Source organism: Tardiphaga sp. 215_C5_N2_1 (genome assembly GCF_052076055.1).
Taxonomy (GTDB): Bacteria; Pseudomonadota; Alphaproteobacteria; order Rhizobiales; family Xanthobacteraceae; genus Tardiphaga; species Tardiphaga robiniae.
Genome location: NZ_CP197240.1, coordinates 5240444 through 6156443, shown reverse-complemented (window position 1 = coordinate 6156443; position 916000 = coordinate 5240444). Strand labels below are relative to the sequence as shown.

The following is a 916000-nucleotide window of genomic DNA, read 5'->3' as shown; positions in this document are numbered from 1 at the left end:
CATTCTCGAGCACGACGCGATCGCCAAATCGCAGATGCAGATCCTTGGCTTCAAACAGTGGCATGGCTCACCTCGCCTGCGATTGCGGAGCGGCGGCAGGGCGCGGAACGATTTTGTCTCGTCCGTTCATGACGCCGGCAAACATGCCGGCGATCCCCTCCGGCTTGAAAAGCACCAAGACAACAAACGACAGGCCGAACCATAGCATCCATCCGGTGGTGAATGATCCGATGACGTCGCGTGCAAGGAAGAAGGCCACGGCACCAATGACGGGCCCCCAGAACGAGACAAGCCCGCCGCCCACCAATGTCATCATGACGACGTAGCCGGAATAGTGCAGACTCATCACGTCCGGGAAGGCGGACGTCTGTGCCATCGCGAACAATCCGCCCGCGAGTCCCGATAAGGTCGTGGATACAACCAGGACCGCCGCCTTGTAGCGCCAGACGTCGTAGCCGACGAAACGAGCACGTGTTTCGTTCTGCTTTATGGCCTTCACCACCCGCCCAAACGGGGAATGCACGAGCCGCCACAGCAGGAACGAGACGACAGCAAAGACTGCAAGCACGAAGTAGTACAGCGCGATGTTGCTGCCAAGGTTGAACGTGGTGATGCCAAGCGAGGCGGGTAGCCTCTCAATCTTGAGCAAGCCATCTTCGCCGCCGGTTATCCGGTGCGCCTTGATCGCGATGAACCAGAAGATCTGCCCGAAAGCGATGGTCATCAACGCATAATAGATGCCTCGCCTGTGCGAGATGAAGAGCGCCACAAAAGCGCCCGCTATTGCGGCCGTAAATGCAGCAACCGCAAGACAGACCCACAGGTTCGACGCGATGTTTGATTGCGCCAGACCGAATGCGTAGGCACCGATCCCGAAAAATGCGCCATGCCCGAACGACGGCAATCCCGCATGGCCCAGAACCAGATTGTAGGCCAGCGCATAGAGCGCAAAGATCAGGATCTCGACCCCGAGATATTGATAGAGGCCGACCCGCTCGATCCAGAACGGAACGGTTGCAAACAGGATCCATGTAACGAGCATCGCAGGCGTGAAGCTGGGAACCGTACGGGCTGCTGCCATATCAAGCCTCCAACACGCTTTTCTTGCCGAACAGGCCCCGTGCGCGGAACGTCACGACGACAATTAACAACAGATACATGGACAGCATCGACCATTCGGAGGCATAGGCACCGGACAGCCCGACCACCATGCCGACCAGGAGCCCGCCCAACGCCGCCCCCCAGAAGCTCCCGACACCACCGAGCACGATGATGAGAAATGCCGGGACAACGGCATCGACTCCCATATGCGGCCGGATTCCCCAAAGCGGCGCCATGATCACACCGGCGAACGCCGCGAGCATCGTGCCAAGGACGAACACCCAAACCCGCAATCGCGTCAGATCGATGCCGAGCGCCTGGACGATTTCGCTGTCATGGGCGCCTGCCTTGACCATCGCACCGAAACGCGTGCGTTCGACGATGAACCAGACGGCTCCCATGGCCACGATCGCCATGCCGGCAGCCCAGAAGCGATAGGTCGACCAGATCAGATCGAGCATGATAAAGCCGCCGGACATGTCACGCGGTACCGGCATCATGTAGTCGCGCGTGCCCCAAACCACGCGGATCAACTCCTCCAGCACCATGGCAACACCAAAGGTGAGCAGAAGCCCATACAGCGGATCGCGCCCATAGGTGCGGCGCATCAATCGTTCAAGCACAAGGCCAAAGGGCGCAACCAGGATCGGGGCTACGACAACTGCTGTGGCAAACCGCAAGCCAAGCGGCACACCGGCCCACGCGATCAGGACATCCGGCGGCAACGGCAGTTTCGCCCCACAAATAGCGTAGGCAAAGTACGCCCCGAGCGCGAACAACGAGCCATGGGCAAGGTTGATCTGCTCCATCAATCCGAGGATCAGCATGAAGCCAAGCGCAATCAGGGAGAAAAGCAAGCCGAGCGCTATACCGTTCAGCAAATGCGGAAGGAGATTGAGAGGCGACATAAGCGTTCATCTATTCCAATGAGCGAGCACGAGCGCCCGGAGAATGTTCCGGACGCCCAGGCGTGAGCTTTATGTGTCGAAGACTGGAACGTCGGCGAGCGCCTTCATCTTGCATTTTTCCAGTGAAGCATCGTCCACCGCTGTTTCGGGCTTGGTCCAGCTGATGACCTCGTACAGATCCGTCTTGTCGACGGGTTTTGTGTTGCGCCGGGCAAGATAGATCGTCTGCTGCACTTGATGCGTCACAGGATCGATATACGCATCGAAATGCTGCATGCGGTCGGCAGCGAGCATCCTGTGCCCTTCCAACTGCTTGATCACAGCATGATTGCTGGTCGTACCGGCGCGCTCGATCGCGCGCAGCAATTCGCGTGTCGCGATGTAGCCGTTGTAGGAGACATTCCCCGGCACCGGAATGGGCGACTGAGGATAGGTCGTTTGCCAGCGCTTGACGAATTCAGCAACGCCGGGGAGCGGCAAAAGATGATACCAATTGGTGCCGAAGACGCCGAACAGCGTATCTTCCGCGCCCCAGATATCGGGCCAGTCCTGCTGATTGTTCACCCAGGCTGTTTTCTCTTCCAGCTTCAGCGCACTGATCTGCTGACGTAGCGCCTTCATGTCGTCGCCGCCAACCGCCATCGCGACCACATCAGGCTTGGCCTGCTGCACCTTGAGGAGATAGGAGGTGAAGTCCCGGGTGTTCTGCGGGATCAGCAGATTGTCGATGATCTGTCCGCCGGCTTTCTCGACCTCGGCTTTGGTCGCGGCCGATGTCGTGTGCCCCCACACATAGTCGTTGGTCAGCAACAACCACTTCTTGCCTATCTTCTGAACCGCGTTCTGGACGGCGGCCTTGGAAAAATTGGTGCCGTTCCCATCCCAGACAAATTTGATGCGCGAGCAGTTCTCACCTGCCTCACTCGGTGCCGACGAGTTGGTGTTGAAATAGACGGTGCCGTATTTATTCGCGACTTGCGTGATGGCATTGGCGACGCCCGAATGCACGGCGCCGATCAGAAAGCCGCACTGCTCCTGCGTAATGAAACGCTCCGCGATGCGTGTACCTGTCGCCGCATTGGTTTCGGTGTCGGCCGTCGTCCATTCAATCTTGCGACCGAGCACGCCGCCTTTTGCGTTGAATTCATCAATTGCGAGGCGAATGCCACGCATATCGTCCTGCCCGCTATTGCCGTATTGGCCGCTGGCATCACAGGTGAGCCCCAACTTGATTGGCTTCTTTTCTCCCTGCGCCAGAACACGTGTGTGTTGCCATGGACCGAAAAATGTCGCTGTGGCAGACAGCAAGCCGCCCTTCACGAGGGCACGCCGGGACAGCCCGGACGTATCGCTACGTCGCTTCATTGTTTCCTCCTGGAATCGGCGGCTCTTTTATTGATGTCCGCGCATTGTATGGATTTAGAATAAACATTCCACGAAGTATGTAAAGTAGAATATACAAGTCAGAGAAATCGATGACCGCAAATACGAGCCAACCGCATGCCCACTAAAGCCAGAGCCCCCCAGCACGGCACTTATGAAAACCTCCGTCATGAGATCGCACGCCAACATCCGGATTTTTCAGATCGCCTCCGGGTGATCGCTGAGTTTGCACTTGAGCATCCCACCGAGATGGCGCTCGGGACCGTCGCGGAAGTCGCACAGCGTGCGAAGGTTCAGCCGTCCGCCATTGTGAGATTTGCGCGTGCACTGGGCTATGGCGGCTTCACGGAATTGCAACAGGTGTTCCGTTCAAGGCTCGTCGCCAGCGTGCCACCGAGCTACAAGGAGCGCATCACCGGGCTGCGACGCGACGGCCGCTTTCAGGATGCGAACAATCCTCAGGCGGTTCTGACCCGCTTCGCGTCAGAAGGCATGGTCTCGCTCGAAAGCCTGCAGGACCGCGTAAGGCAGGCAGATCTTGCGCGCGCGATCGAACTGCTTGGCGCCGCAGAGACGATCTACGTCCTGGGCCTTGGCGGCTCTTTCCCGGTCGCAGCTCATCTGACCTATGTTTTGCGCAAACTCGGGCGCCGCGTTGTTATCCTTGATGGACTTGGCAGCGCGCTTGGCGACCAGGCCGCTTCGGCGACGCCCGCCGATGCGCTCGTTGCCATCAGCTTCAGGGTCTACAATCCCGACACAGCGCGACTGTTTCCGGAACTCGTAGCCCGCCGCCTGCCCGTCATCTCGATCACGGACAGCTTGCTCAGCCCCATTGTCGAGGGTGCCAGCGTCGTCTTCGAAATTCCGGATATGCCGGAAGCCGCACTTCGTACGATGGTCGCCCCCATGTGTCTCGCCCAGACACTTGCCGTCGGTCTCACGCTTACACTCGACTGAAGATAACTCTCATTTAACTGACAGGATGAAGTCATGTCCGCTCGTATGCTGGAAGGCCAGGTCGCACTTATCACAGGTGCAGGTCGCGGGCTTGGCCGCGCCTTTGCCGAACGGCTCGCAGCCCTCGGTTGCCATATCGCTATTCACGGCATGCGCGAGCACGGCCCTGCCGAATTTGGTGGTACCGAAACGCTTACGGATGTCGCTCGATCGATAGCCGACAAACACAGCGTCCGCACTTTCAAGGTTCTCGGCGATCTTACGATATCGGAAGACATCGAGCGGGTCGTTCAAGTCACCGAGACCAATCTCGGCCCCATCGACATCCTCGTGCATAATGCCGGCGGTGACATCGCGGCTGCAGGCGGAAAGCCAAACCCAAATGATGTCGTAAATATCAAGGCCGAAGATGTGCGGGCCGTCATCGACCGTAATCTTCTTAGCACAATCTTCGTCTGCCAGCAGGTGGCGCGAGGCATGATGGACCGACGCCGGGGGCGTATTATCAACATCGGCTCAGTTGCAGCATTCAAAGGACGCACAAATGCATCGATCTACGCAACGGCGAAAGCCGGCGCGATGCATTTTACCCGGTGTCTCGCCGACCAGATGCGAATCTATGATGTCACCGTCAACACGATCGCCCCAGGCGACACACGCACGGAGCGGTTTATGGCAACACGTACCGTCGATCCGGCGCGGCTGATCCAGGAAGGGTCGCTCGACCGGATTGCCACCATAGACGAGGTTGCGCGCGTCATTGAGTTATTTGCCGGACCTATGGGAGCGTTCGTATCGGGGCAGGTCATTCGCGTCGACGGCGGCGGCCAGCTCTGGCCGGCATGAGCCTCAAACTCTCAGCTAGGTGACCATCGGGAATGCAGGAACCGCAATCAGTTCGGTATTAGTTGCAAGCCGCTGCGCAACTTCGCCACGAAACCTGCGGCACCTTTTTCACAGGAGTCCGCTTTGCGCCAGGAGCGGACATAGACCTTGCAAGCGAATAAGTGACATCCCTTTGTCTCGCAAGCCGACGGATCGGCGGATGTGACCGCACCTATTGCGGCGAACAATGCGTGCCGCCCTATCTTCTCGGTGACACGCCAGGCCCAGCGTTATCGTGGGTGGCGCAGCGCGCAGATCCGCCGCGTCCTGCAGGCGATCAGCGCCCGCAGCAGTCAATGGAAGTGGGTGGCCCCGTTGATATCGAAAATCGCACCGGAGGCGTAACCACTGCCAGCGCCGCATAAGAACACCGCGGTGGCGGCGATCTCTTCCGGCTTGGCCATGCGCTTCAACGGATAGAGCGATGTGTCATAGCCTTTGCCCTCGGTCATCGCGGTCTCTACCGGCCCCGGCGCAATGCCGTTCACGAGGACGTTGCGCGGTGCGGCCTTACTCGCCAGCCAGCGCACGAAGGAATGGATGCCGCCTTTGGCAAAGGCATAATGCGGCCCGGTGCGCAGACCGCCCATCCACCCGGCCACCGATCCGCACAGCACGATGCGGCCTTCGCCGGCCTCCATCATGCCGGGCAGGAAGGCGCGGGTCAGATTGATCGGCCCCTTCACATTGGCGCGAATGACGCGATCAAGCGACTCTTCCCAGTCCTCGGCCATCCAGTCGTCATGCGGTGCGATCGCCGCCGTATCGATCAGTCCATAGACCGGTCCAGTCTGCCTCGCGAGCGCCGTCACGTCGGGCCGCGAGCCGGTGTCGAGGCCGTAAATTTCAGAGCGGTCCGCAACCTCGGCACCGACGCGTTCGCGGATACGATCCTTGCCTGCGATATCGACCAGCACAAGCGTCGCGCCTTGCTGTGCGCATAGCTTCGCCGTAGCGCTGCCGATGCCGCCGGCCGCGCCCGCGATCACAATGCGCTGTCCGGTGAGATCGAATGGGGATTTTTCAGAAGACGTCATGACGATAATTCCCGCTTGTGTTACCACACCTCTGTAAACCCACGCAGAGTACGGTGTTCAATTCGGTTGACGTGACGACGGTCAGCGCGCCGGCGGCACGCCGCCATAGGTCGTCAGATGCGAACTCGCGAGCCACCCAGCATCAATCGGAAGATTGATCCCGGTAACCGCCGACGCGTCGTCGGACAGCAGAAACGCGACGCCGCGTCCGATTTCTTCCGGATCGACCATGCGTCCCAGCGCGGAGCCTTCGATCAGCAGTTTCGGATCTCGCGTCCCACGTTCGATGTTGGCGAGCACCGGTGGGGTTCCCACATAGCCCGGCGACACCGCATTGACCCGCACACCCGAACGGCCCCAATCGGCCGCGAGGCACGCCGCCATATGAACCGCCGCAGCCTTCGAGGGCGCATAGGCGTGTAACGGCGCTGTGCGCGATGCCGTGACCGAGCCGGTGATCACGATGCCGCCGCGTCCGCGCTTGGTCATGCGCTTGCCGGCCGCGAGGCAGGACACGTAAACGCCGCGCAAATTGGCGGCGATTACCCTGTCGAATTCGGCGAGCGGCAGGTTCTCTGCACGGCCGCCGGACTGGATCACGCCGGCATTGGCGAACAGCGCCTCGATCGGCCCCAGCCGCGCCTCGATATCCGCGAAAGCCGTTTCGGTCGCGTGTTCATCAGTCACGTCGAACGGCACGGAGTCCGCGCCGATCTTCGCTGCAGATTCCTGATTGGCCTTCGCATTGATATCCGAAATGACGACGCGCCATCCGCGCTCGATCAAGATACCGGCTGTGGCTAGGCCGATTCCGCTTGCTCCGCCCGTCACCACGGCGATGCGGCCGCGCCCCTCGTCTCGTTTCATCCTGCACTCCCGTTGTCCGTTTCTTGTTGCACGCAGCAAAGCTGCGCGTTTGACGATGGCGACGGCGCTAGACCGCAAGATAGCGTTGCTTGATGTCCTCGTTGTGCCTGAGTTCATCTATGGTCGCGCGATACACGATCTGTCCCTTGTCGATCACCGTGGCATGGGTCGCGATACCCAGGCAGAAATGCATGTTCTGTTCGGCCAGCAGAATGGTGACGCCCATGCCGCGCAGCGTCTTGATAAGTTCGCCGATGGCCTGGACGATGATCGGCGCGAGGCCCTCACTGGGCTCGTCGAGCAACAACACATCGGGATTGCCCATCAGCGTGCGGGCGATGGTCAGCATCTGCTGCTCGCCACCCGACAGCCGGCCGGCCAGGCGGTCCTTCATCGAGGCGAGGATCGGAAACACCTCATAGATGCGCTCGCGATTCCAGTGATGGTCGCCGCGCGGCCCCTTCTTGGCGGCGACGATGAGATTGTCATCGACCGTATGGTCGGGGAACACCTGCCGGTTCTCCGGAACATAGCCGATCCCCGCGCGCGCGATCCTGTAGGACGGTCGACCGGCCAGCCCTTGACCTGCAAGAGCAACCTTGCCGCGGCGTGGCGGCGCGAGGCCGGCGATCATCTTGAACGTCGTCGACTTGCCGGCGCCGTTACGGCCGAGCAGCGCCATGGTTTGCCCCTGCTCGACCGCGAGATCGACGCCGAACAGGATCTGGCTGGCACCGTAATAGACGTCTGCCGCTTCGACATGGAGGAACGGGTCGGTCATCATGCCTCTCCCACTGCTGCGGAGAGATGGTGATCGGCACCGAGATAGGCGTCGATGACATCCTGATTGCGCCGGATCTCGTTGGCCGTGCCCTGCGCGAGCACGGCGCCGTATTTCAGCACATGGATTTTCTGGGCGATCTTGAAGACGATATCCATGTCATGCTCGATGAACAGCACCGTCATCTTCTTGACCTGCCACAGATGCTGCACCTTGCCGATCATGCGCCAGCGCTCGTCCGGCCCCATGCCCGCGGTCGGCTCGTCGAGCAGCAGCACCTTTGGCTCCATGGCGAGCGCAAGGCCGATATCGAGCAGCTTCTGGTCGCCATGGGAAAGATTGCGCGAGAGCGTCCCCGCCTTGTCCGCGAGCCCGAGCAGTTCGATGATCTCTTCCGTCCGCGCCTTGGCTTCCGCGACAGGAAACCGCCGCAGAAAGGTCCATGACTTGCGCAAATGAGAGATCACCGTCGCCATGATCGCCTCGGTGACGGTCAGGCTGGGGAAGATCTCGGCGACCTGGAACGCCCGCGTCATGCCGAGCCGCACGACCTCGAGGCTCGATTTACCAACGATATCCTGACCGTCGAAAATGACCTTCCCCGAATTCGGCCGGAACGCGCCCGAGATCAGGTTGAAGAAGGTGGTCTTGCCTGCGCCATTCGGTCCGATGATCGCCGTGAGCGAGCCGTCGGGAAAATCGATCGAGACATTGCGCGTGGCGTGAACACCGCCGAAGCGTTTGTCGAGGTTCTGCACCGAGAGCATCAGGCAATCCTCTCCTTGGCGAAGGCGGCATCCTTGGCGGAAGCGTCCTGGGCAGGAGCCACCCTGGCCTCTTTGCGTCGCTGCAGAAATTCGACGATGTAATCGGCGATGCCCTGCCGCAGACCGAGCACGATGGCCAGAATGACGATGCCCAGCACCAGGCCGTGATATTCTGTGTAGATGGATACGAAATGCTCGAGCAGGCGCAGCAGGATGGCGCCGATGATCGGCCCGACGAACAGTTGCGAGCCGCCGAGCATGATCATGAAGATGGCCTCGCCCGAGGTCGTCCAGAAGCCGAATTCCGGATAGGCGCCGGAGACGAACAGCGACAGCAGGATGCCGGCAACGCTGGCCATCGCACCGGCCAGGATGAACACGCCGAGCTTCATGCGAACGATATCGACGCCGAGGTAATTGGCCCGGTTCGGATTGTCGCGGATCAAGCGCAGCGTGTAGCCGAACGGCGACTGCCAGACCTGACGCATGATCAGGATACAGACGACGAAGACGCAAGCCGAGAAGATATAAAGCGACACACCGCTGCTGAGATCGATGCCGAAGAACGGGGGCCGCGGAATGCCGCCGCGCAAGCCCTGATCCCCGCCGGTCAAGCTGACCCATGTCAGGATGATCGAGTGGATGAACATCTGGAAGGCCAGCGTGATGAAGGAGAAATAGATTTCCTTGAGCCGCACGCAGATCGCACCGATCACCAGCGCAAGCACCGCAGTGCCGAGCACCGTGACGAGAATTGCAACGGGGATCGACACGCGGCCGGACTGCATCAGCAGACCGAACATATAGGCGCCGGACACGAAGAAGGCCGCATGCCCGAACGAGACCAGCCCCGTGAGCCCCACGAGGAGATTCAGCGACATCGCCAGCAGGCCATAGGCCATCACATAGATGAGGAAGTCGCGCAGCGATGGCTTGGTGAAGATGAACGGTACGACAATCAAAACGATCAGCACGGCAGCCGCAAAGAACAGATCGCGCAGGAACCCCGCTTTCATCATCGCGCGATCTCCCGGCCGAGCAGACCGCTGGGCTTGACGATCAGAACGACGGCCATCATGCCGAACATGATCCCGTCAACGAAGAGCGGGAAGCCGATCGCTCCGAAGGCCCGCGTGAAGCCGATGAGCAACGCTGCGATCAGCGCGCCGACAATCGATCCCATCCCGCCGATCACGGTGACGATGAAGCTTTCGATCAGGATCGATAGACCCATACCCGGCGTCAATGTGCGTGTCGGCGCCGCGAGGGAGCCGGCGATACCCGCCAACATGCTGCCGACGCCAAACACGGCCGCGTAGAGCAGCGTCGTGTTGATCCCGAGTGCGCCGACCATCTGCGGATTGATGGCGAGGGCGCGGATGATCTTGCCGATCCGGGTCTTCTCGATTGCGAGCCAGAGCATCGCGCCGATCGACAGGCTCGCGACGATCATGAAGACGTAATAGGCCGGAACGAAGCCGCCGGCGAATTCAAGCGGCGGAAGCGCGAACACGTCGGGCATGCCCATCATCTTGTATTCCGGGCCGGCAATGATCTTCACCAGATCGTCGAAGATCAGGATGATGGCGTAGCAAACCAGCAACTGCATCAGGATGTCCTTGCCATACACCTTGCTGATGATAAACCGCTCAAAGATGACCCCGATCAGGCCTGCCCCGAGCGCGCCGGCCAGGAATGCCAGTAAAAAGCTCGATGTCGCCTGATAGGTGAAGAAGGCGATATAGGCGCCAGCCATATAGAACGCGCCATGGGCGAAATTGATGACGCCGAGCACGCCGAAGATCAGCGACAGGCCGGACGCCACCATGAACAGCAGCATGCCGATGATGAGCGCCGTCGATATCTGCGTCACGGCGCAGGCTGACGATGACAGGCAGGAGGCAAGGGCTTCGAGGTTCACAGCGCAGTCCTTTGATGGTCTGACCTTCGATGGTCTGAACGAGCCTGTTCCGGCCGACGCGAACGGCAGGCCGGATGTGCGACGGAGCGGCCGAGCCCGTCGCCATGCGACGGGCCACGTCATCTAGCGACGATGCCCGCAGACAGCTCAGGCGTAACCCTTTTCCTTCTTCCACTCCTTCTCGAGCTCGACGATCTTCGACCATTCCGTATCGACGTAATCGACCACCCAGGGTGACTTGCTGACCGTCTTGCCCCATGCGACGGGGTAATTGATGATCGTATGATCGCTGTCACGCATGGTGATGCCGGCACCGCCAAACGGCTTCTTCACCGTCATGCCGGAGATTTCCTTCGCCAGCGCAGAACTGTCGGTATTGCCGTTCGTGCGACGCAGCGCCTCGATAATGAATTGCGACGCCGCGTAGTTCTGCCACGCCCAGTTGGTCGGCTCGTGCGGCGCCACCTTGACATAGGCATCGCAGAAGGCGGTGTTCTCGGGTGAACTCGGAAATCCGTTGTTATACCGATAGGCCGTGTTGAGTCCCTGCGGCAGGTTCTTGATGGCCGTCAGGATCGGCGGATCGCCAAGACCACCGGAGAAATAGGCGGTGTTCTGGAACAGGCGATACAGGTTCGACTGCTCGATAAACGCGACGAGATCGCCGCCCCACAGCGCCGAATAGACCGCCTGCGGCTTCACCTGCATCAGCTTGGTGATGCTCTCGGTGTAATCGGGCGCAAACAGTTTCGGCCAGAGCTGATCGACCACTTCGATCGACGGCTCGAACACCTTGGCGTATTGCAGAAATTCCGCGGTGTTGTCGCGGCCATAGGCGTAATCGGGCGAACAGGTCGCCCACTTCTTGAGCCCCTTCTCCTTGGCAATCTTCGCTGCGTAGCTACCACCTGCGACGGCATCATGGATGCCCTGTCGGGCGCATCTGAACACATTCTTGCTGAACTGCTTGGGGTCTGCCGTCAGCGACGAGGTTTCGCTGCAGGTATGGAGGCAAAGGATGCCGAGATCGCGCACGACCTCATGCACCGCGAAGCTGCCTGACGACGCCTCGCCATCGACGATGATATCGCAACCGTCATTATTGATGAGATCGCGCGTGACCTTGGCGGCTTCGTCGGGACGCCCCTTGGAGTCGCGGTCGACCACTTCGAATTTGCGGCCATTGATGCCGCCGGCTTCGTTTATCTGATTGAAAGCGAGCTGGACTGCAAACCGACTGGACGTGCCGAGGATTGCAACGCGTCCCGACAGGATCGTCGGCAGGCCGATCTTGATGACTTTCGCCTGTGCACCGGCGATATGCGGCGCGCCGAATGCGGCAAGGCCTGCCATGGCGCCAGCGCCCTTGAGGACGCGTCGGCGTGAAATGCCCTTGGTCGTCTTGGTCATTGAACCCTCCCTGATTTTGATGTCCGGCTTTGCCGGTACAGATTTTATTATTTCCAGATCAGCGTCGTCTTGGTGGCTTACTCTCCTCACTCGGTCCTTTGGTCGATCAGCGCAATACGAAGATCGTGCAGCAGGAACGGCGCGCTGTCCAACGGACTTTCCGAATGCCTCGCGTAAATTCGCCGCAGCGAGGTCGGGGACCAATGCTGCGGCGCCGACTCCTCTTGCCCGCGGCTTTCGCTCCGTCGGCCGCGGCATGGGCAGTTAGCTCAGCGCGAAGCCGCGATAACCGCTTTGCGCAACGTCGTCACAGATCGAGGTGTAGCGCGCCAATCCACCGGCGTAGGGCATGAAGACACGCGGCTTGCCCGGTACATTGGCGCCAAGATACCAGGACGAACTTGCCATGGGCAGCAGCGTCGCATCCGCGGCTTCGTTGACATGCGCGACCCACTTTTCGGTCGAGTCGGTATTGGCCTCGATCCGCTTTTGGCCGTTCGCGCGCATGTCGCGGATGCAATTGGTGATCCAGTCTACATGCTGCTCGATGGCAATCGGCATATTGCACAACACCGACGGGCTGCCAGGACCGGTGATGGTGAACAGATTCGGGAATTTCGGCGACTGCAGGCCAAGGTAAGTGCGCGGGCCGGCCGCCCAGGCATCCTTCAGCTTGATACCCTGGCTGCCGCTGATGTTTAGATTGACGAGTGGTCCCGTCAGTGCGTCGAAGCCTGTCGCGAACACGATGATGTCGAGCGCGTAGTCCTGCTTCGTCGTGCGGATGCCGTTCGCCGTCACCTCGACGATCGGTTCTGCCTTGAGATCCACCAGCAGCACATTGTCCCGATTGAACGTTTCGAAATAGCCGCTGTCGATCGGCGGACGCTTGGTCGCGAATCCATGATCGCGTGGCGTCAACATCTCTGCGACCACCGGATTCCTGACGACGGTCTTAATCTTGTCGCGGAGGAAGTCTGAGGCCGTGAGGTTTGCCTCGACGTTCTGCAGGACATCGGAAAACGATGCACGGAAGCGCAATCCGCCGCGCTCCCACGCCTTTTCATAGATCTCCTCCCGCTCCGCATCGGACACCGACAGCGCGGAACGCGTCGAGATCGTGAACGGATGTCCGTTGGTACCGGCGCGTGCCAGCCGCCAGATCTCGTCGTAATTGTCCCTTGTATGCTTGATGTCGTCCGCCGTCACCGGGCCGTTACGCGCCGGAATGCTGTAATTTGCCGTACGCTGGAAAACCGTGAGATGTTTTGCCTGCTCGGCAATAACAGGTGCGGTCTGAATCCCGGTCGATCCGGTTCCGATCTGGCCCACACGCTTGCCGCTGAAATCGACGCCCTCATGCGGCCACAGGCCGGTATGGTACCATTGGCCCTTGAAGCTATCGAGGCCCTTGATATCAGGCACATTGGCTGTCGAGAGACACCCCACTGCCGTAATCAGGAATGGCGCGGAGAAGAACTGTCCGTTCTTCGTCTGCACCGTCCAGAGATTGGCATCGTCATCGAACGCGGCCGAGGTGACCTCGGTGTTCAGCCGGATATCGCGCTTGAGATCGAGCTTGTCGGCAACGAAATTCAGGTATTTCCGGATTTCAGGATGTTCGGGATAGCGCTCGCTCCAGCTCCACTCCTGCTCGATCTCCTTGTTAAAGGAGTAGCAATAGTAATAGCTCTCGGAATCGCAGCGCGCGCCCGGATAGCGGTTCCAGAACCAGGTCCCGCCGATGCCATCGCCCTTTTCAAGCACAACGACGTCGAGGCCGAGTTCGTCCCGTAATTTGTGCAACTGGTAGAGGCCTGAAAATCCGGCGCCGATAATGATCGCGTCACAGGCATGGCTCGATTGTTCGTTCACTGCAAAAGCAGTGCTCTCCTTGCTCGCCAACGGTCGTCTCCCCGTTCGTTTATGAGCGGCTTCGCATGGCCGCGCTATTGCCTCGAAGGCTAGAGATTTGCCGGATGGCTTTCCATACTCTATCGTTCAAACCTGATGTGAATTTCCGTCACAAGAGAAAAACGTGAACCGCTACACAGAGATGCAGGTTTTCGTCAGGGCCGCGGAAGACGGCAGCTTCTCTGCAGCGGCCCGGAACCTTGCCATCACGCCGTCCGCAGTCAGCAAGCTGATTGCGCGGATGGAAGAACGGTTGGGCGCGCTGTTATTCCGCCGTGCGCACCGCAACATCGTCATGACTCCGGAGGGAGAGGTCTTCTATCGGGCGGCGCTTGCAGCCATCGAAGCCGTCGAGGCCGCTGACGCGACGATCTTCAGCGGCAAGCTCGGTCGCGAAACCCTGCGCATTCGCTCGATGCCGATCTTCGGACAGGTCATCCTCGCCAAGAAGCTCCCGGAGTTCTGCCGGCAGCATCCCGACCTTCAGGTTGAACTTCAGCTGCGGATCGATCCCGGGCCGCTACTTGACGAGGGAACCGACGTTGCGATTCATGTTGGGCACCTCAATGACTCCTCGCTCGTGGCCACGCGATTTACGAGCACGCGATGGATCATTTGTGCGTCGCCGAGCTATCTGGCCGAGTACGGCACGCCGTCACATCCCAACGAGTTAGCGGACCACGCCTGTCTCAATTTTCATTCGTCCATTGCCGCCAGCACATGGACCGTTCGCGGTGCCGATGGCTTGTCCACACCGCTCGCCGTCAAGAGCCGTGTACGCTCGAACCAGGCTTCGATCCTTATCGAGTTCGCGCGCGCTGGCCTCGGCATCGTGCGATTGGTCGAAGTCCAAATCGCCGACGATCTCGCCCAAGGCCGCTTGGTCGAGCTCTTTCCGGAACATCAGTGCCCAGAGGAACATCCCATCTATGCGGTGTATCAGAGCCGCCGACTGGTAAGTAACCGTGTCAGGGTCTTCTTAGACTTCCTCAAGACGAAACTACCCGATCCGCCGCCTTGGCGGTATTGGCGGGACCAATAGACGTCCGCTTTGCGCCAGAAGCGGCCGCCAAGTGTATGTAATTCTCCGATTGACGAGATATAAGCGGGCCGTGAGTTCTTTCGGTGTCTGTCCCCCGTTACGAATGCCTCCGGAAGACGGAACCGCTATTTTGGTCAGATCGTCTCGGCGTGGCAGCCGCTATCTGTGCAACGTTACTACAAAAAGACTCTTTAAAAGCAGGTGCCGCCAAACCGCTCGCGGCCCTTGATCTGGGCGGCAGCCTGCGCATCGTTCGGCAAGGGCGGCGTGATCGTCAGCCAGAAGCGGACGAACAGGGTCAGCGTTTCCGCGGTAACCCCAAGATCGCGTTCGAGACGTTGGACTTGGCTCGACAGCCGGTCGAGACGGCGCGCGAACGCCGCCTCGCGCCGATCCTCCCCATCCGGAGACAGAAACGAGGTGACCGCCGCTTCCACGATCGCCGATCGGGAAAGCTTCTTGCGGTCGGCAAGATCGGCGATCTGCTTCAGAAGGTCCGGCGGGAAATACACATTCATCCGGTCCCGCATGGTCTCACAACTCCATACCGTCATTCGGGTCGAGCGAGACCTGGCGAGCGATGCCACGCATCTGCTGGTGCAGGATGCGAGCCTGACGGGCTGCATCGTCCGACTCGTCGTCGAGCACAGCGGCGAACTCTTCCGCAGGCCTCGGATCAGTCGCCTCCTTGGCAATGGCGACATGGTCGGGAAGCTCGGGTTCGCGACGCAAGCCGCTATTGGCGGCATCCTGTTCCGCCTTCTGAATCTCACCAAGCAACACGGCGTCCGGTGCCTGCGGCGTTAGAGCTGACCACCCATCCGTCCGTGACGACCGGCCAGACTTCGCCGGATCTGGCGGCGTCAGCACCCGTTCGGTGAAACGGTGATCCTCGTAATAGCGAGCTTTCTTCGCCCGGATCGGGGGCGTGCCGGCAACCATGACGATCTCGTCAGTGGGCGGGAGCTGCATCACCTCGCCCGGCGTGAGCAGCGGCCTTGCCGTCTCCTGCCGCGAGACCATGAGGTGACCAAGCCACGGATTCAGCCTGTGACCAGCATAGTTCTTCATGGCGCGCATCTCGGTTGCTGTCCTCAGCGCATCGGAGACACGCTTCGCCGTGCGCTCGTCGTTGGTGGCAAAGCTGACGCGGACATGGCAGTTGTCGAGGATCGCGTTGTTGGGCCCGTAGGCTTTCTCGATCTGGTTCAGCGACTGCGCGATCAGGAAGCTTTTGATGTCGTAACCTGCCATGAAGGCCAGCGCGGATTCTAAGAAGTCGAGCCGGCCGAGCGCGAGCCGGGTGCCGAGATCGACTTCCATTTGCCGGGCGAGATCGCGCGTGAAAGCTTTGAGATCGGTCATCTCAGCGGCGTCCTCGGGCGAGACGATGAAACGGAAATGATGCCGGTCGTCCTTGCAGCGATCTGCAAAGGCCGCGTCGTCAGTGCGGTCATGACCGGCATCGAACATCACCGCCTTCTCGCTGTTACGGGTGACGCCGTCGCGCTTCAGATAGGACAGATGAGCGGTCAGCGGCGCGGAACGAAACGAACGGCCCTGATGGCGGACGACGCGCGCCTTCACCACCACGCGCCGCGCCGGGCTAAACAGGCGGTTGCGGCCAAAACTGATCCGGCCGCGCCCGAAGGTCGAGCGCCCGTAGCTTGAGGAGCGCTTCCCCGCAGCCGCAAGACTGGAGGTGGGACCGGACTTCTTCGCCGCGCGCAGCACCTGGTTGATGAAGCTCTTGGGCTTTGCCGCTCGCGTGCCGCGGATGCGGCCAGGCCGGATGCGTAAATCGCTGTCGCCTACGCTCACAGCAATCGCTCCACGGGCAAGGAATGGGGAGCAGTGCCGAAAACACTTTTGAATTCATTAGCGAAAGCATCAGGCGCGGCACGCGCCCCGACCGACCGGCACGGCCGAACCCAAGCCATTCCAATGGCTTGCGGTTCGGCCGGCGAGCCGCTTTTATCTCGCCGTCCCGCTGTCGTGCCTCCCCACTGCTCTCGCCTTCCCAGCCATTCTATCCCGGAGCACGCCATGGCACGCCAGACTGCACATCCTGTCATTGCAGGTCTCCCGCGCTGGATCGAGCAACAAACAAGCTGCGCGCTTGCGGCACGAGCGCAGAGATATTGCGCGTCGGATCGCTCGGCGGAACGCGGTCCGATCGCCGTTCAGCCGACACACGATCGACAGCGGTTGCGCGTTCGGATTGCCCGATGAACAGTGGCGCCTCGGTCCATGACTTCGCGTGAACGACTGCGACGGAGAGCGGACTGGCGAGTTCGGCGCCACCGAACAGGGGAGCAAGCGTTGCCGCATAAGCGCGGGTCTCGGCCGGCAATGGACGGCCCGCGAGATACTGTTCGTAGCGGCCTGGTCCCGCGTTATACGCCGCAAGGAAACCGGGCGAGCCATAGCGGTCGTGTAGTTCGTGGAGATACGCTGCGCCTGCCAGAATGTTGTCGCGCGGATCGTATGGATTGTCGCCAATGCGATGACGTATGCGCAGGTCTGCCCAGGTCTCGGGCATAATCTGCATCAACCCCATCGCGCCTTTTGGCGATCTTGCCCGCGCGTCACCGGCACTTTCGACGGTCATCACGGCGCGTATCCAATGCACCGGTACGGCGTAGCGGCGTGAGGCCTCTTCGATCAGGTTCGCAAACGAGCCGACAGACCGTGCGCTCGCCGAATGCTTGGCTGATGCGCTGCCAGTTTGTGCGGCATTCAGCGGCACAATCGCAAACGACAACGCCATCACGGCGGTACAAGCTACCGTCCCCAAACGGCTTGCGGCCGCCCTGGACCGCCGCTGCGCGCGCCGGCGTTGCGAATTCTGGTCGGGACGGAGGAATGGTGCAGCGTTTGGTCGAACAGAGGAATGGCAGATCGAGCAAGGAAGATACGCACGCTCACTTCTCCCCAGTCCACACCGGGAGTGCACGGCCGATGACGGCAGATGCCGCGATCGGCCCGAAATACCGACCGTCCAGCGAGTCCTTGGACTGCCGGTTCATGAGAAAGAGTTCGTCCTCGCCGACAACACGACAGCCGTGCCAGACCGGCAGCGGTCGGCCGTGGCTGTCTCGCTCGCGCACCTCACCCATGTCGATCTTATCGATCGAGATAGTGTGCCCGCTTCTGCAAACCGTTTGCCCCGGGAGTGCCAGCACGCGCTTCAGCATGGGAATGCCGACCGGCAGATAGCCGTTCAGGTCAAGAAAGGTCGCCAGCGGCTCAGGCGGCTTGATGGCGACGAGTTCGGTGACAAACAGTCTGTCTGCAGGCTGCAAGCGATAGAGGCCAAGCGGCACACTTTCGGAAGCATTCCACACATAGAGGGGAACCGGCTCCGCGACGACCGGGGCAACGAGAACGGTGATCCCAACAAACATGACTGCGAGCACCGAGAACCGGCCATTCATGGTGCGATCCTCTGCCGGTGAAGCCAGGCCTGGTGACGCGATTTAGTGTAGGTCCGTGGAGCTTCGTTGACGGACAAGCGGTTATGGACGTGATGCCAATAATCAGGTGCAGCGTTCGCAGGATCGATGCTGAGCGCTTCGATCGCATCGATCAGTTGCAGCACCCGCTCGACCTTGGGCCAGCCCGACAGCCGCAACAGAATCTCGCCGCCGGGTTTCACATAGGGCACCGTGGTGCAACGCTGACCGGCCGCGACTGCCCGCAAGATGTCGATCCGCGAGATGACCGTGCCAAAGTCATTTGAGGTCCAGCGGACGAACGCGAAGATGCTGCCGGGTGTGAACGACACAACGCGCCGACGGCGATCTAGGATCGGCTCCGAACAGTGCCCCCACAGATGCCAGGTCCATCAGACAATTAGGATGCCGATCGCCCCCTACGATTCACAGTTGCTCGTCAACTTCGCGGCAAAAGGGGGCGATTCGTCCTATTTGTACGCCACAACTACACAGCAGCCATACCAGCGCTTTATATTTCTTTCTTGCTGGAGAAGCCTACGATCTTATTGTCTGAGACCGATGGTGGTTCGGGGCGGAGGCATGGGCGGCAAGAACGAAAAGACTCGGATCGAGGCATTTGCGTCGCCAGGTAGGGGGAAAATGCCGCGTGCCACGAAGCGCCCTCGCAAGAAACGTGGCATGCCGCCGCCAGCGACGTTCGATATCGATACGCTGCCGGGCAGCTCGAATTTGACGGCATTGGAAGCGGCCGCGGTCATCCGGCGCACGCCCGGAGCGCTGGAGCAGTGGCGGCGCGATCGGAACCATCCCCTGAAATGGCGCCATGTCGATGGTCGCCCGCTCTATCGGGTCGATGCGGTGCGCGACTATCTAGCCAGATGCGATAAAGCCACTAAAACGCCTCCGCCGCATAATGCTCGCGAAGACGACCGAGCAGCTCAGCCTTGATGGGGTCAAGTGGATTCGTCCGTTGCAGGCGCACGACCCCTCCGACCCGTTGCGCACCGACCAACTGCGCGATGTAGTCATGAGCAGCTTCGAACGCCATCTTGCGGATGATCCACTGTTCGTCGTGATTGTAGACCTGATCGATTCCGCGCGGCTTTTGCCCGACACATAACCGCTGGATTTCGTTGTCGTAGCCGCACCGTGACATAACGGTGCGCAAGCTGCGCCTCAAATCGTGCATGGTGAACCTGGCGACACCCGCTTCCTTAACCAAACGGTTCACCATCTTGGTGAAGCCCGACAACTGGCCGCCGGTCTTTGGTGACGGGAAGACGTAGTCGGACGTTGCGCGCTGGAAATGCTTCGCAGCTGTAAGCACCTCGTCAACGAGATGAGTGCGCGGCACGTCGTGATGCAGGCCCATCTTGGTCCACGCCGCATCGAAGGTGATGCGGTCATCCATGATGTGCTTTCGCCACTCAATGATGGTTGGCTCGCTGCGGCGCGGACCGCCGAGCAGGCACATGCGTGCTAATTGTCCAAAAGCCCCGAGCTTGCCGGATGCGTGCCAGACCTTGATGATCTCCTCATCCATCAGCGCGCGGCCCTTCGTTCGGCGCCCGACCCTCTGCGCACGGGTCTCTTTCGGCGCGCGATAGCCGGCAAGCACGTTGTGCTCGACGTAACCTTCGCCGACACACCACTCGAGGAATGTGTGGGTGTGCTTGCGCAAGTCCCTGGCTGCACCGCGCTTACCGGTCTTGGCGGTCTTGTCCACTGCCGCCATGATTTGCCGGCGCGTCAATTCGCCGATGGCGAGATCGAAATGATCCTTGAGACCGCGCCGCAGCGCCGACATCGCAGGCCTCCAGTTCACGACTTGGCGTCCGGTCAGGGATGTCTGATAAGGGCCGTCTTCACTGATCAAGGCCACCAGCGTAGTGCGCTGCATCTCGGCCAGTTGCCGGCGCTTGGCTTCTCGTTTGGCGTCGTTCGGATCGACCCCTGTGACCACCTCACTAGCGGCGATGGTGGCGGCCTTCCGAGCCGCCCGCTCATTGAACCTTGGCCAGGCCCCGAGGGTCTTGCGCTGAGTGCCTCTCACTCCCGGCTTGGTGAACAGGTAAACCCAGGTCCGGCCGCCCGTCGCGCGCATGCGCAGCGCCAGACCGGGCAGCTTGTCGTCGTGGAGGTAATGCTGCGCCTTGCCCGGTGGCATTGTCGTGTCGCGGATGACCGTGTCGGTCAGTGTCAAATAGTTGATCGGCTCTCCCACGGTCCCTGCCCTTTTGTCTTGTGCTCACGCGGGAATGATCGGACCGGCAAGAACCGGGTCTCAGACCTTCCCTCGACTGTGTGCCCCAAGGGAAAATTCGCGGGGGGCACAACAGGGGCACACAAGATGTGCTATGGCCCACCATGGTCAACTATGGTCACACACTACAAAAACACCATAATTAACAGGCCGTTATGCAAATTTACTATGGTTAGGGCTGGCTGGCTATGGTCTACATATTGCGGTTCACACGGGAGAGGTCCAAGGTTCGATCCCTTGTGCGCCCACCATGTCTTCGTCGAATTCAATGACTTAACGGTCCAATTCCCTTGCGGGGTGCCCCAGAAGAGCGGGGGCACAGTGCGGCACATCGGTACGACACGGTTGCCAAAAATGACTCGGCCACCGCGCCCACCCAACTGCCGCTTTCGGGCTCAGGCAAGTCGGTGTTGTGGTCAGACTGCATTCCGACATGAATTAGCGAATGGTCAGCGTGAAGGGCGCCCGCCCTTGCCGTGCGCGTCGCGTTGCAGCCTCATGCTAAAATATCCGCGTGGATTCGCGATGCGGCCTTTCACCCTGTCCCTATGAACACTTAAGCAGACCAGCTCATGGACCCGCTCGACAGCCCCAATTCCAGGCCAGCGCTGGCAGCGCAGTCATCGCCGCAAGGAATTGCGGCTGATCTTGTTGCAGTGCTGGTAGCCGTTACCTCGGGTGAGCCTCGTGTTCTAACGATCCAGGATCAGCGCGCCCTGCCCTCCGGGCCTTTCGAACTCGCCCATCGTTCGCTGCAATCGGGGCTCCGTGCCTGGGTCGAACGGCAGACACGGTTGCCGCTCGGTTATGTCGAGCAGCTCTACACTTTTGCCGATCGTGATCGCGCTGGCGCCACCGGGCAGCATGTCATCTCGATCAGCTATCTTGGCCTAACACGAGAACAACCGGCATTCGGCGAACACGAGGCCAGGTGGCGCGGCTGGTATGATTACTTCCCCTGGGAGGATCATCGTGACGGCCCGCCGCCGCTGATGGAGAAAGCTCTGCAGCCAGGGCTCAAAGCCTGGGCTTCTGCAGCTTCCGATCGGGCAGCACAGCGCGCGCGTCGGCACCGCGCCGCAATGCTCTTCGGTTTCGAGGAGCACGGCTGGAACGAGGAACTGGTTCTGCAGCGGTACGAACTACTATATGAGGCGAAACTGATCCCCGAGGCGACGCGCGGAAACACCTCGACATCCGCGTCCACCCGTGCGGCTTCGCCGAACACGCCGGGTCACCCGATGATCCTGGACCATCGCCGGATTCTGGCCACTGGAATCGCAAGACTCAGGGCCAAGATCAAATACCATCCTGTCGTATTTGAATTGATGCCGGACACATTCACGCTGCTGCAATTGCAACGCTGTGTTGAGGCGCTGGCGGGACGGCAAGTGCACAAGCCGAATTTCCGCCGCCTGATCGAGCAGCAGGAACTCGTTGAGGAAACTGGCGAAACGAGCCAGGACACCGGCGGACGTCCGGCAAAACTCTTCCGCTTTCGCCGCGCCGTCCTTGCGGAACGCGCCATCGCCGGAACCAAACTTCCCGTCTCGGGGGCTTGACAAGGCTTATACTCGATTACAGTATAACATATGCTCAATGAGAGTATATGATATGCTGTCCATACCCGACCTGCGTCCTTCGGAACATCTCTACGCGAAAGTGCGCCACGCGATCCCCGCGATCGAATGGTCGATGCTGTCAGAAGACATCGACGCGATCATCGCGTTGAAGAAAAGCCGCAACGCGGTCATCCTTGCCCACAACTATCAGACACCGGACATCTTCCACTGCGTCGCGGACATTGTCGGCGACAGTCTCGCTTTGGCGCGTGAAGCGATGCACGTGGAAGCAGACGTCATCGTTCTCGCCGGTGTTCACTTCATGGCCGAGACGGCCAAATTACTCAATCCGTCGAAGACCGTGCTGATTCCGGATCGCGGCGCCGGCTGCTCGCTCGCCGACTCCATTACGCCCGAGGACGTGAGGCTGCTGCGGCAAAATTATCCCGGCGTGCCGATCGTGACTTATGTGAACACTTCAGCTGCGGTGAAAGCCGAGTCGGATATCTGCTGCACCTCGGGCAATGCCAAGGCGGTGATCGAGTCGCTTGGCGTTGAACGCGTGATCATGCTGCCGGACGAATATCTGGCCAGGAACATCGCTGCCGAGAGCAATGTCAAGGTGATTACCTGGACCGGTCATTGCGAGGTGCACGAGCGCTTCAGCGCCGACGAGGTGCGGCAATTGCGCGAGAACCACCCGGGCGTCGTCGTACTGGCGCACCCGGAATGCCCGCCGGACGTGCTGGCGGAGGCCGATTTCTCCGGCTCCACGGCCGCCATGTCGTCCTACGTCGTAAGCAAACGACCACCGCGGGTCGTGCTTCTGACGGAATGCTCGATGAGCGACAATGTCGCCATCCAGTACCCGGACCTCGAATTCATTCGTCCGTGCAATCTTTGTCCACACATGAAGACGATCACGCTCGGCAACATCCGTCACGCGTTGGAGACGATGCAGCACGAGGTCACGATCGACGACAGTGTCGCAGCGCGCGCACGCCTCGCGGTCGAACGAATGCTGGCCGTCACATGACAGCATTACACGATACGGACGGCGCTCCCGTCATTATCGGCGGCGGCATCGCCGGCCTCATGACCGCCCTGGCGCTGGCGCCGCGGCCAGTATTGCTTCTGACCGGCGCGCCGCTGGGCTCGGAATCGTCGAGCGCACTCGCGCAAGGCGGTATCGCTGCCAGTATCGGGGCGGATGATAGTGCTTCGCTGCATCTGGCGGACACACTCGCCGCCGGTGATGGCTTGTGCGACGAAACCATCGCGGCCTCAATCCTCGCCGCAGCGCCCGCCGCGATCGAACAGTTGGCGCGGCTCGGCGTCATTTTCGATCGGGATGCCTGCGGCAAGATCGGCCTCGGCCTCGAGGCCGCGCATTCGCGCCGCCGGATCGTCCATGCCGGGGGTGACGCAACAGGCCGGGACGTTATGCGAGCCCTGGTCCGCAAGGTCCGCAAGACGCCTTCAATCACGGTGATCGAGGGAGCCACGGCACAGCGCCTGGTCGTCGAAGACAATGCAGTGGTGGGTCTTCTCGGCCATACCGGTCGAGGACCCGTGCTCTTTGCCACCGATCGTGTCGTCATCGCGACCGGTGGCATCGGAGGTCTGTTTCTGCATGGGACGAATCCGGCTGGATCCTTTGGCCAGGGCCTCGCGCTCGCAGCACGCGCCGGCGCCGTCATGGCCGATCTTGAATTTATCCAATTCCATCCGACGGCGCTCGACAGCAAGTCCTCTCCACTGAAGCTCATCAGTGAGGCCGTACGCGGAGAAGGCGCGATCCTGGTCGATGGAAATGGCGATCGCTTCATGGCCGGTGTCCCGGGCGCCGAGCTTGCGTCCCGCGATATCGTGGCACGTGCCGTCTGGCGGCACATGGCGGCGGGGCATCGGGTTTTTCTCGACGCAAGGGGCGTGAAGGGACTCGACTTTGCGCGGCGGTTCCCGGCCATCACGGCACTTTGTCGCGATGCAGGAATCGATCCGGTTACGCAGCCAATCCCAGTCCGTCCCGCTGCGCACTACCACATGGGCGGCATACTCGTCGACCGGACCGGGCGGACCTCCGTCGACGGTCTGTGGGCCTGCGGCGAAGCTGCCTGCACTGGCCTGCACGGCGCAAACCGGCTTGCCAGTAATTCACTCCTTGAGGCGGCCGTGTGTGGCGGCTGGGTTGCCGAGAATATTGCCGCAACGACCTCCATCCGGCGGCGGCAGCCACTGTTGCCCGGTGGAGTAACAGGCAGCGATCCAAGTTCGGTGCGCCCTATTCTGTCGCGTGCCGCAGGCGTGTTGCGCGATGGCGAAGGCCTGCGTGCCGCCGCCCGCGCGCTCTATCCCCTCGCGATCTCGCAGCAAGCTGCGAGCGATCCCGCAATTGTCGGCCTGATGATCGTGATCGCTGCCTTGCGCCGCCAAGAAAGCCGCGGCGCGCATGCACGCACCGACTTCCCGAAACACACGAGTCTGGCACAGCGTTCGACGCTGCGCCTTGATGACGCGCTTCAAGCCGCGCGAGACGACATCCCGGAACTCGTCGCCTAACCCAAAGGATCGCCATGACGCCCTCACCGCTCCCCCATGTCATGATCGAGCCATTGGTTCGCATGGCGTTGCTTGAAGATCTCGGACGAGCCGGCGATCTCACGACCGATGCGATCGTGCCAGCCGGCCGACGCGCCACGACACTTCTTGTTGCGCGCCAGCCCGGCGTGGTGGCCGGGCTCGACCTCGCTCGACTGGCCTTTCAACTGATCGATCCCGCGATCGAGATGCATATCGAGCGCAACGACGGCGCAGTCCTGGCGCCCGGCGACGTGATCGCCACGATCACCGGCCCCGCGCGAGGTATTTTGACCGCTGAACGGGTCGCATTGAATTTCCTGTGCCGCCTGAGCGGAATCGCGACGGCGACTGCCTCTGTGGTTGCAGCGGTCCGAGACTACCAGACGAAAATTGTCTGCACGCGCAAGACAACGCCAGGGCTGCGCGCCATCGAAAAATATGCGATCCGCGTTGGCGGTGGCAGCAATCACCGGTTCGGCCTCGACGATGCCGTGCTCATCAAGGACAATCACGTCGCCATTGCCGGCAGCGTAACCGAGGCGCTGAAGCGGGCGAAAACCGGTGTCGGGCATCTGGTCAAGATCGAACTCGAAGTCGACACGCTCGATCAGCTGCGCGAGGCGCTCGATCACGGTGTAGACGCGGTACTCCTTGACAATATGGATCCACCCACGCTCACGGAAGCCGTCGCGATGGTCGCAGGTCGGGCGGTAACCGAAGCCTCCGGCCGCATCACGCCCGCTACAGCGCCACACATCGCTGCGACCGGCGTCGATCTGATCTCGATCGGATGGCTCACCCATAGCGTCGGCGTTCTCGACATCGGGCTCGATTTTAAACCGGACGATTTGAAGATGTGAGTCAGGTTGATGTTGTTGCGGTCGAACTCAACATCAGCAGAAAGCCTCAGCAACTATCCCGATTGCAACTTTTTACCAGTAGCTTCGTCGATCCCGCGTCGCGCGGTCTTCGTCCTCTAGCCCGCTTCTCTCGGGAGATCGAAAGCATCAGATCTTTTCACTGCTCGGCGCAAAAATGCACATCCGATCGGTAAAGCACCGTCACGTTCTAACTTCGCGTGGCGACGTTCTTCAACGCCTGAGTATCGAGAAGGACAAGTGTACGATTCTTGACCAGAACCCAGCCGCGATCGGCCCAAGCGGATATGATTTTATTTGCGCGCTCCCGCGAAATGCCCACCATCTCGCTAACACTCTGTTGCGTCATATTCACCACAAGGGGTCCATCCATTTGCACATTCGGCTCCGCAAACTTTATGACGATATGGGCAAGACGAGCCTCGAGACCGTGAAGGATCACCTCTTCCAGATGCTCGCTCGTCCATCTCAGGCGCGCGCATAACAAGTCAATGAACTTTGCAGCCAAAGCCGGCTCGGCTCTAACCAGGGGGATCAGATCGCGCCGCGCAATTCCCCAGATTTCACAATCGCTGTTCGCGATTGCATCGGTTGTTCGGTCGAGGCCATCCAAAACAGCAATCTCGCCAAATGTCTGACCGGCACCGATCAGATTTAATACCGCGCTCTTACCGTCAGGAGAGGATGCACACATCCTCACCGAGCCTTCCACAACTCCAAACAGGCACGTCCCAGGGTCTCCGCGTCGAAAAATGTAGTCTCCCCGTTCGAAGGTCTGGAAAGACGCGCGATGAAACAGCTGGGCAACCGTCTCGGGCGCGAGGTCGCTGAAGATCGCGTTCATGCGCATTGCTGCCTGACGGCTCGCTGAGCTCGCTGCCTTCGCTTTCGACACCGCGATGTTCCCTGTGCTCCGCACCGGTCCCAAATCAAGGTCTGTTTGGACGTCCGCACCGATCCAGCCGGCCAGCCCCGATCCGCACAGCCAATGGTGAGCCGGGACCTGGCGCCTTTGTGTCTCCTGTTTTCGCGATGCGCTGTACGTCCGGACGATCGCAAGCAAGCTGCGAAATCATCAACTCCGAGATCAACCGTGTCACCTGCGGAGCCGCGACACTTGTCCCATTCATCGTCACAACGGAACCGCTGCGTGTACCGGCGGCAAGCAGATTCCTGTGCACTGGCGACTCGTCTCCAACTGCCGACACATCGGGGCTTCGGATGGGGGACGTGCCACCTGATGTCGCGCGCCCTCCGGCCCCCGAATACTCACTGACGGCCTTGTCGCTACGAAGATATGCACCCACGACGATCGCGTGCGTTCCTGTTGCCAATGCGTTGATCGTACTTTCTCGCCGGACCGGGCTGGAGCCCTTGTCATCTTGCTCCGGTCGTCCGGCAAGATCGAAGCGCACGTAATTCTCGTCTTCAAGCCGAGATTGTCGCCCTGACAACGGATAGCCAAATGGCGTGTCGCCGCGCTGAACCCAAACATCGACTGTCGTGGCTGCCCCTTTGTTTTTGAGTTCGATCAGCCATGTCCCGGACGGCGCAGTCAGCGAGGGCATTGCGAGATCAGCCGTGGGCGCCATAGCAAGGAATATCTGCGATCGCTCCCCGACTGCAGTGTAGTATTTCGCGAAAAACCGGAGCTGGCCTGATATGCGCCACTGCCAGTTCTGGTTAGCCCCAATCCAAGGACTGCGCTGGTTGGTCGGAGTGGTAATCCTTATGGCGATTTCGGGCTGGGACTTCTCTGTTGCCTGTTTGGGCAGCCACAGCTCCATAAAGCTGTTGGCCTTATCGTCGGGCTGCACGCGCCACCGCAAGCGCTTGGGCGATTGGCCAGGGCTTGATGCCTGAGACAGTTCGACCAAGGCATGACATCGCGCCAGATAGTGATTTCCGGCTGGCAGAACGACCCTGAGCGGTGCGGTGCGTGACGCTATCAACTGATCGATCGCAGCTTCCAGCTGTGACGTACCATCGTGCGGGCCGGCAATGGTCCCATAACTCAAATTGATGACCACAGGGATCGGCCCCGTTCCTTCGGCGGCCGAGATCTGATCCGCACGACTGAGCACATAGGAGATGGCGGCGTAAACATTCGGAGTCAGGAATGCGCCCGACGTCTCTTCTGTCACCCACTTCGGCAATTGAACGCCGATGATATAGGGAAGGCTGGGATCTTCGGGAGCCGCATGTTTCGGATCGAGCCCGCAAGCAATGTCCATGACGTGCGTACCGTGCTTGGCGCGGCGAGCAGCCAGCTTCTGACCGGCCAACCGATAGAACTCATCCTCATCCAGCAATCCCGTATGCGTGCAGGACGCCAGAATTTGATTGATCTCGTTCTCCTGCAGCTCGCGCCCCCAGCCGAAGCCGGCCGGCATGCCTGTATTTGTGTGATCGTCCTGGTTCCACAAATACTTCACCCGCGATCGGCCATCCTGAAAGCGGAATCTCTCATGGGCGAACGCCAATCCGTCATCGATGATCGCGACAATTGCCCGCCGCGACGGACTCGTGGCGAGCAACTGCTGCTCGATCGGTTCAGTCTTCTCGAACAGATTCGTCGTCGGCGTTCCAAGCTCGATTCGATTGATCGAGGACAGCAGGGGCGCAAACTGTTTGGCGTCGCCGCGCGATACCTTGCCGGAAACAAATGCGGAAAGAGCCTCGCGTCTCGCAATCGCCATACAGCATGTTAGATCGGCACCTCTCAGCGACGGTGGCGCCTCCTGATAGACCGCGGGAATTCGAAGGAACTGATCTAGCCCCGAGCGCACAACGGAACGGGCAAGGGCTTCTGCTGGTCCATCAAGCTCCAGCAAGACCCAGAACCACTCACCCGGGAGATAAGCGAACTCCGTCAGCACCGCCCATTCGAGATAAGGTGAAACCCGCTTCCGTTGTTCTGCCATAACGCACACCTCGCGAATGCGATCGCCCTACCGCCATTTCCCAGCAGCTACTTCACCTCTGCAAGCGCCGCGTCCCACAGCCACTTCATAATCGGTGATACAGCTGGCGGCGTGGAGGCGAGAAAATCGACATAGGGCGGATCAATCAGGGGGCTCAGCTTTTCCTGTCCGTTTGCTGGATTATAGAAATCATGGAAATTGAAGTCCTGAGTAGCTCCGTATCGCCCGCCGTCAAAACGCCAAGCGTTGAACCTCGGCCCACCTTTCGCCCGCAGAATAAAATAGCGGGCAAGTGACAGTCCAAGCACCTGACCGGCCGCAGTGTCGACCGGGAAATGGACACCCGCCACTGTGCGGTTGACCGCGATGCGCGCCGCCTGTCGCATCAACTGCTCACCTAGTCTCGGTTCGCGCCCGTACAGCTCCCACAGGATGCGCGCAATCATGTGATTTTCGGTTGAATGACCGCTCGGAAATGTACCGTGGCCCGGTGTCAGAATGATTGGTTGAACCTGAGACGACAGCTCATACGGCCGCCAGCACGCCAGAGCATGCTTGATGCGCATTTCCACCGCGGTCGCAAACCGAAGCGCAGCATCGAGCAGCTCGATCGTCTTCTTGGTGCGATCCGGATGCAAGTTCACGACCGAACTCCAGAACGCATATTGAGGGCCGAGCTGGGTCACGATTTCCGAAACACGATCCTCGCGAAGATCGGCGTATTGATCCAGAAAATCCAGCTGGCCTTTGAAAGTGTCGACCGGCGGGCGAATCAAAGTCGCAATTCGGTTCGATTTCGCTTTGGGGGACGGATCAGTCGCTGTGGTTTGAACGTGGAACTGCCAGACCGTGACCGACTTCTCGCTCGGTGTCCGGGAGACGTTCTTGCCCTGATGCTTGTAGCTGAATTTCTCTGAGTGGCTTGTAAAATGGAGGTGCGACAGCAGTTCGAAGTCTATGACCGCCGCCCGCACCCACGGCTCCCAGAGCGCGAGGTTCTTCTTGTCGTCCAGCGCACGTGGCGACCGATTGACGGTCTGACCGAGCCAGCTTCCGACGATACCGTCGCGGTGCTTGACGAGTGCATCGGCAACCAGCGGCGATCCATAACTGCCGTAGGGCCCAGCTCCAGCACCGCCTGCACCTCCGGCACCGCCCGCTCCCCCAGCACCACCGGCGCCGCCTGCGCCGCCCGCACCTCCTGCGCCGCCTTCAGGACCCATCGTGCACATGTTTTTGCTCCCGTTCTGCTAATTCGGTACGCCAGCTCCCTGCAATGCGCTCGACCAAATGCGGCCAGTTTCATATCCCCCACTAGGGTGACGCTCGCGATATTTCGCGACGGTCAAGCCCGGCTCAAGTTTCATCAATTCGGTCACCGTCTTGCGTGCCTCTTGATGAAGGCCGAGTTGCCATTGCGCGATGGCCAGCGCGCGAAACGTGGATGTATGCGTGCGATTTGCGCGCAACGAACGGTTGGCAAGATCGATGGCACGCTTGTATTGCCCGGCGGAGAGAGCAGCCGTTGCGGCCAGGGAATCGTAGAAGTATCTGTGAGGATCCAGCGGCGACAGTTTCAGCGCGTGCTCGGTGTGCTCGACTGCCGACTTTCCTGCATCCTTGAAGGCGAGAAGCGTTCCCTTTAGCAGCCACGCCATCGCATCGTTGGGATTGACGCGCAGCGCGAGGTCATACTGCTCCTGCGCGACGTCAAATTGTTTCAGCAGATTGGTATGAGCAAAGCCCATAACCACCAGCGCGAGGGAACAGCGCGGATCGGCACTCAGCGCTCGCCGCCCGCAATCGAGCGCCAGTTGCGTATCCGCACTCCAGTCATCGGTCCATCCCTGCTGGACCCGCAATATGTGCCACTTGGCCATCCATGCCCATGGTACGGCCTGGCGGGGCATACGCTCGGTCAGGACCTGGAGCATCTGACGCGACCTGTCAAAATCCTGCACCGAAAGGCGATGCATGAGCGCGATCGCCCCCATCAACAACGTGTAGCTCTCGACGGTCGGGAGTGATTGCGACTGCGCGCGTTCAAGCTCGCGCGCCATGATCGCCAAGCTGACCGCCGTCACAATACCCGCGACAGCACCGTCCTTTCCGCTGATCAAAGCTGTCGCGCTACAAACAAACGAATCAGACCAAACGATCGTCAGATTCGACGAAGATGCCAGTTCGAGGTTCACCCGCAACTTACTTCCGGCCTTGCGGTAAGAGCCCGACAGAACGTAGTTCGCCGTCAAATAGCTACTGATCTCCTCGACCGAACTATCCCGCCCGCGAAAGACAGACGTCGACAGGCGCGAGATGACGTTCAGCTCCGATGAACGCGAAAGCGCGGATATGACTTCGTCGGCGAGCACTTCGCCAATGACCCGATGTTCCGGACCATCATCCAGCCCGGCAAAAGGCACGACCGCGACAGTGGCGCGCAACTTCGGCATTGATACAGCACCTGGCTCGATCACGGGTCGCGGCCCTGGTGGGCCGACACGATACGCTCGAACGGGTTCATGCACATGTTTAAGGTAACAAGCTCCCAAATCCTCGACGTCGGCATCCAATACAGGCACGAGTTGGTCGCGAACATCGGCCGATACAACAATTTCCCCCGGCCCCGCTAAACCTGTGAGTCGGGCTGCAAGGTTAACGTCAGCCCCGTAAACATCGTGCTCGTCGGCAAGAAGATGACCGACGTGAGCTCCTTCACGGACGAGGATATACTGATCTTGCGGAACGCCTTCATTGATAACCGCACACGCATTCTGGACTGCAAAGGCAGCTTTCACCGCGAGGGGAGATTGAGGGAATTCCATCAGGAGCCCATCCCCAAGGCTCTTTACAAGCCGCCCCTCGAACCGCGGCAGGATATCTTCATCTATCATTTTAACGAGTTTACGCCATCGCTGTACGGTGCTGGCCTCGTTCTCTTCCATCAATCGCACGGACTCGACCACGTCCACGAAGAGCAGTGTGCGCACCACCCATTCCGGATTCTCGAATGCGAGTGAAGCGCTTGATCTAGCCATCAGCCTCGCTGGTCACTGTTCTGATCCGCACTCTTGTGCACTAATGCGCACAAACTCGGTATCACGGGCGGATCACACTCAATTTTTCCCGCCAAGAACTTGTTAGCTAGACTTGAACAACGGCGATTTCAGGACGCCGCTCCTGACGACTAGATTGCAACCACGTCGCCACGCGACTCGACTTTGATACGCCAGCCGTTGTCATCGATACCTGCCGCCGGACCGAATGGTACTATCCCGATCATAGACCAGGAGTTCTTCAGCCGACAACTGCGACCTACGCGTAGCGACGGCTCCTCCGCCCCTGACGACGGATGTACATCGTTAAAGCCTGAAACGATTTGCTTCATGATGGCGGGGACTGCGGCGGTTTGCCCAACCACGATCGCACACATGAGGACGGCGCAAATCACTCCGGCCCCGATCATCAAGCGATGGTATAATCGACGATAGGACTGCTCCAGTTTATCTTCCGATGCACTCATGATTGCCTCCAGATAAGGCACATAGCCTTACTGCGTCCCGCTGGAGGTGGATGTGACGAGCGTCACATCCCGGGATGATTCTGTCTGATTGCCGACGCTCTTTGTCCCGGCCTGGCCGCCCCTTGAACCAAAGATAGCGTATCAGGCTACGCGCGGCTTCGAGGAAGCGCAGCGAATTCTTGGTCGTAGCTGGCGTAGGATTCCTTGAGCGTCGCCAGATTGAGCAGCATCGTCGCGACCTGCGCGTTCGAGCTATGGAAGACTTCGGTGCGCACCCACAGACTCTCGGTGCGTTTGCTGCCGGACATCGCGACGACCTTTCGGTCTATGCGGTAGTCTTCTCCAACAAACAACGGACCTCGTAACAACCGGATTTCCTGATCGGCGAACAAGCCGACTGCCGGCCCCTTGACCGGCAGACGATCCTTCTTGCTGCCGTGCTGAAATAACACACTGAGCATTTCCATCGGAATGATCGCGCGTCCCCATGGCGAGTTGCCAGCGCTCTCTGGCGCGTAATAGGGCGACGGCTCAGTGATGACCTTAAGCTTCTGTTCAAGCGAGAATGGATAGAGCTCGCCCATGTTCTGATCGAAATCCATCCGGACAATCTGCGGTGCTGTGGTCATGCCGAGCTTGATGTCGCGCAAGATTACGGCATCACTCAGCGGCTTCAGCTCAGTGAGTCGGATATCCAGGGCGGAGGCCGGCGCGTCACTGCCGATCGATGCACTGCCGCGCAACACTTCGGTGCCATCACGCTTCACCATCCTGATCGTGCAATAATGCCCGCCATCGATCGGCTTTTCGACAATGGCCTGTACCTCCTCGCCCTCAAAGGCGGCAGCACGATAATGCGCCGAGATGCAGCCCGTCTCGAACCAGTCCTTGCCCCACAGTCGTTCGCAGAGCGGTGCAAACTGGCTGAAATGGGTCGGGCCCTCGATGGTCCCGCCCTTGAAGCCGAGCTTCTGCGCGGTGGCATCGTCGTGGATGGATGCGTGAGAGTCGTAAGTCTGCGCATGGAGCATCTGTCGGGGCTGTCGCCACGGGCCGATCAGTGCATTTCCGGCGTCCTCAATCACCGTATCGAATGCTTTTGATATCATTGGAAACTCCTCCGGGAATGTGAGCCGTCGGTTCGTTGTGGCTACCAGGTATCGACACAGGGGCGCTTGCGACCCTCGCGTTGCGGCGGCTTCGGCACCGAACGCAGGCCGGCCATCACCCAGCGGCGCGTCTCGGCGGGGTCGATGACATTGTCGATCTCGAACACCGAGGCGATCGAGGTCGCCTTCCCGTTGGCATAGAGTTCGGCGACCTTGTTCTTGTAATAGGTCTCGCGCTCCACCGGATCGGCGATTGCCTCCATTTCCTTGCGGAAGCCGAGCCGGACGTAGCCTTCCAGCCCCATGCCGCCGAATTCGCCGGTCGGCCACGCCGCGGTGAAGAACGAGGCATGAAAACCGCCGCCGATCATCGACTGGGCACCGAGCCCATAGCCCTTGCGCAGCACGATGCCGAACAACGGCACTGTGATGCTCGCGCCGGTGACAAACATACGCGCGACATGGCGCACGATCGCGGTCTTCTCCGCCTCCGGCCCAACCATGAAGCCCGGCGTATCGCAGAGTGACACGATCGGAATGTCGAATGCATCGCAGAGCTGCAAGAAGCGCGCGGCCTTGTCGCCGGCCGCGGCGTCGATGGCGCCGCCGAGATGTTTCGGATTGTTGGCAATCAGGCCGAATGGCTTGCCTTCGATACGAATGAACGCAGTGATCATGCCGACGCCGAAATCGCGCCGGATTTCGAGCACGGAATCCTCATCAGCGATCAGATCGATCACCACGCGGATGTCATAGACGCGCAACCGGTTCTCCGGAATCGCACGCCGCAGCAGGCGCTGGTCAGGCGCACGCCATTCGGTGACGGCGCCTTGGAAGTAGGACAGATATTTCTGCGCGGCCCGTGTCGCTTCCTCTTCGTCCTCGACGAGAATATCGATGACGCCGTTCGGTGACTGGAAAGAGACGGGTCCGACTTCGGCCGGATGATAGACGCCGAGACCCCCGCCTTCGATCATCGCAGGACCCCCCATGCCGATCGAGGCGTTCTTCGTGGCGATGATAACGTCACAACAACCGAGCATCGCAGCATTGCCCGCGAAGCAATAGCCAGACACCACGCCGACCACCGGGACGAGACCCGAAAGTTTCGCGAATTGCACGAAAGACGGCCCGTCGAGACCCGTCATGCCGAGCCGATCGGTATCGCCGGGACGACCACCGCCGCCTTCGGCATAGAACACCAGCGGCATTTTCCACTGCTCGACCAGCGACAGCATGCGGTCGATCTTCTTGTGATTCATATGGCCCTGGGTACCCGCCAGCACGGTGTAATCATAGGAAATCACCATGCAGCGAGCCTCATGCTCGCCGAATTTGGCGGCATTGACCGTGGCCGGACCGGCGACCAGACCATCGGCCGGCGTGTTCTTGATGAGATCATCGACCGCGCGGCGGCGCCGCTGGCCGGCGATGGCGAGGCTGCCATATTCCATGAACGAGCCGTCATCGACCAGTTGCGCAATATTCTCGCGCGCGGTGCGCTGATTGGTCTTGCGCCGGCGCTCGACCGAAGAGGGCCGGTTTTCATCGAGCGTGATCCCCTGGCGAGCGATCAGTTCGGCAAGGTCGGGACGAATGTGGTCGAGATCGATATCGGCTTCTTGCGTGGCGAGGTCGCCGGCCACGTCCTGCGGTTCGATGTAAAGTATGGGCTCGCCCTGCATCAACGTGACGCCATCGGATGCCGCGATCCGGGTGACGCGACCGCCCTGCTCCGCAGTCACCAGATGCTCCATCTTCATGGATTCGATGATGGCGAGTTGCTGGCCGGGCCTGACAACATCGCCTTCGGCCACCGGAATGGACACGACCGTGCCCTGCAGCGGCGCCGCGACCGGGATCGATCCTTCCGGCGCGGGCTGTACGACGCCGGCGGAGGTCCGTGCATCACCGATTGATCCGCTGGCGGCGAATAGCGGCTTGCCCGCTGTCAGTGTGGCAGCGACCAGATCGGAGACGTTGCGATCGATGAAGCTGGTGTTGATCCGATTGGCCTGGAAATCGGCGTTGGCCAGGATCGCCTGCATCAACGGGATATTGGTGGCGACGCCCTCGATGCGGAATTCGCGTAACGCCCGCGTGCCCTTGGCGATGGCGTCGGCCCATTTCGACGACGGCGTGTGGACGATCACCTTGGCCAGCAACGAGTCGAAGGCCGCACTGGTCTTGTAACCGGCATAACCGAACGTATCGACACGCACGCCCGGGCCTGACGGTGGCTCGAAAATCGCGAGCGTGCCGCCGGTCGGCTTGGTGGCGCCGGTGGCATCCATGGTCTCCATATTGATGCGGAGCTGCATGGCGAAGCCGCGCGGACTCGGCACCGAGGCCTGATCGAGACCGAGCGACGCCAGCGTGGCGCCACCGGCAACGGCGAGCTGCGACCGCACCAGATCGACCGACAGCACTTCCTCGGTCACGGTGTGTTCGACTTGCAGCCGCGGATTGGCCTCGATGAAGGCGAAGGCGCCATCGCCCTCGCCAGCCTCGCCATCGACCAGGAATTCGAACGTGCCGAGGCTGTCATACTTCGCCTCCGCCGCAAGATTTTTGGCAGCTTCAACGATGCGGCTGCGCAATTTATGTGACAGCGACGGACTCGGCGCAACTTCGACCAGCTTCTGATTGCGGCGCTGGATGGTGCATTCACGCTCCCAGAGCTGACTGATATCGCCGTGCCGATCACCGATGATTTGCACTTCGATATGACGGGCATTGCGAATGAGACGCTCGACATAGACGCCGTCGCTGCCGAAGGCCGCCTTGGCTTCGGACTGGCAACGCGCATAGGCGTCGTCGAGATCCTCCGCGCGCTCGACAACGCGCATGCCGCGGCCGCCGCCGCCAGCCATCGCCTTGATCATCACGGCGGCATTGCTACCCAGCGATGTGAAAAACGCTTTCACCTCATCAAGCGTCGAGGGGCCCGTGGTGCCCGCGATGATCGGCACACCACAGCGCTTGGCGAGTTGCTTGGCCGCGACCTTGTCGCCGAACAGCTGCAATGCCGCGGGTGACGGGCCGACAAAGGTAATGCCCTCTTCGGCGCAGCGGCGGGCCAGATCGGCGTTCTCGCTGAGAAAGCCGTAGCCCGGATGCAGCGCGTCACAGCCGGTGGCTTTCGCGGCACCAATCACACCTTCGATATCGAGATAAGCACGCGCACCACGGCCGGGGATTTCCGTGGACTCGTCAGCGATCCGTACATGCAGCGACAGCGCGTCATCGGCCGGATACATCGCGACGGTGGCAAGGCCGGCGTCCGCCGCGGCGCGTGCGATACGAATGGCGATCTCGCCACGATTGGCAATCAGCAACTTGCGAAAGGGCATTAAAACTCTCCGTGAACAACAGACGCGATCCGGGGTGGCATCATCCACACCCGGGGCCATGTAACGTTTCGATTTACTGCGGCGCGTTGGCGTCGAGTTCCTGCTTCTTCACCTTGCCGGTGGCCGTCATCGGCAGCGCGTCGATGATGCGGATCTCAGGCACCTTGTAGACGGCCATTCGTTCGGCACACCACGCCTGCAGTTCTGCTGGCGTGATGGTGCCCCTCTCTTCGGGCTTGAGCTGGATGAAGGCAACGGGCATCTGTCCCTTGCTGGCATCTTCGCGACCGACCACGCCCGATCCGAGAACCTTCGGATGCTGACCGAGCAGCGCCTCGATCTCCGGCGGGAATACGCTCATGCCCTTGACTTTCAGCATCTCTTTGCGACGACCGAGGAAATGCAGGAAGCCGTCGGTATCGATGGTGCCGATATCACCCGTCCGCAGCCAGCCATCGATCAACGACTCCGCTGTTGCTTCCGGCTTATTCCAGTAGCTCTTTAGCAGCGATGGTGTCCGCACGCGGATCTCGCCCTCGCCACCGAGCGGCACGAGTTCACCTGTCTCGAAATCGGTGATCTTGAACTCGGCGCCGGGCACCGGGAGCCCAACGAAGATCGGCTGCGACAGAAGGTCGAAATCATCGTCCTGGAATCCTGCCGTGAGGGTGTTGGACGTATGCGTTTCCGTCATCCCCCACGAAGCCTCCGTAAGGATCGTTCCGGTGAGATCCTTCCAGCGTTTGCGATAGGCCGGATTGAGCTTCTTCACGAAGGACACGACGCGCACCTGATTGAGCGACGACAGGTCGAATTCCTTGAAGCGCGGATGGTCCATCAGTTCGACAGCGCCATCGACCGGCATCGCAGTGACATTGACCTTGTAGCGAGCGATGGCCGACAGTGCCCCGATCGCATCCCAGCGGGCCAGCAGGACAAGCGTTGCGCCCGTAAACATCGGAAAGATCAGGCCGAAATTCTCGCCGGCAATCCAGAACTCCGGGAAGAACGACAGAAAGACGCTGTCTTCATTGGCGACGACGGAGATGCCGTGATTGGCGGCGGCCGTATAGACCATATCGCGCTGGGTGTGCACGCAGCCTTTGGGCATGCCGGTGGTGCCACCGGTGTAATTCAGCGCAGCGATATCATCGAGCCCGGCGGGCGGCAGCGGCTTTGGCGCGGGCAGCGCAGCCAGCGCCGGTAACAGATCGGTCGCACCGGATATGGCAATGCGCGGCGCACTGATCGAGTCTGGAACGGGAATGGTCGGCTTGGCCGGAAGCACATCCGCAAAACTGGTAACGATCACTTCGCGCAGCTTGGACTCGCTCCGCACCTGGTCGACCACAGGCGCCAATTGATCCAGCACCACGATGACCTCGGCGTCGGTATCATTCAACTCGTAGGACAATTCGAACGCGCGTGACAGCGGGCTCACTGGCACATGAATGGCGCCGAGCTTGAGGATGCCGAAGAACACGATATGGAATTGCGGGCAGTTCGGCAGGAACACCGCGACACGGTCGCCCTTGCGGACGCCCTTCTCCATCAGCAACGCTGCGAAGCGATCACTCTGCGCGTCGAGTTCGGCATAGGTGGTGACGTGACCGTAAAAGATCACCGCAGGCTTTTCAGGATTACGCTTGGCCCACGCGCGCAAATATTCGGTGAGCGCCACCTCGCCATGCAGATATTGCGGCTTGTCCGGCGTGCCCTTCGGCCAGGCCTTAGCCCACAGCTCGTGCAGCATGGCGAGATATTCAGTTTCTTCAGCGCTTGCGGCCATCACCGTCTTCCTTGTTCTTGGTCTTGGTCAGTTGCGTTTCATGGTCGGGTCGAGCGCGACGCGCAGCGATTCACCCAATGTGTTGAAGGCCAGTGCGGTGAACAGGATGGCGAGGCCGGGCGGATACATCTGCTCGGGCGCGATTTCCATGTTCTGATAGGCGCGCGCCAGCATCGAACCCCAGCTCGGATCTGGCGGCTGGATGCCGAGACCGAGGAAGCTGAGACTGGCTTCAGCAAGCAATGCCGCTGCGAGCAGTAGCGTTACCTGAACGATCACGGGCTGGATCGCATTCGGCAGCACGTGGCGCCACAGGATACGCGGCGTTGATCCGCCGAAGCAACGCGCGGCATCGACATAAAGCTCATTGCGCACCACCAGCGTGCGCGCACGGACGAGGCGCGCAAGCTGCGGCGAAAACACGATGCCAACCGATATCATGCCGTTCGTGAGGCCGATGCCGAGTGCACCTGTCACGGCGATCGCCAGCACGATGGCCGGGAACGACAGGAAGCTGTCGATGACGCGGCTGATCACCGTATCGACCCAGCCGCCAAGATAGCCGGCGAGAATGCCGACCGGCACGCCGATCAGAACGGCGATCGTGACCGCAAGGAAGCTCGCATAGAGCGACGCCATACCGCCATAGATCAGGCGGCTGAGCGTATCGCGACCGAGATCGTCAGCGCCCAGCCAATGTTGAGTCGACATGGTCGCCAACGCCGCGTCGAGATCCTGTGCGGCCGGCGCGTATGGCGAGATCCACGGGCCGAGGACCGAGATCGTGAACAGCGCGACGAGGAAAGTCAGGCTGAAAGCGCCGCGTAGATCACTGACGAACCAGCGTACAAAACCCGAGAAACGTCCCGGCCGGCGCTCGGGCGCCATCACAGCATCCGTCATGATGAAATCCTCGGATCGAGGACGCTGTACAGAATGTCTGTGAGCAGATTGAGCGTGACGACAATCAGGACCATGGTGAACACCACGCCCTGCACCACGGGGAAATCGCGGTTCATCGCGCCGTTGACGATCAACCCGCCCATGCCGGGAATCGCGAACACGGCCTCGACCACGACGGTCGCCGCGAGCAGGCGGTTCGCGAGCAGGCTGACGACGGTGAGCAGGTTGACGCTGACATTCTTCAAGCCGTGACGCCACAGGATCGACGATGGCGGCAACCCCTTGGCGTGCAGCGTGCGAACCTGTTGCGACGACAGTATCTCGACGAGTGACGACCGCAATTGCCGCGCCACCTCGGCAATGCCTCCGGACGCGAGCGCTACCGCCGGCAGGATGGCATGACTGAGCGACGCCCACGGATCTTTCATGAGCGATACCGCACCCGTGGCCGGCAGCCAATTGAGCTGCAGCGAGAAGAACGCCACCAGCAGCATGCCGAGCCAGAAATTCGGCACGGCGACACCGAGTGAGGCAATCGCCATGACGAAGCCGTCGATCCACGAGCCGGGCTTGGTTGCCGCGGCAATGCCCAGGGGGATGCCGACCAACATCGCCATGAACAGCGCGAGTGCGACGATCAGCAGCGTATGCGGCAGGCAGCGCTGGATCGAGGTCAGCACCGCTTCGTTGGAAATCAGCGAGCTGGAGAGATCGCCATGCGCCGCCTTCCAGAGCCATGAGCCATATTGCAGCAGGAACGGCTGGTTCAGGCCATAGAGCTCGCGGATTTCGGCGATCCGCTGCTCCGACGCATTGTCGCCAGCAAGCGTCACCGCAACATCGCCCGGCACCAGTTTGAGCAGGCCGAACACGATGAAGGTCGACAGCACCACCACCGGGATTGCCTGCAGCAGGCGACGACCGATGATGCGGAGACGTCCGGAATTCAACATGCGCAATTCACACCAGTTAGGGACGCCGCGATGATCGCGGCGCCGGTTGCTGTGTCGGACGGATTAGCCGAGCGAGATGTTTTCGAATTTCGGCTTGCCGAGCAGATTGGGCTTGAAGCCCTTCACCTTGGCGGACAGCGCATCGAGTTCAAACTGGAATGCGAGCGGTGCCGACAGGGCGTTCTCCACCGTGAATTTCTGGATCTTGGCGAACACATCGGCGCGCTTGGCGAGATCTTCGCTGACACGGCTCTCCTGGATCAACTTCGACAACTCCGGCTCACCGCTGCGGCCCGCATTGTAATAAGCGCCTTTGTCGAAGCTCAGCCCGTAGGTCATGCTCGGATCCGGACGCCCGGTCCATGCCGAGACAAGAAGGTCGAACTTTTTCTCGGTGGCAAAGAACTGCGCGCTGATTTCGGCGATGGTGCCGCGGGTGAATTTCAGGCGGATACCAGCCTTGCCGAGCTGATCCTGGATCACCTCGCCACGCCGCACGGAATCCTGATCCATATAGCCGCCTATGGTCAGTTCAAGACCATCCTTGTAGCCGGCCTCGGCGAGCAGCTGCTTCGCTTTCTCCGTGTTGTTGGGATACATCCCCGCGACGTCCTTGTTGAACGCCCAGTGCGAGCTCGGCAGCGTCATGCGCGCCGGTTCGCCAAGGCCGTTGAGCGCCGCCTTGACGAAAGCATCGCGGTCGAGCGCGAAGTTGATCGCCTGACGGACCTTGACGTTGTCGAGCGGTGCGCGGCCGTAATTGAAGTAGACCTGAATACAATACAACGTCGGCGAGCTGACAGTTTCCAGATTCTTGGCGCGCTCGATCACCGGCTTCAATCGCGCCGGCAGCTGGAACGCCATATCGTTCTGGCCGGCGACGACCGAACGCAAAGCGGTAGCATTTTCCGGGATGATGTTGAATTCGATGCCGTCCAGATAAGGTCGGCCCTGACGCCAGTACTGATCATGGCGGGTGACGACGATGATCTCGTTGTCGTTCCAGCGTACGAATTTCCACGGCCCGGCGCCGACCGGCTTGCGATCGGTCTCATTGCCGAGCGCCTTGATATTGGTCGGCGACACCATCATGCCGGCGCGATCCGACAGGATCGCCGGCAGCGCGGTGTCGGGATTCTTCAGCTTCAGCGTCACCTGCAGCGGACCGGTGACCTCGACCGCATCCACACTGGATAGATCGGGCTTGACGTTGGAGCGCTGGTCGGTGCGGTTGCGCTCGAGGTTGAATTTGACGGCCTCGGCATCCATCGGTGTGCCATCGTGGAATTTGATGCCGGCGCTGATGTCGAGCACCATGGTCTTCGGATCGGGGAACGCCCATTTCGCCATGCCCGGCTTCGGCTTCAGCGTCTCGTAGTCCCACTCCACCAGCGTGTCATACATGGTCCACAGAATGCTGTGGTCGGAGCCGGCGCCGCCGGTGGCCGGATCGAGCGACGACGGATTGGCCGGCGCGGCGACCTTCAGCACGCCGCCTTTCTTGGCCTCCTGCGCCCAGGCTGGCAGGCCCAGCGCGCCCGTGGCGGCGGCGCCACCCATCAGCGCGAGAATGTCACGACGGCGTAGCGTCCGCTTGCTGAGGTCGATGGTGGTCATTCGAAAATCCTCCCGATGATTATGATGCGCGTTGCGCTTTTTGATTGTCTGGCGGTGGACCGTCCGCCGTGGCGAAATGACAGGCCACGCGGTGTCCCGGCTTGACGTCGCGCCAGGCTGGCACTTCTTCGGCGCAACGCGGTTGCACCGACGGGCAGCGCGTGCGGAAGCGGCAACCCGATGGCGGCGCCACCGGGCTCGGAATTTCACCTTCGAGAATGATGCGGCGGTCGACCCGCAAATGCGACGGCAACGGCACCGGCTCGGCCGACAGCAGCGCACGCGTATAGGGATGCAGTGGCCGCTCGACCACGTCCTCGGTCGGACCGAGCTCCATCAGCTTGCCGAGATAGGTGACGGCGATGCGATCGGAGATGTGCGAGACCACCGAGATGTCATGGGTGATGAACACATAGGTCAGGCCGAATTCGCGCTGCAGATCGGCAAACAGATTGAGCACATCGCCGCGGATAGAGACGTCGAGCGCCGCCACCACCTCGTCGCAGACGATGACCTTGGGTCGCAGCGTCAGCACGCGCGCAATGTTAACGCGCTGTTTCTGGCCGCCGGACAGCTGATGCGGATAGCGATCGGCGGCTTCGGCGGCGAGGCCTACGCGCTCCAGCACCTCGATGCCACGGCGGTGGCGCGAGGCATGATCGCCCTCGCCCATGATCTCCAGCGGCTCTACCACGCTGTCGATGGTCGTCATGCGCGGATTAAGCGCGGCATTCGGATCCTGGAAGATGATCTGGTAATCGCGGCGGTGCTTACGGAATGCGCTGGTGCTGAGGGCAGCCGGATCGGTGCCGTCATGCAGGATCTGGCCATGACTCGGCGGCAGCAGCGACACCAGCGCACGGCCGAGTGTGGTCTTGCCCGAGCCGGACTCACCGATAATGCCGAAGGTCTCGCCAGCGCGAACCTCGAAATCCATGCCGTCGATCGCCTTGACGGTGTCGCGGCCATCGCGGGTCGGAAACAGGATCCGCAAGTCACGCACTGCGAGAATCCCGCTGAGAATGCCGCTGTCCCGATTGTGGTCCCGCATGCCTGACATCAATTCACCGCCCCCGGCAGCACGAGTTCGGGAGCACGCCAGCAGCGCGCGGCACGGCCATTCCCGCTCTCGACCATCGGCTGTTTCTGCTCGCAGCCGGCAACGGCGTGGCTGCAGCGCGCGCGGAAGCGGCAGCCGGCGGGCATTGCATTGGGCGATGGTACGCGGCCGGGAATCGAGGCCAGCACGCCGCGGCGCGGGCTGAGGCTAGGCAGCGAGCGCAGCAGTCCGGATGTATAGGGATGACGCGGCCGCGTCAGCACATCGTCCACCGGGGCATCCTCGACGACCTCACCGGCATACATGGTGATCATGCGGGTGCAGGTTTCGGCGACGACGCCGAGATCATGGGTAATGAAGATCAATGCCGTGCCGGTGCGCTCGCTCAACGAACGCAAGAGATCGGTGATCTGCGCCTGCACCGTGACATCGAGCGCCGTGGTCGGCTCGTCGGCGACCAGCAGCTTCGGCTTGCAGATCAACGCCATCGCGATCATCACGCGCTGGCGCATACCGCCCGAGAGTTGATGCGGATATTCGTCGCAGCGGCGTTCCGGCGCGGGGATACCGACTTCACGCAACGCAGCGATGGCGCGCTCGCGCCCCTCCGCGCGACTGACCGGAAAATGGATGCGATAGGCTTCGCTGATCTGGTCGCCGACCGTGAAGACAGGATCAAGCGCGCTCATAGGCTCCTGGAAGATCATCGCGATCTCGCGCCCGCGCACGGCGCGCATGCGTCGCGGCGACAGAGTGGCTAGATTAATCCCGTTGAACAGAATATCGCCTTCGATTCGCGCCGATTGCGGCGGCAACAGTCGCAGCAGCGAGAGTCCGGTAACGGTCTTGCCGCATCCGCTCTCTCCGACCAGACCGACGCGCTCGCCCGGCGCGATGGTGAAATTTACGTTCCGGGTGATCGGCAATGCGCCGCGCGCCGTCGTGAATGACAGCGAGAGATCGCGCACTTCGAGTAAAGGCGGCTGCGGCGAAACGCCCGCGTCGGGCATTCCAGCAACGCGCGTTGCCGTGGGAGCGGAGATGTCGATCGCACCTGTCATCGCGCTTCGCCAGCAGGAACACGGCCAGTGACGCCGCGCATCATCCACTGCTGCAGGGTTTTCCGGTGCTGCACTTGCACATACGGATGAAAGCCGCAGACCCGTGTCTGTTGGGGTGTTGTCAGTCGGACATGCGCCGACGCGAACAGAGCCGCCATGTTCACCTCCCTTGCCATCCCTGTTCTGCAGATCCTGCATCGGGACGTTCCATCGCGGTCCGGCTTGTGCCGGTATGTATTGAAGCGACAGTAACCCAATGAAAGGTCATCGACTGTCAATTGTCAACAATTGACTTCTGCAGTAGACAGGACCGTATGACGCGGCAAGCGTGCATCGACAGGAGGCGGCCATGGCAGCGACACTTCGCAGGCCATTCAATGATAACCAGCACGACGTCGAACGGAGATTTGCGCCGCGTACGATCCCCGATCAGGTTGCGGAGGAACTCGGTGCCGAAATCGTCTCCGGCCGTCGCAAAGCGGGCGAGCGTCTTGTCGAACTCGACCTCGCGCGCGATTTCGGCGTCAGCCGTGGCCCAATCCGTGAAGCGATCCGCATTCTCGAGCGCCGGCGCCTGGTCGACATCTTTCCGCGGCGCGGCGCCTATATCAGACCGCTGTCACTCAAATCGGTGGCTGACCTGTTTAATGTCCGCACCGCACTGTCGATGCTGGCGGTGCGCACCATGGCGACCACGCCGGTCGAAAGCTTCATCGACACACTGGCGCGCCGCTGCGACGAGTTGAGAGTCGCAGTCGAGGTCGATGATCCAATGGCTTTCGCACACACCACGACGCGCGCGGTAAAGACCATTGCGCGCGGCTCGGGCAACGAACTGCTCGTCGAACTGCTCACCGACCTTGCCAATCAAACCGTATGGGAAACCATATGGAAGACGCCGCTGGACTATCAGACCCGCGACATCCGCCGACTCAGCGCCGACCTAATGGCGTCGACATTGAAGGCGATCCGGCAGCGCAAGCCAAACGCTGCTGTCACACATCTCGGTCAGCTTCTGGAAAGTGATCGCGACCGCGCCTTGTCCACCCTATCGCGCATTCGCGGAGAGACATTCGACCTGAGTGCGCTAACACATAGCGATGGGCACGATATTATGCCGGCTGAGATTGCGCCTGCTCCGCGCGGATGAAATTCGACGGGTCGGCAGGCTCAGACGGCAGCTACCGCAATTCATCAGCGAAAACGTAACAGGCGATCGGAGAAGGACTGGTGCTCGCCATCAAGCTGAAGGCGCCGCTTTCGCCGGAGATCGTCGCCGCGGCCGGGTATTTGTGATATCACGAGAGACCGAAGCCGACGCAGATCGAAGAGCTGCGCAAGGAGCTCCGTACTGTCGTCGAGGTGTTCGGCAAGATGCAGTCCGCCCTGCGTCGCAGGCAACTGGGTGACGATCGGATCGCTGCCGACTGCACAACTGGAAACGATAAGCCGACAATGATGAAGGCCGCCTGACAGCCCAATCCACTGCTCTTGCTGCTCCACTGAACCCGAGCCGCGCTATCTGCGACTAATCGGTATGCCACATGCCCTGACACGCGCCTGGACGAGATTGATGGACTGGATCGAGAATGCCGTCCACTTCGTGGACTGGCTGACGGACGACCCATCCCCGACCAACAAATTTCTGGAAGAGCCGCCAATTAAGGAACGAGCCACACCGGACAAACGCTCGACACGCTAGCGCGACGTCACACGGATTTCAGTTGACCGAGACCGATCGCCGGCCACGGGAGCCGCGCCAGCTTGCTGGCGCATAGGGCAGCGCCGTGTATGCCGATGAGCGCCTCACCGGTGCGGCGCCACGCGACACGCGGTTCTTCGGCGCAAACATCCATCCGATCAGGCCAAGCGTTGTTTTGCACGCCGTCGCGGGCGTCGACGCTGCAATCGATGTCGACTTCAATCCAAATTGTCTGGGCATTCAAACCTCCATCCCGGAATTCCGATTACGCCAAAAGGGCGCTCCGAATCCCAGCCGAGATTGAATTTATACACCGCGAATCTTGTGGCGCACTTGCGCTGCATCAAGTCACCAATCAGTGCAGAACGGCGTGCGCCATCTGCTCATCGAACGGCCGTGCGGCCATCTGCGCACGCAGCTCGGCCAGTTCGGTCTCGAGTTGCTGATTGACGAGAATGAGTGCTGCCACGGTACCGCGGGTGTCGCCGTGGCAGGCGGCGATGAGATCGTCGACTTCCGCGTCTAACTTGGTCATTGAAAAAATCTCCTGCCGCGCTTTCGGTTGCCTTCAATAATCGGCTGAGCGTTGCATCAATATTAAACGATACCGGAGTCGTTGGCGTCATCGCCAACGTGCATGAATACCGGTTAAGAGCGCCTTTCCGGGCTCAAAGAATCCACAAGCGACTTTCTGCAATCGGTTTAAGCGACCCGTTTCAATCACCGCGCTGCAACCGCGCGTTGATCGCAAAATCACCTGTTTCTGATTAGTCATAGTCCGCCGAACCGGCTACCGCCGTCAGGCCGATCACGATGCAAATTCAAGGACATGCCAATGATGAACGATGGTCGCCCGTTCGGGCTTTATATCAATGGCCGGTTTCAGCCAGCCTCGACCGGCCGTACCATCAAGATCGAGAACCCGAAGGACTGCAGCCATCTGGCCGATGTCGCCGAGGGGGACGAAAAGGATATCGATCTGGCCATCGACGCCGCCGAACGCGCCGGCAAAATCTGGGCGGCGACACCGGGCGCGGTCCGCGGCGACATCATGCACCGGGCCGGCGAACTTCTGGCCAAAAAGCTCCCCGAACTGGTGACCATCGAGGTCGACCAGATCGGCCGCGCCCGCCGCGAAATGACTGCCCAGCTAGGCCGGCTGCCGGAATGGTTTCGCTATTTCGGCGCTCTGGCGCGCACTCATGAGGACACCGTGCCGCCGTTCGGCGGCAACTTCCTGAATTATACCCGCCGGGTCCCGCTCGGCGTCGTCGGCCATGTGACGCCATGGAATCATCCGCTCCTGATCCTCACCAAGAAGATCGCGCCGTCGATGGCGGCCGGCAATACGATGGTGGTGAAGCCGAGCGAATTGGCGCCGATCACACCTCTGCTGCTCGGCGATATCTTCAAGGAAGCCGGCGTGCCCGACGGCGTCTACAATGTCGTCCCCGGCTACGGTGCCACCGCCGGCAAGGCGCTCACCTCAAGCAAGCGCATCAAGAAGATCGACCTCACCGGCGGCACCGAGACCGGCAAGATGGTGGCTTCACTGGCCGGTGCCAACCTCACCAAGGTGGCGGCCGAGCTTGGCGGCAAGGCTGCGGTCATCCTGTTCGATGATACACCCATCGAGCGCGGCGTCGCGGCGGCCCTGTTCGCCTCGTTCATCGCAACCGGTCAGACCTGCGTGCAAGGTGCTCGGCTGTTGGTGCAACGCTCCGTACATGACGTCGTGGTCGCCGAACTGGTGAAGCGCACTAACGCGATCCGGATCGGCGATCCGCAGGACATGGCGACGCAGATGGGCCCGCTGGTCTCGGCCAAACAACGTGAACTCACCGAGCGCTACGTCAAGATCGGTCTGGAAGAAGGCGCGACGCTTGCCGCCGGCGGCAAGCGGCCGGACGGCAAGGCCTTCGAGAACGGCTATTATCATCAGCCGACGATCTTCACGAACGTGACCGGCAGCATGCGCATTGCGCAGGAAGAGATCTTCGGGCCAGTCGTCGTCGTGATCCCGTTCGACACCGAAGAGGAAGCCATCGCGCTGTCCAACGGCACCGAGTTCGGCCTGGCCACCTCGATCTGGACCCGCGACGTCACCCGCGCCCATCGCGTTGCGCATCGGCTGGAGAGTGGCATCGTCTGGATCAACGACCACCACCGCATCGATCCCTGCTCGCCCTGGGGCGGCTTCAAGATGAGCGGTATCGGCCGCGAGAACGGCATTGTCGCCTATGAGGAATACACCCAGATCCAGAACGTGATCGTCAATCTCTCGGACGAGCCGTTCGACTGGTATGCGGACGATGGTCAGGAGAAGCGGTACAGCTGAGACGAACGTCGTTTCATTAGACAGGCAACGCGCCCCTCCACTCGGTCGCCATACGCGGGCTTGACCCGCGTATCCATCCTCGCCCAACGCTCGAACATGCGGCCTGAAGTTGGATTGCCGGGTCAAGCCCGGCAATGACGTGAGGAGGGGTGCGAGCGCATCACCATCGATTCTAGCTTTCTAAAGCCAACACTAACCGAACCCCGCCACGGCATGCGGCACATACGGTGCTTCGAGCGATGCAATCTCCTCACTCGTCAGCTTCAACGACAGCGCCGCCACCGCATCGGTCAGATGCGCCGGCTTCGATGCACCGATGATCGGTGACGTGATGCCTTTTTTCTGCAGCAGCCAGGCCATCGCGACCTGCGCCTGCGGAACGCCGCGCGCCTTGGCGACGGCAGCGACGTGCTCGACGATCTTGCGATCGGAATCCTCGGACTGCACATAGAGCGTCTTGCCGAATTCATCGGTCTGCTGGCGCTCGCTGGTCTGGTCCCAGGCGCGTGTCAGACGTCCCCGCGCCAGCGGGCTCCACGGCATCACGGCGATCTTCTGGTCGGCGCAGAGCGGCAGCATCTCGCGCTCTTCCTCGCGGTTCAGTAGATTGACGTGGTTCTGCATGCTGACGAATTCGGTCCAGCCGTTCAGCCGCGACGTATACAGCGCCTTGGAGAACTGCCATGCATACATGCTGGATGCACCGATATAGCGGACCTTGCCGGCTTTCACTACATCATGGAGTGCTTCCAGCGTCTCCTCGATGGGCGTGTTCTTGTCGAGACGATGGATCTGATAGAGATCGATATAATCGGTGCCGAGCCGGCGCAGGCTGTGATCGACCTCGGTCATGATCGCCTTACGCGACAGGCCCATGCCGTTCGGGCCCTTGCGCATGCGGTTATAGACCTTGGTCGCGAGCACCACGTCGTCGCGCCTTGCAAAATCCCTCAGCGCACGGCCGACGATTTCTTCCGAGGTGCCATCCGAATAGACATTCGCCGTGTCGAAGAAATTGATACCGAGCTCAATAGCCTGCTTGATCAGCGGCCGGCTCTTGTCCTCGTCCAGCGTCCATGCATGCGCGCCGCGATTGGAGACGCCATAGGTCATGCACCCCAGACACAGACGTGAGACACCCAGGCCGGTATTTCCAAATTTGACGTAGTCCACGGCGTTTCTCCCTTGTCGTTCTATTTGGTTTTCTATTTGCGTTTGACGAAGTCCGCAAAGGCGTCGGCATAATCGGGGTGCCAGCGCGACAGCGCCGGTCTGTTCTCGACGACGTCGCCGATGGCCCACAACATGCGGCGCGCGTCGAGCGCGCGCGGCACATCGTTGTCTGGGCAGAGAATGTAGAAGTCGCTGGCTTCGAGCCGTTGCATCATGAAGTCCACGGTCTGCTCGGCTGTCCACGCTGCATCCGGCTTCTCGCTGCGCCCGCCAGCTGCGAGCGGCGTGAAGACAAAGCCGGGGATCAGCAGATGTGCGGAGACCTGACATCCCTCGGTGTTGCGCAGCTCGTGCGCCAGCGCTTCGGTATAGGCTTTCACGCCGGCCTTGGAGACATTGTAGGCGGGATTGCCGGGCGGCGTTGTGATGCCCTGCTTGGAGCCCGTATTGATGATCAGGCCCGGCCGCTTGCGCGCGATCATGTCCACAGCGAAGGCCTGACAACCATTGACGATGCCCCACAGATTGACGCCAAGCAGCCGCTCCCAATTCTCGCGTGGGCCGAGCGCCGAGGTCGGCACCTGAATGCCGGCATTGTTCATCAGCACATCGCAGCCGCCGAAACGGGCCTGCACATCGGCCGCGAGTCTGGTCATCACGCCGACGTCACTGACATCGACAGCGGCGGTCATGACATCGTCACGCCCACCGCGCGCCACACCGGCGATCTTGCCAGCCGCCTCAGCCAAACGATCCTCGCCAAGATCCACGATGCAGATGCGCATTCCCAGTCGCGCAAAGGCCGTCGCTACGGCCAAGCCGATGCCTGACGCACCGCCAGTAATGACGGCAACAGAGCCTGCGGACAGAGCGGGATGGGACATGATGTTCTCCAGAACTGGGAGGTTTGCGCAAATGCGTATAGCATCAACGCGCGCCTTGGCATCTCACAACAGCGCTAACGCATGGACCGGCGTCCGTTCGCGCATGGCTATGAATTCTTCCCGTGAAACACCTCGTTCACGGTCTTGATCGCGCCGGTATCGGACGCGGCATAGCCCGGCAGCTTCACCAATGCGTCACGGAACTCGGCGCCGCGCAGCACCGCGAGAATGTGCTGCATCGAGGCTTGATCGAGCAGCGTCTCGCGGCACACGAAATAGTAGTCCTCGGTCAGCAGCCGGACGAAATCCAGCCCAAATTGCCGCGCCGCAGCCTCGACGCCGAAGGCGACGTCGGCCATGTCACTGGCAACATAAGCGGCGACTGCCGCATGAGTGAACTCCACCTGCTGATAACCATTGATCTGCTCGGGATCGATCTTGTGTTGACGAAGCAGCTGATCGAACAGCAACCCCGTGCCGGAATCCTGATCGCGATTGACGAAGCGGATCGCGGGATTGATCAGCGCTTCCATCGATGTGATGCGCAGCGGATTGCCGGGCTTCACCATGAGGCCCATTTCGCGGGTCGCGAAACCGACGACGCGATGGACGCGGTTGTCGACCCACTCCTTGCAGGCATTGACGCTGCGCTTGCGCAGTTCGCCGCGCGGCAGATGGACGCCGGCGAGATCGCAGGTGTTATGCGCCAGCGACACCAGTGAGGTCTGGTTGCTGACATAGCGCAGATCGATACCCGTGCCCGCCGTGGTGTTCAGCATCTCGCGCAGTTTCGACACGGCAAAACCGTGACTGGCATGAACGCGGATGACCGCAGGATGGTTGGGCAGCAGCTCCTTGAGTTCGGTCGCCAGTTCCTGCGCCAGATTGTCGAGCTGCGGTCCGAGCCGCGCTTCCAGCCGTTCGCCGGCCCAGACCAGTTTCTCGCCAAATGCCGTCAGCTTGGTGCCCTTGCCCTTGCTGCGCTCGACCACCGGCACGCCGAAGAAGGCCGACCAGTCATTCACCAGGCTCCACGCATGGCGGTAGGACAGCTGGTTGCGGCTGGCCGCGAGCGTCAGCTTGCCGGTTTCGTTGATGTCCTTGAGAAAGCCGAGCATCACCGATGTCGGCTGGCGCGAACCCGGCTTGCGGAATCGCCAGATGGTTTCGATATCGATGCGCATCGTGCTTCCTATCGCCCTGCCACCTATGTTCGCGATTGCATATGTGCCGCCGCGCCGTGACTCACGTTCTCATATTTACTGTCGATGCCCCTCCTGATCCGATCGTCGAAACATCGAGAGGTATACACTATGCCAGCGATCTCACATGCTGATCTTGCCATTTCTGCATCGTCGAAACTGACGCGCAAACGTCTCCTCATCGACGGCCAGCAGGTCGAGCCGTTGTCCGGCCGATATTTCGATGTCCTCAATCCCGCGACGGGCGAGATCATCGCCGTTGTCGCCGAAGCCGACAGCGGCGATATCGACCGTGCCGTCCGCGCGGCGCGCAGGGCGCTTGAGGGTCCGTGGGGCCGCATGCGCGCGGCCGATCGCGGCCTCGTGCTGCAGCGTTTCGCACAACTGCTGGAAGATCACGCGCAGGAACTGATCGCGCTGGAAAGTCTCGACACCGGCAAGCCGCTCGCCGCCGTGCAGCGCCAGGACCTGCCTGCCGCCATCGACACGCTGCGCTACTATGCGGGCTGGGCCGACAAGATCAACGGACAGGTGATCCCGGCGCGCCATGACGCGCTGACCTATACGGTGCGCGAACCGATCGGCGTCGTCGGCGCCATCGTGCCGTGGAATTTCCCGCTGATGATCGGAATGTGGAAGATCGCGCCGGCGCTGGCCTGTGGCTGCACCGTCGTGCTGAAGCCTGCGGAGATCACGCCGCTGTCGGCGCTGCGGATCGGTGAACTCGCGCTGGAAGCCGGTCTGCCGCCCGGCACGCTGAATATCGTGCCCGGATTTGGCAAGACCGCCGGCCGCGCCATGGTCGATCACCCCGACATCGACAAGATCACCTTCACGGGATCGCCCACTGTCGGCCGCGAAATCCTCGCCGGCGCTGCCGGCAATCTGAAGCGCGTCACGCTCGAACTCGGGGGCAAATCGGCCAATGTGATCTTCGACGACGCCGATCTGGATTCCGCCACCAAGGCCGCCGCTTCCGGCATCTTCTTCAATTCCGGCCAGGTCTGCTCGGCCGGTTCGCGCATTCTCGCGCATGCATCCGTCTATGACGAGGTCGTGGAGCGCATGACGGCCCGTGCCAAGGCAATCCGCGTCGGCGATCCCACGCAGTCCGGCACGACGATGGGACCGATCGTCTCCGAATTGCAGATGAAGCGTGTGTTGGAATATGTCGATATCGGCACCAAGGAAGGCGCCACCGTGACGACCGGCGGCACGCGCATCGGTGATCATGGCTATTTCGTCGCCCCCACAGTGTTCGCCAATGTCGAACACGAAATGCGCGTCTCCCAGGAGGAGATATTCGGTCCCGTCGTCAGCATCATCAGGTTCTTCGACGAGGCCGATGCCATCAGCAAGGCCAATGGCACGAAATACAGCCTCGCCGCCGGTGTCTGGAGCTCGGACATCGGCCGCGTGCAGCGCTTCGCCAAACAGGTGAAAGCCGGCACGGTCTGGATCAACACCTATGGCTATACGGATGTTCGACTCCCCTGGGGCGGCTCGCGCGATTCCGGCTTCGGCCGCGAACATGGCGATGCGGCGCTGGAGAACTTTACCGAGCCCAAGGCCGTCTGGATGAATCTCAACGTCTGAGGCAACCAGCGGCGTGGTGCGTCGCGCAATTGGTTGTTGATCGTTATATTCTTATGGATATAACGATTGCCGGTCAATTGCGCGTGAGCTTTCCTTCATGAACCGTCACCGGCGTTCTGCCGTCGCCCTGCGTCATGTCGCTTTCGAGGACCTGGGCCTGCTGTCGTCGGTACTGGATCGTGAGGGATGGGACGTCTCGTTCTGCGATGCCGCCATTGATGACGTCTCCCACCGCTCCATCGAAGATGCCGACCTCCTGATTGTGCTGGGCGGCCCCATCGGCGTCTATGAGGCCGACGCCTACCCGTTCCTGACACGTGAGATCGCGCTGCTGGAACGCCGTCTCGCGCAGGGACGCCCGACGCTCGGCATCTGCCTTGGCGCATAATTGATGGCCCGCGCACTCGGCGCCCGCGTTTATGCCGGCGGCATCAAGGAGATCGGCTGGGGCCAGGTGTCCCCGACCAAGCAGGGCACGGCCTCATGCCTCGCGCCGCTGGCAGAGGATGGCGCCAGCGTTCTGCATTGGCATGGCGACACGTTCGATCTGCCGGAGGGTGCCATCCGTCTGGCCTCGAACGATGCCTATGACAATCAGGCCTTTGCCTATGGTCGCCATGCATTGGCGCTGCAGTTCCATCTCGAAGCCGATCCACGGCAGCTCGAGGAATGGTATGTCGGTCACGCGGTCGAACTGGCCGCCGCCGGCATTTCCATCGCGCAACTGCGTTCAAGCACCGCTGCCGTCGCCAACCGACTGCCAGCCCAGGCCGATCGCATTTTTACGCGCTGGATCCACGAGATCAGTTGAACGATTCCAAGCATCAATTCACGATCGTGAATTGGTCGCGAAGACCTCCCATGCAAGTCGTTTCGGGTTCCCCGCCTTTACCCGTTTCGCGAAAACGATATATTCCGCGCACTACAACGGCACTTCAAACAAACGTCCGGGAGGATCACATTATGGGCTTGATGCAGCCAATCTCTGCCACCGCGCACCCCTACGCGAACGGCTCCTACAAGCAGATGCTGATCGACGGCAAATGGCAGGACGCCCAATCCGGCAAGAAGTTCGAAACGCATAATCCAGCCACCGGCGAACTGCTTGCCACCGTCGCCGAAGGCGATGCTGGGGATATCGACCTTGCGGTCGCCGCCGCCCGCCGCGCCTTCGAAGGCCCATGGAGCAAGGCCAAGCCCTACGAGCGCCAGGCGCTGCTGCTGAAATTCGCCGAGCTTGTCGAGAAGCATTTCGATGAACTCGCGATGCTCGATACACTCGATATGGGCGCGCCTGTCATGCGCACTTTCGCTGGCAAGCAGCGCATCCTCGGCATGCTGCGCTTCTATGCCGGCCAGGCCACGCTGATCTACGGCGAGACCATCGAAAACTCACTGCCGGGCGAAATCTTCTCCTACACGCTGAAGGAGCCCGTCGGCGTCGTCGGCGCGATCATTCCGTGGAACTCGCCGCTGTCAGCCAGTATCTGGAAGATCGGCCCTGCCATCGCCACCGGCTGCACCATCGTGCTGAAGCCGGCTGAAGAAGCCCCACTGACCTCGCTACGCCTCGGTGAGCTGGCCTTGGAAGCAGGCTTCCCGGCTGGCGTCATCAACGTCGTGCCGGGCTATGGCGAAACCGCCGGCGCCGCGCTGGCCTCGCATATGGACGTCAACAAGGTCGCTTTCACCGGTTCCCACTTCACCGGCCAGTCGATCATCCGCGCCTCGGCCGGCAACCTCAAGCGCGTGTCGCTCGAGCTCGGCGGCAAGTCGCCGAACATCGTGTTCTCCGACGCCGACCTCGATGCCGCCGTTCCAGGCGCCGCGATGGCGGTGTTCGCCAATTCCGGCCAGATCTGCAGCGCCGGCACCCGCCTGTTCGTCGAAAAGAGGATCTATGACGAATTCGTCGGCCGCGTCGCCGAATTCGCCAAGAAGCTGAAGGTCGGCAACGGTGCCAATCCCGACACCCAGCTCGGGCCATTGGTCTCCAAGGAACAGCTCGATCGCGTCACCGGCTATCTCACCACCGGAAGCGGCGAAGGCGCCAAGGCGCTGTCCGGCGGTGGCCGCCTGACGGATGGCGAACTGTCGAAGGGCTTCTTCGTGCAGCCGACCGTGTTCGCCAACGTCCAGGACAGCATGAAGATCGCGCAGGAAGAGATATTCGGACCGGTGATCTCCGCGATCTCGTTCACCGACATGGACGAACTGGTGCAGCGCGCCAACAACACGACCTTCGGTCTCGGCAGTGGCGTCTGGACCAGGGATGTCAGCAAGGCGCATCGCCTCGCGAAGTCCCTGCAGGCCGGCTCGGTCTGGATCAATTGCTATCAGGCGATGGATCCTGCCGTGCCGTTCGGCGGCTACAAGATGAGCGGCTATGGCCGCGAGTCCGGCGTCCATCACATCGACGAATATCTCAACATCAAGGCGGTCTGGATCAACACCTGATCGCCGCTGTCATCGAAAAGAAAAGGCGCCGAGCAACGAGCCCGGCGCCTTTTTTTTTGCGCCGTCATCGCACGGAGTCCTTGCGACGACCATTGGCGATTAAGCGACCGGCGCGGCACCGTATCGATCGCGCAGCTTGCGCTTGAAGATCTTGCCGGTCGACTCGCGCGGCAGCGCATCATGAAAATGGATTGTCTTCGGCACTTTGAAGTTCGCCAACCGCTGCTTGAGATAGGCTTGGATCTCGGACGAGGAGAGCTGCGCATTATCTTCGAGTTCGACGCAGCCCACCAGCCGTTCGCCGAACTCGTCATCAGGCACACCGAACACCGCGCAATCACGCACGCCGTCCATGCCGATCAACGCGTTTTCGATCTCGGCGGGATAAATGTTCACACCGCCAGAGATGACCATGTCGCGCTTGCGATCACACATGAAGAGATAGCCGTCCTCGTCGAGATAGCCGACGTCTCCGACGCTGATCAGGCCCTCACGACCGGCTTCCGCCCGCGCGTCCGGGCGGCCCTGATAGTCGAAATCCGGCACCGAGGTCTGCCGCATAAAGATTTCACCGGGCACATTGACCGGACATTCCTTGCCGTCCACATCGAAAATCTTGACCACGCCCCCCTCGATGGTGCGACCGACAGTGCCCGGCTTCCTCAGCGCCTCCTCCGACGAATGCCAGATCGGCACCCCGGTTTCGGTGGAGCCGAGATATTCGTTGATCACCGGTCCCCACCACGCAATCATCGCCTGCTTCACATGGATCGGGCACGGCGCTGCGCCATGGATGATGAAGCGTAGCGACGACAGGTCGTAGCGCGACTTCACCTCGTCCGGCAGACGCAGCAGCCGCACGAACATAGTCGGCACCATATGCATGTTGGTGATGCGGTGCTTCTCGGTGAGCTGCAGCAGATCCTCGGGATCGAAACGCGGTTCGAGCACGATCGTGCTGCCATGACGGAATGCCATCAGCCCATAGGAACTCGGCGCCGAGTGATACATCGGCCCGTTCATCAGGATGATCTGATCCTCGTTTGGTTTCAGCCCATAGGCGATGCCGCCGACGCGCTCGGATGCCGCTGCCTGTTCGGGCGTCATCGGCGCACGCGTCACGCCCTTGGGACGGCCCGTGGTGCCCGACGTGTAGAACATGGTCAGCGCGCGCTTCGGCGCGTTCTCCACCGGCGCATGCAACTCGCGCCAGGCATCGAAGTCCGTGGCGCCTGCAGGCACCTCGGTCGCAGCTTCGGCAACGCCATAGGCGACTGCGATCTCCGGCGGCGTGCGGACGATCAAGATTGGAAATCCCGCGGGCAAATTATCTTTGATCTGCGGCAAAAGATCAGCGTGGCAGACCAGCAGTTTCGCACCGCTGTCGGCGAGGATGTAGCTGACCTCCTCACCTTTAAGATGCCAGTTGATCGGGACCACACGCGCGCCGAGCGCACCTGCGCCGAACGCAGTCTCGAATAGCGCGAAATCGTTGCGCAGCATCATGCCGACCGGCGCATCGGCGCCTGCGCCGAGGCTCTTGAACCCGGTCGCCACCTTGGCGATGCGCTGCATGATGTCCGGATAGCTGATCGCCCGGTCGCCGCTGATAATCATTGTCCGCCCTTATATTGTTTTTGAATCGATCGAAGCCATCGCTGGCTTCGATCCTTGTTCTGTCGATGTGATGGTACAGATGCTCACTGGTCGTCGAGCAATTCGCCAAAGCCTTCCCAATTCTTGCCGTTGAAACGGCGCAGCCGCAGTTGCTGGAACGAAAGATAGTCATCCTTGTCGGTATTGACCGTGACACCCGACAGCAACAGCGGCAGCTTGACGTTCTTCATCGACATCGCCTGCCGCAGGATATTCTCCCGGCTGACGTCATCGCCGCACGCCTTCAGGATATGCGTGATGAGATGCGCATTCAGGAAGCCGGTCGCATAATTGGTGTTGCGCGGATCGGCTGACGGCAGACTCTCTTTCATGAAAGCGAAATAGGCCTTCACGTCCTCATCGTTAGCCCATGACGCGTCGTTGATGTCTTTCTGATAACTCGACGTGATCAGGCCGGTGGCGTTGTCCAGACCTGCCGGCTCCAGAAAGGTGATCGACGAAGCGGACGTGGGGACGAACATCAGGTCCGGCTTCCAGCCGATTTCCGCAACGCCCTTGATCATCTGCGACGAGAATTTGCCGACCACCGCGCCAAACAGCACATTCGCGCCGGACGATTTGAGCGCCGCAAGCTGCGACGAGATCGTCGGCGCACTGGTCTCATAGGTCGCTTCGGATACGATCATACTGGCGGCCTTGTCGCCCAGCGCGCGTTTAAAGCCAGCCACATAGTCTTTGCCGAGATCGTCGTTCTGCGCGAGAATGGCGATCCTGGCATCCGGCTTGGTCTTCAACACGTGCTTGGCGTAGACAACGCCTTCCGATTCATAGGCGGCCATGCCCGGCATGGTCCACGGAAAACCTTTCGGATCCGCCCATTTGGTCGCGCCTGATAGCACGAACAGCTGCGGGATTTTCTTGCTGTTCAAATAGCGATGCACCGCGTTGTTGGTCGCGGTGCCGAGCGTCCCGAACATCATCAGGACTTCGTCCTGCTCGACCAGCTTGCGGGTTTGCTCCACGGTCTTCGGCGGCGAATAGGCGTCATCGAGACTGATGAACTTGATCTTGCGCCCGTTGATGCCGCCTTCGGCGTTGAGCTTGGCAAAATAGGCTTCCTGCGCGCGGCCGATCACGCCGAAGCCCGAGAGCGGACCGCTATAGGGAAGCGTCTGCCCGATCTTGATCTCTTCCTTGCTGTTGGCCGCAGCTTGCGTCGGCGCATTCACGCAGACGGCAAAAGCGAACAGCCCAAGCGTCCTCAGCATGACTGAGGTCATGATTGTCTTCTCCCCGTTATATTTTTATCGGGCCGCGCTTATGCGCGTGCCCGTCTCGCAAAGTCAGAGGTCGCTTCCGCATATTCGCGCTTCAGGCGATCCACGAGTTCTGCCACCGGGGGAGCATCAACGATCTGGCCGATACCCTGGCCGCAACCCCAGATGTCCTTCCAGGCCTTGACCTTCATGTTACCGCCGGAGCCGAAGTTCATCTTGGTCTTGTCAGCCACCGGAAGATTGTCGGGATCGAGGCCGGCGGCTGCGATGGACGGGCCGAGATAGTTGCCGTGAATGCCGGTGAACAGGTTGGTGTAGACCGTGTCATGCGCGGCGAATTCGGTCAGCGCCTTCTTGTAGGCCGGGTCGGCATTAGCTTCTTCGGTCGCAATGAAGCGCGTGCCCATATAAGCGAGGTCTGCGCCGAGCGCGAGCGCCGACGCAATCCCGTAGCCGTCGGAGATTGCACCAGATACCAGCACAGTCCCCTTGAACCACTGCTTCACTTCGCGCACCAGCGCGAAGGGTGACAACGTACCGGCATGACCACCGGCACCGGCGCAGACCAGGATCAAACCATCGACCCCCTGCTCGACCGCCTTGCGCGCATGCTTGACGTTGATGACGTCGTGAAACACGACGCCGCCATAGGAATGCGCGGCCTCGACGATCTCCGAGGGCGGGCGCAACGAGGTGATGATGATCGGAACCTTGTGCTTCACACAGGTTTCCATGTCCTTCATCAACCGGTCGTTGGACGCGTGGCAGATCTGGTTCACCGCATAGGGCGCGACCTTCTTGCCGGGATTCTTCGCTTTGTATTCGCCGAGCTCATCCCCGATGCGCGTCAGCCACTGATCGAGCACTTCCACCGGCCGCGCATTCAGCGCTGGAAACGAACCGACGATACCGGCCTTGCATTGCGCAATGACGAGTTCAGGACCGGAGACGATGAACAGCGGGGAACCGAGCACAGGCAGCTCGAGGGTGCCATCGAGAGCTTTGGGGAGCGACATAAGCGTTTCCTTATATTTTTATAATCGAACTATAGGGGTTGACCGCCCGTGCGTGTTGTTCGAATTTGAACAATAAGCCTTCCGGATTTGATCACATGGACTGGGATCTCTGTCGCACCTTCAATGCCGTGGTCGACGCCGGAAGCTATCTCGGCGCGTCCAGGCAGTTGCGCACCAGCCACCCGACCGTGAGCCGCGAGGTCGCGGCGCTGGAGAAGCAACTTGGCACCAAGCTGTTCGTGCGCTCCGACGAAGGGCTGGTGCTGACTGCCCGCGGGCGGCGCTTTCATGAGAGCACCAAAGCGATGGCCGAGGCCGCGCTGAAAGCAGAAGCTGCCGCCGGCGCGTCGGGCCAGAGCGCACGCGGCGTGGTCAAGGTGTCGATCGGACCGACGCTGGCGAATTTCTGGCTGATGCCGCATATCGGCGCTTTCATCCGCCAGCATCCGCATGTCGAGATCCAGCTGGTGACGCATCCCTTCCCGGTCAGCGTACGCAAGCGCGAAGCCGACATCGTGCTGCGGCTGTATCAGACCGGCGACGAAAATCTCACCGGACGGAAAATCGCCAAGCTCGGCGTTGGCTTCTACGCCTCGCGCGATTACGCAGCGCGATGCCCGCTGCCCGAACAGCGGGCCGCTTGGAAGGACCACACTGTCATCGGCTTCGCCGACAAATCGTCGAATTCCGAACTCGGACGCTGGAGCGACCACATCACCAGGGACGCCACCGTCGCCATCCGCTGCTCGTCGCAAGCGGATATGCTTGCAGCCGTCCGCGCAGGAATTGGCATCTGCGTGCTGTCATGCATCGTCGGCGACGCCCATGCGGATCTGATCCGCGTGGCACCGCAGAAGCTGGCCAGCCTCTCAGACATCTGGCTGCTGGCCCATCCGGACCTCATCGATCAACCGTCGGTGCGCGCCGTGCTGGAATTCATCACGGCCTGCGCGCGCGACGACCGCGCGCTGTTACGCGGCCGATGATGTCGCGCCCTTGCCGGGAAATGGCGCCGCACGGCTGACATAGCGTCCCTCGCCTTTTCCGCCGACTAGCTTGCCGCCACGCGTCACGAATTTCCCGCGCAGCATCGTTGCCACCGGCCAGCCCGTAATCTCCAAACCTTCATAAGGCGTGTAATCGGCGCCGTGATGCAGGTTCGCCTGGGTGAGCGTTGCTTGGCGCTTCGAATCCCACAGCGCGATATCGGCATCGTAGCCGATGGCGATGGAGCCCTTGCCGGTGAGGCCATAGGTCTTCGCATGATTGGTCGAGGTCAGTGCCACAAACTGGTTGAGCGTGATGCGGCCCTTGCTGACACCTTCCGAGAACAGGATCGGAAGGCGCGTCTCGACACCGGGAATGCCGTTCGGAATCCAGCGGAAGCTGGTACGCGCGTTGGGTGGTTGCTTGCCCTGCACGTCGTCATAGCGAAACGGGCAATGATCCGACGAGAACAGGGAGAATACGCCCTGCTGCAAACCTTCCCAGCATGCCTGCTGGCTGGCGAGATCGCGCGGTGGCGGCGAGCAGACATATTTCGCGCCCTCCATACCCAGATCCTTCAGATCCTCTTCGGTCAGCACGAGATATTGCGGGCAGGTCTCGCCATGGATCGTCAACCCGCGCATCTGAGCGCGGCGGATCTCTTCCATGGACTCCCGATTGGAGACATGAACCACCACCATCGACACATCGACCAGTTCCGCCAGCGAGATAGCCCGGTGCGTGGCCTCGCGCTCAACGACGATAGGCCGCGACTTGGCGTGAAAATACGGGCCGACATTGCCGTCGCGTTCGAGCTTGTCGACCAGAAAGCGGATGGCGTCGTAATTCTCCGCATGAACCTGAACCAGTGCACCGGATTCACGCGCCACGGCCAGTACCTGCAGGATCTGCAGATCGCTCAGTGCAAGGTCTTCATAGGTCATGAAGACCTTGAGCGAGGTGTATCCATCGGCGATCAAGGCTGGCAGCTCCTGCCCGAGTACCGCTTCACTGGGATCGGCGATGATCAGGTGGAAGGAATGATCGATATGGCAATTCTGATCGGCAAGCGTGTGATAATTCTTCAACGCCTCGCGGATCGGTTGGCCCTTCGCCTGCAGACAGTAAGGCATCACGAAAGTGTTGCCGCCGAAGGCTGCGGCGCGCGTGGCGCTTTCGAAATCGTCGGCCATCACGATGCCGGGGCCGGATGGTTGCGCAATATGAACGTGGCTGTCGATACCGCCGGGCAGCACCAGCAGACCGGTTGCATCGACCGTCTCGTTCGCGTCGGTCAGCGCTTCGCCGATGGCAACGATGCGGCCGTTCCTGATACCGACATCGGCTTTGTAGGTTTCGCTCGCGGTTGCAATGGTGCCATGACGAATGACGGTATCGAAAGCGGTCATGAGCAAAACCTCATCAATTCAGCAACGCAGGTTGCATACAGACAAATACTAGACTTGCTGAAACAGCGATCCCCATTGGGTGACGCGTTTGGTATCGACGCCAGCCATCTTCAGGCATTTCCAGACCACCGTGGCAATGGTGTCATAGACCGGAATGCCCGTCTCCCTTTCCAGTTTCGCCGCGGATGGTGCAACTCTCAAATTGGTGCAGATGATCGTGATAGCGTCTGGCTTTTCCTTGGCCACGTCCCGCGTCATATCCTCAAGTTGCACAACGGGCACTTCGGAGAACGAGAAATTATCCTGCAGGCCGAGATGGCGTTCACCCTGGCACGCAAAGCCCAGCTTTTCATAATTCTCCAGAATCCTGGCCTGAACATCGTCCAGATATGGCGTCACGTACCCCAGACGCTTCACCTTTTGATGTTCAAGAATCTCATTGAGAGCCAACATCGACGTCGTCGCAGGAATCCCGGTTGCTGCGGTGATCTGCTCACACAGGCGGACATCCGCCTCAAAGCCGAGCCAGCCAGAGGATGTTCCATTCCAGCCGATGACATCGACCTTCGCATGAGCCAGCAATTCTGCGGCCCGCAGGATTTCCGAATTATCGAATTGGGCGAGCGCCTTGTTCGACAGCGCGATCTCCGTGACCTTGAAACGCGAGAAATGCGCCGAGACTTCGGGCAATTCGCCAAGCATGGCAGTCGTGATCGGCTCCAGCGCCGTGTTCGACGAAGGCGTCAGCATTCCGAGAAGGACACGTTTGGTCATGGTTGATCCAGAGTTTCGAGGGATGGTTTCGTCCGTTCAGATCGAAGCAGATCGAGAACGTGACGTTTGATTTCGTTGAACTGCGGGCTGGTGATGTCGCGTGGCCGCGGCAGGTCCAACGGGATGATTTCGCGTATACGCCCCGGGCGGGCACTCATCACGGCAACATGCGTGCCCAGCGTCAGTGCTTCGTCGATACCGTGCGTCACGAAAACGATCGTGCCCTGGTGTTCCTGCCAGATCCGGACGAGTTCATTCTGCATATCCATCCGGGTCTGCTCATCGAGCGCGCCGAACGGCTCATCCATCAGGATGACCTGCGGATTCATCAGCAATGCACGGGCGATGCCGACGCGCTGATTCATGCCGCCTGACAGTTCGGACGGATAATGATTTTCAAATCCCGTGAGCCCGACCATGTCGATATAGCGCTGTGCTGTTTCGCGGCGCACGGCCTTCTGGCCACCGCGCAGCAGCAGGTGGAAGCCGACATTCTCCCAGACCGGGAGCCACGGCATCAGGTTGGCCTGCTGAAACACCACGCCGCGCTCCGAACCGGGCGCCGTGATCAATTGACCATCGACGGTGACGGTGCCGGATGACGGCTTCTCGAAGCCTGCGATCATATTGAGAAGCGTGGACTTGCCGCATCCGCTGGGGCCGAGCAGACAGAGAAACTGATTCTTCTCCACCTTGATATTTATGTGGTCGAGAGCCGTGACATCGGCCTTGCGTTTCGCGTCCTTGAAGATTTTGGAGACACCGGAGATTTCGATCGTCGCCATGACCTAGCTCTCCCCGCTCTGGATCGTCGTGTTGCGCTGCCAGTGCAGCACGCGCGCCATCACGAGACGGATGCCGAAGTCGCTGAGAAAACCGAGCAGACCGATGCTGGCCATCGCAGCCAGCACAAGGTCGTAGCGCAGGAAATAATAGGAATCCCACAGCACATAGCCGAGACCGCTTTTCACAGCGACCATCTCCGCCGTCACCGTCAGCATCCAGGCCGAGCCGATGCCGATCCGCAGACCGGCAAAGATGCTGGGCAGCGCGGCCGGCAGCACGATGAAGCGCAGCAGTTGGCGATTGCCGCCGCCGACCATCGCGCCGGCGCGGATCAGATTGCGATCGCAGGTCTTCACGCCGTGAATCGTATTGAGCAGGATCGGAAAAAACGCACCGAGGAACACCAGGAAAATCGCCGGCTTGTTGGCGATGCCGAACCAGATGATGGCAAGCGGAATCCACGACACCGGCGGGATCGGCCGCAGCGTCTGCAGCGTCGGCTCGATGATCACCTCGACAGTGCGGGACCATCCGATGGCGACTCCGATCGACACGGCCAGCGCCGTGGCGATGGCGAAACCCGCAAGAACGCGCGACAGGCTGGCGAGCATGTCGAACAGCCAGTTGCCGCTATAGGTCTGGGTATTGCCATCGGTGCCGAACACCCAATCCGCCCAGGCCCACGCCACGGTCGACGGGGCCGGCAGCAGTGCTGCTGGCAGCGCACCCGATCGGGAAAACGCTTCCCAGCCGGCGAGGATCAGGACCGGCACGATATACCGATCCAGTCGTCTGAACATTGCGAGAGCCCGGAGCATGACCAGGCTCAGTAGCCGAGTTCGGATTTCGGCTTGCCCGTGGCGGCCTCCAGGAAGCGGTAGTCCATGTTCTTCTCGACAGCCGCCGAAACGTCGGAATTGATGTATTTCAGGTCGCGCATCATCGCCGCGATGGCGAGCGCCGATGCGCGGTACATCTTCGGATCCGGATCGAGGTTTTCGACAGCGCCTGTGGCGATGGCCTTGTCGAGGCCGGTGATCTTGGAGATCACTTCGATTAGGGCACCCTTGTCCGCCGCGACGAATTCATCGACTTTCACAACCGCACGCACGGTCTCTTCGAGCTGCTTCGGTTTGTCCTTGACGACATCCGACCGCGTCAGAATCAGGTTGGTGAGCTTTCCCGCAGCCTGATCGTAGGGAAGGCCGAACATCTTGGCGGCCTTGGCCTGAAGGATCTGGGTGGCGAAGGGCTCCACGGTGCAGATCAGCTCGATTTCACCGCGACGCAGCGCCTGAAGGTGATCGGAGGGATTGGGAATGTTGACGAACTGCACATCCTTGTTGATGTCGATGCCCTGCTTGGCGAAGGCGCCGCGCATATGAATGTCCTGCGCGTTACCGCGGGACGCCGCGACGCGGAATGGCTTTCCCGCTGTCTTGTAGTCAGCGATGACTTTCTTGAGCGAAGCCCAGTCATTAGGAACGATCGACAGATCATTACCGACCAACATTGCCGAACCGCCATTGACCTGCCCGGAAATGGCGACCACGTCGAAACCCTTGTCGAGCGCGATCGCATAATGAAGATAGGTCACCTGGGCGACGTCGATATTCTTCGAGACAAGCGCAGTCAGCGCATCCGTGCCTGTGTTAAATCCAACCGCATCGATCTGAACGCCCTTGGCATATTGCGGGGTGAGTGACATCGGTGTGCAATGCGCACATTTCGCATAGCCGAGCTTGATCACCGACTCGGACTGGGCCATCGCGGCCGGGGCGATCGATGCCAAACAAAGCGCAATCAGAATGCCGAGCAGATTTTTCTTCATCGTCGCAATCTCCGGAGCGGGTGGCGGTGAATTCACGATACGTCCACCACCCAGCAAGCCTCATGCCAATCCGGATACGATATACAATCGTAAAATTATATAGTAATATCAATTACTATGAATTATTATCATCTCGATTTCGATGCTGCATTTTTGGGCGAAGGATGTCGTTTGGAGGCAACCTCGCCACCCGAGAAACTGAACCATGAGTGAGATTGCCCCACGCGCGAAGCTTCGGACGCGCTTCAAGCCGACACGGCTGAAGCTCTCCTCGGATCATTCAAAACGGCCGCTGGACCGTATGTCGCTGCACGATCAACTCGTCGCGAAGGTGCGCGAAATGATTGTCGATGGCGAACTCCAGGCCGGAGCCCCTTTGCCAGAAAAGATGTTGTGCGAAACGTTCGGCGTATCGCGCACACCGTTGCGCGAAGCATTCAAGATACTGGCCTCCGAAGGGCTGATCGAACTGCGCCCTCACCGCACCCCTGTCGTCACCCCGGTCGACAGGGAAGAAATCGCAAACAGCTTTGCGATCATGGTCGCACTGGACGGCGTTGCCGGCGCCGAGGCCGCAATGCGCGCGACGGATGAAGATATTGCCCGGCTCAGTGCGATGCACGACCAGCTTGTTACCCTTCATCGCGAAGCATCGCGCCCGGCCTATTTCAGGCTGAACCAGGACATCCATATCGAGATTACCAGGCTCGCCAAAAATCCCGTGCTCCTCAATATCTGGACGACGTTGAACGCGAATATCTATCGGGCACGCGCCACCGCCAATTATGATGCGGCACGGTGGACGGAATCCGTAAAGGAACACGAGGCTTTCATGGCTCTGCTTCGCGCGCGCGATGCGCAAGGATTTGCAGCCTCCCTCAGCGCGCATACGCGCAAGACGGGCGATGCCGTTCTTGCGACATTGAAGATTGCGACCGATGCGAAGACCTAGCAGACCTCTATCACGACGAATAAAGCCTGGGCCCGTATCGCTGCACACCGCATAATCGCCACACGCCTGCAAAACGTGCTTGGGGCATCGAGCGCGATGGTCCAAACAGGGACGAAGGACCGCCTCGCGGTTCACAGGTTGATCGATGAAGATTCTCATTTTTGGCGGCACCGGCTTTGTCGGGCTGAATATCGCGGAAGCCCTGTTGAAGCGCGGCCATGTGGTGACCCTGTTCGACCGTTCGGGCCTGCCACCGGCGGCGCAGCTTGCCTTCGCTGACTATGGCGATAGGCTTTCGGTGATCATCGGCGATGTGCTCGACCGGACATTGATCGACAGTGTCGTCACCACCGGCTTCGATGCCATTGTTCTCGGCGCTGCGATCACGGCAAGCACAGAGCGCGATGCCGCTGATCCGGAAAGCATCCTGCAAGTCAACCTGATGGCGCAAACGCCGATCCTCGCGGCAGCACACCGCCATGGCGTCAAACGCGTGATCAATCTGTCGTCCGCCGGCGCCTACGGCGCCTCGGCGTTCAAATATCCCCTGCTCGATGAAGAGCTGCCCTGCGATCCCGTCTCGCTCTACGCCATCACCAAATTCGCATCCGAGAAGGTCGCATCGCGTCTTGCCGCGCTCTGGCAGACCGATTTCATCAGCGTGCGGCTCAGCGCCGTGTTTGGACCATGGGAGCGCGCAACAGGCGTACGGGATACGCTCAGCCCGCTGATGCAGATTTTCGCGGCGCACGCGAAGCAGAGCGCCGCCATTCTGGTCCGTTCCGGCGTGCGGGACTGGATCTATGCGCCTGATGTCGCCGATGCCATGACTTTGCTGATCGAAGCGCCGAAGACGCAGCATCGCCTCTACAACATCTCAACCGCCACCCGGTGGTCAGCGCTGGAATGGGGTCAACAATTGGCGGAATCCAATCCGGGCTTTGTTTGCCGCCTGGCCAGCACCGGCGAAACCCCAACCATCGATCTGCACAGTGACAGCGACAGGGCACCGCTATCGGTCGCGCGATTGGAGCAGGAATTCGGATGGCGCGCCAAATTCGGCTGCGCCGACTCAGCCGCGGATCTGATCGACTGGTCGGCGCGGCACAGCATAGGATGATGACATGAGACTTCAGGGGCGTACGGCAATCATCACCGGCGGAGGCTCTGGCATCGGCCAGGCCAGTGCCAGGCTGTTCGCACAGGAAGGCGCGTTTGTCGCACTGGTCGATCGCGACGAGGCGGCGTTGAAAGAAACACTGGCGATGCTGCCTAATGCAAACGAGGCATCGATGCATGTCGGCGATGTCGGCGACGGCGATTTTGCGCAGACCGTGGTCGGGGAGATCGTCGCGCGACGCGGTCAGCTTGACGTGTTGATGACCTCGGCCGGGTTCTCCTGCGGCGGCACCGTGGTGACCACAGCGCCAGAAGATTGGGACGCCGTGTTTCGCACCAATGTCGGCGGCACCTGGCTGTGGGCGCGTGCGGCCGTCCCGCAAATGCAGAAGCAAGGTAAGGGCTCGATCATTACGCTGGCTTCGCAGCTCGCGATCGCCGGCGGCAAGGGCAACAGCGCCTATATCGCGGCGAAAGGCGCGATCATCAGCCTGACGCGCACCATGGCCGTGGATTTCGCGACTGATGGCATTCGCGTCAATGCCATCGCGCCGGGCGCTATCGACACGCCGCTGCTGCGCCGCAGTTTCGCGCGCCATGCGGACCCCGAACCCGTGCGCGATGCCTCGCGCAATCGTCACGCCATGAAGCGTTTCGGTCTGGCCGAGGAAGTCGCGCAGACCGCGCTGCATCTGGCGAGCGATGCATCCTCGTTCACGACCGGCACGGTCATGCCGGTCGATGGCGGATGGCTCGCAGCATGAGCGACGCTCTCGCAGCGCTGGAAGCGCAGGTCCGCGACGATCTCCACAAGATTGCCCACCCGAACATGCCGTGGCTGCAGCCGAAATCCGCGCCGGACGGCACAGCCGCGCTGGACGTGCTGATCGTCGGCGCCGGACAGGGCGGCGTCACAGCGGCCTTTGGCCTGCTACGATCGCAGGTCACCAATATACTCGTTGTCGACAAAAGCGCCGAAGGCCGCGAAGGCCCCTGGCTCACCTACGCCCGCATGCCGACGCTGCGTAGCCCCAAACACTTCACCGGTCCTGATCTGGATATCCCCGCTCTCACCTATCAGTCATGGCACGAAGCCATGTTCGGGAAGGATCACTGGCAGGCGCTCGATCGCATCCCGCGCGGACACTGGGCGGACTATCTGCTGTGGTTCAGGCGCATTACCGGCGTGCCCGTACGCAATGGCTGCGAGGTCCTGGACATTGGGCCTGCCGCGAACGGCTTGCTTGCAGCAACCGTACAGAGCGCCGGCGGCATCGAAACTGTCCATGCGCGCAAGGTGCTGCTGGCGACAGGACAGGAAGGCATGGGCGACTGGATGATTCCGGAGCAACTCCAGCACCTGCCATCGTCGCTTTGCGTGAATGCATCCGCGGATATCGATTTCGATGCTCTGAGCGGCAAGACCGTCGCCGTGATCGGCGCCGGCGCATCCGCCTTCGACAATGCGGCAACCGCGCTCGAAGCCGGCGCTGAGGTGCACCTGTTGTGCCGCCGCGCGGAAATCCAGATCGTCCAGCCCTATCACTGGCTGACCTTCCGCGGGTTGCTGCGGCACTTCAGCGAGCTCGACGATGCCTGGCGCTGGCGCTTCATGCGCCGGCTGATGGATTTGCGCGAAGGCTTCCCACAGCCGACCTGGGATCGCTGTGCACGGCATGCCGGCTTCCATCTGCACGAAAACGCGCCCGTTCAGTCGGCACAAAAAATAGGCAACCAAGTTGCGCTGCAGACACCACAGGGTACCTTCACCGCAGACTTCGTGATCTGCGGCACCGGCATCGACATGGATTTCTCGACTCGCCAAGAATTGCAGAGTTGCGCCGGCAATATCGCGATCTGGTCTGATCGCTACCAGCCGCCGGATACCGAGATCAGCCCACGCCTCGGTCGTTTCCCCTATCTCGCGGACGATTACGCGCTGATGGAACGCGTTCCCGGCACCACGCCGTGGATCGCCGACATCCATCTTTTCGCAATTGCGTCCACCATGAGCTTCGGCCCGTCGGGGTCATCGATCAATGCGATGACCACCGCGATCCCGAAACTGGTGCATGGTCTGACGCGCGGCTTGTTCCGCGCGGATATCGAGCGATACTGGACCGCGTTCGAGGCCTACGACGTTCCACAAGTGACCATTGCAAGGGCGACGGAAGCTGCGGCAAAAAGCTAAATGACCAAATTATCCCGACGGGGAAAGTTCTCCGCTTGGCACCTATCGACCATCGTTTGGCGCGTTCCTTGCTTCAGTGGATGCGTCGCTCGACAGCCTCGGCACTGACGAGTCCGTTCAGAGTTTCCGTCGAATTCAGAGGATAGGGTTATGGGACTGATCTATTCCAAGCAGATGCTCGGCGCCGCCGCAGCGCTGGCATTTTTCACCGCTGCCGTTCCTGCCAAGGCGCAGACCCGCGCCGAGACGCTGCGTTACGTGACCGGCGCCGCCGTCAACACGCTCGATCCCAATATTCCCGGCTCGACCCGCGAAGCCTTCGCTGTCAGCCTCTCGACCTATGATCGTCTGGTGTCGTTCGGCCGCAAGCAACTGAATGGCAAATGGGTGTTCGATCTGGACACCATCCGCGGCGAACTCGCAGAGTCCTACACGGTCAGCCCGGATGGCCTGAAAATCACCTTCAAGCTGCGCAGCGATGCGAAATTCCAGGACGGTTCGCCGGTCACGGCCGAAGACGTGAAGTGGTCGCTCGACCGCGCCGTCACCGCCAAGATCCTTGGCAAGGCGCAGCTGCTGACCGGTTCGCTCACCGATGCCAGCCAGTTCAAGGTGATCGATCCCACGACATTCGAAGTAACACTGCCGCAGCCGGACAAACTGGCGCTGCCAAACCTCGCCACGGTCTATCCGATCATCATCAACTCGAAACTCGCCAAGGCCCACGCCACCGAGGAAGATCCGTGGGCACAAGCTTGGCTGAAGGAAAACACCGCCGGGTCCGGCGCCTATATCGTCGAGACCTTCAAGCCCGGCGAGCAGGTCATCCTCAAGCGCAACGACGCCTGGAATCGTGCCGCCGGCGACAAGCAGGCCTTCTTCAAGCGCCTGATCATCCAGTCGGTGCCGGAGCCGGCAACGCGCGCCAATCTGGTTGAAAAGGGGGACGCTGATATCGTCATCGACCTGCAGGCCAGCGACGCGCAGGCGTTAGAGGCCAAGGGCAAGCTGCAGGTGATCTCGACGCCACAATATAACGCCATTACCTTCATCTCGATGAACAACCAGATGGCGCCCTTCGACAAGCCGGACGTGCGCCGTGCCGTGGCCTATGCGCTACCTTATGACGATATGTTCAAGGCGGCACTCTTCAGCCGCGGTGATTTGCTGGCCGGCGCGACCTGGGCCGATGGCAAGCCGCCGAGCGGTGCATTTCCGATCAAGCAGCCGATCAAGCTCGACCTCGAAAAGGCCAAGGCCTATCTGAAGGCCGCAGGCTATCCGGACGGTTTCTCGACCACGTTCAGCTTCAATGTCGGCCAGTCGGCGACGGCTGAGCCGATGGCTGCGCTGCTGAAGGAATCGCTCGCCAAGATCGGCATCAAGGTCGATATCCAGAAGCTGCCGGACGCACAGATGTCGACGCAGATCACCGAGAAGAAGCTGCCCTTCTTCACCGAAGGCATCGTTGCCTGGCTGCCGTCGACCGACTACTTCTACCGCAACTTCTACACTGGCAACCAGCGCTGGAACTACAGCTCTATCGACAATGCCGAGCTGACCGCGGTCGCGCAAAAGGCTCGTTTCGAGGCTGACAAGGCCAAGTACGAAGCCGACGGCAAGGTGCTGAACGCGATGAACTTCGACCTGATGCCCCAGATTCCGTTGTGGCAGCCGAGCCAGGACGCGGTGATGGCCTCGAACCTGACGGGCTACACCTATCAGTTCCATCGCCAGGTCGATTACCGCGACCTCAGCCGGAAGTGATCATCCGAGCACCATGCGAGCGAATCCCGAAGCGCCCCTCAGCGGCGCTTCGGATCTACGCAGCTTGCGAACTTAACTTCAGCGAGCTGCCCATGACTACGAGTAACCGATCATGACGACTCTCGGCGCAACGGCCATCCGTGCAGCGCGACGCTTCGCATCCTCCTTGCCTGCGTTGTTCGGCGTGCTGATCTTCACCTTCCTGTTGATGCGCGTATTGCCGGGTGATCCCGCCGTGTTCTTTGCCTCGGGACCCAACTCCGGCAAGGAAGAGATCGAGACCATCCGCAAACAGATGGGTCTCGACAAGCCCGTGCCACAGCAACTGTTCCTTTATCTGTATGACGTCGGCCGCGGCAATCTTGGCCGTTCGCTGATGACAGGCCAGAACGTCACAAAGGACTTGCGTGAGCGCCTGCCGGCCTCCCTCGAACTCACCTTCTCGGCACTTCTGATCGCACTTGTTCTCGCAATCCCGCTGGGTGTCCTTGCAGCGCTGAAACCAGGATCGCTGGTCGATCATGGCGTGAGGCTCTTCTGCGCGCTCGGGGTCTGTGTCCCGACCTTCGTGTCGGGCCTGCTGCTGATCTATATATTCTATTATCTGTTCGGCGTGTCGCCCGATCCGACCGGGCGCGTCGATATCTTCACGACCCTGCCGCCAGCACATACCGGCTTCCTGTTGATCGACTTTGCGCTCGCCGGCGACTTCGATGGCTGGTGGGCCGCGTTCAAGCAATTGATCCTGCCGGCCTGCACCATGGCGCTGTTTGTGATCGCCCCGTTGGCGCGTATCACCCGCGCCTCGATGCTGGCCTCGCTCGGCAGCGACTTCGTTCGCACTGCGCGTTCTGTCGGGCTGTCATGGTGGCGCATCATCGTCACCTATGCGCTGCGTAATGCGATCCTGCCTGTCATCACCATTGCCGGCATCGTGTTCTCGACCATGCTCGGCGCCAATGTGCTGGTGGAGAAAGTGTTTTCCTGGCCAGGCGTCGCCTCCTACGCGCTCGACGCGCTGCTGTCGTCGGACTATGCCCCGGTGCAAGGCTTCGTGCTGCTGATGGCTTCGGTCTTCGTTATCGTCAATCTCGTCGTCGATGTGCTCTATGGCATCGCCGACCCCAGGATTTCCATCGGATGAGCAGCGCAACACTTCAACACGCCGCCTTCATCCTGCGCGGCAATCCCATTACCGGCATCGCCGCCATCGGCGCCGCGCTGCTGATCTTTGTCGGCATCTTCGGTCCGTGGATCGTACCCTATGATCCCATCGCATCGAACGTTCAGAATGCGCTGATGCCGCCGAGTGCTGCGCATTGGGCCGGCACCGACCAGCTTGGCCGCGATGTGTTCAGCCGCATCATCGTCGCCGCACAGCTCGACCTCGCCATCGCCGTCTCTGCGGTTGGCATCTCCTTTGCGCTGGGCGCTGTCATCGGCGCCCTCTGCGGCTATTCGGGCGGCAAGCTGGATCGCGCTGTTGGCCGCTTCGTCGACGTGCTGATGGCATTCCCGCTATTCGTGCTGGCCATGGCCATGGTCGCTGCCCTCGGCAATCGCGTCGAGAACATCGTGATCGCCACCGCAATCATCAACCTGCCGTTCTATATCCGCTTTGCACGCGCAGAAGTGAACGTGCGCCGCAACCTCGGCTGGGTCGAGGCCGCTCGCGCTTGCGGCGACAGCCATGTCTCGGTGGTGCTGCGCTTTCTGTTGCCCAATGTGCTGCCTGCGATGGTAGTGCAGATGTCGCTCAATCTCGGCTGGGCCATCATCAATGCTGCCGGCCTCTCGTTTATCGGGCTCGGCGTCAAGCCGCCGACGCCTGAATGGGGCATTATGGTCGCTGAAGGCGCGCGTTTCATCTCCACCGGCAAATGGTGGCTGGTCGCGTTTCCCGGCCTGGCGCTGATGCTCGCCGTGCTTTGCTTCAATCTGCTCGGCGACGGGCTGCGTGATATTCTTGATCCGAGACAGCGAACGTGATGACGACACCAAAACCGCTGCTCGATATCGAGAATCTTCAGGTCACCTTTTCAACGCGCCGCGGCCCGGTTGAGGCCGTGCGCGGAATTTCGTTGTCGCTTGCCGAGGGCGAAACGCTGGGGATCGTCGGTGAGAGCGGCTCCGGAAAATCCGTCACGGGTTTTGCGATGACGCGCCTGCTGGATACATCGGGTAAAATTTCCGGCGGCCGCATCAGTTTCCGTGATCGCGACATCACCAAGATGACCAGCGCCAGCCTGCGCGAGATGCACGGCTCGGCGATGGCCATGATCTTCCAGAATCCGCGCGGCGCGCTGAACCCGATCCGCGCCATCGGCCAGCAGATCGCCGATGCCATTCTGGCGCATCGCAAGATCTCCGCCTCCGAGGCACGCGCGCAATCCCTCGAATTGCTGCGGGCGGTGAAAATCCGCGATCCAGAGAAGCGGATGAACGCGTATCCGCACGAGCTCTCTGGCGGCATGTGCCAGCGCGTCATGATCGCCATGGCGATCTCCAGCAATCCGGCGCTGCTGATCGCCGACGAGCCGACCACCGGCCTCGATGTCACCACGCAAAAGGTGGTGATGGATCTCCTCGCCAGCATCGCCGCCGAGCGGGGCATGGCGACGATCCTCATCACCCACGATCTCGGCCTCGCCGCCCGCTATTGCCGCCGCGTCGTGGTGATGGAACAGGGCAGGCTGGTCGAGGAAGCCGACGCCTTGACGCTGTTCCGGTCGCCGCAGCATCCCTACACCAAGCGGCTCGTCGCAGCGTCGCCAACCGCGACCTCGCGGGTCGAGGATCTCGTGACCGACGACGAGAAGTTACTGGTACCGGCCGTGCCCCTCGCTCCGCCGCCAAAGCCGGCGCATGGCACGCCGCCGCTGCTGGAAGTTCTCGATCTCGTCAAACGTTTCGACGACGGCACTGTCGGTGTCGCAAATTTCTCGATGGCCATCGCGCCCGGCGAAAGCGTCGGCCTGGTCGGCGAGTCCGGCTCCGGCAAGAGCACGACCTCGCGCATGATCTGCCGCCTGCTCGATCAGAGCGAAGGCACCATCAATTTCAAAGGCCAGTCGATCAGCCATATTCCCGCGCGAGACTTCCACCGGGCGCCGCAGCGCCGCGAGATCCAGATCGTCTTCCAGGACCCGAACGACAGCCTTAATCCGCGCTTCAACGCCTTCGACTGTATCGCGCATCCGCTGATCCGCCTGCTCGGCATGCGCAATGGAGCGGCGTTGCGCCAGCGCGTCGGCGAATGCGCTCACCGCGTCGGCCTCCCCGCCAATCTGCTGGAACGGTTTCCGCACCAGCTATCGGGCGGCCAGAAAGCCCGCATCGGCATCGCGCGCGCGATTGCCTGCCGGCCGAAGCTTCTGGTGCTGGACGAGCCGACGGCCGCGCTCGACGTCTCCGTTCAGGCGGTGGTGTTGCAGCTCCTTGACCGTCTGCGCCGCGAAGACAATCTCGCCTTCCTGTTCGTCAGCCACGATCTCAACGTCGTGCGCATGATGTGTCAGCGGACCATCGTGCTGCGCAACGGCGCCATCGTCGAAGAAGGCGAGAGTCATCAGCTGTTCGACAGCCCGAAAACCTCCTATACCCGCGAGCTCGTCGATGCAGTTCCGCATATCGAGATGATCGCCGCGGAAAAAATGGCCGCCGGCGCCTAGCCGCGGGTGGCCAGCGGCGAAAGGCCCCAACTGTCGGCCTTGTCCGGTTCCATTGGCGTAACCATACCGACTATAGTGTGAGTTGTACCGGCGCCGGATACCTTGCATCCGCGCCTTATCTCGCAGAACATAAGACCAAGCGTCCCCAATGACGCAATAAAATCGGGAGGATTCCGTGCGGATCAAAGCCGTTCACGTTGCCTTGCTTGCCGTCATGGCGAGCTGTTCTGCGATCACGACCGGCGCGCACGCCCAGTGGCCGCAGAAACAAGTCACCTTCATCGTTCCCTTCGCCGCCGGTGGTGGCACCGATGCCTTTGCGCGGCCGCTGGCGGCGCAGCTCGACACCCAGCTCGGCAAGCGCGTCATCATCGAAAACCGCGCCGGTGCCGGGGGCACGGTTGGCGCTTCGGCGGCTGCCAAGGCGGCGCCTGACGGCTACACCTTCTTCATGGGCGCCGCGCATCACGCGATCGCCCCGTCGCTCTATCCCACCCTCGATTATGACATCGAGAAAGACTTCATCCCGGTGGCGCTGATCGCACGACCACCGCAGGTTATCGTGGTCAATCCAGACAAGGTCGCCGCCAAGACACTGGGTGAATTCATCGCCTATGCGAAGGCCAACCCGGACAAGCTCTCCTATGGATCGGCCGGCGCCGGCACGACGCATCACCTGGCCGGCGAGCTGTTCAAGATCCTGACCCAGACCAAGATCCAGCACGTGCCCTATCGCGGCGCCGGACCGGCCATGCAGGACCTGATCGCCGGTCACGTGCCCGTCGTGTTCGACGGTCTCGGCTCGTCCGCCGCGCCAATCCGCGCGGGGCAACTCCGCGCGCTGGCGATTGCCGCTCCGAAGCGCGTGGCAGCCTTCCCCGATCTGCCGACCGCGGCGGAAGCCGGTTTGCCGAATTATGAAGTCGCCACCTGGTACGGGCTGTTCGCCCCCAAGGGCACGCCGCCCGACGTGGTCGAGCGCATGGCGAAGGAATTGAAAGCTGCATTGCAGGTGCCGGCGATCAAGGAAGCGTGGGAACGCAACGGCTCCGATGTGCCCGATGTGGCCGGTGCCGACTTCGGCAAGATGGTGTCGGCCGAGGTGGCGCGCTGGCGCAAGGTCGTGACCGAGGCCAACGTCAAGCTGGATTGACCTGGTAGAATTACGAAGCCCGCCAGACGCAGAGTCTGGCGGGCTTAATTTTATACGGAAACGACTTCCGCCTGCCTGGCACCCGGACCGGCGAACATCGCGCGGCCGGGAATCGCATCCAGCAGCGCACGCGTATAAGCGTCGCTCGGATTCTGGAAGATCTTCTGCGTTTCGCCCTGCTCGACGATCTCGCCGCGCCGCATCACCACGATGCGGTCGGCGATTTCGGCGGCGACACGCAAGTCATGGGTGATGAAGATCATGGCCAGATTCATCTCCTCGCGCAGTTCGGCGAGGAGCTGCAGCACCTGCGCCTGCACCGACACGTCGAGCGCCGAGACGGCCTCGTCCGCCACCAGCACCGAGGGCTTCAGGGCCAGCGCACGCGCGATACAGATGCGCTGCCGCTGACCGCCGGAGAATTCGTGCGGATAGCGGTTGGCTGCGCTCTCCTGTAGGCCAACGCGGGCCAACAGGCGCTTGGCATCGGCCATGGCTTCCTTGGAGGGCGTGCCATAGGCAATCGGGCCGCCGGCAATCGCGTCGCCGACCTTCTGCCGCGGATCGAGAGCCGCGAAGGGATCCTGGAACACGATCTGAATCTTGCGGCGCATCTGGCGCAATTTCTCCCCGCGCTGTGATAGCAGATCCTTGCCATCGAAATGCACCGAGCCGGTATCAGGCTCGATCAGCCGCATGATCAACCGACCCAGCGTGGACTTGCCCGAACCGGACTCGCCGACGATGGCCACGGTCTCGCGCGCCTTCAGACCGAGCGAGATATTCTGTACTGCATCGGTCCGGCGCGGCGGCAGGAACATGCCCTGCTTGGTGATGAAGGTCTTGTTCAGCCCGACCGCATCGAGCAACGGCTCACCGGTGATCTTGCGATCGGCTTTGGTCAGCGAGCGCGCGCCGGGGACGGCGGCGATCAGGCTCTTGGTGTAATCGTCCTTCGGATTACGCAGGACCTCGTCGACGGTGCCCTGCTCAACGACACGGCCGTTGCGCATGACCACGACGCGATCAGCGACATCGGCAACAACGCCAAAATCGTGGGTGATCAGCAGCACGCCCATGCCGCGCTCCGACTGCAGCTTCTTCACCAGCGCCAGAATCTGCTTCTGCGTGGTCACGTCGAGCGCGGTGGTCGGCTCGTCGGCCAGCAGCAGCGCCGGATTGTTGGCCATCGCCATCGCGATCATGATGCGCTGGCGCTGGCCACCCGAGAGCTGGAACGGAAAGCTGCGCGCGAGCGCCACCGGATCCGGCAAACCGACGTCGCGGATCAGTTCCTGCACGCGCGCATCCACCGCCTCCTTGGACGGCGTCGGCTTGGTGTGTGTGATGATCGATTCCGCAATCTGCTGGCCGACACGGGCCAGCGGATTGAGCGCGCTGAGTGGCTCCTGGAAAATCATCGAGATCGCGCCGCCGCGCAGCTTGCGCATTGTCGGCTCATCGGCCTTGGCGATGTCGTTACCATTGAAGCTGATGCTGCCCTGCGCAACGCCCGTTCGGTCGGGCAGCAGTCGCAGGATCGCATGCGCGGTCATCGACTTGCCGGAGCCGGACTCGCCGACCAGACAGACGATTTCGTTGCGGTTGACGGTGAGCGATACGTCTTCGATGGCAAAAGGACGATCTGCGCCCGGCGGCAGGCTGATAGAGACGTTCTCGATGGCAAGCAGTGTTTTGTCGGTCATGGATACTATCGCTTGCGTGAGATACGGGGGTTCAGCGTGTCATTGAGACCTTCACCCACGAGATTGATGGCGAGCACCGTGAGCAGGATGGCTAGACCGGGAAACACGCTCATCCACCACGCCTGCCGGATCACGGTGCGCGCAGCGCCGATCATGAAGCCCCACGACATCAGATTGGGATCGCCGAGACCCATGAAGCTCAACGCGCTCTCGATCAGGATGGCGCTGGCGACCGCAAGCGATCCGGTGACGATAATCGGCGAGATCGCGTTCGGCAGGATGCGGCGCAGCACCACGGTCAGCGGACGCTGGCCCTGGCAGACCGCAGCCTGAACGAATTCACGCCCACGCAGCCGCATGAACTCGGCGCGCGTCAGGCGTGCCAGCGGCGGCCAGCTGACGATGCCGATGGCAAAGATGATGTTGGAGATCTTCGGTCCGATGGTCGCGACCAGCAAAATCGCAAGAATGAAGCCCGGGATGGTCTGGAACAGCTCGGTGATGCGCATCATCACCTCATCGACCTTGCCGCCGAAATAGCCGGCGATGGCGCCGATGGTGACGCCGATAACCAGGGAGGTCAGTGTCGAAATGACGCCGATGATCAGCGAGATGCGCGCACCATGCGCGATGCCGGCAGCGACGTCACGGCCGAGCATATCGGAGCCGAGCCAGAGCCCTTCGCTGAACGGCGGCTGGAACGGCGCGCCGACCATATCCCAGGGGTCGTCGGGGAACAGCCACGGAGCCGTCACCGCGAGGAGGACCACCGCGAGGAGGACGATCAGACCAATCATCCCGGTGGGATGGCGGAGAAACGATTTGAGCGTAGACATCATATAATCCCGTTCACGATGCCGCACGCACGGAGACGCGTGGATCGATCACCCGGTAGATCGCATCGGTGAGAAGATTGAGCGCAATCACGATCACCGACATCACTAGGAACACGCCCAGCAACACCGGATAATCGCGCTGCAACAGCGCGTCATAGATGAGACGGCCGAGACCCGGCCAGGCGAACACGGTCTCGATCACCACCGCACCGCCAACCAGCGCACCGGCCTGCATACCCGCGACAGTCACGATGGGCAGCATCGCATTGCGCAGGATATGGCGAATGATGATGCGGCCCTGCTTCAGCCCCTTGGCCTTCGCGGTCTTGATAAAGTCCTGATGGGTGACGTCCAGCACCGACGAGCGCATCAGACGTGTATAGATCGCGAGATACACCGCTGCGAGCGACACCGCCGGCAGGATCAGATGCATCCCGATATCGCCCATGCGCTGCAGTGTCGTCATCGGCACGCCGATGGTGACATAGCCGAAGGCCGGCAGCCAATCGAGTTGCACCGAAAACAGCAAAACCAGCATCAGTCCAAGCCAGAACACCGGCGTTGCATAAAGCAGCAGCGACACGATCGTCAGCAACGTATCTGACCACTTGCCAGCACGAACACCGGCCAGCGTGCCCAGAATGATACCCGACAGCAGTGCGAGAGTGAAAGCCGTCGCCGTCAGCAGCAGTGTTGCCGGCAGACGCTCGAGAATGAGCGACGCCACGGTCCGTTGCTGGCGATAGGAATAGCCGAGGTCGAGCGTCACGACGCGCTTCAGATAGGTGGCGAGCTGAATCGGATAGGGCTTGTCGAGCCCATATTCAGCGCGCAGCTGCTCCAGAAGCTTTTCATCCGATGCGCCGCTCTGGCCGGCGATGACCTGCGCGGGATCGCCAGGTGCGGCATGAACGAGAATGAAGTTGAAGGTCGCAATGACCAGAACGACCGCGACGAATTTGACAATCCATCCCGCGAGCGCGAGGGCGACCGCGAAAACGCGACCGCCTTTTGCATCGACCGACACCGCCGTCATCCGAAGCTCACGTCGCTGAACGATTCATGCACGCCGATCGCTGTTGTAGTCACGTTCTTGAGGCGCTTGTCGATGAACGTCGGATAAGCCTGCTCGAACATCCAGACCACCGGCACATCCTCGACCAGGATCTTCTGAACCTGGCTGTACAGTTCCTGACGCTTGGCCTCGGAGGTCGAGGTTGCAGCCTCTTCGAACAGACGGTCGACTTCCGGATTGGAATAGCCTGCCGTGTTCGAGAATAGGATGCCCTTCTTGATATTCGACGAGATGTAGGTGCGCGACACGCCGAGCGCGGGATCGCCGAACTGATAGACCAGATTGCCGGTCATCTCGTAGTCCCAGTTGCTGAACTTCTCCGCCCAGCCACCGACGTCGGTGTTCTCGATCTGCACATCGATGCCGACGCGGCCGAGCGACTGGCGAATGAACTCGGCCGCGCGCTGATAGATTTCACCATAAGGCGGGGTGAGATACTTGATAGTAACGCGTTTGCCGCCGGCACCCGGCTTAAGCCCCATCTCGTCGAGCAGCGCCTTCGCCTTGTCCAACGAGTAGTCGTAACGCTTGACGTCCTTCTCGTAGAACCTGGTCGCTGATGACACCGGACCGGTCGCAACCTTGGGCAGACCAAAGTAAACGCGCTGTGCCATCGATTTCAGATCGAGCGCATAGGCAATGGCCTGACGGAAACGCTTGTCGTCCATCGGCTTGATGCGGTTGTTGAGTTCGAGCCACTGATGCGGAGCGAAATATTCATAACCCTTCGTGGTCATCTCGAAATTCGGCAACTTCGACAGCCGCGCTACATCGAACATTTCGATGTCGTTCCACTGCGTCAGCTGAATCTTGCCCTGCTCCAGCGCAACGGCGCGCGATGCCGAGTCGGGAATGATGCGGTAGATGATTTCGTCGAGATACGGCTGATCCTTGCGGTAGTAGCCTTCGTGCTTGACGAGATGAACATGCGAGCCCTTCACCCATTCCTTGAGCTTGAACGGGCCCGAACCGATCGCCTGCGCGTTGGCCGGATTCTTGCGATATTCTGTGCCGGCATAGATATGCTTCGGCACGATCGGACCCGTCGTGCAGTCGAGCGCGGTCAGGAACGGGGCAAAGGTCGACTTCAGCTTGAACACCACGGTGAGCGGATCCGGCGCATCGGCCTTTTCGATGCGCGAGTAAATACCGCGCGCACGTGCATGGGTCTCCGGCAGCAGCTTGGTCATCGAGAAGATGACGTCGTCAGCCGTCAGCGGCTTGCCGTCATGAAAGGTAATGCCGGGGAACAGTTTGAATGTATAAGTCAGGCCGTCCGGCGACACTTCCCACGACTGTGCGAGACCCGGCATCGGCTTGAGGTCAGGGCTGTAGCGCAGCAGGCTCTCATAAATCTTGCCGCCCAGTGTCAGCGTCGGCTGCTGCTGGTTAAGTGCAGTGACGAGAATCGGAGGCTCTGGCTGAATGATCGTGTTCAACGTGCCGCCCTTGGTCTGACCAGCGGCACGAGTGATGCCGAGGGGGATACCCGAGAGCGCAACCGCACTCACGCCCATCAGCTTTGCGAATTCACGTCTATTCATAACCTAGTCCTTTAACAGTGCATCTAACAGTGGCTGCAGCCAGACGCTTGCACATCTGGCTGCAGCCGAGTCATCAAGTGACTTTGAGTGACCCTATCTTCAACCGAGCGTCACGGCTCCAAAAGTCTCGTGCACACCGATGCCGGTGGTGATGACGTTCTTCAACCGCTTGTCGATGAAGTTGGGGAAGTCTTGCTCGACCATCCATGCGATCGGGACTTCTTCTACGACAATTTTCTGCACGGCCGTGTAGAGTTCCTGACGTTTTGCGTCAGAGGTCGCCACGGCGGCTTCCTCGAATAGCCGGTCTACTTCCGGATTGGAATAGCCCGCGATATTTGAGAACAGAATACCCTTACGGATATTCGCCGTGATGTAACTGCGCGACACGCCCAGCGCCGGATCGCCGAACTGGTAAAGCAGATTACAGGTCATCTCGTAATTCCAGTTGCTGGTCCGCTCGGCCCAGCCGGCGAGATCGAGATTTTCCAGTTGCAGATCGATGCCGACACGACCGAGCGATTGCTTGAAGAATTCGGCCGAGCGCTGCCAGATTTCGCCATAGGGCGGAACCAGGAATTTGATGCTGACGCGTTTGCCGTCAGCGCCGGGCTTCAGGCCCATCTCGTCGAGCAGAGCTTTCGCCTTGTCCAGCGAGTAGTCGTACTGCTTGACATCTTTTTCGTAGAACCGGGTCTTCGACGAAACGGGTCCGGTCGCCACCTTCCCGAGATTGAAGAACACGCGTTGCAGCAGCGCTTTGCGATCGACCGCAAACATGACCGCCTGGCGGAAGCGCTTGTCGTCCATCGGCTTGACGCGAAGATTGAACTCCAGCCAGAAATGCGGCGCGAAGAACTCGTAGCCCTTGGTGGTCATTTCGACATTGGGCAGCTTCGAGAGACGCGCAACGTCGAACAGTTCGACGTCGGTCCACTGCGTCAATTGGACCTTGCCCTGTTCCAGCGCGACGGCACGCGATGCGCCGTCCGGAATCACGCGATAGATGATCTCGTCGAGGTGCGGCTCGCCCTTGCGGTAATAGCCCTCGTGTTTGACGAGATGGACGTGGGAGCCCTTGACCCATTCCTTGAGCTTGAACGGGCCCGAGCCGATCGCCTGCGCGTTGGCAGAGTTCTTGCGGAAATCGGTGCCGTCGTAGACATGTTTCGGCACGATCGGCGCGGTCGTGCAATCGAATGAATTCAGGAACGGCGCGAACGGCGCTTTCAGCGTGAACACGACCGTGAGCGGATCGGGCGCTTCGGCCTTGTCGATGCGCAGGAAGGTGCCGCGCGCACGCGCGTGAGTTTCGACGAGAACCTTGGTCACCGAAAACACCACGTCTTCCGAGGTCAGCGGCTTACCGTCATGGAAGGTGATGCCCGGAAACAGCTTGAACGTATAGACGAGGCCATCGGACGACACGGTCCAGGATTCAGCGAGACCGGGCAGCGGTTTGAGATCGGAGCCGTAGCGCAGCAAGCTCTCATAGATCTTGCCGCCCAGCGTCAGCGTCGGCTGCTGCTGGTTGAGCGCGGTCACGAGGATCGGTGGCTCGGGCTGGATGATCGTGTTGAGCGTGCCGCCCTTGGTCTGACCGACGGCGCGGGTGACGCCGAGAGGAATTCCCGAAAGCGCAGTCGCACTCAAACCCAATAGCTTCGCGAATTCACGTCTGTTCATCTTAATTCCTTTGTAGCAAAGATATTTGAAACCTTCAACGTCATCCGAAGCTCACCGCCCCGAACGTCTCGTGCACCCCGATCGCCGTCGACAACACGTTCTTCAGCCGCTTGTCGATGAAGTTCGGATAGTCCTGCTCGAACGTCCAGACCACTGGAACGTCCTCAACGAGAATTCTCTGGACCTGGCTATAGAGCTCCTGCCGCTTGTCATCGGATGTTGCCACGGCTGCTTCTTCGAACAGGCGATCAACTTCCGGATTGGAATAGCCGGCAGTGTTCGAGAACAGGATGCCCTTCTTGATATTCGATGTGATGTAGGTGCGCGCGACGCCGAGCGCGGGATCGCCGAACTGGTAGACCAGGTTGCCGGTCATATCGTAATCCCAATCGGCGAACTTTTGCGCCCAGCCGGCGATATCGGTGGTCTGCAATTGCAGATCGATGCCGACGCGCCCGAGTGACTGGCGCAGGAATTCGGCGGCCCGCGTATTGGCCTCGCTGACCGGCGAGATCAGATAGCGCAGCGTGACGCGCTTGCCATCCGGACCCGGCTTCAGCCCCATCTCGTCGAGCAGCGCTTTCGCCTTATCGACAGAGTAGTCATAGGTCTTGACGTTCTTGTCGTAGAACCGTGTCTTCGACGAGATCGGGCCGGTCGCCAGCTTGCCGAGCCCGAAATAGATTCGCTGCAGCATCGCCTTACGGTCGATCGCATGCATCACGGCCTGACGAAAACGCTTGTCGTCCATCGGCTTGATGCGATTATTGAGTTCGATCCATTGATGCGGCGCAAAGAACTCGTAGCCCTTGGTGGACACCTCGTAATTCGGCAGTTTCGACAGCCGCGGCACCTCGAAGAATTCGATATCGCCCCACTGCGTCAGCTGCACCTTGCCCTGCTCGACCGCCACGGTACGCGACGCACCATCGGGGATCGCGCGGTAGATGATTTCGTCGAGATAGGGCTCGCCCGGCCGATGATAACCTTCGTGCCGGACAAAATGAATGTGCGATCCCTTGACCCATTCCTTGAGCTTGAACGGACCGCAGCCGATCGCCTGCGCATTAGCCGGGTTCTTGCGGTAGTCGGTCCCCTCATAGATGTGCTTCGGCAGGATCGGCGCCGTGGTGCAATCCAGCGACGTCAGGAACGGCGCGAAGGGCGACTTCAGCGTGAAGATCACCGTCAGTGGATCGGGCGCTTCCGCCTTTGCGATACGCGCAAATGTCACGCGACCGCGCGCATGGGTTTCCATCAGCACCTTGGTCATGGTGAAAATCACGTCTTCCGACGTCAGCGGCTTGCCGTCGTGAAACGTGATGTTCGGGAACAGCTTGAATGTGTAGGTCAGCCCGTCCGGCGAAACCTCCCAGGATTTGGCGAGGCCGGGAATCGGCTTGAGATCGAAATCGTAACGCAGCAGGCTCTCATAGAGTTTGCCGCCGACGGTGAGGGTCGGCTGTTGCTGATTGATCGCCGTGACCAGGATCGGCGGTTCGGGCTGGATGATCGTATTGAGCGTACCGCCTCTGGTCTGCCCCGTGGCGCGGGTGATGCCGAGCGGGATGCCCGACAGCGCCGTAGCGCTCAGGCCCAGCAATTTCGCAAACTCACGTCGATTCATTCAGCTCTCCCGATGGACACAGAGGGTTGAACGTCAGGGTTGCACTGACGCGCAAGGATGAGCTTGCAAAATTCAAGCCGCCGCCGTCGCCGGGCCGATCATCATCGCGATCGGGCCGGCGTTGTCCGAGAACCGAACATGTTCCGTGAATGAGCAGGCATTCAGTATCCCAGTGCCGGATCGACGCGGTTGAGTAGAATCTCTCCAGTCTTGAGACGGCGGATATTCTCGGCGATCTGGTCGGCAATGACGCGTGGCTTGGCCAATCCGGCCATGTGCGGCGTCACCAGAATACCCGGCTCCGTCCAGAGAGGATTGTCAGGCCGCAACGGCTCCTTGTCGAACACGTCGAGAACCGCGCCGCGCAGATGGCCCGAACGCAACGATGCGACGAGATCGGGGACATTCAGATGCTCGCCGCGGCTGCAGAGAATAAGTGCCGCCCCTTTCGGCAGGCGGGCGAAACGGTCAGCATTCAGAATTCCCACCGTGCTCTGCGTTAGCGGCAGCAGACAGACCAGGATGTCGGTCTGCACCAGGAAATCGTCGAGCGCGGCGTCGCCGGCGAAGACGTCCACACCCTCGACCTGTTTTGCGGAGCGCGACCAGCCGGAGACCTCGTAGCCAACCGATTTCAGCAGCGTGGCAGCCTGGATTCCGAGGGTGCCGAGACCGAGGATGCCGACGCGCTTGTCAGCGGCCGCGACCTGATCGTAGCGATGCCAGTGCCCATTGCGGGCATTGGTGGAGACGCGATCAAATTCGCGATGAAAATACAGCGTGCCCCACAGCACATATTCGGCCATCGCTCTACCCAGCAGCGGATCCACGATCCGGCAGAGCGGCAGGTCCGGCAGTGCCGTGTCGGACAACACATTGTCCACACCGGCGGCGATGGAATGGATCAGCCGCAAATTCGGCATAGTCGCCATCACGCCCGCGGGTGGTTTCCAGCAGACCACAACCTCCCCATCGAGCGCCCCCTCTTCCGGCCAAGTGGTCACGAGCGCGCCGGGAACCACCCGCTTCAGATGGTCCTCCAGAAAGCCCATGGTGTTGGACAGGGTTGTCATGAGAGTAATGCGGGTCATCGAATTCCTGCGTTTGTTTCTGCCCGAGCCTTTTCCGTTCCGATTGAATCGGAACGGGGCTCAGGATTGTTGTTTTACGCGTTTTCTTAATGCGAACCGGTACCCACTTCGCTGGAAAACGCGCTAGTGGCATGAAGCCTGCTTTGAGAATGGCAACGTCCGGAACGATGCGCCCAAAACCTCTATCCTAGGGTACGATGTCGGCGCATCATCTCCGTCTTCACAGGGTCAGGATTTGTCGCGTATGGGCCATATCTCTTCAATTTCGTGCAACACGCCGCGCCAGCGCGTCGCGCCGCCGGCCATGGTGAGTTTTTCCGGCTTCGAGGCCAGCGGCCGCCGCGCCGATGCACTCCAGGCCGCACAACGCCCGGTGGTTGCGATGGCTGCCGAATTCTCCTCGGGCGGCGTCGGAGTCCGGCACAGCCACCGCCGCGCGCAATTTCTCCACGGCCTGACCGGGGTCATGACCGTGATCACCGAGACCGGCAGCTGGACCGTATCGCCGCAGCATGCGCTGTGGATCCCGCCCGGCGTCGTCCATCAAAGCCGCTGCTGGGGCACCGTGCAGCTCCGTACGCTTTACGTCGAACCCGACGCGACGGTCGGCCTGCCGACCTCGTGCCAGCTGATGGAAGTGTCGTCGCTGGTACGCGCGCTGCTCAACGAGGCCGTCACCTTCCCGACCGAATACGATATGGACGGCCGCGAAGGCCAGATCATGAATTTGATGCTCGCTGAAATCGGCCGCATGCCGGCCGTGCCGCTGCGCGCGCCGATGCCGCAGGACCGCCGCCTCGCGCGTATCTGTGAAGCGATCCTGCGCGAGCCCGGCAACAATCAGGATCTGGAATCCTGGTCGCAGATCGGCGGCCTCGGCCGACGGACGCTGACGCGGCTGTTTCGCCGCGAGACCGGCATGAGCTTCGCCGAATGGCGCCAGCAGGTGCGATTGATGGAAGCATTGTCGCGCCTGACCATGCGCGAGCCGGTGACCAATGTGGCGCTCGATCTCGGCTATGATAGTCCAAGTGCCTTCAGCGCTATGTTCCGTCGCTCGATGGGAATTTCACCACGCGACTATCTGCGCTGGAGCGAACAGACGGAGGACTTGGCAACGTGACCGACGCGCACCAGCTTAGGACTCGACCGCTGGCCGCGCTTCCATCGAAGCACGCAATCGGCGAATACCGGCTTCGATCTCGCGGATGTCGTCGTCGAGCTGCCCGAGCAGCACCCCGAAATTGAAGTCCATTCTGTTGCGGACGGACGCCGCCAGCGTTTCGCGATGCACCTTGAGATCTTGCAACGCACTTAGCTGGTTCGTATCGACATAGGCGGCAACCACAAGCTCAATCGCGCTTTTCACCGCAACGCTTTCTTCTCGGCTTCATCGATTTGGGCCTTCAACCGCGCTTTGGTCGCTCGAACACCGGGGAACGGTGCTCCCAGTCGGCGCGCCTGGATCTGTACGGAACTCTGCGGTCGTTTCATGATCACCGCGGCTCTGGCCAGCGATACTTTACGCGCGATAAGCCCTTTCAAAATTTCAATCTGTTCCTCGTCCCAACGATTTTTTGCCATCTGATCTTATGAGTGCGCTGAAATAACTTGTCTGTACGGTAGCTGTCCCTTTGCAACGCGATGTTCACAACTATTGTTCCCGATGCGCCCAGGTTGCAGAACACAATCCCTGCCGGAGAAAGCGCTGCGTGGAATTGCGCCGAAAAATCGGAACGTGTTTCAATTGATATCGTTTCGCCAGCAGGGAACAGTACTGAAAAGGCTCCGGAGTGATCCGGAGCCTTTCTCTATTTGGCAGGCACCCCGCTTGGTAGCGGGGTATTTGGCAGCTGCGGTGATACCCGCCGCTTACATCACGACTTCGATCAGCTTCGGACCTTTCGCAGCGATCGCGTTGGCGAGCGCCTTGTTGAAGTCGTCGACGTTGGACACCGAAACGCCGGGGACGCCCATGCCCTTGGCGAGCGACACCCAGTCGAGCGTCGGACGGTCGAGGTTGAGCATATCGAGGGCGCGCTGGCCCGGCTCGCCGGCATCGACGCCGGCGAATTCACCGAGCAGGATTTGATACTTGCGGTTGGCGAACACGATAGTGGTGATGTCGAGCTCTTCGCGGGCCTGGGTCCACAGCGACTGCAGCGTGTACATCGCGCTGCCGTCACCAACCATGCAGATCACCTTGCGGTCCGGGCAGGCCACGGCGGCGCCGGTGGCGACCGGGGTCGAGAAGCCGATCGAGCCGCCCATGTTCTGCAGCCAGTCATGCGGCGCAGCCGCTGCGGTCGGCGGGAAGAATCCGCGACCGGTGGTCAACGACTCATCGACCATGATGGCGTTTTCCGGGATCGCATAGGCAATCGCCTGCGCAATCGTGGTGTGGTTCAGCGCGCCGGTCGGCTTCACCAGTTCGGCGAGCTTCTGCGGCTTCACATCCGACGGCTTGGCGCCGAGCGCGCCGGCCAGTGCTTCGAGCGCAGCGATCGAGTTCTCGCCGCCGGCGGTGATGCGATGCACTTCGCAGCCTTCCGGCTTCAGCATGCTCGGCTTGTTCGGATAAGCGAAGAAGGCCACGGGATCGTTGGCTTCCACCAACACGATGTTCTTGAAATCCTTCAGCAGCGGAAGTGCGGCTTCGATCACATAGGGAATGCGGTCGATGGAGAACCGGCCGCGGCCGCGCGCCATGCGCGGATTGTAGGTCTGGCCCATCACCTTGCAGCCGGTCTTGCCGGCGATCTGCTCGGCCAGCGCCAGGCCCTTCTCGGTCAGCCCCTGGCCGGTCATCAGCAGCAGCGTCGAGGCGCCACCGTCCTTCATGATCCTGGCGGCGGTCTCGACGGCCTGCGCCGAATAGCCGGCGCTCTGCTTCTCGGCCGGCACCGGCGCCACACCGTCAGCCGCGCCCCATGCGGTGTCAGCGGGCAGGATCAGCGTCGCGATCTGGCGATCCTTGGCGGCGGCAATTGCTGCGGCGCCGTCCTTGGCCACCGACTTGGAATCCGGCGAGGTGTGCACCCACTGCGACATCGGACGGGCGAGGCCCTCGATGTCCGAGGTCAGCGGCGCGTTGTATTCGATGTGATAGACGGCATGCTGGCCGACGATGTTGACGATGCCCGAATTGGCCTTCTTGGCATTGTGCAGGTTGGCGAGGCCATTGGCGAGGCCGGGGCCGAGATGCAGCAGCGTCGAGGCCGGGGTGCCCTTCATGCGGAAGTAGCCATCGGCCGCGCCGGTGACGACGCCTTCGAACAGGCCGAGCACGCAGCGCATGCCTTCGACGCGGTCGAGCGCCGCAACGAAATGCATTTCCGACGTTCCCGGATTGGCAAAGCAGACATCCACATTGCCCGCCACCAATGTCCGCACCAGGCTTTCCGCACCGTTCATCGTCTCACTCCGTTTGATTCAGGGTCGTATCTCGGTTTCTTGATCTCGGGGGCTGATGAACCATTGTTCGGAGGGCCCGTCAAAGGGTCGGAACGCAAGGCTTCGTTGTGAGGGCCGCGGGGCGGGCTGAACGCCGGTTATTATCGCTCCATCCGGGCTGTCCTCACACGGCCGTGGGTTGCGGATCGGGGCGATTTATGGCCTGTCTTGGGCCTCAATTTTTTCTGGCGAGGACCATGATGAAGCGCCTTTTTGCTCTCTTTTTTGCCGCAGCCGCGTTCACCACAATTGCGTTTCCTGCCGATGCACGCGTTCGCAACCAGCCGCCGGCGCAGGACTTCGAGGTCGACGACGGCCCGTCGCTCTCCAACTTCTTCTCCAATTTCGGCAATGGCGGCGGCAACAGCTCCGGCCCGATCCAGCGCCAGACCGTCGGCTTCCACAGCAATTACGCCCCTGGGACCATCGTCGTGAACACCGCCGAGCGCCGGCTCTATCTGGTGCAGCCGGGCGGCCAGGCGCTGCGCTATGGCATCGGCGTCGGCCGCGATGGCTTCCGCTGGGGCGGCGTCCACCGCGTCACCGCCAAGAAGGAATGGCCGAGCTGGACCCCGCCGGCCCAGATGCTCGCCCGCCGGCCCGACCTGCCCCGCCACATGCCCGGCGGCATCGACAACCCGCTCGGCGCCCGCGCCATGTATCTCGGCTCGACGCTGTACCGCATCCACGGCTCGAACGAGCCGGAGACCATCGGGCAGGCCGTGTCCTCGGGATGCTTCCGCATGACCAATGACGATGTCACCGATCTCTATAACCGCGTCTCGGTCGGCGCGACGGTCATCGTCAAGAACTGAGCTTGACCTGAGAACGAAGGCTTCCTGCGGGAAGCCTTCGAATAGTCCGCGGGGGCGGCACTGAACGCTTGCGCAAATACGCGCATTGCGAGAACTTGAGTAATAATGCCCGCCCCGACACCAGATCGATTCATCGTCCGGACGATTGCCGCGCTGCTGGCGCTAGCGTCTTTGACCGCCTTTGTGCCGCAGCCGTCTTATGCCGGCGCGAGCGAGCCGCCCGCCGTTACGGCGCGCCAGCGCACCGAGAAGAAAACCTTTACCGACAGCGAGATCATCGACGGTTTTTTCAAGACCGCCTTTGGCGCCGAATATCACCTCGCCGGCCGCGTCGACCGCATTCGCAAATATGAGCTTCCGGTGCGGGTCTTCGCCGAAGGCCGTGCTGACCGCAAGGCTCAAATCGCCAAGGTTGTGACCGACATCGCGCGCCGGGTGCAGCATCTCAACATCGCTATGGCGGACAACCGCGACGACGCCAATGTGCTGGTGAAGCTGGTGCGCGACCGCGATCTCTATCGCACCATCTCGACCTTCTATGGCACCGACCGGGCCAACGAGATCCGCGACTCCCTGGACCCGCAATGCCTGTCCGGCTTCCGCAAGAACGAGGCCTTCGAGATCGAACGCTCCGACGTGATCCTCACCGTAGACAATGGCGACTTCGTCTTTCTCGATTGCGCCTATGAGGAATTGCTGCAGTCGCTGGGCCCGATCAACGATACCAGTACGGTGCCGTGGACGATGTTCAACGACAACGTCCAGATGGGCTTCTTCGACGTCTACGACCAGTACATCCTCAACATCCTCTACGATCCCCGCATCAAGGCCGGCATGACCGTGCAGGAGGTCAAGGACGTGCTGCCGCAGGTGCTCACTGACGTGCGTATCTGGGTGAGCAAGGTGAACGAGCTGCAGGATTAGCGGCGTTTCTCTTATCCCTCCCCCCGCGCGAAGCGAAGCTTTGCCAGGCGGGGGATTCCACGAACGCCTGCGCGTCCCAGCTTCTTCGAATGTCAAACAGCCACTGCTCTGCAGACATGCGTCATCACCCCTGTTATTTGCGGCGCGGGGGCGCCGTCGTTGCTTGCATTCCCGCCCCCTGTGAGAGGGCGTGCGGAACGCCGGGTGCCCGTTGCACCCTTGGGCCTGATGCGATGCGGTCTTCCGCAATTTAGAATGCATCAGGACTTTCGGAGGCGCCGAGCGAGTGCCCGACGTTCCGCCTGCGGTGTTTTTTCGGTTGCTTGCACATCTGCCATGGCGAACGGTCCCATCACCAAAATTAATGTCCCAGGGCGGAGGGACAGGGTAGCCGCAAAGCACTTGGCCGAACGCGTTTTGACTTGGTCGTCCGTCACACTGTCCAGGGGTCTTTCCATCCGAAGGCCAAACGTCTCCTTGCCAGTGGCAGTGCTGGCGCAGATCCGTCCTGCCCGAAGACAGACGTCCCCCATGAACCGCGTGACGCCGCATCTCCGGCGTCCACCGCATCCCACCCCGCGAACGTGACGATCGCGATCGCCCCTCTCGGTGGGGCAGGACGGAGGGGAATATAAGCCTGATGGGGATGCTGTCAATGAGAGATAGGAAAAAATGTTTGGGTGCTGTCTTGCCGCCCCACACTGTCATTCCGGGGCGCGGGAGCACCTTTGCGCACGCGAACCCGGAATCCCAGCATGTTCAGCGCAAAACAGTCCGAGATTCCGGGTTCGTGCTCTGCCGGCTTCGCCGGCGACGCACGCCCCGGAATGACGAGTGAGGTCGCCTCGTCCTCTCACCCCCGCGGCTTTGGCGTGAACGGTCCCTTCGGCGCGTTGCCGATCAGCGACACGACGATCAGCGCTGCCATCGCGAACCAGAAAGTGAGCCAGAAGCCGTCGATATAGGCCAGGGTATTGGCCTCGCGCTGCACGAGGCTTGCGAGGGTGCCGATGCCGCGGGCTTGGGCAAGGCCCTCGCCATGGCTGGCGAAGCGGCCGGTGAGTTTGGCAAGAATGCCGACGACATCGGCATCGCCGCTGGCGACATGCTGGCCGAGCAGATTCGAATGGATCTGCTCGCGCACGCGCAGCCAAGTCCCCATCAGCGCGATGCCGATCTCGGCACCGCCGAGTCGGAAGACCTGGATATAGGCCGCAAAGGCGGTGGCGCGCGACGGATCGGAATTCGACAGTGCGATGATCACGATGGGCAGCAGCGTGAAGCTCTGCCCAAGCGACTGCAACATCACCATCGGGATGAAATCGCCAAGCGCCCATTCATGGGTGAGCTGCGTGCCCAGGAGAGCGGCGGCGGCGAATGCCGCAAGGCCAATGATCAGCGTCAGCTTCACGTCGTAGTAGCGAATGAGCCAGATCGACAGCGGCACCAGCACGATCATCGGCACGACGGCATAGAGCAGAAACAACATGCCGGACTGCTCCGGCCGCAACAGCGCGATGTTGGTGAGAAAATTCGGCGCCAACGATGAATTGGACAGGCTGGTCATGGTGTAGAGAATGATCGTCAGCAGCGCGAGACCGATATTGCGCGACAGCAGCACCTCGGCATGCGCCCATGGCCGTTTGACCACCGACTCATTGATGAAGAAGCCGACGGTCAGGACCGTGCCGCCGCCAAGCAGCGCCACCACCGTACCCGAACCCAGCCAGTCCAGCCGGTTGCCCTGATCGAGCCCGGCATAGATCATGGCCATGCCGGTGCCGAGCAAGAGCATGCCGCCCCAATCGGCCTCACACAGCACGAAGCGATTGATCGGCTCGCGCGGTGTGCCGAGCCAGACGAACAGCGCGAGCAGCGGCGCGATGATGACATCCTGCCAGAACATCCATTGCCAGCCGATGTGGCTGACATAGAAGCCGACCAGTGCAGTGCCCGAATTGAGCGAGAAGCCGACGCGAATGGAATAGATCGCAATGGCCGGTAGCCACCACTTCATCGGCAGATTGCGAAAGATGATCAGCAGCGTTGCCGGCACGAAGGTGCCAAGCAGCATGCCGTGCACGATGTTCAGCACCAGCAGCAGATTGTAGTCGCGCACCAGCGGGATCACCAGCGAGATCGCCGCATAGACCAGAGCGGGAATGCCGAGCACGCGGCGGAGCCCGAACACGGTGGCCATCCAGGCCACCGCAGGCGCGATGAAGATCTGCGACGCTGTTCCGGCGGTGGAGAGCCACGCGCCTTCATCGAAACTCAGCCCCAACGCCCCGCGCAGATCGGCGAGGCCGATGGAGAAGATACGCGTATCGAAATTGGCGAGGAATGCGCCGAGCAGCACCGCGCCGACCGCAAAGATCGGATGGTGCGAAACGCCCCCGGTCGAGACCGGGCCGCTTTCGATGACCTTACTTTCCGCCATTGCCGGCCGCCGGCGCGTCGGTGTTGATGCTCGCGGTTACCGACATGCCCGGCAGCAACCGGTCGAGCAGCGGCTGTCCCTTGTCGAGCGTGATGCGGACCGGCACGCGCTGCACGACCTTGGTGAAATTGCCGGTGGCGTTATCCGGCGGCAGCAAGGCGAATTGCGATCCCGATGCCGGCGAAACGCGCTCGACGCGGCCACGCAGCGTCTCCGCCGAGAACGTGTCGACCACGATATCGACGGGCTGGCCCGGCTTCACGCGCGTGAGCTGCGTTTCCTTGAAATTGGCGATGACATAGACGTCGGGCAGCGGCACGATGCTGATCAGGCTGGAGCCGATATTCACATAATCGCCCGGCTGCACCTGACGCTCGCTGACCACGCCATCGAAGGGCGCCACGATCTTTGTATAACCGAGGCGTAGTCTGGCGGCATCGAGGGTAGCCTTGGCGCCGAGCAGATCGGCGGCGCGCTGCTTGCGCGTGCCAGCGAGAACTTCGAGCTGATGTTTTTGCGCAGCGATCACCGCGCCACTCGCCTTTACATCGGCCTGTGCCTTGGCATAGGCGGCGGTTGCCTGTTCGAAGCGCTGCCGCGTGCCGGCTTCGGTCTGCGTCAGCGACGCCTGACGTTCCCGCTCCTGCTGCGCCTGCACTTCCATCGCCTGCGCAGACACACGCTGCGCCTCGGCCTGCGCGATGGTGGCGTATTGCAGCTCGACCTGGTTGGCGAGATTGTCCAGCGCCGCCTGCGCACCGGCGACGCCGGCTTCGGCTTGCGCTACCTGCGCCTCGTAATCCGCGGGATCGATCTGGATCAGCAGATCGCCGGCTTTGACGTGCTGGAAGTCGTTCACCGGCACGGCTTTCACGGCACCGGCCACGCGGCTCGACAGCCGCGTTGTCTGCGCGCGGATATAGGCATCGTTGGTGGTTTGCACCGCGCGGTTGCCCATCCAGATGTCCCAGCGGGTGGTGGCCAGAACGATGAAGACAACCGCGGCAGCAACGGCTAGCAGCGGAATCGCAAGACGACGCCACGCCTGCTGTGCTGGCGTCAACGCCGCAGGCTGTGCGGGCGGTTGCGCAGCCGGTTGTGCCGGTGTCGGCGCAACAGGTTGTGACGGCGCCGGTTGCGGCGTTGGGGATGCATCAAGCTGGGACATGTCTTCCTCGCAGCGACTGAGTGACATTATGTCTCATGTCGTCGCACCCGATTCAATCGCCCGATATCGGCAATCCATACCGGTGCCGCAGCATTCGGGTTCGATTCGTACCAAAGACCGCAGATTTTATATCTTTTTGCGGCGTGCCGGTTTGTCGCCGCCCTGAGATGGCGCCGGAGTATCCGGACCGCGCGGCTGCAGATAGCGTTGCAGCGCAATGGCGCGCTCGCTGGATTCGACGAGTCGCTCGACGCTCCCCAGCAATTGATGAAATTCGTCCGCGTTGAGACAATCGAACTGCACGTCGTTGACCTGACGCTGCGTCGGATTGAGGCTTGCGAGCAGCGCATCGCCGGCCTGCGTCACCATGAGACGCAGGCGCCTGCGATCGGCGGGATCGACGAGCTTGTCGAGCAATCCCATCTGCTGCAGCTTGTTGGACACCGTGGTGACGAAAGCGCCGCTGAGATGCAGATGCGCCGCGAGTTCGCGCACGCTGACATCGCCTTCAGCGGCCAGATATTTGACCGAGATCAGCACAGTGTATTCGATCCCCGCCAGGCCGATCGCGGCGGCATGCCCCTCACGCACGGTCTCGTGACGCGCGAGGAACGCCAGCAATGTGTGCACGAGTTGCCGGAATGCATGATCGGAGCCATCGACCAGCAGCGCCTTGCGCGACGTGGTCAGCGCCGGAGCCGGAAGTTTTGCCTTGAGCGCGGTTTTGGCTCCCGTCTTCACTGCGGGCTTGGCCGCGGCCTTTTCGGATTTACGCAGCGCCGGCGTCTTGGAGAGCGGCGCAACCTTGGAACGAGACATACCGCTTCCCAGTGAACGATCCGCTACAGGATTGGCTGGCGCCCTCTGCTTCGTCAAGCGATTCTGCATACCTTCTTAACGAAGCTATTGATCAAATGCATTTACTGGGTCAGGATCGGCGCCACATCGGACGGGAGAACATCATGAAACTCGATATCAGGCGCCTGCTCTGCTTCACCGACCACAAGGAGGTCGAGGCCGGCCACCGGCACGAGCAGCCGCTGCGCCGCGTCGCCGCCGTGGCCATCGTCGCCAATCCCTATGCCGGACGCTATGTCGAAGACCTCTCCGAGGCAATTGCCGCCAGTGTCGAGGTCGGCGCCGTGCTGGCCAAGCTCGCTGTCGAGGCGATGGGATCGTACAAGGTGGAAAGCTACGGCAAGGGCGGCGTCGTTGGCCTCGGCGGCGAACTCGAACATGCCAATGCGATGCTGACCACGACTTTCGCGACGCCGCTGCGCGAGGCCGTCGGCGGCGCTGAAGCGTGGATCCCCTCCTTCACCAAGCTCGCCGCCCCCGGCTGCCTGATTGACGTTCCCCTGGCGCACAAGGACGCGCTCTATGTCCGCTCGCATTACGACGGCGTCTCGGTGACGCTGCCACCCGATGCGCCGGCCGCCGATGAAGTCGCGCTGATCGTCTGTCTCGCCAATCGTGGGCGGCTCAATGCGCGGGTCGGCGGGTTGAATGCGAGGGATATCGGCGGCAAGGACGGCTTGCGCTAGGCTGCGGCTTGTGCGGCCTTGGACGGCCTTGAGATTGCGGAGACGGGTATGAAAACGGCCATCGTCAATATCGGCACCATCGTCACCGGTGATCTCAAGGCGCCGTTCGCCGACGGCGACGGCATCCTGATGCAGGATGGCCGCATCAGCGCGATCGGCACGCTGTCATCGGACCAGGTCTCATCGGCCGATGTGGTGATCGACGCCGCCGGCACCACGGCGATCCCCGGCCTGATCGACAGCCACGTCCACATCACCTTCGGCGATTACACGCCAAGGCAGCGCGTGGTCGGTTATCTCGAAAGCTACGTGCATGGCGGCACGACGACGTCGATCACGGCGTCCGAGGTGCACACGCCGGGCCGCCCGAAGGATCCGGCCGGGGTGAAGGCGCTGGCGCTGGCGGCGCGAGCCTGTTTCCTCGACTATCGCCCCGGCGGCATGCGCGTGCATGCCGGCTCGATCATCCTTGAGCCGGGACTGACAGAGGCCGATCTGGAAGAACTGGTCAAAGCGGGTCTGTGGCTCGCCAAGGCCGGCTTCGGCGCATTCGAGACACCGTTCGACTATGCGCCCTTGATGCTCGCCGCACGCAAGCTCGGCATGGTCACCACCATGCATACCGGCGGCTCATCGATCCCCGGCTCATCGGGCATCTGGGCCGAACATGTACTGAAGTCCAATCCAAGCGTCTCGTTCCACGTCAATGGCGGACCGGTGGCGATGCCGGAAGCCGGCTTTGCACGTCTCGTCAATGAAAGCGACATCGCGCTGCAGCTCTGCACCGCCGGCAATCTTCGCACCGCGCTGCTGACGGCGAAGCTGCTCGACGAGGCCGGGCAGCCGGAGCGACTGCTGATCGCGACGGACACGCCGACCGGCAGCGGGATCATGCCGCTCGGCATGTTCTACACCATCAGCCATCTCGCCAGCCTGGGCGGCATGCCGCCCGAACAGGCGATCGCCGCGGCGACGGGGAACAATGCGACGGTCTATCGGCTCAACAGTGGGTTCCTAAAGACAGGCAACGATGCCGACGTGGTGCTGATCGACGCCTGCGCCGGCGGCTCTCAGAACGATGCGCTGTCGGGCCTGCGCAATGGCGACGTGCCCGCGGTCAGCGCCGTGATCACTGACGGCGTGCCGCGCTTCGTCGGCCGCAGCCGCAATACGCCGGCGGGTATGCGGAATGTGCGCGTGGCGGAGACGAGATTGCCGCGGGATTTCTCGGGCGCGGCGGCGCATTAGCCGTATACGCAGGTACGCTGCACACGAGCAACCGCACACACCGATGTCATACGCGGGCTTGACCCGCGTATCCAACTTGCACCCAAGCTTAGAAAGATGGATGGCCGGGTCAAGCCCGGCCATAACGTGGGGAGAGAGAAGCGCGTCGCTGTCGCGCGCCGTTTAAGTCGCACCAAACTCCGGCAAATCATACTTCGCCGTCATCTTCTCGGCCATGCCGCCCGCGCGCTCCCAGTCATAGGTGCGGTAGCTGTGGCCGCGGGTGACGAACTGCGCGCCGGCATAGAACATCTCATATTGCAGATGGCGCGAGGCGAATTCGGAGCCAACGGCGTCCCAGGTCAGCTTCAGCAGCTTGACGCGATCCTGGCCCGACATCGCGGGCGAGATCTGGGTCAGCCCGATAATGTCCGCGATTTCCGGATTGCTGAAATCATCCACCGACGACGGCAGCATCAAGAGCGCACCGCCGGCGAGTTCGCGGATGGCGCTGATGATCTGCGGATACATCTCCTGCGACTGCACCTGTGCGGCGTAAAGCAGATGCTTGTTGGGGAGGAAATAATCGCCGCGCATCGCGCCGCCGGCTTCCATGCCGAGCACCATGCCCTCGATCAGCGCGGCCTGCGAGGCCAGCTTGCCGAGGACATCCACCACCGGCGGGAAGTTGATGGTGCCGATGGTCTTGGCGATGCCGCGCGCGAGGCCGACCAGGAAGCGGAGCTTCACCGACAGGCGGATCTGCGCCTGATAGTTCTGATAGACATGGGCCGGTGTGTCATGGAGCTGGGCGCGGCACATATCGGTGTTGCGGAGCAGGAACACGCGCTCCCATGGCACTTTCACGTCGTCGAAGAACACCAGCGCGTCGTTCTCGTCATAGCGATAGGCCAGCGGATTGTCGTATTCGCTCAAGGCATGCGCCTCGAAACTCTTGCGCGACAGCATCTTGAGGCCCTTGGTCCCCATCGGCAGCGCGCAGGAGAAGGCCAGATGTTCCTCGCCCGGCCGCAGCGGCTGGCCGGAGCCGACGAAGATCTCGTTGGCCATGATGGCTGACGTAGCGAACAATTTGGCGCCGCGGATGGTGATGCCCGACGCATCCTCGTCGACAATGCGCGCGACCATGTCCTGCGCATTCTTGCCCTGATCGCCGAACGCCTTGGAGCGATCGCCCTGCACGTTGTTGATCACATAGGTCAGGAACAGGTCGCTCTTGCGGGCGTAGTCATACCAGTCACGGAACGCCTGCGCGCGCTTCGGGTCGTAATTGTCGAACACCTCGATGCCCATCATCATGCCGGACATGGACGAGGCCACGTGATCGGGCGAGCGGCCGAGGAAACCGCCGGACAGTTCGGCCCATTCCACCAGCGCCTTGCGGCGCTCGACCAATTCCGCGTAGCTGGTCGGCAGTTGCCAGGCGCGATTGACTCGGCGGCCACCACCGACATCGAAGGTCATGCGTTCGATATTAGCGGGGTCGGCCTGATAGTCATACAGCGCGCCGGCCGAGGCGACCGCATGGCGATAGGCCGGATGGGTCGAGACGTCATCGACCTTCTTGCCGTCGAGATAGACCGCACGGCCGTCGCGCACAGCGGCGACATGCTGGGCGCCAGTCTTGACGCCGGCAACTGCCGCCCCGGATCCAAATGCCTTGTTCATCACTTTTCTCCGTCAGCTACTGCCGGCCGCGTGCCGGTCATCTTCATTAATAGCTATCATCCGAAGCTATTTTAAATCCGTTGTCAAGCGGACCTGTGGCATTCGCACACTTGCATCATTCGTCGTGATTGCAATTACCGCACGAAGCCGCCAAGCTCGGGCAAGTTTTGATACATGGGATCATCACGTGGCCAAATCCGCAGCGCGCTCCACTTCGATCGGCAAATCAGTTGGCAAGGAGATCAGCAAGAAGCCTGCCACAGGCCGGCCGGCGTCCCGCGCCGCATTGACGGTCTCCCGTCCGGAGCTGCTGGTGGACGGCTCGGACGCCCAGTTCCGCCGCCTCGTCCATAGCCTGTTCGGCTTTCTGGTCCGCCACCAGACCTTGCGCGAAGGCCACGCCGCCGTCATCGGCCTCGCCGGCATCGAATACACGACCCTCATTTCGATCCGGCATCTGTCGGCGCAAGGCGACGTCCATGTGCGCGCCGTCGCCGACCACCTGCATCTGAGCGGCGCCTTCGTCACCACCGTGACCAACAAGCTCGAAACCAAAGGGCTGATCACCAAGACCTCGCACACCGGCGACCGCCGCCGCATCAGCCTCGTGGTGACGCCGCATGGCGCCGAATTGTTGGAGCGGCTCGCGCCGACTCAAGCGCAGGTGAACGACGTGCAGTTCGGTTGCCTCGGCACCCGGGAATTCCACCAGTTGCTGGACATGGTGCAGCGACTCGTCGATTCCAGCGACCGCGCCATTGCGTTGCAGCGTTATCTGGCCGACACCAATGTGAAGCAGCTCTCGCCCGAAGCGCAATCGATCGCCGTTGCCAAGCGCGGCAAGCCGCGCAAGGGCTGAATCTGGCCTGCAATCTGACCCGCGTCAGGACCGGCGGTTGCACCCGGCCAAGGCCCCGGGGATAGCCACTGCCCGCGCCGCCATTGCTGCGACAAAACGGCACCGGGGGAGCGTAGCCCCTTCCCGCCCAACGGCGACGCGGGAATCAGCCGCGACGCGCCCGCAACACCAAACACCCGTGAAACAGGCAATTGCGCGCATTCCCGCCAGCTTCGAATTGCTGCATTTCCGGGCCGCACTGCCGCATAAATTAGCTTCTTAAGAGAACTATTTTATAAAGATACTCAGAATGACGATTGTCAAAGCCTGAAATTTATTGGACGATCCAACCAACGCTGTCATTCCGCTGTCACAGCTGGCGATGGCACATGGCGTGCATAGAAATCTTTATCTGGATTATGCTGCGGATCACTGCAGCAAAAGCATCAGCAGAAGAGGACGATCGTCGATGTCACGGATCCAATCGAATTTGCCGCGCGTATTGGGCACAGTTGCCGCCGTCACGCTCTCCGCCATGGTTGGCGGCCAGGCATGGGCGCAGGAAATCGCCATCGGCGCGGTGGTGCCGAGCTCGGGTCCGTTCGCCGAGTGGGGCCGCAGCAACACCGTCACGCTGAAGATGCTGGAACAGCAGACCAACGATGCCGGCGGCATCAATGGCGCGAAGCTGAAGATCACCATTCTCGACGACGCCGCGAAGCCGGCGCAGGCCGCAAGCTCGCTGCGCAAGCTGGCCGGCGACGAGAAGGTTCTCGCCGTGGCCGGTCCGCTCACCTCGAGCGCCGCCGAAGTGACCTTCCCCGTCGCCAATGAAATGAAGGTGGTCTCCACCTCGCAGGCCTCCTCGAAGCCGGGCGTGGCGAAGCTCAACCGTCCGTGGGCGTTCCGTAACACCATCGACGAAGGCGTGCTCGCCAAGACCACCGTGCCTTTCTACAAGAAGGCCTTCAACATCAAGACCGTCGCCGTGATCTTCGACGCCAAGGACGCCACGGCATCCACCGTCGGCAAGGTGATCATGCCGGCCGTGCTGAAGGCCAATGACATCACCGTCGCCAACGAGAACGATCTGCTGTCGTTCAACACCGGTGACCTCGACGTGTCCGCACAGGTCACCAAGCTGAAGGCCCTGAATCCCGACGGCGTCGTTGTCAGCGCCGATTACAGCCAGGCCATCACCGTGCTGCGCGAGATGAAGCGCCAGGGTCTGATCAAGCCGGTCGTCGGCGCCACTCAGTTGATCTCGTCGGCGATTCTCAAGGCTGCGCCGGAAATCCCGGTGATCGCGCCCGCGACCTTCTACGCCACCATGACAGGCCCGGCACCCGAGAAGTTCACGGCAACCCTGACGCCGCTGCTGCGCAAGGAATCGGGCCTGCCGAAGGACATCGAGCCCTCGATGTATGACGCCAACATCTACGAGATCGTCTCGATGTATATCGACGCGATCAAGAAGACTGGCGTCACCGGCAAGCCGGCCGATCTCGAAGCCGACCGCACCAAGATCCGCGATCATCTCGCCAAGCTCGAAGGCTTCGCCGGTCTCGGCGGCCCGATCGGCTTCAATGACGACGGCGACGCGATCAAGGCCTTCTACGTGCTGCAGGGCCAGAACGGCGCCTGGGACACCAAGGTCAAGGGCTGCAGCTCTGCGCCCGGCCACCCGGCCTGCTGATCTTCCGCACCATCCACGCCGCTGCGGCCGGGAAGTCCTCCCGGCCGCAGTCATGATGACGACCACCTGATTTAACGATTGCGATTCCCATGCTGATACAGCAACTCGTCAACGGCCTGACGCTCGGAGCGGTCTATACGCTGCTGGCGCTGTCGTTCTCGCTCGTGATGGGCATTCTCGGCATTCTCAACCTCGCGATTGCCGAACTGTTCATGATCGGCGGCTATCTCGGCTTCACGCTGATCACCGCAGGCTTCCCGCTTCCGGTCGCCGTGCTCGGCGGCATGCTCGGTGCAGCCGCGATCGCCATTGCCATCGAGAAGATCGGCTACCAGCCGCTGCGCGACGCGCCGCTGGTGACGCCGATGCTGTCGACGCTGGGTTTCTCGATCATCCTGCAGAATGTCGCCACCAATATCTGGGGCTCGGATCCAGCCCAGCTCCCCGACGAGTATTTCGGCAAGCAATATGCGTTCGGCCCGGTCAATATCGGCGAGATGCAACTGATCGTGCTCGTCGCCACCGTCGTGCTGGTCGCGCTGGTTGCCTATATCGTGCAGAAGACCCCGATAGGCCGCGCGCTGCGCGCCGTCGCCGAGAACCGCGAAGTCGCACGAATCCTGGGCGTCTCCGCTGACCGCCTGACCATGCTGGCCTTCATCCTGTCGGGCTCGCTCGCCGGCGTCGCCGGCGTGCTGATCGCGCTGCATTACGGCACCATCACGCCCTATCTCGGCGTCGAGATCGGCCTCAAGGCCATCGCCGTGATGGTGATCGGCGGCACCCGCCAGATCTGGGGCGCGCTGGTCGCGGGTCCCTTGATCGGCATCGCCGAAGTGCTGACCGTCGCTTACGGCGGCTCGCAGGTCCGCGACTTCGTCGTCTACGGCTTCATGATTTTGATTTTGTTGCTGCGTCCGCAGGGCCTGCTCGGCGGCGCGCGGTCAGATCAGGGGCAGCGCGTCTGATGTCGACCTATTATGCAAGCCTGCTAGCCGAGTCCGGCATTCTCCTGCTCGGCGCACTCAGCGTCTATATTATCCTCGCCACCGGCCAGCTCTCGCTCGGCAATGGCGCCTTCATGGGAATCGGCGCGTATCTGTCATCGTATCTCACCGTCGCGCTGAACGCGCCGCTGACGCTGGCCCTGGTGATCTCGGCGATCGCCGCCGGCATCATCGGCGCCATCGTCGCCTTCCCCGCGCTGCGGCTGAAAGGCATCTATCTCGCCATGGCCACCGTCGGCTTTGGCGAAATGGTGCGCAGCTTCTTCCTCAATTTCGACGCCATGGGCGGCTCCGGCGGTTATCGCGGCATGCAGCACATCTCGGTCGGCTATGTCTGGCTGTGGGCCGGCGGCATCCTGATCGCCGTGATGCTGCTGGAGCGCTCGCGCGTCTGGCTGGAAATGCAGGCGGTGCATGACGACGAGACCGCCGCGGGGCTGATCGGCCTCAACACCACCGTGACCAAGATCGGCGCCTTCGGCGTCGGCGCGGCCGTGGCCGCCATCTCGGGCGGATTGTTCGCGCATCACAATGTCTATATCGAGCCGGCCAATTTCGGCTTCGATCGCTCGATCGAATTCGTGCTGGCCGTGATCCTCGGCGGCTCCACCGTCGGACCGGGCTCGCTGGTCGGCTCATTGCTGCTGGTGTTCCTGCCTGAATTCCTGCGCCCGATCGCCGACTGGCGGCTCGCCGCCTTCGGCACGCTGCTGATCGTCGTGCTGCTGGTACGGCGTCAGGGCATTCTCGATCGTTCGCTGATCCGAACGCTCACCTTCCGGAGGGCTGCGGCATGAGCAATGCGCTGCTTCAACTCACCGGCGTCACCAAGACGTTCGGCGGCATCCATGCGCTGTCCGGCATGGTCTGCGAAGTGCCGGAAGGCAAGATCGTCGGCGTGATCGGCCCGAACGGCGCCGGCAAGACGACGCTGTTCAACACGATCACCGGCGCCTATCGCGCCGATGCCGGCGAAGTGAAACTCAAGGGCGTCGATGTCACGCAGTGGCCGTCCTATCGCATCGTGCGCGAGGGCATCGCGCGCACGTTCCAGAACATCCGTCTGTTCGGCAGCATGACGGTCTGGGAACATCTGCTGGTGGCGCAGCCGCATAGCGAAAGCGCGTGGCGGCGTCTGCTGCCGATCGCCTGGGCCAATCCGGCGGCGCAGGAACGCGCCGAGGAAGTGATGGCGTTCTTCGGCCTCACCGAACTGCGCGACCGCCCGGCGAAATCCCTGCCCTACGGCATCCAGCGCAAGGTGGAGATGGCGCGCGCCGTCACCGCCAGGCCGAAGCTGCTGCTGCTGGATGAGCCCGTCGCCGGCATGAACCATGACGAGGCCGAGGAGATCCGCGCGCTGATGATCCGTCTGCGCGACACCGGCCTCACCATTCTCCTGATCGAACACGACATGAATTTCGTGATGCGGCTCTGCGACTACCTTTATGTGCTCGATTTCGGCGTGCTGATCGCCGAAGGCAAGCCCGAGGAAGTCCGCGCCAATCCCGTCGTCCTCGACGCCTATCTCGGAAAGGACTCGTGATGCTCACCATCCGGGGCTTGCAGGTCCGCTACGGCGCCATCACCGCCGTGCGCGGCGTCGATCTCGACATCAAGCAGGGCGAGATCGTCGCGCTGCTCGGCGCCAATGGCGCCGGCAAGAGCACCATCGCGCGGTCCATTGCAGGGCTTCTGCCATTCCAGGGCGACATCACCTATCAGGGCGAGAAGCTCGTGCCGAATGCCGCCGAGAAGAACCTCCGCCGCGGCATCGCGCTGGTGCCGGAAGGCCGCGGCATTCTCGCGCGCATGACGGTCTATGAAAACCTGCTGATGGGCATCTACACCCGCTCCGACAAATCCGAAGCAATGGCCGACGTCGGCAAGATGCTGGAGCGCTTCCCGATTCTCGGCAAGCGCCGTGACGGTCTTGCAAGCCTGCTCTCGGGCGGCGAACAGCAGATGCTGGCCATCGGACGTGCACTGCTGTCGAAGCCGAAGCTGCTGCTGCTGGATGAACCGTCGCTCGGCCTCGCGCCTCTGATGACGGCGAGCCTGTTCAGCATGATCGCGCAATTCCGCGACGAGGGCCTGACGGTGTTGCTGGTGGAGCAGAAGGCACGCCAGACGCTGAAGATCGTGGACCGGGCGTATCTGCTGGAGACCGGGCGTGTGGTGACCTCAGGCACGGCGCAGGCGTTGATCAATGATCCGACGGTGTCGGATGCGTTTCTGGGTGGGACGCACTAACGCAGTACTTGTCTTAGCCACACTCTGTCATTCCGGGGCGCGGCCGACTCTTGTCGGACGCGAACCCGGAATCCCGAGATAGTTGAAACGCCCGGGAGCTAAACACTCCGGGATTTCGGGTTCGGCGCGTCGCCTGCGGCGCCGAGCCGCCCCGGAATGACGAGTGTTTGGCAGCACGCGTGGCTACGCGCCATACCGCGCCAGCACCGGCCAGGTCTCCACGCCATTATTATGCCCGACCACCTGATACGCCGCGTGCAAATTCACCGTCGGGTCGCAATGTGTCGTCAGCAGCAACACGCGACTGCCGAGCTTCGGCGCCTCCACACCCGCCGGCATGGTGATCATGCCGTGCTCGTCGCCGCCGAAGCGATAGGTCGAGCCTTCCGGCACACCTAACATCAGTGACGGCACCGGGCCGTTGAAGGCCATCGCCTTGACGCCGGCATCGACGGTGAATTCGCCGGCGCGATTGACCGACGTGACCGTCGCGAGAATGAACAGACTCGGATCGTAAGGCAGCGCACCGCCCTCGTGCTCCAACTTGCCGTAGTCGGAATCCATGAACACGTAGGAACCAACCTGCAGCTCCGTATAGGTGCCCGTGGCATCATAGGCGCAGGCGCCCGTGCCACTTCCGGTGACGATCTCCGCCTTGATGCCAGCTTCCGTCAGCACGTGCTGATGCTCGTCGAGCATGGCGCGCACGCGCGCAGCACCTGCCCTGCGCTCCTGCGAGTCAATCATGTGCTGCACATGACCCGCAAAACCCTGGATGCCACCGAATGTCATACTCGGCGTGGCTTCGATCAGGTGCGCGAGCACGAGTGTCGATGCTGTGTCAACGACACCGGTGCGGCGCTGGCCGACATCGATATCGATCAGCACCTGCAGCGGACGGCTGCCCGCATCGAGCAGTTCATGCAGCACGTGAATCTGGTCGGCGTGATCGACGACGATGCTGATATCGGATTGGTCGGCGACAGCGGCCAGACGCGCGAGCTTCGGTCGGTCGGCCACCGGCGTGGTCAGCAACAGCCCTGTGATGCCAGCCTGCGCAAAGGCCTCGATCTCGGCGACTGTCGCGCAGGAGATACCCACAGCTCCGGCTTCGATCTGCAGCTGCGCGATGCGCGTCGACTTATGAGTCTTGGCATGCGGGCGCAGCGCAACGCCATGCGCTTTGGCGAACTCGGCCATCCCCTGGATGTTGCGTTGAAGCGCTGATGCATCCAGCACCAGCGCAGGCGTCTGGATATCCGCAAAAGCCGGCAGATTGGGATCGAGCGTGTTTGGCATCACAGCAGCTTCGCGCCAAAATTCTTCGCCGGGTCCATCTCGGCAGCGAGCCTGCCCGATGGCGCCGCGGCCTTGCCGCCCTCGCGCAGCATCAGGCGTCCCTCGCCCGGCTTGCTGGTGAAGGTGTCGCCATCGACCAGCACGCGGCCGCGCAACAACACCTTCTCGGGCCAGCCGGTGACGGTGCGGCCGGAGAACGGCGAGAAGCCGGTGAGATCGTGCATCATCTCGTCCGTCAGCGTCACCTTGCGGACGGGATCCCAGATCGCAATGTCGGCATCGTTGCCGATGGCGATGGAGCCCTTCTTCGGCAGATTGTAGATCTGCGCCGGTGCAGTCGATGTGAGCTCGACGAATTTCGACAGGCCGAGGCGCCCCTTCGACACCATGGCGTCGAACAGCAGCGGCAGGCGTACTTCGAGGCCCGGCAGACCGTTGGCGACCTGCTTGAAGGTTGGATTCGGGCCGGCGCGGAGCTTGCCGGTCTCGTCATAGCGATAGGGCGCGTGATCCGACGAGATCAGTTGCAGATCGCCGAGGGCCAGCGCGTGCCACAGCGCCTCCTGATCGTCCGTGGTGCGCGCCGGCGGGCTGCACATCCACTTCGCGCCTTCGGCGCCGGGCTTGTCCATGTCCTCGGCGGTCAAGAACAGATATTGCGGGCAGGTCTCGGCGAAAATCTTGACGCCGCGGCCGCGCGCCTCGCGGATCACCGCGGCGCCCTCGCGGGTCGAGACGTGGAAGATCATCACTGGCTGGTCGAGCAATTCGCTGAACGCGATCAGCCGCGTGAAGGCTTCGGATTCCGAGACGCGCGCATGGCTGACGGCGTGATATTGCGGCGCGGTGTAGCCCTTGTCGATCAGGCGCTTCACCATCCAGGCGATGACGCCGTGGTTCTCCGCGTGAACGCAGACCAGCGCCCTGGCTTCGCGCGCTGCGGCGAGAATATCCAGCAACTTCTCGTCGTCGACCTTGAGTCGGTCATAGGTCATGAAGATCTTGATCGAGGAATGGCCTTCCCTGACCAGCGCCGGAATATCCTCGGCGATGACCTTGTCGGTGACGTCGGAGACGATGATGTGGAAGGCGTAGTCGATCATTGCGCCTTTCTTTGCGAGCACCGTGTAGTCGGTTACGACCTCCTGCACATCCATGCCGACATGTTGGGCGGCGAAGGAAATCACGCTGGTGGTGCCGCCGAACGCCGCCGAGCGCGTCGCGCTCTCGAAGGTGTCGGCATTCATGATGCCCGCAGCGGAGAGCTGTTCGATATGGGCATGGGCATCGACGCCGCCCGGCAGAACCAGCTTGCCTGTTGCATCGATTTCCGTCTTGCCGGCTGCAAGCCCACTGCCCAATGCCACGATGGTCTCGCCGGTAATACCGACATCAGCGGCAAATACATCGCTCGATGTGGCGACGGTGCCACCGCGGATTACGAGGTCGTAGACGGGATCGGACAAGGGCAGAACTCCAGGGATGAGATCGGATATGCGAACATTTTACAGGCTTTGAGGACGCGCACTTTCCGGTAATACTGCTGTCCTGACAAGGAGCCGAATATGCAGCCCCGCAAGAAGATTCTGGTGGTCAATCCGAACAGCAACCCGCAGGTGACGCGCAACCTCGCGGAGGCGTTGCAACCGGTGATGTTCGAGGCCGGGCCCGAGATCGAATGCGTCACGCTGGCGGAAGGACCATTGGGCGTGCAGACGCAGGCCGATCTCGAAAGCGTCACGATACCGCTGAGCCGGCTGGTGGCCGCCGACAACTCGGCCGATGCCTTCGTCATCGCCTGCTATTCGGATCCCGGCCTGCATGTGTGCCGTGAGGCAACGCAGCGCCCGGTCTTCGGCATCGCCGAATCCGGTGTGCTGACGGCCCTGTCGCGCGGCGACCGCTTCGGCGTCATCGCTGTGGCACAGAGCTCGATCGGTCGGCACATGCGTTATCTCCGCCAGATGTGCCTGATGGATCGCTTTGCCGGCGAACGTCCGCTCAACATGACCGTGGCGGAAGCGGCCTCCGGCGACGACACGCTGGCGCGCATGATCAAGGTCGGCCGCCAGTTGAAGGACGACGACGGCGCCAACGCCGTGGTCATGGGCTGCGCGGGCATGTCGCGTCATCGCAGCGCGCTCGAGGATGCGCTGGGCATTCCGGTGATCGATCCGACCCAGGCCGCGGTGAGCATGGCCATTGGCACGGTGATGTTTCAGTAGCGGATTTCACTCCGGCGGGAATGCGCTCCCTCGCCCCGCACTGCGCGGGGAGAGGGTCGGGGTGAGGGGCGAGGCACGAACTCAGCCTTAACTCTACAGCAAGCGAACTGCTCGACGATCGACACGAGAATCCGACATTAACGCGACTGCGGTGAACCGCCCCTCACCCGCCGCGAAGACGCGGCGACCTCTCCCCGCCTAGCGAAGCTTCGCTTCGCCCGGGAGCGGGGAGAGGTTAGGTCAGTGCTTCTCGTCGATTTAAGAGCGTCGCCTTACTCCGGCGGCAGAACCACGCCCGTCTGGCTGGTGATCCGGCCATAGTGCTCGACGCGGCGGTGACGCTTGAAGTCGAAGATGGTGTCCTTGCCGAACTTGGTGTCGTCGAGATCGACGGTGCAGACCAGCAGCTCATCGCCTTCAGTTTTGGCTTCGGCGAGAATGACGCCGTTGGGATCGACGATCAGTGAGCCGCCGATCAGGGGATGACCGTCTTCATCGCCGGCCTTGGCGACGGCGACCACGAAGGTCGAGTTCTGATAGGCGCCGGCCTGCACCGACAGGCGGTTGTGGAACAGGCGCTGCTCCGGGCCCTCGACTGACTTCTGCGAATTCACCGACGGCGTGTTGTAGCCGAGCACGATCATCTCGACGCCCTGCAGGCCCATCACGCGGTAGGATTCCGGCCAGCGGCGATCGTTGCACACCATCATGCCGAAGATGCCGCCCAGCGCGCGGAACACGGGGAAGCCGAGATCGCCCGGCTCGAAATAGCGCTTCTCCAGATGCTGGAAGGCGCGCTCGGTATCGAACTCGACATGGCCGGGCAGATGCACCTTGCGATATTTTCCGACGATCTTGCCGGTCTTGTCGGTGAGGATCTGGGTGTTGAAGTGATGGCCGTCGGGGGTCAGTTCGGCGTAACCGATCGACAGCGCGATACCGGCCTTGGCGGCGGCATCGAACAGCGGCTGCGTCGCAGCGTTCGGCATTTCCGACTCGAACCAGGTGTCGACCTCCTTCTGGTCGGTCATGTACCAGCGCGGGAAAAATGTCGTCAGCGCCAGTTCCGGGTAGACGACGAGGTCGGCGCCCTTCCCTTTGGCTTCGTCCAGCAGCGCCAGCATGCGCTTGACCACGGCCTCGCGGCTTTCGGCTTTCTGAATTGGGCCCAGTTGGGCAGCGGCGACGGTAAGCTTACGCATAAAATTATCCGGGTTCGGGTTGCGTGCGGTTTGTACCAGAACCGAAAGCAATGATCGAGCCAACACGAGGCCCTTCCGGCCCGCTGGGACCGGGCGGCCCAGACAGGCCTGATCCGGGCCTTCGCCCCCTGCCTCATTTGGTCCGGAACACAACACGATTGATCCGGTTGTGCTGACACCTGATGACCTCGTCCAAACATTGGAAAAATCATGAAACGCCGCACCATTATTGCCGCGAGCCTGTTGCTCGTGTCCTCCGCCCTCGCCCCAGCCGTTTACGCGCAGTCCGTCGGCGAAAAGACGGGAGTCAATTCCGTTCTCGGTGTCAGCCCGAGCACCCCTGATTTCGTCAAGCAGGTCGCGATCAGCGACATGTTCGAGATCCAGTCCAACACGCTGGCGGAAAGCAAGGGAAATGCCGCCGAGAAATCCTTTGCAGCCATGATGGTGAAAGATCACACCAAGACCAGCACCGAGCTGAAGGCGATGGTCAGCAGCGGCAAGGTTAAGGCCGAACTTCCGGCAGCGCTCGACAGCGCGCATCAGAGTAAGCTCGACAAGTTGAAGGAACAAAGCGGCGCTGACTTCAGCAAGAACTTCAATTCGGTCCAGGTCGACGCCCACAAGGACGCGGTTGATCTGTTCGAGCGCTACGCCAAAAGCGGCGACAATGCCGAATTGAAGGACTGGGCCGAAAAGACGCTGCCGGCGCTGAAGCATCACCTCGAAATGGCGCAGAACCTCGGCAAGTAGCGCCTGCCCAACGCCGAACTCCCTGAGGCCCGCGAACGCAATCGCGGGCCCTTCTCCCGGTAACTTCTGCGAGACATCCCATGGCCAAATCATCGATGCCCAAAAGCGGCACCACCAATGCAACGATTCACGATCAGACGCTCATTCGCGGTGAAGGCGGCGAACTCCATCAGATCGCCGGACCAGATGACGCGTTGCTGACGACGGCCCAAGGCGGCCCGGTTTTCGACGATCAAAATTCGCTCAAGGCCGGATCGCGCGGACCGACATTACTCGAGGATTTTCACTTTCGTGAAAAGATCTTCCATTTCGATCACGAACGGATTCCCGAACGCGTGGTCCATGCACGCGGTTACGCGGCGCATGGCTTCTTCGAAAATTACGGTTCACTGGCCAAGCATACCCGCGCAGATTTGTTTCAGCGCGCAGGCGAGCGAACCCCCGCCTTCGTTCGATTCTCGACGGTCGCGGGCAGCAAGGGCTCGTTCGACCTCGCACGCGACGTGCGCGGCTTTGCCGTCAAAATCTATACCCAAGAGGGCAACTGGGACCTGGTCGGCAACAACATCCCGGTGTTCTTCATCCAGGATGCAATCAAGTTTCCCGATCTGGTCCATGCCGTGAAGGAAGAGCCCGACAGCGCCTTCCCTCAGGCGCAGTCGGCGCATGACAACTTCTGGGATTTCATTTCGCTGACGCCCGAGAGCATGCACATGGTCATGTGGCAGATGTCGGACCGAACGATTCCCCGCTCTTTCCGCTTCATGGAGGGGTTCGGCGTCCATACGTTCCGCTTCGTAAACGCCAAGGACGAATCGACCTTCGTCAAATTCCACTGGAAGCCGAAGCTCGGTCTGCAATCGGTGCTGTGGAACGAGGCCGTCAAGATCAACGGCGCCGATCCGGATTTTCATCGCCGCGACTTGTGGAGCGCTATCCAGTCCGGCGACTATCCCGAATGGGAGCTGCGGGTGCAGCTGTTCAACAACGAGTTTGCTGACAAATTCGATTTCGACGTGCTCGACCCCACCAAGATCATCCCCGAAGAACTCGTGCCCCCGATCGCTATCGGCCGTCTGGTGCTGGACCGCATGCCGGACAATTTCTTTGCTGAGACCGAGCAGGTCGCGTTCATGACGCAGAATGTTCCGCCCGGCATCGACTTCACCAATGACCCGCTGCTGCAAGGCCGCAACTTCTCCTATCTGGATACACAGCTGAAGCGACTCGGCAGTCCGAACTTCACCCATATCCCGATCAATGCTCCGAAATGTCCGTTCGGACATTTCCAGCAGGACGGGCACATGGCCATGCGCAACCCGGTCGGTCGCGTCAACTACCAGCCAAATTCGTTCGGCGTAGGCCCGCGCGAGTCAACCGCCAAAGGCTTCAAGACATTTGCTGACATAGAGCAAGGCGCGAAGCGTCGGCTGCGCGCGGAGAGCTTTGCGGATCACTACAGCCAGGCACGGCAGTTCTTCATCAGCCAGACCAGGGGCGAGCAACACCATATTGCCGCAGCGCTGACTTTCGAATTGAGCAAAGTGAAGACACCGGTGATCCGCGAGCGCATGGTCGCGCATCTCCTGAACATCGATGAAGGACTGGCCAACAGGGTCGGCACCATGCTGGGTCTTCCGACGATGCCGAAGCCTGCTGACGCGGCGATGCCCACGCGGCAGGATCTGGCGGAGTCGCCAGCGCTCAGTATTGTCGCAAATGGCCCGCAGCGTTTCGAGGGCCGCAAGCTCGGCATCCTCGTCACCGACGGGGTCGATGCCAAGCTGCTTGCCTCCCTGCAAGGCGCGGTGACGGAGGCCGGCGCAACATACGAGATCATTGCGCCAAAGGTGAACGGGGTTGAAGCCAGCGATGGCAGCCTGGTCGCCGCCGACCAGATGATCGATGGTGGCCCGTCCGTTCTCTATGACGCAGTGGCCGTGCTCCCGGCGGAAGCCGGAATCGACGACCTCTTGCAGGAATCAACCGCCCGCGACTTCGTCACCGACGCCTTTGCCCACTGCAAGTTTATCGGACATTCCGAGGCCGCCGAGCGGTTGTTCGCCAAGGTGGGAATCGCGGACGACCTCGATGAAGGCGTCGTTGCGCTGGGCAGCGCCGACGACGTGGCGGGCTTCATGGACAAGCTGGCCAAGCTGCGGCTCTGGAGCCGCGAACCGAGCGTCAAGATGCGCTGAAGCGTGCAGTTGCCCGCCCTGTGTGCGGGCCGGCATAACTTTTGAGCAAAGCTTTCAGATCGAAGCAATGGCGCGGCATTTTATGCTGCGCCATTGCCATGTCTTGCAAGAATTCTCTGAGCCGCCGCAGCATTAGGGAATGACTTGGCCGCCGGTTATGCCCTAGGTTGCGCGGGCTATGCGCTGGTTCCATCGTGCGCAGGCACGACGCAGGAGACTTCGACACCATGACCCGCCTGGAAATGACCCGCCGCACGGCGCTGCTGACATCCGCCGCCATTGCCGCCAATGTCGCGAACCCGCTGCGCGCCTTCGCGCAGGAAACGCCCCGCAAGGGCGGCGTGTTCAATGTCCATTACGGTGCAGAACAGCGTCAGCTCAACCCCAGCATTCAGGCCTCCACCGGCGTCTACATCATCGGCGGCAAGATCCAGGAAGCACTGGTCGATCTCGACGCCAATGGCCAGCCGGTCGGCGTGCTCGCGGAGAGCTGGGAATCCACGCCGGACGGCAAGACCATCACCTTCAAGTTGCGCAAGGGCGTGACCTGGCACGACGGCAAGCCGTTCACCTCGGCCGACGTCCAATTCACCGCCATGAACATGTGGAAGAAGATCCTCAATTATGGATCGACCCTGCAGCTGTTCCTCACCGCGGTGGAAACGCCCGACGCGCAGACCGCGATCTTCAAATATGAGCGCCCTATGCCGCTCGGCCTGCTCCTGCGCGCACTGCCGGACCTCGGCTATATCTCCGCCAAGCACCTCTATGAGGGCAGCAGCGACATCCGCCAGAACCCGACCAACCTTGCCCCGGTCGGCACCGGCCCGTTCAAATTCGTCAAATACGAGCGTGGCCAATACATCATCGCCGAGCGCAACGAGAACTACTGGCGCCCGAATGCGCCCTATCTCGACCGTATCGTCTGGAAGGTCGTCACCGATCGCGCCGCGGCCGCCGCCCAGATGGAAGCCGGCGACATCCAGTACAGCCCGTTCACGGGTCTCACGATTTCCGACACGGCGCGACTGAGCAAGGACAAGCGTTTCATCGTCTCCACCAAGGGCAATGAAGGCAACGCGCGCACCAACACCATCGAGTTCAACTTCCGCCGCAAGGAACTCGCGGACATCCGCGTTCGCCGCGCCATTGCGCATGCGATCAACGTGCCGTTCTTCATCGAGAACTTCCTCGGTGACTTCGCCAAGCTCGGCACCGGCCCGATCCCCTCGGTCTCCACCGACTTCTATCCGGGTCCGGACACGCCGCAATATGCCTATGACAAGAAGAAGGCGATCGCGCTGCTCGACGAGGCCGGCTTCAAGCCCGGCGCCGGCGGCACCCGCTTCTCGCTGCGCCTGCTGCCCGCGCCATGGGGCGAGGACATCTCGCTATGGGCGACCTTCATTCAGCAGTCGCTCGGCGAAGTCGGCATTCCCGTCGAGATCGTCCGCAACGATGGCGGCGGCTTCCTGAAGCAGGTCTATGACGATCACGCCTTCGACCTCTCAACCGGCTGGCACCAGTATCGCAACGATCCCGCCGTCTCGACCACGGTCTGGTATCGCTCCGGCCAGCCGAAGGGCGCGCCCTGGACCAACCAGTGGGACTGGAAGAACGAGGCGATAGACAAGGTGATCGACGACGCGGCCACCGAGATCGATCCGGTCAAGCGCAAGGCGCTCTATACGACCTTCGTCAAGGAAGCCAACACCGAACTGCCGGTGTGGATGCCGATCGAACAGATCTTCGTCACGGTGATCACGGCCAAGGCGCGTAACCATTCCAACACGCCGCGCTGGGGATCGTCGAGCTGGCACGATCTTTGGCTTTCCGCCTGAGCCAAACTTCGCCACAATAGCCAGATGCGCATCCTGAGCCTTGCGGGGCGGCGGCTCGCCGCCTCGATACCCACACTATTCCTGATCCTGATCGGCGTGTTCCTGCTGCTGCAATTCGCACCGGGAGACACCGTCGATGCCATGATGGCACAGATGGGCGGCGGCGATGCCGCAACCGCCCGCGAGCTCCGCAAATTCTACGGGCTCGATCTCTCGATCCCGATGCAGCTCGGCAACTATCTGTGGCGACTGATCCGCCTCGATCTCGGTTTCTCCTCGATCTATGGCAAACCGGTCGCGACCGTGATCCTCGAACGCCTGCCGCCGACGATCCTCTTGATGACCGCGTCGCTGTCCTTCGCGTTTTTCTTCGGGCTGCTGCTCGGCGTCATCGCCGCACGCGGCGTCAACAAATGGCCGGATACCCTGATATCCACGCTCGGCCTCGTCTTCTATGCCACGCCATCGTTCTGGTTCGGGTTGATGGCCATCGTGGTGTTCTCGATCTATCTGCAATGGCTGCCGGCCGGCGGCTTCGAGGATATCGGCGCCGTACAGACCGGATTTGGCCGCACCGTCGACATCGCGCTGCATCTGATCCTGCCGACACTGACGCTGGGCCTGATCTTCCTCGCCATTTATCTGCGCATCATGCGCGCCTCGATGCTGGAAGTGCTCAATCTCGATTTCGTGCGCACCGCGCGCGCCAAGGGCCTCGACGAAACCCGCGTGGTGGCAAAACACGTGCTACGCAACGCCCTGCTGCCGATGGTGACGCTGATCGGCCTGCAGGCCGGCACCATGCTCGGCGGCTCGGTCGTGGTGGAGAGCGTGTTCTCTTTGCCCGGTCTGGGGCGCTTGGCCTACGAATCCGTCGTGCAGCGCGATCTCAACACGCTGCTCGGCATCGTCTTCGTCTCGGCGCTTTTGGTCATCCTCGTCAACTTCCTCGTCGACCTTCTCTATGCGCGGCTCGATCCGCGTATCCAGGCGGAGGGCTGACGATGGACGCCGTAAAACGCTATTTCCGCAGCCCGGCCGCCGTGGTCGGCCTGCTGTTGCTGCTGGTGGTCATCGTGATGGCGATCACCGCGAGCTGGATCTATCCGCGCGATCCGCTGGCGCTGGCTGGTCGGCCGCTGATCTGGCCGTTCTCCAATCCGCGCTTCCTATTGGGCACCGATAATTCCGGCCGCGATATCGCCGCGCAGATTTTCTACGGCGCGCGCATCTCGCTGCTGATCGGCGGCGTCGCGACTGTGATTGCCGTGGTCATCGGCGTGCTGATCGGCGCCTTTGCCGGCTATTATGGCGGCTGGGTCGATACCGTCTTGATGCGCATCACGGAGGCGTTCCAGACCCTGCCGAACTTCGTGCTGCTCTTGGTGCTGGTCGCCGTGTTCGGCTCGACCATCACCACCGTCACCATCGCAGTCGGCATCGTCTCATGGCCGGCACCGGCGCGATTGACGCGCGCGGAATTCATGTCGCTGCGCAGCCGTGAATTCGTCCAGGCCGGACGCACGCTCGGTATGAAGGACATTCAGCTCATTCTGGGCGAGATCCTGCCCAATGCGCTGCCGCCGGTCATCGTCTATGCCAGCGTGGTGATGGCGCTGTCGATCCTGCTGGAAAGCGCCCTCGCCTTCCTGCGTCTGTCCGATCCCAATGTCGCATCGTGGGGCAATCTCATTGGTCTCGGCCGCGACGTGCTGCGCGTGCAGTGGTATGTCTCGGCGATCCCCGGCATCGCCATTCTGCTCACCGTGCTCGCGGTGTCGCTGGTCGGCCAGGGCCTCAATGACGCGCTCAATCCGAGACTGAAAAGCCGATGAGCGCCGTGGACAATCCGATCCTCACCATCGACGGGCTCAGCGTGAAGCTGCCGAAAGGCGCCGACCGCTCGCACGCGCTGGGCGGCGTCTCGATGGCGATTGCCGCCAATGAGATCGTCTGCGTGGTCGGCGAGTCCGGCTCCGGCAAGTCTGTCATGGCCAACGCCATCATGCGGCTGCTGCCCGGCGAAGTCGCCATCGATGGCGGCCGCGTGCTGTTCGAGGGCAAGGATCTCGCCAGCGCGTCGAATACCGAGATGCGCAAGGTGCGCGGCGCCGGCATCGCAATGATCTTCCAGGAGCCGATGACGGCGCTCAATCCGCTGCGCACCATCGGCGACCAGATCGGCGAGATGTTCGAGATCCATACCGAGCTCTCCAAGACCGAGATCAAGGCGCGCGTGCTGGGGCTGCTGCAGGACGTGCACATTCCCGATCCCGTACAGGCCGCACGTGCCTATCCGCACGAACTCTCCGGCGGCCAGCGCCAGCGCGCGATGATCGCCATGGCGCTCGCGCTCGATCCGCGTCTCCTGATCGCCGACGAGCCGACCACCGCACTCGACGTCACCACACAGGCGCAGATCCTCAAGCTGATCAAGGAATTGCAGACCCGCAGGAATACGGCGGTGCTGTTCATCACCCACGATTTCGGCGTGGTCGCCGAAATCGCCGACCGCGTGGTGGTAATGCAGCATGGCAACGTGGTTGAACAAGGTGCCGTGAAGGATGTGCTGACCAATCCGCAGCATCCCTATACGCAGCAGCTGATCGCCGCGGTGCCACCATTGACGGCGCCGCCGCCGCGCGCACTGTCCGACGACATCATCCTGACGCTCGACAACGTGTCGAAGACCTATCGCAATGGCGGCTTTCTCGGACGCGGCGTGCGTGTGACCCATGCGGTGAAGTCTGTGTCGTTGAAACTGCCGCGCGGTGCGACGCTCGGCATTGTCGGCGAGTCAGGTTCGGGCAAATCGACGCTGGCCCGCTGCATCATCAGGCTGATCGATCCCGATGGCGGCGCGATCGTGCTGGAAGGCAAGGACTGGGCGAAGCTCACGCGCGACGAGGTGCGCCGCGAGACCAAGCACATCCAGATGGTGTTTCAGGACCCGTTCGCCTCGCTGAACCCGCGCCGCAAGGCCGGCGACCTCGTGGCGCAAGGCCCGATCGTGCACGGTACGCCGCGTGCGCAGGCAGTGGCACAGGCGAAGGAGCTGTTCCGACTGGTCGGCCTCGATCCCTCGGCCATCGATCGCTTCCCGCACGAATTCTCCGGCGGCCAACGCCAGCGCATCGGCCTCGCACGTGCGCTCGCGCTGAAGCCCGACGTGCTGGTGGCCGACGAGGCTGTCTCGGCGCTCGACGTCTCGGTGCAGGCGCAGGTGCTGAAGATGCTGCACGAACTGCGCGAGCGGCTTGGGCTCTCGATCGTCTTCATCACGCACGACCTGCGCGTCGCCGCGCAGATCTGCGATCTCGTCGCTGTGATGAAAGACGGCGAAGTCGTCGAACATGGATTGGCCGGCGAGGTGTTCGGCAATCCGCAGCATGCCTATACGCAGGCGCTGCTGGCTTCGATCCCCGGCGGCGATTTTGCGCGCAGCAGGAAGCCGGTGGTGGTGTAGCTCCATCCCTCATGGTGAGGAGCGCGCACTTGCGCGCGTCTCGAACCATGAGATGGCTAGGTTCCGAGCTCGCGCCCATCCTTCGAGACGCCGCTGCGCGGCTCCTCAGGATGAGGGCTGAGTGTGTGGCGTACGCTAAGCCATTTCTTTCGCGTCCCTGCGGCGATAGACCAGCAGCATGAACGGCGCGAGCAGACGCATCAGTCCGTGCGCTGCGATTGGCACCGGCTCGGAGAATGGCAGCGCCAATTCGCTCTCCGGCACGCCGCGCACCACCTTCGAGAATTCATCGCCGAGCGCCACCGACAGTGCGACGCCGCGGCCGTTGCAGCCGGTCCAGCCATAGGCATTCGGCCCGAGCTTGTGCATGCGCGGCAGGAAGTCGGTGGTCATGCCGACATAGCCGTTCCAGACATAGTCGAACTGGACATCGCCGATCTGTGGCCACAGCCGCTTCAGACGTTCCGCGACCATAACTTTCAGCCGCTCCGTCTTGTCGCCGAGCCCAACGACATTGCCGCCGGTGACGAGGCGATTGCGCGCGTCGTAGCGCGCGAAATAGAGCTCACCATGCGTGTCGGACATCGACTGCCGACCGGGGATGATGGTCTTGCGCGCCTCGTCCGACAGCGGCTGCGTCGCCATCTGCCATGACAGCACCGGCATGACTTCACTGGCGATGCCTGGTGAGAGCTGCTTGGAGAATTCGCCGGTATAGGCATTGGTGGCGACGACCAGGCTGCGCGCGCGAACCTCGCCGTTCTTCGTTCTGACGATCCAGCGATCACCCTTGCGCTCGTAATTCTCCACCGGCGAACGCGCATAGATGCGACCGCCCTGCTCCAGCACCACACGCGCAAGGCCGCGCGCCAGCGCCAGCGGATTGATATGGCCGCCGGTCTTGTTCCAGAAGCCGCCGAACCACGCGTCGGAGCCGAGCAGCCCGCGCATCTGCTCGCGTGACAGCAGCTCCACCGGCGCGCCGTGTTTCGACCACTGCCGCACGCGGCGCTCGGCGATCTTGATGCGGCCGGGCGAATGCACCGGCTGAATCCAGCCGTTTTGTTCGGCCTCGGCCTGGATCTGATAGCGGCGCGTGAGATCGAACAGGATCGAGGCGCTGTCGCGGATCAGACCGACGAGACGCTCGCCGGCGGCGCCGTAGCGCTTGATGATGTCTTCGGGATCGGGCCGCGACAGCGTCGGGATCACCTGGCCGTTATTGCGCCCCGACGCGCCCCAGCCCGGCTCCATCGCTTCGACGACAGCGACATCGACACCGGCTTCACGCAGATGCAGCGCCGTGGACAATCCGGTAAAGCCGCCGCCGATGACGACCACATCGGCTTCCACAAGGCCTTTCAGCTCGGGCAAGTCCGGCCCCGGAGGCGTGACGCCGGCCCACAGCGACTTCGGCCAGGGCACAGTTGCGGTATCCATCATCACGCCTTTCTGCAGCATCAATCATGCATTGCGCCGCGCAAACCGAACATAACCGTTCTCTTGCGGCACCCCTGCATTCTGCATAGTTTACGCACCTGATCCATTGCAAGGTAATGAGCACGTGACGCTGAAAAACATCGTTGGAATCGACCACGCCGTGGTCGTCGTCAAGGACCTCGACGCCGCCGCCGCGAACTGGAAGAGCCTCGGCTTTACGGTGTCGCCGCGTGGCACCCACAGCGCCAAGATGGGCTCCGGCAATTACACCATGATGCTCGGCCCGGACTATGTGGAGCTGCTCGGCGTGCTCAACGAGACCGAGCACAATGCGCCGACGCGGGCGTTCCTCGCCAAGCGCGGCGACGGCATCGAGCGCATCGCCTTCACCACCACCGACGCCGCCGTGGGCGCCGAGGAAATCCGCGCACGCGGCTACACGCCGATCGGCCCGACCGATTTCGAACGTCCGGTGACGATGCCGGACGGCAGCCTGAGCGCGGCGAAATTTGCCACCTATCAGTGGCCCTATGAAGAAGCGCCCGGTGGCCTCCGCATCTTCGCCTGCCAGCACAAGACCCGCGAGACGGTCTGGATTCCCGAGCTGCAGGTGCATGCCAACACGGCCAAGCGCCTGAAGAAGGTGTTCATCGTCACGCCGGAGCCGGAGAAGGACGCGCAGCATATGGCGAAGCTGATCGACGGCGCTGCGCGCAGCGAAGCCGATGGCACTGTCGTCGTGCCGTCAGGCGGCGACCGCGCGGACTTTGTATTCGTCACCAAGGACGTGCTTGCGAAGCACTTCCCCGGCACATCGCTGGCCGGCATTCCCGAGCGTGGCGGCATTTCGCTGGTGTTCGGCGTGGCTGATATTGCAGCGGCCGAGAAGGCCGTTGGATCAGCTGGCAGCCGCAGCGATGTCGGCGTCGTCGTGCCGCCGAGCAAGGGCAACGGTGTGTTGCTGGCGTTTGTGAAGGATTGAGAGGGCGCTGCCCCCTCCTCGTCATCCCCGGGCTTGACCCGGGGATCCATCTTTTTGAAGATGACGGGTGCGAAAGATGGATGGCCGGGTCAAGCCCGGCCATGACAGCGCAAAGCACGAGCGCCGTTGCTCATCGTTACTATCGCAACGATTAGGCCCGCACAGGCGCCTCACCCAAATCCCAGAACAACCCCGCCATGATGTTCAGCGCCTCCTCCGTCACCGGCAAGAGAATGTGTTCATCCGGCGCGTGCTGCGAGCAGCCGGGATAGGAATGCGGCACCCACACGGTGGGCAGGCCGAGAATATCCGTGAACACGTCATTCGGCAGCGAGCCGCCGAAATTCGGCAGCAGCGCCGGCGCGCTACCCGTGCTCTTGCGAACAGACTCGACGGCCCAGCCAACCCAGGGATTGTCGATATCGGTGCGTGAGGCCGAAAAATATTGCGACTGGCTCACCTTGATGTCGGCAAAACCGTTTGCGGCAAGGTGTTTCTCGATTGCCGGTACGACATTCTCGATGTCGGTGCCGACGACGAAGCGAAGCTGCAGCACCGCGCCGGCCTTGCCGGGAATGGCATTGGCGGGATTGTTGATATTGCCCGCATTGATCGCCAGTACTTCCAGCGTATTCCAGGCATAGAGCCGTTCCGCCGGCGACAATCCGTCTTCGCCCCAATTCTCCGACAGAGCCGGTTCATCAGCCGACGGCGCGACGATCACGTCAGCCAGAGCCGCACGGACCTGATTGGAAATGCGCGGCGGCTTCAGTGCGTCCAGCAGGATGCGGCCGTTCCTGTCGACCAGCGTCGCTATTGCCGAAGCGAGGATCGTCGCGGGATTGGCGAGCAGCCCGCCCCAGTTGCCGGAATGGTGCGCGCCGTCGCGCAGCTCGATATCGAGATGAATGCGGCGGCCGCCGCGACAGCCGAGAAAGATCGTCGGGCGCTCGGCCGACAGCCGCGGGCCGTCGGAGGCGAGAAACAGATCGGCCTTCAACGCATCGCGATGGGCTTCGCAGACTTTGGGAAGATCGGGGGAGCCGATTTCTTCGCCCATCTCGATGATGAACTTGGCATTGAAGCCGAGTTTGCCGCCGCGCGCTTCATGCACCGCGCGAAGAGCGGCGATGTTGATGGCATGCTGGCCCTTGTTGTCGGCGGTGCCGCGGCCATAGACGCGCTCGCCAACACTCGTGCAGCGCCACGGATCGAGCCCGTCGCGCCATTCGCCTTCCATGCCGGGGACCACATCGCCATGGCCATACATCAGCACGGTCGGCAGATCGTCGCTCTCATGATAGGTCGCGAGCAGATGGGGCCCGCGCCCCGATGGCGACGGGATGATGTCAGTCGTAAAGCCGAGCGCCGTGAAAGTCGGCGTCAGTTCCTGCTCGAGATAGGCGCGCAGATCGTCGGCGCGCTTGTCGCTCTGGCTCTCGGTCTTGTAGCCCACCATGCGATCGAGCGTGGCGAGGAAATCCCCCGACGTGAACTGCGCGTTGACCCGCGCGATGGCATCAATCCGTGTCATCTCAGAGCGATGCCATCACGGCTTCGGCCTCGGTCAGCAGCCGGTCGGCATTTGCCTCGGTGAAGACCAGCGGCGGACGAACCTTCAGCACATTGGCATGAGGGCCCGTCGCCGAGATCAGCACGCGGCGCGCGCGCAGGCCATTGACCACGGCAGATGCCGCGGCGGCATCCGACTCCTTGGTGCTGCGATCCTTTACGAGTTCGACGCCGACATAGAGGCCGGAGCCACGGACGTCACCGATCTGCTCGTATTTCTTCGCCAGTGCATGGAAGCCGTTGCGCAGGACCTTGCCGACCCGGAGCGAATTCTCGACCAGCTTCTCGTCGCGAATGACATTCAGCACCGCCTGCGCGGCCGCCATCGCCACCGTATTGCCACCGAATGTGTTGAAGTAGCGGTTGTCGCGGCCGAATTTCTCCACGATCTCCGGCAGCATCACGGCGGCAGCAACGGGGTAGCCATTGCCCATCGGCTTGCCCATGGTGATGATATCAGGCGTGATGCCGTGGCGCTGATAGCCCCAGAGCTTTTCACCGCTGCGGCCGAAGCCGGACTGCACTTCATCGGCGATGAAGACGCCGCCCGCCTTGTGCACGACATCGAGCACCGGCTTCAGCACGTCGGTCGGGTGCGAGAAGATGCCATCGGACGAGAACATGGAGTCCGCGATGAAGGCGGCGACACCGACGCCGCGGCGTTGCAGGTCAACGATCTGCTCGGACACCTTCTCGGCCATCCACGCGCCGATCTTTTCCGGCGCGATGCGATAGGAATCCGGTGCGGGCACGCGACGCACATAGGTGCCAAGCGGCGAATACGGCCCGAGCGACGGCGAGAAGCCCGCAGTCAGCTCCGAATTGCCGTGATAGGCTTCTTCGGTGATGATGATGCCCTGATTGCCGGTGTGATGCTTGGCCATGCGGACGGCGAGATCATTGGCTTCCGAGCCGGTGCAGGTGAACATCACATGCCGCTTCGGCCCGTCGAACGTGCCGAGCAGATCCTCGGCATAGTCGAGAATGCCCTTCTGGATATAGCGCGTATGGGTGCAGATGGTCTGCGCCTGCTGCGTGATCGCATCGACCACGCGCGGATGGCAGTGGCCGACCGACACCACATTGTTATAGGCGTCGAGATATTCGTTGCCCTCTGAATCATAGAGCAGCACGCCCTTGGCGCGCGCGACCTCGACGGGGTTGCTGTAGAACAACCGATAGGCCGGGCCGAGCAGATCGCTGCGTCGCGCGACGAGCTTGCGGCTCTCTTCGGTGAGGCCGGTTGCCGTGGCGGGGTCGAAGCCGTTGACCATCTTGCCGCGCGGGGCGCTGGTGACTGCGGTCATGTTGTTGTTTCCTCTGGAAGCAGGGTCGGATGTGGCAAAGATTATCTGGCGAAGTCCATCAACTGATCGGAGATCTCGTCCATCGAGCGGGCGATGAACCAGTCCATCTGCACCCAGGTCTGCTCATTGTTGCGCAGGACATAGGCGGCGACGGACGGCACCCGGTTGGCCATAGCCGTGGACAGCAGCAGGCGCGTCGCCAGACGCGAGAAGATCAGATGCGGAATGAGGCTCAGTTCTTCCGCCGTCAGATCGGCGATGGACAGATAGCCTTTGAGCAGATCGCGGCCATCGGCAAAGACATCGCCGTCCATCGCGACGGGCAACTGATTGAGCATCGCTGTCGAGGCGTCGATGGCAATCGCGGTGCGGACCGTGTCGCCGAAATCGATGATGCCGCTGACGAAACCCGGCAGCGACGCATCGACGACAATGTTGGAGCGGGTGAAATCATTGTGCAGCACCTGCATGCGGCACTGTTTGAGCCGGGTTTCGATGGCGGCAAAACGCTCGAGCGCCGCCTCGACCTTGCGGCGCTGGTCGGCATCGGTGATTTCCGCCAGCAGGTCGCGCAGCGTGAGCAGGTTCTTGACGTCCCATGCGACGACCCGGGAGTCTGACGGATGGCTGAAATCCGCCAGTGCGAGACGGAGTCGCGCCAGCAATTTGCCGATCTCGGCCCGTCCCGACTCCGTGGACGGCACCTCACTCAGGGGCTGGCCTTCGAGATAGGACATCATCCGCACCTGCCGGTTCTGGCCGGCACGATCCACATAATTGAAATGCCGTTCACCCTTGTCGTTGGGGATGACACGCGGCACCGGCAGATCGGGCGCACGCGCCGCGACGTGATCGAGCACCTGCACCTGCAGATCAATCTCGGGGATATCCTCGATGGGGTTCGCAACCTTCAGGATAAAGCGCGGCCCGCTTGCCGGCGCGATCCGGAAGGTGTCGTCCTTCTCGGTTGCAAAGCGCGTCGGACGGCCTTCGATGCCAAAACGCTCGCGGGCGAGATCGACGGCCTCATCATCCGTCATGTTTATATACGATGCCGCGAGTCCGCCCTGCATTGCACCCGGACGCGCGGAAGGCTCAAATGTCACCTGAACTGATCCATCTCGATTCGGAATCCGGCACGTCGCGGCCGGTACGCGCGACCATAGCAACGCTGTTCCCGCTTGTCAGGGTGTCCGCGCGAATGCGGGCATTTTCGACGAACTAAGCCCGCATTTTCTGCCTTTGCTGCCCATTTGGGCACGGATTTCGCAGAAGCCACGTCGCATACGCGCCGCATCCATCCATGCGACACCATCTACGCTATGGCGCTGGCCGGCCGGCGATGCAGCAGGCAACGACGTAAGCGCCGTTGCGGTGGCCTTGGCTATTTGCCCTTGACGACACCTGGCCGCACATCGCTGATCGGCACACAGCTCTTCTTGCGACGCTGGTTGTTCGGCGCACCTTGCACCTTCAGCACCTTGCCCGCCGAACACGAACCGTTGTCGACGAACACGGTCGCATACGGATCCATCATCAAAGGTTCGAAGGAGAGAAATTTTTGCGCGAAACACGGCTGGGCGACGGCCGTCAGGAACAGTCCAAGTAAAATAGTACGCACGACGATTATCTCACATAGATGACAAGACCGCCGATGATCACCAGGGCCGCGATAGCAAGAACATGGGCGCATGCGATCGAAACCGCCTCGACGGCGGAACCGACCTTCTGCCTGAGCTTCGACTCCTTGAATCGGAGCATAGGCATGCGAGACGCCACTTGCGCCTTGAAACGAGAGTCAGTCAATGAGCAGTCCCCAAATGCCGGCGCAAGATGTGTCCCACTCTGCCGACGAGCAAAGACTTGCGGTCAAATGAGGCGACAGTGAGTCAGGGTAACAGCCGACAATGATCACCGGGATTCGTCGGTCAGTTGGATTCCATGATCCATGCCCTGCCCGCTTGCGCGACGGACGGCGCAACATCGCGGCCGCAGAACTCCGCAGCGCGCTCGAATTGTTCCTGAATTTCCGATGTTACCACCCCATTTGCGGCATCGAGTTCCCGCAGCGAGATGGTCGATGTGAAGGTTCCGGCAAAACAGCTGCAGAACTTTTTGGAATCGCTCGAAGGTTTATTCGGCCGCTTGCGAAAGTGATTCGAACAGCTTGTTTCCAGATTGTTCGCCATCTGATCGATTTCGTTCGCATAGATCGGGGACGCGATCACGGCGGCAAGTGCCAGTATAAATGTAGTTTGTCTCATAGTGCGATCATAACCTCGGTACTCCAGCAACGCATCGTCACTCTGTCGTCATCCTCATGTTCCATGGGAGAAAGCTCGTGCTCACGCGCCTGTGTTCGGTATTCCGACATTCGGGGTTGAATTGTTGCAATTGTGACGGTTGAACAAATGAGCCGCATTGGCGATGTTCGCGGATGGGGCGGATGCCGAAAGTGATTGTGATTCTGCGATCTGCGGTCTGAGCGCCGCATTATTCGCTTATTCAATGGGTTCTCTGCTACGCGACGATCTCGGCATTTCCAGCAGACATGTCAGGTCGATAACGCTACACTGTCCGGGATTGATTGCGCTGTTGCTTGCGCTCGAATTCCTGAGCACCAACTGGACCACGCCGTTGCAGGATAGCGGCATGCCCCATAGGGACGCCTTCATGGACAAGATCGCTCCGCATAAAGTCACGAAGGCCGATATCGTCTTCTCCGTCGGCCGCGGCCTCGTGATGGCCGCAGCCATCATCGGCGCCACATATTTCCTTGGAAGCTGGTATCTCGGCGGCAGCGACCTGGAATCGATCTACCAGACTGAAAGCTATAACGACGCCTCCACGACGCCGCGAAGCGAACATGCGACTGCGCCCGGCACAACGGAGGAAGCGACGCAGTAAAACACTGCGCGCCTCCTCGCATCTGCGCAGATGCGCTGGCTAGTAAGCCACTGCTTGCGGCCGCCCGACGCCGCTATAGAGAAATCCGTTCCGCGTCACTTCATCCGGCGAATAGATGTTGCGGAGATCGATGATCACCGGACAGGCCATGATCGCCGCCATCTCCTTCAGATCGAGCGCGCGGAACTGCTCCCATTCGGTGACGATGACCATGGCGTGACACCCGCGGGCGCATTCATAGGGCCCCTCGCAAAAGGTGACATTCTCGAACACCTTCTTCGCCTGCTCCATGCCCACGGGATCATAGACCCGCACCTCGGCGCCCATATCCTGCAGCGCCGTGATCAACGGGATCGACGGCGCGTCGCGCATGTCGTCGGTATTCGGCTTGAAGGTCACACCGAGAATGGCGATGGACTTGCCGCGCAGATTGCCGCCGAAGGCATGCGCCACCTTGCGTGCCATGGCGCGCTTGCGCTGGTCGTTGACGGCAACCACGGTCTCGACGATGCGCAGCGGCGCTTCGTAATCCTGGCCCGTCTTGATCAGTGCCAGCGTGTCCTTCGGAAAACACGAGCCGCCATAGCCCGGTCCGGCGTGCAGGAACTTCAGGCCGATCCGGTTGTCGAGGCCGATGCCCCGCGCGACTTCCTGCACATTGGCGCCCACCTTCTCGGCGAGATCGGCGATCTCGTTGATGAAGGCGACTTTCGTGGCCAGGAATGAATTGGCGGCGTATTTGGTCAGTTCGGCCGTGCGGCGATCCGTATACATGATCGGCGACGAGTTAAGATGCAGCGGCCGGTAGACTTCGGCCATCACGTCCTTGGCACGCTGGTCGCTGGAACCGATGACGATACGGTCGGGATGTTTGAAGTCTCTGATAGCCGCGCCTTCGCGCAGGAACTCCGGATTCGAGACCACGGCGAATTCCGCCTCCGGGTTCTCCTCGCGAATGATGCGCTCGACCTCGTCGCCGGAACCGACCGGCACCGTCGACTTGTTGACCACCACGGTGAACTTCTTGATGGCCTTCGCGATCTCGCGCGCCGCTGCATAGACATAGGACAGGTCCGCATGACCGTCACCACGCCGCGATGGCGTGCCGACGGCGATGAACACCACCTCGGCCGCACCGACAGCAGATGTGACATCGGTAACGAATTTGAGACGTCCCTGCTTGGCATTGCTCGCGACCAGCGCATCGAGACCAGGCTCATGGATCGGAATCTCACCGTTGTTCAGCGCATCGATCTTTCCCTGATCCGTATCGACGCAGGTGACGTGATGGCCGAAGTCCGAAAAGCACGCCCCCGACACGAGCCCCACATAGCCAGCGCCAATCATGGCAATTCGCATTGCATGTCCTGTCTTGTAAACAGTCCGCGGTCAGAACGACCCGGACATCCCCCGAGAATTCCGCATGCGCCTCAGCTGTTGAGGATCAACTCGCCGTCGAGATGCTGCGGAAAGAAAAAGAAGTTGTTGACGTAAGCTTGCCCGGGTTTACGGCCACCATTGGGCAACAGCGCATCGGCGTCCTGCATTTCCCCGGCGTTGAAATGATCGATGGAGATCACCTCGTCGTCCTGGAGGAAGAAGCCGCGATAGGATTTGTCGCGAAAGAAATCGAACACCGAGCGCGTCGCCTCGGCACGGTGGCGATCCTCAGCCTCGACAAGGAAGACCGGCTGGCACCGGTCGATCAGGCCGACGGCTCCGTGCAAGACGCTCAACTCGTGCCCCTCGACGTCTACCTTCACGAAGGACACGTCCTCGCGCACGACACCATCGAGACGCGCCAATGGAACATGCGTCGTGATCAGTTGCTTCACCGACGGCTCATATTGTTGTTCGAGCGATGCCCGCCCGTAAACAAGGCCATCCTCGCCTTGCGGTGTGTAAAGCTCGGCATCGCCTTCATGATCCGAGAGAGCCACTTCATGGATGCGGACATTGGACGCGGAGGTGCGCCGAAGCAGATCGGCCATCTCATGCGACGGCTCGAATGCATGGACCTGACCGGACAGCCGCGCCAGTTGCTGGGTGTAGAGACCGCAATTGGCGCCGACATCCACCGTGACAGCCCCCTGCGGCACGATCTTGTCGAGATAGGCCAGTTCACGCTCCGCCGATTTGGGACGCTTCAGGAAGCGCCAGCGCAAATACATCGACGGGAAAGCGTCTTTCAGGAGCTGCTTGGTCCGTTGCGTCGCCGTCATGGCTGTCACCCTTCGTTCGAGGCTGGTTTCAAGGCAAAACAATTCCAGGCGCCGGACGGAGGTCCGCCAGCGCAATGTCTGCAATGTGTGGTGTGATCGATGCCGCCGCTCAATCGGTCGGGGGCATCAGAAGGCATTACCGGAGAGGAATTCGCGCCGGACGGTTTGCACAATGATCATGATGTCCATACGCATCGACCATTTCTCGATATATTCGAGGTCGTAATCGATGCGCGAGATCGCCCGTGGCGCCTCCACGGTGCTGCCCCGGCAGCCGCTCACCTGGGCCAGACCGGTGATGCCGGGCCGTGCGCTGTGACGCGTAAAGTAATACGGCACGAGATCTTCATAGAGCACGTTGGCGGCCAGCATGCCCGGTACATGGGGCCGCGGCCCAACCAGAGACATATCGCCCTTGAGCACGTTGATAAGCTGCGGAATTTCGTCGAGGCTGGTCTTGCGCAGCAGCTTGCCGATCCGCGTCACCCGGGCGTCGCCTTCGACCGTCTGCTGAATGCCGCGCTTGTCGCCGGCATCGGTGCGCATCGAGCGGAATTTGTAGATCTTGAAGAAGCGGTTGCGGTAGCCGTAGCGATACTGGGTGAAGAACACCGGTCCCGGCGAGGTCGCCTTGATAATGATTGCGATGGTGATCAGCAGCGGCGCGAGAAACAGCAGGGCTGAGCCCGCGGCCGCAATGTCGAACAATCGCTTGGCAATCGATTCCGACGGCTCGCACCGGGCAACCTGGTTCGTCCGGCGGCTGCGATAGGCGCTGTTGCGATAGGACCCGTGGCCGGCAAACTCGACCGGCCGCACTGAAATGAACTGCCGCTCCTTCCAGAGCGGCGTCACCTTGTTGCGATCAAAACCAACTGAAACTGTAGAGGCCATGCTCTCGCTCCCTGCTGGAACTTTGGTGCGCGATAATCGAACAGAAACATGCCTATGTGGCAGGCATGCGAATTCAGAACCCTTCCCTTCGACGAACATTCGCAATTGCGAAACCATCTTCGTCGATCAGCAAGAACCTTCATCACTGAAGATTTCTTAACTGTGCGAACGAATTAGGGCGGCAAAACGGTATTGGCGTGTAACATTACGCAGTCGCAATATTGATATAATTGTGCGGCGCGCAAAATTCGTTGTGCACGGAAGCGCTTAGATCGTTTTGTCCGTCTATTGCGCTGCATCACGCTCACAGCAGCCATGCAAAATAATTACACGACGCAGATCGATGAATTGCATCGCGTCGCTTCGAGATCGGGTGCATGATCTTCGCAATTAACAAATAGCCACCAAGCGGCAATCGATTCGAGCTTGATTTTTCACTCGATACTAAAGCGCGCCCTTTATGTTGCGCACTGAGACTGCTCACTCCGCCAGATATTTCGGCATCGCCATGGTCGCTCGACGAACACCTCAGATGACTACAGGGGACATTTCATTTCCCCCGCGCGCGATTGCCGTGGATAAGGCCGCGATCTCCAGCCCTGTGGACAGTTCTGCCAGCGATGTGCACAACGCATCCGGCCGCAAACTGCGAAACAGACTTCTTCTTATCAATGCGGCCGTCTGGGTCGCTGTGATCGTCGCCGTTCGCATCATTTTCTTCTGAGCTCATCGCTATCCCCAAAGCTTTATGAGTCCCAAGGCGTTGCGCGGCCGATTGAATTTGACCGCGACGGTTCCCTGATCGTAGCTTGCGCGCAATGCCGCGCTCCCTCTCCAGGTCAGATTCGAACAAGGCGGCACTGCCGCCCGATACGCGCATCTATGCCATCGGTGATATTCACGGACGCGCCGACCTGCTGCAGGAAACCATCGCGCGCATCGATGAGGACATCCGACGTCGCCCGATCACCTATGCGGCGGAAGTCTATATCGGCGATTACATCGATCGTGGCGCGGATTCGAAAGGTGTGATCGATTTGCTGGCAGTCCGCATGGTGCACAACCATGCAATCTGCCTACGCGGCAATCACGAAGCCATCATGGAAGACTTCCTGGAGGATGCCAGCGTGCTTGAGCACTGGCGCCAACTGGGCGGACTTCAGACTCTCGCGTCCTATGGCGTTTCTCCATCGCGCACGGCAACGGCGCGCGATGTACAGAACGCCTTTCGCGCCGCATTCCCTCCGGCGCACGACGCTTTCTTGCGTTGCCTGCGGAACAATATCAGATGCGGCGACTTTTTGTTCGTTCACGCGGGCATTCGTCCCAATGTACCGCTGTCATCTCAAGATCCACATGATCTGATGTGGATCAGGGACGAGTTTTTGGATTCCAAGCGCGATCATGGCGTCTATGTGGTGCACGGACACACACCGGTTCCCCATGCAGATATTAGAGATAACCGTGTGAATATTGACACAGGTGCGTGGCGCAGCGGCATCCTCACGTGCATTGCCATCGAAGGCACAGAGATTCTGGTTCTCTAAGAAGACATTAGTACGCAATCTGCGCACTCTCTGAGTACGCCACATTCTTTCGCCGTTTTTTGCCGGACACTCTCGCGCAATTGTCGTCTGCATCAATTGTCATCGAATTGATGCAGATGATCACATTGATGTTGTGTTGGGGGTCTACCATGTTGCGAACGAACCGATGCGCCGGCATTTTGATAGTACCGGTGCTTTCATTTTTCCTTGCTGGCGTCGCTCCGTCGATCTCGCTCGCACAGGACCAGCGGGTTTCTGCGGCTTCGCCGTCAGGCACCTATCTTCTTGGACCAACTGACAGGATTCGTCTGAAGGTCTATGGCGAAGCTGATATCACCGGTGAATATGAAGTCGACAGCAACGGATTTGTATCGATTCCCCTTGCGGGCCACGTGAAGGCCGCTGGACTGACCACACGGCAATTAGAGAAGGGCATCTCCTCCGCGTTGGCCAAGGGAATCGTGCGAGACCCACGCGTGAATGTGGAAATCGCGCTGTATCGCCCCTTCTATATCCTCGGCGAAGTGAAGAAGAGCGGCGAATACCCTTATCGCATGGGCCTGACCGTGATGGACGCCGTCGCAACTGCCGGTGGATTCACCTATCGCGCCAATGAGAACAAAGTGTATTTGCGGCGATCGGGCTCAACGGTCGAAGAGACCTATGCGCTCGATTCGCCAGTCCTGGTATTTCCCGGCGACAATGTGCGTGTCCCAGAACGATACTTCTGAACTCATCATTTTTGATTTTGTCTGATGTGTAGTGACCGATGCGCGCCTTCATGTCGCGCGTCGCCATAGTCTCGACTTTTTGCGGTGCGTATTCTTGTGCAGTGCGACGAACTTTACTTCGTACTTCGCATTGTGGGCAGCAAAGAGAAGGGCGTTTCATCAGACGAGTGTTGAGTGCGCTAGTGGGGGCGCGACATTCATCACGGGCTTGCTGAGTTTGTAAGCGCCGGGATGAATTTCTAAGCGGCAATCAAGTCTCGACGACAATTCGATAGCGGAGGAATGCATGTCCTTCGCAAGGGATGAGTGATGAAATGTACGTTTGTATCAGCAGGATCGGATGCGATCGGCGAAGGACCGGAGGGGCTGCGGCCGATTCCCGTCACGCGCCGCGCTCTCCGTATCGCGCCATGGCCGGTCACGGCGATTCTGCTTGGTATTGCATCACCCGCCAATGCTCAGGCGATCCCGGCAACCAGCGACGAACTCGCGCCGCCCTGGAATGCGCAACGGATTTTCGAACCGTCCGCGCTGCCCGATCTGGTCGACCGGGATAACCGCGAAGCAGTAGCGCCAGAGGACATGCCAGTAAAAAAGCGACAGCAACCTGGTTATGAACCCGTCGGCATCCGCCAGGGATCCTGGATGTTCAATCCGTCGCTGATGACGGGCGCGCTCTATGACAGCAATGTGTTTGCCTCGAACACCCAGAAGCGCGGTGACGTCGCGGCAGTGATCGAACCCAGCCTGCGTGCGCACACGCTGTGGGAACGACACGGCATCGACATCAAGCTCAATTCACGAACCACGGCCTATAATGAAAACTCGAGCCTCGACCAGACCGATGTGAGCCTGAAGGGCGCCGGCTGGATCGATATCGCCAACGATATGGTCGTGCTGGGCAGTTTCCAGATCGCGCATCTCAATGAGGGTGTGGGTTCGCTGAGTTCGCCTTCCAATGCCGTGACACCGACGCCTTATAATCTGATGTCCGGCGACCTGACCGTCCGCAAGGAATTCAACCGGCTGGCGACATCGATTGGCGCACGCGTCGACTCGTACGATTACGGCACGGCGCGCGCGCAGGATGGCAGTCTGATCGACCAGAGCAGCCGCGACGGCCAGATCTATGCGCTTCACGGCCGTGTCGATTATGCGTTCTCGCCTGTGCTCGGCTGGTTCGGCGGCGTCGAAGGCAACCAGCGCAACATCCGCGGCGTGCCCGGCCAGACGCTGGACTCCACCGGCTATCGCGCATTGTCCGGCTTGACCGTCGGTTTCGGCAATCTGCTCCGCGGCGAGTTCGGCGGCGGCTATGTCGAACAGCGCTTCGACAATCCTCTGATCGGCACCGTCGACGGACCGTCCTATCGCGCCAAGCTCACATGGAGCCCGACGCGATTGATGGACATCCACGTCAAGGCCGAACAACTGGTCACGCAGACATCCGATACCAGCTCGACCGGCGTGCTGGCCAATGCGGTGCAGGTCGGCGTCGACTACGAACTGCGTCGCAACGTCATCCTGTCGCTGGCGGGCGCCTATGAGATCGATCGCTTCTTCGGCCAGGCCCGCAAGGACCGCGTGACCACGACCAATGCCAGCGTGAAGTATTTGATGAACCGCTTCAGCGCGATCTCGGCCTATCACCGCTACACATCGCGCGACAGCGATATACCCACCTTCAGTTACGACAAACACCAGGTAGGGCTCAATGTTACAGCGCAATTTTGATCAGCCTTATCCGGCGGCACCGGAACCGGTTCCGACCGCCGTTGCCGGTTGGCAGGCGCCGACCGTCGATCTCCGGGAAATGGCGCGCATCCTGCGCCGGCGCTGGCGAGCGGTCGTGCTGCCCGCCGCCGTGCTCGGTGGTATCGCCCTCGCTTATGTGGCGACGGCGACCACACTCTATACTGCGAACTCCACCGTACTGGTCGATCCCCGGCGCGCCAATGTGGTCGAAACCAATCAATCGGTGCTGACCAATTTCGGCACGGACGATGCGACCATCGAAAGCCAGACGCTGCTGATCCAGTCGCTGACCATTCTGCAGCGTGTGGTCGACAAGTTGAAGCTGACGCAGGATCTCGAGTTCATGCCAAAGCCCGGCCTGCTCGATCCGATCCGCAATCTGTTCCGCAGCAGCAGCCCGGTCGATGGTGTGAGCCCCGAAGACGCCGCGCGTGCATACTCTATATATCTGCTCCAGCGCCGCATGAAGGTGACACGACAAGGCACGACATTCCTGGTCGATATCGCCGTCAGCTCGGAATCGCCGCAGAAAGCCGCGACCATCGCCAATGCGGTGGCTGACGCCTATTTCGAGGAACAGGTCCGCGCCAAATTCGACGCGACGCGCATCGCAGCCAAATGGCTCGGCGGCCAGATCGATGCGCTGAAGAACCGCGTCGTCACCTCCGAACAGGCCGTCGCGGACTATCGTTCCGCCAATAACCTCGCGGTCTCGCAGGGCGTGACGGTCAACGACCAGCAGATCACCGATCTCAACAGCAAGCTGATTGCTGCCCGGGTGCAGACCGCCGAGGCGCGTGCCAAGTTCGATCAGGTGCAACAATTGGCGAAAACCGGCGGCGATGCCGGCGGGCTCAATGCCGCCGTCTCCTCGGAGATGGTGACCAAGCTGCGCGCGCAATATGCCGATATCGCCAAGAACGAAGCCGACCTGACCAGCAAATATGGTCCGCGGCATCCGCAGGTCGCCAATGTGCGGGCACAGCTCAAGGACACGCAGCGGCTGATCAACGAGGAAATCGGGCGCATCGTGCAGGGCACGGCGCATGATTATGACGTTGCGAAATCGCGCGAGGCGTCGCTGCAGGACAGTTTCGACAAGCTGCAGGGCGTCTCCAGCACGTCCGGTCAGGCCGTGGTCCGGCTGCATGAGCTGCAGCGCGAGGCCGAGGCCAACCGCACGCTCTATGAGTCATATCTGGCGCGCTCGAAGGAGACGACGGCGCAGGAAAGCCTGGAGATGCCGGACTCCCGCATCGTCAGCTTTGCCAGCATCCCGCTCAAGCCTTCCGCGCCGAAGACGATGCTTATTCTAGGCTTTGCGATCCTGCTCGGCCTCGGCGGCGGCACGGTGCTGGCATTCCTGACCGACTATCTCGACGGGCGGATCAAGACGTTGGAACAGGCCGAAGAGATATCGGGCGTTCCCGCGCTGGCCGCTCTACCCTCGATCAGCAGTCGCGAACTCGCCGGGCGTGCCAAACGCGGCCGCACCGAACTCGGCAATTACGATCCGCGCACCATGCGGCTGCTGCCGGCTGCATTGCAGCCACCACTGATGCGCTATGCCATCGAGGAGCCCGGCACATTCTTCGCCGAAGCGATTCGCGCGGTGCGTCTGGCGATTCAGCGTGCGCGCAAGATCGACACGGTCAAGGTCGTGCTGGTGACATCGGGCCTCGAAAGCGAAGGCAAGACAACCTTCGCCGGCAATCTCGCACTGTCCTTCGCCACGCTGGGCATCAAGACACTCCTGATCGACGGCGATCTGCGCAATCCCGGTCTGACCCGCGCCGTCAGCCCCAATGCCGATGCCGGCCTCCTGCAGGTGGCGACCGGCGAAGTGTCGCTGGAGCGCGCCATCCTGCTCGATCGCAGCACCGGCCTCTCGATCCTGCCCTCGCCCGCTATCAAGGATGTCGATGCCATCACCGAGTTGATGTTCTCCGAGCAGATCGTCGAAATCCTCGACCGCCTGAAGTCACATTATGAACTGATCATCATCGACTCGCCGCCGCTGATTCCGCTGGTCGACGGCCGCGCGCTGGCCGAACTCGCCGACCGAATTTTGCTGGCCATGGCCTGGAATCAGACACCGCGCGAAGTCGTCGCCCACACGATGGAGCTGCTGGCTCCGGTGCATGATCGCATTCTCGGCACCGTGCTGACCCAGGTCGATCTCAGCAAGATCCGCTTCTACGACTATTATCGCAGCTCGGCCTATCTGAAGCCCTATGGCGTCGCCGCCGCCAGTGCGGGAGCTGCGCGTTGACATTGGCCCGGACCGCGCCGCTCAGGCTGCATCGCAACGGCGCCGTCGCCGCGGCGGGCTCGCGTGCACGCGTTCCGCAACGACGCCAGATCGTCAACACCGCCCAACTCATTAATTTAATGATCGTCAGCGTGCTGCTGGGCGCCATCGTCGCGATTTTCACACTGTCGGGCGGCGTTCTGACTAATCTCAAGATTCACTATCTGACACCCGGCGGCAATTTTCTCGAGAAATTGCATCCCGGCACCTATGCGACATTCATCGCGACGCTTTTGCTGCTGATGCGCGACGGTGACCCGATTGGTGAGATCAACCGTGCCTTCACGGACGCCAAGCTTTTGCTGGTGCATCTGTTCTGCTGGTTTGTCCTGCTGATCCAGATGTTCGTGCTGGAACGCCCGTTCACGGTCATCATCGACACGTTCCTGCTGCCGGTCCTGCTGTGCCTGCTGATTTGGCGGCTCACGCCGGCGCAGCGGCGGCCGCTGGTCTGGGCCATCCATGCGACGCTGCTGCTCAACATCCTGATTGGTTATTACGAATATTTTTCCGGCCATCGCATCATTCCGCTGACACTCGGCAGCGTGCTGGTGGTCGGTGAATGGCGCTCGGCTGCGCTCCTCGGCCATCCGCTGACGGCCTCGGGCATCGTCGGCGCCTATATCATGGCGCTGGTGCTGCGACCGGCCATCTGCCCGCCGATCATGATCCGCGTGCCATTGATCGCCTTCAGTCTGGGCTCGCTGATGGCCTTCGGCGGCCGCACCGCGCTGATGACGGTATTGCTCGTGTTGGCTTGCCTCGGTCTGCTTGAGACCATCCGGCTGATCCGCGGCAAGCGCGTGCCGCTGCTGTTCGCCGTCGGCGCAATCTGCTTTCTTTTTGCGGCGGCAGGCGTCGTGTTTGCTGCGCTCTATCTCGGCATCTTCGACAAGATGCTGCTGCGCTTCTCATCGGATAAAGGCAGCGCCCTGGCTCGCTTTGCGACCTTCGACATGCTCAATCATTTCCAGTGGAGCGAACTGATCCTCGGACCCAATCCGGTTCGCGTGAACGCGCTGCAGTCGCAGCTCGGTTTGAATTATGGCATCGAGAATTTCTGGGTGTCCTGCATCGTGCAATTCGGCCTGATCCACACCATCCTGATCACGCTCGGCCTGACCTGCTTCTTCATCGAACTGCTGCGCCGGTCGGACCGCGCAGCCTTCGCCATCTTGCTGCTGATACTGATGATTGCGGCAAGTTCGGTGAGCTTCTCGTCGAAGAACATCCAGCTCGCGCAGCTCGTTCTACTCATCGCGCTGCTGTTGCCGCGCGAACGCGCGCCGGCCGTGGCGCCACCCCGCCATGTCCATCAACGTCCGCCGATGGCCGCCCCGCATGTCCGCGCCGTCCCCCGGGATCAGGAGTTTGCATGACTATCTATGTCGATCACACCCATCTCGGACGCCATGTGACCGGACTCGAACGGATCACGCTGGAGCTGTTCTCGGAACAGGCGCTGGCGCCGCTCGATGTCGTGCCCATCACCTCGCGCGGCACCGGCCAGATGGTGGCGACACAGACTTTCGGTCTGCCGATGCGCCTGGCGTCTCCCTCGTCGTTCCTGCTCTGCCCCGGTTTTCCGCCAAGCCCGCTGCTGCGGATGTTTTCATCACGCGTGCTGCCCTATATGCACGACGACTTCCTGCTGACGCGACAGGCCGATCTCAATGCCCGCGCGCGACTCTATATGGCGACACCCTTCAAGATCGCGCTCAAAAACTATCCGCGCTTCCTGACCAATTCGCGTGACACCCAGCGCAAGCTGGCCGAACATTGTCGCCCGGACGCCGAGATCACGCTGTATCGCCCGCCGGTGCGCAACGTGTTCAAGCTGGAATCCGCCGAGCGCGCCGAGCGCGAGCCCGAGACGTCGCCGCTGCGCGTCGTGGCCCTCGGCACCGTGGAGCCACGCAAGAACTTCATCGCCGCGGCCAATATCGTACGTGAATTGCGCCAGCACGGTTTTCCCGGCGCCACCCTCGACATCGTTGGCCGCAAGGGCTGGGGCGATGACTGGAAGACACTGGAACGCATGTCATGCGTGACCCTGCATGGCTATCAGTCGTCCGAGAACGTGGCGCGCATTCTCAATGAGGCCGATATTTTCCTGTGCACCTCGCATGATGAAGGTCTGGGCTTGCCACTGCTCGAAGCCCAATATGCCGGCCTGCCGATCGTGGCGCCGAATGCGCCCGTCTTCCATGAAGTTCTGGGCACATCCGGCATCTTCATCGATCCGTCGGACCACGGCACCGCAGCGTCGCAGATCGGCGGGGCCATCGCGGCTTCGCAGTGGCGCAGGCAATATGTTGCGGCAGCGACCGAGAACCTCGCGCGCTGGAACGCGCTGGCAGCGAGCGACCACGACATCGTCATCGACCTGATCGCCGAACTCGCTGGCGGACAGCTGGCCGGCCGTCGTTCGGCGGCGAAGCCCAACGTCGCGCATTAGGACCGTGACGCCGGCACCCATGCCGGATCGGGGCCGCGCTTGGTCCATTCAACAGGGATATGGCTTCTTGCAGGATATCGACACCAGCACACGACATCTGGACGGGCTGCGCATCGTTGCGGCCAGCGCCGTCGTGATCCTGCACTATTCGGATTACATCAAGGAACTGCCAATTGGTCGCTTCATGGTGGACCACACCTGGCACTTCAATCTGTTCGTCGACCTGTTCTTCGTCATCTCCGGCTTCGTCATTGCCAGCCAGTATCTGGCGAAAGTTGGCTCACCCGCCGCGGTCGGCCGCTTCCTGTGGCGGCGCCTCGCGCGGATCTATCCGCTGCATCTGGCAACGCTGGCTTTCTATATCGTGATCGCACTGGCGCTTCATGCCGGCATCGCCAAGACCGACAACCCGGCGCGCTATCCCTTCTCCGATCTTCCGGCGCAGTTCCTGCTGCTGCACGCCATCGATGGCGACCGGTTGACCTTCAATTTTCCGAGCTGGTCGCTGTCGGCTGAGTTCTTCTGCTACGTGCTGTTTCCGCTGATGGTGCTGACGATCGCGCGGAGCAGGACGGTGATTGTGGCCCTCGTTGTGCTGCCGCTGCTGGCCAACAGCATCTATGCCGTTGCCATGGGCACCGAGCCCTGGCCGGACTGGATCAATAGGGGCGGCGCCTTCCGCGCTTTACCTGCCTTCAATCTCGGCATCGCGTGCTGGCTGTTTCGCGACCGGATTGCGCGGCTTCCGGCGATGCCGGGCCTACTGACCACGGCCCTCGTCCTGTTCCTCATCTTCGGCGCGCAGCTTCCGATCATGGCAGCGCTCGCAGTCATCTATCTCATCGCTGCACTCGCCATCCATCACGACCTCTCCAGCCAGACCACCCTGTTCTCGCGCCTTGGCTTTGAGCGCTGGTCGTCGCTGACCTATTCCTCTTACATGCTGCATATTCCAGTCGCGACCGTCGTCCTCACGCTGGCGGCACGCTTCCTTGCCCCCGTCATTCCCGGCGGCAAGCTCGCCCTGGTGCCGCTGGCCATCGCCGTTCTTGCCGCCGCCAGCATTCTGTCCCTGCGCTATTTCGAGACGCCCATGCGGCGCGCTCTCAATGAGGCTTATGATCGCCATTTCAGCACGCGAATTGCCGCGGCGACGGTGCCAAGGCAGACGTGAACTGATGGTCAATGCAACGCAGATAATGTCCGGGACGGCGCGGCCGCTGGCTCAAACGAGGACGGCCAGCCGGGACGTGGCCATCGACAGCATGCGCGGCCTCGCCATTCTGATGGTGATCGGCATCCATTCGCTGCAGCAACCGCTCGATGCATCGTGGAAGACCATGCTCGATGCGGCGTTGCGTCCCTGTGTGCCGATCTTCCTGTTCGCATCCGGCTATCTGACCGCTCTGTCGGGCCGCGTTCCACTCGGCAAGCGCGTCATGGCCGCATTGATCCCCTACGCCATCGCTTTCGCTGCGGCCTATCTCTACATGGCGCTGCAGAACCCGGCGATGGATCACCGCCCAACGACAACGGCTGCCCGCTTCGTGCTCGCTTACGTGTTCGTGTATTATTATGTCTTCGTTTATCTCGGCTGTACGCTCATGCTCTGGCTGACCCTGTGGTTTGCTCATCGTGAGCCGACCCAAGCCAATGAGCGACTGCGCCTCGTCCTGATGCTCGCCCTCGCCTTCGGCCTGATCATCGGCAGCTACGTCGATCCCCTGCTGATCCAGCGCGGACTGTCCGATGGGCTGATCGAGGAAGTGCGCATGCGCGATATCCCATTCTGGTTCAGCTTCGTGGCCCTGGGAATGCTGGTCGCCGGATCGACGGCGCGGCTGGCCCTTCCGCGGATGCGCCTGACACTCACTGCCGCGGCACTGCTGGCCTATGTGATCTATGCGGCAGCGAGACTGCTCAAGATCGGCGACGCCGCCGATTATGATTCGATGGCGTTCTTCGGCTATGCCGCAGCGCTCTGCATCCTGTTGCTCGCACTCGGCATCCGCGCGCCGGTCCTGGCCATGCTCGGGTCCGGCAGCTACTTCATCTATCTCTGGCATATTTTCATTGTCATGGCCTTGCGCGATCATGGCGGACTGCGCCAGTTCGGCCCGGTTGCGGGGACATTTCTGATGTATGCCATCACCGTCGCCTTGAGCCTTGTCGCGTTGCTCGCCGTGCAACGATGGGCGCCGCCGCGCGCGGCCCGCTGGCTCGGAGCCTGACCATGCTACTGAAGCGCACGATCCTTTATCTTCCGGCCCAGATCGTCGGGCCGATGTTCCAGCTGATCGCGATGATCGTGTGGACCCATGTGGTCAACGAGCATACGCTGGGTGTGATCACGCTGATCACGGCAACGCATGAGCTGCTGCAGATCGCGTTCCTCGCCTGGTGGTCGCAATATGCGCTGCGTTTCTTCGGTCGCTATCAGGATGGCGAACAGGCCGAACGCTTCTATCGCACCGAGAATGTCGTCATTCTTGTTTCGCTGGTGCTGCAGAGCGCCGCCGTGATCGGCGTGCTCTATACGGTCATCGCGACTGACACCAACCCGGCGCTGCTCGGAGCGACCGTCGCTTACGTCATCAGCCGCTCGCTCAATCTCTATATCGCCGAACGCGCCCGGGTCCGGCACCAGATCGGCGTCTACTCGATCCAGCAGATCGTCGGACCGTCGATCGGCTTCATTCTTGGCCTGATACTCATCAAGCTGATCGGCCCATCGCCGGAATGGCCGCTGCTGGGCTATGCCGCCGCGCAGCTCTTTGCCGCTTTGGTCGTCCTGCCCCACATCGGCTACAGCCGCCGCCTGTGGCCGATCGATCGCGAGATCATTCGCCATGCGGTGAGCTATGGCATTCCGCTGATCATCGGCGGCGCGCTGGGCTGGGTCGGCCTCAATGCGTCGCGCTTTATCGTCAACGACATGCTCGGCGTCGCCGCCGCTGGTCTTTTTGCCGTCGGTTATGGTCTGGGCCAGCGCGCCGCGGCAGTGGCTGCGATGCTGGTGACGGCCGCGGCGTTCCCGCTGGCGGTCAAGAGCATGGAGCAAGGCGGCAGCAAGGCTGCGATGCGCCAGCTTGCCGACAACAGTGCACTGCTCATCGGCATTCTGGCGCCAAGCATTGCGGGCATCTTCCTGCTACGGGCCGAGATCGTGCACCTGCTGATCGCCACGCCGTTTCAACAGGTGACGCTGGCAATTCTGCCTCTCTCGGCCCTGGCCGGTTCGATCCGCAACATCCGTGCCCATTTCGGCGATCAGGTGTTTCTCCTGCACAGCAAGACACAGCTGATGATCGTGGTCTCCAGCATCGACGCGCTGGTGACGATCGTGGCGAGCTTCATCTGTATCCACTATTGGGGACTCGTCGGTGCGGCCGGCGCGACAGTGCTCTCCGCCATTGCCGCAGCGCTGGTCAGTTTCATCATCGGTTTTTCGAAATTCGGCCTGACCCTGCCCTGGGCGCATCTCGCCCGCATCGTCCTCGCAACCGGGGCCATGGCGGCACTGCTGACGCAACTGCCCGAAGCGCCCAACCATGTCTTACTGGCAGCACATGTCGCCGCAGGCGCGGCGATCTACGTGTTGGTCCTTGCCATCCTTTACGGGCCGACGTTGCTTCGGATGCTGCGCCGGCAACCGCAACTCTCGGAGCTCTAATGTCGTGAAATCGTCACGACCGTTTGGCGGTCTCCAGCGCACGGGCCATTGCGTACCACAGCGGCTTTTTTTGCATGTTCTCATCGAACGGCAGCGGCCGTGGCAGTCGTTCTGCGAGAGGATTCTTCTTTCTCGCGGCGTCCGTATAGAATGAATAGTGATCGGACAGCTGCCACGCGATCACGGCCTTGACCGCCGGGACCTGTAGCACCGTCTCGAGGAATTTCCCGCCGGTCTCCGCGATCATCTTGTCGCGCGTGGCTACATCATCCGGGAACGTGTCGTCGCGGACATCGAATTCGGTGATGTAGATGTCGACCTTGCGTTCGGCGAGCGCGTGGACGAATTCCAGAAACCGCTGGGGATCATGCGGATAGCGCGGCTGCAAGTGGCCCTGCAGGCCGACCACATCGAGCCGGACGCCGGCATGCTGCAATTCATCGACCAGACGCAACAGTCCGGTGCGCACCGCGAGACCAACATCGTCATCGCGTTCCGCCTGTGCCTCATTGAGCACAAGTTTAGTCTTCTTATCCACAGCACCGGCCCGTGCGAAGGCACGCCTGACATAATCAGTGCCAAAGGCATCGTACCACGGGCCAAGGCGATAGCCGCCGGGTGCCTTGTGACCGGGCCAGAACGGCTCATTCACGACGTCCCAAGACTGCAATTGGCCGGCATAGCGCCCGGCGACTTCATCGATATAACTATCGAAGAAGGCCTGTCGCTCGGAATTGCTCATGGACTTGATCCATTGCGGAACCCATTCGTTCCAGATCAGACAATGACCGCGCATGGGAATGCGATTGCTCGCACAAAATTGTAGCAATCGATCGGCGCTCTCGAATCGCTTCGGGCCAGCCATTGGCGCAAGCGTGCCCATTTTCAGAGCGATGTCCGTCGTTATAATTTTCGTCTGTGTTGTGTAAAGCTCACGATATCCGACATCCTTGTCGATCACCGGCCCCGCAGCCGCGCCAAACATCAAACCATTTTTTGCCGCAATTGTACCAAGGCTCTGCATTTGAGTCGCGCCGAGTGCATGTTGCTGCATAGCGACTGTCGCACCGGCGATGACTGCGAGCGACTTTCTCCTTGAACATTCGAACATATCCACTCTCCATCGATTTCAAAATCGTGACTGCTATCTTTTCCATATTGCGCGACAGCATCGCCATCGTTGCGTCGCAATAGTTCGTTTTGATGTCCATGACGTCGGGGAGATGATTTTCGACTCACTTTTCTTTGCTGCATCGGCAGCAAGCAGGTGTGCACTTCGTTCAAGCGTACCTCGGCTACATCGTCATCAGGGGACCGACATGTCGAAGACGCAGGCGCCACACGCCAAAAATCTCACCGTTGACGGAGTCACCGTGAACGTTTCATCGCTCGACGAAGCCGTTTTATCGATCGTAGAAGCGGCCGAACGCGGCGATAACTTCAGTGTATGCACGCTCAATCTCGATCATGTCGTACATCTGCAACAAAAGCCCGATTTTCGCGCGGCCTACCGGCGCGCACGCTTCGTGACTGCGGATGGCTTTCCGATCGTCGTTCTCAGTCATCTGCTTGGCAAACCTATTTCACGAACAACCGGCGCTGATCTTGCTGCTCCCTTGTGCGAAGCTGCAGGCAAGAAAGGGCTTCCCATCTTTCTGTTCGGCTCCGACAGGCCAACGCTGGACAAGACCGCAGCGGAATTGCGCAAACGATATCAGGGCTTGCAGATCGTCGGCACCTTCGCGCCTGGTCGCAACTTCGAGGCCTATTCAGCGGAAGCCGATACAGCGATTGCACAGATCCGCGCATCCGGTGCAAAGCTCTGTTTCCTCGCGCTGGGCGCCCCGCGGCAGGAAGTGTTTGCGTCGCGCTGTATCGATGAGCTGGACGGGACGGGCTGCCTGTGTTTCGGCGCGGCGCTGGACTTCATCGCAGGTACACAAATTCGCGCACCGATGTTCACCCAACGTGCCGGTCTCGAATGGGCCTGGCGCATGTTGCGGGATCCGCGCCGCCTTGCGCCCCGTTACGCACGCTGCGCTGCCGCCGTGCCACGTTTGATCGCCAGTACGCTTCCACAAATCCTGAACGCTCGCATGAGGAAAGCCGCATGACCTCGACACTCACTCTGGGTCTTCGCGCCCGGAACGCCGCGCCGGCCAAGCAACGCTACCAGATCTGCCTCATCCACCCCTTCGATCCGCGCGGCCAAAAGGTGGGTGGGCTAGAGACCTATATCCGCGACTTCATCACCTTCCATCCCACGGACACGGACATCCTGTTCGTTGGCGTGGATTCGATCGGCGACCTCAAGCTCGGCGAAGTGCGACGGCTGACTTTCCGCGGGCGCGACTTCGACTTTCTCCCGATCCTGCACTATTCCGACCAGCAGGCCCGAGAGGCCGCGCGCACCATCCGCTCATCACTCACCGGCCAGTTCTTCATGGCGTTACTGCGCTATTTCGGACCGGTGTCGCGCTTGATCCGCGAGCGCGGCTGCACGGTTGATCTGCGCCGCGTCGAATTTTCCTGGCTGCCGACGCTGCTGCGCCGCCCCTTCATCCAGATGCTGCATGGCGAGGGCGCGCCGAAGCTGCAGATGGATTCGCTCCTCAAGAAGTATTCGTTCGTGCACAATATCGGCGAGCGTTTCGCGGTCACGACCAGCGCAAAATTTCTGTGCGTGAATCCGTTCATCACTGAACGGCTGCAAAAGACCTATCCCGGCCAGAGCGGCAAGATCGATACGCTATGGACCTGGGTCAATACCGACATCTTCAAACCGCAGCCGTTTCCGGCGATGACCGAGCCGTTCCGAATCATCTTCGCGGGACGCCTTGACGAGTTCAAGGATCCGCCGTTGATGTTCAGCACCATCGCCCGCCTGCGCGAGCGGCTGCATGGCCATCTCGAATTCCATTATATCGGGACCAGCGATCCGCATCGCTTTGCCGAATTCGCCGCGATCGAAGACATCACGATCCGGCACGGCTTCAAGGACGCTGTCGGCATGGCCGCAACACTGGCCAATGCCCATGCAGGCATCCTGACGTCGGAGTTCGAGGGCATGCCGCGTTGCGTGCTCGAGACGCTTGCGGTCGGCCGCCCGGTCGTCGCCGTGCACCTGCCGCAACTGGAGTCAGTAATTCATGATGGCGAGAGCGGCTATCTCATTTCCCGCAGCTCATCCCGCGACGAGATGATCGAGAACCTGGCCCAACGTTTCCTCGATACCCGCGATGCGATCGGCACAGGCGAAATCAACCCGGTGCAGGTTGCCAGCGCGATCGATAATTTCACACCAGCAACACAGCTGGCGCGCGTCTTTACCTATCACCAGGACATCCAGAATGCGCGCAACATGACGATGACGCCCTCCGCGGCACACTGAGGTTATTTGTGAATATCCTGTTGTTATCGAGCGAATATGCTCCCGCACGCGGCGGGATAGGCACCTACGCCCACGAGATCGCATTGGCCGCAACGCAGCTCGGCGCACGGGTGACGCTGGTCGCTCCCGATTACGCACAGGATATGTCAGCCGACGATCGCGCCATGCCCTTCGCAATCCACCGCTTCAGCGGCGGATTGCATTCGGCGCGCGATCTGCCCGCCAAGATCATGCTGGCGCGCAGCCGCATTGGTACGGCTCCGTTCGATGTGGTGCATGCCGCCGACTGGCCATTCTTCATTCCGGTCGCACTCGCGCGCGGCCGCACGCCGGCGCGGATGCTGATGACCGTGCATGGTACAGAGATCAATGAGACTCAGACGCCACTGAAGCGGCTGGCGATCCGGTTCAGTGGCGTGTTCGGGCCACGCACCGAGGTCGCTGCCAATAGCAACTTCACACGCGAGCTGTTCCGCAAGAGATTCACGATCGACGAACGCCGCATCCATGCCATTCGCCTTGGCGTCTCCGATTTCTGGTCCGGCCGGCGCAGCGATCGCGCTGCCACGCGCGCGATCTATGATATTGCGCCCGACCGGATCGTCATGGTCACCGTGGCGCGGCTCACGCGGCGCAAGGGACACCACCTCACACTCGCCGCCCTCGCGCAGCTTCCTGACGAATTACGTCAGCGCGTCACCTGGCTGGTCATCGGTCCGCAAGGAGAAGCTGACTATGTCGATGAGCTTCGCGGCATGATCGCTGCGTCGGACTGCGACATCAGGCTACTCGGCGCACTATCGAATGAAGAAATTCGCGACATCTACGGTGCGGCGGACTTCTTTTGTCTGACGGGTGTGCCGGATTCGTCCGGTCGCGTCGAAGGCTTCGGTCTCGTCTATCTTGAGGCCGGTGCCACGGGCCTGCCGAGCGTCGCAAGCAATATCGGAGGTGTGCCCGATGCGGTGCTCGCCGGCCAGTCTGGCCTTCTGGTCGCTCCCCGCGTTGACATGATCACCCATGTGATCCGGCAATTGGCCGAGAACGATGAGCTGCGGGCGCGCCTCGGCGCTGGTGCCGCCGCACATGCGCGAGATCTGTCGTGGGAACGCTGTGCCGCGGAAACCTATGGTTTGAAGCGGCCATCGCGATCGGAGGATGCCTTGCAGACCGGATCGGAGCTGAGGGCATCGGCATGAAACGGCTCGCTGCCATCATCGCACTGCTTGTGCTCACCGCAGGCGCCGCGCAGGCCGACAATTGCAACAAGAGCCGGGAGTATCTGCTCGGCGGCCTTGCAGGCGATCTCACCATGCCGCCACAGGCCTATGAAGGCCTGTTCAAGGTCTGCACCGCGACCGCGACGATGCCGAACGTCAAAGATGCCTACATCCTGAAGGATGGGGCCATCGCGGTGATTCCGAAACAAGACACGGTGGCCGCCACCGCGGCGACGCTGTCGCGATTCTGCGACGCCAACCCCAGAGCCACGCTACGCTTCATCTCCGCCAAGGAGCTCGTGCTAACGAAATCGACATCGGGCATTGTGCAGATGTCGTCAGGTTCCGCAACATCGTGTAAGAAGATCAAAGGTCTCACCTGAGCCAGAGGGAAATGCCGCCATGCTGAAGCGCATCTTTCGCTCCTCGTCCGAGGCATTCCGGACACGCTCCCCGGAACGCGATCGCATCACCGATGAACGGCTGGTTCTTGCCATTGCGGCGACCATCGACTCCGGCCTGCGCAGTGCAGAATACGAGCATGACGGCCTGAAGCGTCGGCTGGAAGACGTCATCTCCATCGCCGCAATTGTCGGCGGTAACGAGATCGAGGACGTCAACAGCCAGTCGGACCCGCGGGCGGAGCTCCTGCAGAAATCGGACGACGAGATTCGCATCGGCGAAGCACGGCTGCGGACACTCGAAAACAATATCGAACATTTCAGATCGCTGAAGCGGGACCTGAGACGGCGTTTCCCGGGCATCAATCTCGATGCCGCCGAGCCGGCGCCGAAATAGCGGTTTTCCACCGATCAAGACCAGCCCATCAAGATTCGACCGACCAGCACGCCATGCGCGGGTCAGTGACGCCACGACACGCTTCACGGTGATCGATGCGTCGTAGCCGAGTTCGATGCGATCGGGCATACTGATCGTGTAAATGCTATCCCTCACCTCGTCGCCGGCCACCACCCGTACCGTGATCGGCCCCGCCTGCCTCAATCCCGCCCCAGGGCTTCGCCCAAGGGGCGACCGGAGTATCTGCTTCCATGACTGACCGCGCCGACGCCATTGCCGCCAGGATCGAGACCTTCATCCGCGCCGAAGTCATCCCCTATGAGAAAGATCCGCGGACAGGTGCTCACGGCCCGAGCGACGAACTGGTGCAGGAACTGCGCGACAAGGCCCGCAAGGCCGGCGTGTTGACCCCGCACATTCTTGCGGATGGGTCGCATCTGACGCAGCGCGAAACGGCAAAGGCCCTGATCAAATCCGGTCTTTCGCCGCTGGGTCCGCTTGCCTGCAACACGATGGCGCCCGATGAGGGCAATATGTATCTCCTCGGCAAGGTCGGTACCGCCGAACAGAAGACGCGTTTTCTCGAACCGCTGGTGTCGGGCAAAGCACGCTCGGCATTCTTCATGACCGAGCCGGCAGGCGAAGGCGGCGCAGGCTCCGATCCGTCGATGATGCAGACCACCTGCAGGCTCGATGGCAATCACTGGGTGATCAACGGGCGGAAGAAGTTCATCACCGGCGCGGAAGGCGCCAAGGTCGGCATAGTCATGGCGAAGTCCGAGGACGGCGCTTGCATGTTCCTTGTCGATCTGCCCGATCCTGCGATCCGCACCCTGCGCGTGCTGGATACGATCGACAACTCGATGCCCGGCGGCCATGCAGAGATCGAGATCGACAACCTGCGTGTGCCTGCAGACCAGATGCTTGGCGCCTCAGGCGACGGTTTCAAATACGCGCAAATCCGCCTTAGCCCCGCGCGCCTGTCGCATTGCATGCGTTGGCTGGGTCTTGCGATCCGCGCCAATGAGATCGCGACTGACTATGCCTGTCGTCGCCATGCATTCGGGAAGGCCCTGATCGATCATGAAGGCGTCGGCTTCATGCTGGCGGAAAACCTGATCGATCTCAAACAATCGGAACTGATGATCGACTGGTGCGCGGACGTGCTCGATACCGGCTCGCTCGGCACGGCCGAAAGCTCGATGGCCAAGGTGGCCGTGTCGGAAGCGCTGATGCGGATAGCCGACCGTTGCGTGCAAGTGATGGGCGGCACCGGCGTTTCCGGCGAAACCATCGTCGAACAGGCCTTCCGCGAGATCCGCGCCTTCCGCATCTATGACGGCCCGACCGAAGTCCACAAATGGTCGCTCGCCAAGAAGATCAAGCGCGACTGGAAGACCGATCAGCCAGGCATACCGGCCGCCTAGACGTCGACCTCGACCTGCAGTACGTCATTGAACCGGTTGAATGCACCGCAGAGCGCAATGCGCCAGGTCAGTTCGACGATCTGCGCGTCGTTGAAATGCGCGCGCAGGCGCTCAAACATGGCGTCGCGGATGCGGTGCCAGTTGCTGGTCACGGCGATCGAATACTCCACCACCAGCCGGTCGACTTCGGTGAGCTCCGGGTGCTTCTCCCAGTCGAGCAGGTTTGCCGCACCTTCCGTCGTGATACCTTCAACCGCGAGCTTCGGCGTGTGCTGCGCAACGCAGAAGTCGCATTGATTGACCAGCGAGACAGCGACAATGGCGAGCTCGAGGTATCGCTTGGGTAGCACGCCTTCGTCGGCAAGCTGGGTGAGAAGGCGCCACATGTGCTCGAACACCGGCAGCCGGTTGGCCATTGCGGCGGCTTGGCCCTCGAACGGGCCATATGTGGTCATGCGATCCCACAAAGCCCTTAGGTGCTCGGGCAGCTGATCTCTTTTTTGCAGGGCAACGCGGGCCATATCGAAACTCCGGTTATCAGAAACGAGAGGATGTCTTGTCCGCGAGCGCAGAGCGCGGCTCGCGGCCAAAACCATCCGGCTTGAAGATCAGCAATACCACCAGCCCCACGCCAACGAGAAACAGGCGAATGGCGGCGAGTTCGGACGCCCCAAGACCAGGAACGAGGTCTATCAGAAACCGGCTGCCTTCCAGAAGGAAGATCAGTGTGAAGGCGCTGGCAACGACGCCGCGGTTGCTGCCGCGCCCGCCCACCACCACGGCCATGAAGGCATAAGCGGTGATGATCGGGCCGAATTGCGTGGGGTCGATGTAACTGTAATAGAATGCGTGCAAGCTGCCTGCGAGACCGAGGATCGCGCCGCCGATGGCAAACACCCGCACGCGGACGGCGAGCACGGACTTGCCGAGCGCTTCCACGACGCCGGGGTCGTCGCGCGTCGCACGCACAAGGCGCCCGAAGGGGGAGCGGGCCAGCGCCTGCAGGACGGTGTAGACGATCAGCACGGCCAGCAACGCCAGAAGCAAAAAGCCTGTATCGCCCCAACCGCGGGGCCACCATGCCTGGAACGGTCGTTCGATCCCCGAAACACCGAGCATGCCGCGGGTCAGCCAGCCTTCGTAGCTGATGACGAGGCGTAGGCATTCAGCAAAACCAAGCGTCACGATAGCGAGATAATCTTCGGACAACCGCACGGAGATGAGCGCGCTGACCGCACTCAACGCTGCCACGCCGAGCATGGCCATCCCCAGAGCGACCAGAGGTGGCAGCCCCTGCACCGTCAGCAAACCGGCGATATAGGCGCCGAGCATGTAGAAGCCGAACAGGCCGAAATTGACCAGACCGCCCATTCCCCATTGCAGATTGAGCGCGAGCCCTGCCAGCGCAGCCATCGCAACAAGCGTCAGAGTGGCGATAAGATAGACCGTCATTTGGTAACCCACCGCGTTCCAAACAGGCCCCAAGGCCGCACGAGCAGAAGCGCGACCATCACAAGGAATGTCACGATCATCCGGTAGTGCACGGGCATCACCAGCGTCGCCAGTTCCTCCGCAATACCGAGTGTCAGCGCGCCGGCGACGGCGGCCATCGGATTGGCAATGCCGCCGAGAATGGCCGCTGTGAACACAGGCAGCAGATAAGTCCAGCCCATCTGCGGCTCGACATTGGCATCCAGCCCGACGAGCACGCCGGACAGCGTTGTCAACATTCCGGCGATCAGCCAGACATAGGCGACGACGCGTGACCGCGAGATGCCGCGCACTGCTGCAAGGTCCGGGTTATCCGCCACGGCGCGCATCATTCTGCCAAGCCGCGTAAAGCGAAAAATGATCCACACCACAGCGAGCGCCGCAATGACCGTAACGAGAATGGTGAGCTGTTCGTGGTTCAGCCGGATATCGCCAAAACGCATCGGTCGCGCCACAGGCACGTTATAGGCCCGCGGCGAATTGCCGGCAAAGAAACGGATCACATTCTCCAGCGCGATGGCGACTCCCATGGAGGCCACCAGCAGCGTCACGCCTCCTCGATTGCGAAGCGGGCGATAGGCAAGCCAGTCGATACCGACAGCGATCACCGCAAAGAGTGCCGCGCCGGCACTAGCCGCAAGCCACAGCGGCATGCCCAGTAGGACATTGCCGATATAGACGAGATAGGCGCCGCAGGAGAGATAGGATCCAACCGCATAATTGGCAAAGCGCAACACGCTGAACGTCAGCGACAGCGCAAGCGCAGGCAATGCCAGCAACAGACCGGCGACAATGCCGTTGACGAGAAGCTGACCCATCACACCCCTCCGAGATAGAGGCGGCGGATATCCGGATCGGCGAGCACTTCGGCAGCGGGCGCGGCGAGGCGTATCCGCCCACCCACCAGAACCACGCCGTGATCCGCAGCGCCGAGGCCGAGGCGCGTGTTCTGCTCGACGATCAGCAGCGTCACTCCCGAGGCAGCCACCCGGCCTATCACCTCGAACAAAATCTCCGCATTGCGCGGTGACAATCCGGCGGAAGGTTCGTCCAGCGCCAAAACAGATGGCTCAGGCATCAGCGCCGCGGCCATCGCCACCATCTGCCGCTGGCCACCGCTGAGATGCCCGGCCGTGCTGCGAAGTTTAACGCGGATTTCCGGAAACAGGTCGAGCACGGCATCGAGGCGCTTCGCGAAAGATGGTGCCGAACGCGATGCCACGAACTCATAGCCGACCTGCAAGTTCTCCAGCACCGTCATGTTGCGGAAGATGTTGGCCTCCTGGGGCACGTAAGCGAGGCCACGCGCCGCGCGTGCAGGCGCACCGAGCGTCGTGACGTTCGCTTCACCGAACAGGACTTGGCCTGAGATCGGACGCAACAGGCCGACGGCCGTCTTCATCAGCGTCGATTTGCCGGAACCATTGGGGCCGACCACGACAAGTGTTTCACCTGCGCGAACCGAGAAGCTCACGCCATGCAGGATCGGGTGGCCGCCATAGCCAGCCACCACGTCGCGCAATTCCAGTCCTGTTGCGGAGGTCGTTATGACTGCGCCCCCAGATAGGCCGACGCGACCTCCGTATTGGCGATGACATCATCAAACCGGCCTTCGGTCAGCACCTGTCCCTCGGCCAGAACATAGACGTGGTCGCACAGCAGACGGACCATGCCCATATTGTGCTCCACCAGACCGAAAGTGGTGCCTTCCGCGCGTAGCGCCTGAACGAATTCCACGATCTCGCCGATCCGTGTCGGGTTCACGCCCGCACTCGGCTCATCCATCAATACGATACGCGGATCGAGCATCAGCGCGCGGCAGATCTCCAGCAACTTCTTCTGCCCGCCCGATAGTGTACCGGCTGGCGCGTCTGCAAGTTTCCAGAGATCGACGCGCTGCAGCAGTGCGCGGGCCTTGTCGATGGCTGCGTCCTCCTCGTCACGTACCGCGCGGCGGGACCAGAGCAGCGACAGGACGTTTTCCCCGCGCATATGAGGCTGCGCGACAAGGACGTTTTCAAGCACTGTGAGACTCGCCAGCTCGCGCGAGAGCTGAAAGGTCCGCGCCAGCCCGCGACGCGCCCGCCATGCCGGGCCATGCTGCGTCACGATCTCGCCGCCGAGCCGCACTTCGCCTGCGACAGGTCGCACCGCGCCGGCGAGCACGCTGAACAGCGTGGACTTGCCGGCCCCGTTGGGACCGATAAGTCCCGTAACGGCGCCCGCAGCGAGCTGCACCGATGCTCCATTCAGCGCCTTGAAGCCGCCTTCGTAGATAACGCTAACGTTGACGGCCTCGAGCATTGGTTCAGCGGATCTCGCCAACCAGCTTGCTGTCGCCTGCCTTGATCAGGAAGTGCCCGAACGTCAGGTCGGTCTGATCGCCATTGGGCGCAAAGCGGAAATCCGACGCTGCCCCCGCATAACGGAACGGCTTGCCTGCACGCAGCGCCTGGAGCGCTTCGGCCGGATCGCCGATCGAGGGGGCGTCGGCATTGACCAGTGCAGGAACTTCCACGCCGAAACGAACGCCGTCAGTGCTCTTGGCCTTCTCGATGGCCAGCGCCGTCAGCACGATCTGGTCGAACACCTGGGCACCGAAGGTCATGATGGTGCCGTCGGGCTTGCCGATTTCCTTCAGATAGCGGCTATAGGCGGCAGATTTGCCAACGGGCACCTGCTGGGTGTGATGCACGCCTTCAGCGACTTCGGCGCCGACATTCTTGACGAACTGACCGTTGCTGCCCGCGGCATTGCCAAACGCATAGATCTTGCTGTCATAGCCCGAGCGGAAAGCTTCCTTGGCGATAGCACTGAGCTCGTTGATATAGGCGGCAACGAACACGGCGTCCGGCTTCTTGCCGAAGATGCGCTCCACCTCGACCCGATAGGACGGCTGGCCAGCGTTGAAGCTGACTTCGTCCAGCACCTTGCCGCCGGCATCCGTGAAGGTCTTGCGGAACGGCTGAATGGTGCTCTGCGTAAAGGGCGTCTGCAGCACGAGGATCGAGGCGGTCTTGATGCCATCCTTGGCCATCGCCTTGCTGAAGGCCTCGCCCCAGCTCTTGCCATTGGTCTGGAAACGCCAGACCAGATTCTTGTTGTCGCCGTCGGTGATTTCATCGGCTGAGCCGTTGACGGTGAGAAGCACGCCCTTCTCGAGCGTAATCGGCTTGACCGCCAGCGCGACGGCACTGCTCCATACGCCTGCGATCGATGCGACCTTGTCCACGTCAATCAGCTTGCGTGCGGCAGCGACACCGGCGGTCGGCTGCGTCTCGTCATCCGCCACGATCAGTTCCAGCGGGCGACCGAGAACCCCACCGGCGTCGTTGATAATTTTCACGGCGGCGCGAGCCGCTTGCTCTTCCTCCTGGCCGTAAGGTCCGCCGATCCCCGTCAACGGAGCGAGCAATCCGATACGAATCGGTGATTGCTGAGCAAGCGACATTGGCGACGAAGCGAGGCTCGCTGCGAGCGCAACCGATGTAGCCAAAAGAGCGCGGCGGGACAGATACGAGGTAAGCACGATGATCTCCAGGATGCGTCACGGGCGAGCCCATGGAACAGATCTCTGCCCATGCCGGCCGTCGAACGCCGCAAGCCGTGAAACAGCCATGACATGCATGTCAATGCTACCCACGAAAGAAGCGCTTTTAGCCTCGTTTACATCGCTATGGAACCTCGCGCGAACCGGGACACAGCCGGGAAAGAGATTTTTATTCTCGCACTCATAAGACGCATGGTGCTTGCGATAACCTGAATGGGTGTATCGATTTCGTGTCTCCAATCCGCCCGGTATCACGGGACATCAGCACAACTTCCGCCATGGAAGGAGCCGCGGGCAGGCCTCGTCAAACAGACAAGCTGGCTCTTCATTCGGTCGCCTATGGAGAGCAAACCGCCTTCTCTCTTCGCAAGGATTTCGAGAAAAACCGTCTCACTTCGATCGTTGCGCCAGTGGGCTTGTTCTGAAGATGGTGCCATCGCATCTGCGCGCTGGACGCATTGCCTGATTTCCTGAAGTGTAGTTGCAACTTCTCCAAAGCGCACACTTATGCCGCATCAGCAGGCACCGAAGAGACATATCATGAAGACAGCAAGATTTCTGTACGTCGGCGCGCTCGCATTGGGCTTTGTCGCGGCGACTATGCAAGGCGTTCGGGCCGAGACGGCCCAACTCCGCATCGCGCAGCAATTCGGCATCGCCTATCTCCCGCTCATCGTCGCCAGCGAACGAGGCTTGATCGAGGACGAAGCCAAGGCACTTGGCATCACGCCGCCGAAGATCGAATGGCTGCGGCTCTCGGGCGCCGCATCGATGAATGAAGCACTGATTTCCGGCGGGCTGGATTTCGCGACCGCTGGCATTACGCCGATGATCCTGACCTGGGACAAGACGCGGACCACAGCCAAGATCATCGGCGTCGCCGCGCTGGGATCGATGGCCAATATCCTGACCACCAACAATCCGAACATCAAGACACTCGCTGACTTCACCGAGAAGGATCGCATCGCGCTGCCGTCAGTCAAGGTCGGCTTCCAGCCGATCGTGCTGCAGATGGCCGCCGACAAGGCGTTCGGCAAATACGACAAGCTCGACGAACTAACCGTCAGCATGCCGCATCCGGACGCAACGGCGCAGATCCTGTCCGGTCGCTCCGAGATCACGGCACACTTCACCTCGCCGCCGTTCTCGCAGCAGCAGCTCGCCAGCGGCAAGGTGCACCAAGTGCTGAACAGCTACGACGTGCTCGGCGGCCCGCATACTTTCAACGTGGTCTATGCCACCACAAAATTCGTCAACGACAATCCGAAGACGATCCAGGCCTTCGTGCGCGGGCTCGACCGCGCCAATGACTGGATCAAGGCCAATCCGAAAGAAGCCACCGCGCTCTACATCAAGGCGGAAAACTCGAAGCTCACGCCGGACTTCGTCGAGAGCATCATTCGCGACAAGAACATCAACTTCACCACAATTCCCGAGGGCGCGCAGAAATTCGCCGACTTCGAAGCCAAGGTCGGCCTCATCAAGCAGGCGCCGGCGTCGTGGCGGGATCTGTTCTGGTCCGGCCTCGGAGAGAAGCCGGGGAGCTGACGTGAACGTCGCACCGCGATCGGCTGACTTCGTCGGTGACGCCGTAACGGCGCCGCTGCTGGCGCTCGACCATGTCAGCATCAGCTATCCCACCCGCGACGGCATCCTCACGGCCGTCGAGGATGTCAGCTTCACGCTTTCGGCCGGCGAGCGGCTGGTGCTGCTCGGCCCATCGGGCTGCGGCAAGTCCACGCTGTTGCGTACGGTGGGCGGTTTCCTGAAGCCGAGCACCGGCGAGATCCGGCTACACGGGCGGCGCATCGATGCGCCCGGCCCTGACCGCATGACGGTGTTTCAGGAATTCGACCAGTTGCTGCCATGGCGCACGGTGCTGGGCAATGTCCGTTACGCGCTGGAGCGCGGCAAGTCGCTGCCGCGCCGGCAGGCGGAGGATGTCGCGCGTCACTGGCTCAGCCGCGTCGGGCTGAAGAATTTCGTCGATGCCTATCCGCATACATTGTCCGGCGGCATGAAGCAGCGCGTCGCCATTGCTCGTGCCTTCGCGCTCGAGCCTGCATTGCTCTTGATGGACGAGCCGTTCGCTGCACTGGATGCGCTGACGCGTCGACAGATGCAGGACGAACTGCTCAAGCTGTGCGAGGAGACCGGGAGCACGGCGCTATTCGTCACCCACGGCATCGACGAAGCGATCCGCGTCGGCACCCGCATCCTCGCACTGACGCCGCATCCCGGTCGGCTGGCCGCGGCATTCGACGTGCCAACCGACACCCGCATCCGCGGCACCGCGCGCTTCGCTGAGCTGGAACGGCAGATCCAGCAGAGCGTTTTCGCCGATCCGGAAACCGAACATGTCTGATATCGCTGCGCCGAAACTGGTGCGCGCGTCCGCTTTGCGGCGCGTGTTCGATGGTACGCCGTGGCGCCGCGCCGTGATCCTCGCGGGCTTTGCGTTGATCTGGGAGCTTTATGCGCGCTGGCTCGACAACGCGCTGCTGCTGCCGACCATGGGCGCGACTTTGTCGGCGCTGTGGGCGGCGATCGTCTCCGGTGAACTGCCGGACCGCACCCTGACGTCGCTGCGCGTCCTGATCACGGGCTATGCGCTGGGCGTCGCCGTCGCCGCGATCCTCACCACCCTCGCCGCGCTGTCACGCTGGGGCAACGAAGCGCTCGGCCTTCTGACCTCGATGTTCAATCCGCTTCCCGCCATCGCGCTGCTGCCGGTTGCGCTGCTGTGGTTCGGCATCGGCACGCCGAGCCTGATCTTCGTCATCGTCCATTCGGTGCTGTGGCCGGTGGCGCTCGCCTGCTATGGCGGCTTTCTCGCCGTGCCACCGACGCTGCGGATGGCTGGCCGCAATCTCGGCCTGTCCGGCGGCCGGTTCGTGGTGGAGATCCTGGTGCCTGCAGCGTTTCCGCAAATCCTGTCGGGCCTACGGATCGGCTGGGCCTTCGCATGGCGAACCTTGATCGCGGCCGAACTGGTATTCGGCGTCAGCGCGCGCTCCGGCGGTCTCGGCTGGTTCATCTACACCAGCCGTGCACAGCTGGAAACGGCCAGCGTGTTCGCGGGACTGCTCACGGTCATCCTGATCGGCCTCATTGTTGAAGGCGTGATCTTCCGGACGCTGACGCGGATTACCGTTCAGCGCTGGGGCCAGGAGCAGGCCTGAGCGAGCAATCTGCGGCGGCAATACCGGAAGCACAACGTTCTCCGGATGGCGGCATTGTGCAGAGCGATCAACCCATGATCATCCTGGTTTTTGGAATTCCCCAGATCGCCTGCTTGGGACTCTAATGCGTCATCAATGATGGTGCCTTTCACGCCCCAATGCAGGACAACGACAATGCATGCCAGACGAATGATCTTGAAAGCCGCCATCGCCATGGGTCTCGGCGTGGCTGTCGTCTCCGCTCCCACGCTGATCGGTTCCGGATCAGCACACGCGCAGGAGAAGACCGTCCGGATTGGCTTCCAAAAATACGGCAAGCTGGTTCTGCTGAAGAGCAAGGGGAGTTTGGAGCCACGCCTGAAGGCACTTGGCTGGAACATCAAGTGGACGGAGTTTTCGGCAGGCCCCGCGCTGCTGGAAGCGATCAATGTCGGTGCGCTCGATTTCGGCAACACCGGCGAGGCGCCGCCGATCTTCGCGCAAGCCGCCGGCGCACCGATCCGCTATGTCGCCTATGAGCCGCCAGCGCCAAAGGGCGAAGCGATCCTGGTGCCGAAAGGCAGTCCGATCAAATCGGTCACCGAGCTGAAGGGCAAGAAGGTCGCGCTCAACAAGGGCTCCAACGTTCACTATCTCCTCGTCAAGGCGCTGGAGAAAGCCAATGTCAAATATTCCGACATCACACCGGTGTTCCTGGCGCCGGCTGACGCGCGCGCGGCGTTCGAGCGCGGAGCCGTTGATGCCTGGGTGATCTGGGATCCGTTCCAGGCAGCCGCTGAAGCCGCGATCGACGCGACGGTTCTCGCCGACGGCACCGATACCGTGTCGAACTACCAGTTCTATCTGTCATCGCAGAAATTCCTGGAATCCGATCCCAAGGTGGTCGATGCGATTCTCGAAGGCCTGCGGGAAGTCGACGACTGGGCCAAGACAGACATCAAGTCGGTGGCCGAACAGCTCAGCCCCTCGGTCGGCCTGCCGGTTCCTGTCCTGGAGGTCGCGCTCAAGCGGCAGGCCTACGGGATCAAGCCGATTGATCGCAAGGTCATCACCGAGCAGCAGCAACTGGCCGATACGTTTCTCGCACTCGGACTGATCCCGAAAGCCATTGCCGTAGCCGACGCCGCCGGGACACCCGCACCATGACCGCTGCCGACGACGCTCTCAAGATTCTCTGGTTCCTGCCAACCAGCGGCGACGGCCACTATCTCGGAACCACGGCCGGTGCGCGCGAGGTCGATTTCGACTATCTGCGGCAGATTGCGCGTGCCGCGGACAAGCTCGGCTATTACGGGGCCCTGCTCCCGACCGGGCGCAATTGCGAAGACTCCTGGGTCATCGCATCGGCCATCGCGCCGTGGACGGAACGATTGCGCTATCTCGTCGCCGTGCGCCCCGGACTGCAGTCGCCCACGGTGGCGGCGCGCATGACTGCCACGCTGGATCGCCTGACCAACGGACGATTGCTCATCAACATTGTGACGGGCGGCGATGCCGTCGAGAACAAGGGCGATGGCGTCTTCCTCGATCACGACGAACGCTATGAAGTCACCCGTGAATTTCTGAATGTTTACGCGCGGGAGCTCGCCGGCGAAGCCGTCACTGTCGCGGGCAAGCACATCACGGTCGAAGACGGTCGTATCCTCTATCCACCGATCCAGACACCTCATCCGCCGTTCTATTTTGGCGGCTCGTCCGATGCCGGCATCGATGTCGCCGTCGATACCGTCGACAAATACCTGACCTGGGGTGAGCCCCCGGCCCAGGTCGCGGAGAAGATCGCACGCGTGCGCGGGATTGCCGAGCAGCGCGGCCGCAAGATTACGTTCGGCATTCGGCTGCATGTCATCGTCCGCCATACCAACGAGGCGGCTTGGAAGGCCGCCGACGAACTGATCGAGCATCTCACCGACGACACGATCGCATCCGCGCAGCAAATTCTCGGGCGAATGGATTCCGTCGGCCAGCAGCGCATGTCGCAATTGCACGGCGGTCGGCGCGACCGGCTCGAGGTCAGCCCGAATCTGTGGGCCGGCGTTGGCCTGGTGCGCGGCGGCGCCGGCACGGCGCTGGTCGGCGATCCCGCCACCGTCGCCGCACGCATCCGCGAATATCAGGACCTCGGCATAGATACCTTCATCTTGTCCGGCTATCCGCATCTCGAAGAGGCCTATCGGTTTGCGGAACTGGTGTTCCCGCTGCTGTCGCTGCAACAAAACAATGTCCGGCAGTTCCGCGCCAATACCGGCCCGTTCGGAGAGCCACTCGCAGATCACCGCCGGGCGACCGCAAAAGTTTGATGCGCCGCCGGTCTTGATCCCAGCGGCGCAATGACGCCGCGGCATCTGGAGGACACCACGTGACCAAGCAGATTCGTCTCAACGCATTCGCCATGAACTGCGTGGCGCACCAGTCGCCCGGCCTGTGGACGCATCCCGACGACCACTCCAGCGACTATAATCGCCTGCCCTACTGGCTCGATCTGGCCAAAACTCTGGAACGCGGTCGTTTCGACGGCCTCTTCCTTGCAGATGTGCTCGGCGTCTACGACGTGTTCGGCGGCAATCCGGACGCGGCATTGCGCAATGCCGCGCAGGTGCCGGTCAACGACCCGCTGCTGCTGGTGTCGGCGATGGCTGCCGTCACCGATAATCTCGGATTCGGCGTGACCTGTACGCTGTCCTACGAGCCGCCCTATCCATTCGCCCGCCGGATGTCGACCCTCGATCACCTCACCGATGGCCGCATCGGCTGGAACATCGTTACCGGCTATCTCGACAGCGCCGCCAAGGGCATGGGCAAGGCCAGCCAGAATGCCCATGACGACCGATACAACGTCGCCGAAGAATATATGGAGATCGTCTACAAGCTGTGGGAAGGCAGCTGGGAAGACGACGCCGTGCAGCGCGACAAGGCGCGCGGTATCTTCACCGAGCCGTCGCGTGTTCACCGCGTCCAGCATTATGGCGAGAACTACACGCTCGACGCCATCCATCTCTCCGAGCCGTCACCGCAACGAACGCCGGTGCTGTATCAGGCCGGAACGTCGCTGCGCGGAAAACTGTTCGCCGCGCAACACGCCGAATGCGTGTTCATGTCCGGTCCGTCCGCGAAGGTGATCGCACCGCGCGTCGCTGCGATCCGCGCGCTTACGGCAGAAACAGGGCGCGACCCGTCGGAAATCCTGATGTTCAGCATGATGACGGTGATCCTCGGCCGCACCGAGGAGGAAGCCGCCGCGAAGCATACGGAGTATCGTCGCTACATCAACCATGAGGGCGCCCTAACCCTGATGTCCGGCTGGACCGGCGTCGATTTCTCGACCTATGACCTCGACCAAAAGGTGGAGCACGTCCACAACGAGGCCGGCCGCACGGCGATGGACAATATCACCCGCGCCGATCCCGATCGCACCTGGACGGTACGCGAAGTCGCCGAGCATGTCGGCATCGGTGGCATCGGGCCAATCGTGGTCGGAACGCCCGAACAGGTAGCTAACGCTATCGAGGACTGGGTCGCGCAGACCGACGTCGATGGCCTGAACCTCGCCTTCGCGATCTCGCCGGGAAGCTTCGAGGACATCGTCGATCTCCTGATTCCTGAACTGACCCGACGCGGCATCTACAAGAGCGCCTACGCGCCCGGCACCCTTCGCGAGAAATTATTCGGTGCCGGTCGCGCACGGCTGCAATCGCCGCATCCAGCCTCCTCGTTCCGCCCCGCGCTGCCATCCGCTATCGCCGCGGAGTAACGACCCGAACGACGCGACGCCGGCCTTCCGCTCGGGCTGGCACCAAAACAGCAGAGGGATCGACGCATGCGGGGCGCTCTGATCATTCCGGGCCTTCACGGATCACCGGACGGCCACTGGCAGACCCTGTTGCAAAGCCATACGCCGTTTGCGCGCCGCGTCGAGCAGGACGACTGGGACGCACCTGTGCTCGATCGCTGGGTGGAGCGACTTCTGTCGAGCGCGGATGCCAATCCCGGCGCGATCGCAGTCGCCCACAGTCTCGGCTGTATCCTCATTGCTCATGCAGCGCTGCGAGTGCCGGACATCAAAATCGGCGGCGCACTTCTGGTCGCACCGGCCGATGTGGAAACGAACACCGACGCATTCCCGCAATTGCGCAACTTTGCACCGATGCCGACGACATCCCTGCCGTTTCCGAGCATTGTCGTTGCCAGCAGCAACGATCCCTTCATGTCGCTGCAGCGGGCGTGCATGCTGGCCGAGAGCTGGGGCTCGGACTTCGTCAATATGGGCGATGCCGGCCACATCAATATCGCGTCGGGCTATGGCGCGTGGCCGGCCGCGCATCACCTGGTCGATGCGCTGGCAGCGAAAGCCGAGACGGCACGGCACCCGCCACGGCCATTCCGAAACCGCACGACCGGCAAACGGGTGCCGGCGCCGTAGAGTATTTCAAGCCGTCTTGTCGTTCCGTTCAAACCGATCGTGCCGTCGAAGGGCCAGCTATCGCCGCATTGGCAGACGAACGCACGAAGGCACTCTCGATCGCGGGGATCGATGACAACAAGGCCCTGGTGTAATCATCGGCCGGGTTGGAAAACACCTGATCGACCGGCCCGGCTTCGACGATCTGCCCGCGGTGAAACACCAGCACGCGATCCGCGATATGCTGGACGACGCCCAGATCGTGCGAGATGAAGAGCAGCGCGGTGCCGAGGCGCGCCTGCAGCTCGCTCAGCAGATCCAGCACCTGCGCCTGGATCGAAACATCCAGCGCCGACACCGGCTCGTCGCACACGATGATGTCCGGCTCCGCTGCCAGTGCACGTGCAATGGAGACTCGCTGCCGCTGGCCGCCCGACAGCGACCGCGGAGTGCGACCGAGATGACCGGCGTTCAGCCCGACCTGCTCGAGCAGCGCGACGATGCGGTCGCGCTTTGCGCGCGCATCGCCGGTCAGGTTTTCGGCAATCACATCAGCGACCCGGTAGCGCGGATCGAAACTGCTGAGGGCATCCTGCGGGATATATTGCAGCCTTGCGCGCAGCGCGCGCCGCTCGGCCTCCGCCACCCCGGACCAGCGCTGCCCGAGCAGGCGCACCTCGCCCTCATCCGGCGCGAGCAATCCGAGCACGACCTTGGCGCAGGTCGACTTGCCAGATCCGGATTCGCCGACGATGCCGACAACCTCGCCGGCCTTCATAGCAAAACTGACCCGATCCAGCGCCGGAAGCGGCGGCTCGCGGCCAGACGTCCGCCGCGATACGTATCGCTTCGATATGCCGTCCACCTGCAGCACCACGGCGTCATCCGATGGCTTGCGGGCCGGAAGCGGCTCGCGGACGATGATAGACCCGTTGGTGCTGCCGCCTTCCGCGCCGGCGACGTCAAACCGGGCGGAGGCGAGCAGATGTCCTTTTGAATCAGCGGATGGGATCGCAGCAAGAAGCTGGCGCGTATAGGGATGGCGCGGACGGCGCAAGACATCCGCCGTAGCTCCGCTGTCCACGATGCGGCCGTCGCGCATCACGATCACCCGATCGGCAATGCCAGCCACAACTGCGAGATCGTGGCTGATCAGCAGCAGTCCGGCGCCTTCCCGCACGCGCTCGGCCAATACGGCCAGTACCAGCGCCTGGACGGTGACATCCAGCGATGTGGTCGGTTCGTCTGCGATGATGAGATCCGGGTCGGCCGCAATGGCCGAGGCGATCAGCGCGCGCTGGCGCAAACCGCCGGAGAGCTGATGCGCATATTGCATAGCCCGGTGTTCGGGATCGGGAATGCCAACCTTGCGCAGCACGTCGGTGACGCGTGCGGCAACTGTGTGTCGCCCACGTAACGTCCGATGCGCGGAGAGCACCTCGCCGACTTCCTGGCCGATGGTGCGTAGCGGATCCAGCGACACCAGCGCGTCCTGCATGACCAGGCCCGTGACCGTGCCGCGCAGCTTGCGCCAGTCGGCTTCACGAAACTGCAACGCATTACGGCCCTTGATCTGGAAACGGTCAGCGTCGATCTCGGCCCCATCGCCGGACAGGTTGAGCAGGCTGCGTGCGGTGATGCTCTTGCCCGATCCGGACTCGCCGACCAAAGCCACGCATTCGCCGCGGCGGATCGTCAGGTCGAAGTTCCGGACGATAGGCACGCCGCCATAGGCGCCGGCAAAACCGATCGAGAGGCCCTCGATATCGATTAGCAGATCATCGGGCTGTGGAACGACCAGATATGGTTTGTCCGTCATGCCAGCCGTCCTTCAAATCGTTTCTGGATGGCATTGCCGACCAGCGTGAAGGCGATCACCGTCAGCGTGATGGCGAGGCCGGGAAATACGCCCGGCCACCACGCCACGCGCAGCACGTCGCGGCTCTCCGCCAGCATCACGCCCCATTCCGGCGTCGGCGGCTGCGGGCCGAGGCCGAGAAAGCTGAGGCCCGACACCGCGAGGATGGTATTGCCGATATAGACCGTCGCGATTACCGGCACCGCGACCAAGACATTCGGCAGCACATGGCGGATGAAGATCTGCCAGCGGCCGAGGCCGCAGACGACCGCATGCGTCACGTAATCGGCATCGCGCACCAATTGCGTTTGGGCACGGATCACCCGGCCGAATTTCGGAATGCCGGCAATTCCCACGGCAATGGCGATGTTGAGCATACCCTGCCCCAGAAACGTGACCACCAGCATCGCCAGCAGCACGCCGGGGAATGACGACAGCACGTCGAACACGCGCGACGTCGCCTCGTCGAGGAAGCGGTTGCGCTGTCCGGCGAGAATGCCAAGCACGATGCCGAAGGCCAGACTGATCGCCATGCCGCCGAGCCCGATCAGGAGCGAATAGCGCGTGCCGTGGATGGTCCGCGCGAACACGTCACGGCCGAGCCGGTCGGTGCCGAACAGATGCTCCCAGCTCGGCGGCTTCAGCCCCAGCGCATAATCGCCGATCAGCGGATCGAACTGGGTGAAGGCGCGCGGGAATGCCGCGGCCAGAAGCAGCACGAACAGGAACGCCAGAGAGATCGCAAGGCCCGGCGACAGCAATCGCGGCGCGATCACGGCCGCCGTCGTCACCGGGTCCGCCGCACCGGGCGGATTGACCTGCGGGTCGAGCGCGACGGACAAGTCCGCGAGCGGACGGGTTTGCACGTTCATTGCGCCCTCAGTCGCGGATCGATCAGCAGATACAGGATGTCGAGCACGGTCGAGGCTGCGACATGGATGAAAGCGGCCAGCAGCACCACGGCCAGCACCACCGGCACGTCATGGGTCAGCACGGCGCCGAGCGTCACGGTGCCGAGACCCGGACGCCCGAAGACTTTCTCCGTGATCACAGCGCCGCCGAGCAGTCCGCCAATCAGCCAGCCACCCAGCGTCACCGCCGGCAGCAGGGCATGCCGGAGCACATGGCGCGCGCGGATCACGAGCTCGCCGACGCCACGCGAACGCACCGTAGTGACGAAGGGCTGATCGAGCGTCTTTTCCATCGCCTCACGCAGCACCTGCGCGAGGAGGCCCGCCGTCGGCAGTGCCAGTGTCAGCGACGGCAGCACAATCGACTGCCAGCCACTGGCCCCGGACACCGGAAACCAGCGCAGCGTGAACGAGAACGCCATCAGCAGCAGAATGCCGAGCCAGAACACCGGCGTCGATGCGAACACCAGTTCCAGAAAGGATGCGATCTGGCGCGAGATGCGACCACGCCCTGCCGTCAGCAACGCGAGCGCGATCGCAATGATGATCGCCAGTATGCCCCCGAGCAGCGCGAGCTGCACCGTCGGCATCAGTTGCGATCCCACGACCTCGGTGACGGGCTGGCGCAGCACGTAGGACGTGCCGAAATCGCCCTGCAGGATGCGCAGAAGAAAATCCAGGTACTGCGCGGGCAGACTGCGATCGAGCCCCCACTCCGCCGCAATCGCCTCGCGCAGCCCTGGATATTCCAGATCGCCCGCCAGGATATCCTGGATGCGCCCCGGCAAAGCGTGCAGCGCGAGGAAGGACGCCGTCACACTTGCCCAGGCCACCACGAGGCTGGTGAGCAATCTGGAAATGATACGAGACCACATGATCTCGTCTACTTCGCCAGCCAGAAGTCATAGGCGCTCGACGGCGAGTCCAGACCCGCCTCGAAGCTCAGCCCGTTGACATTGTTCTTCGCCGCCAGGAACCAGCTCGGAGCGAACATCGGCACGATGAAGGCCTGATCGACGCCGAGCTTCTGGATTTCATCGGTGAGGGCACGCTTCTTCGCCACGTCGGTCGAGCGCAGCGCTTCATCGATCAGACCCGTGATCTGAGGATCCGGATTGGCGATGTTGGAATACAGAAACCCTTTGGAGCCGAGCATGTCCCACAACTCCCGCGCGGGATCCGATGGATTGTCGGTGTTCGGATAGATCGTCCAGTTGCCATTGGCGTTGTTCTTGGCATATTCGCCGGCGGTGATGATGCGCAGGTTGAGATCGAATCCGATATTCTTGCGCAGCGCGGCCTGGATGCCCTGGATCAACACTTCGCGGTTGTCGCGGACGTAAGGCTGCGGATAGCCGACGTCGATCTTCAGGCGTACGCCGTTCTTGGTGCGGAAGCCTTCGGCGTCGCGGCCGGTCCAGCCGGCTTCGTCGAGCAGCTTGTTGGCACCCGCGATATTGTTGCCCCATGCACCGACCAACGCCTTGTTATAGGCCGGGTTGGCCGGGCCGATCATGGACCATGCTCGCGGCACCGTACCGAGATAGACCTGCTTGACCAGCGGCTCGAGATCGAAGCCGTCTCGCAGCGCGCGCCGGACCCGCACGTCATCCGCAGGCGGAATGGTGTAGTTGATGTTGAACGTGAATGACGTGCTGGCGCCGGACGGGCCGGTCAGCAATTTGAACTCGGCCTGATCCGCAAACAGCGCCACATCGGTCGGCTGCACGCCTTCGATCAGATCGACCTGTCCCGACGTCAGCGCGCCGGCCCGCACCGCGGCCTCCGGCAGGAACCGCAGCGTCACGCGATCGAGATAGGCCGGGCCGGTATGCGCGGCGTAACTCGGTCCCCACTTGTAATCCTTGTTGCGGACGAACACCGCCGACTGGCCGCGGCTGTAGCGCTCGAACACGAATGGTCCGCTGCCCGCCAGAAGCGGCCCACCGCCGCACAGGTCGCCCTTGGCGAGGGCCTTTGGCGAGATGATGCCCAGTTTGACGTTGGACGTGGACTCCAGGAACGTCGAATCCGGCTGCGTCAGGATCAATTTGACGACATAGGGCGACACGACTTCGGCCCGGTCGAAATATTGCAGCAGCGCGACTGCATTGGTGGCGTTCTCCGGCTTCTTGACGAAATCGTAATTCGCCTTCACCGCCGCGGCGTCGAATTTCTCGCCGTCGTGGAAGACGACGTCCTCGCGCAGCTTGTACGTATATTCCTTGCCGTCCGGCGAGATCGACCACTCCGTGGCCAGCCATGGCGCAAAGCTGCCATCGGTCTTCTTGCCAACCAGCGAGTCGATATAGTTGCGCGCCACGAAAAATGCAGCCTGCTGCGAGGCGCGATGCGGATCGAAGCAGCTCGGTTCGGTCGCAACGCCCCATGTAATGGCGCCGCCGGAAACCGGCTTGCCTTCCTGCGCCTGCGCAAGCTGTCCGCCCAGCATGACCGACGCGATGACGATCGCAGTGCGTGGCGAAATACTAATCTTCCTCATTGGGGACCGTCCGTTGGTGTTTTTCACTACCAACCGCAGCAGCAACGTCTCGCATTTTCTGAAGTGATCAATGGCATAGAGTTGCCACTTCATCTGAGCGCTGCAACGCGGTAGCAATTTGTAGCGCGATCTAAATCTGCAATCCGCGCAAAGACAATGCACTTCACGCGATCTCACCGTCGCGACATCAAGTTTGAAAGATCATTCGCGATGCGATGCGATCAGTGGGCGAATGTCATACGCGCGAGCCCGAAGACAACTGGATCGCTCTCCGCCTCGCCCATCAGGAATGCTCCATGAGTGAACGCAAACTGCATCTCAACGTGAACCTGCTCCATTCCGGGGTCTATGCATCGGCATGGCGGCTGCCGGACAGCGATCCCGGCGCATTCTACGATGTGCAGCATTATGTGAATGTCGCGAAGATCGCCGAGCGCGGAAAATTCGACGCGATCTTTCTCGCCGACACGCCGGCCATCACCGACCGCATCGACTTGCGGCCATTTCAATCCATGGAGCCGACCATCGTTTTGGCAAGCGTGGCTGCCGCGACCACGCATATCGGCCTGATCGCCACCGCATCCACGACCTATAACGAGCCGTACAATATCGCGCGGCGCTTCGCGACGCTCGACCATGCGAGCGGTGGCCGCGTCGGCTGGAATGCGGTGACCACGGCGGACGCGTCTGCGAGCCGCAATTTCGGCCTCTCGCACGTGCTCGAACATGGCTTGCGCTATGAGCGCGCGAAGGAATTCGCCGAGGTCGTACACGCGCTATGGGACAGTTGGGAAGACGACGCCTTTGTCGGCGACAAGGCGACGGCGCGTTTCGTCGATACGTCGAAGGTCCACGCCATCGATCATCGCGGCACGCATTACACCGTGGCCGGTGCGTTGACCGTGCCGCGCTCGCCGCAGGGACGGCCGATCACCGTGCAGGCCGGCGGTTCAAGCGACGGCCGCGACCTCGCCGCGGCGCAGGCCGATGCGATGTTCACGCTGTCGCAATCGATCGACGACGGCGTTGCCTATGCGCGTGATCTGCGGGCGCGGGCCGTCGCCTATGGCCGCCCGTCGGATTCCATCGTGATCCTGCCGGGCCTCGCGACCATCATCGGCAGCACCGAGGGCGAGGCGCAGCGACGGCAGGACGAGTTGTGGGACCTGGTGCCGATCCAGTACAGCCTGTCGCGACTGGCAGGAACCCTGCATGTCCCGCCTGAGATCCTCGAACTCGACAAGCCATTGCCGGACATTCCACTGCCGGCCAATGCCAACCAGACGATGTTCAAGGGCACCGTCGCTATGGCCCGCAAGGATAATCTCACGGTGCGGCAACTGCTCAAAGCGCTGGGCGGCGGGGTCGGCCATCGCATCATCGTCGGAACGCCCGAGGCGATCGCCGACGATATCGAGGCCTGGTTCAGGGCCGGTGCCGCCGATGGCTTCAACCTGATGCCTGACGTACTCCCGACAGGCCTGGCCGTGTTCGTCGACGAAGTCGTCCCCCTGCTGCAAAAGCGCGGCATCTTCCGCCGCGACTACGAGGGCACCACGCTGCGCGACCACTTCGGATTGGAACGTCCGCCCAGCCGCTATGCCAAGCGTCCCGCAGCGGCCGTCACGGCGTGATATCACCACAAGTGAATACTCCCGTCGCGATCGACGGGAGCAGTCATGGTTGCGCTAACCTGCCCTATGGCGCGTGGAACACCAGCGCCCGCAGCTCGATGCTCTCGCGCGGCGGCGCATCAGCAGGCGCAGTCGGATCCGCAAAGGCCGTATGCGGAGCGAAACGTGCGACGCCGTCTTTGGTCGAATCGTAGCACTTCAGCAGCAATATCTCGTCGGGCGTCATATCCGGTACGTAGTACCAGCGATGCTGCGGATTGAATTTTACCGCATAGGTTTCACCGACCCGGTGCTGATAGACCAGATCCGATCCCACCAGCTCGTCAAAGCGAACGGTGCGCGCATCGACAACCGCCAGCGGTGAATCCTTCAGCGGACCGCGGATCGGACGCCACAGATTGATGATCTGCACGCGCCCCTTGAGCAATTCTTCCGCATCCTCCGGGAGCAGATCGCGGACACGTTGCGGACCCGATTTGTCGGTGTGATCGACATGCACCCGGGCGACTGGCTGGCGCGGGCCTTCGCCGCGGTCATTGACGCCATCGACGCGCTTGCGCACGGTATGATCGAAGATGAAGACGCGGCTCGCGCCGGTGATGTCTTTGAGCAGCTTCTCGGCTTCGGGATAGTAGACGCCCTTGACGTTCTCATCATCGTAGAAGTCGGAGACCGCGCTGTGCTGGTGCGCCACCGCAAAGCCGTGTTCATCGAGCGACCACTGATCGATGCTCGGTCGCGCATCATGGATCGCAACCGCATGCAGCTCCGGTTCCGCAGTGGAGCGCGGCTCGCCGGCCGGAGGATCGAATGTATAGGTACGAGGGCGGCCATTGATCGGTGCCAGGTAGTTCAGATCCGCGGTGACGAACGCACCGGCCGTGATCTTCTCGTTGAGCAGTCCCATGATGGTTCTCCCGATTGATATGGGCTCATCGCACATTTCATGCGGCCCATTTGCTTCAATCTGATCCCAGAGACCCACCGCGCCAATGGGGCGTTTCAAATAAGAACGTCATTTCCCGTTAGCGTGAAAACGGATGATGTGATTTCAGCATCGGTATCGATTGAAGATGTTTGATGTTGTGATCACGATCATCGTGAACAACGTTCGGCGTCGGCGTTCCCACGCAAGCAGGACATCGCTTGCATCCGCAAGCATTTACGCCTCATGACCGACGCTCCGAAAGAAGGATTGGAAGCCGTTCGGCCCAACTTTGGAATTCCCAAGCGCGCTGTGTGGAGCGTTAATGGGCGCCTTCAGGAGTCGAATTGATGCCACATCCGCCACTTCTCGCCGTTGCTATCGCAGGTGCTCTCGCGCTCGCGACGGCCGTCGAGACCTATCACGCTGCCCATCAGCCCAAGCCTGATACGTCCCGGAATACTGCAGCCACAGCGACGCCAGCCCAGCAACTCGATCGTGCCCTGCAGGCGCTCCGCCTCGATACAGTCAGAGACAACGCATCGGCCATGTAGACGGAAGAAGGGACCAAGGCATGTATCTCGGAAAGATGATCGCTTTGGTACTGGGACACGCGACATTCCTCAGCCTTTTCGTGTGGTGGTTTCACTAAACGGAGATCACGCCTTCCGGCAGCACTGCCTCGCGGTGTCAACTCAACCGCGCGAGGCCTTCGGTAAAGCTGCCTCCCTCTCCACCCGCGGAAAGATTTGTTCGGCGAAACGCTGCATCTCGCTCTCCAATGGCTGGAATTGCAGCATGAACAACTCGATGCCGGCGACGTGGAATTCGCGAATGCGCGCGGCGACCGTATCGTAGCTTCCCACTAGACCCGCAGCGGTCCCGCCATTGGTGCCGACCCGCGGTGACTTCTGCATCGTCTGCATCATCACGACCCTGGGATCGGTATTGGCACGCTGAATGGCCTTCATCGGCGCATCCTGCGCGGCCAATGCCAGCAGACGTTGATGCGCTCGCTCGGCTTCTGCGTCCGTCTCACGCGCGATCACGAAGGCAGATAGGCCGAAACGGAGCGGTGCGCCGGCCCGCGGTCGTGCCGCCACATTGGCGATCAGCGCTGCCACATCGGCCAGCGGCTGGCCGTTGATGAACCAGACATCGCCATGCGCTGCCACCAGATCGCGCGCCGGCTCGGACTCGCCGCCGACATAGATCGCAGGCCGCGCGCGGTACAGGTCCTTCGGCCGCAGCGCGTAGTCTCGGATGTCGAAATTTTCGCCGTTGTGCGTCAGCCGTTCCCCGCTCGTCAGCTGCGCAACGATCGAGATCCATTCCTTGCCATAGGCATAGCGATCGTCATGCTCGGCAAAGCCAATACCGGCTTTCTCCAGCTCGGGCTTGTTCCAGGCATTGACCAGATTGAGCGCAAAGCGGCCGCGGCTGATATTCTCGATCTGCAGTGCCATCTTGGCGAGCACGACCGGATGGAAGAGATAGGGCTTGATCGCCGCGATGATCTCGATCCGGCTGGTCAGTGCAGCCAGCGCCGCTGCAGAACTCCAGGTCTCGAGTTGATCGAGATCTTCCTGATGCGGATTGATGGTGTGCTGCGCGATCAGGGTCGAATCGTAGCCCAGTGCCTCGGCCTGCAGGACCAGCGCCTTGTTGCGCTCCCACGACGCATCATACGGCTCTTCGGGATCCTGATGCGCCGCCCGCGGCCCATGCACCGGTGCCCAGACTCCAAATCGAAGAGAATTCGTGCTCATTGTCTGCCTCATATTCACGTCGCTCTCGCTATAAGACGACCCGCGCGCGACAATGCAAGCGCCGCCATGCGCTTATGACATCGGCGGCAAAATAGCGCGGATCGAACGAGAAACTTCTTCTTCGCATGACGCATAGCACCACAAGAAAATTCCATTGCGCTTCGGGCCGATTGAATTTCAAGGCAACACGCAGCTTCATTTTCCAAAAACAAGCACTGCAAAAGATCGTTCACCTCTCAATCGCGTCGCTCGGATATCAAACTGATCTAATATCGCATGGAGAATGGTTTCGCCGAAGAAATCGAAGACGCTGCGCTTTTTGTTGCTCTATCATCTCCGCTGAATTTCAGAACTGCAGCAATGGATGGCAGGGTGAGCAACGTCGACTACGTCATTCAACAGGAGTATCGCGCGCCCGCAACGCCGACACCCGCGCGCAACGCTTCCGCCATTGCCAAACCCGGCCTGAAGCCAAATCTGATCGTCCTGTCCTGGATCGCGCCAGTCGTCCTCATCGTTGTATGGGAAGCGCTGGCGCAGGCCGGTTGGCTGTCGCCGCAAGTGCTTCCTGCACCTTCGAAGGTGCTACGCACGGCGTGGAAGCTGACTTTGTCGGGCTCGCTGCTGAACGATCTCGGCGTCAGCCTGCTGCGTGCGGCCGCGGGCTTTGCAATCGGCGGCAGCATCGGCTTCATCCTCGGCACGCTGGTGGGCTTCTCGCGCATCGCGGAAGCATTGATCGATCGCAGCGTGCAGATGATCCGCGCGATCCCGTTCCTCGCCCTCGTGCCGCTCGTCATCGTCTGGTTCGGCGTCGGCGAAGGACAGAAGATCTTTCTGGTCTCGCTCGGCGTCGCCTTCCCGATCTATATCAACACCACCCTCGGCATTCGCCAGATCGATCCGAAGCTGGTCGAGCTTGGCCGCGTCCAGGGGCTGTCCACGCTGCAATTGATCCGGCGCATCATCCTGCCCGGCGCGCTGCCGTCGATCCTCACCGGTGTCCGCTATTCGCTGGCCACGGCATGGCTGGCGCTTGTGGTGGCCGAGACCGTCGGCGCGCAATCCGGCCTCGGATTCCTCGCCATGGACGCCCGCGAATTCCTGCGCACCGACGTGATCGTGCTGACCATCGTGATCTATGCGCTGATCGGGGTTGCCGCCGACTCCATCGCCCGGCTGCTCGAACGCAAATTGCTCGCCTGGCATCCGAACTACGGCAAGGGCGCACGATCATGAGCCCGACATCCGTGACATCAAGCGAAACCGCCGTCACCGTGAGCGGCCTGACGCGCGCCTATGGCCCGCGAGTGGTGATCGACAGGCTGGATCTCCGCATCGGGCGCGGTGAATTCGTCGCACTTCTCGGTGAGAGCGGCTGCGGCAAGACCACGTTGCTGCGCGCCCTCGCCGGCCTCGACCAGATCCAGGGCGGACATATCGAGGTGCCCGGGCGACCTGCCGTGGTGTTTCAGGAACATCGCCTGCTGCCCTGGGATACGCTCTGGCAGAATGTCTCGCTCGGCCTTCCCGGCGCGGATCCGCGCCAGCGCGCCGCCGCTGCTCTGGTTGAGGTCGGACTCGGCGACCGGCTGGACGACTGGCCCCGTAATCTGTCTGGCGGACAGGCGCAGCGCGTCGCACTCGCCCGCGCGCTGGTGCAGGAACCCCGGCTGCTGTTGCTCGACGAACCCTTCGCAGCACTGGATGCGCTGACGCGGATTCGCATGCATGTGCTGGTCAAGGAGCTTGTGGCCCGCCACCAGCCCGGCGTTCTTCTCGTTACACATGACGTCGATGAAGCAATTGCTTTGGCCGATCGAATTCTGGTGATGCGCAACGGCGCGATCGCGTCCGAGCACCGCGCCCACACTCACGGCGGGCCGGCTGCATCCCGCGATCAACTGCTTCGCGAACTCGGCGTCACCACCAATCTCCAGGTCGCCTGATTCCACCTCACAGGAAGTTTTCTCATGTCAAAACCGTTCTTCACATCGTCACGCCGGGATTTTCTCAGTCTCGCGATGGCTGGTGTCAGCGCCTATGCCGGCATTCATCTCGCCAGCCATGACGACGCCATCGCGCAAAGCACCGGGCGAAAGACCGACAAGGTCCGTCTCACCTGGGGCTATCATGGCCTCACGCTGATCGCGAAGGAGCGCGGCGAGTTCGAGAAGGCACTCGCCCAGCATGACATCAAGGTGGAATGGCTCGGCCCATTCCCGAACCACGCGCCGACCTTGCAGGCAGTGACCGGTGACAGTGCGGATTTTGGCTTTGGCGGTAGCACCACGCCCGCGCTGGCGGCCATCATCGCCGGCTCGCCGCTCGTCTTCACCCAATTCGTGCTCTACGAGCCGCGCACGACGGCGATCATCGCCAAGGATGATTCCGGCATCAACAAGGTCGAGGACCTTGTCGGCAAGTCTGTCGCGGTCAACCGGTCCGGACTTGGCGAGTTTCTGCTCATCGCAGCGCTCGAGAAACACAAGGTCGACCGCTCCAAGGTGAAATTCGTCTACCTCAACCCGCCAGACGCAGCGCCGGCGCTCGCGTCCGGCAAGGTGGATGCCTGGTCGATGTGGTCGCCGGGCGTCGATATCGCGCGGCTGGACTACAAGGCTCACGACGTTTTCCTTGAGGGACGCGACCTGCCGTTCCAGATCGACTTCTCCTCTTACGTGACGTCCCGCAAGTTCGCGAAGGACAATCCGGCCATCGTGCGGGCGCTCAACGCGGCCTATGAGAAGGAAGCACAGTGGGTCAACAAGAACACCACCGACGCCGAGCACCTCATCCAGAAGGTCGCGAAATATGACGACCGGATTCGAGACCAGTTCATCGAGCGCAAACGCAACTACACGCTCATCCCCGTGTCGGACAAGAAATTCGTCGGAGAACTGCAAACCGCAGCGAACTGGCTGACCGAGCGAAAGGTCCTGCCCGAGTCCGTCACCGTCTCGGATCATCTGGCCAGTCTTTAAGTTTTTATCGCCGCTCGATCCCCCCACCGGAATCGCCGAGAAAGAATCCCATGAACAAGCCCACACCGCAGCACTCGTTCGACGTGTCGCAGCCGATCCGGATTGGCTCGTCCGATCTGCAACAGTTGTTTGATCACATCGCGCAGGGCGAGGCAGAACGCGAGCACGACCGTGTTCTGCCTTACGACATCATCGAGCTGATCCGCCGATCGCGGATCGGCGCGCTCCGCATTCCCAAGGCCGACGGCGGCGGCGGTAGTACGGTGCGTGAACTGCTCGCTGCAGTCATCAGGCTGGCGGAGGCCGATGCCAATGTCGCGCATATCCTGCGCAACCACTATAGCGTGGTCGAGCGCCTGCTGGCCTCGCCGCCAAGCGCGCAGAACCGCAAGTGGCGCGACGACGTCGCTGCGGGTGCCATCATCGGCCTCGCCACCACCGAGCTGGGCAGTTCGCAAGTGGGAGACATCGCTCCCGCCACCACCGTCACGCCGGATGGCGATGGCTACCGCCTTAACGGCACCAAATATTACAGCACCGGCACGCTCTACGCGGACTACGTGCTGGTGCGCGTCGCGGACGGCAATGAAGCGCTCGCGACCACGATCATTCCGGTCAAACGCGAGGGTATCGAGCTGGTCGATGACTGGGACGGTTCGGGCCAGCGCCTGACCGGAAGCGGAACCACGCATTTCCGCAACGTCCGGGTCGAAGCGGCCGAGCTCATTTTCGATCAACCCAATATCGGTTATGGGGCCGCCTATCAGAACACGTTCGCGCAACTCTATCTGACGGCCATCAATGCCGGCATCGCCGCAGCCATCCTGCGTGACGCCAGCGACCTGGTCAGGCGGCGCGCGCGCAGTTTCTATTACGCGCCGACGCTTCGCCCGCGCGAGGACCCGATCCTGCAACAGACTATTGGCCAGATCGCAAGCAATGCGTTCGCGGCAGAAGCGACCGTGCTGGCCGCCGCCGACGCGCTTGACGTATCGAGCAAGGCCCCTGATCGGGAAGATACCAAGCCGGCGCTGGATGCCGCCCTCGCATCGTCCAAAGCCAAGATCGTCGTCGACGAACTGGCTATCCGCAGCGGCAGCCTGCTGTTCGATGCCGGCGGCGCATCCGCGACCAAGAAGTCCGACAACCTCGACCGCCACTGGCGCAATGCGCGAACGCTGTCGTCGCACAACCCGGTGACCTACAAGGCGCAGGCGATCGGTGCGTATGAGGTCAACGGCACGCCGCTGCCGGCCAAGGGCTTCTTCTAGGCAATCCGGAACGCTGCGCCGTCGTAGCGAGCGCGATACATTCACTTCATTCCCAACCTGGACACATCATGAAAGCTGCATCTCGATTTCTTATTTTCTCCCTTTCGGTGCTTGCACTGTCGTTACCCGCCCTGCAGGCCAACGCCGCAGACAAGCCGCTCAAGGTCGGCGTTTCGGCAGGGCCCTATGGTGACATTCTTCGCGAGGCCGCGCGGCTTTCCGAGAAAGAGGGATTGAAGGCGGAGATCATCGAGTTCAGCGACTGGAACCAGCCCAATGCAGCGCTGCAGGCAGGCGACATCGACCTCAACAACTTCCAGCACCGCTTCTATCTCGCCAATCAATCGAAGGCGCGCGGTTACAAGCTCTCCGCCCTCGATGAATCGATCCTGGTGCCGGCCGGCGTCTTCTCCAAGAAATACACCAAGGCCTCCGACATTCCCGACGGGGCCAAGATCGCCATCCCCAACGATCCGACCAATGCAGCGCGCGCATTGTTGCTGTTTCAGACCGCTGGACTGCTCAAGTTGAAGACCGATGCTGGCCTCTCGGCGAGCATTCTCGATGTGACTGAAAATCCGAAGAAGCTGCAGATCGTCGAAATCGACGCGGCCCAGTTGCCGCGCTCTCTCGACGACGTGGCAGCCGCCTTTGTGTCATCCAACTACGCCTATCTCGCTGGCCTGGACCTCAACAAGGCGCTTGCGGCCGAGACCAGCGTCGTCGAAGCCAAGCCATATTATACCCTCGTCTTCGCCGCGCGTGACGATCGCAAAGACGATTCGCAGATCAAGAAATTCATCTCGATCTATCGTTCGCAGCCGGTGAAGGATTTCATCCGCACCAAGTTCAACGGCTCGATCCTCGCCGCCTGGTAATCCCAGCGGGAGGGCAGCTCACGTGTTCTTCCTGACGCGATGTGGCATGGCCCGACCACGGGCCGTGCCTGTCGCGACAGCGGCAGCGGGCCGGCTATCCAACCATCATCGCGGGCTGATCTTGCTGCGCACCGATGCCTGCGTCACGAAACTGTTGGGCGGCACGTCTTCGGTCAACCAGACATTGCCGCCGATAGTGGAGCCGCTTCCGACCACGATGCGTCCCAGAATGGTTGCGCCCGCATAGATGATGACATCGTCCTCGATGATCGGGTGGCGCGCATTGCCCTTGATGGCCTTGCCCTCGTGATCGGTCGGGAAGTGTCGGGCTCCAAGCGTTACCGCCTGATAGATTCGGACGCGATCGCCGACGATGGCAGTTTCGCCGATCACGACACCGGTGCCATGGTCGATGAAGATGCTGACGCCAAGACGCGCGCCAGGGTGAATGTCGATTCCCGTTGCGCTATGCGCCAACTCGGCGATCAACCGCGCCACCATCGTTGCCCCGAGATTGTAAAGCAGGTGCGCGACGCGGTGATGGATGATCGCCACCATGCCGGGATAGCCAATCAGGATTTCGGGGAAGCTCGTTGCAGCAGGATCTCCCACGAAGGCGGCCCTGAGATCGCTGACCAGCCTGCCTCGGATCTCCGGCAGCCGGGCGGCGAAGTCGCGCGTCAACGCAACGGCATCCTCGAAATGTCGCTCGGTCGGTGCACCGTCGGAAACGAAAGTCTGCCCGCGGTAGACTTGCTCGAGCAAGCCATCCAGCGCGGCGCCCAGTTTGCCTTCGACAAACGCATCGATGCTTTCGGTGCCAAAATCGGAGCGGCCGTAATGCCGGGGAAACAATGCCTCGGTGAGGCTCTTGAGCACGTCCGCGAGGGCTTCGCGCGACGGCGCCCGTCTGCTCGGCCCACGCTGCCAGATATTGTGGGCAACATCGCGGGACTCGCGCAGCCCGGTAACGATCGTACCCAGGTCCCAGAGTGGCGCCGGACCGTCCCGATCTGTGTCTTGCTTGACGTCCTCGGCAACCCTCGACATCGCGGCTCCCCTGTTGCGATCTCACGCAGCTGCAACTGTGACTCATGAGCCGAGGACAAGGAATTCCAAAAGTGCAGCATTTTCGATACGTCCATGCTTCCTTCTCACGCGCTCACGTCACGTACCCTTCGCTTCCGACACGATCGCGGTCGGGCACTGAACCAGCGTGGCGCAGCTCCCAAGTCTGTGCACGCTGCGTGGCGGAACGATTTCGCGGCGGTCGGATGGCTGCGGCCGTCGCCAAACAGCCGTTCATTCGCCGCCCATGCCTGCGCGCAGCATCGTCGTCATTGCGGTGCCGATAAATTTGGATGGCCATTTCATTGACGAACGAACGCCGACGTCGGATATTCCTCACACAGATTATGCACTTCGGAATGCCTGCAATGACCGCATATGAGACAACAGTAGTGAGCCAGTCGCGCAAGCGCGTGACCTGCCGCTGCGTGTCCGCGGCCACCGGCGCGTGTTGTTGATTCCGGCGTAACGACTCACACCGAACATCCCATCACTCACCGATAGGATCGCTGCCTCGGCGGCGAACAGAACGCGCATGTCCAATGCCTATGTCATCGAAGTCTTCAATCGCACTGCCGGAATCGTCGTCGCCGAAGAGCGCGGATTTCGTTTCTTTTCATCAGAGCCTGCCTTCGACACGCTCGAAGGCGACCATTTCGGATCGGCCCGGGCAGCGGAACGCGCGGCTAAGGCACTCATGGATCAGCGAAGTCACAAGGCTAGCCAATCCCGTATCGCCACGGCCCGCTGAGTTCGAGACTGTCCTCGCCCGACCAGAATGACAATCAGCGTCGAACGAACAAAATTGCCCGGCGCAGACGGCATGGAGAATATTACTCCACGCCGGAACGCCCCGGCGTGCTGATCATCATTATTTATAGCGCGCGCTTGCGTAGACCGGATTTATCGCCTTGTTATCTGCAAATGTTGCGTTGGAGAACGATGATGCGTGAACTATCCGCGGAAGCCCGGTTGCATAACCGTGCGCGCGCGTCGTCGAACCGCACAGCGGTGCGCCTGCACACGGCTGCCGTTTACGGCGCATTTGCGCTAATCGCAGCCATCGTGTTCGGCGCGACATCGGTGCGCCCATTTTGATAACGGCACGGGACGGTGAGTCGCACGCAAAAATGCGATCCCATCGTCAGAGGACATCATGAGCGATCGTTCGGAGTTTCTTTGGTACATCCCGAATGACGTGAAGGCAGGTCACCGCGGCGATGTCGTCGACCCAAACCACAACAGCGTCGAGACGCTTGCCGACCAGGCGCAAGCGCTGGAACGTCATGGGTGGCAAGGCGCGCTGATCGGAACCGGCTGGGGAAGGCCGGACACATTCACCGTCGCGTCAGTGCTGGCGGCCCGAACGACGAGTTTCGAGCCGCTGATAGCCATCCGTCCCGGCTATTGGCAGCCGGCGCATTTTGCATCTGCCGCAGCCACACTGGATCAATTGAGCGGTGGCCGGGTTCGCATCAATATCGTCTCCGGCAAGGACAATCTGGCGGCTTACGGCGATGACGAAGCCGACTCGTCGCAGCGATATGCGCGGACCAAGGAATTCATGCGCATCGTCCGGCGGCTGTGGACCGAAGAAAACGTCACCTATTCCGGCGCACATTTTCGCGTCTCTGACTCAACCGCAGCGCCGCGCATCGTCCAGCGCGGCAGTCGCCGCCATCCGAAGCTGTATTTCGGCGGGGCGTCGGACGCGGCCGAGCATGTCGCCGCAACCGAAGCCGATGTCCAGCTCTTCTGGGGCGAACCGCTTGGCGACGTCAAACAGCGCATCGAACGGCTCAAGAGCTTAAGTCAGCGCCTCGATCGGGATCTCCCGCCCCTGGAGTTTGGTCTCAGGATCACAACGCTTGTCCGGGAGAGCTCGGCCGAGGCCTGGGCTGCGGCGGAAGCCAAGGTTGCCGACATGGCGCGGAAAGCAGGCGCGGGCTGGAACGACCACGGCCCTGCCATCGCAATCGGCCAACGGCGACTGCTCGACCTGCAGGCCCGCGGCGACGTCCTCGACGACAATCTCTATACGGCACCAGGAAAATTCGGCGCAGCCGGCGCTGGCACCACCTGGCTGGTCGGTTCGGCATCTGAAGTGGCCAGCTCGCTGCAGAAATACCGCGATCTCGGCATCAAGTATTTTATCCTGTCCGACACGCCCTATCTGGCGGAGATCGAGCGGCAAGGCAAAATACTCCTGCCTTTGCTTCGAGACTAATTCGGCTTCCGCCGGACCGCTTTCGCTCCGACGAGGTAACTAAGCGGATATCGCTGCCCCGTTCGCGATACTCCGGCGCGCAAATTTAATTGCGGCGGCCTGCCGTAAGTGATTGAATTTTCAGCAACTCGACTCAACTAATGATGGAGATACTTTCGCCAGCGAGGTTACTGCCATGCTTGCCGAGAAGTTTTTTCTGGTGCTCGAGACAATCAGAAGTCACGCCTCCGATGATAAGCCATCCAATGGTAGATCATCTCCAGTCGTGACCGGTCCCGTACCGCAGACCCCGATCAAACCGCCAAGCGAAAAGCAAATTAAGGCCGCCAACTGAGGCAGCGTTTTGCTTTTCACGAATGTGGGCGTTCGCACCATTCGAACAGCCCTGAGTCCCGCTGGTCCCGATCGATCCGGAAATTGCCGTCGTAATTTACCGCGTCATTCCATCGCCATCTTGGGCATGTCTTGCTAGTGTCATAAAACATGATGCGTGCTTCCGATGGAGTTACCATTGAACGCCCAGCAGCCAATCGTGCCCGATTCTGCTGGCGCAGCAATTGCTGTACGACCGGGTGAACAGGCGGAAATCGAACTTAAGCTGCTGGCGCCGCAAGGTATCCTCGAAAAACTGCGCGAGATCCCCGTCATCGTGCAGCATGCGCGCAATCGCGGCGTGGTCCGCCGGTTGGAGACAATTTATTACGACACACCGGAGGGGGCGCTGTTTCAACGCGGCATGTCGCTGCGCGTGCGACGCAGCGGCAAGCATTTCATTCAGACATTGAAGCTTCTGCCCGACATCGGGCGGCCGTTGGCGCGACGACAGTGGGAAACACCGGTTGACGGCATGACTCCCGATCTGGCGCGGCTTCCTGTCGCCGAGATCGGAGATCCGGTGACGACGCTTACGCCCGATGCGCTCGTGCCAACGTTTGCGACAAGAGTTCGCCGACATGCACGGCAGCTCGATCTGCCTGATGCGTCAGTTGAAGTCGCCTTTGACGTGGGGACTATCGAGGCCGGTACGCGTCAAGAAGTCCTGTCCGAGATCGAGCTCGAATTGAAGAGCGGCAACGCCGGTGCGCTGTTTGATCTCGGAACGCAGTTGCTCGATGCCGAGCCGCTGCAGGTCGGCACACGAAGCAAGGCGGAACGCGGCTATGCGCTGGCGTTCGACGTCGTGCAACCGGCGGTAAAAGCCGACCCCGTCAACATCACTGCCGAGCACGCGGTTGACGACGTCATTGCGCTGCTGGCGGGCGCCTGCTGGCATCATCTCCTGCGCAATCACGCGGTGGCAAAGGCGGGATCCGACCCCGAAGGCGTGCACCAGATGCGCATCGCTCTGCGCCGTTTGCGCACGATCTGTGCGCTGTTCCGGCGCGAGATCCCATCGCCCTCGTTCGAGGCGATCAACAGCGAAGCGAGGTGGCTGATGCGACAGCTCGGCCGAACCCGCGATTGGGACGTTTTCGCCGCCACGATCGTTTCTCGCGTGGCGACGACGACACCGGAGGTCGACTTCAGCGGCTTGCGCGAGGCAATCGAGCGACAGCGCAAGTCGAGCTATGGCAGCCTGCAGGCGGTTCTCGACGATCCGCGCTACAGCCGTTTTCTGCTTTCGCTCGGGCACTGGGTCGAGCGCCGCCGCTGGCGCAACGATATCGACAGCGATGCGCTGGCTGTCCTGTCGCAGCCAATGCCGGCGCTCGCCGACAAAATTCTGGCGCGACAGCAGCGGAAGGTGCGCAAGCGTGGCACGCACTTCCGGCAGCTCGACATCGCTGCGCGGCACAGTCTCAGGATCCAGCTCAAGAGGCTGCGCTATGCGGCCGAATTCTTCTTGCCACTTTACGCCGGCCACGCGCCCGCCAAGCGCTACGTGGCTCGGCTCGCCAGGCTCCAGAAGAGTCTGGGACGCGTTTGCGATATCGCAAGTATCCGCGGATTGCTCGGTTCCGTCAGGCAGGACGATCAGGCCGCGCTTCACCTCGCCATCGGCACGGTCACCGGCTGGCAGGCCCGCGACGAGATTGCGGCCGCGAAAACGCTCCGCAAGAAATGGCGGCGCTTCAAGGCGACGCCGGCATTCTGGGGCCGGTAAAGTCGTCGCAGGGTCCCAAATCCGTTTCAGACCAACGAGCGGATGCTCGAGCGCGCACCTCAAATTGTGCGGCAAACGGCGGTCTTCGATCGAAAACAGCCGCAGCAGTCAACGCCACCGCTGCTCGGATTCGTGGTTTTGCTCTGAATTGGCTGAAAAATGACGCGCCGCTCAGGATACAACTGCGAGCTCTTATAACATTGAAATTGCTATATAATTCACCCCGAACCACCATTTCCGCAGGCAGTCGACAAGATGTCAGCACGCATCCCGTGATCCAACGGGACTTGCGTTTACTTTGCACACGCGTATACTTTGCACTGTAAAGTTGAGGTATGAGATGCGCGATCTCGACAAGGCGTTGGCCGACATTTTCGCAATCCGCAGCCAGATTGCCGTCGGTACAGCGTTTCACGGCTATGGGCCGGCAGTTGTCGCCGCCACAGGCGGTTTGGCTTTGGTCACCGCGGCCTGTCAATTCCTGTGGCTTGACGATCCGACCGGCCATCCGCTGATCTTTTTCTTAGGCTGGGCTGCGACCGCGTTTGTGTGCGTTGGAATGATCTGGATCGAGATGCAGGCGCGTTCGCGGCGGCATCATTCGGGTCTCTCCGACGCCATGATTCACCAGGCCGTCGAGCAATTTCTACCGGCCGGCGTTGCAGGTGCTTTACTGGCTGTGATGCTTTGGAAGTTCGCTCCGGAGACGCTGTGGATGCTCCCCGGCCTGTGGCAAGTGCTTGTAAGCTTAGGGGTGTTCGCATCTGTCCGTTCGCTACCGCGCACGGTCGCGTTCGCGGGCGCTTGGTATTTCGTGGCAGGCTTTGCGGTTTTGATGCTGGCAAGCGACAGCCACGCTCTGTCGCCTTGGACGATGGGCCTGCCGTTCGCGATCGGGCAGTTACTTATGGCTGCAGTCCTGCACTTTGCTTCCGGAGATATCGATGTCGAAGACTGAAGCGAACAACGCGCCGTTCTCCTACGACGGCCTCGATCGTGTCATTCATGAAAAGGCAAGGCTCGGGCTGTTGACCTCGCTCATGGCACATCCCAAAGGATTGGCTTTCGCCGATCTCAAGCAACTCTGCGGACTCACCGACGGCAATCTCAGCCGTCATCTACAAGTGCTCCAGGAAGCCGGCCTAGTCGAAGTCACCAAGGGCTACGAGGGCAACCGCCCTCACACCAGCTGTCGCCTTACAAAAATCGGCCGCCGCCGCTTTCTCGACTACCTGACCGTGCTTGAACGGCTGGTTCGTGACGCGGCGAAGGCTGCCGGCAAGCAAGACGCCCCTTTGGTTCGTCTCGGCATCCGCCCTGCATAAATTCCTCCATTTTTTTTAAAAGGAAGCTTTGTAATGCAAAGTAGTCTCTCATCCAAACTTCATATCGGCATCATCATGGACGGCAATGGGCGTTGGGCGACCCGACAGCGTCTGTCCCGCTTGCGTGGGCACGAAGCTGGCGTCGAAGCCATCCGGCGAGTCGTTGAGGCGGCGCCACAGCAAGGTGTCGGGACGCTCACCCTCTATGCGTTCTCAAGCGACAACTGGCGCCGGCCGAAGGCAGAGGTGGTCGCCCTGATGGGGCTGCTGCGAGTCTATTTAAGTAAAGAAGTTGATAGCTTGGTCCGCAACGGCGTCCGTCTCAGCGTGATTGGACGCCGCGATCGCCTTCCCGACGGCCTCAATGAGGCAATAGGGCGCGCCGAAGATGCAACAGTCGGCGGGGGCGTTCTACATTTGCGCGTCGCGATTGACTACTCCGCCCGCGATGCGATTTTGAACGCAGTTGCTCAAGCCGCCGGGCTAGATGATCTCACACGCGCCAACTTCTCGCGTCTCGTCACAGGCGAACCCGAGCTTCGCGACGTAGATCTCATCATCCGGACCAGCGGCGAGAAGCGATTGTCCGACTTCCTGCTTTGGGAGAGCGCTTACGCCGAACTGCATTTCACCGAACGGATGTGGCCGGATTTTGAAGCCGAAGATCTCGCAGAAGCGCTGATGTCGTTCCATCGACGCGAACGCCGGTTTGGCAGCCTGCAACCAGTGGCTCCTGAACCGGCCTTGAGCCTCTAGCGCGCCAGGAGCATCTTTCATGCGCATTCTCTTGATCAACGTGCCACACCCGTCGATCGGCAGCCGGATTCCGGACGACCACTTGCCACCACTGGGCCTGCTCGCGGTTGGCGGGCCATTAATCGACGACGGCCACGACGTCTACTTGATCGATGGCGAGTTCGGTCCGATGTCGACGCAAGCTATCGTCGCTGAAGCACTCGGCTTTTTTCCTGATGCTGTGCTGTTTGGCCATTCTGGTTCGACATCCGGCCACCCAGTCATTTCAGAGGTTGCACATTCCATCGCCGCGGCCCTTCCTCAAGTTCACATCATTTATGGCGGCGTGTTCCCAACATATCATTGGCGAGATATTCTCGCCGAAGAGCCCTACGTGACTGCGATTGTACGTGGCGAAGGTGAAGAGACTGCGCGACGCTTGATAGCAGCACTTCAAAACGACCTACATTTCGCCGAGGTACCGGGTATAGCCTATCGCGACATCAATGGCCCCCACGCAACTCGACAGGCCTCGGTGATCCGTGATCTCGACGCTTACCGAGTCGGCTGGGAACTCATAGACCACGCACGCTACAGTTATTGGGGAGGGCTGCGGGCCGTGGTGGTCCAGTTCTCGCGAGGTTGCCCGCACCTCTGCAACTATTGCGGGCAACGCGGATTCTGGACGCGCTGGCGTTACCGCGATCCCGTCCTGTTCGCAAAGGAACTGGCGCGCCTCTACCGCGAACATGACGTCAAGGTGATCAATTTTGCCGACGAGAATCCGACGGTTTCAAAGAAAGTTTGGCTGGCGTTTTTGGAGGCCCTGATCGCAGAGAACGTTGACCTCATACTGGTCGGATCAACACGGGCTGACGACATCGTTCGCGACGCTGACATCCTCCATCTCTACAAGAGGGCGGGATGGGCGCGCTTTCTGCTGGGGCTGGAGAACACCGACGAAAAAACGCTCGAACTCATACGCAAGGGTGCTGCAACCGCGACCGATCGGGAGGCTATCCGCTTGATGCGCCAGCATGGCATTCTGTCGATGGCCACCTGGGTCGTGGGATTTGAAGAAGAAACCGATCGCGACCACTGGCGCGGGTTGCGTCAGTTATTGTCGTACGATCCCGACCAAATCCAGATGCTCTATGTCACGCCCCATCGCTGGACGCCTTACTTCAAATTTGCTGCCGAACGGCGGGTTATCCAGACCGACCGGCGCCGCTGGGACTACAAGCATCAAGTCCTTGCCACTCGTCACATGCCGCCTTGGCGTGTGCTGCTCTGGTTCAAGTTTACAGAGATGGTCCTTCAGGGCCGCCCAAAGGCCATTTGCCGCGTACTATTCCATCGTGACGCGGGCCTGCGTCAGGCGATGCGCTGGTACACACGGATGGGCCGCCGGGTCTGGCCTTACGAGATTCGCAACTTCCTGCGCGACCGCCGTCTGAAGAAAGGGCCAACAGTAGCCCAGTTCTGGGGGGCTCCCCAAGACACCGAAGAAGAATCCATGTCCGTTACACGACCGGAGCATCGGACCAGCGTTCAAAAGGTCGCCTAAGAAACGTTTGGGTTACGCACTACCGAATCTGATCACCGAGGACGAGATTCACAGTTTTATTCCGAATGGTGACAATTTGGCGCTCCGTAAGGGAATCGAACCCTTATTTTAGCCTTGAGAGGGCCATGTCCTAACCGTTAGACGAACGGAGCGTGCGCGGGAGGGGATAGCCGGGAATGGCGGTGGCTGCAAGATGCTGCCGCCCCCTCGCCCACTTATATGGTTATGGTTCGCAGGCGAACCCTTGGGTTCGTTTTGACGAACCCTTGGGGTTCGCAAGCGAACCTCAGGGCTCGCTGGCGAATTTCAGCGTTCCCGCGGGTTTCAGGCTCTTGGCGTCGAAAGTGCGGATTTCGGTGCTGCCGCCGACGTCCAGCGTCAGCACGATCCGGTCGCCGGCTACCCCCGTGGAGAGGATTTTGGCGCCTTTCGGCAGGGTCGCGGTCGTCGCCGACGTCACAGTGCTTCCATCCGTGCGGAAAAGGCGGTAGCCGATCACAACGAGCAGCGCGCCGACGCCCAAGGCGGTGGTCAGGCCCGCGATCAGCATCATGCGGCGGACGCGCGCGATCATGGCGGCCTGTTCAAGGGTCGGTTCGGGCGCGCTATCGGCGGCGGGCTGGGTCATGCAAACACTCGTCTCTTAATTCACGGCTCTCGAAGCAACACGCTTCTGTCAGGTAAGGCTTTACGGAATGAACGATCAACGGCTGGATGTCACGGTGCAGGGCGACGAAGGCTCGACCCGGCTCGATCGCGTGCTCGCCGTGCGCAGCCCGGCTTTGTCGCGGTCGCGGCTGAAGGCGCTGATCCTCGCCGGCCAGGTGACGATCACCCGGTCTTCGCAAGACCCCACCCCCGTGCGCGACCCCGCTTATCATGTCGCTGCCGGCGATACGATCACAATCGACGTGCCGCCCGCCATCGCGCCGGAGCCCGAAGGCGAGGATATCGCCCTCGATATCGTGTTCGAGGACGAGGACGTCATCGTCATCAACAAGCCCAAGGGGCTCGTTGTGCATCCCGCCGCCGGCCACGAGACGGGCACGCTGGTGAACGCGCTGATCGCCCATTGCGGGGCATCCTTGTCGGGGATCGGCGGCGTCAAGCGGCCGGGCATCGTGCACCGGCTGGACAAGGACACCACCGGATTGATGGTGGTCGCCAAGAACGACGCCGCCCATGCGTCGCTGACGGCGCAATTCGCCGATCACGGCCGCACCAACGAGATGCGGCGCGGCTATATGGCCTTCGCCTGGGGCATTCCGAACCGGCCGCGCGGCACGGTGGAAGCACCGATCGACCGGCATCCCCATGCCCGCGAGAAAATGGCCGTCCGCGAAGGTGGCCGCGATGCCGTCACCCATTGGGAAGTGCTGCAGGAATTCCCCGATCGCCACGGCAAGCCGATCGCCACCCTGCTCGCTTGCCAATTGGAGACCGGGCGGACGCACCAGATCCGCGTGCATCTGGCGCATATCCAGCATCCGCTGATGGGGGATTCGGTCTATGGCTCGCATTTCAAGACCAAGGCGTCGTCGCTGGGCGTAAAGAGCCGCGCCGCGCTGGAAGCGCTCGACCGGCAGGCGCTTCACGCCTATTTGCTGGCTCTGGAGCACCCTCGCACGGGCGAGATTCTGGAGTGGACCAGCGAGCTTCCTCACGATTTGGCGGTTCTGAGAGCCCATATGGCCGTGCCAGAATGACGCAGATGCATATAAAAAAGTAAGCCTTTCCAAACGCTTATATTGGCCCCACGGGAACGTGACAGGGAATTCACTTTCAATACGCTTGTAGTAGGGTGTATGTTGCACCTGCGTCAAATGAGACGCGGAACATCGCAGCCAGGGCGGCTTTAACAAAGCGCTCGCTGCCTGGCCCGCCGCTATCGGGGGTCTGAACCACTGGAGGGCATCATAATGGCCCGTACAGCTACCCTTCCGGTTCTCAATGGAGAATCCGGCCTCTCGCATTACCTCGCCGAGATCCGCAAGTTTCCGATGTTGGAACCTCAGCAGGAATATATGTTTGCCAAGCGTTGGCGCGAGCACGACGATCGCGACGCGGCACATCACCTTGTGACCAGCCATCTGCGACTCGTCGCCAAGATTGCCATGGGCTATCGCGGCTACGGTCTGCCGATCTCCGAAGTTGTCTCGGAAGGCAACGTCGGTTTGATGCAGGCTGTGAAACGCTTTGAGCCGGAGAAAGGCTTCCGCCTGGCCACCTACGCCATGTGGTGGATCAAGGCGTCGATTCAAGAGTACATCCTGCGTTCGTGGTCGCTCGTGAAGATGGGCACCACCGCGAACCAGAAGAAGCTGTTCTTCAACCTGCGTAAGGCGAAGAGCAAGATTTCCGCCCTGGACGAAGGCGATCTTCGCCCCGACCAGGTGAAGCTGATCGCCACGCGTCTCGGCGTGACGGAACAGGACGTGATCGACATGAACCGCCGCCTCGGTGGCGACGCGTCGCTCAACGCGCCGATCCGTGACGACGGCGAAGCCGGCGAATGGCAGGACTGGCTGGTCGATAACTCGCCCAATCAGGAAACCATCATGGCGGAGCACGAGGAATTCGATCATCGCCGTCAGGCGCTGAACGGCGCCATCGGTGTCCTCAACCCGCGCGAACGGCGCATCTTCGAGGCGCGTCGCCTCGCCGATGAACCGATGACGCTGGAAGATCTCGCCTCGGAGTTCGGCGTCTCGCGCGAGCGTGTCCGTCAGATCGAAGTCCGCGCCTTCGAGAAGGTGCAGACCGCGGTCAAGGGCACCATCGCCAAGGCGGAAGCTGCCGCTCTGGAAGCTGCGCACTAATAGGCGCGGTTGATACGACAAATACGAAAGCCGGCGGAAACGCCGGCTTTTTTGTTGGGTGAATGGAAGCTAGAGCATGATCCCGAAAAGTGGATACCGGCTTTCGCCGACGAACGAGATCGTTTGTCGAGAGATCATGCTCCGATAAAGAACATTGTTCCGACGCCCCGTGGCGCACGCGTCCCCGCAAACCAGGTGAGGGACATCGCTTCGATTGGCAGAGGGGATCGATTATCTGATCGGCTTCGCCAGCGCTTCTGTCCGGTCGCGCTCGGTCATGTCGATTACCGTTTCGACGGGTGCCGTCAGTTCATAGACGTAGGACACGTCGGTGAAGTAGCGCTTCGCCGTACCACCTAGCGCTTCCGGCGCCACGCGATCGAGTAGCACCAGACCGAAATCGCTGTCCGGGCGCCGCGTTGCTTCGCTGGTGTTGAACTCTTCCCAGCGGAAATTGAACAGCCCATCCGGCTCGCTGCCCGTAATCTCCCAATGCGCAACAATATGCGGATGCTTGCCGACCAAAGACAGGCCCTCGTCGGAATGCGAGGCCAGTTCAAAGAACAGCAGCGACAGGCTCTGCGCGGCGCGCGCGCTGACAATGATATCCGGACCTTCCAGTGCGATACGGTCGGCATGCGGGATCGCTCGCGCCTCGAACAGGCCCTTGAGCTGCACGCCCTGCCACTGGCTCTCGCTCAGCAGCGACACAACATTCGACATCGCGTGAATACGGCCGATCAGGAGATCGCGCGCGTTGTCCACATCGGAGCCGTGGCGCAGCGTGCGTGTCACGATGGACTGGATCACCGCCAAAATGTTTTTCACGCGATGATTGAGCTCGTCGATGACGGCGGTCAGGCGACGTTCGAAGCCGATGCGTATCTCCACCTCGCGCCGCAGCCGCAGATTGGCGTAGGAGACATAGCCGAACAGCCCGCAAACAATAGCCGTCAGCGCGAGGCCGAACCCGCCGACGATGATCGCGGTGCGCTGCGCGCGCAGCTCGGTATTGACCTTCGGATAATAGCCCAGCGACCAGTCACGCCCGCCGAACGAAACCGTGCGCAGGACTGCCAGCGCAGGACCATTCGCCACCAGCGGGCGCGCCGTTACCCTGCCATCGTCGTCGGCGACGATTTCGCCATCAGCGACGCGCGGATCTTTCAACGCCACCGAGAACAATGACATCTCGTCATTGGCCAGCATCAACGGTCCAAGTTCATAGGAGAACGACACGAAGCCCGCCGGCGCGGGATCGCCTTCGGGCACAACTGGCGTCACCAGTACCAATCCCAGTGGTCCATCGGGCTGCTGCAGCGGCGTGGGGCTGGAGGCGACCGGCTTGCCCTCGTTCACGGCGCGCACCAGCGTTGGACCTGTGACGGGAGAGAAATTCAGGGCGCGACCGGCAAAGCCTTCGGTGACGGAATTGCGCGGCTCCACATCCATCAGCACGTCGAGCGGCTGCCCCAGCGCCCTGGCATCGAGGCGATCGTCGTTGTAGCTGCGGATCGTAGGATTGCGGTAGCCGGCACTGGCCAGCTCCGCGCTGGCGGCCGCGAATTCGTTCGGCTGCAGGCGAGCGATCCAGGCGGCAATCGCGAAATCGGTCTTGAAGGCGTAGATCGAGGCCCGCAGCGGCTGCAGCATATTGGCCTTCATGACCGTCGGCGCACGAAACAGCCCGGCTGCGACGCGCGCCAGCAATTCGCGCTCGGTCAAACGCTCCTGCACCAGGCTGGCATGGATATCCACGGCCCGGCCCAGCGCGATATTCTCGATCGCCAGCTCCTGGTCATGCACGCGATAGGCCGCAAGGCCGGAGAGCAGAGCTCCGACCAGTGCCAGTAATGCGATGATGAAACCAAGCCGGACCACACGGATACTCGGGAAATTAGGACGTTGCTGCCGGGTCAGCGGCTCAGGAGTATGCCAATCATGCCGGAACAATTTGGTTCCAGCCCGATGGAAATTATTTCCGGACCGGACAAATCTTGAAAAACAGGCTTAACGCAATATCACACGACACATTAGCCGACGGGCATCGACCAGCCCGTCGTTATAGCCAACCCAATATGAACGCCTCAAGTCGAAGCCCGCTCGTGAGAACTACGGCAGAGGCCTTATTCACAAGTCTCAGGCGACCGCCTTGGCCTTAAGGCCGCCCTTGCTCTCAATGAATGAGATAATCCGGTCGAGACCTTCCTGCGTCTTCATGTTGGTCATCACGAAGGGCCTGACCCCGCGCATCCGTTTGGCGTCGACGTCCATCTTCTCGAGCGAAGCCCCGACATAGGGCGCCAGATCGATTTTGTTGATCACCAGCAGGTCGGAGCGCGTGATACCCGGCCCCCCCTTGGAGGGGATCTTGTCGCCGGCCGCAACGTCGATGACATAGATGGTGATATCGGCCAGTTCCGGCGAGAAGGTCGCCGCGAGGTTGTCGCCGCCGGACTCGATCAGCACCATGTCGAGATCGGGAAACTTGACGCGCATGTCGGCAACGGCGGCGAGGTTCATCGAGGCGTCCTCGCGGATCGCCGTATGCGGACAGCCGCCAGTTTCGACGCCAGCAATGCGATCCGCCGTCAACGAGCCCGAGCGCACCAGATATTCGGCATCCCACTTCGTGTAGATGTCATTGGTGATCGCCGCGATGTCGTAGCGCTCGCGCATGGTCTTGCACAGCAAATCCATCAGCGCGGTCTTGCCGGAGCCGACGGGACCGCCAATGCCGACGCGGAGCGGACCGTGAAAACTGGACATGTCAGGGGTGCTTTCGGTTGAGGATGAAGCGACGGCCCTCATCCTGAGGAGCGGCGGCTTCGCCGCGTCTCGAAGGATGTGCCAAGCAACTCATGGTTCGAGACGCGCGCCAAGCGGCGCGCTCCTCCAGCCGGAACGCGATTGCGTTCAGGCGACCATGAGGGGTCAGGTGTGTGATTTGAGCTGGAGCCATCATGACCTGAACAGCCGCGTATACTGCGTCTCGTGACGCATGCTGGCGATGTCAGAGCGGAATGTCGCACCGCCGAGATCGTCGAGGGATGCCATCATGGCACGATGGCCGGTGGTCACGACGACAGGCTCCAGCGCTGCAAGTACGCGCTGGCTGTCGGTCTGGCCGAGCGGCACCAGCCGCGCGCCCGCGGAAATCCAGTTCGAGACCACAGCGTGGAAGAAACCATGCATCGTTGCGGAGAGCGGCACACCATGGGCGGCGCTCACAAGTCCGACGGCAACGGGATAGACAATCGGGCTGTCGCATATCGCGATCAGCCGCTCCATACCCTCATGCGACCAGGCATTGCGTGCGATCTCGATGAAGGCCTTGCCTTGCGTGGTGGTCTCCAGCTGACGTTCCCTTGATGGCACGAAGGCGCTGGCGAGTTCGGCAACCTCGCGCAATGCCTTGTCGTCGCCGTCGGACGCCGCGCGGTGCACATGCGCGAGAAACACGCCATCGCAAAACCCTGCGCCATCGGACAGCATCGCCGACAACCAGTCCTGCAGGCTGGCAGCATCGGTGATGTCGCCTGCTTCCACCGCCCATTCGATACCGCTGGAATAGGAAAACGCGCCGACCGGAAAAGCCGGCGACAGCCAGGTCATCAGCCGGTACAGCGCAGCGCCTTCGTCGGCAGACAAGGCGGGAGAGTCGTTCGGCGGGCTGTCGTCCGCCGCTTTATTTGTGGTCATGAGCATGAGAATGACCGTGGTGGTCGTGCTTGCTGTCGTGATCATGATGATGATCGTGACCGCAATGCTCGTCATGGACATGCTGGTCATGGCCATGACCGGCATGACCGTGCGCGTCATGGCTGTGCCCATGGTGGTCGTGCCCATGATCGTCGTGACTGTGTCCATGATCGTGATGAGCATGATCATGATCATGATGTCCATGACCTGCCGGCTCATGCGCAGCGGCATAGGCGCCGCCTTCGGGATCGAACGGTGCTTCGATCTCGATGACCTTGGCGCCAAGACCCTTCACCATCTCCTCGATGACATGATCGCTGCGGATGCGCAGGCCCTTGGCCATGATCTGCGTCGGCAGATGGCGATTGCCGAGATGCCATGCGAGCCGCACCAGATGGCCGGGATCGGTACCACGGATCTCGATCAGTGGCTCCGGCGCTGCGACCACCTCGATCAGGCGGCCGTCTTCCAGCACCAAAGCGTCGCCGCCCCGCAGGGCGACGGCGTTTTCGAGATCGAGCAGGAATTCCAGTCCGCGCGTCCCCGTCATCGCCATGCGGCGACGATGACGATCGTCGAAGTCGAGAACGACGGTGTCTACCGCCGCCTCTTTCCAGTTGTATTGGCCTTTGACCTCAGTCGCGCGGATCATGGAATCTCTCGTTTGGTTTAACGCACCACGACGTCAGCCGGGGTGATGATTTCGATCTTCGGAGGTGCGCTGAAGCATTTCACCGCGACGCGGCCGAAGGTCTTCATATGTTCCTGCGTCCGGTGCGGCACCAGTGCCTCGGCATTCTCCCATTGCTCGACGAACACCATGCGGGTCGGATCAGTAACGCTCTCGTGCAGATCATAGGCGATGTTACCCGCTTCCTTGCGGGTCTCGGCGATACAAGCCTTGGCAGCTTCGATCAGTTCGGCGCGGGCTTCGGGTTTCACGGACAAAGTGGCAACGACGTAGATCAAGGGGAGTCCTCCCGGTTTGTTGTTATGGCTAAGAATGCCGGGACGGACATTAGGGGGGAATGCGAGGGGGAGGAAGGGGGCGCTTTCTTATCCCTCCCCCTTGCGGGGAGGGTGGCCGCGCGTAGCGCGGTCGGGTGGGGGTGCCGCAAACTCCTGAGCGTGCGGAAACACCCCACCCCGGCCTATCGGCCGACCCGCTGCGCAGGAGGGAGGGAGACCGCAACCGTCGAGCTCACCTCAATACATAAAGTACCTCTGCGCCATCGGCAGCACTTCCGCCGGCTCGCAGGTCAAAAGCTCGCCATCCGCCCTCACCTCATAGGTCTCCGAATCCACCTCGATCTTCGGCGTCGCGCCGTTATGGATCATGCTCTTCTTCGAGATCCCGTCGCGGACATTTTCCACCGCATAGAGCGACTTCTGAATGCCAAGCTTCTTGGCGAGACCGCCGGCCACCGCCGCACCCGATGTAAACACCACCGACGACTGGGTCAGCGCACGGCCGAAGGCGCCGAACATCGGCTGATAATGCACGGGCTGCGGCGTGGGAATGGACGCGTTCGGATCGCCCATCGGGGCCGCCACGATCGAGCCGCCCTTGATCACCAGATCCGGCTTCACACCGAAGAACGCCGGCGACCACAGCACCAGATCCGCCATCTTGCCCTTCTCCACCGAGCCAATCAGCTTCGAGACACCATGGGCGATGGCGGGGTTGATCGTGTACTTGGCGATGTAGCGCTTGACGCGGAAATTGTCGTTGTTGCCCTTGTCTTCCTTCAGCGACCCGCGCTGCTTCTTCATCTTGTCGGCGGTCTGCCAGGTCCGGATGATGACTTCGCCGAGCCGGCCCATGGCCTGACTGTCCGAAGACATCATGGAGAGTGCGCCGAGATCGTGCAGGATGTCTTCGGCGGCGATCGTCTCCTTGCGGATGCGGCTTTCGGCAAACGCAAGATCTTCCGCAATGGAGGGATCGAGATGGTGGCACACCATCAGCATGTCCAGATGCTCATCGATGGTGTTGCGCGTGAATGGCCGTGTCGGATTGGTCGATGACGGCAGCACGTTCTTGAGGCCCGCAACCTTGATGATATCGGGCGCATGGCCACCGCCGGCACCTTCGGTATGGAAGGCGTGGATGGTGCGGCCCTTGAAGGCCTTGATGGTGTCCTCGACGAAGCCGGACTCGTTCAGCGTGTCGGAATGCAGCATCACCTGCACGTCGTAGTCGTCGGCGACGCTGAGGCAGTTGTCGATCGCGGCAGGCGTGGTGCCCCAGTCCTCGTGCAGCTTCAGCGCACAGGCACCGGCATTGATCATTTCCACCAGCGGCGCGGGCTTCGAGGCATTACCCTTGCCGGAAATGCCGAGATTGACCGGGAACGCATCGAAAGACTGGATCATCCGCGCGATGTGCCACGGACCGGGCGTACAGGTCGTCGCGAAGGTGCCGTGCGACGGGCCGGTGCCGCCCCCTAACATCGACGTGACACCGGACATCAGCGCGTGTTCGATCTGCTGCGGACAGATGAAATGGATGTGGCTGTCGAAACCGCCGGCGGTGAGGATCTTGCCCTCCCCCGCGATGACGTCGGTGCCGGGACCGACATTGATGGTCACGCCCGGCTGAATATCGGGATTGCCGGCCTTGCCGATGGCGTGGACCATGCCGCCCTTGAGTGCCACGTCGGCTTTCACGATGCCCCAGTGATCGACGATCAGCACGTTGGTGATGACGGTATCGACGGCGCCCTGCGCGCGCGTCGCCTGCGACTGCCCCATGCCGTCGCGGATCACCTTGCCGCCGCCGAACTTCACCTCCTCGCCATAGATGGTGAAGTCCTTCTCCACCTCGATGATCAGATCGGTGTCGGCGAGCCGCACGCGATCGCCGGTGGTCGGGCCGAACATGTCGGCATAGACGGAGCGTTTGATTTTCACGGGCATGAGATCAAGCCTTCCCAACGATGGAAGATGAGGAGAGTGGATTCGAACGCAGCGATGCCGCCGGGGACGCAGACATCCCGATCAGTGCGCAGCCTGCGCCTTCGTTCATTGACGGCGTGACCCGCGACTTCCATAGCTTCGCGCACCCCAACAAGGCGCGCGGCGTCGGGATCTGAAGCGGAGACCGATATCGTGAGATGGAAGAACGTCTATCCATTTGCTGCGGCATGCCTGCTGTTCGCGCTGACGTTCTGGCTATACATGACCCGCGTCATGTGGCTCGGATTTCCGGATGGCTTCATTGCCGAACTGGACGCCGCTGAAGCGATCCTCGTCACCTGGTTCAACTGGTTCAGCATCGCTCTGGGCATCTGGTTCGTGATCCTCGGCATCCGATCGTTCCGTAACGATATCGGACGTTGGTCATTATACAGCTCTCTTCTGTTCGTCTCGGTCGTCGTGATCTCGCTGGCCATCGATCGATATTTCCGCTCGTTCATGATGGACAGCGCCGGCGGCTAGGCGCTCAGAGCTTCCCCATCACATCGCCGCGGAAACCATAGATCGTGCGTTTGCCGGCGAGTTCGACCAGTTGCACATCGCGGCTCTGGCCCGGCTCGAAGCGCACGGCCGTGCCGGCGGCGATGTCGAGGCGCATGCCGCGAGCTTTTTTGCGGTCGAATTTCAGCGCCGGATTGGTCTCGAAGAAATGATAGTGCGAGCCGACCTGGATCGGCCGATCGCCGGAATTTGCCACCGTCAGCGTGACGGTCTTGCGCCCGGCATTGAGCTCAATCTCGCCGTCCTGGATGAAGAGTTCGCCGGGGATCATGTGACCTCTCGATTTTCTCGGTGTCATGGCCGGGCTTGACCGGCCATCCACGCCTTAGAGCGCTGAAGATGGATGCTCGGGTCAAGCCCGGGCATGACGGAGTTTGAACTAGCGGATTGGTTCGTGCACCGTGACGAGCTTCGTCCCGTCGGGGAACGTCGCTTCCACCTGAATGTCATGGATCATCTCGGCGATCCCATCCATGCATTGCGCACGGGTGATGACCTCGGCGCCGGATTTCATCAGCTCGGCAACGGTGCGGCCGTCGCGCGCGCCCTCGACGATGAAATCGGAGATGATGGCGATGGCCTCGGGATGGTTGAGCTTGACGCCGCGCTCGAGCCGGCGTCGCGCCACGATGGCGGCCATCGAGATCAGGAGCTTGTCTTTTTCGCGGGGAGACAGGTTCATTGCAGGTCTCTGAATAAGTTTAGTTGAGCCACATGCGCGGCAGCATCGCGCCTGATCGTCCAAGCACCGCCATCATGTCGGCGCGCAGCTTCGCCGCATCTTGTGCACAGAAGCGGGCCATTGCAAAGCCGTTCCAGCAGGAGATACCGACTTCGCCGCCAGCGCCATCCGTGGCTTCGCGTAGCCGCTCGATGAGCGCCTCGTCGCCGGGCACGATCAGCGCCGTGCCGATGGCCACCGCGCCATTGCCGATTGCCGGTCTGGCCAGTTTCGCGGCGATATCGCCATCCAGCCGCACGTTTTCCGCGAACACCAGCCTGCCACCGCGACGCAGGCGCCAGCGGTCGACGAAAGACCCCGTCTGCATCACCTCGCCCATGGCCGCACGACCGAACACCACGATCTCGCAAAGTAAAAGCGTCGCGCGATCGGCCAGATCGATATCGATGCGCCTGATGGTGCGGGCCTGATCGAACAGGATGGTTTCCTGCGGCAGCCAGGACAGATGCGCGCCGGCCTCGGCCTTTAGCGCGATGTTGATTTCGGCGGCGGGGCCATGGGAGCGATAGATCTTCTCGGCGGCTGCCGTGGTCACTGTCAGGCTGGTGCCCTCGCCGGCCGCAATATCGATATCGAAACGGTCGCCGCCTGCCGCGCCGCCGGCGGTGTTGACGAACATCGCAGACAGGCCGTGATCTTCGGGAGACGGGAAGCGCACGCGCAGCGAGCCGGATTCATGCAACTGGCGGCGGCGGGTCTTGCCCTCCACCAGATGCACGTCGAACGCCACCGCGCCGCGGGCACGATTAGCGGCGAAGATCGCCGATGGCGACAATGTCGTCTTGTCAGCCTGCATGCACTCTCCGGCTTTGAGCCCGCGTTACAGCGCCATCTGGCGGCTGATCTCGGCGGGATCGAGCGTGCTGCGGTCACAGGTGTATTTCACCGCACCGCGATCCATCACGGCGAAGTTGTCGCCGAGTTCGCAGGCAAAGTCGAGATACTGTTCCACGAGGACGATAGCGATATTGCCGAGCGAGCGCAGATAGGAAATGGCGCGGCCGATATCCTTGATGATCGAGGGCTGGATGCCTTCAGTCGGCTCATCCAGTAGCAGGAGCTTCGGTCGCATCACCAGCGCACGGCCGATGGCAAGCTGCTGCTGCTGGCCGCCGGAGAGATCGCCGCCGCGCCGGCCAAGCATCGAGTTCAGCACCGGAAACAGCGAGAACACATCGTCGGGAATGTTGCGGTCGGCGCGCTTCAGCGGCGCATAGCCGGTCTTGAGGTTTTCTTCCACCGTGAGCAGCGGAAATATCTCGCGCCCCTGCGGTACGAAAGAAATGCCGCGCCGCGCCCGCTCGAACGGCTTCAGCGTCGAGATGTCCTGACCGTCGAAGGTGATCGAACCTGACGAGATTGCCTGCTGGCCGACCATGGCGCGCAGCAGTGACGTCTTGCCAACGCCATTGCGGCCGAGAACACAGGTGACCTTACCAGGTTCAGCCGACACTGTGACACCACGCAGCGCCTGAGCGGCACCGTAATAGAGGCTGATATTATCGACCTTCAGCATATGACCTAATCCTTGCGCATGATCTGGTCCGAAAACCGGTTTCCACTTTTCGGGATCATGCGTCAGCGCCCCAAATACACTTCGACCACGCGGTCGTTGGTCGACACCTGATCGATGGTGCCTTCGGCCAGAACGGTGCCTTCGTGCAGACACGTCACCTTGACGCCGAGTTCGCGCACGAAGGTCATGTCGTGCTCGACGACCATCACTGTCTTGTTGTCGCGATTGATCGCCTTCAGCAGTTCGGCCGTCTGGTGCGTTTCGACATCGGTCATGCCTGCGACGGGCTCATCCACCAGCAGCAGCTTCGGATCCTGCGCCAGCAGCATGCCGATTTCGAGCCACTGTTTCTGGCCGTGGGAGAGATTGCCGGCGAGACGGTCGCGCGAGTCCGTAAGGCGAATGGTCTCAAGCACCTTGTCGATGCTCTCGGCTTCGGCACGATTGCTCCGCCAGAACAGCGTGCCGCGCACGCTGTGATCGACATTCAGCGCCAGCAGGAGATTGTCGTAAATCGTCTGGCTCTCGAACACCGTCGGCTTCTGGAATTTGCGGCCGATGCCGAGCTCGGCGATCTTGGTCTCATCCAGCAGCGTCAGGTCGTGAATGCCGTCGAAATAGACGTCGCCCTCGTCCGGCTTGGTCTTGCCAGTGATGATGTCCATCATCGTGGTCTTGCCGGCACCATTGGGGCCGATAATGGCGCGCATCTCGCCGGGCGCGAGCACCATCGACAGATTGTTGATGGCATGGAAGCCGTCGAACGAGACGTGGACGCCGTCGAGATAGAGCTGCGCGGAGGTGATGCGCTTCTGACGGGCCTCGGCTTCGCGCGCCGCGACCACAGGATCGATCACCGCGGGCGCGTGGGAGGCCGGCGTTACGGGGGCTGGCGTTTCAATCACGGTCATCACGCCTTCTCCGCCAGATGGGGTTTGGTGACGCCATCTTCCGCTGCGGCGCTATCGGCATTCGCGCTATTGCTGGCTTTGCGACTTTCCGACCACGCATTGAAGGTGCCGATGATGCCCTTCGGCAGCAACAGCGTCACGAGAATGAACAGCGCACCGAGCATGAACAGCCAGTAGGGAGCAAGGGCGCCAGATGTGAACACCGTCTTGGCGTAGTTGACCACGACTGCGCCGAGCGCCGCACCGACCAGCGTGCCACGGCCACCGACCGCGACCCAGATGACTGCTTCAATCGAGTTCGCCGGGGCGAATTCACCGGGATTGATGATGCCCACCTGCGGCACATAGAGCGCACCCGCAACGCCGGCCATGCAGGCCGACAGCGTGAACACGAACAGCTTGTAGGATTCGACACGGTAGCCCAAGAATCTCGTGCGGGATTCCGCGTCACGTATGGCGATCAGCACCTTGCCGAGCTTCGAGGTCACGATGGCACGGCAGACGAGGAAGCCGATGATCAGCGCCAGACAGCTCAGCGCGAACAGCGCCGCGCGGGTGCCGTCGGCCTGTACGTTGAATCCGAGGATGTCCTTGAAATCGGTGAGGCCGTTATTGCCGCCGAAGCCGAAATCGTTGCGGAAGAACGCCAGCAGCAGCGCATAGGTCATCGCCTGCGTGATGATCGACAGATACACGCCAGACACGCGCGAGCGGAAGGTGAGCCAGCCGAACACGAAAGCCAGGATGCCCGGCGCGATCAGCACCATCGCCGCGGCGAACCAGAACATGTCGAAGCCATACCAGTACCACGGCAGCGCCTTGTAGTTCAGGAATACCATGAAGTCCGGCAGGATCGGGTTGCCATAGACGCCGCGCGAGCCGATCTGGCGCATCAGATACATGCCCATGGCATAGCCGCCGAGCGCGAAGAAGGCGCCGTGACCGAGCGAGAGAATGCCGCAATAGCCCCAGATCAGATCGATAGAGAGCGCGAGAATGGCGTAGCAGACATATTTGCCGAACAGCGCCATCAGATAGGTCGGCACCTGCAGCGGCGAGTCCGCCGGCAGCAAAAGGTTCGACAGCGGAATGAGAATGCCGACCGCGGCGACAATCAGCAGGAAGATCGTGGCGCTGCGGTCCAGCGTTCGGGTGAGGAAATGCGGCGTCATGCTTCGATCGCCCTGCCCTTGAGCGCGAACAGACCGCGCGGCCGTTTCTGAATGAACAGGATGATCAGCACCAGGATGGCAATCTTGCCAAGCACGGCGCCGGCGACCGGCTCCAGGAACTTGTTGGCGATGCCGAGCGAGAACGCACCGACCAGCGTGCCCCACAGATTCCCGACGCCGCCGAACACCACGACCATGAAACTGTCGATAATGTAGCTCTGGCCGAGATTGGGCGAGACGTTGTCGATTTGGGAGAGCGCCACGCCGGCAATGCCCGCAATGCCGGAGCCGAGACCGAAGGTCAGCGCATCCACGCGCGAGGTTGCGATGCCCATGGACGCGGCCATGCGGCGATTCTGGGTGACGGCGCGCATCTCGAGTCCGATCGAGGTGTAGCGCAGCATCGCCAGCAGGATCGCAAACACGGCAAGCGTGAAGCACAGGATCCAGAGCCGGTTGTAGGTGATCGTGAGCTGACCCAGCTCGAATGCGCCGGACATCCATGAGGGATTGCCGACCTCGCGATTGGTCGGGCCAAACATGGTGCGCACCGCCTGCTGCAGCACCAGCGACAGACCCCAGGTCGCCAGCAGCGTTTCCAGCGGACGGCCATAGAGGAAGCGGATAATGGTGCGCTCGATGACGATACCGAGCAGACCAGCGACGATGAAGGCCAGCGGCACGGCCATCAGCAGCGAGTAGTCGAACAGGCCGGGATAGCTGGTGCGGATCACGTCCTGCACCACGAAGGTGACATAGGCACCGATCATCACCATCTCGCCATGCGCCATGTTGATGACGCCCATCACGCCGAAGGTGATGGCGAGGCCAATGGCAGCGAGCAAGAGAACCGAGCCGAGCGACAGGCCGTACCAGGCGTTCTGGCCGATCGACCACAGCGTCTGCCGGCTGTTGATGGCGGTGACAGCGCTGGCCGCGCTGCGCGCGACACCAACGGTCTGATCGGCCGGCAGACTGGTGAGCAGCGCCAGCGCGTCCTGATCGCCGCGCCCCTTGATAATCGCAATGGATTCGATCTTCTCGGCCTCGGTCGCATCTTCCTTGTAGAGCAGGATCGCAGCACGGGCCTCGGTAAAGGCCTGTTTGGCGACCTTGTTGGTTTCTTTCTCCAGCGCGGTCTCGATCACCGGCAGCATCGCGGTCTCGTGGCTTTTGAACACCGACTGCGCCGAGGCGATGCGCTTGGCGGGATCGGGCGACATCAGCGTGAGTCCGCCCAGTGCGGATTCGATGTTGCGACGAAGACGATTATTGAGGCGCACCGCGGCGGCGCTGGCCGGTACTTCAGCGACGGCCTCGCCGGTGGCAGCATCGGTCACCTTACCGTCGGTGCCAGTGAGATAAACCTTCTTGCTGTCGGGATCGGCGGAGAGGCGGCCTTCCTGCAGCGCGGTGATCACAGCGAAAGCCTGCGGATGGCCCGAGGTGGCGATGATGCCCACGGCCTCGTCGCTGTCGGAGAAATCATCATTGGCGAATTTGGCGACGGCATCCTCGAAAGGACCCGCAAAGGCCGGAATAGCGGTCGCGACGATCAGCAGAAATGCAACAGCGATCGCGCGGAAACGATAAAGGAGATCAGTCACTGGAAAACCCCGGCCGAAGAAAAAAGAGAAGGCGACGGATTCACCGCCTTCTCCAGTTTTGGGAGTCTCGTGTCAGAAGAGTCTCGGGAGGATCATCATTGCGGGCGAAAAATGCCCGCAATGATGGAGAACACAGAACCTCAGAGCGAGATCAGGAACCCTGACCGCCGCACTTGTTGGTCTTGGTGTTGAAGTTGCCGCACTTCTTGCCGACCCAGTCGCCGATCAGGTCCTTGGAGCCGTCGAGCTCCTTCGACCATGCATCGCCAGCCACCAGCGCCGGGGTCTTCCAGACCACGTCGAACTGGCCATTGGCCTTGATCTCGCCAATGAACACCGGCTTGGTGATGTGGTGGTTCGGCAGCATCTTCGAGGTACCGCCGGTCAGGTTCTTGGCTTCGATGCCGGGCAGTGCGTCGATAACCTTGTCGGCTTCGATCGACTTGGCCTTCTCGACCGCCTTCACCCACATGTTGAAGCCGATCACGGTGGCTTCCATCGGGTCGTTGGTCACGCGCTTCGGATTCTTGGTGAAGGCCTGCCACTCCTTGATGAACTTCTCGTTCTCAGGATTCTTGATCGACTGGAAGTAGTTCCAGGCCGCGAGATGGCCGAGCAGCGGCTTGGTGTCGATGCCGGCGAGTTCTTCTTCACCCACCGAGAACGCAACCACCGGAATGTCGGTCGCCTTGATGCCCTGGTTGCCGAGCTCCTTGTAGAACGGAACATTGGCGTCACCATTGATGGTCGAGACCACGGCGGTCTTCTTGCCGGCCGAGCCGAACTTCTTGATGTCGGCGACGATCGTCTGCCAGTCACTATGACCAAACGGCGTGTAGTTGATCATGATGTCTTCCTGCTTGACGCCTTTCGACTTCAAGTAGGCTTCGAGAATCTTGTTCGTGGTGCGCGGATAGACGTAGTCGGTGCCGGCCAGCACCCAGCGCTTCACCTTCTCGTCCTTCATCAGGTAGTCGACGGCCGGGATCGCCTGCTGGTTCGGAGCGGCGCCGGTGTAGAACACGTTACGCTCGGACTCTTCGCCCTCGTACTGCACGGGATAGAACAGGATGTTGTTCAGTTCTTTGAACACCGGGAGAACCGACTTGCGCGACACCGAGGTCCAGCAGCCGAACACGACGGCAACCTTGTCCTTGGTGATCAGCTCGCGCGCCTTTTCGGCGAACAGCGGCCAGTTCGATGCCGGATCGACCACCACGGCTTCGAGCTTCTTGCCGTTCACGCCGCCCTTCTTGTTCTGCTGATCGATCATGAACAGCACGGTATCCTTCAGCGTGGTCTCGGAAATCGCCATGGTGCCCGACAGCGAGTGCAGAACGCCGACCTTGATGGTGTCGTCTGCGGCTTTGGCCGGCGAAAATGCCGACAGGCCCAGAGCCAGACCCGTTGCCGCGGCCATCAGGCTGCGACGCGAGATCGGCTTGGCTATTGCGTGAGTCAAATTGGTAATCATGTGCGGTCTCTCCCTGACGCAGACGAAATCAATGCAGAACGGCCCCACGGCCGGCGCGTTAAGGAGATCGCAAGAAGTGTGCCAGCCCCCGAACACACGTTAAGTGATTGGGATTACTCGCATGTTTTCGATTTTTAGAAAACGCTGAGGCTTTTTTGTTTATTTCTTGTGCAGAAAAATTGATCATGCACACGGCAAACAGCTTAAATAATCGCCAAAAACTGCCTCATGTCTAAATTTCATGCAGCGGTATTTTGTCGCTGGTTTTAACCCTCACGCCGATTGACCTTGAATCCGCCGCCTTGCTGTTCCATATCAATCGAACGACCTAGAGAATCATCAGGTCCTTGCGAGCCGCGTGTTCTGATCCCGTCTTTACTCTGATCTCCTCAGGGCAGTTCGACGGTTTCTGGCTTGCCCCTTCAGCTAACCAGAACTGACGCCCCAAACACGCGGGTGTCCCAGACACACTCGCGCGCTCCCTGGCCCCATGGTCTTTGAATCATGGCCGGGCGCCTGCTTTCACTTTGGAAAGATTAATCTTTTGACCACCTTTCAGGAATTCGGCCTCGCCGATCCCATCACCCGTGCGCTTAAAGAAGAAAACTACACAACCCCGACCCCGATCCAGGCCCAGACCATCCCGATTGCCATCACCGGCAAGGACGTGATCGGTATCGCCCAGACCGGCACCGGCAAGACCGCTTCCTTCGCGCTTCCCATCCTCCACCGTCTGCTCGAGAACCGTATCAAGCCCCAGCCCAAGACATGCCGCGTGCTAGTGCTGAGCCCGACCCGCGAACTCTCCGGCCAGATCCTCGACAGCTTCAATGCCTATGGGCGCCATATGCACCTCGCATCGGCGCTGGCCATTGGCGGCGTGCCGATGGGCCGTCAGGTCCGTTCGCTGATGCAGGGCGTCGACGTCCTCGTCGCCACCCCGGGCCGTCTGCTCGATCTCGTGCAGAGCAACGGCCTGAAGCTCAACATGGTTGAGTTCCTGGTGCTCGACGAAGCCGACCGCATGCTCGATATGGGCTTCATCAACGACATCCGCAAAGTCGTCGCCAAGCTCCCGATCAAGCGCCAGACGCTGTTCTTCTCGGCCACCATGCCGAAGGACATCGCCGATCTTGCCGAGGCAATGCTCAAGGATCCGGCCCGCGTTGCGGTGACCCCGGTCGCCTCCACCGTGGAGCGCATCAGCCAGCGGATCATGCTGGTCGATCACTCCGCCAAGCCGACGATCCTCGCCCAGATCCTCAAGACCGAGACGGTTGACCGCGCCCTTGTGTTCACCCGCACCAAGCACGGCGCCGACAAGGTCGTGAAGGGGCTCGAGCGCGCCGGCATCGCCGCCGCCGCGATCCACGGCAACAAGTCGCAGAACCACCGCGAGCGCACGCTGGCCCAGTTCCGCACCGGCGAAATCCGCACCTTGGTGGCCACCGACATCGCTGCCCGCGGCATCGACGTCGACGGCATCACCCATGTGGTGAACTTCGACCTGCCGAATATCCCGGAAACCTATGTCCACCGAATCGGCCGTACGGCCCGTGCCGGACGCGAAGGCATCGCAATCTCGCTTTGCGCGGGCGAGGAAATGGCGTATCTGCGCGATATTGAAAAGCTGATCCGCATTTCGCTTCCGAAGGAAGACCGCCGCACCCCAGGCCGCAACGACGTGGGGCCGTCGCCTTCCCAGAACCGTGGCGGTCAGCGCAACGGTCGCTCCGCCCCGCACGCACCACGCAGCAATGACGGAGCGCCCGGCAAGAACGCGCGCAATCGTCGTCGTCCGCATGGCGGTAACGGCGGCGCATCGCAACCGAACCGGGATCATGGTCGGAACGAGAATGCGAGACACGAGAATGCACGGCATGAGCCGATCTCACGTCCGGCCAACCAGGCTGGAACTGCGACTAAAGAAGGGATGCAGGGCGTTGCCTTCCTGCACCGCGAAAGCCGACCGAATACAACCCCGAACCGCACCCAGCGGCCACGCTAACAGCCGATCGATCTGGAGCTAACAATGGCCAAAGAAGAGCTGATCCAGTTCGAAGGACTGGTGACCGAAATCCTCCCCGATGCACGCTATCGCGTGCAATTGGACGCAGGACACGAAATCGTCGCCTACACCGCCGGCAAGATGAAGAAGAACCGCATCAAGACGCTGGCCGGCGATCGCGTGACCATCGAGATGTCGCCCTACGATCTCGAAAAGGGTCGTCTGATTTTCCGCCACAAGGACGAGCGTCCCGGCGGTCCTCCGCGTGGCGCACCGCCGCGCGGTCAGTTCCGTCGCCGCTAAGCGCATCCAGGGTTTAAACTGTCGACAGTTTAAAATCGCAACGACAACCCATCCGCGTATCGGATCACTCGCGATGCGCGGATGGGTAAGCGTTCCTGACCGTTCGTGCGCAATCAAAAAATCGTGCGCGTCAGGATTGTTTTGAGGGGACGCTTCCCCTAATATGAGTTAATCGATTTTCGGCCGGACGACATTATCTATCCCCCGGTGCAGCCGGTCTAGACTGACGACCCTTCCAAAAATTCGATGTCACCAGCCCACATCTGTTGCGTGGGCTACACTATATCTTTGAGAAGGGACTACCCCCATGAGCATGGGAACAGTGAAGTGGTTTAACGCGACCAAGGGCTTCGGCTTCATTCAGCCGGACGATGGTGGCAACGACGTGTTCGTTCACATCTCCGCCGTTGAGCGTGCCGGTCTCGGCACCCTGCGTGAAGGCCAGAAGATCAGCTACGAAATCGTTGCTGACCGTCGTTCCGGCAAGTCGTCGGCCGACAATCTCCGCGCCGCAGGCTAAACGATCATTCGCAAGCTTGATGCTTGCGCATTGATCGACTGAATACGAAAAGGCCGCGCTCTTGAGCGCGGCCTTTTTGCTGAAGCATGATCCGGGAAAGTGGACCGACGATCGTTCGCTGCAACTACAAATGCGCAGCGCATGATCGCAAGTTACGGCGTGCAGCTCGTCACCATTACGACGCAGGAGGTTTGACGCGGCCGCGTGTACATCGCATCGGACAGCGTGAGCCCGCCCTTCGGCACGACCCAGCCGATCGTCGGCACGTATGTATAGTTGGCCTCGCCGAGGATCAGATACTGGTTCGCCACATAGTTCCCGTTGGCGTCCTTGACGATCAGATTGGTGGGAACCGATACGACCGTGCCCACGTCCTTCTTTTGGTCGCCGCGACTCCACACAACTTTGGCGGTCTTGCTCGATGGATCGATATAGACTTGGCTGATGGTCGCCTTGAGCTGCGTCTTGTCATAAGGCGTCAGCATCGCATCGGCGATGATGAAGAAGTTCGAGACATCGGTTTCCGCCAGCGTCGTGTAGCGTGACGCCAGGTCGGCGATGCCCTGTGAGATCTGACTGACCTTGCGATCGACGGCAAAACCGTTGGAAACATCCAGCATGCCGAAGAACATCAGGAACATCAGCGGGAGGATCATCGCGAACTCGACCGCGGATACGCCTCTTGTATCGTCTCGCAACAGCAAGGCCCGTCGCCAGGCTGCCAGTGCTACCATCCGCACGCGCATTGTCCCGACCCCTGCCATCACTGCGGCCCGGTAGCCGATGTCGCGGCCAGCAGGCGCTTGCTGCTCGTGGTTCCGCGACCGATATTGGCGATGTTGTAGCCTAGCCCCGTGACGAACAGAGGCCATTGATAAAACCCGCGGGTCACGACGGTCTGATTGGTGTTCGTCGGCGGCTGCCAGGTAAGCGTGGTGCCGGCATAATTTCCGCTGCTGTCGATCGGATCCGCAATGGTGATCGCCGTGCCCGGATTGTAGGAACGCACATCGGTGCCAATCTTGGTGCAATCCATCAGTACGGAAGCACGCGCGCAGATGACGGCGTTGAAGTCTGCCTGGCTCGGTGCCTGGCTCGTATAGAAAAGTCGGGAGCCATCCTGTACGGCGGTCTCCAACACCTGCCCCGCCAGAAACACCATGCCGGTTTCCATGATGGCAAAAATCAGCGCGAAGAAGACCGGCGCGATCATCGCGAATTCGACCGCGGCCGAACCGCTGCTGTTATGGCCGAAGCGGCGCAGGCGCCCGGCGAGCGTCGCGATCGAGATCAGCGGTAGCAACATCTGCAAGTGCCTCGGTGATAGGAAATAGCTACCACCGAGATGTATCGGAAACAGATTGTTGAAGTGTTTCGCCGGATCGAGACAAGATGGCTCGATGGGTTAACCCGCTGTTGACCATGTCTCCGCCGAACGACACCGCATGGGATGCGGCATCATTTGCGCGTTTACGAGATCACAGGTCAGTTGTTGAGCCTGGCGGCATTTCCTGCCGTTATGGCCTGAGTACTGAGAGTCCCGGCCTGCCCGATCGCGGATCTGAAGAAGGTCTCACCGTCACCCAGTCTCACGCGTTGCTGACATTCTGGCGTACAAGTGTAAGTCTCGCGATTGACGCCACGATAGACGGTGACGAGTTTGTCGGTCGGACCTTCGACCTGAACCAGCCTATCCATCAGGACAGCACCCGTACGATCCATTGCGATCACATTGGTGGCGCCATAGCCCTTGCCGGTCACCACGACCATGCCGCCGGGCTGCAGCGTCACATCTGCAATCAGGGGGTTGCCGACCACGATGGTGGCGATCTTCTCAGGAAATTTGACGAGCTTAGCCTGATCGACGCTGACCGCGATCATATCGTCTGCAGGGGCCGCAAGACCGCCCGCCGGCAACAGCATGGTCCCTGCCACCAGGGTACGGGCCACAAACACCGCACGCATCCGCGCGCGCTTCGACTGAAACGACATCCTGTACTCCGGGACGATACAAGCCGACAAAAGCAGATACGCAGCGGTGCCGGCGCCCGACATGGCAAATGTGCCGTTAATTGATGAAGGAACTGGAAACGGCAGTGGCGGGGTGATCTCCTCGTCATTCTCAGGCACACCAGTTGGCGCCTGAGGGCGGTACAGACCGCTAAGCGGGTCGGACTGAGCCCGAAGTGTTCAGCGCAAAACAGGTCGGGATTCCGGGCTCGATCCCATCGCCTGCGGCGCCGGCCGCGCCCCGGAATGACGGGTGTGGGGCGGGCGCAAAAGCGCCAAAACATTTTTTCCTACTTCCCGTTGACAAGATACCTATGAGGTTATATTCCCCTTCGTCCTGCCCCACCGAGAGGGGCGATCGCGATCGTCACGTTCGCGGGGTGGGATGCGGTGGACGCCGGAGATGCGGCGTCACGCGGTTCATGGGGGAACGTCTGTCTTCGGGCAGGACGGATCTGCGCCAGCACTGCCACTGGCAAGGAGACGGCCGACCTTGGGATGGAAAGAATCCTGGACAGTGTGACGGACGACCAAATCGAAACGTGTCCGGCCTATTCGCTTGAGGCTCCCTTCCCATCGCCTTGGGACTTTAATTCGCGATCGGAGCGTTCGTCGAGGCAAAGTGCAAGCAACCGAAAAAACACCGCAGGCGGAACGTCGGGCAATCGCTCGGCGCCTCCGAAAGTCCTGATGCACTCTAGATTGCGGAAGACCGCATCGCATCAGGCCCAAGGGTGCAACGGGCACCCGGCGTTCCGCACGCCCTCTCACAAGGGGCGGGAATGCAAGCGACAACGGCGCCCCCGCGCCGCAAACAATGGGGGCGATGTCGTATGTCTGAAGAGCCGTGGCTGTTTGACAGTTGAATCAGCGATGACGCACAGGCGCCAGAGGTATCCTTCCCCCAAGCGCGGCTACGCCGCGCTTGGGGGAAGGATAAGATAGAGCGCGCTACTGCTTGAACGGATAGGCCAGTTGGCCGGTGAATTCGGTCGGCAACGGCTCGCCGTCGACACCGTAATTGTCCGGCAGTTCACCCTTCGGCATGCGGAAGGTCCCGAACATGATGTCCCAGATCGGAAACGTGCCGGCGAAATTGGTGTTGCCGCCGCGCTCCTGCGAGGTGTGGTGCCAGCGGTGAAACACCGGCGTCGCCAGCACATATTTGAACGGCCCGAGGGTCCAGTTCAGATTGGCGTGCACGAAAGCCGAGTGGAAGGTCGTGAACGGTCCGACCCACAGCATGATGTTCGGCGAGATACCCGCCATCAATAGCAGCACGTCGACCGCGACGGTGCCGAGAAACAGGTTGACCGGATGAAAACGTGCGGCGGAGATCCAGTCCACCTCTTCCGACGAGTGATGGATCGCGTGGTATTTCCAGAAGCCGCCGCCGTGATACATCCGGTGCAGCCAGTACAGCATGAAGTCGGACACCACGAGGAAGAAGACCGCCTGTACCCAGAGCGGCATCTGCGCCAGCGGCCCGTGGCCATTGTCGTAGAAGGCGATCAGTTCATCGGCATCGTGAATATTGAAGACGACGGCAGCGCCGACCACGAGGAGTCCGATTCGCACGACGCGGGTGATCAACGGCACGAAGAACCAGTAGACCACGTCGGTAACGATCTCCGTCTTGCGCCACCAGTGCTTGCCGGGATTGCAGGCCCAGAAATGCGTCAGCACCGTAAAGACCACGGCCAGAGCCAGTGTGATCGGGACCACCTTCATGATGGTCTCACCGAACATATTCAGGATATCGAAGGGGAGTGTCGTCATCGCGGCCTCGCGGTATTCGAAGGCCAAGAGTTACCGCGGTATGCTTAAGGAGCAATGAAGCGAAAAGGACACGCATGGTGTCATCAAACCCAAGTCATTCTAAAATCGTCTTAAGTAGGTATTTACCGTGCAAAAGAAGAGACAAATGCGACCGACTTTCATCAATCGAATTAACCGCACTGCAATTCCCCACTCCTAGTGTTCCCTCATGGTCACGGTGCTGAGAACGCCGGGGAGACCAGGCATCACGATCGACAGCCACGTGCACATATGGAGTTTTGTATTATGAAGAACCTCGTTTCGCGTTTCATGAAGGATGAGTCCGGCGCCACCGCTATCGAATACGGCCTGATTGCTGCCGGTATCTCGCTGGCCATCATCGCAGTCGTTAACGGCCTCGGCTCGAACCTGAACGGCAAGTTCACCTCGATCAACACCTCGCTCAAGTAAGCGACAGTTACGAGTGCATCAAAGGCTCCGGTGTCCGGAGCCTTTTTTGTTTCGGAATGCTGCTGAGCCGCCGTCGTCAAAAGTGTAATGCGTATGAGACACCCCGACATTCCCCGCTCCGTCCTGCAGGGACTTCAGATCTCGCTCCGCGACCCCGCCGGCCTGGTCTGCGCCGCATTGATCCTCGCGCTGGCCGCCGTCGCGATTCGGATCGCCAGCGTTTGGTAAATTCTTTCTTGTTGTCCGATTGTTCATTTCTGCTGGCTAGGTTTTCCGTCGTCACCGCTACGGGCCTTTGAAGCCATGATTCTCGATTTGATGCGCCTTCTGCTGTTCCCGGGCCTGATGGCCTATGCGGCGATCAGCGACCTTTTCACGATGACCATTTCGAACCGCATCTCGCTGCTGCTGGTGGCGGGCTTCGCCGTATTGGCGATCTTCGGCGGAATGGGTATTCAGGATGCGCTGCCGCATCTCGGCGCAGGGGCATTGGTGCTGGTGGCCGCTTTCACCTGTTTCGCGTTCGGCTGGATCGGTGGCGGCGATGCCAAGCTCGCCGCAGCTGCAGGGCTGTGGTTCGGCTTCGACCATCTCCTGAACTACCTCGTTTACGCCTCGCTGTTCGGCGGCGCGCTCACGTTGCTGCTGCTCCAGTTCCGGCAGTGGCCGCTGCCCTATGCGCTCGGCGGCCAGGCCTGGCTGATGCGTCTGCATCACAAGGAAACCGGCATCCCTTACGGTATTGCCCTCGCCCTCGGCGCGCTGCTCGTTTACCCCGACACCGGATGGGTGAAGACGATCAACCTGGCGCGTTTCGCGCTTCACTAAAATCGGAACTTTCTATTAACGCGATTTAGATACCGCTCATTAACCATGCTTTGACGAATAACTGGTCAACTCCCGTTACAGCGGCGGCAGCGTCGCGGCGTAATGTGGAAAGTGAAGCGTATGAATACCGCACGCATTGTGGTCCTCGCCATTGCACTCGGCGCTGGCAGTGTGGCGCTATATCTTGCGAGCACATCGGACGCACCGCCGCCCCCTCAGGTCGCCGAAGCCCCGACAACTGACGTTCTCGTTGCCAAGGCCGATATCGCGCTCGGTCAGGCGCTCGGTCCCGATGATGTCCAGTGGCAGTCCTGGCCCGCATCAGCGGCGAGCACTAACGTCATCAGCCGTAACAGCCGCCCGGACGCGGCGACGCAAATCGCCGGCTCCATCGCGCGTTCGGCCTTCATTGCCGGCGAACCGATCCGTGAGCCGAAACTGGTGCGCGCCAATGGCGCTGGCTTCATGGCCGCCGTTCTGCCGACCGGCATGCGTGCCGTTTCCACCGAAATTTCGCCGGAAACCGGCGCCGGCGGCTTCATTCTGCCGAACGACCGCGTCGATGTGATCCTGTCGAAGCGCGAACGCGGCGGTGATCGCGGCGGCATGGAGGTCATAAGCTCCGAGATCATCCTGAACAATATCCGCGTTCTCGCCATCGATCAGGCGCCCAAGGAAAAGGACGGGCAGAATTCAGTCGTCGGCAAGACCGCAACGCTCGAATTGAAGCCCGAACAGGCCGAGTTGCTCGCCCGCGCGCGGCAGAGCGGCACGATCTCGCTGGCGTTGCGGGCTCTGGTCGACGCCAACGCGCCTGCGCCGGTTGAAGATCCCAATGGCGGCAAGCGCGACAGCATTAACATCGTGCGTTACGGCATCCCGTCGACCGCGACCGTGACGAAGTGATCGAGAGGACGCAGGCGATGAAGCGCATCACAACAGGCGGATCGATGCGGGCTCTTGCAGCCCGCGCGCTGTCGCTCACCGCCATCACGGTGCTCACGATCAATCCGGTATTGGCGCCAGTTTTCGCGGCCGACTCCGCGTCCATGCAAGCCGGCAGCGCCGGCGCCTTGAACGCGAAATTCCTGCCGCTCGGCATCGGCAAGTCGATCGTCATCGACCTGCCGCGCGACATCAAGGATGTGCTGGTCGCCGACCCCAAGATCGCCAACGCCGTCGTGCGTTCGGCACAGCGCGCCTACATCATCGGCGCGACCGTAGGCCAGACCAACATCGTATTCTTCGACGTCAACGGCCAGCAGATCGCCGCCTATGATATCGCCGTCACGCGCGACCTGAACGGTATTCGGGCCGCGCTCAAGCAGACCATGCCCAATACGGATATTCGCATCGAAGGTCTCGGCGATGGCGTGATGCTGTCGGGTACGGCATCGAGCCAGGTCGAAGCGCAGCAGGCCGCGGACCTCGCGGCGCGCCTCGTCGGCGGCATGGACAAGGTCGTGAACAGCATCTCGGTGCGCGGGCGTGATCAGGTCATGCTCAAGGTCACCGTCGCGGAAGTCCAGCGCAACATCGTCAAGCAGCTCGGCGTCGATCTGTCGGCATCGATGAGCTACGGCACGTCCGTCGTCAACTTCAACAATAGCAACCCGTTCACGGCGCGCGGCAGCAGCCTGGTCGGCGATAATGCACTCAAAGCATCCTTCGGATCGACGCCATCCGTCACGGCGACGCTGAAGGCGATGGAAAACGCCGGCGTCATCCGGACGCTTGCCGAGCCCACGCTGACCGCGATCTCCGGCGAGACCGCCAATTTCCTTGCGGGTGGTGAATTCCCGGTCCCCGGCGGCAATACCTGCGACCCCACGACGCGGATCTGTACGACGCAGATCACCTTCAAGAAATTCGGCATTTCGCTGGGCTTCACGCCGGTGGTTCTGAGTGAAGGTCGTATCAGCCTGCGTGTCGGCACCGAAGTCTCCGAGCTATCGCAGGAAAATTCCGTCACGATCAGCGGAACGTCGATCCCGGCGATCAAGGTCAACCGTGCGGACACCACGCTCGAGATTCCGTCCGGCGGTTCGATGGTAATGGCCGGCCTTATCAAGCAGCAGACCAAAGCGGCCATCAGCGGCCTGCCGGGCATGTCGCAATTGCCTGTGCTGGGCACGCTGTTCCGCAGCCGGGATTACGTCAACAACAACACCGAGCTGATGGTCCTGGTCACGCCCTATGTGGTCCGCGCCGTCGCGCAGAAGGATCTCTCGCGTCCGGATGACGGCTTCGTGGATGCATCCGATCCGCAGGCCGATCTGCTCGGCAACGTCAACCGCATCTATGGCGCACCGCACCGCACCGAGCCGACCCAACCGACGCGCAGCTATCGTGGTGTTTTCGGCTTCATCACGGATTGAGACGGGGCAAGTATCCGATGACCATGATCAATCACACAGCGATACACTCTTCGCGCACACGGACCGCCACTGGCGCGCTGCTGTTCCTGGCGCTTGCGCTCGGCGGCTGCAAGACCGTTGCGCAGGACACCACGTCGAGCATACCGGACGATTACCGGCTGCGGCATCCCATCGTTGTCGAAGAACGGGCCAAGACCACCGAGGTCTTCGTCGGCAGCCAGCGCGGCGGCCTGTCGGCCACACAGCGCGCGGATATCGTATCGCTCGGTCAGGACTGGTTGCGCGAAGGCACCGGCGTCATCACTGCGGAGGTGCCGGTCAATACACCGAATGCACGCGCCGCCAGAGAGTCTTATCGTGAGGTTCATTCGCTCCTGATGGCGATCGGCGTGCCCCAGAACGGCGTCCTGATGCGCAGCTATCAGCCGAGCGATCCGCGTATGTTGCCGACCATCCGCGTCAGCTACCCGCTGATCGCGGCTTCGGCTGGTCCGTGCGGCACCTGGCCCGACGACCTTGCGTCGTCGATCAAGAACAAGGGCTATCTCGCGAACAAGCCATATTACAATCTCGGCTGCGCCCAGCAACGCAATCTCGCCGCCATGGTCGCCAATCCTTCGGACCTGGTTCAGCCGCGCGCCGAAACCCCTGTCTATGCCGGCCGACGTACCGTCGTGCTGGAGAAGTATCGCAAGGGTGAGAGCACTGCGACGACCTATCCCGAAGACAAGACCAGAATCAGCAATGTGGGCCAATGATTAGCTACGCGCAGAAAACCGCAGACGAGCAGCCCTCCGCCGCAACACCCGCGGCAGAGGAGCATATTGCGCCGGCACCGCGGGTGTCGGTGCAGGCGTTCTGCGAGACCGTGGAAACCGCTGCCGCTGTGCAGGCCGCCGCCGAGGACAGGCGCCTGGGCAAGGCTCACATCAAGATCCAGATGGGCGGCATGCCTGCGGCCATCGAGGCCTATCGGTCGGCACCGACGCCGAACGTCATTGTTCTCGAGACCGAACCGCGCGGCGACATTCTCGCCGGCCTGGATCAACTGGCGACAGTTTGCGATTCCGGTACCCGCGTGGTGGTGATCGGCAAGGTCAACGATGTCACGCTCTACCGCGAGCTCGTTCGTCGCGGCGTCAGCGACTACGTGATCGCGCCTGTTGCGACGATCGACGTCGTTCGTTCGATCTGCGGATTGTTCTCGGCGCCGGAAGCCAAGGCGGTCGGCCGTATCATTGCCGTAGTCGGCGCCAAGGGCGGCGTCGGCGCGTCCACCATCGCTCACAACGTCGCCTGGGCGATCGCGCGCGATCTGGCACTGGACTCCGTTGTGGCCGATCTCGATCTCGCCTTTGGAACTGCCGGGCTGGACTACAACCAGGACCCGCCGCAAGGCATCGCCGACGCGGTGTTCTCGCCGGATCGTGTCGATACCGCCTTCATCGACCGACTGTTGTCGAAGTGCACCGACCATCTCAGTCTGCTGGCTGCCCCTGCCACACTGGACCGCGTCTACGACTTTGGCGCCGAGGCCTTCGACTCGATCTTTGACACGCTGCGGTCGACAATGCCCTGTATCGTGCTCGACGTGCCGCATCAATGGTCGGGCTGGACCAAGCGGGCCCTGATCGGTGCGGATGACATCCTGATCGTTGCAGCACCGGATCTCGCCAACCTGCGCAATACCAAGAACATGTACGATCTGATCAAGGCCTCACGCCCCAATGATCGCGCACCGCTGTACTGCCTCAATCAGGTCGGCGTGCCAAAGCGGCCCGAAATCAGCGCCAGCGAATTCGCCAAGGCCATCGAGACACCGCCGATCGTCACGATCCCGTTCGATCCACAGATGTTCGGCTCGGCCGCCAACAATGGTCAGATGATTGCCGAGATTGCGGCCGGCCATCGCACCACCGAACTCTTTCTGCAAATTGCGCAGCGGCTGACGGGCCGCGGCGAGGCCAAGAAGCCACGAGGATCCTTCCTGGGTCCGTTCCTGGAGAAATTGCGGTCGAAGTAATTCACCGCATGGAGTGTTGTCGTGTTTGGTAAGCGTAGCGGAACAGATACCGATGTCCGGGCCGTCAAGCCCGCCAGCGCGCCGGAGCCCTCTCCCGGCGCGATGGCTGCGTCTGCGCCACCAGCTGTGTCATCGCCGCCGCTGTCACCCGCGCGCGCCGCACCTGCCCCCGTCATCGCAGAGCGCCGCTCCGAAAATTACTATCAGGTCAAAGCGACGATTTTCGGCGCCCTGATCGAGGCGATCGACCTCGCGCAGCTCGCCAAGCTCGACGGCGAATCCGCGCGCGAGGAAATCCGCGACATCGTCAACGAGATCATCGCGATCAAGAACATCGTGATGTCCATTGCCGAGCAAGAAGAACTGCTCGACGACATCTGTAACGACGTGCTCGGTTACGGGCCGCTCGAGCCGCTTCTGGCTCGCGACGACATCGCCGACATCATGGTCAATGGCGCCGGCACAGTGTTCATCGAAGTCGCCGGCAAGATCCAGAAGACCGGCATCCGTTTCCGCGACAATCAGCAGCTGCTGAATATCTGCCAGCGCATCGTCAGCCAGGTCGGCCGCCGCGTCGACGAATCCTCACCGATCTGCGACGCTCGTCTTGCCGACGGTTCGCGCGTCAACGCCATCGTGCCACCGCTGGCCATCGATGGCCCCGCGCTGACGATTCGTAAATTCAAGAAGGACAAGCTGACGCTCGAGCAACTGGTCAAATTCGGCGCGATCTCGCCGGACGGCGCCCAGATCCTTCAGATCATCGGCCGCTGCCGCGCCAACGTGCTGATCTCCGGCGGTACCGGTTCGGGCAAGACCACGCTGCTGAACTGTCTCACCAACTATATCGACGACGACGAGCGCATCATCACCTGCGAAGACGCCGCTGAACTTCAGCTGCAGCAGCCCCACGTGGTGCGGCTCGAAACCCGGCCGCCGAACATCGAGGGCGAAGGCCAGGTCACGATGCGCGAACTGGTGCGCAACTGTCTGCGTATGCGTCCGGAGCGGATCATCGTCGGCGAAGTCCGCGGACCCGAGGCATTCGACCTGTTACAGGCGATGAATACTGGCCATGACGGCTCGATGGGCACCCTGCACGCCAACAATCCGCGTGAAGCGCTGTCGCGCTGCGAATCCATGATCACCATGGGCGGTTTCTCGCTGCCCTCGCGCACCATTCGCGAAATGATCTGCGCGTCGATCGACGTCATCGTACAGGCCGCCCGTCTGCGCGACGGCTCGCGCCGCATCACGCACATCACCGAGGTGATGGGCATGGAAGGCGACACCATCATTACGCAGGACCTGTTCGTCTACGACATGGTCGGTGAAGACGCCAACGGCAACATCATCGGACGGCACCGCTCGACCGGCATTGGCCGCCCGCGGTTCTGGGATCGTGCCCGCTATTACGGCGAAGAGAAGCGGCTCGCGGCGGCGCTCGATGCTGCCGAAGTCATAGCGCCGAACTGAGGAGCGAATGATGAACATGCAGGCGCTCGCATTGGCATTCATGGCCAGCATCGCTGTCGGCGGTCTGGCCTGGGTTTTTCTCTATCCGCTGTTGTCCGGCGAGAAGAAGGCCGAAACCCGCCGTGCATCGGTCGCGCGGACGGAGCCCGTGGCGCGCCAGGTCGACAGAAACCAGCGGTCCCGGCGCGAGCAGGTCGAAGGATCTCTCAAGGAAGTCGAAGCACGTCTCCAGAAGGAAAAGAAGATCCCGCTCGGAATCCGGATCGCGCAGGCCGGCCTCGACTGGAGCGACCAGAAATTCATGGTGATCTCCGGCATTCTGGGAGGCGGAAGCTTCCTAATGACCATGATGTTTGGCGGCGGTCTGCTCGCGGCCGCCGGTCTCGGATTCGCCGCCGGCTTCGGCCTACCGCGCTGGATCCTCAGCTTTCTCAAGAAGCGGCGCGAGGCGGCCTTCCTCAAAGCGCTTCCAGATGCCGTCGACGTCATCGTTCGCGGTATCAAGGCCGGTCTGCCGCTATTCGACTCGATCAAGGTTGTCGCCGCCGACGCGTCGGAACCCCTACGCAGCGAATTTCTTGCCATCATCGAAACTCAGACCATCGGTATGCCGCTCGGCGAGGCTTGTGCGCGGCTCTATGAGCGCATGCCGCTTCCGGAAGCCAACTTCTTCGGCATCGTCATCGCGATCCAGCAAAAATCGGGCGGCAACCTCTCGGAAGCTCTCGGCAACCTCTCCAAGGTGCTGCGCGACCGCAAGAAGATGGCCGAGAAAATCCAGGCCATGTCGATGGAAGCCAAGGCGTCCGCCGGCATCATCGGCTCGCTGCCGCCGATCGTGATGTTGCTCGTCTATCTCAGCACGCCTGAGTATATTTCGCTGCTGTGGACCCATCCGACAGGCCGCCTGATGCTGGCGGCCTGCGTGGTCTGGATGTCCTGCGGCATCTTCGTCATGAAGCGCATGATCAACTTCGACTTCTGATGGTGCTGACATGGTCGATCTCCTGATAGCAAAGCTCCACGACGTCCGCTTCATGACGATGCTGCTGGCCGCGATCGCGGTTGCGGCAACGGCCTACAGCCTGCTGACGCCGCTATTCGCCGGCGATGGCCTCGCCAAGCGAATGAAAGCGGTCGCCAGCGAACGGGAGCGGCTGCGGCAGCGCGAGCGGGACCGCATGGCGAAAGGCGAGAGAGTGTCGCTGCGCCAGACGCCGAAGCAACTCGTCTCCAAGGTTGTGACCGACTTCAACCTCAGCAAATGGCTGGCGCAGGAAGCCGCGCTCGACAAGCTGGTCATGGCCGGCTATCGCGGCCACGCGCCCTATATCACCTTCCTGTTCTTCCGCGCCGTCACGCCGATCGTGTTCCTCGTCTTCGCGATCCTCTATGTGTTCGTCATCTCGCGCATGGAACAGTCGATGCCCATCAAGATCGGCATGTGCCTCGGTGCCGCCTATCTTGGCCTGCAGGCGCCGATGATCTTTCTCAAGAATGCAATCACCAAACGCCAGCTTTCGATCCGCCGTGCATTTCCGGACGCTCTCGATCTGCTGCTGATCTGTATCGAATCCGGCATGTCCATCGAAGTCGCGTTTCGCCGCGTGTCCATCGAGATCGGAACGCAGTCGGTGGCGCTGGCCGAGGAATTCACACTGACCACGGCCGAACTGTCCTATCTGCAGGATCGCAAGGTTGCATATGAGAACCTCGCAAAGCGTACCGGATTGGAGGGCGTCAAATCAGTCTGTCTGGCGCTAATGCAGTCGGAACGCTACGGCACTCCGCTCGGTCAGAGCCTTCGCGTGATGGCGCAGGAAAACCGCGACATGCGCATGAATGAAGCCGAGAAGAAGGCCGCCGCGCTGCCGCCGAAGCTGACGGTGCCGATGATCCTGTTCTTCCTGCCGGTTCTGTTCGTCGTCATTCTCGGCCCAACGGGCATCAAGGTCGCAGCGATGCAGTGAGGCCGGTGAGCTTGGCCTTGCTCAACGTCATTGCGAAATTTGACCTGCGAGAAATTACGACCGACGCGGTGCGTCGTCGTCCCGGGCGCCCAGGCGGGGCTGACCTTTACTGCTCAGCATCTGCTTGAGATAGGCGACATTCGCCGCTGCTTCGTCTGGCGGCAGGTCAGCCCTCACGATGGATTCCGCTTCACCGAACCGGCCTTGCAGGCCAACCACGAGACCGAGATTCTGGCGAACGCGCGGATCGACATTGCCGCGGCCCTGCGCGCGGCGCAGCGTCGCCTCGGCCTGCGGCAGATCCTTCGAAAGCATGTAGGACAGACCGAGATTGGAGAGCACGGACGGCTCCTCCGGCCTGATCTTCAGCGCGCTGTCGTAGTAACGGCGGGCTTCGTCATGCCTCCCCATCTGGTCAAGGACGGCGCCTTGTGCCGACAGGATACGCCAGTCCGGATTGGCTGGGCTATGTGCGGTGGTCAGCACATCGAAGGCGCGCTGGAAGCTGCCGGCGTCAGCCAGCGCGCGGCCGTAGCCTGCCAGCAGCGGCCTGTTGCCGGGATTCGTCAGCGTCGCTTGTTCGAACACCGAAACGGCCTGGGCCCGTTGGCCGTTGGCCCGGAGCGCCTGGCCGTAACGCAGGGCAGCGTCAGCATCCTTGGGATTGGCGCGATAGCGTTCGCCATAGACTTCGGCCGCACGGGCGGGATCGGCATCGGCTGGTGCTTCCGCCCGAGCGCCAAGGGAACCGGTGATATCGGACATGCCCGCCGTCTTGCAGCCGGCAAGGCCTGCGGCCAGGATCGCGGTTACCGCCGCGGTCGTCAAAAGCCGGGCAAGACAAGGGGGCTGACGCATGACAGGTTGACTCAACAAATGGAGCGAACGGGCGGGCCGGAGGACTTCAGCAATAGAGTGTTAACCCTAATGGCTGGTTAATCGGTGCAGACCGCGCCATATCCTCCCATACCGTCGCTTGACGCCCTTTGTGCTTCGGGTGTCATTGCCGCTCCCCTTCGCGAGATTCCGCATATGCATTCCGCCTTCGAGACCGCTGCCGCCGCATCCGCCATACCGATCACCTTCGCGACCAAGACGACCTGGCCCGAAATCAGCGCGGCACTCCCCGCGCGGGCGAGAGCTTTCGCCGCGGCCAACGGTTTTGCGGCGAAACCCGGCGCTTGGCTGGCGTTGCCGACGGAAGATGGCGCAATCGCCCAGGTCATCTTCGGGCTGGAAGACGACGGCGCGATCTTCCGCGACCTGTTCCGCCCGGGGCAATTGCCCGGCCTGCTGCCACCGGGCACCTACCGTTTCGCCAACGCACCGCACGACACCCGCCTCGCCGTGCTCGCTTTCGCCCTCGGCAGCTATCGTTTCGGCCGTTATCGCAAGAATGATGAGCCCAAGGTGAAGCTGGTGCCGCCTGAGGGCGTCGATCTCGCCGAGATCAGCCGTATCGCCGAGGCCGCAGCACTGGCGCGCGATCTCATCAATACGCCGTCGAACGATATGGGACCGGAAGAACTCGCCGCGGCCGCCAGGGATCTCGCCGGGCGTTTTGGTGCAGACTTCAACTGCATCGTGGGCGACGACCTCGTGCAACAGAATTTTCCGTTGATCCACGCCGTGGGCATGGCCTCGACGCGCGCGCCGCGGCTGATCGATTTCTCCTGGGGTGATCCGTCGCATCCGAAGGTGACGCTGGTCGGCAAGGGCGTCTGCTTCGACACCGGCGGCCTCGACCTCAAGCCATCGAGCGGCATGCTGATCATGAAGAAGGATATGGGCGGCGCCGCCAATGTTCTCGCGCTGGCGCTGATGGTAATGGACGCCAAGCTGAAAGTGCGGCTGCGCGTGCTGATCCCTGCTGTCGAGAACGCCGTGGCCGGCAATGCCTTTCGTCCGCTCGATATTTTCAAATCGCGCAAGGGTCCGACGGTCGAAATCGGAAACACAGACGCCGAAGGTCGCCTGGTGCTGGCCGATGCGCTGGCCTATGCCGACGAGGAGAAACCGGACCTGCTGGTCGATCTGGGCACACTGACCGGCGCTGCACGCGTGGCGCTCGGACCCGATCTGCCGCCCTACTACACCAACGACGAGACGCTGGCACTCGACGTCGCGCGCTGTGCGAAGGAGCAGAACGATCCGCTCTGGCGACTGCCGCTCTGGGCGCCCTACGATGCCTGGCTCGACTCCAAGGTCGCCAATATCAACAACGCACCATCAGGCGGTTTTGCCGGCTCGATCACCTGCGCGCTGTTTCTGCAGCGTTTCGTCGAAGCCGCGAAGAGCTGGCTGCATGTCGATATCTATGGCTGGACGCCATCGGCGAAACCGGCGCGCCCCGAAGGGGGCGAGTGCCAGGCCGCACGCGCAATCTATCAGCTCTTGAGCCAACGCTATGGATAAACGAGATCCCAGGCTCACACCCTCGCGACCAGACGTGGCCGCGCGATATCTTGAAGGTCAGGTCGAGGCCGCGCGCTTCGTCGACGGCGAAGAATTCGAGGTTGCCGATGGCGTCGCCTCCATGCGGCTCCAACCATTCTCCGGCGCAGAAATGAATACGCAGGCCTTGAAGGGCGAGCGCTTCACCATCTACGACCGCAACGACGAAGGCTGGGCCTGGGGCCAACTCAATGGCGACGGCTATGTCGGCTGGCTCTCGGATCTCGCACTCTATCCACCCGGGCCGACGCCAACACACAAAGTGACCGCGCTCCGGACGTTCCTTTTCCCTGGGCCCTCCATCAAGCTGCCGCCGACAGATACGCTGCCGCTCGGCGCGCGCCTGGCCATCGTCAAGATGACCGACGCGTTTGCGATAACCAATGCCGGACATTGCGTACCGCGGCGGCATGTCGCGGAGATCGATGCGTTCGAGACCGATTTCGTTGCGGTCGCCGAGCGCTTCGTCGGCACCCCCTATCTCTGGGGCGGCAAGAGCAGCCTCGGTATCGATTGCTCGGGGCTGGTGCAAATCGCACTAACCGCCGCGGGAACCGGATGCCCCCGCGACAGCGACATGCAGGAGAGCGGCCTCGGCCGCGCCTTGTCAGACGCCAAGATGCGGCATCTGAAGCGCGGCGACCTGATCTTCTGGAAGGGCCACGTCGCCATCGCCCGCGATGCCGACACAATCGTGCATGCCAATGCGCATCACATGGCAACGGCCATTGAGGACACGAAAGGCGCCATTGCGCGGATCAGGGCGGCCGGCAGCAATGTCACGAGCATCAAACGGCTGGACTAGGCACCGCGCGCTCGTAATAGTCCTGCAGTCGGTCACGATGTAGCGCCAACCACTGTAGGGCACTCACCATTAGGCCATTGTGAATTACACCGCTATCCAGCGCCGCGATCGCGTCGTGGATGGAGACCACGAAGGGCCGCGTATCCTCAGTCTCTCCGACGAGGCCGCCCCGAACAGGCACCCTGCTGCTGTCGACGAAGCCGAGAAAGAACGTGATATATTCGTCGGTGCAGCCTGGCGTCGGCAGCACGCTATAGAGTTCAAACAAACGCTGCGGCGTTACGCCGATCTCTTCCGCGCATTCTCGCGCAGCGGCGGCGAGCGGCGTTTCATCGCCATCGATCCGCCCGGCGACGATCTCGACCATCTCGCCACGCCCCGTGGCCAGATGCGCCGGCAAACGGAACTGGTGGATCAGTACGATCTTGCCGCGCTCCAGATCGATGGGAATTACTGCTGCCACCTTGCTCGCACGCAGCACGTCGCGCTGCTGCCGCAACGTCTCATCGTCCGCGCGAATGATCGCGATATCGTAGCGCTCGTAGGTCATGAAGCCGCGTCCGACCACCGTCGGAGCCGAGACAGCGACATCGGCAGCACGGTCCGTAATGGTGGGACGGTGATCGTTGTCTTTCGTCATCGTGTCCTACTGCGCAGCATCTCCGCCCGGTGCCGTTTCGATCCTGAACGCTGCGGCAAACAGCGCGCGGGTGTAATCGCTCTTCGGATTCTTGAACAGATCTGCAGCCGGGCCCTCTTCGACCACCTTGCCGTGCCGCATCACGATGAGGTGGCTCGCTAGTGACGCGACCACGCGCAGATCGTGTGAGATAAACAAATAAGTGAGATCGCGCTTGCGCTGCAGCTCGCGCAGGAGGTCCACCATCTGCGCCTGGAACAACATGTCGAGCGCGCTGGTCGGCTCGTCCAACACAACGAAGCTTGGCTCCAGCACGGCTGCGCGCGCGATGCTGATGCGTTGGCGCTGGCCGCCGGAGAACTCATGCGGATAGCGGAACCGCGTCTTGGGATCGAGCCCGACATCCTGCAGCGCCTTGACGACGCGCGTCTCACGATCCTCCGACGAAAGAGACGGCTGATGCACGCTGAGCCCCTCGGCGACAATATCGCCGACTGACATACGCGGCGACAGCGCCCCGAACGGATCCTGAAACACGATCTGCATGTCGCGCCGGATCGGCCGCATGTCCTTGAATTGCAAACCCTGAATGTCCTTGCTGAGGAACACGATCGGCCCCTGCGAGGAAATCAGCCGCAGCAGCGCGAGCCCTAACGTCGTCTTGCCCGAGCCGGACTCACCGACGACGCCCAGCGTCTCGCCCTGCCGCACTTGCAGGCTGACGCCGTCCACCGCTTTTACATGGCCCACCGTCTTGCGCAGCAAGCCTCGCTTGATCGGGAACCAGACCTTGAGACCGTCCGTCGACATCACCACCGGCGCTTCCGGCCGCGGCGGCGCAGGATCAGGCTTCGGCTCGGCTGCGAGTAGCGCCTTGGTGTAGGCATGCTGCGGCGACGTGAACACCTGCTCCACCGGCCCCTGCTCGACGATCTTGCCATTGTTCATGACGCAGACGGTGTCGGCGATACGACGGACAATGCCGAGATCGTGGGTGATGAAGAGGAGGCTCATGCCGAGCCGCTGACGAATATCGGCCAGCAGAGCGAGGATCTGCGCCTGCACCGTGACGTCCAGCGCCGTGGTTGGCTCATCAGCGATCAACAGATCCGGCTCGTTCGCGAGTGCCATCGCGATCATCACGCGCTGGCGCTGTCCGCCAGACAGCTGATGCGGATAGCTGGCGAGCCGCGTCTCCGGATCGGGAATGCCGACTTGCGTCAGCAATTCCAGCGTTCGTTCGCGCGCCTTGCTGCCGCGAATGCCGTTATGGAGTTGCAGTATCTCGCCGATCTGCGCACCGATGGTGTGCAGCGGATTCAGCGAGGTCATCGGCTCCTGGAAGATGATCGAGATATCGTTGCCGCGGATGCCGCGGATCTCGCGCTCCGACATGCTCAGGAGCTCATGGCCCTTGAAGCGGATATGGCCGGACGGATGTGATGCCGTCGGATAGGGCAACAGTCGCAGGATCGACATGGCGCTAACGGATTTGCCCGAGCCGGACTCGCCCACAAGCGCCACGCACTCGCCCCGTTTTATCTCGAACGACACCCTGTCGACCGCGACCGATGTATTGCCGCCATGGTGGAACGCGACCGAGAGATCGCGCACATCGAGCAGCGGCTGGTTGATGGCATCCATGCTGCGGCCCTACCTGAACGTCTTGCGCGGATCGAAGGCATCGCGCACGCCCTCGCCGATGAAGATCAACAGCGACAGCATGATCGCCACCGCAAAGAAACCGGTGAAGCCGAGCCATGGCGCCTGCACATTGGCCTTGCCCTGCGACAACAGCTCGCCGAGCGACGGCGACCCCGGCGGCAGACCGAAGCCGAGGAAATCCAGCGCGGTCAGTGTCATCACCGAGGACGAGACGATGAACGGCAGGAACGTCATGGTCGCGACCATCGCGTTCGGCAGCAGATGCCGAATCATGATCTTGGCGTTGGATACGCCCAGCGCCCGCGCCGCCATGATATATTCGAAGTTGCGACCGCGGAGGAATTCAGCGCGCACGAGACCGACCAGCGATACCCATGAAAACAGCAGCAGGATGCCGAGCAGCACGAAGAAGCCGGGCACCAGAACCGATGACAGGATCAGCAGCAGATAGAGCGACGGGATCGCACTCCAGATTTCGATGAAACGCTGGAACGCCAAATCGACCCAGCCGCCGAAATAGCCCTGCACACCGCCTGCGGCGATGCCGATGATCGACGAGACAATGGTGAGCGCGAGGCCGAACAGCACCGAGATGCGGAAGCCGTAGATTAGCCGTGCGACGACATCGCGGCCCTGATCGTCAGTGCCGAGCCAGTTATATTCGAGATCGCGGCAGCTCTTGAGACCCTTCTTTTCAACCACCGGCTTGCACTGTTCCTCGGTGAGCATCCATGTCGGTTTAGACGGCGCAGGCGTCGGCAGATCAAGATTATGCGTATCGTAGGAATAGCGGATTAGCGGCCAGAGGATCGTACCGTTCTTCTCGGCAATCAGTTTCTGCAGGAAGGGGTCGCGATAATCGGCGGCCGTCTCGAAATCACCGCCAAAAGTCGTTTCCGAATAGGTGACGAAAGCCGGGAAATACATCTTGCCGTCAAACTTGATGAAGAACGGCCGGTCATTGGCGATCACCTCGGCAAACAGCGAGATGAAGAAGAGGAACAAGAAAATCCAGAACGACCAGTAGCCACGGCGATTGGACTTGAAGTTCTGCCAGCGACGCTGGTTGAGCGGCGAGATGCCGAGCGGGTGACGCGACGGCGGCACGGCTTCGCCGAGCGGCAAATGCGTGGTGCTTTCCACAGGAAGGGGCGCGGTGATGGTCATCAGACTTCTCGCGCCTCAAAGTCGATCCGCGGATCGATCCACATATAGGCCAGATCGGACAAGAGATTCACGACGAGACCAACCAGCGAGAAGATGAACAGCGTGCCGAACACCACGGGATAATCGCGGTTCAGCACGCTCTCGAAGCCGAGCAGGCCGAGGCCATCAAGAGAGAAGATCGTCTCGATCAGCAGCGAACCCGAGAAGAAAGCGTGAATGAACGCACCCGGGAATCCTGCGATGACGATCAGCATCGCGTTACGGAAGATGTGATTGTAGAGCACCTGCCGCTCGTTGCAGCCTTTGGCGCGCGCCGTCATCACATATTGCTTGCGGATCTCGTCGAGGAACGAGTTCTTGGTCAGCAGCGTCATGGTGGCGAAGGCACCGAGCACCATCGAGATCAGCGGCAGCGTCATGTGCCAGAAGTAGTCGATGATCTTCCAGTACCACGGGAACTGGCTCCAGCCGTCCGAGGTCAGACCGCGTAGCGGGAAGATGCTCCAGAACGATCCGCCCGAGAACAAGATTATCAGCAGGATCGCAAACAGGAAGCCGGGAATGGCGAAACCGACAATGATGACGGCCGAGGTCCAGGTATCGAAGCGCGAGCCGTCCTGCACTGCCTTGCGAATGCCGAGCGGAATCGAGATCAGGTAGGTGATCAACATCATCCAGATGCCAAGCGACATGGAGACCGGCAGCTTCTCCTTGATCAGCTGCAGCACTGTCGTGTCACGGAAGTAACTCTTGCCGAAATCGAAGCGGGCGAAGTTCCACAGCATCAGCGCAAAACGTTCCGGCGCCGGCTTGTCGAAGCCGAACTGCTTTTCAAGGCTCTTGACGAAATCCGGATCGAGCCCCTGCGCGCCGCGATATTTCGAGTTCACTACGTCACCCGCAGCACCGGGCTGCGCGCGGTTGCCGAAGTCGCCCCCGGACGAACCGGAAACGCGCGACGCGCCGGTGTCGGCGCCGCTAAGCTGCGCGATCACGCGCTCGACGGGGCCACCGGGCGCGAATTGCACCACCACAAAGGAGACGAACAAAATTCCCAGCAGCGTGGGAAACATCAGCAGCACGCGCCGTGCGATATATGCGCCCATGCTATTTGGCCTGCTCGCTTGAAGGTTTTACGGACGCCCACCACAGATCGGGAGCACCGACGCCGATATATTTCGGCAGATTTGCGGGATGGCCGAACACATCCCAATAGGCCACGCGATGCGAGGCCGCATACCATTGCGGCACCCAGTAGCGGCCGGCGCGGATGACACGATCCAGCGCTCGCGCCGCGAAAACCAGCTTGGGGCGCGTATCGGCGGCGATGACTTCGTTCATCAGGGCATCGACCACAGGATCGGAAATGCCGGCGAGATTGTTCGAGCCCTTGGTCGCTGCCGACTGCATCGAGAAGAACGAACGCAGCGAATCACCGGGAATGGTGGAAAAGCTGAAACGTTCGATGGCTGCATCGAAGTCGAAATCGTCGCGGCGTGCGCGGAATTGCACGGGATCGACAAGGCGCACACTGGCCTCGATACCCAGCGTGCCGAGATTCTTGATATAGGGCATGTGATGCGCCTGGAAAGCAGGCTCATCAAGCAGAAACTCGATCTTGAACGGCTCACCCTGCGCCGTCATGCGCTTGCCGTCCTTCATTGCGCAACCTGCGTCGTTCAGGAGCTGGATGGCCTTGCGCAGCAGCGCACGGTCCTGACCTGATCCATCCGATGTCGGTGGCAGATAGGGCGCTCCGAAAACCTCGGCCGGCACCTTGTCGCGGAATGGCTCCAGCAATGCGATCTCTTCCGGCGACGGCGCACCAGTCGCCATCAGGTCAGAGTTCTGGAACGGCGACACCGTGCGCACATAGGCGCCATACATGATGGTCTTGTTGGTCCATTCGAAATCGAATGCATTGCCCAGCGCCTCGCGCACGCGCGGATCCTTGAACTTGGCGCGGCGTGTGTTGAGGAACCAGCCCTGCGCACCGGACGGTGTGTCGTCGGGCAGCATCTCCTGCTTGACCCGGCCATCCTTCACCGCCGGGAAATCGTAACGCGTGTTCCAGATGCGCGAGGTGAACTCCTCGCGATACAGATAATTGCGACCGGTGAAGCCTTCGAAAGCCACGTCGCGGTCGCGATAGAAATCGAACCGCACCGTATCGAAATTGTAGCTGCCCCGGTTGACCGGAAGGTCTGCGCCCCACCAGTCCTTCACGCGGTCGAATTCGATGTAACGCCCGACCTCGAAGCGCCCGACCTTGTAAGGCCCGCTACCGAGCGGCGTCTCCAGCGACGTCTCATCGAATGCGCGCTTATCGTAATAGGCCTGCGAGAAAATCGGCATGCCTGCAACGAACAACGGCACGTCGCGGCCGCGTTTCTCGGCGAAGGTCACCACCAGCGTCACGTCATCGACAGCCTCGGCCTTCACCATATCACGCATCTGCTGCGTGATGATGGGGTGGCCCTTAGTCTTAAGCGTCGTCAGCGAGAACGCCGCATCGCGCGCGGTGAGCTTGCTGCCATCGTGGAAGCGCGCTTCCGGCCTCAAAGTAAAACTGTAAGTCAGACCATCGGCAGAGATCTGCACGGACTTCGCGACCAGCCCATACATCGCGTCTGGCTCGTCGCCCGCGCGCACCATCAGCGGGGCGAAGGTCATGCCCATGCCCTGCGCGCCGTCGCCTTTCAGAACATAGGCGTTCAGCGAATTGAAGGTCTGGAACGATTGGTTGAATGCACGGCTCGACGGCACCGTCGAGAAGGCGCCGCCCTTCGGCGCCTTGACGTTGACGTAGTCGAAATTCGGAAAATCGGCCGGATATTTCAGATCGCCAAAGGCGGAGATGCCGTGGGCTTCGCTCGGCGCTTGCGCCAAAGCGGGGCTGAAGCGTGACGCCGCGATAGCGCCGATCCCGAGACCCAGCACGTGCCGACGATTGAGCTGCGCCATGCGCGATGTGCTCCTCAAGAGCGCTTGCCGATCTTTGCGGCCTTGTCGGCGTCGTACCACCAGATGGCTGGGAAACCCGACTGCCCGTATTTCGGCGGCTCAGGCGGACGACCGAAGCGATCCCAGCGCGCGGTGCGGACCTTGTTGTAGGTCCATTGCGGCACCACGAAGTTGTTCCACAGCAGCACACGATCCAGCGCCTTGGTCGCAGCGACGAGATCGTTGCGGTCCTTGGTGAAGATCACGCGATCGATCAGCTTGTCGATCGCAGGATTCTTGATGCCCACGATGTTGCGCGAGCCGGCCATATCGGCTGCCTGCGAGCCCCAGAATTCACGCTGCTCGTTACCAGGCGACAGCGACTCCGGCCAGGACGACACGACGATGTCAAAATCCCAGGTCCGCAGCCGGTTCTCATATTGCGTGGCATCGATGGTGCGGACCGACACGCCGATGCCGAGACGTTCCAGCGACGGCTTGAAGAACAGCATCACGCGCTCGAAAGAGGGATCCTCACCGAGCAATTCCAGCTCAAACGGCGCACCGGTCTTGGCATTGACCAGTTTGCGATCACGGACTTCGTAGCCCGCTTCCTTGAACAATTGTAGCGCTTCGCGAAGATTGCTGCGCACATTTTCAGCACTGCCACCGACCGGATTCGTATAGGGCTTGGTGAAAACCTCCGGCGGCACTTCGGCACGCACCGTCTCCAAAATCTCCAGCTCCTTGCCTTCCGGCAGACCTGACGATGCCAGTTCGGTGCCATCGAAATAGCTGGAGATGCGCTTGTACTGGCCGAAGAAGATCTGCTTATTCATCTCCTCGAAGTCGAACGCATAATTCAGCGCGCGGCGAACGCGCGGATCCTTGAACTTGTCGCGGCGGATGTTGAGCCCGAAGCCCTGCATGATGCCCGACGAGCGGTTGAGGAATTCTTCGAGGATAACGCGCTTCTCGGCAACTGCAGGAAAGTCATAGGCCGTCGCCCAGTTCTTGGCGCTGTTCTCGGTGCGCCAATCCACCTGATCGCCCTTGAAGGCTTCGAGCGCGACGGTACCGTCACGGAAATACTCGTAGCGCAACTCATCGAAATTATTGCGACCGACATTCACGTTGAGGTCGCGGCCCCAATAGTCTTTCACGCGCTCCACCGACACCGAACGGCCCGGCACGAACTCCTTGATGCGATAGGCGGCGCTACCGAGCGGCGTCTCAAGCGTGGTGCTGCCGATGTCGCGCTTGGCGCCGGAAGCATTGGTGCCTTCCCACCAATGCTTGGGCAGCACGGTGAGCTGGCCGACGATCTGCGGCAGTTCACGGTTGCCGGGCGCATCGAAGGTGAACTTGATCTCGCGCTCGCCGACCTTCTCGGCCTTCACCACATGGCGGTAATAGGCAGAATATTGCGGGTGATATTTCTTGAAGGACTCCAGCGAGAAGATCACATCCTCCGGGGTCACCGGCTTGCCATCATGCCACTTGGCATTCGCCCGCAACCGATAGGACACCCAGGAGTAATCCTCGGGATGGCTGACGGCTTCCGCGAGCAGGCCATATTCGGTCGAGACCTCGTCCAGCGATCCTGTCGTAAGGGACTCGTAGATCAGTCCGACGGCACCGGCGATGTTGCCCTTCACGCCGGCCACCGCGATGTTGAAATTGTCGAAGGTGCCGATGGCGATCTGGCGGACGGTGCCGCCCTTGGGAGCTTCCGGATTGACGTAGTCGAAGCGCTTGAACTCCGCCGGATACTTGATCTCCCCGAACAGGGACAGCGCGTGGCGCCACTCTGCACCTTTAGCAGGAGACTGGGCACTTGCTGCGTCGATGACGGAGAGGCTGCCGGCACCACCGATGACAGGGGCAAGTGCGGCGAAGGCGCTGGTCTGGAGAAGGCGGCGTCGGGAAATCGTCAATGTGCTGAATCCTGTGAACCGAAGCAGTCTATTAGAACGGTCATATAAGGCGAGGGTTCGACCGATTATGCCGGCTTTTCCGCAGGATACCACCCGTCACGCTGGTTGCATCCTAACGCGTTGCGGCCAAACGTCCCGCTTAAGCTTTGGTAATGCAGATACGAAAACGGCCAGGCTGAGCCTGGCCGTTTAATCGATGATAAATTACCAAGGAACAGCGTTACGACACCGTCCTCATTTCGCTGCAGTGGGCAGCGGCACCGGCTTATCGGCGAGAGTTGCGAGATAGGCGATCACGTCGGCGCGCTCGCTATCCTTTTGAATGCCGGCGAAGCCCATGGCCGTGCCCGGTACGGTGCCCTTCGGATTGGCGATGAACTTGTTCAGCTCCTCGAAGGTCCAGGTGCCGCCCTTGGCCTTCATGCCCGCCGAAAAGTTGAACCCGGCCTTGCCTTCGCCCACCTTCTCATTGACGACGCCGAACAGGTTCGGGCCAACACGGTTCGGACCGCCCTTTTCGAACGTATGGCAGGCGGCGCACTTCTTGGCTGCGGTTGAGCCCTTCTCGACCGAAGCCGTCTGCAGCAGCTTCTCGATCGGTTCGGACGGCGCGGCAGCGGCCTTGGCACCGCCGGCGGCCTCTTCCTTCACGGCGATATCAAAGCCGGGCTTTTCCATATGCTTCGGTGAAAACACAGCCTGGGCGGTGAAATTCGTCACCATCAGAACCAGGCAGGTGCCGAGAATGGCGCCCATAATCTTGTTGAGTTCGAAGGAGTCCATAGTCGAAAAGCCCCACGCCGTTTTAGGTCATTGGAAGGCCGCTCCAACGGCCTCGACACACTCAGGAATCACGTTCCTGCGGCCCTCAGGCCTGCCGTTTTGAGATAACGGTTTGCCCATCCTCTGGCAACCCGTATAAACGCCGCGCCCTTTGATGTGCATCATACTTTTCGGGGGGAAGATCACTGGAATCCAAGCCGATTTTGACATGACAGACACACGCACCCTGGTGCTCATTCCCGCCCGCATGGCGGCCACCCGCCTGCCCGGCAAGCCGCTGCTCGATATTGGCGGGCTGCCGATGATCGTGCATGTGGCGCGACGCGCCAAAGAGGCCGGTCTGGGCCGTGTGGCCATCGCCACCGATACGGCCGACATCGCGGACGCCGTTAAAGCTCACGGTTTCGAGGCGGTCATGACCTCCCCGGACCATCCATCAGGGTCCGACCGGATATTTGAGGCCCTGTGCAAACTGGACCCGGCCGGGCACGTGCAGACCATCGTCAATGTCCAGGGCGACCTGCCCACTATTCCGCCGGGCGACATTAGCGCCGCGGTCCGCCTGCTCGACGACCCCGCGGTCGACATCGCGACCCTGGCGACCGAGATCCACAAGGATGACGAACATACCAATCCGAGCGTGGTGAAGCTGATCGGCTCGCCAGCCGGACCCGACAGGCTGCGTGCGCTGTATTTCACCCGAGCCACGGCGCCCTATGGCGACGGGCCCCGCTACCATCACATCGGGCTTTATGCCTATCGCCGCGCCGCGCTCGAAGGCTTCGTCAAACTCGCGCCGTCGACGCTGGAGCTGCGCGAAAAGCTCGAACAGCTCCGCGCACTGGAAGCCGGCATGCGGATCGACGCCGCCATCGTCGATAGCGTCCCGCTCGGCGTCGATACGCCCGCGGATCTCGAAACCGCCCGCCGGCTACTGGCAAAAACCTGAGTGACTGATACAAGGCCCGCCATGACCATTCCCAAAAATCAGATCATGAAGATCGCATTCCAGGGCGAGCCCGGCGCCAATTCCCATATCGCCATCGTCGAGGCGTTTCCGAATGCCGAGCCCCTGCCCTGCGCCACCTTCGAGGATGCGCTGGCCGCGATCACCTCGGGCGAGGCCGATCTCGGCATGATCCCGATCGAGAACTCGATTGCCGGCCGCGTCGCCGACATCCATCATCTGCTGCCGCAGTCGGGCCTGCATATCGTCGGTGAGTGGTTTCTGCCCATTCACCACCAGATGATGGCGCTGCCCGGTGCGAAGCTCACCGACATCAAGACGGTGGAAAGCCACGTCCACGCGCTCGGCCAGTGCCGCCGCATCATTCGCAAGCTCGGCATCAAGGCCATCGTCGCCGCCGACACCGCCGGCTCGGCCCGCGCGATTGCCGAACGCGGCGACAAGAGCTGCGCCTCGCTGGCCTCACGGCTCGCGGCAGATATCTACGGGCTCGAAATTCTCGCCGAGGACGTCGAGGACGAGGATCACAACACCACGCGTTTCGTCATCCTTTCCAAAGACGCCAAATGGGCGCCGCAGGGCTCCGAACCGCTGGTCACCAGTTTTGTATTCCGCGTCCGCAATCTTCCTGCGGCGCTCTACAAGGCACTCGGCGGCTTCGCCACCAACGGCGTCAACATGACCAAGCTGGAAAGCTACATGGTCGACGGTGAGTTCTTTGCCACGCAGTTCTACGCCGATGTCGACGGCCATCCGGATGACCGCAACCTCGCTTTCGCTCTCGAAGAGCTGAAGTTCTTCTCACGCGAATTCAGGATCGTCGGCGTCTATCCGGCGCATCCTTTTCGCGCGACCTTCGGCGAACCGACCTCGTAACCGGCAAGCTCAGGACGACGCCGGCCGGACGTGATCGGTCAGCGCATGCGTCGCCGCCATGGGCGATCCGGGCAGAAATAGCTGAACCGGACGGATTTCATAGACCGCAGTCGGATTGACGCGGCGCAGATCGCGCGCGGTTGCGACGGCGTCCTCACGGGTCGCACAATCGACGACATAGAAGCCGAGCAACTGCTCCTTGGTCTCGGCAAAAGGACCGTCGATGACCACGCCGGCACCAGGTCCACGCAGGGTGAACGCGCCCTTGGTGCCGCCCAGCCGCGCAGCCGGCCCCATCCGGCCGTCGGCCGTCAGCTTCTCGTGAAGCTCATGAAGATTGGCCATCACTGCAGTGTCTTCGTCGGCCGTCCACGACACGACGACGTCTTCGACGTGATAGGCCAGGATTGCATAGAGCATAGGTTTTACCTCGTGTGGTGACGGCGCCGATCCAAGGACGTGTCGGTAGTCCCGATCCCGACATTGCCTTTCGAAACTTTACGACGCCTCGCAAATTGACGCATCCACCGCAACCAACTCGACGATATTGCCGTCAGGATCGGTGACGTAAATGGAGCGCCAACCGATCCATCGGTGTTCGTAGGTGTTCGGCTTGAAACCCGCCTTCGTCAGGGCATCGAGAGCAGGCTGATAGTCCGATAACGCAATCTCCAGCGCAAGGTGATGCAGAGTGGGTGCCCGCAAATCGGGAGCGGACCATTTCGTGTCGTCACGATTGGACGGCTGATCGGCCCTGAAAAGGCCGATAATCCGGTGATGGCCTTCAAAGCCATCCTCCACCTTGAGAAACACGATCCGATCGTCGAAGGCGCGCAGCAGACTGAGACCAAGGACATCTCGATAGAAACTGACCGCCCGCGGCATATCGCTGACACGCAGAACAACTTCGCCAAGGCCACGCGGTGTTACCAGAGGCGCCATCATCCCCTCCCATTGTCGCGGCGCTCGCTAACCTCGCTGCGCCTAGGCTGCTGCTCTCTGCAATTGAAATACATCCGCCAACAGATCATAGGACCGCTTCCGCGCCTCATGATCATACATCGCGGTAATGACCATCAACTCATCGGCCTGGCATTCGCTGATGAGCGGCTGCAGCTTTTCCAAGACTGTTGACGGACTGCCGACGAACAGCCGTGAACGATTGCGCGCGATCTTCATCTTTTCGCTGTCGCTATAAGGATAGGCCAGCGCCTCTTCGACGCTCGGCAGCGGCGCGTATTCGCCGCGGTCACGACGAAGGCGATTGAGGTCGGCTGACGACGCCAGCCGCTCGGCCTCGGCATCCGTCTCCGCACAAATCACTGCGACAGCGAGAATCGCATGCGGTGCCTGCCGCCAGCTGGAGGACTTGAAGCGCGCGCGGTAATGCACCATCGCGTCGGCGGCGTCGTGGGATGCAAAATGGTGGGCGAAAGCGAAGCCCATGCCGACCTGCGCAGCCAGATCCGAACTGTAGTCGCTGGACCCGAGCAGCCAGAGCGGCGGCAGTGGCACGTCATTCGGCATCGCCACAACGTTGTTATAGGGATGACCTTCCGGGAATTGCCGCGTCTCCCACAGCACCAGCTCGCTCAGTCGCTCAAGGAAATCATCGCCCTCGCGGCCGGCGAGACGGTTGCGCAACGCATAGGCTGTGGCCCCATCAGTGCCCGGCGCACGGCCAAGGCCGAGATCGATCCGGCCGGGAAACAGCGCCTCCAGCATCTTGAAGCGCTCAGCCACCATCAGCGGCGCATGGTTCGGCAGCATCACACCGCCGGAGCCGACCCGGATATGCTGCGTTACCGCCGCGATCTGCCCGATCATGATCTCCGGCGCCGGACTCGCGACCGATGCCAAATTGTGGTGCTCGGCCAGCCAGTAGCGGACATAGCCGAGGCGATCGGCATGTTTGGCCAGATCGATGCTGTTGCGGAGCGCGCCCGCGGGCGGCGTGCCTGACGTGACGACCGAGAGGTCGAGAATGGACAATGGGATCATGGCGCCAAGCTAGTGCCTGCGCTGGAGAGGGCAAAGAGCGTTTTGGGCCACCGACGCCTCCCCCAAACGCCGACGGCAGCAAGGGCCGCCTCTCGTGGGACGAATTCTGATATAAGAATAATTACACGACATCTGCCCACTTACACCTTCATAGATCGAGGTGGCTCGATTGGCTATTTAAAGCCATATTCTGGTAGTTTTGCGGGAAACCTGCGCTGCCCACTTATATTCCAACGAGGGAAATTACGCGAGATATCTGCCCTTAGTTGGGCCAATTCCCACCCTAAAACCGCTCCAGATGGGCTATTTCAGTCACCGACCATAGCCTATCTTTGTGCAGTGCAGCCAAAGCCCCCCGGGCTTGGCGCCAGAGACAACCGGTACCGCTTCATGCGGTGGAGTTCGACGCGATGACCGAGATCAACCCGGCCACCCCCACCAAGCTTCCCAATATCTCCTTCGAGTTCTTCCCGCCGAAGACCGAGGAGATGGACCGCACCCTGTGGGACACCATTGAGCGCCTGGCGCCGCTGAACCCGTCCTTCGTGTCGGTGACCTATGGCGCCGGTGGGTCGACGCGCGAGCGCACCCACGCCACCATCGTCCGTCTGCTCAAGGAGACCGCCCTCACCCCGGCGGCGCATCTGACCTGCGTCGGCGCGCCGAAAAGCGAAATCGACGATGTCGTGACCCGCTATCATGAGGCCGGCGTTCGCCACATCGTGGCCCTGCGCGGCGATCCGACCACAGGCATCGGCACGGAATATATACCGCACCCCGACGGTTACAAGACCTCCGCCGATCTGGTCGCCAGCATCCGCAACCGCTATCCCGATATCGACGTCACCGTCTCCGCCTATCCGGAGAAGCATCCCGAGAGCGCCGACTTCGATGCGGACATCGATACGCTAAAGGCGAAAGTCGATGCCGGCGCGACCCGCGCCATCACCCAGGTGTTCTTCGATAACGACCTGTATTTCCGCTACCTCGACAAGGTCCGCGCCCACGGCATCGATATCCCGGTGCTGCCCGGCATCATGCCGATGCATAATTTCAAGCAGGCGAGAGCTTTCGTCACCCGCGCCGGCACCACGGTGCCATCCTGGCTCGCCGCCAAGTTCGACGGCCTCGATAACGATGCCGAGACACGCAAACTGGTAGCCACCACCGTGGCCGCTGGCCAGGTGCAGAAGCTCGCCAAGCAGGGCGTCTCCGATTTCCATTTCTACACGATGAACCGCGCCGATCTCGTTTTCGCCATTAGTCACCTGTTGGGCTTCCGGCCGAACGGCGCGCAGAAAGCTGCCTGATCTCATGTCCGCACCCGTTTCGCCGAAGCGTACCGAACTGCTTGCCGCCGCTGCCGAGCGCATTCTCGTGCTCGACGGTGCCATGGGCACTATGATCCAGGGTCTGCAATTCGACGAGGCCGCATTCCGCGGTGAGCGCTACAAGAATTTCCACCGCGACCTCCGCGGCAACAACGACCTGTTGATCCTGACGCAGGCCGACGCCATCGAGGACATCCACGCGCAATATCTGCGCGCCGGTGCCGACATCGTCGCCACCAACACCTTCTCCTCGACCTCGATCGCGCAGGCCGATTACGACCTGCAGGACATCGCCTATGAGATGAGCCGCGAAGGCGCGCGTCTCGCCAAGAACGCCGCGATCACCGTCGCTGCCGAGGACGGCAAGCCGCGCTTCGTCGCCGGCGCCATCGGCCCGACCAACCGCACCGCCTCGATCTCGCCGGATGTCGCCAATCCCGGCTATCGCGCGGTGACCTTCGACGATCTGCGCATCGCCTATAGCGAGCAGATCAACGGTTTGCTCGACGGCGGCGCCGACCTCCTGCTGGTTGAAACCATCTTCGACACGCTGAACGCCAAGGCGGCGCTCTATGCCATTGCCGAAATCTGCGAGGCGCGCGGCATCGACGTGCCCGTGATGATCTCCGGAACCATCACCGACAAGTCCGGACGCCTGCTGTCCGGCCAGATGCCCGAAGCGTTCTGGAATTCGGTGAAGCACGCCAGGCCAGCCACCATCGGCTTCAACTGCGCGCTCGGCGCCGAAGACCTGCGCGCGCATATCGCCGATATCGGCCGCGTCGCCGATACCCTCGTCTGCGCCTATCCGAATGCCGGCCTGCCCAACGAATTCGGCCAGTATGACGAGAGCCCGGAATTCATGGCGGGGCTGATCGGCGAGTTCGCTGCCAGCGGCCTCGTCAATGTGGTCGGCGGCTGCTGCGGCACCACGCCGGATCATATCGCGGCCATCGCCAAGGCCGTCGCGCCGCACAAGCCGCGCGTTGTACCGGAGATCGCACCGCTCCTGCGCCTGTCAGGTCTGGAGCCGTTCGAACTGACCTCGGCGATTCCCTTCGTCAATGTCGGCGAGCGCACCAACGTCACCGGCTCGGCTAAATTCCGCAAGCTGATCACCGCCGGCGACTACACCGCCGCGCTGCAAGTGGCGCGCGACCAGGTCGAGAACGGCGCGCAGGTCATCGACGTCAATATGGACGAAGGCCTGCTGGATTCCGAGGCGGCGATGGTCGAGTTCCTCCATCTGGTCGCCTCCGAGCCGGACATCGCCCGCGTGCCGGTGATGGTCGACTCGTCGAAATTCAACGTCATCGAAGCCGGCCTGAAATGCGTTCAGGGCAAGCCGATCGTCAATTCGATCTCGATGAAGGAAGGCGTGGAGAAGTTCATCCATGAGGCCAAGATCGCGCAGCGCCATGGCGCCGCCGTGGTCGTCATGGCCTTCGACGAGGTCGGCCAGGCCGACACGTTCGCGCGCAAGACCGAGATCTGCAAACGCGCCTACGACATTCTGGTCAAAGAGCTGAACTTCCCGCCGGAAGACATCATTTTCGATCCGAACATCTTCGCCATCGCGACGGGCCTCGAAGAGCACAACAATTACGGCGTCGACTTTATCGAAGCGACACGCTGGATCCGCCAGAACCTGCCGCATGCGCATATTTCCGGCGGCGTCTCCAACTTGTCCTTCTCGTTCCGCGGCAACGAGCCGGTACGCGAAGCGATGCATTCGGTGTTCCTGTATCACGCCATCAAGGCGGGCATGGATATGGGCATCGTCAATGCCGGCCAGATGATCGTCTATGACGACATCGATCCCGAACTGCGCCAGGTCTGCGAGGACGTCATCCTCAACCGCGATCCCGGCGCCTCGGAACGGCTGCTCGAACTCGCCGAGAAATTCCGCGGCCAGACCAAGCAGGCCAAGGAACAGGACCTCACCTGGCGCGAATGGCCGGTGGAGAAGCGGCTGAGCCACGCGCTGGTGCACGGCATCACCCAATATATCGACGAGGACACCGAAGCCGCGCGCCTGACCGTGGCGCGCCCGCTGCATGTCATCGAGGGCCCACTGATGGCCGGCATGAATATCGTCGGCGATCTGTTCGGCGACGGCAAGATGTTCCTGCCGCAGGTGGTGAAGTCGGCCCGCGTGATGAAGCAGGCGGTGGCTTACCTGATGCCGTTCATGGAGCAGGAGAAGGCCGACAACCTTGCTGCCGGCATCACCGGCGATGGCCGCAAGAATGCCGGCAAGATCGTGCTCGCGACCGTGAAGGGCGATGTCCACGACATCGGCAAGAACATTGTCGGCATCGTGCTCCAGTGCAACAATTTCGAGGTCATCGATCTCGGCGTCATGGTGCCGGCCTCGAAGATCATCGATACCGCCAAGGCCGAAGGCGCCGACATCATCGGTCTGTCCGGCCTGATCACGCCGTCATTGGACGAGATGACGTTCCTGGCCGGCGAGATGGAACGGCAGGGTCTGAAGATGCCGCTGCTGATCGGCGGCGCGACGACCAGCCGTGTGCATACAGCGGTGAAGATCGATCCGAACTACCGCGCTGGCGCCGTTGTGCATGTCAACGACGCCAGCCGCGCCGTCGGCGTCGCCTCGTCGCTGCTGTCGCCTGAGAAAAGCGTCGCCTATGCGGCCGAGGTGCGCGCCGATTATGCGAAGATCTCCGCGGCGCATTTCCGCGCCCAGCAGGACAAGAAGCGGCTGTCGCTCGTCGCAGCGCGCGCCAACGCGCATGTCGCGGACTTCAGCAAGACGGTGCGCAAGCCGACCTTCCTGGGCATCCGGACTTTCAGCGATTATTCGCTCGAAGAGCTTGCTGCCTATATCGACTGGACGCCGTTCTTCCAGACCTGGGAACTGTCCGGCCGTTTCCCAGGCATCCTTACCGACAGCGTGGTCGGCGAAGTCGCGACGTCGCTCTATGCCGATGCGCAGAAAATGCTCAAGCAGATCGTCGAAGAGAAGTGGTTCACGGCGAAGGCAACCATCGGCTTCTGGCCGGCCAACGCCGTGGGCGACGACATCCGCCTCTATGCCGATGACACCCGCTCAACCGAGATCGCGACGCTCTACACGTTGCGCCAGCAGCTCGAGAAGCGCGAGGGCCGCTTCAACGCAGCGCTCTCCGACTTCATCGCGCCGAAGACCTCGAATGTGCCGGATTATATCGGCGGCTTCGTCGTCACCGCGGGCATCGGTGAGGACATCATCGCCGATCGCTTCAAGAACGCCAATGACGACTACTCGTCGATCCTGTGCAAGGCACTGGCCGACCGTCTCGCCGAAGCCTTTGCAGAACGCATGCATGAGCGCGTGCGCAAGGAGTTCTGGGCCTATGCGCCGGACGAGAACATCTCGACTGACGACCTGATCCTGGAGAAGTATCAGGGCATCCGCCCTGCGCCCGGCTATCCCGCACAGCCCGATCACACCGAGAAGGCGACGATCTTCAAATTGCTCGATGCGGAGAACACTGCGGGCGTAACACTCACCGAAAGCTACGCCATGTGGCCGGGCTCGTCGGTGTCCGGGCTCTATTTTAGCCATCCCGAGAGCTATTATTTCGGCGTCGGCAAGATCGAGCGCGATCAGGTCGAGGAATATGCCGCGCGCAAGAACATGAGCGTGGCCGAGGTGGAACGTTGGCTGGCGCCGGTGCTGAACTACATTCCGGGTGCCGGTGCCGAGCCTGCGCCGGTCGCCGTACCCGCGCCTGCCAATGACGAACTCGCGACCCATCCGCCGGGATGTAACTGCGCGGTGCATTTGATGTATCGCGGCAAGAAGGTCGGCGTGAAGTAGCGCTTTGCAAGTCGCAGAATGTGCTTGTCAAACAGCCAAGCTCTCGCATTCTCGCGGCGCTTGCGCGTCCGAGGTGTGAGCAGTGCCCCCTCGAAACATGAGGGGTGGCGGCGCGCCGTGAGGCGCAAAGGGTGGTTTTATCGCGATCCGCTCCACCGGAACGCCGGCAAGCTGCAACCGCGCAACGCCTCACGGCGCGCCACCGCGGCGATTTCTGTCCCCGGGACCGTTCTTCCAGGCAAAGGCGCAGAGCTCCGCACTCCGCTGATCCCGACGGTTTCCCGCCGTTCACCAATGCCACGTCCAGCCAGCATGAGTGGCAGACCCCCGTAGTGGGGTCGGACGGTGACCCAGGGCCTCCCGAGTGCGCGGGGTACGTCACCCCACACCCGCAGGCGCCGCATCCCTGTCCCACTTCAAGACGCCTCTAGAAGCGCCCCTCGCGAACGGGATAAAAGGCATATAGACCTATATAGGATTTTCGTCAATATGGCGCGAGGGATTATTTTCTCTCTACAACCGCCGCGACGAATTCCGGTCCCGGCAAAGTTATCGTTTCAATCCCGTGGCGACGGAACGATCAGGAAGGCCGCAGCTTGTCGTATGCGCAATATTTGCGTTTGGAGGGTTGAAATGAAACGTACCATGATCGCGACGGCAGCCGCGGCACTCCTGGGTCTGGGCCTGATGCTTCCAGCGAACGCCATGCCGGTCGGTGGGCTTGCACCTGCGAGCACCGCCAGCGACATCATCCAGATTCGTGGCCATGGCGGCGGACATCACGGCATGCACCGCGGCGGGCGTGGACATCATTACGGCTGGGGCCGCGGACGCGGCCATCATTATGGTTGGTCGCGCGGACGGCATCGCGGCTGGCGCTAGAATCTGACATGACCATCATAGGAGCCGCCGCACAGGCGGCTCTTTCTGTTTGGTGAGCAAGCTTTCAATCTTTCCCCGGATCGCTCGCCAATACCCCCTTCACTGCCTGCGCCCAGCCCTTCAGTTTTCGTGTCCGTGTGGCTTCGCTCATGGCCGGCTTGAAGCGGTGTTCGAGCCGCCAGTTGTCGGCGAATTTGGCAGGCTCCGGAAATACGCCGGCCGTGAGACCGGCGAGATAGGCAGCTCCCAGCGCGGTGGTTTCCTGGATCATCGGGCGATCGACAGGGGCATTCAGCAGATCCGCGAGACGCTGCATGGTCCAGTCCGACGCGGTCATGCCGCCATCGACGCGCAGCACCACGGTGGCGGCGGAGACATCCGGCCAGTCGGCGCGCATCGCCGCGTAGAGATCGCGCGTCTGGTAGCAGACGCTTTCCAGTGCGGCATGGGCGAGTTCGGCCGGGCCGGTGTTGCGCGTCAGTCCGAACAGCGCTCCGCGCACATCGGGATTCCAGTAGGGCGCACCGAGCCCGACAAAGGCCGGGACCAGATAGACCGATTGCGAAGAATCGTTCTGATCCGCGAGCGGCCCGCTTTCAGCAGCGCTCTTGATGATCCCCAGACCATCGCGCAGCCACTGCACCGCGGATCCGGCAACGAAAATCGAACCTTCCAGCGCATAGGTGCGCACGCCGTTGAGCTGATAGGCAACCGTGGTGAGCAGCTTGTTCTTCGATTGCACCGGCGTCGTACCAGTGTTGAGCAGGGCAAAGCAGCCGGTGCCGTAAGTGGACTTGATCATGCCGGGCGCGAAACAGGCCTGCCCGATGGTTGCAGCCTGCTGATCGCCGGCAATACCGCCGATCATGATCGTGCCACCAAACAGATCGGTGCTGCCGAAATCCGACGAAGAGTCCTGCACCCTGGGCAGCATCGCCTTGGGCACACGCAGCAGCTTCAGCAGTTCGTCATCCCACTCGCCGGTGTGGATGTTGAAGAGCTGCGTGCGCGAGGCATTGGTGGCGTCGGTGGCATGCACCCTGCCCGCCGTGAGCCGCCACAGCAGATAGCAATCGACGGTGCCGAATAGCAATTCGCCGCGCTCGGCGCGGTCGCGCGCGCCGGGGACATGATCGAGAATCCACGCCACTTTCGTTCCGGAGAAATACGGATCGATGATCAGGCCGGTCTTTTGCGTGATGAACGGCTCATGGCCGTCGGCTTTCATCTGCGCGCAGATCTCCGCGGTGCGGCGGTCCTGCCAGACGATGGCACGGTGCACAGCCTGGCCGGTGACGCGATCCCACACCACCACCGTCTCGCGCTGATTGGTGATGCCGATGGCGGCAATATCCTTCGCGGTAACGCCCGCCTTCGTCATGGCCTCGTGGCAAACGGCCAACGTCGAGGTCCAGATATCCTCGGGCTCATGCTCGACCCAGCCGGAGGCCGGGAAATGCTGCGGGAATTCCTGCTGCGCACTGGCCGCGATCGAGATGTCGGCGCGAAAGATCATCGCGCGCGAGGATGTGGTGCCCTGATCGATGGCCATCACGAAAGACATGACGTTTCTTCCCGAAAGATTGTGGTCGCGTTGTGTTGGGAGGCGCAGGCAACCGGATTAGCGCGGGCGCGTCAAGCGGCAGCGCCGACGGTCAGGTCGCCGAGTCGATCATCATGACCAGAGCGGACGCGACCATCGCCAGCTCGCGCGGCAGCGTCTCGCGGGCCCGTCGCACCATGCCCTCGCCGAGCCGGCCAAAGAAACGCGCCCAGCGCTGCGCGCGCCAATACAGCGAATTCTCCACAGTGACTGAGCGCAGCTTGAACGCCTTGCCGGTGGCCCAGGCGTCGCATTCCAGTTTCAGAGGATCGGCGTAATATTGCGCGATCTTGTCGGCGCCCATGCCATCGGTCGCGAGCCAGTTCGGGATGTGTACGCTGCAAAGCTGCGCGACATCGGTGAACACCTTGTCGGTGCCGGTGCCGCTGCCCGGGCACGGCGAGGCAAAGGCATCGCCCACCAGCACGACACCGGGCTGGACCACGTTGTCGCTCTCGTAGAGATCGATGGGGCGGATCTTGATATCGCCGGATATCTTGTAGTCGCCGATCAGCGCACGCAGCTTCGGCAGGCAAGCATCCAATGCTGCTTCCGGCGTGCGCCGCATCTGGCGAATCCAGGGATCGTCGGTCTCGCGATAGACGAACAGGTTGCCGCGCATGGTCTTGCCAATGGGAAACAGCGTGACATAGGCGGTGCGATGAACCGTGGTTTCCGCGAAATAAGTGAGCGCCGGAAAGGCAAAGCGGTCCCGGCCGACGGGCGCGATATCGAAGCCGACCGAGATCGAATGATTGGCCGAGATGACCGGGCGGCCGATATTGAGTTGATTGCGCAGGCTGACGCTGGCGCCATTGGCGAGAATGACAAGGCGCGCGGAAATCTCCTCGCCACTGGACAGGCCGATGGTCTGGCGATCATCGGATGTGGCGATCGACGTCGCCTTGGCGTGAATGGTCTCGATGGTGGATGGGATCTGGCCACGCACGGTATTGACCAGCGTGTCGTAGAGAAAGCCGTGCTGCTGGCTGGGGCGCTTGTCGATCACGCGGCCGAAACGCGCGATCCAGATCTCGTCGTCATGGGTGGCGGCACCGAGCACCGCATCGACGAGACCCGTCTTGCGCAGCCGCTCGAGCTGGACGCCGCCGCTGATCTTCTCGCAGCGGAGTTCGGGCGGATGGACCTGATGCGGCTCGATCAGGATTGCAGACACACCGGCGCGACCGAGCATCGCCGCAGCCGTCGACCCGGCGAGGCCGCCACCAATGATCGCGATATCCGTCTGCCGCACGGGAACTCTCCAGCTGCGGCTATCCGTGCGCCCGAAGTGTTAAAAAACGGGAAAGGATTGAGGCAGGCGGCAAGTGGCTACCGCCGGAGGTTTGTTTCGCGGGATTTCTTACCCTCCCAGGGGGAGGGTCGGCGATCATCGCGCGCAGCGCGGTGAGAGGCGGGGTGGGGTGAAGCTGCGGGCGACAGCGTCTGTGGCTTCACCCCACCCCGACGAACGCTACGCGTTCATCGACCCTTCCATTCAGGGGAGGGTAAGGACGTCACACCGATGCGGTCGTCACGCCGCCGTCGATGACGATAGTCTGGCCGGTCATGAAGGTGGAGGAATCCGAGCCGAGATAGGCGACGGCACCAGCGATCTCGTGGGGCTCGCCGATCCGGCGCAGCGGCGTGGTCGCGGTGCGGCGCTTGAGATTGGCCTCGTCTTCCCACAGCGCTTTCGCGAAGTCGGTCTTCACCAGACCCGGCGCGATGCAATTGACGCGCACGCCCTTCGGTCCCCATTCGCCGGCGAGGCTGCGACACAGGGAGAAGTCGGCAGCCTTGGAGATGCCGTAGGCGCCAATCACCGTGGAGCCGCGCAGGCCGCCGATGGAGGAGATGATGACGACGGAGCCCTTGCCGCGCTCGGCCATCGCCGGGATCGCCTTGGCACAGAGCCAGATGTTGCTCTTGACGTTGGAGCCCATGATCTTGTCGAAGGCTTCATCGGCGATATCGAGCAGCGGACCGTAATAGGGATTCACTGCGGCGTTGCAGACGAGAATGTCGATCGGGCCGTAGTGTTTCACGGTGCCGTCGATCAAAGCTTCGACCTCGTCGCGGCGCGAGATGTTGCAGGGAATGACATGGGCATCACCGCCACTGGCCTTGATGCCATCGACCACGGCCTGACAGGCATCGGCCTTGCGGCTGGAGACGACGACCTTGGCGCCGAGTTGCGCCAGCAGTTCCGCGGAGGCCTTGCCGATGCCGCGGCTGGAGCCGGTGATGACCGCGACCTTGCCGGTGAGGTCGAAGGGGTTTTTCACGGGCGGCCTCCTTGTTGTTGATTGATTTTAGCGACGGCGCATTCCTTCTCCCCGCATGCGGGGAGAAGGTGGCTCGAATGCGCGTAGCGCGTTCGAGTCGGATGAGGGGGACTCTCCACGAGTTCATGAGCGCGTGGAGAGTCCCCCTCACCCGGATTGCTTCGCAATCCGACCTCTCCCCGCAAGCGGGGAGAGGTTAAGAGCAGAGTTACTCCGTGATCCCGCCCGCCTGCGCGACGCGGCGCAGGTGATAATCGGCATCGCCGAACTGCTGCTCGATCATGGTCAGCCGCTTGAAGTAGTGGCCGATCTTGTACTCCATGGTCACGCCGACGCCGCCATGCAGCTGCACGCCGCCCTGGCCGACGAAGCGCGCGGAGCGGCCGATCTGCACCTTGGCAGCGGCGACCGTCTTGGTGCGTTCGTCGAGATCGGTGAAGCTCGACGCCATCGAGGCCAGGAACGACATGCTGCGCGCGGTCTCCAGCGCGGTGAACATGTCGGCCGCACGGTGCTGCAGCGCCTGGAACGAGCCGATGGCGACGCCGAACTGCTTGCGCTCCTTGATGTATTCGACGGAGATCTTCAATGCTTCTTCCATCGCGCCGACCGCTTCCGCGCACAGTGCGATGCGGGCGTCATCGACGACCTGATTGACGATCGACAAACCATCCTCGGCATTGCCGATCGCAGCATCTGCGCCGACCTCGACATTGTTCAGCTTGATATCGGCGGCGCGGCTGCCGTCCTGCGTCTCATAGCCCTTGATGTCGACGCCCTTGGCATTGGCGGGCACCAGGAATACGCCGACGCCCTTGGCATCGCGCTGGCCACCAGCGGTGCGCGCGGTGACGATCAGCGTATCGGCAGTATCGCCGTGACCGACGACGAACTTCTCGCCGGACAACGTGTAGCCCGAACCGCTCTTCTTGGCCGACGTCTTGATGTCCCCGAGGTCATAGCGTGAATCACGCTCGACCTGTGCGAAAGCCATGGTCTTGGAGCCGTCGATGATCCCGGGCAGATGCGCAGCACGCTGCTCCGCAGAGGCGCGGCGCAGGAAACCGCCGCCGAGCACGACCGTATCAAGATAGGGCTCGACCACGAGATTACGGCCCAGCGCTTCCATCACGATCATGGTCTCGATCGGACCGGCGCCGAAGCCGCCATCGTCCTCGGAGAACGGCAGGCCGAGCAGGCCCTGTTCGGCAAACTTGCCCCAGACGTCGCGGCTCCAGCCACCCTTCTCGGCGCGATACTTCTTGCGCGCCTCGAATTCGTAGGACGATTTCAGCAGGCCGTCGACGCTGTCCTTGAGGAGGCGTTGCTCCTCCGACAAATCAAAATCCATGGTCTTTCTCTCTCGGATCGCGCGTAACGCGCGTGTGAATGTGTTTAAGCTCCCTAACCTCTCCCCGCTTGCGGGGAGAGGTCGAGGGCGAGCGAAGCGGAGCCTTCGGGTGAGGGGGACTATCCGCGGGCCCCGAGCCGGCGGAGGCTCCCCCTCATCCGGTCCGAATGCGCTACGCGCAATCGGACCACCTTCTCCCCGCAAGCGGGGAGAAGGAAGACATCAAAGCCCCAGCACCGCTTTCGCGATGATGTTGCGCTGGATCTCGTTGGAGCCGCCATAGATCGACACCTTGCGGTAGTTGAAATAGGTCGGCGCGATCGGCGAGGCCCAGTCGCCCTCTTCGTTCTGCCCCTCGCCTTCCGGCATGAACGGCAATGCGAACGGGCCAGTGACTTCGAGCAGCAGCTCGGTGAGCGTCTGCTGGATTTCCGAGCCCTTGATCTTGAGGATCGACGAGGCCGGATCCGGCTTACCCTTGCCGTGCTTGCCTTCGGCAGCGACGACGCGCATCTGCGTCAGCTCGAGCGCCTTCAGCTCGATCTCGGTGGCCGCGAGCTTCTGGCGGAACTGCGGATCCTCGATCAGCGGCTTGTCGCCGGACATCACGCTGGACGCCAGCTCCTTGATGCGGCGGATGCGCTCCTTCGACATGCCGACGCGGGCGATGTTGACGCGCTCGTTGCCGAGCAGGAATTTCGCGTAGTCCCAGCCCTTGTTCTCTTCACCAACCAGATTCTCGGCCGGCACCACGACCTCATCGAAGAACACTTCGTTGACTTCGACGCCGCCATCGATGGTCTGGATCGGACGGACGGTGATGCCCTTCGACTTCATGTCGATGAGGATGAAGGAGATGCCCGACTGCTTCTTCGCATCGGGGTCGGTGCGGCAGAGGCAGAAGATCCAGTCGGCGTGTTGCGCGAGCGTGGTCCAGGTTTTCTGGCCGTTGACGATATAGGTATCGCCCTTCTTCTTCGCCGTGGTCTTCAGCGAGGCAAGGTCCGAACCCGAGCCCGGCTCCGAGAAGCCCTGGCACCACCAGTCGTCCATATTCGCAATGCGCGGCAGGAAGTGCTTCTTCTGCTGCTCATTGCCGAAAGTGTAGATCACCGGACCGACCATGTTGACGCCGAACGGCAGCGGCGGCGGCGCGGGGGTCTTCTGTAGCTCTTCGAGGAAGATGTACTGCTTCGCCGCGCTCCAGCCGGTGCCGCCATATTCCTGCGGCCAATGCGGGACGGCCCAGCCCTTCTTGTTGAGCGTGCGCTGCCAGTTCACCAGATCTTCTTTGCTGGTGTGGTGACCTTCCTGCAGCTTCTTGCGCACCGCCGGGTCGAGGCTTTCGCTGAAAAAGGTGCGCACCTCGTCGCGGAATGCTGTTTCTTCTTTGCTGAAGCTCAGATCCATCGGATCCTCCTTGTGAGCAGATTTGTAATTAGTGAACGATTTCGAGCAGGCCGGCGGAGCCCATGCCGCCGCCGACGCACATGGTGACGACGGCATATTTCGCCTTGCGGCGGCGGCCTTCGATCAGCGCGTGACCGGCGAGACGTGCGCCCGACATGCCATAGGGATGGCCGACCGAGATCGCCCCGCCATTGACGTTGAGCTTCTCCGGATCGATGCCGAGCTTGTCGCGGCAATACAGAACCTGCACGGCGAAGGCTTCATTGAGTTCCCAGAGATCGATGTCCTCGATCTTGAGGCCATGACGCTTCAACAGGCGCGGCACGGCGAACACCGGACCGATGCCCATCTCGTCCGGCTCACAACCGGCGGAGACGAAGCCGCGGAAGATGCCGAGCGGCTTGAGGCCCTTCTGCGCGGCGAGCTTGTCGCTCATGATCACGGTGGCGCTGGCGCCGTCCGAGAGCTGCGACGCATTGCCGGCGGTGATGGTGAAGCCGTCGCCGCGCACAGCCTTCAGGCCGGCGAGACCTTCCGCGGTGGTTTCCGGACGCGGACCTTCATCCTTGGACAGCGTGATGTCCTTGAACGAGACTTCGCCGGTCGCCTTGTCGACGACGCCCATCTTGGTCGCGATCGGCGCCAGTTCGTCGTTGAACTTGCCGCCCTGCTGCGCAGCTGCGGTGCGGCGCTGGCTTTCCAGCGAATACTCGTCCTGGCGCTCGCGCGAGATGTTGTAGCGCTTGGCCACCGTCTCGGCGGTGTCGAGCATCGGCATATAGACGTCGCCCTTGATCTTCATCAGTTCGGGATCGACGGTGTGGAACTTGTTGGCGTGCTCGTTCTGCACCAGCGAGATCGACTCGCCGCCGCCCCCAACCGCGATCTCGACGCCGTCGAAGATCACCGAACGCGCAGCCAGTGCAATCGCCTGCAGGCCCGAAGCGCACTGACGATCGATGGTGGTGCCGCCAACCGTGACCGGCAGACCGGCGCGGAGCAGCGCCTTGCGTGCGATGTTGCCGCCGGTCGCACCCTGCTGCAGGGCTGCGCCCATCACCACATCTTCGACTTCCTTGGGATCGATGCCGGCGCGCTTGACGGCATGCTCGATGGCATGGCCGAGCAGCGTCGCGCCTTCGGTGGCGTTCAATGCGCCGCGAAAGGCCTTGCCGATCGGCGTACGGGCGGTGGAAACGATAACGGCTTCGGTCATGGGCGGGGTCCTCCGGAGGCGGTTTGTTGTTGCGAGGTTGTTTCTTGGTTCATGATGGGCGTGGGTTGCAACCCGCGCAAGGCGTGGCGCGAGAGTTTTCCGACCGCGGTGCGCGGCAAATCGTCGACGAAATCCAGGGCTGCCGGCAGTTCATGCTTGCCGAGCTTGCCGGTAAGAAACGCGCGCAGCTCGTCGATGGTGAACGGCGCTGCGCCATTGCGCAGCCTGATAAAGGCCTTGGCCGCCTCGCCGCGATACTGATCGACGACGCCGATCACGATCACTTCCTGCACCGACGGATGTTCGTAGATCGCCTGCTCGATCATCTGCGGGTAGACGTTGAAGCCGCCGGAGATGATCATGTCCTTCTTGCGATCGACCAGATAGAAAAATCCGTCCTGATCCATATAGCCGATATCGCCGGTGAGGAAGCGATCGCCGACGAATGACTCGGCACTCTCCTGCGCGCGGTTCCAGTAGCCTTTGGTGACGTTCGGCCCCTTGATGCGGATTTCGCCGGTTTCGTTGACGCCAAGCACCCTGGTCGGGTCATCAAGCGACACAACGTCAATGTCGATCCCCGGCAGCATCAGGCCGATCGAGCCCGGCTTGTCGAGACCGCCGGGCGGATGGCTGGTACCGGGTGAGCAGGTCTCGGTCATGCCCCAGCCGCTCTTCAGCGACAGGCCCGTTTTACGTTCGAACAGACGCGCCACTTCATCGGGCAGCGGCGCACCGCCGGAGGCCGCCGACACCAACGACGACAGATCGCGCGTCTCAAGCGACGGATCGGCCGCGATGGCGATCCACATGGTGGGCACGCCGGGAAATACGGTGGCCTTCTTCTTCTCGATATCGTCGAGCACGCGGCTGACATCGAAGCGCTGATGCAGCGAAATGGTGTCGCCGAGGCTGATGCGGCTCAGCAGGATCACGGTCAGTGCATAGATATGAAACAGCGGCAGCACGCAGATGACGCGCTCGATCCGATTGCGCCCGGCGCGTGCCGGCGCGCCCCACATATTGTAGATCGACACAGCCGAGGTGAGATTGCCGTGGCTCAGCATCGCGCCCTTGGGCAGGCCGGTGGTGCCGCCGGTATATTGCAACAGCGCCACATCATCCGCTGAAATCTCGGGCCACTGCGCGGGCAACGTGGCACCCGCGGTGAAATTGCGGAAAGTGACGAGGGCCGGGTTCTCCGGCAGCGGCAGCTGCGGATTGTTCACCGCACCCCAGTCGTCGTCTTCACAGACGATCAGCCTGTCGAGCAGGCCTTTGTCGAGAAACTTGAGCGCCATCGGCAGCAACGCCGCAAGGTTGCTGGTGACCAGCACGCGCGCGCCAGAATCCTTGAGCTTGTGCGACAGTGCAATCTCGCCATCGAGAGGCGACAAATGCACGAGGCGTGCACCTGCCTTGAGGCCGCCGAAGAAATGCACCGGATGATCCGGCGTATTGCCGAGGAAGATGCCGATGGAGGAGCCTTTGCCATAGCCGGCGCGCATCAGCGCGGCAGCTATGATATCGACGCGCGCCTGCAGATCATTGAACGAGATCGGCTGATCCCGAAATTCGATGGCGGTGCGGTCACCATGTTTTGCAACGGAGTCGGCAAGCAGGCCCGGCAGCGACCCACGCGCGATCGGCGCGTCCCAGGTGACGCCCGGTGGGTAGTGCTGTTCGCCGGGATGGGTCATGGACGATGGACCTGCAATGATAGTAGCCGCTGCGCGTAATATCCCTCCCCCTTGTGGGGAGGGTCGGCCAAGCGACGTCGATGCGTAGCATCGACGGAAGCGGAGGCCGGGGTGGGGGTGCCACAAGCTCTGAGTGCGGGGCTACCCCCACCCGACCGACCTTCGGTCGGCCACCCTCCCCACAAGGGGGAGGGAAAAGAGCAGTGAGCGCTCCCGGCCATCTCAGCCCTTCGCCAGTGACGCAAACGTCTTGCCTTCATCTGCCAGCTTCTTCAGCAGCGCGGCCGGCTCCAGCGACGGATCGTTGGTCTGCTTGGCATAGAACTGCAGGCGCTCGACGATCTGCTTGAGGCCGACCTGATCGGCATAGAACATCGGGCCGCCGCGATAGATCGGCCAGCCATAGCCATAGAGCCAGATCACATCGATATCGCTCGGACGCGAAGCGACCTTCTCTTCGAGGATGCGGGCACCCTCGTTGATCATCGGATACATCATGCGTTCCAGGATTTCCTGGTCGCTGACGGCGCGACGGGTCAGGCCCAGGCTCCGGCAGGTATCGTCGATGAGCTTCTCGACGTCCGGATCCGGCACCGGCGCACGGGAGCCGGCTTCATACTTGTAATAGCCCTTGCCGGTCTTCTGACCGAAGCGGCCGGCTTCGCAGAGCGCGTCGGCGATCGGCGAGGTGATGCCGCGATCCTTGCGCGAGCGCCAGCCGATATCGAGGCCAGCGAGATCGCCCATGGCGAACGGACCCATCGGCATGCCGAACTTGGTGACGACGGCATCGACCTGCTGCGGCAGCGCGCCTTCGAACAGCAACTTCTCGGACTGCTTGGAGCGGGCCGCGAGCATGCGGTTGCCGACGAAGCCGTCGGAGACGCCGACCACGGCCGGCACCTTGGCGATCTTGCGGGCGACAGCGACAGCGGTGACGAGCGCATCCGGCGCAGTCTTGTCGGCGCGGACGATTTCGCACAGCTTCATGACGTTGGCCGGCGAGAAGAAGTGCATGCCGAGCACGTCCTGCGGACGCTTGGTGACGGCTGCGATCTCGTCGATGTTGAGATAGGACGTGTTGCTGGCGAGGATGGCGCCCGGCTTGGCATAGGCATCCAGCGCGGTGAACACTTCCTTCTTGATCGCCATGGTCTCGAACACGGCCTCGATCACCAGATCGACATCCTTGACGTTTTCGAGGCCAACGACGCCGTTGATCAGCGCCATGCGCTTGGCCGGTGCGTCGGCAGGAATGCCGCCGCGCGCTGCGGTCGCCTCGTAATTCTTCTGCATGATACCGAGACCACGCTTGAGCTGCTCCTCGCCGGTCTCGATCAGCGTGACGGGAATACCGGCATTGGCGAAGGACATCGCAATACCGCCGCCCATGGTGCCGGCGCCGATGATGGCGACGCGTTCGACCGGACGCGGCTTGACGCCTTCCGGCACGTTCTGGACCTTGGCGGCTTCGCGCTCGGAGAAGAACGCATAACGCTGCGCCTTCGACTGGTCGTCAGCGACCAGCTTGAGGAACATCTCGCGCTCCTTCTTGAGCGCCTCGTCGAACGGCACATCGAGCGTCCAGCTCACGGCTTCGGCGCAGGCCAGCGGCGCATTCATGCCGCGGTTTTTCTTGTTGGCGGCTGCGGCGGCGTTGGTGAAGATGGTGCGATCGGCGCGCGCGGCGGCGAGCTTGGAATCGTCGTTGCGCAGCAGGCGCAGGGGACGCTTTTCGGCGATCACCTTGCGCGCGAAGGCTTCTGCGCCCGAGGCCGGACCTTCGACGATCTCTTCGATCAGGCCGTTCTTCAAGGCTTCAGATGCGCTGATCGGATCACCGGTGACGACCATCTTGACGCCGAGTTCGGGACCGACCGCGCGCGGCAGGCGCTGTGTGCCGCCGGCACCCGGCAGCAGGCCGAGCTTCACCTCAGGCAGGCCGAGCTTGGCTTCTTTTGTCGCCACGCGGAAATGACAGCCGAGTGTGAGCTCGAGGCCGCCGCCGAGCGCGGTGCCATGGATCGCGGCGATCACCGGCTTGGAACAATTCTCGATTTCCGCAATGACTTCGCTCAATCCGGGCGACTGCGGCGGCTTGCCGAATTCGGTGATGTCGGCGCCGGCAACGAAGGTACGGCCTGCGCATGCGATGACGATCGCCTTCACGGCAGGATCGGCAGCGGCCGTTTTGACGTTCTCAAAAATGCCGCGGCGAACCGCCGCACTCAGCGCATTTACAGGGGGAGAGTTGATCGTGACGATGGCGACTTCATCATGACGTTCAAGCTTTACGACATCGCTCACGGCATTCTCCTTGGCTACGTTTACCGGTCTAATTTTCTTAGTTTCGCACTGCGAAATTTAATTCCACATCTTGACACGGAGGGTTATTTTGAAGAGCGTCCCTTGTCAACGAGGGCCGTGGTGCAATCGTATGAAACTGACAAAACCAAATTTTGGGAAGCATGAAACGTCCAGCGAAGAATGTGGCGACAGATCGCAATTTCGTCGTCGCATTGGCTCGCGGCCTGGATGTCTTGCGCGCATTTCGCCCCAATGACGGGCTTCTCGGCAATCAGGAGATTGCCGCCCGCACCAAATTGCCGAAGCCAACCATCTCGCGATTGACTTACACACTCACGAAGTTGGGCTACCTTACACCTGTGCCACGCTTCGAGAAGTATCAACTCGCGCCAGCAGCCATGGCCCTGGGGTATGCTGCACTTGCGAACTTAGGCGTTAAGCATCTCTCGGAATCATTTCGCGACGAATTGATGCGGCAGACCGGCGGTGCCTGCGCAGTAGGCGCGCGCGATCGGTTGAGCATGATCTATTTCGGGCAGAGCCGTTCCAGTCTCACTGTCGGCGTTCAACTCGACGTCGGCTCGCGCATTCCCATTGCAACCACGGCGATGGGCCGCGCCTATTTCTGGGCATTGCCACCGGAAGAACGTGCCCAATTATTGCGCGAATTTCGCGAACATTACGGACATCGCTGGTCGAAGATGCGTGATGGACTCGAACGTGCGGGCGAAATGGTCGCACGCCACGGCTTCGTCATCTCGGCTGGCGAGTGGCAGGACGATGTGCACGCTGCCGGTGTTGCAATGACATTGAATGACGGCACCGGTCCTTATGCCTTTAATTGCGGCGCGCCCGCGTTCCGTTTCACGGAAGAGCGCTTGCTCAACGATATTGGACCTCGGCTATTGGCGATGGTAAGAAACATCGAAGCGGCGCTCGGGGGAACAGCTGCACCACAATCCAAAAAACTCGACAGCAAAAAAATCAAATCAGGAGGGAAAGTTGCACGCATTGTTGAAGGGCTCTGACAGCCTTCATCGTCGTGACCTGCGCAAGACTTCGCCGCAGCCGACGATCGGGGGACGCCGCACATGACACAGGCACAACTCGCAGAGCGCGCGCCCGTCGCATCGACGGCGCCGCTGCTTTCGGTTCGCGACGTCAGCGTTGTGTTCGGTGGCATCATCGCGTTGAACGGCGTCTCGTTCGACATGCAGAAGGGTCACATCCTCGGCCTCATCGGACCGAACGGCGCCGGCAAGACCACGCTGTTCAATTGTCTCAGCCGGCTCTACCAGCCGAGCAAGGGCGATATCCTGATGGACGGCCAGACGATCCTGAATCGTCCGGCCCACAAGATTTCCGAGATCGGCATCGGCCGCACCTTCCAGAACGTTGCGCTGTTTCCGAACCTGACCGTGCGTGACAATGTCCGCGTCGGCAAACATGCGCGCACCAACAGCGACATCATCAGCGACTCGCTGAAGCTGCCATGGGTTCGATCAGGAGAAGCTGCGATCAACAAGGACGTCAACGACATCCTTGATTATCTCGATCTGCACAGCGTTGCCGATACGATCGTCAGCGGTCTTCCTTTCGGCACGCAGAAGCGCGTCGAACTCGCGCGCGCGCTCGCCGCCGAACCCAAGATCCTGCTGCTCGACGAGCCCGCAGGCGGTCTCAACCATGAGGAAGTCTACATCCTTGGCGACCTGATCCGCCGCATCCGCGATGATCGCGGCGTGACGGTGCTCCTGGTCGAGCATCACATGGGTCTCGTGATGTCGATCGCCGACCATGTCGTCGCATTGAATTTCGGCAAGAAGCTCGCTGAAGGCACACCCGCTGCCGTCCAGAAAGACCCTGCTGTGATCAAGGCCTATCTGGGAGACAAAGACTCATGACCGCGATGCTTCACGTAAAAGACCTGCGTGCGTATTACGGCCAGGTCCAGGCACTGCATGGCCTCGAATTCGAACTGCAGGAAGGCAGTCTGACCACCCTGCTCGGCGCCAACGGTGCCGGCAAGACCACGACGCTGCGCTCGATCTGCAACATGATCCGCTCCACGGGCTCGATCGAGTTCGAGGGCAAGAAGCTCGACAACAAGTCGACCGAAAGCATCGTGCGGCTGGGCATCGCCCATGTTCCGCAGGGCCGCGGCACCTTCACCACCATGACGGTGGAAGAGAACCTGCAGCTCGGCGCGATCAGCCGCAAGGACACCAAGGCGATCGGTGACGACATCGAGCGCATGTATGCCCACTTCCCGGTGCTCAAGCAGCGCCACACCCAGCAGGCCGGCACGCTGTCCGGCGGTGAACAGCAGATGCTCGCGGTCGCCCGCGCGCTGATGCTGCGTCCTCGCCTGATGCTGCTGGACGAGCCGTCCTTCGGCCTTGCGCCCCTGATCGTGCGGGATCTGTTCAAGATCCTCGGCAAGATCAACCGCGAGGACAAGGTCAGCATCCTTGTCGTCGAACAGAACGCGCAGCTCGCGCTCGAACTCGCCGACAAGGCCTATGTCATCGAAACAGGACGCATCGTGATGTCCGGCACTGCCGACGAGATCGCGAACAACGAAGACGTCCGTAAATCGTATCTGGGATATTGAGGGGGCGGCCATGGAACTCTTTACCAACCAAGTCCTGGCTGGCATCGCCACCGGCGCGATCTACGCCTGTATGGCGCTCGCCGTGGTCATGATCTACCAGGCGATCGACCACCTGAACTTCGCCCAGGGCGAAATGGCGATGTTCTCGACCTTCGTCGCCTGGCAGATGATGCAGTGGGGCATACCCTATTGGGGCGCATTCGCGCTGACGCTGATTTTCTCCTTTGTCGGCGGCATCGTCATCGAGCGGGCTTTGTTCAAGCCGCTCGCCAAGGCGCCGGTGCTGACCCACGTCGCAGGTTTCATCGCGCTGTTCGCCATCATCAACAGCGTCGCGGGCCTGACCTGGGATTTCACCATCAAGCAGTTTCCCTCGCCGTTCGGCTCGTCGCCCTTCCTGGGCAGCCAGCTGATCTCGACGCATCAGGCCGGCATGATCGGCGTGACGATCATCCTGCTCGTCCTGCTGTTCATCTTCTTCCGCTACACCCGCGTGGGCCTTGCGATGCGGGCAGCTGCGTCGATGCCTGAATCGGCGCGGCTGGTCGGCATCAACACGTCATGGATGATTGCACTCGGCTGGGGCATGGCGGCCGCGATCGGTTCGATCGCCGGTATGCTGATCGCTCCCGTCGTGTTCCTCGAGCCCAACATGATGGGCGGCGTGCTGATCTACGGATTTGCCGCGGCCGTCGTGGGCGGGCTCACGAGCCCACTGGGTGCTGTCATTGGCGGGTTCCTTGTCGGCGTCTTCGAGAACCTCGTCGGCACCTATATCCCGGGTGTCGGCAATGAGCTGAAACTGCCCATCGCCCTGGCGCTGATCATCACCGTGCTGGTCGTCAAACCCAATGGCCTGTTCGGCCGTGCCATCGTGAAGCGAGTTTGATCATGAGCACCGTTCAAGACGTCTCCGCCGCTCCCGCGGTCGCTGCCATTCCCAAAAAGGCAATGGCGCTCGGCCCGCTGGCATCGCTGATCATCCTGGCGCTGCTCATCGTCACACCACTGTTCGTGAAGAACTTCATCATCTTCCAGATGACGATGTGGCTGATCTACGCCATCGCGGTTCTCGCGCTGAACATCCTGACCGGCGCCAGCGGCCAGTTCTCGCTCGGCCAGAGCGCGTTCTACGCCCTCGGCGCCTATACGTCAGCAATCCTCATGGAACATGTCGGCGTCAATTACGCACTGACACTCCCTGTCGCCGGCCTCGTCTGCTTCATCGCCGGCTTCCTGTTCGGCCTGCCCGCGCTGCGGCTGTCCGGCATCTATCTCGCGCTGGCGACCTTCGCCCTCGCGGTGGCGATGCCGCAGCTCCTGAAGCTCGGCGTGTTCGAACACTGGACCGGCGGCGTGCAGGGCCTTGTCGTCACCAAGCCTGATGCACCGGAAATCCTGGCCTCGCTGGGTCTGAAAGTGTCGCAGGACATGTGGCTGTACTTCTTCACCCTCGCGGTCACGATCCTGATCTACATCCTCTCGGTCAACCTGCTGAAGTCACGGTCGGGCCGAGCCATGATGGCGATCCGCGACAACGAAATCGCCGCCTCGGCGATGGGCGTGGACGTCTCGCTCTACAAGACGCTGGCTTTCGGTGTCAGCGCAGGGATCACCGGCGTTGCTGGCGGTCTCGGCGCCATCGCCGTGCAGTTCGTGGCGCCGGATGGCTACACCATCCAGCTCGCCATCGCGCTGTTCCTGGGCATGGTCGTCGGCGGCGTTGGCTGGCTGCCGGGCTCGCTGGCCGGCGCGGCCTTCATCGTCTTCGTTCCGAATATTGCGGAACACGTCTCGAAGGGTCTGTCTGGCGCCGTGTTCGGCGTCATCCTGATCATCATCATCTTCCTGCTCCCGAACGGGGCCAGGCAACTCGCCTATTTGGCACAGGGCTTGATAGGCAAACTACGTAAACACTGAGGACCTATGAACTGCAGAAACTTTCTGCGCACCGCCGCGCTCTCGAGCGCGGCGTTTGCGTTTCTCGCCTTCTCAACTTCCGCGAATGCCCAGAAGAAATACGATACCGGGGCGAGCGATACCGAGATCAAGATCGGCAACATCATTCCCTATAGCGGCCCGGCTTCGGCCTACGGCATCATCGGGAAGATGGAAGAAGCCTACTTCAAGATGATCAACGATCAGGGCGGCATCAACGGCCGCAAGATCACCTTCGTCAGCTATGACGATGCCTATAGCCCGGCCAAGGCCGTGGAACAGACCCGCAAGCTGGTCGAATCCGACGAAGTTCTGTTCGTGTTCGGTCCGCTCGGCACGCCGTCGAACACCGCGATCCTGAAATACCTGAACGCCAAGAAGGTGCCGCAGCTGTTCGTCGCCACCGGCGCGACCAAGTTCGGCGAATACAAGACCGCGCCATGGACGATGGGCTGGCAGCCGGCCTATCAGAGCGAAGGCCGCATCTTCGCGCAATACGCGATCACCGAGAAGCCGAACGGCAAGATCGCCGTGTTCTACCAGAACGACGACCTCGGCAAGGACATGCTGAAGGGCCTGAAGGACGGCCTCGGCGAGAAGGCCTCGATGATCGTGGCTGAAGACAGCTATGAAGTGTCCGAGCCGACCATCGACTCGCACATCGTCAAGATGAAGGCATCGGGCGCCGACATCTTCGTCTCGATCTCGACGCCGAAATTCGCGGCGCAGGCGATCAAGAAGGTGGCCGAGATCGGCTGGAAGCCGATGTTCTTCCAGAGCAATGTCGGCTCCTCGGTCGGCGCAGTAATGCGTCCCGCCGGCATCGACAACGCGCAGGGCGTGCTGTCGCTGGCCTATGCCAAGGATGCCATCGATCCGCAGTGGAAGGACGATGAGGGCATGAAGAAGTATCTCGACTTCCTCGCCAAATACGCTCCCTTCGCCAATCCGGCCGAAAGCTCGGCTGCCTATGGCTACGGCCAGGCACAGACCGTGGTTCAGGTCCTCAAGCAGGCCGGCGACGATCTGACCCGCGCCAATATCATGAAGCAGGCCGCCAGCCTGAAGGACTTCGCACCCGACACGCTGCTGCCGGGCGTCAAGATCAACACCTCGGCGACCGACTTCTACCCGATCGAGCAGCTGCGCATGATGCGCTTCACCGGCGAGAAGTGGGACGTGTTCGGCCCGCCGATCGACAGCAAGCTCGGCGGCTAAAACCAACGCCTTTCTCCGCATGGCGAAGCGCCGCTTCGCACTGTGGAGAACGGTCGCTAACCGCCGCATTCTCGAACGGCGGAACATTAAAACTGCTTAATAAAACAGCCCCTTACGACGAAAGTCGTGAGGGGCTTTTTCTTGCTAGTTGCAGTGGAAAAGTATTCAATCCAACGCGCCGCAGCATTCAACAAAAAACAAGAATACGCGCGGCTTCATCAAATGATCAGGGAGATCAGAAATGCCTTCGTTCAGCTCGCGTGCAATGACGTTCACGGTTGCCGCAGCCCTCAGTGCGGCCCTTGGCGGTACTGCCTTCGCCCAGAAAAAATACGACACCGGCGCCAGCGATACCGAGATCAAGATCGGCAACATCATGCCCTATAGCGGGCCCGCATCCGCCTATGGCGTGATCGGCAAGATGGAAGAAGCCTATTTCAAGATGATCAACGATCAGGGCGGCATCAACGGCCGCAAGATCAATTACATTACCTATGACGACGGCTACTCGCCGCCGAAGGCCGTTGAGCAGGCCCGCAAGCTCGTCGAATCCGACGAAGTGCTGTTCATCGCCAGCTCGCTCGGCACGCCATCGAATTCCGCGATTCAGAAATACATGAATGCGAAGAAGGTGCCGCAGCTGTTCGTGGCCACCGGCGCGACCAAGTTCGGCGACTACAAGGACTTCCCCTGGACCATGGGCTGGCAGCCCGCCTATCAGAGCGAGTCCAGGATCTATGCAGCCTATCTGCTGCGGGAAAAGCCCGACGCCAAGATCGCGGTCATGTACCAGAACGACGATTTCGGCAAAGACATGCTGAAGGGTCTGAAGGATGGTCTCGGCGCCAAGGCGGCATCGATGATTGTCGCCGAGGAAAGCTATGAAGTGTCGGAGCCGACCATCGAGTCCCACATCGTCAAGCTGAAGTCGACCAATGCCGACACCTTTGTCAGCTTCACCACGCCGAAATTCGCTGCGCAGGCGATCAAGAAAGTGGCGGAGCTCAGCTGGAAACCAACCTTCATCCAGAGCAATGTCGGCTCTTCGGTCGGCGGCGTGATGAAGCCGGCGGGTTACGAGATCGCCCAGGGCATCCTGTCGGCGAACTACGCCAAGGACGGCGCCGATTCCAGCTGGGACAATGACGAGGGCATGAAGAAATTCTACGCCTTCCTCGCCAAATATGCCCCCACCATGGACAGGAGCGACGGCTCGGTCGTCTATGGCTATGGCCAGGCGCAGACCATCGTTCAGGTGCTCAAGCAGGCCGGTGACAACCTGACCCGCGCGAACATCATGAAGGAAGCAGCCAACCTCAAGGAATTCGCGCCCGACACATTGCTGCCCGGCGTGACCATCTCGACCTCCGCGACCGACTTCTACCCGATCGAGCAGCTGCAGATGCAGCGCTTCAAGGGCGAGAAGTGGGAGCTGTTCGGCCCGATCATCGCGGGCAAGATCGACGGCTGATGTTCTGATCTCTCCCCGCCGGTCGAAGCCAAGCTTCGCCGCGCGGGGAGAGATCGAGATCAGTAATAATCCCGGAACGCATCCGCGAGACTGTCGGGCTGCCAGTCGATCTGGTCCGACGCGATCGGATCGTCCGAGAGCAACGCACTCGCCTGCGTCTTGTAGTCCGGCGCCACGTAATCCGCCTGCGGCAGACCACGGCGCACGATATCCTGATAGTTCAGATAATTGTCGCGATTTCCCACGAAGGTGCACATGCATTTGGCGGGGTCGGCATAGAGATAGCGCGGGCCGTTCGGCGTGGTGTGCACGACGAAGCGATAGGCCGGCAATTTGCTCAAAGCCAGTTTGCCTGCCGCATCGTTGGCGAAGCGCGCCTTGAAGCCTGCGGACTCCATGTCGAATCCGACCTTCTGCAGCACCGGCACGCTCGGCAATTCGCGCGCCACCAGCAGCGTGACATCGAGCAGCGCCAGCACCGCGATGACAGCGAGTGCGATGCCGCGCGGGCGCCAAGCGGAAAACGTCGTCATCGTCACTGCGCGCATGTCGCGAAACCCCGGCTATGAGCGCGCATCGGCGCGCACTATTGCGCGCGACACTAACGGACCCCGCAGGCGGTGTCACGGTAGCGCTGCCGCAGCGCGCGATGCCGGTTAACAAATCCATCACGCCGCCTCGCTGGCGACGAGCGCCTCCAGGACGCGCCAATACATTTCGTCCAGTATCGCTTGCTGCTGCTCTGCATTCAGAACGCGCCGTCGTTGAAACAGAAGACAGATCGGCCGGCTGCCTGTGCAATGGTGTGCACGACGACAGGCCTTGATGACGCAAGTGCGATGGGTGCGCAGGATGTTCGCATTACCGCGCTCGATCTCCTCGATGCAGACGGCGACGATCATGTCCGACAGCCTCTTGGCCGCAAGGTCGCTCTTGTCCCTGGCGCGCTGCGCGAGATGCCAGGCGTCGTGTTGCGAGATGATCATGTGAACTCCCGTTGTGACGATGATGACTGGATATGAGTGACTTGGGTGACGGCCACGCGCCGTCCTTGCCCGCGCCTGTGCGCGTGCGTGGCGGTCCCGGTGGCCTCCCTCAAGAATGAGGGAGATGAAGCGCCGAAAGGCGCGACTTGGGTACAGTGCCGCAGCGTAGTGTCCGGATCGCCGGACCACAGAGGCTGCGGAAACGCCTTTCGACGCTCCATCGTGGCGATTTCTGTCCCCGGGACCGTTCTTCCGGGCAAAGGCGCAGAGCTCCGCAGTCCGCTGATCCCGACGGTTTCCCGCCGTTCACCAATGCCACGTCCAGCCAGCATGAGTGGCAGACCCCCGTAGTGGGGCCGGACGGTGACCCAAGGCCTCCCGAGTGCGTGAGGGAACGTCTCCCTCCCGCCCGCAGGCGCCACATCCCGCCCCGCGCTAACAAGCGTCCCTGGCAACGCCCCTCAAAGTGGGACGGGATGCAATGGAATATAATCTCTTCGAAAACAACGTCAAGGATTATTTTCAGAATTCTTCGGAGGCACCCGCCAGAGAGCCCACCTCCTGAGAGAGCGACGCAGGTGTACAGATGAATGTCGAGGCGTGATAGAAAATGGACCCGCTAACGCAGATCATGACGAAATACCTGGTTCAACATCGGGGCGCCGTTACGCCCGACGATATATGTCGCGGAATATATTCCGCCTGGCCAAGGTTCGGTGGACCGCTTTTTTCCGATGAAGAGAAGCGTCTGGGCCTGATTTTGCGCAACTGCAACTGGACCCTTCTCGGCGATGATCCTGCCGTCGGGATCGCGCAGCGTCAGTGACTGTTCGTCGCCCGTCTTCAAGCCAATTGTCCGAACATAAACGACAAGGGCTTCAGATTTCGTAGTTGGCTTGCGCTGAGAGACAGCGTCAACCTCGATCATATCGTTCGTGACTGCTTCGGTAGCGAATCCGAAGTTCAAGACTGCGCGCGGTGAATAGGCCAGACGAACCCGAGCATCGTCCGTCCATTCACTTTCAGTATGACTGCCGCAAGCGCCAGGCATCAAGCCTGTTCCAAAGGGATCGATGACCTTCCCTTCTCGCCGCACAATAAAGTGTAGATGCGGATACTCAGTTAGCCCCGACATGCCGACGGCACCGAGAACTTGGCCAGCGCGGACTGTATCTCCAGCTCTTACCAAGATGCTGTCTTTGGCCATATGGCAGTACTGGGTTTCGCGATCTCCGGAATGTCTGACAACAACGCCATTGCCGCATTCATTTCCTTTGGCTGCATCGCGCCTGTCGCCTTTCACAGGGCTGTCCGCAAGGCCATCGCGAGTTCGCAGCACCGTGCCCTCGGCGGCTACGACGACGTGAACCGGCTTCTGCTGTCTGCCATGTGACGTTAATCGAAAATCGACGCCGTTATGGCCGTCATAGGTCAATGTCCCGCACATGTAGTCCTTGGCCGAGGGACTATCGTCGATGTCTACGTAATTCTGGATGAAACACGTGCGACCAATGTCGCACGATAACGGTATGATCAAATCTCCAGCAGTCGCCGCGTGCGATATTCCTATAACGAGGGGCAGCGCTAACAATATCCCAATCTGTTGCCGATGCGCCATCTGATCACGTCTGGATGCCCGCGGGAACTCCACGATTTTACATGGATGAAGATGTGGTGATGTAGGGTGCCCCGGGCTGTCGCAACTTGAACGGTGAGAATGTTCGACTATGCAGAACGAAAAATTCCGATTGGCGATTGATTCCAACTTTCAGCATGACGCGTTTGATGTAAGTCCGTACGGTTTCTTCCGTGAAACCAAGTTCCAATCCGATGGCGCGTGGACAGCGCCCGCGGAGAATACAGCGAACAATCCGCGCCTCCACCCAACTCAAGCCAAACGCGAGAGCAATGCGCTGGGCACCGGCCTCCTCATTGAATTGAGGAATGTAGATGAGAGCAAGATTGGGATCGGTATTTCCAGGGATTGAACCGATCACAGCAAACAAAAATCGCTGCTCCTCTTGCGAGATGAGCACGGTCGATCCGACGTTCTTTTGGTTTAGATCCGGAATGATAGCGGCTCGAACAGCGTCCCTGAGCTGGGTGGTGATGAGGGGGGTCGATCCCGAGAGCGTACCACCATCGAGAGTGATGACACCTTCGCCGACAAGTCGCCGAAACCCGCTGTTCATGCTCCGAACGATCAGATTTTCGTCAATGGTCAGGGCGGGTGACTCAATGTCATCCAGCCACATTTGATGAGACTGCAATGTGGTCTTTGTCAGATCAGCGACCGCATCCCATAGGAGCTCGATCGCGCGCCTAGCGATAGCGAATTCTGCATCAGGAATCTGCACCTGCCACCATCCCGCAATAAAGATGGCAGTATCCCCAGAGACCGTACATACACGTCCGATGACCGAGTGGTGCCCGTAGACCGGGCGCGTTCCGATCAGCCGGCGTGCAAACCCGTTTGGCGACGTAGACGACTGATATATGAAATTGCCGTCTCCGTTGAAAGTCTCCGAGATGGATCTCGCCAACGCTTCCGATGCGGGACTGGGCGCGGGTAATCCAACTGAAGTCTGATCGAGTAGATCTCCTTCTGGAGACAAGAACGCGGCGTAGCAGCGTTTGCATTCGAGCAGTCGGGCTAAGGATCGCGCAAACCACAGGTTTTGTGGCGCACTGGAGTTGCGGCTGGGGCGGGGCAATGGATTCGCCGGAGTAGCTCGAAGCCTGAAGGCCAGTGAGCCGATGGTGTCAGAGCGGTCGTTTTCCTGTTGGTATCCTTGCTGCATAGATGCCTCCCAAAGAATTTGTGTGTTCAATATTCCGCCAAGGCGTCAACTCTCCCGGAAGGCACGGTGGACGCGTAGGCGCAGCGGCTGAATTAAGTACTCCGCAAATGTTCTTATGCCTGTTTCAACAAAGACTTCGACCGGAAGGCCGGGCTTCAAAGTCGTGAGATGAGGTTCGACCTCCGGTGATCGCTGCAAATCAATTTCTGCCATGTAGGATGTGACGCCGCTCTTCGTGTCAGTGAACGCATCCGCCGCGACAGCAGTCACCTGGCCTTCCAGCATGGGTCGGCGGCGAATGTTGAGGGCAATGATACGGATACGAGCGTTCTGCCCCGCCATGACTTCCTCGCGATCCTGCGGCCGCAGGGATGCCTCGATGACGAGGCGATCCTCGATGGGCACGATCTCCATGAGTGTCTCTCGAGGCGCTAACACAGTGTTCAATTCCCTGCTGTTCAGGCGAACAACCCGTCCCGACTCCGGTGCGCGTAAATCAGTCCGCGCCAGTTGTTCACGCAATGCGCCAATCCGATGTCTGAGATCGCCGATCGATTCTCGCGTTGCGTGACTCTGTTTTGCGATATCCTGACTTTGGTTGAGACCCAGCTGTTTTCCACGATCGACGAGTTCTGCGATTTTCCCGCGTGTTTCTGCTTGCTGGGTCAGATTGCGCGTGAGTTGGGCCTGCATGTCCGCTTCCGCCCTCTTCAACGCAAGTACGCGTGGCTTTCGTGCGAGCCCTTTTTCCAATAGCGATGCTGTATCTCGTATTTCTTCCTGAAGAAACTGAAGTTGCTCTTGCAGGCTTGTCCTGCTGTTTTCGAGGCCATGGGCCGTTTCCATGAGTTGTCGGGTCTGCCGATCGATCAATTGCCGCTCGCCGGTCAATGCACTTGATCGCGTCGCGAACTCCGTCTCCTGGGTCTGAATTGCCGTCTTTGCTTCGGGGCGAGGAGAATTCCGTAATTCGTCAGGAAATGAAATAGCGGTGGACTGCATTTGTTCAGCGAGTAACCGTGCATCCAGCGAGAGATCAGCAAACAATTTTGTCTCTAATACGCCAAGGCTTCCCTCAACTTGGGTCGTATCGAGTTTTGCAACGATCTGACCGGCCTCGACTTGCTCGTTCTCGCGGACATAAATGGTCTTCAATATCCCACCCTCGAAATGTTGCACCGCCTTCCGCTTGGATTGGACCTTTATGATACCGGGAGCAATGACGGCGCTACGCAGCGGGACGAATGTAGCCCAAAGGCCGAATCCGCCGAATTGAATCGCTAAAAGGAAGGCTCCCCATTTTATGAGTCGTCGGGCATCGGACCTGGGTTTCTCCAGGATTTCGTGGCTGCTCGTTGCACCGAGTAAAAGTTCGTGGACGTGAGTTGTCACAATTCCTGCTCCTAGCCAGATAGCAGTTGCGGGCGGTCGGGCTGACGCGGACCCCGGCGTGAAGGGAGCCCCGCTGTGTTGCTGGGTAGAACTTCCGAAACGGGACCGAAGGCGACCTGCGTGCCGTCGCGGAGCAGCAATACGTGATCCGCAATCGTCAGGAGGCGTGGCCGGTGGGTCACGATCAGGAAGGTTGCGCCCTGCGATCGTGCGCTCAATATCGCAGTGCACAGCGCTGCCTCGCCATCCGGATCGAGATTTGCGTTGGGCTCGTCGAGCAGTATCAGTTTACGGTTGCCGAAGAAGGCTCGTGCCAAGCCAATGCGCTGTCGCTGGCCACCAGAGAGGCGATGACCGTCGCGACCGATCTGCGTTTGATACCCGGCCGGCAGTGCCAGAATCATCTGATGCGCGCCAGCCAGAGTTGCTGCCATGACGATATCTTCGTCGCGCGGACTCTCCTCAAATCCCGAGATCGCTTCAGCAACGGTACCGGCGAGCAATTCGACATCCTGAGGAAGATAGCCGATGTAGCTTCCGAGCTGATCGGGGTGCCAGCTCTCCAGCAACGCGTTGTCGAGCCGGATTTCACCGACGCTGGGCTTCTCCAAGGCGGCCGCCATCCGCAAGAGAGTGGACTTGCCCGCGCCGGTCGGACCAACGACCACGACGATCTCGCTGGGCCTGCATCGGAAGGCAATACCTCTCAGGATCGAACGTCTCGCCTGCGGAATGGTGAAGCCGACACCATTGAGTTCCAGTAAGCCATTTGGGGCAGTGAGGCGGGTCCGATGAGGTTGCTTCAACACCCATGTCGCCGCGGCGCTGACGCGTTTCCATGCCTCCTGCGCCGCGGTCACCCCGCGCCAGGCAGAGATAAGGCTCTCCATCGGTTGCAGGGTTCGGCTGACCATGATCGAGCTCGCGATCAGGCTGCCGGCGAGTACCTCGTTTTGCAGTACAAGCCAGGCACCACATCCGATAGATAGTACTTGCAGGGTAGACCTCACCATGCGTGCCGCCGATGCGATCGCGGCGACCCGTTCGCTGGCGCGAACGACAGGAGATAACGCCTCATCATTGGCGCGCATGAAGGCGCGGATGGCGCCTCCAGTCCAGCCCATGGCCCTGATGAAGTTGCCGTGTCGTACGATGCCATCCATTAGCATCTGACAACGTGCGGCTGCACCGCTCGCTTCATTGACCTCCGCCCAGGCAATACAGCTACTCACATATCCCATGATCGACAGAACGACCGCGCCAGTCAGCGCAATAGCGCCGTAGTAGGGATGGATGAGAAAGAGGATAAGTATGAAGACGGGAAGAAACGGGGCATCGACCAACGTAATGACAGCGCCGCCTGAAAAGAAGTTCCGTAGCTCCCGAACTTTCACCAGATCATGCGTCGAGCCTTCGCGGCGTCGCGCCGGATCGGCAATGGTTGCCTCCAGGATGAGCGGTGCGATGCGCTGTTCGAAGGTGACGGCGAACCGGCTGAGCAATCGAAATCGAATGACGTCGAAGAAGGCGCTGAAGATCAACGCCGCAATTCCGAGGGAGGTCAGGCCGATGAGAGTCTCGATGCTTCCGCTGCTGATGACCCGGTCGAAGACCTCGATGGAGTAGAAGGGTAACACAAGCAGAAGGATGTTGGCCGACACGCTGAAGACGACGACCCACACGAGCGTGGTTCGCCCTGGAACGGCGCTGACAACAGATTCTGCTCGGGCCGAGTGAGCCAGACGCATAGTGACTGCCTAATTGCGCAGAATGCGTAGGGCGGCAACGTGCCGCCCTACGTCGTCAATAATCAGACAACTTCGATAGCGGTGTAACCCGCTGCGTTATTTATGTCCTCGATCGAGGCATAGGGGGTTCCTCCGCCCGTAATGCCATCGAGGGTGATGGTTCCGAAGCCGAAATCCAGCGTGGTATTGGTACCATCGTCGTCGACGACCACCGTTGTCGGGTCATAGCCAGGCGCCGCATCGATGCTGATGGTGTCACCGTCAGCGAAACTAAGATCGGTAACTTCGTCATCACCGAAGTCCGCGCCCGTACCATCGCCAGCGTTGATCGCGTCGGTTCCGGCGCCTCCTGTAAGCACGTCATCACCGATACCGCCGTTCATCGCGTCAGCGCCGTTACCGCCGCTCAGCTCATCGTCGCCCGCCGCGCCGTTGAGCGTATCATTTCCTGCACCGCCGGCCAGCGTATCGTCACCGTCGCCGCCTTCGAGCGCATCCGCTCCATTCCCGCCGGCAAGCGTATCGTCGCCTGCATCGCCGTTTAACGTATCGACGCCGGTGCCACCGGACAGTTCGTCTGCCCCGTCGCCACCATTAGCGACGTCATCGCCAGCGCCGCCTTCGATTGTGTCGTCACCGGCGTCACCTGCCAGCAGGTCGTTACCCGCACCGCCATCCATGACGTCGTCGCCCGCTCCACCATTAAGTGTGTCGTTTCCGGCGTCGCCGTTCATGATATCGTTCCCGCCATCGCCATTGAGGGTGTCGATACCATCGCCTCCGTTCATGGTGTCGTTACCGGCACCGCCATTCAGTGTGTCATCACCGAGACCGCCATTCACCGTATCATCACCCAGGCCGCCACTGGCGGTATCATTGCCGTCGCCGCCTTCCAGCGTGTCATTGCCGAGCCCGCCGGTCAGGGTATCGTCGCCGGCATCACCATTGATGGTATCATCGCCCACCCCGCCAGACAGGACGTCAGCACCACCACCACCATTCAATGTGTCATCGCCAGCAGCGCCTGCGAGTGTATCATCGCCTGCGCCCCCCGAGAGAACGTCATTTCCAGCACCGCCGTCGACGTTGTCATTTCCGTCGCCGCCATCGATCGTATCCGCCCCGGCGTTGCCGGAGAGATCATCATTCCCTGAGCCGCCATTGATCGTATCGTCCCCCGCGTCGCCGCTAGCCGTATCATCTCCAGCGCCACCGTCGATCGTATCAATGCCAGCGCCGCCACTGATCTGGTCGTTTCCGTCTCCTCCGAGAATGGAGTCGTCTCCCGCGTTGCCGTTCAAGGTGTCGTTGTCGACGCCACCATCGATCGAGTCGTTACCGGCTCCACCGTTGATCGTGTCATCACCGCCGAGGCCTGAGAGAGTGTCATTACCCGGGAGCCCATTGATCGTATCCGCAACTGGGGTTCCGTCCAGAATGTCGTCACCTGGTGTACCATTGATCAGTGCCATGATTGCCACTCCATGATGATGTCGCGCTTCTAACGCGACTACGCTTCGCGCTGAACATAGATGCATGATCCTAGCTATCCCCTCGACAACCGGAGATCGCTGACACCGAGCGTGTCGATCGAGCGAATTTTGCGCAATCCCCATGTGGGGACAAAATGCAGCGCGTGATAGGGAAAGCTATTGCGTAAATGTTCGCTCAGGATTCATCTGAAGGACAGCCCTGCTGCCGTAACTCAAGTTCGACAATAATGCTCTGAGGCCATGATTGAGCGCGTCGAGCGTGCAATCTGAAGATGAAGGGCAGAGCAAAACTCTAACTATCCGGTATTCTTACGGATTACAGAGTGCTCTCGCGCGTGGCTCGTGACGACTGCTCCATCTAGCCGAGTGCCTTCGTCTACTTCAGCCATAATCTCGTTAATCGTCTCAATAGGTCTTGCAGAAAGGAAGGATGACGCGAAGCTCATGTGCGTGAAACTGGCTTAACGCCAACAATGTGCAACGCCCGTCCCAAGTATATTATCCTGGAATCGATCTATCCTACGAGTGTCACATGTAATCGGCATCGTGTCGCACATCGACGAGCTGCTCGACCGCAACATCGGTGCCGGGTATCCAATTGGTCGATTTGAAGCCGCTCACGCATGCGGCAATCCCTTGCGACATTAAGATAGCTCACGTCCGCTTCTGGTGCCAAACCGACAATCGGTAACGGACGATGTCGGCCGCTTGCCATGAGCGAGACAAGACCTTTGTGGCGGTCAACTTACTCTGAACTACACTTTCGAGAGATTTTTGCAGCGGCTCCTTTTCGAATCTGCAGCGCTCCTGTCGACAGGTGACATCAATCCAGAGCGACGCAGCCCTAGAAGCCGCATTTCCCGCGGCATCCGGGTCGCTCTGCACGGTTGATCTGAGAGATCAAGCGCGTACTTCGAAGATCATATTGAAGGGTGTCTCAGTCGCGCGGCGGAAGCGCTTGAATCCTGCCTCAGTCGCGACCTGACGCAATTTGCTTTCACCTGCCTGGGCGCCGAGCCCCAAGCCCACCTCCTGAGAGAGCGACGCGGGTGTACAAATGAATGTCGAGGCGTGATAGAAAATGGACCCGATTGGGTTGAGATTATCCTTGAGATTGTCATGAGCAAATGGCTCGACGATCATCCACGATCCGTCTTTGGCCAGTGTTTCCTTGACATGCTTGCCCGCACCAACGGGGTCGCCCATGTCATGCAGGCAATCGAAGAAAGCGACCAGATCGTAGTCTTTTGCCGGAAAATCCTTGGCACTGGCCTGCGCGAATTCAATTCGGTCTCCGACCCCCGCTTCCTGGGCCAGGACCTTCGCGCGATCGATCGAAGGTTTGTGGTAGTCAAACCCGAAGAACCTGGATTTGGGGTACGCCTGCGCCATCACGATGGTCGAGGCGCCGTGGCCGCATCCGACATCGGCCACCTTGGCGCCAGCTTTCAGTTTGGCTTCGACGCCTTCGAGCGTCGGAATCCAGTTCGAAACCAGATTGGCGTTATAGCCCGGCCTGAAGAAGCGTTCGGTGCCCGAGAATAGGCACTTCGAATGCTCATGCCAGCCAACGCCCTTCCCTGTTCGAAATGCTTCGGCGACCTTGGGTTCGTCGAGATAGGTGGACTGCACGACATCGAATGCACCGGCGAAGAAAGCCGGCGACCCTTCCTCGGCGAATGCCATCGCTTGTTCGGCCGAGAGCGAGAACGCGCTCTTTTCAGGGTGGTAATCGATGTAACCAGAGGCGGCCTGACCGGAGAGCCACTCGCGGACATAACGCTCATGCAGGCCGGTCTTCTTGGCAAGCTCCGAAGGCGTGAAGATATCTCCATCCGCCATTGCCTTGTAGAGGCCGAGACGATCGCCGAGCAGTATACTGGCACCGCCGAGTGAAATGCCGAGGTCGTTGACCAGCTTTCCTACGAGTGCGTTCAGCTTTTCAGGATTTGGTTCACGCATTGCAGCATCCTCCACTTTGTGAAGAACAGCCCTCGTTCTAGTTAAGCACGACTGGCGAATTACAAGTGGGCGCCGAGCGCCACGCGATGTCAGATTCAGAATTATGCGGAATTGTCCGCTGCTGGCGCAATACCCGCGTTCCCTCTAGACTTGCTTCTGCGAGTTTTGAAATTGCCGCTCAATTTTCACGAATTTTCGGGGGAAATTATCCTTGGCCGAAGGTGGGATTGCGAATATTCGCGCGGTACTGTTGTCAAAGCCCCGCCCGGTCGGGTGGGATCAACGCCGGCAGCGACTTGATGAAGTCGGGTCGATCTGGCCGGTGGCCGACGATGTCGCGTTGCGGACTGTCGATTGCGGAAATGTCGCGGGGGAATGGTCCTTCTCACCGGGGGCAGATACGACGCGCGTGCTTCTGTATTTTCATGGCGGCGGTTTTTGTTCGGGATCAATCCTCAGTCATCGACGCCTCGTGACAGAGGCAGGGCGGGCTGCTGGCATAAGCACCCTGGCGATTGACTATCGGCTCGCGCCGGAAAACCCGTTTCCCGCCGCTCACGACGACGCGATGAGCGCTTGGCGATATCTGCGCCAGCAGGGCATAGACGCCAGCAATATCGTAGTTGGCGGTGACAGCGCTGGCGGCAATCTCACAATTACCCTCATCAACGCCTTGCGCGGAGCCAATGAAGAGTCGCCGGCATGCGCTTGGCTTATTTCGCCCTGGACCGATCTTTCAATGTCCGGGACGACGCTACAAAGCAAGGATCAGATCGATCCGATCATCCACCGTGGCTACCTCGAGGAACTGGCTGACGCCTTTACTCCGGCATCGCTCGACCGCAGGAGCCCGCTTCTGTCTCCGCTGTTCTCGAACCTCATCGGATTTCCACCAACACTCATTCAGGTCGGGTCAGCCGAAACTTTGCTCGCAGACTCGACGCGTTTCGCGGAGGCTGCCGCAATAGCCAACGTCGCGACGACGTTGGAGGTATGGCCCGACATGATCCATGCATGGCCTCTGTGGAATGGCGGTCTTACAGACGCAAGGTTGGCGCTCAGGTCAGCTGGACAATTCATCAAGCATCAATTGTCTGATCTGGTTCAAATCAGTTCCAAGTCTTCGTGATTCATGATTCTTCACTCTGACATCGGAGGGAGTTCGCCGCATCGCAGGACATCAAGGCGCCATTGCCGCCACGACACTACGGACGGCACTGCGCGCATTCGGAAGGCGGCATCGCAACCTCAGCTCTGATGCGGGCCTTGCATGATTTTCATGGCATCCTTCACGTGGCGCCACTCGTTTGCTTCTTCCACCTGACCTTTTTGCTCGCATGTCAGTGCATTCTGAGCGGCATGAGCGATGGCCACGGCGCCGTGCCGATCAAGCATCTGCCGGGCGATGGTGTGGACTTGAGTTTCGGACATCATTTGCTTTCTCCTGATTTTCACGAGTCAAGGAGAACCGGTCCTGCTGTAACCGAACCGGCCCGGTGTCTCTGAAAACGGTGGAACAGCCAAACTCGTTCCCGGAAAAAACAACCGGCCGCGCGCTGGCATGGGCCGGCCGTCTATCGCGACCGCTTTGCCATGAATTTCAAACTTGAATTGCGATCGGGCAAAGCATTGTGCACCGCAAATCAATCATCCGATGTTAAACATCGGATGATTGCATTCATTCCAAAAACGTGAGATAGGCCACTGAGCAAACAAACGGGGAAAGAACACTCGTGGCACGAAGTCCTACGAAATCGCTGGAGCGGGGAAGCAAGCCAGGCCGCATCAATTCGGTCTTGACCACGCTCGGCTGCGAAATCGCGCAGGATATTATCCCGATTGGCGCGACCCTCCCCCCCGAGCCGGAATTGGAGGCGCGCTTCGGTGTCGGGCGCGGCGTCATCCGGGAAGCGATCAAGACCCTTGCTGCGAAAGGAATGGTCAGCGTGCGTCCGCGTTACGGTACGCACGTCTTGCCGCGCCGCGACTGGAGTTTGCTCGATCGCGATGTGCTGGGATGGCTGGTCGGCGGCGGCGAACCGGACCGCGATCTTCTGATGGCCATTCAGGAAGTCCGCCTGATCATCGAGCCGGCGGCAGCCGCGCTCGCGGCAACGCGGAGCACCAAGCAGGACAGGTTGCGCATCGAAGCCGCGCTGGTCGGCATGGAAACCTCGCACGATCAGAAAAGCGCCATCAAGGCAGACAAGGCATTCCACCTCGCCATTCTGGATGCGACGCATAACCCCGTGTTGCAGGGTTTTCGCGGCGCCATCGATACCATTCTGAGCGCGGTGTTTCTTGTCGCGGTCGGCAGCCCCGGTTGGTTCGAAGACAACCTGCCAAACCACGCGGCCGCGGCGCGCGCGATTGCCGCGGGCGATGCAAAGAAGGCCAAGACCGCCATGGAGCAGGTGCTCGGCTACACGCAATTCAAGCTCTCGAAGCGTCGCGCGCTTGCGACGCCTGAAGGCATAACGCGGGTCTCAACCGCGACGGCGAAAAAAAGAAAGAGGAAGCCCCATGTATCGTGACATGATTGGATCGACGCACGTCCTTGCATCACCGGAAATCGCCGTCGTCGCCATTCCCGAGGACGAGCGCGTCTGGGTGCCGCAGGCGCCGGATGTCTGGTTTCGTCCGCTGATGCTGAACACACGACAGGGGCAGTGGTGCAATCTGCTGCGCGTGCGACGCGCCGGCGTGCTGTCGCGGCATCTGCATCCCAATCCGGTGCATGGCTTCGTGTTGCGCGGCAAGTGGTTCTACCGCGAACACCAGTGGGTGGCGACGGAAGGCTCCTACGTGTTCGAGCCCCCAGGTGAGATCCACACGCTGATCGTCCCAGAGGACGTTCCCGAGATGATCACCTTCTTCAACATCCAGGGATCGATGCTGTATCTCGATGAGAACAACAAGCACGTCGGTTATGAGGACGTCTTCACCAAGATCGATATGTGCCGCGCCCACTACGAGTCCGTCGGCCTTGGCCGTGACTACGTCGATCAGTTCGTGCGCTGATGGCAGACGGTGCCAACATGATCGAGGAGATTCCGTCGGCCGCATGGGCGTCGATCTGGTACGCGGGAAAACGCGTGCTGGTGACAGGCGGAACGTCAGGGATCGGCGCGGGCCTCGCGCGCGGCTTCGTTGAGGCCGGCGCGGAGGTCATCGCGACCGGCGTGAATGCTGCGGAGATCGAGCGGGCACGTTCGGATTCGGTGTTGCGCGAGGCTCAGGCGCATCAGCTCGACGTTCGCGACGACAGCGCGATCAAGTCCCTTGTCGGCTCGCTCGGCGAGCTCGACGTGATCGTCAATTGCGCCGGCGTCATTCGTCGCAGCGAAGAACTCGACCCCGCGGTTTTCCAGTCGGTGGTCGATATCAATCTCAACGGCACCATGCGGATGTGCGCCGCCGCGCGCCCGCTGCTGGCACGCTCCAAGGGTGCGATCGTCAATCTGGCATCCATGCTGTCGTTCTTCGGCGGCGGTCTCGTTCCCGGTTATGCCGCCAGCAAAGGCGGTATTGCACAACTGACGAAATCGCTGGCGATCGCCTATGCGAATGACGGCATTCGCGTCAACGCGATCGCGCCGGGCTGGATCGCCACGCCGCTGACGACCGATCTGCAGGCCAGCCCGGAACGTAGCCAGGTCATTCTGGGGCGCACACCCTTGGGCCGTTGGGGCAAACCATCGGACCTCTTGGGTGGCGTGCTCTATCTGTGTTCGCCGACGGCGTCTTTCGTGACGGGGACGATTCTCGTCATCGACGGCGGATATGCCGTGACGTGACCAGGACGGCGGCGAAGTGCCGCCGTTCGCAGACGAGATTGAGTACTAAACTGCGGAGCCGAGAGCCTCGCGGATAAAAATAAACCGGCCAGAACGCTGGTCAAAGGGAGGTCGCGTGCTCGTTGCGCCCGGTCAAAAAGTGCGGTCACGCGTCGCCTGGCGCGGCATGAACTCGCTGGTGGGCGCAGCCTTGTTCGTGGCGCCCCTGCTGTTGCTTGTCGTCATCTGGGCGATCGTGGTCCCGCTGTTCAATGTCAATCCGCGGATTTTCCCCTCGGTCGGCTCCGTGGCCGAAGCAGCGGTTGCCGCGATCGGCGATGGCTCGCTCATCCGCCATATCGGCGCGAGCATGCTGCGTGTCGGACTGGGCACGTTTCTCGGCGTACTCGTCGCTGTTCCGCTTGGCGTCGCCATGGGCGTGAGCCCTGCGGTCTCGGCGTTCCTGACGCCGCTGTTTCGCTTCTTCTCGGTGCTTGCCGGCATCGCCTGGATACCGATCGCAACGTTGTGGTTCGGCTACGGCTTCGGCGCCATCATCTTCGTGATCTTCAACGCCGTCTTCTTTGTCGTCGCCTACAACACGCTGCTCGGTGTCTCCACCATTCCGATGACGATCCGCAATGCGGCCGCCTCGCTCGGTGCCGGACGATGGGCCTTGCTCACCGAAGTACTGCTCCCGGGTGCGCTCCCCAATATCGTGACAGGCGTGCGCACCGGGCTCGGCTTCGCGTGGCGCGGCCTGATCGCGGCGGAGATGATCGCGACCAATGTCGGACTTGGCTACATGCTGTTCGTCGCCCGTGACTTCTATCGCACCGAAGTGATCGTGCTCGGCATGATCGTCATTGGCGTGCTGTGGCTATTCATCGACCGGTTGCTGCTCGTTCCGCTGGAACGCGCGACGATCGAGCGATGGGGACTGGTGAGGCGCACATGAACATTGCACTGAAATTCTGGAGCGGTTACGTGCGCGCGACGCATCGGTGGCCAATTATCGCGACCATCGTGCCGTTTATTCCCGTGGTGGCGATCTGGAGCATCGTCGCCAATTCAGGCATGTTTCCGCGCGCCTTCTTCCCGGCGCCGGTGGATGTGATGCGGTCGTTCATCTCCCTCACCTACAAGGGAATTCTGCCGGACTATCTGCAGGATAGTCTGATCCGGCTGCTGTTCGGTGCATCCATCGGCGTCGCGCTGGGTATCCCGCTCGGCATCCTGATCGGCTCCAGCCGCCTCGCACATCGCATCTGCTGGCCGGTGCTGCTGTTCTTTCAAGCCATCGGCGATATTGCGTGGCTGCCGATCCTGCTGATCTGGTTCGGCTTCGGCCTCACCACCATGACCTTTGTCATCGTTTACACCGTGCTGTTCCCGATCGTGCTGAGCACCGTGCTCGGCGTGCAGTCGGTACATCGCGATCTTGCCCGTGCGGCGCAGAGCCTCGGCGCGTCGCCGATGCGGGTGCTGTGGGAAGTCACGCTGCCCGGTGCCTTGCCGAATATCATTACCGGCCTGCGCAACGGCCTCGGCTATGGCTGGCGCGCGCTGATCGCGGTGGAGATCATCGTCGGCACCAGCGGCATCGGATTCATGATGTTCGATGCACGTCGTGCCGGCTCAACGGTCGAGATCCTGCTCGGCATGATCGTTCTCGGCACTCTTTGGTACATCGTCGATGCCTGGATCCTTGCGCCAATCGAGCGCGCAACGGGCCAGCGGTGGGGATTGGTTACGTCATGAAAACACTGTCGCTCAAAAATCTTCGCAAGACCTATTTCGATCCCTATGCGGGATCGCAGGTCACCGCCGTTCAGGATGTCTCGCTTGATGTCGAGCAGGGTGAATTCGTCTCCGTCGTTGGTCCCTCCGGCTGCGGCAAAACAACGATCCTGAACATGATCGCGGGCTTCATCCCCTATACGGGCGGTGAAATCCTGATTGACGGCAATCTCGTCAGGGGACCGGGTCCGGATCGCGGCGTGGTTTTCCAGTCGTTCGCCCTCTTCCCGTGGAAGACGGTGCTGGAGAATGTCGGCTTCGGCCCGAAGATGCGGGGCGTGCCAAAGGACGAGCGCGACCGCACTGCGCGGGAATATCTCGCGCTCGCCGGCCTCTCGCATGCCGCGGATCGCTACCCGAACGAACTGTCCGGCGGCATGCAGCAGCGCGTCGGCGTCGTTCGCGCATTGGCCAACAATCCGGCCGTGCTGCTGATGGACGAGCCGTTCGCCAGCGTCGATGCGCAGACCCGCATGACACTGCAGGAGGAGCTGACGCGGATCTGGCAGGAGCGCAAGCCGACCGTCATCTTCATTACACACGATGTTGCCGAAGCCGTGTTTCTTGCAAACCGCGTCGTCGTGTTGTCCAAGGGCCGCGTGCTCGATCAGATCAAGGTCGATCTTCCGCGTCCGCGCGTCTGGGATCAACTGATCGAAGATGAGACGTTCAAGCGTTTATCGGCGCAGGTACTGCAAATGGTGCGGGCCGCATGAGTATCGCGCGAGATGTCATTCGTTCGACCCGCGGGCGTGTGGTGCTCGCTGTCATCGCCGTGTGGGCCGCGTTTCAGGGCTGGCTGAGCATCGAGGCGCCGGGCAAGATTTCCAAGGAGCTCGCCGGCGCGTCCGACAAGGTCAATATCCAGATCGATATGCCGTTTACGCCGGAGCGTTTTCACGTTCTGGCGTTTCAGAAGTATGGGCGGATCGCCGGAGCCGACGATCATTCCATCGGACTAAGGGGTGTGAAACGAACGGACCTCAACGCGGTTGCCCGGCCTTACTGGGTCACGAGCGTGGGGCCAATCAAGGAGGAGGACTGATTTTGAAACGCATATTATGGGCCTTAACTGTCGTGATGCTGGCTTGCGTGCCCGCACAATCGCAGACATTGACGAAACTGAATGTCGGCATGGTCAGCGCCATCGACATGCTGGCGATCCCGGTGGCACTGGAGCGCGGTTACTTCGAGAAGCAGGGTCTCGATGTCACCATCGCACGCCCCTACGCAACCGGCGTTGATGCGCTGAATGCGCTGCAGGCTGGCGAGACCGAGATCCTGCAGGTCGGCGTTCCGATGATCGGCGCCGTGTTGCGCGGCATGGATCTCGTGGCGCTCGGCAATTACAGCGGCAGCGCCACCAAGTCCGGTTCGGATGCGACAATGGCGATCATCGCCCGTGAGGGATCGGGCATCGTCAAGGGCGACCTCAAGAGCCTCAAGGGCAAGAAGATCGCGACCTCCTTCGGCACGATCAACCATCTCTATATCCTGGCACTGCTGGAAAAGGCCGGGCTCAAGCCCGACGACGTCCAGCTGGTCAACACGCCGCCGCCGGATATGACGGTCGCGCTGCTCGCCAAGGGCATCGATGCGTTTTCCGGCTGGGATCCGTGGCCGATCATCGCGCAGAAGGACGTCCCCGGTGCCTTCGAAGTGATCCGCGGCGGTGATGTCATCGCCTATCTCGGCTATGTCGTCTCGCTTCGGTCCTGGGTCGAGAAAAATCCGGAATCGACGGAGAAATTCCTGGCCGCGACCTCACAGGCCGACCAGTGGATGCGCAAAAATCCCAAGGCCGCCGCGCAGATCGGCACCCGCTGGATTCCCGGCCTGAAGCCGGAGATCGCCGAAGCCGCCATGGAATTCAATGTCCAGCAACTTGATCGACGTCTTTCGGCAAATAGCTACAAGGCACTCTGGAGCGCGCAGGATCGGCTTCAGCGGCTGGGCGTTCTGAAGGCGACATTCGACGTCAACAAGAACATCGACGCCAAGCCGATGCTAAACGTCATGAAGAAGCATCCGGAGCTGTTTGCCGATTTGCCGCCCATTCCGGCTGAGGTGGCTATCGGACCGGACTTCACGTTCAAGCCCTGAATAAAGGAGGCGGTCTGCCTAATTGCGGACCGCCTTTTTCTGATCGATGCATCATTCGAAAACACGAGCTGGCAGCGTCGTGCTTTGCGACTGGCTCACATTGACCTGCAACGCCAGCTAAGCCAGTCCCAGGCCGCCATCAACAGCAACAACCTGGCCTGTCATCCATTCCGAAGCGGGACTCGAAAGCCTCACGATCCATTCTGCCAGGTCGTCGGGAACGCCGCGCCGCCCGAGCGGTATACGCGCACGCTCCTGTTCCTTGATTGCCGCAGCCTGTTCCGGGGAGAGCCCCATCATGCCAGTCAGCGCGCCTGATTCCGTAGGCCCTGCCGCCACAGCGTTCACGCGTATGCCGAGTGGTGCAAGCTCCAGCGCCCAGCAGCGCGTCAATTGCTCCAAGGCGGCTTTGCTGGCGGCGTAATGAGACAGTCCAGCCACCGGCTTGTGACCGAAAGTGCTCGAGACATTAACGATCGTGCCCCGTGTTGCCTTTAGGTGAGGAAGAGCAGCAGCGGCGAGGAGACTTGGGCCGAGCACATTGACGGAGAAAATATCCATGATCCGATCGGCTGTCGCGTCTGCCAGCGGAAGGATTGCACCTGCGCCCGCGTTGTTGACCAGGGCATCAACCCTGCCCCAAAGATCGATCGTCTTGGCGATTGTGCGCTTGGCATCTTCGGCGGAGGCTGCATCCGCCACCATACCGGCTATGTTCGCATGCTCGGCAATCGTTTCTTCAATTGGGCCGGAACGGCGGCCGGTCACGAACACCTTGTTGCCTTCCCTGGCGAAGCGCAGCGCCGCCGCCTTCCCTATGCCGGAGCTGCCGCCCGTCACGATCACGACCTTTTCACTCTGCATTTTCAATCTCCTTCTTGCCAAGATGACACGGCTTGGCCCCACGACTCTGCAGTCCATCTGAATCGGCGCTGCTAAAACCAGGGCGCGCTCTCATTAGCGAAGAGGGCGCGCCCCGGTCCTAACCCGGCAAACGATCAGTAGTCCCAGGAGATCGGAACCCAGCGAAACGCGTCGCCATCGATCGCCACGTGGCCGGCGGACGGGAATGGCAGATGGGTCGCGACCAACAATTCGCCTGTTGCCGCCAGCTCCCGCAACAGACGAGTCCGCACGCGCGCCGCTTCTTCGGGGTCGTGCTCGAAACCGTTGTGCCAATCGGGTTGGTCAAACCCGACCGTGAACACGGCGTCGCCGGCGAAGGTCAGCGCGTCACCGCCGGATGCAAGGCGGACAACACTGTGTCCGGGCGTGTGGCCGCCGGTCCGACGCACGATGACTCCCGGCGCCAGTTCGTGCTCGTCCGTGAATGTCCGAAAATGCTTTCCATATTCGGCCATGAACCGTTTGGCGGTTGCCCGCAGCGCGTCCGGGAATCCCGGCGGCATTTGGGTGTGAGAGAAATCGGGCGCTTTCCAGAATTCGACCTCGGCGGCAGCGACGTGGATCCGCAGATCCGAACGCAATTGATCCTTCACCCCTTCGACGAGCAGTCCGCCGATATGGTCCATATGCAAGTGCGTCAGCACGATATCGGTGACGCATGCAAGATCGATCTCGGCAGCGGCCAATCGCTGGATCAGTTGTCCGGCCCGCGGCAAATGCAGGTCCGGGTCCAATCCCAGCCCGGCGTCGACAAGAATGGTCTGCTCGCCACTCTGCACGACGACCACGTTCAGCGGCCAGTCGAAAGCGTCCGGCGGCAGGAACATGTCGCGCATCCAGGCGGCCCGGACGGCGGGGTCTGCGTTATGTCCCAACATGGAGGTTGGGAGTGGCAACACGCCATCGCTGACCACCAGCACGTCGATGTCGCCGATCTTCACCGCATAGCGCGAGGGGACCAGTTCGTTACGCCCCGACTTGACGGGGGCTGATGTCGTATCAAGGTTCATGTGTTTCTCCTTCTGGGTATTTTGCTGAGTGTCTTTCCGAGTGGCTTGAATCGTCTGTGTCATCTGTGGGTCCTCCTGGTTGATCGATGGCGAGAGCTGGCCGCGCTCCGGCTTGGAGCGCGGTCCTTTCTTGTGTGGGGTGGCTAGACTTCGGTCACATGCTCCGGATCGGCCGAGGCGAGAGCGGCGGCACGCTCGGGCTTCGGCGGATAAATCCAGACGGTGTTGATTTCCTGCTTGGTCTTCTTGGCCACGTCGCCAACCATCTCGACCTTGCGATCCCAGCCGCGCGTGAACAGTGCGCCGGCTTCGCCGAGGTCGAGACAGGTGACGTAGCCCTTCTGGTGATATGGCCTGGTCGCCATGCGCAACAATTCGGCGGCGGCATTGTTGCCGGCAAAGGCGCCCATCCGCGTCGCATGCTGGCACGACATCAGCGCGTAGTTGCCGACATCGTCGCTGGCTGCTCTGGCGGCGTCACCGGTGGCAAAGACGCCAGGTACCGAGGGTACGCGTAAATCGCGGTCGACCAGCAGCCGGCCGAAATTGTCGCGCTCGGCGGGGATCTGCGTGGTCAGCGGCGCAGCGCGAATGCCTGCCGCCCAGATCACGGTCTCGGTTTCGATACGTTCGCCGTCGGACAGTGTGATCCCGGATGCATCCAGCGAGGCAACGCCGGCACCGAGCCGGGTCTTCACACCGAGCTTGCGCAGCGCCTCCTCGATGATGGGACGCGGACCCTCGCCCATGTCGGGAGCGATCGCACTGTTTCGTTCGACAATGATGACGCGCGGCTTGGCATCCTTGCCGAGGATCGTGCGAAGCCGCGCCGGGATTTCGGTCGCTGCTTCAATTCCCGTGAAGCCGCCGCCGGCTACAACGATGGTGTCGCGTCCGCTCGACGCCGGCCGATCGGCCAGGCCGTGCAGATGCTTGTCGAGCGCGATCGCATCGTCGAGATTGTCGACGCTGAAACCATGCTCCGCGAGGCCGGGAATATTCGGACGGAACAACCGGCTTCCGGTCGCCACGACCAGCCGATCGTAGGACAGCGACTGTCGCTTATTGTTGGCGGTCGCGACCTGCACGATGCGGGATGCGGTGTCGATCGTCTCGGCGCTGCCTTTGATATAGACGACGTCGACGGCCTTGAGGACATCCAGCAAAGGCGCCGTCAAGGTTTCGGGCTTCGGCTCATAGAGCCGCGGGCGAATGACCAGTGTCGGCTCGGGTGCGACCAGCGCGATCTCGAGCTCTTCGGGCGAAACGCCCTTGATGTCGCGCAGGCGGGCTGCGGACAATGCGGCGTACATGCCGGCGAAACCGGCGCCTATGATGACTATTCGCATGTGATGTTCTCCTTGGGTTTAAGTTGCTCGGCAGTACGCGCGTCACCGCCGCCGCTTCTCACCTGCGGCAAATTTGTTGCGATCAACGATGACGCGAAGACGGGAAACGACGAGGTGAGCCCCTATGGAGGGGTACAGTCCAGCATCGACGCCAGTTGCATGGGACGTTCACATTCGGCGCGGCAGATTCGCGGAACCAGCGGCCGGTCACGATGAAAGATGATCGGCTGTGCGAACGTCAGCGGCCGGTCGTTCAAAGCCTGGATGTCGTCGCTCACGAGGATGGACAACGAAGGGGTGCTGTCTTGCACGGTCTGCGCTGGCTTCTCGGCCTCTTCGCCCGTCGATGTCGTCAGTCGAATGGTCAATGAAAGTCCATATATCAGAGAGCTCGTGACGACTCTCCGTCGCGGTATCATTGCAAGTGGGTCGACGAAGGTCTTCCAGGCCATTGTCTGTCTCCGTCCGTTATTGGCGTGGGCACGGTGATGATCTAGCTGATCGGATCTGCAACTGCCCCAGAGCGATTGACGTACCTGTCGAGAGATTGCGGCTAACGCGTCCGTCGGCGCCAATCGCTTGGACTTTCGCCGGTCAGCTTCCTGAACGCCGCTGCGAAGGCTGTCTGCGAGGCATAGCCAAGCGCCGCTGCCACCGACACGACCGATGCGTCGGTGTCGCGCAGCATGTTCATGGCCTGCTCGAGCCGGTGTTGGCGCAGCCAGGCATGTGGCGAAAGCCCGGTGCTTTCCTTGAAAGCGCGGCAGAAGTGAAAGCGCGACAGGCCGGCATCCGAGGCCAGGGCGGAGAGAGAGACATCCGTATCGCTGTCCGAGCGCAAACGTTCGATGGCACGTAGCAGCGTCTTCGGCGCCAGCCCGCCCATGGTCTGCTGGAACGTGGTTGGCGCGCCGGTGTGCGCAGCCAGGAGGCGCGTCGCCAGAAGATCCGTCACTTGCTGCCTGAACAGGGCATCCAGGGCCGCATTGCCCTCCAGGACGTCCGCCGCACTTATGAGCAACCGCGATGTGATGGGATCGGGATGCGCCGTTCGCTCCAGAAGGTCGCCAGGAGCGGCGATGTCGGCTTCGTGGGCAACGCGCTCGAGTATTCTGTGCGGAAGATAGAGCTGAACGACATCAACAGGTTTCGGAATATCCCATCGGGAGCTTGATCCTTCCGGAATGATGATCACAACACCGGGGCGAAACGTTCCAATCGCAACCGATCTTCCCGACCGCCGCTCCATGCGCTGCATCGAACCGTTGTAAGCCATGATGACGTGATGGGTCATGGGCTCGACGACGTCGTGCAATGGCTCATGTTTCCAATGGGTGATTCCGGCACCGGAGGAATCCAAAGCCATATGAAATGGTGTGGTCCCGAGCACGCGGGACATCTCCGCACCGGCAGAACGCCGCTCGGCATGGGACGGAGTTTCCTGCGGCGCCTCTGATGCGGCTGCCGGGTCATTCGGACGATCGTGACGCTTGGTCATGGACGTGCACCCGCAGCAAGGGTTCGTGTGCGTCCGATGAGACCCGTACCGCCCATGACGATAATCCTCATGACTTTCCTCCGATTGTTCGGGCCATCCGTGGCCTTGCTCCTGAAAGCACTGCCAGAATGCGCGCGGACGGGCCGGAAAGCCTTGTAGGCACCTTGAATTGCCGTTGAGTTTTCCTTGGCTTCTTGTGCAATCGACGCGCGGACGTGCAGTTTTCATTCAAAAATGATTGCCTGGACGCCGATCAGCCCGAGCTCAAGCGAGGCGCCCGAACTCGTCGCTGCTGGACCGAACCCGTTCGATCTGCTGCTCTTTCCGGTCCCGAACAATGACCCGAAGCGGAAACCGAGGATCCAATCATCGCTGATGAACTATTTGATCTGCGACCCCGACCAAGGGACAAATGAGCGTCCGGGGAATGGCGGTCGGGTATCCCGGCTGCTCCGGACAACGTGCGGAGACCACATGCGATGCAGATGCGCTTCTCAACATACCGGTTGTTCGCCTGCATGGCCGTGGTGCTTCTCGCCGGATCGCCGCGCGTGGCTGCCGCAGACGAGTGGGATTCCTGCGTAAAGCTATCAGATGACCTCGCGGTCGCAGGGTGCTCGCGCGCCATCGACTCGCGCCAATACACGGGGCGAAGCCTCGCGCGGGTCTATGCGCGTCGCGGCGGAGCGTACCGGGCACAGGGCGACCTCACCCGCGCCATGGCGGATTACAACGAGTCGATGCGGATCGATCCGACCTATCCGTCTGCCTACAACAGTCGCGGCAACGCTTGGTACCACAGCGGAAAATTCGATCGAGCCATCGCAGACTATAACCAGGCAATCCGGCTCGATCCGAAATATGGCTACGCCTACGCCAACCGCGGCAGCGCCTGGGGCGCCAAGGGCGACTTCGACCGGGCCATCGTGGACTTCGACCAGGCGATCCAACTCGATCCGAAAGATGCTGAAGCCTACTACAACCGCGGCAGCGCCTGGAGGGGCAGGGGTGACCTCGATCGGGCCATCGCGGACTACGATCAGGCGATCCAGCTCGATCCGAAACATGGGGCTGCCTACGTCAACCGCGGCAACGCCTGGGGCGCCAAAGGCGATTTAGACCGGGCCATCGCGAACTTCAACGAGGCGATCCAGCTCGATCCGAAAGATACCAAAGCCTATTACAACCGCGGCATGGCGCGGGAGATGAAACGCAGTCTGCGAGAGGCATTGGCTGACTTCAAGATGCACGCTCAACTCGCTCCGTCCGATCCGGACGGCCAGAAGGCTCTGAAGCGCGTATCGAAAGAATTGAGCGCAATATGACGGGGCGGCGCTGACATGGCTTGATGTCTGGAAGCGGCACATTCCAAGCGTCATGCCTCCGACATCTCCCATTCCCGCACCACCGATGTCCCGCGTCTCGCGATGCCTGATCGACATCGGGCGCATGATCGTCGGCCTGATCGCGGCGATTGTCATCGCGCCTTTGGCCATGGGAATTCTGCTGCAGCTCAGCCTTCGGCCCACCGGTGGACTCGCCGCGCATCTCGGCGCGGTCGTCACGACGGCTTTGCTGACTCTCGTTTTCGGCGTGGCGGGTTCGTTCAAGGCCACCGTTTTCATCGCCCTGCCCGGAATCCTCTTTGCGCGATGGGTCGGGATCATGTCGCCCGCGATGTGCATGATCGGCGGCGCCATCACCGGTGGCGGCTTCTTCGGCATCAGCGCCGCCGTTGGCTCCTCACTGCCGACCGAATGGGGGCTGATCGGCGCAGCGGCGTGCGGCGGAAGCGTTGCCGCGCTCGCTTACTGGTGGCTGGCGGAGCGTCACATCCGGTGACCGTCGCGACACCGCCAATGAGAACAATTGGCCTGTTTTGGGATCGCCCGACATAGCGAAGCCTGTCGCACCGCCCATTGCTCACATCACGCCTGCTTCCGCAGCGATGCATGCCGATCAACGCCCGTCGACATAAGGATGACGCGAGAGGATATCATCGAGTCCGGCGCGGCAGCGATCCGCCCATGCAGGATCAAGCCGGCCCAGCAATGCGAGCTGATGCGCAAAACGCAGGCGCCTGATATCGCCGGCGTTGGAATTGCGGTGCATGAGTTCATAGGTTCCGGCCATCGCCGAGGTGATGGTCTCGAAAGTCCAGTACATCAGCTCATCTAGATCGTCGGTGGTCCGCATGTCGTATCGCTCGCCGCGTTCGACGAACATGTAGTGGAAGTGCCCGTCATGCTCGATTAGCGCACGGCCGGAATCGACATGCCGATACCCCGGCAACAGCTCCTCGGGCGCATGGATGCGTACGGCAAGCACGCGCATGCGGTGATCGACTTGCTCAGGGGGTGTCAAGGCAGCGGCCTCGTGATTGGCCAATGCGGCCGTGGGACGGTGGCGGTAAGTCGGGATAACCGCGCACCAGGTTCACTCAGACAGAGGCACCAGACGGCAGCAGCATGCCTGAACCCGATCTTCGCGCGCGCCGACATATGGGACGAGGTGCCGTAGTCGATGTCCGAGCCAAGTCCCCTTCTGGATTCATCATGCAGGCGCTGGCATCAAAGCCGGAGGAGCGCGGCATTCTGTTTTACGTCATACTGACATTCACCGTCGGCATCGCCATTGCCGCGGTATGGCCGTTTGGCGGCACGCCGGCCGACGTCCTGACCGGCTATGGGATCGTGGTGGTGGCGGTCGGCAGCGGCGTGTTGCTGGTGAAGTGGTTCTTTCACAGCATCAATTGAAGCGGTCTTCGCGGTTCGCAGGCGTTGGCCTTACGCCACGCCCGCGCGATGCACGCACGGGGCAAACGGATCGACCGCCCACGCTTCGCCAGATTTGAGCCACGCTCGGCTGATATCAAGCCAATCCGCCAGCGGCAGCAACCGGAGACCAGAGGGCGTTGCCCAGCCCTGCGACTCCGTCACGAACGGCGCATCGTCATGAGGGCGGCGCACGATCTGAACAACATGCGTGATCCCGCGTGGACGCGGATGGTTCGCGGCCCATGCTCCACCACCCTGTCGCAAGCCGATCGTTGCAAAGCGCGGCAGGCTGTCGAGATCGATCCGATCGCCTTCGAGAATAAACCCGGTGCGGGCCTCGATGACCTCGATCATGCGATCGGACCAGGTCGAAATCCCGGCAATCTCACTAGCGCTGAAGACGTCGCCTCTGGATGCATCATTCATCGCTTGCATCGCACTGGACAGCAGCAGCGCAGCCCAGCCGGAGCAATCGATGACCGGCGGATCCCACGCAAGTCCTTCGGACTTGACGCCGCCTTTATAGCCGACCTGCCCCACATGGCGCTCGACGAGTTGCCACATGACGGGAGCGATCAGACTCGTATGGGGAGGTTCAGCCAGCTCACGCACCAGACGCGCGACATGCGTTTTCAGCTCGCCCAGCGCGACGTCGGGAGGCGCCACGTCGATGTCATGTACGTGCCAATAGGTCACGCGATCTTCCCAACCCGGAAAGCGCGTCACCAGCAAGGTGCGGTGCTCGGCCTCCTTCACGGCCACGATCATATCGGACGCTGCAAGCGCATCATGCGTACAGACCGCCGGCATCCGCGACGCGCCAAGGGGCGCAATGCCATCGATGGTCAGAGCGTCGATGGTCTGCCGCGCCATCGGGCCGACATTGTCCTTGCCCCGCTCGATGGCCAGGGCGTGAGACGCCGCCTCCCAGTCCAGACCGGCACGGCGCGCCAGGTGATTGAAGAGTTCTTCCGCATAGCGGCTGCGATAGTAGTTGCCGGTGCAGAGGAAGAGGACGGTCCTGGCCATGGCCGAGTGTGTTTGGTGGGGCCTGCATTTGTCAATTGCAGCGCCCTCGGGGCCCGCGCAGCGCCGAAGGCCCATGGACCCCGCGGCCATTTTGCTGAATTGTGCCGGCCTCGCCTTGCGCCAACGAATCATTCCTCGGAGGACATCCCCATGTCGCGCTCGCTTTTCCGCACCACCCTCGTCACCGCCCTCGCCTTGATCGGCGCAAGCCTGTCCTCCGCGGCTTTCGCCGATAGCGGCACGATCCGCATCAATGTGCTGAAGGGCGGCTGGTTCATCGGCGCATCGGGCGGTTCGGGCACGCTGACCTTTCGCGGGCGGACCTATCCGCTGTCGATCGGCGGCTTGAGCGCGGGCCTCGTCTTCGGTGCGTCGCAGACCTATCTGTCCGGCCGCGTCAGCCGCATCAACAGCCCGGGCGATGTGGCCGGCGTCTATGGCGCAGGCGGCGCGGGGGCTGCCGTCGGCCGCGGCGTCAGCGCCATCGTGCTCACCAACGAGAAAGGCGCGCTGCTGGAACTCAGCGGCCGCCAGACCGGATTGATGGTTAATGCCGATCTCTCGGGCCTCGCCATCTCGCTGAGGTAAGCGGCGAGCCCATAAGCGGAGCGCTACGGCGCGTTTCAAACATGGCGGGCCGTTCTTTTGCGGGATACCGGACCGTGGCCGGCGACCGCGTGCGCTGGCTGCGCGCCGACGGCAACTGCCGCGCAACGCGGATGCTTGATTCGATGGTGGATATCTCGCGGCGGAAGCCCGATCAGCGGGCGACCGTCCGCCAGTCCGTAATCAGCCCGGTCGCCTGTGGCCCGTTCCGAACGCACATGGGCAGGTCAGCTGGCAATACCTTCGCAATATACGGCGCTCCGCCAACCTGTTACTACGGGGAATGACCATTCCCGCGCCGCGGTCGATCGAGAACGAACCCGACTATCTCAAGGAACTGCTGGCCAAAGCCGGCGTCGACGCGCAGGCGCTCGCCCTCGCGGCGAAGCTGCAGGAAGTGGTGATCGGGGAACTGCATCACCGCGTCAAAAATACGCTCGCCATCGTGTCGGCCATTACATCGCAGAGCCTGCGCACAGCCGGCAGCCTCGAAGAAGCTGCCAAGACCATCGGCGATCGCCTGCAGGCGCTGGCGGTGGCGCAGGATTTGCTGATCCGCGAGACCTGGACCGGTGCGAGCTGCCGTTCGCTGATCGAGAGCGCGGTGCGCGCATTCCAATCCAAGAGCCTCGATCAGTTCACGATCACCGGCGACACCCTCGCCATCTCGTCCGGACCTGCCATGTCGCTGTCAATGGTGATCCACGAGCTTTGCACCAATGCCACCAAATATGGCGCGCTGTCCACGCCGGCCGGCCGGGTCACGATCTCGTGGTCAACGACGCAGGATACGCCGAAGCGCTTCATCCTGCGCTGGATCGAAAGCGGCGGACCGCCGGTGATCGAACCGTCACGGAAGAGTTTCGGCAGCCGTCTGATCGAACAGGCGCTGCCCGGGCAACTGCAGGGCGAAGCACGCCTGCGCTTCGATCCCGATGGCCTCAGTTGCGAGGTCAACATTCCGCTCAGCGTCATGCAGGAACGCTAGGCGCGAGTGCCACGCCGCAAGCCTGCGCAAGAATGACCGAGCGTTAGTTAAACACCACATTCAGAAAGCCGCAGCGTCATCGATCGCGCGAATGTGCACGCGATGTCACGCCGGTTTCACAAATCCTGAAGATTTTTGCACTGCGTTTTATTCGAATGCGCAAGTCGTACTGCGCGTGGCGGGATGTCGCGCAACACCGCGTGAAGGTTCACGCCCGCACTTCAAAACAATGTCACCAGCCGTCATCCACGTTTCATCGCACGGGCCAAGATACGCCCCAATGCGCCAGCATGGTCCGCGCAGCTCGAGACGACGGAGTGTAGCATGACAACCGACCCGACACCGAAGTTCGACGCAAACTATGTGGCCACGCTGCGCCAAGTGCTGGATATCGCTGTGCAGCAGATCGCCGTGCAGCATCGCACCCCGGCGACGAAGGCGATGATGGCGGAGACCATCGTGCGCCAGGCGGCCGGCGGCATCACTGACGCCCATGCGCTCGTGTCGCATGCCGTGACCGCAGGCGCCAACGGCGCGCCGTAACATCGCTGCGCAATCTTTCGCAACGCGAAAAGCGGGAACTGCCATGTATTTGATGGCATGCCGCCACGTCTTCGCCAAACCGGACGGCGAAGTTCCATCGAAGCCGATGGAAAAAGATACCGATGATTATGTCAGAAAATTATTTCAGAGACCGCGCGGACGATTGCAACCGCCTCGCCCGCGAGGAGAGCGATCTAGAAATGCGCGGCATGCTCTGCGATCTCGAACTGGATTATCGCGCCAAGGCGCTCCATGCTGCAGCCCATGGCTGGCGCGACGCGCCGCGGTATTTCGAATTGGCTGAGGCGTGAGGTTAGCTGTCATTTCGGGCGCGAAGCGGCGCCGTCAGGCGACGGTCGCGAACCCGACCGCCAGGGGTTACGCTTTCACGAGCCGCACCTGAGTGCCCCAGGGATCGGCGATCGCAACGCCATCTGCGATCGACTCGCCTGACAGGCCCGCTGCCGCAAGGCGGCGCTTGCGGTCGGCCATCACGGCATCATCGGCAATACGGAGCGAGAACCAGGCCAGCCCGGTCTCCTGCACATTGCGCGGACCGCTGCCCGCGCTCTGCCATGTGTTGATGCCGATGTGGTGATGATAGCGACCTGACGACAGAAAGGCGACACCCGGCCGCCCGAGCCGCGTCGGCTCCATCCCGATCAGCCCCTCATAAAAACTGCGACCGCGCGCGACGTCGCCGACGCGCAGATGCATGTGGCCGATACGCAGCGCCTTCGGCGCGGTGTGATACTGATCGCGAGTCGTGTCCGTCTGCGCCACGATGTTGTCGATGTCGAGCTGGTCGGTCCCCATGGTGACGGTGTCGCCGGTCCATTTCCACGCCGATGGCGGCCGGTCCGAATAGACCTCGATGCCGTTGCCCTCGGGATCGGTGAGATAGGAGGCTTCGCTGACATGATGGTCGGCGAAGCCATCGAACGGCGTGCGCGCCAGCGCGGCATGGACCAGCCAGCGCGCGAAATCGGCACGGCTCGGCATCAGGAACGCGGTGTGAAAAAGCCCGGCGGTGGTCTGCGCTTCCAGTGGCGCATCGGGCCGATGGATCAGATGCAACAGCGCCACGCCATCGACGCCGAGCACGACCTCGGTCTTGTCCGCGCTGATGGTGTCGAACTTCAGCAGGTCTATGTAATAGGTCCGCATCCTGCCGAGGTCGCGGACGCGCAGCGCCGCGGCGCCGATACGCATCGGCGTCTGCTGCGCGAAGGGGAGCGCAGCCGACGCGGCCGCGCCGAGATCGACACCGCCCTCGGCACGCACCGCGCCCATCAGCGCGGTCTGGCTGGCAGCAAAGGCGGCGAGCTTCATCACCTGTCGGCGCGTGGTCATGCGGGGGTCCATGGCGGCAGAAGGGGTTCAAGAGCGGATCATTGTGGATAGCAGGCGACCGCACGGGGTCAAATCACATCGCTGTAGGCCCAATCCACGGGGCCTTTTTAACATAATGTTACGTTCCGACATCGTTTTGGTAGTTGATCGCAGAGGCGAAGTGAGGAGAACTCACCCCAACTCAAAAATAAAACAGACGGGAAACGCCATGTCGACAGCCCCCCACATCATCCGTGATGACAACCGCGCGCGTGCTATCGTGACGGCGATGGCCTTGTTTGCCGCGCTATGCGGCACCACCGCCCCCGCTTCCGCACAGCAGCTCGCCTGCGACGACGGTATCAAGACTGCATTTCATCCGGATGAGGCCACCACCGTGGTGGCCGTGCGGGCGATCAAGAAGGGCGAGGAACTGGTCGCACAGGATTCGCCCCGCCCGATCACCATGGCGGCGGACATGTGCCTTGTGAAGCTTCTGGTCGGGCCAGGCTTCACGGCGGAAAAGGACAAGACTGCGCGCTCCTGGTCCGAGGGCATCGGCATCGAGGTCTGGCTGCCGACACCGGCGAACTGGAATACGCGCATCCGCAATTACGGCGGCGGCGGCTGGGTCGGCGGTGGCCATCGCACTGCCGACAAGATCGGCAGCAAGGTGCCCGCCCTCGTCAACGCCAATATGGGTTATGCCTCGGGCACCACCGATGCAGGACAACCCTGGTATCAGGACGGCTCCTTCACCTTTCTCTCCGACGGCAAAGTCAATGCCGAAGGATTTCGCGACTTCTCGGTCCGCGCCATGGTGGAGCAGGCCGTCAAGACCAGGGCGCTCGTCACGCTGTATTACGGCAAGGCGCCGGCTTACGCTTATTACGATGGCCACTCGCAGGGCGGCCGGCAGGGCATGAAGATCGCCCAGGACTATCCCGAGCTCTATGACGGCTACATGATCGCGCAGCCGGCGCTGAACATCCCGCAATTCGGCACGGCTGCGCTATATCCGCAGATCGTGATGATGACCGAGCTCGGCTTCACAGCGCTCGACAAGCCGAAAGCCACCGCCTTCGCCGCCAAGATCGAGGCAGCGAACAAGCGCGCCCTCGCCGCCTGCGACAAGGCCGGGATCGGCTTCCTGCTCGATCCGTTCGCCTGCGATTACGATCCCGCACGCGATGCCGCAGCTCTCTGCAACGGCGAGGCTGGCGAGGGCGTTACCGGCAATAATGCCGATGCGGCAACCTGTATGAGCCTGAAGGAAGCGATGGCGCTCGACAGGATCTGGTTCGGCGCAACGCCCGATGGCAGCTACGACGCCGCGCAGAGCTCCGACAGCCGCAGCGGCAAGGCGCTCGGAACGAGGCAGGTGTGGTGGGCCTTCACCAGGACCACGGCGATCGGCAGCCAGATCACCGGTACAGCCGCCGGCAGCGTGGCTTTGGCACTGCAGGACGTCCGCTACGCCGCCGATGCCAGCGCCACCAACCCGTCGGACATTCCGTTCAACACCGGCTCGACCACCGAACGCAACAAGTGGCAGGAGCTCAGCTATGCCGACCTGGCCGATACGGTGAACAAGAACCTTGCCCTGCAACCCACCCTGTTCAGCAATCTCGGCACCGACAAAGCGGATCTCGGCAAGTTGCGCGATCTCGGTCGCAAGATCATCGTCTATAGCGGCCTTGTCGACGACGCGATCCCTCCAGCGGGCAACGTCAACTATCACGAGCGCGTCGCCGCACAGATGGGCGGTCATACCGAGGTGCAGAAGTTCATGCGGATGTATCTGCTGCCCGGCTCGGCCCACAGCTCGCAGGGCCGCGCCTATACGGTCAGCGGCCAGAACGACTCCGTGCCGCTGCCGAAACTGCCGGGGAATGCCAACCAGACGCCGACGCGCGAGCAGGATCAGTTCTTCATCGCGCTGACGGACTGGGTCGAGAAAGGTGTGGCTCCCGGCGAGATCACACTGACGTCGCGCGACAGCAAGTTGAGCTATCCGGCTTGCGTCTATCCGTTGCGGACAGTGTGGAATGGTGGAGCAGTGACACAGGCGGCGAGTTTCGGCTGCAAGTAGCTGTCATTCCGGCGGCGCGAGAGCGAAAGCTCTCGCCTCTCGTTCGTCATGGCCGGACTTGATCCGGCCATCCACAAATTGCCGCTCGGCACGCTCCTGCGATTTTAACGATTCTAGTGTGTAGAGGTTCTAACTTGGCAGGTAATGCCATGCGCGATTTGATGTCCTAGAGACCACGCAGGAATCGGGCTCAGTCAGTCCGAACGACATGCGGGGCGTTATCGGTGGGGATCGTCGAAAGAAAAGTCACCAAGGCAATGTGTCTTGGTGCAGCAAGTTCTATTGTCTTGTTGATGGGCCTGTCAGCGCAGGCAAGCGCACAGATGTCAACGCAAGCCACGGGCATGGAGCAGCCTTCAGCGCGCGCCACACAGCTCGATCCCGTCATCGTTCAAGGCAGCGCCGACCGGCGCGCCAAACCCAAGAGCACTGCGCGCAGCAGCGCGTCGCACAGCGCCGCACGGGCGGCGCGCACAGCCACGCGTCAGGGAACAGTCGCGCCGAGCAACGCGCCGGGCGCTCGCGCAACGGAATCCGCATGGGCTCCCGTTCAAGGCTATGTGGCCACGCGAAGCGCCACGGGCACCAAAACGGATACGCCTCTGATCGAGACGCCGCAGTCAATTTCAGTGGTGACGCCGGAGCAGATGCGCGACCAGGGCGCGCGGACCGTCGGTGAGGCGCTGGCCTATACGGCCGGCGTGCAAACCCAGCCCTATGGCTACGATGCCCGCTACGACCAGTTCCTGATCCGCGGATTTGCAGCTAACCAATACGGCAACTACCGCGACGGCCTGCGGCAGGGTAACGGCTCCTTCGCCTATTTCCGCAACGAACCCTACGGTGCCGAGCGTCTCGAAGTGATGCGCGGTCCGTCCTCGGTGCTGTACGGCGCCAATGAAGCCGGCGGCATGGTGAACTATGTCAGCAAGATGCCGCTAGAGAAGCGGCTCAACGAAGCCGGGCTCGATATCGGCAATTTCAATCGCTATCAGGGCCGTTTCGATTTCAGCGGGCCAACGCTCGACAACGACAAGCTGCTCTATCGCTTCACCGGCCTCGTGCGTGACAGCGGCACGCAGATTCCCGGCACCTGGGACGATCGCGTGTTTCTGGCGCCGAGCTTCACCGCGAAGCTGGGCGAAGACACGACGCTCACGGTGCTGGCCGAATACGAGCGCAGCAAGACGTCGATGTGGCCGTATTATTTGCGCAACCCGGCGACGGGCGTGGTGACCAATATTCGTCTCGGCGATCCGTCATTCGATGCGCTCACGCAGTCGCAGGCCTCGGTCGGCTACAGGCTCGAACATCGCTTCAATGAGGCTGTGACGTTCCGGCAGAACGTCCGGCTCGGGCACGTGTCGTTCGAAGGCAACATGGTCGATGCGCTCAGTCTCGCGCCCGACGGCCGCACGTTGAACCGCTACGCGGCAACCTTCAAGGAAAGCCTGAACACCTTCAATATCGACAATCAGGTCCAAGCCAGGTTGGCGACCGGCCCGATCAAGCATACGGTCCTGGCCGGAGTCGATTACTTCCGGCAGGGAACGACCTTTGGCTCCTATGCGGGCGTCGGTCCGTCGCTGGATCTGACAAATCCTGTTTATAGCACTTCGGCGCCGACATTGCCCTTGTCGCTTCTGGGCGCCAACAGCCAGACTCTCGGTCAGCTCGGACTTTACGCGCAGGACCAGATGGCACTGGGCGGCTGGCGGCTGACCATCGGCGGCCGGCAGGACTTTGCCGAGCTCTCGGACCATAACGACCTGTCAGGCGTGACCACCACGAGCGACCCAAGCAAGTTCACAGGCCGCGCAGGATTGCTGTATCTGTTCGACAACGGGCTCGCGCCTTACGTCAACTACGCGACATCATTTCTGCCGCAGAGTGGCACGACGGCACCCGGGCGCGGCGCGACGCCCTTCGCGCCGACGACCGGTGAATCGTTTGAAGCCGGTATCAAGTATCAGCCGCTCGGCTGGAACAGCTACTTCACGGCGACCTGGTTCAACCTGACCAAGGACAACGTCCTGACAACCGATCCGGTCTTCGGTTCGCCGTACTCGGTGCAGACCGGCCAGATCCGCTCACGCGGAACCGAACTGGAGGCGGTGCTGTCTCTGGCAGAGGGACTCAAGGGTGTCGCGTCCTATAGCTATACTGACGCCACTGTGACTCGCAGCAACGGGGCCGATCTCGGCAAGGTACCGATCGGCGTGCCCACCCAGCAGGCGGCGATTTTCCTCGACTACACCTGGCAGACCGGTCCGATCGCGGGCTTCGGTGTCGGCGCCGGCGCACGCTGGATCGGCCAGACCTGGGCTGACGACATCAATACGATCAGAAATCCTGCGATCACAGCGTTCGATGCGGGTGTGCATTACGATTATCGCGGCATGCGCCTGGCCGTGAATGCGCGCAATCTGTCGGACGAGCGTGTTCCGATCTGCAACGGCGGCACTTGCACCTTCACACAGGGGCGCACCGTTCTCGGCAGCCTGACAACGCGATGGTGAGCGCGCGCCTGCGAAACCTCTGGTGAAGCAGTTCTGGCTGCGGGAATGACCTGGAATGGTGGAGCGGTGACGCAGGCGGGTAGCTTTGAGGGCAAGTAACGGTAGCCTCAACATCGATTTGTTGGTCCAGGCAATGCACTCTCATTCGTCATGGCCGGGCTTGACCCGGCCATCCACGCCTTCACCTGTGACAAGACGCGGATGCCCGGCTCAAGGCCGGGCATGACGTGGATAGATCGGTGCAGATCACGAGCGGCTGACCAGCGCGCTTGATCTATTATTCGCCCCAGGCCGCGAAGGCGTCGTTGAAGGCACGCTCGCCGGGCGAGCCCTTCTCGATGGCGATGATGGCGCGGCGCTGGTTGGCATAGACCAGCGGGATATCGAACCATGACCGCTCCTTCAGGAGCTGCAGGTTGCGCGCGCGATCGCTTTCGACATTGCTGAGACCGACCAGGAAGAAGCCGTCGGTGACCTTGACCGCGAGGCCGGCCAGCGGCGTGCCCCGTGCCTGCTCGTTCGACTTCATCAGCACGCCAGGGACGTTGGCGATGCCACCGCCGGCGAAATCGGGCGGCAGAACGAAAGTGAGTTCAGCCGTGTGGCTGGCAGGCAGCGACGTGTCGGTGTTGCGGCGGAACGACATGGTCATCTTGAACTTGCGTTCCGGAATCTCGATGTCCGCGCGCACGGCGATGTCGCCAGGCTTGCCGCCGGTGCCCTTGATCTGCTCGGTGCGCCAGACCACTGTGCCGACATATTGCCGGCCCTTCGGCTCAGCCGGGTCCTCGTCATACAGAACGACGCGCTGCGCGACCGGCGCGATCTGATCCGACGACGACGGCTGACCGACGCGATCGGCGATTTTCGGCCGCGGCGCCAGCGGCGCATCCTTGTTGTCGGTAACGACGGGCGCCGAACCACCGGCGAAACCGCGCACCATCTTGTTGATCGTCGGCCAGCCCAGAATCACAGCGCCGATCAGGATCATCACGATGCCGATGAGAAGCGCGGTCTTGAACGGGAAACCGCCGCTGACACGCTTCGGCTTCGGAGGCTTGGGCGGCTTCGCCTTCTTGCCCTTGGAATCCTTGATGCGCGACGGCGGCACCTGCGACTCGTCGCCGTCCTGGTCGTCGTAAGCTGTCTCGTCGTAGCCGAAAGCTTCGCTCCGCGCTTCCATGCTGGGTTCGAGACGATCGAATTCCGGCGTCGGAGACGGCACGTTGGCGTAGGTCTTGCGCGCGGCGCGGTTGGCCTGGGCAGCGGCGCGGCCGAGATCGTCGACATCGGCGGTGACGTCGCGGAAGCCGCGCATGGCGGCATCGCCCTGGTCGCCGCGGGCCGGCGGGGGTGCCGCCGGATTGTTTTCGAAGCGGCGCGGCGTGCCTGATCGTTCGCGGGTTGGCGGACCGTTCGGATCCTGCGCCCCGGCATTGGGCGACTGCTGCTTCGGAATCGGCGGCGGATCGACGCGCAAGGTGCGCGGCGGGCGCGGCTCTTCCGGCCCGCGGGGAGACGCCGGCGTCGGCGTGATCGGCTGACGGCCGCGCGGCGACGGCTCGGCCGGCGTGGCACCGGCACGCGGCCCGGCATTGCGGAAAGCATCGCCGGCGCGCGGCTTGCCGTCGCCCGTCGTTCCAGCCCCCGCAGGCCGCGACGCATCGCGAGCGCGCTGGGCAGCTTCGGATTCGACCTTGCGGACGGCCTCTTCGAGCGACAGCCGCTCGCGGGTGATCTCTGACTCGCTGAGCGGCGGCTCGACACTGCGCAACTGGGCAATCAGAGCCGTGCGGGCGCGCTCATAGAGCGCGCGCCGCTGCTCACCGGGAGCACTGGGGTCCAGTCCGGCGATGGCACGGGCGATCAACGGGTAGTAATCAGCCATCTCGACTCAATGTTGCGGGTGCATCAATTTGGAGGCTATCCGGTAACAGTCCGTTAAGCCTCGAACGGGTTTTGCACCAGAATAGTATCTTCGCGTTCCGGGCTCGTGGAAAGCAAAGCAATCGGACAGCCAACCAGTTCCTCGATCCGGCGCACGTATTTAATCGCCTGCGCCGGCAGATCGGCCCATGAACGGGCGTTCGCGGTCGGCTCTTTCCAGCCTTCGATGGTCTCGTAGATCGGCTCGATCCGGGCCTGGGCGCCCTCGCCGGCCGGCAGATAGTCGATTTCTTTGCCGTCGAGCTTGTAGCCGACGCAAACCTCGATGGTGTCGAAGCCATCGAGGATGTCGAGCTTGGTCAGCGCCAGACCATTGATGCCGCAGGTGCGGACAGTCTGTCGCACCAGCACCGCATCGAACCAGCCGCAGCGGCGCTTGCGCCCGGTATTGACGCCGAATTCCTTGCCGCGGCGGCCGATCTCTTCACCGATCTCGTTGAGCAGTTCGGTCGGGAACGGACCCTGGCCGACGCGCGTGGTGTAGGCCTTGCAGATGCCGAGCACATAGCCGACCGCGCCCGGGCCCATGCCGGTGCCGGTCGCTGCCTGCGCAGCAACCGTGTTGGACGAGGTGACATAGGGATAGGTGCCGTGATCGACATCGAGCAGCGCGCCCTGCGCACCTTCGAACAGGATCCGCTTGCCTTCGCGGCGCTTGCTGTCAAGCAGCCGCCAGACGGCCTCAGCGTAGGGCAGCAGCACCGGCGCGAATGCGGAGAGCTCCTTCACGATGTCAGCCGTGTTGAATTCTGCGAGGCCGAGACCGCGGCGCAGCGCATTGTGATGCGTCAGCAGGCGATCAACCTTGTGTGGCAGCGTGGCGAGATCGGCGAGATCCATCAGACGGATGGCACGGCGGCCGACCTTGTCTTCATAGGCCGGGCCGATGCCGCGCTGGGTGGTGCCGATGGCGGTGGCCTTGTTGGCATTCTCGCGGAGCGCATCGAGCTCGCGGTGCAGCGGCAGGATCAGCGTGACGTTTTCGGCGACGCGCAGATTGTGCGGGCCGACATCGACGCCCTGGCCGCGGAGCTTGGCGACTTCATCGACGAAGGCCTGCGGGTCGAACACCACGCCATTGCCGATCACCGAGAGCTTGGACTGGCGCACGACGCCGGACGGCAGCAGCGCCAGCTTGTAGGTCTGACCATTGATGACCAGCGTATGACCGGCATTGTGGCCGCCCTGATAGCGGGCGACGACATCAGCCTGATCCGACAACCAGTCAACGATCTTGCCCTTACCCTCGTCGCCCCACTGGGCGCCGACGACGACAACATTGGCCATTTGGCGCTAGTCCTCTGAAAATACACGCGTCGAAGCGTGATCAGCGCGGAAAACGGTCTGCCGTTTGCCGGATCACGCCCAGGCATCCGCCTAAACGCGGCCAATGATCTTGGTTACCCAAGTCTTCCAGGACGCTGTCTGCGATGCAAAACGGGAATAAAGGAAGCGCGGGGGGAAAACAAGCACGAACGCCCCGAAAATGGCCTCGTTAGCCTCATGCAAACCTTTGATATCCCCTGAAAATCCGGGGCGATGTGGCGAGATTGCGGCAGCGCTCGCGGCCCGATTACTGAGAATGCTTCTCAATCTCACATGGTCGTGAGATCGGCCATCCCGGGTGGATCTGCCCTCGTTGTGCCGCGGCGTCGCCCTATATGGGTACCTCCGAGCGTTAATCACGCCGCTCGCCCGCTGACGTTGAACGGAATCGCCCGCCGGCCGCCTTACCGATGTGGCGTTCAGGAGTAACCAACATGACCCATTCAATCAGGCTGGCGGCGGCCATCGTCGCTGCGGCGTGCCTGTATGGCAGCGCTGCATCGGCGCAGCAGGCCGGCCCCGGCTGCACATCGAGCCAACGGGTCGGCGGCCCACAAACCCTGCACTGCGGCGGCGTGACGATCATTGCTGAAAACGGCGCGCGTTTCACGCTGCTCGACCGCGACCGCAACGGCCGTGTCGACGGCGTCGACCTGCAAAGCAAGGCCATTTTCATCAAGGCCCCCAAACAGAAGGCAGGCAAAACCTTCGAGGTGATGACACCGCAAGCGATCGCCGCGGTGCGTGGCACCAAATGGGCGGTGGACGCCGAGGGCAGCAAGACCTCCGTCTTCGTCGAGACCGGTCGTGTCAGCGTCAGGCGTGTGACCGGCCCCGGCAGCGTGAGCCTCGGCCCCGGTGAAGGCGTCGATGTCGATGCATCAGCGACACCACTCGACATCAAGCGCTGGCCGGCGCCGCGCGTCGCCGCATTGATGGCAAGGCTTGGTCGTTAGCAAGGCTTGGACGTTAAAGAGGCCTGGATACGCGACGATGATGAAGGCCAGCAGATTGCAGACACCGCTCGCCATGGTCCTTGCGGGCGTGTGGGCAGCGGCGCTAGCCTTTGGACATAACCGCGGCGATGTCGGCTTTCTCGACCGGTTAGAGGCGACGCTGACCGACCTGCGCATCCAGATCCGCGGCGTGAAGAAACCACCCGATCTCGTCACCATCATCGCCATCGACGATCGGGTCGCGCGCGAACAAGGCAGCTATCCGCTGCCCCGCGCCACGCTGACGACAATCATCGAGGAGATCACACGCTGCAAACCGAAAGTGCTCGCACTCGATCTGCTGCTGGTCGATGCCGGCGCAGCGGAAAGCGATGCCGCACTGGCGCTGGCGCTCGGCAAGACCAACACCGTCGTCGCCGCGGCGGCGCTGTTCAGCGAGTCCAAACAGACCGTGGCCACCAAGGAGGCCGGTCCGCTCGCGGACCTGCCGGTGGCATCGGGATTTCTCCTGCCGCTGAAAGTCTTCGCCGATCAGGCCACGGTCGGCGTGGTCAATCTCAATACCGACAGCAGCGGCGTACCGCGCTCGATGCCGATGCTGATGCGCTCGGCCGACCGCGTGATGGTGTCGATGCCGCTGCGCGTCGCATCCGCCGCCTCGCGCGACGATGCCCAGATCGGCGAGTATAATTTCTCCCTCGCCGGCACCCATGTCCCGACCGATGTCGGCCATTTGCTGCCGATGTCTTTCTATGGGCCGCGCGGCACGATCCGGACGATCAGCGCATCGGAGGTTCTGGCGGGCAAACTCCGCCGCGCCGATGTCGAGGACCGCGTCGTCGCCATCGGCGTCACCGTCAGCGGCGGCGGCGATTTCTTCTCGACGCCGTTCGATCCGGTGATGCCCGGCGTCGAGGTCGTGTCCACCGCGATCACGCATCTGCTCGCCAAGGACACCTTGCTACGCAACACCTCCATACGGCTGTTCGATGCCGGCTTTGCGATCGTCCTGGCGATGCTGTGCATCGCCCTGCTCGCCTGGCGGCGCAATACCGTCGGCCTCATTGCGATCGTCGCCGTCGTCGCATTGTGGGCCGTGATCAACACCGTCGCCTATGCCCATGGCATCTGGATGAGCGCTGCATTGCCGCTGGCCGCGGCTGTGCCGCCGGCCATGGCGTTCGGCGCGCTGCAGATCTGGAGCAGCCGGCGCAGCGTACAGCATTTCGCCGCCCGCAGCGATCTGCTGCGTCAGTTCCAGGCGCCGGGCCTGCGCGACTGGCTGATCAAGGATCCGGACTATCTGTTGCAGCCGGTGCATCAGCATGCCGCCGTCATCTTCATCGATATCTCGCGCTTCACCGCACTCAGTGAGACACGCGACGCAGATGCGGTGCGCGAATTGCTGAAGTCCTTCCACGCCATGATCGATCAGGTGACCCTCGCCCATGGCGGTGTGGTGACAACCTTCATGGGCGACGGCGCGATGATCCTGTTCGGATTGCCTGTGGTCGCCGATGACGATGCCGCCCGTGCCGTGCGCTGCTGTATCGAACTGACGACGCGCACCGGCACATGGATCGCCGGTCTTCCGCCTGAGATCGCCAGCCAGATCGGATTCAAGATCGGCGCACATTTCGGCGATATCGTCGCATCGCGTCTCGGCGGCGCCAGCTACCAGCACATCACCGCGACCGGCGATACCGTCAATGTCGCCAGCCGGCTCATGGAGGTCGCCGCGAGCCACGGCGCCAAGGTGGCCTTGAGCGACGACCTGCTGCGCGCCGCGGGAGCGGACTGTGCGGTGCGCGCGACGGGGGCGCTGAGCGGCCCGACCGAAGTCCAGATCCGCGGCCGCAGCGGCGCGGTCAGCGCGTGGCTCTGGCACGACGGCAGCGCGGCCGAGGCTATATCGACCTCAGCATAAATCGACGCACGCGGCAGCGCCGCGATTGAGCCGGAACCCGGTCTGGTCTGGCACGTTTGCTCGAAGACCTGTTAGCGTACATCCGCAACCGTATCTGTTTGCGGCCGTATTTCATTGCAGCGTATTTTTGCGATCGGAGCCGCAGCTCCCGGGGTATTCGTGGATCAATCGTTAGGACCTATTCAGGACGCCAATTCATTCTTGCGAAGTTTGCTCGAAGCATCGGGCGACTGCATCAAGGTTCTCGATTTCGACGGCAACCTCATCTTCATGACCGACGGCGGCCAGCGCATCATGGAGGTCACGGACTTCGGCGCGATCAAGGGCTGCCCATGGCCTGACTTCTGGCAGGATCAGGGCAATATCGACGCCAAGGCGGCTGTTAGAGCCGCTCAGCTTGGGCGTACCGGACACTTCCAGGGTTTCGCCACCACGATGGCCGGTACGCCGAAATGGTGGGATGTCACCGTCACTGCCATTCCCGGCCCCGATGGGAAACCGCATCAGCTGCTTTCGGTGTCGCGCGATATCACTGCATCGCGTGCCGTGGATGTGGCGCTGCAGGCCAGCGAAAGCCAGCTACGACTTGCACTCGACGCCGCTGACACTGGAACCTGGGATCTCGACCCGCGTACCGGCGTGCTGCAATGGGACCGGCGCTGCTACGAATTGTTCGGCCTCACCTTCGGCAAGCCGATCTCGTTCGACGTCTTCCTGCAAGGGCTTCATCCCGACGATCGCGACGTCACTGAGAAGGCGTGCGTGAACGCCATGAAGCTGGACGGACCGCAGGCCTATGACATCGAATACCGCACCATCGGCCTCGATGACGGCATCGAGCGCTGGTGCTCGGCCAAGGGCCGTGCGGAATTCGAAAACGGCGAAGTCAGTCGCTTCATTGGAACCATTCGCGATATCGGCAAGCTGAAGCGCGCCGAAGCGCAACAGCAAATGTTGACGCGCGAACTCGAGCACCGCATGAAGAACACCATGGCCATGGTCGGCGCCATCGCCAGCCAGACGTTTCGGACCGCCGCGACCAAGGAAGAGGCGCGTACGATCTTCGATGCGCGTCTGGCCGCGCTCAACCAGGCGCATGACATCCTCACGCAATCGAGCTGGACCAGCGCGTCGATGCCCACGGTGATCGCAGGCGCGCTGGCCCCGCATCGAACGGGCGAAAAGCGTATTCGCGTCTCGGGCCCCGAGGTGGAACTGACGGCCAAACAGGCACTGTCGCTGGCGCTCGCGCTGCATGAACTCGCAACCAACGCCACAAAGTATGGTGCATTATCCGTTCCGGACGGAACGATAGATATCGACTGGGCTTGTCACACCGGCAGCGACGGGCCGGCGTTAGGTTTCGCGTGGCGCGAATCCGGCGGCCCCGTCGTGGCGCCGCCGACGCGACGTGGATTTGGCTCACGACTGATCGAAGGTACGCTGTCTGCCGACTTCGGCAGTTCCGTCAAAATCGAATTTTTGCCCGAAGGGCTCACATGTCGGTTCGAAACCAGATTGAGCGATCTGGCTTCGGTGCCCGACGAAAGGTGACACCAATTTTTATGGCATCACTCCAAGAACTCAATGCACGTGACATGCAGCGGCCCGCCGTCCTCATCGTCGAGGACGAGCCTCTGCTCCGCATTCACGCGGCCGACATCGTCGAGGAAGCCGGGTTCTTCGCTATCGAGGCCAACAATGCCGACGAGGCCGTGCGAATTCTGGAAACGCGCGACGACATCGTTCTGCTGTTCACCGACGTACAGATGCCTGGAAGCATGGACGGGTTGAAACTGGCCCACGCGGTACGCAACCGCTGGCCACCGATCAAGATCGTAATCGTTTCCGGCCATTTGCAGGTCGCCAAGAACGATCTGCCCGACGACAGCCGCTTCTTCGGCAAGCCGTTTGAGACGACGAAGATGATCGCGGAACTACGCGCGCTGATCGGCTAGAGCCGGCGCTATTGGACGGGTTGCTCGCCGACGATGGCGCGATCGATGGCGTCGATCACGCTCTGAATCTCGACAAACTTCATGCGAGCCCGTTCCGCATTATCGCGATTGAAGGGCGCCGCCAGCACTTTTGCGTGCGCATCACGTTCCTCGATCATGCGCATACGCGCCGCCTTGAGCGTATCCAGACGTTCAATCATCTTGATCGATCCTCATATCGGACGCTGAAATCAGGCGTATGATCATGCGTATAGCATGAAGCCCGCCGGTGATGATCACCGGCGGGCTTCAGTCATTCAAAATCTATCAGACGACGCAAAACTTGTCGGTCGAGAAATCCCAGTACATCCGTGGAAATTTCAGGACCTTCAAGCTCAGATCGCGCGGAGATCTTCCGCGCTGGTCTTGCCGCGCATCTTGTCAGCCTTGGCTTCGAAAGAAACCTTCTGGCCTTCATTGAGCGAACCCAATCCAGCGCGCTCGACTGCACTGATGTGAACGAACACATCCTGGCCGCCGTCATCAGGCTGAATGAAACCGAAACCCTTGGTCGCGTTGAACCACTTAACTGTACCGACTGCCATAACTATTCTCCAAGATGTGCGAATGCGCGAGCCCTACGCGACATCGCGTGAGCCCGATCCGATTTCAACGATGTCTTGGGGAATGGAGCCGATTACGGCGCGGTCAACAAGCCAGAGCATATATTCGAATAACTGCAATATAGACGATTTCAGCTGAATTACAAGAACAATGATTCCAGAGCGTGTTTAACGAGCATTTACAACGCTGAACTTCAGATCGAAGCTGGCTACGGAACTCTGATTTACCGTTGCTGCAGCGGGCACGCGAATGGACAGATCGAGGCGACGCACACCGGTTCTGGCCGAAATTCGCTTCGCCGAGCGGCGCTGCGAATTCGACGGGCTCGATCTCACCACGCGTTTCGAGCTGATCTATCGCACCAATCTGTGGGGCGCTGAAAAATCGCAATCCGGCCTCGGCTCCGAACTCGACGCAACAACGTCACTCCGCCGCGACCTCACGCAATTGCTGCGGCGATTGCGGGTGCAATCGATCCTCGATCTGCCCTGCGGCGATTTCACCTGGATGGCGCAGCTGGACCTCGGCGGTATCCGCTATCTCGGCGCCGATATCGTTCCGGATATCGTGGCAGCCAATGCCGCGCACTATGGCCATGCAGGCCATATCGATTTTGCCCGACTCGATCTCGTCAGCGATACCCTACCCGCTGCCGATCTGGTGTTGTGCCGCGACTGCCTTGTGCATCTGTCATTCGCCAACATCCACCGCGCCATCGCCAATCTGAAACGCTCCGGCACCTGCTGGCTGCTGACCACGACATTTCCCGACGCATCAGCCAATCGCGATATCGAGGACGGTGACTGGCGCGTACTCAATCTGCAGCACGCACCGTTCCTGTTTCCTGCTCCCCTAGCCGTGATCAACGAAGGCTGCAGGGAAGCTGGCGGCGACTATGCCGACAAGTCGCTGGCCCTGTGGCGCGTGGGAGATCTGCCGGGCGACGTGTGATTCAGCTTACAGGTCGATACGGCCCTGCATCACCGGCACGCAACGGCCGGAAATGCGAACGCTCTCAATATGTCCATCACGCTTCCGCACCTCGACCTCAATGAGGCTGCGGCGCCCCATCTCAACGCCCTGCTCGATGGTGATGGCACAGACGGCGTCGCGACGCGGATCCAGACTCACCAGATAGGCCGCGAGCGCCGCGGAGGCGCTGCCGGTGGCCGGATCTTCGGGCACGTTGCTGAGCGGCGCGAACATGCGGGCGCGCAAATGATCGATGCCGTCGCCGGTGCGGACATAGATGAAGGCCGAGAAGCGATCGTCGCGGTGCCAGTATGTCTTTCCCGCGACCTCAAAGGCAGATGTATTCGGACGCGCGGAGGCCAGTACATCGAGACCCGACAGTTCAGCGACAGCGAAAGGCAGGCCGACGGAGACGATGCGCGGCGGATGCGTGTGTGACACGACCGCATCCGCCGGCAGCGAGATGCAGCCGGCCAGCGTCGCTACATCGACTGCGTCACCGATCTGAACGGATTGCGGCGCGACAAAGCCGGCGCCGACGACCTCCCCACCATCGCGCAACAGATCGAGATGGACGAGGCCAGCCTTCTCTTCGAACACCATGCGATCGCCGACAGGCTTGCCGAAGGCCGTGCGCTGACGGCCAAGCACGAATGCAGTGCCGACATTGGGATGACCGGCGAACGGAATCTCATCGGTCGGCGTGAAAATGCGAACGCGTGCGGTATGCGCGGGATCATCCGGGGGAAACACGAAGGTCGTTTCTGAATAATTGAACTCGGTGGCGATCTTCTGCAGCAGCGCATCGTCGATGCCGCGCGCATCGGGAACAACCGCCAGCGGATTGCCGCCGAAGCGGGTATCCGTGAACACATCCACGGTGACGTAGTCGATCATCCTGCAGCCCTCACCATTCCGTTACCGCTGGGTTCGCCGACGTAACAGTCGGCGCCGGCCCTGCGTATTCGTAGCCATAAACCTAGGTATGCCGGCTGCACACCACCGTCCGATTCACCGCAGCCTCGCCATCCCGTAAACCCGATAATGTCATGCCGATCCGCTCCCGTTCGAGCTGACCGGCGCGAACTCGTCAAGTGCAACATCCATGCTTCCTTCATCCCTCCGGCCAGGACAATCGCCGGCAACCGAATGGTGATACCATGTTGATGAACTCCCTCTCCAAGATGACGCTGCGTGCGATGCTGATGGCGACCATGTGTCTGCTGACGGCGCCGATGGCGCAGGCTGCAACCGCAGCGCCCGTGAAAGCCAAGAACGTGGTTCTGGTGCACGGCGCCTGGGCCGACGGATCGAGCTGGGCCGGAGTCATTCCGCTGTTGCAGAAGGCAGGACTCCATGTGACGGCCGTGCAGAATCCACTGAGCTCGCTGGACGACTCCAATGCCGCGACGCGCCGCGCATTGGCGCTGCAGGATGGCCCGACCGTCCTCGTCGCGCATTCCTGGGGCGGCACGGTAATCAGCGACGTCGGCACCGACCCGAAGGTCTCGGCGCTGGTCTATGTCGCGGCCCGCGCGCCGGACGCCAATGAGGACTTCGTCGCGCTGTCCGGAAAGTTTCCGACGGGTGAAGTGCGTGCCGGCATCCAGACCCATGATGGCTACACCCAGCTCTCCGAAGACTCGTTCCTGAAATATTTCGCCAATGGCGTTCCGCGCAAGCAGGCCGAAGTGCTCTATGCCGTGCAGGGCTCGACCGCCGCATCGATCTTCGCAGGACGCACCACCGCAGCCGCGTGGCATGACAAGCCATCATTCTATGCGGTGTCGAAAGAGGACAAGACGATCAATCCAGATCTCGAGCGTTTCCTCGCCAAGCGCATGAATGCGACGACGATCGAACTCAATGCCGGCCATCTCTCGCTGGTGTCGCACCCGAAGGAAGTCGCCGACCTGATCCTCGCAGCCGCAGGCATCAAGAAGTAGAGCTGTCTCTTACCCCTTAACAGCGCGCGTCGGGGGTACCCGGCGCGCAACGCTTTCATCGATCCGACAATCATGACGCAGATCTGCGTCGCAACAGGAGGACGTCCCATGTTCTCACGGAGAGATCTCATGGCCGCAACAGCATCGGGCATCGTGATGAGCGCCGCAGCATCGGCACAGGCCGCGACATTCGGCAATCCGGATCTGCCGCCGCAGGGCGCGGTCAATGCCAAAGGGCCGAACAATCTGAGCGATCCCGGCCCGCAAAATCCCATCATCGCCGGCCAGTTTCCATCATCGCAATTGCCGCCAGCGACCGATATCGGCGGCATGGCGCTGCCCTGGGCGACGTTCAACAATGCACCGCGGCGCATCCAGAATGGCGGCTGGGCACGGCAGGTGACGCAAGCAGACTTTGCGATCTCGACCACGATCTCCGGCGTCAATATGCGGCTCACCGCCGGTGGCATCCGCGAGATGCATTGGCACCAGGCCGGCGAATGGGCGATCATGACTTACGGGTCGTGCCGGGTGACCGTGCTCGACAATCAGGGCCGGCCTTATGTCGCCGACGTCAGCGCGGGCGATCTCTGGTACTTCCCCTCCGGCGCGCCGCATTCGCTGCAGGGCCTTGGCCCCGATGGCTGCGAATTCGTGATCTGCTTCGATGACGGCCAGGCCAACGAGTTCAATACGCTGCTGCTGTCGGACTGGATCGCGCATACGCCGCCGGAAATCCTCGCCAAGAATTTCAGCGTGCCGGTCGAAAGCTTCGCGAAAATCCCGCTGCAAAATCTCTGGATCTTCCAGGGCACGGTTCCCGGTTCGCTCGCGGCCGATCAGGCCTCGTCCTATCGCGATGCGGATGTTGCGCTCTATCCGTTCACCTATTCGCTGGGATCGTCCAAGCCGGTCAAATCGACACGCAACGGCGAGATCCGGATTGCCGATACCAGCAACTTCACCGCTTCGGCGACGATTGCGGTGGCGCTGGTGACGGTGAAGCCCGGCGGCATGCGCGAGATGCACTGGCACCCGAATGCCGACGAGTGGCAGTATTATCTTGCGGGTCGCGCGCGGATGACGCTGTTCAATTCCGGCCCGAACGCCACCACCATCGACTTCACGCCGGGCGATGTCGGCTACGTCAAACGCAACTTCGGCCACTATATCGAGAATACCGGCGACACCGACCTGCAATTCATCGAAGTGTTCCGCACGGCACATTACGAGGAAGTGTCGCTGTCCGACTGGTTGACGCACACGCCGCCGGCTCTCGTCGCACAACACCTCAACGTGGCACCGGAAGTCATCGCCAAATGGCCGCGTCAGGCACCGGGCATCATGCCGGTATGAGCCGCAACATGCACGGGAGGCCACAGAGCTTCCCGTGCCTTTCGGCGATCAACCGCCCGACTGTCCGTCGATTGCGACATCGACACCTTCATAGTTCTTGCCGCGAAGACTGACCTTGTCGCCATCGAATGACAGCGTCCACGTCCGCGGGCGGCCGTCCTCGCCGAGGGTCCTGCGCTCGATTTCGAACGCATGTTCGTCGAGCCACCTCCCCTTCACTGCAATAACCCCAAATGCCGTTGGCGTCCCGCTGCGATACCGTCCGTCGAGCCCGAGAGGGCCACTGATTTTCTCAGCCCCTCTCGTGGGATTGCGACTATAGATTTCGAAATCATAATGTGGATGGGAGCCCACGAATGTCAGCGACAGCGACTTCACACCGAGAGGATTGGACGGAAAGGCGTAGGTCTTGCCTGATACCGCCGAGGCGATCGGAGGCGCGTCCTTAACTTCCACCTGTGCCTCGGTTGAAATAGCGCGAACAACGCTTGCGAGCCGCGCAGTGCCGGCAGGGTCCGGCTGTATTGCCGTCTCGGACCTGACAGCCTTTGGGATGGCGTCCACGATGTCGGTCACCGGGCAATTGTCTCGGCCGGTCGTCACGGCAACGAGGTCCAGTGCTGGATAGACCATCACAAGCTGACAGTGCAGCCCGCTCGCCCAATAGACATTGCGGTCAGGTCGCGCCCAGAAGAAGTTCGAATAGCGAAACTCCGGCGCAAAGGAGAGCTTCATGTCCACCGTGGCGTGGCTCACTCTGTCGATCCAGGCCGGCGGCACCAGCGGTTTGCCCTCCCACGTCCCGTTGTGCAGATACAGATAGCCGAATTTCGCCATGTCGCGCGGATGCAGCGCCAGGCCGTATCCGCCGGTCGAGATGCCCTGCGGATCGCGCCGCCATTTCCACGCCGTGATGCCCAACGGACCGAACAGCTTCGCTTTCGCGTAATCCTCCGCACTCATGCCGGTCACTTTGGCAAGGATGGCCGATAGCAGATGTGCATTTCCACTATCGTAATTGAAGCCGTCTCCCGGCGAAGCCGCCATCGGACGATCGAGAATGTACTGGATCCAGTCCCGGCTCCGCTCCATGCCGGCCGTCGACTCCAATGAGCGGTTGACACCGGCCCGGCCGTCCCGCGCAAGTCCGGACGTCATGTCCAACAGACTTTGAAGCGTGATCGCCTTCTTGGTGTCATCAAGGTTAGCAGCACTGCGCTCGCCGAAGAATGCCAGCATCCGCTGGTCCGTGCCCTTCAGGAGACCATCCTGCAACGCCATCGATGTCAGCGTGCCGATGACGGCCTTGGTGACGGAATTGACCACGTGCGGCAGATCGGCAGTGTAAGGCGCGTAATAGGCATCCAGAACGATCTTGCCATGGCGCACGATCAGCAGGCTGTCGAAGTCGTTGCGGCTTCCGAGCTCCAGCAGCGCGGCGAGCGCTGCCGAATCGACGCCCTGCTCTTCCGGCGTCGATGTCTGCCAGCCCTGGGTCGGCCACACGACGGCCCGTCCCTCCTCTGCGATGACGCCCTCACTACAAAACGCGGCGGCGAACATGCCCAGGCCGAGCACAAGCTTCAGAACGGGAATTCGTGAAGATCGCATGACGGCCTCGCTGTAAGTTTTAACGCTGCGCGAGAACCATATCTCCAGCTACAGATTGTTCAACCGAATTGCAGCTTCATTCCGTCCGCGAACTTGCAGGTGCACGATCGCCTACACGGCAACTGGAACAAGCTTCGCGACGGCGCTGAGCAAATCGGTCTGGGTGATCAGCCCCTGAATCATGCGGTCCTGATCGACGATGATGACGGCGTGTGTTCGTCCATCGGTCAGCGTCGGCAGCAAGGTCACCGCGGGCGTCTGCATCGTCGCCGTCGCTGCGGGCGACATGGATTTTCCGACATCGCCCGATTCTTTCATCAGCTCGCGGAGGCCGATCGTTCCGACGAGCTGTCCCTGCATGCCCAGAACGGGGAGCGTGCGGACATTGTGCAAGAGCAGCCGCGAGCGGGCCAGCTCGGCACTATCCCGCAGTCCGACCGTGACGACATCGCGCGACATGATGTCTCCGCACAGGATCGTGCCGTGCGAGCGCAACATGGCCTGCAGTTCGACCTGCCGCAGCAACGTTTCGAGATCGTCGGGGCTGATATCGAAAGTCTCGCTGAGCGCTTCCAGCGCCTTGTCGATATCCTCGGCGCGAAAGCCAACCCGAAGCTCCGGGCTGATGTCCGATGTCTGATGCGGATTTGCTGATGGCACTGGCGCCCCGTGCGGATAGGTCCGCCGCGAGATCTTGTGGAACAGATAGCCCAGCCCGACCAGAAGCACCGAGTTCAGGCCGACGGGCACGAATGGAAACAGATATCCCGATGCGGTCACGATGGGCCCGCCGATGATCGCCGTCAGCGCCGTGGCGCCGCCGGGCGGATGCAGGCAGCGCGCAAAGGACATCGCGGCGATGGCGAGCGATACGCCGAAGCCGATCGCCAGAATCTGGTCGGGAATGAGATGCGCGACAGCAACGCCGATCAGAGCCGAGATGGTATTGCCACCAATGATCGCCCAAGGCTGGGCCAGCGGACTGGTGGGAACCGCGAACAGGAGTACAGCAGATGCGCCAAGCGGCGCCACGATCAGCGGCAGGCTGGAGCTGTCGCCCAGCACAGATCGGCAGATCAATCCCGTGAGCACAATGCCCAGCAGTGCACCCAGGCAAGCAATCATGCGCTCGCCAAGCCGTGCCCCCGCCAGGATGGGGACGAACAGTCGAATACCTGTCTTGCGAGGTGCAACGTCGCTCGAAACGTTCCTTGGGTCTTCTCTTTTTGTCATTGAATCGAGACCGGCGCATGGCCCCGCCAGAATGACGGGCCCCCCTTTGACCACTATGCGCAAGCGCCTGCAATGTTGAATACGACACGCGGGCCTGACGATCGCGATCTGGCAGAGCTATCCCTGCTCGGCTACAACGTCCCGGCCATTCGCCCGAACGCGCCCCATCAGGAGGGCGCGACGGCGATCTCAAGGGAGGACCCATGGCCCGCATCGACTACAGCGATCCCGCCGCAGCCAGCGAACGCACCCGCGAGATCCTCGGCAAGAACCGCAATGCCAACATCTTCCGCATGATGGCGCATTCGCCCAGCTACCTCGAACAATATTGCCGGCTCGGCGGCGCCATCCGCAACAAGGGCGAGCTCGATCCCGTCATCCGCGAACTGGCGATCACCCGCACCGGCATTCTCTGCGAGGCGCCTTATGAAGTCGCCGCGCACAAGCGCATCGGCGGCTATGTCGGTGTGTCAAACGAACAGAACGCCGCGTTGGACGACTGGCAGGCGGCGACATGTTTCGATGACACGCAGCGCGCGGCGCTGGCGTTCACCGATGAGATCGTCAAACTGCATCGCCCCACCGACGCGACCTTCAAGGCGATCGCAGCCAAGCTGGCGCCCGGCGCGCTGGTGGAATTGCAGCTCGCGGTCGGCTTCTACATCATGACCTCGAAATTCCTCGAAAGTTTTGCTATCGACATGCAGCCCGTGTCCGAGGTCGTCTGAATTCACCACTGCTTGAGCACTCCATGTCGAAAACCACCCGTGCCACGCAGACGCTGAGCAAGCTCGGCGCCGCGTTCACCCTGCATACCTACGACTACGATCCCGACGCCGAGAGCATAGGCCTGCAAGCTGCGGAGGCACTCGGCATTGCGCCGCAACGCATGTTGAAGACGCTGATGGCCGAGGTGGATGGCAAGCCGGTCTGCGTCGTGGTGCCCTCCGACAAGGAGGTCAGCATGAAGAAGCTGGCCGCGGCCTTTCGCGGCAAGAGCGCAAAGATGATGCGCCCGGCCGACGCCGAACGGATGACCGGCTATCACGTCGGCGGTATCAGCCCGTTCGGACAAAAGAAGCGCGTGCCCGTCGCCATGGAGCAGGCGGCATTGTCGGAAAATACGATCTATCTCAATGGCGGCCAGCGCGGGCTGCAGATCGAGATTGCGCCGGAGGCCGCACGGGCAGCGCTGGATGCGATGGCAGCCACACTGACGGACTGATGCGCATCACCGCGGTTTGAAGTCCCGGTAGGACGGAGTGATCACGACGCGCTGTCGCAGGCGGGAACGGCGATGTAAGCTGCGCATTATCGATTTCAGACCTCAAGGGAGAATCGACATGCGCTCAATCCTGGCAGCAACCGCACTTCTGGTCGTGATGGGCGCCACGCCCTCCATGGCCCGCGAATATCCATGGTGCTCGCGCACCTCGGCCACCGGCTTCAATCCGAGCTGTACGTTCACCTCCTATAACCAGTGCATGGCGACCGTGAGCGGCCAGCGGGGCGACTGCATGCAGAACCCGATGCTGGCCTATGGCGACCAGCGCCGCGGCCAGAGCCGCGCGATGCGCGGTCAGCCCAACGACTGGGACAATGGATGGAACAACGGCTGGAACAATAACTGGGATCGGCGCTGGTAACCTCATAGGCCAATAACGGATTAGCCGAATGCGTATCCGTCGTTGGCGCTAGGATGCCGGAGACGTGGCGGAAGATGCTTCGCTCATCCGCCGTGCTTTCTCATGTCACTTCCGGCAATACGCCCACACCACGATCGCGATCGGCAGCCCAACGCCGAACCACGCAAAATAGCGGCCGGGATCGCCCGCGAGCAGCGCCGACAACAAGCCTGCCAGCGATAAGACGCCAATGACGATCGGCGCGCCGAACACGCGCCACCAGCTCGCCCTGCGCTCCTGCACCTCGCTCATGACGATCGTCCGAATGCTGCCGTCGCGCCGGCAGACAGCCGCGCCCCGCGCCTGACCTTGCTGCGCTTGACCGCCCACAAATACAGCCCGCTGCCAAGCACGATGATCGTGAAGACCGTGAGCAGCGCCCAGATGATCTTCAGCGGCATGCCGCCATAGTCGCCGAAATGCAGCGGCTGCGAGACCAGCACGGCTTTCAGATAGGTCGGTAGCTCGCTGGTATCGGACACGTCACCGGTCTCGCCATCGAGCAGCACCGGCTTCACCAGCCGCGACGTCAAAGGCGTGTCGCCGCGCAGGAAGACCGCGAAATGATGCGTCGATGTGAACGGCGTGCCAGGGAATGCGACGAAGGCCAGATCCATGCCGGGCGTCGTCTTCATGGCATTCCCGACGACCTTGTCCAGCGGCGCGAGCTGCGTCGGCGTGGGCTTGCCGGTATAGGGCGCGGCCATGGCAGCCAGTTCATTACGCTGCCAGATGCCGAGCATGACTTCGGCATAGGCATTGATAACGCCGGTGCCGCCGACCACCAGCGCCCAGACGATGGTGACCACGCCAAGCAGATTGTGCCAGTCGAGCCACAACACCCGGCGCGATTTCTGTTTGCGGATCGCCGCGAAATTCAGCCGGCGCGTGAACGGCCAGTACAGCACCACGCCGGAGATGATGGCGATCATGAAGAGGAAGCCCATGACACCCATGAACCACTTGCCGGGGAGACCGAGATACATGTCGGTGTGTAGCCGCAACATCACCAGCATCGGGCCGGTGCCGAGCAGACCCACCGGCTTCGCCGTATAGGCATCGAATGCCTTCACCACCGTGGTCTGCGGATCGGAGGTCACCGACGTGTTGGTGAAGGTCGAGACCATGCCGGGCTCGTCCTTGTCCCAGGCCATATAGAGCAACACACTGCCGGGATGATCCGCGATTGCCGCGCGGCCGATGGCATCGAGGCTGAGCTTCGGCGCGCCGGGCACATGCACATCCATCTTCGGCGCATAGCCGAGCGCCTCGTCGATCTCGTGATGAAAGATCAACGGCAGGCCGGTGAGGCACAGCAGCAGCAGAAAGACGGTCGAGACAAGGCTGGTCCATTTGTGGATCAGCGACCAGATGCGGGCCGTACGCGCTTTCAGGGGATCGATCCTTCTTCAACTACTGAAAATGTCGTCCCCGGCAAGCCGGAGACGACATGGGCAGATCATTTTGACGTGGCGACCGTGCGGCGAGCGGGACGTACGGCGACCTATTGCCGTGCCGTTTCGCTCGCCCGTACCGTTACCACTTGTAGCCGATGCTGCCGGTCACGCGGCGGCGATCGCCGTAGAAGCAGGAGTTCGGATCAGAACAGCTGCTAACATAGATCTCGTCCGCGACATTCTGAAGATTGACCGCCAAGCGCCAGTTCTGCCACTCGTAGTGAACTGCAAGGTCACCGAGCACACGCGACGGAACCGCTTGCTGATTGGCAGGATCGGCATAGGACGCACCGACATAGCGTACGCCGCCGCCGAAGCCGAAGCCAGCGAACGCACCTGACTGGAACGTATAGTCCGCCCAACCCGATGCCAGCTGACGCGGCGCAGCGGTCGGGACCTTGCCGATCAACAGCGGATTGAGATCCTGACTGATGAAGAGATTATAGGACGTGAACGAGCCGACCACCTTGAAGCCCGGCGCCAGATTGGCGACGGCCTCAAGCTCGATACCCCGCGACGTTACCTCGCCAAGCTGCGCTGGCAGGTTCGAGTTGGGAAAGTCAGTCGATGGCGTGTTCTGTCGCTTCAGGTCGAACAGAGCCACGCCGAAATGACCGTTGAAGCCATTGGGCTGGAATTTGACGCCAACCTCGGTCTGCTGTCCGGTCTCCGGCAACCGCAGTGCTCCCGTTGAGAACACCACACCGGTCAGCGGATTGTAACTGGTCGCGTAGGAGACATACGGCGCGAGACCGTTGTCGAAATTGTAGATCAACCCGGCGCGTCCAGTGAACTTGCTGTCTTCGCGGGTTGCGCTGGATCCAGCGCCCAGCCTGCTGACATCGTCCGTCGTGACGAAGTCGTTGCGGCCGCTCAGCACGAGCGTGAAGCGATCGAGCTTGATCTGATCCTGGGCATATACGCCGAGCTGCTTCTGCGTCAGGGTGCCATCGCGATAAGGCACTCCAGCGAACTGGGCGTTCGGCGTGTAGACCGGATTCACGACATTGATCGAGGTGGCAGGAAACAGCGAGGCCTGAAAATCGCTGATCTGGTAGTAGCGCATGTCGAGACCGAACAGCGTCGTGTGCTGCACTGCGCCGGTGCTAAAGCGATATTCAACCTGATTATCGAGGTTGGCCTGGTTCGCGATACCGCGGGTCGCAAAATACAAACGCGACAGATCGCCGGTCGCATTGGTACCAAGTCCCTGCAGCGTCGATAGATTGACGTCCGTGTGTGCGAAACGTGCATTCTGGCGGAAGGTGACACTGTCCGACAGGCGCCGTTCGAACAGATAGCCAAGCATTTCCTGCTCGCGCGTAAAACGATCTGCACTCGGCTCGCTGGCGAAGAATCCGGTTCCGATACGGCCGTAGGGCGCGGCGACCACGGTCCCGGTATAAGGCAGGAAGCCCTGTACCCGCGAGTCGTTCTTCGAAGCAGATGCCAGAACTGTCAGCGACGTATCCGCGTCCGGCTTCCAGGTTATCGACGGCGCGATGAAGTAGTTGTTGTCGGAAATATAATCAGTCTGTGTGTCGCCGCCCTTCACCTGCCCGACCAGTCGGGTGAAGATCTTGCCGTTTTCGATCGGCGTTGCGACCGGGCCACCGACATCGAATGACAGATAGCTGTTGCCATAATTATTGACGCCGACCTCCATATAGCGGATCGGCTCGGCCGGCGGCATCTTACTCACTACGTTGACGATACCACCAGTGCTGCTGCCACCGTACAGCACGGACGACGGCCCGCGCAGAACCTCAACGCGCTCCATGTTGAAAGGCTGCAGCTTCCATGTCGCGAACGCCGTGGCGAACAACTGCATGCCGTCAAGGAACACGCTGTTGTCGTCGGCCTTGAAGCCGCGGATCAGGAACCAATCATTGCGGGTATCGGAGCCGAACGTGCCTGCGAAAACACCAGGCGCGTAGCGCAACACTTCGTCGAGCTTGGTGGGCTTCTGATCGCGGATCTGTTCGGCGCCGATCACCGAGATCGCCTGCGGCGTTTCATTGATCGGCGTATTGGTCTTGGTGCCAGTCGAGCTACGATTGGCGACGTAGCCCTGGACCGGACCGCGCGGGCTTTCCACGAAAACATTGGTCTGGCGCGGAGCCACCGGACGCGGCGCAACGGCGGTGCGGGCGCGCGGCGTGCGGCTCGGCGCGGCGGCCGCGCGGCGACGCTGCTGCGGCTGGTTGACGACCACGGGCGGCAAAGGCTGCGCACCGGTCTGCGTGGAACTGGACTGCGCCAGCGACGTATCGAGCGTGACGACGCTGAGCGCACAGACCGACGACAGAAGCGCGAGACGCGACAAACGAATGGTGCTGTTCAAGGTGATCCCCAAAATCTCATCCGCATCGACATATTCGATGATGGATGACCTCATATGATGTATCGGGGTTAGAGGGACGGCCGCGTCACCGCCAATAGAAGCGTTCCAAACAACAAGCATTCTGCGGCAGTGTGACATCACTGCCGCAGATTTTAATGGTTCTAAATTTAGCGGGTATTTTTCTCAGCAAGATGCAGTCCAGGCGCGGCGGTCATGTCTGCCCGGAAATAGTTGTGGCGCCGTCGCGCGCGATTCTTGTCGTTCCCGGTGAATAGTTACGCGGCGCGCACCGAGCGCAGGAAGTTGCCGACCTCCTGCTTCAGTCGCGTGCTTTCGCTGGACAGCGACTGTGCCGCGGACAGAACCTGCGATGACGCCGAGCCTGCTTCTTCGACGCCGCGCTGCACGTCGGTGATGTTCGAACTCACCTGCATCGTGCCTGCTGCGGCCTGCTGCACGTTGCGCGAAATCTCCTGCGTGGTGGCGCCCTGCTCTTCAACGGCCGATGCGATGGCGGACGCAATCTCCGACATCTGACCGATGGTCATGGAGATCTCCTTGATGGCCGAGACCGAATCCTCGGTCGCTTTCTGGATGCCCGAGACCTGCTGGCTGATTTCACCCGTGGCCTTTGCAGTCTGCTCGGCCAGCGCCTTCACTTCCGCGGCAACCACCGCAAAGCCGCGACCGGCCTCACCGGCGCGCGCCGCTTCGATGGTGGCGTTGAGCGCGAGTAGATTGGTCTGCCCGGCGATATTGTTGATCAGCTCGACGACATCGCCGATGCGTGCCGCGGCCGTCGCCAGTTCGCTGACGCGGTTGTTGGTATTGTCAGCCTGCGCAACGGCCTCGCTGGCAATGCGCGCGGCGCCCTGCACCTGACGGCTGATCTCATGCACCGACGACGACATTTCCTCGGTGGCGGATGCGACCGACTGCACATTGGTGGCAGCTTCTTCCGATGCCGCCGACACCGCGATCGCCAAAGCCTGCGAGCGATCCGACGTTGCCGTCAATGTGGTGGCCGAACCTTCCAGTTCCTTCGAGGCAGCCGATACGGTCTCGACGATCTGGCCGACGGCGCCTTCGAAATCGGCGGCGAGCTTCATCATATCCGCCTTGCGCTGTTCGGCCGTGCGGCTTTCCGTAGCGATCTGCGCGACCTTCATGCGCTCGACTTCGAGGCCGTTCTCCTTGAATACACTCAGCGCCGTCATGATCTCGCCGATCTCGTCGCCGCGCCTGCTTGCCGGAACATCGACCGTGAGGTCGCCCTTGGCGAGCTTGTTCATCGTGGCGATGCTCGCCTTCAGCGGGCGCACGATGGTGCCGCGCGCCACGAAATAGCTGAGTACGATCGCCAGCAGCATGACCACGACCGTTGCGTAGACGATGGTCCACAGCGTGTCGTTGGCTGTCTCGAGGAAGTCGACCTTCTTGATGCCCACATAGAGAATGCCGATCACGTTGCGGCTGGCGTCGAAGATCGGATCATAGACGGTCATATACGGCTCACCGAGGATAGCCACTTCACCACGGAACGCGGTCTTGCCATTGAAGACCGCGTCATAGGCCGGCCCTTTCGCCAGCTGCGTGCCGATAGCGCGGGTGCCATCCGGCTTCATCACATTGGTCGAGATGCGGGTGTCATTCATGAAGATCGTCGCGGTGCCGCCGACCAGCGTCTTGATCTTGTCGACCGCTGCAAAATTGCCGTTCAGCGGCTTGCCATCGGCAAGCAGCTTGCCATCCGCGATGCTGTATTTGTCGCCGCTCTCGCGCAGCACGTTCCAGGCGACGCGCATGTTGGTCTCGACCCGCTCTGTCGCGGATTTGGCGGCGCCCTGTTCGAGCACGTATTTGGCGACCAACGTGATGCAGATGCCGAGGATGAGAATGCCGGAGACCGTCATCAACATGATGCGCGGGCCAAGACCGAGACCCCGGCGACGGCCGGGTTTGGGTTGGGAGGCGGACAATGGCATTGCGATCTCCTGTCGCGCCGACCCCTCGGTCGTGCGCTCAAAGCCGAACGGCTCCAGACACACTCACTGCACAACGTCGAGGAGGTATCCGGACCCGCAATTCAAGAAACAAGTTCCATCATTATGATTCAGTTCTATCGGCTAGCCGTTCGAAAGCAGTTAATGTTCGCCTGGCGGAAAAGGTATAATCGTCTGATTGTGCGTGTTTTTCGGCATCTAAATACCTGAATCGAGGCTCATTCTTGGCGTCCATTCGACGCATCTACCGATGCGCGCTCCGCTGCCGCGCATGGTGCCCGCGCGCCAGCGTGACTTGTGCCACCCGGCGAACTGCCGCCTATGGAAAGCTGCATTGACCATCGAGCCGATGACCCCTTCCGCTCCGCCGCGACAAACGATCGTCGGCTGGTTCGCCAACCAGCCTTATCTCCTGCTCAGCCTCACCTCGCTGTTCTGGGCCGGAAACATCGTGCTCGGCCGCTACGTCGCCGGCCACGTCCCGCCGGTGACACTGGCCTGCGTGCGCTGGATCGGAGCCTTTTTCCTGTTGCTGCCCTTCGCCTGGACGCATCTGCGCGCGGACTGGCCGGTCCTCCGCGCGCAGCTTTCTCTCATGACCATGCTGGCGCTGACCGGCTTCGCCGCCAATACGGTGCTCGCCTATTGGGGCCTGAAATACACGCAGGCCCTGAATGCGCTGCTGATCCAGTCGTCGGGCCCGCTCTGCGTCGCGCTGTGGACGCTGATCCTGTTCGGCGTGAGACTGACGCTGGCGCAACTGCTCGGCATTGTGGTTTCCATGGCCGGCGTGCTGATCATCATCCTGCGCGGCGATCTCACCGCACTGGCCAGTATCCAGATCAACAAGGGCGATGCCATGCTGTTCGCAGCGCTGCTGGTGTTCGGCATCTATTCGGCGCTGATGCTGCGGCGGCCGGTGACGCACCCGATGTCGCTGATTGCTTTCACCACCGCGGGCGGCGCGATCCTGACCCTGCCGGTCAGCATCTGGGAACTCAATTCCGGTTCACCGCTGATCTTCGACACCGTAACGCTGCTGACGCTCGCCTATGCCATGATCTTTCCGTCGGCGCTGGCCTATCTGTTCTTCAATCGCGGCATCGCACTGATCGGCCCGAATCGGGCGGCACCATTTCTGCATCTCATGCCGGTGTTCGGATCGGTATTGGCCATCGCGTTTCTCGGCGAACAGCCGCAACTGTTTCACCTGATCGGCTACGTGCTGGTGCTGTCGGGCGTATTCATCGCATCACGGCGATAGGCCAAACATCCGCTCCGGCCAGCCTGACATCGGGAGTAGAAACATCACATGACCGTTTTCTCGCTCGCCCACCTCACCGTGCTATCGCTGGCGCCGCCAGAGATGATCGACGTTGCCGCGCGCTGCGGCTACCGGAGTGTCGGACTGAGACTGATCGCCGTGACCGCGGAAAGCCCTGGCTACCCGCTGATGAACGACAAGGCGATGATGCGGCAAACCAAGGCGCGTCTCGCCGATACCGGACTGCACGTGCTCGATATTGAACTCGTCAAGATCACGCCCGGGATCGACGTCGCGGCGCTTGAGCCGATACTCACCGCCGGCGCGGAGCTCGGAGCCCGCCATGTCATCGTCGCGCCCTATGATCCCGACTTGTCCCGCCTCGCCGACCGACTGGCGGCCATCGCCGATCTTGCGGCGCGATACGGCATCATGCCGGTGATGGAGTTCTTTCCCTGGACCAATGTGTCGAACCTGCACAAGGCGCGCGCCATCGTCGAGACCGCAGGCCGCGCCAATGCGGGTATCCTTGTCGATACGCTGCATTTCGACCGCTCCGACAGCAGCCTCGCCGAACTCGACGACATGCCATCGCACTCGCTGCCGTTTTTCCATTTTTGCGATGCTCCGGCGGAGAAGCCTGGCACAGTGGAAGGACTGCTGCACACCGCGCGCGCTGAACGGCTGCCACCCGGCGACGGCGGCATCGACCTCTGCGCCATTGCCGCGCACCTGCCGAAGCATATTCCGGTCGCGCTCGAAGTGCCGATGGATGCGCTGACCCGGGAGCGCGGCCCCGAAGAAGTCGCGCGCCGCGCAATCGCCGGCGCGAAGCGCCTGCTGGGAGATTGAGAATCTAGCGAGTAATCTACGCGCACATGCCACCGCCCGGCATAGCACCTGTCTCGCGCGCGTTATGCCAACGTATGAACGATAACCGGCCCGGCTATCGCTGTGGCTGGTCCAATCAGCAAGGGCGCCAGATTCTGTTCGCTCCACGCGAGCCCGCGTCGGTTCGACTCCTCGGCGCCCGCGAAATTGTTGAAGATGCTGATCGCCGTCACCGTATCGTCGGACGCATAGACCACATAATAGGCCATGAAACCTTCGACATCACTGATGATCGGAATGGCACCTTCCTTGATCCTGCACGTCAGTTCCTCAGCCATGCCGGTCTTTGCCTTGCTCTGACGAATGGCAGCATACATGGGACGCTCCTTCACCCGTAAGCTGCCCGCGATCGCACCTGCCGCGATCATGCATCGCACACACTCATCATCGGCGGGACGAGCAGCAGGGTTTCCCGCGCATAGAACCTACGCCATCCCGCGCAACGACGCCATCTGACGCCTCCCCACCCACTACGCGCCTCCGATCAATATTCCCACCGCCAGAACGATGACGCCGCCAAGCACCACCTGAAAGACGGCCTGCAGGAACGGCGTATCCATATAGCGCGCCCTGATATAGGCGATGGCCCAGAGTTCGAAAAAAACGACAACACCTGCGATGGCCGTCGCGATCCAGAATGCATTCGGCCAGCTGTCCGGCACGAGATAAGGCAGAGTATGGCCGAGACCGCCCAGCGTCGTCATCAGCCCGCAGATGCCGCCACGCAACCACGGCGAGCCGCGTCCGGTCATGGAGCCATCGTCCGACAATGCTTCAGCGAAACCCATGCTGATGCCGGCGCCGATCGACGCGGCGAGGCCAACAAGGAATGTCTGCCAGTTGTGATGTGTTGCAAACGCGGCCGCAAACAGCGGCGCCAGCGTCGATACGGAGCCGTCCATCAAGCCCGCAAGACCTGGCTGGACATATTGCAGGACGAACATCCGGTGGCGGGTGTTGTCCTCCACCGTACGAACGTCGGACGTCAGGATGGCATCCGATAGTTTGGCCGCGAGATGCTCGTGTCCTTTTTCCAGCTCGGCCAGATCGCCCAGTAACTTGCGAACGCCGACATCCGTCGCCTGCTCGGCGGCCCTGGCGTAAAAGCGCTCGGCCTCGAACTCCATCCTCTCGGCTTCCTTGCGGATGGTGTCGAGCGACAGGTTACGCGTGAGCCAGATTGGTCGGCGGCGGATGAAGCCCTTGACGTCTTCGCGCCGGATCGGCGGAAGGTTCGGTCCGAAGCGCTCCTCATACATCTGCAACAGCAGATGCCGATGGCCCTTTTCCTCTTCGGCCATCTCGCTGAAGACTTTCGCGGAATCGGGATAGCGCTCTGCCAGATCCTCGGCGAAGCTGAGATAGATCCGGCTGTCCTCTTCCTCGCTGGAGATCGCAACCGCCAGCACCTCGCGTTCGGTGAGGTCCGAAAACGCCTTCATATCAATGCCTTGCTCAGTTTAGAACTATTCTAATTTATATAAGAGCTGCTGTGCATTTGTCAAAGAGCTTTGCGCCTGCGCGGGCTGAACCTGTCGCTGGTCGGGAAGCAGTAGCGGCGACGAGAAGGATCGCAACGAACCGACCGTGCGTGCTCCGGAGGTCGCCCCGGCATTCGCACCGACCCCGACGTGGAGATGCTGCGGAGATCAGCGGCCGTCTGCAGGTGCTGTCGCTCACGAACGCGAGAAGGTCGACCTGGTGCAGGAGAAGTCGATGCATGGCCTACACCATCGACAGCGCGCTCACCTAAACTGCATACCTTTCCGCTTTCGTGCGTCACCGACCTCCGCTAGTTTGCCCGCAACAAACACGAGCTACCAAGGCCGATTCAGGGAGAAAAGCGGAATGCACGGACTTTCAATTCTTCGCGGTGTGGCGAGCGCATCGCTTATCGGAGCGCTCCTGTTGGCGACTCCGGCCGCCATCGCACAAACTGCGAATTATCCGAACCGGGCGATCACGCTGGTGCTCCCGTTCGCCGCAGGCAGCGGCACCGACACTACGACGCGCCTGATCGCCAAGGAGCTCGGCACCGCGCTGAACGCCAACACCGTGATCGACAACAAAGCCGGCGCCAATGGTTCGATCGCCGCCAGTTTCGTCGCCCGCGCCCCCGCCGACGGTTACACGCTGTTCGTCACGACCAACACGACGCATTCGGCCAATCCTTTTCTGCTCAAGACCATGAGCTATGATCCGATCAAGGATTTCACGCCGATCGCGCGCACCGGCGACCTGCCCTTCATGCTCGTGATCAATCCCGAGATTCCCGCCAACTCCGTGGAAGAGCTGATCGCGCTCGCCAAGAAAGAGCCGGGCAAGTACTCCTACGCATCGGGCAGTTCGTCGGCGATCGTCTCGGGCGCGACCTTTGCCCGCCTCGCCAAGCTCGATCTCCTGCACGTGCCTTACAAGAGCTCACCACCGGCGCTCACCGATGTCATCGCCGGCCGTGTCAGCATGATGTTCGTGGACGTCCCGACCGGCCTGCCGCATGTCAACGCCAAGGCGTTGAAGTCGCTCGCGGTGACCACCAAATATCGCTCCAAACTGCTGCCGGATCTGCCGACCATGGACGAGGCCGGCGTGAAGGGCTTCGACATTACGTCGTGGCAGGGCTATCTCGGCCCGGCCAACATGCCGAAAGACATCGTCGTCAAGCTCAACGCCGAAATCCGCAAGATCGTCGAGCGCCCCGAAATCCAGAAAGACCTGGCCAACCGCGGCATGGAAGCCTTTTCCGGTACGCCGGAAGAATTCGACGCCTTCCTGAAGGATCAGCTCAAGGTGTGGGAGAAGCTGATCACGGATGCAGGGATCGAGAAGCAGTAGGCGCATTTCAGATAGAACCGCACGGCAGCTATGTTCGTCATGCCCGGCGAATGCCGGGTATCCACGTCTCGGCCACAAAGAAGACGTGGATGGCCGGGACATCCAGCGAAGCCGCGCTTCGCGCTTTGCCCGGCCATGACGATGGTTTTGCGTGGGTTGAACGAAGAGGAACCGCGCCTAACCCGCAGACTCGGCGACTGCATGTCGCAGGGTTTTCCCCTCTCGTCATTTTCTTGTCACGGAACTGTCAGCGCAGCGTAACGCCCGCGCCCCAGAACACGCCGCATGGTCACCACAAAGGAGACAACCATGCGCAGCACATTCCTCTGCTCCGTCGCTTACCTCGTCATGCTTTCTTCCGCAGCCTTTGCGCAGTCGGAAGGCGAATTTCCAGCCAAACTCGCCGGCCATGCCGTGCTGCCGGCGACGTCGACCATCGACGCCCCTGCCGACGCACCGAATGACCTGAAGACCTCGGGCAAATACACCACCGGCAAGCGCGTCGACGCGCTCGGCACCGTGATGGGCAAGTCCTATGAGCGCGCCACCGGCATCTCGCTGCCGATGAAGGGCCAGCCGCTGCAGGGCCATTCCGGCATCAAGGTGATGCCCGACGGTTCGTTCTGGGTGCTGACCGACAATGGCGCCGGCTCGCGCTACAATTCGGCCGACTACATGATCTATCTCAATCATCACAAGATCGACTGGAAGAACGGCAAGGTCGAGCGTCAGGCCACCGTGTTCCTGCACGATCCCGACAAGAAGGTGCCGTTCCGCATCGTTCATGAAGACACCGCCAAGCGCTACCTGACCGGCGCCGATGTCGACACCGAAGGCTTCCAGATCGTCGGCGACAATTTCTGGATCGGCGAGGAATTCGGCCCCTACATCATCAAGGCCGACAAGACCGGCAAGGTTCTGGCTGTGTTCGACACCGTCGCCGACGGCAAGCCGGTGCGTTCGCCCGACCATTGGTCGGTGCAGTCGCCGGGTGCGCCGGGCGCCACCTACACCACCGTCAATCTGCGCCGCTCCAAGGGCTATGAAGGCTTCGCCTCCTCCAAGGATGGCAAGTTCCTCTACGGCCTGCTCGAAGGCCCCATCTGGGATGCCGAGAAGAAGGACTGGGAAAAGGTCGACGGCAAGGAAGCTTCGCGCATCCTGGAATTCGACGTCGCCAACGAGAAGTTCACCGGTCGCTACTGGCAGTACGTGTTCGAACAGAACGGCAATGCCATTGGCGACTTCAACATGATCACCGCCGACAACGGCCTGATCATCGAGCGTGACAACGGCGAAGGCACCAAGGACAAGGCCTGCGCCGACGGCAAGCGCGGTGAAGACTGCTTCCCGGATCTCGCCAAGTTCAAGAAGGTCTACAAGATCGAACTGAACGACGCCAATGTCGGCAAGCCCGTTCGCAAGATTGGTTTCATCGACCTGATGAAAATCCAGGACCCGAACAAGCTGGCCCGCAAGCCGCTGAATGACGGCGTGCTGACCTTCCCGTTCTTCACCATCGAGAACGTCGACCAGGTTGACGCCACCCACATCATCGTCGGCAACGACAACAACCTGCCGTTCTCGTCGAGCCGCGAGCCGAACAAGGCCGACGACAACGAGTTCGTGCTGCTCGAAGTCGCCGACTTCCTGAAGGCGAAGTAAGCAACGCGAACAGGCCCCCGCCTGAAACGACGAAAGCCCTCCCGCAAGGGAGGGCTTTTTGCGTTAGAGCGTGATCTACTTTCCTCTCCCACAAGGGGAGAGAGGGGAAGAGGAGCCTCTACGCCGCACGCACCTTGGTCAGGAACTCGTCCACCGCCGTCCGCAACATGCCGGACTGGGTGTCGAGCTCCCTGGCATTCGACAACACCTGCGAGGCCGCCGTCCCGGTCGCTTCCGCTGCGCTGCTGACGCCGCCGATATGCTCGCTGATTTCACTGGAGCCCGCCGCGACCGACTGAATGTTGCGCGCGATTTCCCGCGTGGCCTCGCCCTGCTCCTGGACGGCCGTGGAGATGCTGGTGGTGATCTCGCTCATCTGCGCGATGGTCCCCGTAATGGCGCTGATCGAAAGCACGGCTTCGCTGGTGGACGCCTGCATGGCGGCGACCTGGGCGGAGATCTCTTCGGTAGCCTTGGCGGTCTGGCTCGCCAATGCCTTCACTTCAGAGGCGACGACCGCAAAGCCGCGGCCGGATTCACCGGCACGCGCCGCTTCGATGGTCGCATTCAGCGCGAGCAGATTGGTCTGGGAGGCGATGCTGTGGATCAACTGAACCACTTCGCCGATCTTCTCCGCGCCGCTGGACAGCAGCTGAACGGTCGCATTGGTGCGCTCCGCGTCGCCGACTGCCTTGCTCGCAATTTGGCTCGACTGCGAGACCTGCCGCAAGACTTCGCTGACCGAAGCCGACAATTCCTCGGCGGCGGCTGCAACCGTGCTGACATTGTCAGACGACCGCTCCGACGCAGCGCCGACCGTCGATGCACGCGAACTGGCATCGCTGGCGGTCGCCGTCATGGATTGTGCGGTGGTCTGCATCCCTGCCGCTGCCGTCGATACCGAGCGAACAATCCCGTTGACGCTGCGTTCGAAATCATCGGCGATGCTCTCCATGGTCGAACGCCGCTCGGCAGACGCGCGCGCTTGCGTCTCGGCTTCGATCTTGTCGAGCCCGCGAATCCGGACCGCATTGTCCTTGAAGACCTGGACGGTCGAAGCCATCGCACCGATCTCATCGCCGCGCCCGGTCCCGGGAATGTCGTCTTCGAGCGCGCCATCGGCCAGCGTGCGCATCCGCGCACCGAGCTGACCGAGCGGGCGGCTGATGCTGCGACCGATCATCCAGGCGATACCGCCCGCGACCGCACCGATGGCAAGGATCGCCAAACCGAGCGCCCAGATGATCGGCTTCAACCTGGCATCGAGGTCTTCCAGATAGGCTCCGGCGCCCACATACATGTTCCATCCCGGGATCGCGGCGGCATAGGCAACCTTGCGCAGCGGCTCCGTCTGGCCGGGTTTGACGTAGTCATAGAACATCGTGTGCTCGCCTTTGGCAGCAACACTGTCGCGCCACTCGCGACCGATCGCCTTGCCATTGGTCACCACATCGAGACGGTTCTGACCGATCTGCTTGGCATCCGGCGACAACACCGTCACGCCGTCCATCATGGAGCCGAACAGATAGCCAGCGCCGTTGTCGTAGGTCATCGTGTTTGCACGACGACCGAATTCAGCCATCGCGGCTTCCTTGGTGAGCTGGCCGGCGTCGACTTGTTTCTGCAATCCAATCGCCACGCTGCGCGCGGCATCGACGAAGTGGCGAAGCTCCTCGATCCTTGAGGTCATCATTTCGCGCTGAACGAAATATCCCGCGAGAACGCCAGACGCGCACAGACCAAGCAACATGACACCCACCAGAATACCTAGCTTGGGCGTGATCGTCAGATTACTTATCTTCACAATGAGTTCTCCAAAAAAGGTCGCGGGTGCAAATACCAATTGAGGAGAAGAATACCGAACAGACCTTTTTTTGTTCTTTACAAACCAAACCCGCAAATCATCGAGCCTGTGATACTTGATGATGAGCAACGATTGCAGCGCTACAAGAGCTCGCTCTCCGCGAGAGAAGAGGAAAGGCTCTACGCTGCGCGAACCTTCGCGAGGAATTCATCCACCGCCTTGCGCAGGATGCTCGACTGGCCGTCCAGCTCCTTTGCATTCGACAGCACCATGCCTGCCGCCTGCCCCGTTGCTTCCGCCGCTGCGCTGACGCCGCCGATATGAGCGCTGACCTCGCTCGAGCCAGCGGCAACCGACTGGATGTTGCGCGCGATCTCCTGCGTGGCCGAACCCTGCTCTTCCACTGCCGCCGAGATCGTCGTGGTGATCTGGCTCATCTGAGCGATCGTGCCGGTGATGGCGTTGATCGAGTTGACAGCCTCTTGCGTCGACGCCTGCATCGCCGCAACCTGCGCCGAGATTTCCTCGGTCGCCTTCGCCGTCTGGCTCGCCAGCGCCTTCACCTCCGACGCGACGACCGCGAAGCCACGGCCGGATTCACCGGCGCGTGCCGCTTCGATGGTTGCGTTCAGCGCAAGCAGATTGGTCTGCGATGCGATGTTGTGGATCAGCTGCACGACCTCGCCAATCTTCTCGGCGCCGCTGGAGAGCTGCTGCACCGTCGCATTGGTGCGCTCCGCATCGCCCACGGCCTTGCTGGCGATATCGCTCGAGGCTGCGACCTGACGCAGCACTTCGCTGACCGATGCCGATAGTTCTTCAGCCGCCGCCGCAACCGTGCTCACATTGTCAGATGAGCGCGCCGATGCCGCACCGACCGTCGATGCGCGCGAGCTCGCGTCGCTTGCTGTCGCCGTCATCGACTGCGCGGTGCTCTGCATACCAGCCGCGGCGGTGGAGACGGAACGCACGATGCCGTTGACGCTGCGCTCGAAATCATCGGCGAGGCTTTCCATCGCCGCACGGCGTTCGGCAGCAACACGGGCCTGCGATTCCACCTCGATCTTGTCGAGCCCGCGGATACGCACCGCGTTGTCCTTGAACACCTGAACCGTTGCGGCCATGGCGCCGATCTCGTCGCCCCGATCGACGTCGGGGATCGCTTCATCCAGCGCGCCATCGGCGAGACCGCGCATGCGCGCGCCGAGCCGGCGAAGCGGGATGGTGATGCTGCGGCCAATCATCCAGGCAAGCGCGCCGAGAATGACAATGACCGCGAGTGCCGCGATCATCACGGTGCGCGCACTCTCCCAGAGCTGTACCTGCAAGTCGTCGATATAGACGCCGGTGCCGATCACCCAGCCCCAGGGCTCGAAACCGACGACATAAGAGAGCTTCGGCTGCGGTGCGTCCTTGCCGGGTTTCGGCCAAAGATAATCGACGAAGCCGGCCTTCTGCTTCTTTACGACATCGGCGAATTCGACAAACAGCCGCTTGCCGTTCGGGTCCTTGTTGCCGGAGAGATCGCTGCCGTTCATCTCGGGCTTGATCGGATGCATCACCATGCGCGGCTGCAGGTCGTTGATCCAGAAGTAATCGCCATTGCCGTAGCGCAGTTTACCGATACGCGCTGCTGCGGTCTTGCGCGCGGCCTCGTCCGACACGCCGCTACGCTGAATCGTCGCGTATTCTTCCTGCGCGATGCCGAGCGCCAGCTCCGTGAGATGGGTCAATTCGCTCTGACGCTGCTGCTTGAGGGAGTCGCCGAGGGTGTTCAGCTGCATCCAGGCCAGCCCGGCGAGGCCAAGAAAGCTCAAGCCAATGATGCTGTAGAGGCGAAGGCCGATCGAAATTTTCAAACGATTCATGGGAAGTATCCCTGTAAGGCGCGCTGAAATAAGCGAGTCACCATCGCAGGGTGTAGTTTCGAGTTCGTGAAGTGGTGTGTAGTTCCGTTTTTGCAACCGCGGTTATAGGTTACCTCGAATGCACCAAAAGTCGCGCTACAGGTAGCTGCGCACCACTATGAACTATCATTATGCAGATTTTAAATTTGGTGGTGCTGCGATACGACGCAGCGGCCGAAGCTCAATAGTTCAGGCAAGTCCAGCCTGGTAGCTCCACGAGCGCAGCTAAGCCGCGCTCGGGGAAGGATTTGACTCAGGCTGCTCTCACCTTGGCGAGGAATTCATCCACGGCGGTGCGCAGCATGCCGGACTGGCTCTCCAGCTCCTTTGCATTCGACAGCACCTGTGACGCCGCGGAGCCGGTGGCCTCGGCTGCGCTGCTGACGCCGCCGATATGATTGCTGATCTCATTCGCGCCGGCCGACACCGACTGAATGTTGCGCGCGATTTCCTGCGTCGCTGTGCCCTGCTGCTCCACCGCCACAGAGATCGTGTTGGTGATCTGGCTCATCTGGGCGATGGTCCCGGTGATGGCGCCGATCGATGCAACGGCCTCGCTGGTCGATGCCTGCATGGCGGCGACCTGCGCCGAAATTTCCTCGGTGGCCTTGGCAGTCTGGCTGGCCAGCGCCTTCACTTCGGATGCCACCACCGCGAAGCCGCGACCGGACTCGCCGGCACGTGCGGCTTCGATGGTCGCGTTCAGCGCCAGCAGATTGGTCTGGGAGGCAATGCTGTGGATCAGCTGTACCACTTCGCCAATCTTCTCAGCGCCGCTCGACAGGATCTGAACGGTCGCATTGGTGCGCTCGGCATCACCCACCGCCTTGCTGGCGATCTCGCTGGAGGCCGATACCTGACGCAGCACTTCACTGACTGACGCCGACAATTCCTCCGCAGCTGCCGCAACCGTGCTGACATTATCGGACGAGCGCGTCGAAGCTGCGCTGACCGTCGCGGCGCGCGAGCTTGCATCGCTTGCCGTCGCCGTCATCGACTGCGCGGTGCTCTGCATACCGACTGCGGCGGTGGAGACCAAGCGGACGATACCCGTCACGCTGCGCTCGAAATCCGTGGCCATCGCCTCCATGGCGGCGCGGCGCTCCGCGGCGATACGGCCCTGCGCATCCGCCTCGACCTGTTCCAGCGAACGGATACGCAGCGCATTGTCCTTGAACACCTGAACCGTCTTGGCCATCGCACCGACTTCATCGCTACGGCCAACGCCGGGAATTTCCTCATCCAGCGCACCATTGGCGAGCGACTCCATGCGCGATCCCAGCATGCCGAGCGGCTTGGTGATGCTGCGACCAATCAGCCACGCGATCGCACCCGCTACGGCGGCAATGGCCAGCATGGCCAGGCCGAGCGCCCAGATGATCGGTTTCAGATGAGCGTCGAGGTCATCGAGATAGGCGCCGGTGGCAATAAACATGTTCCAGCCGGGAAGCGCCGCGGCATAGCCCATCTTGCGCGACGGGACCTGCTCATTGGGCTTCTGGAATTCATAGGTCAGAATCTTGGTGCCGTTGGCTGCGACGCCGTCGCGGAATTCACGCGTAATGGCAACGCCACTGACCTTGACGTCGAGCCGGTTGGATCCCGCCTTGAAGCCCGGCAGATGAACCACCTCACCGTCCATCGTGTAGATGAACAGATAGTTGCCGTTGTCATAGGTCATCGGCTCGATGCGGCGTACCAGCTCGGCGGTCGCGGCTTCCTTGGTGAGCTTGCCTGCTGCGACATCCTTCTGGATGCTGGCCGCTACGTTGGTCCCGATTTCGACGATCGACTTCAGCTGCTCGGTTCGCGCGGAGAGCATCTCGCTCTTGACCATATAGGCGGCCAGAATGCCCGCGGCGCAGAGGCCAATCATGGTCACGGCCACCAGAACGACGAGCTTGTACGTAATACGGATATTGGCGAGCTTCACGGCTGTATTCCCCCGGGCGTGCGATTTTCGATCGCTGATTCCTCGGAGTAAAATGTATCGGGGTAGTGTTCCCAAATCCTTACACGTGCGGGGCGGGGGCAAACCTGCCGCGCCGACCTGAATGTGAACATTTTCCGCAAAACGAAAAAATCCCCGCCTTTCGGACGGGGATTTCGGCAATGTCAGTTTAAGTAAGAGACACTCAGAATGTTAGCGCCTTGGCCTGTTTCACCTGCGGCAGCGCCTGCACCTTGCTCAGCACATCGGCCGGCACAACGCCGTCGATCTCCACCAGCGCGATGGCGTCACCGCCCTGTTCGTTGCGGCCGAGATGGAAGGTTGCGATGTTGACCTTGGCATCGCCGAGCAGCGAGGCGAACTTTCCGATAAAGCCCGGCTTGTCCTCGTTGGTGACATAGATCATCGACTTCCCGAATTCGGCATCGACGCGGATACCCTTGATATCAACCAGCCGCGGTTTGCCGTCATGATAAACAGTGCCGGACACCGAGCGTTCCTGCCGTTCGGTGATAACAGTGACGGTGATCAGGCTTTCGTAATCGCTCTGCGCCGCGCGTACCACTTCATCGACTACCATGCCGCGCTCCTTGGCAACGGCCGGCGCGGAGACGACGTTGACGTCGCCGAGCATCGGCCGCAGCAACCCGCTCAATGCAGCAGACGTCAGGGCCTTGATCTTCATTTCGGCCACCGCGCCTTCATAGGTGATCTGCACCTTGGCAATGCCGGTCTCGGTGAGCTGGCCCGCGAACGAGCCAAGCTTCTCGGCGAGTTCGATGAACGGCTTCAGCTTCGGCGCTTCTTCCGCGGTGATCGACGGGAAGTTGACCGCGTTGGAGATCGCGCCCGACAGCAGATAATCCGACATCTGCTCGGCGACCTGCAGCGCGACATTCTCCTGCGCTTCGGTTGTCGATGCGCCCAAATGCGGCGTGCAGATCACATTGGGATGGCCGAACAGCACGTTCTTGGTGGCCGGCTCCTCGACGAACACGTCGAAGGCAGCGCCGGCGACATGCTTGCTATTCAGCGCATCGACCAGCGCTTGCTCATCGACCAGACCGCCGCGGGCGCAGTTGATGATGCGCACGCCGGACTTCATCTTGGCGATGGCAGCGGCATCGATGATGTTCTTTGTCTTCTCGGTGAGCGGCGTGTGCAGCGTGATGAAGTCGGCGCGCTTGAGGAGGTCGTCGAGCTCGACCTTCTCGACGCCGATGTCCTTGGCACGCTCCGGCGACAGGAACGGATCGAAGGCAATGACCTTCATGCGCAGGCCGAGCGCGCGGTCGGCGGCAATGGCGCCGATATTGCCGCAACCGATCACGCCCAGCGTCTTGCCGGTGATCTCGACGCCCATGAAGCGGTTCTTCTCCCACTTGCCGGCCTGCGTCGACGCATCGGCCTGCGGGATCTCGCGGGCGAGCGAGAGCATCAGTGTGATCGCATGTTCGGCTGTCGTGATCGAATTGCCGAACGGCGTGTTCATCACGATGATGCCCTTGGCGGTCGCCGCGGGAATTTCGACATTGTCGACGCCGATGCCGGCGCGGCCGATCACCTTCAGGCGCGTCGCCTTTTCGAGGATCTTCGCGGTCGCCTTGGTGGCCGAGCGGATGGCGAGGCCGTCATAGTTGCCGATGATCTCGGCGAGCTTGTCCTTGTCCTTGCCGAGGTTCGGCTGGAAGTCGACGTCGATGCCGCGATCCCGAAAGATCTGCACGGCGGCGGGAGAGAGAGCGTCGGAAATGAGAACTTTGGGGGCGGTCATGGATGTGATCCTCGAAATGGGAGCCGGTGTAGGCGCGACAAACGCAGCAGGCTCCTTCTCCCCGTTCTTACGGGGAGAAGGTCGGGATGAGGGGCCGCTTTCGACCCGAGAATGCAGGAGTGAGGAGAGTTGAGTGCCATGCCCCTCACCCGGACATCGCGCTCGCGCGATGTCCGACCTCTCCCCGCCCGCGCACAGCGAAGCTGTGCTAGGCGGGGAGAGGTTAAGAGCAACTAAGCCGCCTTGGCGAGTGAGGCCTTGGTTTCGGCAAAGGCCCAGTCGATCCACTGCGTGAGGATTTCGACGTCCTTGGCTTCGACCGTGGCACCGCACCAGATGCGCAGACCGGCCGGCGCATCGCGATAATGCGCGAAGTCGAAACCGGCATTTTCCTTCTCGACGGCTGCGACCAGCTTCTTGGCGAAGTCAGCCTGCGCGTCCGGCGAGAGCGCGGTGATCGCGGGATCGATCACCTTCATGCACACCGACGTGTTGGAGCGGATCGCGGGATCGGCTGCGAGGAAGTCGATCCACGGTGTCTTCGCTTTCCAGTCGGCGAGCGCCTTGGTGTTGGCATCGGCACGCGCGATCAGCGCCTTGAGACCGCCAACCGACTTGGCCCAGCCGAGCGCATCGAGATAATCCTCGACGCACAGCATCGACGGCGTGTTGATGGTCTCGCCGACGAAGATGCCTTCGTTGAGCTTGCCGCCCTTGGTCATGCGGAAGATCTTCGGCAGCGGCCATGGCGGCGTGTAGCTCTCCAGACGCGCCACGGCGCGCGGCGACAGCACGAGCATGCCATGTGCGGCTTCGCCGCCGAGCGCCTTCTGCCAGGAGAAGGTGACGACATCGAGCTTCGCCCAGTCGAGCGGCTGCGCGAAAGCGGCCGAGGTCGCGTCGCAAATGGTCAGGCCTTCGCGGTCAGCCTTGATCCAGTCGGCATTCGGCACGCGCACGCCGGAGGTCGTGCCGTTCCAGGTGAAGACGATGTCCGAGTTCGGATCGGCCTTCGACAGGTCGGGGAGTTCGCCATAGCCGGCATGCAGCTTGGTGACGTCCTTGAGCTTCAGCTCCTTGACGATGTCGGAGACCCAGCCCTCGCCGAAGGATTCCCAGGCGATGGTGGTGACGGGACGCGGCCCGAGCAGCGACCACAGCGCCATCTCGACAGCGCCCGTATCCGATGCCGGCACGATACCGATGCGGTAATCGGCGGGCACTTCAAGCACTTCACGCGTCAGATCGATCGCGAGTTTGAGCTTGTTCTTGCCGATCTTCGCACGGTGCGAACGGCCAAGGGCTGCGTCGGTGAGTTTTTCGGGGGTCCAGCCGGGGCGCTTGGCGCAGGGGCCGGAGGAGAAATGCGGCACGTTAGGCCGCGAAGCGGGCTTCGCTGCAGTCATATTCTATCCTTCCAGATAGCTAGCCTCCCGTTGGGGGGAGGTGTCCCGCTGGCGTGGATATGGGAACCGGCCCGGAGCGTCAAGCGACTTCCGGGCTATCACGCGTGATTGATGGCCGGATGACGTCGCCCGTCCCCGGCGTACCACCACCGGTTTTGCTGATGCCTTGCAATAAACGGCGCCGCGCAGCGTCCGCCGGACGACATGATGATGACGCGTTCTAGAACCGCAACGTCATACCCACATGACTGCCAGCGAAACCGAGCCGTTTATAGAATCGCTGGGCATCGACCCGGGTCTGATGCGTCAGCAGCTCGACGAGTTTGCATCCCCTCGCCTGTGCCTCGCCAATGGCCCATCGCACCAGTTGTTCGCCGATACCCTGGCTGCGCAGCGTCGTCGAAACACGAACATCCTCGATGAGCGCTCGCGAAGCGCCCTGCGAGCTCAAGCCCGGCAAGATGCAGAGCTGCAGGCATCCGACCACGCTGCCGTCGCCGCCTTCTGCAACCATCAACCGGATATTTGGGTCATGCGCGACCTTGTCGAAGGCATCGTAATAAGATTGCGGCAGCGGATCCTCGATACGCTCGCGGCCACGGCCGAGTGCATCGTCAGCCAACATCGCCACAATTGCAGCGACGTCCTCACGGCGCGCCGGCCGCAATACGATCTTCGTGCTCATACGAGGCCCAATGCCTTCTCGCTGTCGGCGATCCAGCGCCTGATCGACGCGTATCCGTCGAGATGGAAGCCCCCCTCATGGGCGACGCGCGTGTAGGCCAGCAACGATGCGTCGGCCAGCGAGACGCGATCTCCGACAAGGAAACGCGATGTCGTCAGGTGATGCTCCATGCGCACCAGCGCGAAATAGCCGCGCTTCAGCTTTTCGGGATCGAGATCCGAAATTGCCTTGCCGAGATAGACGATCTGATAGCGGCACACCGCGATATAGGGCTCGTGGCTGTATTGTTCCCAGAACAGCCATTCATCCATCTTGGCGGCGTCATAGGCATCGGTCGGGATCAGATCGCTGCCACGGGCGAGATAGCGGATGATGGCATTGGACTGCGCGAGCGGGCGACCGTCATTGAGCACGACGGTCGGCACCTGGCCGGCGCCGTTAAGCGCCAGAAACTCCGGCGTCCGGCTCTCGCCCTTGCTGGTGTCGATATCAATCCACGTATAGGGAAGTTTGAGGTGATCGCTCACCCACTTCACCTTCAGGCAATTGCCCGAATTCAGATCGCCGTAGATTTTCATGATGACTGCCCCGCCGCGATGGACGGGGTAAAAGCATCACCTGCATCGCGACATGTCAACAGCGAGACGTCCCGTAACGAGGAGGCCGCGCCGCGACGTGTCAGATCAGAACCGATAGCCTACACCGGCGCGTACGGTGTTGATGGTGGTATCAACCGCGGATGTGAAGCGGATGTATTCCCACTCACCGCGCAGGAATAGACCGCCGACGAGATTGACGTCAACGCCGAGGCCTGCAGTGTATCCATAGATCAGGCGGCTATATTGCCCGCTGGTCGCGGACAACGGCTGCCTTGGCCCGAGCAGACTTGGCGGGGTGGTCGAGGCCGGCCCCGCGGTAACGTCCCCGTCGATCCTGACTGATCGGACCGTATCAGCCTGACCGAGCGCAACGCCGCCGAACATATAGGGCATGAAGCCGCCCCAGACGTAACCTGCACGCGCACGGAATGTGCCTATATCAGTGATGTTGATCGAACTTGTCGCCGACGACGTGACGGAATGATAGTCACCATCCGACAGCGGCTGAGAGCTTATGCGGGACATCGACCCCGTCGATGAACCGCCGAATTTGCCGTGCAGATAACTCATTTCAAGGCCGATGACGACGTCATCCCACTGCGAATTGTAACCCGCAAAGCCACCATAACCGTGTCCATGCGACGACTGTTTCGAGAAGCTGAGCGGCCATTGCGACACGCCCATCTCGCTTTCGACCAGAGTATTGGCGAGCAGGGCCGCCGTCATGTTCGAGTTGGAGCCCGTGAACTTCTCGTCGGAAGTGCCGTATCCGGCCTGCCCACCGACATAGAAGCCTTCCCATGTCGGGCGGTCGCGGCTCAGTCCCTCAGGGAACGAACCGCGCAGCGCCGGGAACTCCGGCATGTCGGCGGCTTGAGCGGTTTGCACTGCGCCCAGCAGTGCTGCAGCGATCAGAAGTCTATGCATCACGACAATTCCTCAACTCACCGAACTGTCCCGATCATCCGCTGTTAACCTTAATCATTGGTTGCGATGATACTACCCGTGCAAAACAAAACGGCGCAGGAAGCTCCCGCGCCGTTAAGATCTCTTAAGATAGTTGAGGCGATGAGCGCTTGCCTTAGCCCTTGCGGATCAACGGCGGCGGCGCGTAGGCCGGCGGGCTGTCGAGGTTCCAGCGCACGCCGAGCTTCAGGTCATGCGAGGTGATGTCCTTGAACTGCATCGCCACGCCGCGGGTGAAGCCGTCATAAGTCGAGACCGGCCCGGTCTGGCCATCGCCGAGATTCATGTAGCTGTAGCCGAGTTCGACGGTCATTGCCGGATTGACTTTGTAAGCCAGGCCCGTGTGCAGGGCCCATGCGAAATTCCACTTCGATGCAGCAGGTGCACTTGCGTAGCTCGGGAACGGGCCGCCGATGAAGGGCACGCCGCCGGCGGAACCGACATTGATCGCACCGTTATCCGTGTAGTTCCCGATATTGACGCGAGCCATACCGACGCCGGCGCCGACGAACGGGGTCACGCACCACCAGGTGCCGAGATCGACGTAGCCGTTGGCCATCACGACCCATTCGGACTTGGTGGCGTTGTAGTTGTTCACGCCGGTACCGACGAGGCCGCTCGACGGGAACGTCACGTGATCGGTGCCCTTGAAGTTCGAATTGCCGCGATACTGGCCGGTGATGTCACCGCGGAACCAGTTGTTGAACTGATAACCGACGCCGAGCTGGAAGATGCCAGCCGTATCGAAGGCAGTGGTCTGCTGAAGCGAGAGGAGATTGGCGTTGCGACCGTCACCCATCTCGATGTTCTTGACGCGTTGGTTGCTGAAACCGATATCGCCGCGCAGGTACCAGCCACCGAAATCTTCGACCGGCGGCGGCGCATACATCTGGGGCGGTGGAGCAATGGGCATGTCGGCAGCGAGAACGGCGGTCGACATCAGGGAAGCCGCGCCCGCGGCCAGAATGAATTTAACGCTACGCATTGGCTTCGTCCTTTTGGGCCAAAGAGGCAACTAATGGAGGCCTCACACTCGGAAACTCACAAACGGACGATGACACCAACTCCTTAAGCGGCGCTTAACCCTAACTTTTAAGGTTGATATTTGGTGACGAAAATGCACGCAAATTCCATCACGCCACTGCGTCGCCACAGTTACTAACAATGTCTTGCTATCAAACCGCGCTGCAATGCGCCGCGGCATCGCCAGGTGTTAACGAGGACTTACCTGCCCGGAGCCTTCGGCTCTGACCGGATCAAAACCGAGGCTCCAGCTTTTTGCTGACGCGTTTCCTTGATGCGAACCGGTGCCCACTTCGCTCGAAAGCGCTCCAACGCGAACTATCAAAACGCAAAAGAGCCGCCTCACCCGATCAATATTCGGGCAAGACGGCTCTTCATATCAGCTCGGCAGTCATCGCGCTGGCGCCTTAGCCAGAGCGAACGAACAGGAATTTTACGCCGCGGCTGCGTGGCCCAGCGCGTCAACGATGGAATCCACCACTTCCTCGACCATCACGCGGTCATCGCCCTCTCCCATTACGCGGATGACCGGCTCCGTGCCCGACGGGCGGATCAGGAGACGACCATGGCCGTTGAGGCGCTGTTCACCGGCAGCGATGGTGGATTTCACTTCCGCATCATCGAGCGGCTTGCCGCTGCGATAACGCACATTCTTCAGAATCTGCGGCAACGGATCGAACAGGTGGCAAACTTCCGACACCGGCCGACCGAGCTTGGTCACCACGGCCAGCACCTGCAGCGCGGCTACGAAACCGTCGCCTGTCGTCGCATGGTCCGACATGATGATATGGCCGGAGGGTTCGCCGCCGACATTGTAGCCGTGCTGCAGCATCTGCTCGAGCACATAGCGATCACCCACTGCCGTGCGGATGAGATCGATGCCCTGCCCCTTCAGGAAGCGCTCCAGACCGAGATTTGACATCACGGTGGAGACAATGCCTGGCTTGGCAAGCCGCCCGTCTTCCTTCCAGCTCTGCGCGATAACGGCGAGCAACTGATCGCCATCGACCAGATGGCCACGCTCGTCGACCATGATCAGCCGATCGGCGTCGCCATCCAGCGCAATGCCAATATCGGCGCGCATCTCGCGCACCTTGCGACTCAGCGCTTCCGGTGCGGTCGATCCGCATTCCTTGTTGATGTTGAAACCATCCGGCTCGACACCGATGGAGATGACGTCCGCGCCGAGTTCCCAGAGCGCCTCCGGCGCCACCTTGTAGGCGGCGCCATGGGCGCAATCGATGACGACGCGCAAACCATCGAGGCTGAGATTTCGCGGCAGCGTGCGTTTGGCAAATTCGATGTAGCGATCATGCACCCCGTCGATGCGGCGCGCCCGACCGAGGCTGGCGCTCTGCGACAGTCTCTTGTCGAGATTCTCGTCGAGCAATTCCTCGATCTGCTTCTCGACATCATCCGACAGCTTGTAGCCGAGCGGTCCGAACAGCTTGATGCCGTTGTCCTCGAACAGATTGTGCGATGCGGAAATCATCACGCCGAGATCGGCGCGCATCGACTTGGTCAGCATCGCCACGGCGGGCGTCGGCATCGGCCCGACCAGCAGCACATCCATGCCGACCGACGTGAAGCCTGCCACCATCGCATTTTCGATCATGTAGCCGGACAACCGGGTGTCCTTACCGATCACGACACGATGACGATGTTCGCCGCGCTGAAACACAAGACCTGCGGCCTGCCCAACCTTCAGTGCCAGTTCCGGCGTGATCAGACCATTGGCGCGGCCGCGAATGCCGTCTGTCCCGAAATATTTACGGCTCATGGTAACCCCCAATGCCCTCGCGCTTCGCGCGAGGGCTCAAAACCCTGTCTCAGGCGACTGACCCATTGGCAGCGCCATATATGTGACGGACTTATAAGGCTCGGGCCCCTAAAATCGCTTCAAAAAATATGATGAATCATTACCAAGGCCCGGAATACGTAATTAATGACAAGCCATTGATATTACTTATATACCTTAACCTTTCATGTAATGCCTTCGATGGAGCATCAGCTGACCGGAACCCGGCCCGCTCAGCCCTTTCGCTTGATATGCGCGTCCGCCTTTGAATGGGCAGGCTGGGTCACACTGACCGGATCGGAGCCCGGAAAAGTCTCCTCCAGTCCTTCGTCCAGCGCAACTTCCAGCTGTCGCTTTTCTTCGTCCTCGGCTGCCTTGCCGGGAGCCTTGCCGGCCCCGTGGCCTGCTGGATTTGTCTTGGAGCCGGACATTCTGGCCTCCTTCAATTTCGACGACATTCCAATGACAAGGATGATATGGCGGACCGCCTAACCATGCTAGATGACACCGAAACAAGCAAATACAAGCAAAGACAAGAACGGCTGGGACATCTCATGAAGCATATCACCTGCATCGAAGATCTTCGCCTCGAGCACAAGCGCAACGTGCCGAAGGCGTTCTTCGATTATGTCGACCATGGCTCCTATAGCGAAGACACGTTCCGTGCGAATTGCGAGGATCTGCAGAAGCTGAAGTTCCGCCAGCGTATTCTGGTCGACATCGCCAATCGCGACACCTCGACGACCATCCTCGGTGAGAAGGCCACCATGCCGCTGATCTGCGCGCCGGTCGGCTCAACCGGCTTGCAATATGGCGACGGCGAAATTCACGCCTGCCGGGCGGCGCAGGCGGCGGGCATTCCCTATACGCTCTCGACGATGTCGATCAATTCCATCGAAGACGTCGCCGAGAATGTCGAAAAGCCGTTCTGGTTTCAGCTCTATGTCATGAAGGATCGCGGCTTCATCAAGGAATTGATCGAGCGCGCCATCAAGGCGAAGTGCAGCGCGCTGGTGCTGACCGTCGATCTGCAGGTGATCGGCCAGCGTCATGCCGACATCAAGAATGGCCTGTCGGTGCCGCCTCAGATCTTGAATGTGAAGAACCTGATCGATTTCATGAGCAAGCCCGGCTGGCTGGTGCGGACGCTGAAAGCCAAGCGGCGCAACTTCGGCAACATCGCCGGCTTCGTGAAGAACACCAACGATCTCGGCTCAGTGGCGGAGTGGACGGCATCGCAATTCGATGCGTCGCTGAACTGGAAGGATCTCGACTGGATCCGCAGCATCTGGCCCGGCAAGATCGTGATCAAGGGCATTCACGATATCGAGGATGCCCGCGAAGCCGTGAAGGTCGGCGCGCAGGCGATGGTCGTCTCCAACCACGGCGGACGTCAGCTCGACGGCGCGCCGTCGTCGATCTCGGTATTGCCGGGGATCGCCGATGCGGTCGGCTCGGAGATCGAAGTGATGTTCGATAGCGGCATCCGCTCGGGGCAGGACGTGATGCGTGCGCTCGCCCTCGGCGCCAAGTCCTGCATGATCGGCCGCGCCTATATCTACGGTCTCGGCGCCTATGGCGGCCCCGGCGTGACCAAGGCGCTGGACATCCTGCGCAACGAACTCAGCGTGACCATGGGCCTGTGCGGCGTGAATTCGATCGCCGAGATCGACAGGCACGTTTTGGTGCAGTGAGGCCTCGTCAGATCGCCGCGTCGATCCACGCGGTGATCGTATCGACGACTTTTTGCTCGATGCCGTAATAGCCGTGCGGCGACAGCGATCCGCAATCCGTGGATGAGCGCTGATCTCCGCCACTGACCCTGATGACCTTGACGCGCGGCGCGCCACTCATCGCTGCTGCGATCTTGTCGGCGTCTTCCGGCGGTGCGACATTGCAGCGATCGTCTGAATTGGCAACGACGAGTGCGGGCACATTGACTCGTTCAGGATGCGCGTCGAACACCGTCTCGTGGCTGCCACCAAGGCGCGACACCGACTCAGTGAGCACGATACCTGCGATCTGACCGTCACGCAGATTCGCTGCGCCGTTCATCGCCGCAATCGAGCCTTGGCTGGTCCCGAGCAGGAAGACCGGTCCCGGCGCCTGCGCATGAGCCGCAGCGACGAGATCGCCGACAAGTGCTGCATATTGCGGCGAGCTGCGCAGCCCGCGCAAGTTCTGACTATCGACGGCGTCGGGGATCAGCACCGCGAAACCCGCAGCATTCCAGAGCACGCGCGAGCGGACGACGAAGTTGTTACCGTGCGCTATTTCGCCATCCCGGGCGATGCCTACATCGCCTGCTCCGCCGGGCAGCATCACGATGGTCGCGCGTGGATGCGATGGACTGACGTAGAGCGCGCGCTGCTGATCGCCGCCATGAACGGGTAGGTTCAGCACGCGCTCTGTCGGAGCAAGTGTCTGCGCAGCAACGAATTGCAGCGCAGAGAACAACAGAGATCCGAGGATTAGGCACGGTGTGAGGAATGGCCTGCGCAAGAGCTCCTCCGCTGTTTCGACTTTCCTACATCGGCGGCGTCAGCCCATCCAGCCCGACATTGACCCGAGCCGTCTCGAAAGTGCCGTCATCCTTCTTGGTAGCGCCCATGATGATGATCTTGGCGCCGGGCTTGAGTTCATCCTTGTTGCCCGGCACGAATGTCACGATGGGTGTGTCAGGCGTCACGGTCACTTTCTTTTCCCCGTCCTTGTACTTCACCGTCACCGTCTGGCCATCGGAGGCCTGGACCTTCTGATCGACGGTGGCATTGGTCATGCTGCTGTTGGGGCGCAGATCCCAGGGGCGCGAACCTTCGCCGGTGCCGCGCATCGCTTCCGGAAAGATATGGATCGCGATGGCCTTCTGCGACCCGTCGGCCTGCGGCATGCCGGTCACGCCGATATAGGAGCCGGGCTTCACCTCGGCCATTGTCGTTCTGGCAATGCCGGTGACGGTGACATTGTCCGTCATCTTCACTTTGCGCTCATCGCCGTCACGCGTCTTGATCGTCAGCACCGCGCCGTTGACGGCTTCGATGGCACCACGGATGCGCAGGGGTTGCGGCTGCTGCGCCGATGCGGCGGAAATCAGCAATGAACCAGCAAGAAGTGAGCCCGCGAACAAGCGAGCCGAAGTCGATACGATCTGAACCATAGGGGAATTTCCTTTGAAGGCAGCGCCCACCGCTGCAGATGGAAACCCCAAGGCCAAATAGCTATTCCCCGCTCACGCCACTGTGAGATCGGCCTCGACGAGGCGACGCAGTTCCGGCGTCACATCGGGGCGCTGCCCGAACCACAGCTCGAAGCCACGCACGGCCTGATACAGTAACATGCCGAGTCCATCCGCGGTGCGGAGGCCCCGCGCCCGGGCGCCGGCGAGCAGCGGGGTGTCGAGTGGCACGTAAACGAGATCGGCGACGACCGCCTGGTCAGGCAACAGATCGAGGTCGATGATCAATGGCGGCTGGCCGCCCATGCCGAGCGACGTGGTGTTCACCAGCAAGGATGCGCGCGGCAACATGCTGGCGACATTCTCCCACGCCAGCGGCACCACCTGCGAGCCGAATTGCGCGGCCATCGCCTCGGCACGATCGAGACTGCGATTGGCGACATAGATATGCTTGATGCCGCGTTCCAGCAGCCCGAACACCACCGCGCGTGACGAACCGCCGGCGCCGAGCACCAGTGCATCGTCCGTGTGGTCCCAATCGTGAGCCGCATGATCGAGATTGTCGATGAAGCCTTCGATATCCGTATTGGTCGCGCGCAGCGTGCCGTGGTCGTACCATAGCGTGTTGGCGGCGCCGACTGCGCGCGCGCGGCGATCCGGTGAGGTCAGCTTCAGCACACGCTCCTTGTGCGGGATCGTGACATTGGCGCCGATGTAACCGTGCTTGGAGAGGTTCATCACGAATTCGGCTACGCCTTCCGGCGGGATCGACTCGATGCTGTAACCGCCCGGAATATCCATGCTGCGCAGCCAGTGATGGTGGATCAGCGGCGAGCGCGAATGCGCGGCAGGCCAGCCGATCAAACAGGCGGCGCGGGGCGTGGTCTCGTTCGGCATCATTCATCCTTCGCTTCAAGCGGAAGCGTGCGTAGCATAAAAATCATGCAGGGGCTCTTAATCATCAGACAGTTTGCAGCGCACAGCAAGTCCGACAACCATGCAGACGATCAATACTGCAGCTGCGAGCAATTGCCGATGCCATCAGCTCGACGCCTCCTGGATCGCTGCAGCGCGTCGGGTCTTGATCTCGCTGACGGCCGCTGCAACATCAGCACGGTATTTGACCAGTGGCGGTCGCGCGCCGTGGGTCAGCAGCGCCCGGCGCACGCCCTGCGAGGTGCCGGTGAGAATCACGCGGACGCCCTGTCGCTTTGCCTTCTCGGCAATGCCCTTGATCGCATTCGCGGCAGTCGAATCCAGGAAGGGGACCGCGGCAAAATCGATCACGAAAGCCTTGTGGCGATCCGAGAAGCCCTCGAGCACAGATCCGATGGTGGAGGCCGCGCCGAAGAAAAATGCGCCGGTGATGCGATAGACAACGACGTCGGGGTCGGCAGCGAGACCGGGATCATAGGGTTTTCGGTCACCATTGGCGTCGTCGGCCTTGTCGGCCACGACCAGCGGCTTATCCGCCTCAATGCCGGTTGTTTGCGCCATGCGGTTGATGAACAGAATCGCGCCAAGCGCGAAGCCGACCACAATGCCCTCGGTAAGATCGCGGAAGATCGTTAGCAGGAAAGTCGCCGACAGCACGGCAGCATCGCCCCATGATGACCGCAGTAACGTCGCGAATTCATGCTTCTCCGCCATGTTCCAGGCGACCACGGCAAGCACCGCGGCGAGCGCCGCCAGCGGAATGTAACTTGCCAATGGCGCCGCGACGAGAATGAATACCAGCAGGAATACCGCATGCAGCATGCCCGAGATCGGGCCGTGCGCGCCGGCGCGGACATTGGTGGCGGTTCGCGCGATGGTGCCGGTCACGCAGATTCCACCGAACAGCGCCGAGCCGATATTGGCGATGCCCTGCGCCACCAGTTCGCAATTGGAGCGATGCCGCCGGCCGGTCATGCCGTCAGCGACGACAGCTGAGAGCAAAGATTCAATCGCGCCCAGCAGCGCAAAGGAGATGGCGTCCGGCAGAATGGCCTGCAGCTTTGCCAGGGAAATCGCGGGAAGCGACGGCAGCGGAAAGGATTGCGGAATGCCGCCGAACTTGGTGCCGATGGTTTCAACCGGCAGCGCAAAGAACCATGCCGCGACCCCGCTTGCGGCAACCGCGATCAGAATGCCCGGCCAGGAAGGCCGCAGCTTCTTGAGCAGAAGGATGATCGCAATGGTCGCGATGGTGATCGCGGCGGCCGACAGGTTGACGGTGTGGATCGCACTTCCGAGCACCTGCAGCTTCGGGATCAGTTCGCCAGGCTCCTTGCCGGTGAGTGTGAGCCCAAGGAGATCCCTGATCTGGCTGGCGAAAATAATGACGGCAATACCGGCGGTAAATCCCACCGTGACCGGATAGGGAATGAACTTGATGTAAGTGCCGAGCTTCAAATAGCCCGCCACCATCAGGAACACGCCAGAGAGCATGGTCGCGAGGATCAGTCCGTCGATGCCATGGCGGCTCACGGTGGCAGCCACCAGCACGATGAAGGCGCCGGCTGGACCGCCGATCTGAAAGCGGCTTCCACCCAGCGCAGACACGAGGAAGCCGCCGATCACAGCGGTGATGAGGCCACGATCCGGCGACGTCCCCGAGGCTATGGCAATCGCCATGGACAACGGAAGCGCGACGATTGCCACCGTCAAGCCGGACAAGATGTCGGCGCGCAGATCGGCGATGCCGTAGCCTTCGCGCAACACCGTGATCAATTTCGGCGTGAACAGTTCGGCGAAGGTCGGCTGATGCGGCCCCCACGCGCGATTTCTGGACATGTCCATTCCCGACTCGCCCCTGTCACCTGCCGCGGATCTCGATCGAGGCCGCGGCCCGTTCTCAATCCGTCAGCTTTGGCTCTTCAAGTTTCGGTGGTGGACCGGGCTGTTTCAGCCTCACCCCTCGTCCGCCGGAATCGCTGCGGACGTTCTCGCCGATCAAATCGACGCCTGAGCGATCGAGGGCATCGACAACCTTGATCAGCGAATCCACCACGCCCCTGACATTGCCTTCGCTCGCTTCCATGCGCTGGATGGTCGGTAGCGACACGCCGGCCATTTCGGCCAGCCGCTTTTGATCGATACCCAGCAGCGCACGGGCGGCCCGCATCTGAAACGATGTAATCAAGGGCGGTTTCCAGTTTCACGAGTCTTATATCATATGTGAGATATCTTCAATGATGTATAGAACATCACTCGATCGGCGAAGCCGCCATGGTCGCCACGAACTGGGCGACAGCGGCGCGCGATGTCAGGCGTCGTTTGACGCCGCCGAAGTCGTCGAACAGCGCCAGGTGGCCAGCGAACGAACTCGACGTTTTGCGCTGCCAGTAGGCCTCGGCCCAAGCCAGAAAATCTGCATGTTCCTCGGCCGTCGCGCCACGCCAAGGGCCCCGGAGAGCGAGGCTATCACGACAAACCTCCGGGCTCATGTCGAGCCAGATCAATGCTGTAGCGCGCGGCAATGCCGCTTCGACCAGCCAGCCGTAAACGCCTTCGATGATCCAGTTCGACTTCACGGCAAGGGCGGCCACCAGTTCTTTGGCCTGCCCCTCGTCGCGCTTCACACCGCCCCTGTCCAGCCAATGGATATGATCGAGATCTGCGCGTTCGCCGCCGACGCGGCTTTCAAGCTGCCGCGCCAGCGTGCTCTTGCCCGAGCCGCTATTGCCAATGACTACAACCCGCGGTCCAAGCGTCATGGGCCACTGTACTAAGCCGCCACCCGATGCGCCGCAACGATCTGGTCAGCGGCGCGGCCCGAGACTTCGGCCATATGGTCGAAGCTGCGGGTGAAGCTGCCGGCGCCAGCGGTGGCCGAGCGGAGTTCGACGATCAGGTCGCCGATCTCCGCTTCCGGCAACATCGCGCGCACCGTGTCCCAGCCCGGCCAGTTGTCGCGGGTATCGAAGCCGAGAATCTGGCCGCGCCGTCCTGACAGGATGGCGTTGACCTTGGCCGTGGCCTCGGTGGGACAGACGATCTCCACCGTATGGATCGGCTCCAGCAGCACCGGCTGGCATTGCGGCAGCGCCTCGGTGAAACCGATCCGGGCAGCCGTCCGGAACGCCTGATCGGAAGAATCCACGCTGTGATAAGACCCGTCGGTGAGCGTCACCTGCACGTCGATGACAGGAAAACCGAGCGGACCACGCTGCAACCCGTCGACGACGCCCTCCTGCACCGCGGGAATGTAGTTGCGCGGCACCGCGCCGCCGACCACCTTTTCCTGGAATGCAAAGCCTTCGCCGCGCGGCAGCGGGCCTACCTCCAGCACAACGTCGCCAAACTGGCCGTGACCGCCGGACTGTTTCTTGTGCCGGCCGCGCTGGGTGATCGGTTTACGGATGGTCTCCTGATAGCCGATCACCGGTGCATGCGATTTGACGTTGATGCCGAAGCGTTCGTGCAGGCGCTCCATCGCCACGCGCAGATGCATCTCGCCCTGCCCCCACAACACCACGTCATGGGTCTGCGCGTTATTGACCACCGCAAGCGACGGATCCTCCTCGGTCAGTCGCAACAGCGCCTGGCCGAGCTTGACGTCGTCCTTCCGATCGGCGGACGCAAGCGCCATGGCCAGCACGGGCGACGCGGCCACGACATTCACCAGAGACGCCGGCACGATCTTGCCGGTCGAGATCGTGTCGCCGGTCCTGACATGATCGAGCTTGCCGAGCGCGACGGTCTCGCCCGCTTCGGCCGATGCGCGCTTGCTGTCATGTCCTCCGCTCGCCGCAAGAATGCCGGAGACACGCCCGCTTTCGCCCGACGAGGACAGCAATGTTGCGCCATCATCGAGATGACCACTCAGCACGCGCGCGTAAGACAGCTTGCCGCCGTGCTGTAGATGGCTGCTCTTGAACACGTAACCGATCGCATCCTTGCTGTCGGGCACGCCGAGGCGCTTAGCCGTCTCGGCCACGCCGGGTGCCTCGTGGCGTAGCGCCTTCATCAGCCGCAGCACGCCATTCTCGCGCATCGCCGAGCCCAGCAGCACCGGACAGATCAGACCTTCGCGCAATTCGCGCGCGAGATCGTCGAACACGGCGTCGGCCGGCGGCGCGATGTCGTCAAGCAACTGCTCCATCAGCGCGTCGTCATGATCCGCAAGCTTCTCCAGCATGGAGAAACGCGCTTCCTTCTCGCGGTCGAGATCGCCGCCTTCGAGCTTGATGACTTCGGACGCCTTGTGCTCGCGATAGACGAAAGCGCGCTCCAGCGCGAGATCAACGAAACCGGCGACCAGGTCGCCGTTCCAGATCGGGATCTGCCGTAGCACCAGCGGCACGCGCGAGGCCGGCTGCAATGTCGCCAGCGTCTCGCGCACGCGCTTGTGGGCGCGGTCGATCTTGTTGAGAAACAGAAATCTGGGAATGCCGAGGTCTTCGAGTTCGCGCAGGATCAATTGCAGCTGCGGCAATTTTCGCGCATCCGCCTCGCAAACCACGATGGCTGCATCGACGGCGGGTAATGCCGCGCGCATGTCATGCGCGAATTCCACCGAACCCGGACAGTCGATGAATGTGTAGCTGTCGCCCATGAAGGTGGTGGTCGCAGCCGTCAGGCCGACGCCCATCTTGTGGGCTCTGGCTTCCGCATTGGCATCGCCGATGCTTGTCCCATTGTCGACGCTGCCGGCCCGCGGGATCGCCCCGGTGCGGGCCATGATCGCTTCAAGCAGTGTGGTTTTTCCGCTCTGGAAAGGGCCCACCAGCGCAATGCACTTTGCGGCATTGCCTTGTGGACCGCGGGGACTTCTCAGGTCTTGTCCCATTGCCGCCTCCTCATGTGGAGCTCGGCCCATGATTGGGTCGGCGGTCAATGCTCCGCCCGGTCCGGATATTTGGCAAGATAGAAAAGTTGCTGCGCTGCGATGAACGTGATCGGATTGCGCCATAAAAAATCCGGCTCCGCCATGGGCGAAGCCGGATGAATTTGTGCGAGCGATCGCCGCGGGATCAGCGACCGGGGCGCAACTCCAAGCTCTGCAGACCGGCGGCGACATTCAGTCCCACCGACCCCTGCAGACTGAGCGGCTGCAGAGAGAAGGCGTTTTGCGAACCGCCAACCAGGACATTCGCGCCGACGCCGACACCAACCGACGCACTGCCCTGTGCGCCCGCATAGTTGCCGGACAGATCGCCGGGACCGCTATAGTTCACCGGCACGAACACGGCCCAGGATAGCGCGGTCTGTTCGGTAATACCGAGATCGATGCCCACTTTGCGGATCGTGGCGACATAAGGCTGGTCCGGACGACCGGTGCCGGTGAGCACGCAGCCGAGATTGGTCACCGAGCCCACGACGAATCCGACGCTGGCTCCGCCCCGGCAATTCAAGACACCGACCTGCACGCCTTGCTGCGACTGCGCTTGCGATGCAGTGAAAAAGGCGGCGGCAGCGATACCGAGAACAAGCGATGAGAGGCGGACCATCAGGAATCTCCGGGTGATGAACGGAAGTAAGGATGTGGATCGACTATCCATAGCTAATGATACCGCCCAATGACAGCGGCGCACGCGCAGCGCGCGCAACAAAAAAGGCCCGCTCGCGCGGGCCTTTTCGTTAACCTTGCCGGATCGCTTACGCGATCACAGCGATCGCTGGCGATCGCTTAGCGATGGCTGCGATGACGGCGCTTCTTGTTGTAGCGATGACCGCTCACCGGACCGGTCGCTTCCAGTTCGAGCTGAACGATGCCGCTGGCGACGTTCAAGCCGGTCTGGCCCTGCACCGAGATCGGCTGCAGCGAATAGGTGTTGCCCGGACCGCCAACGAGGAAGTTGCCGCCGAAACCGAGGCCAACCGATGCGTTGGTACCGACGCCGCCGTAGCTGCCGGCCAGTGCGCCGCGCGGCACGCGGGTGGTCGGAGCGAAGGCAGCCCACTGCACCGTGGTGTTTTCGGTGAAGCCGAGATCAAGGCCGAAACGGCGGATGTTGGCGACGTAACCTTCGGCGCGGCCACCGGCGCTCTGGAAGACGCAGTTGAGGTGCGCATTCGAACCGACCACGTAGCCGACGTTCTGGCCGCCACGGCACTCCAGCACGCCAACCTGAACGCTGCCAGGCTGCTGTGCATTTGCGGTCGCAACCGACGCCGCAAAGGCCACGGCCGTCAGGCCGAACATCTTGGAAAGTCGCATAGTGTTACTCCACCTTGGGGATTTTGATAGCGAGGGGACAAGAAGGAAGCGCCGTGTCGAAAACAAGGCGCTTCCCGGAATAAGCCCCGAAACCGTCAAAAGTTTCGGAGCAGGTTTTGTTACCGAAGATTTCCGCAGAAGCGCTGGATGCGCTTGCAGGCATCTTCGAGATCGGACGTCTTCGTCGCGTAGGAGATGCGGAATGCCGGGCCAAGGCCGAAGGCCGAACCCTGCACCACCGCCACGCCTTCGGTTTCCAACAATTCTGTGACGAAGTCTTCGTCATTGGCGATAACCTTGCCCGAAGGCGCAGTCTTGCCGATGGTGCCGGCGCAGGACGGATAGACGTAGAATGCGCCTTCCGGACGCGGGCAGTTGATGCCCGAGGCCTGATTCAGCATTGCCACCACGAGATCGCGGCGCTCCTTGAACACGGCATTGTTCTTCGGGATGAAATCCTGCGGACCGTTCAAGGCTTCCACCGCCGCCCACTGCGCGATCGACGACGGGTTCGAGGTCGACTGCGACTGGATCGTCGCCATTGCCTTGATGAGCTCGGCGGGACCACCGGCGTAACCGATGCGCCAGCCGGTCATGCAGTAAGCCTTGGAGACGCCGTTCACGGTCAGCGTGCGATTGAACAGGGACGGTTCGATCTGTGCCGGCGTGGTGAACTCGAAGTCGTCATAGACGAGGTGCTCATACATATCGTCGGTCATCACCCAAACGTGAGGATGCTTCACGAGGACATCGGTGAGCGCCTTGAGCTCCGACTTCTTGTAGGCGGCGCCCGTCGGGTTCGACGGCGAGCACAGGATGATCCACTTGGTCTTCGGCGTGATCGCTGCTTCCAGCGCGGAAGCCTGCAGCTTGAAGCCGAATTCTGCGGTGCAGACCACGGACACGGGCGTGCCGCCGGCCAGCGCCACCATTTCCGGATAGCTCACCCAATACGGCGCCGGGATGATGACTTCGTCACCCGGGTTCAACGTCGCCATCAGCGCGTTGTAGAGCACCTGCTTGCCGCCGGTGCCGACGATGATCTGGTTCGGCTTGTAAGTCAGGCCATTCTCGCGCTGAAACTTGCCGATAATGGCTTCCTTCAGTTCGGGAATACCGTCCACGGCGGTGTACTTGGTCTTGCCGGCCTCGATGGCGTGAATCGCTGCCAGCTTGATGTTCGCCGGGGTGTCGAAATCGGGCTCGCCCGAACCAAGACCGATGACGTTGCGGCCGGCTGCTTTCAGCGCACGTGCTTTATCCGTCACCGCGATCGTCGCGGACGGCTTCACACGGTCGAGCGCAGCGGACAAAAACGACATCATCTTCTCCTGAGAAAGGTCGCGGACCCGCGGTCGGCGACGTCAAAATGGCTGATCCTGCTGGGATCGTCGCACCCTAGTGCGTGCGACGTTGCATCGCAAGAAGCTTGGGCAAAAACACATCTGGAAGTGATGCAATTCAGCAAGCGTTAAACGGGGGACGGTAGCGTCAACTGCACGCCGCAATCGACGATTTGAGCCAAAATGCACCCTTAGAATGATCCGGATCTGGCAGCACATTGAAAACGGCGCATGGCTGACCCTCGAACGCGTGCGGGCTTACAGCCTGATTGTGCTCGCTTTGGGCATATTGGCCTTCGCCGGCTGGATTGCGGTCTCGGATGGCGTGATCGACCGCAACGGCAAGCCGATCGGGACCGATTTCTCAAGCTTCTATACCGCGGGAGCGCTCGCCCTTGAGGGCAAAGCCCCCGATAGTTATACGGTAGCGGCGCACTACGCGCGCCAGCAGCAACTTTTCGGCAGCGATACCCCCTATTACGCCTGGTTCTATCCGCCGATTTTTCTGCTGGTCGCAACTCCGCTGGCAATGCTCCCTTACCCGCTCGCGCTTGCCATCTGGCAGGGCGGCAGCTTCGTATTCTACCTGCTCGTGATCTCGGCGATCCTGAAACGAGCCGCCCTGCCTGATGCGGTTCATCGCCTTTGGCTCCCGGTAGCGATGGCGATCCCAGCGGCATTCATCAATCTCGGTCATGGTCAGAACGGCTTTTTGACCGCCGGCCTGTTCGGCAGCGCCCTGCTCGTTCTTCCGCAGCGCCCTTATCTTGCAGGCATCCTGTTTGCGCTGATGGCCTACAAGCCGCAATTTGCCATCGTCATTCCGCTGGCGTTATTCGCGGCGGGCCAGTGGCGATGCATCGCTGCAGCAACGATCACCATCATCGCTCTCACGGGTATCACGAGCGCCTTGTTCGGCATCGACTGCTGGATCGCTTTCGCATCCGTTACCGAGACATCGCGTCAGCTCCTGCTCGAACAGGGACAGGTCGGATTCGAGAAACTGCAGAGCGCATTCGCGGCAATACGGATGTGGAGGGGAAATATCGCATCCGCGTATCTCATCCAGGGCATCGTCTCGATCGCCGTGATTGCCAGCGCAGTCTGGGCGTGGCGCGTCGCACGTGACACAAATCTCAAGGCCGCCATCCTGTTGATCGCAACCCTTCTCGCTTCGCCGCACGTGCTCGACTACGATCTGATGCTTCTCGGTCCAGCCATTGCATTCATGATCGTAACCGGCTTCAGCACAGGATTTCGCGATTATGAGATCAGCCTGCTCGCATTGACCTGGATCATGCCGCTGCTGACGCGCAGCATCGCTGGCGCCATCGAACTGCCGCTCGGCTTTCTGGTGATGGTCGCTTTCTATATCATCGTGCTGCGGCGCGCACTCGCTGATAACAGCACATCGCGGCACCTTCACACACAGATCGCGGCAGCGTGATCTTCCATTGCCGAATGCTGCCTGACATACATTTTTCTCAATCCAGACTGCCGCAGCCGTTTTCGACTTTTTCCATTCCTTGGGCCTTGCGACAGGCTCGCATCAGCATCATTGTCTAACCGCGATCTGCGATGGCCAATCGCGCAGTTGCCTCGACCTGAAATGAATTGAACACCTGCGAATGTACAAACTCTATTCGATGCAGCGCTCTGGCAATAGCTACAAGGTTCGCCTTGCGCTGGCGTTCCTGGACGCGCCTTATCGCGCCATCGAAGTGGACATTCTGCGCGGCGAGAGCCGTACCCCGGAATTTCTGGCCAAGAACCCCAGCGGTCAGGTGCCGCTGCTCGAGATCGCCGAAGGCCGCTATCTCGCCGAATCCAACGCCATCCTCTGGTATGTCGCCATCGGTACATCTCTGGCGCCGGAATCGCGGATGGACCGTGCCGAAGCCATGCAGTGGATGTTCTTCGAGCAGCACGCGCTGGAGCCGAATCTCGGTGCCGCCTATTTCTGGCTGTGCCTGGTACGCGGTGGCCGCGACCTGCAGACCCACGCGCTGGAAGACTGGATGGAGCGTGGCTATGCCGCGCTGCAGGTGATGGAGAATCACCTCAAGATCCATGACTTCTTCGCCGCGGGTCAGCTGACAATCGCCGACATCGCGCTGTACGGTTACACCCACGTCGCCGAGAAGTGCGATTTCGACCTCTCCAGCTTTCCGTCGATCCGCCGCTGGCTGCGTCTGGTGGAAACCCAGCCGGGTTTTATCTCCATGGACTGGCACCCGACGTCATCGGAATATGATACCTTGGACGTAGTGGCCGACGCTTAAGTCCTGAAATAGCGGGCATAAGCGCTGTGAATGCCATTTTCCCGCCATAGTTACGGCCAATCCCGCCCAAATCTCGCCTGCCGCAGCTGCGAATTTGTAGCACGCGGGTGATTCGCCCGCGATTTGAAGGATTTACGGCCATGATACGGTCGCTTCGCGTGGGTGCAGGATTTCAGGCACGCCCCACGTCCATCGCATCCACCCGGTTGACCCACGCCGTCGCGGCGTCGCTCGCGGTTGGCTGTCTGTCGCTCTGCGTCATCCTCGCCCTCACCGTGATGTCGATCCCGGTGGCGAGTGCGATGCCGCTCTGACGGTCCCCACTCATAAACACTCAGCCGCGATGCCGCGCATCGCTTATGCAACCTGCGACTCCGTGATGGAGCCATTTCGATGAAAAGGCCCGTGATCTGGGTCACTGTCACGTTGACGGCGGCTATCGTCGTGACCGCGACCCTTCTGATCGCCACGACCACCCGCGGCGAAAACACCTCGTTCGGCTCGTCGGCCGGCAGGCTCGAAGTACAGACCGTCGCCTCCGGTCTCGCTTATCCATGGGCATTGGCCTTCCTGCCCGAGGGCCGCATGCTGGTCACCGAACGGCCCGGCCGCATCCGTATCGTCTCGCCGCAGGGACAGTTGTCGCCTGCGGTGAAAGGCGTGCCCGAGGTGATGGCCGTCGGCCAGGGCGGTTTGCTCGACGTTATCACCGACAAGAACTACGCGCAGAACACCACGATCTACTTCTGCTACTCGGAACGTTCGGGCAGCGGCGGTCGCACCGCCGTGGCGCGCGGCAAGCTCATCGACGGCACTGCGCCGCGTCTCGACGACATGAAGGTGATCTTTCGCCAGGACGGCCCGCTGTCGTCGGGCAATCACCACGGCTGCCGTATTGTTCAGGCGCCTGACAGCAATCTGTTCGTCACGCTCGGTGAACACTATAGCGGCCGCGATCAGGCACAGAATCTCGATAATCATCTCGGCAAGCTGATCCGCATCGCGCCCGATGGCTCGGTATCGAAGGACAATCCGTTTGTCGGCCGCGACGGCGCCAGGCCGGAGATCTGGAGCTACGGTCATCGCAACCAGCAAGGCCTCGCCATCAATCCGGCGACCGGCGACTTGTGGGAGACCGAGCACGGGCCGCGCGGCGGCGATGAAGTGAACATCATCGGCAAGGGCAAGAATTACGGCTGGCCTGTGATCGGCTACGGCATCGACTATTCCGGCGCGAAGATCCACGAAACCACGTCGAAGGCGGGCATGGAGCAGCCGGTGAAATACTGGGTGCCGTCGATCGCCCCGTCCGGCATGACGTTCTATACCGGCGATCTCTTCCCGCGCTGGCGGGGCAGCCTGTTCACCGGCGCGCTGGCAGGCCAGATGCTGGTGCGGCTACAGCTCAACGGAAACACGGTCACGTCCGAAGAGCGCGTCCTGCAAAATCTCAACGAACGCATCCGCGACGTCCGGCAAGGACCGGACGGCGCGCTCTGGCTGCTGACGGATAGTTCGGCAGGACGAATCTTGCGGATTACGCCAGCCGGGAAGTAAGCGGTCGTTACGACCACTTGTGGAAAATGAAGAACGCCCCGAGCGCGATGAAGGCAAAGCCCAGCGCGTGATTCCAGCCGAGCGGCTCCTTCAGATACAGCACCGAAAATGCAGCAAACACGACCAGCGTGATGACTTCCTGCATCGTCTTGAGCTGGGCGGCATTGTAGACTTCGCTGCCCCAGCGATTGGCGGGCACCGCCAGCCAATATTCGAAGAAGGCAATGCCCCAGCTCACCATGATGACGAGGGGCAACGAGTGATCCTTGAACTTGAGATGGCCATACCAAGCGAAGGTCATGAAGATATTCGAGGCCAGCAGCATCAAAATCGGCAGCAGCAGCGGCGGAATGGTGAAGGGCATTCGATCGGGGTCCTTTTTAAATCCCGGCGCTAACATTCAAGGGCCGGCGCCGGTTCCGGTGGCATCGATAGCATTTGAAGCGAACAAGGGGAAAATGATGCCGGGCTCTTCACGCGCCGTTAGCTATACCGCCGGGAAATTGTGGGCCTTTTTGCAACCAGAGGCCAACCTGCGTTTCTTACCTTTGTACGGACACAGGTACAGCCGATGCAGTACGATTGGCGACTGATTCTCGATCCGGGAATTGAAACGGCGATCATTGTGATCGCAGCCGTCGGGATTACTTTGGCAATCCGCCTCTTCCGGCTGCGACGCGCGGCACGGGCCCGCGAGAACGAGCAGCACGCCACTGCCCAGCGCCTTTCGGCTGCACTTGACCAGATCGATATCGGTGTCGTGCTTCTCAATGCCGACACCCGCGCCGAATTCATCAACCGCGCCTTCCGCGACTACTTCACGCTCCCCGACGAGAAGGCTGACAGCAAGCCGCCGCTGATCGCGCTGATGTATCACGCGCGCGATATCCACGCTTACGCCCTCCCCGACGACGAGGTCGACAGCTTCATCGCCAGGCGCGTCGAGATGATCCGCGCCGGCACTTCCACGCCGACGACGTTGCGCCTCGCCAATGGCCGGGTGCTGCGGATGAGTTGCGCCGTGCTGCCCGATGGCGGGCGGATGCTGAGCTACACTCCGGTGACCGACCTCATTCGTCACACCGACGAGCTCTCCGAGCGCGACTATTATCTGGCGCTCCGCGAAGGCGACGTGTTCAGCTCCCACCGGCTGGACGCGGCCGAATAGGGCGCAATGCCACCTGTGGATATCCCGGGTTGTCATGGCGATGTCACTCGCCCCGGCTAGACTCCTCATGCAGCCGGTTGCTTCCCCCCGTCGCCAATCGGGTGCTTCCCCAGCGGTCTCCGTCAGTTGCCGCGCTGACCGGGACCGCTTCTTTTTGCCGTGGTTTCTCCTAATTCATGCAACTGACTTTGCCTGCGGAAGTCGGCCCCGGTATAATAAACCCATGATCCGTTTCGCCGCCGTCCTGATCTCCTTGACCATGCTGACGCTGCTGCTGGCGCCGTTTCAGCTGATCGCACTGGCCTTCGGCCTGCGCTGGCAGCAGAGTATTCCGCATCTGTTTCATCGCATCCTTTGCGCGCTGATCGGCGTGCGCATTCACGAAGTCGGCAAGCGGACGACGGACACGCCAGTCCTGATCCTCTCCAATCACGTCTCATGGCTCGACATCATCATCATCGGCGCCAGGGCGCCGGTGGTGTTCGTTGCCAAGAGCGAAGTTGCCAAATGGCCGGTGTTTGGCTGGCTTGCCAAATTGCAGCGCACGATTTTTGTCGAGCGCGAACGCCGGCAGAAAACCGGCGCGACGGCGCAGGAAATCGGCGACCGCATGCTGTCCGGCGACGCGGTGGTCCTGTTCGCGGAGGGCACCTCCAGCGACGGCATGCGCGTGCTGCCGTTTCGCTCGGCACTGGTCGGCTCGGTGCATCACGCGCTCGGCGATTCCACGCATCACAAAGAGATCACGGTGCAGCCGATGTCGATCGCCTATGTCGGCTTCGGTGGATTGCCGGTCGGCCGCGCCTTTCGCGAAAACGTGGCGTGGTATGGCGACATCGATCTGATCCCGCATTTCATAGGCATCCTGTCGTCGGGCGCCATCGACGTCGTCGTAAGCTGGGGCGAAGCCGTCGCCTATGACATGTCCGCTGATCGCAAGACGATCACGCGTAACGCGGAAAACGCTGTGCGGCGCATGACGTCCACAGCCTTGCGCGCCGGGCCGCCGCGGAAGACCCCGACCGCCCTGCCCGCGCCCGAAGTTCAAACGCCCGAGTCCGCTTCCGCCATCGCCTGAGCGCCCGCGCGACTGCCATGATGCAGAGCGTCTTGCTGCGCGATGAGGCGCGCGCCATAACCTTGGTCCGCGCTTCCCTCACAAGGCACATTCATCATGGAAACCCGCAATCTCGGCCGCTCCGGCCTTCGCGTCTCCGCCGTCGGTCTCGGCTGCAACAATTTCGGCCAACGCACCGATCTGGAGACCGCGCGCAAGGTCATCCACAAGGCGATCGATCTCGGCATCACGCTGTTCGACACCGCCGACATCTATGCCGGCATGGGTGGCTCCGAGACGGTGCTGGGCGAAGTGCTGGGCGATCGCCGCAAGGACATCGTGCTGGCGACGAAATACGGCAAGCCAATGAGCAATGACGGCAGCAAGCAGGGCGCCTCGCGCCGCTACATCATGAGCGCCGTCGAAGCCAGCCTAAAGCGGTTGAAGACCGACTATATCGATCTGTATCAGCAGCACGATTACGATGCGCTGACGCCCATCGAAGAGACGCTGCGCACGCTCGACGACCTCGTGCGTCAGGGCAAGGTGCGCTATATCGGCAATTCCAACTTCCCGGCTTGGCGCATCGCCGAAGCCGAGATGGCCGCGCGCCAGATGGGCGTCGCGCCCTTCGTGTCGTGCCAGGACGAATACAGTCTCGTCGTCCGCGACATCGAGAAGGATCTGCTGCCGGCCGCGCAGCATTTCAATCTCGGCCTGCTGCCGTTCTTCCCGCTCGCCGGCGGCATGCTGACCGGTAAATATGCCGGCCTGAAGAACGTCCCCGCCGATACGCGCTTCGGCAAGACCCCCTATATGCAAGAGCGCTATCTGAACCCGCGCAACATCGCCTTGGTCGATCAACTGCAGGCCTTCGTCGGCGCGCGCGGTCATTCGATGCTTGAGCTCGCCTTCTCGTGGCTCGCCGCCCGCCCGCAAGTCTCCAGCGTCATCGCCGGCGCATCATCGCCCGAGCAGATCGAGCAAAATGTGAAGGCGGCGCAGTGGAAGCTGACGGCGGAGGAGATGACGGAGATCGATACGATTACGTTGGGGTAGTTAAACGCGCAGATTCTTCCCCTCTCCCTCAGCGCGGCAAAGCCGCGCGCCGCGGGAGAGGGTGGAGCGAAGGCGCGAAACGCGTTCGAGCCGGGAGAGGGCTCTATCGCGCTCACGGCCAGACCCTCTCCCACTGCGCGCAGCTTCGCTGCGCTTGGGGAGAGGGGAAGCAAGCTACCCCACCAATCCCTTGACCGGCTTCACCAGCGCACTGTCAGGAAACACCTGCTCGGCCAGTGCACGCTCGCTGATGCCGAGGTGATCGTGCAGCACGCCCTTGAAGATCGCGCGCAGATCCGTGGTCGGGGCGAGATCGCGGGCTTCATAGAGCTTGCCATTCGCAAGGCCGGGCCAGTCCGCAATCACGCGGCCGCCCTTGATCGCGCCACCCGCAAGCAACGCAATCGTGCCGGTACCGTGGTCGGTGCCGGCAGTGCCGTTGATCTTGGCGGTGCGGCCGAACTCCGTGGCCACGACCACCACCGTGTCACGCCAATGCGGCCCAAGCCCGCTCTCGAATTCCGCCAGTGCGCCATCGAGACCGCCGAGCAATTGCGCGAGGCGCCCGACCGGCCCGCCTTCCTGCGCATGGGTGTCCCATCCATCGAAGGCGAGCGCTGCGATGCGCGGGCCATCATCGGCAGCCATCAGCTTCGCCGCGCCGCGTGCGACCTGGCGCATCGCCGCTACGGCATTGCCGCCGCCCTTCGGTTTCATCTCGTCGCCAACGGCAATCTTGTCGAGCTTCAGGCCCTGCGACAGCGCCGTCCCCAAAGCGGGATCGCGGTCCTGATAGAGTTGCATCAGCCGCATCGCCGTATCATCGGCCGCGTTGGGCAGATTGACCGGCGCCCAGCCGACGGTCGGCGCGGCGCCGCGCAGCACCAGCGGCGTGGTCGGTCCGATCGCAAGACCGGACGAGACGCGTTCGCCACGCGGCAACGATTCAATGGCGCGGTTGAGCCAGCCCGACTGCACGCGGCCGGGGCCGGCATAGCCGCTCTCCAGCACGTCCTGGCCGTCGAAATGCGAACGTTCGCGATAGGACGTCGCCACCGCATGAACCACGGCAGCTTTCTTGTCGCCATACATCCGCGCAAATTCCGGCATCGCCGGATGCATGCCGAAGAACGAGTCCAGCGCGATGGCTGCGTTCGGGCCATCCTTCGCCAGCGCGATCGAGCCGTGCAGACCGGCATAATCGGGATCGCCGAGCGGCGCGACGGTGGCCAGACCATCGAGCGCGCCGCGCAGGATCACGACGATCAGGCGCGGATCGCGCGCGTCGGCGGCCCTAGCGAATTTCGGCAGATAGGCCCAGGCGGCAAAGGCCGCGCCTGATAACAGAAGCGAGCGGCGTGTGGGGCCGAGCATGCGGCTTTCACAGCAGTCCATCGTCATCTCCTCTGAAATTCCGGCGACATCAGCAGCAGCGTCAGTGCCTGCTGCCGCGTCTCCGCGCGCGCGATCGTCTGTCGTGTTTCCGATGAGGCCGCCTCGCCGGCGACCACGTCGAGCATCTCACGCGGATCGATACTGTCGGGGATGCGCGACGAAACCTGTGCTGCGAGATCGAGCCGCAGCTTCATGCCTTCGGGGACGGCCCAGGCGGCATTGCCGTCCGGAAAGCCGTTCGGCCCCGGCGGTGTCCAGAGCGGCTGGCCAAGCGTCTGCAGTCCCGCAAAGTAACGGCCGGGATCTTCGGGGATGCGCGCCAGCAGGCGGCCGGTGGAGATCAGATATTCATAGGGCGTGCGCAGCTTGGCCATCGGCATCTGCCAGGCTTCATTGGAATCGAGCAGCGCCAGCGCCAGCGCCTTCAGATCGCCGTCGGTCTTTCTGAACACGCCTTCCAGCCGCGCCAGCAGTGCCGGCGGCGGCGCATCAGCCACGAAATGCTGCGCGAATTTCCTGGCGACGAATGTCGCCGTCGATGGCTGCCGCGCAAGATCGGCGAGCGCTGTTTCGCCTTGCGCGACGCCGGTGTCGTCATAGGTCTTGCCCAGCAATTGCTGCGGCCCCGGTTCATGCGCATTGGCGTTGAAGGCAAAACTGCCGGGCGTGCCGATCTTTCCTTCGCGTCCGGCAAAGGTCCAGCCGGTGATGATCCGCGCCAGCGACGTCACATCGGCCTGCGTGTAACCACCGCCGACGCCGAGCGTATGCAGCTCCATGATCTCGCGCGCGAGATTTTCATTGAGGCCGCGCTTGCCCCTCTCACCGGCTTTCGAAGCCGGCCCGATCGATTGCTGGTTGTCGAGAAAGAACAGCATCGCCGGATGCTGTTCGACGGCTTTCAGCATGTCGGCAAATTTGCCCAGCACATAGGGGCGGATCGCCTCGCGTTCGAAAGAGCCAGCCCACATCCGCGCCGGGTCGCCCTTGCTGGCCGAGATGCAGAAATGGTTCGACCAGAACACGACGAGGCGTTCGACAAAGCCACCCTCGGCAATGGTCGCGCGCTGGATCCGCGCCAGCGCTTCTGCACGATAGGTCTTCTGCACCACATTCGGCGGCAGCGCGACGGCCGGCGGCGGCTTCGGTGCGTCAGGCTGCACTGTCATGGTGGTGTTGCCGGTCATCGCGGGAGCTTCCGGCTTCCTGTCCATCGCAGCCGGCGGCGCTTCAACCGGCACCAGCCCCGGCGTCTTCAGCGCCGCCTCGCGTGCCGTTTTCACTTCGAGCTGATAGGCGAACATCGCCTGCCCCAGCTCGGTCGTCGATTGCAGGCCGGGCAATTCCAGCAGCGCCGCATTGGGGCGCGCCAGCTCGGCCTTCACGAAGCCGCGAGGATCGGAGGCCGCATTGACGATATCACCGGAGGCACCGCCCCGCGCGCCAAAGCCGAAGCGATTCAGCGCGATCAGCGCACCTTGCGGGTCGCGGGCCATCGGGTTTCCCTCACTCTGCCTTCGTCCTATGATGCATTGGAACATCAAAGGCGACACCCCAGATATACGGGTGGAACAGATGAACCCGGCATGAAAATCGCGCTGAAATTTGGGCTGCTTTCATGAATTATCGGACAGAAAGCTTAAAGCCGCTCAGCCGCAGCCTCACCTGCTCGGACTGCGGGACTGAATTCGGCTGCGACCTGTCGGGCAATTGCTGGTGCGCCGAGGAGACCGCGAAACTGCCGATGCCGACCACAGGCGGCGATTGCCTGTGCCGCGACTGCCTGCGCGCGAAGGCAGCGGCAGCGCACGCCACGACCTGACGGACGTGCTGATCCGCATGGCGCGCGATTGCGCATCGGCTCCCGCAGCCTGCCTACACCATGCCCGCGCTGCGCCGGTCACGATCGGGTTGCGCATAGTAGTTGCGTTTTGCTTGCAGCATTTCCATATCGGCGCGCTTGACCACGGCTTCGAGCCGCTCGCCGGTCCGGCTGGTGGCAATCCCGGTGGAGAGGCTCAGCGTCAGATCCGGATAGTACTGGTTGTTGACCTCGATCAGTCGCGCCAGCGAAGCAAGCACCGCCTCGCCGCCGGCAGCATCGACTCCGGGCAGCAAGATGGCGAATTCGTCGCCGCCGATGCGCGACACCGTCGCCGGCTTTTCGACCAGTTCGCCAAACACTTCACCGGCCCGGCGCAGCAACCCGTCGCCGGCGGCATGGCCAAGATCGTCATTGGCAGTCTTCAGCGCGTTAAGATCGGCAACGATCACGGTGACCGGTTGCGATCCCTTGCGTTCGAGCCGGTTGAGTTCGTCCACGAAGAACGAGCGGTTCGTCGTGCGCGTCAATACGTCGTGGGTGCCGAGATATTCCAGATAGGCTTCCGCCTTCTTGCGCGCGGTGATGTCGGTCAGCGCGACCTGCACCTGTGACCAGTCGCGCTCATGCCCGGGCAACACCGAGAACTGCAGCAGCAGATGCAGCTTGGTGCCATCGAGCGCGTAGTTGACGACCTCGCGCTGCTGGAACAGCTTGCCCTCCCACAGGTCGATCAACTGTTCGCGGAAATGCGGCTCCATCTCGTCGCGAAACACATCCGACAATTGACGGAGCAACGTGTCCTTGTCGGGCGCGCCGAACAATTCCAGCGTACGACTGTTGACATCGAGCACACGGATCTCGCTCATGCAGCGCAAAACGAATTCCTCGTGCACATCCGTGAACACGCGAAAATCCTCGATGCCGCGCGCGCGAACGTCGTCCACCAGGCGCTTGACGCCGCTGAAATCCTCGACCCACAGCGACACCGGCGAATGCGCGAACAGGCCGAACGCATAATTCTCGCTCTCCGCGAGGCGACGACGCGCGCCTTCACGTTCGGTCACATCCTCGATGGCGATCATCACGCGATCCCAGCGCTCTTCATGCCCGGGCAGAACAATGCCGTGCAGCTGGATGTCGAGGCGCTCACCCTTGAGCGTGTAGTTGACCGTATGGCTGGAAAAATGATTGCGGCCGCTCCAGAGCTGGGCCAGTTCCGACACATGACTCTTGAACGTATCGTCGCGCATCACCAGGCCGAGACTGAGCGTCAGGTGAGATAGGTCGCGCGCGCCGAACAGTGACAGCGTCTTGCGATTGACCTTGAGAATGCGGATGTGCTGCGAGCACTCACGGACCCGTTCGGGATTGGCGAGCAGGAATGTCTCGATGTCGTCGACGCCCTGCGCCTGCCACTGTTCGAACAGCCCCTTCACATCGCTGTAGTCCTCGATCCAGAGCGAGACCGGGGCAAGATCGAACATCACGGCATCGTCGGCGAGATTGGTAGGCGGAACGGACATAGCGACCTTGGCGCGTGAGACAGCGTGAATCGTTGAGGTATTCCCTTATAGCGAGAGTTACAGGGAATATCCTTGGATTTTCACGAAGGCACCAAGCACCACCGAAACAACGCTGGTATGCGGACATGAATACCAGCGATTGCTCAATTCATCGCCCGTAGAGAGTGGAACTCAGACCGGATAGCCCGCCGAGTTCCGCGCCATGCCGTTAAAAGCATCAAGCATTTTTTCGCGCCATGCATAGATCGCGTCGTCTTCCGCCAGCAGCTTGAACGGCGAGATCGCACGCGCCCACTGGAACGGGCCGAATACGATGTAGTCGGCATAGTTCGGCGCGGCACCACCAAGGAACGGCTGCGTCTTCAGGGTGAGGCGCATCGGATCAAGCGACTTGCGGAAGGCATCTACGCCCGTGTCGCGATTGGATGCGACCTCTTCCAGCGACTTCTTGAACCGCGCTTCGCGGCTCTCGCGGAAATAGGCCTGATCGACCGGACGCAGATGACCATGAATATCCGCGACGATGAACGGAAACATGCCGGCGACCACGACCGTGTCGCCCCACCAGTTCAGCATCCGCGCCATGGCGCGGCCGCCCTCGCCGCCGAACAGTGACGGACGATCCGGATAGGTGTCTTCGAGATAATTGGCGATCGCCCAGGAGTCGTTGACCGCGCGCTCACCATCGAGCAGCACCGGCACCTTGTCGGATTTGTGCTTATTGATCGCGTCCTTCTCGGTGAAGCGCCACGGGATCGATGTGGCGTCGAGGCCCTTATGTGCCAGCGCCATCCGGATGCGCCAGCAGAACGGGCTGAAGGGACGATCTTCTTCGGTGCCGACCAGTTCGAACAGTTGCAGCGCCATGATTGCTTCTCGTAATTCTGAGCTAACTCTTCACCACAGCCGAGGTCTGGCCGAACAGCAGCTTGCGCTCTTCGTCGGTGCGGATCGGCGGCTGGCCGAAATTCGGATTGACCTCTTTGGCGATCTCGTAAGCCCGCTTGACCGCCGGCCGCTCGGCGATGGTTTCGAGCCAGCGCTTGAGATGCGGGAAGTCGTTGATGTCCTGGCCCTGGTTCTTGTAGGGCACGATCCAGGGATAGCTCGCCATATCGGCAATCGAATAGTCGCCGGCGATGAACTTGCGATCTGCAAGGCGCTTGTTGAGCACGCCATAGAGCCGGTTGGTCTCGTTCACATAGCGGTCGATGGCGTAAGTGATCTTTTCCTGCGCGTAATTGCGGAAGTGATGGTTCTGTCCGGCCATCGGGCCAAGGCCGCCCATCTGCCAGAACACCCACTGGATCGCATCATAGCGCACAGCGAGATCATCGGACAGGAACTTCCCGGTCTTCTCGGCGAGATACATCAACATCGCGCCGGACTCGAACACCGAGATCGGCTTGCTGCCACTCTTGGGCGCATGATCGAGCAGCGCCGGAATGCGATTGTTCGGCGCGATGGCCAGAAACTCGTCCTTGAACTGGTCACCCTTGCTGATATTCACCGGAATGATCTTGTAGGGGAGCCCCGTCTCCTCAAGAAAGATCGTGATCTTGTGGCCGTTCGGCGTGCTCCAGTAATAGAGATCGATCATCGTTCAATCCGTTTTGCGTGATGAGGCAACCCGCAAACCCGACCGAAGGCCGATTGAATGCGACTGCATGAAATGTTGCCGGATCATCGGATCAAGTCAATGCAATTTGCTCCGCCTCCGATGATCTTCGAAAGATCATTCCCTGCCAGTGGCGCATCCGGTCTGTTATCAAACGGAAACTCCGCACAGGCGGATGATGTCCGGGAGACATGCCATGACCGCAGATATCCGCCGCCGCGACTTTCTCAAGACCTCGGCCGCCTTTGCTGGCATGGCTGCGGCCGGATTTTCCTGCGTGGAGGTTGCCAACGCGGCGCCGATCCAGGTGCCGACGGTCGATCGGCTCTCGATCCGCGTGCTCGTCGATCAGCAGCACGATCAATTCCTGCGCGGCAGCACGGTCAATGGCGTGGTGCATGAGGGGCCAGGACCGGCCCGCAGCGCCGATGCGCGCAACGTGCTGCACAATGAGTGGGGCCTGTCGCTGTTTCTGGAATCGCAGCGTGAGCAGGACAAGCGTAATATCCTGCTCGATTTCGGCTATACCTCGCCGGCGATCATCAACAATATCGGGCTGCTCAAGGTCGACCCGGCCTCGCTCAACGCGCTGATCGTCAGCCACGGTCACATCGACCATTACGGTGGACTGATCGGCTTCCTCGAGCAATATCGCAGCGTATTGCCACCCGACATCAAGCTCTATGCCGGCGGCGAGGATAATTTCTGCCACCGCGTCAGCCGCGCATCGACCGGCCAGTTCGGCGAAGGCGGCATCCTCGACCGCAAGCAGATCGCCGCGCAGAAGGTGCAGACCGTACTCTGCGAAACCCCGACGGTCATCGAGGGCCATGCTTTCACAACAGGCAAGATCAAGCGTAACAGCGTCGAGCGCGTACTGCCGAACACCTTCGTGGACTACAAGCCGGATAGCGCAGGCTGCGACTATGGCCATTACACCGCCGCCGAACTGCAGGGCAATTTTGCACCGGACGAACACGTCCATGAACACGCCACCTGCTTCAACATCCGCGGCAAGGGACTGGTGGTGATCAGCTCCTGCGGCCATGTCGGCATCGTCAATTCGGTGCGGCAGGCGCAGGAGATATCGGGCGTGCAGAAGGTGCATGCCGTCGTCGGCGGCTTCCACCTCGGCCCGGCCCCTGCCGACTACCTCAAGCAAATCGTCGGCGAGATTAAGAAGCTCGAGCCCGATGTGGTCATCCCGATGCATTGCAGCGGCCTGAACTTCCTGCTCGAGGCGCGCGCGCAGATGCCGGACAACGTCATCAACGTCTCGACCGGCAGCCGCCTGACCTTCAGCGCGTGACCTCGCGCGCCGCACGCGCCTTCTCGTACCGGACCGGCATAGCCGCCATGGCTGCGCTGTGGCTCGGGTGCTGGAGTGCGGCGCCCGCCTCAGCGCAGGGGTCGTCCCGTTCGGCAGCCGAATTGATGGACGCAGTGATGTGGAATCGCGAGCCGATCGGCGGCGCGTTCCAGCTTATCGACCAGTCGGGCTATGCCCGCAGCGACCGCGACTATCGCGGCCAGCTGTTGCTCGTGTATTTCGGTTTCACCTATTGTCCGGACATCTGCCCGACTGACCTGCAGGCCATCGGACTGGCGATGGACCGGCTTGGCGCTGACGCCGCTCATGTGCAGCCGCTCTTCATCACTCTGGATCCCGAGCGCGACACCCGGGAGCAACTGGCGCAATATGTGCCGATGTTTCACCCGAAGCTGATCGGCCTGACCGGCAGCACTGCCGCGATTCATGCCGCCGCCGAAGCGTATCGCGTTTATTACAAGCGCATCGACTTCGACGACAGACCGGCCGACTACACCGTCGATCACTCGGCCTTCGTCTATCTGATGGACCGCGACGGAAAATATCTCGGCTTCTTTCCGCCCGGCACCTCGGCCGAAAAGATGGTCGACATGATCCGGCCGTATCCGGGAACCGGAAAATAGAGATGCTGCGCCCTTGCGAGCGCAGCATCGTAATAGAGGTGATCGACTGAAGCTTACATGCCCATGATCGCGATATCCGTCACCTTGCCGGTGACGCCGGAGATTCTGGCGGCTTCGGTCGCCTTGCCGGTGGCGAGATCGACCGAATAGAGCGTGCCGTCGGCCATCAGCCAGGCTTCGTTCTTGCTGCCGTCCGACCAGATATCGAAAGCAACAGCCGCCGGCTTGATGCCGAGCTTGCCAACGGCGCCGAGGATGCCATCATTCGGCGGCGCCTGCTTGACCAGCGCACCGATGGTGCCATCGATGTTGAACAGCGCGGTCTCCTTGGTGCCCTTCACCGAATTGGTGTAGGCGCCGGCAATGACATTCGGTTTTTCGCCCTTGTGCATGTCGGTCTCGGCATATTTGTGATCGCCGTCCTTCGTCACCTTGCCGTCGTCGACATTGGCGCGCAGGCTCATGCCATCCGAACCCATCACGCGCAGACGATCCGCGACCGGATTGAAGTCGACAGTGGCGGCAACGCCCTTGGCCAGCATGGTGTCGAGCTTCGACTTCACCGTCGCCTTGCCATCCGCGGCAATGGTGACCACGGTGCCGTCATCGACCAGGCCATAGAGCATGCCATCGGCCGGCCGGACGTCGATGCCGATCAGCGCGCCGGATATACCAGTGACCTTGACGGACCCGGTCGCCGTCTTCTTGGTGGTATCGACCGTGGCGATGGTGTCGCCACCGACCAGGGCTGCAACCTGGGCAGCATTGGCGGCGGCGGATGTCAGCAGCAGCGCGGCGGAGGCGGCAAAAAGCGAACGAAATGACATGAGTGGCTCCCTGTGTTTCCGCGGTCCCCTCGGGACCGACACAAGGACTACCGTCGGGCCCTCCCGACTGGATGCATGCCCCTGAAAATAAATTCATTTGGGTGCATCCAATTGCGTGCGGCAAAGGTAGACTGACCATGCAAGGGCATGGACATGACTGGGAATGGCACCATCACCGAGACCCGGCGCGACGAAGCGGGCCTCGACCACGCGCGCGAGGCGCAGCTGTCGGCAGCGCTGGCGCGATGCGCCGCCGGCGACCGGGCGGCTCTGCAGATGATCTACAACAGCGAAGCCCCGAAGATGATCGGCGTCGCCCGCCGCATCCTGTTCCGACAGGATCTGGCGGAGGAAGCCGTGCACGATGCCTTCGTGCGTATCTGGGGTGCGGCCGCGTCGTTCGATCCGCATCGCGGCTCGGCGCGCGGCTGGCTCTATGCCGTCGTGCGCAATCGCGCGCTCAGCATTCATCGCAACGAGCATCGCTATGATGCGTCCGACGACAGCGCGCTCGATATCGACTGCGAGGCGACCATGACGCGGATGCCCGAGACATCGGCGCTGCGCAAATGCCTGGAGCGTATCGACCGGCCGCGCCGCGATGTCGTGGTGCTGGCCTATGTCCATGGCATGAGCCATGGCGAACTGGCCGGACGGCTGAAGGTGCCGCTCGGCACCGTGAAGAGCTGGATCCGCCGCAGTCTGTTCGCACTGCAGGAGTGCATGGGATGAGCATGCACGACGACAACACGCATTCCACCGACGATCTCGCCGCCGACTATGTGATGGGCCTGCTGGAAGGCACGGAGCTCGCCGCTGCCGAAGCGCGCATGACCGACGATGCCGATTTCGCCAGGGCCGTCAGCACCTGGCGCGAGCGATTGGCCGATCTCGACGCCACAGCCGAAGCGCTCGCCCCCAGCGCTGCACTGTGGGACCGCATCGCCGACTCCACAAAGATCAAACCCGCGATCCCGCTGCCCGGCGCCCGCGCTGCGCTGCGCGGCGCAACGCTGTGGGACAATATCGGCTTCTGGCGCGGCACCGGGATCGGCGGCGTGTTCGCGGCCTTGATGCTGGTGGTGATCCTGATCGGCGCGCTCGCAACGTCGCGCCAGCTCCGCCGCGAACTGATCGCGCTGGCGCAGCGCAAGCCGATCTATGTCGCCGTGCTGGTCAACGACGCCACCAGGGAAACCGGCGCCATCGTCAACACCTTCTCCGACGGCCGCGTCGAACTGATCCCGCTGCGCCCGATCGACGTCCCCGCCGGCCGCACGCTGCAGGTCTGGACCCTGTGGGATCGCGACATCGGCCCGAAGTCCATCGGTCTCACCGGACAGTCGCGGACATTGCAGCTCGATCTGGAAGCATTGCCGGATACGGTCGCAGATCAGTTGTTCGAGATCACGCTGGAGCCAGAAGGCGGCTCGCCGATCGGAAGACCGACGGGGCCGATCCTGTTCAAGGGCAATGCGGCAAGGGCTTTGTGAGCTCTCGCAGTCATCCTTCGAACCTATAGCCGCGCATTGAACGTATCAGTCGCTGCGTTCGACAAAGGGCGTGACACGGCGGCGGACATGGTGTTCCTGCAGCCTATTCCTTGTGACCTGATCGATCCATCTTGCGGCGTCGAATGGCGCATTGCGGAGAGAGTGCATGCGATATTCGACCGATGATCTGCGCGCGGCTGTCACAGCCGGCGTGCTTCCTTCCACGCAGCTCGACGCCCTGCTGGCTTTCCTCACGGCGCGTGTGCCGGAGCAGCCGGCGGCCGGGCCCAGATTCGATGTCGTGCATTTGCTCTGGTATGCCGGCGCGCTGGTGGTGATATCAGCGATGGGACTGTTCTCGACGCTGGCGTTTTCGCAGATGGGCGGACCGGCGCTGACCGCCACCGCACTTGTCTATGCCGGCCTGTTCACCGCCGCCGGTCACTATCTCTGGACCGTCAAGAAACTGCGCACGCCGGGTGGTCTGCTGATCGCGGTCGCCGTGGCGATGACGCCGCTCGCCGTGTTCGGCATACAGGATGCCTACGGTGCCTGGACCGATTTCGGTCGGCCGGCGGCGATGCGCGATTTCTATGTCTGGATCAAGGGCAGCTTCGTCTTCATGGAGCTTGCGACCATCGTGGCAGCCATCGTGGCGCTGCAATTCTATCGCTTTCCCTTCATCGTCTTCATCATGGCGGTCGCGCTGTGGTTCCTGTCGATGGATGTCGTGCCCTGGATCGCCGGCGCGAGCTACGGCAACTGGGAACTATCGCGCAAGGTGTCCATCTGGTTTGGCCTTGGCATTCTGGTTGCTGCGGTGATCGTCAACCTGCGCCAGCGCAGCGGCGATTTCGCATTCTGGCTTTATCTGTTCGGCGTGCTGACCTTCTGGGGCGGCATCACTGCCACGTCGAACGGCACCAATCTCGACAAGGCGCTATACTGCCTGCTGAATGTCGGTTTCCTGCTGATCTCGGTCGCTTTGTCGCGACGGGTCTTCGCGGTGTTCGGCACCATCGGCATTGCGATCTATCTCGGCGATCTCGCCGAGAAGATCTTCAAGGATTCGATGCTGTTCCCGTTCGCGCTGTCGCTGATCGGCGTCGGCATCATTGCGCTGGGGCTGTATGTCCATCGCCACCAGCGCGACATCAGCGCCTGGGTCGATGCGCGCCTGCCCGAATCGCTCAAGCGCCTGCGAGCGTAACCGGTCGCCGGATAGGCATGGTGAAGCCGGCCCCCTGCAGGTCTGGCCCCTGTGAAACCGCGATCGGCCCAACTGGACGACCTCGCCGGAGAACGACATCAAGTTGAAATAGCCTCCCGATCAACCATCGGGCGGGAACGCGCTTTTGCCGTTGTCCAGGTTCTATTCCGCGCGCGCTTTCTTCGGTTCCACGATCTCGAATCCCGGTGAGAATTCGTCCAGCAGACCGAACAATTCACGCAGCTTGAGCGGATTGCCGCTGAGCGATGTCTCCCCGGCAGCCACACTGTCCGCAAAGGTGCGCTGCTTCAGCGTGATGGCGTCGAGCGCTGCGCGGGTCAGCGTCACGCTGGCGTCGGCGCTGTCCGAAAGTTTGCCCGACATATGCGTCAGCGCTGAATTCTCCAGGTTCATCACATAGGTTTCATTGAGATCGGTGAAGGTCCAGTTGATGACGATCTTCTTGCCTTCCGCCTTCGTCGCGTTGAGCCGCACCCCGAGAAAATCGAAGGCCAGATCGATGGATACGCCCTTGAGCAGCTCGGCGTTCGCCAGCGACGATCTCTGCGGCCCGACGCCGCTGCGCAGTTCCAGTGCGCCGAGCAGATAAGCATTCCGCCACGTCGCCGCCTCGCTCTGATAGCCCAACTGTTCGAGTGCATCGGCACCGAGATCGCGCGCCTCCTTGTTCGACGGATCGGCGAACACGACCCGACTCATCACGCTGGCGACCCAGCGATATTGCCCTGCCTTGAAATCCTCGCGCGCGCGTTTGATCGTGGCGTCCGCACCGCCCATGTATTCGACCTGCTTCTTCGCCTCCTCCGCGCGCGGCAACGGATTGAGGTCCGCGGGATTGGCGTCATACCAGCCAAGATAGAATTGATAGACCGCCTTGGCATTGTGGCTCAGGGTGCCGTAATAGCCGCGCGACGCCCAATCGTTTGCCAGCGACGGCGGCAGCTTCAATTGCTCCGCGATCTCGGTCGATGTGAGGCCGTGGTTGAGCAACCGCACGGCCTGGTCGTGGATGAATTTGTAGAGATCGCGCTGTTTCTTGAGAAAATTGACGATGCGCTCGTTGCCCCACATCGGCCAGTGATGCTGTGCGATCACGATATCGGTCTTGTCGCCGTAGCGCGCGATCGCCTCGCCGATGTAGCGCGACCACAACCGGCCGTCGCGAATCTCCGCGCCCCGGATCGTGTAGAGATTGTGCATGTTGTGGGTGGCATCTTCCGCCATGTTCAACAGCTTGAACTGCGGACAATACAAGATCATCTCGCTTGGGGCTTCCGAGCCCGGCACCAGATGAAATTCGATCTCGACGCCATCGACGATGCGCGTCTCGTAGGACTGCTTGATGAGGTCGTTTGGGGGGATCAGCGAGATCGTCCCCCTCGCTAATGCCTTGCCCAACCCCGTATCGACCTGGGCGCGCTCGCCGACCGGCAGCGCGCTGCCGAACTGGTATTGCGCGCGGCGCGACATCGCATTGCCGGCAATGATGTTCTCCGCCACCGCATGCTCCATGAAGCCGTCGGGCGCGATCACCTTGACCTTGCCCTGTCTGGCGTCGTTCTCGCTGATGACGCCCTTGGCGCCGCCGAAGTGATCGGCATGGCTGTGGGTGTAGATCACGGCGGCGACGGGCTTCGCAGGCCGGTCCTTCAGATACAGTTCGAGCGCGGCTTTTGCGGTCTCGTTCGACAGCAGCGGATCGATCAGGATCAGGCCGCTGTCGCCCTCGATGATGGTCATGTTGGAAATATCGAGCCCGCGCACTTGATAAACGCGCTCGGTGACCTTGAAGAGGCCGTTGATCGCGTTGAGCTGCGCCTGTCGCCATAGGCTGGGATTGACGGTCGCCGGCACGGCGTCGTTTTGCAGGAATGCATAGGGCTTGGTGTCCCATGCCGGCCTGCCGTCCGGACCTGCGATCACCCCATCCGGCAGCGTAGCGATGAAGCCGCGTTTGGCATCGTCGAAATCGGCGCGGTCGGAAAACGGCAGCGCCTTCAGCACCGATTCGTTCAGCCCCTTCGTGGCCGGCTCGGCGTCCCTGGACTGGGCGAAGCACGGCGCTGTTGCAAATCCTATTGCAGTGCACAGCAATATTGTTGGCATCACACGCATGGCAATCCCTCGCAGACCTCGGCCGCATCGCCGGATTTGAGTGTTGAACCCGGAATCCGAATGACGCATCCTGATTGAAACATAGAGTACGCCAAGGGAGATGATCATGACCACACGCCGCACGGTTCTGCTATCTCTCGCGATACCTCTTGCCGCGCTGGTGCCGGCGCAGGCCGCCTCTTTCCTGGCGCAGCTCGATCCCGACAAGGATGGCACCGTCGACCTCGCCGAGGCGAAGGCGGCCGCCGGCAAACTGTTCGACAAGCTCGACCGCGACAAGGACGGCACGCTGGACGCCCGGGAGCTGCGTGGCCGCATGAGCAAGGGCGAATTCGCTGCCGCCAATCCGGACAATGACGGCACGCTCGACAGAGCGGAATATCTCGCCGTGGTGGAAGCCCGGTTCCGCGCGGCAAACCCCGATAATGACGGCACCATCGACGCCAGGGAATTCGCCACGCCAGCCGGCAAGAAGCTGTTGAAGCTGCTGAAGTAGGGCCCTTTTATCGCCACCGGACTCGCCCCATATTCCGCCCATGGCGAAGAAACCCGACTCTCCGAAAAAGCCCACAAAATCAATCAAGACACCCGCCGCCAAGCCTGGCGCCGGCCGTCCCGACGTCAAGCCGATCGGGCCTGCGCTGGCGGAACTGCTGAATCCAGCGATCAATCGCGGCGATGCCGGCATGGGCTCGGGCACCGGGTTGCAGCCGCCGCCGACTAACTCCTTCGAGCGCCGCTCCGGCGGCGAGGCCGCGGTGCATCGCGCGCGCAAATCGACGCCTAAGAAGTTCGAGGGCGATGAAGGCATGCGCCCGACGCCATTGCAGCCGTTTCCCCAGCCGGTGGTCGCGCCCTATGCGCCGCGGCTGAGCGAGCAGAAGGGTCTCGAGGAAGCGCCGCAGGCCAATTACAACACCTCGGCCTCGATCCCGACGCTGGATCCGGAACTCGCCAAGCAGCTCGGCTTCACCACCGAGGAAGAAGACGCCGAGGCGCTGACGGCGCGCCCGCCGCGCAACAAGATGGAAGCACTCGGCGTGCAGGCCACCGCCGATGCGCTGGAAGCGCTGGTGCGCGACGGCCGTCCGGAGTTCAAGGACCAGAAGGTGTGGACGCCGCACCGTCCGCCGCGCCCGGAGAAGTCCGAAGGCGGCGTGCGCTTCGAGCTGAAATCGGAATATGAGCCGAAGGGCGACCAGCCCACAGCGATCAAGGAACTGGTCGAGGGCATCGACCGCAACGACCGTACCCAGGTTCTGCTCGGCGTCACCGGCTCCGGCAAGACCTACACCATGGCCAAGGTGATCGAGGCCACTCAAAGGCCGGCGATCATCCTCGCGCCGAACAAGACGCTGGCCGCGCAGCTCTATGGCGAGTTCAAGAACTTCTTCCCCGACAACGCCGTCGAATATTTCGTCAGCTATTACGACTACTACCAGCCGGAAGCCTACGTCCCGCGTACCGACACCTATATCGAGAAAGACTCGTCCATCAACGAGCAGATCGACCGCATGCGCCATTCGGCGACGCGTGCGCTGCTCGAGCGCGACGACGTCATCATCGTGGCGTCGGTGTCGTGCATCTACGGTATCGGCTCGGTGGAAACCTATACCGCGATGACCTTCGCGCTGAAGAAGGACGAGCGCATCGACCAGCGCCAGCTGATCGCTGACCTCGTCGCTTTGCAATACAAGCGCACCCAGCACGACTTCACCCGCGGCACCTTCCGCGTGCGCGGCGACGTCATCGACATCTTCCCGGCCCACTATGAAGACCGCGCCTGGCGCGTGAACCTGTTCGGCGACACCGTGGAGAGCATCGAGGAGTTCGATCCGCTCACCGGCCACAAGCAGGACGAGCTCGAATTCATCAAGATCTACGCCAATTCGCATTACGTGACGCCGCGGCCGACGCTGATCCAGGCGATGAAGTCAATCAAGGAAGAGCTGAAGTGGCGGCTCGACCAGTTGCACAATCAGGGCCGCCTGCTCGAAGCCCAGCGGCTGGAGCAGCGCACCACCTTCGATCTCGAAATGATGGAAGCCACGGGTAGCTGCGCCGGCATCGAGAACTATTCGCGCTATCTCACCGGCCGCCGGCCGGGCGAGCCGCCGCCGACTTTGTTCGAATATGTGCCGGACAATGCGCTGGTCTTCGCCGACGAAAGCCACGTCTCGGTGCCGCAGATCGGCGCCATGTTCAAAGGCGACTTCCGCCGCAAGGCGACGCTGGCGGAATACGGCTTCCGCCTGCCCTCCTGCATGGACAACCGCCCGCTGCGCTTCGAGGAATGGGACATGATGCGCCCGCAATCGATTGCGGTGTCCGCGACGCCGTCCGGCTGGGAGCTGCAGGAATCCGGCGGCGTGTTCGTCGAGCAGGTCATTCGCCCGACCGGCCTGATCGATCCGCCGATCAATATCCGCCCGGCCCGCACCCAGGTCGACGATCTGCTCGGCGAAGTCCGCGCCACCGCGGCCCAGGGCTATCGTTCGCTGATCACCGTGCTGACCAAGCGCATGGCGGAAGACCTCACCGAGTTCCTGCATGAGCAGGGCATTCGCGTGCGCTACATGCACAGTGATATCGACACTATCGAGCGCATCGAGATCATCAGGGATCTCCGCCTCGGCGCCTTCGACGCGCTGGTCGGCATCAACTTGCTGCGCGAAGGTCTCGACATTCCCGAATGCGCGTTGGTCGCCGTGCTCGACGCCGACAAGGAAGGCTTCTTGCGCTCGGAGACCTCGCTGATCCAGACCATCGGCCGCGCCGCGCGCAATGTCGACGGCCGCGTCATTCTCTATGCCGACCAGATGACCGGCTCGATGACCCGCGCCATCGCCGAAACCGATCGCCGCCGCGAGAAGCAGGTGGAATACAATACGCTGCACGGCATCACGCCGGAGAGCGTGAAGAAGTCGATCGGCGACATCATGAACTCGGTCTATGAAGGCGACCGCGTGCTGGTGGATATCGGCGGCGGCATGGCCGAGGACGCCATCACCATCGGGCATAATTTCGAAGCCGTGCTGGCCGATCTGGAAGTGCGGATGCGCGAGGCTGCGGCCGACCTGAACTTCGAGGAAGCTGCCCGCCTGCGCGACGAGGTCAAGCGCCTGCGCGCCACGGAGCTGGCCGTGGTCGACGACCCCACCGTCAAGCAGCGCGGCGTGGCCGCGCGCGGCGGCGGCTACAAAGGCGAGAAGAAATATGGCGACGCCGCCAATCTCCCCGCGCGTCTCGACAAGGCCGCACAAGGCAAGGCGCGCGGCAAATACGGCAAGAGCGGCGCATCGTCGAAAGTGCACAAGCCCGGGCTCGACGAGATGGGCATCGCGAACTGGCATGAAGTGAAGCCCGCCCGCGGCAAAGAGGTGGAACGTCCGCGCAAGCCGACACTCGACGAGATGGGTCCGGGCACCGAGAGCAAGATCTTCCAGCCGAAGAACAGCCGCGAGTCCGGACCGGAGTTCGGGCCTGCGCCAAGGTCAACCGGCGGTGCCCCGGGGCATCGGGGTGGGTGGAAGAAGAGGTAGCTCAGAGCTCGACTTTCTAGTAGCTTCGGAGCCTTACTCTGCCCCGGCCAAGACTTACCCAGCTCAAGCGGGCAGTTCATCAACTGGCAAACCGAAATAGCCCCCTTGCCAACGCCGCTCCTCATCTGAGGGGTCATAAATCATGCCCCCTGTAGGGGCAGCCTTCCAATAGCGAGGCTCTTTCACCTCGTTATGGAAGGCGAGTTCCGTCACAACGTAGATCATCCACGCGTGCGCCTTGAGCGTGGAAATGATGAAGGGCAACGCATCATCATCTTTGGCATACACAGCAGTGGGCTCAAACTTAGCGTGCACTGAATTGATATGAACAAACTGATTGCTGAGTAGTCCGTACATTGGGCCGAACGGCGGGAATACCTTCTTCGCTATCGAAATGCTCTTCGGCGAACTCAGCTTGTCATCAAGAAAATCTTGCAATGCGCCTGGCTCGGTCGCGATATGCATCACGGTACAGACGGTTTCGACTATTCCGCGCGCTATTGCCCCATAAGGGCGCCTGAAGCCATGCCTCGCAACTTCGATGCTCGCGATGAGTGTCGAAACTGCGCTCGACAGGAGCGCCGCTGCGGTCGACCTGAACGTTCCGTCGGACTCCGCCACGTAGCGGAAGATCAAGCTCATCGAAGCCGCCACCAACTCACTGATCGCTTCGATCTCGTTTTTTGTCAATTTGTCGAAAGAGGCCGTAATCTTAGGACCATCGCGATGAATCTGATTCACGACGATATCTTTTGAAATGAAGACTATTCGCTTCGATTCACGATCCACAGATACCGATGAAATCCTCTCAATCGGAGGGAGGCTTTTCCCATGGCAGTATCGGAATTTTCGGCCGCTCCCACAAAAACATTGCCTGTTTGATGAATTCACTGCGCTCATAGTGTCTGTTCGGTCTGCCTAGACGCCTCAGAACATTCGCTGGAGATCAAAATCGAACGTATGCGCATGCAGGTCAAGCAACAGCAAAAGAACATCCTACAACTCCAAAGACAGCTATACCGACACCGATGGCATCCGCTGTGGCGCTGATGCAGCTGATGCAGAACAAGATTGATAACCGATCGGGAAGCGCAATCAATTGATGGGAAAGGCGCGAGCGTCGGCGGGCTATCTTAACTTACACTCCAGAAAGGGCATCCGTCATAACTAGCTTATCGCTGACGCAGGTGAAAAGAGGATCCTTTGCGGAAAACCGGGACGTGACAACAACAGACCAACACGAGCTAGGACATTTCCCGCACCAGACTTGCAGTCGCATTTATAGTGACTTGCAAAAAAGCTAGACGGCTATTGACATAATTCCTACAAGACTATATACCCCTCCCCGTCCTGCTCATGAGGGGCGCTTCTCGAGGCGCTTTCGGAGTGGAGCAGGATACGGCGCCTGCGGACGTGCCTCGCAAGCACGGACTCGGGAGGTCCGGGGTCACCGTCCGGGCCCACTACGGGGCTGCGCCGGAAACGGCTGGACGGGTGCGGGTGAAGGCAGGCGAAAGCCTGTCCGGAACGGGGGACTTTCATTAGTCCTGCCCAGTACCCGGAAGCACGGTCCCTGGAACAGAAATCGCCGTGATGGAGCGCCGCAAGGCGGCGCTGTGGACGGAACGGTGTCGCAACCGGACCGGACGCAGCGACTGACTATCAAGGTGCGCCTTGCGGCGCTCCATTCCCCTCAGTTTCGAGGGGAGAACGACAGCTCACCTCGGGGCTTTCGCCCGCGAGAACGATGTCACGTGGCTGTTTGACATGTACATCCGAGCGAACGACGGCGGGCTTCTCCCGCGTCGTTACTTTCCCGCCGGCGGCGCGACATCGGCGACCTGGCCACTGCGCTTCAGGGCTTCGGCGACGAAGCCCGACGCCTTCATCTCCTCGACGAAGGCGGCAAGATAGACAACGCCAGCCGTGCGCGGCTTGTCGGCAATGCGCGGCATGGCCATCGCCTGCTGGATCTCCTGGAAATGCCCGGACATCACGCGCATCTCCGGATGGTCCTTGGCATAGGCATCGAGCTGCTGGCGCACGCCGGCGGCGGCATCGAGCTTCTCGTCGAGAAACTTGCGGATCATCGCGCTGCCGCCGCCGGCATCGGCGCGCAGCACGGTGGCGTGCTTGATGGTGCGGGTGAGATAGAGGTCATAGGCCGAGCCGAGGCCGACCGACATTCTGACGCCGTCCTTGTCGACGTCGTCGACCGTCTTCAGCGGCGAATGCGCGGGGACCATGTAGGTGCCCTCGATGATCACATAGGGCGCGGTGAAGATGATCTCCTGCGCGCGCACCGGCTCGATGGCGATGAAGCCGACATCCCAGGCGCCGGCCCTGGCGCCCTCGAACACTTTGCCTGCCGCTTCATAGGGCACATAGTCCACGGGGACGCCGAGGCGCTTGGCCAGTTCGGCGGCGAGATCCGCCGAGACGCCGCGCGGCGCGCCGTCGGGGCCCTTTTGCGCGAGGACGCTATTGCCGTAATTGATCGCGGCGCGGAGTTTGCCGGTGGGGGCGAGATCGCGCAGCACCTCGGGCGACGGCGCAGGCTGGGCGAAAGCCGGGAATGCAGCAGTCATGAACAGCACCATCCATCGTAACACACGCATCATAGGCCTCCCCGATTTCGGCGCGACCATGCCCGCAAACCCGCCGCGCGACAATCGGCGACCAGGGGCTTCGACGAGAGCGTGATCGGCCCGGCGCGACCAACCTCCGTTCGTCACGCGGACGGGATGGCTGATATGCCCGGCCGGGAATGCCTGTTATCGCAGTGCGCGACCGTCTACACTGGTGCCCGTTGGCGCAGTGGGTGGCTTTAGGTGTTCGACGGTTTCTACAAATGCGACTACCGGGCGGGCGACGTGGTCGGCCGCAGCGTCATGTATTGCAGGGACGGCCGCATGCTCGGCGGCAACACGGCCTTCGCCCATATCGGCACCTATCAGGAAGCCGACGACGGCATCCATGCGGTGATCCACGGCCAGCGCCATCATGTCGGCTCGCAGTTTCGCACGCTCTATGGCGACGACGACGGCTCGATCCGCGTCCGTGGCATCCACGACGGCAAGAACTACAGGTTCACCGGCGGCGACGCGCAGGGCAAGGGACCGGCCTTTGAGTCCGTGATGACACGGCTCGACGAAGAGGACTTCCCGGACACCGGCACGGTGGGCGATGGCGGCATCGCCAACGGGCTGTATTCGCTGCACATGAAAACCCTCGACGGCGTCGAGGACGGGCTGACCGGCGTGATGCTGCTGTTCGATGGCCGCATTCTCGGCGGCGACGCGCGCTTCTATTATCTCGGCGCCTATGGTTCGGCCGGCAGCCGCTGGAAGGGCGAGATCGTCAATCAGGAACACACGCCCGCAGCCGGCGGGAGTTCGCTCTTCGCCGGCTATGAAGTGGGCATCGGCTTTTCCGGCAGCTGCAGCGAGAGCGGCGCGGCATTCGAAGCCACCGCCCTCGCCGGCAAGCGCAGCCTGCGCCTGAAGGCCGAGCTGTCGCTGCTGCACAAGGCCTGACGCGGAGCCTTTTCCGTTCCGATTGAATCGGAACGGGGCTCCTGCTTCTTGTTTTACGCGTTTTCTTAACGCGAACCGGTGACCACTTCGCTCGAAAACGCTTTTGTTACGCGCGCGCCAGCACCTTGCGCTCGACGGGATGAATGTCGATGGCGCGCAAGCGGCCCATCCGCAGCACGTCGATCTCGATCGTCCGATCGATACGGTCGCGATCAAGAATGCGGATCAGGTCATCGACGCCATTCACCGGCACGTGATCGAGACTGATCACGACATCGCCAGGCAACAGACCAGCCTTGAACGCCGGACCGTCGGGATCGATCTGGTCGAGCAGCGCGCCCATGGTGTTCTCGATGCCGGCGAGCACCGCATGGCGGCGCGGGATCGGCGCGGTCTGGCCGGACACGCCGATGAAGGCGCGGCGGACATAGCCGTGACGAATGATCTCCGACAGCACGAATTGCGCGGTGTTGCTGGCGACCGCAAAGCAGATGCCCTGCGCGCCCTGGATGATGGCGGTGTTGATGCCGATCACCTCGCCGCGCGACGACACCAGCGCGCCGCCGGAATTGCCGGGATTGAGCGCGGCATCGGTCTGGATCACGTCCTCGATATTGCGCCCGCTCACCGAGCGGATCGAGCGGCCGAGTGCCGAGACGACACCGGCGGTGACCGTGGATTCGAAGCCGAGCGGATTGCCGATGGCGACCACGAGCTGGCCGCGCTTCAGATTCTTGGAATTGCCGAGACCCGCATAACGCAACTCGCGCGCGCCATCGGCCCGCAGCAAAGCGAGATCGGTATCGGGATCGGCGCCGAGCACGCGGGCATCGGTGACGACGCCTTCGGTGTCGCGCAGGCGTATATGCTTCGAATTGCCGACGACATGGCTGTTGGTCAGGACAAGGCCGTCCGGCGAGATGACGATGCCGGAGCCCAGCCCACCGCGTTCGCGGGCATTTGGCGTCCTCGCGCCGGTCTCGACGCGCACGACCGCAGGACCGACGCGTTCGGTGACATCGATGACAGCGTTCGAATAGGCATCGAGCAGCGCAGCATCGTTCGGCACTGCGGCAACGGCGGGTGTCGCGGAATCGTCATCTAGGGGATGTGCGGTGATATCAAGCATGGCGATGCTTCCTTTGAGATTTAAATGGCCCCGGCGCGCACCACTGCAAGTGCAGCATGCGCGGGAGACATGGCCGGGCTGCGCCGCGCTTTAACCTCAGGTCTGTTCAAAGCGTGACTTTACGCCGCAGCTCAGCGCACCTATGTTTTGCGCGCGGCTGTCGATGGTGATGAGCGCTTTCAAGGGACGAAACCACGATGGCCAAGCAACCCTGGTATCGCATTCTCTATATCCAGGTGCTGATCGCGATCGCGATCGGCGTCACCGTCGGCTACTTCTATCCGGATGCCGGCAAGGCCCTGAAGCCGCTCGGCGACGGCTTCATTGCGCTGATCAAGATGATGATCGCGCCGGCGATCTTCTGCACCGTGGTGCACGGCATCGCCTCGATCGGCGACATGAGCAAGGTTGGCCGCATCGGCGGCAAGACGCTGCTGTATTTCGAGACGGTCTCCACCCTGGCGCTGCTGATTGGCCTCCTGGTCGGTCACTTCCTGCAGCCCGGCGCCGGCTTCAATATCGATCCCTCCACATTGGACGCGAAATCCGTCGCCAGCTATGTCAGCCGCGCCAAGGAGGAAAGCTTCGTCACCCATCTGATGGGAATCATTCCGACGTCCTATTTCGACTCGCTGGCCAAAGGCGATCTGCTGCAGGTGCTGCTGGTGGCGATCCTGTCCGGCTTCGCGATCTCGCATATGGGCAAGCCCGGCGAAAAGATTGCCGAAGGCGTTGATCTCGCCGGCAAGATGTTCTTCCGCATCATCGGCATGATCGTGCAGCTCGCGCCCATCGGCGCCTTTGGCGCGATGGCTTTCACCATCGGCTCGTTCGGCCTCGGCGCCCTCGTCAATCTCGGCTATCTCATCTTCACCTTCTATCTGGCGTCACTGCTGTTCGTGCTGCTGGTGCTCGGCGGCATCGCGCGCGCCTTCGGCTTCTCGATCCTGCGCTTCATCGGCTATATCAAGGACGAGCTGCTGATCGTGCTTGGCACCTCGTCGTCCGAGACCGTGCTGCCGCGCATGATCACCAAGATGGAAGCGCTGGGCGCATCGAAGCCGGTGGTCGGCCTCGTCATTCCGACCGGCTACAGCTTCAATCTCGACGGCACCAATATCTACATGACGCTGGCCACGCTGTTTCTGGCGCAGGCCACCAACACGCATCTCACCTTCGGCCAGATGGCCGCGGTGCTGGGTGTGGCGATGCTGACATCGAAGGGCGCATCGGGCGTCACCGGCGCGGGCTTCGTGACGCTGGCCGCGACGCTGTCGATCATCCCCGATATTCCGATCACCGCACTGGCCATTATCGTCGGCATCGACAAGTTCATGAGCGAATGCCGGGCGCTCACCAATCTGATCGGCAACGGCGTCGCCACCATCGTCATCAGCCGCTGGGAAGGCGAACTCGATCGCCATCAGCTCCACGAGGCGCTGCTGCATCCGATCGATTTCGGCGAAGAGATGGAACGCCGGCCGCTGGGAGGAGAACTGCCGGAGAAATCGGCCGCCTGATCGCTCTATTTAGGCACGCGATCCGGCATCAGCGTCTCCGCCGCCTCGGCGCTGGCGTCCGCACCTGACAGCAACAGATACTGCCCGTTCTGCAGCGTCGCGGCGCTCGCCACGACGACGGCGCGCTTTGGGCAAATGCCAAGGCAACTCGTCAGCACCACGCGTGGACCTTTCACGTCCTGCTTCGCGCTGCGGCGTTTCAAGTCCGACTTGAGCGATTTGCGCAGTGCCTTGCCGTCATCAATGCGACCAAGGCATTTCTTGCAGACAAGAACGGGGGACGCGCGGCGCAAGCGCGCGGTGACGACAGGTTTACTGGCCATTCCTTTTATATAGACACCGCCCGCTGCATTGCGATCACCCCGACCGGCGGTTGCTGGTGTTCTGCGTGAGATTGCCGTGCGCCGCCTGCTCGCGAATATTGTGCTTCTCGTCGTCGCGATGACCCTTGGTGTTATCGAGCGTGACCTTCGGCGCGCTGCCAGGTCCCTTGTCGCTACAGTTATCCTCGGGAACGGGCTGGATGTGCTTGGTCATCGGGAATCTCCCTTGCAGGTCGGGAGAAAACGCAGCCGCTCAAACTGCGTTCCTTACCCGGGCTCCGGCACATGAAATCGCCGCCCCGCCGTTGAACCTTCTGGCGCCGTTGTTTGACGCATAAAACATTGAGTGGGGGCGCTGCATGAAAATCGCGTTGCTGATCTTGCTGGGTCTGGTTCTGGGGTTGCTCGGTGGAGCGGCCGTGGGGATCGGCGCCGGCGTTGCCTGGGTCGAATTGTTCAAGACCAGCAATTTCGAGGGCTACAGCGCCATGCTGGTGTTTTTCACCTTCATGCCCATTGGCGCACTCCTCGGCGCCGTCGGCGGGGCACTCCTGTTCGGCGTCATTGCTGCCCGCAATGGCGATGTCGCCATGGAACCGCTCCCCGTGCAGGACCACGAGCAGACATACCGGTAAGGTTATGCCGACGCGGCAATGCAGCTTAACGTTTTGGTGAGCAGCTCCTCACCACGAACATTTGTGCATTGCAAAATAAACCGTTGAATTTTAGCGAAATTATATTACTTCAGCTATCAAGCAATTTGTGCAGACCGCCCGGGCAACGTTGCCCCGGCGCGCAAGTGTTTCAACCATTTTCAGGACTATCCCAATGACAGAGCACAGCCTCTGGCGTTTCTCGCGCGCGTTGCATCGCGCCATCAACGAACGCCAGCTCGACCAACTCGCTGACATCATCGACGACAATATCGAATGGGCGGTCTACGGCCCGATCGACATGTTTCCGTTTCTCGGCGCACGCCACGGCAAAGCTGCCGTGCTCGATGTCTGCAAGCAGATCGCCGACAATGTGCGGGTGCATCGCTTCGAGCGTGAGTCGATGATCCTTGGTGATGAATCTGGCTCCGCAATGATGCGCTTCTCGCTGACCGCGCTGGATTCGAACCGCCCTATCAGCCTGCGGCTGGCGCAATTCGCGCAGTTCAAGGCCGGGCGTCTGATCAGCATGCGCGTGGTCGTGGATACGTTCGACCTGGTCGAACAGGCATTGGGCCGGCCTATCCATCTGCCGAAGATCGCCTGAGCAGCACGGCGATTGCCAATCGCCACGTCCATCCCCAGCGAAATGTTGCGACGCCACAATTCCGCCGGGCCTGATGGTATTATGTGCCAATCGATCCGCGATCTTGCTGGGCAGTGGCACGATGGCTTCAATCAAACCGACATATTGGGCGCTTATCGCAGCACTCGGCGGAGCCGCGTTTGCCTTTCCGGCTCACGCGCAGAATCCGTGGCGCGGTCTCGTCGATGTTGCGCCGCCTCCCGGTGAAATAGAGCAGGTCGACACGGCAGCCACTCCTCCTGCCGACGCCCCGGAACCCGACTGGAGCCTCTTGAACACCGACGATTCGCCGACGGCGAAGGCATCACTCCGCGAGAAGCGCTCGTCGCTGATCGTCGGCAGCCCGTCGTCCAGCTGGACTTCCAATGACAGCAACGGCGCGTCCGCACTCTCGGTCAAGCAGTCGGTTACGCCGTTCTGGGATACCCGCGTCGGCGCCGACATCAATGTCGCGCGGCAAAACGCGCCGCGCAGCGCAGCCGATGCCTACCGCAATCAGTTCGGCGACGGCACGGCGCAGGCCCAATCGGGCGGCGCCGCCTGGGCGGCAGCGACTGCTCCCGGCGTGGGCTCAATCTGGGACAAGACGGCGATCGAAGCACGTGTCGATCCGGGCGCGGATCAAACCAAACTGGGCACTTCGCTCAGCAAGTCGGTACCCATTGCCGGCGATCAGTATTCGCTGACGCTGCAGAGCGGCTACAACGTGATCCAGCAAGGCAGCATTCCAGCCATTGGCTACAACGGTCGCCCGACGCGCAGCTATGAGACCGACCAGCTCGCGCGTTTCAACATCACTGATACCGGCACCAGCTTCATCGCCGGACAATCGCTCGCCACCACCGATGACAAATGGCTGCGCAAGTTCGGCGCGGAGCAGAAGCTGTTTGGCGGCGTCAACGTCTCCGGATCGATCAGCGAGACTGTCCAGGGCGTGACCAACAAGACGTTCTCGGCCGGCTTCAAGCATAGTTGGTGAATTAAGTTTTAATACACTTTGCCAGACGATTGCCGGCAAAGATCGGCGCCCTGCCGCATATTCGCCGCTATCTCGTCAAAATCCACTGCGCAGATGTACACGTAAATTTGTCATGCGGGGGACCGCGCTCGCTCATTGTGAAGTCCGCTTCACACAAACAAGGAAGAGCTGATGAGTGCCATTCGTTCAGAACAGACAGAAGCCAAAGATGACGACAGCAACCTCGCCGCTGTGTCTGAAGTCGAAGCGGGTATCCGCGACTTCGTGCGCAACGATATCGCTTACCTCCGTCGTCCGGTGCCTGGCATGGTGAACAACAGCAGTGAAACCACCACCGGCACCGAAGCGCCGCTGGAAGCGACGACCGAAGCGACCGTGAACAGCGTCAATTCGCTGATCCAGCGCGTTGCCGGCACCTCGCTGGGTGAGATCGAGAAGCTGGTTTCCGAACTCGAGAGCCTGCGCGACCTGCTCCACGCCGAAGGCCAGCGCGTTCAGCGCGAGATCTCCGGCTATGCCCAGCTCAGCCAGGCCGCGATGAAGTCGACCCGCCTGATCGCCGACAACGTCGCGCAGTGGAAGCGCACCGCTGACGGCCTGCGTCACGACTGATCGGCACTAGACCACCCGAATCAAAAGCCGCTGCCCGAAAGGGCGGCGGCTTTTTCATGAGCCCGTTCAATTGAACTTTATTCGTTTTGTTCCCGACCAACGGTTACGCAGCACCTGCGAACTGCTTTTGGGGGAATCGATCCGTGGAGACCATTCGGCCGAACAACACCGATCCCATTCCGGCGCGCAGCAACGCGCCCAGGATGGGGACCATTATCTTACGTTTTGTCGGATTGCTGTTGGTGGCCGTGGCATTGCTCGCCTGGGCCTGGAGTCGCTGAGGTCGCCATCATCGACCCCACTCACGAAAAAACCCGCGCAGTTCGGCGCGGGTCTGGTTAGCAACTCGTAAAAATTACTCGCTAACGACCGCGCTGCTCTCGAGCGTATAGGCGCCATCGGCATAACCCTTGACCACCATGCAAGTGGCCAGCATCACCGCAAGCGTCACGCTCGCAAAGATGAAGCCCACAAATTTCAATCCGGTGCGGTCAGCCATTGTCGTCCCCAAAATCGTCCTGCGAAGTGTCGTCTCGGTCGTCATACCTGTAAGTCGCAGATCACGCTCACAAGGTTCAGAACCCCTTAACAGAGCTAGGGTTCCATCGATAAAGTTTGAAATGGTTAAGCCGCGTCGCCCCGTTGCGGCAGGAAGACCGAACCAAGGAAGCTGTAGACCTCCTCGCCGCGCTGATTAACGGCAACGTTCTTCGACTGCAAGATGCCCCAGCCCGGACGCGTCGCGGTCGCGCGCACGGAAACAACCTCGCTGCTATAGGTCAGGGTATCGCCGGCGAGAACAGGCCGGGTCCAGCGCAAATCACGAAAACCGGGAGATGGACCGCCGACTGGAGGCTCTTCGCCACGCGCCTCTGCCTCCGCCTTTGCGCGCTGGCCATCGGCGACCAGCAACTTCATGCACACCGACGCCACGTGCCAGCCCGACGCAGCGAGACCACCGAATAGCGATTTGCGGCCGGCCTCTTCATCGAGATGGAACGGTTGCGGATCGAATTGCCTGGCAAACGCCTTGATCGACTCCGCCGTGAACGTGAACGAGCCGAGCTCGCGGCGCATACCGATTTGGATGTCTTCCAGATAGCGCATGCTGCGACCCTAGTTCCCGGAGGCGAGTTCACGCACCCCGATCATGATCGGGGTGATCATCTCGGAAATCGTCTGCCCCTTGGCATTGCGTGTGCTGAACTTGAATTTAACGATGCCCAAGGTCGGCCGGCTTTGCGATACGCGCGCCTCGACCACTTCGACATCCAGCGTCAGATCGTCGCCGGGGCGAAACGGCGCGAGCCATCGCATCTGATCCACACCCGGTGAGCCCATCGATGCGGTCTTGTGCAGAAACCCGTCATAGATCATCCGCATCATCAGCGAGCACATGTGCCAGCCGGAGCCGGAAAGTCCTTTGAGCATCGATGCGCTTGCGGCAACTTCATCGAGATGCATCGGCTGCGGATCGTATTCTTTCGCATAGGCGATAATCTCGTCGCGCGTAATATGGCGCGGCCCGAAGGTCCCGAAGTGGCCGGGCTTAAAATCTTCAAATGTCAGGGTCATAATGGGGAATGCCGTCGAGGAAGCCTGATTGTGGCCGTTATTTGCAGCAATCTCAACCCGGTCGCTTGCATGGCTTTCCCGCGATCCTGCCCGTCAATGTGGTCGGGCCGGGATATTTGAAGCCGTTTCTCAATGCAATTGAATTTGTCACTCATCTACACGGCGGGGGATTTCACCGATGTTCGAATTTCGGGATCTGTTTCAGTGGGACCGTTTCATCACACCCACCATCATCAAGACGTTCTACTGGCTGGTGATCGCACTGATCATTCTGTTCGGCATTTCCGGGATCTTTTCCGGTCTCGCCGCAATGGCCATCAGCCCGTTCGGCGGTTTCGTCCTCGTGATGTCGAGCCTCGCCAGCGTGATCGTCGGCATCATCTTCGCACGTATTGCGGCTGAGTTCGTTCTGATCGTGTTCCGCATCAACGAGCATCTCGGCGCGCTACGGGATCAGGGGCAAAACCTCGGGCAGGATCACGGCCACGGCCAGCAGTACTGAGCGTTAATTCTCTCCGCCGTCATTGCGAGGAGCCCTTGCGACGAAGCAATCCAGTCTTCGCTTGTGGCTGCTGGATTGCCGCGTCGCTTCGCTCCTCGAAACGACGGGGGAGAGGACTGAGAATATCTTACGTGTTGAACCGGAAATGCAGCACGTCGCCGTCAGCGACGACATATTCCTTGCCTTCCAGCCGCAGCTTGCCGCCATCGCGCGCGCCGGCTTCGCCGCCGAGCCTGACATAGTCTTCATAGCCGATGGTTTCCGCGCGGATGAAGCCCTTCTCGAAATCCGTGTGAATCACGGCTGCAGCCTGCGGTGCCTTGGTGCCCTGGGTGATGGTCCAGGCACGGGCTTCCTTTGGGCCGACGGTGAAGTAGGTGATGAGGTGCAGCAGCGAATAGCCTGCACGGATCAGGCGATCGAGGCCCGCTTCTTCAAGCCCGAGCGTATCGAGGAATTCCACGCGTTCGGCACGTGACAGCGTCGCGATCTCGGATTCGATCTTGGCGGAGATGGCGACCGCAACAGCGCCCTCCTTCGCAGCATGTTCTGCAACCCGCTTCGAGTATTCGTTGCCTTCGCCCGCCGCGCCTTCTTCGACGTTGCAGACATAGAGAACAGGCTTGGAGGTCAGCAAGCCGAGCATGCCGAACGCGCGCTCTTCCTCGGGCTTGCGCTCGAGAAAACGTGTCGGCTTGCCGTCCCGCAGCAGCACCAAAGCGCGCTGGACCAGATCGAGCTGTTCCTTGGCGTCCTTGTCGTTGCCCTTGGCCTTCTTGGTCAGGTTGTCGATGCGCTTCTCGCAAGAATCCAGATCCGCAAGCATCAGCTCGGTCTCGATGATCTCGATGTCGGCGAGCGGATCGATCTTGCCTTCGACATGGGTGATGTCGTCATCGATGAAGCAACGCACCACATGGGCGACGGCATCGACTTCGCGGATGGTGGCGAGAAACTGGTTGCCAAGGCCTTCGCCCTTCGACGCGCCTTTCACCAGGCCCGCGATGTCCACGAAGGTCAGGCGCGTCGGGATGATCTGCTGCGACTTGCCGATCTCGGACAATTTGTCGAGCCGCTTGTCCGGCACCGCGACTTCACCGACATTCGGCTCGATGGTGCAGAACGGATAGTTCGCAGCCTGCGCCGCGGCAGTTTCGGTGAGCGCATTGAACAGCGTCGATTTGCCGACATTCGGCAGTCCGACGATCCCGCATTTGAATCCCATGACCCTGTCCTAATTCTTCGACGGCTTCTCAGCGGAGCCGTTGTCGTCCTTCGACGTGAAACCCTTGGCCTGCATCGTCAGATGCACCTTGTTCTGAAACGACGAGTCCTGACCACCGACCAGCAGGCCGACATGGTCGGACACCGCATCGTTGAACGCTTCGAGCTGAGGTCGTTCGGCCTTGGCGAAATCGCTCAGCACGTGATTATGGACCAGCTCCTTGGCACCGGGATGTCCGATGCCGAGGCGCACGCGCCGATAGTCGTTGCCGACATGCGCGGAGATCGAGCGCAGACCGTTATGTCCCGCAATGCCGCCGCCGACCTTCACGCGCACCTTGGAGAATGGCAGTTCGAGCTCGTCGTGAAACACGGCGATGTCGCCGAGTGAAATCTTCAAATAGGCGGACGCTTCCTGAACTGAGCGGCCGGAGTCGTTCATGAAGGTCATCGGCTTCAGCAGGATGACGCGCTCGCCGTCCAGCGTGCCTTCGGAGGTCTCGCCCTGAAAGCGACGGCGCCACGGTCCAAAACCGTGACGCCGCGCGATATCATCGAGAACCATGAACCCGATATTGTGCCGGTTGCCCTGGTATTTGGCACCAGGGTTTCCGAGTCCAACAAAGAGAAGCATGACGCGGAGCTCCGCGCCGGATTACTTCTTCTTCGCCGGAGCGGCGGCAGCGGCCGGAGCCTTCGCGCCAGCGGCGGCGGCCTTGGCGCCGGCAGCCGGAGCCTTGGCACCCGCAGCGGCAGGAGCCGCAGCAGCAGCCGCAGGGGTCGCAGCTTCTTCACCGTAGCCCGACGGAGGCACGATGGTGACCAGCGTCAGATCGGCATCGCGCGCCAGCGTCTTCACGCCCTTCGGCAGAACAACGTCGGTGATGTGCAGCGACGTGCCGATATCGAGCTGGCCGACATCAACTTCGAGGAACTGCGGAATGCTCTCGGCTTCGGCTTCCAGTTCGATCGTGTGGGTCACGATGTTGATGGTGCCGCCACGCTTCACGCCCGGAGCGCCTTCAGCACCCTTGATGTGCAGCGGAACGCTGACGCGGATGGTCGCGCCTTCGCCGAGGCGGAGGAAGTCGACGTGGAGCGGGAAGTCCTTGACCGGGTCGAGGTGGAAGTCGCGCGGAATCACGCGGTGCTTCTTGCCCTCGAGTTCGATGTCGTAAATCGTGGTGAGGAACCGGCCTGCCAGAATGCGCTGACGCAGTTCGGCATCATTCACCGAAATCGCCACCGGGGGTTTGTTGTCACCATAGATCACTCCGGGCACTCGGCCGGCGCGACGCTCTGCCCGTGCGGCCCCCTTGCCGCCGACCGGACGTGAGGTCGCCTTCAATTCCTTGACGGTCGCCATCGTTTAAGTCCTTGTTTTCTAAAAGTTAAAGGCCGCAATGCGGCCCGTTTTCACGCTGCAGCAAGCCTCCAGGGGTGCGGGGGCTGCGGACGTGGGCGGCTTCTACCGCCGAAACGCCAAAAAGACAAGGAAATGACAGGCTTTTTCTTCGTCGGCGGGCCCCTTCCAGGGGCTTATTTTGGCCGTCTATGCACGGGTAGCCGATGTCCGGCGCGCCGTGCAGGCCACCGCAGGCTTCCACTCAGCCGCCGAGCTTGGCTTCCAGCGCTGCGATCCGAGCCTTCAGCGCCTCGTTCTCCTCGCGGGCGAGCCTGGCCATATCCTTGACCGCCTCGAACTCCTCACGCTTCACGATATCGAGGTCGCGCAGGATCTTCTCAGCCTGGTTGCGCACAACCGTATCGACCTCGCGCTTGACGCCCTGAGCCGCGCCGGCGGCATCATTCATCAGGCGGCCGATCTCGTCGAAGAACCGATTGTTGGTCTGGGTCATGGCAAGAACTCCGGTCGGATGAACAAACACGCGGGATTAAGTTGTAGATCGACAATGGCGATCCCGACCGCGCAGTTCAAGTATCGCCTGCTTTTGGCGTTCACAACTGCAGAAGTCCCTTAATTCGTCACATGCCAATGCTTTACTGGCGCCATCGGGAGCCGTAAGCCCACCACATGCCATTCCTGACCATCGCCTTCCCCGTTTTCGATCCGATCGCCATCGCGCTCGGCCCGATTGTCATTCGCTGGTACGCGCTGGCCTATATCGGCGGCATCGTGATCGGCTGGATTTATGCCCGCGCGCTGATCAAGAGCACGAGACTGTGGGGCGGCCCCTCACCAATCTCCCTGCTGGATTTCGACGACTTCATCCTCTGGGTGACCATCGGCATCATTGTCGGCGGCCGCACCGGCTATGTGCTGTTCTACAATCTGGATTTCTTCATCGCCCACCCTGCCGAGATCTTCGAGCTCTGGAAGGGCGGCATGTCGTTCCATGGCGGCTTCATGGGCTGCGTCTTTGCCGTGTTTCTGTTCTGCTGGAAACGTGGGCTGTCGGTGCTGTCGCTCGGCGACATCACCTGCGCGGTCGGCCCGATCGGCCTGCTGCTCGGACGCCTCGCCAATTTCATCAACAGTGAATTGTGGGGCCGCCACGCCGACGCCAGCGTGCCCTGGGCGATGGTGTTTCCCAATGGCGGGCCGCTACCGCGCCATCCCAGCCAGCTCTATGAAGCTGGCCTGGAAGGCATCGGGCTGTTTCTCATTCTCGCCCTGATGATCCGGGCCGGTGCGCTGAAGCGGCCTGGCCTGATCCTCGGCGCCTTCATCTTTTTTTATGCGCTGGCGCGTATTACGGGAGAATTCTTCCGCGAGCCGGACCCACAACTCGGATTTCTGTGGGGTGGGCTCACCATGGGCATGCTGCTCTCCGTGCCGATGATATTTGTGGGACTCGTTTTGATGGTGCGCGCCTGGCGAAAGCCGCAGGCATCGCTCGAATTGAGCCCAGGCAAGAAGGCCTGATGTGACCGACCAATCGCCGCTGCAGGATGAAATCAAGCGCCTGATCAAGTCCACCGGACCCATGCCGGTGTGGCGCTACATGCAGCTGTGCCTGACCCATCCGCAACACGGCTACTACATTTCCCGCGATCCGCTCGGTCGCGAGGGTGACTTCACCACGTCGCCCGAAGTCAGCCAGATGTTCGGCGAGCTGCTCGGCCTGTGGTCGGCTTCGGTCTGGCGCGCGATCGGCGCGCCGCCCTTCGTCCACCTGATCGAGCTGGGCCCCGGCCGCGGCACCATGATGGCCGACGCGCTGCGCGCCCTGCGCGTGTTGCCGCCGCTGTATCAGGCGCTCAACGTGCATCTGGTCGAGATCAATCCCGTACTGCGCGAGAAGCAGAAGGCAACGCTGTCTGGCGCCCGCAACGTCACCTGGCACGACAGTATCGAGACCGTCCCCGCGGGCCCATCGATCATCCTCGCCAATGAATATTTCGACGTGTTGCCTATCCATCAGGCCGTGAAGCGCGAAGGCGGCTGGCACGAGCGCATGGTGGATATCGACAGCAACGGCCAGCTGATGTTCAGCGCGTCAACCGATCCGCTGCCGCGCTTCGACGTGCTGCTGCCGCCGCTGGTGCGCGCAGCCCCTGTCGGCGCGGTGTTCGAATGGCGCCCCGATACCGAAATGATGAAGATTGCCAGCCGCGTCCGCGACGAAGGCGGCGCGGCTCTGATCATCGATTACGGCCATGTCCGCAGCGATGCAGGCGACACCCTGCAGGCCATCGCGCAGCACAGCTATGCCGATCCGCTGAAGAATCCCGGCCAGGCCGATATCACCGCGCATGTGGATTTCCAGGCACTCGGCCGCGCAGCAGAGGATGTTGGCGCACGCGTGCACGGGCCGGTGACGCAGGGCGAATTCCTCAAGCGCCTCGGCATCGAGACGCGCGCGCTGACCCTGATGGCCAAAGCCACGCCGGAAGTTTCCGAAACCGTCTCCGGCGCACTGAAACGCTTGATCGACAGCGGCCGCGGCGGCATGGGCTCGATGTTCAAGGTGGTCGGCATCTCCGATCCCAATATCGACACGCTGGTGGCACTGAGCGACGACACCGGCATAGAGACCCCGACATCATGACTTTCACATCGCCTTTGCTGTCAGCCATTCCCGGCCTGCGCCACGCGTTCTTCACGCGCGACGGCGGCGTCTCCGAAGGCATCTATGCCGGCCTTAATGGCGGGCTCGGATCGAACGACGATCCCGCGCATGTGGCGGAGAACCGCCGGCGCATGGCGGCGGAGATGGGCGTCGATCCCCTGCACTTCCTCACCGCCTATCAGGTCCATTCGCCCGATGTCGCCGTCGCCACGGCACCGTGGAATGGCGATTCACGACCGCGCGTCGATGCGATGGTGACGAAGGTCGAGGGCCTGGCGCTCGGCGTCACGACGGCCGATTGCGGACCGGTGCTGTTTGCCGATCCCAAGGCTCGCGTCATCGGTGCCGCTCATGCCGGCTGGAAGGGCGCCTTCACCGGCGTGCTCGAGGCCACCATCGCGGAGATGGAAAAACTCGGCGCCGACCGCTCCGACATCGTGGTCGCGATCGGTCCGCTGATCCGCCAGCCAAGCTATGAGGTCGGGGCCGAATTCGTCGAGCGCTTCACGCAGTCCGATGCTGGCTTCGCCCGGTTCTTCATTCCCTCAACCCGCGCCGGTCATGCCATGTTCGATCTCGGCGGCTTCATTCGGATGCGGCTGGAGCGCGCCGGCATTGCCATTATCGATGACACCGGCATCGACACCTATCCCGACAGCAACCTGTTCAGCTATCGCAGGTCGGTGCATCGGAAAGAGCCGGATTACGGACGCCAGATCCACGCCATCGTGCTTGAGCGGTAACTCGCGCGTTGACGCACCGTTATCCTTAACGCGTCCGAACTGCCTCAAACTGAACGCGAATTGTCGGGGCGCGGTGACCGTTTCGGTCACCCTGGAAAGACCTGTGGCCGCGCTGCCCTAGACCTTAACGCATTTTAACGATATCGCTCGACCTGTCCGGCGCCGCTTGCGGCAAACGGACGGAAGTCGGGACGCCCTATGCGATTTTCTGCCCTTACGACCGATCGAGCCAGACCGCGCCTGATCCAGGCTGCGCTGTCGCTGACCGTAGCGTTTGGGCTTGCCGGCTGCGCCAATGTCCCCAATTCGGGCGGCGCCATGAACGCGCAGGCCAGCCTTTCCACCGCCTCCGGCCCGACGATCGCGTTCGAATCCATCGACGGGCCGCCGCCGCAGGTCTTCGACCGCATGGTCAACCTTCTGGATAGTGAAGCGCGCCTGCGCAACCTTGCGGTTGTATCGCGCAAGGACAGCGCGGCTTTTCGGGTCCGAAGCTACCTCTCGGCCCAGGTTCGCGGCGGCCAGACCTCGATCGCCTGGGTGTGGGATGTCTATGACCGCGACCAGAACCGTGCTCTGCGCCTGAGCGGCGAGGAACAGGCCGGCAAAGGCGGCCGCGACGCCTGGGCTACTGCCGACGACCTTGTCTTGCGGCGGATCGCGCAAGCGGGGCTCACCGGCCTCAATGGCATGATCAACGGCACCACGCCCGGCGAGCAGCCGCTTGCGCCAAGTGGCAACGGACCTGCCATCGCCAGTACCGATGAATTGCCCGTGCAGGCCACCGCATTTGCCGAGACGCGCTGACTTCAGTTCACGTTAAGCAGAGGCCCGTTTTTACGCAGGAAAACAGCGGCCCACGGGTTGCCAGCGGACGGCCGTCCTTGATATCACCTCGCTCAGCTAGACGAGTTCTTGTGGGTAATCCGATATGCTGAACGTTGTATCCACCAAGCCGCGGGGAGACGCGTCGATGTCGGCCAAGAACGGTTCGATCAAACTGGTCGCTGGTAATTCCAATCCTGTCCTCGCGCAGGAAATCGCGACCTCGCTGAATATCCCGCTGACCAAGGCCAGCGTCCGGCGCTTCGCCGATATGGAAATCTTCGTCGAGATCCAGGAAAACGTCCGCGGCTCCGACGTCTTCATTCTTCAATCCACGTCGTTCCCGACCAACGACCATCTGATGGAACTGCTGATCATCACCGATGCGCTGCGCCGCGCTTCCGCGCGCCGCATCACCGCGGTGATCCCCTATTTCGGCTACGCTCGCCAGGACCGCAAGGCCGGTGGCCGCACCCCGATCTCGGCCAAGCTGGTCGCCAACATGATCACCCATGCCGGCGCCGACCGCGTCATGACGCTCGACCTGCATGCCGGCCAGATCCAGGGCTTCTTCGATATCCCGACCGACAACCTCTATGCCGCGCCGCTGATGGTGCGCGACATCAAGGAGAAGTTCGATCTCGCCAATGTGATGGTGGTTTCGCCCGACGTCGGCGGCGTCGCCCGTGCCCGCGGCCTTGCCAAACGCATCAACGCGCCGCTCGCCATCGTCGACAAACGCCGCGAACGCCCCGGTGAATCCGAAGTGATGAACGTGATCGGCGACGTCGCCGGCTACACCTGCATCCTGATCGACGACATCGTCGACTCCGGCGGCACGCTGGTGAACGCCGCCGATGCGCTACTCAAATACGGTGCCAAGGACGTCTCCGCCTATCTCACCCATGGCGTCTTGAGCGGCGGCGCCGCCGCGCGCATCGCCAATTCCAAGCTCAAGGAATTGGTGATCACTGACTCGATCCAGCCCACGGAAGCCGTCAGCAAATCGCCGAACATCCGCGTGCTCTCGGTTGCCTCGCTGATCGCCGAAGCGATCGGCCGCACCGCATCGGAAGAGTCGGTATCGAGCCTGTTCGACTAAGGCTCGCGCCTCTACACGATCCCGGCCGCGACCTGACCGCGCAGACGCTCCAGACTGAGCAGCGTCTCGGCGCAGGCTGCCGCGACCTTGAGGCCGCTCTCCGCAAAGTGCTTGCGGAAGAATGCCGCCCGCTCTTCCGTCTCGTGAAAATCCTCCGGCGCCGTCACGGCCGAGAACACCGGGATCTCGGTGCGTAGCTGCACATCCATGAGCGCACGGATGACCGTGTCCGCCACGAAGCCGCGGGTGCCGCTGTCGATCACGAGGCCGGCCGCGACGATGGCCGTGTAGCGCCGCGTCTTGGCGAGAACCTGCACATGCAGGGGGATCTCGAACGAGCCAGGCACTTCGAACAGATCGACCTGCGACGGGCCGATATGACGCGCCTCGATCTCGCTCAGAAACGATTCCCAACACGGTGCAACGATGTCGCGATGCCAGGACGACTGCACGAAGGCGACGCGTTGCGGCTTGGCAAAGCGCGGATGCTGGACTGCGGATGACTCGGAGGTGGTGTCGTTCATGGCCTGATACTTTCGTTACGGCCAAACTATGCCGAAACCGAACCAGCCCAGCAAGGCCGTCCACAGGCTGTATTGGGGCTCAACAGGACTCCTGCGAGGCCCGGAAAGCTTGCGGGCTGCACGGAAGAATCAATAGTTACCACCCCAACCGGACTCGCGGCGCGCGAGGGCGCACCGCACAGACTCGCAATCCGGGAATCCGATTCCGGTTTGTTCTCATTGCGGCGAGATGACCTGTGGATGAGGGCCGGTTTGTCTGTGGATGGATTCGTGGTGCCGTTGCGCAGATTCAGCAAATCACATCACTTCAAACTCGCAAGGTCTGGACGAATAGAACTTGCAGCCTGCAGCGACGCTCCGACATTTTCGCGTACCGGCCAGCTGTTTGCATCATCACATTTCAAGAGCAAGGTCGCGACGGCATGTCACTTCTCGAAGGTACTATCGATTCACGGCTCAACCCGCTCGCCGTTGTCGAGGATATTGCCGCCGATCATAACTGGGCCTTCGAGCGCTCCGGCGAAGACGAAGTCACAATTGTTTCCAAAGGTGACTGGATCGATTACCAGCTCTCCTTCACTTGGATGAACGAGATCGAGGCCCTGCATCTGGCTTGCGCCTTCGACATGAAGATTCCGCCCGCTCGCCGCGCGGAAGTGCAGCGCCTGATCGCCGCGATCAACGAACAGATGTGGGTCGGTCATTTCGATATCTGGACTCACTCAGGCATGGTGATGTACCGGCAGGCGCTAGTGCTCCCCGATGGCCTCACCGCAACGACCGCGCAGTGCGAAGCGATGCTGGTCTCGGCGATCCATTCCTGCGAGCGCTACTATCCGGCATTGCAGTTCGTGGTGTGGGCCGGCAAGACCGCAGCCGAAGCAATGTCTGCTGCGATGTTCGACACTGCCGGCGAAGCATGACCGACGCGCCGGTCATCACCGTGCCGGATGCGCCCGGCGAAGCCGAACGGCTGGTGGTCGCAAATGCGCTGCTGGCCTACAATACCAAGACCGTCGGCCCCAACAATCACCAGCCGCTCTCGATCTTGATCCACGATCCCGCGACCGGCGAGCCGATCGGCGGCATCTGGGGCAAGACCGCGTTCAACTGGTGTTTCGTCGAGCTGTTCGTCGTGCCCGAACAATTTCGCGGCCAGGACATCGGCTCGAAAGTTCTCGCCAAGGCCGAAGAGATCGCGCGGGAACGCGGCTGCATCGGTCTGTGGCTCGATACCTACTGGTTTCAGGCCCGCAGCTTCTACGAGAAGCAGGGCTATGAGGTGTTCGGCGAAATCCCGGACTATCCGCGCGGCGGCCCGCGCTACTTCCTGAAAAAGAATCTCATCTAGACGGGTTCAGGCTGTGCAGCCCGCCCCGCAATGTTATGGTCCCGGCCGTTCTGACAGCCGGGATTTTGCGATGACCTCCACCACGACCTCACGCGCGCTCAACACCATCGACGGCCACATCGTGCTGGCCGGCGCCGGCAAGATGGGCGGCGCGATGCTGACGGGCTGGATCGCCGGCGGCCTCGACCCCAAACGCGCCATCGTGATCGATCCGCATGTCTCCGACGAGATCAAGGGGCTCGCGGCAAAGGGCGTCCGCCTCAATCCGGATGTGAAAGACATCGGCGCTGTCGCCGCGCTGGTTCTTGCCGTGAAGCCGCAGATGTTCGCGGAGGTCGGCCCGACCCTGCGCACGATTGCCGGATCGTCCCTCGTGGTCTCGATCATGGCGGGCACAACCATCGCCGGCATCGCCAAGGCCTGCGGCGGCAAGGTGGTACGCGCGATGCCGAATACGCCGGCCGCCATCGGCCGCGGTATCACCGTGGCGGTTGCGGCGAGCGACGTATCGCCGGAGCAACGCGGCCTGACCCACGCGCTCTTGCGCGCCACCGGATTGGTCGAATGGGTCGATGACGAAAGCCTGATCGATGCTGTGACGGCCGTCTCCGGCTCGGGGCCTGCTTATGTGTTTCTGCTGGCCGAAGAAATGGCTCGCGCCGGCATTGCTGCGGGCTTGCCGCCCGAACTCGCGATGAAGCTTGCTCGCGAGACAGTGTCCGGTTCGGGCGAGCTCCTCCGCCAGTCCGATCTCGACGCGGCGACGCTGCGCAAGAACGTCACCTCGCCCGGCGGGACCACTGCAGCCGCGCTCAGCGTATTGATGGCCGATAATGGTTTCGAGCCGCTGCTGACTCGCGCGATTGCTGCGGCAACGGCGCGGTCTAAGGAACTGGCGAAGTAACTAGACGGGCACCCGCACCACCGCCCTCAATCCGCCCATCGGACTCTCGGCCAGCGTGATATCGCCGCCATGGGAGCGCGCTATATCGCGGGCGATGGCGAGGCCAAGACCCGTGCCGCCTTCGTCCTGATTGCGGGCGTCGTCGAGCCGCAGGAACGGTTTGAACACTTCCTCGCGCATGTCGGCGGGGATGCCGGGGCCGTCATCATCCACCGTGACCGTGAGATAGCGATGATCGCGGTGTCCAGTGATGGCGATGTCATTGGCATGGCGCGCGGCGTTGGAGACGAGATTCCCGAGGCAACGCTTGAACGCGGCTGGCTTCACCGTGACGATCGGCAGGCCGTGGAACGTGACCGTCGCCTTATGGCCGTTGCGCTCGGCATCGCTGCGCAATTCTTCCAGCGCCGCAGCCATGTCCGTCGGCTGCGCCTGCTCGCCGCTGTCGCCGCGCGCAAAGGCGAGATAAGCCTCGAGCATGCCCGACATCTCATCGATATCCTTGCGCATGCCATCGACTTCCGGACCGTCCTCGATCAGCGCCAGTTCGAGCTTGAAGCGCGTCAGGATCGTGCGCAGGTCATGCGAGACGCCGGCGAGCATGGCCGTGCGCTGCTCCATCGCGCGTTCGATACGCGCCTTCATCTCGATAAAGGCATTGGCGGCACGACGGACCTCGCGTGCGCCGCGCGGCCGAAAATTCGGCGCTTCACGGCCTTTGCCGAAACTTTCGGCCGCGTCAGCGAGTTTGAGGATCGGGCGGATCTGGTTACGCAGGAACAGGATCGCGACGATCAGCAGGATCGAAGACGTCCCCACCATCCAGAACAGGAAGATTTCCGAATTCGACGCGTAAGCAGCACTGCGCTGGGCGAAGATGCGCATCACGGCATCATCGAGCTGGATGCGGATTTCCACGAGATTGGAGCGACCAACGGTGTCGATCCAGAACGGCCGCGTGATCTGCCGGCCGATCTGGACCGACAGCGCCTGATCGAGCAGCGAGAAGAACGGCTTCGGACCTGGCGGCGGCATGTCGCCGAGCGGCAGGAAATCCACCACGAGGCCAAGGCGCTGCTGTGCGATGGCTTTGATCTGCGTGCGGTCCTTATCCTGCGGATAAACCTTGTAGACGTCGATCAGCGTCGCGATGTCCTGCACCACCGCCTGCGACAGGCGGCGCGTCACCGTGTTCCAGTGCCGCTCCATGAACACGAAGGCGACCACCGACTGCAGCAGCACCATCGGCACGATCATGATCAGTAGCGTGCGGGCATAGAGCCCCGTGGGCATCACGCTCTTGAAACGCCGGCCCATCAGACTGTGCGCCGCAGAGACTCGGCCCGCCGCAGAGCGGAGGATGGTGATGCCGGTGTCGAGTGTGGTCATCGTGCAAACTTCATCGAACTATGGCGCCGCGACGAGGCGATAGCCGATGCCACGCACGGCCTGCAGAAACAACGGATTGGCCGGATCGGTCTCGATCTTGCGACGCAGGCGATTGATCTGCACGTCCACCGCACGCTCGTTCACGCTGCCACCGCCGCCGGTGAGTTCACCGCGCGGCACGGTCTCGCCGGGCGCCGCAGCCAGCACGCGCAGCATGTCACGCTCGCGGTCAGTGAGATGGATGATCTCGTCGCCTTGGCGTAGTTCGCCGCGCGCGAGGTGATACACATAAGGCCCGAACTGCAGCGACTCCGCGCGCTCGACCGGGACCGGCGCACTGCGCTTGAGAATGTTCGCGATGCGCAGCACCAGTTCGCGCGGCTCGAACGGCTTGGCAACATAGTCGTCGGCACCGATCTGCAATCCCTCGATCCGGCTTTCCGCCTCGTGCCGCGCCGTCAGCATGATGATCGGCACGGCCGAAGACGTCCGAATGAAGCGCGCGAGCTCGAAGCCGGTCTCGCCTGGCATCATCACATCGAGGATCAGGAGATCGAAATGCAGACCGAGCAACTTGGCGCGCGCTTCCTTGGCGCTCGGCGCCGTGGTGACACGGTAGCCCTCGCCCGAGAGAAAGCGCGAGAGGAGATCGCGGATACGGCGGTCGTCATCGACCAGCAACAGATGCGGCGCATCATCGGCCAATGGCACCGGCATACGTTTGGCGGCCTGAGCTAACATCATGTCTTGTTTGTCCTGCCGTCAGTTTTGGCGGATGCCTGGCCCAAGATGACCTGCAGCACCTTGTCGGGATCATTGCGGTCGATCATCGCCGAGAGAAACCTGCCGATCGCTTCAACTTCGACCGGCGTAAAATCCTTGAGCGCGCGGTTGATGCGATCGGTCTGCAAACCCGCGAGCTGCGCAACGAGAGCTTCACCCTTGGCCGTGGCGAAAAGAAGCCGTTGCCGCCGATCGGCCTCGCCGGATTTCTGAACGATATACCCTTCATCGAGCAATTGCTTGAGGACACGGCCCAGCGACTGCTTCGTAATACGCAAGACATCGAGCAGATCGGCAACCTTCAGGCCGGGATAGCGATGCACAAAGTGTACGACCCGGTGATGGGCGCGCCCGAAACCGAACTGATCGAGCACATCGTCGGGATCGCCCACAAAGTCGCGATAGGCAAAGAACAACAGCTCGATGATGTCCCAGCGGGGCGGTTTCGCAGGATCGCCGCTGGATTGCCGCTGGATCGTCTCAAGCGATCGTGACGCCGCGTCCTTGGAATTTACGTCAACCATATTGACATATCTTGGGTTCAATCTTACAAAACTGACCATCGCGACGAAACATTAGAACTCTCGCCGCATGGTCCAATAGGGCCGATCTGAGAACCATACCGGACTTCGGCATGGCGCTAAAGCCTGTCCTGGGTCATCCACTGGGGCCGGAAACGCTTTTGCCGTGGGTCCGCTTGACGTAGAACAACATCGACGCTGCCGCCCCCAGGAGCTGCGCCGTAAGCAGGAGTGAGGTCCATGGGAGTTTCGTTTGATAAAATCGATGGCGCAGCTTTGCTGAAATTCGACATTCAGCCCGCGGCGAACGCGGTGTCCGAGGGGGACCGCGCAGCAAAACTCAAGGATCCGGGCTTCGGCCGGGTTTTCACCGACCACATGGCTCTGGTCCGCTACAACCAGAAGGACGGCTGGCATGGCGCGCGCATCGAATCCCGCGCGAATTTCCCGCTCGATCCCGCAGCAGCCGTCCTGCATTACGCCCAGGAGATTTTCGAAGGGCTCAAGGCCTATGTGCGTGAAGACGGCGGCGTGAATCTGTTCCGCCCCGATGCCAATGCAAGGCGCTTCCGAAATTCTGCCGATCGTATGGCCATGGCCCCGCTGCCCGAGCCCGTGTTTATCGATGCGATCGAGCAACTCGTGCGCATCGACCGCGCCTGGATTCCATCAGGCGAAGGCAGCCTCTACCTGCGCCCCTTCATGGTTGCGAGCGAGATCTTCCTCGGCGTGAAGCCGTCCGCGGAATACATTTTCGCTGTCATCGCCTCGCCGGTTGGCTCCTATTTCAAGGGCGGACCCGCCCCGGTGTCGATCTGGGTGTCGGAGAACTACACACGCGCCGCGATCGGCGGCACCGGCGCCGTCAAATGCGGCGGCAACTACGCCGCAAGCCTCCGTGCGCAGGCCGAGGCCATCAGTCACGGCTGCGATCAGGTCGTGTTCCTCGATGCGGTCGAGCGCCGTTACATCGAAGAACTTGGCGGCATGAACATTTTCTTCGTGTTCGAGGACGGTTCGCTGCTGACACCGCCGCTCGGCACGATTCTGCCAGGCATCACCCGCGATTCGATCATCGCATTGGCGAAGGATAAGGGCACGCAGGTGCGCGAAGAACCCTATACGCTCGACCAATGGCGTGCCGACGCTGCCAGCGGCAAGCTGAAGGAGGCTTTTGCCTGCGGCACGGCGGCGGTCATCTCGCCGATCGGCCAGGTGCGCTCTGCGAGCGGTGATTTTACCATCAATGGCGGCGCCGCAGGCCCCGTTGCGATGGGACTGCGCAAACAGTTGGTCGACATTCAGTACGGCCGCGCGCCAGACCAGCACAACTGGATCCGCAAGGTTCTGTAAGCGCAGGCGCTTCAAGGCGACAAATGCCGCAGCCTTTCGAGGCTGCGGCATTTTTGTTTGTTAAGTCGCCGGTACGAGCCCGAGTTGCTCGCGCCGAGTCCAACGCCAGAGCATGACCGGTGCAACGACCGCGAGACCCGCTGCCAGCCCGATCCAGATGCCGACGCCGCCGAAGCCCAGCTTGAATGCGAACAGCAGGCTGAGACCCATGCCGAAGCCCCAATAGCCCAATGCGGCAAAGATCATCGGTACGCGCGTATCCTGCAATCCGCGCAGCATCCCTGCAGCCACCGACTGCGCGCCATCCGCAATCTGGAACACCGCCGCGCAAAACAGAAACGACATTGCCGTATCGATGACGACGGCATTGGCGGGATTGCTCAGATCGATGAAGGCGCCAATCAGGACACGCGGCGCAGCCAGCAACAGCATGCTCATCGACGCCATGAATGACACCGCAAGCCCGAATGCAGTCCATCCTGCTCGCGTGATGCCATCGCGATCCACGGCGCCTTTGGCCAATCCAACGCGGACAGTTGCCGCCTGGCTCAGTCCCATTGGCACCATGAAGGAGATCGATGCGATCTGGATTGCAATCGCATGCGCCGCGATGGCGGCCGTTCCGAACTGCCCCATCAGGAACACCGCCGCATTGAAGACGGTAATTTCGAATGCAAGCGTCGCGCCGATCGGCAGACCGATGCGCCATAGCTTCGCGAGGCGTGGCCAATCGGCGCGCCACCAGTTGCCGAACAAATGATAACGCCGAAACTTCGGATGCCATGCGACGACGAGCGCAAAGACTGCGAACAGAAAGATGTTCGACAGCGTGGTCGCAAGGCCGGAACCGCGCAGACCCATCTCCGGAAATCCGAGATGGCCGAACACCAGCACCCAGTTGGCAGCAGCATTGAACAGAATGGTGACGCCCGTCACCAGCAGTGCCCAGAGTGGGCGTTGCACGGCGGCAACGAATGAGCGCAGCACGATGAAGCCCAGCGCAGGCAGGAAGCCCCACTGCAACATGTGCACGAAGCTCTGGGCGTCGGCAGCGGCCTGCGCCTCCTGACCGAACAGCAACAAGATCGCCTCAGCATGCCAGAGAACGATCCATGCCGGCACTGAGACGATCAGCGCCGTCCACAAACCCTGCCGGAATGTTCGCCGGACATCTCGCACCGCATGCAACTTGCGACCGATCGCTTCCGCCATCATCGGCGATGTCGCAGTAACGAGGCCGATGGCGAAGATCAGAATCGCGAAATAGACATTCACACCCAGCGCCGACGCGGCCAGAGCCTCCGCACTCACACGGCCGAGTATGATCACGTCAGTTGTGGTGAGTGCGATCTGCGCAAGATTGGTCAGCACCAGCGGCCAGCCAAGCGCCAGCGTCGCCCGCAATTCAGCGAGCCACAGATTGCGCGTTGGCGCTTTCTGATCGACAGCCAGCAGCATGACATCCTTCAGTCGATTTGAACGACGCAACGGTGAGAGATGTCGCGTCAAAATCCGTCCGACAACGATGTCGGACATTCACACATCAAAATGCGCGTGAAGATGCCGTGATAAACGCTACGGGCGTATTTGGCCAGATATCGGACTAGCCGGCGCCGCGACCTTGCAGCGCAGCAGCGGACACCCAGAACACCTCGCCTTCGGAGTCTTCGGTGTCCAGCCAGATCAACGGCAGATCGGGAAAGGCTTCATCGACATTGGCGCGGCCGCGACCGATTTCACACAACAAACCGCCATGTGGATTCAGATGATCGCCAGCCTGTTCAATGATCTTCCTGACGATGTCGAGCCCGTCATCGCCGCCATCGAAAGCCATAGCCGGTTCGGCCAGGCATTCATCCGGCAAATCCGCCATGCCCTGCGCATCGACGTAAGGCGGATTGGTGATGATGAGATCGTAACGGGTATCCCCGAGCGGTTCGAACAGATCGCCCTTGTAAAGCGTCAGTCGCTCGTCGAGACCGTAGTCAATGACGTTGCGCATGGCGACGGCGAGTGCCGCGGGTGACAGATCGACGGCATCGACCTGCGCGTTGGGGAACGACTGGCTGGCCAGGATCGCGATGCAGCCGGAGCCGGTGCAGAGGTCCAGCACGCTTTCAACGTCCATGGGATCGTCGATCAGCGAGCCGCCTTCACCGTCATCGCCGCTGAAATGAGAATCCAGCAATTCGCCGATGAAAGACCGCGGCACGATGGTGCGCTCGTCCACATAGAACGGTAGGCCGCGCATATAGATCTTGTTGAGCAGATAGGCCGCCGGTTTGCGCGTCGTCACGCGGCGATGAATGATGTCGAGGATCTGCTTGCCTTCGGCCGCAGTTACCCGCGCCATGGCGAAATTCTCGAACTGGTCGGGATGCAGATGCAGGACTTCGCAAACGATGAAGGCGGCTTCGGCCACGGGATCGGTGGTGCCGTGCGCAAAAGAGAGCCGGGCCTCGATGAAACGGCTGGTGGCGTAGCGCACATAGTCGAGCAATGTCGCTAGCTCGCCCGGCGCCACCTTCGGCAGGGTCGCAGTCGCGATCTTCTTCACGGAGGTCTTTGCCTTTGCAGAAGCCTTGCTTGCAGATTTCCTGACCGCCTTCTTCGCGGTTGTCTTCACAGTCTTCTTTGCCATCATTTATCCCAGCGCGCCGCAGCGTCGTCATCGTCGGCCTTCGCAGCAATCCAGCTGCTGCCACCGGCGGTTTCCTCGCGCTTCCAGAACGGAGCATGCGCCTTGAGGTAATCCATCAGAAACTCGGCGGCCTGAAACGCGGCCTGGCGATGTGCCGACGCGGTTAGCACCACCATGATATTCTCGCCGGGCAGGATGCGGCCGACGCGATGAACGATTGTCACGCCTGTCAACGGCCAGCGTGTCATCGCTTCCTCGGCGTGGCGCGCAATTTCGGCTTCGGCCATGCCGGGATAGTGCTCCAGCGTCAGCGCCGTGGTCGCGTCGCCGCTGCCACTTAAGTTTTCTTGGCCGCGGCAGATGCCGCTGAATGTGACCACCGCGCCGATATCGGTCCGGCTCGCCGTCAGCGCGGCGATCTCGCTGGAGACGTCGAAATCGGCATCCTGAATGCGGATGGTCACGTTGGAGGTCATGAGATCAACGCAGTCGTTGTAAAATCAGCCGCCGGTCATCGGCGGGAAAAATGCAATCTCGCGGGCGCCAGCGATGATGGTGTCGGGCCGCACATGGGTATGGTCGATGGCTGCGCGGATCACTTTCGGTGTTTCGAACGCATAGGCATATTCGTCGCCGCGCGTGCTCAGCCATCCGATCAGATCGCCGACGGTGCGCACGGCTGCTGGCGGCTCGACCGTCTCTTCGGCCTTGCCGATGCGCTCGCGCACCCAGGCGAAGTAGACGACCTTCATGCATCCTCCGCAATGAGGTGGTGAATGCCAGCCCTGAAATAGTCGTAGCCCGTATAAATGGTGACGAGCGCGGAAATCCACAGCAGCAACAGACCGAGCTGCGTCGTGATCGGGATCACCTGATCGCCGGCCTCGCCGGCCAGCAGGAAGCCGATGGCGATCAGCTGGGCCGTCGTCTTCCACTTCGCCACTCTGGAGACCGGGACGCTGACACGGAGTGCGGCGAGATATTCACGTAGACCCGAGACCAGAATTTCGCGGCACAGGATCACGATGGCGGCCCACAGGGTCCAGCCGTGGATGATGCCATCGGCCGCCAGCATCAGCAGGCAGGAGGCCACCAGCAGCTTGTCGGCGATCGGATCGAGCATCCGGCCAAAAGCCGACTGCTGATTCCAGATCCGAGCGTAATAACCATCGAGAAAATCCGTGACCGCGGCGCCGATAAAGACGGCCAGCGCGACCCAGCGCAGCCATAGCGGGCCATCCATGATCGACTGCGAATAGATGCAGCCGACCACCACCGGAATGGCGGCAATGCGGGCCATGGTCAGGATATTTGGCAGGGACATCGCGGAATTCGCGGCCCGTCTCGTGGTCACTGTCATCCGTCTTACCAATACTGCCAGAGCGCAGAGGTCAACCGCCAGCGAAGCGGGGCGGCTTAGTTTACCGCAAAACTGCCCCAAGGCATGCGACAGCCAGATTACGTCTCGTCCATCTTTGCGGTCATCTGGCCACTGGCTGGGGGTGAAAAAAGTCGAAAATCTTGCGGGCGCTCTCGGCCGAGATGCCGGGAACCTTGCCGAGGTCGCCTACGGAGGCCCGCTCGATCTCTTTCAGCGTTCCGAAATGGTGCAGGAGTGCCCGCTTGCGGGTTGGGCCGATTCCCGGGATTTCCTGTAATCCGGCCTCACGGATGTCCTTCTTGCGCAGTGTGCGGTGCGATCCAATGACGAACCGATGCGCTTCGTCGCGCAGCCGCTGGATGAAATACAGCACAGGATCCCGCGGCTCGAGCTTGATGGCATCGCGGCCAGGAATGAACATGGTCTCGCGGCCGGCGTCACGATCCGGCCCCTTGGCCACAGCCATCAGGGTCACATCGGTCAGTTTCAGCTCGTCGAAGATCTCCTTGACTGCATTGAGCTGGCCGCGGCCGCCGTCGATGATGACGAGATCAGGCCATAGCGGCACGTCATCGTCTTTCGGCTTGGCCACCTCGCCCTCAACCGGCGGTGCCAGCAGCCGTTTGAAGCGGCGCTGCAGCACCTCCTTCATCATCCCGTAGTCGTCGCCGGGCGTGAGCCCCTCGGACTTGATGTTGAACTTGCGGTACTGGTTCTTGATGAAGCCATCCGGCCCCGCCACGATCATTGCACCAACCGCGTTGGTGCCCTGGATATGGCTATTGTCATAGACCTCGATACGCTTCGGCACCGTGGCCATGCCCGCCATTTTCGACATGCCTTCCAGCAGACGCGTCTGCGTCGCCGTGTCGGCGAGCTTGCGGCCAAGCGCTTCGCGGGCATTGGTCAGCGCGTGGACGACCAGCTCCTTCTTTTCGCCGCGCTGCGGTGTCAGCACCTCGACCTTGAAACCTGCCTTGACGCCGAGCGCGCTGGCCAACAGCTCGCTTTCCTCGATGGCATGCGACAGCAGCACCATCTTCGGCGGCGGCTTATCCTCGTAGAACTGCGCCAGAAACGAGCCGAGCACTTCCTCCGGCGTGTATGATTTTTCGGCCTTGGGGAAATAGGCGCGGTTGCCCCAGTTCTGGCCGGTGCGGAAGAAGAACACCTCGACGCAGGAATAACCGCCTTCCTGATGGATGGCGAAGACATCGGCCTCTTCCACCGTGCGCGGATTGATGCCTTGCTGCGACTGGATAGCAGACAGGGCTGCAAGGCGGTCGCGATACAGCGCGGCGCGCTCGAAGGCGAGCTCATCCGACGCCTTCTCCATTTCACCAGCCAATAGCTGCTTCACTGCGCGGCTGCGGCCGGACAGGAAGTCCTTCGCCTCACGCACCAGTTCGGTATAGCCGGGAAAATCGATCTCGCCGGTGCAGGGGCCAGAGCAGCGACGGATTTGATACAGCAGACACGGGCGCGTACGGCTCTCGAAAAAGGAATCCGTGCACGACCGCACCAGGAACGCGCGCTGCAGTGCCGTGATGGTGCGGTTGACCGCGCCCACCGACGCAAACGGTCCGAAATAGCGGCCGGGCCGCGATTGCGCGCCGCGATGTTTCAGAATCTGGGGTGCCCAGTGATCGCCCGAGATCAGAATATACGGAAAGGACTTGTCGTCGCGGAGCTGCACGTTGAAGCGCGGCCGCAGTTGCTTGATGAGATTGGCCTCGAGCAGCAGCGCCTCGGTCTCGGTCGCCGTCGAGATGATCTCAACCACCACGGTCGCCGCGATCATGCGTGCGATGCGCATCACCTGCCCGGTCGGCCTTGCATAGGACGACAGCCGCTTCTTCACGTTCTTGGCCTTGCCGACATACAGCACGTCGTTGGCCGCATTCAGCATCCGGTAGACGCCGGGCGATGTCGGAGCATGGCGTACGGCATGTTCGATGGCCGCACGGCCGAGCGCCAGCGGGCCTTCGGCGACCAGGTCGCCGAAATCGTCATCGCCAGCATCCGGGAGCGCGCCGTCTTCCTCGTCGTCGGCCGCCGCGGGTTCCGGTTCGAGGTCGGGTGGCGCCTGCAAGGTGGACTGGGTGGCCTGCCCGGAACTAGGGCTGTCGGAACCTGGCTCTGCTGCGGGCTCGGATGATGTCTCGTGCAGCGGCTCAGTGGGGTCTTGAATCATGAGGTCAATTTAAGCGCTGCAGCGGGTCATCGCCAGCATTCGTGCGACCGGAAATGCCCTCGCAACGGCCGGTTTTCCGGCAGCTCGCGGCAGGCCACAGGATTTTGGCCGCCCGCCCCAGGAAATTCGCGGATTGCCAAAAGTAAGACTCTTTTAACGCCAATACGGCCCCGCAGCGGCCCGTTAAGGACCGCTTAATCTAAAACTCTCGATAAATCGTCTCGATAAAAGATGGAATTCCGTAACCCTAAGGCTTCGTTCGGCAGAATCCCGAGCGCGCTCCCATGGGCCGGCAGTAACGCGTATTTTGGAGAGTTGAGATGAGTAAGTTTGCGTTCGCGGCAGTCGCCCTCGTGGCTGCAGGTGCGACAACAGCACATGCGGCGGACATGCCTTACCGGTCGCGCGCCCCCTATACCGTTGCCCAGCCGCTCAATGCCTATAGCTGGGCCGGCCCGTATCTCGGCGCCACTCTCGGTTACGAATGGGGCAGCGTCTCCAACACCGGTGCGAAGCCCTCGGGCATCGCCGGCGGCGTGACGGGCGGTTACAACTGGCAGAGCGGCAACATCGTGTTCGGTCTCGAAGGCGATCTGCAGGGCACTGGCGCAGATGACCGCTTCGCCACCTACAAGTTCTCGAACCCCTGGTTCGGCACCGCGCGCGGCCGCATCGGCTACGCTTTCAACAACGTGCTGCTCTACGGCACCGCCGGCCTCTCCTTCGGCAGCCTCGAAGCCGAGCTGAACGGCCTGCAGCAGTCGCAAACTTCGGTTGGCTGGACCGCGGGTGTCGGCGCCGAAGTCGGCATCTACCAGAACTGGACCGCCAAGATCGAATATCTCTATGTCGATCTGTCCAAGAACACCTACACGCTCACCGGCACCGACAGCGCGCTCAGCTTCGGTACCGTGCGCATCGGCGTGAACTATCACTTCTAAGCCCGGCTCCGGACGCCTCGCGTCCGGACTTCGTCTTCAAGTACTTCGTCTCCAGATACGTCGACTCCAAGTACAAGAAACCATTGCCATCCACTCCCGGCCGCGCTGCGGCCGGGATTTTTTTATGGCCCACTCCCAAGCTGGATCCGCCGCTATCCTGTGATGACCAGATTGACCGCTTTGGGGCCCTTGCCCTTCTTGTCGGGCTCGACCTCGAAGGTGATCCGCTGTCCTTCGATCAGGTCCTTCAGGCCCGCGCGCTCGACTGCGGTAATGTGCACAAACACGTCCCGTCCGCCATCGTCCGGCTTGATGAAGCCGTAGCCACGCTCGCCATTGAAAAACTTGACCGTACCGCTCATGCCCATCGGGTCCCTCCCCGCAATGCTCCGCCGCGGCGCTTTCGCGCTGCGACCGACCGGACATTCACTCCACGGAAGCTAGGCCTTGTTTCAATATCGATTTGGGCCACGTCACTCCGCCGCAACCATTCGCGGAAGCGGAACGTAAAGCCAGTCATAATGACAGCAGCTTAATACGGTTCCGTCGGGATTGACTACCGTTTTTGGCGGCGCCGTTTGATAGTTGGAGTTTGCGTAGTTCAGCGCAGGCTGTGCGACGTCAGGGTTTGGCCGTCTCGAGCCGGAAGCGTCCGGCGCCGCCAAGGCCAAGCGGCTTCTCGAGCTGCGGCAGGATTTCCTTGAGCTCGGCAGCAAGCTTCCACGGCGGATTAACGATCAAAAGTCCCGTCGAGGTCAGCGGACCATCCGCCGTTTGCGGTGCAACGCTGAATTCGAGGCGCAGGCATTTACCAGGTGTGGCAGATGCAGCAGCCGTCGCGGCGACGTGCTGCGCCAGCTCATCGGTGGCGCGGCGGCTCTTGGCGGGATACCACAGCATGTAAATGCCGGTCGCCCATTTGGTATAGACCTGCTCGAACACTGCAGCCATCCGCGCGAATTCGTTCTTGTCTTCATAGGGCGGATCGATCAGCACCACGCCGCGCCGTTCCTTTGGTGGCACATAGGCCGGCAGACCGATCCAGCCATCGATATCGACCACGCGCGCCTGCTCGTCCCTGCGCAGCGCAGAGATCAGCTTCTTGCGCGCCGTGGGCTCGACCTCGCAGCACACCATGCTGTCCTGCGGCCGCATCAAGGCGCGCGCGATCAGCGGCGAGCCGGGATAAGCTTTGAGCTCGCGCGGCGCATTGAATGACCGGACAATGTCGAGATAGGGCGCGACCAGCGGCACACTGGCTTCGCTGAACCGCGCCTGCAGGGCGCGCGCGATGCCGGTGGTCCATTCGCCGGAACGCGTGGCTTCATCGCCGGTCAGGTCATAGAGCCCGGCGCCGGCATGACTGTCGATGACGCGGAACGGCGCCGGCTTCTCCTGCAGATGGGTCAGGATGCGGACCAGCACGATATGCTTGATGACATCGGCAAAGTTGCCGGCGTGAAAGGCGTGTCGATAATTCATCCGCCAGCAGTACGCTAGGAATGCCGGTTGAGCTAGCCGCCTCGCATCGGCGGCATTACCACCTGATCGCGGCGGCAGGCGCGGCGGTCAATCTCCTCGCAAGCGCGGAACTGGAGATCCTTGCTCATGCAGACCCGGACCTCGGTCAGGCGGTTACGATCGCAGGTCACGGCAATGGCCGAGTTGCTGAGGCCTGGATTGACCTTGATGAAGGCTTCCTCGATTGCGTCCGGCGCAATCGTCTTGGCCTGCTGCAGATCGAGAAACTCGTCGGGAATTTTGACGCCGGCGCGCGCCTTGCGGATGGCTTCGAAATAGGCGCGCTGGCCGAGGCCGGAGCAGGTGCCGTGCTTGTCCCATTCATTGAAGATCAGGCCGGGCGCCGGCATCAGGTCGAGCATCGACTGCATGATATTGCGTGCCAGCCGCGGGGCCGGACGCTCGCAGTAATTCGGGAAGCCGCGGTCATATTGCGGCCACAGGCCATGAACCACGAAAGAGTAAGGCCGGCCGCCGCATTGCATCTGGGCCGAGCGGTTGTTGCCACCGCGCTCCTGGGCCGCCTCGCAGAAACTCGGCGACCACGACAGCGACAATACGTAAAAATCGAATTCGCCCGGCGCGTTCTGCCGGCGGTCCTGTGCTGAGGCCGGATCGACGCTCAGCGCCGCGAGCGCGAGAAACCCAAGCGAAATGACAAGTCGAAATGCCTGAAACATGACGCGCCCCACCCCTGAGAAGGGCAAACCTAATCAGGCATCAAGAACAATTCAAGAACAAAATGGGTTGGATCCGCAAACGAAGCTTAGTGCTTCGCCGCCCGGCAACGCGGGTTATAGGCCCAGTCGCGGTCGAGACCGACGACGCACCATTCCACGCCCTGGCCGTAGCCGGCAAAGCCGCCATCCTCGATGATCGAGTAATGCACCTGGCGCGTCTTGCCATCGGTCAGCATCGCGTCGGCGGTGCAGTAGCGGCGCGGGATGTTGTCGGAGGTCCAAGGGCGGAAGGCCGTCTCGTGGACTCGGCTGAAGCCGGTAATCTGCAGCGCCGAATTCCAGAAGGTGCTTTCCTTGTCCTGGAACTGCGACGAAATCGTCGAGAGACCAGCTTCGCAATCCGCCAGACGGCCCTCGTAGTTCGGCCCGGACAGCCAGAAGTTCAGCTCGAGCAGGTTCGCAGCCTGTGCGCCCGGAGCCAGGGTCATAAGCCCGAGAACGGCGCCGGTAACGGCAGCCAGGACGGCTTTCTTCCAGGATGAAATGAGGTCGCGCATGGGGAATCCGCCGTCTGATGATTGTTCCCGGAACGTGCCGCGAAGCCCGTGCAGGGTCAAGTGCATCGCGGCCACACCCAGCGCACAACTCTGTCAGAACCCGGACGGCGTTCTTTTCAGCGTCGCCGATGCCCTCTAAGGTGCCCATAACGATGGAGACGGTGATGCGAATGATTCGGTTGGCGATTTTGGCTGCAGGTCTGAGCGGTGCGATCATGAGCAGCGCGGCCAAGGCCGACTGGGTGCCTCCATTCAAGGGCAATGACACCGGCGGCATCATCTCCACATCCCTGATCAGCCAGACCGACATTCGCGCCCTGGCGATCGATCATTGCGCGCGTTACGGCAAGGTCGTGAAATTCCTGAGCGCACCGCAGGAATATGGCGCCTACGTCTCGTTCGCCTGCCGCTGGGTGCCCTATGGCGCCTCGGATCGGCCGCTCCGCGTTCGCTACTGAACCTTTTCACGCGACACAGCGTCTCATCGGCTTGGGGAGAACCAGGCATGATGCGACGCTGTGTTTCACTGTTGAATATTTCCGTTTTGAGCGCGACTGCGATGTTGTGGGCAATACCCGCCATCGCCGATCCCATCGAGTTGCCGGCGCGCAAGGCCGGGCTCTGGGAAATGAAGATGCAGGGCAGCGCCGGGATGCCCGGCATGACGATGCAGCACTGCACCGACGAGACCACCGACAAGTTCATGAACACGACCTTCTCGCCGATGGCGAAGGACATGTGTTCGAAGAACGAGATGAAGAAGACCGCGACGGGCTATGTCACGGATTCGGTCTGCAATATCGGTGGCACCACCAGCACGTCGCATGCCGAGATCACCGGCGATTTCAACTCTGCCTATACGATGAAGATCACCTCGCAGAGTTCGGGCGGCGCCAAGGCCAACACTGGCGACAGCACCACGCAGCTGGAAGCCAAATGGCTCGGCGCCTGCAAGCCGGACCAGAAGCCCGGTGACATCATGATGCCCGGCGGCATGAAGATGAATGTCAAAGACATCGAGAAGATGAAGGGCATGCACCGGCCGCAATAGAGCCGCGCGCCCGCTGCGCCGATGTTTTCCACCGCTGCGTTCTCCGCTATAGATGATGGTAATCATCCCAATGGCGTGCATGACGCCAGCGACAGGAAACTCCGAAGGGCAGCTCCATGACTGAATTCACCGCATTGATGTCGTCCATGACGCGCTCCGGCGACGGCTGGGCCGCCCATGTCAGCGACGACTGGCTACAGGGCCGTACCGTCTATGGCGGTCTGGCCGCGGCACTGTGCATGCAGGCTGCGCTCAATGAATTCGGCGCCGTGCCGCCACTTCGCTCGGCGCAGATCGCTTTCGTCGGCCCGGCCCCCGGTCCATTGCAGTTGCGCGCCAGCGTTCTGCGCAAGGGCAAATCGACCTTGTTCGCCAGTGTCGATCTTGTCGGCGAAGCAGGCCTCGCGACCCGCGCCATGTTCTGCTTCGGCGCCGCGCGTGAATCGGCTTTTGCTCATGTGGTTACCGGGACGCCGGAACTGAAAGCACCGGAGCATTGCCCGGACTTCTTTCGCCGCGCGCCTCCGACGCTGCGTTTCCTGGAGCATATCGAAGGCCGGCATATGGGGGGCTCGATGCCGTTCAGCGGCAGCGAGGATCCGCAGATGATGCTGTGGCTGCGCCACCGCGAGCCCGGCATCCAGCCATCGCTGGTGGCGTTGCTGGCCTTGGCCGACGCGCCGCCGCCGGCAGCTTCCGTCCGATCCACAACGCCCTCGCCGATCAGCACGATGACCTGGTCGATCGACATGCTCACCGACGAGATCACCACCGATGACGGCTGGTGGCTGATCCGCAATGTCGCCGAGCAGATCGTCGGCGGTTATTCCAGCCAGGCGATGACGCTGTGGAATCGAAACGGCCGGCCCATCATGGCCAGCCGTCAGAATATTGCAGTGTTTGGATAGACGCTTACTTCTTCGCCGCGGCGGCTGCGCGCTCGACGAAGGTCTGGCCACCCTTCATCTTGTTGTTGAGCGGCGCTTCGTTGATCTGGATGACGACGGCATCGGCAGTGACGCCGAGGTTCTTCACCAGCGCCTGAGTGATGTCGAGCATCATGCCCTTCTTCTGCTCGTCGGTGCGGCCGGCCGCCAGGTTGATCGTGATCTCAGGCATTGATGTCTCCTTTTATGATTTCACTCTCGTCATGGCCGGGCTTGTCCCGGCCATCCACGACTTTCTCAATCGACCGTATCAAACAAGACGTGGATGGCCGGGACAAGCCCGGGCATGACGATCAACGGATGGTTATGAGCTCCACTTCACGCCGTGCTTGTCGAGAATCTTGCGGACCGCACTGACGAGATCGGTTTCCGTGATCTTGGTCTGCGCCTCTGCCTGCTTCTGCAGATAGGCGTCGCGGTCACCTTCCAGATCCGACAGTCCGGCACCGAGGATCAGATCCTTCAGCATCACTTCGCCGGTCGCCTTTTCGTCGGAGCCTTGAATGATCACACACGGTGAATTGCGCCGGTCGGCATATTTCAGCTGGTTGCCCATGTTCTTGGGATTGCCGAGATAGAGTTCGGCGCGGATGCCGGCATTGCGCAGGCTCGCAACCATCTTCTGATAATCGGCGACACGGTCGCGATCGAACACGGTGACGACGACCGGGCCGAAATCCGGCGTGGTGTCGATCTTGCCGAGCAGCGTCAGCGCCGCCTGCAGGCGCGAGACGCCGATCGAGAAGCCGGTTGCGGGCACCGGCTCGCCGCGGAAGCGCGAGACGAGACCATCGTAACGACCACCGCCGCCGACGGAGCCGAAGCGAACGGGACGGCCCTTTTCGTCTTTGGTTTCAAGCGTGAGTTCAACTTCATAGACGGGGCCGGTATAGTATTCGAGGCCGCGCACGACAGACGGATCGATCTTGATGCGATCGGTTTGATAGCCCGCCGCAGTGATCAGCTTTTCGATCTCGGCAAGCTCGGCGCGTCCCTGCTTGTATGCATCGGAGCTATCGAGCTTCGCAGTCGGCTCGCTCGCTGCGTCGAGACTGCGCAGTACTGTCTCAGAATCGTCCGGCGAGAGTCCCGCACCCTTAGTGAAATCGCCCTTGCCTTCCTCGCCGCCATCCCAGCGGCCGGGGCCGAGCAGCTTCTTGATCTCGTCGACCGGAAACTTGTCCATCTTGTCGATGGCGCGCAGCACCGTGAGGCGACGTCCGACGTTCTCGTCGCCGCCGAGGCCGATGCTCTCCATCACCCCATCGAGCACCTTGCGGTTGTTGACGCGCACCACATAGCTGCCACGCGGAATGCCGAGCGCTTCCATCGCATCGGCCGCCATCATGCACATTTCGGCATCCGCCGCCGGCGAGCCGGAGCCGACGGTGTCGGCGTCGAACTGCATGAACTGGCGGAAGCGACCGGGGCCCGGCTTCTCGTTGCGATAGACGTAACCTGCACGGTAGCTGCGATATGGCTTCGGCAGCGCGTCCCAGTGTTCGGCGACATAGCGCGCCAGCGGCGCCGTCAGGTCGTAGCGCAGCGAGATCCACTGCTCGTCATCGTCCTGGAACGAGAACACGCCCTCGTTCGGCCGGTCCTGATCGGGCAGGAATTTGCCGAGCGCATCGGTGAATTCCATGGTCGGGGTCTCGACCGGCTCGAAGCCGTAGCGTTCATAGACCTCGCGGATGGTGTCGGTCATGCGCCGGGTCGCGGCGATATCGGCCGGTCCGCGGTCGCCAAGGCCGCGCGGCAGACGCGCGCGCAGTTTCTGGGGTTTTTTGGGCTTTTCAGACTTTTCGCTCATAGCGGCGTGGTACCAGCGCAGGCAGGAACCGGCAAGCGTTCGGCCCCGCGATCACCTGAGGTTGGCCATGCGCAACGCCACAAGGTTCGCCACGGCGGAACCTTCGTCATGCCTCCCCGTTCAATTTTAAATGCCGGTCGCCGCAAACATTCCGAATTTGGCCGGCGCAGAACGAGGCTTTCAATATGCCACCGCTCGCAAGCGCCCTGCTACAAACAGGGCTGGCGCTCAAGCTCAATCAGGTCAAGCGCGCCACGTCGTCCTATGTCCGTGACCGCAGTGAGCAGACCCAGGGCATCGCGGTCTCTTATGCGGTCGCTGCCGGACTTTATGCTGCCGCAGGCGTCTTTCTGATCGCCACCTTGCTGGTGGGCGCCACCGCGCTGTTTCGCTGGATCGAACTGCGCTACGGGCTGTTTCAGGCCTTTGGCGCAACCGGTGCATTACTGCTGGTGCTCGCTGCGCTCTTCGCCATCCTCGCGGCGAGTCGCTTGAAGCGCCCCACGAAACAGTTTCCGAGTCTGGGCAGCCGACTGCGCGTCGCGATCAATGCGAGCCCCGGCAAGCATGAGCAGGTCACGTCGGCCGCACCGCATCGCGCACCCGCGCCGAACGAATTCAGGCCGAGCACACGCTCCGCACAGCCCCCGCAGAGCAGCGGCCCGGTGAAAGCCGGACTGGTGCTCGCCGCGACGCTTGCCGGCTGGGCCTTTGCGAGGCGCCGCAGCCTTGCGCAGCCGGCCCCTGCCCGCAGACCCGCGAGCAAAGCGAACGCCTGATGGCCGTCCGCCGATCCGACACGGACAGTCTGCTGCTGGTCGCAGCGACGACCTTCGCCGTGCTCGCGTTGCAGAGCTTTTTCTCGGCGCGCACCGCAGAGAGGTCCGTTGTCGATGAGCCGCAACCGATCGGCGACACCGACGTCCCGCCACCACAGACATTCACCCGCGAACTCGCCCAGTCCGGACGCGGCCGCCATTCGTCCAGCCCGCTGCAGATTCCATGGAGGGGCTGGAAGGACGTGCTGTGGCGCACCTACGAACAGATCAACGAGGACCGGCTGCTGGCGATTGCGGCCGGGGTCGTATTCTTCGGCCTGCTCGCCGTCTTTCCGGCCATCACCGCACTGGTCTCCTGCTACGGGTTGTTCGCCGATGCCTCGACGATCTCCGACAATCTGCAGACGCTGGCGCTGATGCTGCCGGATGGCTCGTTCCAGATCGTGCAGGACCAGATCGCGCGCGTGCTCGCCAATGGCCAGGCCAAACTCGGCCTCACCTTCCTGTTCGGCCTTGCGCTGGCGCTGTGGAGTGCCAATGCCGGTGTAAAGGCCGTGATCGATGCGCTCAATGTCGTCTATGGCGAGCGCGAGAAGCGCAGCTTCATCAAGCTCAATATGCTCTCGCTCGCTTTCACCACCGGCGCCATTGCCGCCCTGCTGCTGATGGTCAGCGCCGTGGTTGCGCTGCCGCTGACGCTGGACCGGATCGGTCTCGCAACCGACAGCAAGACGATCATCAGCCTCGCGCGCTGGCCGCTTCTGCTGCTGGTGGTCGTGCTGGCGCTCGGCATTCTCTATCGCTTTGGTCCGAGCCGCCCCGGCGCGCGCTGGGAATGGCTCAGCATCGGCACCCTCGTCGCCGCCTTGCTCTGGCTGACCGGCTCGGCCCTGCTGTCCTGGTACCTGTCAAATTTCGGCAATTACAGTGCCACTTACGGCTCGCTCGGCGCCGCCATCGGCCTGATGATGTGGATGTGGATGTCCGCGATCATCGTTCTGTGCGGGGCCGAACTGAATTCCGAGATCGAGCACCAGACCGCCGTGGATACCACCGTCGGACCTGGACGACCGATGGGCGCACGTGGCGCCGCCATGGCCGATACGCTCGGCCGCGCCAGCGCCTGAGGTGCAAAAGCACCGGTGGGCAAGTTCTCCCAGCCCTGCTTTCCGAATCAACAATAATGCTAAGGTTGGCCGGGTACTTAGCGCCGGGAGCGCTCGCGGCCGGACCTTTGTCGTGCCGTGCAGGAGTTTGGATTTGAGGATGTTGCGCGCGTTATGATCCGCATCTCCACGATTTTTGTCGGCATTTGCATGGTGCTGGTCTCAGCTTCGCTTGGCCTGGTGCTGTATGCGATCGCCGGCATCAGTGGCTACGAATCTGCCATCGTCGCACTGACTGCGCTCACCGTGATGATCCTCTACAACGCGGTGTCGATGCGCATCAAAGACCGCACCGAATCCACAGGCCAGATCACCGATCTGTCGCGCGGCACCGCTGACCTTGCGCGGCAGGTCGCCGAATTCGGCCGCCGCCTCGCCGTGGTCGAGAGCAAGATCGCATCCGCCGGCACAGCCAATCAGGACCGTATCCAGACCGTCGCCGGCGAGATCGGCGAATTGGGTGCGCTGGTGAAGCAACTCGCCACATCGGTCGCCACCCACGAAGACATGCTGACAGCGATGCCTGCGCCGGCGACTGTTTCGGCGGCGATCGCGCCGCCATCGCCACCGGTCAACCCCGTAACCGCTGCCGATGTGCCGCTCGCCGTCGAGGTCGCCGAAGACACCGTGACACCGACGGCACCTGCGATCGTCGTCCGGCCGGAGGCAAAGCCGACGCGCGACAATGCGCAGTTCACCGCCATGGTGAAGGATGCCATCGCCGACAACCGCATCGACATCTATCTGCAGCCGATGGTCACGCTGCCGCAGCGCAAGGTGCGCTTCTACGAGGCGATGACGCGGCTGCGCGACGACAAGGATCAGGTGATCACCGCCGACGAGTTCATCGGTCCCGCAGAAGCCGCCGGCCTGATGGGCCAGATCGACCACATCGTGCTGCTGCGCTGCATGCAGGTGCTGCGCCGCCTGATGGTGCGCAACAAGGATGTCGGCGTGTTCTGCAACATGGCTGGCGCGACCCTGTCGAATGCCGAGACCTTCGCGCAATGCATCGACTTCCTCGAAGCCAATCGCGCACTGGCGCCGTCCTTCGTGCTGGAATTCAAGCAGAACGTGTTCCGCAATCTCGGCCCGATCGAGAGCGAGCATCTCGCCGCCCTCGCCCAGCGCGGCTACCGCTTCTCCATCGATCACGTCACGGATTTGCGGATCGAACCCCGCGACCTCGCCGATCGCGGCGTGCGCTTTATCAAGGTACCGGCAGCACTCCTGCTCGACCCCAAGCAGACGTCGAATTCCGACATTCATCCCGCCGATCTCTCCGACCTGCTCGGCCGGTTCGGAATCGACCTGATCGCCGAGCGAATCGAGGGCGAACGGGCCGTGGTCGACCTGCTCGACTTCGACGTCCGGTTCGGGCAAGGCTTCCTGTTCGCGGCGCCCCGCCCGCTCAGGCCGGAAACGCCGGCCAATGGCGGTGCGCCAAATCCCTCCGCCAAGGACCCCGCAAAGGCGCCCACGGACCCCAATGGCCTAGCGAGATCCGCCCCAACCACGCCTGCGCGGCCTGAGCCGCCGCGCTCCACCGGCAATGCCGCGCTGGCGCGCCGCGCCACCGGCCCGAACTGATCGGCCCTCAATTCATGACCACACTGCGTTTCGTCGAGCGCTTGCGCGACCTCACCGGACATGTCGACGTCGTCCTCAGCGACATCTGGGGCGTCGTCCATAACGGCCTCGAGTCGTTCCCCGAAGCCTGCGAGGCGTTGCATACGTTTCGCGCCAATGGCGGCACGGTGATCATGATCACCAATGCGCCGCGCCCCGCCGACTCCGTGCAGCGGCAGCTCCGCAAGCTCGGCGTCGCTGACGACACCTATGACGCCATCGTCTCGTCCGGCGACCTCACGCGCAATTTCGTCGCCGGCCGGCCGGGTCAGGCGATGTATCTGATCGGGCCGGACCGCGACAGTTCTATCCATCGCGGCCTCGATGTGAAGCTCACCCAGCTCGAACAGGCCGACTACATCGTCTGCAGCGGATTGTTCGACGACGAGACCGAATCCGCCGACGACTATCGCGACATGATGCAACAAGCGCTGGCGCGCAAGCTGACGCTCGTATGTGCCAATCCCGACATCATCGTCGAGCGCGGCGACCGCTTGATCTATTGCGCCGGCGCGGTCGCTGAACTCTATCGCGAGATGGGCGGCGAGGTGATCTTCTACGGCAAGCCGCATCGGCCGATCTACGATCAGGCGATGGCACTGGCCAAGGCGAAGCGCGGCCAGCACACGGCGCTGGATCGCGTGCTGGCCATCGGCGATTCCGTGCGCACCGATCTCACCGGCGCGCATGCCTATGGCATCGACCTGCTGTTCGTCACCCGCGGCATCCATGCCGGCGATTTCGAAGGCATCGAACAGATGGGCGCCGCGGAAGTGAAGGAACTGTTCGGCCATCCACCGAAAGCGCTGATGCGCGAATTGAAGTGGTGAGCTGAGGTAAGGCGCACATCGTAGGATGGGTAGAGCGCAGCGAAACCCATCGCTTTCTTCGTCTGCAATTGATGGGTTTCGCTCCGGCGCAAGCGCGCCTGCGCTCTACCCATCCTACGCACCGCGTCCCATGTTCGTCATGGCCGGACTTGTTCCGGCCATCCACGTCTTGCTGTGGACGTCGCCAAGGCGTGGATACCCGGCATGCGCCGGGCATGACGGCGGTGTTTGGGACGTCCACGTCGCGCCGTTGCAGATTCAACTGTCAAACAGCCACTACCCTTCAGACATGCGTCATCACCCCCATTGTTTGCGGCGCGGGGGCGCCGTCGTCTGTCGCATTCCCACCCTCCTGTGAGAGGGCGTGCGGAACGCCGGGTGCCCGTTGCACCCTTGGGCCTGATGCGAATGCGGTCTTCCGCAGGTTAGTGTGCATCAGGACTTTCGGAGGCGTCAGGCAAGTGCCCGACGTTCCGCATACGGTGTTTTTTCGGTTGCCTGCACATCTGCCATGGCGAACGGTCCCATCACCAAAATTAATGTCCCAGGGCGGAGGGACAGGGTAGCCGCAAAGCACTTGGCCGAACGCGTTTCGATTTGGTCGTCCGTCACACTGTCCAGGGATCTTTCCATCTCAAGGTCGGCCGTGTCCTTGCCAGTGGCAGTGCTGGCGCAGATCCGTCCTGCCCGAAGACAGACGTTCCCCCATGAACCGCGTGACGCCGCATCTCCGGCGTCCACCGCATCCCACCCCGCGAACGTGACGATCGCGATCGCCCCTCTCGGTGGGGCAGGACGGAGGGGAATATAATCAAGTTAGGGATGCTGTCAATGAGGAATAGGAAAAAATGTTTAGGCGCTGTCTTGCGGCCGCCACTCGGTCATTCCGGGGCGTGAGGAGGCGCCGAAGGCGGCGTATCGCGAACCCGGAAGCCCGACATGTTCAGCGCAAAACACTCCGGGATTCCGGGTTCGCGCCGGCCCGCTTCGCGGTCCTTTGCGCCCCGGAATGACGAGGAGGGACGATCATTAGCCGCGCGACGCATCCGCGCTTGCTTCTTTGCAGACATGAAAATGCCCGGCGCGAGGCCGGGCATTGCGAAACTCAAAAGCTCTGAGCGAAGCTGCGCGGCTTACGCCGGCACGGTGTCCGGGAACACGGCTTCGATCTTGGTCTTCAGCGTCGCCGCGTTGAACGGCTTGACGATGTAGTTGTTCACGCCGGCCTTCTTGGCGGCAATCACGTTCTCGGTCTTGGATTCTGCCGTGATCATGATGAAAGGGGTCTGCGACAGGTTGGGGTCGGCGCGGACTTCCTTGAGCAGGTCGTAGCCCGTCATCGGCTCCATGTTCCAGTCGGAAATCACGAGGCCATACTTCTTGGTGCGCATCTTTTCCAGCGCCATCGAACCATCGCTGGCATCGTCGATGTGTTCGAAACCAAGCTGCTTCAGAAGATTGCGAATGATGCGGATCATGGTGTTGTAATCGTCCACCACCAGCACCGTCATCGACAAATCAACCGCCATCTTCATTCCCCCTGAGGCACGATACGCAAATGCAAAAAATGATATTTGCCGTCAGGCAAACCGTTCCAACCGGGATTGGCGAGTATTGCTGTCCGCGGCCCGGAGCCAGAATTAGCAGGGTGGGTTAAATTTCCAGTTAACCGCCCCATGGCGCGAAATTCGTCAAATTCGAGAAGAAAGCCGATTTTACCTTCGCTTGACTTCGACGTGGTGGGCGCGCCACGGTCCCTCACCCGCCAAAACCACCAACGAATCCAATCATGACGACTGCTTTCAGCGTGATCCGCGACACAACGCCCGCCAATGCCATCCCGCGCGGATGCGTCGTGGCAATGGGTAATTTCGACGGCGTCCATCTCGGCCACCGCGCCGTCATCGGTGCTGCGTTACGCATGGCGGAACTGCATAAAACAAGCGCTTTGGCGGTGACCTTCGAGCCGCATCCGCGCAGTTTCTTCAGCCCGAACACGCCGCAGTTCCGGCTCTCCGACGAAGCCGCCAAGCTGCGCCTGCTGGCGGGAACCGGCCTCGCCGGCGCCGTCGTGATGACCTTCGACAAGGGACGCGCCAGCACCACGGCGCAAGACTTCATTCACCACGATCTCATTGAGCGTCTCGGCATCAGCGGCATCGCCGTCGGCTACGACTTTCATTTCGGCAAAGGCCGCGTCGGTTCGCCCAGCCTGCTGGCCAACGAAGCGCCGCGCCTCGGCATCGAGGTCGACATCCAGCCGCATGTCGATATCGATGAGCGCCCGGTGTCTTCGACGGCCATCCGCATGGCCTTGGCCGAGGGCCAGGTGACCGAGGCCACGGAGATGCTGAACGGGCCGTGGTTCATCACCGGCGAAGTGATCCATGGCAAGAAGCTCGGCCGCGACCTCGGCTATCCCACCGCCAATATCCGCTTGAATAACAATTGCGGCCTCAAGCACGGCATCTACGCCGTGCGGGTCGGCCGCGGAAACGAGCGCTTCGACGGCGTTGCATCCTTTGGCCGCCGCCCGACCTTCGATAACGGCGCGCCTTTGCTCGAAGTCTTCCTGTTCGACTTCAAGGGCGACCTTTACGGCCAGGCACTGGACGTCGCCTTCATTGCCTTCATCCGCGATGAAATGAAATTCGAGGGCATCGAACCCCTGATCCGCCAGATGGACGACGACAGCGCCAAAGCGCGGGCCGCGCTGGCGGCTGCGCCGGATGCGTTTCCGAAGCTGGGAGACATCGACTGACCAGGACCGAAAAGCAGAAAATGCTCGCCGGCGAACTCTATCGCCCCGGCAGCGCCGAACTGGTCGCTGACGAGAAGGCCAACAAGGCCTGGCTCGCGAAATACAACGCGCAGCTGGACCGGCCTGTCGCCGAACGACGGACACTGCTCGCCGAGCATTTCGGCAAGGTCGGCGCCGACTGCGTGATCCGGCCGCCGTTCTTCTGCGACTACGGCTACAACATCCATCTCGGCGACAACGTTTTCCTGAATTTCAACTGCGTGATCCTGGACATTGTCGCGGTCTCCATCGGCGACCGGACGCAAATCGGCCCGGCCGTGCAGATCTACGCTGCCGACCATCCGCGGGACGCCGAGACCCGCCGCAGCGGACTGGAATTCGGCCGGCCGGTCAAAATCGGCGCCGATGTCTGGATCGGCGGCGGGGCCATTATCGTGCCCGGCGTCACCATCGGTGACGGCGCCGTGATCGGCGCCGGCAGTGTCGTGACCCGGGACGTTCCGGACGGCGCCACCGTGGCAGGCAATCCGGCCCGGGTGATTGGCAAACGGGGCTAATCCGACCCTTTGCGATCGTCTCCCCGGCTGCTATTGAGTGCCGGATGTCTGCACGGCGCCCCATCATAAGCATTATCGGCCCGGCTTCCGCCTGAGCTTCGCTCGGCGCAAGACCGGGACCGTCCAGTTTCATCGCGTTTTCACGCGTTTCAGCGCCATTCGAGCAAGCCAGAGCCATTATGTCCGACAAGCCCGCCAAATCTGACACCCACGACTATTCCAAGACCCTCTATTTGCCGCAGACCGAATTTCCGATGCGCGCAGGCCTGCCGACCAGCGAGCCGAAAATGCTGGCGCGCTGGAACGAGATCGACCTCTACGGCAAGCTCCGCGAGACCGCCAAGGGCAAGCCGAAATTCGTGCTGCATGACGGGCCGCCCTATGCCAATGGCAACATCCATATCGGGCATGCGCTCAACAAGATCCTCAAGGACGTGGTGACCAAGAGCCAGCAGATGCTGGGCTTTGACTCGAACTACGTGCCGGGCTGGGACTGTCACGGCCTGCCGATCGAGTGGAAGATCGAGGAAGAGAACTACCGCTCCAAGGGCAAGGTCAAGCCGAACTTCAAGGACGGCGCGGCGATGATCGCGTTCCGCCAGGAATGCCGTGCCTATGCCAACAAGTGGCTCGACATCCAGCGCGAGGAATTCAAGCGACTCGGCATCATCGGCGACTGGGCCGGCCGCTACGCCACCATGGACTATTTCGCCGAAGCGCAGATCGCCCGCGAGCTGATGAAGTTCGCGGCCAATGGCACGCTGTATCGCGGATCGAAGCCTGTGATGTGGAGCGTGGTCGAGAAGACCGCGCTGGCCGAAGCGGAAGTCGAATATGAGGACTACACGTCGGACGCGGTGTGGGTGAAATTCCCGGTTGCTGCCGAATTCGGCCGGCTCGCCAAGGCCGCGGTGGTGATCTGGACCACCACGCCGTGGACGCTGCCGGCCAACCGCGCCATCTCGTTCTCCAGCAAGATCGCCTATGGCCTCTATGAGGTCACCGAGGCGCCGGAGGACAACTGGCTGAAGACCGGCGATCTCCTGATCCTTGCCGATGCGCTGGCCGAGAGCGTGTTCAAGCAGGCGCGCGTGGCCTCCTGGAAGAAGAGCAGCGAGCTGTCCTCCGACATCCTCGAGGATCTCGAATGCCGTCATCCGCTCAAGGGTCTCGCCGGCGGTTATGATTTCATCGTGCCGCTGCTCGACGGCGATCACGTCACCGACGATACCGGCACCGGCTTTGTGCATACCGCGCCGAGCCATGGCCGCGACGACTTCGATATCTGGACGTCGAATGGCCGCCAGCTCACCGAGCGCGGCATCGCGACCACGATCCCCTACACGGTTGATGAGAACGGTGCGCTGACCGAACAGGCACCGGGCTTCGCCGGCACCCGCGTAATCAACGACAAGGGCGAGAAGGGCGACGCCAACGAGGCCGTCATCAAGGCGCTGGTCGAGCGCGGGATGCTGGTGGCGCGTGCGCGCCTGAAACATCAATATCCGCATTCCTGGCGCTCGAAGAAGCCGGTGATCTATCGCAACACGCCGCAATGGTTCATCGCGATGGACAAGGACATTTTGGAAGTGAACGCTCGCGGCAAGCCGGGAGCTATGGCGGACGACGGCAAGGCGAAGCCCGGCGACACGCTGCGTCACCGCGCCCTCGAAGCCATCAAGGTCACGCAATGGGTTCCGGCCACCGGCCAGAACCGCATCAACGGCATGATCAACACCAAGCCCGACTGGGTGATCTCGCGCCAGCGCGCCTGGGGCGTGCCGATCGCGGTGTTCGTGCGCGAGAAGGGCGACGGCTCCGCAGAGATCCTGCAGGACGACGCTGTCAACAAGCGCATTTCCGACGCGTTCGAGAAGGAAGGCGCCGACGCCTGGTATGCCGAAGGCGCGCGCGAACATTTCCTCGGCTCGCTTGCCAATGAGGAGTGGAAGAAGGTCGACGACATCTGCGACGTCTGGTTCGACTCAGGCTCCACACACGCCTTCGTGCTCGAAGACCCCGTGCACTTCCCCGGCCTTGCCGGCATCAAGCGCAAGGTAGAGGGCGGCGCGGACACCGTCATGTATCTGGAAGGCTCCGACCAGCACCGCGGCTGGTTCCAGTCGTCGCTGCTGGAGAGCAGCGGCACCCGCGGCCGCGCACCGTTCGACGTCGTGCTGACCCACGGCTTCACGCTCGACGAAAACGGTCGCAAGATGTCGAAATCGATCGGCAACACCATCGAGCCGCAGAAGATCATCAAGGACTCCGGCGCCGACATCCTGCGGCTCTGGGTCTGCGCCACCGATTATGCCGACGACCAGCGCATCGGCGCGGAGATCATCAAGAACACCATCGAGACCTATCGCAAGCTGCGCAACAGCGTGCGCTGGATGCTCGGCAGCCTCGCGCATTTCCACGACGAGGAGCGCGTCAAGGCAGACGATATGCCGGAGCTCGAGCGGCTGATGCTGCATCGTCTCTCGGAAGTCGATGCGGTGGTGCGGCAGGCCTATGCCGATTTCGACTACAAGACGGTGGTGGCCACGCTCGCCGCCTTCATGAACACCGAACTGTCGGCCTTCTATTTCGACATCCGCAAGGACACGCTGTATTGCGACGCGCCGTCGTCGGTAACACGCAAGGCCTCGCTGACCGTGATCGACTACCTGTTCCGTTCGATCGTGACCTGGTTCGCACCCATTCTGAGCTTCACCGCCGAGGAGGCGTGGCTGTCGCGCTATGGCAGCAGCTCCGTGTCGGTGCATCTCGAAACGTTCCAGAAGACGCTGCCGGCCTGGCGTAACGAGGCGCTCGCCGCGAAGTGGGAAACCATCCGCAATGTGCGCCGCGTCGTTACCGGCGCACTGGAAGTCGAGCGTGCTGCCAAGAATATCGGCTCGTCGCTGGAGGCCTCACCGCTGATCCATGTCACAGACCCCGCGATCTTTGCCATACTGGCTGACGTCGATCTGGCCGAAATCTGCATCACCTCGAATGCGATGCTGACCAATGCCGAAGCGCCCGCAGGCGCCTTCGCGCTGAACGACGTGCCCGGCGTTGCCGTGGTCGTGGAAAAGGCCGTCGGCACCAAATGTGCGCGGTCGTGGAAGATCCTGCCGACCGTGGGCGAGGACAAGGACTATCCCGACGTCACCCCACGCGATGCGCAGGCGCTGCGGGAATGGAAGGCGCTGGGAGTGGCTGTTTGAAACCAGCCGTCCGCTCCGGGCTGATCGCAGCCATCGTCGTCCTGATCCTCGATCAGGCGACGAAGCTGTGGCTGCTCTATGCCTTCGATCTCGGCCATCGCGGCCTGGTCAGGATCACACCGTTCTTCGATCTCGTCCTGGCCTGGAATACCGGCATCAGCTACGGCTGGTTCTCCGATTCCGGCCCCACCGGTCAGGTCGTGCTGGTGGCCATCAAGGCCATCGCGGTGGTGGCACTGGCCGTCTGGATGGCGAAATCGGAGACCAGACTGGCCACGATCGGGCTGGGACTGATCATCGGGGGCGCGATCGGCAATGCCATCGACCGGTTCGCCTATGGCGCGGTGGTCGATTTCGCCCTGCTGCACGTCGAAATATCAGGCAAGACCTACAACTGGTACGTGTTTAACCTTGCCGATGTCGCCATTGTTGCCGGTGTAGCGGCCCTGCTGTATGACTCTTTCTTCACGGTACCCGCCGCAAAAGCGCCCTGATCCCAGCCGATACGCAAGGCCAAGGGCGATACCAGCGGAACCGCACCAGGATTCTTCGGATTCTTGCGATCCGCCAGATATTTGAACAGGATGAACACGATGCGCGAGACCGAAACCGGTTGGGCTCTGCACACTTCATCGGGCGCCTGGATGCGCGCCCTGCGCCTCACCGCCGTTGCCCTTAGCGTTGGTCTCGTGATGTCCGCAGGCGCCGCACGCGCCCAGGATGCCGAGGAAGAAGACCAGCCATTCGAGCAGAAGGTCATCAAGCAGATCATGACCGGTCTCGGCGGTACCAATATGGAAAACACCGGGATCGACTACCGTGAGCGCTCGCCGCTGGTGGTCCCGCCGAAGATCGACCTGCCGCCGCCGGATGCCAAGGGCCCCGCGCCTGTCGCCAACTGGCCGAAGGATCCGGATGTACAGCAGCGCCGCGCAGCCGCCGCCAACGCCAAGACCGGACGTCCGGAAGAAGTGCTGGAAGCCGCGCGTCCGTTGACCCCGCGCGAGATGGCGCCGAAGCGCGCACGTGGCGCCTCGTCCGCCGTGGACAATTCCTCACCAGGCGATCCGAACAAGAACATCGTGCTGAGCCCGAAGCAGCTCGGCTATGAGGGTGGCCTGTTCAAGAACATGTTCGGCAGCAACAAGGGTGAGACCGCCGAATTCAAGGGCGAGCCGACACGCGAGTCGCTGACCCAGCCGCCAGCCGGTTACCAGACGCCTGCCTCGGGCTATGCCTATGGCACCGGGCCGAAGGAAACCATGAAGAACGATTACAACATCAACCCGATGACGGGTAAGTTCTGATCGCAGCGCTCCCTTTGCGCCGCCATTCCAAAGACGTCCTTTCACTGCGATCAGCCTGCACGCGCGGATGTGTCCCGCGCGATGGCTTGGTCATGCCTTTCTCTTTGCTTTCTTCCCCCATGCTTTGGAGCTGTTAGCCCCGCCATGACCTCTTCATTCCGACTTGCCGCACGATCCGTCGCAGTCGTCGCTTTGCTGCTGGCTCCCGCCCTCGCCATATCGGGCGCCCGCGCACAGACGGTGACCGCGAAGCCGCCAACCACGTTCAAGCTCAATAACGGCATGCAGGTCGTGGTGATCGAGGATCACCGCACGCCCGTCGTGACGCAGATGATCTGGTACAAGGTCGGCTCCGCCGACGAGACGCCCGGCAAATCCGGCCTCGCGCATTTCCTCGAACATCTGATGTTCAAGGGCACAGCGAAACATCCGGTCGGTGAATTCTCGCAGACCGTGCAGCGCGTCGGCGGCGAGGAGAACGCTTTCACCTCGACCGACTATACCGGCTACTACCAGCGCATCAGCAAGGACCAGCTCGGCAAGATGATGGAATTCGAGGCCGATCGCATGACCGGCCTGGTGCTGAAGGACGAGAACGTGCTGCCCGAGCGCGACGTCGTGCTGGAAGAATACAACATGCGCGTCGCCAACAGCCCGGATGCCCGGCTGTCGGAGCAGATCATGGCCGCGCTCTATCTCAACCATCCCTATGGCCGCCCGATCATCGGCTGGCATCAGGAAATCGAGAAGCTCGACCGCGAGGACGCGCTCGCCTTCTACAAGCGCTTCTACGCTCCCAACAATGCGACGCTGATCATTGCCGGCGATGTCGACCCGCAGGAGATCCGCCCGATGGTGGAGCGCACCTATGGCGTAGTCCCGGCACAGCCGGCGATCCCCGAACGCCGCATGCGCCCGCAGGAGCCGACGCCCGCCGCGCCGCGCACGGTGACGCTGTCCGATCCGCGTGTCGAACAGACAAGCCTGCGCCGCTATTATCTGGTGCCGTCAGCAACCACCGCTGCGGCCGGCGAGAGCCAGGCACTCGATGTGCTTGGCCAATTGATCGGCGGCGGCGCGAACTCATATCTCTACCGCGCCCTCGTCATCGACAAACAGCTCGCGATCAATGCCGGTGCCAGCTACCAGGGCACTGCACTCGACAGCGCACAGTTCCTGATTTCGGCCTCGCCGAAGCCGGGCGCCGAATTCGCCGATATCGAAAAGACCATCGACGCCGTGATCGCCGACCTCGCGACCAACCCGGTGCCGGCTGCCGACCTCGAACGCGTCAAGACGCAGCTCGTCGCCGAAGCCACCTATGCGCAGGATAGCCAGGCCTCGCTGGCACGCTGGTACGGCGCGGCACTCACCACGGGCCTCAGCGTCGAGGACATCCGTAGCTGGCCCGACCGCATCAAGGCGGTCACCGCCGAACAGGTCCGTGCAGCCGCACAGACCTGGCTCGACAAGAAGCGCTCGGTCACCGGCTATCTGATCAAGGATACATCTGCGCCGAAGCGCGAGGAGAAGCGGTCGTGAGCATCATCTTCAACGCCGGCCGCCTCGGCATTGCCGTCGCTACCGCCTTCTCACTCGTCACCCTGACGGTGACGCCATCTTTCGCCGCGGCCAAGGTGCAGCGGCTCGTGACGCCAGGCGGCATCGAAGCCTGGTTCGTGCAGGATGCAACCGTTCCCCTGATCGCAATGGAATATGCGTTCGGCGGCGGTGCGGCACAGGATCCGAAGGATAAATCCGGCACCGCCAACATGGTGGCCAGCCTGATGGACGAAGGCGCGGGCGATCTCGATTCCACGACCTTCCGCGATCGCATGGAACGCCGCGCCATCGAGCTCAACTTCAACGCCCAGCGCGATTACCTGCGTGGCTCACTGCGCATGCTGAAAGAGCATCGCGACGAGGCGTTCGACCTCGCCCGCCTCGCTTTGACGTCGCCACGCTTCGATGCCCCCGATGTCGAGCGCATCCGCGCGCAGATCATGTCCGGCCTGCGCCGCGAAACCTCGAACCCGAATTCGCTGGCGACGCGCAAGTTTCTGCAGGTGGCATTCGGCGACCATCCCTATAGCCGACCGTCCAACGGCAGCCTGACCGACGTGCCGACCATCAATGTCGATGACATCAAGGCCTACAAGCAACGCATCGTCGCGAAGGACACGCTGAAGATTGCCGTGGTCGGCGACGTCGATTCCGATACGCTCGCGACATTGCTGGACAAGACCTTCGGTGGCCTGCCCGCCAAGGCGACACTGACGCCGATCCCGGAAGTCACGGCAGCCAAGCCGCCGCAGAAGGAATCCGTGACGCTGGACGTGCCGCAGACGGTCATCACCTTCGGCAGCCCGGGCGTCAAACGCGACGATCCGAATTTCATGGCCGCCTATATCGTCAATCACATCCTCGGCGGCGGCACGCTGTCGTCGCGGCTGTATCACGAAGTGCGCGAGAAGCGGGGCCTGGTCTATTCCGTCAGTGGTTCGCTGCTGTGGATGCAGCATTCCGGCATCTATATCGGCAGCACCGCGACTCGCGCCGACCGCGCCACCGAGACGGTCGATACCGTGACCAGCGAAGTGAAACGCATGGCCGAGCAGGGTCCGACCCAGCGCGAGCTGGATGAGGCCAAATCCTATCTCAAGGGTTCGCAGATGCTGGCGCTCGACACCTCGTCGAAACTGGCCGGCGCACTGCTGCAATACCAGCTCGACAGACTGCCGATTGATTACATCGAGAAGCGCAATGTCGTGGTCGATGCCGTGACGCTGGACCAGGCCAAGGCGGCAGCGAAGAAGCTGTGGGCAGATGGCCTGCTGACCGTCGTCGTCGGCCGCGCGCCGCAGGCGGCCGCAGCGCCGGTAGCCCCGGCACCGAAGGCCAACTGAGGCGCCGCCGTGCGGATCGCGGTGATCGGTGCCGGAGCGGTTGGCTGCTACTACGGCGCCAAGCTGCTGCGCGCCGGCCATGACGTGACATTGGTCGGACGCCAGATCCATGTCGATGCCATCAATGCACGCGGCCTTCGGTTCGAGAGCGCCGAGTTCGACGGGTTCATTCCGGCGAAGGCGGTGACGCAGAGCACCGATCTCGCGCCGCCGGACCTCGTTCTGTTCGCCGTGAAGTCCGGCGATACGGACAGTTCAGCAGGCACGCTCAAACCTGTGCTCAAGTTCAACTCCATCGTGCTGAGCCTGCAGAACGGCGTCGACAATCCCGAGCGCCTGCGCGCCATCCTCAGCCAGCCGGTGATCGCCGCCGCCGTCTATGTGGCCTCCGAGATGCCGGGTCCAGGCCATGTGAAGCACAATGGCCGCGGCGAGTTGATCATCGGCGCATCGCCCGAGAGCGAAAGGCTGGCGAAGCTGCTGTTCGACGCCGGCGTGCCAACTACCATCGCCAGCGATATCGACGCGGTACAGTGGTCGAAGCTCATCAACAACTGCGCCTATAACGCGCTCTCGGCGGTGGCCGGGATTGCCTATGGCGAGATGTTCAAGGTCCAGGGCGTGCCTGACATCGTCACCAATGCCGTCGTGGAATGCATGGCGGTGGCGCGCGCCTGCGGCGTATCGCTTCCCGCCGACCTCCTGGACAAGACGCTCGCCCTCGCGGCCAGCATGCCGCTTCAGCAATCCTCGACATCGCAGGATCTCGCCCGCGGCAAGCCGTCGGAGATCGACTTCCTCAACGGCTTCATTGTCCGGAAAGGCGCCGAGCACGGCATTCCGACGCCGACCAACCATGCGCTGCAGGTCATGGTGAAGCTGGTCGAACGCAGTGGGTCACGGCGGTCCTAGCGGCGCTTCACTGGCTTCGGTGGATCCCAGAGCCGGAAGCCGCCTTTGAACGCATTCGCGTTGTCGCCGCGCCGGGTCTTGTGCGGGAGTTTGTCGAGCATCTCCACATTGCCACCGCCGAGCACCGTATAGTCGGGCTCCAGCGCAGCCGTCAGATCAGCAACGACATCAGCCACGCGCTGCCGCCACTTCTTCTTGCCCAGCCGCTTCAGGCCGGCTGCGCCGACATAATCCTCGAATATCTTGTGACGATAGGGCAGATGACCGAGCTCCATCGGCTCGGACAGACCATCGATGATCATGGCCGCACCCAGTCCTGTGCCGAGGCCGAGAAACAGCATCCGGCCGCCATCATAGCTGCCGACCGCTTGCATCATGGCATCGTTCACAAGCTTCGTGGGCTTGCGGAATGCCCGTTCGAAATCGAAACCCTTCCAGCCCGTGCCGAGATTGTGTGGCTCCTTGAGCGGACGATTGCCGGCCACCGGGCCGGGATAGCCGGCTGAGACGACGTCATAGCGCCAGTCTTTGGTCAGCGCCTTGACCTTGCGCACCATTTCCTTCGCGGACAGGTCCGGACCGGATTCGAATTCGCGTTTGATCCCTTCACGGCTGGTCATCACCTTCACATGGGTACCGCCGATATCGATGGTGAGAATATTGCGGGGATTCTTGGTCATGAGAAGTCCGGATTGACTGATGGTGCAACGATAAGCCTCGGCATGGCGCCAGTTCCAGCATTACCGCTATGTCCCGGGCATATCTTTGCGATCTGCGATCAAGCGCACGGGGGCACCAAGCAAAACGCGGTATCCTGTGCTACGGAGACAGAATGCTGCTCCGGATCACCCGCTCCATCGCCATCGACGAAGACGATATCGATATCGTCTTCGTCCGCGCGTCCGGACCTGGCGGGCAGAACGTCAACAAGGTCTCCACCGCCGCACAATTGCGCTTCGACAGCCGCAAGCTGACGCTGCCGGAGGACACCGCGATCCGGCTGCGGACCCTCGCCGGCCAGCGCATGACCAAGGACGGCGTGATCGTGATCCACGCCCAGCGCTTCCGCACCCAGGAACGCAACAAGGCCGACGCCATCGAGCGGCTGGTGGAGCTGATGCAGGAAGCCGCTTTCCGGCAGGCGCCGCGGCGGGCCACCAAACCGACGCTCGGCTCGAAGATGCGCCGCCTCGACGGCAAGAAGCGCCGCAGCGACGTCAAGGCAGGCCGCGGCGGCCGCTTCGACGACTGAGCGGCAACTCCATTTCCAAACCTATCTCGTCAAGGACACTCCCGATGGCCAAACCCGTTCATTCGATGATCCGCGTGCTCGACGAAGCGCGCGCACTGGACTTCTACAAACGCGCTTTTGGCCTCGAGATTGCCGAGCGCATCGCATTTCCTGACTTTGCGCTGATCTATCTGCGCCACCCCTCCTCGCCCTTCGAGCTCGAACTGACGGTGAATTTCGACCGCACCGAGCCCTATGTGCTGGGCGACGGTTACGGCCATCTCGCCGTCGTCGTGGACGACGTGGCGGCGGAACATGCCCGCTTCGAGCGCGAGAAGCTCGCGCCCGGGCCGCTGCGCGATTTCAAGCATGAGGGCCGCACGCTGGCGCAGTTCTTCTTCGCCACCGATCCCGACGGCTACAAGATCGAGGTGATCCAGAAGGGCGGCCGATTCGCATAAAGGCCGGGGAAAATCGGCCCTGTCGCGGGGACAGCCCGGCCGGCTGGCCCTAGAATGCCGCGATCAAACGCCTAACTGAACGTCAGGCGCAAATCGCCCGGCTTCGTACCCCAGCAGCATCTCCATGCCCGTTCGCCAGCTCCCAGAAACCATCGTCAACCGCATCGCCGCCGGCGAAGTGGTGGAGCGGCCGGCCAGCGTGGTGAAGGAGCTTGTGGAGAATGCCATTGACGCCGGCGCCTCGAGGGTCGAGATTTTCACCGATGGCGGCGGACGGCGGAAGATCGCCATCACCGACGACGGCGGCGGCATGACCCATGCCGATCTCACCCTGGCCGTGGACCGCCACGCCACCTCGAAGCTCGACGACGAGGACCTGCTGCAGATCCGCACGCTTGGCTTTCGCGGCGAGGCCCTGCCCTCCATCGGCTCTGTGGCACGACTGAGCATCACCACACGCCACGCCTCGGAGCCGCACGCCTGGTCGCGCACCGTCGATGGCGGCGAGAAGTCTGACATCGCGCCCGCCGCACTGTCGCAGGGCACCCGCGTCGAGGTCAGCGATCTGTTCTACGCGACCCCTGCCCGGCTGAAATTTCTCAAGACCGACCGCACCGAAGCCGAAGCGATCCGCGAAGTCGTGCGCCGCCTCGCAATGGCACGGCCGGATATCGCCTTCACCATGGCCGGCGAAGAACGCGCGCCGGTGACATGGGCGGCGGCCCTGCCCGGGCCGGCCGGACAGTTGACGCGGCTTGGCGACATTCTCGGGCCTGAGTTTCGTCTCAGTGCCATTGAAGTGCGCAGCGAGCGCGAAGGCGTGGTGGTTGAAGGTTTTGCTGCGGCGCCATCGCTGACCCGCGCCAATGCGCTTGGACAGTATCTGTTCGTCAATGGCCGTCCGGTCCGCGACAAGCTGATCATCGGTGCGGTGCGCGCAGCCTATTCCGATTATCTGCCCCGCGACCGCCATCCGATCGTCGCGCTGTTCGTCACGCTCGATCCGCAGGAGGTCGATGCCAACGTGCATCCGGCCAAGACCGAGGTGCGTTTCCGCAATGCCGGGCTGGTGCGTGGGCTGATCGTGCACGCCCTGAAAGAAGGCCTCGCCCGTGAGGGACGCCGCACGGCGGCCAATAGCGACGGCGCCGTGCTGGACTCGTTCCGCCCCAACTTCGCTCCGAATTTCGCGCCGCGTGCAAATGCGAACTGGGACTGGCAGCGCTCGCCGGCCTATCCGGTCAATCCAATGCCGGGCTTCGATGGTTCGGCGGCGTTTGCCGAACGCAGCCAGGCGGCTTTCGATGTCGGCACGCCCACGGCCGATGTGCGTTTTGAAGAGACGCCGCAGACCGATCTGGTCGACCGGCCGCTCGGTGCCGCGCGCGCACAGGTGCATGAGAACTACATCATTGCGCAGACCCGCGACGGCATGATCGTGGTCGATCAGCATGCCGCGCATGAGCGCATCGTCTATGAACGGCTGAAGGCATCGCTGGCCGCCAATGGCGTACAGCGCCAGATCCTGCTGATCCCCGAGATCGTCGAAATGGACGAAGCCATCGTCGAGAAACTGTTCGACCGCGCCGAAGAACTCGCAAGCTACGGCCTCGCCATCGACAGTTTCGGCCCCGGCGCCGTCGCCGTGCGCGAGACGCCGTCGCTGCTGGGCAAGACCAATGCGGCATCGCTGCTGCGCGATCTCGCCGAGCATATGGCCGAATGGGACGAAGCGCTGCCGCTGGAGCGCCGCCTGCTGCATGTGGCCGCGACCATGGCCTGCCACGGCTCAGTGCGCTCAGGCCGCCGCCTGCGGCCCGAGGAAATGAACGCCCTGCTGCGCGAGATGGAAGACACGCCGAATTCCGGCCAGTGCAACCACGGCCGGCCGACTTATGTCGAACTGAAGCTCAGCGATATCGAGAAGCTGTTCGGGCGACGGTAGACCCCTCAGCCGTCATTGCGAGCGCAGCGAAGCAATCCAGAGCCGCAAGCGAAGACTGGATTGCCGCGTCGCTTCGCTCCTCGCAATGACGTGGACGGGCTGGTGCTCGACTCACGTATATTTGGGATCGCGTTCCAAAAGCTCGATCGACACGCCCTGCGGCGCGCGGATGAAGCAGATGCGCAGGCCGGGCTTGAGCGTATGCGGCTCCTTGGTGAATTCGACGCCCTTGGCCTTCAGCGACGCGGCCACCGCATCGATGTCCTTCACCTTCAGGCCGAAATGGTCGAGGCCCTGATAGGGCGTGACCGGCGGCGGGTTGACGCCCATCTCCGGCGTCACCGGTGCGAGGAAGATCATGCCGCCGCCGAGCCTGATATCGATGCGGCCGGGCGCGCGCAGGATCTCGGCACCGAGCATGTCGGCAAACCACTGCGCGGTCGCTTCGGTGTCCGGCGTGCGGATATGGACGTGATCCCAGGTGTATTCAATCGCAGACATCGGCGGCTCCTTTTGACGTCTTCTTACACAGATCGCAGAAACGTAAACTCGGTATCGTCATAGGCGCGGCGCTCGAGTTCTTCGAACCCGTCGGGCGCCGCAAAGGCAGCATCCTTCGCCTCTTCCACCACCAGCAGAGCGCCCGGCGTCAGCCAGCCACCATCGCGCAGCGAGGCCAGCGCCTTTTCGGCAAGCTTCATGCGATAGGGCGGATCGAGGAAGACCAGCGAGAACGGCTCAACCGGATGGGCGGGGCCGAGATCGGCGGCGTCGCGGCGATACACTTTGGTGACGCCGCCCAGACCGAGCGCCTCGACATTGTTGCGGAGCAGTGCGCGCGCCTCAGACCCGTTGTCGACGAACAGCGTGAATTTTGCGCCGCGCGACACCGCCTCGATGCCGAGCGCGCCGGTGCCGGCAAACAGATCGAGCACGCGTGCGTCCGTGATCGGACTCTCGTAAGCGTGGATCAGGATGTTGAACAACGACTCGCGTAGTCGATCCGCCGTGGGACGGATCGCCTGCGTCGTGGGCGACGCGATGTTGCGGCCCTTCAGCCGGCCACCGACGACACGCATCAGATGCCTCGTTTGAAAAGTGGCAAAGCCACCGCAGGTGTAGCGTGGTCCCCTCCCCCCTTGCGGGGGAGGGTGGCGCGAAGCGCCGGGAGGGGGGTGAGCCACAAACGCCGGAGCTCCGGGTTACCCCCCTCCCCGCCCCTCCCCCGCAAGGGGGGAGGGAGCACAACTGCCGTCGCGATGTACATCGTATTTCTCTTTGACTTCTCTTACGCGTCCCGCGGCTTCAGATCGCGCTTGCCGTGATAGCCGCGCTTCGGCTTCTTCGGGGGACCGCCGAAGGTGGCTGCGTCCTCGTTGCGGGCACGCGACTCTTCCGAGCCGGCGCGCTGCACCAGAATGCGACGGCCCTTGCGGTCTTCCACCGTGGAACGCTTCAGAACCGGCTTCTTGACGATCACCGGGTCGAGCGACACATCGCCCTTGCTGGGCAGTTGCCGGCCGAAATCGGCGCCCGAGGCATCCGCGATCTTCTCACCGAGCTGCTCGCGCAGCACGCGGGTCTTCACCTCGTCAACCTCGCCTTCCTCGATCTCGCCGAGCTGGAACGGACCGTAGGAGATGCGGATCAGGCGGTTCACCTCAAGGCCGAGATGCGCCAGCACGTTACGCACTTCGCGGTTCTTGCCTTCGCGGATCGCGAACACGATCCAGACATTGGCGCTCTTGTCGCGCTCCAGCGTCGCATCGATCGAGCCATATTTGACGCCGTCGACCTCGACGCCGTTCTTGAGCTCGTTGAGCTGCGCCTGCGTGACTTCGCCATGCGCACGCACGCGATAGCGGCGCAGCCAGCCGGTCTCCGGCAATTCCAGCGTCCGCGCAAGGCCGCCGTCATTGGTCAGCAGCAGCAGGCCTTCGGTGTTGAAATCGAGCCGGCCGATGGAGATCAGGCGCGGCAGGCCCTCTGGCAGATGATCGAACACCGTCGGCCGTCCCTCGGGATCGGCATGGGTCGTCATCAGGCCGCGCGGCTTGTGATACAGGAACAGGCGCGTGCGCTCCGGCGCCGGCAACGGCTTGCCGTCGACGGTGATGACGTCGTTGGTCGAGACGTCGAGCGCCGGTGAGTTGATGACGCGGCCATTGACGGCGACGCGGCCCTGCGTGACCCATTCCTCGGCATCGCGGCGCGAGCACAGGCCCGCGCGCGACACGACCTTGGCGATACGCTCGCCGGCCTTCTTGGCCGCGGGAACGCGCGCCGGGCGGCGCGCTTCCGGATCGCGCTCACGATATTCACCGCGACCGCCGAATGCAGGACGCTTGGCGAAAATCCTGCTGTCGTCCTCGTTTTCACGACGCGGACGCTCGTCGCCGTCGCGAGCCTCGCTGTGACCATGCTCCTGCCAGTCGGTGCGGCCACGCGGCTCGCGCGGACGATCGAAGCTTGGACGGTCCTCACGCGGACGCGAGAAACGCGGACGCTCGCTGTCGCTACGCTCGGGGCGATCATCGCGCGAACGCTCGAATTTTGGCCTGTCGAATTTCGGCCGATCGAAATTGCGCGCGCCATCGCGCGGCGGACGCGCGCTGCGGCTACCGCGATCATCCGACCCGCCTTCGCGCTTCTGCCAGGGCTTCTGCTCGCTGCGATCAGGGCCGCGCTCGAAATCACGCCCACCACGATCACCGCGATCTCCACGATCGCTGAAGCTCTTGCGCGGACCGCCACGATCCGGCGCGCCACGCGAGAACTTCTTGTCGCCGCCAAATTTCTTCTCGGCGCTGAAAGGCCGGTCGCCACGCGGACGATCTCCGTCACGCGACGGGCGCGGGCTGAACGGTCGATCGCCATCACGCGACGGGCGCGGGCTGTAGGGGCGGTCGCCCTGCGGGCGCTCGTTGCGATCGCCTTGCGGCCGATCGAAGCGCGGACGCGGACGATCACCATCGCCACCGCGGAAACCTTCGCCGCGCGGCGTATAGGGGCGCTTCTCACCGCCGCCGTCGCGCGGCGCGTAGGGCTTCCGCTCGCCGAACTTCTTGTCGGAAAAACGTCCGGCCGGACGCGCATCGCCGCGGTCACCACGCGGGGCGCGGTCATCCCTGTTGAAATTCGGACGGTCGCCGCGCGGTGCCTCTCCGCGTGGGCTGTAGGGACGTTTGTCGCCGCCACCGGCGCCGGCGCGCGGTGAATAGGGACGCTTCTCGCGGTCGCCGAAATCCTTGCGCGGACCGCGGTCCGGACGATCGCCTCCGCCGCTGCGCGCGGGACGGTCATCGCGGTTGAAGCGGGCCGGACGCGCATCGTCACGATCGCGGCGCGGCGCACGGTCGTCATCGCGCTTGCCGGCGTAAGGCTTCGATCCAAAAGACTTGGCGCCAAAAGATTTGCCGCCAGAAGGCTTGCCACCGAAAGATCGCTTCTCACCGCCGCCAGCACCGGGCGGCTTCGGGGTGTATGTGCCGTCGCGCTTGGCGAATTTCTTGTCGGGTCCGCGTGCGGCGCCGGAGCGGCCTTTGCCGGCTCCGCCTTTTCCGCCCGTAGGCCGGCCGCGCGAGGGGCCGTTGTTTTTGTCGTTGTCGCGGGGCATGAAGGGTCTCACTGCAGCGGAAGCTGAATTGGGTTGAGCGGTGCGGACAGGGTTCGCGGGCCGAAAATGCGCGCTCATTGGGGCGCATTCTCACGCAAAACCAGTATCCACTTTTGCTGAATGCAACTCCGTAGCAGAGTTTTGCGCAGGAAACGAGCCGTTGACCGCACCTTCTTTCATGGATCTGGCGCTGAAAGCGGCCGAAAGCGCCGGAAATGCCGGCGAAGTCCCCATCGGCTGCGTCATCGTCGGGAATAACGAGGTGATCGCCACGGCCGGCAACCGGACCCTCCGGGACCGCGACCCGACCGCCCATGCCGAAGTCCTGGCAATCCGGGAGGCCGCCGCCAGGCTCGGCAGCGAGCGGCTGGTCGACTGCGACCTGTATGTGACCCTGGAGCCCTGCACCATGTGCGCGGGCGCAATCTCCTTCGCCCGGATCCGGCGGCTGTATTACGGCGCAGCCGATCCCAAGGGCGGCGGGGTCGATTCCGGCGTGCGCTTCTTCGCAGCAAAAACTTGCCACCACGCGCCGGAAGTCTATCCGTCCGTGGGCGAAACCCAGTCCGCCACGCTGTTACGAGAGTTTTTTAAAGCGCGGCGCTGAGGCTTTGCTGGCGGCTATATCGACGGGAATACGGGTTACTTCGTGCCCGTCTTCGTGAATGACGCAAATATGGCGCTCATGGTCCTCATGCGTGGCCAATCGCGTGCTGACTTCGTCGGCGATCACATAAGCCTGTGCAATCGCTTCGGCGTCGCTGCGCAGCTCCCGACCAGCATGGTCGCGCTGTGTCGTGCCGTTCTTGAGGTCGAAATAATAGTGCGCCATGGGTACCTCACAGCCCCATCAACGCGTTCCACAACCTTCGGTTCCCCGACAGGATCACCCGAATACCGTTACTTGCCCTTGCGCTCCCGCGCCACCGCCTGCCAGCCGATATCGCGGCGACAGAAACCTTCCGGCCAATTGATCAGGCCGATGGCTTCATAAGCACGACGCTGGGCCTCAGCGACGGTCTTGGCGGACGCCGTCACGTTGAGGACGCGGCCACCATTGGCGAGAATCCAGTCGCCGGATGCCTTAGTGCCCGCATGGAAAATCTCGACGCCCTCGATCTTCTCGGCGCGGTCCAAGCCGGCAATGCGCGTACCCTTGTCGTAGTCGCCGGGATAGCCCTTCGTGGCCATCACCACCGTCAGCGCCGGATCCGGGAACCAGCGCAGATCGAAATTCTTAAGCTGCCCGTCACAGCAGGCAATCAGCGCCGGCAGCAGATCCGACATCATACGGACCATCAGCACCTGGCACTCCGGATCGCCGAACCGGGCATTGTATTCGACGAGTTTCGGCCCCTGCTCGGTCACCATGACGCCGGCATAGATCACGCCCTTATAGGGCGTCCCCATGGCGCTGAGCGCGCGCAGGGTCGGCATGATCATCTCGTCCATTACCTGCGCGCAGAGCGCCTCAGTCATGACAGGCGCCGGCGAATAGGCGCCCATGCCACCGGTGTTCGGGCCCTTGTCGCCGTCGAAGGCGCGCTTGTGGTCCTGCGCAGTTGCCAGCGCCAACGCGTGCTCGCCATCGCACAGCGCGAAGAACGAGGCTTCCTCGCCCTGCATGAACTCCTCGATCACGACTTCCGCACCGGCCTCGCCGAAGCCGCCATCGAACATCATGTCGACCGCGTCCAGCGCCTCGGCTTCAGACATCGCCACCACAACGCCCTTGCCAGCGGCGAGGCCATCGGCCTTGACCACGATCGGTGCGCCCTGGGTCCGGATATAGGCCTTGGCAGACTCTGCATCATGGAAATGGCCGTAGGCCGCAGTCGGGATGTTGTTGGCCCGGCACAGTTCCTTGGTGAAGCTCTTCGAGCTTTCCAGTTGGCCGGCGGCTTTACTGGGTCCGAATGCCTTGATGCCGACGGCAGCAAGATCGTCGACGATGCCTGCCGCTATCGGGGCATCCGGGCCGACCACGACGAAATCGACCTTGTTCACCTTGCAGAAATCAATCACGGCCGCATGGTCGGTGATATCCACCGCCACGCATTCGGCCTCCCGGGCGATGCCGGCATTACCTGGCGCGCACCAGAGCTTGGTCAGCAGCGGCGACGCGGCGAGTTTCCACGCCAGCGCGTGTTCGCGACCACCGGAACCGATGAGGAGAATGTTCATAACCAGCCAGACCAATTGCAATCAAACACGCCCATCGTTTAGCACGGCGCGTCGGGACAGCAATCAGTGGTCTGAGTAATCAACCGGCCAGGCGGCCAACCCGTCAAGCGACGGCGACATGTGTTTCCGCGCGATAACGGCGGATCAAACCCACCGTCCAGCCAAGGAAATAGCCAGCGCATGCCCCCGACACCAATTGGCCGATCAGCGGAACGGCAGCACCCGAACCCAGCTTCATCGCGGTTGCGACCGCCACGGCATATTGCAGGAGGAAGACCGACAGGTTGCGGATCAGGGGCAGCCAGCTCCCGGGGCGCAGAATAGTGCCGTCCTGCCGATCGACCGTCATCTCGCCGGGACCGACCCACAGAGCGACGGCCGCCATCACGATTGCCGCTGCCAACCAAGCTCCGATCAGATGCAACTGGCCGCCGGCAAAGATCAGCCGCGACAACCCCATCAGGAGAAACACCATCGGAACGATCAGCAAACGGCGCAGCTCTGTCTTTCGCGGCCGGAGCGACAGACTTCCGAGCCAGATCAGCAGTGCCAGCAACGCGAACACCCAGATCGGCGTGTTGGTCAGAATGCGCCACGCGATGTCCATGACAATCTCCCAGGCTTTGCTCTACTTGCCTTCCGCAGTCGCGATGATCTCACGCAAGGTGGCGACGTGCCGCGCGAAGGCACCACGCCCGGTCGCGGTGGCCGTCACCGTTGTCTGCGGCTTCTTGCCGACAAAGGCCTTTTCGACGCTGACATAACCGGCTTTCGCCAGTGTCTCGATATGAGCGCCAAGATTGCCATCGGTGGCGCCGGTCAGTTTCTTCAATCGCGGGAAATCCAGCCCCTGTGTCGGATGCAGAGCGTTCAGCGCTGCCATGATCTTGAGCCGCAGAGGCTGATGGATGATGTCGTCGAGTTCGGCCATGTCAGCTACGCCGCATCCAGAGGCCGCCGAGCAACAGGCCGCCACCGTTGACGACAGCCATCCAGAGCGTGAACCACGGTCCGGCGAAGAAGTAACCGAGCAACGTCAGCGCGATCACGCTCATCCCGATCACGACAAAGACGCGGCCGAACCAGAACCCTGTCATCACGTAAGGCAACATGAAGTAGGTCGTCCAGAACGCGCCGATCTGCCGCGGCGCCATGTTCCCGAAAACGATGCTCCACAGACAGCCGAAAGCCACGAAGGCAGTGAAAGCTGCCGTCGCGCGTGCATCGAAGGTGCTGACGCCTTCGCGCTTCTTGTTGAGGGCCCCGATGATGGTCGCGCAGATGACACCCGCGACAATGACGACCGACCAGATGACGGGAGCCGCAGCAGGCGCGAAGAACGAGAGCAGATAACCGATAAAAGTCGCAACGCCCCATAGAATGAGCATCGTGCTGGCGTGCCGATAGAACACCGACTGCCGGACCAGCCGACTGAGGCTTTCGATCTCCATCAACGCAGCACTGGCTTCCTGGCTGTTGATCACGATGTCACCTCGTTGCGATATCGTCGGCGACGACGGCGACGAAACTTGTCGTGCTGACGACGTCCATATGATTTGCGTTGTCGAGGACGCGCACGTCGATATTGGCTTTCGACTGCATCGCCTCGCGATATTTGTCGGCGAGCATCAGCTCGTCATTGCGCCCGGCGATGACCGATATGGGCCCGTTCGCCGGATCAAGATCCAGACGGTAGTCGCGATGCGTGCCGAAATTCTGCAGCAGCCGAAACGAATATTCGGACGTCAGAATGCGTGTCGAACCCGGTTGCACGGCAAAGGCAACCACCGGGAGCTGCGAACAGCATGTCACCCCGAACGACTGCAGCACACTGAGCGCGATGATGCGCGGCACACTCGGACTGGCCCATCCACCTGCGTTCTCGCGTGTGGATGGCGACTTCAGGCCGAGATAGGGGGACAGCAGAACGGTGCGTGCGAAAAGCCCCTGATTGGCAGACCCTGCCACACGCAGCGCAAACCCGCCGCCCGACGAATGCCCGGCGAGTGTCAGTGGCGACGCCAGCCCCTGCCCGCGCAAATGGCCGACGAGATCTGCGAGATCATCGTCGAGCTGGCCGAGATAGGCGATATCGCCGCGGGTCCCCGACGCGCCATGGCCGCGCATGTCGGGAGCGATGCTTTCGACGCCCCGCGCGGCAAGCGCTTTCGCCAGGGCGTGCACCGCGATGCTCGATCCCGACGAACCATGAATGAGCAGTGCGGCACGGTTCACGGACGGTCCGGATGGCGTGTAGCGCCGGTAGGCCAGATTCGAGCCGTCTCTCGCCTGGAAATACTGCAGTGGCGGAACGTCCCCGCGATACGCACTGCGCGCCGTGTCCGCAATGGAGGCCAGTGCCTTGGGCCGGGAAACCGGCACCGTAATCATGCCGGCCAGCACTAGGGCCGCCAGACCCACCGCAGCAAGGAGCCAAACGATGCCACGGACCGCGAAGGTCAATATCGACGCCATAATACCCACCATTCCCTGAATGCAGATTACTCTGTACAACAGAGTTATCTGCAAATCAATATCTGATTGGCGTTTTGCGACCGACATCCCTACTTTGCGACGATCCTGAAGGCCGAGATTCGATGCCCAAAGCCGCTGCCCCCCTCACCAATTCCCCCGAATTCACCGTTTCCGAGCTGTCCTCAGCCCTGAAACGGACGGTGGAAGACACTTACGGGAACGTGCGGGTGCGCGGCGAGATCTCCGGCTTTCGCGGGCCGCATTCCTCCGGCCACTGCTATTTCTCGCTCAAGGACGAGAGCGCCAAGATCGAGGCGGTGATCTGGAAGGGCGTCCATGGCCGGATGCGGTTCAAGCCGCAGGAAGGCCTCGAAGTCATCGCCACCGGCAAGCTGACCACCTATCCCGGCTCGTCGAAATACCAGATCGTCATCGAGGCCATCGAACCCGCGGGCGTCGGCGCGCTGATGGCGCTGATGGAGGAGCGCAAGCGCAAGCTTGGCGCGGAGGGTCTGTTCGACGAAGCGCGCAAGCAGTTGCTGCCATGGCTGCCGGAGGTGATCGGCGTGGTGACGTCGCCGACCGGCGCTGTCATTCGCGACATCCTGCATCGCCTTGAAGACCGTTTCCCGCGCCGCGTACTGGTCTGGCCGGTGAAAGTTCAGGGCGAAGGTTCGGCGGAGCAGGTCGCGGCCGCGATTCATGGCTTCAATGCGCTGCCGGCGGGCGGCGCCATTCCGCGGCCGGATCTGCTGATCGTCGCGCGCGGCGGCGGCTCGCTGGAAGACCTGTGGTCGTTCAACGAAGAGATCGTGGTGCGTGCTGCCGCCGAGAGCATGATCCCGCTGATCTCTGCCGTGGGCCACGAGACCGATAGCACGCTGATCGATTTCGCCGCCGACAAGCGCGCGCCGACGCCGACAGCCGCTGCCGAAATGGCGGTGCCCGTGCGCGCCGAACTGATGGTGGAGATATCCGGCTTCGAGCGCCGCATGATGCTGTGCTGGCAGCGCGGGCAGGAATCCCGCCGCAACGAACTACGCGCCGCGGCGCGTGCCCTGCCGGATCTCAGCGAATTGCTCGCCATTCCGCGCCAGCGTCTCGATGGCGCAACCGCGTCATTACCGCGTGCGTTGAAAGCCAACACGCACGCGCATCATCGCCGCTTCGCGGAGGCCAGCGCCGGGCTGACGCTGCGCGTGCTGCGCGCACAGATCGCCCACGCCACGCAGCGACTGACGGTATCGGGCGAACGCCTGAGCCTCTCCGCACGTGCACTCCTTCGGCAGCGCCGCGATCGCTTCACTGGCCTTGAAGCACGATTGAAGGCCTCCAAGCTCGCCAATGCGCAGGCACAGCGCAATGCCATCACGCGCGATCGGGAGCGCGCTCTGCGCCTCACTGAGCGCGCGCGCCGTGCATTGACGACACTGGTGCAGCGCCAGCAGGCGCGCGTACAAGCGTCGAGTCAGCTGCTCGGTGCCCTCTCCTATCGCAGCGTGCTCGCCCGCGGCTTTGCGCTGGTGCGCGACGAGCAAGGCGCGGCACTGCATGCCGCCGCCACTGTCGGAGCGGGCGCCCGCCTGAGCATCGAATTCGCCGATGGCCGCGTCGGTGTGACCGCCGATGGCGACCGCACGGCACCTGCTCCGCGCGAGGCCAAGCCTGCAGCGCCGGCTGCGCCGAAAAAGGCGACGAAAATCGATCAGGGCAGCCTGTTCTAGAGGTTGCGCGGCCGCCTTTATTGGGCGACGCCGCGGCCCTATTTATGCTACGAGATGACGACATTCAGGGCCGGTGACCGATCCGGCAAGACGACTTAGTGACGATCCAGGAGACCAGCCGTGTTGAACAAATTTGGCCCCTCGGGCCACGGCGAAGCCCAGTTGCAATATCTCGACGGCGATTTCCGCGTGGTGTCGCCCGGCACCTATGTGACTTGCGCCATCACAGGCGAGCGCATTCCGCTGGACGAGTTGAAATACTGGAGCGTCGATCGTCAGGAAGCCTATGCCGTACCGAATGCCGTGCTGGCACGGCATTATCCGGACGCGGTGAAGGGTCAGAAGTAAGGCCGTTGGATGGGTAGAGCGTCTTCGCGAAACCCATCATCTCCCCGCACGAAAGGTAATGGGTTTCGCGGAGTTTATCATCGGGCGCGCTTCGCACGACCCGTTGGCTCTACCCATCCTACCTTCCGAGTGTCTTCACCCGCGCCTGATTGAGCTTCTCGATCACGAAAGCCTGCAGCGCCGCCTTGTCCTCGAAGACCAGCGTTACGGCGAATGGCACAATTCCCGCTGCCGCCTGCATGCTGCCGATCTTGACGATATCCTTTTCTGTCGTCACCAGCGTGAGCCCATCGCGCTTCGCTTGCAGGGCCAGCGCATCGATCTCACCGGGCGCATACGGGTGGTGATCGGCGAAGGCTTTCTCCACAGCCACGTCCACATCTGCATGACGCAACGTCCGGAAGAAGCGTTGGGGATCGCCGATTCCCGCAAAGGCCAGCACGCGCTTGCCGCGCAGGGCCGCCACTGACGCCTCGTCCGGCACGAGGCGCGCCGTCAACACCGGGCCGCCCCGGCCCGCGACCAGCGCCGCCACGCCCGTCGCCGCAACACCATCGCCGATCACGACGAGCGCATCGGTGCGCGCTATCTGCAGATCGAGCGGCGCGCGCAAAGGTCCCGCGGGCAACACACGGCCATTGCCGAGACCGCGATTGCTGTCGATCACAATGAACGACGCGTCCTTCGCGATGGCCGGATTCTGGAAGCCGTCATCCATCACGATGACGCTGGCGCCGGTCGAGCGCGCCAGCGCGGCGCCTGCGACGCGATCCCCGGAGATCACCACCGCCACCTGCCGTGCCATCATCAGCGGTTCGTCGCCGACATCTGCCGCCACGTGCCTGGACGGATCGACTTTCACCGGGCCGCGCAGTCTGCCGCCGTAACCGCGGCTGAGCACCACCGGCGTCTCGCCGAGATCGCGCAGCACTTGTACCAATGCCAATGTCGTCGGTGTCTTGCCGGCGCCGCCGACGTGATAATTGCCGACGCAAAGAACGGGAATGCCGACATCGACGCCCTTGCGCGCCATGCGGCTGCCTGCGATCTCGCCATAGATAGCGCCAAGCGGCATCAGCAGACGCGACAGCCATGTCGATGGCGGCCGCCAGAAAGCGGGCTCACGCATCCTGCGCTCCCGCTTCGAGCCGGAGCTGCATCAGATAAGGCTCCAGCGCATGCAGGGTGCGGTCGAGCGCGCCGCCAAGCCGTTCAACCACGCGATGCCCGGCCTCGATTGCGGCATCGCGTGCCGCCTCGTTGCCGAGCATCTGGCCGAGCTGTTTCACCAATTGCTGCGAGGAGTCGGCGAGCTTCGCGCCGCCGGCGCCATCCAGCGCCTCATAGACGTCGGTGAAATTGAAGACATGCGGACCATGCACCACGGAAGCACCGAGCTTCACGGCTTCAATCGGATTCTGCCCGCCATGCGGCACCAGCGAACCGCCGATGAACACCACCGGCGACAGCCGATAGAACAGGCCGAGCTCGCCCATGGTGTCGGCGACATAGATATCAGTGCCTGCATGCGGCAATTCCTCGCGCGAGCGCAAGGCAACCTGCGCACCTGCCACCGTGATCATCTGCGCGATATCCGCTCCGCGATGGGCGTGGCGCGGCACGATGACCGTCAGCAATTTCGGGAAGAAGCTGGTCAGTGTTTTGTGAGTCTCGAGGATAATTTCCTCTTCGCCGGGATGCGTCGACGATGCGACGATGATGGGGCGACCGCGCGTCACCGCCATGAGCTTGTCCAGCTTCACGGCGTCGCCCGGCGGCGCCTGCACGTCGAGCTTCAGATTGCCCGTGACAACAACGCTGCGCGACCCCAATGCGCTGAAGCGCTCGGCGTCGGTTTCGGACTGCGCCAGGCAAATCTCGAAACGGCCGAGCAAGGCGCCGATGGTCGCCGAAAATTTCTGCCAGCGCGGGAACGAGCGCTGCGACATGCGCGCATTGATCAGCACCATCGGCAGCCGGCGTTTGGCGGCGGAGATGATGAGGTTCGGCCAGAGATCGCTTTCGATGAACAGAGCAAGGCTCGGCTTCCAGTGATCGAGGAAGCGCGCCACGAAGCGCGGTGAATCGTAGGGGATGTATTGATGGATGATATCGGTCGGGAATCGCTTGGCGATGATCTCGGCCGAGGTGACCGTGCCCGACGTCAGCAGGATGCGCATACCCAGCGCGCGCAGCCGCTCGATCAGCGCCGCCGCGGCCAGCACCTCGCCGACGCTGGCGCCGTGAATCCAGACCAGCGGCCCGGCGGGGCGCTCGATCTGCGAGATGCCGCGACGCTCGTCGAGGCGCGCGGGATCTTCCTTGTTCTTCTTCAGCCGTTGCCTGATCAGGACCGGCGCAAGCGGCGTCAGCGCCGCCGACAATCTGCGATAGGCGCGCAGCGTGATCGGCAGCGCGTTAGGCACGACGCGCACCTTCCGGCCGACCTACCGCGTCATAGGCACGCTGCGTGGCCTCGTTCAGCGTGGCTTCGAGCTGCAGGCGCAACGCCTCCATCGTGGCAGCGTCGGCATCGGCAGGAACGCTCAGGGGTTCACCGCCGACCAGCACGCCGCGACCGAAAGGCAGATTGATCGTGGTGCGGTCCCAGTTGTTGAGCTGGATGTAGCGGCTGGTGGCCATGGCGAACGGCATGATCGGCCGGCCGCTTTCACGCGCCAGCATGATGATGCCCATGCCGGCGACACGCGAGCGCTTCGGCACGTCGGCCGTCAGCGCCATGTTGATACCGCGCTCCAGCACCCGCACCATCTCCTTGAACGCACCGACGCCGCCCTTGCGGTGAAACGCGCCGCCATGATCGCCGGAGCCGCGAACGGTGGCGATGCCGAGCCGCTCGGCAGCCAGCGCGTTGAACTCGCCGTCGCGATGCTTCGAGATCAGCACCGCGCCGCGATAGTCCTTCTGCCGGATGAACGGCGTCATGAAGTGCTGGCCATGCCAGAACGCCAAGATGACCGGCATCTGCGGCTCGACGATGTCATAGACATCGACGGGATCGAAGGTGAAGGTGTTGGTCTTCCAGACCAGACGCAAAAATTCGGCCGCGAGAACCCCCGCGGCGCGCTGAACCCAGCTGCTGCGCAGCGTGTTTCGGAGCAGTCGTTTCAAGCGGTCGGCTTCGCGTCTTGACCCGGATCGAGCAGCCGATGGAGATGGACGATGAAGTAGCGCATGTGGGCGTTGTCGACGGTCTGCTGCGCCTTGGCCTTCCAGGCGACAAATGCCGTCGCGTAATTCGGATAGACGCCGACGACTTCAACCTGGCTGAGATCCTTGAACGTCGTCTCTTTCAGGTTGGTCAGCTCGCCCCCGATGACCAGATGAAGCAGTTGCTGTGGTGTGTCCGACATGAATCCTGTTCCTGCAGCGACCGGCTGCGATCCGATAAGTCAAAGATAGTGGTGCAGCCGGTTAAACCCGGCGGTTCTGGAATTGCTCGACGATGTAAGCATGGCGATCGGCCCCCGCTGCCACCAGCAACCCGTGCGTGACTTCCCGGCGATTATAGAGGATGGGATCGCCCGAAAGCTCGGTCATCCTACCATTCGCTTCGTGCACGATCAAATCTGCGGCGGCCAGATCCCAGTCCCGGCTCTGCCCCCCGGCAAAGGCCGCATCCAGCCGGCCATTGGCGATCCAGCACAATCGCAGCGCCAGCGAGCCGATTCGCGGATAAAGGGTGATATCCTGCCGGGGATGGACCATCCGCTCGACCAGAGGTTTCGGGCCCGCCACGCGCGAAAAGTCCATTGCGGAACCGGTCGTGGCCCGAACCGGAACGCCGTTGCAGGTGGTACCCTGCCCGCGGATCGCCAGGAAAAATTCATCTGTGGATGGCGCGAATACCGCGGCCATCACCGGCCGGGCATCCTCGACCAGCGCGACACAGACACACCAATCCTCGCGACCGGCGAGATAGCTGCGGGTGCCGTCAATCGGATCGATGATCCAGGTCAGCCGTTTGCCGAGGCGAGATTCGTCATCGGCGCTCTCCTCCGAAAGCCAGCCGTAATCGGGCGTCGCCGCGCGAAGCCGCTTCTCGATCAGATCGTTGACGGCGATATCCGCTTCGGAGACCGGGGAGGATTCGCCCTTGGTCCATTTCTTGAGTTCTGTACCGAACATTGCGAGGCCGAGCTCGCCGGCCGCCCGCACCGTGTCCGCCATCAGGGCAACATCGTGCGCGAGCCGTTTGTCGATGTCGAGATCAGCGTCCGGCAATCGTCAGTCCCTCGACGCGCACGGTCGGCGCGTTGACGCCGTATTTGAACGTAAGGTCGTTGGCGGGGGTCATCGACTTGAAAATCTCGAACAGATGACCGGCGATGGTGATCTCGCTGACGGCGTAAGTGAGCTTGCCGTTCTCGATCCAGAATCCGCCGGCGCCGCGGCTGTAGTCGCCGGTCACGCCGTTGACGCCGGAACCGATCAGGTCGGTGACGTAAAAGCCTTCCTTGATATCGGCGATCAGGTCTTCGGGGCTCACGTCGCCTGCTTCCATATGCAGGTTGTAGGCGCCGGGCGATGGCGACGACGACACGCCGCGATGCGCGTGGCCGGTCGTGGTCATGCCGAGTTCGCGCGCTGTCGCGCAATCCAGCAGCCAGGTCGTGAGCACGCCGCCATCAATGATGGCCTGCTGCTTCGTCGCAACGCCTTCGGCATCGAAGGACTGCGAACGCAGGCCGCGCACGCGCAGGGGATCGTCGATGATGCGGATATTGCTGCTGAACAGCTGCTTGCCGAGGCTGTCCTTGAGGAACGTGGTCTTGCGCGCGACGGAGGCGCCATTCGCAGCGCCGATGACGTGACCGACCAGCGAGTTCGAGACGCGTGGATCGTACACCACCGGCACCTTGCAGGTCGGCACCTTGCGCGGATTGGCACGCGCCACCGTACGCTCGCCCGCGAGCTTGCCGACGCTGGCAGGCGACTCCAGGTCGGATGCATGCAGCGCCGAGGTGAAGGCGTAGTCGCGCTCCATCTTGGTGCCGTCGCCGACAATGGCGGTCATCGAGACGCCCTGGCTGGAGCGCAGATAGGAGCCGTGGAAACCGGTCGAGGTGACGAGCACCATGCCGCCAATTCCGGTCGAGGCCGATGCGCCGCCGGACTTGGTCACGCCCTTCACCGCGAGCGCGGCTTCTTCGGCTTCGACTGCGCGGCGTTCGAGCTCGCTCACCGACGGCACGACAGGATCGAGCAGATCGAGATTTGCAAAGTCGCGCGCAAGCAGCGCTGGGTCGGCAAGGCCGACATATTGATCATCGGGTGCGACGCGCGCCATCGCGACAGCACGTTCGGCCAGTTGTGCGACATTGTCGCCGGACATGTCATTGGTGGAGATCACCGCCTGACGGCGACCGACGAACACGCGCAGCCCCATGTCGTCGCCTTCCGAACGCTCGGAGGCTTCGACCTTGCCGTCACGCACTTCGACGCCATGCGACACCCCGCGCACCGCGACCGCATCGGCGGCATCCGCACCGGCCTTCCTGGCAGCCTCGACGAGACGCTGCGCCAGCGTGGAGAGTACGGACTGATCGAGCAGATCGGAATTGTCGGATTTCGTGGAGACAGACGACGACGCGTTTGGTGAAGAGTTCACGAACAAAATCCCAACATTGAGAGACGATTTCAACAGGTCCGAAGCGGCGATGGCCGCTGTTAGAGATGTGCTTATTTCGCAGGGACTTCAAGCATTTGCCGCGCCGAAAAGGAAAGAATTTCAGGGCTCTCGCAACGGTTCGTCAATCATGCCTGCCAAGCTTCTGTCAATCATGAAGGGCAGTCGGATTCGATTAACCAGCCTTTTTAAGCCGATTCCGAACCGGCTCTGGCAAGGTCTCCCCATCGACCGGGAACATAATTCCGGCGGGGAGATAAAAAGCCGTGAGGCATCAAACAGCGACAGGTGGGGCCCATGCCCCGGGATCGAGCAGCGCATTGCGGCTCGATCCCCATTCACTTCCGGTTCGTTTCGAGGCGCATGATACCCGCGCCGACGGAGCGATCCGCCATATCGAACTGCATCGTACCCGGGTCGTCCTGCATCGCGCCGTCGGCGGCATGCGCATGGCGATCAATGTGCGCGTCAGCGATTTTCTCGGCGTCACCTTGCGCGGTCTCGACGACGGCAAGATGCTGATGCTCGCGCATCGCGATCCCTCGCTGTCGATTCCGTTGCTGGTCAGTTCGGATCGCGAAGAAATCGACATGGCCTGGCTGATGTGGAGCGAGATATTCGCGCTTCCGCAGTTGCCTGAAGAAAAGACTTACGAACCGTCGCAGCGCCGCCGTCGCCGCAATGCGATTCGGGAGCGCCGCCCGAAATTCCTGGTACGTCGTCGTCCGGGCGGATTGCTCGGTGAAGCCGGTGTCTACAAGGGTGAACGCGAGATCATCGCGCGACACTAAGAAGACAGGCAGGAGCCTCCTGCCGTCTTACTCTCCCGGCAGTCGCAACACCTTGACCGGATTCATCATCCGGTCGGGATCGAGCGCGAGCTTCACACGCCGCATCAGATCGAGCTCGACCTCCGACGTGTAGAGCGGAAGCCGATCGATATGCATGCGGCCGATGCCATGTTCTGCACTGATGCTGCCGCCACAAGCCACGCTTTCCTGATGCACAATGGTGTTGGCCTCGTGCGCCGCAGCCTCGCGCACCTGCGCAGCGCCGATGTCGTAGGGAAACACGACGATCACATGCACATTGCCATCGCCGACATGCCCGCAATGCGCGACCTGCGCATTGGGCAGTTCGCGCTGCAGCCGACGCGTGACGCGGTCGATGAATTCCGGCAGCGCCGAGATCGGCACCGACGTATCGTTCGACACCGTAAAACCCTCGCGCTTGTTGGATTCCGAAATCGTGTGACGCAGGTTCCAGATCCGCTCGGCCTTGGCCTGATCGGTCGCAATCACCGCATCGCCGATGAGCCCTTCCTCCATCGCTGCGGCCAGTGCCGTCTCCAAGCTTTCCACGGCGTTCCAGTCCGCGGCGCTGTCCGCCAGTTCGAGCAGCACATACCATGGCGCCTCACCCGCCATCGGACTGCCGCTCGCAGAACCATGACGCAGCACGATCTGCAATTGGCTCTGCGACATCAGTTCAAAGGCCTCGACACGACCGCCCGTCGTGCGCTGCAGATACTGCAATAGCGCAATCGCCTGGCCGACCTCGTCCATCGACACCATTGCCGTCGCTGACACCATGAGCTTCGGATACAGTTTCAGCACAGCGGCAGTGACGATGCCGAGCGTGCCCTCAGCGCCGATGAAGAGCTGTTTCAGGTCGTAGCCGGTATTGTCCTTACGCAGCGCCTTGAGGCCATTCCAGATGCGACCGTCTGCCAGCACCACTTCCAGCCCGAGCACCTGCTCGCGCATATTGCCGTAACGCAGCACACCGGTGCCGCCGGCATTGGTAGATATCAGCCCGCCGACCTCGCAACTGCCGACGCTGCCGAGCAATACGGGAAACTGGCGGTCATGCTGCTCAGCCAGCGCACGCACATCCGCCAGAATGCAGCCGGCTTCCAGCGTCACCGCATTGTTGAGTGGATCGAGATGACGCACGCGGTTGAGCCGCGAGACATTGACGATCAGACAATCCAATTCATCCGGTGCGATCGCTCCGCCGGTGAGCCCGGTATTGCCGGCTTGCGGCACGACGGCGACACCGAAGTTGCGGCAGACGGTCATCAGTGCCGCAACTTCCTCCGTACTTCCCGGCAGGGCTACAGCGACAGCAGCCCCGCGATAACGGGCGCGCCAGTCTTGCTGATAGGAATCGGCATCCGCACCAGTGCGCACATATTTGCCGCCAATAACTGCGGCCACGGCAGCAAGAAATGCAGCAGGATCAGCTTTCAGAGACGTCAACACGCTATCCTTCCGCAGAGCTACTCAGCCTTCAGACCGGCGGCCTGGATGATCGGGCGCCACTTCACGCCCTCGGCCTTGACCTGTGCTTCGAGCTCCGCGCCGGTCGAGCCCACCGGATCACCGCTCAGCTCGCGCAGTTGTTTCGCCACGTCCGGATCCGCCACGGCCTTGCGGAACTCTGAACTCAACCGCTCGGCCAGCGCCGGCGCCATGCCGGGCGGGCCGAACACCGCGTTCCAAGTGTAGGTCTCGTAATCAGGCAGGCCGGACTCGGCAACGGTCGGGATATCAGGGAAGGACGGCGACCGCTTCTTGGTCGTGACGGCCAGCGTACGGATCGAGCCCGCCTTGATGAACGGCGCCGCGCCGCTGAGCACATCGAACAGAACCGGGATTTGTCCGCCCATCAGGTCGTTCATGGCCGGCGCACCGCCGCGATAGGGCACGTGCTCCATCTTCACGCCCGCCTGCACCTTGAACAGTTCTCCCGACAGATTGGGCGGCGTTCCCACGCCCGACGACCCGTAACTATATTTGGTCGGATCGGCCTTGAGCAGCGCGATGAGTTCCTTCACGGTGGTCGCTTGCACCTGCTTGGACACCATCAACACATTGGGCACCGTGACCAGCATCGAAATCGCGGTGAAATCCTTGACCGGATCGTAAGGCGGCACCTTCGCCATCAGAGGATTGATGGTGTGGGTGGAGATCGTGCCCATCAACAATGTCAGCCCATCAGGCTTGGCGCGCGCGACCCGCGTGGCACCGACCACACCGCCTGCGCCGCCGACATTTTCGATGAGGATCGTTTGCCCGATCTGATCGGAGACCTTCTTGGCCACATGCCGGCTGACGATGTCGGTGGCCCCGCCGGCTGCGAAAGGCACGACCAGCGTGATCGGGCTTTTCGGCAGGTCCGCCTGGGCCCAGACACTGGTACCTGGAATCATCATGCTGGACGCCGTAACGGCTGCCGAGCGGCAGAACGTGCGGCGCGTGATCTTGCTCGCCATTGTTTCCCTACCCTTGATGATGTTTTTATTTCCCACACTGGTTTTCCAGCATTGGGTCTCCCAGCGATCGTCAGAAGGGCGCCGCATCCATGTGGATGAGCGCCCTTCCGTCTGTTCAGAGCGGCGCGTGTCCGAGCGCTGCGCGGAATCGGTTCTTCACATAGACACCATCACGCGGCGGCAGCACGCGCGGCGGGTTTTCCGCTTTCACTTTGATCGTCGCGAGCTTGACGCCATCGCGCGACGACAGGCGAGTGCGCAGATCCTCCACGCCGGCCATATCGCGGATCTCGCGCGTCCAGCCGAAGCCGCAGGCTTGCGCCACGCGATCGAGATTGACGCCGAGCCCGGCGTGGCTGACCTGCATGCCGGTTTCGCCGAAATGCCCATTATCGAGAATCGCGATGGTGAGATTGGCTGGTTTACGCGTGGCGATGGTCGCGAGCCCGCCCATGCCCATCAGCATCTCGCCGTCCCCGGTGATGACCAGCACCGAATGATCAGGCTTCGCCGTCGCCAACCCAAGCCCAACCATGGCGGCGCTGCCCATCGCGGCCCAGAGATAATAGTTGTTATCGTGATCCCCGGCAGCCATCACGTCATAGGACGGTGAGCCGAGGCCAGTCACAACAAGCAAATCCTTGCGGCCGGCCAGCAGCTTCTGCACGACCTCGCGGCGATCGAGCATGCCGGTTGCGTTTACTTGACCCACTGCTTCTCTCCGATCAAACGCTGCCCCAGGAGCAATGCGCAGGCCGCATCGCCATTGAATGCCATCGATGCGGCGCCATGCAACAGCGGCGCAACATCTTGCGGCTCGTCGGCGCGCCAAGTCAGCACGCCCATCAGGTTGAGTGCCTTCTCGGTCGCCTGCCCCATCGGGTTCTGCCACGCATTGAACTCGGCCCAGTCGCCGCGCATGGTCACGACCATCAGCAGAGGAAAGCGCGTGCAAGCCTGCAGTGCCAGCGTATTGATGCAGTTGCCGACGCCGCTCGACTGCATCAGCAGCGCACCGCGCTCGCCGCCGAGCCAGGCACCCGCGAGATAGCCGATGCCTTCCTCCTCGGTGGTCAGCACCACGGAATTGATCGCATTGTCTTCGTCGGCGAGACGGATCGCCGTGGAGTGGCCGGCATCGGGCACATAGACGATGTGCTTGACGTCGGCCTCCTTCAGGATGCGGAACACATCGTGCCGCCAATCCACCTGTGAACCGGGCGTGGGCCCTGCATCTGACATTCCAGTCTCCGTTGCTTGCAGCATAGCGCTGACTCACGCTTAGCCCAAAGCAGACGGCCCGACTCATACCGATTTGCTCGAAGAGATATGCCGAGATTTGATCTCTGGCGTTGCAGCACGCGACAGCGCGCGAATGGTGCGACGCAGCTATGTTTTCCTGGGATCGATCATGTGGCCGACCCAGATATTCCGGGCCACGAGATCGGCCGCGATCTCCGTGAATGTATCGCCGACGAAGCGCGCCGCCGCGCTGACCGAGCGGTCTGCCGGATAGGCCAGCACCAGTTTGCGCGCCGGCGTGGGATCGATCAGCGGCGCCGCACAGAGCACCCCGCTCTCGACCAGCGCGTGGATCGGCGCGAGCGGCAAAGCAGTGGAGCCGACGCCGTTGCGCACCAGATCGATCATCGCACCAAAGGAGTCCGCTTCAACACTGCCGCGCAGTTGGATGCCAGCCTGCCGCGCGCATTCCTCCATGATCCCGCGCAAGCCATGGCGCAGGCTGGGGAGAACCAGCTCTTCGTGAGGCAGCGCCGCGAACGGAACGGGCCGATCCACGCGCAATCCCTTGCTGCCGGCGCTGACGAACAGCAGGTTCTCCATCATCACCGGCACGATGCGCAGTGAACGCAGCGGCTGCGGATCGTAGGACACGGCGAGCTCTAGTTCGCCGCGTTGCAGCCAGTCGAGCAGATGGCCCGTGAAAGCCGATGACAGCCGGATCGAGAGCTGCGGATGCACCTCCTTGATCTTCTGCACCAGGGGAACGGTGACGATCTCGGCCACGGTCGGCGTCGTGCCGATGGAGACGAGCCCCTTGAACGACGCGCTCTCCTCGGAGGTGACATTGCGGATGGCATCGAGCTCGGTCATCACGCGGGTGGCGTGGTTGAGAACTTCGCGGCCGATCTCCGTGATGACCATGCCGCGCCCGTGCCGTTCGAACAGCACGGCGCCGAGCTCCTTTTCCAAAAGTCTGATCTGCCGGCTCAAGGCCGGCTGCGCGATGAGCAGGCGATCGGCGGCCTTGCTCAGGCTTCCCAGTTCGGCCACGTGGATGAGTGTCTTGAGCTGCGCGACGTCCATCTCTGCGGTCCACCAATGCCTGGGAAGGCGCGATTACGCCGCCCGCATGATGGCATCCACCAGCAATCCTGCAAACAGCAGCAGCCCCGCGTCACGGTTGGACTTAAACAGCCGCAGGCATAATGCGGAGTCGCTGATATCGATGCGGGTGATCTGCCAGACCAGATGCAAGGCGAATGCCGCGAGGCCGAGCCATGCCGGCCAGCGTGCGCCAGCCAGTGCTAGCGCCGCGCCGATCAGCAACACGGCAAGCCCGTAGAACAGCGTCAGCGCGGCCTGCGTGCGTTCCCCAAACAGCAGCGCCGTCGACTTCACGCCGATCAGCGCGTCGTCCTCGGTGTCCTGATGAGCATAGAGCGTATCATAGGCGATGACCCAGCAGATCGAACCGGCGTACAAAGCCAGCGCTGTCGCATCGATGCGGCCGAACACCACGGCAAAGCCCATCAGCGCACCCCACGAGAAGGCGAGGCCCAGCACGCTCTGCGGCCAATAGGTGATGCGCTTCATGAAGGGATAGGCGGCAACGATGCCAAGCGAGGCGATGCCGGTGGCAATGGCGAAACTGTTGAACTGCAGCAGCACCACGAGACCGATCAGCGCCTGCAGCACCAGAAATGCAAAAGCCTGTTTCGCCGTAACCTGCCCGGCCGGAATCGGCCGCGAGCGCGTGCGCTCCACCTTGGCGTCGAGGTCGCGATCGGTGATGTCGTTCCAGGTGCAGCCGGCACCGCGCATCACGAAGGCGCCGATGAAGAACAGCGCGATCATCTTGGGCAGTTGATGGATATCGTGCGCCATGCCGGAGGCGAGCGCCGCCGACCACCAGCACGGCATCAGCAGCAACCATGAGCCGATCGGACGATCGAAGCGCGACAGCCGCAGATAGGGCCGCGACCACAATGGCGCCGAGCGATCGACCCAGTTGCCGGTCGCATCCGCAACGCGGGCGGCCGCGTCGCTCATTGGAACAGAATGATCTGCCACCCGATCATCGGGTGAGCACGTTGCCGTTCAGCGTATCGAAGGTGGTGCCGCCGCTCTTGCGCGCATTGTTCGCTTCCGGCAGCGATGCCGAGGAGCCCAGCACGTCGCTCAGACGCGGCGCTGCCACCGGGCCACCACCACCGCCACCCCGTTGCTGCTGCGCGACGCTGCACACCTTCTGCCGCATGCCTTCGGTGTTCTTGTGACCGGTCTTCATCTGTTCGCCGACATTGGGCGGGATGCCGCACTTCTGCGCATTCGCCTCGATGTATTTGATCATCTTGACTTCGGTCTGAGAGAAAGAGGTGATCAGCTTGCAGGCCTCGTCCGGAGGCGCGCGACGCTCGCTCGCAGCCTTGATGGCAGCGCCCTTCTTTTCGGCGTCCTGACGCAGGGGCAGAAAGCCCTTCATGCAATCTTCGCCGCCGGGCGGGCCCGCCTGTTGCTGCGGAGGAGCGCCAAAGCCGCCACCACCGATCGGCGCAGCGCCGTTGGAGGGAAACGCGCTGGGCGCAGCCGCCGCACCATTGACCGGCGGAAATGGCGATGCGCTGGCAGGCGCACCGTTCACCGGCGGGAACGGCGACGAACTCGCAGGCGCAGCCGAGCTATTGCCCGGCAGCGGCGCGGGAAACGCGCCCTGGGCATGAACTTCGATAGCCTGCATGGCGAGCACGGCCATGGACAGCGGCACAATCAAACGACGGATGATCACAGATATTCCTCCGGCAGCTCAGTGCCCCGATTGATCGGGGGCGAAGCCCATCCTGATTCAGGACTTTCTACGATTCCTGCCAAGCCTTAACAACCCACCAACAGCACGCGGATTCGGGCGGCAGCGCGGCGCAAAGCCGCGTTCTCGCATGATAATTCGTCGCAGTTGGGCTAGAGCTCGCCCTCTGAATGGAACATGAACGATGCCGCAAGCCGATTTCCGCAGTCCCCGCCTCTTTGTCGATGCGCCTTTTGCGGCCGACGCAACCATTTCGCTCGACCGCAACCAGAGCAATTACCTCGGCAATGTGCTGCGGCTGGGCTCCGGCGCCTCGGTGCTGGTGTTCAACGGCAAAGACGGCGAATGGCAGGCCGCCATTTCCGGCGGCAAGCGGGCAGACCGCCTGACCCTGCTGACCCAGGTCCGGCCGCAGGATCGCCTGCCCGACGTGACCTATGTATTCGCCCCACTGAAACATGCCCGGCTCGACTACATGGTCCAGAAGGCCATCGAAATGGGCGCGGCGGCGCTGCAACCGGTCATGACGCGCTTTACCCAGGCCAGCCGGGTGAATACCGAGCGGATGCGCGCCAATGTGGTCGAGGCGGCCGAACAATGCGGAATTCTGAGCGTGGCCAGCGTCGCCGAGCCGCTGAACCTGCCCAAATATCTCGACCAGCGAGATGCCAAACGGCTGCTGATCTTCTGCGACGAAGCCGCCGAGGTGGCCGATCCCGTGGCCGCGCTGACTGGCGCCCGGGAGGCCGCCTCAGCCGGAATCGATGTGCTGATCGGCCCGGAAGGCGGCTTTGCCGAGGAAGAACGGGCTTTGCTGCTGAAACAGGCCAATATTCTCCGGCTGGCGCTGGGTCCGCGGATCATGCGCGCCGATACGGCGGCGGTGGCTGCGCTGGCACTGATGCAGACGGCCCTTGGTGACTGGAATGGTAACCAAGTAGGCAAATAGCCCGCTGCCATGACCCGACATTAAGGCCACCGGGTGATGGTGGTCGAAACGTCGCAACCGCCATGCTATGGGCTGCGCCAACGACCACTCTGTTGAGATTGCTGGACTTCGAGATGACCAAACCCGCCGCCCCTCGCGCGACCGGATCCGCCGCCTGGGCGGATGCGCTGCTGTTGTCGTTTGCCGAGGCCGGCTACGCCCATGCCGAGCCGGCGATCCTGCAGCCGGCCGATCCGTTCCTCGACATGTCCGGCGAAGACATCCGCAAGAGCCTGTATCTGACGACCGACGCATCGGGCGAAGAGCTGTGCCTGCGGCCGGATCTCACGATCCCCGTGGCGCGCGACTATCTCGCCTCATCGCAGGCGGGCCAGCCCGCCGGCTTCAGCTATCTCGGCCCGGTGTTCCGCTATCGGCAGGGCACGCCCAGCGAATTCCAGCAGGCCGGGATCGAATCCTTCGGCCGCCAGGACCGCGCCGCGGCCGACGCCGAAATGCTGGCGCTCGGCCTTGAGGCCACCGCCGCCTTCGGCCTCAGCGATATCGAGATCCGCACCGGCGACGTCGCGCTGTTCGCGGCGCTGATCGAGGCGCTCGACCTCTATCCGGTATGGAAGCGCCGGCTGATGAAGGATTTCAACCGCAAGATCAGCCTGACCCACGACCTCGACCGGCTCACCCTCGCCGAGTCGCCGGTGCGTAACGAATATGAAGGCGTACTCGCCGCGCTGGCAGGCTCCGACCGCAAGGCAGCGCTGGCACTGGTCACCGACCTGATGTCGATCGCCGGTGCCACCAATGTCGGCGGCCGTTCGGTGGCAGAAATCGCCGATCGCTTCCTCGAACAGTCGACGCTGAAAGGCGGCGCACTGCCGCGCGATGCGCTGGTGCTGATCAAGCGCTTCCTCGCGATATCAGGCGATCCCGACGATGCCCTGCAGCAACTGCGCAAGCTCGCCTCCGATGCCAAACTCAATATCACGGCCGCCATCGACGAATTTGAAAGCCGCATCGGCTTCATGGCGGCGCGCGGTATCGATACCACCAAGACGCGTTTCTCGACGTCGTTCGGCCGCGGCGTCGACTACTACACCGGCTTCGAATTCGAACTGCACTGCAAGGGCAACGGCACCGAGCCGCTGGTCGCCGGCGGCCGTTATGACGGACTGCTGACGCAGCTCGGCTCCGCTGCGCCGATCCCTGCGGTCGGCTTCTCGATCTGGATCGAAGCCCTCACTCAGAACGCGTCCTCGGCGCTGGTTTCCGGGAGCGCGTCATGACCGCACCATTCGTCCTTGCCGTTCCCTCCAAGGGTCGGCTGCAGGAAAACGCCGAAGCCTTCTTCACCCGCGCGGGCCTGACGCTGGCGAAGCCGGGCGGCGTGCGCGATTACCGCGGCACCATAGCCGGCTTCGACAATGTCGAAATCGCCTATCTCTCGGCCAGCGAGATCGCCTCGAACCTGGCGCGCGGCGCCGTGCATCTCGGCATCACCGGCGAAGATCTGCTACGCGAAAGCATCCCCGACGCCGACAAGAAGGTCGCTTTGATCGATGGCCTGGGCTTCGGCAGCGCCAATGTGGTCGTTGCCGTGCCTCAGGCCTGGATCGACGTCCGCACCATGGCCGATCTCGATGACGTCACCACCGGCTTCCGCGCGCAGCACAATCGCCGCATGCGCGTCGCCACGAAGTATATCAACCTGACACGCAACTTCTTCGCGTCGCATGGCGTGGTCGACTATCGCATCGTCGAAAGCGCCGGCGCCACCGAAGGCGCACCGGCCACCGGCACCGCCGAACTGATCGTCGACATCACCACCACCGGCGCGACCCTCGTCGCCAACGGCCTCAAGGTACTCGATGACGGCGTCATCCTGCGCAGCCAGGCCAATCTCGTCGCCTCGCGCGCCGCCGACTGGTCGGCACAGTCCCTGGAAACTGCGCGCATCATTCTCGACCACATTGCCGCGCGCGCCCGCGCCAGCAAATACAAGGAAGTGCGCACCCGCTTCGCCGGCTGCAATCAGGCGCTCCTCACCGAGGCACACAACCGCTTCGGCGTGGTATCGCCGTTCGGCGGCCCGACCTCGTCGGGCATGATCACGCTGCACTGCCCGCCGGCGCAGCTTTACGCGCTGAGCAGCTTCCTGCGTGCCAACGGCGCAGATACCGTCTCGGTCGCCTCGCTCGACTATGTGATGGATCGCGAGAATCCGCTGTTCGCCAAACTTGAGGCGTTCTTGCGGCAGTAACGCGCAGCGCGGCGTTTCGCCTTGCTGGCGGACGCACTGGCTGATTACCATATGATTCATGAGCGTATTTTGGATATCGGAATCTGATCGATGATGCTGGGCAGCGACGTATCGAGCCTGTCGACCGATGCCGCGACCGCCGCGGCACAAGGCCTGTCGATCGTTGTGCCTGTTTACAACGAGGCGCCCGGCCTTGCTCTGTTTCATGAGCGGCTGGCGACGCTTGCGACGACACTGAAAGAACGCCACGGCCTCGCCTGCGAAGTCGTCTATATCGATGACGGCAGCGCCGATGGCACGCTGGCGGTTGCGCGCAGCCTGCAAGCCACGTCGCTCGACGTTCAGGTCGTGTCACTGTCGCGCAATTTCGGCAAGGAAGCCGCGCTGATGGCAGGGCTCGACCATGTCACCAAGGGCGCCGTGCTGTTCATGGATGGCGACGGCCAGCATCCGCCGTCATTGGTCGAACAGCTGGTGCGGCACTGGATCGTCGAAGGTTATGACGTCGTCTATACCGCCAAGGCGCATCGCGACAACGAGTCCTTCCTGCGCCGCCAGGCCGTCCGCGGCTTCTATGCGCTGATCAACTGGGGTGCGCGGCAGAAGATCCCCGAAGATGCCGGTGACTTCCGTTTGCTGTCGCCGCGTGCCGCGGCAGCGCTGCGCCAGCTACCGGAACGCAACCGGTTCTTCAAGGGATTGGCGACCTGGATCGGCTTCCGCCAGCTCCGCGTCGACTATGAGCCCGCGGCACGCGAGCACGGCGTGACATCGTTCAATCCGAAGCAGTTGATCGGCCTGTCGATCGAGGGCCTGACCTCGTTCTCGGTGGCGCCTTTGCGTTTCGCCAGCCTGCTCGGTCTGTTGCTCGCCTTCGGCGCGTTCCTGTTCGGTCTGTCGATCCTGTGGGAGACATGGGTTTCCGGCAAGTCGGTACCGGGCTATCCATCGCTGGTCGTCGGCCTGATGACCCTCGGCGGCGTGCAGCTGATCATGATCGGCGTGCTCGGCGAATATATCGGCAAGATCCTGTCCGAACTGAAGGCGCGGCCGATCTATTTCGTCGCCGAACACAGCGTGAAGCGCAACACTCCCGATAGCGTGGCGCAAACCACCGACCGGACCGCTGCCGAATGACCGGCGCAGCCCTGCGCCGCATCACGCTCTGCGCCGACGATTACGGCATCAGCCCCGGCGTCAATCAGGGCATCCGCGAACTCATTGCGCTTGGACGCCTCAACGCCACATCCGTGATGGTGGTCGGTCCTGCGATTTCGCGCGATGACGTGAGTGCGTTGCAGGACGCCGTCGCCAAGAATCCGAACTGCGAGATCGGGCTCCACGCGACACTGACCGCCCCGTTTCATCCGCTGACGATGCACTACCGGCCGCTGCTTGATGAACTGTTTCTGCCGCTCGGCAAGATGCTGCGCTTCAGCCTGTTGCGAAAACTCGATCGCGAGGCCATCGAGACCGAGCTGACTACGCAGATCGCGAAGTTTGTGGCCCTGTTCGGGCGCGCCCCCGACTATGTCGACGGGCACCAGCACGTACAGACCTTCCCGCAGGTGCGCGATGCGCTCCTCGCCGCAGTGAAGAAAAATGCGCCGAAGGCCTGGGTTCGGCAATCCGGCCGTGTGCTGCCGTTAGGCCAACGCCTCGATAATCCGAAGGCGCTGTTGCTTGACACGCTCAGCGCCACGTTCCGTCGACGTGCGACGCGCGCCGGCGTGACGTTCAATCCGGGATTCGCCGGCGCCTACGATTTCACGAAGCACGCCGACTTCGGCACGCTCATGGCCGGTTTCCTCAACGACCTTCCGAATGGCGGGCTGGTGATGTGCCATCCCGGCCATGTCGATGAGATCCTGATCGACCTCGACCCGTTCACCGACCAGCGCGAGCGCGAATATCAATATCTGGCAAGCGATGCCTTCGTGCAGTTGCTGGCGACAAACAACGTCACGCTGGCGCGCTAGTCGGCAAACTGTCCGCTCGCCTTGATGATCGGCGCCCAGCGATCGACCTCGCTGTCGAGCTGCTTCTTCAATGCCTGCGGCGTCGCCTGATCCTGTGGCACCGGATCGGTGTTGATGTCGTTGAAGCGCTTGATCAGCTCGGGATCGCGCAACGAATCCTGCAGCACCTTCGCCAGTTTCTGCACGATATCGTCAGGCGTTCCCTTTGGCGCATAGATGCCGTGCCAGGCGCCGGCCTCGAAACCCTTCAGGCCGGCTTCATCCGCGGTGGGCAGGTCCGGCATGGACGACAAACGCGTCTTCGTCGTGATCGCGTAGCTCTTCACAAGTTTCGCCGCGATCGGGCCGGTGGTGTTGGTGGTCTGGTCACAAGTGAGATCGATCTGGCCGGCGATCAGGTCGTTCATCACCGGGCCGTTGCCCTTGTAGGGCACCGACAGGATCTGCTTGTCGATGGCATTCATGAACATCAGGCCGCAGAGCTGCGAGGCCGCGCCGAGGCCCGCATTGCCGAAGGTCATCTTGTCGCCGTTGGCCTTGATATAGGTGATCAGCTCGGCGAGCGTGTTCGGCGGCAGGTTCGGCCGGGAGATGATGGTCATCGGCGCATTGGTGACGAGGCCGATCGGCGCGAAGGCGGTCTTGGTGTCGTAAGGCAGTTTGCGATACAGCGTCGCAGCCGTAGAAATTCCGATGTGATGGATCAGGATCGTATAGCCGTCCGGCTCGGCACGGGCCGCGCGGGCCGCCGCGATGGTGCCGCCGGCGCCTGTGGCGTTTTCGATGATGATGGTCTGGCCGAGCAATTTTGACATGGTCGCCGCGGTGACGCGCGCAACGGTGTCGGTGGCACCGCCGGCCGCGAACGGCACCAGCATGGTGATCGGTCTGTTGGGATAGCCCTGCGCGAAGGCAGCGGAGCTTGCCAGCGTAATCGCAAACGCAAGTGTAGCTGTGGCTTTCATGAGATCCTCCCTGAATATTGTTTTGATTTATTGAAGACGAACGCCCCGGTGAGGCCGGGGCGTTCGGAAATCGTGTCAGACGTTCGAACTATGGATCGCGTCTACCACGGCGTCGGTCACTTCTTTCGTCGTGGCCTTGCCGCCGACATCCGGTGTGATGATGCCGGCTTCACAGACCTTCTCCACCGCACGCATCAACCGCGCCGAGGCATCGGGTTCGCCAAGGTGATCGAGCATCTGCGCGGCGGTCCAGAAGCTCGCGACGGGATTGGCGATGCCCTTGCCGGTGATATCGAAGGCCGAGCCGTGGATCGGTTCGAACATCGACGGGAAGCGGCGCTCAGGATCGATATTCGCTGTTGGCGCCACGCCGAGGCTACCGGCCAGTGCGCCGGCGAGGTCGGAGAGAATGTCGGCGTGAAGATTGGTGGCCACGATGGTGTCGAGGCTCTGCGGCTTCAGCGTCATACGCACGGTCATGGCGTCGACCAGCATCTTGTCCCAGGTGACGTCAGGGAAGTCCTTCGACACTTCGTCGGCGATCTCGTCCCACATCACCATGCCGTGGCGCTGCGCGTTCGACTTGGTGACGACGGTGAGCAGCTTGCGCGGACGTGACTGCGCGAGCTTGAACGCGTAGCGCATGATCCTGACCACGCCGACGCGGGTGAACACCGAGACTTCGGTACCGACTTCCTCCGGCAGCCCGCGATGTACGCGACCGCCGCAACCGGCATATTCGCCTTCGGAATTTTCGCGCACGATCACCCAGTCGAGATCGCCGGTTTCGACACCGCGCAGTGGCGAGGTGATGCCGGGCAGGATCTTGGTCGGGCGCACATTGGCGTATTGGTCGAAGCCCTGGCAGATCGGCAGCCGCAGGCCCCACAGCGTGATGTGATCGGGCACATCGGGCGCCCCCACCGCACCGAAATAGATCGCGTCGAACTTCTTCAGCTTCGGCAGGCCATCGGCCGGCATCATCACGCCGTGCTTGCGGTAATAGGCCGAGCCCCAGTCGAACGTCTCGACATTGAAAGTCACGTCACCGACGCGCTTCTGCAGGGCTTCGAGCACGCGGGTGCCGGCGGCGATGACTTCGGGACCGATCCCGTCGGCCGGGATGGCCGCGATGGAATATTCGCGCATGGTGAGATCTCTGCTGGGTTGAACTGGCTCTCCCCACCCTGCAGGCGAGCTACGCCCGGCTCAATCGCGGTTGTTTATACAAATAAATGATATAATAACTCCCGAGGCGGCCGAAGGGCGCCATCGGGAGGCTTGATGGATCTGCACCAGTTGCGCTGTTTTGTAACCGCGGCGGACGAACTGCATTTCGGCCGCGCGGCGCAGCGGCTCGAGATGATGCCGTCGGCACTCGGCCGCTACATCCGCCTCCTTGAGGACGATCTCGGCACACGCCTGCTGACGCGCACGACGCGCAGCGTCGCCCTGACCGATGATGGCGCCGAGTTTCTGAAACAGGCACGCGACCTGCTCGCCCGCGCGGATCAGATCGCATCGTCATTCCGGGCACGCGTGCGTGCCCGTGCAGCCACGATCCGGGTCGGCGCAATCGACAGCGCCGCCGCCGGGCTTCTGCCGGCGCTGCTTCACGATCTTCGCGAACGCGCCCCTGACCTTGCCATCAAGCTGGATGAGGACAAGACGATCCGGCTGCTGCCGCGCCTGCTGTCGGGCCGGCTCGATCTCGCTTTTGTCCGGCCGCCCGAGAGTGCCGACAAGCGGCTGGAATTCATGTTTCTGTTTCACGAGACAGCCGTCGTGGCTGTCTCCGAGCGCCATCCGCTGGCGTCGCGCACGCATCTGACGATCGCCGACATCGCCGACGAGCCGCTAATCGTGCCGGAGCGACGGTCGCGGCCGCATAGTCATGACCTGACGATGAAGCTGTTTGCGGAATCCGGGCTGCAGGCCAATGTCGTGCAGATCGCTGACGAGAAGCAGACCATCGTCAATCTCGTTGCCGCCGAAATCGGGCTGGCGATCGTGCCGCGCTGGACGTCTCGCATGCCCGCACGCGGCGTGCGCTATATGCCGCTCGGCATGGCGGCAATGAACCGGCTTCCGCTCGCCGCAGCCTGGGTCAGAGGGACCCGCGATCCGGCACGGGATCAGATTCTCGACATGCTGAAGGCCAATCTGGCGCGCTACGCGCTGGAAGCATGACAAGAGGAAGCACGACAAGGCTTGCCGGTCGTTTTGTCGCATAACTAAATTTAATCCAGGCGGCACTTATTGCGACACAAAGCGTCACTACATCTCCAGCGCGCAAAGCAAGCGCGCTTTGAAGACAGAGGACGCCATGACACCGCAAGAACGCCAACTGGTTGACGATCTCTTTGACCGGCTCAGCAAGGTCGAAGGCGCGCCACGCGATCCGGACGCGCTCGACGCCATTGCGCAGGGCCAGCGCCGCGCACCCAATGCGGTCTATGCGCTGGTGCAGACCGTATTGCTGCAGGACGAAGCGCTGAAGCGCGCCCATGAGCGCATCCAGCAACTGGAAGGCAACGGCGCCCCCGAACAGGCCGCTCAGGGCGGTTTCCTCGATTCGATGCGGGACGCCCTGTTCGGTCAGGGTCAGAACCCGAATCAGCCGCGCGGCTCGGTGCCGAGCGTTCGCCCGCCCGAGCCGAGCCGTCCTGCCTGGAACACTGGGCAGGTCATCGGCCAGCCACAGCCACGGGGTGGCTATGGTCAGGGCGGATACGGCCAAGGTCAGGCGCCGGGTCAGTTCGGCCAGCAGCAACCTCAGGCTGGTGGCGGCGGTTCGTTTCTGGGCACCGCAGCGGCAGCCGCAGCCGGCGTGGTCGGCGGCTCGCTTCTGCTCGGCAGCATCCGTTCGATGATGGGTGGCAGCCATCAGCAAGGTTTCGGCGATGCCGCCAATGCCAGCGAGAGCAAGAGCCCGTGGAGCTCCGGTTCGGATTCCTCCGGCGGCAACCTCGGCAATCAGGCCGGCGTCAATGATATCGGTTCGTCCAGCGGCTCGCGCGCCGGATCGTTCGATCAGGCGCAGGCCGATGCCGATCAGGACCAGGATCAAGACCAGGACGACGGCGATTATGACGCCATGGACTTGGATTCCGACGACAGCGATTTGGCCTGATCGTTTAGACCAGCAACACAAAAACGGCCGCTCTCACGAGCGGCCGTTTTCATGTGACGGAAGATCAATCAGATCACGACGACCCGGGCGCCAACGCCAACGCGGCCATAGAGATCGATGACATCCTCGTTGCGCATGCGGATGCAGCCTGAGGATACGTTGGTGCCGATTGTCCATGGCTCATTGGAGCCGTGAATACGATACAGGGTCGAACCGAGATACATTGCGCGTGCGCCGAGCGGATTCTCCGGACCGCCTTCCATGTAACGCGGCAGATCAGGACGGCGCGCCAGCATTTCCTTTGGCGGCGTCCACGACGGCCATTCCTTCTTCGCCGTGATCGTCTTCACACCGGACCAGGTGAAGCCTGGACGGCCGACGCCGATGCCATAGCGCATCGCTCTGCCACCGCCCTGCACCAGAAACAGGAACTTGTTCGGCGTATCGACAACGATGGTGCCGGCGCTTTCGCTGCCCTGATACTCGACCATCTGCGGCTGATACTTGGGATCGAGCGCGGGGCGCGCGGCATCTGCCGTCTCCTCCTGCTGATAAACACGCTGTTGCGGATCCATCGGCGGCAGCAGCGAACGTCGCTGCTCGTAAGAGTAATCCGGCTGTTGCTGATAACGCTGCCCCTGCTGCGCCGGACCATCGCTGAACAGAAACTCGATGAAGCCGCCGCCCATGCGCGAGCGTTCGGCGTAAGCCGTCCGCTGCATGGGGCGTTGCGGCTGCTGCGCATACACCACCGGAGGCTCGGCGAATTGCGCCGCGGCTTCCACCGCAAGTGTCTGATGCGATCCAGCGGCGATGAAAGATGCGCTGGCAAGAAGCGTGAGAGAGAACTTTTTGAACATCGACGTACTCTGCACTGTTTCGTCGTGCGCGTTCTCACCTGAGAAGCGCTTTGCACACTCCGACTTAAGGTTAAAATCGCCTCGGTTTGGTAAACACAATCGCCGTTTGGATTCACCACGTCGTCAAACGGCTCAGTTCTATTTGGTAGCGTTTATTTTGAATGAACGCCAAAGCCCCATGGTTAACTAACAGTTCTCTCGCGGAAATTTCGACTATAGGTGCGATGTTCCCGCGTGAACTTCACGTTAAACTCATGGGTATACGAACGGGGGATTGATTGAACGTTGGGGGACCTGATGTCTGTTCGTCGCAAGCGATTTCGCATTGAAGAAGTTTTCGGTACCGCGCCTATGCCCAATGAAGTGGTGGGCAGCAGCGAGCCGATGCCAATGCATCGCGAAATCATGGCTGAGCTCCGCGCGATCCGCGCGCAGATGGGAGCGCCGGCCCGCAACGCCGTGACAGATCAGGTCGGCGCCGCCGCCGATCAGCAGGTTGCGGAAGCACAGGCGCTGCTGGCCACCTACCGCGCTCAGATCGAGCAGTGCGAAAAGCTCAAGATCGAACTCGATCTGATCCACGACGCCATTACGCGCACCAAGATGGAAATCGCAGTTCTTCACGGCAAGAGCTTTGAAGGCGACGAAATGGCGAAGGTCAACGGTGAGCTCGGCGCCGTCGTCGGCGGCACCGAAGAAGCCACGCAGCAGATTCTCGCCGCAGCCGAAGCCATCGATAATGCATCGACAGCGCTCGGCAAGGTGACCTCACCCGATCAGCAGAAGCAGATGCTGGAAGAGATCGGCGATAACGTCGTCGCGATCTTCGAAGCCTGTAACTTCCAGGACCTCACCGGCCAGCGCATCAGCAAGGTCATGACCACGATGAAGTTCATCGAGAACCGCATCACCGCGATGATGGACATCTGGGGTGGCGTCGATGAGATCAAGGCGCATGCGCCGGCCAAGGTCGATGACCGCAGCGAAGACGACAAGCTACTCAACGGCCCGAAGCTGGACGGCGACGTCGGCCATGCTTCGCAGGACGATATCGACGCGCTGTTCGGCTAAGATAATTTTCGACCACAGTTAGAGATCGCTTAACGCCGGGCAGCAATGCCCGGCGTTTTTATCATCACGAAACAGAGCAGCACCGCGAGTGCCAGCACGGTCCCAAGCAGCAGCACCATGCGGTCGGACAGCGTCTCGACCGCGGATGCCACCACGAACGGTGCAAAGGCCTGCACGAACAAAGCCGGCCGCGCGATACGGCCGATCACACGGCCATACCCCACCGGGCCAAACATCAGAAGCGGCAGCGCACCGCGCGCGATGGTCATGACGCCATTGGCGGCGCCGAATCCGATAGCGAACAAGGCCGCCAGCGGAAACGAAATCCCTGCAAAGGCCAGCATTGCGAAGGCCGATACTACAAGCACCACCGCCCCGCGCGCGATCCACAGCGGATGGGTGCGCCCCGCCAGCATGAAGTCCGCCAGCCGCGATGCCACCTGCGCCGGTCCGAACATCGCACCGATGGTCACCGCCGTTGCAGCACTGAGCCCGCCGCGCTCCAGCAGCGCCAGCAGGTTCGAGGTCACGCCCGACAGAATGAAGCTGTAAAGCGAGAACGCCGCCGCCAGCAGGATGAACGGCCAGCCTTCCGGGCGCTGGGTTGCCTGCTGGGGGACGACAACGGCGTCCACCACGGGCAGAGGCGCGACGGCGACGTGGCGCGGCAATGCAAAAGCATGAAGCGGCGCAACGACAAAGGCGAAGATCGCTGCGAAGGTCAGATAGGTCCCGCGCCAGCCGACAGCCTCAAGCAGAAGATGGGTCGCCGGCCAGCCGACCGTCGAGGCGAAGCCGCCTGCAAAGGTCACGAAGGTGATCTGCCGCCGCGCCGAGGCACCGAAGATACGCGTCAACGTGGCGAAGGCGGGATCGTAGAGCGACGCAGACATTGCAGCGCCGAGCAACAGCCAGCAGGCCAGATAGGTCGCGGGATGATCGGCGACTGAAAACAGAGCGAGACCCAAGGCACCGGCCAATGCGCCCGATGCCATGACGACATTGCCGCCGTGGCGGTCGATCAATCCACCAACCACCGGCGACAGTAGTCCCGATACGATCAACCCCAGCGAAAAGCCCGCCATGCCGAAGGCCAGCGACCAGCCATGCGCCGCCGTGATATGCGGCATGGTCAGCACAGGTGGATAGATCAGGATGCCCCAGGTCAGGATCTGGGTGAATGCCAGCACAAGGACCGCGCGGCCCGGTCCGAAAACAAGGTCGCGCAATCGGTGCATGGGCTCACGTCTTCAAGGGAGTGGCGGGACCCGCCTTACGCCTCAGGTCAGGCCTTGGGTGCGCAACGGACATAGACCATGTTGCCGTAGCGAACCGCAGCGTCCTTGTCGATGAAGCGCGTGACGAGAATCCGGCCGTCGAAGGAGACGATCTCGCGATCCTTCTCACCACCGGCGGGACCGGGCGGGCCGATATAGTTCTTGCCGCTCGGCGAGCCCTTGAGGCGCAGTTCCTGCGGCGTCGCCTCGTCGGCGAGATGCATGATGACGCCGCCGGTGGCGCCCTGGCCGATGATATAGGGCTGCTTGCACTGGCCGCGCGCGGCGTTCTCAGTGCGAACGCGATCATTGGGATTCATGTAAGATGCCAGACCCCAGCGGCCGACGAGTTCTTCCGAGCGGATCGAGGCTGGCAGTTCCGGCGCCGGCGGGGGCTCCGGCGGCGGTGTCGGCTGCGAGTTCCCAAAGCTGAACCCGCCCAATCCACCAGACGTGCCGCACCCGCCCAATGACAGCGCCAAAGTTGAAACGATCGCCAGATGGGCAACCGTGCGGGCGTAGCGTGACCTGATCATATTATCCCCTAGAGCAAATTCCCCGGCTGCCCGTCCCGGCAGCCAAGCGCAAAACACCTGACGGCGCAATGAGGTCGGCAGAATTACGCCGACTCTCCATTATGGTTTCCAGATCATCCTATATTGGCCTCACCAAGGCCTTAAGGCCTCGCTTGACTCAAAAAGCGTCTGGCCATATTTCCCGGACGCTCAATTAGCACTCCCGGAGCGCGATTGCTAAGGGAATGAGCCGGCCGCCTTGAGCGTTCCGGCTGGATTCCCGCCCGCCTCCGAGATGGCAACGAAATCGCAAACCCTAAAGGGACACTCCCATGGCCAAGACCAAATTCCGCCCGCTGCACGACCGCGTCGTCGTCAAGCGCATCGTCGCCGACGAGAAGACCAAGGGCGGCATCATCATCCCGGACAGCGCCAAGGAAAAGCCGTCTGAAGGCGAAGTCGTCGGCGTGGGCCCCGGTGGCCGCGACGAAGCCGGCAAGCTGATCCCGATCGACATCAAGGTCGGCGACAAGGTTCTGTTCGGCAAGTGGTCGGGTACCGAGATCAAACTCGACGGCGAAGAACTCCTCATCATGAAGGAGTCGGACATCATGGGCGTGATCGCTTAAAGCTATCCGCTCCGACCTCGTCCTGAGGAGGCAGCGCAGCTGCCGTCTCGAAGGATGAAGCCACAAACAATATCCCATCAGCTCATCCTTCGAGACGCGGGCTAACGCCCGCTCCTCAGGATGAGGGAAATCACCAGGAGTTATCCCAATGGCAGCCAAAGACGTTAAATTCTCCGGAGACGCGCGCGATCGCATGCTGCGCGGCGTCGACATTCTCGCCAACGCCGTCAAGGTCACGCTCGGTCCGAAGGGCCGCAATGTCGTGATCGAGAAGTCGTTCGGCGCTCCGCGCATCACCAAGGACGGCGTCACCGTCGCCAAGGAGATCGAGCTCGAGGACAAGTTCGAGAACATGGGCGCGCAGATGCTGCGCGAAGTCGCCTCGAAGACCAACGACACCGCAGGCGACGGCACCACCACCGCCACCGTGCTGGCCCAGGCCATCGTCCGTGAAGGCGCCAAGTCGGTTGCTGCCGGCATGAACCCGATGGACCTCAAGCGCGGCATCGATATCGCCGTCGCCGCCGTCATCAAGGACATCACCAAGCGCGCCAAGCCGGTTGCGTCTTCGGCTGAAGTCGCCCAGGTCGGCACCATCTCCGCCAACGGCGACGCTGCCATCGGCAAGATGATCGCCCAGGCAATGCAGAAGGTCGGCAACGAAGGCGTCATCACGGTTGAAGAGAACAAGTCGCTCGAGACCGAAGTCGACATCGTCGAGGGCATGAAGTTCGATCGCGGCTACCTGTCGCCCTACTTCGTCACCAATGCCGAGAAGATGACCGCCGAGCTCGAGGACGTGTACGTCCTGCTCGTCGAGAAGAAGATCTCCAGCCTGCAGGCCATGCTGCCGGTGCTCGAAGCCGTGGTGCAGTCGGGCAAGCCGCTGCTGATCATCGCTGAAGACGTCGAAGGCGAAGCCCTCGCCACCCTCGTCGTCAACCGCCTGCGCGGTGGCCTCAAGGTTGCTGCCGTCAAGGCACCGGGCTTCGGCGATCGCCGCAAGGCGATGCTGGAAGACCTTGCGATCTTGACCGGCGGTCAGCTCGTCTCGGAAGATCTCGGCATGAAGCTGGAAAGCGTCACGCTCGCCATGCTCGGCCGCGCCAAGAAGGTCGTGATCGACAAGGAAAACACCACTGTCGTCAACGGCGCTGGCAAGAAGCCGGCGATCGAAGCCCGCGTCAATCAGATCAAGGCGCAGATCGAGGAAACCACCTCGGACTACGACCGTGAGAAGCTGCAGGAGCGTCTGGCCAAGCTTGCAGGCGGCGTCGCGGTGATCCGCGTCGGCGGCGCGACCGAAGTCGAAGTGAAGGAAAAGAAGGATCGCGTGGATGACGCGCTGAACGCCACCCGTGCGGCCGTTCAGGAAGGCATCGTCCCCGGTGGCGGTACTGCGCTTCTACGCGCCAAGAAGGCCGTCGGCCGTCTCACCAACGAGAACGCCGATGTGCAGGCCGGTATCAACATCGTGCTGAAGGCGCTGGAAGCTCCAATCCGCCAGATCGCCGAAAACGCCGGCGTTGAAGGTTCGATCGTGGTCGGCAAGATCCTAGACGAGAAGTCCGAGACCTTCGGCTTCGACGCGCAGACCGAAACCTATGTCGACATGGTCGCCAAGGGCATCATCGATCCGGCCAAGGTGGTGCGTACTGCACTGCAGGACGCCGCCTCGGTTGCCGGCCTGCTGGTCACCACCGAAGCCATGGTCGCCGAACTGCCGAAGGAAGCTGCACCGGCGATGCCGGGCGGTGGCGGCGGTATGGGTGGCATGGGCGGAATGGGAGGCATGGGCTTCTAAGCCCTGCTTTCACGCTCAACTGCATTGTGATCGAAGGCCGCCTCCGGGCGGCCCTCTTTTTTGCCCTGATACAATGCGCCTGCGACTTATGGCCTTTCGCCTTGGTCGCGGTTCTGATTCAATCCCGTGATTAATCTCGCATGGGCGGAATCAGATAAATCCGCCCGGAGACACGTCGATAACGTCCAGGGACTTTTGAAATGCGCGCGCTTCATCTTTGTCTGCTCGGCCTTACGGTCACCGCCTCGGTTGGGACCGTCCACCACGCCTTCGCGCAGGTGAAAGCCGCGCCGAAGAGCCAGCCGGCAGGCCCCGAGACGCGCTATTTCACCTCGATCGACGGCGTCATGAACGGCAATGCCGACGTCATCCTGCGCGAGACGCGGCAGGGCAAGGCCGTGACCGCCGCGACGCTTGATGTCTGCTATCCCGCCGAGAAGGGCAGCGACCGCAAGGATCGCTTCGTCGCCAATCTCACGGTCAGCGGTTCGACGTTGACCGGCGCAACGCAGACCCAGGTCGACAAGCTGCCGGTGACCATCAAACTGAATCGCCGGCCGACCGGCGACACGTTCGAATTCAAGGGGCAGATCTCGGTCGGTCAGACCAACAACAACGTGACCTCCTCGGACAATTCCGATCAGAGCGAGAAGGAATTCCAGGACAATCAGTCCACCGACGACAATATCGCGCCCGCGCCGAAGGATTTCACCGAAGTCTCGCCAGAAGCCATCGCGGTGAAGATCAAGCTCGAAGCCGCACTCGATTTCGTCCGCACGCTGCGCGGGCAGAATGTCGAAGTGGCGTTGAACAGCCTGGCCGTATCGTGCGATGCACTGCGCGCCGGCGAGCAGGTCATCAGCCTCGCCATCGATCCGGAACGCGCCGCGACGTTCGTCGCCAAAACCAAGACCTATCCCGGCGTCGTCAATGTCGGCTGGACCACGGGCGCTATCGACATGGATCGTACCGTGCGCCTTGCAGCCGCCGACTGGCGCGATGGTGACAAGATCAATCGCGACAAGGTTGCGACCACGCTGGCGAATGTGCTCGCCAAGACCATGTCGGGCAAACCTGCCGCCGCGTCATGGGACGACGAGACCGGAAAGCTCAAGCTGACCTTCAAGCGCCCGAGTCAGGTACTGCCCGCGCTCGAATTGACGGAGACGGTCGAGGTCAACGCGATCATCGCTCCCGACAAGCCCGGCACGACGGATAAGCTGATCCTGTGGGTCAGCACGCCGTCAGTCACCACTGCGGATGAGAACTCGGGCGCGAAGCTGGCTCTCGCGGATTCGCCGACGGCCGATGAAGAGAGTGATCCGCGCGACGACAACGGCGCGGTTGCAGCTGTCGCGGCGGAGTTCAAGGCACAGCGTTGGGATGCAGATAATTCGAACTGGAAGTAGCACGTAAGACTACGCTCTTTCTTCCCCTCTCCCCCAGCGCAGCAAGGAGAGGGTGCCTGAGCGCAGCGAAGGCGGGAGAGGGCCGGAGTTCGTGGCGCCCCCTCTCCCCGTCTCGAACCGCTTCGCGGTTCGATCCACCCTCTCCCGCCTGGCGGAGCTACGCTCCGCGGGGGAGAGGGGAAGTGGAGCGCCTTCGCAGCTTAAACTATCAATTCGTATTCAACCTGAACCCGAGCGACTTCGGCCCGACGAACGTCACTGCATCACCGCGCCGCTGCCAATTGGTGGCCGCGCCGAGATCGGCGATCAACTGATCGTCCATCGCGGCCTGTGCGTCCGAGCAACTGCGGTTCTCCATCGCGCCGGCGACGAAGACGACGGTGTTGCCAGCGACCGAGAACTGCCCCTTGCCGCCCTTGCACCACAACTCCACCCGCGCCTCGCCGGCCTCGCCGATTTCCAGATTGGGAATCCGCTTCGAGCGGGGCTGACGCTGTGCATCCAGAGTCATTTCCATGCCGAATGGAAACTCTTCGGCGGCATGCGCAGGGACGGCAATCAGAAACGCAGCGCCGGCAAGAGCGGCCCGCAGCAAAGTGGTCATGGCAGTCATATGAATTCTCGGCGTGATGGGATCGGCGACAATGGCCGCGGTTCTACGCGCGGCCGCGACGGTTGACCAGAACCGTCGGGAAACAATATGGCGCGACAACGAAAAAACCCCGCGGCCTTGCAGCCGCGGGGTTTCGTCATTGAATCCTTGTGTGCCCTACGGCGCCAGGACCATCAGCGTGAACGGATAGACATAGGCCTGCAGCATCACGAACAGGCCGACCATGCAGGCCAGCACGATCGAGTGCCAGAACACGAAGCGCAGGATCGTGCCCTCATGCCCGAACCAGTTGGTTGCGGTGGAGGCCACAACGATCGATTGCGCGTCGATCATCTTGCCCATCACGCCGCCGGACGAGTTCGCCGCGCTCATAAGGATCGGCGACAGACCGAGCTGTTCGGACGTGATCCTCTGCAGGTTGCCAAACAGCACGTTCGATGCGGTATCCGAACCGGTGAGCGCCACGCCGAGCCAGCCAAGCAGTGTGCCGAAGAACGGGTACAGCACGCCGGTGGCAGCGAAGGCCAGACCGAGCGTCGCGTCGACACCCGACAGACGCGTGAGCGTGCCGATGGCCAGCATCGCCGAGATGGTGATCAGCGAGTAGGCACAGATCTTCATGGTGCGGCCATATTCCACAATCATCTTCGCAGGCGAAAAGCCCATGATGAAGCCGGAGATGATCGCAGCCAGCAACATGCCGCTGCCGGTATAGGAGACGTAGGTGAACGCGAACACCGCGCCTTCCGGCGTCGGCTTGGCGGCCACCGGCGGCACCTTGTTGATCATGTTGTGCAGTTCAGGCACTGGAAAATTCCAGGAGAAGATCGGGTTGACGATCCCCTTGAACCAGTTGGTGCCCCAGACCAGCAGGATGACGCAGAGGATGATCCATGGCGTCAGCGCGCTCCAGACCTGAGCCGAGGTCAGCTTCTCCGTGCTCATCGGTTTCACCGGCGGCACGGTGGACGCGGAATCGTCGTGCTGGCGCAGCGCGGCCGAGGTCCAGATCGTCTTGGGCTGCCAGACCTTCAGGAACAGGATCAACGCGCCCATCGAGATCAGCGAGGCGCCGATGTCGACGATCCACGGATTGATGAAGTTCGAGATCACGAATTGCGGGATCGCGAAGGAGAGCGCGGTAACGAGGATGGCAGGCCAGACTTCCTTCATGCCCTTCCAGCCGGCAAAGGCCCAGACCACCCAGAACGGGACGATCATGGAGAAGATCGGCAACTGTCGACCGACCATCGCGCCCAGAATGAAGGGGTCGAAGCCGGTGACGGTGGCGAGGCCCTGGATTGGCGTGCCGAGCGCGCCATAAGCGACGGGCGCGGTGTTGGCGATCAGCGACAGGCCGGACGCAGCCAGCGGCGAGAAGCCGAGGCCGATCAGCACGGCGCCGGTGACGGCCACCGGCGTACCGAAGCCCGACGCGCCCTCGAAGAATGCGCCGAACGAAAACGCGATCAGCAGGATCTGCAGGCGGCGGTCATTGGTGACGCCGCCGATGGCGCGTTGCAGTACCTCGAAGCGGCCGCTGTCCACCGTGAGGCGATACATGAAGATGACGTTGAGGACGATCCAGCCAATCGGGAAGAAGCCGGTGACGACGCCGAGCGCCGATGCGCGAAGCGACATATTGGCGGGCATCGTGAATGCGTAGATCGCCACAAGATTGGCCAGCACCAGCGCAATGATCGCAGCGATATGTGCCTTGACCTTGTTGGTGGCGATTAGCACCAGCAGGACGACCACCGGTATCGCGGCTACAAGCGTCGAGATCGTCGAGCTATTGAATGGATTGTAGACCTGATTCCACATGGTCGTTCTCCCCCTTTATATTATTGCAGCGGCTCGATCGTTATCGATCGGCAAATTGCTGATTGTTCACTTGCGAGGGCATCCACGATCGGTCAAAGCCGATAGCGCCCATAGGCTACGCGAAGGCGAGGCCCCCATGCCTCGCTTTTCGTCATGCTAGGGTGAATCACAGTTTCGCGACAAGGTGCCGCAGGCCATCAAACCAGCTACTTTAGTCTAAACGCTGGAATTCATTTTTGATCTTAAGGGCTTAGGGCCCTCCTCCTGGAGACGACCTGTGAATAACATCCGCTCCACGCTCGCGACCGTCTGGCGGATCGCGGTTCCTTATTTTCGTTCCGAGGACAAATGGGCGGGACTCGGACTCCTCACGGCGGTGATCGCCATCGAGCTGGCGGTGGTCGGTCTCAGCGTCTTGTTCAATCGCTGGAACAACACCTTCTACAACGCACTGCAGGACAGAAACCTCGACGTCTTCACCTATCAGCTCGCTTACTTCAGCGTGCTTGCCGCGATCAACATCGCACTCAAGGTCTATCAGCTCTACCTCAACCAGTGGCTCCAGATCCGCTGGCGGCGCTGGATGACCGAGCGCTATCTCGGCAACTGGCTCGCCGACGCCAACCACTATCGCATGCAGCTGCAGGGCGACGCTGCCGACAACCCGGATCAGCGCATCGCCGAAGACGTGAAGCTGTTCGTGGAGAAGACGCTCGACATCGGCATCGGCCTGTTGAGTTCGGTCGTCACGCTGCTCTCCTTCGTGATCATCCTGTGGGGCCTGTCCGACGCGGCGCCGCTGCATGTGTTCGGCCGGGATATCCCGATTCCCGGCTATCTCGTCTGGGGCGCGCTTGTTTACGCCGTGATCGGCACTGCGCTGACCCACTATATCGGTGCACCGTTGATGGCACTGAATTTCCAGCAGCAGCGCTATGAAGCGGACTTCCGCTTCAATCTGGTGCGTGCGCGCGAAAATGCCGAGCAGATCGCTCTCCTGCGCGGCGAGCCGGTCGAGCGCCAGCGACTCTCGACCCGCTTCCAGCTGGTCGTCGGCAACTGGATCGACATCATGCGCCGCACCAAGAAGCTGACATCCTTCACGGTCAGCTATCAGCAGATCGCGATCATCCTGCCCTATGTTCTGGTCGCGCCAGCCTATTTTGCGGAGAAGGTCCAGCTCGGCGCCGTGATGCAGACCGCGGATGCGTTCGGCACCGTGCAGGGTGCGCTTTCATTCTTCGTCACGGCCTATCGCACACTGGCGGAATGGCAGTCCGGCGTGATGCGCCTTGATGGCTTCGAGACAGCCATTGCCAACGTACAGGCGCTGACGACCAAGGCCGATATCGTTCACGCCACTGAGACCGGCGCCAGCGACATCGCACTGAGCGATCTGACGCTCACCCTCCCCAATGGCGCTCCCATGGTGCAGACGCCGGGCTTCAGCTTCCGCCGCGGGGAACGCACGCTGTTTACGGGCCCATCGGGCTCCGGAAAATCTACGCTGTTCCGCGCCATCGCCGGCATCTGGCCATTCGGCAAGGGCAAGATCTCCATCCCCGCGGATGCGGCGATCATGATGCTGCCGCAGCGCCCGTACTTCCCGGTCGGTACATTGCTGGATGCGGTGGCTTATCCTGCCGGGACCGACGCGTTCAGCCAACAGGAGGTCGGCGATGCCGTCAGGTCCGTGGGTCTGCCCGCGCTGGCGACCCGACTTGACGAAGATGGCCACTGGAATCGCATGCTGTCGCTCGGTGAACAGCAGCGCCTCGGCGTCGCCCGCGCACTGCTGCAAAAGCCGCAATACCTCTTCCTTGACGAGGCTACCGCATCGCTCGACGAACCATCGGAAGCGGCTTTGTACCGGCTGCTGGAAGACAAGCTGCCTGGCACGACCATCGTTTCGATCGGCCACCGCAACACGCTCGATGACTTGCATCAGCGCAAGGTGTCGCTAACGCGGTCCGGCGATCACTTCGCGCTGGGAGATGCAAAGGCCAGGACGGAAACTGCCTGAGGCGTGACACGCGCCCCGCTAAAGCCAGTGCCGCGGCCAGTCGCGGCCTGCCGCATAGCGATGCCAGACAAACGTGAAACTCGCGAGCAGCAGCGCGCCGACCAGCACCGGCGCGAGCAGGAACGTCCACGGTAGGGCGTGAGACACGACCAGTAGCGGGTTGATCCCGGCGGGCGGGTGGAATGTGCCGGTGACATACATCGCCAGCACAGCGAGGCCGACTGCCATGGCGGCGGCCCAGGCATGGGGGCCGGTCAGCTTGAGCACCGCGAGCCCTACCAGCGTCGCGACGATGTGTCCGCCGACCAACGCGCGCGGCTGCGCCGGCTCGGCTTCGGGTGAGCCGATCACGAGGACGATCGAGGTCGCAAAGGGGATGATGACCAGCGGATAATGCGCAACGGCCGAGAAGAACTCCATCACACCGATGGCAATCCCCGCCCCCAGCCCGGCAACGGCACCAGCCAGCGCATTGCGATGATTGTTGCGACGGATCGTCTTCGCTGCCCGTCGCAACCAGTCCCGATTCATGGAAGCTCTATCCCAAAAGAAAAGGGGCGGCAGATCGCTCTGCCGCCCCTTCGATCTCAGTCGAAGTTCTTACTTCAGGTTGGTCATCGCGGTCAGGTCAGCCGACAGCTTGACGATGCCGGTGGCGCCGCACCAGCTCGAGCCAGCGCCCGACGGGTTGATCGCGGTGAAGTTGGTGCCGGCGGCAGGAGCCGTGAAGTCCGAAGTGAAGGCGTTGCAATCACCCTTGGACAGGTTGGTGTCCGAGTAGCGCAGGTCAAGCGTGAAGACCTTGTAGGTGAAGCCGATGCCGATGTTCCAGGTGTTGTAGTCGGCGTACTTGATGCCGTTCGGGAAGGCGACGGTACCGTAGAAGGAATCCGAAGTGCCGAGCCACTGGCGACCGAACTCGCCCGAAACGTAGGAGCCGATGCCGGTCGAACCGAACCAGGTCGACGGCGCGATCACCTTACCGGTGATCGAAGCATAGGTACCTTCGGCGCCGGTGTTCAAGAAGTTCGGCGAGTAGAACGCGTTGCCGCCCAGCGAGAAGTAGTCGTTGAAGGTGTAGTTGAGCTTGGCATAGCCTTCGTAGAAGCTTGCGTTCTTCTTGGCGACGCTGCCGTTGGGCAGCGCGACAGCGGAGAGATCGCCACCGCAGAAGGCGGGGGTGTTGAAGCACTGGCCGCCCGGATAGCCGTAATAGAAGAAGCCGAAGTCGAACGCTGCTGCGCCCCAGGTCGGGCGGATACCGAAGTAGCCATCGAGTTCCATCGACGCGCGGTTCGGGAAGGCGATGCTCTCACCGGAGACACCAGCGTAGATCTGGACGTCCTTGGTGATGTTGTAGCGCGGCTCGAAATAAGCTGCGACCGAACCCTTGTTGCCGTTCGACTGGGTGATACCGCGGAACACGTAGTTGCTCATGACGGCAGCGCCGAAAGCGATGTCCCAAGGATCGTAGGCCGCCACGATCGGCGGCGCCTTCTTGTACATCTTCGCGCCCAGATCGGCTGCGGAAGCCGAGCTCATCCCCATGGCGAGCACCGCAGCAGAGGCGACAACAATTTTCTTCATGACATTCCCCATCACTTTTGAAACCAGAGGCAGTTCCGTGTCCGAAAGACGGCGAGACCGCGAAATTCATCGACTAAACGCAACTTTGAGGCGCAAAGCCGCAGTGGTGAAGGAAAAAAAACGAGCAAGTGCCGCCTAAATAGGCGTTCTGACGTTTCCGTGAGAGGTTGTGGCGCGGTGTTGCAAAAGCACAACGTTTTTGGAGGGATTCCAGCCCGAAAATACCACCACGGGGAATTACCACTGACTGGGAATTGTGGATTGCCGTCCGTGGAGCGGTTAACAGCTGCCCGTCAGAGCCTCCGGGCCGACGATCACTCGAATCGCCTGCAAATTCAGGACACCCGGCATCGGTTGAAATACGCATGCGCGGCAGAGCCTGACCAAGCAAAAACCGCAGCGGCGAGCGCTGCGGTTTTCCGGAGTTTATTGGCGAGTCAGGAACGCGGACTTAATCCGGTTCGACTATCTGGTTTCGTCGTGATCGGGCGACGTATCGCCAGGAGATTCGATTGCCGTCGTCTCGCCTGAAGAATGCCCTTCGACCGGGGACGGATCAGGCTCCGGCGTCGCCCAGCTCGGTGTCTCAGCGATTGCCGGTGCGACCGGCTTGGGCTTGGGAGCACGCGGCTTGCGCGGCGGCTTCGGCGGCAGCGCAACCGGCGCTGGAGCTTCTGTTACAGCGGGCGCGGGCGCCGTGCTCGACAACAGCGTAGAAGGAACCTTCACGGACTTCTTGGCAGCTTTCTTCGGTGTTGCTTTCTTGGCGGCCTTTTTCGGCGCAGCCTTCTTCACTGCCTTCTTGGCGGGAGCTTTCTTCGGCGCCTTCTTGGCAGACTTCTTCGCGGCCTTCTTGACGGTCTTCTTGGTGGCTTTCTTGGCCGCCTTCTTCACCGTCTTCTTGGCTGATTTCTTCGCAGCCTTCTTGGCCGCTTTCTTCACAGCCTTCTTCGCGGATTTCTTGACTGACTTCTTGGAGGACTTCTTCGCGGGTTTCGCCGCCGTCAAAAGCTTCTTCTGCTTTTTCTTGTCCTTCTTCAACTTCTTGCCTTTAGCCATCGTGGTCCTCCTGTTGGCGCCGATCCAAAAGGGACCGGCGTTTCAAGTCTTCCGCGCCAGCGCGGGGCCAGTTTAACGCGGGGCCGTTGTCACAATTAGATCAGTTCAATCCTGGCCTGGGACCGCCTGTCGCCCAATCGAGTAGCTCAATCGTATGTACGACCGGGACTGACGTCCCTCCGGCGATCTGAACCATGCAGCCGATGTTGCCGGCAGCGATGATATCCGGCTTGACCATCGCGATGTTGGCGACCTTTCGATCGCGCAACCGGCCCGCAATATCAGGCTGGAGAATGTTGTACGTCCCCGCCGAACCGCAACACAAATGGCTCTCTGGGATATCTTTCACCACGAATCCATTCTTGGAAAGCAATTCTTTGGGAGCCTGTGTGATTTTCTGCCCATGCTGCAGCGAACACGCCGAGTGATAGGCGACGACAAGGTCGCTTTGTTTGTCAGGCTTCGGCAGATCCATGGCGCTGACATACTCGCTGATATCCTTCGCCAGCGCAGAGACCTTGGCGGCCGGCGCGGCGAACTCCGGGTCCTCGCGCAGCATGTAGCCATAGTCCTTGATAACGGTTCCACAGCCGGACGCCGTGACCAGGATGGCGTCGAGACCACCCCGGCCTGCCTCGCCGAGCCAGACGCCGATATTGGCCCTGGCCCGCGCCAGCGCATCCCCGTCGCGGCCGAGATGATGGGTCAGCGCACCGCAGCACTGTTCGTCCCGGACCAGCACGACCTCAACGCCATGGCGGGTCAAAAGGCTGATGGCGGCCTGGTTGATCCGCGGCGCCAGCACCTGCTGGGCGCAGCCCTGCAGGAGTGCGACCCGGCCCCGGCGAGCGCCGATGGCGGGAAAGACGCTGCCACCCAATGGACCGGCGGCGGGTAACTGTTTCGGCGCCATCGTCAGCATCGCCTTCACGCGGCTAAGCAAGTTCGGGTTGGATTGCTTGCTGGTCGAGGGCAGCAGCGCCGCCAGCGGCCGCGCCAGCCGGGCCATGGTCATGCTCAGGCGAAACAGACCGGGGCGTGGCAGTACCCAGGCCAGCACGTCACGCAGCAATCGCTCGGAAAGCGGCCGTCTGTAGTCCTTCTCGATCTTCACCCGCGCCTGATCGACGAGATGCATGTAGTTCACGCCGGACGGGCAGGTCGTCATGCAAGCGAGGCAAGAGAGGCAACGATCGACATGCTTGACCACCTCCTGAGTCGGCTTCTGATCCTTTTCCAGCATCTCCTTGATCAGGTAGATGCGGCCGCGCGGACTATCGAGTTCGTCGCCAAGCAGCACATAGGTCGGACAGGTCGCCGTGCAGAATCCGCAATGCACGCATTTGCGCAAAATCTTGTCGGCCTCGGCAATATCCGGATCGGCCAGCTGGGTCGGAGTGAATTCGGTTTTCATGTCGCGAGTCTTTCAAGTACCAAGGCCACGCGACATCCGGCCGCGATTGAGAATGGTCTTCGGATCGAAGCTGTGACGCACACGCTCGCCGAGCGCCGCGATGCCTTTGGGCTGCGGATGAAACACATCAACGGCACGGCGCACATCTTCCGGCGCGCGGATCAGCGTCGCATGGCCACCGGCTGCATTGACGAGCTTGCGGAGTTGCGCTGCTTGCGCATCAGCCGATGGCGGTAGTGCCGCCCAGATCAACCCGCCGCCCCAGTCATAGATGACCTCGCCTTGCGAGCCTTTGGCGATAGCTTGGCCAAGTGCACCGCCGGATGCCGGCGGCGTCACGATGCGCCACACCGGCCACATCGCACGCGGCCCGCTTGCCGCAAATGGCGTCACGTCACGAACAGCCGCCCACAATACCGCGGATGCAGCGTCTTCAAGTATCTCGGCCACGCCGAATGACTTCAGCGTCGTGCTCAGTGACACCGCACGCTGCGACGCGGACGCGGTGATGCCTTCAAGGCGGATCAGCGTGACCGACTGGTCGGGCGACGCGATTTCGCCAAGCGCCCCCTGCGTGGTGCGTAACGCCGAGCCCGGCAGATGCGCGGCACCTGAGACATCGAAGGGCGACCCCAGCGCTGCGGTCATCGCCTTGTTGGCCGCGATATCATCGAGCCCGCGCAGCACCAGGGTGCGCTCGCTCTCCGCGCGCGGCATCACCTTGAGCGTCACCTCCGTCATCACGGACAGCGTGCCCCACGCGCCGGCGAGCAGCTTGCAGACATCGTAGCCGGTGACATTCTTCACCACCCGGCCGCCGGCCTTGTAGCTGTCGCCGAAGCCGGAAACCGCATGCACGCCGAGCAAATGATCGCGCGCACCGCCGGCCTGAATGCGCCGTGGCCCGGCGAGCCCGGCCGAGATCATGCCGCCGATGGTGCCGATATCCGGCGTGCCCAGGAGCTGTGACGTGTTCATCGGCTCGAACGAAAACTGCTGATTCTTGGAATCGATCAGCGACAGCACGTCGGCCATCGGCGCGCCGGCCTGTACGGTGAGGATCAATTCGTTCGGCTCATAGGACGTCACGGCATTCAAGGCCGACACGTCGAGCACCGCATTGGTCGCCACCGGTTGGCCGACCATGCGCTTGCTACCATGACCGATGATCTCCAGCGGCTGCTCGCTGGCAATTGCCGCGCGCACCGCCTGCTCGACGTCCTGAGCGTCTCTGACTTTCAAAATATCCACGGATGCGTCCAACTAAAATCGCGGCAGATCGGGAAACGCCAGCTTGCCGCCATGCACATGTACGCGGCCAAGTTCGGCGCAGCGATGCAGTGTCGGAAACACCTTGCCGGGATTGAGCAGACCCTGCGAGTCGAAAGCGCATTTGATACGCTGCTGCTGATTGAGATCGACCTCGCTGAACATCTCCGGCATCAGGTCGCGCTTCTCGATGCCGACGCCGTGCTCGCCGGTCAGCACGCCGCCGACCTCGACGCACAGCCTCAGAATATCTGCGCCGAAGTCTTCAGCTAGCTGCAACTCGCCGGGCTTGTTCGCATCGTACAGGATCAACGGATGCAGATTGCCATCGCCGGCGTGAAACACATTGGCGACGCCAAGACCGTATTTGGCTGACATCTCCTTCATGCGGCGCAGCACCAGCGGCAAGGCCGCGCGAGGAATGGTGCCGTCCATGCAGAGATAATCCGGCGAGATACGACCGACGGCAGGGAAGGCCGCCTTGCGGCCGGACCAGAATAGCAGGCGTTCCTGTTCGGAGGTCGATATCTGGCAGGTGGTCGAGCCGCAGCCGAGCGCGATTTTCTCGACGCGCTTGATGAGTTCGTCGACTTCGACGCCTGGGCCGTCGAGTTCGATGATGAGCAGTGCTTCGACATCGAGCGGATAACCGGCATGAACGAATGCTTCCGCGGCGTGTATGGCGGGCTTGTCCATCATCTCCATGCCGCCGGGAATGATGCCGGCGCTGATGACATCGGCAACGCACTGGCCGGCCTGCTCGACCTCGGCAAAGCCGATCATCAACGCACGCGCCGTTTCCGGCTTCTGGAGGATGCGCACGGTGATTTCGGTGATGACACCCAGCAGACCTTCGGAGCCGGTGATGATCCCCATCAGGTCGTAGCCCGATGTCTCTGCGGTCTTGCCGCCGACGCGAATGACTTCGCCCGACATCAATACGATCTCGCAGCCGAGCAGATTGTTGGTGGTCATGCCGTATTTGAGGCTGTGCACGCCGCCGGAATTCTCCGCGACATTGCCGCCGATCGAGCACGCGATCTGCGACGACGGATCCGGCGCGTAGTAAAAGCCCGCATGCGCCACCGCCTGGCTGATGGCGAGATTGGTGACGCCGGGCTCGACGACGACGGCGCGGTTGTCGAAATCGATCTCGCGCACGCGCTTGAACTTGCCGAGACCAAGCAGTACCGCGTCGGCCAGCGGCAGCGCGCCACCAGACAGCGACGTGCCCGAGCCGCGCGGCACCACCTTGATGCCGTTCTCGTGACAATATTTCAGAACTTTGGAGACCTGTTCAGTCGTATCGGGCAACACGACGACCATCGGCGGCTGGCGATAGGCCATCAGCCCATCGGACTCATAGGGCAGCATTTCCGCAGCGCTGGAGATCACGCCCTCGCCCGGCACCAGCTTGTGCAGCGCAGCGACAATGGCCTCGCGCCTTGCGAGGACAGCCTGATCCGGCGCGGGCATCATGATGGTCATTGAACGCGCACTCCCGAAGATCGCAGCGATCACTCGGCTGCTTTGCCATGAATCAACCACGTCCGTGTGGCTTTGGGTAGCTTACCAAAGCATGACGCGTCGCATGGTGCCGGAACGCGCGGCAGCCGCCATCGCACTTGTGGACTACTCGGAGCGTGTGCAACAAACTAAGCTGGAAAGCCAACCAACAAAAAGAGCCATCCATGAAGTCTGTCACTTTCGGCGCCCTGATCGTCCTTGCCGCCTCGACCGCCTCCTCCTTCGCACTTGCACAGGACGTCGCCGCCGGGAAATCCTCCTTCAACAAGTGCCTCGCCTGCCACGCCGTTGGCGAAAACGCCAAGAACAAGGTCGGTCCGGAACTCAACGGGTTGAACGGCCGCAAATCCGGCGTCGCCGAGGGCTATTCCTATTCGGACGCCAACAAGAATTCCGGCATTACCTGGGATGAAGCGACGTTCAAGGAATACATCAAGGACCCGAAGGCCAAGATTCCGGGCACCAAGATGGCCTTTGCCGGCATCAAGAAGGAGTCCGAGGTCAACGACCTGTGGGCCTTCCTCGCGCAGTTCGACAAGGACGGCAAAATCAAGCCGTAAGCGCTGAAGCCTTTTGGTTTGACGCGGTTTCTTGATGCGAACCGGTGCCCACTGCGCTTGAAAACGCGCTAGGCGCCGGCCGCCATCTTGGTCGGCAGCACGGCCTGCACCACAAGCCCGCGTGCGCGGGCATCCATCACGCCGACGGCGCGCAGCGCCAGCAGCGTGACGGTCTGCACCGCGTCACGCAGCTTGGCCTGATCTTCGAGATTGTCGGGAGCCATTGGCCCGACCAGCGCTTCATGCAACGCGCCAAGCAGTGCGGCGGCTGCGAGCGCCGTATCCTGCGCCGGCAAATGACCGGCGCGAATAGCGGCCGCAATGCGGGATTCGATCTCACCGGCGATCTCGCGGCGGCTAGCCAGTCGCGACTCCGTCACATCGACCTCGACCGGCTCGGCCAGGATGCCCCACGACAATTTGCGGTGTGACACGACATGCACGGCGACCGTGGTCACCGCAGCGGCGAGCGCCGATGACGGTCCCGGCGCGGCATCCGCAGCACGGCGGATCGCCGCGAGTTCGTCGCGCGAGACATCAGCGATGAGTTCGGAAATCAGGTCGGCCTTGGACGGGAAATACCGATAAACCGTGCCCGCCGCGACATTGGCGCGAACCGCAACCGGCGCAATCTGAACCGCCGCCATGCCACCTTCGGCACAGGTTTCGCGTGCCGCCGCCAGAATGGCGCTGCGCCGCGCCGCAAGCCGCTTCACGACTTGATGGGTCCGTCGGTAAACCATGAGCGTCTCATCCCCGGCACCCCTTGGCCAACCTGACGGCTGTCACAAATAAGGCGCGTAACTTCAAGGTTTTGAGCGAGCTTGAGGGTGCCCGCGATAAGAACTGAACACTAGTTCAGACTCGTTGACAAGGTGTTTTGCGCATAGCGGGATTCAACTTTTCGGGTAGACCTAGCCGCCAAAACCGAGCGCGCGGGCGGCCGCGGCTACCGCCATGCCGGTGATGACGGCAATGAAGTCGTTGCGGCGGATGATGGTCACGGCCATTGCGGCGAGGATCGCGAAAACCACCACCGGCCCGCCATTGACGGCCACGGGCAGCGCGGCGGCGACGATGATCGAGCCCGGCAATGCATCGAGCATCCGCCGCACCCGCGGCGTGACATTGACGTAGCCCATCAGCCAGTAGCCTCCGAGGCGCGAGGCCACTGTGACCGCCGTCATGACAGCAAAAGCGACCATCACATCGCTGCGCAAAAATTCCGTCATGCGGACACGCCCGCCGGATGTTGCGGTTCGGGTTCGTCCATGAGCCCGGCACTGATCGCTCCCGATAGCGCGCCGGCGATGATGAACCACCAGCCCGGCACCAACCAATGCACCGCGAGGGCAACGACGCCCGACACGACCCAAGGAATGGCACGGCGGGGGCCCTTCCATGCGGGCACCAGCATCGCGGCATAGAAGGCCGGCATCACCAGATCGACGCCATACTTTCTCGGGTCAGTGAGTTGTTCGGCCAGCAGGAAACCGGGGATGGCCGAGAACAGCCAGGTAAAATACAGCACGATACCGCCGCCGAGATAGAACGACGCATCGGCCCCGCCATGATCGCGATAGCGCATCGCGGCGAGCCAGCCGCCATCGGTGACCAGCAGCATCGACGGATAGGCCTGCCATGCGGGCAACGTGCCGAACCACGGGCGCAGTGTCGCGCTCATCAGGAAAAAACGGATGTTCACGGTGAGCGTCAACAGCGCCAGCGTCGCGATCGCACCCGGCGTCAAAACATCAGGCCATGATTGCACCGCAACAAATTGCGATAGCCCGCCATAGACCGTCGCCATCATCACTTCGACTTCGGCAAGCGTGAGGTTCTTCTGCGCACACAGCGCACCGAATGCCATGCCGAAAGCGAGCGTGCCGGGCAGCATCGGACCGATGGCAATGATGCCAGGCACGATGGCGGCCTTCGACCAATAGGCTGGTGCTTTCGGGATGTGGCTGGAATGCATCGACTGATCCGCGTGACGCCCGCAGGCCAATCATGCCTGCGGGTCTCACGCGATCAGGTCAAGCGATGCGGATTCATATGCGCCATGCAGCTGCGGATATGAGACCAAAGACTACTCCCAGTTCAGCGCGCCACCATTCTGGTATTCGATCACCCGGGTCTCGAAGAAGTTTTTCTCCTTCTTCAGATCCATGGCTTCCGACATCCACGGGAACGGATTTTCTGTCTCGTTGAACACCGGCGCGAGACCGATCTGGGCGCAGCGACGGTTGGCGATGAAGTGCATATAGGTTTCGCACAGCGCCGCATTCAGTCCGAGGAAGCCGCGCGGCATGGTATCCCGCCCATAGGCCGCCTCGAGCTCGGCCGCGGTGCGGATCATGTCGCGGATTTCCTCCTGGAACGCCTTGGTCCAGAGGTGCGGATTCTCGATCTTGATCTGGTTGATGACATCGATGCCGAAATTCAGGTGAATGGATTCATCGCGCAGGATGTATTGATACTGTTCGGCGATGCCGACCATCTTGTTGCGGCGGCCGAGCGACAGGATCTGCGCGAAACCCGTGTAGAACCACATGCCCTCGAAGATCACGTAGAACGCCACGAGGTCACGCATGAAGGCCTGATCGGTCTCAGGCGTGCCGGTCTTGAAGTCGGGATCGTCGAGATGCTGGGTGTGCTTGAGCGCCCAAGCGGCCTTCTCGGTGATCGACGGCACCTCGCGATACATGTTGAACAGCTCGCCCTCATCGAGGCCGAGACTCTCGACGATGTACTGGAAGGTGTGCGTATGCACCGCCTCCTCGAACGACTGCCGCAACAGATACTGGCGGCATTCCGGATTGGTGAGATGGCGATAGATCGCCAGCACGATATTGTTGGCGACGAGACTCTCCGACGCAGCGAAGAATCCGAGATTGCGTTTGATGGCGCGGCGTTCGTCTTCAGTAAGACCGTCGCGCGACTTCCACAGCGCGATATCCGCCTGCATCGAGACTTCGGTTGGCATCCAGTGATTGTTGCAGCCGGCGAGATACTTCTCCCACGCCCATTTGTATTTCAGCGGCAGCAGCTGATTGACGTCGGCGCGGCAGTTGATCATCCGCTTCTCGTCCACCGAGACGCGGCCGCCGGAGCGGTCGATGGTGCCGAGACCCGTGGCGTCGGTGGGAGATTGCGGGATCGGGATGAAGGCGGGGGTTTTGGGAGCGGATGAGGTATCGGACCAGTCGAGCATGGGTGTTCCTGGAAATAGCTGAGTTTGATCGGTCGTCATTGCGAGCGAAGCGAAGCAATCCAGAAGGCCGCGAGCGCGGAAAGAACTGGATTGCTTCGTCGCTGCGCTCCTCGCAATGACGGCGGAGAGAACGCTGCCTTTACTGGCACGCCTCGCATTCGGGGTTGTCGATCGAGCATGCCATCGCGACATTCAGCTCCGGCGCCGTGACGGAAGACTGAACGAGGATCGGCGCACCGGCCGTCTTCGCTGCTGTGACCGTTGCCGACACGGCATTGAGCTTGCCGTCCGTGCCCTTCAGCGTCGACTTCTCCACATGCGTGGCACTGCGCGAGCGCAGGTAGTAGGTCGTCTTCAACCCCAGCGTCCAGGCCAGGCGATAGAGCTGGTCGAGCTTCTTGCCGGATGGATTGGCGATATAGAGATTGAGCGACTGCGCCTGATCGATCCACTTCTGCCGGCGCGACGCCGCCTCGATCAACCATGCGCTGTCGATCTCGAATGAAGTCGCATACAGCGCCTTGAGATCGTCGGGCACGCGATCGATCGATCCGACGCTGCCGTCGAAATATTTGAGGTCGGAGACCATCACCTCGTCCCACAGGCCCCTCTTTTTCAGATCGCGCACGAGGAAGGCGTTCACCACCGTGAAATCGCCCGACATGTTCGATTTCACATAGAGGTTCTGATAGGCCGGCTCGATCGACTGCGCGACGCCGCAAATGTTGGAAATCGTCGCCGTCGGCGCGATCGCCATCACGTTGGAATTGCGCATGCCGGTGGACTTCACGCGGTCACGCAGGCCGTTCCAGTCGAGCGTGGTCGAGCGATCCATCTGCACACCACCGCGGGCCTCCGCAAGGATCTCGATTGAGTCGATTGGCAGGATGCCGCGGCTCCACAGCGATCCCTCGAAGGACGGATAGCGGCCGCGCTCGGCGGCGAGATCGACCGACGCCGAGATGGAATAGAAGGCAATCGCCTCCATGCTGGTGTCGGCAAACGCCACGGCCGCATCCGATGCCATCGCGATGCCCTGCACCTGCAGCGCATCCTGGAAGCCCATCAGACCCAGACCGACCGGACGGTGCTTGAGGTTGGAACGGCGTGCTTCCGGGATGGTGTAGAAATTGATGTCGATGACATTGTCGAGCATCCGCATCGCCGTGGTCACGGTGCGCTTGAGCTGCGCATGATCCAGGCCGACTTTGCCGATGTGGTTCAGCAGATTGACCGAACCGAGATTGCAGACGGCCACTTCGTCGTCCGACGTGTTCAGCGTGATCTCCGTGCAGAGATTCGATGAATGGATCACGCCGGCATGCTGCTGCGGCGAACGCAGATTGCAGGGGTCCTTGAAGGTGATCCAGGGGTGGCCGGTCTCGAACACCATGGTCAGCATGCGGCGCCACAGGTCAGTTGCGCGCACTTTCTTGAACACGCGGATTTCTCCACGCGCGGCCTTTTCTTCGTAAGCCGCGTAACGCTCCGCGAATGGCTTGCCGTAGAGATCATGCAGTTCCGGCGTCTCGTCGGGCGAGAACAGCGTCCATTCGCCGTCGGCCTCGACGCGCTGCATGAACAGATCCGGCACCCAGTTGGCAGTGTTCATATCGTGCGTGCGGCGGCGGTCGTCGCCGGTGTTCTTGCGGAGATCGAGAAATTCCTCGATGTCGATGTGCCAGGTCTCGAGATAGGCGCAGACCGCGCCCTTGCGCTTGCCGCCCTGGTTGACGGCGATGGCCGTATCGTTGGCGACCTTGAGGAATGGCACCACGCCCTGGCTCTCGCCATTGGTACCCTTGATATGCGCGCCGAGACCGCGCACGCGCGTCCAGTCATTGCCGAGACCGCCGGAATATTTCGCCAGCAGTGCGTTGTCCTTCACCGACTTAAAGATGCCGTCGAGATCGTCGGCCACCGTCGTGAGGAAGCAGGACGACAGCTGCGGCCGCAGCGTGCCGGAATTGAACAGCGTCGGCGTCGAGGCCATGAAGTCGAACGACGACAGCAGGTTGTAGAATTCGATCGCGCGGGCTTCGCGGTCGATCTCGCGCAGCGCGAGGCCCATGGCAACGCGCATGAAGAACGCCTGCGGCAGTTCGATCCGATTGCCCTGCACATGCAGGAAGTACCGGTCATAGAGCGTTTGCAGGCCCAGGAACTGAAACTGGAGATCACCCTCCGGCTTCAGCGCTGCCGAGATTCGCTTGAGATCGAAGCGCGCGAGTTCGGGATCGAGCAGCTCGGCCGCAATGCCGGTCTTGATATAGGCGCCGAAATATTCGGCGTAACGCGTGGTCATGTCGGCCTGCGACGCGTGGGTCGGCGTGCCCCCGACAAAGGACAGGACTTCGGTACGCAGTTTGTCGAGGAGCAGGCGGGCGCTGACAAAGGTGTAGTTCGGCTCCTGTTCCACCAACGTGCGCGCGGCCATGATGCCGGCCAGTGCCAGCTCATCCAGCGTGATGCCGTCATAGAGATTGCGGCGCGTTTCCTCCAGCACGGGCGCGGCATCGACGCCGTCCAGGCCGGCGCAGGCCTCGTTGACGATCAGCGCCAGACGCGCCGAATCGAGCGGCGCACGGGTGCCATTGGCGAGCGTGACATGCAGCACCGGTGCGCTGGAGACGAGCGCCGGCTTCGCGGCCAGTTCCTCGGCGCGGGTGCGAGCGCGCTCCTCGCGGTACAGCACATAGGCGCGGGCCACCTTGTGGTGCTCGCTGCGCATCAGCGCTAGCTCGACCTGATCCTGGACGTCCTCGATATGGAAGGTGCGCCCCTCACCGACGCGGCGCGTCAGTGCGGCCACGACTTCGCCGGTCAGCTGTTCCACCGCCTCATGGACGCGGCGCGAGGCCGCTGCCGTGTGGCCCTCGACCGCGAGGAAAGCCTTGGTCATGGCCACGGAAATCTTGCTGCCGTCGAACGGCGACACCGTGCCGTTGCGTCGGATGATCTGCATCGAGGGTTCGCGCGCAGGCGCAGCGAGCGTTTCCGGCGACAGTTGAATCAGCGGCGCATGAGCCGCATCGCGTCCGTTGGACAAAGCGGAAGAGGAAGTAGGCATCGGCAAGACCCCGTGTGATGCATCAAGTAATGGGGGCTGGGGCCGAAAGGACGCTGCAAAATACACGGCGGAGATCCGCCGGCATTGCCTGCAAGCGACCGCTGGGACACCCCGCCCATGGACGTTCTGGTGTCGCGGCAGGTCTCCTGGCTCGCAGGTCAATGTCTGTTTCAGCCTTCCCGATGCTTGCGCATCAGTGACTTCAATCGAAACAGACTCACTGCTTACAGTTGCGGGGGCAGCGCCGGAATATGACGCAAAACAGCGTCTTTACCGGCTTCCCTCTTAGCCACCAAGTCTTGCGACAGGGCGGACCGTGACATCTACATTTGGTGTGACCCGCGGTGAAGTGTCAAGCGGGCATTGAAGCCGAACGCAACAAATTCGGTAGGGCTGTTGGTTCAGTGGACAACCGCTTGTGTGGCGGAAACCGCGGGATCGTTGGCGGTTTCTGAACGATGCGATTCGTTGCCGCCGAGCACCGCGAAGCGCAGAACATCGTGATCAACCGATGGAGGATGCGATGCGCGACCTGATGACGACCACTGAAAGGATCAACTTCAACGCTTTCGTAGAGCGAGCGGGTGCGCTCACGGCGTTCGAGACGACGGAGCAGATCGCCCGGCGCGCCTCGACGAAATGCTGAACGAAGCGCTGATGGACAGCTTTCCTGCGAGCGATCCGATTTCTTCGCTGCAACTCGCCTGAGCGGATCAGACCGTGCGAAAGCTGGCCCGATAGTGGCTGGGTGTCAGGCCCAGCCGCCGCACGAAGACCTGACGCATATGTTCGGCGGTGGTGAAACCGGATTCATAAGCCACCACCTTCAGCGGCAGATCGCTGCCTTCGAGGCGGTTGCGTGCCGTGTCGATCCGGGCGCCCTCCACAAAATCTGCCGGCGTCATTTTGGTCTCGAGCTTGAACACCCGCGCGAAGGTGCGCGCGCTCATGCCCGCCACATCGGCCAGTTCATCCACGCTGTGCGCGTCACGCAGATGCGCCATGACATGGGCATGGACTCGCGCAATCGGTGAATCCGGCTCGGCCGGCGGTACCAGATAGGGACTGAATTGCGACTGGCCACCCTGGCGCTGCGCCACCACAACCAGACGCTTGGCTACGGCCAGGGCGACATCCGCGCCATGATCTTCCTGGACCAGCGCGAGACCCAAATCGATCCCTGCGGTGACACCGGCCGACGTCACCAGCGCGCCATCGCGGCTATAGATGCGATCGAACTCCACATGTGCCTTGGGGAAACGCAACGCCAATAGCGGCGCATTCTGCCAGTGCGTCGTCACCGTCTTGTCGTCAAGCAGGCCGGCATGACCAAGCGCAAATGCCCCGGTGCACACCGAACCGTAACGCCCCGCCTGGAGCGCCGTATTGGCCAGCCACTCTGTAAGCTGCGGGTCGGCCTCTGCCGTCGGCAGGCCAGGCCCGCCGGCCACCAGCACCAAATCCCAGGGTTTGTTCGCATCACTGAACGCCAGATCGGCGGATATCCGCAAACCGTTCGATGCACGTAGCGGCGCGCAGTCTGCAGCGACAAGTGTGATGTCGTAGCCGTCGCCCGGCGCGACGAAGCCATTGGCCTCCATGAACACATCAAGCGGACCGGCTACGTCCAGCGACTGGACGCCCGGAAAGATCGCAAGAGCAACAGTCTTCATGGTGATGCTTCATTCCATCGATGGCAGTGAACCCAAGCGTTACGGAACAGATAGTCGCCTTCCGGCAGGAAATCACGGGCGAATGGCAGCTTTGCAGGGCGCGGCGTGATTGCGAGGACACCGCCCGCCGGCGACAACGGACGCATCACAACAACCCTGCAAGGAGCATCCCATGAGCAAAACGATTGCCGGCATCAAAGTGCCCGACAGCGCCCTCGCCCGTCAGGTCGATCAGCTTGTGCGCGACACCGAAAGCGATCTTCTGTATCATCATTCCAATCGGGTTTTCCTGTTCGGCGCACTCGCCGGGCAGCGCAAGGGTCTCAAGGTCGATTCCGAGTTACTTTATGTCGGCGCGATGTTTCACGACATGGGTCTGCAGGCGCCCTATGCGAGTGAGGAGGAGCGCTTCGAGGTCGATGGCGCGAATGCTGCCGCGGACTTTCTGCGCAGCCACAGTATCGATGAGCGCGACATCGACGATGTCTGGGACGCCATCGCGCTTCACACGACACCGGGCATTCCCAAGCACAAGCGGCCCGTGGTGGCGCTCGTGACAGCGGGTGTCGAGATGGATGTGTTGGGTCTTGAGTACGAGGCCTTCACCGCACATCAGCGCCATGAAGTCTGCGCGTGCCATCCACGTGGCCATGACTTCAAGAACGGGATCATCGATGCGTTCGCTGCGGGGACGATCCACAAGCCGGACACGACCTTTGGCAACGTGAAGGCTGACGTGCTGGCGCTCCGCGACCCCACCTACAAGCGCGGGAATTTCTGCAGCATCATCCTGAACTCCGCGTGGGGCGAATAGACTCCCGCACGCGCATGGCGATCAACGCTGCCACCAGCAGCGTTGCGCCAAAACCCGTGGGGGCGCCCAGGAATGGATAGACGATCAGCAGCACAGCTGCGAGGCCGAGCACGGGCAGTTCGTGACCGCGAAAGCCTTCGGCGAGACCGATACGGGCGATGAAGCCGATGGCAATCGCAAGCACCATCACGTCGTACAGGAAAAGGTAGGGCGTCGTGAGCAAGGCGCCGACTGCCAGCGCAGCGGCTTTCAGTTCATAGCGCACGCTGCTGCGCCACAACGGCACCAGCACCGCTACGACGGCACCAATCATGATCCACTGGAACGTCCAGGCCAGCGGCTCGCTGCCGTCGAAATAGCGCACCAGTGCAAAGATGCTCTGCATCTTGCCCCATGGCGCGCGGCCTTCGGTGAGGAAGGCCTGCGAGAACATCGGCATCCAGTGAATAAACGCCTGCCAGCTCTCGGTGCCGAAAGCGAGCCACGACACCGCGGCCAGCAGCACGGTGGTGATGCCTGCGCTGACAAACGCCTTCCATTGCGACGCTGCGATCAGCATCAGCGGAAACAGGAAACCATATTGCGGCTTGTAGCTGAGCAGACCCAGACAGATTCCCGACAGGATCGGCCGCGTCGGCAGCAGCAGCAGCATGCCGCCGATCAGCGCCGCGGTCAGAAATCCATTCTGCCCGACAAGGCCGTTGGTCATCACCACCGGAAAAGCCGCAGCCAATAAAAGGCCGAAGGGACGACCGACGATCGCACGCATCGCCGCCAGATACGGCACGAAGCTGACCGCAGCCCAGCCGGCAAAAGCTACAGCATAAGGCAGCTTTGCGAGCAGTGCCGCGATGAACAGGAACGGCGGCGGATAATGCCAGGCGAAATTGCCAGGATAGCTCTGACCGAGAACCGCAATCTGGACCTTTTTCTGGATGTCCCAGTCATAAGCCCAAGCCGGATGACCATCGAGCACCAATCGCCCGGCAGACCACACATTGACGAAATCGGTGGGCGAGCCGAGGCCGTCTTCATAGATCCAGCCGCGACCGTAGAAGGTCGGGAAGAAGGCGAGATGCAGCATCGTCAGGATCGTGCAGACGATCAGCAGCGCCGGCGGAACAGGGCCACGCCCGGGTGTCGAAGTCATCGTGAGCGGCGCTGGCATAGGGTCCCCAATGCGCATCAAGGGCGCCGGGCGACAGTGCCGATGGAAGTTTGAGGAAGGTTTAAGTGGGACGTGGTCCCCGCATCGGGCCTCGCTCCATTCGAGCTACAGATAACAAAAAACGCGGCCTTTCGGCCGCGTTTTGCATGTTTGCGTGTGACGACTTTACGCCTGCGGCTGCGGCTCCAGGCCACCGTCCGGACGCGGGCGCGGCTTGCCAGCGGGCGGCACAGCCGAGGTGCGCGGGCCCGACGGCTCCAGCACCGACTCGCGGTTCGGCTTCTTGCCGTTCAGCAAATCCGTGATCTCGTCGCCCGAGAGGGTTTCGAATTCGAGCAAGCCCTTGGCCAGCGTTTCGAGGTCATCGCGCTTCTCGGTGAGGATCTTGGTCGCTTCGTCATAGCCTTCGGCGACCAGACGCTTCACTTCGGAGTCGATCTTCTGCGCCGTGGATTCCGAGACCGCCTGGGTACGGTTCATCTGCATGCCGAGGAAGACTTCGTCGTTGTTCTCGCCATACGACACCGTACCGAGTTCTTCCGACAGGCCCCAGCGCGTCACCATCATGCGAGCCAAGCGCGTGGCCTGCTCGATGTCAGAGGACGCACCCGAGGTGACCTTGTTGCGGCCGAAGATCAATTCTTCAGCAACGCGGCCGCCCATCATGATGGCGAGGCGCGAGGTCATCTGCTCCAGGGACATCGACATCTTGTCGCGTTCCGGCAGCTGCATGACCATGCCGAGCGCACGGCCGCGCGGAATGATAGTCGCCTTGTGGATCGGGTCGGTGGCGATGACGTTGAGGCCGACGATGGCGTGACCGCCTTCGTGATAGGCCGTCAACATCTTCTCTTCCTCGGACATCACCAGCGACTTGCGCTCGGCGCCCATCATCACCTTGTCCTTGGCCTCTTCGAACTCGCTCTGCGTCACCATACGCTTGTTACGGCGCGCGGCGGTCAGGGCGGCTTCGTTGACGAGGTTCATCAGGTCCGCGCCGGAGAAACCGGGCGTGCCGCGAGCGATGGTCTTGAGGTTGATATCCGGCGCCAGCGGCACCTTGCGGACATGGACCTTGAGGATCTGCTCGCGGCCGACGACGTCCGGATTCGGTACCACGACCTGACGGTCGAAACGGCCGGGACGCAGCAGCGCGGGATCCAGCACGTCAGGACGGTTGGTGGCGGCAATCAGGATCACGCCTTCATTGGCTTCGAAGCCGTCCATCTCGACCAGCAACTGGTTGAGGGTCTGTTCGCGCTCGTCATTGCCGCCGCCGAGACCGGCGCCACGATGACGACCGACGGCGTCGATTTCGTCGATGAAGATGATGCAGGGCGCGTTCTTCTTGGCCTGCTCGAACATATCACGCACACGGGATGCGCCGACGCCGACGAACATTTCGACGAAGTCCGAACCCGAAATGGTGAAGAACGGCACATTGGCTTCGCCCGCGACCGCACGCGCGATCAGCGTCTTACCGGTGCCGGGGGGGCCGACCAGCAGCACGCCGCGCGGGATACGTCCGCCGAGGCGCTGATACTTGCCGGGGTCGCGCAGGAATTCGACGATTTCCTGCAGATCCTGCTTGGCTTCGTCGACGCCGGCGACGTCCTCGAAGGTGACGCGGCCGTGGGCCTCCGTCAGCATCTTGGCGCGCGACTTGCCGAAGCCCATCGCCTTGCCGGCGCCGCCCTGCATCTGGCGCGACAGGAAGATCCACACGCCGATCAGCGCGATGAACGGCAGCCATGACACGAGCAGCGACACGAACCACGGCACGTTGTCGCCCGGAGCCTTCGCGGTGATCGAGACCTTGGCGTCATACAGACGCTTGATCAGGGTCGGATCGCTCGGGGCATAGGTCTGGAAGCTGGAGCCGTTGGTGAAGGTGCCGTGAATCTCGGGACCCTGGATTACGACATCGCGGACGTGATTTTGATCAACTTCGGTGAGGAGCTGCGAGAACGAAATGTCCTGCGAGGCGGTGCGCTGACCAGGATTCTGGAAAAGCGTGAACAGCGCCAGCAGCAACAAAACGATAATGACCCAGAGGGCAAAATTGCGCAGGTTCGCGTTCATCGATCTTCCTTCGTCGCCGCGCGAAATCGCGGCCTTATTCCCTTGTGGGTCGCCACAAGGGTTCACCCTGGGTCGGTCGGATACAATCTAGGTGCGACCGAGGGCGCTGCCAAGGGAACTGGGATGGACTATTTAACGCATCTACGCGCATTTCCGGTTCAAATAATGGCAGTGCTGACAGGGTTTTCCCACGGTGGTTAAGGTACTGTGGGGCCACAGGTAGCTCTTTGCACTCAATCGGCGCGACGACGCCTGGGCGGCGCCGGAACGATTCTCAGGCGGTCCTGCGTCAGCGTGATCATGGCACCGGCGAGCGTCTGCTTCAGCAGAGTACCTTTCCCGCCCGATCGCGTGGCCTGAACCATGGCGAATACAAGCGTTTCGACCTTGCCGAGCTCGGCCGGCCCTTCGTGCCCGACCTGATCGATCATCCGCAGCAACAACCGAACGCGAATTTCCTCCGCCAGCCCCGCAAATGCTCCCGCATCGATGGCTTCGGGCACCCTGCCCGGGCTGTGCAGTGCCAGAAACCGCTCTGCCCCGTCGACCATCAGTTCCAGCGCAGCATCGGCACGCCGGAGCCGCGTCGCCAGCCGGGCGAGATTGCGCGAATCGAAGCCCTCGGACGCCAGCGCCGGCATCAGCGCCCGCAGCCGCGGGCGGGTGTAGCTTGGGTCGGAATTACTGGGATCGGTCGCGAAGTCGATTTTCGCTTTGGTCAGCGTAGTAACAAGCTGCGCCTTCGCGATGTGCAAAAAGGGACGCGCGAGCTGGATGCCGTCACGCTCGGTCAGCCGCGCCATGCCCGCGAGGCCGGCAATGCCGCTGCCGCGCGCCATCCGCATGAGGAGGGTCTCGGCCTGATCGTCGCGGGTATGGGCAGTCAGTACATGGAATGCTCCGACGCTGCGCGCGGCCTTGGCGAGCAGCAGATAGCGCGCATCGCGGGCCGCGGCAGGCAGTCCGGTTTTCGGCTTGGCGCCAGTCCAGCGGAGAGTGCGGTGAGGAATATCGAGAGATGCCGCGAGCCGCTTCACGTCGCGGGCCTCGCGGGCCGCTTCAGGTCGTAAACCATGGTCGATGGTCACGGCAATAAGATCGGGGCCGCGTTTGAGCGCACGCCGCCAACGCGCGGCGAGCCACATCAGGGCGACGGAATCAGGACCGCCGGACACGGCCAGGACCAATGCTGGCGCGGACGCCCAGTCAGCGAATAGCTGTTTCGCCATCTGGGCCGAAATCGGCGACTGGTCGTCGTCGGACATGCGCGTCAGAACCGGTTGCGACCCGGCTGATTGTCCGGGTCGATCACCTAGCACTTAACGCGTTTTTGCTCGCGGTCCACGCCCTGTTTCACGCCGGCCGAGGCACGGGGATATTTCCGTGTCACTTCACCGAAGGCGGCACAGGCGGCTTCCTTTTCCTTCAGCGCGGCCAGCGACTGGCCAAGCCGCAGCAAGGCATCGGGAGCCTTGGCGGAGGTGTCGTATTTCGTAGTCACGCCCAGGAATGTCTCAGCGGCATCGCGATATTTCTGGCGCTGGAAGAAACTCTCGCCGAGCCAATACTGCGAATCCGCAATCATTGGATCACCGGGATATTTCTGGGCGAAGTTGCGCATGGTCTCTTCAGCCAGCGCATAATCACGACGCTGCATATAGCCGATGCCGAGATCGAACTCGTCCTTCGGGGTCGCGCCCGGCGGCAAGGTCGTCAGTGCTGGCGCCGCTCCGCCGGGGGCGGCATTGCCCAGCGGGAGCGGCTCGCCGGCCCCACGACCGCCCGGCGCACCGACCGGTGCGTTTGCGGGCATCGGCTGTTGGCCACCGCCGAGTGCACGCGGCACGCCCGGCGCGTTCGGGTTCGCATTGGGATCGAACGCATCGTTACGACGGCCAGCGCGAGGAGCCGGCGCGGGATCCTGAGCAATTGGTGCAGGAGCCGCGATCTGCGGCTGTTGCTGATTGTAACCGGGCTGCGGCGCCTGCTGCACTGGGGCGGCAGCGATATTGGGCCGGCCACCGGCAGCACTGGAAGGCGCACCGGCCGGGGCGCCGCCAGCCTGCAACTGCCGAAGCTGATCTTCGAGCTGGCGGTTACGGAACTGCAGCTCCTCGTTCTGGCCGGTGAGCTGCCGCAGCTGGTTCTGCAACCGCTCGATCTGCAAGCCCTGATCGGCATCGTCGTCGCCCGACTGCTGGCCGTAGCCCTGCTGACGGGGAGCCGGTTGACCGAACAACTGCGCCCAAACCGGCGAAGCCGTGACGAGCAGCATGGAGACGAGTGCAGCGCCGGCGAGCGAATGAGATCTGGATGACATTTGAGCCTGAAAATGACCGGTTTCGCGCCCCATTGGCGCGCATCACGATGAGGATTTCACTACGCCAAAAATGTGACTTTCGACAGCGACAAAGGCGCCCGTTGAAAACAAAAACGGCGCCTGCCCCGGGGGCAGACGCCGTTTTGTTTGATATCAGACGTCGCTTACGCGCCGGCGTTCAGCACGGTGACCGCACGGCGGTTCTGCGACCAGCACGAGATGTCGTTACACACCGCGACCGGACGTTCCTTGCCGTAGGAGATGGTGCGCATCCGGCTGGCATCGATCCCGCGCGACGCCAGGAAGGTGCGAACCGACTGGGCACGGCGGGCGCCGAGCGCAATATTGTATTCGCGGGTGCCGCGCTCGTCCGCATGACCTTCGATGGTGAAGGAATAGCGGTTGTACTGCTGCAGCCACTGCGCCTGCTTGTCCAGGGTCGCGATCGCCTGCGGCGACAGTTCGGTCTGATCGCTCTCGAAGAACACGCGATCGCCGACATTGACGACGAAGTCCTGCTGGCTGCCCGGCGTGGCGGCATTGGCCATCGCGCCATCGGCACCCAAACCATTCTTGTTGGCGCAGGCGCCCATCGACAGCGCCACGGCCAGCACTGCAGCCAGTTTTAATCCCTGGAGGATACGCATCTGATGCTTCATTCCCGGAGCCTCCACGCTCACGCTTTACCCAACTGTCATTCGGTCTACAGGGCGTTGGTTAAGCGAACGTTCCGTCAACCTTGATGAGGTGTTGCCAAAACCGATCAAAAGCCACAGGCCGCGAAAAAGCAACGACGTGGTTAATGGTTGGCAAATGTGGCGCGACGGTGAAGGTTCTGAGAAAGCAGCTGGTTTTAGGCAGAATCCCGCTGCAGGGACTGCTGAGAAAGTCAGCAATGACCGACGACGGGACTGTCGCCCCCTTCCCCTTCAGGTGCGGGGCAACACTGCGGCCTGGGCGATATGGAACTCGGATGAATGGAGATCCGGCGCCAGGGGCTCGCTCTTGCGCTCGAACAGAGCCCGCTGCTCGAAGAGACTGGAGCGGAAATGTGGGTAGCGCATGAAAATGCGTTCGCGCACCGCGGCATAGTCGGCCGCCATCAAGCATAGCGGCTTGGTCAGCGTCGGATAGGGCCGCGGCTCGCACATCGGCGTCTGCAGGAAAACCTTGCGATAGAACGCGCGATGCTCGGCGCGCACGGTCGCCGTCCCTATATCGGCTTTGAAATAGCCGCAGGCGACATAGCCCAGCCGAACCGTCATATAGGGCAGTTCAGGAAACTTGGTGCGGTTGTTCGGGTCGGCCACGAAGCGGTTCGGGTCGACGATGATCTTCCCTTTGTCCAGCTCGGGACGCAACAGGTCTCCGAATGCATCGACGGCAGGCGTTTCCGGATTGTCCGGCGTCGCTACGCTGACGCGCAGCGAACTGGCGAGCTCGCCATCAACGAATATCCCGAAAGTCCATGAATTCGGCAAATCATCGAAACGGTCGGCGAGACGGCGATCCGCGCGAGGCTCGATAGCCCCCTCATGGAGATAGGCTCTATAGCGCAGGCTATAGATCGCCTCTTTCTCAGCTTCGGTTTCGGCAAGACGGTAGTCAACCCGGTCGAGAATATCGCTGCGCTTCGAAGCTTCAGTCGCTTGATCGGCCGAAGCCATCATTCCGTCTCCTACGCACCAACGCCATGACTACGCGAGTAAGGAAAGGTTAAAGCTTTCTTAAAAGTTGTCAAAGGTTCTGCCACAATGTGGTTAACCCTTTTGGCCTATTCGGCGTGCGAAACGAATGGAAATGGAAATTCGAGAGTGTGGCCCGCGGCTGGTCAGGCCGGCGCGCGCGTGGCCTCTACATTGGCGCCGGGCTCGATCACGCGACGTCCGTGGGACGCGTCCAGGAGCTGCCTGATCCGGGTCGCAGGCACCGGGCGGCTGAACAGATAACCCTGGGCCTCGCTGATCGTGCCGTCGGCACTGATCAGCTCAAGTTGCTCGTTGGTCTCGATGCCTTCGACGACAACAGTCATTCCCAGATCGGCACTGAGGCGCGCGACGCCGCGCAGCAGCGTCAACGGACGGTCCGTATCGATCCCTTCGAGGAATGAGCGATCGATCTTCACCTTCTGCAGCGGGAAATTGTGCAGATAGCTCAGGCTCGAATAGCCGGTACCGAAATCGTCGAGCGAAATCCGGCAACCTGCAGCGTGAAGCTGCGCGAGGGCATCGTGGGTCCACTGCGTATTACGCAGCAGCGACGATTCGGTGATCTCGATCTCGAGACGACGCGCCGGCAGCCCGGACACATCGAGGGCGTAGCGTACCTCGCTCAACACATCGCGCTGATGAAACTGCTGCGACGAGAAATTGACGGCGACGCTGACCGCGTCCGGCCACTTCATGCATTCGATACAGGCCTTGCGCAAAATCCAGCGGCCAAGATCGACGATCAGACCCATGTCTTCTGCGACGGGAATGATATCGACAGGCGAAACAGTGCCGCGGACAGGATGATTCCAGCGCAGCAGCGCTTCGCAGGTCGAGATGCGCCCCGACTTCAGATTGACCAGCGGCTGGTAGTAAATCTCGAATTCTTCATTGGCGAGCGCCTGGCGCAGATCCAGTTCGAGCACGCGGCGCGCCTCGACCGTCTGGGCCATCTCGTCGCGGAAGAAGCAGAAGGTGCCACGGCCAGAGGCCTTCGCACGATACAACGCCATATCGGCGTTCTTCAAAAGGTTGTCAGCGCTGACGTCGGGTTCCGTCAACGCGATGCCGACGCTGGCGCCGATCTCGACCTGATGATTGTCGACCTCGTAGCGCTCACTGAGCCGTTCGACGATGCGACGCGCCAGATCGGCTGCATCATGATTTGTCTTGATGGCACGTTGGAACACGACAAATTCGTCACCGCCAAAACGAGCCACGAAGTCATCCGCGCGCAACATTTCGCGCAGCCGATCGGCGACCATGCACAACAGCTGATCGCCGCATGGATGACCAAGCGTATCGTTGACCTGCTTGAACTGATCGAGATCGACGAACAGCAGTGCCGACAGCGTGGATTGGTCCGAGCTCTTCAGCATGCGGCCGATTTCGTTCCGGAAACTGACCCGGTTCGGCAGCCCCGTCAATTCGTCGAAACGCGCCATGTGGCTGATACGCGCTTCGGAATTGCGGCGCTCGGTAATGTCTTCAAGCAGAACGACCGTGCCGCCGCCGACCATCGGCTGAAACTTCCACGACAATGCGCGTTCGCTCTCGTGGGCATGATCAAGGGTCGTGATTTCGGCCGCCTTCGAGCTTTCAATCTCGGTGATGATGGTCATCGCGCTGGCCGACGACACCGTCCCCGCATTGACGCAGAGCGAAACGACTTCGCGAGCAGTCACGCCGCGCTGCACGAGATCCTCTGAAATCTCCATCATCGCAGTGAAGCGATTGTTGAGCACCGCCAACCGACCATCGGCGCCGAACATGCACAGGCCGTTGGGCATGTTGTTCAGCGCCGTATCGAACTGGCCGGCGATGGAGCCGACCCGCTCGGTGGCCAGCAGCGCCTTGACGTAGACGTCATGTAGACGAAGCGTGATCCGGCGCAGGCCGACAAAGAACAGGACGTTCAGAAACGCAAAGCCGATATAGTAGAAGTCACCGTGGATAATCAGCGCCAGCGCCATCGGACCGCACGCCAGCAGCACCTGCAACTGCGCGATCTTCGGACGGCCATAGGTTCGGCCGGCGCCGGCCGCGATATAGGCGACGGTCACTGCCGTACCCAGCATATGCGCGACCGGATCATCGCTGCCAAGCAAAACAACCCAACACCACAGGCCCAACGCGGCTGCATAGAGCGAGCCGCCAACCATGTAATTGAATTCCCAGCGGATCGCCTCGTCGGGCGTCAGCGCGGTCTCGCGCTTTTCATAGCGGCTAAGCTGAAGGGCCCGCAAAGCGCCAATGACGATGATCAGGGCGGCGCATGGCCACAGCAAAGGGTTGCCGGTCTTCACCGCAGTCATGACTGCGCCGGTCCCGGCGCAGACCGCACCGGCCAGCATCGGAATCGGGTTTTCGAACAAGGAATCGACGAGCGCCGTGTAGATCGACGGCGACATCGATTTGCTGTTCGTCCGGTTGTGGTCGGCGAGCTGCATCGGGCGTAAATGCGTCCTGTTCAGGCGCACATTGGTACCGGGTCCTGATGAAGTCTTTCTGAGGGAACATCGTTAGCGAACTGTTTACGCATTCGCATAAACAGCAAATCTGCTCGTGATTTCAGCGCGGTGGGCAAAGTTTGCCGGGAATAGCCGGTAATCCGCCCGTCGCCGCCAATCGTTTGTTTACGATAGCAACGGCGACCAGGCCGGGTCGGACGCGAAGCCGGGGGTCGGGACCTTGAGCTCGTTGCGGCCGGACACGTCGACCGTAAACAGTGACGGGCCCCCGCCCGTATCGCGGAAGAACATGATCACGCGGCCATTGGGCGCGAAGGTCGGACCCTCATTATGATAGCCGGACGTCAGCAGCCGTTCACCGGACCCGTCGGGCTTCATGATGCCGATCGAGAACTGACCACCACCCTGCTTGGTGAAGGCGATATAGTCGCCGCGTGGCGACCAGACCGGGGTCGAGTAGCTGCCTTCGCCGAACGAGATGCGCTGGGCACCGCCGCCGGTTGCCGCCATCGTATAGATCTGCGGCTTGCCGCCACGATCCGATTCAAAGCAGATCTTAGAGCCATCCGGTGAGTAGGACGGCGAGGTGTCGATTGCCGGCGTGTCGGTGAGTCGCGTCGTCGATTTCGACCGCAGGTCCATGACGAACAGGTTGGAATTGCCACCCTGCTGCAGGCTCATGATGACGCGCTGGCCATCCGGCGAGAAACGCGGCGAGAACGACATGCCCGGGAAGTTGCCGACAACCTCACGCTGGCCTGTCTCGATATTGAAGAGATAGACCTTGGGATCACCCTGACCGAATTCCATATAGGTGATCTCTTGCGTAGACGGCGAGAACCGCGGCGTCAGCACCAGATCCGCCCCGCGCGTCAGGTAACGCACATTGGCGCCGTCCTGATCCATCAGCGCCAGTCGCTTCACGCGACGCTCCTTGGAGCCCGTCTCGTCAACGAAGACCACGCGGCTGTCGAAATAGCCCTTTTCGCCGGTCAGGCGCTCATAGATCTGGTCAGAAATGATGTGGGCGATACGACGCCAGTATTCCGGCGAGGTGAAATATTGCTGGCCAGCCAATTGCTGACCGGTGGCGACGTCCCACAGCCGGAATTCGGCCTTCAGGCGACCATCGCCCTGCCGGGTCATGCGGCCAGTCACCAGCGCCTGCGCATTGACGGTCTTCCAGTTCACGAAGTTCGGCGGCGCGTCGATATTGATCGCCTTCTCGACGAAGGCTGCCGGATCGATCGGCGCGAACAGACCGCTGCGCTTGAGATTGTTGGTGATGACCTGCGAGACGCCGACGCTCACCTCATTGTCCGCGCCAGTGCCGGCGGAGAAATTGGGGATTGCGATAGGCAGCGGCGCGACATTGCCTTCCGTGATCTGCACGCGCGCCTGCCCGAAGGCAGTTCGCACGCTGGTGCCCATCAGCAGACCGGTCGCCGCCATTCCTGTGATGATCTGTCGGCGACTTGGGCGAAACAACATCGGGGGCAATCCATTCTTGTCGGTCATTATTGCGGGCTTTGCTCGGTATTCGTGATCGTCACCAGGAGTGACGTGCTCATGACCGTCGTTCGGTGAAAACGGGTTCGAAAAACTTCCATTCGTCAAAAAACGCCGTAGGCAGTTTATACGGCGCACATTCGATAATCGCACGCAGTGCGCTCTCCTGATAGACGCGGAAATACGGCGTCGTTGGATTGCTGATGGCAACCGGCGTCGTTTCCAACGACCCGTCACGCTTCAGCTTGACGCTGAAAATCGACTCGGTCATCTGCGCTTCGATGCCGCCATAGGGCTTCTTCCAGCAGCGCTCGACCTGCGACTTGAACATTGCGCCCCAAGTGGCGACGTTGTTGCTCGCATTGCCTTTCGCCAAACCCAGAGCCTCGTTCGGATTGAGGTCGGACCCCGTCACCGAATTCCGGGTCGGATCGCGCTTATCGATCAGCGCCGCGATCTTTGACTGATCGAACACGCGCTCGGCCTTCTTGGCCTCTGCTGCCTTGGCCTGTGCTTCGGCCTTGGCTTTCGCTTCGGCATCAGCCTTGGCTTTGGCCTCAGCCTTCGCTTTGGCTTCTGCTTTAGCCTTGGCTTGCGCTTCGGCCTTCGCCTTGGCTTCCGCCTGCGCCTTGGCGTCAGCCTCGGCCTTCGCTTCAGCCTCTGCCTTGGCGTCGGCAACCGCCGCCGCTTTGGCTTCTGCCTTTGCCTTGGCATCGGCCGCGGCTTTCGCTGCAGCCTCGGCTTTTGCCGCAGCCTCCGCCTTCGCCGCTTCGGCCGCCGCTTTCTCGTCAGTTTTCGGCTGTTCCTTCGGCGCCGTCTCGGTGATCACCGGCGGCTTCTTGTCGTCGATCTTGCCGACGGTATCCTCGACCGGCGGCTTGGCCTCGGCGACCTTCTCCACTTTCGGCTTCGGATTTTCCTTCTTGCCGGTCTTTTGACCGACCATGGACTGGCTTTCGACGCTGATGTCGACCCCGACGGAATCCTCCGGCATCACTTCCAATGCCTTGGAAGAGAACGTGAGAAGTCCCCACCCGATCACGATGACGTGCAGGGCTACCGATGCGATGAGTGTCTTGTCGACCTTCACGATCAGATTTCCAATCCTGCTCCTGCCCAGATCACCCGGCTGTTCCACGAGCTTACGTCCCCTGCTCCGGCAGGATCACGATATTGGCCTTGAATCCGGCAGAGCGAACAGTGCCGAGCAATTTCATCATGTCCGTGTAACAGACGTCCTTGTCACCACGGAGAAACACGGTGTTGTCTGTCTCCGAACGCGTCGCCCGGATCGCCTTGATCTTGGCGTCGAGCTCACTCACCGGCACCAGGGCGTCGCCGACATACATTTCGACCGCCGAATTACAGCCACCGCCGGTGCGCTTCACCGACACGGTGAGCGGCGGAGCATTCTGCGATATCGACTTGCCGCCGCTCGCGATCGGCAGGTCGATATCGATGGTCGAGGTCATCAGCGGCGCCGACACCATGAAGATGATCATCAACACGAGCATGACGTCGACCATCGGGGTGACGTTGATCTCGGCCATGACGGCAGCACGCCGGCGCCCGCGCCGACCTCCGCCACCACCGCCCGAGCCCATATTCATCCCCATGACAGGGTGCTCACTTCAAGGTTCAATTCGTCACCCATCAGACGCGCTCGTCGATCTGGCGCGACAGGATCGCTGAAAACTCGTCGGCAAACCCCTCCAGGCGCTGGGCCTGTTTGTTCACTTCTGACGTGAATTTGTTGTAGAAAATAGTCGCCGGGATGGCGGCGATAAGGCCGATGGCCGTGGCGAACAGCGCTTCGGCGATGCCCGGCGCGACCACCGCCAGCGATGTGTTCTTGGACGCCGCGATCGCCTGGAAGCTCGACATGATGCCCCAGACGGTGCCGAACAGGCCGACGAAGGGGCCGGCCGAACCGACGGTCGCCAGCACCAGAAGGCGGCGCTCGAGGCGCTCGACCTCGCGGGCGATGGAAACGTTCATCACCTTGTCGATGCGCATCTGCAGACCGGTGAAGGAGCGCGCCTGGCTTTCGAACGACCGCTTCCATTCGCGCATGGCTGCGACGAAACACGCCGCCATCGACTGCGTCGGCTTGGCGGACAGCGCGCGGTACAGATCCTCGATGGACTCGCCGGACCAGAAGGCCTGCTCGAACCGGTCCATTGCGCGGCGTGTGCGCGCATACAGGAACATCTTGTCGATCGCGATCGCCCAGACCCACACCGAACAGCCCAGCAGTCCCAGCATGACCGCTTTCACGATCCAGTGGGCCTGCAGGAACAGCGCGATCAGCGAAACGTCGGATGAAGCCAGCGGCAGGGCTGACTGCGCCACATCGGCCGGATTCATGAACGGTATCCTCTCAACGCAAAAATCCTCAATTTGCCAGCGACTTGCTCATCGCTGGTGCCGCGGCCACGCATCGCGCGCGGCGCGGAACGCCAGTGCAATGTTCTGTTGTGTCGCATGGAGGGCTTGTCCGAAGCCGAGCCCTAAATTCCCTGCCAACATGTCAAAACAAGGGCTTGCACGCGTTTCTGCGGCTTTTACCAGACGCCAGTCATGGTTAATGCGGAGTTACCAAAGCGTGTTTTGGCCGAGAAATGAAGCGGTATTCGCTTGTTCGTGAAGGGCTCGTGACAAAGCAAAACCGCCCGCCTGAATGATCAGACGGGCGGCGATGTCGGCATCGGGCGAAGGGGGCGCTACCGCCTGACGCCTATCAGTTTGGGGCTGTTAGCCCTGCGGCTGATTGTTATCCGATGGCGGGGTCGGCTTTGGGCGGTGCTGCGCCATGAACTGGTCGAACTCTTCCTTGTCCTTGGCGTGACGCAGGCGATCGAGGAAGTTCTTGAACTCGTGCTGTTCTTCCTCAAGGCGGCGCAGGGTTTCGACGCGATATTCGTCGAAAGCGCGGTTGCCCGAGGTCGGCGGGCCGAAGCCGAAGCCCGATCCGAAGCCAGAGCGCTCCATGCGGTTGCGCATGCGCTCCATCTTGTACTGCATCCGCTCCATCTTGTTCTCGAAACGGCCGTTACGATCCCAGCAACCCATTTTTCTGCTCCCGAGTGTGAAGAAGAGAAGTGCGAGGCCAACCGGCCACCAGATGATAAAACCGAGCACGATCAATACGATGTGCCATGGTGAGCGCATCTGGTAGGACACCCGATCATCGGCGGGTGGACCCCATCGATTGTAATCTGCAGCGTTGGCCATTTTCCTCTCCATCAGCGGCACCATGCCGCTTGTGAATGTAAATAACATTTACATACGTAGCTCACGGCCGGATTTTGTCAAGGCGACCGCAAGGGGAGCGCCACGAATTATTTTGGGGTGGTTCCCCAAGGACCCGATTTGGGCGCTGTAGATGTGTCGGACTTGTGGACGTTTTGGTCGGTTGGAAAGCCCAGTCCGCGCAAATAAATCAGCGCACCGGCCTCCAGCAGGTCGTCCGGCGACATCGGCAATTTGCGCCGCGCGGCATCGCCGCGGCCGAACAGCGAGGCCACGCCGTGCGCCAGCGACCAGATATGCAGCGCCATCATCATCGCCGGCGGACGCGTCACACCGGGCGGCGTCAAGGCGGCCAAACGTTCTGCCGCCGCACGGATCACACCGAAGGCACGTTCTCCCGCCGCGGCCAGTTCAGGACTGGAATCTACGGGGATTCCGGATTCGAACATCGCCGAATAGAAGGCCGGTTCAGTGCGGGCGAAAGCGAGATACGCCTTGCCGATCCGCTCGAAAGCCGTGACCGTATTCGGACGGCCATCATCCCACGCCGCCGTCAGCACCTGCTCGAACTGCTCGAAGCCACGCTGCGCGATGCTGGCGAGGAGATCGTCGCGATCACGGAAATGGCGATAGGGCGCGGCCGCGCTGACGCCGGCCGTGCGCGCGGCATCGGCGAAGGTGAAGCCCGCAGGCCCCTTCTCCGCAATCAGCCCCAGTGCCGCCTGCAGCAGGGCCTCTTTCAGATTTCCGTGGTGATAACCGCGCTCGCCGCGGCTGTCTTTGCGCCAGCTCATGTGAAGGGCTTTAACATGAGCCGGGCCAAAAGGTCACACCAAAACGGTGTGACCGGCGCAAATTCCCTCAACAAATCAACGCCCGCCGCATGCGGAAATCCTGCGGCAGGCATGCGGCCGTGTTGCGACACGACCGTTTCATGCCCGTCACAGTGATTTGCCTCAGCCGAGCCGCTTCGCGGTGGTCTGCATCTCCTCGAATCCCGAGGCGACGGCCTGCACGTCCTCCGGATAATCGGCCATTTCCTGCACCTGGCGGATCTCGATCACCTCGTTGGGCGTCGCCGGGCAGCGACTGGCCCAGGCGATGGCCTCATCGCGCGAGGCGACGTCGATCATCCAGTAGCCGCCGAGCACTTCCTTGGATTCCGCGAACGGCCCGTCGGTCACCACCGGCTTGCCGGATGGAAAGGACACCCGCGCGCCCATAGATGGCGGGTGCAGTCCGTCGCAGGTGATCAGCACACCGGCGTCCATCAGCGCCTTGTTATAGGCCATCATCGCGGCGACGCGCTCGACATCCTCCGGCACGGTGCCCGGCGCCGCAGTCTCATAGCCGCCGGGGATCATCAGCATCATGAATCGCATGGTCACTATCCCTATTGATCTCGTCGCTTATTTCTTCGCGGCTTGCGCGCGCAGCCGCTCTTCCTTCTCGCGCAATTCGGGCGTGAGGGCGTCGCCGAAATCCTCGGCCGCAAACACCTGACGGATCTCGATCTCGTCGCCGGCCGCAAACGGCGCGCGCTTCATCCACGCGATCGCCTCGTCCTTCGAGGCAACGTCGATCAGCCAGAAGCCGGCAATCAGATCGCGCGTTACATCGAACGGCCCTTGCTTCACCACTGGCTCACTGCCGGTAAAGGTGATCCGCGCGCCTTTCAATGTCGGGTGCAGTCCCTCGCCGGCCTGCATCACGCCGGCATTGCACATCTCCTCATTGAACTTGCCCATCGCGGTCAGCAGTTCCGTCGTCGGCATCACGCCGGCTTCGGTGTCCTTGTTCGCATGCACGATCACCATGAAACGCATCGGTCTCTCTCCGTTGGAAGGTTCGACTGCAAGGATGACGAAGCAGCTTTTGCCAGTCCGACATGATCGGTGAAATTATTTCAGACGTCACGACCAATGGATTTTTTCCTTCAACCATGGTCAGCGGCAATCCCGCTGCGAAGTTGGGCTATGCCGCTGCCCAATCGGCTTGGTCCAGGCTTCTACAATTACCGGATCACAACTGGCCGCCCGTGTGGCTCTCCCGGACGCAATGATCGCTCAACAGCATTTCGAATGATCGACTAGCGCGACGCCCGATTATCTTTCAGCGCATCTGCGAATTCGGCCACGATTGCCTTTATCAGGCGACCGCTAAACCTATCCTTTTGCCACAGCGCCGTCATTTCGACAGGAGATGGCTCCCAACCTGTCAGGACGCGGACGAGCGCACCGGATTTCAGCGCGGCTTCAACCAAAAAGAATGGCAGGTTGGCAATCCCGAGGCCCGCAATTGCGGCGTCCACCAATATCGTCTGCCGGTTGGCCGCAAAGCTGATTTTGGGATGGATAGTCGCGGTCACGCCTTTGTCGTTTCGCAGGTCCCATTCGACCAGATCGCGACGGATCGCAAGTGCGGGAATTTCCCTGACGTCCTGCGGCTCGTTCAAACCGGGGTGTGCCGATAAAAAGCGCGGACTGGCGATCAGCACTCTCGGCAAGGTGGCAATTCTCCTGAAGATGAGTTCGGAGTCCGCGACCGGCCCCATCCGAACCACCAAATCATATCCTTCCTCAATCAGCGACACTCTGCGATCGGCAAGCGTTATCTCGATCGTGACATCGGGATGTCTGACTCCGAACCGGATCAACGCAGGCGCAAGCACTGCAGTGGCGATATCGGGCGGCAAGGAAAGACGAATGTTGCCCGACAGTGCGGCGCGTTCATCCTGAACTTCGGCTACCGCCTCTTCAGCGAGCGAGAAGGCCCCACGGCTTCGTTCGAAAAGTTGCTGCCCCTGCTCTGTGAGCACGACGCCCTTCTTCGTTCGCCGGACGAGTCGAACGTTCAAGGTATTTTCCAGCGCCGAGAGTCGCCGGGACAGCGTCGCTTTCGGAATGCCCGTCGCACGCTCAGCGGCCGCGAGCCCTCCGGCCTCGACGATACGGGTGAACAGCGCAAGGCCGTCGAAATCTCCGAAGACTGCCATGTTCCATTTATGAAACATGATGAGGCTATTTTTCAAGCCTGCCGCAGGCTTTGTTTCATTTCTACACTTATGGGCGAGCAATGACGCTCTTTGAGCCAAACCAGGTCAGATCATGCCCAAGTACTTCACCCCGGAAAATTCCGCGCTTCTGCTCATCGATCATCAGATCGGCACGATGCAGTTGATCAAGAACATCGACGTCGCCCGGGCCAAGCGCATGTCGCTGGCACTGGCGAAAACCGCGAGCATCCTGAACATTCCGACCGTCCTGACGTCGAGCCAGGAAGATCGCCTGCAGGGGCCGCTGTTGCCGGAGCTGCAGGAGATCCTGCCAGACGCCTTCAAAGCGCGCGTCAAGCGCGAAGGCATCGTCAATGCCTGGACCGACGTCAACTTCAAGGCGGCGGTGGAAGCGACGGGACGAAAGAATCTGATCATGGCCGGTGTCACGACCGACGTCTGCCTCGTCTTCCCAGCGATCGATGCGGTGACCGAAGGCTACAGCGTCCAGGCGGTCATGGATGCTTCGGGGTCTCCATTCGAGCTCTCCGAGGATATGTCCCGCCGGCGCATGCAGGATGCTGGCGTTGTTTTAACAGCGACCAACACGATGATCGCCGAGCTCGCTCAGAACTGGGGCACGCCCAATGGGCAAAAACTCATCCAGTTGCTGTTCACCGAAGTGCTTCCGCCGATCAATCCGTAACGCCGTCGCGCCCGCCGAAGCTGGAGCCTCATTGGTTCTGATGGAAGCAGAACCGAGCTCCAGCTTTTTGTTTGACGCGTTTTCTTGACGCGAACCGGCATCCACTTCGCTCGAAAACGCGATAAGGAGAAAAAACATGACCTCAGCACCAACCATCGCAGGGATCGGTGTCGTCTCACCCGAAAGCCATCAGGTGCGGTCGCAAGGGCCATTCCAGTTGCGTCGCATCCATCCCGGCATCTCTCTGGGACAGCCAAACGACGCAGGCTTCGGCGGGCTTGGCGTTATCGACCACGCCCGGCTGCAACCGGCCTCGTCGTGAGGATGCACGAGCATCGCAATGACGAGATCATAAGCTACATGCGCGCAGGCCGCATGCAACACACCGACTCCGCCGGAAAGAGTGAACTTATATCGCCCGACCGGTTGATGGTGATGAACGCAGGCCGCGGTTTTCATCATGAAGAACGAGTTGTCGGAGACGACCAGATCGAAATGCTGCAGATTTTCGTTCGGCCTGAGGCCGCAGACGAAGAGCCGATCGTTCAATTTGTCCAACTCGATGAGATCAAGCGAAACGATCAATGGCGGTTGCTGACCGGACCGAAAGGATCCGGCGCCCCGACCTTCGTACGTCAGGCCATCTACTTGTACGACACCCACCTTGCGGCGGGTCGAAGTATCGACCTCCCGTCCAAACCCGGGTTCGATCGTTGGCTCTATATTTTTAAGGGCAGAGTATCTGCGGGACAGCACGACGTCGGAACACATACCGCGCTGATGCTTGCCGCGGATCAGGCCGAGATGAACGTTACCGCCGTCCAGGAAACGGACCTCGTTGTTTTCCTCGTCGATCGGAACGCGAAGTTCTCGCGTGGAGGAACTATCAGCGGTTGATCCGAATGGATGGTTCGGATCTTGTCCGCGCTCATATGATTGCGACCTTACGACGCCTGCTTCTGGAATACCCCATCCCTGTATGTCGCGCCGAAATACACATCGATCGACCGGATGAGATCGCCCTCGAAGCCGAAGACTTCGGTGTTGCGAAAGCTCCTGCCGTCCTTCGCCACGCAGCGATAGGTCACGAAAGCCGTATCGCCATCGACCGCGATACGCTCGAGATCATGCTGCGCGATCCAGTCGGCGACACGCCAGCAGCGGGCGAAATAGGTCACCTTGTCGATCCCGTCATCGAACGGGCTCGTAAAGGTGAAGTCGTCCGTGAACGCATCTTCGACGGCCTTGCGGTCATTGCGCAGATAGGCTGCAAACAAGTCTAGGATGATCCTGGCCTTGTCGGCACTCATGATGCTCACTCCTCCGGAAACATGTGTGCGTATGGCTCCGCCTCCTTCACCACCCGTGCGAATGATGGACGCGCCAGCAACCGGCCGAGATAGGCGGAGACGTTGCGATGCGCGTCTCCGAACGGATGCACCTTGTTCGCGTAATAGAGCGCCGGCGCAGCCGCACAGTCGGCGAGCGTGAACGCTGTGCCCATCGCCCACACGTTCGTCGCCATCTGCCTGTTGATCATGCCGTAGGACGTGGTGAGCTGGGCCCGCGCCATGGCGACGCCATGCGGATCCTTCTTGTCAGCCGGCACCAGACGGTCGCCGACGATCTTCTGCGTCGGCGTGTGCACATAGAGATCGTAAAAGCGGTCGCGTAACCGCATCTGCAGGCCGGCGTCGCCATCGGGGATGAAACGCGTGCGGCCGGGAAAATGCCGGTCGAGAAACTCGATGACAATGGAGGACTCCGGTACGATCGCACCGCGCGCATCGTCCTGCAGCACGGGGAATTTGCCGATCGGCCACAGCTTCAACAACGCCGCGCGCTCGGCCTCGTCGCCGAGATTGACCATATGCGGCGTGAACGGCGTGTCGTTCTCGTAGAGCGCGACCAGCGCCTTCCAGCAGTAGGACGACAGCGGATGGAAATGCAATGTGAGGGACAAGGGAACCTCCTATCGGTGAACGATATCGCTCGCAAACGACGCCGACAGGTGGCGCCGTGCACAGGACGAACGAGATTTTCTATTGCCGACATCCCATGGCCCTTTTTCGATGTGGCGGACGCAGAAGTCATGCAGCCGGGCCTCGGGAACAATCAAGGAATTCCAAACTGGAGCAATACTAAACTCGCGGTCTGTGGAAACGATGGTTTGCCGTTCACACCGCCTCACGCGCGCGTTACCGCCTTAGCTGAAAATTAGCTAAGGAGCGTAAGCGTGGCCATTTCCCAAACCTCACAGCGACTCTTCGGAGCGTCTGTCGCAGTTCTTATGACCTTCGCGATCGAAGCTCCGACGCAGGCCCAGAGCCAGCTTCCGCCCGTCGTTGTCGAGCAGGCCAAACCTCGTGCCACGCCGGCACGTCCGCAGCGGTCGCGGGCGGCGCGCTCCGCCGCCAGCCGTCGAACTGCAGCGCGGGGGTCGACGGCGCCGGCCGCGACCGCCGCTCCGGCTGCTGCGGCTTTCGAATCCGGCACGGGTCCGGTCCAGGGTTATCTCGCCGCGCAGAGCACCACCGGCATGAAGACCGACACGCCGCTGCGCGAGACCGCACAATCGATCTCGGTGGTGACCGCCGACCGCATGACCGATCAAGGGGTCACGAATGTTCAGGAAGCCATACGCTATGTGCCCGGCGTGCTCGCCGACCCCTATGGCATGGACTCGCGCGGCGACTATCCGCGCGTCCGCGGTCAGGACCCCAACATCTTCCTCGATGGCACCCGCGTCGTGAACACCTTCAAGTTCGGCGAATGGCGGCAAGACCCCTACATGCTGGAGCGCGTCGAGGTGTTTCGCGGCCCTTCCGTGCTGTATGGCGACACCTCGGTGGCCGGCCTGATCAACCTGATCTCGAAACGGCCGCGAGCAGAAGGCTTCAATGAGATCGGCGTGCAGTTCGACAACTTCGGACGCAAGCAGATCCAGTTGGACACGACCGGCAAGCTGACCAAAGACGGCGACTGGCTCTATCGTTTCGTCGGCGTGTTCCGGGACGGTCACTTGCAGACCGATTTCACGCCGGATGACCGCATCCTGCTCGCCCCGTCGCTCACCTGGCGACCGACCACCAACACCAACTGGACCATTCAGGGCTTCTACCAGAAGGACAAGTCGAGCACGGGGACCGGTTTCATGCCGCATGAAGGCATGCTCTATCCCGGCCCGAACGGCCTCATTCCCATCACCCGTTTCACCGGCTATCCCGGCTACGATCTGTACCAGGTCGAAACCTCCGGCATCGGAAGCATCTTCGAGCATTCCTTCAACGACGCGGTGAAGTTCACGCAGAACCTGCGCTACACTCATATCGAGAGCATCTATCGCACCGGTTATTCGGACAGCTTCTCGAACCCCGCCAACCCCTACCTCGATCCCGATCGCCGGACGGTTGCGCGGTTCCTGGACAATCAGGAGACAACCCGCGACCAGATCACCATGGACAACAATCTGCAGTTCAAGTTCCTCACCGGCCCGGTCAGCCACAAGGTGCTGGTGGGCGCCGACTATCGCGAGATCAATGAACGCAGCCGCACCGGGAGCGCCTTCGATCCGACTCCGTTCGATCTCTATGCGCCGGTCTACACGACGACGATCGCGCCCGAACTGTTCGACGATCCGCGCGTCCGGCAGAACCAGCTCGGCCTCTACGCGCAGGACCAGCTCCGCGCGGGTCCATGGCTCGCAACCCTCGGCATCCGGCAGGATTTCGTCGGCAATCGCGTCGTCGGCAGCCCCGACGAGGACACGCGGGCAACCACCGGCCGCGCCAGCCTGATGTATGAGACGCCGTTTGGCTTCAATCCCTATGTGACCTATGCGACGTCATTCAATCCGGTATTCGGTGCCAATGTCTGCGCCGGTATCTGCAAGGCGCAGCGCGGCGAGATCTACGAGGTCGGTTTCAAATACAATCCGTTCCCGGGCACCGCGATCAATGGCGCGATCTTCGACACTGTCGAGAAGAACCGGCTCGCCTCGGACCCCACCAATCCATTGTTGTCCATCCAGACCGGTCAGGTCCGCATCCGCGGCGCCGAGCTGGAAGTCATCACCAAGGTGACGCCGGACCTCAACCTGATCGGCGCCTATACTTATCTCGATGCCAAGGTCGAGAGCGGCGACAATGCCGGCAAACACGTCGAGATCGTGCCAGAGCAGCAGGCGTCGCTGTGGGGCACCTATCGGCTGTCCGCGCTCGGCCTGCGCGAGGTGACCATCGGCAGCGGCGTGCGCTATGTCGGCGCCTCCTGGGACGGCACCGATACGCTGCAGACGCCAGATTACACGCTGTTCGATGCCATGATCAAATACGAGACCGGTCCATGGCGGCTGCAAATCAACGCCAGCAACCTCGCCGACAAGCGCCACATGACCACCTGCCTTGCCCGTGGCGATTGCTTTCCGGGCATGGGACGGACGGTGCTGGGCTCTGCAACCTATCGGTTCTGAACTCCGCACATCGTCACCTGATCGAAGAGTGGCCGGGCTTGTCCCGGCCGCTCACGTTCTCTAAACAGCCCTGAAGTGATCAAGACACAGGGCAGGACATGACTAAGGCTGACGGCAAGGAACAGATTCGCAAGGTTGCACTCGTCACGGGCGCCGCACGCGGCATCGGCCTTGCCGTGGCCAAGCGTTTTCTCGGCGAGGGCTATCGCGTGGCGCTGCTGGATATCGAGCGCGAGCTGCTCGACGCCAGCGTCAAGGCGCTGAACGATCCCGACAACACGCTGGCGCTGCATACGGATGTCTCCGACGCCGCTGCTGTCGACAAGGCCTTTGCCGCCACGCAGGCCCGCTTCGGCCGGCTCGATGCACTGGTCAACAATGCCGGCATCGCGAATTTCAAGCCTCTGCTCGAGACGACGCTGGCGGAATGGGAACGCATCATGGCCGTGAACCTCACCGGCCCGTTCCTGTGCACCAAGGCGGCGGCCCCTTTGATGCGCGAGCATGGCGGCGGCGCCATCGTCAACATCGCCTCGATCTCGGCGCTGCGCGCGTCCACCCTGCGCGTCGCCTACGGCACCAGCAAGGCCGGCATCATTCACTTCACCAAGCAGTCCGCCGTCGAACTCGCGCTGCTCGGCATCCGCGTCAATGCGGTGGCGCCGGGCCCGGTGGAAACCGCGATGGCCAAGGCCGTGCATACGCCGGCGATCCGCGCCGATTATCACGATGCGATTCCGCTGAATCGCTATGGCGGCGAGGACGAGCTCGCCGACGCGATCTTCTTCCTGTGCAGCGACCGGTCGAGCTATATCACCGGCCAGATGCTGGCGGTCGACGGCGGTTTCGACGCCACAGGCATCGGCCTGCCGACGCTGCGGCGCGAGGGCATCGACGGCTAGCGAAGGTCAGCGCCCGGATGACGCGCAGCAGCATCCAATTGCACGACTGCCGATTCGATCGCGCAGCTTTGCCAACTTAGAGAGATACTAATTCCAGACTAATTGTATGACGCCCCGGACGTCTTACGGCTGCGTCGCTGCGTGATAAGTCGCCTGCATCACTTGGTAATGGGGTGCGGGCAAATGACATTCAAATCTTCCACACATCTGGGATGGCTGGTCGGGACGGCACTGCCGATGCTGGCGCTGATCACGACACCATCGCAGGCGCAATCGCCGCAAGGCAGCACTGCATTGCCTGCCGTGGTAGTGGATCAACCCGTTCGACAGGCCGCGCGTGCGCGCGCGACCCGCCCATCGACGGCACGCGCGCGTGCAACACGCCAGGCTGCGGCGCGCAACAATGCGCCGGTTGCGGCTGCCACCGCTGCTTCCGGTGTTCGCGCGGAAACTGCCACCGGGCCGGTGCAGGGCTATCTCGCCAATCGCGGCATGGGCGGCACCAAGACCGACACGCCACTCCGCGAAACGCCGCAGTCGATCTCGGTCGTGACCGCCGATCGCATCACCGACCAGGGCGGCCTGTCTGTGCAGGAAACCCTGCGCTATGTGCCCGGCGTGACCGCCGATCCGTTCGGCGGCGATGCGCGCGGCGACTACACATTGATCCGCGGCCAGGAGCCGAGCCGCTATCTCGACGGCATGCAGGGCTCGCGGCTCAGCCAGGTGCTGGAATGGCGCCGCGATCCCTATGCGCTGGAGCGCATCGAGGTGCTGCGCGGGCCATCGTCCGTGCTGTATGGCGGCTCGTCCACCGGCGGCATACTCAACGAAGTGTCGAAGCGCCCGCAGGCCGAATCCCGCAACGAGATCGGCGTGCAGTATGGTTCCTTCGACCGCAAGCAATTGCAGATGGACTCCACCGGCAAGCTGACCAAGGATGGCGAGTGGTTGTATCGCTTCGTCGGCGTATTGCGCGACTCCAACTCGCAGGTCGACTACGTGCCGAACGACCGCATCCTGCTGGCGCCGTCGCTGACCTGGCGCCCGACCAATGATATCTCCTGGACCGTGCTCGGCAACTACCAGAAGGACAGTTCCAGCTCGTTCAGCGCCTTCCTGCCCATCGAAGGCGTGCTGAAGCCCGGCCCCAACGGCTATATTCCGGTCAACCGCTTCGCCGGCGAACCGAATTACGATCGCTACAACATCACCACCGGCGGCGTCACCAGCCTCTACGAGCAGAGCTTCGGCGATGTGCTGAAGATCAAGCAGAGCTTCCGCTACAGCCACACCGACGGCGATTACGCCATCATGTATCCGGACCTGTATTCCAACCCGACCAATCCATTCCTCGATGCCGGCCGGCGTACCGTGCAGCGGATCTACTACGCCCGTCAGGCCGCGAAGGATGCCTTCACCTCCGACAGCAATGCGGAGATCAAGCTGCAGACCGGACCGGTGTCGCACAAGGTGCTGGTGGGCATCGACTATCTCGGCCTGCACGAGAAAACCCGCAGCGGCAGCGGCCTCGATCCGCGGCCGTTCGACCTGTATGCGCCGGTCTATAGCAGTTTCTCGGCCTCGCTGACCGACGATCGGCAGGCACAGCAGGGCCAGACCGGCTTCTATGCGCAGGACCAGATGCGGCTGGGACCATGGCTCGCGCTGCTCGGCGTGCGGCAGGACTATGTCAGCTATAGTATCGAGGGACTACCCACCCAGAACGACAGGGCCACCACCGGCCGCGCCGCGCTGATGTACGAATTGCCGTTCGGCGTCACGCCCTATGTGTCCTGGGCACAGTCGTTCAATCCGATCTTCGGCGCCGGCACCTGCGCCACGTTCTGCAAGCCGGTGCGCGGCGAGCAGTATGAGGTCGGCGTCAAGTACAATCCGTTCGCCGGCACAGCGATCAATGTCGGGTTTTACGACACCACCGAGAAGAACCGGCTGTCGGGCGACCCGTCCAATCCGATCTTCTCGATCCAGACCGGCCAGGTGCGGATCAAGGGCGCCGAACTGGAAGTGCTGACCAGCGTCACACCCAATCTCGACCTGATCGGCGCCTATGCCTATACCGACGCGCGGATCGAGTCCGGCGACAATGCCGGCAAGCGCGTGGCCAGCGTGCCGCAGCAGCAGGCGTCTCTGTGGGGCAAATATCGGCTGGCCTCGCTCGGCCTGCCAGAGGTCACCGTCGGCGCCGGCGTGCGTTACATCGGCGAATCCTGGGACGGCATCGACGTGCTGCGCACGCCGGACTACACGCTGTTCGATGCCATGGTGCGCTGGGACAACGGCCCGTGGCGGCTGCAGTTCAATGCGACCAATATTGCCGACACCCGCAACATCGCCACCTGTCTCTCGTTCGGCGACTGCTTCTACGGCATGGGCCGCACGCTGCTGAGCACCGCGACCTATCGGTTCTGAGGCCCGGCACCCGCTTCGCTCGAAAACGCTCTAGAGAACGCGGAGCCCCAGCATAAAAAAGGCCAGCGCGCCGGTGGATGCCACCGTGCGCACGTGGTTCCAGCCGGTCCAGACCGACAGATAGCGCGTCCACAGACTTGCAGTCTCGGCGCTGTCGGCGGGTGCGGCAGCGAGCGCGTCGTTCAGCGGCACGTTGAAGACAACGGTGACGAGGAAGGTACCGACGGTATAGAGCAGTGCACCCGTGACGAGATAGGGTGACGCCGGATGCGACCAGTTCAGCACCGCGATCACAGCGATGACGACGCAGAGCAGCACCGTGCCCATGAAAGCGGTGAGGAACAGCGGGCTGAGAATCGTGCTGTTGATCGACTGCATCGCGGCAATACCGGCCGGCGCCGGCAACTTGCCGAGCGCGGTCATCACCGTGACCGAGAATACGAAGAACAGCCCGGCCATCAGGCCGGAGCCTATCGCTGCCGCAAATGTCAGGCCGAACGACATTCGTCCCATCCTCACCTCGACCCCGTCGGCGCGCAGCCTAGCAGTTTTACTACTCCGCAAGCTGCGGCGAAAGTTCGCGCGGGCGTAGCGTGGCGATACTGACGGCAAGCGCACCAACCGCCGTGCAGGCGATGGTCGCGACCATCGGCAGCGAGGTGCCGTCGAAGAACAGGCCGGACACGCCGATCATCAGACCACCGGTGACCATCTGCAGCGTGCCGCCCAGGGCGGAAGCGATGCCCGCGATGGGGCCGTGGTTCTCCAGCGACAGCACCATGGTGGACGGGATCACCAGACCGAGGAAGGCGAAGGACACGAACAGCAGCGGAATCAGCACGGCAAGGCTGGTGAAGCCGGCCAGCGTGAGCGCCAGCAGCACGACTGCGAAAAACGCATAGGCCGACACCGCCGCCATCACCACGCGGCCCATGCCGAAGCGGCCACCGAGATAGCCAGCGAATTGCGAGGCGCCGATGAAGCCGATGGCGTTGACCGAGAAGGCCAGGCTGTATTGCGTCGGCGTCAGACCGTAGTGACCGATATAGACAAAGGACGATGTCGCGAGGAACGCGAAGAAGCTCGCCATGCCGAGGCCACCGATGAAGGTGAGCCCGAGAAAGTGCCAGTCGCGCAGCAGCTCGCCGAAGCTGCCGAGCACATTGCGCACACTGCCCGAGATGCGCTCATGCGCGGGGCGCGTTTCCGGCAGCAGCGAGGCCACCAGCACAAGAGCAATGACGGCTGCGATGGTCGTTGCAACGAACACGGCGCGCCAGCCGAATGGCACGATCAGCGCACTTCCGCCGAGCGGCGCGAGGATCGGTGATACCGAGAATACCAGCATCACCAACGCCATCAGCCTGGTCGCCTCAGGGCCGGTGTGCAGATCCCTGATGATGGCACGCGGGATCACGCCCATGGCGGCGGCGCCGAGACCCTGGACAAAGCGGAACGCAATCAGCCAGGCCACACCCGGTGCCAGCGCGCAACCGATCGAGCCCGCGATGAACAACGCGAGACCCGCATAAAGCGGCGCCTTGCGGCCGTAGACATCGGACAGCGGACCATAAGCGATCTGGCACAGGCCGAAGGCGATGAAGAACGCAATCAGCGTCATCTGCGTCGCCGAGGTTGTGGTGTGCAAATCGACGGTGATCGCGGGCAGCGCCGGCAGATACATGTCGATGGCGAAGGGACCGACGGCGGACAACAGGCCGAGCACGACGGCGTTGCGGGTAAAGGCGGACATGGGATTTTCTTTTCTTGTTCAACGTGGCCGCGACGCATCTTCGATCGCTGATCGTGACACGCCGGCTGAGATGAGGAGCAAGGCACAGCCTCTCACAACACCAATGATCTGACGGGGCGCCTTGTAGCGGAAGAGAACCCTACACGCCAATCAAGCGGTTGGCATCGTGCCCCGCCCCTCACCCGCCGCGACCTCTCCCCGCGCAAGTGCGGGGAGAGGTAAGAAAGCGGCGTACGCCTCACATCACTCCATCGCGCAGTTGATCATCCAGGGCGCACCGAATTTATCGACACACATGCCGAATCCCTTCGACCAGAACGTGGGCCCGAACGGCATCTTGATGGTGCCGCCCTCGGACAATGCCGCGAACACCTTGGCGCCATCAGCAGGATCCTTGATCTGCAGCGCTACCGACATGCCCTGCATCTTCTCGAAATAATCCGGCGGCGCGTCCGAAGCCATGATGACCTCGCCATCGACCGAGATCTGGCCATGCAGCACCTTCTTGGCCATCGACGGCGGCATCTGTTCCGCCGCGGGCGAGCCTTCCACATGCATGATGACGTCGATCTTGGCCCCGATTGCCTTCACATAGAAATTGAGGGCCTCTTCGCAATTGCCGTTATAGTGAAGATAGGGATTGACCTGCATCGTTCTTTCCTCCGGTTAAAGACTCTGGTTTCGGATCGGGATCATCGCGCGCATAGCGGGATCGCGCAGGTACAGCCCACCCCATGCCATCACGCCGATGTAAAAGCCAAACAACAGATGCGTGAACAGCGGGCTGTCGACGCGCAGATGTGTCGCCATCGCGCCACCGAGCAGCCCGGTGAGCAGAATGGCGCCGAAAACGGACGTGCGCGGGGTCGCGTAAAACAATGCGCAGAGCAGCGTGAGAACGCCAAGGCCGCGCGCCTGCGCCATACTGCCGCTATAGCCGAGCTGCTGCATGGTCTCGGTAACCTCCTTGATCGGCACCAGCTTGATCCCGCCATCCATCACAAGAAAGAGAATGACGAGGCCGCTGAGAATGCGGCCGATCCAGAGCGCGGTACGGGAAACGGGCATGAAATGGTCCTGTGGTTCGAATAGCTACCGATGTCTCAAAGACGAGCGGCATCGACGCAATCCGACACCGCCATAGAAATTATTCGCGGTGTGCTTTCTTCCCTCCCCCCTTGCGGGGGAGGGTGGCGCGCAGCGCCGGGAGGGGGCGCCACACACGCCATCGCTTGTAGTTACCCCCCTCCCCGGCCCTCCCCCGCAAGGGGGGAGGGAGCAGAAAGCGTCTCGCCCGTCTTTCGTTTGCGGCTACTGTTCGGCGGCTTGCTCTCCAGCATCAGCCGATCGAGATGCATCCGGATGTGATCGGCCTCCGCCGACGTATTGGCCAGCGCGATGGCGCGGTTGAAGCTTTCTCGCGCTTCATCGTTGCGGCCGAGTTGCATCAGATAGGCGCCTTGCACGCCGAAAAAGTGGAAGTAATTTGAAAGTTTCGCGGCCAGCGGCGCGATCATCTCCAGCGCGGCTTCGGGACCGCGCACTTTCGAAACCGCCACCGAGCGGTTGAGCGTGATCACCGGCGACGGCTGCAGGATTTCCAGCGAGCCATAAAGCAAGTCGATCTGTGCCCAGTCGGTGTGTTCCGGCTTGGCCGCGCGGGCATGCAACGCGGCAATGGCCGCCTGGATCTGGTAGGCGCCGGTGCGGCGATGGCGCATCGCCTTGTCGATCAACGCCAGGCCTTCGGCGATCATCTTGCTGTTCCACAGCGTGCGGTCCTGATCGTCGAGCAGCACCAGCGCACCATTGGCATCGAAGCGCGCCGCCGAGCGGGCATATTGCAGCAGCATGAGCGCTGCGAGGCCCATGATCTCCGGTTCGGCCGGAAACAGCTTGAGCAGCAGCCGGCCCAGACGGATCGCCTCCTCGCATAATGGCGCGCGCAGATCGATGCTCTCGCCTGACGCCGAATAACCCTCGTTGAAGATCAGATAGAGCATGGCGGCCACGGCCGCGAGACGCTCGCTGCGCTCCGGCGCGCCCGGCGTCTCGAACGGCACATTGGCCTTGGCGACGGCAGATTTGGCGCGGGTGATGCGCTGTTCCATCGCGGCATCCGAGACGAGGAACGCGCGGGCGATCTGCTTCACCGTCAGGCCCGAGACGATCCGCAGTGCCAGCGCAATCTGCTGCGTCGCCGGGAGTTGCGGATGGCAGCAGATGAACAACAGCCGCAGAATGTCGTCGCGATAATGCGAGCCATCGAGACGCTCGGCGAGTTCGCTCTCGGCATCGTCCAGATCGGATATCGCGTGGTCGTCCTCCGGCAGCGGCTGCTGCTTCGCGCCGCGGCGGATATCGTCGATAGCGACGTTGCGACCGACCATGATCAGCCAGGCCGCGGCATCGCGCGGCGGGCCATTTTGCGGCCAAGTCTTCAGCGCGCGCAGGCAGGCGTTCTGGAACGCCTCTTCCGCGGTATCAAGGTTGCGGAAATAGCGCAGCAGCGCGCCAAGCGCCTGGGGACGCGCCGAGGTCAGCGCCGCATCGATCCAGGCGACATCGGTCATGGCTGGAACGCTCCGTGGAAGACGCCGATCGGGCGAATTTCATAGGCGCCGCCGGGATTGGCGCGGCCGAGTTCCCCGGCAATCTCCAGCGCGCCGTCGAGATTTTCTGCCTCGACCACATAGAAGCCGAGCAACTGTTCCTTGGTTTCAGCGAAGGGGCCGTCCAGCACCACCGGCGGCTCGTCCTTGCGCAACGTTGTCGCCGCGGTGGTCGGCAGCAGTCGCGCCACGGGACCGAGCCGGCCCTGCTGCGCGAGCTTGCCGTGCACAACGGCAAGCTTCGCCATCACGGCGTCGTCTTCGTCCTTCGACCAGCCGCCGACAACGGCTTCATCATGGTAGCAGAGGATGGCGTAAAGCATGGGGTCTCCTTGGATGAAAGACGGTCGACATCGTGCGATCCCGACAGGTTAGCGGAAATTATTGTTGGGAGCGCGGCGACGTGAAACACGTCATGCGGAGGACCGGCATAACAGGCCGACCGCCTTCTGCAGGAACGCCTCCAGCTCTGCGCGCGGAACACCGGCACGGGACCGGATCGAGAGCATATTCAGTATCGCAGACGCCATCTGCGACAGCGTGGGAACATCGATCGTCTCCGGCAATTCGCCGCGCGCGACGGCGGTCTTGAAACACCAGCCAAAGGCGTCATCGAGCTCGACAAAATTTTCGCGCATCATCGCGCCGATCTCCGGATCGGCGATAGCGTCGGACGCCACCGTCATGACAGCAAAACAGCCGCGCGGCGCGGTATCGCCTGTGGTGTAGATGTCGAGTGCCGCATCGAAGAACCGGCGCAGCCGCTCCCGGATGTCGATATCGGCCTTGAAGATCGCGATAACCCGGACGGTGTAGTCGTCGCGATAGCGCTGGTAGCTCTTGATATAGAGCGCGCGCTTGTCGCCGAAGGCGCCGTAGAGCGACGGCCGGTTCATGCCGGTCACTTCGCTGAGATCGTCGAGCGACGTCGCCGCATAACCGCCTTTGCGAAACAGCGCCAGCGCCTGCCCGATCGCCACATCGGGCTCATAGGCGCGTGGCCGGCCGCGGCGCTTCGGCTCAGTGGCCACCTCCGGCTTCGCCACGACGACGGGCTTTTTCTTTTTTTGTACCATTTCGCATTAAATTCCTTGACCAGATTTATATTATGCGAGACGGTACGAAAATCAACCGGCGGACAGGTCGTAACAGTCCGCCATCTCAAGGAGGCTTCCATGGATCTGTATTTCTCCCCGATGGCCTGTTCGATGGCCACCCGCATCGCGCTGTATGAGGCCGAAGCCAGCGCCGATGCCCGGTTCTTCGAGGTCGATCCACTGAACAAGGAAGTGCGCAACGACGGTTCGGATTTCCGCGACGTGAATCCGCTCGGCCTGGTGCCGACACTGCGCACCGACGATGGCGTCATCCTCACCGAGAATGCCGCGATCCTGCAGCATGTCGCCGACTGGTTTCCACACTCCCCCATCGCCGCGGGTTCGGGCATCGACCGCAGCCGGCTGCAGCAGTGGCTCTGCTTCATCGGCACGGAACTGCACAAGGGGCTGTTCGTCCCGCTGCTGGCCAAGAAGGCCCCCCCGGAGATGAAGGCCTATGCACTACAAAGCGGGTTGTCGCGGCTGACCTATCTCGAAAACCATCTCACCGGACGCGACTTCCTGCTCGACAGGTTCAGCGTCGCCGACGCCTATCTTGTCACTGTGCTGAACTGGACGATGGTGTTGCCGGAGATCGATCTGAACAACTGGCCGGCGATCAAGGCCTATCACAAGCGCCTGCGCGAACGCCCGAGCATCGTGCGCGCGGTGACGGAAGAGTTCGAACTGTTCAAGGCCGAACAGGAACGCCACAAGGCGGCGGCGTGATTACGCCACCGCGCGGCGGCCGATGATGGCAAAGCGCAGTCGGCTGGAGATCCAGTCGATTGCCGCCACCGCGACCAGGATCATCAGGATCAGAAACGAGACCTTCTGCCATTCCAGCACGCGGATCTGCTCGGCGAGCTGAAGACCGATACCACCTGCGCCGACAATGCCGATAATGGTGGCGGAGCGGGTGTTGGACTCGATGAAATACAGCACCTGCCCAGCGATAACGGGCAGAACCTGCGGCATCAGGCCGAAACGAATCTCGTGCATCGCGCTGCCGCCGGAAGCGCGGATGCCCTCGACCTGCTTCTTGTCGGCGGCTTCGATAGCTTCCGAGAACAATTTGCCGAACGCGCCGAAATCCGAAATCGCGATCGCCAGCACGCCGGCAAACGGGCCGAGACCGACGACATTGATCCAGACCAGTGCCCAGATCAGCGTATCGACGCCGCGGATCGAATCCAGAAACCGCCTGACCGGAAAGCGTAGCCACGCCGATGGAATGACGTTGCGTGCCGCGAGCAGACTGACCGGCAGCGCGAACACTGCAGCAAGGGTGGTGCCAAGCAGCGCGATCGACAGCGTCTCGCCCATCGCGTGCAAATAGGCAGGCAGCGACGAGCCGGGATCCGGCGGGATCATCATCATGGTGATCCAGCCGAGTTCGCGCAGGCCGGTCCACATCCGCGCCGGCGAGAAATCGAGTTCATTGAGCCCAAAGATGAACAATGCCAGCGCCGCGACCAGGATCGTGGGCACGCCAGCCCGCGAGGCCATCGGGCGGTTGAAGACATCAGGATAGCGCCCGCGCAATGCGGGGGTATTGATGTCAGGCTGCCTGCTCATGATCTGGCTTCCTTGCCGAACAGACGGCCGCGCAGCCAACCGGTGCCGATGTCGATGACGAAGACCGTGACGATGATCATCAGCAGGATCGCACTGACGTCGGAATAGTAGAACTTTCTGACAGCAACGACGAGTTCCTGGCCGATGCCGCCGGCGCCGACGAAGCCCATCACGGAGGCACCACGCACATTGATCTCGAAGCGCAGCAGCGTGTAGCTCGCAAATCCGGCCGCGACCTGCGGCAGCACCGCAAAGCGCATGCAGTCGATCCAGCCCGCTCCGGTCGAGCGAATGCCTTCCACCGGCTTCATGTCGATATTCTCGACGATCTCGCCATAGAGCTTGCCGAGCGCCCCAACGCAGTGGATCGCAATGGCCAACACGCCGGCCATCGGGCCGAGGCCAAAGGCGATGACGAAGATCAGCGCGAACACGATATCCGGCACGGTCCGGCAGAATTCCATGAAGCGGCGCACGGCAAAGCGCAGCGGCACTGAGGGCGCAGTGTTCTCGGCCGCGAGAAAATTCAGCCCGAAGGCCAGCACGGCGCCGATCAGCGTACCGACATAGCTAATCAGCACGGTCTCGCCGAGCAGCGACAGCCACTTCTTCCAACCCCAGAACCATTCATTGACATCTGTCCAGACCCGGGTGCCGGCTTCGAGCGTGAAGATGCGATCGAAATAGCTGCCGAAGTTGCCGATCTTCTCGATGAAGGTCCTGAGATTAACCTCGGCGCCCAGCGCCGCGACGAACAGCGCTGCAAAGCAAGCCACCACAACGAACAGCGTGCGCAACCGCCGGCGTGCCACCGCCTTGCGATAGGCGTCGTTCAGCGCAGCGAGCTGCGGAGCCGGAAGAATGGAAACGGCGGCGGACATGATGTGCGGGCCTATCTGGGATCAAACACAGAAAAGGAGCCGGACCATTTCTGATCCGGCTCCCTTCAATCGTCTGGCGATCAGGACGCCTTCTTCTTGCGAAGCGCGTCCACGAACTTGATCAGGTCGATGGTCGCGTCCCAATCCTTGGTGGTCGCGGCGTGGAAGCCCTTCTTCTGGCCGTCCGACAGGCGATCAAAAGCCGCCTTGTCCTTGGTCGGTGCATCGACGAAGGCCTTGGCGATGGCGACCTTCAGCTCTTCCGGCAGGTCGGAGCTATAGGCATAGGGGCCGTTGATGATCGGGGCCGACTTGTGGATGATGCGGAAGTCTTCCTTCTTCATCGGCGTGCCGTCGGCATTCTTCAGCATGCCCTTGGTCAGCATCTGCTGCAGCGTCGAGTCGTTGTCGTTGGTCCACTGGTTGGCGGCGACATCGACGGTGCCCTGCGACAGCGCCAGTAGCGCATTTTCGTGGCTGCCGGTGAACACGACCTTGCTGAAATAGGTGTCGGCATCGGAGATGCCCATCTTGTCCAGCTCGAAGCGCGGCACGTTGTTGCCGGAGGTCGAATTCGGATCGACCAGACCGAGGTTCTTGCCCTTCAGATTATCGATGGTCTTGTAAGCGCTGTTCGCCTTGACGAAGAACACCGAGTAATAGCCCGTCGAGCCATCGATGTTGATGTCGTTGGCAAAGGCATCGGTCTTCACGCCGGTGAGGCGGGCGCGCGCGAACGAGGCCGAACCATAGCTGGCGATGTGGATGTTGCCGGAGCGCTGGCCTTCGATGACGGCTGCGTAGTCATTGGCGATGCGCAAATTGACCTTCACGCCGAGTTCTTTCGACAGATAGGCGACGAAGGGCGCCCAGCGCTCGGTGACGCCCGAGGCGTTTTCCGCCGGGATGATGGCGAAGGTCAGTTCCGGATACTTGGCCTTGTAATCCTGGGCCGAGGCCGAGGTGGCGGCGAAAGCCAGCGCCGCGGCGCTGAGCAGAATGGAGCGACGGTTGATCATGACAGTCCCTGTTTTGATCTGAGGTGAAACGTTTTTTCTTGGTAGAAGGCGCGTCTATCGCGGCGATGCCATCGTTACGATGACGTCACCGCGATACTTTCAACGCACGGCGATCACGCGACGGCGGCAACGCCGTATTCGGGAACGCGGGCGGGCGTCGGCATATGCGCCGATCCCATCACCTCGTCGGCTTCGAGATCGTAGAGTTCGCGGGCGATATGTTCGGTGAGCGCGGAAGGCGCGCCATCGAACACGACGCGGCCAGCGGACATGCCGATCAGGCGATCGCAATAGGTGCGCGCCAGATCGAGCGAATGCAGGTTGCACATCACGGTAATGCCGAAGTGCTTGTTGATACGCAGCAATGCATCCATGACGATGCGGGTGTTGCGCGGATCGAGCGAGGCGATCGGCTCATCGGCGAGGATAATGTCGGGCTGCTGCACCAAGGCGCGAGCGATGGCGACGCGTTGTTGCTGACCGCCGGAGAGCTGATCGGCGCGCTGCGAGGCATATTGCGCCATGTCGAACTGTTCCAGCGCCGACATCGCCAGCGCACGGTCGTCCTCAGGCCACATCTGGGTCAGCGAGCGCCACTGCGGCATCTCGGCCAGACGGCCCATCAGCACATTGGTCAGCACGTCGAGACGGCCGACGAGATTGAACTGCTGGAAGATCATCGCCGAGCGCGCGCGCCACTTGCGCAGATCGCGGCCCTTGAGTGCGGTAACATCGGTGCCATCAAATACGATACGGCCTTCGGTCGGCTCGCACAGGCGATTGATCATGCGCAGCATGGTCGACTTGCCGGCACCGGAACGACCGATCACGCCGACGAATGCGCCGGGCTTGATCTCGAACGACGCGTTATCGACGGCAGCCTTGGCGCCGAAACGGCACGTCAGCTTATCCACCACCAGCATGAGCCACTCCAATGACAATAGACATCGCCACCGGTAACGCCCGCGTTTAACAATGATGTGACATGTGCCCTGCGCATACGGGTTATCGTCGTTGCGGGAAAAGGACGCCCGAATTCATGTGAACGTCACGACGCCGTCACGAAACCGACCGAAGAGGTGCCCGCGCGCCAGCGCACACTCTAATATATCACCCACCGATTCCTCTTCCGTCGCACGAGCGTCACATGGCCGGAAAACAACTCTCGCTCACGCCAGCGGTCGATCCCACCGCGAAACTCGTCGATACCGAGCTCGGCGCCTATACCGAAGTCGGCGCGCGCACGATCCTCAATGAAGTGACGATGGGCGACTATTCATATGTCGTGAATGACGGCCAGATCACCTACACGACGATCGGAAAGTTCTGCTCGATTGCGGCGATGACGCGGATCAATCCCGGCAATCACCCGATGCACCGGGCGACGCAAGCCCACTTCACCTATCGCGCCAGCGCCTATTTCCCCGGCGAGAGCGACGACGCCGACTTCTTCGCCTGGCGCCGCGCGCATCACTGCACCATCGGCCATGACGTCTGGCTCGGTCATGGCGCCATCGTGCTGCCCGGCCGCAAGATTGGCACTGGTTCTGTGATCGCCGCCGGCGCCATCGTGACCAAGGACGTCCCCCCCTATACGATCGTTGCCGGCAATCCGGCGCGGCCGGTGCGGCGGCGGTTTTCCGAAACTGTGGAAGATGGGCTGATGGAGCTCGCCTGGTGGGACTGGGAGCACGAGATGCTACGACAGGCACTGCCGGATTTCCGCAAGCTCCCAGTCGAGGATTTCTTGAGCAAGTATAAAGGCGTGAAGGCGCCCAGGCAGATGGCAGTGACATGACGGATATCTTCATCGACGGCGGACGCACTTTGCTCGGCCAGGACATCGCCGAGACCTCGATGCAGATTGGGGATGGCGTGATTGCGGACATCGGATCGGATGCGCCCCATGGCGTGCTCGGCCTCGATGCCTCCGATCTGCTGGTGCTGCCGGGAATCGTCGACCTGCATGGCGACGCCTTCGAGCGGCAGTTGATGCCGCGCCCCGGCGTCGACTTCCCGGTCGATGTCGCCTTGATCGACAGCGACCGGCAGGCCATCGCCAATGGCATCACCACAGTGTTTCACGGCACCACGTGGTCCTGGGAGCCGGGCCTGCGCGGCGCGGAGAACGCCCGCAAGCTGCTGGATGCCATCGAGACGCTGCGGCCGAAGCTCGCCTCCGACACGCGCTTCCATCTGCGGCAGGAGACGTTCAATCTCGACGCCGAAGATGAGATCGTCGGCTGGCTGCAGGCCGGCCGCATCGATCTGCTCGCCTTCAACGATCATATGGACATCGCCGGCATCTCAAAGCCGGCAAAGCGCGCGCGGATGGTCGAACGTACCGGGCTCAGCAGCGATGCCTTCGACCAGCTGGTCGATCGCGTGCTGTCGCGCACCGATGAAGTGCCTGCCTCGATTGCCCGCCTCGCCAAAGCGGCGAACGCTGCCGGCGTGCCGACGCTCTCGCATGATGACGCAACCCCTGCGATGCGCGACGACTTCCGCAAGCTCGGCGTCAATATCGCCGAATTCCCGATCAACGTGGAAACCGCACAAGCCGCCGCCGATGCTGGCGACTTCATCGTATTCGGCGCGCCCAATGTGGTGCGCGGCGGCAGCCATACCGGCTGGACCAAGGCGTCCGACATGATCGCCAAGGGCCTCTGCTCGGTGCTGGCGTCGGACTATTACTATCCCGCGCAATTGCTGGCCGCGTTCCGGCTGCTCCATGATGGCATTCTGTCGCTGCCGCAGGCCTGGACGCTGATCTCGTCCGCACCGGCCAAGGCTGCCGGGCTCACCGACCGCGGCGAGATCGCGGGCGGGCGCCGCGCTGATTTGCTGCTCGTCGATGACAGCATCGCAATGCGTCCCCGCATCGTCGCCGTGATCGCACAGGGCAAGCTCGTGCATCTCACCGATGCCACGCGCCTGCAGCCGGCGCGTGCCATGCAACGCAAAGCTATTGCCGCGGCGTAACGCGGCTTTATGGTGCGGCCATGAGTGAATTCCCGCGTTACGCGATCTATTACGCCCCCGATGCCGACAGCGCCCTCTCCCGCTTCGGCGCTAAAATCCTCGGCTACGATCCCTTCACCGGCAATGACGTGCTGGTTCCCGGCGACCTCATCATGCAGGCGCCGGACTGGCCGGCTGTCATCAAGGATCCGCGCAAATACGGCTTTCACGCCACGCTGAAGGCACCATTTTCGCTGGCGGCGGAAGCCACCGAAGCCGACCTGATCGCAGCCTTCGATGACTTCGCGCGAATGCCCCGCGCCATCCCGGAAATCTCGCCTGTGGTTCGTATCATCAGCGGCTTCACGGCTGTGGTGCCGGATGCCCCCTCTGCTGAACTTTCCACACTGGCTCAGGCCTGCGTTGAGGGATTCGAGGTGTTCCGCGCACCGATGACGCCCAACGATCGCGCGCGCCGCAAACCGGAGAACCTGACGCCGCGGCAGGTCGAGCAGCTGGATCGTTTCGGCTATCCCTATGTGCGCGACGACTTCCGCTTTCACATGACGCTGACCGGACGGCTTGCACCCGAGCGCAGCGCCGCGGTACTGGCGATGCTGCAGCAGCGGTTCGCGACACTTGATCTCACCTCACTGCGGATCGACCGCATCGGCCTGTTCCACCAGACATCTGCGACGTCGCGCTTCCAGGTGCTGCGTCACGCGCCGCTGACGGCGACTTGACGCGTCACGAGGATGCCATCTCGTCGGCCCGTTTCCAGGCCGGAAACGGATCGGCGAGCTTGGCCCAACCGGCGATATCCATGCCGGGCTTGCCAGGCACGAGACAGGCATCGAGCCGACGACGGATATCGCTTTCATCCATGTCGGAACCGATGAAGACGATCTCCTGTCGCCGGTCGCCATAGATCTCGTTCCAGTTCTTCTTCAGCGACTGCCGCCAATAAGGATCGTCCGGCCAGCGATCGACGGGGACATTGGCCCACCAGAATCCCATGCCCTCGGTGCGCACGATGGCACCGGCCTGGCTGAGCTCCCCGACCCATTGCGGCCGCGTCGCCAGCCAGAAATGCCCCTTGCTGCGGATCACGCCGGCCCAGCTCTCGCGCAGGAAGGCCTGAAACTTCATGGGATCGAACGGCCGTCGCGCGCGATAGACGAAGTTCGTCACGCCATATTCTTCGGTCTCGGGCACGTGGTCGGCAAAACCATAGAGCTCCTTGTGCCAGAGCGGATGCTGCTGCGCCTTTTCAAAATCAAAACGGCCGGTATCGAGCACGCGGTCGAACGGCACATCGGCAAAGTTTGCCTCGATGATATCGGCATCGGGATTGAGCGCACAGATGATCTTGCGCGCGCTGTTGCATTGCTCAAGCGTGGCGTCATTGACCTTGTTGAGCACCACGACATCCGCGAATTCGATCTGCTCCACCAGCAGATCCACCAGCGTCCGCTTGTCACCGTCGAGGGCCTCGCCGCGGTCCTGCAGGAAGTCGGTGGAGGAATAGTCCTTCAACAGGTTCACCGCATCGACCACCGTCACCATGGTGTCGAGCTGTGCCACGTCCGACAGGCTGTCGCCGTTCTCGTCGCGGAAATCGAAAGTCGCGGCCACCGGCAGCGGCTCTGCAATTCCGGTGGATTCGATCAGCAGGTAATCGAACCGCCGGCTTTCGGCGAGCGCCCGCACTTCCTTGAGCAGATCGTCGCGCAGCGTGCAGCAGATGCAACCATTGGTCATCTCGACCAGCTTCTCATCCGTCCGCGACAGGTTGGCACCGCCATCGCGAACCAGGGCCGCATCGATGTTCACCTCGCTCATGTCGTTCACAATCACCGCCACCTTCAGGCCGTGACGGTTGTTCAGCACATGGTTCAGCAAAGTTGTCTTTCCAGCCCCGAGGAAGCCGGACAAGACTGTGACGGGGAGTTTTTGCATCGAGATCGAACAGTCTTTTGAGGGTGCGGGACATTGGGCTCTTCTCGTATGTAACGTTATAACATTACACTTCTAGCGCATGTCAACCCGCTAGCGCGGATCCCGTCGATGCGCTGTCAGCTTTTCCGATCTGCAGAAAATCTTATCTGGCGCGGCTCAGCCCACGCTCATTGCGTGGACGCTAGCCTGCCCGCGCGATTGTCTCGGCATCCACCGGCTTGGCAAACGTCACACGGTTTCGACCGCTGGCTTTCGAGGCGTAAAGCGCCCGGTCCGCGGCAGGCGTAAGATCGCAGGGGTCGTCACCCTCGCGGCCGATGGCTATACCGACGCTGGCGCCAACGGTCAGTTCCAGGCCATCGATGACGAACGGCTCCGAGAGCGTCCGAATGATGCGGCGGCCCAGCAACATTGCCTCCTCGCGATTGCCGACGACGGATTGCACCACAACGAATTCGTCACCGCCCATGCGCACCGCGAAGTCGCCGTCGCGCAAAATTCCGCTGAGCCGGCTCGCGACCGCCTGCAGCAGCGCATCGCCTACGGGATGGCCATGCACGTCGTTGACCTCCTTGAACCGATCGAGGTCGACGCTGTGAACGGCAATGAGACAGCCCACCGCCCTGGCGCGCGCGGCGATGATCGCGAGGCGCTCCTGAAAGCCAAGCCGATTGGCCAGGCCCGTCAGCGCATCGTGCCGCGCGAGGGTCGAGAATTCGTGCTTGAGCGAGATCTGCTCGATATTCTGCCGATAGATGAAACGCACGGTCTCGAAGCTGCCGAGCAGGAACGCGATCAGGATCACCGCATAGAAAGCCAGATTGCTATCGACGCGGGCGAGCGCCGCGAACGCCGTCGGCAAGGCGACCAGCATCAAGGCAGGCAATGCGATCCCCGGCCGGACGGAAATCCGACAGACGATGCCGGCCGCATAGCCGAACACCAACGCGGTCGCCAGGAGTTGATGAGCCGGATTCTTCGCCCAGAAGGTTGCTGCGCCGAGTATTCCGATCAGCCCTGCGAAGACGTAGCTGCTCCACGCGTAAAGCCGCTCCCATCGCTCGGCCGCGGCGATTGTGAAGCTGCGTTGACCCTTACTGCGATGATAGACGCCTTCGGTGGCCACGCGGAAGATCGTGACGATCACTCCGGCTGCACTCAACCCGTAGAACCATGGATTCGCAGAACTAATGGCGACGTGACACGAGACAATGGCCAGTGTGAAGCCGGCGATCGAGAGCGGCACACGCGTCTGGAAGAGCATGTCTATGAGTTCGATCCGGACATGGTCCGGAACGCCTACGAAAATTGACTTCCAGAATCTGACCACGTCGCTTCTCCCCGAAGCACCCGATACCGCCAAAGTCTGAAATTTTCATCGGCGAACTCGCTCAATATCTAACTGAGTTAACCGGCAGTTACCAATCGCACGCTTGTCCGTCAGGCGCAGAGCCTCTTCCGCTGGATGCAGAGAATTCGAGCTTATCGGGTAGAAGACTGGCGAACTCCGGACCAGTCATGGCGCGACGGGACCTGAAGCTCGCCATCGCGCCTTGTCCTGATCGATCAGAAGCCGAGTGCGAGACCGTCCTTGCGGTGGTCCGAGGCGCCGAGCAGCAGGCCGCGCTCGTAATCGATCTGGATCGCCTGGCAACCGCCGATGCCGGTATCCATCATCTGCAGCGTATGGCCGCGGCCGGCCAGATCGTTGCGCACCGCTTCCGGGATGGTCTTTTCAAGCTGCAGCAGGTTGTTGGTCGCGAACGAGCGCGGCGCCTCGGCAGCGGCCTGGATGTCCATCTTGCGGTCGATCACGTCGGATATGAACTGGGCATGGCCGGTGGCCTGATAGTGGCCACCCATTACGCCGAACGGCATGACCGCGCGACCGTTTTTCATCAGCATGCCCGGGATGATCGTGTGCATCGGACGCTTGCGCGGGCCGAGTGAATTCACATGGCCGGGCTTGGCGCGGAAACTCCAGCCGCGGTGATGCAGCAGCACGCCGGACTTCTTTGCATAGATGCCGCTGCCGAACGGGCCGAACAGCGAATTGATCAGGGACACGGCGTTGAGATCGCGGTCGACCACGGTCAGATAGACGGTGTCCTTGTGGATGACCGAGTCCCAATGCTCTTCCGGCGAAGCGTGCTTCATGTCGATCTTGGCGCGGAGGTCACCGATGAACTTGTCCGACAGGAAGCGCTCGACATCGACCTGGCCATAGGCCGGATCGCAGAAATAGGCATCGCGGGTGCGATAGGCCGCCTTGGTCGCCTCGGCGAGAACATGGATGCGGTCGGCCTCGCTCAGATTGGCCATGTCGTAGCCGGCCAGCATGCGCAGAATCATCAGTGCGGCGAGTCCCTGGCCGTTTGGCGGGCATTCGGCGACATCATAGCCGTGATGATTGGCCGAGATCGGCGTCACATAGTCGGAGCGCTGCTCGTTGAAATCATCGGCCTCGTGCGCGCCGCCAACGGCACGCAGCGTGGTGATAATGTCGTCGGCCACCTGGCCCTGATAGAAGCCGTTACGGCCCTCACGTGCGACCCGGCGCAGCGTGGCAGCGAGCGCCGGCTGGACGCGCTTGTCGCCGACCGCGGGGGCATGGCCGCCCGGCAGGTACTGCGCGGTCGCGTCGGGATGCAATTCCAGCTTGCGGCGCCATTTGGCCCAGTCGGCGGACACGCGCGGGGTGATGAGGAAGCCGTTCTCGGCGGCATCGATGGCTGCGGCAAACACGTCGGCCAGCGGCTTCGAGCCATGATCCTTGCTGAGCGTACACCAGGCATCGATGGCGCCGGGCACGGTGACGGTCTCGACGCAGGTCTCGGGAATGTCGCGAGCGCCGGACGCGGCATATTTCTCGGAATCGATCTTGGCCGGCGTACGGCCGGAGCCATTCAGCGCGATCGGCGCGCCGCCTTTTGGCGAATAAAGGGCGAAACAATCGCCGCCGATACCAGTCATCGCGGGATCGGCCACGCATTGCACGGCGACCGCCGCCAGCGCCGCATCGATGGCATTGCCGCCTGATTTCAGCATCTCCACTGCAGCCAGCGTCGCCAGCGGATGCGAGGTTGCGGCCATCCCGTGCTCGGCAACGGCGACGGAACGGGCAACGGCCATGAAATCACGCATGAGAGTCCTCTATCGGTACGAAGCCGCCTGGCGCAGATCGCGCGATGAGGCGGGAGAGATGCGGTCGAGCGCCGAGCAGATCGGCCCCCAGGCGCGCGGGGATGGCGTGTGGTTTAGCGCGTGAATCGGCAGCGTGGTAGCCGTTATGACAACAATGAGACTGGCAGCCGCTACCGCGAATACGATATCGCGCCGCAACCCAGCCGTGCATATGACGAGCTAGCTCCCGAGCGGACGGCGCGCCGTCGAACGCGCAGTCTCATATTCATCGCGCGTGCGGGCGACCAGCGTCGCTACGGGCTCGATTGCAGCAACACCAGAGACAGAGTGGCCTGCGCTCCAGACGTCGCGCCATCGCTTGACCCCGGACGTCGCCTGCCGGCCATAGAGCGCATCGGCGCGTTCTTTGGTCATGTCCGTCGGCAAATCTTTCGGATCAAGCCCCGCGGCGACAATGGACGGAACCAGCGTATTGGTTTCCAGGCCGGTGAAAGCCCGTGACAGCAGGACATCGTCGAGCTCGGACGTGACGAGCATCCGCTTGTACTCGTCCACCGCCATGCTCTCCTTGGTGGCAATGAACTTGGTGCCCATATAGCTGAGATCACAGCCGAGCACCTCGGCGGCAAACACCGCCTGCCCGTCCGACACACCGCCGGCCAGCACGACCGGCCCCTCCCAGAACGAGCGAACCGCACGCACAAACGAAAAACCGTTGACCCAGCCGGTCTGCCCGCCGGCACCCGCCGTTAGCAAGACGAGCCCATCGACTCCCGCTGCAATGGCTTTCTTCGCATGCCGGATCGAAGCTACATCGGCAAACACCATACAGCCTGCCTCATGCAGCGGACCGACGACCGCATCCGGCGGTCCGACGCTGGTGATCACCATCTCGCAGCCATGCCGGATCACCGTCGCCAGATCATCCTGCAAGCTCTCGCGACGAATGATGAGATTCGGACAGAACGGCGCGTCGTCCGGCCCGAGCGCGCCGAGAATACGCGCTATCCAGCAATCGAGTTCATCGTCGGTTCGGCAATTGGCCGTCGGAAACGAACCGATCACGCCAGCCTTGCACGCGGCAATGACGAGTTCCGGGCCTGACACGCGAAACATCGGCGCTGCGACCAAAGGCACCGACAGCCGCGGCCGAATTGTTTCCGCAAACCGCGCGGCACTCGCTTTGCCGCTGGGGTCGTCGATCCCGTGGCGGTCGCCCGAAGACAGCGGCATCTTTTTCCATCCCTCTCATTTTTCGGGAGAATAGCCGGAATTCCCCGGTGACCGCTATAAGCCGGGCGGAATGTCCGGCATGACGCGGCTACTCCGCAGGCGATGCCACTGCGTGCTCCTGTGCGTGGCCCTTCTCGTCCTTCTTGCGGCCCGGAAACAGGCGCTGCACCAACACATAAAGCACCGGCACGAAGAAGATGCCGAGCGCCGTCGCGGTGACCATACCGCCCGCGACGCCGATGCCGATGGCATTCTGGCTGGCCGAACCTGCGCCCGTCGCCATCGCCAGGGGCAGCACGCCGAGGACGAAAGCCAGCGAGGTCATCAGGATCGGGCGCAGACGCTGTCTCGCTGCGTGCAACGTCGCCTCGACCAGCGACTTGCCCGCCGCTTGTTGCTCGATAGCAAACTCCACGATCAGAATCGCGTTTTTCGCGGACAGGCCTATCGTCGTGAGCAGGCCGACCTGGAAATAGACATCGTTGGCCTGCCCGAACATCGTGGCCGCCGCCAGCGCTCCAAGGATGCCTATCGGCACGGACAGCATCACGGCGAAGGGGATCGACCAGCTCTCATAGAGGGCCGCGAGGCAGAGGAACACGATCAGTACCGAAATCGCATAGAGATAAAGCGTCTGGCTGCCGGTCAGCCGCTCCTGAAACGACAGTCCGGTCCATTCATGCGTATAGCCGGCCGGCAGTTTCTTCACCTGCTCATCGACCGCTGTCATCGCGGTGCCCGAACTGGTGCCGGGTGCCGCCTGTCCCTGGATCTGCACGGCCGCCACGCCATTGTAGCGCTCGAGGCGCGGCGAGCCGTAGCTCCATCTCTCGCTCGCGAAAGCTGTGAACGGCACCATCGAGCCCGACCCGTTGCGCACATACCATCTTCCGATATCGGTCGTCCCCATCCGGAACGGCGCGTCGCCCTGCACGTAGACCTGTTTCACGCGGCCGCGGTCGATGAAGTCGTTGACATAAGAGCCGCCCCACGCCGCCGACAGCGTCGTGTTGAGGTCGGTCAGGTTGATGCCAAGCGCCGTGGCTTTCGGCTGATCGATATCGAGATTGAATTGCGGCGTATCATCCTGTCCGTTCGGCCGCGACTGCGCGACACGCTTGTCGCCTGCAAGCTGTCCGAGCAATTGATTGCGGGTCTTCAGCAGCTCCTCGTGGCCGGCACCGCCGGAGTCCTGCAGATAGAAGTCGAAACCGCTGGCATTGCCGAAGCCCGGCAGCGACGGCGGCAACACGGTAAAGGCCATCGCGTCACGAATCTTCGAGAACACTGCCATTGCACGCCCGGCAATGGCCTGCGCCGACTTCGCGTGATCCGCACGTTCCGCAAACGGCTTCAGGCTGATGAATGCGAGACCGACATTCTGGCCCTGCCCGGCGAAGCTGAAACCACGCACGGCGAACACGCCCTGCACGGTGTCCTTCTCATTCTCCATGAATTGATGCTCGACCTGCTTGATCACATCGAGCGTGCGGCCGGCGGTGGCGCCCACCGGCAGCTGGATCAGTGAGATGAGCGTGCCTTGGTCTTCGTCGGGAAGGAACGAGCTCGGCAACCGGACGAACAGAAGCACCATGCCGGCGACAACCGCAACGAAAGCGATCAAGGCAGCGGCGGGCCGCCGCACCACGGCGCTCGTGGTCTTTTCATAGCCGCTCGCGGTGCGATCGAAAGTGCGATTGAACCAGCCGAAGAAACCGCGCTTCTGGCCATGACTCTTCTCGGGCTTTTTCAGAATCGTCGCGCACAACGCCGGCGTCAGGATCATCGCCACCAGCACCGACAGCACCATGGCCGACACGATGGTGAGCGCGAATTGGCGATAGATGATACCGACCGAACCGCTAAAGAAGGCCATCGGAATGAACACCGCTGACAGCACGACACCGATGCCGACCAGTGCACCGGTGATCTCGTGCATCGACTTCTCGGTCGCCTCGCGCGGCGACAGGCCCTCTTCCTCCATCACGCGCTCGACGTTCTCCACAACGACGATGGCGTCGTCGACGAGAAGGCCGATTGCCAACACCATCGCGAACATGGTCAGCGTGTTGATGGAATATCCAGCAATCGACAGTACGCCGAAGGTGCCGAGCAGAACCACCGGCACGGCAATGGTCGGGATGATGGTCGCCCGCCAGCTCTGCAGGAATACAAACATCACGATGAAGACGAGCACGATCGCTTCGAACAGCGTGTGCACGACCTTCTCGATCGACAGTTTCACGAATGGCGTCGTGTCATAAGGGTAGATCACCTTCAGCCCCGCCGGCATATTCGCCGTGAGCTGATTAATGCGCGCCTTCACACCCTCGGATGTGGCCACCGCATTGGCACCGGTTGCCAGGCTGATGCCCATGCCGGCCGCCGGCTTGCCATTGTAGCGCGCGACGGCGTCATAACTCTTGGAGCCGAGTTCGACGCGAGCGACATCCTTGATACGGACTGTCTGGCCCGATGTGCTGGTCCGCAGTATGACGTCGTTGAATTGTTCGATCGTCTGCAACCGGCTCTGCGATGTGATCGTCGCATTGAGCTGCTGTCCATCGACTGCCGGGAGACCGCCGAGCTGGCCGGCCGTCACCTGAGTATTCTGTGCCTGAATGGCTGCAGTGACATCACCCGGCATCAGATTGTATTTCGCGAGCTTGTCGGCATCGAGCCAGATCCGCATCGCATATTCAGCGCCGAACAACTGTACCTGACCGACGCCCGAAACGCGGCTGATCGGTTCATTGATCGAACTCGCCACATAATCCGCGATGTCGCTGGCGGTCATGCTGCCGTCCTCCGAGACGAAGCCGAGAACCATCAGGAAGCTCGACGACGACTTCACCACGCGCAGGCCCTGCTGCTGCACCACCTGCGGCAGAAGCGGCATCGCAAGCTGCAGCTTGTTTTGCACCTGCACCTGCGCGATGTCGGGATTGGCCTCGTTGCTGAAGGTGATCGAGATCTGCACGCTGCCGGTCGAGGTCGAGTAGGACGACATATATTGAAGATAGTCGACGCCGGTCATGTTCTGCTCGATGACCTTGGTCACCGAATTCTCTGCCGTCTGGGCATTGGCGCCCGGATAGGTCGCGGAGATCGTGATCACCGTGGGTGCGATTTGCGGATACTGGGCGATCGGCAGCCCGAGAATGGCCAGCAGGCCGCCGAACATGATCAGGATCGCAAGGACCCAGGCGAAGATCGGGCGTTTGATAAAGAAATGCGACATGCCCGTTATTCCTTGCGGGCCGCGGGCGCAGCGTCGGCACCTGCATCAGCCTGCTTGCCGGAATTGAGGGTCAGGCCGGTGGCGGGATCGACGGTCACCTCGACAGTCCGGGCATTGGCGCCCGGCTTGACCTTCTGCAATCCGTCGATGATCACGCGATCGCCCGAGGCAGCGCCGCGCTCGACCAGCCAGTTGTTGCCGATCGCCTGATCGACTTCGATAATACGCTGCTCGACCTTGCCGTCCTTGTCGACGAACATGGCGGTCGCCTGCCCCAGCGGATTACGCGACACCGCACGCTGCGGGATCATGATCGCGGTGGGATCGACACCGGCCACGACGCGCGCTCGCACATACATGCCAGGCAATAGCGCCCGGTTTGGATTTGCGAAGATGGCGCGGGTGCTGACCGAACCGGTCGACTCATTCACGCTGGAATCGGTGAAGCTGTATTTGCCTTTATGATCATAGGTCTTGCCGTTCTCCAGCAACAGCTCGATCTGGACGTGGCCGTCCGGCTGCTTCAGCCGGCCGCTCTGAAGTTGCGCGCGCAGGCGCTCCATTTCCGAGGTCGATTGATCGAGATCCACATAAGTCGGATCCAGTTGCTGGATCGTGGTCAGCGCACTGGCCTGGCTCGCGGTGACCAAGGCCCCCGGCGTGATCGACGACTTTCCGATGCGACCTGAGATCGAGGCGGTCACCTTCGTGCGGTCGAGCGCGATCGCTGCGGTATCACGATTGGCCTCGGCAGCCTTCAGATCGGCTTCGCCCTGCTTGAAGGTGGCGACGGCATCGTCGACATCCTGCTGACTGGCGGCATTGGTCTTGAGCAACTGCGTCTTGCGCTCGGCCTTGAGCCGCACGCTCACGAGATTGGCTTGCGCCTTCAGAACCGCAGCCTCCGCGCTTTCGAGCGCAGCCTGATATTGAACCGGGTCGATCTCATAGAGAAGATCGCCTGCTTTCACTTCCGAACCTTCGACAAAGTTTCGCTTCTGCAGGATTCCCGTAACCTGCGGCCGCACTTCCGAGACCTGATAGGCATTGACCCGGCCGGGAAGCACGGTGGAGACCGGCGCCTCCCGCGTCTTCAGAACCAGGACGCCAACTTCAGGCGCCGGCGGAGTCGCAGCTTCCTTCTTCGCTTCGCCACATCCCGCGAGCGCCAGCAGGCCAACCAGGGCGAAAGGGCGCACAAATCCAAGACGCATCATCAGTTCACCAATGCAAAACGGCGTCCGGCATCCACGCAAATCGCGGACGACGTCGCCGTTGGAAATATGTGGAAACTCTTCGGTTTCCGTACAGGAAACTTGGTAGTTTCCTTTCGGGAAGTCAAGCGCTATACTGCGGGGGAAGTCGCTGCTCAAGCGTTTGTGAGACGGCCTCGGTTAACAGGATCGATACGCAATGGTTGCACCAGCAAGTGCGAGGAAGAATCGCGATGGCACTTTGTCGCAGGCAACGCGTCTGCCGCCGGCGAGTCCTGCCGCATCGAGCACTTCGGCTTCGCCATCCGACGAACGCACCGAGCATCTGCTCACGGTCGCCAAAGCAACCTTCACGTTGAAGGGCTTCGCGGCGACCACCATGGATGACATCGCTGGCGCCGCCGGCATGTCGAAGAAAACGCTCTACAAGATGTTCGCCAGCAAGAGCGAGCTGTTCCGCGCGATGCTGCTGGGCAGCCTGCCGCAGGTTCGTTTCAGTCACGTAGAAACCAAGGGCACGCCGATCGACCGGTTAAGGTTATCCCTGAAGCACATCGTCGATATCGCGCTAGCACCCGACGAAATAGCACTGCATCGGCTGATCATCAGCGAGCGCCTGCTCTCCCCGGATATCGCCGGCATCTTCGCCGAGGTCATCTTCGAACTGGGCGCCAAGGACGTGGTAGAGGCCCTTAAGCGCGTGACGCTCCGGTCCGAGCTGCGCGATCAGCCCATCAAGCAGGTCTCCGAAATGCTGCTCGGAATCGTGTTCGCCAATGATCACTTCAGGCTGATGGCGGATAACAGCTATCGCCTCAACCGGCGCATGCTCAACACGCGGATCGAGTTGGCGATCGCGATGTTCTGCAAGCCTGCCTGATCAGGTATCCGATTTCTTAACCGATTGATCACCATAATCGGCCAAGCTGCGCCATTGCGCGGCATACCGCCGCGCGCGCTTGGACCGGATACGGCATGTTCCAGATGTTCCTGCGGGCTCGTGCCCAGAACTATCTTCGCAGCCTTGTCGGCGAGCGTGAGTTCAGGGCGCGTTCGGCTGAACGCGATGCCGAAACTGATCGCGAGCGGCTGGATTACGTCCTTTCGGCCCTCGATAGCGCACTCAGCAATGCCGAAGCCGAGCAGGCCGGCCTCACCCGCCGCGTCGACGATGTGCTGGCGCGCGCGGCCGTGACCTTCGGCAATGGGGACGATGAGTATCTGACGCGGGAGAAGCTCGACAGCGATCACCTGGACCTGTTCGAGACCGAAATTTCAAACGGCCAGCGCCGGTTGCGCGACCTTGCAGTCAGCATCTCGCACTTCAAGTTCCTGAAGACCGCCATGCTGTCGCGGTTTCCGGATTACAAAGGCCCCGCGTCGCGGGCGTCATCGTAACGGCAGATGCCTATTCGCTTCGGGCGGAATCCTTGGCATCGCTCCAACGCCGCTTGAAGCCCGCCGCATCCGGCGAACTGCCATCGCGATTGCGCCGCCGCTCACCGCTGAATGTCCGCATGTGGTCGTTCACAAATGACATCAGTTCGTTGCGGAAACGCTCGGCCGAGAATTTCTCGGCCTGCATCCGGCAGTCAGCACGCGAAAATGAGCTTTCATTCGCCACGAAGGCACGAACGCATTCCGCAATCGCTTTCGGCTCGTTGGAATCGAAAAACATGCCGGTGCGCAATTCAGGAGAGGCCGAAACCGTCTCGCGCGCGCCGCCCCGGCCGAACGCCAGAACCGGCGCACCCTCGGATTCCGCTTCGACAACGATAATCCCGAAGTCCTCCTCGGCGGCAAAGACAAAGGCACGCGCCGTCGCCATCAATTCGCGCAGCTTCTCATCACTGACAAAGCCGACAAACGTCACGTTCGGGCCGGCGATCGCCTTCAGTCGCTCCGCATCCGGCCCGTCGCCTGCGACGATCAGCTTCTGATCCGGCAGTTCGGCAAAGGCCTGGATCACGGCTTCGATCTTCTTGTAGGGCACCAGACGACTTGCCGCGAGGAAGTGGTCTCCGGTAGGCAGATCAGGCGGCAGCTTCGACATGGTCACCGGCGGGTAGATGACCTTGGCGTCGCGGCCATAGACCTTCTTGATCCGCTTGGCGACGAAATTGGAGTTCGCCAGCATGGCGTCCGGACCGTGGGCCGTGCGCACGTCCCAGATCCGGATGCGGTGCAGCAGTGCCCGCGCCAACGCGCTCTTGATGCCAGCGGTGTAACCGCTTTCATTCAGATAAGCGTGCTGCAAGTCCCACGCATAACGCATCGGCGAATGCACATAGGATACATGAAGCTGGTTCGGGCCGGTGATCACGCCCTTGGCCACCGCATAGCTGCTGGAAATAACCAGGTCGTAACCTGACAGATCGAACTGCTCGATCGCGATCGGCATGAGTGGCAAGTATGACCGATGACGTTTGCGGATGAACGGCATCTTCTGCAAGAAGCTGGTACGCGCCTTCTTGAAGCCAATCTTGGCGCGATCTTCCGGCGTCAGCACATCGAACAGCGTGAAAACGTCCGCTTCCGGATAGCACTGCAATATCTCGCGCAGCACCTGCTCGGCACCGCCCAGCGTGTAGAGCCAATCGTGGACGACAGCGACGCGCATAGGACCTCAACGGCGGAAACGACGAATGTGGGCTGACCTGAAAATAGACCAATGCGCCCCTTCTACAATCCACTCCTACAACTTGCGTTAATTCGATTGCGAACTGTCGGTAAAAATTGAATCAATTCAGATGTGTTCTGATAATCTCTGGGGAAGATGCTACCCGGTTCGCAGGACGCGGTCGGTACCATGTCCATCCAGGGCAGACGAGCGCGCATTCTGGCGCACCATCCGCGCCATTCAGCATAACGAGAGTTCTTGCGCATGATGACGTTACGCCAGGTTGAAGTGATCCGCGCCGTCATGGTGACGGGCACCATTGGCGGCGCTGCCAAACTCCTGAATGTGTCCGCGCCCGGCATCAGCCGCCTGGTCAAATACACCGAGAAGTCGCTCGGCATCCGCTTCTTCCAGCGCCAGAACGGACGCTACTTCCCGACCCCTGAAGCGCAGAATATTTTCGAGCAGATCAACGGTGTTTACAAGAAAGTCGACGATCTCACCGAGATCATCTCGAAGATCGGCCACGGAACACTGTCGGAATTGCGCATCGGATCGGTGCCCAGTATCTCGCAGGTGATGGTGCCACGTGCCATCGAGCAGGTGCGGCGGCGTTATCCCGGTCTGCGGATCGACATCAACATTCTCAAGCTTGAGGAGGCGATCGACTATCTGCTGCTCGGTCGCGGCGACTGCGTCGCCATGAGCTATCGGCTCGAACATCCCGGGCTCGACTTCATGCCGCTGGCATCCGGCGAATTGTTCTGCATCGTGCCAGAGGGACACGAACTCGCAGGTCGCAAACAGGTCTCGGCCAAGGAGATCATCCGGTATCCCCTCATCGGCATCGATCCCAACGATCCCTATGGTCGGATCATGGCGGAGATCTTCGCCCGCAATAAACTCAAATACGACATCACCATTCGAGCGAGATTTGGCACCACGGTCTGTGCCCTGGTGAAGGCAGGATTGGGCATCGCGGTCATCGACCAATTCACGGTGGCCCATGGCGGCTATCCCGGCGTCGAGGTGATCCGCATCGTCGAACCGACCCGGTTCGATACCTATGTCGCCGTGAAACGCGGCGCGCCGCTGTCACTGCATATCGAGCATTTCATCGACTGCCTGCGCACCGAGATGCGCGCAGTCGGCTCTCACAAAATTGCCGCTGCAAAGCCAGTCTCGCGCGTCCGTAAAAAATAACATCATGTTATGTTTGTTGTATAACAGGGTAATTGTGTTAGATCGCCGCCGCGCTATCTTCTGTCCCGTTTCCGATGATGATTGAAAGTATTGGCCATCCGTTCATGACCTCTTCGACGCCCCATACCCCGGCGACGGGCCAACGTTTCCTCACTGGCCTGCTCGGCGCGCCGATCGCGCATTCAGCGTCACCGGCGATGCATGAGCGGGCCGCCGAGGCCATGGGCGCCCGCTGTCACTATCAGCTGATCGAGATCCCCGGTGCCGACCGCGGCGATTTGCGCGCCATTCTGGACGGCGTCCGTCGCCTCGGTTTTGCCGGCATAAACGTGACCTTCCCCTATAAGGAAGCCGTGGTCGATCTGCTCGACGAGCTCTCGCCCGGGGCCATGGCCATCGGCGGCGTCAACACGGTCGTGGTCCGCGACGGCAGGCTGACTGGCCACAACACCGACACCACGGGCTTTGCAAGGGCCGCCAGGCAACTGGTCGCCAATTCCAACCACGGCCCGGTCGCGGTCATCGGCACCGGTGGCGTCGGCAAGGCCATCGCCTTTGCATTGGCCGATCTCGGCGTTTCGGAGATCCGGATTTTCGATACGGACACGGCCAAGGCCCGGCATCTCGTTTCCCTGCTGCACAACCGGCAAAGCATCCGCGTGGCGGACAGCGTCGATGACGCCGTTCGCGGTGCAGTCGGCATCGTCAATGGCACCCCCATCGGCATGTTGCCCAACCGCGGCACGCCGGTGCCCGATGCGCTGCTGCATGCGGAAGCTTGGGTTGCGGATGCCGTGTATTCCCCGCTGTGGACGCCGCTGCTCAACGCGGCCAAGGCAAAAGGCGCGCCGGTCATGACCGGCCGCGATCTGGCGATCTACCAAGCCGCCGATGCCTTTGAGTTGTTTACAGGATTTGCGCCTTCACCGACTGAAATGGGAATTGCTTTCGACGCCGTCATGGTCAAAAGGTACCCGACACCAAACGCAGCCTGAATGAAGCGGCCGCTCATAAGGCCGCGCCCACAAACACAACAATAGCAACAGGAGGATTCCATGAAGCCAGTGTTTTTGGCGAGCGCCCTGCTCGCGACTGTATTGACCGGTGCTGCCATCGCGCAGTCCGGAGCTCCCATTAAACTCGCCAATGTCGCCGAATTGTCCGGCGGCGGCGCCACCGTCGGCACCAACTGGAAGAACGGCATCGATCTCGCGATCGAAGAAATCAATTCCAAGGGCGGTGTACTCGGCCGCAAGCTGGAAGTGACCCATGCAGACTCGCAGTCCAACCCCGGTGTCGCCCGCGCTCAGGTTCAGAAGGCACTGGACGCCGAGCCTTATGTGCTGCTCGGGCCCGGCTATTCCGGTTCGGTGAAGGTCACCGCGCCGCTCGCCGCCGAAGCCGGCATCGCACAAATCATGGGCGGCGAAGCCGCTGAACTCACGACAACCGGCAACAAGTTTCTGTTCCGGACGTCGTTTGGCCAGCAGTCGTCCATGCCCAAGGTCGCCAAATACATCAATGACGAATTGAAGGCGAAGTCGGTCGCCATCGTTTGGGTTAACAATGACTTCGGCAAGGGCGGGCGCGATTCCATCAGCAAGGAATTCGCCAAGTACAATATCAAAGTCGCGGCCGATCTCTCCACCGAAGCCGGCCAGGCCGACTTCGCGGCCGATGTCAGCAAGATCAAGTCGGCAGCGCCGGATGCAGTCTTCGTTTACGTCAACGAAGAAGAGAGCGCGCGCATACTCAAGGAGTTGAAACGCCAGGGCATCACTGTGCCGCTGGTCGGCGAAACCACGCTGGTCGGACAGAAGGTCGTCGAACTCGCCGGCGACGCGGCCAATGGCGCGCGCGGCCATGTCGGCCTCACCACCGACGCGCCGGTCGAACTGATCAAGGCGTTCCGCGACAAGTTCGTGAAGAAGTACAACTACGTCCCGGACCATAACGGCCTCAAGGGCTGGCTCGCGATCTACATGATCAAGGCCACCACCGAGAAGATGGGCAAGGTCGATTCCAAGGGCTTCGCCGATGCCCTGCACGGCTTCACAATCACCGCCGCCAAGGAGCCGGGCATCCTGATGGACGCGACCTTCGACGCCAATGGCGACATCGATAGACAGGGTTTCCTCGTCGAGATCGTCGAGGGCAAGCAGGTCGTCAAGCAGGTGCTGCCAAAGCTCGGCAACTGAGGCCTCGCGTACTTAAGCTCTCCCCGCTTGCGGGGAGAGGTCGGAGCCAAACGGAAGCGAGGCTTCGGGTGAGGGGGAGCGAGTGTTTTACTTGCAAGAACCCCTCACCCCAGCCCTCTCCCCGCAAGCGGGGCGAGGGAGCGCGCGGCCGGTGCTTTAGCTGCCGGCCATTTGGAGAACCACATGTCCAACCTTCTCGATCTCCTCATCGCAGGTCTTGCCACCGGGGCGATCTACGCGATCGTCGCCGTCGGCTTCACGCTGCTGTGGCAGACCTCACAGACCATCAATTTCGCGCAGGGCGAATTCGTCATGCTGCCGGCCTTCCTGATGCTGGCGGTGATGCATGCCGGTGCACCGTTCTGGCTGGCGATCCTGATTGGCATCGCGCTGTCGCTGCTGCTGCTGGGCCTCGGCTTCAAAATGTTGCTGGTCGATCCAATGCTGCGCCATGGCGTGCTACCGCTGGCGATTGCGACCATGGCCCTGGCGATCGGCATCAAGGAAGCCGCCAAGCAATTCTGGAGTGCCGAAGCCTCGCCATTTCCATCGATCATCCCGGGCGGTGATGTCACGATTTTCGGCCGCGTCGTCGCCCTGCAGAGCATTGGCGTGCTGGTGCTGGCGATTCTCGCCGTGCTCGGCCTGACAACGCTGCTGAACCGCACCTCCATCGGTCACCAGATGCAGGCCGCCGCACAGAACCCGACCGTCGCGCGCATCATCGGCGTGCCCGTTGAACGCATGATCCTGCTGACCTTCCTCATCAACGCGTTTCTGGTCGCGCTGGCCTCGCTCCTCATCACGCCGATCTATCTCGCTAAATTCTCCAACGGCGAAGTGCTTGGCCAGGCCGCATTCATCGCCGCCATTGTCGGCGGTTTCAATCAGGTCCGCGGCGCCATTGCCGGCGGCCTGCTGATCGGCGTCGTTGACAATCTGTCAGCCGCCTATGTCTCCACCCAGTATCGCGCCGCCGTGCCATTGGTTCTGCTGATCGCGATCATTCTGTTTCGGCCACAGGGCATGCTTGGCCGGCCTGAGGAGCGCACCGTATGACCGCGGCGAAGACCCTCAAGATCGGCTTCGGCATCGTTGTCATTGCCGCGCTGATCATCGTTCCGATGAATTTCAATCGCTACGGCCTGTTCATCCTGAGCCAGTGGGCCGTGATGACCATCGCCGCCATGGGGCTTAACCTCACGCTCGGCTATGCCGGGCAGGTTTCGCTGGCGCAGGGCGCCTTTGTCGGCATCGGCGCTTATGCGGCTGCGATCATGACATCGAATGGTCTGCCGCTCATCGGAGCGCTCGGCGTTGCCATCGTGCTGTGCTTCGCCATCGGCTGGATTCTCGGTTACCCCGCGCTCCGCGTACAGCATCACTATCTGGCTTTTGTCACCCTCGCATTTTCGACGCTCGCTTTTCTCGTGTTTCGGAACGAGGACTGGCTGACCAAGGGCATCTACGGCATCAGCAACATCCCTCGCCCGGAGATTTTCGGCTATCCGACGCGGCGGCCGTTGCCGTTCTATTATGTCTGTCTGGGATCGCTCGGCATCGTCTCACTGGCCGTCTGGTGGCTGATCCGCTCGCCCTGGGGCCGCGCTTTCATTGCGCTGCGCGAAAATCCCGTTCGTGCGCTCTCGCTCGGCATCGACACAAGGCGCTATACGCTGATGGCCTTTGCGATCGGCTCCGCACTCGGCGGTGTTGCCGGTACGCTCTATGCGCCGTTGACCCAATATGTCGATCCCGTACCGTTCCACCTGTCGCTGTCGCTCGATCTCTTGATGATGGTGATCGTCGGCGGCTCCGGCTTCTTCTTCGGGCCGTTCCTTGGCGCGATGATCGCCGTGCTGCTGCCTGAATGGCTGCGCTTCACGCAGGGCTACTATCTGATGCTCTATGCCATCGCGGTGATCCTGCTGCTAATCTACTCACCCACCGGCATTCTCGGCATTCTCGATCGTTACATCTCCGAACGCCGCACCAAGGCAGCCTCCGCATTGCGTGCGGTCGCCAAAGCAAAACTGGAAACGGCGCCATGACCGCGGTTCTCGAAGTCAGCAATATCCGCAAGAGCTTTGGCGGCATCACCGCCGTCAACGGCGTCTCGTTCGATGTGCAGGAAGGCGAAATCCTCGGCCTGATCGGCCCGAACGGCTGCGGCAAGTCCACTTTGTTCAACTGCATCCTCGGCCAGCTCACGCCAAGCGCCGGCGAAGTGAAGGTCGACGGCAAGGTGGTCACCGGCATGCGGCCGTCAGAGCTGAACGGCCTCGGTGTCAGCCGCACGTTTCAATTGCTGCAGGTATTCCCGAAGCTGTCGGTGCGCGAGAACCTGATCCTCGCTGGTCAGGAACACCAAGGTAACATGCTGTCGCGCCTGCTCGGCCCATCCGATGCCGGACTGACCGAGGCGGCCAACCAGATGATCGGCTTCTTCAAGCTCGACCATCTCGCCGATGAGCCCGCCGGCGGCCTCTCTTATGGCCAGCAGAAACTGCTCGATGCCGCGATGGCCTTCATGGGCGGACCGCGCCTCGTGCTGCTCGACGAGCCTGCCGGCGGCGTCAACCTGACCATGCTCGCGGATCTCAAGGATCGCCTAGCGGCGATCAACCGGGAGAAGCGCGCCACTTTCGTTGTCATCGAGCACAACATGGAATTCGTGATGTCGCTCTGCACACGCGTGATGGTGATGGCCGAAGGCAAGGTTCTGGCGGTTGGGCGACCGGACGAAATCCGCGCCAATCCTGCCGTGATCGAAGCCTATCTGGGACATTGAGGATAGTGCCATGAGCGATGCAATCCTGGACGTTCAGAACCTTGTCGGCGGCTACGGCAAGATGACGATCTTGAATGGCACCACCTTCTCGGTGCCGGCTGGGTCAATCACCACCGTCATCGGGCCAAACGGCGCCGGCAAGTCCACGGTGTTCAAGGCGATCTTCGGTCTGCTGAAACTGCGCGAAGGCAAAGTCGTATTCAAGGGCAAGGACGTTACCGGTCTCAGCCAGCGCGCACTGCTGACGGCAGGCATTTGCTATGTCCCGCAGGGCCGCAATATCTTCCCGGAACTCACGGTCCGTCACAATATCGAACTTGGTGCCGTCGCCGCCGGCCGCGACATCACCGACCTGCCCGCGCGCATCGAGGCTGCGCTCGATAAATTCCCCGTGCTGCGTACCAAAGCCAAGCAACAGGCCTCGACGCTATCCGGCGGCGAGCAGAAGCAGCTCGAAATCGCCCGCGGCCTCTTGCTCAATCCGCAGCTGGTGCTGATCGATGAACCTTCCATCGGGCTGTCGCCGCTGATGGTGTTGCAAACGTTCAATATTCTGAAGGAGCTGCGTGACCGCGGCGTCTCGATCCTGATGATCGAGCAGAATGCACGCTCGGCCCTGGAGATTTCCGATTTCGGCATCGTGCTGGAGCTCGGCCAGACCCGCTTGATGGACAAGGCCGACCGTGTGCTCAACGATCCGCGCATCGGACAGTTGTTCCTCGGCGGCGCCATGACGGAGACCGCGGCATGAACAAGCTCTCGATCGCCACCGTCTCGCTATCAGGCGCGCTGGATGAGAAACTCCGCGCCATCGCTGCTGCCGGCTTTGACGAGGTCGAGATCTTTGAAGCGGACCTTCTGTCCTTCAATGGAAGCCCGCGGGATGTCGGCCAGATGTGCCGCGACCTCGGCCTGACCATCTGCGCTTTCCAGCCGTTCCGCGACTTCGAGGGCATGCCGGAGCCGCAGCGCAGCCGCAACTTCGCGCGCGCGGCGCGCAAGTTCGACCTGATGAAAGAGTTGCAGACGGATTTGATGCTGATCTGCAGCAACATCTCGCCGGCCTCGCTTGGCGGTATCGACCGAGCCGCAGCGGATTTTCGCGAGCTTGGGGACCTCGCCGCGCAGCATGGCATGCGTGTCGGCTTCGAGGCCTTGGCCTGGGGCGCCCATGTCAATGACTATCGCGATGCCTGGGAGATCGTGCGCCGCGCCAATCACTCGTCGATCGGCGTCATCCTCGACAGCTTCCATGCGCTGGCCCCGGCATTTCCCGTCAGCGCCATCGCATCCATCCCGGCGGACAAGATCTTTCTGGTGCAGCTCGCCGACGCGCCGAAGCTGGGCCTCGATGTCCTGTCCTGGAGCCGGCATTTCCGCTGCTTCCCCGGTCAGGGCGACCTGCCTGTGGCCAAGTTCATGGAAGCCGTGCAAGCCACCGGCTATAGCGGCGCGTGGTCCCTCGAGATTTTCAACGACCAGTTCCGCGCAGGCTCCGCCGTTCGCACAGCCACTGACGGATTGCGCTCACTGATCCTGTTGCAGGATCAACTGGCAAAGACACCCGCCGACGCCCTGCAGCCAAAGACATCCACCCGCGGCGTCGGCTTCATCGAATTCGCTGTCAACGAGACCAAGGCCGCGAACCTCGCAACGCTGCTTGGCCAGCTCGGGTTTCGCAAGACCGGCGCTCATCGCAGCAAGGACGTCGAACGCTGGTCGCAGGGCACCATCGAACTCGTGATCAATTCAGAGCCGGACGGTTTCGCGCATTCGCATTACGTGACGCATGGCCCCGGCGTGTGCGCCATCGCACTGGACGTCGGCAATACCAAGCAGGCCATGGCGCGCGCTGAAGCGTTGCAGGCGCGGACATTCTATCAGCCAGTCGGACCGGGCGAACTGGAAATCCCGGCGATCCACGGCGTCGGCGGAAGTCTTCTCTATTTCCTGGAAGCGGCCGGCAAGAACTGGGACGTAGATTTCGAGCCGCTGCAGAGCAATGCCGGTACAGACCATCTCTCCGTCGTCGATCACATCTCGCAATCGATGCCCTATGACGAGATGCTGTCGTGGCTTCTGTTTTACACCGGCATTCTCGACCTGCAGCGCCTGCCGCAGATGGAAATTCCGGATCCGGTCGGCCTCGTGCAAAGCCAGGCGCTGATATCAGCCAATCAGTCGCTGCGCATCATCCTGAACGGATCATCCGCAACGCGCACGCTGTCGAACCGCTTCATCTCGGAGTTCTTCGGTTCCGGCGTGCAACATATCGCGTTCTTGTGCGACAATATCTTTTCTGCTGTGGCCGATATGCGCAAACGCGGCGCCAAATTCCTACGTATTCCCGACAATTACTACGATGACGTGGAAGCCAAGTATGGGCTCGATGCCGAGCTGATGGCTGCGCTGCGCGACAACCAGATCCTGTATGATCGCGAAGGCGACGGCGAATTCTTCCAGATCTACACGCCGAGCTTCGATGAGCGCTTCTTCTTCGAGATTGTCGAGCGCCGCAACTATCAGGGATTTGGTGCGGCTAACGCCGGTATCCGTCTCGCAGCTCAAACGCGTGACGCGCGGCCTGTGTCCGTGCCGCGCGCCTGACGAACTCGTTAAAACTTACTTCGGCCGAACGCTTTGATCGCCACCGGGACTGCCGGGCGGGGGAATCACCGGCGTATTGCTGCTATCTGAATTCGGCGCGCGTGCCCGCATCGCGGGATCGACATTGCTCGGCGGGCAAAGGACGCCATCTGATTTCGCGAGTTTATCGCCCAACGGCTCCGGGCTCTGGCCGGTCGTCGTACCGCTGGGAGCAATTGTCCCCTGCGGGGTTGTTTGTGTCGGCGCACAATTGGCATTTGCACGCTCGGCCGATGGCGGCGCGGTCTGTGCGGGAGGCGTGGCAGGCGGCGGCGCCTGCGCGAAGGCAGCGCTGGAACCGGCGACGACAAGAGCTGCGATGACGAGCGACTGTTTGATCTGCATCCGGAGCAAACCGCGGGCGCGAGTGGAGGTTCCGGCCTCGCGCTACAACAGTCAGGATTTAATATAGCGGATCAACGAAAAATGCCCCATCGGCGGCATCGGTCGGCGCTCTGCCAGCGTGATCCCGCCGTGGACCGTTGCCCAGTCCACCAGCCGCTTCCACGGAAATTCCGGTCGCCAACCGAGCCGGCGCGCCAGCGGCGCAAAGGCCAGTTCGAAAATCTTGCGCGGACCGCTTTCGGCGCCGATGTGATTGACGAGAATGAGCTCGCCGCCTGGTTTCAACACGCGGATGAAATCGTCCAGCGTCGCTTCCGGATCGGGTACGGCAGTGATGACATATTGCGCCACGACGGCATCGAAATGATTGTCGGGGAATGCGAGATTCTTCGCATCCATAACCGCCAGCGTTTCGACATTGGTGAGGTTGTGGGTGCGGACGCGCTCATGCGCCTTGCGCAGCATCGGCTCGGAAATATCGACGCCGCAAATCTTCGTGGTGCGGGCGTAATCGACCAGCGACAGACCTGTGCCAACACCGACATCAAGGATGCGGCCGCCAATGCGATCGGCCTCGATAATCGTCGATTGCCGACCGCTATCGAACACTTTGCCAAAAACGAGATCGTAAATCGGCGCCCAGCGCCCGTAAGCCTTCGCGACCCCCGCGCGGTCGATATCGCCAGCCATGCCCCTACCCTGAACTCTTACACACGCATTGCTGCGACGGCAGGGACACTAGCATCGCGGGGGGAGATGCTGACAGGGCTTTTCGCCGCAGCGCTCTTGATGAAGCCGCCGCCGAGCACACGGGCCTGACCGTCCGGCGCGTCGTAGAACACACAGGCCTGACCGGGCGACACGCCCTCCTCGCCGCCGACCAGTTCGATCTCGTAGCCGCCATTCATAGCACGCAACCAGGCTGGCTGTGGTCCACGGGTCGAGCGCACCTTGACGAACAGCTCGAGGCCATTGCCAACAGCGCTATCGAGCGTTCCGCCGCCGATCCAGTTGACGTCGCGCAGCACAATGCGGTGCATCCGCAAGGCCTCGCGCGGGCCGACCACCACGCGCCGGGTGACGGCGTCGAGTTTGATCACATAGAGCGGCGCGCTCGCTGCAATACGGAGGCCGCGGCGCTGACCGATAGTGAAATGGATAATGCCGTCGTGGCGGCCGATGACATGGCCATCCATATCGACGATCTCGCCCGGTTCGAGCGCATTCGGCTTCAGACGTTCGATCACGTCGGTGTAGCGGCCGGACGGCACGAAGCAGATGTCCTGGCTGTCCTGCTTGTCGGCGACCGACAGATCGAACTGCCGGGCCAGTTCGCGGGTCTGCGGCTTGCTCATGTCGCCGAGCGGAAAGCGGAGATAATCGAGCTGTTCCTGCGTAGTCGCGAACAGGAAATAGCTCTGGTCGCGATCGGCATCGGCAGCGCAGACCATGGCACGCGAGCCGTCAGCAAGGCGGCGTGAGGCTACGTAATGCCCGGTCGCCAGCGCCTGCGCGCCGAGATCGCGCGCGGTCGCCAGCAGGTCGCGGAACTTGACGGAACGATTGCACTCGATGCACGGCACCGGCGTTTCGCCGGAGGCATAGCTCGCGGCGAAATTGTCGATGACGGACTCGCGGAACCGGCTTTCGTAATCCAGCACATAATGCGGGATCCCGATCCGCTCGGCGACGTCGCGGGCATCATGGATGTCACGGCCGGCGCAGCAGGCGCCCTTGCGATGGGTGGCGGCGCCGTGATCGTAGAGTTGTAGCGTAATACCGACGACGTCGTAGCCCTGTGACTTCAACAGCGCAGCCGTCGCCGAGGAGTCGACGCCGCCGGACATGGCGACCACGACCCTGGTGTCCTGCGGACGGCCTTCGAGATCGAGACTGTTGAGCATGGTTTCGGTCACTGATGCGACCGCGCTGGCTGCAAACCGTCGCGATCAGGAAAACGGAGCCAAATCCCGGAACTTAAGGTCGGTCCGACAATGGGTTGGGATATGGCACTTTAATATAGGCCGCCTTGCGCTCAATCAATCACGGCGCCTCGCCGGAACGGCAATTCTTGCCGCCGGGCAGAAAAGATAATGCCGCGACGATCCCCACGGGGGTTCCACCCGAATTACAACATACTGATTTATATAGACATTTTTATAAAACGAGAGGTGGCCCGGTCCTTGCTGAAAGGAGGATAGAACTCTTCTGGAAAGGCCGCCCGTGGTTAGCGTCACGTCCGATATCGTCTCAAACGTCTCGTTTCAGAACGCACGATCGAATTCGTCCCGCGACGATCAGCGGTCGGACGCCGACAGCTTCGGCTCGCTGGTCGACAGCAACACCGTTGCCAGCGCCAATAGCGACCGCGCCGCGGCAGCCCAACCTGATCTGCCAGCGCCCGCACGGCGCGACGACACCCGCCCCTCGAGCAATGACCGCACACGGCAGGCCGACGATCGCGCCGACGACGCGGCCGCCAATGCACGCGACCGCGACACCCACGCAGCCGATGCCGCGCAGGACTCCCGCAAGGCGAAGAAGAGCGACCCGAGCGACACGAAGGTCGATTCCAAGGCCGACGCGAAGACGGGCGACAAGACCGACACCAAGGACGCCCCGTCCAAGGATACCGACAAGACCGCAACGACCGACGCCGACGCAACGACCTCAACCGAGAAACCCGTCGCGGTTGCCGCCGTCGCCGTTGCGATCCCCGTGCCTGCGGCCACGACCGATGTTGCAGTAGCTCCAACAGCGCCCGAAACCACCGGCGTTGCACAGCCTCTCGCCATCGCTGCAGCCGTTTTGAAAGCCCAGACGGCAGTGACCGAAGCCGCAACGGTTGACGCCGAAGCGGCGCCTGCATCGACGGCCCCGGAAGCCGAAGCGAATTTCGCGGCACTTATCGCATCCGCGACACCCGCGGGCGGCAAAGCCGGCGCGAAGAAGACCAGCGCAGCCGATGCCACAACGGCATCAACGGCTGAGGTCAAATCAGAAGACAAGACCAAGACCACCGAGACGACGTCCGCGCAGCCAGCCGACGCGGCCGCAGCGTCGACCGTCGGCAAGGATACCAAGCCGGGCGACAAACTCGTCGATGGCGTAGCAACTGACGCGACCGCCGTTGCACCGGAAGCTGCAAAGCCTGCGGCTAGCGCTGCCCACGAGCGTCGCACCGAACACACCGCTCAGGCTGCAGTACCGGATGTGACTGCGCCGACCACCAATAGCTTGCAGCAGCAGCCGTTGCAGACCGCAACGACGCCGATTGCAGCTGCGACCCCGCAATTGACCGCCACGGTCGCGACCAATGCGCCAGTGCCTTTAAATGGCGTCGCCGTCGAGATCGCGCAGAACGCCAAATCGGGCAAGAGCAGCTTCGACATCCGGCTCGACCCTGCTGAGCTTGGCCGTATCGATGTCCGCCTCGAAGTCGACAAGCATGGCAATGTCACCTCGCATCTCACCGTCGAGAAGCCGGAAACCCTGACCATGTTGCGCCAGGATGCACCGCAACTGCAGCGCGCACTCGAACAGGCTGGTCTCAAGACCAACGACAGCGGACTACAATTCAGCCTGCGCGATCAGTCGCAAGGCCAGCAACAGAACAGTGGCGAGAATTCGGGCCGCAACGCCCAGCGCCTTGTGATCCACGAAGACGAGTCCGTGCCTGCGATCGCTGCGGGCCGCGGTTATGGCCGCATGCTGGGATCCAGCAGCGGCGTCGACATCAGTATTTGAGGAGCGAACCATGGCAGTTGACGCAACGACTCCAAGCCCTGTCGTATCCGGTACCACGCCGGTATCGAACTCGAGCAGCAGCTCCGGCTCGACGACCACCGGCATTGCCGATAATTTCCAGACGTTCCTGACGCTGCTGACGACGCAGCTGCAGAACCAGAACCCGCTCGATCCGCTCGATACCAACCAGTTCACGCAGCAGCTGGTGCAGTTCGCGGGCGTCGAACAGCAGCTCAAGTCGAACGATCAGTTGAAAGCCCTGGTCGATCTCGGCAAAGCTACGGAAGCGACGCAGGCGCTCATCTATGTCGGCAACAACGTCGCCGTCGATGGCAGCACGGCGCAATTCAAGACGTCGGCGACATGGAATCTGCTCGCCGACAAGGACTCTACAGCCACCGTCAACATTACGAATTCCGCTGGTAACGTTGTCTACACTGGCAAGTATACGTTGAAGTCCGGCAACGGCACTTTCGTATGGGACGGCAAAGGCAATGATGGCGTTCAGTATCCCGAAGGGGCCTATACGCTGACGGCAACGGGCAAGGACGACAACGGTCGCGACGTCGCTATCTCCACGGAAGTCCAGGGCGTTGTCGATTCCGTCGATCTGTCAGCGAGCCCCGCCCTGCTCTCGATCAACGGCACCAACTATACCGTCGACAAGATCAAGCGCGTGGTGCGGCCGACGACTCCGACGACGCCAACCACACCGACAACCTGACGCTGCGCCGCGTCATCTCCTCGGGACGATTATTTCGAACCAAATCCAGTTCTATTCGCATTGGAGTTGTAGGCTTAGGCAAATTTTAAGTCGCTGGGCGTAGGTTGTTGAAGTGAGTTCAGTGGTTGAGAGTTTGTGAGTACGCCATGACAGAACCCCATCGCCCGAGGGTCAAATACGTCATCGGGCCTGACGGCAGTCCGTTAACAATTGCGGATCTGCCCGCGCCCGGAACCAAACGGTGGGTCATCCGCCGCAAAGCCGAAGTCGTCGCCGCCGTACGCGGTGGCCTTCTGTCTCTTGAGGAAGCCTGCAGCCGCTATACGCTGACAGTCGACGAATTCCTCTCCTGGCAGTTCTCGATCGACCAGCACGGTCTGGCAGGACTGCGGACCACCCGCATCCAGCAGTATCGTCAGTAAACGAATCGTTAATATCTCCAATTCGATGAAAACCGGCTCCCTCATGGGAAGCCGGTTTTCGTCATTTGGCCATATTTTTGCCACCCGTTAACCGCCGTTAACCATATCGAAACCATACCCCGGCAAAATTTGCCCAGTCGGTCTTTGAGGCCGAATCTCAGGGGCTGGTTCGTGCAGAGTCTTCTAAGTTTCCTTAAAGGTCTCGGCGCGGCGCGCCTGATGGCGATGGTTGCGGTCACGGCCGCGCTCATCGGCTTCTTTGCTTTCGTCATCATGCGGGTCACCACGCCGCAGATGACCACCCTGTTCACAGATCTGAGCGTCGAGGACTCCTCGGCGATCATCAAGGACCTGGAACGTCAGGCCATCCCCTATGAGCTGAAGAACGACGGTGCCGCCATCATGGTGCCGAAGGACAAGGTAACTCGCCTGCGCATGAAACTGGCCGAAGGCGGCCTGCCCAAGGGTGGCGGCGTCGGCTACGAGATCTTCGACAAGTCCGACGCTCTCGGCACAACAAGTTTTGTTCAGAATATCAATCACTTGCGCGCTCTCGAAGGTGAATTGGCGCGAACCATCCGGGCGATCGACCGGGTGCAGTTTGCACGCGTCCACCTCGTCCTGCCGGAACGCCCCCTGTTCTCCCGCGAAGCTCCCGAGCCTTCGGCCTCGATCGTCGTCCGCGTCCGCGGCGCCCTCGACCCGCAGCAGGTCCGGGCGATCCGCCATGTCGTCGCCTCGGCCGTCAACGGCCTGAAGCCGGCCCGGGTTTCGATCGTCGACGAAGCGGGACAACTGCTCGCCGACGGCGCCGCCGACGCGACCATGGAGGGCGCCACCGGCGACGAGCGCCGCGCCGGCTTCGAGAAGCGGATGCGCAGCCAGGTCGAAGCGATCGTTTCCTCGGTGGTGGGCGCAGGCCGGGCCCGGGTCCAGCTCACAGCCGACTTCGACTACAACAAGGTCACGCAGACCTCCGACAAATTCGACCCGGAAGGCCGGGTCTTGCGCTCCAGCCAGAGCCGCGAAGAATCCTCCGCCGTCGGCGAGCGGGATGGCCAAGTCACCGTCAACAACGAACTGCCAGGCAATCAGGCGGCCGGCAACACGGGGACGGCGAAGGATCAAAGCAAGAAGTCGGAAGAAACCAACAACTACGAAATCTCCCGCATCACCAAGACCGAAGTGACCGAAGCAGGCCGTGTCAATCGCATCTCGGTCGCGGTACTGGTCGACGGCAGCTACAGCAAGAACGAGAAGAGCGAGCAGGTCTACGCCCAACGCCCCAAGGAAGAACTCGATCGCATCGCAGCGCTGGTCCGTTCGGCCATTGGCTTCGACCAGAAGCGCGGCGATCAGGTCGAGGTCGTCAACCTGAAATTCGCCGAGGGCCCAACTGTCGTTCCGACGCCGGAGCCGACCGGTCTGCTCGGCATGATGCAATTCACCAAGGATGACGTGATGCACGTCATCGAACTCGCGGTCATGATGCTGCTCGGTCTGGTCGTGATGTTCATGGTCATCCGCCCGCTCGTCCGCCGCGTCCTCGCCTCTGAGCCCGTCCCGGCGCTCCCTGCAGCCAACGCTCTCGTTCTTCCCGACGGTGTCGCCCTCAGCGCTGACGGACAGACCGTCATTCCCGCCAGCGGCCCCAACATGATCGACGTCGCCACCATCCAGGGTCAGGTCCACGCGCAATCCGTGCATCGCGTGGGCGAACTGGCCGATCGTAACCCCAACGAAACCGCAGCCATTGTTCGCGCATGGCTGCAGGAACCGGCGTGATCTGAATGGCATCCGTTCCGCAAACCACCGGCGACAACAGCAGCGACATCGCCAGCGTCGTCGCTTCGCTCGCACAGCGCCAGGGCGGCCGCGCGCCCGCGAAGCCGCTCAGCGGCCCGAAGCGTGCAGCCATCCTGATGCTGGCGCTGGGCGAACAGTATGGCGGCAAGGTGTGGGCGCAGCTCGACGACGACGAAGTGCGTGAGCTTTCACTTCACATGTCGTCGCTCGGAACCATCGAGCCGGAGACGGTCGAAGATCTGCTGCTCGAATTCGTATCGCGGATGTCCGCCTCCGGCGCCCTGATGGGCACTTTCGATGCCACCGAGCGTCTGCTGACCCAGTATCTGCCGTCCGAGCGCGTCAGCGGTATCATGGAAGAAATCCGCGGCCCCGCCGGCCGCAACATGTGGGAAAAACTCTCGAACGTGCAGGAAGAGGTTCTCGCGAACTACCTGAAGAACGAATATCCGCAGACCGTCGCTGTGGTGCTGTCGAAGCTGAAGCCGGAGCATGCGGCACGCGTGCTCGGCATCCTGCCCGAGGATCTTGCGCTCGACGTCATCAACCGCATGCTCAAGATGGAAGCGGTGCAGAAGGAAGTCATCGAGCGCGTCGAACAGACGCTGCGCGTCGAATTCATGTCGAACCTCTCGCAGACCCGTCGCCGCGACGCGCACGAAGTCATGGCGGAAATCTTCAACAATTTCGACCGCCAGACCGAGACGCGCTTCATCACCTCGCTGGAAGAAGACAATCGCGAGGCGGCCGAGCGCATCAAGGCGCTGATGTTTACCTTCGACGACCTGATCAAGCTGGATGCCGGCTCCGCACAGACCCTGATGCGCAGCATCGACAAGGACAAACTGGGTATCGCACTGAAGAGCGCCAACGAGGAAGTGCGCGCCTTCTTCATGGGCAACATGTCGTCCCGCGCCGCCAAGATGCTGACCGACGATATGGCCGCGCTCGGCCCGGTCCGTCTGCGCGATGTCGACGAGGCACAGGCACTGCTGGTGAATTTGGCCAAGGATCTCGCCGCCAAGGGCGAAATCGTGCTGACCAAGAACCGCGCCGACGACGAGCTGGTGTATTGATGGCCGCCCCCGCAAAATTTCTGTTCGATATGGACTTCGCAGCGCCCGACAAGACGCGTGCGCCCGCGATCACGCCGGCCGAGATTGCGGAGAAGGTCGCCAACGCCGAAGCTCAGGCCTATCGCGCAGGCTTCGATGCGGCCCAGCGCGAGGCGAAGGCCGAAAGCGACCGTCGCGCCGCATTGGCGCTGGAACAGATCGGCGTTGCGATTTCCTCGATCTCGTCGCGCTTCGGGGCCATCGAAGAAAAGATGGAAACCGAAGCTGTCGATGTCGCGGTGTCGGTGGCACGCAAACTCTGCAGTGAATTGATCGCCGTTGAGCCGCTCACCGAAGTCATGGCCCTGGTCCACGACTGTTTCAAGAATCTGGTGTCGACACCGCATCTCGTGGTGCGCATCAACGACCAGCTCTACGACGAAGCACGCGAACGCATCGAGAAACAGGCCAAACAAAGCGGCTTCGCCGGTCGCCTCGTCATCCTCGCCGAGCCGGATATCGAGAACGGCGACTGCAAAATCGAATGGGCGGATGGCGGCGTCGTGCTCGAACGCTCAACCATCGACGCCAAGATCAACGAACTCGTCGGACGCTACATGGCGTCGCGCAATCAGGCCTGACAGGGCTGTGAGGACTAGAATATGAGCGATCCACAGGTGCCGCTTCCCGATCTCAATGCCACCGATCCCGGCGCAATGGGGGACGTGGGCTATGCTGACGAAGAACAGGTCACGCGTATTGCCGCCGATCTCGAAGCGGTCTTCGACGTTCCAGTCCAGGTCTCGGCCGTGCTCGGCCGCTCCAAGATGGGTGTGGGCGAATTGCTGAAGCTCGGGCCCGGCACCGTGCTCGAACTCGACCGCCGCGTTGGCGAAGCGATCGACATCTACGTGAACAACCGCCTGGTGGCGCGCGGCGAAGTCGTCCTCGTCGAAGAAAAGCTCGGCGTCACCATGACTGAAATCATCAAGGCTGAACGCAGCTAATTCGAGACAAACGGCGCCTCAAGGGCGCGACCAGGATATAACAGGAGATCACCATGCGGCTTCTCATCGTTGGTACCCTCAAGGGCCAACTCACCACCGCCACCAAGATCGCCATGGATAACGGCGCCTCCGTGGTTCATGCCGAAGGCCACGATCAGGCGATGGGCGTGTTGCGCGGCGGCAAGGGCGCGGATCTCCTGCTGGTGGATGTCGCCCTCGACATCCGCGACCTCGTGATGCGGCTGGAAGCCGAACACATCCATGTACCGATCGTCGCCTGCGGCATCACCACCGATGCCCGCGCTGCGGTGGCGGCGATCCATGCCGGCGCCAAAGAATACATCCCGCTGCCGCCAGATCCGGAACTGATCGCCGCCGTTCTGGCCGCCGTCGCCAATGACAGCCGCGACCTGATCTATCGCGACGAGATGATGGGCAAGGTGGTCAAGCTGGCGCAGCAGATCGCCGGCTCCGATGCGTCGGTGATGATCACGGGCGAATCGGGCACCGGCAAGGAAGTGCTGGCGCGCTATGTCCATACCCGCTCCAACCGCGCCAAGAAGCCGTTCATCAGCATTAACTGCGCTGCGATCCCCGAGCATCTCCTGGAGTCCGAACTGTTCGGCCACGAAAAGGGCGCCTTCACCGGCGCGATCGCACGCCGCATCGGCAAATTCGAGGAAGCCACCGGCGGCACGCTCTTGCTCGACGAAATCTCGGAAATGGACGTGCGGCTGCAGTCGAAGCTGCTGCGCGCCATTCAGGAGCGCGTCATCGACCGCGTCGGCGGCACCAAGCCGGTGCCGGTGGACATTCGCATCATCGCAACCTCGAACCGCAACCTGTCCGACGCCGTACGCGAAGGCACGTTCCGCGAAGATCTGCTGTTCCGCCTCAACGTCGTGAACCTGAAGATCCCGCCGCTGCGCGATCGCCCGGCCGACATTCTCGAACTGGCGCAACATTTCGCCAAGAAATATGCCGACGCCAATGGCGTGCCGGTGCGTCCTATCTCCGCCGAGGCGCGGCGCGTACTCACCGCCAATCGCTGGCAGGGCAACGTCCGTGAACTCGAAAACACGATCCACCGTTCGGTGCTGATGGCCAACGGCGACGAGATCGGCGCGGATGCCATCCTGACCCCGGATGGCGATCGTCTCGATCTCGCCAAGACCCCGCCGGCCGTGGCGCATGCAACCATGGCGGCGGAAACCGTGACCCGCGCACTGGTCGGCCGTACCGTAGCCGATGTCGAGCGCGATCTGATCCTGGAGACGCTGAAGCACTGCCTCGGCAACCGCACCCATGCGGCCAACATTCTTGGCATCTCGATCCGCACGCTGCGCAACAAGCTCAACGAATATGCCGATGGCGGGTTGCCGATCACACCGGCCGGAGCAGGCGCCGGCGACTATCGTGCTGCCATGGGCGCGATGTAATTACGCGAAGAACGACAACGACGCGCCCCGCGAATAGCTCGGCGCGTCCTGCTTGCGAAAAATCTTGATCGGATCGCCCGGCGTCAACTCCTGCCGGGTGAACATCGCATAGGCGTAAAGCGCGAGATAACCGATCGAAATCGCGCCGATCACATAGACGATCCCAATGCCGATCCGCTTCATGCGACCGCACCCCGCCGCACGAGATGGCGAAGCCACAGCCAGATCATCGGGACGACCACCAGTTCGCCGATCAGGCTGATCAGCAATCCCACGGTCGGAAAGCCATGACTGAGCACCGCTAGCAAACGCGCAGCCGCACCAAACACGAGAATGAAGGTTACGATCGAAATCCGCTCAAAGCGTTTTTCGATCTGCGGGATCGCCGACCAGTAGATCAGCCCGACCGCCACCAGCACGCCTTTGATGAAGCGCACGTAGCCTTCCATCGTCACGCCGAGCCTGACGCCTGAGAGGCTGGTGCCGAACAGCACGCCGGTCAGGCCGAACAGGATGGCCACGAAGCCGACAATCGCCAGTGCGATCTGAAGCAGTCTGCGTTCCAAAATGGGCTCCCTGGGCTCAAGCAGCCTAATAACTGCGTCATGGAACGACAATGAGCAACCGGCCACGTTGGCGCAGACAACTTGGGGGTCTCCGGCTTGCGTCAGACGCCTGAATGGTTAGCTTTCCCCCGCTGAGTCGCGGCAAAATGGCTGCGCACCGCTTTCCAGAGACGCAATGCCGACCTTTACCCCGCATCAGGATGCCGCGCTGAAAGCCGTCGACGACTGGCTGAAGGCGAAGCCAGGCCGCAACGGCACACCGCAGGTGTTCCGGCTGTTCGGCTTTGCCGGTACCGGCAAGACGACATTGGCGCGGCACGTCGCCGACAATGTGGACGGCGAGGTGAAATTCGCAGCCTTTACCGGTAAGGCGGCGCTGGTGATGCGCAACAAGGGCTGCGACGACGCCTCCACGATTCACTCACTGATCTATCGCGCCCGTGAGAGCGGCGAGGAGCAGCCGAATTTCGAACTGTGGGACGACGCGCCAGCCTCCAAGGCCAAGCTGATCGTGATCGACGAATGTTCGATGGTCGACGCCGAGCTTGGCCGCGACCTGCTGTCATTCGATTGCCCTCTGCTGGTGCTCGGCGATCCCGCGCAGTTGCCGCCGATCCAGGGTGGCGGCTTCTTCACCGAGACCGAGCCCGACGTGATGCTGACCGAAGTGCATCGCCAGGCCGAGCACGATCCGATCGTGCGCATGTCGATGGATGTCCGCGAGGGTCGGTCGCTGCAGCCCGGGCAATACGGCCTGAGCGAAATCGTGTCGCGCAAGGCACTCGATCCGGACCGCGTGATGGCCGCCGATCAGGTGCTGGTCGGCCGCAACAACACGCGCCGCGCCTACAATATGCGTGTGCGGCAGAAACTAGGCATCGAGGACCTGCTGCCGGTGGCCAATGACAAGCTGGTCTGCCTGCGCAACAATCGCAAGAAGGTGCTGTTCAACGGCGGTCTGTGGCGTGTGAAGGCGCGCGCTGCCTCGAAGTCGCAGATCATCACCATGCGGATTTCGCCGGATGAGGATTTTGGCGGCAAGGTCACTAAGGTCTCCGTGCGCGCAGACTGTTTCTCGGGCGGTGTTGAAACGTTGCCATGGGAGCAGCGCAAGCCTTACGATGAATTCGACTATGGCTACGTGCTGACCGTGCACAAAAGCCAGGGCTCGCAATGGGACGACGTCGTCCTGTTCGACGAGAGCTTTGCATTTCAGGAGAGCCGCGCCCGCTGGCTCTACACGGGTATCACCCGCGCCGCGAAGCGCTTAAGCATCGTGGTTTAACGCGCGTATTTTGCAATCAATCGCATGCGCTGATCTGACGCGTCTCGGCTCACTAGGCCTCGTGGAACAAGATGCCCGCCCGAACGTTTGGGCCACTTACGCATAATAAGGAGCTCGATATGCATCCCGCAAAAATCCTGACGATGGCCACGATAATCGGTGCGAGTGCGCTAGCGTTTTCGGCGCCGGCAACATCTGCGCCGCTGCTTAGTCAGCCCGGCCTCGCCAGTGCCGTACCGTCGGCCACCGCGAACGTGCAGTATTATCGCCGCTACGGTTATGGCCCACGCTACGGCTACGGTCCTGGCTACTATCGCCGCGGACCCAGCGCTGGTGCCGTCGTCGGCGGCCTCGCAGCAGGCGCCATCATCGGCGGCGCGATTGCGGCCAGCCAGGCCAACGCGGCAGCCCAGCAGAACGCAGCCTATTGCTCGCAGCGCTATCGTTCCTACGATCCGGCGTCAGGCACTTATCTGAACAACGACGGCAATCGTTATCCCTGCCCATAAGCGGACAGCGCCGTCTCCAAACAAAAGCCGCGAGACTCACGTCCCGCGGCTTTTTCGTGCCTTCGTCAGATCCTCACGAACTCGTGTGCGGCATCGCGTAACAACCGGCATCCTCTTCCGTATCTCGGATGTACCGACCGGAAATGCCGATTGCGAACCACGGGCTCCGGTCTAGACTGCCGATATCCGGCCATCGATCATCCAAGAGGACCTGCTATGCGCCGCTCCCTGTTCAGCCGCCTCTCGCTCTGCGCCTTTGCCGGCGCATTGGCGATTTCAACCGCCATCGTGGCCCCCACTTTTGCTGCCGAAGAGGCTGTCATCATTCCCGCACCCGCAGCGGATACGCTGGCCGCGACCGGCATTCAGACTGCGGTGATTGCGGGTGGGTGCTTCTGGGGCGTCCAGGGCGTATTCCAGCATACTGCGGGCGTGGTGAACGCTGTGTCCGGCTATGCCGGCGGCTCCAAGAGCTCGGCCAATTACACCGCGGTCAGCACCGGCTCGACCGGGCACGCCGAAGCGGTTGAGATCAAATACGACCCGCAAAAGATCAGCTACGGCAAGATCCTGCAGATCTATTTCTCGGTGGCACACGACCCGACCCAGCTGAATCGCCAGGGCCCGGATTCGGGTACGCAATATCGGTCGGAAATTTTCGCGACGACGCCGGAGCAGAAGAAAGTGGCGGAAGCCTATATCGCCCAGCTCAACGCTGCAAAGGTCTACAAGAAGCCGATCGTCACCAAGCTCGGAATGCTTGAAGCCTTCTATCCGGCAGAAGCTTATCATCAGGACTACCTGACGCTGCACCCGAACCAGCCCTATATTGCCTATAACGATATTCCGAAGGTCGAGAACCTGAAGAAGATCTTTGCCCAGAACTATATCGAAAAGCCGACGCTGGTGAGCGCGTCGAAGGTCACAAACTGACCTGAGCGCTCGCAGCCACGGCCAATCGGGAAGGAGAAAGAATGACCGATACCAAGACGACACCCGGCAAGGTCGAAAAGAGCGAAGCCGAATGGCGCCGCGAACTGACCCCGATGCAGTATGCCGTACTGCGCGAAAAGGCGACGGAGCGTCCGTTCACCGGCGAGTACGAACATGACCATACGCCGGGCACCTTCGTCTGCGCCGGCTGCGGCCAGACGCTGTTCGAGTCCGACGCCAAGTTCGATTCCGGCTGCGGCTGGCCGAGCTTCACGCAGCCCTCACGAGAAAGTCATATCGACGAAGAACGCGATGTGACCCACGGCATGATCCGCACGGAAGTGCTGTGCTCCAAGTGCAATGGTCATCTCGGACATGTGTTTGACGACGGCCCCGGCCCCACGGGATTGCGATACTGCATCAACTCTGCGGCCTTGAAACTTCAGCCTAAATAAATACGTATCCCGTATCGAACTGTTTCCATGCCCCGTGCGACTCATCGAAGTCTCGCGGGGCATTTCTGTCCAATACTTGTCCGTAAGCGGCTTCGCCCATTGCCTGTTACTTGAACATGCCTCAGCGGCATGCACGTTCGCGAAGAAGAATAAGAAAGTACCAAGATGTCTACCCGTTCAAACCGTTTGTTGCTCGGCATTGCCCTTGCGGGTCTCATTCTCGAAAGCTTGGTGTCCCACCCCGCACTGGCGACCGACAAGGTGTCGCTGTTCAAGGTGATCACGGCCAAGGACGAGATCATCATCGGCATTAACGATGACCAGCTCTCCACTTTCGAAGCCAAGAACGCTGGCGGCGTCGCCAAGCATCTGGTCCAGAAGGGTACGCTGACGGCCTGGCAATACGCCGTGCGCAAGGCTGAGGCCGGGGCGCTGGAGCAGGCGCCTTTGCGGCAGGTGGGGCTTATGTCGACTGAGGCACTGCGGGTCGAGCCCTATACCACCCCCCTGAAAATCGTGCCGCTGCCGGATGTGACCGGACAATAGGCAAATATTGCGCCGCGCGCGCCGCTGCCCATGCCTTAAGCGCGCGCTAAGCTCTTTAAATCACAAAGCTATTACGGCAATACCGTCTGGGCGCTGCGATTCATCATGCTGTATCGCAGGTGTCGCAATCGGCCAAAACGTGCTTATATTGGGGTCTGTCCTGAAATGATGTTCCGCGCGCCGCCGGATCGGCTGCATTGCGAATGAAGCGTCGTTTCGTTGCGTATTCAGATGAGGTCCCCGACCATGGCAGCTTTCAGCTACAACACCGCAGCCGAACTCTTCCCCGCCGCGATCCGCAAGAAAAAGCGCGCCGGTTTCGCCTATCGTCGTTTCGATACGGCCGCCGCCGCCGTCCAGTTCGCGATCGAGGAGCTGCCGGCTGACTCGCTGAACGGCGCCTATCTGCAGGTCGAGGAAGCGCGTTTCGACCAGAGCGGCATTCGCTCGCTCTATGAGAGCCAGGACTTCCCGCTCGAGCGCCGCGTGCGCGCCGAGGAGCCTGCGACCGACGACGCCGACGCAGCTTGAGCTTTACGAATTGAGACGATCGCAGCCCGGACTCTGAACTAGAGTCTGGGCTGTTTTTCGAGCCACTTGCGCAGCATTCTGACGTTGCGGACATTGGCCCGGAACATCACGTCGAACGCATCGCCGATAAACGGCACGATGCCGACAGCACCGTCCACCGCAACATTGCCCAGCATGCGCGCCGTCAGATGCCACGGCGCGCCGAGCGCCCGCGCCTCGCGCACCACCCATAGCGAGATAGCCGTGGTGATGATGTCGCCCACGATCGGAATCAAGCCGATCAGGCCATCGATGCCGTAGCGGATCTTGGTGCCCGGCACGATGAAGGCGACGTCGAGCAGTTTCGCCAGCGCATCCAGCCGCGCCAGCCGTTGCTCGCGCGTGAGATTGGCAAACGGATTGGCGCCCGCTCCGAAGTCGAACCGAAAGCCCTGCACATCCGGCCGAAGTTGCTCGGGCCGAACCTCAAAACCATCCTGATCGATGATCGGACCATGCGCGGACGCCGGCTTGCGCGGGCGGCCGGCGTCGTAAGTGGTTGATTGACCTGTGCTCATCATGGCCATGACATGGGGGACAGGCGCCAACTCTGCAAGCGGCATCGCGTCACGCCTCATCGGGCGATCCACCGCGATCCCCATATTTGCTGCGCAGAAATTCTCCAACCACCGGTTGAATTGCAAGGAGCCCGCTATATTCTGGCCCCGCCGGGAACGGGCGGGGATGAGCGATGCGACGACCCTTGGGTGACGTGTGCCTCGATATTGCAAGCTTCGCCCGGGAGCGGAAGCACGAATTTCTCTCCTACATCCTGCGGCTCGCGGCAGCAGAGGCCTACCAGACCACGGCCGAGGACGACGCGTTCGAGATGCCGATGCCGCGCCGGCTCGCCGCCCGTGAACTGATCGCCGGTTTCTGGGACTGGGACATCAGCAACGACCGCAACTATCTCGATGCCGGGGCGGCCCGCTTCTTCAATGTCGATCCCGAAACGGCCGCGCGCGGTCTGCCGAACATGGCCTATCTCGCGGCGGTCCATCCCGATGACGTTGACCGGGTGCACGCGGCGGTCGCGGCCGCGATGCGATCGGGCGGCATCTTTGAGTGCGAGTGTCGGTTGATCAAGAACGACCGGATCAGCTGGGTTCTCGCGCGCGGCAGTTGCACGCTGGACGGACATGGCCGCCCCGTCCGCCTGCCCGGCGCGATCATCGACATCACCCACGACAAGACGATGAACTGAGGCGATCAGGCCAGCTTGCGGGCGCGGTCGATGGCTTCGTCCATGTTGAGAGCCGGCACCATCGACGGCGCTTCGAGATCGCATAGGGCGAAGCGGTTCTTGCCGTCGTTCTTGGCGGCATAGAGCGCCTGGTCGGCAGCCGCGATCAGTCGCTCCGGATACTGCCCGACCTGCGGGTGCCACTGCGCCACGCCGATGGACGCCGCAATCGGAATCTCGCCGGGCGCACAGCCCGCGGCGTCGATGCGGCACACATCGAGAATGCGGCGCGCGATGTTTGCCGCTTCATGCAGCGTCGTCGCCGGCAGGATGATGCTGAACTCGTCGCCGCCGGAACGCGCGAGGAGATCGCCGGGGCGGAGTTTGCTCTGGGTCATCAGCGTGAAGTGACGCAGGCAATCGTCGCCGGCCGCATGGCCGTGGCCGTCATTGATTTCCTTGAAGCCGTCGAGATCGATCGCCAGCAACGCGAACGGCTTTTGCGTGCGGCGCGCCAGCGCGCATTCCTCGGTGAGGCGCTGCACGAGATGACGACGATTGGCGACGCCGGTGAGATCGTCGACCAGTGCGAGTTCGGCGACCTCGCCGCGCAGGCGGTCGATGGCCATCAGGAGGAATCCGAAATTCCACGACATCGCCAGGAACACCAGCACCAGCACCATCATGGCCTGGAGATTGTTGAAATCGGCAAAGGTCATATTGCCGCCGATATTCGCCAGCGCCGCGGCCGAGCGCACGGCATGCGCAGCAACGAGCGTGATGGCGAGCCAACCGGCGAGACGGGCGCCCGCATTGCCGCCGCCATCCTTGCGCGACAACAACAGCGGCACGGTCATGACAACGGTGACCGACTGGCCGGCGGAATAGATCAGCACGCGCATCGTCATGTTGTCGTGCCACAGCGTGAACAGCAGCAGGCCGGCCAGGCTGGCGGCGATAATGACGGCTTGCGCGCGCCAGCCCGCCGGGCGGCCGTAAAACTGATTCATGCCGATGGCGGCGAGGCTGGTGGCCAGCAGCAGCAGGCCGTTGCCCAGCACGATGGCGATCAGCGGATCGACGCCGACGCCGCGCAGCACCGAGATGCTGTTGCCGAGCGCCGCGGCGAACGCGGCGGCTGTCCAGTAACGTGCGGCGTGCAGATTGGGATAGCTGGTGGCCACATAGGCCCAGACCACGCCGAGGGCCAAAAAGTTGACGGTGAACACCGTGAACAGCGTGCCGACGTTCAACATCGGCGGCACCCGCCACGTTGTGCGTCGCGCTTCTGCGCGCTGCTGTCGATCCCCGCCATCACTCTCACCACTCGTTCCCAGCAGGTGGTAAAATGCGTCGGCGACGCTTAACGGAATCTGACTCGCGGCGGATAATCCCCAGTGTGGTTTTGAAAGAGTGAAAGGGAATGAGTTAATCCGACTTTCACCATCGGGGTTCCCCAAGTTCGCCCGGCGGCCGCGCGGCTTAACAAAAGTTTAAAACCGCGCGCGCCCTCGCCTTGCCTATCGCCCCGTGACCTATCGGCCTGCCGCGAGGCGATCGGCGAAATAGCCGATGGTCTTGCGATAGATCGTGGCCCTGTTCCACTCGCGCATCGCCTCGAAATTCGCCGTGCCCTCGCCGTAAGGCTGCCCGCCCTTGAAGCCTGCGGTCTTCAAGAGGTTCGCGGTCGAAGCCAGCACGTCCGGCACGGAATGGCGGAGATCGACATGTCCGTTGCCGTCGAAATCGACGCCGTATTTGATGTAGCTCGACGGCAGGAATTGCGTCTGGCCGAGCTCGCCGGCATAGGCGCCGATCAGGTCGCGCTGCGGCAGGTCGCCGCGCTGCAGGATCTTCAGCGCCGCGATCAGCTCGCCCTGAAACAGCTCGGTGCGGCGGCAGTCATGCGCCATGGTGGAGAGCGTGCGGATCACCGGCATCTTGCCGATATCGCCCTTGCCGAAATCCGACTCGAGGCCCCAGATCGCTACCACGATTTCAGGCGGCACGCCGAAGCGTTGCTCGATGCGCGACAGCAGCGAGGCGTGACGCTGCATCATCTGCAGGCCCATGGAGATGCGGCCCTGGCCGACGCGGGTCGAGACATATTGCTCGAAACTCTTGTTGAAGGTGCCGCGCTGGCGGCGATCGAACGACAGCACCGCGGGGTCCTGCGTCACGCCGGCAAAGGCCTGCGAGATCACGCCCTGCGACACGCCGGCGGCGGCCGCCTCCTGCGACATGGCCGCGATGAAACCCTGGAAGTCGCCGCCGCATTTGGCGGCCTGCGAGGACGTGGCCGTCAGCGCAACCGAGACGAAGGACACAGCGGCAATGGCAATGGCGGTGATACGATTGGTCATGAAAAACCTGTTGGGTTGGCGATACCGGAGTGTGGCATGACCGATGTGTCCGAACAACGGCGCGCCTTGTTCTCGTCATTCCGGGGCGCGCGCGACGCCGAAGGCGGCAAGCGTGAACCCGGAATCCCGACATGGCCTAGCGCTATCTGGGCCTCCCATGTCGGGATTCCGGGCTCGCGTCCGGCAAGCGCCGGCCGCGCCCCGGAATGACGTGCGTGGGATCTTCAGACATGCGTCATCACCCCTGTTGTTTGCGGCGCGGGGGCGCCGTCGTCTGTCGCATTCCCACCCTCCTGAGAGAGGGCGTGCGGAACGCCGGGTGCCCGTTGCACCCTTGGGCCTGATGCGAATGCGGTCTTCCGCAATTGTGAGTGCATCAGGACTTTCGGAGGCGCCGAGCAAGTGCCCGACGTTCCGCATACGGTGTTTTTTCGGTTGCTTGCACATCTGCCATGGCGAACGGTCCCATCACCAAAATTAATGTCCCAGGGCGGAGGGACAGGGTAGCCTCAAGCGAGTAAGCCGAACGCGTTTTGACTTGGTCGTCCGTCACACTGTCCCGGAGTCTTTCCATCCCAAGGCCAAACGTCTCCTTGCCAGTGGCAGTGCTGGCGCAGATCCGTCCTGCCCGAAGACAGACGTTCCCCCATGAACCGCGTGACGCCGCATCTCCGGCGTCCACCGCATCCCACCCCGCGAACGTGACGATCGCGATCGCCCCTCTCGGTGGGGCAGGACGGAGGGGATAATAATCCTTATTCCTGAAACGTCAAGAACAAACCATGAACTTTTGGTCGCCGGTCGGGCGGCGCGCCCCGCCGGTAACCACTGCCCGCTTTTGCCCACAGATGCATGCACGCTTTGCGCGCTAAGGCTTTGACTTCGCCTGCGCCATCCCCCACTTAACCGCCATGGCCAAGAAACCCGGTACCAATCCCAAAGGCGAATTCGCCTTCTTCAACGTCTTCTATGAAGACGGCTCGCAGCGCTCCAACCGCCGCGTGCCCTCCGAATTGCTGGGGGGACTCGACGGCGATGAGCCGGCCAAGGCCGCCATCGCCGAGCAGGACCGCGAGATCGCCGAAAAGTCCGGTCGTCCGGCGCTGGAGATCAAGAGCGTCGAGCGCGTGGGCGCGAAGAAGAAGTAGTAGCAAGCTTCGCAAAATCAGCATCTGAATTTGAAATGGCCGGGCTTGTCCCGGCCGTTTGCTGTCGAGCGCGAACTCTACGCGGCCGCAGCGGTCAACTATCGTCTACCGTGATTGCCTCGGCTGGTTCAATGAAGAAGGCCATCGGAACACCCGACAAGTGCCTCTCAGAGCTCGACATCAGGAGCAACCTGTTGACCGTATTGTCCTGCATGCCGCCTGGAGGAGCGACGCACGAGATGCGCCCTTCCTTCAAGGGCACGCCCGACTTTTTGAATCCGGCCTGCGCCGCGGCATGCGCTTTGGCGAACCGGCTGGCAAACTGCGCCTCTCGATTGGGCTTCGCCCCGCGCTCTTCCAGATTGGAAAGGTACTTGAAGAGGTCCCGGAGCAAATCCGGGTAGCCTGCGCCGCTCTTGCTCAGGGCCGCGGCGACCACGTCCGTCGCGTTCTGCGGGAACGCGAACTTCGAGCGCTCGATATCAGTCACTAGCGGGGCAAGACCGGGAGTCGCGGCCTTGTAGCGCTTCCGGATAGCGCCCTGGACCTCGCTCCAGCGAAGGGGACTATCCGTGACAATGCACGAACCCGTTGCCTGGGCTAAATACATAGTCATCTCGAAATTCGGTGCGAGCTTGAACATACTCATCTGCCCGCCGCCTTTTCCGCCTTCCAACGAGCCCTCCTGGAGGACGGCTAGAGGATCATCCTCCCGCATCCACACACTGGCACGCATCGTGGCCTCAACCTCTTCCTCACTGAGGTTTGGCTTGAACTTGTGGAGCTGCCTGCGCATCGCGTCCGGCGGCATCAGCATGATACCGCGCCGGCTATCCTCTTCCATCGTCTCTCGTAGGCGGGGGTCGTACTTCGGGTCCACCCGCGAAGCTCGAGCCCGTGCCATGCCCATCATCTGCTCGCGAAGATGAAAGTCGAAGTCGCAAGGGTCCGGTACGAGGTTGATCAAGCCGAGGTCGACGAGCGGCATGACATTCAGAAAGAACATGATCGTCTTCAAGAACTCCTGCCGATAGGACTTCGGATTGCCGGTCGGGCTCATCTCCTTCTTCATGATTCCGGGGTGGACGAACGGATGCGCCACTATCAGCTCACCGAAGTACAGCGGAGCAGCGAGTGCGAAGTCTGTGATCGACGACGGATGGATAGACCCCGTGTAGACGGCGCGAGCTTCGCCGTCGGGTTTGGGCAGCAGCGCGAGCAGATCAGTTTCGAGCGGCCACAGCCCTTCGTAGAGGTGGTAAATCTCGCCTATCTTCTCGTCGGTCAGCTCGCGGCGAATCTGCACCCAGTCCTTCCCGGACTCGAGTTCCAGCACGTTCACTATCGCGTGCTGGAGCATCAGGTTGCGCTCGCGGATGCTCTTCTCGTTCCAGGCTGGCCGCAGCGCCTCGGGCTTCGACTGGCAACACTCTTTAAACGACTTCCCCTGCCCGCATCCGCAGTAGTCGCCCGGCCGCAAAGGCTTCTCCGGCAGCTTCTTGATCAAGAACTCCCGGGGCTTCTCGGTCCTACCGAACTCGTCCTGGTAGTGGACGTCGCCGCTCTCGTACTTGACGAATATCTCGCCGCCGAACTCAAACAGGCCGAACTCGGGCGGCAGCAGCGTTTTCCGCAGTTCGCTCCACGGCTGTGTCACCGTCCGCTCCGGATACAGCCACTCTTTGCGCCCGCCGCCGATATAGCGACGCGCGCGCTTCTTGATCACGAAGTTGATTTGCGCGACTTCCTGCGCGGTGAGCTTTCGCCCGCGTATGAACGAGTCGATCTTGGTGATGGACTGCCGGTAGTTGCGCGCAAAGGTCCTCTTCTGGAGCGGATCGGTGTCCGGGTCCTTCGCGTATTCCAGGTTCGTGAGGATCAGGCAGTGGTCGCGGTCCATCGGGTAAATCGTCTGCGTCCCGCGCAGCGCAATTCCGGGATCAAGCGGGTAGGCGCACCCTCGGTCCGTGGGAGGGACCGCGTGGTTGTAGATCGTCACAGGATGGTCACTCGTGATGAACTTCACGTCGGAGTCTTCGGCAGAGACAATTTCGCGCACGCCGCCGACCCAGATCGTACAGTGCAGCATGCGGATGCCCTGCATCTCGAACATGAGCTCGTTCTGTGTGAGAGCCGGGTACTGGGCCTTCAGCCAATCCAAACCCTTCGGCGTGCGGATTTTCTGGATATCTAGAAAGTCGAAGAAGTCTTGGAAATGCTCGTGCCATTTGCGCATGTCCGTGCCGATGAACGCGCGCACGGCCTGCGAGCCCCGAGTGTCGACATCGCCGAAGAGGCCCCGCTCGATCTCGTCGTTGACGGACGTACCGAAGAAGGTCGAATACAAATCAGTCTGAAAGAACGCCCTTGAGGTCGGCATGTTATTCCACGCGCCGTTCTGGGTGATCACGCGCCCGTCGGGGAGGGTTTTCTGGTCCGGAGTCATGTCAACATAGGCAATCGACTTCCGGCCGGCCTCGAAGAAGCCTTCCTGATACCATTGCGGGACGTAGTGGTTATCTCTCGTTATCGACATTTCCGCTGCTTCACCTGACATCCCGTACGCTGGCGCCCTCTCCTGACGTCTCCAACGGCGCGCAGCTTTGCTGCGCTGGGGGAGAGGTGACACTGCGGACGGAGCGTGCCCCTCACCCCGCCCCACCCAGCCCCTGCCTGTTCGTCATCACCTGCGCCGCGATGATGATCCACGGGAGCACCAGCTCCGGCACCAGATAAGTGATCCACAATGCATGCGGTTCGGGCAGGCCGACTTTTACAATCGACAGCACGCGGCCGAGGCCGCCGACGAACACCGTCGCTGCCATCAGGAAGACTAGCGTGTTGTGTTCGCGGATGGTCGATGCCGCCCACAGGCCCATGACGCCCGACATCAGATAGATGCCGCCCATGAAGCGATGCACGTTGTCGAGCCGCGGCGCGGTCTCGGGCTGTCCCATATACATCTGCAGCGAGCCACCGAAGAGGGCGATGGCGCCCACCAGAAACAGGCAGACCTGGGCAACGCGCTGGCTGAGCAGCATCGGGGCGAGCGACGTCATGGCAATGTCCTCGGGTGAAAATGTGCTTCGAGACAATTGATCGGGCAATGCGTGACGCTAGCGCGGGAACGGGTGCAATCAAAGGGTGTGGCGGAGTTATCAACGTAGGCCGCGTCGTGTGCGGCGCCACCTCTCCGCGCTCCCGCGCACGGCGAGCTGTGCCAGGCGGGATGCGGACATTCTCCCGGTTCGAGACGGTGCGACGCGAAAGGTCGTGATTGCGGCTGCGTTGGTGACGGCCCCTCACCCGACCGGCTTCGCCGGTCGACCTCTCCCCGCATTGCGGGGAGAGGTTAAGAGCGCGCACGAATAAAAAAGGCGGACCTTGCGGTCCGCCTTTTTTATTCGGTCACCCCGCTCGTCGCGGAGAAGTATCTCAGGCCCCGCGTCACGCCAGCCTGAGCGTGAGCTGCTGCTCGCGGCCGGCGTGGCGCAGGACGAAGTCGTCGAGCGACGAGGTGACGTCCTCGTAATTGCGGTCGGCGCGGCGGCGGATCTCGCGGGCGACGTCTTCCGACACGTCGTCGGCCCAGCGCTCGGCCGTGTTGAAGGCGATCACGCGCTGCGGATCGTTGTACTGGCCGGACATCAGGTCGGCGATGACGGTCTCGAGATCGGTCGCCGCGACATCCGCCTCGCGCCAGGCGCAGCCGGCGCGGTCGAAACAATCCAGCACGAGATAGACGGTCTGCTCGCCGGCATCCGGCACCAGCGACGGGGTCCAGGCGCGCGTCATCCCGCCCTCCTGCCCTTGGTCACCCCTTTGGCCACCGGCCGCGCCACCTTCTTCGCCGGCGCGGGCTCCTTCTTGCCGGCGATCGGCAGCAGCATTTCCTTCTGGCCGGTGGCGCGCTTCGGAGGCTTCTTCGCCTTTGGTTTCGGCGCGGCGCCGCCGCCCTTGAGGCTCTGCTGCAGGGCGGTCATCAGATCGACCACATTGGTGCCGGGCCGCGCCTTGCCATGCGGCTTGAGGGCGACGCCGCTGCGCTTCTGGTTGACGAGATCGACCAATGCGGACTCGTAGCGGTCCTCGAATTTGCCGGGCTCGAATTCGGCGGCCTTCTGCTCCACGATATGCCGCGCCAGATCGAGCATATCCTTGGTGACCTTGACGTCCTGGATGTCGTCGAAATACTCCGCCTCGTCGCGCACCTCATAGGGATAGCGCAGCAGCGTACCCATCAGCCCGTTCTTCAGCGGCTCCAGCGCGATGATGTGCTCGCGATTGGTGAGCACGAGCCGGCCGATGGCCACCTTGCCCATGTCGCGGATGGTCTCGCGGATCACCGCATAGGCGTCATGACCAATCTTGCCGTCGGGCACGAGGTAATAGGGACGGATGGCGTAGCGCGGGTCGATATCGGCCTTCGGCACAAATTCGTCGATCTCGATGGTCCGGGTGGAGTCCAGCGCAATGTTGTCGAGTTCGTCTTTCGACACTTCGACATAGGTATCTGTATCGACCTTGAAGCCCTTCATGATGTCGTCTGCCGCCACCTCCTCGCCGGTATCCGCATCGACCTTGAGATATTTGATGCGATGGCCGGTGTTGCGGTTGATCTGGTTGAAGCTGATCTTCTCGGAATCCGACGTGGCGGGAAACAGCGCGACCGGACAGCTCACGAGGGACAGGCGCAAAAAGCCCTTCCAATTGGCACGCGGGGCCATAGCAATACTCCAACTCACACGACGCGACACAATCCCGACTCAAGCGGGACCCGCCCGATTTGTTCCCGGCGCCGGAACCAGTTCGGCAGGCCGACCTTTGAGATCGACAGCACGCGGCCGAGGCCGCCGACGCGCACCGCAGGCGCGCGCGCCCATCTCGACAAAGAGCCGACGAAGGAGCTGTCGGGCGAACCAAATCCAGGCCGCGACTACAGCGCCCGCGTAAAGAACGCGACGATGTCGCGATCGAAGCGCTCATGAAATGCAGCGCGGTCGAACCCCGGTCTGCTGGTGCAGATCGCCGGCACGCGTGTTGCCAGTTGCGCGGAGCATGGCGTCAAAAAATCGTAGTGCCCGGCATTCGCCACGACATGCGCCTCGGGCGACGTCGGCAAAGCGAGGCGGACGGCCTCCGCATAATAGGGATGTGGCAGGACCTGGTCGTCCTCGGCCCGCCAAAGCTGGACCGGCTGACGGACCGCCGCCAGGCCCTTGCGACCGAAGGCAAAACCAAGGGCGGGCGCCGCGGAGACGACCGCCTTGATGCGCGGATCGTGGGCCCAGACGATATCGGCATCCAGCGGAAGCGGGTGCCGGTCGACGATCTGGCAATCTTCGAAAGCGGGATGCGCCCTGCAGTGATCCCCGAGAGTCCGCAGGTCCGGCTCGCCACCGGCCACCGCGAGCACCGTGAATCCGCCGGCCGAGAAGCCGAACGCGCCGACGCGCGTCGCATCGATACGCCCATGGTCACCCCATGCGTCCAGCATGTAATCCGTGACCAGCTTGAATTGGCGCGGCCGTTCCCAGATCGCGGTGGGGTTGCCCGGGTCGCGCCAGCTATCGCCGTTATGCGTGAGGGCGGCGACGACGAAACCTGCATTGGCCAGGGCCATGGCGGTGTCGAGATGCCCGGCATAGGAGCCCCCGTGACCATGGGATATCACCACCAGCGGCAGGCGGTCGCCCGCGAGTGCCGCATCGCGGGCAACCATCTGTTGATCGGACTCAAGCGCCTGCAGCTTCGGCGCAGCGCCGGTGGGATACCAAACGCCGACCTCGATGGGTGGCCCTTGTGGATCGCTGATGCTGAAATGCTGGAAGCCGACCGCAGCGTCGGCCTGGCTGGCGGCGGCGATAGCGATGAATGCGACGAAAACCTGTGCGATGATGCTGCGCATGGAACCTCCTGCGGATCGGGATGACACGCGAGTTCTGCAAGCGCCGCCGCCCTGCGCCAGCCATTGTTCGCCAATGGGCGAACGGGTTCGCCGGTGGGCGGACCGCTGCGATGAGACGTCATGAGCAACGCTTGGCAACGTGATTTTCTGCGGGATTGGGCCGTCGACCTGGCGATCGCGACCGTCTGCGCCATCTTCCTCGGCCTGATCGGACCATTCGGCAGCTATCTGAATGGACCGGCATGGCAGCGCGTGGCGTTTCAGCTTGCCTGCTTCTGGTCGGGAATCCTGCTGTATGGGTCCCTGATCCGCGTGGTGCTGCGATTCCAGTTGAGGCCGTGGATGACGTGGACGGCGATCGTCCTCGGCGCCGCCATCCTGACCGTCCCATTTCAGATCTGGACCGCGTGGATCGGCGTATCGATATGGCCGTTCCTGAGAAGGCTGGGCCCGCTCGACTGGTATGTGCAAGGACTGATCACCGCCTTGCCTGTCGTGCTCGGCTTCACCCTGTTGCTTCAGGCGCGACGACACAAGCGGCACCAGGCCAAGGAAGCCGACGACGCGCCGCCAACGGCTTTCGGCCTGCTCGGTGCGCCGCCCTTCGCGGTGCTTTGCCTGCAGATGGAAGATCACTATGTCCGCGTCCACCATATCGCCGGCCACTCCCGGTTGGTGCTGGCAACGCTCAATCAGGCCATGACGGCTCTCGGCACCGCTGACGGTCTGCAGGTGCACCGGTCGTGGTGGGTCGCGCGGAAGGCCGTTGTGCGCGTCGTGACCGAGGGCCGCAATCTGCGCCTGCAACTCGTCAACGGGATCACCGCCCCTGTCTCGCGCTCGGCCGTGGCCATGGTGCGCGAGGCCGGCTGGCTCACGACAGAGACCGCGCCGGACAACCGCGGCGTCGAACCAGCACGCGCAGGACCGATTGGCGACACCTAATCCGCCATCCGCTCCGCGGCGGGTGAAGGACACACGCGACACAAAGCCTCTTGACAAAAAGAACAAATCATGAACATATTTGCAGCCACATACCTCGGCAACGAGCGCGTGAAAGCGCGGCACGCACACACGAAAATGCCCGGCGCGAGGCCGGGCATCATCAGAAGGATCGAGTGATCGACAGCGACCGTTAGTTATCCAGGAACGACCGCAGCTTGCGGCTGCGCGACGGGTGCTTCAGCTTGCGCAGCGCCTTGGCTTCGATCTGGCGGATACGTTCGCGAGTCACCGAGAACTGCTGGCCGACTTCTTCCAACGTGTGGTCGGTGTTCATGCCGATGCCGAAGCGCATGCGCAGCACGCGCTCTTCGCGCGGGGTGAGCGAGGCCAAAACGCGCGTGGTGGTTTCGCGCAGGTTGCTCTGGATCGCCGCATCGATGGGGAGGATCGCGTTCTTGTCCTCGATGAAATCGCCGAGATGCGAGTCTTCCTCGTCACCCACGGGGGTTTCGAGCGACAGCGGCTCCTTGGCGATCTTCAGAACCTTGCGCACCTTCTCCAGCGGCATGCCGAGCTTTTCGGCGAGCTCTTCCGGGGTCGGCTCGCGGCCGATCTCGTTGAGCATCTGACGCGAGGTGCGCACGATCTTGTTGATCGTCTCGATCATGTGCACGGGAATGCGGATGGTGCGGGCCTGGTCGGCGATCGAACGCGTGATCGCCTGCCGGATCCACCAGGTCGCATAGGTCGAGAACTTGTAGCCGCGGCGATATTCGAACTTATCGACGGCCTTCATCAAACCGATATTGCCTTCCTGGATCAGATCCAGGAACTGCAGGCCGCGGTTGGTATACTTCTTGGCGATCGAGATCACGAGACGGAGATTGGCTTCCACCATCTCCTTCTTGGCCTGGCGGGCTTCGCGCTCGCCCTTCTGCACGCCGTGCACGATCTTGCGGAATTCGCCGATCTCAAGACCGGTGAGGGCTGCGAGCTGCTGGATTTCGCCGCGCAGTTCCTTGATGCGGTCCTTCTCGATGGCGACGAAGTTCTTCCAGCCCTTGGCCGAGAGTTTCGAGACGCGGTTGAGCCAGCGCGGATCGAGCTCCGAGCCCTGATAGTTGCGCAGGAAGTCCTCGCGCGCGACGCCGTGGCTGTCGCCGAGGCGCAGCAGGCGGCCTTCGAACGAGACGAGGCGCTTGTTGATGTCGTAGAGCTGCTCGACGAGTGAATCGATACGCGCCTGGTTGAGGCGCAGCGACTTCACCTCGACGATGATCTCGTCCTTGAGCTTCTTGTACTTGCGCTCCTGTGACGGCGACAGCGAGGGGCCCTGCGAGGCGCTCTCGAGCTGGTTCGCGATGTCCTGTTCCTGCAGCTTGCGCAGCTTCTTGTAGCTGTCGGCGATCTTGTCGAAGGTCTCGACCACCTTCGGCTTCAGCTCGGCCTCGATGGCGGCGAGCGACATCTGGTTCTCGAACTCGTCGTCGTCCATGTCGCCGTCAGCAGCGCCTTCCGACGTGCTTTCGCCGGCGGGGGCCGCAGCAGGTGCCGAACGCGGTGGCGCGGGGCGGAACGGCGTGGCGGACGGCGGCGCAGCCGGCGGCGCGGCAACAGCTTCGGCGCCCTCGGCCACAGCTTCGCCATCGCCGGTGGGCGGTGCGATCAGCGCCGGGTTCATGTTGTTCTTGGCGTCGGGACCGGCGTAAGTCGCTTCGAGATCGATGATGTCGCGAAGGAAGATCTTTCCTTCGTTGAGTTCATCGCGCCAGATGATGATGGCCTGGAAGGTCAGCGGGCTTTCGCAGAGACCTGCGATCATCGCCTCGCGGCCGGCCTCGATGCGCTTCGCAATGGCGATTTCGCCTTCGCGCGACAGCAGCTCGACGGTGCCCATCTCGCGCAGATACATGCGGACGGGATCGTCGGTGCGCTCGCCGGGCTCCGACTTCTTGACTTCAGTGACGGCCTTCTGCGTGACTTCGACGAGTTCGTTGTCGGTATCGTCGTCCTCGTCCTTGCTCTCTTCCTCGCCGTCGCTGTCTTCGTTTTCGGAAACGTTGATGCCCATGTCGGAGAGCATCGACATGATGTCTTCGATCTGTTCAGGAGAGGTGGTATCGGATGGCAAGACGTCGTTGAGCTGATCGAAGGTCACGAAGCCGCGCTTCTTGGCCTGCTTGATCATCTTCTTGACGGCAGCGTCGGACAGGTCGAGCAAAGGTGACGGCGCGTCTGCGGAGTCCTTCTCCGGCGTATCAGCTGCCTTGTCGTCTTTTTCCTTGTCCTTGGTCTGCAGCGTCTTTGCCTTGGTGGCCATTCAATGCTCCTGAAACGCGCTCACGCCGGGGGCGTCACCGCCCCACTATCAATCCAGGGGGCGCAAGCGCCCCGATCCAATCATCGTCACCGCTTGACGCACAAAGGGCGGCGCATATCCATCGCCACCCCCGACGTCGTCTTCGCGGTTTTCACTACTTAAGCCCAGACCCTTAACGTGGAGAGCCTTAAGCCCGGATTAACCCTGTTTTTGCAGCCAAACCATGGGTTTGGCGAGTCTTTTCGCGGTTTGCCCGGGCACCATCCGCAGCAAAGTTGTCTTACGAACTGCGCTGGAACCGCCCCGAGGATTCTCCGAACCCCTCGATCAGCGCCTCGATCCCGTCGACCTCAGCCAACCGGGCCTTCACATCGCGCAACCAGCCGTAGTTCGTTTCGCTCGCTTCTGCGCCCAGAGCAAGCTCCGCGTCTTTAAGCTCCCTAAGTAATGAGTGCCACTGGCGATGCAAGGCAACGAGCTGCGTCCAGGTAGAAAGAACATCCTCGCGGGCCGCACCGGGCCGCGCCGCCCACACTGCCTGAGTGGTAACCGCCTGCTCAACGTGTTGTAATTGCTCGGAATATCCAGCTTTAACCAGATCTGAACGCATTTGTTCACTTTGCTCGGCCTCATCGCCGTGATGATGCTCATGGGCAAAAGCCGCGATGATCCCGGCACGCAGCCGGTGCATCTCGGGATGGGCGAGTTCCAGCGCCGCCACCTCCTCCAGCCGGTCATGCAGCAGCCAGGGATGGTTGATCAGCGACTGCACGATCAGCGCCTCCCGCCTCGAAATGGCGCTGCGCTGGCCGCGCATGATCGACGAGGTCGCAAGCTGTGGACTGACCACCTGATAGGGCCCGCGCTGGATGGTCTGGGGCCCGGCATTGGCCCCGCCCCTCCCGCCGCCACTGATTCGCCCCGCTGGACCGGGGGTAAACGGACGCGGAGAACGGGCAAAACCGCCGCCTCCGCCGCCCTGCTGGAAGCCGCCGCGGCCGCCGTTGTTGCCGCCGTAGTTACCGCCGTAGTTTTTTGGGCCGGTGCCGAAGGCGCGCTGCAGCCGCTCAGTCATATCCTGGCGGTAGTATTTCTTTACGACATCGTCGCGGATGCCGTTCGACAATTCGTTGATGCGCGCCTCCAGCGCCGCACGGCGCTCCGGCGTCGCGAACGTGCCGCCGGCGATCTCGCGCGCCCAGATCAGATCCGACAGCGTGCCAGCCGCGGCCATCACGTCCTCGATCGCGGCGCGACCGCCGGAGCGGGCGAGGTCGTCGGGATCCTGTCCTTCGGGCAGCAGCGCAAAGCGCAAACTCTTGCCGGGCTTGAGATGCGGCAGCGCCAGCTCCGCCGCGCGCCACGCCGCCTTCTGCCCGGCCTTGTCGCCGTCGAAGCACAGGATCGGCTCGTCGACCATCTTCCAGAGCAGTTGAAGCTGGTTCTCGGTCAACGCCGTTCCGAGCGGCGCCACCGCACCGGGGAAGCCGACGCCGACCATGGCGATGACGTCGACATAGCCTTCGACCACCACCAAAGGCGCGCCGTCATGCGCGGCCTTGCGCGCCATCGGCAGGTTGTAGAGATTGTCGCCCTTGTGAAACAGCGGTGTTTCCGGCGAGTTCAGATATTTCGCCGGCGCATCCTTCTTCAGCGCGCGGCCACCAAAGGCGATGATACGTCCGCGCACGTCGGAAATCGGAAACATCACGCGATCGCGAAAGCGATCATAGGGCACGGGGATGTCTTCGCCACCGATCAGCAATCCGGCTTCGATCATATCGGGCACCGGCACGCCGGCGGCGCCGAGATATTCCTTCAGGGCGAAACGATCTTCGGATGCAAAGCCCATGCGGAACTGGAGCTGCACCGCGGGCGTGATACCGCGATCGGCGAGATAGCCGCGTGCGCGCGCGCCCTCGCGCCCCACCAGCGTCTCTGCAAAAAATTTCGCGGCGAGATCCATGACGTCATACAGCGTCTTGCGACGCTGCTCGTGGCGCGCGGCATCCGGCGTCGCCGCCGGCAGCGCGACGCCTGCCATTTGCGCCAGCCGCTCGACTGCCTCAACGAAGCTGGCGCCGTCGGTCTCCATCACGAAATTGATGATGTCGCCGTGCTTGCCTGACGAGAAGTCGTGGTAAAATCCCTTCTCGTCATTGACGAAAAACGACGGCGACTTCTCCTGCTGGAACGGCGACAGGCCCTTCCACTCCCGCCCTGCCTTCTTCAGCTTGACGCGCTTGCTCACGACTTCCGAAACCGGAAGCCGGGCGCGCAGATCGTCGAGGAATTGGGGCGTGAAGCGCATGGGGCAGTTATCGTGCGATCGGGTTAGGTAAGTGTTGCGGGCTCGGATGTGAGCCTTTTGGGCTTTAGCCCATGAGCCTTGGCCCAGCCGACCATGGATATAGGTTTTCCGGGAGCAGATTTGAACCTGCGGTTCTTGCGCCCGCTATTCACAGGCGAAAATAAAGCTCGTCATTCCGGGGCGCGCGCATCTTTTGCGCGGGCGAACCCGGAATCCCGTTGTGTTCATCGCGACTGGACACCGGGAAGCGAGCGACGATGAACATCTCGGGATAATTGGAATGGCTGAGGTTCGCGTGCGGCTGGCGCTGCGCGACGCCGGAATGACGAGTTTGTGTCAATTTGCTTGAACTCACCCCGGTTCCACGCTCTCATATTCCATGTTCACGACATTCCGCGGCGGAAATACCGGTGCATGGCAGGTGATCTCGATCTCGCCCGTCAAGGGCGAGACGCTCAAACCCGTTGCGGCGCTGTCCATCACCCATGCCGACGCCATCTCGCTGCCGCTGCTGCCGTCGCAGACATCCTGGCGCCTCGCCGGCGTCGCCAGCCATGTCCGCTATGTCGAACGCACCGAGAAGATCGCGCTGGTTGCGGCACAGGCCGGGCTCGGCCGACCTGAGGCAACCCATGGCGCGCTGATCCCCATCAGGAAGAACGCAGCGTGGTGGGACATGACCCAGAACGAGCGCCGCCGCATCTTCGAAGACAAATCCCGCCACATCGCCGACAGCCTGAAATACCTGCCCGCCATCGCGCGGCAGCTCTACCATTCCCGCGATCTCGGCGAGCCCTTCGATTTCCTCACTTGGTTCGAATATGCGCCGGAACACGCGCAGGAGTTCGAGGATCTCGTCGGCGGCCTGCGCGAGACGGAAGAATGGAGCTATGTGGAGGGCGAGGTCGATGTGCGGGTGGTGAAGGCGGTGGTGTAAACGCGCCCCACTCGTCATTCCGGGATGAACGTCGGTCGGCGAAGCCGGCCAAAGTTCAGACCCGGAATCCCGACAATGTTCTGAACATTTCGGGATTCCGGGTTCGCGCAAGAGCGCGCCCCGGAATGACGAGGCTAGACCGGAACGGCACGCTGCATGGCTCCCATTCAAGACGCCACACTTTTGGCATGGCATCACATGCGCCATATCTCTCCCACCGCCCCGCCCGCCTGAAAGCCTCCATGTCCTCATCGTCCGAACATCTCGCCCGCGACTCCGGTCCCGGCGGCTGGCTGATTTTTTCCTTTGCCGTCGCCTGCGGCGTCACCGTCGCCAATATCTACTACGCGCAGCCGCTGGTGGGGCCGATCAGCGAGAGCTTCGGGCTCGACCTGTCGTCGGCCGGCATCATGCTCACCATGGTGATGTTCGGCTATGTGCTGGGACTTCTGTTCCTGGTGCCGCTCGGCGATCTCGTCGAGAACAAGCGGCTGATCCTGATCACGCTGGGCAGCCTGATCGTGAGCCTGCTGATCGCCGCAGCCGCACCCACTGCAGCGATCTTCATCGCCTCGACCCTGCTGCTCGGCGTCGCCGCCGTGGGCACGCAGATGATCCTGCCGGTCGTGGCGCATCTGGCGCCGGAGCAACGGCGCGGGCAGATCGTCGGCACCGTGATGAGCGGGCTGCTGTTCGGCATCCTGCTGTCGCGGCCACTGGCCACCATGGTGGCCGGCTCGTTCGGCTGGCGCGCCGTGTTCGTGATGTCCGCGGTGCTGATGTGCGGCGTATTCGTATTGATGGTGATCGCGCTGCCGCGCCGGCAACCGAAGCATGAGCTGACCTATGCGACGCTGATCCACTCGCTGTGGGACCTGATGCTGACCACGCGGGTGCTGCAGCAGCGCTCGGCCTATCAATGCCTGCTCTACGGCTCCTTCAGCCTGTTCTGGACGGCGATGCCGCTGGTGCTGGACCAGCCGCCGTTCTCGTTTGGCCATATCGCCATGTCGGCCTTCCTGCTGTCGGGCGCCGGCGGCGCGCTGGTCGCACCGCTCGCGGGACGCCTCGCGGATCGCGGCCGCGGCGATCTCGTCACCGTCACCGCGATGCTGCTGGTGCTCGCGAGCTTTGTGCTGACCTGGATTGCCGGTCACACCGGCGGCGCGACGGCCGTGACGCTGTTCGTGATCGCGGGCATCCTGATCGACGCCGGCACACAGGGCAATGTGGTGGCCGGGCAACGCGCGATCTATGCCCTCGCCGGCAACATCCGCAGCCGGCTCAACGCGCTGTTTCTCGCTTGCGCCTTCTTCGGCGGCGCAGTCGGCTCGGGCTTTAGCGGATTTGCGGTGGCATCAGGCGGCACCTCGATGATCGCACTGATCGGCATCGGTGCATCGCTGATTGCGCTGGCACTGTTTGGGCTGGAAGTGGCGAGCCGGAAGAAGGTTGTCTAAGGCGCCAGGAAGCGACCCGACGTGATGCGCTTCGTTTCATCGACCGACTTGTTGTAGATGTAGGTCCAGGCCTCACTCACGCTGCCATCGGCGAGCGTCACAGCGATCCGCTCGCGCAGATACAACATCGGCTGCGGATGGCCGGGGCCGACGCTTTCATAGTCATCGAGCGCGGCCATCAGCTCAACCGGCTTGCGCAGCCGAAACAGCTCGCCAAACACGACATCATTGGCATCGTCGGAATGCAGCAGGCCGGGATAATGCGCAACCATGTACAGCCTGCCGCGGCAGGAGGCTTCGCCGAGAAAATCGGCGCCGGACGAGAGCAGCTTCGACATCGGATGATCGAAGCCCCGCATCAATGTGCCATAGACGAAAACGCGATCGGGCATGGCGTCAGTCAGACTTTCTCGGCCAGCGCCGCGGCGACATCGTCGCCCGCGGACACCACATTGATACTCACATCCATGCCGAGAAACGCATCCGCCGAGCCCATATAGGTGCCGTGCAGCGGCACCGCCTGGCGCGGATCGCGCGCGACCGCGACGCGAATGAGATCCTTGCTGCCGATGATGCCATTGGTCGGATCGAATTCGATCCAGCCTGCGGCCGGCAGATAGACCTGCACCCAGGCATGGGTCGAGCCACCGCCGACATAATTGTGCTCGCGGTCGCCATGGATGAACAGATAGCCCGACACGAAACGCGCGGCGATGCCGAGCCGGCGCAGCGCCTCGATCATGAACAGCGCGAAATCGCGGCAGGTGCCGGATTTGGTCTGCAGCGTATCGAGCGGATGCTGGGTGCCGTGCTCGTAGCGCTTGCGATAGGCGAACTGCTTGCGGATGCCGAGCGTCATGCCGGTCAGAATATTGACGCTCGGCGTGCGGCCCTGCGGATCGAGAAATCCGCGCGCCCATGCGGCGAGTTCGCCATCGGGATCGCCATATTGCGGCCGGATGAATTCCTGCAGATCGGGCAGTTCCTCGGCGTCATAGAGGAACGGATAGAAATAGGCCTTGTCATCAGCGGTCAGCGCGAACTCATCCGATGGCAGATGTTCGATGGTTGCGGTGGATACGAAGGTGAGTTTGCGCGCGTGCTCATCGAAAGTGGCGATAGCTACCGAATTGCCGAACACGTCATGGATCCAGCGCAGCGACGCCGGCTCGGGCGTGATCTCGAGCTTGCCATTGAGCATGCGCAGATCATGGCCATCGCGCGGCCGTAGCATGATCCGGTGTTCGCCGAACGCGACGGGATGCGCATAGCGATATTCGGTCTTGTGATGAATCGTGAGCAGGGGCATCAATGGATCGTTCATGCGTGATTTGTCCCGTGTAATTTATACGGAAGCCTGCAGAATCACAGGCCGGGATGCCGCATCGTTAGGCAATATCGGGAAAAAGCGTTGGACAGAATTTTGGACAGAGCCTTGGATAGCGATCAGGACACATCCCTACGTCTCGGCCCCCAGGAGGTTCCGCCCGTTCTGGAACTCAATACCGCCGGAAACTCCCCTTTTCTCCTGACCTGCGATCACTACGGCCGGCTGATTCCCGAGATGCTCGGCGATCTCGGCCTGCCCGAGAGCGAGCTCGTCCGCCATATCGCCTGGGATGTCGGCATCGCCGACGTTGCCGAACAGGTGGCCAAGGCGCTCGATGCGCATCTCGTGGCGCAGTGCTATTCGCGGCTGGTGATCGACTGCAACCGCCCGCCGGACGCCGTAAGCGCGATTCCGCTGATCAGCGAGGCGACCACCGTGCCCGGCAATGACGGTCTCACGTCCGATGCGAAGGCGCGCCGGCGCGAGCTGATCTTCGATCCGTATCACCGGCGCATCGACGAGGTGATCGATGCAAGGCTGGCGAAGGGCCAGCCGACAGTGCTGGTGTCGCTGCACAGTTTCACGCCTGTCTATGCCGGCATTCCCCGCCCCTGGCATATCGGCACGCTCTATCAGCACGACAGCAAACTGCCGCCATTGCTGCTGCAGCTGTTGCGCGCCGAAGCCGATCTGGTGGTGGGCGACAACGAACCCTATGCGGTCTCCGACGCGACCGACTACACGATCCCCGTCCATGGCGAGAAGCGCGGACTGATGAATACGGGCATCGAGATCCGGCAGGATCTGATCACCGACCCAAGCGGCCAGACGGAGTGGGCGGAGCGGCTGACGCGCATCTTCACGGAGATCGAGGCGACGCTGATCACGCCGCGCGCATCGCATCTCTAGCTCTTGATGCTGCCAATGCACCCGCGCGGCGTGAAGTGCCTAGCCGTGCGTCCCGATGAAATAAGCCACCACCACAAATCCCGCCGCGACCGCCCACAGGAAATAGGCAGCGCGGCCACCCGGGCTCAGCGTCGAGTCAGACGGGTTGTTCGGATTGACGAAGACCTTCACCGCGTCACCGTTCTTGTAGTCCGTCCCGAACAGCCGCAACTGCCATTGCGGCGGGTTCGGGTTGCTCGTGCTCAGGCTTCCGGCGGACCCGATATAGGCAACGTGCTTGAAGCGATAGTTGTACTGCACGTTCCGGGTCTGCATCACCGGCCCGCTGCGACCGGTGTCGCTGTCCCTGCTCACATAGGTCTCGGGCGCGCCCAGTTTGACGGTGCCGGGCACCACCGGCCACTTCTTGGCCAGAGACCCCTGCCGGTGTAGCGCCAACCCGAACAGGGCAACGAGAAAGCCGAACCCGCAGAGCGCCGTCACGATCGGGGACACTTTTGGATCGACAAGATGCGCCGCGATGAATTCGTTGATGCGGACGCCGCCAAAGATGCCGCCGACCACGATCGCCAGCACGATGACTGCAGCGATGCCAAGGCAACCGCCAATGCCCTTCGGCATCTCGCGATCGAGCACGGCGTCGCGCGGGTGCCGCGGGTTGTAGTAGACCATCACCGCGGTGCCGACCGGATAGCGCGCGATTGTCTCGGCGACTTCGAAATTGCCGCGGTCCTCGCCGATGCTGACGCGATTGTTCGTAAGCTTCTGTCCGCTAACGGTGTATTCGTAGACGATGTTCGCAAAATTGCGTTTTTCGGTGCGCTTGCGCTCCTCGCGCGTGTCGTCGAGCACCTTGACGTCTCGTACTTCGGAGGTCGAGACGATCACCTTGCCAAATGTGGAAGGCCAGTCGCTGGCGGCGCGGACCTGCAGATATTTATAGCCGGCGGCGACCAGGATCAGGCCGAACGGCGCCAGCAGCATGGCATAGACGAACCAGGGAATGTCGGGCACGGCGAAACCTCATGGCACGGCGCGGCGCGCCCCGAAGTTTGACGTGACGATGCGGCGAAAGGTTCACCGCGACAAAAGATTCACCGCGCTCGGGTCAGCGCCAGCCAGACCCCGCCGCCGATCATGAAGCCGCCGGAGATGCGCGACAGCAACCGCGTGCGCCGTGCCGAGAAGAATTGTCGCGCACGGCCCGCGGCCACCGCATAGACGATATCGGTGAGCGCGGCCGTCACCATGAAAGTCGCACCAAGGATTCCGACCTGCAGGATGTGGTTCTTCTCCATATCAACGAATTGCGGAATGAAGGCACCGAAGAACACCAGCACTTTCGGATTGCTGAGCAGCACCATCATGCCCTGCAGGAAGAAGCCGCCGCGCGGCGGCGCCGGCGGCGTATCCGCGTCGATGCCCTCGACCGGCGCGCGGACCATCTTGATGCCGAGCCACACCAGATAGGCAGCGCCGGCAAAGCGCACCCAGTCGAACCAATAGCCCATGGTGGCCATCAGCGTCGCAAGCCCCAGCGCGACGATGCCGATCACCACGGCAAGCCCCGCTTGCGTGCCGGCAATGCTGATCATCGCCGCGCGCGTGCCGTAACGCAGCCCGTTGGCGATCACCAGCGTGACGTTGGGGCCGGGTAGCAGTGCCAGCGCAATGCAGGCAGCGACAAAGGCGAGATAGACTTGCAGGGACATCGGCACGCTCCTATTCCGATTTTATCTACGTCATGGCCGGGCTTGTCCCGGCCATCCACGCCTTCACTGCAGGCTAAGACGTAGATGCCCGGCACAAGGCCGGGCATGACGACGGTGTGTTGTCTTAACACTAGCACTCGTATTGCTCGCAGCAAAACACACTTGCCCGGCAGGGCGCCATCTGGTTGCCTGTCACTGCACGCATGGAGCAACGGCCATGATCGATATCAACAGGTTCCAGCCCGCGATCGTCTACACGATCTATATCGCTTCGACGCCCGAGAAGGTCTGGCAGGCACTGACCTCGGCGGAGTTCAGCCGGCAGTATTTCTCCGGCTTCGCGGTGCAGCTTGAGGGAAACGTCGGCGGCGCGTTCAAGGTGCTCGCGCCGGATGGATCATTGCATGTTTCGGGCGAGGTGATCGAACACGATCCGCCGCGCAAACTTGTCATCACCTGGGACGTCAACTGGCCCGGACTTGTCGAAGCGCTCGGCTCGACACTCGTCACCTATGATCTCATGCCGTCGGCCGAGACGGTGAAGCTGACGATGACGCAGGCGCATGATCGCCAACTCAGTGACGACATCCTGTCCGGCGGACGCGCAGGCTGGCCGGCGATCCTGTCGGGCCTGAAGAGCCTGCTGGAAACGGGCAAGGTCCCCGCAATCCAGATGGAGCCGCCGCTGAAGCTACTGGCAGCGCTGAAGGAGATGGGGATCAAGGTGCCGGGGATGTGAGGCGAAGCGCCGGCCGTGCGCTCCCTCTCCCCGCAATGCGGGGAGAGTAAGAAAGAGCGCTCTACCCCAGCGCCCGCAATTCCCGCCTGAGCACCTTGCCTGTCGCGGTCATCGGCAGCGACTCCGCAAACTGCACGTAACGCGGATATTCATGGGCGGCGAGTTGCGATTTCACAAAGTCCTGCAGCTCGCGCGCCAGCTCGTCACTCGGTTCAAAACCCGGACGCAGCACGATCCAGGCTTTCACGGCTTCGGTACGGATCGGATCGGGAATACCGACCACCGCCGACAGCGCCACCGCCGGGTGTTTCAACAGCGTGTGCTCGATCTCGGAGGGGCCGATGCGATAGCCGGCTGAGGTGATCACGTCGTCTTCGCGCGAGACGTACCAGAAGTAACCGTCATCATCCTGAATGCCGAGATCGCCGGTCAGCAGGAATTCGCCGGCGAATTTCTTGGCGGTGCCTTCGGGGTTCTGCCAATAGCCGAGCATGGTGCAGGGATTGGGCTGTCTGATACCAACAATGCCGCGTTCGCCGCGCGGCAGTTCTTCGCCCTGCTCATTAACGATACGCACATCGAAACCCGGCGTCGGCTTGCCCATGGAGCCGGGCCGGATCGGAAACAGATCGGCATTGTTGCCGACCACGAGATTGCATTCGGTCTGGCCGTAGATCTCATGCGCGTCGATGCCGAACGTATTGCGCACCCAGTCGAGCAATTCCGAACCGAGCGACTCGCCGCCGGTGAGCATGCTGCGCAGCTTCACGCCATCATGTTTCACGTTTGCCTGCCGCATCAGCTTCAGCGCCGTCGGCGGCAGGAACACATTGCGTATCTTGTGATCGGCCATCAGCTGCATCGCGGCGTCAGGTTCGAATTTCCTGGCGCGATAGCCGACGATCGGCACGCCGTGATACCAGGCCGGAAACAATGCATCGAACAGTCCGCCGATCCACGCCCAGTCCGCCGGTGTCCAGTAGACGTCGCCGGGCTTGGGGAAGAAACCGTGCACCATCTCCACATTGGGCAGATGGCCAAGCAGCACGCGATGCGCATGGAGCGCGCCCTTGGGATTTCCCGTCGTGCCCGAGGTGTAGATGATGATCGCGGGATCGTCGCAGGACGTATCGACCGTGGTGAAGTCTTCGGACGCCGCCTCGATCGCCGACCAGAACGATTTGGCACCGGCATGCGGTGCACTGTCCGTGACGTAGATATCTTGCAAATGAGGCAGCCGCTCGCGGATTTTCGACAACTTGTCCCAGCCACTCGCGTCGGTGACGATCGCCTTGGCCCCGGAATTGGCAAGGCGGAATTCCAACGCGTCCTCACCGAACAGCGTGAACAGCGGCACCGACACCAGCCCGGACCGGAACGCCGCGAGATGCGCCACCGGCAATTCCACCGATTGCGACAAAAACACCGCAATGCGGTCGCCGCGCTGCAGGCCATCCGCCTTCAGCACGTTGGCGAAGCTGCGCGAGAAAGCCTGCATCTCGTCGAAGGAGAAACGATGCGTGCCGCGGTCCTCGTCCACATAGATCAGCGCCAGCCGCCCGCTACCATCGGCATGACGGTCGCAGGCCACCGTCGCGATGTTGAATCGCTCCGGCACATCCCAGCGAAAATTGCGGGCGAGCGTCTCATAATCCGTGGTTTCGACCAGCATCGGCACTCCCTGCCCTCATGGAGAGGAGCGCGCTCTTGCGCGCGTCTCGAACCATGATTGTTTTGCACATCCTTCGAGACGCGGTCGAAGAGACCGCTCCTCAGGATGAGGGATCGCTTGTGGATCCATTATAAAGTTCAAGGCAAAAGAACTCTAAACGATAGCCGCCGTCCGCCAAAGTGCCTTGAAATTCCCGGCCCGGCATGGTCTCAAGCACCCTATTCGGAACCCGGCGCTATCAGCGCCTTCGCAAGCTCAATCCGGCAGAAATTCCCCATGGCACGCAGGTTTTCGGCCGCTTACCAGTCGGAGCCAGTATCCAGCCTGGCGCTGTGGGCGCGGCGCCTCGCGGTTTTCGCCGCCATTGCAGCCCTCACCTCGATCATCATCGTCCGCTTCGGGTTCCTCGAAGTCAAACCGGCACTGATGACCTTCTTCGGCGCGTTGGGATTCGCCGGCCTGTCGATCCTGGTGGCGCTCGCGGGCTTTGCAGCGATCTGGCAGAACGGCTCGCGCGGCATGAGCGTGATCATGGTGGCGCTGATGCTCGACGTGGTGATCCTCGCCTATCCCGGCTACCTTGCGTACCAGTACCGCAAACTGCCGAAGATCCACGACATCACCACCGACCCGGTCGACCCGCCGCGCTTCGAGGCGCTGGCGCGGCTGCGGACCGGCGACGGCACCAATTCAGCCGTCTATTCCGGCCTCTACTCCGCGGAGCAGCAGCGCACCGCCTATCCGGATATCGAGCCGGTGGAGCTGGAGGTGCCGGTGCAACGCGCCTATGACGTGACGCGCGCTTTGGTCGAAAAGCGCAAGTGGATCGTCATCGACGAGCGTCCGCCGCAGCCGCCGCGCCGCATTGGCCGCATCGAGGCGGTGGCGCGCACCCCTATCATGGGTTTTCGCGAGGACGTCTCGATCCGTTTCACCCCCGACGGCGAAGGCTCGCGCGTCGATATCCGCTCGTCGTCACGCTATTTCGAAGGCGATCTCGGCAGCAACGCCGCGCGCATCACCAAGCTGATCGACGACATCAACACCGCCGTCGACAGCGCGCCGGCGCCGAAGAAGGCAGCGACGCCGGCGAAGGCTGCGGCAAAGGGCGCGAAGAAGTAGGCTCCCGCCCCTCCGCGACAAGCTCTCACCCCCGCGCGCGTTTCTCCACATTCGCGATCCGCTCTGGCACGCCGAACTCCTGCCGGCAGACATCAGCGAGGACCGCGATCCCTTCGCGGATTTCGTCATGCGTGGGGCTGGCAAAGCAGATGCGAATGTGGCTGTGCGCATAGGCCTTGTCGACAGACCATTCCGGGCCGGGATTGATCGACACGCCGGCCTTGAGCGCGGCCTGATAGAGCTTCATCGCATCGACATTGGCGGGCAGTTTCACCCACAGGAAGATGCCACCTTTAGGCTCGTCGAATTCCGCCGCCGTGCCGAACTGCTCGTTGAGCGCATCCATCAGCGTCTCCAACTTGGCGCGCAACCCGCGTGTTGCCTTCAGCACATGATCAGCGAAATGCGGCACGCAATATTCGGCGAGGACCATCTGCTCCAGGGCGCCGGAGCCGGCATCGGTCTTCAGCGCCAGCATGCGTGACATGATCTCCCAGGGCGCGACGATGTAACCGACGCGGAGTGCAGGCGCGATCGACTTGGAGAACGAGCCGATATGGATCACGCTGCCAGTCTTATCCATCGCGTGAATCGCCGGCGGACGCTCGCCGTTCCAGATCAGGTCGGCATAGCAATCGTCCTCAAAGATGGGGACGCCATATCTGGCCGACAGCACCAGCAGCTCGCGGCGACGACTTTCCGGCATAATGGTGGCGGTCGGGTTCTGCACGGTCGGGATCGTATAGATATATTTCGGCCGGATGCCCTTCGCCTTCAGATCTTCCAATGCTGCGGCCAGCGCGTCCATTCGCATGCCGTCGTCATCCAAGGGGATGCCGACGATATTGACGCCGAGACGGGTGAGCCGGTTGATGGAGCCTTGATAGCAGTCGCGCTCGATGATGACGGTGTCGCCCCTGGCGAGCAGGCTGTGATTGACGAGGTCGAGCGCCTGCAGCGAGCCGGAGACAACCAGGATGTCATCGGCGCTGCAATCGATGCTTGCGTCGCGCTTCAGCTTGGCGGCGATGAAAGTGCGCAGCGGCAGATAGCCCTGCGGACCGCTCGCCAGACCGTAGGTTGCCAGCGTGCGTCCCTCGCGCAGCATGACGGCATTAGCGGCGGCAGTCAGACCCTCCACCGGCACCTGGTCCATATCGTTGTTCCCGCCGACGAAGCTGTATTTGGCGAGACCGGTCCATTTTGCCGCAGCCGCGGGCAGGCCCGGAGGCAGCAATGGCGCATAGTCGAACCGTGCAGTGGTCATGAACGTCGTCTCCCTGAAGCCTTTTATGACGAAGGCTGCCTCGTTGGACCGCCCTCCGCGTGTATCGCGCGCCGAATGCCGGATATTACCCCTTTGCCCTCACGCGGCGCACCATTAGAGTGCCGCCGAAATGTAAGGCTTTTCCGGCAGGGGCATGCACGACTTAATCCGCGATATCACGCTGTGTATCCTGTTTGCGTGGGGCATCGGGCTTATTGCGCATTTCACCCGTCAGCCGTTGATTCTTGCTTATCTGATTGCCGGCTTCATCATTGGGCCATTCGGCATCGGCTGGGTCAAGTCGGACGAATCCATCAGCACGATCTCCGAACTCGGCCTGATCTTCATGCTGTTCATGATCGGTCTCGAGATCGATCTGAAGAAGATCATCCGCGCCGGCAAGGTCATTCTGTTCGCCGCGGGCGGCCAATTGATCGCAGGCTGCGTGCTCGGCGCGGCCTTCTTCATGGCACTCGGGCTCAAGCTCGGTGGCGGCGGGTTCGACGCGTTGTATCTCAGCGTCGCCTGTGCGCTCTCCTCCACCGTGGTCATCGTCAAGGTGCTCTACGAGAAGCGCGAGCTCGACACACTGCCCGGCCGCATCACGCTCGGCATCCTGGTGCTGCAGGACATCTTCGCGATCCTGTTTCTGGCAGTGCAGCCGAGCCTCGCCGACCTGCAGGTCAGCGTCATCGCGCTGTCGATCGCCCGCGTCGGCGTACTGGTCGCCACTGCGCTGATCCTGAGCCGTTACGTGCTGCCGGCGCTGTTCCACCAGATCGCGCGGCGGCCGGAATTGGTGCTGCTGGGCGCGCTGGCCTGGTGCTTCCTGATCGGCGAAATCGCCGAGCGGCTGCATCTGTCGCGCGAGATGGGCTCGCTGGTCGCCGGCGTATCGCTGTCGACCTTCCCCTACGCGCTCGACGTCACCGCCAAGGTGACGACGCTGCGGGACTTCTTCATCACGCTGTTCTTCGTCGCCGTCGGCATGACGATCCCGATCCCGAACGGCGCGACCATCGGTCTCGCCCTGATCATCGCCTTGTTCACCGTGATCAGCCGTATGCTCACGACCTTCACGCCCCTGTATCTGATGAAGCAGGGCCTGCGCGCCAGCCTGCTGCCGGCGCTCAATCTGGCGCAGATCAGCGAATTCTCGCTGGTGGTGCTGCAAACGGGAATTGCCGCCGGCCATATCACCACGCAGACCTCCAGCGCGGCATCCTTCGCCTTCGTGATCCTGGCGGTCCTCTCGACCTTCGCGATGATGCGCAGCGACCAGATCACGCGCCTCTTGATCGGCCCGATGAAGCGCATCGGGCTGCGCGACCTCGATCACGGCCAGGGCCGCGAGGGCGATCATGCCGAGGGCCATGGCGACGCCCGCCGCATCGTCATTCTCGGCTTCTTCCGCACCGCGTCCGCCCTGCTCGCCGAGATCGAGCGCCAGAACGCGTCACTGCTCGACCAGATCAGCGTCGTCGACTTCAATCCGAACGTCTTCCGCACTTTGGTCGGGCGCGGCCAGCACGTGATCTATGGCGACATCAGCAATGTCGACACGCTGGTCCATGCCGGCGTCGGCAAGGCCGAGATCATCATCCTCAGCGTGCCGGACTCGCTGCTGAAGGGCGCGAATAACGAGAAGCTGGTCCGCCATGTCCGCTCGATCAACCCGACCGCCAAGATCATCTCCACGGCGGACGTGCTCGGCGACGTGAGCGATATTTACGCCGCCGGCGCCGACTACGTCACCGTGCCCCGGCTCAGCGACGCCCATGCGCTGTATGAGGTGATCGAGGCCGCCGATCAGGGCCTGCTGGACGATAAACGCGCCGAAATGGACACGCAGCTGACGGAGCGGCGAGAGGTGCTGCCCTGACCGGTGGCTGAGTGAAACTACAGAATCAGAAAATGACTAGCTTGGAGATCGGCAAGATGCACGTTCGCCAGCGTGAGACTGTCGTGATCACCGAGGTCGATCAGGGTGTCCTGACCGTTGTTGATCGACTGGAACAGCGTTTGCGGTTGGCCGGCTTGCGCCTCGTGCAACGCGGCGGTCAGTTCCTGCATGCTGGAGACCGCGGCGAACCCCTCCAGCGCGATGCTGCTGCTGTCCGATATCAGCTCTGCGCCGATGCCGGGCCGGAACGCAAATGATTGGTTGTTGAGTCCACCGTTGAAAATACCGGTAAAGCCGTCGCCATTCAGGTCTTGATGGAAACTGGGCTCGAATGCTTGCAGCCTTGGGCTGGCGCCTGTCGTCGTGCCGTTGAAGGAGAGGTAGTTGCCGTTGCTGTCGGTCGTCCAGATCGTGTACTGGTCGGCGCCGGCCATCTTCCAGGCGACTTGGTAGCCGCTCGATGTCTGTTCCGCCCCGATCGGTGTCCAGTCGCCGAACTGCCCCACTGTCACGTCGGCGCCCGACTGCTTCAGCGAAGGTCCCGCTCCGCCGCTCGCGAGATAGAACGCATTGCCGATGGCGATCAGGCTGGTTGCGCCGTTGGCCTCGATCACGGTGCCATGCAGCCCGGTGAACCCGTCGCCATTGAGGTCCTGGTAGAGGCTTGCTTCGAGTGATTGCAGTGTCGCGCTACTGCCGGGCATCACGCCGCTAAAGGAAATATAGTTGCCGCTGCTGTCAGTGGTCCAGATCGTGTACTGGTCGGCACCAGCCATCTTCCAGGCGACTTGGTAGCCGCTCGATGTCTGTTCCGCCCCGATCGGTGTCCAGTCGCCGAACTGCCCCACTGTCACGTCGGCGCCCGACTGCTTCAGCGAAGGTCCCGCTCCGCCGCTCGCGAGATAGAACGCATTGCCGATGGCGATCAGGCTGGTTGCGCCGTTGGCCTCGATCACGGTGCCATGCAGCCCGGTGAACCCGTCGCCATTGAGGTCCTGGTAGAGGCTTGCTTCGAGTGATTGCAGTGTCGCGCTACTGCCGGGCATCACGCCGCTAAAGGAAATATAGTTGCCGCTGCTGTCAGTGGTCCAGATCGTGTACTGGTCGGCACCGGCCATCTTCCAGGCGACTTGGTAGCCGCTCGATGTCTGTTCCGCCCCGATCGGTGTCCAGTCGCCGAACTGCCCCACTGTGACATCGGTGCCGGACAGCTTCAGCGAGGGTCCGGCCCCGCCGCTGAGGAGCAGGAACGTATTGCCGGCGGCGACAAGGCTGGTCGCACCGTTGGCCTCAATCACTGTGCTGCGCAGCCCGGTGACCCCGTCGCCGTTGAGGTCCTGGTGGAGGCTTGCTTCGAGTGATTGCAGTGTCGTGCTACTGCCGGACATCACGCCGCTAAAAGAAATATAGTTGCCGCTGCTGTCAGTGGTCCAGATCGTGTACTGGTCGGCACCGGCCATCTTCCAGGCGACTTGGTAGCCGCTCGATGTCTGTTCCGCCCCGATCGGTGTCCAGTCGCCGAACTGCCCCACTGTGACATCGGTGCCGGACAGCTTCAGCGAGGGTCCGGCCCCGCCGCTGAGGAGCAGGAACGTATTGCCGGCGGCGACAAGGCTGGTCGCACCGTTGGCCTCAATCACTGTGCTGCGCAGCCCGGTGACCCCGTCGCCGTTGAGGTCCTGGTGGAGGCTTGCTTCGAGTGATTGCAGTGTCGTGCTACTGCCGGACATCACGCCGCTAAAAGAAATATAGTTGCCGCTGCTGTCAGTGGTCCAGATCGTGTACTGGTCGGCACCGGCCATCTTCCAGGCGACTTGGTAGCCGCTCGATGTCTGTTCCGCCCCGATCGGTGTCCAGTCGCCAAACTGCGCCACTGTCACGTCGGCGCCGTTTTGCTTCAATGATGGGCCGGTACCGCTGGCGAGGAGATAAAATGTCGTTCCGAATTGGGTCAGACTGGTCAATCCGCTGGCTTCGATGAAGGTGGCCGCAAGGCCGGTGGTGCCGTCGCCATTGAGATCTTGATGAAAGCTTGTTTCCAGCGCTTCGAATGTCGGATTGGTGCCGGACATGACGCCGTTGAACGAGGTGTAGTTACCGCTGTTGTCGGTGATCCAGACCGTATATTGATCGAGGCTGGCCATCTTCCAAGCCACTTCATAGCCGCCCGAAATCTGCTCGGCCGCGATCGGCGTCCATCCACCGAATTGAGCAGCAGCCACGCCGGCGCCGGATTGCTTCAGCAGCGGCCCGGCGCCGCCGCTATAGAGATAGAAAAAACTTCCGATCCTGGTCAGGCTCGTCGATCCGCTGGTCTCGATGACCGTGGTGGCGAGCGAGATCCCCGCCAGATCGCTGGGGCCGATGACGAGATTGCCGGTGAAGTCGATAGCGAAGTCTGCGATCCGGTCTCCGTTGGTGTCGCCCTCCAGAACGGTGACGCCGCGGGAGCCATCAAAAAGGTAATTCAAGGCTCCGGCTACGCCGTCGAAAGGGACTGTGCCGATAAAGCGAAACAGATCGTAGCCTGCCGTCGCGGTGATCGCGTCGATGCCGGTCAGGTCGATGCGGTCGGTTCCGGCGATGAAGTCGGCAATCCGGTCGTGCTGGCCGCTTGCGGCTGAACTGTCGCCGGTGACGAACACGAATGTATCTGTGCCGCCACCGCCGGTCAGCAGATCGACGCCGGTGCCCCCGACAAGCCTGTCATTGCCGCTGCCGCCGGTCAGCGTGTCGCTGCCAGCGTTGCCGATCAGCGTACAGCCCAGATCGTTCGCGATCATCGTATCATTGCCGCTGCCGCCGATTCCGGTTTCGATGACAGTGCTGGTGGCAATGCCGATATTGTTGGTCAATCCGCCGACCGACGAAAACGCACCGGGCCGCAGATCAATCAGTTGCGCGGCGGTGTAGCCCGAGCAGTCCAGGGTATCGCTGCCGCCGCTATCGTAGATCGTCAGTGCCGGGGCCTGATTATAGGCTGTGAAGTCGTAGATCGATCCGCCGGTATTGTGAAAACCATAGACGGTGTCGCCGGTCCGAGTGGTCGCCGCGCCGTAGATCGCCGCAACGGCGGCGATATCGGCCATTTGCGGCGTGATCACATAACGGGTCGAACTGCCCGCATAGAACGACTGCTGGAAATACGACATGATCGAATATTGCCAGGTGTCGTTGGCGTAGGTGGCGCCGGTCGCATAGGAGGCGCTGCCGTTGTAGGGGCCCTGATGGCCCAGACCGAGCGCGTGGCCGATCTCGTGGATGTAGGTCTGGTAGCTGTAGCTATCGATGCCGGTCTTGCCGTCATAGGCGCCGCCGTCGCTGGTAATCCAGTCGGCGCTGATGTCGATGGTGGCGGAACTGATGATCCCGGCGCCGTTGTAATTGTCGGTCTCGAAGGCGGTCATCGAGCCGTTGTGATTGAACGTGATGTTGGCTACGCCGGTGGTCTGGACGAAGCTGACATTGGCTACCTCATGCCAGGCATTGAGCGCCGACTGCGCGAGAAACTGCTCGGTGGGCGTCAATCCGTTGATGTTGTAGCTGATCGTCGTCACCGCCCAGTGATGCGCGATCGTGTAGTTGTATTGCCAGAAGCCGGTGATCAGGTAATTGGCGAGTTGCGTAACGGTGGCGACGGGCTTGGCCGCGTTGTTGACGGCGGCGTCGGCGCTCGACGCGCTGGTCATCGTGGGGTCTGCCAGCGGAAACGATCCGTCGTCGTTGCCGGCCGCAGCCGCAAGTTTCCGGGTTTCAATCGGATGAACCGCAAGCGCCGACAGCATCAACGAGTCGCCAAAAGCGTCGCCATTGTCCCGATCCCAGCCCGCGTCACCGATGTCTTTGGCTGCGAAGGCGTAAAATCGTTTAGCAGGACTGTTCATAATGATATCTCGACGACATCGAATGGCCGGTCAGGCAAGCTTGGTGATGTGAAGGCTTTGCAGGTTGAAAGGATCGGCGATTACCCCCCGTTGCCGGCGCTGTCCGCACATAACAAACACCCGTAGTTTACAAATCCTTACGTGACACTCGATTGAAGCCGGCGGTTGTCGGCCAACAGCCAAAATTTACAGGTGCGACTCGCCGCAGCAGCCTATCGCCCGCAACCGGGCCTGCCAATCGTCGTGAGGCTTCAGTTCTTGCCAAAGTTCGGGTCGAGCCGGTCGATGTGGTGGTATCTCCGATGCCGGCCGCCCGGCGGCTGCGATTCGGCGACACGGAATGGCATTGCCCCATTCCGCACTGCGAACCCGCATACCGCCCCCCATTTCCGCGGGTTGCACCGCCCCCCGCTCTGCGCCATATGGACCTCACACAGAGCAAGAGTGCATCCGAGGCGAATTTTATGGCCGACCCGATTTCAGACGTTCTGCAAGCCTTTGCCGCCGGCGAAATGGTCGTGGTGACCGACGATGACGACCGCGAGGGTGAAGGCGACCTCATCGTCGCCGCATCGTTCTGTACCGCCGAGAAGATGGCCTTCATCATCCGGCATACCTCCGGCATCGTCTGCGCGCCGATCACCACCGAGGATGCCCGCCGGCTGCGGCTCGATCCGATGGTCGTCAACAACGATAGCAACCACACCACCGCCTTTACCGTCTCCATCGACTACAAGCCCGATGGCGGTACCGGCATTTCGGCCGATGAGCGTGCCTCGTGCTGCCGCGCGCTGGCCAATCCGAATGCCGGCGCCAATGACTTCGCCCGTCCCGGTCATATCTTCCCGCTGATCGCTAGGGAGGGCGGCGTACTGATGCGCTCCGGCCATACCGAAGCCGCCGTCGATCTCTGCAAGCTGGCCAATCTCGCGCCCGTCGGCGTCATCAGCGAATTGATGAACGACGATGGCTCGGTGATGAAGGGCCAGCAGGTCGTCGACTTCGCGGCCAAGCACAAGCTCAAGCATGTCACGATCGCTGACATGATCGCCTATCGTCAGGCCCGCGAGAAGCTGATCGAGCGCGTCTCGACCTTCACCACCGACAGTCCGATCGGCCCGCTGCACGGCTATTCCTATCGCTCGCCCTTCGATCCGATCCACCATGTTGCCTTCGTTTACGGCAGCGTCGGCGACGGCAAGAACGTGCTGACGCGCTTCCACAAGCCCAACATCGTGCGCGACGTGTTTTTCGGCCCGGCCAAGATGCAGCCCGTGCTGGAACGCTTCAAGAAGAACGGCAGCGGCGTGCTGGTTTATCTGCGCGACGGTGCCGCGGGCGTGCCCGTCGAGCCGCTCGATGCGCCGAAGTCGGCGGAAGCCGACCGCAACCGGCAGTGGCGTGAAATCGGCGTCGGTGCACAGATCCTGCGCGATCTCGGCGTCACCTCGATCCGCCATCTGACCTCGTCGACCCATGACTACAAGGGCCTGTCGGGTTTCGGCATCGAGATCGCCTGCAACGAACAGCTTGATGGCGATAGTTCAAAGACCTAAAATGCCGTAGCACGCAATGCGCGGGTGCCGCCTGAGACGGCACCCTGTTGAGCGAAACAGCGCTTGCGACCAGAACACGCGCAGCCAATGCGCATTACTCAGCCATGATGTGAAAGGGATTTCGATGAGCGTTGCCCCCAAGGCAAAGGACAAGCCGGCCGCTGCAAGTTTCCAGTGGGACGATGCGTTCCTGCTCGATGACCAGCTCACCGAAGACGAGCGCATGATCCGCGACACCGCGCGCGCTTACGCCCAGGACAAGCTGCTGCCGCGCGTCAACGACGCTTATCTCAATGAGCATACCGACCGCGAAATCTTCAACGAGATGGGCGAGCTCGGCCTGATCGGCATCACGCTGCCGGAAGATTATGGCTGCGCCAATGCCAGCTATGTCGCCTACGGCCTTGTCGCCCGCGAAATCGAGCGCGTCGACTCGGGCTACCGCTCGATGAACTCGGTGCAGTCGTCGCTGGTGATGTATCCGATCTATGCTTACGGCGACGAGAACCAGCGCAAGAAGTACCTGCCCAAGCTCGCCACCGGCGAGTGGGTCGGCTGCTTCGGCCTCACCGAGCCCGATGCCGGCTCCGATCCCGGCGGCATGAAGACCCGCGCCGAGAAGGTGTCGGACGGCTACAAGCTCTCGGGCTCCAAGATGTGGATCTCGAACGCCCCGATCGCCGACGTGTTCGTGGTCTGGGCGAAGTCCGCCGCACATGACAACCAGATCCGCGGCTTCATCCTCGAGAAAGGCATGAAGGGCCTCACGGCACCGAAGATTGGCGGCAAGCTTTCGCTGCGCGCTTCGATCACCGGCGAAATCGTGATGGACGGCGTGATCGTGCCGGAAGAAAACCTGCTGCCCAACGTGTCGGGCCTCAAGGGTCCGTTCGGCTGCCTCAACCGCGCCCGCTACGGCATCTCATGGGGCGTGCTCGGCGCCGCCGAAGACTGCATGGCCCGCGCCCGCCAGTACACGCTGGACCGCAAGCAGTTCAACCGTCCGCTCGCGGCTACCCAGCTGGTGCAGAAGAAGCTCGCCGACATGCTGACCGAAATCTCGCTCGGCCTGCAGGGCTCGCTCCGCGTCGGCCGCCTGATGGACGAGGGCAATTTCCATCCGGACATGATCTCGGTGGTGAAGCGCAACAATTGCGGCAAGTCACTGGATATCGCCCGCATGGCCCGCGACATGCACGGCGGCAACGGCATCCAGGCCGAATACCATGTGATGCGCCACGCGCAGAACCTGGAGACCGTGAACACCTATGAGGGCACGCATGACGTGCACGCGCTGATCCTCGGCCGCGCCATCACGGGCATCCAGGCGTTCGGTTAAGCGTCTACGCTTCAGACTTCAAAACTTCGAAATGCCCGGCCTCGCGCCGGGCATTTTTTATTTTGGACATCCGTATTTGCGCCGGTGCCAGTTGAATCCCTCCCCCTTGCGGGGAGGGTCGGCCGATAGGCCGGGGTGGGGGTGCCCCACGTGACGTCAGAGTTTGTGGCGCCCCCACCCGACCGGCCTAAAAGCCGGCCACCCTCCCCGCCTAGTGAAGCTCCGCTTCGCGCGGGGGGAGGGAAAAGGGAGCGCCTTGACGCTCGCCCTTTCATGTATCATCATAAGTTACATGAGACGAGACAACCGCCTCTCCGCCACGCTGCATGCGCTGCTGCACATGGCCGAGCAGAACCGCCCGATGACCTCCGCCGAACTGGCCATGTGCATGACCACCAATGCCGTGGTCGTCCGCCGCACCATGGCTGGGCTGCGCGAAGCGGGCCTCGTGCGCTCCGAAAAGGGTCATGGCGGCGGCTGGGAGATCGCGCGGGATCTGTCCACGGTGACGCTGAAGGACATCTATGACGCGTTGGGCAAGCCCAGCCTGATGGCGATGGGCATTCATCTGGAAAGCCCGACCTGCCTCGTCGAACAGGCGGTCAATCACTCGCTCACATCGGCCTTCGCGGAAGCGGAGGCAGTTCTGATCGGCCGCCTTGCAGATGTCACGCTGGCGCAGCTCGCCGCGGATTTTCACGCGCGGGCGGAGGATCATCGCAGCAAAATTCAGAGCAAGATTTCAAGGAAGACAAAATGAGTTTCGATGCCATCGTCATCGGCGGCAGCTATGCCGGCCTCTCCGCAGCGCTGCAATTGGCGCGGGCGCGCCGCAAGATCCTGGTGATGGATTCCGGCCAGCGCCGTAATCGCTTCGCTGAACACTCCCACGGCTTTCTCGGTCAGGACGGGCGTCCGCCGGGCGCGATCGCTGCAGACGCCCGCGCGCAGTTGATGAAATATCCTACGGTCGCGTGGGTCGATGCGAAAGCCACAACGAGTGAAGGCGAAACGAACGACTTCACTGTCAGTGCCGAGAGCGGCGCGCGCTATCAAGCCAGGCGTATCATCCTCGCCGCCGGCGTCGTCGATACGCTGCCGGATGTCCCCGGCCTCACCGAGCGCTGGGGCAAGCATGTGTTTCACTGCCCGTATTGCCATGGCTATGAACTCGACCAGGGCCGTATCGGCGTGCTGGCCTCATCGGAGATGTCGATGCATCACGCCTTGATGCTGCCGGACTGGGGATCGACGACGCTGTTTCTCAACGGCGCGTTCACGCCGGACGCTGAGCAAATCACGCAACTGATGCAGCGCAGTGTCACCGTCGAGCGTGAACCGATCAGGCAATTGTCAGGCGCATCCATCGATGTCGAACTCACGGATGGCCGCATCATTCCGCTCGATGGCATGTTCACGCTGACGCGCACCAGTCCAGCGTCGCCACTCGGCGCACAGCTCGGCTGTGCCATGGAAGACGGGCCGATGGGACCGTTCCTGCAGACCGACATGTTCAAGGAAACCACCGTCTCCGGCGTGTTCGCCTGTGGTGATATGGCGCGCGCGACGGGCTCCGTGGCGCTTGCGGTGGGCGATGGCGCGATGGCCGGGGTCGGTGCGCACCGATCGCTGATGTTCGGGCCGGGACACGGGTAGCTTCCAGATCTGTGCTTCCAGAGTTCGTCATGCCCGGGCTTGTCCCGGGCATCCACGCCTCGGCGGCGCATACGGCAGGACGCGGATGGCCGGGACAAGCCCGGCCATGACGGTGTTTAAGCATGCATGGCTGGCGCGTCTCCGCGCCGTTTGCTTTCCCCGCTCCCCTTGCTAGTCATCACAGGCGAAGAACATGCTGGGAAGGACCGACCATGAGCGACAAGGATAACGGCGCCAACGACGACGTTCCGTTCAATCGCGATTATCCGCTGAAGCCCGGCGTCGTCGATCAGGTTCGCCCAAACGTGCGCCGGGTTCTCTGCAACAACCCCTCGCCTTTCACCTTCACCGGAACCAACAGCTATATCGTCGGCACCGGCAAGGTCGCGATCATCGATCCGGGCCCAGCCAATGATGCGCATCTGCAGGCGCTGCTCGATGCGGTGAAGGGCGAAACGGTGACGCATATTCTCGTCACCCATACCCATAGCGACCATTCGCCGAATACTGCGGCGCTCAAGGCCGCCACATCAGCCACGGTCTATGCCGAAGGGCCGCACCGCGCCTCGCGGCCGCGCTTCGAGAGCGAAAAACATTCGCCGGAGTCAGGTGCCGACCGCGATTTCAGGCCGGACGTGCTGGTGGCCGACGGCGAGGTGATCGAGGGCGACGGCTGGGCGCTGGAAGGCGTGGCGACGCCGGGCCACACCGCCAACCACATGGCCTTCGCCTGGCGCGAGAAGAAGTATCTCTTTGTCGCCGATCACGTCATGGGCTGGTCGACCTCCATCGTGGCGCCGCCCGATGGCTCGATGATCGACTACATGGCGTCGCTGGACAAACTCGCAGCGCGCGATGAGGACCTGTACTTCTCCGGCCACGGCCCGGACATTCCCGACGCGCAGCGCTATGTGCGCTTTCTCATTCGCCACCGCCGCGCCCGCGAAGCCTCGATCCTGCATCGTCTCGGCAAGGGTGAGGCTGATATCCCGACCATCGTGCGCGCGATCTATATCGGCCTCGACCCGCGCCTGACGGGTGCCGCCGGCTATTCCGTGCTGGCGCATCTGGAAGATCTCGTCGCCCGCGGCCTGGTGCTGACGGACGGCGACCCGGTCATCAGTGGGAGTTATCGGATGGCGTCTTAACCTCTCCCCGCATTGCGGGGAGAGGTCGCCGCGTCTTCGCGGCGGGTGAGGGGCAGCGCACACACTCACAACAATCAAGCGACGATTGGATCGCGCCGACACGAGAGAAAAGCTCTGCGGCATCGACGTGCCCACGCCCCTCACCCCACCCCTCTCCCCGCATTGCGGAGAGAGGGAGCGAGAGGACGGTGCGTCGGCTCGAAGTGAGACAGTCCTTACGGCAGATTCACGATCTCGACCCAGTTCGGATTCTTGCCCAGGGGTGTTTCGCCCAGCTTGGTCAGGCTGCCCGTCGCCTTGTCGATGGCATAGGTCGTCATGCTGTTCGATAGCTGCCCGACCACCAGTAGATAGCGGCCCGACGGATCGATGTTGAATCCGCGCGGCTGCTTTTCCGTGGCCGTGGAGCCAAGCGACGTCAGCGCGCCCGTCTTCGGATCGACACGGAACGCAGCGATCGTGTTGCTGGTGCGTTCCGACGCATAGAGAAACTTGCCGTCCGGCGTCAGATGGATATCCGCAGCCCAGGGCTTGCCATCGAAGCCCTTGGGCAAGGCAGAGGCGACCTGCGTTTCCTTCTTCAATGTGCCGGTGGCAGCGTCCCACGGAAACACATAGATCGCCGCATCGAGTTCGTTGAGCAGATAGACGAACTTCTTGTCCGGCGAGAACACCAGATGGCGCGGGCCGCCCTTGGCCTTCACGCTCACGGTCGGCGGATCGTTGGGCGTCAGCTTTCCCGCCCTGGCATCGAATTTCTGCTGATAGATGACATCGCCGCCGAGGCTCGTATGCAGCACATAGCGATTGGTGGGATCGACGATGATGCAATGCGCATTCGGTTCGGTGGCGACGACCTGCTGCGCCGGCGCGATCACGCCATTCGGCCCGATGGCATTCACCGTCACCTTGTTGCCGCCATAGGACGCGCTGAGCAGAAATCGCCCGGTGCGATCGACGGCGATATAGGCCATGGAATCGGCCAGTGGCCCGGGGCCGACGAGTTTCAGTTTTCCAGTTTTGGCATCGATATCGAAGGTCACCGCCGTGTAGGGCTCGTTGCGCAAACCGGCATAGAGCCGGTGCTTCTCGGGGCTGATGGCCAGCGGCAGCGAGCCGCCCGGCTTCGCCGGCCCCGGCACCGCCACGGTATCGATCGCAACGAGACTGCCATTCGCCTTCAATTCGAGAATGCTGATGTTCTGGCTGTCGGCATTACCGACATAGACGTAGGTGGCGGCACTGGCCGATGACATGATGAGCCCTGTTGCTAACGGGAGCGAGACGATCGCCAGCAGCGCCTTCAAACCGGCGCTGGCACGCGTGAATAGCCAACGGCGCGAAACGGAACGAACCCGTGCGAGCATCAACACCTCCCTGCCTCTTTTCATTGGGAGGGATGATGCTACCGCCTTCTGGAATAGGCAAGCTGCGCTGCGGCAAAGTCAGAACCGCGAGATCAGAACCGGCCGGCCGCCGTCACCCGCAGTGCCAGCGGCTCGACCGGATGCAGCACGCGGTCCATGATGCCGGTCTGGCACACCGCGGCAGGCGCCGTCGGCGCCCCGCCGCCCGCCGGGAAACACGCAGCGAACAGCGAGTCCGTTTTCAGCAGCGAGCCATAGGCATAGGTGATCTGGTCGGACTTGCTGTCGAGCATGTTGAAGGCATCGAGCTGGATCCGCCAGCCATTATCGAAGCGGTAACCAACCTGACCGTTCAGCAAACCCGTGGCTGGCGAGATGAAGGCTGCGTCTTCCGTCAGCGGACGCGGGCCGAAATAACGATAGCGCAAGGCGCCAAACCAGCCGGTGGCCTCGCCCAGCCTGATGCCAGCCGAGGCGATCATGTTGGGAGCGCCGGGAATGAAATTGCCGGGCGCGTTGCCAATCTGCGAGGCCGGATAACCATCGAGCTCCGCATAGGCCGCCGCCTGATCGGCATTGCTGCCGCGGAAGCGTGCGCGCGTCATCGCGAGATCGGCTTCAAGGCTCAGCCATGACGTGGGCTTGTAGTCGTTGGTCCATTCGAAGCCGACGCGGCGACTTGGACGGCTGGCTTCGGTGTCGCCGGCATCGCCGACGAACAGGATTTCGGAGGCGGAATCCAGCATGAAGAGCGCGATCGAACTGGTCAGACCCGGCACGAGCTTGGTGCGCAATCCGATCTCTGCACCCTTGGTCTTCACCAGGAACGGCGAGCTATCCACCGGCGAACCGTCGCTCGGCGATTCCCTGATGGTGACGCCGCGCGCATCATTGCTGTGGAACCCCTCGCCGGCATTCAGGAACAGCTCGGTCTTCGCAAAGGGACCAATCACCAGACCTGCCTTGGGGCTGCCGATGGTCGCCGTGGCTCTGCCGGAGTTCACCGGATTGAAGAACGAATTGACCGTGGTGTCGTAATAGTCGCCGCGCCAGCCGATATTGGTGCGCAGCCAGTCAGTCCAGAACGTCGTGTTCTGCACGAACACGCCGACGCTGCCTTCCTTCACGCCGTCGTTGCGCGTGGTGGAGAGATATTGCCGCTTGATGGTGTTGCCGAGGCTGACATTGATATCGTCGTAGCGGCTCTGGATGCCGACCTCGGTTTCGTTGCGGAAGCCCGCGATATTGTACTTGAATGTATGCGCGGCATTGATGCCGCCGAGCACGCGGTCGTCATACTGGTGAAACTGGTCGCCATTGACCGGATCGCTCAGAAAGAACGTGAAGTTGTTCCACAGATTGAGCTTGCTCTTGATGACGTAGAAATCGAGTTTGGTCGCACTGTCCACATCGGTTTGCCGGAGACGGCCGGACAGCGAGAAATGCTCCGAATTGCCCCCATCGCTGGGATCGAGCGCGCCATAGCGGTCGATCTCGCCGGAAGTGATCGCGCGCAGCGGCACCTGATCGGTGGAATTCCACTTGTTGCCATAGGCCATGCCGGTCAGCGACAAACCGTTGTCGGCCGTGCCCTGGCTGTAGCGGATCACGCCGTTGAGCTTCTGGAGCTTGTCGGGATTGTCCCACGGGCCGTTATAGATATTGGCCTCGGCGGCCACCAAGAGCGTGCCTTCGCCAACTTTGCCGGAGGTGACGCCGAAGGCGCGGTTGTAGCCGAAACTGCCAGATGTGATCGACGCCATGGTGCGCGCGACGCTGTCGATCAGGCTGACATGGATGGCGCCGACCGAGGAGAAGTCGCCTTCGTCAGCGAAATACGGCCCCTTGCGGACGTTGACTGAGCTGATCAGCTCCGGGATCAGGAAGTTGGTATCGGCATAGCCCTGACCGTGACCATGGGTGCGCATGTTCACCGGCATGCCGTCGATGGAGATGGCGAGATCGGTGCCGTGATCGAGATTTACGCCGCGGAGGAAATACTGGTTGGCTTTGCCATCGCCGGAATGCTGGGTGACGATCAGGCCTGGCGCGACTTCGAGCGCTTCGGCCGGGCGCGACAGCGGCCGCGCATTGACCTCGGCGCCGCTGATCGTCTTTTCGCTTGCGGAGGCGGGCGGTGCTGGCGCTGCGCTGGACCCGGGCGTGACGCCTACGCCGCCGGCCGCTGCCGTCGGCGTAGCGGCGCGGCGCGCGACCGGACGACTCGTCTCGGTCCCGCTGCGCGGCACGCGTGGCTTGGCTGTATGCCGCGGCGGGGCCTCGACTTCGACAGGGGACAGCGCTGTCGCCGGCTGCGCAGGTGACGGCGTGACGGCTGCGAGCGAAGCCAGGGCGATTCCGGCCGATGAAAAGAGAGAGCGATGCATCGGTCAGTCGGCCGGGCTATGCTTGGTTCAACCGGAACACACTGACATGCCAAGTATGACAAAGTCAAAGATTCATCATACTTCTTGAGAGGACCGATGCAGCGCATTACGATCACGCTCGACGACGACTTGATGGAAGAGCTGGATGCGATGATTGCCGAACACGGCTATCAGAACCGCTCCGAAGCGATCCGCGATTTCGCCAGGGCCGGCATGCAGCAGGCGACACAAGAGAAGGGCAAGACCGGCGAATGCGTTGCCGCCCTGGTCTATGTCTATGATCACGCCCAGCGCGATCTCTCACGCCGGCTGGTCGACACCTATCATCATCACCACGACCTCTCGCTGGCGACGCTGCATGTGCATCTCGACGGCGACAACTGCATGGAAGTCACCGCACTACGCGGCATGGGCAGCGAGGTGCAGCACTTTGCCGATCACATCATTGCGGAGCGCGGCGTGAAATATGGCCGCGTGGTGATGATGCCGACGGGGAAGAAGGCGGAGGGGAAGAAGAAGGGGCACAGTCACGGGTGATGTGGAGCTTCCTTCCCCTCTCCCCCAGCGCGGCGAAGCAGCGCGCAGCGGGAGAGGGTGGATCGAACCGCGCAGCGGTTCGAGACGGGAGAGGGAGCGCCACAGGCTCCGTACGTTGTGGCGCCCCCTCTCCCGCCTTCGCTTCGCTCAGGCACCCTCTCCCCCCGCGAAGCTGCGCTTCGCGGGGGGAGAGGGGAAGACAGATCAATCCCAATCCGGCGCGAAACCCGGATTGACCAGCCGCTGCGTCTTCGGCAGTGCTGCGATCGCCTTGCGGTCGTCGTCGTCCAGCGTGACCTTCAGCGCATCGAGATTGGCCTGCTGGCTTTCCTTGCGCGACGCCTTCGGGATCGCAGCGACGCCGTCCTGATCGAGCAACCATTTCAATGCGACCTGCGCCGCCGACACGCCGTGTTTGGCAGCGATGGTCTTCATCGCGTCGTTGTCGGCCAGCCGGCCCTGACCGAGCGGACAATAGGCGACCAGCGGGATCGACTTCGACCGCAGATAGGTCAGCAGCTTCATCTGGTCGAGCAGTGCATGATATTCAACCTGATTGCAGGCGACCGGGGCGCCGATCTCCTCCACGGCCTGCTTCATCAGCTTGACCGGAAAATTCGCCACGCCGATGGCGCGGACGCAGCCCTCGTCCTTCAGCTTCAGCAGCGTCTCGAAGATCGTCGGGAGATTCATGCCCTTCGAGGGCCAGTGCACCAGATAGAGATCGATGACATCGAGTCCGAGCTTCTTCAGGCTGGTGCCGAAGGCGCGCCTGATGGCATCCGGCGCGAGGTTCTCGTGCCAGACCTTGGTGGTGACATGCAGGTCCTTGCGCGCGATGCCCGAGGCCTTGATGCCGGCGCCGACTTCCGCCTCGTTGCCATACATTTCGGCGGTGTCGATGTGGCGATAACCGAGGCCGATAGCGCTTTCCACGCCGGCGACGCAGCCGTCGCCCGTGAGCTTGAACGTGCCGAGGCCGAGCTTCGGCACCGAAATGCCCTGCGTGTTCAGATTGTCCATGTCACTTCCTCAAGCATGTCAATTCTTCAATATGGCGAAACCGTCCGAGACGACGGCGCCTGAAGTGTTTGATACGGTGCCAGCCTGCAACGATAAACTCAAATCACCGGGAGAGTTTCAGCACCATGGAAAAGGCATTACGCGGATGGCTCGACTCCCACGGCCTGCTGGCCATCACTGCGGCCGTGCTCGGGGTCATTAGCCTGCTGGCCATGATCCTGGTGGTGGGCGGCTTCTGGCTGGCACGCTAAACGACATCATCTCACGATGTCGCTGATGGGCTTCTGAATGTCGCCCATGGACTGGCGTCGATCCCCGAAATACGCGACACTTCGGGCCTGATCGCCACCCGGATTCTCCATGCGCTATTCGCTGACGTCGCTGCTCAGGCAAACCCTCACCGGCCACCAAGGCTGGACGCCGCAATGGCGCGATGCTGCGCCGAAGGCCGAATACGACATCGTCATTGTCGGCGGCGGCGGGCATGGGCTGGCGACCGCCTATTATCTGGCGAAGGAATACGGCCTCAGGAATATCGCCGTGCTGGAAAAGAGCTGGATCGGGTCAGGCAATATCGGCCGCAACACCACGATCATCCGTTCCAACTATCTGCTGTCCGAGAATATCTCGCTCTATGAGCTGTCGCTGAAACTGTGGGAAGGCCTCGAGCAGGACTTCAACTACAATGCCATGGTCAGCCAGCGCGGCGTGCTCAACCTGTATCATTCCGACGGTCAGCGCGACGCTTATGCGCGGCGCGGCAACATGATGCGGCTGAACGGCGCCGATAGCGAGTTGCTGGATCGCGAGGGCGTACGGCAACTCTATCCATTCCTGAATTTCGACGCGGCGCGGTTTCCGATCCAGGGCGGCCTCTTGCAGAGGCGCGGCGGCACCGTGCGCCATGATGCGGTAGCGTGGGGCTATGCCCGCGGCGCCAGCGACCGCGGCGTCGATGTGATCCAGAATTGCGAAGTGACAGGGATCGACATCGTCGACGGTCGCGCGGTGGGCGTGCAGACCTCGCGCGGCGCGATCAAGGCGAAGAAGATCGGCCTTGCCGTCGCCGGCTCGTCGTCGCGCGTGGCAGCGATGGCGGGGATGCGACTGCCGATCGAAAGCCATGTGTTGCAGGCCTTCGTCTCCGAAGGGCTGAAGCCGATCATCCCCGGCGTCATCACCTTCGGCGCCGGGCACTTTTACATCAGCCAGTCCGACAAGGGCGGGCTCGTGTTCGGCGGCGATATCGACGGCTACAACTCCTATGCCCAGCGCGGCAATCTGCCTGTGGTCGAGGACGTCTGCGAAGGCGGCATGGCGCTGATGCCGGCCATCGGCCGTGCGCGGATGCTGCGCAACTGGGGCGGCCTCGTCGACATGTCGATGGACGGTTCGCCGATCATCGACCGCACCCACGTCAAAGGGCTCTATCTCAATGCCGGCTGGTGCTATGGCGGCTTCAAGGCGACGCCGGGCTCGGGCTTCGTCTTCGCGCATCTGCTGGCGAAAGACGAGCCGCATCCCGCCGCCAAACGCCTGCTGCTGAACCGGTTTCGCTCGGGCCATATCGTCGATGAAAAGGGCCAGGGCGCCCAACCGAATCTGCACTGAGGCCCCATGCGCATCCCCTGCCCTTATTGCGGATCCCGTGACGCGTCGGAATTTTCCTATTCCGGAGACGCCACGCTGACGCGGCCCGCGCCCGACAATGCCGATGCGATGTTCGACTATGTCTATCTGCGTGACAATCCAGTCGGCGTTCACAGGGAATACTGGTATCACGCCGCCGGCTGCCACGCCTGGCTCAAGGTGACGCGTAACGTCTCGACTCATGAGGTGATCGACGCCGTGCTGGCCCATGATGAGGCTGCATCATGAGCATCTCGCGCCGCCTCGCGTCCGGTGGACTGATCGACCGATCGAAGCCGATCAATTTCGCCTTCGACGGCAAGACCTATGGCGGCTATGCCGGCGATACGCTGGCGTCTGCGCTGCTCGCCAATGACACGATGCTGGTCGGCCGCTCGTTCAAATATCACCGGCCGCGCGGCATCTTCTCGGCCGGACCGGAAGAGCCGAATGCGCTGGTGACGCTGCGCTCGGGCGCGCGCGCCGAACCGAACACCAAGGCGACCACGGTCGAACTGTTCGACGGGCTGGAGGCATCGAGCCAGAACTGCTGGCCGTCGCCGAATTTCGATCTGCGGGCCGTGCATCAGCTCGCCGGCCCGCTGCTGAATGCCGGCTTCTACTACAAGACCTTCATGTGGCCCGCGGCGTTCTGGGAGAAATTCTACGAGCCCGCCATCCGTGCCTCGGCGGGCCTCGGCGCACTCAGCGGCCTCGACGACCCCGACACCTATGAGAAATCGCACGCCTTCTGCGACCTGCTGGTGATCGGCGCCGGCCCTGCGGGCCTCGCCGCAGCGCTCGCCGCCGGACGCGCCGGAGCGCGGGTGATCGTGGCCGAGGAAGATTTCGTGCTCGGCGGACGATTGCTCAGCGACACCGCGCAGATCGATGGCGTCACAGCAGCCTCATGGGCGGCGCTGGCGGAGGCCGAACTCGGCACCCTGCCGAATGTCCGCATCCTCAAGCGCACCGCCGTGTTCGGTGCCTATGACGGCGAATATGGCGCCATCGAGCGCGTCAGCGATCACCTGCCGGTGCCCCCGCCGTTCATGCCGCGGCAGCGGCTGTGGAAGATCGTTGCGAAACAATGCGTGCTCGCCGCTGGCGCGCAGGAACGACCGCTTGTATTTCCCGGCAATGACAGGCCCGGCATCTTGCTGGCTTCGGCATTGCGCACTTATACCAACCGCTTCGGCGTGGTGCCGGGCCAACGCGTTGCGATCTTCACGACATGGGACGATGGCTGGCGCAGTGCGTTCGACTTGCAAGCGGCCGGCGCCGAGATCGCTGTTGTGGTCGATGCACGGACGGAGGTTTCGCCTGAGGTGCGCAAACTCGCAGGCAATGCACCGCAGTTTCTCGGCGCGCATGTCTCCGACACGTCAGGCTATCGCAGGCTGACGACGATCGAGATCACCGACAGTACCGGCAAGACACGTAGCGTCACTGTGGACACGCTTGGCGTCTCCGGCGGCTGGTCGCCGAGCATCGGCATCGCCACGCATCTCGGCGGCAAGGGCAGTTGGTCGGAGGAGCGATCGGCATTTCTCTGCAGCGACACGCCACCGGGCATGCAGATCGCAGGCGCCGCAGCCGCGCAATGGTCGCTGGCGCAGGCATTGGAGAACGGCGCGCTGGCCGGCGCAAAAGCTGCTTCGCATGTCGGCGTCGGGTTGCAGACGCAGAAGCCCATCACGGCCAGCGACGAGGCTTCCGGCAACAATCCGGTCTGGCTGTTTAAGGGATCGCGCCGCAAGGCGTTCGTTGACCTGCAGAACGATGTCACCGCGACCGATGTTGCTCTCGCTGCGCAGGAGGGCTTCCGTTCGGTCGAGCAGCTCAAGCGCTACACGACTTTGGGCATGGCGACCGATCAGGGCAAGACATCCAATGTCAACGGCCTCGCAATCCTCGCCGGCGAGATCAGGAAGACCATCGCCGAAACCGGCGCGACGCGGGCACGCCCGCCGCATGTGCCGGTCGCCATCGGTGCTTTTGCGGGTCTGCACAGCGGCAAGCATTTCAAGCCGACGCGGCTGACGGCGAGCCACGCGGCCTCCGCTGCGGCGGGCGCCACCTTCGTTGAAGCCGGCCAATGGATGCGCGCGCAATGGTTCAACGCGCCCGGTGAGAGCGACTGGTTGCAGAGCGTCACCCGCGAGGTGAAGGCGGTGCGCTCCAGCGTCGGCATCTGCGATGTCTCGACGCTCGGCAAGATCGCGCTGTGCGGATCGGATGTCGGCACGTTCCTCGACCGCGTCTATATCAACACCTTCTCGACGCTGCCCATCGGCAAGGTGCGCTACGGCGTGATGCTGCGCGAGGACGGCTTCGTGATGGATGACGGCACCACCGCGCGGCTCTCCGCCGATCATTATGTAATGACCACCACCACCGTAAATGCCGGCAAGGTGATGCAGCATCTGGAATACTGCCATCAGGTGCTGTGGCCCGAGCTCGACGTGCAGATGGTCTCCGTCACCGAACAATGGGCTCAGTATGCGGTTGCGGGGCCGAAGTCGCGCGAGCTGCTGCAGGCGCTGCTCGGCGATGCCTTTGATGTCTCCAATGAGGCCTTCCCGTATCTGGCCTGTGCTGAATTCCACGTCGGCACCGTTCCGCTGCGGTTGTTCCGCGTCTCGTTCTCCGGCGAGCTCGCTTATGAGATCGCTGCGCCCGCGGGCTATGGCGAAGCGCTGTTCAACGCACTGATGCAAGCCGGCAACGCACTCGGCGTTACGCCCTATGGCACCGAGGCGCTCTCGGTGATGCGGATCGAAAAGGGCCATGTCGCCGGCTCCGAACTCAACGGCCAGACCGTGGCGCGCGATCTCGGGCTCGGGCGGATGATGTCGGTGAAGAAGGACTATATCGGCCGCACCATGGCAGCGCGTGAGGCGCTGATCGATCCGGATCGGCCAACGCTGGTCGGCCTGCGGCCGGTCGATCGCAGCCAGCGCCTGCGCAACGGGTCACTGCTGTTCGCGCGCAGCGTGATGCCTGCGCCGGACAACAATGCCGGCTTCATCACCTCGACAGCCTTCAGCCCAAGCGCCAATCACTGGATCGGGCTCGGCCTGTTGGCGCGGGGGCCTGAGCGGCATGGCGAGATCATCCGTGCCTGGGACCCGGTCCGGTCAGGTGACTATGAGCTCGAAGTCGTCGATCCCGTCTTCGTCGATACAGAAGGAGCGCGGCTGCGTGCTTGATCTCGCTCACATCTCTGCCTTCGCTGAGTTGCGCTCCACGGGCGATGGCCGCGGCGTCATTGCGCGGGAGCGTCGCGGCATCGCCATCGCCACCGTCATGGCGCGCAAAGGCCAGGATGCCGCGCTCGCTGCTGCCGTGAAGGAACAGTTCGATATCAATCTGCCACTGGGACCGCACGGTTCCGGCAGCGATGCGACCTCGCTTCTCGGCACCGGCCCCGGCCGCTGGCTGGTGACCCACGATGCGGGCACACCGCGTTTCGTCGATAGCCTTGCGCAGCAGCTCGATGGCCTTGCCTCGGTGGTCGATCAGTCTGATGGTGTGGGCCTACTACGGCTGTCCGGCCCGGCCCTGCTCGACGTGCTGGCCAAGGGCGTCGCCATAGATCTCAGCGCCGCGGCATTTCCAGCCGGCAGCGTTGCCGTCACGCAGATCGCGCATATGGGCGTGACGCTGTGGAAGGTCGACGAGGCGCCGACAATTCACATCGCGGTCGCGCGCAGCATGGCCGGCAGCTTCCTGCACTGGCTGGAAGCGTCGGCGGCCGTGACGGGATTGGCGGTGGAGTAGTCGCTTTCTTAACCTCGCCCCGCTTGCGGGGAGAGGTCGGAGCCGAGCGGCTAGCGAGGCTTCGGGTGAGGGGGAGCTAGTGTTCTACTCGCTAGCTCCCCCTCACCCGTCGCGACAAGCTTCGCTTGTCACGCCACCCTCTCCCCGCTTAGCGAAGCTTCGCTTCGCCGGGCGGGGCGAGGGAAGCAAGCCGCTCCGTCCAACTAATATCCCCGGTTGCGATCCACCGAATCCTTCGGCTGCACGCCCAGCTTCACCGCCTCTGCCGTCGCCAAAATCGTATCACCGATGGCGGTCATAGTGACCTCGCAGGCGTCGTGCGGCGTCAGCACGATCTGCGGATGCGACCAGAACGGATGGTCCTTGGGCAGCGGCTCGGTGTGGAATACATCGAGTGTCGCGCCGGAGAGCTGCCCGCTGGCAAGCGCATCGAGGATATCCTGCTCGACCGAGTGCTCGCCGCGACCGACCTGAATGAGATAGCTGCCGCGCGGCAGCTTGGCGAACAGGCTTGCATCGAGGATGCCGCGGGTTTCTTCGGTGAGCGGCAGCAGGTTCACCAGCACCTCGGAGCCCGCGAGCATCGCATCGAGCCCATCGCTGCCGTGGAAGCCGGTCACACCCGGCGGCGTCGGCTTGGCCGAGCGGCTCCACACCCGGACAGGGAAGCCGAGCATCGCCAGATCGGACGCGACGCGCGCGCCGATGGCGCCGTAGCCGAGAATGCCGATCGGAACCTCGGACGGGCGGCGCCCGCCACCGAGGCGCTTCCAGACATGATCGCGCTGGTTCTGCAGATACGTCCCGAACTGGCGCTGGTGATAGATTACGTTCCAGATCACGAAGCCGGACATCATCTGCGCCTGTGCCGGCTCGACCACGCGCACCACGTCGATGCCATCGCGCAGGCTCGGACAGTTCAGGATGCTGTCGGCGCCGGCGCCGATAGAACACGCCGCCTTCAGGTTCGGATAGTGATCGAACGCATCCGCATGGGGATGCCAGCTCACCGCTATGTCGATTTTAGCGGGATCGGTGCCGTCGAGATGATCGACAAAATGCACCTTGCCGTCGAGCCGGGCGATTTCGTTGGTCAGGTATTTGCGCAGGTTGATGGTCCTGCTCAGGAAAACACAAGTCACGGGAGACGTCGGCATAAGGTCAGGCGGCCTGGGATGGCGAACTCTGGCCGGGGACGGCACCGAGCAATTCGCGGGTGTAGGGATGTTCCGGCGCCGCAAACAATTGCGCCGTCGGCTTCAGCTCGACGATCACGCCGCGCTGCATCACGGCGATGCGATCGCAGATCTGTGCGGCGACGCGCAGATCGTGGGTGATGAACAGCATCGACAGACCGAGGCGGGCCTTGAGGTCTTCGAGCAGCTTCAGCACCTGCGCCTGCACCGAGACGTCGAGCGCGGAGACGGCTTCGTCGGCGACGATGATCTCCGGATCCATCGCAAGCGCGCGGGCGATGCCGAGACGCTGGCGCTGGCCGCCGGAGAATTCATGCGGATAGCGGTCGAGCGAACCGGCATCGAGACCGACCATCCCCAGCAGATCACGCGCACGCTGCATCGCGACCTTGGGGTCGGTGCCGCGGGCGATCGGGCCATCGGTGATGATCTGGCCGACCCGGCGGCGCGGATTGAGCGAGGCGAACGGGTCCTGGAAGATCATCTGGATGCGGTGGCGCTGCGCCCGCAGCGCCTTGCCTTCGAGTGCCGTGAGATCGATATCTCCGATGCGCACGGTGCCGCGATCGGCTTCGATGAGCCGCATCACCAGACGCGCGACGGACGACTTGCCCGAACCGGACTCGCCGACCAGGCCAACGGTCTCGCCCTGCATGATCGAGAACGTGACTTCGTTCGCAGCCTGCACGCGGCGATCCGGCTTGAACCAGCCGCCCGAGGTCACATAGGTCTTGTCGAGGCCGATGACTTCGACAGCCTTCGCATTTTCATCCAGCGACGCGCGCACCGGCGGGTGCATCGACGGCACGGCAGCGAGAAGCGCCTTGGTGTAATCGTGCTGCGGATTCCTGAAGACGGCGTCGATCGAGCCTTCTTCCACGATCTTGCCATGGCGCAACACCACGACGCGATCGGCGATATCGGCGACGACGCCGAAATCGTGGGTGATGAACATCACGGCCATGTTGCGGCTGCGCTGCAGGTTGCGGATCAGCTTGAGGATCTGCGCCTGGGTGGTGACGTCGAGCGCGGTAGTCGGCTCGTCCGCCACAAGCACCGAGGGCTCGAGCGCAAGCGCCATGGCAATCATCGCGCGCTGGCGCTGGCCGCCGGAGAGCTGGTGCGGATAGGCGCGGATGATACGCTCCGGATCGGGCAGACCGACTTCCTTGGCGAGGCTGAGGGCCTTGGCGCGGCGCTCCTTCGGCGTCAAAAGATTATGCGCCTCGAACATTTCCATCATCTGCTCGCCAATCCGCATCAAGGGATTGAGCGCGGTCATCGGCTCCTGGAACACCATGGCGATGCCGCGGCCGCGCACTTCGCGCCAGCCGCTCTCGTCGAGCTTCAGAAGATTCTGCCCCTCGAACAGAACTTCGCCGGTCTCGGTCTTCACCGTATCCGGCAGCAGACCCATCAGCGCATGCGCGCACATGGACTTGCCGGAACCGGATTCGCCGACCACGCAAACGATCTCTCCGGGAATGAGATCGATGGACACGCCATCGACCGCATAGGGACGTTCGGCGCTCTTCGGCAGAGCAATCTTCAGGTTCTTGATGGAAACGGCGGGGGTAGCAGTCATCAGCGGCTATCCTTCGCCAGGCGCGGATTGAGCGCGTCGTTGAGGCCTTCGCCGATCAGGTTCATGCCGAGTACTGAAATCAGGATGGCGACGCCGGGGAAGACGGTGATCCACCAGGCCTGACGGATCACCGTCCGGCCGGCGCCGACCATATAGCCCCAGGACATCAGATTGGGATCGCCGAGGCCGAGAAACGACAGCGAGGATTCCAGCAGGATCGCATTCGCCACCATCAGCGACGCCAGCACGATCACCGGCGACAGCGCATTCGGCAAAATCTCGCGCGAGATGATCCAGGTGTTGCTCTGGCCGGTCACGATGGCCGCCTGGACATATTCGCGTGTGCGCAGCGACAGCACCTCGCCGCGCACCAGACGCGCCACCGGCGGCCAGGAGACAATGGCGATGGACCCAACGATGGAATAGATCGACGGCTGCAGGATCGCCACCAGCACAATGGCCAGCGGGAAGCTCGGAATGGTCTGGAAGAATTCGGTGAAGCGCATCAGGGCGTCGTCGACCTTGCCGCCGAAATAGCCGGCGATGGCGCCGAGCGGCACGCCGATGGTCAGCGCCACGGTGGTCGAGACGAGACCGACCAGCAGCGACACGCGGGCGCCGTAGATCAGGCCTGCAAACACGTCGCGGCCCAGCGCGTCGGTGCCGAGCGTCACCATCGGATTGGTGAAGGGCGGCAGGAACGGCCGCTGCACCATGCGCCAGGGCGAGGTCGGGAAGATCATCTGCCCGAACAGCGCGACGAAAATCGCAAGCGTGATGATGACCAGACCGATAACGCCGCCGGGATTGCGCAGCATCAATTTCCAGAACTTCTTCATGATGCAAACTCGATGCGTGGATCGACCAGCCGATAAACGAGGTCGGTGACGAGGTTGAAGATCAGGACCATCGCCGAGCAGACCACGAAGACGCCGAGCAGAAGGTTATAATCGCGTTGCAAGAGCGCCTCATAAAGCAACCGGCCGATGCCGGGCCATGCAAACACCGTCTCGGTGAGCACCGCGCCGCCCACCAACGTACCGGAATGGACGCCGGCCAGCGTCACCACCGGCAGCAGCGCGTTGCGCAGCACGTGGCGGCGTTGGATGATGTTGTCGCGCAGGCCCTTGGCGCGGGCGGTCTTGACGAAATCCAGCCGCTTGACCTCAAGCATCGAGGCGCGCGTCATGCGCGTATAGGTCGCCATGAAGAACAGGCCGATGGTCATCGCCGGCATCACCAGATGCAGGGCCACGTCTTTCACATGTGCCCATCCGGTAAAGTTTCCACCGACGGTCTCGTAGCCGAAGCTCGGCAGCCAGCCGAGATAGACCGAAAACAGCAGGATCGACATCAGCGCGACCCAGAAGATCGGCGTGGCATAGAACAGCAGCGCCGAGACAGTGATGGCAGTGTCCGCCCATGTCCCCGCAAATCTCGCGGCCAGCGTACCGAATGTGATGCCCAGTAACAGCGATATGCCGAACGCCGTCAGCGTCAGCAGCAGCGTCGCCGGCAGACGCTCGGCGATCAGCTTCGCGACCGGCATCTGCTGGCGGAACGAGAAACCGAGGTCGAGGGTGACGACACCCTTCACGTAAATGAACAGCTGCTCCGGCAGCGGTTTGTCCAGTGAGAACTTTTCGCGCAGCTGCTGGACGAATTGCTCATCGCTGGCGCCGGCCTCACCGGCCATCACCGCTGCGGGATCGCCGGGCGCAAGGCGGATCAGGAAGAAGTTCATCACGATGATCGCAAGCAGGACGAACACGCCCTTCACGATCCTCTGGGCAACGAATGACAGCATCAGAGGTCCATCGCATTCAGGTCAGAGTACACAAAGAAAACCCGTGACGATCACAGAGATCGTCACGGGCATCAGGCTGAAAGCTTACTTGTCGATCCAGGCGTCGCGGAAGCCGTCATTGACGCCGATACCGGTCGTGATCAGGTTCTTGATCTTGCAGTTGGTGATGGTCGGGAACTGCAGTTCAAGCTGCCAGGCAACAGGCACATCCTCGACGAGAATCTTCTGGACCTTCTCGTAGATTTCCTTGCGCTTCGAATCCGGCGTGGCGACGGCGCCCTCTTCGAACAGCTTGTCGACCTCAGGATTGGAATAGCCCTCGAGGTTGTTGAAGAGCTGGCCCTTGGCGATTGCGCTCGTCACGTAGTTGCGGCCAACGCCGAGCGCCGGATCGCCGTACTGATAGAGATAGGTGAAGGAGATATCGTAATCCCACTCCATGTTCTTCTGGTTCGAACCAGGCACGTCGGTGGCGATGGTCTCGATATTCATGCCGACGTCGACGAGGTTCTGCTTCACAGCTTCACCCCAACGAGACCAGGTTTCGCCGTAAGGCAGCGGCATCAGGCGGACCTTCTCGCCCTTGTAGCCGGCTTCCTTCAGCAGCGCCTTGGCCTTGGCCGGATCGTACGGATACTTCTGCACGTTGTCGGTGTAGAACTTGATCGCCGACGAGGACGGGCCGGTAGCCACCTTGCCGAGGCCGTTCCAGATCACGTCCCTGGCGAATTCGCGGTCCACCGCATACATGATCGCCTGACGAACCTTCTTGTTGGCGAGCACGGGGGTGCGGTTGTTGAGCCACATCCAGGCCATCGGCGAGAAGAACTCCCAGCCGTCGCCGGTGACGCAGGTGTTCGGCAGCTTGCTGACGCGCGGTACGTCAAAGTTCTCGATCGAACCGCCGGGCAGCACATCAACCTTGCCGGTCTCGTAGGCCACCGAACGCGCAGCGGCGTCCGGAATGATCTGCCAGTAGATGCCGTCGATATAGGGCTTGCCCTTGACGTGGTAGTTCGGGTTCTTCACCAGCTGGATGAATGAGCCCTTCTTCCATTCCTTGAACATGAACGGGCCAGTACCGATCGGCGTATTGTTCGCCGGATTGGTCTTGACGTCGGAGCCTTCATAGATGTGCTTCGGGATGATCGGCATCGAGCCGACTTCGAAGATGCCGATGAAGGGGCCAAAGGGCTGTTTCAGCGTGAAGACGACGGTGTAATCGTCCGGCGCTTCGACCTTGTCGAGCTGCACGAGGTTGTTGCGCGCACGCGCGTGGGTCACCTTCAGCGTCTCGATGGAGAACAGCACGTCGGCAGCGGTGAACGGCTTGCCGTCATGCCAGGTCACGCCCTGCTTGAGCTTGAACGTGTAGGTTTTCGCATCCGGGCTGATGGTCCAGCTCTCGGCGAGACCAGGCTGTGGCTCCAGTGTCTTGCTGTAGCGCAGCAGGCCTTCATAGATGTTGCCCGAGACCATCTGCGTCGGGCCGTTCTGGACGAGTGCGAGCATCAGGCCCGGCGGCTCAGGCTGGATCACCGCATTGATGGTGCCGCCCATCTTCGGCTCCTGCGCGAGCGCCATTGTACTCACGGTGCTCAGTGCCAAAGCCAATACAAATTTCTTCAACATATCTTTCCCCTTAGTGCCGGTTGGCACGTAACCCAGATCAGTTGACGATGTGTAGCGGAAGTCGGATCAATTCTTGTAATCGGCGTCCGTGCGATCGAGCATGCGCTTGAACGCTTCCCACTCGCTGTCCGGCTTGCCGCCTTCGGTGCCATGCACCTTGTCGTAACCGCGGTCATACTGGCCGGCGGTGTGTGCGGCAATGGCGTGGGACGGGCGAATAACTTCTGCGCCGGTTGAAAGAATCGCGAGCTGCGCGCGGCAGGAGCGTTCCATGTTGAACATCAGCTTGAAGGCCTCACCGACCGAGCGGCCGCAGGTGAGCAGGCCGTGGTTGCGCAGGATGAGAACCATCTTGTCGCCGAGATCGGCGACCAGACGCTCGCGCTCGGACAGGTCTAGCGCGATGCCTTCGAAGTCATGATAGGCGATGCGGTCGGTGAACTGCATCGACCACTGGTTCAGCGGCTGCAGACCGTCCTTCAGGCACGACACGGCGACACCGGCAACGGTATGCGTATGCAGCACGCACTGCGCGTCGTGGCGGGCGGCGTGAACGGCGCTGTGAATGGTGAAGCCGGCCGGATTGATACCGAGGCCGAGCGGATCGTCGACAACTTTACCGTCGACGTCGACGGTGACGAGGTTGCCGGCCGTCACTTCCTCGAAGCGCATGCCATAGGGATTGATGAGGAAGCGGTCCTGAGTGCCGGGGACGCGCACCGAAATATGCGTGTAAATGCTGTCATCGAGGCCGAGGCGATGGATCAGACGATAGGCCGCAGCAAGATCGATACGAACCTGCTTGGCGGCATCGAGGGTCGGCGTAAGGTTTGCATGCATATTCACAGGCGCGGTTCCCGGCTTTTTTTAAGGTGTGGGCAGGAAACACAATCGCATGGCAGCTCGCAAGATTAAACTGTCGACAATCGACGATTAATTCTTGTACAGGGGAAGAAACGGGTCCCCCGCATGCGTTTGATGTCTCCTCCAGTTGGTCTGACTGCCCTCGCCGACACCGATCTTGTCGGGCAGGTCGCACGCATCCTGACCCAGGCCATCATCAAGGGGCAGTTGCTGCCCGGCGCCAAAGTCGTCGAAGCCGGCATCGCCCGCGAACTCGGCGTCAGCCGCGCCCCTGTCCGTGAAGCTGCACGGCTGCTCGAGCAACAGGGCCTGCTGGTCTCGCATCCGCGCCGCGGCTTCTTCGTCCGCAAGCTCGAAGCGACGGATATCGACGAGGTCTACGACCTGCGCATTTGCGTCGAATGTCATGCCGGCGTGCTCGCCTCCAAGAACATGACGCCTGCCAATCGCGACATGCTGCGCCGGCAGATCGACGTCATGCATGAGACGGCAGCGATCGACGATCACGCGCGACAGATCGAGGAAGATTACAAATTTCATCGCATGATCTGCGAAATTGCCGGCAGCAAACGCCTGTTGCGATTGTTCGACGATCTTGCTTCGGAACTGCGTATGACGATCGGCCTGATCGGCCGGCTCTATGACGATCCGCACCGTATTGCGCAGACCCATGAGGCACTGCTCGAAGTCCTCGAACAGGGGCATCCCGATATCATCACCGCGCGGATCGACTATCACATCGGCGCTGCCTGGCGCGAAGTCGGCAAGCTGGTCCGCGAACTTCCCTCCTCAACGAATGGAGCCGCTACGTGAAGGCAGTGTATTCCGACAAGCACAAGAGCCATGATCCGCAGTTCTTCCTAGTGCGCGGTCAGGTCCGTAAAACCACCGAGCAGCCGGAGCGCGCCGAGCGCCTGCTGAAAGGCCTCGCCGACGGCAAGCACACGATCGTCGCGCCGACCGAATTCGGCCAGGGCCCACGTGCCCGCGTGCACTCGCCGGAATATTTGCGCTTCCTCGAAGGCGCCTGGGAAGAATGGATCAAGCTGCCGGACTACGGCCCGGAAATGATCGCCAATATCCACCCGAACCGCGTGGCGGGCAGCTATCCCACCCACATCACCGGCAAGCTCGGCTGGCACACCGCCGATACCGCGGCGCCGATCGGTCCAGGCACCTGGCTAGGTGCCTGCGCATCCACCGACGTCGCCGTTACCGCGGCGCAGATGGTGATGGACGGTGAGGACGCGGTCTATGCGCTGTGTCGGCCGCCCGGCCATCACGCCTATCGCGACATGGCCGGCGGCTTCTGCTTCATGAATAATTCGGCCATCGCCGCCGAGCATCTGCGCACCAAGCATGAGCGCGTCGCAATCCTCGATGTCGACGTGCATCACGGCAACGGCACACAGGGCATTTTCTATGCGCGTCCGGACGTGTTGACAGTGTCGATCCATGCCGATCCCGTCGGTTACTACCCCTTCGTCTGGGGCTATGCCCATGAGAAGGGCGAAGGCAACGGCCTCGGCACCAATCTCAATATTCCGCTCGCGCTCGGCACCGGCGATGACGGCTTCATCGACGCGCTCGCTGTCGCCGAGAAGACCATCAAGTCGTTTGCGCCGACCGCCCTCGTTCTCGCCCTCGGCCTCGATGCATCCGAGCACGATCCGCTGGCCGCACTCAAGGTCACCACCCCGGGCTTCAAGCGCATCGGCGAAGCCGTGGCGCGCATGGGCCTGCCCACGGTGCTCGTTCAGGAAGGCGGATATCTCTCGGATATCCTAGGCGCCAACCTCACCTCGACCCTCGCCGGTTTCGAAGCCGCGCGGTGATTGGACTTATCGAGTGAACACCAGCACGCCGCGCTCTCTTAACCTCTCCCCGCTCTGCGCGGGGAGAGGTCGCCGCGTCTTCGCGGCGGGTGAGGGGCATGGCACGGCGCTCATCGCACGCACTGCACTTGCGGATCGCAAGAGCCCCTCCCCCCACCCCTCTCTCCGCAAGAGCGGGGCGAGGGAGCTTACAGCGCCCGGCGCAGCAGCCTGCTCCATCCACTGATCCACACCCAACAACATCCAAGAAAACTCGAAGGACAAACTCGAATGTCGACCAACGCAGAAATCTTCGCACGCCGCGAAGCCGCCGTTCCCCGCGGCATCGGCCATTCCACTCCGATCTCGGCGCAGCGCGCGCTGAATGCGGAAGTCTGGGACGTCGAAGGCAAGCGCTATGTGGACTTCGCCGGCGGTATCGCCGTGCTCAACACCGGCCACTGCCACCCGACCATCATGGCCGCCGTGCGTGCGCAGATGGAGAACTTCACGCACACCTGCTTCCAGGTGCTGCTGTATGAATCCTACGTGACCCTCGCCGAGCGCCTGAACAAGCTGGCGCCGATCGACGGCGCCACCAAGACCGCATTCTTCACCACCGGCGCCGAAGCGACCGAGAACGCCATCAAGATGGCCCGCGCCGCCACCGGCCGCGCCGGCGTGATCGCCTTCACCGGCGGTTTCCATGGTCGCACCCATATGACCATGACCATGACCGGCAAGGTGTTCCCGTACAAGAAGGGCTTTGGCGGAGCCATGCCGGAAGTCTGGCACGTACCGTTCCCGGCCGCGCCGCTCGACGTCACGGTTGAGGAATCGCTCAAGTATCTCAGCTTCCTGTTCAAGGCCGACATTGATCCGGCCCGTGTCGCTGCCATCATCATCGAGCCGGTGCAGGGCGAAGGCGGCTTCCACCAGGCGCCGCCGGAATTGATGCGCGCGCTGCGCAAGATCTGCGACGAGAATGGAATCGTCTTCATCGCCGACGAAGTGCAGACCGGTTACGGCCGCACCGGCAAGATGTTCGCGATGGAACATTACGACGTGAAGCCTGACCTCATCACCGTGGCGAAGAGCCTCGCCGGCGGCTTCCCGCTGTCGGGCGTGATCGGCAAGGCCAAGATCATGGACGCAGCCGATCCGGGCGGCCTCGGCGGCACCTATGCCGGCAACCCGCTGGCGATTGCAGCAGCAATGGCCGTGCTCGACGTGTTCGAGAAAGAGAAGCTGATCGACCGCGCCAACCATATCGGCGAGCGCATCACCACGCGCCTGAAGAAAATGCAGCAGCGAAACGACCTCGTGCCGATCGCCAGCATCCGCAATGTCGGCGCCATGATCGCCTTCGACATCGTCAAGGAGCGCGGCTCTAATACGCCGGACGCCGAAGTGACCAAGAAGGTGACGCAGAAGGCCACCGAGGAAGGCCTGATCCTGCTGTCCTGCGGCGTCAATTTCAACACCATCCGCGTGCTCGTTCCGCTGACCGCCCAGGACGAAATCCTCGACGAAGGCATGGAAAAGCTCGAGCGCGCGCTGACCGCCTGAGCCCTCTCACAAGAAAAGGAAAAACAACATGGCTCTCGATCCCGCCCTCCGCGACAAGATCATCGCCGCCGTCGACAAGGGCTTCGATGCCCAGGTGAAGTTCACCCAGGACATGGTGCGCCACGTCTCCACGCGCGGCAACGAACACACGATGCAGGACTTCATGTTCCGCGCCATGAAGGCGCGCGGTTACAAGATGGAGCGCTTCGAGATGGACCGCGCCGCGCTCGGGCATCATCCCGGCGCCGGCGCGTGGGACGAACTGCATTCGACCGCGCCGATCGTGGTCGGCACGCATTATCCGCGCGAGGAAAAAGGCCGCTCGCTGATCATGCAGGGCCATGTGGACGTTGTGCCGGAAGGCCCGCGCGACATGTGGACCACGCCGCCCTATGACCCCGTCATCCAAGGTGACTGGATGCAGGGCCGCGGCGCCGGCGACATGAAGGCCGGCTGCGCCTCCAACATCTTCGCGCTCGACGCACTCAAGAGCCTCGGCCTGCAGCCGGCAGCGACGGTCTATCTGCAGTCTGTCGTGGAAGAAGAATCCACCGGTGACGGCGCGCTGATGACGCATCTGCGCGGCTACAAGGCCGACGCCGTGGTGGTATCGGAGCCGTCGCATGAGACGATCACCCGCGCCAATATCGGCGTGGTCTGGTTCCAGGTCGAAGTCCGCGGCGTGCCGGTGCATGTGCAGCGCATGGGCACCGGCGCTAACGCCATCGACGGCGCCTATCGGATCATCGGTGAATTGCGCAAGCTCGAAGCGAAGTGGAATGCGACCAAGGACCAGCACGAGCACTTCAAGAACATCGAGAAACCGGTCAACCTGAACATCGGCAAGATCGCCGGCGGCGACTGGGCGTCGTCAGTCCCGGCCTGGTGCAAGGTGGACTTCCGCATCTCGCTGCTGCCCGGCAAGACCGCCGAAGCGGCAAAGAAGGAGATCACCGACTGCGTCGCCGCCTTCGCGCATCAGGACCCGTTCCTGTCGAATATCCCGCCGACCGTGACCTTCAACGGCTTCCAGGCCGAAGGCTACGAACTCAAGCCGGGCTCGGATGCAGAAGCCACGCTGGCCGCGGCGCATGAAGCGGTGTTCGGCCAGAAGCCGAAGCCAGAAATCTCGCTCGCCTATCTCGACAGCCGCGTCTACGCGTTGTTCGACAATGTGCCGACGCTGAACTACGGCTGCATCTCGCGCGGCGTCCACGGCTTCGACGAAGGCGTCAACCTGCCCTCGCTGAAGAAGACGACGACGGCACTGGCGCTGTTCATCGCCGAATGGTGCGGCGTGGAAGAGATCAAGGCTTGATCATTCAGGCCTCAGCCTGAAGACCGAATGGGCGGCGGAGCAATCCGCCGCCTTTTCATTTCTGCCAGCTGCAGATGCCACCTGTGCGGCACGGCCAGACCTGCACCCGCGTGTCCGCCGCATTGGCGTTCAGCGGATTGCTGCGACGGGCAACCTTCTTCTGCGCAGCGGCGCGCTGTGCCACCGGCTTCGCAGACTGCGCGCGCACAAGACGCGGTGCTGCCTTCGCCGGATCAGCTTTCACATTCGCCTTCGCATCGGCCTTGGCCTGGATCTGCACCTGCTCGAATGACGCGGGCGGGCCCAGCAGTTTCGGCGACAGCACGGCCTTCTGCAGGTCGAGCAGCAAGAATTCGCCGGGCTTGTATGTGTCCGCTTGCGCGGCACCGACGCACGCCAGCAGACTGACGCCGGCCGCAATCATACTCAAACGCTTGCAACTCATTTACGCCTCCTGAGGCCGGTTCCCGGCTTCTGGACTAACAATGTCTCTAAGTTAAGCATGGATAACGTTGAATCCAGCCTCGAGTTTCCCCGGAAAGTGCCTGCGGCGCAGGCATTTCTGGCGGTAAGACTAACCGTCCATGGCGCACCCACCGATTGATCCAGCGCAATGCGACTCCGCGCTGCTGCGCAGACCCTTCGCTCAATCACTCTCAGCAGCGGAGACCGCCATGACATCCGTCCAGCCCTATCCCGTCGTCAGCAATCTCATCGAACGCATTGGCGACTGGTTGATCCAGCGTCGCCAGCTCAACGAACTCGGTGCGCTCGACAGCGGCGAGTTCAAACGCATGGCCCATGAGCTTGGCCTTGCGCCAAGCGATCTCGATACGATCGTTCGCAGAGGCGTGAACGGTGCGGAGGAATTGCCGCAGATGCTCCGTGCGCTCGGTTTTGACGAAGCCGCCATTGCCAAGATCCGGCCGCCTGACATGATGGAGATGCGCCACGCCTGCGCCAGTTGCGCACACAAACGGGCCTGCGGCGCCGACCTCGCAGCCAAGACGGCGGCGGCGAACTACGAGAACTATTGCGCCAATGCCAACGACATCACTCTGCTGGCCCGGGCTGCGGAGTAGATTATTCTCCACCTTTACTAAAAATGCTCGAAAAGCCGGCCAGGTAAGCCTAATCGGTTAGGTTAAGATTTGGTTTAAGTTGCGACAACCCCCGGCTGGGATAGCGTCGATCGCGTCGCGCAGTGGGGTGCGGAAGTCGCTTTCCAACCCCGAATTTCAATGCACGGCACGGGACCGCCGTTATTACCTGCGTCGGCGGTCCCACCCCTTGGCAGCCCGGCTGTACCCAACGCCACCCCCAACTCGGCCACTTGAGAATGCGCATGTTGCACCTGCTCGCAACTTGCAATGTGCCACCCGCGCCGCAGCATCGTTACATGTCATGCAAGCAGTGATCGCGTCGCAACAAGAAGCGCTTTGTGAATGCTCGCAATTTAATCCGCGACACAGTGTTGCTGTGCGCAATCTTCCTTGACTTGCTCTCGCCGCACTTGGCAGTCTGTGATCACACAAAAAAGCATCGGGCAACGACCCAGATGCCTCTAGGGAGAGACACCATGGACTCATTTCTGAGGCCGCTTGCGGCTGCGAGTATGATTGTTGCTGGCGCCCTTGCTTCCACTGCTCCAGCATCTGCCCAGCAAGCGCCGATCAAGATCGGCATTCCGACTTCGGTCCAGCTGCAGGTCGGCCGCGATACGCAGAACGCCGCCAAGCTGGCCATCGAAGAGATCAACGCCAAGGGCGGATTGCTCGGCCGCAAGCTCGAAATGGTTGTCGCCGACGAGACCGAGAATCCCGAACAGGGCATCGCTGCAATCAAGAAGCTCACCGCCGATGACAAGGTCAACGTGCTGATCGGCGGCTATACGTCAGGCGTCACACTGGCCCAGCTGCCGCATATTTCCAACGCCAAGACGATCTATATCGGCGTCGGCGCGGCCTCCCCGGCCATCACCGCAAAGGTGAAAACAGACTACGAGAATTACAAATATATTTTCCGCGCCTTCCCCATCAACGCGGCGCATCAGGCCCGCGCGTTGGTCGACTTCATCAACGGCAAGCTGAAAGGTGAGATGGGCCTGAAGAAGATCGCCATTGTCGGCGAGAACGCCAAATGGGTGCAGGATCTCGTGCCGATCCTGAAGAAGGGCGCGACCGACGGCGGCACCGACGTGACGCTCGCCGAGTTCTTCGACACCTCGACCTCCGACTTCTCGCCGCTGTTCGCCAAGGTGAAGAATTCAGGCGCGCAGTATCTGATCGTCGTGCTCTCGCATGCCTCATCGGACATCTTCGTCAAGCAGTGGCATGACGCGCAGGTGCCGATCCCGATCGGCGGCATCGACGTCAAGAGCCAGGACGCCGACTTCTTCACCCGCGTCAGCGGCAAGGCCAATGCCGAAACCGTCGGCATGTTCGCCATCCGCGCGCCGCTTACCCCGAAGACCATTCCGTTCTGGGATGAATTCGTGAAGCGCTTCGGCACCGCGCCTGTCTATACCGGCATCGGCGCCTATGATGCCGTTTATGTCTATGCCGATGCCGTGAAGCGCGCCAATTCCATCGAGCCCGATGCTGTCATCAAGGAGCTGGAGAAAACCGACCATGTCGGCATCGCCGGCAAGCTGGTGTTCGACGAAGTACACGACGTGAAAACCGGCCCGGGACTGCAGAACCTGCTGTTCGTGCAGTGGCAGAAGGATGGCGCTCGCGTTGTGGTCTGGCCGAAGGAAGCCGCAACCGGCCCGATGATCGCGCCGCCCTGGATGAGCAACTGATTTGTTGATGGCGGTCATCTGACCGCAGCGTAACCGCGCGGCCGGCGATCCGTCGCCGGCCGGAAAACGGGAGAAGCGAGCCCGAAAAAATTCGCCCTCCGCCGACCGGTCTTCAACAGCGGGTTCTCATGCTTCAGATTCTGATCTACGGCGCGGTCTCCAGCGCCATCTATGCGATGCTGGCCGTTGGTTTCACCCTGATCTTCGGCGTCGCTCGCATCCTCAATCTCGCCCATGGCTCGTTCTACGCACTCGGCGCCTATGCGGCCTATGTCCTCACCTCGCTACTCGGCGTTCCGCTCTTCATCGCAGCCCCGCTGGCGGTATTGATCGTCGCGGGCTTCGGCGTGGTGATGGAACGTTTTCTGGTGCGTCCGCTGCGCTCGTCTCAGCTCGCGGTGCTGATGATTACCCTAGCCGTTTCGCTCGCGGTCGAACAGGCGCTGTTCATCACCTTCGGCTCCGAATATCGCAACGTCCCCTCATTTGTCGCTGACAAGCTCTCGATCGGCGGCGTCGATATCTCCGGCCAGCGCCTGCTCGCCCTTGTCGCCGGTGTCCTCGTGCTGCTCGGCCTCTGGCTGTTCATCCAGCGCACGCGCCTCGGCGCGGCCATCCTCGCGGTATCGCAGGATCCGGAAGCCGCGCAATATATGGGTATCCCGACCAACCGCATTTTCTCCATCGTGATGGCGATCTCCGCCGGCACCGCGGCGCTCGCCGGCGTGCTGGTGTCGCCCTTCCTCACGGTGCAGCCCACCATGGGCCTGCTGCCGATGGTGAAGGCCTTCGCCATCGTCATCGTCGGCGGGCTTGGCTCGATCCCCGGCAGCATCATCGCCTCGCTGATCCTCGGCTATTCCGAGACCATCGTCGCCTATCTGATTTCAACATCATGGACGGAGCTGGTGTCGCTGGTCGCGGTCGTCGTCACGCTGATGATACGCCCGTCAGGACTCCTTGGGCGACGGGCGGCATTCTGACATGAAACGCATCGCCCCCATCGACATCGCAGGCGGCATCCTCGTCGTCGCCTTCCTCGCGCTGCTGCCCATGTTCGCCGCCAGCAACTATCTCACCGGCGTACTCACCGTCTGCGTGATCTACGGCATCTGGGCCTCAAGCTGGGATTTCATGTCCGGCCTCACCGGGCGCGAGAATTTCGGCCACTCACTGTTCATCGGCGCCGGCGCCTATACCGCGGGCTTCCTGTCCTCGATCTGGTCGACAAATCCCTGGGTCAGCCTGCCGCTCGGCGTCGTGATCGCCATCGCCTTCAGCCTGCTGGTCGGCTTCCCGACGCTGCGGCTGCGTGGGCCATATTTCGCGCTGGCGATGCTGTCGGCCTCGGCGATCCTGCAGCGGCTGTGTCTGATCTTCTGGGAATATACTGGCGGCGAGGAAGGCATCTACGGCCTCGATCCCTTGATGAAAAATCCGCTGCATTACTACTGGTTCGTGCTGGCGATTCTCGCGGTCACCGTGATCGCGCTGACGCTGCTGGCACAGTCGCATTGGGGCCTGCTGCTGCGCGCCATTCGCGGAGATGAGGCGACCTGTCAGGCTGCCGGCATCAACGTCACCTTCTACAAGATCGTGTCGCTGATGATCTCGGCCGGCTTTGCCGGCCTCGGCGGCGCGCTCTATGCGCATTACCAGCTGCAGGTGTCCCCGCCGCTGTTCTCGGTCGTGGTCTCCATCACGGTGATCATCATGGTCTATGTTGGCGGTATCGGCTCGATCTATGGCGCCGCAGTGGCCGCGATCCTCCTGACGTTGCTCACCGAGATGCTGCGCGGCTTCGGCGAATACCGGCTGTGGATCTACACACTGACCCTGATGCTGATCCTGTTCTTCCTGCCCAATGGACTGATCGCGCCGCTCTGGCGCCGGCTGACGGAGCGCCTGCGATGACCGACCTGCTCGAAGTCAACGGTGTGACCAAGCGCTTCGGCGGCCTCACCGCCGTGAAGAACGCGAGTTTCACGCTGAAGAAAGGCGAGTTCACCGGCATCCTCGGCCCCAACGGCGCCGGCAAGACGACATTGTTCAACATCCTCACCGGCTTCATGCAGCCGACCACTGGCACCATTCACTTCAACGGCGAACTGGTGCGCGAGCTTGCCCCCTACAAGGTGGTCAATCGCGGCATGGCGCGCACCTTCCAGCTCACGCGTCCCTTTGTCGGCATGAACCTGCTGGAGAACGTGCTGGTCGCCTGCATGTCGCCGCGCGCCAGTGAGGACAAGGACAAGGAAGCGCGTGCCAGCTATCTGCTGGGACAGGTAGGTCTCGGCGGCCGTGACAAGGAGCCGGTGGAGACGCTGCCTTATGGCGACCTGCGGCGGCTCGAAATCGCCCGCGCACTGGCGACCCGGCCGGACCTGTTGCTGCTTGACGAGCCCTTCGCAGGGCTTGGCAGCAGCGAGATCGAACAACTGGCGCAACTGATCAGGCGTCTGCATCGCGAGGAGAACCTCACTATTCTGCTGATCGAACACAAGCTGCGTGAATTCATGGCACTCGTATCGCGCGTGATCGCCATGAATTTCGGCGAGATCATCGCCGTCGGCCCACCGGAAGAAATCGTGAAGAACGAGAAGGTGATCGAGGCCTATATCGGCAAGACGGAGGAAGCCCATGCCTCTGCTTGAAGTCGCCGATCTCAAGGTCAGTTATGGCAAAGCGCTGGCCATCGAATCCGTATCGATCAAGGTCGAGAAGGGTGAGCTCATTGGCGTGCTCGGCCCCAACGGCGCCGGCAAGACCACGCTGCTGAAGGCCATCTCGCGCTCGATCGCTTCCCAGGGCACGCTGAATTTCAAGGATGCGTCGCTGCATCCGATCGAGCCATATAACGTCGTTGCCAAGGGTATCTGCCATTGCCCGGAAGGGCGCAAGCTGTTCTCGGAGCTCTCTGTGCTGAAGAACCTGCAGCTTGGTGCTTACCTCCGCAAGAACAATGCCGATGTCGAGAAAGACCTGGAACGCGTCTTCACGCTATTCCCGGTGCTGCGCGAACGGCAATGGCAGCAGTCGAGCACGCTGTCGGGCGGCGAACAGCAGATGGTGGCCATCGGCCGCGCGCTGATGGGCAGGCCGGAGCTATTGCTTCTGGATGAGCCGTCCGTCGGCATCGCGCCGCGGCTGAAGGGGCTGATTTTCGACTCGATCCAGCAAATCCGGAGAGACGGCACCGCGATCCTGATCGTCGAACAGGACGCGACATCGACGCTGCGGATTGCGGATCGGGTCTATGTGCTGGAACATGGGCGGACGATCCGCGAGGGGACGTCGGCGGAGATCGCTGGCGACAAGTATATCCAGCAGATTTATCTGGGGGTGTGACGTTCACGTGCTCGCTTCTTACCTCTCCCCGCTTGCGGGGAGAGGTAAAGACAGCAACGCCTACGCCTTGCGCGTATACAGATGAAACCCGCCATAGATGCCCGAACGATCCGCAGCCAGACCTTCGGCACTGCGCGCCTCATCGCGCTGCCACGTCTCACGCAGCGATGCATGTTCCGGATCGTCCAGCGGTGACTCGGCACCGGCGGTGCGGAAGATCACTCGGATGCCGTCCTTGCCGGCGCGGTCGATCGCGTCCCACAGCGCACGGATTTCATCCGGCGCCATCCAGTCCTGCGAATCCAGCAGCACGACCGCGTCGATCTGGCGGGCTGGAAGGCTCTCCAGGAACACGCGCAGATTGGCATGCACGGGCGTGACCAGAGCGGCGCGGCTGGCGGTGTCCGCGTAGCGGCTCTGCTGCAGATAGAGCGGCAAGCACTTGTCACCGGGGCCGACATAGCTGCGGCTCAGCGCCTGCCAGGCAAAATAGTTGTTGGCGTTCGGATGCACGTCGATCAGAGCGAGCAGACGCTGATGCAGCACTTCGTTGAGCGGCTGGTTGCCGCCCAGCAATGTACGCTGCTGCGGCGGGATGCCGAGACTGAACAACAGCGCCGGCGTCTTCGTCATCATACGAGCGAGCCGGGAGTGGAACAGCCAGTGCAGGCGTTCCAGCGCGCGCTTGCGCGCCGGGGACTGCTTGTCCTCGTGCAACAACGCTTTGAGATCGATGCGGGCGAGCTTCGCCAGCGTATGCGCGAAGCCGATGAAGCGGCCGAGCGCGCCATGACGATAGAAGCCGTCACTGAAGTAACCGTAGCGCGGGCGGCCCTGGATATCGCGCTCGTCCCAATAGCCGCGCGCTTCGGCATCGAGCAGCGGGCGCAGCCGCTCGCGATACAGGCCGACATTGGTATCCGAGGCGCCTTCGCCGAAGAATTTCCAGAAGTCCTGATAGTTCGGCAGTGCCCGCAGGCCGGCGAGCTTCAGCTTCAGCAGCGACAGATGCGCTTCATTCAGATCGACCGCATAGACATGCTCGGGCTTCGCCGACAGATAGGACAGCGCGTTGCAGCCGCCGCTGGAGATAGTGACAATCGTCGAACCGGGCGCCAGTTTCAGCGCCGCCATGTCCGCCTCGGGATCTTCCCAGATCTGGGTATAGACCAGCCGGCGGAACCAGAAGGCGAACAGCCTGTCCCAGATCGTCGTTTCCTCGCGACCACGGCTATTGCGAACGGCGTCGGCGATCAGATGCGTATTCATCGGTCTCTTGAACCCTTCGAATCGACAATCTGAAATTTTTATCAAGCGCAGACTGCGGTTTTGCGACAGTCATTCTAAATTTCGGCCGATTCCCGCGACGAAACTACTGTCACACCGCTGTCGTGTTGCGATGAAATGGATCGCTCATCCGGATGCGATGAGGTGCGCCATGACGATTGTCTCCGAATACGAAGACGGCGGTCAGCCCGCATGGTCGAACGAAGCTACGCATCGTATGAACCGGATGTACCGCTGGCAACGCTTCATCTATGACGCGACGCGCCGGTATTATCTGCTCGGCCGCGACCAGCTCATCGCCGAACTGGCACCCGCGCCGGGCGCGACAGTGCTGGAGATCGGCTGCGGCACCGGCCGCAATCTCGTTCAGGCTGCTCGGAAATATCCACAGGCGGTATTCTACGGCATCGATATTTCCACCGAGATGCTGACCACGGCCATCGCATCAATTGCGCGCAACGAGCTCACGGATACCGTCCGTGTCGCCCATGGCGATGCGACGAATTTCGATCCGGCGCGCATTTTCACCGTTCCGTCATTCGATCACATCATGATTTCCTACAGCCTCTCGATGATCCCGAGCTGGCAGGATGTGCTCGACCACGCCGTATCGCAGCTCAAGCCTGGCGGGCGACTACACATCGTCGATTTCGGCCATCAGGAGCGGTTGCCAAAGATCGCGAGCAAGCTGCTGTTGCGCTGGCTGACATTGTTCGACGTGACGCCGCGCCGCGAGCTTCTCGATGTGCTGAAGACACTCGCCGAGCGTCATCACGCCAATCTCGATTTCAATCGTCCGTTCCGCGGCTATGCGCAATCGGCGGTGCTGACATTGCCGAAGTAAATTCAGGCCAGCTTGCGCCTGTTCACGTTCCGATAGGCTTCAACGGCGCCGAACAGCGTCAGCGACAGCACGAACGGGATCAGGTGATAGAACAGCCGGAACAGCAGCAACACAGCCAGTAGCTGCTCGGTATGTTCGCCGCCAAGCCCGACAAGGATCGTTGCGTCGAACACGCCGATGCCCGCGGGTGCGTGGCTGGCGAAGCCCAGTAGCGTCGCAGCGATGAAGACGACGATCACCTGTGCGACGCCGACATCCATCGTCTCGGGGATCAGCACATACATCGCCAGAGCTGCCGCCCCGAGATCGACGAGCCCGATCCCGATCTGGAAGAACACGTTGCGCCCGCTCGGCACCGGCACCGACCAGTTGCGGCCACCGAGCGTCCGGATACCGTTCCATGTCCAGCCGACATACGCGACGATGCCGACGAGAACTGCCATCGCTATGAAGCGGTTGATCTCGGGCGAGAGCTGATCGATCCGGCTGATGGCGCCTGGCTCGCGCAAGGTGCTGAGCGCCAGCGCGGTGAGATTGCCGAGCCAGAAGGTGAGTCCGGTCAGGAAGCAGATGCGGGCGACGCCGGCGGGGCCGATGCCATGCGGTGCATAGATCCGGTAACGCACCGCCGATGACACCAACAGCACGGCGCCGGTTCCGTGCGAAATCGGATAGCTGGTGAAATTGGCCAGCGCTGCAATCCTGAAGGGAATGTCCCCTCGCCCGATCATCTGCAGCGCCAGCCAGTCATACAGCGTCAGGCTGCCATAGGAGATCGCCACCAGCACCAGCGCCAGCGCGATGCTGCCTGGCGGTACCATGTGCATGGCAGACAGCACGTGGGCGAAATCCACGCCCTTAAGCGCCTTGGACAGCGCCATAAACGCAATCGTAGCAATTGCTATGCTAAGGAGCGCGCCAAGCCACCTCCAGCTGAGGCGCGTACGCATCAGCTGCATGATATTTCTCAATGCGGGTGGCACATTGTTCTACTTTTCATTAGGTCTGAGCACGCCGTGATTCGCGCATGTGTTCGCGCGTTCTGTTGCACGTCCATGTGACAGCTGCGCAAAAGCAGCGTTTTGGCGCCGCCCAACAATCCGGTGATTTCCAGATTTCGCCCCCGCCATGTCGCATCAAGGTCATGCGGGTTCCGTAAGCCATGCGCACTGAATGCACTGATTCATCCAAGCAGGACACCATGTCGACCGAGACCGAATATCAGCTCACCGAAAACCAGTGGGACACATTGCGGATGCTTCGCCCCGCGATCCTGCCACCGGCCAAGCTGAACCGTTACGTGCTCGATCAGCTGGTTGCGATGGGACTGGTTGCGCTATCGGACACTCACCCGGCGCTCACGCCGATGGGCCGCGCCGTGGTTCTGCGCGGCTGTCCGCGACTGTGGGATCTGGCAGCCTGAGCCGAGGCATGCCGTTTTACGGCGCGTCCGCTGGCCGAAGCAGGAACGCGAGCGCGTCCTCGCAGCGATCTTCGACCTTGAAGCTGAGAAACTCGTCAGCCCGCGTGCGGCCAAGATTGACCGCGGCGATGGGAATCTCCGCCCGCATAGCCGCCTGAACGAAGCGAAACCCGGAATAGACCATCAGCGACGAACCGGCGATCAGCATGGCATCAGCGTTGTGCAGGTGGCCGAGCGCGGCATCGACGAATTCGCGCGGCACGTTCTCGCCGAAGAACACGACATCCGGCTTGAGGATGCCGCCGCAGATCTCGCAAGCCGGCACGACAAAGGATGCGAAATCGACGTCCTCCAAATCGGCATCGCCATCGGGCGCAACAGCCGCGTCGAGATCCAGCCAACCTGTGTTCAAGCGGCCCATCTCGTGCTGGAATTCATCGCGCTGGATCCGACGTTCGCAGCCCATGCAGCGCACGAGATCGAGCCGACCGTGAAGGTCGATCACCTTCTTGCTGCCGGCCGCCTGATGCAGCCGGTCGACATTCTGCGTGAGCAGAACCTCGCATTTGCCGATCTGTTCGAGCCGCGCCAGCGCATGATGCGCATCGTTCGGCCGCGCCTGGCCGAACCGACGCCAGCCAATGAGACTGCGCGCCCAATAACGCTGCCGCGTCAGTTCCTCGCCCATGAAGGCCTGAAAGGTCACAGGCTGCGTCCGCTTCCAGTTGCCGTCGGTGTCGCGATAATCGGGAATGCCCGAATTGGTGCTGCAGCCCGCGCCGGTCAGGACAAACAGACGTTGATGGCGATCGACGAAGTCGCGAAGGACATTGGGTGGGGTCATAGGGGAACGACTATCTCTTGACGCGAAACAATGCCAGGCGCGCGCGGACACGGCATATCGAGCCAGATATATGGGGGTAGAATTTTGAGATTCCACTACGCTCGATCACGGATGCTTATTCGATCAACCGGTCGCACGCTGAAGAACCTTCTGAGACCGATCTTCGATCCCCCGCCGAGAAGACCGCATCACGGCCCTCGTTTCAGTTCGCTCAAGCTGTTGCTGAGTATCCCGGCGAAGGTCGCAGCGGCAACTGGCAGTACACACCCGCGCAACGATGACGGTCACGTCTTCCCGGCCCTGATCATCAGACCGGACACCTTGCTGTCTCTCAGCCGCAGCCGGTCGATATCGATCGGCTGGCATTCTATCTTGCGATGAACGCCGAGAATCTCGCGCGCCACCGGATCCAGTCGGGCGCTGACCGCGTGGTATTCCTCACACAGGCAGGCCTGCACCCCGGCGGCCGCTGCCATCACGCTCTGCTGGGTCATACGCGTGGTGCGGCCATCAACGACGACCGGTTCGCCCGCGACGAGGACCGTGTCGATGGCGCGCGGCGTGCCGGCATATACCAATTGGCGGACCGCACTGTTCAGCGGTACGAAAGCGGGATCATCGAGACTGATGAGCACGAGATCAGCCTTCGCGCCTGGCCTGATCGCTCCAAGATCGGCCTCGCATCCGAGCGCCTTGGCGCCACCTATCGTCGCAGCCCGAAACGCGGCTCGCGCGGCGCCGGCTTCGCCGGCTTCCCCTTGCAGCGCCCAATACAGAGCGAACGCCTTCATCGATTCAAAGATATTCTGGGAATCGCTGCCGCTGCAGTTGTCGCATCCAAGTGCGACGTTCACCCCGGCTTCTGCATAACGCCGGATCGGTGCGATGCCGTTCAGCAATTTCAAATTACTGACGGGGTTGAACGCGAGATTCACACCTGCCGCGCCCAACTGCGCGATCTCATGATCGGAAATCCACACGCCGTGCGCAATGGTCAGGCGATCGCTAAGCAGACCCAGACGATCGAGAAAAGACACCAGTGAGCGATGATCTCCTTGATATGCGAGGCGGGCGAGCAATGCCTGCGAGCGCGTCTCGTAGAGATGTGTAAACACGCGCAGAGCCCGGTCCGCGGCCATTTGCGCCGTCCATTGCAACAACTGTTCCGAGCAGCGCTGTGGCGCGGATGGCGCAAGCGCCCAGCTCACACGTTCGGATCGCGGCGCATCCAGCAGCGAAGCGACGAAATGTTGCATCGGACGGGGATCGAGGCTTCCGCCAAGCTGCCGAAGCGCATCGGCAGAGAGTTCTTCACGCCAGAACGGTACCGTATCAGCCGCAGCCTTGTCGCCAAGCTGAAGCGCCAGGACGGCGCGAATGCCCGCCTCCTGATAGGCGGACAGCACCGCGTCCATGTGGCGCTGATCCGGCCCCACGATGGATACCATGTCCTGCACGGTAGTCACGCCGCAACGCAGATTCTCCACGGCGCCAAGCAACGTCCTGACACGGACCTCTTCGTCGCTGCGACGGGGATAGTTCGACGGGAAGCTGTAGAGCCCCCAGACCTCAAGCGGCATCTGCTCGAACATCCCGCGCAGCAGGACATCATGGGAATGGTAATGCGCATTAATGAAGCCAGGCGTTACCAACTTGCCGCGCGCGTCGATGACACGGGCATCCTCGCCTGCATCGAGCTTCCCTTCGGGACCTATCGCCGCAATTTGCCCATCGATGATCAGAACGTCGGCGACGGGAGGCTGGTCGAGTTCGCCATCCGGATCGAGTATCCGGCCACCTATAATGAGGGTTCGCTGCACCTGGCTCATGCAGACTGCCCGCGCGGGCTGCGCAAGAATGCCGCGTGCAGTTCGCCCTTCACCGACACGTCGTCGAGACAGCAGCCATCGCCGGCGGCGAAGCGCCGCGTCGCGCCCCGCCGCATGGAGCGGCCGATCTCATGCTGAACGTGATGTCGGGAGAGCGTGGTCATGATCTCATGCCGAGCGCAGGGCGGCGTCCAACTCGTGCATCTGATAATGCGCCGCGATCGCCGCGCCATTCGCGATCCACAGATCGGGACAGGATTTCGCGTAAGTCAGAAACTCGCGCAGCAGACGCAGCCGCATCGGCCGGCCGCTGCATTGCGGATGCAGCACGGTGGTGACCATGGCGCCCCAGTCGCGAATCTCGTCCAGTTCGTCCTTCCAGATCGACAGCACATGTTCCTTGGGAAAGATCGATCGCGGGCTGAAGCGATTCGACAGCCCGTGCATCCAGTCGTCGTAACTTGCCGTCACCGGCAGTTCGATCGTGCCCGGCTGGCCATTGGCGAGGCGGTGGCGATATGGCCGGACATCGTCGCGGAACGACGAGCTGTAGGCGAAACCACGTCGCGCCAGCGCCACGCGCAGCGCTTCGGAAAATTCGCCGACCGGCGCGCGGTATCCCTTCGGTATCACGCCGAGACCGCGCTTCAGGGCATCGAGACCCCGTTCCAGCTCCTCCTCGACGGGGTCGCCCGGCTCCACGACCAGATGATGATAGCCATGATGGCCGATCTCGTGGCCGGCCTTCAGGATCGATTCCGCCATCGCCGGATGCGCGTCCACGGTCCAGCCGGTCACGAAGAACGTCGCCTTCAGATCGAGCTGGTCGAGCAGTTGCAGCAGCTTCGGCACGCCGACGCGCGCTTCGTAACCGCCATAGCTCAAGGTAACCAGGCGCTGCGCATGCGCGGCATCCTTGCCGGTCCAGGCGCTTTCTGCGTCAACGTCGAAGGCCAGGAACATGGCGGACGTATAGGACTTCGGCCACGGAAATTCAGGTGCTGGTGCGGCGCTGTTGGCGGGAACCAGGGGGATACTGTTGAGCGCTTTACTGTCCTGCATCGGTTATCACCTTTTTCAGGTCGTCGTTTCCCAGCATCATCGGATCACTGCCGAGAGAAAGAGTTGCGTTCGCGCTTCACGCGGCGCGGCGAGGACTTCGGCCGCCGTTCCGGATTCCACGATCACGCCCTGATCCATGTAGACCACCTTGTCGGCGACCTCGCGCGCAAATCCGAGCTCGTGCGTCACCACCATCATGGTCATGCCGCTGCGCGCGAGCTCCTTCATGACCGCGAGTACCTCTCCGACCAGTTCCGGGTCCAGCGCGCTGGTTGGCTCGTCGAACAGCATCAGCATCGGCTTCATCGCCAGCGCGCGCGCAATCGCTACGCGCTGCTGCTGGCCACCGGACAGTTGCGAGGGATAGGACCCGGCCTTTTCCGCCAGCCCGACACGGCGCAGCAATTCCATCGCCTCGGCAATGACCTCCGCGGCATTGCGCGACTGCACCTGCATCGGTCCCTCGATGATATTCTCAAGTGCGGTCTTGTGCGGGAACAGATTGAAGCGCTGGAACACCATGCCGGTTTTCAGCCGCTGCTTCGCAATTTGCTTCTCATTCAGGCGATGCAACCGCCCGCCCTCCTCGCGTAGGCCGAGCAGTTCGCCATCGAGCCAGATGGCGCCGCTGTCGATCTCCGTGAGCTGGTTGACACAGCGCAGCAGCGTCGTCTTGCCCGAGCCGGACGCGCCGACCAGACACATCACTTCGCCGGCATGCACATCCAGCGAGACCTGCTTCAGCGCTTGAAAGTCGCCAAAGGTCTTGCTGACCGAGCGGATCGCAACGAGGGGTCTGTTCATCGCAGCGTCTGTACTGAACCGCGGGCGAAGCGCTTCTCGATCAACATCTGTAGCGGAGTCAGAATCGACACCACCAGCAGGTACCAGAGCCCGGCCACGATCAGAAGTTCGATGACGCGCGAATTGGCGTAATAGATATTTTCGGCGTTATGAAGCACTTCCGGATACTGGATCACGCTGGCCAGCGACGTTGCCTTGACCATGCCGATGAACTCGTTGCTGAGCGGTGGCGTCACGACGCGCATCGCCTGCGGAAAGATGATCCGGCGCAGCGCCTGCAGCCGGCTCATGCCGATCGCCTGCGCGGCCTCGTATTGCCCTGTATCCACCGACAGAATCCCGGCGCGCATGACTTCGGAGGTGTAGGCGCCCTGATTGATGCCGAGGCCAAGCAGCGCGGACAGGAACGGCGTCATGACGTCGACCGCCCGCGCCGACCAAAGGCCGGGAATGCCGATGGTCGGAAACACCAGCGCGATGTTGAACCAGAGCAGCAACTGCAAGATCAAAGGCGTGCCACGGAACAGCCAGGTGTAGCCGGCTGCCACCGTCTTCAGCACCGGATTGGACGACAGCCGCATGATGGCGATGACGACCCCGAGCACGATGCCGAGCGACATCGCAAGCACCGCCATGATCATGGTGTTGGCGATGCCCTGCAAAATTACCGGTACGGTCAGGAAACGGCCGACATAGGACCATTCGATCTGACCGTTGGCGAAAGCACGACCGATAGCCGCCAGCAGCAAAAGGATCGCGGCCGCAGTGATCCAGCGTTGCCAGTGCAGCTGCCGCGCGATCGGCATCCCCGACAGATCGGGGAAATCGCCAGCAAGTCGTTCCGCTGCGTTCATTGCGCGGCCGCGTTGATCATAGGTTTTTCGATCGCGTTGCCCGGGATTCCCCATTTGGTGAGGATGGTCTTGTAGGTGCCGTCGGTGATCATCGCGCCCAGCGCCTCGAACACGGCGTCGCGCAGCACGGTGTCTTCCTTGCGGAACATGATGCCCTGATAACCGCTGCCGATCGGCTCGCCGACGACGCGGTATTTGCCTGGCTCCTGCTGCTGGGCATAAGGCAGCGTCTCGCTGCCTTGCACCGCGGCATCGATGCGGCCCTGTTTCAGCTGATTGCGGACATCGACCGCATTCTCACCGGGGGTGAACTGCACCGCGGGCTTGCCGGCGGTCTCGCAATTGGCCTTGCTCCAGCGCTCGATGTCCTGGGGATAGATCGTGCTGCGGGTAGTTCCGACCTTCTTGCCGCAGAGGTCGATGGCGGCCTGAACGGGGCTCTCAGCCAGAAGGAAGAATTGCGGGCCGGTCCTCAGATAATCGACGAAGTCGGCGGTCTCACGGCGTGACAGCCGATCCGAAATGCCGCTGATGACAAAATCGGCACGCTTGGTCTGCAGCGCCGGGATGATCTCGGCGAATTTGGTCTCACTCCAGACCACCTTAAGCCCGAGTCGCTTGCCTATCTCAGTGCCGAGATCGATGTCCAGGCCGACAAGTTCATTGGTGGCTGGATCGCGATATTCCATCGGCGCGTAAGTCGAGCTGACAGTCAACTTCAACTCGCCGGCCTTCTTGATCGCCTCCGGCAACTCCGCCCCCTGCACAACGGTGGCGGCCAGAAGTACGCCGACGATAGCGGCGATCGAGGTAGACCTCATGTCAGTTCCTTGGTTGGCAATTCCGATAGTGGTTCAACGTCGATTGTCCTGAAGAGGCAGGCAGGTTCGTGGCGGCAATCTGATATTCCGTAAGCGCCCACGGCCCGTACTCACAGATGCAATCGTCGTGCCGCACGCTGCGCACCGATCAGACGACCGGCGACGGCCAGATGCGCTTGTAGGTGGTCAGCATCTCTTCACCGACGCTGAAGGTCGGCGCCTCGGGCTCATTCTCCGACCCCAGCGGCTTCACCACGGCGTCGAAATCCGGCGTCATGAAGAACGGGATCGAAAAGCGCGGCGCACCGCTGCCGCGGTTGGCGACACGATGATTGGTCGAGGAAAACCTGCCCTTGGTCCAGAACTGCAGCGTGTTGCCGATATTGATGATGTAAGAGCCCTTTAACGGAGGCGCCGCGATCCAGTCGCCGCTCTTGTTCTGCACTTCCAGGCCGCCGGTCTGGTCCTGCGAGAGGATGGTGATGACGCCGGTGTCGCAATGCGCGCGTGCCAACAGCTCGACGGTCGGATCTTCGATCTGCGCATAGCGCAGCAACCGCAACTGCGACACGTCATGGGCATAGTATTTCGTGAACTTGTCGGTGGGTTCGCCGAGACCCTCCGCGAGCAATTCGAGTAGCGTGGTCCCCACCTGGTAGGTCCGCTCATAATATGAGTAGACGATGTCGCGGAAACCGTCCGGCCCGGACGGCCACAGGTTTGGACCTCGCAGCGGCAAGTTGGCTTTGACATCAGGGTGACTTTCGTCGAGTTCCGCCGCGCAATGAAACGCTTCCAGATTATTGCCCTTGAAGCTCGGGTCGGTGTCGCCCTTCTCGCGAAGGCCGAGATAGCCACGATAGTGACCCGACTTGGAGATGTGAATCTTGCGCTTCTCGGCATCCGGCAGGTCGAAGAATTGCCGGCTCATGTCGAACACGCCGTCCAGGATATCGTCGCCGATGCCGTGGCCGACGATGTACATGAACCCGACCTGCTCGGCTACCGCGACCACCTCGCGGGCCAGAGCCGCCCGCTTGGACGGATCATTTGCACCTGAGATATCGACGATCGGAATTTCATCGAAAGCCGCGAGGTTGCTCTGGATCGGCTGGCCTAGCATTGATGTCTCCTGTCGCAGCTTGCAGGTTCGAATGACGTCTCGACCGGGATTTACTGGATCGGCGACCGGCCTGACGACGAGCCTGCCCGCAATCCCCCATTTCGACGCGATCAAAATTGTTGGGCCACAGATCAAAAGTCAACAAAAATACCAAAATTGAGACAGCCCGCCGAACACGTCAACGAATCGCTTTCGCACTGCATAGGTTCGCGGCAAATACCTCACGAAATGACGCGAATAACGCCACCATCTGCATAACGAATAGATTCGACTGGAAATCCGCGCTGTCTCAAAATTTATCCGCCGCGACTGCCGACTCGCACAGCTAGGCCAGCGTGCGCTTCATCAGCTTTCGCAACAGCGTTGCGCCAGCTGCCCCCCGGACGGACCCGTTCCATAATTTCTTGAACATCGCTTCATGCAATTGGACGGCCTCCGCAGCGGCCGTGACAATGGCAACGCCCGTCAGGATATTCGGCAATTCGCCAAGACGATACGGACTGACCGACACCAGCGAGCCCTCGCTGCGTCGAAATATCTGGAATGTCTGACTTGGCATGACGCACTCGACCAGGCCGATCTGGATTCCAACCGGCTCCTGTTCCATCAACTGCGCGATCCGTTCCACTTCGACCGCAGCAGCCAGCCGCCGCTTCTTCTGCACGGCGGCAGGAAGATCCAGGCGTCCCACCAGTCCAAGACGCAGAAACCGTTCGATCTCCAATACGCCGATGATGCTGGCCACATTCGGTTGCTTCTGACGTAGTAGCGATTTCCGTTCCGACAGAATTCGGATCACATCGTCAATCTGTCGCTTGAGATCGGCCTTCGCTCCGTTCGCCGGCAGCGTCTCGATGAGCATCTGGCGCAGATGATCGTTGTAGTCTTCGGATGCCAGAATGAACGAGATCGGCTCATAGTGCGCCAATACGCGCTCCGAGGTCAACTCGATCTGGCGCATGCGCTCGAAGAAACTAACAGCGTTGCTGTGATATTCGACGCCCGCGTCCAGCAGCGAAGCCAGTGAGACGCCGAGCAATTCGGAAATCCGCTCCAGTATCTCAAGCTTGATCAATCCGCCTTTTTCCAGCCGGTAGACCGCCGCTCTGGAAATTCCGAGTTGGGCCGCCATCTCCTCCGTGGAGAGGCCCCTCCCAATGCGATATGCCCGCAGTCTTTCGGCAATTTGCTCGTATTGCACAGCCATAAATAAAGATGCCCATGAGAGCGACGCGGGAACGACACCAGTGCCGGATTCGAACCACTCGACAATATCGCCTATGACTAAGCGCGATGATCACTTGCGACAAGCGCTACATGTCCCCCGATGTCTTGGAGACTGGAGTCCCCGGCGCAGTATTACCGAGGCTGACACGGCGTTTTTGCGTGCCCTCGGTGCAGGAACATCTAACCAGCTGCAGCCGCGGAGAAATTCCTGCCGGCGTTGAGCGCCCCCCAACAAGAAGTGGAATCTGCAGGTGCCTAACCGGGTAAAGCCCGATTACGTGAAGGACGGGTAAAATGCAGCTGCGTGCAAAACGGCCTTTCAAGAGCCTCCAGTCGCACACTAAGCCTCTGAAATCATGACTGAAGTGGCAGACATCGAACCTGTGCACCGCGTCCCGTACGCAGAGCACCTTCGTCGAACTATTGATACCCTGGCCGCGCGCCAACTTGGAGGAAGCGCGCGACCGTGGCGCCGCGAGAGCTACGACAGCCTCGTGGCGGACTACTTGCGGCAAACCACTATCGTGTTTTGCGGGCGAAGCCGGCTTCGCTACCCAATGATCGCTTTGACCTCCAGATATTCTTCAAAGCCGAAAACCCCGAACTCGCGCCTATTGCCGGACTGTTTGTATCCTCCGAAGGAAGGCTGCGGCCGAATGCAGCGCCGTTGAGGTAAACACGTCCTGCGCGGATGCGGTTGGCGACGGTACGCGCCTTCCGATAATCGTGGCGCCGATCCGACAAAATGAGGCGCGAGTAGACTCGACAATCAACACCGCATCAGCCGCGCGCAGCACCAGATTGAATCCGTCATACTGGCAATATCTATGTCGGCGGCTAACACGCGCGGTCGCTTGCCAAAACGAAATCAATGGATGCTCCGCTTGGCCCAACCATAGGCAACCATTGCATCGTGAAGTGCATTCCTAGCGTCAACAGTGCTGACCGGATCTTCGCTCGCAGCAGCTAGCCTGCTGACGACGTCAACCCATTGAGGGGACGCGCGGGTTTCAGCTCCAACGTAGCGCTGAATCCATCTCAGCGCTGAAACCACCGACAACAGTTTCCGATCACCAGTCGGAGTCTGGCCAGGCGCATCAGTTGTCAAAGTGATCGGCGCGAAGATGATCTGCACCGTTACCCCGTCGGTTGGTGGATTAAGTTCCAAGCCGGTGTAGCGCAAAGTACAACGTATCCGCAAAGTCACGAAATTCAATTTGGAAACAGGCGCCCGTAGGACCGCGCTGATGCCCATGAACCAATATGCGAACGAGAACCCAGCCGGCTGCTCGTCATCGGACTGTTCAACGTTCCATACATCTGCACGCCTCGAACGGCAGGTTCAAGATCGCGACAAAAGTCGATGCCAGTTGCTAGGTCCGGCTCCATGCTTCGGCAGGTGGTTCCTGTCCGCCTTGCGCGATGAGCCAACCTTGGCGATGACCAAGCACGCGCAGCCTCAAATATGAATTTACTTGTCGAGCTTGAACACCATCTGTGTCGGGCGCACGAACCGCAATGCGATCAGAAGCAGCGTCATGACCATCACCATGTAGATCACGGCCATGGCATCGATCGAATAGACCGGGCGAACGCCTCCGGCGAACATGTTGTAGAATAACGCGACGACAAGCGTCTGCGATCCACCGCCGCCGAGGAGAAATGCGAGCTCGAAATTCGATATCGTATTGACCAGCACGAGGACGCCGGCGGTCAGTATTCCCGGTACCATCAGGGGGAACAATATCCGCCTGAAAATCTGAGCCCGGCTTGCGCCGAGCATTGATCCGCTCCATTCCAGATTGACGCTGATCTGCTCGAAAAATGGCATCAACACGAAGACGGCCAACGGGACCATCGGCACCAGGACCGCCAGAATCACGCCGACGATGGATCCGCCGACCCCGTATCGGTAGAGAGTGGTCGCCAGCGGAATCCCGTAAGTCATCTGTGGGATGACCAGCGGCAGAAAATACAGCAGCAGAATGACCGATTTGAATCGAAAATTTCGTCGCGCAAGAATGTAAGCGGCCGGAAATCCAATGGCCAATGCAAGGAAGACGACGACGACCACGATCAGCAGCGTGACACCCAGCACCTGTCCCAGATCGAAATTCTTCCACGCATAAGCGAACCAGTCCGTCGTATAGGCCGGCGGCAGCAGGCCGCCGAACCACAGCTTGGCGAACGAACTCACGATAACATGCGACACGATCCCAAGCATGTTGAGGATGAAACCCACGATGAACAGATAGAGCGAGAGCTTCCACATTCTGCTTCGCATTGTGCAACCTATCTCTTTCCGACGCCCATCGTCGCAGCCGGCGACAACCGGCGGCGGAACAGGATGATCACCAGCAGCGCTGCCAGCTGACACAGGCCCATAACCACTGCAATCGCGGAAGCAGCCGACATGTCATATTGTTCGAAGGCCTTCTGATAGGCCGCAATGGAGATCGTGCGCGTGGTGCCCGCCGGCTGCCCGAGCATGATGGCGGAGGGAAAGACCGCGAAGCTCATGACGAACACCAGCGCGAATGCGATGGCAAGACCGGGCGCGATGAGCGGCAGCATCACGCGCCGGAAGACAATCGAAGGTGTCGCACCAAGCATCCGCGCCGAGCGTTCAAGGCTGGGATCGATGCCGGATATGTATCCCAACAGCATCAGGAAGCAGAACGGAAACTGCTGCATGAACAACGCCAGCATAACGCCAGCGTAGTTATGGGTCAGAATGAACGGCTCTTTGATAAGCCCTAATCCGAGAAGGACCTGATTGAACCAACCCTGCGAACCATAGAAACCCAAGATACCTTCCGACAGCAGGATCACGCCAAGCGAAATAGGCATGATCAAGATCGTCGTCACGGTCCGTTCCATGAAAATGCCCCGGCGCATGCCGTAAGCCAGCCAAAGAGCGAGCAGAAGGACAACGATCGTCGTGGGAATCGCCAGACTGAAGGTGATCCAGATCGTACCATACTGATAGGGATCGCTGAAGAAGGTGAGATAGTTAGCGAGGCTGAAGCCGCCAACCTTTTGCGGCTGAAGGCTGAGATAGACACCATACAGAAACGGATAGACGAACATGCAGAGAACGTAAAGCAAGGACGGCAGCAAACAGAAGAATGCCAGCGCGTCGAATTCGCTTTTCTCATCGTTGGCCACGGCGCGCATTATTTTCTCGCCTATTCCGCAGGAAGCAAGACGACCTTGTCGATCGGAAACTGAAGGCCAATCGTATCGGCGGTTCGTATCGCCTCGGCGGTGCGTAACCAGACTCGCGTGTTGTCATTGATGCGTATGGCGGCTTCCTGTTCCCGACCGAGATACTCGACCACTTCGACACGGCCACTAACATCTTCGGCACCGGAAACCACCTCACCGCCCGCCCGGATATCGTCTGGACGTATCGCCATCACCATGTCGGTATTCACGCGCACATCGGCTCCTGCCCGCGCTCGAATCCGGATTCCGTCGCCGACGCCCTCGGCGATTCCGTTGGACACTGACGCGATCCTGACCTTGAAGAAATTCCGGAAACCCATGAAGTCCGCCACGAAGACATTCTTGGGCCGGTCGTGGATTTCCTGTGGGGTACCCGACTGCATCAGGACGCCATTGCGCAACACAACGATCCTGTCCGACAGTGACAGCGCTTCGGCCTGGTCGTGAGTCACGTAAATCGACGTCAGCCCCAGCGCGGCGTGAATCTGCTTGATCTCCGCCCGCATCTCGACCCTCAGCTTGGCGTCGAGGTTCGAAAGCGGCTCGTCGAACAGCATCAGGCGCGGATGCAACACGAGGGCCCGCGCAATCGCAACGCGTTGCTGCTGACCGCCGGAGAGCTGGCCCGGATAGCGCTCCTCATAGCCGGTCAATTGCACCAGCTTGAGCATCGCATCGGTGCGCTTCTTGATCTCCTCCTTGGACAATGGCTTCAAGGTGAGCCCGAACGAAACGTTGTCGAAGACCGTCATGTGAGGAAACAGCGCGTAATTCTGGAACACCATTCCGAATGCGCGCTTCTCGGGCGGCAGATGATCGACCCGCGCTCCATTGAGCCTGATCTCGCCCTCGGTCGCCGCAATCAGGCCAGCGACGATCGACAAGGCCGTCGACTTTCCGCATCCACTCGGTCCGAGGAAGGTGACGAACTCGCCCTTTCGGATATCGAGTTCAAGGTTGTCCAGCACGGTCTTGTTGCCATAGCGCTTGGTGATTCCAAGCTTCAGCGAGTCCAACCTATCTCCCGGCCCGTTCATGTCGTCCCGTTTCTGAATAAGAAGCAACAAAGCCACCGGCGGGTCCGTACATGGGGACCCGCACGCTCATCGAATGGATTACTTCTTGACCTGGTTTGCGCCCACTTCCCGGTCCCAACGGTCCATCGCGTAGCTCAATTCCTTCACGCCGAGCGGCGGGGATACTTTCCACTTGGTGCCGACTTCGTCGTATTCGGGCCGCCAAAACTCTTTCACCAGTTCCTGGATCTCCTTGGGTGCCTTTTCCATGGTGGCCGCGGTGATCGTCGGCCCAATGAAGCCCGGCCAGGAAAGCACCTGCTGCTCGGGCCGGCGCATGAACTTCATGAGATCGAGAATGACGTCGACCTGTTCTTTCGGCACGCCTGTGGGGATGCACCAGTAATGTCCGTCGACCACGAAGGTCGTGTTCTGAAGGATGGTGATCTTGGAGTCCGGCGGGATGACGCTCTGGGCACGCGGCTTCATGTCCCATTCCATGATGCCGGCGATGATCCAGCGTTGCCCCTGGGCAAATTCCTTCAATGTGATCGCGGTGCCCGTCGGATAGTATTCGACATACTGCCCAAGCTCCTTCAGATAGGCCCAGGTCTTGTCCCACCCCTTGTCGGGATCGAGTGGCTTCGAGTCATTTAGAATGTGCGCCATGCCCAGTACGATCGACCGACCCGGTCCGCTATTCGCCGGACGCGCATACATCAGCCGGCCCGGATTTGCCTTTGCCCAGGCCAGCAATTCTTCGGCGGTCTTCGGCGGATTGGGGACCTTGCTGGGATTGTAGACGAACACCGGCCCCCCGGCGTTGCCCACCGACGGCACCATGTAGTCGCGGCCCTCGTCGTACAGCGCCTTGCCGGCAGGCGTCATCTCATCGCGCGGAAACTGTTTCTCAAAATCAGGAATCTTGATCAGCTGGTTGTTGGCCGCGAGAAACGCGCCGCCGTCCTGTCCGGTGAGCACAAGGTTGATGTCCAGCCGTCCGGCATCCTGTTGAGCCTTGATCTTGGCCGGCAACTCCGGCGCCGGCGCGCGCTGAATCCTGATCTCCTTGATCTTGTCGGGATTAGCCTTCTTGTAGTTCTCGATGATGACCTGGGTAGATGCCAAATCTCCCCCGGTATCGATGATCGAGAGAACGATGGGCTCGGCGGCCTTCAGAGGTTCACCAGCGAAGGCTGTTACGGCGAGGACAGCCACGGCGCCGGCAAACGGGCGCAATAATGCATTCGGACAGATCCGCATTTCCGATTCCTCCCTAGCATATGCACCCGCGTCGCGCGCGGTTGTCTTTTATTTGTAAACACAGCATCGACGAGTTGGGCGACATCTGTCAAGCATTGGGGGATCGCAATCGGCCGATCATGAGCAGGACTTGCTGATGTCGCGATGTCGCACCTTGCCCGTCTTGCTCGTTCGCATATCAATCTGTGACGTCATACCCGACCCTAAGAGCCGACAAGTCGGCGCCTTGAGAAGGTCGGCCATCGGGAGAGACGCATGCCAATTGGAGTCGGCCTGATTGGGCTAGGAATGGCGGTGAAGCCGCATATTCTTTCGTTGCTTGAATTGCAGACGCAGGGACGGATCGCAATCGTCGGCGGGTTTGCGCCGTCAGCGGACCGCCGGTCAGCGTTTTCACAGCAGTGGGGCGTTCCGGTTTTCGACAGCCAAGAGGATTTGCTGTCGCGCTCCGATCTCGATCTCGTCCTGATACTGACGCCCCCTGGGACGCATCTGGCGACCGTGCAGGCTGCAGCCGCAGCAGGAAAGCACATTCTGGTGGAGAAGCCCGTCGAGATATCGGTTGCCAGGGGTGAGGAACTCGCGGCCGTCACGGAGGCTGCCGGCGTGCGGTGCGGCGTGTGCCTGCAACATCGCTTTCGTCCCGCAGCACTACGCCTGAAGGCGGTGCTGGATCAGGGAGATCTGGGCGATATCCTGTCGGCGAGTGCATCGATCCGCTGGTGGCGTGATGACGCCTATTTCCGTCAACAGGGCCGCGGCATGAAGGCTCGCGATGGCGGCGGCGTATTGCTCACACAGGCCATCCATACGCTCGATCTGCTTCTGCATTTCGTGGGACCGCACAAGGACGTCGCCGGTTTTGCATCGACCTCACCGCTCCGAACGATCGATACTGAAGACGTGACCGCGGCCGCGGTCCGTTTCCAAAGCGGTGCCATCGGCGTGCTCGATGCCACCAGTGTTGCGCGGCCCGGCTATCCGGAGCGTATCGAAATCGCGGGCACGCGCGGTTCGGCCTATCTCGAGACGTTTCAATTGGTCATCCATCGTCACGAAGGTCCGCCAGAGACCGTCGGGACTGCGCAATCCGGCGGCGGAGGTGCCGATCCGATGGCATTCGATCACGGCCCGCATCGGGGCGTGATCACCGAGATGCTGGATGCAATCGAACAACGACGCGAGCCATCCAATGGCGTGCGCTCCGCCCTTCACGTGCAGCGGCTGATCGAAGCCTGGCTGTCAGACGCCGCCGCCCGCGCCTAAGCAGTTTGGCCAGCGCTGCAATCCCGGATTGTCAGCGGCAGCACGCCGACTTGTCAAAAAGATGTAATGTTGCCAAAGACTGGAGCATGTTCGGAGCAAGGACGGGGTGAACATGGGCTCAACGGTCAAACGGGACGACATTCCGGAGCGCCCGGCTGTGACGGGAAAGCTCAGCGACCGCGTCTACGATCATGTCCTCAGCCAGATCACGGTCGGAATCTACCCGGTCAATTCGCGGCTTCCTCCTGAGACACGCCTGGCAGATCAGCTTGGCGTTTCACGCCCGGTCGTCCGTGAAGCGCTGATGCGGCTGCGCGATGACGGCGTCGTCGCATCGCGGCAGGGCGCCGGTTCGTTTGTGATGCGACGTCCCGCGGCAGACGTTTACAACTACGCTCCCGTGGGAAGCATTGCCGATATCCAGCGCTGTTTCGTATTTCGCATCGGCATCGAAGGAGAAGCCGCTGCGCTTGCCGCGCGCGATCACGATCCGGAAGGTCTGCGCCGGATCCGCGACGCTATCGCGGCACTGGATCAAGTGATCGCGGATGCCGCGCTGGGCGTAGAGGAAGACATTGCGTTCCACCGTTCGGTCGCAGAGGCGACCGGCAATCGCTTCTTCGCCGCGACTCTCGCCGCGATCCAGTCTCAGGTGAGCGTGGGTATCACGCTCAATCGAAACCTCTCCTTGATCCAGCCTCGCGACCGACTTCTGCGTGGGCAAGAGGAGCACCGGGCCGTGTTCGATGCGATCGCCTCCAGAGACGAAGCCGGAGCTCGCGAAGCCATGCGGTCGCATATCGAGAATGCCCGCAAGCGCGTTTTTGAAGGCGGATAGCTGCGCGCAGCAGGGCACGCGCGCCCGAGTGGTTGTACTCAGATGAAAATCGGGAAATTCTCGATCTGCAGCTCGCCGACGAGCTCGGCAAGCCCGTCCATTTCATCGTCCACCGCGCCGACGGCGAACAATATGCCGAGAAGATCAAGACCGGATGGGATGCAATCGTCGCTGACGCAGGCCTCAGCACTGACGTTGTCCGGCATATCCTGCGTCACACCGCAGCGACATGGCTCATGCAGATGGGCACCGACCCGTGGCAGGCCGCCGGCTGGCTAGGGATGACGCTGGAGCAGATTCAGAACAATTACGGACGTCACCACCACCCGGACTTCCAGGAAGAAGCCGCAGAGGCGTTCAGCGGGCGACGCTGATCAAGGTCGAAAACCGAGGGAGGAGTGTACTAAGAAAGAAACGCAGGGCCTGAGGGAATCGATCATGCCGCATCTTCGACCGGCTTGTCCTCCTCCTCGAAATCAACGGAGCCCGTTTCGTTCGCTCGCTCGACGAGCGCATCATATTTCTCTTTCAACAAACCGGGCTTTTTATCCGCGAAGAGCCTTTTGATAACGAGGTGCGGATTTAGAATTACGGCGTGCGACAGTTTGCCGGAAGCTCCCTCGCGCACACGGATGAAGCCCAACTCAGCTAGCAATTCGATCCGTTCAGCCCATAGCCGCACGGCTCTCTGACCTGAATAGCCCGAATGACGGGCCAGCATGGCCGCCGCTCCGAGGCTGACATACATTTCGTCGTATGCCCGGCACCAAAGCTCGAAATAGGCGTCCGATGCCGGCTTCCCTTTGGTCAGATCGTCGATGATTGACATGATGATCGGAAGGGTTCGCGGAATTGAGGTAAAACCGTCATCTGTATGACGGGTCCATAGATCAGCAGGACGGAGATCGGGCCACAACGTCTTCCGCAGGGCGGTCACCTTCTTTGCGACGCGAGATCTTTTTACCATGTGGCACCTTTTTATGGTCGAGAAGCGGGGCGGCCGAAGTTTGGACCCTCGGCCTAGTCCCTAACCGTTCACGACGCGGGCTTGAATCCGCGCCACCAAAAGAACCCTCAGTGACCTGACGCTAGAATTGCAAAAAATCCCTGCATTATCAAATACTTAAGTAAATCCAGTCCCGGTCAATCGGTGTGCTGGCATCAATTACCAAATTATCTCAGTTGGATCGTATAATCCATCTCGCGTAGACGAGATGTATTAGACCTTTCGAAAAATCGTGTGAGAGAGTGCACTTACGCGAATTTTCCAGTGCTCGGGTAATCGGGTGATTGGGTACTCGGGTGCTCGGGTGCTCGGGTGGACGAAAACCGGCTGGAGCCCGAGCACGGTCGGCCCACCGGCGAAAGTTGTCTCGCGGCTGCGGTCGCATCTGGCGCGCTGTCGCCGGCTCGGTCTGCAACTCGCCGACCATATCGGCAAGCTCGTGCATTTCGTCGTCCACCGCGCCGACGGCGAACAATTATGCCGAAAAGATCAAGACTAGGTGGGATACGATCGTCTTTGACGCGGACCTCAGACCGACACCGCCCGGCGCATGCAGCGGCTCGATACTGCCCAAGTCGATCCCGATTTTCTGATGCATTTGTCTCACGGCATAGGCGCCCATTTCAGATCGCTCAAGTCGGAGGGTAGGGCTCTGCCGGAGGATGTCTCGATCCTCGGAGCGGTAAGCTTCACAGTGAGCTGGAGCCATCCCTGCGTTACTGCAACGGTCGTGACGAATGCTTCCCTCGCGTCGCGTGGAGGTTTTCTGAAGTGCTCATACGTCGGAAGTTTCAGTTCGGCGCACAGATCCTTCACAGACGGAGTGCCGAAGTGGATCTCCGCAATAGAATGGGCGAACGCGTTTCTGATTTTGCCGATGTTGACCAAATCTCGACGTGTAATAGGCCCGATGATGCCAAACGCATACGCTATGTCGATACGGCTTCCCATTGAAGCGAGGATGCCACCTTCCATTTTAAAGAGGCCATCCTTCAGCTTTGTTTTCTCTGCGGGCCCCAGGTCGTCCCGCATGATCCTTCCCAATCCCGCACTGAGCGCGGTCTCGACGATGGCCCCACCGACTATTGCAGTCAGACGGTCGCCGGCATGGTCTCCGCCCGCGGCGGCTTCCTTCAGCGCCTTGGTAGCTTCGAAAAAGCCCAGAGACGTTCGTGAAATCTCTTTGATCGACGTCGGCTTAGACTTGTTCGGCGCCATTGCAGCGGTCCCTGTTCGTATATGGAGGGCATCACTATTGCAGGTCGCTCGCCGGTTCTCCAAGAGAAAGGGCGGGCTTGAGCAATGACCCCACAGCTCGCCAGCATCCTCGCCGATCTCGACATCGAAGTGGTGGAGACCCGCGTGCGCCGCGAGCCCGAGCAGACCTCCGCCACCGTACATACTGGCCACACGGCGGCGACTGGCTAATGCAGATGGGCACCGACGCTTGGCAGGCCGCAGGATGGCTAGCGATGACGCTGGAACAGCTGCAGGAGAATTACGGGCATCATCATCCGCACTTCCAGTAAGAGGCCGCAGAGGCTTTCAGCGGGAGCGCTAAGGCTGTTCAATAAGTTGACTGATCAAAGCCGAAACGCGTTCTGGCGGCGCCCTGTCGATATCTGTTGCGAGTTGAAGTGGACGCCTGAAGAATCCCGCGAGAAAAATTAGATACGCTCTATTCCCAAGCTCGTCGGGCGCGATTCTGAATTCTAGTTCTTCATTCGCGCGGTTGTCCCAGATTTGCCGCATCTCTCGACCGAAGAGGTAGATGGGTGAGACTGAATCCGGTGAACGTATGTGTTCGTAAACTTCAAGCCGTCTTATGATAGCTCGCTCAAAACTGGCCGCTGCTTGCTCCGCATCCAACCACCGCGAGAGCGTTTCCGCTTGACCACGGCGAATGCGAAACAGATCGACTGATGCGAGTTCCAAATCCTTGATCCACTATTTGACGAAGTACACTTCAACAGGCAGACCCGCCTCTTGAAAAAGTCCCGCCACGTTGTTCAATTGTCCCTCGGACCTTCCTACACCGTACCTTGCCGACTTGTTCGAAAGAACCCACGGAACTTCAAAACCCGTCTGTTCAAGATATAGCTCTCCAGCAATGCGTGCCACATCCTCGTCCGCCAACATGGGATGCCCCAGCGGTAACAATCGAGAAAGCTGGTCGGTTTCGCGGGGCCGAGCAAACCGACGATCTGGTGACGTAGCTTCGTAACTTTCTTCGATGCAAAATCGCACCCCTCCGTCCGGCGGCACTAACCACAGGAACGTGATGTTTGTTAAGTAGCGCTGCATCACGAGGTTAGTCTCAGCAAATGCACGAATCCCACCAAGCCAATCGCCCGTCGTCGGATTCAAGTCGTGCCAGAAGATGGGGGAAGCGTTGAATTCTGAGGTCTTGCGGGCGCCGGTGATGCAAATCCCGAACAAAACATCGAGATCTTCACCAGCCGCCATTGCCATCAGCAATTGCCTCTAAGTATCCCCATATCGTTGCGCATTTCGTTGCGCCATTCTTAGCTCAAGCGACTAAGTATTTGAAATCATGGTCGGAGTGGCAGGATTCGAACCTGCGACCCCTGCGTCCCGAACGCAGTGCTCTACCGGGCTGAGCCACACTCCGACTAAGAGCGCGGCTTATAGCCTTGGGTTTCGCATCCTGCAAGAACCCCGGTAAAGAAGCCTGACCAATTTTGAAGACAAGGATCTGCCCCGTATGGCCGTAGGCCTGACCACCCGGATGAGCCCCGCCGACGCCGCCCATATTGCGGAGGCGGCGCGCTGCCTGCGCGCGGGCGGGCTGCTGGCGTTCCCGACCGAGACGGTCTACGGGCTCGGCGCCGATGCGGCCAATCCGCGGGCCGTGGCGGGGATCTATGAAGCCAAAGGCCGGCCGTCGTTCAATCCGCTGATCGCCCATGTGGCCGATCTCGCCGCTGCCCGGCGCATTGCCCGATTCGATGCGCGCGCGCTGACGCTTGCCGAGGCGTTCTGGCCGGGGCCGCTGACGCTGGTGCTGCCCAAGGCGGCGGACTGCCTAGTGGCCGATCTGGCCACCGCCGGCCTCGACACCATTGCCATTCGTGTGCCGGCCCATCCCGTGGCCCACGCGCTCCTGCAGGCCTTTGGCGGTGCCGTGTTGGCGCCGTCAGCCAATATCTCCGGGCATGTCTCGCCGACCACCGCAGCCCATGTGCTGAGCGATCTGGATGGCCGGATCGACATGATCCTCGATGGCGGACCGGTTGAAGTGGGCGTTGAATCCACCATCGTCGGTTGTTTCGACACACCGATGCTGCTCCGCCCCGGTGGCCTGCCGCGCGAAGCGATCGAACGGGTGTTGGGCCAGCCGCTGGCGAGCCCGCCGGACGACCCCGCAAGCGATACAAACCAGCCGCTGGCGCCGGGCATGCTGGCCTCGCATTATGCGCCGCGGACACGGGTACGGCTGCTGGCCGAGGCCGTGAATCCCGGCGAGGCATTACTGGCTTTCGGGTCGGCCCCGCTGCCGGGCATCGAGGCTGCCGCCGCTGTCCTGAATTTGTCCGAACAGGGCGATCTCGGGGAAGCCGCCACCAATCTTTTCGGCTATCTTCGCGCGCTCGACGCCGCTGCCGTGGCCTCGGGCGCGAGCGGCATCGCGGTGATGCCGGTGCCGAACCACGGGCTCGGCGAAGCCATCAATGACCGGCTGCGCCGCGCCGCCGTGTAACTCGAACGCAAGACCAAGAAACGCGCCAAGAAAATATCCAAGGGAATAGTTATGAATATCGTCCAGCCGAAGCCGCCCACGCTCTCCCCCGAAACCATTGCGCGCTTCCGGGCCATCGTCGGCGACAAATACGCCATCACCGATCAGACCGATGTGCATCAATACGTCACCGAGGATCGCAACCTGTTTTTCGGCACCTCGCCGCTGGTGCTGCGCCCGGGTTCGACCGCCGAAGTCGCCGCGATCTGCAAACTCGCCACCGAGACCCGCACCGCACTGGTGCCGCAAGGCGGCAATACCGGGCTCGTCGGCGGCCAGACGCCCTATGGCGGTGAGGTCGTGCTGTCGATGCGCCGGATGGACAAGGTGCGCGATCTGGACACCTCGTCCAACACCATGACGGTGGAAGCCGGCCTCGTGCTGCAGGTCGCGCAGCAGCGCGCCGCGGAAGCCGACCGGCTGTTTCCGCTGTCGCTGGGCTCCGAAGGCAGCTGCACCATCGGCGGCAATCTCTCCAGCAATGCCGGCGGCACCACCGCCCTCGCCTATGGCGTCGCGCGCGAAATGGCCCTCGGCCTCGAAGTCGTGCTCGCCGATGGCCGCATTCTCAATGGCCTGTCGAAGCTGAAGAAGGACAATACGGGCTACGATCTGCGCAACATCTTCATCGGCGCCGAAGGCTCGCTCGGCATCATTACTGCGGCAACGCTGAAACTGTTTCCGAAGCCACGCGCGGTCGAGACCGCCTTTGTCGGCCTGAAATCGCCGGACGATGCGCTGAAGCTGCTCGGCATCTCGCGTTCTGAGGCCGCCGGCAGTCTCACGAGCTTCGAACTGATCGCCGATATCGCGGTGGATTTCAGCGTCCGCCATGGTATCGGCATTCGCGACCCGCTCTCCAGCAAACACGCCTGGTATGTCTTGATGGAATTGTCGTCGGGACGCGACGATGCCCGCGCGACATTGGAGGCGATCCTCGAACGCGGCTTTGAAGACGGCATCGTGGATGACGCCGTGATCGCCGAGAATATCGCCCACCGTCAGGCGTTCTGGAAACTGCGCGAGGAAATCTCGCCGGCGCAGAAGCCGGAAGGCGGATCGATCAAGCACGATATCTCGGTGCCGGTTGCTTCCGTGCCCGCCTTCATCGCCGAAGCCAATGCTGCCGTCGTGAAGCTGATGCCCGGCGCACGTCCGGTGCCGTTCGGCCATCTCGGCGACGGCAACATCCACTACAATGTCACGCAGCCCAAGGAGACGCTCGGCGACAGCGACGGCCGCGAGAAATTCCTGGCGCGCTGGCACGACGTCAACGAAGTCGTCTTCGACGTCGTGCTGCGCATGGGCGGTTCGATCTCCGCCGAACACGGCATCGGCCAAATGAAGGCGGCTGAGCTGCCCTCGGTGAAGGACCCCGTCGCCATCGAACTGATGCGCAGCCTGAAGGCGATGCTGGATCCGCTGAACATCCTCAATCCCGGCAAGGTGCTGCTGCCGGTGCAACATTGAAAGTTGCCCGGCTCGTCGACACCGAGATTCAGGCGGTCGTCCAGCTCTGGCTGCGCTGCGGACTGGTCCGGCCCTGGAACGATCCGGAGGCCGATATCAGGCTGGCGCGCGCAGGCACCAATGCCGATGTCCTGGTCGGTCGCAAGGGAAGGACCATCGTTGCCTCCGTGCTGGTTGGCCATGATGGCCATCGCGGCTGGGTCTATTACGTCTCGGTCGATCCCGACCATCAGCGCCAGGATTTCGGCCGCGGCATCATGAGTGCAGCCGAGGACTGGCTGCGCGAGCGCGGCATCGAGAAGATGCAGCTCATGGTGCGCTCGGATAACACCAAGGTGCAGGCATTCTACGAGTCGCTCGGCTATGGCGAACAGAAGCGCGTGATCTATGCCAAGTGGCTCGACGGACGGCCGCTGACGCCGTGAACTAGAACAATGATCCCTGGCCGTCGTCCTCGCTCACCACAACCTTGCGCGGCGCCCTCGTCGGCTTCACCTGCTCCACGGCAGCTTCTTCCGCCGAGATCGGCAGGATCAGTTGCGCATCGTCATTGGCCACCTTGTTGACGGCCATCGCCACCGGATGCCAAGCGAAGGTGCCGTCTGCGGGCGCAGCGAGCATCGTCATCACGTCGGACGCGCTATCCGAACTGCAATCGAGCCACTGGCCGAAATGATCGGGTGCGATCGTCACCGGCACGCGATGGTGCAGTACCGACATGCCCGTGCTGGCTTCCGCAGTGATGATCGCAACCGTGTCGACTTCTTCGCCGTTCGGTCCCATCCAGGTCTCGGCTAGGCCCGCAAAGCCCATCGGCCCGCCTGCGCTTGGGTGGATAAAATACGGCTGTTTGCGTTCACCGCGATTTTGCCATTCGTAATAGCCATCGGCCGGAATCAGACAGCGGCGGCGACGAATCGCGTTTTTGAAGGCCGGCTTTTCTTGCACCGTCTCGGCGCGTGCATTAATCAGAAGCGTAAACTTCCGCGGGTCCTTGACCCAGGAGGGCAAAAGGCCCCATCGCATCAGACGGAAATGCCGGGATCCGTTTTCAACGATGACAACAGGGACCGGCTGCGTCGGCGCAATATTGTACCTCGCAGGAAAATTCGGTTGCTCGATATAACTGAATACCTGCCGTAACGCTTCCGGCGCTGATGTAATGACAAACCGCCCGCACATTCTCGATCCGCAATCCTGCCTCTTCAGGCGGTTTTAACCCAAAACACCAACAGTGCGACATATGACCCTGACGGCCATACAACCGGCGCAGCATGACCATCACGATCTGGCCAGTGCCGGTGCCGGCCCCGTCGCGTCCGCTGCCGAGCTGATGGCCGCCAATATCAATCCACGCACGGGTCTGGCGACCGACTATCTCAATCACTTCAATGAAGCCATCATGTTGCTCGAGCTGATCCCGGACATGCCGGACTGCTATGAGCTGTTCCTGGAATGGCAGCCGCTCAGCTATGCCGAGCACTTCATCAAATCCAACTTCAAGGCACGCGATCTTGCCATCGCGTCCTATGAGGCTGCCCGCCCGGCCATCCGTGCAGAATTCGATGCGCTGGTCGCGAACATGACGCAAATCCTGACGACTGTCGGCGAAGCCATGCGCACCGTGCAGCAGGACCGGACCCGCGCCATGCTGGCCGAACAGGCCGCCGGCTGGGTGAAACCCATGGTCGGGACTGCCGGCGGCATTATCAACGGCCGTGATCAGGAATCCGACGTCGACAGCATTATGGCGCAATGACCTCGTGACCGACACGCCTCCTACCCATCCGCAGCTCGCCACCAGCGCCGCCATCTTCCGGGATGGCAAGGTGCTGCTGGTCCGTCGCACCCGCTCGCCCGGCAAGGGCTTTTATTCACTGCCCGGCGGACGCGTGGAATTCGGCGAATCCCTCGCCGTAGCCCTTGCCCGCGAGGTGATGGAAGAAACCGGACTGACCATCGACATTGTCGGCCTGTCCGGCTTTCGCGAAGTCCTGCCAAACGACAAGGTGGCCGGGCACTACCTGATCATGTCCTTTGCCGCGCGCTGGGTGGCTGGCGAGCCCGAGCTAAATGACGAACTTGACGATTTCCAGTGGGTCGCGCCGGACGATCTCGGCGCCTTCAAGACCACCGATGGCCTCGGCCCGATCCTTGCCATGGCGGAAGATCTGGTCGGACCATAGATAGCTCCTTGCCGCACCAGCAGCGTTGCCTTGCTTCAGACGCCTTGAAAAGGCATATCAGCCGGGTTCCGGGACCATTCATGTTGAAGCATCTGCTCATCATTCTGACCATTGCGATGACCTGCGCTGGCTCTGCCCGGGCACAGGACACGGCTGCGCCGTTCGACAATGACCTGCAGCGGATGTCCGAGATTCTCGGCGCGCTGCATTATCTGCGCGGCATCTGCGGCAACAACGAAGGCAACAAATGGCGCAACGAAATGCAGGCGCTGGTCGATGCCGAGACGCCGTCGGGCGAGCGCCGCGCCCGCATGATCGCCGGTTTCAACCGCGGCTATAACGGCTTCCAGCAGACCTACCGGACCTGCACGCCTGCTGCCAGTATCGCGATCCGCCGCTATATCGACGAAGGCTCGCGGATCTCGCGCGATCTCACCGCAAGGTATGCGAACTAGATGAAGCCACATGCCATCGACACTGTCTTTTTCGATCTCGACGGGACGCTGACCGATCCCAAGATCGGCATCACGGGCTCGATCCAGTATGCGCTCGGCAAGCTCGGGCTTCCCGTCCCGACACAGGACGAACTGACCTGGTGCATCGGCCCACCGCTGCGCGCCAGCTTCGTGGCACTGCTCGGCAGCGAGAAAGATGCCGATCGCGGCGTAGAACTCTATCGCGAACGCTTCGGCACGATCGGCCTGTTCGAGAACACGCTTTATGATGGCGTCATCGCGACGCTCGATACGTTGCACGCAACAGGCCGCCGGCTGTTTGTCGCCACCAGCAAGCCACACGTGTTCGCCGATCGCATCGTCGATCACTTCGGCCTGCGCCAATATTTCACGCGTGTGTTCGGCTCGGAACTCGACGGCACCCGCGTCGACAAGAGCGACCTGCTGCGCTACGCGCTTGATGAAACCTCGACCGATCCCGCACGTGCGATCATGATCGGCGACCGCAAGCACGACATCATCGGCGCAGCGAATAACGGCATTCCGGGGATCGGCGTGCTCTATGGCTATGGCGGCCGCGAGGAGCTAACCTCCGCAGGCGCTCGGCATCTGGTTGCCTCACCTGCGGAAATTCCGGGTTACATCGACTAACTCACAACGTCAGTGCTTGTTGACGCCCATATAGCCGAACAGGAATCCCGCGACCTTGCGTTTCTGGATTTCTTCGCTGCCTTCCGTGATGCGGTAGCGGCGGTGATGGCGATAGATGTGTTCGAACGGCTTGTGCCGTGAATAGCCCATGCCGCCGTGCACTTGCATGGCGCGGTCGGCAGATTCGCAGCACAGTCGGTTGGCCCAGTAATTACACATCGACACCTTGTCGGACAGCGTATGCTCGACCTGCGCCTGGGTGAGCTGATCCATCTCCCACGCCGTCTTGCGGATCAGGAGCCGCAGCATCTCCGCCTGCGTCGCCAGCTCGACCAACGGAAACTGGATGCCCTGGTTGCGCGCCAGTTCCTCGCCGAACGGCTTTCGCTCGCGCGCGTATTTCACGCTCTCATTGATGCAATAGACCGCGGCGCCGAGCGAACTCGCCGCCTGACGGATGCGGTTCTCATGCACGAAGCACTGCGCCAGCGACAGACCACGACCGATCTCGCCGAACAGCGCATCATCCGGCACAAATACATCGGTGAAGGACACGCGCGGATGGTCCGTGGGCATGTTGAAGGTCCACATATACTCTTCGATCTTTACGCCTGCGGCCTTGGCCGGCACCAGGAAACAGGTGATGCCGCGCGCATCGCCATCGTTCCCCGACGTGCGCGCGAACAGCGCGCAATGCGTCGCCACATGCATGCCGGTGGTCCACATCTTCTCGCCGTTGATGACCCAGCCCTTGACGCCATCACGCGTCGCCTCGACGGCCGTCGTCTCCATGTGCGTGGCGTCGGAGCCGTGTTCGGGTTCGGTGAGGCCGAAGGTGATGCGATATTTGCCGGTGATCGAGCCCTCGATCATCTCCTTCTGGTCCTCGCGGCCGTAACGATCGAGCATCGTGACCAGCGGCAGATTACCGACGATGGAATGCTCATTCTGCAGATCGTTGTGCAGGCCGAGCCCTTTGGCTGCGAAATGTTCGCGGATCACAGCCATCCAGAGATTGCTGCCGTCTTTGCCGCCATAGCGCTTCGGGATTGCGAAGCGCAGATGGCCGGCGCCGTCGGCTAGGTTCTTCGCTTGGCGTAGCAGCTGCTCCCATTCATGCCGCGGCAGCCCGCCATTGTCGAAATCGGTGCGCGCCCATTCGCGGCGATGATCGAAGAAGCGAATATTGTCATCCCGCTCTTCGAGCGGTTTGATCTCGCGCAGGATGAATGAATCGAGTTCGGCGAGATAGGCGACCAGATCGGCCGGCAGGGAAAAATCCAAGGCGCTCTCCCGATTTTTTTCCGAGCTTTGTTGCTCTTGTTAATCGAGCGATTAAGATGGCATCGTCCGATCAAGTCAAGCGCGGCAAGTCAAGTACGCTTTGGCGTCATAAATTCTGCGTAACGAAAAACAAAAGGGAGGCCGCGATGGCTCTGCAATTCTCAACCGTGACCCGCAAGGGACCGATCACCATCGTGACGCTGTCGCGTCCGGAAGTTTACAACGCACTGCACACCGATGCGCATAACGAGTTGCACGAGGTGTTCAACGACTTCGCTAGCGATCCCGAACAGTGGGTGGCGATCGTCACCGGCGCCGGCGACAAAGCGTTCTGCGCTGGTAATGACCTCAAATGGCAGGCCGCCGGCGGCAAGCGCGGCTGGAACACGTCGGGCTTCGCCGGCCTCACCGCGCGCTTCGATTGTGACAAGCCGATCATCGCTGCGGTGAACGGCGTCGCCATGGGCGGCGGCTTCGAGATTGCGCTGGCCTGCGACCTCATCATCGCTGCGGAAAATGCGACCTTTGCCCTGCCAGAGCCCCGCGTCGGCCTTGCCGCACTCGCCGGCGGCCTGCAGCGCCTGCCGCGCCAGATCGGCATGAAGCGCGCCATGGGCATGATCCTCACCGCGCGCCACGTAAAGCCGCAGGAGGGCTATGAGCTCGGCTTCGTCAATGAAGTGGTGCCCCAGGGCGAGGCCCTGAACGCCGCGCTGCGCTGGGCCGAGACCATCTGCCAAAATTCGCCGATGTCGATCCGCGCCTCCAAGCAAGCGATCCAGAAGGGCATGGCGGTGTCGCTGGAACAGGCCATCACCGAGCAGCGCGAATATCCCGCCGTGAAAGCTATGGCGGCGTCGGAGGATTATGTGGAAGGGCCGAAGGCGTTTTCGGAGAAGCGCAAGCCGAACTGGAAGGGGAAGTAGCGCTTCGGCGCTTACTTCGGTTCCAGCTCGCGTTTGTACGCCGCGTAATTCGGCTGATCGACGGCGAGCTTCGCCAGCGTCGTCTGCCACAGATGTTCCTTCACGCCGGGTGTTGCGAGGTCGATATCGCCTTGCGCGATGCGGTCGGCAAGATCCTGGTTCAGTCCCTCCAGTGAGCCGTGCACGCCGAGCAGCATCGTCAGGCCATGCAGCTCGGCGGCGTCGCTGTCGCCGGCGAGCGTCAGTTGCCGCGTCACCAGATCAAGTGCGTTGATCGCGACACGCAGCTTGAACGCGGCATGGCCCGAGATTTGAGGTGCAATGTCGTTGCGAAGGAAATCGGCAACGGCCTTTACCAGTTCGTCCGGCCTTGGTTCGTCCTGCATGTCATCACCTTGTTTTTGTGCATGATCTGATCCGAAAACCGGTCGCCACTTTTCGGGATCATGCGCGCGGCGCCAATAGCCGTAACAGATCGATCTCCGTCTCCGACGATCGCCGCCCGATCATCGCGCGCTCCATCGAATGATCCGGGCCGAGACGAAACCGCTGCATCATCCCGACGCACATCACGCCCCAACGCAGGGTACCCATCACTTCCCAAAATTTCACCCGCCGTGCATCGACAGCGATTCCGCTAGCCGCTTCGTAACCGGCGAACAATTCTTCATAAGTACCAAACCCGCCAACCGGCTTGTCGATGACACCGAAGCGCCAGGAATTGACGCAGATCCAGCCGAGATCCTCCATGGGATCACCGAGATGCGCCAGCTCCCAGTCGAGCACCGCGCGGATGCCATCAGGACCGATCATCAGATTGCCATGCCGGAAATCGCCATGCACCAAAGTGACGCGCTCTGACGGGCCGGGATCGTTGTTGCGGAGCCAGCGCAAAGCCAGCTGGAACACCGGGCGCGGCCAGCCAAAACCGTCGATCTCCCGCTGCAATTCAGCGATTTCTGCTGCGGAATTCATGCGGCGAAGCTGCGGCAAGCTTGCGGCAGACAGCCCGTGGATGCCGGCGAGTATCTCGCCGCATTGCCGCGCGAGCTTGGGCCGCGCACCCGCGAATTCATCATCGCGCAGGATCTTGCGCGGGATGGTTTCGCCAGCGACTCGCTGCATGATGAAGCCGGTTCCCAGATCGTCATCGGGTTTGAGAACGTGAAGCACCTTCGGCGACGGCAGACCGGCGTCATGCGCGAGTTGCATGAGTACCGCTTCCGCATCGAGACCCGCGGCACGGCCGGGCGCAGCGCCATAACCCGACGGGGCGCGACGCAGGATTGCGCCGATGGCGCCATCGGGATGCGTGATGTCGAACGACCACGTCTCCTGGCTGGCGCCACCAGACAAACGCTTTGCATCCGTCACGCCGGCGGCGCCATTGCACCACGACGTGACGCTGCGTGCGAGCAGCTCCGCGACGGAAGCTGAGCTCAAGGCCTATTTGCCCGTGAACTTGGCCGGACGTTTTTCCAGGAACGCCGCGACGCCTTCCTTGAAGTCCGGCGACGCACCGGCGGCGCGCTGCGATTTGACCTCGAGATTGATCTGGTCTTCGAAGGAATTTTCCGGGCTTTCCCAGTAGAGCTTGCGGATCAGCGACAGTGCGATGGTCGGGCCGTTGGCGAGTTCATGGGCGAGCTTCATGGCTTCATCCATCAGCGCCGCATCGTCATAGACGCGATTGACGAGGCCCCATTCCAGCGCCTTCTCGGCCGGCAGCTTTTCACCAAGCAACGACAGTTCGACCGAACGTGCCTTGCCGATCAAGCGCGGTAGGATCCAGGTCGAGCCGCAATCCGGCACCAGCCCGATACGACGGAACGCCTGCAGAAAATAGGACGAGCGCGCGCACAAAATGAGATCGCCCATCAGCGCGAAGCTCATGCCGGCGCCGGCGGCGGGACCATTCACCGCAGTAACGATCGGGCAATGCAGGTTCTGCAGCCGGCGCAGGAACGGATGGAAGGCAGTCTCCAGCGTGGCGCCGGCGTTGCTGCGCGCCTTTGTGAGCTGATTGTTGCGCCCCTGAAGATTGGCGCCCGTGCAGAAGGCACGGCCGGCGCCGGTGAGGACCACGCAGCGCACGTCCGTCTTGCGATCATCGATCTCGTCCAGCGCTTCGCCGAGGCCGCCGAGCATGTCGACCGATACCGCGTTCATGACCTCCTGATGATCGAGCTTCAGGATGGCGACATTGCCGTCGAAATCGAGCGTGACGTGTTTGAACTGCATGGTTTCCTCACGGGATGATCCGCGTGTTTATTCCGCGGTGTGGAAGCTTTTGTCTGGGCATGATCTGATCCGAAAACCGGCATCCACTTTTCGGGATCATGCGATTGTATGTCAGGCGGCATATTTGATTTTTCGGACGCGCTTGTCCATGCTTCCTGGGGAACACCAGCCCACCGACGGACGCACGGCATAACGTGCGCCAAGCATGGAAACGCTGACATGGCAACGTCTACACAGATATTCGACCTCAGCGGCCGCGTGGCCGTCATCACCGGCGGCAATGGCGGTATTGGCCTCGGCATCGCGCAGGCGCTGGCCACCGCCGGTTGCAACGTCTCAATCTGGGGCCGCAACGCCGAGAAGAACAAGGCCGCGGCTGCCACCATGGCGGACTGCACCGGCAAGGTCGACACGCTGGTCTGCGACGTCACCGACACCGCCTCGGTGAAGGCGGCGATGGATGCCACGCTCAAGACATTCGGCCGCGTCGATGGCTGCTTCGCCAATGCCGGCATCGGCGGCGGCGGCCGGCACAATTTCATCGACCGCACCGAAGAGCAGTGGCGCTCCATGTTCGCCACCAATCTCGACGGCGTCTTCCATGCCTTCCAGGTCGCCGCACGACATATGACGGAACGCGCCGAGGCTGGTGACAAATTCGGACGATTGGTCGCGACGTCAAGCCTCGCCTCGATCTTCGGCACCGCGCGGAACGAGCACTATGCGGCGACCAAGGCCGCGATCAATGCGCTGGTGCGCGCGCTGGCCGTCGAATTGGCCCGTCAGGGCGTGACAGCCAATGCAATCCTGCCGGGCTGGATCAAGAGCGACATGACCGCAGGAATCATGGGCAACGAGAAATTCGTCGCCAATGTCATGCCGCGCATCCCGGTGCGCCGTTTCGGCGAACCGTCGGATTTTGGCGGCATCGCTGTCTATCTGATGAGCAAGGCGTCATCGTATCACACGGCGGATACATTCGTGATCGATGGCGGGTATACGGCGTTCTAACCACAAATGCTGTCATGCCCGGACTTGATCCGGGCATCCATCTTTGCCCCTGCAGCCAATGAAGATGGATGGCCGGGTCAAGCCCGGCCATGACGACCGGGGGGACCTAGTTTCTCGGCCCACCTCTACGAGGCCACCGCCTCCTTTGGCCGCGCGCCCACCGTCATCGCAAATCCCTCATAGTCCTTTGCTGCGACATCATTGCAGATCTGCCGGTAGACACCGACGCCGCCGATATAGGGCATGAATATCTGCGGCTTGCCGGGAATATTCGCGCCCATATACCAGGAATTGGCCTGTGGATAGAGCGTGCCGGCCGCCACCTCGTTGACATGCGCGACCCATTTGTCCTCCGCGGGATGCGTCGCCTCGATCACCTCTGCGCCACGGTCGCGCATATAGCTCAGGCAATCGGTAATCCAGTCGACATGCTGCTCGATGGACACGATCATGTTCGACAGCACAGACGGCGAGCCGGGGCCGGTGACGATAAAGAGGTTCGGGAAGCCGGCGCTCATCAAGCCGAGATAGGTTCGCGGACCTTCCGCCCATTTGTCATTCAGCGTCTGGCCGCCGCGACCACGAATGTCGATCTTGGCGACCGAGCCGGTCATCGCGTCGAAGCCGGTGGCGAGCACCAGCGCGTCGACCTCGTAATCCTTGCCGCCGGTGCGCACGGCATGCGGCAGAATCTGCTCGATCGGATGGGCCTTGATATCGACCAGCGTCACATTCGAACGATTGAAGGTCGCATAGTAATCTGTGTCGACGCAGATACGCTTTGAACCAACCGGATGATCGGTCGGCTGCAGCAGCCTTGCCGTTTCGGGATCGCTGACGATCTCTGAAATTCTCTCGCGGATAAAATCGGCAGCGGTATCGTTGGCGCGCTGATCCAGGACCAGGTTATTGTAGACGCCCATGAAGGTAAGTCCGCCCGATGTCCATCGCGCATGATACTTCTCGCGCCTTTCATGCTCCGGATCGTCGAGCGCGCCGCGATCCGGAATCGGCTGCACGATGCCGTTCTTGAAATCCTCACGCGCCTGCCTGCGAATCTCCGGATAGTTGTCGCGAAGCGATTTGCGCTCGTCATCGGTGAGCGGCGCATTGCGCGCCGGAACACTGAAATTCGCAGTACGCTGGAACACAGTGAGTTGGCTCGCCTGTTCGGCGATCAGCGGGATCGACTGGATCGCCGACGAGCCGGTGCCGATGACGCCGACGCGCAGGCCGGTGAAATCGACTGGCTCATGCGGCCAGTTTCCGGTGTGATAGACCTTGCCTTTGAAGTCCTTCATGCCACGGAATTCGGGCGTGCGGGCGTTCGACAGACAACCCGTCGCGAGCACGACATGCTGCGCGGTGGTGGTCTGGCCATCGGAAGTCGTCACCGTCCATCGATTGGCGCACTCGTCGAATACCGCAGATTTGACGGTCGTGTCGAACTGGATGTCCCTGCGCAGATCGTAGCGATCGGCGACATGGCCGGCATAGCGCAGGATTTCCGGTTGCGGCGCATAGCGCTCGCTCCAGTCCCATTCCTGCTGCAATTTGTCATCGAACGAGAACGAATACTGCATGCTCTCGACGTCGCAACGCGCGCCGGGATAGCGGTTCCAGTACCAGGTGCCGCCGACATCGCCGCCCTGTTCGAACACCTTCACGACAAGGCCGAGGCCACGCAATTTGTATAGCAGATAAAGCCCCGCGAACCCGGCACCGACGACCACGACATCGATGCGCGCGTTCTGATGCGAGACAGGTTGCGGCTGAGCAGCGGCCATGCGTTCACTCCCGTAGTTTTTGCTTTGCTTGTTACGGGCAGCATTTCCCGCATGACGCGAAAGCGCAAGGGGGAAATCGGGCGACGTTGCCCCGGTATTTTGCCAGGCGGAATGCCGCTCGTCCGCTTGGCATCGCCCTTCCCCATACGCTAGCGTTCATCACGAACTCGCCACATGAAGCGGGTCACAAGAGATTCAGGGAGACACGCCGATGAAGTCGCCGATCTGCGAGATGCTGGGCATCGCATTTCCGCTACTCGCTTTCAGCCATTGCCGCGACGTGGTTGCCGCCGTCAGCCGTGCCGGCGGCTTCGGTGTGCTCGGCGCCACCGCACATTCGCCGGAAACGCTGGAGCAGGAACTGAGGTGGATCGACGATCATGTCGATGGCAAGCCCTACGGCATCGACGTGCTGATCCCGGAGAACATCTCCACCGCCGGCGAGAAGGACGTCACCTGGAAATCGCTGGAGCGCCGCATCACGCCGGAACATCGCGCTTTCACCAAGAGCCTGCTGAAGAAATACGGCGTCGATCTCAGGATCACCGAAGTGTCCGCCGACCAGCCGCAGCCATTCGATGGCGAGACTGCACTGCGGCTGCTCGACGTTTCCTTCAATCATCCGATCCGGCTGATCGCCAATGCACTCGGCGTGCCACCGAAGGCGATGATCGAGATGGGCAAAGCCCATGGCGTCCCGGTGGCGGCACTCGTCGGTGCTAAGGAACATGCGATCCGGCAGGTTGCGGCCGGCGTCGATATTCTCGTGGCGCAGGGTACCGAGGCCGGCGGCCATTGCGGCGAGGTCTCGACCATGGTGCTGGTGCCGGAGGTGATCAAGGCCGTCAAGCCGATGCGCGAGGTCCCGGTGCTCGCCGCCGGCGGCATCATGACCGGGCGGCAGATGGCCAGCTGCATGGCGATGGGCGCGGCAGGCGTCTGGACCGGTTCGGTGTGGCTCGCAACCACGGAATCTGAAACCTCCGAAATCTTTCGCGAGAAGATGATTGCCGCCTCGTCGCCCGATGCGATCCGCTCCAGGGGCCGTACCGGCAAGCCCGCACGGCAATTGCGCTCGGTCTGGACCGATGCCTGGGATCGCGGCGAAGACAGCCCAGGCGCACTGCCGATGCCACTGCAGAGCCTGATCAGCCGCGACGCCTTCGCCTCGATTGATCGTTCCGCAGCCGCAGGCAATGCGCAGGCGCGAGATCTGGTCAGCTATTTCGTCGGCCAGGGCGTCGGCCTGATTGACAGCGTCAAGTCGGCAGGCGCAGTTGTGCAGGAGTTCAAGGAGGACTTTGCCGAAGCGGCGGAGCACCTCACCATGCTGGTTTCCGAATAGAGGCAAGAGCAAGAACAATGGCAGTGTCGAACCAAGCTGAAGACCGCATCCCCGTCATCGTCGGCGTCGGCGAATTCTCGGATCATCCGAAGGAGCTCACGGAGGGTCTCGAGCCGCTCGCGCTGATGATCGAGGCGCTGAAGCGCGCGGAGCAGGACTCTGGCGGGAAGCTGCTTGGGGATATCGACTCGCTCGACATCGTGAACTTCCTGAGCTGGCGCTACACCGCACCGGAGAAGCAACTCAGCGAGAAGCTCGGCATCGCGCCGAAGCACGCCTATTACGGCCCGGTCGGCGGCGAGAGCCCGATCCGTTACATTCATGAAGCAGCCAAGCGTATCGCGCGCGGCGAATCTCAGGTCGCAGCGATCACCGGCGCGGAATCGCAGGGCACGGCCACCAAGGCCGAACGCGCCAAGGTGGATCTGCCCTGGACGCCATTCGCCAAGGATGCGCCGGAGCCGCTGCGCGGTGCCAACTACCAGAAGCCGATGGCGACCAAGCTCGGCGTGGCCAAACCGGTCACGGTCTACCCGTTCTATGAAGCCGCCTCCGCCGCGCATTGGGGCCAGACGCCGCGCGAGGCCCATCGCGAATCCGGCGAGCTGTGGTCGCGCTATGCAGGCGTCGCGGCGACCAATCAGGAAGCGTGGAACAAGAAGGCCTTCACGCCCGACGAGATCACAACGCCGACGCCTGACAACCGGCTGATCGCCTGGCCCTATACCAAGCTGATGGTCGCCAATCCGATGGTGAACCAGTCGGCCGCCATCCTCGTCACCAGCCTTGCCAAGGCGCGCGCTGCCGGCGTGCCCGAGGATCGCATCGTGCATATCTGGGGCGGCGCTTCGGCCGAGGAGCCGCGCGACTATCTCGACCGCGACCAGTATGTGGAAAGCCACGCGCAGAATGCGGTGCTGAAAGTCGCGATGGATCTGGTCGGCGGCTCCGGCAAGAATTTCGGCGCCATCGAGCTCTATAGCTGCTTCCCCTGCGTGCCGAAGATGGCCCGCCGCACCCTCGGCCTTGGCAGCGACGTGCAACCAACCGTGACCGGCGGTCTCACCTTCTTTGGCGCGCCGCTGAACGACTACATGGCGCATGCCGCCTGCGCGATGGTGCGCAAGATCCGCGCCGGCACTAGGACGGGACTGCTCTATGCACAAGGCGGCTTCGTCACCAAACACCATGCGCTGGTGGTGTCGAAGGATATGCCGAAGGAGACGATCGCGCAGGACACCAATGTGCAGGCTGACGCCGATCGCAACCGCAAGCCCGTTCCGACTTATGTCACCGAGGCCTCGGGCAACGGCACTGTGGAAAGCTTCACGGTGATCTACGGCCGTGGTGGCGAGATCGAACACGGCGTGGTGATCCTGCGCACTGCTGCCAATGAACGCGCGCTGGCGCGTGTGCCGGTACAGGACCAGGCGACACTGGCGTTTCTGATGGATCAGGACAAGACGCCCGTAGGATCGTCAGGCGCGATCAGCACGGCGGGTGATGGTGTGCTGGAGTGGCGAAAGGCGCAATAAGGCGAGATGACCAAATTCATTCCAAAGGATGCAAACTTCGAGGCCCGCGTGCAGGCGAGCTTCGCCCGCCAAACGGCGATGGCGACACTGGGTATCGAAGTTGCTCGCCAGGCAGCCGGCGAAGTCGAACTCAAAATGCCGTACAACACCGCCTTTACGCAGCAGCACGGGTTCATTCATGCCGGCATCATCACGACAGCGCTGGATACAGCCTGCGGATATGCCGCCTTCTCGCTGATGCCCGACGATGCCGCGGTGCTGACCGTCGAATTCAAGACCAATTTTCTGGCCCCGGCCCGCGGCGAGCATTTCCTGTTTCGGGCCCGCGTTCTCAAGCCCGGAAGAACCATAACGGTTTGCGAGGGCCAGGCCTTTGCGGTGGAGCAGAGCGAGGAGAAGCTGATTGCAACGATGAGCTGCACCCTGATGGCGCTGTTCGATCGCGAAGGCATCACGCATTAGACGAGAGTAAACGCAGGAGTCGCTTTGCCGAGCATATGGGCCCGGCATAGCGCGGCGTCAACGCCCTACCCCTTCACTTCCTTCTTGTCTGTCTCAGCCGTCGGCTTACCGCTCTTCGGCGCGCTGCCGCCGGTAATGCGGACCTTGTCGCCATCGTTGAGGCCGTCCGGCGGGGCAATAACGATGCGGTCGTCCGCGGTGATGCCGGAGGCGAGTTCAATGTCGCGGCCGAGATCCCTGGCAATGGTCACGGTCTTGAACAGGATCTTGTCGTCCGGGCCAACGGTCGCGACGCGTAGACCGCTCTTGTTGAAGATCAGCGCCGAAGCCGGCACATGCAGCGGCGCGGAATCGCGCGCGAGGCTCATCTTCACATTGGCATAACCACCCGGCAGCAATTCGCCGCTCGGATTGTCGAGCACGAGCTGCATGCGCGTGGTGCCCGAAGCCACATCGACTGACTGCGACGAAGCTTCCACCGTGGCCGGGAACGTCTTGTTCGGATGATCGGGCACGCTGATGATCGCCTTGGCACCTAACCTGATCGCCGGCACATAGCTCTGCGGCACGTCGACATAAACGCGCAGCTTCTTGATATCAGATACCACGAACATCGCGGCACCGGTGCCGGTGCCGCCCGAGATCAGCGCGCCGACATCGGTGTTGCGCTGGGTCACAACGCCATCGAACGGCGCGGTGATCTTCTTGTAACCGGCCAGCGCTTCCAGACGCTCAACATTGGCCTGGCCGGAATTCACGGCGGCGCGTTTGTTGTTGAGGTCGGCGGTGCGTTCGTCGATTTCCTGCGCCGAGACGAAGTTCGACGCCACCAGCGTCTTGCGGCGGTTCAGCGTTGCTTCCGACAGTTTGGCGCTGGACTGCTGGCTGACAAGGTCAGCACGGGCCTGCAGCAACTGCTGATCGAGGTCCGGGGCTTCGATCTCGGCGATCACCTGGCCGGATTTGACCTGTGCACCGATATCGGCGCTCCAGCTCTTCAGATAGCCCGAGACGCGGGCAAAAATCGGCGCGCGGTAATAGGCTTCGAGCCGGCCGGGCAGATCGAGCGACGCGTTGAGGACGCGGGCATCCGGGGGAGCCACAGCGACGGTCGGGATCGCCTGATCGTCCGTCCAGGCCTTTAAATCGCTCTCGGTCTTGGCGCGGGCCATGATGCCGGTGACGACGATGGCGCCTGCGGCGCACAGGCCAATCACTCCGACCAGGCCGAGCTTGCGGCGCGATACCGGGGGGGTCTGCTCAGTGGGCATGCAAAGTCTCCGAGGTGGCCGCGTCCGGCGCAGGCTGCTGTTTCTTGTGAACCATGCTGAACACCACCGGCACGAACATCAACGTGGCGATGGTAGCAAAAATCAGGCCGCCGATGACAGCGCGGCCAAGTGGCGCATTCTGCTCGCCGCCTTCGCCCAGCCCGAGCGCCATCGGCGCCATGCCGATGATCATGGCCAAAGCGGTCATGAGCACAGGCCGGAAGCGGACGAAACCGGCTTCCGAGGCGGCCTTGATGGGGTCGCCGAGGATCGCGTAGCGCTCGCGGGCAAAGGAAATCACCAGCACCGAATTGGCCGTCGCGACACCCATACACATGATGGCACCGGTCAATGCCGGAACCGACAGCGTGGTCTGCGTCGTGAACAGCATCCAGACGATACCGGCCAATGCCGCCGGCAGCGCGGTGATGATCACGAACGGATCGGACCAGGACTGGAAGTTCACGACGATCAAGAGATAGATCAGCACGATCGCGCCGAGCAGGCCGAACAAAAGGCCGGCGAAGGCGCTGTTCATGGTCTGCACCTGACCGAGCAGCGCCACATTGCTGCCCTTCGGCACATCCGCCTTGGTTTCTTCGAGCACCTTGTAGATATCGTTGGACACGGAGCCGAGATCGCGGCCCTGCGTGGTGGCATAGATCTGCACCATCGACTGGATGTCATATTGCGACACCACGGCATTCGAGGTCGAGCGATTGATGCTGGCAATGCCGCCGAGCATCGGGGAGTTGTTGCTGGCATTCACGGCGGTGATCGGCAGCGTCTCCAGCGCACCCAGCGAATCCAGTTTGTATTGCGGCGTCTGCATCACGATGGAATAAGACACGCCGTTATCAGGACTGAGATAATAGGTCGGCGCGACTTGCGACGAACCTGCGAGGTTGACCACGAGGCTGTTGGTGACGTCGCGCTCGGTCAGGCCGACATATTGCGCACGGGTGCGATCCACATCGATGTTGAAGCCGGGATTGTTCGGCGACTGCTGGAGCCGTGCATCGGCAATGCCGGGAATGCGACGGATCTTGCCGAGCAGCTTGTTGGCATATTCGAAGTTCGCCGCGAGATTCGCACCGCGGATCTGCAGGTCGATCGGGGCCGGGGCGCCGAAGTTCAGGATCTGGCTGACGATGTCGGCGGGCAGGAAGGCAAAGCTGACGCCGGGGAACTGCCGCGGCAGTTGCTCGCGCAATTGCCGCACATATTCCTCGGTCGGCCTGTGGCCTTCCTTCAGCTTGATCTGGAAGTCACCATCCTGCGGGCCGATCACGCCGGTGTTGTTATAGGTGAGATTGATGCCGGAGACGGGCATGCCGATATTGTCGGTCATGGTCTCGATCTGATCCGGCGGGATGATCTTGCGCACCGCCTTGGTGATATCGGCGAACTGGTTCGCGGTTTCCTCGATGCGGGTGCCGACCTGGGCGCGGACATGCATCAGGATGGCGCCGCCATCGACCGATGGGAAGAAGTTGCGGCCAAGGAACGGCACCAGCAGAAACGACACGCCGACGACGCCGAGGAAGCCGATCACAAAAACGGGGCGCCGCGCCAGCGCCATATCCAGCAGGCCGTGATAGCCGCCGCGGATCCGCTCGAAGCCGGCTTCGAAGCCACGCTGGAAGCGCACCAGTGGATTGCGGGTCGGCGGCTTCTCGCCGTCATGATGGACGTGCGGCTGCAGCAGATACTTGGCCATGGTCGGCACCAGCGTGCGCGACAGCAGGAACGACCAGACCATCGCGAACATCACCGCTTCGGCCATCGGCACGAACAGGAAGCGCGCAATGCCGTTGAGGAAGAACATCGGCACGAACACGATACAGATACACAGCAGTGACACGAAAGCCGGCGTCACGATCTGCGCCGCACCGTCCATGATCGAGGTCTCGACGTCCTTGCCCTGCTCCAGATGGTAATTGATGTTCTCGATGGTCACCGTGGCGTCGTCGACGAGAATACCGACCGCAAGTGCCAGACCGCCCAGCGTCATGATGTTCAGCGTTTCGCCGATCATCGACAGCATGATGATGGCACCGAGCACCGCCAGCGGGATCGACACCGCGATGATAACGGTGGAACGCCAGCTGCCAAGGAACAGCAGGATCATCACCGACGTCAGCAAGGCCGCGATGACGCCTTCCACGGCCACGCCCTCGATGGCGCCGCGCACGAAGCCGGATTGGTCGCCGATATAGCTGATCTTCAATGCGTCCGGCAACGCGGCGCGATAATCGATCACCTTCTGCTTGATGCCGGATATGATATCGAGCGTCGAAACCGAACCGGCCTTCAGCACCTGCATCAGCACCGAGCGATTGCCATCCACATGCACGATATTGGTCTGCGGCGGATTGCCGTCGCGCACGGTGGCGACGTCATCCACATAGACCATGGCGCCGTTGACGCTCTTGATTGGCAGCCGGCCGAGTTCTTCGATCTTCAGCGGCGAGTTGTTGAGGTTGATCGTGTATTCGAACTCGCCGATCTTCTGCGTGCCGACTGGCGTGATCAGGTTCTGCGCCGCCAATGCATTGGCGACGTCCTGGCCGGAGAGACCGCGCGCCTGTAGCGCGCCGGGATTGAGGTCGATCTGGATCTGGCGCTGCTTGCCGCCGAACGGATACGGAATCGCGGCACCGGGCACGGTGACCAACGGCGTGCGGAGCTGGTTGATGCCGATATCGGCGAGGTTCTGTTCGGTAAGACCGTCACCCGACAGTGCGACGTTGATGATCGGCACCGTCGAGGCCGAGTAATTCAGAATCAGCGGGGGCGTGGCGCCGGGCGGCAACTGCTTGATCAGCGTCTGCGAGATCGCGGTGACCTGCGCATTGGCGGTGCGGATGTCGACATTGGGCTGGAAGAAGATCTTGATGATGCCGAAACCAGCATAGGAATTGGCAGTGATATGCTCGATGTCATTGACCGTGGTGGTCAGTGCGCGCTGGAACGGCGTGGTGATACGGCCGGACATCTGGTCCGGCGGGAGGCCGGTATATTGCCAGACCACGCCGATGACCGGGATGCGGATGTCAGGGAAAATATCGGTAGGTGTGCGAAGCGCGGCCAGCGGCCCGACAATCAGCAGCAGCAGGGCCAGCACCACAAAGGTGTAAGGCCGGGTCAGAGCAATGCGCACCAACGAAATCATGAACGGGTAGTCCTCGATACATTGACGAGAGGGGCACTGCGGAAACCCGCCTGCCCACGATCGAATTCACCTGTTTAGAGAGATCGTCCGCATCCGATTAGTGAGCCGGGCCGGCATAAGCCTATCGGCTCGGTTCATGAATGAACGGGCAATCCTCTTTGCATGAAGGGCTGCGAACGAGCGGTTTCCCGGCCTGTCCACGCCAGCAGATTTACCCGACCTGCGACAAAATAGCTAACGCGCGAAGCCTCACGGCAATTCACTTCAGCGGTATTGTTAATTGTTTCCGGGCCGCCGTGGCGTCCGCACAACAGTTTTAGGCTTAAATAGACGCGGCTGCGGCTCGCGACACCCAAGGTGTCATGGGCCGGTCAAGATGAACTATCTGTAATGCGCGCGGCGCAAGCAGCGCCCTGCCTATTCGGGCAGCCTGTCGCCCCGGGATTGGGCGACATCCATCAGGTCATCAGGCCAAGCGCATCTTCAAAAAAAGCCGGTCCGCCGAAATTGCCGGACTTGAGCGCCAGCAACATCTCGCGCTCCGCCGTACCGACCGCGCGCAATACCGGCACACCGGGAGCGATTTCCGCACCAACCCGAAAACCCGGAATGCCCAGCCGATCGACGACAGCACCGGATGTTTCGCCGCCAGCCACGACGAGCCGTTGTACGCCGGCGCGGACGAGACCTTCAGCGAGATCGGCCATCGCCTGCTCGATGGCATGCCCGGCGGCATCGCGGCCATGGCGCTTTTGCAGGGCTGTCACCTGATCCGGCGTCGAACTGCTGGCGATCAAGACCGGGCCCTTGCCCAACCGCTCCTTCGCCCAGCCGAGCGCGCGCTGGACTTCCGCGCCGCCGGCAATCACCTGTTCGGGATCGAGATGCAGCACCGGCATCACCTGTTCGGCGCGCGCGATCTGCTGCAGCGTCGCCTGCGAACAACTCCCAGCCAGACAGGCTGCAGCGCCGCCCACAGGCGTATCCTTGATCGAGGTCGCCGCATTCGCCTTCACACGGCCGGACGCGACCAGTGCGCGCGCCAGGCCAAGCCCCATGCCGGATGCACCGACCGAGACGCGATGACCCAGGGCGACCGCACCGATGGTTTCCAGATCGCTGGCAAATACGGCGTCGATGATCGCCGCGCCAAAGCCATTCTCCGACAGTCCATCGAGATGCGTCCGCACCACGTCGGCGCCGCAGGCGACAACTCCGAGATCGACCAACCCGATATTTGTCGCGCTCTGCCGCGCCAGCACACGGACGAGATTGGAGTCGTGCATCGGATTGAGCGGGTGATCCTTCAGCGGACTCTCGTTCAGCGGCACGGAGCCAACGAACAGATTGCCCTGATAGACCGTGCGGCCGGTCTCGGGGAATGCCGGCGTCACCAGCACGATATTGTCACCGGAATCGAGCCGCAACGCGTCCATCACCGGGCCGATATTGCCGGCGTCGGTGGAATCGAATGTCGAGCAGATCTTGAACAGCACATGATCCGCGCCGCGGCTGCGCATCCATTTTTCGGCGGCGCGCGATTTCTCGACCGCCCTGCTGGCCGCGATCGAGCGACTCTTCAGCGATACTACAACGGCATCGACGTCCGGCAGCTGCAGATCATCAGCAGGAATGCCGATGGTCTGCACCGTGCGCAGACCGCAGCGGGTCAGTGTGTTGGCCAGGTCGGACGCACCAGTGTAATCGTCAGCGATGCAGCCCAGCGCCAGCGTCATGCTTTCACTCCGGCATAGGGTTTGAACCAGCCAAGTCCTGCGACCGTGTCGCCGGCCGGGCGATATTCGCAGCCGACATAATTGTCGTAGCCGATCCGGTCGAGTTCATCGAACAGGAACGGATAGTTCAGTTCCTCGCCGGACGGCTCGTTGCGCGACGGCACGCTGGCGATCTGGATATGCCCAATCCACGGCAGCATCTCGCGCAGCCGCATCGTGACGTCACCGTGCATGATCTGGCAGTGATAGATATCGAACTGCAGCCCGAGATTCGGAATCTTCATGTCGGCGATGATGTCGCGTGCGAACATGAAGTCGTTGAGAAAGTAGCCGGGCACGTCGCGCGGGTTGATCGGCTCAATCACCACGTCGACGCCATGTTCGCCGAGAAAATTCGCGGCCCATTCAACAGATTTGCGGAAGGCCGCGACGGCCTTCGGATCGCGGCGATCGGCGAGACCTGCCATCATGTGCAGGCGGCGGACATTGGTGGCCAGGGCATAAGGCAGTGCCGTGTGAATGCTCTGCCGGAGCTCATCGAACTTGTCGGGGCGTGCGGCAAAACCCTTCTCACCGGCATTCCAGTCGCCCGGCGGCAGATTGAACAGCACCTGCTTCAGGCCATTGCGCTCCAGCCGCTCGGCAATCGCCTCCGGCGGATGCTCATAGGGAAACAGGAATTCCACCGCCGTGAAGCCGGCCTTGGCCGCGGCATCGAAGCGATCGAGGAACGCGTGTTCGTTGAACATCATGCTGAGATTGGCGGCGAAGCGGGGCATCGATCGTCCTCTTGTTCTTAGTTCGGCTCGCCCGGCAGCTTGGTGCCGGTGACCTTGGCATACATCCGCGCCACCGACGCATCATCATCGCGGCCCATGCCGGAGGCCGAGGTCATCAGAAACATCTGCAGTGCCGCAGCGGAGACCGGCACGGGGAATTTCGCTGTACGCGCCATGTCCTGGATGATGCCAAGATCCTTGACGAAGATGTCGACCGCGCTACGCGGCGTGTAATCGCCATCGAGCACATGCGGCATGCGATTCTCGAACATCCAGGAGTTGCCGGCGGAGGCGGTGATCACCTCGTAGACCTTGCGGATATCGAGACCCTGCTTGGCGGCAAACGCGATGGCTTCCGAGGCGGCGGCGATATGTACGCCTGCGAGGAGCTGGTTGATCATCTTGAAAGCGGCGCCCTGCCCGGCGGCATCACCGAGTTCGTAGAGCTTGGCGGCCATCGCATCGAGCGCCGGCCGCGCCTTGGCAAAGGCAGCCTCGCTGCCGGATGCAAGAATGGTGAGTTCGCCCTGCGCCGCGCGCTGTGCACCGCCGGAGATCGGGGCATCGAGGTAATGTCGGCCGGTGGCTTCGAGATCCCCAGCGAGACGGCGGGCGACATCGGGATCCATCGTCGCGGACGATACGAATACCGCACCTTTCGGCAGCGTTTCGGCAACGCCATCCGTCCCGAACAGGATGGTCTCCGTCTGCGCGGCATTGACGACGACGCTGATGACGATATCCGCGCCCTGCGCAGCGCCGGCCGGGGTATCCGCGCCCTGCCCTCCGTCGGCCACGAAGCGCTTCACCGCATCCGCCGAGACGTCACAGCCGGTCACCATGAAGCCGGCCTTCTTGAGCGACAAGGCCATGCCATAGCCCATCGATCCCAGACCAATAACGGCGACGCGTGGTTTTTCAGATGCAGGTGACATGCGGCAATTCCCTAGGGGTCCTCGATGGCCAGCTTGAGGCGGCCTTGCCTCTCGGTAACACGGCTTGGCCATCATGCCAAAGCGTGGGAAAAAGCATCACGAGGAAATGCCAAGAAAAGACCGAGGACATCCGGTGACTGACACAAAGCTGCGTGAAGAGATCTGCCGGCTCGGCCGCTCGCTGTTCGACCGCGGGCTGACGCCGGGCTCATCAGGCAATATCAGTGTGCGCTGCGATGATGGCGGCTGGCTCGTGAGCCCGACCAATGCGTCACTGGGCTCACTCGATCCGGCCCGGCTATCGCGCCTCGACAGCAACGGCCGCCTCATGTCTGGCGATGCGCCGACCAAAGAGGTTCCGCTGCATACGGCGCTGTATGAGACCCGCAGCGCCGCCCGCGCCGTGGTGCATCTGCATTCGACCCATTCGGTGGCGGTGTCGATGCTGCCGGAGATCGACCCACGCGCGGTGCTGCCGCCGATGACGCCCTATTACCTGATGAAATGCGGCGCGACGGCCCTGGTGCCGTATTATCGGCCGGGCGATCCGGCGGTCGCCGATGCTATCAAGGGCCTCGCCGGTAAATATTCATCCGTGCTGCTGGCCAATCACGGCCCGGTGGTGTCCGGCGACACGCTGGAAGCAGCGGTCTATGCCATCGAGGAACTCGAAGAAACCGCGAAACTCTATCTGCTGCTGCGCGGGCTCAACCCGCGGCACCTGACGCCGGCACAAGTGAAGGACCTGGTGGCGACGTTCGGGCTGGTTCTGCCGGATCATGACGCGCATGGGCACTAGTCGCCCACGTCCTTCGACAACTTACAGCCCCAGATACGCCTTGCGCACATCCGGATTGGTCGCAATCTCCGAGGCCTTGCCCTGCATCTGGACGCGGCCGGTCTGCAGGATATAGGCGCGGTCGGCGATCTCCAGTACTTCGGCCATGCGCTGCTCGACGATCAGCACGGTCATGCCCGCGTCGCGGATCTTGATGACCGCCTGAAAGATCTCGTCCACCAGCTTCGGCATGATGCCCTGCGACGGCTCGTCGAGCATCAACAGGCGCGGACGGGTCATCAGTGCGCGGCTGATGGCCAGCATCTGCTGCTCGCCGCCGGACAGGGTTTCGGCGCGCTGCTCGAGACGTTCGGAAAGGCGCGGGAACAGGTCGAACACCAGCTTCAACGGCTCGTCGCGATCGGGCTTGCCGCGATACATGTAGCTGCCGAGGCGGAGGTTGTCTTCCACCGACAACCGCGGAAACAGCCGGCGGTTTTCCGGCACATAGGCGATGCCGCGCGCGGTGATGAGATGCTGCGGCACGCCGTTGATCTGCTCGCCATCGAAGGTGACGGTGCCCGAACGCGGACGCTCGGCGCCGGCGATGGTCTTGATCAGCGTCGACTTGCCGGCACCATTGGAGCCGCAGACGGCGACGATCTCGCCCTTGGCGACGTCGATGGTGACGTCCGAAATGGCGACCAGCCCCTGATAGGCGGTGGTGGCCTCACGCACCGACAGCATGGCGATCCCCGAGATATGCACTGATGACTTCAGGATGCCGCACGACATCCGCGGGTTTGCCCTCGACAAGCTTCTTGCCGAGATTGAGCACGATGGCGCGGTCGACCAGCGGCATGACGATTTCCATGACGTGTTCAACCATCAGCACGGTGACGCCGGTCTCGCGGACCTTGCGGACCAGGGCCACGCCCGACTGCGCCTCGAGCGGCGTCAGGCCGGTGAGACATTCGTCGAGCATCAGGAGCTTCGGTTCGGTGGCCAGCGCACGCGCCACTTCGAGGCGGCGCTTCTCCGACGGAATGAGATCCCTAGCAAGCTTGTCGGCGCGCGGGGCAAGACCGCAGAACTCAAGCACCTCATGTGCCTTGCGCCGCGCATCGCGCATCTTTTCGTTGCGGATCAGCGCGCCGACGATGACGTTGTCGATCACGGTCATGGTCTCGAAGCTCTTCACCACCTGGAAGGTGCGCGCGATACCGCGCTGGCAGCGTTCCGCCGCCGGCATCTGCGTGACGTTCTCGCCGTTGAACCAGATCGTGCCCTGCGTCGGCGGCAGCACGCCGGCGATCAGGTTGAACAGCGTCGACTTGCCGGCGCCGTTCGGCCCGATCAGGCCGACGATTTCGCCAGCGCCGACGGAGATCGAGACGTCGCTATTGGCGATCAGGCCGCCGAAGCGCTGCCAGACGCCACGGGTTTCGAGAAGAGGTGTCGTCATTGCGGCACTCCTTTCGAAGCCGGACGTCGCGAGAATAGGCCGATCAAACCATCGGGCCGCGCCAGCGAGATCACGACGATCACTGCGCCATAGAGGATGAGATCGACGCCGCGGCCGGAGCCGCCGATGAAGGAGCGCGTCAGTTCGGTCATCGGGATCAGGATGACCGCGCCGAGCACCGGGCCCCACAGCGTGCCGATACCACCCAGCACCGCAGGCAATGCCATCAGCAGCGAGAACTGGAAGGTCATGACGCTTTCAGGATCGATATAGGAGACGAACTGCGCGTAAAACGCACCGCCGATCGCGGTGAGGAAGGCCGAGACGGCCGCTGCGCCCATCTTGGAATTGAACACCACGACGCCGAGGCTTTCGGCCGCATCGGGATTATCCTTCACCGCGCGCCACCAGAAGCCCCATTTGGAGTCTTCCAGCCACCAGGTGATGAACCAGGCGACGCAGCAGAACACCAGCGCGAAGTAATAGAACGGCAGCTTGCTGCGCGTGAACTGGAACTTGGCCCAGCTATCGCCGCGCACGGGAATGTCGATGCCGAGCGCCGCACCGGCATAGTCCCAGTTGTGGAACAGCAGGAAGCCAATTTCGGCGATGACGATGGTGGCGATGACGAAATAGTGGCCGCGCAGGCGGAAGGTCGGATAGCCCAATGCGAGCGCGATCAGCGCGGAGATGATGCCACCGCCGAGCATGCCGAACCACGGCAGCACGCCGAATTTGGTGAACAGCAGCGCCGTCGTATAGGCGCCGAGGCCGAAATATAGCGCGTGGCCGAGCGAGATCTGGCCGCAGTAGCCGCCAAGGATGTTCCAGGCCTGCGACAGCGCCGCATACATCAGGGTCAGCACCATGATGTTCTGGACATAGACGTCCTTGACGAAGAACGGCACGCAGGCGGCGATGGCCGCAAGCGCGGCGGCGAGGATGAGGTCGCGGCGGCGACGCTGTGTGAAGCTGTCCATCAGATCGATCCGAACAGGCCGCGCGGCCGGACAAAGACAACGAGAAGATAGACGGCATAAATGCCGACCGATTTGAGCGACGGCGGCAGGATCATCGCCGTGGTCGCCTCGACCAGACCGACGATGATGCCGCCCGCGAACGCGCCGAACACGCTGCCAAAGCCGCCGAGCGCCACGGTGACGTAAGCGATCAGCGCAAAGGACGCGCCAACGTCGGGATAGATGTAGAAGAAGATCGCCATCACGCCGCCGGCGAGACCGATCAGCGCCGAGCCTAGGCCCCAGCCGAGGGCGAACACCTTGTTCTTGTCGATGCCGACCAGCGCCACGGCACCGGCATCCTCACGGGTCGCTTCGAGCGCGCGACCGAAGTCGGTCTTCTTCATGAAGAAGTAGAGCGCGCCGAAGGCAGCAATGGAAATCAGCGCGCCGACCAGCTGTGGCACCGGCAGAAATACGCCGAAGATCGAGATCGTCTTGCCGCCGAGCATCGAGGCCGGGATGCTGCGATAATCCGGGGTGAAGAAGAACTGCGCGAGGCCGCGCATCAGAATGGCGAGGCCGAAGGTTGCGAAGATCTGCACCATGCCGATATTGGCCTTGGCCCGCATCGCGAAGCGTATGATCACGAGATAGATCACCGCGCCGAACACGAACATGCCGGCCGCCACCAGCGGGATCGACAGCAGTGGGTCGACCGCCCAGAACATGAACAGGAAGAAGGTGAGATACATCGCCAACATCAGGAATTCGCCATGGGCGAAGTTGGTGACGTCCATCAACCCGAAGATCAGCGCGAGGCCGACCGCGAGCAGGCCGTAGAGCAGCCCCATCAGCAATCCGCTGGCAAGGCTCTGGATGATGGTCGCGGCGGTCACGAAGTAATCCTCTCTGTCTGTCGTCCCCGCGAAAGCGGGGACCCATAACCACCGACATCACAACTGGGCGATGCCGGTCAGACCAGGTGCAAACCAATCCTTCGGAGGATATGGATCCCCGCCCCCCGCACGCCTTCGGCGTGCTAGGCGGGGATGACACCGGAGTGTGTGGTGACGTCGTCGAGTCCGACGACGACGCCACATGCGTTTAGAGAACGCGCCTTACGGCATCGGCCAGATCGCATCCGCCACGGCGGCCTGCGGCGGGAAGATGGTAACGAACTTGCCACCATTATACTGCAGCAGTACCGGATCGGCGTTGTTGTTCTGGCCCAACTCGTCGAACTTGACCTTGGCCCACGGCATGATCGTGCTTTCGCCCGGCATGTCGGTGGCGACCAGCGCTTCGCGGATTTTCTCACCATCGGTGGACTTGGCACGATTGATGGCGTCGGCCATCACGATCAGGCCCATGAACTGGCGCGAGGAGTAGTCGTTGAAGTCCTTGCCGGACTTCTCCTTGAACATGTCGTTGATCTTGCCGACCATCGGACGCTTGGCGGCGAGATCGAGCGAGAAAGAACCGCGCGAGATCACGCCCGGAATCTTGTCACCGACCGCGTCATACAGCGCCTTCTCGGAGAAGCCGGCGTCCTGTGCGACGATGTTCTTGGCCTTGTAGCCGAGTTCGCCCATGGTCTTGATGAGCAGGATGCCATCGGTGGTGTAGCTCGACGGCATCAGCACGTCGGCATTGGCAGCTTTGAGCTGCTGCACTTCGGCAGTGAGCGACGGCGAATTGGCGCGATACTTGATGTCCGCGACGATCTTGTAACCGCGGTCGGCAGCGAGCTTGAGCTGCGCATTCGCCGAGTCCGTACCGAAAATCGTGTCTTCATGGAACAGCGCCAGCGTCTCGATCTTCTGCCCCTTTTTCTTCAGCGCATCGAAGAAATCGAACATCGCCGTCGAGAACATTTCGTCATGCGGAGCGGCGCGGAAGTAATATTTCAAACCGCGGCGATGCAAGCTTGGCGACGAGTTGTCGGCCGACAGGAACGGGATCTGGTAGCGCTCGCAGATCTGGCTGACGGTGACGGCTACGGCGCTCTGGTAGGTGCCGACGATGGCCGAGACCTTCTCCTGGGTGATGAGGCGTTCGGCTTCAGCGCGGCCCTTCTGCGGATCGGCCTGGTGGTCGGCAAATACGAGACGCACCTTGGCGCCGCCGAGACCGGTGAAGCCTTCACCCTTCGCCATCGGCAATGCGAAATCGTAATCCTTGTTGATGATATCGGCAGCAGTTTCGAAAGCCTTCTGCGCGTCGACGCCGATTTGCGCGCTGGCGCCAGACAGCGGATAAATCACGCCGATCACGACTTCCTTGACCTGCGCGCGCGCAGGTTTGGCGAGAGGCAGCAGCGCGGCGGAAGCGGCGCCTCCAAGCAATACGTTTCGGCGAGAAATCGTCATGTCTTTGTCCTTTGTGACCGGCGGCTATCGATGAAACTAATCAAGGTTACGGTAAAGCCCGAAAGATCGGCAAGCTGCTTCTTATAAAACAGCCAAATGCTTATTCTTCAGGTCCGTGACGAGCATGACACCCGGCGCATGCGTAATCGCGAACGGCACGCGCGCTGCAGCAATGACCGCTTGCGGCGTGACGCCACAGGCCCAGAACACCGGGATTTCATCGTCGTTGATGTGCACCGCATCGCCGTAATCAGGCTTGTTGATATCCTTGATGCCGATCGACTGCGGCAGACCCAGATGTACCGGCGCACCATGCACTGCGGGAAACCGCGAGGTGATCTGGACGGCACGGATCGCATCAGCCGGCTTCAGCGGTCGCATCGACACCACCATCGGCCCGGCGAACGGGCCAGCGGATTTGCAGGCGATGTTTGTGCGATACATCGGCACCAGCACATCCTGTTCGATGTGACGGATCGGCAGGTCATCGGCCATCATGGCTTCTTCGAAAGAATACGAACATCCGATGACGAAAGACACGAGATCGTCGCGCCAGTACTTCGTCACCTCGTAAGGGCGATCAATCGCCTCACCATCCTTCCAGACGACATATTGCGGAATGTCAGTCCGGATATCGAGATCAAGACCGAGGGCGGGAATGCTTGGATTGCCGACATCGGACATGCCGATGATCGGGCACGGCTTCGGATTGAGCTGGCAGAAGCGATGGAAAGCCGCGGCCTGGGCTTCCGGCAGAATGACGAGATTGCCCTGGACATAACCCGGGGCCACTCCGGCGGTGCTGCCATATTTGCCCGCGCGATATTCGCGGCGAGCAACCGCGCTGGGCAAGTCCGAGGATCGATCGTCGCTTTGCTGCGCTGCCGAAGAAATAGCCATCTTAGTGTCCTGCCTAATTCTGCCTCGACACGCACTGAAACTCAGGGCTAGTATAATGTCTAATCGTTGTTTTTAATCGACATTCATAAATCCTACTTATCGATAGCCGGATCGCATCCATGGCGGACTTCAAGGCGCTGGAGACTTTTCTCTGGGTGGTCAATCTCGGCAGCTTCCGCGGCGCGGCCCAGAAGCTCAACACGACCCAGCCGGCAATCTCCCAGCGTATCGCGCAACTGGAACACGAGATGGGCGTGCGGCTTCTGCAGCGTGACCGCCGTATGGCCTCGCCGACGCCGGCCGGACGGCAGATGCTGGTCTATGCCGAAAAGCTGATCGGCCTGCGCTCCGAGATGATGGCGGCGGTTGGCGATCGCTCGGCAATGCGCGGCGTGCTGCGGCTCGGCGTCGCCGAGACCATCGTCCACACTTTGCTGACGCGGCTGATCAAGCACGTCAACATCTCGTATCCGAACCTGTCCCTCGAAATCGAGGTTGATATCACGCCGAACCTGAACGCGCGGTTGCAGGCACAGGAGATCGATCTGGCTTTCGTGCTCGGGCCGCTTTCGACATCCAACATTCGCAACCGTGTGCTGTGCGACTACCCCGTCGGCTTTCTCGCCAGCCCTTCGCTCAAGCTCGGCGACGGTCCACTCTCGATCCACGACCTCGCGAAATTTCCCATCATCACCTTCTCGCGCAAGACCCGGCCCTACGAGATCGCGCGCTCGCTGTTCAACCGGCCCGACCTGCCACCGATCCGGCTGCACGCCAGCGCGTCGCTATCTACCGTGATGCACATGGCGATCGAAGGCTTAGGCATCGCACTGATCCCGACAGCCATCATCGAGAACGAACTCGCGGACGGACGGCTGCAATTGCTTAATACCAACCTGCAGCTCCAGCCGCTGACATTTTCGGCAAGCTGGCTCGCGTCACCCGACACGGCCGCAATCGAACTCGTCGCAGGCATTGCTGCGCAACTGGCGCAGAACAGCCCATTGGTTGACGAGCCGGCAGCGTCGGGTCATTGAAAAGCAGGCCTCTTCAACACAAACTTCTCGGGACAGACCGCATGACCAAGCTTGGCGACAACCTCAAAATCGATTCCGCACGGCTGTGGGACACGATCAACGAGACAGCGAAATTCGGCGGCACCCCAAAAGGCGGCGTGCGACGCCTGACGCTCGGGCCTGAAGATAAATTGGTGCGCAATTGGTTCCGCAAGGCGTGCGAAGATGCCGGCCTGGAGGTGCATGTCGATGCCCTCGGCTCGATGTTCGCGCTGCGTAAGGGCCGCGACATGTCGAAGGCCCCGATCGGCGTCGGCTCGCATCTCGACACCCAGCCGACCGGCGGCAAGTTCGACGGCATTCTGGGCGTGCTCGGCGCACTCGAAGTCGTGCGCACGCTCAACGATGCCGGCATCGAGACCGAGATGCCGATCTGCATCGCCAACTGGACCAATGAAGAAGGCTCGCGCTTTGCGCCGGCGATGATGGCCTCCGCTGCCTATGTCGGCGACTTCACCACCGACGACATTCTGTCGCGCAAGGACATTGCAGGTGTCACCGTCGGCGAAGCGCTCGACGAGATTGGCTATCGCGGCGACGTTGCGGTCGGCACGCAGAAATTCTCGGGCTTCGTCGAACTGCATATCGAGCAAGGCCCGATCCTGGAGGCCGAAAGCAAGACCATCGGCGTGGTCGATTCCGGCCAGGGCGTGCTGTGGTTCGACGGCAAGATCACCGGCTTCGAGAGCCATGCCGGCTCGACCCCGATGCCGCTGCGCAAGGATGCGCTGGCGACACTGTCCGAGATCGTGCTGGCCACCGAGCGTGTCGTCAGCAATATCGGCGCGCTCGGCACTATCGGCGAAGCCGTGATCGCAAATCCGTCGCGCAACGTGATCCCCGGCGAGATCGCCTTCACCATGGATCTGCGCAGCGCCGACGCCGGCAAGCTGGACGCCATCGAGAAAGGCGTGCGCGATGCCATCAAGGAGATCGCCGCGCATCGCAAGGTTGACGTCGCCTTCGACAAGGTCTGGCACAAGCCGCCGACGCACTTCAACAAGGACTTCGTCAATGCGGTTGAGACGGCCGCGACGTCGCTCGGCTACTCGCATCGCCGTATCACCTCAGGCGCCGGCCACGACGCCTGCAACCTCAACAACATCATGCCGACAGCGATGGTGTTCATTCCGAGCAAGGATGGTATCAGCCACAACGAGCTCGAAAGCTCGACGCAGGAAGATTGCGCCGCCGGCGCCAATGTATTGATGCATACGGTGCTGGCGCTTGCCGGCGTCGCATCGAAGTAACGAAGACAGACAGGGGATAGTGATGCGGGGTGTATTCGTCGATGCCAGCGAAGAGCTGGCGAAGATTCTGGAACGGCTGACGCAGCCGGGCGACATCGCAATCAAGATCAATCGGGATGAGGACATCAAGTCGGCCGATTTGCCTGAGGTGCTGGACGGCGCCGAGATCGCCATCGTCGATCACACCTATCTGCCGACCGATGTGGCCAAGCAGTGCGCCGGCCTGAAGCATGTGGTGTTTCTCGGCACCGGTGCGCGCAGCTATATGCATATCGAGGAGCTCGCCGAGCTGGGGATCGAAGTCCACCTGATCCGCGGCTATGGCGATACGGCCGTTGCCGAATGCGCCATCGCGCATATGTGGGCTGCTGCGCGCGGCCTTGCCCAGCAAGACCGTGAAATGCGGGCCGGCAACTGGCTGCGCGATGAAGGCATGGAGCTGACTGGCAAAACGGTTGGTCTGATCGGCTTCGGCGGCATCGCTGCGGAAGTCGCGCGTATTGCGCTCGGTTCGGGCATGAAGGTGATTGCCTGGAACCGGTCGCCGAAGACCCATCCCGGTGTCGAGTTCACTGACATGGAAACCGTGCTGTCGCAGAGCGACGTCGTTTCAATTCATCTTCTGCTGAACGACGAAACCCGCGGCATGATCACCCGCGAACGTATCGGCCAGATGAAAAAGAGAGCCGTTCTCGTCAACACAGCGCGCGGAGCCGTGGTCGATGAAGCGGCGATGATCGATGCGCTCCGGTCCGGTCATCTGCGCCATGCCGGCCTCGACGTGTTCGACATCGAGCCGCTGCCGGCTGGCCATGTGCTGACAACACTGCCGAACGTGACGCTATCGGCGCATTCGGCTTTCCGCACGCCGGAAGCGAGCGTGAATTTGATCGCGGCGGCGTGGAAGCATTGCCGGCGGATCGCCGCCTAACCTTCGAGCTATCCTGAAACGAAAATGCCCGGCATGACGCCGGGCATTTTTTTGCGCATCAGTAGCAGGAGATTACTCGATCATCTCAGCGACGGCCTTGCCGCAAGCGCCGGTATCGGCCTGACCGCCGAGATCGCGCGTCCGCAGTGTACGCTCTTCGAGTGTGCGTTCGATCGCCTTGACGATGGAATCCGCAGCAGCCTTTTCGCCGAGATGCTCCAGCATCATCGCGCCGGACCAGATCATACCGATCGGATTCGCGATGCCCTGCCCGGCAATATCCGGCGCCGAGCCATGCACCGGCTCGAACACCGACGGGAAATCGCCAGTCGGATTGATATTGCCGGATGGCGCGATGCCGATGGTGCCGGTGCAGGCCGGGCCCAAATCGGACAGGATGTCGCCAAACAAGTTGGATGCAACCACGACGTCGAACCAGTCCGGATGCATTACGAAATTCGCGGTGAGGATGTCGATATGATACTGGTCCCACTTCACATCGGGATAGTTCGCGCCCATCGCCTTCACACGTTCGTCCCAATAGGGCATCGTAATCGCGATGCCGTTGGACTTGGTCGCCGAGGTCAGGTGCTTCTTCGGCCGCGACTGCGCGAGATCGAACGCGAATTTCAGGATGCGGTCGACACCGGTGCGGGTCATCACCGTCTGCTGGGTAACGAATTCACGGTCGGTGTCCGGGAACATGCGACCGCCTACCGATGAGTATTCACCCTCGGTATTCTCGCGCACCACCCAGAAGTCGATGTCGCCGGGCTTGCGGCCGACCAGCGGACAGGGCACGCCGGGCATCAGGCGCACCGGGCGCAGATTGACGTATTGGTCGAATTCGCGCCGGAACTTGATCAGCGAGCCCCACAACGAAATGTGATCCGGAATCTTTGCCGGGAGGCCGACGGCGCCGAAATAGATCGCATCATGCTTGCCGATCTGCGCTTTCCAGTCGTCCGGCATCATCTGGCCATGCTTCTCGTAATAGTCATAGGACGAGAAGTCGTAATGATCGAAATGCACCTTCACACGATGCTTTTTCGCTGCCGCTTCAAGGACGCGCAGGCCTTCCGGCATGACTTCCTTGCCGATGCCGTCGCCGGGGATGACCGCGATCCGATATTCTTTTTGTGCGCTCACGTGGGGGTTCCTTCGCCAGTAATTCTGCCTGCAGATGTGGACCAAAGCCGGCCTGCGATCAACGCTGCACTGCAATGTTGACCGGTTTTGCCGCACGGGCCTAACTCTGTCGCAGCCACTCCCTCCTGCAATCCCGAGGCATTCCATGGATCTTCATCTGCGCGGCAAGCGCGTCCTGATCACGGGCGCATCCAAGGGTATCGGCGCGGCGGCCGCGGAAGCGTTTGCCGAAGAAGGCTGCGATCTCCGCCTCGCGGCCCGCAATGTGGAGCAGATGCAAGCCTTGGCAGACCGGCTGCGATCCAGCCACCAGATCGATGTCGCCGTGCATGGCGTCGATCTGCGCAAGCCGGACGATCTGGCGTCGCTGGCGGCTGCCGCCGGCGATATCGACATCCTCGTCAACAATGCCGGCGATATTCCCGGCGGCTCGCTCGACAAGATCGACGAGCCGACCTGGCGCCATGCCTGGGACCTCAAAGTGTTCGGCTTCATCAATCTGACGCGGCTGATTTATGCGCAGATGAAGGCGCGCGGTCATGGCGTGATCGTCAACGACATCGGGGCTGCCGGCGAGAAGTTCGACGCCAATTACATCTGCGGCAGCGCCGGCAATGCCGCGCTGATGGCGTTTACGCGGGCGCTGGGCGGAAAGAGCCTGAAGGACAATATCCGCGTGGTCGGCATCAATCCCGGCCCGGTGGAGACCGAGCGCCACATCACGCTGATGAAGACGCGCGCCAAGGCGCAATTCGGGGACGAGAACCGTTTCCGGGAATTGCAGCAGGGCTTGCCACTCGGCCGCGCTGCGAAACCGCGCGAGATCGCCGACATGATGACGTTTCTGGCGTCAGAGCGCGCGGGCTATACGACCGGCGTGATCTACACCGTGGATGGCGGATACAGCGCAGGCTGGAGCAGTTAGTCGCTTTTCTTAACCTCGCCCCGCTTGCGGGGAGAGGTCGGAGCACGAGCGGCAGCGAGTGATCCGGGTGAGGGGGAGCCAGTGTTTCACTCGCTGGCTCCCCCTCACCCGTCGCGGACTTCGTCCGCGCCACCCTCTCCCCGCAGGCGGGGCGAGGGAAAAAGCGCGCTAGCTCAGCGCGCCGGCATGCACCCACCACAGCGGGTGGGCGAGTTGAATGGCACCGGCCGCGCGCTGCGCGTCGGTGTCATTGCCGAACAGCGCAAAACAGGTCGCGCCCGAACCCGACATGCGGGCCAACCGAACACCTTCAGCGTCGCGCAAGGCCGACAGCACCGTGTCGATGACAGGCTCGACCTTCAATGCGGGCGCTTCAAGATCATTGGTTCCGGCATTGAGCGCGTCGATCCAGGCATCGAGTGAGCCGCCTTCATTCGGCCAGGTGGCCCGTTTCAGGACGTCTTTGACGCCGACACGCAGCTCGCCATTCTTCAGGCCGAGCTCCTTGAACACATCCTTGGTCGCTACCGGCACGCGCGGATTGACCATCACGCAGGGCAAACGCGGAATGCTGAGCGGCAGCAGGTTTTCGCCCACGCCCGTCATCACGCAGGCGTGCGACGGCACGCAAACCGGCACATCGGCACCGGTCAGGCGCGCCACTTCGAGCACGCGGGGATCGTCCATTTCGAGATTGTTGGCGCGCACCAAGAGGCGGAGCGCTGCGGCAGCATCCGCCGACCCGCCGCCAATGCCGGCGGCAACCGGCAAGTGCTTGTCGAGTGCAAAGCGCCCGAATGTGAGACCCTCGACGCGCTCGCCGAGCAGCCGAGCGGCCTTGATCACGAGATTATCGGCGGTGTCGCCGCATTCCTGCGCGCGCGGGCCGGTCGCGGTCAGCGACAGATCGCCGCCCGCATCCAGCGTCAATCTATCGGCGCAATCGGCAAAGGCCACGACGCTTTCGAGATCGTGATAGCCGTCAACTCGACGGCCGATGACGCGCAGGGTCAGATTGACCTTGGCGCGCGCATCTTCTTCGAGAACCGGGCTCGTTGAACCGGTCGTGCCCCCAACCATGGAATTAGCCGCCTTTGCCGTCTTCTTTTTTCTTGTCGTTGGATGCAGCCGACGACGATGGCTCGTCCGACAGACCGTTTTCCATCTTGGCTTCGATCTTCGGAATCTCTTCGGCTTCCGGCTTCAGATCCTTGGCGTGCTGCCACTGGAACTTGGCTTCCAGCTTGCGACCGACGCGCCAGTAGGCATCGCCGAGATGGTCGTTGATGGTCGGATCTTCCGGCTTCAGGTCGATGGCGCGTTCGAGCTGCTTCACGGCATCGTCGAAATTGCCGATGCGGTAATAGGCCCAGCCGAGCGAGTCGACGATGTAGCCATCGTCCGGACGCTGATCGACGGCGCGTTTGATCATCTTCATGGCGTCATCGAGATTGATGCCCTGATCGATCCAGGAATAGCCGAGATAGTTCAGCACATGCGGTTGCTCGGGCTGCAATTCGAGCGCCTTGCGCATGTCGACTTCAGCCTTGGCCCACTGCTTGGAACGCTCCAGGCAGATGCCGCGGAAGTAGAAATACACCCAGTTCGGCTTGTCCTGGTTGGCGGCAATGACGTCGATGCCCTTGGTATAGGTTTCGGAACAATCCGCGAATTTCTTGCGACCGCGTTCAATATTGCCGAGCGCCATGATGGCTTCGAGATCCCGGGGATCGTCGGCGACAACGCCCTTGAGAATCTTGATGCCTTCATCGCTGCGATCGGCCGCATCGAGATCGGTGGCCTGCTGGATCTGCGCATTGCGCTTCAGCGCCGAATTGGCGGGCACGCGCTCATAGACCTTGATGGCCATCTGCGGCTTCTTCACCGACTCATAGAGGTCGGCGAGCGACAGCAGCGCCAGCGAGTGGTCCGGCTTGAGATAGAGCGAGAGCTGCAGATAGACCAGCGCGAGGTCTTCGCCGCCGCGGCGGGTCAGCGACGCGCCAATGCCATAAAGTGCTTCAGCAGCGCCAGCCTGCGGGCTGTCGACCAGCGGTGCCAGCTTCTTGCCGGCCTTGGTCTCGCGGATACCTTCCAGCACCAGCGGGTGACGGGCGAGCTTCTTGTTGAAGGTCTCGTAGATGCCGAGCGCTGCGGCGTCGTCCTTGTTGCGCGAGGTCCAGCGGCCATAGGCATCGACCACGCGCAGCGCGGAGTCGTCGAGCTTGTAGGCGCGCTCGAAACGGGCGCCCGCATCCTTCTGCTTGTTGGCAAGATCGAGGATCAGGCCGGCATGCAGATCCTTGAAGATCGGATACCATTCCGGACCGGCCAGCTTGTCGATATTGGCAATCGCCGTCTTGCTCTCACCGGCGCCGTAGCCGGCCCAGGCCGACAGCAGCGTCGCAACGAGGTCGGTGATCGGGCCGCGCACCGACTGGTTGATATTGGTCTGCGCGGCAGCATATTTCTTCAGCTTGAGATCGCGCACACCCACAACGAGACGGGCGACGCGGTTCGACTTGTCGATGGTCAGGATGCGATCGGCGAGCTTCACGGCCTCTTCGATATCGCCATCGGCGAGCGAGGAGATGAAGGCGCGATCGAGCAGTTCATTGTTCTTCGGATCAGTGCGCAGCGCGGAGCGGTAAAACGCCGCAGCCGAGGTCGCATCGCGCTCGACGCTGGCGTGGCGGGCGGCCAGATAGCTGCCGGCGGTGGTGAGCGACTTCAGGTCACGGGAGGTGGGAAACTGGGCAGCCGAGCTATCGCCGGTATGATCCGGGGTTTGCGCCAGCAGCTGACCGGGCATCGCGAGAACGGCGACCGTGGCGGCAGCGAGCGTCAAACGATTGAAACGGATGGACAACATAGGGTTCGCCTAGCTCCAGGATTTACGGGCAGGATATCGAGCAAAATGCGAGCAGGACTGCAAGACAGGCTCGGATGCGCAGCCGACCCGGCAATAGTGCGCATGTCAACAATGCCGCGTTTGGCGGTCAATCGCAAGGATCGGGGGCGCGATCGCACCAATGGCACCTTGAAGCCTGTCAGCAATTGGGCCGCCGGATTGCGCCACTGTCCCTGAGAACGCTCGCACTGTGGCGTTATCGTGACATCCGGCCGGTGTAGCGGCCCGCGAACAGGCGCCGCCGCTCACACAATCGTAATCAGCGAGCCGGTTACATCGCCTCGTAGTTCGGGCCGCCGCCACCTTCCGGCGGAACCCAGGTGATGTTCCCGTTGGGGTCCTTCACGTCGCAGGTTTTGCAATGGACGCAATTCTGCGCATTGATCTGGAATCGCGCACCGCTCGACTCTTCAACCCACTCATAGACGCCTGCCGGGCAATAGCGATTCGACGGGCCGGCAAAGACGTCGTGCTCCGACGACTTCTGCAGCGCCATGTCGGCAACCTTGAGATGGATCGGCTGGTCTTCTTCGTGATTGGTATTCGACAGAAACACCGAGGACAGACGATCGAAGGTGATCTTACCGTCCGGCTTCGGATAGACGATCGGCTGATACTGCTTGGCGGGCTTGAGCGCCTTGCGATCCGGCTTCTCATGCTTCTGGGTCCCGAACAGCGAGAAGCCGAGCGTGTTGCACCACATGTCGAAGCCGCCGAGCGCGTTGCCGAGGAGGGTCCCGAACTTGGACCACAGCGGCTTGGCGTTGCGGACCGGATAGAGATCTTTGCCGATCGAGGACGATCGCCAGCCGGTCTCGTATTCCATCAACTCGTCATTGGCGCGACCTGCCGCCAGCGCAGCGGAGACGTGTTCCGCGGCCTGCATGCCTGACGCCATGGCGTTGTGAACGCCCTTGATGCGCGGCACGTTGACGAAGCCAGCGGCGCAGCCGATCAGCGCGCCGCCCGGGAAGACCAGCTTCGGCACCGACTGATAGCCACCCTCGGTGATCGCACGCGAACCGTAGGCGAGGCGCTTGCCGCCTTCGAACGTGTCGCGGATCAGCGGATGGGTCTTGAAGCGCTGGAATTCCTCGAACGGATAGAGATAAGGGTTTTCGTAGTTCAGATGCAGCACGAAGCCGACAGCCACGAGGTTATCATCGTAGTGGTACAGGAACGTGCCGCCGCCGACATCGTTGTCGAGCGGCCAGCCGAACGAGTGCTTCACCGTGCCCTTCTGGTGCTTGGCCGGATCAATCTGCCAGACTTCCTTGATGCCGATGCCGAACTTGCCGGGCTCGCAATCCTTGTCGAGGGCGAATTTGGCGATGATCTGCTTGGTCAGCGAGCCACGTGCCCCTTCGGCGAACAACGTGTATTTGCCGAGCAGTTCCATGCCGCGCGTAAACGAATCCTTCGGCTTGCCGTCGCGGCCGATGCCCATGTCACCAGTGGCAATGCCGCGCACGGCGCCATTGTCGTCATACAGCGTCTCGGCAGCTGCGAAGCCGGGATAGATTTCGACGCCGAGCGCCTCCGCCTTCGCACCCAGCCAGCGGCACACCATGCCGAGCGAGGTGATGTAGCAGTGATGATTGTTCATCAGCGGCGGCATCAAGAAGTTCGGTAGCTTGAAGCCGCCGGTCTTGGTCATGAAATAGAACTGGTCGTCCTTGACCTGGGTCTTGAGCGGGCAGTCCGCATCCTCGCGCCAATCCGGGATCAGCTTGTCGAGATTGACGGGATCGATCACCGCGCCGGACAGGATGTGCGCACCGACCTCGGAACCCTTCTCCACCACGACGATGGACAGGTCCGCATTGAGCTGCTTCAGCCGGATCGCAGCCGACAGACCGGAGGGGCCGGCACCGACGATGACGACGTCGAATTCCATAGACTCGCGCGGCGGAAGTTCTTCAGTGCTCATAATCTCGTCTCAGACCCGTTTCCAACCCGTTCAGAACGCTTCTAAGGGCTGTTGTTTCCGATTTTTGGCGGAAGAACAACCACCTAAATGCACAGGGGGCGTTTCACTGGGCGGCGATCCGGCCTAGATTGCTGGCATGCCTGTGACCCCCTCTCATGACGCCTGAACCCCAGCCCAGCGTTGCGCAACTGCTCGCCTTTTATCTGGAGGCTGGGGTCGATTGCGCATTGATGGATGAGCCGGTGAACCGGCTGTCGGACGACCTCCCGCCGCCTGCCCGGGAGCTGTCCGACAGCGCGCCGAAGCGACCACCGCTGAATGGCATGCCGCCTCCACCGCCGCGCCCGCCTGCCCGCGTCGAGGTCGCCCCGGACGTGGCGATTGCCGCCGCCCGGGACGCCGCGCGCACCGCGCCCTCGCTCGAGGTGCTGCGTGGCATGCTGGATACATTCGACGGCTGCGCCCTGAAATCGACCGCGACCCAACTGGTGTTTGCCGACGGCAATCCACAGGCGCGGATCATGTTCGTCGGCGAGGCACCCGGCCGCGACGAGGATATCGAGGGCCTGCCCTTCGTCGGCCGCTCCGGCAAACTGCTCGATCTGATGATGCGCGCGATCGGCCTGAAGCGCACCGACGTCTATATCGCCAATGTGATTCCATGGCGGCCGCCGGGCAACCGCACGCCGACGCCGCAGGAGACGCAAATCTGCCTGCCGTTCATCCAGCGCCAGATCGAGCTGGTGAATCCGGACATCCTCATCACGCTGGGCAATCCCTCGACACAGACACTGCTGCAGACCCGCGACGGCATCATGAAGTCCAGGGGACGCTGGGTCGACTACGACACCGGCACCCGCAAGATCAAAGCACTGGCGACGTTCCACCCCGCCTATCTGCTGCGCTCGCCGTCTTATAAACGGATGACCTGGATGGATCTGCGATCCATCGCCAAGGCACTGGAAGCGCCATCGGGCAGGACGAGCTAGCGAGGGCGTTTCATCTAGGGCGCCTTTGGCCGGACAATTGCCCAACCGATCCGCAGCAAAGGTTGCCGGCCATTCACCAGACGCTCAAAGGCGTGCGGGACTTCCGGCACGAGGTTGGGGAAACGCTGCGCAATGTCTGCAGGCGGCGTACCGATTGTATCCGCTGCGCGCCACACCACGACGCCGCCGGTTTCGGCGAACTTCGCTGGTGTCATCCATGGCGTGCGCGAAGGCGCCGCATCGTTCAGCAGATGCGGCCGTGACGCGCTCATGCCGATCAGTGCTGCGAGTTGCGCATCGCCGGCCACCGCCGGCAATGGCTTATTGGTCCGGCGCTCGAAGCTCTCGCCGAAGAAGCGTCCGATCTCGCGCGCGGGAAGCGCCGTCACGTCTTCGGGGCCGTCGACCCAAGGCAGAATCACAAGACTGGCGAAGGCTGCCAGCGCAGGCGCAATGATGGCGAAGGCCCAGACCTTGCGCAGCACGCGCTGGCGCCGCAGCGCGATCAGATCGCCCGACGCCACGACCACGGCGAGACCCGACATGACCAGCGCAATGCCGGCGCCGCCGACAACGCGATCGAGGCCGTAAAGCGCGGCGAACAGGCTGCCGAGCAATCCCGGCGCGAGTGCAAAGAAAAACACATAGCCCCGTGCCAGCGGATCGACCGGCGGGCGGAAGATGATCGGAGCTTCCTCGGTCTTAGGAACGATGCGGCCCCAGTTCATCACCGTCAGCACGATCACGCCGGTAATTGACGCAAGCAGCCAGGCCATCAGCACGCCCCACTGCCGCGCCTGGCTGGCGATATCGGTCAGTTGCGGCGGTACAGGCACAATTGGTGCGCCGGCCCGGATCACCCACATGGCCCATGGCAATGTCAGCACCGCGATGACCAGCAGCGCATAAAGCGGATCGAACGAAGCAAGGTTACGCCTGCCGCGCGATGTCGCGAGCCCGAAGACGAGTGGCAGCGGCAGCAGCCACATGGCATGAGGCGTGGTCAGCAGCAGCAGGCCGGCCTCGATGGACAGCGCGAACCAGGCATTGCGACGGCCCTGCCCGATCGCGAGCCAGGCATGCAGCAGGAACATCGCCCAGAGCGGACGCGCGAGGATCAGCGGGCCGAATTCGATGCCGGGCGTGCTAAAGGCCGTAACCGTCATGGTGAGCAGCACGGCGATGACAGCCTGCGGGCCGCCGACGATGGCACTGCCCAGCTGATAGACCGCGCGGAAAGTGAGGACGGCGCAGATCTGCGCCAGCAGATAGACACCGAAAACATGATTGCCGGCGGCCCGAAAGGCGATGTCCGCCAGCCAGAACGCCAGCGGCGGTCCCATATGGGTACCGACTTGATATTCCCGGCCATAGGCCAACACGGTGGCGAGATCGCCCGGCGGCCCGCGATACAGCAGCAGGGGGACGACGAGCCAGATCGCGGCCTGACACAGCACGACGATCCAGAACACCAGCCGTGGCCGGGCGCGGATCAGTTCGACGATCAGGGAGGTGAAACGCATTGAACGTCTGGACCGGCCAGCAGGGAATGAAGCGTGCTCAGGTGATACGGCGCAGAGCCAAGAGAGGCAACCGCCTGAGCGCTCAGGCGGATATCTCGATATCGATGGTGGTGTGGACTTCGATCAGACCTGCCGCACGGACGCCAGCCTGATGACGCGCACGCGCCGCAGCAACCGGCGCGAACAGGCTGCGATGATGAATGCTGGGCCCCAATTCATTCAGCGCGGCCATATGCTGCGGCACGCCATAGCCCTTATGGACCTCGAAACCATAGCCCGGACAATCCTCGGCCAGCCGGCACATCAGCCGGTCGCGCGACACCTTGGCGATGATCGAGGCTGCTGCGATGGAGAGCACCAACGCATCGCCGCCAATGACGGCCTCGCAATCGGCCTTCGTATCGATCTTGTCGCGGCCGTCGACAAACACATGTTTCGGCGCGTCCGGGAGCGACGCGACGGCACGCGCCAGCGCCCAGAGCGAGGCCCGCAGGATATTGTCGCGGTCGATCCGGGCGGGTGATGCGTAGGCGACGGCAAAGGACGACGTAGCGCAGATTTCCTCGAACAGCGCCTCGCGCTTACTCTCTGTCAGCTTCTTGGAATCGTCGAGGCCTTTTGGAATGTTGTTCGGGTCCAACACAACCGCGGCGGCAACAACCGGTCCGGCCAGCGGACCACGCCCGGCCTCGTCGCAACCAGCCACCGGCCAGATGCCTTTCTTGAGCAGTGTGCGCTCGCGCGTGAAGCTCGGCGCGACCACGATCTTGCGCGGCTTGGCCGGCGCTTTCTTCTTCGCATCTCGAATCATCGGAGGATCCTGCTGAAGCAGCTCCCGGGGTGCAACCGGGAACTCAGGATCATGCCCGCTATTCAGGTCGGGTCTTTAATCGTCCAGACGCACCCGCCGGTCATCACCGACCTCGATCCCCGGTGCCGTCACCACGTCCCAGGCGTGCCCGTCCGGGTCGGCAAAGTAGCCGGAATAGCCACCGTAATCGGTCTTTCGCGCTGGCTTCAGAAGCGATCCACCACAATCGACAGCGAAAGCGAGGACCGCATCGACCTCGCCTTCGGAGCGGCAATTCCACGCCAGCGTGCTGCCGCGAAACGCCTGCGGCCTTGGATGGTCAGGCAATGTCGCATCCTGCGCCAGTTGATCCCATGGAAACAGCGCGAGGACGCTGGCGCCGGTGTCGAAAAAGGCGATGGCATCGCCCGAGGCACGGGCCTTTCGCGTAAAGCCCAGCGCTTCGTAGAAGGCAATGCTCCTGCGCATATCCGCGACACCCAGCGTGATCACCGTCATGCGCGCGATCGGCGCCGGTGGTTTCTTCGTCGTCATGCGCGTCACTCCTGTACTCACTCTATAGATCGAAAAGAGGGACGTTGGCAGGCTCTGGTTTCCTGCCAACGTCCCCTCTCCACCACTCCGTACGCTGCGAGACCTGCGGAGTTAGAACAGATTCAATTGCTGACCGGCACCGGCCGGCTTCTCGAAATGATCGAGGGTGAGCTTCGAACGACGCTTGTTTAGGCCAAGCTTCGTGCAGGCGATCTCGAAGCGGCGACCGATCATCCAGGCCATCGGCCCCGTGCCCTTCATGCGCGTGCCCCATTGCGAGTCGTAATCGCGGCCACCGCGCATTTCGCGGATCAGCGTGAAAACATGCCGATAGCGATCCGGATAATTCGCGATCAGCCACTCGCGAAACAGATCGCGTACTTCCATCGGCAGCCGCAACAAAACGTAGCTGGCTTCCTTGACGCCGGCATGCGCGGCGGCATCGAGAATCCGTTCGATCTCGCTGTCGTTCAGCGCGGGGATCACCGGCGCCACCATCACCGTGGTCGGAATGCCAGCCTCGGATAGCTGCCGCAAAGCTTCCAGTCGCTTCGACGGCGTCGAAGCGCGCGGCTCCATGGTGCGCGCAAGCTTAGGATCGAGCGACGTCACCGACAACGCCACTTTGACCAGATTGCGCTTCGCCATCCGCGCCAGGATATCGATGTCGCGCGTCACCAAAACCGACTTGGTGACGATGCCGACGGGATGACCGGTCTTCTCCAGCACTTCGAGAATGCCGCGCATCACCTGGCGCTCGCGCTCGATCGGCTGATACGGATCGGTATTGGTACCGATCGCGATCATCTTCGGCTCGTATTCGGCGGCGGCCAGCTCCTTCTCGAGCAACGCCGGCGCATCGGGCTTCACGAACAGTTTGGATTCGAAATCGATCCCGGGCGAGAGACCGAGATAGGCGTGGGTCGGCCGCGCGAAACAATAGACGCAGCCATGCTCGCAGCCGCGATAGGGATTGATCGAACGGTCGAAGCCGATATCCGGCGACTCATTGCGCGTGATGACCTTGCGCGCGGTGTCCGTCGCAACGGTCGTCTTGAACGGCGGCAATTCATCGAGGCTCTGCCAGCCATCATCAAAGGCTACCCGGGCCTCGGCCTCGTAGCGCCCGCTGTCGTTGGACTGGGCACCGCGGCCGCGCCGCCGCTGCTTGTCGATCGCCACTGCGATCTCGGGAAAAGGGGAAAGCGCACCCGCCGGCTTATCGGAGGGCGCCGGGACCGGCGGGTGCTTGAGGGCAGCGATCTGGCGACTCATGAAGCCACGATAGCGCACGCAAGGAACAAAGCAAGAACATAAATAGGGTGGCACACGGCCGGGGCACTGTGCATTCTCCCGCCGCCTTGCAGGGGCGGCCGAAAGTCGAACCGCCCCGAAATTGCAGCAGCCGCCGGTGCCGCATAGACTATGACGAAATGATAACGCGGCCACCCCGTTGTTGAGAGGTATTATCCGACACCCATGCTGAGCGTGATCATCCCCACCGAAGGCGTCGAACAGCCCGCTGTTGCCACACTGGCAGCGCTGGTGCCGGGCGCTGCTGCCGGTGTGATCCGCGAAGTGCTGCTGGTCGATCGCGCTGGCACCGATGTCATCGAACGTGTCGCCGATGTCGCGGGCTGCGGCTTCCTGACCTCGCAGGGATCGCGCGCCGCGGCGATGGCCGCCGGCGCCAAGCAGGCGCGCTCGCCCTGGCTAATGTTTCTCCATGCCGGCGCCGTGCTCGATGCCGGCTGGATCGAGGAGACCCAGCAATTCATCCAGCGCGTATCGACCAGCAACCGCCCCCGCGCGGGCATTTTCCGCTATGCGCGCTCGCCCTATGACGAGGCCAATTTTCGCGATGGCCTGAAGCACCTGGTCCGGATGATCACGGGACCCAAGGCCGATCAGGGCCTGCTGATCGCCCGCGAACACTATGATCGTCTCGGCGGCTACGCGCCCGATGCCCGGCGCTCGGAAGCGCGGTTGCTGCGCCAGCTCGGCCGCTCCTCACGCACATTGCTGCGCAGCCGGATCATCGTCGCCTGACCATGGCCGCCCAAGCCCCCGATGCCGTTCGGCCTGCAGTGCTACGCGATCTCCAGCCTGGCGATATCGACTGGGTGATCCGCAGTCACGGCGAGCTCTATGCGGCCGAATACGGGTTCGATGCATCCTTCAAGGCGCTGGTAGCCGACATCGCCGCAGAATTCGTCGCAACATGCGATGCCACGCGCGAACGCTGCTGGATCGCCGAGATGGATGGCGCGCCCGTCGGCTCGCTGTTTCTCGTGAAGGCATCCGACGACGTCGCCAAATTTCGGCTCTTGCTGATCGATCCCAAGGCGCGCGGACAAAAGCTCGGCCAGCGCATGGTGACGGAATCCATCGCCTTTGCGCGGCAATGCGGCTATCGCAGGATCACGCTCTGGACCCAGAGCAATCTCGGCGCAGCGCGAAAAATCTATCGGGATGCCGGCTTCGCGCTGGTCGCCACCGAGCCGCATCGCAGTTTCGGTCAGGATTTGATCGGTGAGACCTGGGAGCTCGTGCTCTAGACCGACGCGCCCTTCGCTTTCGGACGTCGCAGATGCTCATCCAGCCGCGGCATGATCTCCACGAAATTGCAGGGCTTTGTGCGGTAATCCAGTTGCGCGGCAAGGATGCCGTCCCAGCCATCGCGGCAGGCGCCGGGCGAACCCGGCAGGCAGAAGATAAATGTCGCGCCGGCGGTGCCAGCAGTCGCGCGGCTCTGGATCGTCGAGGTACCGATCTTGGCGTGGCTCAGCATGTGAAACGCAATCGAGAAACCATCCATCCGCTTCTCGAACAGCGGCTCGATGGCTTCCGGCGTGACATCGCGGCCGGTGAACCCCGTGCCGCCGGTCGTAATGATCGCGTCCACGCCGGGATCGGCAATCCATGCGCGCACGATCTTGCGGATCGCTTCGACATCGTCCGTGACGATCTCGCGCTTCGCCAACACGTGACCGGCCGATGTCAGCCGATCGGCCAGCGTCGCGCCGGACTTGTCGTCATCGAGCGACCGCGTGTCGGAAATCGTCAGTACCGCAATGTTGAGCGGTACGAAGGCTTTGGTCGTGTCGGGCTCCATCGTCGTTACAGTCGATCCGTCGCGAATGTATTGCAGGCCTGCACGGTGCCCTGCTGATAGCCGGTCATGAACCAGCGCTTGCGCTGTTCGGCAGAACCGTGCGTGAAGGAATCCGGCACGACGCGACCCTGTGCCTGACGTTGCAACGTATCGTCGCCGATGGCGGACGCGGTCTGCAGCGCAGCATCGATGTCGCCGGCTTCGAGGAAACCGGGGCGCTTCTTCGATTCGCGATTGACCCAGACGCCCGACAGACAATCGGCCTGCAACTCGACGCGGACCTGCAGCAGATTGGCCTCAGCCTTGCTGCCGGCCTGCTGCTGCAGGCGTGTCACGCGCGGAATGATCCCGAGCAGGTTCTGAATGTGATGGCCGGCTTCATGCGCAATGATATATGCCGCGGTAAATTTGCAGGCATTGCCCGAGCAACCGCGGAATTTGGTTTCAACCTGACGGAAGAAGCCGGTGTCGAGATAGATCTTCTTGTCGGGCGGACAGTAGAACGGCCCCATCGCCGACTGCGCATTGCCGCAGCGCCCGCCATTGGTGGCATTGCGAAACAGCACGATCTGCGGCCCAATATATTTCTGTCCGCTCTCCTTGAAGATTTCATCCCAGCGATCGTCGATCTCGCCGAGCACGCCCGAGATCATGCTGCCCATCTCGTCGGTGGGCGCCCCTGATTTCGTCGGCGTCGAGCGCCGATCGGTCTGATAGGTCGGCGCCTGCTGTCCGCCGGTGAGAATTTCTGCACCGCCGATCAGGATGCGCGGATCGATACCGAACGCCCAGCCGACGAGGCCAAGCACAATCACCGTGCCGATGCCGAGACCACCGCCACCGCCCGGAATTCCGAAACCACCGCCACCTCCGCCGCCATATCCGCCGCCGCTATCGTCACGACGGTCGTCGATATTGTCGCTGCGACGGAAGTCATCGTAACGCATGAGGTAATTCCTTCATTTCAAGTCGCAGCATTTTAGACCGGTTTGACGCGATCCGAACACCATAACGCAATTGCAGCGCAAAATTTCCATTCCATTAAGCATTAACCTGCCCGGCAAAACTTGCCTAGTTCGAACTCGTTACCAATTAAGTCGATTTTTACTTTGCCCGGTCAATGTCTGCCTGTCGGTTGTTTAGTCCCGCGTCGCCGACAGCGTCGCCTGAGTCAGAGTAATTGAGTCATGGTTGTTTCGCGTCGCGGGGCGTCTGCAAGGGCGCCCCGCTCTCACTTCGAAACCTCTCCGAGCAGCAGCATCGTCATTGGTGATTGCGTCGCAGAGATGTCAAAACTCCCGGCAGGGTCGGTCGATCTGGTGTTCGCAGATCCGCCGTACAATCTGCAGCTGAAGGGCGATCTCAAGCGCCCCGATGAATCCCATGTCGATGCGGTGAATAATGACTGGGACAAGTTCTCGTCATTCGCCGCATATGACGACTTCACGCGCGCGTGGCTCCTGGCCGCGCGCCGTATCATGAAGCCGTCGGCGACCCTGTGGGTGATCGGCTCCTATCACAATATTTTCCGCGTCGGCGCGATCATGCAGGACCTCGGCTTCTGGGTCCTCAACGATATCGTGTGGCGCAAATCGAACCCGATGCCGAATTTCCGCGGCCGTCGCTTCACCAATGCGCATGAGACCATGATCTGGGCCGCGCGCGATGAGAACGCCAAGGGCTATACGTTCAATTACGAAGCTCTCAAGGCCGCCAATGAAGACGTGCAGGCGCGTTCCGACTGGCTGATCCCGCTCTGCACCGGCGACGAACGCCTGAAGGGCTCGGACGGCAAGAAGGTTCACCCGACCCAGAAGCCGGAAGGCCTACTGGCCCGCGTGCTGCTGTCATCGTCGAAGCCCGGCGACCTCGTGATCGATCCGTTCAACGGCACCGGCACCACCGGCGCTGTCGCCAAGCGCCTCGGCCGCAATTACATCGGCTTCGAACGCGACCGCGACTATGCCGCCGCTGCCGAAGCACGCATCGCCGCGATCGAGCCGCTGCCCGAGGCAACACTGGCACCGTTCATGACCGCCCGCAGCGCGCCCCGCGTGGCGTTCTCCGAACTGGTCGAGCGGGGCATGATCTCGCCCGGCACCAAGCTGGTCGATCTCAAGAAGCGTCATGGTGCATTGGTGCGCGCCGACGGCGCCATCATGTTCGGCGACAAGGTCGGCTCGATCCATCGCATGGGCGCGATGGCCCAGGGCTCCGCCTCCTGCAACGGCTGGACGTTCTGGCACGTCGAGACCAAGAAGGGCCTGCGCTTGATCGACGAACTCCGCGCTGAAATCCGCAGCGAGATGGGCGCGGGCTAAAGTCCCCGCTCACACTACCCGCCGGACGGATGCGCCCGGCCTTCGTCAAAACATCGCTTGCACTCTCCCGGAATTCCAAGCACGAGACGATGGTTCGCGCCCGCGGTCCTCGCCTCGCGCTTTGACGTACAAAATCCTGGGAGATTTGAGATGCTGAAGTTTTACTTCAACGGGTCGCCGAACCCGACCAAGGTCGCGCTGTTTCTGGAAGAAGCCGGCCTGGCCTATGAGCCGATCGCCATCGACACCCGCACCGGTGCGCAATTCAACCAGGACTTCCTGAAGGTCAATCCGAACGGCAAGGTGCCTGCAATCGACGACGATGGCGTCAAGGTGTTCGACAGCAACGCCATCCTGCTCTACCTCGCCGAGAAGACCGGAAAATTCCTGCCCGCCAACACCCCGGCCAATCGCGGCGAGATGCTGTCCTGGCTGATGTTCGTCGCCACCGGCGTCGGTCCGTTTTTCGGCCAGGCCGTGCACTTCAAGCATTTCGCGCCGGAGAAGATCGACTACGCGCATAACCGCTATCAGTTCGAGGCGAAACGCCATCTCGGCGTGCTCAATGAACGCCTGGCCGGACGGCAATATATGGTCGGCGACAGCTACACGATCGTCGACATGGATATCTGGGGCTGGGTGCGGATGACCAACTTCATTCTCGGCGACGAGGGCTTTGCCCAATTCCCCAACGTAAAGCGCCTGCATGATGAGATCTCGGCACGCCCGGCCGCAGCGAAGGCTGTCGCCCTGAAGGACACATTCAAGTTCAAGGCCGAGATGGACGACGAAGCCCGCGCCGCCATGTTCAAGCATCTCGCCACCAGCGCAGCCTGATCACGAACCATTCGACGAATGCCGGGCGCAACACTGCGCCCGGCATTTTTGTGTCAGGCAGGCACGCGTGCCATCTCTTCCGGGAACGGACCCAGCACCCGCTCGACCAATGCAGTGTCGCAATATTCCTTGATCATGGTGATCTTGCCGTTCTCGACACGCCACACCATGCAATAATCGTTGTCGTAACGATCGCCGGTCTTGGTGATATTGTCGCCCTTGGCCTCGACCACCACCAGATTGCCTTCCGCAATGAAGTTGGACGCGACCGTGCGCGGCCGGATGTCAAATAGCGACCTGAAATGCCCCATGAGGCCGTTGAGGATCGCATCCTTCCCCTTGAAGGTGCGTCCCCAGGAATACTGACCGACCACGATCCAGCATGCATCATCGGCGAGATGATCGGCGAAGGTCGTGCCGCTGCGGTTGGCTGAATCGCTATAGACCTGCTGAATAAGCTTCTTGTTGTCTGCCGTGCTCATTGTTCTGCTCCATCGCTTGAACGATGACGCAGTATGGGTTGGAGAATCCTCATTCTTCCAATCGATAGTCTGTATGATATATATTCGTCTGATGAATTTATCTGCGCTCGACCTGAACTTGCTTGTCGCGCTCGATGCATTGCTGCTGGAAGGCAATGTCGGCCGAGCCGCGATGCGGATCGGCCTGTCGCAACCGGCGGCGAGCCACGCGCTGCGCCGGCTGCGCGACGTTCTCGGCGATCCCCTGCTCGTCCGCGTCGGTGCCCGTATGGAGCTGACGCCGCGCGCACAGGCCCTGCGCGGTCCACTTGCCCAGACACTGGAGCAAGTCCGCGGACTGTTCATCCCGGATGTCTTCGATGCCCGCCAAAGCGACCGGCACTTTCGGCTGATGATGCCGGATCTGGCTGTCGAACTGCTGATGCCACCATTGATGAAGAAGCTCGACGGCGTCGCGCCGGGCGTCCAGATCAACGTCGTGCCATGGCGCGGCCCGGCGATCATGACAGCGGAGTTCGCCCGTAGCCTCGACATGGTCATCAGCATCGGCAATGCTTTCAACGGCTTCCATCGCCAGTTGCTGTATGTCGATTCCGATGCCCTCGCCGTCCGCAGGGGCCATCCGGCGGCATCGCGCCTGAAAACGACCGACGGGTTTCTCAAAGCCCGCCATGTCGCCGTGGTGCTCCGGGGCCAGAGCGAAGATCTGATCGACGACTGGCTGCGCAACAAGAAACTGGAGCGGCAGATCGCCCTCGTCGTGCCGAGCTATATCGAGGCGCTGCATGTCGTGGCACGGACCGACCTCGTGGCCTTTGTGCCACGACGCCTGATCGCGGCATTGGCTCAGCCGCTATCGCTCACGACCATTGCCCCACCGCTCGATCCCGGCATCGACGAACAGTTCATGTTCACACCGACACGCGCGCAATTCGATTCCGGCTCAATCTGGCTCCGCAAGATCATGCTGGAAACCGGCCGCGAGCTCGATCCGCCAAAGCGCCGTACGGCCTGACACATCGCGCGTCGGTCAAATTTGCCGGCAAAGCTTGCCGGGAGGCAACGCCTGATAGCAACTACAAATACCTAACCGCTTATGATGTCTGAATATTTCTGATGGCCTGATTTTTGCGTAGTGGGTCGCGAACATCTCACAGCAAGAGAAATTCAGATGTCGAACTCCATTATCTCCAGCATGCAGTCCTTCAAGCTTCCGACCAGACTGCAGCCATCCGACAAGGCCGAGAGCGGCCTCGGCAATGCAACAGCGATAGCAAAATCGCCGGAAGAGAAATTCCTCGACTACGCGAAAAAGACGCCGGCGGAAAAAATGCGCGACGCGCTGCTGTCGAGCATCGGCGTGACGGAAGAAGAATTGAACAACATGTCGCCGGAGCAACGCCGGGAGGTCGAGCAGAAGATTGCCGACAAGATCAAGGAGGCCGTGAACAAGAAGACGGAGAATGGCGGCAGCGCCAGCGGCTTCTTCACGGATATCAGCGCCTAACAGGCGCGCCTTTCACCACAAACGAAATTGGCGCCGCAACGGCGCCAATTCCAGATCATTCGAAATGAGCGGACGCGATCAGCGCGCGGCAGCCTGGCGTACCAGATTTTGCCGGGCCTCGCCGAGATAGCCGCGGATTTCCTTGGTCAGCAATCCCGACTGCGACGACAGATCGCCCGATGCCACCATGGTCGATGTGGCGAGTTGTTCGGTGTCCTTGGCCGTCGTTGCCAGCGACTGGATGTTGGTCGAGATCTCACGCACGACAGCGAAGGCCTCGTCGATGTTGCGCGCGATATCGGCCGTTGCCGCCGACTGCGCTTCGGAGGCGCTCGCGACCTTGCCGGTGATCTCGTTCACTTCCGCGATCACGGTGCCGATCTCGGTGATCGACGAGGAGACCTTGTCGGTCGCCGACTGAACCTGGCCGATTTCCTTCTCGATCTCGGCGGTAAAGTTGGCGGTCTGGGTCGCCAGTGCCTTCACTTCATGCGCCACCACTGCGAAACCACGACCGGCATCGCCTGCGCGGGCCGCCTCGATTGTTGCGTTCAGCGCCAGCAGATTGGTCTGGCTGGCAATCACATTGATCGAAGTCACGACTTCACTGATGCGCACCGCAACGGCGCGAAGCACGTCGACATTGCTGGCAGCATCGGCGACCCGTTCGACGGCGCGCCCGGCAATCGCGGCCGAGCGATTGACGTCGGCGCCGACTTCGCTAGCGCTGGACGACAGCCGCGCTGTGGCCGAAGCCACCGATTGCATGTTGGCGGACGCCTGTTCGGATGCCGCCGCCACCGACGTGACGCGGGTCAATGTCGAGGATGCGCCGGTCCGCAGATTGCCTGCGGTGCTGCTCATCTCGACCGCGCCGCTGTCGAGTGCGGATACGATGCCGCCCACGGTGGATTCGAGCTGGCTGGTCTGGCGCTCGAAATTCCTGATGCGGTCGGCAATATTGTCGGTTGCCGCGTTCATCGCTTTCGCGCCGTGCAGCAGGCCGCCATGCAGGCCGCCCGGCAGGATACGCCGGTAATATTTGTTGTCGTTGAGCGCTGCCATCGCCGCGGTGGATTCGCGCACGAAGGCATCGCAGCCGTCGATCATGTCGTTGACGCTGTGCAGCAACTCCCCGGTCACGCCGCGCACCGGAATTCCGAGGATACGGGCCTCGAAGTCCCCCTGCGCGATGCGCTGGCAGGCGATACGCGCCTTCTCGATCAGACGCGCCGTCTTGCCCATCAGAACAAGCGCGACAATCGCCGCCGCGATCGCAACGGCCTGACAGACCATGGCCGCGAGCGGAAGACCGAAGAACTGAAGCACCAGAGCAAGCGCAGAGCCGGCAATGACGACGAGCGAGCTAAGCTGCGCTCTTGAGAGAAAACATAAGTTCGTCATAGCTGACTTTCTGGGATGCAACGAAATCGGTAAGGGCCTTGTAGCCGGCGGCGAGGGATTCCTTGCCGTTCACGTGTCGCTTCTCGATTGCCAGCACGTCGGCATAAAGAGGCGCAATCGTCTTCTTGATGAGATCCGGCGGCGGGACACGGCGATTGGAATGATAGCCGGCGATCTTGCCGTCGAGACCATAGGACGGCGTGACATGGGCGAAGACCCAGTAGTGATCGCCATTGCTCGCCATGTTTTTCACAAAGGCGAAAATCTCGCGGCGTTCCTCGACGGTGTCCCAGAGCAGCTTGAAGACGCTGCGCGGCATATCGGGATGACGGATCAGGCTGTGCGGCTGGCCGAGCAACTCGGCTTCGGTATAGCCAGCCATCTTGCAGAACAGACGATTCACATAGGTCATGCGACCCTTGAGATCCGTCTTGGATACGATGAGCTCCGATGCCGGAAAGAAAGTCTCGCGGCCGCTCGGCTTAATCTGGTTGGACATCATTGACCTGTCGGTGACCGATTCACCCAAAAAGTAGTGCCACCGGTATTAGGGAACGCGGCTGAATTTTGCGTTAAGGTTCCGTCCACCATGAATTCGCTGCCGGCGGACGATCGGACGCGTTTCTCCGTCGCGATCGTCCCAGTTGCCGCCATCGCCTCTCCCGTGCCATGACCTCGATCAAATCGAGGGGGAGGCAACAAAAATGACCGTTCTCATTGCAGGCGGCGGAATTGGCGGACTGACGCTCGCGCTCAGCCTGCATCAGATCGGCGTGCCATGCCGCGTATTCGAAAGCGTGCCCGCGCTCAGGCCGCTCGGCGTCGGGATCAATGTGCTGCCGCATGCGGTGCGCGAGCTGATCGAGCTCGGCCTGCACGACCAGCTCGACGCGTCGGGCGTGCGCACCCGCGAACTCGCCTTCTTCTCCAAGCACGGCAAGCCGATCTGGAGCGAACCGCGCGGCATCGAGGCCGGCTACAAATGGCCGCAGTTCTCGATCCATCGTGGCAGGCTACAGCAGATCCTGCTCGACACCGCCATCGAACGCCTTGGCGCCGACAACATCCTCACCAGTCATCACCTGAGCGGCTGGACGGAAACGCCGGACGGCGTCCGCGCCGACTTCATCGACAAGGCCACCGGCAAATCCGCCGGCAGCCATGACGGCAAGCTGTTGATCGCCGCCGACGGCATCCATTCGGCGATCCGGCAAAAGCTTTATCCGCAGGAAGGCGCGCCGCTCTGGAACGGCCGCATTCTGTGGCGCGGCATTACCAGGAGCGATGCATTCCTCACTGGCCGCACCATGATCATGGCTGGCCACGAAATCCTGAAATTCGTCTGCTACCCGATCTCGCAGGAGCCGGACGCCGACGGCAAATACGACATCAACTGGGTGGCCGAACGGCACATGCCACCGACCTATCAGTGGCGCCGCGAGGATTACAACCGCGCGGCGCGGCTCGACGAGTTCCTGCCCTGGTTCAAGGACTGGAGATTCGACTGGCTCGATGTGCCCGGCCTGATCAGCAACTGCCCGCACGCTTACGAATATCCGCTGGTCGATCGCGATCCAGTCGACCGCTGGACCTTCGGCCGCGTGACGCTGATCGGCGACGCCGCGCATCCGATGTATCCGATCGGCTCCAACGGAGCGTCGCAGGCCATTCTCGATGCGCGCGTACTGACGCGTGAGATTCTTGCGCTTGGCGAAGTGCCGGCCGCGCTCGAAGCCTATGAGGCCGAACGACGTCCCGCGACCACCGACCTCGTGATGCTGAACCGTCGCAACGGACCGGAACAGGTGATGCAGATCGTCGAGGAGCGTGCGCCTGATGGCTTCAACGTCGTCACCGACGTGCTGTCGCAGCAGGAACTCGAAGACATCGCCGCCAACTACAAGCGCGTCGCCGGTTTTCAGGTTGAAGGGCTCAACGCGAAGCCGCCGATCGTGACGATCCCGTAGTCATCGCAACTTTCCAGCGCGGGCTGATACAGCTCGCGCGCTGACGCGCATTCAGGCGTCTGGATTCAAACTTCAATCCAGCCCGTGCGCAATGACCTTGCGCATGACGTTCGGCAAGGCTTCGTCGTCCAATGTTGCGATCGGGACCCAGCGCATGCCCTCGGGGGGGCGGGTGCGGGGCGGCACATGCGCCGTATAGACGGCGAGCTCCAGCGGGAAGTGTGTGAAGATATGGGTGACCGCGCCGACTTTGCGATGCCACGCCGTGAGATTTTTTAAGGTCGGCGCCTGCGTCAAGGCATCCTTGTCATCGTGACCGGCGAGCCAGTCCGATGACGGCACTTCGGTCATATTCCCCAGCAAGCCCTTTTCCGGGCGGGTGCGCACCAAGAGTTCATTGCCCCGCGTGACCACGAACGCCGCGCCACGCCGCAAGATGCCGGCCTTCTTCGGCAGTTTGCGCGGAAACGTCTCCTGGTCGCCGCGAGTCTTTGCCGCGCAATCGTCGTTGATCGGGCACAGCGCGCAGGCCGGCTTCTTGGGGGTGCAGATGGTGGAGCCGAGATCCATCAGCGCCTGGGCGCTGTCGCCCGCGCGCGTCGGACCGAGCAGTGTGGCGGCGAGCCCCACGATGACGGGCTTGGATTTCGGCAGCGGCTCTTCCACCGCATAGAGCCGCGACGTGACGCGCTCGATATTGCCATCCACCGGCATGCATTGGCGGCCGAAGGCAATCGCGGCGATGGCTGACGCCGTATAGGGCCCGATGCCCGGCAGCGCGCGCAGGCCGTCCTCGGTATCCGGGAAGACGCCGCCATGATCGCGCAGCACGGTAACGGCGCAGGCATGGAGATTGCGTGCGCGGGAGTAATAGCCGAGCCCTGCCCACATCCGCAGCACATCGTCCTGCGAGGCGCTGCCGAGATCGCTGACCGTGGGCCAGCGCGCCAGGAACTTGGCGAAATACGGCCCGACCGCCTGAACCGTGGTCTGCTGCAGCATGATTTCCGACAGCCAGACCCGGTAGGGATCGATGCCCTCGCCCGGCAACGGCCGCCACGGCAATCTGCGGCGATGCTTGTCATACCAGGCGAGCAGTTGGGCCGGACGCTTGGCGGCGGCGCTTTCCCCGCTATCCCGTGCGGAAGGTTTCTTTCGTCGGGTGGCGGCGGCTGATAGACTCATACCGACCATGTATCCAAAACGCCCGACCATGAACAAGCCCGGCTATATCTCGGCGAAACCGCTCTCCGTCCTGCTCGGCGGGGTGTTTGCCGATGCCTATGCCAAACAGGGCTTTGCCTCGCGCGAGCTGGTCACGCGCTGGGCCGAAATCGCCGGCCAGCAGGTGGCGAATTTCTCCGAGCCCTTGAAGATCCAGTGGCCGCGCCCCGTCGAAGGCCAGCCGCAGGAGCCGGCGACATTGATTTTGCGCGTCGAGGGCCCGATGGCGCTGGAGATCCAGCATTCGTCGGATGCGATCCTGCAGCGGGTGAATCGCTTTTTCGGCTGGAACGCGGTCGGCAAGATCGCGCTGCGCCAGGCGCCGCTGTCGCGGCCGCAGCCTCGTCGCACCGTGAAGCCGCCGGATGCCAAGGCCATCGCCCAGGTGGCGGAAACGCTGCCCGAGGTCGAGGACGACGCCTTGCGCGAGGCACTGGCGCGGCTCGGCGCCTCGATCAAGCGAAGTTGAGGCTTTCCAGCTCGCCCGGAACCGGCGCGTGCTTGCCACATTTGTGGTTTCAAGTTAGCGAAGCGAACCTTTTCCCGGCGTCCGCCGCCGCTTTGGAGCATTCCTTTGATCATCACGCGCCGTGACTTCACCGCCGCCCTTGCCCTGACCGGCGCCGCAGCAGCCATCGGCCTGTCGCCGCTGCAGCTGATCTCCGAGGCATTCGCGCAGAACGCCGTCGACGTCGCCAAGCCGGTGTCGCTGCCCGACATGGCGCTCGGCCCGAAGGATGCCGCCGTCACCGTCACCGAATATGCCTCGATGACCTGCCCGCATTGCGCGGCCTTCACCGAGCAGGTGTTCCCGAAGATCAAGGAAGCCTTCATCGACACCAACAAGATCCGCTTCGTGTTTCGCGAATTCCCGCTCGACATCAAGGCCGCCGCCGGCTCGATGCTGGCGCGCTGCATCGCCAAGGAAGATTCGGGCAAGTACTTCGCCGTCATCGACATGCTGTTCAAGCAGCAGAACGACTGGGTGATGAAGGACACCGCCGCGACCCTGACCCGCATCGGCAAGCAGGCCGGCCTCAGCCAGCAGGCCGTGGAAGAATGCCTGAAGGACCAGGCGCTGCTCGACAAGATCGCCGCTGACCAGAAATACGCCAATGAAGTGCTGAAGGTGAACTCGACACCGACCTTCTTCATCAATGGCGAAATGCTGAAGGGCGAGCAGTCGTTCGAGGAATTCTCCAAGAAGATCACCCCGCTGCTGAAGAGCTGAGGTCTTCTTGTCCCTCCCCCGTTTTTGCGCGGGGAGGGATTCCTGAACGCCCGAGCCCTTTCATGACCCCGACCTTCCTCAACTACGCCGCGCTCGGCTGCGCCATCGTGCTGGAGACCATCGGCACGGCGCTGCTGGCGCAGTCGCAGCAGTTCACGAAGCTCTGGCCGACGTTCGGCATGGCCGTCTGCTACATCCTGTCGCTCTATTTCCTGTCGCACGCGCTGAAGGTGATGCCGGTCGGGATCGCCTATGCGATCTGGAGCGGGCTCGGCATCGTGCTGATTTCTGCGGTGAGCTATTTCGCGTTCCGGCAGGCGCTCGATCTCGCCGCCATTATCGGCATCGGCTTCATCCTGACCGGCGTGGTCATCGTCAACGCCTTCTCCGCCAGCGCGTCGCATTAGCGCACTGCCGCGCCGTCATCTTCTCTGATTTTTCGCTTCAAACAGCCAAGCTCTCGCATTCTCGCGGCGCTTGCGCGTCCGAGGTGTGAGCAGTCCCCCTCCTGAAACATGAGGGGCGGCGGCGCGCCATCAGGCGCAAAGGGTGGTGTGTGTCGCGATCCGCTCCACCGGAACGCCGGCAAGCTGCAACCGCGCAACGCCTTGAGGGCGCGCCACCGCGACGTCTTTTTAGCTTCGGGACCGTTCTTCCGGGTAAAGGGCAGAGCTCCGCACTCCGCTTATCCCGACGATTTCGCGCCGTTCACCAATACCACGTCCAGCCAGCATGAGTGGCAGAGCCCCGTAGTGGGCCCGGACGGTGACCCCAAGCCTCCCGAGTGTGCGGGGTACGTCACCCCACACCCGCAGGCGCCGCATCCTGTCCCACCTCAAGACGCCTCATGAAGCGCCCCTCGCGAACCGGATAAGATTTGATTATAATCTTATAGGAAAACTGTCAATTGCCCGCTGGGCATTTTTTCGATGCCGGATGCAACTGAAGCCGCGCTCATGCGTTCATGTAGTTCACCCACAAGAATGGTTCAGTTCCCTCGTCCAACCCGATGAGACTTGCCCCATGCCGACACGCGCCAGCCATCTGCCGCATTATGTCGAGCGCACCGCGCTTCAGAAACTGCGCGATACGCCGGGCCTGCTTGCGCCGCATTTGATGCCTGCCGGGCCGAAGACCCTGTCCAAGATGGTCGCCAAGACCTGGATCGCGCTCCAGGCCGGCTCGCTGGTGCGTTATTGCATCACGCCCGAAGGCGAAGCCGCGCTGAAGGCCAAAATCCCGATGCCGCGCAACGCACAGACTCCGCCCGCTGACACCCTGCGATAGCAGACCGGCGACAGCCGCCAGTCGATAGCCGCACGCCGCCGCGTCAGCCTATCTTAACGGATGACGCGCCTGCGGATTAACCCTGATTCCAGGTGTAAACGCGCGTTAAGGAACGCTTAAGCGCCATCTCCGCATTCTCGTCCCATTAGCGTGAGGGGCGTATCATGTTTGAAAATTTCATCTGCGAGATCATCGGCCTGGCATTTCTCGGCCTCTGCATCGCCGTGCTCGGCGCACCGCAGCAGCGTCGTCCGAATGGATATGCGCGGGACGTGTGAGGCACGCGAACCGATCATCATTCACGACCACAAATTTGTCTTATCCCAATCTGCCGGAAAGCCTGCCGATTTCAGGTTAACGACCGTAGAACTGGGGAAGTCAGACACCGTCGACTTGAACCGCGGCAACCACGTCGAATTCGGATTTATCGACTTCAGCAGATGCGCGCACAGACACGCCAATCCATAGATGCGTGTTTGAGCATTTGTATCACCGACAATATCCCCGAGATCAGGGACATCAACAGCAGAAGGCCATTTCGGCTGCACGACGCTGGGCTTGTTCCAAAATCGACTATGATGAGCGCAGATATTGCGAGCGACATTGATTGAACGAAGCCACGTCTCCATGACGTCGAAAGATGGCACGTTAAAAGTCTTAGCTACGGCAATCTGATCGGACTTACGCATTCCCGCATACAGAAATGACATCGTACCGAAGTCCCACAATTCTGCGGCTATCCAAATGGGAGGGATTTCACCAAAGTATTTTGTTCTAAAATGCTTCGCAAATTCCTCTTTTGACCTGTCAAACGCATCGTCGTTGCGAGCTAACCACTCGGCGTGTTGTGACTTGCCGGTTTTCTGATTTATCTGTCGCAGAAAATTGGGGTGAAGAGCCTTCGGATTTCTATGCGCATCCACCCCTTGCTTGCCGAGTTGGAGAGTTATCTGAACACGTAGCGCTATTTCGATACGCTCAATGACGTCCAGGAAAACCAGGCGAAGCTTTTTGTCGAAGACGCACAGGTCTACGATTTCGGAGAATTTGGTACCACTTTTGAAGTCGTCGAGGACTTTCGTAATCCCGGCAACCTGCTTGGCTTCGCGATACGGATACCAGTATCCGCTGAGACGATAGTATCCGATTTTGTTGAGGTAGGACTCGGCAAGCGCCTCATCCGAAATGATCATCCCTCGCGATTTAATAAGGGCGAGCTGATCTTTTACGGTGAGGTAGGGCTTACTGTAGGCCATCAAGCGGACCTACAAAAAAGAAGACCGACCCGTACGCTTTCGCGCAGAGGGGCCGGCCATGTTGAAGAGACATATGATTCATGGGCACGAATCCGTCAAGGGGATATTTTTCTCACAACCGAGATCGATTGTTAACAACTATAAATAATCACTCAAGCGCCAGTACCATTTGCTTGGATTGTTTGGAGCCATGCCGAGAAGCTAAAGCGAAGTCTGAGGCTACTAAGTGCGGAACACGCTAACGCTCCGTAGAAATCGCGCGCCTTCCTCCCGCATCCCCCTTAAAACAAGCCCTTTTTCTCATCCTCCCCCACCTATCCCCCGCAAAACCCTTGGGAAAAGCGGGGTTCCGCGGTTGCGCCGCTGCCCTCGTCTCGCCATTGTCCGGGCCAATGAGAGCCGCGACCAGCGAGTCTCCGTCCGCGCGGCAGCTGCATTTATGCTATTGTTCGTGCTGGGGGATTCGCGATTCTCGGGGCTTTTTGAATAAAGTGGCCTGTCGGCTAACCAGAGTACCGTATCCATGAAACTCACGCGCCTGCGCCTGCACGGATTCAAGTCGTTCGTCGAACCGACCGACTTCATGATCGAGCCCGGTCTGACCGGCGTCGTCGGCCCGAACGGCTGCGGCAAGTCCAATCTGGTGGAAGCGCTGCGCTGGGCGATGGGCGAGACCTCGCACAAGTCGCTGCGCGCCGCCGACATGGACGCGGTGATCTTCGCCGGCTCCGGCAACCGCGCCTCGCGCAACCACGCCGAAGTGGTGATGACGATCGACAATACCGATCGCACCGCGCCAGCCATGGTCAATGACGCCGAAATTCTCGAAATCTCCCGCCGCATCGAGCGCGAAGCCGGGTCGCAATACCGCATCAACGGCCGCGACGTGCGCGCCCGCGACGTGCAGATCCTGTTTGCCGACGCCGCCACCGGCGCGCGTTCGCCCGCCCTCGTCCACCAGGGCAAGATCGGCGAAATCATCCAGGCGAAGCCCGAGCAGCGCCGCCGCGTGCTGGAAGACGCCGCCGGCGTCGCCGGCCTGCATGCGCGCCGCCACGAAGCCGAGCTGCGCCTGAAGGCCGCCGAAACCAACCTGACCCGCGTCGAGGACGTGATCGGCCAGCTCTCCGGCCAGATGGAAGGCCTGAAGAAGCAGGCCCGCCAGGCGATCCGTTACCGCGAAGTCGCGGGCAAGGTGCGCAAGGCTGAGGCCATGCTGTTTCACCTGCGCTGGCTGCAGGCGCATCAGGACAATGCCGAAGCCGCGACGCTGCACGACCAGTATGTGCGCGATCTCGCCGAACGCACCCGCGAACAGGGCGAAGCCGCGCGCATCCAGGCGATCCGCGCCAGTGAATTGCCCGCGCTGCGCGAGGCCGAAGCCGCCGCCGCCGCCGGTCTGCAGCGCCTGACCAATGCCCGCGACATGCTCGACCGCGAGGAAGAGCGCGCCAAGGAGCGCGCCGCCGAGCTCGACCGCCGCCTGACGCAGTTCGAGAGCGACGTCGCGCGCGAGATGAAGCAGTCGGAAGACGCCGAATTCGCGCTGCTCCGTCTCGACGAAGAAGACGCGATGCTCAAGGAAGAGATCATGCAGCGCGTCGAGCTGCGTGGCGGCGTCGATGACCGCGTCTCCGAGGCCGAGGCCGTGCTGGCCGCCGCCGAGCGCACCTTCACCGAACTCACCACCGCCCATGCGGACATGACCGCCAAGCGCAACCAGTTGCAGTCCAACGTGCGCAGCCAGGCCGATCGCCTGGCGCGTCTGGGCCAGGAAATCGCCAGCGTCGAGGCCGAGATCGAGGCGCTGACGGCGCAGACATCGGGCTTCGGCGACCTGGATGAGCTCGCCGCCCTGATGGAGACCTCGCAGGAAATCCTGCTGCAGGCGGAAATGGCCGTCGGCGACAACGAGGCCGCCCATATCGCCGCCCGGCAGACGCTGGAAGCTTCGCGCGCGCCGCTCAACGACGCCGACAGGAAGGTGCAGCGGCTCGAGACCGAAGCCCGCACCATCTCGAAGATCCTCAACGGCGAAACCAAGAACCTGTGGCCGCCGATCATCGATGGCGTCAGCGTCACCAAGGGCTATGAAAAGGCGCTCGGCGCCGTGCTCGGCGACGATCTCGACGCGCCGGTCGATCCCTCGGCGCCGATGCGCTGGACCAATGCCGGCGATCACGCCAACGATCCCGTCCTACCCGCCGGCGTCGAGTCGCTGGCGTCGCATGTCAATGCGCCGGCCGAACTCGCGCGTCGCCTCAAGCAGATCGGCGTCGTCTCCAAGGATCAGGGCGCGGCTCTGGTGTCGCAGTTGCAGACCGGCCAACGGCTGGTGTCGCTGGAAGGCGACGTCTGGCGCTGGGACGGTTTTGTGGCCGGTGCGCATGCGCCGACCGGCGCCGCCCGTCGCCTCGCCGAGCGCGCCCGCCTGACTGATATCGAAGCCGATCTGGAAAACGCCAAGATCGACGCCATTGCCAAGCGTGAAGCGCTGGAAAGCGCAGAGCAGGCGCTGAAGGCTGCGGCTTCGGCCGAAGGTGCATCGCGCGATGCCCTGCGCAATGCCCGCCGCGACGTCGATCAGGCCCGCGAGCGCCATGCCAATGCCGAGCGCGAGATCAACCGCCATGCGGCCCGCCGCGCGACGCTGACCGAAGCGCAGTCGCGCCTCTCCAACGATCGCATGGAAGCGGAAGCGGCGCATGAGAGCGCGCATGCCGCGCTGGAATATCTGCCGGAAAGCTCCGACGCCGAGGCCCAGCTCGCGACCGTGCGCGGCGAGATCGAAGGCCATCGCCGCGGTGCCGCCCAGGTGCGCGCCGAAGCGCAGGCGCTGGCCCGCGAGGCTGAGCTGGCCGACCGCCGCCTGCAGGCGATCATCGCCGAGCGCACCGACTGGGCGAACCGCAAGACCTCCGCCGCCTCGCAGATCGAGACGGTTGCTGCGCGCGTGGCCGAAGTGACCCGCGAACGCGCCGAACTAGAAGACGCCCCGGCGCTCTATCTGCAGAAGCGCCGCGCGCTGATCTCGGAAGTCGAGAGCGCCGAACAGGCCCGTCAGCTCGCCGCCAACGCGCTGGCCTCGGCCGAGAACGCCATGCGCGAGACCGACCGCGATGCCCGCGGCTCGCTGGAAGCCCTCTCCGCCGCCCGCGAAGCCTGCGCCCGCACCGAGGAGCGCATGGAAAGCGGCAAGCGCCGCCTCGAGGACATCGAGCGCGAAATCCGCGACATGCTGGAAGTCGAGCCGGAAGGCGTCGCGGCGCTGGCCGAAGTCCGCCAGGACGACACGCTGCCTGATCTGGCCGACATCGAAGCCGATCTGGAAAAGCTGCGCCGCGACCGCGAGCGTCTCGGCGCCGTCAACCTGCGCGCCGAGGAAGAGCTCAACGAGGTCGAAGGCACGCATAACGGCCTCGCCACTGAGCGCGACGACCTCGTCGAAGCCATCAAGAAGCTGCGCACCGGCATCCAGAGCCTGAACAAGGAAGCCCGCGAACGGTTGATGACCTCGTTCGACATCGTCAACGGCCACTTCAAGCGCATGTTCGTCGAACTGTTCGGCGGCGGCGAAGCCGAGCTCAAGCTGATCGAGAGCGACGATCCGCTCGAAGCCGGTCTCGAAATCGTCGCCAAGCCGCCCGGCAAGAAGCCGCAGACCCTGTCACTGCTGTCCGGTGGTGAACAGGCGCTGACCGCGCTGGCGCTGATCTTCGCGGTATTCTTGACCAACCCGTCGCCGATCTGCGTGCTGGACGAAGTCGACGCGCCGCTCGACGACCACAACGTGGAGCGCTTCTGCAGCCTGCTGCATGAAATGTGCGCCTCGACCGAAACGCGCTTCATCACCATCACGCACAACCCGATCACCATGGCGCGCATGCACCGCCTGTACGGCGTCACCATGGCTGAGCGTGGCGTGTCCCAGCTGGTCTCGGTGGATCTCGAAAACGCGGTGAAGATCCTCGATCAGGAAGTGGCGTAACTCCTCCTTGCCCTCCCCTGCGCGAAGCGAAGCTTCGCCAGGTGGGGAGGGCAAGACGAACAGCCTCTCCTAAGCGTCGATGCGCACCGCGACGCCACGCGCCTTTAACGCGGCGATCAAAGCCGGATCGCGGATGGCGGTTTCCGGGAATGTCAGCTTCTTCAGTGCAGGGAGCTCGAGCAGACGCCCGGGATTGTCGCACACCGACGGCAGATCGAGCGCTTCGAGCTTGCCGAGGCCGACGAGATCCGCCGCATCCAGCCGCTCGATCATCGCGATGCAGGTAAGCTGCCGCAGGTTCTGGCACAGGCCGATCCCGGCCGTGCTCGAAATGTCGAACTCTTTGCTCTCGCCGTCCCAGAAATAATAGCAATAGGGATAGATCTCGTTGCCGCCATCGAAGGTGATGGCCTCGACCTTCGCCAGGTCCGCCTCGGTGAGCGGATAGCGCACCAGATAATCGTAGGCCTCGCTGATCAGATCGTAGCCGTCCTCCTCGAGATCGACCGCGCGTTTCAGCACAAACGCGGTAAGATCCTCGGGCGCGGCCAGATCGAGCACGCCGCTCTCCAGCAATGACGACATGACGGCGAGTTTGAAGTTCGGATCGCCGAAGGGAGCGCCGGGCGCACCGGCGGCCACCGGATACGCCATCGGCTGCTTGTCCGGATAGACGGCCGCTGGATTGCGCAACGAGATCGCATAAAGCTCCTGCCAGCGAAACTCCAGCGCAAGCTTCGTCTCATGCGAGACGTCGGCGACAAAATACATGGAATCGTAGACCGGCGCGCGATGCGATAGCGCGAGCTGCGGCAGCGCCGCCAGAGCGTCTGCGACCGGCATACCGATCCGCAGACCGAGAACACCCGGCATGGCGGGGAACGGGTCGCGATAACGAATAGCGCCGATCCGTCCAACTGTATCGATCTGCGCTTCAAAGCCGTGCTGCTTCGACAAGGCGGTGACACGGCCCTGCTGATGCGGCGCAGGTTCGCACCAGCGCGCACCAAGCGCGCGGCTGAGATCTTCGCGCGCGTCGCCGGGCCGAAGCGCCGCAAGTGCGGTGAAATTGACCGGGTGATCCATCGTCGATATTCCTGTCTTGGCGTCACCGACGCCATCTGGTGAGAAGGCCTGTTGGTGTCGCAGCCGCGGCCTCGGGTTCAATACGAAGGTCGCGGCGCGCCGCGACAACATGACGGACCACCGATGTCACCCGACCTCCCGGCCGAACTCACCGCCGCCCTCAACGCCCGCCTGCACGGCTTCTCGCGCAGCGACGCGGCTGCGCGCTCCGATGCAATCTCGCAGACCTATCGCTCTGGCGGCGGCTCGACGACCATCCGTAGCGAGAGCGACGCACTGGCCTATGCGCTCGCCCGCATGCCGGCGACCTATGCGGCGGTCGTCGCCAGCCTCGATGCGCTGCAGGAGACACGACCGGACTTCGCACCGACCACGCTGCTCGATTGCGGCGCCGGGCCGGGAACGGCGACATGGGCCTGCGCCGAAGCCTTCGCGTCGCTCGCTTCGTTCACACTGCTCGATGCCAATCCCGCTTTGCGCATGCTTGCGCTCGGTTTGGCGGAGGACAGCCACCGCATCCCCGCGATGAACTACACGCTCGGCGACGCTACCGCGACAATCGCCAATGCCCCATCCGCCGATCTCGTCATCGCGAGCTATGTCATCAACGAGCTCAACGATCTCGCGCGGACAAAACTCGTCGCGGCGATGTGGACGAAGACGAATGATACGCTTGTTATCGTCGAGCCCGGCACGCCGTCGGGCTATCAACGCATTCTCGATGCGCGTGCGCAGCTCATCAAGAACGGCGCGCATGTGATCGCGCCCTGCCCACATGACGATGCATGTCCGCTGGTGAAGCCGGACTGGTGCCACTTCAGCCAGCGGCTGCAGCGCTCCCGTGTGCATAAACAACTCAAATCCGCAGAACTTCCCTATGAGGACGAGAAATTTATTTATGTCGCGCTGTCGCGTGCGCCTGTTGCGCAGCGGCCGTCGCGCGTGCTTGCGCAACCGGTGACGACAAAGATCGCAATCACGGCAAAACTCTGCACAAATGCAGGCGTGATCGCCGCGAGCGCGCCGCGCCGCGACAAGGCGAAGTATGCAAAGTTCCGCAAGCTCGACTGGGGCGATGCGGTTTTCGATGCACCGACATCATCCATGGAATAATTCTCTACAGCTGGCGTTTGTTCTCCTGACGCGACTGCGTCGCAAATCATCAGGGGTAACGCTGCAATGACCAGATCATTCGCCGCCCTCGCGGCTCTGACTCTCATGCTCGCCTCAAGCGCCGCCTCGGCGCAGATGCTGAAGACCGCCGACACCGCCAAGGGCAAGACCTTCATCGATGCCAAGGGCATGACGCTCTATACTTTCGACAAGGACGCCGGTGGCAAGTCGATGTGCAACGGCCCCTGCGCCGAAAACTGGCCGCCGCTGTTCGCGGTGGACGATGCCAAGCCGAGCGCCGACATGACCATCGTCGTGCGCGACGACGGCAAGAAGATGTGGGCCTATAAAGGCAAGCCGCTCTACACCTTCAAGAAGGACACCGCCGCCGGCGACACCAATGGCGACGGCTTCCTGAACGGTGCGTGGCATATGGCGAAGCCGTAAGCGGCTTCTGCGCTGGAACGACCCGCTAGTCGCGAGATTGCGGCTAGCTCACTGCAAGGCCCCTCACCCGACCGGCTTCGCTGCGCTTCGCCGGTCGACCTCTCCCCGCAAAAAGCGGGGCGAGGTTAAGGAAGGTGGCGCCGTGCTTACCTCTCCCCGCTCTGCGCGGGGAGAGGTCGACATGCGCGCGTAGCGCGGATGTCGGGTGAGGGGCATGGCACCGCCCTCACCTACATTCGGTGTTTGCGAATCTCGTTTTCCTGCGGATAGCCCGCTCTCAGAACGAATGCCGGATGCGGCCCATCACCTGATGCGCGACGGCATCGTTGCTGCCGACGATCGCATCATAGTTCACCGACAGCACCGTGAGCGGTGCCAGTCTGCCGGAGAGGCCGGCACCGATCACGCCGCGATCGCGCAGCGCGCTGCCGGTCGCGGTGATGAACGAACCCGGCAGCGTGGTATCGGCGAAGCTCGCAGTGATGCCGCGCACGCCATCGCTGAATTCATGCAGCCAGGCCAGCCGCAATTCCGGCGTCAACACGCCGCCATTCAGCGCGTAATCATAGGCGAAGCGTGCGCCAACGCTGGAGCGCAGCGATTCCGAACTGTCCGAGCCGACCACGAGGGCCGCCGCACCGCCGCGCTCCGCAAAGCCATCGGTCATCACCCGCGTATATTGCAGGCCGATCTCCGGCGTGACGACCCAGCCGCTAACGCGCAGATCGGTGCCGACCGTGCCGCGGATCGCATAGTGATCGCCGCTGAACGCCGCGGTGTTCGTCGTGCCGACCGCCACGCGCGTGGTGTCGTAATCGCTGAAGCCATAGAGGCCCATGGCGGTCGCGAACCAGCCGGGCGCCTGATAGGTGCCATAGCCGCCGATGGTCCCGGTCGAGATCTTGGTGTGGCTGCCGATATTATCGATATCGCCGCGGGTCAGCGCGTAGCCGCCGAACACGCCGGCAACGAGGCTGTCGGTGATGCGCCGGTCGTAGCCGGCGAGCACGTTGACGGTGTTCGACTTGAAGCTCGGCGCGTCAGTTCGCGCGCCTTCACGGGCGAAGCTCGCGCCCGACGTGATGAACAGGCCCTGTTCGGCAGCGACAGCCACCGGACGCAGACCGGGCAGAGCCTTGGTCACCGGCGCATAGGCCATCGCATCGGCCGCATTGCCGCCCCAGCCGGCATCGGCCAGCGCAGAACTTGCGCTGCCTGGGAATGACGTCACCGCGGCCAGCGCACGATCGGCACTGAAATTCTTGTCGAACATGCCGCCATCGAACATCGCCAGCGCGTTGCCGACACCGGACATGTCGGTGCCGAGGCCGCCGAGGCGGTTCTGCGTCAGGTGTTGGCCGACCAGCGAGGTCGTCTGGAACGCGTCATTCATGGTCATGCGGCCGAGGCCCTGATAGGCCGCGGGCGTGAGCTGCGCCAGCGCCGCGCCGACATCTGCCGAGCTGGCAACGCTGTCGAGCAGATTGACCACCGAACTGCTGGTGGCGGTGGCCGGCAGATTGTCGAACAGCGAGGCGACGCCGAGCGAGCCCGCGCTGGCAAAGGACGCGAACGAAGACGACGTTCCGGTGATCACCTCGAACGACGTATAGAGCGTACCGCCGATATTCACGGTCTGGCCGGCCTGCAGCGCAGCGCGCTTGGCGTCGGTGAGGCCCGCTTTGTTGTAGTTCAGCGTATCGGTGCCGACGCCGCCATCGACGAGGCCGACGATGCGCGAGCCCTTCATGATGTTAACGGTGTCGTTGCCGCCTTCCATGTTCACGGCGCGGCCGGTGTTGCCGATGATGGTGCCGTAATTGGTCAGCACGTCGGCGCCTTCGCCCATCTGGATCGCGGAACCATCGCCGCGGATGAAACGGGCGGAGCCGGTGCCGGTATAGGTGATGCCGTTCAGGGTGCCGACGGAATTGGGATCTGCCACGCCCGTATTCATCAACACGATCGCATTTGGGTCCGGGATCGCGCCATTGCCGATGATGGTGCCGCGATTGACGATGGTATCGTTGTCGATCGCGGTGCCGGTCTTGTTTTCGAGCCGAATCGCGTAGCCGTTGAGACCCACAATCGTGCCACCGAGATTATTGATGATGGTGGTTGCGGCCACGCCGCTGCGATCGACGTTGGTATCCTTGTTGACTACGATGCCGGTGTTCGTACCGCTGATCATGCCGTAATTGGTGATCGTGCCGCCGCCGATGGAAATGCCTTCGCTGGCATTGGCGCGCCCGCCGCTATCGAAACCGCCGGCGCCGGTGCCTTCGATGATGCCGTAGTTGATGATGGTTCCGACATTGTCGATATCGACGCCATCGCCGTCGCCATTGATCTGCGCGATACCGTCCGAATTGAAGATGTTGCCAACACCGGCATAGGTGCCGGTAATGCGACCGTAGTTGGTGACGGTGCCGGCGCCGTCGGACCCGACGCCCGAGCCGTTGCGGCCGAGGATCGTGCCGCCGGCCGCGTTGTTGACCGTCACGTCGGTGTCCGCGGTGATGCCGTGGCGCGCGCCGGAAATCAGGCCGCCGGCCTGATTGTTGACGACGACGCCAAGATTGCCGCCGGTGTCGATGCCGTCGGACGTGCCGTTGGCACCACCGGACGTATTGGCACCGAAGCTGCGGATGATGCCGAAATTATTGATCACCGCGTTGGCGCCGGGCCGGACCGCATCGTCGGTCATCGCCTCGATCACGCCGGTCGCACGGTTGATGATGGTCATCGACGCGGCGCCGGTCATGCCGCGGAAATCGAGCGCCTGCCCGAGCGCAGCATAGCCGGTACCGCCGGCCTGGATCAGCCCGGCATTGTCGATCACGATCGTGCCAGATGTCATCGCCAGATTGAACCGGAACACGTCGTTCTGGGTCGATCGCACGATGGCGCCAATATTGTTGAGGAAGGTGAAGGTCCGGCCCGCCGTTGCGCCGGTGGCGTCGATGACGCGCCCCGTGCTGGTGTTTTCGATTACGCCGGAATTGGTAACGACGACGCCGGTCGATGCGCCGTTCCACCCGATGGTCGCCGTGCCGCTGGTGGATCGCAGCGTGCCGGAGGCATCGACCGTTCCGGTCTGCGTGCCGCTAAGTGTCTTCGTCGTGGTATCCGTGGTGCCGGCTGGCACCGTGAATGTCTGCGCCTCCGCCGTCATCGGCGCGAACAGCGCCGCCACAACCACGCCCATCGCAAGCCGGCTCGCGCCGTTACGCCATTCCAACATCGCTCAAGTCCCCAGCCCAAAGGTTAGGGTTTCATTAGGTTTTGCGCATGACGGTTGGATGACGGATAGCGCACCGACGCTAACCCGCAGGCGATCTGCTGACGTCTCCTGTCGACTGATGCAACATCGCAAAGGTGCAGACCGACAACATCTCCTTTCAAAGTTGTAGCAGAGGAGCGCACATGACAGGGCGCGATGGAGGAGCGTCTTTGAACGTATTCCACCCTCGCCGCGACCAATCCGTGCCGCGACATGCCTGCGGCCCCTGCTCTGTGGCCGCATGATCGGCTAGGCTTTGGGTTTGATGGTTTCTTTTGGGGGTTCTTACATGTCGACCGGCTGGATCGTTCTTGGCGTCATCGTTGTCCTGATTGTCCTGGCATTTGCTGCCTATAACCGGCTGGTGGCGCTGAGCCAGCGGGTCAACCAGTCCTTTGCCGATATCGACGTGCAGCTCAAGCAGCGCCACGACCTGATCCCGAACCTGATCGAGACCGTGAAGGGCTATGCGGCGCATGAGCGCGGCACCCTCGACGACGTCATCAAGGCGCGCAATTCGGCGATGAATGCACAGGGCCAGGCGCAGGTCGGCGCCGCGGAAAACCAGCTCTCCGGCGCGCTCGGCCGGCTGATCGCACTGTCCGAGGCCTATCCGGACCTCAAGGCCAATGCGAATTTCCAGCAGTTGCAAACCGAGCTCTCGGATATCGAAAACAAGATCGCCGCCTCGCGCCGGTTCTTCAACAATGCCGTGTCCGAATACAACACCGGCATCCAGCAGATGCCCGCGGCGTTGTTCGCCGGCACGTTCGGCTTCCATTCGAAGGAGTTCTTCGATCTCGGCGAAACCCGCAAGGAGGTCGAAGCCGTGCCGCAGGTCAAGTTCTGATCCTCAGACCAGAACACATGCCCCTCCCCGTCATTGCGAGCGCAGCGAAGCAATCCAGAAAGCCACAAGCGAAGACTGGATTGCTCGTCGCAAGAGCTCCTCGCAATGACGGCTGATAGTGAATCCTAGGACTGCATCATGGCCGCCTATGGTCTCTATACGCATATTGCCTCGAACAAGACGCGTTCGATGCTGCTGCTCGCAGGGCTGTTCCTGCTGATTTATGTGATGGTGTTCGCCGGCGCCCTGATCGGCGAGGTGGCGGTCAACAGCAACGGCTCGGTTGCGTATTACATCAACGCTGCAACACGCGACCTGATCAAGGCGCTTCCCTTCGCCACCATCGGCGCGGTGCTGTGGATCGTCATCGCCTATTTCGGTCATCAAAAGATGATCGATAGCATCACCGGCAGCGAAAGCGTGACGCGGCAGGAGCAGCCGCGACTCTATAATCTCCTTGAAAACCTCTGCATCTCGCGCGGCATACCGATGCCGAAGCTGAAGGTGATGGACAGTGATGCGTTGAACGCCTTCGCCACCGGCCTGAACCCCAGGCAATACTCTGTCACGGTCACGACGGGCCTCCTGCGCGCGCTCAACGATGACGAGATGGAAGCGGTGCTCGGCCACGAGCTGACGCATATCCGCAACGGCGACGTGCAGTTGATGGTGGTCGCCGTCATCATCGCTGGCGTGGTCGGCTTTGCGGCTGAACTGTTCTTCCGGATATTCATCAATTCCGGCTTCCGCTTCGGCGGCAGCCGATCGTCGCGATCGTCTTCCTCGTCTGACAGCGACAGCAAAGGCTCTGGCGGCGGTGCAGTCATTGTCATCATCATCGCCGTGGCGCTGATCGCGCTGGCCTGGGCACTGTCGCTGGTGGTGCGCTTCGCGCTGTCGCGCTCGCGCGAACTGCTGGCCGATGCGGGGTCGGTGGAGCTGACCAAAAATCCCGACGCCATGATCTCGGCGCTGCGCAAGATCGAGAATCGCGGCGAACTGCCCGGCGCGACTTCGGCCGTCATGGAGATGTGCATCGACAATCCCCGCGAGGGTTTTGCCGACCTGTTCGCGACACATCCGTCGGTGGATTCGCGGGTCGCGGCACTGGTGAAATTCGCCGGAGGACACGACCCCGGCCGGATGGCACTGCCGTCCGATACGGATGCGCCCGGAGAGGCCGACGACACGCCGCCGCTGCCGCCGCGCTCCGGCCCATGGAGCAACGGCAAATCGCCTCCAGGCAGCGCGCAGGAGCCGCTACAGGGCCCGCTCAAAGGACCTTGGGGTCGCCACGCCTAACTTGCTTAGTTGGTGGATTTGCGCAGCTCGAGCGCTTCGGTCTTTTCCGGCTCCGGCGTCTTGGCAATTTCCTTGGCCGGCTCGGACTTGATCGATCCGACGGCGTCGATCTTGCTGCTCTCGACGCGCGGGGTCGAGACGCGGGTCACCGTATTGTCGGCACCGGCAGAGGCGTCGGCCGAACGGGTGGTGGAAGGCGCGCGCAGCGAGCGCGGGGCCGACAGCGAGCGGGCCATCAGCATCTGGCCACGGCCGCCCTGGTGGCGGAAATCGCAATAGGCGAAGCCCATGCCGGAGACCGAGCCGCGGAACGAGCGCTCGTCATTCTTGTTGAGATTGAAACACGGCTCGAACGGGATGCCCTTGATCGAGGCGCAGATGGCCTCGCCGCGGACCTGCAGCGTGTTGCCCGGCAGGCGCATATTACGCGCCGGACCCGAGCCCGAGAACTGCACAGCGCCCGCCGCACCGCCATCGTCGAACACGCGGCCTGCGCCGCGGGTGCCGTCGAAACAGGTAAAGGCAAAGACTTTGCCGGCAACAAACTTGCGGGCCTCTTCGGCCGTCATCGACCCAGCCAGCGCGGGGGTCGCCACCGTGGCGGCAAGCACCGCTCCCAACACATAACGCGCAACCATAGGATACTCCGAACAACCGAGCGCGGATGACCGCCTGATGTCTTTACCCGCTGCTTACCATACCAACCGTGGCAACAATGGAGCAGGTTGGTTGGTAAAGTCTGAACGTCGTTAGCCGATCTTTACCACGATTCGCCCGCGGACCTGACCGGCCAGCACATTGGCGCCGGCGTCGATCACCTGGTCCAGCGGAATTTCCTGAGTAATTTCAGAGAGTTTTGTGTGATCCAGATCCGTCGCCAACCGCGCCCAGGCCTGCTGTCGCAGCTCGATCGGGCACATGACAGAATCGATGCCGAGAAGACACACGCCGCGTAAAATGAACGGTGCAACCGAAGATGGCAGGTCCATGCCGGCCGCGAGACCGCAGGCGGCGATGGCGCCGCGATACTTGGTCATCGACAGGAGATTCGCCAGGGTGGTCGAACCGACGCTGTCGATGCCGCCCGCCCAGCGCTCCTTGGCCAGCGGTTTGGCCGGGCCGGACAGCTCGTTGCGGTCGATGATCTCGCTGGCGCCAAGGCCCTTGAGATAGCCCTCCTCGGACGTGCGCCCCGTCGAGGCGATGACCTGGTAACCGAGCTTCGACAGCACCGCGATCGCCACCGAGCCGACGCCGCCGGCCGCCCCCGTCACGACGATCGGGCCATCGGCCGGCTTCAGCCCGTGCTTCTCCAGCGCCAGTACGCTGAGCATTGCGGTGTAGCCGGCGGTACCGACCGCCATGGCGTCGCGGGTGGTCATGCCGGCCGGCAGCCGCACCAGCCAGTCGCCTTTCACGCGGGTCTTTTCGGCATAGGCGCCGAGATGGGTTTCGCCCATGCCCCAGCCATTGCCGATCACCTTGTCGCCGGGCTTCCAGTTCGGATTCTCCGAGGATTCCACCGTGCCTGCGAAATCGATGCCGGCGATCATCGGAAAGCGGCGTACCACCGGCGCCTTGCCGGTGACGGCGAGGCCGTCCTTGTAATTCACGGTGGACCATTCGACCCGCACGGTGACGTCGCCGTCCATCAATTCGGATTCGTCGAACTGCGTCAGCGCAACCGTGGTGCCTTTGTCAGCCTTGTCGATGCGGACAGCCTTGAACGTTCCCAACACGCCACTCCCGAGTTTTTGCTTGTGATTTCCGTTGCCGAATTATGCCGCGCCGTTGCGGGAAACGCCACCCGCGCCAGCCGGGCAGGAGCTCTGCAGCCCTGCCCGGCCATGGCGGCATAACGCGGCAATGAGACAATCAGGCGGCCAGTTGCCGGGTCGCCGCGATATTGGCGATGGTGGCCGCACAGGCCGTCGCCGCCTCGGTGCCCTTCACAACGAAATGCTCGCGGAAGAAGCGCAGGTGCTCGGCGTGCTCGTGGAAATGCTGCGGCGTCAGCACGGCCGAGATCACAGGCACCTCGCTGTCGAGCTGCACCCGCATCAACCCGTTGATGACGGCGTCAGAGACGAATTCATGGCGATAGATGCCACCGTCCACGATGAGCCCGGTGGCGACGATCGCCACATAGCGCCCGGTGCGCGCCAGCAATTTGGCCTGCAACGGAATTTCGAAGGCGCCGGGCACCTCGAAGACATCGATTTGACTGTCAGGCACACCATGCCGTGCAAGTTCGGCGACAAAACCGACACGGCATTGATCGACAATATCCTTGTGCCAGCACGACTGGATGAAGGCGATCCGCCCGGTCGATGGTGCAAGATTTACGGAAGTGGAAGTTTTGAAGTTCATCACAGGCTGATTCATGGATGCTCTCGCGGTTTGAGACCAGAATCAGGACGTACGGTCACACTCCGAGCATCCGCCAAGGCGGACTCCCTGCGCATACCCGTTCTCTTTCATCCGGACTATGACCGTCGGCTCCGGCATTGCACCGGATCTGCTGACCCTGACGGTGTAACCCGTCAGGCGCTCGCGGGCTTCCGGGCTTGCGCCCGATTACCGCCGGTGGGGATTTTCACCCCGCCCTGAGAACGAAGGCCGCCCCGACTGGGACGGCCAAGATCAATTTTTATCGCTGGAGATCAGCGAGTCAACAACAGGCTCATGCCGGCTGTGCAATCGGACGCTTCACCGGCTCTTCTACGATCGGCAGGTTGATCAGCGCCGACAGCACGCCGAACAGCACCGATAGCCACCACACCGGCGTGTAGGAGCCGAACTTGTCGAACACGACACCGCCCAGCCACGCGCCGAGGAAGCCACCGACCTGATGGCTGAAGAAGGCAAAGCCATACAGCGTTGCCAGCCAGCGCGTGCCGAACATCAGCGACACCAGGCTCGATGTCGGTGGCACGGTGGAGAGCCAGGCAAGCCCGCTGATGGCGCCGAACACCAGCGCCGAGGTGGTGGTCAGCGGCAGCATGATGAAGGCCACCGTCGCCAGCGCGCGGGTGAAGTAGATGAAGGAGAGGATGTAGCGCTTCGGCAGCTTGCCCTGCACATAACCGACCGTCAGCGAGCCGATGATGTTGAACAGGCCGATGATGGCAATCACCCAGCCGCCCACAGCCGCCGGCAAGCCGCGATCGACCAGATAGGCCGGCAGATGCATGGTGATGAAAGCGAGCTGGAAGCCGCAGGTGAAGAAGCCCAGCACCAGCAGCACATAGGAGCGATGGCCGAAGGCTTCCGTGAGTGCGCTCTTGAACGACTGCTTCTGCGCCACCGGCGCGTCGGCGGACGCGGCACTCGCGGTCGGAGTCGCCAAGGCAAGCGACAACGGGATCACCAGCAACATCAGCACCGCGAACACGGTGAGCGTCGCCTGCCAGCCGGTGTTGTCGATCATCGCCACTGTGAAAGGCGCAAAGATGAACTGGCCGAACGAGCCTGCGGCGGTGCCGGCGCCGAGCGCGATGCCGCGCCATTCCGGCGGCACCAGTTTGCCGAAAGCGGACAGCACCAGATTGAACGAGCAACCCGACAGGCCAAAACCGATCAGCAGCCCAGCGCTGATATTCAGCTCGAGCGGTGTCGAGGAATAGCGCATCATCAGCAAACCAGCCGCATAGAGGAAGGCGCCGACGCAGATCACGCGCACGCTGCCGAACTTGTCGGCAACGGCGCCCGCGAAAGGCTGGCCGATGCCCCAGAGCAGGTTTTGCACGGCGAAGGCGAGCGCGAAAACATCACGGCCCCAGCCGAACTCCTGGCTGAAGGGCTGCATGAAGAAGCCGACGCTCGAGCGCGGCCCGAAGGTGAGCATGCCGATCAGCGATCCGCAGATGATGATCACCAGCGGCGTACGCCAGCCCAAACCAGATGCCGGGCGCGTCGCGCCGTCAATTGCCGCCATGTCGTTTCCCCGGATCGAATTCGGATTGAAAATTCAGCCGGCCCAAGAGCGCAAGCCCGGTCCGGACTGGAGGAGATTAATGCATTCGCATGGAAATCCCAATGGCGATGATGGGAATTTCGGGGGATGCATTGCTGGAATGCAGGGCCACGCAGACGTCGTCACAGCCCAGGGTCAGGATAACATTCTGCGGAATCCGGAATGGAAAGAGCGATGCCGGGCATGGCATCGCTCTTGGCAGGCTCGGAGGTAAAGTCGTGGCTGCTACGGCTTGATTTCGGAGAGTTTCGCGGAGATTTCCGCCGTCTGCGCCGCAGTGCCCCAGCTTGGCGCCTCGCTGCCGTCGCCCCAGTTACGTGGGCGATAGAAGGAGTGCACACCGGTCTTGTACATCTTCTTCATCTCGCGGACCCAGGACGGATGCACCCAATAGGCATGGTAATGCGTGGACTTCGCGACTTCCGGCAGCCAGATCCGGCCGTCGAGCGTCGCCTTCGCGATCTTGCGGGCGCGCTCCCACATGTCGGGCTCTTTCACGACATCCGGAATGCCGTCGCAGGCGAAGGTGAACTGGCAGGCCAGGCGGCGGTGCTTGTTCTGATAGACCACGCCGCAAACTGTCGTGGGATAGAAGCCCGAGAACACGCGATTCATCACCACCTGCGCCACCGCCATCTGGCCGCGCACCGCTTCGCCGCGGGCCTCGAAATAGATGGCTTCCGTCAGACACTTTTCCTGCTTGCCGCGGGTCTGCTCGGTGAGGCCCATACGTTCGGCCGGCGTCTTCGCACGCTGATTGGCGCTGTTGACCTCGCCTTTGCCGGCAACGCTTTCGCCGCCGTCGGTCGGGTTGATCGCCGCATTCGGCACCACCGCCGTAGCCTTCATGTCCGGGTCGAGGCTTGAGCCCGGCATGGCAATACCCGGCACGGCTGTGCCTGGCATTACGATGGTTGGCTCTTCGCCGGGCTGCCAGCGTTCCATTGTCTCGACCGATGCGCCAAGCGACGAACTTCCGAAAAACAGGCTCGCAGTCTTCACCGAGAAGCCGTCCTTGGCCGGCGCCGGCTCAACGGGGATCACCGCTGCATCGGTCTTGGCGTCCTCGGTGGGCTGCACGGACTGCGATGCGTCGTATTGAGCAAGCGGCGGGGCACGCAGCGCTTCATCGAGTTCTGGATCGAGCGGGGCATGCTGCGCGGATGGCATTGCATCGACGGTCTTCGCGCCCATCACCGATCTGTTGTCGTCGAAAGAGTCCTGTCTGGCCGGCTCATCGGGCGCCACGGTCTCCGGCGCGCGGATGGCGAGGCGATCGCCCTTCAGCGAGCGATCCACTTTTGGAAAATCTGCAGCTTCATAGCGGCGGGGCGGTTGCGCCAACGGATTGCGGGTCAGTGCACCGGTGATGTCAATCAGCGCTCCGCTGGCGGCGATGCCGGAATTGTCGAGGCTGGCGAGCTGCAAGGTCGGATTGCGCGAGGCCGTGCCCATTGGGCGACCGAACGAGAATGTCGCAACCTGGATGGAGGAGACGGCGGGCGCGAACACGCGCTTCTGCCAGCGTTCGGTCACGCCCGGCTGGCGAGCCAGCAGCGAGGCGATGTCCTGATAGCCAGATTCTGTCGGGGCCAATGCGAAAACGCAGAGACCGAAGCCGAAGAACGCGCCACGCGCGCCCTTCGGCCGGTTACGCAGTACTAACATCGATACGCTCACGCAACGCTTACACCAGCATCGCCCTGCACGGCACTAATCTGCACATCCGTACATTTCGATCTATTTCGTTAGTACGGAATCAAAGTTGCCGCGGAGTTAATCGGCGATGCAACGACGCCACACGCAAGCTGTACGAGCGCAGCGCAAAATCATTCGAAAGCCTTGGTAAACCGCGGCTCCACAAAAGTAGTAAACATCGCGTTGACAAAGATGATGAAGAGAAATTCGCGGATGCGTGAAAATGTTTGCGAGTTCCATTCCGACGCACGAACAAACACGGCATGAGGCACGCAATAAAAATGGCCGGGGAACTCCCCGGCCATTTTTCAGATCATGAAATCAGCGAAGCACTTACGCCTGGCTGGAAATTTCCTTGCCGAGCGCAGCCTGTGCGGCAGCGAGACGCGCGATCGGCACGCGATAGGGCGAGCACGACACGTAGTCGAGGCCGATCTCATGGCAGAAGGCTACCGATGCCGGATCACCGCCGTGCTCACCGCAGATACCAACCTTGATATCAGGGCGAGTCTTGCGGCCACGCGCGACACCGATCTTCACCAGTTCGCCGACGCCGCTGCGGTCGACCGTGATGAACGGATCGACGGGCAGAATACCCTTGGCGATATAAGTACCGAGGAAGCTCGCGGCGTCGTCACGGCTGATGCCGAAGGTCGTCTGCGTGAGATCGTTGGTACCGAACGAGAAGAACTCGGCGGTCTCGGCAATCTCGCCGGCCAGCAGACAGGCACGCGGCAGTTCGATCATGGTACCGACCGAATAGTTCAGCTTGCCGCCGGTCTCCTTCATCACCGACACCGCAGTGGCATCGATGCGCGCCTTGATGAGATCGAACTCCATCTTGGTGACGATCAGCGGCACCATGACTTCGAGGCCGACCTGTTCGCCAGTGCGCTTGCCCGCTTCGATCGCGGCTTCGAACAGCGCGCGCGCCTGCATCTCGGCGATTTCCGGATAGGCGATCGCAATGCGTACGCCGCGGAAGCCGAGCATCGGATTAAACTCGGCGAGATCACGCGCACGGTCCGCAAGCTTGCGCGGATCGGTGCCCATGACACGCGCCACTTCCTCGACTTCGCCCTGGGTGTGCGGCAGGAATTCGTGCAGCGGCGGATCGAGCAGACGGATCGTGACGGGCAGGCCCTTCATGATCTCGAACAGTTCGACGAAGTCGGCGCGCTGCATCGGCAGCAGCTTGGCGAGCGCGGCACGGCGGGCCTGCTCGTCTTCGGCGAGGATCATCTCGCGCACGGTGCGGATGCGGGTCTCTTCGAAGAACATGTGCTCGGTGCGGCACAGGCCGATGCCTTCCGCGCCATACTTGATGGCGGTGCGGGCATCTTCCGGCGTGTCGCCATTAACGCGGACCTTGAGCTTGCGGACCTTGTCGGCCCAGCCCATCAGCGTTGCGAATTCGCCCGACAATTCCGGCTCGATCATCGGCATGCGGCCGGACAGCACATGGCCAACCGAACCGTCGATGGTGATGACGTCGCCGGCCTTGAACACGCGGCCACCGATGCTCATGGTGCCGCGGCCGTAATCGACGCGGACGGTGCCGCAGCCGGAGACGCAGGGCTTGCCCATGCCGCGCGCGACCACCGCAGCATGCGAGGTCATGCCGCCGCGGGTGGTGAGAATGCCTTCGGCGGCGTGCATGCCGTGAATGTCTTCCGGCGAGGTTTCGACGCGAACAAGAATAACCTTCTTGCCGTCGGCCTGCAGCTTGGCGGCTTCGTCCGACGAGAACACGATCTCGCCCGATGCGGCGCCCGGCGATGCCGGAAGGCCGGTGGCGATGACGTCGCGATTGGCTGATGGATCGATGGTCGGATGCAGGAGCTGATCCAGCGACGCCGGATCGATGCGCGATACCGCATCCTTCTGCGAGATCACGCCTTCATTGGCGAGTTCGACCGCGATGCGGATCGACGCCTTGGCAGTACGCTTGCCGTTGCGGGTCTGCAGCATCCAGAGCCGGCCCTGCTCGACCGTGAACTCCATGTCCTGCATGTCGCGGTAGTGCTTCTCGAGCTGGGTGTAGATGCGCGTCAATTCCTTGAACGCCTCCGGCATCGCCGCTTCCATCGACGCCTTGTCCGAACCGCTCTCGATCCGCGCGTCTTCGGTGATGTCCTGCGGCGTGCGGATGCCCGCCACCACGTCTTCACCCTGCGCGTTGATCAGGAATTCGCCATACAGCTTGCTCTCGCCGGTCGACGGGTTGCGCGTGAACGCAACGCCGGTGGCCGAGGTCTCGCCCATATTGCCGAACACCATGGCCTGCACGCTGACGGCGGTGCCCCACGACTCCGGGATATCGTGCAGGCGGCGATAGGTCACCGCGCGGGTATTCATCCAGGATGAGAACACGGCGCCGACGGCGCCCCAGAGCTGCTCGTGCGGATCCTGCGGGAAGTCCTTCCCCGTTTCGCGCGCGACGGCTTCCTTGTACTGGCCGACAAGCTTGACCCAGTCGTCACCATCGAGATCGGTGTCGAGTGTGTAGCCCTTGTTGTCCTTGTAGGTGTCGAGAATGTCCTCGAAGTGATGATGCTCGAAGCCGAGGACCACGTCGGAATACATGGTGATGAAGCGGCGATAGCTGTCATAGGCAAAGCGCTTGTCGCCCGACAGTTCGGCCAGCGCTTCCACCGTGGTGTCGTTGAGACCGAGATTGAGGACCGTATCCATCATGCCCGGCATCGAGGCGCGGGCGCCGGAGCGCACCGAAACCAGCAGCGGATTTTTCTCGTCGCCGAAGCCCTTGCCGGTGATCTTGCCGACGGCCTCGAGCGCCTTCTCCACCTGCGACTGCAATTCCTTCGGATAGGATTTGCCGTTCGCGTAGAAATAGGTGCAGACCGAGGTCGGAATGGTGAAGCCGGGAGGCACCGGCAGGCCAAGATTGGCCATTTCGGCGAGGTTCGCGCCCTTGCCGCCGAGCAGGTCGCGCAGGCCAGCCTTGCCCTCGGCCTTGCCGCCGCCGAACGAATAAACCCACTTGCCAGCCTTGATGACGTCAGTCACCGGCTTGCTGGTGGCCTTCTTGACGACCTTGGTCGCCGAAGTCTTGGCTGTAGAAGATTTGGCTACAACCGCCTTCTTGGATGCGGGAGCCTTTGCAACGGGCTTCGGAGCAACCTTTGCTTTCACAGCCGTTTTGGCCTTCGCCGCGGATTTTGCTGCAGGTTTTGCAGCTGGCTTCTTAAGCGCCTTGCGGGCCACCGAAGCTACTTTGGGCGCAGCCTTGGACAGCTTTGACTTCGCAGGGGCTTTCTTGGACTTCGAGGCGGTTTTGGCCATGGTTCTCAATCAATCCGCGAGAGGAAACGACAGGGAAATGTGCCGCGTTACACCACGTTTCAGGGACGTGGCGCAAGCAGCCCGGAGGTACCGCTGTAGGTAACGGCCGTGTCGAAATTTAGCCGATCTTCAACATCCTGAAGACGCCGAGTCCGGCCAGTCCGACGAAGATCAGATAGATCGCCACCACCAGATTGAGAAACCGCGGCATGATCAAAATCAGAACGCCAGCGATGAGCGCGACGATCGGCTGGATGTGAGCTGCCGTGATGACCATGGGGTGTCTCCGTGAGGGAATCGATTCGGGTGCGATGCGCCGCGGGGATTTAGCAGCATAAAGACGCCCTGCCCATCAATGGGTTCCCGCATACCTGCCTGCAGTGCATCAAAAACCAGCAATTGCGCGTGGAAAATTCCGGAACGATCGCTGGCGGCATGCATTGGCCGACGGTGAATAAACCAAACCAGGCTGGATGGCACAGACCGGCGCGGCAAGCCGGACATCGTTCACGAAGGAGACGATCATGCGAAACAAACTTATTGCAGCAGCGGCCCTTTTCGGCGCCCTCGGCGCACCGCTGGCCGTGCAGGCTCAGGGCGTCACCGTCGGTGTATCCGGGGGCGATCGCGTCATCGTCGACAACAACGATCCCGATGGCATCACTGTGCAGGAGCGTCCGGCATTCCGTGAGTATGTGGTGCGCGAACGCGTGCCGACCTTCACCGTGCCCGATCGCATCGTCGTCGGCACCACGCTCCCTGAAGCCGGCGTGACCTATTACGACGTGCCGCAGACCGTCGCGACGACGCCGTATCGCTACACGGTGGTGAATGGTCAGACAGTGCTGGTGGAGCCGCGCTCGCGCCGCATCGTGCAGGTCGTCGACTAGCACGTCACGTTGAAAGAAGATTCGTTCGGGCGCCGCGAATGGCGACCGGGCGAAGAAGCCCCGCCCCGGTCATCCCCCACCGGGCGGGGCTTTTTCTTTTTGAGGCGACTACAGATCTCTCCACGTCATTGCGAGGAGCGTAGCGACGCGGCAATCCAGAAATGCATGAAGCGAAGAATGACTGGATTGCTTCGCTTCGCTCGCAATGACGTGGAGAGGCCTACGAACTCTTCAGCAGCGACAGAATATGGTTCGTCGACTTGTAGCTCGCCACGGCATTGTCGCGGAAACTCGGCGTCCAGTTGGAGGCGGTCCGCTCCTCATCGCTCATCGCCGAATAGGTGTTGAGAATGCCAAGACTGAACTGGCTGGGATCGCCGCTCTTCTGGCTTGCCTGCAATGCCTCGAGAATACTGGTGCGATTGCGTGAATCGAGCACCTGCTTGGCGGCAAAGCTCTCTTCCTTCGAGAACAGACCATCCTGATTGAGCGACATCGCTGACAGCGAACGGTTGTCGACGGCGGAGAAATCCGCGAGCTGGCCGGTCTTGCGGCGGCTGTCATAAACGAGTTCGCCCTTGCCCGCCTCTTTCGCCGCCTTGGTCTGCGCATCCAGCGCCGCACGCACGCTCTTCGCAACGGTGGCGATGTCCTGCACGGGCGTCGTTGTATCGGGCTGCGCGAGATAGGCTGCGACCGGATCGTTGGCGATGCCTGATGGCGCCTTGGTCGGTGTCTGCTCGGTCGCCTGAATGCCCTTCAGCACGGCCTCGCGCTGCGCGGACCAGGCCGCCGAGGCTTTCTCTTCGCTGCCCGCGGCATCGAGATAATCCAGCGCCGCCTTGTAGATGCCGCTGAAATCGCCGGTGAGCTTGGCCGTGCCTGCAGCAGGCGCCAGCGCTGCGTTGAAACGATTGCCCAGTTCGGCCTGGGCGACCTTCTGCTCGTCGGCGGTGAAGGTGCCGCCATTGTTGGTGGCCATGGCGTAGAGCGAACGGCGATCCAGCGTCGAGAGATCGATCGTCAGCTTGCCGTTGTTATCCAGCGGCCCCGTCGCTTTCGCGGCCACATATTGGGCCGCCAGCTTCGCCCTGACATCCGTGACGACGGTCGCGATATCTTTGTCGGAGCCGGAGCTCGCCAGCTTCGCCCGCGCTGCCTCCGACAGCGTCAGATTGGTCGCGGCGTCGGACGAGGACGACGATGCGCTCTCATTGCTGTTGAGCGCATTGGCCAGCGACGGCTGGGCGGTGGCGGCGGCGCGCGCATAGGCGGAGCCGTAATTGGCATAGGGATTGAGGCCGGTATTGACCGAGGTCATGGGCGATCCTTGGGCAGTCCTGCCCGCGCTGGGAAGCGAGGGTTAAGAAACCGTTACGGAACCGGACCATTTCAAGGGATGGTTAATGAAGGGTAAATGTTTCGGGAGATTGCTGGAAATATCGCGTCAGCCGACGACTGCCGCGCCCTCGGTTCAATCTCCGTCATGCCCGGCCTCGTGCCCCATGCCTCGGCGACAGAGAAAGACGTGGATGGCCGGGTCAAGCCCGGCCATGACGTGGGGAGAGGCCCGTGTGTAAGCCTTAGTCCTGGATCTTCGAGAAATCCGCCACCGCACGCGTCGCCGCGCGGATCTCGTTCAACAGCTTCAGACGATTTTCGCGCACCGCCGCATCGTCGTCATTGACCTTCACCTTGTCGAAGAACGCATCGACCGCGGGGCGCAGCTTGGCCATCGCCGTCATGGCGCCGGCGAAGTCTTCCTTGGCAACAGCCGCGCTCGCTTCCGGACCGACCTCGGCAATCGCCTTGGCCAGTGCCTTTTCTTCATCGAGCTTGAATAGCGCCGCATCAGGTGCGCCGTCGAACTTGCGCTTGTCCTTCTTCTCCTCGATGGCGAGAATGTTGTTGGCCCGCTTGGTGCCGGCCAGCAGATTCTTGCCGTCATCGCTGTCGAGAAACTTGCCGAGCGCTTCGACGCGGCGGACCACCATCAGAAGATCGTCCTGACCGCCGAGCGCGAACACCGCATCCACGAGATCGTGACGGGCGCCCTGATCGCGGAGCTGGCCTTTGAGGCGGTCGGCGAAGAAGGCGAGGAGATCGGCCGGTTTGCTCTCGTCATAGCCGGTCATCGTCGACGCATGAGACGACGCGACAGACTTCAGCTTGAGGCGCAGATTGTTTTCGATGATCAGACGGATCACACCGAGCGCCGCACGACGCAATGCGAACGGGTCCTTCGATCCCGTCGGCTTTTCGTCGATCGCCCAGAAACCCACCAGCGTATCGAGTTTGTCGGCCAGCGCCACGGCGACACTGACAAGATCACTCGGCACGCGATCGGTCGGTCCCTGCGGCTTGTAGTGATCCTCGGAAGCGGCAGCGACAGCGGCGTCTTCGCCTTGCGCCAGCGCGTAATACTTGCCCATCAGGCCCTGCAACTCTGGAAACTCACCGACCACTTCGGTGAGCAGATCCGTCTTCGCGAGCTGCGCCGCACGCTTGGTCTTCGTGGCATCGGCGCCGACCAGCGGCGCGATCTCGCGAGCCAGCTTTTCGATACGGGCGATACGCGCGGCCTGGGTGCCGAGCTTTTCGTGAAACACGATCTGCTCGAATTTCGGCAGCCGCGATTCGAGCCTGGTCTTGAGATCCGTCTCGTAGAAGAACTTCGCATCCGACAGGCGCGCGCGGATGACGCGTTCGTTGCCGGCGATGATCGCCGTGCCGCCATCGCTCGCTTCGATATTGGCTGTTATGACAAACTTGTTGGTCAGCTTCTGGGTCTTGGGATCGCGGACCACGAAGCATTTCTGGTTGGCGCGAATAGTGGCGCGGATCACCTCATCGGGGATCGACAGGAAGTCCTTGTCGAACGAGCCCATCAGCACCACCGGCCATTCGACCAGGCCCGCGACTTCGTCGAGCAGCGCGGGGTCTTCGACCAGCTCATAGCCCTGCGCGAAAGTGAGCTGCCGCGCATCGGCCAGGATGATTTCCTTGCGGCGCTCGGGATCGAGCACGACTTTCGCGGCCTGCAGCTTCGCCACATAGTCGTCGAAGCGGCGCACCTGGATCGCGTCGGGAGCGAGGAAGCGATGACCGTAGGTGGTCTGACCGACACTCACGCCACTCAGGTCGAACTGCACGACTTCCGGTTCTTCGGTCTCGATGCCGAAGGTGGCGACGATGGCATGCAGCGGACGCACCCAGGTCAGCGCGCTCGATTTCGCGGAAGCCGCACCCCAGCGCATCTGCTTCGGCCACGGGAAAGTGCGGATGATGATCGGCAGGATCTCGGCCAGTACATCGACCGTCGGCTTGCCCGGCTTCTCCGTCAGCGCGATGTAGAAATCGCCCTTGGGGTCGCGCTGGATTTTTGCCTCATCCAACGACGCAAGACCGGTGGCTTTCAGAAAGCCCTGGATCGCGGCTTCGGCGCCGCCGACGCGCGGTCCCTTGCGTTCCTGCTTGAGGTCGGATTGGCGCGCGGGAATGCCATGCACCGTGAGCGTCAGACGACGCGGCGTCGCAAAAGCCTTCGCGCCTTCATAGACGAGACCTTCGGCGACCAGCCTATCGGTCACAATGCGGCGCAGATCTTCCGCCGCCTTGGCCTGCATGCGGGCGGGGATTTCTTCAGAGAACAGTTCGAGGAGAAGATCAGGCATCAGGCAGCACTTCCGGCTTCGGTATGCACCCACGCTTCGCCGCAGGCCTTGGCGAGTTCGCGGACGCGCATGATGTAGCTCTGGCGTTCGGTGACCGAAATCACGCCGCGCGCATCGAGCAGATTGAAGACATGGCTGGCCTTGATGCACTGGTCATAGGCCGGCAGCGCCATCAGATGTTCTTCGCGCTTGTCGCTCTTCCAACCCGCATCGAGATATTTGCGGCAGGCGGCCTCGGCCATCTTGAACTGCTCGAACAGCATCGCGGTATCGGCATGTTCGAAATTGTGCCGCGAATATTCCTGTTCGGCCTGCAGGAAGACGTCGCCATAGGTCACCTTGTCGGCGCCGTCGCGGCCGTTGAAGTTGAGATCGTAGACGCGGTCGACGCCCTGCACATACATCGCGAGGCGTTCGAGACCGTAAGTGAGTTCGCCCGCCACCGGTGCACATTCGACGCCCGCGACCTGCTGGAAGTAGGTGAACTGGCTGACTTCCATGCCGTCGCACCAGCATTCCCAGCCGAGGCCCCAGGCGCCCAGCGTCGGGCTTTCCCAGTCGTCCTCGACGAAACGCACGTCATGCAAGGCGGTGTCGATGCCGATCGCTTTCAGCGACTGCAGATAGAGGTCCTGCAGGTTCGCCGGCGACGGCTTCATGATCACCTGGAACTGGTAATAGTGCTGCAGCCGGTTCGGGTTCTCGCCATAACGGCCATCCTTCGGCCGGCGTGATGGCTGCACGTAGGCGGCCTTCCACGGCTTCGGCCCCAGCGCGCGCAAGGTGGTCGCGGGATGGAAGGTGCCGGCGCCCATTTCCATGTCGTAGGGCTGCAGGATCACGCAGCCCTGCTCGGCCCAAAACCGCTGCAGAGCGAGAATGAAGCCCTGGAACGAACGTTCCGGGCGCATGTGCGGAGGCAGGGAGTCCATGGTGGTTTCTGGGCCGTTTTTCCGGGGATTCGCCAAGGGGATCAAGGCGGATCAAAGCGCGCGGACCGTATCGGCGCGGCCTTGCGGAATCAAGGCAATGCGGCCCGATTTGGCGGTAACCGACGGGTAACCGCACCGGCACATCACCTGATCACGAGGGCTAGTCGTTAAGTCCCGCGCACTATCCTGATGGCATCGGTGGGAACGAACCCGGTCATCGGGACTTACCCCAGCGAAAGGCTCGAACGATCCATGTCGCGCGGGCCGAAGACCTCCAAGTCTTAAGTTGTCCAAATGTCCAGGGCCAAGGGACCTCCAAGCCTGAAAGCCCAACTTTGTCGCCGGTCTTGAGGACGTGCCCCGTCCTCAGGCCGGCGCAAATGTTTTGGGGCCCGGTTTGCGGCGGCTAACCTGGCCGATACGCGCCCGTGACGGGATCACGGCGCAACGTCGGGACTTCCGTGGTCCCGCTGCGTTCGGCCACCCGCGCCTGGCGGGCTTCTTCCAGTTCATGATTGATCCGCTTGGCGGTTCTGTAGACCCAGCGGACAACGGCTGCGCTCCCGAGCGCGCCTGCAAGTGCGACCAGCGGCGGCATCTGTCGATTCCTGTCGTTCATCTCAAGCCCCCTGCAATAGTCTCGCGCAACCGCCGGATTCCTGCAATTAGCTTTTAAGCCACCAAATGCCGCGCAATACCGTCCTGCTAAAAGCCGTATTTGGACCACAGCGCGCGAGTCTCCAGCGCCGAGATCAGCTGCTCCGGTAATCCCGAAAATCCGTCGAGCGAGAGCTGCGAGCCCGCGCCGGATTTGCGGCCGAGCAGACCCGACAACATGCCGGATGGCTGCGCGATCACCGGCATCTGCACCTTGTCGCCATAGCGCGCACGCAGCACCGAGCGCAGATCGCCGATGGCATCGCTGAGGCCGAGCGCGATGGATTTTTCACCGGCCCAGTATTCTCCGGAGAACAGCACATCCTCGGCGCCCTTCAGCCGGGCACCGCGGCTCTCCTTCACGAGATTGATGAAGATGGCGTGGATTTCGCGCTGAAGCGATTTCAGCCGCGCCACATCATCGGCATCTTCCGGCAGGAACGGATCGAGCATCGCCTTGTGCTCACCCGCCGTATAGAGACGCCGCTCGACACCGATCTTCTTGATCAATTCCTGAAAACCGAAGGTGCCGCCGACCACACCGATCGAGCCGACGATCGATGACGGATCGACAAAGATTTCATCGCCGGCGCAGGCGATCATATAACCGCCGGATGCAGCGACATCCTCGACGAACACGAACACCGGTAGTTTCTTCTCCGCCGCGAGCTGGCGGATGCGCAGATAGATCTGCCGCGACTGCACTGGCGAGCCGCCCGGCGAATTGATCACCAGCGCGACAGCCTTGGCATTCTTGATCGCGAATGCCTTGTCCAGCAGCTTTGCGACGCCTGCGAGCGACAATCCCGGCCGCAGCGGCGTGACGGCGCCGATCGTGCCGGACAGACGCACCACCGGCACGACTGCAGATGCGCGACGGAAACGCGCAGGCAGCAGCCTTGTGATCGCCGCTTTTAAATTGGATTCGCTCATTCAAATTTCCTCGACATTAACCAACTCTTATCACGCTGCTGTCATTGAACCGAGAGACGCTTTCAGCGTTTGAAAACCATAACAGGCCTTTACGCCGCAGCGGGAGAAGACATGAAAATCTATCTGCTCATGCTGATCATCGGTACGCTGCTCACGGCGATCCACTTCACGTCGGCGCCGCAGAAACGTTCCGAAACAGCTCCTCAATAAACAATACGCTGACTGCGGCATCGCCTAGAGCGATGCCCGAAGCGACGACCATGGCAGAACCGCCTGCCCGGCCAGGACGCGCTGGATATGGAGATCAGGCGCGCCATCCGCATCCCGCAGCGAGATGCCGGGCTCAATTGCCGCAGGCGCGCGGCCACCCTTCACAGCACGCACCAACACCCTGATCGCCGGCGCCTCCGCATCGCCATGCACCGGCATGATGGCGACGCTGCCGAAGCCGCGACCCAGCGCCGCCAGCACATCGGCCAATCCGTCCGCCCGCCAGATCAATGTCAGCACGCCGCCGGATTTCAGCACGCGGCGCGCCGCGTGAATCCATGTCTGCAACGTGTCCTCCGTCGCGACATGGGCGATCTCGCGCGACTTGTTCGGCGAGGCGCGATGGCGCGCGGGATCGTTGAAGGGCGGATTCATCAGTACCGCGTCGGCGCTGTCTTGCGGCAGACCTGCGGCAGCGAAAACATCGGCGCTCGCAGCGATGTCGAGCGTCACGACATCCACTGCGATACCGTTCGCTGTCGCGTTTTCCCTCGCCAGTTCAGCAAGTTGCGGGTCGATCTCGACCAGCGTCAGGGACAGGCCGGGGACACGCCGCGCCAGCGCCAGACCGGCCGTCCCTACGCCCGATCCGAAATCGACGACCTTGTGACCGGCTTGCGCCGAGGTTGCAGCAGCCAGCAGGATCGCGTCATGGCCGGCGCGATGACCGGATTTCGGCTGCCGCAGCCGCAACTGGCCACCCAGGAAGCCGTCCTCCGTGGTCACGATCGCGTCAGCCATCACATCAATCCTGCGGCCGCAGCTCGTGGGCCAGTCCGGCATCCGTCAGCACGCGGCGCGCCTGCAGGTCATCGTCTTCATGCACCAGGATCCGGCGCGGAATGATGCCCAGCGATCCCTCGATCACGCTCATATTCTGGTCCAGCACCAGATGGTGGATATTCGCGCCGTCGAGCAGCGCGCCCACCGCCGAGACCAGCACCACATCGTTCGTCCGCATGATTTCGCGCAATTGGAGGTCGCTCCCTGCCAGTAACCGGGTGTGTATCTATGGGGAAGTCAAGGTTCCGATGCCCTTGCCGCGCCGCTGCGCAGTTTCTATTGTGCGGCCCGATATCGGTCGACGGCAATTCAGCAGATGGGGACACCTGTTTTCAACGTGAATTCGCCCTATTTGAATATAAGCGCTGCCAGTGCCTGCCTTTTTCATGGCCCGACGAAGCGCCCTTGTAATTCGGAGAGCCCAGCGTGGCGGTGATTGTTCCCTTCGAGAGTCACGCGACAGCGTCGATCGACCAGTTGGTCAGCCTTGTCGCCTCTGACATGGAGCGCGTCAATGCGACCATCCTGTCGCGGACCGGCTCGGAAGTCACCATGATCCCCGAGGTCGCCAACCACCTGATCTCGTCGGGCGGCAAGCGGCTGCGCCCGATGCTGACGCTCGCGATGGCCAACCTCACCGGCTACACCGGCGACGGCCATATCAAGCTCGCGGCGTCCGTCGAATTCATGCACACCGCGACGCTGCTGCATGACGACGTGGTCGACCAGAGCGAACTGCGCCGCGGCAAGCTGTCCGCGCGCATGCTGTGGGGCAACGAGGCCAGCGTTCTTGTCGGCGACTTCCTGCTCGGCCAGGCCTTCCGCATGATGGTCGAGGTCGGCTCGCTACGCGCGCTCGATATTCTATCCTCGGCTGCCGCCACCATTGCGGAGGGCGAAGTGATGCAGCTCGCCGCCGCCAAGAACACCGCGACCACCGAAGACGAATATCTCGCGGTCATCCGCGGCAAGACGGCCGAACTGTTTGCCGCCGCCTGCGAAGTTGGCCCGGTGATCGCGAACCGCCCGAAGGCCGAGCAGACCGCGTGCCGTTCGGTCGGCATGAATCTCGGCATCGCCTTCCAGCTGATCGACGACGTGCTCGACTACGGCGGCAAGGCCGCCAAGCTCGGCAAGAATGTTGGCGACGATTTCCGCGAGGGCAAGATCACCCTGCCCGTGGTGCTCGCCTTCCGCCGCGGCAACGACGCCGAGCGCGAATTCTGGATCAAGGCGCTGGAGCGCGGCGAGATCGGCGAAGGCGACCTCGATCACGCGATCGGCCTGATGACCAAGCACCGCGCACTGGAAGACACGATCAACCGCGCCCAGCATTACGGCGCCATGGCGGTCGATGCACTGGCGCTGTTTCCGTCGTCGCCGATGAAGACTGCACTGGAGCAGGTCGTGGCGTTCTGTCTGGCACGGACGCACTAAGGCCAGACCTCACTGCACCGCGATGACCACCTTGCCCTTCGCGCGGCCGGTCTCGACATAGGCCAGCGCATCCCCGGTGTTCTCGAACGGGAACACCTTATCGACGACCGGCCGGATCACGCCGGCTTCGATCAGGGACGTAATCTCGCTCAACTGCTGCCCCTGCGCGCGCATGAACAGGAATGAATAGCGTAGGCCGAGGCGCTCGGCTTTTTTCCTCACGCCACGGCTCAGCAGACGCATGATCAGTTTCAGGAACAGGTTCAGACCGGCTTCCTTGGCGAAAGCCGGATCGGGCGGACCGGAAATGGAAATGAGCTGGCCGCCCGGCTTGAGCACACCCAGAGATTTATCGAGCGTCTTTGGATCCTGACTATTCAGCACAAGATCGTAGCCCGACAGGACCTTCTCGAAGTCCTGCGTCTTGTAGTCGATGACCACATCCGCCCCGAGACTTTTGACCAGTTCGGCATTCTTTACACTGGTTGTCGTCGCAACTGTAGCGCCGAGATGCTTGGCGAGCTGGATTGCAAAAGTCCCGACACCACCGGAGCCGGCCTGAATGAAGACCTTCTGGCCGGGCTTCACCTTGCCCACTTCGACCAGCGCCTGCCACGCCGTTAGCCCCACCAGCGGGATGGATGCCGCTTCCGTCATGCTGAGATTTTTCGGCTTCAGCGCCACGTCAGCTTCATTGATGGCGATGAATTCGGCGAATGTACCGACCCGATGATCGCGCGGCCGCGCATAGACTTCGTCGCCCACCTTGAACCGGCTGGCCCTGGATCCTGTCCTGACAACCGTTCCGGCGACGTCGTGACCCAGGATAAAAGGCGGACGATAGGGAAGAATAAGCTTGAACTCTCCATCCCGGAGCTTGGAATCCAGCAGGTTCACAGCTGTGGCGTGAACCCGGACCAGAACATCAGTGTCCTGCACTTCCGGTTCGGGCACGTTGGCCAGGCGCAGAGCGCCCTTCTTTTTGTACTTATCAACGACGAATGCCTTCATGGGCTTTCTCCAATCTCAAGTTAGCAGCGGCGCCAATCGCTCAGGAAGGAAAGAGCCTTCGGCACGAAATCAGCGTGGTACTGGAATATCCCGCCATGCCCGGCGTCTTCGTAGATCACCAGTTGCGCTCCGGGGATGCGTTCGGCCAAGTCGGTGCTGTTCACAGTCGGGACCATGATATCGTTGTCGCCATTCGCGATCAGGACGGGGATCTTGATACGGCCGAGATCCTGAGGCGCCTGTCGGCCCCAGGCTTTGATTGCCTTAAGTTGCCGCAGGAAGGCGCCAGGAGTCGGGCCCTTGTCCCTGTCCGCCTTGCGTTCCTTCAACCGCTTCAGAAAGGCCTTCGCGGCCTGGCGACCATTGGCCGTAGATGTGAAAAACAGATACAATTTCGGGTCGTGTAGCGTCAGCAGACCCTTGATCATGAGCGGCCAGGACACCGCTCCGACCTTATCGATACCTTTGCCGCCCGCAGGACCGGTGCCAGTCAGGATGAGCTTTCGCACAAGACCGGGAGCTTTAAGCGCAACATCCTGCGCCACAAATCCGCCGAGGGAAAAGCCGAGCAGATCGACCTTCTCGAAACCCAGCGCCCGGATCAGGGCAATCGCGTCGCGCGCCATTTCGTCGATAGTCACAGGTGCTGTTCCGCCCGACGCGCCGATGCCGCGATAGTTGGTCGCGATCACGCGGTGTTTGCTGGCGAGGCCGTCAACGATCCGCGGGTCGAAATTGTCCAGCACTGCTCCCCAATGATTGAGGAGAATGAGCGGCACGCCGCCCCGGGGGCCTAGATCTCGATAGGCAAAGGCAGTTCCTCCGACGTTGATGGAGAGATTGGGCGCCTCAACGTAGCGCGCACCAGATCCAACGTTGCCAGGAGCACTCGTCATTGTTTGCTCCATTGCCGCAGCACCTGTGCTGTCACCAACCCGACACGGCTGCGCTCTCCTGTACTCATCGCTTCTGCCTTCATTATATCGTGGAACATCCTTGGAGACGGTGTTACTATCGAATTAATAGTAAGTCACTACTAAAAAGATACCGACATGAAGAATCTTTCGGACCAGCCATGCCTGATTGCCCGAAGCCTTGCGGTAGTGGGGGACGCATGGAGCATGCTGATCATGCGCGACGCCCATGCGGGGCTGACCCGCTTCGATGATTTCCGCAAAGGCCTCGGTATCGCGCCAACGATGCTAACGGGGCGTCTTTCAGCCCTGACCGACGAAGGGCTGCTGGAGAAACGTCGCTATTCCGAGCGTCCGCCACGGGACGAATATGTGCTGACGGAAGCCGGCCGCGACTTTCTGCCGGTGCTATTTGCGATCGGTGCGTGGGGACGCAAGCATCGCGGCGGGGGCGACGTCACCCGGTTCTTCGACGCAGAGGCCGGAACGGAGATCGATCCCGTTACCATCGACCGCGAGACCGGCGCTCCGGTCGGAACACGTCCCATTCGCGTCGCCGCAATCGAATGAGCCGCGCGGCATTCCGGCGCCATGGCCGGCAATGCGCTGGCGATCACGCCACGGAGCGTGCCTTGTCACGCGCAGCCTCGATGTCGCGTACCGGCGGCGCGCCGAACATGCGGCCATATTCCCGGGTGAATTGCGGCACGCTCTCATAACCGACGGCGAAGGCCGCGCTGCTCGCGGTCGCGCCCTCCCACAGCATCAGCCGCCGCGCCTCGATCAGACGCAACTGCTTCTGAAATTGCAGCGGCGAGAGCGACGTCACGCTGCGGAAATGCTGGTGGAATGATGACGGGCTCATGCCCGCAACATCTGCAAGACGCTCGACCAGCACCGGCCGCGCGAAATCGGCGCGCAACACCGCGACCGCGCGCGCGACACGTTGTGCGTGACTATCCGGCCAGCCAAGCCGTCGGATCGCCGGCCCGTGGCGACCAGCCAGCAGCCAGTAATGCATCTCCCGCACCAGCTGCGCGCGCAGCACCGGCAATGACGCCGGACGATCGAGCAAGCGCATCAGCCGCAACGCCGCGTCCGCAACTTCGGCATCGGTGGGCTCGACCCGGACACGCGCGAGATCAGCGCTTGGCTCCGCTTTCATCTCAACAACCAGTTCGGCGATCACGGCCAGATCAAGTTCGAACACCAGCGAGAGATAGGGCGCGGCAATGCTCGCCCGCGTGATTTGACTGACGATCGGAACATCGGCCGTGATGATCAGCGAATCCCCGGCGGCGAAGACAAAACTCTCCGTGCCCATGGTGACATGCTTGGTGCCCTGCACGACGAGGCAGATCAGCGGCTGGAAGATCGCGTGGATAATGTCGCTGGGTGTGGTTGCGCGCACGGCAGCAAGGCCAAGGATCGGCGTAGTCGCGATGCCGGCACTATCAGCATGGGTCTCTGTGTAACGGCGAACGGCATTGAGAAGCGTGGTCATGAGGCTCAGCCTACATCATCGTAAATGCGCCAGCACATGATTTTGGAGGATTAGGCAAGGAACGTCGAGCTTCGGGCAACTAGCCCTGGTTCGTCGGGGCGATATCGGAATGGTCACACCACAGGAGCTGACCATGACCAAGATTACCCTCATTACCGGCGCCAGCCGCGGTCTCGGCCGCAATACCGCTCTCAACATCGCCCGTCACGGCGGCGATGTCGTCCTCACCTATCAAAGCCGCAGCGAAGACGCACAGGCTGTCGTCTCTGAAATCCAGCACATGGGCCGCAAGGCGGTGGCGCTGCAACTCGACACCGGCAAGATTGCCGGCCTCGCCAAATTTGCTGGCCGTCTGCGAACAGCGCTGCGCGAAACCTGGTCGCGCGAGACGTTCGACCATCTCGTGAACAATGCCGGACACGGCGATTATGCACTGATCTCCGACACTACCGAGGCGCAGTTCGACGGGCTGGTGAACGTCCATTTCAAGGGCGTGTTCTTTCTCACGCAGGCACTGCTGCCACTGATGGCAGACGGCGGTCGCATCGTGAACCTGTCGTCCGGACTGACCCGCATGTGCCTCCCGGGCTACGCCGCTTATGCCGCCATGAAAGGCGCCGTCGAGGTGATGACCATGTATATGGCGAAGGAACTGGGCAGCCGCCGGATCACCGTGAACACGGTCGCGCCCGGCGCAATCGAAACCGATTTCGGCGGCGGTGCCGTGCGTGACAATCCAGACATCAACAAGACGATCGCCGGCATGACCGCCCTTGGCCGCGTCGGCCTGCCCGACGATATCGGACCGATGATCGCGAACCTGCTGTCGGAGGACAATCGCTGGGTGAACGCGCAGCGGATCGAGGTGTCGGGCGGACAGGGGCTGTAGACAAAACAATCCCGGCGCTGACGAGCGGCGCCGGGATACGTCTCACATACTCAAATTGCTGGTCTGATTCTAAATCCGCGCGACCAATTCCTTGATCAGCGTCGTGATCCGCCCCGTCGGCGATTCCAGCTCTTTCATGATCGAGAAGTGATCAGCGCCCGGGATCTCCTCATAGCTCACCGGCAAACCGTACTTTGCCCGGTGCACGGCAAGGTCCGCCGTCTGCTGGCGCAGGATCGGCAATTCGCCGCCGCCAACCACCAGCGCGAGCGGCTTGTTCGGGCCGCCATCCTGCAGCAGCGGCGACTGCCGCTTCGACATCGCATCGTCCAGCTTCAGCTTTTCATTCAAATAGGACGCGCGGATCGGCTCGAGATCGTAGATGCCCGAAATGGCGACGCCGCCCTTCACCTTCGGATGCGACAGCGTCGTCGAGGTGAGATGACCACCGGCGGACCAGCCGGACACCACGATGCGGTTCGGATCGCCGCCGAGCGAGGGAAGCTTCTCAACCAGCGCATCGACGCCGGCATGCATCTCGGCCACGATCTCCTCCAGCGTCGCATCCGGCGCGAGTGTGTAACCAATTGCAGCGACGTTGATACCGTGGGCGATGGGACCTGCAGCGAAGCAGGTGAAAAAATCCTTCGAGCGCATCTGCCAGTAGCCACCATGGATCAGCAGCAGTGTCGGCCCGCTGTCGGCGGCCTTGATGAAATCGAACCTGTTGCGCTCGCGCGGGCCATAGGCGACGTCGAGATGCGCGGGATACTTCGCCTTCATCGCGTCAGAGCGCTGGCCCCATCCGGCGGCGATGTCGGCGCTGCCCGCAACGGCAGTCGAGTTGTTCAGACCGGCATCGAGCTGCTCGCGCGTCATCGCGCGCCAGTTGGAATCGCCGAAAGGCTTACTCATGGTTGCATCCCTGCATTGTGTGAGGCGACACTGCCTGCGAGTCCCATTTATCCAGAAAATGGTCTACACGGCTACGTCGGGATCGACATCCCAAGCATACGAATTGCTCTGCATCCGAAATTGGAGACGTGCGTGGCCTCTCAGCAAGATCTCATCAAAGCAACGGCCTGCGCCGTGGTCGATCAACTCAATGCCGGGACGGTAACGCCGCTCGACCTGCTGGACGCGCTGGAAGCGCGCATCAAGGAAGTCGATGGCCAGGTCAACGCGCTGCCGATCCTGTGTTTCGATCGCGCCCGCGATCACGCGAAGGAATTGATGAAGAAGCCGCTCGGCGAACGCGGCATCCTTGCCGGCCTGCCGGTGCCGATCAAGGATCTCACCGCCGTCGCCGGCGTGCGCACCACACAGGGCTCGCCGATCTACAAGGACGTGGTGCCGACCAAGTCCAACGTGCTGGTCGAACGCCTCGAAGAAAACGGCGGCGTGATCTATGCGAAATCCAACACGCCTGAATTCGGCGCGGGCGCCAATACGTTCAACGAAGTGTTCGGTGCGACGCTGAATCCGTGGGACCTGTCGAAGTCGGCCGCCGGCTCGTCCGGCGGCGCCGCGGCAGCACTTGCCAGCGGCACGGCGTGGATTGCCCATGGCTCCGACATGGGCGGTTCGCTGCGCAACCCCGCCAGCTTCTGCGGCATCGTCGGCCTGCGTCCGAGCGTCGGCCGCGTTGCGTCCACGCCCGCCGTGGCGCTCGCCCGGATGGTGAGCGTGCAGGGCCCGATGGCCCGCACCGTGGAAGACCTCGCGCTGATGCTGGATGCCATGAGCGGCGAACATCCCGCCGATCTGATCTCGCTGCCGAAACTGCCGACCTCGTTCCGCTCGGCCGTGCGCGCCGGTACCAAACCGAAGCGCATCGCCTATTCGCCGGATCTCGGCATCACCCCCGTGGACCCCGAAGTGGTCGCCATCACCCGCAAGGCAGCGATGGCATTCGCCGACGCCGGCGTCATCGTCGAGGAAGCGCATCCCGACCTGCGCGAAGCCCACGAATGCTTCCATGTGCTGCGCGCCTACGACTTCGCGATCTCGAAGCTCCAGCTGCTCCGCGACAAGCGCGATCAGCTGAAGCCGGAAGTAATCTGGAACATCGAGCAGGGCCTGAAGCTCACGGTCGATGACCTGGCGAAGGCGGAAGCGCAGCGTGTCACGCTGGCGGCACGTGCCTACGAGTTCTTCCAGACCTACGACCTGCTGCTGTGCCCGGCGACCATCACGCCGCCGTTCCCGATCGAGCAGCGCTATCTCGCCGAATGCAACGGCACCAAGTTCGACAACTACGTGCAGTGGCTCGGCATCGTCTATGCGATCACGCTGACCTGCTGCCCGGCGCTGTCGATGCCTTGCGGCTTCACATCGACGGGTCTGCCGGTCGGATTGCAGGTCGTCGGCCCGCCGCGCGGCGAAGCCTCACTGCTCGCCGGCGCACGCGTGCTGGAAGACATTCTGGGCCTGCGCGACTCTACGCCGATCGATCCGCGCCCGGCGAAGTAACGGAACTCCGCCCTCATACTCGCTCGTCCTGGCTGGCCTTGTGCCGGCCAGGACGATGCCTTTGGGCAGGGCCGCCCGGAGTACCGCTACCCTTCATAGACTTTTGTCTAAGCCACATTGTCACATGTCGCGGCTAGTCATGTGCGGCCGCGGCCGGGATGCGGGCATCGCCTGACAGAACGATCCTGCCAGCAGCAATGCATTCCGCGGCATTGGCTTTTCGTGCCGCGCGTGGCAACGGGACATTTCACTTCACGGAATACGAGGGTTCTACGTGGCAGATTCATTCGCACCGCCGGCGGACGGCAAACTCCATTTCGACGACGCCAAGAAACGCATCAAGGCGATCTTCATCGGCTCGATGGGCAATCTCGTCGAATGGTATGACTTCTACGCCTACACCGCCTTCGCATTGTATTTCGCGCCGGCCTTCTTCCCGAACTCCGACCCCGTCGTTCAGCAGCTCAATGCGGCCGTGCTGTTTGCCGCCACCTTCCTGATGCGGCCACTCGGCGGCTGGCTGTTCGGCTATCTCGCCGACACCTATGGCCGTCGTATATCGCTGACGATCTCGGTCCTGTGCATGTGCTTCGGCTCGCTGATCATCGCCTGCACGCCGACCTATGCCACCATCGGCATCGCGGCACCGATCCTGCTCGCGCTCGCCCGCATCATCGAAGGCCTCAGCCTCGGCGGCGAATACGGCGCCAGCGCCACCTATCTCTCGGAAGTTGCCGATCCTAAGCATCGCGGTTTCTATTCGAGCTTCCAGTATGTCACGCTGATCGGCGGCCAGCTGACCGCGATCATCGTGCTCCTGCTGCTGCAGAAGGTGTTCCTCACCGAGCAGGAGCTGAAGGACTGGGGCTGGCGCATTCCGTTCGTGATCGGCGCTGGTCTTGCGGTCTTCACCGCCGTGATGCGTCGCGACATGCACGAGACTGACCAGTTCGTTGAAGCGAAGAAGCAGGCCAAGCCAATGGGTTCGCTGCGCGCGCTGATGGCCTATCCGCGCGAATTGCTGCTGGTTGTCGGCCTCACCGCCGGCGGCACCGCGGCGTTCTATACCTTCACCACCTACATGCAGACCTTCGTGAAGCTCTCGGTCGGCCTCACCGCGGACCAGACCACCACGGTGATCTTCGGCACGCTGATATTCGCCTGCCTGCTGCAGCCGATCTATGGCGCGATCTCCGACCGCATCGGCCGCAAGCCGCTGCTGATCTTCTTCGGCGTTGCCGGCACGCTGGCGACTGTTCCGATCCTCACCACGCTGCAGACCACCAAGTCGCCATTCACGGCGTTCCTGCTGATCTGCGGCGCCTGGATCTTCGTGGCCGGCTATACCTCGATCAATGCGGTGGTGAAGGCCGAACTGTTCCCGACCAATATCCGCGCCCTCGGCGTCGGCGTACCCTATGCGCTGACGGTGTCAATCTTCGGCGGTACGGCGCCGGCGATCGCGCTGTACTTCAAGCAGATCGGTCATGAACAGTGGTTCTACTATTATCTGTCGGGCATGATCTTCCTGTCGCTGCTGATTTACGCCACCATGCGCGACACCAAGCACAAGTCGGCGATGCACCGTCACGAGTGACGGTCAACGTCTAGCCAAGGAGCGTCAGCCATGACCGAGGATCACACCCCGCCGGAATCCAAGCTGACGCAGACCAAACAGCGCTGGGCGCGCGAAGGCCGGTTTCTCACCGGCAAGATTGCGCGCCCGGACGACCAGCGGCTCCCGCCCGGCCAGCATCTGACCCAGGATTGGCCGGTACTGGATCTGGGCATCACGCCAAACATCCCTCGCGAGCGCTGGCGGCTCGATGTCTACGGCGCCGTCGAGACGCCGCTGTTCTGGGATTTCGGCCAGTTCAGCGCGCAGCCGCAATCGACCTTCATCTCAGACATCCATTGCGTCACCACCTGGTCGCGTTACGACAACCAGTGGGAAGGTCTTTCGACCCGTGCGCTGCTGGATGCGTGCCAGCCGAAGCCCGAGGCGCGCTTTGTGGTGCTGGAATCCCATGACGGCTACACCACCAACCTGTCGCTGGAAGATTTCGCTGCCGAAGACGCACTGCTGGCGCATTCGTGGCAGGGCTCCCCGATCGAGCGCGATCATGGCGGCCCGGTGCGGGTGATCGTGCCGCATCTATATTTTTGGAAGAGCGCCAAGTGGCTGCAGCGCATCCAGTTCGTCGGCGACGACAAGCCCGGCTATTGGGAAGTCCGCGGTTATCACAACCGCGGCGATCCGTGGCAGGAGCAGCGATATTCGGACGATTGATAGAGACGCGTTGATGGAATTCTATTTCAGCACTTCGCAAACGCTGCGATGGTCCTGACGTATCAGTCCCTCGGTGCGGCAAGAGACTTTTGCCCACCAGCCATCGAGCGACTCGCGATCGCAATGCAGCTTCACGCTCATGCCATCGGCAAATGCGATCCATTCGGCAAAGCGATGCGACGGCACTGCGATCACCACGGGGATATCGCTAGAGAGCGCGCGCTCGATCAGATAAGCGAGCCCCTTGCCCTCGCGCTCCTGCTTGCCGAACCGGTTGATGATCACGAGATCGGCGCCCTCGTCGATGGCGTCGGCGACCTGCGTGCCGGCATCGAGCAATTGCCCGACATCGAGCTTGCAGCCCTTGGCGCCGGGACCGAGATCCTGAAACAAGCGCACTTGCGCACCGGTGTGCAGCATGACCGCAGTCAGCTTCGGCACGTCGAATTCGCGATGCCCGAGTTGCACCAATCCGACGGCGCGAACGCCCTGCTTGCTCAGATCCGCCGCGAAGGTGTGCAACACTGCGTCGGGATCCTGATCCTTGTCATAGACAAGTGCAGCCAGATCGCATTGGGCGTCGAACATTGCGAAGTTCCAGTTTAGACCACGGCCCCCCACGAGCGACCAAGGATGGATCGATCCTATTCCAGAATAGAGCCATTCGAAAGCGCGATCGGGGTGACCGTCACGATATATTTATCCGGATACAACGGTGATACCGCCGGCTTGACCGGTTAGAACCTGCGCTTCTTGCCGATATCGCCCTTCAGCGCCAGCAGTTCCTTGCGCGCGGCGGTGGCCGCAGCGCTTTCGATGCCACGATAGCGCTTGATGAGCGTCAAGCCGAATGGCGTGAGGAGAGCTCCGCCCCCATTCTTACCACCCGTCTGGCGCTCGACGGCAGGCTGCCCGCAAATCCGGTTGAGTTCATCGACCAGATCCCAAGCGCGCTTGTAGGACATCGCCATGGCGCGGCCAGCAGCCGAAATCGAACCGGTGGTGTGAATATGTTCGAGAAGCTGAATCTTGCCCGGTCCGATCCGTCCCTCGGGATCGAGGTCGATGCGGATACTGAGGGCTGGCGCGGGCGGGCTGGCTGGCTTGGACATAGCCGAAGTCTACGTCCCCAGACGCAACCTTGCCAGTCCAACAATCAACGAACGTTTCAGTGTTGGCGGCATTCGGGGCAAACGACTTCGCCCCTGGTCACATGCGCGATGCCGCGACAAAGCCATTTCCGGGCTATCGCGTGCAGCGGCCGCCGGGCCAGCTGATAGATGAAATACACGTCGAGCATGATGAAATCGAATCCGTTCTTCCCGACATAGATAGGGCGGCGTCCTGCAATCAGAACGCCGCCCTTCTCTTGTCAGCCATCTCTTTTTAGTTAGCCACGCAGCTTAGCCGTGAAGTTTCTTGGCGGTCTCGGCGATCACCTTGCCCTGATAACGAGCACCAGCCAGCTCATTGGCCGAAGGCTGGCGGCTGCCGTCGCCACCAGCCTCGAAGTCGGGAAGTTTTGACATCTCAGAATCCGAAACGATGAGTTTCAATCATTTCTATTTATGCGCCATCTGAGAGGGCATATCCAGATGCCCAGGATGCAAATGCATCAAACGACGGAGATTTCGTCATGATCGACCTCAGACCTTTCGACAAACTCGGCGGCGCCGACCACGGCTGGCTCAAGGCCAAACACCATTTCTCGTTCGGGAGCCACTACGACCCCGAGAATAAGGGCCATGGCAGCCTGCGCGTCTGGAACGACGACGAGATCGCGCCGAACACCGGTTTCCCGGCTCATCCGCATTCCAACATGGAAATCATCACCTATGTCCGCGAAGGCGCGATCACGCATCAGGACAGTCTGGGTAACACGGGTCGCACCGAGGCCGGCGACGTCCAGGTGATGAGTGCGGGCTCAGGCATCCGGCACTCCGAATACAATCTGGAGGCATCGACCACGCGGATCTTCCAGATCTGGATCGAGCCCACACAAATGGGCGGCCAGCCTTGCTGGGGCGCCAAGCCGTTCCCGAAGGCCGATCGCTCCGGCCAGTTTGTCACCATTGCCAGCGGCTTCAAGGACGACGCTGGGGCGCTGCCTATCCGGGCTGACGCCCGCGTGCTGGCAACGACGCTGAAGGCCGGTGAGACCGCGCAATATCCGCTGGGTAGCTCGCGCAACGGCTACCTCGTGCCGGCGGCCGGCGCGATTGAGATCAACGGCATTCGCGTCAACGCCCGCGACGGTGTCGCCATCCGTGATGAAGCCAACGTCACGATCACCGCGCTGGAAGATTCCGAACTCGTTCTGGTGGACGCCGCCTGACGGCGCCCACCAATCATCAACCCGACCTATTCATCCCAATCCAACGGAGACTGACCATGACCAAAGTACTCGTTCTGTATTATTCCGCTTACGGCCATATCGAAGCGATGGCCAATGCCGTCGCCGAAGGTGCCCGCGAAGCCGGCGCCACTGTCGATATCAAGCGCGTGCCTGAACTGGTGCCTGCCGAGGTCGCCAAGGCGTCCTACTACAAGATGGACCAGGCTGCCCCGATCGCGACCATCGACGATCTCGCCAATTACGACGCGATCATCGTCGGTACCGGCACCCGCTTCGGCCGCATGTCCTCGCAGATGGCCAACTTCCTCGATCAGGCCGGTGGCCTGTGGATGAAGGGCGCGCTGCATGGCAAGGTCGGCGGTGCCTTCACCGCGACCGCGACCCAGCACGGTGGCCAGGAAACCACGCTGTTCTCCATCATCACCAACCTGCTGCATTTCGGCATGACCATCGTCGGCCTCAATTACGGCTTCCAGGGCCAGATGAAGCTCGATGAAGTCACCGGCGGTTCGCCCTATGGTGCCACCACCCTGCGGTCCTTTGCGGCGGCGGCAACCGAGCTAACCCTGTCCAAGGCCACCGTCTCCAAGGCGGTGAGCCGGCTGGAGGACCGCCTCGGTGCCAGGCTGTTCAACCGGACCTCGCGGCGGCTGGCGCTGACCGATGCAGGCCGGACGCTGGCGGTGAAGGCTGCGCAATTGCTGGCGGACGGCGAAGCGCTCGAGAACGAGGCACTGGCGCAGTCGGCAACGCCGCGCGGGCTGGTACGGCTGGCCGTGCCGATGACCTACGGCACCAATACGGTGGCGCATCTGCTGCCGGAGTTCCTCGCCAAATATCCGGAAGTCTCCATTGACCTCAGCCTCAGCGACGCCACCGTCGATCTGATCGGCGAAGGTTTCGATGCTGCAATCCGCATCGCCACGCTGCCGGACTCATCGCTGATCGCGCGGCGGCTCTGCCCGGTGAAGCGCCACATTGTGGCCGCGCCGTCCTATTTCGCGAAATACGGCCGGCCGACGCATCCCATGCATCTCGCCGACCACAAATGCTTTGGCTACACCTATCTCTCGACCCCCGGCGTCTGGCACTTCACCAATGCGGCCGGCGAACAGGCCAGCGTTCGGCCGGCGGGGCCGCTCCGCGTCAACAATGGCGAGGCGCTGCTGCCTGCGCTGATCGCCGGATTGGGGATCAGCGACTTGCCGGATTTCATCGTCGGTGATGCATTGACGAGCGGCGCGCTGGAAGCCGTGTTGCAGGACTGGTCGCAATCGTCGAGCGGTGTCTACCTCGTCACGCCACCGGGCGGTCCCCGCCCTGCCCGTGTCGAAGTGCTGCTGGAATTTCTTGCTGACAAACTCGCTGCCACCGGCAAGCGCGCACGCAAGACATCAGGCTAGCTCGCCTTCATCATCAGCCCATAGATGCCGAAATACTGGTCGCGCATATTTGCAATATCGAATTCGGTGACGAAATCCTTCGCCGTCCTTGCGATCTTCGCAGCGAGCTCGGGCTGCGCCGCAAGCGCCGCGATCTTGTCGGCGAGATCCTCGGCGGATCCGACCTTGAATTTGATACCGTTCGAGCCATCCACCAGCAGTTCGGCCGGGCCATCGACATCCGCGGCGATGACAGGCAGGCCGACCGCCATGGCTTCGAGCAGCACCAATCCGAAACCTTCGAAACGCGATGGCAGGACGAAGATATCAGCCTCGTCCAAAGGACGGCGCACATCGGTGCGCCCGCACAGAAAGTGAACGCGATCGGCGACGTTCTCGGCGATCGCCTGGGCCTTTAAACTCAGGAGGGTCGACTCGTCGCCCTCCGGTGGGCTGCCGACGAAATCGCAGCGAATGTCGAGCCCGCGCGCGACGCAGAGGCTGACCGCCTTGATCAGGATGTCCTGCCCCTTCTGTTTCGGATAGATGCGGGCGACATTGATCAGACGCAGAGCCGGTCCGAGGCGACGTTGCCGCGCCACTCTATCGAATGTCGCGAGCGGGATGCCGTTATGCACCTTGAACAGGCGCTTCAGTTTGACCGATTCACATTCACGCTCGACCGCAGCAGAGATCGCGATGTTCCAATCGACGAACCGCTGATGTAGCCGAAGCTTTACGCGGTCCCACGCGTTGACGAGGCCGGTATTGTGAATCGTGTAGCCGACGCTCATCGGACGATACAGTTTACTCAACATGGCGAAGTGCTTGGCGCCGCTGTCATGCGCATGGATGATGCGAATATCGTGACGGCGGATGATGTTGAGTAAACTTAGAATGACACGTGGATTGCGGTTCCCGGGTGGGCGCTTGAGGAAGTAGACCGGATGACCTGTCGCGGAGAGCTCGGCAGCAAGGTCGGGATGGAAAAAGTCGTTGATGACGACGAAAACCTGCGGAATGTCCTCTCCCGGCGTGCAACTGGCAGCGAAATTGATCAGCAGTCGCTCGGACCCGCCCACGGTCAGCGACGAAATCAATTGAAGCACACAACCCACTTTGAAATGCTCCCGGCCCGAATGCCGGGCGACTTCCAAATCCGTCGCACTCCAAACGGCCCGATTGCGAAATAGCGCCAGGGTTTTTGTCTGTTCGGAGTAATCCATTCCCTATTTCGGCTGACGCTCGTGGCTATTCTGCGGCGCACCAAATGCGCTGCGGAAATGAATTCTGGCGGAAAGGCGGCAGAGTTGGGCGGGAATGCGCACGCAGGTTGACGATGGGCCAAAACACATCAGATTTTCCGAAAGCGCAAAACTTCCACGCCATTTCCAACAACACCACATTCGTTGCTTTCGCTCGATGATATTCAGTCAGCCATTTCATTGACTGAATCCGTGTCGGACGTAGCTTTGATGCACGCCATTGCATCAGAGAAAATGACCATGACCACCGCTTCCCCTACGCGCCGTTTGCTATCAACGCTCATTGCCACAGCCTTCAGCGCAACGCTCGCCACCTCCGCTTTCGCGGTAGACCAGATCACGCTGCGCGTCGGCGACCAGAAGGGCGGCAACCGCTCGCTGCTGGAGATCTCCGGCTTGGCGAAGGACTTGCCTTACAAGATCCAGTGGTCGGAATTCCCTGCGGCGGCGCCGATCCTCGAAGCCATCAATGCCGGCGCACTCGATGTCGGTTACACCGGCGACCTCTCGTTCCTCACGGTCTATGCCAACGGCGCACCGATCAAGGCGATAGGCGGCACACGCTCCAATGCGGACACACAGGCGATCCTGGTGCGCAACAATTCACCGATCAAGACCGCTGCCGACCTCAAGGGCAAGCGCCTCGCAGGCACACGCGGCGGCTGGGGCCAGTTCCTGATTGAGGCGACGCTGGAGAAAGCCGGTTACAAGACCAGCGACGCAACTTTCGCGCCGCTCGGTCCCGTCGATGCCAAGATTGCACTTCTCGCCGGTTCGATCGACGGCTGGGCCGTATGGGAACCCTACATCTCCTACGCCGTGCTGAAAGACAATGCGCGGGTGGTTGCCGATGGCACGGGCCTGACCCCGACCCTGACCTTTATCGTCGCTTCCGAAGAGGCAATTGCCACCAAGCGCGAGGCCGTCGCCGACCTGTTGCAGCGACTTAACAAGGCCCGCAACTGGTCGCGCGAGCATGTCAATGAATATGCCAAAAACACCGCCGAGCTGACCAAGCTGCCGGAAGACGTGCTGGCGCGCGCCTACAAGGCGCAGGACACACGGCCGATCGCCATCGACGATGGCGTGGTGAAGGAGTTCCAGGAAGCCTCGGATCGCGCCACGCGCTACGGAATCCTGTCGAAGCAGGTCGATGTCAGCAAGGCCGTCGATCGCAGCTTCACGCAGGCTGCGCCGGCATCGAACTAGCCGACGGCTGCGCGGCGAGAATGCGCATCGTTGCAATCGCCGCGATCAGCGACAACACTGTGGCGACGCTGAACAGCGTCCCATAGCCGAGCAGGTCGGCAATGCGGCCCGACAGCATCGAGCCGATGAAGTAGATGATCAGCTGGGCGCAGGCGAGAATCGTGAAGTCGGTGCCCGGCTGATCCTTCGATGCCGCCGCCATGAACAGGCTGTAGAGCGCGACGATCTCCATGTAGCGGATCAGGGTTTGGAATCCGGCCGCACCGAAAATCGGCCAGAAGCCCGAGATCACACCCAGCGCATGAGCCGTAAACAGCGCGAAGCAGATGGTGCGGAGAATGCCCAGCAGACCCAGCGTCCAGCCGGTGCCGCAGCGTTGCAACAGCCATGCTGCGCCAGCGGCACCCGCGAGGCCCGCCGTCGTCGCGGCGCCGCCGGAAAGATAACCGATCTGTTTGAGCGGCACGCCGGCATCGACGAGATAGCTTCCCTCCATCGCCTTCACGAGGCCCTCGCTCATCCGGTAGATCAGTGCGATCCAGAGAATGTTGCGCACCTCGCGGCGGCGCAGGAAGGCCATCACGGAAGGCCGCGGCTTCGACGGATCGATCTGCCCGGCTTCGTCCTCGCGCATGGCGAAGGCGGCAAAGAGCGGGATCAGCGAGAAGCCGGCGATGGTCAGTAGCATGCCGGTCCAGCCGATCTGCGCATACAGCACCAGCCCGAGCGTGCCCCCGATCACGACACCAAACGCGACCGAGCCGCCCTGGATCGCATTGCCGATGGCGCGATCCTCCGGCGCGAGATATTTCGCGGCGTAGCCATCGGTGGCAATGTCCTGGGTCGAGATCAGCAACGAGCCGAACAGGCCAACGGTGATGATGCCCCAGACATTGGTTGCCCCGAGCGGGATCAGGCAGAGAAGGCTCAGAATGACGCCGGTTTGCGTGACGATCACCCAGCCGGCGCGATGCGCGCGCGCGAAGGGACGGATGCGATCGACGACCGGCGCCCAGAAAAACTTCAGCAGCAGCGGCAGGAACCAGAGGCTGAGATAGCCGATCTCGCTGCGCGACACACCGGCCTCGCGCATGATCGGCGGCAGGGCCGCCGCGAACAGGTAGGACGGGATCGCCTGCGCGAGATACAGACCGCCGAGCACGACGAACAGCCGCTTGCGCCCCATGATCGCAACCGGATCCGCTGCGTGAAGCTCGACGGCGCTCATGCGATACCCCGATGTCCGGCAAGGAAGGCTCGCGCGGCGCTCTCGTCTTCGAGTGCCACGAGCGGCATCGGCCATAGCTTCCGAAACGTCTCTTCCATCTTCTTGTTGGCGCCTGGGCGTACAATCGCCACAGCACGGCAGCGCGCGGAGATGTGACCGCGCGTCGCCTTGAACCACAGCGCCTGCTCCCGCTCGCCGGAGACGGACAGTTTCCCGCCGCCCCCGAATACGGTCAGAAGTTCGAATGGCGCATCATGCTCGCCGACCCTGGCCAGCGCGGCCAGATAATCGCGCTCGTCCGACTCCGCGTAAGGCGGCAGGAACCGTAGCGTCAGCAGGCTCCCATCAATCTCCAGATCCACCATGATGGCAATTAGAACTCCCTGGGAAGTGGCCTTGGAAGGTTTGGTCTTAGAATGTCTTGCGATAGCCGACCGTCACGGTGCGGCCCCAGGAATAGACCGGCAGGTTGCGCACCGAGGTTGCTGTCGGGTTCTGCAGCTCCGTATCGAACAGGTTGTTGACGGCTGCATAGGCCTCGCCGCCATAGACCGGCCCGCTCAGCGCGGCATTCATGGTGAAGCCACCCTCGATGGGATAGACCGTATTGGTCAGGTTGATACCGCGGTTGCGGCTGGCATAGCCCTCGCCCTCGACGCGCAGCTTGATGCCGTTGTCGAAGTGATAATCGCCGAAGATCAGACCGCGCACCGGACTGCCGATGCGGTTGTTGGGCAGCCACGAGTCGAGCACACCGTCCTTGTTGGTGTCGTAGCGGCCTTCCTTGTAGCCGATCGTGGTACCCAGCGTGAAATTCCGGTTGATCGCCATCTCGCCGATATATTCGACGCCGTAGATCATTTCTTTCTGCTGCGAGATCAGGTTGGTGACTGGGTCGAAGGTCACGCCCTTCTCGGACGTGCTGACGAAACCGGTGATGCTGCCCTTGTAGGGGCCGTCGCCGCCGCGGATGCCGATTTCATAATTGTTGACGATCTGGGCTTCCGGCGCGATCGAGCTGAAAGAGATGGTCTGGCGTGCCAGCGGCAGGCAGTTCGGCGTCGCTACCGGACAGGCAAAGGCGGTGGATGACAGGCCGGCGCGGCGCGTATAGGCGCCAACATCGGGTAGCGCATAGCCCTGCGAGAAACCGCCGAACAGATCGATCTTGTTGTTGAGCTTGAAGGTCGCGCCGAGATTGTAGGTCGGCGAGGCATATTCGTACTGGCCGCCGATAACATTGAGCGCCGGCAGAACGAAGCGCGTCACGGGCGAGATCGCGGCATAGGCGGCCGGACGCAGGAAGTCGTCAACGCTGAGATCGAAATGCTCGTAGCGAACGCCGCCCCGCGCGGTCAGCCGATCGGTGATCGGGACTTGTACCAATGCAAATCCGGCGGTCGTCACCTGGGTCAACGGCGTGAACACATCGCGGCCATCGGTCAGCGTCTGCCATGTCTTGTCATGAACGACGTCGGTGCCCCAGGTCACCTTGGCCCCGTTCCAGATGCGGTCGAGCGGCGTATCGATCGTCAGATTGACGCCTCCGCGCTCGGAATACAGCGTGGTCTGGTTGGCGGGGCTGGTCGGGCTCAGCGGGTTGCCGGAATAATAGACCAGTGAGTTATAGGGATAGGAGAACTCCGAATAGTTGAAGCGCTTCTTGATGTCATTGTAGAAGCCGACCACGCTGAGATTGCCGAGCACGAAGTCCGTATCGCTGTAGCGCAATTGGAACGAGCGCGAATCTTCCAGCACGCTCTGCCCGGTATAGGGCTTGGTGAAATCCGGCTTCGCATAGGCGCCGGAATAGTCGGTGAGGTATTTCGGCGTCTGGTCGAGATAGAACTGGCTGATCGAGGCTTCGATGCGCTTGCCGCCATCGAAATCGTAACCGATCTTGCCCAGGAAATTGCCGCTGGCGAGACGATCACCACCTCCCTGCCCGAGCATGGCGTCCGATGGCAGCTCGCGGCCCGCGCCATCATAAGTCTTCTGCGCGCCGCGGCCGCTGCCGACGAATACATAGTCGATGCCATTCGCGCCCTTGCCACTGACCGTCGCCGACATTTCCGGCGCCAGCGAACCGCCGGGATCGGCTGTGAAGGTGCGCAGCGCCGTATTGACGCTGACGCGGGGACCGCCCGGCTGCGCTTTCTTGGTGACGAAATTCACCGTACCGCCTGTCGCGCCGGCGCCATAGAGGCTCGATGCACCGGCGACCAGTTCGATGCGCTCGACGGAATTCAGATCGATCAGCGACAGGACGCGCGAGACGTCGCGGAGCGGCGTCGTCAGCGGCACGCCGTCCATCAGCACCAGAAGGTCGCGGCCGCGATAGCTTTCGGAAGCACCGGAGATGGTCTGGTTCGACACCGAGAAGCCCGGCAGCAATTTTGCCAGCAGCGCCGATGCGCTGCCGCTCTGCTTGAGCTGCTCGTCAATCTCCTTCTGATCGACCACCTGCACGGTCTGCGGAATATCCGAGATCGATCGTTGCGCACGTGCGGCGGTTACCGTGATCTCGTCGAGCGTGACGCCCGCGCTCTGCTGCGCAACGGCCTGCGACGACATGAGCCCGACGGCGGGGATGAGAAGGAACTGGCTGTAACGCATGAGCTCGAAGTCTTCCGTATGTTCGTGGCGACGAAGCACTGGTGAGGTCGAGCCGGTCAATTCGACCGAGGCCGCAGCAGTTTGGAATCAATGTAAATTCCAGCCACGGCTTTACTCTTCTTACGCCTGTGCATTCCGTCTATCGTCACAGCGATACGGCACAGCCCATTGCATGACTTGGACTCGGTGAATTGATAGTCGGACTGGAGCGAACGAAGCGGTTTGGATTCGATGCTGTGGCAAACGCGCATCAGTCGCGGTCTCCATCCTGCGTCGATGCCGCTCCCGATTGCCCTCTCGTCCCGCTCTGGCTGGTTGCCGACGATATCGATGACACCCTGCGCAAGCCGCTTGAGAGCCGCCTGCCGTGGAAGACCGTGCAGCGCAATTCGCTGGGATCGTTTCGCGCAGCGCCGTTCCAGTCAAAGGCGATCCTGCGGATGCAGCCGCATCTCGGACTGATGTCGTGTTTCGATCCCGCACCGCTCTGGACCATACCCGACGACGATAGCGCCACGACCGGCAACGACTCGCCGCAGGACATCCTGGTGCTGCGGCCGTCCGACGGCGTCGTGATCGTCCAGCAGGATGGCCAGCGCCAGACATGCATGCCGCGCGAGGCGATCATTCTCGATCCCGGCCGCGCCACCACCTTCATCATGAATGATGTGAGCCGCGTCGACTGCCTGCTACTCACCAGCAATGGCCATACCGGATTGCGCCACATCGCCCATGACAATGGCGGGCTGATCGCGCTCGGCCATTACGCCGCTGCCGTAATGCGCGGATTGTTGCCGATGAATTCGGCGGCGCTGACCGGCCTTGCCATCGATTATATGAACGGCCTCGTCGCCACCATGATCGATGAAGCCGATGCGCCGGCGCGGCGTGGCGCATGGCGCCAGGATCGGCCGACTATCAGCCTGCTGTCGCTCAAGGCCGATATCGAGGCCAGCCTCAGCCAGCCAACGCTGTCACTGGAGCGGCTCGCGACCACCCATGGCGTCACCGCGCGTTATTTCCAGAAATTGTTCGAGGCCGAAGGCCGGACGTTTTCGGACTACCTGCTGGAGCGCCGCCTGGAGCGCGCTTTCCACATGCTGCGCGACGGGAACCGCGGGGATCGCGCCGTCAGCACCATCGCCTTCGAGGTCGGGTTCGGCGACCTGTCTTATTTCAACCGCACCTTCAAGAAGCGCTTCGGCGCCACGCCTCGGGAAATACGGGCGCGGTTTGAAGTGATGCTGGTGGGTGCAGCGATTGATCTGTCGAAGGACTAGCAGAAGTCAGAGCCAGACCTATCTGCCTGTCGTCCCCGCGAAGGCGGGGACCCATAGCCTCAGCCTTCTCCATTGAAGCGAAGGTCTCTCCCAACTGCGATCGACGAGACTACAGTGTGTATGGATCCCCGCCTTCGCGGGGATGACAGACTGTGAGTATGAGCTTCGTCAATTGGCCTTCGCCACCGTTGTCCCGGCGCGCGGCAGAATCTCCACCGTCGCCGTACGCCCTGCAACCAGCGTCGCGCCTGCCGGGACAGCATCGAGTGCGATGCGCACCGGCACGCGCTGGGCGAGACGGACCCAACTGAAGGTCGGCGTCACATTGGCCAGGAGATTGCTGCCTTCAGCGCGGTCGCGATCCTCGATCCCGGCGGCGACGCTCTCGACATGGCCGGTGAGCTTGGCGGCGTCGCCCATCAAATGGATATGGACGGGATCGCCGACGTGAATCCGCGACAGCTTGGTCTCCTCGAAATAGCCATCGACATGCAGGCTCGACGTATCGACCAGCGCCATCACGCCCTTGCCGGCAGTGACATAGGTCCCCGGCCGCAGATCCATGTTGGAGATCACGCCGGAAACCGGCGCATGAACCTCGCTGCGATCGAGATTGAGCTGCGCCACCGCCTGATCGGCGACGGCCTGATCCAGTGATGCCTTGGCGAGGAGTTGCGTCGCCAGCACCTGCTCCTTCTTCTGCTGCGATACAGCCGCGGTGGTGAGATCATTGTAGCGCTTCAGATCGAGATCGGCCTGCTCAAAGCTGGCCTTGCGACCGGCCACGACGGCTTCGGCCTGCTGTAGCGCCAGTCCGAAACGTGCGCGGTCGATCCGCATGATGACATCGCCGCGGGCCACCTTCTGATTGTCCTTCACCAGAATCTCGGTAACGAAACCGGACACATCCGGCGCCACTGTCACCACGTCAGCACGGACGCGGCCGTCACGTGTCCATGGTGCATCCATATAATAGACCCAGAGATAGTGCCCGACGGCGAGCGCGGCGACGACGGCCAGCGCGGTGACGGCGAAACGGCGAACGAAACTCACAGCATTTTTCATGACAGCAATCCGGAAGATAAATAGACCACGCCACCGAGCAGGCAGATATACAGAGCAAGATCGAACAGCGCGCGGTGCCAGACATAGCGATAGAGGCCGGAGCGCTCGATCAACGGGCGCAGCAGTGTGCCGATGGCGTAAGTGATGACTAGCCACAGCATCAGCGATGGCAACAGCACACCGAACAGATCGATTTCATATCTCATGCAGCCACACTCCCGGCGAGAAGGCCCGGTTCGGGCAAATAGGCAGGTGCCGTCGGAAACAGACCGCGGCGAATGCCAACGAGCCCGATCAGCGCATCCTCGCGCCCTACCCCGCGCTCGCTGATGGCTTCCGACAGCGCGTGATCAACCTTCGCCAGCAGCAGCTCCGGCATCGCGCCGCCTTTGTAGTTGCGGAAACTCACGGCAAGCTCATCCAGCATCGCGTCCATCGCTCTGAGCGTCGGCAGCGACAGATGATGGCGGGCGCGACGCAGATCGACGATGTTTAACCCGACCCGCAGCTCGCGCAGATTATCGACCATGCGCAGTTCTGAGTCTTTCAGCGCCGTCAGCCGCGGCGCCAGCAGACCGATGCGATTCAGCATCAACCCGGCAAAGGCGGCGCGATCACGGTTGCCGCGCTGTTCGGCAGCCTGCGCGATGGCGATCCAGCCGCGCCGCATCAGCCGCTTCACACTCCATTCGGAGCCGACTGAGCGGATCAACTGGATCGAGATGACCGACAGTTCAGTACCGACGAAGAAAGCCGCGCTGGAATTGGCGAAACTTGCGAAGTCGGCATTGTAAGTCGTCTGCAACGCCATCAGCGTCGCGGTATTCGCCGCCAGCAGCATGCCGATGAAGAAGGTCGCGGGGCGTGCGATGAGATAGCCAAACAGCAGGAACGGCGGCGCCAGCACGGCGACCAGCACTTCGACATCGGTGATGGCCGGCAGGATCGCGAACAGATAGAGCGCGATGATCATCATCGCGGCCAGCGTCCATTTGGCGAAGCCGCGCAACCCCACCGCGGGATCATCCATGCTGGCGAAGAACGAGCAGCCGACAGCCGCCATGGTCGGTGCTGTCGCGCCATCGGTCCAGCCGGTGGCGATCCAGAACGCGCAGCAGACGAGGATGGTCACGAATACGCCTGCTGCGGACCATAGCGCCATGCCGTGATCGACATGCCGCACCGGGGCCACACCGGCTTCAGCCTGAAAGGCGAGTTTCGCGCCCGGCGGACGGCCGCCCTCGGCAATCGCCTGATTGAGGACCCGGCAATCCGCTGAGATATCGACGAGCTCGCGCATCCGCATCAGCAGGCTCGCGATCATGATCTCGGTCCATGACGACGACGCGCTCAGCTTCGGCTGCTGCGCGGCGATCATGCTGCACAGCCGCTCGGCGGGTTCACGGTCGGTGCTGTTGTCAGCAATCCAAGCGGAGACGTCGTCGATCAGCGCCATCAATTGCGGTGAGGTCGTCCGCGCGTCTTCGCCCAGCGCGTCGATGCGATCGCCCATGGATGACAGCAGCGGCAGGAATGTCAGCATGCGCGTGCGCAGGGCACGCATCCAGCGTGAGGTCTCGCGTCCGCCGAGCCGATCATAGGCCAGATGATCGGCGAGCGTATCGATATCGACGGCATCGGCGGCGAGCTTGAGGCGCAGATCGCGCGTGGCCGGATCGGCACTGCGGCCGGCCAGCACGTCTTGGGTCAGCTTGCGCGCACCGGCGAGCCAGCTATCGACCCGCGTTGCAACCGCGGGGCCGACGCTGCGCGGCAACAGGATCGTGGAGACCAGTGTGGCACACAGGATGCCGACAATGATCTCCTCGCTGCGCGCCACGGCGGTATCGAAGATGGCTGCGGGTTCGTTGACCGAGGGAAAGCTGATCAGCGCGCAGGTATAGCCTGCCAGCATGAACATGTAGCCGCGCGGCGTCCTGTCCAGCAGTGACACATAGAGACAGAGACCGACCCACAGCGCGATGGCGAGGCTGAGCAGTTCTGGGGAATTGACGAGGTTCGGGACCAGTACCACGCTGGCCGAAGCCCCAACCAGTGTGCCGATGACGCGAAACAGCGCTTTCGAACGCGTCGCGCCGGCCAGCGGCTGCGAGGCGATATAGACCGTGGCCAGCGCCCAGTAGGGCCGCGGCAGATCCATCGCAAAGCCGATGAGCAAAGCCATCATGCCGGCGATGAAGGTTTTGACGGAGAAGATGATGTCGGCGTGGCGGACGAGAAACGGCGGTCTGGCAGCAGCGGAGGTCATGGCAGCGCGTCCGCCTCCTCAGCGGCCTCATACAGGCGATTGGCCGATAGCTCGATCCGTCCGAGCACATCGAAGGCAATAGCGAGTTCATCCGGCGCGATGCCCTTCATCAGGTCACCGCGCAGCCGGCGCATGACGCGCCTGATCTCTTCGGCCTTGGCTTCGCCAAGCGGGGTCAGGTGCAAAACCTTGGCGCGGCGGTCGGTCGGGTCCTCTCGGCGCTCGACGAGCCCTTCGGCAGCCAGCAGGTCGATCAGCCGGACCACCGATGGACCTTCGAGCCCCATTTCGTCGGCGAGCACGCCCTGACGCACGTTCTCGCGTCCGGGCCGCGACAGGATCAGCAGCGGATGGGCCGTGGCTTCGGACAGGCCATGCGCCGACAGGGTCTGGTCAGCCTTGCGGCGCCAGACCCGTGCCAGTCGCGCAACCAGCAGGCCCAGTTCGGCCTGGATATGCGCTTGGGAGTGGGGCATGGAAATTAGATAGGACCCTATCGATTAGGCTGCAATCTATTTTGTGCGTCGCATCAATCACGGTGTGGTGAGCGCCGCCGGGGACCCCGGCACCTGCAAGCCCGGTCGGGTAGCCGTAACGCGGGAAACAACGCCGGCAGCCAAATATTGAGAATTTCCCAATGATTTCCGTGAGCCATATCTTTCAGCGATTGAAATCCCCCTTGTTTCTGCCATGTTCGCGCCCAAAGCAGGCATCGGGTAGTGTTCTCCGGCGCGCGAATCTCCATCGCGCGGATGCTCCAGTTGAAAGCGGCAAAGGAATTCCATGGCGAAGCCAGCAGTGATTGTCGTCGGCGCGGACAAGGGTGGGGTCGGCAAGACCACGGTTTCGCGGACGGTTCTGGACTATTTCAGCGCCAACAACGTCCCGACGCGCGCTTTCGACACCGAAGCGCCGCGCGGCACGCTGAAGCGGTTCCATTCGGACATCACCGAAATCGTCGACATGACGACCACGTCCGACCAGATGAAGATCTTCGATACGCTGAACAGCGCGTCGCCCTCGGTGACCGTGATCGACGTCCGCGCAGGCCTGCTGTCCCGGGCGCTGGCCGATCTGCGTGACATCGGCTTCCTCGATGCCGCCAAGTCCGGCCAGATTACCTTTGCCGTTTTCCATATACTCGGCCCGTCGATCGCCTCCCTGGACGAGATCGCCGAGACCGCCGGCTTCATGGACGGTGCGAAGTATTTCCTGGTGAAGAACTTCATTAACAACACCAGCTTCTTCGAATGGGACCAGGCGACCTACAACTCCTATTTCCACCGCATCAAGGGCGCCACCGAGATCACCATCCCGAAGCTGAACGAAATGGCCTATGAGCAGGTCGAGGTCTCCAGCGTGCCGTTCCTGAAATTCGTCGCCAACAAGGGACCGCATGACGAGACCGCGAACTATTCGTTCGTGCTGCGCGGCTATGTCCGGCACTGGCTGGCCAATGTCTGGAGCGAATTCGACCGCATCAAGCTGACCGACATCGTCCACGACAAGCCCGGTGCCCGCAGCCCCGGCGAGAAGTAAGTCCATTTAACGATTGGAGCGGCGTCGGATTCGCCTGATATTGCGCCGATGCGACGCACGCCCGTTTATATCATCTGCTCGACGCGACCGATGGTCGGCAAGACCCTCGTCGCGCGCCTGTTGTGCGAATTCCTGAAGCTGCAGCGCGGCGACGTCACCGCCTTCGATGTCAGCCTGAAAGAACCGTCGCTGCTGGATTTCCTGCCGAAGTTGACCGAGACCGCCGACGTCAATGACACGTTCGGCAAGATGTCGCTGATGGACCGGCTCATCATCAACGACGACATCGCCAAGGTGATCGACCTCGGCTATTTCGCCTTCGACGAATTCTTCAAAATGACCGGCGAGATCGGTTTCGCCAAGGAAGCCGCACGCCGCGGTGTGGCGCCCATCGTGTTCTTCATGGGCGACAGCGACCGCGCCTCATTGCGCGGCTACGAGATGCTGCAGCAGCAGTTCACCCGCAATTCGCTTTATGTGATCGACAACGAACACGTGCTGCGCGGCGAAATCCCGGTGGCGCTGGCGCAGGGCCGCATGCTGCGCATCGCGGCGCTGCCGGTGTTCCTCAAGACCTATATCGACCGGCTGAATTTCTCCTTCACCGGCTATTTGCGCTCGGAGCAGGATTCATCGACCGAGCTGCATCAGTGGATCAGGAAGAATTATTTCAGCTTTCGGGAGATCGAGCTGGGGCTGCTGCTGCAGGGGTCGTGACGGGCAATCAATGCCCGTCGAACGTCATCAACGTCCGCACCGGCACATTCATCGCCCGCAGCTTGGCCGCGCCGCCGAGATCCGGCAGGTCGATGATGAAACAGGCGGCCATCACCTCAGCACCGATCTGGCGCATCAGTTTGACCGCACCTTCAGCCGTGCCGCCGGTGGCGATGAGGTCATCCACCAGGATCACGCGTTCGCCGGGCTTGATGGCGTCGGCATGCACTTCCATCTCGTCGATGCCGTATTCGAGAGAGTAAGCGATCCGCACGGTCGTGTGCGGGAGCTTGCCCTTCTTGCGGATCGGCACGAAACCGGCCGACAACTGATGCGCCACCGCGCCGCCGATGATGAAGCCGCGCGCTTCCATGCCGGCAACCTTGTCGATCTTCAGCCCCGCCCAGGGCTGCACCAGCTCATCCACCGCGCGGCGGAACGAGCGTGCATCACCCAGCAGTGTGGTGATGTCGCGAAACAGGATACCCGGCTTCGGATAATCCACAATGGTGCGGACGGAGGCTTTGAGATCGTGCGCGAGTTCGGGTGTCATCAGGGTCTTTCGATTCTTCAGATGGAGATCAGTTGGGGCGTTGCCCCAACCGAAATGCGTTTTCGACGATACGTAAGCCGACCTCGCCGCCAAGCGACATCAGCGATTCCGGATGAAACTGCACGCCGCCGACCGGCAGCGTCTTGTGTTCGATGGCCATGGCGACACCGTCCTCGGTCGAGGCCGTCACGGTGAGCACATCGGGCATGCTGTCCTGCTCGACGAACAGCGAGTGATAGCGGCCTATAACGATTTCATTGGGTAGACCGTTCATCAACTTTCCGCCCCGCACTTGCACGCGCGACGGCCGTCCATGCGCCGGCTGCGCGAGCTGGCCCAGCACGCCGCCGAAATATTCACCGATCGCCTGCACGCCAAGACAGACACCGAATACCGGCAGCTTCTTTTCGAGCGCGGTATCCAGCGTTTTGCCAATGCTGAAATCCGCTGGACGGCCGGGGCCGGGCGACAGCACCAGCAGATCGAAACTCTCGCGGTTCAGGACGGTCTGTGCATGGATATGACGAACCACGCTGACGGTGGCGCCGACCTGACGGAAGTAATCCGCCAGCATGTGCACGAAACTGTCATCATGATCGATCAACAAGACCTTCTTGCCCGAACCGGTAGCATCCGGCGCAAAGGCCGACAGCCGCTTCGGCGGATCGCCGCGCAGCGCCTGGAACAGGGCCGCGGCCTTGGTCTGGCATTCCTTCTCTTCGGCGACGGGATCTGAATCGAACAGCAGCGTCGCGCCGACGCGCACTTCGGCGAGGCCATCCTTCATGCGGATGGTACGGATGGTAATGCCGGTATTGATGCCGCCATCGAATGACACGGCACCAATCGCGCCGGCATACCAACGCCGCGACGAGCGCTCGTTATCCTCGACGAACTGCATCGCCCACAGTTTCGGCGCACCGGTCACCGTCACCGCCCAGGCATGGGTCAGGAACGCATCGAGCGCGTCAAAGCCCGGCCGCAGCATGCCTTCCACATGATCGACAGTATGGAACAGTTTTGAGTAGGTCTCGATCTGCCGACGCGCCAGCACCTTGATCGTGCCGGGCACGCAGACACGCGCCTTGTCGTTACGATCGACGTCGGTGCACATGTTGAGTTCGAACTCGTCTTTCTCCGAATTCAGCAACTGCCGTATCTGTTCAGCATCGCCGATGGCATCGACGCCACGCGCAATGGTGCCGGAGATCGGACAGGTCTCGACGCGGCGACCGTCGGAGCGCACGAACATCTCGGGCGAGGCAGCGACGAGAAATTCGCCGTCGCCGAGATTCATCAGCGCGCCATAGGGCGACGGATTGATCACGCAGAGCCGCTGGAACACTTCCGCCGGCGAACGCTCGCAGGGCTCGGCGAACAACTGACCGGGCACCGCCTCGAACAGGTCACCGCGCGCAAAGGCGGCACGGGCGTTCTCGACAGTCTTCTGATATTCGCCGGGCGCATGATCGGCAAAGCCCTGGCGCGGTGCCTTGTTGTAGCCGCTGTCGGGCGTATCGCGTGGCAGGCCCTCGGTGGAGCGATCCTTCCAGGTGAAGTCATAGGACATCACCACGCCGCGGCCGGTAGCGCGGTCATAGGCCAGCAGCGTGTCGGGCAGATACAGCACGATGTCGCGCTGGTCGGCCTCGCGCGCGCGCTTCTGCTTCAGGTCCTCCATCTGGAACACGAGGTCATAGGCGAAGGCGCCATAGAGCCCGAGCATGGAATCGTCCGAGGAGAACAATTGCGCGACCATGTCGCGCACCAGCGACATCACGCTGGCGCGGCGGGTGCGCTGGTCTTCCTCGACCGGCGCCTCGCCGCGGATGATGTGGCCCTTGAGCTTCGACATCGTCCGCCCGTCGAGCGCGATACAGGGATCCTGCAGCGTGTCGGCAAGGAAGGCGATCAACACCTGCCCACGCTTGTTCAGCGCCGTCAGCGTGAAATCCGTCCCGGTGGTTTCCAGCAGCAGCGGCGGATCGGCGAAACCGAGATCGAAGCTCTCATAGCGGCCAGGCACCGTGGTGCCCGACGACAGCACCACGCCGCGGCGCTGGTCGAGCCGGACGATCAGATCGTCCAGCGCGGTGCCGCCGGTGAAATAATCGACATGGCGCGCCACGGAGAGACCCGCGTGGGTCTTGTAGGCGCTGTCAGCGGGGAGCGAAAACACAGTCCTGTTCATGGTGTCCTCTTAGGAAACATGCCGGAGGGGGCGCCACACAGAACAAACAAGCAAAGGCCGTCGCACTGCGATGGCGGCCTTCGACGATTGAAAATAAGCAAATCGCACCGACCACCTCTTCAGGAGGTGCGCCACCAACGACGGCTGTTGCGGACAGGGGTGCTCATGGCGGGCAAATCACCATGGCCGGCCCGGAAGGTCAAGGGACTAAACGGCCCTCGGCCGCTCCCGGACGAATACCGTCAGTTTAAGCGCCCCGACGCCGTCCTCGATCGGGGTCCAACCGATGCACTCGTACCAGGCCCGACGGGGCGGGGCAGCGCAGAGATAGACCCGGGCATGCCCCCGGGAAAAGGCCTCCAGGCAGGCCCGCTCGATGAGCGCCGGGGCGATACCCTGTTTGCGGGCATCGGGCTCGGTCCAGACCGCCGCGACCCAGGGCGTATATTGCGGGCGCTCGTCGAGATCGGACACCAGCAGCGACGCCGTTCCGAGAAAGTCTGGCCCACGATGGGCCACCAGCGCGATCGGCAGGTCGGTCCCCTGCATGTTCTCGCGCAGTCGCTCGACGATATAGGCCTCGGGCACGCCATGGCGTTTCCACCACGCCTGCCAGATACGATCGGCGACGGTATCGAAGAAGTCGGGCTGCTGGCGCAAATCGGAAATGGTGAAGTCGGATGTCATCGGCCTCGACCTACAAGGTCAGGCCTGTCGCATCAAGCTGCCACGCGGCTGTGCGTCACGATGTGTGAGCTTCACCGGTGAGCCGCTTCAGCATGGGAAAGGATGACGTCGTGCCGAATTTTCCCTGTGGCACTCCGCAGTCTTCATAGCCGGCAGACAGATACAGGCGATGGGCTGTCTCGGTGCTGATCAGATTGCAGACATCGTTGCCATGGTCCCGTGCGGTCGCCTCAAGCTGTGCCAGCATCGCCTTGCTGACGCCCCGGAACCGGGCATCCGGCGAGACGTAGTTGCACGTAATCTCGCCATCGTGTCTGACGATGCCGACGGCGAGCACTGTTTCTTCCTCGACCGCGACGAGAACGAAATTGTCCGGATGGGCGATCCAGCCCTCCACTATTTTAGGAGTCTTGTTGGCGAGCCAACGTCTCAGGATCGCCGGATCGTCATGATGATCGGCGCCGCAGAGCTCGGCGATGGAGCGGCGCAAGACATCGCATATCTCGGCCGCTTCATCGGGTCGCGCTCTGCGGATCAGCATCCGATCATAGAACCTCAGCCCAGGTGCTTCTTGAAGAACGCCGTGGCCCGGCCCCAGGCCAGTTCGGCGGCTTCACGGTCATGCACGGAGACGCGCTGCTCGTTGACGAAGGCGTGGTCGGCGTCATAGCGGAAGAACTCGGCCGACTTGCCGGCAACCTTCAGGCCGTTCTCGAACGCATCGACCACCGCAGGCGTGCACCAGTCGTCGCGATTGGCGAAGTGGCCCTGCAGCGGCACCTGCACATCGGCGGGCTTGGCGGCCTGCTCCGGCGGAATGCCATAGAACGCCACGGCGGCCTTGAGTTCGGGGATCTTGCACGAACCGATGATGGTCACCGCTCCGCCGAGGCAGAAGCCGGTAAGGCCGACCTTGGCGCCGTTGCGCGACAGATATTGCGCCGCGCCGCGCACGGTCTGCGTGGTGGCGTCCATGAAATCGAGCGAGTTCATTTCTTTGCCGGCAGCGTCCGTGTCGTGATAGGGCACGACCACGCCATTATAGAGATCAGGCGCCAGCGCATCGAAGCCGGCCAGCGCGAGACGATCGGCCAGGCCCTTGATCTGCTCCTGCAGACCCCACCATTCCTGGATCACGACGACGCCCGGCGCGTTGCCGGCCTGGGCATTGGCGAGATAGCCTTTGGCTTCCTTGCCGTCGGGGCGCTTGAAGCTGATCGATGTTCCCATGATGTCCTCCGCTGGAATGGTTCGGGGCAACTTATAGACCCCTCACGTGTCAACTCAACCGGGCCAGCGCGCGCTGCAGATCTCGCTTGTAAGTCAGAAAATCGACAAACAGTCCGTGTTCGCCGCCGTCCCGCCGTGGCGGTTGCGCGAACCATTGCGTGATCTCCTGCCGCAGCGCTGCTGCCGCATCCGGCCGCGCGGCCTTGGCCGCGAGATAGGCTGCGATCACGCGGGCCTGCAATGCACGCCCTTCCCAGCCCACGCCGGCGCCCTCCAGCAGCCCGGCGACATACAGACCGTTATCCTCCGACGGAAACATGTTCATGAACAGCCGCGGCGCGCCGATTGCCTCCTGCCAATCGAGTGCACGGAGATCGCCGAGGAACGGAAACGTGATCCGGTAGCCGGTCGCGAGCAGCACCAGATCGACCTCGTCGCAGCGGCCATCGGCAAACACGACCAACTTGCCGTTGAATTCGCGGACCGGCTTGCGCAAACCGACATCGCCCTGGCCGAGATGCTGAAGCACCAGCGAATTGACGATCGGCGTGCGGTCATAGAGCCGGTGCTGCGGCTTGGGCAGACCGAAACGCTCCGGCGCGCCGACGATGAAGCGCAGGATCGGCTCGTGCAGCCTTGAGCGCAGGTTCTTCGGGATGATGAAGCGCTTCGGCTTGTGATTGCCTTCGTCCGCCGGCTTGCCAGCGAGGAATTTCGGCACGAAATGATTGCCGCCGCGCACGCTCCACAACACCTTATCCGCGCGATGGATCGCATCCACGACAATGTCGCAGCCGGTATTGCCCATGCCCACCACCAGCACGCGCTGGCCGGTGAAGATATCGGCGGTCTTGTAGTCCTTGGCATGCATCAGTGGGCCATCAAAGGTGCCTGACGTTTTGGGGATCAGGGGATCGCTGAGATGGCCATTGGCGATGATGACGCCGGCATAGTCTGCCGACGTGCCGTCGCTGAAAGCAGCGTGCCATCCACTTTCCTGCCGCGTCAGGCTGCGCACGCCGGTGTTGAAGCGGATCAGCGGATAGAGATCGAAATGCCGGGCATAGCTCTGCAGATAATCCAGCACTTGGCGATGGCCCGGATAGGCCGGCCAGTCCTCCGGCATCGGGAAATCCGCAAAGGCCGTGGTGCGCTTCGACGAGATCAGATGCGTCGAGGCGTAGACTGCGCTCGGCGCCGCGCCATACAGCCACTGCCCGCCGACATCGGCATTCTGCTCGACGGCTTCCACAGCATGGCCAGCGGCCTTCAGACTCTGGATTGCGGCAAGACCTGCGGGACCGACGCCGATGACAAGGAAAGTCATGACATCGGCTCCGGGCGCTCGTCGCGATAGCGTTCGAACACGGCGCGCGCATCAAGCTTGGGCGAATATCCGAATTCGGATTTGAGCCGGGTGTTGTCGAGTACCGGACGATACTGGATGAATTTGACATTCTGCGGTGTCAACTTGGTCAGCCCGAACGCATGGAGCAACCACAGCGCGCCCTTCATCACCGCGGGCGGAATTGGAATGAACGGCTTGCCATTTAGCTGCGCAATCTCGCGCAGGCTGAGCGTACCATCGCCGGCGAGATTATAGATGCCGCCCTTGCCAGTGTGCACGGCCTGCGCCAGTGCCGCCACCACATCGGAATCGGCGATCAGCGAGAACGGCGTTGCGGTGCCACTGAGGCCGGTGACAACAGGGCGCTCGAACAATGCAGTGATCTGGTTGTTCGTGGTTGGCCCCAGCACCGTGCAGGGGCGAAACACGGTCTGCCGCAATTGCGGATGATCGCTACGCCAGCGCGCCAGCATCTCCTCGACCTCGCGCTTGTTGCGCGCATAAGGGAAATCCTCGTTACCGCGCAGCGGATCGGCCTCGCGCAATGGGACGGGATTGTCGGCGTGATAGCCATAGGCCGCGCCGCTCGATGTGACGATGAGGTGGCCAACACCAGCCGCGAGACAGGCTTCCAGCACATTGCGCGTGCCCAGCACGTCGATCTCATAGTCGCGCCGGTCGTCGCCGCCGACGGCAACGACCGAAGCCAGATGCACCACCGTACGGGGTTTCACGCGGGCGATGACATCCTTCAAGCCGGGATCGCGAATGTCGCCGTGCTCATAGGCTACGCCGTCGAGGCGCTGTTGTGGCGGCACCTCGCGCAGATCGAGCGCTGTCACCGGCCCGTCGCCGCCGACCGCGAGTGCGCGCAGCAAAGCACTACCAATGAAGCCTGCCGCGCCGGTGATCAGCACGCCGCTATTCGCCATCGCGTCGCTCATGCAGCACCTTCAATGCGTGCCGGATGCGGATCGCGCCGTTTCCACCAGGCCGCCAGCGCCCAGCCGGAGACGAGGTGCCAGACTCCCCAGCCAGCGGCGACCAGCGCAGCCCCGCCAAGGCCGTCGAATTGCGTGAGGATCAGCGCCAGCCCCAGGCCGGAATTATGCATGCTGACTTCGATGGTGAGCGCGCGGGTGTCGTAGTCGCTGAGCCCAAGGATCTTCGCGACGCCCCAGCCGAGTGCGACGGCGATCGCGTTATGCAGCACGACGAATGGCAGCACCGAGGTCGAGAACACCGAGATGTAGCGCCAGTTGGTGACGGTTGCGGCCAAAATAAATCCGATCAGGAACACGAAAGACAGGATCTGCAGCGGCCGGCGCAGACGGTCGGCCAGCCCCGGCAGATGACGCACCGTGAGCAGACCGGCAACCATCGGCACGCCGAGCAGCAGCACGGTCGATCCGATAAACGAGACGGGATCGACGCTCACCTGGCGCAGCAGTGCGGCGGTTTGCGGATTGAGCCCAGCCCAGAACAGGATGTTCAACGGCGTCGTGACGGACGCAAGCAGGCTGGAGATGCCGGTCATCGACACCGACAGCGCGGTGTTGCCCCGCGCCATATGGGTGATGAGATTGGAGATGTTGCCGCCGGGACAGGCCGCCACCACCATCATGCCAAGCGCGATGGAGGGCTGCGGCTTCAACACCATGGTGATCGCCCATGTGACCGCCGGCAGCAGGATCAGTTGCGCGGCGAGCCCCGCGAGCGGCGCCGCCGGACGTCGGAACACATCGACGAAATCGGCGACGCGAAGATCGAGCGCGACGCCATACATGATTAGCGCCAGCACGATGCCGAGCGCCATCTGGCCACCCGGACTGATGTTCAGCAGAATATCGTCGATCGCCGCGCCCGCCATCCATCCCCCCGATGAGCGTGGATATCCGTGACGCTCACCGAGCCCGCGTCTCCCGCCTTTGCGCGAAGCTTAGTCAACGGCTCCCCGAGAATCCATGGTCCGGGTGCGCACAGGCTGAAAACGAAAAAGGGCCCCATCGGGGGCCCTTTTGAAAGAATGTTTGCGACGCTCAGTGAGCGTTCGCCCAGACCTTCTTCTTCGTGAAATACATCAGGAACGCGAAGATGATCAGAAACACCATCACCTGCAAGCCAATACGCTTGCGGGCCTCGAGATGCGGCTCTGCAGTCCACATCAGGAAGGTCGAAACGTCCTTGGCATAGTTCTCGACCTTCTGCGGGGTGCCGTCATCGTAGGTCACCTGATCGTCGGAGATCGGCTTCGGCATCTTGATGGCGTGGCCGGGGAAGTACTTGTTGTAATACGCGCCCGGCGGCAGCGCGAAATCCTTCGGCGCCGGATCGACATAGCCCTGCAGCAGGGCGTCGATATAGTTCGGGCCCTTCTCCTGGAACTGGGTGAAGAAGTCGAACACGAATTGCGGGAAGCCGCGGTCGTAGTTGCGGGCCTTGGCCATCAGCGACAAGTCCGGCGGATAGGCGCCGCCATTGGCCGCGCGCGCCGCGTTCTCGTTCGGGAACGGCTTGGGGAATGGATCCGCGAGACGACCGGGACGCTCAAACATGTCGCCGGCATCGTTCGGACCGTCCTGCACCTTGATCTCGGATGCCACTGCCAGCGCCTGAGCCGCAGAGAAGCCCGGGCCGCCCGCGTCCGCGAGGTTGCGGAAGTGGATCAGGCTCATCGAGTGACAGGTCGAGCAGACTTCCTTGTAGACCTTGTAACCGCGCTGCAGGGCACCGCGGTCAAACTTGCCGAACGGGCCGGCAAACGACCAGCTCAGAGACGGCGGCGTCGGGCCGCCATGCTCGTCGGCAGCCTTGGCGCTCTGCGTGCCGCCGGCCATCAGGCCACCGGCGAGGACCAGTGCGACGATCGCGGAGGCTGCCTTCTTGCCGTATTTGGCCAGCACATCGTCAGCGATCGAGTTCGGCACTGCGCGCGGCGTTTCGATACGGCTGAGGATCGGCAGCACGATCAGGAAGTAGGCGAAGTAGCAGAAGGTCAGGACACGGCCGGCGATGATGTAGATGCCTTCCGCGGGCTTGCCGCCGAGCCAACCGAGCAGGACCGCCACCACGACGAACATCCAGAAGAACTGCTTGGCCAGCGGACGATACTTCGACGACTTGGTCTTGGCGGTATCGAGCCAGGGCAGGAAGGCCAGCACGATGATCGCCGAGAACATCGCGATGACGCCGCCGAGCTTGCTCGGGATCGAACGCAGGATGGCGTAGAACGGCAGGTAGTACCATTCCGGCACGATGTGCGCGGGCGTCACACCCGGATTGGCCGGGATGTAGTTATCGGGATCGCCGAGATAGTTCGGGATGTAGAACACGAACCAGGCGTAGAAGATCATGAAGCAGACCATGCCGAAACCATCCTTGATGGTCGCGTAGGGCGTGAACGGCACGGTATCCTTCTCGGTCTTCGGCTCGACGCCGGCCGGATTGTTCTGACCGGCGACATGCAGCGCCCAGACGTGCAGCACGACGACGCCGGCGATCACGAAGGGCAGCAGGTAATGCAGCGAGAAGAAGCGGTTCAGCGTCGGATTGCCGACCGAATAGCCGCCCCACAGCAGGGTCACGATGCTCTCGCCCACATAGGGAATCGCCGAGAACAGGTTGGTGATGACGGTGGCGCCCCAGAAGCTCATCTGGCCCCATGGCAGCACGTAGCCCATGAAACCGGTCGCCATCATCAGAAGGTAGATGATCACGCCAAGGATCCAGAGGATTTCGCGCGGCGCCTTGTACGACCCGTAATACAGGCCACGCAGCATATGGATGTAGACGGCGATGAAGAACATCGATGCGCCGTTGGAGTGCAGATAACGCAACAGCCAGCCGTAATTCACATCGCGGACAATGCTCTCGACCGAATTGAACGCCATATCCACATGCGGCGTGTAGTGCATCGCCAGGATCACGCCGGTGACGATCTGCACGCCGAGCATGAAGGACAAGATGCCGCCGAACGTCCACCAGTAATTCAGGTTACGCGGTGTCGGATAGGCAACGAAGGAGGAATGGACGAGGCCGATGATTGGCAGACGCTTTTCAATCCACTGCAAAGCGGGATTGGTCGGCTGGTAGGTCGATGGTCCGCTCATGATGCGATCCTGAGAAGAGAAAAACACTATCGGCGCGAGATCGGATGGGATCCGACAGCTCAGCCGATCTTGATCTTGGTGTCAGAGACGAAGGCGTAAGGCGGGATCGGCAGGTTGAGCGGCGCCGGACCCTGACGGATGCGGCCCGAAGTGTCGTAGACCGAGCCGTGGCAGGGACAGAAAAAGCCGTCGTAAGCGCCTTCGTGAGCAATCGGGATGCAGCCCAGATGGGTGCAGATGCCGATGACGACCAACCACTGGTCGTGGCCTTCCTTGACGCGGGCCTGATCGGTCTGCGGATCGGGCAGGCTCGACACCGGAACGGCGCGCGCCTCTTCGACCTGCTTCTTGGTCCGGTTCATGATGTAGATCGGCTTGCCGCGCCAGAACACCTTGATGTCCTGCCCCTCGGCGATGGGGGCCAGATCGACCTCGATCGGCGCACCCGCCGCAATGGTCGAAGCATCTGGATTCATTTGAGAAATCAGCGGCCAGACGGCGGCTGCGGCGCCCACTGCAGCCACTGCCCCAGTGGCCACGAACAAGAAATCACGGCGCGTGTGTTCCGCCGAAGACGTTGTCGTCACGATCCCAACCCTTTCTTATCTGCAGCCGGCTTAGACACTCCCGGTCACGTCTTTGCGTTGACCTGAAGCAAAAAACCGACGCCCGCGATTCTCCCCACGGCGGCAGAGGCCTACTAGTCCTTGCCTAACAGGCAGAACACGCAGTCCAGAATCGTTCTATTGGCACCCTTGGTGCGGCAGTGCAAGCCTACGATCGGCGAAGCAAGATGCGATGCACCACAGAATCAACGCCTTTCCGCGCGGCGGATAATTCGGCACGTCGTGACTATCGGAAACGGCCATCAGCCTTTTGGCGGGACAAGGGATCGCGATTCGCAGTCGATCGCGCTCCGCCGATTTTCCGGACACCTCTCGCGCGCCATGATTCGCGCGACGGTCAGGCAAAAATAGCAACAATTCATGATCGTGAATAATTCTGCGTCGTTTCAGCAACAAATCGCGCTCAAGTAGCGCGTTTGAAGACGTTCTAAATCCCTAATTCTGTTCTCATTCTTCGCCTGCGCTAAAGCGAAAGCATCCAAATTTTACCGGTAGAGCCGGCCTAACTGGGGCATCGCAGCGTCATGACAACATCCCACTTCATCGAATCGGCAACTCGGCTGCACACGCTTCGGGCTCTATGTCTTTGCGCCGTCAGCGGTCTCGCTTTGTCGATTCCGACAGGTACTGCCGACGCTCAGTCTGCCCTGCCGCCAGTGACGGTGGATGCGCCGCAGCAGCGTACGCGTCCGGCGACGGCCAGGCCGGCCCAGCGCGCATCGACCAGCCGCGCCGCCCGCGCCAATCGCACGGCCCGTGCGCCGCAGGCGGCACCGGTGGCACCAGCCAATCCCAACGCCGGTGAGCGCGCCGGCGGCCCCGTGATCGGCTTCGTCGCCAATCGCAGCGGCTCCGCCACCAAGACCGACACCCCGATCATGGAAACTCCGCAATCGATCTCGGTGATCACCTCCGACCAGATCAAGACCCAGGACGCACAGACCCTCACTCAGGCGCTGCGCTACACCGCGGGCGCCAATGGCGACGTCAATGGCGGTTCCGACACCCGCAATGGCGGCATTCAGATCCGCGGCTTCGACATGACACAGCAGGGGCTGTATCTCGATGGCCTGCGACTGCCCAGCACGCCCTATATCCATTTCGACAGCCTCGATCCCTTCGGCGCGTCTCGTCTCGAAGTGCTGAAAGGGCCGTCCTCGGTGATGTATGGTGGCAGCGGGCCGGGCGGCATTCTCAACTATGTCAGCAAGCTTCCGACCGCTCGGCAGTTCGGCGAAATCTCGGTGTCAGGCGGCAGTTTCGACCGCTATCAGGGCGAGTTCGATTTTGGCGGTCCCGCCAACAAGGACGGCACGGTGCTCTATCGCCTGACCGGCCTGGTCCGTGACGGCGGCACGCAGGTCGATGACGCCAGGGACAGCCGCGTCTTCATCGCGCCGGCCGTCACCTTCAAGCCGAACGAAGACACCACACTCACAGTGCTGGCGAATTATCAGAAGGAGAAGAACGGCTGGGGTCTGCAGTTCCTGCCGGCATCCGGCACGATCTATCCGAATGTGGGCCGTATCATCCCTATCAACCGCAACACCGGCGAACCCGGCTTCAACAGATACGACAACGAGATCGCTTCGGTTGGCTACCTGTTCGCGCATAACATCGACGATAACCTGACCTTCCGGCAGAACCTGCGCTACTCGTGGATGCACAACGAATCCGACAGCATCAATGCCGGCGGGTACCTCGACGAAACCGCCGGACTGCTCTACCGCTACGGCGGATCATCGGCCTCTACGATCAACTCCATCGCCGTCGACAACCAGCTGGAGGGCCACTTCACCACCGGCGTCCTGAGCCACACCACGCTGTTCGGCATCGACTATCGAAACACGACATCGACCGACGTCAACACGAGCTACAGCGCCGATCCCCTCAACGTCTTCAACCCCGTCTACACCAACACCTGGACCAAGGGCGCCCTCTACGAAGACTATCGCGTGAAGCAATCGCAGGTCGGCATCTATGCCCAGGACCAGATCAAGCTCGGCCGGCTCTCGGTCCAGCTCGGCGGCCGGCAGGATTTCGCCAAGACGACCTACGACAACTACATGGACGGTTCATCGACCTCCACCGACGCCTCGGCCTTCACCGGTCGTGCGGGCGTGATCTACAATTTCGACAGCGGCGTGGCGCCCTATTACAGCTACTCGGAGTCGTTCCTGCCGGTGCTGAACATCGCCAATGGCAGTCTGCTGGCGCCGGAAACAGCGCATCAGCATGAGGTCGGCATCAAGTATCAGCCGGTCGGCATCAATGCGATGATCACGCTTGCCGCCTTCGACCTGACCCGGCAAAATGTCGTTCGCTTCCTGCCTGTTGCGCCATTCACGGCGATTCAAACCGGCGAGGTCAATTCTCGCGGCATCGAACTGGAAGCCACCGCCACCCTCGCCGCCGGCTTCAATGTCCGCGCCGCCTATTCCTACATCGACATCGAAGTCACCAAGGATCCGGTGAATGTTGGCAAGGCTCTGACCACCGTGCCGATGAATCGCTTGGGCATCTGGAGCGACTACACGATGCAAGGCGGCCTGTTCGAGGGCGTCCAGGTCGGCGGCGGCATTCGCTACATCGGCGATAGCTGGGCCGACGATGCCAACACAAGCAAGGTGCCGGGAGCCACCGTGGTCGACGCGCTACTGGCCTATAATCAGAAGAACTACCGGCTCGCGCTCAACGTCACCAACATTGCGGACACCCGCTATGTTTCATCCTGCTACAGCCCCGTTTATGGTTGCTTCTACGGTGACTCGCGCAAAGTCGTCGCCAAGCTGACCTATCGCTGGTGAACATTAGAATCACCCTAAAACGCGACAATACGCCACCGCCGGTCTCTCGACCGGCAGTGGCGACACTTGGTAGTAAACGCGACCACAACAACACGGGCGGAACGCCATGAGATCAATCTTCGGGCGCCTGCATCGCTGGGCTGGACTCCTCACCGCCGCCTTCCTGTTCTTCTCGGGCGTCACCGGCGCGGTTATCTCGTGGGATCACGAGCTTGACGATCTCCTCAACAGCAAGCTGAAGGACGTCACCACCGCGGGGCCCGCTAAACCATCGATCGAACTCGCGGGCCTGATCGAGCAGCGCGATCCGCGCGCGCGCGTGATCCACATGTACATGACGCCGGAAAAGAATGAGTCGCTCTCGTTCTTTGTTCTGCCGCGGATCGATCCCACGACAAGCAAGCGTTACACACTCGATTACAATCAGATCTTCCTCGATCCCAACACCGGTGAGGAACTCGGCCGCCGCTATTGGGGCGCCGTCTGGCCCGTGACCCGCGAGAACTTCGTCTCGTTTCTCTACAAGCTGCACTACACGATGCATATCCCGGAATTCTGGGGCAGCGACCGCTGGGGCATGCGCATCCTCGGCGTCATCGCCATCATCTGGACCATCGATTGCTTCATCGGATTCTATCTGACACTACCATCGCGCAAACGCGTCAAGGCGGGAGCCGCTCCCGCCGTCGCGCGCGAACTCGGCAAGGGGTTCTGGGCGCGCTGGAAGCCGGCCTGGATGATCAAGACCTCGGGCAGCGCCTACCGGATCAATTTCGACATCCACCGCGCCTTCAGCCTGTGGACCTGGGCCCTGCTCTTCATCATCGCGTTCACGGCGTTCTCGTTGAACCTGTATTTCGAAGTCTTTTCGCCGCTGATGAAGAAGTTCTCGGACTACACGCCGACGCCTTACGAGCAGCGTGAGTATCGTCACCTCGATAATCCGATCGAACCCAAGATGACCTGGGCCCAGATCCTCGAGCGCGCCACCGCCGACGGCAAGGCGCGCGGCTGGACCACACCGATCGGCTCGCTGTTCTACGGCCCGGCACATGGTGTGTATCAGGTGTTCTTCTTCGAGCCTGGCGACGATCACGGCGCCGCAGGCGTCGGTCCGCCGTCGCTTTTTTACGACAGCGAAGACGGCCGTCCGCTCGGCGCCAAACTGCCTTGGGTCGGCACCGCCGCGGACATCTTCGTGCAGATGCAGTTCCCGATGCATTCGGGACGAATCCTGGGTCTGCCCGGCCGCATCCTGATTTCGGCGATGGGTCTGGTGGTGGCGGCGCTCTCAGTGACCGGCGTGGTGATCTGGTGGCGCAAGCGCCGCGCACGCGTGAAGGTACGCGAGACAACGGAAACACGTTCGAATACGCGACTCGCGCCGGCTGAGTAGAGCCGCCGGCCTTGTCCGACTGCATGTCAGGCGCTATCGCCTGACATGGGTCGCGTCGATCAAGATGCGGCCGGAGAAAGTCCGCCGTGCGCATCGCCCTCTACCAGCCTGACATTCCGCAGAACACCGGCACCATCCTGCGGCTCTGTGCCTGTCTCGATGTCGAAGCGCATATTATCGAACCGGCGGGCTTTCCGACCTCCGACCGCCATTTCCGCCGCGCCGGCATGGACTATCTCGATCAGGTCTCCATCGTCCGGCACGATTCCTGGCGGCATTTCGAGGACTGGCGGCGCGAGGCGAAGTATCGGCTCGCCTTGTTCACGACCAAGGGCGCGGAGCCCTATCTCGACCATCGCTATTCTGACGATGAGATTCTGCTGTTCGGCCGCGAGAGCGCCGGTGTGCCGGAGGATGTCGCGGCTGCTGCAGACAGCCGCGTTGTTATTCCCATGCGTGAGAGCCTGCGCTCGATCAATCTGGCGATGACGGTGGCCATGGCATTGGGAGAGGCACTGCGGCAGGTGCGCGGCTGACTACCGCCCGCTCGGCACACGCGTGGCGATGTAGTCCTTGCCCTTCGCCGTGAAGGTTTCGCGGATGATGAAGCCATCCGCCGGCGACATCGGGCCGATCGGCACCGGGCCGGTGGGCATGATCAGCGTGGCATTGCCACCAACGAAGATCAGCAGGTGGCGACGTTCTGCCAGCAGCTTCTCCGACCAGGCGATCAGGCCGGAATGGATCGGCTCCTTCTGCCAGGCGAAAGGCGTGCCGGGATCGACCTGGCCATAGATGAAGCCGGTGGTCGGATAGACCGAAAACACGATCTTTGAGTTTTCCGGCTTCCAGGACTCCGGCATCTCGTCGTCCTGGATCCAGACGCAATCGAAGGCGCGGCATTGCTGTGGTCGGGTGTCATAGATCTTGCAGCCCTGCGCGATCGCGCAATGCTTGCACCACTTGCCCGCCGGCTTGGCGAGGTCGTCGATGCGATAGACCTTGCAGCACATGGTGCAGGTCCCGCACGTACGCGTGGCGGCGGCGGAACTGCCGGATGTGACGAGCGACGGCTGCATGGTATCCAGGTGCGACAATTTGACGTGATGTCATCGACCTTTGGCGGCCCGCGCCGGACATCGCAATTGACATGTCGGTGATCGGCCGGGACATCCACGGCCCAGCCGTGCTAAGAGCCGCCGCTTACCCCATATGGAACCGAGACGTGGCCCGAGCCGGATCGGACATGCCGGTTTTAGAGAGCTTAAACAGTGAGTTATGCGGTCAAAGAAATCTTCCTGACGCTGCAGGGCGAAGGTGCCCATGCCGGCCGCGCGTCCGTCTTCTGCCGGTTCTCGGGCTGCAACCTCTGGACCGGCCGGGAGCAGGACCGCGCCGACTCCACCTGCCAGTTCTGCGACACCGACTTCGTCGGCATGGACGGCACTTTGGGCGGTCGTTACCCCACCGCCGACAAACTCGCCGACACCATCGCCGCGCAATGGGTGGGCCCTTCCGATAACCGCTATGTGGTGCTGACCGGCGGCGAGCCGCTGCTGCAGGTGGACGCCGAACTGATCGACGCATTGCATGCGCGCGACTTCGAGATCGGCGTCGAGACCAACGGCACGGTCGCGCCGCCCGAAGGCATCGACTGGATCTGCGTGAGCCCGAAGGCCGGTGCGGAACTGGTGGTGCACAGCGGACACGAATTGAAGCTGGTCTATCCGCAACCACAGGCGATGCCGGAGAAATTCGAAGGCCTCACCTTCGAGCGTTTCTCATTGCAGCCGATGGACGGGCCGGACGCCATCAGCAATACCGCTGACGCAGTGGACTACTGCCTACGCCACCCGCAATGGCGGCTAAGCGTGCAGACACACAAGACACTTGGGATCCGCTAAGGACCCGGACTTCTAAGGACGACGACTTCCTATGTGGGAACTGACCAAATCGTTTCGCTTCGAGGCGGCGCATGCGCTGTCTCACACCACGCTCGGCGAAGTGAGCCAGGAAATCCATGGCCACTCCTTCCGCGCCGAAGTCACCATCCGCGGCGTGCCGGATCCCGTGACCGGGATGGTGATGGATCTCGGCTTGCTCGACCGCAGCCTCGACGAGCTGCGCAAGACGCTCGACCACAAGTTTCTCAACAAGATCGAAGCGATCGGCATTCCGACGCTGGAAAATCTCTCGCGCTTCATCTGGGACCGCGTCGCCGATAAGGCTCCGGTCGTCCGCGTCGGCGTGTTTCGCGACAGCTGCAACGAGAGCTGCGTGTATTTCGGGCCGAAGGGCTAGAGTCTCTATTGGAGATCTCTCGACAAACGAATTCGTTTGTCGACGAAAACCGGTATCCACTTTTCGGGATGATGCTCTAGTCTTTTCCCGTGATCATGCAGGTGGCGGTGGCATGGGCGCAAAGCCTGCCATCCTTGTCGGTCAGCGTACCCTCCGTCGCGGCCATCCTGCGTCCCATGTGAATAATACGGCCCTCGGCGCGGATCGGCCCTGATGCAGCCGTCATAGCGCGAATGTAGGTGACCTTGAGATCGAGCGTCGCGTAACCAGTGCCCGCAGGCAGCGAGGTCTGCACTGCCAATGCGATGGCGCCGTCCAGCATCGTGGCCGCGTAACCGCCATGCACCGTTCCGAGCGGATTGTAGTGATCCTCGTTCGGCGAGCCGACCAGCACAACCTTGCCCTGCTCTGCGGACTCGCCCTTGATGCCGAGTGTGCGGCCGATGCCGCGCGCAAATCCGCCTGCGGCGAAGGCCTGCTGCACAAGCTCAAGGCCGCTGCTCGCGTCACCAATCTCAGTTGTCATGTTTGCCTCCGCCGTCCCGTGAACATCCTTGTTATGGGACCGGGATGGCAGAGCTTGCCTTTCAAGTCAATATTGTTGACCTCAAGACTTGAACTTGGCTAGTCGCGCGCCGCCTCCGCCATCACCGCCGACCATGCGGCCTGGCTGCCCGCCCCCGCCTTCTTGAAGGCGCGGGCCATGATCTTGCGCTCATGGCCGGATGCGATGCGCTCGACAGCACGGCCGGCGGGCGTCAGTTCGAGAATCTTGAAACGATGCCGCGCGGGATCGCGCTTGACGGCCACATAGCCCTCATCGAGCAGCTGCTTCATCGGGCGATGCAGCGCCTGTTTCGAAATCTGCAGGATCGCCAGCAGATCCGACATCGTGATGCCATCGCCGCGCAGCACGGCATAGAGAATGCGATGGTGGACCCGCGACAGGCCGACCGTTGCCAGATACTCGTCAGCCGCGCGCGTCATCCCGCGCCATCCGAAATACATCAGCGCGAGTGCGTCATCGAGCGGATCGAGTTTCTTAAGGTCAATATCATTGACTTGAGAAACGGCGATGCTAGGTTTTCTGGGAGATGGGCTCATCGAAGGCTCACGACAGGGAGACGGGACTCATGTTGACGCGGCAGGACGCGATGGCATTCGCGCAGCAATGGGCTGCAAACTGGAATCGGCTCGCGATCGATACGATCGTTGATCATTTTGCTCCCGAAGGTGAGATGCGCAGCCCGCTGGCAACGAAACTGGCGGGATCATCCACCATAAAGGGACGCGACGCCATTCGCACCTACTGGCACGCCGCCTATGGCGGGCTATCCGAGCCACATCTCACCCTGGAGAGCGCCGCCTGGGACGGCGCGTTACAGCGCCTGACGGTCTGGTGGAGCGCGCCGCTGCCCGGTGGACCGACCCGGGCGTGCGAGATGATGGATTTCGATGCCGATCACCAGATCGTCCGCAGCGAAGCCTATTATGGCGCCGGCAGCTAGGACGGCGCGGGCGGCACGTCTCATGCGCCCGCGTGCGTTTCGATGATCGCCGTGCATTTCTCGCACTGGCGCCTATAGTGGACGGAGTCATCGAGAGCCCATCCCGTGCGCATCCTGCTGATCAATCCCAACACCACCGAGAGCGTCACCACGCTCGTAAAACGGCATGTCGAGGCCATAGCCGGCGATGCCGCGACCTTTGTGCCGGTGACTGGCCGATTCGGCGCCCGCTATATTTCAACGCGCGCCTCGGCGGCCATCGCAGGCCATGCGGCGCTCGACGCCTATGCTTCTCATGGCGCCGGCTGCGATGCGGTCTACCTCGCCTGTTTCGGCGACCCCGGCCTGCTGGCGCTGCGCGAAATTGCAGACGTTCCCGTGGTCGGCATGGCCGAAGCGTCCTGCATCGAGGCGTCCAGACGCGGGCGTTTCGCCATTGTGACGGGCGGCGCGCTCTGGGGGCCGATGCTCCGGGAATTCGTCGGGAGCATCGGCTTGGCCGACAAGCTCGCCAAGGTGCGCACCATCGCACCGACCGGCGGCGATATCGCGCGGAATCCCGATGCAGCACTGGCCGCGCTCGCCAGCGCTTGCACGGCCTGTGCCACGGACGACGGGGCCGAGGTCGTGATCCTTGGCGGCGCAGCACTCGCCGGCCTTGCGTCTCGCATCCAAGCTGACGTGCCGGTACCCGTCTTGTGTTCCGTCGAAACCGGCACGCGTGCCGTGATCGCCGCAGCAGCGAAAGGTCTCGACAGCAGCCCGCCGCCTGCGCTGGAGAGCGTCGGCCTCGGCGCGGAACTCGCAAAACTGCTTCAGCAAAAATAGCTGACAGAAACATCCCCGTGTTCGGCCTGTCATGACGCGGAGCTAGACTCAGTGCGCGTCAAACACATTTCGGGAGCCGACCATGGAATTGAAATCAGGCGATGTCGTCATGCTGAAGTCGGGCGGTTGCCCGCTGACCGTGGCCGACGTTGACGGCGACAACATCGAATGCATCTGGCTGGGCGAGGAAGGCGATCTGTTCCGCGAGACCCTTCCGCGTGCCGTGCTCGAACTCGCCCTCGTCATCCCGCATGACGACGAAGACGAGAGCGAAGAGGACGAAGCTGAAGAACACGACGACGAAGAAGAAGAGCACAAGAGCAAGGTGGCCTGATCAGGCCGTCCGCCGCCGGGCGCAAATGTCCGGCGGCGGCTTGTTGCTCATCTTTGCAGACCGAGTTTGAACGCGTCCGCCTCGATATTGCCTGCAGCACCGTCGGTCGCGAAGACCGCAACGGTTGCTTGCGCATGTTCGGGACAATGATAGACGGCGATGCCACTGCCCGGACCGCCGCCGGTATGCCCGACGACGCGTAAATTACTGGTTGTCGTTCCAGCCATAACGCCAAGGCCGTAAGCCGCGTGTTGCCACGGACGTCCTGTACCGGGATCACCCACTGCGATTCCGTGGCACATCTCGTCGCGCAGCCCCACAGGCAGCAAGTCCGTCGTCATCAAGCGGTGCAACAGCATTGCGGCATCGCGCAATGTCCCGACCGCCAGCCCGTGATAGACCCAGCGCGGATCGTAAGACTGCGCATTGCCCATCCGGACATCGGCGAGATCGCTGCGTTGATTGGCGATGCGCGGCCCGACCACACCGAGCGATTCGAACAATCGCCGTTGCATCAGCGCATCGAGGGTCAACCCGCTCACTTGTTCGAGATGCTGCCTGACCAGCAAATAGCCGACATTCGAATAGGCAAAATGGCCCGGCTCAATTTCGGCATGCAGAGCAGAAACTGAATGCAGCAGCCGGTCCACCGGCCACGCGTCTTCATTGGCAGCGACAGCCGCATGGTAGGCCGTAACAGAACCGTAGTCGGCCAGACCGGCGCGATGCTGCAACAACTGGCGGAGCGTAAAGGACTCGCCCGGCAACGCATCATCCAGAGCCAACTGTCCATCACGCACCATGGTCAGTGCCGTGGCGGCAATCAGCGTCTTGGTGAAACTCCACCACGGCACAACGACGTCGGCATCATCGCTGATATCGGCAGAACCGGGGCGAATGACATGCTTCATGGTGCCGTCGAGACTTAGAGCTGATGGTCGTGCTTGAATCGCGCAATCGTCTGGTCGGCGATAACAGTCAACACATCGACCTCCATCGGAAAGTCCAGCGCCAGCCAGGCATCTTCCGCCAACGCCAGCACATGGCCGAGCGCCGGGCCCTTGGCGATGCCGCGCGCCATGAAGTCGGCAGCCCTGAGCGGAAACACCGGCGGAGTCCACCGCTCCGGCAAGGTTACGAGCGCCTTCCAGACCTCGCTGTCGGCTTCGCGGCCGGCGCGCGCCCAGGCCAGCATCATGCGGTTGCGATAACGGGTTTCGCCCAAGCGATAGAGCCGCCGCCGGGCATGGGATTCATCCATGCCCTTCAGCCGCCACCAGCGATGGCCCATGGAATCCAAGGCCTTTGTTTCGTCATTGGACAGCCGCAGCCTTTGAGCTAGTCGCCGCGCATCCTCGGTGACAGCCACGCCGAGCGCGCCAAGCCGCAGAACCGCATCGGGTTTTTGCCCAAGCACCTGCTCGATGGCGATCATCGCCGCGAATGGTCCCTTGTAGGTGACGCCGCCCGCGATCCGTAGCATCAGGCCGGCATCGACCATCGCATCCACCGCCGTGAAGGCCCCATCGGCCACCAGCAGCTTCAGCAGCTCCATCCTGATACGTTCGGCCGATATTCCCGCCAGTCCATCGCGGCCGCGAATGCTGGCGAGATAACCTTCGCGATCCGGTACCCCGGCGCCATAGGCGGCATGAATGCGGAAGAACCTGAGAATGCGCAGATAGTCTTCGGCGATGCGCCTATCGGGATCGCCGATGAAGCGCACCCGCCGGGCATCGAGATCGGAGAGGCCGCCGACATAATCGTGCACTACGCCGTCGATGGATGCGGAAAGACCGTTCATCGTGAAATCACGTCGTTCGGCATCGCGCTTCCAGTCGCGCCCGAATGCCACCTTGGCCTTGCGGCCAAAGGTCTCGACGTCTTCGCGCAATGTCGTGATCTCGAACGGTGCGCCATCGACCACCAGCGTCACCGTACCGTGCTCAATGCCCGTCGGTACGCTCTTGATATGGGCCGCCTTGGCGCGGCGGATCACTTCATCGGGCATGGCCGTCGTGGCGATATCGATTTCGCCCACTGGCAATTTCATCAGAGCGTTGCGCACAGCGCCGCCGACCGCGCGGGCTTCCTCGCCATTGCCATTGAGCAGCGCCAGCACCTGCCCGGACGGTCCTGACGTGAGCCACGGCGCGTCGGGCAGTTTGCGCACGCTCATCTTTCGACCCCGGGAACCAGCCTGCCGTTTTCGATATGCGCCGGGACATAGGTCGATCCCGGCGGCGCGCCGGAAAACTGCGCCAGCAGCACGAGGCTGACAATCACCAGCACGGCGGCAGCGATGGCGAGCCTGATCATCACCGGCATCGGCCATGACGATTTCAGTGTCACGCCATTCTTGGTCGCGATGAGGAAAATGGCATAAAGCGCGAACGGGATGAGGAAAATGCCGACTTCGGTCAGAACCGGACGGATCATGTGAGCACGATCCGTTCATACAGCACGCGCAGGATGCCTGCGGTAGCGCCCCAAATATAACGTTCGGCGAACGGCATCGCGTAATAGGACCGCTCCATGCCGCGGAATTCCTTGCTGTGCAACTGATGATTGGCGGGGTCCATCAGAAACGCCAGCGGCACCTCGAATGCGCTTTCGACTTCGTTCTCGTTGATCGTGAGACTGAAGCCCGGCTTCACCCGCGCCAGCGTCGGCAGGATGCGAAAGCCGAAGCCGGTTGCATAGAGATCGAGATAACCGATCGGCTCGACGAAGGAGCGATCGAGACCGATTTCCTCCTCGGCCTCGCGCAACGCGGCGTCCAGCGGCGAGACATCGGTCGGATCGATCTTGCCACCGGGAAACGAGATCTGTCCGGCATGATCGTTGAGATGCGCGGAGCGCTGGGTAAGCAGCACAGTTGGTTGTTCGTGTTCGACGATGCCGATCAGGACCGCGGCCGGGCGGATCGGCCGCTCCTGCGCCACGATCTGGATCATGCGGTCGTTGCCGGCATCGCCGGTGACGGGAACGATGCTGGCGTCGGTGAGCCCCTCGGGCACATCGAAATTCAGGCGTGCCTTCGCCCGCTTGAAAAACTCAACTGAACCGATATCCGCGGCATCCGCGTCGGTCTTCAGCATCGGCTCATTCGCCCGGCTCACTTCAATCGGCTCACTTATGTAGCTTCCCTGACCTGCTCCGCATCGGCCATGGCGAAAAACGCGCCCGCGGAGGCGATGCCGAACATCGCGATACCATCGACCATCCGCTCCTCGCCCATGTCAACCAGATCGTAATAGACCGCCCGCGTCACCTTGGCCCACAGGTCACTGCGGACATGCAGGTAGGGCGTCAGCCCGCCGTCTTCAGCCATCTCGAATCGCAGCCGGTGTATGCTGTCACACTCCACCCAATCATCCACATTGGTGCGAAACTTCAACACCGTGCCGCGCGTGTCCTGCTCCTTGAGCATCTCGACGGCGAGAAAAGGAGCATCGTCCACGGTGATGCCGACCTTCTCCACCGGAGTCACGAGAAAGTGCTTGCCGCCCTCACGCTTCAGGATCGTTGAGAACAGGCGCACCAAAGCGGGCCGGCCGATCGGCGTTCCCAAATAGAACCACGTACCATCGCCAGCGATTCGCATGTCGAGATCGCCGCAGAATGGCGGATTCCACAGATGCACCGGCGGCAGGCCCCTGCCGGCTTTACCGTTGGCCGCCGCATCCCTCGCCGCAGTGGTCAGGCCATCCAGCCCCTGATTTGCGATCTGCCCTTGCTTCGCCATTGTTTGCCCTGACTTTACCACTGCCATTTGGCACGTTTGGTGCAAGTCTTGAACCTCAAGTCTTGAAACGTGCGGTGTCACATTCAAACTCGCCACAACGTGATGCAGTTCATAGCCGCATCCCGATATTGTGGGGATAGTTTAATTCAACAAATACATGGCCTTCGCTTAAGTTTAGCATCAGGTCCATGGAATACTAAGATGGCGTGACGACAAATGCGGCGGCGTATTTCAGGCGCCGTTCACCCTAAGGAGCAATGGATGGCTGGCGCTGACAGTGTCGAGAAACTCGAAGACGTGATTGTCCGCTCCGCGGAACAGGTGGCTGGCCAGATGCGCGCCGCCAAGGAAGCGATCTCCACTGTCATCTTCGGCCAGGAACGCGTCGTCGAAAACACGCTGGTGACCATCCTGTCCGGCGGCCATGCGCTGCTGATCGGTGTTCCGGGCCTCGCCAAAACCAAGCTGGTGGAAACGCTGGGCGTCACGCTCGGCCTCGATGCCAAGCGCATCCAGTTCACCCCCGACCTGATGCCTTCAGACATTCTCGGCGCCGAAGTGCTCGACGAGAGCGTCGCCGGCAAGCGCTCGTTCCGCTTCATCTCGGGACCTGTCTTCGCACAGCTTCTGATGGCCGACGAAATCAACCGCGCCTCGCCGCGCACGCAATCCGCATTGCTGCAGGCGATGCAGGAACAGCACATCACCGTCGCCGGCGCCCGGCACGATCTGCCGAAGCCGTTCCATGTGCTGGCCACGCAGAATCCGCTGGAACAGGAAGGCACCTATCCGCTGCCGGAAGCGCAGCTCGATCGCTTCCTGATGGAGATCGACGTCGATTATCCGGATCGCGATGCTGAACGCCGCATCCTGTTCGAAACCACCGGCGCCGAAGAAACCATCGCCAAGGCTGCCGTGACCGCTGAAACGCTGATTACCGCGCAGCGCCTAATCCGCCGTCTGCCGGTCGGCGACAGCGTGGTCGAAGCGATTCTTACATTGGTGCGCTCGGCACGTCCGGGACCGGACGCCGGCGATGCCAGCAAGCTGATCGCCTGGGGCCCAGGTCCTCGCGCGTCACAGTCGCTGATGCTGGCAGTGCGTGCCCGTGCATTGCTCGATGGCCGTCTCGCGCCGTCGATCGACGACGTGCTCTATCTCGCCGAACCGATCCTGAAGCATCGTATGGCGCTGACATTCTCGGCACGCGCCGAAGGTCGCACGGTCCCCGACGTCATCCGTCAGCTCAAGACGCGGATCGGTTAATGGCCGCAGCGCCGGATCACGCCACGCAGGAGATCATCGCAGTCCGCCGCGCCGATGGTGAAAGCCGTACGCTTGCTGCATCGCTGCCGCGTCTGGTGCTGGAGGCCCGGCGCATCGCCGCGACGGTGATCCATGGCCTGCATGGCCGGCGCCGCGCCGGCCATGGCGAAAGTTTCTGGCAATATCGTCGCTTCGTCTCCGGCGAACCGTCGCAGAATGTCGACTGGCGCCGTTCGGCGCGCGACGATCATTTGTATGTCCGCGAGCAGGAATGGGAAGCCGCGCACACCGTTTGGCTGTGGCCGGACCGGTCGCTGTCGATGGCCTTTGCCTCCAAGGGCGCGCGCGACAGCAAGCTCGAACGCGCGCTGATCGTCACCTTCGCACTGGCTGAATTGCTGGTGGCCGGCGGTGAACGCGTCGGCGTGCCCGGCCTGATGAATCCGACGTCCAGCCGCAGCGTCATCGACAAGATGGCGCAGGCGATGCTGCACGACACGACGAACCGCGCCAGCCTGCCACCTTCGTTTGTGCCCTCAGCACTGGCCGAGATCGTGGTGCTCGGCGACTTCTGGTCGCCGATGCCGGAGATCAAGGAGATGCTGGCCGGTCTGTCGTCATCCGGCGCGCATGGCGCACTGGTGCAGGTCGTCGATCCCGCCGAGGAGAGTTTCCCTTATTCCGGCCGCGTCGAATTCGTCGAGCCGGAAAGCGGCAATGTCATCACCGCCGGCCGTGCACAGACCTGGGCCGAAGACTACGTCGCCCGCGTCGCCGCGCATCGCGAGGAAATCCGCGCTGAAACCGCCAAACTCGGCTGGCTGTTCTCGACACACACCACCAGCCGCTCGGCGGCTGAGCTGCTGCTGTTCCTGCATGGCGGCATGATGGTCAACAAATCTGCCGGCGGCGGCAGCATGGTCAAGGCAGGACGTTCAGCATGATCGGTGGCTTTCCGCTCGCCTTCGCCCAACCGCTGCTGCTGCTCGGCCTGATCAGCCTTCCGGTGCTATGGTGGTTGCTGCGCGTGATGCCACCGCGCCCGCAGCGCATCGCGTTTCCGCCGACACGTCTGCTGTTCGATATCACGCCGAAGGAAGAGACCCCGTCGCGCTCGCCGTGGTGGCTGACACTGCTGCGCCTGCTGGCTGCGGCACTGATCATCTTTGCTGCCGCCGGCCCGGTCTGGAATCCGCAGACCGGAGCTGCCGGCAGCAACGCCCCGCTGACGATTTTGCTGGACGATGGCTGGAGCGCCGCGGCGAGCTGGGACGCTCGCGTCAAGGCGGCGGATGAGCTGATTGCCAATGCCGACAGCAATCGCCGCGGCGTGGCCCTTGTTCCGCTGTCGGAACCGAACCGCGACATCACAATGCTACCCGGCGGCACCGCACGCGTCGCGCTGCGCCAGCTCTCGCCGAAGCCCTATGCCATCGACCGCGTCGATACGCTGCCGGCGCTGGAGCGCTTCCTGAAGGCCACCGGCGACAGCGAAATCGTCTGGCTCTCCGACGGCGTCGACACCGGCCGTGGCGCGGATTTCACGCAAGGCCTTGCGAAGACCATCGGCGACCGCACACTGACCATCTATGACGGCGGCGCCACGCCGGCCCATGCGCTGGTCGCAGCGGAAAATGCCGCGGCGAAGATGACCGTGAAGGTGCTGCGCGCCAATAGCGGCGGCCCGGACGGCGGCGTGGTGCGCGGCCTCGACCAGAAGGGATCGCCGGTTGGCGAAGCCAAGTTCCTGTTCACACCGAACGACCGCGAGACCGAAGCCTCGTTCGATCTGCCCGTGGAACTGCGCAACGACATCGCGCGGCTTGAAATCACCGGCGAACGCTCCGCCGGCGCCGTGCAACTGCTCGACAAGCGCTGGCGCCGTCGCGCCATCGGCATCGTTTCGGGCGCCACCAACGATACCGCGCAGCCGCTGCTAGCCTCGACCTTCTATCTAACGCGCGCGCTGGCGCCATTCGCTGACGTCCGCCTCGGCGATCGCGGGGCGCCGCAACAGGCGATCACGCAATTTTTGGACCAGAAACTTCCGATGATCGTGCTGGCCGATGTCGGCACGCTGTCGCCGGAAATCCGCGAGCGTCTGAATGCCTGGATCGATGCAGGCGGTGTGCTGGTGCGCTTTGCCGGCCCACGCCTCGCGCAAGGCGATGACGATCTCGTCCCGGTTAAACTGCGCCGCGGCGACCGCAGCCTCGGCGGCAGCCTGACCTGGGAGAAGCCGCAACATCTGGCGTCCTTCGCCGCCGATGGTCCCTTCGCCGGTCTGCCTGTCCCGAAAGACATCACCGTGAACCGCCAGGTGCTCGCCGAGCCGAACGCTGCGCTGGCCTCAAAGAGCTGGGCGTCGCTGGTCGATGGCACGCCGCTGGTCACCGGCGAACGCCGCGGCAAAGGTCTCGTCACCCTGTTCCATGTCAGCGCCGATATGCGCTGGTCCGATCTGCCATTGTCTGGCACCTTCGTCGAAATGCTGCGCAGGGTCGTCGATATCTCCGGCTATACGTCCACGCCCGGCGCAGGTGTCGCCGGCGAGACCGGCGCGGAAACGGTTGCGCCGCTGCGCACCCTTGATGGTTTCGGTGCCTTCACCCCGCCGCCATCGACGGCCAAGCCGCTCGCCGCTGACTATCGCGACCGCGCCACGCTCGATCACCCGCCGGGCTTCTATGGCCCTGCCGATGGCCCGCTCGCGGTGAATGCGCTGGCATCGGCCGATCGCATTGAGCCTATCGATTTCTCAGGCCTGAAGGCCAACCGCGCCAGCTACACCAATGCCGAACCTCGCGACCTTCGCGGCATCCTGCTCTCCACGGCGCTGGCGCTGTTTTTGGTGGACGCGATCATCGTCGCGCTGCTCGGCGGTGCCATTGCCGCGATGTTCCGTCGCCGCGCTGTATCTACCGCACTCGCAGTTGCTCTCGCGCTGACGAGTGTGATCGGCGCGCCGACGCCGTCACGCGCCGATCCGGCCAGCGACGATTTCGCAGTCAAGGCGGTGTCTCAGACGCGTCTGGCCTATGTCGTCACGGGGAATGCCGATGTCGACTCGATCGTGAAGTCGGGTATGACCGGACTGACGCTGTTTCTCGCGCAGCGCACAGCATTGGAAGCCGGCGAACCGGTCGGTGTCGATCCTTCTCGCGACGAACTGTCATTCTTCCCGCTGATCTACTGGCCGATCATTCCCGGCGCGGCCAAGCCGCCGCAGGAAGCCATCAACCGCATTGACGCTTACATGAAGCAAGGCGGCACGGTGCTGTTCGACACCCGCGACGCCGTCGAGGCGCCGCCCGGACCTAATGGCGAGTCGCAGACGCCGGGCATGCTGACGCTGCGCAATATCCTGTCCTCGCTCGATGTGCCCGAGCTCGAGCCGGTGCCGCGCGAACATGTGCTGACCAAGACCTTCTATCTTCTGCGCGACTTCCCCGGCCGCTTCAATTCCGGACCGACCTGGGTCGAGACCCTGCCGCGCGACGATGGCGATGACGCTGCCTCGCGTCCGGCTCGCGGCGGCGACGGCGTATCGCCGATCATCATCACCTCGAACGATCTTGCCGGCGCCTGGGCAATGCGGCCGGACGGCCAGCCGATGCTGCCGCTGACGCCCGGCGAACCGCGGCAACGCGAATTCGCGTTCCGCGCCGGCGTCAACATCGTGATGTACACGCTGACCGGCAACTACAAGGCCGATCAGGTGCACGCGCCGGCGCTCATCGAACGTCTCGGACAATAGGAGCGCGACATGCAATACGGCATCGCGTTTACGCCCCTCGTCCCGACCATCGTGCTGTGGATCGGCCTCGCCGCCATCGTCGCGATATCAGCATTGCTACTGCTCGGCCGTGCACGCGGTGCCGCCGTGCGTGTGGCCGCATTGGCGCTGATCCTGTTGGCACTCGCCAATCCCTCCTTCACACGCGAGGAGCGCGAGCCGCTCACATCGGTCGCCGCCGTCGTCATCGACAAGAGCCCGAGCCAGAATTTCGGCGCGCGCACCAAGGAAACCGAGGAAGCGCAGAAGCAGCTGGTCGACCGGCTGAAGCAGGTCAAGGGCCTCGAGGTCCGTGTCGTCGAAGCCGGACAGGCTGATGGCGAAACCGACGGCACCAAATTGTTCGGCGCACTGTCCTCCGCTCTCTCCGACGTGCCGACAGACCGTGTCGCGGGCGCCTTCCTGATCACCGACGGCCGTGTCCATGACATCCCGGCCAATGTCGCGGGTCTCGGCTTCAATGCGCCGGTGCATGCGCTGATCACCGGCCGCAAGGACGAACGTGATCGCCGCATCGCCATCACGGCTGCTCCCAGATTTGGCATCGTCGGCCAGTCGCAACGCGTTACGTTTCGCCTGGACGATCAGGGTGTCACCGGCGAGCGCGCCCGTGTCGCCATCCGCCGCGACGGCGATACGCTGAGCGAGCGCACGGTGCTGTCGGGCCAGACCGTGTCGGTCGATATTGACATCAAACATGCCGGTCCGAACATCGTCGAGATCGAAGCCTCGCCACTCGACAACGAACTCACGCTGGTCAACAACCGCGCCGTGGTCGCCATCGATGGCGTGCGCGACAAACTCCGCGTGCTGCTGGTCTCCGGCGAGCCGCATTCCGGCGAGCGCACATGGCGCAACCTGCTGAAGTCCGATGCCTCGATCGATCTCGTGCATTTCACGATTCTGCGCCCGCCGGAGAAGCAGGACGGCACGCCGATCAATGAGCTGTCGTTGATTGCGTTTCCGACCCGCGAACTGTTCCAGCAAAAGATTCACGAATTCCAGCTGATCATCTTCGATCGCTATGCCCGCCAGGGCGTGCTGCCGATCGCCTATTTCGACAATATCGCGCGCTATGTCCGCGCCGGCGGCGCCGTGCTGGTGTCGGCTGGTCCCGACTATGCGTCGAACACCTCGATCTGGCGCACACCGCTGGATTCGGTGCTCCCTGCCGAACCCGTCGGTGTCAGCGAGAAGCCGTTCTATGCGCATCTCAGCGATATCGGTAAGCGTCACCCGGTGACGCGCGGGCTCGAAGGCTCCAATTCCGAGCCACCGAAATGGAGCCGCTTCTTCCGCACCGTCGAGACCCGCAACACCACCACGCCGCCTGTGATGACTGGCGCCGACGGCCAGCCGCTGCTGCTGCTGTCGCGGTCCGGCGAAGGCCGCGTCGCGCTGCTGCTGTCGGATCACATCTGGCTGTGGGCGCGCGGCTATGAAGGCGGCGGCCCGCATCTCGATCTGCTCCGTCGCACGTCGCACTGGCTGATGAAGCAGCCGGATCTCGACGAGGAAGCACTCAAGCTGCAGAGTCAGGGCAAGGATCTCGTTGTGCTGCGCCAGACCATGGGCGACGCCGTGCAGCCCGTGACTGTGACCTCACCATCAGGCAAGACCCGCGAACTGACGCTGTCAGCCGGCGAGCCCGGCCTGTGGCGCGCGACCACGCCGGCCGATGAACTCGGCCTGTGGCAGGCCACCGACGGCACGCTGAAGGCGCTGATCAATGTCGGCCCGATCAACCCGAAGGAATTCTCCGAGGTCACCTCGACCACCGAGATGCTGAAGCCGCTGGCGCAGGCCAGTGGTGGCGACGCCCGACGGATCAATGAAGGCTCGGGCGTCGAGCTGCCGCGCATCGTGCCGGTGCGCTCCTCGACCGTCTTCCGTGGCGACGGCTGGATGGGCGTGCATATGCGCGATGCCAGCGTGGTCCGCGGCGTCGGCGTGCTGCCGATGTTTGCCGGCCTGATCGGGCTGCTGCTGCTGCTCGGCGCATTCGCTGCGACGTGGCTCCGGGAGAGCCGATAGCACGAACCAATGGCGGCGCGGGTCATTGCGCCGCGAGGTTCATCTCCCGCGTGAGACGCCCCCATTTGGCGCTTTCCGAGCGGATATAGGCCGCGAAGGCTTCCGGCGTCATTGGTGCCGGCTGTGCACCGATCGTCCGCAGCTTCTCGATCACGTCCGGGTCTCCCAGAGCCTTGACGAAGGCGGCATTCAAGCGGGTCACGATGTCACCAGGTGTCGCGGCGGGAGCCACGAGGCCGAACCAGCCCGTCGATTCAAACCCGGCAACACCTTGCTCATCGAGTGTGGGCACTTCGGGAAGGAACGGCACGCGCTTGGCACTGGTGACGCCAAGTGGTTTCAGTCGCCCGGCACGGATCAATTCCAGCGAACTGGGGATGTCCAACACCGCAAGCGGGATATGCCCGGCAAGGACATCGGTCACCGCAGGCCCTGTGCCCCGATAGGGAACGAGCGTCAGTTTGACATTCGTTGTTTGGAGAAACAGCGCAGCCGTCATGTGCATCACGGTGCCGTTGCCGCCATAGCCCACCGATAGTTGTCCGGGCTTTGCAGCAGCAGCCGCAAGCGCTTCTTTGAGCGTAGCAAATGGGGCGTCAGGCGACGCAACCAGCACAAACGGGATATCGGCAAGCAGCGTAATCGGTGCCAGATCCTTGATCGGATCGAAAGACGTCGCCGGGCTGATATGAGGGTTGATGGTCAGTGCGCCTGCCGGCGCCACGCCTAAGGTGTAGCCGTCAGGCTTCGCCTGCGCCACCGCCTGCATGCCGATATTGCCGCCCGCGCCCCCGCGATTTTCGATGATGAAGCCCTGCTTCAGGTCTGCAGCGATCACCGGCTCAAGCGCACGAATGAAGATGTCGGCGCTGCCGCCTGGCGGAAAGGTGACGACAATCTTGATGAGTTGGTCAGGATAGGCGGCCCACACGGGCGTCGTCGTACCGACCACGATCGAACTGGCGGCGCCTGCAAGCAACATCCTGCGGGTCGGAGCGAATACAGTCATGCGATTGCTCCCGAAACAGTATGCGAGGCTGAGTTTTGGTGCGGGGCTGCGCTCCGATGCGTAGACGCGGTTCTGCCCGTGATGAGATCAATCAACGCGTCGGGGTCCGGCGGAGGGAGGCGACCACGCCAGGCAATATGCTGATCTGGCCGCACCAGCAGCAATGCTTCAGCGGGTTGCCCTGCATCGACATCCGCGATCGACAGATCAATCAGCGTCAGAGGAACTCCGTTGCGGCGCGCGGACTCTCTCAGCGCAGTCACGTCGCAAGTCGGATCGTAGCGCAACAGCGTATAGCCGGGCCCCATCGCGTCAAAGATCGAACGGCCATCGCTCAGCCAGACATGCGGCATCCTGGCGCCCGGCACCGTCGAGGGTTCAAAATCGCCCATCGTATAGGCCGGAGGTGCCTCGCCATCATAGGCGATGACCGGTGACTGATCGTAGAAGTAGCCGAAATTGAGCCCCGCGCAGCAGTATTGCTTCACGTTGAGATCATAGGCGGCGCGGCCGATCGCGGCACGTGCCGCCGCACCCGCTTCGCTGTCTTCCTCGATCACCGTAGGCACGGCACCGCGCTGGCTGATGCTGGCCAGCGCATGCTCCATCGCAAACCGCGACACCTGATCGGTGATCGGCTGACGTTCGGCCGCATAGGCATCGAGCAGACCGGCATCCGCCCAGCCGTTGAGATGCGCTGCAAGCATCCAGCAGAGCGAAACCGCATCCGCGATGCCGGCGTTCATTCCATAGCCGGCGTAAGGCATCCACAGATGCGCAGCATCCCCGCAGATGAAGGCGCGGCGGTCGCGGAAGCGATCGGCGACAAGACGGCGCCCGACCCAGTCTTCCTTGCTGACGACCTCGTAATTGAAATCAGGCCCGACGCCCAGAATTGTACGGATGGACCAGTCGCGATCGACCGAGTCGAATTCCGGCTCGTCCGGCTTGAGGTGATTGTGGATCAGCCACCGGTCATGCCCGTCGATGGCAACGACAGTGCCGGTCCGGCGCGGGTTGAGCGCCAGCACCATCCAGGCTGGTGTGTGGGGCTGCATCAGGGTCTTCAGATCCGGCGCATCGATGAGGGTCGATTGAACCCGCTGGATCACAGGCGTTCCTACAAATGACGCGCCGATCAGCTTGCGTGTCAATGAGCGGCCGCCGTCACATCCAATGAGAAAACGGGCACGGATGGTGAAGGATCGGTCCTCATCGAGCCCACGGGCCTTGACCGAGACGCCCGATATGTCCTGATCGAAATGCACCATCTCGGTGCGGGACAAAATCGTGATCCTGGGATTGGCGGCCGCGTTCGCAAACAGAACAGGCTCCAGATAGATCTGGTTGATGCGGTGCGGCGGTTCAGGCGTCGGCCACCACGTGTCAGGTCCATCCGTTGCGGTGTAGCGCGTGGCGCGCGACGGAATGACGATCCGGCTGAGTTCGATGCCCGTTGCGGTGGTGCGATACGAGCAATCGTTGGGAAAGTCGGGCGGCAGACCGGCGTCGCGGATTTGGGTCACGATGCCAAGCCGGCGAAAAACCTCCATCGATCGCGCCGAAACATGGTTGCATTTGACATTGGGCGGCTCGCCGGCGTGCCGCGTCTCGAGCACGATCACGTCTATCCCTCTGGATGCGAGGTCCAGAGCAGCGGTGAGGCCCACAGGCCCTGCGCCAACGATAACGACGGATGTCTCATAGTCTTGCATGGCTGGCTCCCTCGACCGCGTCTGCGCGCGTTACGTTGAAGCTACCCGCAACTCTTGATAAGAGAAGTCGCTTTTCCAGTATTGATTGATAAGATTACCTCATGAATATCACCCTTCGCCAACTGGAAGCACTGGTCGCGGTCAGCCGCACAGGCTCGATGACGCGCGCAGCTCAAGAACTTCACATCACCCAAGCGGCGGTCAGCCTGCTGCTCCGCCAGCTTGAATTGCAGTTGGGCCTGCCAATGTTCGACCGCACGACACGGTCGTGTATACCGACCGCAGCCGGACGCGACGCAGTTCGAGCCGCAGAGCGTATGTTGGGCGACGCGCTCAGCCTCACGCGTCAGATGCGCAGCCTGTCGGAAGCACGGAGCGGCACAGTCGTCTTCGTCGCATCGGCCGGTGCAGCCTCCGCGCTCATGCCGGCAGTGCTCGCGACATTCCGCACCGCTTATCCCGACGTTGATGTCATCATGCGCGATGTCGCATCCGATCAGCTTGTAAGCGCGCTGCTCGCGTCGGACGCCGAATTCGCCATCGGCAGCGTGGATGGCCCGGTGCCCGAGGTGACGCTGACGCCTCTGGTGAGAGGGCGTCTCAGCGCCATCGGCTGGCCGGGTTGCCCGATCGCAGCGATGCAAACGCTATCGTGGGATGAACTCGCGACACTACCGACCATCGCGATGCGCCGCGACACGCTGATCCGAGCACAGATCGACCGACGGCTGGGGCGCGATGGCAAGGTGCTCATCCCGACCCACGAAGTGTCGCTCATCAACACGGCGCTTTCGATGACGGCGAAGGGCATCGGCTATGCGATCTTGCCCTCCTATATGATGCCGACCGAGCAGTACCCAGGTCTGATCGCTTTCCAGCTCGTGCGCCCGGCGATCACGCGGCAACTGTCCTGGATTCAGCAGACCGGCCGCAGCCTGTCGCCGGCAGCGCTGCAATTTCAGAAGATGACGGCGCGTGTGCTGGCCAGCGCGCATGCGACAGCCATTGCAAGGCGCGCGACGGTGTAACGCGCAATTTCGGTCCCTCTCATCATCAGCGTGGATTGGCCAACATCCATCGACGCGAAGCGTTGCCGTAATCCCACAGCAGGCCGGGTTTCTGTGTCCGGAGATGACTGGCCGTTGACACCCGGCCGCCTGTCGCGCGATGTTACATTATAACATCGGTGCTGGCAGACCTCTCCGCCGACCGATGCCGGGGCAGCCTGTCGGCATGAAGTGGTTTCGCGCGAATATCAGGAATGGGGCAAAGCTGGCGCTGTTCGCGCTGGCGGTGCAGCTCGTTCTGTCGTTCGGCCATGTCCATGGCGGGACGGTGCACGCGGCCCCTCTCGACACCGCCATCGCCCTCGCTGCCGGCGAAGCTGCGCAGACACCGGCCGCTCCAGATACTGACCACCATCACCGCGGCGCCGATCCCTGCGCCATCTGCGCCGTCATGGCGATGGCCGGTACAGCGCTGTTCGCCGCGCCGCCGGTCCTGCTGTTGCCGCAGGCTGCCGTCCTGCTGCAGCGGATCGCCGAGGCTGAATTCGACCATCTCGACGCCATCAGCGGCGCGTCGCAGCCGCGCGGCCCTCCTGTTTCCTGACACGACCTTTGACGATCGCTGCCGCGAATTCCTCGCAGGCAGCGTAACCGAAGTCAGATTCGCATCACCGCGAGTCCCGGCTCAAGCGCACAAACCGCGCCGCCGGTGAAGTCAGGACAAACCTATGTCGATTCAATTCAAGCGCGCCCTCCTGTTCGGCACATCTGCCGTGGTGGGACTGAGCTGCCTCCCGCAATCCGCGCTGGCGCAGACGCAGCTTCCCGCCGTGGAAGTCACCGCGCCAAGCCCGATCGTGCGCCGCAAGCCGGTGCCGTCACGCACCGCGCATACTCATGTCACGCGCCCCGCGCCGAACCGCAATGCCGCGCCGGTGCCGGTCGAGGCAGAGCCGGCCGTGCAGGCGCAGCAGGGCGAACTCCCGATCGTTACCGATCAGTTCGCCACCGTCACCGTGGTGCCGAATGACGAGATCCGCCGTTCCGGTGCCTCGACGCTCGGCGACCTCCTCGCCAACAAGCCCGGCATCACCGGCTCCGGCTACGCGCCCGGCGCCTCGAGCCGGCCGATCATCAGGGGTCTCGACGTCAATCGCGTCGGCATTGTCGAGAATGGCATTGGCAGCAACGGCGCATCCGATCTCGGCGAAGATCATTTCGTGCCTGTCGATCCGTTTGCCGCCAATCAGGTCGAGGTGATCCGCGGCCCGGCGACGCTGCGTTACGGCTCGCAGTCGATCGGCGGCGTGGTCAGCGCGTCCAACAATCGCATTCCCGACGCGCTGCCGAACTGCGCCGTGGCGGCGCCGTTCCAGAGCTACGGCATGCCGGTGAAGGCGCCGGCTGCCGGTCTCGCGGCGCCGGGCTGCATGAATGCGGAAGTCCGCACCTCGTTCAGTTCGGTGGATCGCGGTGTCGATGGCGGCATCCTGCTCGATGCTGGCGGCGGCAACGTCGCCGTCCATGCCGACGTCTATGGCCGCAAAGCGGGCGACTATAATGTGCCGAGCTATCCCTATGCGGAGCCCGGCCTCGCCTTCAACGGCAAGCAGCCGAATTCGTCGAACCAGTCGGCCGGCGCATCGGTCGGCGGTTCCTACTTCTTCACCGGCGGTTATATCGGTGCTGCGATCACGCAGAACAACACGACCTATCGCATTCCCGGCGTCGAAGGCGCCGAAGTCGGCACCCGCATCGCCGGCCAGCAGACCAAGTTCACGGCCAAGGGTGAGTATCGTCCGGATGCTGCGGCAATCGAGGCGATCCGCTTCTGGGTCGGCGCGACGAACTACAAGCACAACGAGATCGGCCTCGCGGATGCCACCGATCCGACCAGCGACGGCGTGCGCCAGACCTTCACCAACAAGGAGCAGGAAGGCCGGCTCGAGGTGCAGATGATGCCGTTCAATGCGCGCTTCGCCACGATTACTTCGGCCTTCGGCCTGCAGGTCAACCATCAGGAACTCACGGCACCGAGCCCTGACGACATCGGCAGCCCTCTCAACGGTCTTTGGGATCCGAACAAGAACACCCGGGTCGCGGGCTACAGCTTCAACGAGTTCAAATTCACCGAGACCACGAAGGCGCAGATCGCCGGCCGCATCGAGCATGTCGAGCTGTCGGGCACTACGCCATCGTCGATCCCGAACGAGTTCGATCTCAATGCAGATCCGGGCGCGATCGGGCCGGCGGTCGGGCGCAACCTGACCTTCACGCCGAAGAGCGGCAGCATCGGTCTGATCCAGGATCTGCCCTGGTATGGGCTCTCCGCCAGCATCACCGCGCAATATACCGAGCGCGCACCGAAGCCCGCCGAACTGTTCTCGCGCGGCGGACATGATGCGACGGAGACCTTCGACATCGGCAATCCCAATCTCGGCATCGAGACGGCGAAGTCGGTCGAACTCGGCCTGCGCCGTGCCGCCGGTCCGTTCCGCTTCGAGCTCACCGGCTACTACACGCAGTATAACGGCTTCATCTATCGCCGCCTGACCGGCAACACCTGCGGAGATGGAGTCTGCCAGGCGGGGCTTGGCCTCGAACTGAACCAGGCGATCTATTCGCAGCGTGACGCCACCTTCCGCGGCGGCGAATTCCAGAGCCAGCTCGACGTTGCGCAAATCTATGGCGGCACATGGGGCATCGAGACCCAGGCCGACATCGTGCGCGCGACCTTCAGCGACGGCACCAATGTGCCGCGCATCCCGCCCGTGCGTGCCGGCGGCGGTCTGTTCTGGCGCGATACCAACTGGTTTGCCCGCGTGAATCTGCTGCATGCCTTCGCACAGAACGACATCGCTGAGATCGCCGAGACGCCGACATCGGGCTACAATCTCCTGAAGGCCGAAGTGAGCTACAAGACGCTGCTCGACCCGCACATCTACGGCGCCAAGGAGATGACCGTCGGCGTGGTCGGCAACAACCTGTTGAACGAGAACATCCGCAACGCGGTGTCCTATAACAAGGACAACGTGCTGCAGCCCGGGCTGAATGTGCGAGCGTTTGCGAGTGTGAAGTTCTGATTGTAAGCGTCGTTCCGGGGCGTGCATTCAGCGCAGCTGAGTGCTCGAATCCGGAACCTCATGCGGTTCTATCACTTCCAGATTCCAGGTTCGCGTGCAGCTTGCGCTGCCCGCGCCCCGGAATGACAGTTGCGGTTTACTTCGCCGCGTCCCAATCCGGCCGAACGGCGCCGGCGAGACCCGTAGCGGCGCCCTCCACCAGATCGAGCACAAGCAACCGGTTTTGATCGACCGGACCCGGCATGGTCACATTGCCCTTAGGGATCGCCTTGAAGCCGACCCGGCGGTAATAGGGCTCGTCGCCGACCAGCACGATGAGCTTGTGGCCCTTCTTGCGCGCATCGGCGATGGCACGGTCCAGCAGCTTGCGGCCGACGCCGCGGCTGCGGAATGGCGGCTCGACGGTCAGCGGCCCGAGCAGCAGTGCCGGCGTATCGCCCACACAGATCGGCAATTGCCGGACCGAGCCGACCAGCAGCGTACCGATCCGTGCCGTAAACGACAGATCGAGCAGATGACCGACATGTTCGCGCAGCCGGTAGGCTGATAGCACGTAACGGCCCGGGCCGAAGGTGCGGGCATGCAGCCGTTCGATGATCTGGGCGTCGTTGGCGGTTTCCGCCAGGATGGTCAGAGAAAGGTCATTCATGTCGGGAGGCGGGATAGCATTTGGCGGGCGCGTGGTCCATTGCCCGGGCGGACGGGATCAGACCCGCCAGGTGGCGCTGACCGGCTTGCCGTCGAAGATCTCGGCCAGCCGCTGCCGAGTGCCATCGGTGGTGTTGTGAGGCATGGCATCGAGGGCGAAGAAGCCGGTTTCGGCGATTTCGCGATTGGGCTCCGGCAGCCGGTCCTGCCGGAACTGCCTGACCACATAGACCGCCACGTGATCGCGGATCGAGACATGGCTGTTGAGGAAGACGCCATGCAGAACCGGCTCGCCGGTGAGTTCGATGCGTCCCTCTTCCCGCAGCTCCATATCCAGCGCCTCGCGAAAGGTCTGGCCGACCTCGACGCCGCCGCCGGGCAGATACCAGCCGGTCACATAAGTGTGCCGGACCAGAAACACGCGATTGTCGGCATCGAGCACCACGGCACGGACGCCCAAAGTCATGCCGCGCGCGACGCGGAAATACAGATGCACGAATTTGCGCAGGGTCGGCTCCAGTCGCTGCCGCAACGTCGGTGAGGTCATCGCGGCAAATTCCTGGCTGGCGACACGGTGGGTCCTTGCGTCATATGCCCCACCTTGCCAAAACATGCAGGGATTTCACAGGCATGAGGGCGCATTGAGCCGGCTTGTTCACATACGCACAGGGACAGATCGCTTCCGATGACGGCTTTCACCCTCGCCCATCTGTCCGATCCGCACGTTCCGCCGATGCCGGAGCCGCAATGGCGCGAGCTCCTGGGGCAGCGCGTGCTCGGCTATCTGAACTGGCGGCGCAACCGGCACCTGATCCACCGCCGCGACATGCTGGATGTCATCGTCAGCGACATGCAGGCGCAGCAGCCGGACCATATTGCCGTCACCGGCGATCTCGTGAATCTCGCCCTGGATGCCGAATTCCCGCGCGCGCGCCGCTGGATCGAAAGCATCGGCACACCGGACAAGGTCTCGCTGGTACCCGGCAATCACGACGCCTATGTGCGCGGAGCACCCGAACGTTTCGCCGAGACTTTCGGCGACTATATGCGCAGTGACGGCACCCCCGATACGCGCTTTCCATTTCTGCGTATCCGCGGCCCGCTGGCTCTGATCGGCGTGTCGTCGAGTGTGCCAACCGCGCCGTTCATGGCGACGGGCTCGCTCGGCGACGCACAGCTTAGGGCGCTCAACATTATGCTTGGCGGCCTCGCCGACGCTCATCTGTTTCGCGTATTGCTGATTCATCATCCGCTACGCTCAAAGCAGAGAATGAAGCGGCTGACCGATTCCGAAGCGCTGCAAGCTGTGCTCAAGCGCCACGGCGTCGAACTGATCCTGCACGGTCACGACCACATTCACTCGACCATGTGGTTCGACGGCCCGCAGCGGCGCATTCCTGCCATCGGTGTGCCGTCGGCGTCATCGGTTGCACACGGCCACAAGCCGGCAGCGGCCTACAATCTGTTCGCTATCGAACGCGACGGCGAACGCTGGCGCTGCGAGCAGACGGTGCGGGGATTCGGCGACAGCAACATGGTGCATGAGCTGACGCGGTCGATGCTGGTGTAGCGTGACTAATGTCCGCGCACCGACACGAACAGCGCGAGCGCAAATAGCCCCACAACGCCGACAATCACTCCAAACACAAACGGCCAGAACCGGCTGCGCGACTTCTTCACCGGTGGCGGCACCTGCGGCGGCGGCATTGTCACCAGCGCATGTTCGCGCTCAATCATGCGGCGCGCGATATAGTCGGTGACCGCCTTCACGATGGCCGGAACGTCATGCGCCTCGGCCAGCACCACGCGGCCATGGCGGGTGTCCTGAACGAAGCGATACATGCGCTTGTCACGCCCCATCGCCACATGGGCGACCATGTCGATCCACAGCCGCGGCGTGTCGCCCTGGCTGACGCCCCGGTCAAACATCTCGATGCCAACAGGGATCTCGGCGAACAGCGGGTCGAGTGCTTCATTGAGGATCTCCAGCCGCGCCACTTCGGCATCGCGCAGCTCGACGACGACACCGGTGCGATCGGCCGCCTCGATGCGGGCCTGACGCAACGCGTCGCGCAGCCGCTGCGGCCTGGCTTCCTCGACAGGCTTCGTCCCGTTACTCGCCACGCTGGACCCCTTTCTAGCTGCCTGAGCGCGCCATCCACCGGGCAGTAACCTATCAGTAACCACGAGTACCGGAAAGGCCGTTTGTTTCCAGAGACTTGGCCAATGAACGTACCAACGGCCCCACCCGGTTTCCCGGATGAGGCCGCTGATATCCTTGGACGTCTTCTTATAGGCAAATCAGCGACAGGCTTGAGGCGAGCCGGCGGCACTGACGCCGCTCGGGGTCTCAGCCTCAGGCGAACCGTCAGTCCTAAGCGACCTGGCGGCTCGGCTCTTCGACGATGGAGAAGCGGACGCCGGCGCGGTGGCGATTCTCTTCCGACACGGTCTTCCAGGCTTCTTCGGCCTGCTTGCGCGTCTTGAACGGGCCCTGCACCTGGGCCGAGCCTTCAACCAGCTTGTGGAAGTTCATCGAACCGAACTCGCCGCCGATGACCCAGAAATTGCTACCGTGTGACATGTCGTGCTCCTGTTCATTCCTTAAATCGACATTCGTGACATGCGATGCATTCACCGTGTGAACAGATAACGCCATGTCAGACAAAACCACCAGATGCCTTGTGTTTGAATGGTGATGTGATGTAACATCACGACTTGTAATTAATGTCATTTTGTCAATTTTGTCACAACCAACGACCGAGTGGCGACTCGGGGCACCAGGAATTGGCGCGATGGCGGGCGAGTCTGGCAAGAAGCTGTTCGTGGGGCCGCGCTTCCGGCGGATCCGGCAGCAACAGGGCCTGTCCCAGACCCAGATGGCAGAGGGCCTCGGCATTTCGCCGAGCTACATCAACCTGATCGAGCGCAACCAGCGGCCGGTCACCGCGCAGTTGCTGCTGCGCCTCGCCGAGACCTATGACCTCGATCTCCGCGATCTCGCGACGGCGGATGAAGATCGCTTCTTCGCGGAGCTGAACGAAATCTTTTCCGATCCGCTGTTTCGCCAGATCGATTTGCCGAAACAGGAATTGCGCGACCTCGCCGAACTCTGTCCGGGCGTCACGCATGCGCTGCAGCGGCTCTACGCGGCCTATACCGAAGCGCGGCGCGGCGAGACCATGGTGGCGGCGCAGATGGCCGATCGGCACGAAGGCGCGCCCTTCGAAGCCAATCCGATCGAGCGCGTGCGTGATTTGATCGAGGCCAACCGCAATTACTTCCCCGAACTCGAAGCGGCCGCCGAAGGCCTACGCGACGAGATCAACGTGCCGTCGCAGGATCTGTTTGCGGCGCTGAGCGCACGACTGCGCGACAAATACTCGATCGTGACCCGCATCATGCCGGTGGACGTGATGCGCGAGACGCTCAGACGTTTCGACCGGCATCGCCGGCAATTGCTGATCTCCGAAATGGTCGATGCGCCCGGCCGCGCCTTTCAGGTCGCGTTCCAGATCGGCCTCGTCGAATGTTCATCGCATTTCGAAACCATCATCGGCCGCGCCGGGCCGCTCGACGACACCACGCGGCGGCTCTATCGCATCACGCTGGCCAACTATTTCGCAGCCGCCGCACTGATGCCCTATGCAGCGTTTCATGCCGCCGCGGAAGCGCTGAGCTATGACGTGCAGGTGCTCGGCCAGCGTTTCAATGTCGGATTCGAGCAGATCTGCCATCGCCTGACCACGCTGCAGCGCCCGAACGCGCGCGGCGTGCCGTTCTTCATGCTGCGCGTCGACAATGCCGGCAACGTGTCGAAGCGGTTTTCATCCGGCACCTTCCCGTTCTCGAAATTCGGCGGCACCTGTCCATTGTGGAACGTGCATTCGACATTCGACACACCGGACCGCCTGCTGAGCCAGGTGATCGAACTGCCCGATGGCAGCCGCTATTTCTCCATCGCACAGACGCTACGTCGGCCCGCAGCGCCGCATCCGCAGCCACAACCGCGCTTCGCCATCGGCCTCGGCTGCGAGATCCGCCACGCCGGCAAGCTGGTCTATTCAGCAGGCCTCGATCTGGAAAAGACCGAAGGCACGCCGATCGGCGTCAATTGCCGCCTCTGCGAGCGCGAGAATTGCAGCCAGCGCGCCGAGCCGCCGATCACGCGCAGCCTGATCCTCGATGAGAACACACGGCGGGTGTCGTCATTTGCTTTCAGCAATGCGCGGGAACTATAGTTGCAAGGTCTTCCCGATCGCCCCTAACATTATTGAGGCCGTTGATGACGTTGCTGGTCCGGGAAATGCTGCCGTCCGAAGCTCACGTCGTCAGCACCTATTTCCACAATGCCACGCCGGAATTCCTGGAAACGATGGGCGTCGATCCAACCAGGATGCCGCCGGCGCTGATCTGGCAAGAGCGTATCGGCCAACAATATGCACTCCCGCCGGAACGCCGCGCCGCCGTTGTCGCGCTGTGGCTAATGGATGATCAGCCCATCGGGTTTTCCAGTTGTGACAAGATTGTCTATGGCGAAAGCGCCACCATGCATCTTCACGTGCTGCACCCGGACAGACGACAAACCGGAATCGGTACAGAATGCGTTCGCCGAAGCGCGGCGATCTATTTCGACATGCTGAAGCTCAAATCACTGTTTTGCGAGCCAAATGCCTTCAACATCGGGCCGAATCGAACCTTGCAAAAAGCCGGCTTCAAGTATGTGAAGACCCACATGACGGTGCCCGGACCGTTGAATTTTCATCAGGCCGTGACACGGTGGGTCCTCGAACGCTGATGCTTGTATGACATATCATGGCCGGGCTTGACCCGGCCATCCATCTTGAATGTTAGTGTGGGAGAAAGATGGATGCCTGGATCAAGTCCGGGTACGACAGCGGAGAGGTCTGGTTCATGCTGCGAATGTCTGTGCGATCCACAATTCTCGTTGCAGCATCTGCCCTTATCTCCTTCACCTCTCCCGCCTCCGCCCAGCGCGCAGCGTCCTGTCACAACGGCCAGAGCTTCGACCAATTCCTTGCCGGGCTGAAACAGCAGGCTGTCGCTAGCGGGGTATCGCAACGCGCGATGGCGGAAGCGGCGCCCTATCTCGTCTACGATCAGGGCATCGTCAATCGCGACCGCGGGCAGCGGGTGTTCGGGCAGTTGTTCACGCAATTCGCCGGCCGCATGGCGGCAGATTACCGGATGCAGAACGGGCAGCTCAAGATCAAGGCGAACGCCGCAGCCTTTGCGCGCGCCGAGAAGGAATATGGCGTGCCGCCGGCCGTCATCGCGGCGTTCTGGGCACTGGAGAGCGACTTCGGGGTGCAGATGGGCAATCTGCAGACGCTGCGCTCGCTGGTGTCGCTGGCCTATGACTGTCGGCGCTCGAAGATGTTTCAGGACGAGACCATCGCCGCGCTGAAGATCATCGATCGCGGCGATCTGTCGCCCGCTGAGATGATCGGCTCATGGGCCGGCGAACTCGGCCAGACGCAGTTTCTGCCGACGCATTACTTCAACTATGCCGTGGACTACGACGGCGACGGCCATCGCAATTTGCTGCGCAGCCCGGCCGACGTGATCGGCTCGACCGCTCACTATATTTCCACCGGTTTGAAATGGCGCCGCGGCGAACCGTGGCTGCAAGAGGTGCGGGTCACCGAGAACGTACCTTGGGATCAGGCCGATCTCACCATTCAACTGCCGCGCGCGAAATGGGCGTCATTCGGCGTCAGCTATCCCGACGGGCGTCCACTGCCGAATGACAGTATGCCGGCCTCGCTGCTGCTGCCGATGGGCCGGCACGGTCCCGCTTTCCTCGCTTACGCGAATTTCGCCGCCTATACCGAATGGAATAATTCGCTGATCTATTCGACGACAGCAGCCTATCTCGCCACCCGCATCAATGGCGCCTCCAAGATGCGGCAGCCCTCCGCCCCTGTCGCGCAGCTGTCACATCCCGAATTGCGCGAGCTGCAACAACTGCTGGCGAAGCGCGGCTTCAATGTCGGCAAGATCGACGGTATCCTCGGCCAGCAGAGTCGCACAGCGGTGAAGGCCATGCAGGTCAAGTTCGGCCTGCCCGCGGACTCCTGGCCGACGGCTGAATTGTTGGCGGCGCTGAAATCCGGGCGGTAAATTTCTTCTCTTTTGTGAGGCCGGGCGGTTGAAATCAGCCAAGCGCGCCCCAACTCCATGCAACAGCATCTTTCTCGACCTAGCGCGCTGTGCCTCGAAACGCATCACAAAAGAGCATCCTCATGCCGTTCTATGATTCCGTCGTGCCCGCCTATCTGCAGATGCTGGGCAGTCTGTCCGCTGGACTGAAAAAGGCCGAAACCTATGCTGCCGCAAAGAAGATCGAGCCCGCCGTCCTGCTCGGCACGCGACTTTTCCCGGACATGCTGCCGCTGAGCCGGCAGGTCCAGCTCTCCTGCGATTTCGCCACCAAGGGCAGCGCGCGCCTGTCCGGCAGCGAAGTGCCGGCGGTGCCGGATACCGAAACGACCTTCGATGAATTGCAGCAGCGAATCGGCAGGACCGTCGATTACCTGAAGAACTACAAGCCCGCCCAATTCGACGGCGGCGAGACCCGGGAGATCACCTTCCCCACCGGCCCCGGCACGACCACCACCATGTCCGGCCAGCAATTCCTCACCAGCTTCTCGCTACCGAGCTTCTATTTCCACATCACCACTGCCCACGGCATCCTGCGGATGTGCGGCATCGATGTCGGCAAGCGCGACTTCCTCGGCGCGCAGTAAGCCGCGCCATCACCGCAGGATATTCGGCTGCTGGCCGACCGATAGAGAGATCATGATCATTCAATCCGTCATCGCCACGATCGTTTTATCCTGAACCAACGACATGCAGCGCAGCGGTATTGCCAATGCGCTGCATGATGCCCAATTCGATTTCACCTTTCATCGACTGGATCATTCATCATGAGCACGTCCAAACTCTTCGAACCCTACAAGCTTGGTGCAAACACGCTGACCAATCGCACGGTGATGGCGCCGCTGACGCGCAATCGCGCATTGCCGGGCAACGTGCCGAACCCGCTGGCGATCGAATATTATAGCCAGCGTGCCAGCGCCGGCCTTCTGGTAACCGAAGGCACACCCGTCTCGCAGCAGGGCCAAGGCTATCAGGACGTCCCGGGCATCTACACCAAGGAGCAGATCGCCGGCTGGAAGAAGGTGACCGAGGCCGTGCATGCCAAGGGCGGTCATATCTATATGCAGATCTGGCACGTTGGCCGTATCTCGCATGTCAGCCTGCAGCCGAATGGCGGAGCGCCGGTGGCCCCTTCGGCGATCCGCGCCAACACCAAGACCTTCGTCAACAACACCTTCACCGATGTCTCGGAACCCCGCGCGCTGGAGCTGGGTGAAATTCAAGGCGTCATCGACAGTTTCGCACGCGGCGCTGCCAATGCGGTCGAAGCCGGTTTCGACGGCGTAGAGATCCATGGCGCCAACGGTTATCTGCTTGAGCAATTCGCGCGTGACAGCACCAACAAGCGCACCGACGCCTATGGCGGTTCGCTCGAGAACCGCGCCAAACTGATGCTGGAAGTGGCCGCGGCAGTTGCCAAGGAAATCGGCGGCGACAGAACCGGCATTCGCATCTCGCCGGTTACGCCGGCCAACGACGCCGCCGCCGACACGCAGGCGCAAAAGCTGTTCGACTACATCACCGACGGGCTCAGCGCCGAGAAGCTGGTCTATCTGCATGTCGTCGAAGGCGCGACCGGCGGTCCGCGCGACGTGGCACCATTCGACTATGCCAGCCTGCGCAAGCGTTTCAGTGGAACGTATATCGCCAATAACGGCTTCGATCTAGCGCTGGCCAACAAGGTGCTCGCGGCCGATGCCGCCGACCTGATCGCCTTCGGCAAGCCGTTCATCTCGAATCCAGATCTGGTCGAGCGCCTGAAGATCGGCGCGCCGCTCAACGATGCCGACAAGGCGACGTTCTATGGCGGCGGCGCCAAGGGCTACACGGATTACCCGGTGCTGGGCGCGAAGCAGGCAGCGGAGTAAGTACGCCGTCATTCCGGGGCGCACACGCATCTTTGCGGGTGCGAACCCGGAATGACAGCAAGAGAAAAGGCCGAGATCGCTCCCGGCCTTTTTTGTTGTTCAGAAAGTTCGCCTTAGTTCGACGCGCGCTTCTGCGGCGGGGTCGCGGGCCACGACTTGATCAGGGTGTCGTAGTCCACCGTCTCGCCCTTCGGCTTCTCGTTCGCCAGCTTGCGCTGGGGCGCGATGTTGCCGTCCTTGGCAGACTTCGCGTACCAGAACTCGGCGGTTTCCTTCTTGTTCAGCTTCGGTCCGCATTCGCCCTGAACCTTGGATCGTTCAAGACGTTCGAGCACCGAATCCTGAGCTGCGGCCAGCGAGTCCATCGCCTGCTGCGGGGTCTTCGCACCCGACGACGCATCGCCGATGTTCTGCCACCACAGCTGTGCCAGCTTCGGATAATCCGGGATGTTGTTACCGGTCGGCGACCATTGCACGCGGGCTGGCGAGCGATAGAACTCGACCAGACCGCCGAGCTTCGGCGCACGTTCGGTGAACGACTTGTCCCAGATATCGCTCTCACGAATGAAGGTGAGACCGACATGGCTCTTCTTCAGCGACACCGTCTTCGAGGTGATGAACTGCAGATAGAGCCAGGCTGCCTTGCGGCGATCCGGCGGAGTCGATTTGAGCAGCGTGCCCGAACCGACGTCCTGATAGCCGAGCTTCATGCCTTCCTTCCAGTACGAGCCATGCGGCGACGGGGCCATGCGCCACTTCGGCGTTCCGTCGGCATTCATGACCGCGAGACCCGGCTTCACCATGTCGGCGGTGAAAGCGGTGTACCAGAACATCTGCTGGGCGATATTGCCCTGTGCCGGCACCGGGCCAGACTCCGAGAAGGTCATGCCTTGCGCCTGCGGCGGGGCATACTTCTTCATCCAGTCGAGGTATTTCGCGATCGAGTAGACCGCTGCCGGACCGTTGGTATCGCCACCGCGCTCGATGGAGGAACCAACGGGACGGCAGCCTTCCATGCGGATGCCCCATTCATCGACGGGCAGACCGTTCGGAAGACCCTTGTCGCCATTGCCGGCCATCGACAGCCACGCGTCGGTGAAACGCCAGCCGAGCGACGGATCCTTCTTGCCGTAGTCCATATGGCCATAGACCTTAACGCCATCGATCGTCTTGATGTCGTTGGTGAAGAACTCGGCGATATCTTCATAGGCCGACCAGTTCACGGGCACGCCGAGATCGTAGCCATACTTGGCCTTGAACTTCGACTTGTACTCGGCATTGGTGAACCAGTCGTACCGGAACCAGTAAAGGTTGGCGAACTGCTGGTCGGGCAGTTGATACAGCTTCTTGTCGGGCGCGGTGGTGAACGGCGTGCCGATGAAGTCCTTGAGGTCGAGGGTCGGGCTTGTGACGTCCTTGCCTTCGCCGGTCATGTAATCCGTTAGCGCGATGGTCTGGCCGTAGCGGAAATGCGTGCCGATCAAATCGCTATCGTTGATCCAGCCGTCATAGACATTCTTGCCGGACTGCATCTGGGTCTGCAGCTTTTCGACCACATCACCTTCCTGGATGATATCGTGCTTCAGCTTGATGCCGGTGATCTCGCTAAACGCCTTGGCCAGCGTCTTCGCCTCGTATTCGTGGGTAGTGATGGTTTCGGAGACGACATTGATCTCCATGCCCTTGAACGGCTGCGCAGCCTTCTCGTACCACTGCAGTTCCTTCAGTTGGTCTGCCTTCGACAGCGTCGACGGCTGGAATTCGCTGTCGATCCACTTCTGAATGGTGGCGTCGTCGGCCTTGGCCGGCGCGGCGAGCAACGCAGTCGCCGTGATCAACGCAGCAGCGCTGGTCATCATGATATGGCGCGTCGGGCGACGTGCCTGTGTCGTCTGGTGCCTCATAGCTTCCTCCCTCACTTCTGTTTCAGGCCCAGGTTCATCCCGGGACTGCAGTCCATGCCGGTCAGACGGTGCGAAAAATTGCCACCGCCGAGACCAGCGAAATCAATGTCCCGAACCACAGATTCGAGATTTCAACTCCCTCCTCGCCGATCGGCAGCGTCGCGATCGGGTCGGAACCGACGAAGCCGATCCACAACAGGTGGATGACGGCCGCCGCGATCAGCGACAGGAACAGCCGGTCGCCGCGCGTGGTGGGAATGCGCAGGATGCCGATGCGTTCGGCCTCGGGATAGGCGACTGCGAGCCAAGTCATGGTGCCCAGCGTCAATGCCAGCAGCCCAAAGAAGATCGCCGTCGGCGGCGTCCAGGCCATCCATGCGATGTTTTCCATGACGCCCTCCTAGACTCTGCCGAGCGCGAAACCGCGCGCGATGTAATTGCGGACGAACCAGATGACGAGCGCGCCGGGGATGATGGTCAGCACACCGGCGGCTGCAAGCAGGCCCCAATCCATGCCGGAGGCGGATACAGTGCGCGTCATGACCGCCGAGATCGGCTTGGCATTCACCGAGGTCAGCGTGCGCGCAAGCAGCAATTCGACCCAGGAGAACATGAAGCAGAAGAAGGCAGCGACGCCGATGCCCGACGCGATCAGCGGCACGAGAATCTTCACGAAGAACTTCGGGAACGAGTAACCATCCAGAAATGCCGTCTCGTCGATCTCGCGCGGCACGCCGGACACGAAGCCTTCGAGAATCCACACCGCCAGCGGGACGTTGAACAGGCAATGCGCCAGCGCCACGGCCCACGGCGTATCGAACAGGCCTATGGCTGAATAGAGATTGAAGAATGGCAGCGCGAACACGGCGGGCGGCGCCATCCGGTTCGACAGCAGCCAGAAGAACAGGTGCTTGTCGCCGAGGAAACGATAGCGCGAGAACGCGTAAGCTGCCGGCAGCGCGAAAGAGATCGACAGGATGGTGTTGATGATGACGTATTTCAGTGAATTGATATAACCGGAATACCAGCTCTCATCGGTGAAGATGCGTGTGTAATTCTCCAGCGTCGGCTGGTGCGGCCACAGCGTCATGGTCGAGACGATCTCGCCATTGGTCTTGAAGCTCATATTCACGAGCCAGTAGATCGGCAGCAGCAGAAAGATCAGGAACAGCAACAGGATAATGCGGCGTCCAGGGATCGTATGCATCAGACCGCTCCCTCGCGCTTGGTGTGATCGACGCCCGCGTTGGTCATCACGGTGTAGAATATCCAGCACACGATCAGCACGATGATGTTGTAGACCAACGACAGCGCTGCGGCCTTGCCGAGATCGAACTGGCCGAGCGCGATCTTGACAAGCTCGATGGAGACGAAGGTGGTCGAATTGCCGGGGCCGCCACCGGTCACCACGAAGGGCTCGGTATAGATCATGAAACTGTCCATGAAGCGCAGCAGCACGCCGATCAACAGCACGCGATTAAGCTTGGGTAGCTGGATAGCTCGGAAAACTGCCCAGCGCGAGGCACCATCGATTTGCGCAGCCTGATAATAGGCATCGGGGATCGACTTCAGGCCTGCGTAGCACAGCAGCGCAACGAGGCTGGTCCAGTGCCAGGCATCCATTACGATGACGGTCGCCCAGGCATCGAACTCGTTCGACACATAGTTATAGTCGATGCCCATGTGATTGAGCGTGTAGCCGAGCAGACCAATGTCGGGCCGCCCGAAGATCTGCCAGATGGTGCCGACCACGTTCCATGGAATCAAAAGCGGCAGCGCGAGGATCACGAGGCAGGCTGCGACGCGCCAGCCGTCACGCGGCATCGACAACGCGACCAGAATGCCGAGTGGCACTTCGATGGCGAGGATGATCGCGGAGAAGGCCAGATTGCGCAGCAGGGACGCGTAGAAGCGCCCGCCGAGATCGCTGGACGGATCAAGCAGCTCCTTGAACCAGCCGACGCCGTTCCAGAAGAATTGGTTGTTGCCGAAAGTGTCCTGCACCGAATAGTTCACGACCGTCATCAGCGGCAGCACCGCGGAGAACGCCACGATGAGAAACACCGGCAGGACGAGGAACCAGGCTTTTTGATTGACGGTTTTGTCCATCATGCAACCCCTTCGACAAGGCGGCTGTCAGCATAAACGTGCACCCGGCTGGGATCGAACACCAGCCCGACATCGCTCCCCGCAATAGAAAATCCCTGAGGGACGCGCGCGGCGAACTTGACGCCGCCGATGCGGACGCGCGCGAAACTGATGCGACCAAGATCGTCGACCCGCTCGACCTGCGCCAACAGCAAGCCTGGTGCGGGCGTCGCAACATGGACAAATTCGGGGCGAACGCCGATTTCGATTGTCGCGCCCGCTGGCAACTTGTCGTAGCTGCGCTGCAGCGCGATCACGTGCCCGCCGATACGCGCCTCGCGGCCGCTGACTTCGGCCGGCACGATATTCATGCCGGGCGAGCCGATGAAATAGCCGACGAATGTATGTGCGGGCTTGTCGAACAATTCCTGCGGCGTGCCGGACTGTACGACACGGCCGTCATGCATCACCACCACCGTATCGGCAAAGGTCAACGCTTCGGTTTGGTCGTGAGTTACATAGATCATCGTCAGATCCAGCGCGCGGTGCAGCGCCTTCAGCTTCGACCGCAATTCCCATTTCAGGGCGGGATCGATCACTGTCAGCGGCTCGTCGAACAGCACGGCGGCGACATCGGAGCGCACCAGACCGCGGCCGAGCGAGATCTTCTGCTTGGCATCGGGCGTTAGCCGCGTCGCCTTGCGACCCAGATAAGGCGTGAGATCGAGTAGTTCGCCGATCTCGGCGACACGTGCATCGATCTGCGCCTTCGGCACGCCGCGATTCTTCAGCGGAAAAGCGAGATTCTCGCCGACTGTCATGGTGTCGTAGATGACCGGAAACTGGAACACCTGCGCGATGTTGCGTTTCTGCGTCGACAGCGGCGTGATATCCTTGCCGTCGAACAGGATCTGCCCGCGCGTCGGCGTCACGATGCCGGAGATCAAATTGAGCAGCGTGGTCTTGCCGCAACCGGATGGGCCGAGCAGCGCATAGGCGCCGCCCTGCCGCCAGGTCATGGAGATCGGCTTGAGGGCAAAGCTCTCCAGATCGGCATCGGGGCCGCTGTAGGACTGCGCGAGATCGACGAGATCGATGCGGGCCATGTTACGCTCCCTGCACAGTGTTGGGAGCGGCAACCAGACGGTCGCTGCCATCGAAGACGAACAGATTGGTGGGATCGAGCACGGCGTCGAGCATGTGGCCGGGCAGGAATTCATGCACGCCCTGCAGCACCGCAACCCAGTTCGACGCGTCGCGCTTCAGATGGACGAAGCTTTCCGACCCGGTGATTTCGGTCACGGTCACTTCGGCCGGAAACGCATGCCGTCCGGCGAGACCACTGGCGACTTCGAGCTGATGCGCGCGGAAGCCAACGCGATAGCTGCCGTCGGCGAGGTTTGCGTAGAGCCCGCTGGCGGGCGCTGTCGCGCCACCGGCATAGTGCACATTTCCGTTCTTCTTCTCGATCACCACCAGATTGAGTGGCGGATCGGAGAACACTTCGGCGGCCTTGAGAGTCTCGGGATGGCGATAGACTTTGGAAGTCTGGCCGACCTGCAAAACCTGGCCTTCCCACAGACACACGGTGCTGCCGCCCAACAAAAGCGCTTCGGAAGGCTCCGTCGTCGCATAGACGAAGATCGCACCGGAGGCCTCGAATATTTTCGGCAGTTCGGTGCGCAATTCCTCGCGGAGCTTGTAGTCGAGATTGGCGAGCGGCTCGTCGAGCAGCACGAGATCGGCACCCTTGACCAGCGCGCGGGCAATGGCGGTGCGCTGCTGCTGGCCACCGGAGAGCTGCAGCGGCGTGCGCTTCAGATAGGGCTCAAGCTTGAGCAAGGCCGCGGCTTCGTGCACGCGGGTTTCAATCTCGGCTTTCGGCTTGCCCTGCACGCGCAGCGGCGAGGCGATATTCTCATAGACCGACAGCGAGGGGTAATTGATGAACTGCTGATAGACCATCGCCACCGAACGCTTACGGATATCGACGCCGGTGACGTCCTTGCCATCGACCAACACGTGGCCTTGTGTTGGCTTGTCGAGCCCGGCCAGCAGCCGCATGATCGAGGTCTTGCCGGCCAGCGTTGGCCCGAGCAACACGTTCAAGGTGCCGCGCTCCAGCGTCAGCGAGACGTCACGGATCGTCGTGACTCCATCAACCATCTGCGAGACGTGATCGAGTGCGACGCTCATGACCGCGCTCCCGCTTCACGCATTGGATTGGCGGGCTGGGCGCGATTAGCCTGCAGCCATTGATCGAGAGCCGCGATCTCTTCCTTCGACAGGCGCAGACCGAGTTTGGAACGGCGCCACACGATATCCTCGGCACTGACGGCCCATTCATGCGCCATGAGATAGCGCACTTCGCGCTCGGTCAGCGTTGCGCCAAAGGCCTGACCGAGATCGGCCAGCGATTTCGCGGTGCCCAGCATCTTCGCGGCGCGCGTGCCATAGGCATGCGCCAGGCGGTTGGCATGGGCCGGGGTGAGGAACGGATAGTCGCGCAACAATTCGGCGATCAGCGCATCGACCGCGGAGACATCAAAATCACCGCCAGGCAGCGTGGCATGGGCCGTCCAGCCTTCCCTGGCCTTGGTGCCCTTCAGATACGGCGCAAGCTTCTGCAAGGCTTCTTCGGCGAGACGACGATAGGTCGTGATCTTGCCGCCGTAGATCGACAGCAGCGGCAGGCCACCGGGCAGATCGAGCTCGAACACATAGTCGCGCGTCGCCGCCTTGGCCTCATTGGCGCCGTCGTCATAGAGCGGACGCACGCCGGAATAGGTCCACACCACGTCTTCGGCCAGCACTGGCCGCGCAAGATATTCGCTGACCGACTTGCAGAGATAATTGATCTCGTCGGCAGAGATTTTCACATCGGCGGGATCACCATCATAATCGATATCGGTGGTACCGATCAGGGTGAAATCGTCCTGATAGGGAATCGCAAACACGATACGACCATCGGCGTTCTGGAAGATGTAGGCACGATCGTGGCTGTAAAGTTTCGGCACCACGATATGCGAGCCCTGCACGAGGCGGACTTTCGCTTTCGCATTGACGCCGGCACCGACCGCCAGAACATTCTCGACCCACGGACCACCGGCATTGACCAGCGTGCGCGCGCTGATGGTCGAGCGGTCGCCCGTCGCCTTATCCTGCACCGTGACCTGCCACATCCCGTCGGCCTGCCTGATCTCGGTTGCGCGCGTGCGCGTGCGGATCTCAGCGCCCCGGTCGGCGGCATCACGCGCGGTGAGCACGACAAGGCGCGCATCATCGACCGAGCAGTCGGAATATTCAAAGCCACGCTTGAACCGGCCGGGCGCCAGCGGCTTGCCGGTCTCGTCGCGGGTGAGGTCAAGCGTGCGCGTCGGGGGCAGAAGCTTACGGCCGCCGATATGGTCGTAGAGAAACAACCCCAAGCGCAGCAGCCAGGCGGGCCGCAGACCGGCGTGATGCGGCAGCACGAAACGCAGGGGACGGATGATATGCGGCGCGATCTGCCAGAGAACTTCGCGTTCCAGCAGCGCGTGGCGTACCAGTTTGAAATCGTAATATTCGAGATAGCGCAACCCGCCGTGGATCAGCTTGGTCGACCAGGATGAGGTGCCGCTGGCCAGATCGTTCATCTCGCAAAGGAACACGGAATTGCCGCGGCCGACGGCGTCGCGGGCGATGCCGCAGCCGTTCACACCACCACCAATGATTGCGAGGTCGTAGATCTGACCCACCCCGTCTCCCCTCCTGCGCCAATTGTCTGGCGCCTTCCTTCGGACGCGCCATCTTCGCTTTCAGCGATTTGGCTTTCGCTTTCGATTAAACCACAACCTAAAACGAAAGCAACTGGCGTTTTCGGGATCTGAACAGGGTCTAAAGCGGGGTCGGCTCGGGTTCCAGGTCGTCCGCATCGTCGGCGGAGCCCGGCAGGGCGGCGATCACCTGAACGCCCCGGCTCCGGCAGATCTCCTGCAAGGAGGGCGGCAGCGGCACGTCGGTGACGAAGGTCTGGATCTGGCTGATATGGGCGATGCGCACGGCCGCCGAGCGCCGCAGCTTGGTCGAATCGCAGACCAGCATGACATTGCGGGCATTGGCGATGATCGCCTGCGCCGCCTGCACCTCGCGATAGTCGAAGTCGAGCAGCGCACCCTCCTCGTCAATCGCCGAGGCGCCGATGATGGCGTAATCGACCTTGAATTGGCCAATCAGCTTGATCGCCGTGGAGCCGATCACCGCACCATCGGAGCGACGCACGGTACCGCCGGCGACAATCACCTCGATATGCGGGTGACGATAGAGCATCATCGCAACATTGAGGTTGTTGGTAATGACCAGCAGGTTTTCGTGATTGGTCAGCGCGCTGGCGACTTCTTCCGTGGTGGTCCCGATATTGATGAACAGCGACGAGCCATTGGGAATCTGCGCCGCGGCAGCGACGCCGATGGCTTTCTTCTCTTCGGCGGCTACGAATCGCCGCGCTTCATAAGCAAGGTTTTCCACGCCGGAGGCGACGATGGCGCCGCCGTGAATGCGCGTCAGCAGGCGCTGGTCGCAGAGATCGTTGAGATCCTTGCGGATGGTCTGTGCGGACACCTCGAAGCGCCGCACCAGGTCGTCGACCATCACGCGGCCAAAGGCGCGCGCGTGATTCAGGATTTCGGATTGGCGATGGGTCAGGCCAGCAGTCACGACAGCACCTCGGATCGAACGGTTCCATGGTGCGGGTGTTGGCGGCAATGGTCAACGCATCACCGGCGCATGCGCCATGCGCGCCGCCGCCGCGATGTCGTCAGAGAATCGCCCTCTAGGGCGTCACAGCCGCTTGGATACCCTGCGCGAACTGAAAGGCAGCGCGTTCAGCTTCGCGCGCATTGCGAAACAGCTGGCCTTCCATCGGGTTGAAACGGTGAGACGCAGCGAAGAACCTGTACCCACCGGGATCGCGAACCACGATGCCGGCAGCCTGCGATGAGACTTCGATGATATAAGTGTCTGACATGGCGGCCCCCTACGCGATAGGCGATGCATATTCCGGGCCACTAACTGCAGAGGAGGTATTTCGTTCCCGCCGGTGTTTAGAATTGCTCAGGTCGAGATCGTCGCGTCCGGACGCTTGATCACCTGCGGGCGCCCCGCCTCGTCAATGGACACGAAGGTGAAATTGCCGTCGGTCACCAGGATCGGGGCGTTTTCGTTGCGGCGAAGCACCCAGGCCTCGATATGCACGGTAAGTGACGTGCGGCCCATCCGCACCAGTTCCGCATGCACGGACACGACGTCACCGACATGAACGGCCTTGCGGAAGGTCATCGCCTCGATGGCGACGGTGACGGTGCGCGTCTTCGCCACCTTGGCGGCAAAGATGCCGCCGCCGAGATCCATCTGGCTGAGCAGCCAGCCGCCAAAGATATCGCCATTGGCATTGGTATCTGCCGGCATCGCCACCGTGCGGATGGTGAGATCGCCGGTCGGTTCCGCATCCAGCCCCGTCACTGGCTGCGTCGTTGATTCAGTCATGAGCAAAGCCTGCCGCAAATTGAGTCATCATTTAAAGGTTTCCCAGCCGGCATCCGGCGAGAAGCGATCGCCGAACCGGGCCGCCAGCGTGCGCAGCGTGGCGGTGATATTCTCGGTTCCACGAGTCCGCGCATAGTTCAGCGGGCCGCCGCGGAATGGCGCGTAACCTGTTCCGAAAATCATTGCGCCATCGACCACATCGGGGTTGTCGACGATGCCTTCGCGCAGACAGGCGACGCAGACATTGGACATCGGCAGCACCAGGCGATCGATCATCTCCTGTGTCGGACGCGCGGTGGCAACCGCACTGGAACTCTTCTCGGCCTTGCCGTCGCGCCACGTATAGAAGCCCTTGCCGGTCTTCTTGCCGAGCTCGCCCTTGTTGACCTTCTCGCGCAGCCAGGCCGGCGTCGGCGGCAGCAGGTCGCCAAACTTGGAGCGCAGCATGTCGCCTACGGCAAGGCAGATGTCGAGCCCGACCTGATCGGCCAGCTCGATCGGTCCCATCGGCATGCCGAACTGTTCGGCGGCGGCGTCGATGGTTTCCTTGTCGACTTTCTCCTCCATCAGCATCATCGCCTCGAGCATGTAGGGCGTGAGCGCGCGATTGACGAGGAAACCCGGCGAACTCTTCACCGGCAGCGGTAGGCGATCAATTGCGCCGACGAAAGCCGTGGCCTTCTTCAGCATATCCTGATCCACACCGTCATGGCTGACGACTTCGACCAGTTGCAGGCGGGACACCGGGTTGAAGAAATGCAACCCCAGCAGCCGCTCCGGCCGCGCCAGCGTGCTGCGCAGATCCTGTAGTGGAATGCTCGACGTATTGGTGGCGAGGATCGCATCCGGCTTCATGCGCGGCTCAATGCCCGCATAGACCTTCTGCTTCAGTTCGAGCTTTTCCGACACCGCCTCGATGATGAGATCCGCAGTACGGACGCCCTCGCCGTCCATATCGGGGATCAGGCGATCCAGCGTATCACGCTGATCGGTGCGCTTGCGGATGATCTTGCTATAGAGATCGGCGGCGCGCTTCATGGCGCCCGCGATCGGCTCGGGCTTCATGTCGGCCAGCGTGACGCGGATGTCCTGATGCGCGCACCACGCCGCGATGTCGCCGCCCATGGCGCCGGCGCCGATGACATGGACATGTTTGATGGTGTTCCCGTCACCGGCAAGCTTCTTCATCTGCTCGCGCAGGAAGAAGACGCGGATCAGGTTCTGCGCCGTCGGCGTCACCATCAGCCGGGCGAAGGACACCTTCTCGGCATTGAGCATCGCCGCACGGTCGCCGCCATGCTTCTCCCACAGCTCGATCAACGCATAGGGCGCGGGGTAATGTTCGCGCGGCGCAGCCTTCGAGGCTTCCGCGACCATGCGCGAGGCGAGAATGCCGCGCACCGGCGAGAAGTTCATGATCGGGATCAGCGCACTCGGCTTGGCGCGCTTGAGCTTGCCGAACACCGCATCGCGCACGGCGTTACGGACATGGCGTTCCTCAGTCACCGCATCGACAAGACCGATCGCCTTCGCGTTGCGCGCGTCGATGGTCTTGCCGGTCAGCATCAGCGGCATCGCCTGCATCGGATTGACCAGATGCGTGAAGCGCGCAGTGCCGCCCAAACCTGGATGCAGGCCGAGCATGACTTCCGGAAAACCGAAGCGCGCACCGTCAATGGCAATACGCATCTGGCAGGCCAGCGCCACTTCGAGGCCTCCGCCCAGGCAGAAACCGTGAATGACGGCCACCGTCGGGATCTTCAGCGCCTCGAAGCGATCGATCACCGCGTGAGCACGGCTGATCTGCGTTTCCACTTCCAATGGATCGCTGGCGCCACGAAATTCATTAACGTCGGCGCCGGCGATGAAACCGGACGTCTTGGCCGAACGAACCACGATGCCGGTCGGGCGCTGGGCTTCCAGCGCATTCAGCACCTGATCGAATTCTTCCAGCACCACAGCCGAAAGCGTATTGGCGCTCGCATCGGCGCGGTCAAACAACAGCCACGCGATGCCATCGGCATCGCGTGTCAGCTTGAAGTGGCGATAGGCGCCTGATGTGTCGGGAGCCGGCCCGAGTTCGAGCACGCGATCCCCAAGAACGTCCATGATCTTGCTGTCCATGACGCCCTCACACCGTCTCGATCAACATTGCACCACCGAGACCGCCGCCGATACATTCGGTAGCGATACCCCGTTTGGTGCCGAGCCGCTTCATCGCATTGACGAGATGCAGCACAATACGGTTGCCAGACGTGCCGACGGGATGGCCGAGGCTGATCGCACCACCATCGACATTGAGCCTGGCCCGATCGATCTCGCCGGCGGCGCCATCGAGGCCGAGCACCTCACGGCAGAATTTCTCGTCCTTCCAGGCGGCGAGACAGCCGAGCACCTGCGTGGCGAAGGCTTCGTTGAGCTCCCAGGTCTCGATGTCCTGAATCGTCATGTTGTTGCGCTTCAACAGATCGTTCGACGACAACACCGGACCAAGGCCCATGATCGACGGATCGAGCGCAGACCACTGGCTGTCGACGATCACCGCCTTCGGCTTGAGACCGTGTTTCACCACCGCGTCTTCGGACGCAAGGATCATCCATGATGCACCGTCGGTGATCTGCGAGGAATTGCCGGCGGTGACCTGCCCCCACGGACGTTCGAATACCGGCTTCAGCGTCGCGAGCTTGTCGACCGACGAATCCGCGCGGACGCCGTCATCGTGGTCGTAGAAATTGCCCTTGCGATCGAAGGCGGTTTCGACCTCACCCTTCAGCCAGCCCTGTTCCTGCGCATGCGCAAGGCGCTTGTGACTTTCGACGGCATAGGCATCGGCCTGCGCACGCGTGATGCCGAACAGGTGCCCGACCTTCTCGGCGGTCTGGCCCATATTGAGGTCGGTGATCGGATCGGTGAGACCGCGCTCGAGGCCGATGATCGGCTTGAAATAAGCCGGCCGGGCCTTGGCGATCGCCGCCACCTTGCCGAGCACACCCTTGGCCATGGCAAGCCCGGCGAACCAGCGCACGCCGTTCTGCGGCCAGACCAGCGGCGCATGGCTGAGCGCTTCGGCGCCGCCAGCGAGGATCAGATCGGCATTGCCTTCGCGGATGTAGCGATAGCCGGTGTCGATCGACTGCATGCCGGAGCCGCAATTGATCTGCACGGTGAAGGCCACCATCGCCTCGCCCATACCGAGCCGAAGCGCGGCGACGCGCGCAGGATTCATCTCGTCGGCGATGACATTGACGCAGCCGAGGATCACCTGATCGAAGGCATCGGGCGCAAATGGCTGCCGTGCCAGCAGCGGACGTCCGCATTGCACGGCGAGATCGACAGGGGTGAACGGGCCGGGGCCGCTGCGCGCCTTCAGGAACGGCGTGCGGCTGCCGTCGACGATATAGACAGGTCTTGCCATCAGCTTGCTGCCCGCTGCTCACCAAGTTCCTGGAAGAACTGGTGCACGTTATCGGACTTCTTATAACCGGGCGACAGCTCTTCCGGCGCGAAGTGATCGACCTCGATCACCAGCTTGACGGCTTCCTGCGCAGCGGCGAGCTTCTCGCCTTCCGCCTGAGTGATGACGCCCTGTGCCACTGCATCCTTCCAGTTCTTGAGCTTTGCCGTGCGGATGCGCTTGGCAATATCGTCACTCGATGTCACCAGTTTGAACGCCTTCTCCAGCCGCGCCAGGCCGCGATCGTCGTCAACATGCGACAGGTCCGGCGTCAGGCGATCGCGCGTCGCCGAGGGCTCCAGGATCATCTGCGCGCAGCGATGCACCACGCGGTCCGAAGGCCCGAGCACCGATGCACCATATGGCTGCACGATGAATTTGAGGATGCCGGCGACAAAGCGGTTCGGCAGGTTGGCCAGAATCTCCGCAAAGCGGTTCTCGATGGTCTTAAAGCCGGACGCCATACACCATTCAAGCGCCGGCAGATCGTCCTGCTGGCGGCCTTCGTCCTCCCAGCGCTTCAGCGCAGCCGAGAGCAGATAAAGCTCGGAGAGAATATCGCCGAACCGCGCCGACAGCATTTCCTTGCGCTTCAACGCGCCGCCCAGCGTCAGCAACGCCATGTCGGCGCACAATGCGAAGGCCGAGGAATAACGCGAAAGCTGGCGATAGAACTGTGTGGCATCGCCGGCATCCGGTGCAGGCGCGAATACGCCACCGGTCCAGCAGCGGCCCCAGGCACGGAACAGCGTGGTAACACTATGGCCGATATGTTTCCAGAACGCGGTGTCGAAGGCCTCTAAGCCCTTCGCCTTGTCAGGATCGCCGAGCGCATTCATTTCCTGCAACAAATAAGGATGCGCGCGGATGGCGCCCTGCCCGAACACGATGAGATTGCGCGTCAGGATGTTCGCACCTTCCACCGTGATGCCAACCGGCACCGCGCGATAGAGATTGCCCATATAATTCTGCGGTCCGTCGATCACAGCCTTGCCGCCATGGATGTCCATGGCATCATCGATGGCCAGGCGCATACGCTCGGTGGCATGCAGCTTCATGATGCCGGAGATGACGGCGGGGTGGCGGCCCTCGTTGAGCGCCGCCGATGTCAGGCGTCGCGCGGCGTCGAGCAGATAGGCCGTGCCGGCGATGCGGGCGAGCGGCTCCTCGATGCCTTCGAACTTGCTGATCGAAATGTTGAACTGCTCGCGGATGCGGGCATAGGCACCAGTGGTGCGCGCGGCATAGGCGGCACCGGCCGCAGACAGCGACGGCAATGAGATGCCACGGCCGGCGGCGAGCGCCGACATCAGCATCTTCCAGCCTTGCCCTAGGCGCTCCTGACCGCCGATGATGTAGTCGAGCGGGATGAAAACGTCGCGGCCCCAGTTCGGGCCGTTCTGAAACACCTGCATCGACGGCAGATGGCGCTGGCCGATCTCGACGCCCGGAAGATCGTGCGGGATCAGCGCAACCGTGATGCCAAGCTCGTCCTGCGAGCCCACGAGGTGATCGGGGTCATAGGCCTTGAAGGCGAGACCGATCAGCGTCGCGACCGGGCCGAGCGTGATGTAACGCTTGTGCCAGTTGAGGCGCAGGCCCAGAACCTCCTGGCCGTCGAACGTGCCCTTGCAGATGACGCCGCTGTCGATCATCGAGGCCGCGTCCGAGCCCGCTTCCGGGCTGGTGAGGCCGAAACAGGGAATGTCGCGTCCATCGGCAAGGCGCGGCAGCCAGCGCCGGCGCTGCGCGTCGGTGCCGAATTTCATCAGCAGTTCGCCGGGGCCGAGCGAGTTGGGCACCATCACCGTGACGGCGGCGACCACCGAACGCGACGAAATCTTGCGCACCACTTCCGAATGCGCATAAGGCGAGAAGCCGAGACCTCCGAATTCCTTCGGAATGATCATGCCGAAGAACTTTTCGCGCTTGATGAACTCCCAGACGTCCGGCGGCAGATCGCGCAATTCCCAATTGATCTTCCAGTCGTCGATCATCTCGCAGAGACGATCGACAGGTCCGGTCATGAAGGCCTGTTCTTCGTCGGTCAGTGTGGCCGGCTTGACGGCGAGCAGCTTGGCCCAGTCCGGATTGCCGGTGAACAGATCCGCATCCCACCAGACGTCGCCGGCTTCCAGCGCCTCGCGCTCGGTATCCGACATTTTCGGTAGCACGCCCTTGGCCCAGCCAAAGATCGGCTTGGTGAGATAATCACGGCGCAAGCTGGACGAGCTCATGGAGGCTTCCTCTCAATCGAGACGACCAGCAGTCCGGGCGGACCACGGGCGCCAAAAGGCAGACGCTCTTAGCGGGACGGTGTCGGTGTCACCTTAGCTTTCGCATTGAAATTCAAGCGAAATTTGACAGCATCGAGCCATCATTAACGACAGGATACCGCAACGGTTCCCGAAAGGCGATTTCCCGCCGCGTGACCAGTGGTCGCGCGACCGAAATGCCGGAAGAATAGCCGGCCTCAGTCCGGCCGGTTCATCTCGAACATGGCGTCCTGCTTGATGTGGAAATAGTCGCCGCGGCGGCCGGCGCGCAGGATCGGGCCAGCCAATGCGGTCTGGTACACGCCATCCACGATCAGGGTCTTGTCGATATGCACGGCGACGACTTCACCCATGGTGAGGAAGGCGTTGGCCGAAGCGCCGTTCGCGCCCTTGAGTTCGATGATCTGAGTCACCTTGCACTCGAAAGCAACGCGGGCTTCGCCGACACGAGGTACGTTCACCAGCTTGCTCGGCACCGGCGTCAGGCCCGCGATCTCGAATTCATCAACTTCCGGGCCGACATGCGCCGCCGTGGCGTTCATCTGCTTGGCCAGATCCATGGTGGCCAAATTCCAGACGAATTCCTTCGTCGCCTGCATGTTGCGGGCGGAGTCCTTGATCCCGATGCTGGAAAAGCCGATCAGCGGCGGCGTGTAGTTGAAGGCGTTGAAGAAGCTGTACGGCGCCAGATTGACGTGTCCATTGGCATCCCGGGAGGAGACCCACCCGATCGGACGCGGACCGATGATGGCATTGAAGGGATCGTGCTTGAGGCCGTGGCCGTTGACGGGCTCGTAAGAATGCAGATCGAATGCGGTCACGCGGAAGATCCCCTGAATTGACGTCAGAGAGATCGTCTAGCCCCGCGGGGCCAACCCGGCAAGAACGAAGTCGATCATCTGGTCCAGGGTCGGGCCAGGTTTCGTCGCACATTGCGCGATCATCTGCGGGTGAAAGAACCGCATCATGGCGGTGCAGGCGCACATGGCTGCCAATTCGACGTCCGGAGCCTGAAACTCACCCTTGGCAGCACCGTCCGCGATGACACCGCCGATGGTAACGGTGATGCGCTCCATATGAGCAGTGCAGACATCCCAACTCTCTTCCATGGCGATGGCGACCATCTCATGCAGCTTGGCATCGCCGACATAGCGTTCGGCATTCATCTCATGGATTGACGTCAGCAGTTCGCGGAGCCGCGCGGCGGCCGGCTGCGGATTTTCAGCAATCGCTCCAGCGGCCTCTTCAACTTCCCCCATCAACCGCTGCGCCACGGCCGAGATGATCGACTTCTTCGAATCGAAGAAGCGATAGACGTTCGCCGGGCTCATCCGGAGCACTTTGGCGATATCAGCCACGGTGGTCTTCTGGTAGCCGATTTCACGAAACAGCTTTTCCGCGACCACAACGATGCGGCCCCGCATATCGGCTTCGACGTGATCAGAAATCAGAGTCATCTCGGAGTGCAGTCTTCAGTTATTCGGCAGCAAGCGGAAAGGCCTGTTGCTTGTCGTGATGGTGCGGTGCGTGATGATCCACATCCTCACCCGATCCGCGTTCATCCAGGCTCTTGCGAAACCATAGGGCATAGAGACCCGGGAGATACAACAACGTCAAGAACGTCGCCACAAACAATCCACCCATGATGGTGACCGCCATCGGCCCCCAGAAGGCCGAGCGCGACAGCGGGATCATCGCCAAAATGGCCGCCAGCGCCGTCAGGATGACCGGACGCGCACGGCGCACGGTCGCCTCGACGATGGCCTCGCGGCGGGTCAGGCCGTGCCGCACGTCGGTTTCGATCTGATCCACCAGAATAACGGCGTTGCGCATGATCATACCCGCCAGCGCGATCAGGCCGAGCAGTGCCACGAAGCCAAACGGCTTGTTGGCAACGTTCAGCGCCAAAGAGGCACCGACGATGCCGAGCGGCGCCGTCAGGAACACCAGGATCAGGCGCGAGAAGCTCTGCAACTGCACCATCAGCAGCGTCAGCATGATGATCATCATCAGCGGAAACAGCACGGCAATCGAGGCATTGCCCTTGCTGGATTCTTCCACCGCGCCGCCGATCTCAATGCGATAGGCCGGCTGCAGGCTGTCGCGGATCTGCTGCAACTGCGGCCAGATCTGGTTGGTGACATCCGGGGGCTGCACGCCATCGACGACGTCGCCGCGCACGGTGATCGCCATGTCGCGGTTACGGCGCCAGAGGATCGGCTCCTCATGGGCATATTCGATCTTTGCCACCTGTGACAAAGGCACCGGAACGCCGTTGCGCGAGATGATGGTGAGATCGCCCACACGGCCGAGATCGAGGCGTTCCGACGGAACGGCACGGGCAACGACACCCACTTTCTCGATACCGTCACGCACGTTCGTGACCGACGCGCCGGAGATCAGCATCGCCAGGGATTGTGACAACTCCTGCGGCGTCAGGCCGAGCGCACGGGCGCGATCCTGGTCGACCACCAGCCTGAGGGAAGGCGTCTGTTCGTTCCAGTCGAGCTGCGGATCGACCATATTCTTGTTAGCGCGCATTACTTCGCGCACCCTGTAGGCTATATCCCGCACGGTCGCGGTATCCGGCCCGATGACGCGGAACTGGACGGGGAAACCGACCGGCGGACCGAAATTGAAGCGATCGACGCGCACGCGTGCTTCCGGCAGCTGGCCATCGGCGACGGCCTTCTCGATCTTGGACTTGATGCGCTCACGTGCCTCGACATCCTTGGACACAATCACGATCTCGGCGAAGGCCTCGTTCGGGAGCTGCGGATTGAGGCCGAGCCAGAAGCGCGGCGAGCCGCGGCCGACATAGGCCGTATAGGTGGCGATGTCCTTGTCGTCCTTGAGCAGCTTCTCGGCGTCCTTGACCGCCTTTTCGGTAACGCCAAAGGCCGTGCCTTCCGGCAGGCGCAGCTGGAGGAACAGTTCGGGACGTTCCGACAACGGGAAGAACTGCTGCTGGACATGGCCGAAACCGACGATGGCAGCGATGAAGATACCGACGGTGGCAGCTACCACCTTGATGCGATGCGTGACGCACCACTGCACGACGCTACGCAGACCGCGATAGATGCGCGTCTCATAGACCGCATGCGGATCGTGATTGGCCTTGCCGTGGGCAGCAAAGTTCGGCAGCAGCTTGACGCCGATATAGGGCGTGAAGATCACCGCGACAAACCATGAGGCGATCAGCGCAATCGCGACCACCCAGAAGATGCCACCGGCATATTCGCCGACTGCAGAATTGGCGAAGCCGATCGGCAGGAAGCCGACGGCCGTAATGAGCGTGCCCGTGAGCATCGGAAATGCCGTGGACTCCCAGGCGAAGGACGCTGCGCGCACGCGGTCCCAGCCCTGCTCCATTTTCACCACCATCATCTCGACCGCAATGATCGCGTCGTCGACCAGGAGGCCGAGCGCGATGATCAGCGCGCCGAGCGTGATGCGATGCAGGTCCATGCCCATCGCATTCATGACCATGAAGACGATACCGAGCACCAGCGGCACCGACAGCGCTACCACGATGCCGGTGCGCCAGCCGAGCGCAAGGAAGCTGACGAACAGCACGATCGCCAGGGCCTCGATGAATGAGTGCGTAAATTCGCCAACGGCATGTTCAACCACCAGCGGCTGATCGGCGATCTGCTCGACATTGACGCCCTGCGGGACGGCGACCATGAACTCGTTCTTGGCCTTTTCGACGTCCTTGCCGAGTTCAAGAATGTTGGCGCCGTTCGCCGTCACCACGCCGATGCCGAGTGCGTATTGGCCCTTCTGCCGGACCTTGAAATCCGGCGGATCGACGAAGCCATGGCTGACCGTCGCGATATCGCCGAGGCGGAACGTGCGCCCGTTACTCTCGACCGGCGTCTCCGCGACGGTTTTGGCGCCATCAAGTGCACCGGTGACGCGCAGCGGCACGCGCTGCGACGAGGTTTCCACCGTGCCCGCCGGCTGAATCGCGTTCTGCTTGGCCAGCGAGTCGAACAGCGTCTGCGGCGTGATGCCGAGCGTCGCCAGTTTGGCGTGGGAGAATTCGACGAAAATGCGCTCGTCCTGGGTGCCGTAGAGATTGACCTTGGTGACACCCTTCACCTTCAGCAGGCGCTGGCGCAGGCCTTCAGCGACCACCTTCAACTGTTTGAAATCGGCGCCGTCGCCGGTCATCATGTAAAGAATGGAGTCGACGTCGCTGAACTCGTCATTGACCGTCGGCCCGACCAGATTGGCCGGCAGACTGCCCTGCACGTCGGCAAGCTTCTTGCGCAGCAGATAGAACAGGAACGGCACGTCCTTGGCCGGCGCATTGTCCTTGAACGTGACCTGCAGCGCGGTGAAGTTCGGCTTCGAATAGGTCTGTACCTTGTCGAAGTAAGGCAGCTCCTGCATCTTTTTCTCGATGGGATCTGCAACCTGCTCCTGCATTTCCTTGGCCGTCGCGCCGGGCCAGATCGCCGTGACGTTGACGACCTTCACCGTAAAGGACGGGTCTTCGGCGCGGCCGAGCTTCTCGTACGAGAAGAAGCCGCCGACACCGAGCGCGATGATCAGAAACAAAATCAGTGCCGGATGAGCGACGGCCCAGGCGGAGAGGTTGAAGCGATGCATCGGCTTCGTCCTTTGAATGCGAGCGTCTTAAAACGACAATGCGGAGACGACGTGAACCTTCAGCGCCGGGTCGAGCTTCTGCACGCCCAGCGTCACGATCTTGGCACCTTCATCGACGCCACCTGAGATGATGACGTCGTTGCTCTCATAGGACTTCACCTTGACCGGCTGCAGCGCGACGTCGCCCGATGCGCTCACGACGTAGAGCGAAGGGTTGTTGCCCTGGCTGAACAGCGCCGAGAGCGGCACGCGCGCAACGCGTTCGGTGGCGGGATCGGAGAGCGTCAGCGTCGCCGTCATGCCGAGCGACACCTTGTCGTCGGCCTCGGGCAGCGAGAACTTGGCGAGATAAGTGCGCGTCGCGGTGTCGGCATTGGGCGCAAGTTCACGCAGCTTGGCGGCATATTGCTTGCCGGGCTCGGACCACAGCGTCACACTGGCTTTGCCTTCCTTGGCGCGGCCAACCAGCGTTTCCGGAATGGAAACCACCGCCTCCTTCTCGCCGAAACGCGCGACACGGATGGCGGCCTGCCCTGCGGCAACGACCTGACCGGCATCGACCAGCGTCGCGGTAACAACGCCGCGGGTGTCGGCGATCAGCGTTGCATAAGAGAGGCTGTTCTTGGTGAGTTCGACCGAGCGTTCGGCGCGATTGAGACGCGCGCGAGCTTCGTCGCCCGTGGCTTTGGCCTGATCGAGCTGTGCCTGAGTGGACCAGCCCTTGGCGCGCAATTCGGTGGCGCGGCCCTCGGCCGCCGTGGCATTGGCCAGCACGCCCGTGGATGCGTTGAGTTCGGCGACGGCCTGCTCGGCCTGCAGCTTCAGATCGACCTCATCGAGCGTAGCCAGCGGCTGGCCGATCTCGACGTTCTGCCCGACCTCAACAAGGCGCTTGGCGACCTTGCCGGTGACCCGGAAGCCCATATCGGTCTCGATCCGCGGGCGGATGGTGCCGACGAAACTGCGCTGCGGCGATTCCGGCTCGTAATGCACAGTCGCGACCAGCACGGGGCGGGTTGGCTTGGCTTCCGCCTCAGTCTTCTTGCCGCAGCCGGCCAGAGCAAGGGCCGGGATCAGCAGGAGCGCGGCAGCGAATGGCTTGCGGGAAGCGCTGACTTTGGTGTGGCCGAGCATCACGAGCGTCCTTCGAATGAATGTTCGAAGGGAACTTAGGCGTGACCACTGACGAATGTCAATATTCGTCAGTGGTCACAATTTCGGCAGATTGCCGCACGCCATCCCGGCCTCATTTCACCCGCGCCGGTTTGCCGGTAGCTGCGAACTCCGTTGCTGTCCCGTGATTGCCGACCAGCACGAGAATACCGGCGACGAGCGGCATCGCCGCCAGCACCAGAAGCCCGGTCGAGGTGCTGCCGGTCAATTCCTTGACCCAGCCGATCAGATAGGGACCGCCGAAGCCCGCGAGATTGCCGATCGAATTGATCAGCGCGATGGCGCCGGCCGCCGCCGTGCCGCTGAGCCACGCGGTCGGCAGCGTCCAGAACAGTGCGAAGGTGCAGAACACGCCGATCGCAGCGACCGTCAGCGCGACCATGGTCAGGGTCGGATTGGTGGAGATGCCGGACAGCGCGAGCGCCACGGCGGTCAGCAGCAGCGGCAGGCCGACATGCCAGACGCGTTCGCGGGTCTTGTCGGAATGCTGAGCCCACAGCACCATGGCAATGGAGCCGAACAGATAGGGGATCGCGGTGACGAAACCGGTCTGCAGGTTGGTGAAGCCGAACGCCTTCACGATCTGCGGGAGCCAGAACTGCATGCCATAGAGCGCGCCGACAAAGCCGAAATAGATCACGCTCAGCATCAGCACCTTCGGCGACGACAGCGCCTGCCCCAGCGTCATGCCATGGGCGCTCTCCTTGGCGAGACGCTCGCCTTCGAGCTTGTCGGAGAGCCACATCTTCTGGTCAGGCGTCAGCCATTCGGCCTTTTCAGGCTTGTCGGTGAGGTAGAACCAGGTGACGACGCCGAGAATGACCGAAGGAATCCCTTCGATGATGAACAACCACTGCCAGCCCTTCAGGCCCATGACACCGTCGAGCCCCAGCAGCATGCCGGAGATCGGCGCGCCAATCACCGTGGATACGGGCACCGCGATCGCGAAGGCGGCGAGGAAACGCGCGCGATATTCGGCCGGAAACCAGTAAGTGAGATAGAGGATAATGCCGGGGAAGAAGCCGGCCTCGGCGACACCGAGCAGAAAGCGCAGCGTGTAGAAGCTCCACGGGCCACTGACGATCGCCATCAGCGCGGAGATGATGCCCCAGCTCACCATGATGCGCGCGATCCAGCGGCTGGCGCCGAATTTCTCCAGCGCGATATTGCTGGGAACTTCAAAAATGAAATAGCCGATGAAGAAGATGCCGGCGCCCCACGCAAAAACGGTGGGCGAGAAATTCAGCTCGGCATTCATGGTGAGCGCGGCGAAGCCAAGATTGACGCGGTCGAGATAGGCCAGGAAATAAGCCAGCACCAGAAACGGGATCAGCCGCCAGGAAATGGCGCGGATGGTCGAGGTTTCGATGTCGGATTTTGCGCTGCGCGTGGCGCGCGCGCCGACGGCGGTCTGGCTCATGGTTCACTCCCGGTCGCTTGTTGTCGGCGACGGCCTCTGCGGGCCGCGCTGTCATGTCGCACGGTTTAGCGAAAGAGCCGAGGAGCGGCAATGTCTGTGCAGAGCAGCAATCAACTCAGCGCAGCACCTGCGTGAACAGCACCTGCGCGAAGCGCTCAATCGGTGCCGGGCTGCGTTCGGCTTTCGACAGCAGGTTGGCACCCTGCAGCGAGGAGACGATGAAACCCGCAACCTCCGCGCATTTGAAGTCGGCCGGCAGCTCGCCGGCTTTCACCGCGGAGGTCAGGCATTCGGCAATACTCTGCTGAACATCGGCGAAGATCGTCAGCAGCCGGTCGCGAATGAGGTCGCTGTGGTCGCTGGCTTCGGCCGTGAAGTTGCCGAACAGGCAGCCATTGCACATCTGGTCTTCGGTCAGCCGGGTCACATTGGCATCGATATAGGCGCGCAACCGCGCCAGCGGCGACAGGCCTTCATTGCGCAGCGTCTGCGCCATCAGCTCGCGGCCCTTCGCGAAATAGAGATCGATGATCTCGAGGCCGAATTCTTCCTTGGAGGTAAAGTGGTTGGTGAAGGTGCCCTGCGGCACGCCGGCGGCATGCACGATGTCGCGAACGCTGGCGCCCGCATAGCCGCGCGCATGCACGACCGCGAGGCCTGCCGTGAGAATCCTGTCGCGATTCGAGAGCTTCGCCATGGACTTAATATGGCTGTGCCGGGCGCCGGATCAAGCGACCGCCACGCATAACCACAAGGCGTTCAGCCCCCTTTTGCTGCCCTGGCCTTTGGGTCTAGCCGTGCCCGTAGCGGCGGGCCGCCTCGACAGTCAAACCCTTGCCGACGGCCCCGAACGTGTCGCCATCGATAGCGCGGGCGGCCGGCAGCGCCGCCGTGATCGCCTTGCGGACATGGGCGAGCTGCACCGAACCGCCGGTCAGGAACACCGCATCGATCGCTTCGGGCTTCAATCCGGCCTGGTTCAGGCAGATCTTGATCCGCGCGGTGATCCGATCGGCGAGCAACTGGGTGTGGCTGACGAGTTCCTTGCGGGCGACGCCAGCGGCCAAACCCGGCTCGATCCAGTCCAGCGCGATGCTCGATTTCGGCTTGTCGGACAGGCCAATCTTGGCGCCCTCGACTTCCATGGCCAGTGTGTGGCCGCGCTGCTCGTCCAGTACGCGCACCAGGCGATCCAGCAGCTCCGGCTGCTGCGCCTCATAGCGCACCTGTTTCACCTCGTTCATGACCTTGGAATCGTACATCCGGTTGATGCTCGACCAGGTCGCCAGATCGTGGAAATAGCCTGACGGCACATCGAGCCCCACGCGCTTCATCGCCGAGCGATAGCCGAGCAGCGGCATGATCACGCCGAGGCTGAGATGTCTGTCGAAATCGGTGCCCCCGATGCGCACGCCGTCATTGGCGAGAATGTCGTCCTTGCGATCGGCATGACGGTGCCGTTCGGGCGAAAGGCGCACGATGGAGAAATCCGACGTGCCGCCGCCGATATCGGCGATCAGCGCAATCTCCTCCGAATTGATCTGACGCTCGTAATCCAGCGCCGCGGCAATCGGCTCGAACTGGAACGTGACGTCCTCGAAGCCGACGTCTTTCGCGATGGTGCGCAGCGTAGCTTCGGCCTTGGCATCGCCCGCCGGATTGTCGTCGACGAAATGGACGGGACGGCCATGGACGACCTGGCGGAGTTCAAGCCCTGTGGCCTGTTCCGCACGCCGCTTCACCGCACCGAGATAATAGGCGATGACACTGCGGAAGCTGACGCGTTCGCGGCCGACGCGCGTCGTCTCGTCGATCAGCGACGTGCCAAGCACGGATTTAAGGCTGCGCATCAGGCGGCCAGGCGCCCCCTCGACATAGGCTTCGATCGCTTTGCGGCCGATGAAGGCGCCGGTATCCGCCTTGTAAAAGATCGCACTCGGAATTGTGACATGATAGTCTTCGAGCGCCGCCAGCACCGGAACATCATTGATGACCGTGCCTAGCGTCGTGTTCGACGTCCCAAAATCCAGACCACAAACCGACATTGCCGCTCCCGAAAGGAACGTCCGTCTACACAGTTCGCCGGCCGTGATCTAGCATTATATTTTTGCACAGCCGCGCTGTCATGAAGCGCATCGAACACTGCAATTTTCGAAGCAAAACAACGCGATCCACAGAACAATCGACTGCATCCGCCGGGGTTGATGAATCGTGCGGCATCGGTCCATAAGCGTTTTGCGACGGCGGTATGACCCGCCACGGAATTTCGAAGGAATCTCTACGCGTGGCAAACATCAATCAGAAGATCGCAGACGAACTTGGCGTGCGCGAACAGCAGGTCGCGGCGACGGTAGAACTGCTCAACGGCGGCGCGACGGTGCCCTTCGTTGCACGCTACCGCAAGGAAATCACCGGCGGTCTCGATGACGCGCAGCTGCGCACGCTGGAAGAACGCCTGACCTATCTGCGCGAACTCGAAGAACGCCGCCTCGTGATTCTGGAATCGGTGCGCGAACAGGGCAAGCTCGATGCCGCGCTCGAAACGGCGATTATGACCGCCGACACCAAGGGCCGTCTCGAGGACATCTATCTGCCGTTCAAACCGAAGCGCCGCACGAAGGCCGAGATCGCCAAGGAAGCCGGCCTTGAACCGCTATCGGAACTGCTGCTCACCGAGCCGCAGAACGATCCGAAGAAAGTTGCCGAAGCTTTCGTCAATGCCGAGAAGAACGTCGCCGATGTCGCCGCTGCACTCGACGGCGCGCGCGCCATTCTTGTCGAGCGCTTCGCCGAAGATGCCGATCTGATCGGCGCGCTGCGCGAGCAGATGTGGTCGAACGGCCTGATGGCCTCGACCGTGCGCACCGGCAAGAAGACCGAAGGCGAGAAGTTCAAGGACTATTTCGACTTCAGCGAGCCGCTGCACAAGCTGCCGTCGCATCGCATCCTCGCGCTGTTCCGCGGCGAGAAGGAAGAGATCCTCGATCTCGCGATGCAGCCCGAGCCGGTGCCGGCGACGCCTGCTCCGACAACCACACCCAGCTCCTATGAGCTGAAGATCATGAACCGCTTCGGCGTCTCCGATCAGGGCCGCCCCGGCGACAAGTGGCTGACCGAAACCACCCGCTGGGCCTGGCGCACCAAGATCCAGGTGCATCTCAACATCGACCTGCGCATGCGGCTGTGGACTGCGGCCGAAGAAGAAGGCGTCCGCGTGTTCGCCTCCAATTTGCGCGATCTCCTGCTCGCAGCGCCTGCCGGCGCGCGCGTCACCATGGGTCTCGATCCCGGTTTCCGTTCGGGTGTGAAGACCGCGATTATCGACGCCACCGGTAAAGTCGTCGCAACGACCACGATTTATCCGCATGAGCCGCAGCGCCAGTGGGATGCGTCGCTGGCGATCCTCGGCAAGCTCGCCGTCCAGCACAAGGTCGACCTGATCGCCATCGGCAACGGCACCGCTTCGCGCGAGACCGACAAGCTGGCGATGGAGCTGGTCAAGCTGCTGCCCGATTCGAAGATGTCGAAGATCGTGGTGTCGGAAGCTGGCGCGTCGGTCTATTCGGCCTCCGCCTTTGCCTCTGAAGAACTACCCGAGCTCGACGTGACGCTGCGCGGCGCGGTGTCGATCGCGCGCCGCCTGCAGGATCCGCTGGCCGAACTGGTGAAGATCGATCCAAAAGCGATCGGCGTCGGCCAGTATCAGCACGACCTCGGCGAGAGCAAACTGGCGCGGTCGCTTGATGCCGTCGTGGAAGACTGCGTGAACGGCGTCGGTGTCGACGTGAACACGGCATCGGCGCCGCTGCTGGCACGCGTGTCCGGCATCGGCACCGGTCTGGCGCAGAGCATCGTGCAGCACCGCGACGCCAACGGCCCGTTCAAGTCACGCAAGGCGCTGAAGGAAGTGCCGCGGCTTGGCCCGAAGGCGTTCGAACAATGCGCCGGCTTCCTGCGCATCAATGACGGCGAGGATCCGCTTGATAAATCCGGCGTGCATCCGGAAGCCTATCCGCTGGTGCGCAAGATACTCGAAGCCACCAAGAGCGACATCAAGGCGCTGATCGGCAATGCCGAGATCCTGCGCAAGGTGCAGCCCAAGACCTTCGTCGATGACACCTTCGGTCTGCCGACCGTCACCGACATCCTGAAAGAACTCGAAAAGCCCGGTCGCGACCCCCGCCCCGCCTTCAAGGCTGCGGTGTTCATGGAAGGCGTCGAGAAGCTGAGCGATCTCAAGCCCGGCATGGTGCTCGAAGGCACCGTGACCAACGTCGCTGCTTTCGGCGCCTTCGTCGATATCGGCGTGCATCAGGACGGCCTGGTGCACATCTCCGCGATGTCCAAGACCTTCATCAAGGATCCGCGCGAAGTCGTGAAATCAGGCGACATCGTCAAGGTGAAGGTGCTTGAAGTCGAAGTCGCCCGCAAACGCATCGCGCTGACGCTGCGCATGGACGATCCCGTCGGAGCCAAGGCCGATCGCCCGCAAGCCGATCGCGGCCCGCGCTTCAACGAGCGCCAGATGACATCGCGTGCTCCGGCGAAGCAAGAGAGCAGTGGCGGTGGTGCATTTGCGGAAGCATTGCGCCGCGCGGCCGAGAAGGGCGCGGGGAAGGCGAAGTAACTCTCCCCGTCATTGCGAGCGAAGCAAAGCAATCCAGAAGCCAAAAGCGAAGTCTGGATTGCTTCGTCGCAAATGCTCCTCGCAATGACGGCTGTTAGGCCTGCGCCTCCCCCAACTCTACAGCCAACTGCAAAATATCCTCATCGCAATCACGCGCGCCCATGATCGACAGCCCGATCGGGCAATCGTCGAGTCTGGCGACAGGCAGTGAGACCTGCGGCGTGCCGGCATGGCCGGACACACACAGCAGTTCGATCGCGCGGGCACGAAATACGTCGAGCGTCGCATCCGGTGTATTGCGCAGCGGCGCAATCCCCGGCGCGGTCGGCAGCAGCAACACCGTATCGGTCGGCAGCAGCGACAGCACGCGTTCAATGATGACTTTTCGCATGGCCCGCGCAGCGGCGATCTCGGCGGGATCGAGAACCGCAGCAGCAGCGAAACGCTCCTTCACGCCGGGGCCGAGCTTCGGCTGGGTCGCCTTGATCCATTCGCCCTGTGCGGCCCAAGCCTCCTCCGACTGGACCACGCGGAACGTATTGCGCCAGGCGTTGAGTTCGCCGCCCGCGACATCCACCTCCTCGCTCGCGCCAACCAGCGACTTGATGCGATCGACCGACGGCTGCAGCAGGTTGCGAACCTTTTCATCGACGGCGCCAAACAGGTCGCTTGCGATCAGAACCTTCTTCACCCGGCGCGGGGCACGCGCCTTGTCGAGCAACACCTTGCCGACCTCGACCATCAATTCGGGCGTGCGCGCGAACCAGCCGACAGTGTCGTAGCTCGGCGCCAGCGGCACCGCGCCATCGAGCGGAATGCGACCATGCGTGGTGCGAACGCCGTAGACACCGCAATAGCTGGCGGGCAAACGCACCGAACCACCGGTGTCGGAGCCGATGGCGAAATCGACCAGCGCACCGGCGGTCGCTGCAGCGGAACCACTGGACGAGCCACCGGGAATGCGGCCGGGCGCAGCCGGATTAATCGGCGTGCCGTAATGCGCGTTCTCGCCATTCAGGCTCCAGGCCAGTTCATCGGTGTGCGTCTTGCCGACGAGCTTCGCACCGGCATTCAACAAGCGATCCACGATCGGCGTCGACTTTGTCGGCACCGGATGTGTCGCTAGCCATTCCGGGCTGCCGGCGCCGGTCGGCACATTGGCGAGATCGAAGAAATCCTTCAGCGCAAAGGTGAGACCCGCGAGAGGCCCCTCTGTCGTGGTCTGCACTTCGATGTGGCCATGATCCACAAAGGCGTTGAGCGTGTCATTGATCGGCATCGAAGTCTCCGTACGACAAAAGGACGCCCGCTTCAGTGGGGCTTGAGCAGACTCGCAGCCGGCCTGATGAAGGTCCTGATGCCGTTCTTGAAACCGAACAGCGGCTGCGCGATCTCGCATACCGCCTCTGCCTTGGTCTCGCAATCGAGCACCACGAGATCGGCGGGATTGCCGACGGCAATGCCGTAGTGCTTCAGGTTGAGCAGCGTCGCCGGTGCGGACGTCACGAGGTCGAGACATCCGGCAAGGTCGTCCATGGCGCCGACCTGCATCACATTGGCATAGAGATTGATCATGCGGATCAGCGAGACATCGCCGAACGGCGTGAACGGATTCAGCACGTTGTTGGTGGAGATATTGGCGTTGACGCCGAGCGCACGGAGCTTGTGCGCCGAGGTGACGCCGCGCGGCACATTGTTATCGTAATCGCGGCCAGTGAGGAACAGGTCGGTCGCCGGCAACACCGTGACCGCGACGCCGGCATCGGCGAGCCATTTCGCGGCCGCCTCGAAATCCGCTGGCGGCATCGCCGACAGCTTTGTGGCATGACCGATGGCCACGCGGCCGCCCCAGCCCGTGGCCTCCGTCATGCGGCAGACCTCTTCGTAGTCCGACCGCGTTGGATCGAGATCGAAATCGAGGTGGAAATCGATATCGACGCCAAACTCCTGCGCGATACCAAAAATCCTGGCGATCTGGCCATTCGAATCCTTGTCGATGTAAGGCACACCGCCGACCAGATCGGCGCCCTCTCGCATCGCCTGCAGCAGGACCTCCTCGCAGCCGGGATCGTCGAGCAATCCCTCCTGCGGAAACACACACAACTGCAGATCGATCGCCCAGGCGTAATCCTGCTTCAACTTCTTCAGCGCGCGAAAACTGGTCAACCCGATACGCGGATCGACCTCCACATGCGTGCGCATGCGGTTGGTGCCGTGCTTGATCGCTTTCTCCAGCGTCTGCGATGCGCGTGCATAGACGTCCTCTTCGGTGAAATCGCGTTTGGCCCGGGAGACTTCGCTGATCACCTCCGCGAGCGTACCCTTCGCGCAATTGCAGCGGCCCAGGAGGCAGGATTTGTCGAGATGAATATGCGTCTCCACAAAGCCCGGCACGAGCAGCCGGCCGCCGACATCCTGATCCGGCGCCACGCCGCGCGGCAGGCCGATCTCGATGGCCTCGAACCGCCCGCCGCGAATGCCGATATCCACCGGGCCATCAGGCCGGTCGGCAATGCGCGCGTTGCGCAGGATGAGATCGAAGGTCATGGGAGGACTCCTGAAGAGGCCACGCCACCGAGCGGGACGTAGCGAAAGCATATGCGCGGGCAAGCAAGGCATGTGCCAAGGCGCATGCGATTCAACCTCTGATTAACTATCTGAAAATAAGACAATATCTTCAAATCTTGCTTCAAGGAACGCCCAATAATGAGGCGCGCCACACAAGAATTGTATACGATCTGATGCATCTACCGAATACAATTCTGGCAGCGGTTTTGCTATGATGGCGCCAGCATCTGCCCGCAGGAGAAACCCGATGTCGCAATCCCCCACCGCGCTTGCGCCCGTCACCGATGAAACCGCCCAGGCTGCCGACCTCGTCGAGCGGTTTCTCGTCGCCTCCATGGTGCCGGACCCGGAAACCGCCGGCACCTTCATGTCGGCCGACGTCGCGATCACCTTCACCGGCGGTCGCAAGTTCAAGCATCCGCGCGATGCCACCGCGTTCAACGCGATGCGCTACAAATGGGTGAAGAAGAAGATGGAGCGCACCGACGTATCGCCGGGGAATGGCGAGACCATCGTCTACAATACCGGAACGCTCTATGGCGAATGGCATGACGGCACGCCGTTCGAAAGCAATCGCTATGTCGATCGCTTCGTCGTGCGCGACGGCAAGATCGTGAGGATGGATGTCTGGAACGACAGCGCCGAGCGCATTCTCATACGCATGGATATCGAAGCGTAGCGTAAACACGGCGGCTTGATCGCCGCCGGCATTCAGCACCTTGAAATGTCGACGATCTGGCACTCAGCTTGCATACAGAATGCAAGCTGAGTGTAACCAGGGAACGTCGATGTTGCAGGGATTCTCCAAGACCATGATGACAGGCGCGGCGCTGCTGTGCCTGATCGGTGTCACCAACACTGCCAAGGCCGATGCCGCGGCCTGCCCAGCGACGATCCCGTTCGGATTGACCACGCCGCTGACTGGTAACCTTGCGTTGCTCGGCACCCAAGCCCGCAATGGCGCTGAATTCGCTGTCGACGAGATCAACGCCGCCGGCGGCATTTCCGGCAAGAAGATCGCACTCACCACCGAGGACACCGGCGCCTCGTCGACCGACGCTCTGAATGCGATGAATCGCATCATCGAGAGCAAGCCGCTGGTCATCATGTCGTCGATGATCTCGCCGCATGTGTTTGCACAGACCGAGAGCGTCAACAAATCCGAGACCCCGTTCATCGTCGGCGCCACCAACGCGAAAGTCACCGCGCAGGGCTCAAAGTGGCTGTTCCGCACCCACGCCCATGACGGCCAGCTCGCCGAGCTGATCCCAGAATATCTCGTGAAGTCACTGAAGAAGACCAAGCCCGGCATTCTCGTCGTTGCCGACGATTACGGCCTCGGCGCGTCGAAGGGCATTCAGGCGGCACTCGCCAAACTCAATGTCACGCCGGTCACGACAGCCTCTTATGCCCCGTCCGACAAGGACATGAGCGCGCAGCTTCTGGAGATCAAGGACAAGGACGCCGACAGCCTGATCCTGTTCGGTCGTCCCTCCGACATCACGCTGGTGCTGAAGCAGATGGGAGATCTCGGCATCAAGCTGACCACCATCGGCAATACCAGCATTGTCGCGCAGACCACCCTGAACAATCTGTCCGCAGCCGAAGCCGACGGCAACTACGCGATCGGGGGGATGATCCCCCAAACCTCGACCGATCCGAAAATTCTGGATTGGGCAAAGCGCGTGCAGGACAAATACAAAGTGCCGGCCGACAACTTCACCGTCTCCTATTACGACTCGGTCTTCATGCTGAAGTCGATCATTGAGAAAGTCGGCTGCGACAAGCCGGCGATCCGTGATGCCCTTGCAGCCACCAAGGACTTCAAGGGCATGCTGATCTCCTACCAGGCCGATGCCAATGGCGATCTTACCCATACGCTCGGCATCTACCGCAACAAGGGCAAGACCCCCGAATTCACTGGGCCGATCAAAGAGAGCGGGTTCTAAAACTTCATGGGCCAGCTCGTCGTCAACGGTCTGGCGCTCGGGAGCATCTACGCTCTCGTGGCGCTCGGTCTGCTGCTGATTTTCAACACCGTTCAGATCGTCAATTTCGCGCAGGGACAGTTGTTGATGCTCGGTGCCTTTATCGGCATTTCGGGCGCGGTGACGTATGAACTGCCGATGGCGCTGGCCTGGGCCTCCACCATGCTGGCGATGGCGCTGATCGGCATCGTCTTCATGGTGCTGGTCTATTTCCCCTTGCGCGGGCGGCCACCATTCCTCGTGATCCTCACCACCATCGCGATGGGCATCGTGTTGGAGAACATCGCGCTGATCGTCTGGGGGCCGCTGCCGGTCTCGCTGCCCTCGCCGGTGCGCGGCCCACCGCTGCGTTTTGCCGGCGTCGTCATTTCGATGCACCAGCTCTTCATCTTTTGTACGTTGGCCGTGATCCTGCTGCTGCAATATCTGATGCTCACCAGGACGCGCTTCGGCATCCTGATGCAGGCGACTGCGCAAGATCTGCACACCGCGCGGCTGGTCGGGATTTCCGTCAACCGCATCATCGCGGTGGCCTTTGCCTTCGGTGCGATCCTGTCGGGCATCGCTGGCCTGCTGGTTGCGCCGATCTTTCTTGCCGAACCGACCATGGGTGGCAGCTTAGGTCTCAAGGGCTTCGTCGTCAGCGTGATCGGCGGCTTCGGCAATCTGCCGGGCGCGGTGATCGGCGGGTTGTTTCTCGGCCTCATCGAAACCTTCGGCGCGCGCTACATCTCCTCGAATTTCCGCGATGCCTATGCCTTCATCGTGATGATCGCCGTGCTCGTGGCCTGGCCGCGCGGACTGTTCGGCGAGAAGAGCAGCGAGAAGGTATGACAGTGAAACACTGGTTTCCGCTCCCGCTTGGCGTTGTGGTGGCGCTGCTGATCCCGGCAGTGACCCATGACAACTATGTCATTCAGCTCCTCAACATCGCCATCCTCAACGCCATCGTCGTGCTCGGCTTGAACTTCGCCACCGGCTGGGTCGGCCAGATCAATTTCGGCCAGGCCGCATTCTACGGCCTCGGCGCCTACACTACAGGCATCGCCGCCAAAGCCGGATTGCCCTGGATCACGACGCCATTCCTGTCGGTGGTCATCGTGATGGCGGCGAGTCTCGTGCTTGGCCTGCCGACGTTGCGGCTGCGCACCTATTATCTCGCAATGACCACGATCGGCTTCGGCGAGATCGTCCGGTTGATCATCGTACATTGGGAGCCGGTGACCGGCGGCACCTCCGGCCTCCGCGCGATCCCGGGTATCAGCGTGTTCGGCATCGGCCCGCAGGGGCAGATCCAGCATTACTATTTGCTGATCGCCGTGCTGGCGATTGCGGTTCTCGTGGCCGCTCGGATCAGGCAGTCGTCCCTCGGCCGCGCCATGATCGCCACCAAGGATTCCGAGATCGCCGCCGAACAGAGCGGCGTCGACACCACGCGTACCAAGCTGATCGCCTTCATGATCGGTGCGGTCTATGCCGGCCTCGCGGGTTGCCTCTACGCCTCCTCGATCCGCTTCATCAGCCCGGACAGTTTCTCCGGCACCCAGGCCATCCTGCTGATGACCATGCTGATCGTCGGCGGCATGGGCTCGATCCCCGGCTGCATCATCGGCGCCGTCGGCCTGACCATTCTGCCGGAGGCGTTGCGGTTTCTCGGGCAATGGTACCTCGTGCTCTACGGCCTCGGCGTCATCGCCGTGATCGTGCTGGCGCCCGGCGGCCTCGCATCGCTGGCATCACGGCTGCCACGCTGGGCAGGTGCGCGATGACGGATCAAGCGATCATCACCGCGCGCGGCGTGACGCGCCGTTTCGGCGGCCTTGTCGCGCTCGACAGCGTCGATCTCGACGTCCCCAAGGGGATCGTGCAGGCGATCATCGGTCCCAACGGCTCGGGCAAGACCACGCTGCTGAATGCGCTGTCCGGCGCCTCACATGCCGATGCCGGTTCGATCCGCATCGACGGCAAGGAGATCTTCCGCCTCAGGCCCAACCGCATCGCGCGGCTCGGGCTGGCACGCACGTTCCAGAACATCCGGATGTTTTCCAATCTCACCGTGCTGGAAAATGTGAAAGTCGCCGCTGCCTGCAACACGCCCATGTCGATGATCAACATCATGTTGTCGAACGCGACACAGCGGCAGCGCGAGACTGAGATCGAGAGCACGGCGCGTGAGGCATTGGACATCGTCGGCCTCGCCGGGCGCACGGACGACCGTCCGACCCAACTGCCTTATGCGCAGCAGCGCCTGCTGGAAATCGCACGCGCATTGGCTTCAAAGCCCGGCGTGCTGCTGCTGGACGAGCCCGCTGCCGGCATGAACATGACCGAGAGCATGACCCTGCTCGACACCATCGCAAGACTGAAAAGCAAGGGCATCACCGTGCTGCTGGTCGAACACAATGTGCGGCTGGTGATGGGGATCAGCGACCGCGTTGCCGTCCTCGACTTCGGCAAGAAGATCGCCGAGGGCGCGCCGTCCGAGGTGCAGTGCAACCCGTTGGTGATAGAGGCCTATCTCGGCAGGCGGCATCGCCATGCTTAAGATCGACAATCTTCGCGTCTCCTACGGCCACATCGAAGTGCTGAGGGGCATTTCCCTGAGCGTCGAGATGGGCGAGATCGTCGCCTTGATCGGCGGCAACGGCGCCGGCAAGACCACGACGCTGAGCACCATCTCCGGCCTGCTGCGACCGACATCTGGCACGATCTCGTGGAAAGGCGAAAACATTCATGGCACGGCCGTGGAAACCATTGTCGGGGCCGGCCTTGCACACTGCCCCGAAGGCCGTCGGATTTTTCCGGGCCTCACAGTCCGCGAAAACCTGATCACAGGGACAGCATCGCGCGCCTACAAGAAGGCCGAGGTCGAGGACGACCTGACGCTGGTGTTCGAACTGTTTCCGCGGCTGAAAGAGCGCATCAAGCAAGGCGGGTGGTCGCTCTCCGGCGGCGAACAGCAGATGCTGGCGATCGGCCGCGCGCTGATGTCACGGCCGAGCCTTCTGATGCTGGATGAGCCATCGCTGGGGCTCGCGCCCATCGTGATCGAGCAGGTGTTCGACAAGATCGTCGAGCTGAATAAACGCACTGGACTGGGCGTGTTGCTCGTCGAGCAGAATTCGGCGATGGCACTGGAAGTGGCTGCACGCGCTTTCGTACTGGAGACCGGATCGATCACGCTGTCGGGCCCGGCCTCGGTGCTGGCCGACGATCCGCGCATTCGCGAGGCCTATCTGGGCGGGTAGCTATTGGCCTCTCCTCGACTTAGAGGCGAGGCCAACGTTCTGTCACTTCACATTCTTCAGCAGCGCGATATTCGCGGCAACTTCCTTCGCCACGAGATCGTCCATCGCCTTCGGCTCCATCGGCATCGGTTCGACGCCGATCTTCGTCAGCGCCGCCTGCATCTCCGGCTTGGCCAGCACCTTGAGGCCGGCATCGCGCATCTTGTCGACGATCTCGCGCGGCGTCTTCGACGGCACGAATACGCCGATCCAGCTGTTACTGACGCCGTCCTTCAGTCCGACCTCGACCAGTGACGGCACGTCGGGCAGTTCCGGCGTCCGCTTTTCGGTGGAGACGACGAGCGCACGCACCTGCCCTTCCCGGATCAGCGGCAAAGCCGTCGCCGCTGGGCAAAAGTAGAAATCGATACGGCCACCAAGGATATCGGCAATCACTTCAGGCCCGCCGCGATAAGGGATGTGCGTCGCTTCAAAGCCACCGGCCATCCGGAATTTCTCGGCGCTAATATGCACGGCGCTGCCGATGCCAACCGAACCGAAATTGATCGACGATCCCTTGGCCTTCGCATCCTTCAGGAAATCATCAACGGTTTTCCAGGGACGCTCCTTCGGCACGATCATGATCTGCGGGCTGACGCCGATCATGATCACCGACGACAGGTCTTTCGACGTGTCATAAGGCAGGCTTGCATTGATCGCCGGCGTGATTGTCAGTGCGGAGGAATGCGCCAGCACGCTGTAGCCATCCGGCTCCGCCTTCGCGACTGCCGCAGTGCCCACCGCGCCACCGCCGCCAACGCGATTCTCGACCACGATGGTTTGGCCGAGTTCAGGCCCGAGACGCTCAAAGAAGATGCGCGGCACAACGTCCGTCGCGCTGCCGGGGCCGAACGGGATGGTGGCCTTGATCAAACGGCTCGGCCAGTTGTTTTCGGCCTGCGCCGCGACAGACGACAGCAGCACACCGGCGAAAACACACGACCACCGCATAAGCTTATTCATTACTTGCTCCAATAATACCATTCGAGGGGAATGGCCGCCCAATGATCGGGCCAATCGGCGACAACGAAGCAAGTTTCGGACCGTTTGAAGCCTAAAACAACGCCCAAACGCGCGGTGATCCAGCCCAGACAAACGACAATGCCGGCCTCACCCGTGCTGGCAAGGCCGGCAGTCCGCCTACTTGGCCGCGACCTCGCTTTTGAGCAGCACCTTGTTGTCGGCGATTTCCTTGACCAGCAGCGCATCCATCTCGGATGACTTCATCGGCATCGGCTCGACACCAATCTTCTTCAGCGAAGCCTGCATGTCAGCCGTGTTCAGCACCTTGGTGCCAGTCACATAGAGCTTCTCGACGATCTCCGGCGGCGTTTTCGATGGCACGAACACGCCGAACCAGATCGAGCTGTCGGCATCCTTGAGGCCCGCGTCGATCGGTGTCGGCACCTCCGGCAGATCGCGCACGCGCGTCGGTGTCGAGACCACCAGCGCGCGGACCTGGCCTTCGCGAATCAACGGCAGCGCCGTGGCCAGCGGGCAGAAGTAGAAATCGATGCGACCGCCGATGATATCGGTAATCACCTCGGAGCCGCCGCGATAGGGGATATGCGTGGCCTCGAAACCGGCAGCGGCGCGGAATTTTTCCGAACTGATATGCACGGCGCTGCCAACGCCCACCGAGCCGTAATTGATCACAGTGCCCTTGGTCTTCGCGGAAGCCAGGAAATCCTGAATCGTTTTCCATGGCCGTTCGTTGGGCACGATCATCACATTGGCCGCATAGCCAATCATCAGCACCGAGGACAGCTCCCTGGTGGTGTCGTAGTTGAGGTTGGGGAAGATCGCGGGCGCTATGGAGATGGCGTTGGTCTGCGACAGCAAGGTGTAGCCATCCGGATCGCTCTTCGCGACCGCGCCCGTGCCCACCGAGCCGCCCGCACCCACGCGATTTTCAATCACGATCGGCTGCCCGAGCTCCGTGCTGAGTTTTTCGAAGAAAAGGCGCGGGACCACGTCTCCCGCACTGCCGGCACCGAACGGATTGACCGCCTTGATCGGCTTCGTCGGCCAGTTGGTGTCGGCCAGCGCAGCGCCGGACATCAACACAGCGGCCAATACGCATGACAATCGCCAGGACTTGCTCATCGCTCGCTCCAGTTGCGCCATTCAATGGAATGGCAGCTCATGGAATAAAGCAAAAGCAAGAACCGGACCGGCGAGGGCCTAGAACGAGGTCCCGGCCCGCGGCTTTTTCTCCGGCACTTCCGGCTCGGTCGGCACCGGCCCGATACGCAGCGCGGTGATGCGGTTGCGCTCACGGCGCAGCACGCGGAAGCGGAAGTTGTAGAAGGTGAAGCTCTGCCCGCGCTCGGGGATGGAGCGCGCCTCGTGAATGACGAGACCAGCCACCGTGGTCGCTTCATCATCCGGAAGATGCCAGTCCATGGCGCGATTGAGGTCGCGGATCGGCACCGAGCCATCGACCACCACCGAGCCATCGGCCTGCGCGCGCACGCCCGCGACGACCACGTCATGCTCGTCAGCGATGTCGCCGACGATTTCTTCCAGCACGTCTTCCAGTGTCACCATGCCTTCGACTTCGCCATATTCGTCGACGACGAGCGCGAAGTGGGTCTTGCGACGGCGGAAGGCTTTCAACTGATCCGACAGCGGGCGCATTTCCGGAACGAACCACGGTGGCAGCGCGATGCTGGCAACATCGATCTTGGCGGTGTCGCCGTCGACCGCGCGGATCGCGCGCAACAGATCCTTGGCGTGCAGTACGCCGATGATGTTTTCAGGTTTCTCGCGCCAGAGGGGAATGCGGGTGTATTCAGTGGCCAGCACTTCGCGCACCAGTTCTTCGGACGGCAGGTCCGCATTCAGCGTCACCATCGCTGTGCGATGGACCATGACATCGGACACCGCGAGATCGCCGAAGCGAAACACGTTCTGGATATACTCAGCCTCGCCTGACGCGATGCCGCCATGTTCGGCGGATTCACCGACAAGACCTTCGATCTCGACACCGGTGAGAATTTCATGCGGCGACGCCTCCTGCACACCGAGCAGTGCCAGCGTGCCGCGTGACGCCGCGTTGAGCAGCCAGTTCAGCGGATAAAACAGGATGTAGGACGCATAAAGCGGATAGGCGATCCATTGCGACACCGGCTCCGGCTGCCGGATCGCCAGCGTCTTCGGCACCTGCTCGCCAATCACGATGTGCAGCGAGGAGAAGACGAGGAAGCCGGTAATGAAGGACGTAAAGTGCAGAGCGGATTCCGACAGGCCGAGCGGATCGAGCACCGGTTTCAGCAGTGCGGCCACCGTGGGCTCACCAACCCAGCCGAGTCCCAGCGATGCCATGGTGATGCCCAGCTGGCAGCAGGCCAGATAGGCTTCGATATTGCCCATCATGTTCTGCAGCAGACGCGCGCCGAAGCGGTTCTGCTCGACCATGCTCTTGACGCGGAAGCCTCGGCTTTTGACCAGCGCAAACTCCGCCGCCACGTAAAACGCGTTGGCAGCGAGCAGGAAGATCGCTATCAGCAGATTGACGGTAATCGAATTCATGAAAGTCCTGCGACGGCGCCGGCTTTGGTAGTTCCCAAACCGGACACGGTCAGTTCTATCCCGTCAGCTTCTGATGCAGAAACGCGCGAACAGTCGCGGGATCGACATCGCCAGCAATGACAGCCCGGCCGACGGCTTCCAGCAAAATAAAGGTGAGCTTGCCGCGTTTCACCTTCTTGTCCTGCGCCATCAGCGCCATCAGCGTATCCGCGTCCGCGAGGCCTTCCTGCGCGAAGCCGGCAATGTCCTGCAGCTTCGTGGGCAGACCCACATCGGCAAGATGGCGCTGCACGCGGGTCGCATCGCTCTCTGCGATCATGCCGAGTTGCGCCGACAGTTGCGCAGCCAGCACCATGCCGACCGACACGCCCTCGCCATGGAACAGCCGGTCTGAAAAACCGGTCACCGCTTCCAGTGCGTGACCGAAGGTGTGACCGAGATTGAGCAGTGCGCGCTCGCCATTCTCACGTTCGTCGCGCGACACGACGCCTGCCTTGGCACGGCACGAGGTGGCGATCGCATGCTCACGAGCAATGCCGCCGCGCATGATGTCGGCATGATTGGCTTCAAGCCATGTGAAGAACGCGGCATCGCCAAGCACGCCATATTTGGCGACTTCCGCATAGCCCGAACGAAACTGCCGCGGCGACAGCGTGTCGAGGACCGCCGTGTCGGCCACCACGAGTACCGGCTGATGGAACGCGCCGAGCAGGTTCTTGCCCTGCGGCGAGTTGATTCCGGTCTTGCCGCCGACGGATGAGTCGACCTGCGCCAGCAGGGAGGTCGGCACCTGCACGAAATCGACGCCACGGCGGATGATCGCTGCGGCAAAGCCGGCGAGATCGCCAACCACTCCGCCACCGAGCGCGATGACGAGATCGTTGCGCTCGATCTTTGCCGCGATCAGTGCTTCGGAAACTTTCTCCAGGCCCGCATAGCTCTTCGACCCCTCGCCTTCCTCAACAATGATATGCGAGGTCGGAATGCCGGCTTCCGCCAGCGAGGCTTCCGTTGCAGTCAGCCAATGCTTGGCAACGGTCCTGTCGGTGACGATCGCCGTGCGCACACCCGGCCGCAGTCTGGCGATACGCGCACCAAGCGAAGGCAGTACATTGCGGCCGATGACGATGTCATAGGCGCGCTCAGCCAGCGCGACCTCCACGATGATCGGATCGGAATGTTTCAGCGGGGCGGTCATAGTTGAGAACTCAAGGGATCGCCTGTCGGTTCGGAAATGGCGGAAGCTGCGTGCGGGCGGAACAGATGCTCGTGCAGCGCGATGATGCCTTCCTCAACGATCTTCTCATGCGGCACGTCGCGCGAGTCGATCGTGATGTCGGTCTGCTCGTAGAACGGATGGCGCGCCTCGATCAGCCGCGCAATAGTCGCGGCGGGATCGGCGGTCTTCAACAGCGGGCGGTTTTCCCGGCGCCGCACCCGGCGCAGGATCACATCCGCATCAGCTTTCAGCCACAGCGAGATCGCCTTGTCGCGGATGCGCTGGCGGGTCTCCTCGCGCAGAAAGGCACCGCCGCCGGTCGCCAGCAGGATCGGTCCACTGTCCAACAGCCGGGCGATCACCCGTGCCTCACCGTCGCGGAAATGCGGTTCGCCGTGGACTTCAAAAATGTCCGGAATCGACATCCCGGCCGCCGCCTCGATCTCATTGTCGGCATCGACAAAGGGAAGCCGCAGCCGCGTCGCCATGCGCCGGCCGATGGTCGATTTGCCCGCCCCCATCATGCCCACCAGCACGACCGAGCGCTTTCCCAGCGCCGCGACGATGGCGGCCTCCTGGGGGGCGCTGGCAATCGCCGGCAAGATGGTCTCGGACATCAAAAACACCTGCAAAATCAGTGAGCGACAAGGGATCGCAGAGGTTTGCCGCATTCCGGTCACCTATACTACCCCCAGCGCCAGCGTTGCCAGCACCTCTTGCAGTCTGTATCCGGACAGGGTGACCGCCCCCGGCGGAACGAATCGTCCCATTTCGCCGCCGAGTTCCCTGATCATGCCCAGCCTGTTCCGCTTTTTGACGGTCGTCGCGGTGATCGTCGGCGTGGTCTATGGCGTGATCTTCGCGCTGGCCAATTTCGTCAACCCGAAGCCGCGGGACATGACGGTCACCATCCAGCCGGACAAGTTTCTCAAGAAATAGCTGCGCGCAGTAAGCGCATGAAGAGCTGCATGTCCTCCGCGAATTTCGGACCGGCTCCCTCCGCGTGCTTGATCCCGTCCATCGCAGCGACGATGACTCCGGCGACGTCGGCGGGTCTGGCTTGCAATGAGCCGAGATTAATCATGCCCGCGGTCTCGGCATCGCTCAGCGCCTGCGCCAGCAGAGCGACCAGTCGGGCTCGCGCGGCGAGCGTGATGTCTTTGGCCAGAGCCATGTTGACGTCGAACAGTTCAATGGCGTCGGCGCTGCCGGCGAAAGGGGCGATCAATTCGCGCTGAAACACAGCCATCGCCGTCTCCATGCGACCGAACACGTCGCCAGCGCCTGAGAGTGCCGCCTCGACATCGCGCATGGTCCGCGCATGGGCACGCGTCGAGCCCGCCCGAAACAGATCTTCCTTGCTGTTGAAGCTCAGATAGAGCGACGCCCGCGAAATTCCCGCGGCGCGCGCGATATCGGCCATGGACGCCTTGCGGAAACCGTGGCGGACGAACACCGGGAGTGCGGCATCCAGAATGTGATCGGTTTTGGCATCTCGTTCGCTCATTCAGACAGATTGACAGTTCGTGTCCAAAGCGTCAAAAGACAATTAGACAATAATAGTCCAATTGTCCAATTCACGTATTCCACATGGGACAGGAGCGAACATGCATTCGGAATCGGTCGGCAATCGAGAGACCATTGTTCTTGTCACGGGCATCGGCGGCTTTCTGGGCGGACACATCGCCCGGCAGTTGCTGGCCAAGGGCTACGCCGTCCGCGGTAGCGTTCGTCGCATGAGCGGCTGCGACCGGATCGCGAAGCAGATCTGTGCGGCGCCAACCGACTCCCACTCGCTCAGTTTCGTCGAAGCCGACCTCTGCTCCGACATCGGATGGGATGCCGCCGTCACAGGCTGCAGCTATGTGATCCACACGGCATCGCCGTTTCCGGCAGGCCTTCCGAAGGATGAAAATGAACTGATCCAACCCGCGCGGGACGGCGCGTTACGGGTACTACGTGCCGCGCACCGCGCAGGCGTGACGCGGGTGGTGCTGACGTCCTCGATCGCGGCCACCAATCACGGAAGCGGCAAGGCGCCGTATACCGAAGACAACTGGACCGATCCGACGGGCAAGCGAGCAACGCCCTACTATAAATCCAAGACGCTGGCCGAACGGGCGGCATGGGCCTTTGCTGCGGAAACCGGACTGGATCTCGCGGTCATCAATCCCGGCATCATTTTCGGACCTCTGCTAGGTCCGAGTTACGGCACGTCAATCGGGCTGGTTCAGCAGATGATGAGCGGCAAGCTCAAACGTGTGCCGCGCTTCGGCATCGCGGTGGTCGATGTCCGCGATGTGGCTGATGCACATATCAAGGCGATGACCCATCCGGATGCGTCAGGTCAGCGCTTCATCGCTGCCGGGCAGTTTCTATGGATGCGCGACATGGCTGCCGTACTGGCGCAGTCATTTCCGAATTATGCGCCGGTTCTGCCCTCGGGCGACGTGCCTAACTGGATGATCAAGGCAATGGCGCCGTTCAGCGCACGGTCGCGCATGATCGTCCATGAACTCGACGTCGATCTGAGTGTCAGTGCCGCGAAGGCACAGCGAATGCTGGATTGGCAACCAAGATCCGCCGACGAGGCCATTCGCGCCAGTGCACAAAGCCTGATCGACCACGGCCTGCTCGCGGCCTCCTGAATTCCCACAATGCACAACAACGGAACCAACCTATGACCTCATCCATCGTCGCCCCGAAAGAGCACCCGGACGCTGAAGATATCCGGGGCATCGAACGCGCGCGGCTTCGTGCGCTTGTAAGCGCCGACATGGCAGCGGCCGAGCCGCTGCACGCCGCAGACTTCCAGCTGATCACGCCGATCGGCGCGGCACTGTCAAAAGCCGAATATCTTGGTGCCGTTGCAGGTGGCCACATCAAGTACCTAACATGGACGCCCAGTGACATCGCCGTGCGGCTGTATGGCACGAGTGCCGTGATCCGATATCGCGCCCGCATTGAGGTGATTTTCGGGGGCCACAAGGTCCCGCCAGGCGACTATTGGCACACCGATGCTTATGAAATGCGTGACCGGCAGTGGATGGTGATCTGGTCGCAGGCCACATCGATCACACAGCTTGCCTGATCTTTGTGGATCTGCATTCGCTCCGGGTTGCTGCAGCCAGTGAAAACCGCTGCTGCAGCCCGGATCATGGGTTATGATGGCACATGACCACTTCCTCAGACGCCAAGCTCTCCAATCTGTTCCTCGACATGCTCGCCGCCGAACAAGGTGCTGGCGTCAATACACTGGACGCCTATCGCCGCGACCTCGAAGATTTCTCCGAATTCGCCACCGGAGCGAAATCCAGCTTCATGGCAGCCGACACCCAGTTGCTGCGCGACTACCTGGAAGACCTCGACGAGCGCAGCTTCAAATCGACCACCGTGGCGCGGCGGCTCTCCGCCATACGGCATCTGTTTCGCTTTCTGCTCAGCGAAAAAATCCGCACCGACGACCCGGCCGCCATCCTGTCGGGCCCGAAGCGTGGCCGCAGCCTGCCCAAGGTACTGTCGATCGCAGACGTCGACCGCATGCTGGTCCAGGCGCGGGCGCAGGCACAGAATACCGAAGCCTCAGCGCAACAGCGGCTGCGCGACGCCAGGCTCTATTGTCTGCTCGAAGTGCTCTACGCCACCGGGCTTCGCGTCTCCGAGCTGGTCTCGCTACCGCTCACCGCGGCGCGCCGCGATGCCCGCATGATCGTGGTGCGCGGCAAGGGCAACAAGGAGCGGCTGGTACCCCTCAATGAAACCGCCAAACAGGCGATGGCGGAATATCTCGCCGCGATGGCCGAGTTGCAGAAGTCTCAACCAAAAAAGAGTGCAGCCTCGAAATGGCTGTTTCCGTCTTTTGGCGAGAGCGGCCACCTCACCCGGCAGCATTTCGCGCGCGATCTGAAAGAACTCGCGGCGGCATCCGGCATTGCGCCGCGGCTGGTGTCGCCGCACGTGCTGCGCCACGCCTTTGCCAGCCATCTGCTGCATAACGGCGCCGATCTTCGCATCGTGCAGACTCTGCTCGGTCATACCGATATTTCGACGACGCAGATCTACACCCATGTGGTGGAAGAACGGCTCAAGAGCCTGGTCCGAGACCTGCATCCGCTCGCGGAAAAATAGCGCTCAGCGCGAGTGCGGCTCGGCCTCGCCAAGATGATCCGTCTCATCGTCACGCCGCATCCCGGAGGTCGGCACCAGTACCGGCTGCAGCGCCGGAATCAACCGCGTGCGTTCGCGCTTGGCGGGGATCGCCCGATAGACCTGTTTGGTGGCTTCGACGATATGCACGCCGGCGAACGGCATCGACAACGCCGCGCCAATCCGCTCCCACGCCATCGCCGAGCGCAGAAACCAGCCCATCCCGACCGGCGGCATGAACAGCGCCTCGCTCCACGCCGTCGGCGTAAACCAGGTCTGTCGTAGCAACTGCGTGATTTGCGAGCGCGAATAGGGGCGGCCGTGACCGAACGGCGTCGAGTCGGTACGGGTCCAGACGCCCCGGCGATTCGGAATCACCGCCATCAACCGGCCGGACGGCGCAAGCACGCGCCAAACCTCGCGGAGCAGACCTTCGGGATCGTCGGACATTTCCAGGGCGTGCACCAGGATGATGCGATCGACGGCGGCATCCGGCAGCGGCAGCGAGAATTCGTCGACCAGTGTGGCCAGCGCGGGCTTTGCCGTCGGCCATTTCAGCACCCCCTGCGCCGCCGGCATGAAGGCGATGCACCGTTCGGAATTCTCCCGGAAAAGACCGAGATACGGTGTGGGGTACCCCAGACCGAGCACGCGCTGCCCCTCCGCGTCGGGCCAATGCGCCTGAATACCGCGATTGATCAACCGCCGCGCCACGATACCGAGGCGGCGCGAATAGAAATCCCGGAGATCGATCACATCGATGGTCATGATGACTTTCTAACACGTTGCGGCCGCCCACGATCCCCCGAATCGCGCATTGCCGGGGCAGCGTTAACGCCAGATATCCAGGCCATCGCGGGCGGTGAGTTGCACCAATTGACAAGGCCGGCCCGGCTGCGGCCTATTCGAAGAAACTGGCGCCGCGACGTCGTTGCAGGAGAGACAAAAATGCTGTCACGCCGAGGTCAAACGATCACGAGGACGGCGGCGACGGCCGCGGGTCTGGCCGTGGCAGCACTCGCGCCATTCTCCGCCGAGGCCAATCCGGCGACGGTCGATTACATCTGCACCCCCGCACTGCCGGGCGGCAATAAGATCTCCGTCGATTACAATTCCGGCGGCAAGTCGATCACCCTGTTCTATCCCAATGGCGAAACGCTGCGCATGCCGATCCAGCGATCGGGCTCCGGTTTCCGCTACGGCGAAGGCAATGTCGGGATTGCCGGCAAGGGCCAGACCACCATCACGCTGCAGGTTGCCGGCCAGCCCGCGCGCCAATGTGTGACACCGCGCTGACCGTCATGCATCGCCCATATTCATCCCCATCAATTTGCCGCACGTATGTGCGAGCGCATCACGACGTGATCCAACGGAGTTACCATGGCTGCTGAAATTCGCGTGTTCCCCTGCCTATCCGACAATTTCGGCTACCTGATTCACGATCCGCAGAGCCTGAAGACCGCCGCCATCGACGCGCCGGAGGCCGGTCCGATCATGAAGGTGCTGCAGCGCGAAGGCTGGAAGCTCACTGATATTCTGGTGACTCATCACCATGCGGACCATGTCGGCGGCATCGCCGAGCTGAAGAAGACCTACGGCTGCAAGGTCACAGCACCGCACGATCAGGGCACGGCAATTCCTGAAGTCGACGTCCGCGTCGCCGAAGGCGATACCGTGCAGGTCGGCGCGCTCACCGCGCGGGTGTTCGAGACTCCCGGTCATACGCTCGACCATATCTGCTACGTGTTCGACAGCGAGCTGGCGCTGTTCTCAGCCGACACGCTGTTTTCGGGCGGCTGCGGGCGGGTGTTCGAAGGCACCTATCCGATGATGTGGCAATCGCTGCAGAAGCTGCGCACACTGCCCGACGACTACCGGGTCTATTGCGGCCACGAATACACCGCGGCCAACGTCAAGTTCTGCCTCGGCATCGACGCCAACAACGAAGCGCTGAAGAATCGCGCCGACGAAGTGGCGCAGCTGCGCGCCGTCGGCAAGCCAACCATCCCGGTGCTGCTCGGGCTTGAGAAGAAGACCAACGTGTTTCTGCGCGCCGACGATCCGGCCATCGCCGCCGCCGTCCGCCTCAAGGGATTCAGCGAGGACGACGTGTTCGGCGAACTCCGTGAACGCAAGAACAAGTCCTGATGACAGGCAAGACGCCAACTGCAGCCGAGATCATCGCGACGCTCGGCCTGCAGCCGCATCCCGAAGGCGGCCACTACCGCGAGACGTTTCGCGACAGTCGCATAGATGCCGGCGGGCGGGCGGCATCAACGGCGATCTACTTCCTGCTGGCATCAGGCGAACGCTCGCACTGGCATCGCATCGATGCCGTCGAGGTTTGGCACTATCATGCGGGCGCTCCGCTTACGCTGGAAATCGCCAGCGACGCCGGCCAGCGCACGATCACGCTCGGGCCGGACGTCGCCGCTGGACAAGAGCCGCAAGGCATTGTCCCACCGCATGCTTGGCAGGCCGCCTCCACCACTGGCGACTGGACACTGGTCGGCTGCACCGTGGCACCGGGTTTCGATTTCGCGACGTTTGAGTTGGCACCGAAGGGCTGGAACCCCGACTAGCTCGGCTTCCAGATCATATCCTTCGCTGCGATGCGGCGTCCTCCGTAAAGCGATGTACGGCGAAAGCCAGAAACGCGGCGGTGGCGCATGTCGCACATCCTTCGAGACGCCCGCAAGGGCCGGGCTCCTCAGGATGAGGTCAGCGGAAACCGCGTCCGCTCAAGCGTGATATTGCCCGCCATTGATGGTCATGGTCGAGCCAGTGAAGAAGCCGGATTCGTCTGCAGCTAGGAACACCACGGCGCGCGCAATTTCCTCGGGCTCGCCGAGGCGATTGACCGGGATCTGCGGCAAAATGCTCTTCTCGAGCACGGCGAGCGGCACGGCCTGCACCATCTCGGTGTTGATGTAGCCAGGACAGATCACGTTGACGGTGATGCCGAGCTTGGCATTCTCGAGAGCCAATGCCTTGGTGAAGCCGATGTCGCCGGCCTTGGCGGCGGAATAATTGACCTGACCGAACTGGCCCTTCTGGCCGTTGATCGATGAAATGTTGATGACACGGCCGAACTTACGTTCGCGCATGCCCTCGATCACCTGACGGGTCATGTTGAACAGCGAACCGAGATTGGTGTTGACCACCTTGTTCCACTGTTCCGGCGTCATCTTGTGGAAGGCACCGTCCATTGTGATGCCGGCATTGTTGACCAGCACTTCCACCGGTCCCAGATCGGCCTCGACCTTTTTCACGCCCGCGGCGCATTCATCGAACGAACCGACATCCCACTTGTAGGTGCCGATACCCGTCTCGCTTTTGAATTTCTCGGCGGCGGCATCGTTGCCGGCATAGCTTGCCGCGACGCTGTATCCCGCAATTTTCAAAGCCTTGCTGATCGCAGCGCCAATCCCTCGTGTTCCACCGGTCACCAATGCTACGCGCGCCATGATCGATCCCTCCACCAATCTCTTTTGTAGTTATAGCTTCGAATTAATCTCGCGATACGCTGAACATCAAGCAGAATTGGACCATCAAGCGAAAATGCCCGACGCAAAGCGCCGGGCATTTTGTTGTAGCAGTGTGTGCAGTGCACGCGCGAGCCGATGTTTTCGGCACGCGACGCGTAAGGATTAGTCGCGTGCGATGCACATCGCGATGCCCATGCCGCCGCCGATGCACAGCGTGGCAAGGCCTTTCTTCGCGTCGCGCTTTTCCATCTCGTGCAACAGCGTGACGAGAACACGCGCACCGGATGCACCCACCGGATGACCGATCGCGATCGCGCCACCGTTGACGTTAACCTTCGACGTATCCCAGCCGAGATCCTTGTTCACCGCGCAAGCCTGCGCAGCAAAAGCTTCATTGGCTTCGATCAGGTCGAGATCGTTAATGGTCCAGCCGGCCTTCTTCAGCGCGGCGCGCGACGCCGGGATCGGGCCAGTGCCCATGATCTTCGGATCAACGCCGGCCTGGCCCCACGACACGATGCGGGCAAGCGGCTTGAGGCCTTCCTTGGCGGCCTGCTTGGCGGTCATCAGCACCACGGCAGCAGCGCCGTCATTGATGCCCGATGCCGAGCCGGCAGTGACGGTACCGTCCTTCTCGAAGGCCGGGCGCAACTTGGCCATCGCCTCGATGGTGGCGCCGTGGCGCGGATATTCGTCATCGCTGACGATGACGTCGCCCTTGCGGCCCTTGATTGTGACCGGAACGATCTCGTCCTTGAACTTGCCAGCCTTCTGCGCAGCTTCCGCTTTCTGCTGCGATGCAACAGCGAACTCGTCCTGCTGCTGGCGCGTGATCTGGTACTGCTTTGCCACGTTCTCGGCGGTGTTACCCATGTGATAGCCGTTGAAGGCATCCCACAGACCGTCCTTGATCATGGTGTCGACGAATTCCACCGGACCCATCTTCACGCCACCGCGCAGATATTGCGCATGCGGGGCCATGCTCATGGATTCCTGACCGCCGGCAACGACGATTTCCGAATCACCATTGAGCAACGCCTGATAGCCGAGCGCGACCGTGCGCAGGCCGGAGCCGCACAGCATGTTGACGCCCCAGGCCGAAGTTTCCACCGGCAGGCCGGCAGCAATCGAGGCCTGACGCGCGGGGTTCTGGCCCTGCGCAGCAGTGAGGATCTGTCCCATGATGACTTCGGAGACGCGGGCCGGATCGATCTTGCCGCGCTCTAGCGCCGCCTTGATGGCAATGGCGCCGAGATCATGCGCCGGCATGGTCGCGAAAGCGCCGTTGAAGCTGCCGACGGGTGTGCGGGCAGCGCTGACGATGACGACATCGTCTGACATGGACATCTCCTGTTGTTGAGGTTTTTTCGACGGTCAGAGCCAGGATGGCGGGGGCCGCGTTGCAAACTATCCTGTTAACTGAGGGTTGGACTGTCAATTGGTCAGAAGCCAAATTACGGCCGCAACGCACGCAAAATGGCACGGATGTCGCTTTGCATAGCACAAGACTGCTGCCATTTTAACCGTGACGCACAAAACGGTAGCCGAGCCCCTTTGAAAGTGCTTACTTTATTGCATTGCGTTGTTCGACAACCTTATGGCGCGCTGCCGTAAGGTTCCCTGTCCTCGGTCCGTATGTGTGAGCCCCCATGGCGAAATCAGATCAACCCACGACAATCAAAAAATATGCGAACCGCCGGCTTTATAATACCGGAACAAGCACTTACGTGACGCTTGAAGATCTCGCTGCGATGGTAAAGGACGGCGAGGATTTTCTCGTCTATGACGCCAAGACCGGCGACGATATTACCCGCTCGGTGCTGGCCCAGATCATCTTCGAACAGGAAAACAAGGCTGGCCAGAATCTCCTGCCAACCACTTTCCTGCGCCAGTTGATCCGCTTCTATGGCGACAGCATGCAGATGGTGGTGCCGAAGTATCTCGAGCAGTCCATCGACAGCCTGACGCGCGAGCAGGAGAAATTCCGCAAGCAGATGACGAACACGTTCAGCATGACGCCGTTCGCGCCACTTGAGGAAACCGTTCGTCGCAACATGGAATTGTTTCAGCAGACCTTCGCGATGTTCAAGCCGTTCGTGCCGCCGCGCGGCGGCGCTGCGTCGCCGGAGCCGGAAAAGGCGCCGGAGCCGACCGCTGAGCCTGCCGACACTATGGATGACCTGCGTCGCCAGATGAAGGAAATGCAGGAACGCCTCGAGCGCATGTCGCACGAGCCGAAGCCGGAATAATTCGCGGCTCACTTATCGGAAATCGGAATGACGCCGACCGTGGCTACACCTACGGTCGGCGTTTCCATTTGATGAGCGCAACATCGCCATGGCGAAGCAACCCACCCCACTCACTCTCGACCGGCTCGACACCCCGATCGGCATCGCGCTGCTGGTGACGAACCACGGTGGTGCACTCTGCGCACTCGACTGGATCGATTACGAAGAGCGCTTGCTGACTTTGCTGCGTCGTTACTATGGGACGGTCGAACTGACCGAGAACTCGGCACCATCCGAGATCCGCAGCGCACTCTCACGCTATTTCGACGGCGAGCTCAACCAGCTCGATGGCATCACCTGCCACATCCCCGGCACGCCGTTTCAGAACCGTATCTGGACGGCACTGCGAAAAATCCCTGCAGGCAGCACACTCAGCTACGGCACGCTGGCCGCGCAACTCGGCGTGCCCAATGCGATGCGCGCGGTCGGCCATGCCAATGGCGCCAATCCCCTGAGTGTCGTCGTGCCCTGCCACCGCCTGATCGGCGCCAACGGTTCGCTCACCGGCTATGGCGGCGGCATCGCCCGCAAGCGCTGGCTGCTGGAGCACGAAGGCGTGGTGGTGAAGTGACATACTAACCTCGCCCCGCTTGCGGGGAGAGGTCGCTTTCCGCATGCGAAGCATGTGGGAAGCGGGTGAGGGGAACTCTCCACTCGCTCCGAGCTTGCTGAGAGCCCCCCTCATCCGTCGCGGACTTGGTCCGCGCCACCTTCTCCCCGCAGGCGGGGAGAAGGAAAATCACGCCGCCGGCTTCTCCGCGAGATCGCCGTTTGCCAGCAGATGGATCAATGCGCGCTTGATCGCAGCCTGACGCGTCGGGGCATTGATCTGCGCGCCGAGCAAATCGGTGACGTAGAACACGTCTCGCGCGCGCTCACCGAAGGTCGCAACATGCGCCGAAGCGATGTTGAGGTTGAGCTTCGAGATCGCCGTGGTCAGTTGATACAGCAGGCCCGGCCGGTCGAGGCCGGAGACCTCGATCACCGTGTAACGATCCGACCACTGATTGTTGACGATGACTTCCGGCTCGACGGTGAAAGCCCTGATCTTGCCCTTGGTCGAGGCGCGCTTCGCCACGGTTTCCGGCAGCCGCACCTTGCCTTCGAGCACGTCCTCGATCATGTCGCCGATTCGTGTTGCACGGCGGCCTTCGTCGTCATCGCGATCGTATTCCCGGGAGATCGCGATGGTGTCCAGCGCGCGGCCATCGGTCGTGGTGTAAATCTGCGCGTCGACGATATTGGCACCGGCTGCGGCGCATGCGCCGGCGATGATCGACAGCAACCAGGGATGGTCGACGGCCAGAATCGTGAGCTCGGTGACGCCGCGGGCTTCATCGAACCCGACATTGATCGCGAGCTTGTGCCCGGCCTCTTCCGATGCCCGCAGGAAGCGCGCGTGGCGAATTTTGCGGTCGAGCTCGACCTTGAGCCAGTAGGCCGGATAGTGCCGCAAAATATAGGCGTTGAGATCCTGCTCGGGCCACTCGGTGAAGGCACGGCGGAATTCCGCCTGGGCCGACGCGATGCGCTGTGCGCGATTGACTTCGGAGAAACCACCGGTCAACACCGGCTCGGTTTCGTAATACAGCGTCCGGATCAGCTGCGCCTTCCAGCCGTTCCAGACGCCGGGACCGACGCCGCGGATATCGGCGGTGGTGAGAATCGTCAGCAGCTTCATCTGCTCCACCGACTGCACCACGGCGGCGAAATTCTCGATGGTCTTGCTATCCGACAGGTCGCGCGACTGCGCCACCGTGGACATCGTCAGATGCTCTTCGATGAGCCACGCAACGAGATCGGTGTCGGCGGCGTTGAATCCGAGCCGCGGGCACAGTCGCCGCGCGACCTTGGCGCCGGCGATGGAGTGATCCTCCGGACGCCCCTTGGCGATGTCATGCAGCAACACTGTGATATAGATCACCGCCCGATGTTCCGGGCGGATCTTGCGCATCAGATCGCTGGCGACAACGAACTCGTCATTCCCGCCGCGCTCGATCTCCTGAAGGATGCCGACACACCGCAGCAGATGCTCATCCACCGTATAGTGATGATACATGTTGAACTGCATCATCGACACGATGCGGCCGAAGGCACGAATGAAATGACCGAGCACGCCGGTCTCGTTCATCCGCCGCAGCACGATCTCGGCATTATCCGAGGTCAGGATCTCCATGAACAGCGCGTTGGCTTCGGCGTTCTCGCGGATCTCGGGCGTGATCAGCCGGAGCGAGCGCGTCGCGGTCCGCATCGCATCGGGATGGAACGCCAGATTGTGCTTCTGTGCCAACCGGAAGAACCGGATCAGGTTGATCGGGTCCTCCTTGAACACGTCAGGCGCAGCAAGGTTGATGCGGTTGTTGTCGATGATGAACGCATCGCTGTCCGGCAGCCGGCGGCGATGCATCTCGGGCCGCAGCTTGGCCATCATGCGCGTCAGCGCCGGCGCCGGCTTGGCCTGCTGGTCTTCGAGCTTGGCGCACAGGATCGCGGTGAGATCGCCGACTTCCTTGGCAATCAGGAAGTAGTGCTTCATGAAGCGCTCGACGTCCTGCATGCCGGGATGTGAAGTATAGCCGAGGCGGACCGCAATCTCGCGCTGCAGGTCGAAGGACAGCCGCTCTTCCGGCCGTTTGGTCAGGAAGTGGATATTGCAGCGAACCGACCACAGGAAGTCTTCGCAACGCTTGAAGGTGCGGTATTCCTGCGGATCGAACACGCCCCGCGCGACCAGCTCCTTGCTGTCGCGCACCCGATAAACGTATTTCGCGATCCAGAACACGGTGTGCAGATCGCGCAGGCCACCCTTGCCGTCCTTGACGTTGGGTTCGACCAGATAGCGCGACTGGCCGCCGCGGCGATGGCGCTCCTCGCGTTCGGCGAGCTTGGCAGTGACAAATTCCGCGGCGGTGCCCTGCACCACTTCGGCATCGAAGCGCGTGACCAGTTCGTCGTAGAGAGCCTGATCGCCGGTGAGGAAGCGCGTTTCCAGGATCGCGGTGCGGATCGTCATGTCGCCGCGCGCCTGGCGGATCGATTCATCCACCGAACGCGTAGCGTGGCCGACCTTCAGGCCCATGTCCCACAGGCAATACAGAATGACTTCGGCGACCTGCTCGCCCCAGGCGGTCTGCTTGTAGGGCAGGATGAACAGCAGATCGATGTCGGATTCCGGCGCCATCAGCCCGCGGCCATAGCCGCCGGTGGAGACCACCGCCATCCGTTCGGCACCAGACGGGATTGGCGAATGATAGAGATGCTTCGTCGCCGCGGCGAACAGCATGCGGATGATTTCATCCTGCACGTGGCAGAGCTGCTCGGCACAGCGTCGGCCGTGGCGGTCCTTCAGCAACACGGCCTCGGCGGCTTCACTGGCCTTGAGCAGTTCGGCCTTCAGCAGCTTGGCGACCGCGGCGCGAAACAAATCGTTCTTGCCGCGATGCTGCACTGCAAGCGCATCGATCTCGGCGGCAATCCGCGTCGTGTCGAAGTCGGTTTCGGTCGTCGGTCTGTCTTGTGTAGCAACACTGTCCATGAACAACCCGGATATCGGACGGCGCAAGCGCTGTCACGGTGATTGTAGCCCCACAGCTAGTCCATGCTGCCTTTTGCGCAATCCGGGCAACAACGTTCTCGCGGCGGTGTCCTTGGCGCATCATATCTTCTCGTTGACGGAACGCCATAACTAATTGAAATTAAAGAACGTTTTCGCACAGAGAGCGACCCCGGCGTGGTGCCATGACGCCCGCAGGATGCAAGTCGCCTTCGAACCTCACGTTTCGACAGTTCATCAGGGAGAGACCAGAATGTTCACGATGTCACGGCGCGCTGTCGCCGGTCTGATTGCTGCGGCTGCACTGATGCCCGGAGCTAGCTTCGCCGCCGAACCGCTCAAGGAAATCCGGCTCGACTGGGCGACCTACAATCCGGTCTCGATCATCCTCAAGCAGAACGGCCTCTTGGAGAAGGAATTCGCCAAGGACGGCGTGAAGATCACCTGGGTACAGTCGGCCGGCTCCAACAAGGCGCTCGAATTCCTCAATGCGGGGTCCATCGATTTCGGCTCGACCGCGGGCTCCGCTGCGCTGGTGGCGAAGATCAACGGCAACCCGATCAAGTCGGTCTATGTCTATTCGCGTCCGGAATGGACGGCGCTGGTGACCGGCAAAGATTCCAAGATCGCCTCCGTCGCCGATCTCAAGGGCAAGCGCGTCGCGGTAACCCGCGGCACCGATCCCCACATCTTCCTGGTCCGCGCTTTGCTCGGCGCCGGCCTCACCGACAAGGACATCACGCCAGTTCTGCTGCAGCATGCCGACGGCAAGGCCGCGCTGATCCGCGGCGACGTCGATGCATGGGCCGGACTCGACCCGATGATGGCGCAGGCCGAGGTCGAGGACGGCGCCAAGCTGTTCTTCCGCAAGCCGGACGCCAACACCTGGGGCATCCTCAACGTGCGCGAGCAATTTCTGAAGGACTATCCGGATGCCGCGCGCCGCGTGCTCGCAGTCTATGAAGACGCCCGCAAATATTCGCTGGAGAATTATCCCGAGCTGAAGAAGGCCTTTATCGGCGTGACCAAACTGCCCGATGCCGTTGTCGACAAGCAGCTCAAGGAACGCACCGAACTGACCCACAGCCGCATCGGCGCACCGCAGCGCGAGTCGATCCTCGCCGCAGGCCTCGCATTGCAGCAGGCCGGCGTGATCGACGCCAAGGTCGATGTGAAGGCCACGGTGGATGCACTGATCGACGATCAGGTGCCGCTGCCAAAGAGCTGACGCTCTCGCATCTGCGAAGCCACCCTTCACCCTCCCCGCAAAGGGAGGGTGAAGCTTTTGAGTATCTTGCAAACCAAATCGAGACGCGCTTCAGCTATGGCCATGACGCTCGACACCACCGCACCCGACGTAGCGGAGACGCGTGAAAAATCCGTATCCAACAGGCGCTGGCAGCGTTTCGCGCGGCCAGCGCTCGGCGTTGTGCTTCCACTCGCGCTGGCGCTGGCATGGGAGCTGGCCGTTTGGTCCGGCTGGTCGAACGGCCGGCTGGTGCCGCCGCCGTCGCGCGTCTTCGCCACCATCATGGAGCTCGCCCGAAGCGGCGAACTCTGGCGCCATATCACCACGACGCTGTCGCGTGTTGCTGCCGGCTTCGGCCTCGGCGTTGTCGCCGGCACGCTGCTTGGCGCTATCTCCGGCTATTGGGGAATCGCACGACGCTTGCTCGATCCCACCGTTCAGGCGCTGCGCGCCATTCCATCGATCGCCTGGGTGCCGCTGTTCATCCTGTGGCTCGGCATTTTTGAGACGTCGAAGGTCGCGCTGATTGCCGTCGGCGTGTTCTTTCCGGTCTATCTCGGCGTGATGGGCGCGATCCTCTCGGTCGATCGCAAGATCGTCGAGGTCGGTCGTACCTTCCGCCTCTCTGGCCCCGCCATGATCCGCCGCATCCTGCTGCCTGCGGTGCTGCCGGCCTATGTTGTTGCACTTCGCGTCGGCCTCGGGCTCGGCTGGATGTTTGTGGTTGCCGCCGAATTCATGGGCGCCTCCGAAGGGCTCGGCTATCTCCTCATCGACGGCCAGCAGCTCGGCAAGCCCGCGCAGATCCTCGCCGCCATCACCATTTTCGCATTGCTCGGCAAGACCACCGACTGGCTGATCGAACTCGTCACCGCACCACTGCTGCGCTGGCAGGATGCGTTCCGACCGGGTGGAGAGACCTGATGCTCGCCCTCGACAAGGTCGGCAAGACCTATCCCAACGGCGTTCATGCGCTGGAGCGCTTCACCGCGCAAATCCCGCAGGGCGAGATCGTCGCCATCATAGGTGGCTCCGGCTGCGGAAAATCGACACTGTTGCGCGCCGTGGCGGGGCTCGATCGCGCCTCGACCGGCAGCATCCGCATCGACAACATCGATATCAGTGCGCCGCACGAGAAGATCGGCATCATCTTCCAGGAACCGCGGTTGCTGCCGTGGCTCAGCGTCGCCGACAATATCGGCTTCGGCCTGTCCGAGCTTCCTGTCGCCGCACGCCGCGAGAAAGTCGCGCAGGCCCTGGCGCGCGTCGGCCTGTCGGATAAAGCCAAGGCATGGCCGCGCGAATTGTCCGGCGGGCAGGCGCAGCGCGTCGCCATTGCCCGTGCATTGGTGCCGCAGCCGGAAGTACTCCTGCTCGACGAACCGTTCTCCGCGCTCGACGCCTTCACGCGCCGCGATCTGCAGGATCATCTGCTCGATCTCTGGGCCGACACGCGGCCGACGCTGGTCCTTGTCACCCATGATGTCGACGAAGCCGTGGTGCTGGCAGACCGCGTGCTGGTGATGCGGCCGAGGCCGGGTCGGCTGTTCGCCGAGATCGATGTCGGCCTTGCGCGCTCCCGCGACCGTGCCTCGCCGCTGTTCGACGCGGTGAAGCGCCGCGTGCTCACCGCACTGGATCGATCGCTGGATCGCGACGTGCCCGATAGCGCGCCCGCCGAGACCGTCGGCGCGTGGTGGTGACAACAGCACCGCGAGCTAATAAAAGCTGCAACTAACAAAATCTCAGGGAGAGATATCATGGACGCCGCCGCGCTTCGCGCCACCCAGGCCCCCATTAAAGAGCTCTACAAGACCGATCCCAAGGCTGCCTTCATTACGCTGAAGGCCAAGGGCTCGATCGACAATGACGGCATCGCCTGCAAGGTCGAGACCGGCCGGCAGATCGCAGCCGCCGGCCTGCACCCGGCCACGGGCGGCTCCGGCCTCGAACTCTGTTCGGGCGACATGCTGCTGGAAGCATTGGTGGCCTGCGCCGGCGTGACGCTGAAGTCGGTGGCCACCGCCGTCGAAATTCCGCTGAAGTCCGGCAATGTGACAGCCGAGGGCGATCTCGATTTCCGCGGCACGCTCGGCGTCGACAAGGAAGCGCCGGTCGGCTTTGCCGAAATCCGCCTGCGCTTCGATGTCGACACCGACGCGCCGCAGGACAAGCTCGATCTGCTGCTGAAGCTGACCGAGCGTTATTGCGTGGTCTACCAGACCATCAAGCATGGCCCGAAGGTTTCGGTGTCCCTCAACAGGGTGTAAGCAGGCCGGACGACTCCCACCAAGGAAAGAGGAGGCCAAGCACCTCCTCTCGTCAGGCTGCCATGTCTCCCGAACTTGCCTTCCTCCTGACGCTCACTTTGCGCATGGCGATCACCGCCGCCTTCGTGATCACGGCCTCCATCATCACCGAACGATCCGGCCCGGTGATCGGCGCGTTGGTAGCGACGCTGCCGATCTCGGCGGGACCGTCCTACGTCTTTCTCGCGCTCGATCATGACGCCGCCTTCATCGCGCAAGGTGCATTGGCCAGCCTGCCGATCAATGGCGCGACGATGTTTCTCGGCCTGACCTATGTGCACCTCGCGCAGCGTCACAACGTGATCGTCAGCCTCGGCGCGGCCGTGCTGGTGTGGTTTGGCCTGGCGTGGCTGGTGCGACAAGTCGAATGGAGCTTGCTTGGCGGCGTCCTCGCCAATGTCGTGGCCTTCGCGATCTGCCTGCCACTGATGGCGCGGTTTCGCCATGCGAAGATGCCGCTCATCACCAGGCGCTGGTACGATATCCCGCTGCGCGCCGCACTCGTCGCAACGCTGGTTGCCATCGTGGTGACGCTGTCCTCGACCATCGGCCCGACCGGCAGTGGCATTCTCGCACTTTATCCCGTGGTCTTCACCAGCCTGATGCTGATCCTGCATCCGCGGATCGGCGGCCCGCCCACCGCCGCGGTGATCGCCAATGGCGGCTGGGGCCTGATGGGTTTCGGCATCGCGGTGGCCGTGATGCATGTCACCGCCACGCGCTTCGGCTCGGTGGTCGCCCTGAGCCTCGCGCTGGCGACTTGCGTGGTGTGGAATCTCGGCCTGTGGGCGTGGGGCCGCAGGCGGGTGCGCTACGTGTAAAACGCCGTCATGGCCGGGCTCGTCCCGGCCATCCACGTCTTTGGCGCAGAGAAACAAGGCGTGGATGCCCGGCACAAGGCCGGGCATGACGATAGAGAATGTTACTTCGGCAGTTTCGCCTTCAGCGCATAGAGCGCATCCAGCGCCTCCCTTGGCGACATCTCGTCGGGATGCAGCGCCTTCACGGCGTCCATCAGCAATTCCGCCTCCGACGGAGGAGCCGCCTCGGCCGGTGCGCGCGCGGTGATCGCGAACAGCGGCAGGTCATCCATCAGCGCCTTGGCGCTCTGGCCGCGATCCTGCGCTTCAAGCTTGGCCAGCACCGACTTCGCGCGCGCGATTACCGCCGGCGGCAGGCCCGCGAGCTTGGCCACCTGAATGCCATAGGAGCGATCCGCCGAGCCCGGCAGCACCTCGTGCAGGAACACCACGTCGCCGTGCCATTCCTTGACCCGCACCGTGGCATTGAACAGCCGCGGCAGCTTGGCGGAGAGCGCCGTGAGCTCGTGATAATGCGTCGCGAACAGTGCGCGGCAGCGATTGCTCTCATGCAGATGCTCGATCGCGGCCCAGGCGATCGATAGACCGTCGAAGGTCGCAGTGCCGCGGCCGATTTCATCCAGGATCACCAACGCACGTTCGGTCGCTTGATTGAGAATGACGGCGGTCTCGACCATTTCGACCATGAAGGTCGAACGGCCGCGCGCCAGATCGTCGGCCGCGCCGACGCGCGAGAACAGCCGGTCGACGATGCCGATGCGCGCGCGCGAGGCCGGCACGAAACTGCCGATCTGCGCCAGCAGTGCGATCAACGCATTCTGGCGCAGGAAGGTCGACTTACCGGCCATGTTCGGACCAGTGATCAGCCAGATCTGGCCGGACTTCTGCCCCGGCCCGGGCGACAGATCGCTGGCATTGGCGATGAACGGCTGGCCGTCGCGGCGCAGCGCCTGTTCGACGACGGGATGCCGGCCGCCCTCGATGGCGAATAACAGCGAGTTGTCTACTTCGGGGCGGACGTAGTTGTCATCGACCGCCAGCTTCGCCAGGGCCGTTGCGACATCGAGCAGCGCGAAAGCATGCGCCGCAGCGCGCAGATCTTCCGACGCCTCGGCGACCATCGCCGACAGCCGTTCGAAGATTTCGAGCTCGAGCCCGAGCGCGCGGTCGCCGGCATTGGCGATCTTGGCTTCGATCTCGCCGAGTTCGGAGGTGGTGAAACGCACCTGCCCTGCCAGCGTCTGGCGATGGATGAAGGTCGCGTTCAGCGGCGCCTGCATCAACTTGTCGCCATGCTGCGCGGTGACTTCGACGAAATAGCCGAGCACATTGTTGTGACGGATCTTGAGGCCCTTCACGCCGGTGTCATCGGCATAGCGCGCCTGCATCGCGGCGACCACGAGGCGCGAGGCGTCGCGCAGATTGCGGGTCTCGTCGAGCACCGGCTCGAAGCCTTCGCGCACGAAGCCGCCGTCGCGCTTTAGCAGCGGAAGATCGTCGGCCAGCGCCCGCGCAAAGGTCGCGGCGAGTTCGCGCGATGGCCGGCGCAGGCCGGCCATCGCAGCCGTGATATCGGCCGGCAGGTTGTCGATGGCGCCGAGGCGCGTCAGCACCTGATCGGCGGCAAGCACACCATCGCGCAGGCAGGCGAGATCGCGCGGACCGCCGCGGCCGACCGAAAGCCGCGCCAGTGCGCGCGACATATCAGGCGCAGACTTCAGGGCCGAACGCAGATCGTCGCGCAGCCCGCTGTCGGATACGAAACTCGTGACCGCATCGAGCCGGCGGCCGATCGCCACTTCATCGGTAAGCGGCGCGGCGAGGCGCTGCGCCAGCAGGCGCGAACCGGCGGCGGTGACGGTGCAGTCGATCGCATCCAGCAGTGAGCCCTTGCGCTCGCCTGATAGCGTGCGCGTCAGTTCGAGATTGGCGCGGGTCGCCGGATCGATGGCCATGGTGGTGCCGACCGCTTCGTGGGTCGGCGGCGACAGCGGCACGCGTTTGCCGACTTGCGTGCGCTCGACATAGGTGACGCACGCCGCCGCGGCGGTCGCTTCCAGCCGCGACATGGCGCTGAGGCCGTCCATGGTGGCGACGGCAAAGTAATCGCACAGCCGGCGCTCGGCGGTGGCACCATCGAACACGTCACGGGTCAGCGGCGTCACCGCCGGCAATTCGCGCAGCAACTGGCTGAGATCAGGATCGCTGTAGAGCGCATCCGTAACCAGCACCTCGTTCGGATTGATCCGCGCCAGCGTCGCGCCGAGTTCGCCTGTCGCACATTCGGTGACAATGAATTCGGCAGTCGAAATATCGATCCAGGCCAGACCGATGCGATCCGCACCGCTTGAGCCCTTGCTGCGCGCAATCGCCAGCAGATAATTATTGGCCCGCGCGTCGAGCAGGTTTTCTTCGGTCAGCGTGCCCGGCGTAACCACGCGCACGACGTCGCGGCGAACCACGCTCTTGCCGCCGCGCTTCTTCGCCTCGGCCGGATCCTCCATCTGTTCGCAGACGGCGACACGGATGCCGAGCGAGATCAGGCGGTGCAGATAATCATCGGCGCGAACCACCGGCACGCCGCACATCGGGATATCCATGCTCTGATGCTTGCCGCGTTTGGTCAGCACGATGCCCAGGGCGCGCGAGGCAACCTCCGCATCCTCGAAGAAGATCTCGTAGAAATCGCCCATCCGGTAGAACAGCAAGAGGCCGGGATTGGCGGCCTTTATCTCAAGGTACTGTTCCATCATGGGAGACACTTTTGCGGTGTCTTCCACGCGGGGAGCGGGTTCTGGGGCGGTAATGGGCTGCTGGATCGTCATGGCGCCGGACGCTAGCAAATTTTGCTCCGCCGATCCCACCCGCGGCTGTCGCAAACTATAGTTTTCCCCACCGTGGCGAGGTAGTTGACAAGTCAACTGCGATTTCATATCCGCAGTTCTCAAGGGAATTCTTTGAATTCCCAGGGACAACGCTGCCATCCAGCAGCGGCATTTGACCGGGTCAGCGGGGGTTCTTAAAACCACCGCGAAAATCCGGCAATCGAGCGCGGATGCAGTCTCCAGGGAGAGAATTGATGAGCGATGTCTTCATTTGCGACGCCGTCCGCACCCCCATCGGCCGTTTCGGCGGCTCCCTTGCCAAAGTTCGCGCCGACGACCTCGCCGCCGCCCCCATTAAAGCCCTGATGGACCGCAATCCCGGCGTGGATTGGGCTGCCGTCGAGGAAGTCTATTTCGGCTGCGCCAATCAGGCCGGTGAAGACAACCGCAACGTCGCCCGCATGGCGGCGCTGCTGGCCGGCCTCCCCGATTCCGTCCCCGGCGCCACGTTGAACCGCCTCTGTGCGTCGGGCCTCGATGCCGTCGGCGCCGGCGCCCGCGCCATCCGCGCCGGTGAAATCGATTTCGCCATTGCCGGCGGCGTCGAATCCATGACCCGTGCGCCATTCGTGCAGGGCAAGGCCACCGAAGCCTTCTCCCGTTCGGCGGAAATCTTCGACACCACCATCGGCTGGCGCTTCATCAACCCGCTGATGAAGGAAAAATATGGCGTCGACGCCATGCCTGAGACCGGCGAAAACGTCGCGCAGGATTTCCAGATATCGCGCGCCGACCAGGATGCCTTTGCGATCCGCTCGCAGCAGAACGCCGGCAAGGCGATCGCTTCGGGCTATTTCGCCGAAGAAATCATCCCGGTGATGGTGCCCGGCGGCAAGGCCGGCCCGATCGCCGTCGACAAGGACGAGCATCCGCGCCCCGAAACCACGCTGGAAGGCCTCGCCAAGCTGCGCCCGATTGTCCGCAAGGACGGCACGGTCACCGCCGGCAACGCCTCGGGCGTCAATGACGGCGCCTGCGCCATGATCCTCGCCTCAGCCGCTGCGGTCGAGAAGCACGGCCTCAAGGCCCGCGCCCGCATCCTCGGCCTCGCCTCGGGCGGCGTCGCGCCGCGCATCATGGGCATCGGCCCCGTGCCTGCGACCAAGAAGTTGATGGAACGCCTTGGCCTCAAGATCAGCGATTTCGATCTGATCGAGCTCAATGAGGCCTTCGCGTCGCAGGGCATCGCCGTGCTGCGCCAGCTCGGCGTCAAGGAAGATGCTGATTTCGTCAACCCACACGGCGGCGCGATCGCGCTCGGCCACCCGCTCGGCATGAGCGGCGCGCGCCTGGCGATGACGGCGGTGCACGGCATGGAGAAGCGCGGCGGCAAGCTGGCGCTGGCCACCATGTGCGTCGGCGTCGGTCAGGGCGTCGCCATGGCGATCGAGAAGCTTAACTAACAAAGACGTTTTCAAGACCGCCGCCGCGGGATCCGCGGCGGCAAAAGAGGGAAAAACAGCATGACGCTAATCTATCCCGTCGAGAGCAATGCGGCGCACGCGCCGCGCCTCTCACCCGGCTACAAGAGCACCATCAAGCGCGCGCCGCAGAAGCAGCGCATCCTGATGCCGCACACACTGTCGGAAACGACAGGACCGGTCTATGGCCACGAGACCGTGCGCCCCGGCGATCATGACCTCACCACCATGCATGCGGGCGAGCCGCTCGGCGAACGCATCATCGTGCACGGCACGGTGATGGACGAGGACGGCCGCGGCGTGCCGAACACGCTGGTCGAACTCTGGCAGGCCAATGCCTGCGGCCGCTACGTGCATGTCTGGGACCAACACCCCGCGCCGCTCGATCCGAACTTCACCGGCGCCGGCCGCACCGTCACCGACGCCGCGGGCAACTACAAGTTCGTCACTATCAAGCCCGGCGCCTATCCGTGGGGCAATCACCATAATGCCTGGCGCCCTGCGCACATCCACTTCTCGGTGTTCGGCCATTCCTTCGTCTCGCGCCTCGTGACGCAGATGTATTTCCCGAACGATCCGCTGTTCCCGTTCGACCCGATCTTCAACTCGGTCACAGACGAAAAGGCGCGCCTGCGCATGGTGTCGGATTTCGACCTCGACGTCACCGAGCCTGGCTGGGCGCTGGCCTATCGTTTCAACATCGTGCTGCGCGGCCGCAACGCCACCCCGACGGAGAATCACTGATGCCCGGAATTACCCCGTCGCAGACCGTCGGTCCGTTCTATGCCTACGGCCTGACACCGAACGGCAAATACGCCTGGAACGACGCCTTCACCAGCAACCTGCTGACATCCGACGTCACCGGCGACAAGATCCGCATCGAAGGCGTGATCTATGACGGCGACGGCAAGGTGGTGCCCGACGCCGTGCTGGAAATCTGGCAGGCCGACGCGCAGGGCCGCTTCGCCGATCCGCAGGATACCCGCGGGCTGCCGAATTCGAGCTTCAGGGGTTTCGGTCGCTCCGGCACCACCGATGCCGGCGAATATTCGTTCGACACCGTCAAACCCGGCAGCGTGCCCGGCATCGATGGCAAGCCGCAGGCGCCGCATATCGTGATGGCCGTGTTTGGCCGCGGCATGACCATGCAGTCGATGACGCGTATCTATTTCGAGGACGAAGCCGCGACGGCTGATGATGCGGTGATGAACCTCGTCCCGGCCGACCGCCGCGCGACGATCATCGCGAAGAAGACGGCGCCTGGCGTGTATCGGTTTGATATCCACCTGCAAGGCGCCAACGAGACGGTGTTCTTCGACGTGTGATGTCTCTCTTATCCCTCCCCCAAAGCGGCGCAGCCGCGCAGGTGGGGAGGGTGGATCGACCGCGAAGCGGTCGAGACGGGTGGGGAGCCACACACGGCGTCCTCGCTTGGGGAGAGACCCCACCCCGGCCTATCGGCCGATCCTCCCCACTGCGTCCAGCTTCGCTGGACTTGAGGGAGGGAAACCATCAGCGTCTCCGCTTCAATTACTCCATCACCGCCGGATGCTCATCCGCACCCGGCTTCGCCGCTTGCGCGCGCAAGGTCGCCTTGGACGAGCCGATGATCAGCGCCATCGGGATCGCACAGAGCGTCACCAGCATCACCATCTGATAATCGAGCCCGAAGGCGATGATCGTGGCCTGCAGCGTGACGATGGCGTCCATCATGGCGCGGCCGCTATCGGTGGCGAGGTTGATCGCGCCGGTGACATTGGGCATCTGCAGCGCGTTGTTGAACGGCGTGATGTGCTCGACCAGCACCGCATGAGCCATACGGGTGTTAGACGTCAGTTGCGCGATCACGATGGAGATGCCGATCGAGCTGGCGACATTGCGCAGCAGTGTGAGCATCGAGGTGCCGTCGGTGCGCAGATGATTTGGCAGCGTCAGGAACGCCACCGTGGACAGCGGCACGAAGACGAGACCAAGGCCGAATCCCTGCGCGATGGAGACGACGACGATCTCCGACACGCCGGTCTGATCGGTCCACATCGACGTAAAGAACAGCGACACCGACATCAGCGCCATTCCCACCATGATCAGTGTCCGCGCCTCGACATATTTCATGATGCGCCCGACCAGCATCATCGCCACGAAGGTGCCGGAGCCACGCGTCGCCAGTAACAGACCTGCCGTGAGGATCGGATAGCCGATCACGTTCTGCAGATAGGGCGACGACAGTGCCATGGTCGAATACAGCACCAGCCCCATGACGGCCATGAACACGCAGCCGCCGACAAAATTCTTGTCCTTGAAGATCGCGAACTGGATGAACGGCTTCGAGGTCGTGAAGGAATGCGCGAAGAAATAATAGAAGCCGATGATCGAGACGATCGCCTCGATGACGATTTCGTTGGATTCGAGCCACCCGAGCTGCTCGCCGCGGTCCAGTGCAAGTTGCATCGCACCGATGCCGATGGCCAGCGCGCCGAAACCGAACCAGTCGAATTTCAGTTCTGCATTGGTCTTGGTCTCGTCCATGAAGGCCAGCAGGCCAAACACCGTGACGATGCCGAAGGGCAGATTTACGAAGAATACCCAGTGCCAGGAATAAGTTTCAGTCAGCCAGGCGCCCAATGAAGGCCCCATGATCGGGCCGAGCATCACGCCCATGCCCCAGATCGACATCGCCTTGGCGCGCTCATGCAGCGCGTAGCTGTCGAGCATCACCGCCTGCGACAGCGGCACCAGTGCCGCACCGAACACGCCCTGCAACAGGCGAAAGCCGACCATCTGGCTGATGTCTTGCGCAAGGCCACACAGCACCGAGGCGACCGTGAAACCCGCCGAACAGACGATGAAGATCTTCTTGCGGCCGAACCGGTTGGCGATCCAGCCGACCGGCGCGGTCATGATCGCCGCGGCGACGATATAGGAGGTCAGCACCCAGTTAACCTGATCCTGCGACGCCGACAGCGTGCCCTGCATATAGGGCAACGCAACGTTCGCAATCGTGGTGTCGAGCGCCTGCATGATGGTCGCGGTCATGGCGCAGATCGTCACCATGTTCCTGCGAAAGCCCGGGACCGCACTGGGAGATGGCGCCGACGTGCTCATGGGATCAGTCCTGAGCAGCCTTGGCCGATGACAGGCCGAGCAGGCCCGCCAGCGAGCGATGATGCTTGGTATCGATTGTCGTGTAAGTGCTCATGCCGGCCTTCAGTCGCTTCACGAAGGGATCTGCATAATCGAGATAGATCCGCACCGGCACGCGCTGCACCACCTTGACGAAGTTGCCGGTGGCGTTTTGCGGCGGCAGGATCGCGAATTGCGCGCCGGTGCCAGGGCTCAGCGAACCGACAGTGCCCTTGAAGGCATGGTTCGGGAACGCATCGACATCGATCTCCACGGTCTGGCCGACGGCGATGTAAGTGAAATCAGATTCCTTCAGATTGGCATCGACCCACGGCCTGTTGTCGTCGATCACCGTGAGGATCGGCGTGCCGGCCATCGCGAAGCGGCCGAGCTGGATGTTATCGACCTGCGTCGCGACACCGGAGATCGGCGCCTTCAGCACGGTGTGGTCGAGATTGCGCTGCGCCTGATCGAGCGCCGACTGCGCCTGCGCGTAAGGCGGGAACTGAGCCAACGGCAGGTCGGGATTGCCGAGCAACTGATTCATCGAGGTCGCGAGCTGCTGCCTCAGGAGTTCGAGCTGCGCCTTCGCGGTCACCGCCGCAGTCGCCGCATTGTCGAGATCGAGTTGCGAACCGAAGTTGCTCTTGACCAGAGTCGACTTGCGTTCGACGTCGCGTTGTTTGAAGTCGACGCCCTGCTGCGCCAGATCCTGCATCTGGCCGTAGATCTTCACGTTGCTGACGAGGTTGTCATAGGTGGTCTTTGCCTGCGCCAGCTTGGCCCTGGCATCGTCAAGCGCCAGCCGGAACGGCACCGGATCGATCTCGAACAACACGTCGCCTTCTTTGACATGCTGGCCTTCGCGCACCACGACCTTGTCGACCTTGCCGGAGATATCCGGCGTGATCAGCACCTTCTGCGCACCGACATAGGCATCGTCAGTGCCGACATAGCGACCGCCCGACAGATAGAAGGCGACGCCGCCAACAAGAACGATGGCCGGCAGTACGACCAGCAGCAACGTTCGCCGATAGCGCTTCAGGAAACCTTTCGCGCCCTGACGCTGCGTGGTCGCGGCGCCATCGGATCCGCCCTCGGGCGCATCCTTGTCGGGAAATTTCAGCACGGGCTCAGCCATAGACTTGTTCCTTGGTCTTTGTGGCTGCGGGGCTCAGCGCAGCGCGGATATTGTCTTTGATGGTTTCCAGATGCGCGACCAGCTGGTGCATGTCGGCCTCGCTCACGCCGCCGAACGCGACCTGCATCAGGTTGCCGCGCAGCACCGCCAGCTTTGCCGTCAGCGGGCGCGCGGCCTCGGTGAGATAGAGGCGCTTGATGCGGCGGTCGGTGTCATCATTGCGGCGTTCGATCAGGCCGCTGTCGCAGAGCTTGTCGATCAGCCGCGTCAGGCTGATCGGCGCCATTTCCATGGCGTCGGCGAGATCGGTCTGTTTTTGCCCCTCATTGCGCTCGACCTTGGCGAGCACCGCCCATTGGGCGCGGGTCATGCCGAACTGGCGCGCTTCCTTGTCGGCCAGCAGCCGCAACATGCGCTGGGTCTCGAACAAGGCGGACAGGAAATCGGTGCCGGTGTCAGGCTGGCAGGACATGGAGGGGCTCCGTAAACTTAGCTTATTATAAGCAAGCTTATGAATAATGCATCGGTGGACGATACGACGCAGCCCCGCGACAAGCGCATGGCTAGATCTCCCGGACCTCCCCAGAATGGGCGGCACAGCAAAAAGCCCGGCACGAGGCCGGGCTTGAGGTCGTCAGGAGGGTCGAAAGGGTCAGTATTTGGCCACAACAGCCGGGCTGAAGGCGTAATTGATGCCGGCGCGGAAGACGTGGTCATGGAAGCCGACCGAGGTCTGGTTGGCCGTCCCTCCGAAATAGGTCGCCGAGCCCAGATCGAGATAGAGATATTCGAGCTTGGCCGACCAGTTGGTGCCGAACTTCTTTTCCAGACCGGCGCCCAGGGTCCAGCCGACACGGGTCTGCGATTCCGACAGCAGCGTGCCGGGAATCGTCACGGCGGCGCTGGCCGGTGTCGTGCCAGCAGAGCCCGGCCCGAAGATCTGGCCCGTTACTGTCGTCTGTGTCGAATACTTGACCTCACCGACAACCAGACCGCCGGTGCCGTAGAGCAGCAGATCCGGCGTTGCCAGCAGGCCGACGCGGCCGCGGAAGGTCGCAAACCACGGGAAGCTCCATGAGCTGTTTGCCGAGGTCAGTGCGAGCAGATTGAAGTCACCGCCAGGCAAAGTGGTCCGCAGCGAACTCACCGGAGAGTTCGCACTGCCACGTTCACCGGTCCCCTGGATATCGGCTTCGAGACCGACGACCCATGTGCGATCGAGCTGCCAGTTGTAGCCGATCTGGCCGCCGCCCAGGCCGCCATTGACGTCCTGCTTGACCGGCGACGCAAAGGCGGTGCCTGGCAGGAAAGTGGCGTCGCCCTTGCCCCAGCTGTAGCCGCCGTTGAGGCCGACATAGAATCCGGTCCAGTTGATGCCGGGGTCCACCAGAACCGGCGCCTTGGCGTACATGCGGGGCGACAGATCCGCAGCGCCAGCGGTCGACGAAAACGCCACGATGGCGAGGCCTGCAGCGGCCAATACGGTGCGTTTCACCATCAGTCTCCTCAACAACAGATCAAGGCAGGCCGAAGGCCCTGCTTCGATGATGTGTAGTTGAATGAGACATCAGCGACTTGGAACGGACGCGACGCGGCAGGACTGGGCGAGACTGGCACCGCAATTCGTTCTGCTTGTTGCGTTCAGGCCACATGGCGCATCACGAACTATCAAAAGAGAAACCGCCCAAAGACGCAGCAACGCGATGAATATGAACGCGATCCGTACTGGCACGACCAAGATATAGTTCAATGCTTGCAGGACTGATCCTCGTGACTTCAAGGCCCGGTCCCGAAGCGCCCGATTCCTCGATCGAGGCGACCTCCGAAAATCTGACGCCGCAGCTTCAATTCGGGCGCCTGACATTCAACGTCGAATCCCCTCTTCCGACGGACTCCCCGTTTTCGGCCGATACTGCTTTGCACAGGTTGCCGGGCGCGATTGTTTTTATCGGCACGGGATTTCCGGCGAACGATCGCATGCCGGATGCTGCGACTGCGTCGTCGCCCGACGATGTTGTGCTTGCAGTCGTTCTGAAAGGTCGTGCCCGCGCATCGCAGCATGGCCGCGAAGAAATCATCGAGCAGGACCATGCCGTCTTGATGACAACCAGGGACGCCGGTTGGCATACGTCATCTTGTGAGACACAGCATCTGATCGTTCAGATCGACCGTGCTGCACTGTCGATCAAGGTGCCCAATCTCGGCGCCTGGCTCATGCGACCTGTCCTCCTGGAGGCTCAGACGTTGCGGCTATTGATGGCGCATTGTCAGGAAGCAATCGACCTCGACGGGTCCGCCCCCACCCATCTTCAGCACCATGTCGTGGCCGATCTGTGTAGCCTGATCGCACTTCTGACAATCGGTTGCGAGAACCGCTCCGAGACATCTCCACCTTCCAGCACCCGCATGCTGCGCTTGCAGGCGATCAAGGCAGCCATCGAAGCAGGCCTCGGAAATCACGACCTCTCGGCCGAAACGCTGGCGGCGGCTCAGAAAATCTCGCCGGATTACGTCCGCAAGCTGTTTCGCGAACACGGCCTCAGCCTGTCGGAATATTTGCTCGAACGGCGTTTGGCCTATGCTCATGCACTGCTACTCGACCCATTGCGGGCCGATGAGCGAATCGGGAAGATCGCCGACGAGGCCGGCTTCAACGATTTGTCGTATTTCAACCGGACATTCCGGCGCCGATATGCCACGTCGCCATCGGATCTGCGCCGGGAGCGCAAAAGCTCCACTTGATCGGCCCGGTATCGCCCATTCAACCTTTGCAATCGCCCGACTGTCCCCCCATCTGCAGGGAACGCTCGTCATTTGACGGCGCTGGATTTGGTGTAAGATTCGGGCGCAACGCCAAAAAGACGGGCACGATCACACCCAACGGGTTAAGCTACCTCCATATGGCAGTTCCGAAACCAACTTTCCCGGCCCCTGGCCACGATCACGACCGCTGTACGGCGGACGCGATGCATCATGCCGAGCATGTCTGTGCGGCCCGATCGCAAAAGCTGACGCCGATCCGCCGGCAGGTACTTGAAGCGCTGCTCGCTAGCCATCGGCCGCTTGGGGCCTACGAGATCATCGATGAGCTTGCCAAGACCACTTCGCGTCCGGCACCCATCACCGTGTATCGCGCACTTGATTTCCTGATGGAGAACGGCCTCGTTCACCGCATCGAGAGCCGCAACGCCTTTCTGGCCTGCGCGCACGACCACGGCACGGCCTCGATGGTCGCGTTTCTGATCTGTGACCAGTGCGGGTCGGTCGGCGAAGTGCCGGCCACGAAAGTCGCGCAGAGCCTGAATGATGCCGCACGGACGACTGGCTTCGTCCCAAAACTGTCTGTTGTCGAAATCACCGGAACCTGCGCGCACTGTCAGGCGTGACGATCCCATAACAACACGGCGACAAGCCGGGCCCGAGGCTTCATGTCTGCAGAAGTGATCATCAGTCCACCCGGCGGACGCGCACTCACCGCCGGCGCCATCGCCCTCGTGCTGATGCTGTGCCTGACCTGGGGCTTCAACCAGATCGCCATCAAGCTGGTGCTGCACGATATCCCGCCTTACACGCAGGCGATGCTGCGCTCGGCCGGCGCACTGCTGGTCATCCTGGCCATTGCGCGCATGCGCGGCGTCAAGCTGTTCGAACGCGACGGCACGCTGAAAGCGGGCCTGTTTGCCGGCGTGCTGTTCGGCATCGAATTTGTGCTGATCTTTCACGGCCTGCAATTCACGACGGCCTCACGGGCCGCGGTTTTCCTCTACACGATGCCGTTCTTCGTGGCCTTCGGCTCCTATCAATTCCTGGGCGAACGCCTGCGCCCGGTGCAATGGGCCGGACTCGCGGTGAGTTTTGCCGGTGTCGCCGTGGCGATCGGCGTCCCGCAGCCCGATGTCACTACTGATGTGCTGATCGGGGATCTGATGATCGTCGCCGGTGCGGGGCTATGGGCCGCGACCACGCTGGTGGTCAAAACGACCCCCTTGCTCTACGTCGCGCCTGAAAAGGCATTGGGATACCAGGTCGGGCTATCTGTCCCGATTCTGGGCCTGGCGGCGCTGCTGGCGGGCGAGACCGTGACCCGGGTTCCCGGTCCTCTGGCGCTATCCCTGCTCTCGTTTCAGGCCTTCTGGGTGGTCGGCTTCACGTTTTTGCTCTGGTTCGGGCTGATCAAGACCTATTCCGCCAGCAAATTGTCGGCTTTTACCTTCATCACCCCTTTGTTTGGCGTCGCGGCGGGCTATCTCATCATGGGCGACCATCTGACCCCCGCCTTCGGCCTCGCTGCGCTATTGGTCATCGCCGGGCTGGTTCTGGTTAACCGACCGGTCAGGGCCTAGACCACTAACGCATTGCTGGATGTCATCTAAATCTGATATTCGAGACCCCATGAACAAGATTGAAATTCCGTCTGATATCGCCGGCCCGGCGCCCCGGCACCTCACCACACAGGTCATGGTTGGCAACGTCGCTGTCGGCGGCGGCGCCCCGATCGTCGTGCAGTCGATGACCAACACCGACACGGCCGACATCCAGGGCACCATCGACCAGGTCGCAGCGCTGTCGCGCGCGGGCTCGGAAATGGTCCGCATCACCGTCGACCGCGACGAGGCTGCCGCTGCCGTTCCGCATATCCGCGAAGCGCTCGACAAGCAGGGCATCACCACGCCGCTGGTGGGCGACTTCCACTACATCGGCCACAAGCTGCTCGCCGAATACCCGGCCTGCGCAGCAGCACTCGACAAATACCGCATCAATCCCGGCAATGTCGGCTTCAAGAGCAAGCGTGACAGCCAGTTCGCCGACATCATCGAGATCGCCAACAAGAACAACAAGGCCGTCCGCATCGGCGCGAACTGGGGTTCGCTCGATCAGGAACTGCTCACCAAGCTGATGGACGAGAACGCGCTGTCCGCGAATCCAAAGGACGTCCGCGCGGTGACGCGTGAAGCGATGGTGCAGTCGGCATTACTGTCGGCGGCCCGCGCCGAAGAACTCGGTATGCCGAAGAACAAGATGATCCTCTCCGCCAAGGTCTCGGCGGTGCAGGACCTCATCGCCGTGTATCAGACGCTAGCCTCGCGCTCCGACTATGCGATCCATCTTGGCCTGACCGAAGCTGGCATGGGCTCGAAGGGCATCGTCGCCTCCTCGGCCGCGCTGGGCATTCTGCTGCAGCAGGGCATCGGCGACACCATCCGCATTTCGCTCACCCCCGAGCCCGGCGGCGATCGCACGGTGGAAGTTCAGGTCGCGCAGGAGCTGCTGCAGACCATGGGCTTCCGCACCTTCGTGCCGCTGGTTGCAGCCTGCCCCGGTTGCGGACGCACCACCTCGACCACGTTCCAGGAACTGGCGCGCTCGATCCAGGATTTCATCCGCGACTCGATGCCAGGCTGGAAGACGCAGTATCCGGGCGTCGAAAACCTCAACGTTGCGGTCATGGGCTGCATCGTCAACGGCCCCGGCGAATCCAAGCACGCCAATATCGGCATCTCACTGCCCGGCACCGGCGAAAGCCCCGCCGCGCCAGTGTTCGTCGACGGCGAGAAATTCCGCACCCTGCGCGGCCCAAGCATTGCGGCCGACTTCAAGGCGCTGGTGATCGACTATATCGATCAGCGCTACGGCGCCAACGCCAAGGCACCGGAAGTCGTGACCGCGGCCGAGTAATTCAAGCAGCTGCTCCAAAATCAGCCGGCGACCGGATCATCCGTCGCCGGCTTTTTTCGTGCCGTATGACGGACATGAAGGATCACGACTTCATCCAAGCCTTCGTCAACTGCATAGAAGATCGAAAACGGATAGCGCACGATCGGCAGCATACGGGCCTCGTCTTCGCTCGTAGCCACACCTGTGAACGGGAATTGTTCGAGTTGTGTGCAAACCCGCTCGATACGAGCCACAACGGCACGTGCAGCCGCCTCATTGCGCTCGGATATATAAAGGAAAATCTCTTCGAATTCGATCAGGGCGGTCTTAGACCACCTGACTTTCATCAGCGAAAGCGATTGAAGAGAGCCGCAATTTCTTCTTCGCTAGCCAACTGGCCAGCTCGCATTTCAGCAAGACCGCGGAGCACGGCAGCCCGCTCTTCGTCATTCAATTGGTAGACACCGACGTGCTTTGCCTCGATCTCATTGAACGACGTCAAAAACTCTTCCTGCGCCTCTTCCGGCCAGGTGGCGACTTGTTCAAGGATGAGTTCGATATCCTGACGGGTCATCGATTATGTTTAGCACATTTTTGCTGCCATGGCGATAATTTCAATCTATAGTTTTATTTTAGGATACAGCACGCGAAGAGGCAGTCTTGCGTCTCGCGCAATCGCTTATTCGGATTGGCACCCGGGCCGAACGCTACGGTCGCCGGCGCCTTTTTCTTTCTTGTCTCCTCAGCCTCTTCCAACGCTCAGATGTTTGGCCTGCCCGGCCGCTTCACGCGGCCTGACATCGCGCCATCACAGCAGACGCCGCCGGCGGCGCCCCCTCAGGTGCCGAAGCGGACCGGCAACGCTGCAGCTCACTGGGGACCACTCTTCAAAGCCCAAGTGGAGCGATGCTGGAAAAAGCCCGGTGGTGGCGGCAAGGAGCCGATCGAGGCAATCTTTGTGATCAAGCTGAATCGCGATGGCATGATCGATGAGGCGCGCCCGATATCGATCACCTCGACCACGCCCTATAGCAAGGCGTATCAGATGAGTTGCATGCGTGCGCTCGAGAACTGCCAGCCCTACAGGCTTCCTGATGCCTATTACGACGAGTGGCGCTTCTTCGAGCCGGTCTTCACCGAGCGCATCCGCTGAGCAACGCTACAGCGGAATCCGCCGGAACTCGCGGTTGCTCAGCCCCGCTTCTTCCAGATCCAGATCGCGCTCGATGCGGCGGCGGCTCTCGTCGGTGATCTTGCCGTCGCGCAGTTGCGCGTGGATGAATTTGCGCTCGGCCTTGATGAGTTCGCGCACCAGATCGATGCCAACCGCCGAGACGTCGACGTCGGGATCGAATTCGCCCGGCAACTGGTTCGAGCGGCTTTCATGGCGCGCGCGCAGCAGCTTCACGACCTCGTCGGATAGTTCGCGATCGTCGGTCATGGCATCGAGCCGCGCCAGGGCTGTGGCCAGCGCCTCCCGGCGCGTGGCGAGTTCGGCCTCATGCTCGGCGATATATTCCTCGCGGCCGATTTTGGTCACGCCGAGCCACTTCACCACGATGGGCAGGCACAGGCCGAAGCCAACCAGCGTGATGAGAATGATGTTGAAGGAGACGAACAGGATCAGGTCGCGCGACGGAAAGCCTTCGTTCGAGACCAGCGTGAATGGCAGCGCCAGCGCTGCGGCGAGCGATACGGCACCGCGCACGCCGGTGAAGGCGACGACGAAGGTCCATTGCCAGTTCGGCGCCGGATCGCGCTTGCGCAGGTCAGCGCTCAGCCAACGCGGTACATAAATCGCCGCATAGACCCAGACGAAACGCGCCACGATGATCACGACGGTGACGAGCACCGTGGCCCACATGATCTCGGCAAACGGAAACGCCTTCGATTTCTCGATCAGCGCCCGCATCTGGAAGCCGGTCAAAAGGAACAGTAGACCCTCGACCAGATAGATCACCAAATCCCAGAAGAAGATGCCCTGCAGGCGCGTCGCCGCCGAGATTAGCAGCGGGCCGTTCCAGGAAATGTAGAGACCGCAGGCCACAGTGGCGATGATGCCGGAGCCACCGAAATGTTCGGGAATGAGATAGGCGACATAGGGCGTCAGCAGCGACAGCGTAATCTCGACCTGCGGATCGCGCGCGCGGTGACGCATGCGCAGGCTGATCCAGCCGATGGCGAGGCCGAAGACGAGTTCGCAGGCGAGAATGGCGACGAAAGTGCCCGCCGCCTTCGGCAGCGAGAACGCCCCGGTGGTGATCGCCACCACTGCAAAGCGATACAGGATCAGCGTCGTCGCATCATTGGCGAGACCCTCGCCTTCCAGCACGACCAGAATGCGGCGCGGCAGGCCGATTTTGCGCGCAATCGCCAGCGGCGCCACCACGTCCGGCGGCGCGACGATGGCGCCGAGCAGGAAGCCGACCGACCACGGCAGCCCGATCAGAAAATGCGTCGCGGTGGCGACGAGGCACGCCGTGAAGATCACGCAGCCGACGGCCAGGAGCGTGATGATCCGCAGATTGGCGCGGAATTCGCGCCAGCTCATGGCGACGGAGGCCGAATAGATGAGTGGCGGCAGCACGCCCAGCAGCACCACATCCGGCGGCAATTGGATCGAGGGCATGCCCGGCACGAAGGCCAGTGCAATGCCGGCCAGCAGCAGCAGGATCGCGGGGGCGATGCTGATGCGCTTGGCCAGCCACGCGGTGCATGCGAGGGCGGCGATCAGGACCGGGAAAATCTGAAACTTGGCTTCCACGCGGCGGCATCCTCTACACGCCTAATTTGCCCGGATGGGAAGTGAGGTCAATGTATCCGTCATTGCGAGGAGCGAAGCGACGCGGCAATCCAGAAACCACAAGCTGAGGAAGACTGGATTGCTTCGTCGCAAGAGCTCCTCGCAATGACGGCTGAGAGGTCGAGCCTAGATCGCGCTTGCCGCGATATTGACCATCAGCGCCACCAGCGCGGTGTTGAAGATGAAGGAGACGATGCCATGGGCCGTGGCGGTGCGGCGGATGGATTTCACGGTGATGCCGACGTCGGAGACCTGCGCGGTCATGCCGATGACGAAAGAGAAATACACGAAGTCCCAATAATCGGGCTGTTCCTTCGTGTCGTCATCGCCAGACGGAAATGCCAACCCGCCGGGTTTGGCTCCGCGATAGAATTGATGGGCATAGTGCAGCGAGAAAGTCGTGTGCACGGCGGCCCAGGACGAGGCGATGGTGACGATCGCCAGCGTCAACTCCCAGGCAGTGCGATGGCCCTCGCCAAGTTCGAACACGATGGCCGCGATACTGGCGAAGGCGCCCAAGGCTGCCACCAGCAGGATGATGAAACTGCCATCGTCCTGCAGCGCGGCGTTGCGGCGAATGTGCTTCTGCCCGCCGCTGCGCAGCATCATGCCGTAGACCAGCATGAGATAGAACGCGATGAACACGTCCCAGCCGATCAGCAGGCGCGTCACCAGCCGCAGCGAGGATGGCAGCACGAAGAACGCGACGATGCCGATCAGAAGCGCCAGAAACGTGCGCGGGCGGCCGTAAACGACGCGGAGCGGCGCCGGCATCTTGCGAAAACGGACAAGGAGCTCATCGAGATCCTTGCCCGTCTCCGACATGATCAGGTCTTCCTTAGTTCTTGCGCTCGGCCACGAAGCGGGCGGCAGCGCGGAGCACGTCGCCCTTGGCACCGAAGATCGACAACGATGCGTCGGCGGTGGCGATCAGATCGGCGACACGCTTCTTGGCGCCCTCGACGCCGAGCTGGGTGACGAACGTCGTCTTGTTGAGCGCAGCATCGGCACCGGCGGGCTTGCCGAGCGCCGCGGCGTCGCCTTCGACGTCGAGCAGATCGTCGGCAATCTGGAACGCTTCGCCGAGCGCGCGGCCGTAATCGTCGAGCGCCTTGTATTCCTTCTGCGTGGCCTGGCCGAGCAGCGCGCCGGCGATGACGCCGTAACGCAGCAGCGCACCGGTCTTCATCTGCTGAACACGCGCGACGTCCACCGGCCCCTTGTCGCCGAAGCGGCCCTCACCGGCGAGATCGAGCATCTGGCCACCGACCATGCCGCCCAAACCAGCGCAGCGCGCCAGCGCGCGGGTCAGCAGCAGGCGCACCGTCGCATCGGAATGGATCTCGTCGCGGGTGACGATGTCGAAGGCCAGCGTCAGCAGCGCGTCGCCGGCGAGGATCGCGGTGGCGTCGTCGGTGGCCTTGTGCAGGGTCGGACGGCCGCGGCGCAGGTCGCTGTTGTCCATCGCCGGCAAGTCGTCATGGATCAGCGAATAGCAGTGGATGCATTCGAGGGCGGCGCCAACCAGCAGCGCCTGCTCGCGATGCACGCCGAATACCGCCGCGCTCTCGACCACCAGGAACGGACGCAGCCGCTTGCCGCCGCCGAGCGAGGAGTAACGCATCGCATCCATCAGCCGCTTCGGCCGGGCGATTTCATCGGGCAGCACGCCATCGGCGAGCACTTTGGTCAGTACGGCTTCGGTATCGTCCGCGGTCTGGTCCAGGCGCGAGGCAAAATCTTTGGTGGAAGCACCGGTCGACATTAAGAATAGCTCCAGAACAATTTGGCCGGACAATCCTCTATGGCAAAGGCCACGTCAATTGCGCCTGCGACGTCCCGCCGCGATTGGTCGCGGCAAGCTTAACCGGCTTGAAAAGAGCGGGGAAAGCCCGCTTTATCAGCGGCATAGCTCCGACCGGGAACGCCCCTCTTGCGCCTCATCCGCCGCCTCATCCTGATCGGGATCCTGCTCCTCGCGCTGCCCTATCTGCTGACGCCGCTTTATGCCGTCGGCCGGCCGATTTCGGCGCTGATGGCGTGGCGCTGGATCAGCGGTTCCCCCGTGGAGCGGACCTGGGTTGACCTCAAGGCCATGTCGCCGGCCCTGCCGCGCAGCGTGGTCGCGTCCGAAGACGCCAAATTCTGCAGCCATCGCGGTATCGACTGGGATTCCCTGCAAAATGCCATCGAGGACGCCCAGGACGGCGAAGTCTCCGGCGGCGGTTCCACCATCACCCAGCAGGTGGCGAAAAACCTGTTCCTGTGGTCGGGCCGCAGCGTGATCCGCAAGGGCCTCGAAATCCCGCTGGCCATGTGGGTCGATCTGATGCTGCCCAAGCAGCGAATCCTGGAAATCTACCTGAATATCGCCGAAATGGGCCCATCCGGGCAATTTGGCGCCCAGGCGGGCGCCGAATATGCCTTCAATCGGCCGGCCTCAAACCTGTCGGCCCGCGAAGCCGCGCTTCTGGCGGCGATCCTGCCCAATCCGGTCACCCGCAGCGCCCGGACGCCGGGGCCGGGGGTACGGCGTCTGGCGGGAACCTACATGGCACGGGCGCAGGCCGCGGAGTTGCAGAGGTGCTGGAACTAAGGCTGTCATTCCGGGTTCGCGTGCGGGCTGGCGCCGCCCTCGCCCCGGAATGACGAGTTTGTGGTGCGAAATCCCCGAAAAATCCGCCCGCCCCGCCCTAGCCATCGCGTCGTCATTCCGTTATAAGCCCGGCCTTATCAGCGATTTTGCCCGCGCGTTCTGTGCTGGCCGCCTGTCACCGGGCGCCGATCGAAACCATCTGCCAAGAACCTGCAAGGACTTTTCCTATGGCCGTTCCGAGAAGAAAAACATCGCCGTCGCGGCGTGGCATGCGTCGTTCGGCTGACGCGCTCAAGACCCCGACCTATGTCGAGGACAAGGACTCCGGCGAACTGCGCCGTCCGCACCACCTCGACCTGAAGACCGGCATGTACAAGGGTCGTCAGGTTCTGAAGGTGAAGAAAGAATCCTGACCACTGGATGGAGGGCAGCGCCGCGTCAGGTGGCGCCGCCTTCGCTCGTCCACGTAAGGTCCGGGTCACGCGGGTCGAAGCGCCAGCGGGCAAGTCGAGAAAACTGTTCAGACAATAATTCTGAACTGGTCTTCCGCCCGAATTCGCTCCAACTCTGGAGCTAATGCGTTGTCCCGGTGATGCGCGCGCGTCACCTCGGTGATGTCGTCACCTTGGTGATGTCGTCACCTTGGTGATGTCCTGCATCGCCCACATGCGTTCTGGTTCTCTCGCTCGCAAAGAAGGCCTTCGATGGCGTCGATCGGTTTCCCGCTGCTGCTGATTCCAGTGGCGATCTGCAACATCATCGCCTTCCTGATGCCCGACCTCGCGCTGTCGGGGCCGATCCCCCTCTTCCCGATCACGCTGATGTCGAAAGACATCTGGATGGTGACGCTCAACGACCTGCTCGTTGCGCTCAGCATTCTCTTGCTGTGGCTCGAAGTGATGCGCGCCGCGCGCCCGGCGCCGAAATATTTCACCGATCATTTCCTGTCGCTGCTGGTGTTCGGCGCTGCCGCCGCCGAATTCGTGATGCTGCCGAAATTCGGCAACGCCACGTTCTTCCTGATCACCCTGACGGCGATGGTGGATTTCCTCGCCGGCATCTCGCTCCGCGCCCGCCGTCCGCGCCGCGTCGCCGCGCCGGTCTATGCACCGGAGCCGGCACCGCGTTATGAGCCCGCGCCAGCGCCGGTCGCTCCGACGCATCCGCCCGCCCCCGTTCCGGCCGCAACGTCGGTCGCCGAAGCGGTGTTGACCGATCGTCCGGAGCCAAAGGTCGAACGGATCGAACCGAAGATTGAATCGACCCCGACCCCGGTCCCGCCGGAAGTCGTCGCGCATACGTCGCCGCAGATTACATCGCCGGATTTGCAGCCGGGTGGCGTCGCGTCGCCGGAAGACAAGCCGAAGACGTAAGCGGAGAGTACCGAGTCAGGCCATACGCTGCGTGCGGTTGATCGCCGATCCCGCAACATACATATTTGCCACCGACCGGTAAGCCGCCTCCACATCCGCCACATCCGCGCGGCGCAGCACCCGCGTTTGCGGCGCCTGCTCGGCGGTCGCGATCAGATGCGCAATGAAGGATGCGTCGGGCCGTGCCACGCGCGACGACACCGGGGCGGTATGCTGCACCGGCTCAAGCCGCGTCAGCGCGACGGCCTCCACGATGACCGAATCTTTCTCGACCACGAAATCGCCGGCGCGCCGCATCGGCTGCGGCGTCGTGGCGTAAGCGCGGGTCGCGGAAATCGACATCGTTAACAGTGCTCGCGTCTCAATACGGGACGAGGGTTGCCCCTCCACCCTCTGCGTCGCAAGGGTCGTGCCGCGGCTCTCCACAACTCAGATCGGGGCCTCATCAGGTTTGCGAAGGCCTGCCCGGCTACACTTTCTTAAGTCTTTAGGAACTTTGACTAACGATTGTAGCGATCTGAGCCGTATTGTCGGGGGGCGAATCACCCGATGACGTCCCAAAACGAGGCGACTTTGACATCCGCTGTTTCCCAGAGTGCCGATTCTTCCTTGCAGGCAGGTCGCACTTCCGAGCCGCAGGCAGCAGAGATTCTGGCCGCACTCGGCCAGGCCGCCTTCATCTGGGACATCGCCAGCGACCGGATCACCTGGACCGACCAAGCCGCCGCCATCTTCACCGACATTTCCCCCGCGACCATCGCCAGCGGCGCCGAGCTGGCGACTCTCATTGAGCCGCAACGCGGCATTCGCACCGAGGCACTGGCCAAGGCACTCGCTTCCGGCGGCGGCACCTACCGGATCGAATACGGACTACGCGCCTCGACCGCTGCCGCCGTGCTGTGGATCGAGGAGAGCGGCAATTGCCGTGCCGATGCCGCGGGCAAGGCAATACGCGTCGAAGGCGTCGTCCGCATCGACAACGAACGCCATGCCCGCGACGAACAACTGCTGAAACTGGCGCAGCACGATCCCGTCACCGGCGAACTCAATCGTGCGCATCTTCTGGCATCCCTCGCCGAAGCCATCGAGGAAGCGACGCGCTTCCGCTCGTCCTTTGCCTTCATGCTGATCGGCATCGATCATCTGGCGCGCATCAACGACGCCTTCGGCTTCGATATCGCGGATGAAGTGATCGTCGAGATCGCCAGGCGGATTCGCGCGCGGCTGCGCGGCGGCGATGTCATGGGTCGCTTCTCCGGCAACAAGTTCGGCCTGATCCTGAAGAACTGCACTGTTGACGATGCCACGATCGCCGCCGAGCGCTTTCTTGTCGGTATCCGCGACGACGTCATTCCGACCCAGTCCGGCCCGGTCTCGGTGACCGCCACCATCGGCGCCGTCAGCGTTCCCCGCTATGCGCAGAACGTCAACGAAGCAGTCAACCGCGCGCAGGAAACCCTGAACGGCGCCAAGCGCCGCCGTCACGGCAGCTTTGCGCTGTGGCGGCCGAATGTGGAGCGCGATGCGCAGCGCCGCGTCAATATCCGCGTCACCGACGAGATCGTGACTGCGCTGAACGAGCGCCGCATCGTCACCGCCTTCGAACCCGTGATGCATGCCGACAGCCGTACCCCCGCTTTCTATGAAGCGCTGGTGCGCATGAAGCAGGATGACGGGCAGTTGCTGCTGGCGCCGGATATCGTGCCGGTGGCCGAGAAGCTCGGGCTGATCCGGCTGGTCGATCACCGCGTGCTCGAACTCGTCGTCGCCGAACTCGCCGCCGCGCCGGATGTGCAGCTCTCGCTGAACATCTCGCCGGACACGACGATGGACCCGGACTGGTGGACCTCCATCGAGTCGATGATGCGCGCGCATCCCGGCGTCGCGCAGCGGCTGATCGTCGAGATCACCGAGACCGTGGCCATCCAGGACCTCGACGACGTCCGCGGCTTCGTCACGCGGCTGAAGAATTTCGGCAGCCGCATCGCCATCGACGATTTCGGCGCCGGCTACACCTCGTTCCGCAACCTGCGCAAGCTCGGCGTGGACATCGTGAAGATCGACGGCGCCTTCGTGCAGAACATCGCGCATTCCGCCGACGACCGCGCTTTCGTACAGACCCTGATCGATCTGTGCCACCGGCTCGGCATCAAGACCGTCGCCGAATGGGTGCAGGACGAGGAGTCCGGCCTGATGCTGCGCGACTGGGGCTGCGACTACATTCAGGGTCGCCTTACTGGCCTCGCGTCATCCGCACGTCCGTGGCTGGACCCGGCATCGCTGCCGAAGCCGGCGGTGGGATAGTTCACGCGTCATTCCGGGGCGAACGCAGCGTTAGCTGCGGGCGAACCTCAGCCACTCCAATGGGAGTGGTGGGGAATCCTGATATAGTATGAACACATTGAGATTCCGGGTTCGGTCCCGTCGCCTTCGGCGCCGGCCCGCCCCGGAATGACAGCTTTTTTATGGGGCCTCATCATGAACTTCATCGGTAATCTTCTGACCGCGCTGGTCGCGGCGCTGCACATCTATTTTCTCGTGCTGGAAATGTTTCTCTGGCAGAAGCCGCAGGGCCTGAAGACCTTCCGGAACACGCCGGAGAAGGCCGAGATCACCGCCGTGCTCGCCGCCAATCAGGGCCTCTATAACGGCTTCCTCGCCGCCGGTCTGATCTGGGGCCTGCTGCATTCCGCGCCAGCCTTCGCATTCCAGATCAAGGCGTTCTTTTTGCTGTGCGTGATCGTCGCCGGTGCCTATGGCGCAGCAACGGTGAGCAAACGCATTCTTTATGTGCAGGCTGCACCGGCGGCGCTGGCGCTGATCGTGTTGACACTCGCAAATTAGCCCGGAGCGCCGCGCGGCTCCCTCTCCCCGCCAAGCGGGGAGAGGTTAAAGCAAGTGCCCATCTCCTCGCCTTGCCAACTCAAATTCCTTGCCTCACACTCCCCGATAACGACGGCGCCCGCACGGGAACGACTGTCGAGTGACATATCATCAGGGAAGGCAACGACATGAGAGCTTCGCTTCTTCATCGTTTCGCCGCATCGACCAAGCTCGTTGGTATTGCGGCGATTGCGCTCACAGCCACATTTGTTGTGACAGGTCCGGCATCCGCGCAGAAGAAATACGATCCCGGCGCCACAGACACCGAAATCAAGATCGGCCAGACCGTGCCGTTCTCAGGCCCCGCCTCGGCCTATTCGTCGATCGCGAAAACCCAGCTCGCTTATTTCAAGATGGTCAACGACCAGGGCGGCATCAACGGCCGCAAGATCAACCTGATCCAGTATGACGACGCCTATTCGCCGCCGAAAGCCGTGGAGCAGGTGCGCAAGCTCGTCGAATCCGACGAGGTGCTGCTGACCTTCCAGATCATCGGCACGCCCTCCAATGCCGGCGTGCAGAAATATCTCAACACCAAGGGCGTGCCGCAACTGTTCGCCGCCACCGGCGCCACGCGCTTCACCGATCCGAAGAACTTCCCCTGGACCATGGGCTACAATCCCAACTACCAGACCGAAGGCCGGATCTACGCCAAATACATCCTGAAGACCTATCCGACCGCCAAGATCGCCATCCTCTGGCAGAACGACGATCTCGGCCGCGACTATCTCACCGGCATGAAGGCCGGGCTCGGCGACAAGGCCGCGTCGATGATCGTCTCGGAAGCGTCCTATGAGCTCGCCGACCCGACCATCGACTCGCAGATCGTCAAGCTGAAGTCATCCGGTGCCGACCTGCTGTTCAACGCCTCGACGCCGAAATTCGCCGCCCAGGCGATCAAGAAGGTGGCTGATCTCGGCTGGAAGCCGGTCCATATCGTCGACATCAATGCGACCTCGGTGGGCGCGGTGCTGGTGCCTGCGGGGCTCGACAATTCCAAGGGTCTCATTTCGACCAATTACGGCAAGGACCCGCTGGACCCGCAGTGGAAGGACGACGCCGGCATGAAGCGCTACATGGCCTTCATGGACAAATACTATCCGGACGGCGACAAGAACTCGAACTTCAACACCTATGGCTACGGCAATGCGCAGCTGATGGTGGAAGTGCTGAAGCGCTGCGGCGACGACCTCACCCGCGCCAACGTGATGAAGCAGGCCACCAGCCTGTCCGGGCTCGAAACCGACCTTCACCTGCCCGGCATGCGGCTCTCCACCTCGCCCACCGACTACCGCGTCAACAAGCAGCTGCAGATGCAGCGCTTCAACGGCGAGCGCTGGGAACTGTTCGGCCCGATCATCGAGGATGACTCGGCGGGTTAGCACACGCCGTCATTAGTATCAGAAACGCCGTCATGCCCGGCCTTGTGCCGGGCATCCACGTCTTGGGCACAGCGCGCATAAGACGTGGATGGCCGGGACAAGCCCGGCCATGACGAAAGTTTGGTGCGTGTGGCAGAGGCGTCTGGCGCAAACACCGCATCGCGATCCTACGCCGTCTTCGCGAACATCGTCAGCACGCCGTCGGCGATATTAATCGCCACCACCTGCGCCGAACTCATGCCCTTTTCCTTGAGCGCATTGGCGGCCGCCGGCGAGGCGTCGATCGAGGCGCGCAGCGCCTTCAGATCCTCCGCGCTGGATTTCGAGACGACCTCCTCGACCTGCGCCTTCACCGCCTCCGGCAATTGCTTGATGTCCACCACCTGGATGCTGGAAATCTTGGTACTGGAGCGCTCGCCGGATTTAGCCGGCGCTTTTTCGGCCTGGGACGCAGCTCCCTGTGCGAGCACGAAACCCGGCGTACCGAGCGAGAGAATGGCTGCGAGGGCCGTCGCTGTCATAATGCGCATGGTTGGTCCTTTCCGGTTGGGAAGGAGCAAAGCATTAGCGGCGAAGTGTGCGGAAGGTCTGGAGGTGAGGTGGCAGGGAGGTGAAAGGAATGTGGTGATGATGTGGGCCGTCGAAACCAAAGCAGCGTCACTGCCGCGCTATTGACGCTCCCTAAGGGAATCGAAGAGCGCTTACAAAAACCTAGATAAATCAGGCACAAATCAACTTGTCTGCCGAGCCATTGCTACCACCAGGTGCGACCACTGATCAACCTGAGAGTACAGCGGGGATGCGACCACAAACCAGCGCTATGCGAAAGTCCTGACCTCAACCATGAGCGACAGAGCGCGCAATATCCGCTGATCTAACGGCCCTACTCCCACGATCAGCGCGTGCCCCGGATTAAGTGGCTCGGTATCGATGGGATCATGAATAGCGTGCACGTCCTTGTTATGTGCAACACCGACTTCCTCGACGTCATTCACGGCGATAAGACCTACGCGGTGGCTTTTTCGAACAGTCCTGAGGCTTTTGAATAGCCCGCACACCGCTTCAAGATTTCCACCGTCGAATTCTAGCCAATTGGTAGAGATACCGTCATCATCGACGCGAAAGGCTTCAACGCTAACACCCGTAACCACGCCCGTTTCATCGATTTCCATCGAAGTCGGCTGGCAATGCAGTGCCAAATTATCCGTTTTCGGAATTCGGTCGCCTTTCACGTCACATCCACGAACCATAGACGCCGGGCAAAGCAAATTCCTCTATCTTAAACTGACCGTCATCACTTAGGTTTTCGTCCAGAGACATCCCAAACCAGTCACCTCCTTCGTGATCCACAAAGGTCAGCGATAGTTTTGCCCGCTTCGCTGGAGACCAAGAAGCGACAAAGAGCCCAGCCTTGGAAATTGACAGGCTAGGATGTTTTGGATTTCGGGATGCTAAAAATTTCAGGAGCCCTCGAAATGACGCAAGCGATTGGGGACTATCCAACACGGCAAGCTCATCTTCATTCTCCAACAGAATATTTATCTGCTTAGCTAGCCCTGCAAATTGGTTCGTGCCCAGAACGGAGCGGCGAGTTGCAAGGAAAATGAGGTACTTAGAACGCAGCGAGGGGCGCGCAATCTCTACTGTGCTTGCTCCACCATCATCCGCCAAAAACAACTTCGTGAGGCCTTGGCCCCACACTTGTTCAGCTATACTAGTCCACTCAATACCGGGACTACTCAAAGCCTGTGAAGCGCCGGGCTGATTCAAACATCCGACAACGACATCGATGCCAACAGCGCGATTTATGACAACCGAATGGAACATACTTCCAGCCGTCATCGCGTGAACCAAAGGCGCTTCAGTCGTACCGGCCCACGCCTTGCCAGCCGGAAGAGCGGTAACTCCAGCCCCCCCGGCGACAGCTTGCGTACCATAAGTGAAATAAGTCAGGCCCACATTGGGATTAAAGGGTCCGCTCGTTTCAACATCAACGCAGGCTGAACCAAAACTATGAGTGCCAGATTTGCCCAATGGCTCGTAAGTCCGCTTCGCGACGGATACTCCGGCGTTTGAAGTTCCTGCTGGACCTGAGAATGCGGAGCTTCCACCAAAGTGTGTTGAGGCGGCTCCAGACAAAACCGCTCCTGCCATTATAGCTTCTTCAAATTTACTCGGCCTAACCGCACTCATTTACACTCACCCTGAGCAATATTTTCTGCAGCTAAACGAAAAAGTTCCTCAAACAAAGGACCGATATCCTTATGAACTAGGGGCTCAACCCGCTCACCCGGCGTATTAATATCGAGGTCTAGCCGCGCGAAATTTCTTTCGCCTATTTCCATTGCATTCGATTGATCAAGACCCGCCGAAATCCTGAACTTGAACGAGGACCATGTAGTCAACCGGTTTAAGTACTTCTCCGGGACAAGGTCGGTAGGGGCACGCCAATTCACTCGATACATTAGGTCATGCATACTTGTATCGACCTTCAAAGACTTCACGCTTTGCGCCACAATGCTGTAAGACTCGTCGCGTGAAGACGCAGGGGCGACAGCTACGCCAATAAACGAAATACGAAGTAGGGGTACTTCTATCTGCGGAAGCCAACCCAAAATCAGCTTCGCAAACTTTTTCAGTTCTTCTTCAAAAGGACCGATCGAAGTTTGAAGTGAAGTGACATCGAGAGACACAGCTTCTTGGACTGGAGCAAATACTATATCGATCCGGACAGGTGTTATCCCGATTTGTATATAGGTATTACCCGCTACACCTGTTTGCCTACGAACACCCTCTTTGGGACGTTCTTCGCTGCTATCAGCAGGCACCCCCATGAGCGCAGAGTAGATGTCCAACGACATCGGAAATGGCACTTTGCTGAAGAGCGCCACCTGCAATAAATTTGCATCCCATTGGATCGTCGAACCGCTCATATGACCGCTTGTAGTTGAAACGCTGGCTGTTGACAGCCTATTTGACGCGAAAATCCCAAAGAAAAGCTATACATCAGACGTCCTGAGCGCAATGCGACCTTCGCGTACGGCTTTTGTATAAATCCTAACTGGTCACCTGACTGCTATACGCCATTGACTTGACGCTCATTCAGACTATATTCCTTCATGTCCTACTCACGAGGGGCGCTTCTCGAGGGCGCTTTCGAAGTGGAGTTTGGATGCGGCGCCTGCGGACGTGCCTCGCAAGCATGGACCCGGGAGGTCGAGGGTCACCGTCCGGGCCCACTACGGGGCTCTGCCGCTTGCGGCTGGACGGGTGCGGGTGAAGGCGGGCGAAAGCCTGACCGGAACGAAGGACTTTCATTAGTCCTGCCCAGTACCCGGAAGCACGGTCCCTCGAACAGAAAAGCCGCGATGGCGCGCCGAAAGGCGATGCGCGGATCGCAAGGGCTTTCGCAAAGTCCGAGCGGCACGCGAGAACGTTGAAGTTGCGCCTTTCGGCGCGTCATCCCCCTCATTTGCGAGGGGGAAAACTGGAAGGCCCGCTTTGCGCCAAGGGCGCGATACGGACGGCGCGTGGGCGCAGAGATTTTTTCCAGGGAATGGCGTGGCTGTTTGACAGGTGAAGCGGTGTGCGGCTCAACCGCCGGAGCCTTGCATGCGGCGCTGCAGGTCGGATGCGGGCCAATTAGGCGCTAGCTTACTTGCAAAGAACGACTTGATCACGTCGGCCTCGGCCTGCGTGATACGACCTGACAACACGCTCTCTTCCAGATGCAGGCTGGGAACGCTGGCTTTGCCGGGTGGTGTCTGATCTCGATCGGTCATCTAGGGTCTCTGATCAATCTCTTGAAGAACGATGACGAGCTTGACGGGTTCACTGCCGACGGAAAGAAATTCCTTGTCGACCACCCGAAATCGACAGCCGGTCGGGAGAAGCGCCTCTTCCTCGTGAAAATTGGGCGACAACCACCAGATCGCCCGTCCATTTAAGGCCCGAATGATAAACAGGACGTTTCCTCCAAAGGCGCCAGCCTCGGAGAATGAGGCGCTCGTGAACGCGGGGAAGGTTACGATCCCGTCCGGAACGTAGTGGGCTTCGAATGCAGCCATGTCGGCGGCGTGATAGCCTCGATAAACGGTCGCCTGTTTTCCTGTGATGGGAACGATCTTGCCCAACCCGGCATCCAGAACCTGCGCGAACGCGATCACATCCGGATCAGGACGCCCGGACCAAAGTTGCTCATTGATGTAGCTATGCCAGCCGTTGGCAGTCGAATAGACGAAGAACGCCAGCGCCTCTGTATTCGTTATCTGACCGTGAAATATCTCATCCAATGCCGAAGGGCTGCTGATCCTTCGCGCGCAGCGCGCGGCCTCATCGACACCGATGAGACGCCTTAGCACCTCAAGAAACTCGGCTCCCCGCACGCGATCTATATCCGACGGTCGTTGGAAAGGATTGCATACCGACTTGTCGCAAAGGCACAGGAATTATTCGCGGACGGATCGCCGGGTCAAGCCCGGTGATGACACCGAGAGTGTGGCGACGGCCACATCCCGCCCGACAGCGTAGGCAAAGCCGCGCATGCGCAGGCTCAAGCGGTCTCACCATGGAACCGCGTTTCCCTTACGTTAACTTCTGCGTAACCGCCCCTTAAACCGCGGAGGCTAGGCTCGCGGTATCGGGTGGCGTGGTGTTTGCGTATGGCGTGGGGCAAGAAAAAGAACGGGCGCAAGGAGCCGACCTTCGGGATCGGCGCGGCGCTGTCCGATCTGCGCCTCACGGCGGATGATCGCGTGCCCGGCGGCGGCGATGACCGACCCAAGAAAACACCCAAGCAGGCGCCGAAGCGCGAGTCCAATAGCGGCGGCGGCGACAAGCCGCGCAAATCCCGGACATCCAGCAAGGCGCGCAGCTCCGGCGGCCTCGGCAAAGGCGTCAAGCGGCTGTTCTACTGGGGCGCGGTGCTCGGCCTGTGGGCGGCGATCGCCATTGTCGGCGTCGTGATCTATGTCGGCGCGCATCTGCCGCCGATCCAATCGCTGGAAATTCCGAAGCGCCCGCCGACGATTCAGATCGTCGGCATGGACGGCACGGTGCTGGCGACGCGCGGCGAACAGGCCGGCGCCAATGTGTCGCTGAAGGATCTGCCGCCCTATCTGCCGAAGGCGTTCATCGCCATCGAGGACCGGCGGTTCTATTCGCATTACGGCGTCGACCCGATCGGCATCGCGCGCGCGGCGGCGACCAACCTGATGCATCGCGGCGTGTCGCAGGGCGGCTCGACGCTGACGCAGCAGCTCGCCAAGAACCTGTTCCTGACGCAGGAGCGCACCATGGCGCGCAAGCTGCAGGAAGTGGAGCTGGCGTTCTGGCTGGAGCGCAAACATTCCAAGGCCGAGATCCTGGAACTGTATCTCAACCGGGTCTATTTCGGCTCCGGCGCCTACGGCGTGGAAGCTGCGGCGCAGAAATATTTCGGCAAGCCGGCGAAGAACGTCACCGTCGCGGAAGCGGCGATGCTGGCGGGACTCGTGAAGTCGCCGTCGCGCCTCGCGCCGAACCGCAATCCGGAAGGCGCCGAGGCCCGCGCCAAGGTGGTGCTGGCGGCGATGCAGGACGCCGAGTTCATCACGGCCGCGCAGGCCAAGGGCGCGACCGGCGTGCCGCAATACAACGTCAAGCCGGTCGGCGCCGGCACGGTGAATTATGTCGCCGACTGGATCGGCGAAGTGCTGGACGACCTCGTCGGCCAGGTCGACGAGAGCATCATTGTCGAAACCACCATCGATCCCAAGCTGCAGAGCGTGGCGGAAGCCGCCATCATCGACGAACTGGCGGCCAAGAGCGTGAAATTCAACGTGACGCAGGGCGCGCTGGTGGCAATGACGCCGGACGGCTCGGTGCGCGCGATGGTCGGCGGCAGAAATTACTCCGAGAGCCAGTTCAACCGCGCGGTGACCGCGAAGCGCCAGCCGGGATCGAGTTTCAAGCCGTTCGTCTATCTCACCGCCATCGAGGCGGGGCTGACGCCGGAGACGATCCGCACCGACGCGCCGATCGACATCAAGGGCTGGAAGCCGGAGAACTACACCCACGAATATTTCGGCTCGGTGACGCTGACCCAGGCGCTGTCGATGTCGCTGAACACGGTGGCGGTGCGGCTCGGCATCGAGGTCGGCCCGGCCAGCGTGGTGCGCACGGCACATCGGCTGGGCATCGCCTCCAAGCTGGAAGCCAATGCCTCGATCGCGCTCGGCACGTCCGAAGTGTCGATGACCGAACTGGTCGGCGCCTATGCGCCCTTCGCCAATGGCGGCCTCGCCGTGTCGCCCCATGTGGTGAACCGCATCCGCACGGTGGAAGGCAAGAAGACGCTGTATACGCGCCCGGCGGAGACCGCGAGCCAGGTGATCGACGGCCGCGCCGTGGCGATGATGAACACCATGATGCAGCAGACGATTTTGTCCGGCAGCGCCAAGAAGGCCGAACTGCCGGGCTGGCAGGCCGCGGGCAAGACCGGCACCAGCCAGGATTTCCGCGACGCCTGGTTCATCGGCTACACGTCGCAGCTCGTCACCGGCGTCTGGCTCGGCAATGACGACAACTCGCCGACCAAGAAGGCGACCGGCGGCGGGTTGCCGGTAGAGATCTGGTCGCGCTTCATGAAGACCGCGCATCAGGGCCTGCAGCCGCAGCCCGTGCCGGGATTGGCGCCGTCGAATTCGTTCAGCACCAATCCGATCGGCCAGGCGCTGTCGAGCCTGCTGCCCGGATCGCCCGCACCGTCGCCATCAGCGCCACCGGAACGCGGCTATGTGCCAAGCGCCCCCGTCTATAACGGCTATCGTCCGCAGCCGCCGGCGCCAACGCAAACCAACTACCCCGCCGCGCGCCAGCAGCCACAACAGAATGTGCGGCCTGAAGCCGCGAGCGGGCTCGATGGCTGGCTGACGGAGCGACTGTTCGGGAGATAGTGAGCGAGCGTCCCGGACACGATGCACAGCACCGCGGCCGGGACAGGAAGCTCAGTCCTGCACGCCGAAGCGATGCAGGTCGTTGCCATGGGTATCGAGCCAGGCCTTGGCGCGTTCGGTCGCCGGGCAGATGCGCCCGACCACGCGCCAGAACTTCACCGAGTGATTCATCTCGACGAGATGCCCGACTTCATGGGCCGCGAGATAATCCAGCACGAAGGGCGGCGCGAGGATCAGACGCCACGAGAACGACAGCGACCCCTCGGTGGTGCAGGACCCCCAGCGGCTCGACTGATCGCGGATCGAGATCCGCTTCACCTTGACGTTCAGCTGCGCCGCATAGCGGTTCGATGCCTTGACGAGATCGGCCTTGGCTTCGCGCTTGAGGAAATCGTGGATACGTCGGTCGATATGCTCGACATCGCCGGCGACGCAGATGATCTTCTCGCCGTTGTCGCGGGTCTCGGTCCACACCGTCCCCCGCCCCGCGCGGTGCACGATTCTATGCGGAGTTCCCCGCAACGGAACCGTTGTGCCGTGTTCGAAGGGTGCTGCCTTCGGCAAACGGCCGAGACGCGCGGCGATCCAGGCGCCATGACGTTGTGCAAAGTCCTTTGCATCGGCCAATGACCCACGCGGCGGCATGGTCAGGATCGCTTCGCGCTCGCTCGGATGAATGCGCAGCGTATAACGCGTCGCACGGCGGTGCCTGCGCAGGCGTATGGCGAAGATCTGGGAGCCGTGTTTGACGGCAAGCGTGTCTGGTTCGGTGGGGCGGCGGTAGAGAAGTGCGCGGAAGGCCATGTCAGTAGTCCCGATCGTCAGTAGATCGACCGGATTCTGCCATAACCGCCGCCACGGGAATTGCTCGGCGCAAAAACAAATCATTTGCCCAATATACGGGGTCAAAAGGCGATTTGTCCCCTACCGGATGGGGTCCGGAACAGGAATCTGGATTCAAAAGAACGT

General features: G+C 62.0%; 860 protein-coding genes, 2 tRNA genes, 8 pseudogenes and 2 riboswitches (1 of these 872 only partly in view). Of the genes and pseudogenes, 388 read left to right on the top strand and 482 right to left on the bottom strand.

The genetic code is table 11. The features are described 5' to 3' along the window. From AB7828_RS29205 to AB7828_RS29190, 4 genes are all read right to left on the bottom strand, one after another. Nucleotides 1–64, bottom strand: partial view of an ABC transporter ATP-binding protein gene (locus AB7828_RS29205; protein ID WP_441231891.1) — the beginning only. Its footprint begins 680 nt before the window's first position; only the first 64 of its 744 coding nucleotides appear in the window; its start codon is at nucleotides 62–64; the stop codon falls past the left edge of the window. A gap of 3 nt (nucleotides 65–67) precedes the next feature. Then, nucleotides 68–1081 (bottom strand): branched-chain amino acid ABC transporter permease, encoded by a 1014-nt coding sequence (locus AB7828_RS29200; RefSeq protein WP_441231890.1) that lies wholly within the window; start codon nucleotides 1079–1081, stop codon nucleotides 68–70. A gap of 1 nt (nucleotide 1082) precedes the next feature. Further along, nucleotides 1083–2009: a branched-chain amino acid ABC transporter permease gene (locus AB7828_RS29195; protein WP_441231889.1), complete on the bottom strand. Its 927-nt coding sequence runs from the start codon at nucleotides 2007–2009 to the stop codon at nucleotides 1083–1085. 69 nt (nucleotides 2010–2078) lie between these two features. After that, complete coding sequence (locus AB7828_RS29190) at nucleotides 2079–3374, bottom strand: ABC transporter substrate-binding protein (protein ID WP_441231888.1); 1296 nt, start codon at nucleotides 3372–3374, stop codon at nucleotides 2079–2081. A gap of 135 nt (nucleotides 3375–3509) precedes the next feature. Between AB7828_RS29190 and AB7828_RS29185 the strand changes: the two genes are divergently transcribed. Then, nucleotides 3510–4352 carry a MurR/RpiR family transcriptional regulator gene (locus AB7828_RS29185; protein WP_439057579.1) on the top strand — a complete coding sequence of 281 codons (843 nt, stop codon included), beginning with the start codon at nucleotides 3510–3512 and terminating at the stop codon, nucleotides 4350–4352. Between the two features lie 33 nt (nucleotides 4353–4385). Then, on the top strand, nucleotides 4386–5198 hold the full coding sequence (locus tag AB7828_RS29180; protein WP_231077720.1) for an SDR family NAD(P)-dependent oxidoreductase: 813 nt from the start codon (nucleotides 4386–4388) through the stop codon (nucleotides 5196–5198). Nucleotides 5199–5530: 332 nt separating this feature from the next. Here AB7828_RS29180 and AB7828_RS29175 read toward each other — a convergent pair whose 3' ends face one another. The 8 genes from AB7828_RS29175 to AB7828_RS29140 all read right to left on the bottom strand — a co-directional run bounded on the left by AB7828_RS29175 (nucleotide 5531) and on the right by AB7828_RS29140 (nucleotide 13925). Next, nucleotides 5531–6274, bottom strand: coding sequence for an SDR family NAD(P)-dependent oxidoreductase (locus tag AB7828_RS29175; protein WP_231077721.1), 744 nt, complete (start codon nucleotides 6272–6274; stop codon nucleotides 5531–5533). Between the two features lie 81 nt (nucleotides 6275–6355). Next, a complete protein-coding gene (locus AB7828_RS29170; protein WP_231077722.1) occupies nucleotides 6356–7141 on the bottom strand; it encodes an SDR family NAD(P)-dependent oxidoreductase in 786 nt (261 codons plus the stop codon). A gap of 67 nt (nucleotides 7142–7208) precedes the next feature. After that, nucleotides 7209–7922, bottom strand: a complete 714-nt coding sequence (locus AB7828_RS29165; RefSeq protein ID WP_374725681.1) for an ABC transporter ATP-binding protein — start codon at nucleotides 7920–7922, stop codon at nucleotides 7209–7211. After that, entirely contained in the window at nucleotides 7922–8689 is a 768-nt protein-coding gene (locus tag AB7828_RS29160) for an ABC transporter ATP-binding protein (protein WP_120288862.1), read from the bottom strand. Before AB7828_RS29160 ends, AB7828_RS29165 begins: the two co-directional genes overlap by 1 nt. Further along, nucleotides 8689–9708, bottom strand: a complete 1020-nt coding sequence (locus AB7828_RS29155) for a branched-chain amino acid ABC transporter permease (RefSeq protein ID WP_231077724.1) — start codon at nucleotides 9706–9708, stop codon at nucleotides 8689–8691. The genes AB7828_RS29160 and AB7828_RS29155 overlap by 1 nt, the downstream gene beginning before the upstream one ends. Beyond that, entirely contained in the window at nucleotides 9705–10610 is a 906-nt protein-coding gene (locus AB7828_RS29150) for a branched-chain amino acid ABC transporter permease (RefSeq protein WP_089263793.1), read from the bottom strand. Before AB7828_RS29150 ends, AB7828_RS29155 begins: the two co-directional genes overlap by 4 nt. Nucleotides 10611–10757: 147 nt before the next feature. Continuing rightward, on the bottom strand, nucleotides 10758–12020 hold the full coding sequence (locus tag AB7828_RS29145) for an ABC transporter substrate-binding protein (protein WP_120288860.1): 1263 nt from the start codon (nucleotides 12018–12020) through the stop codon (nucleotides 10758–10760). Nucleotides 12021–12284: 264 nt separating this feature from the next. Beyond that, complete coding sequence (locus AB7828_RS29140) at nucleotides 12285–13925, bottom strand: flavin-containing monooxygenase (protein WP_441231887.1); 1641 nt, start codon at nucleotides 13923–13925, stop codon at nucleotides 12285–12287. Nucleotides 13926–14058: 133 nt separating this feature from the next. Here AB7828_RS29140 and AB7828_RS29135 point away from each other — a divergent pair, with 133 nt between their 5' ends. Continuing rightward, nucleotides 14059–14976 carry a LysR family transcriptional regulator gene (locus AB7828_RS29135; protein ID WP_089263791.1) on the top strand — a complete coding sequence of 306 codons (918 nt, stop codon included), beginning with the start codon at nucleotides 14059–14061 and terminating at the stop codon, nucleotides 14974–14976. Nucleotides 14977–15179: 203 nt separating this feature from the next. Here AB7828_RS29135 and AB7828_RS29130 read toward each other — a convergent pair. The 6 genes and pseudogenes from AB7828_RS29130 to AB7828_RS29105 form a co-directional block, all read right to left on the bottom strand. Further along, nucleotides 15180–15506, bottom strand: a pseudogene (locus tag AB7828_RS29130) (CopG family transcriptional regulator); the annotation flags it as partial. 4 nt (nucleotides 15507–15510) lie between these two features. Beyond that, nucleotides 15511–16275, bottom strand: a pseudogene (locus AB7828_RS29125) (type IV secretory system conjugative DNA transfer family protein); the annotation flags it as partial. 772 nt (nucleotides 16276–17047) lie between these two features. Beyond that, complete coding sequence (locus tag AB7828_RS29120; protein ID WP_231077727.1) at nucleotides 17048–17746, bottom strand: lytic transglycosylase domain-containing protein; 699 nt, start codon at nucleotides 17744–17746, stop codon at nucleotides 17048–17050. Between the two features lie 154 nt (nucleotides 17747–17900). Then, the gene (locus AB7828_RS29115; RefSeq protein WP_199712040.1) at nucleotides 17901–18413 is read right to left on the bottom strand and encodes a S26 family signal peptidase; all 513 of its coding nucleotides are present in this window, start codon (nucleotides 18411–18413) and stop codon (nucleotides 17901–17903) included. Next, nucleotides 18410–18811, bottom strand: a complete 402-nt coding sequence (locus tag AB7828_RS29110) for a DUF2840 domain-containing protein (protein WP_231081177.1) — start codon at nucleotides 18809–18811, stop codon at nucleotides 18410–18412. The genes AB7828_RS29115 and AB7828_RS29110 overlap by 4 nt, the downstream gene beginning before the upstream one ends. Before the next feature lie 515 nt (nucleotides 18812–19326). Beyond that, nucleotides 19327–20658, bottom strand: a complete 1332-nt coding sequence (locus tag AB7828_RS29105) for a tyrosine-type recombinase/integrase (protein WP_441231886.1) — start codon at nucleotides 20656–20658, stop codon at nucleotides 19327–19329. Nucleotides 20659–21269: 611 nt separating this feature from the next. On the opposite strand from AB7828_RS29105, the gene AB7828_RS29100 reads away from it, so the two are divergent. Genes AB7828_RS29100 through nadC form a run of 4 tightly spaced genes read left to right on the top strand, consistent with a single transcriptional unit; the run spans nucleotide 21270 to nucleotide 25702 of the window. Continuing rightward, nucleotides 21270–22259, top strand: coding sequence for an NUDIX hydrolase (locus AB7828_RS29100; protein ID WP_309946880.1), 990 nt, complete (start codon nucleotides 21270–21272; stop codon nucleotides 22257–22259). Between the two features lie 52 nt (nucleotides 22260–22311). Further along, complete coding sequence (gene nadA, locus AB7828_RS29095) at nucleotides 22312–23295, top strand: quinolinate synthase NadA (RefSeq protein WP_441231885.1); 984 nt, start codon at nucleotides 22312–22314, stop codon at nucleotides 23293–23295. Continuing rightward, nucleotides 23292–24821 carry an L-aspartate oxidase gene (locus tag AB7828_RS29090; RefSeq protein WP_441231884.1) on the top strand — a complete coding sequence of 510 codons (1530 nt, stop codon included), beginning with the start codon at nucleotides 23292–23294 and terminating at the stop codon, nucleotides 24819–24821. Before nadA ends, AB7828_RS29090 begins: the two co-directional genes overlap by 4 nt. A gap of 14 nt (nucleotides 24822–24835) precedes the next feature. Then, complete coding sequence (gene nadC, locus AB7828_RS29085; protein ID WP_175368197.1) at nucleotides 24836–25702, top strand: carboxylating nicotinate-nucleotide diphosphorylase; 867 nt, start codon at nucleotides 24836–24838, stop codon at nucleotides 25700–25702. Between the two features lie 208 nt (nucleotides 25703–25910). Here the strand turns inward: nadC and AB7828_RS29080 are convergent, their stop codons facing one another. The 13 genes from AB7828_RS29080 to AB7828_RS29020 form a co-directional block, all read right to left on the bottom strand. Next, nucleotides 25911–26564, bottom strand: a complete 654-nt coding sequence (locus AB7828_RS29080) for a Crp/Fnr family transcriptional regulator (RefSeq protein WP_175368196.1) — start codon at nucleotides 26562–26564, stop codon at nucleotides 25911–25913. Between the two features lie 85 nt (nucleotides 26565–26649). Further along, nucleotides 26650–28644, bottom strand: a complete 1995-nt coding sequence (locus tag AB7828_RS29075) for a S8 family serine peptidase (protein ID WP_441231883.1) — start codon at nucleotides 28642–28644, stop codon at nucleotides 26650–26652. Between the two features lie 47 nt (nucleotides 28645–28691). After that, nucleotides 28692–29876: a phosphatase PAP2 family protein gene (locus tag AB7828_RS29070; RefSeq protein ID WP_175368194.1), complete on the bottom strand. Its 1185-nt coding sequence runs from the start codon at nucleotides 29874–29876 to the stop codon at nucleotides 28692–28694. 18 nt (nucleotides 29877–29894) lie between these two features. Then, nucleotides 29895–31634, bottom strand: coding sequence for an adenylate/guanylate cyclase domain-containing protein (locus tag AB7828_RS29065; protein WP_441231882.1), 1740 nt, complete (start codon nucleotides 31632–31634; stop codon nucleotides 29895–29897). Between the two features lie 197 nt (nucleotides 31635–31831). Next, the gene (locus tag AB7828_RS29060; protein ID WP_441231881.1) at nucleotides 31832–32167 is read right to left on the bottom strand and encodes a hypothetical protein; all 336 of its coding nucleotides are present in this window, start codon (nucleotides 32165–32167) and stop codon (nucleotides 31832–31834) included. A 146-nt stretch (nucleotides 32168–32313) separates the two neighbouring features. Further along, nucleotides 32314–33276, bottom strand: coding sequence for a hypothetical protein (locus AB7828_RS29055; RefSeq protein WP_441231880.1), 963 nt, complete (start codon nucleotides 33274–33276; stop codon nucleotides 32314–32316). A gap of 41 nt (nucleotides 33277–33317) precedes the next feature. Then, nucleotides 33318–36629, bottom strand: a complete 3312-nt coding sequence (locus AB7828_RS29050) for a carboxyl transferase domain-containing protein (RefSeq protein ID WP_441231879.1) — start codon at nucleotides 36627–36629, stop codon at nucleotides 33318–33320. A 73-nt stretch (nucleotides 36630–36702) separates the two neighbouring features. Next, the gene (locus tag AB7828_RS29045) at nucleotides 36703–38418 is read right to left on the bottom strand and encodes an AMP-binding protein (protein ID WP_441231878.1); all 1716 of its coding nucleotides are present in this window, start codon (nucleotides 38416–38418) and stop codon (nucleotides 36703–36705) included. Between the two features lie 27 nt (nucleotides 38419–38445). Beyond that, a complete protein-coding gene (locus tag AB7828_RS29040; protein ID WP_120288836.1) occupies nucleotides 38446–39321 on the bottom strand; it encodes an ABC transporter permease in 876 nt (291 codons plus the stop codon). Then, the gene (locus AB7828_RS29035; RefSeq protein ID WP_068737345.1) at nucleotides 39318–40274 is read right to left on the bottom strand and encodes an ABC transporter permease; all 957 of its coding nucleotides are present in this window, start codon (nucleotides 40272–40274) and stop codon (nucleotides 39318–39320) included. Before AB7828_RS29035 ends, AB7828_RS29040 begins: the two co-directional genes overlap by 4 nt. A 63-nt stretch (nucleotides 40275–40337) precedes the next feature. Then, on the bottom strand, nucleotides 40338–41891 hold the full coding sequence (locus tag AB7828_RS29030) for an ABC transporter substrate-binding protein (protein WP_441231877.1): 1554 nt from the start codon (nucleotides 41889–41891) through the stop codon (nucleotides 40338–40340). A 19-nt stretch (nucleotides 41892–41910) separates the two neighbouring features. Then, the gene (locus tag AB7828_RS29025) at nucleotides 41911–42942 is read right to left on the bottom strand and encodes an ABC transporter ATP-binding protein (RefSeq protein ID WP_441231876.1); all 1032 of its coding nucleotides are present in this window, start codon (nucleotides 42940–42942) and stop codon (nucleotides 41911–41913) included. 8 nt (nucleotides 42943–42950) lie between these two features. Continuing rightward, a complete protein-coding gene (locus AB7828_RS29020) occupies nucleotides 42951–44012 on the bottom strand; it encodes an ABC transporter ATP-binding protein (protein ID WP_441231875.1) in 1062 nt (353 codons plus the stop codon). 349 nt (nucleotides 44013–44361) lie between these two features. On the opposite strand from AB7828_RS29020, the gene AB7828_RS29015 reads away from it, so the two are divergent. Then, the gene (locus AB7828_RS29015; RefSeq protein ID WP_120288833.1) at nucleotides 44362–45162 is read left to right on the top strand and encodes a GntR family transcriptional regulator; all 801 of its coding nucleotides are present in this window, start codon (nucleotides 44362–44364) and stop codon (nucleotides 45160–45162) included. 559 nt (nucleotides 45163–45721) lie between these two features. Here the strand turns inward: AB7828_RS29015 and AB7828_RS29010 are convergent. Both AB7828_RS29010 and AB7828_RS29005 read right to left on the bottom strand, forming a co-directional pair. Then, the gene (locus AB7828_RS29010; protein ID WP_439063173.1) at nucleotides 45722–45958 is read right to left on the bottom strand and encodes a hypothetical protein; all 237 of its coding nucleotides are present in this window, start codon (nucleotides 45956–45958) and stop codon (nucleotides 45722–45724) included. Nucleotides 45959–46069: 111 nt separating this feature from the next. Beyond that, on the bottom strand, nucleotides 46070–46249 hold the full coding sequence (locus tag AB7828_RS29005; protein ID WP_089268001.1) for a hypothetical protein: 180 nt from the start codon (nucleotides 46247–46249) through the stop codon (nucleotides 46070–46072). Between the two features lie 300 nt (nucleotides 46250–46549). On the opposite strand from AB7828_RS29005, the gene AB7828_RS29000 reads away from it, so the two are divergent. After that, a complete protein-coding gene (locus AB7828_RS29000; protein WP_441231874.1) occupies nucleotides 46550–48052 on the top strand; it encodes an aldehyde dehydrogenase in 1503 nt (500 codons plus the stop codon). A 192-nt stretch (nucleotides 48053–48244) separates the two neighbouring features. Here AB7828_RS29000 and AB7828_RS28995 read toward each other — a convergent pair whose 3' ends face one another. From AB7828_RS28995 to AB7828_RS28985, 3 genes are all read right to left on the bottom strand, one after another. Continuing rightward, a complete protein-coding gene (locus AB7828_RS28995; protein ID WP_441231873.1) occupies nucleotides 48245–49225 on the bottom strand; it encodes an aldo/keto reductase in 981 nt (326 codons plus the stop codon). Nucleotides 49226–49257: 32 nt separating this feature from the next. Continuing rightward, entirely contained in the window at nucleotides 49258–50109 is an 852-nt protein-coding gene (locus AB7828_RS28990) for an SDR family NAD(P)-dependent oxidoreductase (RefSeq protein WP_441231872.1), read from the bottom strand. A 107-nt stretch (nucleotides 50110–50216) separates the two neighbouring features. Further along, nucleotides 50217–51293, bottom strand: coding sequence for a substrate-binding domain-containing protein (locus AB7828_RS28985; RefSeq protein WP_441231871.1), 1077 nt, complete (start codon nucleotides 51291–51293; stop codon nucleotides 50217–50219). 129 nt (nucleotides 51294–51422) lie between these two features. On the opposite strand from AB7828_RS28985, the gene AB7828_RS28980 reads away from it, so the two are divergent. The 4 genes from AB7828_RS28980 (at nucleotide 51423) to AB7828_RS28965 (ending at nucleotide 55364) form a co-directional block, all read left to right on the top strand. Beyond that, nucleotides 51423–52907, top strand: coding sequence for an aldehyde dehydrogenase family protein (locus AB7828_RS28980; RefSeq protein WP_441231870.1), 1485 nt, complete (start codon nucleotides 51423–51425; stop codon nucleotides 52905–52907). Between the two features lie 97 nt (nucleotides 52908–53004). Then, nucleotides 53005–53295, top strand: coding sequence for a glutamine amidotransferase-related protein (locus AB7828_RS28975; RefSeq protein ID WP_441231869.1), 291 nt, complete (start codon nucleotides 53005–53007; stop codon nucleotides 53293–53295). 3 nt (nucleotides 53296–53298) lie between these two features. After that, the gene (locus AB7828_RS28970) at nucleotides 53299–53718 is read left to right on the top strand and encodes a hypothetical protein (protein WP_441231868.1); all 420 of its coding nucleotides are present in this window, start codon (nucleotides 53299–53301) and stop codon (nucleotides 53716–53718) included. A 152-nt stretch (nucleotides 53719–53870) separates the two neighbouring features. Then, a complete protein-coding gene (locus tag AB7828_RS28965) occupies nucleotides 53871–55364 on the top strand; it encodes an aldehyde dehydrogenase family protein (protein WP_441231867.1) in 1494 nt (497 codons plus the stop codon). Nucleotides 55365–55463: 99 nt separating this feature from the next. On the opposite strand, the gene AB7828_RS28960 is transcribed toward AB7828_RS28965, so the two are convergent. The 3 genes from AB7828_RS28960 to AB7828_RS28950 form a co-directional block, all read right to left on the bottom strand. Next, the gene (locus tag AB7828_RS28960) at nucleotides 55464–56981 is read right to left on the bottom strand and encodes an acyl-CoA synthetase (protein ID WP_441231866.1); all 1518 of its coding nucleotides are present in this window, start codon (nucleotides 56979–56981) and stop codon (nucleotides 55464–55466) included. An 83-nt stretch (nucleotides 56982–57064) separates the two neighbouring features. Further along, nucleotides 57065–58249: an ABC transporter substrate-binding protein gene (locus tag AB7828_RS28955; RefSeq protein ID WP_441232336.1), complete on the bottom strand. Its 1185-nt coding sequence runs from the start codon at nucleotides 58247–58249 to the stop codon at nucleotides 57065–57067. A 50-nt stretch (nucleotides 58250–58299) separates the two neighbouring features. Continuing rightward, a complete protein-coding gene (locus AB7828_RS28950) occupies nucleotides 58300–59274 on the bottom strand; it encodes an NAD(P)H-dependent flavin oxidoreductase (RefSeq protein WP_441231865.1) in 975 nt (324 codons plus the stop codon). Between the two features lie 95 nt (nucleotides 59275–59369). Here AB7828_RS28950 and AB7828_RS28945 point away from each other — a divergent pair, with 95 nt between their 5' ends. Then, nucleotides 59370–60260 carry a LysR family transcriptional regulator gene (locus AB7828_RS28945; RefSeq protein ID WP_441231864.1) on the top strand — a complete coding sequence of 297 codons (891 nt, stop codon included), beginning with the start codon at nucleotides 59370–59372 and terminating at the stop codon, nucleotides 60258–60260. Here the strand turns inward: AB7828_RS28945 and hydA (AB7828_RS28940) are convergent. From hydA (AB7828_RS28940) to AB7828_RS28920, 5 genes are read right to left on the bottom strand one after another with little or no spacing between them, the layout of a single operon-like run. After that, on the bottom strand, nucleotides 60246–61670 hold the full coding sequence (hydA, locus tag AB7828_RS28940; protein WP_441231863.1) for a dihydropyrimidinase: 1425 nt from the start codon (nucleotides 61668–61670) through the stop codon (nucleotides 60246–60248). The genes AB7828_RS28945 and hydA (AB7828_RS28940) overlap by 15 nt on opposite strands. Before the next feature lie 48 nt (nucleotides 61671–61718). Then, nucleotides 61719–62444, bottom strand: a complete 726-nt coding sequence (locus tag AB7828_RS28935) for a maleate cis-trans isomerase family protein (protein ID WP_175368172.1) — start codon at nucleotides 62442–62444, stop codon at nucleotides 61719–61721. After that, a complete protein-coding gene (locus tag AB7828_RS28930) occupies nucleotides 62441–63229 on the bottom strand; it encodes an ABC transporter ATP-binding protein (RefSeq protein ID WP_441231862.1) in 789 nt (262 codons plus the stop codon). The genes AB7828_RS28935 and AB7828_RS28930 overlap by 4 nt, the downstream gene beginning before the upstream one ends. Nucleotides 63230–63232: 3 nt before the next feature. After that, nucleotides 63233–64048: an ABC transporter permease gene (locus AB7828_RS28925; protein ID WP_441231861.1), complete on the bottom strand. Its 816-nt coding sequence runs from the start codon at nucleotides 64046–64048 to the stop codon at nucleotides 63233–63235. Nucleotides 64049–64056: 8 nt separating this feature from the next. Further along, on the bottom strand, nucleotides 64057–65061 hold the full coding sequence (locus AB7828_RS28920) for an ABC transporter substrate-binding protein (RefSeq protein WP_441231860.1): 1005 nt from the start codon (nucleotides 65059–65061) through the stop codon (nucleotides 64057–64059). Between the two features lie 205 nt (nucleotides 65062–65266). Between AB7828_RS28920 and AB7828_RS28915 the strand changes: the two genes are divergently transcribed. The 9 genes from AB7828_RS28915 to AB7828_RS28875 all read left to right on the top strand — a co-directional run bounded on the left by AB7828_RS28915 (nucleotide 65267) and on the right by AB7828_RS28875 (nucleotide 75914). Then, entirely contained in the window at nucleotides 65267–66013 is a 747-nt protein-coding gene (locus AB7828_RS28915) for a GntR family transcriptional regulator (RefSeq protein WP_175368168.1), read from the top strand. A 145-nt stretch (nucleotides 66014–66158) separates the two neighbouring features. Next, nucleotides 66159–67133, top strand: coding sequence for an NAD-dependent epimerase/dehydratase family protein (locus tag AB7828_RS28910; protein ID WP_441231859.1), 975 nt, complete (start codon nucleotides 66159–66161; stop codon nucleotides 67131–67133). A gap of 4 nt (nucleotides 67134–67137) precedes the next feature. Further along, nucleotides 67138–67896, top strand: coding sequence for an SDR family oxidoreductase (locus tag AB7828_RS28905; protein ID WP_441231858.1), 759 nt, complete (start codon nucleotides 67138–67140; stop codon nucleotides 67894–67896). Continuing rightward, nucleotides 67893–69323 (top strand): NAD(P)-binding domain-containing protein, encoded by a 1431-nt coding sequence (locus AB7828_RS28900; RefSeq protein ID WP_441231857.1) that lies wholly within the window; start codon nucleotides 67893–67895, stop codon nucleotides 69321–69323. Before AB7828_RS28905 ends, AB7828_RS28900 begins: the two co-directional genes overlap by 4 nt. Nucleotides 69324–69473: 150 nt before the next feature. Further along, nucleotides 69474–71090: an ABC transporter substrate-binding protein gene (locus AB7828_RS28895; protein WP_093761070.1), complete on the top strand. Its 1617-nt coding sequence runs from the start codon at nucleotides 69474–69476 to the stop codon at nucleotides 71088–71090. Between the two features lie 112 nt (nucleotides 71091–71202). Then, a complete protein-coding gene (locus AB7828_RS28890; RefSeq protein WP_170849808.1) occupies nucleotides 71203–72234 on the top strand; it encodes an ABC transporter permease in 1032 nt (343 codons plus the stop codon). After that, nucleotides 72231–73079 (top strand): ABC transporter permease, encoded by an 849-nt coding sequence (locus AB7828_RS28885; RefSeq protein ID WP_068737405.1) that lies wholly within the window; start codon nucleotides 72231–72233, stop codon nucleotides 73077–73079. Before AB7828_RS28890 ends, AB7828_RS28885 begins: the two co-directional genes overlap by 4 nt. Next, a complete protein-coding gene (gene nikE, locus AB7828_RS28880) occupies nucleotides 73079–74761 on the top strand; it encodes a nickel ABC transporter ATP-binding protein NikE (protein ID WP_441231856.1) in 1683 nt (560 codons plus the stop codon). The genes AB7828_RS28885 and nikE overlap by 1 nt, the downstream gene beginning before the upstream one ends. 175 nt (nucleotides 74762–74936) lie before the next feature. Next, nucleotides 74937–75914, top strand: a complete 978-nt coding sequence (locus tag AB7828_RS28875) for a Bug family tripartite tricarboxylate transporter substrate binding protein (RefSeq protein WP_231077759.1) — start codon at nucleotides 74937–74939, stop codon at nucleotides 75912–75914. A gap of 50 nt (nucleotides 75915–75964) precedes the next feature. Here the strand turns inward: AB7828_RS28875 and AB7828_RS28870 are convergent, their stop codons facing one another. The 7 genes from AB7828_RS28870 to AB7828_RS28840 form a co-directional block, all read right to left on the bottom strand. Continuing rightward, entirely contained in the window at nucleotides 75965–77620 is a 1656-nt protein-coding gene (locus AB7828_RS28870) for a dipeptide ABC transporter ATP-binding protein (protein WP_439063155.1), read from the bottom strand. A gap of 5 nt (nucleotides 77621–77625) precedes the next feature. Further along, nucleotides 77626–78456, bottom strand: coding sequence for an ABC transporter permease (locus AB7828_RS28865; protein WP_089268033.1), 831 nt, complete (start codon nucleotides 78454–78456; stop codon nucleotides 77626–77628). 13 nt (nucleotides 78457–78469) lie between these two features. Continuing rightward, on the bottom strand, nucleotides 78470–79492 hold the full coding sequence (locus AB7828_RS28860; RefSeq protein WP_439082855.1) for an ABC transporter permease: 1023 nt from the start codon (nucleotides 79490–79492) through the stop codon (nucleotides 78470–78472). Next, nucleotides 79489–81075, bottom strand: a complete 1587-nt coding sequence (locus tag AB7828_RS28855; RefSeq protein WP_441231855.1) for an ABC transporter substrate-binding protein — start codon at nucleotides 81073–81075, stop codon at nucleotides 79489–79491. The genes AB7828_RS28860 and AB7828_RS28855 overlap by 4 nt, the downstream gene beginning before the upstream one ends. 99 nt (nucleotides 81076–81174) lie before the next feature. After that, nucleotides 81175–82761: an ABC transporter substrate-binding protein gene (locus AB7828_RS28850; protein WP_441231854.1), complete on the bottom strand. Its 1587-nt coding sequence runs from the start codon at nucleotides 82759–82761 to the stop codon at nucleotides 81175–81177. A gap of 40 nt (nucleotides 82762–82801) precedes the next feature. Continuing rightward, entirely contained in the window at nucleotides 82802–84388 is a 1587-nt protein-coding gene (locus AB7828_RS28845; RefSeq protein WP_441231853.1) for an ABC transporter substrate-binding protein, read from the bottom strand. A 161-nt stretch (nucleotides 84389–84549) separates the two neighbouring features. Further along, complete coding sequence (locus AB7828_RS28840) at nucleotides 84550–85479, bottom strand: 2-hydroxyacid dehydrogenase (protein WP_441231852.1); 930 nt, start codon at nucleotides 85477–85479, stop codon at nucleotides 84550–84552. Between the two features lie 244 nt (nucleotides 85480–85723). On the opposite strand from AB7828_RS28840, the gene AB7828_RS28835 reads away from it, so the two are divergent. Next, nucleotides 85724–86602 carry an AraC family transcriptional regulator gene (locus AB7828_RS28835; protein WP_210269248.1) on the top strand — a complete coding sequence of 293 codons (879 nt, stop codon included), beginning with the start codon at nucleotides 85724–85726 and terminating at the stop codon, nucleotides 86600–86602. Between the two features lie 15 nt (nucleotides 86603–86617). Here the strand turns inward: AB7828_RS28835 and AB7828_RS28830 are convergent, their stop codons facing one another. The 3 genes from AB7828_RS28830 to AB7828_RS28820 form a co-directional block, all read right to left on the bottom strand. Continuing rightward, a complete protein-coding gene (locus AB7828_RS28830; RefSeq protein WP_139285955.1) occupies nucleotides 86618–86827 on the bottom strand; it encodes a hypothetical protein in 210 nt (69 codons plus the stop codon). Between the two features lie 17 nt (nucleotides 86828–86844). After that, a complete protein-coding gene (locus AB7828_RS28825) occupies nucleotides 86845–87063 on the bottom strand; it encodes a hypothetical protein (RefSeq protein WP_120288809.1) in 219 nt (72 codons plus the stop codon). A 288-nt stretch (nucleotides 87064–87351) separates the two neighbouring features. After that, nucleotides 87352–88893, bottom strand: coding sequence for an acetolactate synthase large subunit (locus AB7828_RS28820; protein WP_089268028.1), 1542 nt, complete (start codon nucleotides 88891–88893; stop codon nucleotides 87352–87354). Nucleotides 88894–89132: 239 nt separating this feature from the next. Between AB7828_RS28820 and AB7828_RS28815 the strand changes: the two genes are divergently transcribed. After that, nucleotides 89133–89747, top strand: a complete 615-nt coding sequence (locus AB7828_RS28815; protein WP_081422064.1) for a L,D-transpeptidase — start codon at nucleotides 89133–89135, stop codon at nucleotides 89745–89747. A 105-nt stretch (nucleotides 89748–89852) separates the two neighbouring features. Beyond that, nucleotides 89853–90671, top strand: a complete 819-nt coding sequence (locus AB7828_RS28810) for a DUF2927 domain-containing protein (protein WP_089268029.1) — start codon at nucleotides 89853–89855, stop codon at nucleotides 90669–90671. A gap of 853 nt (nucleotides 90672–91524) precedes the next feature. Here the strand turns inward: AB7828_RS28810 and AB7828_RS28805 are convergent. The 3 genes from AB7828_RS28805 to AB7828_RS28795 all read right to left on the bottom strand — a co-directional run bounded on the left by AB7828_RS28805 (nucleotide 91525) and on the right by AB7828_RS28795 (nucleotide 95098). Beyond that, entirely contained in the window at nucleotides 91525–93111 is a 1587-nt protein-coding gene (locus AB7828_RS28805; protein ID WP_089268035.1) for an MFS transporter, read from the bottom strand. Further along, nucleotides 93098–94279 carry an HlyD family secretion protein gene (locus AB7828_RS28800; RefSeq protein WP_089268096.1) on the bottom strand — a complete coding sequence of 394 codons (1182 nt, stop codon included), beginning with the start codon at nucleotides 94277–94279 and terminating at the stop codon, nucleotides 93098–93100. Before AB7828_RS28800 ends, AB7828_RS28805 begins: the two co-directional genes overlap by 14 nt. A 126-nt stretch (nucleotides 94280–94405) precedes the next feature. Then, the gene (locus AB7828_RS28795; protein ID WP_441231851.1) at nucleotides 94406–95098 is read right to left on the bottom strand and encodes a MarR family winged helix-turn-helix transcriptional regulator; all 693 of its coding nucleotides are present in this window, start codon (nucleotides 95096–95098) and stop codon (nucleotides 94406–94408) included. A 143-nt stretch (nucleotides 95099–95241) separates the two neighbouring features. On the opposite strand from AB7828_RS28795, the gene AB7828_RS28790 reads away from it, so the two are divergent. Both AB7828_RS28790 and AB7828_RS28785 read left to right on the top strand, forming a co-directional pair. Further along, the gene (locus AB7828_RS28790; protein WP_441231850.1) at nucleotides 95242–95823 is read left to right on the top strand and encodes an amino acid synthesis family protein; all 582 of its coding nucleotides are present in this window, start codon (nucleotides 95242–95244) and stop codon (nucleotides 95821–95823) included. Nucleotides 95824–95871: 48 nt separating this feature from the next. Further along, nucleotides 95872–97071 carry an amidohydrolase family protein gene (locus tag AB7828_RS28785; protein WP_441231849.1) on the top strand — a complete coding sequence of 400 codons (1200 nt, stop codon included), beginning with the start codon at nucleotides 95872–95874 and terminating at the stop codon, nucleotides 97069–97071. Between the two features lie 162 nt (nucleotides 97072–97233). Here AB7828_RS28785 and AB7828_RS28780 read toward each other — a convergent pair whose 3' ends face one another. After that, nucleotides 97234–98739 carry a 4-hydroxyphenylacetate 3-hydroxylase family protein gene (locus tag AB7828_RS28780; protein ID WP_441231848.1) on the bottom strand — a complete coding sequence of 502 codons (1506 nt, stop codon included), beginning with the start codon at nucleotides 98737–98739 and terminating at the stop codon, nucleotides 97234–97236. Nucleotides 98740–98926: 187 nt separating this feature from the next. Here AB7828_RS28780 and AB7828_RS28775 point away from each other — a divergent pair, with 187 nt between their 5' ends. From AB7828_RS28775 to AB7828_RS28750, 6 genes are all read left to right on the top strand, one after another. Beyond that, nucleotides 98927–99598, top strand: a complete 672-nt coding sequence (locus AB7828_RS28775; RefSeq protein ID WP_158596773.1) for a MarR family winged helix-turn-helix transcriptional regulator — start codon at nucleotides 98927–98929, stop codon at nucleotides 99596–99598. Nucleotides 99599–100046: 448 nt separating this feature from the next. Beyond that, complete coding sequence (locus tag AB7828_RS28770; RefSeq protein WP_441231847.1) at nucleotides 100047–101273, top strand: ABC transporter substrate-binding protein; 1227 nt, start codon at nucleotides 100047–100049, stop codon at nucleotides 101271–101273. An 89-nt stretch (nucleotides 101274–101362) separates the two neighbouring features. Next, nucleotides 101363–102241, top strand: a complete 879-nt coding sequence (locus AB7828_RS28765) for a branched-chain amino acid ABC transporter permease (RefSeq protein WP_441231846.1) — start codon at nucleotides 101363–101365, stop codon at nucleotides 102239–102241. Continuing rightward, on the top strand, nucleotides 102241–103077 hold the full coding sequence (locus AB7828_RS28760) for a branched-chain amino acid ABC transporter permease (RefSeq protein WP_441231845.1): 837 nt from the start codon (nucleotides 102241–102243) through the stop codon (nucleotides 103075–103077). Before AB7828_RS28765 ends, AB7828_RS28760 begins: the two co-directional genes overlap by 1 nt. Further along, nucleotides 103074–103826 carry an ABC transporter ATP-binding protein gene (locus AB7828_RS28755; RefSeq protein WP_441231844.1) on the top strand — a complete coding sequence of 251 codons (753 nt, stop codon included), beginning with the start codon at nucleotides 103074–103076 and terminating at the stop codon, nucleotides 103824–103826. Before AB7828_RS28760 ends, AB7828_RS28755 begins: the two co-directional genes overlap by 4 nt. Beyond that, entirely contained in the window at nucleotides 103826–104533 is a 708-nt protein-coding gene (locus AB7828_RS28750) for an ABC transporter ATP-binding protein (protein ID WP_441231843.1), read from the top strand. Before AB7828_RS28755 ends, AB7828_RS28750 begins: the two co-directional genes overlap by 1 nt. A gap of 183 nt (nucleotides 104534–104716) precedes the next feature. On the opposite strand, the gene AB7828_RS28745 is transcribed toward AB7828_RS28750, so the two are convergent. After that, a complete protein-coding gene (locus AB7828_RS28745) occupies nucleotides 104717–105832 on the bottom strand; it encodes a DSD1 family PLP-dependent enzyme (RefSeq protein ID WP_441231842.1) in 1116 nt (371 codons plus the stop codon). Then, the gene (gene hydA / locus AB7828_RS28740) at nucleotides 105832–107298 is read right to left on the bottom strand and encodes a dihydropyrimidinase (RefSeq protein WP_441231841.1); all 1467 of its coding nucleotides are present in this window, start codon (nucleotides 107296–107298) and stop codon (nucleotides 105832–105834) included. The genes AB7828_RS28745 and hydA (AB7828_RS28740) overlap by 1 nt, the downstream gene beginning before the upstream one ends. A 99-nt stretch (nucleotides 107299–107397) precedes the next feature. Here hydA (AB7828_RS28740) and AB7828_RS28735 point away from each other — a divergent pair, with 99 nt between their 5' ends. Further along, entirely contained in the window at nucleotides 107398–108057 is a 660-nt protein-coding gene (locus tag AB7828_RS28735; protein WP_441231840.1) for an aspartate/glutamate racemase family protein, read from the top strand. Nucleotides 108058–108329: 272 nt separating this feature from the next. Here AB7828_RS28735 and AB7828_RS28730 read toward each other — a convergent pair whose 3' ends face one another. Next, nucleotides 108330–109259 (bottom strand): N-carbamoyl-D-amino-acid hydrolase, encoded by a 930-nt coding sequence (locus AB7828_RS28730; protein ID WP_441231839.1) that lies wholly within the window; start codon nucleotides 109257–109259, stop codon nucleotides 108330–108332. Nucleotides 109260–109469: 210 nt separating this feature from the next. On the opposite strand from AB7828_RS28730, the gene AB7828_RS28725 reads away from it, so the two are divergent. From AB7828_RS28725 to AB7828_RS28700, 6 genes are all read left to right on the top strand, one after another. Then, entirely contained in the window at nucleotides 109470–110012 is a 543-nt protein-coding gene (locus AB7828_RS28725) for a DUF4142 domain-containing protein (RefSeq protein WP_441231838.1), read from the top strand. Between the two features lie 80 nt (nucleotides 110013–110092). Continuing rightward, nucleotides 110093–112210 carry a catalase gene (locus tag AB7828_RS28720; RefSeq protein WP_441231837.1) on the top strand — a complete coding sequence of 706 codons (2118 nt, stop codon included), beginning with the start codon at nucleotides 110093–110095 and terminating at the stop codon, nucleotides 112208–112210. A gap of 227 nt (nucleotides 112211–112437) precedes the next feature. After that, nucleotides 112438–114051, top strand: coding sequence for an ABC transporter substrate-binding protein (locus tag AB7828_RS28715; RefSeq protein ID WP_441231836.1), 1614 nt, complete (start codon nucleotides 112438–112440; stop codon nucleotides 114049–114051). Nucleotides 114052–114075: 24 nt separating this feature from the next. Next, a complete protein-coding gene (locus AB7828_RS28710) occupies nucleotides 114076–115053 on the top strand; it encodes an ABC transporter permease (RefSeq protein ID WP_309946958.1) in 978 nt (325 codons plus the stop codon). A gap of 2 nt (nucleotides 115054–115055) precedes the next feature. Continuing rightward, complete coding sequence (locus AB7828_RS28705) at nucleotides 115056–115886, top strand: ABC transporter permease (protein ID WP_068738869.1); 831 nt, start codon at nucleotides 115056–115058, stop codon at nucleotides 115884–115886. Further along, nucleotides 115883–117517: an ABC transporter ATP-binding protein gene (locus AB7828_RS28700; RefSeq protein WP_441231835.1), complete on the top strand. Its 1635-nt coding sequence runs from the start codon at nucleotides 115883–115885 to the stop codon at nucleotides 117515–117517. Before AB7828_RS28705 ends, AB7828_RS28700 begins: the two co-directional genes overlap by 4 nt. Before the next feature lie 135 nt (nucleotides 117518–117652). Here AB7828_RS28700 and AB7828_RS28695 read toward each other — a convergent pair whose 3' ends face one another. Next, nucleotides 117653–118957: an NAD(P)/FAD-dependent oxidoreductase gene (locus AB7828_RS28695; protein WP_441232335.1), complete on the bottom strand. Its 1305-nt coding sequence runs from the start codon at nucleotides 118955–118957 to the stop codon at nucleotides 117653–117655. A 124-nt stretch (nucleotides 118958–119081) separates the two neighbouring features. On the opposite strand from AB7828_RS28695, the gene AB7828_RS28690 reads away from it, so the two are divergent. Continuing rightward, on the top strand, nucleotides 119082–119939 hold the full coding sequence (locus tag AB7828_RS28690) for a VOC family protein (protein WP_441231834.1): 858 nt from the start codon (nucleotides 119082–119084) through the stop codon (nucleotides 119937–119939). A gap of 151 nt (nucleotides 119940–120090) precedes the next feature. Here the strand turns inward: AB7828_RS28690 and AB7828_RS28685 are convergent, their stop codons facing one another. From AB7828_RS28685 to AB7828_RS28660, 6 genes are all read right to left on the bottom strand, one after another. Beyond that, nucleotides 120091–121473: a M20 family metallopeptidase gene (locus AB7828_RS28685; protein ID WP_439082873.1), complete on the bottom strand. Its 1383-nt coding sequence runs from the start codon at nucleotides 121471–121473 to the stop codon at nucleotides 120091–120093. Nucleotide 121474: 1 nt separating this feature from the next. Continuing rightward, complete coding sequence (locus tag AB7828_RS28680; protein ID WP_439089092.1) at nucleotides 121475–122818, bottom strand: aspartate aminotransferase family protein; 1344 nt, start codon at nucleotides 122816–122818, stop codon at nucleotides 121475–121477. Nucleotides 122819–122859: 41 nt separating this feature from the next. Further along, a complete protein-coding gene (locus AB7828_RS28675; RefSeq protein ID WP_439082875.1) occupies nucleotides 122860–123858 on the bottom strand; it encodes a phosphotransferase in 999 nt (332 codons plus the stop codon). A gap of 344 nt (nucleotides 123859–124202) precedes the next feature. Next, nucleotides 124203–124439: a DUF6719 family protein gene (locus AB7828_RS28670; protein WP_231077788.1), complete on the bottom strand. Its 237-nt coding sequence runs from the start codon at nucleotides 124437–124439 to the stop codon at nucleotides 124203–124205. Nucleotides 124440–124444: 5 nt separating this feature from the next. After that, on the bottom strand, nucleotides 124445–124585 hold the full coding sequence (locus AB7828_RS28665; protein WP_158596770.1) for a hypothetical protein: 141 nt from the start codon (nucleotides 124583–124585) through the stop codon (nucleotides 124445–124447). 161 nt (nucleotides 124586–124746) lie between these two features. Further along, complete coding sequence (locus AB7828_RS28660; protein WP_141137206.1) at nucleotides 124747–125007, bottom strand: hypothetical protein; 261 nt, start codon at nucleotides 125005–125007, stop codon at nucleotides 124747–124749. Between the two features lie 406 nt (nucleotides 125008–125413). Between AB7828_RS28660 and AB7828_RS28655 the strand changes: the two genes are divergently transcribed. Further along, on the top strand, nucleotides 125414–125725 hold the full coding sequence (locus AB7828_RS28655; RefSeq protein ID WP_441231833.1) for a hypothetical protein: 312 nt from the start codon (nucleotides 125414–125416) through the stop codon (nucleotides 125723–125725). 39 nt (nucleotides 125726–125764) lie between these two features. Here the strand turns inward: AB7828_RS28655 and AB7828_RS28650 are convergent, their stop codons facing one another. From AB7828_RS28650 to AB7828_RS28640, 3 genes are all read right to left on the bottom strand, one after another. Then, the gene (locus AB7828_RS28650; RefSeq protein WP_093759182.1) at nucleotides 125765–127084 is read right to left on the bottom strand and encodes a UDP-glucose dehydrogenase family protein; all 1320 of its coding nucleotides are present in this window, start codon (nucleotides 127082–127084) and stop codon (nucleotides 125765–125767) included. A gap of 71 nt (nucleotides 127085–127155) precedes the next feature. Then, complete coding sequence (locus AB7828_RS28645) at nucleotides 127156–127947, bottom strand: FkbM family methyltransferase (RefSeq protein WP_089268058.1); 792 nt, start codon at nucleotides 127945–127947, stop codon at nucleotides 127156–127158. A 126-nt stretch (nucleotides 127948–128073) separates the two neighbouring features. Next, nucleotides 128074–128841, bottom strand: coding sequence for a sugar transferase (locus tag AB7828_RS28640; protein WP_068738572.1), 768 nt, complete (start codon nucleotides 128839–128841; stop codon nucleotides 128074–128076). Between the two features lie 818 nt (nucleotides 128842–129659). Between AB7828_RS28640 and AB7828_RS28635 the strand changes: the two genes are divergently transcribed. The 9 genes from AB7828_RS28635 (at nucleotide 129660) to AB7828_RS28595 (ending at nucleotide 141316) form a co-directional block, all read left to right on the top strand. Continuing rightward, on the top strand, nucleotides 129660–130388 hold the full coding sequence (locus tag AB7828_RS28635) for a metallophosphoesterase (protein ID WP_089268102.1): 729 nt from the start codon (nucleotides 129660–129662) through the stop codon (nucleotides 130386–130388). A 116-nt stretch (nucleotides 130389–130504) separates the two neighbouring features. After that, entirely contained in the window at nucleotides 130505–131119 is a 615-nt protein-coding gene (locus AB7828_RS28630) for a polysaccharide biosynthesis/export family protein (protein WP_441231832.1), read from the top strand. Nucleotides 131120–131428: 309 nt separating this feature from the next. Continuing rightward, a complete protein-coding gene (locus AB7828_RS28625; protein WP_175366891.1) occupies nucleotides 131429–132853 on the top strand; it encodes an outer membrane beta-barrel protein in 1425 nt (474 codons plus the stop codon). Continuing rightward, nucleotides 132834–135146 (top strand): GumC family protein, encoded by a 2313-nt coding sequence (locus tag AB7828_RS28620; RefSeq protein WP_120288781.1) that lies wholly within the window; start codon nucleotides 132834–132836, stop codon nucleotides 135144–135146. Before AB7828_RS28625 ends, AB7828_RS28620 begins: the two co-directional genes overlap by 20 nt. Next, nucleotides 135143–136564 carry a VpsF family polysaccharide biosynthesis protein gene (locus AB7828_RS28615; RefSeq protein ID WP_441231831.1) on the top strand — a complete coding sequence of 474 codons (1422 nt, stop codon included), beginning with the start codon at nucleotides 135143–135145 and terminating at the stop codon, nucleotides 136562–136564. Before AB7828_RS28620 ends, AB7828_RS28615 begins: the two co-directional genes overlap by 4 nt. Beyond that, a complete protein-coding gene (locus AB7828_RS28610; RefSeq protein WP_441231830.1) occupies nucleotides 136561–137643 on the top strand; it encodes a glycosyltransferase family 4 protein in 1083 nt (360 codons plus the stop codon). Before AB7828_RS28615 ends, AB7828_RS28610 begins: the two co-directional genes overlap by 4 nt. A gap of 67 nt (nucleotides 137644–137710) precedes the next feature. Then, nucleotides 137711–138817 carry an acyltransferase family protein gene (locus tag AB7828_RS28605; RefSeq protein WP_441231829.1) on the top strand — a complete coding sequence of 369 codons (1107 nt, stop codon included), beginning with the start codon at nucleotides 137711–137713 and terminating at the stop codon, nucleotides 138815–138817. A gap of 76 nt (nucleotides 138818–138893) precedes the next feature. After that, nucleotides 138894–139874 (top strand): acyltransferase family protein, encoded by a 981-nt coding sequence (locus AB7828_RS28600; RefSeq protein WP_441231828.1) that lies wholly within the window; start codon nucleotides 138894–138896, stop codon nucleotides 139872–139874. Between the two features lie 2 nt (nucleotides 139875–139876). Beyond that, nucleotides 139877–141316 carry an oligosaccharide flippase family protein gene (locus AB7828_RS28595; RefSeq protein WP_441231827.1) on the top strand — a complete coding sequence of 480 codons (1440 nt, stop codon included), beginning with the start codon at nucleotides 139877–139879 and terminating at the stop codon, nucleotides 141314–141316. Between the two features lie 13 nt (nucleotides 141317–141329). On the opposite strand, the gene AB7828_RS28590 is transcribed toward AB7828_RS28595, so the two are convergent. Then, nucleotides 141330–142301 carry an endo-1,4-beta-xylanase gene (locus tag AB7828_RS28590; RefSeq protein ID WP_441232334.1) on the bottom strand — a complete coding sequence of 324 codons (972 nt, stop codon included), beginning with the start codon at nucleotides 142299–142301 and terminating at the stop codon, nucleotides 141330–141332. 88 nt (nucleotides 142302–142389) lie between these two features. Here AB7828_RS28590 and AB7828_RS28585 point away from each other — a divergent pair, with 88 nt between their 5' ends. The 6 genes from AB7828_RS28585 to AB7828_RS28560 all read left to right on the top strand — a co-directional run bounded on the left by AB7828_RS28585 (nucleotide 142390) and on the right by AB7828_RS28560 (nucleotide 148152). Continuing rightward, nucleotides 142390–143430 (top strand): WecB/TagA/CpsF family glycosyltransferase, encoded by a 1041-nt coding sequence (locus tag AB7828_RS28585; protein WP_441231826.1) that lies wholly within the window; start codon nucleotides 142390–142392, stop codon nucleotides 143428–143430. After that, on the top strand, nucleotides 143427–144707 hold the full coding sequence (locus AB7828_RS28580) for a glycosyltransferase (protein ID WP_439063131.1): 1281 nt from the start codon (nucleotides 143427–143429) through the stop codon (nucleotides 144705–144707). Before AB7828_RS28585 ends, AB7828_RS28580 begins: the two co-directional genes overlap by 4 nt. 8 nt (nucleotides 144708–144715) lie before the next feature. After that, on the top strand, nucleotides 144716–145906 hold the full coding sequence (locus tag AB7828_RS28575) for a glycosyltransferase family 4 protein (RefSeq protein ID WP_441231825.1): 1191 nt from the start codon (nucleotides 144716–144718) through the stop codon (nucleotides 145904–145906). Further along, complete coding sequence (locus tag AB7828_RS28570) at nucleotides 145903–146310, top strand: hypothetical protein (RefSeq protein ID WP_441231824.1); 408 nt, start codon at nucleotides 145903–145905, stop codon at nucleotides 146308–146310. The genes AB7828_RS28575 and AB7828_RS28570 overlap by 4 nt, the downstream gene beginning before the upstream one ends. Nucleotides 146311–146329: 19 nt before the next feature. After that, complete coding sequence (locus AB7828_RS28565; protein WP_441231823.1) at nucleotides 146330–146725, top strand: hypothetical protein; 396 nt, start codon at nucleotides 146330–146332, stop codon at nucleotides 146723–146725. Nucleotides 146726–146976: 251 nt separating this feature from the next. Continuing rightward, nucleotides 146977–148152: an acyl-CoA dehydrogenase family protein gene (locus tag AB7828_RS28560; protein WP_441231822.1), complete on the top strand. Its 1176-nt coding sequence runs from the start codon at nucleotides 146977–146979 to the stop codon at nucleotides 148150–148152. Here AB7828_RS28560 and AB7828_RS28555 read toward each other — a convergent pair. The 6 genes from AB7828_RS28555 to AB7828_RS28530 form a co-directional block, all read right to left on the bottom strand. Then, the gene (locus tag AB7828_RS28555; protein WP_441231821.1) at nucleotides 148149–148607 is read right to left on the bottom strand and encodes a carboxymuconolactone decarboxylase family protein; all 459 of its coding nucleotides are present in this window, start codon (nucleotides 148605–148607) and stop codon (nucleotides 148149–148151) included. The genes AB7828_RS28560 and AB7828_RS28555 overlap by 4 nt on opposite strands. An 82-nt stretch (nucleotides 148608–148689) precedes the next feature. After that, entirely contained in the window at nucleotides 148690–149604 is a 915-nt protein-coding gene (locus AB7828_RS28550; protein ID WP_441231820.1) for a branched-chain amino acid ABC transporter permease, read from the bottom strand. Continuing rightward, nucleotides 149601–150461: a branched-chain amino acid ABC transporter permease gene (locus tag AB7828_RS28545; RefSeq protein ID WP_439073766.1), complete on the bottom strand. Its 861-nt coding sequence runs from the start codon at nucleotides 150459–150461 to the stop codon at nucleotides 149601–149603. The genes AB7828_RS28550 and AB7828_RS28545 overlap by 4 nt, the downstream gene beginning before the upstream one ends. Next, on the bottom strand, nucleotides 150461–151156 hold the full coding sequence (locus AB7828_RS28540; RefSeq protein WP_441232333.1) for an ABC transporter ATP-binding protein: 696 nt from the start codon (nucleotides 151154–151156) through the stop codon (nucleotides 150461–150463). Before AB7828_RS28540 ends, AB7828_RS28545 begins: the two co-directional genes overlap by 1 nt. A gap of 32 nt (nucleotides 151157–151188) precedes the next feature. Next, nucleotides 151189–151947, bottom strand: a complete 759-nt coding sequence (locus AB7828_RS28535) for an ABC transporter ATP-binding protein (RefSeq protein ID WP_441231819.1) — start codon at nucleotides 151945–151947, stop codon at nucleotides 151189–151191. Between the two features lie 4 nt (nucleotides 151948–151951). Further along, nucleotides 151952–153172, bottom strand: a complete 1221-nt coding sequence (locus tag AB7828_RS28530; RefSeq protein WP_441231818.1) for an ABC transporter substrate-binding protein — start codon at nucleotides 153170–153172, stop codon at nucleotides 151952–151954. 561 nt (nucleotides 153173–153733) lie between these two features. Between AB7828_RS28530 and AB7828_RS28525 the strand changes: the two genes are divergently transcribed. The 7 genes from AB7828_RS28525 (at nucleotide 153734) to AB7828_RS28495 (ending at nucleotide 160795) form a co-directional block, all read left to right on the top strand. Next, the gene (locus AB7828_RS28525; RefSeq protein ID WP_441231817.1) at nucleotides 153734–154741 is read left to right on the top strand and encodes an ABC transporter substrate-binding protein; all 1008 of its coding nucleotides are present in this window, start codon (nucleotides 153734–153736) and stop codon (nucleotides 154739–154741) included. A gap of 1 nt (nucleotide 154742) precedes the next feature. Continuing rightward, a complete protein-coding gene (locus AB7828_RS28520; RefSeq protein WP_441231816.1) occupies nucleotides 154743–155558 on the top strand; it encodes an ABC transporter ATP-binding protein in 816 nt (271 codons plus the stop codon). Beyond that, complete coding sequence (locus AB7828_RS28515; RefSeq protein ID WP_441231815.1) at nucleotides 155551–156375, top strand: ABC transporter permease; 825 nt, start codon at nucleotides 155551–155553, stop codon at nucleotides 156373–156375. Before AB7828_RS28520 ends, AB7828_RS28515 begins: the two co-directional genes overlap by 8 nt. Before the next feature lie 174 nt (nucleotides 156376–156549). Then, entirely contained in the window at nucleotides 156550–157521 is a 972-nt protein-coding gene (locus AB7828_RS28510) for a sulfonate ABC transporter substrate-binding protein (RefSeq protein ID WP_441231814.1), read from the top strand. After that, nucleotides 157518–158675 carry an FMNH2-dependent alkanesulfonate monooxygenase gene (gene ssuD, locus AB7828_RS28505; protein ID WP_441231813.1) on the top strand — a complete coding sequence of 386 codons (1158 nt, stop codon included), beginning with the start codon at nucleotides 157518–157520 and terminating at the stop codon, nucleotides 158673–158675. The genes AB7828_RS28510 and ssuD overlap by 4 nt, the downstream gene beginning before the upstream one ends. 59 nt (nucleotides 158676–158734) lie before the next feature. Further along, the gene (locus tag AB7828_RS28500; RefSeq protein ID WP_441231812.1) at nucleotides 158735–160126 is read left to right on the top strand and encodes an LLM class flavin-dependent oxidoreductase; all 1392 of its coding nucleotides are present in this window, start codon (nucleotides 158735–158737) and stop codon (nucleotides 160124–160126) included. Between the two features lie 66 nt (nucleotides 160127–160192). Next, nucleotides 160193–160795 (top strand): alpha/beta hydrolase, encoded by a 603-nt coding sequence (locus AB7828_RS28495; protein ID WP_120288768.1) that lies wholly within the window; start codon nucleotides 160193–160195, stop codon nucleotides 160793–160795. A gap of 28 nt (nucleotides 160796–160823) precedes the next feature. Here the strand turns inward: AB7828_RS28495 and AB7828_RS28490 are convergent, their stop codons facing one another. Genes AB7828_RS28490 through AB7828_RS28475 form a run of 4 tightly spaced genes read right to left on the bottom strand, consistent with a single transcriptional unit; the run spans nucleotide 160824 to nucleotide 166046 of the window. Next, entirely contained in the window at nucleotides 160824–162593 is a 1770-nt protein-coding gene (locus tag AB7828_RS28490; RefSeq protein ID WP_441231811.1) for a dipeptide ABC transporter ATP-binding protein, read from the bottom strand. Continuing rightward, the gene (locus AB7828_RS28485; protein ID WP_441231810.1) at nucleotides 162590–163504 is read right to left on the bottom strand and encodes an ABC transporter permease; all 915 of its coding nucleotides are present in this window, start codon (nucleotides 163502–163504) and stop codon (nucleotides 162590–162592) included. Before AB7828_RS28485 ends, AB7828_RS28490 begins: the two co-directional genes overlap by 4 nt. Continuing rightward, nucleotides 163501–164418 (bottom strand): ABC transporter permease, encoded by a 918-nt coding sequence (locus tag AB7828_RS28480; RefSeq protein WP_441231809.1) that lies wholly within the window; start codon nucleotides 164416–164418, stop codon nucleotides 163501–163503. The genes AB7828_RS28485 and AB7828_RS28480 overlap by 4 nt, the downstream gene beginning before the upstream one ends. A gap of 8 nt (nucleotides 164419–164426) precedes the next feature. Continuing rightward, on the bottom strand, nucleotides 164427–166046 hold the full coding sequence (locus AB7828_RS28475) for an ABC transporter substrate-binding protein (protein ID WP_441231808.1): 1620 nt from the start codon (nucleotides 166044–166046) through the stop codon (nucleotides 164427–164429). A gap of 296 nt (nucleotides 166047–166342) precedes the next feature. On the opposite strand from AB7828_RS28475, the gene AB7828_RS28470 reads away from it, so the two are divergent. After that, on the top strand, nucleotides 166343–167680 hold the full coding sequence (locus tag AB7828_RS28470) for an LLM class flavin-dependent oxidoreductase (protein ID WP_441231807.1): 1338 nt from the start codon (nucleotides 166343–166345) through the stop codon (nucleotides 167678–167680). Nucleotides 167681–167744: 64 nt separating this feature from the next. Here AB7828_RS28470 and AB7828_RS28465 read toward each other — a convergent pair whose 3' ends face one another. Next, a complete protein-coding gene (locus AB7828_RS28465; RefSeq protein WP_441231806.1) occupies nucleotides 167745–168587 on the bottom strand; it encodes a CmcJ/NvfI family oxidoreductase in 843 nt (280 codons plus the stop codon). A gap of 368 nt (nucleotides 168588–168955) precedes the next feature. Here AB7828_RS28465 and AB7828_RS28460 point away from each other — a divergent pair, with 368 nt between their 5' ends. After that, complete coding sequence (locus tag AB7828_RS28460; protein WP_439063120.1) at nucleotides 168956–169159, top strand: hypothetical protein; 204 nt, start codon at nucleotides 168956–168958, stop codon at nucleotides 169157–169159. A gap of 141 nt (nucleotides 169160–169300) precedes the next feature. On the opposite strand, the gene AB7828_RS28455 is transcribed toward AB7828_RS28460, so the two are convergent. Beyond that, nucleotides 169301–170374 (bottom strand): LLM class flavin-dependent oxidoreductase, encoded by a 1074-nt coding sequence (locus tag AB7828_RS28455; protein ID WP_441231805.1) that lies wholly within the window; start codon nucleotides 170372–170374, stop codon nucleotides 169301–169303. Nucleotides 170375–170824: 450 nt separating this feature from the next. Between AB7828_RS28455 and AB7828_RS28450 the strand changes: the two genes are divergently transcribed. From AB7828_RS28450 to AB7828_RS28430, 5 genes are all read left to right on the top strand, one after another. Then, a complete protein-coding gene (locus tag AB7828_RS28450) occupies nucleotides 170825–171613 on the top strand; it encodes an ABC transporter permease subunit (protein ID WP_244558582.1) in 789 nt (262 codons plus the stop codon). Then, nucleotides 171610–172323 carry an ABC transporter ATP-binding protein gene (locus AB7828_RS28445; protein WP_439057489.1) on the top strand — a complete coding sequence of 238 codons (714 nt, stop codon included), beginning with the start codon at nucleotides 171610–171612 and terminating at the stop codon, nucleotides 172321–172323. Before AB7828_RS28450 ends, AB7828_RS28445 begins: the two co-directional genes overlap by 4 nt. Before the next feature lie 24 nt (nucleotides 172324–172347). After that, nucleotides 172348–173358, top strand: coding sequence for an NrtA/SsuA/CpmA family ABC transporter substrate-binding protein (locus tag AB7828_RS28440; RefSeq protein ID WP_441231804.1), 1011 nt, complete (start codon nucleotides 172348–172350; stop codon nucleotides 173356–173358). A gap of 50 nt (nucleotides 173359–173408) precedes the next feature. Continuing rightward, on the top strand, nucleotides 173409–174629 hold the full coding sequence (locus tag AB7828_RS28435) for an acyl-CoA dehydrogenase (protein WP_441231803.1): 1221 nt from the start codon (nucleotides 173409–173411) through the stop codon (nucleotides 174627–174629). Between the two features lie 68 nt (nucleotides 174630–174697). Continuing rightward, nucleotides 174698–175507: a MetQ/NlpA family ABC transporter substrate-binding protein gene (locus AB7828_RS28430; protein WP_441231802.1), complete on the top strand. Its 810-nt coding sequence runs from the start codon at nucleotides 174698–174700 to the stop codon at nucleotides 175505–175507. A 105-nt stretch (nucleotides 175508–175612) separates the two neighbouring features. Here the strand turns inward: AB7828_RS28430 and epsC are convergent, their stop codons facing one another. Continuing rightward, nucleotides 175613–176557 (bottom strand): serine O-acetyltransferase EpsC, encoded by a 945-nt coding sequence (gene epsC, locus AB7828_RS28425; protein WP_441231801.1) that lies wholly within the window; start codon nucleotides 176555–176557, stop codon nucleotides 175613–175615. A 553-nt stretch (nucleotides 176558–177110) separates the two neighbouring features. Between epsC and AB7828_RS28420 the strand changes: the two genes are divergently transcribed. From AB7828_RS28420 to bchE, 8 genes are all read left to right on the top strand, one after another. Further along, nucleotides 177111–177326 (top strand): hypothetical protein, encoded by a 216-nt coding sequence (locus AB7828_RS28420; protein ID WP_068738647.1) that lies wholly within the window; start codon nucleotides 177111–177113, stop codon nucleotides 177324–177326. A 194-nt stretch (nucleotides 177327–177520) separates the two neighbouring features. Further along, nucleotides 177521–177673: a hypothetical protein gene (locus AB7828_RS28415; protein ID WP_086937164.1), complete on the top strand. Its 153-nt coding sequence runs from the start codon at nucleotides 177521–177523 to the stop codon at nucleotides 177671–177673. Between the two features lie 58 nt (nucleotides 177674–177731). Continuing rightward, a complete protein-coding gene (locus tag AB7828_RS28410) occupies nucleotides 177732–178802 on the top strand; it encodes an LLM class flavin-dependent oxidoreductase (RefSeq protein ID WP_441231800.1) in 1071 nt (356 codons plus the stop codon). A gap of 532 nt (nucleotides 178803–179334) precedes the next feature. Beyond that, on the top strand, nucleotides 179335–180906 hold the full coding sequence (locus AB7828_RS28405; RefSeq protein ID WP_441231799.1) for a CYTH and CHAD domain-containing protein: 1572 nt from the start codon (nucleotides 179335–179337) through the stop codon (nucleotides 180904–180906). Nucleotides 180907–181246: 340 nt separating this feature from the next. Next, nucleotides 181247–181864: a hypothetical protein gene (locus AB7828_RS28400; protein ID WP_441231798.1), complete on the top strand. Its 618-nt coding sequence runs from the start codon at nucleotides 181247–181249 to the stop codon at nucleotides 181862–181864. Beyond that, entirely contained in the window at nucleotides 181851–182231 is a 381-nt protein-coding gene (locus tag AB7828_RS28395) for a transcriptional regulator (protein ID WP_441231797.1), read from the top strand. The genes AB7828_RS28400 and AB7828_RS28395 overlap by 14 nt, the downstream gene beginning before the upstream one ends. 33 nt (nucleotides 182232–182264) lie before the next feature. Next, the gene (locus tag AB7828_RS28390) at nucleotides 182265–182987 is read left to right on the top strand and encodes a di-trans,poly-cis-decaprenylcistransferase (RefSeq protein WP_441231796.1); all 723 of its coding nucleotides are present in this window, start codon (nucleotides 182265–182267) and stop codon (nucleotides 182985–182987) included. A 19-nt stretch (nucleotides 182988–183006) separates the two neighbouring features. Then, a complete protein-coding gene (gene bchE, locus AB7828_RS28385; protein WP_441231795.1) occupies nucleotides 183007–184533 on the top strand; it encodes a magnesium-protoporphyrin IX monomethyl ester anaerobic oxidative cyclase in 1527 nt (508 codons plus the stop codon). A gap of 77 nt (nucleotides 184534–184610) precedes the next feature. On the opposite strand, the gene AB7828_RS28380 is transcribed toward bchE, so the two are convergent. Further along, nucleotides 184611–184685: transfer RNA gene (locus AB7828_RS28380), tRNA-Glu, on the bottom strand. Between the two features lie 134 nt (nucleotides 184686–184819). After that, complete coding sequence (locus tag AB7828_RS28375; protein ID WP_089261503.1) at nucleotides 184820–185161, bottom strand: hypothetical protein; 342 nt, start codon at nucleotides 185159–185161, stop codon at nucleotides 184820–184822. A 67-nt stretch (nucleotides 185162–185228) separates the two neighbouring features. Between AB7828_RS28375 and AB7828_RS28370 the strand changes: the two genes are divergently transcribed. Together AB7828_RS28370 and rpoH are read left to right on the top strand one after the other, a co-directional pair. Beyond that, entirely contained in the window at nucleotides 185229–186239 is a 1011-nt protein-coding gene (locus AB7828_RS28370; protein WP_441231794.1) for an RluA family pseudouridine synthase, read from the top strand. A gap of 213 nt (nucleotides 186240–186452) precedes the next feature. Next, nucleotides 186453–187352 (top strand): RNA polymerase sigma factor RpoH, encoded by a 900-nt coding sequence (gene rpoH, locus AB7828_RS28365; protein WP_089261507.1) that lies wholly within the window; start codon nucleotides 186453–186455, stop codon nucleotides 187350–187352. Between the two features lie 231 nt (nucleotides 187353–187583). Here rpoH and AB7828_RS28360 read toward each other — a convergent pair whose 3' ends face one another. The 6 genes from AB7828_RS28360 to ureC form a co-directional block, all read right to left on the bottom strand. Next, nucleotides 187584–189233: a CHASE domain-containing protein gene (locus AB7828_RS28360; protein WP_089261509.1), complete on the bottom strand. Its 1650-nt coding sequence runs from the start codon at nucleotides 189231–189233 to the stop codon at nucleotides 187584–187586. A gap of 258 nt (nucleotides 189234–189491) precedes the next feature. Beyond that, complete coding sequence (gene ureG, locus AB7828_RS28355; protein ID WP_068733948.1) at nucleotides 189492–190121, bottom strand: urease accessory protein UreG; 630 nt, start codon at nucleotides 190119–190121, stop codon at nucleotides 189492–189494. 192 nt (nucleotides 190122–190313) lie between these two features. Then, nucleotides 190314–191054 carry an urease accessory protein UreF gene (locus tag AB7828_RS28350; RefSeq protein WP_441232332.1) on the bottom strand — a complete coding sequence of 247 codons (741 nt, stop codon included), beginning with the start codon at nucleotides 191052–191054 and terminating at the stop codon, nucleotides 190314–190316. After that, nucleotides 191041–191706, bottom strand: a complete 666-nt coding sequence (locus AB7828_RS28345; RefSeq protein WP_441231793.1) for an urease accessory protein UreE — start codon at nucleotides 191704–191706, stop codon at nucleotides 191041–191043. Before AB7828_RS28345 ends, AB7828_RS28350 begins: the two co-directional genes overlap by 14 nt. A gap of 17 nt (nucleotides 191707–191723) precedes the next feature. Beyond that, on the bottom strand, nucleotides 191724–192023 hold the full coding sequence (locus AB7828_RS28340; protein ID WP_068733944.1) for a putative quinol monooxygenase: 300 nt from the start codon (nucleotides 192021–192023) through the stop codon (nucleotides 191724–191726). Between the two features lie 237 nt (nucleotides 192024–192260). Then, complete coding sequence (gene ureC / locus AB7828_RS28335; protein WP_068733942.1) at nucleotides 192261–193973, bottom strand: urease subunit alpha; 1713 nt, start codon at nucleotides 193971–193973, stop codon at nucleotides 192261–192263. Nucleotides 193974–194165: 192 nt separating this feature from the next. On the opposite strand from ureC, the gene AB7828_RS28330 reads away from it, so the two are divergent. Then, entirely contained in the window at nucleotides 194166–194495 is a 330-nt protein-coding gene (locus tag AB7828_RS28330; RefSeq protein WP_441231792.1) for a hypothetical protein, read from the top strand. A 4-nt stretch (nucleotides 194496–194499) separates the two neighbouring features. Here AB7828_RS28330 and AB7828_RS28325 read toward each other — a convergent pair whose 3' ends face one another. The 8 genes from AB7828_RS28325 to urtA all read right to left on the bottom strand — a co-directional run bounded on the left by AB7828_RS28325 (nucleotide 194500) and on the right by urtA (nucleotide 201956). Then, nucleotides 194500–194805 carry an urease subunit beta gene (locus AB7828_RS28325; RefSeq protein WP_120288704.1) on the bottom strand — a complete coding sequence of 102 codons (306 nt, stop codon included), beginning with the start codon at nucleotides 194803–194805 and terminating at the stop codon, nucleotides 194500–194502. Nucleotides 194806–194913: 108 nt separating this feature from the next. After that, the gene (locus AB7828_RS28320; protein WP_068733936.1) at nucleotides 194914–195216 is read right to left on the bottom strand and encodes an urease subunit gamma; all 303 of its coding nucleotides are present in this window, start codon (nucleotides 195214–195216) and stop codon (nucleotides 194914–194916) included. A 19-nt stretch (nucleotides 195217–195235) separates the two neighbouring features. After that, nucleotides 195236–196072 carry an urease accessory protein UreD gene (locus AB7828_RS28315; RefSeq protein WP_441231791.1) on the bottom strand — a complete coding sequence of 279 codons (837 nt, stop codon included), beginning with the start codon at nucleotides 196070–196072 and terminating at the stop codon, nucleotides 195236–195238. A 24-nt stretch (nucleotides 196073–196096) separates the two neighbouring features. Next, nucleotides 196097–196792 carry an urea ABC transporter ATP-binding subunit UrtE gene (gene urtE / locus AB7828_RS28310; RefSeq protein WP_068733931.1) on the bottom strand — a complete coding sequence of 232 codons (696 nt, stop codon included), beginning with the start codon at nucleotides 196790–196792 and terminating at the stop codon, nucleotides 196097–196099. Between the two features lie 62 nt (nucleotides 196793–196854). Further along, nucleotides 196855–197694 carry an urea ABC transporter ATP-binding protein UrtD gene (urtD, locus tag AB7828_RS28305; RefSeq protein WP_439084205.1) on the bottom strand — a complete coding sequence of 280 codons (840 nt, stop codon included), beginning with the start codon at nucleotides 197692–197694 and terminating at the stop codon, nucleotides 196855–196857. 8 nt (nucleotides 197695–197702) lie between these two features. Then, on the bottom strand, nucleotides 197703–198875 hold the full coding sequence (gene urtC, locus AB7828_RS28300; RefSeq protein ID WP_439062428.1) for an urea ABC transporter permease subunit UrtC: 1173 nt from the start codon (nucleotides 198873–198875) through the stop codon (nucleotides 197703–197705). After that, on the bottom strand, nucleotides 198872–200482 hold the full coding sequence (urtB, locus tag AB7828_RS28295; protein ID WP_441231790.1) for an urea ABC transporter permease subunit UrtB: 1611 nt from the start codon (nucleotides 200480–200482) through the stop codon (nucleotides 198872–198874). The genes urtC and urtB overlap by 4 nt, the downstream gene beginning before the upstream one ends. Before the next feature lie 151 nt (nucleotides 200483–200633). Beyond that, nucleotides 200634–201956, bottom strand: coding sequence for an urea ABC transporter substrate-binding protein (gene urtA / locus AB7828_RS28290; RefSeq protein WP_068733926.1), 1323 nt, complete (start codon nucleotides 201954–201956; stop codon nucleotides 200634–200636). A gap of 490 nt (nucleotides 201957–202446) precedes the next feature. Here urtA and AB7828_RS28285 point away from each other — a divergent pair, with 490 nt between their 5' ends. From AB7828_RS28285 to AB7828_RS28275, 3 genes are all read left to right on the top strand, one after another. Next, the gene (locus AB7828_RS28285) at nucleotides 202447–203964 is read left to right on the top strand and encodes a DEAD/DEAH box helicase (RefSeq protein WP_089261529.1); all 1518 of its coding nucleotides are present in this window, start codon (nucleotides 202447–202449) and stop codon (nucleotides 203962–203964) included. Nucleotides 203965–203988: 24 nt separating this feature from the next. Further along, nucleotides 203989–204267, top strand: a complete 279-nt coding sequence (infA, locus tag AB7828_RS28280; RefSeq protein ID WP_068733922.1) for a translation initiation factor IF-1 — start codon at nucleotides 203989–203991, stop codon at nucleotides 204265–204267. A gap of 307 nt (nucleotides 204268–204574) precedes the next feature. Then, a complete protein-coding gene (locus AB7828_RS28275) occupies nucleotides 204575–204787 on the top strand; it encodes a cold-shock protein (protein WP_011474122.1) in 213 nt (70 codons plus the stop codon). Nucleotides 204788–204939: 152 nt separating this feature from the next. On the opposite strand, the gene AB7828_RS28270 is transcribed toward AB7828_RS28275, so the two are convergent. From AB7828_RS28270 to AB7828_RS28255, 4 genes are all read right to left on the bottom strand, one after another. Then, nucleotides 204940–205521, bottom strand: coding sequence for a TadE/TadG family type IV pilus assembly protein (locus AB7828_RS28270; RefSeq protein WP_441232331.1), 582 nt, complete (start codon nucleotides 205519–205521; stop codon nucleotides 204940–204942). 29 nt (nucleotides 205522–205550) lie between these two features. Further along, the gene (locus tag AB7828_RS28265) at nucleotides 205551–206093 is read right to left on the bottom strand and encodes a TadE/TadG family type IV pilus assembly protein (protein WP_441231789.1); all 543 of its coding nucleotides are present in this window, start codon (nucleotides 206091–206093) and stop codon (nucleotides 205551–205553) included. Between the two features lie 179 nt (nucleotides 206094–206272). Further along, nucleotides 206273–206779 (bottom strand): pilus assembly protein N-terminal domain-containing protein, encoded by a 507-nt coding sequence (locus tag AB7828_RS28260; RefSeq protein ID WP_441232330.1) that lies wholly within the window; start codon nucleotides 206777–206779, stop codon nucleotides 206273–206275. Between the two features lie 969 nt (nucleotides 206780–207748). After that, entirely contained in the window at nucleotides 207749–208576 is an 828-nt protein-coding gene (locus AB7828_RS28255) for a sterol desaturase family protein (protein WP_441231788.1), read from the bottom strand. Nucleotides 208577–208861: 285 nt separating this feature from the next. Between AB7828_RS28255 and AB7828_RS28250 the strand changes: the two genes are divergently transcribed. The 9 genes from AB7828_RS28250 (at nucleotide 208862) to AB7828_RS28210 (ending at nucleotide 217701) form a co-directional block, all read left to right on the top strand. Further along, nucleotides 208862–209026: a Flp family type IVb pilin gene (locus AB7828_RS28250; protein ID WP_092152065.1), complete on the top strand. Its 165-nt coding sequence runs from the start codon at nucleotides 208862–208864 to the stop codon at nucleotides 209024–209026. Nucleotides 209027–209329: 303 nt separating this feature from the next. Then, nucleotides 209330–209854 (top strand): A24 family peptidase, encoded by a 525-nt coding sequence (locus AB7828_RS28245; RefSeq protein ID WP_441231787.1) that lies wholly within the window; start codon nucleotides 209330–209332, stop codon nucleotides 209852–209854. Between the two features lie 120 nt (nucleotides 209855–209974). After that, the gene (cpaB, locus tag AB7828_RS28240) at nucleotides 209975–210760 is read left to right on the top strand and encodes a Flp pilus assembly protein CpaB (protein WP_441231786.1); all 786 of its coding nucleotides are present in this window, start codon (nucleotides 209975–209977) and stop codon (nucleotides 210758–210760) included. Nucleotides 210761–210777: 17 nt separating this feature from the next. After that, nucleotides 210778–212232 (top strand): type II and III secretion system protein family protein, encoded by a 1455-nt coding sequence (locus AB7828_RS28235; protein ID WP_441231785.1) that lies wholly within the window; start codon nucleotides 210778–210780, stop codon nucleotides 212230–212232. Between the two features lie 23 nt (nucleotides 212233–212255). Continuing rightward, nucleotides 212256–212990: a CpaD family pilus assembly protein gene (locus tag AB7828_RS28230; protein ID WP_441232329.1), complete on the top strand. Its 735-nt coding sequence runs from the start codon at nucleotides 212256–212258 to the stop codon at nucleotides 212988–212990. Continuing rightward, nucleotides 212987–214255, top strand: a complete 1269-nt coding sequence (locus AB7828_RS28225) for an AAA family ATPase (protein ID WP_089261540.1) — start codon at nucleotides 212987–212989, stop codon at nucleotides 214253–214255. The genes AB7828_RS28230 and AB7828_RS28225 overlap by 4 nt, the downstream gene beginning before the upstream one ends. A 21-nt stretch (nucleotides 214256–214276) precedes the next feature. Further along, complete coding sequence (locus tag AB7828_RS28220) at nucleotides 214277–215731, top strand: CpaF family protein (RefSeq protein WP_093759229.1); 1455 nt, start codon at nucleotides 214277–214279, stop codon at nucleotides 215729–215731. A gap of 10 nt (nucleotides 215732–215741) precedes the next feature. Then, the gene (locus AB7828_RS28215) at nucleotides 215742–216716 is read left to right on the top strand and encodes a type II secretion system F family protein (RefSeq protein WP_068736327.1); all 975 of its coding nucleotides are present in this window, start codon (nucleotides 215742–215744) and stop codon (nucleotides 216714–216716) included. A gap of 10 nt (nucleotides 216717–216726) precedes the next feature. Beyond that, complete coding sequence (locus tag AB7828_RS28210) at nucleotides 216727–217701, top strand: type II secretion system F family protein (RefSeq protein ID WP_441231784.1); 975 nt, start codon at nucleotides 216727–216729, stop codon at nucleotides 217699–217701. Between the two features lie 54 nt (nucleotides 217702–217755). Here AB7828_RS28210 and AB7828_RS28205 read toward each other — a convergent pair whose 3' ends face one another. Further along, nucleotides 217756–218559, bottom strand: a complete 804-nt coding sequence (locus AB7828_RS28205; RefSeq protein WP_441231783.1) for a tetratricopeptide repeat protein — start codon at nucleotides 218557–218559, stop codon at nucleotides 217756–217758. Between the two features lie 174 nt (nucleotides 218560–218733). On the opposite strand from AB7828_RS28205, the gene AB7828_RS28200 reads away from it, so the two are divergent. Continuing rightward, on the top strand, nucleotides 218734–220116 hold the full coding sequence (locus tag AB7828_RS28200) for a leucyl aminopeptidase family protein (RefSeq protein WP_441231782.1): 1383 nt from the start codon (nucleotides 218734–218736) through the stop codon (nucleotides 220114–220116). Continuing rightward, nucleotides 220109–220960 (top strand): C40 family peptidase, encoded by an 852-nt coding sequence (locus AB7828_RS28195; protein ID WP_441231781.1) that lies wholly within the window; start codon nucleotides 220109–220111, stop codon nucleotides 220958–220960. Before AB7828_RS28200 ends, AB7828_RS28195 begins: the two co-directional genes overlap by 8 nt. On the opposite strand, the gene AB7828_RS28190 is transcribed toward AB7828_RS28195, so the two are convergent. The 7 genes from AB7828_RS28190 to AB7828_RS28160 form a co-directional block, all read right to left on the bottom strand. Beyond that, the gene (locus tag AB7828_RS28190) at nucleotides 220944–221600 is read right to left on the bottom strand and encodes an NUDIX domain-containing protein (RefSeq protein ID WP_441231780.1); all 657 of its coding nucleotides are present in this window, start codon (nucleotides 221598–221600) and stop codon (nucleotides 220944–220946) included. The genes AB7828_RS28195 and AB7828_RS28190 overlap by 17 nt on opposite strands. A gap of 6 nt (nucleotides 221601–221606) precedes the next feature. Continuing rightward, complete coding sequence (locus tag AB7828_RS28185) at nucleotides 221607–223244, bottom strand: ABC transporter ATP-binding protein (protein ID WP_441231779.1); 1638 nt, start codon at nucleotides 223242–223244, stop codon at nucleotides 221607–221609. Nucleotides 223245–223253: 9 nt separating this feature from the next. After that, nucleotides 223254–224432: an ABC transporter permease gene (locus AB7828_RS28180; RefSeq protein ID WP_441231778.1), complete on the bottom strand. Its 1179-nt coding sequence runs from the start codon at nucleotides 224430–224432 to the stop codon at nucleotides 223254–223256. Next, nucleotides 224432–225538 (bottom strand): microcin C ABC transporter permease YejB, encoded by a 1107-nt coding sequence (locus tag AB7828_RS28175; RefSeq protein WP_441231777.1) that lies wholly within the window; start codon nucleotides 225536–225538, stop codon nucleotides 224432–224434. The genes AB7828_RS28180 and AB7828_RS28175 overlap by 1 nt, the downstream gene beginning before the upstream one ends. Before the next feature lies 1 nt (nucleotide 225539). Further along, nucleotides 225540–227396 (bottom strand): extracellular solute-binding protein, encoded by a 1857-nt coding sequence (locus AB7828_RS28170; RefSeq protein WP_441231776.1) that lies wholly within the window; start codon nucleotides 227394–227396, stop codon nucleotides 225540–225542. Between the two features lie 14 nt (nucleotides 227397–227410). Then, nucleotides 227411–229312, bottom strand: a complete 1902-nt coding sequence (locus AB7828_RS28165) for an extracellular solute-binding protein (RefSeq protein ID WP_441231775.1) — start codon at nucleotides 229310–229312, stop codon at nucleotides 227411–227413. A gap of 234 nt (nucleotides 229313–229546) precedes the next feature. Continuing rightward, nucleotides 229547–230095 (bottom strand): c-type cytochrome, encoded by a 549-nt coding sequence (locus AB7828_RS28160; RefSeq protein WP_068736206.1) that lies wholly within the window; start codon nucleotides 230093–230095, stop codon nucleotides 229547–229549. A gap of 208 nt (nucleotides 230096–230303) precedes the next feature. Between AB7828_RS28160 and AB7828_RS28155 the strand changes: the two genes are divergently transcribed. Then, a complete protein-coding gene (locus tag AB7828_RS28155) occupies nucleotides 230304–231044 on the top strand; it encodes a 3-deoxy-manno-octulosonate cytidylyltransferase (RefSeq protein WP_089261562.1) in 741 nt (246 codons plus the stop codon). A 45-nt stretch (nucleotides 231045–231089) separates the two neighbouring features. Continuing rightward, nucleotides 231090–231938 (top strand): prephenate dehydratase, encoded by an 849-nt coding sequence (locus tag AB7828_RS28150; RefSeq protein ID WP_068736325.1) that lies wholly within the window; start codon nucleotides 231090–231092, stop codon nucleotides 231936–231938. A 9-nt stretch (nucleotides 231939–231947) separates the two neighbouring features. On the opposite strand, the gene AB7828_RS28145 is transcribed toward AB7828_RS28150, so the two are convergent. The 3 genes from AB7828_RS28145 to AB7828_RS28135 all read right to left on the bottom strand — a co-directional run bounded on the left by AB7828_RS28145 (nucleotide 231948) and on the right by AB7828_RS28135 (nucleotide 233939). Next, nucleotides 231948–232358: a YciI family protein gene (locus AB7828_RS28145; protein WP_093759237.1), complete on the bottom strand. Its 411-nt coding sequence runs from the start codon at nucleotides 232356–232358 to the stop codon at nucleotides 231948–231950. Nucleotides 232359–232436: 78 nt separating this feature from the next. Further along, nucleotides 232437–232880, bottom strand: coding sequence for a VOC family protein (locus tag AB7828_RS28140; protein WP_175365659.1), 444 nt, complete (start codon nucleotides 232878–232880; stop codon nucleotides 232437–232439). Between the two features lie 42 nt (nucleotides 232881–232922). After that, nucleotides 232923–233939, bottom strand: a complete 1017-nt coding sequence (locus tag AB7828_RS28135) for an LLM class flavin-dependent oxidoreductase (RefSeq protein WP_184513991.1) — start codon at nucleotides 233937–233939, stop codon at nucleotides 232923–232925. A 410-nt stretch (nucleotides 233940–234349) separates the two neighbouring features. Between AB7828_RS28135 and metF the strand changes: the two genes are divergently transcribed. The 3 genes from metF (at nucleotide 234350) to AB7828_RS28120 (ending at nucleotide 239981) form a co-directional block, all read left to right on the top strand. After that, the gene (gene metF / locus AB7828_RS28130; RefSeq protein WP_441231774.1) at nucleotides 234350–235249 is read left to right on the top strand and encodes a methylenetetrahydrofolate reductase [NAD(P)H]; all 900 of its coding nucleotides are present in this window, start codon (nucleotides 234350–234352) and stop codon (nucleotides 235247–235249) included. A 4-nt stretch (nucleotides 235250–235253) separates the two neighbouring features. Continuing rightward, nucleotides 235254–239099, top strand: coding sequence for a methionine synthase (metH, locus tag AB7828_RS28125; RefSeq protein WP_441231773.1), 3846 nt, complete (start codon nucleotides 235254–235256; stop codon nucleotides 239097–239099). A gap of 633 nt (nucleotides 239100–239732) precedes the next feature. Continuing rightward, nucleotides 239733–239981, top strand: coding sequence for a hypothetical protein (locus AB7828_RS28120; protein WP_089261574.1), 249 nt, complete (start codon nucleotides 239733–239735; stop codon nucleotides 239979–239981). A gap of 64 nt (nucleotides 239982–240045) precedes the next feature. Here AB7828_RS28120 and glpK read toward each other — a convergent pair whose 3' ends face one another. From glpK to AB7828_RS28080, 8 genes are all read right to left on the bottom strand, one after another. Next, nucleotides 240046–241545 (bottom strand): glycerol kinase GlpK, encoded by a 1500-nt coding sequence (glpK, locus tag AB7828_RS28115; RefSeq protein WP_441231772.1) that lies wholly within the window; start codon nucleotides 241543–241545, stop codon nucleotides 240046–240048. 91 nt (nucleotides 241546–241636) lie between these two features. Continuing rightward, a complete protein-coding gene (locus AB7828_RS28110) occupies nucleotides 241637–242839 on the bottom strand; it encodes an FAD-dependent monooxygenase (RefSeq protein WP_441231771.1) in 1203 nt (400 codons plus the stop codon). A 262-nt stretch (nucleotides 242840–243101) separates the two neighbouring features. After that, a complete protein-coding gene (locus tag AB7828_RS28105; RefSeq protein ID WP_309947373.1) occupies nucleotides 243102–243872 on the bottom strand; it encodes an SDR family NAD(P)-dependent oxidoreductase in 771 nt (256 codons plus the stop codon). A gap of 208 nt (nucleotides 243873–244080) precedes the next feature. Beyond that, nucleotides 244081–245223: a pimeloyl-CoA dehydrogenase small subunit gene (gene pimD, locus AB7828_RS28100; protein ID WP_089261584.1), complete on the bottom strand. Its 1143-nt coding sequence runs from the start codon at nucleotides 245221–245223 to the stop codon at nucleotides 244081–244083. 222 nt (nucleotides 245224–245445) lie between these two features. Further along, on the bottom strand, nucleotides 245446–246633 hold the full coding sequence (pimC, locus tag AB7828_RS28095; protein ID WP_441231770.1) for a pimeloyl-CoA dehydrogenase large subunit: 1188 nt from the start codon (nucleotides 246631–246633) through the stop codon (nucleotides 245446–245448). 28 nt (nucleotides 246634–246661) lie between these two features. Beyond that, nucleotides 246662–247849, bottom strand: coding sequence for an acetyl-CoA C-acyltransferase (locus tag AB7828_RS28090; RefSeq protein ID WP_439086208.1), 1188 nt, complete (start codon nucleotides 247847–247849; stop codon nucleotides 246662–246664). Further along, entirely contained in the window at nucleotides 247846–249549 is a 1704-nt protein-coding gene (pimA, locus tag AB7828_RS28085; RefSeq protein WP_441231769.1) for a dicarboxylate--CoA ligase PimA, read from the bottom strand. Before pimA ends, AB7828_RS28090 begins: the two co-directional genes overlap by 4 nt. Before the next feature lie 222 nt (nucleotides 249550–249771). Continuing rightward, nucleotides 249772–251856 (bottom strand): 3-hydroxyacyl-CoA dehydrogenase NAD-binding domain-containing protein, encoded by a 2085-nt coding sequence (locus tag AB7828_RS28080; protein WP_089261592.1) that lies wholly within the window; start codon nucleotides 251854–251856, stop codon nucleotides 249772–249774. 161 nt (nucleotides 251857–252017) lie between these two features. Here AB7828_RS28080 and AB7828_RS28075 point away from each other — a divergent pair, with 161 nt between their 5' ends. The 7 genes from AB7828_RS28075 to AB7828_RS28045 all read left to right on the top strand — a co-directional run bounded on the left by AB7828_RS28075 (nucleotide 252018) and on the right by AB7828_RS28045 (nucleotide 259097). Continuing rightward, entirely contained in the window at nucleotides 252018–252884 is an 867-nt protein-coding gene (locus AB7828_RS28075) for an IclR family transcriptional regulator (RefSeq protein ID WP_120288678.1), read from the top strand. Between the two features lie 63 nt (nucleotides 252885–252947). Further along, nucleotides 252948–253760 carry an ABC transporter ATP-binding protein gene (locus AB7828_RS28070; protein ID WP_093759246.1) on the top strand — a complete coding sequence of 271 codons (813 nt, stop codon included), beginning with the start codon at nucleotides 252948–252950 and terminating at the stop codon, nucleotides 253758–253760. Further along, nucleotides 253757–254470: an ABC transporter ATP-binding protein gene (locus tag AB7828_RS28065; RefSeq protein ID WP_116663743.1), complete on the top strand. Its 714-nt coding sequence runs from the start codon at nucleotides 253757–253759 to the stop codon at nucleotides 254468–254470. The genes AB7828_RS28070 and AB7828_RS28065 overlap by 4 nt, the downstream gene beginning before the upstream one ends. A gap of 10 nt (nucleotides 254471–254480) precedes the next feature. After that, a complete protein-coding gene (locus AB7828_RS28060) occupies nucleotides 254481–255359 on the top strand; it encodes a branched-chain amino acid ABC transporter permease (protein ID WP_089261600.1) in 879 nt (292 codons plus the stop codon). Between the two features lie 2 nt (nucleotides 255360–255361). Beyond that, entirely contained in the window at nucleotides 255362–256390 is a 1029-nt protein-coding gene (locus AB7828_RS28055) for a branched-chain amino acid ABC transporter permease (RefSeq protein WP_439063002.1), read from the top strand. A gap of 6 nt (nucleotides 256391–256396) precedes the next feature. Next, a complete protein-coding gene (locus tag AB7828_RS28050; RefSeq protein WP_184513957.1) occupies nucleotides 256397–257626 on the top strand; it encodes an ABC transporter substrate-binding protein in 1230 nt (409 codons plus the stop codon). A gap of 265 nt (nucleotides 257627–257891) precedes the next feature. Next, nucleotides 257892–259097, top strand: coding sequence for an ABC transporter substrate-binding protein (locus tag AB7828_RS28045; RefSeq protein WP_231081190.1), 1206 nt, complete (start codon nucleotides 257892–257894; stop codon nucleotides 259095–259097). A gap of 59 nt (nucleotides 259098–259156) precedes the next feature. On the opposite strand, the gene AB7828_RS28040 is transcribed toward AB7828_RS28045, so the two are convergent. The 8 genes from AB7828_RS28040 to AB7828_RS28005 all read right to left on the bottom strand — a co-directional run bounded on the left by AB7828_RS28040 (nucleotide 259157) and on the right by AB7828_RS28005 (nucleotide 269479). After that, on the bottom strand, nucleotides 259157–259630 hold the full coding sequence (locus tag AB7828_RS28040; RefSeq protein WP_184513955.1) for a hypothetical protein: 474 nt from the start codon (nucleotides 259628–259630) through the stop codon (nucleotides 259157–259159). A gap of 135 nt (nucleotides 259631–259765) precedes the next feature. Next, a complete protein-coding gene (locus AB7828_RS28035; protein WP_120288675.1) occupies nucleotides 259766–260083 on the bottom strand; it encodes a hypothetical protein in 318 nt (105 codons plus the stop codon). Nucleotides 260084–260702: 619 nt separating this feature from the next. Beyond that, nucleotides 260703–261701 (bottom strand): M23 family metallopeptidase, encoded by a 999-nt coding sequence (locus tag AB7828_RS28030; protein WP_441231768.1) that lies wholly within the window; start codon nucleotides 261699–261701, stop codon nucleotides 260703–260705. A gap of 37 nt (nucleotides 261702–261738) precedes the next feature. Beyond that, nucleotides 261739–262884, bottom strand: a complete 1146-nt coding sequence (locus AB7828_RS28025; protein ID WP_441231767.1) for a helix-turn-helix transcriptional regulator — start codon at nucleotides 262882–262884, stop codon at nucleotides 261739–261741. Between the two features lie 45 nt (nucleotides 262885–262929). Beyond that, on the bottom strand, nucleotides 262930–264276 hold the full coding sequence (locus AB7828_RS28020) for an HlyD family type I secretion periplasmic adaptor subunit (protein ID WP_441231766.1): 1347 nt from the start codon (nucleotides 264274–264276) through the stop codon (nucleotides 262930–262932). 11 nt (nucleotides 264277–264287) lie between these two features. Beyond that, nucleotides 264288–265958 carry a type I secretion system permease/ATPase gene (locus AB7828_RS28015; RefSeq protein ID WP_441231765.1) on the bottom strand — a complete coding sequence of 557 codons (1671 nt, stop codon included), beginning with the start codon at nucleotides 265956–265958 and terminating at the stop codon, nucleotides 264288–264290. Between the two features lie 128 nt (nucleotides 265959–266086). Then, on the bottom strand, nucleotides 266087–267496 hold the full coding sequence (locus AB7828_RS28010; RefSeq protein ID WP_441231764.1) for a calcium-binding protein: 1410 nt from the start codon (nucleotides 267494–267496) through the stop codon (nucleotides 266087–266089). A 921-nt stretch (nucleotides 267497–268417) separates the two neighbouring features. Then, nucleotides 268418–269479 carry a class I SAM-dependent methyltransferase gene (locus AB7828_RS28005; protein ID WP_441232328.1) on the bottom strand — a complete coding sequence of 354 codons (1062 nt, stop codon included), beginning with the start codon at nucleotides 269477–269479 and terminating at the stop codon, nucleotides 268418–268420. Between the two features lie 211 nt (nucleotides 269480–269690). Between AB7828_RS28005 and AB7828_RS28000 the strand changes: the two genes are divergently transcribed. After that, nucleotides 269691–270608 carry an alpha/beta hydrolase gene (locus tag AB7828_RS28000; RefSeq protein ID WP_441231763.1) on the top strand — a complete coding sequence of 306 codons (918 nt, stop codon included), beginning with the start codon at nucleotides 269691–269693 and terminating at the stop codon, nucleotides 270606–270608. A gap of 119 nt (nucleotides 270609–270727) precedes the next feature. On the opposite strand, the gene AB7828_RS27995 is transcribed toward AB7828_RS28000, so the two are convergent. Beyond that, nucleotides 270728–270913, bottom strand: coding sequence for a hypothetical protein (locus AB7828_RS27995; protein WP_170849737.1), 186 nt, complete (start codon nucleotides 270911–270913; stop codon nucleotides 270728–270730). Nucleotides 270914–271212: 299 nt separating this feature from the next. On the opposite strand from AB7828_RS27995, the gene AB7828_RS27990 reads away from it, so the two are divergent. The 8 genes from AB7828_RS27990 to AB7828_RS27955 all read left to right on the top strand — a co-directional run bounded on the left by AB7828_RS27990 (nucleotide 271213) and on the right by AB7828_RS27955 (nucleotide 277158). Further along, complete coding sequence (locus AB7828_RS27990) at nucleotides 271213–272013, top strand: FadR/GntR family transcriptional regulator (protein ID WP_441231762.1); 801 nt, start codon at nucleotides 271213–271215, stop codon at nucleotides 272011–272013. After that, the gene (locus AB7828_RS27985; RefSeq protein ID WP_244628405.1) at nucleotides 272003–272500 is read left to right on the top strand and encodes a 2,4'-dihydroxyacetophenone dioxygenase family protein; all 498 of its coding nucleotides are present in this window, start codon (nucleotides 272003–272005) and stop codon (nucleotides 272498–272500) included. The genes AB7828_RS27990 and AB7828_RS27985 overlap by 11 nt, the downstream gene beginning before the upstream one ends. Beyond that, nucleotides 272500–273276, top strand: a complete 777-nt coding sequence (locus tag AB7828_RS27980; RefSeq protein WP_439062408.1) for an SDR family NAD(P)-dependent oxidoreductase — start codon at nucleotides 272500–272502, stop codon at nucleotides 273274–273276. Before AB7828_RS27985 ends, AB7828_RS27980 begins: the two co-directional genes overlap by 1 nt. A 115-nt stretch (nucleotides 273277–273391) precedes the next feature. Beyond that, complete coding sequence (locus AB7828_RS27975; RefSeq protein ID WP_441231761.1) at nucleotides 273392–274213, top strand: ABC transporter permease; 822 nt, start codon at nucleotides 273392–273394, stop codon at nucleotides 274211–274213. Then, the gene (locus AB7828_RS27970; RefSeq protein ID WP_120288669.1) at nucleotides 274210–275016 is read left to right on the top strand and encodes an ABC transporter permease; all 807 of its coding nucleotides are present in this window, start codon (nucleotides 274210–274212) and stop codon (nucleotides 275014–275016) included. The genes AB7828_RS27975 and AB7828_RS27970 overlap by 4 nt, the downstream gene beginning before the upstream one ends. After that, nucleotides 275013–275771, top strand: coding sequence for an ABC transporter ATP-binding protein (locus AB7828_RS27965; protein WP_439073934.1), 759 nt, complete (start codon nucleotides 275013–275015; stop codon nucleotides 275769–275771). Before AB7828_RS27970 ends, AB7828_RS27965 begins: the two co-directional genes overlap by 4 nt. Continuing rightward, a complete protein-coding gene (locus AB7828_RS27960; protein WP_092138836.1) occupies nucleotides 275768–276100 on the top strand; it encodes a hypothetical protein in 333 nt (110 codons plus the stop codon). Before AB7828_RS27965 ends, AB7828_RS27960 begins: the two co-directional genes overlap by 4 nt. 2 nt (nucleotides 276101–276102) lie before the next feature. Then, entirely contained in the window at nucleotides 276103–277158 is a 1056-nt protein-coding gene (locus AB7828_RS27955; protein WP_441231760.1) for an ABC transporter substrate-binding protein, read from the top strand. Between the two features lie 117 nt (nucleotides 277159–277275). Here AB7828_RS27955 and AB7828_RS27950 read toward each other — a convergent pair whose 3' ends face one another. The 5 genes from AB7828_RS27950 to AB7828_RS27930 all read right to left on the bottom strand — a co-directional run bounded on the left by AB7828_RS27950 (nucleotide 277276) and on the right by AB7828_RS27930 (nucleotide 281921). Further along, nucleotides 277276–278022, bottom strand: a complete 747-nt coding sequence (locus AB7828_RS27950; protein ID WP_441231759.1) for an SDR family NAD(P)-dependent oxidoreductase — start codon at nucleotides 278020–278022, stop codon at nucleotides 277276–277278. Nucleotides 278023–278156: 134 nt separating this feature from the next. Then, entirely contained in the window at nucleotides 278157–279074 is a 918-nt protein-coding gene (locus AB7828_RS27945) for an MBL fold metallo-hydrolase (protein WP_120288666.1), read from the bottom strand. Nucleotides 279075–279217: 143 nt separating this feature from the next. Beyond that, on the bottom strand, nucleotides 279218–280423 hold the full coding sequence (locus AB7828_RS27940) for an NAD(P)/FAD-dependent oxidoreductase (protein ID WP_441231758.1): 1206 nt from the start codon (nucleotides 280421–280423) through the stop codon (nucleotides 279218–279220). A 122-nt stretch (nucleotides 280424–280545) separates the two neighbouring features. Further along, entirely contained in the window at nucleotides 280546–280791 is a 246-nt protein-coding gene (locus AB7828_RS27935) for a hypothetical protein (RefSeq protein WP_441231757.1), read from the bottom strand. A 185-nt stretch (nucleotides 280792–280976) separates the two neighbouring features. Then, nucleotides 280977–281921 (bottom strand): helix-turn-helix transcriptional regulator, encoded by a 945-nt coding sequence (locus tag AB7828_RS27930; protein WP_441232327.1) that lies wholly within the window; start codon nucleotides 281919–281921, stop codon nucleotides 280977–280979. Between the two features lie 479 nt (nucleotides 281922–282400). On the opposite strand from AB7828_RS27930, the gene AB7828_RS27925 reads away from it, so the two are divergent. Both AB7828_RS27925 and AB7828_RS27920 read left to right on the top strand, forming a co-directional pair. Continuing rightward, complete coding sequence (locus AB7828_RS27925) at nucleotides 282401–283246, top strand: tetratricopeptide repeat protein (RefSeq protein ID WP_441231756.1); 846 nt, start codon at nucleotides 282401–282403, stop codon at nucleotides 283244–283246. Between the two features lie 85 nt (nucleotides 283247–283331). Continuing rightward, entirely contained in the window at nucleotides 283332–283763 is a 432-nt protein-coding gene (locus AB7828_RS27920) for a hypothetical protein (protein ID WP_441231755.1), read from the top strand. Nucleotides 283764–283880: 117 nt separating this feature from the next. Here AB7828_RS27920 and AB7828_RS27915 read toward each other — a convergent pair whose 3' ends face one another. Beyond that, nucleotides 283881–284255 (bottom strand): Imm63 family immunity protein, encoded by a 375-nt coding sequence (locus tag AB7828_RS27915; RefSeq protein ID WP_441231754.1) that lies wholly within the window; start codon nucleotides 284253–284255, stop codon nucleotides 283881–283883. 221 nt (nucleotides 284256–284476) lie between these two features. On the opposite strand from AB7828_RS27915, the gene AB7828_RS27910 reads away from it, so the two are divergent. Then, nucleotides 284477–284677, top strand: coding sequence for a hypothetical protein (locus AB7828_RS27910; protein ID WP_441231753.1), 201 nt, complete (start codon nucleotides 284477–284479; stop codon nucleotides 284675–284677). Between the two features lie 30 nt (nucleotides 284678–284707). Here the strand turns inward: AB7828_RS27910 and AB7828_RS27905 are convergent, their stop codons facing one another. After that, nucleotides 284708–285859 carry an arsenate reductase/protein-tyrosine-phosphatase family protein gene (locus AB7828_RS27905; RefSeq protein WP_441231752.1) on the bottom strand — a complete coding sequence of 384 codons (1152 nt, stop codon included), beginning with the start codon at nucleotides 285857–285859 and terminating at the stop codon, nucleotides 284708–284710. An 18-nt stretch (nucleotides 285860–285877) separates the two neighbouring features. On the opposite strand from AB7828_RS27905, the gene AB7828_RS27900 reads away from it, so the two are divergent. From AB7828_RS27900 to AB7828_RS27885, 4 genes are all read left to right on the top strand, one after another. Next, nucleotides 285878–286315: a hypothetical protein gene (locus tag AB7828_RS27900; protein WP_441231751.1), complete on the top strand. Its 438-nt coding sequence runs from the start codon at nucleotides 285878–285880 to the stop codon at nucleotides 286313–286315. Nucleotides 286316–286616: 301 nt separating this feature from the next. After that, nucleotides 286617–287321 carry a sensor histidine kinase gene (locus AB7828_RS27895; RefSeq protein WP_441231750.1) on the top strand — a complete coding sequence of 235 codons (705 nt, stop codon included), beginning with the start codon at nucleotides 286617–286619 and terminating at the stop codon, nucleotides 287319–287321. Between the two features lie 324 nt (nucleotides 287322–287645). Next, on the top strand, nucleotides 287646–287864 hold the full coding sequence (locus tag AB7828_RS27890) for a hypothetical protein (protein WP_441231749.1): 219 nt from the start codon (nucleotides 287646–287648) through the stop codon (nucleotides 287862–287864). 122 nt (nucleotides 287865–287986) lie between these two features. After that, a complete protein-coding gene (locus AB7828_RS27885) occupies nucleotides 287987–288175 on the top strand; it encodes a hypothetical protein (protein ID WP_068731284.1) in 189 nt (62 codons plus the stop codon). A 67-nt stretch (nucleotides 288176–288242) separates the two neighbouring features. Here AB7828_RS27885 and AB7828_RS27880 read toward each other — a convergent pair whose 3' ends face one another. Then, the gene (locus AB7828_RS27880) at nucleotides 288243–289217 is read right to left on the bottom strand and encodes a VOC family protein (RefSeq protein ID WP_441231748.1); all 975 of its coding nucleotides are present in this window, start codon (nucleotides 289215–289217) and stop codon (nucleotides 288243–288245) included. A 208-nt stretch (nucleotides 289218–289425) separates the two neighbouring features. Between AB7828_RS27880 and AB7828_RS27875 the strand changes: the two genes are divergently transcribed. Together AB7828_RS27875 and AB7828_RS27870 are read left to right on the top strand one after the other, a co-directional pair. Next, nucleotides 289426–291288, top strand: coding sequence for a tannase/feruloyl esterase family alpha/beta hydrolase (locus AB7828_RS27875; protein WP_441231747.1), 1863 nt, complete (start codon nucleotides 289426–289428; stop codon nucleotides 291286–291288). A gap of 323 nt (nucleotides 291289–291611) precedes the next feature. Further along, the gene (locus tag AB7828_RS27870) at nucleotides 291612–293807 is read left to right on the top strand and encodes a TonB-dependent siderophore receptor (RefSeq protein ID WP_441231746.1); all 2196 of its coding nucleotides are present in this window, start codon (nucleotides 291612–291614) and stop codon (nucleotides 293805–293807) included. A gap of 277 nt (nucleotides 293808–294084) precedes the next feature. Here AB7828_RS27870 and AB7828_RS27865 read toward each other — a convergent pair whose 3' ends face one another. Together AB7828_RS27865 and AB7828_RS27860 are read right to left on the bottom strand one after the other, a co-directional pair. Next, complete coding sequence (locus tag AB7828_RS27865) at nucleotides 294085–295695, bottom strand: hypothetical protein (RefSeq protein WP_441231745.1); 1611 nt, start codon at nucleotides 295693–295695, stop codon at nucleotides 294085–294087. A 53-nt stretch (nucleotides 295696–295748) separates the two neighbouring features. Further along, complete coding sequence (locus AB7828_RS27860; protein WP_089261652.1) at nucleotides 295749–297041, bottom strand: adenylosuccinate synthase; 1293 nt, start codon at nucleotides 297039–297041, stop codon at nucleotides 295749–295751. Between the two features lie 473 nt (nucleotides 297042–297514). Here AB7828_RS27860 and AB7828_RS27855 point away from each other — a divergent pair, with 473 nt between their 5' ends. The 4 genes from AB7828_RS27855 to AB7828_RS27840 all read left to right on the top strand — a co-directional run bounded on the left by AB7828_RS27855 (nucleotide 297515) and on the right by AB7828_RS27840 (nucleotide 301921). After that, nucleotides 297515–298036 carry a FecR domain-containing protein gene (locus tag AB7828_RS27855; RefSeq protein WP_439062394.1) on the top strand — a complete coding sequence of 174 codons (522 nt, stop codon included), beginning with the start codon at nucleotides 297515–297517 and terminating at the stop codon, nucleotides 298034–298036. A 37-nt stretch (nucleotides 298037–298073) separates the two neighbouring features. Next, nucleotides 298074–299963, top strand: coding sequence for a CHASE2 domain-containing protein (locus AB7828_RS27850; RefSeq protein ID WP_441231744.1), 1890 nt, complete (start codon nucleotides 298074–298076; stop codon nucleotides 299961–299963). Between the two features lie 201 nt (nucleotides 299964–300164). Then, nucleotides 300165–301517, top strand: a complete 1353-nt coding sequence (locus tag AB7828_RS27845) for an HWE histidine kinase domain-containing protein (protein WP_441231743.1) — start codon at nucleotides 300165–300167, stop codon at nucleotides 301515–301517. Nucleotides 301518–301528: 11 nt separating this feature from the next. Further along, on the top strand, nucleotides 301529–301921 hold the full coding sequence (locus tag AB7828_RS27840) for a response regulator (RefSeq protein ID WP_231077883.1): 393 nt from the start codon (nucleotides 301529–301531) through the stop codon (nucleotides 301919–301921). A gap of 8 nt (nucleotides 301922–301929) precedes the next feature. On the opposite strand, the gene AB7828_RS27835 is transcribed toward AB7828_RS27840, so the two are convergent. Both AB7828_RS27835 and AB7828_RS27830 read right to left on the bottom strand, forming a co-directional pair. Continuing rightward, the gene (locus tag AB7828_RS27835; RefSeq protein ID WP_441231742.1) at nucleotides 301930–302121 is read right to left on the bottom strand and encodes a hypothetical protein; all 192 of its coding nucleotides are present in this window, start codon (nucleotides 302119–302121) and stop codon (nucleotides 301930–301932) included. 174 nt (nucleotides 302122–302295) lie between these two features. After that, on the bottom strand, nucleotides 302296–302505 hold the full coding sequence (locus tag AB7828_RS27830; RefSeq protein WP_068731259.1) for a cold-shock protein: 210 nt from the start codon (nucleotides 302503–302505) through the stop codon (nucleotides 302296–302298). Nucleotides 302506–302773: 268 nt separating this feature from the next. Here AB7828_RS27830 and AB7828_RS27825 point away from each other — a divergent pair, with 268 nt between their 5' ends. Further along, nucleotides 302774–303475 (top strand): class I SAM-dependent methyltransferase, encoded by a 702-nt coding sequence (locus AB7828_RS27825; protein WP_441231741.1) that lies wholly within the window; start codon nucleotides 302774–302776, stop codon nucleotides 303473–303475. Nucleotides 303476–303481: 6 nt separating this feature from the next. On the opposite strand, the gene AB7828_RS27820 is transcribed toward AB7828_RS27825, so the two are convergent. Continuing rightward, the gene (locus tag AB7828_RS27820; protein ID WP_441231740.1) at nucleotides 303482–304393 is read right to left on the bottom strand and encodes a PhzF family phenazine biosynthesis protein; all 912 of its coding nucleotides are present in this window, start codon (nucleotides 304391–304393) and stop codon (nucleotides 303482–303484) included. Nucleotides 304394–304680: 287 nt separating this feature from the next. Between AB7828_RS27820 and AB7828_RS27815 the strand changes: the two genes are divergently transcribed. After that, on the top strand, nucleotides 304681–305442 hold the full coding sequence (locus tag AB7828_RS27815; protein ID WP_439074074.1) for an alpha/beta fold hydrolase: 762 nt from the start codon (nucleotides 304681–304683) through the stop codon (nucleotides 305440–305442). Between the two features lie 108 nt (nucleotides 305443–305550). Further along, nucleotides 305551–306798 carry a cupin domain-containing protein gene (locus AB7828_RS27810; RefSeq protein ID WP_441231739.1) on the top strand — a complete coding sequence of 416 codons (1248 nt, stop codon included), beginning with the start codon at nucleotides 305551–305553 and terminating at the stop codon, nucleotides 306796–306798. Nucleotides 306799–306846: 48 nt separating this feature from the next. Here the strand turns inward: AB7828_RS27810 and AB7828_RS27805 are convergent, their stop codons facing one another. Beyond that, complete coding sequence (locus AB7828_RS27805) at nucleotides 306847–308409, bottom strand: serine hydrolase domain-containing protein (RefSeq protein WP_441231738.1); 1563 nt, start codon at nucleotides 308407–308409, stop codon at nucleotides 306847–306849. A gap of 111 nt (nucleotides 308410–308520) precedes the next feature. Then, nucleotides 308521–309642 carry an HPP family protein gene (locus AB7828_RS27800; protein WP_441231737.1) on the bottom strand — a complete coding sequence of 374 codons (1122 nt, stop codon included), beginning with the start codon at nucleotides 309640–309642 and terminating at the stop codon, nucleotides 308521–308523. Between the two features lie 203 nt (nucleotides 309643–309845). On the opposite strand from AB7828_RS27800, the gene AB7828_RS27795 reads away from it, so the two are divergent. From AB7828_RS27795 to AB7828_RS27785, 3 genes are all read left to right on the top strand, one after another. Then, a complete protein-coding gene (locus tag AB7828_RS27795; protein ID WP_441231736.1) occupies nucleotides 309846–310370 on the top strand; it encodes a carboxymuconolactone decarboxylase family protein in 525 nt (174 codons plus the stop codon). 23 nt (nucleotides 310371–310393) lie between these two features. Then, nucleotides 310394–310867, top strand: coding sequence for a Cys-tRNA(Pro) deacylase (gene ybaK / locus AB7828_RS27790; RefSeq protein WP_439073958.1), 474 nt, complete (start codon nucleotides 310394–310396; stop codon nucleotides 310865–310867). A 118-nt stretch (nucleotides 310868–310985) separates the two neighbouring features. Continuing rightward, a complete protein-coding gene (locus AB7828_RS27785; protein ID WP_184513891.1) occupies nucleotides 310986–311288 on the top strand; it encodes a DUF3551 domain-containing protein in 303 nt (100 codons plus the stop codon). 105 nt (nucleotides 311289–311393) lie between these two features. On the opposite strand, the gene AB7828_RS27780 is transcribed toward AB7828_RS27785, so the two are convergent. From AB7828_RS27780 to AB7828_RS27765, 4 genes are all read right to left on the bottom strand, one after another. After that, entirely contained in the window at nucleotides 311394–311579 is a 186-nt protein-coding gene (locus tag AB7828_RS27780; RefSeq protein ID WP_441231735.1) for a hypothetical protein, read from the bottom strand. Beyond that, nucleotides 311576–312688 (bottom strand): PepSY-associated TM helix domain-containing protein, encoded by a 1113-nt coding sequence (locus tag AB7828_RS27775; RefSeq protein ID WP_441232326.1) that lies wholly within the window; start codon nucleotides 312686–312688, stop codon nucleotides 311576–311578. Before AB7828_RS27775 ends, AB7828_RS27780 begins: the two co-directional genes overlap by 4 nt. A 175-nt stretch (nucleotides 312689–312863) precedes the next feature. After that, a complete protein-coding gene (locus AB7828_RS27770; protein WP_441231734.1) occupies nucleotides 312864–315182 on the bottom strand; it encodes a TonB-dependent siderophore receptor in 2319 nt (772 codons plus the stop codon). Between the two features lie 221 nt (nucleotides 315183–315403). Then, complete coding sequence (locus AB7828_RS27765) at nucleotides 315404–317113, bottom strand: methyl-accepting chemotaxis protein (RefSeq protein WP_441231733.1); 1710 nt, start codon at nucleotides 317111–317113, stop codon at nucleotides 315404–315406. Between the two features lie 367 nt (nucleotides 317114–317480). Here AB7828_RS27765 and AB7828_RS27760 point away from each other — a divergent pair, with 367 nt between their 5' ends. After that, complete coding sequence (locus tag AB7828_RS27760; protein WP_439074076.1) at nucleotides 317481–318395, top strand: DMT family transporter; 915 nt, start codon at nucleotides 317481–317483, stop codon at nucleotides 318393–318395. Nucleotides 318396–318443: 48 nt separating this feature from the next. After that, entirely contained in the window at nucleotides 318444–319247 is an 804-nt protein-coding gene (locus AB7828_RS27755) for a sugar phosphate isomerase/epimerase family protein (RefSeq protein WP_441231732.1), read from the top strand. Nucleotides 319248–319309: 62 nt separating this feature from the next. On the opposite strand, the gene AB7828_RS27750 is transcribed toward AB7828_RS27755, so the two are convergent. Together AB7828_RS27750 and mbfA are read right to left on the bottom strand one after the other, a co-directional pair. Next, the gene (locus AB7828_RS27750; protein WP_441231731.1) at nucleotides 319310–319603 is read right to left on the bottom strand and encodes an antibiotic biosynthesis monooxygenase; all 294 of its coding nucleotides are present in this window, start codon (nucleotides 319601–319603) and stop codon (nucleotides 319310–319312) included. 153 nt (nucleotides 319604–319756) lie between these two features. Further along, nucleotides 319757–320728 (bottom strand): iron exporter MbfA, encoded by a 972-nt coding sequence (gene mbfA, locus AB7828_RS27745; protein ID WP_441231730.1) that lies wholly within the window; start codon nucleotides 320726–320728, stop codon nucleotides 319757–319759. A gap of 463 nt (nucleotides 320729–321191) precedes the next feature. Here mbfA and AB7828_RS27740 point away from each other — a divergent pair, with 463 nt between their 5' ends. Further along, complete coding sequence (locus tag AB7828_RS27740; RefSeq protein ID WP_441232325.1) at nucleotides 321192–322121, top strand: Bug family tripartite tricarboxylate transporter substrate binding protein; 930 nt, start codon at nucleotides 321192–321194, stop codon at nucleotides 322119–322121. 309 nt (nucleotides 322122–322430) lie between these two features. Next, entirely contained in the window at nucleotides 322431–323786 is a 1356-nt protein-coding gene (locus AB7828_RS27735) for an esterase-like activity of phytase family protein (protein ID WP_441231729.1), read from the top strand. Between the two features lie 118 nt (nucleotides 323787–323904). On the opposite strand, the gene AB7828_RS27730 is transcribed toward AB7828_RS27735, so the two are convergent. From AB7828_RS27730 to AB7828_RS27680, 11 genes are all read right to left on the bottom strand, one after another. Beyond that, on the bottom strand, nucleotides 323905–325590 hold the full coding sequence (locus AB7828_RS27730) for a methyl-accepting chemotaxis protein (RefSeq protein ID WP_441231728.1): 1686 nt from the start codon (nucleotides 325588–325590) through the stop codon (nucleotides 323905–323907). Between the two features lie 179 nt (nucleotides 325591–325769). Continuing rightward, nucleotides 325770–327458 carry a cache domain-containing protein gene (locus AB7828_RS27725; RefSeq protein WP_089261690.1) on the bottom strand — a complete coding sequence of 563 codons (1689 nt, stop codon included), beginning with the start codon at nucleotides 327456–327458 and terminating at the stop codon, nucleotides 325770–325772. 292 nt (nucleotides 327459–327750) lie between these two features. Next, nucleotides 327751–329430: a methyl-accepting chemotaxis protein gene (locus AB7828_RS27720; RefSeq protein ID WP_441231727.1), complete on the bottom strand. Its 1680-nt coding sequence runs from the start codon at nucleotides 329428–329430 to the stop codon at nucleotides 327751–327753. Nucleotides 329431–329632: 202 nt separating this feature from the next. Next, a complete protein-coding gene (gene serA / locus AB7828_RS27715) occupies nucleotides 329633–331222 on the bottom strand; it encodes a phosphoglycerate dehydrogenase (protein ID WP_441231726.1) in 1590 nt (529 codons plus the stop codon). A 233-nt stretch (nucleotides 331223–331455) separates the two neighbouring features. Continuing rightward, entirely contained in the window at nucleotides 331456–332628 is a 1173-nt protein-coding gene (locus tag AB7828_RS27710; RefSeq protein WP_089261696.1) for a phosphoserine transaminase, read from the bottom strand. 220 nt (nucleotides 332629–332848) lie between these two features. After that, the gene (locus tag AB7828_RS27705) at nucleotides 332849–333313 is read right to left on the bottom strand and encodes a GNAT family N-acetyltransferase (RefSeq protein ID WP_441231725.1); all 465 of its coding nucleotides are present in this window, start codon (nucleotides 333311–333313) and stop codon (nucleotides 332849–332851) included. Continuing rightward, entirely contained in the window at nucleotides 333310–333891 is a 582-nt protein-coding gene (locus tag AB7828_RS27700; RefSeq protein ID WP_441231724.1) for a glutathione S-transferase family protein, read from the bottom strand. Before AB7828_RS27700 ends, AB7828_RS27705 begins: the two co-directional genes overlap by 4 nt. A 105-nt stretch (nucleotides 333892–333996) precedes the next feature. Beyond that, on the bottom strand, nucleotides 333997–334839 hold the full coding sequence (locus AB7828_RS27695; RefSeq protein WP_441231723.1) for an outer membrane protein: 843 nt from the start codon (nucleotides 334837–334839) through the stop codon (nucleotides 333997–333999). 154 nt (nucleotides 334840–334993) lie between these two features. Next, nucleotides 334994–335863 carry an outer membrane protein gene (locus tag AB7828_RS27690; RefSeq protein ID WP_068731233.1) on the bottom strand — a complete coding sequence of 290 codons (870 nt, stop codon included), beginning with the start codon at nucleotides 335861–335863 and terminating at the stop codon, nucleotides 334994–334996. A 471-nt stretch (nucleotides 335864–336334) separates the two neighbouring features. Continuing rightward, complete coding sequence (glmM, locus tag AB7828_RS27685) at nucleotides 336335–337681, bottom strand: phosphoglucosamine mutase (RefSeq protein ID WP_089261706.1); 1347 nt, start codon at nucleotides 337679–337681, stop codon at nucleotides 336335–336337. A gap of 251 nt (nucleotides 337682–337932) precedes the next feature. Continuing rightward, nucleotides 337933–338130, bottom strand: coding sequence for a hypothetical protein (locus AB7828_RS27680; RefSeq protein WP_141137017.1), 198 nt, complete (start codon nucleotides 338128–338130; stop codon nucleotides 337933–337935). Nucleotides 338131–338253: 123 nt separating this feature from the next. Between AB7828_RS27680 and AB7828_RS27675 the strand changes: the two genes are divergently transcribed. Further along, nucleotides 338254–339393, top strand: coding sequence for an alpha-hydroxy acid oxidase (locus AB7828_RS27675; protein WP_175367569.1), 1140 nt, complete (start codon nucleotides 338254–338256; stop codon nucleotides 339391–339393). A gap of 7 nt (nucleotides 339394–339400) precedes the next feature. Here the strand turns inward: AB7828_RS27675 and AB7828_RS27670 are convergent, their stop codons facing one another. The 10 genes from AB7828_RS27670 to AB7828_RS27625 form a co-directional block, all read right to left on the bottom strand. Beyond that, on the bottom strand, nucleotides 339401–340156 hold the full coding sequence (locus AB7828_RS27670; RefSeq protein ID WP_441231722.1) for an alpha/beta hydrolase: 756 nt from the start codon (nucleotides 340154–340156) through the stop codon (nucleotides 339401–339403). Nucleotides 340157–340226: 70 nt separating this feature from the next. Continuing rightward, entirely contained in the window at nucleotides 340227–340856 is a 630-nt protein-coding gene (locus tag AB7828_RS27665; RefSeq protein ID WP_441231721.1) for a hypothetical protein, read from the bottom strand. A 72-nt stretch (nucleotides 340857–340928) separates the two neighbouring features. Next, nucleotides 340929–341774, bottom strand: a complete 846-nt coding sequence (locus AB7828_RS27660) for a shikimate dehydrogenase (protein WP_441231720.1) — start codon at nucleotides 341772–341774, stop codon at nucleotides 340929–340931. Nucleotides 341775–341915: 141 nt separating this feature from the next. Beyond that, entirely contained in the window at nucleotides 341916–343649 is a 1734-nt protein-coding gene (locus tag AB7828_RS27655) for a SulP family inorganic anion transporter (RefSeq protein ID WP_441231719.1), read from the bottom strand. A 61-nt stretch (nucleotides 343650–343710) separates the two neighbouring features. After that, on the bottom strand, nucleotides 343711–343998 hold the full coding sequence (locus tag AB7828_RS27650) for a helix-turn-helix domain-containing protein (RefSeq protein WP_089261718.1): 288 nt from the start codon (nucleotides 343996–343998) through the stop codon (nucleotides 343711–343713). 64 nt (nucleotides 343999–344062) lie between these two features. Then, nucleotides 344063–344572 carry a hypothetical protein gene (locus tag AB7828_RS27645; RefSeq protein ID WP_441231718.1) on the bottom strand — a complete coding sequence of 170 codons (510 nt, stop codon included), beginning with the start codon at nucleotides 344570–344572 and terminating at the stop codon, nucleotides 344063–344065. A gap of 11 nt (nucleotides 344573–344583) precedes the next feature. Continuing rightward, nucleotides 344584–346647, bottom strand: coding sequence for an elongation factor G (locus AB7828_RS27640; RefSeq protein ID WP_441231717.1), 2064 nt, complete (start codon nucleotides 346645–346647; stop codon nucleotides 344584–344586). 184 nt (nucleotides 346648–346831) lie between these two features. Next, nucleotides 346832–347308 carry a DUF992 domain-containing protein gene (locus AB7828_RS27635; RefSeq protein WP_068731211.1) on the bottom strand — a complete coding sequence of 159 codons (477 nt, stop codon included), beginning with the start codon at nucleotides 347306–347308 and terminating at the stop codon, nucleotides 346832–346834. Nucleotides 347309–347487: 179 nt separating this feature from the next. Continuing rightward, the gene (locus tag AB7828_RS27630) at nucleotides 347488–348018 is read right to left on the bottom strand and encodes a DUF992 domain-containing protein (protein ID WP_068731210.1); all 531 of its coding nucleotides are present in this window, start codon (nucleotides 348016–348018) and stop codon (nucleotides 347488–347490) included. Between the two features lie 119 nt (nucleotides 348019–348137). After that, nucleotides 348138–349340, bottom strand: a complete 1203-nt coding sequence (locus AB7828_RS27625) for a pyridoxal phosphate-dependent aminotransferase (RefSeq protein WP_068731379.1) — start codon at nucleotides 349338–349340, stop codon at nucleotides 348138–348140. Nucleotides 349341–349557: 217 nt separating this feature from the next. Between AB7828_RS27625 and AB7828_RS27620 the strand changes: the two genes are divergently transcribed. From AB7828_RS27620 to AB7828_RS27605, 4 genes are all read left to right on the top strand, one after another. Then, nucleotides 349558–350808 (top strand): glycosyltransferase family 87 protein, encoded by a 1251-nt coding sequence (locus tag AB7828_RS27620; protein ID WP_441231716.1) that lies wholly within the window; start codon nucleotides 349558–349560, stop codon nucleotides 350806–350808. Nucleotides 350809–350989: 181 nt separating this feature from the next. Next, on the top strand, nucleotides 350990–351643 hold the full coding sequence (locus AB7828_RS27615; protein WP_089261726.1) for a glutathione S-transferase family protein: 654 nt from the start codon (nucleotides 350990–350992) through the stop codon (nucleotides 351641–351643). Nucleotides 351644–351783: 140 nt separating this feature from the next. Further along, nucleotides 351784–351957, top strand: a complete 174-nt coding sequence (locus tag AB7828_RS27610) for a hypothetical protein (RefSeq protein ID WP_175367576.1) — start codon at nucleotides 351784–351786, stop codon at nucleotides 351955–351957. 79 nt (nucleotides 351958–352036) lie between these two features. Next, the gene (locus AB7828_RS27605; protein WP_441231715.1) at nucleotides 352037–353200 is read left to right on the top strand and encodes a PQQ-dependent sugar dehydrogenase; all 1164 of its coding nucleotides are present in this window, start codon (nucleotides 352037–352039) and stop codon (nucleotides 353198–353200) included. Nucleotides 353201–353207: 7 nt separating this feature from the next. Here the strand turns inward: AB7828_RS27605 and AB7828_RS27600 are convergent, their stop codons facing one another. Continuing rightward, nucleotides 353208–353564 carry a DMT family protein gene (locus tag AB7828_RS27600; RefSeq protein WP_068731204.1) on the bottom strand — a complete coding sequence of 119 codons (357 nt, stop codon included), beginning with the start codon at nucleotides 353562–353564 and terminating at the stop codon, nucleotides 353208–353210. Nucleotides 353565–353825: 261 nt separating this feature from the next. On the opposite strand from AB7828_RS27600, the gene AB7828_RS27595 reads away from it, so the two are divergent. The 3 genes from AB7828_RS27595 (at nucleotide 353826) to AB7828_RS27585 (ending at nucleotide 356484) form a co-directional block, all read left to right on the top strand. Next, nucleotides 353826–354368, top strand: coding sequence for a PAS-domain containing protein (locus AB7828_RS27595; protein WP_374725693.1), 543 nt, complete (start codon nucleotides 353826–353828; stop codon nucleotides 354366–354368). Between the two features lie 223 nt (nucleotides 354369–354591). Further along, nucleotides 354592–355446: a lysophospholipid acyltransferase family protein gene (locus tag AB7828_RS27590; protein ID WP_231077908.1), complete on the top strand. Its 855-nt coding sequence runs from the start codon at nucleotides 354592–354594 to the stop codon at nucleotides 355444–355446. A gap of 96 nt (nucleotides 355447–355542) precedes the next feature. Next, nucleotides 355543–356484 (top strand): aldo/keto reductase, encoded by a 942-nt coding sequence (locus AB7828_RS27585; RefSeq protein WP_441231714.1) that lies wholly within the window; start codon nucleotides 355543–355545, stop codon nucleotides 356482–356484. A gap of 174 nt (nucleotides 356485–356658) precedes the next feature. On the opposite strand, the gene AB7828_RS27580 is transcribed toward AB7828_RS27585, so the two are convergent. Together AB7828_RS27580 and AB7828_RS27575 are read right to left on the bottom strand one after the other, a co-directional pair. Beyond that, entirely contained in the window at nucleotides 356659–357885 is a 1227-nt protein-coding gene (locus tag AB7828_RS27580; protein ID WP_441231713.1) for a DUF1501 domain-containing protein, read from the bottom strand. Beyond that, nucleotides 357882–359375, bottom strand: a complete 1494-nt coding sequence (locus tag AB7828_RS27575; RefSeq protein WP_441231712.1) for a DUF1800 domain-containing protein — start codon at nucleotides 359373–359375, stop codon at nucleotides 357882–357884. Before AB7828_RS27575 ends, AB7828_RS27580 begins: the two co-directional genes overlap by 4 nt. Nucleotides 359376–359497: 122 nt before the next feature. On the opposite strand from AB7828_RS27575, the gene AB7828_RS27570 reads away from it, so the two are divergent. Beyond that, entirely contained in the window at nucleotides 359498–359701 is a 204-nt protein-coding gene (locus AB7828_RS27570) for a hypothetical protein (RefSeq protein ID WP_089261740.1), read from the top strand. Between the two features lie 53 nt (nucleotides 359702–359754). Here AB7828_RS27570 and AB7828_RS27565 read toward each other — a convergent pair whose 3' ends face one another. The 3 genes from AB7828_RS27565 to AB7828_RS27555 all read right to left on the bottom strand — a co-directional run bounded on the left by AB7828_RS27565 (nucleotide 359755) and on the right by AB7828_RS27555 (nucleotide 362827). Further along, nucleotides 359755–361227, bottom strand: a complete 1473-nt coding sequence (locus AB7828_RS27565) for a diguanylate cyclase domain-containing protein (protein WP_441231711.1) — start codon at nucleotides 361225–361227, stop codon at nucleotides 359755–359757. A 171-nt stretch (nucleotides 361228–361398) separates the two neighbouring features. Then, nucleotides 361399–362094: a glutathione S-transferase family protein gene (locus AB7828_RS27560; RefSeq protein ID WP_309947282.1), complete on the bottom strand. Its 696-nt coding sequence runs from the start codon at nucleotides 362092–362094 to the stop codon at nucleotides 361399–361401. Nucleotides 362095–362116: 22 nt separating this feature from the next. After that, nucleotides 362117–362827 (bottom strand): glutathione binding-like protein, encoded by a 711-nt coding sequence (locus AB7828_RS27555; RefSeq protein ID WP_441231710.1) that lies wholly within the window; start codon nucleotides 362825–362827, stop codon nucleotides 362117–362119. Between the two features lie 214 nt (nucleotides 362828–363041). Here AB7828_RS27555 and AB7828_RS27550 point away from each other — a divergent pair, with 214 nt between their 5' ends. Both AB7828_RS27550 and AB7828_RS27545 read left to right on the top strand, forming a co-directional pair. Next, on the top strand, nucleotides 363042–364154 hold the full coding sequence (locus AB7828_RS27550) for an MBL fold metallo-hydrolase (protein ID WP_089261748.1): 1113 nt from the start codon (nucleotides 363042–363044) through the stop codon (nucleotides 364152–364154). A gap of 47 nt (nucleotides 364155–364201) precedes the next feature. Then, complete coding sequence (locus tag AB7828_RS27545; protein ID WP_441232324.1) at nucleotides 364202–364798, top strand: SCO family protein; 597 nt, start codon at nucleotides 364202–364204, stop codon at nucleotides 364796–364798. Nucleotides 364799–364851: 53 nt separating this feature from the next. On the opposite strand, the gene AB7828_RS27540 is transcribed toward AB7828_RS27545, so the two are convergent. Continuing rightward, nucleotides 364852–365625 (bottom strand): DUF4394 domain-containing protein, encoded by a 774-nt coding sequence (locus AB7828_RS27540; RefSeq protein WP_441231709.1) that lies wholly within the window; start codon nucleotides 365623–365625, stop codon nucleotides 364852–364854. Nucleotides 365626–365778: 153 nt separating this feature from the next. On the opposite strand from AB7828_RS27540, the gene AB7828_RS27535 reads away from it, so the two are divergent. From AB7828_RS27535 to AB7828_RS27525, 3 genes are all read left to right on the top strand, one after another. Continuing rightward, entirely contained in the window at nucleotides 365779–366357 is a 579-nt protein-coding gene (locus AB7828_RS27535) for a sigma-70 family RNA polymerase sigma factor (RefSeq protein WP_175367585.1), read from the top strand. Beyond that, a complete protein-coding gene (locus AB7828_RS27530) occupies nucleotides 366354–367118 on the top strand; it encodes an anti-sigma factor (protein ID WP_175367586.1) in 765 nt (254 codons plus the stop codon). Before AB7828_RS27535 ends, AB7828_RS27530 begins: the two co-directional genes overlap by 4 nt. A gap of 166 nt (nucleotides 367119–367284) precedes the next feature. Continuing rightward, complete coding sequence (locus AB7828_RS27525) at nucleotides 367285–368328, top strand: hypothetical protein (RefSeq protein WP_441231708.1); 1044 nt, start codon at nucleotides 367285–367287, stop codon at nucleotides 368326–368328. Nucleotides 368329–368490: 162 nt separating this feature from the next. On the opposite strand, the gene AB7828_RS27520 is transcribed toward AB7828_RS27525, so the two are convergent. Continuing rightward, nucleotides 368491–370464, bottom strand: a complete 1974-nt coding sequence (locus tag AB7828_RS27520) for an alkyl/aryl-sulfatase (RefSeq protein WP_441231707.1) — start codon at nucleotides 370462–370464, stop codon at nucleotides 368491–368493. Between the two features lie 106 nt (nucleotides 370465–370570). On the opposite strand from AB7828_RS27520, the gene AB7828_RS27515 reads away from it, so the two are divergent. Together AB7828_RS27515 and uvrB are read left to right on the top strand one after the other, a co-directional pair. Next, nucleotides 370571–370960, top strand: coding sequence for an EF-hand domain-containing protein (locus AB7828_RS27515; RefSeq protein WP_441231706.1), 390 nt, complete (start codon nucleotides 370571–370573; stop codon nucleotides 370958–370960). A 40-nt stretch (nucleotides 370961–371000) separates the two neighbouring features. After that, nucleotides 371001–374006, top strand: coding sequence for an excinuclease ABC subunit UvrB (gene uvrB / locus AB7828_RS27510; RefSeq protein WP_441231705.1), 3006 nt, complete (start codon nucleotides 371001–371003; stop codon nucleotides 374004–374006). A 63-nt stretch (nucleotides 374007–374069) separates the two neighbouring features. Here uvrB and AB7828_RS27505 read toward each other — a convergent pair whose 3' ends face one another. The 3 genes and pseudogenes from AB7828_RS27505 to AB7828_RS27495 form a co-directional block, all read right to left on the bottom strand. Then, nucleotides 374070–374747: a hypothetical protein gene (locus tag AB7828_RS27505; RefSeq protein ID WP_441232363.1), complete on the bottom strand. Its 678-nt coding sequence runs from the start codon at nucleotides 374745–374747 to the stop codon at nucleotides 374070–374072. An 84-nt stretch (nucleotides 374748–374831) separates the two neighbouring features. After that, nucleotides 374832–374906: pseudogene (locus AB7828_RS27500) on the bottom strand (SEC-C metal-binding domain-containing protein); the annotation flags it as partial. A gap of 908 nt (nucleotides 374907–375814) precedes the next feature. Further along, nucleotides 375815–376624 carry an ABC transporter substrate-binding protein gene (locus AB7828_RS27495; RefSeq protein WP_441231704.1) on the bottom strand — a complete coding sequence of 270 codons (810 nt, stop codon included), beginning with the start codon at nucleotides 376622–376624 and terminating at the stop codon, nucleotides 375815–375817. A gap of 213 nt (nucleotides 376625–376837) precedes the next feature. Between AB7828_RS27495 and AB7828_RS27490 the strand changes: the two genes are divergently transcribed. Next, nucleotides 376838–377542 carry a GrlR family regulatory protein gene (locus AB7828_RS27490; RefSeq protein WP_441231703.1) on the top strand — a complete coding sequence of 235 codons (705 nt, stop codon included), beginning with the start codon at nucleotides 376838–376840 and terminating at the stop codon, nucleotides 377540–377542. A gap of 106 nt (nucleotides 377543–377648) precedes the next feature. On the opposite strand, the gene AB7828_RS27485 is transcribed toward AB7828_RS27490, so the two are convergent. Next, on the bottom strand, nucleotides 377649–378671 hold the full coding sequence (locus AB7828_RS27485) for a S1C family serine protease (protein ID WP_175367597.1): 1023 nt from the start codon (nucleotides 378669–378671) through the stop codon (nucleotides 377649–377651). A 197-nt stretch (nucleotides 378672–378868) separates the two neighbouring features. Between AB7828_RS27485 and AB7828_RS27480 the strand changes: the two genes are divergently transcribed. Further along, nucleotides 378869–380191: a dicarboxylate/amino acid:cation symporter gene (locus AB7828_RS27480; protein ID WP_120288607.1), complete on the top strand. Its 1323-nt coding sequence runs from the start codon at nucleotides 378869–378871 to the stop codon at nucleotides 380189–380191. Between the two features lie 5 nt (nucleotides 380192–380196). On the opposite strand, the gene AB7828_RS27475 is transcribed toward AB7828_RS27480, so the two are convergent. Together AB7828_RS27475 and AB7828_RS27470 are read right to left on the bottom strand one after the other, a co-directional pair. Further along, nucleotides 380197–380514 carry a (2Fe-2S) ferredoxin domain-containing protein gene (locus AB7828_RS27475; protein WP_231077927.1) on the bottom strand — a complete coding sequence of 106 codons (318 nt, stop codon included), beginning with the start codon at nucleotides 380512–380514 and terminating at the stop codon, nucleotides 380197–380199. Nucleotides 380515–380548: 34 nt separating this feature from the next. Next, a complete protein-coding gene (locus AB7828_RS27470) occupies nucleotides 380549–380728 on the bottom strand; it encodes a hypothetical protein (protein WP_089261775.1) in 180 nt (59 codons plus the stop codon). A gap of 145 nt (nucleotides 380729–380873) precedes the next feature. Between AB7828_RS27470 and AB7828_RS27465 the strand changes: the two genes are divergently transcribed. The 4 genes from AB7828_RS27465 (at nucleotide 380874) to AB7828_RS27450 (ending at nucleotide 383404) form a co-directional block, all read left to right on the top strand. After that, the gene (locus AB7828_RS27465) at nucleotides 380874–381149 is read left to right on the top strand and encodes a hypothetical protein (protein ID WP_231077928.1); all 276 of its coding nucleotides are present in this window, start codon (nucleotides 380874–380876) and stop codon (nucleotides 381147–381149) included. A gap of 193 nt (nucleotides 381150–381342) precedes the next feature. Then, nucleotides 381343–381774 carry a nuclear transport factor 2 family protein gene (locus AB7828_RS27460; RefSeq protein ID WP_120288605.1) on the top strand — a complete coding sequence of 144 codons (432 nt, stop codon included), beginning with the start codon at nucleotides 381343–381345 and terminating at the stop codon, nucleotides 381772–381774. A gap of 121 nt (nucleotides 381775–381895) precedes the next feature. Continuing rightward, the gene (locus tag AB7828_RS27455; protein WP_441231702.1) at nucleotides 381896–382792 is read left to right on the top strand and encodes a hypothetical protein; all 897 of its coding nucleotides are present in this window, start codon (nucleotides 381896–381898) and stop codon (nucleotides 382790–382792) included. Nucleotides 382793–382963: 171 nt separating this feature from the next. Then, the gene (locus tag AB7828_RS27450; protein ID WP_089261783.1) at nucleotides 382964–383404 is read left to right on the top strand and encodes a hypothetical protein; all 441 of its coding nucleotides are present in this window, start codon (nucleotides 382964–382966) and stop codon (nucleotides 383402–383404) included. A gap of 355 nt (nucleotides 383405–383759) precedes the next feature. Here the strand turns inward: AB7828_RS27450 and AB7828_RS27445 are convergent, their stop codons facing one another. The 3 genes from AB7828_RS27445 to AB7828_RS27435 all read right to left on the bottom strand — a co-directional run bounded on the left by AB7828_RS27445 (nucleotide 383760) and on the right by AB7828_RS27435 (nucleotide 384979). Then, nucleotides 383760–383903: a hypothetical protein gene (locus AB7828_RS27445; protein ID WP_170849743.1), complete on the bottom strand. Its 144-nt coding sequence runs from the start codon at nucleotides 383901–383903 to the stop codon at nucleotides 383760–383762. Between the two features lie 125 nt (nucleotides 383904–384028). Continuing rightward, nucleotides 384029–384511, bottom strand: a complete 483-nt coding sequence (locus AB7828_RS27440) for a MaoC family dehydratase (protein ID WP_320447013.1) — start codon at nucleotides 384509–384511, stop codon at nucleotides 384029–384031. Between the two features lie 9 nt (nucleotides 384512–384520). Next, nucleotides 384521–384979 carry a MaoC family dehydratase gene (locus AB7828_RS27435; RefSeq protein ID WP_441231701.1) on the bottom strand — a complete coding sequence of 153 codons (459 nt, stop codon included), beginning with the start codon at nucleotides 384977–384979 and terminating at the stop codon, nucleotides 384521–384523. 178 nt (nucleotides 384980–385157) lie between these two features. Between AB7828_RS27435 and AB7828_RS27430 the strand changes: the two genes are divergently transcribed. Then, entirely contained in the window at nucleotides 385158–385481 is a 324-nt protein-coding gene (locus AB7828_RS27430) for a DUF4282 domain-containing protein (RefSeq protein WP_068731168.1), read from the top strand. A 127-nt stretch (nucleotides 385482–385608) separates the two neighbouring features. Here the strand turns inward: AB7828_RS27430 and ychF are convergent, their stop codons facing one another. The 4 genes from ychF to AB7828_RS27410 all read right to left on the bottom strand — a co-directional run bounded on the left by ychF (nucleotide 385609) and on the right by AB7828_RS27410 (nucleotide 388564). Further along, nucleotides 385609–386706 (bottom strand): redox-regulated ATPase YchF, encoded by a 1098-nt coding sequence (gene ychF, locus AB7828_RS27425; RefSeq protein ID WP_175367602.1) that lies wholly within the window; start codon nucleotides 386704–386706, stop codon nucleotides 385609–385611. Nucleotides 386707–386715: 9 nt separating this feature from the next. Next, complete coding sequence (gene pth, locus AB7828_RS27420) at nucleotides 386716–387339, bottom strand: aminoacyl-tRNA hydrolase (RefSeq protein WP_439057358.1); 624 nt, start codon at nucleotides 387337–387339, stop codon at nucleotides 386716–386718. Nucleotides 387340–387360: 21 nt separating this feature from the next. Next, nucleotides 387361–388071, bottom strand: a complete 711-nt coding sequence (locus tag AB7828_RS27415; RefSeq protein WP_441231700.1) for a 50S ribosomal protein L25/general stress protein Ctc — start codon at nucleotides 388069–388071, stop codon at nucleotides 387361–387363. A 241-nt stretch (nucleotides 388072–388312) separates the two neighbouring features. Continuing rightward, a complete protein-coding gene (locus tag AB7828_RS27410) occupies nucleotides 388313–388564 on the bottom strand; it encodes an accessory factor UbiK family protein (RefSeq protein WP_089261793.1) in 252 nt (83 codons plus the stop codon). 176 nt (nucleotides 388565–388740) lie between these two features. On the opposite strand from AB7828_RS27410, the gene lgt reads away from it, so the two are divergent. The 5 genes from lgt (at nucleotide 388741) to AB7828_RS27385 (ending at nucleotide 393409) form a co-directional block, all read left to right on the top strand. Further along, entirely contained in the window at nucleotides 388741–389592 is an 852-nt protein-coding gene (gene lgt, locus AB7828_RS27405; protein WP_439074005.1) for a prolipoprotein diacylglyceryl transferase, read from the top strand. Between the two features lies 1 nt (nucleotide 389593). Continuing rightward, entirely contained in the window at nucleotides 389594–390718 is a 1125-nt protein-coding gene (locus AB7828_RS27400; protein WP_439074006.1) for a class I SAM-dependent methyltransferase, read from the top strand. After that, on the top strand, nucleotides 390715–391482 hold the full coding sequence (pgeF, locus tag AB7828_RS27395; RefSeq protein ID WP_441231699.1) for a peptidoglycan editing factor PgeF: 768 nt from the start codon (nucleotides 390715–390717) through the stop codon (nucleotides 391480–391482). Before AB7828_RS27400 ends, pgeF begins: the two co-directional genes overlap by 4 nt. A 198-nt stretch (nucleotides 391483–391680) precedes the next feature. Then, the gene (locus tag AB7828_RS27390) at nucleotides 391681–392289 is read left to right on the top strand and encodes a hypothetical protein (RefSeq protein WP_441231698.1); all 609 of its coding nucleotides are present in this window, start codon (nucleotides 391681–391683) and stop codon (nucleotides 392287–392289) included. 166 nt (nucleotides 392290–392455) lie between these two features. After that, the gene (locus tag AB7828_RS27385; protein ID WP_089263589.1) at nucleotides 392456–393409 is read left to right on the top strand and encodes a ribose-phosphate pyrophosphokinase; all 954 of its coding nucleotides are present in this window, start codon (nucleotides 392456–392458) and stop codon (nucleotides 393407–393409) included. A gap of 11 nt (nucleotides 393410–393420) precedes the next feature. Here AB7828_RS27385 and AB7828_RS27380 read toward each other — a convergent pair whose 3' ends face one another. Next, entirely contained in the window at nucleotides 393421–393933 is a 513-nt protein-coding gene (locus tag AB7828_RS27380) for a 6,7-dimethyl-8-ribityllumazine synthase (protein ID WP_089261803.1), read from the bottom strand. Nucleotides 393934–394355: 422 nt separating this feature from the next. Here AB7828_RS27380 and AB7828_RS27375 point away from each other — a divergent pair, with 422 nt between their 5' ends. The 3 genes from AB7828_RS27375 to proC all read left to right on the top strand — a co-directional run bounded on the left by AB7828_RS27375 (nucleotide 394356) and on the right by proC (nucleotide 396188). Continuing rightward, nucleotides 394356–394856, top strand: a complete 501-nt coding sequence (locus AB7828_RS27375; protein WP_089261805.1) for a YbjN domain-containing protein — start codon at nucleotides 394356–394358, stop codon at nucleotides 394854–394856. Then, a complete protein-coding gene (locus AB7828_RS27370; RefSeq protein WP_439057354.1) occupies nucleotides 394853–395284 on the top strand; it encodes a GNAT family N-acetyltransferase in 432 nt (143 codons plus the stop codon). The genes AB7828_RS27375 and AB7828_RS27370 overlap by 4 nt, the downstream gene beginning before the upstream one ends. Before the next feature lie 70 nt (nucleotides 395285–395354). Then, entirely contained in the window at nucleotides 395355–396188 is an 834-nt protein-coding gene (gene proC / locus AB7828_RS27365) for a pyrroline-5-carboxylate reductase (RefSeq protein WP_441231697.1), read from the top strand. Here the strand turns inward: proC and AB7828_RS27360 are convergent, their stop codons facing one another. Genes AB7828_RS27360 through AB7828_RS27350 form a run of 3 tightly spaced genes read right to left on the bottom strand, consistent with a single transcriptional unit; the run spans nucleotide 396189 to nucleotide 398884 of the window. Then, complete coding sequence (locus AB7828_RS27360) at nucleotides 396189–397577, bottom strand: ATP-binding protein (RefSeq protein WP_089261811.1); 1389 nt, start codon at nucleotides 397575–397577, stop codon at nucleotides 396189–396191. Nucleotides 397578–397595: 18 nt separating this feature from the next. Continuing rightward, a complete protein-coding gene (locus tag AB7828_RS27355; RefSeq protein WP_441231696.1) occupies nucleotides 397596–398321 on the bottom strand; it encodes a response regulator in 726 nt (241 codons plus the stop codon). Then, the gene (locus tag AB7828_RS27350; RefSeq protein WP_068731153.1) at nucleotides 398318–398884 is read right to left on the bottom strand and encodes a MarR family winged helix-turn-helix transcriptional regulator; all 567 of its coding nucleotides are present in this window, start codon (nucleotides 398882–398884) and stop codon (nucleotides 398318–398320) included. Before AB7828_RS27350 ends, AB7828_RS27355 begins: the two co-directional genes overlap by 4 nt. A 237-nt stretch (nucleotides 398885–399121) precedes the next feature. Between AB7828_RS27350 and AB7828_RS27345 the strand changes: the two genes are divergently transcribed. Then, on the top strand, nucleotides 399122–400234 hold the full coding sequence (locus AB7828_RS27345) for a branched-chain amino acid aminotransferase (protein ID WP_439062338.1): 1113 nt from the start codon (nucleotides 399122–399124) through the stop codon (nucleotides 400232–400234). A 60-nt stretch (nucleotides 400235–400294) separates the two neighbouring features. Here the strand turns inward: AB7828_RS27345 and AB7828_RS27340 are convergent, their stop codons facing one another. The 6 genes from AB7828_RS27340 to uvrC form a co-directional block, all read right to left on the bottom strand. Further along, nucleotides 400295–401692, bottom strand: a complete 1398-nt coding sequence (locus tag AB7828_RS27340) for an MATE family efflux transporter (RefSeq protein WP_439062711.1) — start codon at nucleotides 401690–401692, stop codon at nucleotides 400295–400297. Nucleotides 401693–401837: 145 nt separating this feature from the next. Beyond that, nucleotides 401838–402875, bottom strand: a complete 1038-nt coding sequence (gene prmB, locus AB7828_RS27335) for a 50S ribosomal protein L3 N(5)-glutamine methyltransferase (RefSeq protein WP_439074013.1) — start codon at nucleotides 402873–402875, stop codon at nucleotides 401838–401840. After that, nucleotides 402875–403351 carry a molybdenum cofactor biosynthesis protein MoaE gene (locus AB7828_RS27330; protein ID WP_439074014.1) on the bottom strand — a complete coding sequence of 159 codons (477 nt, stop codon included), beginning with the start codon at nucleotides 403349–403351 and terminating at the stop codon, nucleotides 402875–402877. Before AB7828_RS27330 ends, prmB begins: the two co-directional genes overlap by 1 nt. Before the next feature lie 24 nt (nucleotides 403352–403375). Continuing rightward, on the bottom strand, nucleotides 403376–403627 hold the full coding sequence (gene moaD, locus AB7828_RS27325) for a molybdopterin converting factor subunit 1 (RefSeq protein WP_439074015.1): 252 nt from the start codon (nucleotides 403625–403627) through the stop codon (nucleotides 403376–403378). Then, nucleotides 403624–404235, bottom strand: a complete 612-nt coding sequence (gene pgsA / locus AB7828_RS27320; RefSeq protein ID WP_089261825.1) for a CDP-diacylglycerol--glycerol-3-phosphate 3-phosphatidyltransferase — start codon at nucleotides 404233–404235, stop codon at nucleotides 403624–403626. The genes moaD and pgsA overlap by 4 nt, the downstream gene beginning before the upstream one ends. Nucleotides 404236–404356: 121 nt before the next feature. After that, on the bottom strand, nucleotides 404357–406450 hold the full coding sequence (uvrC, locus tag AB7828_RS27315) for an excinuclease ABC subunit UvrC (protein WP_441231695.1): 2094 nt from the start codon (nucleotides 406448–406450) through the stop codon (nucleotides 404357–404359). Between the two features lie 320 nt (nucleotides 406451–406770). Here uvrC and AB7828_RS27310 point away from each other — a divergent pair, with 320 nt between their 5' ends. Beyond that, complete coding sequence (locus AB7828_RS27310) at nucleotides 406771–407391, top strand: outer membrane protein (protein ID WP_068731146.1); 621 nt, start codon at nucleotides 406771–406773, stop codon at nucleotides 407389–407391. 152 nt (nucleotides 407392–407543) lie between these two features. Here AB7828_RS27310 and AB7828_RS27305 read toward each other — a convergent pair whose 3' ends face one another. The 4 genes from AB7828_RS27305 to AB7828_RS27290 all read right to left on the bottom strand — a co-directional run bounded on the left by AB7828_RS27305 (nucleotide 407544) and on the right by AB7828_RS27290 (nucleotide 410149). Continuing rightward, nucleotides 407544–407759: a cold-shock protein gene (locus AB7828_RS27305; protein ID WP_068731145.1), complete on the bottom strand. Its 216-nt coding sequence runs from the start codon at nucleotides 407757–407759 to the stop codon at nucleotides 407544–407546. Nucleotides 407760–408012: 253 nt separating this feature from the next. Beyond that, on the bottom strand, nucleotides 408013–408873 hold the full coding sequence (locus AB7828_RS27300) for a 23S rRNA (adenine(2030)-N(6))-methyltransferase RlmJ (RefSeq protein WP_441231694.1): 861 nt from the start codon (nucleotides 408871–408873) through the stop codon (nucleotides 408013–408015). 32 nt (nucleotides 408874–408905) lie between these two features. Beyond that, entirely contained in the window at nucleotides 408906–409592 is a 687-nt protein-coding gene (locus AB7828_RS27295) for a ribonuclease T2 family protein (protein ID WP_120288589.1), read from the bottom strand. An 86-nt stretch (nucleotides 409593–409678) separates the two neighbouring features. Further along, nucleotides 409679–410149: a hypothetical protein gene (locus AB7828_RS27290; RefSeq protein WP_089261833.1), complete on the bottom strand. Its 471-nt coding sequence runs from the start codon at nucleotides 410147–410149 to the stop codon at nucleotides 409679–409681. Nucleotides 410150–410313: 164 nt separating this feature from the next. On the opposite strand from AB7828_RS27290, the gene AB7828_RS27285 reads away from it, so the two are divergent. From AB7828_RS27285 to AB7828_RS27275, 3 genes are all read left to right on the top strand, one after another. After that, nucleotides 410314–410607 carry a hypothetical protein gene (locus tag AB7828_RS27285; protein ID WP_068731365.1) on the top strand — a complete coding sequence of 98 codons (294 nt, stop codon included), beginning with the start codon at nucleotides 410314–410316 and terminating at the stop codon, nucleotides 410605–410607. Nucleotides 410608–410654: 47 nt separating this feature from the next. Next, complete coding sequence (locus tag AB7828_RS27280) at nucleotides 410655–411200, top strand: DUF3617 domain-containing protein (RefSeq protein ID WP_441231693.1); 546 nt, start codon at nucleotides 410655–410657, stop codon at nucleotides 411198–411200. Between the two features lie 116 nt (nucleotides 411201–411316). After that, nucleotides 411317–412108 (top strand): thioesterase family protein, encoded by a 792-nt coding sequence (locus tag AB7828_RS27275; RefSeq protein WP_441231692.1) that lies wholly within the window; start codon nucleotides 411317–411319, stop codon nucleotides 412106–412108. 4 nt (nucleotides 412109–412112) lie between these two features. Here the strand turns inward: AB7828_RS27275 and AB7828_RS27270 are convergent, their stop codons facing one another. Together AB7828_RS27270 and hisS are read right to left on the bottom strand one after the other, a co-directional pair. Continuing rightward, entirely contained in the window at nucleotides 412113–412319 is a 207-nt protein-coding gene (locus tag AB7828_RS27270) for a tautomerase family protein (RefSeq protein WP_093759344.1), read from the bottom strand. A 269-nt stretch (nucleotides 412320–412588) separates the two neighbouring features. Then, nucleotides 412589–413960 (bottom strand): annotated as a pseudogene (gene hisS, locus AB7828_RS27265) (histidine--tRNA ligase); the annotation flags it as partial. A gap of 185 nt (nucleotides 413961–414145) precedes the next feature. On the opposite strand from hisS, the gene AB7828_RS27260 reads away from it, so the two are divergent. The 4 genes from AB7828_RS27260 to AB7828_RS27245 all read left to right on the top strand — a co-directional run bounded on the left by AB7828_RS27260 (nucleotide 414146) and on the right by AB7828_RS27245 (nucleotide 418364). Next, a complete protein-coding gene (locus AB7828_RS27260) occupies nucleotides 414146–414739 on the top strand; it encodes a phage holin family protein (RefSeq protein ID WP_441231691.1) in 594 nt (197 codons plus the stop codon). After that, nucleotides 414739–415866, top strand: coding sequence for a YihY/virulence factor BrkB family protein (locus AB7828_RS27255; RefSeq protein ID WP_441231690.1), 1128 nt, complete (start codon nucleotides 414739–414741; stop codon nucleotides 415864–415866). Before AB7828_RS27260 ends, AB7828_RS27255 begins: the two co-directional genes overlap by 1 nt. A gap of 153 nt (nucleotides 415867–416019) precedes the next feature. Beyond that, a complete protein-coding gene (locus AB7828_RS27250; RefSeq protein WP_441231689.1) occupies nucleotides 416020–417495 on the top strand; it encodes an EAL domain-containing protein in 1476 nt (491 codons plus the stop codon). 14 nt (nucleotides 417496–417509) lie between these two features. Next, on the top strand, nucleotides 417510–418364 hold the full coding sequence (locus AB7828_RS27245) for a TIGR01459 family HAD-type hydrolase (RefSeq protein WP_441231688.1): 855 nt from the start codon (nucleotides 417510–417512) through the stop codon (nucleotides 418362–418364). A 1133-nt stretch (nucleotides 418365–419497) separates the two neighbouring features. Here the strand turns inward: AB7828_RS27245 and AB7828_RS27240 are convergent. Continuing rightward, entirely contained in the window at nucleotides 419498–419893 is a 396-nt protein-coding gene (locus AB7828_RS27240) for a response regulator (RefSeq protein ID WP_089263591.1), read from the bottom strand. Between the two features lie 260 nt (nucleotides 419894–420153). Between AB7828_RS27240 and AB7828_RS27235 the strand changes: the two genes are divergently transcribed. From AB7828_RS27235 to AB7828_RS27200, 8 genes are all read left to right on the top strand, one after another. Next, on the top strand, nucleotides 420154–421125 hold the full coding sequence (locus AB7828_RS27235) for a bifunctional riboflavin kinase/FAD synthetase (RefSeq protein WP_093759349.1): 972 nt from the start codon (nucleotides 420154–420156) through the stop codon (nucleotides 421123–421125). Continuing rightward, entirely contained in the window at nucleotides 421122–421682 is a 561-nt protein-coding gene (locus AB7828_RS27230; protein ID WP_441232323.1) for a sugar O-acetyltransferase, read from the top strand. Before AB7828_RS27235 ends, AB7828_RS27230 begins: the two co-directional genes overlap by 4 nt. 179 nt (nucleotides 421683–421861) lie before the next feature. Continuing rightward, nucleotides 421862–424894 (top strand): isoleucine--tRNA ligase, encoded by a 3033-nt coding sequence (ileS, locus tag AB7828_RS27225; RefSeq protein ID WP_441231687.1) that lies wholly within the window; start codon nucleotides 421862–421864, stop codon nucleotides 424892–424894. Further along, nucleotides 424867–425388 (top strand): signal peptidase II, encoded by a 522-nt coding sequence (lspA, locus tag AB7828_RS27220; RefSeq protein WP_439057328.1) that lies wholly within the window; start codon nucleotides 424867–424869, stop codon nucleotides 425386–425388. Before ileS ends, lspA begins: the two co-directional genes overlap by 28 nt. 99 nt (nucleotides 425389–425487) lie before the next feature. Continuing rightward, on the top strand, nucleotides 425488–426201 hold the full coding sequence (locus AB7828_RS27215; RefSeq protein WP_089263592.1) for a hypothetical protein: 714 nt from the start codon (nucleotides 425488–425490) through the stop codon (nucleotides 426199–426201). Nucleotides 426202–426345: 144 nt separating this feature from the next. Further along, a complete protein-coding gene (locus AB7828_RS27210; RefSeq protein ID WP_441231686.1) occupies nucleotides 426346–427743 on the top strand; it encodes a M16 family metallopeptidase in 1398 nt (465 codons plus the stop codon). Nucleotides 427744–427772: 29 nt separating this feature from the next. Further along, a complete protein-coding gene (locus AB7828_RS27205; protein ID WP_420878654.1) occupies nucleotides 427773–429107 on the top strand; it encodes a M16 family metallopeptidase in 1335 nt (444 codons plus the stop codon). Nucleotides 429108–429116: 9 nt separating this feature from the next. Beyond that, a complete protein-coding gene (locus tag AB7828_RS27200; protein ID WP_441231685.1) occupies nucleotides 429117–430019 on the top strand; it encodes a ketopantoate reductase family protein in 903 nt (300 codons plus the stop codon). On the opposite strand, the gene AB7828_RS27195 is transcribed toward AB7828_RS27200, so the two are convergent. Beyond that, nucleotides 430016–430699, bottom strand: coding sequence for an ROK family protein (locus tag AB7828_RS27195; protein WP_441231684.1), 684 nt, complete (start codon nucleotides 430697–430699; stop codon nucleotides 430016–430018). The two genes, AB7828_RS27200 and AB7828_RS27195, sit on opposite strands and share 4 nt — an antisense overlap. Nucleotides 430700–430854: 155 nt before the next feature. Between AB7828_RS27195 and arfB the strand changes: the two genes are divergently transcribed. From arfB to mutL, 3 genes are all read left to right on the top strand, one after another. After that, nucleotides 430855–431271 (top strand): alternative ribosome rescue aminoacyl-tRNA hydrolase ArfB, encoded by a 417-nt coding sequence (gene arfB / locus AB7828_RS27190; RefSeq protein ID WP_093759989.1) that lies wholly within the window; start codon nucleotides 430855–430857, stop codon nucleotides 431269–431271. 44 nt (nucleotides 431272–431315) lie between these two features. Beyond that, entirely contained in the window at nucleotides 431316–431711 is a 396-nt protein-coding gene (locus AB7828_RS27185) for a VOC family protein (RefSeq protein WP_441231683.1), read from the top strand. A 124-nt stretch (nucleotides 431712–431835) separates the two neighbouring features. Beyond that, nucleotides 431836–433656 (top strand): DNA mismatch repair endonuclease MutL, encoded by a 1821-nt coding sequence (gene mutL, locus AB7828_RS27180; RefSeq protein ID WP_441231682.1) that lies wholly within the window; start codon nucleotides 431836–431838, stop codon nucleotides 433654–433656. Nucleotides 433657–433767: 111 nt separating this feature from the next. Here mutL and AB7828_RS27175 read toward each other — a convergent pair whose 3' ends face one another. The 3 genes from AB7828_RS27175 to AB7828_RS27165 all read right to left on the bottom strand — a co-directional run bounded on the left by AB7828_RS27175 (nucleotide 433768) and on the right by AB7828_RS27165 (nucleotide 437272). Beyond that, complete coding sequence (locus AB7828_RS27175) at nucleotides 433768–434157, bottom strand: VOC family protein (protein WP_089261869.1); 390 nt, start codon at nucleotides 434155–434157, stop codon at nucleotides 433768–433770. 23 nt (nucleotides 434158–434180) lie between these two features. After that, nucleotides 434181–434735: a 16S rRNA (guanine(966)-N(2))-methyltransferase RsmD gene (gene rsmD / locus AB7828_RS27170; protein ID WP_441231681.1), complete on the bottom strand. Its 555-nt coding sequence runs from the start codon at nucleotides 434733–434735 to the stop codon at nucleotides 434181–434183. Nucleotides 434736–434944: 209 nt separating this feature from the next. After that, the gene (locus tag AB7828_RS27165) at nucleotides 434945–437272 is read right to left on the bottom strand and encodes a pseudouridine synthase (protein ID WP_441231680.1); all 2328 of its coding nucleotides are present in this window, start codon (nucleotides 437270–437272) and stop codon (nucleotides 434945–434947) included. Between the two features lie 160 nt (nucleotides 437273–437432). Here AB7828_RS27165 and AB7828_RS27160 point away from each other — a divergent pair, with 160 nt between their 5' ends. Then, on the top strand, nucleotides 437433–437879 hold the full coding sequence (locus AB7828_RS27160; RefSeq protein ID WP_441231679.1) for a nucleoside deaminase: 447 nt from the start codon (nucleotides 437433–437435) through the stop codon (nucleotides 437877–437879). Here the strand turns inward: AB7828_RS27160 and AB7828_RS27155 are convergent. The 6 genes from AB7828_RS27155 to AB7828_RS27130 form a co-directional block, all read right to left on the bottom strand. Next, complete coding sequence (locus tag AB7828_RS27155) at nucleotides 437850–438104, bottom strand: DUF6894 family protein (RefSeq protein WP_120288571.1); 255 nt, start codon at nucleotides 438102–438104, stop codon at nucleotides 437850–437852. The two genes, AB7828_RS27160 and AB7828_RS27155, sit on opposite strands and share 30 nt — an antisense overlap. A gap of 68 nt (nucleotides 438105–438172) precedes the next feature. Further along, nucleotides 438173–439456 (bottom strand): phosphoribosylamine--glycine ligase, encoded by a 1284-nt coding sequence (purD, locus tag AB7828_RS27150; RefSeq protein WP_441231678.1) that lies wholly within the window; start codon nucleotides 439454–439456, stop codon nucleotides 438173–438175. Between the two features lie 103 nt (nucleotides 439457–439559). Next, nucleotides 439560–440063: a DUF6622 family protein gene (locus AB7828_RS27145; protein ID WP_439072945.1), complete on the bottom strand. Its 504-nt coding sequence runs from the start codon at nucleotides 440061–440063 to the stop codon at nucleotides 439560–439562. 21 nt (nucleotides 440064–440084) lie between these two features. Then, nucleotides 440085–440387: a winged helix-turn-helix domain-containing protein gene (locus AB7828_RS27140; RefSeq protein ID WP_120288568.1), complete on the bottom strand. Its 303-nt coding sequence runs from the start codon at nucleotides 440385–440387 to the stop codon at nucleotides 440085–440087. 1 nt (nucleotide 440388) lies between these two features. Then, the gene (locus AB7828_RS27135) at nucleotides 440389–440940 is read right to left on the bottom strand and encodes a hypothetical protein (protein WP_244628397.1); all 552 of its coding nucleotides are present in this window, start codon (nucleotides 440938–440940) and stop codon (nucleotides 440389–440391) included. A 4-nt stretch (nucleotides 440941–440944) separates the two neighbouring features. After that, complete coding sequence (locus tag AB7828_RS27130; protein ID WP_441231677.1) at nucleotides 440945–441931, bottom strand: alpha/beta hydrolase; 987 nt, start codon at nucleotides 441929–441931, stop codon at nucleotides 440945–440947. Between the two features lie 122 nt (nucleotides 441932–442053). Here AB7828_RS27130 and xseA point away from each other — a divergent pair, with 122 nt between their 5' ends. Then, nucleotides 442054–443655: an exodeoxyribonuclease VII large subunit gene (gene xseA, locus AB7828_RS27125; protein ID WP_441231676.1), complete on the top strand. Its 1602-nt coding sequence runs from the start codon at nucleotides 442054–442056 to the stop codon at nucleotides 443653–443655. A gap of 120 nt (nucleotides 443656–443775) precedes the next feature. Then, on the top strand, nucleotides 443776–444003 hold the full coding sequence (locus AB7828_RS27120) for a DUF2093 domain-containing protein (RefSeq protein ID WP_089261889.1): 228 nt from the start codon (nucleotides 443776–443778) through the stop codon (nucleotides 444001–444003). 118 nt (nucleotides 444004–444121) lie between these two features. On the opposite strand, the gene lpxK is transcribed toward AB7828_RS27120, so the two are convergent. The 6 genes from lpxK to AB7828_RS27090 form a co-directional block, all read right to left on the bottom strand. Further along, nucleotides 444122–445132 (bottom strand): tetraacyldisaccharide 4'-kinase, encoded by a 1011-nt coding sequence (gene lpxK, locus AB7828_RS27115; RefSeq protein WP_441231675.1) that lies wholly within the window; start codon nucleotides 445130–445132, stop codon nucleotides 444122–444124. Continuing rightward, nucleotides 445125–446429: a 3-deoxy-D-manno-octulosonic acid transferase gene (locus tag AB7828_RS27110; RefSeq protein ID WP_441231674.1), complete on the bottom strand. Its 1305-nt coding sequence runs from the start codon at nucleotides 446427–446429 to the stop codon at nucleotides 445125–445127. The genes lpxK and AB7828_RS27110 overlap by 8 nt, the downstream gene beginning before the upstream one ends. Further along, a complete protein-coding gene (locus tag AB7828_RS27105) occupies nucleotides 446422–447135 on the bottom strand; it encodes a lysophospholipid acyltransferase family protein (RefSeq protein ID WP_441231673.1) in 714 nt (237 codons plus the stop codon). Before AB7828_RS27105 ends, AB7828_RS27110 begins: the two co-directional genes overlap by 8 nt. Further along, nucleotides 447132–447377, bottom strand: coding sequence for a DUF4170 domain-containing protein (locus tag AB7828_RS27100; protein ID WP_068733639.1), 246 nt, complete (start codon nucleotides 447375–447377; stop codon nucleotides 447132–447134). The genes AB7828_RS27105 and AB7828_RS27100 overlap by 4 nt, the downstream gene beginning before the upstream one ends. Before the next feature lie 61 nt (nucleotides 447378–447438). Continuing rightward, nucleotides 447439–448194, bottom strand: coding sequence for a 3'(2'),5'-bisphosphate nucleotidase CysQ (locus AB7828_RS27095; RefSeq protein WP_441232322.1), 756 nt, complete (start codon nucleotides 448192–448194; stop codon nucleotides 447439–447441). A gap of 40 nt (nucleotides 448195–448234) precedes the next feature. After that, complete coding sequence (locus AB7828_RS27090) at nucleotides 448235–449635, bottom strand: TldD/PmbA family protein (protein WP_441231672.1); 1401 nt, start codon at nucleotides 449633–449635, stop codon at nucleotides 448235–448237. A 284-nt stretch (nucleotides 449636–449919) separates the two neighbouring features. Between AB7828_RS27090 and AB7828_RS27085 the strand changes: the two genes are divergently transcribed. After that, nucleotides 449920–450444 carry a DUF6101 family protein gene (locus AB7828_RS27085; RefSeq protein WP_441231671.1) on the top strand — a complete coding sequence of 175 codons (525 nt, stop codon included), beginning with the start codon at nucleotides 449920–449922 and terminating at the stop codon, nucleotides 450442–450444. 27 nt (nucleotides 450445–450471) lie between these two features. On the opposite strand, the gene AB7828_RS27080 is transcribed toward AB7828_RS27085, so the two are convergent. The 7 genes from AB7828_RS27080 to AB7828_RS27050 form a co-directional block, all read right to left on the bottom strand. After that, nucleotides 450472–451914 (bottom strand): FAD-binding oxidoreductase, encoded by a 1443-nt coding sequence (locus tag AB7828_RS27080; protein ID WP_441231670.1) that lies wholly within the window; start codon nucleotides 451912–451914, stop codon nucleotides 450472–450474. Between the two features lie 20 nt (nucleotides 451915–451934). Further along, complete coding sequence (locus AB7828_RS27075; RefSeq protein ID WP_441231669.1) at nucleotides 451935–452930, bottom strand: Bug family tripartite tricarboxylate transporter substrate binding protein; 996 nt, start codon at nucleotides 452928–452930, stop codon at nucleotides 451935–451937. A gap of 115 nt (nucleotides 452931–453045) precedes the next feature. Next, the gene (locus tag AB7828_RS27070; protein ID WP_441231668.1) at nucleotides 453046–453642 is read right to left on the bottom strand and encodes a thiamine pyrophosphate-dependent enzyme; all 597 of its coding nucleotides are present in this window, start codon (nucleotides 453640–453642) and stop codon (nucleotides 453046–453048) included. Continuing rightward, nucleotides 453630–454172, bottom strand: coding sequence for a thiamine pyrophosphate-binding protein (locus AB7828_RS27065; protein ID WP_089261903.1), 543 nt, complete (start codon nucleotides 454170–454172; stop codon nucleotides 453630–453632). Before AB7828_RS27065 ends, AB7828_RS27070 begins: the two co-directional genes overlap by 13 nt. 147 nt (nucleotides 454173–454319) lie before the next feature. After that, the gene (locus AB7828_RS27060) at nucleotides 454320–455258 is read right to left on the bottom strand and encodes a LysR substrate-binding domain-containing protein (RefSeq protein ID WP_441231667.1); all 939 of its coding nucleotides are present in this window, start codon (nucleotides 455256–455258) and stop codon (nucleotides 454320–454322) included. A 33-nt stretch (nucleotides 455259–455291) separates the two neighbouring features. Beyond that, nucleotides 455292–456224, bottom strand: coding sequence for a 4-hydroxybenzoate octaprenyltransferase (gene ubiA, locus AB7828_RS27055; RefSeq protein ID WP_441231666.1), 933 nt, complete (start codon nucleotides 456222–456224; stop codon nucleotides 455292–455294). Nucleotides 456225–456249: 25 nt separating this feature from the next. After that, complete coding sequence (locus tag AB7828_RS27050; RefSeq protein WP_441232321.1) at nucleotides 456250–456957, bottom strand: hypothetical protein; 708 nt, start codon at nucleotides 456955–456957, stop codon at nucleotides 456250–456252. A 205-nt stretch (nucleotides 456958–457162) separates the two neighbouring features. On the opposite strand from AB7828_RS27050, the gene AB7828_RS27045 reads away from it, so the two are divergent. The 5 genes from AB7828_RS27045 to AB7828_RS27025 all read left to right on the top strand — a co-directional run bounded on the left by AB7828_RS27045 (nucleotide 457163) and on the right by AB7828_RS27025 (nucleotide 462160). After that, nucleotides 457163–457927 carry a 16S rRNA (uracil(1498)-N(3))-methyltransferase gene (locus tag AB7828_RS27045; protein WP_441231665.1) on the top strand — a complete coding sequence of 255 codons (765 nt, stop codon included), beginning with the start codon at nucleotides 457163–457165 and terminating at the stop codon, nucleotides 457925–457927. Nucleotides 457928–458040: 113 nt separating this feature from the next. Further along, on the top strand, nucleotides 458041–459207 hold the full coding sequence (locus AB7828_RS27040) for an ATP phosphoribosyltransferase regulatory subunit (RefSeq protein ID WP_441231664.1): 1167 nt from the start codon (nucleotides 458041–458043) through the stop codon (nucleotides 459205–459207). Continuing rightward, nucleotides 459204–460181 (top strand): ATP phosphoribosyltransferase, encoded by a 978-nt coding sequence (gene hisG / locus AB7828_RS27035; RefSeq protein ID WP_068733618.1) that lies wholly within the window; start codon nucleotides 459204–459206, stop codon nucleotides 460179–460181. The genes AB7828_RS27040 and hisG overlap by 4 nt, the downstream gene beginning before the upstream one ends. 93 nt (nucleotides 460182–460274) lie before the next feature. Then, nucleotides 460275–461318, top strand: coding sequence for a glycosyltransferase family 2 protein (locus AB7828_RS27030; RefSeq protein WP_439080040.1), 1044 nt, complete (start codon nucleotides 460275–460277; stop codon nucleotides 461316–461318). Then, complete coding sequence (locus tag AB7828_RS27025; protein ID WP_441231663.1) at nucleotides 461315–462160, top strand: ChbG/HpnK family deacetylase; 846 nt, start codon at nucleotides 461315–461317, stop codon at nucleotides 462158–462160. Before AB7828_RS27030 ends, AB7828_RS27025 begins: the two co-directional genes overlap by 4 nt. Here the strand turns inward: AB7828_RS27025 and AB7828_RS27020 are convergent. Together AB7828_RS27020 and AB7828_RS27015 are read right to left on the bottom strand one after the other, a co-directional pair. Further along, nucleotides 462157–463125: a tripartite tricarboxylate transporter substrate-binding protein gene (locus tag AB7828_RS27020; protein ID WP_093759382.1), complete on the bottom strand. Its 969-nt coding sequence runs from the start codon at nucleotides 463123–463125 to the stop codon at nucleotides 462157–462159. The genes AB7828_RS27025 and AB7828_RS27020 overlap by 4 nt on opposite strands. A 75-nt stretch (nucleotides 463126–463200) precedes the next feature. Beyond that, entirely contained in the window at nucleotides 463201–464274 is a 1074-nt protein-coding gene (locus tag AB7828_RS27015) for a tartrate dehydrogenase (RefSeq protein WP_115034037.1), read from the bottom strand. A 135-nt stretch (nucleotides 464275–464409) separates the two neighbouring features. Here AB7828_RS27015 and AB7828_RS27010 point away from each other — a divergent pair, with 135 nt between their 5' ends. After that, nucleotides 464410–465315, top strand: coding sequence for a LysR family transcriptional regulator (locus AB7828_RS27010; RefSeq protein ID WP_120288551.1), 906 nt, complete (start codon nucleotides 464410–464412; stop codon nucleotides 465313–465315). Between the two features lie 136 nt (nucleotides 465316–465451). Continuing rightward, nucleotides 465452–466258, top strand: coding sequence for a DUF2076 domain-containing protein (locus tag AB7828_RS27005; protein ID WP_441231662.1), 807 nt, complete (start codon nucleotides 465452–465454; stop codon nucleotides 466256–466258). 68 nt (nucleotides 466259–466326) lie between these two features. On the opposite strand, the gene AB7828_RS27000 is transcribed toward AB7828_RS27005, so the two are convergent. After that, entirely contained in the window at nucleotides 466327–467118 is a 792-nt protein-coding gene (locus AB7828_RS27000; protein ID WP_441231661.1) for a L,D-transpeptidase, read from the bottom strand. A gap of 297 nt (nucleotides 467119–467415) precedes the next feature. Between AB7828_RS27000 and AB7828_RS26995 the strand changes: the two genes are divergently transcribed. Continuing rightward, nucleotides 467416–468189, top strand: a complete 774-nt coding sequence (locus AB7828_RS26995) for a protein phosphatase CheZ (protein WP_089261924.1) — start codon at nucleotides 467416–467418, stop codon at nucleotides 468187–468189. Between the two features lie 29 nt (nucleotides 468190–468218). On the opposite strand, the gene AB7828_RS26990 is transcribed toward AB7828_RS26995, so the two are convergent. After that, entirely contained in the window at nucleotides 468219–469427 is a 1209-nt protein-coding gene (locus tag AB7828_RS26990) for an MFS transporter (protein WP_441231660.1), read from the bottom strand. A 47-nt stretch (nucleotides 469428–469474) separates the two neighbouring features. Continuing rightward, complete coding sequence (locus AB7828_RS26985; protein ID WP_068733601.1) at nucleotides 469475–470002, bottom strand: hypothetical protein; 528 nt, start codon at nucleotides 470000–470002, stop codon at nucleotides 469475–469477. A 311-nt stretch (nucleotides 470003–470313) separates the two neighbouring features. On the opposite strand from AB7828_RS26985, the gene AB7828_RS26980 reads away from it, so the two are divergent. From AB7828_RS26980 to AB7828_RS26970, 3 genes are all read left to right on the top strand, one after another. Further along, on the top strand, nucleotides 470314–470610 hold the full coding sequence (locus AB7828_RS26980) for a co-chaperone GroES (protein WP_089261928.1): 297 nt from the start codon (nucleotides 470314–470316) through the stop codon (nucleotides 470608–470610). A gap of 148 nt (nucleotides 470611–470758) precedes the next feature. Continuing rightward, nucleotides 470759–472414 carry a chaperonin GroEL gene (gene groL / locus AB7828_RS26975; RefSeq protein ID WP_068733597.1) on the top strand — a complete coding sequence of 552 codons (1656 nt, stop codon included), beginning with the start codon at nucleotides 470759–470761 and terminating at the stop codon, nucleotides 472412–472414. 200 nt (nucleotides 472415–472614) lie between these two features. Beyond that, a complete protein-coding gene (locus AB7828_RS26970) occupies nucleotides 472615–473823 on the top strand; it encodes a hypothetical protein (protein ID WP_441231659.1) in 1209 nt (402 codons plus the stop codon). Between the two features lie 208 nt (nucleotides 473824–474031). On the opposite strand, the gene AB7828_RS26965 is transcribed toward AB7828_RS26970, so the two are convergent. Both AB7828_RS26965 and AB7828_RS26960 read right to left on the bottom strand, forming a co-directional pair. Continuing rightward, on the bottom strand, nucleotides 474032–474427 hold the full coding sequence (locus tag AB7828_RS26965) for an META domain-containing protein (RefSeq protein ID WP_441232320.1): 396 nt from the start codon (nucleotides 474425–474427) through the stop codon (nucleotides 474032–474034). A gap of 165 nt (nucleotides 474428–474592) precedes the next feature. Beyond that, nucleotides 474593–476260 carry an L-lactate permease gene (locus tag AB7828_RS26960; RefSeq protein WP_441231658.1) on the bottom strand — a complete coding sequence of 556 codons (1668 nt, stop codon included), beginning with the start codon at nucleotides 476258–476260 and terminating at the stop codon, nucleotides 474593–474595. Between the two features lie 277 nt (nucleotides 476261–476537). Here AB7828_RS26960 and AB7828_RS26955 point away from each other — a divergent pair, with 277 nt between their 5' ends. Beyond that, nucleotides 476538–478283, top strand: coding sequence for an ABC transporter ATP-binding protein/permease (locus tag AB7828_RS26955; RefSeq protein ID WP_441231657.1), 1746 nt, complete (start codon nucleotides 476538–476540; stop codon nucleotides 478281–478283). Between the two features lie 18 nt (nucleotides 478284–478301). Here the strand turns inward: AB7828_RS26955 and AB7828_RS26950 are convergent, their stop codons facing one another. The 6 genes from AB7828_RS26950 to AB7828_RS26925 all read right to left on the bottom strand — a co-directional run bounded on the left by AB7828_RS26950 (nucleotide 478302) and on the right by AB7828_RS26925 (nucleotide 485100). Next, complete coding sequence (locus AB7828_RS26950; RefSeq protein WP_089261937.1) at nucleotides 478302–478814, bottom strand: HPP family protein; 513 nt, start codon at nucleotides 478812–478814, stop codon at nucleotides 478302–478304. A gap of 69 nt (nucleotides 478815–478883) precedes the next feature. Beyond that, nucleotides 478884–479870, bottom strand: coding sequence for a TorF family putative porin (locus tag AB7828_RS26945; protein ID WP_089261939.1), 987 nt, complete (start codon nucleotides 479868–479870; stop codon nucleotides 478884–478886). Between the two features lie 465 nt (nucleotides 479871–480335). Continuing rightward, a complete protein-coding gene (locus AB7828_RS26940) occupies nucleotides 480336–480929 on the bottom strand; it encodes a hypothetical protein (protein ID WP_441231656.1) in 594 nt (197 codons plus the stop codon). 100 nt (nucleotides 480930–481029) lie between these two features. Continuing rightward, complete coding sequence (gene glcF, locus AB7828_RS26935; protein WP_441231655.1) at nucleotides 481030–482343, bottom strand: glycolate oxidase subunit GlcF; 1314 nt, start codon at nucleotides 482341–482343, stop codon at nucleotides 481030–481032. A 12-nt stretch (nucleotides 482344–482355) separates the two neighbouring features. Further along, nucleotides 482356–483594, bottom strand: a complete 1239-nt coding sequence (locus AB7828_RS26930) for an FAD-binding protein (RefSeq protein WP_441231654.1) — start codon at nucleotides 483592–483594, stop codon at nucleotides 482356–482358. Between the two features lie 12 nt (nucleotides 483595–483606). After that, the gene (locus AB7828_RS26925) at nucleotides 483607–485100 is read right to left on the bottom strand and encodes an FAD-linked oxidase C-terminal domain-containing protein (protein WP_441231653.1); all 1494 of its coding nucleotides are present in this window, start codon (nucleotides 485098–485100) and stop codon (nucleotides 483607–483609) included. A 203-nt stretch (nucleotides 485101–485303) separates the two neighbouring features. Between AB7828_RS26925 and cycA the strand changes: the two genes are divergently transcribed. After that, nucleotides 485304–485699, top strand: coding sequence for a cytochrome c-550 CycA (gene cycA, locus AB7828_RS26920; protein WP_439062291.1), 396 nt, complete (start codon nucleotides 485304–485306; stop codon nucleotides 485697–485699). A 68-nt stretch (nucleotides 485700–485767) separates the two neighbouring features. Here the strand turns inward: cycA and AB7828_RS26915 are convergent, their stop codons facing one another. The 5 genes from AB7828_RS26915 to AB7828_RS26895 form a co-directional block, all read right to left on the bottom strand. Then, nucleotides 485768–486442, bottom strand: a complete 675-nt coding sequence (locus AB7828_RS26915) for a TetR/AcrR family transcriptional regulator (RefSeq protein WP_092139147.1) — start codon at nucleotides 486440–486442, stop codon at nucleotides 485768–485770. Between the two features lie 171 nt (nucleotides 486443–486613). After that, nucleotides 486614–486931 (bottom strand): AzlD family protein, encoded by a 318-nt coding sequence (locus AB7828_RS26910; protein WP_089261953.1) that lies wholly within the window; start codon nucleotides 486929–486931, stop codon nucleotides 486614–486616. Then, the gene (locus tag AB7828_RS26905) at nucleotides 486928–487677 is read right to left on the bottom strand and encodes an AzlC family ABC transporter permease (RefSeq protein ID WP_441231652.1); all 750 of its coding nucleotides are present in this window, start codon (nucleotides 487675–487677) and stop codon (nucleotides 486928–486930) included. Before AB7828_RS26905 ends, AB7828_RS26910 begins: the two co-directional genes overlap by 4 nt. 111 nt (nucleotides 487678–487788) lie before the next feature. Next, complete coding sequence (locus AB7828_RS26900; protein WP_439057260.1) at nucleotides 487789–488913, bottom strand: ribonucleotide-diphosphate reductase subunit beta; 1125 nt, start codon at nucleotides 488911–488913, stop codon at nucleotides 487789–487791. A 139-nt stretch (nucleotides 488914–489052) separates the two neighbouring features. Further along, the gene (locus AB7828_RS26895) at nucleotides 489053–491983 is read right to left on the bottom strand and encodes a ribonucleoside-diphosphate reductase subunit alpha (RefSeq protein ID WP_441231651.1); all 2931 of its coding nucleotides are present in this window, start codon (nucleotides 491981–491983) and stop codon (nucleotides 489053–489055) included. Nucleotides 491984–492102: 119 nt separating this feature from the next. Beyond that, a riboswitch (cobalamin riboswitch) is annotated at nucleotides 492103–492317 on the bottom strand. A 189-nt stretch (nucleotides 492318–492506) separates the two neighbouring features. On the opposite strand from AB7828_RS26895, the gene AB7828_RS26890 reads away from it, so the two are divergent. Further along, a complete protein-coding gene (locus tag AB7828_RS26890) occupies nucleotides 492507–492629 on the top strand; it encodes a hypothetical protein (RefSeq protein ID WP_441231650.1) in 123 nt (40 codons plus the stop codon). Nucleotides 492630–492696: 67 nt separating this feature from the next. On the opposite strand, the gene AB7828_RS26885 is transcribed toward AB7828_RS26890, so the two are convergent. Further along, on the bottom strand, nucleotides 492697–493656 hold the full coding sequence (locus AB7828_RS26885; protein ID WP_441231649.1) for a GlxA family transcriptional regulator: 960 nt from the start codon (nucleotides 493654–493656) through the stop codon (nucleotides 492697–492699). A 172-nt stretch (nucleotides 493657–493828) separates the two neighbouring features. On the opposite strand from AB7828_RS26885, the gene AB7828_RS26880 reads away from it, so the two are divergent. After that, nucleotides 493829–494470 (top strand): HD domain-containing protein, encoded by a 642-nt coding sequence (locus tag AB7828_RS26880; protein ID WP_441231648.1) that lies wholly within the window; start codon nucleotides 493829–493831, stop codon nucleotides 494468–494470. Here the strand turns inward: AB7828_RS26880 and AB7828_RS26875 are convergent. The 16 genes from AB7828_RS26875 to AB7828_RS26800 form a co-directional block, all read right to left on the bottom strand. Then, nucleotides 494442–495638, bottom strand: coding sequence for a glycosyltransferase family 87 protein (locus AB7828_RS26875; RefSeq protein ID WP_441231647.1), 1197 nt, complete (start codon nucleotides 495636–495638; stop codon nucleotides 494442–494444). The genes AB7828_RS26880 and AB7828_RS26875 overlap by 29 nt on opposite strands. Before the next feature lie 165 nt (nucleotides 495639–495803). Beyond that, nucleotides 495804–497720, bottom strand: a complete 1917-nt coding sequence (gene ftsH, locus AB7828_RS26870) for an ATP-dependent zinc metalloprotease FtsH (protein ID WP_089261969.1) — start codon at nucleotides 497718–497720, stop codon at nucleotides 495804–495806. 233 nt (nucleotides 497721–497953) lie between these two features. Then, on the bottom strand, nucleotides 497954–498985 hold the full coding sequence (tilS, locus tag AB7828_RS26865) for a tRNA lysidine(34) synthetase TilS (RefSeq protein ID WP_441231646.1): 1032 nt from the start codon (nucleotides 498983–498985) through the stop codon (nucleotides 497954–497956). A 47-nt stretch (nucleotides 498986–499032) separates the two neighbouring features. Then, nucleotides 499033–500040 carry a tol-pal system protein YbgF gene (ybgF, locus tag AB7828_RS26860; RefSeq protein WP_441231645.1) on the bottom strand — a complete coding sequence of 336 codons (1008 nt, stop codon included), beginning with the start codon at nucleotides 500038–500040 and terminating at the stop codon, nucleotides 499033–499035. Between the two features lie 164 nt (nucleotides 500041–500204). Beyond that, complete coding sequence (gene pal / locus AB7828_RS26855) at nucleotides 500205–500699, bottom strand: peptidoglycan-associated lipoprotein Pal (protein ID WP_068733555.1); 495 nt, start codon at nucleotides 500697–500699, stop codon at nucleotides 500205–500207. A 270-nt stretch (nucleotides 500700–500969) separates the two neighbouring features. Next, the gene (locus AB7828_RS26850; protein WP_374725695.1) at nucleotides 500970–501710 is read right to left on the bottom strand and encodes an N-acyl amino acid synthase FeeM domain-containing protein; all 741 of its coding nucleotides are present in this window, start codon (nucleotides 501708–501710) and stop codon (nucleotides 500970–500972) included. Between the two features lie 161 nt (nucleotides 501711–501871). After that, nucleotides 501872–504199: a putative bifunctional diguanylate cyclase/phosphodiesterase gene (locus tag AB7828_RS26845; RefSeq protein WP_089261975.1), complete on the bottom strand. Its 2328-nt coding sequence runs from the start codon at nucleotides 504197–504199 to the stop codon at nucleotides 501872–501874. A 186-nt stretch (nucleotides 504200–504385) separates the two neighbouring features. Then, the gene (gene tolB, locus AB7828_RS26840) at nucleotides 504386–505711 is read right to left on the bottom strand and encodes a Tol-Pal system beta propeller repeat protein TolB (RefSeq protein ID WP_441231644.1); all 1326 of its coding nucleotides are present in this window, start codon (nucleotides 505709–505711) and stop codon (nucleotides 504386–504388) included. Nucleotides 505712–505787: 76 nt separating this feature from the next. Continuing rightward, nucleotides 505788–506819 (bottom strand): cell envelope integrity protein TolA, encoded by a 1032-nt coding sequence (tolA, locus tag AB7828_RS26835; protein ID WP_439062280.1) that lies wholly within the window; start codon nucleotides 506817–506819, stop codon nucleotides 505788–505790. 52 nt (nucleotides 506820–506871) lie between these two features. Further along, nucleotides 506872–507345, bottom strand: coding sequence for a biopolymer transporter ExbD (locus AB7828_RS26830; protein WP_093759405.1), 474 nt, complete (start codon nucleotides 507343–507345; stop codon nucleotides 506872–506874). A 37-nt stretch (nucleotides 507346–507382) separates the two neighbouring features. Then, complete coding sequence (gene tolQ, locus AB7828_RS26825; RefSeq protein WP_089261977.1) at nucleotides 507383–508096, bottom strand: protein TolQ; 714 nt, start codon at nucleotides 508094–508096, stop codon at nucleotides 507383–507385. A 387-nt stretch (nucleotides 508097–508483) separates the two neighbouring features. Next, complete coding sequence (locus AB7828_RS26820) at nucleotides 508484–508963, bottom strand: DUF2852 domain-containing protein (protein WP_089263604.1); 480 nt, start codon at nucleotides 508961–508963, stop codon at nucleotides 508484–508486. Nucleotides 508964–509070: 107 nt separating this feature from the next. Continuing rightward, entirely contained in the window at nucleotides 509071–509775 is a 705-nt protein-coding gene (locus tag AB7828_RS26815) for a TetR/AcrR family transcriptional regulator (protein ID WP_441231643.1), read from the bottom strand. A gap of 162 nt (nucleotides 509776–509937) precedes the next feature. Next, the gene (locus AB7828_RS26810) at nucleotides 509938–510363 is read right to left on the bottom strand and encodes a YciI family protein (RefSeq protein WP_089261981.1); all 426 of its coding nucleotides are present in this window, start codon (nucleotides 510361–510363) and stop codon (nucleotides 509938–509940) included. Between the two features lie 27 nt (nucleotides 510364–510390). Next, complete coding sequence (locus AB7828_RS26805; RefSeq protein WP_441231642.1) at nucleotides 510391–510807, bottom strand: YciI family protein; 417 nt, start codon at nucleotides 510805–510807, stop codon at nucleotides 510391–510393. A 263-nt stretch (nucleotides 510808–511070) separates the two neighbouring features. Further along, on the bottom strand, nucleotides 511071–512057 hold the full coding sequence (locus AB7828_RS26800) for a LysR family transcriptional regulator (RefSeq protein WP_441231641.1): 987 nt from the start codon (nucleotides 512055–512057) through the stop codon (nucleotides 511071–511073). Between the two features lie 31 nt (nucleotides 512058–512088). On the opposite strand from AB7828_RS26800, the gene AB7828_RS26795 reads away from it, so the two are divergent. The 3 genes from AB7828_RS26795 to AB7828_RS26785 all read left to right on the top strand — a co-directional run bounded on the left by AB7828_RS26795 (nucleotide 512089) and on the right by AB7828_RS26785 (nucleotide 513579). Then, the gene (locus tag AB7828_RS26795) at nucleotides 512089–512682 is read left to right on the top strand and encodes an isochorismatase family protein (protein WP_093759408.1); all 594 of its coding nucleotides are present in this window, start codon (nucleotides 512089–512091) and stop codon (nucleotides 512680–512682) included. A 136-nt stretch (nucleotides 512683–512818) separates the two neighbouring features. Continuing rightward, nucleotides 512819–513004, top strand: a complete 186-nt coding sequence (locus AB7828_RS26790; protein WP_441231640.1) for a hypothetical protein — start codon at nucleotides 512819–512821, stop codon at nucleotides 513002–513004. A 38-nt stretch (nucleotides 513005–513042) separates the two neighbouring features. After that, nucleotides 513043–513579, top strand: coding sequence for a pirin family protein (locus tag AB7828_RS26785; protein WP_441231639.1), 537 nt, complete (start codon nucleotides 513043–513045; stop codon nucleotides 513577–513579). Between the two features lie 47 nt (nucleotides 513580–513626). Here the strand turns inward: AB7828_RS26785 and AB7828_RS26780 are convergent, their stop codons facing one another. After that, entirely contained in the window at nucleotides 513627–513992 is a 366-nt protein-coding gene (locus AB7828_RS26780) for a nuclear transport factor 2 family protein (protein WP_441231638.1), read from the bottom strand. Between the two features lie 5 nt (nucleotides 513993–513997). Then, nucleotides 513998–514645 (bottom strand): glutathione S-transferase family protein, encoded by a 648-nt coding sequence (locus AB7828_RS26775; RefSeq protein WP_441231637.1) that lies wholly within the window; start codon nucleotides 514643–514645, stop codon nucleotides 513998–514000. A 327-nt stretch (nucleotides 514646–514972) separates the two neighbouring features. Here AB7828_RS26775 and AB7828_RS26770 point away from each other — a divergent pair, with 327 nt between their 5' ends. The 3 genes from AB7828_RS26770 to AB7828_RS26760 all read left to right on the top strand — a co-directional run bounded on the left by AB7828_RS26770 (nucleotide 514973) and on the right by AB7828_RS26760 (nucleotide 520488). Next, a complete protein-coding gene (locus AB7828_RS26770) occupies nucleotides 514973–517153 on the top strand; it encodes a TonB-dependent siderophore receptor (protein WP_441231636.1) in 2181 nt (726 codons plus the stop codon). Nucleotides 517154–517251: 98 nt separating this feature from the next. After that, entirely contained in the window at nucleotides 517252–518055 is an 804-nt protein-coding gene (locus AB7828_RS26765) for an SDR family NAD(P)-dependent oxidoreductase (RefSeq protein WP_441231635.1), read from the top strand. Between the two features lie 183 nt (nucleotides 518056–518238). Beyond that, nucleotides 518239–520488, top strand: a complete 2250-nt coding sequence (locus AB7828_RS26760; protein WP_441231634.1) for a TonB-dependent siderophore receptor — start codon at nucleotides 518239–518241, stop codon at nucleotides 520486–520488. Between the two features lie 30 nt (nucleotides 520489–520518). Here AB7828_RS26760 and AB7828_RS26755 read toward each other — a convergent pair whose 3' ends face one another. From AB7828_RS26755 to AB7828_RS26725, 7 genes are all read right to left on the bottom strand, one after another. After that, entirely contained in the window at nucleotides 520519–521001 is a 483-nt protein-coding gene (locus AB7828_RS26755) for an anthrone oxygenase family protein (RefSeq protein ID WP_441231633.1), read from the bottom strand. 40 nt (nucleotides 521002–521041) lie between these two features. Beyond that, nucleotides 521042–522241 carry a multidrug effflux MFS transporter gene (locus tag AB7828_RS26750; RefSeq protein ID WP_441231632.1) on the bottom strand — a complete coding sequence of 400 codons (1200 nt, stop codon included), beginning with the start codon at nucleotides 522239–522241 and terminating at the stop codon, nucleotides 521042–521044. A gap of 243 nt (nucleotides 522242–522484) precedes the next feature. After that, nucleotides 522485–522892: a VOC family protein gene (locus AB7828_RS26745; protein ID WP_175366413.1), complete on the bottom strand. Its 408-nt coding sequence runs from the start codon at nucleotides 522890–522892 to the stop codon at nucleotides 522485–522487. 15 nt (nucleotides 522893–522907) lie between these two features. Continuing rightward, nucleotides 522908–523309: a DoxX family protein gene (locus AB7828_RS26740; RefSeq protein ID WP_231077992.1), complete on the bottom strand. Its 402-nt coding sequence runs from the start codon at nucleotides 523307–523309 to the stop codon at nucleotides 522908–522910. Between the two features lie 170 nt (nucleotides 523310–523479). Then, nucleotides 523480–524814 (bottom strand): RNA polymerase sigma factor, encoded by a 1335-nt coding sequence (locus AB7828_RS26735; protein ID WP_309947458.1) that lies wholly within the window; start codon nucleotides 524812–524814, stop codon nucleotides 523480–523482. Further along, entirely contained in the window at nucleotides 524811–525176 is a 366-nt protein-coding gene (locus AB7828_RS26730; RefSeq protein WP_315840736.1) for a YciI family protein, read from the bottom strand. The genes AB7828_RS26735 and AB7828_RS26730 overlap by 4 nt, the downstream gene beginning before the upstream one ends. Before the next feature lie 90 nt (nucleotides 525177–525266). Further along, nucleotides 525267–525929, bottom strand: a complete 663-nt coding sequence (locus AB7828_RS26725; protein WP_309947460.1) for a TetR/AcrR family transcriptional regulator — start codon at nucleotides 525927–525929, stop codon at nucleotides 525267–525269. Between the two features lie 99 nt (nucleotides 525930–526028). Between AB7828_RS26725 and AB7828_RS26720 the strand changes: the two genes are divergently transcribed. Further along, nucleotides 526029–526679, top strand: coding sequence for a glutathione binding-like protein (locus AB7828_RS26720; RefSeq protein WP_441231631.1), 651 nt, complete (start codon nucleotides 526029–526031; stop codon nucleotides 526677–526679). Here the strand turns inward: AB7828_RS26720 and phnE (AB7828_RS26715) are convergent, their stop codons facing one another. The 4 genes from phnE (AB7828_RS26715) to phnC form a co-directional block, all read right to left on the bottom strand. Then, on the bottom strand, nucleotides 526680–527528 hold the full coding sequence (gene phnE / locus AB7828_RS26715; protein ID WP_441231630.1) for a phosphonate ABC transporter, permease protein PhnE: 849 nt from the start codon (nucleotides 527526–527528) through the stop codon (nucleotides 526680–526682). It lies immediately after the preceding gene. Further along, nucleotides 527525–528409: a phosphonate ABC transporter, permease protein PhnE gene (gene phnE / locus AB7828_RS26710; protein WP_441231629.1), complete on the bottom strand. Its 885-nt coding sequence runs from the start codon at nucleotides 528407–528409 to the stop codon at nucleotides 527525–527527. The genes phnE (AB7828_RS26715) and phnE (AB7828_RS26710) overlap by 4 nt, the downstream gene beginning before the upstream one ends. A gap of 80 nt (nucleotides 528410–528489) precedes the next feature. Then, complete coding sequence (gene phnD / locus AB7828_RS26705) at nucleotides 528490–529428, bottom strand: phosphonate ABC transporter substrate-binding protein (protein ID WP_093759422.1); 939 nt, start codon at nucleotides 529426–529428, stop codon at nucleotides 528490–528492. Between the two features lie 113 nt (nucleotides 529429–529541). Next, nucleotides 529542–530351 (bottom strand): phosphonate ABC transporter ATP-binding protein, encoded by an 810-nt coding sequence (gene phnC / locus AB7828_RS26700; RefSeq protein ID WP_120288521.1) that lies wholly within the window; start codon nucleotides 530349–530351, stop codon nucleotides 529542–529544. 224 nt (nucleotides 530352–530575) lie between these two features. On the opposite strand from phnC, the gene AB7828_RS26695 reads away from it, so the two are divergent. The 3 genes from AB7828_RS26695 to AB7828_RS26685 are packed head-to-tail and all read left to right on the top strand — an operon-like array spanning nucleotide 530576 to nucleotide 533132. Further along, nucleotides 530576–531226, top strand: a complete 651-nt coding sequence (locus tag AB7828_RS26695) for a chloramphenicol acetyltransferase (protein WP_309947469.1) — start codon at nucleotides 530576–530578, stop codon at nucleotides 531224–531226. After that, nucleotides 531223–532410 (top strand): alpha-D-ribose 1-methylphosphonate 5-triphosphate diphosphatase, encoded by a 1188-nt coding sequence (locus tag AB7828_RS26690; protein WP_309947470.1) that lies wholly within the window; start codon nucleotides 531223–531225, stop codon nucleotides 532408–532410. The genes AB7828_RS26695 and AB7828_RS26690 overlap by 4 nt, the downstream gene beginning before the upstream one ends. A 20-nt stretch (nucleotides 532411–532430) precedes the next feature. Beyond that, nucleotides 532431–533132, top strand: coding sequence for a DUF1045 domain-containing protein (locus AB7828_RS26685; RefSeq protein ID WP_089263606.1), 702 nt, complete (start codon nucleotides 532431–532433; stop codon nucleotides 533130–533132). Nucleotides 533133–533136: 4 nt separating this feature from the next. On the opposite strand, the gene zigA is transcribed toward AB7828_RS26685, so the two are convergent. The 6 genes from zigA to AB7828_RS26655 all read right to left on the bottom strand — a co-directional run bounded on the left by zigA (nucleotide 533137) and on the right by AB7828_RS26655 (nucleotide 543183). Continuing rightward, a complete protein-coding gene (gene zigA / locus AB7828_RS26680; protein WP_089262025.1) occupies nucleotides 533137–534348 on the bottom strand; it encodes a zinc metallochaperone GTPase ZigA in 1212 nt (403 codons plus the stop codon). Between the two features lie 181 nt (nucleotides 534349–534529). Then, nucleotides 534530–535678: a diguanylate cyclase domain-containing protein gene (locus AB7828_RS26675; RefSeq protein ID WP_441231628.1), complete on the bottom strand. Its 1149-nt coding sequence runs from the start codon at nucleotides 535676–535678 to the stop codon at nucleotides 534530–534532. Nucleotides 535679–535914: 236 nt separating this feature from the next. After that, the gene (locus tag AB7828_RS26670) at nucleotides 535915–537492 is read right to left on the bottom strand and encodes a gamma-glutamyltransferase family protein (RefSeq protein WP_441231627.1); all 1578 of its coding nucleotides are present in this window, start codon (nucleotides 537490–537492) and stop codon (nucleotides 535915–535917) included. Between the two features lie 219 nt (nucleotides 537493–537711). After that, complete coding sequence (locus AB7828_RS26665; protein ID WP_441231626.1) at nucleotides 537712–538725, bottom strand: NAD(P)H-dependent flavin oxidoreductase; 1014 nt, start codon at nucleotides 538723–538725, stop codon at nucleotides 537712–537714. Between the two features lie 88 nt (nucleotides 538726–538813). Continuing rightward, a complete protein-coding gene (locus tag AB7828_RS26660; protein ID WP_441231625.1) occupies nucleotides 538814–541966 on the bottom strand; it encodes an efflux RND transporter permease subunit in 3153 nt (1050 codons plus the stop codon). A 5-nt stretch (nucleotides 541967–541971) separates the two neighbouring features. Beyond that, nucleotides 541972–543183, bottom strand: coding sequence for an efflux RND transporter periplasmic adaptor subunit (locus AB7828_RS26655; RefSeq protein ID WP_441231624.1), 1212 nt, complete (start codon nucleotides 543181–543183; stop codon nucleotides 541972–541974). A gap of 196 nt (nucleotides 543184–543379) precedes the next feature. Here AB7828_RS26655 and AB7828_RS26650 point away from each other — a divergent pair, with 196 nt between their 5' ends. Then, complete coding sequence (locus tag AB7828_RS26650) at nucleotides 543380–544060, top strand: TetR/AcrR family transcriptional regulator (protein WP_439073127.1); 681 nt, start codon at nucleotides 543380–543382, stop codon at nucleotides 544058–544060. Between the two features lie 95 nt (nucleotides 544061–544155). Further along, entirely contained in the window at nucleotides 544156–544578 is a 423-nt protein-coding gene (locus AB7828_RS26645) for a hypothetical protein (RefSeq protein WP_089262035.1), read from the top strand. 10 nt (nucleotides 544579–544588) lie between these two features. Here the strand turns inward: AB7828_RS26645 and AB7828_RS26640 are convergent, their stop codons facing one another. Continuing rightward, nucleotides 544589–545800: a glycosyltransferase gene (locus AB7828_RS26640; RefSeq protein ID WP_093759432.1), complete on the bottom strand. Its 1212-nt coding sequence runs from the start codon at nucleotides 545798–545800 to the stop codon at nucleotides 544589–544591. 264 nt (nucleotides 545801–546064) lie between these two features. On the opposite strand from AB7828_RS26640, the gene AB7828_RS26635 reads away from it, so the two are divergent. The 8 genes from AB7828_RS26635 (at nucleotide 546065) to AB7828_RS26600 (ending at nucleotide 554599) form a co-directional block, all read left to right on the top strand. Continuing rightward, nucleotides 546065–547003: a LysR family transcriptional regulator gene (locus AB7828_RS26635; protein WP_120288514.1), complete on the top strand. Its 939-nt coding sequence runs from the start codon at nucleotides 546065–546067 to the stop codon at nucleotides 547001–547003. A gap of 104 nt (nucleotides 547004–547107) precedes the next feature. Further along, nucleotides 547108–547998 carry a shikimate dehydrogenase gene (locus AB7828_RS26630; protein ID WP_441231623.1) on the top strand — a complete coding sequence of 297 codons (891 nt, stop codon included), beginning with the start codon at nucleotides 547108–547110 and terminating at the stop codon, nucleotides 547996–547998. 60 nt (nucleotides 547999–548058) lie between these two features. Then, nucleotides 548059–549201, top strand: a complete 1143-nt coding sequence (locus AB7828_RS26625) for an ABC transporter substrate-binding protein (protein ID WP_089262041.1) — start codon at nucleotides 548059–548061, stop codon at nucleotides 549199–549201. Between the two features lie 183 nt (nucleotides 549202–549384). Then, nucleotides 549385–550260: a branched-chain amino acid ABC transporter permease gene (locus AB7828_RS26620; protein ID WP_093759434.1), complete on the top strand. Its 876-nt coding sequence runs from the start codon at nucleotides 549385–549387 to the stop codon at nucleotides 550258–550260. Further along, on the top strand, nucleotides 550257–551252 hold the full coding sequence (locus AB7828_RS26615) for a branched-chain amino acid ABC transporter permease (protein WP_441231622.1): 996 nt from the start codon (nucleotides 550257–550259) through the stop codon (nucleotides 551250–551252). The genes AB7828_RS26620 and AB7828_RS26615 overlap by 4 nt, the downstream gene beginning before the upstream one ends. Further along, the gene (locus AB7828_RS26610) at nucleotides 551249–551992 is read left to right on the top strand and encodes an ABC transporter ATP-binding protein (protein WP_089262045.1); all 744 of its coding nucleotides are present in this window, start codon (nucleotides 551249–551251) and stop codon (nucleotides 551990–551992) included. The genes AB7828_RS26615 and AB7828_RS26610 overlap by 4 nt, the downstream gene beginning before the upstream one ends. 10 nt (nucleotides 551993–552002) lie before the next feature. Then, the gene (locus AB7828_RS26605) at nucleotides 552003–552743 is read left to right on the top strand and encodes an ABC transporter ATP-binding protein (RefSeq protein ID WP_089262047.1); all 741 of its coding nucleotides are present in this window, start codon (nucleotides 552003–552005) and stop codon (nucleotides 552741–552743) included. Then, nucleotides 552740–554599, top strand: a complete 1860-nt coding sequence (locus AB7828_RS26600; RefSeq protein ID WP_441231621.1) for a bifunctional sugar phosphate isomerase/epimerase/4-hydroxyphenylpyruvate dioxygenase family protein — start codon at nucleotides 552740–552742, stop codon at nucleotides 554597–554599. The genes AB7828_RS26605 and AB7828_RS26600 overlap by 4 nt, the downstream gene beginning before the upstream one ends. Nucleotides 554600–554614: 15 nt before the next feature. Here the strand turns inward: AB7828_RS26600 and AB7828_RS26595 are convergent, their stop codons facing one another. Genes AB7828_RS26595 through mnmA form a run of 3 tightly spaced genes read right to left on the bottom strand, consistent with a single transcriptional unit; the run spans nucleotide 554615 to nucleotide 556887 of the window. Further along, on the bottom strand, nucleotides 554615–554983 hold the full coding sequence (locus AB7828_RS26595) for a hypothetical protein (RefSeq protein ID WP_441231620.1): 369 nt from the start codon (nucleotides 554981–554983) through the stop codon (nucleotides 554615–554617). 51 nt (nucleotides 554984–555034) lie between these two features. After that, nucleotides 555035–555673, bottom strand: a complete 639-nt coding sequence (locus AB7828_RS26590) for a class I SAM-dependent methyltransferase (RefSeq protein WP_089262053.1) — start codon at nucleotides 555671–555673, stop codon at nucleotides 555035–555037. A 17-nt stretch (nucleotides 555674–555690) separates the two neighbouring features. Further along, on the bottom strand, nucleotides 555691–556887 hold the full coding sequence (gene mnmA / locus AB7828_RS26585) for a tRNA 2-thiouridine(34) synthase MnmA (RefSeq protein WP_441232319.1): 1197 nt from the start codon (nucleotides 556885–556887) through the stop codon (nucleotides 555691–555693). Between the two features lie 319 nt (nucleotides 556888–557206). On the opposite strand from mnmA, the gene AB7828_RS26580 reads away from it, so the two are divergent. The 8 genes from AB7828_RS26580 to flbD all read left to right on the top strand — a co-directional run bounded on the left by AB7828_RS26580 (nucleotide 557207) and on the right by flbD (nucleotide 565183). Then, nucleotides 557207–558730 carry a flagellar hook-length control protein FliK gene (locus AB7828_RS26580; RefSeq protein ID WP_441231619.1) on the top strand — a complete coding sequence of 508 codons (1524 nt, stop codon included), beginning with the start codon at nucleotides 557207–557209 and terminating at the stop codon, nucleotides 558728–558730. Between the two features lie 10 nt (nucleotides 558731–558740). Beyond that, the gene (locus AB7828_RS26575) at nucleotides 558741–559454 is read left to right on the top strand and encodes a flagellar hook assembly protein FlgD (protein WP_441231618.1); all 714 of its coding nucleotides are present in this window, start codon (nucleotides 558741–558743) and stop codon (nucleotides 559452–559454) included. Between the two features lie 146 nt (nucleotides 559455–559600). After that, complete coding sequence (gene sciP / locus AB7828_RS26570; protein ID WP_002714638.1) at nucleotides 559601–559876, top strand: CtrA inhibitor SciP; 276 nt, start codon at nucleotides 559601–559603, stop codon at nucleotides 559874–559876. 171 nt (nucleotides 559877–560047) lie between these two features. After that, nucleotides 560048–561661, top strand: a complete 1614-nt coding sequence (gene fliF, locus AB7828_RS26565) for a flagellar basal-body MS-ring/collar protein FliF (RefSeq protein ID WP_441231617.1) — start codon at nucleotides 560048–560050, stop codon at nucleotides 561659–561661. Between the two features lie 5 nt (nucleotides 561662–561666). Then, nucleotides 561667–562758, top strand: a complete 1092-nt coding sequence (gene fliG, locus AB7828_RS26560; RefSeq protein WP_089262059.1) for a flagellar motor switch protein FliG — start codon at nucleotides 561667–561669, stop codon at nucleotides 562756–562758. Further along, nucleotides 562758–563378 carry a FliH/SctL family protein gene (locus tag AB7828_RS26555; RefSeq protein WP_175366387.1) on the top strand — a complete coding sequence of 207 codons (621 nt, stop codon included), beginning with the start codon at nucleotides 562758–562760 and terminating at the stop codon, nucleotides 563376–563378. Before fliG ends, AB7828_RS26555 begins: the two co-directional genes overlap by 1 nt. 21 nt (nucleotides 563379–563399) lie before the next feature. Then, entirely contained in the window at nucleotides 563400–563744 is a 345-nt protein-coding gene (gene fliN / locus AB7828_RS26550; RefSeq protein WP_089262063.1) for a flagellar motor switch protein FliN, read from the top strand. Between the two features lie 53 nt (nucleotides 563745–563797). After that, nucleotides 563798–565183 (top strand): sigma-54-dependent transcriptional regulator FlbD, encoded by a 1386-nt coding sequence (gene flbD / locus AB7828_RS26545; RefSeq protein ID WP_068733445.1) that lies wholly within the window; start codon nucleotides 563798–563800, stop codon nucleotides 565181–565183. On the opposite strand, the gene AB7828_RS26540 is transcribed toward flbD, so the two are convergent. Together AB7828_RS26540 and AB7828_RS26535 are read right to left on the bottom strand one after the other, a co-directional pair. Then, nucleotides 565184–565366, bottom strand: a complete 183-nt coding sequence (locus tag AB7828_RS26540; protein WP_089262065.1) for a hypothetical protein — start codon at nucleotides 565364–565366, stop codon at nucleotides 565184–565186. Beyond that, nucleotides 565363–565749, bottom strand: coding sequence for a DUF4345 domain-containing protein (locus AB7828_RS26535; protein ID WP_441231616.1), 387 nt, complete (start codon nucleotides 565747–565749; stop codon nucleotides 565363–565365). Before AB7828_RS26535 ends, AB7828_RS26540 begins: the two co-directional genes overlap by 4 nt. Nucleotides 565750–565924: 175 nt before the next feature. On the opposite strand from AB7828_RS26535, the gene AB7828_RS26530 reads away from it, so the two are divergent. The 6 genes from AB7828_RS26530 to AB7828_RS26505 all read left to right on the top strand — a co-directional run bounded on the left by AB7828_RS26530 (nucleotide 565925) and on the right by AB7828_RS26505 (nucleotide 570008). Then, nucleotides 565925–567034, top strand: a complete 1110-nt coding sequence (locus tag AB7828_RS26530; protein WP_441231615.1) for an ATP-dependent DNA helicase — start codon at nucleotides 565925–565927, stop codon at nucleotides 567032–567034. 119 nt (nucleotides 567035–567153) lie between these two features. Next, nucleotides 567154–567543 (top strand): BA14K family protein, encoded by a 390-nt coding sequence (locus AB7828_RS26525; protein ID WP_441231614.1) that lies wholly within the window; start codon nucleotides 567154–567156, stop codon nucleotides 567541–567543. 216 nt (nucleotides 567544–567759) lie between these two features. Then, nucleotides 567760–568476 carry a peptide-methionine (S)-S-oxide reductase MsrA gene (gene msrA / locus AB7828_RS26520; protein ID WP_441231613.1) on the top strand — a complete coding sequence of 239 codons (717 nt, stop codon included), beginning with the start codon at nucleotides 567760–567762 and terminating at the stop codon, nucleotides 568474–568476. Between the two features lie 41 nt (nucleotides 568477–568517). Then, the gene (gene msrB / locus AB7828_RS26515; RefSeq protein ID WP_120288504.1) at nucleotides 568518–568931 is read left to right on the top strand and encodes a peptide-methionine (R)-S-oxide reductase MsrB; all 414 of its coding nucleotides are present in this window, start codon (nucleotides 568518–568520) and stop codon (nucleotides 568929–568931) included. A gap of 165 nt (nucleotides 568932–569096) precedes the next feature. Then, nucleotides 569097–569477, top strand: coding sequence for a hypothetical protein (locus AB7828_RS26510; RefSeq protein WP_139285870.1), 381 nt, complete (start codon nucleotides 569097–569099; stop codon nucleotides 569475–569477). A gap of 246 nt (nucleotides 569478–569723) precedes the next feature. Then, complete coding sequence (locus AB7828_RS26505) at nucleotides 569724–570008, top strand: hypothetical protein (protein WP_068733430.1); 285 nt, start codon at nucleotides 569724–569726, stop codon at nucleotides 570006–570008. A 38-nt stretch (nucleotides 570009–570046) separates the two neighbouring features. On the opposite strand, the gene AB7828_RS26500 is transcribed toward AB7828_RS26505, so the two are convergent. Next, nucleotides 570047–570565: a DUF4112 domain-containing protein gene (locus AB7828_RS26500; RefSeq protein ID WP_414716915.1), complete on the bottom strand. Its 519-nt coding sequence runs from the start codon at nucleotides 570563–570565 to the stop codon at nucleotides 570047–570049. 173 nt (nucleotides 570566–570738) lie between these two features. On the opposite strand from AB7828_RS26500, the gene AB7828_RS26495 reads away from it, so the two are divergent. Further along, entirely contained in the window at nucleotides 570739–571251 is a 513-nt protein-coding gene (locus AB7828_RS26495; RefSeq protein WP_089262075.1) for a PAS domain-containing protein, read from the top strand. Between the two features lie 5 nt (nucleotides 571252–571256). On the opposite strand, the gene AB7828_RS26490 is transcribed toward AB7828_RS26495, so the two are convergent. After that, nucleotides 571257–572486 carry a GGDEF domain-containing protein gene (locus AB7828_RS26490; protein ID WP_439057230.1) on the bottom strand — a complete coding sequence of 410 codons (1230 nt, stop codon included), beginning with the start codon at nucleotides 572484–572486 and terminating at the stop codon, nucleotides 571257–571259. 279 nt (nucleotides 572487–572765) lie between these two features. Then, complete coding sequence (locus tag AB7828_RS26485; RefSeq protein ID WP_309947500.1) at nucleotides 572766–573593, bottom strand: lytic murein transglycosylase; 828 nt, start codon at nucleotides 573591–573593, stop codon at nucleotides 572766–572768. 36 nt (nucleotides 573594–573629) lie between these two features. Between AB7828_RS26485 and AB7828_RS26480 the strand changes: the two genes are divergently transcribed. Together AB7828_RS26480 and AB7828_RS26475 are read left to right on the top strand one after the other, a co-directional pair. Continuing rightward, nucleotides 573630–573803, top strand: a complete 174-nt coding sequence (locus AB7828_RS26480) for a hypothetical protein (protein WP_441231612.1) — start codon at nucleotides 573630–573632, stop codon at nucleotides 573801–573803. A gap of 701 nt (nucleotides 573804–574504) precedes the next feature. After that, entirely contained in the window at nucleotides 574505–574741 is a 237-nt protein-coding gene (locus AB7828_RS26475) for a hypothetical protein (protein ID WP_068733419.1), read from the top strand. 94 nt (nucleotides 574742–574835) lie between these two features. Here AB7828_RS26475 and AB7828_RS26470 read toward each other — a convergent pair whose 3' ends face one another. The 5 genes from AB7828_RS26470 to AB7828_RS26450 all read right to left on the bottom strand — a co-directional run bounded on the left by AB7828_RS26470 (nucleotide 574836) and on the right by AB7828_RS26450 (nucleotide 580649). After that, nucleotides 574836–577298, bottom strand: a complete 2463-nt coding sequence (locus AB7828_RS26470) for a DUF4238 domain-containing protein (protein WP_441231611.1) — start codon at nucleotides 577296–577298, stop codon at nucleotides 574836–574838. Between the two features lie 91 nt (nucleotides 577299–577389). Further along, nucleotides 577390–577800 carry a DUF4345 domain-containing protein gene (locus AB7828_RS26465; protein WP_441231610.1) on the bottom strand — a complete coding sequence of 137 codons (411 nt, stop codon included), beginning with the start codon at nucleotides 577798–577800 and terminating at the stop codon, nucleotides 577390–577392. Nucleotides 577801–578188: 388 nt separating this feature from the next. Further along, nucleotides 578189–578536: a hypothetical protein gene (locus tag AB7828_RS26460; RefSeq protein WP_093759453.1), complete on the bottom strand. Its 348-nt coding sequence runs from the start codon at nucleotides 578534–578536 to the stop codon at nucleotides 578189–578191. After that, nucleotides 578533–579468 (bottom strand): non-homologous end joining protein Ku, encoded by a 936-nt coding sequence (gene ku, locus AB7828_RS26455; protein ID WP_441231609.1) that lies wholly within the window; start codon nucleotides 579466–579468, stop codon nucleotides 578533–578535. Before ku ends, AB7828_RS26460 begins: the two co-directional genes overlap by 4 nt. A 209-nt stretch (nucleotides 579469–579677) precedes the next feature. Continuing rightward, complete coding sequence (locus AB7828_RS26450) at nucleotides 579678–580649, bottom strand: alpha/beta hydrolase family protein (protein ID WP_441231608.1); 972 nt, start codon at nucleotides 580647–580649, stop codon at nucleotides 579678–579680. Between the two features lie 120 nt (nucleotides 580650–580769). On the opposite strand from AB7828_RS26450, the gene AB7828_RS26445 reads away from it, so the two are divergent. Then, on the top strand, nucleotides 580770–581594 hold the full coding sequence (locus AB7828_RS26445) for a LytTR family DNA-binding domain-containing protein (RefSeq protein WP_441231607.1): 825 nt from the start codon (nucleotides 580770–580772) through the stop codon (nucleotides 581592–581594). Nucleotides 581595–581784: 190 nt separating this feature from the next. On the opposite strand, the gene rpoD is transcribed toward AB7828_RS26445, so the two are convergent. The 3 genes from rpoD to AB7828_RS26430 form a co-directional block, all read right to left on the bottom strand. Next, a complete protein-coding gene (rpoD, locus tag AB7828_RS26440) occupies nucleotides 581785–583914 on the bottom strand; it encodes an RNA polymerase sigma factor RpoD (protein WP_089262093.1) in 2130 nt (709 codons plus the stop codon). Between the two features lie 280 nt (nucleotides 583915–584194). After that, nucleotides 584195–586225: a DNA primase gene (dnaG, locus tag AB7828_RS26435; RefSeq protein WP_441231606.1), complete on the bottom strand. Its 2031-nt coding sequence runs from the start codon at nucleotides 586223–586225 to the stop codon at nucleotides 584195–584197. Between the two features lie 148 nt (nucleotides 586226–586373). Next, a complete protein-coding gene (locus tag AB7828_RS26430) occupies nucleotides 586374–586580 on the bottom strand; it encodes a hypothetical protein (RefSeq protein ID WP_441231605.1) in 207 nt (68 codons plus the stop codon). Nucleotides 586581–586604: 24 nt separating this feature from the next. On the opposite strand from AB7828_RS26430, the gene AB7828_RS26425 reads away from it, so the two are divergent. Next, nucleotides 586605–587162, top strand: a complete 558-nt coding sequence (locus tag AB7828_RS26425) for a chlorite dismutase family protein (protein ID WP_441231604.1) — start codon at nucleotides 586605–586607, stop codon at nucleotides 587160–587162. A gap of 242 nt (nucleotides 587163–587404) precedes the next feature. Next, the gene (locus AB7828_RS26420) at nucleotides 587405–588622 is read left to right on the top strand and encodes an MFS transporter (RefSeq protein ID WP_441231603.1); all 1218 of its coding nucleotides are present in this window, start codon (nucleotides 587405–587407) and stop codon (nucleotides 588620–588622) included. On the opposite strand, the gene AB7828_RS26415 is transcribed toward AB7828_RS26420, so the two are convergent. Further along, on the bottom strand, nucleotides 588619–589014 hold the full coding sequence (locus AB7828_RS26415) for a gamma-glutamylcyclotransferase family protein (protein ID WP_441231602.1): 396 nt from the start codon (nucleotides 589012–589014) through the stop codon (nucleotides 588619–588621). The genes AB7828_RS26420 and AB7828_RS26415 overlap by 4 nt on opposite strands. A gap of 8 nt (nucleotides 589015–589022) precedes the next feature. Next, the gene (locus tag AB7828_RS26410; RefSeq protein WP_320447733.1) at nucleotides 589023–589931 is read right to left on the bottom strand and encodes a transglutaminase family protein; all 909 of its coding nucleotides are present in this window, start codon (nucleotides 589929–589931) and stop codon (nucleotides 589023–589025) included. Nucleotides 589932–590057: 126 nt separating this feature from the next. On the opposite strand from AB7828_RS26410, the gene AB7828_RS26405 reads away from it, so the two are divergent. Beyond that, nucleotides 590058–590861, top strand: coding sequence for an N-formylglutamate amidohydrolase (locus AB7828_RS26405; RefSeq protein WP_441231601.1), 804 nt, complete (start codon nucleotides 590058–590060; stop codon nucleotides 590859–590861). A gap of 39 nt (nucleotides 590862–590900) precedes the next feature. Here AB7828_RS26405 and AB7828_RS26400 read toward each other — a convergent pair whose 3' ends face one another. Further along, the gene (locus tag AB7828_RS26400; protein ID WP_441231600.1) at nucleotides 590901–591875 is read right to left on the bottom strand and encodes a DUF3592 domain-containing protein; all 975 of its coding nucleotides are present in this window, start codon (nucleotides 591873–591875) and stop codon (nucleotides 590901–590903) included. Nucleotides 591876–591955: 80 nt separating this feature from the next. After that, nucleotides 591956–592573: a LysE family translocator gene (locus tag AB7828_RS26395; RefSeq protein ID WP_120288488.1), complete on the bottom strand. Its 618-nt coding sequence runs from the start codon at nucleotides 592571–592573 to the stop codon at nucleotides 591956–591958. Between the two features lie 217 nt (nucleotides 592574–592790). Between AB7828_RS26395 and AB7828_RS26390 the strand changes: the two genes are divergently transcribed. Further along, nucleotides 592791–593312, top strand: coding sequence for an SRPBCC family protein (locus AB7828_RS26390; RefSeq protein WP_441231599.1), 522 nt, complete (start codon nucleotides 592791–592793; stop codon nucleotides 593310–593312). Nucleotides 593313–593373: 61 nt separating this feature from the next. Here AB7828_RS26390 and AB7828_RS26385 read toward each other — a convergent pair whose 3' ends face one another. Continuing rightward, nucleotides 593374–594984 carry an acyl-CoA synthetase gene (locus AB7828_RS26385; RefSeq protein ID WP_120288486.1) on the bottom strand — a complete coding sequence of 537 codons (1611 nt, stop codon included), beginning with the start codon at nucleotides 594982–594984 and terminating at the stop codon, nucleotides 593374–593376. A gap of 276 nt (nucleotides 594985–595260) precedes the next feature. Here AB7828_RS26385 and AB7828_RS26380 point away from each other — a divergent pair, with 276 nt between their 5' ends. Further along, the gene (locus AB7828_RS26380; protein ID WP_089262113.1) at nucleotides 595261–596106 is read left to right on the top strand and encodes a DUF1499 domain-containing protein; all 846 of its coding nucleotides are present in this window, start codon (nucleotides 595261–595263) and stop codon (nucleotides 596104–596106) included. Nucleotides 596107–596131: 25 nt separating this feature from the next. Here the strand turns inward: AB7828_RS26380 and AB7828_RS26375 are convergent, their stop codons facing one another. Continuing rightward, complete coding sequence (locus AB7828_RS26375) at nucleotides 596132–597373, bottom strand: PLP-dependent aminotransferase family protein (RefSeq protein ID WP_441231598.1); 1242 nt, start codon at nucleotides 597371–597373, stop codon at nucleotides 596132–596134. Between the two features lie 154 nt (nucleotides 597374–597527). Between AB7828_RS26375 and AB7828_RS26370 the strand changes: the two genes are divergently transcribed. Next, nucleotides 597528–599255 carry a cation:proton antiporter gene (locus tag AB7828_RS26370; protein ID WP_441231597.1) on the top strand — a complete coding sequence of 576 codons (1728 nt, stop codon included), beginning with the start codon at nucleotides 597528–597530 and terminating at the stop codon, nucleotides 599253–599255. A gap of 17 nt (nucleotides 599256–599272) precedes the next feature. Here the strand turns inward: AB7828_RS26370 and AB7828_RS26365 are convergent, their stop codons facing one another. Beyond that, on the bottom strand, nucleotides 599273–603160 hold the full coding sequence (locus AB7828_RS26365; protein WP_441231596.1) for a M10 family metallopeptidase C-terminal domain-containing protein: 3888 nt from the start codon (nucleotides 603158–603160) through the stop codon (nucleotides 599273–599275). Between the two features lie 464 nt (nucleotides 603161–603624). Between AB7828_RS26365 and ribB the strand changes: the two genes are divergently transcribed. The 5 genes from ribB to AB7828_RS26340 all read left to right on the top strand — a co-directional run bounded on the left by ribB (nucleotide 603625) and on the right by AB7828_RS26340 (nucleotide 608859). Then, nucleotides 603625–604716, top strand: coding sequence for a 3,4-dihydroxy-2-butanone-4-phosphate synthase (gene ribB, locus AB7828_RS26360; RefSeq protein ID WP_089263618.1), 1092 nt, complete (start codon nucleotides 603625–603627; stop codon nucleotides 604714–604716). 124 nt (nucleotides 604717–604840) lie between these two features. Beyond that, nucleotides 604841–606055, top strand: a complete 1215-nt coding sequence (locus AB7828_RS26355; protein ID WP_089262117.1) for an acyl-CoA dehydrogenase — start codon at nucleotides 604841–604843, stop codon at nucleotides 606053–606055. Nucleotides 606056–606347: 292 nt separating this feature from the next. Further along, nucleotides 606348–606815, top strand: a complete 468-nt coding sequence (locus AB7828_RS26350) for an RrF2 family transcriptional regulator (protein ID WP_116661216.1) — start codon at nucleotides 606348–606350, stop codon at nucleotides 606813–606815. After that, nucleotides 606812–607711, top strand: a complete 900-nt coding sequence (locus tag AB7828_RS26345) for an NAD(P)/FAD-dependent oxidoreductase (RefSeq protein WP_441231595.1) — start codon at nucleotides 606812–606814, stop codon at nucleotides 607709–607711. The genes AB7828_RS26350 and AB7828_RS26345 overlap by 4 nt, the downstream gene beginning before the upstream one ends. A gap of 212 nt (nucleotides 607712–607923) precedes the next feature. Next, a complete protein-coding gene (locus AB7828_RS26340) occupies nucleotides 607924–608859 on the top strand; it encodes an MBL fold metallo-hydrolase (RefSeq protein WP_441231594.1) in 936 nt (311 codons plus the stop codon). Nucleotides 608860–609074: 215 nt separating this feature from the next. On the opposite strand, the gene AB7828_RS26335 is transcribed toward AB7828_RS26340, so the two are convergent. Both AB7828_RS26335 and AB7828_RS26330 read right to left on the bottom strand, forming a co-directional pair. Continuing rightward, nucleotides 609075–610226, bottom strand: a complete 1152-nt coding sequence (locus AB7828_RS26335) for a lactonase family protein (protein ID WP_441231593.1) — start codon at nucleotides 610224–610226, stop codon at nucleotides 609075–609077. A 92-nt stretch (nucleotides 610227–610318) separates the two neighbouring features. After that, on the bottom strand, nucleotides 610319–612613 hold the full coding sequence (locus AB7828_RS26330) for a TonB-dependent receptor (protein WP_441231592.1): 2295 nt from the start codon (nucleotides 612611–612613) through the stop codon (nucleotides 610319–610321). A gap of 96 nt (nucleotides 612614–612709) precedes the next feature. On the opposite strand from AB7828_RS26330, the gene nikR reads away from it, so the two are divergent. Continuing rightward, complete coding sequence (gene nikR / locus AB7828_RS26325) at nucleotides 612710–613150, top strand: nickel-responsive transcriptional regulator NikR (protein WP_441231591.1); 441 nt, start codon at nucleotides 612710–612712, stop codon at nucleotides 613148–613150. Between the two features lie 204 nt (nucleotides 613151–613354). Here nikR and AB7828_RS26320 read toward each other — a convergent pair whose 3' ends face one another. Continuing rightward, on the bottom strand, nucleotides 613355–614173 hold the full coding sequence (locus AB7828_RS26320) for an aldo/keto reductase (RefSeq protein ID WP_441231590.1): 819 nt from the start codon (nucleotides 614171–614173) through the stop codon (nucleotides 613355–613357). A 125-nt stretch (nucleotides 614174–614298) separates the two neighbouring features. Here AB7828_RS26320 and AB7828_RS26315 point away from each other — a divergent pair, with 125 nt between their 5' ends. The 5 genes from AB7828_RS26315 to AB7828_RS26295 all read left to right on the top strand — a co-directional run bounded on the left by AB7828_RS26315 (nucleotide 614299) and on the right by AB7828_RS26295 (nucleotide 619585). Beyond that, complete coding sequence (locus AB7828_RS26315; protein ID WP_256461202.1) at nucleotides 614299–614424, top strand: hypothetical protein; 126 nt, start codon at nucleotides 614299–614301, stop codon at nucleotides 614422–614424. A 109-nt stretch (nucleotides 614425–614533) separates the two neighbouring features. Continuing rightward, a complete protein-coding gene (locus AB7828_RS26310; RefSeq protein ID WP_441231589.1) occupies nucleotides 614534–615784 on the top strand; it encodes a sarcosine oxidase subunit beta family protein in 1251 nt (416 codons plus the stop codon). Nucleotides 615785–615790: 6 nt separating this feature from the next. Further along, on the top strand, nucleotides 615791–616051 hold the full coding sequence (locus tag AB7828_RS26305) for a sarcosine oxidase subunit delta (RefSeq protein WP_439079425.1): 261 nt from the start codon (nucleotides 615791–615793) through the stop codon (nucleotides 616049–616051). After that, nucleotides 616048–619014: a sarcosine oxidase subunit alpha family protein gene (locus AB7828_RS26300; RefSeq protein WP_441231588.1), complete on the top strand. Its 2967-nt coding sequence runs from the start codon at nucleotides 616048–616050 to the stop codon at nucleotides 619012–619014. Before AB7828_RS26305 ends, AB7828_RS26300 begins: the two co-directional genes overlap by 4 nt. Next, complete coding sequence (locus AB7828_RS26295) at nucleotides 619007–619585, top strand: sarcosine oxidase subunit gamma (RefSeq protein WP_441231587.1); 579 nt, start codon at nucleotides 619007–619009, stop codon at nucleotides 619583–619585. The genes AB7828_RS26300 and AB7828_RS26295 overlap by 8 nt, the downstream gene beginning before the upstream one ends. 203 nt (nucleotides 619586–619788) lie before the next feature. Here AB7828_RS26295 and AB7828_RS26290 read toward each other — a convergent pair whose 3' ends face one another. The 6 genes from AB7828_RS26290 to AB7828_RS26265 all read right to left on the bottom strand — a co-directional run bounded on the left by AB7828_RS26290 (nucleotide 619789) and on the right by AB7828_RS26265 (nucleotide 626645). Further along, entirely contained in the window at nucleotides 619789–620727 is a 939-nt protein-coding gene (locus AB7828_RS26290) for a 2-hydroxyacid dehydrogenase (RefSeq protein WP_441231586.1), read from the bottom strand. Nucleotides 620728–620746: 19 nt separating this feature from the next. Further along, nucleotides 620747–622366: an ABC transporter ATP-binding protein gene (locus AB7828_RS26285; RefSeq protein WP_441228648.1), complete on the bottom strand. Its 1620-nt coding sequence runs from the start codon at nucleotides 622364–622366 to the stop codon at nucleotides 620747–620749. Beyond that, entirely contained in the window at nucleotides 622366–623205 is an 840-nt protein-coding gene (locus tag AB7828_RS26280) for an ABC transporter permease (protein ID WP_093759485.1), read from the bottom strand. Before AB7828_RS26280 ends, AB7828_RS26285 begins: the two co-directional genes overlap by 1 nt. Next, entirely contained in the window at nucleotides 623202–624173 is a 972-nt protein-coding gene (locus AB7828_RS26275) for an ABC transporter permease (RefSeq protein WP_120288470.1), read from the bottom strand. The genes AB7828_RS26280 and AB7828_RS26275 overlap by 4 nt, the downstream gene beginning before the upstream one ends. An 84-nt stretch (nucleotides 624174–624257) precedes the next feature. Next, on the bottom strand, nucleotides 624258–625805 hold the full coding sequence (locus tag AB7828_RS26270) for an ABC transporter substrate-binding protein (protein ID WP_439057201.1): 1548 nt from the start codon (nucleotides 625803–625805) through the stop codon (nucleotides 624258–624260). A 66-nt stretch (nucleotides 625806–625871) separates the two neighbouring features. Next, entirely contained in the window at nucleotides 625872–626645 is a 774-nt protein-coding gene (locus tag AB7828_RS26265) for a class II aldolase/adducin family protein (RefSeq protein WP_093759488.1), read from the bottom strand. Between the two features lie 138 nt (nucleotides 626646–626783). Here AB7828_RS26265 and AB7828_RS26260 point away from each other — a divergent pair, with 138 nt between their 5' ends. From AB7828_RS26260 to AB7828_RS26245, 4 genes are all read left to right on the top strand, one after another. Then, nucleotides 626784–627482, top strand: coding sequence for a GntR family transcriptional regulator (locus AB7828_RS26260; RefSeq protein ID WP_231078048.1), 699 nt, complete (start codon nucleotides 626784–626786; stop codon nucleotides 627480–627482). Next, nucleotides 627479–628504 (top strand): histone deacetylase family protein, encoded by a 1026-nt coding sequence (locus AB7828_RS26255; protein WP_120288468.1) that lies wholly within the window; start codon nucleotides 627479–627481, stop codon nucleotides 628502–628504. The genes AB7828_RS26260 and AB7828_RS26255 overlap by 4 nt, the downstream gene beginning before the upstream one ends. Before the next feature lie 270 nt (nucleotides 628505–628774). After that, nucleotides 628775–630052: a 4-aminobutyrate--2-oxoglutarate transaminase gene (gabT, locus tag AB7828_RS26250; RefSeq protein WP_441231585.1), complete on the top strand. Its 1278-nt coding sequence runs from the start codon at nucleotides 628775–628777 to the stop codon at nucleotides 630050–630052. Between the two features lie 28 nt (nucleotides 630053–630080). Continuing rightward, nucleotides 630081–631370 (top strand): ArgE/DapE family deacylase, encoded by a 1290-nt coding sequence (locus AB7828_RS26245; protein WP_441231584.1) that lies wholly within the window; start codon nucleotides 630081–630083, stop codon nucleotides 631368–631370. 55 nt (nucleotides 631371–631425) lie between these two features. Here the strand turns inward: AB7828_RS26245 and AB7828_RS26240 are convergent, their stop codons facing one another. After that, nucleotides 631426–631815 (bottom strand): hypothetical protein, encoded by a 390-nt coding sequence (locus AB7828_RS26240; RefSeq protein ID WP_246297870.1) that lies wholly within the window; start codon nucleotides 631813–631815, stop codon nucleotides 631426–631428. A gap of 229 nt (nucleotides 631816–632044) precedes the next feature. Between AB7828_RS26240 and AB7828_RS26235 the strand changes: the two genes are divergently transcribed. The 6 genes from AB7828_RS26235 (at nucleotide 632045) to AB7828_RS26210 (ending at nucleotide 637521) form a co-directional block, all read left to right on the top strand. Then, a complete protein-coding gene (locus AB7828_RS26235; protein WP_089262161.1) occupies nucleotides 632045–632452 on the top strand; it encodes a hypothetical protein in 408 nt (135 codons plus the stop codon). A gap of 497 nt (nucleotides 632453–632949) precedes the next feature. Next, nucleotides 632950–634173: an ABC transporter substrate-binding protein gene (locus AB7828_RS26230; RefSeq protein WP_068733339.1), complete on the top strand. Its 1224-nt coding sequence runs from the start codon at nucleotides 632950–632952 to the stop codon at nucleotides 634171–634173. Nucleotides 634174–634301: 128 nt separating this feature from the next. Next, nucleotides 634302–635156: a branched-chain amino acid ABC transporter permease gene (locus tag AB7828_RS26225; RefSeq protein ID WP_068733337.1), complete on the top strand. Its 855-nt coding sequence runs from the start codon at nucleotides 634302–634304 to the stop codon at nucleotides 635154–635156. Between the two features lies 1 nt (nucleotide 635157). Then, the gene (locus AB7828_RS26220; RefSeq protein ID WP_175368795.1) at nucleotides 635158–636087 is read left to right on the top strand and encodes a branched-chain amino acid ABC transporter permease; all 930 of its coding nucleotides are present in this window, start codon (nucleotides 635158–635160) and stop codon (nucleotides 636085–636087) included. Further along, nucleotides 636084–636827 carry an ABC transporter ATP-binding protein gene (locus AB7828_RS26215; protein ID WP_120288460.1) on the top strand — a complete coding sequence of 248 codons (744 nt, stop codon included), beginning with the start codon at nucleotides 636084–636086 and terminating at the stop codon, nucleotides 636825–636827. The genes AB7828_RS26220 and AB7828_RS26215 overlap by 4 nt, the downstream gene beginning before the upstream one ends. After that, nucleotides 636814–637521 (top strand): ABC transporter ATP-binding protein, encoded by a 708-nt coding sequence (locus AB7828_RS26210; RefSeq protein ID WP_439057195.1) that lies wholly within the window; start codon nucleotides 636814–636816, stop codon nucleotides 637519–637521. The genes AB7828_RS26215 and AB7828_RS26210 overlap by 14 nt, the downstream gene beginning before the upstream one ends. 60 nt (nucleotides 637522–637581) lie before the next feature. Here the strand turns inward: AB7828_RS26210 and AB7828_RS26205 are convergent, their stop codons facing one another. Further along, complete coding sequence (locus tag AB7828_RS26205) at nucleotides 637582–638790, bottom strand: DUF3419 family protein (protein WP_089262173.1); 1209 nt, start codon at nucleotides 638788–638790, stop codon at nucleotides 637582–637584. 169 nt (nucleotides 638791–638959) lie between these two features. On the opposite strand from AB7828_RS26205, the gene AB7828_RS26200 reads away from it, so the two are divergent. Continuing rightward, complete coding sequence (locus AB7828_RS26200; RefSeq protein WP_441231583.1) at nucleotides 638960–639652, top strand: class I SAM-dependent methyltransferase; 693 nt, start codon at nucleotides 638960–638962, stop codon at nucleotides 639650–639652. Between the two features lie 2 nt (nucleotides 639653–639654). Here AB7828_RS26200 and AB7828_RS26195 read toward each other — a convergent pair whose 3' ends face one another. After that, nucleotides 639655–640533 (bottom strand): lysylphosphatidylglycerol synthase transmembrane domain-containing protein, encoded by an 879-nt coding sequence (locus AB7828_RS26195; protein WP_441231582.1) that lies wholly within the window; start codon nucleotides 640531–640533, stop codon nucleotides 639655–639657. A 320-nt stretch (nucleotides 640534–640853) separates the two neighbouring features. Here AB7828_RS26195 and AB7828_RS26190 point away from each other — a divergent pair, with 320 nt between their 5' ends. Further along, a complete protein-coding gene (locus tag AB7828_RS26190) occupies nucleotides 640854–641075 on the top strand; it encodes a hypothetical protein (protein WP_139285875.1) in 222 nt (73 codons plus the stop codon). A 16-nt stretch (nucleotides 641076–641091) separates the two neighbouring features. Here AB7828_RS26190 and AB7828_RS26185 read toward each other — a convergent pair whose 3' ends face one another. Together AB7828_RS26185 and AB7828_RS26180 are read right to left on the bottom strand one after the other, a co-directional pair. After that, nucleotides 641092–641919 carry an NAD-dependent protein deacetylase gene (locus tag AB7828_RS26185; protein ID WP_441231581.1) on the bottom strand — a complete coding sequence of 276 codons (828 nt, stop codon included), beginning with the start codon at nucleotides 641917–641919 and terminating at the stop codon, nucleotides 641092–641094. Nucleotides 641920–642203: 284 nt separating this feature from the next. Continuing rightward, on the bottom strand, nucleotides 642204–643511 hold the full coding sequence (locus AB7828_RS26180; RefSeq protein ID WP_441231580.1) for an amidohydrolase family protein: 1308 nt from the start codon (nucleotides 643509–643511) through the stop codon (nucleotides 642204–642206). A gap of 30 nt (nucleotides 643512–643541) precedes the next feature. Here AB7828_RS26180 and AB7828_RS26175 point away from each other — a divergent pair, with 30 nt between their 5' ends. Continuing rightward, a complete protein-coding gene (locus tag AB7828_RS26175; RefSeq protein ID WP_441231579.1) occupies nucleotides 643542–643886 on the top strand; it encodes a hypothetical protein in 345 nt (114 codons plus the stop codon). A 30-nt stretch (nucleotides 643887–643916) separates the two neighbouring features. Here AB7828_RS26175 and AB7828_RS26170 read toward each other — a convergent pair whose 3' ends face one another. From AB7828_RS26170 to AB7828_RS26120, 11 genes and pseudogenes are all read right to left on the bottom strand, one after another. Beyond that, complete coding sequence (locus tag AB7828_RS26170) at nucleotides 643917–644810, bottom strand: polysaccharide deacetylase family protein (protein WP_441231578.1); 894 nt, start codon at nucleotides 644808–644810, stop codon at nucleotides 643917–643919. A 36-nt stretch (nucleotides 644811–644846) separates the two neighbouring features. After that, entirely contained in the window at nucleotides 644847–645614 is a 768-nt protein-coding gene (locus tag AB7828_RS26165; RefSeq protein ID WP_441231577.1) for an amino acid ABC transporter ATP-binding protein, read from the bottom strand. Further along, nucleotides 645611–646468 (bottom strand): amino acid ABC transporter permease, encoded by an 858-nt coding sequence (locus AB7828_RS26160; RefSeq protein WP_441231576.1) that lies wholly within the window; start codon nucleotides 646466–646468, stop codon nucleotides 645611–645613. Before AB7828_RS26160 ends, AB7828_RS26165 begins: the two co-directional genes overlap by 4 nt. Next, nucleotides 646465–647289 (bottom strand): ABC transporter substrate-binding protein, encoded by an 825-nt coding sequence (locus tag AB7828_RS26155; RefSeq protein WP_093759507.1) that lies wholly within the window; start codon nucleotides 647287–647289, stop codon nucleotides 646465–646467. The genes AB7828_RS26160 and AB7828_RS26155 overlap by 4 nt, the downstream gene beginning before the upstream one ends. 148 nt (nucleotides 647290–647437) lie before the next feature. Continuing rightward, a complete protein-coding gene (locus AB7828_RS26150; protein ID WP_441231575.1) occupies nucleotides 647438–648412 on the bottom strand; it encodes an isopenicillin N synthase family dioxygenase in 975 nt (324 codons plus the stop codon). Nucleotides 648413–648737: 325 nt separating this feature from the next. Further along, nucleotides 648738–649619 carry a helix-turn-helix domain-containing protein gene (locus tag AB7828_RS26145; RefSeq protein WP_441231574.1) on the bottom strand — a complete coding sequence of 294 codons (882 nt, stop codon included), beginning with the start codon at nucleotides 649617–649619 and terminating at the stop codon, nucleotides 648738–648740. A 570-nt stretch (nucleotides 649620–650189) separates the two neighbouring features. Next, nucleotides 650190–650356: pseudogene (locus AB7828_RS26140) on the bottom strand (aldehyde dehydrogenase family protein); the annotation flags it as partial. A gap of 754 nt (nucleotides 650357–651110) precedes the next feature. Next, nucleotides 651111–651911 carry an ABC transporter permease gene (locus AB7828_RS26135; RefSeq protein ID WP_441231573.1) on the bottom strand — a complete coding sequence of 267 codons (801 nt, stop codon included), beginning with the start codon at nucleotides 651909–651911 and terminating at the stop codon, nucleotides 651111–651113. Nucleotides 651912–651931: 20 nt separating this feature from the next. Continuing rightward, nucleotides 651932–652816 carry an ABC transporter permease gene (locus AB7828_RS26130; RefSeq protein WP_093759510.1) on the bottom strand — a complete coding sequence of 295 codons (885 nt, stop codon included), beginning with the start codon at nucleotides 652814–652816 and terminating at the stop codon, nucleotides 651932–651934. A gap of 11 nt (nucleotides 652817–652827) precedes the next feature. Next, nucleotides 652828–653883, bottom strand: coding sequence for an ABC transporter ATP-binding protein (locus AB7828_RS26125; protein ID WP_441231572.1), 1056 nt, complete (start codon nucleotides 653881–653883; stop codon nucleotides 652828–652830). Between the two features lie 99 nt (nucleotides 653884–653982). Then, the gene (locus AB7828_RS26120) at nucleotides 653983–655146 is read right to left on the bottom strand and encodes an ABC transporter substrate-binding protein (RefSeq protein ID WP_441231571.1); all 1164 of its coding nucleotides are present in this window, start codon (nucleotides 655144–655146) and stop codon (nucleotides 653983–653985) included. A gap of 255 nt (nucleotides 655147–655401) precedes the next feature. On the opposite strand from AB7828_RS26120, the gene AB7828_RS26115 reads away from it, so the two are divergent. From AB7828_RS26115 to AB7828_RS26105, 3 genes are all read left to right on the top strand, one after another. Beyond that, a complete protein-coding gene (locus AB7828_RS26115; protein ID WP_441231570.1) occupies nucleotides 655402–656412 on the top strand; it encodes a Gfo/Idh/MocA family protein in 1011 nt (336 codons plus the stop codon). Nucleotides 656413–656524: 112 nt separating this feature from the next. Further along, nucleotides 656525–657250, top strand: a complete 726-nt coding sequence (locus AB7828_RS26110) for a FadR/GntR family transcriptional regulator (protein WP_441231569.1) — start codon at nucleotides 656525–656527, stop codon at nucleotides 657248–657250. Nucleotides 657251–657282: 32 nt separating this feature from the next. Further along, nucleotides 657283–657624, top strand: coding sequence for a hypothetical protein (locus AB7828_RS26105; protein WP_441231568.1), 342 nt, complete (start codon nucleotides 657283–657285; stop codon nucleotides 657622–657624). Between the two features lie 62 nt (nucleotides 657625–657686). Here AB7828_RS26105 and AB7828_RS26100 read toward each other — a convergent pair whose 3' ends face one another. Both AB7828_RS26100 and AB7828_RS26095 read right to left on the bottom strand, forming a co-directional pair. Continuing rightward, nucleotides 657687–658079 (bottom strand): hypothetical protein, encoded by a 393-nt coding sequence (locus AB7828_RS26100; RefSeq protein WP_441231567.1) that lies wholly within the window; start codon nucleotides 658077–658079, stop codon nucleotides 657687–657689. A 780-nt stretch (nucleotides 658080–658859) separates the two neighbouring features. Then, a complete protein-coding gene (locus AB7828_RS26095) occupies nucleotides 658860–659474 on the bottom strand; it encodes a hypothetical protein (RefSeq protein WP_441231566.1) in 615 nt (204 codons plus the stop codon). 84 nt (nucleotides 659475–659558) lie between these two features. Between AB7828_RS26095 and AB7828_RS26090 the strand changes: the two genes are divergently transcribed. Next, nucleotides 659559–659684: a hypothetical protein gene (locus tag AB7828_RS26090; RefSeq protein ID WP_441231565.1), complete on the top strand. Its 126-nt coding sequence runs from the start codon at nucleotides 659559–659561 to the stop codon at nucleotides 659682–659684. Between the two features lie 519 nt (nucleotides 659685–660203). Here AB7828_RS26090 and AB7828_RS26085 read toward each other — a convergent pair. Further along, entirely contained in the window at nucleotides 660204–660728 is a 525-nt protein-coding gene (locus tag AB7828_RS26085) for a hypothetical protein (RefSeq protein WP_439086444.1), read from the bottom strand. 83 nt (nucleotides 660729–660811) lie between these two features. Beyond that, nucleotides 660812–660888: transfer RNA gene (locus tag AB7828_RS26080), tRNA-Pro, on the bottom strand. A gap of 93 nt (nucleotides 660889–660981) precedes the next feature. On the opposite strand from AB7828_RS26080, the gene AB7828_RS26075 reads away from it, so the two are divergent. From AB7828_RS26075 to AB7828_RS26065, 3 genes are read left to right on the top strand one after another with little or no spacing between them, the layout of a single operon-like run. Further along, nucleotides 660982–661977 (top strand): L-threonylcarbamoyladenylate synthase, encoded by a 996-nt coding sequence (locus tag AB7828_RS26075; RefSeq protein ID WP_441231564.1) that lies wholly within the window; start codon nucleotides 660982–660984, stop codon nucleotides 661975–661977. Between the two features lie 51 nt (nucleotides 661978–662028). Continuing rightward, nucleotides 662029–663486, top strand: a complete 1458-nt coding sequence (locus AB7828_RS26070) for an FAD-binding oxidoreductase (RefSeq protein ID WP_441231563.1) — start codon at nucleotides 662029–662031, stop codon at nucleotides 663484–663486. Next, the gene (locus AB7828_RS26065; RefSeq protein ID WP_441231562.1) at nucleotides 663483–663911 is read left to right on the top strand and encodes a GNAT family acetyltransferase; all 429 of its coding nucleotides are present in this window, start codon (nucleotides 663483–663485) and stop codon (nucleotides 663909–663911) included. Before AB7828_RS26070 ends, AB7828_RS26065 begins: the two co-directional genes overlap by 4 nt. 1 nt (nucleotide 663912) lies before the next feature. Here the strand turns inward: AB7828_RS26065 and AB7828_RS26060 are convergent, their stop codons facing one another. Continuing rightward, complete coding sequence (locus tag AB7828_RS26060) at nucleotides 663913–664668, bottom strand: SOS response-associated peptidase (RefSeq protein ID WP_441231561.1); 756 nt, start codon at nucleotides 664666–664668, stop codon at nucleotides 663913–663915. A gap of 61 nt (nucleotides 664669–664729) precedes the next feature. Between AB7828_RS26060 and AB7828_RS26055 the strand changes: the two genes are divergently transcribed. The 4 genes from AB7828_RS26055 (at nucleotide 664730) to AB7828_RS26040 (ending at nucleotide 666778) form a co-directional block, all read left to right on the top strand. After that, complete coding sequence (locus AB7828_RS26055) at nucleotides 664730–665245, top strand: hypothetical protein (RefSeq protein ID WP_068733299.1); 516 nt, start codon at nucleotides 664730–664732, stop codon at nucleotides 665243–665245. 4 nt (nucleotides 665246–665249) lie between these two features. Further along, nucleotides 665250–665672 carry an NUDIX hydrolase gene (locus tag AB7828_RS26050; RefSeq protein WP_441231560.1) on the top strand — a complete coding sequence of 141 codons (423 nt, stop codon included), beginning with the start codon at nucleotides 665250–665252 and terminating at the stop codon, nucleotides 665670–665672. An 80-nt stretch (nucleotides 665673–665752) separates the two neighbouring features. Next, nucleotides 665753–666127, top strand: a complete 375-nt coding sequence (locus tag AB7828_RS26045; RefSeq protein ID WP_120288444.1) for a TIGR02301 family protein — start codon at nucleotides 665753–665755, stop codon at nucleotides 666125–666127. Nucleotides 666128–666142: 15 nt separating this feature from the next. Further along, nucleotides 666143–666778 carry an HAD family hydrolase gene (locus AB7828_RS26040; protein WP_441232318.1) on the top strand — a complete coding sequence of 212 codons (636 nt, stop codon included), beginning with the start codon at nucleotides 666143–666145 and terminating at the stop codon, nucleotides 666776–666778. A 9-nt stretch (nucleotides 666779–666787) separates the two neighbouring features. Here AB7828_RS26040 and AB7828_RS26035 read toward each other — a convergent pair whose 3' ends face one another. Beyond that, a complete protein-coding gene (locus tag AB7828_RS26035; protein ID WP_439057180.1) occupies nucleotides 666788–668062 on the bottom strand; it encodes an acyl-CoA dehydrogenase family protein in 1275 nt (424 codons plus the stop codon). Nucleotides 668063–668208: 146 nt separating this feature from the next. Between AB7828_RS26035 and AB7828_RS26030 the strand changes: the two genes are divergently transcribed. Beyond that, nucleotides 668209–668988 carry an enoyl-CoA hydratase-related protein gene (locus tag AB7828_RS26030; protein ID WP_175368777.1) on the top strand — a complete coding sequence of 260 codons (780 nt, stop codon included), beginning with the start codon at nucleotides 668209–668211 and terminating at the stop codon, nucleotides 668986–668988. A gap of 11 nt (nucleotides 668989–668999) precedes the next feature. Here the strand turns inward: AB7828_RS26030 and AB7828_RS26025 are convergent, their stop codons facing one another. From AB7828_RS26025 to AB7828_RS26015, 3 genes are read right to left on the bottom strand one after another with little or no spacing between them, the layout of a single operon-like run. Next, entirely contained in the window at nucleotides 669000–669374 is a 375-nt protein-coding gene (locus AB7828_RS26025; protein WP_441231559.1) for a DUF6285 domain-containing protein, read from the bottom strand. A 58-nt stretch (nucleotides 669375–669432) separates the two neighbouring features. Then, on the bottom strand, nucleotides 669433–670431 hold the full coding sequence (locus tag AB7828_RS26020; protein ID WP_441231558.1) for a phosphotransferase family protein: 999 nt from the start codon (nucleotides 670429–670431) through the stop codon (nucleotides 669433–669435). A 3-nt stretch (nucleotides 670432–670434) separates the two neighbouring features. Next, the gene (locus AB7828_RS26015) at nucleotides 670435–671229 is read right to left on the bottom strand and encodes an enoyl-CoA hydratase/isomerase (RefSeq protein WP_441231557.1); all 795 of its coding nucleotides are present in this window, start codon (nucleotides 671227–671229) and stop codon (nucleotides 670435–670437) included. Between the two features lie 219 nt (nucleotides 671230–671448). Between AB7828_RS26015 and AB7828_RS26010 the strand changes: the two genes are divergently transcribed. After that, nucleotides 671449–672240 (top strand): SDR family NAD(P)-dependent oxidoreductase, encoded by a 792-nt coding sequence (locus tag AB7828_RS26010; RefSeq protein ID WP_441231556.1) that lies wholly within the window; start codon nucleotides 671449–671451, stop codon nucleotides 672238–672240. Nucleotides 672241–672365: 125 nt separating this feature from the next. Here the strand turns inward: AB7828_RS26010 and AB7828_RS26005 are convergent, their stop codons facing one another. Beyond that, complete coding sequence (locus AB7828_RS26005; RefSeq protein ID WP_441231555.1) at nucleotides 672366–674027, bottom strand: flavin-containing monooxygenase; 1662 nt, start codon at nucleotides 674025–674027, stop codon at nucleotides 672366–672368. A 211-nt stretch (nucleotides 674028–674238) separates the two neighbouring features. On the opposite strand from AB7828_RS26005, the gene AB7828_RS26000 reads away from it, so the two are divergent. The 3 genes from AB7828_RS26000 to AB7828_RS25990 are packed head-to-tail and all read left to right on the top strand — an operon-like array spanning nucleotide 674239 to nucleotide 677369. After that, nucleotides 674239–675372 carry a nitronate monooxygenase gene (locus AB7828_RS26000; RefSeq protein WP_441231554.1) on the top strand — a complete coding sequence of 378 codons (1134 nt, stop codon included), beginning with the start codon at nucleotides 674239–674241 and terminating at the stop codon, nucleotides 675370–675372. Nucleotides 675373–675389: 17 nt separating this feature from the next. Further along, nucleotides 675390–676907 (top strand): acetyl-CoA acetyltransferase, encoded by a 1518-nt coding sequence (locus AB7828_RS25995; RefSeq protein ID WP_441231553.1) that lies wholly within the window; start codon nucleotides 675390–675392, stop codon nucleotides 676905–676907. A 6-nt stretch (nucleotides 676908–676913) separates the two neighbouring features. After that, on the top strand, nucleotides 676914–677369 hold the full coding sequence (locus AB7828_RS25990) for a PaaI family thioesterase (protein WP_441231552.1): 456 nt from the start codon (nucleotides 676914–676916) through the stop codon (nucleotides 677367–677369). A 65-nt stretch (nucleotides 677370–677434) separates the two neighbouring features. On the opposite strand, the gene AB7828_RS25985 is transcribed toward AB7828_RS25990, so the two are convergent. The 5 genes from AB7828_RS25985 to ltnD all read right to left on the bottom strand — a co-directional run bounded on the left by AB7828_RS25985 (nucleotide 677435) and on the right by ltnD (nucleotide 685265). Further along, entirely contained in the window at nucleotides 677435–678640 is a 1206-nt protein-coding gene (locus tag AB7828_RS25985) for an efflux RND transporter periplasmic adaptor subunit (protein ID WP_441231551.1), read from the bottom strand. Continuing rightward, nucleotides 678630–681815, bottom strand: a complete 3186-nt coding sequence (locus AB7828_RS25980) for an efflux RND transporter permease subunit (RefSeq protein ID WP_120288434.1) — start codon at nucleotides 681813–681815, stop codon at nucleotides 678630–678632. The genes AB7828_RS25985 and AB7828_RS25980 overlap by 11 nt, the downstream gene beginning before the upstream one ends. 458 nt (nucleotides 681816–682273) lie before the next feature. Continuing rightward, nucleotides 682274–683551, bottom strand: a complete 1278-nt coding sequence (gene otnK / locus AB7828_RS25975; RefSeq protein WP_441231550.1) for a 3-oxo-tetronate kinase — start codon at nucleotides 683549–683551, stop codon at nucleotides 682274–682276. Continuing rightward, a complete protein-coding gene (otnI, locus tag AB7828_RS25970) occupies nucleotides 683548–684330 on the bottom strand; it encodes a 2-oxo-tetronate isomerase (RefSeq protein WP_116661265.1) in 783 nt (260 codons plus the stop codon). Before otnI ends, otnK begins: the two co-directional genes overlap by 4 nt. Before the next feature lie 17 nt (nucleotides 684331–684347). Further along, nucleotides 684348–685265 (bottom strand): L-threonate dehydrogenase, encoded by a 918-nt coding sequence (gene ltnD / locus AB7828_RS25965; RefSeq protein WP_441231549.1) that lies wholly within the window; start codon nucleotides 685263–685265, stop codon nucleotides 684348–684350. A gap of 133 nt (nucleotides 685266–685398) precedes the next feature. Here ltnD and otnC point away from each other — a divergent pair, with 133 nt between their 5' ends. Then, nucleotides 685399–686064: a 3-oxo-tetronate 4-phosphate decarboxylase gene (gene otnC / locus AB7828_RS25960; RefSeq protein WP_441228621.1), complete on the top strand. Its 666-nt coding sequence runs from the start codon at nucleotides 685399–685401 to the stop codon at nucleotides 686062–686064. 21 nt (nucleotides 686065–686085) lie between these two features. Here the strand turns inward: otnC and AB7828_RS25955 are convergent, their stop codons facing one another. The 6 genes from AB7828_RS25955 to AB7828_RS25930 form a co-directional block, all read right to left on the bottom strand. After that, a complete protein-coding gene (locus AB7828_RS25955) occupies nucleotides 686086–686790 on the bottom strand; it encodes an ABC transporter ATP-binding protein (RefSeq protein ID WP_068733264.1) in 705 nt (234 codons plus the stop codon). Next, entirely contained in the window at nucleotides 686774–687508 is a 735-nt protein-coding gene (locus tag AB7828_RS25950; protein ID WP_068733262.1) for an ABC transporter ATP-binding protein, read from the bottom strand. The genes AB7828_RS25955 and AB7828_RS25950 overlap by 17 nt, the downstream gene beginning before the upstream one ends. Beyond that, the gene (locus AB7828_RS25945) at nucleotides 687505–688488 is read right to left on the bottom strand and encodes a branched-chain amino acid ABC transporter permease (RefSeq protein WP_170849756.1); all 984 of its coding nucleotides are present in this window, start codon (nucleotides 688486–688488) and stop codon (nucleotides 687505–687507) included. Before AB7828_RS25945 ends, AB7828_RS25950 begins: the two co-directional genes overlap by 4 nt. After that, nucleotides 688488–689321 carry a branched-chain amino acid ABC transporter permease gene (locus tag AB7828_RS25940; RefSeq protein WP_210269314.1) on the bottom strand — a complete coding sequence of 278 codons (834 nt, stop codon included), beginning with the start codon at nucleotides 689319–689321 and terminating at the stop codon, nucleotides 688488–688490. Before AB7828_RS25940 ends, AB7828_RS25945 begins: the two co-directional genes overlap by 1 nt. 267 nt (nucleotides 689322–689588) lie before the next feature. Continuing rightward, nucleotides 689589–690839 (bottom strand): ABC transporter substrate-binding protein, encoded by a 1251-nt coding sequence (locus tag AB7828_RS25935; protein ID WP_068733256.1) that lies wholly within the window; start codon nucleotides 690837–690839, stop codon nucleotides 689589–689591. An 81-nt stretch (nucleotides 690840–690920) separates the two neighbouring features. Further along, nucleotides 690921–691739 (bottom strand): putative hydro-lyase, encoded by an 819-nt coding sequence (locus tag AB7828_RS25930; protein WP_175368759.1) that lies wholly within the window; start codon nucleotides 691737–691739, stop codon nucleotides 690921–690923. A gap of 119 nt (nucleotides 691740–691858) precedes the next feature. Here AB7828_RS25930 and AB7828_RS25925 point away from each other — a divergent pair, with 119 nt between their 5' ends. From AB7828_RS25925 to AB7828_RS25915, 3 genes are read left to right on the top strand one after another with little or no spacing between them, the layout of a single operon-like run. Continuing rightward, nucleotides 691859–692776: a LysR family transcriptional regulator gene (locus tag AB7828_RS25925; RefSeq protein WP_309947612.1), complete on the top strand. Its 918-nt coding sequence runs from the start codon at nucleotides 691859–691861 to the stop codon at nucleotides 692774–692776. Between the two features lie 41 nt (nucleotides 692777–692817). Next, the gene (locus AB7828_RS25920) at nucleotides 692818–694065 is read left to right on the top strand and encodes a Zn-dependent hydrolase (RefSeq protein ID WP_231078085.1); all 1248 of its coding nucleotides are present in this window, start codon (nucleotides 692818–692820) and stop codon (nucleotides 694063–694065) included. Nucleotides 694066–694087: 22 nt separating this feature from the next. Next, entirely contained in the window at nucleotides 694088–694996 is a 909-nt protein-coding gene (locus AB7828_RS25915; protein ID WP_439057168.1) for an NAD(P)-dependent oxidoreductase, read from the top strand. 72 nt (nucleotides 694997–695068) lie between these two features. Here the strand turns inward: AB7828_RS25915 and AB7828_RS25910 are convergent, their stop codons facing one another. Continuing rightward, entirely contained in the window at nucleotides 695069–696145 is a 1077-nt protein-coding gene (locus tag AB7828_RS25910; RefSeq protein WP_439057167.1) for a tartrate dehydrogenase, read from the bottom strand. 145 nt (nucleotides 696146–696290) lie between these two features. On the opposite strand from AB7828_RS25910, the gene AB7828_RS25905 reads away from it, so the two are divergent. Then, entirely contained in the window at nucleotides 696291–697070 is a 780-nt protein-coding gene (locus AB7828_RS25905) for an SDR family oxidoreductase (protein WP_441231548.1), read from the top strand. A 168-nt stretch (nucleotides 697071–697238) separates the two neighbouring features. On the opposite strand, the gene AB7828_RS25900 is transcribed toward AB7828_RS25905, so the two are convergent. From AB7828_RS25900 to AB7828_RS25890, 3 genes are all read right to left on the bottom strand, one after another. Beyond that, a complete protein-coding gene (locus tag AB7828_RS25900; protein ID WP_441231547.1) occupies nucleotides 697239–698150 on the bottom strand; it encodes a 4-(cytidine 5'-diphospho)-2-C-methyl-D-erythritol kinase in 912 nt (303 codons plus the stop codon). A gap of 4 nt (nucleotides 698151–698154) precedes the next feature. Beyond that, nucleotides 698155–699942 carry a tetratricopeptide repeat protein gene (locus tag AB7828_RS25895; RefSeq protein WP_231078089.1) on the bottom strand — a complete coding sequence of 596 codons (1788 nt, stop codon included), beginning with the start codon at nucleotides 699940–699942 and terminating at the stop codon, nucleotides 698155–698157. A gap of 310 nt (nucleotides 699943–700252) precedes the next feature. Next, complete coding sequence (locus tag AB7828_RS25890; RefSeq protein WP_231078090.1) at nucleotides 700253–701911, bottom strand: electron transfer flavoprotein-ubiquinone oxidoreductase; 1659 nt, start codon at nucleotides 701909–701911, stop codon at nucleotides 700253–700255. Between the two features lie 155 nt (nucleotides 701912–702066). On the opposite strand from AB7828_RS25890, the gene AB7828_RS25885 reads away from it, so the two are divergent. Beyond that, complete coding sequence (locus tag AB7828_RS25885; RefSeq protein ID WP_441231546.1) at nucleotides 702067–702900, top strand: uracil-DNA glycosylase; 834 nt, start codon at nucleotides 702067–702069, stop codon at nucleotides 702898–702900. A gap of 14 nt (nucleotides 702901–702914) precedes the next feature. Here the strand turns inward: AB7828_RS25885 and AB7828_RS25880 are convergent, their stop codons facing one another. From AB7828_RS25880 to AB7828_RS25865, 4 genes are all read right to left on the bottom strand, one after another. Further along, the gene (locus tag AB7828_RS25880) at nucleotides 702915–704423 is read right to left on the bottom strand and encodes a glycosyltransferase family 39 protein (RefSeq protein WP_441231545.1); all 1509 of its coding nucleotides are present in this window, start codon (nucleotides 704421–704423) and stop codon (nucleotides 702915–702917) included. 82 nt (nucleotides 704424–704505) lie between these two features. Beyond that, nucleotides 704506–705234: a ribonuclease HII gene (locus AB7828_RS25875; RefSeq protein WP_175368749.1), complete on the bottom strand. Its 729-nt coding sequence runs from the start codon at nucleotides 705232–705234 to the stop codon at nucleotides 704506–704508. Between the two features lie 75 nt (nucleotides 705235–705309). After that, on the bottom strand, nucleotides 705310–705768 hold the full coding sequence (locus AB7828_RS25870) for a VOC family protein (RefSeq protein ID WP_175368748.1): 459 nt from the start codon (nucleotides 705766–705768) through the stop codon (nucleotides 705310–705312). A 111-nt stretch (nucleotides 705769–705879) separates the two neighbouring features. Beyond that, nucleotides 705880–707043, bottom strand: a complete 1164-nt coding sequence (locus AB7828_RS25865; RefSeq protein WP_441231544.1) for a PA0069 family radical SAM protein — start codon at nucleotides 707041–707043, stop codon at nucleotides 705880–705882. 204 nt (nucleotides 707044–707247) lie between these two features. On the opposite strand from AB7828_RS25865, the gene AB7828_RS25860 reads away from it, so the two are divergent. Continuing rightward, complete coding sequence (locus AB7828_RS25860) at nucleotides 707248–707817, top strand: glycosyltransferase (protein WP_441231543.1); 570 nt, start codon at nucleotides 707248–707250, stop codon at nucleotides 707815–707817. A 35-nt stretch (nucleotides 707818–707852) separates the two neighbouring features. Next, nucleotides 707853–708326, top strand: a pseudogene (locus AB7828_RS25855) (GNAT family N-acetyltransferase); the annotation flags it as partial. Here AB7828_RS25855 and moaB read toward each other — a convergent pair. Beyond that, nucleotides 708323–708883: a molybdenum cofactor biosynthesis protein B gene (moaB, locus tag AB7828_RS25850; RefSeq protein ID WP_441231542.1), complete on the bottom strand. Its 561-nt coding sequence runs from the start codon at nucleotides 708881–708883 to the stop codon at nucleotides 708323–708325. The pseudogene AB7828_RS25855 and the gene moaB sit on opposite strands and share 4 nt — an antisense overlap. Before the next feature lie 5 nt (nucleotides 708884–708888). Further along, nucleotides 708889–709830 (bottom strand): KPN_02809 family neutral zinc metallopeptidase, encoded by a 942-nt coding sequence (ypfJ, locus tag AB7828_RS25845; RefSeq protein WP_439057161.1) that lies wholly within the window; start codon nucleotides 709828–709830, stop codon nucleotides 708889–708891. Nucleotides 709831–710070: 240 nt separating this feature from the next. On the opposite strand from ypfJ, the gene AB7828_RS25840 reads away from it, so the two are divergent. Together AB7828_RS25840 and AB7828_RS25835 are read left to right on the top strand one after the other, a co-directional pair. Further along, the gene (locus tag AB7828_RS25840; protein ID WP_089262407.1) at nucleotides 710071–711204 is read left to right on the top strand and encodes a site-specific DNA-methyltransferase; all 1134 of its coding nucleotides are present in this window, start codon (nucleotides 710071–710073) and stop codon (nucleotides 711202–711204) included. A gap of 150 nt (nucleotides 711205–711354) precedes the next feature. Further along, nucleotides 711355–712041 (top strand): glutathione S-transferase family protein, encoded by a 687-nt coding sequence (locus AB7828_RS25835; RefSeq protein ID WP_441231541.1) that lies wholly within the window; start codon nucleotides 711355–711357, stop codon nucleotides 712039–712041. Nucleotides 712042–712094: 53 nt separating this feature from the next. Here the strand turns inward: AB7828_RS25835 and AB7828_RS25830 are convergent, their stop codons facing one another. Next, nucleotides 712095–712523 carry a nuclear transport factor 2 family protein gene (locus tag AB7828_RS25830; RefSeq protein ID WP_441231540.1) on the bottom strand — a complete coding sequence of 143 codons (429 nt, stop codon included), beginning with the start codon at nucleotides 712521–712523 and terminating at the stop codon, nucleotides 712095–712097. A gap of 91 nt (nucleotides 712524–712614) precedes the next feature. Here AB7828_RS25830 and AB7828_RS25825 point away from each other — a divergent pair, with 91 nt between their 5' ends. After that, nucleotides 712615–713538 carry a LysR family transcriptional regulator gene (locus AB7828_RS25825; protein ID WP_441232317.1) on the top strand — a complete coding sequence of 308 codons (924 nt, stop codon included), beginning with the start codon at nucleotides 712615–712617 and terminating at the stop codon, nucleotides 713536–713538. A gap of 156 nt (nucleotides 713539–713694) precedes the next feature. After that, nucleotides 713695–714030 (top strand): hypothetical protein, encoded by a 336-nt coding sequence (locus AB7828_RS25820; protein ID WP_089262415.1) that lies wholly within the window; start codon nucleotides 713695–713697, stop codon nucleotides 714028–714030. Nucleotides 714031–714108: 78 nt separating this feature from the next. Here the strand turns inward: AB7828_RS25820 and AB7828_RS25815 are convergent, their stop codons facing one another. Beyond that, the gene (locus AB7828_RS25815) at nucleotides 714109–715434 is read right to left on the bottom strand and encodes a methyl-accepting chemotaxis protein (protein ID WP_441231539.1); all 1326 of its coding nucleotides are present in this window, start codon (nucleotides 715432–715434) and stop codon (nucleotides 714109–714111) included. Next, nucleotides 715397–715933, bottom strand: coding sequence for a PAS domain-containing protein (locus AB7828_RS25810; protein WP_093760043.1), 537 nt, complete (start codon nucleotides 715931–715933; stop codon nucleotides 715397–715399). Before AB7828_RS25810 ends, AB7828_RS25815 begins: the two co-directional genes overlap by 38 nt. A gap of 205 nt (nucleotides 715934–716138) precedes the next feature. Between AB7828_RS25810 and AB7828_RS25805 the strand changes: the two genes are divergently transcribed. Further along, a complete protein-coding gene (locus tag AB7828_RS25805) occupies nucleotides 716139–717401 on the top strand; it encodes a flavin-dependent oxidoreductase (RefSeq protein ID WP_441231538.1) in 1263 nt (420 codons plus the stop codon). A 72-nt stretch (nucleotides 717402–717473) separates the two neighbouring features. Here AB7828_RS25805 and mutY read toward each other — a convergent pair whose 3' ends face one another. Further along, nucleotides 717474–718586, bottom strand: coding sequence for an A/G-specific adenine glycosylase (mutY, locus tag AB7828_RS25800; protein ID WP_441231537.1), 1113 nt, complete (start codon nucleotides 718584–718586; stop codon nucleotides 717474–717476). A 28-nt stretch (nucleotides 718587–718614) separates the two neighbouring features. Between mutY and AB7828_RS25795 the strand changes: the two genes are divergently transcribed. The 4 genes from AB7828_RS25795 to AB7828_RS25780 all read left to right on the top strand — a co-directional run bounded on the left by AB7828_RS25795 (nucleotide 718615) and on the right by AB7828_RS25780 (nucleotide 721143). Then, the gene (locus AB7828_RS25795) at nucleotides 718615–719094 is read left to right on the top strand and encodes a DUF721 domain-containing protein (RefSeq protein WP_068733742.1); all 480 of its coding nucleotides are present in this window, start codon (nucleotides 718615–718617) and stop codon (nucleotides 719092–719094) included. A 105-nt stretch (nucleotides 719095–719199) separates the two neighbouring features. Next, nucleotides 719200–719856: a DsbA family protein gene (locus AB7828_RS25790; protein ID WP_089262423.1), complete on the top strand. Its 657-nt coding sequence runs from the start codon at nucleotides 719200–719202 to the stop codon at nucleotides 719854–719856. 62 nt (nucleotides 719857–719918) lie between these two features. Beyond that, a complete protein-coding gene (locus AB7828_RS25785; RefSeq protein WP_068733204.1) occupies nucleotides 719919–720263 on the top strand; it encodes a DMT family transporter in 345 nt (114 codons plus the stop codon). Between the two features lie 616 nt (nucleotides 720264–720879). Continuing rightward, nucleotides 720880–721143, top strand: coding sequence for a hypothetical protein (locus AB7828_RS25780; RefSeq protein WP_231078103.1), 264 nt, complete (start codon nucleotides 720880–720882; stop codon nucleotides 721141–721143). A gap of 299 nt (nucleotides 721144–721442) precedes the next feature. Here AB7828_RS25780 and AB7828_RS25775 read toward each other — a convergent pair whose 3' ends face one another. Continuing rightward, complete coding sequence (locus AB7828_RS25775; RefSeq protein WP_441231536.1) at nucleotides 721443–722399, bottom strand: Abi family protein; 957 nt, start codon at nucleotides 722397–722399, stop codon at nucleotides 721443–721445. A gap of 523 nt (nucleotides 722400–722922) precedes the next feature. Here AB7828_RS25775 and smc point away from each other — a divergent pair. Then, entirely contained in the window at nucleotides 722923–726387 is a 3465-nt protein-coding gene (gene smc / locus AB7828_RS25770) for a chromosome segregation protein SMC (RefSeq protein WP_441231535.1), read from the top strand. 69 nt (nucleotides 726388–726456) lie between these two features. Here smc and AB7828_RS25765 read toward each other — a convergent pair whose 3' ends face one another. Then, complete coding sequence (locus AB7828_RS25765) at nucleotides 726457–727473, bottom strand: DUF6892 domain-containing protein (RefSeq protein ID WP_441231534.1); 1017 nt, start codon at nucleotides 727471–727473, stop codon at nucleotides 726457–726459. 123 nt (nucleotides 727474–727596) lie between these two features. Between AB7828_RS25765 and AB7828_RS25760 the strand changes: the two genes are divergently transcribed. Beyond that, nucleotides 727597–728586, top strand: a complete 990-nt coding sequence (locus AB7828_RS25760; protein WP_441231533.1) for a small ribosomal subunit Rsm22 family protein — start codon at nucleotides 727597–727599, stop codon at nucleotides 728584–728586. Between the two features lie 66 nt (nucleotides 728587–728652). Beyond that, a complete protein-coding gene (locus tag AB7828_RS25755) occupies nucleotides 728653–729033 on the top strand; it encodes a COG4315 family predicted lipoprotein (RefSeq protein ID WP_441231532.1) in 381 nt (126 codons plus the stop codon). A gap of 277 nt (nucleotides 729034–729310) precedes the next feature. Here the strand turns inward: AB7828_RS25755 and AB7828_RS25750 are convergent, their stop codons facing one another. Continuing rightward, entirely contained in the window at nucleotides 729311–732277 is a 2967-nt protein-coding gene (locus AB7828_RS25750) for an autotransporter outer membrane beta-barrel domain-containing protein (RefSeq protein ID WP_441231531.1), read from the bottom strand. A gap of 328 nt (nucleotides 732278–732605) precedes the next feature. Here AB7828_RS25750 and AB7828_RS25745 point away from each other — a divergent pair, with 328 nt between their 5' ends. Further along, nucleotides 732606–733166, top strand: coding sequence for a LemA family protein (locus tag AB7828_RS25745; protein WP_441231530.1), 561 nt, complete (start codon nucleotides 732606–732608; stop codon nucleotides 733164–733166). Between the two features lie 138 nt (nucleotides 733167–733304). Further along, nucleotides 733305–734468 carry a M48 family metallopeptidase gene (locus tag AB7828_RS25740; protein ID WP_441231529.1) on the top strand — a complete coding sequence of 388 codons (1164 nt, stop codon included), beginning with the start codon at nucleotides 733305–733307 and terminating at the stop codon, nucleotides 734466–734468. 5 nt (nucleotides 734469–734473) lie between these two features. On the opposite strand, the gene AB7828_RS25735 is transcribed toward AB7828_RS25740, so the two are convergent. The 8 genes from AB7828_RS25735 to AB7828_RS25700 all read right to left on the bottom strand — a co-directional run bounded on the left by AB7828_RS25735 (nucleotide 734474) and on the right by AB7828_RS25700 (nucleotide 743725). After that, entirely contained in the window at nucleotides 734474–735106 is a 633-nt protein-coding gene (locus AB7828_RS25735; protein ID WP_089262445.1) for a hypothetical protein, read from the bottom strand. Between the two features lie 111 nt (nucleotides 735107–735217). Further along, nucleotides 735218–736204 (bottom strand): acrylyl-CoA reductase (NADPH), encoded by a 987-nt coding sequence (gene acuI / locus AB7828_RS25730; RefSeq protein WP_441231528.1) that lies wholly within the window; start codon nucleotides 736202–736204, stop codon nucleotides 735218–735220. A gap of 139 nt (nucleotides 736205–736343) precedes the next feature. Then, the gene (locus AB7828_RS25725) at nucleotides 736344–736853 is read right to left on the bottom strand and encodes a 6,7-dimethyl-8-ribityllumazine synthase (protein ID WP_439079352.1); all 510 of its coding nucleotides are present in this window, start codon (nucleotides 736851–736853) and stop codon (nucleotides 736344–736346) included. 80 nt (nucleotides 736854–736933) lie between these two features. Next, nucleotides 736934–737086: riboswitch (FMN riboswitch) on the bottom strand. Between the two features lie 65 nt (nucleotides 737087–737151). After that, entirely contained in the window at nucleotides 737152–738405 is a 1254-nt protein-coding gene (locus tag AB7828_RS25720) for an MFS transporter (RefSeq protein WP_441231527.1), read from the bottom strand. Nucleotides 738406–738669: 264 nt separating this feature from the next. Continuing rightward, nucleotides 738670–740112 (bottom strand): cell wall hydrolase, encoded by a 1443-nt coding sequence (locus AB7828_RS25715; protein ID WP_441231526.1) that lies wholly within the window; start codon nucleotides 740110–740112, stop codon nucleotides 738670–738672. A 161-nt stretch (nucleotides 740113–740273) separates the two neighbouring features. Continuing rightward, nucleotides 740274–740447 carry a hypothetical protein gene (locus tag AB7828_RS25710; protein ID WP_165826769.1) on the bottom strand — a complete coding sequence of 58 codons (174 nt, stop codon included), beginning with the start codon at nucleotides 740445–740447 and terminating at the stop codon, nucleotides 740274–740276. A gap of 28 nt (nucleotides 740448–740475) precedes the next feature. Further along, nucleotides 740476–743448: a pyruvate, phosphate dikinase gene (gene ppdK, locus AB7828_RS25705; protein WP_441231525.1), complete on the bottom strand. Its 2973-nt coding sequence runs from the start codon at nucleotides 743446–743448 to the stop codon at nucleotides 740476–740478. 118 nt (nucleotides 743449–743566) lie between these two features. Then, entirely contained in the window at nucleotides 743567–743725 is a 159-nt protein-coding gene (locus tag AB7828_RS25700; RefSeq protein WP_089262456.1) for a DUF3096 domain-containing protein, read from the bottom strand. Nucleotides 743726–743972: 247 nt separating this feature from the next. Between AB7828_RS25700 and AB7828_RS25695 the strand changes: the two genes are divergently transcribed. Then, nucleotides 743973–744338 (top strand): DUF1236 domain-containing protein, encoded by a 366-nt coding sequence (locus AB7828_RS25695; protein ID WP_093760047.1) that lies wholly within the window; start codon nucleotides 743973–743975, stop codon nucleotides 744336–744338. Nucleotides 744339–744558: 220 nt separating this feature from the next. On the opposite strand, the gene AB7828_RS25690 is transcribed toward AB7828_RS25695, so the two are convergent. The 7 genes from AB7828_RS25690 to AB7828_RS25660 all read right to left on the bottom strand — a co-directional run bounded on the left by AB7828_RS25690 (nucleotide 744559) and on the right by AB7828_RS25660 (nucleotide 751777). Next, a complete protein-coding gene (locus tag AB7828_RS25690) occupies nucleotides 744559–745659 on the bottom strand; it encodes a hypothetical protein (protein WP_441231524.1) in 1101 nt (366 codons plus the stop codon). Nucleotides 745660–745921: 262 nt separating this feature from the next. Then, the gene (gene glyS / locus AB7828_RS25685) at nucleotides 745922–748012 is read right to left on the bottom strand and encodes a glycine--tRNA ligase subunit beta (RefSeq protein ID WP_441231523.1); all 2091 of its coding nucleotides are present in this window, start codon (nucleotides 748010–748012) and stop codon (nucleotides 745922–745924) included. Further along, nucleotides 748012–748944: a glycine--tRNA ligase subunit alpha gene (locus AB7828_RS25680; protein WP_184513429.1), complete on the bottom strand. Its 933-nt coding sequence runs from the start codon at nucleotides 748942–748944 to the stop codon at nucleotides 748012–748014. The genes glyS and AB7828_RS25680 overlap by 1 nt, the downstream gene beginning before the upstream one ends. Before the next feature lie 406 nt (nucleotides 748945–749350). After that, a complete protein-coding gene (locus AB7828_RS25675; protein WP_441232316.1) occupies nucleotides 749351–749542 on the bottom strand; it encodes a hypothetical protein in 192 nt (63 codons plus the stop codon). A gap of 107 nt (nucleotides 749543–749649) precedes the next feature. Further along, on the bottom strand, nucleotides 749650–750534 hold the full coding sequence (locus AB7828_RS25670) for a S49 family peptidase (RefSeq protein ID WP_441231522.1): 885 nt from the start codon (nucleotides 750532–750534) through the stop codon (nucleotides 749650–749652). Between the two features lie 234 nt (nucleotides 750535–750768). Then, entirely contained in the window at nucleotides 750769–751545 is a 777-nt protein-coding gene (locus AB7828_RS25665) for a tRNA1(Val) (adenine(37)-N6)-methyltransferase (protein ID WP_441231521.1), read from the bottom strand. Nucleotides 751546–751549: 4 nt separating this feature from the next. Beyond that, nucleotides 751550–751777: a putative signal transducing protein gene (locus tag AB7828_RS25660; RefSeq protein ID WP_068733164.1), complete on the bottom strand. Its 228-nt coding sequence runs from the start codon at nucleotides 751775–751777 to the stop codon at nucleotides 751550–751552. Between the two features lie 236 nt (nucleotides 751778–752013). On the opposite strand from AB7828_RS25660, the gene AB7828_RS25655 reads away from it, so the two are divergent. Further along, nucleotides 752014–753024 (top strand): polyprenyl synthetase family protein, encoded by a 1011-nt coding sequence (locus tag AB7828_RS25655; RefSeq protein WP_068733162.1) that lies wholly within the window; start codon nucleotides 752014–752016, stop codon nucleotides 753022–753024. 9 nt (nucleotides 753025–753033) lie between these two features. On the opposite strand, the gene AB7828_RS25650 is transcribed toward AB7828_RS25655, so the two are convergent. After that, nucleotides 753034–754035 carry an NADP-dependent oxidoreductase gene (locus AB7828_RS25650; protein WP_309947681.1) on the bottom strand — a complete coding sequence of 334 codons (1002 nt, stop codon included), beginning with the start codon at nucleotides 754033–754035 and terminating at the stop codon, nucleotides 753034–753036. 20 nt (nucleotides 754036–754055) lie between these two features. Further along, nucleotides 754056–754931: an alpha/beta fold hydrolase gene (locus AB7828_RS25645; RefSeq protein WP_120288388.1), complete on the bottom strand. Its 876-nt coding sequence runs from the start codon at nucleotides 754929–754931 to the stop codon at nucleotides 754056–754058. Nucleotides 754932–755087: 156 nt separating this feature from the next. On the opposite strand from AB7828_RS25645, the gene AB7828_RS25640 reads away from it, so the two are divergent. Next, nucleotides 755088–755519: a winged helix-turn-helix transcriptional regulator gene (locus AB7828_RS25640; RefSeq protein ID WP_089262474.1), complete on the top strand. Its 432-nt coding sequence runs from the start codon at nucleotides 755088–755090 to the stop codon at nucleotides 755517–755519. 43 nt (nucleotides 755520–755562) lie between these two features. On the opposite strand, the gene AB7828_RS25635 is transcribed toward AB7828_RS25640, so the two are convergent. After that, a complete protein-coding gene (locus AB7828_RS25635) occupies nucleotides 755563–756453 on the bottom strand; it encodes an AraC family transcriptional regulator (RefSeq protein WP_120288387.1) in 891 nt (296 codons plus the stop codon). 133 nt (nucleotides 756454–756586) lie between these two features. Between AB7828_RS25635 and AB7828_RS25630 the strand changes: the two genes are divergently transcribed. Continuing rightward, nucleotides 756587–757342 carry an SDR family oxidoreductase gene (locus AB7828_RS25630; RefSeq protein WP_120289105.1) on the top strand — a complete coding sequence of 252 codons (756 nt, stop codon included), beginning with the start codon at nucleotides 756587–756589 and terminating at the stop codon, nucleotides 757340–757342. Nucleotides 757343–757411: 69 nt separating this feature from the next. Here AB7828_RS25630 and AB7828_RS25625 read toward each other — a convergent pair whose 3' ends face one another. Beyond that, on the bottom strand, nucleotides 757412–758257 hold the full coding sequence (locus tag AB7828_RS25625) for an alpha/beta hydrolase (RefSeq protein ID WP_441231520.1): 846 nt from the start codon (nucleotides 758255–758257) through the stop codon (nucleotides 757412–757414). Between the two features lie 132 nt (nucleotides 758258–758389). Here AB7828_RS25625 and AB7828_RS25620 point away from each other — a divergent pair, with 132 nt between their 5' ends. From AB7828_RS25620 to AB7828_RS25610, 3 genes are all read left to right on the top strand, one after another. Then, a complete protein-coding gene (locus AB7828_RS25620; RefSeq protein ID WP_439062139.1) occupies nucleotides 758390–759814 on the top strand; it encodes an amidase in 1425 nt (474 codons plus the stop codon). Nucleotides 759815–760175: 361 nt separating this feature from the next. Beyond that, a complete protein-coding gene (locus AB7828_RS25615; RefSeq protein ID WP_120289104.1) occupies nucleotides 760176–761411 on the top strand; it encodes an MFS transporter in 1236 nt (411 codons plus the stop codon). A gap of 30 nt (nucleotides 761412–761441) precedes the next feature. Then, nucleotides 761442–762104 (top strand): sulfite oxidase-like oxidoreductase, encoded by a 663-nt coding sequence (locus AB7828_RS25610; RefSeq protein WP_089262482.1) that lies wholly within the window; start codon nucleotides 761442–761444, stop codon nucleotides 762102–762104. Between the two features lie 21 nt (nucleotides 762105–762125). Here AB7828_RS25610 and AB7828_RS25605 read toward each other — a convergent pair whose 3' ends face one another. The 3 genes and pseudogenes from AB7828_RS25605 to AB7828_RS25595 all read right to left on the bottom strand — a co-directional run. Continuing rightward, the gene (locus AB7828_RS25605) at nucleotides 762126–762692 is read right to left on the bottom strand and encodes a DUF2478 domain-containing protein (RefSeq protein WP_441231519.1); all 567 of its coding nucleotides are present in this window, start codon (nucleotides 762690–762692) and stop codon (nucleotides 762126–762128) included. Nucleotides 762693–762841: 149 nt separating this feature from the next. Beyond that, nucleotides 762842–763216: a winged helix-turn-helix domain-containing protein gene (locus tag AB7828_RS25600; RefSeq protein WP_439079330.1), complete on the bottom strand. Its 375-nt coding sequence runs from the start codon at nucleotides 763214–763216 to the stop codon at nucleotides 762842–762844. Nucleotides 763217–763507: 291 nt separating this feature from the next. Next, nucleotides 763508–763606, bottom strand: a pseudogene (locus AB7828_RS25595) (NAD(P)H:quinone oxidoreductase); the annotation flags it as partial. A 134-nt stretch (nucleotides 763607–763740) separates the two neighbouring features. Between AB7828_RS25595 and AB7828_RS25590 the strand changes: the two are divergent. The 3 genes and pseudogenes from AB7828_RS25590 (at nucleotide 763741) to AB7828_RS25580 (ending at nucleotide 765863) form a co-directional block, all read left to right on the top strand. Continuing rightward, on the top strand, nucleotides 763741–764439 hold the full coding sequence (locus tag AB7828_RS25590) for a pirin family protein (RefSeq protein ID WP_441231518.1): 699 nt from the start codon (nucleotides 763741–763743) through the stop codon (nucleotides 764437–764439). 56 nt (nucleotides 764440–764495) lie between these two features. Further along, a pseudogene (gene wrbA, locus AB7828_RS25585) lies at nucleotides 764496–764993 on the top strand (NAD(P)H:quinone oxidoreductase); the annotation flags it as partial. Then, nucleotides 764991–765863, top strand: a complete 873-nt coding sequence (locus AB7828_RS25580; RefSeq protein WP_441232315.1) for a LysR family transcriptional regulator — start codon at nucleotides 764991–764993, stop codon at nucleotides 765861–765863. The pseudogene wrbA and the gene AB7828_RS25580, both read left to right, overlap by 3 nt. Here AB7828_RS25580 and AB7828_RS25575 read toward each other — a convergent pair. Then, nucleotides 765860–766960: a glycosyltransferase family 4 protein gene (locus tag AB7828_RS25575; RefSeq protein WP_441231517.1), complete on the bottom strand. Its 1101-nt coding sequence runs from the start codon at nucleotides 766958–766960 to the stop codon at nucleotides 765860–765862. The genes AB7828_RS25580 and AB7828_RS25575 overlap by 4 nt on opposite strands. Nucleotides 766961–767093: 133 nt before the next feature. Beyond that, nucleotides 767094–767288: a hypothetical protein gene (locus tag AB7828_RS25570; protein WP_441231516.1), complete on the bottom strand. Its 195-nt coding sequence runs from the start codon at nucleotides 767286–767288 to the stop codon at nucleotides 767094–767096. Between the two features lie 59 nt (nucleotides 767289–767347). Here AB7828_RS25570 and AB7828_RS25565 point away from each other — a divergent pair, with 59 nt between their 5' ends. Then, nucleotides 767348–768316 carry an ABC transporter substrate-binding protein gene (locus AB7828_RS25565; RefSeq protein WP_441231515.1) on the top strand — a complete coding sequence of 323 codons (969 nt, stop codon included), beginning with the start codon at nucleotides 767348–767350 and terminating at the stop codon, nucleotides 768314–768316. Here AB7828_RS25565 and AB7828_RS25560 read toward each other — a convergent pair. Genes AB7828_RS25560 through AB7828_RS25550 form a run of 3 tightly spaced genes read right to left on the bottom strand, consistent with a single transcriptional unit; the run spans nucleotide 768288 to nucleotide 772160 of the window. Next, on the bottom strand, nucleotides 768288–769544 hold the full coding sequence (locus AB7828_RS25560) for an MFS transporter (protein WP_441231514.1): 1257 nt from the start codon (nucleotides 769542–769544) through the stop codon (nucleotides 768288–768290). The genes AB7828_RS25565 and AB7828_RS25560 overlap by 29 nt on opposite strands. Further along, nucleotides 769541–769909, bottom strand: coding sequence for a hypothetical protein (locus AB7828_RS25555; protein ID WP_441231513.1), 369 nt, complete (start codon nucleotides 769907–769909; stop codon nucleotides 769541–769543). Before AB7828_RS25555 ends, AB7828_RS25560 begins: the two co-directional genes overlap by 4 nt. Nucleotides 769910–769955: 46 nt before the next feature. After that, nucleotides 769956–772160: a TonB-dependent receptor gene (locus AB7828_RS25550; RefSeq protein WP_441231512.1), complete on the bottom strand. Its 2205-nt coding sequence runs from the start codon at nucleotides 772158–772160 to the stop codon at nucleotides 769956–769958. A 236-nt stretch (nucleotides 772161–772396) separates the two neighbouring features. On the opposite strand from AB7828_RS25550, the gene AB7828_RS25545 reads away from it, so the two are divergent. Then, nucleotides 772397–773440 (top strand): helix-turn-helix transcriptional regulator, encoded by a 1044-nt coding sequence (locus AB7828_RS25545; RefSeq protein WP_441231511.1) that lies wholly within the window; start codon nucleotides 772397–772399, stop codon nucleotides 773438–773440. A 168-nt stretch (nucleotides 773441–773608) separates the two neighbouring features. Here AB7828_RS25545 and AB7828_RS25540 read toward each other — a convergent pair whose 3' ends face one another. The 4 genes from AB7828_RS25540 to AB7828_RS25525 are packed head-to-tail and all read right to left on the bottom strand — an operon-like array spanning nucleotide 773609 to nucleotide 777250. Beyond that, nucleotides 773609–774505, bottom strand: coding sequence for an efflux RND transporter periplasmic adaptor subunit (locus tag AB7828_RS25540; RefSeq protein ID WP_441231510.1), 897 nt, complete (start codon nucleotides 774503–774505; stop codon nucleotides 773609–773611). Beyond that, a complete protein-coding gene (locus AB7828_RS25535) occupies nucleotides 774502–774711 on the bottom strand; it encodes a DUF1656 domain-containing protein (protein ID WP_441231509.1) in 210 nt (69 codons plus the stop codon). Before AB7828_RS25535 ends, AB7828_RS25540 begins: the two co-directional genes overlap by 4 nt. Further along, on the bottom strand, nucleotides 774708–776774 hold the full coding sequence (locus AB7828_RS25530; RefSeq protein WP_441231508.1) for an FUSC family protein: 2067 nt from the start codon (nucleotides 776772–776774) through the stop codon (nucleotides 774708–774710). Before AB7828_RS25530 ends, AB7828_RS25535 begins: the two co-directional genes overlap by 4 nt. After that, complete coding sequence (locus AB7828_RS25525) at nucleotides 776771–777250, bottom strand: MarR family winged helix-turn-helix transcriptional regulator (RefSeq protein WP_309947711.1); 480 nt, start codon at nucleotides 777248–777250, stop codon at nucleotides 776771–776773. Before AB7828_RS25525 ends, AB7828_RS25530 begins: the two co-directional genes overlap by 4 nt. 307 nt (nucleotides 777251–777557) lie before the next feature. On the opposite strand from AB7828_RS25525, the gene AB7828_RS25520 reads away from it, so the two are divergent. Both AB7828_RS25520 and AB7828_RS25515 read left to right on the top strand, forming a co-directional pair. Next, nucleotides 777558–778313, top strand: coding sequence for a hypothetical protein (locus AB7828_RS25520; protein ID WP_089262507.1), 756 nt, complete (start codon nucleotides 777558–777560; stop codon nucleotides 778311–778313). Nucleotides 778314–778361: 48 nt separating this feature from the next. Next, nucleotides 778362–779030: a hypothetical protein gene (locus AB7828_RS25515; RefSeq protein WP_089262509.1), complete on the top strand. Its 669-nt coding sequence runs from the start codon at nucleotides 778362–778364 to the stop codon at nucleotides 779028–779030. Between the two features lie 7 nt (nucleotides 779031–779037). Here AB7828_RS25515 and AB7828_RS25510 read toward each other — a convergent pair whose 3' ends face one another. The 10 genes from AB7828_RS25510 to petA all read right to left on the bottom strand — a co-directional run bounded on the left by AB7828_RS25510 (nucleotide 779038) and on the right by petA (nucleotide 789735). Continuing rightward, nucleotides 779038–779583, bottom strand: a complete 546-nt coding sequence (locus tag AB7828_RS25510) for an adenine phosphoribosyltransferase (RefSeq protein WP_068733118.1) — start codon at nucleotides 779581–779583, stop codon at nucleotides 779038–779040. A gap of 28 nt (nucleotides 779584–779611) precedes the next feature. Beyond that, nucleotides 779612–781774 (bottom strand): anthranilate synthase component I, encoded by a 2163-nt coding sequence (locus tag AB7828_RS25505; RefSeq protein ID WP_439079309.1) that lies wholly within the window; start codon nucleotides 781772–781774, stop codon nucleotides 779612–779614. Between the two features lie 207 nt (nucleotides 781775–781981). Continuing rightward, nucleotides 781982–782461, bottom strand: a complete 480-nt coding sequence (locus tag AB7828_RS25500; protein WP_441231507.1) for a GNAT family N-acetyltransferase — start codon at nucleotides 782459–782461, stop codon at nucleotides 781982–781984. 55 nt (nucleotides 782462–782516) lie between these two features. Then, on the bottom strand, nucleotides 782517–783002 hold the full coding sequence (locus AB7828_RS25495; RefSeq protein ID WP_441231506.1) for a GNAT family N-acetyltransferase: 486 nt from the start codon (nucleotides 783000–783002) through the stop codon (nucleotides 782517–782519). A gap of 14 nt (nucleotides 783003–783016) precedes the next feature. After that, nucleotides 783017–783691 (bottom strand): dienelactone hydrolase family protein, encoded by a 675-nt coding sequence (locus tag AB7828_RS25490; protein ID WP_184513378.1) that lies wholly within the window; start codon nucleotides 783689–783691, stop codon nucleotides 783017–783019. 49 nt (nucleotides 783692–783740) lie between these two features. Further along, nucleotides 783741–785018 (bottom strand): flavin-containing monooxygenase, encoded by a 1278-nt coding sequence (locus AB7828_RS25485; RefSeq protein ID WP_439057120.1) that lies wholly within the window; start codon nucleotides 785016–785018, stop codon nucleotides 783741–783743. Next, on the bottom strand, nucleotides 785015–785983 hold the full coding sequence (locus AB7828_RS25480; protein ID WP_441231505.1) for an SDR family oxidoreductase: 969 nt from the start codon (nucleotides 785981–785983) through the stop codon (nucleotides 785015–785017). The genes AB7828_RS25485 and AB7828_RS25480 overlap by 4 nt, the downstream gene beginning before the upstream one ends. Then, a complete protein-coding gene (locus AB7828_RS25475; RefSeq protein ID WP_315840559.1) occupies nucleotides 785980–786909 on the bottom strand; it encodes a bile acid:sodium symporter family protein in 930 nt (309 codons plus the stop codon). Before AB7828_RS25475 ends, AB7828_RS25480 begins: the two co-directional genes overlap by 4 nt. A 169-nt stretch (nucleotides 786910–787078) precedes the next feature. Further along, nucleotides 787079–789148, bottom strand: coding sequence for a cytochrome c1 (locus AB7828_RS25470; RefSeq protein WP_184513370.1), 2070 nt, complete (start codon nucleotides 789146–789148; stop codon nucleotides 787079–787081). 59 nt (nucleotides 789149–789207) lie between these two features. Beyond that, nucleotides 789208–789735 (bottom strand): ubiquinol-cytochrome c reductase iron-sulfur subunit, encoded by a 528-nt coding sequence (gene petA, locus AB7828_RS25465; RefSeq protein WP_068733107.1) that lies wholly within the window; start codon nucleotides 789733–789735, stop codon nucleotides 789208–789210. A gap of 647 nt (nucleotides 789736–790382) precedes the next feature. On the opposite strand from petA, the gene AB7828_RS25460 reads away from it, so the two are divergent. From AB7828_RS25460 to AB7828_RS25450, 3 genes are all read left to right on the top strand, one after another. Beyond that, nucleotides 790383–792581: a TonB-dependent siderophore receptor gene (locus AB7828_RS25460; RefSeq protein WP_441231504.1), complete on the top strand. Its 2199-nt coding sequence runs from the start codon at nucleotides 790383–790385 to the stop codon at nucleotides 792579–792581. 106 nt (nucleotides 792582–792687) lie between these two features. Further along, complete coding sequence (gene fsrB, locus AB7828_RS25455) at nucleotides 792688–793977, top strand: siderophore utilization protein FsrB (RefSeq protein WP_309947729.1); 1290 nt, start codon at nucleotides 792688–792690, stop codon at nucleotides 793975–793977. An 86-nt stretch (nucleotides 793978–794063) separates the two neighbouring features. Then, on the top strand, nucleotides 794064–794513 hold the full coding sequence (locus AB7828_RS25450; RefSeq protein ID WP_089262529.1) for a tRNA (cytidine(34)-2'-O)-methyltransferase: 450 nt from the start codon (nucleotides 794064–794066) through the stop codon (nucleotides 794511–794513). On the opposite strand, the gene AB7828_RS25445 is transcribed toward AB7828_RS25450, so the two are convergent. Beyond that, nucleotides 794514–795056: a hypothetical protein gene (locus tag AB7828_RS25445; RefSeq protein WP_231078149.1), complete on the bottom strand. Its 543-nt coding sequence runs from the start codon at nucleotides 795054–795056 to the stop codon at nucleotides 794514–794516. Nucleotides 795057–795248: 192 nt separating this feature from the next. Here AB7828_RS25445 and queE point away from each other — a divergent pair, with 192 nt between their 5' ends. Then, entirely contained in the window at nucleotides 795249–795881 is a 633-nt protein-coding gene (gene queE, locus AB7828_RS25440) for a 7-carboxy-7-deazaguanine synthase (protein ID WP_441231503.1), read from the top strand. 31 nt (nucleotides 795882–795912) lie between these two features. Then, nucleotides 795913–796278: a 6-pyruvoyl trahydropterin synthase family protein gene (locus AB7828_RS25435; protein WP_089262534.1), complete on the top strand. Its 366-nt coding sequence runs from the start codon at nucleotides 795913–795915 to the stop codon at nucleotides 796276–796278. A 76-nt stretch (nucleotides 796279–796354) separates the two neighbouring features. On the opposite strand, the gene AB7828_RS25430 is transcribed toward AB7828_RS25435, so the two are convergent. Both AB7828_RS25430 and AB7828_RS25425 read right to left on the bottom strand, forming a co-directional pair. Beyond that, nucleotides 796355–796804 (bottom strand): PaaI family thioesterase, encoded by a 450-nt coding sequence (locus tag AB7828_RS25430; RefSeq protein WP_441231502.1) that lies wholly within the window; start codon nucleotides 796802–796804, stop codon nucleotides 796355–796357. 98 nt (nucleotides 796805–796902) lie between these two features. Beyond that, on the bottom strand, nucleotides 796903–797382 hold the full coding sequence (locus AB7828_RS25425) for a MarR family winged helix-turn-helix transcriptional regulator (RefSeq protein WP_441231501.1): 480 nt from the start codon (nucleotides 797380–797382) through the stop codon (nucleotides 796903–796905). Between the two features lie 29 nt (nucleotides 797383–797411). On the opposite strand from AB7828_RS25425, the gene AB7828_RS25420 reads away from it, so the two are divergent. The 3 genes from AB7828_RS25420 to AB7828_RS25410 all read left to right on the top strand — a co-directional run bounded on the left by AB7828_RS25420 (nucleotide 797412) and on the right by AB7828_RS25410 (nucleotide 798948). Continuing rightward, on the top strand, nucleotides 797412–797786 hold the full coding sequence (locus AB7828_RS25420; protein ID WP_441231500.1) for a nuclear transport factor 2 family protein: 375 nt from the start codon (nucleotides 797412–797414) through the stop codon (nucleotides 797784–797786). A 105-nt stretch (nucleotides 797787–797891) separates the two neighbouring features. Then, nucleotides 797892–798614, top strand: coding sequence for an aspartate/glutamate racemase family protein (locus tag AB7828_RS25415; RefSeq protein ID WP_315844328.1), 723 nt, complete (start codon nucleotides 797892–797894; stop codon nucleotides 798612–798614). 82 nt (nucleotides 798615–798696) lie between these two features. After that, nucleotides 798697–798948 carry a YodC family protein gene (locus AB7828_RS25410; protein ID WP_093759610.1) on the top strand — a complete coding sequence of 84 codons (252 nt, stop codon included), beginning with the start codon at nucleotides 798697–798699 and terminating at the stop codon, nucleotides 798946–798948. A 47-nt stretch (nucleotides 798949–798995) separates the two neighbouring features. On the opposite strand, the gene AB7828_RS25405 is transcribed toward AB7828_RS25410, so the two are convergent. The 5 genes from AB7828_RS25405 to AB7828_RS25385 are packed head-to-tail and all read right to left on the bottom strand — an operon-like array spanning nucleotide 798996 to nucleotide 802696. After that, nucleotides 798996–799859, bottom strand: a complete 864-nt coding sequence (locus AB7828_RS25405) for a serine hydrolase domain-containing protein (protein ID WP_441231499.1) — start codon at nucleotides 799857–799859, stop codon at nucleotides 798996–798998. A 14-nt stretch (nucleotides 799860–799873) separates the two neighbouring features. Next, nucleotides 799874–801127: a CCA tRNA nucleotidyltransferase gene (locus AB7828_RS25400; protein ID WP_441231498.1), complete on the bottom strand. Its 1254-nt coding sequence runs from the start codon at nucleotides 801125–801127 to the stop codon at nucleotides 799874–799876. Further along, complete coding sequence (locus tag AB7828_RS25395) at nucleotides 801124–801387, bottom strand: DUF6111 family protein (protein ID WP_120288356.1); 264 nt, start codon at nucleotides 801385–801387, stop codon at nucleotides 801124–801126. The genes AB7828_RS25400 and AB7828_RS25395 overlap by 4 nt, the downstream gene beginning before the upstream one ends. Next, nucleotides 801384–802049 (bottom strand): CoA pyrophosphatase, encoded by a 666-nt coding sequence (locus tag AB7828_RS25390; protein WP_120288355.1) that lies wholly within the window; start codon nucleotides 802047–802049, stop codon nucleotides 801384–801386. The genes AB7828_RS25395 and AB7828_RS25390 overlap by 4 nt, the downstream gene beginning before the upstream one ends. 35 nt (nucleotides 802050–802084) lie before the next feature. Continuing rightward, a complete protein-coding gene (locus AB7828_RS25385; RefSeq protein ID WP_441231497.1) occupies nucleotides 802085–802696 on the bottom strand; it encodes a DUF1285 domain-containing protein in 612 nt (203 codons plus the stop codon). Nucleotides 802697–802957: 261 nt separating this feature from the next. Here AB7828_RS25385 and AB7828_RS25380 point away from each other — a divergent pair, with 261 nt between their 5' ends. Genes AB7828_RS25380 through AB7828_RS25365 form a run of 4 tightly spaced genes read left to right on the top strand, consistent with a single transcriptional unit; the run spans nucleotide 802958 to nucleotide 809792 of the window. Then, nucleotides 802958–803962 (top strand): AAA family ATPase, encoded by a 1005-nt coding sequence (locus AB7828_RS25380; protein ID WP_089262552.1) that lies wholly within the window; start codon nucleotides 802958–802960, stop codon nucleotides 803960–803962. Further along, on the top strand, nucleotides 803962–804906 hold the full coding sequence (locus AB7828_RS25375; protein WP_093759617.1) for a DUF58 domain-containing protein: 945 nt from the start codon (nucleotides 803962–803964) through the stop codon (nucleotides 804904–804906). The genes AB7828_RS25380 and AB7828_RS25375 overlap by 1 nt, the downstream gene beginning before the upstream one ends. After that, a complete protein-coding gene (locus AB7828_RS25370; RefSeq protein WP_175368850.1) occupies nucleotides 804906–807719 on the top strand; it encodes a DUF4159 domain-containing protein in 2814 nt (937 codons plus the stop codon). Before AB7828_RS25375 ends, AB7828_RS25370 begins: the two co-directional genes overlap by 1 nt. A 9-nt stretch (nucleotides 807720–807728) precedes the next feature. Then, a complete protein-coding gene (locus AB7828_RS25365; protein ID WP_175368680.1) occupies nucleotides 807729–809792 on the top strand; it encodes a hypothetical protein in 2064 nt (687 codons plus the stop codon). A 22-nt stretch (nucleotides 809793–809814) separates the two neighbouring features. Here AB7828_RS25365 and AB7828_RS25360 read toward each other — a convergent pair whose 3' ends face one another. Continuing rightward, a complete protein-coding gene (locus tag AB7828_RS25360; RefSeq protein ID WP_246297868.1) occupies nucleotides 809815–810801 on the bottom strand; it encodes a Bug family tripartite tricarboxylate transporter substrate binding protein in 987 nt (328 codons plus the stop codon). Continuing rightward, a complete protein-coding gene (locus AB7828_RS25355) occupies nucleotides 810798–812516 on the bottom strand; it encodes an FAD-dependent oxidoreductase (protein ID WP_175368679.1) in 1719 nt (572 codons plus the stop codon). Before AB7828_RS25355 ends, AB7828_RS25360 begins: the two co-directional genes overlap by 4 nt. Before the next feature lie 101 nt (nucleotides 812517–812617). Here AB7828_RS25355 and AB7828_RS25350 point away from each other — a divergent pair, with 101 nt between their 5' ends. From AB7828_RS25350 to AB7828_RS25340, 3 genes are all read left to right on the top strand, one after another. After that, nucleotides 812618–813544, top strand: coding sequence for a LysR family transcriptional regulator (locus AB7828_RS25350; RefSeq protein WP_175368678.1), 927 nt, complete (start codon nucleotides 812618–812620; stop codon nucleotides 813542–813544). 205 nt (nucleotides 813545–813749) lie between these two features. Further along, a complete protein-coding gene (locus AB7828_RS25345) occupies nucleotides 813750–814127 on the top strand; it encodes a DUF2946 family protein (protein WP_441231496.1) in 378 nt (125 codons plus the stop codon). A gap of 124 nt (nucleotides 814128–814251) precedes the next feature. Then, the gene (locus tag AB7828_RS25340; RefSeq protein ID WP_441231495.1) at nucleotides 814252–816606 is read left to right on the top strand and encodes a TonB-dependent receptor; all 2355 of its coding nucleotides are present in this window, start codon (nucleotides 814252–814254) and stop codon (nucleotides 816604–816606) included. A 136-nt stretch (nucleotides 816607–816742) separates the two neighbouring features. Here the strand turns inward: AB7828_RS25340 and AB7828_RS25335 are convergent, their stop codons facing one another. Both AB7828_RS25335 and AB7828_RS25330 read right to left on the bottom strand, forming a co-directional pair. Beyond that, complete coding sequence (locus AB7828_RS25335) at nucleotides 816743–817255, bottom strand: GNAT family N-acetyltransferase (protein ID WP_441231494.1); 513 nt, start codon at nucleotides 817253–817255, stop codon at nucleotides 816743–816745. Between the two features lie 57 nt (nucleotides 817256–817312). Beyond that, on the bottom strand, nucleotides 817313–817801 hold the full coding sequence (locus AB7828_RS25330; protein WP_441231493.1) for an NUDIX domain-containing protein: 489 nt from the start codon (nucleotides 817799–817801) through the stop codon (nucleotides 817313–817315). A gap of 138 nt (nucleotides 817802–817939) precedes the next feature. Here AB7828_RS25330 and AB7828_RS25325 point away from each other — a divergent pair, with 138 nt between their 5' ends. Then, on the top strand, nucleotides 817940–818824 hold the full coding sequence (locus AB7828_RS25325) for a metallophosphoesterase family protein (protein WP_441231492.1): 885 nt from the start codon (nucleotides 817940–817942) through the stop codon (nucleotides 818822–818824). Between the two features lie 5 nt (nucleotides 818825–818829). Here AB7828_RS25325 and AB7828_RS25320 read toward each other — a convergent pair whose 3' ends face one another. Together AB7828_RS25320 and AB7828_RS25315 are read right to left on the bottom strand one after the other, a co-directional pair. Then, a complete protein-coding gene (locus AB7828_RS25320) occupies nucleotides 818830–819378 on the bottom strand; it encodes a hypothetical protein (protein ID WP_441231491.1) in 549 nt (182 codons plus the stop codon). A 250-nt stretch (nucleotides 819379–819628) separates the two neighbouring features. Next, nucleotides 819629–819838, bottom strand: a complete 210-nt coding sequence (locus AB7828_RS25315; RefSeq protein ID WP_068733054.1) for a DUF4170 domain-containing protein — start codon at nucleotides 819836–819838, stop codon at nucleotides 819629–819631. Between the two features lie 211 nt (nucleotides 819839–820049). Here AB7828_RS25315 and AB7828_RS25310 point away from each other — a divergent pair, with 211 nt between their 5' ends. The 5 genes from AB7828_RS25310 to AB7828_RS25290 all read left to right on the top strand — a co-directional run bounded on the left by AB7828_RS25310 (nucleotide 820050) and on the right by AB7828_RS25290 (nucleotide 825305). Further along, on the top strand, nucleotides 820050–821495 hold the full coding sequence (locus tag AB7828_RS25310; protein ID WP_441231490.1) for a helix-turn-helix domain-containing protein: 1446 nt from the start codon (nucleotides 820050–820052) through the stop codon (nucleotides 821493–821495). Nucleotides 821496–821539: 44 nt separating this feature from the next. Continuing rightward, a complete protein-coding gene (locus tag AB7828_RS25305; protein WP_441231489.1) occupies nucleotides 821540–822052 on the top strand; it encodes a GNAT family N-acetyltransferase in 513 nt (170 codons plus the stop codon). A gap of 116 nt (nucleotides 822053–822168) precedes the next feature. Further along, a complete protein-coding gene (locus AB7828_RS25300; RefSeq protein WP_441228570.1) occupies nucleotides 822169–823398 on the top strand; it encodes a lytic murein transglycosylase in 1230 nt (409 codons plus the stop codon). Nucleotides 823399–823520: 122 nt separating this feature from the next. Continuing rightward, nucleotides 823521–824024 (top strand): DUF1993 domain-containing protein, encoded by a 504-nt coding sequence (locus tag AB7828_RS25295; RefSeq protein ID WP_175368667.1) that lies wholly within the window; start codon nucleotides 823521–823523, stop codon nucleotides 824022–824024. Between the two features lie 180 nt (nucleotides 824025–824204). Beyond that, a complete protein-coding gene (locus AB7828_RS25290) occupies nucleotides 824205–825305 on the top strand; it encodes an alkene reductase (RefSeq protein ID WP_175368666.1) in 1101 nt (366 codons plus the stop codon). A gap of 113 nt (nucleotides 825306–825418) precedes the next feature. Here the strand turns inward: AB7828_RS25290 and AB7828_RS25285 are convergent, their stop codons facing one another. The 20 genes from AB7828_RS25285 to AB7828_RS25190 all read right to left on the bottom strand — a co-directional run bounded on the left by AB7828_RS25285 (nucleotide 825419) and on the right by AB7828_RS25190 (nucleotide 849805). After that, a complete protein-coding gene (locus tag AB7828_RS25285; protein WP_175368847.1) occupies nucleotides 825419–827161 on the bottom strand; it encodes an ABC transporter substrate-binding protein in 1743 nt (580 codons plus the stop codon). Nucleotides 827162–827270: 109 nt separating this feature from the next. Further along, nucleotides 827271–827600 (bottom strand): DUF2160 domain-containing protein, encoded by a 330-nt coding sequence (locus AB7828_RS25280; protein WP_089262582.1) that lies wholly within the window; start codon nucleotides 827598–827600, stop codon nucleotides 827271–827273. A gap of 9 nt (nucleotides 827601–827609) precedes the next feature. Then, nucleotides 827610–828416, bottom strand: a complete 807-nt coding sequence (locus tag AB7828_RS25275; protein ID WP_089262584.1) for a carbohydrate ABC transporter permease — start codon at nucleotides 828414–828416, stop codon at nucleotides 827610–827612. After that, nucleotides 828416–829318, bottom strand: coding sequence for a carbohydrate ABC transporter permease (locus AB7828_RS25270; RefSeq protein ID WP_441232314.1), 903 nt, complete (start codon nucleotides 829316–829318; stop codon nucleotides 828416–828418). The genes AB7828_RS25275 and AB7828_RS25270 overlap by 1 nt, the downstream gene beginning before the upstream one ends. Further along, nucleotides 829318–830403 (bottom strand): ABC transporter ATP-binding protein, encoded by a 1086-nt coding sequence (locus tag AB7828_RS25265; RefSeq protein WP_441231488.1) that lies wholly within the window; start codon nucleotides 830401–830403, stop codon nucleotides 829318–829320. Before AB7828_RS25265 ends, AB7828_RS25270 begins: the two co-directional genes overlap by 1 nt. Nucleotide 830404: 1 nt before the next feature. Next, nucleotides 830405–831493, bottom strand: a complete 1089-nt coding sequence (locus AB7828_RS25260; protein WP_439057096.1) for an ABC transporter ATP-binding protein — start codon at nucleotides 831491–831493, stop codon at nucleotides 830405–830407. After that, nucleotides 831490–833034, bottom strand: coding sequence for a glycerol-3-phosphate dehydrogenase (gene glpD / locus AB7828_RS25255; RefSeq protein ID WP_439057095.1), 1545 nt, complete (start codon nucleotides 833032–833034; stop codon nucleotides 831490–831492). Before glpD ends, AB7828_RS25260 begins: the two co-directional genes overlap by 4 nt. 139 nt (nucleotides 833035–833173) lie before the next feature. Continuing rightward, a complete protein-coding gene (locus tag AB7828_RS25250) occupies nucleotides 833174–833992 on the bottom strand; it encodes a DeoR/GlpR family DNA-binding transcription regulator (protein WP_441228566.1) in 819 nt (272 codons plus the stop codon). Nucleotides 833993–834107: 115 nt separating this feature from the next. Continuing rightward, nucleotides 834108–834302, bottom strand: coding sequence for a hypothetical protein (locus tag AB7828_RS25245; RefSeq protein WP_093759633.1), 195 nt, complete (start codon nucleotides 834300–834302; stop codon nucleotides 834108–834110). An 86-nt stretch (nucleotides 834303–834388) separates the two neighbouring features. After that, nucleotides 834389–834820 carry an acyl-CoA thioesterase gene (locus AB7828_RS25240; RefSeq protein WP_093759634.1) on the bottom strand — a complete coding sequence of 144 codons (432 nt, stop codon included), beginning with the start codon at nucleotides 834818–834820 and terminating at the stop codon, nucleotides 834389–834391. 27 nt (nucleotides 834821–834847) lie between these two features. Further along, entirely contained in the window at nucleotides 834848–836944 is a 2097-nt protein-coding gene (locus AB7828_RS25235; protein WP_441231487.1) for a 3-hydroxyacyl-CoA dehydrogenase NAD-binding domain-containing protein, read from the bottom strand. Nucleotides 836945–836951: 7 nt separating this feature from the next. Further along, on the bottom strand, nucleotides 836952–838235 hold the full coding sequence (locus tag AB7828_RS25230) for an acetyl-CoA C-acetyltransferase (RefSeq protein ID WP_441231486.1): 1284 nt from the start codon (nucleotides 838233–838235) through the stop codon (nucleotides 836952–836954). Next, the gene (locus tag AB7828_RS25225; RefSeq protein WP_441231485.1) at nucleotides 838235–840511 is read right to left on the bottom strand and encodes an acyl-CoA dehydrogenase; all 2277 of its coding nucleotides are present in this window, start codon (nucleotides 840509–840511) and stop codon (nucleotides 838235–838237) included. The genes AB7828_RS25230 and AB7828_RS25225 overlap by 1 nt, the downstream gene beginning before the upstream one ends. A gap of 236 nt (nucleotides 840512–840747) precedes the next feature. Then, a complete protein-coding gene (locus tag AB7828_RS25220; RefSeq protein WP_089262600.1) occupies nucleotides 840748–841371 on the bottom strand; it encodes a flavin reductase family protein in 624 nt (207 codons plus the stop codon). 36 nt (nucleotides 841372–841407) lie between these two features. Continuing rightward, nucleotides 841408–842007: a TetR/AcrR family transcriptional regulator gene (locus tag AB7828_RS25215; protein ID WP_089262602.1), complete on the bottom strand. Its 600-nt coding sequence runs from the start codon at nucleotides 842005–842007 to the stop codon at nucleotides 841408–841410. Nucleotides 842008–842026: 19 nt separating this feature from the next. Further along, nucleotides 842027–845167 carry an efflux RND transporter permease subunit gene (locus AB7828_RS25210; protein WP_441231484.1) on the bottom strand — a complete coding sequence of 1047 codons (3141 nt, stop codon included), beginning with the start codon at nucleotides 845165–845167 and terminating at the stop codon, nucleotides 842027–842029. Between the two features lie 27 nt (nucleotides 845168–845194). Then, on the bottom strand, nucleotides 845195–846301 hold the full coding sequence (locus AB7828_RS25205; RefSeq protein ID WP_441231483.1) for an efflux RND transporter periplasmic adaptor subunit: 1107 nt from the start codon (nucleotides 846299–846301) through the stop codon (nucleotides 845195–845197). 112 nt (nucleotides 846302–846413) lie between these two features. Next, nucleotides 846414–847760 (bottom strand): MFS transporter, encoded by a 1347-nt coding sequence (locus tag AB7828_RS25200; RefSeq protein ID WP_089262608.1) that lies wholly within the window; start codon nucleotides 847758–847760, stop codon nucleotides 846414–846416. A 115-nt stretch (nucleotides 847761–847875) separates the two neighbouring features. Beyond that, the gene (locus AB7828_RS25195) at nucleotides 847876–848457 is read right to left on the bottom strand and encodes a TetR family transcriptional regulator C-terminal domain-containing protein (protein WP_439079268.1); all 582 of its coding nucleotides are present in this window, start codon (nucleotides 848455–848457) and stop codon (nucleotides 847876–847878) included. 94 nt (nucleotides 848458–848551) lie between these two features. Continuing rightward, on the bottom strand, nucleotides 848552–849805 hold the full coding sequence (locus AB7828_RS25190) for an Hsp70 family protein (protein ID WP_441231482.1): 1254 nt from the start codon (nucleotides 849803–849805) through the stop codon (nucleotides 848552–848554). A 239-nt stretch (nucleotides 849806–850044) separates the two neighbouring features. On the opposite strand from AB7828_RS25190, the gene AB7828_RS25185 reads away from it, so the two are divergent. After that, the gene (locus AB7828_RS25185) at nucleotides 850045–852387 is read left to right on the top strand and encodes a Tex family protein (protein WP_441231481.1); all 2343 of its coding nucleotides are present in this window, start codon (nucleotides 850045–850047) and stop codon (nucleotides 852385–852387) included. A gap of 94 nt (nucleotides 852388–852481) precedes the next feature. Here the strand turns inward: AB7828_RS25185 and AB7828_RS25180 are convergent, their stop codons facing one another. Both AB7828_RS25180 and AB7828_RS25175 read right to left on the bottom strand, forming a co-directional pair. Then, nucleotides 852482–853666 carry an amidase gene (locus AB7828_RS25180; RefSeq protein WP_441231480.1) on the bottom strand — a complete coding sequence of 395 codons (1185 nt, stop codon included), beginning with the start codon at nucleotides 853664–853666 and terminating at the stop codon, nucleotides 852482–852484. Between the two features lie 32 nt (nucleotides 853667–853698). Continuing rightward, the gene (locus tag AB7828_RS25175) at nucleotides 853699–854934 is read right to left on the bottom strand and encodes an amidohydrolase family protein (RefSeq protein WP_441231479.1); all 1236 of its coding nucleotides are present in this window, start codon (nucleotides 854932–854934) and stop codon (nucleotides 853699–853701) included. A 268-nt stretch (nucleotides 854935–855202) separates the two neighbouring features. On the opposite strand from AB7828_RS25175, the gene AB7828_RS25170 reads away from it, so the two are divergent. From AB7828_RS25170 to AB7828_RS25145, 6 genes are all read left to right on the top strand, one after another. Then, nucleotides 855203–855634 carry a nuclear transport factor 2 family protein gene (locus AB7828_RS25170; RefSeq protein WP_441231478.1) on the top strand — a complete coding sequence of 144 codons (432 nt, stop codon included), beginning with the start codon at nucleotides 855203–855205 and terminating at the stop codon, nucleotides 855632–855634. A 109-nt stretch (nucleotides 855635–855743) separates the two neighbouring features. Further along, nucleotides 855744–856904 (top strand): ABC transporter substrate-binding protein, encoded by a 1161-nt coding sequence (locus AB7828_RS25165; RefSeq protein ID WP_441231477.1) that lies wholly within the window; start codon nucleotides 855744–855746, stop codon nucleotides 856902–856904. A 6-nt stretch (nucleotides 856905–856910) separates the two neighbouring features. Beyond that, nucleotides 856911–857777, top strand: coding sequence for a branched-chain amino acid ABC transporter permease (locus tag AB7828_RS25160; RefSeq protein WP_441231476.1), 867 nt, complete (start codon nucleotides 856911–856913; stop codon nucleotides 857775–857777). Continuing rightward, a complete protein-coding gene (locus tag AB7828_RS25155; protein ID WP_441231475.1) occupies nucleotides 857774–858712 on the top strand; it encodes a branched-chain amino acid ABC transporter permease in 939 nt (312 codons plus the stop codon). The genes AB7828_RS25160 and AB7828_RS25155 overlap by 4 nt, the downstream gene beginning before the upstream one ends. Continuing rightward, complete coding sequence (locus tag AB7828_RS25150; RefSeq protein WP_441231474.1) at nucleotides 858709–859488, top strand: ABC transporter ATP-binding protein; 780 nt, start codon at nucleotides 858709–858711, stop codon at nucleotides 859486–859488. The genes AB7828_RS25155 and AB7828_RS25150 overlap by 4 nt, the downstream gene beginning before the upstream one ends. Further along, nucleotides 859481–860191, top strand: a complete 711-nt coding sequence (locus AB7828_RS25145; RefSeq protein ID WP_441231473.1) for an ABC transporter ATP-binding protein — start codon at nucleotides 859481–859483, stop codon at nucleotides 860189–860191. The genes AB7828_RS25150 and AB7828_RS25145 overlap by 8 nt, the downstream gene beginning before the upstream one ends. 42 nt (nucleotides 860192–860233) lie before the next feature. On the opposite strand, the gene AB7828_RS25140 is transcribed toward AB7828_RS25145, so the two are convergent. The 5 genes from AB7828_RS25140 to AB7828_RS25120 all read right to left on the bottom strand — a co-directional run bounded on the left by AB7828_RS25140 (nucleotide 860234) and on the right by AB7828_RS25120 (nucleotide 865600). Continuing rightward, nucleotides 860234–861193, bottom strand: a complete 960-nt coding sequence (locus AB7828_RS25140; RefSeq protein ID WP_441231472.1) for a Bug family tripartite tricarboxylate transporter substrate binding protein — start codon at nucleotides 861191–861193, stop codon at nucleotides 860234–860236. A 177-nt stretch (nucleotides 861194–861370) separates the two neighbouring features. Next, entirely contained in the window at nucleotides 861371–862336 is a 966-nt protein-coding gene (locus AB7828_RS25135; protein ID WP_441231471.1) for a Bug family tripartite tricarboxylate transporter substrate binding protein, read from the bottom strand. 78 nt (nucleotides 862337–862414) lie between these two features. Next, nucleotides 862415–863764, bottom strand: a complete 1350-nt coding sequence (locus AB7828_RS25130; RefSeq protein ID WP_231078190.1) for a hemolysin family protein — start codon at nucleotides 863762–863764, stop codon at nucleotides 862415–862417. 55 nt (nucleotides 863765–863819) lie between these two features. Further along, nucleotides 863820–864962 (bottom strand): 3-dehydroquinate synthase, encoded by a 1143-nt coding sequence (gene aroB / locus AB7828_RS25125; RefSeq protein ID WP_441231470.1) that lies wholly within the window; start codon nucleotides 864960–864962, stop codon nucleotides 863820–863822. Beyond that, nucleotides 864959–865600, bottom strand: coding sequence for a shikimate kinase (locus AB7828_RS25120; protein ID WP_089262630.1), 642 nt, complete (start codon nucleotides 865598–865600; stop codon nucleotides 864959–864961). Before AB7828_RS25120 ends, aroB begins: the two co-directional genes overlap by 4 nt. Nucleotides 865601–865775: 175 nt before the next feature. Between AB7828_RS25120 and AB7828_RS25115 the strand changes: the two genes are divergently transcribed. Continuing rightward, nucleotides 865776–865922, top strand: coding sequence for a histidine kinase (locus tag AB7828_RS25115; RefSeq protein ID WP_089262632.1), 147 nt, complete (start codon nucleotides 865776–865778; stop codon nucleotides 865920–865922). On the opposite strand, the gene AB7828_RS25110 is transcribed toward AB7828_RS25115, so the two are convergent. Further along, nucleotides 865912–866490 carry a TetR/AcrR family transcriptional regulator gene (locus tag AB7828_RS25110; RefSeq protein WP_120288316.1) on the bottom strand — a complete coding sequence of 193 codons (579 nt, stop codon included), beginning with the start codon at nucleotides 866488–866490 and terminating at the stop codon, nucleotides 865912–865914. The two genes, AB7828_RS25115 and AB7828_RS25110, sit on opposite strands and share 11 nt — an antisense overlap. A 100-nt stretch (nucleotides 866491–866590) precedes the next feature. On the opposite strand from AB7828_RS25110, the gene AB7828_RS25105 reads away from it, so the two are divergent. The 3 genes from AB7828_RS25105 (at nucleotide 866591) to xerD (ending at nucleotide 869111) form a co-directional block, all read left to right on the top strand. Continuing rightward, nucleotides 866591–867631 carry an NAD-dependent epimerase/dehydratase family protein gene (locus AB7828_RS25105; protein WP_441231469.1) on the top strand — a complete coding sequence of 347 codons (1041 nt, stop codon included), beginning with the start codon at nucleotides 866591–866593 and terminating at the stop codon, nucleotides 867629–867631. Nucleotides 867632–867663: 32 nt separating this feature from the next. Beyond that, nucleotides 867664–868074, top strand: coding sequence for a nuclear transport factor 2 family protein (locus AB7828_RS25100; protein WP_441231468.1), 411 nt, complete (start codon nucleotides 867664–867666; stop codon nucleotides 868072–868074). Nucleotides 868075–868157: 83 nt separating this feature from the next. Next, complete coding sequence (xerD, locus tag AB7828_RS25095; RefSeq protein WP_441231467.1) at nucleotides 868158–869111, top strand: site-specific tyrosine recombinase XerD; 954 nt, start codon at nucleotides 868158–868160, stop codon at nucleotides 869109–869111. 3 nt (nucleotides 869112–869114) lie between these two features. Here the strand turns inward: xerD and AB7828_RS25090 are convergent, their stop codons facing one another. Next, a complete protein-coding gene (locus AB7828_RS25090) occupies nucleotides 869115–869897 on the bottom strand; it encodes a class I SAM-dependent methyltransferase (RefSeq protein WP_089262642.1) in 783 nt (260 codons plus the stop codon). A gap of 180 nt (nucleotides 869898–870077) precedes the next feature. Here AB7828_RS25090 and AB7828_RS25085 point away from each other — a divergent pair, with 180 nt between their 5' ends. From AB7828_RS25085 to AB7828_RS25075, 3 genes are all read left to right on the top strand, one after another. Further along, complete coding sequence (locus tag AB7828_RS25085; protein WP_441231466.1) at nucleotides 870078–870425, top strand: MliC family protein; 348 nt, start codon at nucleotides 870078–870080, stop codon at nucleotides 870423–870425. Nucleotides 870426–870509: 84 nt separating this feature from the next. After that, nucleotides 870510–871277, top strand: coding sequence for a hydroxyacylglutathione hydrolase (gene gloB, locus AB7828_RS25080; RefSeq protein WP_441231465.1), 768 nt, complete (start codon nucleotides 870510–870512; stop codon nucleotides 871275–871277). Beyond that, nucleotides 871277–871711 (top strand): cupin domain-containing protein, encoded by a 435-nt coding sequence (locus AB7828_RS25075; RefSeq protein ID WP_441231464.1) that lies wholly within the window; start codon nucleotides 871277–871279, stop codon nucleotides 871709–871711. Before gloB ends, AB7828_RS25075 begins: the two co-directional genes overlap by 1 nt. 159 nt (nucleotides 871712–871870) lie before the next feature. On the opposite strand, the gene phbB is transcribed toward AB7828_RS25075, so the two are convergent. Next, nucleotides 871871–872596, bottom strand: coding sequence for an acetoacetyl-CoA reductase (gene phbB, locus AB7828_RS25070; protein WP_068732968.1), 726 nt, complete (start codon nucleotides 872594–872596; stop codon nucleotides 871871–871873). Nucleotides 872597–872779: 183 nt separating this feature from the next. Next, nucleotides 872780–873958 carry an acetyl-CoA C-acetyltransferase gene (locus AB7828_RS25065; protein ID WP_089262650.1) on the bottom strand — a complete coding sequence of 393 codons (1179 nt, stop codon included), beginning with the start codon at nucleotides 873956–873958 and terminating at the stop codon, nucleotides 872780–872782. A 308-nt stretch (nucleotides 873959–874266) separates the two neighbouring features. Between AB7828_RS25065 and phaR the strand changes: the two genes are divergently transcribed. Both phaR and AB7828_RS25055 read left to right on the top strand, forming a co-directional pair. Then, entirely contained in the window at nucleotides 874267–874866 is a 600-nt protein-coding gene (gene phaR / locus AB7828_RS25060; RefSeq protein ID WP_089262652.1) for a polyhydroxyalkanoate synthesis repressor PhaR, read from the top strand. Between the two features lie 88 nt (nucleotides 874867–874954). After that, on the top strand, nucleotides 874955–875476 hold the full coding sequence (locus tag AB7828_RS25055) for a methylated-DNA--[protein]-cysteine S-methyltransferase (RefSeq protein ID WP_441231463.1): 522 nt from the start codon (nucleotides 874955–874957) through the stop codon (nucleotides 875474–875476). Nucleotides 875477–875644: 168 nt separating this feature from the next. Here AB7828_RS25055 and AB7828_RS25050 read toward each other — a convergent pair whose 3' ends face one another. Then, entirely contained in the window at nucleotides 875645–878440 is a 2796-nt protein-coding gene (locus tag AB7828_RS25050) for a [protein-PII] uridylyltransferase (protein ID WP_441231462.1), read from the bottom strand. A gap of 271 nt (nucleotides 878441–878711) precedes the next feature. On the opposite strand from AB7828_RS25050, the gene AB7828_RS25045 reads away from it, so the two are divergent. The 5 genes from AB7828_RS25045 to AB7828_RS25025 all read left to right on the top strand — a co-directional run bounded on the left by AB7828_RS25045 (nucleotide 878712) and on the right by AB7828_RS25025 (nucleotide 882837). Further along, complete coding sequence (locus AB7828_RS25045) at nucleotides 878712–879686, top strand: aliphatic sulfonate ABC transporter substrate-binding protein (protein WP_441231461.1); 975 nt, start codon at nucleotides 878712–878714, stop codon at nucleotides 879684–879686. Nucleotides 879687–879782: 96 nt separating this feature from the next. Then, nucleotides 879783–880631: an ABC transporter permease gene (locus AB7828_RS25040; RefSeq protein ID WP_441231460.1), complete on the top strand. Its 849-nt coding sequence runs from the start codon at nucleotides 879783–879785 to the stop codon at nucleotides 880629–880631. After that, on the top strand, nucleotides 880631–881410 hold the full coding sequence (locus AB7828_RS25035; RefSeq protein ID WP_441231459.1) for an ABC transporter ATP-binding protein: 780 nt from the start codon (nucleotides 880631–880633) through the stop codon (nucleotides 881408–881410). The genes AB7828_RS25040 and AB7828_RS25035 overlap by 1 nt, the downstream gene beginning before the upstream one ends. A gap of 57 nt (nucleotides 881411–881467) precedes the next feature. Further along, nucleotides 881468–881977, top strand: coding sequence for an OsmC family protein (locus AB7828_RS25030; protein WP_089262662.1), 510 nt, complete (start codon nucleotides 881468–881470; stop codon nucleotides 881975–881977). A 62-nt stretch (nucleotides 881978–882039) separates the two neighbouring features. Further along, nucleotides 882040–882837, top strand: a complete 798-nt coding sequence (locus AB7828_RS25025; RefSeq protein ID WP_089262664.1) for a hypothetical protein — start codon at nucleotides 882040–882042, stop codon at nucleotides 882835–882837. A gap of 101 nt (nucleotides 882838–882938) precedes the next feature. On the opposite strand, the gene mutS is transcribed toward AB7828_RS25025, so the two are convergent. Beyond that, entirely contained in the window at nucleotides 882939–885662 is a 2724-nt protein-coding gene (gene mutS, locus AB7828_RS25020; RefSeq protein WP_441232313.1) for a DNA mismatch repair protein MutS, read from the bottom strand. A gap of 254 nt (nucleotides 885663–885916) precedes the next feature. Between mutS and pcaF the strand changes: the two genes are divergently transcribed. From pcaF to pcaG, 3 genes are read left to right on the top strand one after another with little or no spacing between them, the layout of a single operon-like run. Continuing rightward, nucleotides 885917–887125: a 3-oxoadipyl-CoA thiolase gene (gene pcaF, locus AB7828_RS25015; protein ID WP_175368628.1), complete on the top strand. Its 1209-nt coding sequence runs from the start codon at nucleotides 885917–885919 to the stop codon at nucleotides 887123–887125. A 60-nt stretch (nucleotides 887126–887185) separates the two neighbouring features. After that, complete coding sequence (gene pcaH, locus AB7828_RS25010) at nucleotides 887186–887887, top strand: protocatechuate 3,4-dioxygenase subunit beta (protein ID WP_068732948.1); 702 nt, start codon at nucleotides 887186–887188, stop codon at nucleotides 887885–887887. Next, a complete protein-coding gene (pcaG, locus tag AB7828_RS25005; protein ID WP_441228539.1) occupies nucleotides 887887–888468 on the top strand; it encodes a protocatechuate 3,4-dioxygenase subunit alpha in 582 nt (193 codons plus the stop codon). The genes pcaH and pcaG overlap by 1 nt, the downstream gene beginning before the upstream one ends. Before the next feature lie 205 nt (nucleotides 888469–888673). On the opposite strand, the gene AB7828_RS25000 is transcribed toward pcaG, so the two are convergent. The 4 genes from AB7828_RS25000 to AB7828_RS24985 all read right to left on the bottom strand — a co-directional run bounded on the left by AB7828_RS25000 (nucleotide 888674) and on the right by AB7828_RS24985 (nucleotide 892902). After that, complete coding sequence (locus AB7828_RS25000) at nucleotides 888674–890245, bottom strand: DHA2 family efflux MFS transporter permease subunit (protein ID WP_441231458.1); 1572 nt, start codon at nucleotides 890243–890245, stop codon at nucleotides 888674–888676. Nucleotides 890246–890249: 4 nt separating this feature from the next. Then, nucleotides 890250–891404, bottom strand: coding sequence for an HlyD family secretion protein (locus AB7828_RS24995; protein ID WP_175368626.1), 1155 nt, complete (start codon nucleotides 891402–891404; stop codon nucleotides 890250–890252). Beyond that, on the bottom strand, nucleotides 891397–891876 hold the full coding sequence (locus AB7828_RS24990; RefSeq protein WP_093759716.1) for a MarR family winged helix-turn-helix transcriptional regulator: 480 nt from the start codon (nucleotides 891874–891876) through the stop codon (nucleotides 891397–891399). The genes AB7828_RS24995 and AB7828_RS24990 overlap by 8 nt, the downstream gene beginning before the upstream one ends. Nucleotides 891877–892056: 180 nt before the next feature. After that, nucleotides 892057–892902, bottom strand: coding sequence for an outer membrane protein (locus AB7828_RS24985; protein WP_089262684.1), 846 nt, complete (start codon nucleotides 892900–892902; stop codon nucleotides 892057–892059). Between the two features lie 251 nt (nucleotides 892903–893153). On the opposite strand from AB7828_RS24985, the gene AB7828_RS24980 reads away from it, so the two are divergent. The 4 genes from AB7828_RS24980 (at nucleotide 893154) to ispG (ending at nucleotide 897080) form a co-directional block, all read left to right on the top strand. Continuing rightward, a complete protein-coding gene (locus tag AB7828_RS24980; RefSeq protein ID WP_441231457.1) occupies nucleotides 893154–894146 on the top strand; it encodes an AraC family transcriptional regulator in 993 nt (330 codons plus the stop codon). Between the two features lie 158 nt (nucleotides 894147–894304). Next, the gene (locus tag AB7828_RS24975) at nucleotides 894305–894790 is read left to right on the top strand and encodes a Fur family transcriptional regulator (RefSeq protein ID WP_092139844.1); all 486 of its coding nucleotides are present in this window, start codon (nucleotides 894305–894307) and stop codon (nucleotides 894788–894790) included. 42 nt (nucleotides 894791–894832) lie between these two features. Then, on the top strand, nucleotides 894833–895747 hold the full coding sequence (locus AB7828_RS24970; protein WP_439065824.1) for a DMT family transporter: 915 nt from the start codon (nucleotides 894833–894835) through the stop codon (nucleotides 895745–895747). A gap of 49 nt (nucleotides 895748–895796) precedes the next feature. Further along, complete coding sequence (gene ispG / locus AB7828_RS24965; protein WP_089262692.1) at nucleotides 895797–897080, top strand: flavodoxin-dependent (E)-4-hydroxy-3-methylbut-2-enyl-diphosphate synthase; 1284 nt, start codon at nucleotides 895797–895799, stop codon at nucleotides 897078–897080. A 20-nt stretch (nucleotides 897081–897100) separates the two neighbouring features. Here ispG and AB7828_RS24960 read toward each other — a convergent pair whose 3' ends face one another. Both AB7828_RS24960 and AB7828_RS24955 read right to left on the bottom strand, forming a co-directional pair. Beyond that, nucleotides 897101–897406, bottom strand: coding sequence for a type II toxin-antitoxin system RelE/ParE family toxin (locus tag AB7828_RS24960; protein ID WP_120288295.1), 306 nt, complete (start codon nucleotides 897404–897406; stop codon nucleotides 897101–897103). Further along, a complete protein-coding gene (locus tag AB7828_RS24955) occupies nucleotides 897406–897633 on the bottom strand; it encodes a hypothetical protein (protein ID WP_441231456.1) in 228 nt (75 codons plus the stop codon). The genes AB7828_RS24960 and AB7828_RS24955 overlap by 1 nt, the downstream gene beginning before the upstream one ends. 189 nt (nucleotides 897634–897822) lie before the next feature. Between AB7828_RS24955 and AB7828_RS24950 the strand changes: the two genes are divergently transcribed. Next, nucleotides 897823–898212 carry a hypothetical protein gene (locus AB7828_RS24950; RefSeq protein ID WP_120288293.1) on the top strand — a complete coding sequence of 130 codons (390 nt, stop codon included), beginning with the start codon at nucleotides 897823–897825 and terminating at the stop codon, nucleotides 898210–898212. Between the two features lie 6 nt (nucleotides 898213–898218). Here AB7828_RS24950 and AB7828_RS24945 read toward each other — a convergent pair whose 3' ends face one another. The 3 genes from AB7828_RS24945 to AB7828_RS24935 form a co-directional block, all read right to left on the bottom strand. Continuing rightward, nucleotides 898219–899823 carry a Na+/H+ antiporter gene (locus AB7828_RS24945; protein ID WP_441231455.1) on the bottom strand — a complete coding sequence of 535 codons (1605 nt, stop codon included), beginning with the start codon at nucleotides 899821–899823 and terminating at the stop codon, nucleotides 898219–898221. A 165-nt stretch (nucleotides 899824–899988) separates the two neighbouring features. Next, nucleotides 899989–900687, bottom strand: coding sequence for a DUF1345 domain-containing protein (locus tag AB7828_RS24940; RefSeq protein WP_441231454.1), 699 nt, complete (start codon nucleotides 900685–900687; stop codon nucleotides 899989–899991). 13 nt (nucleotides 900688–900700) lie between these two features. Continuing rightward, nucleotides 900701–901627: a polyprenyl synthetase family protein gene (locus AB7828_RS24935; RefSeq protein ID WP_089262697.1), complete on the bottom strand. Its 927-nt coding sequence runs from the start codon at nucleotides 901625–901627 to the stop codon at nucleotides 900701–900703. 168 nt (nucleotides 901628–901795) lie between these two features. Here AB7828_RS24935 and mtgA point away from each other — a divergent pair, with 168 nt between their 5' ends. The 3 genes from mtgA (at nucleotide 901796) to AB7828_RS24920 (ending at nucleotide 903831) form a co-directional block, all read left to right on the top strand. After that, the gene (gene mtgA, locus AB7828_RS24930) at nucleotides 901796–902458 is read left to right on the top strand and encodes a monofunctional biosynthetic peptidoglycan transglycosylase (protein ID WP_441231453.1); all 663 of its coding nucleotides are present in this window, start codon (nucleotides 901796–901798) and stop codon (nucleotides 902456–902458) included. A gap of 227 nt (nucleotides 902459–902685) precedes the next feature. Continuing rightward, nucleotides 902686–902871, top strand: a complete 186-nt coding sequence (gene rpmF / locus AB7828_RS24925; RefSeq protein WP_068732923.1) for a 50S ribosomal protein L32 — start codon at nucleotides 902686–902688, stop codon at nucleotides 902869–902871. A gap of 291 nt (nucleotides 902872–903162) precedes the next feature. Next, entirely contained in the window at nucleotides 903163–903831 is a 669-nt protein-coding gene (locus AB7828_RS24920) for a hypothetical protein (RefSeq protein ID WP_441231452.1), read from the top strand. A 15-nt stretch (nucleotides 903832–903846) separates the two neighbouring features. Here the strand turns inward: AB7828_RS24920 and AB7828_RS24915 are convergent, their stop codons facing one another. After that, nucleotides 903847–904173: a hypothetical protein gene (locus AB7828_RS24915; RefSeq protein WP_439057061.1), complete on the bottom strand. Its 327-nt coding sequence runs from the start codon at nucleotides 904171–904173 to the stop codon at nucleotides 903847–903849. Between the two features lie 207 nt (nucleotides 904174–904380). Here AB7828_RS24915 and AB7828_RS24910 point away from each other — a divergent pair, with 207 nt between their 5' ends. The 3 genes from AB7828_RS24910 (at nucleotide 904381) to AB7828_RS24900 (ending at nucleotide 908096) form a co-directional block, all read left to right on the top strand. Continuing rightward, entirely contained in the window at nucleotides 904381–906135 is a 1755-nt protein-coding gene (locus AB7828_RS24910) for an EAL domain-containing protein (RefSeq protein WP_441231451.1), read from the top strand. 174 nt (nucleotides 906136–906309) lie between these two features. Beyond that, complete coding sequence (locus AB7828_RS24905) at nucleotides 906310–906675, top strand: DUF1304 domain-containing protein (protein ID WP_441231450.1); 366 nt, start codon at nucleotides 906310–906312, stop codon at nucleotides 906673–906675. 167 nt (nucleotides 906676–906842) lie between these two features. After that, entirely contained in the window at nucleotides 906843–908096 is a 1254-nt protein-coding gene (locus AB7828_RS24900) for an ABC transporter substrate-binding protein (protein WP_441231449.1), read from the top strand. 167 nt (nucleotides 908097–908263) lie between these two features. Here AB7828_RS24900 and AB7828_RS24895 read toward each other — a convergent pair whose 3' ends face one another. The 6 genes from AB7828_RS24895 to AB7828_RS24870 all read right to left on the bottom strand — a co-directional run bounded on the left by AB7828_RS24895 (nucleotide 908264) and on the right by AB7828_RS24870 (nucleotide 912481). Continuing rightward, a complete protein-coding gene (locus AB7828_RS24895; protein ID WP_441231448.1) occupies nucleotides 908264–908626 on the bottom strand; it encodes a hypothetical protein in 363 nt (120 codons plus the stop codon). Nucleotides 908627–908914: 288 nt separating this feature from the next. Further along, nucleotides 908915–909328, bottom strand: coding sequence for a hypothetical protein (locus AB7828_RS24890; protein WP_441231447.1), 414 nt, complete (start codon nucleotides 909326–909328; stop codon nucleotides 908915–908917). Between the two features lies 1 nt (nucleotide 909329). After that, complete coding sequence (locus AB7828_RS24885; RefSeq protein WP_441231446.1) at nucleotides 909330–910250, bottom strand: hypothetical protein; 921 nt, start codon at nucleotides 910248–910250, stop codon at nucleotides 909330–909332. Between the two features lie 35 nt (nucleotides 910251–910285). After that, a complete protein-coding gene (locus tag AB7828_RS24880; protein ID WP_441231445.1) occupies nucleotides 910286–911029 on the bottom strand; it encodes a hypothetical protein in 744 nt (247 codons plus the stop codon). Nucleotides 911030–911689: 660 nt separating this feature from the next. Then, the gene (locus tag AB7828_RS24875; RefSeq protein WP_441231444.1) at nucleotides 911690–911878 is read right to left on the bottom strand and encodes a hypothetical protein; all 189 of its coding nucleotides are present in this window, start codon (nucleotides 911876–911878) and stop codon (nucleotides 911690–911692) included. After that, nucleotides 911879–912481, bottom strand: coding sequence for an ADP-ribosyltransferase domain-containing protein (locus AB7828_RS24870; RefSeq protein WP_441231443.1), 603 nt, complete (start codon nucleotides 912479–912481; stop codon nucleotides 911879–911881). A gap of 276 nt (nucleotides 912482–912757) precedes the next feature. Here AB7828_RS24870 and AB7828_RS24865 point away from each other — a divergent pair, with 276 nt between their 5' ends. Next, nucleotides 912758–915031, top strand: coding sequence for a transglycosylase domain-containing protein (locus tag AB7828_RS24865; protein ID WP_441231442.1), 2274 nt, complete (start codon nucleotides 912758–912760; stop codon nucleotides 915029–915031). A 51-nt stretch (nucleotides 915032–915082) separates the two neighbouring features. On the opposite strand, the gene AB7828_RS24860 is transcribed toward AB7828_RS24865, so the two are convergent. Then, a complete protein-coding gene (locus tag AB7828_RS24860; protein ID WP_441231441.1) occupies nucleotides 915083–915919 on the bottom strand; it encodes a M48 family metallopeptidase in 837 nt (278 codons plus the stop codon). Between the last annotated feature and the right edge of the window lie 81 nt (nucleotides 915920–916000).

Excerpts from the sequence above, each read along its gene's own strand:
- AB7828_RS28245 (WP_441231787.1), top strand. The coding sequence starts at position 209,330 with ATGATTCTCGATTTGATGCGCCTTCTGCTGTTCCCGGGCCTGATGGCC.
- AB7828_RS25285 (WP_175368847.1), bottom strand. The coding sequence starts at position 827,161 with ATGACCAGCGCTGCTGCGTTGATCACGGCGACTGCGTTGCTCGCCGCG.
- ybgF (WP_441231645.1), bottom strand. The coding sequence starts at position 500,040 with ATGTCATCCAGATCTCATTCGCTCGCCGGCGCTGCACTCGTCTCCATG.
- otnI (WP_116661265.1), bottom strand. The coding sequence starts at position 684,330 with ATGCCCCGCTTCGCCGCCAATCTCAGCATGATGTTCAACGAACACGCG.
- AB7828_RS28620 (WP_120288781.1), top strand. The coding sequence starts at position 132,834 with ATGTTACAGCGCAATTTTGATCAGCCTTATCCGGCGGCACCGGAACCG.
- AB7828_RS29090 (WP_441231884.1), top strand. The coding sequence starts at position 23,292 with ATGACAGCATTACACGATACGGACGGCGCTCCCGTCATTATCGGCGGC.
- AB7828_RS27525 (WP_441231708.1), top strand. The coding sequence starts at position 367,285 with ATGCGATATTCGACCGATGATCTGCGCGCGGCTGTCACAGCCGGCGTG.
- lgt (WP_439074005.1), top strand. The coding sequence starts at position 388,741 with ATGCCATTCCTGACCATCGCCTTCCCCGTTTTCGATCCGATCGCCATC.
- AB7828_RS27770 (WP_441231734.1), bottom strand. The coding sequence starts at position 315,182 with ATGAGGTCATCCATCATCGAATATGTCGATGCGGATGAGATTTTGGGG.
- AB7828_RS26445 (WP_441231607.1), top strand. The coding sequence starts at position 580,770 with ATGAGCAACGCTTGGCAACGTGATTTTCTGCGGGATTGGGCCGTCGAC.
- AB7828_RS28140 (WP_175365659.1), bottom strand. The coding sequence starts at position 232,880 with ATGGCGCCTCTGGTAACACCGCGTGGCCTTGGCGAAGTTGTTCTGCGT.
- AB7828_RS27295 (WP_120288589.1), bottom strand. The coding sequence starts at position 409,592 with ATGTTTCAGGCATTTCGACTTGTCATTTCGCTTGGGTTTCTCGCGCTC.
- AB7828_RS25040 (WP_441231460.1), top strand. The coding sequence starts at position 879,783 with ATGGCCATGACGCTCGACACCACCGCACCCGACGTAGCGGAGACGCGT.
- nadC (WP_175368197.1), top strand. The coding sequence starts at position 24,836 with ATGACGCCCTCACCGCTCCCCCATGTCATGATCGAGCCATTGGTTCGC.
- AB7828_RS24920 (WP_441231452.1), top strand. The coding sequence starts at position 903,163 with ATGGCGTCGATCGGTTTCCCGCTGCTGCTGATTCCAGTGGCGATCTGC.
- AB7828_RS27010 (WP_120288551.1), top strand. The coding sequence starts at position 464,410 with ATGGATCTGCACCAGTTGCGCTGTTTTGTAACCGCGGCGGACGAACTG.
- AB7828_RS27175 (WP_089261869.1), bottom strand. The coding sequence starts at position 434,157 with ATGTCTGCGATTGAATACACCTGGGATCACGTCCATATCCGCACGCCG.
- AB7828_RS26415 (WP_441231602.1), bottom strand. The coding sequence starts at position 589,014 with ATGCCCGATCGCGTTTTCGTCTATGGCACATTGATGCGGGGCTTCGAT.
- AB7828_RS27255 (WP_441231690.1), top strand. The coding sequence starts at position 414,739 with ATGGCCGTCCGCCGATCCGACACGGACAGTCTGCTGCTGGTCGCAGCG.
- AB7828_RS25365 (WP_175368680.1), top strand. The coding sequence starts at position 807,729 with ATGCAATACGGCATCGCGTTTACGCCCCTCGTCCCGACCATCGTGCTG.
- AB7828_RS25055 (WP_441231463.1), top strand. The coding sequence starts at position 874,955 with ATGGCGAAGCAACCCACCCCACTCACTCTCGACCGGCTCGACACCCCG.
- AB7828_RS28180 (WP_441231778.1), bottom strand. The coding sequence starts at position 224,432 with ATGACCATCACCGCGCCCCTTCCTGTGGAAAGCACCACGCATTTGCCG.
- AB7828_RS26030 (WP_175368777.1), top strand. The coding sequence starts at position 668,209 with ATGGCTCTGCAATTCTCAACCGTGACCCGCAAGGGACCGATCACCATC.
- AB7828_RS27605 (WP_441231715.1), top strand. The coding sequence starts at position 352,037 with ATGAAAAGGCCCGTGATCTGGGTCACTGTCACGTTGACGGCGGCTATC.
- AB7828_RS26695 (WP_309947469.1), top strand. The coding sequence starts at position 530,576 with ATGGCCGGAAAACAACTCTCGCTCACGCCAGCGGTCGATCCCACCGCG.
- AB7828_RS25295 (WP_175368667.1), top strand. The coding sequence starts at position 823,521 with ATGCCGTTCTATGATTCCGTCGTGCCCGCCTATCTGCAGATGCTGGGC.
- AB7828_RS28490 (WP_441231811.1), bottom strand. The coding sequence starts at position 162,593 with ATGACGGACAAACCATATCTGGTCGTTCCACAGCCCGATGATCTGCTA.
- AB7828_RS25825 (WP_441232317.1), top strand. The coding sequence starts at position 712,615 with ATGAATTTATCTGCGCTCGACCTGAACTTGCTTGTCGCGCTCGATGCA.
- AB7828_RS28960 (WP_441231866.1), bottom strand. The coding sequence starts at position 56,981 with ATGATTATCAGCGGCGACCGGGCGATCAGCTATCCGGACATCATGCAG.
- AB7828_RS28955 (WP_441232336.1), bottom strand. The coding sequence starts at position 58,249 with ATGCTGAGGACGCTTGGGCTGTTCGCTTTTGCCGTCTGCGTGAATGCG.
- AB7828_RS25075 (WP_441231464.1), top strand. The coding sequence starts at position 871,277 with ATGACAGGCAAGACGCCAACTGCAGCCGAGATCATCGCGACGCTCGGC.
- AB7828_RS28755 (WP_441231844.1), top strand. The coding sequence starts at position 103,074 with ATGAGCAATGCGCTGCTTCAACTCACCGGCGTCACCAAGACGTTCGGC.
- AB7828_RS27415 (WP_441231700.1), bottom strand. The coding sequence starts at position 388,071 with ATGGCGACCGTCAAGGAATTGAAGGCGACCTCACGTCCGGTCGGCGGC.
- AB7828_RS28205 (WP_441231783.1), bottom strand. The coding sequence starts at position 218,559 with ATGCGTCAGCCCCCTTGTCTTGCCCGGCTTTTGACGACCGCGGCGGTA.
- AB7828_RS28585 (WP_441231826.1), top strand. The coding sequence starts at position 142,390 with ATGACTGCGAGCGACTTTCTCCTTGAACATTCGAACATATCCACTCTC.
- hydA (WP_441231863.1), bottom strand. The coding sequence starts at position 61,670 with ATGACCGCTTTCGATACCGTCATTCGTCATGGCACCATTGCAACCGCG.
- AB7828_RS25390 (WP_120288355.1), bottom strand. The coding sequence starts at position 802,049 with ATGCTGAAGACCGACGCGGATGCCGCGGATATCGGTTCAGTTGAGTTT.
- AB7828_RS27865 (WP_441231745.1), bottom strand. The coding sequence starts at position 295,695 with ATGGCTGATTACTACCCGTTGATCGCCCGTGCCATCGCCGGACTGGAC.
- AB7828_RS27815 (WP_439074074.1), top strand. The coding sequence starts at position 304,681 with ATGACGCTGCGTGCGATGCTGATGGCGACCATGTGTCTGCTGACGGCG.
- AB7828_RS27640 (WP_441231717.1), bottom strand. The coding sequence starts at position 346,647 with ATGGGACAAGACCTGAGAAGTCCCCGCGGTCCACAAGGCAATGCCGCA.
- AB7828_RS28325 (WP_120288704.1), bottom strand. The coding sequence starts at position 194,805 with ATGATCCCCGGCGAACTCTTCATCCAGGACGGCGAGATTGAGCTCAAT.
- AB7828_RS26760 (WP_441231634.1), top strand. The coding sequence starts at position 518,239 with ATGACATTCAAATCTTCCACACATCTGGGATGGCTGGTCGGGACGGCA.
- AB7828_RS27890 (WP_441231749.1), top strand. The coding sequence starts at position 287,646 with ATGACAACCGACCCGACACCGAAGTTCGACGCAAACTATGTGGCCACG.
- urtE (WP_068733931.1), bottom strand. The coding sequence starts at position 196,792 with ATGCTGAAGGTCGATAATATCAGCCTCTATTACGGTGCCGCTCAGGCG.
- AB7828_RS27925 (WP_441231756.1), top strand. The coding sequence starts at position 282,401 with ATGCAGATGCGCTTCTCAACATACCGGTTGTTCGCCTGCATGGCCGTG.
- AB7828_RS26750 (WP_441231632.1), bottom strand. The coding sequence starts at position 522,241 with ATGTCCGCCTTTACCCGCAACGCCGTCGTGCTCGGCCTGTTGTCCGCC.
- AB7828_RS27285 (WP_068731365.1), top strand. The coding sequence starts at position 410,314 with ATGCGAATGATTCGGTTGGCGATTTTGGCTGCAGGTCTGAGCGGTGCG.
- AB7828_RS28495 (WP_120288768.1), top strand. The coding sequence starts at position 160,193 with ATGCGGGGCGCTCTGATCATTCCGGGCCTTCACGGATCACCGGACGGC.
- AB7828_RS25225 (WP_441231485.1), bottom strand. The coding sequence starts at position 840,511 with ATGAGCTCGTCCAGCTTGCGCCGTGATTATCTCACCAAGCCGATCTTT.
- AB7828_RS28780 (WP_441231848.1), bottom strand. The coding sequence starts at position 98,739 with ATGAACAAGGCATTTGGATCCGGGGCGGCAGTTGCCGGCGTCAAGACT.
- AB7828_RS27215 (WP_089263592.1), top strand. The coding sequence starts at position 425,488 with ATGCGCGAGACCGAAACCGGTTGGGCTCTGCACACTTCATCGGGCGCC.
- AB7828_RS25725 (WP_439079352.1), bottom strand. The coding sequence starts at position 736,853 with ATGAATCAGCCTGTGATGAACTTCAAAACTTCCACTTCCGTAAATCTT.
- AB7828_RS29020 (WP_441231875.1), bottom strand. The coding sequence starts at position 44,012 with ATGACAGGTGCGATCGACATCTCCGCTCCCACGGCAACGCGCGTTGCT.
- mnmA (WP_441232319.1), bottom strand. The coding sequence starts at position 556,887 with ATGCTCAACAGTCTCGATCTCGAAGGCCGTCCGCAGGACACCAGGGTC.
- AB7828_RS25940 (WP_210269314.1), bottom strand. The coding sequence starts at position 689,321 with ATGGGGCTGCTCTACGGCCTGCTCGCGGTCGGCCTCGCGCTGATCTTC.
- pth (WP_439057358.1), bottom strand. The coding sequence starts at position 387,339 with ATGCTTCTCTTTGTTGGACTCGGAAACCCTGGTGCCAAATACCAGGGC.
- rpoH (WP_089261507.1), top strand. The coding sequence starts at position 186,453 with ATGGCCCGTACAGCTACCCTTCCGGTTCTCAATGGAGAATCCGGCCTC.
- AB7828_RS28200 (WP_441231782.1), top strand. The coding sequence starts at position 218,734 with ATGCATTCCGCCTTCGAGACCGCTGCCGCCGCATCCGCCATACCGATC.
- AB7828_RS25900 (WP_441231547.1), bottom strand. The coding sequence starts at position 698,150 with ATGGTTGGGGGCACGACCGGTTCAACGAGCCCGGTTCTCGAAGAAGAT.
- AB7828_RS25235 (WP_441231487.1), bottom strand. The coding sequence starts at position 836,944 with ATGGACAGCAAGATCATGGACGTTCTTGGGGATCGCGTGCTCGAACTC.
- AB7828_RS28930 (WP_441231862.1), bottom strand. The coding sequence starts at position 63,229 with ATGGCGACGATCGAAATCTCCGGTGTCTCCAAAATCTTCAAGGACGCG.
- AB7828_RS26850 (WP_374725695.1), bottom strand. The coding sequence starts at position 501,710 with ATGATGGCTTCGGCCGATCAAGCGACTGAAGCTTCGAAGCGCAGCGAT.
- AB7828_RS25640 (WP_089262474.1), top strand. The coding sequence starts at position 755,088 with ATGAAGAATCTTTCGGACCAGCCATGCCTGATTGCCCGAAGCCTTGCG.
- AB7828_RS25435 (WP_089262534.1), top strand. The coding sequence starts at position 795,913 with ATGTGGGAACTGACCAAATCGTTTCGCTTCGAGGCGGCGCATGCGCTG.
- AB7828_RS27860 (WP_089261652.1), bottom strand. The coding sequence starts at position 297,041 with ATGGCCAATGTTGTCGTCGTCGGCGCCCAGTGGGGCGACGAGGGTAAG.
- AB7828_RS27300 (WP_441231694.1), bottom strand. The coding sequence starts at position 408,873 with ATGAATTATCGACACGCCTTTCACGCCGGCAACTTTGCCGATGTCATC.
- pgeF (WP_441231699.1), top strand. The coding sequence starts at position 390,715 with ATGACTTTCACATCGCCTTTGCTGTCAGCCATTCCCGGCCTGCGCCAC.
- AB7828_RS26010 (WP_441231556.1), top strand. The coding sequence starts at position 671,449 with ATGGCAACGTCTACACAGATATTCGACCTCAGCGGCCGCGTGGCCGTC.
- phaR (WP_089262652.1), top strand. The coding sequence starts at position 874,267 with ATGGCGAAATCAGATCAACCCACGACAATCAAAAAATATGCGAACCGC.
- AB7828_RS27410 (WP_089261793.1), bottom strand. The coding sequence starts at position 388,564 with ATGACCCAGACCAACAATCGGTTCTTCGACGAGATCGGCCGCCTGATG.
- ubiA (WP_441231666.1), bottom strand. The coding sequence starts at position 456,224 with ATGAGCGACGCGGCCGCCCGCGTTGCGGATGCGACCGGCAACTGGGTC.
- AB7828_RS27565 (WP_441231711.1), bottom strand. The coding sequence starts at position 361,227 with ATGTCCGTTCCGCCTACCAATCTCGCCGACGATGCCGTGATGTTCGAT.
- AB7828_RS27555 (WP_441231710.1), bottom strand. The coding sequence starts at position 362,827 with ATGATCGATCTCTATTACTGGAGCACGCCGAACGGCCACAAGATCACG.
- AB7828_RS28705 (WP_068738869.1), top strand. The coding sequence starts at position 115,056 with ATGGACGCCGTAAAACGCTATTTCCGCAGCCCGGCCGCCGTGGTCGGC.
- AB7828_RS28555 (WP_441231821.1), bottom strand. The coding sequence starts at position 148,607 with ATGACCACATATGGCCCGTTCGAGGGCCAAGCCGCCGCAATGGCCAAC.
- AB7828_RS28660 (WP_141137206.1), bottom strand. The coding sequence starts at position 125,007 with ATGGCGAACAATCTGGAAACAAGCTGTTCGAATCACTTTCGCAAGCGG.
- AB7828_RS28090 (WP_439086208.1), bottom strand. The coding sequence starts at position 247,849 with ATGACCGAAGCCGTTATCGTTTCCACCGCCCGTACGCCGATCGGCAAG.
- AB7828_RS25865 (WP_441231544.1), bottom strand. The coding sequence starts at position 707,043 with ATGAGTCGCCAGATCGCTGCCCTCAAGCACCCGCCGGTCCCGGCGCCC.
- uvrC (WP_441231695.1), bottom strand. The coding sequence starts at position 406,450 with ATGATTCAAGACCCCACTGAGCCGCTGCACGAGACATCATCCGAGCCC.
- AB7828_RS26615 (WP_441231622.1), top strand. The coding sequence starts at position 550,257 with ATGACCGCGGCGAAGACCCTCAAGATCGGCTTCGGCATCGTTGTCATT.
- AB7828_RS29160 (WP_120288862.1), bottom strand. The coding sequence starts at position 8,689 with ATGCTCTCGGTGCAGAACCTCGACAAACGCTTCGGCGGTGTTCACGCC.
- tolQ (WP_089261977.1), bottom strand. The coding sequence starts at position 508,096 with ATGAATCCGGCCGATGTGGCGCAGTCAGCCCTGCCGCTGGCTTCATCC.
- AB7828_RS27590 (WP_231077908.1), top strand. The coding sequence starts at position 354,592 with ATGATCCGTTTCGCCGCCGTCCTGATCTCCTTGACCATGCTGACGCTG.
- AB7828_RS26200 (WP_441231583.1), top strand. The coding sequence starts at position 638,960 with ATGACGATTGTCTCCGAATACGAAGACGGCGGTCAGCCCGCATGGTCG.
- AB7828_RS28230 (WP_441232329.1), top strand. The coding sequence starts at position 212,256 with ATGATCAATCACACAGCGATACACTCTTCGCGCACACGGACCGCCACT.
- AB7828_RS24880 (WP_441231445.1), bottom strand. The coding sequence starts at position 911,029 with ATGAGCGGTTCGACGATCCAATGGGATGCAAATTTATTGCAGGTGGCG.
- AB7828_RS25945 (WP_170849756.1), bottom strand. The coding sequence starts at position 688,488 with ATGGACAGCTTCACACAGCGTCGCCGCCGCGACCTCATCCTCGCCGCC.
- AB7828_RS25030 (WP_089262662.1), top strand. The coding sequence starts at position 881,468 with ATGGACGCCGCCGCGCTTCGCGCCACCCAGGCCCCCATTAAAGAGCTC.
- AB7828_RS26165 (WP_441231577.1), bottom strand. The coding sequence starts at position 645,614 with ATGAACAGACCCCTCGTTGCGATCCGCTCGGTCAGCAAGACCTTTGGC.
- AB7828_RS29000 (WP_441231874.1), top strand. The coding sequence starts at position 46,550 with ATGATGAACGATGGTCGCCCGTTCGGGCTTTATATCAATGGCCGGTTT.
- AB7828_RS25785 (WP_068733204.1), top strand. The coding sequence starts at position 719,919 with ATGACCCCGACCTTCCTCAACTACGCCGCGCTCGGCTGCGCCATCGTG.
- AB7828_RS27725 (WP_089261690.1), bottom strand. The coding sequence starts at position 327,458 with ATGAATCGTTTGAAAATTTCGATCGGCCTTCGCCTCTACAGCATCATT.
- AB7828_RS28910 (WP_441231859.1), top strand. The coding sequence starts at position 66,159 with ATGAAGATTCTCATTTTTGGCGGCACCGGCTTTGTCGGGCTGAATATC.
- AB7828_RS25955 (WP_068733264.1), bottom strand. The coding sequence starts at position 686,790 with ATGCTGTCGGTGCGTGAGGCCACCACCGCCTATCAGGGGCTGGTCGCC.
- purD (WP_441231678.1), bottom strand. The coding sequence starts at position 439,456 with ATGAACATTCTCCTCATCGGTTCCGGTGGTCGCGAACACGCGCTGGCG.
- AB7828_RS26000 (WP_441231554.1), top strand. The coding sequence starts at position 674,239 with ATGAAGTCGCCGATCTGCGAGATGCTGGGCATCGCATTTCCGCTACTC.
- AB7828_RS25795 (WP_068733742.1), top strand. The coding sequence starts at position 718,615 with ATGAACAAGCCCGGCTATATCTCGGCGAAACCGCTCTCCGTCCTGCTC.
- AB7828_RS25550 (WP_441231512.1), bottom strand. The coding sequence starts at position 772,160 with ATGCGTTACAGCCAGTTCCTTCTCATCCCCGCCGTCGGGCTCATGTCG.
- AB7828_RS26265 (WP_093759488.1), bottom strand. The coding sequence starts at position 626,645 with ATGCATGCAAACCTTACGCCGACCCTCGATGCCGCCAAGCAGGTTCGT.
- AB7828_RS27440 (WP_320447013.1), bottom strand. The coding sequence starts at position 384,511 with ATGCGCTATCTGGAAGACATCCAAATCGGTATGCGCCGCGAGCTCGGC.
- AB7828_RS27195 (WP_441231684.1), bottom strand. The coding sequence starts at position 430,699 with ATGACCAAGAATCCCCGCAATATTCTCACCATCGATATCGGCGGTACC.
- AB7828_RS26220 (WP_175368795.1), top strand. The coding sequence starts at position 635,158 with ATGAAACGCATCGCCCCCATCGACATCGCAGGCGGCATCCTCGTCGTC.
- AB7828_RS27275 (WP_441231692.1), top strand. The coding sequence starts at position 411,317 with ATGACTGAATTCACCGCATTGATGTCGTCCATGACGCGCTCCGGCGAC.
- AB7828_RS27585 (WP_441231714.1), top strand. The coding sequence starts at position 355,543 with ATGGAAACCCGCAATCTCGGCCGCTCCGGCCTTCGCGTCTCCGCCGTC.
- AB7828_RS28035 (WP_120288675.1), bottom strand. The coding sequence starts at position 260,083 with ATGATCATCTCGCAACACGACGCCTGGCATCTCGCGCAGCGCGCCAGG.
- flbD (WP_068733445.1), top strand. The coding sequence starts at position 563,798 with ATGCGGCTTCTCATCGTTGGTACCCTCAAGGGCCAACTCACCACCGCC.
- AB7828_RS25935 (WP_068733256.1), bottom strand. The coding sequence starts at position 690,839 with ATGACGATTTCTCGCCGAAACGTATTGCTTGGAGGCGCCGCTTCCGCC.
- AB7828_RS25515 (WP_089262509.1), top strand. The coding sequence starts at position 778,362 with ATGCGACGCACGCCCGTTTATATCATCTGCTCGACGCGACCGATGGTC.
- AB7828_RS27630 (WP_068731210.1), bottom strand. The coding sequence starts at position 348,018 with ATGCGACTTTCCAAGATGTTCGGCCTGACGGCCGTGGCCTTTGCGGCG.
- AB7828_RS25420 (WP_441231500.1), top strand. The coding sequence starts at position 797,412 with ATGTTGACGCGGCAGGACGCGATGGCATTCGCGCAGCAATGGGCTGCA.
- cpaB (WP_441231786.1), top strand. The coding sequence starts at position 209,975 with ATGAATACCGCACGCATTGTGGTCCTCGCCATTGCACTCGGCGCTGGC.
- AB7828_RS29145 (WP_120288860.1), bottom strand. The coding sequence starts at position 12,020 with ATGACCAAGACGACCAAGGGCATTTCACGCCGACGCGTCCTCAAGGGC.
- glpK (WP_441231772.1), bottom strand. The coding sequence starts at position 241,545 with ATGTCTTTCGTGATGGCCATCGATCAGGGCACCACATCCTCGCGCGCG.
- AB7828_RS26995 (WP_089261924.1), top strand. The coding sequence starts at position 467,416 with ATGTCTGTTCGTCGCAAGCGATTTCGCATTGAAGAAGTTTTCGGTACC.
- lspA (WP_439057328.1), top strand. The coding sequence starts at position 424,867 with ATGGAAGGCGCTGGGAGTGGCTGTTTGAAACCAGCCGTCCGCTCCGGG.
- AB7828_RS26670 (WP_441231627.1), bottom strand. The coding sequence starts at position 537,492 with ATGCGTGATTTCATGGCCGTTGCCCGTTCCGTCGCCGTTGCCGAGCAC.
- AB7828_RS28730 (WP_441231839.1), bottom strand. The coding sequence starts at position 109,259 with ATGCGTAAGCTTACCGTCGCCGCTGCCCAACTGGGCCCAATTCAGAAA.
- AB7828_RS25430 (WP_441231502.1), bottom strand. The coding sequence starts at position 796,804 with ATGACAACTGAGATTGGTGACGCGAGCAGCGGCCTTGAGCTTGTGCAG.
- AB7828_RS27465 (WP_231077928.1), top strand. The coding sequence starts at position 380,874 with ATGAAAATCGCGTTGCTGATCTTGCTGGGTCTGGTTCTGGGGTTGCTC.
- AB7828_RS26370 (WP_441231597.1), top strand. The coding sequence starts at position 597,528 with ATGCACGACTTAATCCGCGATATCACGCTGTGTATCCTGTTTGCGTGG.
- AB7828_RS28435 (WP_441231803.1), top strand. The coding sequence starts at position 173,409 with ATGAACAAGCCCACACCGCAGCACTCGTTCGACGTGTCGCAGCCGATC.
- mbfA (WP_441231730.1), bottom strand. The coding sequence starts at position 320,728 with ATGAAGGCGTTTTCGGACCTCACCGAACGCGAGGTGCTGGCGGTTGCG.
- prmB (WP_439074013.1), bottom strand. The coding sequence starts at position 402,875 with ATGGCAAAGAAGACTGTGAAGACAACCGCGAAGAAGGCGGTCAGGAAA.
- AB7828_RS28420 (WP_068738647.1), top strand. The coding sequence starts at position 177,111 with ATGTCCAATGCCTATGTCATCGAAGTCTTCAATCGCACTGCCGGAATC.
- AB7828_RS27430 (WP_068731168.1), top strand. The coding sequence starts at position 385,158 with ATGTTCGAATTTCGGGATCTGTTTCAGTGGGACCGTTTCATCACACCC.
- rpoD (WP_089262093.1), bottom strand. The coding sequence starts at position 583,914 with ATGGCCACCAAGGCAAAGACGCTGCAGACCAAGGACAAGGAAAAAGAC.
- AB7828_RS28175 (WP_441231777.1), bottom strand. The coding sequence starts at position 225,538 with ATGGGCGCATATATCGCACGGCGCGTGCTGCTGATGTTTCCCACGCTG.
- AB7828_RS26665 (WP_441231626.1), bottom strand. The coding sequence starts at position 538,725 with ATGCCGCTGTCTTCGGGCGACCGCCACGGGATCGACGACCCCAGCGGC.
- AB7828_RS27690 (WP_068731233.1), bottom strand. The coding sequence starts at position 335,863 with ATGCGTAGCGTTAAATTCATTCTGGCCGCGGGCGCGGCTTCCCTGATG.
- AB7828_RS24875 (WP_441231444.1), bottom strand. The coding sequence starts at position 911,878 with ATGACCGATCGAGATCAGACACCACCCGGCAAAGCCAGCGTTCCCAGC.
- AB7828_RS29070 (WP_175368194.1), bottom strand. The coding sequence starts at position 29,876 with ATGTGCACGATGGGTCCTGAAGGCGGCGCAGGAGGTGCGGGCGGCGCA.
- AB7828_RS25355 (WP_175368679.1), bottom strand. The coding sequence starts at position 812,516 with ATGCAAGACTATGAGACATCCGTCGTTATCGTTGGCGCAGGGCCTGTG.
- AB7828_RS26655 (WP_441231624.1), bottom strand. The coding sequence starts at position 543,183 with ATGATGCGTCTTGGATTTGTGCGCCCTTTCGCCCTGGTTGGCCTGCTG.
- AB7828_RS26485 (WP_309947500.1), bottom strand. The coding sequence starts at position 573,593 with ATGACCAATCGTATCACCGCCATTGCCATTGCCGCTGTGTCCTTCGTC.
- AB7828_RS26590 (WP_089262053.1), bottom strand. The coding sequence starts at position 555,673 with ATGGCTGGCGATATCGACCGCGCGGGGGTCGCGAAGGCTTACGGGCGC.
- ureG (WP_068733948.1), bottom strand. The coding sequence starts at position 190,121 with ATGTCCAGTTTTCACGGTCCGCTCCGCGTCGGCATTGGCGGTCCCGTC.
- AB7828_RS25490 (WP_184513378.1), bottom strand. The coding sequence starts at position 783,691 with ATGGGAACATCGATCAGCTTCAAGCGCCCCGACGGCAAGGAAGCCAAA.
- AB7828_RS28465 (WP_441231806.1), bottom strand. The coding sequence starts at position 168,587 with ATGGGACTGCTCAACGAGAAGATCACGGCCGGTGCGTTCGTCACCGCG.
- AB7828_RS27915 (WP_441231754.1), bottom strand. The coding sequence starts at position 284,255 with ATGCGCGTGCTTGCCGTACGCATCCATGCGCCCGAGGAGCTGTTGCCG.
- AB7828_RS27455 (WP_441231702.1), top strand. The coding sequence starts at position 381,896 with ATGGCTTCAATCAAACCGACATATTGGGCGCTTATCGCAGCACTCGGC.
- otnK (WP_441231550.1), bottom strand. The coding sequence starts at position 683,551 with ATGACGCTGGCGCTGGGCTGCATCGCTGACGATTACACTGGTGCGTCC.
- AB7828_RS26740 (WP_231077992.1), bottom strand. The coding sequence starts at position 523,309 with ATGCCCGTTTCCCGTACCGCGCTCTGGATCGGCCGCATTCTCAGCGGC.
- AB7828_RS25895 (WP_231078089.1), bottom strand. The coding sequence starts at position 699,942 with ATGTTGTCCATCCGTTTCAATCGTTTGACGCTCGCTGCCGCCACGGTC.
- proC (WP_441231697.1), top strand. The coding sequence starts at position 395,355 with ATGACCTCCACCACGACCTCACGCGCGCTCAACACCATCGACGGCCAC.
- AB7828_RS27960 (WP_092138836.1), top strand. The coding sequence starts at position 275,768 with ATGAGTATCGCGCGAGATGTCATTCGTTCGACCCGCGGGCGTGTGGTG.
- AB7828_RS28865 (WP_089268033.1), bottom strand. The coding sequence starts at position 78,456 with ATGTCTACGCTCAAATCGTTTCTCCGCCATCCCACCGGGATGATTGGT.
- AB7828_RS25000 (WP_441231458.1), bottom strand. The coding sequence starts at position 890,245 with ATGAGCACGTCGGCGCCATCTCCCAGTGCGGTCCCGGGCTTTCGCAGG.
- AB7828_RS28630 (WP_441231832.1), top strand. The coding sequence starts at position 130,505 with ATGATCACATTGATGTTGTGTTGGGGGTCTACCATGTTGCGAACGAAC.
- mutL (WP_441231682.1), top strand. The coding sequence starts at position 431,836 with ATGCCCGTTCGCCAGCTCCCAGAAACCATCGTCAACCGCATCGCCGCC.
- AB7828_RS25835 (WP_441231541.1), top strand. The coding sequence starts at position 711,355 with ATGCTGAAGTTTTACTTCAACGGGTCGCCGAACCCGACCAAGGTCGCG.
- AB7828_RS27380 (WP_089261803.1), bottom strand. The coding sequence starts at position 393,933 with ATGAACGACACCACCTCCGAGTCATCCGCAGTCCAGCATCCGCGCTTT.
- AB7828_RS27635 (WP_068731211.1), bottom strand. The coding sequence starts at position 347,308 with ATGGTCCGCCTCTCATCGCTTGTTCTCGGTATCGCTGCCGCCGCCTTT.
- AB7828_RS25110 (WP_120288316.1), bottom strand. The coding sequence starts at position 866,490 with ATGAGCGAACGAGATGCCAAAACCGATCACATTCTGGATGCCGCACTC.
- AB7828_RS25700 (WP_089262456.1), bottom strand. The coding sequence starts at position 743,725 with ATGGTCATCACGGCAGCTCACATCCAGCCGATCGTCGCGCTCATCGCT.
- AB7828_RS27235 (WP_093759349.1), top strand. The coding sequence starts at position 420,154 with ATGACGACTGCTTTCAGCGTGATCCGCGACACAACGCCCGCCAATGCC.
- AB7828_RS29170 (WP_231077722.1), bottom strand. The coding sequence starts at position 7,141 with ATGAAACGAGACGAGGGGCGCGGCCGCATCGCCGTGGTGACGGGCGGA.
- AB7828_RS25565 (WP_441231515.1), top strand. The coding sequence starts at position 767,348 with ATGACCACCGCTTCCCCTACGCGCCGTTTGCTATCAACGCTCATTGCC.
- AB7828_RS25410 (WP_093759610.1), top strand. The coding sequence starts at position 798,697 with ATGGAATTGAAATCAGGCGATGTCGTCATGCTGAAGTCGGGCGGTTGC.
- AB7828_RS28975 (WP_441231869.1), top strand. The coding sequence starts at position 53,005 with ATGAACCGTCACCGGCGTTCTGCCGTCGCCCTGCGTCATGTCGCTTTC.
- AB7828_RS25270 (WP_441232314.1), bottom strand. The coding sequence starts at position 829,318 with ATGGACAAAACCGTCAATCAAAAAGCCTGGTTCCTCGTCCTGCCGGTG.
- AB7828_RS24950 (WP_120288293.1), top strand. The coding sequence starts at position 897,823 with ATGTTTGGCCTGCCCGGCCGCTTCACGCGGCCTGACATCGCGCCATCA.
- AB7828_RS26785 (WP_441231639.1), top strand. The coding sequence starts at position 513,043 with ATGCGCGCAGGCCGCATGCAACACACCGACTCCGCCGGAAAGAGTGAA.
- AB7828_RS28055 (WP_439063002.1), top strand. The coding sequence starts at position 255,362 with ATGAGCACCGTTCAAGACGTCTCCGCCGCTCCCGCGGTCGCTGCCATT.
- AB7828_RS27970 (WP_120288669.1), top strand. The coding sequence starts at position 274,210 with ATGAACATTGCACTGAAATTCTGGAGCGGTTACGTGCGCGCGACGCAT.
- AB7828_RS27185 (WP_441231683.1), top strand. The coding sequence starts at position 431,316 with ATGGCCAAACCCGTTCATTCGATGATCCGCGTGCTCGACGAAGCGCGC.
- AB7828_RS26390 (WP_441231599.1), top strand. The coding sequence starts at position 592,791 with ATGATCGATATCAACAGGTTCCAGCCCGCGATCGTCTACACGATCTAT.
- AB7828_RS26645 (WP_089262035.1), top strand. The coding sequence starts at position 544,156 with ATGTTCCAGATGTTCCTGCGGGCTCGTGCCCAGAACTATCTTCGCAGC.
- AB7828_RS25500 (WP_441231507.1), bottom strand. The coding sequence starts at position 782,461 with ATGACATCCGACTTCACCATTTCCGATTTGCGCCAGCAGCCCGACTTC.
- AB7828_RS28610 (WP_441231830.1), top strand. The coding sequence starts at position 136,561 with ATGACTATCTATGTCGATCACACCCATCTCGGACGCCATGTGACCGGA.
- xseA (WP_441231676.1), top strand. The coding sequence starts at position 442,054 with ATGCCCAAAGCCGCTGCCCCCCTCACCAATTCCCCCGAATTCACCGTT.
- pimD (WP_089261584.1), bottom strand. The coding sequence starts at position 245,223 with ATGGATTTTGATTTGTCGGAGGAGCAACGCCTCCTCAAGGACAGCGTC.
- AB7828_RS27495 (WP_441231704.1), bottom strand. The coding sequence starts at position 376,624 with ATGCGTGTGTTACGATGGATGGTGCTGTTCATGACTGCTGCATTCCCG.
- dnaG (WP_441231606.1), bottom strand. The coding sequence starts at position 586,225 with ATGCGCTTCACGCCCCAATTCCTCGACGATCTGCGCGCCCGGCTTCCG.
- epsC (WP_441231801.1), bottom strand. The coding sequence starts at position 176,557 with ATGTCGAGGGTTGCCGAGGACGTCAAGCAAGACACAGATCGGGACGGT.
- AB7828_RS29100 (WP_309946880.1), top strand. The coding sequence starts at position 21,270 with ATGGACCCGCTCGACAGCCCCAATTCCAGGCCAGCGCTGGCAGCGCAG.
- AB7828_RS26315 (WP_256461202.1), top strand. The coding sequence starts at position 614,299 with ATGGAAAAGGCATTACGCGGATGGCTCGACTCCCACGGCCTGCTGGCC.
- AB7828_RS28065 (WP_116663743.1), top strand. The coding sequence starts at position 253,757 with ATGACCGCGATGCTTCACGTAAAAGACCTGCGTGCGTATTACGGCCAG.
- AB7828_RS25615 (WP_120289104.1), top strand. The coding sequence starts at position 760,176 with ATGGGCAATCTCGTCGAATGGTATGACTTCTACGCCTACACCGCCTTC.
- AB7828_RS24935 (WP_089262697.1), bottom strand. The coding sequence starts at position 901,627 with ATGTCGACCGGTGCTTCCACCAAAGATTTTGCCTCGCGCCTGGACCAG.
- infA (WP_068733922.1), top strand. The coding sequence starts at position 203,989 with ATGGCCAAAGAAGAGCTGATCCAGTTCGAAGGACTGGTGACCGAAATC.
- AB7828_RS27920 (WP_441231755.1), top strand. The coding sequence starts at position 283,332 with ATGTCCCGCGTCTCGCGATGCCTGATCGACATCGGGCGCATGATCGTC.
- AB7828_RS26335 (WP_441231593.1), bottom strand. The coding sequence starts at position 610,226 with ATGCTCGCACGGGTTCGTTCCGTTTCGCGCCGTTGGCTATTCACGCGT.
- AB7828_RS27900 (WP_441231751.1), top strand. The coding sequence starts at position 285,878 with ATGTCGCGCTCGCTTTTCCGCACCACCCTCGTCACCGCCCTCGCCTTG.
- AB7828_RS28695 (WP_441232335.1), bottom strand. The coding sequence starts at position 118,957 with ATGGATACCGCAACTGTGCCCTGGCCGAAGTCGCTGTGGGCCGGCGTC.
- AB7828_RS25870 (WP_175368748.1), bottom strand. The coding sequence starts at position 705,768 with ATGACGACGAAGAAACCACCGGCGCCGATCGCGCGCATGACGGTGATC.
- AB7828_RS27340 (WP_439062711.1), bottom strand. The coding sequence starts at position 401,692 with ATGCTGCTGGCTGTCGATCAGAAAGCGCCAACGCGCAATCTGTGGCTC.
- AB7828_RS28155 (WP_089261562.1), top strand. The coding sequence starts at position 230,304 with ATGACAGACACACGCACCCTGGTGCTCATTCCCGCCCGCATGGCGGCC.
- AB7828_RS27950 (WP_441231759.1), bottom strand. The coding sequence starts at position 278,022 with ATGCAGAGTGAAAAGGTCGTGATCGTGACGGGCGGCAGCTCCGGCATA.
- AB7828_RS27475 (WP_231077927.1), bottom strand. The coding sequence starts at position 380,514 with ATGGCCAGTAAACCTGTCGTCACCGCGCGCTTGCGCCGCGCGTCCCCC.
- AB7828_RS27895 (WP_441231750.1), top strand. The coding sequence starts at position 286,617 with ATGACCATTCCCGCGCCGCGGTCGATCGAGAACGAACCCGACTATCTC.
- lpxK (WP_441231675.1), bottom strand. The coding sequence starts at position 445,132 with ATGCGTGAGCCCGCTTTCTGGCGGCCGCCATCGACATGGCTGTCGCGT.
- serA (WP_441231726.1), bottom strand. The coding sequence starts at position 331,222 with ATGACCGCCCCCAAAGTTCTCATTTCCGACGCTCTCTCTCCCGCCGCC.
- AB7828_RS25530 (WP_441231508.1), bottom strand. The coding sequence starts at position 776,774 with ATGACCTCCGCTGCTGCCAGACCGCCGTTTCTCGTCCGCCACGCCGAC.
- AB7828_RS26915 (WP_092139147.1), bottom strand. The coding sequence starts at position 486,442 with ATGGTTTACCGACGGACCCATCAAGTCGTGAAGCGGCTTGCGGCGCGG.
- AB7828_RS25265 (WP_441231488.1), bottom strand. The coding sequence starts at position 830,403 with ATGGCCCGCATCGATCTCGTCGATCTCGCGCAGTCCTACAGCGGCCCC.
- mutY (WP_441231537.1), bottom strand. The coding sequence starts at position 718,586 with ATGAGTCTATCAGCCGCCGCCACCCGACGAAAGAAACCTTCCGCACGG.
- AB7828_RS26605 (WP_089262047.1), top strand. The coding sequence starts at position 552,003 with ATGAGCGATGCAATCCTGGACGTTCAGAACCTTGTCGGCGGCTACGGC.
- AB7828_RS26420 (WP_441231603.1), top strand. The coding sequence starts at position 587,405 with ATGTCCTCATCGTCCGAACATCTCGCCCGCGACTCCGGTCCCGGCGGC.
- AB7828_RS25065 (WP_089262650.1), bottom strand. The coding sequence starts at position 873,958 with ATGTCAGACGATGTCGTCATCGTCAGCGCTGCCCGCACACCCGTCGGC.
- rpmF (WP_068732923.1), top strand. The coding sequence starts at position 902,686 with ATGGCCGTTCCGAGAAGAAAAACATCGCCGTCGCGGCGTGGCATGCGT.
- AB7828_RS26510 (WP_139285870.1), top strand. The coding sequence starts at position 569,097 with ATGTCTACCCGTTCAAACCGTTTGTTGCTCGGCATTGCCCTTGCGGGT.
- AB7828_RS24905 (WP_441231450.1), top strand. The coding sequence starts at position 906,310 with ATGAACTTCATCGGTAATCTTCTGACCGCGCTGGTCGCGGCGCTGCAC.
- tolB (WP_441231644.1), bottom strand. The coding sequence starts at position 505,711 with ATGTTGTTTCGCCCAAGTCGCCGACAGATCATCACAGGAATGGCGGCG.
- AB7828_RS27520 (WP_441231707.1), bottom strand. The coding sequence starts at position 370,464 with ATGCGTGTGATGCCAACAATATTGCTGTGCACTGCAATAGGATTTGCA.
- AB7828_RS28320 (WP_068733936.1), bottom strand. The coding sequence starts at position 195,216 with ATGAACCTGTCTCCCCGCGAAAAAGACAAGCTCCTGATCTCGATGGCC.
- AB7828_RS28680 (WP_439089092.1), bottom strand. The coding sequence starts at position 122,818 with ATGACCGCAGTCACCAGCGCCCCGCGCGGCAAGATGGTCAACGGCTTC.
- AB7828_RS26685 (WP_089263606.1), top strand. The coding sequence starts at position 532,431 with ATGAGTGAATTCCCGCGTTACGCGATCTATTACGCCCCCGATGCCGAC.
- AB7828_RS27360 (WP_089261811.1), bottom strand. The coding sequence starts at position 397,577 with ATGACCACACTCGACACCGGCATCACCATCCTCCGCTCTGCGGCGGGC.
- AB7828_RS25740 (WP_441231529.1), top strand. The coding sequence starts at position 733,305 with ATGGCCGCCTATGGTCTCTATACGCATATTGCCTCGAACAAGACGCGT.
- AB7828_RS26120 (WP_441231571.1), bottom strand. The coding sequence starts at position 655,146 with ATGCGGATCTGTCCGAATGCATTATTGCGCCCGTTTGCCGGCGCCGTG.
- AB7828_RS26770 (WP_441231636.1), top strand. The coding sequence starts at position 514,973 with ATGACCTTCGCGATCGAAGCTCCGACGCAGGCCCAGAGCCAGCTTCCG.
- AB7828_RS26795 (WP_093759408.1), top strand. The coding sequence starts at position 512,089 with ATGCCCAAGTACTTCACCCCGGAAAATTCCGCGCTTCTGCTCATCGAT.
- AB7828_RS25570 (WP_441231516.1), bottom strand. The coding sequence starts at position 767,288 with ATGAAATGGCTGACTGAATATCATCGAGCGAAAGCAACGAATGTGGTG.
- AB7828_RS27435 (WP_441231701.1), bottom strand. The coding sequence starts at position 384,979 with ATGACCCTGACATTTGAAGATTTTAAGCCCGGCCACTTCGGGACCTTC.
- AB7828_RS25445 (WP_231078149.1), bottom strand. The coding sequence starts at position 795,056 with ATGCAGCCGTCGCTCGTCACATCCGGCAGTTCCGCCGCCGCCACGCGT.
- AB7828_RS27905 (WP_441231752.1), bottom strand. The coding sequence starts at position 285,859 with ATGATTCGTTGGCGCAAGGCGAGGCCGGCACAATTCAGCAAAATGGCC.
- AB7828_RS27620 (WP_441231716.1), top strand. The coding sequence starts at position 349,558 with ATGATCCGGATCTGGCAGCACATTGAAAACGGCGCATGGCTGACCCTC.
- AB7828_RS28135 (WP_184513991.1), bottom strand. The coding sequence starts at position 233,939 with ATGATCCCATTGTCCATTCTCGACCTCTCGGTCGTCACGTCAGGCACG.
- AB7828_RS27540 (WP_441231709.1), bottom strand. The coding sequence starts at position 365,625 with ATGTCATTTCGTTCGCTTTTTGCCGCCTCCGCCGCGCTGCTGCTGACA.
- AB7828_RS27580 (WP_441231713.1), bottom strand. The coding sequence starts at position 357,885 with ATGACGATGGACTGCTGTGAAAGCCGCATGCTCGGCCCCACACGCCGC.
- AB7828_RS27625 (WP_068731379.1), bottom strand. The coding sequence starts at position 349,340 with ATGTCGTTTTTGTCCGCTGCGCTCGACCGTGTGAAGCCGTCCGCGACG.
- AB7828_RS26960 (WP_441231658.1), bottom strand. The coding sequence starts at position 476,260 with ATGTGGAATCAGGTCTACAATCCATTCAATAGCTCGACGATCTCGACG.
- AB7828_RS28855 (WP_441231855.1), bottom strand. The coding sequence starts at position 81,075 with ATGAATAGACGTGAATTCGCAAAGCTGATGGGCGTGAGTGCGGTTGCG.
- AB7828_RS25560 (WP_441231514.1), bottom strand. The coding sequence starts at position 769,544 with ATGAGCGCCGTCGAGCTTCACGCAGCGGATCCGGTTGCGATCATGGGG.
- AB7828_RS27240 (WP_089263591.1), bottom strand. The coding sequence starts at position 419,893 with ATGGCGGTTGATTTGTCGATGACGGTGCTGGTGGTGGACGATTACAAC.
- msrA (WP_441231613.1), top strand. The coding sequence starts at position 567,760 with ATGCGCCGCTCCCTGTTCAGCCGCCTCTCGCTCTGCGCCTTTGCCGGC.
- AB7828_RS28525 (WP_441231817.1), top strand. The coding sequence starts at position 153,734 with ATGAAGACAGCAAGATTTCTGTACGTCGGCGCGCTCGCATTGGGCTTT.
- AB7828_RS29040 (WP_120288836.1), bottom strand. The coding sequence starts at position 39,321 with ATGACGGATGCTGTGATGGCGCCCGAGCGCCGGCCGGGACGTTTCTCG.
- AB7828_RS26190 (WP_139285875.1), top strand. The coding sequence starts at position 640,854 with ATGTCGACCGAGACCGAATATCAGCTCACCGAAAACCAGTGGGACACA.
- AB7828_RS28060 (WP_089261600.1), top strand. The coding sequence starts at position 254,481 with ATGGAACTCTTTACCAACCAAGTCCTGGCTGGCATCGCCACCGGCGCG.
- AB7828_RS27535 (WP_175367585.1), top strand. The coding sequence starts at position 365,779 with ATGACTGGGAATGGCACCATCACCGAGACCCGGCGCGACGAAGCGGGC.
- AB7828_RS25395 (WP_120288356.1), bottom strand. The coding sequence starts at position 801,387 with ATGATCCGTCCGGTTCTGACCGAAGTCGGCATTTTCCTCATCCCGTTC.
- ybaK (WP_439073958.1), top strand. The coding sequence starts at position 310,394 with ATGTCGAAAACCACCCGTGCCACGCAGACGCTGAGCAAGCTCGGCGCC.
- AB7828_RS27795 (WP_441231736.1), top strand. The coding sequence starts at position 309,846 with ATGGCCCGCATCGACTACAGCGATCCCGCCGCAGCCAGCGAACGCACC.
- ychF (WP_175367602.1), bottom strand. The coding sequence starts at position 386,706 with ATGGGATTCAAATGCGGGATCGTCGGACTGCCGAATGTCGGCAAATCG.
- AB7828_RS26630 (WP_441231623.1), top strand. The coding sequence starts at position 547,108 with ATGACCTCTTCGACGCCCCATACCCCGGCGACGGGCCAACGTTTCCTC.
- AB7828_RS28210 (WP_441231784.1), top strand. The coding sequence starts at position 216,727 with ATGGTCGATCTCCTGATAGCAAAGCTCCACGACGTCCGCTTCATGACG.
- AB7828_RS26900 (WP_439057260.1), bottom strand. The coding sequence starts at position 488,913 with ATGCTCGACTGGTCCGATACCTCATCCGCTCCCAAAACCCCCGCCTTC.
- glcF (WP_441231655.1), bottom strand. The coding sequence starts at position 482,343 with ATGAAAACCGAATTCACTCCGACCCAGCTGGCCGATCCGGATATTGCC.
- AB7828_RS26320 (WP_441231590.1), bottom strand. The coding sequence starts at position 614,173 with ATGGACAATCTGAACACGCAGGGCATTTCGGTGCCGAAGCTCGGCCTC.
- AB7828_RS25340 (WP_441231495.1), top strand. The coding sequence starts at position 814,252 with ATGTCGATTCAATTCAAGCGCGCCCTCCTGTTCGGCACATCTGCCGTG.
- AB7828_RS26015 (WP_441231557.1), bottom strand. The coding sequence starts at position 671,229 with ATGCAGTTCAAACACGTCACGCTCGATTTCGACGGCAATGTCGCCATC.
- AB7828_RS27450 (WP_089261783.1), top strand. The coding sequence starts at position 382,964 with ATGAGTGCCATTCGTTCAGAACAGACAGAAGCCAAAGATGACGACAGC.
- phbB (WP_068732968.1), bottom strand. The coding sequence starts at position 872,596 with ATGGCGCGCGTAGCATTGGTGACCGGTGGAACACGAGGGATTGGCGCT.
- AB7828_RS27810 (WP_441231739.1), top strand. The coding sequence starts at position 305,551 with ATGTTCTCACGGAGAGATCTCATGGCCGCAACAGCATCGGGCATCGTG.
- AB7828_RS25400 (WP_441231498.1), bottom strand. The coding sequence starts at position 801,127 with ATGAGCGTGCGCAAACTGCCCGACGCGCCGTGGCTCACGTCAGGACCG.
- phnE (WP_441231629.1), bottom strand. The coding sequence starts at position 528,409 with ATGTCCGCCGCCGTTTCCATTCTTCCGGCTCCGCAGCTCGCTGCGCTG.
- AB7828_RS25305 (WP_441231489.1), top strand. The coding sequence starts at position 821,540 with ATGACGTTGCTGGTCCGGGAAATGCTGCCGTCCGAAGCTCACGTCGTC.
- AB7828_RS27290 (WP_089261833.1), bottom strand. The coding sequence starts at position 410,149 with ATGCGCGACCTCATTTCATCCTGGAAGAAAGCCGTCCTGGCTGCCGTT.
- AB7828_RS26395 (WP_120288488.1), bottom strand. The coding sequence starts at position 592,573 with ATGTCCCTGCAAGTCTATCTCGCCTTTGTCGCTGCCTGCATTGCGCTG.
- AB7828_RS28185 (WP_441231779.1), bottom strand. The coding sequence starts at position 223,244 with ATGGATGCCATCAACCAGCCGCTGCTCGATGTGCGCGATCTCTCGGTC.
- AB7828_RS25135 (WP_441231471.1), bottom strand. The coding sequence starts at position 862,336 with ATGAGCAAGTCCTGGCGATTGTCATGCGTATTGGCCGCTGTGTTGATG.
- AB7828_RS27210 (WP_441231686.1), top strand. The coding sequence starts at position 426,346 with ATGACCTCTTCATTCCGACTTGCCGCACGATCCGTCGCAGTCGTCGCT.
- AB7828_RS28735 (WP_441231840.1), top strand. The coding sequence starts at position 107,398 with ATGCAGCCCCGCAAGAAGATTCTGGTGGTCAATCCGAACAGCAACCCG.
- AB7828_RS27655 (WP_441231719.1), bottom strand. The coding sequence starts at position 343,649 with ATGTCCAGAAATCGCGCGTGGGGGCCGCATCAGCCGACCTTCGCCGAA.
- AB7828_RS25925 (WP_309947612.1), top strand. The coding sequence starts at position 691,859 with ATGGCGGACTTCAAGGCGCTGGAGACTTTTCTCTGGGTGGTCAATCTC.
- AB7828_RS27785 (WP_184513891.1), top strand. The coding sequence starts at position 310,986 with ATGCGCTCAATCCTGGCAGCAACCGCACTTCTGGTCGTGATGGGCGCC.
- AB7828_RS25985 (WP_441231551.1), bottom strand. The coding sequence starts at position 678,640 with ATGCCCACTGAGCAGACCCCCCCGGTATCGCGCCGCAAGCTCGGCCTG.
- moaD (WP_439074015.1), bottom strand. The coding sequence starts at position 403,627 with ATGAAGGTCGTCTACTTCGCCTGGGTGCGCGAGCGCATCGGCAAGGCC.
- AB7828_RS28985 (WP_441231871.1), bottom strand. The coding sequence starts at position 51,293 with ATGCGCATCGATATCGAAACCATCTGGCGATTCCGCAAGCCGGGTTCG.
- AB7828_RS25875 (WP_175368749.1), bottom strand. The coding sequence starts at position 705,234 with ATGATTCGAGATGCGAAGAAGAAAGCGCCGGCCAAGCCGCGCAAGATC.
- AB7828_RS28665 (WP_158596770.1), bottom strand. The coding sequence starts at position 124,585 with ATGCCTATGCTCCGATTCAAGGAGTCGAAGCTCAGGCAGAAGGTCGGT.
- AB7828_RS29005 (WP_089268001.1), bottom strand. The coding sequence starts at position 46,249 with ATGACCAAGTTAGACGCGGAAGTCGACGATCTCATCGCCGCCTGCCAC.
- AB7828_RS25170 (WP_441231478.1), top strand. The coding sequence starts at position 855,203 with ATGTCGCAATCCCCCACCGCGCTTGCGCCCGTCACCGATGAAACCGCC.
- AB7828_RS26980 (WP_089261928.1), top strand. The coding sequence starts at position 470,314 with ATGGCCAAGACCAAATTCCGCCCGCTGCACGACCGCGTCGTCGTCAAG.
- AB7828_RS25215 (WP_089262602.1), bottom strand. The coding sequence starts at position 842,007 with ATGACTCTGATTTCTGATCACGTCGAAGCCGATATGCGGGGCCGCATC.
- AB7828_RS27250 (WP_441231689.1), top strand. The coding sequence starts at position 416,020 with ATGATCCGCATCTCCACGATTTTTGTCGGCATTTGCATGGTGCTGGTC.
- AB7828_RS25535 (WP_441231509.1), bottom strand. The coding sequence starts at position 774,711 with ATGAGATATGAAATCGATCTGTTCGGTGTGCTGTTGCCATCGCTGATG.
- AB7828_RS27825 (WP_441231741.1), top strand. The coding sequence starts at position 302,774 with ATGGACAGATCGAGGCGACGCACACCGGTTCTGGCCGAAATTCGCTTC.
- AB7828_RS28160 (WP_068736206.1), bottom strand. The coding sequence starts at position 230,095 with ATGGACTCCTTCGAACTCAACAAGATTATGGGCGCCATTCTCGGCACC.
- ypfJ (WP_439057161.1), bottom strand. The coding sequence starts at position 709,830 with ATGCGTTACGATGACTTCCGTCGCAGCGACAATATCGACGACCGTCGT.
- AB7828_RS26340 (WP_441231594.1), top strand. The coding sequence starts at position 607,924 with ATGAGCGACAAGGATAACGGCGCCAACGACGACGTTCCGTTCAATCGC.
- AB7828_RS25485 (WP_439057120.1), bottom strand. The coding sequence starts at position 785,018 with ATGACTTTCCTTGTCATCGGCGTCGGTCCCGCAGGTCTTGCCGCAATC.
- AB7828_RS26465 (WP_441231610.1), bottom strand. The coding sequence starts at position 577,800 with ATGACGTCGCTCGCCCCGATGCTGCTCAGCCAGCGCGTTGCCCAGGTC.
- AB7828_RS26100 (WP_441231567.1), bottom strand. The coding sequence starts at position 658,079 with ATGTCAATCATCGACGATCTGACCAAAGGGAAGCCGGCATCGGACGCC.
- AB7828_RS26790 (WP_441231640.1), top strand. The coding sequence starts at position 512,819 with ATGACCTCAGCACCAACCATCGCAGGGATCGGTGTCGTCTCACCCGAA.
- AB7828_RS27875 (WP_441231747.1), top strand. The coding sequence starts at position 289,426 with ATGTCGACAGCCCCCCACATCATCCGTGATGACAACCGCGCGCGTGCT.
- AB7828_RS24915 (WP_439057061.1), bottom strand. The coding sequence starts at position 904,173 with ATGTCGATTTCCGCGACCCGCGCTTACGCCACGACGCCGCAGCCGATG.
- AB7828_RS27830 (WP_068731259.1), bottom strand. The coding sequence starts at position 302,505 with ATGGCAGTCGGTACAGTTAAGTGGTTCAACGCGACCAAGGGTTTCGGT.
- AB7828_RS25165 (WP_441231477.1), top strand. The coding sequence starts at position 855,744 with ATGTTGCAGGGATTCTCCAAGACCATGATGACAGGCGCGGCGCTGCTG.
- AB7828_RS27065 (WP_089261903.1), bottom strand. The coding sequence starts at position 454,172 with ATGTCAGATGCAGGGCCCACGCCCGGTTCACAGGTGGATTGGCGGCAC.
- AB7828_RS26310 (WP_441231589.1), top strand. The coding sequence starts at position 614,534 with ATGCGCTATTCGCTGACGTCGCTGCTCAGGCAAACCCTCACCGGCCAC.
- AB7828_RS25885 (WP_441231546.1), top strand. The coding sequence starts at position 702,067 with ATGACGCCTGAACCCCAGCCCAGCGTTGCGCAACTGCTCGCCTTTTAT.
- AB7828_RS25230 (WP_441231486.1), bottom strand. The coding sequence starts at position 838,235 with ATGGCAAGACCTGTCTATATCGTCGACGGCAGCCGCACGCCGTTCCTG.
- AB7828_RS26990 (WP_441231660.1), bottom strand. The coding sequence starts at position 469,427 with ATGCACCGATTGCGCGACCTTGTTTTCGGACCGGGCCGCGCGGTCCTT.
- AB7828_RS26905 (WP_441231652.1), bottom strand. The coding sequence starts at position 487,677 with ATGCATTCCAGCCACATCCCGAAAGCACCAGCCTATTGGTCGAAGGCC.
- AB7828_RS28905 (WP_441231858.1), top strand. The coding sequence starts at position 67,138 with ATGAGACTTCAGGGGCGTACGGCAATCATCACCGGCGGAGGCTCTGGC.
- AB7828_RS25105 (WP_441231469.1), top strand. The coding sequence starts at position 866,591 with ATGCATTCGGAATCGGTCGGCAATCGAGAGACCATTGTTCTTGTCACG.
- AB7828_RS25120 (WP_089262630.1), bottom strand. The coding sequence starts at position 865,600 with ATGTCCGAGACCATCTTGCCGGCGATTGCCAGCGCCCCCCAGGAGGCC.
- AB7828_RS28720 (WP_441231837.1), top strand. The coding sequence starts at position 110,093 with ATGGCCAAATCATCGATGCCCAAAAGCGGCACCACCAATGCAACGATT.
- AB7828_RS27280 (WP_441231693.1), top strand. The coding sequence starts at position 410,655 with ATGATGCGACGCTGTGTTTCACTGTTGAATATTTCCGTTTTGAGCGCG.
- AB7828_RS27910 (WP_441231753.1), top strand. The coding sequence starts at position 284,477 with ATGCAGGCGCTGGCATCAAAGCCGGAGGAGCGCGGCATTCTGTTTTAC.
- ltnD (WP_441231549.1), bottom strand. The coding sequence starts at position 685,265 with ATGTCACCTGCATCTGAAAAACCACGCGTCGCCGTTATTGGTCTGGGA.
- AB7828_RS25050 (WP_441231462.1), bottom strand. The coding sequence starts at position 878,440 with ATGGACAGTGTTGCTACACAAGACAGACCGACGACCGAAACCGACTTC.
- AB7828_RS25775 (WP_441231536.1), bottom strand. The coding sequence starts at position 722,399 with ATGGCCTACAGTAAGCCCTACCTCACCGTAAAAGATCAGCTCGCCCTT.
- AB7828_RS29165 (WP_374725681.1), bottom strand. The coding sequence starts at position 7,922 with ATGACCGACCCGTTCCTCCATGTCGAAGCGGCAGACGTCTATTACGGT.
- urtA (WP_068733926.1), bottom strand. The coding sequence starts at position 201,956 with ATGATTACCAATTTGACTCACGCAATAGCCAAGCCGATCTCGCGTCGC.
- AB7828_RS25475 (WP_315840559.1), bottom strand. The coding sequence starts at position 786,909 with ATGGCGGGCGCGGCGATCGACGATATTCTGCTGAACATCAGTCCGGGT.
- AB7828_RS26950 (WP_089261937.1), bottom strand. The coding sequence starts at position 478,814 with ATGAATCGGGACTGGTTGCGACGGGCAGCGAAGACGATCCGTCGCAAC.
- AB7828_RS25745 (WP_441231530.1), top strand. The coding sequence starts at position 732,606 with ATGTCGACCGGCTGGATCGTTCTTGGCGTCATCGTTGTCCTGATTGTC.
- AB7828_RS26225 (WP_068733337.1), top strand. The coding sequence starts at position 634,302 with ATGCTTCAGATTCTGATCTACGGCGCGGTCTCCAGCGCCATCTATGCG.
- AB7828_RS26045 (WP_120288444.1), top strand. The coding sequence starts at position 665,753 with ATGTTGAAGCATCTGCTCATCATTCTGACCATTGCGATGACCTGCGCT.
- AB7828_RS24995 (WP_175368626.1), bottom strand. The coding sequence starts at position 891,404 with ATGGCTGAGCCCGTGCTGAAATTTCCCGACAAGGATGCGCCCGAGGGC.
- fsrB (WP_309947729.1), top strand. The coding sequence starts at position 792,688 with ATGAGATCAATCTTCGGGCGCCTGCATCGCTGGGCTGGACTCCTCACC.
- AB7828_RS25950 (WP_068733262.1), bottom strand. The coding sequence starts at position 687,508 with ATGACGACACCTCTTCTCGAAACCCGTGGCGTCTGGCAGCGCTTCGGC.
- zigA (WP_089262025.1), bottom strand. The coding sequence starts at position 534,348 with ATGCAAAAACTCCCCGTCACAGTCTTGTCCGGCTTCCTCGGGGCTGGA.
- AB7828_RS28800 (WP_089268096.1), bottom strand. The coding sequence starts at position 94,279 with ATGTCCCAGCTTGATGCATCCCCAACGCCGCAACCGGCGCCGTCACAA.
- AB7828_RS25905 (WP_441231548.1), top strand. The coding sequence starts at position 696,291 with ATGGATCTTCATCTGCGCGGCAAGCGCGTCCTGATCACGGGCGCATCC.
- AB7828_RS25600 (WP_439079330.1), bottom strand. The coding sequence starts at position 763,216 with ATGTCCAAGCCAGCCAGCCCGCCCGCGCCAGCCCTCAGTATCCGCATC.
- ftsH (WP_089261969.1), bottom strand. The coding sequence starts at position 497,720 with ATGAACGCGAACCTGCGCAATTTTGCCCTCTGGGTCATTATCGTTTTG.
- AB7828_RS29185 (WP_439057579.1), top strand. The coding sequence starts at position 3,510 with ATGCCCACTAAAGCCAGAGCCCCCCAGCACGGCACTTATGAAAACCTC.
- AB7828_RS28150 (WP_068736325.1), top strand. The coding sequence starts at position 231,090 with ATGAAGATCGCATTCCAGGGCGAGCCCGGCGCCAATTCCCATATCGCC.
- AB7828_RS25610 (WP_089262482.1), top strand. The coding sequence starts at position 761,442 with ATGACCGAGGATCACACCCCGCCGGAATCCAAGCTGACGCAGACCAAA.
- AB7828_RS26820 (WP_089263604.1), bottom strand. The coding sequence starts at position 508,963 with ATGGCCAACGCTGCAGATTACAATCGATGGGGTCCACCCGCCGATGAT.
- AB7828_RS26025 (WP_441231559.1), bottom strand. The coding sequence starts at position 669,374 with ATGCAGGACGAACCAAGGCCGGACGAACTGGTAAAGGCCGTTGCCGAT.
- AB7828_RS27695 (WP_441231723.1), bottom strand. The coding sequence starts at position 334,839 with ATGCATAGACTTCTGATCGCTGCAGCACTGCTGGGCGCAGTGCAAACC.
- AB7828_RS27600 (WP_068731204.1), bottom strand. The coding sequence starts at position 353,564 with ATGCCCTTCACCATTCCGCCGCTGCTGCTGCCGATTTTGATGCTGCTG.
- AB7828_RS28545 (WP_439073766.1), bottom strand. The coding sequence starts at position 150,461 with ATGGGTCAGCTTCTCGTCAACGGCATTGTCGCCGGTCTGTTGCTGGCA.
- AB7828_RS26355 (WP_089262117.1), top strand. The coding sequence starts at position 604,841 with ATGAGCGTTGCCCCCAAGGCAAAGGACAAGCCGGCCGCTGCAAGTTTC.
- AB7828_RS28825 (WP_120288809.1), bottom strand. The coding sequence starts at position 87,063 with ATGGCAAAAAATCGTTGGGACGAGGAACAGATTGAAATTTTGAAAGGG.
- AB7828_RS26260 (WP_231078048.1), top strand. The coding sequence starts at position 626,784 with ATGTCTCCTCCAGTTGGTCTGACTGCCCTCGCCGACACCGATCTTGTC.
- pgsA (WP_089261825.1), bottom strand. The coding sequence starts at position 404,235 with ATGACAGTGACCACGAGACGGGCCGCGAATTCCGCGATGTCCCTGCCA.
- AB7828_RS27155 (WP_120288571.1), bottom strand. The coding sequence starts at position 438,104 with ATGGCGCACTATTATTTCGACCTCAAGAACGGCACGACACAGCGCGAC.
- AB7828_RS27710 (WP_089261696.1), bottom strand. The coding sequence starts at position 332,628 with ATGACTGCAGCGAAGCCCGCTTCGCGGCCTAACGTGCCGCATTTCTCC.
- AB7828_RS26205 (WP_089262173.1), bottom strand. The coding sequence starts at position 638,790 with ATGAATACGCATCTGATCGCCGACGCCGTTCGCAATAGCCGTGGTCGC.
- AB7828_RS28750 (WP_441231843.1), top strand. The coding sequence starts at position 103,826 with ATGCTCACCATCCGGGGCTTGCAGGTCCGCTACGGCGCCATCACCGCC.
- AB7828_RS25680 (WP_184513429.1), bottom strand. The coding sequence starts at position 748,944 with ATGGACTCCCTGCCTCCGCACATGCGCCCGGAACGTTCGTTCCAGGGC.
- AB7828_RS26890 (WP_441231650.1), top strand. The coding sequence starts at position 492,507 with ATGCGCGACCTGATGACGACCACTGAAAGGATCAACTTCAACGCTTTC.
- ribB (WP_089263618.1), top strand. The coding sequence starts at position 603,625 with ATGGCCGACCCGATTTCAGACGTTCTGCAAGCCTTTGCCGCCGGCGAA.
- AB7828_RS25750 (WP_441231531.1), bottom strand. The coding sequence starts at position 732,277 with ATGTTGGAATGGCGTAACGGCGCGAGCCGGCTTGCGATGGGCGTGGTT.
- AB7828_RS28025 (WP_441231767.1), bottom strand. The coding sequence starts at position 262,884 with ATGCAGCAAGGATACCAACAGGAAAACGACCGCTCTGACACCATCGGC.
- AB7828_RS27680 (WP_141137017.1), bottom strand. The coding sequence starts at position 338,130 with ATGTCCGGCTCCAAGACAAATCCAGCAGGCCACGGGGCCGGCAAGGCT.
- AB7828_RS27145 (WP_439072945.1), bottom strand. The coding sequence starts at position 440,063 with ATGGACATCGCGTGGCGCATTCTGACCAACACGCCGATCTGGGTGTTC.
- AB7828_RS28270 (WP_441232331.1), bottom strand. The coding sequence starts at position 205,521 with ATGGTAGCACTGGCAGCCTGGCGACGGGCCTTGCTGTTGCGAGACGAT.
- AB7828_RS24990 (WP_093759716.1), bottom strand. The coding sequence starts at position 891,876 with ATGTCCTGCCAGCCTGACACCGGCACCGATTTCCTGTCCGCCTTGTTC.
- AB7828_RS26660 (WP_441231625.1), bottom strand. The coding sequence starts at position 541,966 with ATGTCGCATTTCTTTATCAAACGCCCGATCTTCGCCTGGGTCCTTGCG.
- AB7828_RS27550 (WP_089261748.1), top strand. The coding sequence starts at position 363,042 with ATGACCGCAGATATCCGCCGCCGCGACTTTCTCAAGACCTCGGCCGCC.
- AB7828_RS28625 (WP_175366891.1), top strand. The coding sequence starts at position 131,429 with ATGAAATGTACGTTTGTATCAGCAGGATCGGATGCGATCGGCGAAGGA.
- AB7828_RS29080 (WP_175368196.1), bottom strand. The coding sequence starts at position 26,564 with ATGAACGCGATCTTCAGCGACCTCGCGCCCGAGACGGTTGCCCAGCTG.
- AB7828_RS27645 (WP_441231718.1), bottom strand. The coding sequence starts at position 344,572 with ATGACGCTTGGACCGCGGGTTGTAGTCATTGGCAATAGCGGCTCGGGC.
- AB7828_RS25860 (WP_441231543.1), top strand. The coding sequence starts at position 707,248 with ATGCTGAGCGTGATCATCCCCACCGAAGGCGTCGAACAGCCCGCTGTT.
- nikE (WP_441231856.1), top strand. The coding sequence starts at position 73,079 with ATGACGACACCAAAACCGCTGCTCGATATCGAGAATCTTCAGGTCACC.
- AB7828_RS25635 (WP_120288387.1), bottom strand. The coding sequence starts at position 756,453 with ATGACCACGCTTCTCAATGCCGTTCGCCGTTACACAGAGACCCATGCT.
- AB7828_RS25205 (WP_441231483.1), bottom strand. The coding sequence starts at position 846,301 with ATGCTCGGCCACACCAAAGTCAGCGCTTCCCGCAAGCCATTCGCTGCC.
- AB7828_RS25425 (WP_441231501.1), bottom strand. The coding sequence starts at position 797,382 with ATGAGCCCATCTCCCAGAAAACCTAGCATCGCCGTTTCTCAAGTCAAT.
- AB7828_RS25240 (WP_093759634.1), bottom strand. The coding sequence starts at position 834,820 with ATGACTGAATCAACGACGCAGCCAGTGACGGGGCTGGATGCGGAACCG.
- AB7828_RS28640 (WP_068738572.1), bottom strand. The coding sequence starts at position 128,841 with ATGGCCTCTACAGTTTCAGTTGGTTTTGATCGCAACAAGGTGACGCCG.
- AB7828_RS26375 (WP_441231598.1), bottom strand. The coding sequence starts at position 597,373 with ATGACCACTGCACGGTTCGACTATGCGCCATTGCTGCCTCCGGGCCTG.
- AB7828_RS26270 (WP_439057201.1), bottom strand. The coding sequence starts at position 625,805 with ATGTTGAAGAAATTTGTATTGGCTTTGGCACTGAGCACCGTGAGTACA.
- AB7828_RS25335 (WP_441231494.1), bottom strand. The coding sequence starts at position 817,255 with ATGAATGACCTTTCTCTGACCATCCTGGCGGAAACCGCCAACGACGCC.
- AB7828_RS26985 (WP_068733601.1), bottom strand. The coding sequence starts at position 470,002 with ATGATCAGGTCACGCTACGCCCGCACGGTTGCCCATCTGGCGATCGTT.
- AB7828_RS27350 (WP_068731153.1), bottom strand. The coding sequence starts at position 398,884 with ATGGTTGACGTAAATTCCAAGGACGCGGCGTCACGATCGCTTGAGACG.
- AB7828_RS25780 (WP_231078103.1), top strand. The coding sequence starts at position 720,880 with ATGCCGACACGCGCCAGCCATCTGCCGCATTATGTCGAGCGCACCGCG.
- AB7828_RS26720 (WP_441231631.1), top strand. The coding sequence starts at position 526,029 with ATGGATCTGTATTTCTCCCCGATGGCCTGTTCGATGGCCACCCGCATC.
- AB7828_RS28570 (WP_441231824.1), top strand. The coding sequence starts at position 145,903 with ATGAAACGGCTCGCTGCCATCATCGCACTGCTTGTGCTCACCGCAGGC.
- AB7828_RS28250 (WP_092152065.1), top strand. The coding sequence starts at position 208,862 with ATGAAGAACCTCGTTTCGCGTTTCATGAAGGATGAGTCCGGCGCCACC.
- AB7828_RS26450 (WP_441231608.1), bottom strand. The coding sequence starts at position 580,649 with ATGCGCAGCATCATCGCACAGGTTTTCGTCGCATTCATCGCTATCGCC.
- AB7828_RS25990 (WP_441231552.1), top strand. The coding sequence starts at position 676,914 with ATGACCAAATTCATTCCAAAGGATGCAAACTTCGAGGCCCGCGTGCAG.
- AB7828_RS28510 (WP_441231814.1), top strand. The coding sequence starts at position 156,550 with ATGCATGCCAGACGAATGATCTTGAAAGCCGCCATCGCCATGGGTCTC.
- AB7828_RS28840 (WP_441231852.1), bottom strand. The coding sequence starts at position 85,479 with ATGACCCGCATTACTCTCATGACAACCCTGTCCAACACCATGGGCTTT.
- AB7828_RS26610 (WP_089262045.1), top strand. The coding sequence starts at position 551,249 with ATGACCGCGGTTCTCGAAGTCAGCAATATCCGCAAGAGCTTTGGCGGC.
- AB7828_RS26085 (WP_439086444.1), bottom strand. The coding sequence starts at position 660,728 with ATGGCAATGGCGGCTGGTGAAGATCTCGATGTTTTGTTCGGGATTTGC.
- AB7828_RS25130 (WP_231078190.1), bottom strand. The coding sequence starts at position 863,764 with ATGAATTCGATTACCGTCAATCTGCTGATAGCGATCTTCCTGCTCGCT.
- AB7828_RS26725 (WP_309947460.1), bottom strand. The coding sequence starts at position 525,929 with ATGGTACAAAAAAAGAAAAAGCCCGTCGTCGTGGCGAAGCCGGAGGTG.
- AB7828_RS25290 (WP_175368666.1), top strand. The coding sequence starts at position 824,205 with ATGAGCACGTCCAAACTCTTCGAACCCTACAAGCTTGGTGCAAACACG.
- AB7828_RS28970 (WP_441231868.1), top strand. The coding sequence starts at position 53,299 with ATGGCCCGCGCACTCGGCGCCCGCGTTTATGCCGGCGGCATCAAGGAG.
- AB7828_RS28925 (WP_441231861.1), bottom strand. The coding sequence starts at position 64,048 with ATGCTCCGGGCTCTCGCAATGTTCAGACGACTGGATCGGTATATCGTG.
- AB7828_RS27880 (WP_441231748.1), bottom strand. The coding sequence starts at position 289,217 with ATGACCACGCGCCGACAGGTGATGAAGCTCGCCGCCTTTGCTGCCAGC.
- AB7828_RS27140 (WP_120288568.1), bottom strand. The coding sequence starts at position 440,387 with ATGGCCGAACTCGACGACATCATCCATCAGCCTCTGCGGCTCAAGATC.
- AB7828_RS25590 (WP_441231518.1), top strand. The coding sequence starts at position 763,741 with ATGATCGACCTCAGACCTTTCGACAAACTCGGCGGCGCCGACCACGGC.
- AB7828_RS27805 (WP_441231738.1), bottom strand. The coding sequence starts at position 308,409 with ATGCGATCTTCACGAATTCCCGTTCTGAAGCTTGTGCTCGGCCTGGGC.
- pimA (WP_441231769.1), bottom strand. The coding sequence starts at position 249,549 with ATGACCCATCCCGGCGAACAGCACTACCCACCGGGCGTCACCTGGGAC.
- AB7828_RS28255 (WP_441231788.1), bottom strand. The coding sequence starts at position 208,576 with ATGACGACACTCCCCTTCGATATCCTGAATATGTTCGGTGAGACCATC.
- AB7828_RS25920 (WP_231078085.1), top strand. The coding sequence starts at position 692,818 with ATGACCAAGCTTGGCGACAACCTCAAAATCGATTCCGCACGGCTGTGG.
- AB7828_RS25690 (WP_441231524.1), bottom strand. The coding sequence starts at position 745,659 with ATGACCTCGGTCAATACCGGCCTCAATCCCTATGCCAATTACGGCTCC.
- AB7828_RS28920 (WP_441231860.1), bottom strand. The coding sequence starts at position 65,061 with ATGAAGAAAAATCTGCTCGGCATTCTGATTGCGCTTTGTTTGGCATCG.
- AB7828_RS26830 (WP_093759405.1), bottom strand. The coding sequence starts at position 507,345 with ATGGGGATGAATATGGGCTCGGGCGGTGGTGGCGGAGGTCGGCGCGGG.
- AB7828_RS26425 (WP_441231604.1), top strand. The coding sequence starts at position 586,605 with ATGTTCACGACATTCCGCGGCGGAAATACCGGTGCATGGCAGGTGATC.
- AB7828_RS25360 (WP_246297868.1), bottom strand. The coding sequence starts at position 810,801 with ATGACTGTATTCGCTCCGACCCGCAGGATGTTGCTTGCAGGCGCCGCC.
- AB7828_RS27870 (WP_441231746.1), top strand. The coding sequence starts at position 291,612 with ATGTCAACGCAAGCCACGGGCATGGAGCAGCCTTCAGCGCGCGCCACA.
- AB7828_RS28745 (WP_441231842.1), bottom strand. The coding sequence starts at position 105,832 with ATGCCAAACACGCTCGATCCCAATCTGCCGGCTTTTGCGGATATCCAG.
- AB7828_RS27345 (WP_439062338.1), top strand. The coding sequence starts at position 399,122 with ATGGGAGTTTCGTTTGATAAAATCGATGGCGCAGCTTTGCTGAAATTC.
- aroB (WP_441231470.1), bottom strand. The coding sequence starts at position 864,962 with ATGACCGCCCCGCTGAAACATTCCGATCCGATCATCGTGGAGGTCGCG.
- AB7828_RS24860 (WP_441231441.1), bottom strand. The coding sequence starts at position 915,919 with ATGATTTGTTTTTGCGCCGAGCAATTCCCGTGGCGGCGGTTATGGCAG.
- AB7828_RS27130 (WP_441231677.1), bottom strand. The coding sequence starts at position 441,931 with ATGGCGTCGATATTGACCTTCGCGGTCCGTGGCATCGTTTGGCTCCTT.
- AB7828_RS25665 (WP_441231521.1), bottom strand. The coding sequence starts at position 751,545 with ATGGCTGACGCGATCGTGACCACGGAGGACGGCTTCCTGGGTGGCCAG.
- AB7828_RS26215 (WP_120288460.1), top strand. The coding sequence starts at position 636,084 with ATGACCGACCTGCTCGAAGTCAACGGTGTGACCAAGCGCTTCGGCGGC.
- AB7828_RS28480 (WP_441231809.1), bottom strand. The coding sequence starts at position 164,418 with ATGTGGTCTCGTATCATTTCCAGATTGCTCACCAGCCTCGTGGTGGCC.
- AB7828_RS25630 (WP_120289105.1), top strand. The coding sequence starts at position 756,587 with ATGACCAAGATTACCCTCATTACCGGCGCCAGCCGCGGTCTCGGCCGC.
- AB7828_RS27995 (WP_170849737.1), bottom strand. The coding sequence starts at position 270,913 with ATGATGTCCGAAACTCAAGTCCACACCATCGCCCGGCAGATGCTTGAT.
- AB7828_RS25300 (WP_441228570.1), top strand. The coding sequence starts at position 822,169 with ATGCTGCGAATGTCTGTGCGATCCACAATTCTCGTTGCAGCATCTGCC.
- AB7828_RS26160 (WP_441231576.1), bottom strand. The coding sequence starts at position 646,468 with ATGAACGCAGCGGAACGACTTGCTGGCGATTTCCCCGATCTGTCGGGG.
- AB7828_RS27735 (WP_441231729.1), top strand. The coding sequence starts at position 322,431 with ATGCGCAGCACATTCCTCTGCTCCGTCGCTTACCTCGTCATGCTTTCT.
- phnE (WP_441231630.1), bottom strand. The coding sequence starts at position 527,528 with ATGAGCAGGCAGCCTGACATCAATACCCCCGCATTGCGCGGGCGCTAT.
- AB7828_RS25380 (WP_089262552.1), top strand. The coding sequence starts at position 802,958 with ATGGCTGGCGCTGACAGTGTCGAGAAACTCGAAGACGTGATTGTCCGC.
- phnC (WP_120288521.1), bottom strand. The coding sequence starts at position 530,351 with ATGCTGGTGGTGGATAAGCTGACGTGCCGTTTCGGCGCCAAGGCTGCC.
- mutS (WP_441232313.1), bottom strand. The coding sequence starts at position 885,662 with ATGACGATCCAGCAGCCCATTACCGCCCCAGAACCCGCTCCCCGCGTG.
- bchE (WP_441231795.1), top strand. The coding sequence starts at position 183,007 with ATGCGCATTCTCTTGATCAACGTGCCACACCCGTCGATCGGCAGCCGG.
- xerD (WP_441231467.1), top strand. The coding sequence starts at position 868,158 with ATGACCACTTCCTCAGACGCCAAGCTCTCCAATCTGTTCCTCGACATG.
- AB7828_RS28345 (WP_441231793.1), bottom strand. The coding sequence starts at position 191,706 with ATGATCCGCGCGACTGAGGTCAAAGGCCAATACAACTGGAAAGAGGCG.
- AB7828_RS26555 (WP_175366387.1), top strand. The coding sequence starts at position 562,758 with ATGGCCGCCCCCGCAAAATTTCTGTTCGATATGGACTTCGCAGCGCCC.
- AB7828_RS27945 (WP_120288666.1), bottom strand. The coding sequence starts at position 279,074 with ATGAACCTTGATACGACATCAGCCCCCGTCAAGTCGGGGCGTAACGAA.
- AB7828_RS25670 (WP_441231522.1), bottom strand. The coding sequence starts at position 750,534 with ATGAGCGAATCCAATTTAAAAGCGGCGATCACAAGGCTGCTGCCTGCG.
- AB7828_RS24940 (WP_441231454.1), bottom strand. The coding sequence starts at position 900,687 with ATGTCGGAGACGGGCAAGGATCTCGATGAGCTCCTTGTCCGTTTTCGC.
- AB7828_RS28790 (WP_441231850.1), top strand. The coding sequence starts at position 95,242 with ATGAAACTCGATATCAGGCGCCTGCTCTGCTTCACCGACCACAAGGAG.
- AB7828_RS27005 (WP_441231662.1), top strand. The coding sequence starts at position 465,452 with ATGACACCGCAAGAACGCCAACTGGTTGACGATCTCTTTGACCGGCTC.
- AB7828_RS25175 (WP_441231479.1), bottom strand. The coding sequence starts at position 854,934 with ATGACCTTCGATCTCATCCTGCGCAACGCGCGCATTGCCGACCGGCCT.
- AB7828_RS27030 (WP_439080040.1), top strand. The coding sequence starts at position 460,275 with ATGCTGGGCAGCGACGTATCGAGCCTGTCGACCGATGCCGCGACCGCC.
- AB7828_RS28400 (WP_441231798.1), top strand. The coding sequence starts at position 181,247 with ATGCGCGATCTCGACAAGGCGTTGGCCGACATTTTCGCAATCCGCAGC.
- AB7828_RS25310 (WP_441231490.1), top strand. The coding sequence starts at position 820,050 with ATGGCGGGCGAGTCTGGCAAGAAGCTGTTCGTGGGGCCGCGCTTCCGG.
- AB7828_RS26600 (WP_441231621.1), top strand. The coding sequence starts at position 552,740 with ATGAACAAGCTCTCGATCGCCACCGTCTCGCTATCAGGCGCGCTGGAT.
- AB7828_RS26460 (WP_093759453.1), bottom strand. The coding sequence starts at position 578,536 with ATGACGCGCGCCTGGACCCCGTCGCTGGTGCCGGATGCCGGCGAGCAG.
- AB7828_RS28760 (WP_441231845.1), top strand. The coding sequence starts at position 102,241 with ATGTCGACCTATTATGCAAGCCTGCTAGCCGAGTCCGGCATTCTCCTG.
- AB7828_RS28285 (WP_089261529.1), top strand. The coding sequence starts at position 202,447 with ATGGTCTTTGAATCATGGCCGGGCGCCTGCTTTCACTTTGGAAAGATT.
- AB7828_RS27355 (WP_441231696.1), bottom strand. The coding sequence starts at position 398,321 with ATGATGTTAGCTCAGGCCGCCAAACGTATGCCGGTGCCATTGGCCGAT.
- AB7828_RS25350 (WP_175368678.1), top strand. The coding sequence starts at position 812,618 with ATGAATATCACCCTTCGCCAACTGGAAGCACTGGTCGCGGTCAGCCGC.
- AB7828_RS25140 (WP_441231472.1), bottom strand. The coding sequence starts at position 861,193 with ATGAATAAGCTTATGCGGTGGTCGTGTGTTTTCGCCGGTGTGCTGCTG.
- AB7828_RS26490 (WP_439057230.1), bottom strand. The coding sequence starts at position 572,486 with ATGTTGAACGTCGGCACGCTGTTCACGGTGTTCACCGTCAACTTTTTG.
- AB7828_RS28815 (WP_081422064.1), top strand. The coding sequence starts at position 89,133 with ATGAAGCGCCTTTTTGCTCTCTTTTTTGCCGCAGCCGCGTTCACCACA.
- AB7828_RS29030 (WP_441231877.1), bottom strand. The coding sequence starts at position 41,891 with ATGACCACCATCGACCTCAGCAAGCGGACGCTACGCCGTCGTGACATT.
- AB7828_RS24975 (WP_092139844.1), top strand. The coding sequence starts at position 894,305 with ATGGCAGTTCCGAAACCAACTTTCCCGGCCCCTGGCCACGATCACGAC.
- AB7828_RS28845 (WP_441231853.1), bottom strand. The coding sequence starts at position 84,388 with ATGAATCGACGTGAGTTTGCGAAATTGCTGGGCCTGAGCGCTACGGCG.
- AB7828_RS27390 (WP_441231698.1), top strand. The coding sequence starts at position 391,681 with ATGCGATTTTCTGCCCTTACGACCGATCGAGCCAGACCGCGCCTGATC.
- AB7828_RS25555 (WP_441231513.1), bottom strand. The coding sequence starts at position 769,909 with ATGGTGGATCTGGAGATTGATGGGAGCCTGCTGACGCTACGGTTCCTG.
- AB7828_RS27165 (WP_441231680.1), bottom strand. The coding sequence starts at position 437,272 with ATGCCCCGCGACAACGACAAAAACAACGGCCCCTCGCGCGGCCGGCCT.
- AB7828_RS27530 (WP_175367586.1), top strand. The coding sequence starts at position 366,354 with ATGAGCATGCACGACGACAACACGCATTCCACCGACGATCTCGCCGCC.
- AB7828_RS27980 (WP_439062408.1), top strand. The coding sequence starts at position 272,500 with ATGGCAGACGGTGCCAACATGATCGAGGAGATTCCGTCGGCCGCATGG.
- AB7828_RS26735 (WP_309947458.1), bottom strand. The coding sequence starts at position 524,814 with ATGACCGATGTCGCCTGGATCGATGCGGCGCTGACCTCGGCGCGTCCC.
- AB7828_RS28990 (WP_441231872.1), bottom strand. The coding sequence starts at position 50,109 with ATGTCCCATCCCGCTCTGTCCGCAGGCTCTGTTGCCGTCATTACTGGC.
- AB7828_RS28430 (WP_441231802.1), top strand. The coding sequence starts at position 174,698 with ATGAAAGCTGCATCTCGATTTCTTATTTTCTCCCTTTCGGTGCTTGCA.
- AB7828_RS26910 (WP_089261953.1), bottom strand. The coding sequence starts at position 486,931 with ATGACGGAATTTTTGCGCAGCGATGTGATGGTCGCTTTTGCTGTCATG.
- AB7828_RS27245 (WP_441231688.1), top strand. The coding sequence starts at position 417,510 with ATGACCACACTGCGTTTCGTCGAGCGCTTGCGCGACCTCACCGGACAT.
- AB7828_RS26210 (WP_439057195.1), top strand. The coding sequence starts at position 636,814 with ATGCCTCTGCTTGAAGTCGCCGATCTCAAGGTCAGTTATGGCAAAGCG.
- urtC (WP_439062428.1), bottom strand. The coding sequence starts at position 198,875 with ATGACGCCGCATTTCCTCACCCGAACGCTGGACCGCAGCGCCACGATC.
- AB7828_RS26380 (WP_089262113.1), top strand. The coding sequence starts at position 595,261 with ATGGCACGCAGGTTTTCGGCCGCTTACCAGTCGGAGCCAGTATCCAGC.
- AB7828_RS28395 (WP_441231797.1), top strand. The coding sequence starts at position 181,851 with ATGTCGAAGACTGAAGCGAACAACGCGCCGTTCTCCTACGACGGCCTC.
- AB7828_RS27330 (WP_439074014.1), bottom strand. The coding sequence starts at position 403,351 with ATGACCTCCAACGTGACCATCCGCATTCAGGATGCCGATTTCGACGTC.
- AB7828_RS25210 (WP_441231484.1), bottom strand. The coding sequence starts at position 845,167 with ATGCATCGCTTCAACCTCTCCGCCTGGGCCGTCGCTCATCCGGCACTG.
- AB7828_RS28005 (WP_441232328.1), bottom strand. The coding sequence starts at position 269,479 with ATGCGTGAACCAAATCCTGAAAAGCTGAACGCACTCGTAGGAAAGCTG.
- AB7828_RS24955 (WP_441231456.1), bottom strand. The coding sequence starts at position 897,633 with ATGACCCGTCAGGATATCGAACTCATCCTTGAACAAGTCGCCACCTGG.
- uvrB (WP_441231705.1), top strand. The coding sequence starts at position 371,001 with ATGGCGAAGAAACCCGACTCTCCGAAAAAGCCCACAAAATCAATCAAG.
- AB7828_RS28950 (WP_441231865.1), bottom strand. The coding sequence starts at position 59,274 with ATGTCGCTCCCCAAAGCTCTCGATGGCACCCTCGAGCTGCCTGTGCTC.
- AB7828_RS25675 (WP_441232316.1), bottom strand. The coding sequence starts at position 749,542 with ATGCCGCCGCTGGTCGCACTTGCAGGCGCGCTCGGGAGCGCAGCCGTT.
- AB7828_RS28050 (WP_184513957.1), top strand. The coding sequence starts at position 256,397 with ATGAACTGCAGAAACTTTCTGCGCACCGCCGCGCTCTCGAGCGCGGCG.
- AB7828_RS29060 (WP_441231881.1), bottom strand. The coding sequence starts at position 32,167 with ATGAGTGCATCGGAAGATAAACTGGAGCAGTCCTATCGTCGATTATAC.
- AB7828_RS28860 (WP_439082855.1), bottom strand. The coding sequence starts at position 79,492 with ATGACGGCGGTGTCGGTCGATGCAAAAGGCGGTCGCGTTTTCGCGGTC.
- AB7828_RS29155 (WP_231077724.1), bottom strand. The coding sequence starts at position 9,708 with ATGATGAAAGCGGGGTTCCTGCGCGATCTGTTCTTTGCGGCTGCCGTG.
- AB7828_RS27015 (WP_115034037.1), bottom strand. The coding sequence starts at position 464,274 with ATGCGCGAATATTCCATCGCGGCCATCCCGGCCGACGGGATCGGTCCC.
- AB7828_RS28350 (WP_441232332.1), bottom strand. The coding sequence starts at position 191,054 with ATGACCACAAATAAAGCGGCGGACGACAGCCCGCCGAACGACTCTCCC.
- AB7828_RS26345 (WP_441231595.1), top strand. The coding sequence starts at position 606,812 with ATGAGTTTCGATGCCATCGTCATCGGCGGCAGCTATGCCGGCCTCTCC.
- AB7828_RS28190 (WP_441231780.1), bottom strand. The coding sequence starts at position 221,600 with ATGACGAAAGACAACGATCACCGTCCCACCATTACGGACCGTGCTGCC.
- AB7828_RS28075 (WP_120288678.1), top strand. The coding sequence starts at position 252,018 with ATGAAACGTCCAGCGAAGAATGTGGCGACAGATCGCAATTTCGTCGTC.
- AB7828_RS26170 (WP_441231578.1), bottom strand. The coding sequence starts at position 644,810 with ATGCAGGACAGTAAAGCGCTCAACAGTATCCCCCTGGTTCCCGCCAAC.
- AB7828_RS26940 (WP_441231656.1), bottom strand. The coding sequence starts at position 480,929 with ATGGCTAAAGGCAAGAAGTTGAAGAAGGACAAGAAAAAGCAGAAGAAG.
- AB7828_RS26475 (WP_068733419.1), top strand. The coding sequence starts at position 574,505 with ATGGCCAAGAAACCCGGTACCAATCCCAAAGGCGAATTCGCCTTCTTC.
- AB7828_RS26810 (WP_089261981.1), bottom strand. The coding sequence starts at position 510,363 with ATGCGATTCATGATGCTGATGATCCCCGGCGGCTATGAGACTGCGGCG.
- AB7828_RS28460 (WP_439063120.1), top strand. The coding sequence starts at position 168,956 with ATGCCACATCCGCCACTTCTCGCCGTTGCTATCGCAGGTGCTCTCGCG.
- AB7828_RS25995 (WP_441231553.1), top strand. The coding sequence starts at position 675,390 with ATGGCAGTGTCGAACCAAGCTGAAGACCGCATCCCCGTCATCGTCGGC.
- AB7828_RS26845 (WP_089261975.1), bottom strand. The coding sequence starts at position 504,199 with ATGCAGCTCGCCGACCACAACCGGACGAACAGCAAATCGATGTCGCCG.
- AB7828_RS26780 (WP_441231638.1), bottom strand. The coding sequence starts at position 513,992 with ATGAGTGCCGACAAGGCCAGGATCATCCTAGACTTGTTTGCAGCCTAT.
- AB7828_RS28590 (WP_441232334.1), bottom strand. The coding sequence starts at position 142,301 with ATGTTTGGCGCGGCTGCGGGGCCGGTGATCGACAAGGATGTCGGATAT.
- AB7828_RS25760 (WP_441231533.1), top strand. The coding sequence starts at position 727,597 with ATGTCACCCGACCTCCCGGCCGAACTCACCGCCGCCCTCAACGCCCGC.
- AB7828_RS26470 (WP_441231611.1), bottom strand. The coding sequence starts at position 577,298 with ATGTCAGGTGAAGCAGCGGAAATGTCGATAACGAGAGATAACCACTAC.
- AB7828_RS26745 (WP_175366413.1), bottom strand. The coding sequence starts at position 522,892 with ATGCAGGTCAATCCCTATCTTCACTATAACGGCAATTGCGAAGAGGCC.
- AB7828_RS27885 (WP_068731284.1), top strand. The coding sequence starts at position 287,987 with ATGATTATGTCAGAAAATTATTTCAGAGACCGCGCGGACGATTGCAAC.
- AB7828_RS27370 (WP_439057354.1), top strand. The coding sequence starts at position 394,853 with ATGACCGACGCGCCGGTCATCACCGTGCCGGATGCGCCCGGCGAAGCC.
- AB7828_RS27840 (WP_231077883.1), top strand. The coding sequence starts at position 301,529 with ATGGCATCACTCCAAGAACTCAATGCACGTGACATGCAGCGGCCCGCC.
- AB7828_RS28580 (WP_439063131.1), top strand. The coding sequence starts at position 143,427 with ATGACCTCGACACTCACTCTGGGTCTTCGCGCCCGGAACGCCGCGCCG.
- AB7828_RS27045 (WP_441231665.1), top strand. The coding sequence starts at position 457,163 with ATGCCGCAAGCCGATTTCCGCAGTCCCCGCCTCTTTGTCGATGCGCCT.
- AB7828_RS25190 (WP_441231482.1), bottom strand. The coding sequence starts at position 849,805 with ATGTCGGTTTGTGGTCTGGATTTTGGGACGTCGAACACGACGCTAGGC.
- AB7828_RS29120 (WP_231077727.1), bottom strand. The coding sequence starts at position 17,746 with ATGGCGTTGTCGTTTGCGATTGTGCCGCTGAATGCCGCACAAACTGGC.
- AB7828_RS26155 (WP_093759507.1), bottom strand. The coding sequence starts at position 647,289 with ATGAGGTCTACCTCGATCGCCGCTATCGTCGGCGTACTTCTGGCCGCC.
- AB7828_RS28045 (WP_231081190.1), top strand. The coding sequence starts at position 257,892 with ATGACGTTCACGGTTGCCGCAGCCCTCAGTGCGGCCCTTGGCGGTACT.
- AB7828_RS26230 (WP_068733339.1), top strand. The coding sequence starts at position 632,950 with ATGGACTCATTTCTGAGGCCGCTTGCGGCTGCGAGTATGATTGTTGCT.
- AB7828_RS25605 (WP_441231519.1), bottom strand. The coding sequence starts at position 762,692 with ATGTTCGACGCCCAATGCGATCTGGCTGCACTTGTCTATGACAAGGAT.
- AB7828_RS25245 (WP_093759633.1), bottom strand. The coding sequence starts at position 834,302 with ATGTCAGACACTTATATCATCGAAGTCTCATCGCAGGCTGCCGGCATC.
- gabT (WP_441231585.1), top strand. The coding sequence starts at position 628,775 with ATGTCGACCAACGCAGAAATCTTCGCACGCCGCGAAGCCGCCGTTCCC.
- AB7828_RS27375 (WP_089261805.1), top strand. The coding sequence starts at position 394,356 with ATGTCACTTCTCGAAGGTACTATCGATTCACGGCTCAACCCGCTCGCC.
- AB7828_RS25840 (WP_089262407.1), top strand. The coding sequence starts at position 710,071 with ATGGTTGTTTCGCGTCGCGGGGCGTCTGCAAGGGCGCCCCGCTCTCAC.
- AB7828_RS25505 (WP_439079309.1), bottom strand. The coding sequence starts at position 781,774 with ATGAACAGGACTGTGTTTTCGCTCCCCGCTGACAGCGCCTACAAGACC.
- AB7828_RS26385 (WP_120288486.1), bottom strand. The coding sequence starts at position 594,984 with ATGCTGGTCGAAACCACGGATTATGAGACGCTCGCCCGCAATTTTCGC.
- AB7828_RS26180 (WP_441231580.1), bottom strand. The coding sequence starts at position 643,511 with ATGTTCGAGCAGATGCCGCTTGAGGTCTGGGGGCTCTACAGCTTCCCG.
- AB7828_RS27545 (WP_441232324.1), top strand. The coding sequence starts at position 364,202 with ATGGCTGCGCTGTGGCTCGGGTGCTGGAGTGCGGCGCCCGCCTCAGCG.
- AB7828_RS27000 (WP_441231661.1), bottom strand. The coding sequence starts at position 467,118 with ATGTTCAAAAAGTTCTCTCTCACGCTTCTTGCCAGCGCATCTTTCATC.
- ispG (WP_089262692.1), top strand. The coding sequence starts at position 895,797 with ATGAACAAGATTGAAATTCCGTCTGATATCGCCGGCCCGGCGCCCCGG.
- AB7828_RS28835 (WP_210269248.1), top strand. The coding sequence starts at position 85,724 with ATGGGCCATATCTCTTCAATTTCGTGCAACACGCCGCGCCAGCGCGTC.
- AB7828_RS25315 (WP_068733054.1), bottom strand. The coding sequence starts at position 819,838 with ATGTCACACGGTAGCAATTTCTGGGTCATCGGCGGCGAGTTCGGTTCG.
- AB7828_RS27985 (WP_244628405.1), top strand. The coding sequence starts at position 272,003 with ATGTATCGTGACATGATTGGATCGACGCACGTCCTTGCATCACCGGAA.
- AB7828_RS26530 (WP_441231615.1), top strand. The coding sequence starts at position 565,925 with ATGCCGACCTTTACCCCGCATCAGGATGCCGCGCTGAAAGCCGTCGAC.
- AB7828_RS25325 (WP_441231492.1), top strand. The coding sequence starts at position 817,940 with ATGACGGCTTTCACCCTCGCCCATCTGTCCGATCCGCACGTTCCGCCG.
- AB7828_RS27100 (WP_068733639.1), bottom strand. The coding sequence starts at position 447,377 with ATGTCGGACACACCACAGCAACTGCTTCATCTGGTCATCGGGGGCGAG.
- AB7828_RS28070 (WP_093759246.1), top strand. The coding sequence starts at position 252,948 with ATGACACAGGCACAACTCGCAGAGCGCGCGCCCGTCGCATCGACGGCG.
- AB7828_RS26175 (WP_441231579.1), top strand. The coding sequence starts at position 643,542 with ATGCGCATTAATGAAGCCAGGCGTTACCAACTTGCCGCGCGCGTCGAT.
- AB7828_RS27570 (WP_089261740.1), top strand. The coding sequence starts at position 359,498 with ATGAATTATCGGACAGAAAGCTTAAAGCCGCTCAGCCGCAGCCTCACC.
- AB7828_RS25830 (WP_441231540.1), bottom strand. The coding sequence starts at position 712,523 with ATGAGCACGGCAGACAACAAGAAGCTTATTCAGCAGGTCTATAGCGAT.
- AB7828_RS27755 (WP_441231732.1), top strand. The coding sequence starts at position 318,444 with ATGACCGTTTTCTCGCTCGCCCACCTCACCGTGCTATCGCTGGCGCCG.
- AB7828_RS24970 (WP_439065824.1), top strand. The coding sequence starts at position 894,833 with ATGTCTGCAGAAGTGATCATCAGTCCACCCGGCGGACGCGCACTCACC.
- AB7828_RS25510 (WP_068733118.1), bottom strand. The coding sequence starts at position 779,583 with ATGACACCCGAACTCGCGCACGATCTCAAAGCCTCCGTCCGCACCATT.
- AB7828_RS27850 (WP_441231744.1), top strand. The coding sequence starts at position 298,074 with ATGATGAAGGCCAGCAGATTGCAGACACCGCTCGCCATGGTCCTTGCG.
- AB7828_RS26110 (WP_441231569.1), top strand. The coding sequence starts at position 656,525 with ATGGGCTCAACGGTCAAACGGGACGACATTCCGGAGCGCCCGGCTGTG.
- AB7828_RS25385 (WP_441231497.1), bottom strand. The coding sequence starts at position 802,696 with ATGGCGAAGCAAGGGCAGATCGCAAATCAGGGGCTGGATGGCCTGACC.
- AB7828_RS27075 (WP_441231669.1), bottom strand. The coding sequence starts at position 452,930 with ATGGCGAGCAAGATCACGCGCCGCACGTTCTGCCGCTCGGCAGCCGTT.
- AB7828_RS25470 (WP_184513370.1), bottom strand. The coding sequence starts at position 789,148 with ATGAGCGGACCATCGACCTACCAGCCGACCAATCCCGCTTTGCAGTGG.
- AB7828_RS29050 (WP_441231879.1), bottom strand. The coding sequence starts at position 36,629 with ATGCCCTTTCGCAAGTTGCTGATTGCCAATCGTGGCGAGATCGCCATT.
- AB7828_RS28915 (WP_175368168.1), top strand. The coding sequence starts at position 65,267 with ATGAGTGAGATTGCCCCACGCGCGAAGCTTCGGACGCGCTTCAAGCCG.
- AB7828_RS28535 (WP_441231819.1), bottom strand. The coding sequence starts at position 151,947 with ATGCTCGAGGCCGTCAACGTTAGCGTTATCTACGAAGGCGGCTTCAAG.
- AB7828_RS26620 (WP_093759434.1), top strand. The coding sequence starts at position 549,385 with ATGTCCAACCTTCTCGATCTCCTCATCGCAGGTCTTGCCACCGGGGCG.
- AB7828_RS28260 (WP_441232330.1), bottom strand. The coding sequence starts at position 206,779 with ATGTCGTTTCAGTCGAAGCGCGCGCGGATGCGTGCGGTGTTTGTGGCC.
- AB7828_RS25090 (WP_089262642.1), bottom strand. The coding sequence starts at position 869,897 with ATGACCATCGATGTGATCGATCTCCGGGATTTCTATTCGCGCCGCCTC.
- AB7828_RS26240 (WP_246297870.1), bottom strand. The coding sequence starts at position 631,815 with ATGAGTTGCAAGCGTTTGAGTATGATTGCGGCCGGCGTCAGTCTGCTG.
- AB7828_RS27060 (WP_441231667.1), bottom strand. The coding sequence starts at position 455,258 with ATGGACGTCGCGCAGCTCAAGACACTCATCCACGTGGCCGAACTGGGA.
- AB7828_RS26330 (WP_441231592.1), bottom strand. The coding sequence starts at position 612,613 with ATGCATCGCTCTCTCTTTTCATCGGCCGGAATCGCCCTGGCTTCGCTC.
- AB7828_RS25025 (WP_089262664.1), top strand. The coding sequence starts at position 882,040 with ATGTCTCCCGAACTTGCCTTCCTCCTGACGCTCACTTTGCGCATGGCG.
- AB7828_RS24865 (WP_441231442.1), top strand. The coding sequence starts at position 912,758 with ATGGCGTGGGGCAAGAAAAAGAACGGGCGCAAGGAGCCGACCTTCGGG.
- AB7828_RS26495 (WP_089262075.1), top strand. The coding sequence starts at position 570,739 with ATGCGACGACCCTTGGGTGACGTGTGCCTCGATATTGCAAGCTTCGCC.
- AB7828_RS25280 (WP_089262582.1), bottom strand. The coding sequence starts at position 827,600 with ATGGAAAACATCGCATGGATGGCCTGGACGCCGCCGACGGCGATCTTC.
- AB7828_RS26055 (WP_068733299.1), top strand. The coding sequence starts at position 664,730 with ATGACCCTGACGGCCATACAACCGGCGCAGCATGACCATCACGATCTG.
- AB7828_RS26640 (WP_093759432.1), bottom strand. The coding sequence starts at position 545,800 with ATGCGCGTCGCTGTCGTCCACGATTGGCTCTACACGCTGGGCGGTGCC.
- AB7828_RS26885 (WP_441231649.1), bottom strand. The coding sequence starts at position 493,656 with ATGAAGACTGTTGCTCTTGCGATCTTTCCGGGCGTCCAGTCGCTGGAC.
- msrB (WP_120288504.1), top strand. The coding sequence starts at position 568,518 with ATGACCGATACCAAGACGACACCCGGCAAGGTCGAAAAGAGCGAAGCC.
- hisG (WP_068733618.1), top strand. The coding sequence starts at position 459,204 with ATGACCGCACCATTCGTCCTTGCCGTTCCCTCCAAGGGTCGGCTGCAG.
- AB7828_RS26945 (WP_089261939.1), bottom strand. The coding sequence starts at position 479,870 with ATGAAGAAAATTGTTGTCGCCTCTGCTGCGGTGCTCGCCATGGGGATG.
- AB7828_RS25695 (WP_093760047.1), top strand. The coding sequence starts at position 743,973 with ATGCGAAACAAACTTATTGCAGCAGCGGCCCTTTTCGGCGCCCTCGGC.
- AB7828_RS26235 (WP_089262161.1), top strand. The coding sequence starts at position 632,045 with ATGACATCCGTCCAGCCCTATCCCGTCGTCAGCAATCTCATCGAACGC.
- AB7828_RS26925 (WP_441231653.1), bottom strand. The coding sequence starts at position 485,100 with ATGACCATCATGATGCCCGCGCCGGATCAGGCTGTCCTCGCAAGGCGC.
- AB7828_RS26755 (WP_441231633.1), bottom strand. The coding sequence starts at position 521,001 with ATGGGACGAATGTCGTTCGGCCTGACATTTGCGGCAGCGATAGGCTCC.
- AB7828_RS27385 (WP_089263589.1), top strand. The coding sequence starts at position 392,456 with ATGTCGGCCAAGAACGGTTCGATCAAACTGGTCGCTGGTAATTCCAAT.
- AB7828_RS27485 (WP_175367597.1), bottom strand. The coding sequence starts at position 378,671 with ATGCTTGATATCACCGCACATCCCCTAGATGACGATTCCGCGACACCC.
- AB7828_RS25195 (WP_439079268.1), bottom strand. The coding sequence starts at position 848,457 with ATGGCGAAGCTCTCGAATCGCGACAGGATTCTCACGGCAGGCCTCGCG.
- AB7828_RS29190 (WP_441231888.1), bottom strand. The coding sequence starts at position 3,374 with ATGAAGCGACGTAGCGATACGTCCGGGCTGTCCCGGCGTGCCCTCGTG.
- AB7828_RS25100 (WP_441231468.1), top strand. The coding sequence starts at position 867,664 with ATGACCTCATCCATCGTCGCCCCGAAAGAGCACCCGGACGCTGAAGAT.
- AB7828_RS28795 (WP_441231851.1), bottom strand. The coding sequence starts at position 95,098 with ATGTCTCGTTCCAAGGTTGCGCCGCTCTCCAAGACGCCGGCGCTGCGT.
- AB7828_RS26305 (WP_439079425.1), top strand. The coding sequence starts at position 615,791 with ATGCGCATCCCCTGCCCTTATTGCGGATCCCGTGACGCGTCGGAATTT.
- AB7828_RS26540 (WP_089262065.1), bottom strand. The coding sequence starts at position 565,366 with ATGAAGCGGATCGGCATTGGGATCGTCTATGTGATCGGCGCGATTTCG.
- AB7828_RS28560 (WP_441231822.1), top strand. The coding sequence starts at position 146,977 with ATGACTGACCGCGCCGACGCCATTGCCGCCAGGATCGAGACCTTCATC.
- cycA (WP_439062291.1), top strand. The coding sequence starts at position 485,304 with ATGAAGTCTGTCACTTTCGGCGCCCTGATCGTCCTTGCCGCCTCGACC.
- AB7828_RS26350 (WP_116661216.1), top strand. The coding sequence starts at position 606,348 with ATGAGACGAGACAACCGCCTCTCCGCCACGCTGCATGCGCTGCTGCAC.
- AB7828_RS26280 (WP_093759485.1), bottom strand. The coding sequence starts at position 623,205 with ATGAAGAAGTTCTGGAAATTGATGCTGCGCAATCCCGGCGGCGTTATC.
- AB7828_RS26480 (WP_441231612.1), top strand. The coding sequence starts at position 573,630 with ATGACCGATGTGTCCGAACAACGGCGCGCCTTGTTCTCGTCATTCCGG.
- AB7828_RS25330 (WP_441231493.1), bottom strand. The coding sequence starts at position 817,801 with ATGACCTCACCGACGTTGCGGCAGCGACTGGAGCCGACCCTGCGCAAA.
- AB7828_RS28945 (WP_441231864.1), top strand. The coding sequence starts at position 59,370 with ATGGACTGGGATCTCTGTCGCACCTTCAATGCCGTGGTCGACGCCGGA.
- AB7828_RS26365 (WP_441231596.1), bottom strand. The coding sequence starts at position 603,160 with ATGAACAGTCCTGCTAAACGATTTTACGCCTTCGCAGCCAAAGACATC.
- AB7828_RS26730 (WP_315840736.1), bottom strand. The coding sequence starts at position 525,176 with ATGCTTTACGCCATCCTCTGCTACCATGATGAAGCCGTTGTCGGCGGC.
- AB7828_RS25035 (WP_441231459.1), top strand. The coding sequence starts at position 880,631 with ATGCTCGCCCTCGACAAGGTCGGCAAGACCTATCCCAACGGCGTTCAT.
- AB7828_RS26275 (WP_120288470.1), bottom strand. The coding sequence starts at position 624,173 with ATGCTGTCATTCGTTGCCCAGAGGATCGTGAAGGGCGTGTTCGTCCTG.
- AB7828_RS28805 (WP_089268035.1), bottom strand. The coding sequence starts at position 93,111 with ATGGCGGAAAGTAAGGTCATCGAAAGCGGCCCGGTCTCGACCGGGGGC.
- AB7828_RS28635 (WP_089268102.1), top strand. The coding sequence starts at position 129,660 with ATGCCGCGCTCCCTCTCCAGGTCAGATTCGAACAAGGCGGCACTGCCG.
- AB7828_RS29045 (WP_441231878.1), bottom strand. The coding sequence starts at position 38,418 with ATGGCCGCAAGCGCTGAAGAAACTGAATATCTCGCCATGCTGCACGAG.
- pal (WP_068733555.1), bottom strand. The coding sequence starts at position 500,699 with ATGAAGCATCAGATGCGTATCCTCCAGGGATTAAAACTGGCTGCAGTG.
- AB7828_RS27820 (WP_441231740.1), bottom strand. The coding sequence starts at position 304,393 with ATGATCGACTACGTCACCGTGGATGTGTTCACGGATACCCGCTTCGGC.
- AB7828_RS26765 (WP_441231635.1), top strand. The coding sequence starts at position 517,252 with ATGACTAAGGCTGACGGCAAGGAACAGATTCGCAAGGTTGCACTCGTC.
- AB7828_RS28675 (WP_439082875.1), bottom strand. The coding sequence starts at position 123,858 with ATGACGGATGATGAGGCCGTCGATCTCGCCCGCGAGCGTTTTGGCATC.
- AB7828_RS27660 (WP_441231720.1), bottom strand. The coding sequence starts at position 341,774 with ATGATGCCGAACGAGACCACGCCCCGCGCCGCCTGTTTGATCGGCTGG.
- AB7828_RS28235 (WP_441231785.1), top strand. The coding sequence starts at position 210,778 with ATGAAGCGCATCACAACAGGCGGATCGATGCGGGCTCTTGCAGCCCGC.
- AB7828_RS28195 (WP_441231781.1), top strand. The coding sequence starts at position 220,109 with ATGGATAAACGAGATCCCAGGCTCACACCCTCGCGACCAGACGTGGCC.
- AB7828_RS25720 (WP_441231527.1), bottom strand. The coding sequence starts at position 738,405 with ATGGCGGCAATTGACGGCGCGACGCGCCCGGCATCTGGTTTGGGCTGG.
- AB7828_RS25815 (WP_441231539.1), bottom strand. The coding sequence starts at position 715,434 with ATGACGAACTTATGTTTTCTCTCAAGAGCGCAGCTTAGCTCGCTCGTC.
- AB7828_RS26115 (WP_441231570.1), top strand. The coding sequence starts at position 655,402 with ATGCCAATTGGAGTCGGCCTGATTGGGCTAGGAATGGCGGTGAAGCCG.
- AB7828_RS26300 (WP_441231588.1), top strand. The coding sequence starts at position 616,048 with ATGAGCATCTCGCGCCGCCTCGCGTCCGGTGGACTGATCGACCGATCG.
- pimC (WP_441231770.1), bottom strand. The coding sequence starts at position 246,633 with ATGGATCTGAGCTTCAGCAAAGAAGAAACAGCATTCCGCGACGAGGTG.
- AB7828_RS28145 (WP_093759237.1), bottom strand. The coding sequence starts at position 232,358 with ATGCTCTATGCAATCCTGGCCTATCACGTCGAAGACGTCGTCGTGTCG.
- AB7828_RS28470 (WP_441231807.1), top strand. The coding sequence starts at position 166,343 with ATGAGTGAACGCAAACTGCATCTCAACGTGAACCTGCTCCATTCCGGG.
- rsmD (WP_441231681.1), bottom strand. The coding sequence starts at position 434,735 with ATGCGTGTCGTCGGTGGCCGGCTGAAGGGCCGCAACATCGCGTCGCCC.
- AB7828_RS28725 (WP_441231838.1), top strand. The coding sequence starts at position 109,470 with ATGAAACGCCGCACCATTATTGCCGCGAGCCTGTTGCTCGTGTCCTCC.
- AB7828_RS27575 (WP_441231712.1), bottom strand. The coding sequence starts at position 359,375 with ATGGCCCGCGACCCGCAAGGTGCGCTGATCGCGCTGAATCGCTTCGGC.
- AB7828_RS25625 (WP_441231520.1), bottom strand. The coding sequence starts at position 758,257 with ATGAGTAAGCCTTTCGGCGATTCCAACTGGCGCGCGATGACGCGCGAG.
- AB7828_RS28785 (WP_441231849.1), top strand. The coding sequence starts at position 95,872 with ATGAAAACGGCCATCGTCAATATCGGCACCATCGTCACCGGTGATCTC.
- AB7828_RS28565 (WP_441231823.1), top strand. The coding sequence starts at position 146,330 with ATGCTGAAGCGCATCTTTCGCTCCTCGTCCGAGGCATTCCGGACACGC.
- AB7828_RS28870 (WP_439063155.1), bottom strand. The coding sequence starts at position 77,620 with ATGACCGACAAAACACTGCTTGCCATCGAGAACGTCTCTATCAGCCTG.
- AB7828_RS27760 (WP_439074076.1), top strand. The coding sequence starts at position 317,481 with ATGACCCCTTCCGCTCCGCCGCGACAAACGATCGTCGGCTGGTTCGCC.
- AB7828_RS26690 (WP_309947470.1), top strand. The coding sequence starts at position 531,223 with ATGACGGATATCTTCATCGACGGCGGACGCACTTTGCTCGGCCAGGAC.
- AB7828_RS26500 (WP_414716915.1), bottom strand. The coding sequence starts at position 570,565 with ATGAGCACAGGTCAATCAACCACTTACGACGCCGGCCGCCCGCGCAAG.
- AB7828_RS26285 (WP_441228648.1), bottom strand. The coding sequence starts at position 622,366 with ATGACTGCTACCCCCGCCGTTTCCATCAAGAACCTGAAGATTGCTCTG.
- AB7828_RS25980 (WP_120288434.1), bottom strand. The coding sequence starts at position 681,815 with ATGATTTCGTTGGTGCGCATTGCTCTGACCCGGCCTTACACCTTTGTG.
- AB7828_RS25765 (WP_441231534.1), bottom strand. The coding sequence starts at position 727,473 with ATGGATCACCCGGTCAATTTCACCGCACTTGCGGCGCTTCGGCCCGGC.
- glmM (WP_089261706.1), bottom strand. The coding sequence starts at position 337,681 with ATGAGCCGTAAATATTTCGGGACAGACGGCATTCGCGGCCGCGCCAAT.
- AB7828_RS25755 (WP_441231532.1), top strand. The coding sequence starts at position 728,653 with ATGACCAGATCATTCGCCGCCCTCGCGGCTCTGACTCTCATGCTCGCC.
- AB7828_RS27940 (WP_441231758.1), bottom strand. The coding sequence starts at position 280,423 with ATGCGAATAGTCATCATAGGCGCCGGTTTCGCCGGCATGTACGCCGCA.
- AB7828_RS28040 (WP_184513955.1), bottom strand. The coding sequence starts at position 259,630 with ATGACGACGTTTTCCGCTTGGCGCCCGCGCGGCATCGCACTCGCTGTC.
- AB7828_RS27855 (WP_439062394.1), top strand. The coding sequence starts at position 297,515 with ATGACCCATTCAATCAGGCTGGCGGCGGCCATCGTCGCTGCGGCGTGC.
- AB7828_RS25525 (WP_309947711.1), bottom strand. The coding sequence starts at position 777,250 with ATGCCCCACTCCCAAGCGCATATCCAGGCCGAACTGGGCCTGCTGGTT.
- AB7828_RS26185 (WP_441231581.1), bottom strand. The coding sequence starts at position 641,919 with ATGACCCCACCCAATGTCCTTCGCGACTTCGTCGATCGCCATCAACGT.
- AB7828_RS24985 (WP_089262684.1), bottom strand. The coding sequence starts at position 892,902 with ATGGTGAAACGCACCGTATTGGCCGCTGCAGGCCTCGCCATCGTGGCG.
- AB7828_RS25645 (WP_120288388.1), bottom strand. The coding sequence starts at position 754,931 with ATGACGAGTGCTCCTGGCAACGTTGGATCTGGTGCGCGCTACGTTGAG.
- AB7828_RS28885 (WP_068737405.1), top strand. The coding sequence starts at position 72,231 with ATGAGCAGCGCAACACTTCAACACGCCGCCTTCATCCTGCGCGGCAAT.
- AB7828_RS27040 (WP_441231664.1), top strand. The coding sequence starts at position 458,041 with ATGACCAAACCCGCCGCCCCTCGCGCGACCGGATCCGCCGCCTGGGCG.
- AB7828_RS29200 (WP_441231890.1), bottom strand. The coding sequence starts at position 1,081 with ATGGCAGCAGCCCGTACGGTTCCCAGCTTCACGCCTGCGATGCTCGTT.
- gloB (WP_441231465.1), top strand. The coding sequence starts at position 870,510 with ATGGCTGCTGAAATTCGCGTGTTCCCCTGCCTATCCGACAATTTCGGC.
- AB7828_RS27470 (WP_089261775.1), bottom strand. The coding sequence starts at position 380,728 with ATGACCAAGCACATCCAGCCCGTTCCCGAGGATAACTGTAGCGACAAG.
- AB7828_RS27460 (WP_120288605.1), top strand. The coding sequence starts at position 381,343 with ATGACAGAGCACAGCCTCTGGCGTTTCTCGCGCGCGTTGCATCGCGCC.
- AB7828_RS28370 (WP_441231794.1), top strand. The coding sequence starts at position 185,229 with ATGAACGATCAACGGCTGGATGTCACGGTGCAGGGCGACGAAGGCTCG.
- AB7828_RS26880 (WP_441231648.1), top strand. The coding sequence starts at position 493,829 with ATGAGCAAAACGATTGCCGGCATCAAAGTGCCCGACAGCGCCCTCGCC.
- AB7828_RS28315 (WP_441231791.1), bottom strand. The coding sequence starts at position 196,072 with ATGCAGGCTGACAAGACGACATTGTCGCCATCGGCGATCTTCGCCGCT.
- AB7828_RS29180 (WP_231077720.1), top strand. The coding sequence starts at position 4,386 with ATGTCCGCTCGTATGCTGGAAGGCCAGGTCGCACTTATCACAGGTGCA.
- AB7828_RS29175 (WP_231077721.1), bottom strand. The coding sequence starts at position 6,274 with ATGACGTCTTCTGAAAAATCCCCATTCGATCTCACCGGACAGCGCATT.
- AB7828_RS27260 (WP_441231691.1), top strand. The coding sequence starts at position 414,146 with ATGCCACCGCTCGCAAGCGCCCTGCTACAAACAGGGCTGGCGCTCAAG.
- AB7828_RS28645 (WP_089268058.1), bottom strand. The coding sequence starts at position 127,947 with ATGACGGCGACGCAACGGACCAAGCAGCTCCTGAAAGACGCTTTCCCG.
- AB7828_RS26130 (WP_093759510.1), bottom strand. The coding sequence starts at position 652,816 with ATGCGCGCCGTGGCCAACGATGAGAAAAGCGAATTCGACGCGCTGGCA.
- AB7828_RS26095 (WP_441231566.1), bottom strand. The coding sequence starts at position 659,474 with ATGGCGCCGAACAAGTCTAAGCCGACGTCGATCAAAGAGATTTCACGA.
- AB7828_RS27095 (WP_441232322.1), bottom strand. The coding sequence starts at position 448,194 with ATGGCGGACACGGTGCGGGCGGCCGGCGAGCTCGGCCTCGCAATGTTC.
- AB7828_RS26505 (WP_068733430.1), top strand. The coding sequence starts at position 569,724 with ATGGCAGCTTTCAGCTACAACACCGCAGCCGAACTCTTCCCCGCCGCG.
- AB7828_RS27765 (WP_441231733.1), bottom strand. The coding sequence starts at position 317,113 with ATGCCATTGTCCGCCTCCCAACCCAAACCCGGCCGTCGCCGGGGTCTC.
- AB7828_RS28765 (WP_441231846.1), top strand. The coding sequence starts at position 101,363 with ATGCTGATACAGCAACTCGTCAACGGCCTGACGCTCGGAGCGGTCTAT.
- AB7828_RS25930 (WP_175368759.1), bottom strand. The coding sequence starts at position 691,739 with ATGGCTATTTCTTCGGCAGCGCAGCAAAGCGACGATCGATCCTCGGAC.
- AB7828_RS28215 (WP_068736327.1), top strand. The coding sequence starts at position 215,742 with ATGAACATGCAGGCGCTCGCATTGGCATTCATGGCCAGCATCGCTGTC.
- AB7828_RS26525 (WP_441231614.1), top strand. The coding sequence starts at position 567,154 with ATGCATCCCGCAAAAATCCTGACGATGGCCACGATAATCGGTGCGAGT.
- AB7828_RS27270 (WP_093759344.1), bottom strand. The coding sequence starts at position 412,319 with ATGCCTGAGATCACGATCAACCTGGCGGCCGGCCGCACCGACGAGCAG.
- AB7828_RS26815 (WP_441231643.1), bottom strand. The coding sequence starts at position 509,775 with ATGAGCTGGCGCAAAGACAGCCGCGGCGAGCGCGGTTATCACCACGGA.
- AB7828_RS28700 (WP_441231835.1), top strand. The coding sequence starts at position 115,883 with ATGAGCGCCGTGGACAATCCGATCCTCACCATCGACGGGCTCAGCGTG.
- AB7828_RS28030 (WP_441231768.1), bottom strand. The coding sequence starts at position 261,701 with ATGGCGCATCGGCAACAGATTGGGATATTGTTAGCGCTGCCCCTCGTT.
- AB7828_RS29015 (WP_120288833.1), top strand. The coding sequence starts at position 44,362 with ATGGCAGCGACACTTCGCAGGCCATTCAATGATAACCAGCACGACGTC.
- metF (WP_441231774.1), top strand. The coding sequence starts at position 234,350 with ATGACCGAGATCAACCCGGCCACCCCCACCAAGCTTCCCAATATCTCC.
- AB7828_RS26875 (WP_441231647.1), bottom strand. The coding sequence starts at position 495,638 with ATGCCAGCGCCGCTCACGATGACTTCGACACCCGGGCGTGGCCCTGTT.
- AB7828_RS28895 (WP_093761070.1), top strand. The coding sequence starts at position 69,474 with ATGGGACTGATCTATTCCAAGCAGATGCTCGGCGCCGCCGCAGCGCTG.
- AB7828_RS28390 (WP_441231796.1), top strand. The coding sequence starts at position 182,265 with ATGCAAAGTAGTCTCTCATCCAAACTTCATATCGGCATCATCATGGAC.
- AB7828_RS28890 (WP_170849808.1), top strand. The coding sequence starts at position 71,203 with ATGACGACTCTCGGCGCAACGGCCATCCGTGCAGCGCGACGCTTCGCA.
- AB7828_RS28410 (WP_441231800.1), top strand. The coding sequence starts at position 177,732 with ATGAGCGATCGTTCGGAGTTTCTTTGGTACATCCCGAATGACGTGAAG.
- ssuD (WP_441231813.1), top strand. The coding sequence starts at position 157,518 with ATGACCGCTGCCGACGACGCTCTCAAGATTCTCTGGTTCCTGCCAACC.
- AB7828_RS26060 (WP_441231561.1), bottom strand. The coding sequence starts at position 664,668 with ATGTGCGGGCGGTTTGTCATTACATCAGCGCCGGAAGCGTTACGGCAG.
- AB7828_RS28010 (WP_441231764.1), bottom strand. The coding sequence starts at position 267,496 with ATGGCACTGATCAATGGTACACCAGGTGACGACATTCTGGACGGAACC.
- ureC (WP_068733942.1), bottom strand. The coding sequence starts at position 193,973 with ATGCCCGTGAAAATCAAACGCTCCGTCTATGCCGACATGTTCGGCCCG.
- AB7828_RS26245 (WP_441231584.1), top strand. The coding sequence starts at position 630,081 with ATGGCTCTCGATCCCGCCCTCCGCGACAAGATCATCGCCGCCGTCGAC.
- AB7828_RS25145 (WP_441231473.1), top strand. The coding sequence starts at position 859,481 with ATGCTTAAGATCGACAATCTTCGCGTCTCCTACGGCCACATCGAAGTG.
- AB7828_RS27025 (WP_441231663.1), top strand. The coding sequence starts at position 461,315 with ATGACCGGCGCAGCCCTGCGCCGCATCACGCTCTGCGCCGACGATTAC.
- AB7828_RS26150 (WP_441231575.1), bottom strand. The coding sequence starts at position 648,412 with ATGCTAGGCCAGCCGATCCAGAGCAACCTCGCGGCTTTCGATGAAATT.
- AB7828_RS25915 (WP_439057168.1), top strand. The coding sequence starts at position 694,088 with ATGCGGGGTGTATTCGTCGATGCCAGCGAAGAGCTGGCGAAGATTCTG.
- AB7828_RS28810 (WP_089268029.1), top strand. The coding sequence starts at position 89,853 with ATGCCCGCCCCGACACCAGATCGATTCATCGTCCGGACGATTGCCGCG.
- glyS (WP_441231523.1), bottom strand. The coding sequence starts at position 748,012 with ATGCCTGATCTTCTCCTCGAACTGTTCTCTGAAGAAATCCCCGCCCGC.
- AB7828_RS28715 (WP_441231836.1), top strand. The coding sequence starts at position 112,438 with ATGACCCGCCTGGAAATGACCCGCCGCACGGCGCTGCTGACATCCGCC.
- AB7828_RS27705 (WP_441231725.1), bottom strand. The coding sequence starts at position 333,313 with ATGAGCACGAAGATCGTATTGCGGCCGGCGCGCCGTGAGGACGTCGCT.
- AB7828_RS29115 (WP_199712040.1), bottom strand. The coding sequence starts at position 18,413 with ATGAATGGCCGGTTCTCGGTGCTCGCAGTCATGTTTGTTGGGATCACC.
- pcaH (WP_068732948.1), top strand. The coding sequence starts at position 887,186 with ATGACGCTAATCTATCCCGTCGAGAGCAATGCGGCGCACGCGCCGCGC.
- fliN (WP_089262063.1), top strand. The coding sequence starts at position 563,400 with ATGAGCGATCCACAGGTGCCGCTTCCCGATCTCAATGCCACCGATCCC.
- AB7828_RS28485 (WP_441231810.1), bottom strand. The coding sequence starts at position 163,504 with ATGAACGTGCAAACCCGTCCGCTCGCGGACTTGTCCGTCGCGCTCGAC.
- AB7828_RS26970 (WP_441231659.1), top strand. The coding sequence starts at position 472,615 with ATGCGCGCGCTTCATCTTTGTCTGCTCGGCCTTACGGTCACCGCCTCG.
- AB7828_RS27835 (WP_441231742.1), bottom strand. The coding sequence starts at position 302,121 with ATGATTGAACGTCTGGATACGCTCAAGGCGGCGCGTATGCGCATGATC.
- AB7828_RS25160 (WP_441231476.1), top strand. The coding sequence starts at position 856,911 with ATGGGCCAGCTCGTCGTCAACGGTCTGGCGCTCGGGAGCATCTACGCT.
- AB7828_RS27560 (WP_309947282.1), bottom strand. The coding sequence starts at position 362,094 with ATGGCGCTGCAACTGTTCGAACTGGTCGGCACCGAAGAAGATCGTCCC.
- AB7828_RS27700 (WP_441231724.1), bottom strand. The coding sequence starts at position 333,891 with ATGAAAATCTACGGCGATCTGAATTCGGGCAATTGCCTGAAGGTGAAG.
- AB7828_RS25735 (WP_089262445.1), bottom strand. The coding sequence starts at position 735,106 with ATGGTTGCGCGTTATGTGTTGGGAGCGGTGCTTGCCGCCACGGTGGCG.
- AB7828_RS25260 (WP_439057096.1), bottom strand. The coding sequence starts at position 831,493 with ATGAGCGTCGCACTCGATCACGTCTCGCAGATGGTTGATGGAGTCACG.
- AB7828_RS29055 (WP_441231880.1), bottom strand. The coding sequence starts at position 33,276 with ATGATATCAAAAGCATTCGATACGGTGATTGAGGACGCCGGAAATGCA.
- AB7828_RS25540 (WP_441231510.1), bottom strand. The coding sequence starts at position 774,505 with ATGAAAAATGCTGTGAGTTTCGTTCGCCGTTTCGCCGTCACCGCGCTG.
- AB7828_RS26005 (WP_441231555.1), bottom strand. The coding sequence starts at position 674,027 with ATGGCCGCTGCTCAGCCGCAACCTGTCTCGCATCAGAACGCGCGCATC.
- AB7828_RS24980 (WP_441231457.1), top strand. The coding sequence starts at position 893,154 with ATGCTTGCAGGACTGATCCTCGTGACTTCAAGGCCCGGTCCCGAAGCG.
- AB7828_RS28710 (WP_309946958.1), top strand. The coding sequence starts at position 114,076 with ATGCGCATCCTGAGCCTTGCGGGGCGGCGGCTCGCCGCCTCGATACCC.
- AB7828_RS28170 (WP_441231776.1), bottom strand. The coding sequence starts at position 227,396 with ATGGCGCAGCTCAATCGTCGGCACGTGCTGGGTCTCGGGATCGGCGCT.
- AB7828_RS27020 (WP_093759382.1), bottom strand. The coding sequence starts at position 463,125 with ATGAAAGCCACAGCTACACTTGCGTTTGCGATTACGCTGGCAAGCTCC.
- AB7828_RS26650 (WP_439073127.1), top strand. The coding sequence starts at position 543,380 with ATGGTTGCACCAGCAAGTGCGAGGAAGAATCGCGATGGCACTTTGTCG.
- AB7828_RS25805 (WP_441231538.1), top strand. The coding sequence starts at position 716,139 with ATGACCGTTCTCATTGCAGGCGGCGGAATTGGCGGACTGACGCTCGCG.
- AB7828_RS28475 (WP_441231808.1), bottom strand. The coding sequence starts at position 166,046 with ATGAGGAAGATTAGTATTTCGCCACGCACTGCGATCGTCATCGCGTCG.
- AB7828_RS24900 (WP_441231449.1), top strand. The coding sequence starts at position 906,843 with ATGAGAGCTTCGCTTCTTCATCGTTTCGCCGCATCGACCAAGCTCGTT.
- AB7828_RS27930 (WP_441232327.1), bottom strand. The coding sequence starts at position 281,921 with ATGACCAAGCGTCACGATCGTCCGAATGACCCGGCAGCCGCATCAGAG.
- AB7828_RS28980 (WP_441231870.1), top strand. The coding sequence starts at position 51,423 with ATGCCAGCGATCTCACATGCTGATCTTGCCATTTCTGCATCGTCGAAA.
- AB7828_RS27780 (WP_441231735.1), bottom strand. The coding sequence starts at position 311,579 with ATGAGCGAGGTGCAGGAGCGCAGGGCGAGCTGGTGGCGCGTGTTCGGC.
- AB7828_RS28375 (WP_089261503.1), bottom strand. The coding sequence starts at position 185,161 with ATGACCCAGCCCGCCGCCGATAGCGCGCCCGAACCGACCCTTGAACAG.
- AB7828_RS26135 (WP_441231573.1), bottom strand. The coding sequence starts at position 651,911 with ATGTGGAAGCTCTCGCTCTATCTGTTCATCGTGGGTTTCATCCTCAAC.
- AB7828_RS28935 (WP_175368172.1), bottom strand. The coding sequence starts at position 62,444 with ATGACCAAACGTGTCCTTCTCGGAATGCTGACGCCTTCGTCGAACACG.
- groL (WP_068733597.1), top strand. The coding sequence starts at position 470,759 with ATGGCAGCCAAAGACGTTAAATTCTCCGGAGACGCGCGCGATCGCATG.
- AB7828_RS28650 (WP_093759182.1), bottom strand. The coding sequence starts at position 127,084 with ATGCGAATTGCCATGATTGGCGCTGGCTATGTGGGGCTCGTGTCGGGG.
- AB7828_RS28445 (WP_439057489.1), top strand. The coding sequence starts at position 171,610 with ATGAGCCCGACATCCGTGACATCAAGCGAAACCGCCGTCACCGTGAGC.
- AB7828_RS28265 (WP_441231789.1), bottom strand. The coding sequence starts at position 206,093 with ATGTTGCTACCGCTGATCTCGATCGCGACGCTCGCCGGGCGCCTGCGC.
- AB7828_RS25045 (WP_441231461.1), top strand. The coding sequence starts at position 878,712 with ATGTTCACGATGTCACGGCGCGCTGTCGCCGGTCTGATTGCTGCGGCT.
- AB7828_RS25275 (WP_089262584.1), bottom strand. The coding sequence starts at position 828,416 with ATGCATACGATCCCTGGACGCCGCATTATCCTGTTGCTGTTCCTGATC.
- AB7828_RS28820 (WP_089268028.1), bottom strand. The coding sequence starts at position 88,893 with ATGAACGGTGCGGAAAGCCTGGTGCGGACATTGGTGGCGGGCAATGTG.
- AB7828_RS28550 (WP_441231820.1), bottom strand. The coding sequence starts at position 149,604 with ATGACGGTCTATCTTATCGCCACTCTGACGCTTGTTGCGATGGCTGCG.
- pcaG (WP_441228539.1), top strand. The coding sequence starts at position 887,887 with ATGCCCGGAATTACCCCGTCGCAGACCGTCGGTCCGTTCTATGCCTAC.
- AB7828_RS25155 (WP_441231475.1), top strand. The coding sequence starts at position 857,774 with ATGACAGTGAAACACTGGTTTCCGCTCCCGCTTGGCGTTGTGGTGGCG.
- AB7828_RS27515 (WP_441231706.1), top strand. The coding sequence starts at position 370,571 with ATGACCACACGCCGCACGGTTCTGCTATCTCTCGCGATACCTCTTGCC.
- AB7828_RS26595 (WP_441231620.1), bottom strand. The coding sequence starts at position 554,983 with ATGCAGATCAAACAGTCGCTCGTCATCGCAGCTCTTGTCGTCGCCGGT.
- AB7828_RS28965 (WP_441231867.1), top strand. The coding sequence starts at position 53,871 with ATGGGCTTGATGCAGCCAATCTCTGCCACCGCGCACCCCTACGCGAAC.
- AB7828_RS25810 (WP_093760043.1), bottom strand. The coding sequence starts at position 715,933 with ATGTCCAACCAGATTAAGCCGAGCGGCCGCGAGACTTTCTTTCCGGCA.
- tilS (WP_441231646.1), bottom strand. The coding sequence starts at position 498,985 with ATGTCCGACGACGACCAGTCGCCGATTTCGGCCCAGATGGCGAAACAG.
- AB7828_RS27480 (WP_120288607.1), top strand. The coding sequence starts at position 378,869 with ATGGCCAAGCAACCCTGGTATCGCATTCTCTATATCCAGGTGCTGATC.
- AB7828_RS26075 (WP_441231564.1), top strand. The coding sequence starts at position 660,982 with ATGGCCGTAGGCCTGACCACCCGGATGAGCCCCGCCGACGCCGCCCAT.
- AB7828_RS26635 (WP_120288514.1), top strand. The coding sequence starts at position 546,065 with ATGATGACGTTACGCCAGGTTGAAGTGATCCGCGCCGTCATGGTGACG.
- AB7828_RS28440 (WP_441231804.1), top strand. The coding sequence starts at position 172,348 with ATGTCAAAACCGTTCTTCACATCGTCACGCCGGGATTTTCTCAGTCTC.
- AB7828_RS27800 (WP_441231737.1), bottom strand. The coding sequence starts at position 309,642 with ATGACAAAAAGAGAAGACCCAAGGAACGTTTCGAGCGACGTTGCACCT.
- AB7828_RS25085 (WP_441231466.1), top strand. The coding sequence starts at position 870,078 with ATGCTGTCACGCCGAGGTCAAACGATCACGAGGACGGCGGCGACGGCC.
- nadA (WP_441231885.1), top strand. The coding sequence starts at position 22,312 with ATGCTGTCCATACCCGACCTGCGTCCTTCGGAACATCTCTACGCGAAA.
- AB7828_RS27610 (WP_175367576.1), top strand. The coding sequence starts at position 351,784 with ATGATACGGTCGCTTCGCGTGGGTGCAGGATTTCAGGCACGCCCCACG.
- AB7828_RS27445 (WP_170849743.1), bottom strand. The coding sequence starts at position 383,903 with ATGGCTGACCGCACCGGATTGAAATTTGTGGGCTTCATCTTTGCGAGC.
- AB7828_RS28685 (WP_439082873.1), bottom strand. The coding sequence starts at position 121,473 with ATGACACGGATTGATGCCATCGCGCGGGTCAACGCGCAGTTCACGTCG.
- metH (WP_441231773.1), top strand. The coding sequence starts at position 235,254 with ATGTCCGCACCCGTTTCGCCGAAGCGTACCGAACTGCTTGCCGCCGCT.
- AB7828_RS25150 (WP_441231474.1), top strand. The coding sequence starts at position 858,709 with ATGACGGATCAAGCGATCATCACCGCGCGCGGCGTGACGCGCCGTTTC.
- AB7828_RS24910 (WP_441231451.1), top strand. The coding sequence starts at position 904,381 with ATGACGTCCCAAAACGAGGCGACTTTGACATCCGCTGTTTCCCAGAGT.
- AB7828_RS25405 (WP_441231499.1), bottom strand. The coding sequence starts at position 799,859 with ATGAAGCATGTCATTCGCCCCGGTTCTGCCGATATCAGCGATGATGCC.
- AB7828_RS25715 (WP_441231526.1), bottom strand. The coding sequence starts at position 740,112 with ATGTTAGTACTGCGTAACCGGCCGAAGGGCGCGCGTGGCGCGTTCTTC.
- AB7828_RS24895 (WP_441231448.1), bottom strand. The coding sequence starts at position 908,626 with ATGCGCATTATGACAGCGACGGCCCTCGCAGCCATTCTCTCGCTCGGT.
- AB7828_RS26895 (WP_441231651.1), bottom strand. The coding sequence starts at position 491,983 with ATGCCTACTTCCTCTTCCGCTTTGTCCAACGGACGCGATGCGGCTCAT.
- AB7828_RS29025 (WP_441231876.1), bottom strand. The coding sequence starts at position 42,942 with ATGCGGGACCACAATCGGGACAGCGGCATTCTCAGCGGGATTCTCGCA.
- AB7828_RS28900 (WP_441231857.1), top strand. The coding sequence starts at position 67,893 with ATGAGCGACGCTCTCGCAGCGCTGGAAGCGCAGGTCCGCGACGATCTC.
- AB7828_RS25375 (WP_093759617.1), top strand. The coding sequence starts at position 803,962 with ATGGCCGCAGCGCCGGATCACGCCACGCAGGAGATCATCGCAGTCCGC.
- AB7828_RS28850 (WP_441231854.1), bottom strand. The coding sequence starts at position 82,761 with ATGAACAGACGTGAATTCGCGAAGCTATTGGGTTTGAGTGCGACTGCG.
- AB7828_RS25345 (WP_441231496.1), top strand. The coding sequence starts at position 813,750 with ATGAAGTGGTTTCGCGCGAATATCAGGAATGGGGCAAAGCTGGCGCTG.
- AB7828_RS29075 (WP_441231883.1), bottom strand. The coding sequence starts at position 28,644 with ATGGCAGAACAACGGAAGCGGGTTTCACCTTATCTCGAATGGGCGGTG.
- AB7828_RS25650 (WP_309947681.1), bottom strand. The coding sequence starts at position 754,035 with ATGAAGGCATTCGTCGTTGATAAGTACAAAAAGAAGGGCGCTCTGCGC.
- AB7828_RS27305 (WP_068731145.1), bottom strand. The coding sequence starts at position 407,759 with ATGGGCATGAGCGGTACGGTCAAGTTTTTCAATGGCGAGCGTGGCTAC.
- AB7828_RS25520 (WP_089262507.1), top strand. The coding sequence starts at position 777,558 with ATGGCGAAGCCAGCAGTGATTGTCGTCGGCGCGGACAAGGGTGGGGTC.
- AB7828_RS25180 (WP_441231480.1), bottom strand. The coding sequence starts at position 853,666 with ATGCCGATCAATGACACGCTCAACGCCTTTGTGGATCATGGCCACATC.
- AB7828_RS25890 (WP_231078090.1), bottom strand. The coding sequence starts at position 701,911 with ATGAGCACTGAAGAACTTCCGCCGCGCGAGTCTATGGAATTCGACGTC.
- AB7828_RS26070 (WP_441231563.1), top strand. The coding sequence starts at position 662,029 with ATGAATATCGTCCAGCCGAAGCCGCCCACGCTCTCCCCCGAAACCATT.
- AB7828_RS29035 (WP_068737345.1), bottom strand. The coding sequence starts at position 40,274 with ATGTTGAATTCCGGACGTCTCCGCATCATCGGTCGTCGCCTGCTGCAG.
- AB7828_RS28415 (WP_086937164.1), top strand. The coding sequence starts at position 177,521 with ATGCGTGAACTATCCGCGGAAGCCCGGTTGCATAACCGTGCGCGCGCG.
- AB7828_RS28595 (WP_441231827.1), top strand. The coding sequence starts at position 139,877 with ATGCTACTGAAGCGCACGATCCTTTATCTTCCGGCCCAGATCGTCGGG.
- phnD (WP_093759422.1), bottom strand. The coding sequence starts at position 529,428 with ATGATCAACCGTCGCTCCATTCTGCTCAGCGCCGCGGCGCTGGCTTTC.
- AB7828_RS26195 (WP_441231582.1), bottom strand. The coding sequence starts at position 640,533 with ATGGCGCTGTCCAAGGCGCTTAAGGGCGTGGATTTCGCCCACGTGCTG.
- AB7828_RS25200 (WP_089262608.1), bottom strand. The coding sequence starts at position 847,760 with ATGAGCCAGACCGCCGTCGGCGCGCGCGCCACGCGCAGCGCAAAATCC.
- AB7828_RS28275 (WP_011474122.1), top strand. The coding sequence starts at position 204,575 with ATGAGCATGGGAACAGTGAAGTGGTTTAACGCGACCAAGGGCTTCGGC.
- AB7828_RS26410 (WP_320447733.1), bottom strand. The coding sequence starts at position 589,931 with ATGCCCCTGCTCACGATTCATCACAAGACCGAATATCGCTATGCGCAT.
- AB7828_RS28770 (WP_441231847.1), top strand. The coding sequence starts at position 100,047 with ATGTCACGGATCCAATCGAATTTGCCGCGCGTATTGGGCACAGTTGCC.
- AB7828_RS27310 (WP_068731146.1), top strand. The coding sequence starts at position 406,771 with ATGAGTAAGTTTGCGTTCGCGGCAGTCGCCCTCGTGGCTGCAGGTGCG.
- ppdK (WP_441231525.1), bottom strand. The coding sequence starts at position 743,448 with ATGGCCAAAACCGCCTCGAAGTCCAAGAAAGCCCCTGCGAAGTCAAAG.
- AB7828_RS26090 (WP_441231565.1), top strand. The coding sequence starts at position 659,559 with ATGACCCCACAGCTCGCCAGCATCCTCGCCGATCTCGACATCGAAGTG.
- AB7828_RS26575 (WP_441231618.1), top strand. The coding sequence starts at position 558,741 with ATGGCAGTTGACGCAACGACTCCAAGCCCTGTCGTATCCGGTACCACG.
- AB7828_RS27615 (WP_089261726.1), top strand. The coding sequence starts at position 350,990 with ATGTACAAACTCTATTCGATGCAGCGCTCTGGCAATAGCTACAAGGTT.
- AB7828_RS25115 (WP_089262632.1), top strand. The coding sequence starts at position 865,776 with ATGCCCAGCCTGTTCCGCTTTTTGACGGTCGTCGCGGTGATCGTCGGC.
- AB7828_RS26805 (WP_441231642.1), bottom strand. The coding sequence starts at position 510,807 with ATGCGTTTCATGGTGATCGTGCATGCGAACAAGGACACCGAAGCCGGC.
- AB7828_RS25880 (WP_441231545.1), bottom strand. The coding sequence starts at position 704,423 with ATGCGTTTCACCTCCCTGATCGTCGAACTGATCCGCGCCCGGCCACGG.
- AB7828_RS27750 (WP_441231731.1), bottom strand. The coding sequence starts at position 319,603 with ATGTATGCTGCCATTCGTCAGAGCAAGGCAAAGACCGGCATGGCTGAG.
- smc (WP_441231535.1), top strand. The coding sequence starts at position 722,923 with ATGAAACTCACGCGCCTGCGCCTGCACGGATTCAAGTCGTTCGTCGAA.
- fliG (WP_089262059.1), top strand. The coding sequence starts at position 561,667 with ATGGCATCCGTTCCGCAAACCACCGGCGACAACAGCAGCGACATCGCC.
- AB7828_RS28225 (WP_089261540.1), top strand. The coding sequence starts at position 212,987 with ATGATTAGCTACGCGCAGAAAACCGCAGACGAGCAGCCCTCCGCCGCA.
- AB7828_RS28120 (WP_089261574.1), top strand. The coding sequence starts at position 239,733 with ATGAAACGTACCATGATCGCGACGGCAGCCGCGGCACTCCTGGGTCTG.
- AB7828_RS25820 (WP_089262415.1), top strand. The coding sequence starts at position 713,695 with ATGTCGAACTCCATTATCTCCAGCATGCAGTCCTTCAAGCTTCCGACC.
- AB7828_RS27965 (WP_439073934.1), top strand. The coding sequence starts at position 275,013 with ATGAAAACACTGTCGCTCAAAAATCTTCGCAAGACCTATTTCGATCCC.
- AB7828_RS28455 (WP_441231805.1), bottom strand. The coding sequence starts at position 170,374 with ATGAGCACGAATTCTCTTCGATTTGGAGTCTGGGCACCGGTGCATGGG.
- AB7828_RS27675 (WP_175367569.1), top strand. The coding sequence starts at position 338,254 with ATGAAGCATATCACCTGCATCGAAGATCTTCGCCTCGAGCACAAGCGC.
- nikR (WP_441231591.1), top strand. The coding sequence starts at position 612,710 with ATGCAGCGCATTACGATCACGCTCGACGACGACTTGATGGAAGAGCTG.
- AB7828_RS25480 (WP_441231505.1), bottom strand. The coding sequence starts at position 785,983 with ATGAGCGACGCGATGGCGAATAGCGGCGTGCTGATCACCGGCGCGGCA.
- AB7828_RS25710 (WP_165826769.1), bottom strand. The coding sequence starts at position 740,447 with ATGGCCGGGGAGTTCCCCGGCCATTTTTATTGCGTGCCTCATGCCGTG.
- ku (WP_441231609.1), bottom strand. The coding sequence starts at position 579,468 with ATGGCCCCGCGTGCCAATTGGAAGGGCTTTTTGCGCCTGTCCCTCGTG.
- AB7828_RS26145 (WP_441231574.1), bottom strand. The coding sequence starts at position 649,619 with ATGGCTGTGCAATACGAGCAAATTGCCGAAAGACTGCGGGCATATCGC.
- AB7828_RS27665 (WP_441231721.1), bottom strand. The coding sequence starts at position 340,856 with ATGGTTCAGATCGTATCGACTTCGGCTCGCTTGTTCGCGGGCTCACTT.
- AB7828_RS24960 (WP_120288295.1), bottom strand. The coding sequence starts at position 897,406 with ATGAAAGTCAGGTGGTCTAAGACCGCCCTGATCGAATTCGAAGAGATT.
- pcaF (WP_175368628.1), top strand. The coding sequence starts at position 885,917 with ATGAGCGATGTCTTCATTTGCGACGCCGTCCGCACCCCCATCGGCCGT.
- moaB (WP_441231542.1), bottom strand. The coding sequence starts at position 708,883 with ATGGAGCCCGACACGACCAAAGCCTTCGTACCGCTCAACATTGCGGTA.
- AB7828_RS26625 (WP_089262041.1), top strand. The coding sequence starts at position 548,059 with ATGAAGCCAGTGTTTTTGGCGAGCGCCCTGCTCGCGACTGTATTGACC.
- AB7828_RS26965 (WP_441232320.1), bottom strand. The coding sequence starts at position 474,427 with ATGACCACTTTGCTGCGGGCCGCTCTTGCCGGCGCTGCGTTTCTGATT.
- sciP (WP_002714638.1), top strand. The coding sequence starts at position 559,601 with ATGACAGAACCCCATCGCCCGAGGGTCAAATACGTCATCGGGCCTGAC.
- AB7828_RS29195 (WP_441231889.1), bottom strand. The coding sequence starts at position 2,009 with ATGTCGCCTCTCAATCTCCTTCCGCATTTGCTGAACGGTATAGCGCTC.
- AB7828_RS24885 (WP_441231446.1), bottom strand. The coding sequence starts at position 910,250 with ATGGCAGGAGCGGTTTTGTCTGGAGCCGCCTCAACACACTTTGGTGGA.
- AB7828_RS28515 (WP_441231815.1), top strand. The coding sequence starts at position 155,551 with ATGTCTGATATCGCTGCGCCGAAACTGGTGCGCGCGTCCGCTTTGCGG.
- ileS (WP_441231687.1), top strand. The coding sequence starts at position 421,862 with ATGTCCGACAAGCCCGCCAAATCTGACACCCACGACTATTCCAAGACC.
- AB7828_RS25495 (WP_441231506.1), bottom strand. The coding sequence starts at position 783,002 with ATGCTGATCCGCAGAGCGCGACCCGATGAAGCGGCCGAGATATGCGAT.